This is a genomic window from Maritimibacter sp. DP1N21-5, from assembly GCF_019218295.1.
Classification (GTDB): domain Bacteria; phylum Pseudomonadota; class Alphaproteobacteria; order Rhodobacterales; family Rhodobacteraceae; genus Maritimibacter.
On the sequence record NZ_JAHUZF010000006.1, the window covers coordinates 56696 to 954579 of the forward strand.

The following is an 897884-nucleotide window of genomic DNA, read 5'->3' on the forward strand; positions in this document are numbered from 1 at the left end:
ATAGGGTCGTCTCCTTTTTGGCGTTGCGCTTGATCGCGTCCGAGGTGCCGCCTATGAGGGGCTGGATACCGCGCTAGCACCCAGAGGCCAACATGACATTCCTTTCCGCGACACTCGACCGCGTCAAACCGTCCCCGACTGTCGCCCTCACGGGCCAGGTGGCTGCCCTGAAAGCGCAGGGCAAGGATATCATCGGCCTGGGCGCGGGTGAGCCGGATTTCGATACGCCGCAGAACATCAAGGACGCCGCCGTGGTGGCCATCGCGCTTGGCAAAACAAAGTATACCCCGGTCGATGGCATTCCAGATCTGAAGCAGGCCATCGTCGATAAATTCAAGCGCGACAATGGGTTGGAGTACACGACCGCGCAAGTGACCGTGGGTACGGGCGGCAAACAGATCCTATACAACGCGCTGATGGCGACACTGAACGAAGGCGACGAGGTCGTGATCCCGGCCCCTTACTGGGTCAGCTATCCGGACATGGTCCTGCTCGCGGGCGGCACACCCGTCATTGCCGAGGCGTCACTGCAGACCGGGTTCAAGCTGACCGCCGATCAGCTGGAATCCGCCATCACCGACAAGACCAAGTGGCTGATTTTCAACTCGCCCTCGAACCCGACGGGCGCGGGGTACACCCGCGAGGAGTTGAAAGAGATCACCGATGTACTGATGCGGCACCCGCATGTGTGGGTGATGACGGACGACATGTACGAGCATCTTGTCTATGACGATTTCGAGTTCACGACCCCTGCCCAGATCGAACCGCGCCTCTATGACCGGACGCTGACCGTCAACGGCGTCAGCAAGGCCTATGCCATGACCGGCTGGCGCATCGGCTATGCCGCAGGACCCGAAGACTTGATCAAGGCGATGCGCAAGGTGCAGTCGCAATCCACCTCGAACCCCTGTTCGATCAGCCAGCACGCAGCCGTCGAGGCGCTGAACGGGACGCAGGAATTCATCGCGCCCAACAATGAAATCTTCAAACGCCGCCGCGATCTGGTGGTCGAGATGTTGAACGCGGCCGAGGGCATCGCCTGCCCGGTGCCGGACGGGGCATTCTATGTCTATCCGTCGATTGCGGGCTGCATCGGCAAGACCTCGGCCGGGGGCGTAAAGATCGAGAATGACGAGGATTTTTGCACCGCGCTGCTGGAAGAGACCGGCGTTGCCGTCGTCTTTGGTGCCGCATTCGGGCTATCGCCAAACTTTCGCGTCAGCTACGCTACGTCCGACGAGGCCCTGAAAGAGGCCTGCACCCGCATCCAGACCTTCTGTGCGGGGCTGAGATAACGAGGGACGGGCAATGGGCGCGGAGCTTCCTGACTACTACTTCCGTGTGCGTGAGAACGGCGCTGCTGTGTTTCGGGTGGACACCGAGAACCGCCAGCGCCGCATCGAGATGGACCAGATCGCGGTCGTGAATATCCGCAATGGCGAGATCAAGCCCCATGGTGACCGAACACTGTCACCTGATGATCTGGCGCGGATCGAGGCGTGGATGGAGGACCGGGCCGAGGTGCTGGCCCATCGTGACATCGACGACATTCACCGGGCGGTGGACTATCTGAACCTGACGACCCAATGGGCGCAAAGCCGGGCGACGGATGAGCAGTTGGAGAATGTCACCGACGCGCTGCTGCTGGCGATGCACGATCTGCGGTCGGTGCTGGTGCGTAAAAAGGCGGACCGCCTGATCAAGGGAAACGGCTCCGCGTCCTGACCCCGTGCGCATCCGTTTGCGTGCGGCAATTCCCGACCGAAGTTATGTGTAGTTTTCGCCGGTTTTCGACGGAACTCCGCCGATACCGGAACGCTGCGCTCACCTCGCTTCGTGTCAGAGCTGGCGTATGCAAGGGGCGGAACGTGTACGAACAAAGGAGCCAGCGTCATGCCAGCCATCACACCCCCCTTGTCCCTTGAAACCATTACCGAGCTGACCGAAGCCGATCCCGGTCTGATCGCCAATGTCATTCCGTCAGAGATACAGCAGGGGGCCAACGCCGCCCGTCAGATGAACGACGTCATTGCGCAGGCGATAGCAGCCACCGGCGTCAATCGGGATGGCAAGCTGACGCCGGATGATCTTGTCATTTTGTCGGCGCATATCCGCGCCAATCCCGCGCTCTACGCGTCCTTCATCGAAGGCCACGGCGATGATGAGGGCAATCTCGAAACCGGGTTTCACCTGGTCCAGGGCGACGGCGGCGCTTACATCTTTCAGGGGCGAGATTTCATAGACACCGTTGCGGACGCCATCTATCACGTGGGCTTTGCCATTGTGGACGGCCGGTTCCAGAACGAAGACGGCGATGCCAACGAGACGGTCGAGGATGTGGCCGGTTGGATGAACTTTTTCGTCAACGGCCAGAACCGTGTCTATGGCACCGAAGAGGGCGAAACCCTGCATTCGGGCCATTACAGCTTTGATCTGGCCATCGGCCATGATGAGATCTTTCAGGCCTGGGGCGGAGATGACAGGATCTGGGCGGATGCCGGCAATGATCGCATCTATGCAGGCGACGGCAATGACCGCGCCGGTGGTGGTGACGGCAATGACCGTCTCTATGGTGGCGCGGGCAACGACCAAATGAACGGCGACGCGGGCCATGACCGGCTGTACGGCGAGGACGGGAACGACACCCTCGGGGGTGGCGATGGCAAGGACCGGATCGAAGGCGGCGCCGGTGAAGACAAGCTTTATGGCGATGCCGGGAATGACACGCTGCGCGGTGGTGACGATGACGACACCGTTTCTGGCGGCACCGGCGATGACTTTCTGGCGGGCGACGACGGGGATGACCGTGTCTGGGGCAACGAAGGCGATGACCGTATGTTCGGCGGACGCGGCAACGACCGGGCCGATGGTGGCGACGGAAACGACAACATATGGATGAACGCGGGCGACGACGACGCCTATGGCGCGGCGGGCAATGACCGGATTGATGCCGGTTCGGGCGATGACACGGCGAATGGCGGTCTGGGCAACGATACCTTGCTGGGCGCGGCGGGCGACGATTCGCTTGGCGGGCAGGAAGGGTCCGACAGTCTTTTTGGCGGATCAGGCAACGACACGTTGCGCGGCGGCGATGATGATGACCGTCTGATCGGCGATGGCGGCAATGACAGCATGCGCGGGGATGCGGGCGATGACCGCCTGTCGGGCGGTGATGGCGCCGATGACATGCATGGCGGTGACGGGGCCGACACGCTGTCGGGCGGCAAGGGCAATGACACCGTGTCGGGCGGCAATGGCGAGGATGTCATCGCCGGGCGTGCCGGTGCCGATGTGCTGCTGGATTACGAGGACATCGAAGCACGCGACATATTTGTCTTCAATCCCGGTGACAGCGGCGTGACCGAGGCGTCGATGGACGTGATCCGCGGCTTTACGTCGATCATCGACAAGCTGGATCTGACTGCATTCGGCGGGTTGACCTTTGTCGAGGGGGACACGTTCTCGGGCACGCAGGCCGAAGTGTTGTTTGACGGGGACTTCGTGCAGATCGACAGCGATGGCGATGGCAATGCCGACGAGATGATCGAGCTTGAATGGGTAAACGCAGTCGAAGCGGCAGACTTCATTTTGTGACTGCGAACGCTGGTCTTCACCCCGCCTGCGGGGTGGAGACCGCCGCCGCGCGCTTCGGCTGACGCAGAGCAGGCACCGATACAGCCCAGAAGCGCCACATGAGTGCGACACCGGCACAGGCCAACCCCAGCACGAGGCCCAGCCAGACCCCTGCCCCGCCCCACCCCAGAACAAAGCCCAGAACGTAAGACGCGGGCATGCCCACCAGCCAGTAGGAGACTGCCGCCAGCACCATGGGCACAGTCGTGTCCTGCACCCCGCGCAAGAGCCCCAGCGCAATCACCTGCGCCCCGTCCACAAGCTGGAACAGCGCCGCGAGGGCCAGAAGGACAATCCCGATCTCGAGGATCTGGTCCCGCGCTGGCTCGTCCCGTTCCATGAACAGGGAAATCAGCGGCTCGGGCAGCGCGATGAACAGGATGATCGTGGCCAGCGCCATGGCCAGGCTCATCACAATGACTGTGCGTGCGCCGCGCAGCATGTGGTCGAGGTCGCCGCGCCCATAGGCGTTGCCTGCCCGGATCGTCGCCACGTTGCTGAGCCCCAGATGCACCATGAACGTGATCGAGGCCAATTGCAGCGCGATGTTATGGGCCGCAAGCGGGATCGTTCCCAGCCAGCCCATCATGAATGCGGAGGCGGCAAAGAGGCCCACTTCGCTCAGATTGGTCAGCCCGATGGGCCAGCCGAGCCGGAAAACCCGGCCCAGCATCTCCCAATCGGGGCGCCAGAAGCGCTTGAACAGCTGGTGTTGCGGCAGTGCGATCAGCGCGTAACCGACGATCCCCGCCAGCATCACGAACTGGGTCACAAGCGACGCCACGGCAGCCCCTGCGATACCCCAGGCCGGAGCGCCCCAATTGCCGAAGATGAAGGCGTAATTCGCAAGCGCATTGGCCAGCGCCGCGATCAGTGTGATCCAGAGCACGATCTGCGTCCGCTCGAGGGCAGCAAGATAGCTCTTGATCGCCATCACCATCAGCGCGGGCACGATCCCCCAGCCCGCGATGGAGAGGTAGTCGGCCCCAAGTGCCGCCACCTGTTCGGTCTGCCCCAGTGCCAAGAGTACCCGTTCGGACATCAACATCACCGGCAGGGCCAGCACGGCAAAGCCGAGGCTCAGCCAAATCCCCATGCGCGTGGCGCGCCGCAGGTTGGTCTCGTCCCTTTCCGCATGGAAGGAGGCCACCATGGGCATGACCGCCCAGGCAAAGCCGGACCCCATCAGGAACAGAACAAAAAACAAGCTGCCCGCGACCCCGAGCGCCGCGAGTTCCTCCACCCCGTACCAGCCGAGCATGACCGTATCCGTCACGCCAATCGCCACCTGCCCGAGATGCCCGCCGATGAGCGGCAGACCGAGGACAAGGACCGCACGTGTGTGGGCCAGATATGACATCTGCTGGGTGGACATGCTCCACCCTTACGCCTGCTTTTTGAGCAAGTGAAGACCTCGCGTGATGCTGGTGACGGGATGCCGCCCTTCGGGGCCGTCGATCAGAGCAGCGGCAGGACCAGCGTCGTGGCGATCAGGGCGATCAGGGCACCGGCCACGACCTCGATCAGCCCCATGGCGCGCACGGCCCCTGCCCCGGACCAACCTGCAAAGGTCGATTGGCGTGCCCCGACGGCGGCGAGCGCCACCAGCACCGTCACGCTGGCTGTGCCAAGGCCCATGACAAAGGCTCCGGCAATCCCCGCAAGCGGAATGCCGAGGCCGAAGCACAGAATCAGGAGGAAGACCGCCCCCGTACAGGGCCGGATCGCGATGGAGCCGATGATGGCCGCTGCGTCGCGCCAGGACGTTACCGCCGCTGCCTGCGCCGGCGTTGGCGCATGTGCATGGCCGCAGGTGCTGCAATGCCCGTGATCATCGATCTCGTGCGCGTGCGTGCGCGCGCCACGCGCGCGGCGCAGGCCGCGCACCACCAGCCACAGCCCAACAAGCGCAATCGCGATATAGCTTGCGGGCGCAAGCACCTTTTCGGCGGTATCCGTCATTTCCGTCCGTCCCCAGCCCAGCACAAAGGCGCCGAGTGTCACGAGGACAATCGCCGCCAGCGCCTGCGCCAGAGACGAGGCCACGGCGAGCCATGACAGCCGCCAGGCCGTCACCTGCTCGGCCGCGCCATACCCGCCGATCACCAGCTTGCCATGTCCCGGCCCCGCAGCGTGGAAGAAGCCGTATGCGCCGCAGAGGCCCATCAGGCCGAGCCAGGCCCCCGGCTCGCCCGCACGGACCGCGCGCAGCCCGCCCGCCAGCGCATTCTGCGCGTCACGCTGTTGCGCCGCGGCCCATTGACCGATGTCCGAAGCACCGCCAAAGCCGAAGAGCCAGAGCAGTGCCGCAACGACGGTCAGAAGAACGCCGATCCTCAGCCAGAGCATGACAGCGTGACCGTGTCGGCAAAGGCTTCACCCACCTCTGGATAGGCATCCTCGACCTCTGCTGACGGGGTGGCGTAGAGCAACTCCTCGACCAGGGTGTAGGCTGCATCCAGGTCGGCAGGCTGGATCGCGGCGTTGCATGGCCCTTCGACCGCAACGGGGCCGATCAGATCGTAGGCCGTGTAGAATGTCGGGTCGTAGGCCTTGAGCACCAGACCGTCCGCTGTTGCCTTGGCCGGCCGGAAATGCACGGTGGTGATCCGCCCCGCTTCTACCGAGGTCCCGCGCCCCTGCGGTTTGCCGAGCTTGACCGTCTTGCCGTTCCGAAGCGCGTAGCTGTCACCTTCGAACCCGGCGATCCACTGCAGGTCGAACCCATCGAGACGCCGCAGCTCGTTCTCGGTCAAGCGACCATCGCCATCATTGTCGAGACCATAATCGGTCAGCAGCAGCAGGGAATAGAAGTCGTCATAGGTCCACTGCACCTCGACCCCTTGAAAGACACCGTCATCGCCAACCACCACCCGCAGTTTCGTGTCCACGAACACATGTGGGTGTGCCGCCACCATGGTGGCGGGCAAGGCAATGGCCGACGCGAGGGCGAGTGAGCGCATGAACCGCATGAGACCAGACTTAGGCGCAGGCGGGTGCGGCCTCAACCCCGATCTGCCATCTGCGCGAAGCTGCGCTGCATTGCATCCCAGGATTGCAGCACGAGACACTGCTTGCACTCGGAAATAGCTCTGTCACAGTGGCGTTATCGTTTACGAACGTGTTACCACAGGTTGAATTTGCCAAAGGATTTCTTGATGACTGCGCTTCGCACCCCTGCTTTGGCCCTTGCCACAACTCTTGCGGCTGGTGGCGTTGCAGGCAATCCGATTGACCAGATCCGGCCTGATGCCCCTGAACTTGCACCTTACGGCCCGTTGCCCATCGGTGTGCAAACCCTCGAGGTGACGATCCCGGACAGTGTCGATGTGCTGAATGTCGACGAGGGTGTCATCCCAAGATACGACCGCCCCCTGACGCTGGAAGTCTGGTATCCGGCGGCGGAAGGCACCGAACAGGGTGGCTCATACACCGCGATGCTGCGTGACGGTGCAACAGAAGTCACGTTGACCGGTCGAGCCGCCCGTGATGCAACCCCGGCAAGCGGCACCCGCTATCCGTTGGTCATCATCAGCCACGGCTATCCCGGCAACCGCTACCTGATGAGCCATTTGGGTGAGAACCTGGCCTCGAAGGGTTACGTCACCGTGTCCATCGACCACACGGACAGCCTGTATTCCGATCAGGCGGCCTTTGGCTCCACCCTTTACAACCGTCCGCTCGATCAGGCCTTTGTCCTTGATCACATGGCGGGTCTCGACGGCCCTATTGGCGATATCATCGACGCCGAGAATACCGGTGTCATCGGGTACTCCATGGGCGGCTATGGCGCCCTGATCTTTGGAGGGGCGGGTGTGACTCAAGCCTCGACAGAGTTCAGCTGGGGCGCGCCAAACGGTTTGTTGGAGACCCATCTGGAACAGTCCGAGAGCCACGAGGCCTTGATGGATTCACGGGTCAAGGCGATTGTCGCCATCGGCCCCTGGGGCAACAATGCAGGGTTCTGGGACGCAAGCGGCGTTGCCGATCTGCGTATTCCGACGCTGTTCATGGCCGGCAGCGATGACGACGTGTCGGTCTATGATGCGATGCGCGCCTTTTTCGCGGGTGCCGAGGGCACGGATCGGCATTTGCTGACCTTTGACTATGCCAATCACAACGCCGCTGCGCCCATGCCCGCGCCCATCGAAAGCTGGGAGCCGGTCGAAGGTCTGGAGTTCGCCCCGTTTGATCACTACGCCGACGCAGTGTGGGACACGACGCGCATGAACAACATCGCGCAGCATTTCGCGACCGCCTTTTTCGCATTGCACCTGAAGGAGGATGCCGAGAAGGCGGAGTACCTTGAGCTGGTGCCCAACGCCGCTGACGGGATCGTAGCCGTCGATGATGCGGGCGAGCCGACCGAGGACCATACCTACTGGAAGGGCTTTGCCCCGCGTACGGCCAAAGGTCTGCGGTTCGAGACCCTGCCCAAGGGTCAGTGATGCAGGTGACGACCCGCGCATTGGGCGGGCACGAGTTCACGGTCCGCAGTTGGGGCGATCCGTCGCTGCCGATGATCCTGATGCTGCACGGCTTTCCCGAATATGGTGGCGCGTGGGACGAGGTTGCGACACGGCTGTCCGACCAGTTTTACTGCATTGCACCGGATCAGCGTGGATACGGGGCGAGTTATGCCCCGGGTGACGTTGGCGCCTATGCCACGTCCAAGCTGGTCGGCGATATGGCGGCCCTGATCGGCGATCAGGGTCCGGTCATTGTCATGGGCCACGATTGGGGGGCTTCGGTGGCCTATGGCCTTGCGATGTTCTGCCCTGAGCTCGTGTCGCACCTGATCATTGCCAACGGTGTGCATCCCGTGCCGTTTCAACGGGCCATGGCAGCCGGAGGTGCGCAGTCGGAAGCGTCGCAATACATCAACTTCCTGCGCAGTCCCGGATCGGAAGACGCGCTGGCCGCGGACGATTTCGACAAGCTGTTGCAGCTGTTTTCAGCCAAGATGGACATGTCGTGGCTGCATGGCGACCGGTTGGACGCCTACAAGGCTGTTTGGCGCGAATCCGGGCTGAAGGGGATGATCCACTGGTACCGCGCCTCTCCGCTGATGGTGGCGGACCCCGGTGCGCCGGTGGACATGCCCGATCTGCCGCTGGACCGGTTGAAGGTGAGATGTCCGCACCTGCTGATCTGGGCCGAAGGCGACACGGCCCTGCTGCCGGTGTCGACCGAGGGTCTGGAGGAGTTTGCCCCCGACCTGACCCGCGCCCATGTGGATGGCGCAGATCACTGGCTGCTGCATCAGAAACCGGATGAGGTTGCCCGGATCGTACGGGAGTGGCTGGGCTAGCCAACAGGCTTCACAGACGCATCCGTTCGCGTCATAGTCGTGTGCATATTTTGCAGCGACGGACGATTTCAGTGACCCATAGATACGACATTGCACGCGCGGCCCAGATGGTCGAAGCCTCTTACCTTCTGTTCAAACGCCGCCCGCCCCGCACATCACTGGATGCGAGCGTGAAGGACAAGCTGGACAAGAACCACGTGCAGGCGGTGTTCCTGAAGCAGAACATCCTGCTGATCCCGGGCTCGAACTCGGTCGGGGATTACGTGAAGTTCAACCTGCGGGTCCTGAACTTTGGCGGCAAGAAGTACCGGTTGAACGACGAGTTGACCGACAAGTGGGGGGCGCACGATGTGATCTGGCATCAGGGGTTCATGCGCCATGCCAAGGTGATTGCCGACTGGATGCAGGTGAAACGCTACCGTCCGAAATATATCATCGGCCATTCGCTGGGGGCGGCGGCCACGCAGATCCTTGTGCGCACACATGATGTTCCCGGCATCGCCTTTGCCGCACCGCGGGTGACGCGCGGGATCGTGCAACCGGCGCCAGCCTCGAAATGCCTGTGCCTGAACCGCAATGACGACAAGGTCTGTGACCTGCCCGGGAGCTTCCAGCATCTGGGCGAGGTCCATGCCGGTGAAGGGGAGCGCAGGTTCCTGCGCTTTGATCACCAGATGGACCGGTATCAGGAGATGGTGACCGCGCAACAGGCAGCAGGCCATCTGGGCACCCACTGGCCTGCCTGATCACTCTTCCCCCGTCTGATCCGGTCTGGCATAGTGGCTGCCAACCAACAAAGAGCAGCTGCCATGACCGACCTTCTGAGCGGGACACCCAAGTCTTCGGAATATGACGCATCTTCGATCCAGGTGTTGGAGGATATGGAGCACGTGCGCCTGCGCCCCGGCATGTATATCGGGGGCAAGGATGACCGCGCGCTGCACCACATGGTGGCCGAGATCATCGACAACTCGATGGACGAGGCAGTTGCCGGTCATGCCACGTGGATCGAGGTGGAGCTGCACGAGAACGGCCATGTGTCGGTGCGCGACAATGGCCGCGGCATCCCAACCGATCCGCACCCGAAGGATCCGTCGAAATCGGCGCTAGAGATCATCTTCTGCACGCTGAACGCGGGTGGCAAGTTTTCGGGCGACAGTTATGAGACGTCGGGTGGTCTGCACGGCGTTGGTTCTTCGGTGGTGAACGCCCTGTCCGACCATCTGCGGGTCGAGGTGGCGCGGAACCGAGAGCTTTATGCCATGGAGTTTGCCCGTGGTGTGCCGCAGAGCAAGCTAGAGAAGGTGGGCGCGGCCCCTAACCGGCGGGGAACAGCCGTCACCTTTCACCCCGATGCGGAGATCTTTGGGTCGCTCAAGCTGAAGCCCGCCCGCCTGTTCAAGATGGCGCGGTCGAAGGCCTATCTGTTCTCGGGCGTGGAAATCCGCTGGAAATCCGGCATCGACGACGGCGAGACGCCGCGCGAGGCGACGTTCCACTTTCCCGGCGGTCTGTCCGATTACCTGACCGAGGCGCTGGGCGGGGCGACCACCTATGCCGACGCCCCCTTTGCCGGGTCGGTGTCGTTCGAGAAGTTCCAGGTGCCGGGCAAGGTCGAGTGGGCGATCAACTGGACGCCGTCGCGCGACGGGTTCATCCAGAGCTACTGTAACACCGTGCCCACGCCCGAGGGCGGCACGCATGAGGCCGGATTCTGGGCGGCGATCCTGAAGGGGATCAAGGCCTATGGCGAGTTGGTCAACAACAAGAAGGCGGGCACCATCACGCGCGAGGATCTGACCACCGGGGCCGGTGCGCTGGTGTCCTGCTTTATCCGTGAGCCTGAGTTCGTGGGCCAGACCAAGGACCGGCTCGCCACGGTCGAGGCCCAGCGGATGGTCGAGAATTCCGTCCGCGACCACTTTGACAACTGGCTGGCGGCGGACACGAAGTCGGCGGGTGCGATCCTTGATTTTCTGGTGCTGCGGGCCGAGGAGCGACTGCGCCGTCGGCAGGAGAAGGAAACCGCGCGCAAGTCGGCCACAAAGAAACTGCGGCTGCCAGGCAAGCTGGTGGATTGTTCGGCGACGTCGCGCGACGGGACCGAGCTGTTCATTGTCGAGGGCGACAGCGCGGGTGGCTCAGCCAAGATGGCGCGGGACCGCAAGACGCAAGCGCTGTTGCCCCTGCGCGGCAAGATCCTGAACGTGCTGGGCGCGGCCTCGTCCAAGCTGGGGTCGAACGCCGAGATTTCCGATCTGACGCAGGCACTTGGCGTGGGGCTGGGGGCGAAGTTCAACCTGGATGATCTGCGCTATGACAAGGTCATCATCATGACCGACGCCGACGTGGACGGCGCGCATATCGCGGCGCTGTTGATGACCTTTTTCTACACCCAGATGCGGCCCATGATCGATGCGGGGCACCTGTACCTGGCCTGCCCGCCGCTGTTCCGGCTGACGCAAGGTGCGCGCCGTGTCTACTGCCTTGATGAGGCCGAGAAGAACGATCTGATGGAGCGTGGTCTGGGCGGCAAGGGCAAGATCGACGTGTCGCGCTTCAAGGGTCTGGGCGAGATGGACGCGAAGGACCTGAAAGACACCACCATGAACCCCGAGACACGCAAACTGATCCGCGTGTCGATCGACGAGGATGAACCGGGCGAGACCGGCGATCTGGTCGAGCGTTTGATGGGCAAGAAGCCTGAGATGCGGTTTCAGTACATCCAGGAGAACGCGCGGTTTGTGGAGGAGTTGGATGTTTAGAATGGTATTTCGTCATCATCCAGTTTGCTGATAAGCTCATCCAAGGCCTGATCCGCGCCCGAGGCTTTTCGGTCCAGCTTGGAGACAAATGCAAGAAGTGTCTTCTTCCATGAGTCTTGGTAGAACTCTTCAACTAAATCGCCATCAGAAAACTGATCGATAGTTGTACCGGTTACATCGCGAAGCCGCACTTCAACGTGGTCATCGAAACCTTCGATCTCGACGACGAAATCGTCAATTACAGCCTGATATTCACTTACAGTTGAGGTCGGTTTCCAACTCATTTTTCCTGACTCCGTCCGTGAAAGAAGGAGTCGGGTCAGCTTTGTCCATTTGTTATTTGGGCTCATATTTTTTACATCTCCTCTGACTCAGAAAGCTCACGGATTGCCCCAGAAACAGTCTCCAAACACCCTGCCAATGCCCTTTTGGCTTTGACTATGTTTACCGGTGCGTCAGTGTGTGCAGCCTTGTCAGCCTCCTCTTGCAAGTTCGTTATCTGACCTTGGATTGAAAGCAAATCTTCCTTCACAGCATCAGGAAGGCGGATAGTTTGGCCGCGAAGGATGGACGCCAGACTTGACCGGATGAGTCCACATTTCTCACTGATAAGTTGCCATTGAGGCTGGTCCAATCGTAACCTTAGCTCTGTTAATATCTGTTCCGTGGTTCTCAACTGTCCGACCGTGTCGACCAATACTAGATTACGTTTTGCTTCCAATGCTGCTGACTTTGCAGCAGACGCTTTGCTACTTGCCGAGCGTGCAAACGAAATGGATGCTGCAAAGCCGACAAGAGCCAGCAAGACACCCCAGAAATCATAGCCCGGCCAATCATATAAATTATTCCAGAAACCCATACTATATTGATTTGGTATTTTTGAGTTATCCGCAAGCGAATTACATGTTTTTAGGATACGCCCATCGACGGGACGCGGTGCGGCGAACCAACCTCTCCGCAGCAACGCTTTATGGCGGCCAAGCACATCTTCGATCTGAACGACGCGCTATCATCAACCATATCGCCGTGCCGGGGGGCGTTTCTCTCGCGCATCGCTTTGCGATACGCTGCCGAATGACGCGGCAAAGCCGCTGACCCGGCGATGGGGCGGCGCCTGCGGCTTGATTCCGCCCTGGGTGCGTAGATCGGCCCGGCCCCTCTCGGCAGATTTTGCTTCTGCAAAATCGCCTGCCGGGCGACGCGCACGGCTTTGCCGTACGCTTGGATGGGACGGCGCCTGCGGCTTGATTCCGCCCTAGGTGCGCAGATCAGACGGGATTGGTGCTTTGTGTGGCGAGAATTGAAACGAACCCTCTCGCGCATCACTCCGTGCTTTCTCACACATCGCGCTGCGATGTGCTGCCAAGTTACGCGCCAGCGAGCTGGCGCTTGATACGCTGCCGGGCGACGCGCACGGCTTCGCCGTACGCTGGAAAACAGCGGAGGCTTTCGCCTCCGCCGGTACTCGCTAAGCCAACCGGACCAACATGGCCGGTGTTGCTTCCATATGCCCCTTCACTCGTTAACGACGATTTACCAAACCGGGGCATCTTCGGGGCATGTCGAAGGCGGCGGGGGACACACTCGTTAAGGGGGGACAAACGAAACGACCCTCCGCCGCGCGCGTCGCCCCCGGGACGTCCAGACAACCGGGGGCGAAACCCATCAGATCGTGACGCCGACGATGGCCCACAGGCTCATCAGGCTGGCGAAGCCGAACAGGGTCGGCACAATGACTTTTGCCATCTCATCTTCTCCTTTCCAGGCAGGCCGGGAACCCGTGAGTGGTGGCCTGCGGTGCGTTCCGCGGAAGGTGTTTCCGCGATGATGATAAAGACGTGGGGACGCCCCTTTGACACAAACACCCCCGCTTTCATCACCTCTGATCACGGAGATGCGACGGCTTCGTGCGCCCATCTGCGGTTTCCTGTCTTGATCCCCGGCCCGATCTGGCCCCTACTGCGACCATGATCCTGCGTGCCCTTCTGATCCTGATGCTTCTGGCCGGTTGCGGCCGTCCCCTGACGGATGCCGAGCGGGCCTTTGCCAGCACCATTCATGGCGATCAACTGAACCATGCGCGTGTGCGGCTGGTGGATGGCGCACCCACGCGCGCCGTGACTTTCAAGCGCAAGGCGCGCCCCCGCACGACCTGTCGCGAGCGCATCCTGCCGCCGCCCACCACCGACATCGTCACCGCCAAACCGGCGGCCGTGGCCCTGTGGCAGACTGTACTGTTCGACAAGGACTGGTATCTGGACGACTATGTTCCGGACTATCCGGGTGAGATCAACCTGATCGCGGCCATGCTGCTCGCCCATGAGCTGACCCATGTTTGGCAGTGGCAGAACCGGGAGGTGACGGGATATTCGCCGCTGCGCGCCGCCCGTGAGCATCGGTTTAGCGATGATCCCTATCTGTTCGACGTGTCGGGCAGCCGCCGCTTTCTGGATTTCGGGTTCGAGCAGCAGGGCTCGATCGTGGAAGAGTTCGTGTGCTGCCGTGCCCTTGACCCGCAGGGGGACCGGACCAAGCGCCTGCACGCTCTGATTTCACAGTCGATGCCCGTGTCCCCCCTCCCTCAGTCCCGTCAGAACGATGTGCTGCTGCCCTGGGACGGGGTGCAGGTGAAGGGCATCTGCGGCTGAGCCATCACCACCCGGAGGAGTTCCATGGCCCAATATGCCCTGATCATGCTTTTGGCCGGGATCGGCATCCCGATCCTTGCCGCGTTGAACGCCGCCCTTGGCACCCGTTTGGGCAGCCCGGCTGCTGCGGCCACGATCCTGTTCATCATCGCCTTTGGCACGGCGGCCACCGTCTTTGTCCTGACGGGGGCGCAGGGGTTGTCCAAGGTAGCCGCTGCCCCCAAGCATCTGCTGTTGGCGGGCGTGCTGATCGCCTTCTACGTCCTCAGCATCACTTACATCGCGCCGCATTTCGGGGTGGGCAATGCCGTGTTCTTCGTGCTGCTCGGTCAGTTGATCTCGGCCGCGGCGATTGACCATTTCGGCCTGTTCGGTGCGCAGGCCACCGTTTTGAGCGCGACGCGGATGGGCGGGATCGCCTTGATGGCGGCCGGGGTGTGGCTGACGCAGTTGGCCTAGCTGTCCCTGCCCGCAAGCGCCAAGGCCTGTGCCCAGGCTGCGGGGTCGACCTCCACCGGGTCCGCGGGGTTGCGCAACTGGCCCGGCATCCGGCCTGCGGGGTCTTCGGAGAGGTAGTTTTGGAACTGCTCCAGCCGGTCCATGAACGCGCCCGACGCGCTGGGGTCGATCAGGATGTAGTATTGGCCAAGGTCGTGCGGCGGCCCCTCCGGCGCCTTGAGCGGTTTGACATCGCGGCTGAGCACGCCGCCTGTCAGGCCTGCGGTCAGAAGCTCGGCCATGAGGCCAAAGCCCCAGCCCTTGGGCCCACCTGTGGAGACCAGCGATCCGGCCAGCGCCGCTTCGGGGTCGGTTGTGGGGTTGCCGTCAGCATCCACGGCCCAGCCTTCGGGGATCGATTGCCCGGCTGCCTTGGCCATGGTGATCTTGCCCAAAGCCACGGTCGTGGTGGATTGGTCGAACTGCATGGCGAGCCCGCCGTGACCATCGGGGACGGAGAACGCGATGGGGTTGGTGCCGATCATCCTTGTCTTGCCGCCGGGCGGTGCCACGATGGGCGATGCGTTGGTCATGCCAAGCCCGATGACGCCCGCGCGTGCGATCTGTTCTGTGAAGTAACCCAGCGCCGTGCAGGTGTGCGCGTGACCTACGGCGAGGCTGGCGATGCCGTATTGGCGTGCGGCGTCGAGAGCGGGGGCCAGCCCATAGGCAAAGGCAGGCTGTGCAAACCCCATCAGCGCGTCAACATACACCGTCGCGGGCCGTGGGGCGCTTACCACAGGCACGACGTCCCCTTGGACCCGGCCCGTCTGTAGCTGCTGGCAGTAGCTTTCGAGGTAATAGAGGCCGCAGATGCGGTTCCCAAGTGCTTCGGCCTGCGCGACGGCGCGCGCGACCTCGGCCGCGGGAAAGGCCCCTGCCCCATGCGCCATCAGCGCTGCCTGCACGGTGCGTTCAATTTCGGCCTGAGTGATTGCCGTCATGTTTGTTCTGTCCCCAGCAGCCCATACTGCGGGGTCCAGACAGAGCAAACCGAACTGCAGCCGTCAAGCGGGCGCTGCTGTTCCGGTGACAAGTAGGCCCGTATCCAACCTGACAGTGCGGTCCATGCGTTGGGCTAGATCGAGATTGTGCGTGGCGATCAGCGCCGACAGCCCGGTGTCGCGCACGAGGCCCATCAGTGCGTCAAAGACCTGATCCGACGTGGCCGGGTCGAGGTTGCCCGTGGGCTCATCCGCAAGGAGCAACGCCGGGCCATTGGCAAGAGCGCGGCAAAAGGCGACGCGCTGCTGTTCGCCCCCTGACAGTTCGGCAGGTCGGTGGGTCGCGCGATGGCCGACGCCGACCTTTTCAAGTAGTTCCAATGCCCGCGCATCCGCATCGGCACGCGACGTGCCCGCAGCCAATTGCGGCAGCGCGATGTTTTCGAGGGCCGAAAACTCGGGCAGCAGGTGGTGGAATTGGTAGATGAACCCGACCTCCGCCCTGCGGGCAAGCGTGCGGCGGCGGTCGGATTGGTCGGTCAGGTTCTGGCCGTGCAACGTGACTGTCCCGGCATCAGGCGTGTCGAGCAGCCCGGCGATGTGCAGGAGTGTGGACTTGCCCGCGCCCGAGGGGGCGACGAGAGCCACGACCTCGCCCCGCTGCACCTGAAGATCGACGCCCCGCAGCACATCGACCTGCCCCGGCAGCCCCTTGTTGTAGGACTTGGTGATACCCGAAAGCGACAGGACCGCATCACTCATAGCGCAAGGCCTCCACCGGGTTCATGCGGGCGGCGCGGCGCGCGGGGAAGATCGTGACAATGAAGGACAGGCCAAGCGACAGAGCGACGGCGCTGAGCACATCGCGCAGGTGCAACTCGGCTGGCAGCGCGTAGATGCCGCGAATGGACGGATCCCACACGCCACCGCCCATGATCTGGTTTACCAGTGCAAAGAGCGGGTCGATGTAGATCGCAAAGAGGCATCCAAGGATCACTCCCATCGCCGTGCCGATGATCCCGGTGAACGATCCGCAGATGAAGAAGACACGCAGCACAGACCCTTCGGTCAGACCCATGGTGCGCAGGATGCCGATGTCGCGCCCCTTGTTCTTGACCAACATGATCAGGCCCGAGACGATGTTCATGGCTGCGACCAGTACGAGGATGGACAGGATGATGAACATGATATTGTCCTCGACCTCGAGCGCGCGGAGGAAGCCGCCAGAGGCGTCTTTCCATGTCCAGACTTGACCCCGTTCACCTGCGTTTTGCAGAAGGCCGGGCAGGTATTGGTCGATGGATTCCGGTTCATCCACCATCACCTCGATCTCGTCCACGACGCCCTCGCGGTTGAAGAAGCTTTGTGCTTCGGCCAGCGGCAGGTAGACGCGGACGCGGTCGATGTCATAGCGCCCGGCAGAGAAGATATAGGTTACCTCGTAGGCGTTGATGCGCGGGCTGGTGCCAAGGGCGGTGCGCACGCCGTTGGGCGAAATCAGCTTGATCCGATCGCCCACTTGCGCGCCAAGCTCCTGTGCGACGCCCGAGCCAATGGCGACGCCCTGCTCAAAGCGTGCGATATCACCCTGCGATGTCTCCGGGTCCGCGATGCGGGGCAGTCCGGCGAGGTTTTCAGCGCTCATACCAAAGACCTGCACGCCCGCGTTGCGGCTGCGCAGGTTGGCCATGACCTGCCCCCGCACCAGCGGCGCGGTGCGGACAACGCCTGGAACTTCGGCCAGTGACGCGGCGAGTGCGTCGTAGTCGGAAATTGTGCGGTTGATGCGCCCCGTCTCGGTCACTTCGCCGATGTTGTAGACGGTCACGTGGGCGTTGGCGCCGAGGATCGTGTCCACGAATTCTGCCCGGAAGCCAGAGCGCACGGCCAGCGTGGCAATCAGGGCAAAGACGGCGAGCGTAATGCCGATCAGGCTGATCCAGGTCATGGTGCTGACCCCGCCTTCGGCCCGGCGGGCACGCAGGTAGCGCCATGCGATCATCCACTCAAACGGGGCAAAGGGGGCTGTCTGTCTGGCCATTTACGGCTCCTGCTCGGGCTTTGGGAGATGTGGCCAGGTCAGGGGCCGAGGTCAAGTCCCGCGCGCGGTCTGTCGCCGTCCAGCGAAAGGCCAGAGCAGGAGTTTGAGAACCGCGGAGATCGCCGCAGCGCCCACCAGAAACCCCGCGAGAGCAAAAATCGCACCGGCCAATGTGAGGGGCACGGCAGGCTTGAACGCGCTCAGCGCGGCGCTTGCAACCTCAGTATCGGTGGAATGTGCCGCATGGTAGGCACGCATGAAGGGCCCGGCTGTTTCGAGCGCAACCAGATCGGCGCTGAGCCGGTCATAGCGGGCAAAGGTGCGCACCATGTCGGACCGGCGGCGGTCGAGAAACGCAGTGCCCTGCATCTCGGCCAGTGCGCTTTCGCGGGTGAGGCCCGCCGCTTGGGCCGAGGCGTCGAAATCGGCCACCACTTCGGCCAGCGCGTCGACGGCGCCGCCAAGCCGCTGCTGGTATTGCTGGGAAAACTCGGGGAATTGCGAGGCCATTGCGCCGCCGATGACACCACCGGCCAGCACGGCGGCGCGCAGGATCATGGTCGGTCTCCGAACACCGCAGCGCTCAGCGTCGCATCCAGATCGCCCATTGCCCCCTCGTCGATGCATTCGTCATACATCGCAAGGACACCGACCTTGCCCTCCCAGATCACCGCAAAGCTGCCGGTGCGCAGTCGATTGGGAAAACAGAGCGCGCCGAAGTGCCAGAAGTTGTAGCTGTCGCGGAAGGGGCGGAACACCATGCCCATGCCGTAGTAGGCTCCTCCGCCCAAGGCGACATGCGGCAGGGCAAAGGGGTCAGATGCAATCCGGCTGCCCTCTCCAAAGTGCGTCTGCATGAACTGCAGGTAACCATCCACGTCCGACGCGAGGCCGCCCCAGGGCTGGAACACGCCGCTTTCGGGGCCGGGCTGAATGCTGGCTGGCAGCTCCAGTCGCTCTGCGCAGGCCTCAAAGAACGGCTGGCCCGTGATGGTTTCGATCGCGAGCCCGAGGATCGCGTAGTTTTCATTGTTGTAGTTGTACTGGCCTCGCGTGCCGCCCAGCTCTCCCCGTGCGTTGACGAGGTCGAGCACTTGGCGGCTGAAATGGCCGCTGTCACCGGCCGTCTGGCCCAACCAGCCCAGCATCGCGATCTGGGTGACGTCCGGACCGATGCCGGAGGTGTGCGTGACCAGCTCGCCCAAGGTGACGTCAGGCGCGGGTTCGACGAAGTTGTGCAGCGGGTTGGACCAATCGGCAAGGCCGTCGTCCACAAGGTCCATCATGCAGACGGCGGTGATCGACTTCGACACGCTCGCCAGATCTGCGACCGTTGCACCTGTGTCGGCGCGCGTAATGTGGCGGTGGGTTTGCCAGCTGCCGTTCGTATCCCGGACACTCGCGCCGATCAGACCAGTGGTGCCGTTGGACCCCAGCCAGTCGACGAAGGCGCTTTCCAAAGCCTGATGCATCGCCGAGGGTTCTTCGCCCGCGTGCGGTAAAGTCGGCGCGGATACGAGGGCCGCGCAGGTCACCCATCTGAGAAACGCCTGCATTGCCATCAGGTTATCACAACCCCGCGTAGATCTCCGCCACTTTCTGCACCGCTGCCTCGGGCGGCAGTTCTTCGCTTTCGCCCGTCCGGCGCGAGGTCAGTTCGACCACGCCGTTCTTGAGCCCGCGCGGGCCGACGGTGATGCGCCAGGGCAGGCCAATCAGGTCCATGGTGGCAAACTTGCCCCCTGCCCGCTCGTTCCGGTCATCATAGAGCGGCTCGAGCCCGAGCGCCGTCAGGCTGGCATAGAGCGCATCACACGCGGCGTCCGCTTCTTCGTCGCCTTGTTTCAGGTTCACGATCCCGCAGTGATAGGGCGTGACCCCCTCGGGCCAGATGATGCCCTTGTCATCGTGGCTCGCTTCGATGATCGCTCCCATTAGGCGGCTGACGCCGATCCCGTGCGATCCCATGTGCACAGGCACTTGCTTGCCATCCGGACCCTGGACAACGGCGTTCATCGCTTCGGAATACTTGGTCCCGAAATAGAAGATCTGTCCGACCTCGATGCCACGTGCGACGCGGCGGCGGTCTTCGGGGATGTCGTTGAACAGCGCCTCGTCATGGGTTTCGTCCGTGCGGGCGTATTTGGAAGTGAATTCTTCCAGAACCGCCTGGCACTCCTCGACGCTATCATAGTCGATATCCCGATCCCCAAAGGTCAGATCGGTGACGGCGCTGTCATAGAACACCTCGCTCTCGCCCGTTTCGGCTAGCACAAGGAATTCATGGGTGTAGTCACCTCCAATCGGCCCACCGTCGGCACGCATCGGAATGGCCTGGAGCCCCATGCGTTCATATGTCCGCAGATAGCTGACAAGATGACGGTTGTAGGCGTGCAACGCGTCTTCCTTGGTCAGGTCGAAATTGTACCCGTCTTTCATAAAGAACTCGCGGCCCCGCATCACGCCAAAGCGCGGGCGGATCTCGTCCCGGAACTTCCACTGGATGTGGTAAAGGGTCAGCGGCAGGTCCTTGTAGCTGCCCACGTGGGCGCGGAAGATGTCGGTGATGAGCTCTTCGTTCGTGGGGCCATAGAGCATGTCGCGATCGTGCCGGTCCTTGATGCGCAGCATTTCCTGGCCGTAGTCGTCATAGCGCCCGCTTTCGCGCCAGAGGTCCGCCGATTGCAGCGTGGGCATCAGCATCGGGATATGGCCCGCGCGCACCTGTTCCTCATGTACGATATTTTCCAGCTTGCGCAGCACCTTGAAGCCCAGCGGCAACCAGGAATAGATGCCGGCGCTTGCCTGCTTGATCATGCCTGCGCGCAGCATCAGACGGTGGCTCACAATCTGCGCCTCGCTCGGGTTCTCCTTCAGCACGGGCAGAAAATAACGGCTCAAACGCATGATCGCGCTCCCTCAGAACATTTCGCCCTGATTAGGACAAAGCCCAAACGCCCGCAATGTCCCCTTCTCTGTTTTGAAAAAATCCCGGGGAGTCGCGGCAGCGACGGGGATTGCCATTGGAACGCCATTGGTCCGAGAGACAATGGCGATGCCCCCAAACAAATGCAGTGCGCGTCAGCGCGCCTTTGGGTCAGGCGTGACACCAAGCCCCTTGAAGCCACGGCCAAAACCCCGCATCTCTAGGTGCAATGCAACGATGGAATGCTCATGGCCCTGCCCGTCCGTAAACAGTTCAAGTATTGGGGGGTCGCGGCAGCGATCTTCTTTCTGCTGCTCTATCTGCTGGGCGACCAGTTGCTACCTTTCTTTCTCGGCGCCGCCATTGCCTACTTTCTTGACCCGGTCGCCGACTGGCTCGAGGCGCATGGGTGCAGCCGGGGCGTGGCGACGGGGATCATCACGATCAGCGCCATCATTATCTTCGTGATCGTCGCATTGCTGGTCATTCCGACGCTGGTGGAACAGGCGGTTCAGCTGTTCGGTGCCACACCGCAATTTGCCCGCGATCTGAGTGCGTTCCTGACCGAACGCTTCCCCAGCCTGCTCGATGAAGGCTCAACAGTGCGCCAATCAATCAACTCGCTGGGCCAGACCATCTCGGAACGTGGCGGGCAACTGCTGGAAACCGCTCTGACGTCAGCGGCCAGCCTGATCAACATTGTGGTGCTCTTTGTCATCGTGCCTGTGGTCGGTGTTTACCTGCTGCTGGACTGGGACCGCATGATTGCCCGTGTGGATGAGCTTTTGCCGCGCGATCATGCGCCGGTGATCCGGCGCCTCGCCGGAGAGGTCGACGCGACACTCGCCGGGTTCATCCGCGGCATGGGCACCGTTTGCCTGATCCTCGGGGCGTACTACGCCATTGCGCTCATGTTGATCGGCTTGCAGTTCGGGCTGGTCGTGGGCTTTGTCGCCGGACTTTTGACCTTCATTCCCTATGTGGGCGCCATTGTGGGCGGGTTGCTTGCGGTGGGGCTCGCCCTGTTCCAGTTCTGGGGCGAATGGTGGTGGATCGTGGCGGTCGCCGTCGTGTTTCAGATCGGCCAGATTGCTGAGGGCAATTTCCTGACGCCGAAACTCGTTGGCAACAGCGTGGGTCTGCATCCGGTGTGGCTGATCCTGGCCCTGTCGGTCTTTGGCGCGCTTTTTGGATTTGTCGGTATGTTGGTGGCTGTGCCCATGGCCGCCGCGCTCGGCGTGCTTGTCCGCTTCGTTATCGATCAATATCAGAGCAGCAGACTTTACACCGGTACATCCGGCCACACACAGGCAGAGGCGCCCGCGCCTGAAGCCACGGTCGAGACCGAGGACTGATCATGGCTCAACAGCTTGGTTTTGATCTTCCGGTGCGCGTCGCACTGGGGCGGGACGACTTTCTTGTCGCGCCGTCCAATGCCGTTGCGCTGTCGATGGTGGACGGCTGGCGGTCCTGGCCGCTGGGCAAGTTGGTGCTGACAGGCCCCGCGGGATCCGGCAAAACCCATCTTGCCCATGTCTGGGCCGCAGAAAGCGGTGCCCAGATCATTGCAGCGGATGCGCTTGATGCGGCTGCGCCCGAAGCGCTTTTCGACGGTCCGCTCGCGGTCGAGGATGTCGACCGCATCGCACAGAACATCGAATGTCAGACCGCACTCTTTCACATCCACAACGCGCTGCAGGCGGCGGGCCATCCGCTTCTGATGACAGGAGAGCACGCGCCCAATCTCTGGCGGCTGAGCCTGCCCGACCTGCAAAGCCGGGTGGATGCCGCTGGCCATGCGGCGCTTGATGCGCCCGATGACAGCCTGCTGGCTGCGGTTCTCGCCAAACTCTTTGCCGACCGGCAACTCACCCCTCGCCCAGATGTCATCCCCTATCTCGTCACCCATATGGAACGCAGCTTTGCCGCCGCCCGCACGGTCGTCGCTGCCATAGATGCGCGCAGCCTTGCGCAGAAAAAGCCAATCACACGGGCACTTGCAGCGGCATGTCTGGACAATCCCCGGTGATCCGGCGGATAAGTGTCACTCAACCTTTACACCCCGTCGACATAAGCCGCGCATGACCAATGCTGACTTTCTCGGCTCGGAATTTCCCGAGCCCAAGCCACTTCCCGATCTGGACACCAGTGGTCCGGGGCGGTTTTTCAATCGCGAACTGAGCTGGCTGGGTTTCAACTGGCGGGTGCTGGAAGAGGCCGAGAACCCGCGCGTGCCGCTGCTGGAGCGGCTCCGTTTCCTGTCGATCAGCGCGGGCAACCTCGACGAATTTTACACGGTCCGCGTGGCGGGTCTGCGCGAATTGGCAATCGCAGGCAACACGACTCCGGCCGCAGACGGGCTGACGCCGGCCGAACAACTGGTCCTGATCGACGAGAACGCCCGTCAACTGATCCAGCGCCAGACCGAGGTTCTGTCGGCATTGAAGGCCGAGATGGAGGCAGAAGGTATAAGCGTCCTGACCGCGAAGGATCTTACAGACGACGATACCGCACATCTGGCCGATGTGTTCCTGAACCGCGTATTTGCCGTCCTGTCCCCGCTGGCCATCGACCCCGCACACCCCTTTCCGTTTATCCCGAACACCGGGTACGCGCTGGCACTGCAGCTTGAGCGTAGCAAGGACAAGCGCTCGCTTCAGGCCCTGCTGCCGATCCCAGGCCAGATCGACCGCTTCATCGCCCTGCCCGGTCCTGGTCACCGTTTCCTGCCGCTCGAGGAACTGCTGGTCCTTCACATTCCCAGCCTGTTTCCGGGCTACAAGCTGAAGTCCCATTTCGGGTTCCGGGTGTTGCGCGACAGCGATCTCGAGGTCGAAGAAGAGGCCGAAGACCTCGTGCGCGAGTTCGAGGTGGCCCTGAAGCGCCGCCGCCGGGGCGAGGTTGTCCGCCTGACCCACTCTGCCGGCGCACCCAAAGCCCTGAAGGCCGTGATCATGGAAGAACTGGGCGTCAGCGATGCCGAGGTGATCGAGATGGACGGCATGTTGGGCATGGCCGATCTGGGCGAATTGGTTCTCGATGCGCGCCCCGATCTGCTCTGGCCCTCCTTCACCCCGCGTGTGCCCGAACGGGTAACGGATTTCGACGGCGACATGCTGGCCGCGATCCGGCAGAAGGACATGCTGCTGCACCATCCTTACGAGACGTTCGACATGGTGGTGCGTTTCCTCCAGCAGGCGGCCCGCGATCCGAACGTGGTGGCGATCAAGCAGACGCTCTATCGGACGTCCAAGAACTCGCCCATCGTCGAAGCGCTGTGCGAAGCGGCCGAGGATGGCAAGTCCGTCACGGCGCTGGTCGAGCTCAAGGCCCGCTTTGACGAGGCTGCCAACATCCGCCAATCGCGGCGGCTGGAACGGGCGGGCGCGCATGTGGTCTATGGCTTTATGGATCTAAAGACCCACGCCAAGATCAGCACGGTGGTGCGGCGTGAGGGCAAGGACCTGGTGACCTACACGCACTATGGGACCGGCAACTACCACCCCATCACCGCGCGCATCTATACCGACCTTTCTCTGTTCACCTGCGATGCCAAGCTGGGGCGGGATGCGACCAAGGTTTTTAACTACCTGTCGGGCTATGCGCCGCCCGAGGGGCTCGACAATCTCGCCATCTCGCCGACCACGCTGAAGCCCCGCCTGCTCGATATGATCGCGGCAGAAGCTGACTACGCGCGTGCAGGCAAACCGGCCGAAATCTGGGCCAAGATGAACTCATTGATCGACAGCGAGGTGATTGACGCGCTTTATGACGCCAGCCAGGCCGGGGTGAAGATCAGTCTCGTGATCCGTGGCATCTGCGGGCTGCGGCCGGGCATCGAGGGGCTGTCGGACAACATCCGGGTCAAGTCCATCGTCGGACGGTTTCTGGAACACAGCCGCATCGTCTGTTTCGGTAACGGGCATGGACTGCCCTCGAAAAAGGCACGCGTGTTCATCTCTTCCGCCGATTGGATGGGGCGTAACCTGAACCGGCGGGTCGAAACGCTGGTCGAGATCGAGAACAACACGGTCAAGGCGCAGATCGTGAGCCAGGTGATGGCCGCAAACCTCGCCGACGTGGCGCAAAGTTGGGTGATGTCGCCCGAAGGCTCCTTTTCCCGGCCCCATCTGGCGGAAGGCACATTTGCCTTCAATTGCCACCGCTTCTTCATGGAAAACCCGTCGCTGTCCGGGCGCGGTTCCGCCGGGGCGGCAGATGTACCGAAACTGACGCATACCGAGGCCTAGGCGCGACGGATGGGTCGGCGGGTGGGCGCCTTTCGGCGCACGCCGAAACAGAGCCACCCGACCGACAGCATCATTGACCGGCGCGGAAGGCTGGTCCATCAAAGGGTGCAAGTGCGCATCGCGGGGGCCCCATGAACGTATCTGTTTCGCCACAGACGGGCGACAGCAGCCTATTTGGCAAACCCTTGTTCGAAGATCCGTCGGCACGAGCGCTCTCGCGCGTAGGCGTGGTCGATGTGGGATCGAACTCGGTCCGATTGGTTGTCTTTGATGGTGCGGCACGCTCGCCTGCATATTTCTACAACGAGAAAATCATGTGCGCCCTTGGCGCAGGCGTGTCCGACACAGGTCACTTGAGCCCCGAGGGGCGTGTGCGCGCCCTCAATGCGCTGACCCGCTTTCAGCGTCTCGCCGAAGGAATGGGCCTGTCGGACTTGTCTGTCGTTGCCACCGCCGCAGTACGTGATGCAAGCGACGGGCTCGAATTCCGCTCGGATGTGTTGCGCGAAACGGGCCTGAACGTCCGGGTCATCGACGGTCGGGAAGAGGCCCGCCTGTCCGCCCAAGGCGTGCTGCTGGGTTGGCCTGGCTCCTATGGCCTGGTCTGCGACATCGGCGGGTCCTCCATGGAACTGGCCGAGATTTCGGACGGCGAGGTGGGCCGGCGCGTCACGTCGGACCTTGGTCCGCTCAAGCTGCAAACCGTCAGGGGCGGCAAGAAAGGGCGACGCGCGCATATCAAGGACGTGATGGCGCAGCTTCACGAGGAAATGGGAGCGCAGCGCGACCGGCTGTTCCTTGTCGGCGGGTCATGGCGGGCCATTGCGCGCGTCGACATGCACCGCCGCGGCTATCCCCTGCACGTCCTGCATGAATACCGGATGACACCACAGTCCGTGCAACGCACCGCAAAATTCATTCGCGAGCATGAGGATCACGAGGCCTTGCGTGGCGAATGCGGTATCTCCTCGGCCCGGATGGCTCTTGTTCCGCTGGCCGCAGAAGTCCTGTGGCGCCTGGTCAAGACTTTTCGCCCAAAGGACATCGCCGTCTCAAGCTACGGCATCCGGGAGGGGATGCTCTACGAACAGATGCCACAGCGCCTGCGCGACCGTGACCCCCTGATCGAAGCCTGCCGCTTTGCCGAGGCGAAAGACGCGCGGATGCCCGGGTTCGGCAAGCTGCTCTACCAATTCATCGAACCGATCTTCAAATCCGCGCCTGAGCAGCGCAAACGTTTGATCAAGGCGGCGTGCCTGCTGCACGACGTCAGCTGGCGCGCGCATCCGGATTACCGGGCCGAGGTCTGTTTCGACAATGCAACGCGCGCCAATCTGGGCGGATTGAAGCACGCAGAACGTGTCTTCCTGGGGCTTGCGTTGCTGCACCGCTATACGAACAAGCGCGAAGGCACGCATTTCGAGGGTCTGTACGACCTGATCGACGACAAAACCCAGCGCGACGCCGAAATCCTGGGAAAGGCGATGCGCTTCGGGGCCATGCTGTGGATGGAAAAAGATGCCGAGCGTGGCGAATTCCGCTGGTTTCCGAAGAAACGCGAACTGGAACTGCATCTGTCGCCCGACGCCATGCCGCTCTTTGGTGAGGTGGCCGAGGCGCGGTTGAACTCGCTTGCCAACTCGCTCGAGGCGAAGGTGACGGTGAAAAAGCGCCGCCGCTAGATTTCGATCTCGGTGTCCGTATCGGGCGTCTTCTGCAGTTCTTCCGGGGTCTTGCGACGAATGATTATGTCCCCATTTTCCAGTTTTTCGGGCGGATGGTAGACGCTCCAGTCCTCGACCTCTTCCAGAAGACCACGCAAGGCTGGTCCCATCTGCGTCGCGAAATCGCGCATGGCGGGACCAAACTCTTCGGCCAGGCCCTGCAAATCGTCCATCGCGGGCTCCATTTCGCGCATCAGCCCTTCCATGAGCATCTGCGCCCCGCGTTCCATCAGCGACAACCCGCGCTCGTCCTCGGTCTCTTGCGCGATGGCTGAACCGGCAAGGATCGCCATGCAAGCTGCAGCAACAATCGGTTTCATGCCAAACATATGGGGATCATAGCACGATATCCAAGCTCACCGGGAAATGATCCGATGCGGTGACCAAGGCATCGCGAAGCGCGGGGTCGGACCAGCATTTGGGATCATCAAGCGGGTGCCAGATGCGCCACGTGGGTGACCGCGCCGCCAGATCCGGTGAGATCATCACGTAGTCCAGCAAGGCCTGCAGAAAACGCTGTTCGGGCCGTATCCAGAACCGCGCGGTGGTCGGGGTCGCCCCAAGGCGGCGTTGCAACGCCTGTCTCGCATGCGGGTCGGACAATGCGGTGTCGCCTGCCCCCATGATAATCTCGACCGACGAGCGCCCGAAAAGATGCTCGTATTCATCGAGCCCTGGACCGTCGTTCAGATCGCCCAAGACTATCAAGGGCTCCGCATCCGCCAGAATGGCATCGACCCGCGCACGCAGCCAGATTGCCTGGGCCAATTGCTTGCGCCGGTTGGCGATTGAGATGCGCATCACCTCGTCCCGGTCGCGGGCACCGTGCGGCGCCTTGGATTTCAGATGCGCGCCGATCATCCTGAGCATGGCGCCACTTTCGCTTTCGACAAGCAACTCCAACGGGGGTTTGGAAAACACCACCTCGTCTTCGGTGGCATCGATATCGAGGTCGATCCGGAAACTGCCGTCAAAGCGTGGCGCGCCTGCATGGACTTGCGGCGCGTGGGTGACCACCAGCACATCCGGGTCATAGAGCAGCGCGATTTCTTGCTGCGTGTCGTTCGAGAAGCCGATCACTGCCTGCCGTGCACGCAGATCGGCATGGCGGGCAAAGGTTTCCAGCGCGCGCACCGTGTCGCGGCCGCGGCTGGTGTCGGGTGCTTCGATCACCATGATCGCGTCGGCATCGAGCGCACGGAACACGGTGCGAAGCGCGTCGATTTGCGCGGCCCGCGTCACGTCATGGCGCGAAGACCATTGGTCGTCATTCAACAACGCCCCGTCATCATCGAAGAGGCTGTTCATCCATTCGACATTGTAGGTGGCAATCCGCATCAGCTTCGGGTGCTCAAGATCTCTTCCCAGGCACGATTGATGTCGATCATCCGCTTCTCAGCAAGGCGCACGGCCTCCTCCGGGACACCGCGCGCCATCATTGCGTCGGGGTGGTTTTCGCGCACCAGCTTGCGCCAGGCCGTGCGGATGTCGTTCAGTTCCAACCCCGCATCGACGCCAAGAACCGAATAGGGATCAGGCGTCGCGTCAGGTACAAACCGTGCGCGCAAGGCCCGAAAATCGGCGTCGGAGATGTCGAAAATGTGCGCCACCTCCTCGAGAAATGCGTCCTCGTTGGGGTGATAGAACCCGTCTGCCATGGCGATGTGAAACAGCCCCTCAATCAGATCGGTCAGGGTTTCGGGCTGGCTTGCGAACATGGCGTGGATGCGGGTGGCATAGTCCGCGAACCCGGCGACATCCTGCCGGGCGAGGTTGAACACCTTCGCCGCCCCGGCTTCGTCCTTGGCCGCGATGTGAAACACCTCGCGAAAGGCGGTGACCTCGTCGCGCGTCACCTGGCCATCCGCCTTGGCCATCTTGGCCCCGAGTGCGATCACCGCAATGGCAAAGGCCACGCTGCGTTCCGGTGGCGCACGCAGCTTGTCGAAAACATCCGTCAGGCTTTCGCCGGCGGTCAAGGCAGCAAGTGCGTCGGATATGCGGGCCCAAAGGGACATGTGTCGACCCTATACCGTATCTCGGGGCTTGGCGTCGGCGCTTGCCGTCGCACCCAGCCGTTTTTGCATGAGGACCAGATCAAGCCACACGCCGCCCTTTCGCCCCACCTCCGGCATATGGCCGACCCTCGAGAACCCCATGGCAGAGTGGAACGCGATGGCCGCGTCATTGGTGCCGCTGATCCCTGCCACCATGATGTGATGCCCTTCCGCCGCTGCGCGCGCTTCAAGCGCGGTCAGAAGTGCCCTGCCGTGACCGCGCCCACGCGCACCATCGGCCAACAGAATGGTATGTTCGACCGTCGCCGCATAACCCGGGCCGCTCCGGAACGGGCCATAGGTCGCAAACCCACCCCGATCCTGCAGAACCAGAACAGCCTGGCATTCGATCATTTTTTCAATATCGGTCAACGACTTGGGCGCTGTCGTGAAGGTAATCTGCGTGTGCGTGATCACCGCATTCCAGATGTCCGCGATCCATGCTGCATCGTCGCGCGCGGCGTTGCGGATCATAGGACACGTGGCCCATGTGGTGTGTCAAACTCGGCGCACATGCCGACCGCTCCAACCTCGACCGACACGCGGTCATCTGACAGGTGCGGCGCAAGCGCGGCTGCAAGAGCGTCTCCGTCCGGGTGTGAGAGCGTTAGGCGGCGCAGACGAATGCCTGTCGGTTCAAGCTGCGTTGCCGGGTGAACGCCAGCGGGCCACTCGATCAGCGCCGGCCACAGGTTGTCGAAAGGGGTCGTCCCCTCCTCCGACACCGCCATGCGCCACGCCAAGTCACCGCGACGGACGGCGACGGGCGTTCCGGCACCGCTGGGCATGTTATTGAGCGCGCGGTCCATGTCCGACACGGAACACGCCCAGTTCGACAGCCGCGCTTGGCCTTCGAAACGGTCCAGATCGTACCAGCGCGGCCTCTTCGGTGGCGAGACCTCCGGATTGGGTGCAATGGCTTCAAGGTAGATGCCGTCCTCAAGCCCCATCAGGGCGTTATGGGTCTGAAACACCGCATGAGACCCGCCCGGCTGCATCTTGACACCCAGCGCCTCTTCAACATGTGTCCGTGCGGCTTCAAGCATCGTGGCTCCGACGACGAGATGATCAAAAAACATGAAGAATCCAAATCCGAGATCAAATGCACCGCGCCAGAGCGCGCCATGCGATCGCAATATCGCAGCAGTGCATACGGATGAGAAGGCCATCAGCGCGGAAAAGCCCGAGATGTCGCGCAAAATCAAACGTCTCGACGATGTCACCCTGTCCGATTGTCAAGGAAAACGCCCACAAAGATAAACGCGGAAACCCGCCCAAAATGTTGACACATCGGCATAGTTTCGCCGACAGTGGTGCGCGTAAAGATTGAATAGAACTCATTTGCACCAAATTCGTTCGAGCGGTTTTCAGCGAATGGTGCGGGAAAGGCACCGGAATGAAACATCTTCTGAAACTCACCACATCACTGGCTGCGGCTGCGACGGTTGCAGCATCACTGACATTCACTCCACAACAAGCGCAGGCCCAGGCGGCGGATCAATTTCTTGGTCAGATCACCTGGTTCCCCTACACATTCTGTCCTCGTGGTTGGGCAGAGACGGATGGGCGGCTTCTGGCAATTTCCCAGTACAGCGCTTTGTTCTCGCTCCTTGGCACCAACTACGGCGGCGACGGACGAACGACTTTCGGCCTCCCAGACCTGAGCGGACGCACGGCGATGGGTCAGGGCACCGGGCCCGGTCTGAGCCCGGCAATTCTTGGCCAGAAAAAGGGCTTTGAATTCACGAATTTGACAGCCGCGCAATTGCCGTCGCACAACCACCTCTTGCGTGGTGTGAATAAGAATGACCAAGCAGGTGGCGGCTATGCAGATGCAGCCGGCCCCGGCGGGGACACGCTGGCAACCCCGGACTTTAATGCACCCGGCAACCCAAATCCGGACATCAACATCTATTCCAACCTGAATCCGAACACGACCATGAACACGAATTCGATCACGTTCACAGGCAGCAACCAATCGGTTCCCTTGCAGGACCCGGTTCTGGTGCTGCGCCCGTGTATTGCGTTGACCGGTATCTTCCCGTCACGCAACTGATAAACATCCGCTCAAACACAAAGGGCCGCCCCTGAAGGCGGCCCTTTTTTGTCAGGTATCGTTGCGCAGGATCGACAGGATTTCCTGCGCGGCATCCGGGATGTTGGTGCCGGGGCCAAAGATCGCCTTTACCCCTGCATTATAGAGAAACTGATAGTCCTGTTGCGGAATGACCCCGCCACAGATCACGATGATGTCCTCGGCGTCCGCATCTTTCAGTGCCTGCACCAGTTGCGGCGCCAGCGTCTTGTGCCCTGCCGCCTGTGACGAGATGCCGATCACGTGCACATCGTTGTCGATGGCGTCCTGTGCCGCTTCTGCAGGGGTCTGGAACAACGGCCCCACATCGACGTCGAAGCCGATATCGGCAAAAGCCGTCGCGATCACCTTGGCCCCGCGGTCGTGCCCATCCTGGCCCATCTTGACCACCAGCATACGCGGGCGGCGGCCTTCGGCTTCTGCGAAGTCCTCGACCGATTTCTGGATCGCGGCAAAGCCTTCGTCGCCCTCGTAGGCGGCACCGTACACTCCGGCGAGCGTCTTCACCTCTGCCCGGTGGCGACCGAACTCTTTTTCCATGGCCATGCTGATCTCTCCCACCGTTGCACGTGCCCGCGCCGCGTTTACCGCGGCTTCCAACAAGTTACCGTCTGCGGCTGCCACGGCGCTGAGCGCCTCCAGGGCGGCCTGGCAGGCATCCTCGTCCCGCTCCGACCGGATGCGAGTCAGCCGCGCAATCTGGCTTTCGCGCACGGCGGCGTTGTCGATGTCGAGGATGTCGATCTCGTCCTCTTTCTCGAGCCGGAACTTGTTGACGCCGACGATCACCTCGTCACCCTTGTCGATCATGGCCTGACGGCGTGCAGCCGCCTCCTCGATGCGCAGCTTGGGCATGCCGGAGCCGACGGCCTTTGTCATGCCGCCCATCTCCTCGACCTCTTCGATCAGTTTCCAGGCTTCGGTTGCCAGGTCGTGGGTCAGCTTTTCGACGTAGTAAGAACCCGCCAACGGGTCGACGACATTGGTCACGCCCGTCTCGTTCTGCAGGATGAGCTGCGTATTCCGCGCGATGCGGCTTGAGAATTGCGTTGGCAAAGCAATGGCTTCGTCAAAACTGTTGGTGTGCAACGATTGGGTGCCGCCCAGCACAGCGCTCATCGCCTCGAACGCGGTACGCACGATGTTGTTGTAGGGGTCCTGCTCCTGCAAGCTTACACCGCTGGTCTGGCAATGCGTGCGCAGCATCATGGATTTCGGATTCTTCGGCTCGAACTCGGACATGATGCGGTGCCACAGCAGACGCGCGGCCCGCAGCTTGGCGGCTTCCATGAAGAAGTTCATGCCAATGGCAAAGAAGAAGGACAGCCGCCCGGCGAACTTGTCCACATCCATGCCCCGCGCGATGGCGGCACGCACGTATTCGCGCCCGTCAGCGAGGGTAAAGGCGAGCTCCTGAACCAGGTTCGCGCCCGCTTCCTGCATGTGGTAGCCGCTGATCGAGATGCTGTTGAACTTCGGCATCTCATTCGAGGTGTATTCGATGATGTCCGCGATGATCCGCATCGAGGGTTCGGGCGGATAGATGTAGGTGTTGCGGACCATGAACTCCTTGAGGATGTCGTTCTGGATGGTGCCGGACAGTTGCGCGCGGTCCACGCCCTGCTCTTCCCCTGCGACGATGAAGTTGGCGAGGATCGGGATGACCGCCCCGTTCATGGTCATCGACACGGACACCTTGTCGAGCGGGATGCCGTCGAACAGGATCTTCATGTCCTCGACGCTGTCGATGGCAACGCCGGCCTTGCCCACATCGCCGACGACACGCTCATGATCGCTGTCATAGCCGCGGTGGGTGGCGAGGTCGAAGGCCACGGACACGCCTTGCTGGCCCGAAGCAAGCGCACGACGGTAGAAGGCGTTGGATTCTTCGGCTGTTGAAAAGCCCGCATATTGCCGGATGGTCCAAGGACGGCCCGCGTACATGGTGGCTTTCACACCCCGCGTGAACGGCGCTTCTCCGGCGATTGTGCCCAGGTGATCCACGCCTTCCAGGTCGTCAGCCGTATAGATCGGCGCAACGTCGATCCCTTCAAGCGTGTTCCAGGTCAGATCCTCGACCGGGCGGCCGCGCAGCTCACCCTCCGCGAGGTTCTGCCAATCGTCTTTCTTGGTTGTCATATCCATGTCCTCTTGTCAGCGGGCCATGCGGCAGGGTTTGCCCCGCTCCTCTCTGGCCCAAATCCTCTGTCAGTGTTGCAAGTCCGTCGGCACCGGCCGTCAGCCAGTGGATGTCATCGAGATACGCTTCGCGCATGGCTGCGCTTGCGGCGGGGTCAAAAGGCGCCCAGCTTTCGGAGCTGCCCCGGATCATGTCGGGATCGTTCCCGCGTTCGGCGAGGATCCCGCGCAGTTGGGTCACGCCGGGTGACCGGTTCAGCCAGGTTTCGGCTCCGGCGCGCGGGCCGTGCAGACCGGTCATCGCCCGGAACATTGCATCAGGCCGCCCCGCGGTGCGCTCGAACGGCACAACGATAAGGCGCGCGGACGGGACAGCGCAGGCAACATCCATCACCACGTCCCGCCATGCACGCGCGCCAAATGCGATGCGCACACATTGATCAGGCTCCAGCGTCGCATGGCCGCGCGCCATGCTATACGCCGCAGCCGAGGCCCAGTAGTGGTTCAACGACCGGATCGACAAGACGACCGTATCTATCCGTCCATCGAAGGCCGCGGCATAGCGCGCCATGCGCTCTCCCACGTCGTCATAAAGCGACCGCCGACGCATGTTTCGACGCATCGTGCCAATCATGTTTTCATCCGAGATGATCAGCGATTTCGTGCCATTCCGCTCGGCCTTGTTCAGGTGCAACAAGACACGCCCACGGGCCCTGCGCGTCATTTGGGGCGTTGATGTCGGCGATGGCAGAACACCGGAGAACAATCCCTTCCGGGTCCGCAGTGGCCCCCAGAAGCCCAGGCGCCGGGCACGCATGAAGTCCGCGTTTTGCCGGACGTAAGCCTGAAAGGATGTCGTTCCTGTCCGGTGCGCCCCAATGTGCAGTGTAACTTTCATGCCGCCGCGATCCCTTGCCCTGCGCGCCGATCGCCCCGTGTTGGGCCGGCGCAGATGGGTCAGCGATCGCACGGCAAGCCTTGCGGAGCGATTAAAGCTAAAATTGACGCGAGCAGCCGTCGCAATCGGGGAAAAAGCCGCTACATTGATCCCAGCAGGAGGGCAGATGAAACAGCTACTACCCATTGTTCTGGTTGGACTTTTCGGCGGTTCCGTCGTCGCTGCAGCAAGTGATGACGCGCCCGAGCCTTCCATCTTTGTCACCGGCAATGTCCCGGATTTGAGCGAATTTGTCTGGGAAAAGCGGCCGATCATCGTGTTTGCCGACAGCCCGAACGATCCAAACTTCGGACAACAGATGGATTTTCTGGAAGATCGCGCTGATGAATTGGCCGAACGGGATGTGATCGTGCTGACGGACACAGACCCCTCTGTGGACAGCGATTTGCGACTGAAATTCCGCCCGCGCGGCTTCATGCTGGTCATTGTTGCCAAGGATGGTGGCGTTATACAGCGCAAGCCCTTCCCATGGGACGTCCGCGAAATCACACGCTCCATCGACAAGATGCCGATCCGGCAACGCGAAATCCGGGAACGGCGCGGGCGGGGTAGCTGAACGCCTGCGTCACAGCACGTTAACGATTGCGGGCTAGCTGTGCCCTTGTGCTTGTGAAAAACCGGTGCACAGCCTATATTGTTTATGCAGTCACGGGATGGCTGCACCGTAAGAGGAAAGGAGACGGATATGTCGGATACACCCAAACGTACCACTCCCGTCACTGGTCGGAACGGGCCGAGCCCGGGTTACTGACGACCGGATCGGCGCCCATCTGGCGCAACGCTTCCACCGCGTAGGTCCGTGCGCGTTGCTTCATCTGCAAATACTCAAAGTAAGCAATCTCACGCCGTTTGCGGCTGGCCGTATCCGTGCCTTCGACAAATGGTTTGAGCCGTGAGTCCGCGATCTGCACCTCGATGGCATTGAGTTGCGAGTAGTATTTCACAACCGGATCAATGATTGATTTCGGCAGGATGTGGATGTTCTCAAGGACCGACTGGAACACCATGTCGTTGTATTCCGTGGGCAAAAACGGCACGTAGCCCGCAGCGATGCGGGGCTGCATCGCCTCCCAGACAGCATCGAAATCCTCGCTTTCCAGCACTTCAAGGTAATGCTTTATCTCGGCCACAAGCGCGCGCTGAACATCCTCGCGCTGCTCATGCCGCAGCCGGGCAGCCGCACGGCGGTTTTGCCTGCCGTTTACGATCCACCCCACGGCGACGAAGAGCCCCGCAATGACAGCTTGCCAGATGCGGGGGTCAACGGCCGCCAACCCGTCAAGGATATGACGGGCCGCACTCACTCGAATTCCATGATCACATCATCGACGGCCAGGCTGTCGCCCGCGCCTGCGTTGATCTTGGACACGATGCCCTTCTTCTCGGCGCGCAGGATGTTTTCCATCTTCATCGCCTCGATCGTGCAAAGCGCTTGCCCCTCCTGCACCTCGTCACCCTCGGCCACGTCGATCTTCACGACCAAGCCCGGCATGGGGCAGAGCAGCATCTTGGACGTATCCGGCGGCAGCTTCTCGGGCATCAGGCGTGCCAGTTCGGCCTGCCGCGGTGAGCGGACATGCACCTTCAGGTCGGCACCGCGGGTGCGGATGCGGAACCCGCCCGATACCTTGCCCACTTTCAGAACAAGCGGTGCACCATCGACGGTCATCTCCGCCAGTTGATCCCCCGGCGTCCAATCGCCCGCGACACGAACCGCCGTCCCATTGAACGAAACGGTCGCCCCATCGTGGTCGGCGTTGACAACCACGTCATAGGACTGCCCCTGCAACGTGACGTTCCAGTCCTTGCCTACCTTGCGCTCGTGGTTGTCCATGCGGCCAGACACGCGGGCGCGGCGAATTTCCGCGACGCGGTGCATGGCAGCACAGGCGGCGGCCACACGGCGCAAGTCGCTTTCGGCCAGCTCCACACCTTCAAAGCCTTCGGGATACTCCTCGGCAATGAATGCTGTCGTCATGTCACCGGAAATGAATTTCGGATGGTCCATCACGGCGCTCAGGAACGGCAGGTTGTGGCCAATGCCTTCGACCTCGAAACTGTCGAGAGCGACGCGCATCGCTTCGATGGCCGTGGCACGGTCAGGGCCCCATGTGCACAGCTTGGCAATCATCGGGTCATAATACATGCTGATCTCGCCGCCTTCGTAGACGCCCGTGTCGTTGCGCACGACAATGCTGTCCGGGGTCACACCGGGGCTGTAGCTCTCGGTCTCGGCCGGGGGGCGGTAGCGGGTCAGACGGCCAATTGACGGCAGAAAGCCGCGATACGGATCCTCGGCATAAAGCCGGTTTTCGATGGCCCAGCCGTTCAGCTTCACATCGTCCTGGGTGATCGACAGCTTTTCGCCCGCAGCAACACGGATCATCTGTTCCACCAGATCGACGCCCGTGATCAGTTCGGTCACCGGGTGCTCCACCTGCAGACGGGTGTTCATTTCGAGGAAGTAGAAATTCTTATCTCCGTCCACGATGAATTCGACGGTCCCGGCGCTGGCATAGCCGACGGCCTTGGCCAGAGCGACAGCCTGCTCCCCCATGGCTTTGCGTGTCGCTTCATCAAGGAACGGCGACGGCGCTTCCTCGACCACTTTCTGGTTCCGCCGCTGGATCGAGCATTCGCGCTCACCCAGATAGATGCCATTGCCATGACTGTCGCAGAGCACTTGAATTTCGATGTGGCGCGGTTGTGTGACGAATTTCTCGATGAAAATCCGGTCGTCACCGAAACTGTTGGCCGCCTCGTTCTTGGAAGACTGGAAGCCCTCGCGCGCCTCCTCATCATTCCAGGCAATGCGCATCCCCTTGCCACCGCCGCCGGCGGAGGCTTTGAGCATGACGGGATAGCCGATCTCGGTCGAGATTTTGACGGCCTCGTCTGCGTCGTCGATCAGGCCCATATAACCGGGGACCGTGCTGACGCCCGCGTCCTGCGCGATTTTCTTCGAGGTGATCTTATCGCCCATCGACTCGATGGCGCCCTTGGGCGGGCCAACGAAAGCGACGTCCGCTTCTTCCAGCGCTTCGGCGAATTTCGCGTTCTCGGACAAAAAGCCGTAGCCGGGGTGTACAGCCTGCGCGCCCGACTGCTTGATCGCATCCATCACCTTGTCGATGACGATATATGATTGGTTGGCGGGCGGTGGCCCGATATGGATCGCCTCGTCCGCCATCTGCACATGCAGTGCCTTGGCATCGGCATCCGAATAGATGGCAACGGTGGGAATACCCATCTTGCGCGCCGTCTTGATGACGCGGCAGGCGATCTCCCCCCGGTTGGCGATCAGGATCTTGTTGAACATAGGGCCTCACTTCTCTGGGTCTTGAAACGCAAAACACCGCCTTGCCCGGAGGCAAGACGGCGTTCCGCGTGTGACTGAAAAACGCGCGTCAGGCGCGCGGCGCTGGTGTTAGCAGCGGCTTGGGTAACGGTCGCAATAAAGCACGTTGGCACCGGCACCGACCGCTGCACCTGCAACGGCGTTGCCGCCAAGTGCTGCGGAACCGACGCCGCCGACGGCGCCACCAAGGACAGCCTGCTCACCCACCGTGTCACCACAGGCGGCCAGACCGAACGCGGCCGCGGTGGCAAGGATTGCGAATTTGATACGCATAATGATCTTCCTTTATCTGACGTCTTTGTCCTGTGACAAACGCCACGGTCGATCAATCGTTCCCACCGACATGCGGTGGAACGCGCACCAGACCGCCGAAACCGGCTGGTGCGAACACCGGTTTGCCGCCGATCCGCCATATGAACCACAGATGCGCAGGATGCTGCCGCAGCATCACGCGACGGCACGAAAAAAAAGGTGGGCAGCATGATGTCTTGCGACATGTGCTGCCCACCAGGGGAAGGGGTACGGAAATGGTACACAACGCCGCAGATAACCTGGGGAAGCGGCGCTGCTTGATCACGCTCGCACGCTTTTTCGACGCGCACAAAGGGGTTGTGAGAGGACCGGCGGGAATGAGCCATGTTTCGCCAAATACGGGAATTCGACGGCAAGAAAGCGCCGATGAGAGCTAGCAACATCAGTCCCACCCCTCTTGAAAAGCGTCAGGGAAAGACACACGCGCAGCAGTCTCATCAATCTGCAAAAGTGCTTCATAATCAGCAGGATCAAAGGGATCTGTGGCCGGAATCACTTCACGCCCGAAAAGCCAGGACAGGCGCCCTGCATCCAGATTGCCACGCTCGAACGGTTCAGTGCCGAAATGTGCCCACAAAGCAGCCATGAACGCCGCATCCGCACGCCGGTCTGCCGGTTTGCGATCGGCAAAACGTTCGCGCCGCTGCAGCGGTGTGACCCCCTTGGGGTTCGGACGGCGAATTGTGAATTGGAAGTCTGTGCCGGTCAGTCGACCGGGGAAACCGCGATGTTTCAGCATGCGCTGCCCCCCGCGGTGAGGGGTGTCAGGGCGGGCAGAAACGCCCGCCCTGCAGAATTACTTGAACTTGCCCGTGTGGACAGGCTCTTGGCTGATGGGCTCTGGCTCGACAACGACGAACTCTTCGTTGTTGTTGCGGGCGCATGCTGCGACCAGAACCATGAGGCTAACCATGCCCAACACTTTGATGCTCTTCGACATCTGTCTCTCCTGTAGTCAACTTCCAGACACGCAAAATCACGCGCCTGATGCGAGGTAAGGGGGTCTTGGGGACCCCTTGGGCTGCATATACGTGATTTTCGGGCTGAAAGATACGGGTGCAGACAGGCTTGCGCGTGTTGTGGCCTCAAAGACGCATATGCAAAATTCCGCTGAGCCATCACAATGCCTCCCAGACACAACCGTTGGGCCCCGGACGGAAGGCCTCGAAAAACTGTGTCGCGTCAGGATCAGTCGTACCGAAAGCGACAGGTCGATCCATAAGCGAGATCACAACGACGTCTGCGCTCAATCCGAAGTTGGACATATATGAAAGTGCAAACCCATCGCAGAGCGCTTGAAAATCCGGCTCGGCTTCCGCGTAAGTCACGGTCCCCGACTCCCGTGCGATGTCCGGCGCCAGAAACCGGAAACGCATCCACATTTCAGCACCAACTTCATCGATCAGGACTTCGGATAGTGAAACTGGTTGGCCGGATGGCACATCCTCGGCAAACAATGGAGTTGCATAAAGCATCAAGGCCGAAACGCAGCCCCGGACCCATTCCCGTTTCCAGGTCCGGGCTCCTCCCTCCGGGGCTGCTGTGCGTGCGGTGATAACCCGTCGCACTGTTCCGTTCGGCACAGTATGTTGCCTGTCACCCTTCATCGTGCATCTTCTTCTTGCGTTGTAAAGGTCGCAGGCGAGGTGATTTCAATCAATTCGAGGTCGTCAGAGTGCCGAATCTCCCGGTGCACGATCCCTGGAGGCTGCAAAACACAGGAGCATGCACGCAGCACATGTTCCCCCTGCCCCTGATATTCAAACACCACCCAGCCCTTGATGACGTAGACCATCTGGAAGTCCAGATCATGTGAATGCCAGGTGCCGGAGCTCTCCATTCCGGGAACGGCGCGGATCACATGCGCACCATAAGCGCCCTTGGTCGCCTCGGAGATGCCAAGCTGACGATACTCGAAAAAGGGGCGGAGGCCTTCGGATTGGAACGCGCCGCTATCCGCGTGCGAGATCGCAAAAGCCTGGTTTTTCCACAAACTCATGGCCGCCACCCCGCATGGCGAACCCAACGCGCGCGGTTGGAGGCGTCATTCAAAACTGCATCGGCGCGTGCAAAAACGACCGCAGGTACCGGCCCAGCCGCACGTCCACCCGCCGTAACGCGCCAGCCCTCGGCAACGCTCTCCAGCCGCACGACCGGAGAAAAGCCCCGTACATTTTGCAATGCGCGCCAAAGATCCTGACGGATCTGGTGAGCCAGTCGAATGGCCTTCCCGCGCGGCAAAACAGTACGGGCCGCAAAATCAAACCGCGCGGGCAAATGACGGCAAAGCGTAATGCTGTCGCCGTCACTCAAGAGATGCCAGCGACGTCTCATGATTTGTCCCTCGCAGGTCCGCCGATGACCGCATCAGCGACGACACGGCGACGCCACGCAATCAAAGCTGCGCCAATTCTGACAGAAGCGCGTTCCGCACACATTCTGCGAGGGGCTTGCGTCATCCGAAGAACCGGATGCCGCGGCAGTTCGCATTCGAGAATGCTGGCTGAACATCAACGGAAGTACTGGACACCGAAACAAAGTCTCCAGTGTTTTTGACACGTGGCCACACCAGTTGAATCACGATCCGGCTGTAGTTACGTCCCGAAAGCTCCTGCTTCACCCGAGGCAAGAAAGTGCGGCAAACCGCAAGCATACGATTGCGAACAACTTGGCGTGACCCCGAATGACTGCCGAACATTGCGACAACGATCTCACCCGCAGCGTTCCTGCTTGATCGGGAACTGGCGCCATCGTCACGGGTCAGCGTGGTGGTGATCGATGATGTCCCTACTTCGAGCAGACAACCATAGGAGCCGTCGCCCAGGTCGAACGCTTGCTTACCACGACACTCACGCTCCTGCTGCGCCATCGCAGGCAACGCAAAACACATCACTAGGACAGTAAGAATGTACCGCACTTTTTTCTCCATTTCCGTATTGGGGATCGCACCGTGCGATTCCCCTATAGCGGGATATTATCGTGCTTCTTCCACGGCATAGGAGTCTTCTTGTTGCGCAGTGACGCAAAGGCACGGCTGACCCGCTTGCGGGTCGACCGGGGCTGGATCACCTCGTCGATGAACCCACGCTCGGCCGCCACAAACGGATTGGCAAAGCGATCCTCATAGTCCTTGGTGTGCTGCGCCGTCTTCTCGGCGTCACCCAGATCGGCACGGTGGATGATCTCGGTCGCACCCTTGGCACCCATCACCGCAATCTCAGACGTGGGCCAGGCATAGTTGAAATCAGCCGCCAGATGTTTGGACGCCATCACAACGTAAGCACCGCCATAGGCTTTGCGGGTAATGACCGTCACCTTCGGCACCGTCGCCTCACCATAGGCGTAAAGCAGCTTCGCGCCGTGTTTGATCACGCCACCGTATTCCTGTGTCGTTCCGGGCAGGAAGCCGGGCACGTCAACAACGGTCAGGATCGGAATGTCGAAGCAGTCGCAGAAGCGCACAAAGCGTGCCGCCTTGCGCGCGCTGTCGATGTCCAGAACGCCCGCCAACACCATGGGCTGGTTGGCGACAACACCCACGGTGCGCCCCTCAAGTCGGATGAACCCGGTGATGATGTTCTTGGCAAACTCTTCCTGCAACTCGTAGAAGTCGCCCTCGTCCGCGAGCTTCACGATCAGCTCTTTCATGTCGTAGGGCACGTTCGGGTTGTCGGGCACCAGCGTATCAAGGCTCGTCTCGATCCGGTCCGGCTCGTCAAAGAAGGGGCGGACGGGCGGCTTCTCACGATTGTTGAGGGGCAGGAAGTCCACGAGGCGGCGCACTTCGGCCAGTGCTTCCACGTCGTTGTCAAAGGCCGCATCGGCCACCGACGACTTCTTGGTGTGGGTGGACGCGCCGCCCAATTCCTCGGCCGTCACCTGTTCGTTGGTCACGGTTTTCACAACGTCCGGACCCGTCACGAACATATATGAGCTGTCTTTGACCATAAAGATGAAGTCGGTCATGGCAGGCGAATACACAGCACCACCGGCGCACGGGCCCATGATGACGGAAATCTGCGGCACCACGCCCGACGCCATGATGTTGCGCTGGAACACCTCACCATAACCGGCAAGGCTGTCGACGCCTTCCTGAATACGCGCACCACCTGAGTCGTTGATGCCGATGACCGGCGCACCGTTCTCGACTGCCTTGTCCATGATCTTGCAGATCTTGGCTGCATGAGTTGCCGACACGGATCCACCCAGAACCGTAAAGTCCTGAGAAAAGACATAGACCTGCCGTCCGTTGATCGTGCCCCAGCCGGTGACAACGCCGTCGCCTGCAGGTTTCTGCTTTTCCATCCCGAAATCGGTGCAGCGATGCGTGACGAACATGTCGAACTCTTCGAACGATCCCTCGTCCAGAAGCAGATCAATACGCTCCCGTGCGGTCAGCTTGCCGCGCCCGTGTTGCGCGTCGATCCGTTTTTGCCCGCCGCCAAGACGCGCATCCGCGCGCCGTGATTCCAATTCGGTCAGAATATCTTTCATGCTGTCCCCGCTGGTGGTTTGGGTGGCTTATACAGGTGCACATACGCGCGATTGAAGGATCAATCGGAATATTTGCAAATCTTATTCAGTGGCGGTGATGCAAATTGCAAAACAGCAAAACACACCTATGCGTGCATCACTGCACTGGACAGTTCACTTTCTCAGACATACCTCAGCCCAATGCAAGCGCCGCCCAAGGTCCGATTTCTGGACCGCACGACCCCGCCACATATCATCACGCTGATCCTCTTGGCCGGAGTGTCGGCCATGGTGATGAACATGTTCCTGCCCAGCCTGCCGAACATGACGGCCTATTTCGACACCGAATATCGTCTGATGCAGCTGTCGGTCGCGCTGTACCTTGCCGTCTCGGCCATCATGCAGACGATCATCGGGCCCATCTCGGACAATCTCGGCCGGCGCAAGGTGCTGATGTGGGGAATTGGCCTGTTCATGCTTGCAACACTGGGCTGCATCTATGCGCCCAGCGCAGAGGTTTTCCTGTTCTTCCGCATGTGCCAGGCCATAATCGCCGTCGCCATGGTGCTGAGCCGCGCCATCATCCGCGACCTCTATGATCAGGATCACTCCGCCTCCATGATCGGATACGTCACCATGGGCATGGCGGTTGTGCCGATGATCTCCCCCTTCTTCGGCGGCCTGCTGGACGAAGGGCTGGGATGGAAGTCGGTATTCTGGTTCTTCTTCTTCACAGGCGCCTTGCTCTTGTGGCTCGTCCATCGGGACGTGGGCGAAACGGCGCAGCCCTCTTCTAAATCGCTGATTGGACAATTCAAGGAATACCCGGAACTCCTCCGCTCCCCCCGCTTCTGGGGTTATTCGCTGGCGGCGGCCTTCTGCTCCGGCTCGTTCTTCGCCTATCTCGGCGGCGCCCCGTTCGTGGGCACCGAAGTTTTCGGCATGACGCCAGCGGTCCTCGGCTTCTTCTTTGGCGCACCTGCCGTCGGCTACTTCGTCGGCAACGGCCTCAGCGGGCGTTACGCAACCCGTTTCGGTGTGAACCGTCTGGTCCTCTGGGGCTCCATCGCGAATGCGTTCGGCACATTCGTATCCCTCGGCATCTTCGTGGTTGGCATGGGCACGCCCCTGTCCTTCTTCGGCATGATGACCTTCGTGGGCCTCGGCAACGGCCTCGTGATCCCGAACGCCACCGCGGGGATGCTGTCGGTGCGGCCGCATCTGGCGGGCACCGCCTCGGGCCTGGGCGGCGCGATCATGATCGGCGGCGGCGCGGCCCTTTCGGCACTGGCAGGCTTCCTACTGACGCCCGAAACCGGCGCATACCCCCTGCTCTACATCATGTGCATCACAGGCGTCTGCGCTCTACTGGCCATCGGCGCGGTCTATCGCCGCGAGCGGAGACTGGCGGTGGCGTAACTCTTGCGCCCACAGCTTTGCAAACCTAGTGTCGCCGCACTGCAAATCTGCAAAGACGGATCGCCATGGCCGCCCCAAAACTCTATGCCGGAGCAAAGCTGCGCGAGGTGCGCACCCGCGTCGGCCTCACGCAAAAGGATTTCGCCGCCAAGCTCGGCGTCTCCCTGCCCTATCTGAACCAGATGGAGAACAACAACCGGCCCGTCAGCACGACGGTCGTGCTGTCGCTGGCGCAGGAATTCGGCCTCGACGTGACCGAGCTGAGCTCGGGCGACGGGGAACGGATCGTCTCGGACATGCGCGAGGCGCTGTCCGACCCCGTCTTTTCCAGCGACATGCCCCCCATGGCAGACCTGCGGCTCGCCGCCTCCAATGCGCCAGCGCTCGCCCACGCCTTTCTCGAACTGCACCGCGCCTACCGCCAAACCCACGAACGGCTCGCATCCCTCGACGAAGCATTGGGTCGCGAAGACGCCCGCGCACGCCCCAGCCCTTGGGAGGAAGTGCGCGATTTCTTCCACTACTGCGACAACTACATCGACGCCGTGGACCGCGCCGCCGAACACTTCGCCGGTACCGAAGGTCACCACCGCAACATCCGTGTCGCTGCTGTCTCTTCCCTCGCCCATGGCGGCGTGGAGGTCAGTTTCGAAGACACCGACACCCTGCGGCGCTACGACCACGACGCCAGAAAACTCATCCTGTCCCACCGTGCCAGCCAGGAAAGCCAGACCTTCCAACTGCTGCTGCAAGTGGCGCTGCTGCGGCAGGACAAGCTGCTCGAAGCGACCCTCGATTTCGCCCGCTTCCAGACGGAAGAGGCACGGGCCATCGCCAAAATCGGGCTTGCCAATTACTTCGCAGGCGCTGCGCTCATGCCCTACGGCCAGTTCCTGCACGCCGCGCAAGAAACACGGCACGACCTCGAACAACTCGCCACGCGCTTCGGCGCCTCCATCGAACAGGTCTGCCACCGGCTCTCGACGCTGCAGCGCCCAGGGGCCAAGGGCGTCCCGTTCTTCTTCGTCCGCGTCGACCAGGCGGGCACGATCACCAAACGCCACTCCGCCACCAGACTGCAATTCGCACGTTTCGGCGGGGCCTGCCCGCTCTGGAACGTGCACCGTGCGTTCGAACAGCCTGGCCAGTTCCTGCGTCAGCTTGCCGAAACGCCCGATGGCGTGCGCTATGTCAGCCTCGCCCGCGACGTCACCAAATCCGGCGGGCGCTTCGGTGCACCAGTCCGGCGCTACGCCATCGCACTCGGATGCGAGGTGACCCATGCAGGCCAGCTTGTCTATGCCGACGGGCTCGACATCACGCGGGCCGAGGCGTTCGAACCTATCGGGATCTCCTGCCGGATCTGCGAACGCAAGATGTGTCACCAGCGCTCCGTCCCGCCGCTGGAACGCAAGCTATCGGTCGATCCGGACACGCGCGATGTGCTGCCCTATGCGGTGAACTAGGCGGATCAGGATCCGCCTTACGACTGCACCTCAACGCCGCGCAGGCCGCCACCCAGCCCGCAGCGCCTCCCCCTCGGAACAAAACCACCGCTCGCCCCGCGCCTCGTTGATACCGGTGCGATCATAGAACTCCTGCCCCGGCACATGAAAGATCTGCCCGCTGCCAGAAATATTGCCCTTGATCCGACAGGCCGGGTCGGGTGGCAAACGCCCCTGCCCCCGCGCCTCACGAAACGCGGCTGGGGACTGCACACGGTAACCATGCAACCCGCGCCCCGCGACATAGGCCGCCTTTTCATCCAGATCGTAGTCCATCCCGTAGCGCCGATAGGCAAAGGCCCATCCGGCGCTTACGATCTCCGCCCCCATGTCGGCACCGTCCACCCGGCACTTCGCAACCGTCCGGCCATACCGGTCCGTATCCAGCGTCTCACACCGGGCCGTTTGCCCGCCGAACCGCGCCTCGACCTGCACGGTCGCCCAAGTCCCGCAGGCAAAAGGCTGGCCTGCCGCTGTCTCACACGTCTGATCCACTTCAGGCGCATCAATGGCGTGCAACCGCACCCGGACGTCGCCCACATCCACCGTGTCGGCATCAGTCACACGCAAGACACCGCTGAAATCCGCGAACCCAAACGAGGGCAAGAGGGATAGAACAAGCACCGAACAAAGTCTTAACATTCCGTTAATATGACAACGGACCTGACCGAGTTCAAACGGTGCCTGCAGCCATCCTTAACGCTGCGCCGTCTCCCACTCCGGATGCACCCAGGGCACGTCATTGCTGCGCGGCAGGCTACGGCCCAGAATGTGATCCGCCATCTTCTCACCCGTCATGATCGACGGCCCGTTCAGGTTGCCATTGGTGATACGCGGAAAGACCGAACTGTCCACCACGCGCAAGGCATCGACCCCGATCACACGCCCCTCCGGATCGACAACCGACATCGGATCATCGGCCCGCCCCATCCGGCAGGTCCCGCACGGATGATACGCGCTCTCTGCATGTTCGCGGATCACCTCATCCAGCTCATCATCGCTCTGATGCGCATCACCCGGTTGGATCTCATGCTTCACAAACGGCGCAAACGCCTCCTGCGCAAAGATCTCGCGCGTGAGCCGGATGCAGGCGCGGAAGTCCTGCCAATCCTGCTCCGTGCTCATGTAGTTGAAGCGGATCACCGGATCGTCTGCGGGATCCGCCGACCGCAACGTCACAGCACCTCGCGACGGGGACCGCATGGGGCCGACATGCGCTTGAAACCCATGCCCTTCAGCTGGCGCGTAGCCATCATACCGCACCGCCATGGGCAGGAAGTGATACTGAATGTCCGGATAGGGCACCCCGGCCCTGCTGCGAATGAAAGCCGCGCTCTCGAACTGGTTGGACGCGCCCAGACCGGTGCCGGTAAACAGCCACTGCGCCCCGATCATCGCCTTCGAGATCAGGTTCCAGTGCTTGTAGAGCGTGATCGGCTGGCTGGAGGCATACTGGATATACATCTCCAGATGGTCCTGCAGGTTCGCGCCCACACCGGGGCGGTCAGCCACCACATCAATCCCATGCTCGGCCAGATGCGCGCCCGACCCAATTCCCGACAGCATCAGGATCTTAGGCGAGTTGATGGACGAGGCTGCAAGGATCACCTCCACCCGCGCCTTCACCACCTGTCCCCCGGCCAGAACCACGCCCATTGCGCGCCCATCGGTCATCTCGGTCCGCTCGACCAGCCCACGCACCAGATCGCAATTGGGCCGCTTCAGCGCAGGCCTCAGATAGGCATTCGCCGCCGACCAGCGCCGGCCCTTGTGCACGGTCTGCTCCATGGGGCCAAAGCCTTCCTGCTTCTGCCCGTTATAATCGCCCGTGACCTCATAGCCCGCCTGCCGCCCCGCATCGACAAACGCCTTGAACAGCGGGTTCCGGCGCGGCCCGCGCGTGACGTGCAAAGGCCCATCGGTGCCGCGCCACGCCGGATCGCCCCCATGGCCATTGCCGTCCCAGCTTTCCATCCGCTTGAAGTAAGGCAGCACGTCGGCATAGCCCCAGCCATCCGCGCCACTCTCCGCCCAATGGTCATAGTCCAGCGCATGGCCCCGCACATAGACCATCCCGTTGATGGACGACGACCCACCCACAACCTTGCCGCGCGGACAGACCAACCGCCGCCCGCCCAGATGCGGCTCAGGTTCGGACATGTAGCCCCAATCGTAGCGCTTCATGTTCATCGGATAGGACAAGGCCGCAGGCATCTGAATGAACGGCCCCGCATCGGTGCCGCCATGCTCAATTACCAGCACCGACTTGCCCGCCTCGGCCAGCCTGTAAGCCACGGCGCACCCCGCCGACCCGGCCCCCACAATCACGTAATCCGCTTCCATCACTCACCTTCCGGTGATTCCGCGAAGGGTCAAGGATGCGCAGCACCGCGCGCAGGCGCGGCTTGTCCTTGAGGCTTCGGGGAATCGCATCTCATCCTTGAAAGGGTGTCTTGAGGCGCACAAAGCGCCCTCAAGCACCTCTCAGCACACATCCTTCACATATCTCAAACAGCGCAGCATCTGCCCCCTGCCCGCCCTTTTTCGGAGTGCGGGGTGGGTGGGCGGGCGCGCTCCAAAAAAGGGCGTCCCGACCCATCAAAACGGAGCCTCCAGATCGCCCATGCGCACATAAACCGACTTCACCTGGCTATAATGTTCGATCGCCGCCTTCGAATTCTCGCGCCCCACGCCCGAGGCCTTGACCCCACCAAAGGGCGCTTCAACCGGCGCATCGTTGTAGCTGTTGATGAAACAGGTCCCCGCCTCGAACCCGGCGGCCACCCTATGCGCTCGGGTCAGATCGCTTGTGAACACACCTGCGGCCAAGCCAAATTCCGTGTCATTGGCGCGGGCCATAACGTCGGCCTCGTCTTCGAAATCCAGCACCGCCATCACCGGGCCAAAAATCTCTTCCCGCGCGATGGTCATGTCGTCCGTCACGTCGGCAAAAACGGTCGGCTCCAGAAAGAACCCGTCCCGCTCCAGCCGCTCGCCCCCGGTCACAAGCCGTGCGCCTTCGTCCTGTCCCTTGGCAATGTAGCCCTGCACGATCTCCATCTGCCGTTCGCTGACCATCGGGCCAAAGCTCGTCTCGGGATCCTGCGGATCACCAATCACAGCAGCGCCCAGCCGCTCGGTCAAACGCGCCAGAAACGCCTCCTTGATCCCCGACTGCACAAAGACGCGGGTCCCATTGGAACAGACCTGCCCTGAGGAATAGAAGTTGCCCAGGATCGCCCCCGACACCGCATTCTCAAGATCCGCATCGTCAAAGATGATCAGGGGCGACTTGCCCCCCAACTCCATCGTCACATGCTTCATCTCAGCCGCGGCGGCAGCATAAACCTTGCGGCCCGTCGGCACCGAACCTGTCAACGACACCTTGTCGACACGCGGGTCCGACACCAGCGCCGCGCCGACATCGCCCAGCCCCTGCACCACGTTATAGACACCCGCAGGCGCCCCCGCCTCGTGCAGGATCTCAGCCACTTTTAATGCACAAAGCGGCGTCGTCTCGGACGGCTTGAACACCATCGTGTTGCCGCAGGCGAGCGCAGGCGCGCTCTTCCAGCAGGCAATCTGGGTCGGGTAGTTCCACGCCCCGATCCCGACGCACACACCCAAAGGCTCACGACGGGTGTAAACCCAATCCTCACCCAGCGGGATGTGCTCGCCCGTCAAGGTCGCGGCCATACCGCCAAAATACTCCAGCGCATCCGCCCCGCTGGTGGCGTCGACCACGCTTGTCTCCTGATAGGGCTTGCCGGTGTCATAGGTCTCCAGCACCGACAGATCGTGGTTCCGCTCGCGCAGGATGTCGGCAGCACGGCGCAGGATGCGGCCCCGCTCCGTACCGGTCATCGCCGCCCACTCCGCCTGCGCTGCCCGCGCGGATGTCAGGGCGTGATCTATCACCGCAGGCGTCGCGGAATACACGCGGCCAATGACCTCTCCGGTCGCCGGATAGATCACGTCGATGGGCGTGCCCGCCGTATCTTCCACATAAGCGCCACCAATATAGTGGCTTGCTGTCGGTTGGGTCTGCATTCAAATCCTCTTGGTGTTGTACGGGGCGGCGGATGAAACCCGTCGCCCACGCGATGTCTATTCTGCGGGGGCCGCGTGCACGCTGCGCAAATCACCCAGCGTATCGCGGCGGGTCAGCACCCAGGCCAGGCACGCCACATACATCCCGATGACGGCGGTCCCGACCCACTGGATCTGCAACCACTGGCTCTGGAACAGCAGGGTCAGCACGAACAGCAGTGCGGCGTTGCCCAGCACGTATTGCACCTTGCCGTAGCAGTCGGCGGTCACGTTCAGGTTGTCGGTGTAAAGCCGGATCAGCGAGTCAAACGAGTTGATGACGAACAGGATGCCCACAACGGTCATCGACCAGTTGACCAGCCCGGTCATATCGATGCTGTTCAGGTGATACCAATAGGCCACCGTGAACCAGATGCCCAAGGGGATCGACGGAAAGATCAGGAGTGCGGCCAGCAATTGCCATGTCGCCAGCCCGCCCACGAAACGGGACGTGAACTGACCGATCATGATCGACCAGGCGAACCACCAGAACAGGTAGAACTCGTGATAATCCGTTAGCGGAATGACGAATTTGTGGATGTTGGCGAAGTAGCCGCCGATGTTGCTGCCGGTGGACAGGAACTCGCCAAAGCCCATGCGCGCATTGGCCCACATGCCGATGATCAGGGCAAAGAACACGAGGGTCGACGCGACTGACAGGATCTTGACGTACTTGATGTCGGTGGACGAATAGCTCGCCGCCAGGATCACCAGAAAACAAATGACATAAAACGCCGGGATCACCGTTTCGCCATCACCCACTTCGGGGATGTAATAGGGCATGTAGATCAGGAACAGCGCGCCGGTGAATGCGCAGGTGGTGATGATCACCATGTTGTTGATCAGCTTCACGATGCCGTTCTCAAAGAATTTCACGCGCGGCTCGATGGCGCAGAAATAGAACGCTGTCAGGAAGTAGAACGCCCAGATCAGAAAGCCCCAGAAGCCAAACTCCAGCGCCAGCGGGTTGGTAAAGGCATAGGCCGGTTCAGCCGCCGTATCAGCATAGAGCGGAAAGTCAAAGGCGATCGGGAACATGATCAATCCGACATCCAGACCGGACGTGAACAGGATCGCGATAAAGACAAACAGGCTGACCGGTTGCGGCCCGGTCAGGCGCACGCTCCAGTATTTGATGGTGACGAAGCCGACCAGCACAAAGGCCAGCAGCACACCGAATGAAAGAATCGTCGTAAGCATATAAAAGGTCCCTCCATGTTGACCCGTTGGCTGTGGCGCTTCCTAAGAACCCATCGTCTGCCCACGCCAAGGGTCTTCATGCGATGGTTTATTCTTCGCGGGGAAACCGCTGATTTTCCTCTAGAACATTCAAATCCATGTGATTGCGCATGTAGCGCTCCGATGCCTTCTGCAGCGGCTGGTAGTCCCAGGGGTAGTACCCACCTTGCCGCAAAGCCTCGTACACCACCCAGCGCCGCGCCTGAGATGCGCGCACGTCGGCGTCAAAACGCTCAAGATCCCAACGCGCCGCCGCTTTCGCTTGCAGTTGCATAAGCGTGCCCTGATGCGCAGGCACATCCGCAAGGTTCGTCAGCTCATGCGGGTCGGCCTCAAGATCGAAAAGCTGATCGGGATCCAGCGCACAGCGGTTGTACTTCCACTTGCCATAGCGCAGCGACACCATGGGCGCGTAAGACGCCTCGGCCGCATATTCCATCGCCACTGGCTCCGTGCGCTCGACGCCTTGCCCCTGCGGCACCAGCGACTGACCGGTGGTCCACGGCATCACCTCGGACATGTCCACACCCGCCAGATCACAGAGCGTCGGGCACACATCGATATTGCTCACGGGGTCAGTTACCAGACCCGGCTCCATCGACGGGGCCGCAATCATCAACGGCACTCGCGACGCCCCCTCATAGAAGGACATCTTGAACCACAGCCCCCGCGCGCCCAGCATGTCGCCATGGTCGGACACGAAGAGGATAACCGCCTCCTGCCGGGTGCCTTCCAGCGCCTCCAGCACCTCCCCGATCTTGTCATCGAGATAGGAGATATTGGCGAAATACGCCCGCCGCGACCGGCGGATATCCTCATCCGATATGGTGAAGTTGTCGCGGTCGTTGGCGTCCAGAATACGCTGCGAATGCGGGTCCTGATCCTCATAGGGGATCGGCCCCACCTCCGGCATCAGGTGGTCGCAATCCTCGTAGAGATCCCAATACTTCTTCCGCGCCACATATGGATCATGCGGATGCGTGAAGCTGACGGTCAGGCACCAGGGCCGCGGATCATGCCCGCGCCCCAGATCATAGATTTTGCGCGTCGCGTGATAGGCGACCTCGTCATCGAACTCGAGCTGGTTGGTGATCTCCGCCACACCCGCGCCAGTGACGGACCCCATATTGTGATACCACCAGTCAATCCGCTCGCCAGGCTTGCGGTAATCCGGCGTCCACCCGAAATCCGGCGGGTAAACGTCGGTGGTCAACCGCTCCTCAAAGCCATGCAACTGATCGGGGCCTACAAAGTGCATCTTGCCTGACAGACAGGTCTGATAGCCCGCCCGGCGCAGGTGATGTGCATAGGTAGGGATCGACGACGGAAACTCGGCCGCATTGTCATAGACACCCGTGGCACTGGGCAACTGCCCCGACATAAAGCCCGCCCGCCCCGGCGCGCACAGGGGCGAGGCAGTGTAAGCGTTGCGAAACCGGGTCGACCGCGCCGCCAGCTTTTTCAGATTCGGTGCGTGCAGCCACTCAGCAGGACCATCGGGAAACAGCGTCCCGTTCAACTGATCCACCATGAAAATCAGGATGTTGGGCCGCGTCATTGATAGGCCCCCGTCAAGGTATCCAGCGCACGCAGCGCGGTCGCTTGTGCCACATCGCGCGATGCATCCTTGGAGAGAGCTGCTCGCAGATAAAGTCCGTCGATCAGCGCCCCCAGCATTTCGGCATCCCCACGCGGATCACTGCTGATCCCGCGCAGCGCATGGGTCAGGTTCGACCGCAATCGGCGCTGGTACAGCTCAAGCAAACGGTGCGTTTCGGGATGGGTCGTCGCCTGCGCGTAAAGCGTCATCCACGCGCCAACGGTCGCAGGCGCAAAGCTCGAGGGTGCAAAACTGGCCGCGATCAATGCCTCGGCCCGCTTCCGCGGCGTCCGCGCGCCGCGCAGCCCGACGACAACCTCCTTGCGAAAATCAAGCAGGATCTGCCCCATCGCCGCCAGGAAAATCTGATGCTTGCCGCCGAAATAGTGATGCGCCAGCGCGGTCGACATGCCCGCCCGCTTGGCGATCTGGCCCACGGTCACATCAAGCGATCCGGCCTCGCCAATCTCGGCAATCGTCGCCTCGACCAATGCCGCCCGACGGATCGGTTCCATCCCCAGTTTCGGCACGCGCATCCCCTTTCGCAAAGATGCGGCGCAAGGTGCCGGTTTTTTATTGACCCGTCAATCAATAAAAAATTACAGCTTCGTGGCAGGGCTCGGCGGCGTGATGGGTCTGCGCTTCAGCACCGCCTCCCGCCAGGTGATGAAGGACACGGCGGCAAGGATCAGCGCGCCGCCCAGGATCACCCAGACATCCACCGGCTCCGCGAAAACAAGCGCCCCCAGCAGAACCGCCCACACAAGCTGCAAAAACGTGACCGGCTGCGTCACGGTCACGGGGGCCGCGGCAAAGGCCATGGTCATCGTGTAATGCCCCGCAGTCGCAAAACAGGCGACAAGGAACAACAGGCCCAGCTCCCACCCCGTCGGCCAGACCCAATTGGCAAAAGCGAAAGGCGCAAGGCAGATCGTCACCACGATGGACAGCATCGCCACCACCACCGCCGGTTTCGCTTCATCCGCCATGATCTTGGCCAGCAGGTAGGACCCCGCAAAACTGACCGCGCAAAACAGCATGGCAATATGCCCCGGTGCCACCTCGCGAAAGCCAGGACGCAGGATCACCGCCGTCCCGATCAGCGCAACCGCAATCGCCGCAATCCGGCGCAACGCCAACCGCTCACCCAGAAACAACGCGGCGCCGATGCTCACGTAAACAGGCGCCAGATAGTTCATCGCCGTCACCTCGGCGATGGGAATGCGCGTCATGGCAAAGAACCACAGGATCACGCCACCGGTGTGAAACGCGCCCCGCAGCGTGAACAGCTTCCACTGGCGCCCCGTCAGATGCGCCTCACGCAGCGCGGGCAGCATCGGCAGCAAGAACACCAGCCCCAGCAGATACCGCAAAAACGCCGCCTCGGCCGGTGGAATGCGGTCGCCCATATACTTCACCAGCGCCGTCACCGCGACAAAGCAGAAGCCGGTCACCAGCATCCAGAAGATGGCAACAACAGGACGAGAGGGGGAAGACGTCATGCGCCCATCAATCCCGAAAGCGCCGCCAAGCACAAGGCGTCAAAGCAACAGCAATTTCAACGCGATGCCCCACATGGTCAGCGCGATGATCCCGTCCAGCACCTGCCATGCGCGCGGGCGCGCGAAAAGCGGTGCAATCACCCGTGCGCCATACCCCAGCAGAACAAAAAACAGGATGCTGGCGGCAGACGCGCCGACACCGAACGCCAAGCGGTCGGGATATTGCGAGGACACCGATCCGATCAAGACAACGGTGTCCAGGTAAAAATGCGGGTTCAGCCACGTGATCGCCAGAACCGTCCCCACGGCGGCGCGCAGCGATTGGGTCTCGGTCCCCGACGTGTCCAGTGCGGCTCCCCCGCGCCAGGCCGACCGGGCGTTCTGCCATCCATACCACAACAGAAATGCCGCTCCGCCGTAGCGCATCAGCGGCTCGAACCACGGAACGGCCGAGGCAAGCGACCCAAATCCGAAGACGCCCGCGGCGATCAGGATCACCTCGGACACCGAACAGGCAACGACCGTCCAGAACACATGCGCGCCGCGCAACCCTTGTCTCAGGACAAACGCATTTTGCGCCCCGATGGCAAGGATCAGAGACAACGACAGAAGGAATCCGGGAACGAAAGAAGCCATGGCACCGTTCATAATTTAAGCCACAAGGACCTACCCGTATGAACTGCGCGCTGCAACCCTATCCAAGCTATACGTTTTTTGCACAGCAGCCTTGCGCAAATAGGCAGAGCATTCCCGGTGAACACTCCCTATATCGCTGCAACCCGCGTGCAATAACACGCGCTCATTACTGCCAGCTTATGTCACCTGACACAGGTATCACGTTGATCTGATCTTTGATGATTGGCGTATGACCTTACAGACCCCATATGCTGGTCAACGATAACAAGGATGAAATCCGATGCTCGACGATACGCATACCGTTGATCTTACGAAGCAGGACCTCGAATTGATCGAGGCCGCGCTGCAAACCCAGGAAAAGATCCTGTCCGTGCAAAGCCGCGCGGGCGGGGCGGCAGCGCGCACCCGATTGAATGACCTCAAGGGCCTGATGCGCCGCCTGCGCCGCCAGACACCCGCCCCCCACGCCGACAGCTCCCAAAGCTGGAGCCAGGTGGCCCGGCAACTGTTTTTCTGATCTGCATCAGATCAGCGCCACAAGAGCAAACACAAACGCCGCTCCGGGACCGGGGCGGCGTTTTGCATTCGTGAGTGCCAGCTTTCGATGTTAGGCTCAAAGGATGACGAGTGCCCACCACACCGGCGCACGCGCATCGGCACCATAAATCAGGTTATTTATCGAACCACCCCGTCGCGAGCGCCCGCGCCCAATTCGCTCTTCCATATCGGACCGCACACGCGCTCGCTCTTTGGAAGTCATAAGGCACGGATCGAAAGGTCACTGCCCACTCCCGGCCCTCGCGCTCAACGATCGCATAGGACGCATTCGGCGTCCCGGTCTGCACAACATGATAAACCGGGGCGTCGTCGTCATATGCGGGGCATCCGACACTTCCGGGATTGACGATGGCACGGCCATCAGGCAAGCGCACGCAGCGTGGCGTATGCGTATGCCCACACAGGATCAGGCTGGCATCCACATCACCCGCCTCCGCGGCGACTTCTTCCAAAGACGCGGCGCGCACGGTTCCATCCGCCTCCACCCGTTCAAGCCAATAGGTCGTGTCGCTCATGGGCGTGCCGTGACACAGAAAAACATCGCCAAAAACGGTCCGAGAGGTCGGCAGAGCACCGAGCCAATCAAGCGCCTCCGCACTCAACTGATCAAAGGCCACTTGGTCCGTCGGGCCCATATCCGCCCGTTCCTGTTCCAACAAGTACCTGTCATGGTTGCCCCGGACGGACGGGAAGCTGCGCTCCATCAGCAGGTCCGCCGTACCCGCTGCATCTATGGGACCGCTGAACAGATCACCAAGATTCACAGCCTCGGTCACGCCCAGCACGTCCATGTCATGCAGCACGGCGTCCAGCGCAAAGGAATTGCCATGGATATCTGCTAGAACGGCGAACTTCATCTTGGGCAGTCAACATCAATAGCGACAGTCTTCGCAAGCCAGCGCGGGGAAATGTGTCACTCTGCGCCGAAAAAGCAAAGCGACGCTGAAAGGCTTACCCGTCGAGCTGCGCCATCACCTCGTCGCTGGCCTCGAAATTGGTGGTGACGGTCTGCACATCATCGTCATCCTCCAGCGCATCCACCAGCTTCATCAGCTTCTGCATGCCTTCCAGGTCCATCTCGGTCGTGGTGGTCGGGCGCCAGATCAGCTTGGTGCTCTCGCTTTCGCCCAACTCGGCCTCCAGCGCATTGGACACCTCGTTCAGATCCGTGTCCGCACACCAGATCACATGCCCATCCTCGGTGCTCTCCACATCCTCGGCCCCGGCCTCGATGGCGGCCATCATGACTGTATCAGCATCCCCCGCCTCAACCGGATATGACACCGCGCCCTTGCGCTCGAACATGAAGCCCACGCTCCCGGTCTCGCCCAGGTTCCCGCCATTTTTGGTAAAGGTCGAGCGCACGGTCGATGCCGTGCGGTTGCGGTTGTCCGTCATCGCCTCGACAATCACAGCAACACCGTTGGGTCCATAGCCCTCATAGCGGATTTCCTCGTAATCCTCGCCCTCGCCCGCAACCGACTTCTTGATCGCGCGATCAATATTGTCCTTGGGCATCGACTGCGACTTCGCCTCTTTCACCGCCAGACGCAGGCGCGGGTTCTTGTCGGGGTCCGGATCACCCATCTTCGCCGCGATGGTGATTTCCTTCGACAGCTTCGAAAACAGCTTGGCGCGCAGCTTGTCCTGACGCCCCTTGCGGTGCTGGATGTTTGCCCATTTTGAGTGGCCGGCCATGCGCGCCTCCTGTCTCGCAAATTCGGTGGTCCGGGCGTCTATAGGACATCGGCCGCCACAGGGGCAAGGCCGCCCTGTGCACCCGCGCAGAGCCTGCGTGCGTGGCGCGCCCCGCCCCGCCTGCTACCTTCAAGTCACGCAAAGAGGAGGCAGCCCATGGGCGTGATGATCGACGGCGTGTACGAGGCCGAAGACCCCGGCCCCGGCAGCACGAAAAACGGCGCCTACGAGCGCGCCAAAAGCACGCTGCGCCACTGGATCACCCCGGACGGCCCCTTCACCCCCGACCCGGGCCGCTACCACCTCTTCGTCGCCTGGAACTGCCCCTGGGCGCACCGCACCCTCCTTGTGCGCGCCATCCTCGGCCTGCAGGACGCGATCTCGATCAGCATCGCCAAACCCCGCCGCACGGACCAGGGCTGGACCTTCGACACCGACGGCGCCTTCGCAGACCCCGAGCTGCAAGCGACAGCGCTGCACGAGGTTTACGCCCGCCAACGCCCCACCTACACGGGCCGCATCACGGTCCCGGTCCTCTGGGACAAACACACCGAACAGATCGTCTCCAACGAAAGCGCCGACATCGTGCGGATGCTGGGCACGACATTCGACCCCGCCCGCCGCCTCTGCCCACCCGAGCACGAGGCAGAAATCGACCGCTGGAACACCCTCATCCACACGAAAATCAACAACGGCGTCTACCGCGCCGGGTTCGCCCGCACGCAAGAGGCTTACGACAACGCCGTCACCGACCTGTTCAAAACCCTCGACGACCTTGGATCCCACCTCACCGACCACACCACCCTCACCGGTGACACACTCACCGAAGCCGACCTGCGCCTCTTCCCCACCCTCGCCCGCTTCGATGTGGCCTACCACTACGCCTTCAAATGCAACCTCGCCAAACTCAGCGACTACCCGGCGCTCTGGGACTACGCCCGCGCGCTCTACGCGCTCCCAGGCATCGCCGCCACGGTCAAACCCGACATCTACAAGGCGGGCTACTTCTCCCCGTCAGAACTCCGCAACCCGCTCGGCATCGTCCCCGCGGGACCAAAAGTCGACTGGACACACCCACCGCGCCGCACGATCCAACTCCCTGACTAGCCCTTTCTTCTGACTGAAAATACGACGGGGGAGGCGCGCACGCGCCGGGGGCAGAGCCCCCAAAATAGATACCGGGGGCAGAGCCCCCTAAAACATGTCGTCGCGCGTCAGCGCGGCACCCGGATCGCGTGACCGAAATACAACTGGCACCGCCACGCGCACATCCCTACCCTGCCCGAATGACGACAGACCAGATCATCCTCTTCACCCTTTTCGGCGCCGTCTTCGGCCTGCTGCTCTGGGGCAGGTTCCGCTACGATATCGTCGCCTTCTCGGCCCTCATGCTCGGCGTCGTCCTGGGCGTGGTCCCAAGCGAGGATGCCTTCTCCGGCTTTGGCCACCCCGCCACACTGGTGGTTGCGCTGGTACTGGTGGTCTCCGCCGGTCTCGTGCGCTCCGGCGCAGTCTTCCTGATCACCCGCACGCTGGTCGATGCGTCCCGCTCCCTCGGCGCCCATATCACGCTCATGGGCGCCATCGGCGGCGTGCTTTCGGCCTTCATGAACAACGTGGCGGCCCTCGCCCTCCTGATGCCGGTCGACATCCAGACCGCGCGAAAGGCCGGGCGGACCCCGGGGCTCAGCCTCATGCCCCTCAGCTTCGCCACCATCCTCGGCGGCATGGTCACGCTGATCGGCACACCGCCCAACATCATCATCGCCACCATCCGCGAGGATGCGCTTGGCGAACCCTTCCGCATGTTCGACTTCGCCCCCGTGGGCGGTGTCGCCGCCATCGCCGGGCTCGCCTTCGTGGCGCTCATCGGCTGGCGCCTGATCCCCGCGCGCGCGGACGCGACAGCCGAACTCGAGGATCTGGCAAGCTACGTCGCCGAACTGATGGTACCCGAGGACAGCAAACATATCGGCAAGCGTCTCGCGGAACTGGAAGAGGTTGCTGAAAAGACCGACGTCGCCATCGTGGGCCTTCTGCGCGACGGCAAGCGGCGCTATGGCCGCGCCCTGAACGCGGTCCTGCGTGCGGGCGATGCGCTCGTCATCGAAGCAACGCCCGACGCGCTCGACGAATTTCGCAGCGCAACCGCCCTTGCCGTGGCCGATGCCGCCCGCGAAGAACGGCTGAACGCCGCCGGAGAAGGCGTCGAGATCATTGAAGTTGTCGTGACGGAACACAGCCGCCTTGTCGGACGCACAGCACAATCGGTCGGGCTGGCCTGGCGGCACAACACGGTGCTGCTTGGCCTGTCACGCGAGGGCGTGCGCGTGATCAAGCAGATCCGCAAGACCGAAGTGAAGGCCGGCGACATCCTCCTGCTGCTGGTGCCGCGCGACACCGGCCAGGACGTGACCCAATGGCTCGGCTGTCTGCCACTGGCCGAACGCGGCCTCGCCGTGACCGCCGATGACAAGGTCTGGCTCGCCATCGGCCTCTTCGCCGGTGCGGTCGCCGCTGCAAGCGTGGGTCTCCTTTACCTGCCCATCGCCCTTGGCCTCGTTGTCGTGGCCTATGTCCTGTCCAAGATCGTACCACTCTCTGAACTCTACACCCATATCGAATGGCCGGTCGTCGTCCTGCTGGGCTCCATGATCCCGCTGGGCGCGGCGCTGGAGACCTCGGGCGGCACCGAACTCATTGCCGGATGGCTCGTCACGATGACCGACGGCCTGCCTGCATGGGCTGTGCTGACGGTGCTGATGGTCGTCACGATGAGCCTGTCGGACGTGCTCAACAACACCGCCACAACCATTGTCGCTGCCCCCGTGGGCATCCAGATGGCACAGACGCTGGGCGTGTCGCCCGACCCGTTCCTGATGGCCGTTGCGGTCGCGGCCTCATCGGCCTTCCTCACCCCCATCGGGCACAAGAACAACACGCTGATCCTTGGCCCCGGCGGCTACCAGTTCGGGGATTACTGGCGCATCGGCCTGCCGCTTGAAGTGATCGTGATCGCCGTGTCGATCCCCGCCATCCTCGTCTTCTGGCCGCTCTGACCGGGCGCCGGAATTTTTCAAAAATTCCGGTCCGTTTTCCGCCTCGGAAAACGGCTGACCAAGGGTCAACGTTGCGCGTTGACGATAGTCCCGTCTAACGTCGCGTGCAGGGAGAGAGAGACTATGGATATACTTATCAACGTGGTGCTGCCACTGTCGCTGGCCATCATCATGCTCAGCCTTGGCATCGGCCTGACATTCGCCGATTTCGGCCGCGTCCTGCGCACGCCCAAGGCCTTCGCCATCGGCGCCATCGCACAAATCCTTCTGTTGCCTGTGGTCACGTACGGTATTGTCCTCGGCTTCGGCCTGGGGCCGGAAATCGCCGTGGGGTTCATGCTGCTCAGCTTCTGCCCCGGCGGGGTGACGTCCAACATGATCGCGCGGTTGTCCAAGGGTGACGTCGCCCTCTCCGTCTCCCTCACCGCCGTGGTCAGCCTGCTCAGCATCCTGACCGTGCCCATTCTCGCCGCCTGGTCGGTCGTGCATTTCATGGGTGACGCGGCACCGGACGTGTCGGTGACCGGTCTCGCCATCTCGGTCTTCATCATCGTGACACTGCCTGTCCTGATCGGTGTCCTGATCCGCCGCTTCGCGTCCGGCTTCGCCATCCGGATCGAGCCGTTCCTGTCGCGCCTTGCGACCCTGCTCTTCATCATCATCGTGGTGGCCGCCCTTGCCGCCAACTGGGACGTGTTCATCGGCAATCTCGGCACGCTCGGCCCCGCCCTGATCGTCCTGAACGCAGCGCTCCTCATCATAGGCCTGGGTCTCGCCTTGGCACTCGCCCTGCCCTGGGACCAGGCCAAGACCATCTCGGTCGAGACAGGTATCCAGAACGCCACCCTCGGCATCACCCTCGCCGCCCTGATCTCGGGCCAGTCAGAGGGCTTCAGCGCCATGGCCCTGCCCTCGGGCGTCTATGGTATCCTCATGTACATCGTCGCCGCACCCTTCGTGGCGTGGTTCCGCAGCCGGTAAAGGAGACACTCATGGATCAAGCAGACGCCATCGTCGTGGGCTCCGGCCTCGCCGGTCTCGCCGCCGCCGCCGAACTGGGCGACCGGGGCAAAAAGGTGATCATCGCCGACCAGGAACCCCGCAGCTTCCTCGGCGGTCAGGCCTTCTGGTCCTTGGGCGGCCTCTTCATGATCGACACGCCCGAACAGCGGCGCATGGGGATCAAGGACAGCCGCGCGCTGGCACTGAACGACTGGATGGGCAGCGCCCAGTTCGACCGCGACGAAGACGCCATGCCCCGCAAATGGGCCGAAGCCTATATCGACTTCGCCGCAGGCGAGATGCGCCCATGGCTCCACGCCATGGGCCTGCGCTGGTTCCCCGTCGTCGGCTGGGCCGAACGCGGCGGCAGCTACGCCGACGGGCACGGCAACTCCGTCCCCCGCTTCCACATCACATGGGGCACCGGCCCCGGCATCATCGAACATTTCGTGCGCCGCTGCGAAGAACACGAACGCGCAGGCCTGATCCAGTTCAACTTCCGGCACCAGGTCGACCGCATCGACATGGAAAACGGCGCGGCCAAAGGCGTGAGCGGCACCATCCTCGCCGACGACAGCGCGGCACGCGGCGCCAAAACCAACCGCGACGCCATCGGCGACTTCGCCCTCCGCGCGCCCTCGGTGATCGTCACCTCCGGCGGCATCGGCGGCAATTTCGACATGGTGCGCCAGGTCTGGCCCACCGACCGGCTCGGCCCCGCACCCAAGGACATGGTGGCCGGCGTCCCCGCCCACGTCGACGGCCGCATGATCGGCATCTCGGAAGCCGCAGGCGGCCACGTCATCAACGGCGACCGCATGTGGCACTACACCGAAGGGGTCAAGAACTGGGACCCGATCTGGCCCAGCCACGGCATCCGCATCCTGCCCGGCCCCTCGTCCATGTGGTTCGACGCGGAAGGCAACCGCTTCGCCCCTCCGGCCCTGCCCGGCTTCGACAGCATGTCCACCCTGCGCGACATCCTGGCCACAGGCTACGACTACAGCTGGTTCGTCCTGACCCAGAAGATCATCAAAAAGGAATTCGCGCTGTCGGGCTCTGAACAAAACCCCGACCTCACGTCGAAAAAATGGTCCGAGGTGATCAAGCAGCGCGTGCTGTCGGGCAAGAACGCCACCGGCCCGGTCGAGGCGTTCAAGGAACGGGGAGAGGACTTCGTCGTCGCAAACGACCTCTCCACTCTCGTGCGCGGCATGAACCAGGTCGCAGGCGGCAACCTGATCGACGAGGCGAAACTGCGCGCCCAGATCGAGGCGCGGGATGCACAAATCGACAACCCGTTCTCGAAAGACGCGCAGATGATGGCGATCCACGCCGCGCGCCACTACCGGGGCGACCGGCTCCTGCGCACGGCCAAACCGCACAAGTTCCTCGATCCCGCCAACGGCCCTCTGATCGCGGTCAAACTGCACGTGCTCACGCGCAAGACGCTGGGCGGGCTGCACACCACGCTGGACAGCCAGATGATCGGTGCAAACGGCGCGCCCGTGCCCGGCCTCTTTGCCGCGGGCGAAGTCGCAGGCTTCGGCGGGGGCGGCTATCACGGCTACAACGCACTCGAAGGGACCTTCCTCGGCGGCTGCATCTTCTCTGGACGCAATGCAGGTCGGTCCAGCGCCATCGCCTAGCGAAATGCACCAACAAAGCCGGAAGCCACTGTTCGTATTTCAAACCCAAAGGGTGCGACACAACGGTGCAACGTGTGCAAGGCCGCTGAAACACGTCTTGTGGTTGCGTCCAATCGGGTTACAACGTTGCATGGTATGAAAGCGCGGGTCTGCAAACGCGCAAAAACATGTGAACAGTGCGCGCTGGAAATGATCGAAAACACTGACCTCATCGAAATGCGGGACCTGGGCTTTCCGGCGCCGGAACGCGCTGCCGCCATGATGTCGTGCACCCGCGATTGCGTCAAACTCCTATCTCCGGAAGGTCTGATCACCTACATGAGCCACAATGGCAGATGCGCGATGGAGATTGACGATCTCGGCGCCATCGTAGGCCGTCGCTGGTCGGAGGTGTGGCCGTCGGAGAGCACGCCGTTGATCGAAGGGGCCGTGACCGCCGCCTGTGACGGCAAGATGGCACATTTCATTGCAGAATGCCCGACCGCACGGCAGCGACTGGCGCGATGGGATGTGACGGTCATCGGTATTGCAGGTCAGGATGGCAGGCTTGATGAAATCATGGCCGTGTCACGGGAAACCTTGGATCCCTGCCGCCCGTTGACAATCACCTGACACACAATCAGCCACACCAAGTAGATGTAACCCGCAGGACTGCGAGGCTACACAGTGCCGCGCGGTCGCCCTTCAATACGTGCGGGACGCGGTGGTGCAAGGTGAACCGGCGCTTCCCCGAACAAGTGGGCAATGCCTGCTTCGTCGAACAAGGCCCAGCGCGCCGCGATCAGTTGATATTGCCTTGTTTCGCACCCCCAGGCATCCCGGATGAAGCGTGACCGCCAGACGCCTTCAATCCGCACCGGCAACTGGACGGTGTCGATACCCTCGTCCCTCCACCCAGGCGTTTTCGTTCGCGTCTGAAACAGAAGCGACCGGAGACGCTTTTCGACCCCAAGAGCTTGCTTCGTGCGTCGTCCGGCGAACAAGACCTCTATCGCAGCGCCATCCGACAAAAAGGCCCGCACAACCAGGTCCTGCCGGTTGTTCCGATGCATCTGTGGCACCAGCCCAACCGTGATCCTGCGCACGGGCGACCGAAACAGCCCGTTGTCTTCGTAAGCAGGGGTGATGTGATGCGCGGGTCGGCGAAGGTCGGGCATGCGGCAACCAAGGTGAACTTGGGCCGTCTTAGCCGTCCGACCTTAACAGGGTCTTTCCGCGCTCGCGTATTTTACCCGCGCGGACCGGTACACTAGAGCGGCCAGATGAAGGGAATAACAGCAGAGGCCAACAAACCGACGCTCAGGTTCAACGGGATGCCAACCCGCATGAAATCGGTGAACTTGTAACCTCCCGGACCGTACACCAGCATGTTGGTCTGGTAGCCGATTGGTGTGGCAAAGGACGCGGATGCCGCCACCATCACCGCGACCACCAGCGGTCTGGGGTCGATGCCAAGTGCTGTCGCAAGACCGATGGCAATGGGTGTGACCACAACAGCCACGGCGTTGTTGCTGACCAACTCGGTCAACACCGACGTCAGCAGATACACCGCCCAGACAATCAGGAATGGCGGCAGGACCATCAACCCTGGCGCAACCACATCGACGATCAAGGCAACGGCCCCCGTTGCTTCTAGGGCCGCACCAATGGCGAGCATTGAGAAAATAAGCGCCAACAGACGCCCGTCGACAAAAGAGAACGCCTCGTCCGCATCGATGCAGCGGGTGATCAGCACTGTGGCCACGGCCAAGACGGACAGCATCAGGATGGGTGCCACGCCAAAGGCAGCCAAAACCACAATCCCCAGAAGCGCGGCCAGCGCGATGGGCGCATGACTTCGGCGAAACTCCCGTTGCGACGGCTTTGACACGTCAACCATGTCCATTTCGCTGGCCAACCGCTGAATGTCCTCCGGCGCGCCTTCCAACAACAGCGTGTCGCCAATCTTGACGACGAGCTCGTCAAGCTGGCGTCCGATGTTCTGGTTCCGGCGATGCACGGCAAGAGGATAGACACCGTAACGGCGACGCAGCCGCAGCGCCCCCAGGCTTCGGCCTACCATCCTGCACCCGGGCGTAATCAGCACCTCGACTGTCGTGGTCTCGACCGAGCCAACCTGGTCGATCCGCTTCAGTTCCTTGTTGCGTTGCAAGCTCAACAGTTCGGTCATCTGCGTGCGCAAGACCACACGGTCACCAACCTGCAACTGAACACCGGCCATGTTGCGGCGCAGGGACTGATCGCCCCGGATCACGTCGATCAGGCGCACACCGTCCCGCTTGAACAGCTGCACACCCGTCACGTCGCGGCCAACCAGGTTGGATTCCGGTGGGATGACGGCCTCGGTGAAAAACTTCATGCGGCTGCGATCACTGAGCAAGCCTGCCATGCTGTCCCGTTCCGGCAACAGCATGGGGCCAAAAAAGCGCAGATAGATCATCCCCCAGACCACGAGAATGACACCCAGCGGGGTGACTTCAAAGATGGTGAAGGGCTCCATGCCCTGCGTCCGCGCAACGCCGTCGACAAGCAGATTTGTTGATGTTCCGATCAAGGTCAGCGTGCCCCCCAGGATCGCCGCATAGCTGAGCGGGATCAACATCTTGGACGGGGCAACCCCCATGGTCTTGGCCAATTGGATGATGACAGGGATCATCACTACAACCACCGGCGTATTGGACACGATGGCCGAACTGAGAATGACAAACGCCATGAGCATGACCACCGCAAGCGCGGGATTGCTGCGTGCCTTGCGATCCGCCAACCCGGTAAACGCATCCAGCGCACCGGTTCGCACCAACGCCCCCATGATGATGAACATAGCTGCAATCGTCCACGGGGCCGGGTTCGACAGGACACCCAACGCGTCCTCATACGGCAGCGCGCCTGACGCCAACAACAACGCCGTGCCGGTGATGGCCACAACCTCTGTCGGAAACACCTCGCGCAAAAACAGCACAAACATGATGCCGACAACCACGAGTGTCAGAATGGCATTGCCGGTTTGCGAAAGCTCGATCAGCCCCATAGTCTTGCCTTTGTCCGCGCGCAGATCAGCGCACACTGTCCCCCAAGGGACCCGGCTCTTCAACCCGGCTCCTGCGCGGTTGCACCAAAAACATGCCCAAAAGCATCAAGACAAGCGCGAGCCAAACCGTTGGTGCATAATCTTCACTCAGGATCAGGCGCGCCCAGAACACACCAAAGAGCGTGACCAGAAAACTGACCTGCACCGCAAAGACTGGACCCGCCCGTCCGACCAGCCAGACATAGCCCGCATAGACCAGCACATGGGTCGTCCCGCTCAGGACCAGCGCGGTTTCGGCCGCACCGTAGGAGAGGCGCGGATCAATCCATTGGCCGCTCAAAAGCGCCAGCGGCAGGACAATGGACGCGCCCACGATAGATGCGCCCCACAGCACCTGGATCGCGTCCAGACCCGCCGTGCCCCAGCGCGCCACGTAGTTGCCCTCGAATGCGTAGAACAGGCCGGAGATGAGGCCAACACACACCCAAAAAACCGGTATACTACCCGTCACACCGGCACCGGGCAGCACGATCAGCATCACGGCCGACAGTCCCACGCAAAGGCCACCGAACCGTCGCCACTCGAACCGGTCGAGGCCGAGGGACAATGCAATGGGAAAGGCCCAGATGGGTATCATGCTCAGCAGAATGGAAAGGATGCCCGACGGCAGGTGCACCGCCGCCTGGTAGCTGGCCGAATTGGGCAAGACCGATCCAATCAGCGCGATCACGACGTAGACGCGGATCTGCGCTGCCCCCAGCGGCAGACGGACACCGCGCAAGGTAGCCAGCGCGGTCATCACCACCGCTCCGATTACCAACTGCCAGAAAAGCAGGCCGAAATGCTGGTAGCCGGTGCTGACTGCGATCTTGGTCAAGGGCATTGTCAGCCCCCACCCCGCCCCCAGCAGGACAAGGACGGCTGTAAATCCAAGCGCCGCGCGACCCGTCACGGGCCGCTGGCCCTGAGCAGCCCTCCGTCGCGCACCATTTCGATCCGGGTCGCGCGGCCGTCGTCACCCGTTTCGACATAAACACCCGACAGCGTGGCAGGGCCAAGCGCGGGCGCAAACCGTTCCTTGGGCATACCGGTGATGAAGCGACGCAAGGGCTCGTCCCGCTGCATCCCAATGACCGAATTGTAGTCCCCGCACATGCCCGCGTCGGTCAGGTAGGCGCAGCCTTTCGACAAGATCATGGCATCCGCAGTTGGCACATGGGTGTGGGTGCCGACCATCAGGCTCGCGCGTCCGTCGCACCAGTGCCCCATCGCCATCTTCTCGGATGTGGCTTCGCAATGGAAATCGACGATGATCGCGTCGGCCTGTCCGCCCAGCGGGTGGGTGCGGAACACGGTTTCAAGCGCCGAGAACGGATCGTCAAAGGGCCGCTTCATGAACACCTGACCAAGCGCTTGTGCGACCAGCACCTTCTTTCCGCCCCGCGCCGTGAACAGCCGCGCACCCTTGCCCGGTGCCGCCTTGGAGAAGTTCAGCGGTCGAATGATCCGCGGCTCCTCCGCGATGAAGCCCAGCATGTCCTTCTGGTCGAACGCGTGATCGCCCAGGGTGACGCAATCGGCGCCTGCCTCAAGCAGCACCTTGGCATGCGCGCCGGACAGCCCCATGCCCGAGGTCGCATTCTCACCATTGACGACGACGAAATCGAGGTCCCAGTCGGCGCGCAGACGCGGAAGGTGTTCGGTGATCGCCTGACGGCCCGCGCGGCCCATCACATCACCCAGGAAAAGCAGTTTCATACCTGCCCCATATGCCCCGACGCACGGGAACGGCAAGCGAAATGCACCAGTCCACACGCCTTCCCTGTTTTCAACAAATCCCGGGGGACGGCCGCAGGCCGGGGGGCTGGCCCCCTCAGACCTCGATGATGTCGCTGTCGGTCACGATCATGTCGAGCGTCTGATCGGTCGGCTCAAGCGGCAAATCAGGCATCTCCTGCGCCCCATAGGCAAACCCGATGGCCAATGTCGCGCGTTTGGCCCGGAGACCCTCGAGAGTGCGGTCATAGAACCCGCCGCCATAGCCCAACCGCCCACCGGCGCGGGTAAAGGCGACAAGGGGTACAATGACGATCTCCGGTTCGATCAGATCCTCGACAGCCGGAACCTGCGCGCCGAACGGCCCTTCGGCCATTGGCGCATCGGGTGTCCAGCGCGAAAACACCAGCGGCTGCCCTGCTGCCCGGATCACCGGAACGGCCACGGGCCCATGTGCGGCGGCTTCCGCCATCGCAGGCAGAGGATCAATCTCCGACCGGATGGGCATATAGCCGGACAGGGGCACACCGCGATAGCCAGCGAGCACCGAGGACAACAGGCCGGAGGCCCCTCCCGCATCCAGATCAAACGCGGCCTTGCGTGCCGCGAAAGCAGCCTTGCGGATCGTGGCCTTGTCTTCGCTCAAATCCATACGCACATCTCTACGGGACGGTGGGCGGGGCGACTTTGCGCGCAAGCGCAAACAGCGTCCGCCCCCGTCACAAAAGCACCGCGGCCGCGAGACCCAGGAAGGCAAAGAACCCAACCACATCCGTCACCGTGGTCACAAATGCGCCCGACGCCAGCGCCGGGTCGATCCCGATCCGGTCAAGGACGATGGGAATGCCTGTCCCCGCCAAGCCCGCCACAACCATGTTCACCACCATGGCAGCGGCAATCACGTAGCCCAAGGCGGGCGAGCCGAACCAGATGATGCCGACGACGCCCATGACAACGGCAAAGACGGCGCCGTTGATCAGTCCCACCAGCACTTCGCGACGGATAACCCGCCACACGTTCGCGCCGGTCAGGTCCTTGGTGGCCAGCGCCCGTGTCGCCACGGTCAGCGACTGCGTGCCGGCATTGCCGCCCATCGATGCAACAATCGGCATCAGCACGGCCAGCGCCACGATCTGCGCGATAGCCGCGTCGAACTGTGCAATGACCAACGAGGCGAGGATCGACGTCACCAGGTTCACCGCCAACCACGGGATACGCCGCTTCGTCGTCTCGCGCACGCTGTCCGACAGCGCCGATTCCTCGCCCACACCCGCCAGACGCAGGATGTCTTCCTCGTGCTCTTCATCTAGCACCGCCATCGCGTCATCAATAGTGATCAGACCGATCAACCGCCCCTCGTCATCCACGACCGGGGCCGAGATCAAGTGGTACTGATTGAAGGCATAGGCCACATCGCTTTCATCCTGATTGGCCGGGATGACCTGAAACGTCTCCTCCACCAGATCGGCCAGCGGCACCTCGCGGCGCGAGCGCATCAGCTTGCCCAGGGTAACATTGCCGATGGGGTGCAGGCGCGGGTCCACCAAAACGATGTGGTAGAACTGATCGGGCAATTCATCTTCATCGGCGCTGCGCAGCCGGTCGATGGCTTCACCGACGGTCCAGTGCTCGGGCGCCATGACGACCTCGCGCTGCATGAGGCGACCGGCAGAATATTCGGGGAAGGTCAGCGATTGCTCGACCAGCGCCCGGTCAGTGTCCTCGAGCGCGTCAAGGATCTGCTCCTGCTGCGCGTCGTCCAGATCCTCCACCAGATCCACGACGTCATCGCTGTCCAGATCACGCACCGCCTCTGCCAGAACGGCGGGCTTCAGGACCCCAATCACCTCTTCGCGGATCGACTCGTCCAATTCGCACAGGATGTCGCCATCGAACTCGCGGTCATACAGCCGGATCAGGCGCGACCGATCAAAGGCGTTGATCTGCTCCAGAAGGTCGGCAATGTCGGCCGCGTGCAGCGGCTCCATCAGCTTGGTCAGCTGATCGCGATCTTCGATATCGACCGCATAGAGGATCGCGGAAACGTCCTTGCGTTCAAGGACATAGGCGTTTTCGTCCTGGCCGGGATCGGGCACGTCGGTCTGATCTGACATGGCCTGCATCTCCCTTCCTTGACGTTCGGACAGACCATAGGGCGCACCCCTTGGGCTGACAATGGGCCGCATTTCGCTTTGCGCTGTTCCACCCGCCTCGGCATAAGGCGGGGATGACACATGCACAGCTTTTGACCGGCCATGTCCTGACCTTCTCCGACGACCCTTTCGTGGTGCCGTGGGCCGAGGCCGTGCGGATCGAGGAAAGCAGCGCCGTGCTGGTCGAGGACGGTCGCATCGCGGCTATCGGCACCGACGCCATCGAACGGGGCGCAGGCGCCACACGCCACGACTACCCGGGCCACCTGATCTGCCCCGGCTTTGTCGACGCCCACGCGCACTACCCCCAAACGGCCATCATCGCGTCATGGGGCAAACGCCTGATCGACTGGCTCAACACCTATACCTTCCCTGAGGAAATGCGCTTTGGCGATCCGGCCTACGCGCGCGACACCGCAGAGCGCTATCTTGATCTGCTGCTTGATCACGGCACCACGTCGGTGGCGAGCTTCTGCACCATCCATCCGACAAGCGTGGATGCCCTTTTCACCGCCGCGGCGGACCGCAACATGGCCGTGGTTGCGGGCAAGACCTGCATGGACCGCAACGCGCCCGACGGGCTGCGCGACACGGCGCAATCTGCCTATGACGACAGCAAGGCCCTGCTTGAGCGCTGGCACGGCCAAGGCCGCGCGCGTTACGCCATCACGCCGCGCTTTTCCCCCACCTCGACCGAAGATCAACTGGCCGCCCTGGGCGCGCTTTGGGCCGAATGTCCCGACGCCCTGATGCAAACCCACCTGAGCGAACAGGTGGACGAGATCGCATGGGTCCGCGGCCTCTGCCCACAAGCGCGCGACTACCTCGACACCTACGAAGCGCATGGACTTCTGGGCGCACGCGGTCTTTACGGCCATGCCATCCACCTTGAGCCGCGCGAGATTGACCGGTTGCGTGAAGTTGGTGCGGGGCTCGTGCATTGCCCAACCTCGAACACCTTCATCGGCTCGGGCCTCTTTGACCTGATGGGCCTCACGTCTCAGCGGCTGCGCGCGGGCCTTGCCACGGACACGGGCGGCGGTTCATCCTTTTCCATGCTCCGCTCCATGGCAGCCGCCTACGAAATCGCGCAATTGCGGGGGGTCGCGGTCCATGCCGCGCAGCTTCTGTGGCTTGCCACGGCAGGGTCCGCACGCGTGCTGCACCGACAGGATGAGATCGGACAGATCGCTCCGGGCCATATGGCCGACCTGTGCATTCTGGACCTCGCCTCTACCCCTGCCATCGCGCAGCGCCACGCGCGGGCGGATGACATATGGGATGCCGTCTTTCCCACCATCATGATGGGCGATGACCGGGCTGTGGCCGATGTCTGGATTGCAGGCGAGCGACGGACCTAGCAGGGCGCGGCCAGCACCATCACCCAGATGTTGCCAGGGCTTTGCGCCAGCCCCACCGCCTGCGCCTGACGGTGCAGGATGTTGCGGCGATGCCCGCGCGACGCCATCCACGACGCCATCACTTCGGTCAGCGACCGTTGGCCGGAGGCGATGTTTTCGGCCCCAAAACAAAACCTGTATCCGCCGCGCTTCAGACGCTGGCCGATGTCGGACCCGTCCGAGCCTGTGTGCGAGAAGAACCCGTTGGCTGCCATATCCTGCGCATGCGCCTGTGCAACCTGCTCAATCGTTGCATCATAGACCAGCGGCGCACGGTTCTGTGCAGCGCGTTCGGCATTGATGGCCGCCAAAGCAACCGGATCGGCCGAAGCGATAGTGCCGAGAAGAGCAAGCACCCCAGTCAGGAAAACGTATCTCATATCGCCTCGCTCAACGCCTTGGCTAACGCATTCTGCCGCGTGATGGCCGAACCCAGATCAAAGGTCGTCACCTGCCCGCCCCGCACGATCTGCCGCCCCTCGACAAACAGATCGCGCACGGTTGTCGGCCCCGCCAGCAAAAGGGCCGCGGGATCCCAACTGCCCGCGGCCTCGATCCCGCTCACATCCCAGACCGCCACATCGGCACGTGCGCCGACCGACAGGCGCCCGCACTCCGGCCTGCCCAAGACATCGGCCCCGCCTCGCGTTGCAATCTCCAGCGCCTCTTGCGCGCTCATCGCATCCGCGCCACGCACCACGCGCTGCAACAGCATCGCCTGTCGGGCTTCAGCCACAAGGTTGCCCGCATCATTGCTGGCCGAGCCATCCACGCCCAGCCCCACGGTCACCCCCGCGTCCCGCATCGCACGCACCGGCGCGATGCCCGACCCAAGTCGGCAATTCGAACACGGACAATGGGCGACACCGGTGCCTGTCCGGGCAAAGAGATCAATCTCGGACGGATCGAGTTTGACACAATGCGCATGCCAGACATCCGGCCCGACCCAGCCCAGATCCTGCGCATACTGGCCGGGCCGACAGCCGAACTGTTCAAGGGAATAGGCGATGTCCTCGTCATTCTCGGCCAGATGCGTGTGCATCATCACGCCCTTGTCGCGGGCAAGCAGCGCCGTGTCTCGCATCAATTCACGACTGACAGAAAACGGAGAGCAAGGTGCCACGCCAACACGACACATTGCACCATAGCCGTCGTCATGGAAGGCATCGATAACACGCACCATGTCTTCCAGGATCGCGGCCTCCTCCTCGACCAGCGCATCCGGGGGCAAGCCCCCCTTGCTTGTGCCGATGCTCATGGCACCGCGGGTCGGATGAAAGCGCAGGCCCACCTCTGCCGCTGCAGCAACGGTGTCATCAAGCCGCGCGCCGTTGGGGTAAAGGTACAGATGGTCCGAAGATAGCGTGCAGCCCGACAGGGCCAGTTCCGCAAGGCCAATCTGCGCGGAGACATACATATGTTCAGGAGTGAACCGCGCCCAGATTGGATAGAGTGTCTGCAACCACCCGAAGAGCAGCGCATTCTGCGCCAGCGGAACCGCCCGCGTGAGTGTCTGGAACAAGTGGTGATGCGTGTTGACCAGACCGGGCGTGACGACGCACCCTTGCGCATCGACCACCTCGCCGTCCGTCGACAGGCCTTGACCGACTTCAACCACCTGACCGCCCCGCAACCTCAGATCGGCATCACGCAAGACGCGCCGCTCATCATCGACGGTCACCAGATGCGACGCGCCACGGATCAGGATTTCGGTCAAATGTAGCCTGCCAGTATGTCGAGCGCTGCGCGATGCACATCCGGATGCGATGCAGCAACAACACGTCCGCCATCGTGAACGGGCTGGCCGGACCAGTCGGTGACCACACCACCCGCTGCCTCGATCAGGCCAATTGGCGCTTGGATGTCGTAACTGTTCAGGCCCGCCTCGATCACCAGATCAATCTGGCCGCTGGCCAGCAGGGCGTAAGCGTAGCAATCCATTCCGTAGCGCACCAGCTTGACCCGGCCCGCGACCGCTTCGAAGCCTGCGCGTTCGACCGGGCGACCGACTTCGGGGAATGTCGTGAAAAGGACAGCATCAGAAAGGTGGCGCGGGGCACGGGTGAAAATCCTGTCCTCACCAAGCGGACCCTTGAGCCAGGCCATACCATCAGAGCCCCAAAAACGCTCGCCGATGTAAGGTTGGTCGATCATGCCAAGCGTCGGTCCAGCCGCATTGCCCACCGCAATCAGAACACCCCAGGTCGGTGTCCCCGAGACAAAGCCGCGCGTGCCGTCAATCGGGTCCAATACCCAGGTCAGTCCGCTGTCACCTGTCTGCGCACCGAACTCCTCACCGACGATCCCGTCCGCTGGTCGCATGTCGGCCAGAACTGCACGCATAGCCTGTTCTGCTGCACGGTCAGCGACGGTCACCGGATCGTACCCGTCCGCATCCTTGTTTTCCGTGCCAAGATCCGCGCGGCGGAAATGCGGAAGAATGGCAGACGCCGCAGCGTCAGCCATAGCGTGCGCCACGTCTGTCAATTCAGGAAGAAGTTGTTTCATGAACATCGGGTGCCAGACTGACACCCTCAGTGCAACAAAAGACTGTCTTGCAACGTCAGGCGACGTCCGTCAGGACACGGGCTAGCTCAAACAGGCGACGCCGTTGCGCTTCCGGAATGGCGTAATACGTACGTACCAACTCCATCGCTTCCTTGTCGCTCAGCATATCCGTGGGGACATTGCCCGTCGCTTCAGGCTGCGCGCCGTCGTCTTTCAACCCTTCGAAGAAAAACGCGACAGGGACGCCCATGGCCTCGCCAATATCCCAAAGGCGGGATGCACTGACGCGATTTGCGCCCGTCTCGTATTTCTGGATCTGCTGAAATTTGATGCCGACCATATCTGCCAGCTTCTGCTGGGTCATACCGATCAGCCATCGGCGTTGTCGGATACGTTTGCCGACATGAACGTCCACCAGATGTGCCATCTAAATCCCAACCTTGATACTTAGTGTTGCGTCGACGCGAGAGATGCCGGGTCAAGCATCACGCGTCATCGTGGGTAGCTTGTAAGAGAATAGTCGGTAAGTTGAATGTTTTCAATGAAATCTACCCGCAACGCGCGAATGCGCTCACGAACAGCGACCGCAACGGGTACGGTTTTGAGCAAATACAGTTCAGCGGAGTACGTTTTGCACCCTTTCGCATCATCTCAGGATTACCGAGTTTGTTTTCGCTGTTCAACACGTTACGCGCTAAAGATGACCCCAAATTGCTACCTATAATTGAAAAATGGCATTGAAGCCGTTAACAAAAGTTAAGGATCTGATCATGTGGTCAATATTCAGGCACACCTCCACCCGGTCGGCCAGTTTTCGCTGACATCTTTGATTCGCCGCGTGGCCTCAGCGGCCGGAAACAGCCCGCAAGGCGACCCCATCGCTTGCCTGAAAGGCCCGACGCAGGAAACCGACAAGGGCATCATGCACTTCGCCTGTGGCCCCGCCCGCTCCGTACAGATTGATGCTGTGAGCCGGCAGATCGGGAAGCGCACCACCATGCTCGATCCGATCGAGATGCGGCGGCTCCGTCCCCTCGATCATGGAGTGCACGGCCAAGTCCGCGGCGACCGTCGCCTCGATCGTTCTATCGCTTTCGGTCTCAACCACCACATCCCAGGCGATACCAGCAGCATCCAATTGTTCAACAACGCGCGGGCGGAAGGTGCATTGACGGCCAAAGGCGAGTTTGAGGGGGCGTTGCCGCCACGCGGACCCACCGGGCGCTCCAACCCAGAACAGGGGTTTGGTGCACAACTGCTCGCCCCCCGCGTCAATTCCGGTTTCCGTTGTCAGAATGATATCACAGGCCCCCTTGGCAAACTCCGCCTTCAACCGCCGGGTATAGGAACTGTCGAGTTGCACCTTGACCCGCGGAAAAGCGGCATGGAACTGCTTCAGGACCCGCGGAATGGCGGGATAGACGATGTCATGGGGCACACCGAGGGTTATCTCACCTTCATACGCCTGATCGGTCAGACGTGTGATCACTTCATCATTCAACGCCACCATCCGTCGCGCATAGACCAGCAACTGCTCGCCTGAGGCCGTCAACGCAATCGTGCGGCCCGACCGGTCAAACAGATCAAGACCCAACAATTCTTCCAGCCGCTTCAACTGCATGGACACGGCCGACTGCGTAAGATGCAGAAATCCGGCGGCCCGTGTCACCCCACCGCTTTCGGCAACCGCAACAAAGGATCGAAGCGTGGTGACATCCAGATTTCTCATATCATACATCCTGATGGGTTACATCAAAAACATTCGTTTTAAGAATGCGCCTTCCTCGACCATATACATCAACAGATCTGATGAAAATATCGAATTGCATCACGAATTGAGAAAGGAAGACCCATGGCCCTCACCGATGTCAACGCACGCACCGTTACCGGCAAACCTCACGATCGGCGCTCTTTTTCGCTACACACCCTGTTCAACGTCTGGAAATCCCGTCGCGCTCTGGCACGCCTCGACGCACGTGGTCTTGAGGACATCGGGCTCAACGCCAACATGGCGGCGCGTGAAAGCGCGAAACCGATTTGGGATGTGCCTGCAACCTGGCGCGATTGATCCACAAAACAGACTGTGCGGCATTTAAGACAAAAACGGTCGGAATGTCGCACCTCAGCTGCTCAAAACCCTTTAAAAACTCTTGAATGACAGGGGCAGTGACCCGATATTTGACCCAATGCGGGCGGAAATCCGCGACCGGTGGCACCGCCACCGGCTTTTGTATCAATTTGGAGGTCAAATATGGCTGAGTTGAATACGATCCGGTCCGCGGCCGGTACACGCGCCGCCCAGATCGATGCGGGCCTGCGCGCCCACATGAATAAAGTTTACGGCACGATGTCCGGCGGCATGCTGATCACGGCACTTGCAGCCTGGGCCATCGCTGGTCTGGCAGTGACGTCAGATCCGACCGGTGCCACCGTCGCATTGCGCGAAGGCCAGTACCTGACGGGCCTGGGTGAAGTGCTCTACACAACGCCGCTGCGCTGGGTCGTGATGTTTGCACCGCTGGCCTTCCTGCTCTTCGGCTGGGGCGCACTGATGCGCCGCGGCTCGGCAGCCGCCGTGCAGCTCGGCTTCTTCATCTTCGCCGCCGTCATGGGCGTGTCGATGAGCTCGATCTTCCTGGTGTTCACGCCCTACTCGATCACGCAGACCTTCTTGGTCACGGCGATCGCCTTCGCGGGTCTCAGCCTCTACGGCTACACCACCAAGAAGGACCTGTCCGGCATGGGCACGTTCCTGATGATGGGTGTGATCGGCCTGATCGTCGCGATGATCATCAACCTGTTCCTGCAATCGGGCGTGATAATGATGGCCATCTCCGCCATCGGCGTCCTGATCTTTGCAGGTCTGACAGCGTTCTACACGCAGGACATCAAGAACACCTACATCGCCCACGCATCGCATGGCGATCAGGACTGGTTGGACAAGGCCGCCATCGACGGCGCGCTGAGCCTCTACATCTCGTTCCTGAACATGTTCCAGTTCCTGCTCATGTTCATGGGTCAGCAGGAATAGGCTGCGCATCAAGCACAAATGTAAAAGGCCGGTCCAAAGCGACCGGCCTTTTTCTTTGTCGGGTCGGTGGGTGGGCGCCTTTTGCGCGGACCGCGCAAAACAGAGCACCCGGCGACATCACAGGCTCTGCGTCATCCGTACGGAGGGAAAGACGATCCCATCGCCCAACGGCACATCAATCAGCCCAACCTGTCGAAACCCCACAGCTTCATAGAACGGCACCGCCGTGCGGGTGGCCCAACACTCCATCCGTGTGGCCCCCTTAGCAAGCGCGACGTCAAAACAGTGCTGCATCAGTAGCCGCCCCACCCCACGCCGCAGCGCCCGGTCATCGGTCACGACGTGCCGGATATGGCCCAGGCCGGACTCCTTTCGATCCGGTGTCCACCCGCCTGCACCCAGCACGACGCCCTCCTCCTCAACCACGTAGTATGTGCCACACGCCAACAGATCCGGTTGCGCCCGGCTGATGATGGGCAACGCCGTGACAAGCACCGAGGGTGGATAGTCGGCCTTGAGCAGCTTGGGATAGGTGCGCGCCAGCAGCGCGTCCACGGCGGCCAAATCCGCCTTGGTTGTCGGTCTGATCTGCATCATGCCTCCTCCCTCTCATCCGTATCCGCATGAGACAAATCATAGATGTAACTCTTGCGCCCCTTCGCCGTGACCCACGGCCCCTCGGGCGGGCACATGCCCTGCTCTGCCACCGGCATCTCCCATGTCCGGCCCACAAGGGCGCCGGTCTGCGGATCGCGCATGATCCAGCCAAGGCGCGCCTCCCATACCACCGTCAGGTCAGGTCGATCCGCGCGTCGATAGCAGCGCACCGCCCGTGGGTCGCGCGCAAAGCGGTATACGAGGCCATCCGACCGGCGGGTGAGCGTAAAGCTGTCCATGGTCCATCTCCACAAAAGAAAAAGGCCGCGTCCCGGAGGGCGCGGCCTTTGAATTCGAAAGAGGGGCGATCTTACTTGATCTTGCCTTCCTTGTATTCGACGTGCTTGCGCGCCACGGGATCGTACTTCCGTACGACCATCTTCTCGGTCATGGTGCGTGCGTTTTTCTTGGTCACATAGAAGTGGCCGGTGCCTGCGGTCGAGTTCAGGCGGATCTTGATCGTGGTTGGCTTGGCCATGTTCTGTCTCCTGCATCGCCAGAAAAGCCTGCACGGCCCGCCAGCGGGAAATTCGTCTTGAACCGCGCTTTTACCCGCGCCCTGCCCCGAGTCAAGCCCGCCCGGGACCCACATGCGCAACTATTTTGGCCGCCAGCGCAGCCATGCGCTGTTCGTCCACAATTTCGTGCCGTTCGTTCCGGATGCTGGACAGTCAGGCAGGCACATGCCTATTTCAAGGCATGCTCGATCCTCTCAGCGATATCCTGACGCGGCTCACGCTTCAGGGCACATTGTACTTCCGCACCGCCTTTTCCGCGCCCTGGGGCGTGGGCGTGCCGTCCTACAAGAACGTGGCGCGGTTCCACTACGCGGATCGCGGCGACTGCAAGGTGCGCATCGCGTCCACAGACACCATTGTCCACGTGCGCCAGGGCGACCTGATCATCATCCCCCACGGCGCCGCGCACGATCTGCTGAGCGCGGAGGGCGCAGACCGCGGCGTGCCCCCACTTGAATCCGTGCTCGAAGAAGCCGGATAAACCGGCCGCGGCGTGCTGGTCTACGGGGGTGAGGATCAGACCCGCACCACGCAACTGATCTGCGGCCACTTCTCTTTGGCCGACCGCGCCTCGCACGTGCTGATCGACAAGCTGCCCGATCACATCCTGATCGAGAATTACGGCGAAAGCGCCGGGCGCTGGATGGAAACGTCTCTGCGGATGATCGCATCCGAAGCAGGGCAGGACCGGATCGGCGGCGACCTGATCGCGCAAAAGATCTCCGAGGTCATCTTTACCCAGGCCCTGCGCGCGTTCATCGAAACGGATGCCGCAGCGCAATTGGGCCTTGCCGGCTTTGCCGACCCCAACATCTCGCGCGCGCTCGATGCCTTTCACCGCAACCCCGCATCGCAGTGGAGTGTCGAAGACCTCGCCCACGCCGCCGGTCAGTCCCGCACCGCCTTTGCCGTGCATTTTGCCGACAAGATGGGGGTCACCCCCATGCAGTACCTGACCGAGTGGCGGATGCAGATCGCACAGCAGGACCTGCAGGACACCAACAAGTCCATCGCCGACATTGCCTATGACGTCGGCTATGCCTCGGATTCCGCCTTTGCCCGCGTATTCAAGCGCGAAGTAGGCCAAAGCCCTGCCGCGTTTCGGAAGAATCGAACAAAAAATCCGGCTTGAACTGCACTTTCGTTCGCAGATTTGAACGATCTGTCGGTTTTGCTGAACGCTCGCAAATGGAACCAACCCGCCAAAACGCACACATTCCTCTCACAGAAGCGGGCACTGACGCGCTGCAGATCAGAGGAAAGGACCGCTCATGTCACTGCGTTTTGTTACCAAGGAAATCCACGCCTATCTCGACTACCCCGTTGCCCTCGGCCTGATGGCGATGCCCGCCCTGCTGGGCCTTGGCAGCAGCCACATGCTGGCCTTCTGGCTTTCGGTCGCCACCGGTGTGGCCGCCGTCGGCCTGACCATCCTGACGGACCACCATCTGGGCCTGATCCGGGTCCTGCCCTACAAGCTGCATCTGGCCGTTGACGGTGCGGTGGGTGCGGTCTTCCTGATCGCACCCTTTGCATTGGGCTTCTCGGGTCTCGACGCCGCCTATTACTGGCTCATCGGCGCCACGGTCATGGCTGTCGTATCCCTGCACCGAGGCGAAACGCCCGCACTGGGCTGATCCACCACTCCATTTACCAACATTTCACAGCTTTCACCCCTGGCGCAGCGATGCGCCAGACCACCCGGGCTTTGCCCACACTCCGCTGAAACGAAAGGAAATCCCATGTTTCGCACCCTGACCATCGCCACCGTCGCTGCCCTCTCCATTGGCTCTGCCGCCCTGGCCGCAGATGAATACAATGTCTCGACCGGCCTGACGGCGGCAGGCGCACCGCTGGGCCTGCACGGCGTCGACCCGGTGGCCTTCATCGCCACGGGCAATCCGGTCGAAGGCTCCGCCGCCCACGCGGCCGTGCATGACGGTGTCGCCTACCGCTTCGCCTCCGCCGACAATCTGGCCGCGTTCGAAGCCGACCCGGCATCCTACCTGCCGGAGAATGGTGGCTTCTGCACCTTCGGCGTGTCAGTCGGCAAGAAGTTCGACGGTGATCCCGACTACGCCGCCGTGATCGACAACAAGCTCTACGTGTTCCTGAACGCCGACATCTTCGCGGCCTTCAACAAGGACCGCGCAGGCACGATCACCAAGGCGGCCACCAACTGGACCGATATCCACAGCGTGGCTGTCGAAGACCTCTGATCCGTCAGCCAGGTCTTGGATATCGAAGCGGGCAAGGGCATGGGCCTTTGCCCGTTTTTTCATGCGCGCGGAGGGGCTGTAAGCCGGATTCTGTCTAGGCAGGTTGCCCTGCCCGAGATGACCATTCATCTTGGGATGCTGTTGCCAACATCCCTCTAGCTGCCAACCCGGACCTGCTGGGGCAGAAGCAGCCCCGGACCGTTGCCGGCCCACGCGGTCCCTATTTGGCATTGCTCCCGGTGGGGCTTGCCGTGCCCGGTCTGTTGCCAGCCCGGCGGTGGGCTCTTACCCCACCGTTTCACCCTTTCCCCGGCGCACCGGGGTAGTCTGTTTTCTGTGGCGCTGTCCGTCGGGTTGCCCCGCCCGGGTGTTACCCGGCACCGTTGCTTCTGGGAGTCCGGACTTTCCTCTCAGGTAGGTTGCCCCACCCAAGCGGCCATCCGCCCCTCCGCGCCGGACGCGCATACGTGCGGAACCGGGGGTGCGTCAATGGGTGGTGTTGCGCGGGTTGTGGATGCGGGAGCCTCCGGCGGGAGTTTATTTGGCAAGATGAAGGAGGATCGCAGCGCTCAGGTGGAAACCCTCGTTTTGCCTTTCAAAGCAATAAAGTCCGCGGGATCAAGTGGCCCGGTCGCAACGGGCCGATGGCGCAGGCGCACCGCCGCGAGAAGGGCTTCATCCGAGGCATCGGCAGTGTACCCGGCAACGCGCGCGACGTGCCGGAATGCGTCACTGCCCTCGCCGGAGGGCGAGATCTTCGCCACAGGCCGCGCCGCCAAGCCCCGCGCTTCCAGCCGTGCCCAGTCAAAGAACGGTCCCGGATCGAACTTGCGCCCCGGCGCCATGTCGGAATGCCCGATGACGTTCCGGGCCGGGATCGCCCACGCAGCAAGAATGCGCGCCAAAAGCCCCTCAAGGCTCTGCATCAGCGGTTCCGCAAACGGCCCCTGCCCGTCATTGTCGAGCTCGATCCCGATGGACCGCGAGTTGATGTCGGACAGCCCGTCCCACTCTCCCGCACCCGCATGCCATGCGCGCAGCCCTTCCGGCACCAATTGGGTGACACTGCCCGATTTACAGATCACGTAGTGCGCCGACACCTCAGCCGTTGGATCACAAAGCCGCTCAATGGCCTCCTCCGCCGTCGCCATCGCGGTGTAGTGCAGCACCACATGCGTCGGTCGCAACCCGTCCCGCCGCGGCCCGCAATTCGGCGAAGGATGCTGATGCAGGATCAGTTGCCAGCCGCCCGGCGGAATGGTGCCGGGTCCCAGCCGCAGGCATAGCCGTCGCCATCCGGATCCAGCCCCTTGCGATCGCGCTGCGGCCCACCGGAGGCGAGGAAGTCGATCTGCGCCTCGTCACTGGAGTTGTAGACCGCGCAATTGCGCTGAAACTTGGCCGCCGACGCGACCGAGAACCGGCGATGCATCTGCGTGCCCTTCGGATGGCGGGTTTGCAGGGCATATTGGACGACATTCGGCTGCGCACTGCCCGCCCGCGAGGGCAAGGCCGTGGGCTGCACCACCTGATATTGCTGCCGGTTCGCTTCCAGACGGGCCGCATCGCTTGCGATGGATTCGCGCGACGACACCGCATCGAAATTGTTCTCGTCCGATATGCCCGGATTGTTCAGGATCACGGGCGCCGCGTTCGACGGGCTCGCGTTGACCACGGTCTGCCCGGAATTGGCCCGGGCGGCCGCCGCATCATTGTTCGCCGCAATCTGCGCCAGCTCCGCATCCAGGCTGGCCGGATTCGATACCGCACGCGGCGTTTGCGCCGTGGCCGGCCGCGCAGGCGCACCTGCCACAGGCTGCTGCCCCGCAGGGGGCAAGGGTTGCGTGCCAACCGGTGCAGCGGGCTGAACCGCCGGACCTGTCAGCTGTGCGTCGCGGGCCTCGCGCGCGGCCAGCGTGTTGGGGTTGTCAAAGCCTACGCCACGTCCAGGATCGGCAAAATCACCCGGATTGCTGTCTGGGATCGCGGGCTGACACGCGGCCAGTCCGGCCACGGCACCCAGCATCAGGAAACTGCGGAAACTCATCATCTGCTCTACCCTTTTGGGTTTTGGTCGAACGGGATTACCACCATTTCTGCGGTTTGGCCACAAAACCGGCCCGTGCCTCCAGGGCATAAGCGGTGTTCAGCAAATCCCCTTCCTCCCATGGACGGCCAATCAACTGCAGGCCCAACGGCAAACCCTGCGCATCGGTTCCCGCAGGCACGGCGATGCCCGGCAGGCCCGCCATGTTGACGGTCACGGTGAACACGTCGTTCAGATACATCTGCACCGGATCATCCGACGCCTCGCCCAACCCAAAGGCGGCAGAGGGCGTCGCAGGCGTCAGGATCGCGTCGATCCCCTGGGCAAAGACGTCCTCAAAGTCCTTCTTGATCAGCGTCCGCACCTTGCGCGCACGGTTGTAGTAGGCGTCATAGAACCCGGCACTCAGCACATAAGTCCCGATCATCACGCGGCGCTTCACCTCGTCACCAAAACCCTCGGCCCGGGTCTTTTCATACATCTCGGTGATGCCGTCGCCCTGATCCAGCTTGGCGCGATGCCCATAGCGCACCCCATCATAGCGGGCGAGGTTCGAGGACGCCTCGGCCGGCGCTACCACATAGTAAGCAGGCAGCGCGTATTTGGTGTGAGGCAGCGAAATATCGACAATCTCCGCTCCCGCATCGGCCAGCATCTCGCGGCCTTGCGCCCAGAGCGTTTCGATCTCGTCCGGCATCCCGTCCATGCGGTATTCTTTGGGAATACCGATCTTCTTGCCCTTGATGTCGCCGGTCAGCATGGCCTCGAATTTCGGCACCGGCAGATCGACGCTGGTGCTGTCTTTGGGATCATGGCTGCACATGGTTTCCAGCATGATGGCCGCATCGCGCACCGACTTGGTCATCGGCCCCGCCTGATCCAGCGAAGACGCAAAGGCCACCACACCCCAACGCGAACACCGTCCATAGGTCGGCTTGATGCCGGTGATGCCGGTAAAGGCCGCAGGCTGGCGAATGGAGCCGCCCGTATCAGTGCCGGTCGCCGCCAGACACAGATCCGCAGCCACAGCACTGGCCGAGCCACCCGACGACCCGCCGGGGGTCAGGGCAGCCTCATCATTGCCGCGCCGCCACGGGTTCACAGCATTGCCATACACGGACGTCTCGTTGGACGAGCCCATGGCAAATTCATCCATGTTCAACTTGCCCAGCATCACCGCACCTGCATCCAGCAGGTTGCCGCTGACGGTGCTCTCATATTCTGGCAGGAACCCTTCCAGAATACGGCTCCCGGCCTGAGACGGCACACCCTTGGTACAGAACAGATCCTTGATCCCGATGGGCAAGCCGCACATGTCGGGCGCATCACCCGCCTTGATCCGCGCATCCGCCGCCTTGGCCTGCTCCCGTGCAATCTCGGGCGTGTTGTGGACAAAGGCGTTCAGCGCCCCAGCCCCTTCGATCTCAGTCAGGCACGCCTCGGTCAACTCGACCGAGGTCACGTCACCTTCGCGCAGTGCATCACGGGCTTCAGCCAGCCCCAGCTTGTTCAATTCGCTCATCACTCAACCACCTTCGGCACGGCAAAGAACCCCTCGCGGGCATCCGGCGCGTTGGCCAGCACCTTGTCCTGCTGACCACCATCCGTCACCTCGTCCACACGGCGCTTCAGGCGCTGCGGGGTCACGGATGTCATGGGCTCCACGCCCTCCACATCGACCTCGCTCAGCTGCTCGATGAAGCCGAGGATCGTGTTGAATTCGTCAGCCAGCGCCGGAAGCTGATCTTCCTCGACCTTGATCCGGGCCAGTTTCGCCACGCGGGCGGCGGTGCTTTGATCGATGGACATGAAATCCCTCTCTTGCGTCTTGAGGCGGCTTTATCGCGCGGCGGGTGTGCCTTCAAGCCTCTCGGGCGCGCAAGAAGCGCACATACACCTCGATCATCCAGCCCAGCATGACCGCGTTGAGGATATGCCACAGAAAATGCGTGCCCAAGGGGATCTGGTTGCACAGCATATCATCAACCGACCGCGCGGTCAGAGACACCAGCAGAATGACGGCGCCGATCACAAATCCGCGCGCCAGCGCAGGCGCACGGCGCCACAGGGCGACGGCATAGATCAGGATCAGCGCGGGGACAGGCAGATACCCCGCCGATACACCCAGCACGGGCACATATTGAAACAGCGGGACGGTTGCCGCGGCATACGGGAAAAACAATGCCGTCGCGCCCAGCGCCCAACCCGTCCGCATGCCCCAGACATCCCGGTTGATGGCGAAGATATATAGTAGAATGAACGCTGCAATCGGCGCCACATCCGCAATGGCCGACCACACCTGCGCGTGGGTGTGAAACAGGTAGCTGCCCAGCCCGATCAGCCCAAGGATGATGCAAAGCACACGGGCCAGCGGCACCCCCGCACTACGCCGCCACATCCAAAGGGCGGCAATGACAAAGGCTGCGTTGGTCACCGCATTCACCGGCTCGGCCCAATAGTCCGGCCCCAACCGCTCGCAATACCCGTCAATCTGGCGCAGCAATTCCATGCCCTGTCACCTACCCCTCCCAACGCGCCATTCAAGAGGGCACCGCACGTTGCGTTAACCCCTGCCCCACCGCCCGATGGGGGTGCACAGGGGGTGTACGGATGGTGCACGCGGGGTGACACCCTGTCTCCGCCCCTTAAACTCCGTAAAAATCAGGTAAATCCCGGCGCGAATCGCGCCGATCCGGGGCTCCGCCCATTCGGACCTCAAACACCGCCCCACGGTGTTTGCCGCTGCGCGGACCGGTCCGAATTCCCTGTTTCAAAAAAAATCCCCGCCGGAGGCTCCCGCACCCTGAAATCGGCGCTACACTCGCGTAAAACGGGAGACGCACCATGAACATCATCTGGCTCGGCCACGGCAGCTTTCGCATCGAAATCGGGGACCAGATCCTGCTGATCGACCCCTGGCTCACCGGCAACCCCATGCTTGCCGAAGACCAGCACGAGGCGGCCATCCAGGACGCCACCCACATCCTCGTCACGCATGGCCATTTCGACCACACCGCCGACAGCGTTGCGATCAGCCAGAAGACCGGCGCACCAGTCTCGGCCATCTTCGAGCTGGGCAACCTGCTCTTTGCCAAGGGCGCGATCCAAGGTCATGCATACGGTCGCGGCGGCACGATCAGCCTTGGTAACGTCACCGCGACCCTGGTGCCGGCATCGCACTCATCCTCCATCGGAGACGACGAGAACCCGCGCTATTCGGGCCAGGAATGCGGGTTCATCATTCGCGGCGAAGACAAGGTGATCTATGTCTCGGGCGACACTGACATCATGGCGGACATGTCGTGGATCGGCGACTACCACAAACCCGATATCGGCATCCTGTCGGCAGGGGGATATTATACCATGGACATGGCCGGCGCCGCCTATGCCGCCCGGCACTTCTTTCACTTCGATACTGTAATCCCATGTCATTACAGGACTTTCCCGCTCCTCGAACAATCGGCAGAGGTGCTGAAGGAGGGGTTGCCGGGCGTCAAGGTGATCGAGCCGGAGGTCATGCAGCCCATCACCCTCTGACACGGCACATCCCGAAGCCTTCAAAGGAAATAGCTACCGCCGAGATGCGAAAAACTGCTTCAACAGGTCCTCGGCCTCTGTCGCTGCAATCCCGTCATAGACCTCGGGCACATGATGCGCTTGGGGATGCGAAAACACCCGCGCCCCATGGGCCACACCGCCGGACTTGGGATCTGACGCGCCATAATACACCCGCGCAATCCGCGCCGCCGCAATCGCCGCCGCACACATGGCGCAAGGTTCCAGCGTCACGTAAAGATCATGGCCCACCAGCCGCTCCGACCCAGCATCAGCACAAGCCGCCCGGATCGCCAGAACCTCTGCATGGGCCGTCGGATCGTTCAACTCCCGCGTCCGGTTGCCCGCCCGCGCCACGATCTGCCCGGCAGGCGACACCACAACAGCGCCCACAGGCACCTCGCCCCGCGCACCCGCCGCCCGCGCCTCCTCCAGCGCCTGATCCATGAATGACCGAAACTCCATGGCGCTTCCCTGCCACGCCGCTTGCCTGCCGCGCAACCCGGCGGTAAGCCCGGCCCATGACCCAAGACACCCCCAAAGGCGACCGCATCGCCAAGGTTCTCGCCCGCGCCGGTATCGCCAGCCGCCGCGGCGCGGAAGATATCATCGCCGCTGGCCGCGTGAGCGTGAATGGCAAGCAGATCGACAGCCCGGCGCTGAACGTAACCGACAGCGACAAGATCACAGTGGATGGCAAACCCCTGCAAGCCCCTGATCCTGAAAGACTTTGGCTCTACCACAAGCCTGCTGGGCTGGTGACGACCACAAAGGATGAACAAGGCCGCAAGACTATCTTCGATGCCCTGCCAGACGACATGCCGCGCGTGATGAGCGTCGGACGGCTCGACCTCAATTCCGAAGGGCTCCTGCTGCTGACCAACGATGGCGGGATCAAGCGCAAGCTCGAACTGCCTTCGACCGGTTGGATGCGGCGCTACCGCGTGCGGGTGAACGGTCGGCCAACCGATCCGCAGCTTGAACCCTTACGCAAGGGCGTCACGGTCGAGGGCGAGCACTTCCAGCCCATGCAGGTCACGCTGGACCGCCAGCAGGGTGCCAATGCCTGGCTCACCGTCGGCTTGCGCGAAGGCAAGAACCGCGAGATCCGGCGCGCGATGGACAGCATCGGCCTCGCCGTGAACCGGCTGATCCGCGTCAGCTACGGTCCTTTCCAACTGGGCGAGTTGAAACAGGGCGCGGTCGAGGAGGTGCGCAGACGGATCGTGCGCGACCAACTGGGTCTTGATCCTGAACCAGAGACCGGTACGGCCAAACCCAAGGGCAAACCCCGCCGCACGCGCAAGCCGCCTCGACGGTAAGCTCATATGTGACACGCGGCGTGAAACTTTCCCCTTGTGCCCGTCATTTGCGCGTCACACCTCTCATGCAGTGGAGGGGACGCGCGCACCCCTAGTGCCGCACCCGCAAAGCGGCTATATATCTGATAGCCAACAGGGAACTACGGGATGGAGCCGACCGCTTTTCAGAAAATCGCCTTTGCCGCATTGCTGGCATTGATGTTCGGCGTGACACTGGGTTTGCTCGGTGGCCTCTGACCTGATGATGAAGCGTCAACCTCACCGTCGCTGCGCCCGCAGCGTTTTGAGTGGCAAAGCGGTGGCATTGATCAGCGCTCTGATCTGCACGCCCGATTCACCGCTGCTCGCGAGGAATGTCGGCGAAATTACATACCCGGCGGGCGCTCCGAAAATCATCTCGGACTTCCGGTCGCGCACCAACGTTCGCGGCGGTTTGCGGCTGTCAGTCCACCAAGGCATTGATTTGGCCGGTCCAAACGGCAGCCAGATCATTGCCGCAGCCGACGGGCGCGTACTTGAGACGGATGTCGGATCTTGCTGGGGGCCAACTGTCGTTATCGACCACGGCATCGGCCGGGATGGCAAGCCTCTGATTGCGGCCTACGGGCACCTTGGTCAAATGCAGGTCAAGTCCGGCCAGAGCGTACGCCGCGGGCAGTTGATCGGTACGCTAGGCAACAACCAGCGCGACTTCAGATGTATCGGCGGCGTGCGCCACCTGCATTTCCAGCTGGGCCGCGCGTGGCGCGGACCGGAAAAGGGCACGTTCTGGGGCCACATGCGCTATCTGCGGGATGGCAAACGAGGCACCAATCCGCATCAATACTGGGCAGACGGGCCCAATCGTGTCACCTGTTTCGACGCCGGACGCAGCTATCCCGCCGGAACGCTGACCTACCCCGTGCCCTGCGCCGGAGGAGCCTGAGACCATGGCCAAACGCTTTGGCGGCAAGTACAGCCCCGACCCGACCGACGCACCCGACACAGGCGACCGCCCGGCTTTTGATCGGGCCAAGGTGGACCCGGTTGGCGCGCGCGCCAACCTGATGTTCCTGCCCGCCATACCGATGGTGTTTCTGGCATTGAACGATGGGGCGACCGGGCTTGTGACCGCGCTGGTATCTGCCGCCGTGCTGACCGGCGGCGCATTCATGCTGCGCGAGGGGCTGAAGGCTGAAGCCGCATACCATACCCGCAAGGTCGCGCGCCGACCTGCCCTGCCGCGCAAGATCATCGCGGCCTTCCTCGTTGGTTTCGGCATCACGCTGGCTGCCTATCGCTCCGATCCGGGCATCATCGCACCTCTGCTCTACGGGCTGGCCGCCTTTGGCCTGCACTTGGCCGCTTTCGGCATCGACCCTCTGAAATCCAAGGGCCTCGAAGGCGTCGACAGCTTCCAACAAGACCGCGTTGCCCGCGTCGTGGATGGGGCCGAAGAGTTGCTGGCCGACATGCGCGACGCCATGAAGCGCGCCGAAGATCGCAAGATGGAACTGCGTCTCGACCAGTTCCAGACCACCGTGCGCGACCTCATCCGCACGGTCGAGGAAGACCCGCGCGACCTGACCGCGGCACGCAAATATCTGGGCGTCTACCTGATCGGTGCGCGCGACGCGACGATCAAGTTCGCCGACATCTACGGGCGCAGCCGCGACGCGCAGGCCCGCACCGACTACGCAGCCCTTCTGGACGATCTGGAAGAGAACTTCGCCGCGCGCACCCGCAAATTGCTCACCGAGGATCGCTCCGACCTCACCATCGAAATCGACGTGCTGCGCGACCGCTTGCAGCGCGAAGGCGTGCGCGTGTCGCCCGCCGATGACGCTTAACGATAAGGATCAAGTCATGTCCGAAACAGTTCGCCAAAAGGCCGAAGCCGCTCTTGCACAGGTCGAGGAAGTCACCGCCGTGGTGCTGCCCGAACCCAAGGACGCCAACGCGATTGTCCCGCTGGAACAGGCCGACGCGCCCGTTGGCACCGAAATCCGCGCCCGTATGGACGAGATCGACATGGAAGACACGCAATCCATCGTGTCTTTCGGCTCTGCCGCGCAGGCAGAGTTGCAGGAAATCAGCCAGTCCATGCTGCAGGACGTCCGAAACAAGGATGTGGGCCCGGCAGGCGACAGCTTGCGCAATATCGTGACCACAATCCGGGGCTTTTCGGTTTCCGAACTCGATGTCCGGCGCGAGCGCAGCTTCTGGGAGAAGCTTCTGGGCCGCGCGGCCCCCTTTGCCAAGTTCACTGCCAAGTTCGAAACGGTGCAGGGCCAGATCGACAAGATCACCGACGATCTGCTTTCGCATGAGCACACGCTTCTGAAAGACATCAAGTCGCTCGACCTGCTCTATGAAAAGACACTGCAATTCTACGACGAGTTGGCGCTCTACATCGCGGCGGGCGAGGAGAAGATCAAGGAACTGGACGACAAGGTGATTCCCGCCAAACAGGCCGAAGTGGATGCCGCCGCCGAGGATGACCAGGTGATGAAAGCGCAGGAACTGCGCGACCTGCGCGCCGCCCGCGACGATCTGGAGCGGCGGGTACACGACCTGAAACTGACCCGTCAGGTGACGATGCAATCCCTGCCCTCGATCCGGCTGGTGCAGGAAAACGACAAGAGCCTTGTCACCAAGATCAACTCCACCCTCGTCAACACCGTGCCGCTTTGGGAAACACAACTGGCTCAGGCCGTAACCATCCAGCGCAGCGCCGAAGCGGCGGCTGCCGTGCGTGACGCCAACGACCTGACCAACGAGTTGCTCACTGCCAACGCCGCCAACCTGCGCGAAAGCAACAAGGCGATCCGAACCGAGATGGAGCGCGGCGTCTTCGACATCGAGGCCGTCAAGCAAGCCAATGCCGACCTGATCGGCACCATCGAGGAAAGCCTGCAGATCGCCGACGAGGGCAAAGCCAAGCGTGCGGCTGCCGAGGAAGAACTGAAGAAGATGGAGGCCGAACTGCGCGACACACTTGCGTCGGCCAAGGCCCGCAAGGATGGCGTGGGCGACACCGCTGGCACTTCGGTTCCGAACTGACCGAAAAAACGATGCTCGGGGCACGGATCAGACGCAGGATGACGGCATGGGGCGGCCTCGTCGCCCTTGGGCTTCTTGCGGCCTGCGACGTGTTCCAGCCCGTCGAACCCGTGCTGACGCCGAAAGTGCGGCCAGCCGGACTGGCACCACCACCGGTCCCGGACATCCAGGCGACGTCGCAGGAAAGTGCGGCCTTGCGCGCCTATCTGGCACAGGTCCAGTCCAGCCAACTGACCTCCGGGCTGCTCAGGCAGGATGGCGGCGGGCCGGACACGCCCTTCACCTCCGACATGCTGGCCCGCAATTTCGAAGAGATCGTGTTCTTCAACGAATATGCCAGTCCCGGCGTCCGCCCCGGCGCGCCCAGCGCCCTGCGCCGATGGGCGGCACCTGTGCGCATTGGGATCGAGTTTGGTGCGTCGGTCCCGCCCAGTCAGCGCACGCGCGACACCAATGATGTGATCGCCTATGCCCGGCGATTGTCGCAAGCGACGGGCCACCCCATTTCGGTGTCCGACAATCCGAATTTCCTGGTCTTTTTCGTCTCGGAAGACGACCGGGCCGCTGCGCTGAATGCGCGCGCCACCCGTTTGCCTGCGGTAAACCGGATCAACGTGGGGCCGGTACGGGATCTGCCCAGTGATGCTTATTGCGCCGTCGCAGCCTATGCAGGCGGCGCCGAAAAATCGACCTACACCGCGGCCGTTGCCGTGATACGGTCGGAGAACCCCGACCTCTTGCGACTGTCCTGCATTCACGAGGAGCTTGCCCAGGGCCTTGGCCTTGCCAATGACAGCCCGGATGCGCGCCCGTCGATCTTCAATGACGACGATGAGTTCGCGCTGCTGACAGGTCATGATGAGCTGCTGCTGGGTATGCTCTACGACGACCGTCTGCGCCCTGGCATGGGGCTGGTCGAAGCGCAACCTATCGTCGCCGACCTGGCGCGGGAGAAGCTGGGCGAAGACATCGCAGAACTGCAGGCCAGCGCTCAACAATAGCACATTGCCGTGAGGCCACCTGTCTGACCACAAGCCCGTACATATGTGCGCTTCATCACATGAAACGCACAAGGTCGGCCCCATCATGCTCTCCACGCTCACAGCCTTTCCCCTGCGCATTGTCCTGATCGCGGGCCTGATCGGCGAGCTTGCTTTCGAAGCCTATGCTTGGCTCATGTCCCCCCTGATCTTCGGCGTCGTGCTCGAACCCAGCAACCTGATCGCGGCACTCGCCAGGATCTACCTCGATGCATCGCTCGGCTACGGGGCAGCCTTTGCGGTGCACTTCGCCATCGGTGTCGTGGGGTTCGGCAGCGCCGTCTGGCTGATCCACCGCCTCAGCGGCCTGCGCCCGGAACTGGCGGGGGCACTGACCGGCCTTGCGCTCTGGTTCGTGGCGCAAGGCGGCCTCGCCCAATTGGTCGGGCGCGACTTCATGATGGGGTTCGGTGCATACACACAGTCGTCCTTTGTCGGCCATGTCGGCATGGCAACGATCATGGGGGCCGTCATCGCGCGACTGCAAGCGCGCCACCGCGCAGAACGAACTGCGTAAACGGCTGCCACACGCACGTGCCGTCAAAACCCTTCGCACTTGCTGCCATGGCATCCTATATTGGCTGCAACTGAATACAAAGGGCACCGCAATGAGCATTTTCGATTTCCTCTCCGGCCAGTTCATCGACGTCATCCACTGGGTCGACGACAGCCGGGACACGATGGTCTGGCGGTTCGAACGCGAGGGGCACGAGATCAAATACGGTGCCAAGCTGACGGTGCGCGAGGGGCAAGCTGCCGTCTTCGTGCACGAAGGCCAACTGGCCGACGTCTTCACCCCCGGTCTCTACATGCTCGAGACCAACAACATGCCCATCATGACGACGCTGCAGCACTGGGATCACGGCTTCAAAAGCCCGTTCAAATCCGAGGTCTATTTCGTCAACACCACCCGCTTCAACGACCTGAAATGGGGCACCAAGAACCCGATCATCTGCCGCGATCCGGAATTCGGCCCCGTGCGCCTGCGCGCCTTCGGCACTTACTCGGTCAAGGTGGCGGACCCTGCGCGGTTCCTGGTCGAGATCGTCGGCACCGACGGCGAATTCACGATGGACGAGATCAGCTTCCAGATCCGCAACATCATCGTGCAGGAGATGTCCCGCAGCCTTGCCAAGTCCGGCATCCCGGTCATGGACATGGCCGCCAACACGCGCGAACTGGGCCAACTTGTGGCCAAGGAAATCAGCGCCCAAATCACCGAATACGGGCTCACCCTGCCCGAGCTCTACATCGAAAACATCTCGCTGCCGCCGGCGGTCGAGGAGGTGATGGACAAGCGGTCCTCCATGGGCGTGATCGGAAATCTCAACGAATACATGCAGTTCCAGGCGGCAGAAGCGCTTGGCCGTGAGGGCAGCGGCGCATCTGACGCGATGCAGGCCGGGCTGGGCGCGGCGATGGGCCTGCAAATGGGTCAGCAGGCTGCATCCCCCGGCCCCTGGGGCGCGCAACCTGCACGCGGCGGCGCCACACCGCCGCCCCCGCCTGTCGAACATGTCTGGCACGTGGCAGAAAACGGCGAGACGAAGGGCCCGTTCTCCAAGGCACAGCTGGGTCGCATGGCGCAAGCGGGCGAGCTGTCTCGCGAAAGCTATGTCTGGACAGCAGGCCAGGACGGCTGGATGAAGGCAGAGGACGTGACTGAATTGGCCCAGCTTTTCACCATCCTGCCGCCACCACCGCCGCCCGGGGTGTAACAGACACCTGTAGCGCCCGCCTTTGGCACGAACCATGGAAGCGTAGTGTCGCCTTTGCGGCGGCACCATCAATCACGCCGCCTGCGCTCCGTATTCGCTAAAGCTTCACTCCACAGCTCACATCGCCTGCCTTATGCGGATCAATCGCAAGCTGATATTCTGGAATTTTTTCACCTTTGCACCAATAGAATTCCCGAGTGGTTTCACCCTGCATCAGAAACTCCCGCGCCAAGCCCTGGGCATGGAATTCCCGCATGGTCCCATCTTCAACGATGTAATCTCCGTTCTTCTTCTTGGTCGTGGGCTTAGTATTGAGAAGATCATCAACATATGGAATTCTTTTTACCAAGTTTGCCATGGTCTTTTTGAGAATGGTCACATTCATACCGTTGTGCCAATCGTAGTCATCGAACACTTTGTACGTAAATTTCATATCGTATCGCACCTGGTTTCCGTCCGGGGTAACCAAAACCTCCCCCATGCCCCAACATTGATATCCGTGCATTGCGAAATACCAGTTCGGACACTCTTCTTTGCGCACTGCAGCAGACTCCGGCCGGGCTGACGCAAAGCTGTGACGTCCAAACGGCAGCGTCTCCACATAAGCCTTGGCCTGACCAACCTCTTCAGTAAATCTTTTGTGCGCAGCAGGTGAAGACGCAATGATGTTTTCTACATTCAGATCCAAGTCTCTTCCTGAAGCTGTGAAGTAGTGTTCAAGATGCCGGCGCGTGTCTTTCCCAACCAATCCACTCAAAGTGTTCAGGAAAAGAAAGCTGGTCATCTTTTCCTTTAGCGCGATCATATCAGCTGTTTCAGGTTTCGAATTGAATTTACCAAAAATACGACTTCTCTCACCCTTGAGATAGCTGTCAACGACCACTTTTGGATCACAATTTCCGGGCATATAATGCGTGCTTGATTTGGCTTGAGTTGGCATATTACCTCAACGAATTAAAATGAATGTCTACCGCCATAGATTATGTCGATCAGATAATCACAGTAAATGACACAGCCCAGACGGGACGGGAGGTTTGCCGACCGATACGGCAAAATACGGCAAATGTCCGCTGATGTATGGCGGTCTTTTCAGTTTGCTGTTGCGGCTTCCAACAGCAGCATATCCAGCGGCGGTTACTAAATTTCGAAGCCCAGCGCTCCAGCGGCTAGGAGTGGTTGGAAGACATCAATCAGACGGAGGTGGCGAACCCTTTGCAAAGGCCGCCACGCTACCGGTATTCGGCGAAGGACCAAGAAGCCGCCTGCGCATGGCAAAGAAACCCGACAACGCGCATGGGCTCTTGCAAAGACAGCACGTGGAACTCTCAGGGCCATAGGCATACCAAACCCTCTGCCTCGCTAGAGCCCCCCCGCACCCCATCTTGTCGGCTTTCCAGCTGAATGGAAACTCGCGTTGTTCACAAAGTGAAAGCCCACCTTCTTACACCATTCGATATAGCCAACATCTGTCCAGACCAGTACGCTCGACGATACTGACACAGGAACAGCCATGCGCCGCAAAGTCACCATTGCCCTCCACTGGACGAATTTCGTCCTCCTGATCCTTCTGGTGGCAGGCGGGCCGATCCCCGCCATCGCTTGGGCCTTTGTGCTGACAGGCGTCGGCATGTGCGCCATCGCCATCGTCCAGGGCCTGATGAACGGCCCCGGCCCCAAGCTCGAAGGCGCGTTGCGCACCGTACACCCATGGCTCAGCCGCGGCATGTACGCCGCGCTTGGCCTCGTGGCGGCACTCACTGCATGGTATATGCTCGGTGGACGCTGGGGTGGCCCCGCCCTCGTCGATCTGTACTTTTACCTGATCGCGGCCTCATCGCTGCACGCCATCTTCCACCTCTGGCGACACACCGCGCTCGGCGACGGCGCCTTGCGCCGGATCACGCCAAAGGCCATGCATTCGCTTCTATGACCGACTCTTCCGACCCAACCGCTGCGGCCACCACAGCCGATCACCGCTTTCCCTGCGACAATTGCGGCGCCGACTTCCGCTTTGATCCAAGCGCGGGCCTGCTGGTCTGCGACCATTGCGGCAACACGGCCCCCATGGACACGGACGCCCCGCGCACCATCGCCCCCATCGCCGAACTGGACTACCGCGCGGCCCTCACCGCCGACCTGCCAGCGGCGGAGATCGAGGAGACCCGCGTCTCCACCTGTCCCAACTGCGCGGCACAGGTCGAATTTGACGCCGACCTCCACGCCACCGAATGCCCGTTCTGCGCCACGCCGGTCGTCACCGACACCGGCGCCCACCGGCATATCAAGCCGCGCGGCGTCCTGCCCTTCGCGCTGACAGAGGCAGAGGCACGGGATGCCATGACCACCTGGCTCGGCAATCTCTGGTTCGCCCCCGGCGGCTTGCAGGACTACGCGCGCAAGGGCCGCGCGATGCAAGGCATCTACGTCCCCTACTGGACCTTCGACGCCGACACCCGCAGCAGCTATTCCGGCGAACGCGGCACCGTCTACTACGAAACCCGAACGGTGATGCGCGACGGTAAGCGCCAACAGGTGCGCGTGGCCAAAGTGCGCTGGCGCCCTGCACACGGCAAGGTCGCCCGCTTCTTCGACGACGTGCTGGTGCTGGCGTCAAAGTCCCTGCCCAAACGCTTCACCGACGCGCTGGAACCCTGGGATCTGAGCGCGCTGGAACCCTACGCGCCCGAATTCCTCGCCGGTTTCCGGGCCGAAGGTTATGCAGTCGAGCTGGAGGAAGGGTTCGAAGAAGCCCGCGCCAAGATGGACCGCGTCATCGCCCGCGACGTCAAGTTCGACATCGGAGGCGACCGCCAGCGCATCCACGCCATCGACACCAAGCTGGGGGCCATCACATTCAAACACGTGCTACTGCCTGTCTGGCTCGCCGCCTACAAGTACCGGGGCGAAACCTACCGCTTTGTCGTCAACGGGCGCACGGGCCGGGTGCAGGGTGAACGCCCCTGGTCCAAGATCAAGATCGCCATCGCCGCGGTGCTGGGCCTGATCGTCGCCGCAGGCATCGGTTTCGTGATCGCTACACAGCAATGACCCACTTCAACGCCTTGGACGCCGTCCTCTCAGCCCGCTTCTCCTGCCGCGCCTTCCGACCCGCCCCGGTGCCCCGCGCCGATGTCGAACGCATCATCGCCACCGCACAAAAGGTGCCGAGTTGGTGCAACGCCCAACCGTGGCAGGTGATCGTAACCGCCGAGGCCGAGACCGAGCGCTTCCGCGACGCGCTTTATGCCGCTGCCAGCACCACCGCCCCTGCCCCAGACATGCCATGGCCCGAAGGCTACCCCGGCGTCTACGGTGACCGCCGCCGCGCCTGCGGCTTCCAGCTTTACGACGCGGTTGGCATCGAAAAAGGCGACCGCGCCGCCTCCGCCCAACAGATGATGGAAAACTACCGGCTGTTTGGTGCACCCCACGTAGCAATCATTACCAGCCCGAAAGTGCTGGGCCCCTACGGCGCCATGGACACGGGCGGCTTCGTCACGGCCTTCTGCCTTGCCGCACAAGCGCTGGAGGTCGCAACCATCCCGCAGGCCGCCATCGCAGCTCAGGCCCCGTTCGTGCGCGACTTCTTCGACATCGCAGAGGATCGGCAGATCCTGTGCGCCATTTCCTTCGGCTATGCCGATCCGGACCACCCGGCCAACACCTTCCGCGCTGACCGTGCCGAAGTGGCCGACGTCATGGAGTGGAAGGAATGAGGGCGCTCCTGCAGCGGGTGTCCGAAGCCTCCGTCACCGTGGATGGCCAAACGATCGGCAGATGCGGCCCAGGCCTCCTGATCCTTGTCTGCGCTATGCCCGGCGACACAACCGAAACGGCAAAGGCGCTCGCCGCGAAGGTCTCAAAACTGCGACTGTTCAAGGACGACGCCGGCAAAATGAACCTGTCGATCCTGCAAACAGGCGGCAGCGCGCTTGTGGTCAGCCAGTTCACGCTTGCAGCGGACACGTCCCGCGGCAACCGCCCTGGCTTTTCAGGGGCAGCCAAGCCAGACGAGGCCGAGGCGCTCTACCTGCAATTTGCCGAGGCCCTGCGCGATCTTGGGGTTGAGACAGAAACAGGTCAATTCGGTGCCGAGATGGCCGTGGGACTAACGAATGACGGGCCGGTGACGATCTGGCTGGATACAGAGGCGAGTTAACCGGAGACGTCTCCGGTGCATGCTATGCTGCCTTTCAAGATTTGAGGTATTCAGAACGTTATGTCGAAATTTGCGCCGCTCAAAGAAAAGCTAAAAAACAATGGCTGGGACGTTGAAACGGTTTGCCTTTCAAGCGACTGTTGGTGGGCGAAGGAAATCTGGAGACTGACTCCAAAATGGAGCCCACTTGGCCGCACTATATACCTTTCCTTCTTGCTGGATCCGCTGTGCGAATACGATGATAACAATCCGCCCGATGAAGCAGTTTGGGCGGTCAATTTAGCATCGGAAATTCCAATGTCTCGCCCTCTGGACGGTGTTTCGGCAAAGGCGCGACTTTCCGAACAGAATGAAAAAATCGTAGCTCTAGCAGCCACTCTCCGAGAGGAAAATTAAAGCGCGCACAGAACCATGCCCTAAGGCTCCCGAAACGCCTCACGCGACTTGTAAAGCGGCTTCATCAGATATTGCAGCACCGTCTTCGCCCCGGTGTGCAACTCAACCTCCGCCTGCATCCCCGGCCGGATCGAGATTGACCGTTGCCGCTCCGTCAGCGCCGACATGTCCACCCGCACCGTCACCTTGTAGTGCGCCTCGCTGTCCGGCTTGCGCTCGTCCTTGAATGTATCGGCCGAGATCAGCTTCACCTCGCCCTTCAGCGCACCATAGATCGTGTAGTCGTAGGCGCTCAGCTTCACGCTCGCTTCCTGCCCCGGCAGAACGTTGGCGATGTCCTTGGGCGCCACGCGCGCCTCGACAAACAACTCCTCGTCCAGCGGGATGATCTGCAGGATCTCCTCACCAGGCCGCACAACACCGCCAATGGTCGTGACGCTCAGATTGTTCACGATCCCCCGCATGGGGCTGACCAGAACGGTCCGGTTCAACTGGTCCTGCGCTGCCTTGTAGGTCTGGCGCAGTGTGCCCAGTTCCTTGAGCGTATCGGAATAGGCCTGCGCCCGCTCCAGCTCAGTCTGGGTCATGATCTCATCGAGCTTGATACGCGCATCCGCATGGGCTTTACGCGCCCGCGTCACCTCGATCAGTGCGACGATGTTGCGCTCCAGCAAGTCCTCCAACAGCGTCCGCTCTTTGGCGGCCTGATCAAGCACCCGTTGCGCGCCCTCGCGGCGGCTCAGAAAGTCGGTCTGCCGCGCATTGAGCAGCGCCCGCTCCGACGCCACAAGCCCCGGCATCTGCTGCTCCAACGCACCCGGCACCGCAAAATCAAACTGGCCCGCCAACTCAGCTTCCAGACGCAACTGGCGCACGGCCAGAGCCGCGATCTGATCCTGCAGATCATCGGCCTGAGACTGAAACTGTGTCCCCTGCAACCGCGCCAGCACATCACCCTGCTCGACAACGTCGCCCTCGGCCACAGCCAATTCGGCAAGAATACCGCCCTCAAGGTTCTGAATGATCTGTGGTCGAGACGACGAGATCATCTCACCCGAGCCGCGGACAATCTCGTCCACCCAGGCAAACGCGGCCCAAAGAACAAACACCAGCACCGCCCCGGCGCTCAGCCATACGACCAGCGATGGGCCACGCATGTCACTTTCAAGCTGTCCGCTCAGATTGGTGTGCGCGATGCTCATGCGATCTTGCCCTTCAGCGGTACGGTCTTGCCGATATGGCTCAGCACCTCATCCCGCGGGCCGTCGATGGTCATGCGCCCGTTCTGCAGGATCAGCGTGCGGTTGGTCAGCGACAGGATCGGCACGCGGTGGGTGGCGATGATGGCCGTGCGGCCCTCCATCCATGTCTCGAGCCGACTGACCAGAGTGCTTTCCAGCGTCTGATCCAAGGCGGCGGTGGGTTCATCCAACAGGCAAATCTTGGGATCCTGCAACCACAGCCGCGCCCAGCCGATCGACTGGCGCTGCCCGATGCTCAGGCCCTGCCCGCCATCCAGAATTTCCAGATCCAGTCCCTTGTAGTGCCCCTTCACAAACGGCCCCAGCCCCGCGAAATCCAGCGCGGCATAGAGGCGATCATCGTCCCGCTCCAGCAACGTCAGGTTCAGATTGTCCCGCAGCGTGCCCGAAAACAGGCGCACATCCTGTCCCAGATAGCCAACGAGCCGCCGCAAATCCCGCGGCTCGATCTGCGCCATGTCGGTGCCATCAATAAGCACGCGGCCCTTGCTCGGCGCATAGACCCCCGACAGCAGCTTGAGCAGAGACGACTTGCCCGCCCCGTTCGATCCCAGAACAGCAACGCGCTGCCCCGGCATGATCTGCACACCGGGAAGGTCCAACGTCGGCGCGCCATCGTCCTCGTATTGAAACTGCACCTCACGCAGTTCGAAATGCCCCTTCAGCGCATCACGGCGCAGATAGGTCCGGCTTTCATCCACATCCTGCGGCGCGTCGGCAATGGCGTCCAGGCCATCGAGCGCCGCCTTCACATTGCCCCAACGCGCCATCGTGCCCGCCAACTGCGTCAGCGGCGCCAAAGTCCGCGACGACAGAATACCCACCGCAATGATCGACCCGACGGTAAACTGCCCGGCAAAGACCAGATACGTCCCCGCAATCACCGCAGCCACATAGGTCATCTGCTGCATGCCTTGGCTCCAGAAGGTCAGGGCCGACGCCAGCCGCCGCTGCTCCGACGACTTCATGGCCGACAGAGTCGTCAACTCCTGCCACAACCGCATCACACGGTCCTCGGCGCGCTGCGTCTTCACCGTATCCCGCTCAAAAATCGCCTCGTGCAGCAGCCGCGAAGACTTGGCGGACGCGCCCTGCGTTTCCTGCGTCAAACGCAGCATCCGGCGCTGCAGGAAGAAACCGGGCACCACCATCAGCACCCCGCCAAGGATGAGCACCCAGACCACCGGCCCCGCAATGGACGCGACCAGCAACAGGAACACAAAGATAAACGGGATGTCGGCAATGGTGCCGATCGTCGAAGCGGTAAAGAACTCGCGCACAGACCCGAACTCGCGCATGGCCGAGAATGTCATCGACGGAGATTGCCCTCGCAAATCGCTCCGCATCCCCATGACGCGCTGCATCAGCAGGGTCAGAACGGACAACTCAATCTGCCGCCCCGCACCGTCCATCAGGCGGGCACGGGCGATCTTGATAAACGCCTCGAGCAACAGGGCCAGACAGGCTCCAGCCGCCAGCACCCACAAAGTCGCCTCGGACTGATGCGGGATCACACGGTCATAGACCTGCAAGGAAAACAATGCCACGGCGACAGCCAGCAGGTTCGCAACGAAAGACCCAAGCGCCACCTCCGCCAGCGCCTTGCGAAAGCGCGGGAACTGCCCCCAGAACCAGTGATTGCGCACGGCAAAGGTTTTGTGCACCTCCGCCACCCGCTCCAGCGGCGCCTCCGCCTTGACCAAGAGACCGGCAAAGAACGGCATGAACTCCCCCATCGGCACATGGGCGCGATTGTCCGGGCAGGTCTTGTCATAAATGATCAGGTCATCGCGGTCCTGACCGACAACCAACACCACCTGACCGCTGGTCATATAGGCCAGTGCGGGCCAGTGTTCCGGCGTCAAGGCCTTCACAGACATCACCTGCGCCTGCAAACCCGCGCCACGCAAGCAGCCCGCCAGCGTCCCGGCTTCGACCTTGTCACTTGCCCCCTCACGCGCGTTCTGCCGCAGGGTCGTCAGCATGTCGGACGCCGCCGCAGACACCCCAAGCAAACCGGCATAGGCCACCGCCACATCGGCGCGGGCACTCAAACGGTCCGCCTCATGATTGGCGTTATCGGCCTTCGGCGTCTCCTTGACCGGGGCCGCCGTGATCTGCGCCCGATTGCCGTTGGTGATGGTCAGGGTAAAGGGGCGTTTCTCGGTCAAATCTGCTCTCCATCCGCCAGCACCCCTTGCACGCGGGCCAATTCGACCTGCAGGCGGAGCGCTTCGTATTTCAGCAGCACTTCGGCGACCTGGCGCGCGGCAAAGGTTTCATAGACGCCCACCACGTCCATGACCTGCCGCTGTCCGGCCTGATATTGATCCTGAAACAGATCAAGGTTCGTCTTGGCCTGCGCAGTCAGCCCCCGCGCCTCACCCGCCTGACGGGCGGTGGCAGCAGACTGGCCCTCCAAACGGCGCAAGGTGCGGTTCGCATCCTCATTGGCCTGGGCCACCTGACGGCCCGCCGCCTCGCGCGCAGCCTCGATGGCACGCAAACGCCCAGCGGTGCCAAAGCCGATGCCAGTGCCGCCGGCCGTGATCCCAGCCCCACTGTTTTCCCCAGCCGTCGCCGTGGCGGTGATGCCGGGCAATTGGTTGGCGCGATCAATCTGCGCCTGCGCAATGCTGCGCTCCTTCTCGGCTTCCGCCCGCGTCACGGCCAAGGGCTGTGCGGCAGCGCCACCCACAGCCAGCGTCTCAAGCCCACGCACATCGCCCAGCGGCTGGATCGACATGGCGTTCAACTCGGAAATCGCCGTTGCCTCCGCCTCTTCGCTCGCAGCAATGGCGGCTCGGATCTCTGCCAGCTTCTGGCGGATCACGTTCAGATCGGACATGTCCGACACGCCGCCCCGGACGCGCTCTGACATGATGTATTCGAAATGCTCCATCTCACGCAGGGTCGCGCGATGGACGACAGCGCTTTCACGGGCTTCGGCAGCGGTCAGATAAAGATCCAACCCCGTCGCCACCCGGGCATTCGTATCCTCGGCCAGCGCGACGGCGGCCACCTCGACATCTGCCTTGGCAAAGGCGCGTTCACCCTTCTTGCGGCCATTGTCGAAAATCACCTGCTCGACGACGATCTGGCTGATGATGTCGCCCAGCGAGTTCAACGACACGCGCGGCCCGATGGTCGGCAACCAGTTCTTTGACGCGGCAGACGCGCGCAGACGTGCTGCGCGCAACTCGGTCTCCGCGGCGCGGGCATTAGCTGCCAGAACAGACGTCGCCACGCGGTCATACGCACTGCCCGACGGCAGTACCGACCGGCGCGCAAGCAAACCCTGAATAACCGGGCTTTCCGCGTTCAATGTCTCGTCATGTGTCGTGGGTGTCGCCCGCAGCGCCGCCTGCGACGGGGCCACGACCTCCGCGTCAGCCCCTGCATCGGATCGGGACACAAAGGGCATTTCGCCCATGTCCCCCATACATCCCGCTGTAAGCGAGACGGCGGTGAACACCACCGCGTACCTCATACCACCTTGCCCCATAGTCCTGCCCCGGTTCGGGTTTTTATCGTTTTTGGAGGTGGGCGCGGTTGCGGTGTCCGGTCCGCGCCTCTGTCTTGCTGGAGAATGCTCGATTTTTTGGTCTTGTTGCTCTTGCCCAGTGAAAGTTCGTTTGTGTTGCAGTGCCTTAGACGACGCCCGTGTTCACGGTGATGTCGTCGTCCAGGATGATCGTGCCCTCGGTACCCAGGCTGTAGACGTCATAGGTGTGGCCATCGACCGTGGTCGACCCGGTGCGCGTGGCACCCGCAATCGTGACCTTGTCGTCGCTGCCGCCATGGATGGTCAGGGTGTTGGTGCCGTCCGACAGATCCAGAAGCTGCGCCTCGGTGATGGTCAGGCTGGCCTCTTCCGCGAATTGCAGTTCCACCGCCTCGATCTGGTAGTTGCCAAGGTTGGCGTTGCCCAGATCAACGGTCGAATTGGCGCTCTCGTCATCCAGCACAACGTAGGTGCCGATGGTGTTGCCCGCCGCATCCTCCGAGCTGACGACCAGGTGCGAACCGTCCGGCACATCGGTCTGGAACTGGAAGTTCGTCTCGCCCAGCACATCGATGTCGACCTGGTTGGCGACGACGTTGGTGATCGACCCATCCGCATTGACCTGCGCGACAGACAGATCGCCATCGCTTTGCTCTGTCGAAATGCCGCGGATCCCGTCAGCATCGCGCGTGTAGCTCGCGATGACCGGCCCGTCTGGAGCTTGCGTGTCGATGCGCACCATGTCGCTGAGCGTATCGGTGTTGCCGACGGCATCTGTGGCCATGACAGTGATGGCTGCATCGTATTCACCACCCGGTATGGCCGCGGGCGGAATATCAAGCGACCATGTGCCGCCTGCATCCACAGTGGCCTCAAGCACGGTGCCGTTGAAATCGACCATCACGGTCGAGCCAGGCTCGACCATGCCGCCCAGATTGATGCCTTCGCGCGCTTCCTCGCCGTTGACAACGTCGTCTCCGGCAATCGGCTTGTTCAGGCTCAGGGCATTGACCAGCGTATCCACCCGCACCGTATCGGTGACAGTCGCGACATTCCCTGCAACGTCAGTCGCGGTAACGGACACGTCCGTGGTGTATTCACCTTGCGGGATCTGATCCGCGGTAAAGGGCGCTTGCCAATTGCCATTCGCATCCACGATGGCAGGCACTGTATGGCTGCCCATTGTGACGGTCACGGTCGAGCCCGGCTCCGTCGTGCCAGTGACGACCGTACCATCCAGACGTTCTGCTTCCGAAATGATGTTGTCGCCCTCAATGGCGTCTGCGGCAACGGACAGGTTGTCGACCCGCGTATCCACATGCACCGTATCGGTGACCGTCGCCGTGTTGCCCGCTGCGTCCGTTGTCGTCGCGCTGATCTGAGCGTCGTAGGTTCCTTCAGGGATCTCGCTTGCAGCAAAGAATGCTTGCCAGGTCCCGTTGGTCCCTGTCACCGTCTGATGTGTGACACCGTGCAGCGTGACATCCACAACCGCGCCCGGATCGGACGTGCCTGACAACACAACGCCGTCGCTCGCCTCTGCCCCGTTGATGACATCATCGCCCTCAACCGGTCCATCCAGCGTCAGAACGCTGGCTTGCGTGTCCACGTTCACCGATTGGGTGACACTCGACATGTTGCCAGCCGCGTCGGTCGCCGTGGCGACCATATCCGAGGTGTAGGTGCCCGAAGGCAATGCGCCCGGTGCAAAAGTCGCCGTCCACGTGCCATCTGCGGCGACCACTGCGGCGGTGGTCACACCAGCCAGTTCAACCGATACGGTCGAGCCCGGCTCGACCACGCCTGTGACGACAAGGCCAGACGCCGCTTCCGCCGCGTTGATCGTGCCATCGCCACCGGCAGTAGAGGTGTATCCAAGCGCATTGACCAGCGTGTCGACCTGAACGTCGCCCGTGGCTGTGGCCGTGTTGCCTGCGGCATCGGTAGCCACCGCGGTCACGGCAACTGTTGTCTCGCCCGAAGGGATGTCGGACGCTGCAAAGGTCGCCGTCCAGTTGCCGGACGCATCGACAATCGCGCTGGTTACAACCGTGCCAAAGGTCACTTCGACAGTCGAACCGGCCTGCGCCGTGCCCGTCAGAGTGACACCATCGGACGCCTCTTCGGCGTTGATGATCCCATCGGTTTCAACGGTCGCGGTTTCCATTGTGACTTCGGCCACAGTATCCACGACAAGCATGTCGGTGATCGTGGTGGTGTTGCCAAAACTGTCCGATGCAACAACGGTGACAGCGGTGGAATACTCTCCATCGGCCAGTGTTCCCGGCTGCCAGGTGGCCTCCCACGTCCCGTCGTCAGCGACGGTGACCGTACGTGTCACACCGGAGATCGTGATCTCCAGCGTCGCGCCCGCCTCGCCCGTACCTTGCAGCGTGACGCCGCCGGACAGCTCACCACCATTGACTACATGCCCGACCGATTCCACCCCGTGGGTGATTGCAACATCGGGTGGCGTCGTGTCGATCACGAATGTCGGACCGGCAATCGTGGTGGAACCACCACCCGTATGCGTGAATTCGGCAACCGTCTCGACCGTGCCATCGCCGGGGAAGGTATCGCCCTCGAAATCCAACTCCCAGGAGCCGTCGTCCCCGATCGTCACCGTTCCCACCTGATCGCCGGCGGTCACTTCGACCGTATCACCCGGCTCTCCAGTGCCAGTGACCGTTACAACATGCGTTGACGTATCGTCGCCGCCAATATCGGTGGATGTGCCCACATCGTTCACAGTGGGATCGGCCGGCACATAGGGAGGCGGGTTGTCGCCGCCACCACCACCGCCGTCACTGCCGGTGCCACCACCGCCGCCGCCACCGCCGAGCAACGCTGCTCCACCAACCACGGCTGCCGCGGCCGCCGCGCCACCGCCCAGCAGGCCCGAGCCGCCAAGCAGCGCCGCGCCCAGCATGGACACTTCCTCGTCATCTGTCACCGGCAGGTTCGCCACTTCCGTCCGACCCAGATAGATCAGATCGTCGGACGGGCTCCACTTGCCCCACTGCTCCGTCGGACCGTACTGCGCAAAAAGCTCGCCATCGGTTGTTTCGACAAAGGCGACCTCGTTCAGATAACCGTCCGCCGAGATGAACAGGCGATTGGCAACGCCCGCATCGTTAAAGTAATTCTCAAGCGTGATCTGGCGCCCGTCGACCAGCGTGATGATAAGGTCATCTCCGCTGCGCTGCTGCCCGGCCAGATCAATTTGCCGAAGATTGAATGAAATTTCTTGCCCGCTTGTCAGCGACACCGCCGTATTGCCATCAACCGGCACGACTCCACGCTGCACTGCGCCCGCACCATTGCGGACGACGAAATCAATCGCCTTCATAACACCACCACTCTCGCCTCAGACCGCTTTATTGCGGACCCTTCTGGTAATCGCGTCGCCGGCCTTGTTTCGCCGTGCTGACCACTTGTTGTGGCGGTAGTGATACGCGAATCATGATTCTAGGGCTAGAGTCTTTTTGTCAAAGCATCACAATTTCCAGCGATTCCGAGTAGATATTGTGCTGATTCGGACTCACATTCACGCAGCGACAAGGGTTCCAACATGGCTGACACCCCAGATCTCCTCGCGCTTTGGCAGGCTGGCATCAAAGCGGTTGAAGGATACGCCGCCGTCAAGACGGCCCTTGAGGAAGACGGCATTTCCAAACCAGACCGTATTGTTGCCGTGGGCAAGGCCGCCACGGCCATGGCGCGCGCGGCCTCGGAACAATGGCCCGACATCCCTTGCCTGATTGTCACGAAGTATCATCACTCGGACAACGCGCCCCCTCAGGCAACGGTCATTGAAGCGGCCCATCCGGTTCCGGATGATGCGTCCCTCGCAGCGGGCCATGCCCTGCTGGACGCCGTGGCAGCCTGCGCGCCGGGAAGCCATCTGCTGATGCTGGTTTCTGGCGGCGCTTCGTCGCTCGCCGAAGTGCCCGAGGGCGACCTCAGCCTCGAAGACCTGCGGGCCGAAACCGAAGCACTGCTGGCCTCGGGCACCCCGATCGGTGACATGAACGCCCACCGCACGGCCCGGTCTCAGATAAAGGGCGGCAAGCTCCTGGCTCGCTTCCAAGGCGCGCGCGTCACCACGCTCGCCCTCTCGGATGTGGAGGGAGACAGTCTCGCCACAATAGGCTCTGGCATCGGGGACGCATCGCCAGATGCGCCCTTCAGTTTCACGCCACACATCATCGCCAGCAACGCAATCGCGCGCGCTGCCATCGCCGACACGTCACCCTTACCCGTGCACACAAACGAAGAGACGCTTTATGCCGACGTGGCGCAACTGGCGCCCCGGCTGGGTCAAATGCTGCGCGACGCAGCGCCTGGCCTGCACATCCTCGGCGGCGAGCCCGTTGTGCACCTGCCCGAAAATCCCGGCCTTGGCGGCCGCAACATGGCTCTTGGTCTCGCACTTGCCCGTGAAATTGCCGGAACGCAGGGTCTGCGCATCCTCGTGGCCGGAACCGACGGCACCGACGGCCCGACGGATGCAGCGGGCGCATTGGTCGATGGTACGACATGGCAGGACGGCGCGGCGGACGCACTCTCCAGTGCCAACGCCTATCCCTGGCTGAAAGACCACGGCGCACTGGTGGTGACAGGACCCACAGGCACGAATGTCATGGACCTGCTGATCGCACACAAGGCCTGATCCAAAGGCCGCTTGCGCGACGACACTCTTCAGGGGGCTCTGCCCCCGCGCGTGCCGCGCTCCCCCGAAGTATTTTCAGCCAGAAGAAGAAAGGGGAAGGCACCTGGCCCTCCCCTCGTGAAGAAAGGCAACCCCTTCTCCTGGCGCGGCCATCGGCGCTTCCGCCTGTACCGCAAATGCAGACTGCAGGGACAAGGTAAACAAATCCCTTCTTCTGGCCGAAAATACTTCGGGGGAGGCCGCAGGCCGGGGGCAGCGCCCCCGACCCCGCTTGACAGCAATGCACGCCGCCGCCCACCTTGCCCTGATGCAAAACACACTGCGCGAGATCGAAGAGCAGCCCGATCTGGGCATCACCCTCAGCGATGGCACGCGCCTGTCCGTCCGCATGTGGCGACCCGTGGACGCCGCCGTCGATCCGGTACCGGTCATTCTGGAATACCTGCCCTACCGCAAGCGCGACGGCACCTGCGCCCGCGATGCGCTCACCCATCCCTACTTTGCCCAGCGCGGCTATGCCTGCCTGCGGGTGGACATGCGCGGCGATGGCGACAGCCATGGGCTGATGCAGGATGAGTACACCCAGCAGGAACTGGATGACGCGGTAGAGGTGATCACCTGGGCCGCCGCTCAGCCGTGGTGCAATGGCAATGTCGGCATGATGGGCATCAGCTGGGGTGGCTTCAACAGCCTGCAGGTGGCCGCTTTGGCACCCGAACCGCTCAAGGCCATCATCACGCTATGCTCCACCGTCGACCGGTTTGCGGATGACATCCACTTCAAAGGCGGCTGCCTGCTGAATGAGAACCTCGGCTGGGGGGCGACGATGTGGAGTTATTCCTCCCGCGCGCCCGATCCCGCCCTGCGCCCCGATTGGCGCGAGATGTGGCTGGAGCGGCTCGAGAACGAACCCTTCCTGCCTTCGGTCTGGCTGCGCCACCAGAGCCGGGATGACTATTGGAAACACGGCTCCGTCTGCGAAAGCTACGACACGATCAAGGCCAAGGTGCTCGCCATCGGCGGTTGGGGGGATTCATACAAGAACGCCGTACCCCAGGTCGTCGAAAACATCCCCGGCGCAAAAGGCATCCTTGGCCCTTGGGTGCACAAGTATCCCCACTTCGCCGTGCCCGAACCCCGCATCGGCTTTCTGCAGGAGGCGCTGCGCTGGTGGGACCGTTGGCTAAAGGGGACAGACACGGGGGTCGAGGATGATCCCGCCCTGCGCAGCTACCTGATGGACGGCGTGCGCCCCGCCACATGGTACACCAACCGCCCCGGGCGTTGGCTCGCCGACGCACAAAGCGAAGAGCGCACCTGGTTTCTGACCGACAATGGGCTCGAACCGGACCAAGGCAGCTTGCACCGCGCGGTGGCGTCACCCCAGGACACAGGCACCGATGCCGGGGAATACTGCGCCATCTGGCTCGGCCCCGAACTGCCCGGCGATCAGAGGCGCGACGACGCGCTCAGCGCCTGCTTCGACAGCGCGCCGCTCGACAGCGACCTGTCCATCACAGGCGCGCCCGTCATCCGCCTGACCCTCAGCGCCGACCAACCCGTCGCCCACATCGCCGTGCGTCTGAACCATGTCCACCCTGATGGCGCCTCCACCCGGATCACCTACGGCGTTCTGAACCTCGCCAAACATCTTGGCCGACCGCTTGCGCCGGGCCAGCAAGAGACGATCCGCCTGCCGCTCGACCACATCGCCTACACGGTGCCTGCGGGCCACCGTATCCGCGTAGCAATCTCGACCGCCTACTGGCCCCTGATCTGGCCCGCGCCAGAAGCTGCAACGGTCACACTGCACGGCGGCTCCATAAGTATAGACTCCTTAACAACCGCCGGCGACTGGACCTTCCCACCGCCTGATGCAGCACCCCCCTGGCAGACCGAAGAGCTCCGCCCCGAAACCCACACGCGCCGCCAGGAAACCGATATGGTCACCGGCATCACCTCACTGGTGATCGAAGACGACTTCGGCAAACTCCGCGACCTCGACCACGGCCTCATCACCGGCTCCATCGCCCGTGAGCGCTGGGACATCCACCCGGACGACCCGCTGTCCGCGCGCGGCACCTGCCACTGGACGGACGAGCTGGAGCGCGACGGCACACGGCTCCGCACCGAAGCCCGCTGTGCCATGTGGTCGGACGCCACCCATTTCCACCTCAGCGCATCAATGGAAGCCTTCGAAAACGACACCCGGATCTACCACCAGGAGATCACCGACAAGATCGCCCGAGACCTGCTCTGACGGCGGCAACCCACGCACGAAGCCGTGCATGCCTCAGGATTCCCCCTTGAAGGGTATCATCAAATGCGTACGCTAACGGTGTAATCAAAAAAACGCGCCGCCAAGGCGCAGGGGACCAACCGGGAGAAACCGATGTCTAACGAATTGAAACACCTGTCCGCAAAGGTGGCGGCAGGGACGATGACGCGCCGCGACTTCATGGCACGCGCCGCGGCCCTCGGCATATCCGCCGCCGCTGCAACCTCGATGCTCGCCACCCCAGCCAAGGCAGCCCCTGTCGCGGGCGGCACCTTCAAGATGGGTGTGCAGGGCGGCGAGTCCACCAACAGCCAGGACCCGGCCACATGGGCTTCCGACGTGCCAATCGCGGGCGGCCAGCTCTGGGGCGAAGGTCTGGTCGAGGTCGAAGCCGATGGCTCTCTCACCGGCCTCGTCGCCGAAAGCTGGGAAGGGTCCGCAGACGCCAAGACATGGCGTTTCAAGGTGCGCCAGGGCATCACCTTCTCCAACGGTCAGGCCGTCACCGCAGAAGACGTGATGAAAACAATGGAGCGCCACTCCAACGAAGAATCCAAATCCGGCGCGCTCGGCATCGTGCAAGGCATCGAGTCGATGCGCACCGATGGTGACGTGTTCGAAGTCACGCTCGCCGTGGGCAACGCCGACCTGCCCTACCTGATGGCCGACTACCACCTGATGATCCAGCCGGGTGGCGGCTTTGACGACCCCGCCGCCGCCATCGGCACTGGCGCTTACACACTGGAAAGCGATGAGCCCGGCGTGCGCATGGTCGCCAAGCGGCGCGACGATTACTGGGGCGGCGACCAGACGGTCACGGCCCACTACGACACCGTCGAAGTCATCGTGCTGAACGACGCCACCGCCCGCACCGCCGCCCTGCAGTCTGGCCAGGTCGATACGATCAACCGGGTCGAACCCAAGATCGCCAAACTGCTCGACCGCGCGCCCACCGTGGACGTGCTGTCCACAGCCGGTCGCGGCCACTACGTCTTCATCATGCATATCGACACCGCCCCGTTTGACGAAAACGAGCTGCGGCTGGCCCTGAAACACGCGCTCAACCGCGAGGAAATGGTCGAAAAGATCCTGCAGGGCTACGGCTCCATCGGGAACGACATGCCGATCAACGCGGCCTACCCGCTCTTTGACGACACGATCCCGCAGCGGACATTCGATCTGGAAAAAGCGGCCGAGCACTACAAGAAGTCCGGCCACGATGGCTCGCCCATCATCCTGCGCACAGCCGACGGCGCCTTCCCCGGTGCGGTTGATGCCGCAGCGCTCTTCCAGCAATCCTGCCAAGCCGCAGGCATCCCGCTGGAAATCAAGCGCGAACCGAACGACGGCTACTGGTCCGAGGTCTGGAACGTACAGCCCTTCTGCTGCTCCTACTGGGGCGGTCGCCCGGTGCAAGACCAGATGTACACCACGGCCTATCTGTCGACCGCGGACTGGAACGACACCCGCTGGAAGCGCCCCGAGTTCGACGCGATGCTGCTCGAAGCCCGCGCCGAACTGGACGAGGCCAAGCGGAAAGAGATCTACTCGAAAATGGGCCGCATGCTGAACGAAGAGGGCGGCCTGATGGTGCCCATGTTCAACGACTTTGTCGATGCGGTCTCGACCAAGGTCCAGGGTTGGGAAAGCGACCCGAACGGCCCGCAAATGAACTGGTACGCGTTCAAGAAAACCTGGAAAGCGTAACCTGAATAAACCGCGCCCGGTCCGTCCGGGCGCGGTTTTTCGTTGCGTGTCGCAGATTTTCGCGCCCACAGGCGCACCCCCAAGAACCGACCTTTCATGCACCCCATCCTGACACTTGTCCTGCAGCGCCTCGGCCTTGGCCTGATCCTGCTGGTCGCCGCCTCCGCTCTGCTGTTCGGCCTGACCGAAATCCTGCCCGGTGACGCAGCCCAGGCCATCCTCGGCCAGGCCGCCACCGCCGAAAGCCTCGCCAACCTGCGCGAGGAAATGGGCCTGAACCGCCCTGCCCTCACCCGCTACTTCGAATGGCTTGGCGGGATCGTCACGGGCGACATGGGCAACGCGCTCACCAACAACCTGCCCATCGCGGATCAGGTCGCCCGGCGCATGTCATCGACCCTGTTCCTCGCCTTCTGGGCCTCCATCATCTCGGTGCCGCTGGCCATCCTTCTGGGTCTCATCGCCGTGCGGTTCCAGAACCGCTGGCCTGACAAGCTGATCTCGGGCGTCACGCTCGCCTCGATCTCGCTGCCCGAGTTCATGATCGCCTACATCCTTGTCTTCTTCTTCGCGGTCAAACTGTTCTGGGCCCCATCCTTCGCCTCGATCAGCCCCGGCATGCCGCTCCTGGAGCAACTCCACGCCATCTCCCTGCCCGTGGCCGTGCTGACGCTGGTGGTACTGGCCCATATGATGCGCATGACACGGGCTGCGATCCTGAACGTGATGCAATCAGCTTACATAGAAACCGCTGAGCTCAAGGGCCTGACCACGTTCAAGGTCATCTACCGCCACGCCTTCCCCAACGCCATCGCACCCATCGTGAACGTGGTGATGATCAACCTCGCCTATCTGGTGGTCGGCGTCGTGGTGGTCGAGGTCGTCTTCGCCTACCCCGGCATGGGCCAATACCTGGTGGACGCGGTCGTCAAACGGGACGTGCCGGTTGTGCTCGCCTGCGGTGTGATCTTCGCTGCCGTGTATATCATCTTGAATATTGTGGCGGACGTTGTGTCGATCTTGGCCAACCCAAGACTAAGGCATCCAAAATAATGCGGATCGCTGGCTATATCTTTGTTTCGATCCTGGTTCTGCCAATTGCGGCGTTCGTATTTTGGTACAACCATTCTGCTGTGAACAATGCAGCGGCCAAATACACTGGTAGAGACACGAAGGCTCTCATCACCAAGCTTGAGAACAAGGGTTTTAAGATCGCTACCAAAAAAGATGACGGCTGGTTTTACACCCAAAGCAACCACCGGCATATTCTTCATCCTATCATTTACAGCTCCCACGCTGACGCGTTGAAAGCATTTTGCCTCAACAACACCTGCGAAATCTTCTCCGCGCGCAAGTCGACACCGTATCTCGGCCTTGCCCAAAAGATGGAACGCATGATTTGGGCCTCCGTGGACGGCACAGTCGAGCTTGTCTTCAACCAACACTACCCTTCGATGGGCAACAAGTGATGTTTGATCGAAAAACACTATGCTAAAAAACATCCCCCTCTCCGCCGCCCTCGGCCTCATCATCACCGGCACATACTTCCTCGCCGCGCTCTTCGCGCCGCTCATCGCCCCCTACGGCATGGCCGAAACCGTGGGCGACGTGTGGGAGCCATCGTCAGCCGCCCATTGGCTCGGCACCGACCAGATCGGGCGCGACCTGCTCACCCGCATGATCTTTGGCGGCCAGACCACGATCTTCATCGCCACCGCCGCCACGATCCTCAGCTTCACCACAGGCTCCGTCCTCGGCTTCCTGGCCGCCGTCTCCGGCGGCTGGGTGGATCAGGTCATGTCACGCCTCGTCGACCTCTTCATGTCGATCCCATCCCTGATCCTCGCCCTCGTCATCCTGTCGAGCATCGAGGCCACGGTGGTCACCCTGATCGTCATCATGGGCCTGCTCGATTCCACCCGCGTCTACCGCCTCGCCCGCGCCGTCGCGGTGGACATCTCGGTCATGGACTACGTCGAAGCCGCCCGGCTCAGGGGCGAAAAGCTCGGCTGGATCATCTTCCGCGAAATCCTCCCCAACGCGCTCTCGCCCCTCGTCGCCGAAATGGGTCTGCGCTTCATCTTCATGGTGCTCTTCATCTCGACACTCTCCTTCCTCGGCATTGGCGTGCAACCCCCGCTCGCGGACTGGGGCGGCATCGTGAAAGAGAACAAGGAAGGTATCAACTTCGGCATCGGCGCCGCCCTCTACCCGGCGGTCGCCATCGCCACGCTGGCGATCAGCGTCAACCTCATCGCCGACTGGATCCTCAACCGCACCACGTCTCTCAAAGGGGGCCGCGGATGACACCTCCTTTCTTCTGGCTGAAAATACTTCGGGGTCCGGGGCAGAGCCCCGGGGATATGCAACCATGACCACACCACTCCTCAAAGTCCGCGGCCTCAAAATCGGCGCCACAGTCTATCCGCCGGGGGAAAAACCGCACGACATCGACATCGTGCACGGCGTCGACTTCGACGTCGAACCGGGCAAGGTGCTGGGACTGATCGGCGAGAGTGGCGCGGGCAAATCCACCATCGGCCTCGCCTCCATGGCCTATGGGCGCGGCGGCGTGAAACTCACCGCCGGCTCGGTCGAGGTCAATGGCCGCGACGTGCTCAAAGCCCCGCTCAAGGACATCCGCAAACTGCGCGGCGCAGAAGTGACCTACGTCTCCCAATCCGCCGCCGCCTCCTTTAACCCGGCCAAGCAGATCATGGAACAGGTGATCGAGGCCGCCGTGGGCCAGGGCAAGTTCACCAAATCCCAAGCCCAGAAACGTGCGGTGGAACTGTTCAAGAAACTCGGCCTCCCCAACCCAGACACGATCGGCACCCGCTACCCGCACCAGGTCTCCGGCGGCCAACTCCAGCGCTGCATGACGGCGCTCGCCCTCTGCCCCGAACCCGACCTCGTGGTGTTCGACGAACCCACCACGGCGCTCGACGTCACCACGCAGATCGACGTGCTCAAAGCGATCAAGGACGCGATCCGCGACACCGGCGTGGCCGCGCTCTACATCACCCACGACCTCGCCGTGGTGGCGCAGGTCTCTGACCATATCATGGTGCTGCGCCATGGGCGCATGGTCGAATACGGCACCACCGATCAGATCATCAACGCGCCGCAGGAAGACTACACCAAGGCGCTCGTCTCCGTCCGCTCGATCACGCACGAGGAAAAACAACCCACCGAACCCGTCCTGCGCGTCGAAGGGATCACCGCCCGCTACAAGGGCACCAGCTTCGACGTGCTGCACGATGTCAGCGTCGACATCAGCCCGGGTCAGACACTGGCGGTGGTGGGGGAATCCGGCTCCGGCAAATCCACCCTCGCACGGGTGATCACGGGCCTCCTGCCCCCCACGGCCGGCAAGATCACCTTCGCAGGCCGCACGCTCAGCCCCGACCAACCCTCCCGCAGCATCGAAGACTTGCGCGAGCTGCAGATGATCTACCAGATGGCCGACACCGCCATGAACCCGCGCCAAACTGTTGGCACGATCATCGGACGCCCCCTCGAATTCTACTTCGGGCTCAAAGGCGTCGAAAAACAAAAACGCATCCAGGAACTGCTGGACGAAATCGAGCTGGGAAAAGGCTTCCAGGACCGCTACCCGGCAGAACTCTCAGGCGGCCAGAAACAGCGCGTCTGCATCGCCCGTGCGCTCGCCGCAAAACCCAAACTGATCATCTGTGATGAGGTCACATCAGCCCTCGACCCGCTCGTTGCAGACGGCATCCTCAAACTGCTCCTGAACCTGCAAAAGATCGAGGACGTGGCATACCTCTTCATCACCCATGACCTCGCCACGGTCAAAGCGATCTCCGACAGCATCGCGGTGATGTACCAGGGCAAGGTCCAGCGCTACGGCACCAAGTCCGAAGTGCTCACGCCCCCCTATGACGACTACACCGACCTCCTGCTCAGCTCGGTGCCGGAAATGAAACTCGGCTGGCTCGAAGACGTGATCGCCAACCGCAAGATGGAAAGCGCCGGCAACTAAGGGACGGCGGGCGGGGCGTCTTTGCCAAGGGCAAAGCGCGTCCGCCCCGGCCCACCCACCAATTTCGCAACCTGACCTGCACAACTGTGTCTTGGTCCCGTCACGCCCGTATGCCTACAGTGCCCTGACACGAAGGGGGCCTGCCATGACCAACAAACTCCTGCTGATCATCCTCGACGGCGTACCGCTGCGCAATTTCCGCCGCCTCTTCGGCAATCTCGAAGGATGGGTGGACAGCGGTGACGCCCAGACATGGACGCACCGCAGCGTCATCCCGTCGATCTCCGCCTCCTGCTATGCCTCGATCCATACCGGTGTCACACCTGCCGAACACGGCTGCACCGGCAACGGCAACGTCTTTCGCCTGACGCACCCGGATGTCTTCGGTCAGGTCCGTAAGACAGGCGGCACCACCGGGGCCGTCGCCCACTCCTTCTGGTCCGAATTCTTCAACCGTCACCCGTTCGATGTCACCCGCGACATCGAATACGACGAGCCGGACAGCGACACGATCAACCACGGGCGCTTCCACACTATGACGGGCTACGGCGCCAACAATCAGATGACGCCCTCAGACGTGGACCTCTTCGGCACGCTCACGAACCTTTGCGCCCGCTTCGACCTCAGCTACGGGATGCTGCACACCTGCACACTCGACAGCATGGGCCACCGCTTCTTCCACGAAAGCCAGGAAATGGACGCTGCCTGTTTCGTCATGGACGAAATGCTGGCCCCCTTCATTCCGCGCTGGCGCGACATGGGGTACGAAGTGATCGTGACCGCCGACCACGGACAGGACGAACGCGGCCACCACGGCGGGCGCGGCGCGCTGCAGCAGGAGACGGCGCTCTACTATTTCGGGGACGCAACGGGGCCGGACGCGGACACCGTCATCGACCAGTTGCAACTCGCGCCCACCATCCTGCATCGCCTCGGCGCAGACATCCCGGACACGATGCAGGCCAAGCCGTTTCTAAGCTAACCGAAGCCCTGCCAGGGGCGGCCCGTGGGCTGCCGCCCCACCGCCCTTTCAGTGCACTTTACCGTTGTCATTTGCCTATGACAGTCCTGCTGCGCCCCAACGGATAGGTAGCGGCAGCCCGCCGGGACGAGCCGGCGCTGGCACGGCGCCTTCGGCTTGATTCCGTGCCCGAGACGCTTCGTTCAAACCGCCGCCTTGTGCGCCGCAAACACCTGCGCCAGATCCGCCGCCTGCTGCATACCCTGCACCCGACGCTGTAACGCCCCCTGCCCGTCAAACAGCAAAAGCGTCACATTCGGCGCATTGAACCGCCGGGCAAAGGCGGCTCCCTCGGGTGTGTTGATGTCCGCCACCAGATACGCCATCCCGCAGTCGTCAAAATCACGCAGCGCCCGCCGCGTCTGTTTCTGCAAGGCCGTGCAGGTCGGACATTGCGGATCATGGATCTGCACGATGGCCAGATCGCCCTTGCCCACGCGGGTCAGGTCGTGCTCCGCCGCATAGGACCGAAACGAACTCACGCCCCAAAACCCACCCCCAAGCACAACGGCAGAGGCAACAGCCCCACCGCCAAGGAGTGACCGGCGCGATACGCCGCCGGAGGGTGCGGGCGACGGCGCAACCGCCTTTGCGCGTTTCTTGGACTTTGGCATGGGCTCTCTCGTTCGCAGATGTTGTCCGACAACCCTACTGCGAAACAGCGGCCAAGACCGCTCACGTCTCTGTCATGTCACGGCAAAGATGACCCGCCCGTTAACGGCCCGGCAGAAAGGTTAACGGCACTGCACATGTGAACAGAAGCTTAACCGGCCACAGCGCCCCAAAATGCGCAGTTTCACGACCAAATATCGCAGTTTGCCAAATCCACCCCGAAATCGGGTGCATTCACAGGCCCCAAAATGTGCAGAAGGCGCGACAAACTTCGCAGTTTCGCGCCTTCCCCGGTCTCACAGCGCACCGCACGGTGCGTTAAGGATTACTCGGCCGCCATCGCCTCCGACGACATTTCCCAGGGCCGGACAAAGTCGCCCAGCACCGTCTGGATCGCGGTCTCGCTCTCGCCATTGGCAACCACTTGCGCCACCAGCCCACGCTTCTTGTCATCGGTCACGGCCACAATCTCCGCCTTCAACCCGGCATCGTTCAGCGCCGCATTGTAGATGCGGGTGATGGCTTCTTTCCGCAGGTCGGGTTTGAAGATCTTGCCAACCGCCGTTTTCGGCAACTCGTCCATAATGGTCATGTGCTTAGGCTGCGCCGCCCGCTCGTGCACATGCTCCTTGCAGAACGCCATCAGCTCATCCGGCGTCACGCTGGCCCCGTCGACAAGCTCGACATAAGCACACGGCACCTCGCCCGAATGCTGGTCTGGCTGCCCGATGGCTCCGGCAAAGGCGACGGCCTCGTGGCCAAGCAATGCCTCTTCGATCTCGGCAGGATCAATGTTGTGACCACCGCGAATGATCAGGTCCTTGGCGCGCCCCGTGATCCACAGATACCCGTCCGCATCGCGGCGGCCCAGGTCGCCCGTGCGCAGGAATTTTTCATTGTAGAACAAGTCCTTGTTCTTATCCGCCTCGGTGTATGTATTGCCCGGCCAGACCCCTGGATTGCTGACGCAGATCTCGCCGATCTCGTCCACACCGGCCTCGATCGGGCCCTCGGGAGTACCCTTGTAGATCTTGACCTCGGTGTAGGGGAACGGGATGCCAACGGACCCGATTTTCTTCTCGCCGTCGATGGGGTTGCCGGACACGAGACAGGTCGCCTCGGTCATGCCATAGCCTTCGACGATCTCGACGCCGGCAGCACTTTCATAGCGCCTGAACAGTTCCTGCGGCAGCGGCGCCGAACCGGAGAACGTGGACTTCACCGTGCCGATATCGGCATCGATCGGGCGCTGCATCATCGCCGCAATAGCCGTGGGAACGGAGGCGATGAAGGTGATCTTCCAGCGCTCGGTCAGCTTCCAGATATTGTCGAACACACCCTCGCCCCGGTAGCCCTGAGGCGTCGGGAAAACGCAGTGCGCGCCGGATGCAACCGCACCCAACAACAACACATGCGCCGCCATCACATGGAAAAGTGGCAATGGCGCCAATATGTTATCTTCGGCGGTCAAAAGCGTGGTCGCCCCGACCCAGCCATTGTAGACCATGCCCGAATACTTGTGCTGCGCGACCTTCGGCATGCCGGTTGTGCCGCCCGTGTGGAAGTAACAGGCAACGCGATCTTCCTGCACGTCCTCAAATTGCAGCGTGGTCGGCTGCTTGGCACATTCGGCGTTGAAGTCCAGATAGGTGACGCCCGGCGCCTTTTCCATCTTCGGACGGATCAGCGGGATGATGAAGGATTTGAGACCCGACACGTGGCCCAGCAGATCGACCTCGAGCACGGTCTTGACGTTGGGCGCCAGCTTGACCGCCTCGGACATCTTCTGCGCCACGTCCGTCTTGGGGAACGCGCGCAGGGTGACAAGGACCTTGGCATTTGTTTCGCGCAGGATGGCACCGATCTGCTCGGCATCCAGCAGCGGATTGATGGGGTTCACGATGCCAGCGGTCGCACCGCCCAGCAGTGTCACGATGGTCTCGGTCGCATTGGGCAGAACATAGGCCACGACATCTGTCGGTCCGATACCATGACTGCGCAACATGTTGGCGCATTGCGCGGTACGGCCTTGCAATTGGGTCCAGTTCAGCGTCTCGGCCTTGGACTTCGGATCCGAGAATATCTGGAAGCTGACAGCGTTGTGGTTGGGGAACTTTTCAGCCGTGTTGCTGAGCATACCAAAGAGGGTCTTGGCGACGTCACGCTCTTCCCATGGCATTTCGTTTTCAATGGCATCGCGGTCCGCGAACCCGGCATATGTCATGGTCTTCCTCCCTGTAGCGCCATGTATTTATTCGTGTTGGCGCATTGATCCCTCGTCCAACAAGATGCGGTGGATTGCCGCAATGTTCAAGCATTGCAAGGGGTCAGCGTCCGGTCGGACGCGGCGTCAGATCGGGTGACCTTGGGTCAAAGCTGTATGTACGCGCTACTCGGCGGCGACCCCATCCGTGAACTGCAATCGCGCGAGACGGGCATAGAGACCGTCTTCGGCCACAAGCTGGTGATGCGGCCCCTGGGCCACGATGCGCCCCTGATCGAGGACGACAATCCGGTCCGCCATCTTCACGGTGGCGAGACGGTGCGCCACGATCAGCGTCGTGCGCCCCTGCGCTAGCGTATCCACCGCCTCCTGCACCGCACGCTCGCTTTCTGCATCCAGCGCGCTTGTCGCTTCGTCCAGCAGCAGGACCGGCGCATCCCGCAGGATCGCACGCGCAATGGCGATACGCTGCTTCTGTCCACCGGACAGCATTACGCCACGTTCACCGAGCGGGCTGTCGTACCCCTGCGGCAACGCACTGATGAACTCATGCGCCGCGGCCGCCTGCGCCGCGGCCTGTATCTCTGCCGCAGTGGCACCCGGTCGCCCGAAGGCGATGTTTTCGGCGGCAGATGCGGCAAAGATGATCGGATCCTGTGGCACAAGCGCGATCTGTTGGCGGAATGCCTCGCGCGCCATCTCGGCAACGTCCACACCGTCCAGCAAAACCCGCCCGTCCTGGGGATCGTAGAACCGCAGAAGCATCTGAATAATCGTCGTTTTCCCAGCCCCGGACGGACCGACAAAGGCGACCGTTTCACCCGGCTGAATGTCGAGCGTCACACCATCCAGCGCATTGATCCCGGGCCGCGCGGGATAGGCAAAGCGTACATCCTCGAACTGAATATGCCCCTTGACCGGCGATGGCACAGGTGCTGGTGCAGCCACATCTTGCACCGCATCCTCGACCTGCAACAACTCCACCAATCGCTCCGTCGCACCGGCCGCGCGCTGCAATTCTCCGATGATTTCTGACAGAGCCGCCACGCCCCCGGCCACCATCACAGCGTAGATCACGAACTGGATCAGCGCGCCCATGGTCATCACATCCGACCGGACATCGTTCGCACCAATCCACAGCACCCCGACAATCCCGACAAACACAAGGAAGATCACGATGGCAGTCATCAAGGCCCGCACCGCGATCCGACGACGGGCCGAACCAAAGCTCAACTCCGTCACGTCCGAAAACATCGCTCGGCTGGTTGCCTCGTGGGTGAAGGCCTGCACCGTCTGCACGGCGCTCAACTGTTCCGAGGCACTGCCGGACGAAGCAGCAATCCAGTCCTGGTTCTCGCGGCTCAACACGCGCAGGCGCCGCCCGAGCACGAGGATCGGCACCACGACAGCAGGCACGATCAGCAGAACAAGCCCCGTCAGTTTGGCAGACGTCAGCAGCATCAGGATCAAACCGCCGATAAAAATCAACACGTTACGCAGGGCGATGGAGATGGACGAGCCAATCACGCTCAAGATCAGCGTGGTGTCGGTGGTGATCCGGCTCAAAACCTCGCCCGTCATGATGTTTTCATAGAAACTGGGCGACATGCCGATCACGCGGTCGAAAACGGCCTTGCGGATGTCGGCAACGACCCGTTCGCCGAGCCGCGTGACAAGCATGTATCGAACGGCGGTGCCGATGGCCAAAAGCCCAGCTATGCCGATGGCGGCAAGAAAATAGAGATCGAGGATTTCCGAATGCTCGGTATTGAAATTGTCCACCACCCGGCGGACAGCCAGGGGCAGCGTCAGCGACACGATGGCCGTCGACACGAGCGCTGCAATCGCCGCGCACATGAGCTTCCAATAGGGCGCAACAAAGGGCCAAAGCGCGCGCAAGGCGCCAATCTGCTTGGATTTTTCGCGCTCTTCCGTGCCCGGGTTGGGCGGTGCGGCGGCGGTCGTCTGGTCGGCCATGCGGTCTCCGGAAACTACTCAATCCCGCACATGCATGTACCAGTGCAGTCTGGTCAAGTGGACAGGGCGGCGCATGGGGAAGGTTTGGAGCGGGCGGCGGGAATCGAACCCGCGTCATTAGCTTGGAAGGCTAAGGTCTTACCACTACACAACGCCCGCAGCTCCGATGCCTCAGATATGGCAAGGCCCGGGGCGGGTCAAGCCGCCCCATGGCCCCTATTGTTAGTGGTCGAGCTTGACCCAAGCCGCGTTCCGGGCCGAGGACTTGACGCAAGCCGACACGAATTGCACGCCCTTCAACCCGTCATGGACGGTCGGATAGAGCACGTCAGCAGGCACGCCCTGTCCCGCCTTGGCCGCCATGATCGCGTCCGCCGCTTCGGTGTAGATGTTGGCAAAGCCCTCAAGATATCCTTCGGGGTGACCCGGCGGGATACGCGAGACACGCGCCGCTGCATCACCTGCCCCCGCCCCATTGCGCGTGATCAGGCGCTTGGGTTCACCAAAAGGCGTGTGCCACAGGTAGTTCGGATCCTCCTGCGCCCATTCAAACCCGCCCTTGTCGCCATAGACCCGGATGCGCAGCGCGTTCTCGTTCCCAGGCGCCACCTGGCTGCACCACAGCATTCCTTTGGCCCCGCCGTCAAAGCGCAACATGACGTGGCCGTTGTCATCCACCTGCCGTCCAGGAACAAAGGCTGTCAGATCGGCGGCGAGGCTATCGACCTCGAGCCCGGTGATGAAACAAGCAAGGTTGAAGGCGTGCGTGCCAATGTCACCCGTAGACCCACCCGCACCCGAGCGCGCCGGATCCGTCCGCCACTCGGCCTGCTTGAAGTCTTGCTCGACCGTCAGCCAATCCTGCGGATACTCTACTTGCACCACCCGAATGGCGCCAATATCGCCATTTGCAACCATCTCACGCGCCTGCCGCACCATCGGGTAGCCCGTGTAATTGTGGGTCAGGATAAACAGCGCATCGCTATCTTCGGCTGCCTTCACCAGCTTCTTGGCGTCTGCCAGGGTCGAGGTGAGCGGCTTGTCGCAAATGACGTGAATGCCACGCTTCAGAAACTCGCGCGCGGCGGCGTAGTGCACATGGTTGGGCGTCACGATGCTGACCGCATCGATGCCATCCTTCCGCCGCGCCTCACGCTGCGCCATCTGCTTGAAGTCGTCGTAAATACGCGGCAGGCCCAGCGCCTCACCACTGGCCTGCGACTTCTCTGGCGTCGAACTCAACGCCCCCGCTACCAATTCGAAACGATCATCAATGCGGCTTGCGATACGGTGCACCGCTCCGATAAAGGCGTCATTGCCGCCACCCACCATACCCAATTTGATCCGGCTCATGTCATCCTCCCGGTCGGCATGTCAGCGCAACCGTCCCTCTTCCCTGTTTCAAAAAAATCCTCCCCGAAGGGCCGATCTGCCACAAGCGCCAACGCTTAGTCGTCTATGCCCAGCATCTTCCGGTTCGCTGCCTCGTCCGTGCCACCGTCAGCGAAGTCATCGAACGCACGTTCGGTCACGCGAATGATGTGATCCTTGACGAATTGCGCCCCTTCGCGTGCGCCATCTTCGGGGTGCTTCAGGCAGCATTCCCATTCCACTACAGCCCAACCGTCAAAGTCGTTGGCGGCCATCTTCGAAAACACAGCCCCAAAATCCACCTGCCCGTCACCCAAGCTGCGGAACCGTCCGGCTCGATCCACCCAGCTTTGATAGCCGGAATAGACGCCCTGCCGCCCGGTCGGATTGAACTCCGCATCATTAACGTGGAACATGCGAATGCGATCCTTGTAGATATCGATATTGTCTAGGTAATCAAGGCATTGCAGCACATAGTGGCTGGGATCGTAGAGCATGTTGCAGCGCGGATGGTTGTCCAAACGCTCCAGGAACATCTCGAAAGTCACACCGTCGTGCAGGTCTTCGCCGGGGTGGATTTCATAGCAGACATCGACGCCCATCTCCTCCGCGTGATCCAGGATCGGACGCCAGCGCGCTGCCAACTCGTCAAAAGCCGCTTCGATCAGACCCGCCGGGCGCTGCGGCCACGGGTAGATGTAAGGCCACGCCAAAGCGCCGGAGAAGGTCGCGTGCGCCTTGATCCCCATGCGGGATGAGGCGGACAGGGCGTATTTCACCTGCTCCACCGCCCATTCCTGCCGCGCCTTGGGATTGCCGCGCACCTCTTCTGCGGCAAACCCGTCGAACGCGCTGTCATAAGCCGGATGCACGGCCACAAGCTGCCCCTGCAGGTGCGTCGACAATTCGGTCACTTCGACCCCGTTCTCGCGCGCCACCCCAAGAAACTCATCGCAATAGTCCTGCGAGCCCGCGGCCTTCATCACATCGAACAGACGCCCGTCCCAGCTGGGGACCTGCACGCCTTTGTAGCCGCACTCAGCCGCCCATTTGGTGATCGCGTCCCACGAATTGAACGGCGCCTCGTCACTTGCGAACTGCGCCAGAAACAGCGCCGGGCCCTTGATGGTTTTCATGATGTCTCCTCCCTTCATGCCGCTATGGGGACGGCATGTTTTCCTTCAAATAGATGTCGATGCGGATCCGTTCCTGCGTGTGATCAATGGGCTGGCGGTCCGCCGTGGCCTTCATCAGCCGCACGGCAGAACGCACCAGATGGCCCGTGTCCTGAGAGATGATGGCATCAAACACATCCTGCTCCAAGGCGGTGCGCGAGGTCGGCGTCAGCTCGTGCGCAACGACGACGAGACCGGGATGCGGATTGTCACTCAGATACTGGATCAGCCCCGGATTGCCTGCTGCAGACGAGTAGATGCCACAGAGGTCCGGATAGGACGCAAAGACCTCCGGCAGCATCCTGCGGATCAACTCGGGATCGTCCCGCCCCTCGATGCTGGCAACAACATCCAGCTCCGGAAAACGGTCCGACATGACGGCGTCAAAGCCCTTGCGCCGCTCCAGGTGGTCCCGCGCAAGCCGCGAGCCCGTGATGACAAGCACCCGCCCGCCCCGTTTGGCAAAGCGGCCCATGAGATGCGCGGCTGTCCGGCCAGCGGCCACGTTGTCCACACCGATGAAGTGGTCGCGGTCCGAACTTGGCAGATCAGCAACAAGGGCCACGACTACAATTCCGCGTGCCCGCGCGCGCTTGACGGCGTCCCGCACCGACGGAGTTTCCGGCCCGAAGACGGCCACACCGTCCGTCCGCGTGGCATCCACGCTGTCGAGCGCCTGAACGATGGCCTGCGGATCGAAGGGCGGCACACGCACGGTGTCCAATGTCGTCCGCTGATGGCGCAGCTTTGCGCCCTGTTCGGTCACATGCGCATCCAGCGCCACGACAAACTCGTTGTCCGTGTCCGGCAGAATGAACAGCATGTTATAGACACGCCCCCGCGCCAGGTTGGCCGCCGCCGTGTCGCGGACATAGCCCAACTCGGCAATCGCCTTGTTCACCTTGTCGATGGTGACAGAGCGCACGCCGGGGCGCGCGTTCAGGACACGGTCAACCGTCGCCAGCGACACACCCGCCACGCGGGCAATGTCATTGACGGTCGGTTTCAGGCCGCTCTTCGTGTCCTGTTTGTTCAAATGTGCCTACCCTTTCATGGCCTTTGCCAACCCTTCAAAAACCAGCGCCACGGCTTCCGCCCCCGGGTCGTTGTGCCCTTTGAGGTTGTCCGACGGGACATATGCCGCCCGGCCCGCCTTTGCACGGTGAATCTGCGCCGTGCTGTCCGCGCCCGCGCGTGCGGCGGCGGCAGAGGCGTCGATGCCCCCCGGTAGCGCATCCAAAGCGGGCGCCAGTGCGTCGATCATCGTCCGGTCCCCGACCTTGGCACCGCCCACATCACTGACCCGCTTCAGCCCTTCCGCCAGCGCCTTGTGCACCGGCGCACCACCAGCACAGGCGTCGCCTGCCGCGTTGAAATAGATGGCGAGGATCACGCCTGAAGACCCGCCCATGGTTTGGCTCAACTCGTTTCCGAGGGCCGGGAAAAGCTGTGTCAGGTCGGCCAGCGGCATCGCATCAAGCCGATCCTTGAGCGCCCGCGCGGCGGTGGCCAACGTGCTGCCCGTGTCCCCGTCGCCGGACTTGGCGTCGAGTTCGTTCAGGTCTCCTTCGGCAGCGATCAGCGCATCGGCCACCTGCGCAATGATATCCCGCGTCTGCGCATTGGCCGAAGGGATTGGCTCGATTGGGGTGAGGCCGTCTGGCAGCGGCGTTACCGGCACATCGACCAACCCCTGGAGGCCGGGCCATGCTGCCATCGGGACAGGTGTCGCCAGCGCTTCGAGATCATCGGCGCCCACCGGTAGCACAGACACGGAAAACCCGTGCATGTCGAGCGAAGTCATCATCGGTGCGGGGCCGATCACGTGGCTGGCGATGCCGGACTGCGCAAGCCCGTGGCTGAGCACCGACATTTCAAGCGGTGTGGTCGAGCCAAGATTGTTCACAAGGGCCACGCACGGCCCCTGCCCGGCGTGCTCGCGCAATTTTTCAAGCACGGTGTTCATCGCCTGGGACGCACCGGTGAAATCCACCTGCTCCACCCCCGGTTCGCCATGAATACCAAGACCCAGTTCGGCTTTGCCCGCCGGGATGCGGTTCTCCTTCGGTGAACCGGGCACGGTGCATGTGTCGAGGCTGGTGCCGATGGAGACCACGCTGGCGATGATGCGCCGGGCAGCGTCGGCGACCTCTTCCAGAGGCTTGCCTGCCTCGGCCATGGCGCCCGCAATCTTGTGCACGAAGAGCGTGCCCGCGACGCCGCGCGGCTGCGGCAGGTCGGGCAGCGCGATGTCATCATCGACGACCACCATCTCGACTTTTCGGCCCAGTGCGCGCGCCCGCTCGGCGGCCAGGCCGAAGTTCAGCCGGTCGCCGGTGTAATTCTTGACGATCAGCAGGCACCCCGCCTCGCCCGTAACGGCCAGAATGCCCGCGAGTACGGCCTCGACCGAAGGCGAGGCAAACACCTCGCCGCAGACCGCTGCTGTCAACATTCCGGGACCAACAAAACCGGCATGGGCGGGTTCGTGCCCCGAGCCACCGCCCGAGATCAGCGCCACCCGGTCGCGCGCCCAGTCCGTGCGGTAGACCACCTTGATGTGCGGATAGCCATCCAGCCGCGCCAGTGCGCCACCCGAGCAGGCCAGAAGCCCGTCGATGGCTTCCTTGACCAGATCCTCTTTCGCATTGACGAATTGTGCCATGTGCTTGTCCTTTTCTCAGGTGATCCGTGCGCCGGAAGCATCGAAAAACACAGGATTTTCCGGGGCGATCTGGATGGTCTCGCCGGCCTCGAGCGTCGTGTGTGGATCGGTCAGGGTGATGACGTCGTGGTCAGCCACTTTCAGGTGCAGCCGGGTCTGGTCGCCGAGGTGCTCCACCCGCACCACCTGCGCATCGCGGCCCGCACCGTGTCGGATATTTTCAGGCCGTAGTCCGACCTGATGGGCGCCTGCGGGGGCATCCTCACCCATCAGACCAACGGGCAGCAGGTTGATCCGAGGCTGGCCCAAACGCGCCGCCACATAAGCTGTGCGCGGGTTTTCGTAGATGTCGCGCGGCGTGCCAAACTGCACGAGCCGCCCTTCATCGAGCACACCCACATGGGTGGCCATCGTCATCGCTTCGATCTGGTCGTGGGTCACGTAGAGCAGTGTTGCCGCCAGTTCCGCGTGAATACGTTTCAACTCGACCCGCAGGTCAGCGCGCAGCTTGGCGTCGAGTGAGCTGAGCGGTTCGTCCATCAGATAGACTTGCGGATCGCGCACCAGCGCGCGCCCGATGGAGACACGCTGCATCTCGCCACCCGACAGCTCGGTCGCCTTGTTGTCGAGTTTATGTGGGATATGAAGAACTTCGGCCACCTCATTGACTTTGCGTGCTATTTCACCCTCGGGCGTCTTGAGAATGGGCGAGCGCAGAGGAAAGGCGAGATTGTCGCGTACGGACATGTGTGGGTAGAGGGAATACTGCTGAAACACCATCGCCACATCACGCTGTGCGGGGGTCAGATTGGTCACGGATGTGCCGCCGATCTTGATGTCACCGGTGTCCGGTTTCTCCAGCCCAGCAATCAGGCGCAGGGTCGTGGTCTTGCCTGCGCCAGTGGGTCCCAGCAGCACGACAAAAGCGCCGTCGGGAATGGTCAGGTCCATGTCGATAACCGCTTGCGTGGTCTTGAAGGATTTGGACACGCCGGTCAGTTGCACCTCAGCCATGGGCGAGCACTCCTTCGTTCAGTTCTGAGCGCAGGGCGCGGCCCGTGGCCTTGTCGAACAGGGTCACCGTCTTGGCGTTGAAGCCGAGGCCCACCGTCTCGCCCACCGTCGCGAGCTGGTCGGAGGCGATGCGTGCCTTCACCTCTCCGTTGGGCGTGTCGAGCGTGATGATTTGGGTCGTTCCGAGGTATTCAGTGGCGAGGATTTTGCCACGATAAGCGCCATCATCGGACAGATTGATATGTTCCGGGCGGACGCCGAAGACGAGATCGCCCGAAGCCCCTTCGCGCAAGGTCGGCACGCTCATCGTTTGGTCCGCAAGCGTGACCAACTCTTCGCCTTTCGCGACTTTTCCCTGAAAATTCAGGAAGTTCATGGACGGTGAGCCGATGAAGTCCGCTACGAACATGGTGGCAGGCATGTCGTAGATGTCCTGCGGTTTGCCGAACTGTTCGACAACGGCGTTGTTCATCACGACGATCTTGTCGCCCATCTGCATCGCTTCGAGCTGGTCGTGGGTGACGTAGACCGTGGTGGCCCCCATGCGGTCATGGAGGGCGCGCAACTCCTCCGCCATGTGTTCGCGGAATTCGGCGTCGAGCGCGCCGAGGGGTTCGTCCATCATGAACGCTTTGGGTTCACGAACGATGGCGCGACCGAGCGCAACCCGTTGCCGGTCGCCGCCGGACAGGCCGCCCACGGGTTTCTTGAGGATGTCCTTGATGCCGAGGATTGTTGCGACCTCGTCCACCTTGGCCCGGACTTGCGCGCGGGGCATGCCCTGGCTGACCAGCGGGTAGCTGAGGTTCTTGTAGACGTTCATGTGAGGATAGAGGGCGAACATCTGGAAAACAAAAGCAATATCGCGTTCCGACGGGGGACGCTGGCCGATCTCTTCGCCGTCGAGAAAGATCTCGCCGCTCGTGGGCAATTCGAGACCCGCGATCATGCGCAAGGTGGTGGTTTTGCCGCAGCCTGAGGGGCCCAAAAGCATAAAGAATTCACCGTCTTCGATCGTGAAGCTCGACTCTTTCACAGCGATGAAATCGCCGAATTCTTTGCGGACGTTCTTGATGACAATCTCGGCCATTACTCACCTTCCGGGAAGTGGCTGACGACGATGAACATGACGGTGCCCACCAGCGTCGTGATGAAGGAATAGGTGAAGGCCCAGAGGACGAAGGGCTGCATCAGCATGAAGACCCCGAGCGCGATGATGATGGTGGCCAGCATCTCCCACGGGCCGCGGCGCAGGCGCATGAGGCCGGTCAGGAATGTGCGCATGACGTGCCCTCCGATTGGCTGAAACGAGGGGGGTGACATCCGTACACCATCCGTACACCCCCTGTGCACCCCCCATGCACCCCCCCGGTGCACCAAGATGTTGTGGTTGGACATAGGCGGATCATTTGCGCACCGCTCCGAATGTGATGCCCCGCAGCAGGTGTTTGCGCAGCAGGATGGTGAAGATCATGACGGGCAACAGGAAGATCGTAGCCCCTGCCGCGACTGCCGGCCAGTCGAGGCCGCCGACGCCGATGATCGTGGGGATGAAGGGCGGTGCCGTCTGGGCCGTGGCCGAGGTGAGCAGCACCGCGAAGGCGTATTCATTCCAGGCGAAGATCAGGCAGAAGATAGCCGTTGAGGCGATGCCGGTGGCGGCTTGCGGCAGCACCACTTTATAGAACGCTTGGAACCGCGTGTAGCCGTCGATCAGGGCCGCTTCTTCGTACTCGCGCGGGATTTCGTCGATGAAGCCCTTGAGCAGCCAGACCGCGAGCGAGATGTTCACGGCCGTGTAGAGCAGGATCATGCCCAGATGCGTGTCCGACAGGCCGAGGTTGCGGTACATCAGGAAGATCGGGATCGCGACGGCGATGGGCGGCATCATCCTTGTACTGAGGATGAAGAACAGTAGGTCATCCGCCAAGGGTATCTTGAAACGCGAGAAAGCGTAGGCCGCGAGGGTGCCGAGGAAGACCGACAGGAAGGTCGAGCCGAAGCCGATGATGACCGAGTTCAGGAACCGTTCTCCGAACTTCGAGGGGCCGACGATGACCATGTCGTATTCGCGCACGATCTCATCCGCCCAGTTCTGCGGCGGGTTGGCGTCGAGGAATTCCTGCGTTTGCCGTGTGCGGGTCGTGAAGAGGTTCACGTAGCCTTCGAGCGTGGGCTCGAATACGACCTTGGGCGGGTAGCTGATGGCATCGCTGGGCGACTTGAACCCGGTGAGCATGATCCATGCCAGCGGGATCATCGTGATCAGCGCGTAGAGGATGACCAGCGATCCCGCGAACCATTTGGACCGCGTGCTGGGTTCAGTGACGGAATAGGCGCTCATGATCTGCGGTCCGGTTTGGGCGTCGGGGTTCGGAGGGGGGCTGTCTGCCCCCCGGTGCTGGCGCACCGCCCCCCGAGAGTTTTTCTGGCAAGATGAAGGGTGGATCGGGTCATGATCAGCGCTCCTTCACCTTGTTGAGGGCTTTGACGTAGATGCTGGCGAGGCCGAAGACCGTGACGAAGAGGATGATGGCGTAGGCGGATGCGTAGCCGGTGCGCCATTTTTCGAACGCCTCGCGCTTGAGGTTGATCGAGGTGAGTTCGGTTGTCGAACCCGGGCCGCCGCCGGTGAGTTGGACGACGAGGTCGAACATCTTGAAGTTCTCGATGCCGCGGAAAAGCACGGCGAGCATCAGGAAGGGCAGCACCATCGGAATGGTGATGGTGAAAAACTGGCGGAGTTTGGAGGCGCGGTCGACCTCGGCCGCCTCATAGATGTAGTCGGGGATCGACCGCAGCCCGGCGAGGCAGATGAGCATGACGAAGGGCGTCCACATCCACGTGTCCACGATGACGATGGACCATGGCGCAAGCTGGACGGAGCCGAGCATTTCGAAACTGCTGGGGTCTTTGCCGGTGAAGAAGGCGACGATGTAGTTGAAGAGGCCGATTTGCGGCTGGTAGAGGAATTTCCAGAAATTCCCGACCACCGCGGGCGACAGCATCATGGGCAGCACGATGATCGTGGTCCAGAGGTCGTTGCCCTTGAATTTCTTGTTGATCAGCCAGGCCAGCGTGAAGCCGATCAGCACCTGCAGCGCGATCGTCCAGAACAGGAAGTGCGCCGTGGCCTGCATGTTCAGCCAGATGTCGCTATCCGTGAGGATGCGTTCGTAGTTGCGCAGGCCGATGAATTCCGGTTCGCGGTTCAGCCGGTTGGCGCGGTAGTTGGTGAAGCTGAGCTGGATCGTCCAGATCAGCGGGAAGATGTTGATGGCCAGCAGCAGGAAGATCGTGGGGGCGACAAAGATCCACGCGATCGCGCGGTCGCTCAGTCCCTTGATCTTGCGCGCGACGCGTTGGGGCGTGGCCTTGGCGGCGCGGTTGGCGATGGTGTCTGTCATCTGGCACAGCTTTCTCGTGAGGTGGGCAGATTGCACACCCTACAAAGGGTCGGGTTCGGTCGGAGGTGGGGTGGGCATTGCTGCCCACCCCTGGGAGGAGGACTTAGAGCTTGCCTTCGTCCTCAAAGACTTCGGTCCAGTCCTCGATCAGCTTGTCGAGGGCTTCCTGTGCCGTGCCCTGATCCGCGACCACATAGTCGTGGATGCGCTTTTGCATGGCGAGCAGCAATTCGGCATAGGTCGGTTCCTGCCAGAAGTCCTGAACGTCGTTCATCGCTTCGAGGAAGTCACCGGCGAACGGCGCGCTGTCCTTGAAGCCCGGATCGTTCAGGACCGCGTTGTGGGCCGAGTAGCCACCCAGCTCCCACCACTTGGCCTGCACCTCGGGGTTGGCAAACCACTTGATGTACTCAAGCGCTGCATCCTGTTTGTCGGAATAGGCAACCACGCTGATCCCCTGCCCGCCCAGCGTCGAGCCGGCCTGGTTCTGAGGTGGGTTCACGAAGAAGTCGATCTTGTCCCCGCCGGTGTCCGGATCGGCATAGAGGCCGGGGAAGAACGCGAACCAGTTCATCGCCATGGCGACCTGACCGGACTTAAAGGCGTCGAGCGATTCACCCATGTAGGAGTTGGTGTAACCGGGTGGCGTCGCGGTTTCGTAGAACTCTTTGTAGAATTCCAGCGCTTCGACGGCTTCTGCAGAGTTTACCGCCCCCTCCATGTCGTAAGAGCCGGGAGTGTTCTCGTACTTGAACCCCCATGGATAAAGCGCCGAGGTCACGCCCATTGTGATCCCTTCGGAGCCGCGCTCGGTGAAGATGGACGCGCCGTAGACGGTCTTGCCATCGATCTCGCGGCCCTGGAAGAACTGGGCGATTTGCAGCATCTCGCGCTGGCTTTGCGGCTCGCGCAGGTCTTCGCCCGTGGCTTCCTTGTAGGCAGCCTGGATGTCGGCATCGGCGAACCAGTCGGCGCGGTAGAACCAGCCGTTGGCGTCGCCCATGGCAGGCAGTGCGTAGTAGTTCGGCGTGCCCTTGGGCCATGTGGAATAGGCGTAGACGGTCGCGGGTGCGAAGTCGTCCATGCTGATCCCTTCGGCGTCGAAGAAGTCGTTCAGCTTGACGTAATGCCCGTTCTCGGCGCCGCCGCCGATCCATTGGCTGTCACCGATCAGCAGGTCGCAGAGCTTGCCGCCCGAGTTCAGCTCGTTCAGCATCCGGTCGGCGAAGTTGGGCCAGGGGATGAACTCGAAGTTCATGGTGTGGCCGGATTGGGCCTCGAACTCCTTGCTGAGTTCCACCAATGCATTTGCCGGGTCCCAGGCGGCCCAGCAGAGTGTCAAATCATCTGCCATGGCCAAGGTTGGCACGCTGACAGATGTCATCAAGGCCGCACCCACGGCGGCTGAAGTCATTTTTTTCATATGATCCTCCCTATCGGTCCCGTGTTTGCGGTGACCTTGGGGGGAAACGCTATTTGAGGGACGTACATCATGTCAACGGATTTTTGAGGAACGTTCATCATTTTGACACGAAATTGGGCTATCTATCTGAGTTAAAAACCTATTTTACTTCACCTCAAAATATCGACGCCATGTGAAGCGGCACGCAACCCGCGACAATACTGTGACGGCGGCACGCCGAAAGCGTTTCGTATCGCCCCCTTTGGACGTTCAAAAAAGTAGAATTGCACCGACGGGGACATCTGCGGTTGGACAATTGATGTTTCGGCGGCGGCGCTCAAGGACCAGATATCGGGAACTGATGGTCCGAAGATGCGTTTTCCTTTCAAGCAGAAAAGAAAGGAGCAGACATGAGCATCGAAGCACTGATCGTGATCCTTCCTGCATTGACCTTTGGAATGGTTCTGGTCTGGGCGTATCTCAGCAAGCGCCGCACCGAACAGCGCATGGAAGAAAGCGATCGCGAGAAGTCCAGTCTCGCGAAGGATGGTTAGAAAAGACGGGGCGCCCAAAAGCGCCCCGTTCTTCATTTGGCGTCGTCAATTTCCGGGCGGATCTGGGCGTAGGTCATCATCGTGAAGACGGCTGTTCCGCCGATCACGTTTCCGACCAGAACGGGCAGGAAAAAACCGAACACAGCTTGCGGTGCACTGATCATCCCTTGAACGGCCAGAACGGCCATTTCGACGGATCCTGCAACGATATGCGTGAAGTCGCCCAACGCAATCAGCCACGTAAAGATGACGATAAGCAACACTTCGTTGTTTTGGGCCGATGGCAACATCCACACGATGGAGGCGATCAGAATGCCTGCGGGAATACCGCGCACCAAACCTTCGACAGCAGGGAAACCTGTCGCGTGCGCACTCAGTTCGTTGACTACGGCCAACATCTCTGGCGTGAGCGCGGGCGTGTAGACCAGGAACAGAGCAATCAGAAATGCGCCAATGACATTCGCAAAGAGCACGACCGACCACAGCGTGGCAACACGCGCAAATATCGATCGGCAGGGGTCGAGTACCATCGGCACGACGGTCGTGATCGTGTTTTCGGTGAACAATTGCATCCGGCCCAGTATGACAAGCAGGAAGCCAAGGGAATAACCCAGGTTTTCAATGATGTAGCGCCAGCCGGTATCGGGCAAATGGGCGCGGAGATACGCTTCTCCCAACACCGAAAAGCTGATGAGAATGCCAGCCGCGATGCCCGACCAGAACAACGTGTTAATTGGCCGCCCAAGCTCCTCGTCCCCATGCCTGCGTATGGTTTCGAAAATGAGCCGCGGCGACAGACCGGACGCCTCTGTTACCGCCTCATCCTCGCTTTTCTTTTCGACAAGAGTGGAAGACGAATTGTGGGTCATTTTCATGGTCCGACGTGCAAATCATTTACGCTTCAACGCAAATCCATCGGTTTCGTTCCGACGGCAATTGCCCGAACCGTGGTCTGCATTTTGGTACGGAGCCGGCAAACACATTCGGCTGTTGGAATGGTGTCGCGCACATTATTGTTGGAACTCCCGCGTCCTTTCGACGTTGTCATAACAACGCATGACCGAAAGGAGACGATACATGTCGGCACCCGACACAGATGTCGAAACGCAAACACGCAAACACTGGTTTGTTCTGGCCGGACTAGGCGTCGTGGTTCTGATCGCAGGCGTCTTTTTCGTGGCAAATGTCTATTCAAGTGTCGACGATAACGCCGCGCTCGTGGGTGACGATGCCCAGATGATCGAGCCGCAGAGCTAGACTTGCACACCGCGCACCCGATCGGATGATCGGGGCAACGTGATGCTTACGCGCTTTCGGGATCCCTGGCTGCGCGGATGGCCTGCACGGCGTGTCCGATGCAGAGGTCAAGGTCCTGATCCGAATAGGGTCTTTGCAAGAAGACGGCATCCACGTTCCGAGCACGGTGCGCATCGCCATTGATGAGGATCTGCCCCACGCCCGCATCCCGCAGGCTCTTGCACACATGATCGGCCACCTTGTCCTCGCCATGAAACGACAGAAGTGCGAGGGACGGCAGACGATGTCCTTGCTCCAACAACGAGGCAACCTCGGTCGCAGAGCGACAATGGACGATCTCTACGAAACCGAAGCGCTGCAGCGCGTCTGTGATGTCTTCGGCTTCTACAAAATTCGGAGTGACGACCAGACCCAGGGTCTGATCGGGTGTTGTGCGCGCTGTCATCGAGGTATCGCCCTTTCTTATGTTTGGACGTCCTCATTCCACCTGACTGCTCAAGGGAGCAATAAACTGTGACATACCAAGACGATGTTTCGACAATTAGTTGCGACAAATGCCCGTTGCGGCGGAAAGACGGCTTCCTGCCGTTCGAGCCGGAAGAAGTGACCTTCATGAAACGCTTTAAAACAGGTGAAATGGTTGCCGAGACCGGGACGCAACTGTTCATGGAGGGGTCACGCGCCGCACAGCTTTTCACCGTACTGTCGGGTATGGGGATACGTTACAAGACATTGGAAGACGGGCGCCGACAAGTCATCGGCTTTGTCATGCCCGGCGATTTCATTGGCTTGCAGGCCGGTGTGCTGGACGCAATGTGCCACTCCGTCGAAGCGTCGACACCGATGCGGTTGTGCGTGTTCAACAGAAGCCGTGTGTTCGAACTGTTTCAAAACCAGCCCGAGCGCGCCTTTGCGTTGACCCACATTGCTGCCGTTGAAGAGCACTTTCTGGGCGATGCGCTGACGACTGTCGGCCAACGCGGCGCGTTGGAAAAGATCGCTTGGAGCCTGCACCGCTTCTTTCGCCGCGCCTCCATGCTGGACTTGAACAAAGGGCAGACATGCCCCCTGCCCTTCAGGCAACAGGATCTGGCGGATGCGCTGGGGCTGTCACTGGTGCACACCAACAAGACCCTTGCGAAACTCAAGGCGAATGGCGTCGTACAATGGTCAAATGGCGTGTTGAACATACTGGACGAAGACGCGCTGACCGAGCTTTCGGGGATCGATCCCGACACCGTGCAACGTCGGCCCCTTATCTAGGGCCGTTTTAGCCCGCGGCTGGATTACGACGCTGCCGTCTGCTGCGCCCACGGCCTTGGAACGGCCGGTTCGGCATCGGCCCGCGGGAAGGTGACGACATATTTGAAATGCGTATCCGACACCTCACGGTCCTCTTCACCGTCGAGCTGCGCCACGAAGGCACGTATCAGCCGCGTACCGATACCACTGCTTTCCATCAGAGCCGGTGACTCGTTCGACCCCGCGCCTACCGTGTTGGTGATGGTGAAACGCAACATGCGCTCGCCCAATTCCTCGAGCGTGATTTCAAGGGTCAGAACATCGTCCATCGGGGCGTCTATGTACTTGACCGCATTCGTCAACGCTTCGGCCGCGAGCATGGACAATGTCACCGCCTGGTCTTGCCCCAGCTGAACGGACGCGACATCTGTCGTCGTCTGAATCTTGCGCTTCAGGCCGTTGGCCATCGGGATCAATTCGTTGACCAGGCGCTGGATCAGTTTTCTCGCGTCGATGCTGGTTTCATCGGAGTTGGTGTTCATCGTTTGATGCACCGTGGCCAGACCCCGCACGCGTTGCTGCAATTGTGACAAGAGCGCACGGGTCTCGGGCGTCTTGGCGGCGCGTGCGTGCATGTTCATGATCGACGCGATCAGCTGCAGATTGTTTTTCACCCGGTGGTGTATCTCGCGCAGCAGAATGGTCTTTTCATCCAGATCCTGTTCCGCCTGACGCTCCGCGCGCACGAGCGACTGGACCATTCGGTTGAACGACGTCTCAAGCACTTCGAACTCTGCCGGAGGATCCACGAATTGCAGTTTCGGCTCATCCCGCTCGCCCAGCGCGAACCGCCGCATCGCACTGCGAAGTGCATAGATATGTCGGATGACCAGGCGGTGCAGCCCAAGGAACGCGACCGCCAGCCCAGCAAACCACATCAGGATCGGAAACAGCAATGGCACCCACACTGGCAGCGTGCCGATGCTGTCAATGCTGCGCCCCGTCGGCCAGGAGCCCACGACAACCACTTCGTCGGGAATGATGGACGATATCGCAAACAGCCGCTCACGCCCGTCTATGGCCCGCGCAATGAACGTGTCACCGTCTCTTTGAATGAAGTCGGTTGGCGCGACATTGGCAGGCAGAAGCTGTCCGGCCGACGACAGATCATTTGTCGAAAACAGAACCCGACCAGACCGATTGATCGTCACGTGATCAAAACCACTGTCCCCGGCGATCAGCGGGTTTGCGGCTTCATGTGGCAAGGACAGCGACACGAAACCCGCAAACCTGCCCTCTATCTTGACCGGATTGCTGATGATGACGACCGACTCGCCCGTGGCGACACCCGACAGGTTCACCTCGAATATCTGCCCCTCCTGTTCCAGGGCACGGGCAAAGCTGGGATCATCCGCAAAATCGAATGTCACACCGTTCGATGCGCATTCCATCATGCCGGTCCTGTCAATGAAGCCGGCAAAAACGAATGTGTCCTGACGACTGACGAAACGCGCCATCATGTCCGAGCATTGCGCGGCGTCATCGGCCACCGGCCCCAAAAGAGCGGCCAGGCCCTCGGCAGCGCCGCGCCCGCGCTCAAGCAGCCGACGCTCGTTGGCGGCGGCGCGCTCGGTTTCTGAAAGGACGATCTCTTCGGACAGCTGAATTGTTGCGGTCACGACTTCATTGGTCTGCCACAGGGCAATGGCCCCCAACGGGAACAGGGCCAAAGTCATCAGCCCTGCCAGACGGACAAAAAGCCCGCGTGTCCACGTATCTCGTTGCAAGTCTTACGCCACGTTTTGAGCCGACACGATCCCCGCGGTCACGCTGTCTGTCAATTCGATATCATCCGGATCGTCGACGGCCATCAGCTCTGCCAGTCGCGCACGTCCACGATTGACGCGGCTCTTGATGGTGCCAACGGCAACGCCGCAGGTCTCTGCGGCTTCCTCGTAGGAAAATCCACCGGCACCGACCAACACCAACGCTTCGCGCTGCTCATCGTTCAGCTGGTCGAAGGCCACGGCAAAGTCACGCATGGCCAACCGCCCGTCATGGTCCGGCTTCTGTGCAAGCGTGTCAGCATAGACCCCGTCGACATCCTCCACCTCACGCTTCCGCTTGCGGTGCAGCGAATAGTACGTGTTGCGCAAAATGGTGAACAGCCAAGCACGCATGTTCGAGCCGGGTTCGAACTTGTCGATATTCGTCCACGCCTTGATCAAAGCATCCTGGACCAGATCGTCGGCCGTCGCACCATTTCGGCACAGGCTGAGAGCAAATGCGCGCAGCGGACCCAGATGCTCGACCAACTCGTCTCGCGGGTCAGTCGTCATGCTTTTCTCCCTTGTCAGAAGATGCCTGTACGTTTCCGGTCCGCAACTGGTTGAGCAGATCCGTGAACCGGTCAGGCACGGGCTCATTGGCCATGTTGTCGAATGCGCGTTTGAGGTTCGCGTCAATCTCTGCTTCGATCTCTGTTTTTCGGGTCTGCCGTGTCATCAGGTCTGGCTTCTCGATCAATTTTATTAGCGTGTCACGGAACCAATACGCATGACAGCGCGTATGGTTCCAAGACTAGGTCGAAAAAAGGCAAAGAAAATGAACAAGGACGCAAGGGAGCAACTCGCCGACGATGTGAGTGCCAACCTTCCTTACCTGCGCCGCTATGCGCGCGCTCTGACAGGCAGCCAGGACAGCGGTGACACCTATGCACTCGCAACGCTCGAGGCGATTTTGTCCGATCCCGATCAATACAATGGCGGCCCGGATGCAAAAGTTGCCCTGTTCCGCAGTTTCCACGCGATCTGGACGACATCCGGCGCGGTCTTTGGAAACGATTCAGATGCGACAGATCTTGCCCGCAAGGCACGCGACCATCTGTCGAAGCTGACGCCGAACACACGCGAGGCGCTGCTGCTTCACACCGTAGAAGACTTTTCGCCCGCCGATGTTGGCACCATCATGGATGTGCCCCCGGAGGAAGCGCAGGAATTGATCGACATCGCCTATGCCGAGATGGGCCAAAACGTATCGGGGAGGGTCATGATCATCGAGGATGAGGCGATCATTTCCATGGATCTCGAAACCATCGTCGCCGACATGGGCCACCGCGTCACCGGCATCGCGCGCACACGTGACCGCGCCGTGCAACTGGCCAAGGAAGAAAGCGCGGATCTGATCCTGTCGGACATCCAGCTTGCGGACAATTCCAGCGGGATTGACGCGGTGAACGACATCATCGCCGCGCAAGGCGAGCGTCCCGTCATCTTCATCACCGCGTTTCCCGAACGGCTTCTGACCGGCGAGGGGCCGGAACCGGCATTCCTCATCTCAAAGCCGTACACCGAAGCGCAGGTCAAATCGGCCGTCAGTCAGGCCATGTTCTTTTCATCGACGGAAACGTTGAAAGCCTGAGGAAAAAACCCCGCCGCACGCTTGCGGCGGGGTTCCGTGTCTCATGACTTGGAAATGGCGCGCAGCATCCATGCCGCCTGTTCGTGGAAGGCCGAACGCGCGGTCGCCATGTCTTCGGTGACGATGTCGCGATTGCGTTCCGCCAGTTCTGCAAGCGCATGCAAACGGTGCGCCAGGCGCTCATGATCTGCTGCCAGGTCTTCGACCATCTGCGCGGTGGACATCGGCCCCTTGGGATCCTCGACCCGCGACCGGCTCACGATGTCCCTGAGCGCGGAGGGCGCAAGCTCACCCAAGGCACGCACCCGCTCTGCCAGCGCATCCGCGGCTTCGAACATGTTGGTGTAATGCTCTTCCGTCAGGTTGTGCACCGAATAGAACAGCGGCCCCTCGACATTCCAGTGGTAGGCATGTGTTTTGAAAACAAGGCAATAGGTGTCCGCCAGAACATCCGAAAGACCGGTTGCCACCGCTTCCGTATTCTGGACGCCGGTTGAGACGTCGTCGCTTGAAGGAACAACTTTCAATGCGTCAGTCATCGTGATCTCCGTTATGGGTTGCGTTGCCTATTCAACGGGAAAAGCGACCAAGAGTTCCTTTTTCCACGCAAAATCCGCCCGAGCGCAGACGGGCCGGTACCAAGCCCGATGGCGCAGCCGCAGGGCACCAAGATCCAGGTCGATCCGAGGCTGACCACCCGCTCGACAAAGCGATTGAGCGCGATAGGCCACCCCGGCCTTCCGTCAAGAGACAGACCTGCAAAAAGTCGCATCAGCATGGGAGATCACCCGGAATGAGCGAAATTTTGCGTATACAAATTCGCGCTTAGGTGGCATTCTGCCGATATTCGATGCAGGAGACCAATTCTATGCGCGCTCGTTTTCTCGTCCCCGTTCTTCTCGCCCTGTTTTCAATGTCGCACATCACCTCGGCCGAAGAGCCGCCGCAAGCGGGCCAGAGTGCTGAGCTTCCGTTGCCAAGCACCTTGCCCCTGATCGACTATGAAAACGTGCTGTTTCCGTGGATCGCGAAACGCGAGTATGTGGCGCTGGACTGGAAACGCGACAAAAGCTGGCGCGACACGGGCCCGTTTGTCTTCAATATGAGTTTCGGCATCCACCCGGCTGTCCGCATGTACTACTCGCCCGAGATCATGACCTGGCTGGAGGGCGGCCGCGAAGGCGCGATCGAGGACGGGGCCATCGTTGTCAAGGAAATGGTGAACCCGCCGTCGGCCCGATACAACGAGCATTATGCAAGCCTGCTGAAAGAACACCCGAACGACCCGGAAAGGGTCGCGCGGGAGATGGAACATTATGCCTACAACGAAGGTGGCCTGAACTGGACGGTTATGGTCAAGGACAGCGCCCTGTCCCACGGCGGGTGGTTCTTCGCATCGGTCTATTTTGCGAACACAGAGGATATGAAGGCGCGCAAACCGGTCATCGACACATTCGAGGCGCCCTTCAGCCCGCCGCTGGGTGCGGGTGGCGACGGGATGTGCATGCGCTGTCACGCCTCTGCCGCCGAAGAGCTGATCTTTTCCGCGCTCGAGAACATCGAAGGGTATCCGGGTGAACCGGTGATTTACCGCGTGGACGCCAGCTGGCGCGACCTGCCCATGGCGCAAAAGCCCGCCTTTGGTGCGAGCCTCGAGGAGATGATCAAGTCCTACGTGAACGACCCCCACGACCCTGCCGCCATGCGCGCCGCACATGTGGCCGCGGCCAAGGCGTCACCGGTCGACCAGAACAAGGCATTTACCGATATGTTCCCGGGTACGGGCGGTGTCGACATCACGCGCGCCAATCTGCAAACGCTGCCCAGCGAATGGCTGGATCACGTGCCTGCGCGGCCCAACGACACCCAGCATTTCCTGACCTCGGACAATTGCGTGGGCTGCCACGGTGGCCTGGGCGGTGCGCCTTCCGGGGTGACCATGTTCATCAAGGACGGCCCCGCCTATGGCGACGGGTTCAACATCTCCGAATACGGCGAATGGCGCTGGTCACCGATGGGGCTGGCCGGGCGTGACCCGATTTTCTATGCGCAACTCGAATCCGAATTTGCCCTGCTGGAAGAGGCGGGCGTAGGTGATCTGTCCGAAAACCTCGGCACCACGTGCCTGTCCTGCCACGGTGCGATGGGTCAACGCCAGCTTGAGATCGACGCACACAACAACCCGGACAGCGGTCTGGACGGCAACACCTTCAAGGTGGCCTACACCCTGCTGCATGATCCGCTGACCACGGCTGAAAAGGAACAGCAGATCGCCGACGGCACCTACGACTACCATGAATACGGCAACCTCGCCCGCGAGGGGATCTCCTGTGCCGTATGCCACCACATCGCGCCGCCGGAACGCGCGGAAGGGCAGCCGGACTACAACACGCTCGACACCTATCTGATGAACGGCACCACGGGCGTGTTCCGCACGAACCCGGCCAACGAGCTGATCGGCCCGTTCCAGGACGTGCGCCAGAAGCCGATGCAGAACGCCATGGGCATCACGCCGCTGCATGACGACTACATCACGGAAAGCGAGATGTGCGGCGCGTGCCACACCATCAACCTGCCCAATGTCGACGCCGCGACAGACAAGCCCCTGCCCGGATTCACGGTCGAGGAACAGGCGATCCTGAACCAATCGGCACAGAACGCTGTCGAATTCCTCAAGGACGAGTTCGGCGTGACCTATCGTGAGCCGCTTGTGCAATTCCAGCACTCGGTCGAGCAGGCCACCTTCCTCGAATGGCAGAACAGCCAGTTCGCGGACGCAGGCACGGCCCAGTCCTGTCAGGACTGCCACATGAAAAGCAATTTCGAGACCATGGATGGCAGGATCAAGATCGAAAGCCTGACCACGCAGATCGCGACCATTCAGGACACGAACCTGCCCGAAGTGCCCAACGCGCTGCCACATGACGAGTTGGATGTGCCCTTCCGCGACGACTACAAGCGGCACAATTTCGTGGGCCTGAACGCCTTCATGGTCGAGATGCTGTCGCAATTCGACGAAGAGATGGGACTGGGGCCCAAGGACCCGATGACCTACGCGACCAACGGTGCAGCCCTGTCATTGGAGACGATGGCCCTGCAGGCCCGGGATGAAACGGCGGATGTGGCCATCGAAAGCCTGTCGGCCACGGGTGGCGTACTGGAAGCGGTCGTCAGTGTTGACAACAAGACAGGGCACCGCCTGCCGTCGGGCGTCGGCTTCCGCCGCGCGTTCCTTGAGGTGAAGCTGACGGATGCGAATGGCAAGCAGGTCTGGTGTTCCGGCTGTACGAATGGCGCGGGGGTCATCATCGGCCCGGATGGGAAGCCGCTGAAGACCGAATTCCTCGACTTCGTCCCCGACGGTGCGACGGAAGCGCTCTACCAACCGCATTACGATCTGATCGACAGTGAAACGCAGGTGCAGATCTACGAGGAGTTGACCCAGAATGCGAAGAAGGAGTTCACCTCCAGCTTCGTGCACCGCGTCTACCACCCCAAGGACAACCGGCTGCTGCCGTGGGGCGCGGCGGAGCCCGGCACGGAAGCCTTCAAGGCGCGGTTTGGAGACTCGGAGGTGACGGCCGCGTTCATGAAAGCGACGATGCCCGAAGGGCGCGCCGAACATGACGCGGGCGTCAAGGCTGGCAAGGACGAGTTGACCTACAAGATCACGTTGCCATCCGGCGTGGATATCAGCGGCGGTATGATCTCCGCCACGCTCTACTCGCAGGCGATCCCGCCCTACTATCTCAAGCAGCGCTTCGAAACGGCGCCTACGGGCCCCGCGACGCAACGGCTCTACTATCTCGCGAGCCGTCTAAAGACCAAGGGCACCTTGATCGAAGACTGGAAACTCAAGATCCAGAGCGACAGCGCGCAACTGCAGTAAGGACAGCGCACCCGAACACCGGCCAGCTGGCTTTGGCCGGTGTTCCGACAAATCCTTGCAACCGCGCGCTCCAAGCCTTGCGAGATCAATCGAACGGCCGCAGCGCCTGGTGCAGTTTCCATCCATTCTGAAAGCTGTTGCCGGAAAAAGTGGCGGAGACGAAGGGATTCGAACCCTCGAGACGGTTTCCCGCCTACTCCCTTAGCAGGGGAGCGCCTTCGACCACTCGGCCACGTCTCCGCTGACCCGTCTATCGTTCCCCCCCGGGCAGGGCAAGCAGAAAGCAGGGCGCCTATCAACGAACCTCGATGATGAGAAGTCAGGCCAATTCATCGGCCGTGACCAACATGTGACGCGGCACGCAAGAAAATCGTTGCCGGAATCAAAAATTCAACCATGAATTGAATTTGCACCATACGGTGCAGCATTTCAAAATGGGAGAAGATGATGACTGAACACACAGCGACATCTTGGTTTTTTAACGAGCGCCCAAAAGACTTGATTTCAGAAACCACACTGACCCTGCGCGAACATACGCTGCCCGATCTTCTGGAGGGTGAGTTCAGGGTAAAAACCCACTACCTGTCCCTCGACGCCACCAACCGTGTCTGGTTGTCGGATTGGGACATCTACATGGATCCGGTCCGCCTTGGCGATCCGATGCGCGGCTTTGTGGTCGGGGAGGTGACCGAAAGCCGGAACGCGGACTTCCCCGTCGGCAGCTTTGCATCGGGCATGGCGTCCTGGGCGGATTACGTGATCGGTGACGCAGAGCGGTTCACACCGTTTCCAATCGACAAGGACCTCGGGCACGCCTTTGCCGTCATGAGCATCGCGGGGCCCACCGCCCATGTCGGCCTGCATCATGTCGGAGAGCTGCAGGACAACGAAACGGTCGTGGTCAGCGGTGCGGCAGGCGCGGTCGGGCTGATGGTCTGCCAGATGGCCAAGCGGCGGGGGTGTCGTGTGGTCGGCATCGCCGGATCGGCCGAGAAGTGCCAGATGCTCACCGAAGAGTTCGGGATCGATGCGGCCATCAACTACAAGACCGAAGATGTTCGGGACGCCCTCGGTTCGGCCTGCCCCGATGGCATCGACCTCTGTTTCGAAAATGTTGGCGGCGACATCCTCGATGCATCACTTGTGCATATGCGCGACTATGGCCGGGTCGTGATCTGTGGGTTGATCTCCACATACAACACCAAGTCCCCCACGCCTGGACCGTACATGTTCCGCAACATCATCATGCGGCGCCTGACCATGCGCGGTTTCGTGATCCTCGACTACATGGATCTCATGCCGCAGGTCGTCGCGGATCTTGGTGCGTGGATGCAAGCGGGCGAGCTCCGCCTGCCGCTGCATGTGGTCGATGGGCTCGAAAACGCCGTGGACGCGGTGAACCTGCTCTACACCGGTGGCAACACCGGAAAGGTCCTTGTGCGTATGCACTGACACCCGTTGCCGGGCGCGGGGCACACCGCCGCGTCGCCCGGTGGCTCAGGAATGCAGGAAGTGCATCACGTCGCCATCCTTGACGACATATGCCTTGCCCTCGGCCCGCATCTTGCCTGCTTCCTTGGCCGGCCCCTCGCCGCCCAGCTCGACGAAGTCGTCATAGGCGATGGTTTCGGCCCGGATGAACCCCTTTTCGAAGTCCCCGTGGATCACGCCGGCCGCCTTGGGTGCGGAAGTGCCGGATTTGATGGTCCAGGCGCGGGCCTCTTTCGGGCCGACGGTAAAGTATGTCTCGAGGTGGAGCAGCTCGTAGCCAGCGCGGATCAACCGGTCGAGGCCCGCCTCGGAAAGGCCCATCTCCTCAAGGAACATCTGGGCTTCATCATCTTCAAGCTGGCTGATCTCTTCCTCGATCTGGGCCGAAATCACCACGTGACTGTTGCCCTGCGCGGACGCCATCTCCGCCACCTTGGCGGAATGGGCGTTGCCGTCAGCAGCTTCCGCTTCGCCCACATTGCAGACGTAGAGAACGGGCTTGGTGGTCAGCAGTTGCAGCATGGCCCAGGCTTTGGCGTCTTCGTCGTCGATTTCGACCACACGCGCCGGTTTGCCGTCCTCAAGAACCTCCAGCGCCTGCTTCATCAGACGTTCCTGCTGCACCGCCTCCTTGTCGCCGCCGCGCACCTTGCGCACGATGTTTTGCAGGCGTTTTTCCAAGCTCTCGATATCGGCCAGCATCAATTCGGTTTCGATGGTTTCGGCATCGGCCACAGGATCCACCCGGCCTTCGACATGGGTCACATCCCCATCCTCGAAACAGCGCAGCACATGGGCGATGGCGTCGACCTCGCGAATGTTGGCCAGAAACTGGTTGCCCAGCCCCTCGCCCTTCGACGCCCCTTTGACGAGGCCCGCAATGTCGACAAATGTCATGCGGGTCGGAATGATCTGCTTGGACGCTGCAATCGCGGCCAACTTGTCCAGGCGTGCATCGGGCACGGCCACCTCGCCCACATTGGGTTCGATGGTGCAAAAAGGAAAGTTGGCAGCCTGCGCGGCAGCCGTCTTGGTCAATGCGTTGAACAGGGTCGACTTACCAACATTCGGCAGGCCGACGATACCCATCTTGAAACCCATCGGAGTCATCCTTTTGTGCGGTTGAGCCGCTTCTAGCAGGACGGTCAACAGGTGCAAGGCGGTGACATGTCGGGAAAATTTCAACCGGGCCCGTCCAAAAGGAGTGACAGCCCTGTGGCGTACCACATATTGTCGGCATTCGGTGCCATATGCGCCACGATCTATTGATTGAGACTTGGACTTTCGCGATGCTGCGTATTTGTTTTGCTTTTTTCATTCTGTTTGTTGGCGCGACAAGCGCTTCCGCCCAGGAATGGACACTGGGGCTTGGCACGACAGATTTCGGAGATCAGGGCCAGGACAGCCTCGCACTGGACCTCGAATACCGGCACACACCTTTTATCGAAAAGCGGGTGTTGTCGGTCGCATGGGGCGTAAATGTCGCTCTGTCGGCAGAGGGTGACAGTTTCATCGGTGGGGGTATCTGGTCGCGGTGGCAATGGCAGAACGGCTGGTTCATCGACAACAGCATCATGCCCGGCTTCTTCGAGGAAGGAACCGCAGGCAACGACCTCGGGTCGTCGTTCGAGATTCGCTCCCTGCTCGGGGTCGGCTACCAGTTCGACAACGGCCATGCGCTCTCGGCCGCGATCTCGCACAAGTCGAATGCCAGCCTGGCTGACGACAACCCCGGCATGAACACCTACACCCTCCGCTATCATTTCCGGTTCTGAGGACGCTTGCCTTTCCCGCACCGCTTTGGCAGGGACAGCGGGACGTTAAAGGGAGAGCATGATGACAACCCGGATCGATGCCAAATTCGCGGCACTCAAGGCCGAAGGCCGCAAGGCATTCGTCGCCTATGTTATGGCAGGCGACCCGGATTATGACACATCGCTCGAGGTTGTGCGCGGTCTGCCAGCGGCCGGGGTCGATGTCATCGAACTGGGCTTGCCCTTTACCGATCCGATGGCCGATGGGCCCACCATTCAATTGGCCGGACAACGCGCTCTGGAGGCCGGGATGACCCTGGACCGCACTCTCGATCTGGCCCGCGCCTTCCGCCAATCCGACGACACCACACCCATCGTGCTGATGGGCTACTACAACCCGATCTATTCGCGCGGCGTCGACACCTTCCTCGCGCAAGCGCAAGAGGCAGGTATCGACGGGCTGATCGTGGTTGACCTGCCGCCCGAGGAAGACAGCGAACTCTGCATCCCCGCGCAAGCGGCAGGGCTCAACTTTATCCGGCTCGCGACACCCACCACCGACGACAAGCGCCTGCCGCGCGTGCTGCAAAACACGTCCGGCTTTGTATATTACGTGTCGATCACCGGGATCACCGGCGCGGCCGAAGCCGAAGCGGGCGACGTCGGACCCGAGGTTGCCCGCATCAAGGCAGCCACGGATCTGCCGATCATCGTCGGCTTTGGCATCAACACCCCTGACAAATCAAAGGCCATTGCATCTGTCGCAGACGGCGCCGTCGTCGGGTCCGCCATCGTCAGCCGCATTGGCGCAGGCGACAGCGTCGACAGTGTCTTGGAGTTTGTCAAAAGCCTCGCCGACGGCGCGCACGCCGCCTGACCGGCAAGTCCGCGCCGAAAGTCCGGGCGCCGACCGGGGTGCAATCGTAATTATTGAAGTTTCGGCAGAATGCGGCGATGTTCGTATCAATAACGAACGCCTCTTTGCCGTGATCAAGACCTACTCATCGCCGTCCGAGATTTCGGAAACCCTGTTGGAACGAACAGGTGACGCATTGCTGTCGCATGACTTCGACAGTTTTGCAGATTGCTTTTTCATTCCATACGGCATCGAGACCGTAAACGGAAAACGCACCATCGGGTCGCGCGAAAATCTGAACCTCACCTTCGATGCCGTACACGCGCATCTTCTGAAGCAGCAGGTGACGATCATGGCGCGCCACTGTGTGTCCGCCAGCTTCCGGTCACCGAACGAAGTGGCCGCCACGCATGAAACGCGCCTGATCAGCCGCGATATTCTGGTGCAGGACCCCTACCCGGCTTTTTCGCTGATCAAACGCCAGCCGAATGGCGTATGGAAAGTTGCGTTCACGTCCTACGTCATTGTCGATTCCGCGGATCTCAACAACGCACTTCACGCCTAGGCGCGTGGGGCACCGCCCTTCGCGGCAACATGCGCGATGGCTGCCGCAACGGCCTCGTCAATGGACATCTTCGAGGTGTCGAGCAGCATCGCCCCGTCTGCCGGGCGCAAAGGTGCCGCCTCGCGCTCACTGTCCCGCGCATCGCGGGCTCGTACATCCGCCAACACCTCGGCCAGCGTGCGATCATCGCCTTTGTCACGCAGCTCCTTCCAGCGCCGTTCGGCCCGCACCTCCGCGCTGGCGGTGACAAAAAGCTGTGCCTCAGCGCCCGGATAAATCACGGTGCAGATGTCGCGCCCATCCAGCACGGCACCCCCGGGACGCCGGGCAAAACTGCGCTGAAAGTCCAGAAGCGCCGCCCTTACCTCTGGGATCACGGCAACCCGGCTTGCGGCCTGCGCCACCTCTGCCGTGCGCAACCGCCCGTCTTCGAGTGCACGTGGATCCAGCGCCCGCGCCGCCTCGATCGGATCAGCCCCGTCCAGCGTCAGCGCGCCCACGGCGCGATACAAAAGCCCAGTATCCAGATGGGCAAAGCCGAAATGTCCCGCAACAGCGCGCGCGATCGTCCCCTTGCCCGCAGCTGCAGGCCCATCAATCGCGACCGTGAACGCGCGCGGTGTCATCACCCGGCGCGCTGGATGTCGGCACCCAGACCCGCCATCAACGGCTCGAAAATCGGGAAGGAGGTCGCAATCGGCCCGCCATCATCCACCTGCATCGGTTTCTGCGTCGCCATCCCCATCACCAGGAACGACATCGCAATCCGGTGATCCAGATGGCTGGCACAGGTCACACCGCCCGGCACGTTGCCATGGCCCAAGCCCGTGACAGTCCACCAATCCGGCCCATCCTCAACCGTCACACCGGCCGCACGCAGGCCAACGGCCATCGCGTCAATCCGGTCACTTTCCTTGACCCGCAACTCCTTGACCCCCGGCATATGGGTCTTGCCGCTGGCAAAGGACGCCACGACCGACAGCACCGGGTATTCATCGATCATGCTGGCCGCACGCTCGGCTGGCACCTCAATACCCTTCAAATCAGGCGAAAACCGCGCCCGCAGATCGGCCACAGGCTCCCCGCCCTCTTCCCGCTCATTCTCATAGGCCAGGTCGGCCCCCATCTCGCGCAGCGTGGTAAACAGCCCAGCGCGCGTGGGGTTCAGCCCGATATTGGGCACCAGCACATCCGACCCCGGCACAATCAGCGCCGCGCAAACCGGAAAGGCGGCCGAGGACGGATCGCGCGGCACATCAATATGCTGCCGCGTCAACTCTGGCTGCCCCTTCAACGTGATGACGCGGCCTTCCTCCGTCACGTCCGTGCTGATCTCGGCCCCAAAGCCTGCCAGCATCCGCTCGGTATGATCGCGGGTCGCCTCCTGCTCGATCACAACGGTCTCACCCGGCGCATTCAGCCCGGCCAGCAACACGGCGGACTTCACCTGCGCCGACGGCACCGGCACGGTGTAGCGCACAGGCACGGGATCAACCGCGCCCACAAGCGTCATGGGCAACCGCCCCCCGGAACGGCCCACCGCCTGACAGCCGAACAGAGCCAGCGGATCGGTCACCCGCGCCATGGGCCGCCCGTTCAGGCTCGCATCGCCTGTAAAGGTCACCGAAATGGGCGAGGTTGCCATCGCCCCCATAAGCAAACGCACACCCGTGCCCGAATTGCCGCAATCAATTACCTGATCCGGCTCGGCAAAGCCGCCAACACCAACCCCATGCACCGACCATGACCCGCCACCATGGTTGATGACCTCGGCACCAAAGGCCTGCATCGCCTTGCCGGTGTCCAGCACATCCTGCCCTTCGAGCAACCCGGTGATGGTCGTCTCGCCCACCGCCATGGCACCCAGGATCAGCGAGCGATGCGAAATCGACTTGTCGCCGGGCACCTCCGCCGTGCCGCTCAGCGGCCCACAGGCGGAAGAGGTCATGGGTATCGGATCACCGTGGCTGGACATGTTTGCGCTCGCATCAATTCAATCGGCGCAGACCTACCCCGCCCGCACAAGCCCGTCCAGACCGCGCACGCGCCTGTCTCTTCTTCTGGCCAAAAATACTTCGGGGGAGCGCGGCACGCGCGGGGGCAGAGCTCCCAAAAACGCTAGTCCTTTCGCCGAAACGTCAGGTAATGCGGCACCCGTCCCTCGCGCAGGGCCTTCTGCTCATAGCGGGTGCTGATCCAGTCGCCCCACGGCTCCCGCCAATCGGCCGGGCGCTCCGCCAACCACTCGAACCCCGCCTTCGGCACCTCTTCCAACGTCTGACGCACGTAATCGGGAATATCGGTTGCCACGCGAAAGATCGCACCCGGCTTCAACGCACGGGCCAGGGGCTCCAGATGTTCCTGTGTGACAAAGCGGCGCCGGTGATGCCGCGCCTTGGGCCAGGGATCGGGATAAAGCAGAAAGGCCCGCGCAATCGACGCCGCAGGCAGCACATCCATCAGATCGCGCGCATCGCCCGGATGCACGGCCAGGTTCTCGACCCCTGCCCTCCGGATCTTGCCCAGCAGCATCGCAACGCCGTTGATATAAGGCTCCGCCCCAATGATGCCGACGTCCGGATTTTCAGCGGCCTGATGCACCAGATGCTCACCGCCACCAAAACCCACCTCCAGCCACACGGGCTTGCCCCCAAAAAGCGCATCCAGATCCAGCGGCTCACGCGCGGGGTTGTCCTCCCACGACACGGGCCCCGGCGACAGCGCCTCCAGATCTTCATCCAGATAGCGTTTCTGACTGTCCTTCAGGGTCTTGCCCTTGAGACGTCCATAGAAGTTGCGATGGGGGCGTTCAGTCATGGCGCGCCCTTTAGCGCGCGGCGCAGACAGGGGCAATGGGCGGGGCGCGTAAGGCGCAGGTGTCCTGCGCCCGGCTCAGTCTCTTGCCGCGTCCAGATACTCCCGCAGCGCAGTCAGCACAGGGCGCATCTCCACCAGTTGCGCCACATCAAAGCCCTGCGCCAACTTCGCAAAGTCAGGCCCAAGGGCCGCAATCGTTTCTGCGCGCACCTCGCGTCCCCTTTCGGTCAGCCACACGCGTTTGGACCGACCGTCGTCCGGGTTCGGGCGCATCTCGACCAGACCATGCTGCTCCAGCCCTTTCAGCGTGTGCGTCATGCTGGTCTTAGGCACCTGAAAGGCGCGCGCCATCTCCATCGGCGTGCGCCCATCGCCAACGCGGGTCAAATGATTGAGCACCGAAAAATGCGGCGCAATCAGCCCATGGGGCAGCCGCGCCTCCAAAATGGCGCGGCTCAACTGTTCGATGATGCCGATCTCATTGAACACCTCGAAAAAGACCGACGGGTCATTGTCACGCATGCACGATCTTGCTTTCCAATCCCCAGCGCGGGCTCTGTGCGATGTCGGGGCCATACCCGATCCGCGCAAACATTTGCACGGTTCCGCCCGCTGGCGCCAGCCTGTCATGCACCTCGGCATAAAGCCCGGCCATCTCGGGATATTCCTGCAGCGCCTGGCTCAGCGGTTGCAGACCAAGCCCTGCCCGCGTTGTGGCAAGGTTCAAACGCAGCCAATCGCGACCTGCGGCGATCTGATCCACCCGCGTGTTGGTCGGCGTGATCTGCCACAGATGCCCCATGGCAGTGTCCGCATTGGCAAAGACCGCCTTTAGACCACCCTCATAGGCCAGCGAATCCTGCGCCAGCGCCGCCTCCCGGGAAAAGGTGCCGGTCAGGGCCATCGCCTCGAACATCGGACCGCTAAAGTCGATCCCGTCGGGGTTTGCATCAACCTCGCGCCTGCCAATGCGGAACAGGTCCACGCTTTCCTTGTAGGTGTGCGGTGTCTCGATCTCGATCCGCAGCGCCTCATGGCTCAGCACCCGCAGCGCAGCGATATCGTCAGCCGCGACCGAGCCTGCCACGGTCGTGCGGGTCGCAACACTCAGAACCGCATCCAGCGTTGCCTGATCAACCGGGCGGTCCGTATCGAACGGCTCCTTAAGGGACCGACGATGCATGACCTGCCCGAACAGGTCCGGCTCAGGCGTGCCCGCCCCTTCGAAAAAGCGCGCAACAGCCACCCGGCGGTGGTCGAGACCGTCGGGGTCTTCGCCATCCGGGAAGAGATCCAGATCGACCCCGTACCCCTGTTCTGCCGCCGCAAGCGTCATCAGCTCCAGAAAGCAGCCAAGACCGATCACGATCTGACGGCCGAACGGGTCGGTATGCGGCAGCAGCCGCTCCGTATCCACGCGCAGGGTCACTTCGCCCTCTTTGCGCAGATCAACCTGCCAGGGCTGACGGTTGTGCGGGTTCGGGGCCAGAATGGCATAGGACAGCGCCCGCATACGGGGCTCGGCGTAGGTACCGGCGACCGACCAGGGTTTCAAAGCAGTCTGCGGTCTGCGGGTCACGGCATAGGCGGCGGCACCGGACGCGGCGAGGATCGAACCACCTCCGATCAGGGCAAGTGTTTTACGGCGGGACAGCGACATGAAGATCTCCATTTGTGCGATTTCGAACCAAATACGAGATATAATACGATATCGCACCAAACAAGTCCCATTTCGTACTTTTTCGCTGCCAGCACATCATCCCTTGCCCAAAACAGTCCATATTGGTAAGCAAACCTAACCAATATCGGAAGTTTCCCATGCCCGTGATCACCACCATCGACGATCTGAAACGCATCTACGAACGCCGCGTGCCGCGCATGTTCTACGACTACTGCGAATCCGGCAGCTGGACCGAACAGACCTTCCGCGACAATTCTTCGGACTTCGATGACATCCGCCTGCGCCAGCGCGTGGCCGTGGACATGTCCGGGCGCAGCACCAAAAGCCAGATGATCGGCCAGGACGTGGCCATGCCCGTCGCTCTCGCGCCCGTAGGCCTGACCGGAATGCAACACGCCGACGGCGAAATGAAAGCCGCGCGGGCCGCAGAGAAATTCGGTGTGCCCTTCACCCTCTCCACCATGTCCATCAATTCGATCGAGGATGTGGCCGGCTTCACCGACGCGCCCTTCTGGTTCCAGCTCTACACGATGAAGGACCAGAACTATGTCGCCCGCCTGATCCAGCGGGCCAAGGACGCAAACTGTTCCGCCCTCGTCATCACGCTCGACCTGCAAATCCTCGGCCAACGACACAAGGACCTGAAAAACGGCCTCTCCGCCCCGCCGAAACTCACGGCCAAAACCATTGCGAACCTGATGACCAAATGGTCCTGGGGGATCGAGATGCTGTCGGCCAAGCGCCGCGAGTTTGGCAATATCGTCGGCCATGTGGACGGCATCAGCGACGCCTCATCGCTCGGTGCTTGGACCGCCGAACAATTCGACCCGACGCTCGATTGGTCCAAGGTCGCCAAGCTGAAAGAGCAATGGGGCGGCAAGGTCATTCTCAAGGGCATTCTCGACGCTGACGACGCGAAAATGGCGCTCAAGGTCGGTGCGGATGCCATCATCGTGTCGAACCACGGCGGGCGGCAGCTCGACGGCGCGCTCAGCTCCATCCGTGCCCTGCCCTCGATCCTCGATGCGGTGGGCGATCAGGTCGAAGTGCATCTCGACAGCGGGATCCGTTCCGGCCAGGACGTCCTGAAGGCGCTCGCCATGGGGGTCAAGGGCACCTATATCGGCCGCGCCTTTGTCTACGGGCTGGGTGCGATGGGCCAACAGGGCGTGACCGAGGCGCTGAACGTCATCCACAAGGAACTCGACACGACCATGGCGCTTTGTGGCGAGACGAATGTTGCCAATCTTGGGCGGCACAACCTGCTGGTGCCCGAAGGGTTCGAAGGGCGCTGGCAATAGGGATTTCGCCGCGGTGCCCCGCGGCGACCGGGGGGGGGGGGGGGGGGGGGGGGGGGGGGGGGGGGGGGGGGGCCGCGCCGGTGGGGCCTGCGGGAGCGAGGGGTTCCACCCCTCGCGCTCCCCGAGGTATTTGTGAAGCAGTGAAGATAGGAGGCTCTGACAGGCCGGTTCACGTGGTCCCGGTCAATTCGATCCAGTCAGATCGCTCCGGTCAGATCGCCATGCAGATGTATTTCATCTCGAGGTAATCCTCGATGCCGTGCCGCGAGCCTTCGCGGCCGAGGCCGGACTGTTTCACGCCGCCGAATGGGGCGACTTCGGTCGAGATGATGCCGGTGTTCACGCCGACGATGCCGTATTCGAGCGCCTCGGCCACCTTGTAGACCCGGCTGAGGTCGCGGGCGTAGAAGTAGGAGGCGAGGCCGAAGATCGTGTCGTTGGCCTTCTGGATCACGTCGTCTTCGTCGGTGAAGCGAAAGAGCGGCGCGAAGGGGCCGAAGGTTTCCTCGGTGGCGCAAGCCATGTCCTGCGTGGCGTTCTTCACGATGGTCGGTTCGTAGAAAAGCCCGCCCAGATCGTGCGGCTTGCCGCCGAGGATGATCTCGCCGCCCTTCGAGGTGGCATCGGCCTGGTGTTCCTCGACTTTCTTCACGGCTTTCTCGGTGATGAGCGGGCCGAGGTCAGTATCGGAGTCGAGCCCGTCGCCGACCTTCAGTTTGGCAACCGCGGCGGCGAATTTCTCGGCGAAGGCATCATAGACCCTGTCCTGCACATAGATGCGGTTCGCACAGACGCAGGTCTGGCCGTTGTTGCGGAACTTGCAGGCGATGGCGCCCTGCACCGCGGCATCGAGATCGGCGTCGTCGAAGACGATGAAGGGCGCATTTCCGCCAAGCTCCATGGAGCATTTCATGACCTGATCGGCGGCCTGACCCAGAAGGATCCGCCCCACCTCGGTGGACCCGGTAAAGGTGAGTTTGCGCACGGTCGGGTTCTCGCAGAATTCCTTGCCGATGTCGGACGACGAGGACGAGGTGACCACGTTGAAAAGACCGGGCGTGATCCCTGCGCGTTCGGCGAGCACGGCGAGGGCGAGCGCGGAGAGCGGCGTTTCGCCTGCCGGTTTCGCCACGAAGCCGCAGCCGGCGGCGAGCGCGGGTCCGCATTTGCGGGTGATCATCGCGTTGGGGAAGTTCCAGGGCGTGATCGAGGCGGCGACGCCGATCGGCTGGCGGATGACCATGAGGCGCTTGTCCGGCTGGTGGCCGGGGATCGTCTCGCCGTAAATACGTTTGCCCTCTTCCGCAAACCATTCGATGAAGCTCGCACCGTAGGCGATCTCGCCCTTCGCCTCGGTCAAAGCCTTGCCCATTTCGGCCGAGAGGATGGTGCCGAGGTCGTCCTGATTGGCCATCATGAGGTCGAACCACTTGCGCAGGATGTTGGCACGTTCTTTCGCGGTCTTGGCCTGCCAGTCCTTCATCGCGTCCTTGGCGGCGGCGATGGCGCGGGCGGTTTCCGTGCGGGTGAGGTCGGGGACCGTGCAGATCACATCGCCGCGCGAGGGGTTCACCACATCGAAGGTCCTGCCATCGTCGGCGTCGATCCAGTCGCCCGCCACATAGGCCTTGGTGGCCAGAAGCGAGGGGTCTCTCAGCATCGAGGCAAGGTCGGTGGTGTCGCGGGGCATGTTTGTCTCCGATTGGTCGTGCGGGGGGGCGCTCGATCCGCGACCGAGGGCCTGTGGTTCTGGGGGAACGCGAGGGGGGTGGACCGGGTTCCTAGTCCCCGAAGCGTTCCAGCGCGTCGTAGTCGATGGCTTCGAGGAGCGGCAGGATCGCCTCGGGGCCAGCGCCGCGCGCCTGCACGAGGATGCGGTCGTCCACGAGGGCGGTGTATTCGCCGTCGTCCACGATGAACCGCTGCCCGCCGATCCGTTCGAGCTTCATGCCGAGCATGGCGGCGTTGGAAATCATGCCGCCGAAGGCGGTGATCATCGGGTTGTCGGCCACCATCATCAGGGTCACCCTGTCGGTGCCGTTGGAATATTCGGCCTCGGTCCCCGCGCCGCCGCCAATGAAGGCGAAGCCCTGTCCCGCGTCGCTGTCAATCTCGCGCGTCCAGCCATCGGGCGGGTCGGGAAGGAACTGGCCAAGCTCGACGGTCTGCATCGCCTTCAGGAGCGACTTGGCGAAGTCGAGTTCTTCGATGGCGGCGTCGATGTCGCCGTCTTCATAGGCCTGAAGGGCTGCCGACAGGGTGTCGGTCACGTCGTCGGCCGCGAGCGGCGTCGCGAGAAGGCCGATGGCGAAGGCGAGTGCAGCAGGTTTCATGGCGGTCCTCCCCGGGGGATATCTTCGGCGAGTTTCGGGGCGAATGGGCGCGAGGTCAATGCGCTCTCAGGCGCTGCCGAACCGGGCCTGCCACGTGGGAAGCAGGTCCCCGGGCGCAGGCGTCGCATGATAGACACCCCGCGCGATGGCCCGGGCGAGGCAGGTTGCTGCGGCATGACCCAGAAGGAGCGGGTCGATGTCGGGTGATGGAAGGGCGCGCGCCCCGGTCGCGGCGGCAAAGACAAGGTCGCCGTCGTGAGGCGTGTGGCTCGGATGGATGGCGCGAGCCATGCCGTCGTGGGCGGCCACGGCGAGGCGTGTGGCCTGTGCCTGGGTGAGCGCGGCGTCGGTCGCGACGATGGCGATGGTGGTGGCGGTGCCGGGCTGGTCGCGGGCGGTGAGCTTGGTAACGGGCGGCGCGGAAGGGTCGAAGCCGATGACCGGCCCGCTCGCGCCGAATTCGCCGTTCATCTCCCACAGGTTGGCCCAGAACTGGCCCTTGGGTCCCGTGACGCCGCCGACCGGGTTCACGGCGACAAGCGCGCCCACGGTGATGCCGCTCTCGAGGACGAGCGAGGCCGAGCCGAGACCGCCCTTCATGTCCGCGCAGAGCGCGCCGGTGCCCGCGCCGAGACTGCCGAGGTCGAACCGGCTGTCCGCAGCCTCGATCGCCGCGCGGCCAAGTGCCTTGTAGGGGTTCGTCTGCCAGTCCTTGTCGCCGCCGTTGATGAGGTCGAAAAGGATCGCACCCGGCACGATGGGCACGTTGACGGACCCCACGAAAAAACCCCGACCTGCCGCCCGGAGCGCGTCCGCCACGCCCGAAGCCGCGTCGAGCCCGAAGGCCGATCCGCCTGAGAGCACGAGCGCATCGACCTCTTGCACAGTCTTGTCCGGCGCGAGGAGGTCCGTCTCCCGCGTGCCGGGAGCGCCGCCCATGACATGGACGCCGGCCACGAAGGGCGCGTCGCCGACCAGAACCGTGGTGCCGGTCTTGATCCCGGCGTCCGAGGCATTGCCCACGCGCAGCCCCGCCACATCGGTGATCAGGTTCAGGGGTCCCGGTCGCATCAGATCGTACGCCCGCCGTCCACGGGCAGGGCCACGCCGGTGATCATCGAGGCCTCCTCCGAGCAGAGAAAAGAGGCGGCATTGGCCATGTCGTCTGGTGTCGAAAACCGCCCCAAGGGAATGGTCGAGAGGAACTTCGTGCGCATTTCGGGGGTATCCTCGCCCATGAAGCTCGCCAGCAGCGGGGTTTCGCCCGCCACCGGGGCGAGGGCGTTGACGCGGATACCGAAGGGGGCAAGCTCGATTGCCATCGTCCGGGTCGCCGTGATCATCCAGCCCTTCGAGGCATTATACCAGTTGAGGTTCGCGCGTGGACTGATCCCGGCCGTGGAGGCGACGTTCAGAATCGCGCCGTGCTGCCGTGACTTCATCAGCGGCACGAGGTGGCGGGCGGTCAGGAAGACGGACTTGGCATTGACCGCGAGCACCCGGTCGAATTCCTCCTCGGTCACATCTTCCATAGGCTTCGGGAGGTGCGTGATGCCCGCGTTGTTGACGAGGATGTCGACGGCGCCCGTCGCCGCGGCCATTGCGGCCACGCTGTCGTTTGCCGCCACGTCGACCTGAACCGGCCTGGCGCCAGTCTCGGCGGCAATGGCCTCGGCCGCGTCGAGGTTGATGTCGGCGACCCAGACCGTCGCGCCCTCGGCCGCGAATTTGCGCGCGATGCCGGCACCGAAGCCCGAACCGCCCCCGGTGACGATGGCTGTCTTGCCTTGCAGTCTCATGGTGCCTCCCTGTCCTGAGGTGAGAGTGGCGGGAAACACACGTCCCCACAAGCCCCGGGACAGTGCTCAGTGTCGCGGGCAGGTCCAGGTCACGGAGGTCAGACCCCCCAACCGCGCGAAGCGGGCAAGCTCGGCGTCGAGACGGGCGATCCGCGCCTTGGCCCAGCGCGCGCCGGGTTCCGGCCAGAAGCCTGTGACCGTGAGCGCACCCGTGGATTTGTCCGACTTCGCCTCAAGCCGCCCGACGAAGTCGAGCCCGTCGAGGAGCGGATAGACGTAGTAACCGTGGACACGCTGGGCCTGTGGCACGAACATTTCGTTGCGGTAGTAAAAGCCGAATAGCCGTTCGGTTCGCGTCCGGTCGCGAAAGGCCGGGTCGAAAGGGTTCACGATCCTGAGCCGACCCACGGGGTCGGGCAGGTCGGGCAGGGCCGCGAGCGCCTCGGGCGTGGCGAGGGTGCGGTGCGTCGTGCCTTGGGCGGTGTCCAGCGTGACCGGGACGAGGTCGGCACTGGCGAGCCAGTCCTTCACCTCGGCGGGCGAGGTGGCGGCCCAGAACTTGTAGACTTCGGAGGGCGTCGCGATCCCGAGATGACGCATCGCGGCCGCATGGAGCGCGCGGGCCTGTGGTGCCGGGTCGGCGTCGTGGTCTACTGTGCCCAACACGCGGGATCCGAGGTCGTAGAACTTGACGAAATTGTCGCGGTGGCAGGTGGCGAGCGTGCCCGCATACCACATCTGGTCGAGCGCCTTCTTGTGGGGCGGACGCGCCCACATCTCCCGGCTCGTCGCCTTGGTGTCGAAGGCATGGGTCGAGAGTGCGCCCTCGCGTTCGATACGGTCGCGTATGGCACGGATCTCGGCTTGGCCCAGGCCCGAGTGATACCAGTCGCTGTTCGCGGTGCGCTGCCCGAGGTCGCGAAACCGGCGCTGCCAGTGGGGCAGCGTCTCGCGCGGGATGAGCGAGGCGTCATGGGTGAAATGTTCGAAGAGGTCACGGTTCGCGAGGTGCGCCCAGACCGCGCCCTCGCGGTAGGTCTGGCTGCGCGACCACAGGATATGGTCCTGCGCGCGCACCACGTTGCGGATCGTGTCGATCTGCAGGAACCCGAGATCGCGGATGATCGCCATGACGTCTGGCGCGCGGGTGGGGGCCGCGAGCAGGCCGTTCTGGTGGAGCCAGAGCTTGCGGGCCTCGCGGTTGGTGAGGTGGGTCATCGGTTTCGCCCCAAGCTGGCGCTTGGGACGACCGTTTGGGGGGAGGCGCTGCCTCCCCCCAAACCCCCCTCCGGGATATTTATGAACCAGAGAAGGGCGGACCCTTGCTTATCCATGTTTGGCAGCGATGGTTTTCAAGGTGGAGAAGCCGTAGAGCGCCTCGAAGCCCTTTTCACGGCCATGGCCGGATTTGCCGGTGCCGCCGAAGGGAAGTTCGACCCCGCCGCCCGCGCCGTAGTTGTTGATGAACACCTGTCCTGCGCGGATGCGTTTGGCGAGGCGCATCTGGCGCGCGCCGTTTTCCGTCCAGACCGAGGCAACGAGGCCGTAGTCGGTGCCATTCGCGATGGCCACCGCCTCGTCCTCGGTGCCGAAGGGGATGGCGACCTGCACAGGGCCGAAGATTTCCTCCTGCGCGAGGGGATGGTCGGGGGGCACTTCGGCAAAGAGCGTGGCGGGGACGTAGTGGCCGCCCTCGGGCGCGTCCTCGGCGATGGAGCCCATGCCGGCCACGCGCAGGTCAGCGCCTTTCGCGAGGTAACCGGTCACGATGTTCTTCTGCTTGGCCGAGATGAGCGGGCCCAGGTTCGCGTCGCGCTTTGCGGGGGCCGAGATCATCGCGTCGTAGCGCGCGGCCATGCGGTCGATGACCTCTTCGTAGACCCGGCGCTGGATGAGCACGCGGGAGGAGGCCGAACAGGTCTGGCCCGCGTTCTGGATGCAGGCGCCGACGAGGAAGGGGATCGCCTCGTCGAGGTCGGCGTCGTCGAACATGATCTGCGGCGATTTGCCGCCAAGCTCGAGCGTGACGGGCGTCACGTTCTTGGCCGCAGCGGCCTGGACGAGCGATCCGACGCCCACGGAGCCTGTGAAGCTGATGTGATGCACGCCCGCATGGGCGGAGAGGGCCGCGCCCGCTTCTTCCCCCAGGCCCGGCACGACGTTGAGCGCGCCCTTGGGCAGGCCCGCTTCTTCGGCCAGTGCCACGAAAGCCAGTGCGGTAAGGCAGGCTTCCTCTGCCGGTTTCAGCACGCAGGCATTGCCCATGGCAAGCGCCGCGCCGACCGAGCGCCCGATGATCTGCATCGGGTAGTTCCACGGCACGATGTGGCCCGTGACCCCATGCGGTTCACGCAGGGTGTAGACCGTGTAGCCGTCGAGATAGGGGATCGTCTCGCCCATGATCTTGTCCGCGGCACCGCCGTAGAACTCCATGTAGCGGGCGAGCGCCACGGCATCGGCGCGCGCCTGGGTGAGCGGTTTGCCAACGTCCGTCGCCTCGATCACCGCGAGGTCGTCGAGACGCGTCGAGACGAGCGCGCCGATCCGGGTGAGGATACGCCCCCGTTCGGTCGCGGTCATGCGGCCCCAGTCGCCGTCGAGGGCGGATTGCGCCGCTGACACCGCGTCGTCGATGTCGGCGGCGGTGCCGCGCGCGATCGAGCCGATGATCTCGCCGGTGGAGGGGTCTTCGATGTCGAGCTGTCCGCCGCCCGAGGGCGCGCGCCATGTGCCGTCGATGAAAACCTTGGTTGCGTCATACCAGAGATGATCACGCATGTTGGGTTGACCTCCATTCCGCGGGGATGCGCGGGGTCGCCGCGATCAGGCGCTTCGTATAGTCGTGGCGGGGAGTCTCGAAGACGGTTCGGGTCTCGCCCGTCTCCACGATCTCGCCCGCGCGCATCACTATGACACGGTCGGTCACGGAACGCACCACGGAGAGGTCGTGGGAGATGAAGATATAGGCCAGCCCATGTTCGGCTTGCAGCCGCGCGATGAGGTCGAGCACCTGCGCGCGCACACTGACGTCGAGCGCCGACACCGCCTCGTCCAGCACGATGAGGTCGGGGCGGGTGACGAGCGCACGGGCGATGGCGATGCGCTGGCGCTGGCCGCCGGAAAACTCGTGGATGTAGCGGTCCATCGCGTCGGCGGGCAGGCCAACGTCGGTGAGCGCCTGTGCCACCCGGTCGCGTTTGTCGGCGGGGGGCGCGGGCATGAGGTGGAAGGGTTCGGCCACCAACCGTTCGACCCGCCAGCGCGGATTGAAGCTGCCGTAGGGGTCTTGAAAGACCACCTGGATGCCGGAGCGGAGCGCGTTGGGGAAATGGGGGCCTATCTGGCGACCGAAGGCGGTGATCGTGCCCGATTGCAGCGGTTCGAGGCCCAAGATCGCGCGAGCGAGGGTGGATTTGCCGCAGCCGCTTTCGCCGACCAGACCAAGGCTCTCGCCTTCGTGGAGCGTGAAGCTCACGTCGTTTACGGCGCGAAACCGGCCGGGCGGACCCAGCAACGTCTTGCGCGGGGTGGCGTAGTCGCGCACCGCATGTTCGACGGTCAGGAGCGGCTCCTTCGACACGCGTGGCGTGCGCGCGGGCTGGTGATCCGTCGCCGCGAAAAGCGCGCGGGTATAGGGGTGGCTCATCGTGCGGTAGAGCGTCTCGGTCGCCCCCGACTCGACCACCCGGCCCGATTTCATCACGGCGACATGGTCCGCCATACCCGCGACCACGGCGAGGTCATGGGTGATGAGAAGCAAGCTCATCCCCTCGTCGTCCACGATCTCGTTCAGAAGGTCGAGGATCTGCGCCTGCGTGGTGACGTCGAGCGCGGTGGTCGGCTCGTCGGCGATGAGAAGCTCGGGGTGGAGCGCTACGGCCATGGCGATGGCGACGCGCTGGCGCTGGCCGCCGGACAGTTCGTGCGGGAACCGCGTAAGAGGAAAGCGGTCGGCGGGCAGGCCCACGCGGTCCAGACGTCGAGCGGCGACGGCGAGCGCCTCGGAGCGCGTCGCCTTGCCGTGGACGAGCAGAGTCTCGGCCACCTGATCGCCGATGGTCTTGACCGGGTTGAGCGCCGTCATCGGCTCCTGAAAGATCATCCCGATCCGGTTGCCCCGGATGCGACACATGTCCCGTTCGGGAACCTTGAGCAGGTCCTGATCGCCGAGCCACACGGCGCCGGAGGTGGTGAAGCCGCGCGGCAAAAGCCCCATGATCGCGAGCGCGGTCATCGACTTGCCCGAGCCGCTTTCGCCGACGAGCCCGGTGACTTCGCCCGGTGTGATGGTGAGCGAGACGTCCTCGAGGATCGGGAGGGTTCCGGCCCGGACGGTCAGGTTCTGAAGCCGGATCATCGCTGGCGCCTCACGCGGGGGTCGAGCAGATCGCGCAGCCCGTCGCCCATCAGGTTGAGACCCAGCACCATGGCCACGATGGCGAGCCCCGGCCACATGGCAAGGCGCGGCGCGGTGTAGATCATCGTCTGGGCCTCGGCGAGCATCCGGCCCCAGCTTGGCGTCGGCGGCTGCGCCCCGAGGCCGATGTAGCTCAGCGCGGCCTCGGCGAGGATACCGAGGCTGAACTGGATCGTGCCCTGGACGATGAGCAGGTTCAGGATGTTGGGCAGGATATGCTCGAAACTGATCCGCGCGCGGCCCTTTCCGGCCACGCGCGCCGCGAGGATGTAGTCGAGCGTCCAGAGCGACAGCGCCCCGCCGCGCGTGACACGGGCAAAGACGGGGATGTTGAAGATCCCGATGGCGATGATCGCGTTGGTGGCCGAGGGGCCGAAGACGGCGGTGATCAGGATCGCGATGACGAGCGAGGGGAAGGCGAAGATGAGGTCGTTGCCGCGCATGATCACCTCGTCCAGAAGGCTGCCGCGCGTGGCGGCGGCAGCGAGGCCAAGGGGCACCCCGATGAGCATCCCGATGCCGACCGCGACAATGGCGACGGCAATCGACGTTCGCGCGCCGACCATGAGCATGGAGAGCGTGTCGCGCCCGAGGTGATCGGTGCCGAGCCAGAAGCTGAACGACGGGGGCTTGAGCTTGTTCGCGATGGTCAGGGCGGCGACGTCATGCGGGACCCAGACGAAGCTGACCAGGGCAAGGACGAGGAAAGCCACGGAGAGCGCGGCGCCGAAGATGAACTGGGCCGGGAGCCTCATGCCCGTTTCCTCAGGCGCGGGTCGACGGCGGCATAGGCGAGGTCCACGAGGAAGGTGACGAGGATCACCGCGAAGACGAGCAGCATCACGAGGCTTTCCACAACGATCAGGTCGCGCTGGGTGATGGCCTGAAAGATGAGCCGACCGAGGCCGGGCAGGTAGAAAACGTTCTCGATGATGATCGCACCGGCGAGCAGGAAGGAGAACTGAAGCCCGATGATGGTGAGCACGGGGATGAGCGCGTTGCGCAGCGCGTGGCCGGTGGTCGCCTGTCGCGCCGAGAGGCCCTTGGCGCGGGCGGTGCGGATGTAGTCCTGCCCGAGCGTTTCGATCAGGGAGGAGCGCGTGACGCGGGCGAGGATCGAGGCCTGCGGCAAGGCCAGCGCGATGGCAGGGAGCATGAGCGCCTTGAGCGCCGGGCCGATGCCGCTTTCCCAGCCGGGGAAGCCGCCGGCGCCGAACCAGCGCAGGTTCACTGCAAAGACCAGCACGAGGAGCATCGCGAACCAGAAATTCGGCACCGCGATGCCAAGCTGGGTGGCCCCCATGATCCCGTAGTCCGCGACGCCGCCGCGCCGGGCGGCGGCGATGAGGCCCACGGGGATGGCGATGACCGTGGAAAGGATCAGCGCGAAGGCCGCGAGGGGAAGCGAGACCCAGAGCCGGTCGAGGACAAGCTGGCTGACCGCGACCTTGTAGGTGTAGCTCGTCCCGAAGTCGCCCGTGACCATGCCGCCGAGCCAGTCGAGGTATCGGGTGAAGAGCGAGCCGTTGAGACCCAGTTGATCGCGCAGGGCGGCGACCGCCTCGGGCGTGGCGTTCATGCCGAGCATATAGGCGGCGGGATCGCCCGGGATCACCTCGATCACGGCGAAGATGACCACCGAGGCCACGAGCAGGCTGAGAGCGAGGGACAGGAACCGGGACACGGCGAAGCGCAGCATGGGGCGAGCCTATGACGGAGCTTCGGGCGCGGGAAGGGGGAATTGCTTCGGGGCTTCAGCGGCCTTCGGGTCAGGCGGGCGCGTAGCGCAGTTTGAGCACGTCATCCTCCATCGGTTCCTGGGAGAGGAGCCGAAGTCGTGGGCGTGCACCTGCGAAGAAGGGGGTGCCCGATCCGAGCACCACGGGATGCAGGTAGATACGGTATTCGTCGACAAGGCCGCGTTCGCCGAGCGCATGGGCGAGCGTCGGCCCGGCCACGTCGATGTCGCCGGCCAGCTCCGCCTTCAAGCCCCGCACCATGTCCTCCCAGTCCGGGCCGAAGAGCGTGGCATTGGGCCCGACCTCGGTCAGCGTGGTGGAGACGACCCATTTGGGCTGCGCGCGCCAGGCCCTGGCAAAGGCGCGTTCGGGACCGTGCCAGCCGTCCTGATCCTCGTCCCAGTAGGACATGATCTGATAGAGGTTGCGGCCGTAGAGGCCGCCGGTCAGGGCGGCGGTCTGGTCGATGAAGTGCTGGAACAGGGCGGGACCCGGTCCGAAGGCCATGTGATCCACATAACCATCGAGCGACATGTTCATGCCGAATATCAGTTTCGCCATCTGCACCTCCAAAGCGACGCTCCGAAGAAGAAGGGCGCCCGTCCTGGGCGCCCTTGAGCCGAGTCATTCGGTCCAGCTGACCGCCGTCATGTCGTTGGCCTGTGTCGGGGCGTTTTCCCAAAGCCCCTGGATCTTGGCATTGGCGACGCCGACCTTGGCAAGCTGGAAGAGATAGACGTTGACGAAGTCCATCGCGATCTTCTCCTGCGCCTGTTGGTTCAGCTCGGTGCGCCGGGCCGCGTCGGTGGTCACCGACAGCTCCGAGATCAGGGCCTGGAAGTCGGCATTGTCGTATTGGAAGTAATACTCGGGCCTTGCGTAGATGTTGATGTCGGCGGGCTCGGTGTGGCTCACGATAGTGAGGTCGAAATCCTTGCCGCCGAAGACCTGTTCGAGCCACTGGGCCCATTCGAGGTTGGTGATCTCGGTCTCGATGCCGACCTCGCGCAGCTGGCTCGCGATGATCTCGCCCCCGCGCCGCGCATAGGTCGGCGGCGGCAGCATGAGCCGCAGGGTCAGATCCTCGGCCCCGGCCTCGGCCAGAAGCGCCTTGGCCCGCTCGGGGTCATAGGCCGAGGTTTCGGTCAGATCGACATAATCCGGGTTGTGCGGCGCGAAATGCGTGCCGATGGGGGTGCCATAGCCGAACATAGCCCCGTCGATGATGTCCTGACGGTTTATCGCGTGGCTGATCGCCTCGCGTACGCGGACATCGTCGAGCGGTGCCTGCTTGTTGTTCATGGCCATGATGGTCTCGCCCTCGGTCGAGCCTTCGATCACCACGAACCGGGGGTCGCCCGCGAATTGTTCGACCAGTTCGGGTGCCGGGAAGACCGGGAAGTAATCGACGTCGCCCGCCATCATCGCCGCGAAAGCCGCGTTGGCATCGGCGATGATCTTGAAAGTGACGGTGTCGAGCTTGGCCGGCTCGCCCCAGTAGTTCGCGTTTTTCGTCAGCGTGACGTGATCGCCCTGCACCCATTCTTCGAAGGTGAAGGGGCCGGTCCCGATTGGTGTCGTCGCCGCCTGTTCGATGGTCTCGGGCGCGACGATGACCGCGTCGCCCCAGGCCATGTTGAAGGGGAAGTTCCCGTTGGGTTCGGAGAGTGTCACCTTGACGGTGAGGGGATCGACTGCTTCGACCGCGGTGATCCCGGCGAAGAGCGCCTTCTGCGCGTTGGTCGATTCCTCGGCCCGCGCCCGGTCGAGCGAGAAGACCACGTCTTCCGCGTCCATCGCGGTGCCGTCATGGAAGGTGACCCCGTCATGCAGGCGGAAGGTGTATTCGGTGCCGTCCTCGCTGACCTCCCAGCTTTCGGCCAGCGCCGGCAGGATTTCCCCGTCCGGGCCGAATCGCGTGAGTCCCTCGAAAACGTTCGCGTAGACCACTTCGTCGATGGCCGCCGCCGCGCCGCCGGTGGGATCGAGGTTCGGCGGCTCGAGCTGCATGCCGACGGTGATCGACGTCTGCTGCGCGAAAGCGGTCCCCGCGAAGAGCGCGAGTGCCGCGGTGGTGAGTGTCAGATGTTTCATGGGTTATCCCTCTCCTCGCCCCTGTCGGGTCGCCGGACGCGGAACCCCCGCGCGGCACTTTCATGAAACAATCCTGCCGGAACCCGTGCAAGGTAATTCGGAAAATTACCCGCTCGAGTCTCAATTGCCTTGGAATGAGGGGGACGAGCCTGTAGGACTTCGCCGCAGCGCAGCAGGGAGGGCACCATGAGTGCAAGCGGAAGCGAGCGGGCGAAGACGCCGAGCGACATCCGGGCGATGAAGGGTGGGGCGCCGATCGTCTGCCTCACCGCCTACACGACGCCGGTGGCGCGGCTGGTCGATGCCGAGGCGGATCTCGTCCTCGTGGGCGACAGCGTCGGGATGGTGCTTCACGGTATGGACAGCACCCTTGGCGTGACCATGGAATTGATGATCCTGCACGGACAGGCGGTGGCACGGGGGTGCACGCGCGGCTGTCTGGTGATCGACATGCCCTTCGGGAGCTACGAGGAAAGCCCCGAGCAGGCCTTTCGCAATGCTGCGCGGCTGATGCGTGAAACCGGCGCGGCGGCGGTCAAGCTCGAGGGCGGGGTCGCGATGGCCGAGACGATCCGCTTTCTGACCGCCCGTTCGGTGCCCGTCATGGGCCATGTCGGCCTCACGCCACAGGCGATCAACACGCTGGGCGGCTACAAGGTGCAGGGGCGCGGCGCGGACCGGGCCCGGGTCATGGCCGACGCGCGCGCCGTGGCAGAGGCCGGGGCGTTCTCCGTCGTGCTGGAAAAGGTGCCCGCTGGACTTGCCGCCGAGGTCACCGCCGAGCTGGCGATCCCTACGGTTGGCATCGGTGCAGGCGTGGACTGCGACGGGCAGGTGCTGGTGGTCGACGACATGCTCGGGCTCTTCGACGCCTTCAAGCCGAAGTTCGTGAAACGCTACGCGACCCTGGCCGAGGACGCCCGATCGGCGATCGCGTCCTATGCCCAGGAGGTGCGGACCCGCGCCTTTCCCGCCCCCGAACATATCTTCGCCGACGAGTGACGCCCATGCAGACCTTTACCAAGCTGTCCGAAATGCGCGACGCCGCCGCCCGTTGGCGCGCCGGTGGGGCGCTCGCCGTGGTGCCGACCATGGGGGCGCTTCATGCGGGCCACATTTCGCTGGTCGAGGCCGCGAAGGCGCGCGCTGACCGCGTGGTGGCCTGGATCTTCGTGAACCCCAAGCAGTTCGACAATCCCGAGGATCTGAAGAAATACCCACGGCATCTGGAGGCTGACGCGGCGAAGCTCGCCGCCGCCGGGGTGGATGCGCTTTACGCGCCGGACCCCGATCAGGTCTATCCCGAAGGTTTCGCGACCAAAGTAACCGTGACCGGGCTGACCGACATGCTTTGCGGTGCCCATCGTCCGGGGCACTTTGATGGCGTGGCGACCGTCGTCACCAAGATCCTGACCCAGACCCAGGCCGACTTCGCGATGTTCGGCGAAAAGGACTACCAGCAGCTTCAGGTGGTGTCGCGCCTTGCCGCCGATCTGAACCTGCCGGTCGAGATCGTGCCCTGCGCCACCGTGCGCGAGGCTGACGGGCTGGCGCTGTCTTCCCGCAACGAACGCCTGTCGCCAGAGGATCGCGCCATTGCTCCTGCGCTTCACGCCGCCATGCGCCGCGCGGTCGAGCGGATGCAGGCGGGCGAGGCGCCGGGCCCGGTGATCGAGCGCGCCACGCAGGAGATCGAGAAGGCAGGTTACCGCGAGGTCGAATACCTCGAACTGCGTGCCTCGGACGGGCTGGCCGCGATGACCACGCTCGACCGCCCGGCGCGGCTCTTCGCGGCCGCGCATCTGGGGCCCGTGCGGCTCATCGACAATATTGCGGTCGGGCCTGCCGTCCGATAACGCGATGACGTGATTTGACCTGCGGGCTCGTTGCGCCACAGTCAAACGACACGGAAATCGGAGAGTGATGATGTGGACGTGGCGGACAGGTGCCGTTTTGTGCGTTCTGGCGGTGCCCGCACAGGCCGAGACCTGCCAGTGGCTCGGAACGGTGCTCTATTGTGACAGCGGCCTCACGGCCCAGCAAGTCGGCGACACCACCTATTACAGCAACGGCGTGACAGACCAGCGGATCGGGGACGCCACCTTCGGCTCCGACGGCCTGTCGTCCCAGCAGGTCGGCAACACCACCTACTACAGCGATGGCACCGCCGCCCAGCAGATCGGCGACACGACCTACTTCAGCGACGGCACGATCTGTCAGACCGTCGGCGGCACGACCGTCTGCAACTGAGGATCGAGGTGCGGACAGGCTATTTCCCCGTCCAGCTCCGCCACCAGCGCGACACCGCGCCCCGTCGCTCGTCCGCATAGGCATCCACCCGGTCCCAGGCATCGCGCGTATCGTTCACGCCGGGGTCGATCACACGTTCGCGGAACTGCCGCCACATGGCGCGCACGAAGAGGATCGCGATGCCGAGCCCGATGAAGAAGAAGATATTGAACCAGGGTATGATCCGGACCTCCGGCCCTTCGATCGGTTTGATCGCGATGGCGTTAGGATAGATCGTGAAGAAACGGTTGCGCCAGCCGTAGCGCGTGATCTCCACCCACTGGACGTTCGCGGCGGTCGAGACATTCGCCAGCGCCTCGGCCTGCAGATCCGATGAATCGAACTTGAAGTAGGGCGGCCAGATCCAGCCGGTATCCTCGTTGCGATAGACGAAGACCTTCTCCCGGTCGCTGCGGATGAAGCCCAGCAAATAGGTCCGTTTCTTCACCGTGTTGATCAGCCGCACGTCGCGTTGCGGCAGGTCCACGTTGGCGCTATCGGACTGGGCGTAGAACGGCCGGTTGATCGCGGAGAAATCCATCCGGATGATTTCGGTCCCGGTGATGCGCGCCACGTCGTGCCGGGGCAGGACATAGTGCAGCAGGACCGCCGCCATGAGGATCAGCGCCCAGGTGATCGTTTTTCGCAAGAACCTCATGGAAACCTCAATTCGCGTTGGTCATATAAAGGATGACACCCACCGCGAGAGCGGGCACCACATAGATCAGGAGCAGGAGCTTGGGCCGGATCGAGTCGTTGTAGTCGATCATGCCCTGGGTGATGTAGGTCTGCCGTCCCACCATGTCGTGGCCATCGGGGTTTTCCGCGTCCCACTGTTTCTCGAGCTTCTCCCGCCGGACGGACCGCGAATACCACGACACGCACAGATAGATCACCGACAGCAGCAGAAATCCGAAGACGACCAGCCTTATCAATCCCATCCCGTTACCTCCTGAGGGCCCCCCAAGGCCCGACGATGTCGATTATATCCTGTTTTGGAGCGGGCGAAACCGGCGCCGGCGATGGCTCTTCGCCCCCGAAAAGCGCCTCGCGCGCGCCTGCCTTGTTGGCGGCATAGTCACGATAGAGGAACTCGGCCACATAGTCCTTCTTGGCATCGGGCCAGCTCGCATAGGCGGAATAGAACGCCTGTTTGTGGCAAATGAAGAGCTGCCGGATATCGAGCGGCGACAGCTCGGACAGGAGCATGTTGATCAGGTCCCGGTCGGGATGATCGGGCCGCGCGCGCAGCGTGTAGAAATAGGTCGCGTCGTCCGAAGCGATGCGCGGCCAAGGCCCGCCGTTCAATGCCCATCGCACCATCTGGTTGAGCTTGAGGAACTCCTCGGGCAGGGCCGATCCCATGCGCTGGGCCAGCCGGTGCAGCGCCCGGTGGTCCATCCCGTCGATGTCCACGCCCGCCGAGGTCGCCGCATCGACGAGGATGAAGTCCATCTTCTGTCGCAGGATCGCGGCCCCGTCGACGCCCCGCGCCTTGATGATCGGCTCGACCAGGTTGTTGACCTCGAGAAAAGCCGCGATCCCGTTGCGGTCGTCCATGTCGAGCGTGGTCTCGATGGGTAGAACGCCCAGCTTGTCCTTGGGTTCGACTGCGATGGCGGCAGGCTCGGCCACGTCGCGAAACACGTAGATGCCGCCGAAATGCGCGGTCCAGAAGTTTTCCTGGCTATAGGTCGGACGGGCGAGGTCGATGGGCTGGCGCGTGACGTCGCCGGTCTGTTTCGCCAGTTCGATCATCTCGGCGATGAGCACGTCGTCATACCAGCCGTCGGGGCTGCTCTGGAAGGTGTCGATCTTGGCCGCGAGCGCACGCGCATTGGCCACGTGGCTCTGCGTCGTATCCGCGTTCACGGTGATCTTGCGGATGTCGAAGAGGCGAGCAGGCGACGACGCCTCGAACACCGAGTTGTCGAGCTCGCCCGAGACCGCGTCATGGGCGGTCAGCGCGAAGAGCTTGGTCTCGTTCTCCTCGATGAACTTGCGCAGGATGCCGCGCGAGGTCGAGAATTTCGCGTTCAGAAGCGGCGCCTTCTTCTGCTCGGTCGTCAGGATGATGAAGAGCCGGTTGACCCCGTTGGGGTTGAGGTAAAGGTGATCGCCCAACTCCTCGCCCACCTCGTAGGAATAGCCCGAGATGTCGATATGGAACTCGTCGAGACTGGTGCGCTTGCCGGTGAGGGCGTGAAGCGCCCGGTTGTAGCGTTCGATGAGGGCGGGGGAGTCGATCCGGATCAGGTTCCCGAACATCAGGCCGCGTTTGATGAGGCGGATCATTTTGAAACCTCTCTGCTGGGAGAGACGCAAGCCGTGCGCGCGCCTGCCCGTGGGGTGGCGCAGCCGCCGACTGAACCGCGCACTTTATCGTGACACATCATTGCGACCTCCGAGGTCCATCCCAGCCCAACCAAAGCGCCAGCCCGCCGGGACGGGCAGGCGCTCGCACGGCGCCTTCGGCGCGCATCGTGCGGGGGAAGGGATTGAGTTCAGTGTGGTCATCTCAGTTCATCAATCTTTGCTAGATCAGCTTTCAGTCTTTCCCATTCGCGTTTCAAAATGCGCTGACCTGTAGCGTATAGCGCCGTGCGATTCTCTGCCTCACTCGCAATTGGATTGAGCATTGCCTGTCTCAAATTTTCGTAGTCAGGATCGTCCGGGTTCATTCGCATCAATATTTTTGCGTTGACCTCGACAGCTTCGCGCCGAGCGTTTGGCATCGCCTGAATTTCCGCGTTCCAGTGGAGAGCGGTATATGCCGCAATGTCATTTCTTAAACCTTCAATCCAAGCCTGACGGTATTCGCTTAAGCGCAACTGCCGCTGCAATTCTCGCTCGGACAAACGCTCGCGCGCTGCCCGTTTTTCGTTCGAACGTGTTGTCCACCAAGTCACAAGTGCAGTTAAAATTGGGATGGCCAAGATCGTCACAAGTTCTTTGTGGCTTGCTAGCCATTCGTTCACGGTGTTGACAAATTCCATCAAACCGCCCTCCGTCCCCTTCTAAACCCCACAAAAAACCCAAACACATACACCGCAATCACGCCCATCGTCGCCGCAAAGGCCGCCGTGTGAAGCTGCCCTCCACAGACGGCGCTCACATCCATCCCGGCCCGATCGTAGAACCACCCGGAGACCACCGCGAGCCGCGATGCCGCCTGCAACACGGCCAGTGACACCAGAATGGCCAAGGCGATCTTGAGCCCGTTGGCCTCGCCCATCCGGCCCACGATGCCGCCAACGATCCACGCGGCGATGCCAACCACCACGGCCACGACCAATGTGACCCAGATCAGCGTTCCGCAATTCTCGAACCCCGTCACAGGCTCCCCTTCCGGCCCTTGCGGCCCATCACATATCCTCCGACCCACATTGGCGCGCAGAGCAGCGCCAGCACGGCACCGACCAGCGCGCCCGAGAACCCCGGCTCGTCGAAACCCTCGCCCACCGGCACCTGCGTGTTGGTCACGGAGAACCAGACCGCGACACCCACCACCGGCACCGCCGCGATGCCCGCGAGCACGGCCCAGGGTGCCCCCGCCCGGCCCGTGCCCCAGGCGACGGTCCCCAGCATCAGGCCAAGGCAGAGGATCAGGACGATCGTCATCCTTTGCCCTCGAGGTAGCGCCGCTTGGCCTCTTCCGTCAGACCGAATTCGCGCACCATCTTGGCGATGGCGGCCTCGTCCGACTTGTCGGCATAGCGGAATTCGCTGTCGGCGTAACGGTTTATCTCCTGAATGACCATGTCGATGGTGATCGGCTGGCGCAGGTCCGAGATCATCGCCGATTTCTCGTCATAGGATTTGAAGAGGAACAGCTCGGGCTCCTCCATCCATTCGTCCGGCAATTCGAAATCCATCGCCCGCACCTTCACCGCATCGGTGATGTTCTTGATCGCGCGGCCCGTGAACCGTGGGTCAGCCTCCTGAATGGCCTTGAGATAGGTGCCGAGCTTGGCGATCGTGTCGAGCGCCCCGATCTGACCCGAGACCCGGTCGAACACCTCGAGCAGTCCCGCCTCATGCGGCTTGGAATGCCCCTCGAAACTCGCCGCCACCGCGCGCTTGATCTCCTGCGCCGCGTAAAGCTCGTGATCCCCCAGCGGAATGTCGTGCCGCTTGCCCATGAGAAGCGCGAGGATGTCGATGTAATCCTCCCGCGTCTGAGGCCCGTCGACGAGGAAGCGCGCGCCGGCCCGCTGGCGCAGGGCGTCGTCCACGTTCTCGGGGAAGTTCGAGAACATGCCGAAGGTGCAATTGCCCCGGACCACGGTATTGGCGCCCGCAAAGGCCTCCATGAAGACGGCCGTGACCTCCTGCTGCCCTGCGGAGGACTGCCGGTCTCCGCGCTTGCCTGCGATCTGGTCGATGTCGTCGATGGTGCCGAAGCCGATCACGCTGGGGTCGAGCACATTGTTGACGAAGGCCTTGGCGTTCTGCCCCGACTTGCCCTGGTAGCTGTCGATATTGTCGATGCCGAAGTTCTGGTAACGAAAGGCATAGCCCGCGGTCTCGCAATAGCCCGAAATGAGCCCCGCCATCATCTGGATCAGCGTCGTCTTGCCCGTCCCCGGAGCACCGTCGCCCATGAAGGTGAAGATGAAGCCGCCCAGCTCGGCAAAAGGGTTCAGCTTCCGCTCGAAATCATAGGCCATCAGCATCTTGGCGAGCTTCATGGCCTGATACTTTGCGATATGGTTTCCCACGACCTCATGCGGCTTCTTGAACTGCATGGTCAGCGTCGTGCCGCGCGCCTTCCGGCTCGCCGTGAACCCCGAGATCGTGAAATCGTCCGCCTCGACCCGGTAATTCGCGCCGGTGAAGGCCGCGAGCCGGGGCGCGTCCTGCGCCCGCAGCGACACCTTCTCCATCAGCGCCTCGGCAAAGGCGAGCACCGACGCGACCAGCCTCGGCTCGTCCGTCGCATGAGCGGCGATCACCTGATCCAGCTCCCACAGCGCGCCCCCGAGTGCGAGAAGCGCATTGTCGGTGAGGACCTCCTCCGGACTGCCAACCTCGACGGTCACTTCGCTGGCATGCGGCGCTAGGAGAAAGGCGGTGGCATTTGCGAAGACCCCCAGAACCACAAGCGCCTCTGCCGCGAGAAGCTCGGTGAACGCCACCTTCTTGTCGGCCCCAAGGCTCCCTGCAAGGTTCGCCTTCTTCAGTTCGGCAAGACCGGTCTGCCCGGAAAACCCTTCACCGACCGCAAGCGCGATGGCGATCGCGCGGCGCAGACCGTGAAGCACCGTGGCCTCGATGGGGGACACCAACGGATCCTCCCCGCCGGCCGCTTCGATCCGCTCGGACAGCCGCACCCCGTCGGGCCGCGCCGTCGAGCGTGTCACCAGCCCCGGCGTGGTCGAGCGAAACCGACGACCAGTCGAAATCCCCGGCGAACGCTCCACCGGGGCCTCAGCCGCCGGTTTGCCAATCCTCGGGGCATGGTCGAACCCCTCGAGCATGCCGGCCGCCGCACCGTAATGCGCCCGGATCTCCTCTTCCCGAAGCTCCATCAGATCGGCCGGCCTGCTCATGCGCTCATCCCTTCACTGCTTCATAAATACCTTGGGGGTGCGGGGGCAAAGCCCCCGCGTCGGTCGGCTTTCGCGCAAGCGAAAGTCGAAACCATAGCCCCTTACCGATAGCTCAACACCCGGCCACCCTTGCCCACCACGAATTTCCGAACCTCCCGAAACCCGGGAGGCGTCTTTTCTGCCAACACCTGGAACGGCCGCTCCGGCAAGATCACAGCCCGCTCGGTCGAGGTTGCGCCGGTGTCCACGCCGCGTCCCGCGAACGGGTCCAGAGCGAAGATCTGGCGTTCGACCGTGCCGAACCAGCCCGACTTCTCCTGTTCCACCCGCTCGCTCTTCAGGTCCTCGACCGTCCAGGCCAGTGCCCAGTCCTCGCCCTCGGGCGCGCGGGCCTCGGCAAGCACTTCGCGCAGGGGACCCGATTGATGCGTGTAGGCGTGGGAATACATCGGTCCCACGTGAAACCGGCGCAGCCGCTTGGGGTGGAGGTCCGCGAAATCCCGGTCGAAACCCGAGGCGATGGTGACGAGCTTCAGCCCCGCCATGCCCTGCGCCATGAGGTGTCCCTGCACCTCCGGCCAGCGTTTCTCGTCCTTGGGAAGCGCGGTGCGCCCGGTGTCCTCGACCTCGAGAAGATAGATCGTCGGCAGGTTCACCGTGGAATCGTAGCTTGCCCAATGCAGGAGGTAGCGCCGCCTTGGATCGCGCCCCTCGGAGAGATTGCCGAGCCAGACGGTATCGGGGTGCATCTGCGGCCAGAACAGGCTGCCTTTCAGAAGCTCCTCGTAATAAAGCCGCTGGGACAGGGCGTACTGCCGTTCGAGCGGCACCTTCAACTCGCCGACGATCTCGCGCACCATCTGGTCCTTGAGGCTCTGGACCGTGGGCAAACCTTTGAGATGGACCTCGGCCTGCGCCGCATCGGCGGCCATCTGGAGAAGCTCGGCATGAACAGGAAAGCCGCTTTCCTCGCGGTCGAAAGTCAGCTTGCCGGACCCGACGATGCGGCCCGACATGTGATACTTGTTGGCCAGCGCCCGGAAGCTGTGGCCGAGCGCGATGATATAGCGGGCGAGCACGGCAACATCGTCGCGCGACAGGGTGCCTTCGGCTTCCATCTGGCCCGCGACGCGGGCGAGGTGGCCGGTGATCGCCTCCCATTTCTTGAAGTAGCGCCGGGTGACCTGCGTGTCTTCGAGGTCCATGTGGTCGCGGGTAAGGTCGCCGGTCTCGGGCATCGCCTGTGCCTGTCCTATCTCTGCGAGCCGCCCGCGCCCTTGCGCGCGCGTCGATCCCTGATCCAGAGCCAGCCGCCGACGAGCGTGATCGCCGCGAGCGCCACGGCCGTCGTGAGGCCCGCAAGGCTGTCAAAGCCCGCGCGCATCCCGACGAGCGCCGTCGGTGCGACGCTCATCACCAGAAGCGCCGCAAAGGCGACGCCGGTCAGGATGGCGAGGGCAAGCTTCATGCCGGGTCCTCACGCACCGTAGAGGTTCTTGTCGTGTTTCTCGACAATCGCCTGAAAACGGCGGGCAAAGCGTTCATCGGCCTTGGCCTTGGCTTCCAGCACCTCCCGGGCGAAGACCATGTGTTCTTCGTGCGCTTCCATCATGTCGGCCATCTTCTGGTTGGTCGCGGTGCCGATGGCGGCCATGGCGGCCTGGGCTTCCTTGTCGGTCTGCACGCCGATCTCGTTGATCCGGTGCGCCACGTCCTGCTGCTGCGCGGTCTTGAGTGACTTGGACAGCGCATCGTAGAGCACCACGCGTTGCTTCGTGTCGGTCTGGAGCTTGTTGATAAGCACCATCTGCGTCGCCGCCTGGTTCTGGAGGCTGTCGACCCAGGTCTTGCCCTTTTCGATATAGCGTTCGAGCGTCTGGGAGCGGGCCAGTTTCACCTGCTCCTGCTGGACGAGGTCGTTGTACTTCGCATTGAGCTCGGCCAGGTCGCCTTCGAGCTTCGTGCGGGCGGCGGCATCCTGTTCCATCGAAATCCGGTTCTCGAGTTCGATGATGCGCGGGTCCATGGCGACGATCTCGGCACGGTGGCTTTCCAACTCGCCGACCACCAGTTCACGTTCATCGAGCGTCTCGGTCAGGTTTCCCTCCACCTTGGTCTTCTGTTCGTTGAGCATGTTGAGCTGGTTTTGCAGAAGCTGCACGATGACGTCCGACTTCGCGATCAGGTCCTGGAGCTTGTCGTCGATCGAGGCCGTGCGCATCCGTTCCTGGCGCAGCGCTTCGGAGCGGTGCTTGGAGAACACGCCGACGAAGCTTTCCCAGCCGGTTTTCGAGCGCATTTCGTCGAAGTCCTTGGAGAATCCGGCCGTGATGTCGTCGAGCCCCATGATCAGTTCGGCGATGTTCGCGTTCATCACGTTGGTATGGGCGTGGACATCGTCCAGTGTCGCGTTCTCGATGTCGATGGCGATATCCTCGCCCGACTTCATCCGCGCGCGGGCGGCTTCGATGCGGCTGGTGAGTTCGGTGATCTTGGCCTGGGCTTCGGCCACTTGAGTCTGGCTTTCCTTGATCTGGGTATCGAGATTGGCGGCCATGATCTTCCCTGTCGTATCTACAAGTTAAAGCTTGTTACATTTATCTATCTAGTGAGCCTATCCCGCCCCGCAAGGAGCGTCACCCCCGGTTTTGCGTGGCCGTGCGATTTGGCGATTGTCGGCGGTGGGCATTTTGCTAGCCTGAGGCCATGGCACGATCGGACTTTCCCCTTATCGACGCGGTGGCAGGACGCGAGGCGGCGCTGGTCGCGCTCACCCAAGACCTGATCCGTATCCCGACGCTCAATCCACCGGGGCGGAAGTATCGCGAGATCTGCGAGTATCTGGCTGCCCGCCTCGAGGCGCAGGGCTGGTCGGTGGAGCTGATCCGGGCCCATGACACGCCGGGCGACAGCGCCACCTATCCGCGCTGGAACATGGTTGCCCGCTACGAGGGCGGGCGTCCCGGGGACTGCGTGCATTTCAACTCCCACCACGACGTGGTCGAAGTGGGGAATGGCTGGACCGTCGACCCCTTCGGGGCCGAGGTGAAGGACGGGCGCATCTATGGCCGCGGCTCCTGCGACATGAAAGGCGGTCTGGCGGCGAGCATCATCGCGGCGGAAGCCTTCGTTGCGGCGCATCCCACATTCGCGGGCGCCATTGAAATCTCGGCCACCGCGGATGAGGAAAGCGGCGGATATGGCGGTGTCGCCTATCTGGCCGAGCGCGGGCACTTCAGCCCGGAGCGGGTGCAGCACGTCATCATCCCCGAGCCTTTGCACAAGGATCGCATCTGTCTGGGGCACAGGGGTGTCTGGTGGGCCGAGATCGAGACCAGGGGACGCATCGCGCATGGCTCGATGCCATTCTTGGGGGATTCCGCGATCCGGCACATGGGAGCGGTGCTCGAAGAAATGGAGCGGTCGCTCTATCCGCTGCTCGCGGGCAAGCGGACCGGGATGCCGGTGATCCCGGAGGGGGCGAAGTCCTCGACGCTCAACGTGAACTCGATCCACGGCGGCGAACGCGAGCCCGAGGACGGCTACACCGGGCTTCCCGTGCCCTGCGTCGCGGACCGCTGCCGGATCGTGATCGACCGGCGGTTCCTGATCGAGGAGTCCATCGACGAGGTGAAGGCAGAGGTGCGCGCGATGCTGGAGCGGGTGAAGGCGGAGCGGCCCGGGTTCGACTACGATGTGCGCGAGCTCTTCGAGGTCTTGCCGACCATGACCGAGGAGGACGCGCCCGTGGTGCGTTCGACCGCGGCGGCGATCGAGAAGGTGCTGGGCGCCTTGCCGGAATACGTGGTGTCGCCGGGCACCTATGACCAGAAGCACATCGACCGGATCGGGCGGCTGAAGAACTGCATCGCCTATGGGCCCGGCGTTCTGGATCTGGCGCACCAGCCCGACGAATGGGTGGGTATTCAGGACATGGTGGACAGCGCCGGTGTCATGGCGCTGGTGCTCGAGGAATTGCTGGTGGTGTAAGGTTTCGAATTTCGCTTGCGCGAAATCCGACCGACGCGGGGGCTTTGCCCCCGCACCCCCAGGATATTTATGAACCAGAGAAGGGCAGGACCCTCATTGGGCGTCAGCCGATCGTGCTGTTCAGGACGAGGAAGATGAGGGCCGAGAGGAGTGCGGCTGCCGGGACGGTGATGATCCAGGCGGCGACGATGGTCATGAAGTGCGACCGGCGCACTAGCTTGCGGCGGCGGCGTTCCTCGGGGGCCAGGCGTTTGGCCAGCGGCTTGGCCGAGAGGTTCTGCCGGATGCGGCGCTCGGCGTGGTATTCGCGGTAGAAGCCGACGCCAAAGACCCCGCCGACCGCGATATGGGTGGAGGACACGGGAAGGCCCAGCCAGCTCGCGATGATCACGGTGATCGCGGCGGAGAGCGCGACGCAGTAGGCGCGCATCGGGTTGAGCTTGGTGATCTGGCTGCCGACCATGCGGATGAGCTTGGGGCCGAAGAGCATCAGGCCGAAGCTGATCCCGAAGGCGCCGATGACCATGACCCAGGTCGGGATCGTCACGCTGCCCGCGAATTCGCCGACCTGTTCGGCATGGACGATGGCCGCGAGGGGACCAACGGCGTTGGCGACGTCGTTGGCACCATGGGCGAAGGACAGAAGCCCCGCCGAGATGACGAGCGGCAGGCCAAAGAGGGACTTGAGCGACTTGTTGCGGTTCTCCATGCCCTCGGACTGGCGGCGGATGAGGGGGGCGGAGGCGACATAGGCGATGGCGCCCACTGCCACGCCGATGATCACCGCAGTGAGCAGGTCGATCTTGATCAGCTTGTTCACGCCCTTGACCGCGAGGTAGGTCGCGAAGACGCCCGACATGATCGCGATCAGCACCGGAACCCAGCGGCGGGCGGCGGCGATCTTGTCGTCGACATAGATGATGTTCTTCTTGATGAAGGCGAGGAAAGCCGCGGCCACGACCCCGCCCAGCACGGGGGAGACGATCCAGGACAGGGCGATCGAGCCCATCGAGGGCCAGTTGACCGCGGAAAATCCGGCCGCCGCGATGCCGGCGCCCATGACGCCGCCGACGACGGAATGGGTGGTGGACACGGGCGCGCCGAGCCAGGTCGCGAGGTTCACCCAGAGCGCCGAGGAAATGAGTGCCGCCATCATGGCCCAGATGAAGACCGACAGATCGGCGAGCGCCGTGGGGTCGATGATGCCCTTGGAGATGGTCGAGACAACGTCGCCCCCGGCGAGGAGCGCACCGGCGCTTTCGCAGAGCGCCGCGATGACGATGGCGCCGCCCATGGTCAGCGCATTCGCGCCCACGGCGGGCCCCATGTTGTTGGCGACGTCGTTCGCCCCGATGTTGAGCGCCATATAGGCGCCGAACCCGGCGGCGGCGATCACGACCAGCGTGCCCTGCTGCACGCCGAAGAAGGCGGCGGCCAGAAGCGTGGCGACGACGATGAAGGCAAAGGAGACGCCGAGCCCCACCATGGGGCGCCCGATGTAGAGCGTCGCGCGTTCGAGCTGACTGATCCGGTCGAGGTCCTTGTCCAGTGTGCGCCACTGGGTCGGTTTCGGCTCGGTCATTGCGGGGCTCCGTTACGCGGCTGTTACATGATTGTCATGATCCGCGCCGCGCCTAGCGTAGCGGGGGCCATATTGCAACGGTCGGATTGTCAGAACTGGCGCAGGATATCCTTGAGACCCTGTTCCTCCACGAGATCGGCGGCCTTTGTAGGCGACAGCCACCTGCGTTCCCGTTCGCCCGCTTCGGGATAGCTGTCCGCGACGCTGGCGACTTCGACGGCATAGACCTGTGTGTCGCAGGGAGTGGGGAGGCCTTCGTCCCGATCCTTGATGTAATCGAAGCAGCCCAGAGGTTCCCGGTCCACCGATTTCGGCTTTACGCCGGCCTCTTCCCAGGCCTCGGCGATGGCCGCTTCACAGGCGGTCATGCCGTCCACGGGCCAGCCCTTTGGCAGGATCCAGCGGCCGGTGCCGCGCGAGGTGACGAGAAGAACCTCTTTCTTCTTGCCCTTGGTGCGATAGCACAGGGCGGCGACCTGAAACTTGTTCGGACGCTTGATGAAGGGACGCAGAATCTCGTCCCATGCCTTGTTCAGAAGTGCCATTTGAAACCGCTTGTCTTGTTTTTTTCGTTATTCGTCCAATCTAGCGAATAAAGCGTTAACTTTCAATTGTGTTCCACGGAATGGGTCAAATGGTGTGACCTGTCTCAGGTGCCGCGCGGTTTGGCGCGGGTCGTGGGCAGGGCTTCGGCCGGGTTTTCGGGCCAGGGATGCCGCGGATAGCGCCCGCGCATGTCTTTTCGGACGTCGGCGTAGGAGCTTTTCCAGAAGGCGGGAAGATCGGTCGTGGTCTGCACCGGACGACCTGCGGGCGAGAGCAGCGTGACGCGGATCGGTGCGCGTCCGATCGCGGGGTGGCGTGTGACGCCGAACATTTCCTGCAGACGCACTTCGATCTCGGGCGCCTCGCCGCTGTAGTCGATCGGGATCTTCCGGTCGAGCGGGGTAACGAAATGAGCGGGCGCAGCGGTGTCGAGCCGGCGCATCTGGTCGTAGGTGAGCATGGCGCGCAGCGGGTCGAGGAGGTCGAAGGACTTCCAGCCTCCAGCGGTTTTCACGCCGCCGAGATGGGGCAGAAGCCAGTCTTCGAGTGTGTCCATCAGGGCCGTGTCCGACAAGTCGGGCAGGTCCGGATCGGTGTCGCGCAGAAGGTGCACGCGGGCGCGGAACCGCGCGGCGGCCGGCGATGGCGACAGGCCAAGCTGACGCACGCCGTCGAGCATGGCACGGGCCAGCGCTTCGGGCGGAGCTTCTTTCCAGAGACGGTCTGCGAGGGCGATCTCTCCGAACATCTCCTGTTCGCGGGCGACGACGCGGCTTTCGCGTTTCGACCAGGCGCAGGTCTGGCGCCAGTGGATGTCATTCCCGTGGACGGCGCGCAACTCGCTTTCCGTCAGGGCGATGGCTTGCCGGATGCGGGCCTCGCGCGGGTTGCCGTCGGTATCGGTCACGACGATGAGGCGCTGGGAGGCAAGCGGGTCTGTGCTGTCCATGACCGCGCCCTTGCCGCCGGACAGGATGAACCGGCACTCATCACCCTTGCGGCGCAGGCCCACGCGGTCGGGATAGGCGAGGGCGGTCATTTCCGCGGGGCTCATTGCCGCAGCACCTTCGGTCAGACGTGCGAGGCGTTTCGCTTCGGTCCGGATGCGCTCGATGCCGCCGCGATTGGCGTTATGGGCACCGGGGTCACGCAGGGCGGCCAGGCGCAGCGTGAGGTCGGAGGGTGCGGAACGTGGCAGGGGGTCGCGGTCCGCGAGGAGCGCGGCAAGCTCGGCTGCGGGTTTCCCGGCGAGCGCGAGCATATGGGCGAGGCGCGGGTGTAGCGGCAGGCGGGCGAGGGTCTTGCCGTGGTCCGTGATGCGCCCCCTGTCGAGCGCGCCGAGGCCCGCCAGGAGACTGCGCGCCTCGGTCAGGACCTGCGGGTTGGGCGGGGTCAGGAAGGCAAGCCCTTCGCCATCGCCCGCGCCCCAGAGGGCCAGTTCCAGTGCGAGAGGGGCGAGGTCGGTGATCTCGATCTCGGCCGGGGCAAAGGCGGGCAGGGCGCCCTCTTCCCCGCGTGTCCACATGCGGTAGCAGGTGCCTTCGGAGACCCGGCCAGCCCGGCCCCGGCGCTGTTCGGCCTCGGCCCGGCTCACGCGTTCCGTCACCAGCCGGGACATGCCCGAACCGGGATCGAAGCGGGCCCGGCGCGCGCGGCCGGTGTCGACCACGACCCGCACGTCTTCGATGGTGAGCGAGGTCTCTGCGATGGACGTGGCGAGCACCACCTTGCGGCCCGAGGCGGCTGGCTGGATCGCGGCACGTTGGGCGGCAAGGTCCATGGCCCCGAAGAGCGGGTGGATGTGGCAATCGTCAGGCAGGCGCAGGGCCGATTGCACGCGACGGATTTCACCCTCGCCGGGAAGGAAAACGAGCACGCCGCCGGTCGTTTCCGCTACGGCCTGTTCGACGAGGCGCGTGGCAGTTACCTCGAAGCGTTCCTCGCGGCGAGGTGGCTTGTCGAGCCAGCGGGTTTCGACCGGAAAGGCGCGGCCTTCGGACGTGACGATGGGGGCGTCGTCCAGCAGCGCGGCCACAGGACCCGCGTCGAGCGTTGCCGACATGACGACGAGGATCAGGTCTTCGCGCAGCGCCTGCCGCGCTTCCCAGGCAAGCGCGAGGCCCAGATCGGCATTGAGGGACCGTTCGTGGAATTCGTCGAAGATCACAGCACCTATGCCCTCGAGCGAGGGGTCGGACTGGATCATCCGGGTGAGGATGCCTTCGGTCACGACCTCGATCCGGGTGGATTTGGACACCTTCCCCTCGCCCCGGATCCGGTAGCCGACGGTCGCACCGACCGCTTCGCCCAGCGTCGCGGCCATGCGTTCGGCGGCCGCTCGCGCCGCGATCCGACGGGGCTCCAGCATGACGATCCGGCCTTGGGTCGCAGGGAGCATGGCCAAGGGCACCCGCGTCGTCTTGCCCGCGCCGGGGGGTGCCATGAGCACGGCCCGCCCGCTCGTGGCAAGTGCCGCGAGCAGGTCAGGGATGGCTTCGTCGATGGGCAGGCGCGTCATGGCGTCCTTATCGGACAGCGCCGCGCGACGGGCAAGCGGCTGGCCATCAGCGTCTGGTGACGGTAGCCTTGCCGTAGTGGGTGTTCACCGTGGCGCTGTCGAAGGCGAGCATGTCGTCCTTCAGGTCATAGACAATGGCGAACGTGTAACCCGCCCGCTGTTCGAGCTGGGCCGCCGAATAGCCACCGGACCGCATCAGCGTGCCCTGACAGACAAATTTCTCGCCCTGCTGTTCCCCCTCTCGAATGTCGAGCAGATGGCTGCGCTTGCCGTCGAAAATGGTGGTGGACAGGGCGCAACCCTCGGCGGCGGGGCGGTCGGTGAAGACCTGCATCATGGCGGAATTGGGGTCCCATCGGACGTCGCCGGATGGAAAGCTGAAGGTGCCCTCCGAGGTCCGCTCGCCCGTGTTGACGTTCTCGGCGTAGAAGCTCGGGTCGAGCGCCGATCCGCTCCGTGCGCCCTTGCTCTCCATCACGAAGCCGACATTCTTGACCACGGCGACGATACCGGAGGTGCCGAAGTCCGAGCGCGAGGCGTAGCTTCTGCCGGACCAGGTCTGGGTCAGTTGCAGGTTGCCGACCGGAATACCCAGGAGCGACACCCGGTAATGGTCGGTCGTCTGTCTCGCTTCTGCGGCACCCGTCGCGAGAAAGGCGGCGAGACATATGGCGAGGGTGCAGTTGGTGGGACGGATGAGCGAAGCTGCTCCTTCAAACATGGAGAATATCCTTTTGAACCCTCTGTCGGGCGTGGGCCAGCTTTCCATAGCGCCCTAACATAAACCTTCCGTAACAGGGCGTGACAAGGCCGTGACGGGTGCCGAGACGCGGTCGGCGCCGGATCGCCAATCGGCGGTGGACATCGCGGGGACCGCAGGGCAAGACGACGGGAACGGAGGGACCTATGGACGTGAACGATCTGGCGCAGCAGGTGATGGCGGGTGAGAGACGGGCCTTGAGCCGGGCGATCACATTGGTCGAAAGTTCGCGCCCCGATCACCGGGCGGATGCTGTCGCGCTGATCGAGGCGCTGAAAGGCGCCGGGAAACAGGCGCTTCGTGTTGGCCTGTCCGGCACGCCGGGCGTGGGGAAATCTACCTTCATCGAAGCCTTCGGCATGTTCCTGATCGAGCGCGGCCTGAAGGTCGCAGTGCTGGCCGTCGACCCCTCGAGCGCGCGCTCTGGCGGGTCGATCCTTGGCGACAAGACCCGGATGGAGCAACTCTCGCGCCGGCCCGAGGCCTTTATCCGTCCGTCGCCGTCGCAAAGCCAGCTGGGCGGGGTCGCGCGGCGCACGCGTGAGGCCGTGGCGATCATGGAAGCCGCCGGCTTCGACGTGGTCCTGATCGAAACCGTCGGCGTCGGCCAGTCCGAAACCATGGTCGCGGAAATGGCCGATCTCTTCCTCTTGCTTCTGGCGCCTGCGGGCGGCGACGAGTTGCAGGGCGTGAAACGGGGCATCATGGAAATGGCCGACATCATCCTTGTGAACAAGGCGGACGGCGAGCTGAAATCGACGGCCACGCGCACCTGCGCCGATTACTCCGGTGCGCTGCGTCTCCTGCGGAAACGGCCGCAGGACCCCACGGGCTTTCCCTTGGCGATGACCGTGTCCGCCGTGACCCAGTCCGGTCTGGCCGAGGCCTGGGAGGCGATGGAAACGCTCGCGGCCTGGCGGCGCGACAACGGGCACTGGGACAAACGCCGGGCCGAACAGGCGCGCCATTGGTTCATGGAGGACCTGCGCGCAGGTCTCCTCGCGAGGTTGCGCTCCGACCCGAAGGTCCGGTCCTTGGTCGACCGGTTGGGCGACAGCGTCGCCGAGGGCGTCGTGTCGCCCACGGCGGCAGCGGACGAGGTTCTCGCCGCCATGGGCCACTGACAGGCCCTGCACCAATGGGGTGACAGACCGGAATTTTCGGTCTAACACTTCCCCATCAAGATTGGAGACGATGATGCGAGCAGACAGGATCCCGAGCTTCGGCTGACATAGCCCGATCTCCTGTCGGGCCATCTGCGGCCCACCGCATCTTTTTCCAGTTTTTCAGTGCCACATCGTGATCACCGTGTCGGTTCTGACCCGTCTTGAAAGCCTTTCCTCATGATCTTCCGGTTCTTCGAAACCCGCGTGAATCCCTTCGTCGCACATGATCCCGCGACGCCGCCGGACCGTATCTGGCCCTATGTCCGCTCCCATTTGGGGAACTTCTGGCCCTGGCTCGGATGGATGGCCGTCACCGGACTGATCGTCGCCGTGGCCGAGACGCTGATCATCGCCTACATGGGCCGGATCGTGGACCTGATCGAGGATGGGGAAACCGCGACCTTCTGGTCGTCGAACGGCGTCGAACTGCTCGTCGCCGGTCTCGCCGTGCTCTTCGTGCGGCCCGTGGTGATCTTCGCCAACTCGCTCATGCTGGAACAGGTGCTCGCGGGCGGGATGCAGGATCAGGTCCGCTGGCGGGCGCACCGGCACATGCTCGGTCAATCCATGGGGTTCTTCCAGAACGACTTCGCGGGGCGGCTCTCCAACCGGGTGATGCAGCTTGGTCCGGCGGTCGAGGACTCGGTCTTCATGGCCTTCGAGGCGATCTGGTATGCGGTGGTCTATGTCGTCTCGGCCGTGATCATCGTGGGCGAGATGGACCCGCTTCTCGCGATCCCGCTGGTGTTCTGGGTGCTGGGGTTCGTGGGCTACACCTGGAACATCTCGGTCCGGGTCGGAGCGGCGAGCGAGAAATGGTCCGATGCGCGGTCTCTCGTCACCGGGCGGATCGTGGATGCCTATGCCAACATCGAAACGGTGAAGCTCTTCGGCCACGGCGCGGCGGAGGAACGCTATGTCCTCTCGGCCATGAAACGCCACCGTTTGCGGTTCCAGCGCTTCCTCCGGCTCATGAGCGAGATGGGTTTCGGGCAGAACCTTCTGAACGGTGCGCTGATGGTCGGCATGCTTGGACCTGCGCTTCTGTTATGGACGAACGGGCGGGTGACGGTCGGCGACGTCGCGGCGGCCTCGGCGCTCACGCTTCGCCTCAACGGGATGTCCGGGTGGCTCATGTGGGTGGCGATCCGGTTCTTCGAACATGCGGGCGTGATCCGCGAGGGGCTGCGCTCGCTCGCCGTTGACCATGCCGTGGTCGATGCGCCCGATGCGCCGGCGCTGGTCGTGGACCGGGGCGAGATCCGCTTCGAACGGGTCACGCACCATTACGGCAAGGGGCATGGCGGCCTCGATGATGTGAGCCTGGTCATTCCGGCGGGCCAGAAAGTGGGGCTGGTCGGCCGGTCAGGCGCGGGGAAATCCTCGCTCGTCGGCCTTCTTCTGCGGTTCCGGGACGCCGAAGCCGGGCAGATCACCATCGACGGTCAGGCGGTGGGAGCGGTGACGCAGGACAGCCTGCGCCAGACGATCGGCATGGTGACGCAGGACAGCTCGCTCCTGCATCGCTCGGTGCGGGCCAATATCCTTTATGGAAAACCCGAGGCCACCGAGGCCGACATGATGGCCGCCGCGCGGCAGGCCGAGGCGCATAGGTTCATCCAGACCCTCGAAGATCCGCGCGGGCGCAAGGGCTACGATGCCTTCGTCGGCGAACGGGGCGTGAAGCTCTCGGGCGGTCAACGGCAGCGGATCGCCATCGCGCGGGTGATGCTGAAGGACGCGCCCATCCTTGTGCTGGACGAGGCGACGAGTGCCCTGGACAGCGAGGTGGAAGCCGCCATTCAGGAGACGCTCTATGCCATGATGGAAGGCAAGACCGTGATCGCCATCGCGCACCGTCTGTCGACCATCGCGGCCATGGACCGGATCGTCGTCATGGACGATGGCCGGGTGATAGAGGACGGAAGTCACGAGGAACTGCTGGCGCTGGGCGGCGTTTATGCCGGGCTCTGGGCCCGACAGTCGGGCGGCTTCCTGGGGGCGGACTGATCCTGAGGTCTGTGCGTCGGCGCTCGCGCCCTTGTGCGTGCAGGCCGCTGGACGTCGGGAACGCGCGCGGGCAGGCTGGGCGGAAGGAGACGACACGTGAAACTCGCCAATCTGATCGACCCTTTCCGCCCGGCTGAAGGCCCGCCGCCGCGCTCGCTCATGGCCTTCGTGCGCTGGACGCTGAAAGGCGCCTGGCCGGTGCTCGCCGTGGCGGCTTTCGCCTCCGCGCTCGCGGGGCTGTCGGAAACGGGCACCGCCTGGGTGCTCGGACGGGTCATCGACGGGGTGGTCGAGACCGGGCAGGAGAATTTCTTCTCTTCCGCCAACCTTGGACTTTTCATACTTGCGCTCGGCTTTTTCCTGCTGATCCGGCCCGCAATTTTCGGATTTTCGAACCTCATGACCTCGGTCGTGGTGACGCCCGCGATCTCGCCCCTCGTTACGATGCGGCTCCACCGCTGGCTGCTTACGCAGTCGGTCGATTTCTTCGACAGTGACTTCGCCGGGCGGCTCGCGCAAAAACAGGCGCAGACCTCGAACGCCATGACCGACCTCGTGGTCGAAACGATCAACGTGGTCTTCTTCGCGCTTGCCTCCATCATCGGGGCGATGCTTCTGGTCGCGTCCATCGACATCTGGCTTCTGCCGGTCTTCGTGATCTGGATGGTCGCCTATGGGGCTGTCATTCGATATTTCATCCCGCGCATCCGCGCCAAGTCCAAGACGCGGGCTGCGACCCGCGCCGTGGTGACGGGCAAGGTCGTGGACACGATCACCAACATCCGCACGGTCAAGCTTTTCGCCCGCGCCGGGCACGAGGACAATTCGGCGCTCGGCGCCGTCAAGAACTTCCGTTCCGCAGTGATCGACTTCGGCCAGCTCGCCGCGACCTTCCGGCTCACGCTCATGTCGCTCGCCGGGCTCCTGCCGGTGCTACTTGTGGGCGGCACCCTTGTGGCCTGGCAGGGCGGTGGCGCGTCGGAGGGTGATATCGTCTCGGCGGGGACCATCGCGGTGCGGCTCGCCCAGATGACGGGTTGGGTGAGCTTCGCACTCATGGGTCTTTATCGGGACATCGGCGAGATCGAGGACGGGATGCGCACGCTCACCCCGGACCGGCGGCTTGCCGATGCCGAGGGGGCAAAGCCTCTGACGCTGGGTGCCGCGCGTATCGACTTCGAGAACGTGGCCTTCGCCTATGGCCGGATCAAGGGCGGCGTGCAGAAGATCGACCTCACCATCGCGCCGGGTGAGAAATTGGCCATCGTCGGCCCGTCGGGGGCAGGGAAGTCCACGCTCGTCTCACTGCTCCTGCGGCTTTACGACCCCGAGCAGGGGCGCATCCTCATCGACGGGCAGGACATCCGCCTCGTCACGCAGGACAGCCTGCGGGCGGCCATCGGCATGGTCACGCAGGACACCGCCATGTTCAACCGCTCGGCCCGCGACAACATCCTTTACGGCGATCCCGAAGCCGACGAGGCGGCGCTGATCCGCGCAGCAGAACGGGCCGAGGCCGATCATTTCATTCGTGACCTCGTTGATGCCGACGGGCGCGAAGGCTATGGCGCGCATCTCGGCGAGCGAGGCGTGAAGCTTTCGGGCGGGCAGCGGCAGCGGATCGCGATCGCGCGTGCCATCCTGAAGGATGCGCCCATCCTCGTGCTGGACGAAGCGACCAGCGCCCTGGACAGCGCGGTGGAGGCGGCCATTCAGGACACCTTGCAGGAAATCATGGGCGACAAGACCGTCATCGCCATCGCGCACCGGCTGTCGACGATTGCGCATATGGACCGGATCGTGGTTCTCGACGAAGGCCGCGTGGCCGAGGTCGGCACCCATGGCGAGCTGCTCGCGCGTGACGGGATCTATGCCGATCTCTGGGCGCGTCAGTCGGGCGGTTTTCTGGAGAAGGCGGCGGAGTAGCGACCTGTCAGTCCCGCTCGGTCGGCCAGAGCCACAGGAGCGTGACGGCGACCGCGCAGACCACCGTGACCCATGTGGTGCCAAGGGGCAGCCCGATCCAGTCGGTCAAACCCGAGAGCACGAAGGCGGCGAGCGCTGTGGCGGCGGTATTGGCGAGCATCCAGATCGACATGACACGACCCCGAAGCTCGTCCTCGAGCCGCGCTTGCAGGCCGATCTGGAGCGAGACGCCGACATAGGTCGACGTGAAGCCTACGAGCGTCGCCGCCACCATGGCAAATTCAAAACTTGGTGCATGGGCCATGCCCATCACGCCCGCGAAGCCCACCGCGATCACCGTGAAGCGCAGGCCGCGCTGGCGCAGTAGTCGCTCGCCCGCGAAAATCTGGAACACGGCGGCCACAAGCGCCCCGCCGCCCACCGCCGAGGTCAGAAGACCCAGACCGCGGGCACCCATGCCGAACTGACCGTCCGCGACCAGCGTCAGGATCTCGGCGATGCCCCGGATCAGGCCCAGCGCCGCGACGGCCAGAAGGATCGACCGGCGGATCGGCCAGCGTTGCCAGACCACGCGGAAGCCCTCGGCAAGATCCGCGCGCAATCCCCCCTCGGCCTTGACGCCGTGTTCGCGCGGCTCGAGCGTGCGCGCGATAAGCGCGTTGGGCAGCGCCATCAGAACGCCCAGCACCGCCGCCGGGATCACACCCCAGGCCCCGATCATCGCCCCGCCAACGGCGGGAGCAAACAGGCGACCCACGTTGAAGTTGAGCGCCCCCAACGCGACGACCGAGCCTATGGCGGGCGGCTCGACCAGCCGGGGGCCAAGCGACTGGCGGATCGGGTGATAGGCCGACATGACGGTGCCGAAGGTCGCGGCCAGAAGGAACAGCGTCAGCGGCGTCAGCACCCCGGCCCAGACGAGGACCAGCAGGATCGCCGGGATCGTGACGAGAAACATCGCCACCCGCGCCATCGCGACACGGATCGACATGCGATCCACGATCGCGCCGAAAATGGGGCCGAAAATTGCGACTGGAAGGAGGCTCGTCATTGCGATGACCCCGACGAAGGTGGCCGAACGTGTCAGGTCCCAGGCGAGCCAGGACAGAAGAATACGGGTTATCCAGCCGCCATTGGTGCCCATGACCGCGCCGATGTAGTAGCGCCGGAACGCCGGATAGGCGAGCGCGCGGGGGCTCGGGTCTGTGACGGGGGCGGCGGTTCCGACGGCGGTGGGCATGGCTTGGTGATAGCGCCCTCACGCTTGGCGTGACAGGGCCAGGAATGCACAGCATCACAGGTCGTTGTGCGCCCCTGCGCGTAGCTTGCAGCTTCCGGGGCAGGGCGGTTAGGCCGCTCAGAGAGCGCCTCGGTCGCGCACAGGACAGGGTTTGATGCCTGCCTGCCCGCAACCGAGTTCTCCTGAACACTCGTTACAAACACAGCGTCGTCTCTTGTAGAGCGCGGCGAAAGCGCCGCGCCCGACTGGACGATCCATCGATAGGCACGAAGCCCGTCCGTTCGAAGTTTCGCGTGTTCGGAAAAAATCCGAAAAAGGTGGACGGGGGCCAGGGCGACCGGATCTCCGCCGCCACCCCGCTGGGCAGACAATCGCTGATCGCGGTTTCGTCAGGAAACCCAAGAAAGAAACAATTCGGGGAATCAGGTCGTTATTCAAGCAAAAGCGAAAGGAAACAGGCATGACCGCGAGCATCCATTACCTGCGCCCCTATCACGAGGCGCGCCTCGACGACATTCCGCTGATCTGGAAACAGCCCAACGCCGAGACCGGCGAGTCACCCACAGGCATCACCATTCACATACCCGATTTCGGCCAGCGCCGCGAAGACACGGTGCAGCTTCTCGAACTCATAGCGGGCACCGGTCGCGTCGCGGTGTCCCTCGATCTTCACCGCCACGGCGCCCGGCGCGACAGGGACTTTCCCGAATTGGTCGATGCGGTTCGGGAGGACTATGCCCGCGTGCTCTGGACTCTTCTGGGCGAGACCATCCTCGATCTTCCTACCATCGCGACCTGGGCACGGCACCGGTTCGGTCATCTGCCCCTGACCATCGAGGGCCTTGGGCTTGGCGGGGACATCGCGTTGGCCGCTGCGCGCATGATCTCGGACGTGGACGACGTGACGGTGATCGGCGGATCGGCCTCCTGGGCGGCGCTTCTGCCCGGCTTCGAGACTCTCACCGGACGCCCCGACACGCGCGCGCAGGTCTTCCGGCAGATACTTGAGCCCATGGCCCATGCCGGGGACTATGCGAACATGCGCATCCATTTCGTGCGGTTTCATGACGATGACCGTTGCGACGCGAACGACAGATTCAAATCGCTGGTTCTGAACCACGCACAAGGCGGTGGCGGCCAGATCGTCACCACGACGCTGCGGTCGGCCCGGGCCATGGATCTGCACGATGCCTCGGTCTGGTGGCCGCATGTGGCGAGCCACGCCGCGTAGCAGTGGTGCGGCAGGGCAACGCTTTCGGGTCTGGTCGACAGGGTACGGAACCGGCAGCGCTTTGCCGCCCGACGGCGCCCTTGGCAGCGTGCCGCCGATAACTTGCCGGTATCGTTGCGAAAATAAGGCTGGCCAGGGAACGAATGTGGGCCAGTCGCCGTTTCCGATCCACAAGATGCGGCGCCACGGATGCCGCTGCTCAGATTGAGGAGAACCACGATGAAAAAGACAGTTCTTATGGGTGCCACGGCTATCATGGCCCTTGGCACGAGTGCCGCCGTTGCCGACTCGGTGACCGCTGTGACCGACCTGAACCTCCGCATGGGACCCGGTCCCGCCTATCAGATCGCGGGCGTGATCGCCGGCGGTGCCAGTGCCGAGCTTTCCGGCTGCGTGCAGGGCGGCGAATGGTGTGAAGTGACCTACAACGGCCAGACCGGCTGGGCCTCGGGTGGCTACCTGCAACACAACGACATGGTCGTCGCGGAAGACCCGCAGGTTTCTATCATCCAATATGAGGAAACCCAGGAAGCGCCCGGTGCGGCGATGATCGGCACCGCGACCGGCGCGACCGTCGGGGCGCTCGTCGGTGGTCCGATCGGCGCGCTTGTCGGCGGTGTGATCGGGGGTGGCGTGTCGGGCGAAGCGGCCGAGGTGACCGAAGAAACTACCGTCTACATTCAGGAAAACCCGGTGGAGCCGGTGTTCCTGGATGGTGAGGTGGTCGTAGGCGCGGCGGTGCCGGACACCGTCCAGTACTACGAGATCCCGTCCTCGCAGCAATACAGCTACATGAACGTCAACGGGAACACGGTGCTGATCGACCCCGAGACCAATACCATCGTGCGCGTGATCCGCTGATCGCGTCACAAGAGTGAGTATGAGCCCGCCCCGGATCACCGGGGCGGGTCTTTATGTGCCGGAAGGTGGGCGCCGTCTGCGAAGGCATCGCGCCCAAAGCGGGGGCACTCGGGTTCCTGCTGACCCCGTTAACGAACATTAACATTTTGCGCTCGGGCGGTTTGGGGTCACACTTGACCCATATCTTACCGGGAGTTGATTTGATGACGGATGTTCAGGTCGGCAAAGGCCGCATGTCGCTTACCGTTCAGATCATGATCGCGATGGGGGCGGGGCTGGTCCTCGGCATCATCCTGAACCTGATCGGCAACGACTTCATCAACACACATATCGTCGGCGGTTTCTTCGGGATGGTGGGGCGCATGTTCGTGAACGCGCTCCAGATGCTCGTCGTCCCGCTCGTGTTCTTCTCGCTCATCACGGGGGTCGCGGGAATTGGTGACATCCGGGTGCTGGGGCGTGTGGGCGGCAAGAGCTTCGGGCTCTACATGCTGACCACCGCGACGGCCATCGCCGTCGCCATCGTCATCGCCTCGATCGTCGCACCCGGGAACGGTTTCGTCATGGAGGGGATCGACACTTCCGGCGTGACCGGGTCCGAGGCCCCGAGCGTCTGGGACACCTTCGCCAACATCGTGCCGAGAAACCCGGTGGCGGCCTTCGCCAATGGCGAAATGCTTCAGATCATCTTCTACACCATCGTGCTGGGCATCGCGGCGCTCATGCTGGCGGACCGGTCGAAGAGCTTCATGGAAGCTTCGGAATACATGAATGAACTCATGATGAAGATCGTCGAGATCGTCATGCATTTCGCACCCATCGGAGTCTTCTGCCTGATCACCAAGACCTTCGCGGAACAGGGCATCGGGCTTTTTCTGCCGGTCCTCGCCTATGTGCTGGTGTTGGTTGGCGCGCTGCTTCTCCATCTCTTCGGGACGCTGATGCTGTTTCTCAAGCTCTTCTCGGGCCTCTCGCCGTTGATCTTCATGCGCAAGATCCGGCCCGCCCAGATCTTTGCCTTCTCGACAGCCTCGTCCAACGCGACGATCCCGGTCACGCTGCGCTCGGTCACGGAACGGATGGGTGTGCGAAACTCGGTCGCCTCATTCACCGTGCCCTTCGGGGCCACGATCAACATGGACGGCACCGCGATCATGCAAGGTGTGGCGACCGTGTTCCTCGCCAATGTCTATGGCGTGGACCTTGGCCTTGGCGGTTATCTCACGGTGATCGGGATGGCCGTGCTCGCCTCCATCGGGACGGCGGGGGTGCCGGGGGTGGGCATGGTCATGCTGACCATGGTGCTGGGGCAGGTGGGCCTGCCCATCGAGGGCGTGGCGATCATCCTTGGTGTCGACCGGCTCATGGACATGATCCGAACGGCGGTGAACATCACGGGCGATGCCGTGGTCACGACCATCGTCGCCAAGTCCGAGAACAAGATCGATATGGCGACCTATGAGGACCCGATGGCCGGTGTCATGGACGACGACCTGACAATCGACCCCGAAGCGGAGGAGCGCCTCGCCGCGAGCGTTCACGCGGAGTGAGATCGACAGGGGAAGGGCGGGGTTTCGATCCCGCCTTTTTCCTGTCCCACGCGTATGTGTTTGGACAGGCGCGCGTCCGGGACCGCAGACTTGCCGAATGAAAGCGGCGCTCCTGATCCCTTTGCTGGTCATTTCCAGTCCTGTACACGCGCAGGACGTTCCCGTTGATCTCGAACTCGTGCTCATGGTCGACGTGTCGCGGTCGATGAGCCCCACCGAACTCGAGATCCAGCGCACCGGCTATGTCGAGGCTCTGCGCTCGGACGAAGTGCATGAGGCGATCCTGTCGGGATATCAGGGCCGCATCGCCGTGACCTATGTCGAATGGGCCGGTTCGCAACAGGTCATCGTGCCCTGGCGGCTGCTCGAGACGCGCGAGGACCTGATCGCGCTGGCCGACGACCTGTCCGTCACCTTCAACCCCTCGCTGCGGCGCACCTCGATTTCGGAGGCACTCCATTTCGGGGCGGCGCTCTTTCAGGACAATGGATACATGGGCGACCGGACGGTGATCGACATTTCCGGCGATGGTCCGAACAATCAGGGTCGTTACGTGAACGAAGCGCGCGATGCGGTCGTGGCGCAGGGGGTGACGATCAATGGCCTTCCGCTGATGACCCGCGACGGCATGGGGGCGGATTGGTCCATCGACCACCTCGACCTTTACTACGAGACCTGCGTGATCGGCGGCATCGGGGCCTTCGTCCTGCCGGTCTATGACTGGGAGGATTTCCCCGAGGCCGTGAAGCGCAAGATGGTGATGGAGATCTTCATCGGAGAAGGCGAGACGCCGGAAAACCCCGAGCGCCTCGTGCCAATTCAGTATCGCGACTCCACCGATTGCCAGATCGGCGAGAAGATGTGGGAAGCCCGGCGCGGGATCTGGGCGGAACCGTGAAGCCCCGCCCCGGGAATTACGAGCGCGCTTCGCGGATGAGCTTCAGGATGTCCTTCGCCGCCGCCGGGATATTCGTCCCCGGCCCGAAGATCGCCTTCACGCCCGCTTTCTTCAGGAACTCGTAATCCTGCTGCGGAATGACCCCGCCGCAGATCACCAGAATGTCCTCGGCCCCCTGCGCTTTCAGCGCCTCGATCAGCTTCGGCGCGAGCGTCTTGTGACCTGCCGCCTGCGAGGAAATCCCCACCACATGGACGTCGTTGTCCACGGCGTCCTGCGCGGCTTCTTCCGGCGTCTGGAACAGCGGGCCCACGTCCACGTCGAAGCCGATGTCGGCAAAGGCCGTGGCGATCACCTTGGCCCCCCGGTCGTGGCCGTCCTGGCCCATCTTGACGACCAGCATCCGGGGACGACGGCCTTCTTCCTCGGCGAAGGTCTCCACATCTTTCTGGATCTGCGCGAAGCCTTCGTCGCCTTCATAGGCTGCGCCATAGACACCGGCGAGCGTTTTCACTTCAGCCCGGTGACGTCCGAATTCCTTCTCCATCGCCATTGAAATCTCTCCGACTGAGGCCCGGGCGCGGGCTGCTTCCACAGCCGCTTCGAGCAGGTTGCCACCCTCTTTCGCGCGTCGGGTGAGTTCGGTGAGCGCCGCAGCGCAGGCCGCTTCGTCCCGTTGCGCCCGCATTTTTTCAAGCCGCGCGATCTGGCTCTTGCGCACCGCGACGTTGTCGACGTCGAGGATGTCGATGGGGTCTTCCTTGTCCTTGCGATACTTGTTCACGCCCACGATGACCTCGGTCCCACGGTCGATATCGGCCTGCCGGCGCGCCGCCGATTCCTCGATGCGCAGTTTGGGCATGCCGGAGGCGACGGCCTTGGTCATGCCGCCCATTTCCTCGACCTCTTCGATGAGCGCCCAGGCCTTGTCCGCCAGTTCCGCCGTCAGTGCCTCGACGTAATATGACCCCGCGAGCGGGTCGACGACGTTGGTGACGCCGGTTTCCTCCTGAAGGATCAACTGGGTATTCCGCGCGATCCGGGCCGAGAACTCGGTTGGGAGCGCGATGGCCTCGTCCAGCGCGTTGGTGTGGAGCGATTGCGTGCCCCCCAGCACCGCGCTCATCGCCTCGTAAGCCGTGCGGATCACGTTGTTGTAGGGGTCCTGCTCCTGCAAGGACACGCCAGAGGTCTGGCAGTGGGTGCGCAGCATCTTCGAGCGTTCGTCCCTGGCCCCGGCCTCGGTCATGATCCGGTACCACAGCGTGCGCGCCGCGCGTAGTTTCGCGGCCTCCATGAAGAAATTCATGCCGATGGCGAAGAAGAACGACAGACGGCCAGCGAATTTATCGACGTCCATCCCGGCTTCCATGGCCGCTTTCACGTATTCCTTGCCGTCCGCCAGCGTGAAGGCGAGCTCCTGCACGAGGTTCGCGCCCGCCTCCTGCATGTGGTAGCCGGAGATCGAGATCGAGTTGAACTTGGGCATTTCGTTCGAGGTGTATTCGATGATGTCCGAGATGATCCGCATGCTGGGCTCGGGCGGGTAGATATAGGTGTTGCGCACCATGAACTCTTTCAGAATGTCGTTCTGAATGGTGCCCGACAGCACCTTGCGGTCGTGCCCCTGTTCCTCGCCCGTGACGATGAAGTTGGCGAGGATCGGAATGACGGCACCGTTCATCGTCATGGACACCGACACCTGATCGAGCGGTATGCCGTCGAAGAGGATCTTCATGTCCTCCACTGAATCGATCGCCACTCCGGCCTTGCCCACGTCCCCCACCACGCGATCGTGATCGCTGTCATAGCCCCGGTGCGTGGCGAGGTCGAAGGCCACCGATACGCCCTGTTGCCCGGCGGCGAGCGCCTTGCGGTAGAAGGCATTGGATTCCTCGGCCGTGGAAAACCCCGCATACTGCCGGATCGTCCAGGGGCGACCTGCGTACATCGTGGCCTTCACCCCGCGGGTGAAGGGGCCGAAGCCGGGCAGGCTGCCCATATGGTCAAGTCCTTCGGTGTCGGCTTCGGTGTAGAGAGGCTTGACCTTGATCCCCTCCAGCGTGTCCCAGTCGAGGCTGTCGATGCCTTTGCCGCGCAGTTCCTTCTCGGCCAGCGTCTTCCAGCTGTTGGTGTCGGTCACGGGTTTGTCAGTCACGGGGATATCCTCCTGTGGTGCCGGGAAACCGGCGCATTGTTCCGCCACGAAAACCGCCTATATTCAAAGCGGAAGGAGTGACGATGATCAGATCGTTCATGTTGGCGCTTACGGGCGCCGCGGCGCTGGCTGCGATCGGTCCCGGCGCGATGGCAGCGCAGGACATGGTGGAGCTTCCCGTCATCGAGGCGGGCGAGCACACGCTTGACGAGTTCCTGTGGGAAGCGCGGCCACTGGTCATCTTCGCGGACAGCGAGTTGGACCCGAATTTCGTCGAACAGATGGAGCGGCTGGCCGAGCGTCCCGAAGACCTCGCCGTCCGCGATGTGGTGGTGATCGTCGACACCGACCCGGCGGCGCGCTCGCCCATCCGGACCGAGCTTCGGCCACGCGGCTTCGACCTCGTGCTCATCGGCAAGGACGGGCAGAAATACCTCCGCAAACCCACGCCCTGGGACATACGTGAGATCAGCCGTTCGATCGACAAGATGCCCATTCGGCTTCGCGAGATGCAGGACAGGCGGCTGGTGCGTTGAGCGGTCATGGCTCGTCCTCCCGCTCATAGGCGCGATCCCACACGAATTGCGAATTGGGCAGGAGCGTCGGTTCCCAGGCTTCGATCGCAGCTTCCAGCATGGGGGCATGTTCGGGATGGGTGGCATAGAAGGCGACCGCGTAGCCGCCAATGAAACCGCCATCGACCGTCACATTGAGCCAGCCCAGCCTGACCCAGTCCGCCCCGGTCTGCCCATCGTCGAACCAGTGGTCATAGATCATCGCGACGGGCACGCCCTTGGCATCGGTCAGCTCCCCGGTCCAGCCCGGCGAGGGGTTCTCGATCCGCCGGACGCGTGCTTCGTCGGAGGCGAGGCCCCAGAGGTCCAGCACGTAGTTCGGGTTCTGGAACGCGACCCAGCCAAGGTCGTTCACGGCCACATCCGTGTCGAGATAAGCCTTGGCGAAGGTCGCCATTTGCCCCTGTTGCAGATGGATGACCCGCACGCCCTGGGTCAGGTCCATCACGGCCAGCGGCGTCTTGTAGGCCGCGAACCCGCCCGCAAGCACGAGGGCGACCGACAAAAGGGCGCGCCGGTCGGGGCCGGCGGCATAGGCCCTGGGCAGAAGTGCCAGAAACCCTGCCGCTGTCGCCACGAGGACATAGTTCTCATAGCGATTGAGCCAGCCGATCTGGCCGAAGGCGAGATGGGCGAAGGCGGCGAGCACGACGACACCTGCGAATATCGCCCAGCCGCTATTCTTGATTCGCTCAGACAGCCGGGACAGACCGAGGGTCGCCACCGCCAAGGCCGCGATGAGCATCCCGGGGAGGGCTCGAAGGTTCATGGCGAGGATCTCGCCGCGCCGCTGAAGGAAGTTGTCGCTCTCGCTGATCGCAAGTTTCGCCTTGACCGAGGAGGGTGTTGGATCGAGGCCCAGCGACATGAGCCAGGCGGCGAAGAGGCCGATGGGCAGGAGACCCACAACGATCGTCGTCGCCCCCGCGCCGCGTTTTCCCGTCAGCATCAGCGCGGCCCCGGCGAGCAGGGCGAGGGCGGCGCCCTCCATGCGCAGGGCCGTTCCAAGGAAGGCGGCCACGACGATCAGCGTGACGCCACCCTGACCCGACAGATGCCGGTGAAGACCAAGGAGGATCGCAAGCGCTGTGGCGCTGTGCAGGACGTGCTCCATCCCGAGCATCGCGACCATGGGGATCATGAAGGCAACCGGCCCCAGCAGGGCAGCGGCGATCCCGGCCGGGCGCCACGACCGGCGGCACCAGCCCGCCTCGGCCAGAAGGCGGCCCCAGACATAGGCCGCCAGCACCAGCCCGACCACGTTCCAGACCAGCGGCAGGAAACGGTGGAGCTCGGTCCCGTGGAAGGGCAGGAGAAGCAGGGGATAGAGCGCCGATGAGCCGGGCGAGGACAGTTCCTGCCCGTTGACCCCGTAGCCCCCCGCCGCAATCTGTTCGGCGATCGCCAGATGGATATAGGGGTCGTCGAGCGGATAGTCGAACCCGCCTGCCAGAGAGAAGGCGATGATCTGGAGGATCGCGAAGGTGACGAGCGCGGAGAGGATCGACAGGGCGGGGGTCACCACGGTCGAAGGGGCCGGGGTGTTTTCGGACGCAGGTCGGCCCAGGCCTTCACCGCCATCCTCTCGGGTTTCAGCGAGCGTTGCCATGCGGCCCCCTCACAGGAAATCGCGCAGAGACGGGCCGAGGGGATGCGGGTCTGTCCCGCACCACGCCAAAGCCCATGCCCCGCGCCATGCCCATTCCCTATTCGAACTCCATGATCACTTCGTCCACGGCGAGGCTGTCGCCGGGGCCCGCGTTGATCTTGGTCACGACCGCCTTCTTCTCGGCGCGCAGGATGTTTTCCATCTTCATCGCCTCGATGGTGCAAAGGGCCTGACCTTCCTGCACCTCGTCGCCCTCGGCCACGTTGACCTTCACCACCAAACCCGGCATCGGGCAAAGGAGCATCTTCGAGGTGTCCGGTGGCAGTTTCTCGGGCATGAGCTTGGCCAGTTCATGTGCCCGCGGACTGCGCACATGGACCTTCAGGTCCGCGCCGCGGCTACGCATGCGGAAGCCGGAGGTGATCTTGCCGACCTTGAGCACAAGCGGGTCGCCGTCGACGGTCAGTGTCGCAAGCTGGTCGCCCGGCGTCCAGTCCGACGCGACGCGCATGGTGGTGCCGTCGTCGAAGGACACGGTCGAGCCGTCGCGGTCGGCCGCGACACGGACCGGGAAGTCGCAGCCCTGCGAGGACACGACCCAGTCGTCGCCGACCGTGCGTTCATGGTTGTCCATGGTGCCGGAAATGCGGGTGCGCCGGATTTCGGCCACGCGGTACATCGCCGCCGCCGCGGCCGCGATCCGCTTGAGGTAATCGTCCCCGAGCGTCACGCCTTCGAAGCCTTCGGGGTATTCCTCAGCGATGAAGGCCGTCGTCATGTCACCCGAGATGAACTTCGGGTGGTCCATCACGGCGGAGAGGAAGGGCAGGTTATGGCCGATCCCCTCGACTTCGAAGCTGTCAAGAGCCACGCGCATCGCCTCGATAGCCTCGGCCCGCGTGGGCGCCCAGGTGCAGAGCTTGGCGATCATCGGGTCGTAGTACATGCTGATCTCGCCGCCCTCGTAGACGCCGGTATCGTTGCGCACGGCCACCTCGCCCTCGGGCGCGTCGCCTTGCCATTTGCCTTCGGCCAGAAGCGGCCCGGCGGCGATTTCAGCCGGCGGGCGGTAGCGGCTGAGGCGCCCGATGGAAGGCAGGAATCCGCGGTAGGGGTCTTCGGCATAGAGCCGGTTCTCGATGGCCCATCCGTCGATCTTCACCTCGTCCTGCGTGATGGTCAGCTTCTCGCCATTGGCCACGCGGATCATCTGTTCGACCAGATCGACACCGGTGATCAGCTCCGTCACCGGGTGTTCCACCTGCAGGCGGGTGTTCATCTCGAGGAAGTAGAAGTTCTTGTCGCCATCGACGATGAATTCCACCGTGCCCGCGCTGGCGTAGCCGACCGCCTTGGCCAGCGCGACGGCCTGTTCGCCCATCGCCTTCCGGGTCGCCTCGTCGAGGAAGGGCGAGGGCGCCTCTTCCACGACCTTCTGGTTGCGGCGCTGGATCGAACATTCCCGTTCATTGAGGTAGATGCCGTTGCCATGCGTGTCGCAGAGGACCTGGATCTCGATGTGGCGCGGTTGCGTGACGAATTTCTCGATGAAGATCCGGTCGTCGCCAAAGCTGTTGGCGGCTTCGTTCTTGGACGACTCAAAGCCCTCGCGCGCTTCCGTGTCGTTCCAGGCGATCCGCATGCCCTTGCCACCGCCGCCAGCGGAGGCCTTGATCATCACAGGATAGCCGATCTCGTTGGAGATCTTCACCGCCTCTTCCGCGTCCTCGATGAGCCCCATGTAGCCGGGGACCGTGGACACGCCCGCTTCCTGCGCGATCTTCTTCGAGGTGATCTTGTCGCCCATCGCCTCGATCGCCTTCACGGGCGGGCCGACGAAGGCAACGCCGGCAGCCTCGAGAGCCTCGGCGAACTTCGCGTTCTCGGAGAGGAAGCCATAGCCCGGGTGGACGGCCTCGGCGCCGCTTTCCTTGATCGCCGCCATCACCTTGTCGATGACGATATAGGACTGGTTCGCGGGCGGCGGGCCGATATGGATTGCTTCGTCCGCCATCTTGACATGGAGCGCGTTGCGGTCGGCGTCGGAATAGATCGCGACCGTCGAAATGCCCATCTTCTTCGCGGTCTTCATCACGCGGCAGGCGATTTCGCCCCGGTTGGCAATCAGGATCTTCTTGAACATGTCCTGTCCCCTCTTTGGTTATTGGAATGCGGCGCGGGCGTGGATTGCCGGGCCGGGAATGTCTTGGGTGTCGTGCGCTGGACGGGCCGTTGGCGCGGCTACTGCGGGCCGGTGCGTCGTGGCGCGAGAAAAGAAAAACCCGGGTCGGCCACGAAGGGCCAACCCGGGCAGAAGGGGAAGGGTAACGGTTTGACTAAACCAGACAGAACGCCGGGATAGAGCGTCTGCCTTGAGGCTGAGATAACCACCGCTCGTGCCGTCGCAACAGTCCGAAATCGGCCCCCGCGCCGGATGCGCCAAACCTTGCCCAAATCCGCCATGTCCAAGCGAAATCGTGCTCATTCCCCGTCGTCCCAATCGTCGTCGTCTTCTGCCTCGTCGAAGGCGAATTCTTCAGGCGAAGCAAAGACTTCCGGGAAGTTTGTCTCGGCAATGCGCGTGTCGATACGCAGCAGGGCTTCATAGTCGGCCGGGTCGAAATCGTCCGGGTCGGCGGGCACCACTTCGCGCCCGAAAAGCCAGGACAGACGCCCGGCATCCAGATTGCCACGCTCGAAGGGTTCGTCGCCGAAATGCGTCCAGAGGGCGGCGAGGAAGGCCGCGTCCACCTTCTTGTCGAGGTTTTTGCGATCGGCATAGCGTTCGCGCCGCACGATCGGGGTTGCGCCCTTCTTGTTGGCGCGACGGATCACGAACTGGAAGTCCGAGCCGGGGAATCGGCCGGGGAACTTCTTGTGTTTCGTCATGTAGGGCAGCGCCATCAGTACATCTCCCAGATGCAGGTTTCGCCGTCATAGGAGAAGGCTTCGAAGATTTGCGTGGCCTCGGGGTCGGGCGTGCCGAATTCCACGGGCCGGTCGGAGATCGAGATGATCACCTGGTTGGGTTGCGGCCCGGTGGTGGCGATCCGCTCGAGCGCGAAGGTCTCGCACAGGAAGGTCGTGTCGTCGGTGGCGTCGATCACGCCATCCGCGTTTTCCCGCGCGCCAAGCTCCGGGTCGAGGAAGCGGAACCGGATCGTCAGCCCGGCGGGCCCCGGTTCGCCCCAGATCACGTCATGGAAGGTCACGTTCGCCCCGGAAGGAAGAACGATGGGCTCCTCCGCGGCAAGGGCGGCCGCGCCGAAACAGGCAAATGCGATGCCCCAAACTGTGCGTCCTGCGAGTGCCGCGCCCGTCATTCTTTCCGCTCCTCCCGGGCGATCCGCCGTCAAAGCGGAATGTTGTCGTGTTTCTTCCAGGGGTTCGAAAGCTTTTTGTTCCGAAGCGACGCAAATGCGCGGCTCACGCGCTTGCGCGTCGAATGGGGCATGATCACCTCGTCGATGAAGCCCTTTTCGGCTGCGACAAAGGGATTGGCGAAGCGTTCTTCGTAATCCTTGGTCCGCGCCGCGATCTTCTCGGGATCGCCCAGTTCCGAGCGATAGAGGATCTCGGTCGCGCCCTTGGCCCCCATGACCGCGATCTCGGCGGTGGGCCAGGCATAGTTGAAATCGCCGCGCAGGTGCTTGGAGGCCATGACGTCGTAAGCGCCGCCATAGGCCTTGCGCGTGATCACGGTCACCTTCGGCACCGTCGCCTCGCCATAGGCGAAGAGTAGCTTCGCGCCGTGCTTGATGACGCCGCCGTATTCCTGCGACGTGCCGGGCAGGAAGCCAGGAACATCGACGAAGGTCAGGATCGGGATCTCGAAGGCATCGCAGAACCGCACGAAGCGCGCGGCCTTGCGGCTCGAATCGATGTCGAGACAGCCGGCGAGCACCATGGGCTGGTTCGCCACCACGCCGACCGTCTGGCCCTCGAGCCGGATGAAGCCGGTGATGATGTTCTTCGCGAAATTCTCCTGGATCTCGTAGAAATCGCCCTCGTCCGCTGTCTTGGTGATTAGCTCCTTCATGTCGTAGGGGGTGTTCGCGTTGTCGGGGATCAGGGTGTCGAGCGAATTGTCGATCCGGCCGGGTTCGTCGAAGAAGGGGCGCACGGGCGCCTTTTCGCGGTTGTTGAGCGGCAGGAAATCGACCAGTCGGCGCACCTCCGTCATCGCCTCCACGTCGTTCTCAAAGGCGCCGTCCGCGACCGAAGACTTGCGCGTATGCGTCGAAGCGCCGCCCAGTTCTTCGGCCGTGACGTGTTCGTTGGTCACGGTCTTCACCACGTCGGGGCCTGTGACGAACATGTAGGAGCTGTCCTTCACCATGAAGATGAAGTCGGTCATGGCGGGCGAATAGACCGCACCACCCGCGCAGGGGCCCATGATGACCGAGATCTGCGGCACCACGCCCGAGGCCATGATGTTGCGCTGGAACACGTCCGCGTAACCGGCGAGCGAGGCGACGCCTTCCTGGATGCGCGCACCGCCCGAATCGTTCAGCCCGATGACAGGTGCGCCGTTCTGCATCGCCATATCCATGATCTTGCAGATCTTCTCGGCGTGGGTTTCCGACAGCGATCCGCCGAAAACCGTGAAATCCTGCGAGAAGACATAGACCAGACGTCCGTTGATCGTGCCCCAGCCGGTGACCACACCGTCGCCCGGATATTGCTGGTCCTGCATGCCGAAGTCGGTGCAGCGGTGCGCCTTGAAGGTGTCGAATTCCTCGAAGCTGCCTTCGTCGAGAAGAAGTTCTACGCGCTCGCGCGCCGTCAGCTTGCCCTTGGCGTGCTGGCTGTCGATGCGCTTCTGTCCGCCACCCAGCCGGGCGACCTCGCGGCGATCTTCAAGCTGTTGCAGGATGTCTTTCATCGGGCCACCTCCTCAGATTTCGGCGCAACCTACGCGCAACAGCCGCCTGTGCCAATTCGATTTCGGCGAATTTGCAAACTACTGAAAACTTACGATCTGCGAATTGAATAACTGCGAATACCTCGCTCGCGACGTCACAGAAACCAATGCAGCATATTCGCATGTCTGGACGTCGTGGCGTGTCGACAAACCGCGTGCTGCCGCCTAACACCCTTGCCATGACGCAAGCCTATTCCGCGCGGTTCCTGGACAAGACCACACCGCCCCATATTTCGACCTTGATCCTTGTGACGAGCCTCGCGGCTCTTTCGATGAACGTATTCCTCCCGTCACTGCCGGAAATGGCCGAGGACTTCAGCGTGGATTACCGTTTCATGCAGTTGTCTGTCGCGATCTACCTTGGGATGAATGCGGTTCTTCAGATCATACTGGGGCCGATTTCGGATCGTTACGGGCGTCGTCCTGTTCTTCTGGCGTCCTTCGCTGTCTATATCGTCGCCTCGCTGGGCTGCATCTTCGCGCCGACGATCGGGGTTTTTCTCGTCTTCCGCATGGCACAGGCCTTCGTCGTCACCGGCATGATTCTGTCGCGCGCCATCATCCGCGACGTTCTCCCGGCCGAACAGGCGGCATCCTTCATCGCCTATGTCACCATGGGCATGTCGCTCGTGCCGATGTTCTCACCCTCTCTCGGAGGGTTTCTGGGCGAGTTCTTCGGCTGGCGGTCGACTTTCTGGCTTCAGGTTGTCGCCGGTCTCCTGATCTTCTGGATGATGTGGCGCGATCTGGGCGAGACGCATCCGAGGGGTGAGCAGAGCCTCCGCGAGCAGCTTCGCGCCTATCCCGAGCTTCTGATGTCCCCGCGATTCTGGGGCTACTCTCTGGCCGCCATGTTCTCCACCGGCTGTTTCTTCGCTTATCTCGGGGGTGGCCCCTTCGTCGGGAGCGAGGTCTACCATCTTTCGGCGGCCGTGCTGGGTCTGTATTTCGGCGCGCCGGGCGTCGGGTATCTGGCCGGCAACTGGATCACCGGGCGCTACGCCGTGCGGGTCGGCATAAACCGGATGATGCTTTCGGGGAGCCTCGTCATCACGGTAGGCCTCGTCCTGTGTCTGGCGGTGCTCTTTACCGGTTCCGGGACCGCGCCCGTGTTCTTTGGCTTCATGCTTTTCGTGGGACTCGGCAACGGCATGGTTCTCCCCAACGCGAATTCGGGGATGCTGTCGGTTCGCCCGAAACTGGCCGGATCGGCGTCGGGACTGGGCGGAGCGATGATGATCGGTGGCGGCGCTGCAATCTCGGGGTTCGTCGGCTCGCTTCTGACCGAGGAGGCCGGACCCTATCCGCTCCTCTGGTTGATGTTCCTGTCGTCGCTCTTGTCCATTTTCGCGGTCCTTCTGGTCATTTGGCGCGAGCGGCGCGTGGGCGCGCTGGTCTAGGACCGCGAGCCCATTGCGGCGCGCTTTGCAAAGGCTGTAGAACATTTTTGCAAAAGAGAGGGCCGCCATGCCGACACAGAAGCTCTATGCGGGCGTCAAACTGCGCGAGACCCGCTCGCGCCTGGGCCTGACGCAAAAGGCCTTTGCCGAGAAGCTGGGCGTGTCGCTGCCCTATCTCAACCAGATGGAGAACAATAACCGCCCGGTCTCCACTGGTGTCGTTCTCGCGCTCGCGCAGGAATTCGGCTTCGACGTGGCGGAGCTTTCCACCGGCGATGCCGAGCGGCTCGTCACCGACATGCGCGAGGCGCTGGCCGATCCGGTCTTTGCCGATGCGACGCCGCCCGTTGCCGACCTGCGGCTCGTCGCCTCGAACGCGCCGGCGCTGGCGCGGGCCTTTCTGGAGCTGCATCGCGCCTATCGGCAGGGCCACGAACGGCTCGCCTCGCTGGACGAGGCTCTGGGCCGGGAAGGCGGTGCCGTGCAGGCGAGCCCCTGGGAAGAGGTGCGGGACTTTTTCCACTATTGCGACAACTACATCGACGCGGTGGACCGGGCCGCCGAGCATTTCGTGCGCGATGCGACGCCCGAAGCAGCGGCCGAGGCCTTCCTGTCGCGCCGTGGGATCACGCTCTCGCTGACCGACCAGCCCCGCCTGCGCGGATACGACCCCGAGGCGGGAGAGCTTACCCTCTCCGCCCTGTCGAGCCCCGCGACAAGACGCTTCCAACTCCTCCACCAGATCGCGCTCATTGCGCAGAACGACCTGCTGGAAGCCACGCTCGACCTCGCCCGGTTCCAGACGCCCGAGGCCCGTGCCATCGCCAAGATCGGACTGGCCAACTATTTCGCAGGTGCGGCGCTCTTGCCATATCAGCGGTTCCTCAAGGCCGCGCAGGACGCCCGGCACGATCTGGAACGGCTCTCCGATCTCTTCGGGGCTTCCATCGAACAGGTCGCCCATCGGCTGTCGACCTTGCAACGCCCGGGCGCCAAGGGCATCCCCTTCTTCTTTGTCCGCGTGGATCAGGCTGGCACGATCACCAAGCGCCACTCCGCCACAAGGCTTCAGTTCGCGCGCTTCGGAGGGGCCTGTCCGCTGTGGAACGTCCATCGCGCCTTCGAGACGCCCGGTCGATTCCTGCGGCAACTGGCGCAGACCCCCGACGGCGTGCGTTATATTTCTCTTGCGCGCGACGTGTCGAAATCCGGCGGCAGCTTCACGGCACCCACACGGCGATATGCCATTTCGCTGGGATGCGAGGTGAAGCACGCGGGCTCCCTCGTTTATGCCGACGATCTGGACGTCTCCAATGCCGCCGCCTTCGAGCCCATCGGGATTTCCTGCCGCATCTGTGAACGCGCCGATTGCCACCAACGTTCCGTGCCGCCGCTGGAGCGCAAGCTGCGGGTCGATCCGAATGCCCGCGACGTGATCCCTTACGAGATTGAGCGGTGAAACTGCTCCTGATCCTCGTACTCGTGGGCGGTGCCGCCTTCGTCGGCCTGCGCATCGTCGAACGCGCCGTGATCTATCCGTTCTCGCCGCTGCGGGAGGATCCCCCGGCCGGCCTCACCGAGGTCGAGGTGCCGACGCCCGACGGTAAACGGCTTGTAGTCTGGACTGCGCCACCCACGCCGGGCCGGGCCACGGTGCTCTATTTCCACGGAAACGCAGGTAACCTCGCCGGGCGCGCAGGGCGGTTCGAGGCGTTTCTCTCGCGCGGTCTTGGCGTCGTGGCCGCAGGTTATCGCGGCTCGTCGGGGTCCACTGGCTGGCCAAGCGAGCAGGCGCTTGTCGGGGATGCCCTCACGCTTCGCGCGGTCCTTCCCGATCTGGTCGGTGATGGCCCGGTCGTCTGTTATGGCGAAAGCCTCGGCGCAGCCGTCGCCACCCGTCTCGCCGCGCTGGACGGCTGCGACGCCCTCGTGCTCGAAGCGCCCTTCACTTCGATCTCGGACATGGGGCAGGCTCTCTATGGCATCCCCCGGCTTGATCTCCTGGCCCGCTCGCATTGGCGCAGCGTCGGTCACATTCGAACCGTGACCGTGCCGCTCACGGTTCTTCACGGGACCGAGGATCGTCTTATCCCCTTCGGGCAGGGCGAAGCGGTGTTCGAAGCCGCCGCGTCCCCGGACAAGACCTTCGTGCCGCTGGAGGGCGGTGGGCACACGAACCTTTGGCAACCGCCCGTCACCGGCCCGCTCTTTCTGTTTCTCGACCGGATCTAGGCGCCTTTCGGCTCGGGGCGGACCGTGGGCCTGCTCGGCCAAAGGTCGAATTGCTTTCCCCCGCACATCGTCCCATCTATGGTCCCCGGAACGATGGGAGGAGCCCCTATGGAAATGAATGGCAGCCGCGTGATCGCGGCGGATCGCGAAACGGTCTGGAAACACCTCAACAGTGCCGAAACGCTGCAAGCCTGCATTCCGGGCTGCGAGGAACTGGAGGGCTCGCCCGAGGATGGTTTCGCGGCCACCGTGAAACAGAAGGTCGGTCCGGTGAAGGCGACCTTCAAGGGCGAGGTAACGCTCGAAGACGTCAACGCGCCGGAAAGCTACAAGCTGGTCGGCGAGGGCAAGGGCGGGGTCGCCGGCTTTGCCAAGGGTGGCGCTGTCGTCAAGCTGACCGAGGTCGAAGGCGGCACGGAGCTTTCCTATGATGTCGAGGCCAAGGTCGGCGGAAAGCTCGCCCAGCTGGGCAATCGGATCGTGAACGGTTTTGCGAAGAAGATGGTCGATTCCTTCTTCGAACGCTTCGAGGCCGTGGTCGAGGGCCGTGATCCCAACGCCGTGAAGGAAGAGGCCGAGGGCTGACCGCGGGTCAGCATCGGCAAAGGTTCGAAGGGCGCGCCCCAACGAAGCGGCGCGCCCTTTGGTCCTGTATCGGGTTCAGGAATGAACCTCGGTCAGCATCTTGTAGATTTCATCCTTCAGCGCCGCGCGGGCCTTGCGCTGGGCCGTGGCATTGAAGTCGTCGGTCGGGGCCACGTCGGTTTCGGCGCGATGCACGGCACGATTGATCTCGTGATATTCGTCGTAAAGCCGGGCGAAATGCGCGTCCCGGGCCTTCAGCACCTTCATCTGTTCGATGAGGTCCGGGAATTCTTCGTGGAGTTCGTGGGGGGTATTGGACATGTCGCGTCTCCTTGTCTGTCGAGACGAGGATAGGAGGGGGGGCGGGCAGGTGACTTTGACTTCGGTCAAATAGCGGCCGAATGCGCGGTCAGAACCGTCCCTGTCCATGTTCCAGGATCAGCGGCACGATGACGTCCTCTTCATCGGTGAGATGTCGGTCGAGAAACCCGCGAAACGCCTCCTGAACCTCGAGAAGCCGCCCGGTTTCGTCGCGCACCTGCGCCCCGGACTGAAGCGGGCGCAGCACGTCGTTCGTCGCGTCTGCGAGCGCGTTCATGTGGTCATGGAGCGCATGGTGATCCTTGTCCAGAATGTCGAAGGCCCGCACGAGACGCGGGTCGAACTCGACCATCAGCGGGAAGTAATGATGATCCTCGATGCCGTGATGACCCTGAAGCCCCTGCAGAAAAAACCCTGTGTAGCGCGAGGTAGCGGACCCGAAGCGCATCGGGTCGGCCCCGTCCAGATAGCTCTGCGATCCGGTGATGAGCTCGTTCATCACGGCACGGAATTTCCCGTGCATCTCGAGCCAGAAGGCGGTCAGGCCGGGGAAGTTCGGATGCCCCTCCCACATGTCGCGGGGATAGCGGTCGGCGAGTACGCGCAGCTCGGACGGAAGGCCGTCGCGCCCCGAAAGGTCGTCGTTCATTTTTTCTGTCCGCGGGGCGTGCAGCGATAGCTGGCGAACCACGGCTCGCCGTCGTCGAAGCCCGAGGCACCCGTCTGCCAGTACTCGCCGCTTTCCTCGATCACCACCGTCGGAATCGGCTCGCCGTTCCAATAGGTCACGATCAGGTGGTAATTGCCGTAGACGCTGGACCAATACTCGGTCTCGCCGATCTCGGCCACGACGTCGATGAAGGCCGATGTCCGCGTTTTTGCTGCGAAATCATAGGTGATCGACCCGCTCTCTTCGTTCACGCGCGTTTCCTCGCTCTCCAGCCCGACCTTGAGATGGAGCGCGAGGTCACAATCCCAGACATCGGCCTTGTCCCACATCGCCTGCGACAGGGCGGGCGTTGCGATCAGGCTCGCGATCAAAGCGAAGGGCAGGGCAGGGGTCATGCCCCGACCCTAACGCTCCTTTGCTCGGTCTGCCAGTCCGGGGCGATCCAGGGCTGGCGATTGTCGCGCGGGAGCTTGCGGCCGAGGATATGGTCGGCCGCCTTCTCGCCCACCATGATCGAGGGCGCATTGGTGTTGCCGTTGGTCACGCGGGGGAAGATCGAACTGTCCGCGACCCGCAGACCCTCGACCCCGATCACCCGGCATTCCGGGTCAACGACCGCGCCGGGATCGTCCGCGCGTCCCATGCGCGCCGTCCCGCAGGGGTGATAGGCGCTTTCGGCATGTTCGCGGATGAAGGCGTCGAGCGTCGCGTCGCTGTCATCGCCACCCGGCTGGATCTCGAACTTCACGTGCTCGGCCATGGCGGGCTGGCGGAAGATCTCGCGGGTGAGGCGCAGGGCCGCCCGGAAATCCACCCAGTCCTGATCGTGCGACATGTAGTTGAACACGATCTTCGGCGCGTCCTTCGGGTCGGCCGAGCGCAGCGTCACGGCGCCCCGTGACTGCGAGCGCATGGGTCCTACGTGGGCCTGGAACCCGTGGCCCTCGGCGGCGGCGCGTCCGTCGTAGCGCACCGCGATGGGCAGGAAGTGGAACTGGATATCGGGGTATTCGACGCCCGCCCGCGACCGGATGAAGCCGCAGCTTTCGAACTGGTTCGACGCACCATGCCCGGTGCGGGTGAGAAGCCACTGCGCCCCCACCATCGCCTTGCCCAGAAGGTTCCAGTAGCGATAAAGCGTGATGGGTTTCTTGGCGGCGAACTGGAAATAGACCTCCAGGTGGTCCTGAAGGTTCTGCCCGACGCCCGCCCGATCCGCGATCACGTCGATCCCATGCTCGGCGAGATGCGCGGCAGGTCCGATGCCCGAGAGCATGAGGAGTTTTGGCGTGTTGATCGAGGAGGCCGACAGGATGACCTCCTTCGTCGCCGTGATCTGGCCTTTGTCGGTCTCGACCCCCACGGCGCGTCCGTTCTCGATCACCACGCGTTTCGCGAGCGCCCGCGTCACCGTCACGTCGCTGTCGCGCATCGCGGGCCGGAGATAGGCATTGGCCGCCGACCAGCGCGTGCCCTTCCAGACCGTCATGTCGAAGGCGCCGAAGCCTTCCTGCTGCTCGCCGTTGTAGTCCTTGGTGACCGGGTATCCTGCCTGCCGACCGGCCTCGACAAAGGCCTTCATGAGCGGGTTCCACTGGCGCGCACGGGTCACATGCAGCGGGCCGTAGTCGCCGCGCCAGGTGCTGTCCGTGTTGCCGTGCCAGTTCTCCATCCGCCGGAAATAGGGCAGCACGTCCGAGTAGCCCCAACCCTGCGCCCCGGTTTCCTCCCAGTGGTCGTAGTCGCGCGCATGTCCGCGCACATAGACCATGCCGTTCACGCTCGACGATCCTCCGATCACCTTGCCGCGCGGCACGACGAGGCGACGGTTGTCGAGGTGCGGCTCGGGCTCGGACAAGAAGCCCCAGTCATAACGCGACATGTTCATCGGATAGGAGAGCGCGCCCGGCATCTGGATGAAGGGGCCTGCATCCGATCCGCCATGTTCGATCACGATGACCGAATGCCCGGCCTCGCCCAGCCGATAAGCGAGCGCGCAGCCGGCGGATCCGGCGCCGACGATGACGTAGTCAGCTTGCATCATGTCTACCCTTGACCCTTCAGAACGGCGCTTCGCAGGCGTTCATGCGCACGAAGACCGACTTCACCTCGGAATAGTGGTTGATCGCTTCCTTGGAGTTCTCACGCCCGACACCCGAGGCTTTGACGCCCCCGAACGGCGCTTCGACCGGCGCATCGTTGTAGCTGTTGATGTAGCAGGTCCCGGCCTCGAACCCCGCGACGACCCGGTGCGCGCGGGCGAAATCCCGGGTGAAGACTCCGGCGGCGAGGCCGTATTCGGTCGCATTGGCCCGCGCCAGGACCTCGTCTTCCGTGTCGAAATCGAGGACGCACATCACGGGGCCGAAGATTTCCTCCCGCGCGATGGTCATGCCGTCGGTGACGTCGGCAAAGACGGTCGGTTCGATGAAGAACCCGTCGCGGTCCGGGCGGGCGCCGCCGGTCACAAGCCGCGCGGCCTCTTCCTTGCCCTTGGCGACATAACGCTGGACGATATCGAGTTGCGCTTGGCTCACCATGGGGCCGAAATTCGTGGTCTCATCCAGCGGGTCGCCCATGACGACATCTGCGATGCGCTCGGTCAGGCGGCCGAGGAAAGCCTCCTTGATGCCTTTCTGCACGAAGACCCGCGTGCCGTTAGAACAGATCTGCCCGGTGGAATAGAAGTTGCCGAGGATCGCGCCCGAAACCGCGCTGTCGAGGTCGGCGTCGTCGAAGATGACGAGGGGCGATTTGCCGCCCAGTTCCATGGTCACATGCTTCATCTCGCCCGCGGCGATCCCCGCGACCTTCTTGCCGGTGGGGACCGAGCCGGTGAGCGAGACCTTGGCCACGCGCGGATCGGTGATAAGCGCGGCGCCCACGGCCCCCGCCCCGTTCACCACGTTGAAGACGCCATCGGGCAGCCCCGCCTCGGTCAGGATCTCCGCGAGCTTCAGCGCGCCGAGGGTGGTGGTTTCAGAAGGCTTGAACACCATCGCGTTCCCGCAGGCGAGCGCCGGCGCGGCTTTCCATCCGGCGATCTGGGTCGGATAGTTCCACGCGCCGATGCCGACGCAGACGCCCAAGGGCTGGCGGATCGTATAGGCGAAGTTGCCGTCGCCCAGCGGGATATGCTCGCCGGTGAGCGAGGCCGCGAGCCCGCCGAAATATTCGAGCGCGTCGGCGGCCGAGACAGCGTCGGCGACCAGCGTTTCCTGAAGCGGCTTGCCGGTGTCCATCGTCTCGATCTCGGAGAGTTCGCGGTTACGCTCCCGGATGATGTCCGCGGCCCGGCGCAGGATCCTGCCCCGGTCCATGCCGCTCATTGCCGCCCAGGCAGGCTGGGCACTCTTCGCGGCAGAAATCGCCTGATCAACGATGGCCGGCGTGGCGGCGTAGACACGGGCGATTTCCGCGCCCGTAGCCGGGTAGATCACCGGGATCGGCTCGCCGCGCGTGTCTTCGACATAATTGCCGTTCACGTAGTGGCTGGCGGTGGGTTTCGGGTCGGTCATGTCGGATGCCTCCGGCGGGCGTATTTGGAGAAAGATGAAAGGGTCACTCGCCGCGCGGGAACCGCTGGCTGCCTTCCAGATCGTTGAGGTCCATGTGGTTGCGCATGTAGCGCTCCGAGGCCTTTTGCAGGGGTTGGTGGTCCCATGGGAAATAAGCGCCGTTGCGAAGCGCCTCGTAGACGACCCAGCGGCGGGCTTGGCTTGCGCGCACGTCGGCGTCGAAGCGGTCCAGGTTCCATTTCTGGTCGGCGAAGGCACGCATCTCGGCCAGTTTCGGGTGATCGGGCGCGGTTTGCGCAAGGTTCACAAGCTCGTTCGGATCGGTCGTGAGGTCGAAGAGTTGTTCGGGGTCTAGGTCACAGCGGGTGTATTTCCAGCCGTCCTCGACCACCGCGACGAGCGGCGCATTGGAGGCTTCGGCGGCGTATTCCATGAGCACCGGCTCGGCGCGCGGGGTGCCCTGCGCCAGCGACACAAGGCTCTGGCCGTCGGTCCAGGGCGCGATTTCCGAAAGGTCGATCCCGGCGAGGTCGCCCAGTGTCGGATTCACGTCCATGGTCGAGACGGGCGTGGTTTCCAGTCGCGGTTCCAGTCCCGGCGCCGCGATCATCAGCGGCACTCGCGCGGAGCCTTCGAAGAAGTTCATCTTGTACCACAGACCGCGCTCGCCCAGCATGTCGCCGTGGTCCGACAGGAACAGGATGACCGCGTTCTGCCGGGTGGTCGTGAGCGCCTCCATCACCTCGCCGATCTTGTCGTCGAGGTAGGAGATATTGGCGAAATAGGCGCGGCGCGCCCGGCGGATGTGGTCCTCGGTGATGTCGTAGCTGCGCCAGTCGTTCGCGTCGAAAATGCGCTGGGCGTGGGGGTCGTGATCCTCGTAGGGCATCGCGGGCACTTCGGGCAGGAGGTGTTCGCAGTCCTCGTAAAGGTCCCAGTATTTCTTGCGCGCCACGTAGGGATCGTGGGGGTGCGTGAAGCTCACCGTCAGGCACCATGGGCGGTCGTCCTTGCCGCGCGCCAGGTCGTAGACTTTCATCTTGGCGAAATGCGCGACCTCGTCGTCGTATTCCATCTGGTTGGTGATCTCGGCCACGCCTGCGCCGGTGACGGAGGCCATGTTGTGATACCACCAGTCGATCCGCTCGCCGGGCTTGCGGTAGTCGGGGGTCCAGCCGAAGTCCGCGGGATAAATGTCGGTGGTCAGCCTTTCTTCGAAGCCGTGAAGCTGGTCCGGCCCGACGAAATGCATCTTGCCCGACAGCGCGGTGTAGTAGCCCGCGCGGCGCAGGTGGTGGGCGTAGGTGGGGATGTCCGACCGGAACTCGGCCGCGTTGTCATAGACCCCGGTGCGCGAGGGCAGTTGGCCAGACATGAAGGATGCCCGCCCGGGCGCGCAGAGCGGCGAGCCGGTATAGGCATTGCGAAACCGCACCGAGCGCGCCGCGAGCGCCTTCAGGTTGGGGGCATGGAGCCAGTCGGCGGGGCCGTCGGGAAACAGGGTCCCGTTCAGTTGGTCCACCATGAAGATCAGGATATTCGGCTGGCTCATTGGTCCTCCAGTAGCCGGTTCAGGACGTGGATCACCCGCGCGGCGGCAAGCTCCCCGTCGGTGAGGTCGCCCAGGGCGTGGCGCAGGTAGACACCGTCGATCAGGGCGCCGATCACCTCGGCGACCTCACCCGCGCGCAGGCCCACGAGGGGGCGCAGGTCGTGCATGAGATTCGACCGAAGCCGCCGGTGATAGACGGCGAGGAGCCGCGCGGCGCCCTTGTCCGATTGAGCATGGACGTAGAAATTCAACCAGCTCGCCACGACTTCCGGCTCGAAGTTGCCGGTCTCGAACGACGCCCGGACGATCGCGGAGAGCCGGGCGCGCGGCCCGTCCGCCCGCGCCAGTTCGCGCACCACCCATTCGCCGTAGACGGTGAGGATATAGCGCATCGCGGCCAGGAAAATCTGGTCCTTCGAGCCGAAATAATGATGGGCGAGCGCCGAGGACATGCCCGCGCGTTTCGCGATCCGGCTCACGGTCACGTCGAGTGACCCGACGGCCCCGATTTCCGCAATCGTGGCTTTCACCAGCGCCTCGCGGCGGATAGGCTCCATTCCAACCTTGGGCATAATATCCTCTTGTCAGGTTGCCTTTTAGGTGCTCAAACTTTGATTGACTCGTCAATCAAGAAAACGAGCGACACAGATTGATCAAAACAGGGAAGCTCAGAATGAACCTTAGAACCACTCTTTCCACGCTCGCGATCCTCGCGGTGGCGGGCCCGGCCATGGCCGAATGCACCGAAGTCTCCATGTCCGACGTGGGCTGGACCGATATCACCACGACGACATCCGCCGCGAAACACGTGCTCGAAGCGCTGGGCTACGAAGTCGACGTCAAGGTGCTCTCCGTCCCCGTGACCTTCGCCTCGCTCGAATCGGACGACGTGGACATCTTCCTCGGCAACTGGATGCCCGCGCAGTCCGGCGCCATCGGCCCCTATCTCGATTCGGGCGAGATCGACGTGCTGAACACCAATCTCGAAGGCACCAAATACACGCTCGCCGTGCCGACCTATGCCTATGACGCGGGGCTTCAGTCTTATGAGGACATCGCCAACTTCCGCGAGGAACTCGACGGCAAGATCTATGGCATCGAGCCGGGCAATGAAGGCAACGCCTATCTCATCGGCCTGACCGAAGAAAACACCTTCGGTCTCGAAGGCTTCGAGGTCGTGGAAAGCTCCGAGCAGGGGATGCTGTCGGAAGTGGCCCGCGCCTATCGTGACGAAAAGCCGGTCGTGTTCCTGGGCTGGGAACCGCATCCGATGAACGCCAACTTCTCGCTCAAGTACCTGCCGGGCGGCGAAGATTTCTTCGGCGGCGAAGGCATCGTCCAGACCGTGTCGCGCGCCGGCTTCGCGGAGGAGTGCCCGAACCTTGGCAAGCTCTTCAGCCAGATGGATTTCACGCTCGAGATGGAGAACGGCATCATGGGCCAGATCCTCGATGACGGGATGGATGCCGATGACGCGACGATGGCCTGGCTTCAGGAAAACCCGGACGCCTGGAAGGCCTGGGTGGACGGCGTGACCACCGTGGATGGCGGCGACGCCGTGGCGGCGGTCGAAGCCGCGCTTCAGTAAGGATGACGGGCGGCGGGGCAACCTGCCGCCCTTTTCCTATGCGTGCCACAGGATTCCTCTTCTGCCTCGTTCCGGCCCTTGGCCTTTCGCCCGCCTGGGCGACCTGTCCGACAGCGGCCGACCTTGGGACGGGCGGCATAACGCTGGTCCAGAACGACCCGACCTTCAGGCGGTCGGATTACGAGGTCGCGGCCGAGGGGCTCACGGAAGTGCGGCTCTATGAGCAGGAGGGCAGGACCCTTCAGCGGGTCGTGACCTATGCCCACGGGCTGGCACCGACGACGGAAACCCGGCCGGAGGGGCTGGTGCAGATCAGCTATGCGGGCGATGTGGCCGCGCTGGACCGGATCGACCGCGAGGGAGCCGTGGTGCTCGACGCCAAATGGCTGGGTCCCGTCAGGAGACTTGCCGACTTGCAGATCGCCTACCGCTTTGCCGAGGCGCGCGAGATGGTCATTCAGACCTGCGCCTACCGGGTGTTCGACATTGAAGAGGTCTGGGTGCTGGATGGCGACGACATCGTCCGTCGAACCGTCGCTTTCGCACCAGACCTGGGGCTGATCCTGTCGGCTCATGACAAGGAAGAAACGGGCGAAGATTTCGCCTATTCGTGGATAGGAACCGCCGCCGACATCGCCCGCTAGAGGCGAGCGGCGGCTCATCATCAGGGACAAGAAACGCGCATGGATTGGCTCGAAGACAGAAAGATCCCGGTGGGGCGATGGGCACGCAACCTGTTCGATTGGCTACAGGACATCGGCGGCCCTTTCTTCGACTGGATCGCCAACGTGATGGAAGGGCTGATCAACAGCATTCTCTGGGTGCTGCAAACGCCGCATCCGCTCATCATCGTCGCGGTCTTCGCGGGGCTGACGTGGTATCTGCAACGCAACTGGAAAACGCCCGCCTTCGTGGTGGTCGGCCTGATTTTCATCCTGAATCAGGGCTACTGGGAGGAAACGACCGAAAGCCTCACGCTGGTTCTATCGGCCTGTCTCGTCTGTATGGCCATCGGCGTGCCCATCGGCATCGCGGCGGCGCACCGGCCCCGGTTCTATGCAGGCCTCAGGCCGCTTCTCGACCTCATGCAGACGCTGCCGACCTTCGTCTATCTGATCCCGGCCATCGTGTTCTTCGGTATCGGCATGGTGCCGGGGCTTCTGGCAACCGTGATCTTCGTGCTGCCCGCGCCGATCCGCATGACCCAGCTCGGCGTCGCCTCCACCCCTACCTCGCTGATCGAGGCGGGACAGGCCTTCGGCGCGACCGGGCGCCAGCTTCTGTGGAAGGTCGAGCTGCCTTATGCGCTACCTCAGATCATGACCGGGCTCAACCAGACCATCATGCTGTCGCTGTCCATGGTCGTGGTCGCCGCGCTGGTCGGGGCCAATGGCCTTGGCGTGCCGGTCGTGCGCGCGCTCAACTCGGTCAACACCGCACTGGGCTTTGAGAGCGGCTTCGTCATCGTGGTGGTGGCGATCATTCTGGACCGTATGCTGAGGATCGAACGCAAATGACCGCCGTAGAATTCGACAACGTCTCAATCGTTTTTGGCGACGACCCGCAAAGCGCGCTTCCCCTCATGGACAAGGGCCAGACCCGCTCCGAAGTGCAGCAGGCGACCGATCAGGTGCTGGGTGTCCACAACTGCTCGCTCTCCGTGGCAGAAGGCGAAATCCTCGTGCTCATGGGTCTCTCCGGCTCCGGGAAGTCAACGCTGCTCCGGGCGGTGAACGGGCTCAATCCCGTGGTGCGCGGGGCGGTCAGGGTGCTCGACAAGGACCGGCTCGTCGATGTGACCAATGCCGATCCGCAGACGCTTCGCCACGTCCGTCTGTCGCTCGTGTCGATGGTGTTCCAGCAGTTCGGCCTGCTCCCCTGGCGCTCGGTGCGAGACAACGTGGGGCTGGGGCTCGAGCTGGGCGGGCAGTCCAAGGCCGAGCGTCACGCCAAGGTCGACGAACAGCTCGCCGTTGTGGGGCTGTCCGATTGGGCCGACCGCATGGTGGGCGAATTGTCCGGCGGAATGCAGCAGCGCGTGGGCCTTGCGCGCGCCTTCGCCACCGGGGCGCCGATCCTGCTCATGGACGAGCCCTATTCCGCGCTCGACCCGCTCATCCGCACGCGGCTTCAGGATGAGCTCATAGAGCTTCAGGAGAAGTTCAAATGCACCATCATTTTCGTGAGCCACGACCTCGACGAGGCCTTCAAGATCGGCGACCGTATCGCGATCATGGAGGGCGGGCGCATCGTCCAGTGCGGCACCCCGCGCGAAATTTTCACGGCACCGGCGAACGACTACGTCGCGGACTTCGTGGCCCATATGAACCCCTTGGGCGTGCTCACCGCCGAGGACGTCATGACCCCCGCCACGGCCAACAGCGTTGGCGAGATCGACGCAGCCACCAAGGTGCGCGAGGTCATGGCGGCGCTGAAATCCGTCACCGGTCCACTCGCCGTCGTGAAGGACGGCGCGACCATCGGGCAGGTGTCTTCCGACAGCGTGCTGACGTCCTTGGGCGACCCGCGCGGCGCGGCGGCTACCGCTGCCGAGTGATCACCCCTTGGTCTGATGCGGCGAGGGAGTCACCCGCCGCTTCAGCACCGCCTCGCGCCAGGTGATGAAGGTCACCGCCGAGATGATCACCGTGCCGCCCCCGATGACCCAGGGATCGAGGCCCTCGTCGAAGAACAGGGCTCCCAGGGCGACGGACCAGACGAGTTGCAGGAAGGTGACCGGCTGTGTGACCGTGAGCGGCGCGGCCGCGAAGGCGAGCGTCATGGTGTAATGCCCGGCGGTGGCGACACCCGCGACGAGAAAAAGCCACCCCAGTTCGGCAGGCGTCGGCGTGACCCAGTTCATCAGCGCAAAGGGCGCGAGGCCGATGGTGACGGTGATCGACAGCATGCCGACCACGGCCGCTGGTGAGACACGACCCGCAAGCCGCCCTGCGATCAGGTAGCTGACCGCGAAGAACACGGCAGTGGCGAGCATCGCGACGTGACCCGGCTCGATCGCCCGGGCACCGGGTCGCAGGATGATCAGTGCGCCGATGAGGGCGGCGACGATGGCCCCGAGTCGCCGGGCCGCGAGCGCCTCGCCGAAGAAGAGGGCGGCGCCGATCGTGACGAAGACGGGGTTGAGGTAATTGATCGCGGTCACCTCGGCCAAGGGGATCTGCGTCATCGCATAGAACCAGAGGATTACCCCGGCCGAATGCGCGACGCCGCGCAGGGCAAAGATGCCCAGCGTGCGCCGGTCCAGTCGCGCGGCCCGGATTGGTCCGAGCATCGGGATCAGGAAGCCAAGCCCCAAGGCATAGCGCAGGAACGACGTCTCGGCCGGCGGAAGCCGGTCGCCGAGATTCTTCACGACCGCCGTCATGATGACGAAGAGGAGCCCGGTGACGAGCATCCAGAAGACGCCTGCGACCGGCCGCGCGGTGCCTGAGTCATGTGAAACAACCATGCTGCGTGATGCGCCGAAGGACATGGAAGCACAAGTGAAAGTCGACGATTGACAAGTCTTACTAAAACAGTCAGGTTTTAAGGAACTCCTCCAGCCAAGCCCCGAGGCCAGCCAGAGGCGACGCGAACAGGAGTGAGCTATGCAAACCGACACCGACGGCGCGGACCATCCGTCCCATGTCTCCGACCATATCCAGACCGAACGAACCCATTGGAGCGACTTCATGGATATCCTGTCGGAATCCAGCCTCTCTGGCGGGCACGGCCTGTCATGGCTGATCGACCGGATGACCCGGATCTCGGAGGGGGCACGGACATGAACGCCTATTCCGATTTCGAACGTGAAGCCGAGCGCGATGCGCCCTGTCCGCTGCACCGCGCCGAGGAGCTGACTCTGGGCGGGCGCACGGCCAAGATCATGCTGGGCGACAGCCTCTATACCCTGCGCATCACGCGGCAGGGCAAGCTTATCCTCACGAAGTAGACGCCATGGATGGTGCGTTTCAAAGTCCGCGTGGTGCCGCGGCCGTCGGGCAGATCGACGATCTCCCGGCCATCGAGGCGGGCGCGGTCATCGCGATGCGGCTTGCCTGCAGCCCGCCCGATGATCCGGCCCGACGGGATTTCGCGGCCCTGCCCGGCGGCAGGACGGCGATCGAAGCGCTCGAGGACCTCACCCGGATCTGTGCGAGCTTCGGGCGGCGACCGCTCTTGCATCATGCCCTGTCGTGCCGCTGCCTTGGCGGGGACGAGGCCTGTCTGGCCCAGATGGTGGCGGCCGCGCTCGCAGGCGACCGGGACGACGCCATGGCCTTTGCCTGCCTAATGGCGCGGGCCGATATGGCGCCGGTCATCGTCGCCCATGCGGAACGCGCCGCCGTGGCATTGGCCAGAATGGCAGCGGCCCCCGCGCATTACTCAGGGGCCACCAGACTTCATTGATCATGTCAGGCCAACCTTGATCCGCAGGCTCGGCCGGATGGCGCGGCCTCAGAGCTGCGCCATGACCTCTTCCGACAGTTCGACGTTCGACGTCACGCGCTGCACGTCGTCGTCGTCCTCGAGCGCCTCGATCAGCTTCATGAGCTTCTGCGCGTCGTCCAGACCCAGTTCGGTCGTGGTCTGCGGTCGCCAGACGAGCTTGGTCGATTCGCTTTCGCCAAGTTCTTCTTCCAGCGCGGTCGAAACATCGTTGAGGTCGGTGTCGGCGCAATAGATGAAGTGCCCGTCTTCGCTCGATTCCACGTCCGAGGCCCCGGCCATGATCGCGGCTTCCATAACCGCATCTTCCGACCCGACCGACGCGGGATAGACGATCTCGCCCATCCGGTCGAACATGAAGGACACGGACCCGGTTTCCCCAAGGTTCCCGCCGTTCTTGCCGAAGGTCGAGCGCACGTTCGAGGCGGTGCGGTTGCGGTTGTCGGTCATCGTCTCGACGATCACCGCGACACCGTTCGGCCCGTAACCTTCATAGCGGATTTCGTCGTAATTCTCGGCGTCGCCGCCGATCGCCTTCTTGATGGCGCGGTCGATCACGTCCTTGGGGCAGGAGTTCGACTTGGCTTCCTTCACCGCGAGCCGCAGGCGCGGGTTCTTCTCGGGGTCGGGATCGCCCATCTTCGCCGCCACGGTGATCTCCTTGGCGAATTTCGAGAACAGTTTCGACCGCACGGCGTCTTGGCGCCCTTTGCGATGCTGGATGTTCGCCCATTTTGAGTGGCCAGCCATGATGCCTCCGACCTCTGGAATGCTACGGGAATTGCGTCACGGCTCTATATGGCAAGGGCAGGGGCCGGGGCAAGCCCCGCGCCAGTCGGGCCCCGGTCGGCATCGTTCAGTCGGGGTCGCGCCGCTGACGGGCCCGGGCGATACGGCTGGCGTGATCGTCCTGTCCGATATGCATCCGACCCGGTAGCGGAAAACGCCGATCAAAGGGCGCGCTGTCGCCGTGACCGAAAGCGCTGTCCTGCACGAAGGCGCGACCGCGCATCCAGGGCCAGACCTCCTGCCGCAGGAAGAGCTGATCATCCACCCGGCTGTTGAGCACCTTTTCACGCGCCATGGCGAAGGCGAGGATGCGTTTCCCCATCTGCGGGATATTGCCCCGATGCGCCCCCCACATGCCGGCGAGGACAAGCTCGCTGTGGGTCACGAAATCCCGCATCACGTGAAAGGGCTGGCCGGAGTCGAGCCAGTCGGCGACGGCCACCCGTTCGCGGATATTGAGCACGCTGTCGGCATCGCGCACCACATAGAAATCCACCTCGGGGTCATCCTCGACCAGAAATCGCCAGAACAACCCGAAACGGTTCGCGGGCATCGACGGCACGGTCCGAAGCTGCGCACCTTCGCGGGCGAGGTCGCGGCGCGCGGATGTCGGCAGGCTGTCGTCGATGTAGAATCGCGGTGTCCAGCCGGGATAGAGGTGCCGCGCGACGATGCAGTTGCGCAGCGCACCCTCCAGATAACGCGGGTTGTCGCCCCAGAGCGAAAACGAGATGATGTTGCGCGCGGGGCGGTCGATGTCGAAGGCCGCCGTCTTGATCGCAGGCCGCCGGACGAGGTGGCGGGCCTCTGCCTCCTTGAGATCAAGGGCCCGGCGCGACCAGTGGCGGTTCTTGTCCCATGCGCCGATCCGCCCGTAGAGCTCGGACAGGTAGGACGCCTGCAACACCGGCTTGAGCGGGCTGTCGGGGGCCTCGGCCACACGGATCGCCTCCTCCACCTGATTGGCGCGTGACAGGGCCGAGACGAGGTTCGATGCGGTCTCGCTCGTCGGATTGGCCGCGTGGAGGCGGCGGGTGATCTCGATGGCGCGGACATGGTCCCCGGCGTTGAAGGCATGCGCCCCGAGGATGCCCCAGACGCTCGCATCGGATTCGGGCGCCTGTTCGAGGACGGATCGCTCTTCCTCGCTCAGGGTCAGGGACCCGCGCCGGATGATCTCTTGCTTAAGGCGTTCATAGTCTTTCATGCGGTCGCGTCGTTCCGCGCTAGAGGGGCCAGAAGAACAGGATGGCAGGGATCGACACCGCCACGACCAGTATTTCCAAGGGCAGCCCCATGCGCCAGTAGTCTCCGAACCTATAGCCACCGGGGCCAAGGATAAGCGTGTTGTTCTTGTGTCCGATGGGCGTAAGGAAGGCACAGGACGCGGCGACCGCCACGGCCATGAGGAAGGGGTCGGGGTTTCGGTCGAGCGCACCGGCCATCTGGATGCCCACGGGCGCCGCGACGATGGCGGTTGCGGTGTTGTTGAGCACGTCCGAGAGGGTCATCGTGACGACCATCAGGAGCGTCAGAACCGCCCAGGCCGGAAGCCCTTGGGTCAGGGAGACAAGGCCGTTCGCGATGAGCTCCGTTCCGCCCGAGTTTTCCAGCGCCGTTCCGAGCGGGATCATCGACCCCAGCAGGACTACGACAGGCCATTCCACGTGGTTGTAGATTTCGCGGATCGGGAGGATGCCAAAGAGCACATAGCCCACGACCACGAGCCCCAGTGCCACCGGCAGGATCACGAACCCGAAACTCGCCGTCGCGACCGCGATCATGAACAGGCCCACGGCAAGGCCGATCTTGGTCTGGTCCGTGACCGCCAGCCCGCGCTCGGCCAAGGGCAGACAGCCCAGCCATTCTGTCACCGCCGCCTCCTGTCCCGTGGGCACGAGAAGGAGAAGGATATCCCCAGTCTTCACCGGGGTCTTGCCGATCCGGGTCCGGATCTTGCGCCCCGCCCGTCTGATCCCGAGGATCACCGCATGCCGGCGCCAGTTGAGCCCGATGCCTTGCGCCGTGCGGCCGTTGATCCGGCTGTCCCCCGTGACGACCACCTCGATCTTGGACAGGCCTGCGCCATCGGCGCGCAGGTTTTCCTCCCGCTTGCCATCGGCGAACTTGAGGTTCTGCGAGGCCCGGAATTCGTCCAGCGCCTCCGGTGTCGCCTCGATCACCAGCGCGTCGCCGGCCACGATGGTCGTGGTGCGCTGGTTGCCGTAGCGCCGCTTGCCGTCGCGGATCAGACCGACGATGAGCACGTCGTCGCTCTCGGCCTGTTCATAGAGCTCCTCGATCCGCTTCCCGACGATCTTGGCGCCCTCCGGCACCACGAGCTCGGAGGTGTAGTCAGAATATCCCTCCATCGGATCGACCGGCGCACCGCCATCGGTCGCGCGGGGGATCAGCCGCCAGCCGATCGTCGCCACGAAGAGAAGCCCCGCGACGGCGGTCACGAAGCCCACCGGCGCGAAGTCGAACATCCGGTAGGGGGCGTCGAGGTATTGGCCCCGGATCGACGCCACGATGATGTTGGGCGGCGTGCCGATCAGAGTGATCATGCCGCCCAGAATGGTCGCAAAGCTCAGGGGCATCAGCGACAGCCCCGGCGCGCGCCCGGCCTTGCGGCTGGTCTGGATGTCGACCGGCATGAGAAGGGCCAGCGCCGCGACGTTGTTCATGAAGCCCGAAAGCGCCGCGCCGATGGTGCCCATGATCGCGATATGCGCCCCGAGCCTGCGCCCCGAGTCCACCATCGTGCGCGTGATGAGCAGGACCGCCCCCGACCGCACCAGCCCCGCCGACACGATCAGGACCAGCGCGACGATGATCGTCGCTTCGTGGCCGAACCCGGAAAACGCGTCTTCGGTATGGACGACCCCGAGCAGCACCCCCAGCATCAGGGCCGTGAAGGCGATGAGGTCATAGCGGAACTTGCCCCAGAGCAGCATCGCGAAGACGCCGGCGAAGAGGGCAAACAGGACGATCTGATCGAAACTCATGACACAGCCTTAGAGGGGCGAAGGCCCGCAGGGAAGGGACTTCGGTAATCGCTGTCCCCTGCCTGCGGTTCCGTGTCGGGCGGTGTTAAGGCCGTCTTCTCAATGCCATAGGACCGGGATGAGCGAGGCCATGAGCGCCGCCGCCATGGTCCAGTTGAAGATCGTGAGCCGCCGCGCATCGGTCAGGAAGCGCGCGACCTGACCCCCGAGGACGGTCCAGCAGGACACCGATGGCAGGTTCACCGCGCCGAAGATGAGCGCGACGGTCACCACCGACAACACGGTGCGGTCGGGCGCATAGAGCGCGATGGCGGAAAGCGCCATGGTCCAGGCCTTGGGATTGACCCACTGGAAGGCGGCCGCCTGCAAAAAGGTCATCGGCCGCGCGCCGTTGCGGCCTGAACCGGGCGCGGCGGCATGGGCGATCTTCCACGCGAGCCAGAGCATGTAGACGAGCGCCACGACCTTCAGCACGCCATGCAGCGCCGGGACAAGGTCGAAGAGCGCCGAGAGCCCGAGACCCACGAGCGCGATCATCAGCGTGAAGCCAACCCCGATGCCCAGCATATGGGGCAGGCTGCGCCGAAAGCCGAAATTCGCCCCCGACGCCATGAGCATGAGGTTGTTGGGTCCGGGCGTGGCCGAGGTGACAAGGGCGAAGCCCAGAAGGGCGGGAAGCAGGTCGAGTGTCATGCGTGACGTCCAGCAGGTGGTGATACGCAAGATTTACGTAGAATTTTTGGCGCAGGATTGCAAAGATGGTTAAGGACGACGATCCTGCGCAATGATTTCAGGAAATGAACGATATAGACCGCCGAATATTGCGCGTGCTCACACGCGACGGGCGTATCCCGAATACCCAGCTTGCCGATCAGGTGGGCCTGTCCCCCTCGGCCTGTCTGCGCCGGGTCCAGGACCTGGAACGCCGCGGTGTGATCCGGGGCTACCGGGCCGTGATCGACCCGGCCAAGACGGGTGCCGGCTTCGTCGCCTATCTCATGGTCGGGCTCAACGAACACACGAAGACCGGGCAGGAAGCCTTTGAGCGCGCCGTGCGCACCAGCCCGGAAGTCCGCGAATGCCACAATATCACAGGCACTTTCGAGTATCTTCTGCGGGTTGAGGTCGCGGACCTCGTCGCCTTCAAGCGGTTTCACACCGACGTGGTCGGCACGATCGACGGCGTGCGCCAGATCGTGACCCATGTGGTCATGGGCTCGCCCAAGGACGATCGAGGCTAGATCGACCAGATCAAGGGAATGACCGCCGACACGATGAGCCCCATGGTCAGGTTCAGGGGAATGCCCACCTTCATGAAATCAGTGAAGCGATAGCCCCCGGGACCATAGACGAGCATGTTGGTCTGGTATCCGATGGGCGTGGCGAAGCTGGCCGAGGCGGCGATCATCACGGCGATGACGAGCGGACGCGGGTCGAGCCCGATGGCGGTCCCGATCCCGATGGCGATGGGTGTGACCACCACGGCCACGGCGTTGTTGGAGACGAGCTCCGTCAGGATCGAGGTCAGCAGGTAGATCGACCAGATGATCAGGAAGGGCGGCAGGCTTTCGATGAAGGGCGCGAGCGCGTCGGCGATCAGGGCCACCGCGCCGGTATGATCGAGCGCCGCCCCGATCGCGAGCATCGCGAAGATGAGTGCGAGAAGGTGGCCGTCGACCTGCTGGAACGCCTCGTCGGAATCGATCGCCCCGGTCAGGAGCACGACGGCCACCGCAACGACCGAAAGAGCGAGGATCGGCGCGACCCCAAGGCCTGCGAGGACCACGATGCCCACCATGGCGGCGATGGCGATGGGCGCATGACCGCGACGAAAGGCCCGCCCCGAGGGCTTCGCCACATCCACGAGGTCCATGTCCGAGGCGAGTCGCTGGATATCCTCCGGCGCCCCTTCGAGCAGCAGCGTGTCGCCCACCTGCACCACGATGTTGTCAAGCTGCTGGCCGATGTTCTGGTTCCGGCGATGCACGGCCAGCGGATAGACCCCGTAGCGACGCCGAAGCCGCATCTGGCCAAGCCGGCGGCCGATCATCTTGCAGCCGGGGGAAATCAGAACCTCGACGGTGGTGGTTTCGACCGCCGAAATCTGATCCACGCGCTTGAGATCCTTGTTGCGTTGAAGCGACAGAAGCTCGGTCATCTGGGTGCGCAGCACGACCCGGTCGCCGACCTGAAGCACCACGTCCTTGAGGTTGCGGCGCAGCGACTCGTCGCCCCGGACCACGTCGATCAGTCGCACGCCCTCGCGCTTGAAGAGCTGCACGTCGAGCGCTTCGCGGCCGATGAGGTTCGAATCGGGCGGGATGACCGCCTCGGTGAAGAATTTCTTGCGCGACCGGTCCGAGAGGAGCGTCGCCATCGACGCCCGGTCCGGCAAGAGCTTCGGCCCGATCACGACCATGTAGAGAAGCCCCCAGGCCACGACGACGAGGCCAATGGGCGTCACCTCGAAGATCGAGAAGGGTTCGAGCCCCGATTGCCGCGCGACGCCGTCCACGAGCAGGTTCGTCGAGGTGCCGATCAGCGTCAGCGACCCGCCCATGATCGCGGCATAGGACAGCGGGATGAGGAGTTTTGAGGCTTCCGTCCCCAGCCGGCCCGCGAGCTGGATGAAGACGGGCATCATCACGACGACCACGGGTGTATTGTTCACGAAGGCCGAGGAGATGATGACGAAGAGCGTCATGAGGGCGAGCGCGCGTTTGGGCGATTTCGCGGCCTGCTTGTCGGCCCGATGCGTCACCCAGTCGAGCGCACCGGTCCTGACCAGCGCCCCCATCACGATGAACATGCAGGCAATGGTCCAGGGGGCGGGGTTTGCGAGCACGGCGAGGGCCGCGTCATAGGGCAGGATCCCCGTCAGGAGCATGACCGCGACGCCGCCGATGGCCACGACCTCGGTCGGGAAGATCTCGCGGATGAAGAGCGCGAACATCGCGGCAACGACGGCGAGCGCGACGATGGCTTCGGTGGTTTGGGAAAGTGTCAAGAAGTCCATGCTGCCCTGCCGCTGGGTCGGTCCACTCTAGGGGGCGGGGGGAAGCGGGCGCAAGCGACCAATCGTCCCGCTCATGCGCAGATCGCTCAGGGCAGAGCCGGAACCAGCCGCCCGCCATCCCGGATCATGGCGATATCGACGGCGCGCCCGGTCTTGTCGTCGGTTTCGACATAGAGCCCTGACAGCGTCGCCTCCTCGTTCGCGGGAGAGAAGCGTGATTTCACCATGCCGGTGGCGAAGCGGCGCAGCGGCTCCGCTTTGTCCATGCCGATCACGGAATGATAGTCCCCGCACATCCCCGCGTCGGTGAGATAGGCAGTGCCCCCGGGCAGGATCATCGCATCCGCCGTGGGCACATGGGTATGGGTTCCGACGACGACGCTGGCGCGGCCGTCAAGAAAATGACCCATCGCCATCTTCTCGGACGTCGCCTCGCAATGGACGTCGACCAGAACCGCCTGCACCGCGCCGCCCAGCGTCAGTGGACGAAGCGCGGCCTCGATATTGCCGAAGGGGTCTTCGAAGGCACGTTTCATGAAGACATTGCCCAGGATCTGCGCCACCGCGATCCGGCGCCCGCGATGGTCCTCGTAGACACGCACGCCGCGTCCCGGGGCGCCTTTGGCGAAGTTGAGCGGGCGGATGATCCGCGGTTCCTTGTCGATGTATCCCAGCATGTCCTTCTGGTCGAAGGCATGGTCGCCCAGCGTGATCACATCGGCACCCGCCTCGAAGATCACCTTGGCATGGGCCTCCGAAAGGCCGACGCCGGAGGTTGCGTTTTCGCCGTTCACCACCACGAAATCGAGCGCGAGGCGGTCGCGCAGGGCGGGCAGACGCTCCGTGACCGCCTTGCGGCCCGCGCGTCCCATGACATCGCCGAGAAAGAGTATTTTCATGGGGGATGTGACTAGGCGCGCTGCGTGCCGAGCGCAAGAACCTTCGCATCTGCCAGTGGCTCTTCACTCGGCCGGTCAGAACCGCAGGATGCCCGCCTCGGTCACGATCATGTCGAGCGGTTGGTCGGTCGGCTCGAGTGGCACGGAAGCGACCTCCTGCGCGCCATAGGCATAGCCGATCGCGATCGTCCGGCGTTGGCGCCGCAGTACCTCGAGCGTCCGGTCATAGAAGCCACCGCCATAGCCAAGACGCCCCCCGTTTCGGTCGAAGGCGACGAGCGGCACGATGAGCACTTCGGGCACCACGTCCTCGCCGTCGATCGGCACATCCGCGCCAAAGGCACCGGCGGCGGTCGCCACGTCGGGGGACCAGCCCCGGAACGTCAGCGGCGTGTGCTTCGCCGCGACCACGGGCACGCCGACGGGTCCGAAGGCGGCAAACTTGGCCATCACGGGGATCGGCGACACCTCGGTCCGGATCGGAAGGTAACCCGCGATGGGGCGCCCCCGGAACGGCCCCAGTGCAAGGGCAAGGTTTTCCTGTGCGAGCGCGTCCAGACTGGCATTATGTGCCTGTTCCCGCCGGATGAAGGCGGCGGCGCGGACTTGTCTTTTTTCGACATCCTTCACAGCAATACCGCCCCTGCGAGCCCCAGAAATGCGAAAAATCCAACAACGTCAGTTACGGTCGTGACGAAAGCGCCGGATGCCAGCGCCGGGTCCACGCCAAGCTTGTCGAGCACCACGGGGATCAGCACGCCGGCCAGTCCCGCGATGACGAGGTTGATCACCATGGCGATTCCGATGACCACGCCGAGCATCGGCGTTCCGAACCACAGTGCACCGACGATGCCCATGGCCACGGCGAAGACCACGCCGTTGATCAGCCCCACGGTCGCCTCCCGCCGGATCACGCGCATCACGTTCGAGGAGGTGAGGTCGCGTGTGGCCAGCGCGCGCACGGCGACGGTGAGCGACTGGGTCCCGGCGTTGCCGCCCATCGAGGCGACGATGGGCATCAGCACGGCGAGCGCCACGAAGCCCGCGATGACATGTTCGAACTGGTCGATGACCAGCGAGGCGAGGATCGCAGTCACAAGGTTCACGGCGAGCCAGGGGAAGCGCCCGCGCACGGTTTCCATCACCCGATCCGACAGGCTCGATTCCCCGACGCCCGCCAGGCGCAGGATGTCCTCTTCGTGTTCCTCGTCCAGAATGGCCATGGCGTCGTCGATGGTGATGACGCCCACGAGCCGGTCGTCCTCGTCTACCACCGGGGCCGAAATGATGTGATACTGGTTGAAGGCATAGGCCACGTCGCCTTCTTCCTGAAGCACCGGGATCGTGCGGAAGCTGTCTTCCGTGATCTCGGCCAGCGGCACCGTGCGCGCCGAGGACATGATCCGGCCGAGCGTCACGTAACCCGTCGGGCGCATCCGGGGGTCGACAAGGATGACGTGGTAGAACTGATCGGGCAGTTCCTCGGCACCGCGCATGAAGTCGATGATCTCGCCCACGGTCCAATGCTCGGGCGCCACCACCATCTCGCGCTGCATGAGACGGCCGGCGGAATATTCCGGATACGACAGCGATTGCTGGACCGCGACCCGGTCGGCGGCTTCGAGCGACTTCAGAATCGCTTCCTGCTGCGGCTCGTCGAGGTCTTCCAGAAGGTCGACGACATCGTCGGTCTCGAGTTCGCGGACGGCGTCGGCCAGCACCTCGGGGTGGAGGACCTCGATGACGTCCTCGCGGATGCTCTCGTCGAGTTCGGACAGGATGTCGCCGTCGAATTCGCGCCCGTAGAGTTGGACCAGCCGGGTCCGCGTGTCGTCGTCCACCTGTTCCAGAAGGTCGGCGATGTCGGCGGGGTGCAGCGGATCGAGCGCGTCGATCAGCGCCTGCGCGTCGCCCGCTTCGACGGCGTCGAGCGCCGGTTGCACCTGATCGCGCTCGAGCCTGTAGTCGCTGTCAGCGGCGGCTTCGGTCTCTTCTTCGACGATGTCCCGGTCTTCCGCCATGGTGCACCTCTCCTGTTCGGCTGGGACCATAGGGGAGCGCACGCGTGTGGCAAGTGCAAACCCGTGGACGATTGTTGCGCTGCGGCATAGTCTTCGTCGGTAGACCAAACAGGCGGCATAAGGGACGGCGCATGAAACTACTTCTCGGGCAGACCCTGTCCTTTCACCGCGACCCGTTCGAGGGCGCGCCAGAAGATGCGGCGCGGTGGGAACCTCAGGGTGCCGTGGCCGTGGATGAGGGCAGGATCATTGCCGTCGGCCCGGCCGAGACCCTGCGCGCCCGATACGGCGACGCTCTGGTCGAGGATCACGGCAGAGGGCTCATCCTGCCGGGTTTCGTCGATGCCCATGTGCATTATCCCCAGACCGGGATCATCGCGAGCTGGGGCAAGCGGCTCATCGACTGGTTGAACAGCTATACCTTTCCCGAAGAGGCACGTTTCGGAGATGCAGATTACGCGCGCGGCGCGGCATCGCGATATTTCGACCTCGTCCTTTCTCATGGCACCACCACCACGGTCAGCTACTGCACGATCCACCCGGAAAGCGTCGATGCCTATTTTTCCGAGGCGGCGGCGCGGAACATGCGCGTTTATGGCGGCAAGACCTGCATGGACCGCAATGCCCCCGACAATCTGCGCGACACGGCGCAGACGGCCTATGACCAGTCGAAAGCGCTTCTTGAGCGCTGGCATGGGGTCGGGCGCGCGGAATACGTCGTGACCCCGCGCTTCGCGCCGACCTCGACGTCCGATCAGTTGGCCGCGCTGGGTGCGCTTTGGGCCGAGCACCCGGAGTGCCTCATGCAGACCCATCTGTCTGAACAGGTCGAAGAGATCGACTGGGTCATGGGCATGTTCCCCGAGGCGCGCGATTACCTCGACATCTACGACCGTTTAGGCCTGTTGGGCGAGGGCGCGCTCATGGGGCATGCGATCCATCTTTCGGGCCGGGAACGTGACCGGCTGCGCGAGGTGGGCGCGAGCCTCATCCATTGCCCGACGTCCAACACCTTCATCGGCTCGGGGCTTTTCGACATGGCAGGGCTGAAGGCCGAGGGTCAGCGCATCGGGCTCGCCACCGATACCGGAGGGGGCTCGTCTTTCTCCATGCTGCGCACGATGGCTGCGGCCTATGAGGTTGGCCAGTTGCGCGGGCGGCCTCTGCATCCATCCGAGCTTCTATGGCTTGCGACAGCGGGGTCGGCGGAGGCGATCCGCGCGGGCGACCGGATCGGGCGGCTTGCCGAGGGGTTCGAGGCCGACCTCGTCGTGCTCGACCTCGCTTCCACGCCGGGGATTTCCCAGCGCTCCGAGCGGGCCGAGGATATCTGGGAAGCGGTCTTCCCGACCATCATGATGGGCGACGATCGCGCGGTGGCGGCGACCTATGTCGCGGGCGAGAAGATGTCGCGCATCGAGGTCAGCCCCGGAAAATGAAGGCGGCGCCCGTGGCGATCAGGGTGAATCCGGCGGCATGATTCCAGCCCAGGGGTTCCTTGAGCACGACAACCGAGAAACCCGCAAAGACCACGAGGGTGATGACCTCCTGGATGGTCTTGAGTTGCGCGGCGGAGTAGACCGCGTGACCGATCCGGTTTGCGGGCACCGCGAGGCAATATTCGAAGAATGCGATGCCCCAACTGGCGAGGATGACGAGCAGGAGCGGCGCGGCCTTGACCGTGAGGTGGCCATACCAGGCCAGAGTCATGAAGACGTTCGAGAGCGAGAGCAGAAGGATGGGCAGGAGGGCGGAGGCCGTGGGCGACATGATGGATTCCCGTGGTGAACCTCGCAACAATCTCCCCGGGCGTGATGCCGTCAAGGGGTGTCAGGCTTCCATCCAGATCGTGACAGGCCCGTCATTCGTGAGCGAGACCTTCATGTCCGCGCCGAAACGGCCCTGAGCCGTCGTTATGCCGAGGTCGCGCAGGCGCTGCGCGAAATGTTCATAGAGCGCCTCGCCTTCCTCGGGGCGGGCGGCCGAAGAAAATCCGGGCCGATTGCCGGACCGCGTATCGGCGGCCAGTGTGAACTGGCTTACGACAAGCGCCGCACCGCCCGTGTCCAGAAGCGAGCGGTTCATCTTGCCAGCGTCGTCCTTGAAGATACGGCACTTGGCGACCTTGGCCGACAGCGTGTCGGCATTAGCGCGCATGTCCCCCTGCATCGCGCAGACGAGGATCAGCAGGCCGGGGCCAATCTCGCCCAGGGTTTCGCCATCGACCACGACCCTGGCCTCGGAGACGCGTTGAAGAAGCGCACGCATCGGATCAGAGCTCGTGCTGCCAGGGCGGATTGGCGCCCGCGCGGCTTACCGTCACGGCGGCCGCCCGCGCGCCAAGGTCGAGCGCAGGAACCAGCGCCATCGGGTCGATTCCGGCAAGGGCGCTCCGGGTCAGTAGCCCATCCTGCGACAGCCCCGCGAGAAAGCCCGCGTTGAAGGTATCACCCGCGCCGACCGTATCGACCACGGTCACGCGGGTCGCGGCCACGTGGACCTGTCCGGCCGTCGTGTGCGCGGTCACGCCCTTGGCGCCTTCGGTGATGCAAACCACCTTTGGCCCGTTGGCCAGGAGCATCGCCACGTCGAACCCCAGCCAGGCGAGGTCCTCGTCCGAGATCTTGACGATGTCGGCGGCGGCCAGCATCCGGTCCATCCGCGCGCGGAATCGGGCCTCGTCCCGGATGAACCCCGGGCGGATGTTGGGGTCGATCATCGTCACCCGGGAGGCGCCCTCGCGTTCCAGAAGCGCTTCATAAGCGGCGGCGCAGGGTTCGACCGCTAGCGAGATGCCGCCCAAGAACAGCGCACTGACCGTGTCGGGCAGGGGGGGTAGATCCTCGGGCGCGATCATGCGCCCTGCGGTGTTCTCGTCATAGAAAGCATAGGTCGCATGGCCGTCGGTGAGCGTTACAAAGGCGAGGGTCGTGGGACGATCCGAACGGATCGCGAAACGTGCATCAACATCTGCGGCGGTGAGCGTATCACCCAGGACCTTGCCGAAGAGATCCGAGGACAAGCCGGTCAGAAAGCCGGTCGGCTGTCCGAGCCTTCCCAGCGCGATCGCCGTGTTGAACACCGCGCCACCCGCATAGGGGGCAAAGGCCGGTTCTCCCGCCGTCGTTTCGCGGGGCAGCATGTCGATCAGGGCTTCGCCGGCGCAGAGGATCATGGGAACTCCGGGTGCATGTTAGCGGTCACATTGACTTAACCGACAGGCGAGAGAGGTGCAATTGGCGGAATGGCGTCGTTCCGTGGTGTCGGAGGATCAGTCCAAGAACCGCGCCCAGTCGGCGAGCGGTGCCCGCTCGGTCCGAAAGGCGTTCGCGGGGTGGTCCCGGTCGGCATGACCGAACGAGATGACGCAAAGCGCGAGGCGGTCGTCCCCCAGTCCGAAGAAGTCATGCAGGAAGGGCGAGAACCCTGCCGGCGCGGCCTGGGCAATGGTCGCGATGCCGCGCGATTGGGCGGCGAGGCAGAAGGCGGTCACGAAGCCACCGGTATCGAGCGCGCCGTAAGCGCCGAGTTCCGCCCCGGACGAGACCATCGCGACATGGGGCGCGCCGAAGAAACTGTAGTTCTTCATCATTTCGCGTGCCGATCCCGCGCGGTCGCCCTTCTCGACGCCGACCGCTTCATAGAGCTGCCAGCCGCAGGTCCGGCGACGGTCGCGATGCGCGCCGGTGTAGCCCGTGGGAAAGGGTAGGTCGCTCGCCGCTTCACCCTTCGCCACCGCCGCCTGCATCCCGTCGCGTAGTTTCTCGGTGACGGCTCCCGAGGTGACCTGCACCTGCCAGGGCTGTGCGTTGCACCAGCTCGGCACGCGTTGCGCCGCAGTCAGGATCGCCTCGATATCCGCGCGCGACACCGGGTCGGGCCTGAAGGCGCGGCAGGAATGGCGGGCGGAGAGCAGCGAAAACAGCGTGTCGTAATCGGTCATGTCGGAGCGCGGGTCCTATTGATACTGGCTATAGAAATAGCCCGCGACTCCGGCAAGGACGAGCCCGGCGATCACCGCCAGCGCGATCTTCCAGGCCGACCAGGGGCGTTCGCCCTGCACCTTGCCGGACTGGCCGTTCACGACGAAGCGATAGGTCTTGCCCCGGTACTTGTAGGCGGCGAGCCAGACCGGCAACAGTATATGTTTGAAGGTCACATCGGACACCGTCGTGTCGACCCGATGCACCCGCTGGCGATCCCCGCCGATGTCGAATTTCACGTCCCGCAGGATCACCTGGTCCATATGACGCCGCGCCTCGTCATAGCCTTCGGCAAGTTCGACGGTGTAGCCCTCGGCCCGAAACCCGGCGAGGTATTCGGGCCGGTAGGGCTCCAGGTGCCCGAGGTTCCAGGGGGCGAGCCCGTCGGTATAGGTCTTGGGCAACGACCGGGAGGCCAGCACGAGAATGTCGTCGAAGAAGCGGGCCACGCGACCGGAGGCGGGACGCCAGCGCACGCGTTGTTCCTGCACCTGCACCGGTTTTCCGTCGCGCATCACGGTCTTGGTAACGTAATAGACGGTGCCGTGTTCCCCGACATAGGACGATTTCGTGTCGGCGTCATAAGTCCAGAAGGGCACGTAGATGCCATTCATCCTGCGGCCCTTGCGGGCGTACTGCCGAAGCCCGTTCGGCGCGAACCAGAGACGGCCAAGCCATTTGTTCATCTCGGCATGGGCGGCGCGTTCCTCGACCGCGAAGGGCAACACGGCCTTGGGCTTGATCTGCCGGTGGGTGCCGGTGTCGACGACGAGGGGCGTGGCGCAGAAAGGGCATTCGCGTGCATGGGTGTCGGCGTCGAATTCGACCTGGGCTCCGCAGTTGGTGCATTTCGCGATACGGGTTTCCTCGATTTCCGCCTGCGGCAGGCGGGCTTCGAGGGCGGCCCTGAAGTCCAGTTCGCGGATCGCCGGGACCGTGCCGCCGTGGCCTTCGATCTTGACCACGTTGCCGCAGTGGTCGCAGACCAGCTCGCCCGCCTGAGCGTTGAACCGCATGTCCGCGCCGCATTGGTCGCAGGGGAAACGGTGTTCCTGCGTCGGGGCGGCCATGTCGAAAGGGTTCGTCTCATCCTGCATGGTCGAAGCTCACGATTTGGGCGATCTGTCTGGCCGAAGCCGAGGTGAAACGGATGACGTGGCAGAAGAGTTTCGGATTTTCTTCCGGGCGCTGAAAGCGTCCCGAGACCGAGCCCGCTTTTCCATGGGTGACGACCTCGGACAGCTCGATCCAGTCATAGGGGGCGAGTGCTGCGAGCCGGGCGACGATGGCCGCGCGACCGACGATCGCGCCGTCGGGGTGTTCCCAGCTTGCGCCTTCGACAAAGGTGTCGGGCTCTATGCTCTCCTGTCCCATGAGAGCCAGGGCGATCTCGAGCGCGCGCTGGTTCTTGGGCGAGTTGCCGCAGTCAGGCGAACGGGCGATGCGGGTCATGGTCTGGGTCCGGTTGCGGTCGTCGGGGGATTGGTAGCATGGCAGTACTGGGCGCGGAACCCGCGGTCTTGTGCCGGCGCGAGGATCGGGCGAGGGTGGGCCATGCGACTTGCGCTCCTTCTGTCCTGCCTCGCGGTGCCCCTTCATGCGGGCGATGTATCCTACCGCTTCCTGTGGGAAGGATCGGGCGGCTATTCCATGCGCGGGGCCATGGCCTTTGACGAGGGCATGTTGGAGGCGCGGGCGGTGTTCGAGGGCGACCTGAGCTGTTTCGTGATCGAGGGCTACGAGAACGGCACGCCGATCGGGCGCTGGGCGCTGGGCATGTTGACCGAGGAAACGTCGTGGCAGGTGACGTTCCTTCCGAGGCGGGAGGAATTCGTCGTCTACGCCCCGGAGACGCCCGCGCCGCAGGCCTGGAACATGAACGGCATCGGCGACGATTGCGGGCCGGGCGGCTTCGGCTTCAACATCGGCAATCAGGCGCAGGACCTTTGCCTTGACGGGGAATGGGTCTGGGAAAGCCAGATCGACCCGGCGCGTCCGTTCCCCGTCGTGCGGGATGACGAGGTTGCGTTTCCGGCGGATGCTTGCCGGGGCGATCTGATGATGAGCGAGTTGCACGTGCAGCGCGTCGACTAGACCCATGCCAGCGCACGCGACGCCGGGCCCGGTGTCATTGCGCCAGCACTTGCTGCGCCCGGTCACACCCCCGGAGGTGGAGGCGGAGGCATCACGGTGAAAAGCGTCGCAAGCTCGGTGTCCTCGGCCGGAAGCCAGCCGTCCTGACCCGCGGTCCAAACCAGCGTGTCGCGTTTCACCTCGCCCGCGCCGGCCTTCTGTCCCATGGTCGCGCGCGAAAACGGCCCCTGCGTCGCGCCGCCGGAGGCGATGTGCCAGACCTTTTCGGTGGGCGGTGGGGGTGGCGCCGGGGGCGTGACCGCCGCAGCCGGAGCGGCCCCCCATGGACCCGTGGCACCGCCCATGCGCGCGCCGCTCATGGCCATGCCCATACCCATGCCAAGTCCCGCGCCCATGCCTTCGGACATCGCGCCGCCTTTGGACAACGCTTCCGCTGCCGACCACTGCATATGCGCGTCAAGGTTCCCGGCGAGCCCGCGCGAGGTGCGTTTGTCGAGCGCCTCTTCCACCGCCGGCGGCAGGGAGATGTTTTCGACATAGAACTCCGGGATCGACAGGCCGTAGTCGGCGACCACCTTTGTCAGCTCGGCTGCGACCATCTTGCCCAGCTCGTCCGTGTTCGCGGCCATGTCGAGCACCGGGATCCCGGACCCGGCAATGATGCGCGAGAAGGACTGGACGATCACGTTGCGGATCTGGAAGCTGATCTCGTCCGCCGTGAACTCGCCGTCGGTGCCCACGATCTCCAGCAGGAACTTGCCCGGATCCGTGACGCGCACAGCATAGGTCCCGAAGGCGCGCAGGCGCACGGGGCCGAACTCGGGGTCGCGGCAAATGATCGGGTTCTTGGTGCCCCATTTCAGGTCCGTGAAGCGTGTCGTATTGACGAAATAGACCTCGGACTTGAAGGGCGACTTGAATCCGTGATCCCAGTGCTGGAGCGAGGTCAGGATCGGCATGTTGTTGGTTTCGAGCATGTAGAGCCCGGGCGTGAAGACATCCGCCAGTTGCCCCTCATGTACGAAAACCGCTGCCTGACCTTCGCGGACCGTCAGCTTCGCGCCATACTTGATTTCGTGGCCTTCGCGTTCGAACCGCCAGACCATCGTGTCGCGGGTGTTGTCCGTCCAGTGGATGACGTCGATGAACTGCCCGCTCAGGAAATCCAGAATACCCATGTGTCCCTCCAATGTTGTCCGGCGCCGCACTTCGGCAGGCGCACGGTTCAGGCAGGCCTTAGGCCTCGCCCCCCATCAATTCCGCAGCGATCGTCTCGACAATAGGCCGCGCCTCGCCCTCCGTCATCCCCGGACGCAGGCGGCGGTCGTAGAGCATCTTGAGAAGGATCTCGTCGTGCCCGGTGAGGAAGCCGAATTCCTCGTCGTCATTGAAGATCGACGGGCGCGCGAGCGGGTAGTCGTTGGACAGACCCAGACCTTGCGTGACCTCTTCATGGATGCAGGAGGCCCGCAGCAGGTCCGGATGTTCGGCGCGGATGATGGCGACCGCCTGATCGTAGGTTCCATCCTGTTCGGGATCGGTGGCAAAGGCGAGGCAATAGGTCGATTCAGGCAAGTTGATCACTGTATTGAGCGCGGTGCGCGAAATGTTGGGCATGATCTGGCGAAGGCGGGGTTCAAGCGCCCGGCGTTCGGATTCGCTCACCACGAAGACGTGGAAGTTTCCGTTGCGCCCGGTCGAGATCGGATGACCCGACACCCGCGCGAGCCGCGAGGCAAAGGCGTTGAGCACGGCCGTATCGCGGGCCTGATCGTCGGAGGAAAGGCTGTTGCCGAACTCGATGGTCAGGCGCACGGGCTTGTCCCAGCGGTGCATCCGGCTCGCACTTTCGCGGGCGACCAACGTGCCGCCGGCATCGGCGTATTCTTCGTAGAAGGCGATGCGCAGGAAGTTCCGCACCACATCGCGCGAGGTGAAAGGCGCATCCGGCCCGCCGCCATCGGTGCGCAGGAGCCCCTGCTGCAAGAGGCCGTTCTGAAGACGTCCGTAGTAGTCGACAAGCTGGGGCGACAGGCCGCCCGCCGCAGGAACCGCCATAGCGACCTCCGCGGGGCGGCCCATGGGCACGGGCGAGGTCAGCACGGCCCCGCGTCCGCCGAGGTCGCACCCGGAAAGCAGCAGCGCCCCGACGAGGGCCGGGGCCAAGGCTAGGTAGGTCTTCAAAACTAAACGGCGCTCCCGATGTTCGCTCCCGAAGCGGTATCACGTGCCTTGGCAGCGGCAAGCGTCTCTTTCAGCTCGGATTCCATTTTGACCAATTCCTGCTCAGCCGCCGCCCGTTTCGTCTTGCCTTCGTCGGCAATGGCGAGGCTTTCCTGAATGGTGGCGATCAGATCGGCGTTCGCGGCCTTGATCGCCTCGATATCGAACACGCCGCGCTCCATTTCCTGCCGCACGACGGCATTCGCTTCCCGCAGGTTCTTGGCGTTCGATGTGAGGAGTTCGTTGGTGAGGTCATTCGCCTCCTTCACGGCGCCCGCCGCCTCGGCCGAGCGCTGGATCGTCACCGCCTGCGCGAGCTGCGTTTCCCACAGGGGCACCGTGTTCACGAGGGTCGAGTTGATCTTGGTGACCAGCGACTTGTCGTTCTCCTGCACCAACCTGATCGAGGGCAGGGACTGCATCGTCACCTGCCGTGTGAGCTTGAGATCATGGACCCGGCGTTCGAGATCGTCGCGCGCGGCCCGCAGGTCGCGCAGCTCCTGCGCGATCTTCACGCCTTCCTCCTCGGGCGCGGCCTTCACCTCGGCTTCCTTCGCCGGAATGTCGGTGGCGTCAAGCTCGGCGATCCTGGCCTCGCCCGCCGCAATATAGAGGGCGAGCTCGTCATAGAACGCGAGGGTCTTGTCATAAAGGATGTCGAGCGACTTGATGTCCTTCAGAAGCGTGTGCTCGTGCCGGAGAAGCTCGTCGGTCACCTTGTCGATCTGGCCCTGCACCGTCTCGTAACGGGCCGCGAATTTGGCTGCCGGGGCCATCTTGCCGGTGATCTTTTCCCAGAACGACCGCTTGCGGCGCATGTCGAGTTCGCTGACGGAAAAGCCGCGGATCGTGGTGACGATATCGCGAAGGCTGTCGCCTGCGGGGCCCACGTCCTTGTTGCGCACGCCGGTCAGCATCTCCTGGCTGATCGTCTGCAATTCCGCCTGCGCGCCCGAGCCGAATTCGATGATCGACTGGGTGTTGCCCATGTCGATTTCGTCCATCCGTTTGCGGATCTCGGCGCCCTGGGTCGCGTCTGCTTGAGCCAAGGGAACGAGGTCGGTCGAGGGCTCTCGCAGCACGACTGCGGTCACTTCGTTCACTTCGGTCGCCTCGACGGCCGCGTCCTTGTATGTCTTGTCGTCCATGTCCTGTCCCCTGTCTGTCCCTGTCGTGTTCCGCTATCCACGCCCGGCCACAACGCCTTCGCGCGCCAGCCGTTCCCGAAGAACCTCGATCTCGACGTTGAGATCGTCCTGATCTGCGGTAAGCATCTTCTGTGTCCGTGCCGTGAAATTCCGTTCGAGATCGTCGAGCAGCGCGAAGTAGTCCGACTTCGCCGCCGGGTCGCGCGACCGGACGTAGATGTCGGCGAACTTGGCCGTCGCGTCGCGAGCGCCCATCAGATAGACGGTCAGGTATTTCCGCGCGCCCGAAAGGTCGCGGGGGTCGTCCTCGATGGTGCGGAACATGTTGCGGGCGGTAACGAGGAAACTGTCGACCCGCGCCTCCGCCTCGCGGTCGCGTGCCCGGACCACGGCGTCCTTCATCGCGCCCAGCAGTTTTTCCGCCTCTCCCACGGCGCGGGCGACACGGTCGGTCTGAAACTCGTCTACACCCTCGAGGCCCTTGTTCTTCATCGGGTCCGGCCCGAAGGCCATGACATGAAGTGCTGCGCCGAGCACCGCGAAAATCACCGCGTTCACAGGACCTGAGGCGAGCCCCGCGAGCCCCAGCCCCGCGCCCGTCAGAAGGCTCCCCGCGATCTTGCGCGGAAAGGCTGGCCGGCGGGCGATCTTGCGCGCGTCATAGGCTTCCTGCGCGATCACGCCTTCCCGTGTCAGCCAGGCCGCCAGAATGAGCGTGCCGAAGGCCACCAGCCGCAGGGCGAGCCCGGCAGGGTCGAGAAAAAAGGCCGACACGGCGAGGGGCAGAGGGGCGAGGAACAGGAAATTCACCCGTCCACCGGCCCGCGCTCGCACCTGGCCATCGAAGGCAGGGCGGGGCGGGTGGTTCGTCTGCGGACCATCCCCGTCAGGAGAGTATTTGCCGCCGTATCGCCCGGCCATCAGCCGCCTCCCGTGATCGCGACATAAAGAATGAGCGCGACGAGCAGGAAATAGCTCAGACGCTGCAGCGCAGATCCGGACAAGCGGCACCCCCTTTGTGACCAAAGTGCTGTCTTGAGAAAGATATAGGCCGGATAGGCCGGGGCGCAAAGGCCTTGGCCGGGAAGACGTGGGGAAAGCCGCGCTTCGCCGCCGATCAGGCGGCGGCGTTCAGCGTTTCGGACCGGGTTTCGATCCGGGCTTCGGACCGGGTCTGCCGCCCGGGCCACCAGGTTTGCCACCCGGTCGGCCGCCGGGCCGCCCCGAACTGCGCCCGTTCGGCCCGGCGGCGGGCTTGCCGCGCGAAGAACTGGCCGGACGTTCACCCGCACCACCCTTGCCGGCGGGGCCTTTGTCTTGCGGGCCTTTGCCGGCCGGATCCTTGCCGGGGCCTCTTCTCTCGCGCGTGGTGCCTTCGCCGAAGCTATCTCGCGCCGCGAAGGGCCGCCTCCCGCCCGGCTTCCCGCCCGGCTTGCCCAGACCCTTGGCCCCGGGTTTCCGGCTTCGTTCGACGGTGCGCTTGGGCGCCTCGTCCGGCTCGGCGCTCAAGCCGAGCTGATCGCGCAGCACCCGTGCCTTGACCTCTTCCACCGCGCCGGGCTTCAACTCGCCCAGCCGGAACGGGCCATAGGAGATGCGGATCAGACGGTTCACGTTCAGGCCGACAGCCTCCATCGCGCGCCGGATTTCGCGGTTCTTGCCCTCGCGCAGGCCCACGGTGAGCCAGGCGTTCGCGCCCTGCTGGCGGTCGATCGTGACGCTCATCTCCTGGAACCGTTCGCCGTCCACGGTGACGCCCTTGCGCAGAGGCTCGAGCGTGGCATCGTCCGGTCGCCCGTTCACCCGGACACGATACTTGCGCACCCATCCGGTCGAAGGCAGTTCCAGCTTGCGCTTCACCTCGCCGTCGTTCGTGAGGAGCAGGAGCCCCTCGGAATTGAGGTCGAGCCGACCCACGCTCATCACGCGCGGCATGTCTTCGGGCAGCTTGTCGAAGACCGTGTCGCGTCCCTTTTCATCGCGCGCGCTCGTCACCAGACCCAAGGGTTTGTGATAGAGCCAAAGCCGCGCAGGCTCGGCCTCGGCCAGTGGCGCACCGTCCACCTCGATCTTGTCCTTCTGGGTCACGTTCAGCGCGGGGCTGTCGATCACCTTGCCGTTCACCGCGACGCGGCCCTCGGCGATCATCTTCTCGGCGTCGCGGCGCGAGGCGACACCCGCGCGGGCGAGCACCTTGGCGATGCGGTCGCCGTCAGGTGACTTGGGAGATTTGGGGGCGGACTTGGGTGTATCGCTCATGCTTCCCCGGATAGGCTCCGCCCTTTCGCTTGTCCAGCAGGCAAAACCGGGTCACATGGGGACATGACCGCCTTCCGCTCATATATGGACGAGGCGCTGGCCGAAGCCCGCGCGGCCGCCGCGCGTGGCGAAGTGCCGGTGGGGGCCGTGCTCGTGTCGCCTGCGGGTGCCGTGGTCGCGCGTGCGGGCAACCGAACGCGTGAGTTGAATGACCCCACCGCCCATGCCGAAACGCTGGTCATCCGCGCGGCCTGTGCCGCGTCGGGGTCGGAGCGTCTGCCGCACCATGACCTTTACGTGACGCTCGAGCCTTGCCCGATGTGCGCGGCCGTCATTTCCTTCGCCCGGATCCGCCGCCTCTACTACGGCGCAGCCGACCCGAAATCGGGCGGCACCGCCCACGGTGCGCGCGTCTTCAGCCATCCGCAGTGCCACCACGTGCCGGAAATCTATGATGGCCTCGCCGCGCGCGAAGCCGAAGCGCTGCTCAAGGATTTCTTTGCCGCGCGCCGCGGGTAGGCGTCATGTCACCCCGTGCTGGGTGCGAAAGCCGCTGGGAGACAGCCCGGTGGCGCGGGTGAAGACGCGCGAGAAATATCCGGGGTCCTGATAGCCCAAGGCATAGGCGACCTGCGCCACGGTGAGGTTGGAATAGGCGAGGTGCCGGCGGGCCTCACGAATGAGCCGGTCGAGGATCGCGGCCGAAGCAGGCGCGCCGGTGGCAGCGCGCATCACGCGCGACAGATGCGTCGGAGTCACGCCAAGCGCATCGGCATAGGTCGCTACCGGCCAGTGGTCCGCGAAATGCATCTCGATCAGCGTTTCGAACCGCCGTTGCAACGGGCTGTCGCTCGGTGTCCGGGGCTCGGTCGCGGCGATGGCCCGCGCGGTCAGCCCGGCCAGCAGCGCGGTTTCCGAACGCAGCACATGCGCGCGGGCGAAGTGCCGCCCTTCGTATTCCGCGAAGAGCCGCAGGATGGTGTCCCTGATCTGCGTGTCCGAGGGTAGCACGGTCGGCCTTGCCAGCAGCGGCCGCAGGCCTTCGCCTTGCGCCAGGCCCATCTCGAGCACTTCGGTCGGCACCGTCACTACCCAGCCTGCGGTCCCGGCGCGAAACCGGTAGGAATGCACGCAGCCCGTCGGGATATTCACGATCATTCCGTCCATGAGCGCGATCTGCCGGTCGTCGAGTGACGCCCGCCCGCCGCCGGTGTCGATCAGCAGGAACTGGTGCAGCCGGCCATGGCGATGCGGCGAATACTCCCAGTCATGCTTGACGGAACGGGCGGCGATGGTCTCGCAGTGGACCACGTCGGGCAGGTCGGCATCTTCGCCGAAAAGGTTGAAGCTCTCGATCGCGCGCATGTTCGATCCGTACATGGAATTGGCCGCTCGGTCCATTCCTCCCGCGCCCGCTTCCATGGATGATCGTCGGCCACAGGAACGTGCATCGTGAACGGGAGGAAACCATGACCACGAGCAAGACACAGGTCGCCATCATCGGCGGTGGGCCGTCGGGGCTCATGCTGAGCCAGCTTCTGCACCTCAAGGGGATCGAAACGGTCGTGCTCGAGCGTCAGACGCGGGACTACGTGCTGGGCCGCATCCGAGCCGGCGTGCTTGAGCACGGCTTCGTCGAGCTCATGCGCGAGGCGCGGTGCGGCGAACGGATGGACCGGGAAGGCGAGATCCACGAAGGCTTCTCCATCTCCGATCGCGGCACGATGCACCGGATCGACCTCGAGGGGCTGACCGGCGGGCAGACCGTCATGGTCTACGGCCAGACCGAACTGACCCGTGATCTCTACGACGCCCGCGAAAAGATGGGCGGCATCGTCATCCACGAGGCCGAGGACGTTCAGCCCCACGACATGACCACCGACGCCCCCTATGTGACCTATACCAAGGCCGGCGAAACGCATCGCATCGACTGCGACTTCATCATCGGGGCCGACGGGTTCCACGGGGTCAGCCGCAAGTCGATCCCGGCGGACCAGATCCGCGAATACGAGAAGGTCTATCCCTTCGGCTGGCTCGGGATCCTCTCCGAAACCAAGCCCGCGCATGACGAGCTGATCTATGCGCGCTCCGACCGGGGGTTTGCGCTCTGCTCGCTGCGGTCGCAGGTGCTGAGCCGCTACTACGTTCAGGTTCCCCTGACCGACACGGTCGAGAACTGGTCGGATGACCGCTTCTGGGACGAGTTGAAGGCGCGTCTTCCCGAGGATGTGGCCGCGCGGCTGGAAACCGGGCCCTCCATCGAGAAGTCCATCGCGCCGCTCCGCAGCTTTGTGGCCGAACCGATGCGCTACGGGAACATGTTCCTTGCCGGCGACGCGGCGCATATCGTGCCGCCGACCGGCGCCAAGGGGCTCAATTCGGCGGCCTCTGACATCTACTATCTCTACCACGCCATGCTCTCGCATTACGAGAACGGCGACGACAGCGGGCTCGATGCCTATTCCGACACCGCGCTCCGCCGGGTCTGGAAGGCGCAGCGCTTCAGCTGGTGGATGACCTCGATGCTGCACGTGTTCCCCGATCACCCGGAATTCGATCAGAAGCTTCAGTCCATCGAACTGGACTACTTCCTGTCGTCGGAAGCCGCGCGCACCTCGCTGGCCGAGAACTACGTCGGACTTCCGTTCTGATCCTCGGGGGTCGACCCCGGTCCCGAAAATCGCGGCGGCTTGACCTAGGTCATGCCGCCGCAGTCCGTTTACGGTCTAGTGTTGTTGAACACTAAAAGGAGCACGAACATGTACAAGAACATTCTCGTTCCCATCGCCTTCGATGAGACACGCGATTCGCGGGCGGCCCTCGAGATCGCGCGCGCGATTTCCGAGGAGGGCGCGACGGTCACGGCACTGCATGTGGTCGAGGAAATCCCTTCCTACGTCGCCCAATACCTGCCGGAGGGGCAGCATCAGCACAATCTTGACGATCTTCAGGCCGCTCTGGCCGAAAAGGTGAACGGCGACAACGGCATCATCGTGAAGGTGATCGAAGGCCACGCCGGGCATTCCATCGTCGAATATGCAGCGAAGAACGGTGTGGACTGCATCGTGATTGCCTCGCACCGCCCGGGGTTTCAGGATTATTTCCTGGGCTCTACGGCGGCGCGTGTCGTCCGGCATGCGGGCTGTGCGGTGCACGTCGTCCGCTAGGACGGCGCGGGTCCGCGTTGGGGAGGGGCTGGCGCGAACCGTCGGTCTTGCGAGGCAGGGCGGGCCCGGTGTGGCCCGCCCTTTCCTTTGCCCCGGCGATCCCCATATTCGGGTCATGATCTGTCCGAACTGTTCCGAAGAAATGGTCCACCTCACCCGCCACGGCGTGACGCTTGACCGATGTGGCGCCTGCGGTGGCGTGTGGCTCGACCATGGCGAACTCGACGCCATCGCGAGCGCCCTGCAAAGCCCCGTGGTGCTGGGCGATCCCGAACCCGTTGTGGTGAACCGCATCGTCCGGGAGGCGCCGCAACGGGACGCCGCGCATATCGCGCGCCCCGGTCGTGGCAAGCGATGGCCGGAGGAGAGTGGCGCGAAGCGGGCGAAACCTTCGAAACGGGCCTATCCCAAGGACAAACGCCGCAGGAAGAACCGGATCAAGGACATCCTCGAAGAGATCTTCGATTGAGTTTGTCCTTTCGCGTGGGGGTGTTAGGCTCGTCTCATGAGGCCAGCCACCGGGAGGATGCCATGCCCACGATCGAGAAAGCCGCCGACCGTCAGACCGTCATCACGACCTTCGAGACCAGTCCCGGAAATTGCGACGATCTGCTCGACCTGCTGACCGATGCCTATGAAGCCTTCATCTCGAAGCAACCCGGGTTCATCGCGGCCGGCCTTCACGTGAACGATGCCCAGACAAGGATCGCGAATTATTCGCAATGGGAGAAGCGGCAGGATTTTCAGGCCATGCTGCGCTCGGACGAGATGCGGCGCCGAAACCGCGAGATCAACCAGCTGTGCCGGACGTTCGAGCCGGTGATGTACGACGTGGCCGCGACCTTCTGAGACCCATTGCCAGGCGGCCCCGGGCGCTGGGCTGGGGCAGGGCGGCGAAGTGCGGCATGGACCGACGCTGGCGCAGCAGCCGGGCGAGCCGCTCGCGACGCATGGCTTCGATACTGGCGGCGGGATCGGTCGCGCCCTGCGGACCCTGATCCCACAGGTGGCGCGACGGGAGCCCGGACCGTGGCGACAGGGTCAGCCCCAGCCGCCATCTTTCGCGCAGGGTGCTCAGGATCCAGGAGGCGCAGAAGGCCCAGACTCCGACGCTTTCGTCCCAGAAGATGAGGTTGTTCTCCGCGACGAAGGGCCCGAAGGGGGCCGGGGCATTGTTCTTGATCCCCGAGAGCACCATGACCATGCAGCCCGCCGCGAAGATGATCCGCCCCATCCAGAGGTGAAACCTCCGGTCCGCCTCGCGGCGGGATTGCGGGGCGAAGACCAGAAAGCAGCTCATCGACATCATGAGATAAAGCATGAGTGCCGCGCCGTAGTGAAAGACCGGCGCAAGGGTCAGGCCGAGCATCTTCTGGCTGAGGGTGTCGACCTGCTGGCTTTCGTTCGGGAAGAAGGCGACCCCGATCGCGGCGAGCCCGGCGAGCCGTGCGATGCGGTCGGGGGGCAGCAGGCGGCCGCGTGGCGGCTCCCATCGTTTGTGCACGGCCAGAAAGACCCCCATTGCGCAGAGGCCGCCAACCAGCAGATCGCGCTGGGTCGTGTGGAAGTAGTCCGAGATCGTGGGCTGCAGATGTCCGTCGGCGATGCGTCCGGCCAGCGCAAGCACCAGTGGCAGGAAAATGCCAAGGCCCCCGAGGAAGAGGCGCAGTCGGTCAAATGCAGCGGCACCTTCCCGGTCGAGTGATTGGTTTCTGACCCGGTCCATGATGGCGCAAGAATTGGCAACGCCTCAAGATTACGCCCGGGGGCTACAGAAGCAAGCGCAGGGAGAGGAGCAAACGGTATGGATTCCCGTAGGTTGTGCAACTTTCGAGCCGAAAAAGGGGCTCAACCCTCGGGATAGGCGACCCGGCACTGCTGGCTGGCCCGGGCGGTGGCGGCCCGGAGCGCCGGAAGCCGCGACTCCAGCGCGGCGATCTGGCGTCGCTGGTCGCCCACGTCGATGGCGACCGGGCGTTCGACGCGTTCCCATTCCGTCTTCGGGCATCCGTAGGGGTCGCCCTGCTTGTCATAGCAGACCCCGATATAGGTCACCCGTTCCTGCGTTTTGTGAATGGCATAACCGCGCGCGACGTTCCCGCGCAGGGTGCCAAGCTGCCGCTCGGCGGCCTTCAGATCGGACGAGGCATTGTAGATGCACATGTCCTGTTCCGAACAGGCGGCGAGGAGCAGGACAAGTGAGCCAAGGGCGAAGAGCGGTTTCATGGGGCAAGGGAAGCAGGTTCCACCGGGGCTGTCCAGCGCAGCTTGGGCCCTCCCGGTTAACATCGCGTGAAGGCCCGCAGGCCGGCAGGGACTCGCCCCACACGGAACAATCGCGCCGGGTCACGAATTGGTGGGGGGAACACATGGTTTCAGACACTTGGAAGGAACGGATATGAACAAGGGAACCGGAATTGTCATCGGCCTCGTCGCCATCATCGCCATCGCCTTCGGGATCTACATGGTGGATTTCGACGTCACCGAGGACGGCGCCCTGCCTGACGTGGACGTGAGCGTGAACGGCGGCGAGATGCCCGAGGTCGACGCGGAGGTCGGCGAGATCGAGGTTGGCTCGGAGACCGAGGAAGTCACCGTGCCGGACGTCGACATCGACACCGAACAGGCCGAGGTGGAAGTCCCTACGGTGGACGTGACCCCGCCGGACGACGACTCGTAATCGTTTGATTTGAAGGTGCAGAACTTGGCCCCCGTCGCGCTTGCGGCGGGGGTTTTGGTTTATGGATGGGGCGGGACGGGGGGGTGAGAGCGTACGGCAGCCCGACGTCATTGACGTCACGCTGAACGCAATAGAGATGAATCAATAGTTCTGGATCTTGCAAGGCACCTGTCAATTTGCGCGAAGTCTGCGTTGACGCGATATTAATTGTCAGGTCATTTGCGAAATGGAATGCTTGATGTCATCAATTTCGGTATCAGTTCCTCGCGCTTCAATTTAGTAAGCATGGTCTTGGCGGCATGTTCATTGAGTGGGGAGCTAACTCGAGGCCCGATAATTATTGCCTCAACTGTCTCGTTGATGTTCAAGCCAAGGCTTGGCTCTCCTTTGCGGCCTTCTACCGTTAACTTCATTTTTGGCTCGGGGCCGGTGGGGCCATGGTGGTAGTCGATTAGACTCCTGAATGAACCATTCTCATCGTTCAGCGGAAAATAAGCAAGCCTCCACTCACGTTCTTCTGCAAAGCCACCGTGTTTAGTGAATACCGCTGAAAGAACAACACGACGGAAGAATGCGTGAGCGAGGCCAGAGAAATTGTCCATAGTAATCTCTTCGGACGACACAATCTCGGCAAGTTGCCAAACCTTGTTTCTTATCGCCCCATGCCTTTCTTGGTTCGACATGTAGCTCACCTCGGAGAGAATGAATGGAGATTTTGCGGCTAGTTCAATTTTAGCAGTATCAAAAACAATCGCAGCTCCATCGCCAAAGTCGCCGTAGCCCCGCCACATAGAGAGTTTTCCGTCAGGAAAATCTCGTTGATCATGTTCGGAGAAACACGCCACAAAGAGGTCTTTGACCTCCGTTGTTCCGTATAAATTGTAAAGCGAGTTTATTTCATTGATGAAGGCTGCGTAAACATCATAGTTTAAGAATGCTCGACGTAGAGAGCGGCTTTGCGATAATTGATTTACTGCGGCGTGAATGCCGAATTGGACCTCTTGGTGGTCATTCATGTTGAGCGGGTTCGACAGCCATAACTGTCGATTCAACAGGAAGCTTTCGACCACTTGCATGGTTGTGTAGTGAGCAAGTAGTGGACGTGAGTTCGTAATGTCACGATTGTCGGTTAGATCGTCTGAGAGAAGTCCCCAAATTCTAAAGTACTGATCCGCTTCCATCTCGTTGCTACCTTTTTCCCCCACGCCCAGCCCTCATCCCCGGCTTCCCGGCCGTAGACCGTCCGCGCACGGCCTTCTCGCCTGCCGCTTCCACCGCCGCCTGACGCGCCATGGGGTCGTCGGCCACGGCCAAATCCACCGCTTCCAGCCGCTTCACCTCGTCCCGCAGCCGCGCGGCTTCCTCGAACTCCAGGTTCTCGGCGGCCTTGCGCATCTGGGCCTTCAGCGCGTCGAGATGCGAGGCCAGGTTGCCGCCGACGTTCGTCTTGTCCACCGTCGCCGTCACGCGGCTCATGTCGGTGTCGCCGGCGTAGAGCCCCGCGAGCACGTCCTCGACGTTCTTTTTCACCGTCTGGGGCGTGATCCCGTGCTCCTCGTTATAGGCCATCTGGCGGGCGCGGCGACGGTCCGTCTCGGCCAGCGCGCGCTCCATCGAGCCGGTGATCCGGTCGGCATACATGATGACCCGGCCATCGGCGTTCCGTGCGGCCCGGCCGATCGTCTGGATGAGCGAGGTTTCAGAGCGCAGGAAGCCCTCCTTGTCCGCGTCGAGGATCGCGACCAGCCCACATTCGGGGATGTCCAAGCCTTCGCGCAGGAGGTTGATCCCGATCAGCACGTCGAAGGCGCCCAGACGCAGGTCGCGCAGGATCTCGATCCGTTCGATGGTGTCGATGTCGGAGTGCATGTAGCGCACGCGGATGCCCTGTTCGTGCATGTATTCGGTGAGGTCTTCGGCCATGCGCTTGGTCAGCGTCGTGACCAGCGTGCGATACCCGGCCTGCGCGACGCGGCGCACCTCGTCCAGAAGGTCGTCCACCTGCTTCTCGACCGGGCGGATTTCGACCATCGGGTCGAGCAGACCCGTGGGGCGGATGACCTGTTCGGTAAAGACGCCGCCGGTGCGCTCAAGCTCCCAATTCCCCGGCGTGGCCGAGACGAAGACGGACTGCGGGCGCATGGCGTCCCATTCCTCGAATTTGAGCGGGCGGTTGTCCATGCAGGAGGGCAGGCGGAAGCCGTGTTCCGCGAGCGTGAACTTGCGCCGATAGTCGCCGCGATACATGCCGCCGATCTGGGGCACGCTGACGTGGCTTTCGTCGGCAAAGACGATGGCGTTGTCGGGGATATATTCAAAGAGCGTGGGCGGGGGTTCCCCGATGCCACGGCCCGTGAGGTAGCGGGAGTAGTTCTCGATCCCGTTGCAGAACCCGGCGGCCTCCAGCATCTCGAGATCAAAGCGGGTGCGTTGTTCGAGGCGCTGTGCTTCGAGCAGTTTGCCCTCCTTCTCGAACTCGGCCAAGCGCAGGGTGAGTTCCTTCTTGATGCCTTCGATGGCCTGGCGCAGCGTGGGCGTGGGGGTCACATAGTGGGAATTCGCGTAGACGCGGACCTTGTCGAGCGTATCGGTCCTGGCGCCGGTCAGCGTGTCGAATTCGGTGATCGCCTCAAGCTCCTCGCCAAAGAACGACAGCCGCCAGCCGCGGTCTTCGAGGTGGGAGGGCCAGATTTCGAGGGAGTCGCCGCGCACCCGGAAGCTGCCGCGGGCAAAGGCGTTGTCGTTGCGTTTATACTGCTGGGCGACAAGTTCCTTCATCACCTGCCGCTGGTCGTAGTCCTTGCCCACCTCGAGGTCGAGCGTCATGGCGACATAGGTCTCGGGCGACCCGATGCCGTAGATGCAGGACACCGAGGCGACGATGATCACGTCGTCGCGTTCGAGAAGCGCCCTCGTGGCCGAGTGGCGCATCCGGTCGATCTGTTCGTTGATCTGGCTTTCCTTCTCGATGAAGGTGTCGGTCCGCGCGACATAGGCTTCGGGCTGGTAGTAGTCGTAGTAGGACACGAAGTATTCGACCGCGTTGTCCGGGAAGAACCCCTTGAACTCGCCATAAAGCTGGGCCGCGAGCGTCTTGTTCGGGGCAAGGATGATCGCGGGGCGCTGGGTCTCCTCGATGATCTTGGCCATGGTGTAGGTCTTGCCGGTGCCGGTCGCGCCCAGAAGCACCTGGTCCTGCTCGCCGTCCATGATCCCGGCGGACAGTTCCGCGATGGCGGTCGGCTGGTCGCCGGCGGGCTGGAAGCTCGTGTTCATCACGAACCGCCTGCCACCTTCGAGCTTGGGCTTCGCAGGGATCGGGTTCATCAGGGGGGCGGCGATATCGGACATGGGCGGCAGACTCCTTACCTGGGCAGAGTTGTGCCCTTTTTGTTCGTGTTCAAGGGCTATGAGACAGGATCGCACCAGGTTCCTGACAGGAGCCGTCAGCAGGCTGAAACGCGGCCTTCCCGCATCATATGGCGAAATCCCGAGGGTCGATCGCCCGCAAACCGGGGCTGTGCATTGACAGGTGCCTGAACGGACGTTTCAGTTCATCAAAAAGAAGAGGCAGAGCAGATGCCGAATACAACAAACATCCCCGCGGGCCAGCCCGCGAACGGAGGCGTGCGTCCGAGCGATGACCATCTGATGGCGCTGGGCAAGCTCACCTTCCTCGCGGCCTTTTGCCCGCTGCACAAGACCTATCCCGGCTCGGCGCTGGCGTCGCTGTTCTTTCCGGCGATCAACCACGGCTGCGTCCGGTTCTTCGAGGACGACAACGGCGCGACGGCGGCGGCGCTGATCTGGGCGCGCCTGTCCGACGAGGTGAGCGAGCGGATGCTTTTTCAGGAGATCCCGCCGGACCAGTCGGAATGGGTCTCGGGCACGAACCTGTGGTTCATGGATTTGATCGCCCCCTTCGGTCACGGACCCGAAGTCGCCCGGCACATCGCCCGCAATCCGCCCGAGGGCCGTTTCTTCTTCGCCCGGCTCGGCAAGGGCGGGCGCCTGCGCAAGATCGTCGAGGGCGACGCGAGCAGGGGCAGGCGGGGCCTCGTACAGTCCCATCTGGTGGGAGCGCACTGATGGGCACGCCGATCGCACAAACCGGCAGCGTGACCGAGGATCAGGGCGTCGCAGGCGGGTTTCTGACCGCCTCCGGCGACGCGAATTACACCTTGGGCATCAACGACACCGGACAGTGGACCGCCGGGACTCAGACCGGGACCTATGGCACGCTGACGATCAACTCGAACGGGGTCTGGACCTATAGCGCCAGCAACGACCAGCCTACCATACAAGCGCTGAACTCGGGCCAGAGCCTGCAGGAGGTCTTCACGATCACCTCGCAGCGCGGGTCGACCACGGTGACGATCACGATCAACGGTGCCGACGAGCCCCCCTGTTTCACGCGCGGCACGCTGATCGAAACGCCCCATGGGCCGCGGCGGGTCGAGGATCTGCGGGTGGGGGACGAGGTTCTGACTCTGGACGACGGGCCACAAAGGCTGCGCTGGATCGGTTCGCGCCGGCTCTCGCTCGACCATGCCGCACCCGATGACCCATTGCGCCCGGTGCGTATCCGCGCCGATGCGATCGCACCCGGGGTGCCGTCCCGGGACATGCTGGTCTCGCCCATGCACCGCGTCTTGCTGGGCGGCAGGCAGGCGCAGCTCTTTCTCGGGTTGGACGAAGTGCTGGCGGCGGCGCGTCATCTGGTGAACGGCGAAACCATCCACACCGACGCCGGGTCCGAGGTCGAATATTTCCACCTTCTTTTCGACCGGCACCAGATCCTTATCTCGATGAACCTGCGAAGCGAAAGCTTCTACCCCGGGGGTGTCGGGCTTCATGGGTTCGGCGACCAGACCCGTGACGAGGTGCTGACGCTCTTCCCCGAGCTTCGCACGCTCGACGGTGCCTACGGCCACACTGCCCGCCAGGTGCTGAAGTCGCATGAGGCAGAACTGTTCCGGCGTGACCTTCTGCCGCCGCCGATCCTGACCGAACGCCTGCGCGCCCGCGTGGCGTGACGGAGCTTCACGCTGTTGCAGGGGCGCGCGCGGGGGTAGGGGAACCATACCGGCACGAATGGACAATACCGCTCCCTCTGGAAAGACGGTATGCTTCGGCGACTTCTCCGGCCTTCGGCCGATGATGCAAGCCTTCGACGAACCGGCTTGATGCGCGGGGCGAGCAAAGGGTTTTTGAACCTCCTGACCAAACCTTAACAAGTGATTACTACTTAAGGTAGAATTATCGCAATTTTGTGCTCTGAAGGGTTGAGTTTTTTCTTGCGGCACGCGCCGGTCTTCCCTAGGTTGGACTGGCAAGCAGCAGACAGGCTGCCGGTCCTGGCGAACACCCACCCCACCCCACCCCTCGCTCCCTCGCCGGGACTGGCAGCCCATCTCCCCCCAAGGCCCTCGCGACGCGCTCTTTTCCCTTGCGCATCGCGGGGGTTTCTTCGATAAAACCGACGATCTAAGAGGAGTCGCCATGCCCGCTCGCATCTTCAAGCCCGCACGCAACGCCATGACATCCGGTCAGGCCCGCACCAAGCAATGGGTTCTGGAATTCACCAACGACGAAGCGCGCGACATCGACCCCCTCATGGGCTGGACCGGGTCCTCGGACACGCAAAGCCAGATTCGCATCCGCTTCTCGACCAAGGAAGCTGCGATCGCCTATGCGGCCGAGAAGGGGATCGAAGCGGTGGTAACCGAACCCCACAAACGTGCGCAGAACATCCGCAATGGCGGCTATGGCGAAAACTTCGCCACCAATCGTCGTCAGGTCTGGACGCACTAGGTCTCCGCGGCCGATCCCGATCCATTTCCCGGACAGGCGCCTTCGCGCCGCCCTTGTCGGCTGGCATCCCTCGCGCTAGGGATGCGCTGACCAGTTTCGGACCATATACACGAGGTTTCCATGCGCCTGTCCCGCTATTTCCTGCCGGTTCTGAAAGAGACGCCCTCCGAAGCGCAGATCGTCTCGCATCGGCTCATGCTGCGGGCCGGCATGATCAAGCAGGCCTCGGCCGGGATCTACGAATGGCTTCCCCTCGGGTTCAAGGTGCTGCGCCGGCTCGAGACCATCATCCATGAGGAACAGCAGCGCGCGGGCCATATCCCGATGCTGATGCCGGTTCTTCAGTCGGCCGACTTGTGGAAGGAATCCGGGCGCTACGATGCCTATGGTCCCGAGATGCTGCGGATGAAGGACCGGCACGATCGCGACATGCTGTTCTCGCCCACGGCGGAAGAGCTGTTCACGGATGTCGTCCGTTCCAACGTCACCTCCTACAAGGACCTGCCGCTCACGATCTACCAGATCCAGTGGAAATTCCGCGACGAGATCCGCCCGCGCTTCGGCGTGATGCGGGGCCGCGAGTTCCTGATGAAGGATGGCTACAACTTCGACCTGACGAAGGAGGACGCCCTTCACGCCTACAACCGGCATCTCGTGAGCTACCTGCGCACCTATGAACGCATGGGGCTTCAGGCGATCCCGATGCGCGCGGATTCGGGGCCCATCGGCGGTGATTATACCCATGAATTCCTCGTCTTGGCCGAAACCGGCGAGAGCGAAGTGTTCTATGACAGTGAGATCACCGATCTGACCTTCGGGGACCGCGAGATCGACTTTGACGACCGTGGCCAGTGTCAGGCCGTGCTCGAGGAATTCACCTCGCGCTATGCCCGAACCGATGAAACCCACGACGAAGCGGTCTTCGCCAATGTGCCCGAGGCGCGCCGTCGCGTGGCGCGTGGGATCGAGGTGGGGCAGATCTTCTATTTCGGGACCGAGTATTCCGAGAAGCTGGGCGCGACGGTCGCGGGACCGGACGGTGAAAAGATCACCCTTCACATGGGATCCCACGGCATCGGCGTGAGCCGCCTCATCGGTGCGCTGATCGAGGCGAACCATGACGACAAGGGCATCATCTGGCCCGAGGGCGTGACCCCCTTCCACGCGGGCATTGTGAACCTCAAACAAGGCGACGCAGCCACGGACGCGGCTTGCGAGGGCATCTACAAGGCGCTCGTGAAGGCGGGTCTCGATCCGCTCTACGACGACCGCGAGGAACGCGCCGGCGCGAAATTCGCCACCATGGACCTCATCGGTCTGCCCTGGCGGATCACGGTGGGCCCGCGCGGGCTTGGTAATGGCGTTGTCGAACTGACTTCGCGCCGCACCGGCGAGAGCGAGGAACTGACCCCCGACGCCGCCGTCGAGCGGATCAAGGCGATCTACGCCACGGTGCTTTGACCCCGTGGCACGACGCGGCGAACGGGAGGTCGACGCGGAGGGTTGGGGCATTCCTGCCGTCCTGACCACCGGCGCCTTCGTCATCCACAACGTCGAGGAACTGACGGGCCTGCCCGCGTGGCTGGCCCGGCTTCCACTGTCGGTCCTGCTGTCCGAACGCACGTTGTCCTATGCCATGGCGGGGCTCACGGTTCTGGTGTCTCTGGTCCTCCTGGGCACGCGTGCCCGCCCCGAGCACAGGCTGCTCCGCATCATGGCGGCCGCCGTTGCCGGAGCGCTCCTCGCGAATGTCGCGAGCCATCCGATCCTGTCCGCGCTCACCCGAAGCTACATGCCCGGCACGGGAACCGCACTCGCGCTGGTCCTGCCTGCGGCGCTCTGGCTCCTTTGGAGCCTCCCGTCGCCGCGTCTCTGGCCCGGTATGTTGGGGGCCGTTCTCATGGTGCCTGTCCTCTGCCTCGCCCTGTTCCTCGCAAGCCTCATCGCCGGCTGACCGTTTTTGCCTCTCTTGATTTGCGGCGGCGGAACCCGCACCCTGCCACCAAAAAAGGAGCAGTAATGTTCGTTCGCCTTCTCGCCTTCCTCGGCGGTCTCGCGGGTGCCTTGGCGCTTTCGCAATTTCCCGAGTTCTCGCAACAATACGTCCAGCGCCTGTCCGGTGCCGTGGACGAGCTTCGCGCGGTCACGCTCTTCGTCGACGGGGCTGCTGCCGCTGCGGGCCGCACGCGAGAAGAGGCGTTGGACGAGCTGCAATCCGGCAATTCCGCCCTGATCGCGGACATGGGGCAGGGGCTGGCCGAACGGGTGAACCGCTATGAGCGATTGCGCGCCGACTATGACGTGCTGCGCCCGGCCGATCCGCTCATGCGCCTCGCGCGGTTCTATCGCATCCGCGACCCGGAGCTTGTGCAGCGGACCTGGGACCATTATCAACCCGCCGTGCCGGTCACCCTGGATGGCGTCATCACGGCGGGGATCGGATTCATTATCGGCTGGCTGGCCATTCGTGCGGTGTTCTCCGTGCTCTTGTGGCCGATCCGCCGTTTCGCGTGAAAGGACGCCCATGCACCGCAAGATGCGCTTCGCCCTCGTTTCGGCCGGCTTGCTGTTTCTCCTGCCCCTGTTGCTCGGCATCCTGAAGGCCAGCGTCTTCTGGCTTTTCGCCGTGCTCGCCGTCTTCGTCTTCAACGCGATCCTCGGGGCGACCCGGGTGAAACGGTTCAACGGGATCAAGGGCATCCTGCCGATCCTCGGGACCCAGACGATCATGATCGTGATCTTCTACCTCATCGGTCGCTTCGTGAACCTCGTCGCCGTCTCGGGCGACCGGGTCGAGCTTACCCCGATGTGGTTCGCCATTTTCGCCGTGATCGCCATTGCCGCCATCGGCACGGGTCTCGTCGCCTCGGCGCCCGAAAAGGCCGACGCCGCGAAGGAAACTGCCTGAGCCGCCACACGCCGGCGTGAGGGGCGGGGCGCTTGACCTTTGGCGCGCCTGCCCACAGGGTCTCGCGCGACCGCGCCGGATGTCGCGCCAGTTGAGGAGCCGCCCGTGGCCGAAACGACCGCCCCCTTTTCCCGCTTCGAATGGATGATCGCCTGGCGCTACCTGCGGGCCCGGCGGGCCGAGGGCGGCGTGTCCACGATGACGTGGATTTCGCTGATCGGGATCACGCTGGCCGTCGCCGCGCTGATCATCACGCTCGCAGTCCGCACCGGCTTCCGGGCGGAGTTCGTCGATACGATCCTTGGCGCCAATGCCCATGTCACCGTCTACACGGCGGGCGAGGTGACGGCGTCGGGCAATCTCGACCAGACGATCAGCGACTTCGACGACTGGGCCGCGCGCATCGCCGAGGTGCCCGGCGTCACCCGTGCCGCGCCGCTCATCAAGGGCCAGGTCATGGCCAACAGCCGCGACCGCAACACCGGCGTGCAGGTCTTCGGCATCCGTCTGGACGACCTCAGGTCGATCCCTCGCGTGGCCGATCCGACCACGGCGCAGGGCAGCATCGAGGAGTTCGAGCGTGGCATCGCCATCGGATCGGGCGTGGCGCGCGACCTTGGCCTGACGCTTGGCGACAAGATCAAGATCATCTCGCCAAACGGCGTGAAGACGGCCTTCGGGGTCAGCCCGCGCGTGAACGTCTATGACGTGACCTTCATCTTCTCGGCAGGCCGCTACGACATCGACTCGACGCGGGTCTACCTGCCTTTCGAAGAGGCTCAGGTCTTCTTCAACAAGGAGGGCGTGGCCGACGAGATCGAGGTCATGACCCGCGACCCCGACCGGATCGACGACTTCGTCCTTCCGATTCTTCAGGCCGCCGGGCCGGATGCCATCGCCTGGACCTGGCAGGACAGCGCTGGGGCCTTCCTCAAGGCGCTGGAGATCGAGGACAACGTGATGTTCGTGATCCTCTCGGTCCTCGTGCTTATCGCCTCCATGAACATCGTCTCGGGCCTGATCATGTTGGTCAAGAACAAGGGCCGCGACATTGGTATCCTGCGCACCATGGGGCTGACCGAAGGGTCAGTGCTCCGGGTCTTCTTCCTCTGCGGTTCGCTCACCGGGATCGTCGGCACCATTGCGGGCGTCATCGTCGGAGTGCTTTTTGCCATCTACATCGACCCGATCTTCGCCCTCGTCGATTATGTCTCGGGCGGCGGGGTCTGGGACCCATCGGTGCGCGGGATTTACGCTTTGCCCGCGAAACTGGAGCTGCCCGACGTGCTGTCGGCCGTGGCCATGTCGCTGGGCCTGTCCTTCATCGTGACCATTTTCCCGGCGCGGCGCGCGGCGCGGATGAACCCGGTGGAGGCGCTGCGTTATGAGTGAGGCCCTGAAGCTCGAAAAGATCGAAAAAGGCTACAATTTGGGCGAACCTGGTGAGGTTTCGGTCCTGAAAGGTGCGAATATTGCAATTGAGCGCGGCGAAGTGGTCGCCCTTGTGGCGCCCTCAGGGGCTGGCAAATCGACGCTCTTGCACATCGCGGGGCTGCTCGACACGCCGAGCGCCGGCACCGTCACCATCGGGGGCGAGGACGTGACCCGGCTGTCCGACCGACGCCGCACGGCGCTGCGCCGCTCGAAGATCGGGTTCATCTACCAGTTTCACCATCTGCTGCCGGAATTCTCGGCGCTCGAGAATATTGTCTTGCCGCAGCTCGCCAACGGCGCGGGGCAGGGCGCAGCCCGGGCGCGAGCCAAGGAACTGCTCGCCCGCGTCGGGGTCGATCATCGGTCCGACCACCGCCCGGCCGAGTTGTCCGGGGGTGAACAACAGCGCGTGGCCTTCTGCCGGGCGCTCGCCAATGCGCCCGAGGTCCTGCTCGCGGACGAGCCCACGGGGAACCTCGATCCCGAGACCTCGGACCGGGTGTTCGGTGCCCTCATGGAGCTTGTGCGCGACACCGGTCTCTCGGCCCTCATCGCCACACACAACATCGAGCTTGCCCACCGGATGGACCGGGTCGTCCGGCTTGACGCAGGCGTGATCGCCCCCTTCGCCTGATCGGCGAGAATCCGCTTGCGGGAATCGTTTGTGCCCCTAACCATGGGGGCATTGCGAAGGGGATAGTCTGCATGTTGTTGAATTTGTTTCGTGGCTCCGCCGCCTGCCTCGGCGTGGCCCTTGGTTTCCTGACCGCGCCCGCATTGGCCGACGAGGTCTTTTCAAGCTCCAGCGCAAGGAACATGGTCGTCGTCCGAGTCGACGTGTCCGAGCAGAAGCTGACGGTCATCCAGAACGGTGTCCGGCTTTACGACTGGCCGGTTTCGACCGCCCGGACCGGCAAATGGACCCCGCGCGGCACCTTCCAGCCGCAGTGGTTTTCGCCAGATCATCGGTCGTCGAAATACAACAACGCTCCGATGCCGTGGTCGGTCTTCTATTCGGGCGATTACGCGATCCACGGGACCGATGCGGTCGGGCGTCTGGGAACGCCCGCCTCCGCCGGCTGCGTGCGGCTTTCGCCCGAGAACGCCAAGACGCTCTATTCCCTGATCTTCGAGACGGGGAAGAAAGACACCTTCATCGTCGTTCAGGACTGAGGGCGCTAGGCCCGCTGCGCGATCCAGACGCCGACGGCCATGACGGCGATTCCGACCGTTCGCGACAGGCTCAGCGGTGACAGCCGTGCGCCGAAGAGCCCGAAATGGTCGATGACCGCGGCAGAAACCAGCTGGCCCAGCAGCACGAAGAAGACCGCGTTGCCGACGCCGAAGCGCGGCGCGACGAAGGTAATCGACAGCACATAGAACGCCACGAAGAGCCCGGCGGTGAACAGGTGCTTCGGCGCCTCGCCCAGCCGGGACAGCGCACCGGGGCCCGTCACCAGGGCCGCCACGATCCCGACGATCAGCGCCACGCCAAAGAGGACGACGCCGGTGGCGAAAGGGTTGCCGATCTTCTGGCCAAGGGCCGCGTTCAGAGCCGCGAGGATGGGAATCCCCATGCCTGCGAGCAGCATCGTAAGCGCGTAGCCACCATTTCCGGACATTCAGGGCACCATATAGGTTGCGGTCGCCGTCGCCACGTCTTTCTCCGACGGCTTGGCGACGATCTCGGCCCGGGTGAAAACCACTTTGGACCCGGCGCGCACCACGAGCGCTCGGCAGGAAATCCGCTCGCCCGCGCCGGGGCGCAGGAACTGCAGATCGAGGTTGGTCGTGGCCACGGGTTTGAACTCCTTGAAGTGGCCCGCGCAGGCAAAGACCATCGCCGTGTCGGCCAAAGCCGCGATCGCCTGACCCGACACGATCCCGCCGACACGCGCGATCTCCGGGGTGACCGGCATGGACAGCGTCGCACCGGAACAGCACAGGCTGTCGATCCTGAGGTCGAGTGCGCGAACCCAAGGGGCAAACATGTCGTCCAGGATCTGATGCGCGGTTTCGGGTGTCATGGGCGCAGATTGCGCGGCGGCTTTGCCCTATGCAAGGGGGGGTGTTACCGGCTTCGGTCCTCTGTGTCCGTACTGCCGTCCAGAAGGACCTTCAGCGTATCGAGCGCGGACATGGCCCGTTCCGCCGCCTCTTCGAGTTCCTGCGCCAGGGCGTCAGCCCGGTCCCCTTCGACCCCGCGGCGCACCATCCGCGCGGCCGAGGCGCTGGCGCTCACCATGTTGGTCAGGCTGTGGCGGACACGGCGCAGCCCCTCCTGCCGGCTGTCGTGATCGGTCCCCGGCTCGGCCCGGCGCGACAGGACGAGCGCGCGGCCCATATGATCTCCATCGCGGAGCGCATGGCATTCCACCGCCCATTCGACGCCGTTGACCACCGCAAGAAACCGACCGACCGCGCCGGAAAAGGCGTCGTCCAGCGCCGATTGCGCGGCGGGCCGGTCCATGTCCTGAAAGAGCGTCGTCACGTTTGTCCCGAGGGCACCGTCCTCAGACGTGCCGAAAGCGGTCAGCGCCTCACCGTTCACGGCGAGGATGCGACCCTCCCTGTCCACGATTTTCGCGCAAACTTGTCCGGGGCCTTGCGCAAGGTCCCCCGCGTATCGATCTGTGGTCCCCGTCACACCGCGTCCCCGGCTTTACCGGCAGGGTCGGGGAGATCCCGCCGGTTAGTCTTGAATCACCATTCCCCGACAGGGGCTAACGTAACCGATATGTGACTCTCGTCAAGGACAAGTGAGACCGTGTCATTCACCCGCGCCGTGGGGAAGAACCTGTTGCAACGCACTGCGCAGACTGTCGTTCGAGAAAGGCTTCTGCACCACGGGACAGGGAGGGTAGATCGCGCGGATGTCGTCGGTTTCGCCATAGCCCGTTGACAAGATGAAAGGAGTATCAAGCTCGACCAACCGTTCCGCCACCGCGACACTCTGCTCGTCGCCGAGGTTCACGTCGAGCAGAGCGAAAGAGAAGCGCTCGGATTCGATCATGTCGAGTGCCTGAGAGACAGATGAAGCGATACGAACAGTCTCTGCTCCGAAATCCTCGAAAATACCTTGGGCATCCATCGCGATGATCAGCGTATCCTCGACGATCAGCCCTTTCCCCGACAGCCGGAACGCGACGTTTGCGTTTCGGTCGACCGCCGAGGGGGCGGTGTCCGCCTCGGCCGGGTCGACAAAACGCGAGATATGGGCAGGAGGAATGCGGAAATGCGCCTCCACTCCTGTGAGCTTGTAGTCGATCCGGGCGTCGCCGCGAAGTTCGTGCGGCACCGACCGCTCGACGATGGTCGATCCGAAGCCGCGCCGTTTGGGCGGGCTCACGGGCGGTCCTCCGCGTTCGACCCAGTCAAGCGTGAGCCCCCCGGCGGCATCTTCGCGCAGGGTCACGATCACCTTGCCCGTGCTGTCGCAGAGTGCGCCGTATTTGATCGAGTTGGTCGCCATCTCGTGCAAGACAAGCGCCATGGTCGTATAGGCCGCCGGCGTGATCGCAGCATCGGTACCGTCGATCAGGACCCGCTCGGATTTCAAGTTGGCATAGGCCTCGAACTCGGTGCGGATCAGGTCGTGGATCGGAGCCGGTTCCCAGCGTTCGCGGGTCAGCTGGTCATGCGCCCGGGCGAGCGAATGGATCCGCCCGTCCAGCCGTTCGGTGAAATCCTTCACCGTCTTCGCGCCTTCCTTCGACTGCGACACGAGCCCCTGCATGAGGTTGAGGATGTTGCGCACCCGGTGGTTCAGTTCCGAGATCAGAAGCTGTTGCTGTTCCTGCGCGCGGCGGCGTTCCTCGGCGGTGGCGTCCGTGACTTTGAGAAAGATCTCCAGAAGCACCACGCGGATATGTTCGGCAGCATGTTTGGAATGCGCGGACCAGGGCGCCGATTTGCCTTCGACGGTCTCTTTCCACAGCTCGAAGCTCTTGCGCGGGGTCAGGCGGGTCCCGTTCGGGCCCACCGTCACCGCCTTGTTCGGATCCCCGGCCCAATGCACGCTGTCGGTCACAGGCCGACGACACAGGACGAGGTAATCGCGAGGACGCTTCGAGATCGGGATGGCGAGGATCCCGGCGCAGCGCTGCGCATAGTCGGCCGCGTCGGGCACATGTCGCGACAGTTGTTCTGCCGCGAAGACGCCCGTTCCCGCCGAGCGGTCGAGCATCCGGGCGACAAAGCGGAATTCGTCTTTGGTGGGCGTGGAGCCGGTCGAATGAAACTCGTCGTTTTGGAAAAGCACCAGCCCGTCGTGCGGGATGACCCGTTCGATATCGTCCGACAACGACAGAAGACTTTCCGTCAAGGGCTGTCCATCCGCCATTTGCGCCATGATCAGGGTCTGAAGGCGGCTTGTGTCCTCCTGTGCCTGCTGGCGTTCGCGGCTTTCGAACTGGCCAAGCTCGAAGGAAAAGAGATGCCCGAACATCTCGACCGCCGTGCGCCGCTCGTAGTCGATGTAATAAGGGGAATCGTGGTGACAGGCGAACAGTCCCCAAAGTTCGCCATCCTTCATGATCGACACCGACATCGACGCGCCGATGCCCATGTTCTTGAGATACTCGATATGGATCGGCGACACCGCTCGCGTCACCGCGAGCGAGAGGTCCAGAGGCGTTCCGTCTGCATCCACGCCGGGCAGGATCCGTGCCCCGTCGTCGTCGATGTCCGCGATCAGCCGAAGGAGGCTGCGCTTGTAGAGGGCGCGCGCCTGAACCGGGATGTCGGAGGCGGGGAAGTTGAGGCCGAGATAGCGCTTCTCCCCGTCGGCCCGGTCCTCGGCAATGACCTTGCCGGAGTGGTCCGGCTGGAACTCGTAGACCATCACGCTGTCGAACCCGGAAATCGCCCGAAGGCCGCGCGCCGCGTCCCGCGCCAGCCGCTGAATGTCGTGCCTGGTGTCGATCCGGCGGATATGGGGATAGACCTCGCTCATGACGTCTGTGCCCCGAACGCCCGATTTCGGTTCGAACTCAAGGATCAGGTAACGCCCCGACTGGTGCATCGACAGGTCGCAGAGCTTGCCGTTGTCGCGCAGCATGACGCCAAAAAGCCGCACCGCCTGCTCCCGCAGGTCCGAGGTCCGCAGGCCGCCCCGGATCCGCGCGAAAGCGTCGGATACGACGAGTTCCGAGAGCGGCTGTCCCAGGGCGTCTTCGACGTCCACGCCGAGGATTTCGGGCAGGTTCTCGGACGCGTGCTGAACGATCCAGTCCGCCGAAAGCGCGACGAGAGCGCCATAGGATTGCACCCGACCCAGAATATGGATCGGCTCGCGGTCGCAATTGGTCAGATCGATGGGATCGCCGGGCTGTGGAGCAGGAGTCGTCAAAGCCATGTCAGTGGGCGGCGCTCCATTCGGGGTCCGGGCGTGTCCCGGGTGGCCTTGCCGCATCTGACAGCGTCATATGCGCGGCGCGCGCGAAAAGGTCGAACCCGTTTGCCACGTCGGCGGTGACGGCCTCGGCCAGGGGCGAGGTGGGCGCGATCCGGTCGAGCCGCGCACAGACCATGCGCCAGGCTTCGGTGCTTCCCATCTGGCGGAAGTGACGCGGCATCGGGTCGACACCGGCCGCTGCGACCCGACGACGAATGACCTCGGTCCCGAGGCGCGCGCCCAGAAGGATATAGTCCACCGCGACCGGGTGCAGCCGCAGGTCATGCATCAGCACGGGCGGGTTCAGGCCTCGCCGGGCGCAATCGGCATCGAGATCCGCGATCATTTGGCCATAGAGGCCCTGGTGGCTTGGCCCGAAGCCTTCCGCCCGAGCCATGACGAGTGCGGCGATCCCGACCCGCTGGGCGCAAAGGTAGGCGCTCACATGCGCCGCCGGATCGGCCAGGAAATCGGCAAAGATCGCCTCCGTCCGGTCATGCGCCTGACGAGAGGCCCGTCGTAGCATCATGCGGAACCCCGGCTCGTGAGTCTCCGCTGCTCCGTTCGCGAAATGATTGGTCATGTGATTTCCCGTGTGTCCCACGTGCTTTAACGCAGGACCCTTAACCCGGTTCCAAGATGCATGAAAAAATCTTCCCACGACAGAGACTTCCCGGTCTGCCGCGGATCAGGTGATCACCATATTGACGAGGTAGAAGAGGCTACCGAGCGACAGGAAGCCCAAGAGCACCAACAAGCCGTCGCGGGTGACCATCGCGACCGAGAGAAAGGCGATCATCATGCCCACCATGGACGAGGTGAAGGGCACGAACTCCATGAGCGGCATGACCGCGCCGCCCATCACGCAGAGGACCTGCAGGAGGTAGAGGAACGGTGGATTGACCAGTGGCGTCAGTCGTTCCTTGGTGATCCGGTCCATCCATGCCGCCACGGGATCGAGCCAGTCGAGCGTTTTCTCCAGTTTCTCGCGCGACACCGCGCGGCGCATGAGCCAGCCCGGCAACCAGATGTGATCTCGCTGAACCAGCATCTGCATGGCGACGAGCGCGATGGTCAATCCGCAGATCGACGACAGGAGCGGAATGCCACTTGCCGGGGTCACGATGACGAGCGCGGGAAACATGATGAGCGGTGCGAAGCTCGCCCGGCCAAGGGCCGCGACCACTTCGCCCAGCTTCACGTCGCCGTCATGAAGGGCCTTGCGTGCCCGGCCAAGGATGCCGCAGACGCTTTCAGGGCGCAAAGCGCTCTGGGTCGGACCCGGCTCTGCGCCCGGACCGTCATCGGTGATGCCTGTTCCGTCCATCGCAGGTTGAACCGCCAAGATGGCACGGCGGTTCCCGCGCCTCAGTCGCATTCTCACCCTCCCGCGCGTCACACCGGCCCAATTCGGCGGTCGGGCTCGTGGCAGACGGCGGGTCGCCGCCAAAGGCGCCACCCTTGCGACAGGCTGGCACGACAGACCGGAACAGCGCCCGCGTCACCGGCGTTGGCCCCGCGAAAGGAGACACATCATGTCAGATCTCAAGAAAGCCAAGACCAACCCGCAGGAGGTCTTCTGGGGCACCGTGAAGGACACCCGCTTCGGGATGCTGTCGGTGGCCGACAATGCCCAGCACCCCCAGCCCATGACGCATTTCGTCGACGAGGACGCCCGGGCGCTTTGGTTCCTCACCTCGAAGGACACCGATCTTGCCCGCGCGCTCGCCGGTCCGAAACAGGCGTGGTTCACGGTCACCACCAAGGGTCAGGACGTGCAGATCAGCGTGAAGGGGCTCCTGGAACAGGTGCAAGACCCGGCCAAGGTCGAAGAGCTCTGGAACCCGGTGGTGGGCGCCTGGTTCGACGACAAGGACGACCCCAAGATCGCGCTCCTGCGCCTGTCGCTCGACAATGCGGCGATCTGGGCCTCGACGGATTCTTCCTTCGTCTTCGCCTGGGAGATCGCCAAGGCGCATGCCAAGGACGAGGAGCCCGACGTCGGCACCCACACAATCGTCACCTTCTGATGTGACGCTCCGAGCGACCCGTCAGCGGAACGGGTCGCTCTTGCCGCTTCCCCCGGTGGAGAAGGGATCGCCCGTCGCCTTCAGGTAGCTGTCAGTGCAGGCCACGACCTCGTTCACCGCCAGCCGCGTGCCGCGGAGCGAGAAGTTGCCAAGCTCGGACCCCTGATAGGTCCAGACCATCTTGTTCGAGGCCTGGAATTCCTCGATGAAATTGCCCGCGCTGTCGCTCACCGCCGGCCAGACGTTATAGATGCCGCGCCGGCCTTCGACGTTGGCGCCATACATCGTCAGGTCCCAGGGCGTGCGCCGGTCGAAGCGCACGACCACGTCGTATTCGTCATCCTCGACGATGGAATTCCAATGATCGTTCAGGATCGCCACCTGAAGCCCCAGTTCGTCCCCCGTGGCATCCAGCCCAAACAGCACGAAACTGTCGTTGTCGTATTCCGCCACCGCCGAACAGGCGTTGAACGAGGGGAAGAACGCGACGTCCCACCAACCCACGGTTTTCCAATGCGTCGTTTGCGCAAAGGCCGGGGCGGCCATCAAACCAAGCGCCGCCAGACCCATACGAAGGCTCACCATCCCGAATACCCCTTCTCTCAAATCCCATGGCCCCATGTTAGCAAGGGTCGCAAGGAACGCAAAAGGGGTAAGTCGCGAATTGGGCGGCGCGGATCGGGCCGCGGCGCCCTGCTAGGTGATGGCACTCAGTCGTCGGTCAGAAACTCGCTCACGATCCCGATGGCCTGCACCACGATCGCCGTGTCGCGGTAGACTTGATAGATCTCGTCGTCGCGTTCGACATAGATCTGGTTTGCGGGCAGGACGGGTAGGTCGTAACGCTCCGGGTGTTCGATGACGACGTAGTCGGTCAGCACATTTTGCTGCACGATCACCGGCTGGCTTCGCACCACCTGCATCTTCTTCTGGTGTCCCGGCGGGATCTTCCCCACGCCCCACCCCGTGCCATTGTTGTGACCCGGGTTCGCGAAGGCGGCAGGTGCGGCGAGGGCCAAGGCGAGCGCCGAGAGCACGACCGTCTTGTTCAGTCTGGACATGACGTCCTCCTATAGTTGTGTCGGTTGATTAACGCATCCCGGCCGCGCGGGTTCAGAGCGGGCTTCCGCTGATGGCAGGGACCCGCTCACAGTCCATGGAGCGACCTGAAGGCCGGGGCCGGAGACCTACTTCGCGGCCGCCGCATAGCCATAGCCGCTCCCATCCACCGCATGTTCGACGGACCCCGCCACGGCAAAGGTGGCGGCGGCGAGCAGGATGGCGGCAAAGGGCCCGGCGATATGCATGGTGGCTGTCTCCTGTTGGGTGTCAGGAGAACGCGGGGGAGGGTGCGGGGGTTCCGGAGTTAGAGTTTTTCGTTTGTCCTATTAGCCACCTTCAACATAGCTATTGCTCTACCAAGCTTTGAATCTAGCTCCGCAAGGTCGGACCATAAGACTATTCTCTGGTTCGAGAGATCAAAAGGAATTTCTTCAGGATTAGATGCAACCAGAACGACATCCTTTCCGAGTGCATGCGCAATCCCTATTTCATAAAAAACATTTGGATTTCGCCCATCAATGTTTGCAACAATGAACTCAGAAGTCAAAATCTGTCTTACGATGTACTTCAAGAGATTAGATTGAATCGTAACCTCGTCTCCGCGGGTTACGCGTAGTCCAATATCCGTGAGCGTATTTCTGATAGTAACATACGTCTCTTGGAAACGAGGATGCAGAGGCGTAAGCACGAAGCATTTCTTTTCTTCAACCAACAGGGATGCGGCGTCTATGCCCATGTCAGCGAGAAAGTTATGGGCTGCAATGACAGATTGCCCTGCGTCGCGCGGGCCCTGTGTTGTCGAACTAACTTGACCATCTGCTGCCTCAAGCAGCAAGCCGTTTACATCTTTCCAGCGATTGTTAGTGGCCGTCATCTTTTCAGTTGCTTCGTAGACCTTATTCTCAAGTGAGCGCCTCATTATTTCAATTTCCAACTTTAGGCGCTCTCCTTCGTAACGACTGCGCCGATACGAACTCAATGCGAAAACCGCGACAAACAAGCTTAATGCAAAGAGTGAAGTTGCAGTGAGCAAGCTGCGAATATTTTCACTTTCAAACAATAACTGCATTAGCGTGCTCCGATTTGGGATATAGTCGCCAGAAGCATAGTTGCGGCGATCATAAAGGCGGGAACTGCTACGAAAGCTGAGGTGTACATTCTTTCGGTGTCGAATGCAGTGACGCTCTTTTTCCAGAGGAGCACGACCACAGCGGTGAGGACCATGAAGACCACTAATAGTGGGATGAATTCGTTGTCGCCGTCTGTATCACCTATTGCAAGGCCACAAGTCATCGAAGTTGCCAAAAGGCATACGTCAACTGGCACCTCGAGTATACCTCTTACCCAGTCTGGTAGCGAAGTTTCACGATCAATTGCGACTTTGAATACGAAGGATACTACGATTAATGCTATGGCTATCCAAGTGTTATTATCCAAGAAAGATACTCCCCCTCAAACATCCAGCTCCTCAACGAACCGCGCGTTCTCCTGAATATACTGGAACCTGAGCTCCGGTTTCTTGCCCATGAGCCGCTCGACCAGATCGCCGGTCTCGCCCGGCTCGTCCTCGTCGATGGTCACGCGGATCAGCTTGCGGGTCGCCGGGTCCATGGTCGTGACCTTCAGGTCCTTCGCGTCCATTTCGCCCAGACCCTTGAAACGCTGCACGTCGATCTTGCCCTTGCCGCCGAGCCCGACCTCGAGCATCCGGTCCTTCTCGAGGTCGTCCGCGACATAGAGACGCCGCGCGCCCTGGGTCAGGCGGTAGAGCGGCGGGCAGGCGAGGTAGAGGTGGCCCTGGTCGATGAGCGGGCGCATCTGGGTGAAGAAGAACGTCATGAGCAGCGAGGCGATATGCGCCCCGTCCACGTCGGCGTCGGTCATGATGATGATCTTGTCATAGCGCAGGTCGTCCACGAGAAACTTGGTGCCCATCGACACGCCGAGCGCCTGACAGAGGTCCGAAATCTCGGCGTTGGAGCCCAGTTTGTTCGACGCCGCCCCGAGCACGTTCAGGATCTTGCCCTTGAGCGGCAGGAGCGCCTGCGTCTTGCGGTCCCGCGCCATCTTGGCCGAGCCACCGGCCGAGTCGCCCTCGACGATGAAAAGCTCGGTGCCCTCGCGGTTGGTGGCCGAACAGTCGACCAGTTTGCCGGGCAGGCGCAGCTTCTTGGTCGCGGTCTTGCGCTGGGTTTCCTTTTCCTGCTTGCGCCGGAGCCGTTCCTCGGCGCGCAGGATCAGGAAATCGAGGATCGCGCCGGCGGATTTGGTGTCGGCGGCGAGCCAGTTGTCGAAGTGGTCGCGCACGGCGCCTTCGACCATCTTGGCGGCCGATTCCGACGAGAGCCTGTCCTTGGTCTGCCCCACGAAGGCCGGGTCCCGGATGAAGGTCGACACCAGCGCACAGCCGCCCGTGAGCATGTCGTCGCGGGTGATCTGGGCGGCCTTCTTGTTGCCGACGAGCTCGCCATAGGCGCGGATGCCCTTCAGGATCGCGGACCAGAAGCCCGCGACATGGGTGCCGCCTTCGGGCGTGGGGACGGTGTTGCAGTAGGACTGGATGAACCCGTCTTTCGCGGGGGTCCAGTTGATCGCCCATTCGACGTAACCGGGCTCGTTGAACTTCTCGCGGAACTCGACCTTGCCGGAAAAGCCGCTGTCGGAATAGGTGGAGGCCCCGCCCATCGTTTCCTTCAGGTAATCGGCCAGACCGCCGGGGAAGTGGAATACGGCCTCGGTCGGCGTCTCGCCATCGTCGATCTCGGACTTCCAGCGAATCTCGACCCCGGAGAAGAGATAGGCCTTGGACCGGGCGAGGGTGAAGAGCCGCTTGGGCTTGAACCGGTGCGAGCCGAAGATCTGCTCGTCGGGGTGGAATGTCACCGAGGTGCCGCGCCGGTTGGGAGCCGCCCCGACCTTCTCCACACCGCCCTGCGGGATGCCGCGGGAGAAGCGTTGCTCGAAGAGCTTCTTGTTCTTGGCCACCTGCACCACCAGCAGGTCAGAGAGCGCGTTCACCACCGACGAGCCGACACCGTGCAGACCGCCCGAGGTCTGATAGGCCTTGCCGGAGAATTTGCCGCCCGCGTGGAGCGTGCAGAGGATGACCTCCAGCGCCGATTTGCCGGGGAACTTCGGGTGCGGGTCGATCGGGATGCCGCGCCCGTTGTCCGTCACCGTGACGGAATAATCCGCATGAAGGATGACCTCGATCCGGTTGGCGTGCCCTGCGACGGCTTCGTCCATCGAGTTGTCGAGGATTTCGGCCACCATGTGGTGCAGCGCCCGCTCGTCGGTGCCGCCGATATACATGCCAGGACGCTGCCGAACCGGCTCCAGCCCTTCCAGCACCTCGATGGATGAGGCGTCATAGGTGTCCGCCGCATTCGTCAGAAGGTCGTTCATACCGCTCGCCTCTCATTGTTTGCGGCATTATGACATTCGGGCCGGTGATGGGGAAGCAGCTTTGCCCCATTTCGCGGGGGCGTCCCGATGCCGCGATTCGAGCGCTGACAAGGGCGTGTGTTTCTATCTCATGGTCATTTTTTGGCAATGCGTGGATCTGTTCTCGAAATGGCGACAAACCCCAATGAAATAAGGACAAAATGGGGCACACTTGTGCTTTTTCCTTGCCGAAATGGGGCGCTCGTGGGACAAATTTCCTGTCGCAGCGGGTGGCTAGGGGGTCTGGCACCGATCGCGACGGGCCTTGGGATCGCTCTCGACGGGCGGGGACGGGCCGAAGGAAGGACAGCGACGTTTCCATGCGGAACGACAGGCATCTCCCAGGATGCAATGGGTCGGTCAGGACCCGCAGTCGTGACACAGGGAAAACCGAAATGCTGGTGAGTGGCCAAAGCCGGTGGGTCGACCGGACAGGCCAGACAGGCGTCGGGGGGCGTCTGGTGGACGAGCCGAAGGGACCGGGGGGAACCTTCGGAGACTCGCCCGGTGGGGGCAGATAGAGGCCGGACCGGTTGGTCCGGCCTTTCTCTTTGCATTGCGCTGTGGGTGCCGGGAGGCAAGGTTCACCGCGTACCGACCCGCTGGTCCGTTCTTCCTAGTGACCTTCGCGAAACATCTGCCAGTGACGCGCGACATTGGGGATGAAGAGCAGGAAGAAAAACGACCCGCCAAAGATCGCAAGTGCCACCCAAAGCGCCCAGAGCACGCAGACCACAAGCCCCACGAAGCCCGCGACGCGATGCGCCGGTCGACCGGGAAGGAACCGCAAGAGCCCGAGAAGCGTGAGCCGTCCGCCGTCCAGTGGCAGGACCGGCAGCATGTTGAAGATCGCGAGAAACAGGTTCAGCGAGGCACCGACATAAAGCCCCCAGGCCAAGGGCCCGCTGGCCATCGGGGCGACGAGCGACAGGATGGCCCAGAGGGCGAGGTTCACGACCGGACCCACGGTGGTGACAAACTCGTCTTCCCGCCGCGTCAGCGCACGTCCCGGGCGGCAATAGCCGCCGCCCCCGAAGACCACGACCTCACGCACCGGAATGCGTTGCACCTTGCAGGCCCAGGCGTGGCCAAGCTCGTGCAGAACGATCGAGATCATAAGGATCAGGAAGGTCGCGAACTGATAGACGAGCATCCGTCCGCCGCCGCCGGCGCCGATCCCGACCCAGATCAGCGCGAGGAATATGACCGAGGTGCGCACCTCGACGTTGAACCCGATGATCGGCGCCCGGAAGGAAAAAAGGTTGGTGTCGGAAAACATTGGCGGTCGCTCGTCATGACTGTCCCGGCGAGACCCTAGACCCTGCCGTGGTCCAAGGCCAGACGGCGCTTCAGAGGTCGTCGCGCGAGTTGAAGGGGTCCGCCGGGTAGGTGACGCCGTCTAGGTAGAGCCCCTCGGGTGGGCAGACCGGGCCACAGGCGGCGCGGTCGCGTGCATCGAGCGCGGCGCTCACTTCGTCGGGCGACCATGCGCCTGCGCCGACGCGTTCCAGGGTGCCGACGAAACTGCGCACCTGATTGTGCAGGAAGGATCGGGCGCGCACGTGGAACCGGAACTCGGTGCCACCGGGGTAGGGGAGCACCTCGACGCGCAATTCATCGAGTGTCTTCACCGGGCTCTCCGCCTGGCACATGGTCGAACGGAAGGTCGTGAAATCGTGCCGGCCGATGAGCCGGTCCGCCCCGGCCTGCATGGCGTCGCCGTCCAGTTCCTGCACCACCCGCCAGCAATTGCCCGCGTCATGCACCAGCGGCGCCCGGCGGCTGACCAACCGGAACAGGTAGCGCCGCTCGATGGCCGAAAACCGGGCATGGAAGTCGTCATCGACGCGCGCGCAGGCGACGATCGCCACCGGATCGGGTTTCAAGTGGAAATTGAGCGCCTCGGACAATCGGAACGGGTCCCAGTCGCGGGTCATGTCGCAATGCGCGACCTGTCCCAGAGCGTGCACCCCGGCATCCGTGCGACCGGCCGCGGCGATCGACGGCACGTCGCGGTCGAGCTTGGCCAGCGCGGCCTCGACCGCGCCCTGCACGGATGGCTGATCCTTCTGGCGTTGCCATCCGGCGAAGGGCGCACCGTCGTATTCGATTTTCAGCGCATAGCGCGGCATCAGTCGCCCGCTGGTCCGGTGACGCGGTTCACATGCCCCATCTTGCGTCCGGGTTTCACCTCGGCCTTGCCATAGAGGTGAAGCGCATTGTCCGGATCATCGGCAAGCTCCGGCACCCGGTCCATGTCGTCGCCAATGAGATTGGTCATCACGACGTTCAACTGGCGCCGTCCATCGCCCAGTGGCCAGCCGGCGACGGCGCGGATATGCTGCTCGAACTGGTCGACGGCACAGCCGTTCTGGGTCCAATGGCCCGAGTTATGGACTCGTGGCGCGATCTCGTTCACGATGAGGCCCTTGTCCGACACGAACATTTCGACCCCCATGACCCCCACATAGTCGAGCTTTTCCAGCACTTTTCGCGCAATGTTGCGAGCTTCATGGGTCGCCATCGCGCCTAGCCGCGACGGCACGGTCGTGGTGTCGAGGATACCGTCCTTGTGCACATTCTCGCCCGGCTCGAAGGCGGCGAAAGCACCGGACTGCGACCGCGCGGCGATGACGCTTACCTCGTAGTCGAAGTCGACGAATCCCTCCAGAATAGCGGGGGCCCCGTTCATGTCGGCCAGCGCCTGCGCCGCGTCTTCCGGAAATTTCAGCCGCGCCTGACCCTTGCCGTCATAGCCGAAGCGCCGCGTCTTGAGGATCGCGGGCGTGCCGATCTCGGCAATGGCTTCCGCCAGGTCGACCTCGTCGTCCACGGCGGCATAGGGGGCGACCTGAAGGCCCAGTTCAGAGAGAAAGGTTTTCTCGATCAGCCGGTCCTGCGACACCCGAAGCGCGTTGCGACCGGGCCGCACCGGACGGATTGCCTCCAGCACGTCGAGGGCGGCAGTCGGGATGTTCTCAAACTCGAAGGTGATCACGTCTACCGACTCGGCGAAGCGCTTCAACGCCTCGTGGTCGTCGTAGTCCGCCTGTAGATGGAAATTCGCCACGTGGCTCGCCGGGCAATCCCCTCCCGGCTCGAAGATTGCCGTCTTGAACCCAAGCCGCGAGGCCGCGACCGACAGCATCCGGCCCAGTTGTCCGCCCCCGAGAATGCCGATGACGGCGCCTGTCTTCAGAACCTCACTCATCGGCAGGCTCATCCGGGATCGATGCTGAAAGCGCCTCGCGCCAGTCGTCCAGCCGCGCGGCAAGGTCCGGGTCCGACAGCGCGAGGATGCCGGCCGCCATGAGCCCGGCATTCGCTCCGCCCGCCGCCCCGATCGCCATGGTCGCGACCGGGAAACCCTTGGGCATCTGGACGATGGAATAAAGGCTGTCGACACCCGAGAGCGCCTTCGTCTGCACCGGCACGCCGATCACCGGCACCCGGGTCTTCGAGGCCATCATGCCCGGCAGATGCGCCGCCCCACCGGCGCCCGCGATGATCACGTGCAACCCCCGCTCGACCGCGCTCTTGCCGTAGGACCAAAGCCGATCCGGGGTTCTGTGCGCGCTGACGATCCTGGCCTCATAGGGCACGCCCAGTTCGTCCAGCACTTCTGCGGCAAGTTTCATCGTGGGCCAGTCTGACTGGCTTCCCATGATGATGCCGACTTTCACGTCACTCATTGGGGATACTCCGTGACAACGGGAATTAGGCGGGCTTTATACGCGCCTCACCCCCATGCGCAATGCGGGCTGAAGACGTCCCGGGCACCTGGGACGGCCTCAGGCGATGATATCGGGGGTCAGCTGGTCCTCCAGCCGGGCGATCTTGTCCTTCAGGACGAGTTTCTGCTTCTTGAGCCGCCGAAGAGAAAGCTGGTCCGCGCGGCCGGTGTCCTCGAGTGCCGTGATCGCATCGTCAAGGTCGCGGTGTTCGCGGCGCAGCACCTCGAGCTCCACACGCAGGACCTCTTCGTGCTGCATCTTCTCGGCATTGGACATTTCGGGTGAGTCTCTTTCCTGATCGTGCGCGCAATCTAGCGATCCGGCCTGATTTTTCAAAGGTTTTGAACGGTAGAGGACACTTGCAGCGACAGTGCCCCACACCCATATTGCAACCGAGGGTCGCCGATCACGGGGCCTTTTTGACAAGTCTCACACTCAGGTCGCTTGGTAAAGGACGTGACGATGACGAAAATGACGCTGGGGGCGCACCCCTATCTTCTGGGCTTCGAACAGCTTGAACGCATGGTCGAACAGGCAGCGAAAAGCGGCGAAGGCTATCCTCCGTTCAACATCGAACAGGTGTCCGACCGGGGCTACCGGATCACGCTCGCCGTGGCCGGCTTCGCCGAAGACGACCTGTCCGTGACGGTCGAGGACCGCAAGCTCGTCGTGCGCGGGCGGCAATCCGACCGGGACGAAGGGCGTGTCTTCCTGCATCGTGGTATCGCCGGGCGACAGTTCATGAAGAGTTTCGTTCTGGCAGATGGCGTCGATGTGTCCGGCGCCACAACCGAAAACGGGCTGCTCCATATCGACCTCGAGCGGGCCGAACCGGAAACCGTGATCCAGACCATCACCATCAAGAAAGGGTGAGAAAGCCCTCCGAAAGGGGAGCAATTCACCACTGACGCGCGTTGAGGAGGAAACGCCCCTCAGCGCAGGAAAGGAGTGCGTCATGACTATTGAACAGTATACCGAAGCCCCTCAACCCGATGCGATCGTCTATGTCCGGTCGGTGGCGGTGACAGAACTGCCCGCCGAACTGCGTCCGCAGGTTGAAGGGATCAACACGATTTACGCCGTGCACTCGGCAGACGGCGAACGCCTCGCGCTGGTGCGGGACCGGGAGATGGCCTTCGTGCTTGCCCGGCAGAATGAACTTGCGCCGGTGTCGGTGCACTGAAGCTTGCATGACGGGGCGGCATTGCCGCCCCGGTCGCTAACGTCGCAAGGCTAAGTCGTCGCGAAGCGCCCGCGGGTCCGGTTGACGAAGGCCACGAGCGACAACATCACCGGCACCTCCACAAGCACGCCGACCACCGTCGCAAGAGCTGCACCTGAATTCAGTCCGAACAGGCTGATCGCGACGGCCACGGCCAGCTCGAAGAAATTCGATGTCCCGATCAGTGCGCAAGGCGCGGCGATCCGGTGCGGCACCCGCAGGACATACGCGGCACCATAGGCCAGCGCGAAGATCCCGTAGCTCTGGATGAGGATCGGCACCGCGATGAGCGCGATCACGAAAGGCTTGTCGAGGATCACCTCGCCCTGGAGCCCGAAGAGGATCGCGACCGTGACCACCAGCCCGATCCCCGACCACGGCGCCACGCGGGTGCCGAAGGCCGCGATCCGGTCCTTCGTGCGCAAGATCCGCCGCGTGATCAGCCCCGCCATCAAGGGCAGGAGCACATAAAGCACCGTCGCAAGCACCAGTGTCTGCCAGGGCACGGCGATCTCGGTCACGCCCAGGAGCAGCGCGACGATGGGCGCGAAGGCCACCACCATGATCAGGTCGTTCACCGAGACTTGGACCAGCGTGTAGGTCGCGTCGCCCCGGGCCAGTTGCGACCAGACGAAGACCATCGCGGTGCAGGGCGCGGCGCCGAGCAGGATCAGCCCCGCGATGTATTGCGCGGCGTCTTCGGGGGTGATCCAGCGGGCAAAGACATGCTCGAAGAAGAGAACCGCGAGAAGCGCCATCGTGAAGGGCTTGATCAGCCAGTTGACCACGAGCGTGACGATCAGCCCGCGCGGCTGTCGTGCGATGCCGGCCACGGCGCCGAAGTCGACGCCCACCATCATCGGATAGACCATGGCCCAGACCAGCACCGCGACGACAAGGTTGATCGAGGCGACCTCGGCCCGCGCCACCGCTTCGACGACGCCCGGCGCGACGATGCCAAGCGCGATGCCGCCCGCCATGGCGAGGGCGACCCAAAGCGTCAGGAAACGGGCGAAGGTGCCCATTGGTGCAGGGCTGTCGGCGGAAGTGGTCATGGGGCAGGAATACCGCAGCGCCCGCTTGGCGCAACCACGAAAGGGGGCAAGGTTGAGGCGGCCCAAAGGAAAAAGGCCGGGATGCTGCCCCGGCCTTGATCCGACTGTTCGCAGTCCGGTCTTAGCCGGCGATGAGCCCCATCGACTCGAGCTTCAGGATCACCTGATGGGCGCAGTTGTCCACGTCCACGTTCTCGGTCTCCACCCGCAGTTCCGGGTTTTCCGGCACGTCGTAGGGGTCAGAGATGCCGGTGAATTCCTTGATCTTGCCTTCGCGGGCCAGTTTGTAGAGACCCTTGCGGTCACGCCGTTCGCATTCTTCGATGCTGGTCGCCACGTGGACCTCGACGAAGGCACCGTAGTTCTCGATCCCCTGCCGCACCAGCCGCCGGGTGGTGGCATAGGGTGCGATGGGGGCGCAGATCGCGATGCCGCCGTTCTTGGTGATCTCGGAGGCGACATAGCCGATCCGCTGGATGTTGAGGTCGCGGTGCTCTTTCGAGAAGCCAAGCTCGCTCGACAGGTTCTTGCGCACGATGTCACCGTCAAGCAGCGTCACCGGACGGCCGCCCATCTCCATCAGCTTGACCATGAGCGCGTTGGCGATAGTGGATTTGCCCGAGCCGGAGAAGCCGGTGAAGAACACCGTGAAGCCTTGCTTGGAGCGCGGCGGTTTGGTGCGGCGCAGTTCCTTCACCACCTCGGGGAAAGAGAACCACTCGGGGATCTCCAGACCCTCGGCGAGACGCCGGCGCAGTTCGGTCCCGGAGATGTCAAGGATCGTGTCGCCCTCGGGCACTTCGGAAACGGGGAAATATTGCGCCTTCTCCTGCACATAGACCATGTGCTTGAAGTCGACCATTTCGACGCCGATTTCGTCCTGATGCTTGGCGAAGAGCTCCTGAGCATCATAGGGGCCGTAGAAATCCTCGCCCTTGGAGTTCTTGCCGGGGCCGGCGTGATCGCGGCCCACGATGAAGTGGGTGCAGCCGTGGTTCTTGCGGATCAGACCGTGCCACACTGCCTCACGCGGACCGGCCATGCGCATGGCGAGGTTCAGAAGGCTCATCGAGGTGGTCGAGGCCGGGTATTTGTCCAGCACCGCCTCGTAGCAGCGCACGCGCGTGAAGTGATCCACGTCGCCGGGCTTGGTCATGCCGACGACCGGGTGGATCAGGAGGTTGGCCTGTGCTTCCTTCGCGGCACGGAAGGTCAGCTCCTGATGTGCGCGGTGCAGGGGGTTGCGGGTCTGGAAGGCCACGACCTTGCGCCAACCCAGCTTGCGGAAATAGGCACGCAGCTCGTTCGGCGTATCGCGGCGACCGCGGAAGTCATAGTGAACCGGCTGCTGGATGCCCGTTACGGGGCCGCCGAGGTAAACCTTGCCTGCCTGATCGTGAAGATAGGCCACGGCAGGGTGGGCGATGTCGTCGGCGCCAAAGACCTTCTCGGCTTCCTTCGCCTTGTTGGGCACCCAGTTGTCGGTGACCGTCATCGTGGCGAGGATCACGCCTTCCTGATCGCGGAGGGCGATGTCCTGGCCTTCCTCGATCTTGGCGGCGAACTCCTCGGACACGTCGAGCGTGATCGGCATCGGCCAGAGCGTGCCATCCGCCAGACGCATGTTGTCGACGACCCCGTTGTAATCCTCTTCCGACAAGAACCCCTTGAGCGGGTTGAACCCGCCGTTCATCAGAAGCTCCAGATCGCAGATCTGGCGCGGCGACAGATCCCAGGACACGAGTTCGCCCGCTTCGACCTTCAGCTTCTGGGCGCTTTCATAGGAGACATAGAGTTCGGGGATAGGTGCGAGGTTTGGCAACATGCGTCAAAGGCCTTTTTGTTCATCGTCCCAGGCCCGATCCAGCCGGGCCAATTTTTCTGGCATGTAGGCGCGGTGCCCTTGAAAAGGCAAGAGAAGCAGGGGGTGGGCTCCTGAAATCAGTCAAAAATGCCGCGATGCAGCAACGCAGTGGCACACATGTTTCGCCCTCTGCCCGGAAATTGGGAAAGAGTCCCAAAAAGGTGGCGCTCAGTGATCGTCGCGCGCCAGATGTTTCAGATTATCTTCCCGGAGTTTCGCCGCGGCGTCGTCGTAAAGGAACGGCAGAAAGGCATAGCGCCGCCCCCGCGTGACCGGGCTCACCCGATGGAGAAGCGCGCAGGAGAAGACGACCGCACCACCCAGCGGTGCCTTGAAGGTCCGGGGTCCGTATTCCGGGAACCCGACCTCGCCGCCCTCGAAGTCGTCGGTCAGGTTGATCGAAACCGCGAAGCGGCGATGCGCCGTGCCGGAGGTCGTGTTGTCGCGGTGCGCCCGGAAATGCCCGCCGTCCTCGGCGGCGTAGCAGGAGACGATGTAGCGTTCCATCCGGTTGGCGTGGAACATGTGGACCTTGGCGATCTCCGGCACCACCCGGTTCATGATCCGCGCCTGAATGGACCGGATCAGGTCGGCATCCTCGATCGTCACGTCGCTGCGGACCTTGTGATCTGCATTCATCACATGCACCGTCTTGCCGTCCACCTGCTGCATGAAGCCGGAGGATGTGCCTCCCGTCTCGTCGTAAAGCCCGACAAGATGCGCGCAGAGACTCGGCTCGAAGACGCGAGGCAGGACAAGGATCGGCGCCTGAAGCTCGAACCCTGCGAAACGGCTGGGGTGCAGCTGAGTGGCAAGGATGCCGAGTGCACGCGCATGGCCGCGTCCGTCGTCGCCGAAGGGCACGGTTTCGATCACGCGCATCGTCGGATCGACGATCACCCAGATCCCGCGCCGGTCGCCATCCTCACTGGCCGCGCCGTAAAGCCGGCTCACGGCGAGGTCGTCGTCAAAGAAATACCGATGCCCCGGCAGGCTCTCCTTCAGCCGCGCGTCGTCGCCGGGGGTCGTGGAGACCCCGAAGAAGCTCGCGAAAGCGTCGTCGAACAGGTCGCGCCGGGACCTCGCGGCGGCGATGGCGGCCTTCGCGGCGGGGTGCTGTGCGTCATGAAGGAAACACAGCACGAGATAGCGCCCCGCCGCCGTGTCGAAGGTGAACCGGGGGTTCGACCCGCTGCGCGCCTTGAAATAGGGCGCGGGGTTGCCGGGATTGAGGGTGGTGAATTCTGCCATGCTGCCTCGGGGTTTTCGATCCAGCTTGACGACGGGCGCAGCCAAGTCAATCCCGACATAGTCCCGACACATGAGAAGGGCGCCCGAAGGCGCCCTGTCCGGTCTCGCGTTCCTAAGTCGGCTCAGACCGCCGCGACCTCGGGGGCCACGGCTGCGGCCGGTTCCGCTTCGCCCACTTCGGCGAGGAACCGCTCCGCGTCCAGCGCCGCCATGCAGCCCATGCCCGCGCTCGTCACCGCCTGACGATAGACGTGGTCGGTCAGGTCGCCCGCCGCGAAGACACCGGGGATAGAGGTGCGAGTGGTGCCCGGCTCGACCTTCACGTAGCCGCCGTTGTGCAACTCGAGCTGATCTTTCACCAGCTCGCTCGCCGGTGCGTGGCCGATGGCGATGAAGACGCCCTTGGCGGAAAGCTCGCTCACCTCGCCGGTGCGCACGTTGCGGATTTTCACGCCTTCGACGCCAAGCGGCATGTCGGTGCCGGTGACTTCTTCCAGAACGTGATCCCAAAGGACCTCGATCTTCGGGTTCTTTTCGAGCCGGTCGATCAGGATCTTCTCCGCCCGGAATTCGCCCCGGCGATGGATCACCGTCACCTTGGAGGCGAAGTTGGTGAGGAAGAGCGCCTCTTCCACGGCGGTATTGCCGCCGCCCACCACGATGATCTCCTGCCCGCGATAGAAGAACCCGTCACAGGTGGCACAGGCCGAAACGCCGAAGCCCTTGAACTTGTCCTCCGACGGCAGGCCCAGCCACTTGGCGCGTGCGCCCGTTGCCAGCACGACCGCCTCGGCGACGTAAGTCGCACCGGAATCCGCTTTCGCCACGAAGGGGCGCTTGGAGAGATCCAGTTCGGTGATGATATCCGTCACCACCTCGGTGCCCATCGCCTTGGCGTGCTCTTCCATTTTCACCATGAGCTCGGGGCCCTGAATTTCGGTGAAGCCGGGATAGTTCTCCACCTCGGTGGTGGTGGTGAGCTGTCCGCCCGGCTCCATCCCCTGCACGAGGATGGGTTTGAGCATCGCGCGCGCGGCATAGACGGCGGCGGTATAACCCGCGGGCCCCGATCCGATGATCAGAAGGCGGGTGTTGTGGGTGCCACTCATGACGATTCCCCTCTTGTCCTGAAGTCCGCTCCGGTATAGGCGCTCGGGCCCCGGGTCGGAACCCCCTGCGTCACCCCTGCGACGCCGCGACCACCGGATCACTCCGCCGGGTCACGATCTTGCGCAACCGCGAAACATTATTGCGCATCGGGGCCTCCAAGGCTAATCTTCGCGCAAATTAAAAGGGACAAACGATGTCAGCCGCGAAACTCGACCCCATCGACCGCATGATCCTTGCCGAGTTGCAGGCGGACGGTCGCATGACCAACGTCGAGCTCGCCAAACGCGTCGGCATCTCGGCCCCGCCCTGCCTGCGCCGGGTCCGCACGCTCGAGGAAGCCGGCTACATCAAGGGGTATCACGCCACGGTGGACAGCCGCAAACTCGGGTTCGAGGTGCAGGTCTTCGCCTCGGTCGGGCTCGTGAGCCAGGCAGAAGCCGACCTCATCGCCTTCGAGAACCGCTGCCGTGACTGGCCCCTCGTGCGCGAGTGCCACATGCTGAACGGCGAGGTGGATTTCCTCCTGAAATGCGTGGCACCCGATCTCTCCACCTTCCAGTCGTTCCTGACGGGGCAACTGACCTCGGCGGACAACGTGGCCTCGGTGAAGACCTCGCTCGTCATTCGCGACGCCAAGGAAGCCCCCGGCGTGCCCTTCGACGTGCTCGAAGCGCGGATGGCCGCCGACGCCTGACCCCTCAACTTGTGCGGGGGCAGGGCGCGGCCTAATTTCCCCCACGCACATCGGGGGACAGTCCATGACCCAGAAAACCATCGCGTCAGTTGGTGTGGCGCTTGTTCTGTCGGGTTGTATGACCACTTCCGGGTCGCAGGATTGGCGGCTCAATTCCTATCTTCCCGATCCAGCGATGAATACGACATTGCAGGACGTCCCAACGAACGATGCGTCTTTCGAGACGGCGATCAACGGTGTGCGCGCAGGTAACAAGGTCGTACAACCATTGCGATGGAATGGCCAACTCGATCAGGCTGCGCAATCCTATGCGGGCTACCTTCATGCCACCGGTCAGTTCTCGCACACGGCCGGAAATTCCACTGTCGGCGAGCGCGTTTCGGCAACGGGATATCAATGGCGGAAGGTCGGAGAGAACCTCGCGCAAGGGTTCACCGATGAGAATGATGTCATTGACGCTTGGGAAGGCTCATCAGAACACAAGAAAAACCAAAACGATCCTGACTTCGAGGACTTTGCGCTCGGCGTTTCCGGGACTGGCCGCGATGCAGTCTGGGTTCTTGTGCTCGCGGATCCGCTCTAGAATCGGGCGAGAGCGCCACGTCCCCTGAAAATCTGACAGAATCTTCGGCGATTCCTTGCGCAGAGCGGGAACAATCGCGCACGCTGAGGCTTGACGATTCGATGCCGCGCCCTGCTGCCGGGGAACATGTGGCACGGACAGACGCCGATAGACCTGGGGACATTGCCATGACTATTTTCACGACCGCCCGCACGCTGGCGATTGCCGCCATTGCCGGACTGACCCTTGCCGCCTGCACCGATATGCCCATCGAAGAGGGCGGTGCTGCCGGTCAGGCCGTGACAGCCGACGGACAGGTGCTGCCGACCATTTCCTCGAAGACCGCGTCCATGTATCGCGAGTTCGACGATGGCCAGTTCATAGTGCCCGAGATCTCGCGCCTCTACCTCTCGGAAGAGCGCAAGCGGCAGTATGTGCCCTACTACTCGCCCTATGCCGAGGGCACGATCATCGTCGACCCCTATGCCTACAAGCTCTACCTCATCTCCGGCCCGAACGAGGCGATGCGCTACACCGTGGGCGTCGGCAAGGCGGGCTACGGACTGCAGGGCAACGCCACCATCAACCGCAAGGAAGAATGGCCCTACTGGACGCCGACCGCCAACATGCTGCGCCGCGAGCCGGAGAAATACCGCCCTGTGGCCGGTGGTGTCGAAGGCGGGCTGGAAAACCCGCTCGGCGCGCGGGCGCTCTATCTCTACCGCGGCGGGCGCGACACGCTCTATCGTATCCACGGCACGCCCTATCCCTGGACAGTGGGGGGCGCTGAATCCGGCGGCTGCATCCGCATGTTCAATCAGGATGTGATGCACCTTTACGCAAACGTCGGCACCGGCACCCGCGTCATCATCCTGAGCCAGGCCGAGAGCGGGAAATACACCGTGCCACCGGCGGGCTATGCGGCGGCCACCACGCTCCCGGCTGCGGAAAGCACCGAAGGCTGACACAGTCCCATTTCAATGCAAAGCCCCGGTCCCAGTGCCGGGGCTTTTCGTTTCAAGTCCTTGAACCGTCTGCCGTTCCGCATATCTCTTTCCCCACCAGATGGAGGGTGCACCACATGCGCAACGCCGCGCTCATGCTCGGGATCATCGGGGGGCTCATCGCGATGCTCGTCGGGTTCTTCAACTTCGGCTACACCGAGGTTCTGGACAGCAACGCCGAGATCAACCGGTTCGCGAATGATGTCTGGGGTCCGCTGGAGAACCGCGAGCTTCTGCGCGTGGCCAGCTTCCTTGCCCCGCTTCTGGCCCTCGTCGGTGGCGCCATGGCCAAGGTCCGCGCCTTGTGGGGCGGGGTGCTCATGCTCGCGGCCGGGGCGCTAACCTACTACGCCTTCGGGTTTGGCGTCTTCACCATGTTCCCCATCGGCTTCTGCATCGCAGGTGGCATCCTCGCCATCGCGGCGGGCAAACCCGACGAGCCCGTCGCGCATTTCTGACGTTCGGTCGCACTCGCCAGAAACGAAAAAACCGCCCCAACTGGAGCGGTTTGTTCAGGGCCCACGGGCCAATCCTGTGGATCAGGCAGCTTTCTTGACCGCCTTGGCGCGCACCGAGCGCTGATAGGGCAGTTCGACCTTTTCGGTCTTGGCCGCTTCGATCATCGATTTCATCCAGCGCTTCGTGGCCATGGGTGCCTCCCGTTTCTGTCCAAGGGTCTGCTGTCGCCAGCGTCGTTAACCCCGTTGTCCAATTCAAATCGGGCAAGATTGGGCCAAGCGGGGGGAAAGACGAAGAACCTTGGGGAAAAACCGGGGCAGGGCTTCAGAGGCGGATGGCCGAAATCAGCCGGCCGTAGTCGGGTTCCTTGCGGTGAACCGAGCGGCGATAGGAGTAGTAGCGCGCCGGGTCCTCGTAAGTGCAGTGGCGCACCCATTCCGCATGACCCACGCCCGCCTCGCGCAGCCGGTGCAGACCGAACCCGGGCAGGTCGAATTGCACCCGGTCGCCCTGACCGCCCACGAAGAAGCGACCATAGTCCGGGTCCTCGTCCAGGAAACGCTCCAGGAACTCGGGGCCGACCTCGTAATTCATCTGGCTGATGGTCGGGCCAATCACCGCCGCGATCCGCTCGCGCCGCGCACCAAGCGCCACCATCGCATCCACCGTGGCTTCGAGGACGCCGTCGAGCGCCCCTTTCCACCCGGCATGGGCCGCGCCGATCACGCCCGCCTCGCTGTCGGCAAAGAGCACCGGTTCGCAGTCGGCGGTCAGCACCGACAGCGCCACGCCGTGCACATTCGTCACCAGCGCATCGGCCCGGGGTTTTTCGCCGTTCAGCGGGCCATCGACGATCACCACGTCCGGCGAATGCACCTGCCAGACGCCGACCAGCCCCTCGGGCTCGACCTCCATCGCCGCCGCGACACGCGCGCGGTTCAGGGTGACCGCGTCGTTCTGGTCGCCCGACCCGCCGCCGCAGTTGAGCCCGGAGTAGATCCCGGACGACGCGCCGCCCTTGCGGGTGAAAAAGCCGTGGCGTGTGCCCTTGAGCGCGTCGGATGTCACGATTTCCAGCATCATCTCTCCAACCCCGGCACCATGGCCGCTCCTTCGGGAACGAGACCGAGAATCTTGAACAGGGTTCCCATTTCCTCGGGGTGCGTCAAGCGACGATGCGCGGCGACATGGGCGGTGAGCGCATCGCCCGTCAGCCCCTTTGCCAGCACCTGCGCCCGCGCCGTGATCCCCAGCCGTTCCAGGAATACGCCCTGAGGTGTCATCTGCGAATGGACGAGCCGGGGCGCGGTCAGGGCCAGCGCTTCGAAATCCACGTGCGCCGTCAGATCGGCCTCGCCGGGAGAGGCGAGGCAATCCACATGGACGTGGGCGCGCACCGCCTGAAGCGTATCGCCGCGCGAGTGCCAGTCGCCGTAATCGATGATCAGCGCCGCGCCGCCGTGGCCTGCGATTCGATCCTCGATCTCGGTCATCACACTCTCTGCGGCGGGCCGAATCTCGACCGTCTGGCCATCCTCCGCCTCGAAACGCGCAAGGGCAGGGAGCGCGACCGGCCCGCCCAGACCGAAGGTCAGATGCCCCTCCCTGAGCCCGACCTGCCGTTCGCGCCAATGGCCCGCGTCATGGGTGAACTGGCGCACGGGGAGCGCGTCGAAAAACTCGTTCGCCACCAGCCAGAGCGGACCCTCGGGCAGGGCGGCGGTGCTGTCGATCCATTGCACCCCGTAGTCAGACAGGCGTGCCGCCTGCTCCTGCCTCAGGGCTTCGGACACCTCGACCAGAATAACCTGTGCCGCGTCGTGAAACCCGGGCAGGCCCCGCGTCGCCCGAAGGATATCGGCCATGAGGGTGCCCCTGCCGGGTCCAAGCTCGGCCAGGGTGAAACGTCCGGGCGCGCCCTGTTCGAGCCAGCTTTGCGCGAGCGACAGTCCGACCAATTCGCCGAACATCTGGGATATCTCGGGCGCGGTCGTGAAATCCCCTGCCACGCCCAGAGGGTCGCGCGTGGTGTAGTAGCCAAGCGTCGGATGGGTCAGGCAGGTCGCCATATAGTCGGCCACGCTCATCGGCCCGTCCCCGTCGATGCGGGCGATCAGATGATCGGTGAGCCGCCCGCTCATGCCGCCTCGGCGCCGGGGTCACGCACCCTCCGGCGCGACGCCCAGATCACGAGCACGAGACCGACCACGATCATCGGCGTGGACAGAAGCTGTCCCATGGTGACCCCGGCCTCGGCGCCAAGGCGGATCACATGGCCCAAGGGATTGTCCGGCGTGATGAACTGCGGGTCGGCCTGCCGGAAGAACTCGACGACGAAGCGCGAGATGCCATAGCCCGCAAGGAAGACGCCGGTCAGCATCCAGGGCCGTTTCAGCCAATGGTACCCGAAGGCGAGCGTCAGAAGCAGCGCGCCCAGAACGATTCCTTCGAGCCCGGCTTCGTAAAGCTGCGAGGGGTGGCGCGCGCAGGGCGTGGTGGCCGTGGCGCAGGCCTGCGCGGCCTCGCCGGGAAAGATCACGCCCCAGGGAGCATCGGTCGGACGCCCCCAAAGCTCGGCGTTGATGAAGTTCGCGATGCGCACGAGGCCAAGCGCCGGCGGCGTCGCGATGGCCAGAAGATCGGCGGTCGTGCCGAGTACGAGCCCATGCCGGCGCGCAAAGAGGATGACGCCCAGGACCACCCCGAGGAAGCCGCCGTGAAAGGACATGCCGCCTTGCCAGACCTTGGGGATGTCGAGCGGATTTTGCAGGTAATAGGCCGGCTGATAAAACAGCACGAAGCCCAGGCGCCCGCCCACGATGATCCCGACGACCATCCATGTGACGAGGCTTTCCAACTGCTCAAGCGTCATTCCGGGCCGTTCCCCGGCCCAGATCTTCGGGCGCTTGATCGCCATGCGGATGATCAGCCACCCCAGCGCGATCCCGACGATATAGCCCATCGCATACCAACGCACCGCGAAGTGCATCGAGCCGATGTCGAAGGAGAAGATCTCCGGTGAGATGTTCGGGAACGGAATGGCCATGATGCGCGTTTGGTGCGACGCGCAGGGGCCGGTGTCAACCTCCCGCGCGCGCCACAGGTTTCAAGGACGCAGCCGTTCCCCTGCTTGTGATTATCCGGGCAAAGGCCCATATGGAAAGGGACGTTTTTGCCGTGTGCCACGGCACGCGAAGGAGAGTGACATGCAGACCCGCAACAAGATGTTCGACGATTTTTCCCAGCTGATGACCAACGCCATGGGCGTAGCCCAAGGGGCGCGGACCGAGGCTGAGACGGCGATGAAGAGCTGGATGGACCGCTGGCTCGCGGATCGCAACTTCGTGACCCGCGACGAATTCGACGCCGTGCGCGCCATGGCGCAGAAGGCGCGCGAGGAAAACGAGGCCCTTAAAGCCAGGATCGAGGCGCTGGAAGCCGCGTCCAAACCCTCGTGAGGATCGCGCCGGCCGCCTCTGCCGCCCGACGTTTGGCGCTCTGCCTCGCCGTTGCCATTTCGGGGTTCGGCGCAAGCGCGGCAGTGGCTTGTGACCTGGCCCCCAACGCGGCGCGCCTTGCAAGCGATCTGGGGATCTCCGTCAACACCCTGCGCAAGAACGAGGGCCGCCCGGCATTGGCGCGCAACGCGCTCCTGGATACGGCGGCGCAGCGTCATGCCTGCTGGCTTTCGACCAACAACAGTTTTTCCCATACCGGATCGGGCGGATCGACGCCCAAGGATCGGATCAAGTCGGCGGGCTACCCCGCCCGGCTGTCGTCCGAGAACATCGCCCATGGGCAGGTCTCGTCCGATATCGTTGTTGCCGATTGGATGCGTTCCAAGGGCCATCGCGACAACCTGCTTCGTCAGAACGCCACCGATTACGGCGTCGGCATCGCGCTTCTGGCGGGCCGCACGCTTTGGGTCATGGTCTATGCGTCGCGCTGATCGCTAGCGCAGGATCGGCGGTTTCGTCGGGTCGGAGCCCGGCGCTTTCGGCGTTACCGGTTCCTCGACGATTTCGGGGCGGGTCATATCGAACGACAGGCTCACCCGCATGAGACGGTCGGCCACCGGTTCGTCCCCCGTGAAGAACGCCACATCCAGCCGTTCCTCGTAGCCCGAAAAGGTAATCGCCTCCTGCGCCGCGCGCGCGAGCGGGGCCTGCGCGTCCGGTGCAGCGTCGATGAAGGCGAGGATGAGGCCGCTCGATCCATCGTCATATTGCCCCCGCGCCAGCAGCGCCTTGTCGCAAAGACCTGCCGCCGGCGCGAGTTTGGTGGCGAAGCCGGACAGCAGCCGTTCGGATAACCCCTCGGGGGCCTCGACGGCGGTCAGTTGCCCTTCGACCACCTCCGGCTCGGGCCCCAGCGTCTCGGCAAGCCAGTCGACGGCCGCCGGCGGGATCAGGATGGACGAGGGCGCGACGCCCAGGTTGACGCCAAGTCCGATCTCCTGTCCGGCGAGCATGGCGGCCACCACCCGACCGGGCAGCGCGGCATAGGGTGCGGGTCCCTCGGCGAAGGCGGCAAGCCGGTCCTCGCGGTCGAAAACGAGCGCATAGCGATCGGGCGGCAGGTCCCCGTCGGGCTGAAGTTCGAAGATGTCGGCATCGAGCCGGTCGCCGGACGCCTCGGACTTCAGGAGGAGATAGAGTTCCCCATCCGCGAGACGTTCGTAAAAGCCAAGCCGCGCGGCATCGTCGCCAAGGTCGGCCTCCATCGCCGCATGGGCGCGGTCGAGCGGCGTTTCGAGTTCGTTTTCTGCGCTCATCCCAGCACCTCCGCGACGCGGGTCCGAAGCACGGGCAAGAGGTCGGCCTCGAACCAGGGGTTCTTTTTCAGCCACCCGGTATTGCGCCAGGACGGATGGGGCAAGGGGATAATCCCCGGTCCATGGTCCGCGAAGGACGCGACGGTGTCGGTCATCCGCCGCTTGGTGCCAAGGTATCGGCGTTGGGCGTATCCCCCGACAAGGAGTGTGAGCGCCGGGGCGAGGGCCGCGTCCACGGCATCGTGCCAGGTGGCCGCGCAGATCCGGGGAGGGGGCAGGTCGGCCCCTTTGGCGTCGTAGCCGGGGAAACAGAAGGCCATCGGCGTGATGGCGACCTGCGTCTTGTCATAGAAGGACTTGCGGTCCACGCCCATCCAGTCGCGAAGCCGGTCGCCGGAGGCATCGTTGAAGGGCAGGCCGGTTTCATGCACCCGCATACCGGGCGCCTGTCCGACGATGCGCAGCCGCGCTCCGGGCGCGAACCAGGCGACGGGCCGCGGGGAGTGGCGCGTGGCGGTGGCAGCAAAACGCTCGGCACAGATCCGGCAGGCCGTGATCCTTGCGCTCAATTCAGCGGTCGCCTGTGCCCGAGTGTCTTCAGATCCCATGCCAAGGACCTAGGGTCCGGCTCGAAGCGGGACAAGCCCGCGCGGCGGCCCGCCCGCCTGTAACGGTCGGCAGCTTTCTGCCACTTTGACTTTAATTGGGACTATTTCTCTCAATCTTCACGAACCTGCCCGATTTCCGCCTTGTCCCTCTCCCATACGGCGGTCTGCAACGACCCGTGACATCGCGTCCAAGACGAAGCCCGACGTGGGCGCGGCGCGACAGAGACCGACATGAAGACCAGCAAGCTTCCCGCATATTACATCGGCACCCATGCCAATCTCGACCTCGGCGAAGACGACACGGTGGCGCGGACGGCGCATCGGCTGGTCGGATATTGCCTCGGGGATGCCGACGCGCCTGCCCATTCGCGTGAGACGACCCTCGGTCTTGAAGGTGGCGAAGCGGCAGAGGGGCGGGCGGAACGGCTGGACTGGGGCGGGCACGTGTCGGAGACTGTCGTTTCTCTCCACGTCTCGGTGCGGCTGACCTATATGGACCGCACCTCGGACACGACCTGGATGGTGGTGCTTCAGGATAGGCTCGGACGCGTGTTCCTGACCCCTTTCGCGGACGGCTCGGAGTTCTCGGAAGCCTTCGTGGAACGGCCCATCAAGTCCATACGTATCGAAACCATCACCGGCGAGCATTACCGGGCTGCCGTGCGCCAGATGGCGGAACAGGGTTTCGTCTGCTTCGGCTCCGACACTCGTATCCGGACGCCTGAAGGCGACAAGAAGGTAGTGCGCCTGAGGCCCGGCGATCTGGTCGAGACGCTGGACCACGGGCCGCAGCCGATCCGCTGGGTCGCGATGCGCCGTCTGGGGCCGCTCGAGTTGCGGGCCAATCCGGCGATCCGGCCGATCCGGGTCGCGCGGGGTGCGCTGGGCGGCGGGCTTCCGGCCCGCGACGTGCTTCTGTCGCCGCAGCACCGGGTGCTGGTGCGCTCGCGTCTCGCCATGCAGATGTTCGGCACGACCGAAGTGCTCGTTGCCGTGCGCGCGCTCGTCGGACTGCCGGGCATCGAGGTGGCGGAAGATGTTGGCGGGGTGATCTATGTCCACCTTCTGTTCGACGCGCATGAGGTCATCCTCGCCGACGGCGCCCCGATGGAAAGCCTGTTTCTGGGCGCTGGTGCGCGCGATGCCGTGGGGCAGGTGGCTCTGACGGAGATCGAGACGATTCTGCCCGAGGTGGTCGAGATTATGCGCGAGGGTCGGGGCGAGCCCGTCCGCCCGTTCACGGATACGGAGCGCGCCGCCGAGATGGGCCGCGCCCACCGCAGCCGACGCGTGCCGTTCGTTCAGGGCTTCTGAGCGGCGCCCACCCGCCTGCGCGGCGCCCTCGCACGCAGGCATTGCCCAAGCCTTGATCACCTGCCCCTTCGGAGGCGGCCAGAACCCCGCGCGGCGTCTCGTGACGGTTGAGCCTCTTGTCCTCTTGAGCTATGGCAGCCGGCAAGACCAACGGCGGACGGGGAGCGACGGCGCATGTACAAGGTTTGGAACTTTATCACGACCTATTCGATCCTGCTCATCACAGGGGCGATCGTCGCGCTCATCTGGGCCAACATCGACCCGTCGAGCTACCACCATTTCGTCGAGTATCCGCTGTGGTTCAACGGCTGGGTCGGACAGGATTTCGCCCACTGGGCCGAGGCTTACGGGAGCCACGCGAACGATTTCGACATCGGCGACGTGGACCGGGTGCTCACCGTTCACTACCTGATCAACGACCTGCTCATGGCGCTGTTCTTCGCCATCGCGGGGAAAGAAGTCTGGGAGGCCGTGATCCTCGAAAACGGCTCGCTGCGCGGGAAGAAGGCGGCGACGCCGCTCATAGCGACGGCGGGCGGCATGATCGGCCCGATCGCGGTCTATCTTGGTCTCGCCATGCTTATGGGGTCGGAAACCTATAACGCGGTCTTCCGCGGCTGGGCGGTTCCCACGGCGACCGACATCGCCTTCTCCTATCTGGTCGGACGGATCGTTTTCGGCGCGGGTCACCCGGCGGTGCGCTTCCTCCTGCTGCTCGCCATCGCGGACGATGCGGGCGGGCTCATCATTCTCGCGATCTTCTATCCGTCTGGCGATCTCGCGCCCGAATGGCTGCTCTTGTCGGTGGCGGCGTCGGTCATCGCCTTCGTCTTCTTCAACTGGTTGCCGCGCCGAATGGACCGGGGCGACCAGCTTCGTCAGAAGTCCACATGGGTGCGCCGCAACCTGTCGTGGCTGCCCTATGGGGTCGCCGGGGTCATCAGCCTCTTCGCCTTCACGCAGTCGGGTCTGCACCCGGCGCTGGGCCTCTTGCCGATCATCCCGGCCATCCCCCATGCAGACCGCGCCTTCGGGCTTTTCGCCGATGCCGAGCAGCACCTCCATGACATCCTCAACAGCATGGAGCATGCGCTCAAGCACCCCGTCGAGCTGATCCTGTTCTTCTTCGGCCTCGCCAACGCGGGCGTCGAGTTCAACGCGATTTCGGCGCCGACGTTCCTCGTTCTCGCGGGGCTCATCATCGGCAAGCCGGTGGGCATCTTCATCATGGGCTGGATCGCCGCCAAGCCGCTTGGCCTTGGCCTGCCGCAGGGGATGCGGATGCTCGATCTTATCGTGATCGGCTTCGTGGCCGCCATCGGATTTACCGTGGCGCTTTTCGTGGCCTCGGTCGCCTTCCATCCGGGGCCGGTGCAGGACGCCGCCAAGATGGGCGCGCTCTTCAGCTTTGGCGCGGTGTTCCTCTCGATCATCGCCGGCAAACTGTTGCGGGTCGAGAAACAGCCGGGCTGATTTCGCCGTTTCTCCCCGCCAATTGTGTAACCAAAAAGAACAATTGGCGGGGAAATCCGCCCCTTACGGGCCGGGACTCGCTGAAAACCCTGTATTGCAGGCGGACGATCCGACATAATGGTGCCCAATTGGCCCCATATGGGTCATCGTCAAGGATGCCCGGCTGAAACCGGGCGCGCAGGAAGCAGTGCCGGGGTTCGAATGATCGAATTCACAAACGTCTCCAAGTCCTTCTGGACCGGGAAACAACGCAAGGTCATCCTCGACCATGCGTCGTTCCGGGTGGACCTTGGCCATTCGGTCGGAATCCTCGCACCCAACGGCACCGGCAAGACGACGATCATCAACATGATGGCCGGGATCGAGAAACCCGACGACGGCGAAGTGCGGCGCACGTCGAAGGTGTCCTTCCCGCTCGGGTTCATGGGCGGCGTGGTGGGCAAGCTCTCGGCCAAGGAAAACGCGCGCTACATCGCGAAGCTCTACGGCCTCGACCCCGACTACATCGAGGCCTTCACGCGCTGGCTCTGTAACCTCGAGGAATACTTCGATTTCCCGATGACCACTTATTCGTCGGGGATGCGCTCGCGGTTTTCTTTCGCCCTGCTCCTCGCGCTCGATTTCGACATCTACCTGATCGACGAAGGCATGCCGCAGACGACGGACGCCGAGTTCAACCGCAAGGCCGGCGACGTGCTGCGCACCCGGCTCGAGAACGCCACCGTGGTCGTGGTCAGCCATCAGGCCCAGACGCTCGAGAAATTCTGCCGGTCCGCCGGCGTCCTGCACAACGGACAGATCTACATGTTCGACACCTTGGAAGAAGCGAAACAGCTCTATGACTACACCACCCAAGGCTAGGAAATTCCGCATCCGGCGCCCCGTGACAGGGGCTGCAACGGCGGAGCGGCTGGAGGACGATCAGCCGGCGAACAGCGGGGGCTACGAGGCCGAAGACGAAGCGCCGCGCTCGGCGCCCCGTCCAGCCCCGGAACCGACCCGTCCCATGCCGCAAACGCGCGGGCCCAACCCGCTTCAGGCGGCCGCTTCGGAAGGGTTTGAAGATGGGTTCGGCGACCAGCGCTTCCCCGGTGCCGCGCCGGCCTCGCGACCCGCGCAGCAGGCGCCCCAGCAGACCTCGGCCCCGCCTTCGACCCACGCAGCCACGCCAAGGCCATCGGCCCCGGCCTCGGCAGAAGCCGAACTCGCCGCGATCAAGAAGGAGGGTCTGACTGGTCGGCAGCTTCGCATGGCGCGGCGTGTGGCCCAGAAGCACGGACTCCCGGCCACCTCGGACTATGATGCGGTCCGGCTCTTGCGGCGGGCGGGCGTCGACCCGTTCCAGGCCGCCAACATGCTGCAACTCGTGTCGTCCGAAGAGGATGCCGCGAAGGCGGGCGAGGCTTCGGCGCGAAGCGGGAACCAGCCCATCGGCCAGATCCAGTTGCCCCAGACCGTGCCGTCGGGCGCAATGATGGTGCCCGCCCAGCCCAAGATGATGGACGCGGGCGAGCGGGCCCGGTCGATCCAGGAAATGCAGTGGTCCATCGTGCGACGCAGGCGCAAGCGGCTCCTGCTTCTTGCCGTGCGGCTCGCGGCTTTCGTGCTTCTGCCGACCTTTGTCGCCGGCTGGTATTTCTTCAACGTCGCCACGCCCATGTATGCGACCAAGTCCGAGTTCGTGATCCAGAAGGCCGATGGCGGCACCGGCGGATCGGGGCTGGGGTCGCTCTTCGCCGGATCGGGGCTCGGGTCGTCGCAGGACTCGATCACGGTGCAAAGCTACCTGACTTCGCGTGACGCCATGCTGCGCCTCGATCAGGACATCGGCTTCAAGGAACACTTCTCTGGTCCGGATATTGACCCGATCCAGCGCCTGTCGTCCGATGCCAGCAACGAAGAGACCTACAAGACCTACAAGCGCAATGTGAAGATCGGCTACGACCCGACCGAAGGCATCGTGAAGATGGAGGTCATCGCGGCCAGTCCCGAAACCTCGGCGGCGATCTCCGAAGCGCTCATCCGCTATGCAGAAGAGCGGGTCGACAACCTGACCCAGCGACTCCGGGCCGACCAGATGGCCGGCGCCATCGAGAGCTATGAGGACGCAGAGACCGAGATGCTCGCGGCCCAACAGGAGGTTCTGCGCCTGCAGGAGGAAATGGGTGTCTACGATCCCACCTCGGACGCCGCCTCGGTGATGGGGCAGATCAACCAGTTCGAACTGGCCCTCCAGCAAAAGCGCCTGCAACTCCAGCAACTGCTCGACAACCCGCGCCCGAACCAGGCCCGCGTCGACGGCGTGCGGGGTGACATCGGGCGGCTCGAGGCACTGATCGCCGACATGCGCGCGCGGCTGACCGAAGAGGGCGCCACGGGCGATGCCTCGATCGCGTCGGTCAGCGGGCAGCTTGCCATTGCGACGACCAACCTCGAAACTCGCACCGTGCTCATGCAGCAGGCGCTGCAACAGCTCGAAACCGCGCGGATCGAAGCCAACAAACAGACCCGCTACCTCGAGATGGGGGTGCATCCCGTTGCCCCGGACACCCCGACCTATCCGCGCGAGTTCGAGAACACGCTTCTCGCCTTCCTCGTCTTCGCGGGCATCTACCTCATGGTGTCGATCACCGCCTCGATCCTGCGAGAACAGGTCACCGGCTGACGGCGACCGGACACGACAAAGCGGCGGCCCCTACAGAGGCCGCCAGCGCCCATCGATGCGTGGCGCTTGCTATTCCCTGATCGCCCGCTAACCTCTGAAAAAATTTGGAAAGACTCTTGGGGAAGGGTCGGTTTTGACGAGGGTATTGCGGGGATGGGACGGGGATTTCTAAGGGCGATTGCGGTTGTCCTGTGTCTGGGCACGACAGGTGCCGCGATCATCGCAGGTCTTGTCGTCGCGCCGGCCGTGGCGCAGGACGGCACGATCACAACCAGCAACGGATCGGCGAGCCAGGCCCAAGAAGACGCTGCCATCGCCACGCGCATCCGCGACATCCTGCATGAACTCGACGGCTATGAGGACGTCACCGTGACCGTGAAGGCGGGGATCGTCACCATGCGCGGCACGACACTCGGGGTCAGTTCGGCCGAGCGGCTGAACGACATCGCGGGCCGCGTCGAGGGTGTCGTCGCGATCGAGAACGAGGTGACGATCTCCACCGATTTCTCACGCCTCCTGACCCCGCTTCTCGACCGCTTCGAACACCGCTTCTGGCAGAGTGTGGCCTTTCTCCCGCTGGTGGGGATCGGGCTGTTCGCCTTCGGGATCGTGGTCTGGCTCGCCTTCTTCATCGCCAAACGCCGCAGCCCCTGGGACAATATCGCGCCCAATGCCTTCATCGCCGATATCATCCGCGCCCTGATCCGGGTGGCGGGGGTCATCGCGGGGATCGTGGTGGCGCTCGACATCATCGGGGCGACGGCGCTTCTGTCGACGATCCTTGGCGCTGCGGGGATCATCGGTCTCGCCATCGGTTTCGCGGTGCGCGACACGGTCGAGAATTTCATCGCTTCGGTGCTCCTGTCGGTGCGCCAGCCCTTCGCGCCCAACGACGCCGTGGCCATCGACGGGCAGGAGGGCAAGGTGATCCGCCTGACCAGCCGCGCGACGATCCTTCTGTCTTTCGACGGCAACCACGTGCGCATTCCGAACCAGGCCGTGTTCAAGGCGACGATCATCAACTACTCGCGCAACCCCGAGCGGCGGTTCCAATTCGACATCGGGGTGGCCTATGGCACCGATCTGGCAGCGGTCAAACACCTGGCGGAAGACACGCTCAACGCGCTGCCCTTCATTCTCGAAACCCCCTCCGTCGCGGTCTGGACGACCGAGCTTGGCGCCTCCGACATCGGGATGCGATTGACTGGCTGGATCAATCAGGACACCACCGGGCTTCTCGCTGCCCGGTCCGAGGCGATCCGTCAGGTGCTGCTGGCCTTCGACGCGGCCGGCGTGGAGATGCCCGAGACCACCTATCGCATTCTCATGAACGATGTCGGCCAAGAGGCGGCGGAAGGTGCGGAAATCGTCACCGCCCCCCCAGAGGCCCCTTCGACCGAGGTCGAGAACGTCGACGCGACGCAGGAACACGACTTGGAAAACATCGTCGCCGCCGAGCGCGAAACCCGCAGCGACGAGGATCTTCTGCGCAAGAGCGCGGCCACGGAATAGACCCGGACAGGGGCGAGAAACTTCCGGCGTTTTCGGCGCTTTTTCCCCTTGCAGGGGGGGCAGGCTTTGAGTAGTTACACGCCCACCGTTGGGGTGTAGCCAAGTGGTAAGGCAACGGTTTTTGGTACCGCGTACCGTAGGTTCGAATCCTACCACCCCAGCCATTCTTCTCAAAATCGACCAACCTCGTCACCTTTGCCCGCGGTGGGATGAGGCCGTTCGCGTGCCCTCGTAAGAGCCTGTCGTTGCCGGGGTTGGACAATTGTCTCGCAGCGACTTAAGGCGCGGGGGTAGTCAACGGAGGCGCAGAGATGACGATCACCCAACTCGTGACCCATTCGGGCGGGTTCCATGCCGACGAGCTTCTGTCCTCGGTCGTGCTGACCCGGCTCTTCCCCGAGGCCGCGCTGATCCGGTCGCGCGACGAGCGCCTGACCTCGGCGGCCCCGGGGCGGATCGTTTATGACGTGGGGCGGGTCTTTGATGCCGAGGCGGGGATGTTCGACCATCATCAGCGCCCGGCCCCCCTGCGTGAGGATGGCCAGCCCTATAGTTCCTTCGGACTGATCTGGGCGCATTATGGGCGCGATTATCTCCTGGCCATGGCGGTGCCGGAGACGGATCTGGACGCGCTCGCCGCGGCGGTGGACCGGGGCTTCGTGCTGCCCGTCGATCTCATGGACAACGGCGCGCTCGATCCGGGCGAGGCGGGGCGCCTTGCCGGGATGACTCTGCCGGAACTTCTCGAAACCCTGAAGCCTGCCTACGATGACCGATCCGCAGATGCCGACGACCGCGCGTTTCACGCAGCGCTGGACGTCGCGCGGGCCTTTGTCGAGGCGGCGGTGCGCACTCGGGCGGCCAAGCGCCGGGCCGAGGGTGTCGTGGCGGCGGCGATCGAGGCGGCCGGGGACGGGCGCGTGCTGGAGCTTCCCATGGGCATGCCGTTTCGCGCTGGTGTGGAGGCGGCTGGGGCCGATCACCTCCTCTTCGTCGTGCATCCGCGTGGTGAGGACTGGGCGCTCAACACGATCCGCAAGTCGGGCGACGGTTTTGCCGCGCGCGCCGATCTGCCGGAAAGTTGGGCCGGTCTGACCGATGCGGCGCTGGAGGCGGCGAGCGGGGTTACGGGCGCGAAATTCTGCCACAACGCACGTTTCATCGCAGTCGCGGCCAGCCGGGAAGCGGTCATGGAACTTGCCGCGAAAGCGGTGGCCGTGGCCGAAGCTCAGGGGGTTTAGGGCCGCTGCCTAAAGCGTGAAGAAGGCGCGGACGGCGGCTTCGAACTCGCGCGGCTTCTCGGCGTGGAGCCAATGGCCCGCGCCGGGGATCTTCGCCTGTTTCGCGTTGGGAAACAGTGCCTTGATCCGGTCGCGGTGCTCGGGAAGCACATAGTCGCTCTCCGCGCCCGCGAGAAACAGCGTGGGTCCGTCATAGCTTGCGGAGAGGTCGGGGAAGGAGAGGATCTTGTCCATCTCGGACCCGAGCACGTCGAGGTTCAGCTTCCAGCGCTTTTCCTTGAGATCGAGCGATTGCAGGAGGAAATCGCGCACGCCCTTGGTCTCGACCTTTCGGGCGAGCGCCGCGTCTGCGTCCGAGCGTTTGTCGAAGGCGGCGGGATCGAGCTCCTGCATCGCGTCGACGAGATGCGCCTGGGTGTGCTCATAGGCCACCGGCGCGATGTCAGCCACGATGAGCGCGCGGACAAGCTCGGGCCGGGTGAGGGCCAGGACCATCGAGGCCTTGCCGCCCATGGAATGCCCGACGACAAGGGCCTCGCCTCCGAGGGACTCGATCACCTGTGCAAGGTCATCGGCCATGTCGTGATAGCTCTGGCTGTCGGCGCGGGGGCTGTCACCGTGGTTGCGCATGTCGACGCTGACGACGCGGCGGCTCTTTGACAGGCGTTTGGCGATCACGCCCCAGTTGCGGCCGGAGCCGAAGAGGCCGTGGACGATGAGGATCGGGGCGCCTGCCGTTTCCTCGCCATATGAATCGTATGCGAGCATGAACTTCTGATAGCGGTAAGTCGTTGAGGCCGAAAGACCCTTGGCCTACTGTTGCGCCGGTTGGGAGAAGGGGGGACGGAGGATGGATATGCACGCACGCGCCGAACGGCTCGCCTCGCTCATGGAGGAACGGCTGGACATTCGTGGCCAGGGGCTTCGCGCCAAGTTGCGGCGTGCGGGTCGCAAGGTGCCGCGCTGGGTCCGGCGCGAGATCGAGGCGTTGCTCGAGGCGCTCGACCTGTCCGAACATCCCAAGCTTGCCGCGCGTGTGGACCATGGCCGGATCGAAAGCGGCACATCGCGCGTCGAACGCTGGCTGCTCGACATCGACCCCTGGGACCGGCGGCGGGGCGTTGCGGTCGAATGGGGCGCGGGGCTCGCTTTCAACCTTCTGCTGGTGGTGGCGATCTTCGTCGCGCTTCTGGGCTGGCGCGGGTTCCTGTGACGAAAAACGGGCGACCGAGGCCGCCCGTTCCCTTTGATTTCCCAATGACTTAGTGGTTGGGGTAGATCGGGAAGGCCTCGCAAAGCGCGGCGACCTTGACCTTGACCGCGGCTTCCACTTCGCCGTTGCCGTCTTCGCCATTGGCGGCAAGACCGTCGATCACCTCCACGATCAGGTCCGCAATCTGGCGGAACTCATCTTCGCCGAAGCCGCGCGTGGTGCCGGCGGGCGTGCCCAGACGAATGCCCGAGGTCACGGTCGGTTTTTCCGGGTCGAAAGGGATGCCGTTCTTGTTCGTGGTGATATGCGCACGGCCAAGGGCCTTTTCTGTGATGTTGCCGGTCACGCCCTTGGGACGCAGGTCGACGAGCATCACGTGGGTGTCGGTGCCGCCCGTGACGATGTCGAGCCCGCCCTTCATCAGCTGATCGGCCAGTGCCACGGCATTGGCGCGCACCGCCTTCTGGTAGGTCTTGAACGACGGATCGAGCGCCTCGCCAAAGGCGACCGCTTTCGCTGCGATCACGTGCATGAGGGGGCCACCCTGGATGCCCGGGAAAATCGCCGAGTTCACCTTTTTCGCGATCTCTTCGTTGTTCGTCAGGATCATCCCGCCGCGCGGACCGCGCAGGGTCTTGTGCGTGGTGGTGGTCACGACGTCAGCGTGCGGGAAGGGCGAGGGGTGTTCGCCGGCCGCCACGAGCCCGGCGAAATGGGCCATGTCCACCATGAGATAGGCACCCACGGCATCGGCGATGGCGCGGAATTTCTCGAAGTCGATCTGGCGCGGGATGGCCGAGCCACCGGCGATGATGAGCTTCGGCTGGTGTTCCTTGGCGAGCGCCTCGACCTCGTCGTAGTCGATCAGGCAGTCCTGCTTGCGCACGCCGTACTGGATGGCGTTGAACCATTTGCCCGACTGGTTCGGCGGGGCGCCGTGGGTCAAGTGTCCGCCGGAGGCGAGGTTCATCCCGAGGATCGTGTCGCCCGGCTTGATGAGCGCATTGAACGCGCCCTGGTTGGCCTGCGAGCCGGAGTTCGGTTGCACGTTGGCGAAGTCGCAGCCGAAGAGCTCCTTCGCACGATCGATGGCCAGTTGCTCGGCCACGTCCACGAACTGGCAACCGCCGTAGTAGCGCTTGCCTGGATAACCCTCGGCGTATTTGTTGGTCATCACGCTGCCCTGGGCTTCCATCACGGCGGCGGAGACGATGTTCTCCGAAGCGATAAGCTCGATCTCGTCGCGCTGACGTCCAAGCTCGCCGGTGATCGAGGCAAAGATCTCGGGGTCGCGTTCAGCGAGGCTCTGGGTGAAAAAGCCGGGGGAACGGATGTCCTTCATGGGAGGTCTCCAAGTGGGGTGAGCAGTTGGGGGCTGGAATAGGACAATTCGCGACCCGCCGAAAGGCTTTCAGCGACCTTGGGGGGCGATTTCGCGGCAAATCTGGTCAGAGGGGGAAACTTGTGTTTCTTTCGGGGACAGAGGCAGGCATGCGGGAAACATTCGCACCAGCCGGAAACTAGGCAGTCGGATACAGGGAAGACGGGCGTGGCAGCAGGACCGAAACTGGCCTTCATGGCGTCCGAGGTCGTATCGGCCCAGGAGGCGCTGGGGCGACTGACGGAGCGCTACGGGCAGTCCGCGCCCGAGAGCGCGGATGTGATCGTGGCGCTGGGCGGGGACGGGTTCATGCTCCAGACGCTTCACGCGACGCAGGCGCTCGACGTGCCGGTCTATGGCATGAACCGGGGAACCGTCGGCTTTCTGATGAACGAGTTTGCCGTCGAGGGGCTGGAAGAGCGTCTGGGCGATGCGGAGCTCGAGGTCATCAACCCGCTTCGCATGCGGGCGACGACGGTCACGGGTGACGAGGTCGAGAAACTGGCGATCAACGAGGTGTCTCTCCTGCGCGCTGGTCCGCAGGCGGCGAAGCTCGCCATTTCGGTGGATGGACGGCGGCGTATGGCCGAACTCGTCTGTGACGGTGCGCTGATCGCGACGCCTGCGGGATCGACTGCCTACAACTATTCCGCCCATGGTCCGATCCTGCCGATCGGATCCGATGTGCTGACCCTGACCGCCATCGCGGCGTTCCGGCCCAGACGCTGGCGCGGGGCGCTGCTTCCGAAACAGGCGAGTGTGCGTTTCGATGTGCTGGAGCCGGACAAGCGCCCGGTGATGGCCGACGCCGACAGCCGGAGCGCGGGTCAGGTGACCAGCGTGGTCGTGGAAAGCGCGACCGACATCCGGCACAAGGTGCTCTTCGATCCTGGCCACGGTCTCGAGGAACGGCTGATCCGGGAGCAATTCGTCTAGGCCGCCGCCCGTCAGGGTCAGTTCCAGGTGTCGCGCTTGCGGTAGATCGTGGAAGGCGACACGCCAAGCACCTTGGCCGCGCGAGGAATGGAACCGCCCTCGGCCTCTATGGTGGCTTCGATGACAAGGCGCTCGACCTCGGAGAGCGTCCGTCCGACGAGTGCATCCGCCGCCAGAAAGGCCTGCGGCGGCGCGGGCCCCGCAGCAGGAGCGCGGCCGGTGATACGGGCGGGCAGGTCAGGGGCTGAGACGTCCGTTCCGTCAAAGGTCAGCACCACCTCCCGAATGACGGATTGCAGCTCGCGCAGGTTTCCGGGCCAGGCATATCCGTCCAGCGCGGCGAGCGCATCGGGCAGAAGCCGGGGCATGGTGCGGCCTTCTTCGGCGGCGAAGAGCGGCAACCAGCTGTCGGTCAGGAGCGCGATGTCGCCCGTGCGCTGGCGCAGGGGCGGCAGGGCAAGCTCCAGCACGTTGAGACAATAGAACAGGTCCTCACGCAGCCGTCCGGCAGCCATGGCGGCATAGGGATCGCCGCCGAGCGTCGCCACGAAGCGGACCGGCGACTTCGCGAGGGCCGCCGCGTGGCGTTGAACGATGGGCAGAAGCCGGGTCTGCGCCGACATGGCTAGTTCGTCGAGCCGGTCGATCAGGAATGTCCCGCCTTCGGCCCGGCGCACCTCGGCCACGATGTCGAGACTGCTGTCTCCGGGCTGCCCGGTCCAGACTTCGGGTCCGATGATGACGAAGGGCCCATTCGGGCGGCCAGCATCGTGAAGCGCGCGGGCGAGAATGGATTTGCCTGAACCGACTTCGCCGCGGATGATCACCGAGGCCGGGGACCGAGCGATGGCGTGCATCCGAGTGATGAGGTGCTGCATGGGTGCGGAGGTGCCCATCAGTTCGGGCACACTCACTCCGGCGTGCGCGGGCTGCGCCATCGGGTCCGTCTTGGCGCGGGCGCTGGGCGGAATGGCGGTATCGGGCGGGCTTTGTGCTCCGGTCCTGTCAGGCAACGGGGCATGTGCCATCCGGGGCGGGATCAGCCCCAGAGTGGACAGGAGCGTGCGTTCGAACCGCGCTTCCGAGAACGGGCGAAACAGGCAGTCCGCGGCGCCGTTGCGCATGGCTTCTGCGGCTTCGTTGATCTGGTCGTTCTCCGCGATGATGATGATCGAGCGGTGCGGATTCTCTTCCATGCATTTCTTCTGATAGGGCAGAAGCGACTGGCCCTGCATGGTCAGGGGCATGATGACGAGATCGGGGTCAAGGTCCGCGCAAAGCCTGCGCGCCTGTTCCACATGGCTGGCTTGGGTAACCGTGCAACGTGCGGCCCGGAAGACATCGGCGGAAAACACCTGCGGCATGTCGGGTGGCCACAACACCAGCGTCCGCACGCGCGGCCCGTCGGGACGGCGCACGTCGACCTGTCCGAAATCCCCGTCAGAAAAACTGGCCACTACAAACCTCGGCAACTCCATTCCGGGGCATAAGTCCCCAGAATGATTAAGGACGTTTTGAGAGTCTGTTGATTTGGCGCAGAAAGTCACGCCCGGATTGTGCCGGACGTGAACAATTTTACTATTAATCGCCGTTTTCGGGCAGTTTACCCAGCGTAACCCACGGTTCCGAGAGCCTCGCGGATCTCGTCGAGGATCGCCGGATCGTCGATCGTGGCGGGGAGTTTGAAGTCCTTGCCGTCCGCGATCGAGACCATGGTCGCGCGCAGGATCTTGCCTGACCGGGTCTTGGGCAGCCGGTCCACGACCACCGCCGTCTTGAAGGCGGCGACGGGTCCGATCTTGTCGCGCACCAGCTTCACGCATTCGGCGACGACCTCTTTCGGGTCGCGATCCGCGCCGGCGTTGAGGCAGAGGAACCCGAGCGGCAGCTGTCCCTTCAATTCGTCCGTGACGCCGATCACCGCGCATTCCGCGACATCGGGGTGCGAGGCCAGCACTTCTTCCATCCCGCCGGTCGAAAGCCGGTGTCCGGCGACGTTAATAACATCGTCGGTGCGGGCCATGATATATAAATAGCCATCCTCATCCATATACCCGGCGTCACCCGTTTCATAATACCCCGGGAAGGTATTGAGGTAACTCTTGCGGAACCGGTCCTCGGCATTCCACAGCGTTGGCAGGGTGCCGGGGGGCAGGGGCAGTTTCGCCACGATGGCGCCAAGCTGGCCCGCGGGAAGCGGATTGCCACCCTCGTCGAGGATCTTCATCTCGTAGCCCGGCATCGGCACGGCGGGCGAGCCGAGCTTGGTCTCGAGAAGCTCGATCCCGACCGGGTTCGCGACGGCGGGATAGCCCAGTTCGGTCTGCCACCAATGGTCGATCACCGGCACGCCCAGTTTCTCCTGCGTCCAGACGATGGTGTCGGGATCGGCGCGTTCACCCGCCAGATAGACCTGTTTGAGGCAGCCCAGATCGTATTTCTTGATGAAATCGCCCTTCGGATCCTCGCGTTTGACCGCGCGGAAGGCGGTGGGCGCGGTGAAGAAGCTCTTCACGCCATGCTCCGAAATCACCCGCCAGAAGGTGCCTGCGTCCGGGGTGCCGACGGGCTTGCCCTCGAAAACAATGGTGGTGTTGCCGTGGATGAGCGGGGCGTAGCAGATATAGCTGTGGCCGACGACCCAGCCCACGTCCGAGGCCGCCCAGAACACGTCGCCCGGATCGACGTTGTAGACGTTCTTCATGGTCCAGTTGAGCGCCACGAGGTGCCCGCCCGTGTGCCGGATCACGCCCTTGGGCTGGCCCGTGGTGCCGGAGGTATAGAGCACATAGACCGGGTGATTGCCCTCGACCGGGGTGCAGGGCACGGGATCGGCGGCTTCGACTTCGGCCCAGTCGATGTCATAACCGGGCTTGAGGTCGGCCGGGGCTTCCTCGCGCTGCAAGATCACGGTGAAGTCGGGCTTGTGTTTCGCGATGTCGATGGCGCCGTCGAGGAGCGGCTTGTAATTCACCACGCGGTTGGGCTCGAGCCCGCAGGAGCCTGCAATGATCGCCTTGGGCTTCGCGTCGTCGATCCGCACTGCCAGTTCATTCGAGGCGAAGCCTCCGAAGACGACCGAATGCACGGCGCCGATCCGGGTGACGGCGAGCATCGCGACCAGTGCCTCCGCGACCATCGGCATGTAGATGATGACGCGGTCGCCCTTGGTGACGCCGCGTGCGGCCAGCCCCCCGGCGACGCGCGCGACGCGGTCCTGAAGCTCGGAAAAGGAGAGTTTCGTCTGCCGGCCTGTGATTGGGCTGTCGTAGATGATCGCGGTCTGGCCGCCACGTCCGGCTTCCACATGGCGGTCCACGGCGTTGTAGCAGGTGTTGACCATGCCGTCCGAGAACCATTCGTAGAGGTTGTTTCCCAAGTCGAAGAGCGCCTTGCGGGGCCGGCGGTCCCAGGAGATCGTCTTGGCGGCCTCCATCCAGAAGGCCTCGGGGTCCGCTTTCCAGTTGTCGTAGACCTCTTGATACGTCGCCATGCTTGGTCCTCCTCCTCTCACGGTTGGGCGAGGTTTACGAGGGGGCATGGAACGGAGCAAGGCTGTTGGCGGTAACCTGCGGCGCTTTGTATCGGAAATTTGCAATTCGCACGCGGATTGGTCTGCAAACTTTTGCAAATCGACGCGGTTTTCGCAACCAGGCGGGAAAAGTCGGGAGGATTTGCAAAGTTCTCGATCCATCCTGACCCTGGCTTCCTTGTGGCGGGCCAGGTGAGCCATGCCCGAGTCGGCCGGCGTGCGGTACAGGGCGGGGAGGGGTTATGCGAGGCCACCCAGACCGGTTGGACGGGAAGAAATGCGAACAATCCTTCCGAACTGGAACGGGAGAAAAACGCTGGAACGGACTGGCCGCGCGTGATGCCGTGCAATCGTTCGGGCCAGACAGGCTTGGGGTGACAGGCTCCCGGTACGTTCGCGAGCCGCTATGTCCCGGCAGTCTTTACGCTCCTGAGTCCGTCGAGATGTCTAAAGTTGTATCCAAGATTGCCCTATTCTCGTCAAAGTGGATCCCATAATTTCCTCCTGTAGTTGTTTGACCATCACCGGCCCCATGCGCTGGCCCACCGTTTCCCGAACCCTGCCTGCCCGGACCCGTCGTGGTCGTAGGCCTGAAAGTAAAAGACAGCGCCGGTGCCGTCCGTGACAGTCGGCATCGAACGGGAGAGGTATCTTCCCGCGCGAAGGAGTTTTGATGTCCGATGTCGATATCACGGTGACGCCCTATGATGGGGCACTGCTAGCCGCCAACCTTCTAAGTTCCGCCCAGACCATTGTCTTGGGTGCATTCGGGCCCTCCGAACTTGGGACGCTTTCGGACTTGGACGGCTTCCTCTCGGATGCGGACGACGGGTCGACGACCTTCAACGGGGCACCGATCAACTACATCGGATCGGGGACCGCGACCCCCGGTGTGAACGTGCTGGGCCTGACGGTGCCGCTCGGCACGCCGCGCGATCTGGTCGTGTTCGAAGCCGCTGGACAGATCTATTTCCACTTTCCCGAAGGTCCTCCGGCGGCCACGGGAATGATCGCTCTGGTTGTCGATATCGACGCCACGCCCTACGAGGTCTTCACGCCCCTCTGTTTCGCCGCCGGCACAATGATCGCCACGCCGAAGGGCGAGCGACGCATCGAACGGCTGGACGCAGGGGACCTCGTCCTCGATGTGGAGGGCGAGGCACATGAGATCCTGTGGCGCGGGCATCGTAGCCTGACCATCCCCGAGGGACCGCTTCACGAAAAGTGGCTTCCGGTTCGGATCAGGGCCCATGCGCTTGGTCCGAACGTGCCCAGCCGCGACACGAGGCTGTCGCAACAGCACCGGGTGTTTCTGTCCCACCCCATCCTCGAACATCTGGCCGGGGTCGAAGCGGGCTTCGCGCGCGCCGTGCATCTGGTGAATGACCGCTCCGTGCGGCTGTGCCGGGGTCGCCGGGAGGTCGACTATCACCATATCCTTTGCGCCGAGCATGTCGCGCTTCTGGCCAACAACCTTCCGGCCGCGAGCCTGCTTCTGGCCGCCGGTGGACTGGCCGAGGAGGGCGAGATGTGGGGCGACGAGGCACAGAGTTTGCCTCCAGAGTTGCTCCTCGACAGCCTGTCTGGCATGGCGCCCTGTGCGCCGCTTCTGAAACGCGAGGTGACGGAGGAGCTGACCCAGCTTCTGGCAAACCGTTCGACCGTGCTTCCGGTCCTGTCGGGCCGCGCGGAGGGCGGGCCGAGGACCCCGCCATTCCCTCAAGGCGCCGGTCACGCCTGACCGCTTCGTCGAGCCGCGGGAACCGGCCCTGTGCCCGCATCGTTGCCAGACAGGCGGACAGGTGCGACACTTGGCCCATCGGACCCGAAAGACGCGCGGCGCGAGGAGGCGGCTTTGCGACAGGATCGGTCTTGGCGACAAAGGACGGAAACCTGCCGTGCCCACGGCGGGGCCTTTGTCCGCCGCTTGCCGACCTACGGTTCCTTGGTGCTCCTGACCCTTTCCACGCTGGCCCTTCCGGAAAACGCAAACGCGCAGGAATGGGCATATGAAACCTACCGCGACCGTGATTACGCGACTTCCTGCGGCGATGCCCTGTCAGGTGACATGGGGCTTCTGTGTTTTACCGTAGGCTGTGAAGCGGGTGGCTGGATGACCTTCTCGCTCAATGCGGCGACGGCCTTACCGGACCGGATCGACGTGACACTCAGCGTTGATGAAACCAAGCCGGAGACGCGGGCCTTCGCGCGGCGCAGCGTAGGAGGCGAGGATATTCCGGCCTACGGCGCGCGCGAGGCGGAGGACGTGGAGCTCATCGCGGCCCTGAAGTCGGGGAGCACGCTGGTCCTGACGCTGGGCGGCACGGTCGAGGCGGAACACCGCTTTTCACTGTCGGGAAGCAGCGCGGCGCTCGACCCGGTCGCGGAGGTCTGCGCCCTGCGTCCCGCACCGGTGGCCGACCCCCGGACGGTCGAACTGGTCCGGGCGCGGGGCGCCTGTGCCGACTTGCAGGGAAGCATGTCCGTCGAGCCGGAGTTCGCCCTGCGCGAGGATTTCAACGGCGACGGGGCGGAGGACGTCGCCTTCGATCTTGGCGCCGTCACCTGTTCGACCGCCGAGGATCTGTTCTGCGGGGCAGGGGGCTGCACCCATGTGATCTATCTCGCGCGTGAGGGCCTGTTCGACGAGGTCCTGCGCCGGCGGATGCTGCGGCTCGTCAATCCGCCGGACGCGGAGATTGCCGTTGAGGTCGAGGCGCAGGCCTGTGCGGAATTGGACGCCGAGGCGGGTGAGGCGGAGGTCGGGACCAACGAAGCCTGCGTCGAGCGGCTCACGCTGGACGCGGGCGAGGTGGCATTGGTCGCGCGCCTGTCGGGTCCGGCGGCGCGCGACTGGATGGAGGATCTGGCCGCTCAGCCGTAATGCGCGACGGGCGTCCCGGCGATGGCGGACATGTTCAGAAGCCCCCGCGCCGTGATCGAGGGCGTCACCACATGCGCCCGGTTGCCCATGCCCATGAGGATCGGTCCGACCTCGAGCCCGCCCGCCTTCATCTTCAACATGTTGCGCACACCCGACGCCGCATCGGTATTGGCGAAAACGAGCACGTTCGCGGGGCCGTCGAAACGCGCGCCGGGGAACATGCGCTCGCGGGTCGCCTCATCAAGCGCCGCGTCGATGTGCATCTCGCCTTCATAGGCAAATCCGCGCGGCTCGGCGTCGAGGATCTCGAGCGCGCCGCGCATGACCCTGCCCGTGGTGCAATCGAGGTTGCCGAACTGCGAATAGGAGCAAAGCGCGATCTTGGGCGCGAGGCCGAAGCGCTTCACGTGCCGCGCGGCACCGATCACCGTTTCCGCGATCTGGGCGGGGGTCGGCTCCGGATGCACATGGGTGTCGGCGATGAAGAGCGGCCCGTCCTGCAGGATCATCAGGCTCAGCGCGCCCACGGCATGGAAGTGCTCGGGTCCGCCACCCAGGATCTCGGTCACGTATTTCAGGTGCCACAGGAACTGGCCGAAGGTGCCGCAGATGAGGCTGTCGGCCTCGCCCCGGTGCACCATGACGGCGCCGATGGCCGTGGTGTTGGTGCGCATGACCGCACGCGCGATGTCGGGGGTGACCCCCCGCCGGGCCATGAGCCCGTGGTAGGTTTCCCAATAGTCGCGGTAGCGCGGATCGTTCTCGGGGTTCACCACCTCGAAGTCGGTGCCGAGCCGCAGGGGAAGGCCCGCGCGCGACAGGCGGTTTTCGATCACCTCGGGGCGACCGATGAGGATCGGACGATCCGTGGTTTCCTCGAGCATCGCATTGGCCGCGCGCAGGACGCGCTCGTCCTCGCCCTCGGCAAAGACGATCCGGCGCTCGGCAGTGGCGGCGGCTTCGAACACCGGGCGCATGATGAGGGCGGAGCGGAAGACGGAACTGTCGAGCTTGGCCTTGTAGGCCTTGAGGTCATCGAGCGGCCGGGTGGCGACGCCGGTCTCCATCGCCGCCTTGGCCACGGCCGAGGCGACCACGCCCATGAGGCGCGGATCGAAGGGTTTCGGGATCAGGTAGTCGGGTCCGAAGGACAGCTTTTCGCCGCGATAGGCGGCGGCGGCCTCGGCGCTCGTCGTGGCCCGGGCGAGGGCGGCGATGCCTTCGATACAGGCGATTTCCATTTCGTCGTTGATCTCGGTCGCGCCCACGTCGAGTGCGCCCCGGAAGATGAACGGGAAGCAGAGAACGTTGTTGACCTGGTTGGGGTAGTCCGAGCGCCCCGTCGCGATGATGGCATCGGGCGAAACCTCGCGGGCGAGGTCGGGGAGGATTTCCGGCGTCGGATTCGCGAGCGCGAAAACGATGGGGCGCGGGGCCATGCGTTTCACATGGTCCTGCGTGAGCACGCCGGGACCGGAGAGACCCAGGAACAGGTCCGCCCCGTCGATCACATCGTCCAAGGTGCGCAAATCGGTCGCCTGCGCGAACGCGGCCTTCTGCGGGTTCATGCTCGCCTCGCGGCCCTCATAGACCAGACCGTCGATGTCGCAGAGCCAGACGTTTTCGCGTTTCACGCCGAGTTTCAGGAGCATGTTGAGACAGGCAATACCGGCCGCGCCGCCCCCCGTCGAGACGACCTTGATGTCGCCAAAATCCTTGCCTGCCACGCGGATCGCATTCGTGGCGGCAGCGCCGACGACGATGGCCGTGCCGTGTTGGTCGTCGTGAAACACGGGGATGTTCATCCGCTCGCGGCAGATTTGTTCAACGATGAAACAATCGGGCGCCTTGATGTCTTCGAGGTTGATCGCGCCGAAGCTGGGCTCCATCGCGCAGATGATCTCTGCGAGCTTTTCCGGGTCCGGCTGGTCGAGTTCGATGTCGAAACAGTCGATGTTGGCGAACTTCTTGAAGAGCACCGCCTTGCCCTCCATCACCGGCTTGGACGCAAGCGCGCCGATGTTGCCAAGTCCAAGAACTGCGGTGCCGTTCGAGACCACAGCGACAAGGTTTCCGCGCGCGGTATAGCGGCTGGCGGAAGTGGGATCGGCCTTGATTTCAAGGCAGGCCTCCGCCACGCCGGGGGAGTAGGCCAAGGACAGGTCGCGTCCGTTGGCCATGGGCTTGGTCGGGCGGATTTCGAGTTTCCCGGGCTTCGGGTATTCATGGTAATCCAGCGCGGGGTGCCGGTTCGTGCCCGTGGTATCGGCCGACATGTCCTGTCCCTCCCAAGATGGTTTAACGTTAAACCATTTTCCGTCGCGCGGGGCATAGCCGATTTCGCGGCGTCAAGGCAAGGCAGGACTTGATTCGCCTTGCGGTCCCGCGCATTCCCGCCATTCTGGACCATAAGGTCAAACGGAGGCGGTGTTGACGCAAAAATCCCTCATGGAACTGGCGGTGGAGGCACGCGAGCGCGCCTATGCGCCCTATTCGAAGTTCAAGGTCGGCGCGGCGCTCCGGGCGGCCTCGGGCAAGGTCTATCAGGGGGTGAACGTCGAGAACGCGGCCTATCCTGAAGGCACCTGCGCCGAAGCGGGCGCGATCGCGGCGATGATCCTTGGCGGCGACACAGAGATTGCCGAGGTCGCGGTTGTGGGCGATGCCCCCGCGCCGGTGACGCCCTGCGGCGGGTGCCGGCAGAAGATCGCAGAGTTCGCGCCCAGGGGCGTGATCGTGACCATGGGCACGATGCAGGGTGGCGAGCTTGTGCAGCGGATCGAGGAGTTGATCCCCCACGCCTTTGCCGCCGCGCAGATGGAGAGCTGAATGGCACGCGCGTTCCTTGTCGTGCTGGACAGCGCCGGGATCGGCGGCGCGCCGGACGCGGCCAAGTTCTTTAACGACGGCACGCCCGACACCGGCGCGAATACCATCGGCCATATCGCCGAAGCCTGCGCCAAGGGCCGGGCGGAAGAAGGGCGGTCGGGCCCGCTCCGGGTGCCCAACCTCGACAGGCTGGGGCTTGGCATGGCCGTGAAGCTCGCCTCGGGCATGATCGCGCCGGGCCTCGGGGCCGAGCCAGCCGGCACCTGGGGGGCGGCGACCGAGATCTCGAAAGGCAAGGATACGCCCTCGGGTCATTGGGAGTTGGCCGGACTTCCCGTGCCCTTCGACTGGACCTATTTCCCGAACGAAGAGCCAGCCTTTCCCCCCGACGTGACGTCGGCGCTGATCGAGGCCGCCGGGACCGAGGGCATCCTCGGCAACAAGCACGCGAGCGGGACCGATGTGTTGGACGAACTCGGCGCCGAACACATGCGCACCGGCTGGCCGATCTGTTACACGAGCGCCGACTCCGTGCTCCAGATCGCGGCCCATGAAGAGGTCTTCGGGCGCGAGCGGCTTTATGCGCTGTGCGAAGCGATGGCCCCGATGCTTCACGGGAGGCGCGTGGGCCGGGTCATCGCGCGGCCCTTCGTGGGGAATGCCAGCACCGGCTTCGTGCGGACGAAATACCGCCGGGACTTTGCCCTGACCCCGCCGGAGCGCACGCTTCTGGACTGGGCATTCGATGCGGGGCGCCCGGTCCATGCGGTGGGCAAGATCGGCGACATCTTCGCGCATCGCGGCGTGACCGATAATGCCAAGGGCACCGACGAGGAACTGATGGAAGCGCTGGTGGCGCTGACCGAAACGGCGGAGGAGGGGAGCCTGACCTTCGCCAATTTCGTGGAGTTCGACAGCCAGTATGGACACCGGCGCGACGTGTCCGGCTATGCCAAACACCTCGAATGGTTCGATGCGCAACTGCCGCGGCTCTTCGAGCGGATGAAGGCCGGGGACATCATGATCTTCACGGCCGACCACGGCAACGATCCGACTTGGGTGGGCACCGACCACACGCGCGAACGGGTGCCCGTGCTGATCCACGGCAAGGGCGCGCGCAAGCTGGGGCTCGTCGGGTTTTCCTCGGTCGGGGCGAGCGTTGCGGCGCATCTGGGGCTCGATGAGCGCGGTGCCGGGAAGGCGTTCTTATGAACGAGGACCTGCACGACGCGCTGGCGCGGATGCCCAAGATCGAGCTGCACCACCACATCGAAGGCGCAGCGCCGCCGGACTTTGTGCGGCGCATGGCTTCGGAGAAACGCTTGGACGTTTCGAACATTTTCGATGCAGAAGGTGCCTATTGCTACCGGGATTTCTTGCAGTTTCTCGATGTGTACGAACAAGCGACGCAGCCTCTTACCTCGCCGGACGATTACCGGCGGCTGACGCGGGCCGTGCTGGAAGAAGCGCGGGAGCGCAATGTCATCTATCTCGAGAGCTTCGTGTCACCCGCGTTCTGCGGCGGCTATGACGTGGTGGCCTGGAAAGAATATCTGCACGCGATCCGCGAAGGCGCCGCGGAAGTGCCGGGGATCGCCTTCCGGGTGATCGCCACGGCGGTGCGTCATTTCGGACCTGATGCCGCAAAGGCCAGCGCCGTCTGCGCGCAGGAGACGGCAGGGGATCATACGGTGGGCTTCGGCATCGGCGGAGACGAAAACTTCATGACGCCGCGCGACTTCGCCTATGCCTTCGACGCGGCACGCGAGGCGGGGCTTCGTTTGACAGCCCACGCCGGTGAATGGGGCGGTGCCAAGTCGGTGCGCGAGGCCATCGAGGCCTGGGGGATCGAGCGCGTGGGCCATGGCGTGCAGGCCATCGACGACCCGTCGCTCGTCGACTACCTCGCTGCGAGCGGCATCGTCCTCGAGGTCTGTCCCGGCTCGAACGTGGCGCTGGGGGTCTACCCGAGCGTCGCCGACCATCCCATCGCGAAGCTGCGCGAAGCGGGGGTCAGGGTCACGGTCTCGACCGACGATCCTCCCTTCTTCCACACCGACATGACGAAGGAATTCGTCGATCTGTCCGAGGCCTTCGGCTGGACGGTCGAGGATTTCGACGCGCTGAACCGGGTCGCGCTGGACGCGGCCTTTTGCGATGCGACGACGCGGGCGCATCTGAGAGACAGACTGGAGACATACGATGGATAACCACCTCACGATCGTGGATCACCCGCTGGTGCAGCACAAACTGTCGATCATGCGCGACAAGGACACGTCGACGGCGGGCTTCCGGCAGCTCTTGCGCGAGATCAGCCTGTTGCTGGCGTACGAGGTGACGCGCGAACTACCGATGACCACCAAGACCATCGACACGCCCCTGACCGAGATGGACGCGCCGATCCTCGCTGGCAAGAAACTTGCGCTGATTTCGATCCTGCGGGCAGGGAACGGGCTTCTGGACGGGGTGCTGGAGCTGATCCCCTCGGCGCGGGTCGGCTTCGTCGGGCTTTACCGCGATGAAGAGACGCTGAAGCCCGTGCAGTATTACTTCAAGGTGCCCAAGAACCTGGGCGACCGAATGGTGATCGCGGTCGACCCGATGCTCGCCACCGGCAATTCGAGTGCTGCGGCGATCGACCTTCTGAAAGAGGCGGGCGCCACGAACATCCGGTTCCTGTGCCTGCTCGCGGCCCCCGAGGGTGTCGCGCGGATGAAGGAGGCGCACCCGGACGTGCCGATCGTCACGGCTTCGCTCGACGAGAGGCTGAACGAGAAGGGCTATATCGTGCCCGGTCTGGGCGATGCGGGCGACCGGATGTTCGGAACGAAGTAGAGGTTTGCCGCATTTTATCAGGGGTTTGCGTGGATCGGCCCTTTACACGTTGTAGGGAAGGTCCCATGGTGAACCAGATATAGTGTTGGGGGACACTGAATGAAACTATTGACCACGCTGAGCACCCTCGCGATCGCTGCCACCTTCGCCACCGGTGCCACCGCCATTACACTCGATCAGGGCGCCAAGCCCAAGGAAACGCCGCCCGCGAGCTATCGGGGCGATGTCTATGTCGATAGCCGGGGCTGCGCCTATGCGCGGGCCAATATCGGGAGCCAGGTGAACTGGGTGCCGAGGCTGTCGTCGGGCAATCGCAACGAAGTCGTCTGCGGACTGTCGCCGACCTTCGCTGCGGGAACAACTCGTCCCGGCGCGGTCCCTGCGCCCATCGCGCCGCCGGCACCGGTGGCCGTAGCTGCCGCGCCGGCAGCCGCGCCCGCGCCGACATCAGCGGCCCCGGCTGCCGCTGCCCCGCTTGCCACACCGAGCCCGGCTCCGGCGCCTTCGGACGCCTCCGCCCCCCAGATGGCCGCCGCGACCACGACACGCCAGCCGGCCGCGCCGCTCTTCGGCAACCTGCCGACCCCAAGCCCGGCACCCGAACCTTCGGACCTCTCGGCAGGACGCAGCGAAGGGGCCGCGACGCAGGCCGCCTTCCGGCGTGCGCCGACCACACGGACGCTTGATGTCACCTGTCCGGCGACGGGCAATTCGGCACGTGTCATGATCGGCGGCAACCCGATCAACGTGAACTGCGGCGGGGTGATGACCCAGCCGCGCACCTATGCCGTGCGCCATACCGACGGCAACATGACCCAGATCGTTGCGCATCCCTCCGCCGTGACGGTCGCCGCGCCCGTCTATGCGGCCTATGGAGACACGGGCGCCTATCGCGCGGCGACGGTGAACGGCACGACCTATCGGATCGCTCCGCCGCAGAACCCCGCGCGGGTGCAGATCGGCGGCACAGGCAATGTGGCGACCTCGTCCGAGGTCGTGGTGCGCTCGGCCCTGCAGCCCGGCGGCGTCATGCGCCGCGACGCGACGCGCCCGGTGTCGGGCCGTCCGATGCCTGCAGGATCGCCCCCCGTGGCGAACCGGTCCTATACGGCGCCTTCGGCAGGCACGTCCTACGAAGCCTACCTGCAGGACAAGATCGTCGCGGGGGACGTGAACGCGCAGGGCGCGCTGGAACGCTACCGGGCCGAACAAGCCTCGGTCCGGCAGGTGGCGGTCCCTCAGCCCGCGACCCGCGTGCCGGTGAGCATGCCCGCGAGCAATCCGACGACCTATTCCTCGCGCGCGCCCCAGATCCCGGAAGGTTACCGCGCGGCCTGGGAGGATGACCGTCTGAACCCACATCGCGGGCCGCGTACCGTGCAGGGCGAATATGACATGCAGCAGGTCTGGTCGAACACCGTGCCACGGGTGCTGATTACCCAGTAAGCGGGCACAAGGCAGTCGAACCGAAAGAAGGCCCCGCTTCGGCGGGGTCTTTTCTTGTCCGTGCTGCGGGCGCGGATCAGTTGGTGCAGATACCTTGGATTGCCACCCAATCCGCATCGGGGATGAGCGGTGAGGCCTCGGAGATGGGCACGGGGTCGGCTTCGATCAGCGCGCGTGTCGTGTCGCCGTCGGGGTCGAGGGTGAGGGCATAGGGCGTGGCCCGAACGGCCATTTCATCGAAGCGGGCAAGGAGGGCTTTGTCGTCCACCGGCCTCGGGGGGGCGGTCAGTAGCGCTTGCGCGTAGTCGTCGAGCACCTCGTCCGAGACCTGTCCGCTGGTCAGCATGCGAACCGTCGCGAACAAGCCCGCATGGTCCAGTAGGTCGCGCATCGGGTCCTGCGTCTCGGCGCGGAGCCGTTCGGCGATAATGAAGCCTGCGGGCACGTCAGGCTCGGCGGCGTCTTCCACGAGGCGGCGGTTGATAAGAATGACCCCTCCCGGCAGATGCGCCGAGGTCTCGACCCCGGAGGGCACCACGAAGATCCGCCCGGGAACTTCGCCCAGCACGCGGCGCCCCAGCTTCGCGAGCGCGGTGCGCCCGGCCGCCTGGATGCAGGGTTCGCCCGCGAACTGCCGCACCCGCGACAGCATCCGGTCGCCCACGGCCTTGCGCGTCGCGTCGGGCAGGAGCGAGACGGTTTGGTCCGTGATCTTCGCGGGCAGCCAGAAGGCGGCGAGCGCCAGCAGCGCGAGCCCGCCCGTCGCGGTGAGGACGACCCGCAGCCGACCCTGACGCGGACGACGCCGGGCGATGGCACGGCGCACCTTCTCTATGGCCGCGATCATGTCGTCGTCGTCGATCTCGAGGCTTTCGACCTCGTCCGCCTCCTCAGAAGGCGCGTAGAGCGCGGGTCGCTTGGTCGGGTTGAGCCGGTGCACGGCTGGCAGCGACCAATGCGCGAGCGCGCGCTCGTTGCGATCCGCAATGGTGAGGGTCGCCTCGCCGATGGACACGATGACCTCGACGCGCTGCGCCTCGGGGCGCGCGCGCCAAAGGCCGGTCGCCTCCAATCGGTCGTATTCGGTGAGGGCCGTCATCGGCGCGGGGTCCCGTTACTGCTCGGTCTCGTTTTGATTGAGCGGACGATACAGGGGAAGCGCGGGCTTGGGAAGATAAGGGCTTGAAGAGGCAACAGACGCCGGAGCGGTCGCCGGAACCCGATTGCGGCGGGGCGGGGGTTTGGATAACAGGTGCGGGATTGTTTTCGACGGAGACACTTATGACGGATATCGCCCCCCTGCGCCTTGGGATTGCCGGTCTCGGCACCGTTGGCGTCGGCGTCGTGAAGATCGTGCGCAAGCACGCGAAGCTCATCGAAGAGCGGTGCGGGCGGCCGGTGACGATCACCGCCGTGGCGGCGCGCAACCGGGCCAAGGACCGTGGCGTGGACCTTTCGCCCTATGAGTGGGAAGACGATCCGGTGGCCCTGGCCGCCCGAGACGACGTCGATGTCTATGTCGAACTCATGGGCGGATCGGACGGCCCGGCAAAGGCCAGTGTCGAGGCGGCCATCGCGGCTGGCAAGCATGTGGTCACGGCGAACAAGGCGCTGCTTGCCCATCACGGACAGGCCATCGCGGAAGCCGCCGAGGCAGCCGGGATCGTGCTGCGGTTCGAGGCGGCGGTTGCCGGCGGTATCCCCGTCATCAAGGCGCTGACCGAGGGGCTCGCGGGCAACGAGATCACACGCGTCATGGGCGTCATGAACGGCACCTGCAACTATATCCTCACCCGGATGCAGGCGACCCGGCAGGGTTATGACGTGCTCTTCGACGAGGCCGCGAAGCTTGGCTACCTCGAAGCCGATCCGCAACTCGACGTGGGAGGGATCGACGCTGGACACAAGCTCTCGCTCCTCTCCGCCATCGCCTTTGGCACGCAGGTCAACTTCGACGCGGTCGAACTTGAAGGCATCACGCGGATCACGCTGGCGGATATCGAGCAGGCGGCGGACATGGGCTACCGGATCAAGCTTCTGGGCGTGGCGCAGACCACGGGCCGGGGGCTTGAGCAGCGGATGAGCCCTTGCCTTGTGCCCTCCAACAGCCCGCTGGGCCAGCTCGAGGGCGGCACCAACATGGTGGTGATCGAGGGTGACAGCGTGGGACAGATCGTCATGCGCGGCGCCGGTGCGGGCGAGGGGCCGACGGCGAGCGCGGTCATGGGCGACGTCATGGACATCGCGCGGGGGATCACGATTTCGACCTTCGGGAAACCCGCGACCAAACTTGCCCCGGCGGTGCCCGCCAAAGCGACGGTGCCGGCGGCGTTCTATCTGCGCATGACCCTTCAGGACAAACCGGGCGCACTGGCCAAGGTGGCACAGGTGCTCGGCGATGCGGGCGTTTCGATCAACCGGATGCGCCAGTATGGGCATGACGAAACCGTGGCACCGGTCATCATCGTCACCCACAAATGCTCCCGCGCCGCGATCGACCAGGCGCTGGCCGGGCTTGGCGGCACCGGCGTTGTCGCGGGCGAACCGGTGGCGATCCGGATCGAGGCGGTCTGATGCTGAGCCACGTCACGGTCGGGGTCATGGACTTCGACCGGGCGATGGCCTTCTACACGCCGCTCTCGGGCTTCGGCACCGGTTCACCGAGGATCAGGGCGGGCGACGCTGGGCGGGCTGGATGCCAGCCGAGGGCCTGCGCCCGCTCTTCATCGTGACGACGCCGCTCGACGGCGCGCAGGTGACGGGAAACGGAAAAATGATCGCCTTTCTGGCAGAGGACCGCGCCCTCGTGGACCAAGCGCACGCGCTTGCCCTCTCGCTGGGCGGAGTTGACGCGGGGCTGCCGGGCCTTCGTCCCGAGTATCACGCGGACTACTATGGGGCCTATGTCCGCGATCCCGACGGCAACAAGCTTTGCGTCGCCTGCCATGCGAAGGGGCAGGATGCCTAGGCACTGGCCGCAGGCGCCTCGCCAGACAATGGGCCGGCGCTCGTGTTTGCGCAAACCTTGCCCCCTGTGGCTTTCCCCCGTTTCCGCGTCCTGCTAGGGATTGGGCAACCATAATCCTGAGGGACGTTTTCCATGACCGCTTCACCAGTCGTCTTCGCTGACCGAATGCTCTCGCTGGGCCTCGCCCGGGTGTCGGAGGCCGCAGCGATGGCCTCGGCCAAGCTGATCGGGCGGGGGGACGAGAAGGCCGCCGACCAGGCTGCCGTGAACGCCATGCGCAATCAGCTCAACCTGCTCGATATCGCGGGCACGGTGGTGATCGGCGAAGGGGAGCGTGACGAGGCGCCGATGCTCTATATCGGCGAAGAGGTGGGCACCGGAAACGGGCCGGAAGTGGACATCGCGCTCGATCCGCTGGAAGGCACGACGCTTACCGCCAAGGACATGCCCAACGCGCTCACCGTCATCGCGATGGCGCCGCGCGGCACGCTCTTGCATGCGCCCGACGTCTATATGGACAAGCTTGCCATCGGGCCGGGCTACCCGAAGAACGTGGTGAGCCTCGAGATGTCGCCCGGCGAGCGGGTCAAGGCACTGGCCAAGGCCAAGGGCGTGGGCGCGGACGAGATCACCGTCTGCGTCTTGGAACGCCCCCGCCATGAGGAGATGATCGCGGAAATCCGGGCGACCGGCGCGGGCATCCGTCTGATCACCGACGGCGACGTGGCCGGCGTCATTCACTGCGCCGAGGCGACAACGGGCATCGACATGTACATGGGGTCGGGCGGGGCACCTGAGGGCGTGCTCGCGGCTTCGGCGCTCAAATGCATGGGCGGACAGATGTGGGGCCGGCTCACCTTCCGCAACGACGATGAACGGGGGCGCGCGGCCAAGGCCGGGATCAAGGATCTCGACCGGATCTATGCCCGCGACGAGATGGTGCAGGCCGACGTGATCTTTGCCGCGACCGGTGTGACCGATGGCTCGATCGTGCAGGGCATCCAGCGCGAACCCGGCTACCTTACGACCGAGACGATCCTGATGCGTTCGAAGACCGGGTCGGTGCGGCGGATGACCTACCGCAACCCGATCGAGCGCGTCGACGCCTGATCCCTGCGCGCGTGACACCAGAGGCCGGGCGCGTGGCGATGCGCCCGGTTTTTCTTTGCCCGCTGGCCGGCGACCAACCCGGCTTGCGAGCGCTGGACGAAGGCCCTATCCCTTTCGCATGTCTGCCTATCTGAACGTCGAAGAGAGCCTCACCGGTCGCCGCTGGACCGGTCCCGGTGTCGAACGCGAGCGCATGGCCGAGGCCCTGGCGCAGGCGACCGGTCTGGCCCCAGCCGTCTGCGCCGTTCTCGCCGCTCGGGGCGTTGCGGCAGAGGATTGCGCGGCCTTCCTCGCCCCGACCATCCGGGACACGCTCCCCGACCCGCGCGGACTGCGCGACATGGAGAAGGCCGCGACCCGGTTTCTGGCTGCCCTCGACGCGCGCGAGCGGATCGCGATCTTTGCCGACTACGATGTGGACGGCGGAAGCTCGGCGGCGCTGCTCATCGACTGGCTGCGGCAGATGGGGCGCGAGGCGACGCTCTACATTCCCGACCGGATCGACGAGGGATATGGCCCGAACATCCCGGCGATGGAGATGCTGGCCGCCCGCCATTCGCTCATCATCTGTGTGGATTGCGGGACGTTGTCGCATGAGCCCATCGCGGCGGCGGTCGCCAAGGGGGCGGATGTGATCGTGCTCGACCACCATCTGGGCGGCGAGACCCTGCCTCCGGCGCTCGCCGTCGTGAACCCGAACCGGCAGGACGAGGTCGACGCGCCGGGCTACCTTTGTGCCGCAGGGGTCGTGTTCCTGATGCTGGTCGAGGCCGGGCGGCAGTTGCGCGAGGCCGGCAAGCGCGGGCCCGATCTCATGGCGATGCTCGACCTCGTGGCGCTCGCTACCGTGGCCGATGTCGCACCACTTGTCGGCGCGAACCGGGCGCTGGTGGTGCAGGGGCTCAAGGTCATGGCGCGGCGGGCGCGGCCCGGGCTGGTCGCGCTGTCCGACGTGGCACGGATGAACGAGGCGCCGCGCCCCTATCATCTCGGCTTCCTTCTTGGCCCTCGCGTCAACGCAGGCGGGCGGATCGGGGCGGCGGACCTTGGCGCGCGGCTCCTGTCGACCACCGACCCGCAAGAGGCGATGGGGCTGGCCGCGAAACTCGACGCGCTCAATTCGGAACGGCGCGAGATCGAGGAACAGGTGCGCATCGCCGCGCTGGATCAGGCCGAGATGCGCGGCCTTGACGCGCCGCTCGTCTGGGCGGCGGGCGAGGGCTGGCACCCCGGTGTTGTCGGTATCGTCGCCTCAAGGCTCAAGGATTTCGCCCATCGCCCCGCCATCGTGATCGGCTTCGATGGCGACGAAGGGAAGGGATCGGGCCGCTCGATCTCGGGCGTGGACCTTGGCGCGTCGATCCAGAAACTGGCCGCCGAGGGGCTGATCGAGCGGGGCGGCGGGCACAAGATGGCAGCAGGCCTGTCGTTGTCACGTGCGCAGCTCGAGCCCGCGATGGCGCGGCTGGCCGAGTTGCTCGACCGTCAGGGCGCGGGGGCAGGGGGGCCACGCGCGCTCGCCGTCGATGCGCTCCTCATGCCCGGGGCCGCGACGGTAGACCTGATCGAGGCGATCGAAACCGCGGGGCCTTTCGGCGCTGGCGCACCCGGGCCGCGTGTGGCCTTTCCCGAGGTGAGCATCGGTTTTGCCAAGCGTGTGGGCGAGAAACATCTCAAGGTGAGCCTCGGCGACGGGCTCGGCGCGAAGCTCGAGGCCATCGCCTTCGGTGCCTTCGACAGCCCGCTCGGCGCGGCGCTCGAAGGCCACGGCGGTGCGCGTTTCCATCTGGCCGGACGGCTCGAGATCAATCACTGGAACGGCCGCGCGATCCCGCAACTCCGGCTCGAGGATGCCGCGCGCGCCTGAAGGTGTGGTGGACGGGCCGAGCCGGGGCGGACGAGTCGCCCCTGCCGCGCATGGCACGTGGTATGGAACGTGTTTCAAAGGACGGGACAGGACGAATGCCCTTGTTTGCAAGGGGTCCCGGCGCACCTTCCGGCGCTCGAGAAAAATTCTTCGCAATCCCGGTTTTTTCCTCTTGCTCTCCCGCCGCCGTTTTCTTAGAACCCGCCTCACGCCAAGCGCGGCCCGTTCGTCTATCGGTTAGGACGCCAGGTTTTCAACCTGGAAAGAGGGGTTCGATTCCCCTACGGGCTGCCATTTTCCCGCAGTATCGCCTTCCCATTCCCGCGTCTGCGGAACCGTCTTGCGTCGTCCCAAGGATCGTTCTGCGATGTCCGCGCAGCGGCGCCCGGCCGTCGCCGCCAAGTCGCGCGCTCATGCTGTCCCATCCGAAATATGTCGCAAAAAGAGGCAGTTGCGCACGCGTGCGGTGCGCTGCCCCTTTCAGCCCCGGACGCCCCGCCTCCGACTATTGTCTGGACTTTGGAAAGGTGAAACTCTGACCGGGACCCAGCGTGCGTTTCCCCAGACCGAAGAGAGCACATGTCCATCAACGCGGCCATCTACCACCTGACCCATTATGTCTACGACCGCCCGGTGCAACTGGGCCCGCAGCTCATTCGCCTGCGCCCCGCACCGCATTCCAGGACCCGGGTGATCTCGCATTCGCTCAAGGTCAGCCCCGGCGGTCATTTCGTGAACCACCAGCAGGACCCCTATGGCAACTGGCTGGCCCGGTTCGTGTTCCCGGAGCCCGTGCGCGAGTTCAAGATCGAGGTCGATCTGGTCGCCGATATGACCGTCTACAACCCCTTCGATTTCTTCGTGAACGAAGAGGCGCAGGAATGGCCGTTCGACTATCCCGACGAATTTCTCTCCGACCTGTCGATCTACCGCACGCCCGAGCCTCTTAGCCCGAAGGTGAAGGCCTTTGTCGACAGTATCGACAAGACGCCGCGGGGCACGGTGAACATGCTCGTCGACATCAATGCCCGGCTCGAGCAGGAGATCGGCTATGTCATCCGGATGGAGCCGGGGGTGCAGACGCCGGAAGAGACACTGACCCTCGCCAAGGGGTCCTGCCGCGACACCTCCTGGCTTCTGGTCAACGTGCTGCGGCATCTGGGTTTCGCCGCGCGGTTCTGTTCGGGCTATCTCATTCAGCTCAAGCCTGATCTCGTGTCGCTGGACGGGCCGGCGGGGACCGATCACGACTTCACCGACCTGCATGCCTGGTGCGAAGTGTTTCTGCCCGGCGCGGGCTGGATCGGGCTCGACCCGACCTCGGGGCTCCTGACCGGCGAGAGCCATATCCCCCTGTCAGCGACACCGCATTACCGCAACGCCGCCCCCATCGTGGGCGGCTATTCCGCCCCTGCGGACACCCAGACGACGTTTCACTTCGACATGAAGGTCAATCGCGTTTCCGAGCATCCGCGCATTACCAAGCCCTTCTCGGACGAGGCCTGGGAGGCGCTCGATGCGCTCGGTCACACGGTGGACGAAGCGCTCGCGAAACAGGACATGCGGCTGACTATGGGAGGCGAGCCCACCTTTGTCTCCATCGACGATTTCGAGAGCGACGAGTGGAACACCGCCGCCGTGGGGCCGACCAAGCGTGACCGGGCGGATGTCCTGATCCGCAAGCTGCGCGACCGCTTCGCGCCGGGCGGTTTCCTGCATTATGGGCAGGGCAAATGGTATCCGGGCGAAACCCTGCCGCGCTGGACCTTCTCGCTCTACTGGCGGCGCGACGGCAAGCCCGTGTGGTCCGACGAGACGCTGATCGCCGAAGAAGGGCAGGAGGGCGCGACGGGGGATCAGGCGAGCGCTTTCATGGAGCGCTTCGCCCAGAATCTCGGGATCGAGCCGGGCCACGTGCAACCGACCTATGAGGATCCGGCGGAGTGGATCCTCAAGGAAGCGGACCTTCCGCTCAACGTGACGCCGCGGGATTCCAAGCTCAAGGACCCGGAGACAAGGGCGCGGATCGCCAAGGTCTTCGCGCGCGGACTCGAAAACCCGGCGGGATTCGTCCTGCCGGTGCAGCGCTGGCAATCCAAGGCCACCGGCACCCGCTGGATGAGCGAGAAGTGGAAGACACGGCGCGGGCATTTGTTCCTCGTGCCCGGTGACAGTCCGGTGGGATTTCGTCTGCCGCTGGGCAGTCTGCCCCATATCTCGGCGGCTGATTACCCCTATATCAACGTGCAGGACCCGACCATCGCGCGCGCGCCGCTGCCCGACTATCACGCAAGCCGCGCCGCCGTGATCGCCGAGATCGACCGGATCGCACGCGAAGAGCTTTCCGCGCCGGAGGTGACCGAGACCCGGGAGCAGCCGGTGTCCGCGGTCAAGGAAGCCGAGGCGACCGAACATCAGGAGATCGTCGAGCAATACCTCGATGCGGGCGGCGGACGGGTGCGCACCGCCATCGCCTGCGAGCCGCGCGACGGGCGGCTGTGCCTTTTCATGCCGCCGGTCGAGGCGCTTGAGGATTATCTCGAGCTGATCGCGGTGGCCGAAGGGACGGCGAAATCCCTGAAGCTTCCGCTGCATATCGAAGGCTACACCCCGCCCGGTGACCCGCGGCTGAACGTGATCCGAGTGGCCCCCGACCCGGGGGTGATCGAGGTGAACATCCACCCGGCGACCAACTGGGCGGAATGCGTGGCGATTACCAACGGCGTCTACGAGGATGCCCGCCAGTCGCGGCTGGGTGCCGACAAGTTCATGATCGACGGCAAGCATACGGGCACCGGCGGCGGCAACCACGTCGTCGTCGGCGGCATGACCACGAACGACAGCCCCTTCCTGCGGCGACCCGACCTGCTCAAGTCGCTGATCCTGCACTGGCAGCGCCATCCCTCGATGTCGTATCTTTTCTCCGGTCTTTTCATCGGGCCGACGTCTCAAGCCCCCCGGATCGACGAGGCGCGGCATGATACGCTCTATGAACTCGAGATCGCGCTCGACCAGATCGGCGGGCCCGAGGACGGGCCGCCCGCGCTGCCCTGGCTGACGGACCGGCTCCTGCGCAACATCCTGATCGACGTCACGGGCAACACCCACCGGGCCGAGATCTGCATTGACAAGCTCTATTCGCCGGACGGACCCACCGGGCGGCTGGGGCTCGTTGAATTCCGGGGGTTCGAGATGCCGCCGGACGCCAAGATGAGCCTGGCCCAACAGGTGCTGATCCGGGCGCTTCTGGCCCGCTACGGGGACAAGCCCGCGACGGGCAAGCCGGTGCGTTGGGGCACGACGCTCCACGACCGGTTCATGCTGCCCTATTTCGTCTGGCAGGACTTCCTCGACGTGCTGCGCGACTTGTCGGCCCATGGCTTCGACATGCGGTCGGAGTGGTACGAGGCGCAGAAGGAGTTCCGCTTCCCCTTCGCGGGCGAGGTCGAATACGAGGGCGTGCATCTGGAACTCAGGCAGGCGCTCGAACCCTGGCACGTGCTGGGCGAGCGCGGGGCGATCGGTGGCACCGTGCGCTATACCGACAGCTCGGTGGAGCGGATGCAGGTGCAGCTGACGGCCACAGAACCTGGGCGCTACATCGTCACCTGCAACCAGCGCGCGCTGCCCCTGACCCGGACCGACCAAAGCGGGGTGAGCGTGGCGGGCGTGCGCTTCAAGGCCTGGCAACCGGCCGAGGCGCTTCACCCGGTCCTGCCGGTGAACGCGCCGCTCGTCTTTGACATTTTCGACACATGGACCGGCCGCGCGCTGGGCGGATGCACCTATCACGTGGCACATCCGGGCGGGCGCAGCTATGACACCTTCCCAGTGAACGGAAACGAAGCGGATGCGCGGCGGCTGGCCAGATTCGAGAAGCTCGGCCACACCCCGGGAACCTACTGGCCCGCGCCCGAGGTCCCGCATCCCGAGTTTCCGATGACGCTGGACTTGCGGCGCAGGTCCGGTCTCTAGTGGGCGGACCGACGCGGAATAGGGAGGGAGAAGACAGACATGCAAACCCTTCCGACCGCGCTGACGGATGAGGAGTTCGCGCGGCTCCTGGGCGATTACACCTGCCGAGAGGGCGTCGCGGACGAGTTGTTTCAGGCCGACGGCACCCTCAGGCCGGTCTGGCGTCCGCTCCTCAAGGCGATTGCCGAGATGTCGGGCGAGGAACTCGACTTGTCGACGGCGCGGGCCGACCAGTATCTGCGCGATGCAGGCGTTTATTTCCGGCAGTATGGCAAGACGGGCTCCGCTGAACGTGACTGGCCCCTGTCGCATCTGCCGCTCGTGCTCGACGGCGAAGAATGGCGCGGGATCGAGACGGCGCTGATCGAGCGCGCCGAATTGCTCGAAGCGATGATGGCCGACATCTATGGCGAGGGGCGACTGGTCGCGGATGGCCTCCTGCCGCCCTCCATGCTCGCCTCGAACCCGGAGTGGCTTCGGCCCATGGTCGGTGTCCGGCCGCGCGGCGGGTATTTCCTGCATCATGTCGCCTTCGATATCGGACGCGGACCAGGGGGCGACTGGTGGGTCATGGGCGACCGCACGCAGGCGCCATCGGGATCGGGTTTCGCGCTCGAGACCCGGATGGCCACCAACCGGGCCTTTTCCAAGATCATCCGGAAGGCCAATGTCAGGCGGCTCGCGAGTTTCTATCGCCATTTCCGCGATGCGCTTCAGGGCATGACGACAACGTCGTCAAGCCGGGTCGGCATCCTGACCCCCGGGCCGCTGAACGACACCTACTTCGAACACGCTTATATCGCACGCTACCTCGGGTTCTCGCTCATGCAAGGGAGCGACCTGACCGTGCAGGACGGCAAGCTCATGGTGCGCACCGTGAACGGGCTGAACCCGGTCGAGGTGCTCTGGCGGCGGATGGATTCGGGCTGGATCGACCCGCTCGAGCTTGAAGAAGGGTCGCAGATCGGCACCCCCGGCATGGTCGACGCGCTTCGCAATGAGGCGTTCACCATGGTCAACGCTTTGGGGTCCGGCGTGCTCGAGGCGCGCGCGATGATGGCTTTCACCCCGCGCATCGCCCGTCATATCCTGGGCCACCCCCTGACCATGCCGAACATCGCCACCTGGTGGTGCGGTGACGAGGCGGCGCGCGAGTACGCAATCAAGAACCTCGACCGCATGATCCTTGACGACGCCATGTCGACGCGGCTGCCCGCGGATCAAGGGCCGATGGCGGTTGTCGGCGGCACGACGACGGGCGGCAAGCCGGTCAACCCCGACTGGGTGCGCCAGAACGGCGCGCATCTCGCCGCACAGGAAAACCTGTCGCTTTCGACGGCCCCCGCGTTGGTCAAGGGCCGGCTCGAGGCGCGGCCCATGTCGCTGCGTGTCTTCCTCGCCCGCTCCATCGGCGGATGGCGGGTCATGCCCGGCGGCTTTGCCCGCATCGGATCGCCCGACACGGGGCACGACGTTGCGATGCAACGGGGCGGGTCGGTGGCCGATGTCTGGGTCGTCTCGGAGAGCCCTGCCGATGCCGACCGGGAAACGCTCTTGCCGGCTTCGGGCACCGCCTACAAGCGCTCGGACCTTGGGGTCTTGCCCTCGACCGCGGCCGACAACCTGCTGTGGCTCGGGCGCTATGTCGAACGGGTCGAGTTCAACATCCGGCTGATCCGCGCCTATCACCTGAGGCTGGCCGAAATGGGGACCGGGGAATACCCGATCACCGAATTCATCGCGAAACAATTGTCCTTCAGCGGGATTGATGCCGCCGAGCCGATCCCGCAGCAGCTGACTGCCGATCTCGCCGCCGCGCTCCGCTCGGCAGGGGCGGTCAGGGACCGCTTCTCGGTCGACGGCTGGAACGCGCTGGTCGACCTGCAACGCACGCTGGCCGATTTCGCCGAGCGTGTGTCGGCTGGGGACGACGCGGCGCGGGCCTATTCCGTGCTCCTGCGCAAGATCGTCGGGTTTTCGGGGCTCGTTCACGAGAACATGTATCGCTTCATGGGCTGGCGGTTCCTGAGCCTTGGGCGGGCCATCGAGCGAGGGCTCGACACGCTGTCGCTCGTGCGGGCCTGCGTGGACGCGAAAGCGCCAGCGGGTGCCTTCGACCTTGCCATCGAGGTCGGCGACAGCGTCATGACCCACCGCCGCCGCTATACGGTCGAGACCGACCGGCGCACGGTGATCGAGCTTTTGCTTCTGGACGACATGAACCCCCGGTCCGTGCATCTGCAATTCGAGGCGCTCAGGGAACATGCCGACTATCTTCCGCACCCCGAGGATGACCGGATGACGCCGTTTCAGGTGCGTGTGGTCGAACTCGTTACCCGGCTCGCCTCGGTCCGGGCCGAGGACGTGACCGACCGGACGCTCGACCGCCTGATCCGCGACAGCAGCCAGCTCCACATGCTGCTCGACGCGAATTACCTTCACTGACATCGTGATTTCATAAGCCGCACAATGCTTTACGACATCCGCCTTTCCATCGACTACCACTATGACGCCGCCGCCGACAGCGGGCGCCATGTGCTTCGAATGCTGCCGCGCACCATCGAAGGCGTGCAGCGTGTCGTGGCCGCCTCGCTGGACTGTGACCCACTTCCGGTGGAGCGCAGCGACCGTGTCGATTTCTTCGGCAATGCCGTCTCGACGCTCCGCTACGACCGCCCCTTGGAGCGCGAGTCCTTTCTCATGCGGGCGCGGGTCGAGCGGTTGCCGGGGCAGGGGACGGCGGGAGCCCCAACGTCGCTCGGCGCGCTCCCGGCCGAACTCGCCGTGCTTCGCGACATCGGACCCGACAGTCCGCAGCATTATCTCGCACCCTCGCCGCGCGTGGGCTTCGACGCGGGCGTCACAGACTGGGCCATGACGACCACGGCGGGCGCGTCCGACGTGCGCGACGCGGCCTGGCGGGTCTGCAGCGGCCTTCACGCCGAGATGGCATTCGATCCCGAGGTTACCGCCGTCGATACGCCCCTGGCCGAGGCCTTTGCCGCCCGGCACGGGGTCTGTCAGGACTTCACCCATATCATGATCGGCGCCCTGCGCGTGCTGGGCATCCCGGCGGGCTATGTCTCGGGCTTTCTGCGGACAAATCCGCCAGAGGGACAGGCGCGGCTCGAAGGTGCCGATGCGATGCACGCCTGGGTCCGGGCCTGGTGCGGCCGTGATGCGGGATGGATCGAGTTCGATCCGACAAACGACATGGTGGCCGGCGAGGATCACGTGGTGGTTGCCTTCGGGCGCGACTATTTCGACGTGGCACCGATCAAGGGCAACATGCGCACCTCCGGCGGACAGAAGAGCCGTCAGCGCGTCGACATGATCCCACAGGACGAGGGCGGGCCCGCCACTTAGCCCCAAGTTCGACGTTTCTTTTTCTGCGGTCCTGCGCGAAGGTTAACACACGTCCTGCGGGAAGCTGTCCGGACCTAGACCTTATGCCAATACCCCCTGCGACCCGCGGTGGTTATGGTCGGGTGAAGCAGTCGATGCAGGGCAGGACGAACCATGGGCATGGCACAAGACGCCGCAAGAGGCCTGAAGCGAACCACGACCATACGGATGGAGGGCGCCTTGAATTCCGCATTGATCGTAGATGACCACCCGCTTTTCTGCGACGCGCTGTCCATGACGCTCCGGGCGACCATCGGGATCGCCAACGTGGAAACCCGTGGCACGCTTGAAGAGGGGCTCGCTTATCTCGCCGAAGCGGGACCGACGGATGTGATCCTGCTTGATCTGAACCTGCCGGATGTGAACGGGCTCGACGGGCTGGTGCGGTTGATCAAGGCCTGTCCCGAAACGCCGGTGGTCATCGTGTCCTCCGTGTCCGAACCCCGCGTCGTGCGCTCGGCCATCCGGATCGGGGCGGCAGGCTTCTTGCCCAAGCATTCGCCGCGCGACACCTTTCAGAAAGCCTTCGACCAGATCACACGGGGCGAGGTATATGTCCCCGAGGACGCGCTGAACGATGCCGACCCGAACGCGCCGCTCTCGGCCCGCGAGGATGCGCTCGTCCGGATCAGCCACCTGACCCGCCAGCAGGCGCGCATCCTGCAGTTGATCTGCGAAGGGCAGATGAACAAGCAAATCGCCTATGAGCTGTCGATCGCGGAGACCACCGTCAAGGCCCATGTGACCGCCATCATGCGCAAGCTCGGGGTGCAGAGCCGCACGCAGGCAGTGCTGATCGCGCAGGAGGCGAACTTCAATTCGCTCCTGCCCGACAATTGACGGGCCGACAATCGAAGGGGCAGACAACCGACTTGCCAGACAGCTGACGACCGTTCAGGCTGCGCATCGGGGAAGGAGGAGCCCCAGACATGTCCGGCATCAAACTGACGACGCGCACGCCGCTGGCCCACGCGCCCTTCGTGCGCTCGGCCGAAGCCGAGGCCAACGACCCCGGCGCGATCCGCAAGATCTCCAAGGCGCTGGGTCCGGGGCCGTTTTCGACCGTGCTCCTGTTCTTCTCCTACACGGCAAGCCGGGCCTCGCTTGCCATGCAGCTTCAGAGCGAGTTTCCCAAGGCCCGCATCATGGGCTGTTCCACGGCGGGCGAACTGTCGTCGGCGGGCTATGACGAGGGCAAGATCGTCGCCATGGCCTTTCCCACCGATCACTTCGGGGTGGAGACGCTGCTCGTCCCGAACCTGAAGGCGCTGGCGCCGCAGGACCTGATGGGGGGGCTCATCCGGGCGCGGCAAAACCTCATGCGCCGGCACCCGACCTTCACCCATGAATTCGCGTTCCTGCTGGTCGATGGCCTGTCCACCCGCGAGGATCAACTGACCGCCGCGCTGGCCTCGGGATTGGGGGCGGTGCCGCTCTTCGGGGGCTCGGCGGGCGACGGTGACCGGTTCGAGGAAACCTTCGTCCTCAACGGACACGAGATGATCCAGAACGCCGCCGTTCTCACCTTCTTTCGCACCGATTGCCCGGTGAAGGTGTTTTCCTACGACCACTTCCAGGCGACCGAGACGCGCATGGTCGTGACCCGCGCCGACCCCGAACGCCGGGTGGTGAAGGAAATCAACGCCGAACCCGCCGCGCGTGAATACGCCCGGCTCATCGGGATGGACCCGATGCTGCTCGACGATCACGTCTTTGCGGCGAACCCCGTGGTGGTCCGCGTCGGCGGCAAGCACCATGTCCGCTCGATCAAGTCCTCGGACGAGAACGGAGAGATGACCTTTTTCGCCGCCATCGACGAGGGTGTTGTCCTGACACTGGCCCGGCCGGACGACATGGTCGATCACCTGTCGCGGGCGCTCGATGATCTGGCGGCGTCCGCCAACCCGGCGCTGATCCTCGCCTGCGACTGCGTCTTCCGCCGGCTGGAAGCGGAAATGAGCCAGAAGAAGACTGGCGTCTCCGACCTCCTCTCCCGCCACAACGTGCGCGGGTTCTCGACCTACGGCGAACAGATCGGCGCCATCCATGTGAACCAGACCTTCACCGGCGTCGCGATCTATCCGCCCGGTGCCTCGCTTGCCGCCGGGGTCGAGCGATGAGCGACGGATCCATGCCAGACGACCACCGACCCTTGCGCTCGGAGGCGCTGCTCAACCCGACCGACAGCCCGGAGCGGACGCGGGACAAGCTCCTGACCATCGTCGACGTGCTGATGAAGCAGGTGGAGCAGCGCAACGCCGAACATGGCGCGGCCTATGCCCAGTTCCAGCGCGCCGCACTCCTCGAGGAAGAGGTGCGCCAGCGCACCGTGGACCTCGAGCACACGCTCGACCTGCTGTCGGTGTCGAACGCACGGCTGGCCGAGGCCAACCGCGATCTCGGCACTGCACGCCGCAACCTCGCCAACGCGATCGAAACCATCCAGGAAGGCTTCGCGCTCTTCGACAAGGACGACTACCTCGTCATGTACAACTCGCGCTTCGCGAGCTTCTTTCCCGATATCCGGGCGCAGCTTCGCGAAGGCCTGTCTTTCACCGAATACGTCGAGATGGTCAGCCAGTCGGCCTTTCTCGACCTGACCGACAAGGACAATTCCGAGGCCTGGGCTCGGCGGCGGCGGTCGCGCCACCGCGACCGGCATGTGGTGTTCAACATCCACGTCATGGGCGACCGCTGGATGCAGATTTCCGAGCACCGCACGCCTGACGACGGCACGGTGATCCTGCAAACGGACGTCACCGACATCGTCATGTCCGAACGCGAGGCGCGGGGCCGGATGCTCGACGATCAGGCGCGCATGATCCGCGCGACGCTCGAACATATCACGGTGGGCGTCTGCATCTCCAACCGCGAGAACAAGCTCGCCGGGTTCAACCAGCGTCTCGGCTATCTTCTGGGCCTGTCGATGACCCATCTGCGCATCGGGCGCGATTTCGAGGCGATGTATCAAAGTTTTGCCGAGGACATGACCGAGATTTCGGGTGTCGAAGGCAGCGACATCCGCGCCTGGGTCAAGGGCGAGGCGCCGCGTCTGCCGATCCGTTTCGAAGTCACCCAGAGGGACCGCCGCGTGCTGGTCGTCTCGGCCGAGGATCTGCCCGATGGCGGCTTCGTGATGTCGGTCGCGGACGTCACCGCGGAGCGGCGCACGATGGAGGAAATCACCCGCGCGAACGAGAGCCTCGAGGCGCGGGTGAAACAACGCACGCTGGACCTTGAGGACGCGCTGGGCAAGGCCGAACGAGCCAACGCAGCCCGGTCACGTTTCGTGGCGGCGGCAAGCCACGACCTGCTTCAACCCCTGTCGGCGGCCAAGCTCTTCGTTGCCTCCGCCGAGGATGATGCGGCCAGTGACGGGGCCAAGATCGTGCTTCAGAAGGCCCAGAACGCCCTGGCCAGCGTCGAGAACATCCTCTCGGCGCTGCTCGACATTTCCAAGCTGGAGGCGGGGCATTCCAACCTGTCGATCCTGCCCATCCCGCTGGCCCCGATGATGCGCCAGCTGCGCGACGAATATGCGCCTGCGGCAGCTGCCAAGGGGATCGACCTGCGCGTGCTGCCATCGACGCAGGTGGTTGAAAGCGATCCGACCTACCTTCGGCGCATCCTCCAGAACCTCATGTCCAACGCGATCCGCTATACCGAGACGGGCCGGGTCCTTGTCGGCGCGCGGCGCGAAGCGAACGACCGCACCCGGGTCGAAGTCTGGGACACCGGCCCCGGCATCCCCGAAGGCGAACAACAGCGGATCTTCCAGGAATTCCACAGGCTCGGTGTCTCGGCCTCGGCCAGTGCCGGGATGGGGCTGGGGCTCGCCATCGTGGACCGGGCCTGCGCCCAGCTTGGCCACCCGATCCACCTGAATTCGGTCGTCGGGCGCGGCACCTGTTTCGGGATCGACTTGCCGGTGACACGGGGCTGGGGCGCAGCCACGGCGGGGGTGACGCTCGGGCGCACCGATGTGCCGAGCGGGCCCGAACTCGGGGCGGTCGCGCTCCTGATCGAAAACGACGCCGAGTTGCGCCGGGCAATGACGTTGCTCCTCGAGAAATGGGGCGTGGATGTGATCGACGTCGAGTCCGGGGAAGAGGCGCTCACCCTCATGGCGGACCTCGATATGGTGCCTGACGTGATGCTCGTTGATTATCAGTTGGGCGAGGGGATGGACGGGCTTACCACCATTGCGAAGCTGCGTGACGCCTATGGCCGGGTGCCGGTCCGGCTCGTCACTGCCAACCGCTCGCCCGAGGTCGAGGAAGCCGCGCGAAAGGCCGGGGTCGGCGTGCTCTACAAGCCGATCGCGCCACGCGACCTCGAACGGTTCGTTTCGCGTCCCGACTGACGCCCCTCACCGCTGCGCGAGCTCGCACGTCACGTCGGAAGCGCCAAGGTCGAAGAGGGCGCTGGACTTTGGTCGTATGGGCGGGGCCGGGGCGCGGGAGTAGCGTCGCCCCATGTGGAGGATCATCGTCGGTATCCTGTTTTGCGCGGCGCTGGCCGCCTTGCCCGTCCGCGCGGCCGACTGGCCGCCGGCGGATCGCGCGACCATCGAAGCGCTGATCGTGCCGCCCTATGCGCTGGGCGAGCCGATGGAGGAACCCGGCGTCTATCACCTCCTGAATTCCGGCGGCGCCGAGATTGGCTATGCCTTCGAAACCGGACCACTCGCGCCCTTGCCTGGGTTCTCGGGCAAGCCCATCGACATGCTGGTGCTCCTGCAACTCGACGGAACGATCATCGACGTGCGCTTGATGACCCAGAACGAACCGGTTTTTGTCTCGGGACTGGGCGAGGCGCCGTTCCGCGAGTTTCTCGAACAATACCCGGGGCTTTCGATCACCCAGCCGCTGGTCGTGGGTGTGCCCTACGGTGGTGGCGGGTCCGGGTCCGACCTGACCTATCTGGACGGGGTGACCAAGGCGACGGCCTCGGTCCGCATCGCGCATGAATCCATTCTCGCAGCTGCGCTTCAGGTGGCGCGCGACAAGATGGGCGGCATGGCGGGGGGCACTCCCGCGCGCCCGGACATGACCGTGGAAGAGAGCCTGACGTGGCAGGACCTCGTCGACGAGGGCATCGCGCGCCGGCTGACCGTGACCAATGCCGAGGTCGATGCGGCCTTCGCGGGCACGATCTGGGCCGACGACGATCCGGAGGCGCAGGCGGACCCGGAGGGTCTGTTTCTCGACCTCTGGCTTGTCGACATCGGCGCGCCTTCGGTCCAGAAGGCGGTTTTCGAGCCAGCCACCGTAGAGGAACTCGCCCGCCTCCGCGCCGTCAGCCCGGATGACGAACCCCTCCTTCTGCTGGACGCTGGCCGTCACGGGCTCGTCTCCGAGGATTTCGTGCGCAACACAGCGCCCGACCGGCTGTCGGCGGATCAAGGCGGCTTCCCCGTGGCGCTGCGCGATGCCGACATGTTTCCGGGCTTCCTCCCCGGCGTGCCCGAGCATGAGACCGCGATGATCCTGCGCGCGGACCGGCGGCTGGGCTTCGACCCCATCACTGACTGGACCCTGAAGGTGCAGGCGGTGCGCGAACACGGCATGTTCCAGCCCGAGATCGGCGATACCCACTTCACGCTGGATTACGTCGCGCCCGCGCGGTTCTACGTGGTGCCCGAGGTGGTCAAGCCGCGTCCCGCGTGGCTCGAGGCCATCGTGAACCGCCAGACCGACCTCGCGATCCTGTCGGTGTTCCTCGTCGGTTTGCTCGTCGCCGTGGGACCGGGGATGCACTGGCTCGCCGCGCGCCGCCATTACACCACAATACGGCTGAGTATCCTCGCCGTGGTCGTGGGTTTCATCGGCTACTGGGGGCAGGGGCAGCTGTCCATCGTCACCGTGCTCGCCGTCCTGCGTGCGACGGTGGGCGACGGGTCCTTTGCCGTGCTGCTCTACGATCCCTTCTCGCTTCTCGTCTGGGCGGTCGCGATCCTTGGCTTCGTACTCTGGGGCAGGGGGCTTTTCTGCGGCTGGCTGTGTCCCTTCGGCGCGATGCAGGAATTCGCGCATCATCTGGGGCGGCTCCTGCGCCTGCCGCAGATCGAGGCCGGTCCCCGGCTCGACGCCTGGCTCAAGCGGTTCAAATACCTGGCGCTCGCCCTGTTGATCGCGGTGGCCTTCCTCATTCCAGACCGGGCCGAGAAAGCGGCAGAGATCGAGCCCTTCAAGACCGCGATCACCGTCGGGTTCCAGCGTGAATGGTTCTACGCCGCCTATGCGCTGGGTTGGCTCGTGCTCGGCACAATCTTCTTCAAGGGCTTCTGTCGTTACGTCTGTCCGCTTGGGGCCTTCATGGCGATCGGGGGCCTGCTGCGGGGGCGCAAGTGGATCGAACGCCGCGCGGAATGCGGCGCACCCTGCCAGCTCTGCCGCGTGAAATGCCAATACGGGGCCATCAAGAAGACCGGCGAGATCCAGTATGACGAATGTTTCCAATGTCTCGACTGTGTGACCATCTTCGACGACCCGAAGAAATGCGTGCCGCTGATCGTGGAGACAAGACGTGCCCGGAGGGAGGCCGCATGATCACCCGTCGCCGGCTTCTCGCGCTGTCTGCCGCCGCCCTCGTGCCGGTTCCCGCCAAGGCATCTACCGAGTGGCGGGGGCGGGCCTTCGGGTCCGACGTGTCGCTGTCGCTCACGGGCCAGCGCCAAGAGGTGGACCGGGACCTCGGCAACCTCCTTGCAAGGATGCGCGAGATCGAAGCGACGTTCACGCTCTATGACCCCGCAGGACCCATGGCGTGGCTCAATCGGAAGGGGCAGGGGGCGCTCTCGCCCGATCTGGAACGTATACTTACGACTTGTGCCACGGTCCATTCAGCCACAGACGGTCACTTCGACCCGACGATCCAGAGCCTCTGGGTGGCACTGGCGGAAAACCGAGAACCTGATCAATCGCTCGTGGACTTCTCTCGCGTCGATGTCGGGGGCGGCGCGGTTCGGTTGTCGCCGGGACAGGCGCTGTCTTTCAACGGCGTCGCGCAGGGCTATGCGGCGCAGGAGTTGCGCGGAATGCTGGCGGCGCGCGGCTACAGAACCGCAAGGGTCGACATGGGCGAAACCGCCGCGCTCGGCGGGCCGTTCCGGCTCGGAGTCGAAGATCCGGGCGCCGGGCGGATCGCCGAGATCACGCTGGCCAATGCCTGTGCCGCGACCTCGTCCCCCGCCGCCATGACGATCGGCGGGCGCTCTCACATCCTGCACCCCCAAGGCGGCCAGCCGCTTTGGTCCTCCGTCACCGTGATCGGGCCGGATGCGACCCTGGCCGACGCGGCGTCCACCGCCTTCTGCCTGATGCGGGCACCCGACATGGAAAAGGCCGCGCAATCGCTCGGCCTTTCCAGGGTGCTGTTGGTCGACCGCGAGGGGAACCTCGCGACGCTTTAGCGTTCGGGCGACAGGAACGTCAGCCCATGCGCGGCAAAGATCGCTTCGATCCGCCCGTCAGCAAGCGCCTTCTCGATGGCGTAGTCCACCGCATAGCCAAGGTCGCGGTGCTGGAAGTTCACCGCCACCCCCACCGTCCAGTCCGAACGCACGAGCCCCGGATAGGGCGGCACATGCAGTCCGAGCCCCTCGGTCATCCCGGCTTCAAGGACCGCGCGGGGCCCCATGGCTGCCATGACCTCGCCGCGCACCAGGGTTTCCATCGCGGCCTCGGTGGTCGGGAAGCGCTGCACCCCCGCCACCGGCGCGCCGCGCCCGAGCGACGAGAGGTAGAAGTCCGAGATCGAATCGTTCTCGACCGCGACCGTGTCGTATCGGAAATAGGCCGGCGTCGGCCCGCCGTCCGGGTAATCGGCCAGCGAATAGGCTATGGCCAGCTCTTCGGCGGCATATTGCCCGGTGAAGGCCGCCTGTTCGATCCGGCAGGTCAGGTCGCTGTCATAGGGCACATGCATCATCACGTCGGACACGCGCCCCCCCACGACGGCGCCCTTCCAGACGTAGTTGAGCAGATCCGCGTCAAGGTTCTCGCCCGCCTGCACGAGGCGAAAGCGCGGCTCCACGCCGATGTCCTCGGCGATGATCCGGGCGATCTCGACGTCGATCCCCACGACCTTGCCTTCCTCTTCATAGGACCAGGGCGCGAAATCCTCGTAGAGGGCGAATTCCATCCAGCCTTCGTCCACGATGGTGTCGAACTCGCGCCCGATGTTCTGCGCGAAGGTGTTCTGGGGTTTGGGCTGCGGGACGTGATCCTCGCAACGCGCAAAGGCCGGCCCTGCAATCGCAAGACCGGCCAGAAGGCTCGCAAGAGCGCCTATGCGTGTCATGGCGTCTCCGTCAGTGTGCCGCGGACAGTCCGACGGTCAGGATGTCGCCCGCCGCCTTCCAGCTTGCCGGGTCGTCGTTGATCGTGCGCGCGGCCTCGAAAGCGACCGAATCCGCGACCGGGGCACCGGAGCCGGTCTCGACCTGGTCGGCGATCCCCTGCAATTCCGACGCGAGCGACGCCGGATCCGCGACGGTGCCCGACATGAGCTCGTCCCGGATGGCAGCAAGCCGGTCGGCATGGTCGTCGAGCTCGCCGTCATCGGGCCGCGTTTCGATATAGGTGCGGATGGCCCAGGCGGCCTTCTGGCCCAGAAGCTCGCCGAAAGCGGGCATCTTGGTGGTCCCGTTCTGGGTCATGCCGTGCCGGAACCGTTCCACATACCATTCATCGCCATATTCCGCGGCTTCGAGATAGCGCAGATCGGGGGCAAGTCCCCCCGACACGACGCCCAGTCCATGGCAGCGTGCGCAGTTCTGGTTATAGCCCGACGCCCCGATTTCGACCGCTTTCATCCAGACGTCCTCGCCTGCCGCCTCTGCACGATAAGGGTTCTCGATCAGCCACTCTTCGCCCACCTCGGGAAGCGCATCGGTGTTGACGGGCTGGGGCGTCACGTCACCGTGGCCATAGGCAGCGCCGGCAAGGGCGAGCGTGGCGACAGCGGCGAAAATATTGGTCCTGTTCATGGTGTCCTCCGCAACATTTCGGCCTAGCTAGCCCCGCTTGGTTCGCTCGCGCCATTAGACCTTGGTGCAGTTCGCGCCCTGTCGCCGTCTCATTTCCGTGAGCGTGAGACCAAGGTCTAATGGAACGCTCCGGAAACTCCCGCCTAGCTTCCCTTCAGGAGGAGTTTTCATGAAACAGACCCGGCGCATCATCCATGCGGCGTTCCTTGCCGCCACGGTCCCGCTTGCAGCTTCGGCCGCCGACCTCGTGGTTCCCGTCGCCTATCTTCGGCTCGAAGAACCGCCCCGGGCGGTGCTCTCGAACCTCGATGCCGTGCCCGAGGATCTTGGCCTCGCCGGGGCTGATCTGGGCCGTGCGGACAACGCGACGACCGGCAGCTTCATGGGCCACGACTACCAGCTCACCACCGTGTCGCTGCCCCCGGAGGGCGATGTGGTCGCGGCCGCGCGCGAGCTTGCCGCCGGACACCGCATCATCCTCGCCGATATGCATGCCGAGCGGCTCCTTGCCGTGGCCGACCTGCCGGAACTGGAAGGCGCGCTCATCTTCAACGTCTCGAGCGAAGCACCGCGCCTGCGCAGCGAAGACTGCCGCGCGAATGTGTTCCACACCGCGACCGAGGCATCGATGCGGGCGGATGCGCTCATGCAGGTGCTTCTGGCCAAACGCTGGACGACCCTCGCTCTGATCGAGGGCGAAACCGACGACGACCGCGCACTGGCCGAGACTTACCGCGCCTCGGCCCGTAAGTTCGGCCTCAAGATCGTGTCGGAAGCCGAGTGGAGCGAAGCCGGCGACCTGCGCCGCTTTGCCTCCCGCGAAGTGCCGCTTCTGACGCAGGGCTTCAAGGACCACGATGCCGTTCTCGTCGCCGACGCCGGCGATGATTTCGCCCGCTACATCGAACACAACACCTTCGAACCGCGCCCGGTTGCGGGGGCCACAGGGCTCATGCCGCTTGCCTGGGCGCCGGTCGTGGAACAGTGGGGTGCGGCCCAGCTTCAGAACCGGTTCGAGGCGCTTGCAGGCCGTGATATGGCGCCCCGAGATTATGCCGCCTGGGCGGCGATGCGTGTGGTGGGCGAGGCGGTGACGCGCACGAACAGCGCCGATCCGGGCGCGCTGCGCGACTATATCCTTGCCGACGACTTCGAGCTTGCCGGGTTTCAGGGTCGTCCTCTGTCCTTCCGCCAATGGAACGGCCAGATGCGCCAGCCGATCCCGGTCGTGAATGCCCGGGCGCTGGTCGAGAGCGCGCCGCTTGACGGCTTCGAGCATCAATTCAATCCACTGGACAGCCTCGGGATGGACCGTCCCGAAAGCACCTGCACAGCCTTCGGAGACTGACATGCTGAAACCTGCCCTTCTTGCCGCCCTCGTCGCGACCCCGGCTGCCGCCTCGGAAATCTGGGTGACCAACGAAAAGGACGACACGATCAGCGTGATCGACGTCGAAACGCTCGAGGTCACGCGCACGATCCCTACCGGCGAACGCCCGCGCGGTATCACCTTCAACTCGGATCACAGCCGGGTCTACATCTGCGCCTCCGATTCGAACGCGGTTCAGGTCATGGACCCGGAAACGGGCGAAATCCTGCACGACCTGCCGTCCGGCGCGGACCCTGAGCAATTCGTTCTTTCGCCCGACGACCGCTATCTCTGGATCGCGAACGAAGACGACGCGGTGACCACCGTGGTCGATGTCGAAACCCGCGAGGTCGTGGCCCAGATCAACGTGGGCATCGAGCCCGAAGGTATGGCCGTCTCGCCCGACGGCAAGATCGTGATCACGACCTCCGAAACCACCAACATGGCGCATTGGATCGACACCCAGAGCCATCAGATTTTCGCCAACACGCTGGTCGACAGCCGCCCGCGCCATGCGGAGTTCGTGAACGAGGGCAGCGAGCTTTGGGTGAGTTCCGAGATCGGCGGGACGATCACCGTCTTCACCACTGGCGACCAGAGCGAGAAGGCCAAGATCCGTTTCGAGATCGACGGCATCCATCAGGACCTCGTGCAGCCGGTCGGGTTCGAGTTCACACCCGATCACAAGACCGCCTTCGTGGCCCTGGGGCCCTCGAACCACGTCGCCGTGGTCAACGCGGAGACCTTCGAGGTCGAGGATTACATCCTCGTCGGCCGCCGCGTCTGGCACATGGCTTTTTCCCCCGACCACAGTCAGCTTTTCACCACCAACGGCGTCTCGGGCGACGTGACGGTGATCGACGTGGCTTCCCGCCGGCCGGAAAAGACCGTTCAGGTCGGCCGTTTTCCCTGGGGTGCGGCGACCCGGCCCTGACAGGCCACCCCGCCTGCACCTCTCAACAGAAGGACCTTTCCATGCGTAAATTCCTCATCGCGGCTTCCGCGACCCTCGCCCTCACGACTTTTCCTGCCTTCGCGGACGATGATGACGACGACGCCGGATTCGGTATGGCGGGGCTCCTCTCTGCCACCAACTCCGAGGACCTGCCGCCGATCCTGCTGTCAGCCGGACAGCCCCTTGCCGAGGCGCCGCTCATGCTCAAGTCCGGCACCCATTACGAGATCGAGATCGAGGCAGACGGATCGCAGGAACTCGCGCTCGCGGGCGCGGCGTTCTTTCGGGCCATCTGGATCAACGAGCTGGTTATCGAAGGCATCGAGATTCGCCCTCTCGGCGTCGACAGCTTCGAGTTCGACGAGGCCGGCACGATGGAGATGAGCTTCATCGCGATCAAGCCGGGCAGCTATACGCTCAGCGTGCCGCAGGCACGCGGCGACCTTCAGACGCTCCAGATCACCATCGAATAGAACCGACGCGACCCGGTCCAATGGGGCCGGGTCGTAGAAAAACCGGCACTTTGGTCCAATGGGGCGGGGGCAGGGCGCATGGCAAAATATGTGCGGAGGAAACATCATGACCCGCACCCTTGCCGCGCTTGCGCTCGCCGCCTGCACCTTGCTGTTCGGCGGCATCGTCCTTGCCGAAGACCTCGCCATGGAGATGGGCGAGGAGACCCAAGTGACCGAAGAGGGCACGCTCAACCCCCATGAAATGTCGATGGCACGGGTCATGGAGAACATCCGCGACGGACAATCGGACATGGTGCTTTGCTCGACCGGGTATCTCGTTACCAAGTCCGGGCGACACGGGCTCGCCCGGGAGCTCTTCGAGCGCTGCGCCGAAGACGGCTACACTGGGGCGATGACCTGGATGAGCCAGCTTGACGACCGTGGGCTCGGCGGACCCCAGGACCTCGAAGCCGCGACCGAGTGGAACCGCCGCGCCGCCGAGGCGGGGGACCCTGTGGGCCAGTTCAACCGGGGTCTCGACCTTCTGCGGGGATGGGGCGTGGCGCAGGACGAAGCCGCCGGACGCGCGCTGATCGACGAAGCCGCAAACGCCGGACTCCCGGTCGCGGAGCGCATGCGCAGCGCCGGGTACGACCTGGACGAGGTAACGCCGGACGCCGACGAATGGCGTTATCAGAAGATGTTCTGACGCGTGGCCGGCGACATAGTCTCCATGCGCGACCAAAGTCGTAGGAATTCCGAGACCAAAGTCGCCCCCGGCGCTTGACCCACGTCAAACGCCCGGCGCCGCCGACAGGTCATCCTTGGGACAACACATCAGTTCCAAGGAGATACCCATGTTTCGCAGCTTCATCCTCGCCCTGTCTATCGCAACCGGGGCCCTCGCCTCGCCGGCCCTCGCAGGCGAATACGACACCATCAAGGCCGAGGCCGGTCAGGCGCTTTTTGACAAGGAATGCCACCGCTGCCATTCGGTCGACGCGGACCGGGCGAGTTACGGCCCGCTTCTGACCGGCGTCGTGGGGCGCGAGGCCGGGACGTTCCCCGACTACCCCTATTCCGAGGCGCTTACCCAGGCGCATTTCGTCTGGACGCCCGGCGCACTCAAGGCGTGGATGGAAGACAATGACGCGCTTCTGCCGGGCACCAAGATGCGTCATGTGGGGATCGACGATCCGACCGTGCAGGATTTCATCGTGACCTACCTGGAGACCTTGGGCGGCTAGGCGTTCCCCGCCGTCCCGAGACGCACCCCATTCGGCGCCGTATAGGACCAAAGGACGATGCGTTTTCGGGCGGGTCGTAGCGCCAATACGACCTTCTGCCAATTTGCCGCACCCTCCGGCCGGACGATCATATGCGTGGCTCGACCTGCGGCGGCACCCTGACCGTCGCCCGAAAAGCATCCATGGGAGGATACACATGAACAGGTTCGTCAAAGCCGCCGTCGCGGCGACAATGGCCTTCGCCTTTGCCGCCCCGGCCATTGCGAATGTCACCGAAGAAGACCTCGCCAACGACGCGAACACACCGGAAAACATCCTGACCAACGGCATGGGGCGTGATCTACAGCGCTACTCGCCAATGGACACGCTGAACAAGGAAAACATCCAGAATCTCGTTCCCGCCTGGGCCTTCTCGCTCGGCGGAGAAAAGCAGCGCGGGCAGGAAACACAGCCGCTCGTCCACGACGGGATGATGTATGTCACCGGCTCCTATTCGCGGCTTTACGCGATCGACCTCGAGACCGGGAAGGAAGTCTGGCAGTTCGACGCGCGTCTGCCAGAGGGCATCCTGCCCTGCTGCGATGTGGTCAACCGTGGTGCGGCGATCTATGGCGACAAGATCTATTTCGGCACGCTCGATGCCCGCATCGTGGCGCTGGACCTCAAGACCGGCGACACGGTCTGGAACAAGAAGATCGCCGAATACAAGGAGGGCTACAGCTACACCGCCGCACCGCTCATCGTGGACGGGCTCGTCATCACCGGCAACTCCGGCGGTGAATTCGGGATCGTCGGCGAAGTGCAGGCGCGCGATGCCGAGACCGGCGACATCGTCTGGACCCGCCCGGTGATCGAAGGTCACATGGGCACGCTCAACGGCGAAGAATCGACCATGACCGGCACGCTCAACGCGACCTGGCCGGGAGATATGTGGAAGACCGGCGGCGGCGCGACCTGGCTCGGCGGCTCCTATGACGCGGACACCGACACGCTGGTCTTCGGCACCGGCAACCCGGCGCCCTGGAACTCGCACCTGCGCAACGCGGGCACGCCGACCGACGGCAATGCGGGCGACAACCTCTATGCCGCCTCGCGTCTGGGCATCGATCCGGCGACCGGCGAAATCAAGTGGCACTTCCAGACCACGCCGCGCGAAGGCTGGGACTTCGACGGCGTGAACGAGGTCGTTTCCTTTGTCGATACCGAAGGCAACATGCGCTATGCGACTGCCGACCGGAACGGGTTCTTCTACGTCCTTAACCGCGAAGACGGTGCCTTTGTCAGCGCGACGCCCTTCGTGTCGGACATCACCTGGGCCGAGGGCATCGACGAGACCGGGCGCCCGATCTACAACGAAGCCAACCGTCCGGGCAACCCGCTCGACGCCGACAAGGGCGAGATGGTCTTCGCCGTGCCCTCGTTCCTTGGCGGCAAGAACTGGATGCCGATGGCGTTCAGCCAGAAGACCGGGATGTTCTACGTGCCCTCCAACGAATGGGGCATGGACATCTGGAACGAGCCGATCTCCTACAAGAAGGGCGCGGCTTACCTGGGTGCGGGCTTCACGATCAAGCCGATCTTCGAAGACCACATCGGGTCCCTGAAGGCGATCCAGCCCGAGACTGGCGAAATCAAATGGGAATACAAGAACGATGCGCCGCTCTGGGGCGGGGTCATGACCACGGCCGGGGGCCTCGTGTTCTTCGGCACGCCCGAGGGTGAATTCCTGGCGCTCGACGACGAGACCGGCGAAGTCCTGTGGTCCTTCCAGACCGGGTCGGGCATCGTCGGCCAGCCCGTTACCTACGAGATCGACGGCGAGCAGTATGTCACTGTGGTCTCCGGCTGGGGCGGCGCTGTGCCGCTCTGGGGTGGCGAGGTCGCGAAGAAGGTGAACTACCTCAACCAGGGTGGCACCGTCTGGACCTTCAAACTGCCGCGGCAGTTGGCATCCGCCCAATAATCCTCCCGCCACGCGATTGGCGCAACGACTGCCCCGCCGGAAACGGCGGGGCTTTTTGCTTGCGGGTCCGTCGTCTCTAGCCTTCGGAGCGGGCGGGGCGCTCCTCGGCATCGCGTCCGCCGGGGCCCACGTCCCCGGCAAGCCGTCCGGCGCGCTCAGGCGGCAGGCCATGGAAGGTTACCCGCCCACGCCCGGCGGCCTTGGAGGCATAGAGCGCCTGATCCGCGTCGGCATGCATGCGGGCGATGTCCACGGGGTCGTAGTGCGTCGATTGCACGACGCCGGCAGAGGACGAAATACGGCAAGTCGTGCCACGGAACAAAATCGGCTCTTCCAGGCGGCGGATGATCCGCATGAGGATCGCTTGCAGACGCCTTTGGTCGACCAGCCCTGCGAAGACGAGCACGAATTCGTCGCCGCCCACGCGCGCCACGGTGTCATCCTCGCGGGTTTCCTCGAGCAGGATCCGGGCGACGTCGACCAGAACCCGGTCTCCTGCCGCATGCCCATGGGTGTCGTTGACGGCCTTGAAGAAATCGAGGTCGAGATGGGCGAGGGCGAAGGGCATCGACCGTTCCGCCAGCCGTGACAGCACCACGTCGAGGGCTCGGCGGTTGCGCAGGCCGGTGAGTGTATCGGTGAGCGCCTGTGCCTCGGCCGCCATTCGCGCGCCCTGCAACCGTTCGTTCAGGGCGCGGCTTTCGTTCATGGCGGCCATGTTGGCTTCCACGAGGTATAGCAATTCGAGGGTGAGGTCGGTCGGCGCGAAATCCGACCCGGCAAGATGGTATCGAGACACGGCATCGAGCACGGCGATCCCGAAAGACAGGTTCACGAGCACGTCACCGGTCGGAAGCTGCACGGGCACGGCAATGAGTTGCGTGCGGTGTCGGTCCCGCAGGCGCAGGTGGATCTTGGTCGAGGAGGAGTTCGTCAACCGGTCGATGAGCCCGGGCCCGCTTTCACGCCGCAGGTCAAAGGCGTCAGCAACCGGACGCCCGGCAAGGGCCGCTTCCCCGGCAACCTTGATCAGGGTCGGCGCCGCGTGCCGAAGGAATCCGTCTCGCGACATGCGAAAATGCATGGGCATCAACGCATCGAGAAGGCCGGGGTCGGCCGCGATGGGCGAGAGGACCGTCACGGGACGGGCCCCGCGCGCGGCAGGCTGCGGTCGGCAAGGTCGAAATCACGCCCGCGCGCGAAGTCGGTCTTCAGCACATGGATCGAGATGACCTCCCGGTCGTTCTGCGTGCCCTGATGGTCAAGCAGCACCAGCGCGCCGTAGTCGTCGGCCAGCGCCCGAAGCAGCCCCACGACCACATGTCCCCCGCCCGGGATCGTCCGTCCGCAATCCAGCCGGAACGCGCCACCCCCCAGATCGGTAAGGTCGAGGTCAGGCAGCCCGATGTCGGGCACGGCGAGTTGTGCCCGTCCGGGCAAATCCTCAAGCGATTGCAGGAAATCCTCGTAGTCGACCCCGCCGAACCGCAGCAGGCGCCGTAGCCTGTGCGCCTGTGGCGAGGCGACGAGATGGGTTCCGAAATCCTCCAGCAAGGCATCGCGCGGCTTTCCCAGCGCCGCAGCGCAATCGTCCACCAGCCGGTCCATGAGGGCGTCGTCATAGCCGAACATCGCTTCGAAACCGCCCCCGGTCGGGTCGCAGGCCATGGCACAGGCCGACCAGACATCGGCACCATAGGCGGAGCGAACGAACCCCTCGAAGGAGCGGAAAACTAGGCCGTGCATCTGCGAACCCTCGAGAAACATCTTCGGTCTATCCGACAGAGGTTAAGGAAGCCCCAATTCGGTCGCTCATGGGGTCAGGTCGGGCGCGCCTGCTCGGCGAGCCAGCCGGGCAGGCGCCCGACGTGATCGAGTGTCGTGTCCGCGTCCAGAAGCTCGCCCGGTCCTGCCGGTCCGGTCAGGACGGCGATGACCGGCATTCCCGCGGCCCGGGCGGCTGCGATGTCGGCCCTGCTGTCGCCGACCATGAGCACCGCACGGGGGTGCAGCTCCAGATCGGCCGCGATGGACAGGAGCATGTCGGGCGCGGGCTTTGGCGCCAACCCGTCGTCGGCCGTGCGCACATGGGGCAGGAGCCGGGCAATCCCCGCCTCCTCGAGGTGGCGTTCCGTCGGCAAACGGGAATCGTTGGTGGCGAGCGCGAGCGCGTAACGTTGCGCCGACAGCCTTCCCAGAAGCCGGACGAGGTCAGTGGCTGGCGCAGGGCGGACCTCCTGTGCCCGCATGACGAGCCAGTCTGTCAGATCCTCGACATCCCGACCGAGCATCGGGGCCAGGTGGACGGCGGTCTCTGCAATCGTGCCGGATACGGCGGGGCTGCCGGGCGAAAACCGCGCGACACCGGCAGGATCGGGGGGCAGGACGATCCCGAGCGCTTGCCCAAGCCGCCGGGCAAGCTCCATGTCGCCCTCCGCCAGCTCCAGCAGCGCTGCCTGTGTCCAGCCGCCCCAGGTCGCCGCGAAATCGAAGAGGGTCCCGTCCTTGTCGAAGATGACGGCCCGGAGAGCCGTCACGTCCAATGCATCTCGCCGCCCGACAGGACCATGCGCGCGGCCAGGGGATCGCGGTAATCGAGCCCCGTCGCATCGCAGAGCGCAACGACCCAGTTGTCGTCCATCGTCAGGAAATCCAGCACCGCGCCAAGGGCCTGGTCATCCTCAGCCGCGCGGCGCAGCGACCCGGCGTCGCCCCCCGTCGCGCCAAGGAAAACAGGCAAGAGCTCGTCATTGCCGACCAGCCAGCCAAGGGCCGTCAGGGCGACTGTCTCGGCACGATCCCGCGTCATGGTGATCTTTCCCTCAGATGGAAACGCTTTGTTAACCCTTCTTGGCGAAAGTTGGAGCCAACGCAACGGATGCGAGTCGAATTTTAGGGATTTCATGAGCGGCAGGATCCTCATAGCCGACGACCTCGTCACCGACCGGATCGCGCTCAAGGCGCGGCTGGCGCTGGCACGCTACGATGTCGTTCTGGCGCGCACCATGGCCGAGGTGGTCACGCATGTGGAGGCCGGGGTGCCCGACGTGATCCTGCTCGACCTCGGGTTTCCCGGCGGCGGGCTTGCCGCGTGCCGCCACCTGCGCGCGCTCGCCCCGCTCGCCGATGTGCCGATCGTCATCTATGGCGCGCGAAATGATCGCGACGCACGGATCGAAGCCTTGAAGGCGGGCGCGGACGAGGTTTTGGCCGGGCTTCCCGCCGAGGTCGAACTGTCGGCACTGCTTCGCTCTATCCTGCGTGACATGTCGATGCGCGGCGACCTGCTGCGGCGGCGCGACGTGTTGGGCCTCGCGGGGTTTTCCGAACCTGATGCCGGTTTTGCCCCACGTATCCGGGCGGCGATCGTTACGCCACAGGCGAATGCCGCCGTGATCTGGCGCCGGGCCCTGGCGGAAAGCCTCGGCGGCGATGTGGTGGCCGAGACGGCAGATGTCGCTCTTGAACCGAAACCGGTGCGGGCGCCGGATGCCTATGTCATCGTCGAGACTCCCGCGCACCCTGGATCGAGCCTCAGGCTGGTCAGCGAACTGCGCGCCCGTCAAGCGAGCCGTGACGCCGTGATCCTCTACCAGATGTTCGAGGGCGCAAGCGCGACCGCCGATCTTGCGCTTGATTTCGGGGCGAACGCCATCGTGCCAGGTCCTTTCGACGCGGCCGAACTGGCTCTGCGGCTCGACCGCCTCGTGACCCGGAAACGCGAAGCTGACAGGATGCGCGACGCGCTCGAAGACCGGCTCGATCAGGCGCTGCGCGACCCGCTCACCGGGCTTTACAATCGCCGCTATGCCGACGGCTATCTCGACCGCCTTTGCCGGACGCAGGGGGCGGGCCGACCGGACAGCTTTGCGCTGATGCTGCTCGACCTCGACCACTTCAAGGGCGTGAACGACCGTTTCGGGCATCTGGCCGGGGATGCTGTCCTGCGCAGCGTTGCGTCGCGCCTGCGGGCCGAATTGCGGGACTGCGATATGGTCGCCCGCGTTGGCGGCGAGGAATTCCTCGTCGTGCTGCCGGACACCGACAGCGAAACGGCGCGGGCTGTCGCCGAGCGCCTGCGGGCCGCGGTCGTGTCGCGGGACGTGGCCCTCGGGGCAGAGGGGCGCAGCGTTGCGATCTCGATCTCGGTTGGGGTAGCGGTGGCGCGCGTGGCCACGCTCGATGGCCGCAGCGCCTACGAGCGGGCGGATCAGGCGCTCTATGCGTCGAAGGCCGCCGGTCGTAACCTCGTCACCTTCGCCGCAACCCGCAACGCGGCCTGAGCAGCGGCGTCTGGACCCGGCCCTAATCCCGGCCCGGCTCCCCCTTCAGCACGCGCCCGAACCCTTTTTCGAGCTTCTCCGCCACGGCCTGCCTCTCTTCCGGCGACATTGCGGCGATCTGCTCTGACACCACATCGCGCCCGATCTGGCTGCGGGTCTCGAACATCTGCGACTGCGCCTCCAGCGCCGCGCGAAACGCGTCTTCGTCGAAACGCTCGGCCCTGAGGAGCGTCAGCATCTCGCCCAGTTGCGCCGCGAACATGCCGCGGTTGTCGGCAAAGGTGCCCGCACGGCTGCGCATGTCCTCGGTGGCCCGCTCGCGGTAGTTGTCCGGCAAGGCGCGGCCGAAGGGCCCGAGGGCCGGGTCGACCCGCTCGCGTGGCGTGCGCGGACCAGGATCGCGTCCGGGCGGGCCGTCGCCCAGCCGGGCACCGACCACCAGTCCGACCACCATCAGATTGAGCGTGAGCGATGCGGCCAGCAGCAGCTTCACCCAGCCGGGCGTGCCGGATCTGGTCGTCGAAGGTTCGGGCCTTTGCGGGGTCTGCTCGGTCATTGCGCCGCCTCCAGATCAAGCGCCAGAAGCGCACCATAGCCGGGGGCGAGATCCTCGATCTGGTAGACCTCGTTCGCCGGTGCGAGAAGCCCGCCGGTCACTGTGGACAGAGCCTCGGGCGCGGCTGCCCCGATCCAGACCCCGGCGACGGCGGCGGTGGCCATCCCGGCAAAGGCGGGCCATCCGCCCACCGCCGCCGCCAGAGCCATCAGGAAAGGCCGCCGAGACGGTGCGCGCGCGGGGGCAGCACCTTGCCGCGCCTGTGCGATCCGTTCTGCATCCGCCATGATCCGGCCCAGCAACTCGGCCGAGGGCGTCGGTATTTCGGTCCGCCCCGCCGCGAAGTAGCTTTCGAGCAGATGATCGTCGTCGTTCAGCTCACGTTTCGTCATATCCCAACTCCTCGCGCCGTCCGGACAGGATCCGGGCCAGCGCTCTCTTGCCGCGTGCAGTCAGGCTTTCGACCGCTTCGACACTAATCTCCATCGTCTCGGCGATCTCCGGGTTCCCCAACCCGTCTAGATGCCTGAGTATCACCGCTTCCCTCTGCCGCTCCGGCAGTTCGTCGAGCGCGGCCTGAAGTGCTGTCGCCCGGTCCGCGTCCATCATCCGTGCCGCGACTCCGGGCGAATCGTCTTCGGGTTCCGGCATGGAGTCCATGTCGACGCCGCGCCGTTTGCGCAGCCGGTCGGTGCACAGATTGGTCGTGACCCGAAAGAGCCAGGTCGTCACCTTGGCCTCACCCTGGCGCCAGTCGGGTGCGACCTTCCACAGGCGAAGCATCGCTTCCTGCGTCACGTCCTCGGCCTCGGCGCGGTCGCCCTTGAGCATCCGCGTGGCGAAGCCCAGAACACGCGGCGCAAGACGGGCGGTGAGCAGCATCGCCGCCTCCCGGTCGCCATTCCCATAGGCGACCAGCAGAGCCTCGTCCGAGACTTCATCGCTTGCGTCCAAAGCCATATCCATCGCGTCCGGTTGGTATCCTGTCGCCGGTTCCCGCGCAATCGACGCGGGAACCGGCACATTCAGACCGGGGCAGGGCGCGCAAGGCCCTTGCCCCGGAGAGGTGTGTTCCGGCGTTCAGTTCGCCTCGGTGTCGGGCGCCGCGTCAGCCGCTGGCGGCATCGGCCTGTTGCCCATTCGGCCCTGACCTGCACCGGGACCCCGGCGCTCACCGCCGCGCTCCATCCGCTCGCCGTGACCATTGCCGCGCCGGGCCTTCATGGCGTCGAATTCCGCCTTGCTGATCGCCCCGTCGTCGTCGGTGTCGAAGCGGTCGATCATCCGCGCCGCGCGGTCGCCGGTCTGCATTTCCTCGCCCTCGAGCGTGGCATTCCCGTCCGCATCACCTCGCGCGATCATATGTTGGGCCATCTTCTCGGCCCGCGCGGTCACCTGCGCGTCCGACGGACGACCGGGCACTTCGCCGGGCGCCGCCCGGGTGACGCGCGCCTCATAGGCTTCGTCGAAGCGCGCGACATTGGCTGCGGTCAGCTCTGACAAGGTCACACTGCCGTCTCCGTCGGCATCGGCACCGTCGAAAAACGCCTGCGCCCGCGCGGTGAAGTCCTCGGCCGTGATCGACCCGTCGCCGTTTTCGTCGAGATCGGCAAAACTCATCTGCATCCCGCCACGCATGCCGTGATCGCGTCCCATGTGACCGCCACCGTGCCGGTCCATGTCCCGGGCCTCCGCCATCGTGACCGAGGCGATGGAAACGGTAAGGCCGGTGACGACACCGACGGTTGCTATTTTCCAGACGTTCTTCATGTTCATTTCTCCATTTGGCCGAGGTGTCCTGCCTTGCCTTCCGGCGCTCCAAGCCAATGTGCCCGACGCCACCTGACATGTTTCTCAAACGAGGCGTCTGCGGGTTTCCGTCGCCGGCGCACCGAATTTTTCCAGCGAGATACCGCCCGCGACAATGCGCGCCATGGCCATCCCCGGCCCAAGTCCGCTAAGAAGCGCGAAGCGAACACGATCCCGAAAGAGAAACGACCATGGATGCCGCAATGACGCCGGAGATGTCCGAGGTGACCGCGGAGCGCCCGCTCAAGCAGGCGATCTGGCGCGGCTGGCGCAAGAAGTGCCCGGCCTGTGGCACCGGACCGATGATGAAAAGCTACCTCAAGGTGCGCGATACCTGCACCGTCTGTGGCGAAGAACTCCATCACCAGCGCGCCGACGACGGGCCTGCCTATCTGACCATCCTCGTGGTCGGGCACCTTCTGGTGCCGTTCTTTCACTTCGGTTACGTAAGGTTCCGGCCCGATCCGATGCTGTTCTCGGCTATTCTGGCGGTGCTTGCGGTTGCGATGTCCCTCTACCTTCTGCCAAGGTTCAAGGGCCTGCTCGTGGGCGTGCAATGGGCGAAACGTCTGCACGGCTTCGGCACGGGGCAGAACGACGACTAGACCGGGGCGCGGGGCCCTTTTGGGGGAACGCATGACCGAGGACAAATCCAGGATCATCCGGGATGCAGCGACCGTGGTGCTGATCCGCGACGCGGAGACCGAGCCGCGCGTGCTCATGGGTCAACGCGGCGCCAAGGCCGCCTTCATGCCCAACAAGTTCGTCTTTCCGGGCGGTGCGCTCGATGGCGCGGACTGGCACGTGCCGCTGGCCGAGGCCGGGGCCGAACCCTGCCGCACGCGGCTCGGGGAAGAGGCATCGCCGGGCATCGGTCCCGCCCTTCTTGCCGCGGCGATCCGCGAGCTTTGGGAAGAAACCGGCCAGATCCTGGGCGAGCCAGGCGACTGGCGCGACGCGCCCGAAGACTGGGCCGATTTCGCCGCCACCGGCCATGTGCCGTCACCCGACGGCCTCGCCTTTGTTTTCCGCGCGATCACGCCCCCGGGCCGGACCCGTCGTTTCGATGCAAGGTTCTTTCTGGCGGATGCGAAGCGGCTTAAAACCGATCCGGACGATTTCTCCCGCGCCTGCGACGAGTTGTCGGCTCTGCAGTGGATCCCGCTCGCACAGGTGCGCGATTTCGACCTGCCCTTCGTGACCCAGGTCGTTCTGGCCGAGGTCGCCGCGCGTCTTCCCGACGTCGATGCGCCCGAGAGCGTGCCCTTTTTCAAGAACGACGAGGAACAGAGCCGCTTTCTACGTCTGGGCGGCGTCCATCCGATGGATGCCGTCATGGGGGATTAAGGTTAACGCGCCCTCCTTCACTGCTTCATAAATACCTCGGGGAGCGCGAGGGGCGGAGCCCCTCGCTTTCCCCTCAGGACTCCAAGCCAGCCTCCGCCATGAGCCGCGCCGCCTCAGCCGCGACCAGCGCCTCACGGCCTGCACCCTCCACCGGGACTTTCCCCGGTTCGAGAAACAGCGGCGCAGCGAAAGGGGTTACCCGGTCCGCAATCACGTGATCCACCTGCCCCTCGGTCCGCGCGAGCATCTCCTCGATCCTTCCGAAGGAAATCAGCCCCCGCATCGCCTCTTCCCGCGTGATCCGAAGGAGCAGATGCTCGGGATCATAGCGGTGGAGCGTGTCGTATAGAATGTCCGACGAGAACGTGGCCTGCCGTCCGTTTGACCGGTGGCCCGGAAAATTCCGGGGCGTGAGATGCGAGATGTTGGCCACCTCCTTGAAGGTCCGCTTCATGAGCGCATTCTTCGTGAGCCAGGTTTCGAGCCCCTCAACCAACCCCTCGCGGTCAAAGAGGAAGGACGGCTCGGCCACCGGGTGCAGCCCCCAGATCAGGACGGCGTAATCCGTCGCCACGAAGCCCAGCGGCGCGAGATTCGCCTCCTCCATCCGGTGGGTGAGAAGTAGCCCGAGCGTCTGCATCGCCCCGCGACCGGCAAAGCCATAGATTGCCGTCTGCGCCCGCCCGTCGTGGGGAAAGCTCTCCACGAGGATGCGCCCGGGCTGGGGCAGGTGGCTCACCTTGCGCTGAAGCCGGATCCATTCGGCGGTATGTCGCGGCAGGTCCGACAGGTCGTCGCGGTGAATGAGCCGCAGAATCCGGTCCGACAACTGCGTCGAGGTCGAGAACTTGGTGCCGGCGAACACAGCCACCTTCGGCTCGCGCCCCCGCTCGCGGCTCACCTCCACATGCATTTCCTTGAGGCTCTCGAAACGAACGATCTGGCCACCCATGAGGAAGGTGTCGCCGGGGGTGAGCGAGGCGGCGAAGCCTTCTTCCACCTCGCCCAACGGACGCCCCGCACCGCGCATCCGCACCTTGAGCGTATCGGTGTCTTGAATGGTGCCGATGTTCATGCGCACAAGCTGCGTGGCGCGCGGGTCGCGAAGCTGCCAAAGCCCGTCGGGGCGGCGCATGAGCCGCTGCCAGCGGTCATAGGCCCGGAGCGCGTATCCCCCGGTCGCGACGAAATCCAAAGCTTCGTCGAACTGCGCCCGCGTGAGGCCCGCATAGGGTCCAGCCCGGCGCACCTCGGCAAAGAGCGCGGCCTCGTCGAAGGGGCCGGAACAGGCGACGATGAGGATATGCTGGCAGAGCACGTCGCGCGGGCCCGGTCCACGCGGATCGCCGTCTAGGTCGCGCGCATGGACCGCCTCGATTGCCGCTTGGCACTCGATCACCTCCCAGCGGTTCGCAGGCACGACGATGGCCTTCGACGGCGCGTTGTAACGGTGGTTCGCCCGGCCAATCCGCTGCACGAGGCGCTTCACGTTCTTCGGTGCCCCGATCTGCATGACGAGGTCGACATCGCCCCAGTCCAGACCCAGATCGAGCGTGCCGGTGCAGACGATGGCGCGCAGGGTCCCGGCCACCATCGCCGCTTCGACCTTCTGGCGCTGTTCACGGGCCAGCGAGCCATGATGGATGCCGATCGGCAGGTCGTCCGTATTGGCAAGCCACAGATTGTGAAAGAAAATCTCCGCCTGCGCGCGCGTGTTGTGGAAAATGAGCGTCGTCTTGTGACGCTTCACTTCCTCCAGTACCTCGGGGATCGCATAGATCGCCCCTCCGCCGGACCACGGGGGCGGGGCCGATGTGGTAAGCATGCTTACGTCAGGGTCCGGACCGGGGTCGGCGTTGAGCACGGGGCAACCGCCCGGGATCAGGAAGCGGGCAAGGGCCGGGGGGTCTTCGACCGTGGCCGACAGCCCCACCCGGCGCAGGCCCAGGCGCAGGGTTTCGAGCCGGGCCAGAGCCAGCATCAACTGATCGCCACGCTTCGACTCCGCCAGCGCGTGAAGTTCGTCGACGATGACACGTTCGAGCCCGGCGAACATGCGCGGCGCGTCTTCATACGACAGGAGCAGCGCGAGGCTCTCGGGCGTCGTGAGCAGGATTTCCGGCGGATCCACCCGCTGCGCCCTTTTCCGGGTCTGCGTCGTGTCACCCGAGCGATCCTCGACCCGGATCGGCAGACCCATCTCGGTGATCGGCCCGGTCAGGTTGCGCCGCATGTCTGCGGCAAGCGCCTTGAGCGGCGAGACATAGAGAGTATGCAGCCCACGGCGCGGTGCCTCGATCAGGTCGACCAGCGTCGGCAGGAACCCGGCCAGGGTCTTGCCTCCACCCGTGGGCGCGACCAGCAATGTCGCCGGGTCCTCGGCCTTTGCCAGCATCTCGTGCTGGTGCGGGTGCGGGGACCAACCCTTGGCGGCGAACCAATCGGTGAGAATGTTGGGCAGGGACATGAGGGGGAAGATAGGTCCCGACGGGCGCGAAAAGAAGATCGAAAAACGTCCACAGGCGCGACGGAATTCCCCAGTCCGAACGTTCAGTTTCCAAGGAACATAAGTCGCGAACGTTGCACGAAAGATTGTCCAGTCATGGCGAACCCGTTTTCTTCCAAATCTCTGCGCCCCTGGGCCACGCCGCTAACCATCGCGACGACGCTCGTCACGCTGGTCTCGGGTGTCCTCCTGTTTTTTCACCTGGCGCCCGGCCTGTCACGACCGGCCCACGAATGGATCGGCATGGTCATGGTGGCGGCGGTGGCCGCGCATATGCTGCTCAACTGGCGGGCCTTCACGACTTATTTCAAGCGGCCCTTGGGTCTCGGTCTCATCGCTGCGGGTGTGGCGGTGACGGTGGCCAGCATGGTGATACCCCCGGCGCAACCGGCTGGTGGCAGCCCGGTTGGCATGATCCTGCAGGCGATGAACGGTGCCGAGGTGAGGGTGCTGGCCGATCTCGCCCATCGCGACGTGACCGAGGTCATCGCGCAGCTGGCAGTAGACGGTATGGCGGCGACGCCCGAGACGACGCTCGCCCAGCTTTCGGGCGGTGACCGTGGCCGGCAGATGGCGCTGCTTCAGGATATCCTGAAGCCATAGCGCCTCACGGATCCCGTTCCCCGCCTGTTGCGTTCGATGCGGGGGACGGGTCGGCGGTGCGGGGTTGCGTTCCCCCCGCACCGCCAATCGCGTCAGTGAACGATGGTTTCGTCCTTCACGAACATGTTGGCCCAGGCGCGGTCAATCAGTTCCGGCGTCATTCTGTACGGAATGCCCTCGAAGTCGCAGATCGCGATCATCTGGTCGATGAGGAACACCGGCTGGTAGTTGGCATAGACGTTGTCGATGGTCGGATACTTCCGTTTGAGCAGATGGACGAGCGCGGCTTCATCCAGCTTCATCCCCTTCTTCTTCGCCACCAGCGCGAAGATCTTCAGGAAGTTCTCCTGCGACGGGCCGTCGATCTTGATCTTGAAGAAGATCCGGCGCAGCGCGGCCTTGTCGAAGATGTCGTTGGGGTGGAAGTTTGTCGAGAAGATCACGAGTGTGTCGAAAGGCACCTCGAACTTCTCGCCCGATTGCAGCGCGAGAATGTCTTTCGATTCCTCCAGCGGCACGATCCAGCGGTTGATGAGCGCCTGCGGTGGTTCCGCCTGCCGGCCAAGGTCGTCGACGATGAAGACGCCGCCCGTCGATTTGAGCTGAAGCGGCGCGGTATAGGTGCGCGCCGTCTTGTTGTAGACGAGGTCGAGCATGTCGAGCGACAGTTCGCCCCCGGTGATCACCGTGGGCCGGTCGCAGCGGACATAACGCCGGTCAAAGGCGTTCGAGGTCCGGCGCAACGACAGCGGATCGTCCACCTGATCCTCGGCGGCGGAATGCACGATGGGGTCATAGACGGTGATGACCTGCCCGGAATACTCGATGGCGCGGGGGACATAGATCTTTTCCCCCAGGGCGTCGCGAATCCCGTTCGAGATCGAGGATTTCCCGTTGCCGGGTGGTCCATACATGAGGATAGACCGACCGGAGCCGACGGCCGGCCCGAGATGGTCGAGTAGTTCCGGCGGCAGGATCAGGTGACCCATCGCTTCGGTGAGCTGCTTGCGCGTGATCTGTATGTTGCGGATCGACTGGCGCTTCACCTGTTTGGCGTAGATATGCATCGGCACCGGCATCGCGCCGTAATATTCCGATTGCGCCAGCGCATCGAGCGCCCGTGCCTTGCCCTGGTCGGACAGGCGATAGGCCATTTCATTGCCCGAAGTCGCATGAAGCGTGCCCATGGCTTCCAGAAGCCCGGCGTCGCGCGCGTTGTCGATGAGCTCCTGCGTCACCCGGCTGGGCAGGCATAGCGCACGTTCGAGCTGTCCGACGGTGTCGGCGTTCGAGCGAAACATCGTCTTGAGCAGGATGTCCCGCATCATGACCTTGGACAGCCCCGTGTCCTCCATGTTCCGGCAGGGCGGCGGCGGTTCCACACCCACATCGACCGGGGGGCTTTTCATCATGCTCATGGTGCTGGTCTCTGCCCTATTTTTTTCGTTTCGTTACCGGTTTCGCTTCACGTCGCCACCTCAAACCGCGATTAGCTTTGCGTGACGACGATGCACGATGCATCTTTCGAAACAGTTAAAAACAACCTTGGCAAAAAGAGGGGCGAAATGGGCAGAATGGGTGGCAAGGACGGGTTTCGTCTGGCTTTGTGGCTTGTCGGGCTGATCGTGGTGCTGGGCGGGGCGGCGATCCTGAAGGGCGGCTTCTATATCGGCAAGCACGAGGGCGATACGCTCCACATGGTGCAGATGGTGCTGCGCATGGCGGGCGGTGACTGGCCGCATCTGGATTTCGTGACGCCCATCGGGGTCCTGGCCATGGCACCCATCGCCTGGCTCGTGTCTCTGGGCATGGGCGTGGGTCACGCGATCCTCTGGTCGCAGGTCGTGGTGGCCGTGCTCCTGCTTCCCGCGACTTGGTATGTGGCGCGCACGCGGTTCGATGGTCTCCTGGCTTTTGCCTTTGCCGGGATCGTCATGGTCCTCACGCTCGCGCTCGTCCACGGCGAGGCGGAGCGCGCCGTGTCGATCTCGATGCACTACAACCGCTGGGCCTGGGCCGTGACGTTCGTGGTGCTGGCGGCCGCCATGCTTGGGTCACGGGCCGAGAACAAGACGCTCGACGGGGTCATCATCGGCGTCGGAATGGCCGCGCTGGTGCTCTTGAAATTCACCTATGCGCTCGCCTTTTTCCCCGCGGTCCTCGTGGCGCTCATCCAGCGCGGGCAGGGCAGGGCGATCTGGGTCGGTTTACTCTCCGCCGTCATCGTCTTCGCTCTGGTCACGCTCGCCGCCGGAACGCCGCTCTTCTGGGTCGCCTACCTGCGCGATCTCGCCACGGTCGCTTCGTCGCCGGTGCGGCCGCAACCGGGGCTGCCCTTTGGCGCGGTGGTCGGTGCGCCGGCCTATATGGCCGGGTCGCTCGCTCTTGTGCTGTCGGTGATCTGGCTGCGCCAATCGGGGCGAAAGGTCGAGGGGCTCGTGATGCTGCTTCTCGTTCCCGCTTTCTTCTATGTCACCTACCAGAACTTCGGCAACGATCCCCAATGGCTGCCGCTCGTGGCGCTCATATTGCTGGTTCTCGTCCCCGCCCAGGGTTTCAGGAACGCGTTCGGCTGGGACATGCGCCGGGTCGTGACCTATACGGCGGTGATCATGCTGGCCTTGGGCGCGCCGTCGGTGATCAATCTGGCCTATTCACCCTTCCGGCACCTTATCGAGGATAGTGATAAGTACACGTCCCTTCTGCCCGGGTCGGGGGCGAACGACGACATCGTGACGCCCACGATCCGCGCCCATCGGGTGGATGCGAAGATCGCCCTCGACGGTCCCGAAAGCCCTTATTCCGCGTTCTGGGAAGCGGATTTCCGAGAGGGCGAGGATACCGAATGGCGGGGGGAAACGCTTGCGAATTGCACTGTCGAGCTTGGCACCGTCGCTTGGTTCAAGACCATCGCAGACGACCTGAATGCGCGTGGTTTGGCGGACGGCAAGACCGCCTTCGTCGCTGATATTCTGAACGGCTTCTGGCTCTATGGCGCCTTCGAGCCGCTCGAGGGGAACGCACCGTGGTATTACGGTGGGCTTTCCGGCTTCGCCAATGCCGATTACCTCCTGGTGCCGCTGTGCCCGCTGTCGACGTCGGTGCGCAAACAGATCCTCGGGGAAATCGAGGGCGTGCCCGCTCACGACGATGAGGACGGCAACGCGGTTCCGGCGGTCGAGGGGATCGATGCCGATCTCACCGAGGTCGAACGCAATGCGCTCTATATCCTCTATGAGATCGGCGAAATAAGGCAGTAGGGCGGGGTCGCCCGGGAAATCTCCGCGGGTTCGTCCGCCCTACTATTGCCCGGTGAGCCCTGCCCAGACGAGGTACAGCACCATCATGGTGCCAAGGCAGAGGCCCATCGGGAAATCGTCGCGTTCCCAGCTCTCCCAATGCGGTGTGGCCCGGCGGATCGGTCCGATCCGCTTGGCCGTGCGGTGAAAGACGAAACCCAGAAGGATTACGGCGGCGAACATGAAGGCGAAGCTGCCAAGGTCCCCGAGCGCGATGAAGGGCGCCATGACGGCGGCGTATTTCGCGTCACCCGCACCCAGAAGCCCGACCGCGTTCATCACGAAGCCAAGGATCAGCACCACGAGAAGATGCACGTAACGCCAGCCATAGGTCATCCAGTCCCAGGCGCCATAGAGCACGAGGCCAGCGCCAATGACCGCGAAGACGAGGAACTGCGCCATGACCGCCTTGTTGCGGATCTTCATTGTGGAAAGGTCGCTCATCGCCACCCAGGCCGCGATCGGGATCACGAAGGGCAGGAAGACGAGGGCGACGAAACTGTCCTGCGCGCTCATCCGGCAGACACGTTCGCGTCGAGGGCCCGCATCGCGCGCACGGCTTCCTCGAAATGCTGCGGATGGGTGTCGATGGCTTCCTGCAGAAGCGTCTTGCCCATGACGACGTCGCCCCGCTTGATCGCGGCGAGGGCCAGCGTGTGCAAGAGTTGCGCGCGCTCGATCTGGCTCATGTCGATGACGGGCATGTCGTATTTGCCCTGCGCGCCCCGCGCCATGACGAGGTTGTTCTTGGCGGTGAACATCGACGGGTCATAGGTCAGGGCCTCGCCGAAGAGTTTCTCGGCCCCGCCGTAGTCCCCGCGCGTGAGCTTGGAGAAGCCCCAGTTGTTGAGCGTTCCGGCCGGCTGCGTGGTCAGACCCACGGCCGTCTGGTAGAAGCTGTCGGCCTTCGACCAGTTCTGTTCACTGTCCGCCACCATCGCCTCGAGCCGGTAGCGCCCGAAGGTCTCATGCGTCGGCGGGATCCGGTTCAGTTCGGACTTCGCCCGGGCCCAATCGCCAGCCCGGATGAAGGCGTCGGCCAGTTCGACCCGGTCTTCCGCCGTGCCTTCGGGTGAATTGGCGACTTCTTCCCAGACCCGTGCCGCTTCGCCTGGCTTCTTGGCCTTGATCAGCGACTTCGCGAGACCACGCTTGAGGTCCATGCGTTCGGGGTGTTGGGCCGATGTGCGCTGAAAATAGGCGACCGCCTCATTGGGGTCGCCGACCGTCAGCATGATGTCGTTGAGGTTCGACTCGTCGATGACGTTCACATCGGCGACGGCGCGCTCGACTTCTTCGTCGGACATCTGTTCCTGACAGGCGCCAAGCGCCAGAAGGCTCGCCGCGGCGAGTGAAATCACGAATGGATGGCGCATATGCCTGCGTCCTTTACCTGCTCCCGGAAGGCTCCCTGAAGTGCGCCGATTGTTCGGCGTCTACTGCGTCCCGAGCAGGAGATAATCCCCGCGCCCACGACGCATCAGGGCGAATTCCGCCTCTTTTACAGGCTCATCATATGCGAGGTTCTGTTGCTTTGCGAGCGCAAGTTCAAGGTTTTGGCGGATGGAGTCCGATTTGCCACTGTCCGCTCCGAAGGCGATCTTGAACACGCGCACGGCCTCGCCGATCTGCCCGGTTTCGATCAGAACGACACCCAGGTTGTTCCAGGCCGGAGCGAAGGTCCCGTCCTTCTCGACGGCCTGCCGAAGAAGCGTTTCGGCCTGACCGAGGCGCCCCAGTCGCAAGTTGGCCGATCCCATCGCTGACAAGGTATCGACCGAGATGCCGTCCTCGGCGGCGGCACGCAGATAGGCCTTGAGCGCCAGTTCGTATTCGCCCGCGTCCATGAGCCGGTGGCCCACGATCAACCCGTCGACGCTGTCTTCCCCGCCGACCCGCGCATCGGGCGCATAGGCGTTCCCGCCACGGTTCCCCAGCCCCGTCCCGGTGTCGGAACAGGCGGCGAGGGTCAGAACGGCGAGTGCCGTGAGGATGCGATGGTGCCCGATGGCGCGGCCCTTTTCGTAGGAGCCGCGCCGGGGTTCGGGTTGGCTCAGAAGCTAACGCTCTTGAGGGTCTTATACACCTCGTAGACCGACGGGCCAATGAGGATGATGAGAAGCGGCGGCACGGTGAGCAACATCGTCGCGAGCGTCATCTTGGTGGGGAGCGTGTTGGCCTTTTCCTCGGCCCGCATCACGCGCTTGTCGCGCATTTCGCCCGCATAGACCCGAAGCGATTCCGCGATCGAGGTGCCGAAGGTCGAAGACTGGATCAGCACCGTGACGAAGGAGGCCACGTCGGGCACGCCGGCCCGTTCGGCCATGTCGCGCAGCACCTGGATACGGTCCTTGCCGGCCTTCACCTCCTGCGCGACGATCTCGAACTCATCGGCCAGCGCCGGATAGCCGGCACGGATTTCGCGCGCCACCCGGATGATCGACTGGTCGAGCGACTGACCGGCTTCCACGCAGACGAGCATCATGTCGAGCGCGTCGGGGAAACCGTTGACGATCTCTTCCTTCCGGGCCTCGACCCGGCGGGTGATCCAGTATTTCGGGGCCATATACCCCACACCGGCGGGCACGATCACGGTCAGCATCGTCTTCTGGGTCGAGACGTCTTCGGCGTTCACCAGCCAAGCATAGAGCACGCCGAGCACGAGCATGCCGATCCCCAGGGTGAACTGGAAGAAGTGGAAGGTGCGCACCGCATTCTTGCCGGGGTAACCCGCCTGCAAGAGCTTCAACTGCAGGGCGGAGTATTCCTCCTTGTCCTGCGGTTCGAGAAAGGCCTTGTATTTCTCGAGCTTGTCGCCCATGCCGCCCTGCTTCTTGCGCAGCGCAATGTGGTCCTCGGGCTTCATGTCCCGCTGTTTCTTGAGCTTGGTGAGCGGGTCTTCTTCCTTCTTCAGCATGAAGGGAATGGTGCCCACGATCAGCAGAAGGCCAAGGCCGCCCATCGCCATCAGCGGGCCGAAGGGGCCGAACCTGTCGATCAGGATCTGATTCAGGGTGTCGAGCATCGTTCCGTCCTCAGACCTTGATGTTGGTGAGCATCTTCATGACGAAGTAGTTCGCCACGAGAAAACCGAAACAGACGAGCGCGGCAGGGATGAAGGCCCCGGTTTCCTTCACCTCGTCGTAATAGCCGGGCTGGATCACGTTGATCATCACGATGGCGAGGATCGGAAAGCCCGACAGGAAGGTGCCCGACCATTTCGCCTCGGCCGTGATCGCCTTGACCCGGCGGAAGAGCTTGAAGCGCGAGCGGATCACCTTGGCCAGGCCATCGAGGATCTCGGCCAGGTTGCCGCCAGACGTTTGCTGGATCGTCACGGCCACGGCGAGAAAGCGAAGATCCTGCATGTCCATGCGTTCGGCCATGGCCTTCAACGCCTCGCCCATGTCGCGGCCATAGGCGGCCTCGTCCGCGATGACGCCCATTTCTGTGCCCAGCGGATCGGGCACTTCCTTGGCTACGATCTGGATGGCAGAGGTGAAAGGGTGTCCGACACGCAGACTGCGCACCATGAGCTCGACCGCGTCGGGAAGCTGCTCCTCGAACATCGACATGCGCTTCTTTGCCTTGCCGTTGATCCAGACATAGACGCCGCCAATGCCCATCGCGACGCCCAGAAGGATGCGCACGCCAAGCCCGGCCGAGGTGCCGACCGAGAGGCCCACATAGGCCACGACGGAAAGCCCGGCCATGAGCATCATGATCTGCTTGGGCGTGAAGGCGATGTTGGCTTTCTGCGCCTTCTCCGCCAACAGCGAGTAAAGCGGCAGCCCCTTGGCGTCCATGTGCTGGTGCATCTCCTTGCGAAGCTGTTCCAGCACCTGTTCGCGCCGCGTGCCCTTCTCGAGCATGTCGAGACGGCGGTTGACGCGGCTGTTCAAGGAAATCGACTTGCCGAAGACCGTCAGATAGATGCCTTCGACCAGCACGAGCACGGCGACGAAGATCACGCCGTAGATGATGAGATCCGATGAAAACGGCATCGGCGTTACTCCGCAGCCATGGGTTCGAAGATCGACGGGGGAAGATCGTATCCCCACTGACGGAACCGTTCCGAATAATGCGACCGCACGCCGGTGGCGGTGAAGCGCCCGATGATCTTGCCTTCCGGGGTCAGACCCATGCGCTGGTAGCGGAACACCTCTTGCATCGAGATGACGTCGCCCTCCATGCCCGTGATCTCGGTGATCGATACCATGCGGCGCGAGCCGTCCTGAAGGCGCGAGGCCTGCACGAGAAGGTTGACGGCGCTTGCGATCTGCGAGCGCACGGCCTTGAGCGGCATTTCGATCCCGGCCATGGCGACCATGTTCTCGAGGCGGGAGATCCCGTCGCGGGCGGAGTTGGCGTGGATCGTGGTCATGGACCCATCGTGGCCCGTGTTCATGGCCTGCAACATGTCGATGACCTCCTCGCCGCGCGTCTCGCCGACGATGATCCGGTCCGGGCGCATCCGAAGCGCGTTCTTGAGACAGTCGCGCTGGGTCACGGCACCCTTGCCCTCGACGTTTGCCGGGCGGCTTTCCATCCGGCCCACGTGGGTCTGTTGCAGCTGAAGTTCCGCCGTATCCTCGATGGTCAGGATGCGTTCCGAGTTGTCGATGAAGGACGAGAGCGCGTTGAGCGTCGTCGTCTTGCCCGAGCCGGTCCCGCCCGAGACGATCACGTTCAGACGGCAGGCAACGGCGGCCTGAAGATAGGCGGCCATCTCCTCGGAGAAAGCGCCGAACTGGACGAGGTCGTTGATCCCGAGCTTGTCCTTCTTGAATTTCCGGATCGAGACGAGCGAGCCGTCGACCGCAATCGGCGGCACCATGGCGTTGAAGCGCGATCCGTCCGCCAGACGGGCGTCGACCGCCGGGTTCTGTTCATCGACGCGCCGGCCCACCGCCGAGACGATCTTGTCGATGATGCGCAGCAGGTGGCGTTCGTCCTTGAAGGTCACATCGGTCAGGGTGAGCTTGCCCGCCCGTTCGACGAAGACCTGCTTCGGCCCGTTCACCAGAATGTCGTTGATGCTGTCGTCTTTCAGAAGCGGCTCGAGCGGACCGAGCCCGGTCACCTCGTCGAAAAGCTCGGCGACCAGCACCTGCCGTTCATCGCGGTTGAGAACCACGTTCATCTCGGCCAACGCTTCCGAGGCGATGGCCTGGATCTCGGCGCGGAGCTCTTTCTCCTGCGCGGTTTCGAGCGCTGCGAGGTTCAGGCTGTCGAGCAACTGCTTGTGCAGCTCGACCTTGATTTCCATCAGCCGTTCCTTGCGCTTCTTTTCCTTGTCCTCGGGCGTCGGCGCAGCGGCCACCTTGGGGTTCGCCGGGCGCGCGCCCATCAGGGGCTTGGCCGAACGCGCGGGGGCTTCAGCAGTGGGCACGGCGGTCGGTTTCGGGGCCGGGGCCGCAGGTTTCGCACCGCCCTCGATGGTTTCGAGGCGGGGCGCTGCCCCTGGCAGTTTCGCGGGGCCGGAACCGGATTTTTTGTACTTGGAGAACACTGGTCAGCTCCTACTTCGCCTTTTTCTTCTTCTTCGCGACCGCCGCCTCCGGCGCGCTGATCGCATGAAGCTGTTGGGCGAGTTTCTGGATTTCCTTGCGAAGGGGGTTCTTGGTCGCGGCTTCGGCCAGCGGAACACCGTGGTCGCCCGCCTGCACCACGGGCTTGAGCCCGTCCGGCAACTGCACGTCGATCTTGATGTCGAGGCTGTCGGCCAGACGCTTCACACGCCCCTTGCCGTTGATGTCGGTGAACTTCGGCGCCCGGTTCAGCACATAGCGCAGCTTTTCGTGCGGAAGCTCTTCTGACTTCAGGGCCCGGATCATCCGCAGGGTGTTCTGCGCCGAGCGCATGTCGAGTTCGATGGTCGCGAAATAGACATGAGCCGCCGTGAGCACGCTTTCGGTCCATTGCACCACGGTCGTGGGCATGTCCACGATCACGAAGTCGAAATTCGCGCGCGCCTTGGCGATCACCGCCATGATGTCCTCCGACGACACGATGTCGAGCGGCAACATGTCGGCGGGGGAGGTGAAGACGTGAAGGCGCTCGTTGAAGGTCAGGAGCCCGGCCATGAAGCTGTCGTCGTCCATCGACGAGGTATCGCTCAGCAGTTCGTAGATCATCTCGCGGCGTGGCAGGTCGAGATAGGTCGACACGCTGCCGAACTGCAGATCGAGGTCGATCAGACAGACACGCGGGCCGTCAACCTTCGCGATGGTCGCAAGCTCCCAGGCGAGGTTCACGGCAAGCGTCGTGGCCCCGGTGCCCCCGGCGAGCCCTTGGACGGCGATCAGCACACCCTCGCGGTCGGTTTCCGACACGGCGGGACCGCGCGGTGCCTCGACCACGGGCGGCGGCGGTGGCTCGACCACTTCGGGCGTGCGCAGCCGGACGATGGCCTCGTGCAGCGCGCCATCGGGAAGCGGGTAGGGAATGAATTCCTCGGCGCCCACCTTGAGCAGCTGGTGCAGGGCGATGGGGCTGACCTCTTCCGCGATGACGAGCGCCTTGATGTTGCGCGCGGTGGCCTGGCGGATGACTTCGGCGATCTTGGCGAGGTTGGGTTCGTCCTCCTCGTCCATGGCGATGGCCACGAATTCGAGATCGGCGCTTTCTGGTTGTTCGAAAAAGGTGAAGGCGTCCTCGAGTGACAGGTCACCCCAGGCTTCGCCCATTTCGGCTTCCATGTCCTCGATCAGGAGATCGAACGCCTGCACGTCGCGCGAAATCGTGCAAGCGACGATCGGCGCAGGATCCTGTTCAAGGGCGAGGGGGCTACCACTCATGCCGTCTTCCTTCTCACTCACAACCCGCCGGTGGCCTCTTGCGGCCAACGCCTTGTGGCGCTCCGGTCGGATGCCGTCCGACTCGACGCCGGACGGTCTGCTCCCAAGACTGAAACTCGCAGCCAAACGGGGCAGCATTTTGGCGCAACCCGTCAAATTATGCGGTGAATTGGGACGATAGCGGGTATTCGCACCGGGCTGTTTCGCAGGCGGGAACAAGAAAAAGATCCGCGCCTTTCGGTCACGGATCCTTGTAGTCCTGTTCCGACAGCGCCCCTCGCGGGTGGGCAGATCAGCCGCCGCTGGCGCCCGCCGTGAGCTCGCCCAGCCCGCCCTGGACCGCCGGGGCGGGGGCAGCGCTGTTGACGTATTCGCGGAAGATGACCTCGGCGTATTTGCCGTTCAGGATCAGGGGTGCATCCTGCACGAAGCCCGAAACCTCGGTCACGGTGCGGCGGTTGCGTTCTTCCGGGTTCTGGGTCTGGATCAGCGGTTGCGTCTCGCCAAAGGACACGACCGCCTCGAGCCGCGACTTGGAAATGCCGCGTGCGGAGAAGTAGTTGACCACGGCCTGTGCCCGGCGCAGCCCGAGCTGGCGGTTATAGGCGTCCGATCCCACGAGGTCGGTGTGTCCGTAAACCCGGAAGGTGACTTCGGGGAATTGCCGGATGAAATGCGCCTGCTGGTCGAGGATGCGCGCCGCTGTCGCGTCGATTGCGGCCGAATTGAAGGCGAAGTTGATCGTGTCCGGCACCTCGCGGTTGAAGCGCTGGGCGAGGCTCACGACATGGCTCAACTGCCCGGTGTGGATCAGGTAGTTGTTGCGCGTGCTCTCACCAAAGCTCGCATCAAAGATGTCCGCGCCCGCCTCGCGGTCGAGTGCCGCGGGATCGCAGGCGGCCAAAAGCGCGATGGCCGAGGCGGCGGCGATGAGTCTGGGTGTCGTCGAAAGGGCCATCGCTCAGTCCTCCATCACATAGCCGTAGGAGCCGGTGAAATCCTGCCGCGCCACTTCGCCTGCCGCGCCAGTTGTGGGTCGGTTCGGAGCGGCCGTGCGCCCGTGCAGGAAGAGGTCGGCCTCGCTCGGCGGCTTGATCCGGTCGGTGGGCAGCGCCAGCGCCTCGCCCCTTGTGGGGGTCACGAGATGCGGCGTCACGATGATGACCAGTTCCGACTGCGACCGCTCGTAATCGGCCGAACGGAAGAGCGCGCCCAGCACCGGCACGTCGCCCAGCCACGGCACCTGTCCCGAAAGATCCCGGAAGTCGTCCTGCAGAAGTCCTGCGATGGCAAAGCTCTGCCCGTCGCGCAGTTCCACCGTGGTCGCCGTCTCGCGACGACGGAAGGACGACACCTGGATGCCTTCGCCCACCGTGACCGAGGTATCGAGCCCCGACACGGCAGCGGTCATTTCAAGGTTGATGATGTCCTGATCCACCACTCGGGGGGTGAAGGAGAGTTCGACACCGAAGGGCTTGTATTCGATGACGATAGCGCCCGAAGTACCCGCGTAGGAGGGCACCGGGTATTCGCCACCGGCCAGGAAGCTCGCTTCCTGTCCCGACAGCGCGGTCAGGTTCGGTTCCGCCAGGGTGCGCACCATCCCTTTGCTTTCAAGGGCTTCCAGCATGACGGCGAACTGCAGGGCGCCGGCATTGAAGCCGAAGGTGAAGGCGCCGGTCCGGTCGTTTCCGGTGTTGATGAGGTCGCCGGCGCTTGCCGCGTCGAGCGCGCCGGAACTCGCCAATGCGCCTGTTCCCAGTGTCGAGCCCAGACCACCGAGCGGGCCGGTGCCGGGTACCGTGCCACCCACGCCCATGGAGGCGGACAGAGATTTCGTGACCGAGCGTTGCATCTCGGCGAAGCGGACCTTCAGCATGACCTGCTGCGTGCCGCCGACCGACATCAGGTTCGACACCTTGTCGGGCGCATAGCGGTTGGCCAGATCAAGCGCACGGTCGAGCGCGGCGATGGAGCTGACGGTGCCCGAGAGCACGATGCCGTCATTGGCGGTGCGCACCTCGATTGGCTCGCCCGGCAGGATCTGGCGCAGGCGCTCCTTGAACTCGGAGAGGTCCGGCGTGACCTGCACTTCGACGTTGGCGATCAGCGATCCATCGACGCCCAGAAGGGTCAGCGTTGTGCGCCCCTGGTTCTTGCCAAGCACATAGATGGTGCGATCCGAGAGGGTCGAGATATCGGCGATGCCCGGGTTCGCGATGGAAATTTCCGCGAAAGGCGAGTCGCTTTCGACGACCACGGCCCGGTTCATGGGGACATTGAGTGTGTCCGCGACGCCACCATCCATGATCCTGAGCGATTGCGCCTTGGTTGCGGTCGGCACGCTTGCCACGCAGAGTGCAAACCCCGTGAGGGCGGCCTTCAGAAAACGGTCAAATCCCATGTGATCCTGCCTCTCTGATCACGTCATACTGCTCGTTACCCGGTGTTTTCAAAGCCTTAGCCAAGATCCCGGTTTCAATTCACGTCCCTCGGGACGCCGCCTGTTCAGGGTCTTTCGCCCGGGTTAGCCCGGATCATTCGCCCCATAGTGCCGGCAACATGCGGCACAAAAAGCTTTTTTGCAAGAATCAAGGGCTTGAGGGCCAATTTTCCTGCGGATCTGTGTCTCTCGCGGCGTCTTTTGATCTGCCAGCTGCGGCCGGTCGGATATTGGTCGTGCGGGACGTGGCTGTTGGAAAAGCCAAGGGCGACCCGGTCGGATCGCCCCTCTGTACTTTTGTCGCTTCGCCTTCAGGACGGGCAGGGGATCTGGACTTCCACGATCTCGTTGCCCTTGCGGGTGCGGATCGTGCATTTCTCCTCGGCCACTGGCGCTTCCACCTTGGTCTCCTCGATGCCGAGGAGCGAGTTCTGGTCGACTTCCACCGCTTCCACCACGGTTTCGTCGAGTGTTCCGACAAGGGCGAGCGCCATGCGGCCCGTGGCTTGCGCCTGTGCGAGGGTCGCGACCACCTCGGGGGCGGCTTCGACCGTGACGGTGCGTGCCACGGTGGGCGTCGCGCGGTCCTGGTCGGCGGTCTGGTCGATGGCGATGATGCGCACGTTCGTCTGGATGAGCTTGGTCACGTCCTGCGTGGTTACGCTGTCATTGACCGAGCGGCCCGTCCAGTAGATGTCCACGCGGTCGCCCGGGCGCAGAAAGCCCGACACGCCCGAGGCAACGTCCACGTTGATCGCGAAGGCGCGCATGCCGGACGCGAGGCGGGCGGACACGCCAGCATCCTCGCCGGCTCCCGTCACCTTCGTCTCCATGAGGACTTCGTTCGCGTCCATCGAGCGGAGCACCGTGCGGAAGCGTTTCTCGCCCTGCGGGAAGACCTGATCGATGTTCGAGAAGACACCGGCGGGCAGCGAGGCGGTCGGGAACTGCACGATGCGGATGTTTTCGTCCGTCACGCGTTCACCATAGGCCAGCGTGTTGTTGACCACATAGACGTCTGTCAGCTCGATCTCGGGTCCGCGGTTCGCGCGTTCGGCGGCCAGGGCGGCCTGATAGTTGCCGATATAGTCTTTGGCCATGTAAACGGCGAAGCCGGCAAGGCCGATCCCGACGATCAGGACAAGTCCGAATACTGCTCGCATATCGTTTCCTTTCGCTCTCGATCACCGGGCCCGGCGACGCCGCGCGTCGTGAAATGGTCCAAACGGTGGTCTCTGCGCCCTGTCTGCCGGAAGAATACGGCGAAAATCTGGACAAAGCGTGAATTGATGTCCTTTTCCCGCAGGATGCTCAACAATCGACGACAGGCTCGGAGGCTTGGGTTTTCCGGCTGTCCGCGTGATGTCGCGCGCGGGTCTGTAGCTGGTCCTAAAATTGGGAAAGGGCCGCATCTGGTTCAGACACGGCCCGTTTCCGGAGGTATCAGGCGTGACCCTTAGTGGGTCATGATCGTCATGGCCGAGAGGTTCGACGAGATCTTGTCGGCGAGCGACGTGGTGCCGCCGGAGACCGAGGTCAGAACGGCGATGCCGAGGCCGACGATGGCGGCGGTCAGCACGACCCAGTCCACGGTGACGGCGCCGTCTTCGTCTTTGTTGAAGCGTTTGATGAAGTTCATGAGTTTCATGTCTTTAGTCCTATTGAATGAGTGTTGTCTGAAGGCGCGACGCTTAGTGCGTCATGATCGTCATCGCCGACAGGTTCGACGAGATCTTGTCGGCGAGCGACGTGGTGCCGCCGGAGACCGAGGTCAGAACGGCAATGCCGAGGCCCACGATGGCGGCGGTCAGAACCACCCAGTCAACGGTGACCGCACCGTCTTCTTCAGCGCGGAATTTGTTTGCAAGCTTGATCAGTTTCATCTCTTGTCCCTCCGAAAGGATCATTGGCTAGTCAGTTTTTCTACCCTTGTCAGAACCCTCGAACCGCCTGTGAACCGATCCGCTGCCCTGCTTGGATGATGCGTTTATCCGGGTCGATCTGGGCAGGATTTGGGCAAGGGTTAGGTGTTTTTGGGCGGGCTTGGAAAACCGGACGTTAATGACTTAAGTATCTGAAAATACTATTAAAGTTATTTTAACTTTTTTGTTCGTACACAGGTTTCCCGGGATCGGTGAGGCGGGAATCACTTAAGGTCGAAGGAAAAACTGGCCCTTAGCGCGTGAATTTGCGATGCTGCGTCAAAAGAAGAATGACGAGCAGCACAGGTTTTCGCGAAAATGCGAGACGTTCTGGTAACTCTTTGGGGGGTTGCGTTCCTGCTTGCCGGCCCCGCGGTCGCGCAGGACGAGGAGGGCGTGGGCGCCTTGCCGCCACCCGTGATGGGCGCGGTCTCCACGCGGGATGTGACGCAGGAGTGGGAGGCGGCCAACCAGCCCGGTGCACCTGAAGTGGCCCAGGAGAGGGCACAACAGCCAGCCGAAGTCGCCCAACCCCCGGCGGCCGCGCTGCCACCAGACGGGCCGCGCTTCGTCGCTGCGCCGCCGGCGGACTTCACCTTCCGGCGCATCGCCGCCCCCGCAGCGGGCACCACGGGGCGTATCACGGTTCAGATCGACCCTGACGAACAGGCACGCCTGCGCGCCGCCGCCCGCGCCGAAGCCGAGGCCCGGCTCGCATCGCTCACGCCCATGGCCGAGGACCCGGTGCCCGGCGCAGCCCCGATGCCCTTCGACTGGTTCTGGGGCACCGTGTCGCCCAGCATCGAGGGCGGGGGCCCGGTCAACGTGGCCCGCGCGCTCCGACTTCTGGAAACCGACAGCCAGATCGATCCGCCCCGGCTTCAGCACATGCAGGACATTGCCCGTGCCTATGGCCCGCAGATCCTCATGGCCACCGTGGGCACCACGATCTCGCCTGCGCTGGTGCTCGCGCTCATTTCGGTCGAAAGCGGCGGTGTCGCGACGGCCGAAAGCGAAAAGGGCGCGCAGGGGATCATGCAGCTCATCCCTGATACCGCCGCGCGGTTCGGCGTGGCCGACGCCATGGACCCGGCGCAGAACATCAAGGGCGGCGTCGCCTATCTGGACTGGCTCATGGGCGAGTTCCAAGGTGACGCGATCCTGTCGCTCGCGGGCTACAACGCGGGCGAGGGGGCCGTGGGCGCGAACGGCGGTGTCCCGCCCTATGCTGAAACGCGGGCCTATGTGCCCAAGGTTCTGAACGCCTGGCGGGTGGCGCGGGGGCTTTGCGTCACGCCGCCGGAACTGCTGACGGACGGCTGTGTCTTTGCCGTGAACGGGATTTGAGAATGAACATAGACTTGACGTTGAAGAAGCCGCTCGTTCTCGACGTGGACGGCACGTTCCTGCGCACGGACTTGCTGTTCGAGACCTTCTGGGCGGGGCTGGGGCAAAATCCATGGGCCACACTGTCTGCATCCGTGCGCCACATCCGCAACCCGGCACGGCTCAAGGCCGAGCTGGCGGCTCTGGGGCAGGTGCGCACCGATCTGATGCCGGTCAATGAAGACGTGATGACCGCGATCCGCACGGCCCAGGCCGAGGGGCGCGAGGTTGTGCTCGCCTCGGCGTCGAACGAGGCGCTGGTGCAAAGGCTCGCACAGGATCACGGGTTGTCGGCGCGTGTCCTCGCGTCGACCGCGACCAGGAACCTGAAGGGCACGGCCAAGGCGCAGGCGCTGGTCGAGGCCTTTGGTGAAGGCGGGTTCGACTACGCCGGGAACGAAGCCGCGGACATGGCGATCTGGTCCCATGCCCGCCGTGCCATCGTGGTGGGAGACGAGGCTTCTGCGCGGAAGATGGAGGCCGCCGGCAAGCCGGTGATCCGCGTGGCAAGCGGGCAAGCGCCCGCGAAGATCCTCAAGGCGCTTCGACCGCATCAATGGGTGAAGAACGTCCTGCTCTTCGTGCCGCTGCTGGCCGCACATGACTTCGGCCTGACGACCATTCTTCTCACGCTTCTTGGCATGGCATCCTTTTCGCTGGCTGCGAGCTCGATCTATGTGGTGAACGACCTCCTCGACCTCGAGGCCGACCGCCTGCACGTCAAGAAACGCCACCGTCCCTTCGCGAGCGGCGCCGTGCCCATTGCGCGCGGTATGGCGGCGGGGCTGGCCTCGGGACTCGTCGCGGTGCTCATCGCGCTCTGGCTGTCGCCCGCCTTCCTTGGCGTGGTCCTGCTCTACATGTCTCTCTCGCTCGCCTATTCGCTCCGGCTCAAACGGATGCGTTGGATCGACATCGCGGTGCTCGCAGCACTCTATACGCTCCGGGTCGTGGCCGGGGCGCTTGCGGGCGGGGTATATGTCTCGGGCTATCTGCTGGTCTTCATCTTCCCGGCCTTCCTGACGCTTGGCTGCGTCAAACGTCTGACCGAGGTGACGCTCGCCGAGACGGACGCGCGGCTGCCCGGTCGGGGCTATGGCAAGCCCGACCGGAGCGACCTTCTCAATGTCGCTGTGCTGGGCGTGGCAGCAGCGCTGATCAACTGGCTGCTCTATTCCTTCACCGAACAGGCCGAGAGCCTCTATCCCACGCAATGGCTCATCTGGCTGTGCCTTGTTCCGATCACCTGGTGGCTCGTGCGGATGGTGCGGCTTGGGTATCAGGGCCGGATGGACCATGACCCCATCGTCTTTGCGCTGCGCGACAAGCGGGGGATCGGTCTCATGCTGATCGTGCTCGCGCTGATGTTTCAGGCGGCAGGGCTTTGGGAGGCGTGGATGGGCGGCGTCATCGGCTGACGCCTCCCCTATTGCGGGACGCAGGCAGGATCAGACCGAAAGCTTCTTGAACAGCCGCTCCGGGATCGACCGGATGATGAGCATGATGTAGCGCCAGAAGAAGGGTGTGTAGATCACGTCCTTCCTCTTCTCGACCGCCTTCAGGATGTCTTCGGCCACCTTCGACGGAGGGGCAACGAGGAACATCCCCTCGATCCCCCAAGTCATCGCCGTGTCGACGAAGCCGGGCTTCACCGTGACCACATGGCCACCCGAGCGGGTAAGCCGGTTCCTCAGGCCTGAGAGATAGGTCGCGAGACCCGCCTTGGCCGAACCATAGACATAGTTCCCGATCCGCCCCCGATCGCCCGCCACGGATCCGACGCCGACGACCGTGCCGCCGGCGCGGGCCTCCATATGGGGGGCGAGCGCCTGCAGGAACTTGGCAGGGCCGGTGTAACTGTCGGCCACGACGCCGTCGATGAGGCCGGGATCGGCGTCGATGGCAGACTGCTCAGGCATCGACCCCACGAAGACGGCGGCATTGATCATGCCGTCCTGCGCGAGCGCGGCCTCGATGATGGGGGTGAATGTGGCTGCGTCTCGTGCGTCGAAACGAACGGCCTTGGCCGAAGCGGCGCCTCGTGCCGTCAGATCGACGGCGGCGCCATTCAGGTCGTCCATGTCGCGGCCCGCGAGCAGGACATGGGCGCCCTGTTCGGCCACGGCGCGGCCGAAGGCGCGGGCCATGGAAGAGGTCGCGCCGAGAATGATCCAGGTCTGATTCATTGCGCCGCTCCTTCTCCGCTCTGGCGCAGGCCGAGCCTTCGCACCATGTTCGTCATGAGATCACCACCCGGATCGGCTTTGGCGGCCTCGCGGGCCCAGTCCTGCCATTCCGGATACATGCCCTTGATCGTTTCGCCGGGGGCAAGACTGTCCTTGGCAAGGTAGAGCCGCCCTCCGGCTTCAGCGGTCATCGCCTCCAGTTCCTCGATCAGCTTCACGGCGCGGGCGCGATTGGGGAAATCAACGGCGAGCGTGTAGCCCTCCATGGGGAAGGACAGCATTCCGGCCCGGCCCGGTCCCATGCGCTTGAGCACGGCGAGCGGCGAGCCGAGGCCGGAGCGGGCGATCTTGCCCATCATCCGTCCGAGGGCCTCGGTCTGGTCCGACGGCACCACGCATTGGAACTGATGAAATCCGCCCTTTCCATAGAGCTTGTTCATCGCGTGGACCTTGTCGAGCGGGAAGAAGAACTCTTCCAGCCGTTTGACCGAGTTCCGGCCTGCCTCTGGCACGCGGCGGAAGTACCCTTCGTTGAAGGCGCGCGCGAAGAGGGAGTTGGAGAAGAGCCCGATGGCCACGGGAACCGATTTCGCCTTTGAGGGCGCGGGCAGCGGGGCGTCGGTCAGTTCGGCTTCCTCGAGGATGCCGCGACCCATGGTGGCGCCTTTCGCCTGAACGTCGATCCAGCTCACGGCATAAGTGGCGGTCGAGGCTTCGAGTGCCTCGATCTGGTCTTCCCACGACATGATGCGCCGTTCCGACACACGCATGGCGGGGCCGGGCGTCGGCTTCATCTGGAGCCGCGCCGACAGGATTACGCCGGTCTGGCCGATGCCTCCCAGCGTGGCACGAAAGAGCGTCTTGTTGCGCTCCGGGGTCGCGGTGACCCTTTTGCCGCCGGACATGAGCGTGACGGCCAGCACATGCGCGCCGAAGCTGCCTTCGACATGGTGGTTCTTGCCATGCACGTCGTTGGCAATGGCACCGCCGATGGTGGCGAAACCGGTGCCCGGAACGACTGCCGGAATCCAGCCTTTTGGGGCGAAGAGACGAACGAGATCGGCCAGCGTGACCCCGGCCTCCACCTCGACGATGCCCGTGGCGGGATCGAAGGCGATGATCTTGTCCATCCGGGTCATGTCTATGGCGCGGCCCCCGTCGTTCAGGGGACTGTCGCCATAGGAGCGTCGGTTGCCGAAGGCCGGCGCGGGGGCCTCTTCGAGGATCTTGGCGAGGGTGGCGGCGCGCTCGGGTCGGGCGATCTCGCCCTTGGCCTTGTGCACATTGCCCCATGCGGCATATTCAGTGGTTTTCCAGAGCATTTTCGTGTGTCTTCGACTGTTTTTCAGCGATTGGGAAAAGAACGAGACCGATCAGGATCGCGAACCAGAGCGTGGTCACGCGGATGATCGCGGTGGCGGGGATCGAGGTTTCGAGGCCGACACCCTCGAGGCTGAGAAGCGCGATCATCGCGGCCTCTGCTCCTCCAACCCCGCCCGGCGCGCCGGTGAGACCACCGGCAAGCGTCGCGAAAACGAAGATCGCGATCGCCTTGGCAAGGCCGATGTCGGCGCCCATCCAGACGAGGAGCAGGTGAAAGGCGTAGCCTTCTGCAAACCAGCCGATCAGGCCGATCACCGTGGCGAGCCCCATGAGAGCGGGGGCCGAGAACACCTCGAGCGACCGGGCGGCGCGACGGACGCGCGCGAAAAGCCGGTCGAACCGCCCGGTGAGGCGATGACCCGTGGTGGCGAGCTTCAATAGGATCGCGGGCCGCGTGGCGACGAAGGCACCCAGAAGGGCGAGGATCGTCACCGGGATCCCCCCGGCGATGCCGGTCGTGGAGAAAGCGAGCGCGAGCCCCAGGATCACCGCCATGGCGGCGAGGTCGGAGGCCCGATCGACGAGCACGAGGGGCGCGGTCCGCTCGAAGGGCCAGCCGCTCATACGCCGGATCCAGCGCATCCGCACAAGCTCGCCCACCCGGCCCGGTGTCACGCTCATCGCGAATCCACCCAGAAAGTGGAGCGCGTTCGTGGCGAGGCGTAGGGGCAGGCCCAGCTTGCGCGCAAAGACATGCCAGCGCAGTGCCCGGAAGCCGTAGTTGAAGAGCGACAGTCCCAGAAGTGCTGCGAACTGCCATGGCGCCAGCTTCAGAAGCTGCGCCTTGGTCTCCTCCCACCCCGTCGCCGCTGCCGCGCCGATCAGGCCCACGACGACGAGCAGGATCAATCCCGCCAGCAAGGCGCGGTCGCGCCATCTGCGGGTCTTGCCGGGGGCCATCGCGGGCGAAGAGGACTCGGTCATCGTCATTGGCCCCGATCTAGAGACGGATTGGGGCGATAATAAGGTGCTGTTTCGCAAATCGAAACGACCAATCCCGGCAATCCGCCTGCCTTCACTGCTTCATAAATACTTCGGAAGGGTCTGGGAGGATCGCCATTGTTGCGCCATTGGTCCGAGCGACAATGGCGATGCCCTCCCAGCCGGTCGGATTTCGCGCAAGCGAAATTCGACTAACAAAAGGACAGCCGGATTTCGCGCAAGCGAAATTCGGTCCTCAGAACGGCAGCGCCGCGTGGCGGTTCACGTCCTTGTAGAGCAGATAGCGGAACGGCTCCGGCCCGGCGGCATAGCAGGCCTGCGGACAGAAAGCGCGCAGCCACATGTAGTCGCCCGCTTCGACCTCGACCCAGTCCTGGTTGAGCCGGTAGACCCCCTTGCCCTGCAGCACGAAAAGACCGTGCTCCATCACATGGGTCTCCATGAAGGGAATTACCGCGCCAGGGGTGAATTCCACGATGGTCACGTGCATGTCGTGGCGGGTGTCGAGCGGGTCCACGAAACGGGTCGTGGCCCAGGCGCCATCGGTGCCGGGCATCGGGTGCGGGGGGTGGTCACGTTCGTTGGTGAAGAAGGGCTCGGGCGTGTCGATGCCCTCGACCCTGTCATAACGCTTGCGGATCCAGTGGAAAAAGGCCGGTTCGGTCCCGAGGTTTTCCACCGTGTAGTCGGTGCCCGGCGGGAGATAGGCATAACCGCCCGGTCCCATGCGGTGGACCTCTTCGTCCGCCGTCTTTACCCAAAGCTCGCCACGGGTCACGAAGAGCACCGCTTCCGCCTCGCGGTTGGTTTCGGGCCGGGCTGAGCCGCCACCCGGGGCGACCTCGAGAATGTAGTGCGAGAAGGTTTCCGAGAAGCCGGTCATCGGGCGTGAAATGACCCAGACCTTCGTGTTTCCCCAGAAGGGAAGCGCGATCAGCACGATGTCGGTCATCGTCCCGCGCGGCAGGACCGCGTAGGCCTCGGTGAATACGGCTTTCGAGGTGCCGCCCGACAACAGGTCGGATTGCGGGGGAAGCCCCCCGGGCGGCGTGGCATAGGACCGCGGTACCAATGTCATCTCCTTGCAAGTCCGTCTGCTATAGGCAAATCGCGCCCGCAAGCCAAGAGCACTGTTTGCACCTGCAGCATGACGCCCTACATTGAAGACATGGTTGAGACGGTTGATCTTTTCGTCATCGGGGGTGGCGTCAACGGATGCGGGATCGCGCGGGAGGCCGCAGGGCGCGGGCTCCGTGTGACGCTGGCCGAGATGGGGGATCTGGCGCAGGCGACGTCCTCGGCCTCCTCGAAGCTCATTCACGGCGGGCTGCGCTATCTCGAGTTCTACGAGTTCCGCCTCGTGCGCGAGAGCCTCGCCGAGCGGGAGAAGCTGCTCGCGGCACTGCCTCATATCGCCTGGCCCATGCGCTTCGTGCTGCCGCATCACGACGGGCTTCGGCCCGACTGGATGTTGCGGGCCGGACTGTTTCTCTACGACCGATTGGGCGGGCGGGGTCTGCCGCCGACGCGACGGATCGACCTGCGCACACATCGCGCGGGGCAGCTCCTGTCGCCGAAGTTCCGATACGGGTTCGAGTATTCCGATGCCTGGGTGGACGACGCGCGGCTCGTGGTTCTGAACGCCCGCGATGCGGCACTACGGGGCGCGACCATCCTGACCCGGGCGTGGGTCGTCTCGGTCACGCGCCACGCCGCCCATTGGGAGATCAAGGTCGAGCGGGACGGGCATGTAGAGACGCTTTTCGCCCGCAGGCTGGTCAATGCCGCTGGTCCCTGGGCGGGCGAGGTCAGCCGGACCACGGGCGCGTCGCACAAGGTGCGGCTGGTGCGCGGGTCCCATGTCGTCATTCCGCGTCTGCCGGGGCACGACCAGCCCTATATCCTGCAAGGCGGCGACGGGCGCATCGTTTTCCTCCTTCCTTACGAGGATGACTTCACCCTGATCGGCACGACCGAGGCCGAGCATAAGGGTGACGCGGGCCATGCGGTCTGCTCGCCCGAGGAGGTCCGTTATCTGGTCGATTTCGTGAACGGCTACCTTGCGACCCCGATCTCGACCGAGGATGTCGTCTGGACCTATTCCGGCGTGCGACCTTTGATCGAAGGCGAGGGCGACGCCCGATCTGCTTCACGCGACTACCAACTCGACTACGATGACAGCGCCGCGCCGCTTCTGACCGTGCTCGGGGGCAAGCTCACCACCTACCGAAAGCTCGCCGAGAATGCCTTGGGCTTCATGGGGGTCGGCGGGCCGTGGACCGCGCGGGCGCCTCTGCCCGGCGGCACCTTCGACCGGCGCGCCCTGCCTTCGATGCTCGCCGATCTGCGGGCGAAGTATCCGTTCCTGACCGAACGCTGGGCCCGGCGGCTCCTGCGGAGTTATGGCACCGATGCCGAAACGATCCTTGCGGGCGCAAGCTCGGCCGAAGCGCTGGGCATGGATTTCGGCGCCACCCTGACCGAGGCGGAGGTGCGATTCCTGATGCGCAACGAGTTCGCCCAAACGGCCGAGGACGTGCTCTGGCGCAGGTCGAAACTCGGACTTCGGCTGGATACCGAGGCGGTCGTCATGCTCGATGATGCGATGGCGCGCATCGCCTCTGGACCGCCGGACAGGGCCCGCGTCGCCACCGGCTGACACTGCCCGTTTCCCCCTTGTCCCATTGGCTTTTGCAATTTGCACGAGTGATTGACGCAATACCCCAATGAAAATGGGGTTTGCGGGACAGCTTCATCTGCCGAAATGCTTCCCCGACCTGACATCCTGCGACTAACGTCAAAGGCGGTGGTCAGGTCGAGACCTGTATCAGCCTGGTGCCGACACATGCTCGCACGGTTCTTGGAGGGACCGTCGCGGGGAGGACATGAAACGATGCGCCCGGGTCACGACCTGATCACTCACCCGCGCCGGGTGATGCAATCGGATGCACGTAGATGCACCAGGGAGGAACATAACAAATGGCGATCACACTCAACATCAACGGAAGCGCGCATGAGGTGGATGCGCCCGAGGACATGCCGCTTCTCTGGGCGATCCGCGATGTGCTCGGCATGACCGGGACCAAGTTCGGCTGCGGTGTCGCGTCCTGCGGGGCCTGCACGGTCCATGTGGACGGCGAGCCGACCCGCGCCTGCCAGACTCCCATCGGAAGCGTGGGTGAGGCCGCCGTGACCACCATCGAGGGCCTGTCAGGTCCGGTGGCGCAAGCGGTGCAATCGGCATGGCAGGATCTCGACGTCGTTCAATGCGGCTACTGCCAGTCGGGCCAGATCATGAGCGCGGTGGGTCTTCTGACCGAGAACCCCAAGCCCGACGATCAGGCCATCGACGATTACATGTGGGGCAACGTCTGCCGCTGCGCGACCTATACGCGCATCCGGGCCGCGATCCACGAAGCATCCAGCCGAATGGAGGCATGACATGAACATTCGCACAACGCGCCGGGGTTTCATGACCGGGGCCGCCGCGGCAGGGGCCGCGCTGGTCGTCGGGATCAACCCCAAGGGAAGCTGGGCCGCCGCCCATGGCGGTGAGTTCATACCGAACCCCTTCGTCCGGATCGACGGTGACGGCACCGTGACCGTGATCCTCAAGCATTTCGAGATGGGGCAGGGCACCTCGACCGGGCTCACCACGCTTCTGGCCGAGGAACTGGACGCCGACTGGGAGACGATCCAGATCGAATTCGCGCCCGCCGATACCGTGACCTACATGAACACGCTCATGGGCGTGCAGGGTTCGGGCGGGTCGACCGCCATCGCCAACAGCTTCATGCAATACAGGGAAGCGGGGGCGGCGGCGAAATCGCTGCTCGTCATGGCGGCCGCCGAGGAATGGGGTGTCGAGGCGGGCACGATCACGGTTGAGAAAGGCATGCTCTCTTCGGGCGACCACTCTGCCTCCTTCGGCGAGATGGCCGCGCTCGTGAAAGAGGGCGCTACGCCGAACCCGGTGCTCAAGGACCCGAGCCAGTTCACCCTGATCGGCACCGACCATATCCCGCGCAAGGACAGCCTGGCCAAGACGACGGGCACCGCGACCTTCGCCATGGACGTGATGCCCGAGGGCGTCGTCTATGCCGTCATGCAACGCTCGCCAAAGTTCGGGGGCACCCTCGTGTCCTTCGACGATGCGGCGGCCCGCGAAGTGCCGGGTGTCGTCGACGTCAAGGAGACGCCGATGGGCGTCGTGGTCTATGCCACCAACACCTGGGCGGCGGAGCAAGGGCGTCAGGCGCTTGCCGTCGAATGGGACTTCGCCAATGCTGAGACCCGGTCGACGTCGGACATGGAGGCCGAGTATCTGGCCGCTCTGGACGGCGAGGGCCTGCCCGCACGGACCGAAGGCGATGCGGCCGCGGTCCTGGCCTCGGCGGCCAAGACCATCGAGGCGGAGTTCCACTTCCCCTTCCTCGCGCATGCGCCGATGGAGACGCTCAACAGCGTGGTGCAGATCGCGGATGGCAAGTGCCAGGTCTGGGACGGCTGCCAGTTCCACACGGTCACGCAAGGCGCCGTGGGTGCGGTGTCGGGCGTCGGGGCCGAGAACACTTCGATCGAGACCGTCTATGCCGGGGGCTCGTTCGGGCGTCGTGCGAACTTCAACTCGGACTACGAGGTCGAGGCGACCATGGCCGCGCTCGCGCTGGGTGATGGCCGCCCGGTCAAGCTCGTCTGGACGCGGGAGGACGACGTGAAAGGCGGGTATTACCGGCCAATGGTGGTGCATCGCGTGAAGGCGGGGGTGACCGAGGACGGCAACCTCGATGCCTGGCATTCGTCGATCGCGACCAAGTCTATCTTCACGGGCACGCCGATGGGCGACGCGGTGGTGGTGAACGGTGTCGACGTCTTCTCGGTCGAGGGCGTGGCGGATACGGAATACACCATTCCGAATTTCGCCGTGGACCTGCGCAACATGGAGACACCGGTGAGCGTGCTCTGGTGGCGCTCGGTCGGCCATTCGCATTCCGGCTACGCCATGGAGGTCGCCATGGACATGGCCGCCGAGGCCGCCGGGCGCGATCCGGTGGAGTTTCGGCAGACGCTGTTGGCCAATGAACCGCGGACGCTGGCGGTGCTCAACCTGGCCGCCGAGAAGGCGGGCTGGGGCGGCGAACTGCCCGAGGGCCGGGGGCGCGGTGTCGCGGTGCACAAGAGCTTCAACACACGCGTGGCGCAGGTGGCCGAGGTTTCGGTCACCGACGGCAAGGTGAAGATCGAGCGTATCGTGGCCGCGGTGGATCTGGGCGTCGCGGTAAACCCGGACGTCATCCGGGCGCAGGTGGAAGGGGCCATCGGCTATGGCCTTGGCCATGCCATGCGCCAGAAGATCACCTTCACGGAAGGCGAGGTCGACCAGTCGAATTTCCCGGACTACGAGCCGCTCCGAATGTCCGACATGCCGGAGATCGAGGTGCATATCGTCCAGTCGACGGAGGCACCGACCGGGATCGGCGAGCCGGGTCTGCCGCCGGCGGCACCTGCGGTGGCCAATGCGATCTATGCGGCCATGGGCAAGCGGGTGATGCGCCTGCCGATGGTCGACGACGGGATCGAGTTCGCCTGAGGGGTTGCGCGCGACGCTTCGCGCCGCGCGCGGCAGGCGGGGGGCTGCGCCCCCCGCACCCCCTGCTCAGGGTATCGTGAGGTTGGGACGCACAGGATCCGGCGTCGCCCTGTGTGGTGGCGTCGGATCTTACGTATTTGGGGAAAGATGAAAGGGGTGGCAGCTCTAACCAGTGACGATATAGGGCGTGTCGAACCAGTGTTCTTCGAGATTCGCACCGGGGCCGACGCGGTCGACGACGGCGAAGAGGCCGGGGGGCGCGAGCGGCGTGAGGACGCCGTGCCATGTGCCACGGTTCAGGTTGATGCCTTGGCCCGGTGCGGTGCGAAAGGCGAGCGGCGTGCCGGGGGTGCCGTTGTCATCCGGGGCAACGATGACGAGGAAGGACGCCTCGTACATCGGGAGGAAGGCTTGCGAGCCATCCGGGTGGCGTTCGACGAGGTCGAGCGTGTAGGGGAGCGCGCGGGGTTCTGCCTTGAAGATCGAAATGGCCGCGCGGCCGTCGGCGAAGTCGAGCGTGGCGCGGTCGTGGTAGCGTCCGCATTTTCCCTGATTGATGATCTTGTCGGGCGCGCCGGTCGCGTCGAGGATCTGGCCGAAGGGAGCGAAGGCCTCGGGCGTGAGGGGCTCGATCTTGATGGTCGTCATGGGAGCAGCGCCTTCAGCCGGTGGAGCGCAATTCGCTCGACCTGTCGGCAGGCTTCGGAAAACTCGGTCTCGGTGTCGTTGTCCACGCGACGGCGGAAGGCGTTGAGGATCCCCTGCTTGTCGTGGTCGCGCACCGCGATGATGAACGGAAAGCCGTGTTTTTCGACATAGGCAGTGTTGAGCCGGGTGAAGGCGTCGTGCTCCTCGACGGTGAGCGCATCGAGCCCGGCGGAGGCCTGTTCCTCGGTCGATTCGGCCGTGAGCCGCTTGGCGGCGGCGAGCTTGCCGGCGAGGTCGGGGTGGGCGGTGAGAACGCCCAGACGCTCGTCGTGGGAGGCGGCGCGGAACTGCCGGGTGAGCGCGGCGTGGAGGCCAATCGCGCTGTCGTGGGCGGGGCCTATCTCGGCCTCCCACGCGCGTTCGGCGATCCAGGGGGAATGTTCGAAAATCGACCCGAACTTCGCCACGAAGGCAGGCTTGTCCAGCGCGGATGGTGCGATAAGTCCAGCAGGCGGATGGGTCGCCGCCCAATGTTCGGCGATGTCGATCCGGCGCGGGGTCCAGACGCCCTCGAAGCTCTGGATGTAGTCGATGAAGCGTTTGAGCCCCATGACCCGCCCCGGCCTGCCGACGAGGCGGCAGTGAAGACCGACCGACATCATCTTGGGCGAGCCCTCCAGCCCCTCGGCGTAGAGCGCGTCGAAGCTGTCCTTGAGGTATTGGTAGAAATGCTCGCCGGTGTTGAAGCCCTGCGCGGTTGCGAAGCGCATGTCGTTGGCGTCCATGGTGTAAGGGATGACGAGCTGGTCGCGCGCGCCCACCTTCAGCCAATAGGGCAGGTCGTCGTCCACGGTGTCCGAGACATAATCGAGCGTGCCCATCTCGGCGGCGATGCGGATCGTGTTCATAGAACAACGCCCGGTGTACCAGCCGCGCGGCGGGGTGCCGGTGACGAGCGTGTGGAGGCGGTAAGCCTCGTCCATCGCAGCGCGTTCGTCGGCCTCGGGCATGTCCTTGTGTTCGACCCACTTGAAGCCATGCGAGGCGATCTCCCAATCGGCGTCCAGCATCGCGGCGACCTGTTCGGGCGAGCGGGCGAGCGCGGTCGTCACGCCATAGACCGTGGGCTTGATCCCCGCCCGTGTGAACAGGCGGTGGAGCCGCCAGAACCCGGCCCGCGCGCCGTAGTCATAGACCGATTCCATGTTCCAGTGCCGCTGGTCCGGCCAGGGGGCGGCGCCGACGATTTCCGACAGGAAGGCCTCGGAGGCGGCGTCGCCATGCAGGATGTTGTTCTCGCCGCCCTCTTCGTAGTTCACAACGAACTGCACCGCGATCCGCGCCCCGCCGGGCCATTGTGGATCGGGAGGGTTCGCTCCATAGCCACGGAGGTTGCGCGGGTATCTGTTCATGCTCTGCCCTTCATCGGTCCTGGTCGCTCGCGGATTGCCCAAGCGAAAGGCAAAATCCGCATCAAGGAGTAAGCGCTTGTGAATGCTTTGGAAACGGTTTTCACTCAGGCGCAGGGACCGGCCATGATCCGGGCCGGGACGAATGAACATAGACATGGGCATTCAAGGGACAGGATGACCAGACAATGAGCGGATATCTGACGACACATGTGCTCGACACCGCGCGGGGCTGCCCGGCGGCGGGCTTGCGCATCGACCTTTTCCGGCTGGTCGGCGAGGCGCGCAGTCATGTGCGCAGCCTCGTCACCAATGCGGACGGACGCACCGACGAGCCGATCCTGCCGAAACCGGACTTCGAGCCGGGCACCTATGAGCTTCTGTTTCACGCAGGCGCCTATCTCGATGCGAGCGGGGTCGCCCCGGAGGAGCCCCGCTTCCTCGACGTGATCCCGATCCGTTTCGGCATGTCGGAGGAGAGCCACTATCACGTGCCGCTGCTGCTTTCGCCCTTCGGGTTCTCCACCTATCGCGGGAGCTAGAGCGATGCTGATGACCATCTTCCTCGACTGGCTCGAACTGGCGGTGCGCTGGACCCATGTGATCACAGCCATCGCCTGGATCGGATCGTCGTTCTATTTCATCGCTCTGGACCTCGGGCTGCGGCCGGCCCGCGATGCCGACAAGGGCGTGGGGGGCGAGGCCTGGCAGGTGCATGGCGGCGGGTTCTACTTCATCCAGAAGTATCTGGTGAGCCCGGCGCGGATGCCCGATGAACTGACCTGGTTCAAATGGGAGAGCTATGCGACCTGGCTCTCGGGCGCGGCACTTCTCATGCTCGTTTATTGGGTCGGGGGCGAGATGTATCTCGTCGACCAGCACAAAATGGAAATGCCGCTCTGGCTGGGCATCGTGATTTCGGCCGCCTCGCTGACCGTTGGCTGGCTGGTCTACGACCGGCTCTGCAAATCGGGACTGGCGGAGAAGCCGACGCTGCTCATGGTGCTTCTGTTCCTGCTCCTCATGGCGATGGGCTGGGGCTACAATCAGATCTTCACGGGTCGCGCGGTGATGCTGCATCTGGGCGCCTTCACGGCGACGATCATGACGGCCAACGTGTTCTTCATCATCATGCCCAACCAGCGGATCGTGGTGGCGGACCTGATCGCCGGGCGCACGCCGGATGCGAAATACGGCAAGATCGCCAAGCTCCGGTCGACGCACAACAACTACCTGACCCTGCCGGTCATCTTCCTGATGCTCTCCAACCACTACCCGCTGGCCTTCGCGAGCGATTACAACTGGTTGGTGGCGGGGCTCGTCTTTCTCATGGGGGTGACGATCCGGCACTTCTTCAATACCCATCACGCGCATGGGCCCTATCTGTGGTGGACCTGGCTGGTGACGGCGCTCCTCTTCCTCGCCGCGATCTGGCTGTCCACGCTGGGGACGGAAGGCTGGACCTATGAGGAGGCGGAGGCGCGGGCCATGAGCGCGCAGGAAGAGCGCTTCGCCAGTGCGGAAGGGTTTTCGGAGGTCACCGACATCGTCATGGGGCGCTGTTCCATGTGCCATGCCCGCGAGCCGGGTTGGGAGGGGATGGTGTCGCCGCCCAAGGGGGTAATCCTCGAGACGCCGGCGGACATCGCCCATTGGGCGCATCGGATCTATCAGCAGGCCGGTCTGACCGACGCGATGCCGCCGGCGAATGTGAGCTGGATGGAGCCCGCGGAGCGGGCCGCGATCCGGGCCTGGTTCGACGAGGCGGGGTGAGGTTTCGCCCCGGACTGCGTCCGGGACGCCCGATTGGGAGGAGGCTTTGCCTCCCCCCAAATCCCCCACCAGGATATTTATGAACCAGAGAAGAGGACGCGGGCGCTTTTCTGGACGCGTGAGGCTGTTATAAGGCGCCGGCAAGGCAGGAGTTTCGCGGATGCGCAGAGCGAAGGTGAGCCGTCAGACGGCGGAGACGGAAATCACGGTCGAGGTGAACCTCGACGGGACCGGGGTCTATGACAACGACACGGGCGTGGGGTTCTTCGACCATATGCTCGACCAGCTGTCGCGCCATTCGCTCATCGACATGACGGTGCGCGCGAAGGGGGACTACCACATCGACGATCACCACACGGTGGAGGACACGGGCATCGCACTGGGCAAGGCCCTGGCCGAGGCGCTTGGAGACAAGAAGGGCATCCGGCGCTATGGCGAGTGCCATCTGCCGATGGACGATGCGCAGGTCCGAGCGGCCCTCGACCTGTCGGGTCGGCCCTATCTCGTGTGGAACGTGGATATTCCCACGGCCAAGATCGGGAGTTTCGACACCGAGCTCGTGCGCGAGTTCTTCACGGCCTTCGCCGGGAACGGAGGCATCACCCTCCACGTCGACCGGCTGCATGGCTTCAATTCCCACCACATCGTGGAGGCGGCGTTCAAGGCCGTCGCGCGGGCGCTGCGGGTGGCGGTTGAGACCGATCCGCGCAAGGCGGACGCGATCCCCTCGACCAAGGGCGCATTGTAAGGTGCGAACGGTTCTCATCGACTACGAAAGCGGCAACCTGCATTCGGCCGAAAAAGCCTTCCAGCGCATGGCGCGCGAGGTTGGCGGGGGCGAGGTGCAGGTGACGTCGGACCCTGCGGCCGTGGCTCGGGCGGACCGGATCGTGCTGCCCGGCGACGGGGCCTTTCCGTCCTGCCGTCAGGCGCTCTTTGACCATCGCGGCATCTTCGAGGCGATGGGAGAGGCGGTCCTGACGCGCGGGGTGCCCTTCATGGGCATCTGCATCGGGATGCAGATGCTGGCCACGCGCGGCCTCGAATATGTCGAGACGCCGGGCTTCGACTGGATCGCGGGCGAGGTGGTGCATATCGAGCCGGGCGCAGGCCAGAAGGTGCCGCATATGGGATGGAACGACCTCGTCATCGACCATCCGCATCCGCTGCTCGAGGGGCTCGCCACGGGCGACCACGCCTATTTCGTGCATAGCTTCCATTTCCGGGTGGCTGATCCTGCACACAGGCTCGCGCACTGCGACTATGGCGAGGAAATCACCGCCATCGTCGGGCGCGACAACATCGTGGGCACGCAGTTTCACCCGGAAAAATCGCAGGCCAACGGCCTTCGGATGATCGGGAACTTCCTGCGCTGGACCCCCTAGCGCCATTCCCCTTTCATCTTTCTCCAAATACTCCGGAGGGGTTTGGGGAGGCAGAGCCTCCCCAGCGGGTCGTCGCGACCGAAGGTCGCGGCGAAATCCTACTGAAGCTTCTTCCAGCTCTGGCTCTTGCAGATCAGCCCGCCCGCCACGCAACCTTTCAGCGCCAGATCGTTGCCGGTGATCTGCATCTTGCCGATGTAGGTCTTGTTGTCCGCAGGGCGCAGAACCTCACCGGCATAGGCGCCGTCGCCTTGCGGGGTCATGTTCATGACGATCTGCTTGCCCTTGTTGGGCGAGTCGTATTCGGTGCCGTCAGCCTTGAAGGTCCGGGTGATCGTGCCGCAGACGGCGGGGCCGCAGGCATACATGTTGACCATGGCGAAAGAGCCTTCGTCCACCTGCGTCTGCCAGATGCCGATGGCCGGGTCTGCGGCCTGCGCCGAGAGTGCGGAACCGAGCGTGAGAGCGGCGGCGAGTGCGATGCGTTTCATGGAATCCTCCCTGTTTCGGGGCATCGTCCATGAAGTCTCACGTCAATACAACAGTGACGTGAAGCCAACCTGCGAGCGTCGCTCAGGGTGCCCGACCTACTGCACCTGGGTCCAGGTTTCGTTCCGGCACAGTGGCCCGATACAGGCCGACACGGCCATCGAACCGCCGTTGACCTTGAGTTTCAGGGGCGCTGACTGGCCGGTGTCGGGGCGGCGGATCCGGCCGTTCGCGTATTCGCCGTTGCCCTGAGGCTCCATGTTCACGACGATGGTCTTGCCGAGCGAGCCGCCCTGGATTTCGCCGTCCGGGCCGAAGGTCCGTGTCACCACACCGCAGATCCTTCCCGAACAGGGGCCGAAGCGCACATAGGCGTAGTCGCCGTTGTAGGTCGCCGTGCGCCAGGTGCCGGAGAGGCCGGTCTCGGCGAGGGCCGGGGAGAGGCCAAAGGAAAGCGCGGTGGCGGCCGCGATCCGGGTCAGGGTCGTCGTCGGTGTCATGTCATCCTCCAGGTATGGCCATAGTCCCGTCGCGGGGCCAACGGCAATGGTGGGTCGGAAGTTCCGCCGGGTTGTCGTGCCCCAATACGCGTGGTTTAAGCGCGCAGATCAATGAACGTCGGAGCCTGCCATGATCCTTTACCCCGCCATCGACCTCAAGGACGGGAACTGCGTGCGCCTGCTGCGCGGCGAGATGGAGGCGGCGACGGTCTTCTCCAATGACCCGGCGGCGCAGGCGAAGAGCTTCGAGGCGGCGGGTTGCGATTGGATCCATCTGGTCGATCTGAACGGGGCCTTCGCGGGCGAACCCGTGAACGGCGCGGCGGTTGAGGCGATTCTGGCTGAAATCAGCGTGCCGGCGCAACTGGGCGGTGGCATTCGCGACATGGCGACGATCGAGCGCTGGATCGACAAGGGGCTGTCGCGCGTGATCCTCGGCACGGTGGCAGTGGAAAACCCCGACCTCGTGCGCGAGGCGGCGAAGGCCTTTCCCGGCAAGGTAGCCGTGGGAATCGACGCGCGCGACGGGCGCGTCGCGACCAAGGGCTGGGCCGAGGAAACCGACGTGATGGTCACCGATCTGGCCCGGTCCTTCGAAGACGCGGGCGTGGCGGCGATCATCTATACCGACATCAACCGCGACGGCGCCATGCAGGGCCCGAATGTCGAGGCGACGGCCGCGCTTGCCCATGCGGTGAGCATTCCGGTGATCGCGTCGGGCGGGGTGTCTTCGCTCGACGATCTGCGCGCCCTCAAGAATTGCGGTGCGCCGCTCGACGGGGCGATCTCGGGACGGGCGCTTTATGACGGGGCCATCGACCTCAAGGCGGCGCTGGAGGTGCTCAAGGGCTGAAGCGCCCGCCGCGCGTTGCCTTGGCGGCAGGCTCGGGCTATGGGTCGGGCCAAGGAGACCCGATATGCTCAAGACCCGGATCATTCCCTGTCTCGACGTGGCCGATGGGCGTGTCGTGAAGGGTGTCAACTTTGTCGATCTGCGCGACGCCGGCGATCCGGTCGAGGCCGCCAAGGCCTATGATGCAGCCGGGGCGGACGAGCTGTGTTTCCTCGACATTCACGCGACCCATGAAAACCGGGGCACGATGTTCGACCTCGTCCGGCGCACGGCGGAGCAATGCTTCATGCCGCTCACCGTGGGGGGTGGGGTACGGAGCCATGAGGATGTGCGCAACCTGCTGCTCGCGGGCGCCGACAAGGTGAGCTTCAACTCCGCTGCCGTGGCGAACCCCGATGTGATCGCCGAGGCCGCAGAACGCTTCGGGAGCCAGTGCATCGTCTGCGCCATCGACGCAAAGACCGTGGAGCCGGGGCGGTGGGAGATTTTCACCCATGGTGGACGCAAGCCCACGGGGATCGACGCGGTCGAGTTCGCGCGGCGCGTGGTGGCGAAGGGGGCGGGAGAGATCCTGCTCACCTCGATGGACCGGGACGGCACGCGGGCCGGGTTCAACCTGCCGCTCACCCGCGCGATTTCGGACGCGGTCGAAGTGCCAGTCATCGCGTCGGGCGGGGTGGGCACACTGGATCACCTCGTGGAGGGGGTGACCCATGGCGGAGCGAGCGCGGTGCTGGCCGCGTCGATCTTTCATTTCGGCGACTACACCATCCGCGAGGCCAAGGAGCACATGGCCGCCGCGGGCATTGCGATGAGGTTGGAATGAGCGCGTTGGAGAGACTGGCCGCCACGATCTCGTCGCGGCGGGGAGCGGACCCGGATACGAGCTGGACAGCGAAGCTTCTGGCCAAGGGGCCGGAGAAATGTGCCGAGAAGTTCGGCGAAGAGGCTATCGAGGCGATCATCGAGGCGGTGAAGGGCGACCGCGCGAAGCTGACCTCGGAAGCGGCCGATGTGCTCTACCACCTGCTCGTCATGCTCGCAGCTCGCGACGTGACCCTTGCCGAGGTGCTGGCCGAGCTCGAGCGGCGCGAAGGCACCTCGGGGATCGAGGAAAAGGCCGCGCGCTAGGCCGAGAGGCGCGGAATCTCGATCGCCGGGCAGCGGTCCATGACCACGTCAAGCCCGCGATCGCGCGCCGCCTTGGCCGCGCCGTCATGCGCAATGCCAAGCTGCATCCAGACGGTCTTCAGATGCGGCAGGTGGGCAAGCGCATCGTCCACCACGGGGGGCACGTCTTCCGACCGGCGGAAGATGTCGACCATGTCCACCTGCGCCTCCTCGGGAATATCGGCAAGCGATGCCACGATGGTTTCTCCCAGCGCAGTTTGCCCGGCGAGGCCCGGATTGACGGGAATCACCCGGTAGCCGTTCGCGGCGAGAAAAGCGGCAACGCGGTGGCTCGCGCGTTCGGGGCGGGCAGAATAGCCGACCAGCGCGATGGTGCGGGTGCGGGCGAGGATGTCGCGGATCTGATCGTCGGTGAGTTTGTCCATGCCCTTGAAGATAGGCAGGATTTCAGGCCGGGGAAGGGGAACTGGACGAAAAAGAAAAAAGCGCCCGAGAAGGGGACCCCGGGCGCCAGTCTTGTGGAACGAGGGACAGTGAAGTGAGATTGCAGGCGTTCCACCACCTGGTCTCGGAATGACATTTATGATGCACCTGAATGGAAAAAAGGGGGTGTAAACAATCTGTGAATTGACGGGGCCGTGATCTGTGCGTGCGCGGTGGCTTCACTTGCGGGCGGCAAAAAGCGCTGGATCAGTTGCGCGCTGCATAGAGCGCGACGGCCGCAGCGTTCGATACGTTGAGCGATCCGAAGTCGCTCGCGAAAGGAATCTTGGCGAGGTGATCGCAGGTTTCACGCGTCTTTTCCCTGAGCCCCGGACCTTCGGCCCCGAGGACCAGCGCGATGGCCCGACCCTTCAGGGGCGCGATCGTGCTGGCAAGGTCCGCCTCCGCCTCGCCCGCGAGGCCGATCAGCGTGAAGCCCATGTCCTTGAGTTCGCGCATCGCGTCGGCAAGGTTCGTCACCCGCAGGTAGGGTTGCCGTTCCAGCGCGCCGGAGGCCGTCTTGGCCAGTGCGCCGGTTTCCGGGGCGGCGTGATGGCGCATCCCGATGACGGCACGGGCCCCGAAGACTTCGGCCGAGCGCAGGATCGCGCCCACGTTGTGCGGGTCCGAGACCCGGTCGAGAAGCACCACGAGGGGCGCGCTGTCCCCGTCGCCAAGGCAGACTTCGGCGACTGGACCCCAGTCGAGCGCTTTCACCTCGAGCGCGGCACCCTGATGCACGGAGCCCGGGTCGATGGGCGCGGGGAACTTGCGCGGATCGGCCAGCTCGGGCTCCATTCCGGAGGCGGCGATGGCATCGGCGAGCTTGTCGGCGGCGTTCTTGGTTACGACGAGCCGGAGCCGTGTGCGTGCCGGGTTTTCCAGCGCATCGCGCACCGCGTGGAGCCCGAAAAGCCAGACCGTCTCGGCGGCCGCCGCCCGCTTGCCACGTTCCTTCTCGACCACCCATTTCGGTTTCTTCGTCACGCGTTACGTCCCCTGTCAGATCAGGGCCGGAAGATGGGCCGCCGGGCCCGAAAGCACAAGAGCAAAGGCAGGAGACGAAAGGCAGCGCGCGGTGCGGATTTTCGGCTTGACGGGTCAGGGTGCCACAGGTAATCAGCCCCCCACGTAGCCGGGGGCAACCCCGGTTCGGGCGACGAGCTGCAAGGTGCGGCAGCGGACTGTAACTCCGCCGGGGAGACCCACGCCTGGTTCGATTCCAGGGTCGCCCACCACTCCTCCTCCTGATTTGCGACGTTTCTGCGATGGCCGGCCCGTGCCGGTGGCGCTACTTTGCGGTGACGTTCTTGACTGCGCGACGCAGGGGCGGGCACGCGTCTGTGCTCGGTGCGGATGTTCAAGGGCGCGGATGGGGTTTCAGGGGCAGCTCTTGCAGCAGAAGAGTCCAGAAGTTCCATTTATTTTCTTTTGAAGCCAGTAACTTTCAGCTGATCCTGCATGAAATGAGACTATTCGACAGGGCCCTCCTTGGCGGTTTCATGCCGGGCCGCACGCGACGTTCCGGCGGTATTCTACCGCGACGAGTTTGCTGACTCGCCGTCCGGAACGTATCGCCCATCTGTGCATTGTGGACCCACACAGCCCGTCACATGTCGACGTGCAAGAGAAAAGGAGAACCACAATGACCATTCTCAAGAAAACGCTCAGCCTCGCTGCCGTGCTCGCCGCCGGTGTATCCACCGCAGCCCTCGCGCAGGACACGGATGCCAGCGGTGGCGTCGGCGCAGGTGTTGGCGTGAACGCGGAAGTGGGCGAGGACGGCCTCTCGGTCGGTGCCGATACCGGTGTCGATGGTGGCGTCTCCGCGAATTCGGACGCCGCGGGCGGCGCGGCCAACGTCGACGGCGACGCCGGCTCCACGCTTGATGCGTCGAACGACGGTGCACCCGGCACCGACAACTGGACTTACGGTCGGGTCATCTCTTCGATCCAGACCGGTGCCATGGCCGATGTCGATTATGACTCCATCACGGCTGACACGATGATCGACGTGGTCACGCTCTCCGAACTCGAGGGCGAAGGCGCCGAGAACAGCGGCGCGCTCGACGCCGAGCTGTCCGCGATGGCCGATGCCCAGACCGAGATGCGCGATGGCATCGCTGCCAACGCCGATCTGACCGCGGCCCTCGAGGCCGAGGGCCATACGTCCGACGACGTGGTGGCTATCTGGTCGAACGCCGATGGGTCCTACAACGTGCTCGTCGACGACCGCGGGTAACACCCCGTTCGAGGTAAGGTGCACATCGGGATGGTCCCTCGTGTCCCGGCAAACCCCCGTCGCTCGCGGCGGGGGTTCTGCGTTACGGCTCTGTGCGATTGCAGGCCGAGACAGTGGGGGAGGACCACATGGAGCGGGTGATGAGATTCGAACTCACGACCCTTACCTTGGCAAGGTAATGCTCTACCCCTGAGCTACACCCGCGTCCTGTGGTGGGGTGGATGTATTGAACTGGCGTGGCGGCTGCAAGGGGCGTTTTGGGAATTCTCGCCGATCAGCGCGCGTGCCCGTATCCGCGCCCCCCGGACACGAAAAGACCGCCGCGAAGCGACTTCGCCGGCGGTCTTCGTTTCGTCCCTTCCGGGGAACCAATTGGAGCGGGTGATGAGATTCGAACTCACGACCCTTACCTTGGCAAGGTAATGCTCTACCCCTGAGCTACACCCGCATCCTTTGATGAGGGCGGATTTATAAAACCCCATGCGTGCTTGCAAGCGCTAAATCGCGGGTAGGTGGAAAATTCTTCTGTCGGGGGAGAAGTATCCCTTGCACAGCGCCACGCTCAGCGCGGCAGAACCCGGGCGAGTTGCGCGAGGTCCTGGGTCATGGCGCGGCGCATGGCAAGGGACATGACCGGCATCAAGACCGCCTTGAAGCCCTCGGGCCGGCCACGGTTGGTCAGGCGCATCCGCGTGCGGCCCGCTCCCTCGTCGAACCATTCGTAGACGGTTTCCATTGGAAACGGCCCATCCTCGGTGGACATGACGAGGCGTTCACCGGGGATATGCTCGCGGATTTCATAGGTATAGGCGAGGGCGCGGCCCATGAATTGCGCGACAAAGGCCGCCCGCGCGCCCGGCGAGGTGCCGGGGGCGGTCTTCCAGTCGACGCTCGCGATGTTGCGATACCATCGGGGCGCATTGCCCATGTCGGCGGCGAAGGCCGCGAGGCGGGGTCGATCGGCCTTGATCACCCGTTCGACCGATACGGACAGCGGGCGGGTCAAGGTGCGATACCCACGGCATCGACCCAGGCGCGGCAAGTGGCAGCGAGCCAGCGCTCGTCGATCTCCTGACCGAAGGGGAAACAGGCGATGGCGCGCTGGTCCGACGGCCATGTGAGGCGGGCATCGGCCTCGGGCAGAAGCCGCGCGCCCGTTTTCGTGTCCTTGGCCCCGGCGCCCCGGTGGAAGATCACCCGCACTTGTCCGCCCTTGGGCGGATGGTTGAGCGTGATGAGATCACGTCCCCCAAACGCAAAGGAGGGCGCGTTCCACTTGCGGCCAAGGCTGGCCTCGGGAAGGGCGGCGGCGATCACTGCCACCAGCCGCACTTCGAGCAGCTTCGCCTCGGGGCCTATGGCTCAAACTCCACGAGCAGGTCCTTGGCGTCGATCTGGGCGCCCGGGGACACATGCACCGCCTTGATCACCGCGTCGCGTTCGGCGTGGATGCCGGTCTCCATCTTCATCGCCTCGATGGTCAGGAGCATGTCGCCGGCCTTGACCTTGGCCCCGGCCTGCGCGGCGACACTGGCCACCACGCCGGGCATCGGCGCGCCGATGTGGTTCGCGTTCCCCGCCTCGGCCTTGGGGCGCGACACATGGGTCGACTGCACAGCGCGGTTCGGAACGCGGATGGTGCGGGGCTGACCATTTAGCTCGAAGAACACGCGGACTTCGCCCTCCTCGTTGGTCTCGCCCATGGCCTGCATCCGGATTTCTAGTGTCTTGCCGGGGTCGATCTCGGCCTCGATCTCTTCGCCTGGTTCCATCCCATAGAAGAAGGTTCGCGTCGGCAGGGTGCGCACCGGGCCATAGATCCTGTGGCGGCCCATGTAGTCGAGGAAGACCTTGGGATACATGAGATACCCGTTCAGGTCCTCGTCATCGACCGGGTAGCCTTCGAGCTCTTTCTTGAGGTCCTCCTTGGTCGCCTCGATGTCCACGGGCGGGAGCTTCTTGCCCGGACGTTCGATGTCGGGTTTCTCGCCCTTGAGCACCTTCTTGACGATGGCCTTGGGGAAGCCGCCCGGGGGCTGGCCCAGATTGCCCTTCATCATGTCGATGACGGAGTCCGGGAAGGACACCTCGACCTTGGGGTCCTCGACCTGCGCCCGGGTCAGGTTCTGGCTCACCATCATCAGGGCCATGTCGCCCACGACTTTGGACGAAGGCGTCACCTTCACGATGTCGCCGAACATCTGGTTCACGTCGGCATAGGCCTGCGCCACCTCGTGCCAGCGCTCCTCGAGCCCCATGGAGCGCGCCTGCGCCTTGAGGTTGGTGAACTGGCCGCCGGGCATTTCGTGGAGGTAGACCTCGGAAGCAGGCGCTTGCAGGCCGCTCTCGAAGGCGGCGTATTGGCCGCGCACGGCCTCCCAGTAGTTGGAGATCTCGCGGATCGCGCCGATGTCGAGGCCGGTGTCGCGGTCGGTGAACTGGAGCGCCTCGACGACGGTGCCCAGCGTTGCTTGGCTGGTGTTGCCCGAGAGCGCATCCATCGCGCAATCGACGGCGTCCACGCCGGATTCTGATGCGGCAAGGATGGTGCCCGAGGCGATGCCCGCCGTGTCATGGGTGTGGAAGTGGATCGGCAGATCGACTGCATCCTTCAGCGCCGGGATCAGGACGCGGGCGGCGGCGGGTTTCAGAAGCCCGGCCATGTCCTTCAGGCCCAGCACATGGGCGCCGGCCTTCTCGAGCTCCTTGGCCATGGCGACGTAATACTTGATGTCGTATTTCGCGCGGTCCGGGTCGAGCACATTCCCCGTGTAGCAGAGCGTGCCCTCGATCACCTTGCCGTTCTTGCCCACCGCGTCCATCGCGACGCGCATGTTCTCGACCCAGTTGAGGCTGTCAAACACGCGGAAGACGTCCACGCCCGTCTCGGCGGCCTGGCGGACGAACTCCTCGACCACATTGTCGGGGTAGTTGGTGTAGCCGACACCGTTCGACGCGCGCAGAAGCATCTGTGTCATGATGTTGGGCATGTGCTGGCGGATGTCGCGCAGGCGCTGCCACGGGCATTCCTGCAAGAAGCGATAGGCCACGTCGAAGGTGGCACCTCCCCAGCATTCCACCGAGAAGAGCTGGGGCAGGTTCGCGGCATAGGCGGGCGCGATCTTGATCATGTCGATCGAGCGCATCCGGGTCGCGAGCAGCGACTGGTGCCCGTCGCGCATGGTCGTGTCGGTGATGAGCAGTTGCTTCTGCTGTTTCATCCACTTGGCGACCGCTTCGGGACCCTCTTTATCCAGCAGCGTGCGCGTGCCAGGAGCGAGTTTTTCAGTCGTGAGTGTCGGCAGCACCGGCGGCTTCAGGTCTGCACGCGGTTCGGGACGGTCCTTGACCTCGGGATGGCCGTTCACGGTGATGTCCGCGATATAGGTCAGGATCTTGGTCGCCCGGTCGCGGCGTTTCTTGAAGTTGAAAAGCTCCGGCGTCGTGTCGATGAACTTGGTGGTGTATTCGTTGTTCAGGAACACCGGGTGCTTCAATAGGTTGATCACGAAGTCGATGTTCGTGGACACGCCCCGGATGCGGAATTCCCGCAGCGCCCGGTCCATCCGCTTGATCGCCTGTTCGGGGGTCTGGCCCGACGCCGTCACCTTGACCAGAAGCGAGTCGTAGTACCGCGTGATGACCGATCCGGCATAGGCCGTGCCGCCGTCCAGACGGATGCCCATGCCGGTCGCGGTGCGATAGGCGGTGAGGCGGCCGTAGTCGGGGATGAAATTGTTCTGCGGGTCCTCGGTGGTGATCCGGGTTTGCAGCGCGTGGCCGTTGAGTTTCACATCGTATTGCGAGGCGACGCCGGTCGCCTCTGTCAGCGACTTGCCCTCGGCGATCAGGATCTGGGCGCGCACGATGTCGATGCCGGTCACCTGCTCGGTGACAGTGTGCTCGACCTGCACACGGGGGTTCACCTCGATGAAGTAGAAGTTGCTCGTGTCCATATCCATCAGGAACTCGACCGTGCCCGCGCAGGTGTAATTCACATGCTCGCAGATCTTGCGGCCAAGGTTGCACAGGTCCTCGCGCTGGGCGGCGGAGAGGTAGGGGGCAGGGGCGCGTTCGACGACCTTCTGGTTGCGGCGCTGCACCGAACAGTCGCGCTCCCACAGGTGGTAGATGTTGCCTTGGGTGTCGCCAAGAATCTGCACCTCGACGTGGCGCGCGCGGGTAATCATCTTCTCGAGGTAGCCCTCGCCGTTGCCGAAAGCGGCTTCGGCCTCGCGGCGACCCTCGCGGATCTTTTCCTCAAGCTCCTTGGGGCTCTCGATGGGCCGCATCCCGCGACCGCCGCCGCCCCAGGAGGCTTTCAGCATCAAGGGATAGCCGATCTCCTCGGCCTCTTTCGCGATGGCCTTCATGTCGTCGCCAAGGACCTCGGTGGCCGGGATGACAGGCACGCCTGCCTCCATCGCCACCTTGCGGGCCGAGGCCTTGTCGCCCAGCTTGCGCATCACCTCGGCCTTGGGTCCGATGAAGGTGATGCCCGCAGCGTCGCAGGCGTCGACGAACTCGGGGTTTTCCGACAGAAGGCCATAGCCAGGGTGGATCGCGTCGGCGCCCGAGAGCTTCGCCACCCGGATGATCTCGGGGATCGAAAGATAGGCCGCGACCGGACCCAGTCCCTCACCGATCTTGTAGGCCTCGTCCGCCTTGAAGCGGTGCAGGCCCAGCTTGTCCTCCTCGGCATAGACGGCGACGGTCTTCTTCCCCATCTCGTTCGCCGCCCGCATGATGCGGATCGCAATCTCGCCCCGGTTCGCAATGAGGATTTTCTTGAAGTCCGCCATAGGTTTCTCCCGGGCCTGTCGCGCTACGATGGCGGTCACGCTAGGCGATGCTGCGATGCGGCGCAAGACGCGCTGCGCACGGGGCCATTGCCGGACACAAAAAGGCCCCGGGCGATGAACCCGGGGCAGTCTTGTCGAACGGAGACCGTTCAGGGAGAAACACTTGAAAGGGCGAGTTTATTCGCCTTGGGGCACCATGCGGTTGGCGAGCTTTACCTCCTGGAGGATCAGGGCGAAGACGAGGCCCACCACGGCCAGTCCCGCCGCGATGAAGAAGATCGGATGGATGGCATTGGACACCGCCGCGCTGATCATCTCCTTCGCTTCGGCCGGGAGCGCCCGGAGCGTCTGGGGACCGAGTTCGAGCCCCGCGCCGCCCGCAAAGGCTTCGCCAGCGCCGCCCATCTGGCTGGACAGGCGCGACGCGAAGAGTGCGCCGAAGACCGCGACCGCGATGGAGCCGCCGACCTGCCGGAACATGAGGCCGGCCGCGGTGGCGGTGCCGAGTTGCTGCCGCTCGACCGCGTTTTGTGCGGCGGTCGTGAGCACCGGGAAGATGGCGCCAAGGCCGAGCCCGACGATGGCGAGCGAAGCCGAGAACTGGGCCGTGGTCGTCGACTGGTCGATCTGCGTGAGCAGCAGGAAACCGCAGGCCAGAAGTGACATGCCGATGATCGGAAGCACCCGGTAACGGCCCGTGCGCCCCATGAAGCGGCCCGCCGTCACCGAAGAGAACAGGATCCCTGCCGTCATCGGGATGAGCATGAGGCCGGAGACCGTCGGGCTCACGCCCTTGGCGATCTGAAGGTAGATCGGCAGGAAGGTCACCCCCCCGAACAGCGCCGCGCCCGTCACGGCGGACATGATCGAGGTCACCCAGAAGACGTTGATCTTGAAGAGCGGCAGCGGAAGGATCGGCTCCGGCGAGCGGCTTTCCACGAAAAGGAAGGTGCCGAGCGCCACGACGGCGAGCAGGGCGAGGCCGATGATCTCGACCGAATCCCAGGCGAAGGTCGCGCCGCCCAGCGAGGTGGCGAGCGTGATCGAGGCGAGCGTCACCGACAGCGCGAGCGCACCCCACCAGTCGATCACGTGCTTCGTGCGCAGTCCGGTCGGCTTGAAGGCCGAGGCAAAGCCCAGGACGGCGAGGATGCCGATCGGCACGTTGACGTAGAAGATCCAGTGCCAGGAGAAGCTCTCCACGAACCAGCCGCCGATGAGGGGGCCGATGACCGAGGAGATCGAGAAGGTCGCGGCGAAGATGCCCTGCGTCTTGCCCCGGTCCTTGGGCGGGATCACGTCGCCGATGACGGAGAGCGCTAGGACGAACAGGCCGCCGCCGCCAAGCCCCTGGATCGCCCGCGAGACGATGAGCCAGGTCATGCTCTGCGCCGCGCCGGCGAGGGCCGAGCCGAGAAGGAACAGCCCGACCGACACGAAGACGATGTTGCGCCGCCCATAGAGGTCGCCAAGCTTGCCATAAAGTGGCGCGGCGATGGTGGAGGCGAGGATATAGGCCGTCACCACCCAGCTCAGATGCTCGAGCCCGCCCAGATCGGACACGATGGTCGGAAGCGCGGTCGACACGATGGTCTGGTCGAGCGAGGCAAGAAACAGGAGCGCGCCGATGGACAGGATGATCGTGCGGATCTTGCCACTGTCGTAATGGGGTGCGGCGGAATGGGGCGGGGAATTGGTCATCGTATCGGTCAGTGCCATGCTGGAAATCCTTGGGAGTTGGTTCTAGATAGTGTCCGTGGCAGTTATGTGTCAAGCGCACATAAATGTGTGTGGCAGGAAATTGACTTGTTCAATTCCGCAGGCCATATCCGGCGCATCATGTCGCACAGAGCGTTCAAGAAAGGCCCCATGGCCCCCGCACTCGCCGCCGCGCCCTTCTCGGACGCGGCCAAGGAAGCGTTGATGGAGCTGGAGGGGGCTTTGTTCCTCTGGCACCGGATGCTGCACAAGGGCGAGATGACCGGGCGACTTCTGGCGGAAACCGGCATCGACCTGGATCCTGCAATCTTTCAGGGGCTCATGGCAGTCGTGCGGATCACCCATGGCGTCGGGCGCGACGCGCCCGCGGAGCCGACGGTGGGCATGATGGCCGAAGAAATGACCATCGACCCTTCGCGCGCCAGCCGCATCGCGAGCGAGCTGATCGGGGGTGGCTACCTCGAACGTGGCGCCGCGCAGGACGACGGGCGCAAATCGGTGCTTCTGCTTACCGAGAAGGGGCGCAAGGCCTTCCTGACCGTGCGCGATCTGCGCTGGCAGCGGATGGTGTCGCTCTTTTCCGATTGGAGCGAAACGGACATCGAGACCTTTTCCGACCTCTTCGGGCGTTATGTGGAGGGGGTCATGGGGGTGCGCGCCGACGCCCGCTCGGACGCAAAGAGGGAGTAGGAGCTGAACGTCCGACGGTTTGCGGCAGGCGTCAGCATGCCTATATCTGGCCGGGAGCAATCGCTACGGAGCCTGCCATGACCCCTTCGTCACAGACCGTTCTGGGACGCTATTCGACCGCCGAACAGGAGCGGATGGTGCGCGAAGGGTTCCTCGCCAAGATGCTGCGTTTCGGCAAGAAACTCCCCTTCGCGCGGGAGGCCGTGGCCTCTTTCCATGCCATGCAGGACCCCAAGGTGCCGCTTGGTGTGCGGATCGCCGTGGTGGCGCCGCTGGCCTATTTCGTGATCCCCACGGACATGATCCCGGATTTCCTGCTGGGGCTCGGCTTCACCGATGACGCACTGGTCTTCTGGGCCGCCTGGCGGTCGTTCCGCAAACACGTGACCCCGGTGCACTATGCGAAGGCGGATGAGGCACTGGGCAAAACGCAGGGCGCGCCTGAAGACGCACCCTGCGTTTGAGGTGTGATCCATTCGATCAGCGGGTGAATTTCTTGTATTTCAGCCGCTTCGGCTCCAGCGCATCCGGGCCCAGACGCCGTTTCTTGTCCTCTTCGTAGTCCTCGAAGTTGCCCTCGAACCACTCCACGTGGGCCTCGCCTTCAAACGCCAGAATGTGGGTGCAGATGCGGTCGAGGAAAAAGCGGTCGTGGGAGATGACCACGGCGCAGCCGGCAAAGTCCACCAGCGCATCTTCCAGCGCCCGAAGCGTCTCCACGTCGAGGTCGTTGGTCGGTTCGTCGAGAAGGATGACGTTGCCGCCGGATTTCAGGAGCTTCGCCATGTGGACGCGATTGCGTTCGCCGCCCGACAGAAGGCCCACCTTCTTCTGCTGGTCGCCACCCTTGAAGTTGAAGGCGCCGCAGTAGGCGCGACTGTTCATCTGGGCGTCGCCCAGGTCGATGATCTCGGCCCCGCCGGAGATTTCCTCCCACACCGTCTTGTTCGCATCGAGCGCGTCGCGCGACTGGTCGACGTAGCCCAGCTTGACCGTGTCGCCGTATTCCACCGTGCCCTCGTCGGGCTGTTCTTGCCCGGTGAGCATCTTGAAGAGCGTGGATTTACCGGCGCCGTTCGGGCCGATCACGCCGACGATGCCGCCCGGCGGAAGGGAGAAATCAAGGTTCTCGATGAGGAGCTTGTCGCCCATCGCCTTTTTCAGGCCCGTGACCTCAATCACCTTCTGCCCAAGGCGCGGTCCGCGCGGGATGACGATCTGCGCCTTGCCGACCTTTTCACGCTCGGACTGTTCGGCCATTTCGTTGTAGCGGTCGATCCGGGCCTTCTGCTTGGATTGACGCGCCTTGGCACCCTGACGGATCCACTCCAGTTCCCGTTCCAGCGTCTTCTGGCGCGAGCTGTCTTCCTTGGCTTCCTGCTGAAGACGCTTGGCCTTCTGTTCGAGCCAGGCGGAATAGTTGCCCTCGTAGGGAATGCCGCGACCCCGGTCGAGCTCGAGAATCCAGCCGGTGATATCGTCGAGGAAATAACGGTCGTGGGTGACGATCAGGATCGTGCCCTTGTATTCAATGAGGTGCTGCTGGAGCCAGGCGATGGTTTCGGCGTCCAGGTGGTTGGTCGGTTCGTCGAGGAGCAGCATCTCCGGCGCTTCGAGCAAGAGCTTGCAAAGCGCCACGCGGCGGCGTTCCCCGCCAGAGAGCGTCGCGGTGTCGGCATCGTCCGGCGGGCAGCGCAGTGCCTCCATCGAGATGTCGACCTGCGCGTCGAGGTCCCAGAGGTTCTGGCTGTCGATCTCGTCCTGTAGCCGGGCCATTTCATCCGCAGTCTCGTCGGAATAGTTCATGGCCAGCTCGTTGTAGCGGTCGAGGATGGCTTTCTTCCCCGCGACGCCCAGCATGACGTTTTCGCGCACGGTAAGGCTGTCGTCGAGCTCGGGTTCCTGGCTCAGATAGCCTACCTTGGCGCCCTCGGCGGCCCAGGCCTCGCCCGAGAAATCCTTGTCTTGCCCGGCCATGATGCGCATGAGCGTCGATTTACCGGCGCCGTTGACGCCGACCACGCCGATCTTGACCCCCGGCAGGAAGGAGAGGCGGATGTTCTCGAAGCACTTTTTGCCGCCCGGGTAGGTCTTGGACACGCCGTCCATGTGATAGACGTATTGATAGCTGGCCATGGAATTCCTCGTCGTCTGGTTGGCCGCTATGTAATCGGGCAGGGGGCGCGTGGCAACGGGGGGCTGAGGACCCGGCGGTGAAGCGAGGGGTCAGAGCCTCTTGCGGTAGCCGATCGGGGCGCCGGGAATCTCGAACGGCTCGAAGCCTGTGCGCCGCAGGATGTCGCGGGCGGCGACGTTGTTCGGCCAGACGCTCGCGATGGCATGGGAGGTGCGGCGCGGGGCCTGCGAAAGGGCAGCGGCGAGGAGGTGGCCCCCGATGCCATGACCCCTATGCTGGGGAAGGACCGAAAGGTCGCCCAAGACCAGACTGCGACCCTTGAAATAGCTGCCGAGGATGGTCCAGGCAACGTAGCCTGCGAACTGTCCGCGCCGTTCGGCAACGGCGACCCGGCGGGCACCGTCAGGGGAGCGGATCGCGGCGGAGAAGCCCTCGATGGACGGCAGGTGGTTGAACCCCTCTTCGCGGCGGCGATGCGCCTCGACCGCGATGAAATGCAGCGTTTCGATCCGGGGAATGTCGGCGATTTTTGCCGGGCGGATGATCAGGTCGGGGGTCATGGACCCAATATGCAGATTGGCAACATCACGACAATTGATGGCGCGCGGGGAGGTTTCGCTTTGCGATCTGCCTGTGTCGCGCTAGGCATAGCCATGCGGGGATGGTCCCCGCGATGAGGAGATCACTCATGTCGCAATTTTGCCGAGCATATCTTCCGTGGGGTCAAACCCACTAGGCGCGGCCTCGTGACATGGTGACATGACCGGAAGGCCGCCCGCGAGAGCGGCCTTTTTCATGACTGCCGGGATGACCCGGACACCCCTGAAAAACACCGGACCCGTGGGCGGCTTTCCTTGGATAGTGAAGGAAAGACCTATGGTTTACGTGACCAATACCACCCTCAGGCCCTCGCCCAAGCGGGTCATACGGATCGGGCGGATCGTCTTCGCCGTGTTGCCGGCGGCGGCTGGCGGCAAGACCCCGCGTCGGGTCCTGCCCAAGCGGCTGACGCAATCCGTGCCGGAGCATCTCCACCGCGATGTGGGGCTCCCGCCTGCGGCCAAGCCGAGCCGGATGCCGCCGGACATTCTGGGGAGAACGATGATGTGAGGGTGCCGCCCGGCGATCGAGACAGGTCGCCGGGCGTTTTCGCCTGCGGGATCACTCGTAGCCGGAACGCCGCGCGTCCCAGAGGGTGACGGCGTAGAGGACAAACCCGAAAGCCGACAGCGCCGCGCCGACGTAGCCCGCAACGGGGAAGTCATGGCCGGCAGCGACGAAACGCGCGGCGAGGAATGGCCCGAGCGCGTTCGCGACGTTGAAGGCCGCGTGGTGCAAGGAGGCCGCGAGTTGCTGGGCATCGCCCGCGACGTTCATGAGCCGGGTCTGCATCACCGTCGACACGCCGCCGAGGACTGCCATCAGGAAGACGGCAAGCGCCATGGTGACGAGCCCGCCCGAAACGGCGGTGGGCAGGCACAGGAGCACGACAGCTCCGAGACCGAACGCGGCAAAGGCAGTGCGGTTGAGGTTGCGGTCGGCGAAATACGCCATGAGCAGGTTGAAGAGCGTCATGCCGAGACCCGCGGCGATCAGGACCAGAGCGACCTGGCTCTCGGTCCCGCCGAGCGTCGTTTTCACCATCGAGGCGATATAGGTGTAGACCGCGAAGAAACCGCCGAAGCCGACCGCGCCGGTGAGCACAGTCAGAAGCACTTGCCGGTTCCGGAGCGCCCCCAGTTCCCGAAGCGGGTTCGCGTCCGGTGCCGCCCGCGTGCGCGGTGCTTTCCACGCGACGGCGGCGGCGGTCGCAAGGGCGAGGAAGCCCACGATCACGAAGCCCGAGCGCCAGCCGATGGCGGAGGACAGGAGGCTCGCCGCCGGGACGCCGATGGTCGTCGCGATGGTCAGACCCAGAAACACTCGCGCCACCGCCGTGGCCCTCTTGTGACGCGGCACGACCCCGGCGGCGACCAGCGCAGCCACGCCGAAATATGCACCATGGGGCAGGCCCGACAGGAACCGGGCTGCCACGAACAGGCCGAAACTCGGCGCCATGGCCGAGATCGTGTTGAAGACCGCGAAGGCGAGCATGAGCCAGATGAGAAGCGTGCGCTTGGCCAGCTTCGCCCCGGCGACGGCAAGAAGCGGCGCGCCGATCACAACGCCCAGGGCGTAGGCGCTGATCGCGTCCGCGGCCCGGGCTTCGGTCACGCCGAGATCACTCGCGAAGTTCGGCAGGAGCGCCATGGCGGCAAATTCGGTGGTGCCGATGGCGAAGGCCCCGATGCTAAGCGCGGCGATCACCGCGCCAGCCGAAGGGCCGCGGGAGGCAATGTCGGATAGCGTCGGGGCAGGGGAGAGCGGTTTCGGGTCCGCAAGGTGGTCGGTCATGTCCGGCTTTCTGCGATGCGGGGACCCGCAGGTCCGGTTCGCCTCCCTGCGCATGGACTACCGCAGCGAGCCGGGGTGCGGCAAGCGGGTGTCGGGTCACGTCACTGTGCGCAGGTGCACGACAGGATCCGCCGTTCTGCCGACAGGTGGGTCAGAGGCGCTTCTCGAAGAAATGGTCCGGGTAGGGATCGTCGTTGAAGCGGTCGATCTCGGTCCAGCCGAGACGGCGATAGAGCGACACCGCCTCGGGAAGCTGGCTGTTCGTGTCCAGACGCAGCGCCGCCATGCCCAGGTCACGGGCGGATATTTCGATCCGGGTCATGAAGCGCTTGGCGAGGCCCAGTCCCCTTGCGGACGGGGCGATCCAGAGGCGCTTGACCTCTCCCCATGGCTCGGCGTCCGCGAAGTGGCCCTTCAATCCGCCGCACCCGATGGGCAGGCCGTCGGACATGGCGACGAAGAACGCGCCCTGCGGCGCCATCATCGTCGTTGCCTCGGGGTCCTTGGAGAGATGGACCTCGAAGCCGCGCTCGAAACGGCGGGCGAGTTCGGCGTAATATTCTGTCAGGCAATAGATCGCCTCGGGCGCGCGGGGATCGGTTTCCACCAGGTCCACCGCATGTTGGCCGAGGGCGGAGGCGATGAGGTCCATCGCCGCAAGCAGTTCGCCGGCTTTCGGGTGGCTTTGCAGGAGCCGCGCTGCGCGGTCGTTCGAAAGCGCTTCGTAGGCGGCGAACTCGGCCTGACCCTTCGGCGTAAAGCGGGCCACCCGCCGCCGCGCGTCCGCGCTGTCGATGGTCGTGGCGATCAGTCCCTCCTCTTCGAGCCCGCGCAGAAGGCGGCTCATCAGGCCGCTGTCGAGGCCAAGGTAATCGCGGATCGCGGCAACCTCGGTCATGCCGCGTCCGATGGCATTGAGAACCCGCGCCGCGCCCAAGGGGCGGCCCCGGCCGAGAAAGCTCTGGTCCATGACGCCGGTTTCGCGGGTCACGGCGCGTTGGAAACGGCGGATGCGGTCGATTTCGGTCGGGGCAGACATGTCGGACTCAGGTCAGGAAAATTTACTGACGATGGTCAGATAACGATGCCAAGGTCAAGTGGCGCAACGCTATTCCGTTGACAGCTTGGGCGCGGAAGGCCAATCAGGCGCGATGCGGCATGACATCCCCTACGCGCGCCCCGGCGCCAAGATCGGACTGCTGGGCGGGTCTTTCGACCCGGCCCACGAAGGTCATGCCCATATCACACGCGAGGCGCTGAAGCGCTTCCGCCTCGATGCGGTCTGGTGGCTCGTCTCGCCGGGCAACCCTTTGAAACAGCAGGGGCCGCGGGCGTTGGAGCTGAGGATCGCGAAGGCGCGTGACGTGATGCTCCATCCGCGCGTAAAGGTGACGGGGATCGAGGCGCGGCTGGGCACGCGCTTCACGGCCGAGACGCTGGAGGCACTCTTCGCGCTCTATCCAAGCACTCGCTTCGTCTGGCTCATGGGGGCTGACAATCTGGCCGGTTTTCATCGCTGGGAGCGTTGGGACTGGATCATGGAGAACCTGCCCATCGGCGTGATTGCCCGACCCGGCGACCGCACCGCCGCGCGGCACTCGAAGGCGGCGCAGGTCTTTGGCGACCACCGCATTCCGGGGCGCCACGCCGCGCAACTGGCCGACATGCGCCCGCCGGTCTGGACGCTGGTCAACATCCCGATGCGACCGCATTCCTCGAGCGAGATCCGGGCGCGGGGGGAGTGGAAGGACTGAGCCGGGGCAGTGCACTCCGTGCCGCCGTGCGATCAAGGAATTGTTTCCACTCTGCCCCTTGTCGGGACGCGAAGCCTCGGCTTTACTTGTCCGCATGAGGGGAATTTCACGGCGCTTTTTTCTGTCTGGTCTGGCCTCGACTGTCGCAGGCGCGGCGGTCGCCGAGGCACCGCTCACCTCGATCCGGCCGCCACCGCGCGGGACCATTCCGTCGCCCGCTCTCGTCGCCGCGAGCACCCGGTCGGCGCCCCAGATCGACGCGCTGATCGCCGAGGCACAGCTGGGCGGTGACGTGGGCTTCGTGGTTGCGGACGCGAAGACCGGCGTCATCCTCGAAGAACACAACGGCGCGACGCCGATGCCGCCTGCCAGCGTGGCCAAGGCGGTGACTGCGCTTTATGCCTTCGACACGCTGGGGATGGGACAGGTCTTTCCGACGCAGCTTATCGCCACGGGTCCGATTTCCAACGGCCAATTGCGGGGCGACCTGATCCTCGTCGGCAGCGGTGACCCGACGCTCGACACCGACGGGCTCGCCGACATGGCGCAGGCCCTGAAGGCCAAGGGGGTAACCTCGGTCTCCGGGAGCTTCAAGGTCTTCGGGGGTGCCTTGCCCTATGTGCGGTCGATCGACCCCGAGCAGCCCGAGCATCTGGGCTACAATCCCGCCGTGATGGGGATCAACCTCAACTACAACCGCGTGCATTTCGAATGGGCGCGCGCCGGGAACGGGTATTCGGTGGCGATGGACGGGCGGTCGGATCGCTATCGTCCCGCCGTCCAGATGGCGCGGATGAGCGTCGTGAACCGCGATCTCCCGGTCTATACCTACAAGGCCGCGGGCATGACCGACGAATGGACGGTGGCCGCGACGGCGCTGGGCAACGGCGGGTCGCGCTGGCTCCCCGTGCGCCGGCCCGACCTTTATGCGGGCGAGGTGTTTCAGGCGCTCGCGTCGGTCCATGGGATCAAGCTGCCGCGCCCGGAGCCTGCGACCGCAATGCCGGCGGGCACGCCCATCGTCCAGCACAATTCGGCGGATGTCTCGACCATCGCGAAGGACATGCTCAAGTGGTCCACCAACCTGACCGCCGAGGTGCTGGGCCTGAGCGCCTCGGCCAAACGCGGGACCGGCGGGTCGCTGGCTGCGAGCGCACGCGGCATGAGCGACTGGATGCGGCAGGGGCTGGGCGCGAAGAGCGCGTCGTTCCACGATCACTCGGGCCTCTCGGATCAGAGCCGCGTGTCGGCCGAGGACATGGTGCGGATGCTGGCCAAGATAGGGCCGGGCGGGGCGCTTCACAGCCATATGAAAGAGGTCGCCGTGCGCGGCGCCGACGGCAACACGATCGCCGAGCCGCCCTATCGCATCCACGCCAAGACCGGCACGCTCAACTTCGTCTCGTCGCTGGCGGGCTATACCACGGCGGCGGATGGCAATGTGCTGGCCTTCGCGATCTTCACGGGTGACGTGGCGCGTCGTCGGGCGCTGTCCAAGGCCGAGATGGAGATGGCGGCGGGCGCCAAGAGCTGGTCGGGCCGCTCCCGGATGCTGCAACAAAAGCTGATTTCGCGCTGGGTGACGGTCTACGCCTGAGCCAGAGTCAGACGGGCAACGGCGGCCGACAGGGCCGCCGCCGTTTCTTCTTCATGTCGAGGATGGCCTGACCTCAATCCCGGGTGGGAATGTTGACCGCCTTCTCGGAAGCAGGCCGTGCCATGCAGGCGGCGCGCCAGCGCATCACGTTGGGGTAGTCGGCAAGGCCCAGCACGTCGTCGGCCTTGTAGGCGGTGGACAGACCGCGAACCCAGGGCCAGGAGGCGATGTCGGCGATGGTATAGGCGTCGCCCATGATGAAGTCGCGGCCTTCGAGGTGTTTGTCAAGAACGCCGAGCAAGCGCTTGGTTTCGTTGAGGTAGCGCTCCATCGGACGCTTGTCTTCGATGTCCTTGCCGCCGAAGGCGTAGAAGAAGCCGAACTGGCCCAGCATGGGGCCGAGGCCACCCATCTGCCACATGACCCACTGGATCGTCTCATAGCGCGTCGCGGGATCGTCCGACAGGAAGAGCCCGGACTTGTCCGCGAGGTAGATCAGGATCGCGCCGGTCTCGAACAGCCCGAGAGGTTTGCCTCCGGGACCGTCGGGGTCGATGATCGCGGGGATCTTGTTGTTGGGGTTGAGCGACAGGAACTCGGGCGTGAACTGGTCGTCCTCCATGATGTTCACGAGGTGCGGCTCGTAGGGCAGGCCGGTTTCCTCGAGCATGGCCGAGACCTTGATGCCGTTCGGGGTGGGCAGCGAATAAAGCTGGATCACACTCGGGTCGGCCGCGGGCCAGCGTTTGGTGATCGGGAAGTCTTCGAGCATGGGTAATCCTTGCGGTTCGGATGTGAGGACAGATCGACGTCAGGCTACTGCGAAAGGGGCCGTAGCGCACGCTCGCGCGCGCATCTCCCCTGCACAGCTGCTGTGCGACGCTCCTAAAGCGTCATATGCCGCGCCCGTGCGCCCCGTTCGATGGCGGCAGCGGCGAGCCGGTCGATGGACAGCTCGTAACGGATTTCTTCCAGAAGGCGCAGTTCGGTTTCCCGAAGCGCCCCATCGGCGGCGGCCACGTCGCAGGCCATCGCATAGGCCGTTTCATTCAGCCGTTCGGGCAGGTTCTCGCGCACGATGCCGAAAAGCGCGTCGAGCCCGTCTTCCTCGCTCATGAGGTCATAGACCGCGTTCGAGACACTGCTGATCCTGTCGGCGTCGTAATCACCAAAGATCGGAAGGTGGTTCACGATCTCCTCGATGCGCAGAAGCTCTGACGTGCGGACATTGCCGTCCGATACGGAGACGGCGACCATGACGGCGATCAGGCTGTCTTGCGGCGAGAAGGAATGGGGAAGATCGGGCACCGGGTTCTCCGTGTCGGTTGGTTCGTTGTTGCTATGCAGATTATTGACGCTTACCCCCCGCTTCAATAGGTAGACCCTTCGATAAACCCCTCTCCCAATCGGACGGACGAGCACATGAGCACCCTTCGTGACACCGCGATGACTTCGAAAGCCTGGCCCTTTGAAGAGGCGCGGGCGCTGCTCAAGCGCTATGAGAAGGGTGCGCCGGACAAGGGATACGTGCTGTTTGAAACCGGCTATGGGCCGAGCGGCCTGCCGCATATCGGGACCTTTGGCGAGGTGATGCGCACGACGATGATCCGCCGCGCCTTCGAGGTGATCAGCGACATCCCGACGCGGCTTATCTGTTTCTCGGACGACCTCGACGGCATGCGCAAGGTGCCCGAGAACGTGCCGGAGCAGGAGATGCTCCACGCCAATATCCAGAAGCCGCTGACGAGCGTGCCGGACCCCTTCGGCGAATACGAAAGCTTCGGCCACCACAACAACGCCATGCTGCGCCGGTTCCTCGATACCTTCGGGTTCGAGTACGAGTTCTATTCGGCGACCGAGTTCTACAAATCCGGTCAGTTCGACGAGGTGCTGCTGTCGGCGGCCAAGAACTACGACAAGATCATGGAGATCATGCTGAAGTCGCTGCGCGAGGAACGCCAGCAGACCTATTCGATTTTTCTCCCTATCCACCCCGACACGGGCCGCGTTCTTTACGTGCCGATCAAAGAGGTCAATGCCGAGGCAGGCACGATCACCTTCGACGACGAGGACGGAAAGGAATGGACGCTTCCGGTCACCGGTGGGGCCGTGAAGCTCCAGTGGAAGCCCGACTTCGGCGCGCGCTGGGCGGCGCTCGATGTGGATTTCGAGATGTATGGCAAGGATCACTCCTCCAACACGCCGATCTACGACGGAATCTGCCGGGCATTGGGCGGACGGGCCCCGAACCATTTCGTCTACGAGCTCTTCCTCGACGACAAGGGCGAGAAGATTTCCAAGTCGAAAGGCAACGGTCTGACCATCGACGAATGGCTCACCTATGCCTCGACCGAGAGCCTTGCCTATTTCATGTATCAAAAGCCCAAGACGGCGAAGCGCATGTTCTTTGACGTGATCCCGCGGGCGATGGACGAATACCACCAGCAGCTTGCGGCCTATCCGGGCCAGACGCTCGAGCAGCAGCTCGCAAACCCGGTCTACCACATCCACAACGGCGACGTGCCGGAGTCGAAGATGGTGGTGAACTACTCGATGCTCCTGAACCTCGCCTCGGTGGCTTCAGCGCATGACAAGTCGGTGCTCTGGGGGTTCATCCGAAACTATGCGCCGGACGCCACGCCCGAAACGCATCCCGACCTTGATGCCGCCGCCGGTTTCGCTGTGAAATACTATGAGGACTTCGTCGCGCCGACGAAGCAATACCGCGCGCCCAGCGATCTGGAGCGCGAGGCGCTGACGGAACTGCGTGACCGGCTTGCCACTTACGAGGGCGAGCGCACGGGCGAGGCGCTCCAGTCCGAGGTTTTCGCCGTCGGCCGCGAACGCTTCGAGCCGATGCGCGACTGGTTCTCCGCGCTCTATCAGGTGCTCCTGGGCGCTGACCAGGGCCCGCGCTTTGGCTCCTTCATCGCGCTCTATGGTGTCGAGAAGACGGTCGCGTTGATCGATAAGGCGCTGGCGGGCGAACTCGTCGGGTGAGGCCTGTCGCCGGTTGACGAAATGGGACGCCCCGGCCACGGTCGGGGCGTCGTCATTTGGAGGTTGCGATGCGGGCATTGGCTCTGGGGTTCACCTGTCTGGCGACGGTCGCAATGGCCGATGTCTGGGAGGTCGGGCGCTTTGGCGTGAGCATCGAACTGCCCGACGAGCACGAGGGCCGCGATCTCGTCTGGCGCGCCGACCCGCCGCCTGCGAACGCCGACGGCCAGCGGTTTCGGGTGGACGGCACGGGGATCTCGGTCGCGGCCTATGGCGGCTACATGGTCGAGAACAGCTTTGAACGGACGGTCGAAGCGGCCCGGGTTTTCGCGGAACAGGATGGCAGCACCGTCACCTACCGTGCAAGCGGCGAGGGCTGGGCCGTGCTGTCCGGGCGGCGCGCGGATGGCACGGTCTATTACCACCGGCTGGCCCTCGCGCCCGATTGCGAAGGGCAGGAGATCATCGCCAACGTGATGATCGAACGGGAGCCCGGTGAACGCTGGTTCGACACGCTGACCGGTCCCATCGCCAAGTCGCTTGGCGGCTGCGCTGAGTGAACCGGATCAGCCCAGCGTGAACAGGAAATCTTGCGCGGTGAGAGCGTCGCCGTCGTGGTCGATCTCGATGGTCGGGGCGTCGGCGTCGAGGATCCGGTCCAGCCGCAGCGTCAGGCGGTCACCGCTGGTCGACACGCCGACATCGCCCCGCTCGAGACGTCCGTTGCCGTTCGTGTCGACGTCGGCAAAGCTTGCAAGCTCGTCACCGAAGCCGATCAGCACGATCCGGTCGCCCTCTGTCCGGTCGTAATCCTTGATCATCGCAGAGGCGTCGCCGTCGGACGCGGCAAAGACGAAGAAATCGCCGCCGTCACCGCCTTCGAGCGTGGCCTCACCGCTGCCGCCGGTGAGGACGTCGTCGCCACTATCCCCGATCAGATGGTCACGCCCGTCTCCACCGACCAGCAGGTCGTCGCCTTCTCCGCCCTCAAGACGGTCTCGGTCGTCCCCCCCGTAGAGCTGGTCGTTGCCCGCGCCGCCGAAGAGTTTGTCCCGGTCGTCGCCCCCATGCAGGACGTCGTCGCCTCCGCCTGCCGCTATCTCGTCGTCTCCATCTTCACCAAAGATCTCATCTGCGGCTGAACTGCCCGTGATCTTGTTGTCGCCACGGGTGCCGGTGATCGTGTTGTAGTCCGGGCTCTCGGGTTCGGGCGCCGGGGTTTCGGTCCTGTCGCCCGCAGGCGTTTGCGCAATGTTGCGCCAATCGGTGAAGAGGCCCGCGATCTCCGAAAGGATATGCGCCTGCTGGCTGCGGTCGACGAGCCAGTCCGCGCCCGGGAAGCTGTTCGCGGAAAAGCCGATGTCGCTGCTTGCCCATCTATCGTGATAAAGTGACGAGTCGTCGATCTTGACCACGGGATTGCCCCCAGTCGCGGTGTTGGCGAGAAAGGCGACCTTCTGCCCGCCGATGACGCGAAAGGCGGCATTCCCGGCGTCCTGCACTAGGTTGTTCTCGACAAGGACGTTCAGGATTTCATAGGTCAGACCAGACTCGAGAAAGCCGGGCATGTAGTTGGCGAGATTGGTGTAACCGCCGATCTCGATCCCCACATGGGCGACGCCGATCAGCGTGTTGCCCGTGACCACGACGTCTTTGGACCCGCCTTTCAGCGATATCCCGATGTTGCCCATGTCGAGGAACCGGTTTCCCGCAATGGTGATCCGCTCGCCTCCCACAAGATCGAGCGCGGATTCGGTCGACCCACCGCCTGTGATTGTGTTGTCCTCGACCACGATGCCCGACACCTTGGACAGCTTGATCCCGTCACCCGCACCGCGTTCGATCAGGTTGCCGCTCAGGGTCACATGGGTGGCAAAGTCGGTGCCGTCCTTCACGCCGTGAACATGCACAGTCTGCTTCGCGGGATTCGTGCCGCTGCCAAGGGTGAAGCCCGTGACGGTGATACTATCCGCCCCCGCGATCTCCAACGTGTCGCGCAGGCTGTCGGCGGGGTCGATCCGGGTCGCCTCCGGGCCACCAACCGCAATGAGCGAGATCTGGTTGGTCCGGATGACAAGGTTTTCGGCGTAGTGACCGGGGTGGACAAGGATCGTGTCGCCCGGCGCGCTCGCATTGATTGCCGATTGGATCGAGGTAAACGCAGAGGCGGGGGAATCGGAAGGGAGCGCGCCTTTATAGACATGGAGGTCGGACATCGGATGTGTCCTTTCGTGTTGCCTGGTTTCATGCTCGCTCGCCTTCAGGGAACGGGGCATTGGCCGGTCCCGCAAGCGAAATCCGCCGCTTGGGCGGCGCTTGGAACGCGCAACCTCCACCCTGCGCGAAAAGAGACCACGACGCCAAAAAATCAGCGCCCTCGCGTCAGCGGTCCGGTCGCGGTGACGAGCGGGCAAAGGCCTTGGTCACCCCGTCGCGGAGGGCGCCAAGAATCGGCGGTTGCATAAGAAAGGCGGAAGATTTAGGCGGCATGCAGGGTCGAAAAGACTCTTTTCGAGTGAAATCATGGTCAAAGGCGGGAGAAACCCTTGCCCGCGACGCATAAATCTTGGGCGAACGGTGAAGCAAAGTGACGGAAAGACGAAATCGACCGGGTGCCGGTTGCCGTTTCTCCGGCATTGCTCCTTAACTGACCGCACATTGGAGAACGGATTTTGGGAGCGCAGATGAAGATTGCAGTAGCCGGGATCGGTTACGTGGGACTGAGCAATGCGGTCCTTCTGGCCCAGCACAACAAGGTCACCGCCGTCGACGTGAGCCAGGAGCGTGTCGACCTCGTCAATGCCCGCAAATGTCCGATCGTCGATGCGGAGCTCGAGGAGTTCCTTGCCGAGAAAGAACTCGACCTCACGGCGACGACAGACGGTGCCACGGCCTATGGCGATGCGGACATCGTGATCGTCGCGACGCCGACGAACTACGATCCGAAATTCAACTACTTCGATACCTCCTCGGTCGAAACCGTGGTCGATCAGGTGATTTCCGTGAACCCGGATGCGCTGATCGTTTTGAAGTCCACCATTCCCGTGGGCTATGTCGACGAGCTGCGCGACAAGACCGGCTCGCAGAACATAATCTTCTCGCCGGAATTCCTGCGCGAAGGGCGGGCGCTCTACGACAACCTCTATCCGTCGCGCGTGATCGTGGGCGAACGGTCCGACCGGGCGAAGATGTTCGCCGAACTGCTGCTCCAGGGCGCGATCAAGAACGACGTCGATATCCTTTTCGTCGGCTCGAAAGAGGCCGAGGCGATCAAGCTCTTCGCCAACACCTATCTCGCGATGCGGGTCGCCTTCTTCAACGAACTCGACAGTTACGCGATTTCGGGCGGCATGAACTCGCGGGAGATCATCGACGGCATCTCGCTTGATCCGCGGATCGGCAATCACTACAACAACCCGTCGTTCGGCTACGGCGGCTATTGCCTGCCGAAGGACACCAAGCAGCTTCTGGCCAACTACAACCACGTGCCCCAGAACCTGATCCGCGCCATCGTGGACGCGAACCGGACCCGCAAGGACTTCCTGTCCGACCAGATCCTGATGCGCGGACCCAAGACGGTGGGAATCTACCGCCTGGTGATGAAGGCGGGCTCCGACAATTTCCGCCAGTCGTCGATCCAGGGCATCATGAAGCGGGTCAAGGCCAAGGGGATCCCGGTCGTGGTCTACGAACCGGTGATGGAGGAGGACCAGTTCTTCAACTCGCCGGTGATCCGCGATCTGGAGGCCTTCAAGGCCTTGTCCGACGTCATCGTGGCCAACCGCATGACCGACGACATTTCGGATGTGGCCCACAAGGTCTTCACCCGCGATCTGTTCGGCGCGGACTGACGCGGGTCGCGCACGCATCCCGTCATGACAACGGAAGGATAGTAAGGTGCCCACTGCTCTCGTAACCGGCGCGGCCGGGTTCATCGGCTCGTTCGTCTGCCGGCGCTTCCTTGACGAGGGCTGGCGCGTGATCGGGCTCGACTGCCTGTCGGACTACTACGACGTGGCGCTCAAGGAGCGGCGGGAGGCGATGCTGAACCAGTCGCCGAATTACCGCTCGGTGCACGAGATGGTCGAAACGCCCGGGTGTCTCATGTCCCTTTTCGAGGAGGAAAGGCCCGACGTCGTCGTGCACCTCGCCGCGCAGGCCGGCGTCCGTTACTCCATCGAGAACCCGCGCGCCTATCTGGAAAGCAATATCATCGGCACCTTCGAACTTCTCGAAGCCGCGCGCGCCTTTCCGCCCCGGCACATGCTGCTCGCCTCCACGTCCTCCGCCTATGGCGCGAACACCGTGATGCCCTACCAGGAGACGGTGAAGGCGGACCACCAGATGTCCTTCTACGCCGCGACGAAGAAATCGACCGAGAGCATGGCGCATAGCTACGCGCATCTCTTTGACCTGCCGATCACGATGTTCCGCTTTTTCACGGTCTACGGCCCGTGGGGGCGGCCGGACATGGCGCTCTTCAAGTTCACCAAGAACATCCTCGAGGACAAGCCGATCGACGTCTACAACTTTGGCGACATGAAGCGCGACTTCACCTATGTCGTCGATCTGGTCGAGGCGATCTGGCTGCTCGTCGCGGCGGTCCCCCTGCGGCCCGAGGACGGGACCGTCGCGGAAGGAGACAGCCTGTCACCGGTCGCACCCTTCAGGGTGGTGAACATCGGGAACTCGAACTCGGTGCAGCTCACCGATTTCATCGAAGCCATTGAAGAGGCGACGGGTCGCAAGGCGGAGCGGAACCTTATGCCGATGCAGGCTGGCGACGTGCCCGCGACGTGGGCCGATGCCTCGCTTCTGCAGTCTTTGACGGGTTATGCGCCGACGACCGACGTGAAGACGGGGGTGAAGGCCTTCGTCGACTGGTATCGCGACTACTATCAGGTCTGACCCGCGTCGCGTTTGGGGCGCTTGGAAGCAGTGCCGTTTTTGTGTGCACAATGGCGCTCTACCGCTGAATTGTTCCTGCATTGGCATCAATCCTGCCCGCGCGCGGATGTCACCTGTTCCGAAAATAATGATTGATTGTCAGCGGCTTGCCGGTATCGCCGCAGCGCGGCAATCCAAAGTGGGTCGCGCCCGATCAATTCCGTTGCACGCGCTGATTTTTTCTGCATTCTGAAGGAGAAGAATTTGCCGTTGGTGTGTCGTGTCCCACGCTGCCAGTGATCAAATTCGGAGTCTTCAATTGTTAGACACAACTCAGCCTTTCCACGGCGATCCGGCTCTGCCTGTGCCGGTTGTCACCTTTCTTTCGTCCAACAGGACACAGTATTCCTACTACGACTCCTCCGGCGCCCTGCTCGGTGAGGTCATCGTCAAGGTCGAAGGCGACATGACGAGCTATGACTTTTACGACGAAACCGGTGCCAAGCTCGGCTCGGTCGATGAGAAGGTTCAGGGCGATACCGTCAATCTCTGGGTCTTCGACGCGGACGGTGCTCAGGTATCGCGCGAACGAACGATCACGCGCGACCAGTATACATTGGTCGAGCACTGGGACGCGGACGGCTTCACACATGCCGAGAAGTTCATTCATACGGCGACCCAGACGGGCGTGCAGACCTATGACTCCGACTGGAACCTGGTGTCGGCGCATCTCGAAACCGACAATGGCAAGGGCCGCACCCAGACGGCCGATTACGGCTCCGACTGGTTCGTGATCTATCGGGAAACGACGACCGTAGCGGACAACGTCACGACGACCGTGATCGAGGAAAACGGAGCCGGGAACATCACCGGCGGCACTATCGTCACCGTGAAGTCCGACTTCACCCTGGCGGAAACCTTCGGGACGGATTGGGTCCTGTCGGGCGCGGTGAAGACGATCCACACCACGACCCAGACCGGCGAACAGGTCTATGACGGCGACTGGAACCTGATCTCGGCGCATCTGGAGACCGACGACGGAAATGGACGGACGCAGATTGCGGATTACGGCCCCGACTGGTTCGTGATCTTCCGGGAAACCACGACGGTGTCGGGAAATGTAACCAAGGTTGTCATCGAGGAAAACGGCGCTGGGAACATCACCGGGGGCACGTCGACTACGGTCACGGATGACGCGACCCTGATCGAGAACTACGGTCCCGGCTGGGTCCAGATGGATGCGGTGAAGCAGATCCACAACGCCACGCAGACCGGGGTCCAGTATTACGACGGCGACTGGAACCTGATCTCGGCGCATCTGGAGACCGACGACGGAAATGGACGGACGCAGATTGCGGATTACGGCCCCGACTGGTTCGTGATCTTCCGGGAAACCACGACGGTGTCGGGAAATGTAACCAAGATTGTCATCGAGGAAAACGGCGCCGGGAACATCACCGGGGGCACGTCGACCACGGTCACGGATGACGCGACCCTGATCGAGAACTACGGTCCCGGCTGGGTCCTGATGGATGCGGTGAAGCAGATCCACAACGCCACGCAGACCGGCATCCAGTATTACGACGGCGACTGGAACCTCGTCTCGGCGCACCTCGAAACCGACGACGGAAATGGGCGGACGCAGGTCGCGGATTATGGCCCCGACTGGTTCGTGATCTTCCGGGAAACCGTAGCGGTCACCGGGAACGTGACGAAAACCGTGATCGAGGAAAACGGGGCCGGCAACATCACGGGCGGAACCGTCGTGACCGTCAAACCCGACTTCACACTCGTCGAGACCTATGGCGCGGGCTGGATTCTGACCGGTGGGGTCAAGCACGTTCACAGCGCGACGAAGACCGGCACCCAGACCTATGATGCCGACTGGAAGCTCCTTGCGGCTTCGCTCGTCATCATCGACGGTAACCGCCATGTCACCGAAGAATATGGCGAAGACTGGTCGCTGATCTCGCGGCTGCGGGTCACCACGCTCGATTACAAGGTCGTGACCGAGCTACTGGAGGGCGAGGATGCCACGCTCAAGTGGCGGACGATCGACTATGGCGATGGTCCCGGTGTCGAGAACCGCTTCGAGGTCTTCGATGGCGCGGGCAATTTCGTGGGAACCGACGTTCGCGACCTCATGCTGGGCGACGATGGCGAGGATGATTTCCTCGGCGGTCTTGGCGATGACTTCCTCGACGGTGAGAAGGGGGCCGATGTGCTCGACGGCGGCGAAGGCGCGGACGAGATCGACGGCGGGGACGGCGACGACCTCATCCTGGGCGGCGACGGAGACGACGACATCAGGGGCGGCAACGGTGACGACTGGATCGACGGGGGCGACGGCGACGACCTCATCGACGGCAGCCGCGACGACGACACGATCTTTGCCGGTGAGGGTAACGACACGGTCAAAGGCGGTTCTGGCGACGATACGATCGACGGCGGCGCCGGCGACGATATCCTGTCGGGCGGCGCGGATGATGATTTGATCTTCGGCGGCACCGGTGACGACGCGCTTCATGGCGACTCGGGCGATGACACGCTGGTCGGCGGCGGGGGGGCGGACATGCTCTTCGGCTCCAATGGCAAGGATCGGCTGGTGGCCGGTGGCTCTGGCGATGTGCTCGTCGGCGGCGAGGACGCGGATGTCTTCGTCTTCGCCTTCGATCTGGCGGACAGTGGTGCCACACACGTCGTGAAGGATTTCGTGCTGGGGGTGGATACCCTCGAATTCACTCTTGGCATCGGTGTCGTGCCGGATCACTTCGACTTCTTGATTGAGGCGGGCGGCACCACCATCCTCTACGACGACGATATGGATGGATCGACGGATCTCACCATCCTGCTCGAAGGCGTGGCCGGGATCGGGTTTACTGACCTGACCTTCACCTGACGTCAGACATGGCGGTGCGTTGTCCGGATTGGCCGGGCGGCGCGAATACCTCGTCACACCGGGCCGAACCCACCGGGGACGATACAAGAACGCAAAAGGAAAAGACCTTTGATCAATACCGTACTCTTTCCGGTTGCCGGCCTTGGAACCCGGCTCTTGCCGGCCACGAAGTCGACGCCCAAAGAGCTCTTGCCCATCTTCGATACGCCCGCGATCCAGTTCGCGATCAACGAGGCGATCGAAGCCGGCGCGCAGCGCCTCGTGTTCATCACGCACCCTGAAAAGGACAGCATCCTCAAGTATCTGGCGCGCGACTCGGACGGGATCGCGAGCCTGCGGGAAAAAGGCAAGAACGCGCTTGCCGATACCCTCAACGCAACCGGCGTGCCGGACGGCACGGAGATTGCACTTGTGCTTCAGACCGAGCGGCTGGGGCTGGGTCACGCGATCATGCTGGGGGCGAACCACGTGCTCGACGGGCCGGTGGGGGTCATCCTGCCCGACGACGTCATTCTGGGGGCGAGTTGTCTTGCCGAAATGGCGCAGGGCTACAGCGGCGGGCATATGATCGCGGCGATGGAAGTGCCTGAAGACGAGGTGTCGAAATACGGGATCTTCTCGCCCATCGGGGAACGCATGGGGCGGATGCAGCGGGCAGACGCCATCATCGAAAAGCCGGACCCGAGCGAGGCGCCCTCGCGTCTGGCCGCCGTCGGGCGCTATATCCTCGACCCTTCGATCTTCCGGACGCTGAAGAAGATCCCGAAAGGTGCGGGTGGCGAATACCAGTTGACCGACGCCATAGCGCAGAGCGCGGATATCGTCGGGCTGACGGCCTACCACTTCACGGGCACGCGCTTCGACACCGGCAATCACGAGGGGCTTTTGCTGGCGGCTCAGGAGCGGTATCGGCTTCTGAACCTTTAAGCCGACGACCCTGACCTTAAGCCCGGGACGCGCAGGTGGCGCGACCCGGGAACCTCAGGGACCGGTCAGGACGACTTGGTCATGAGACCTGCGAATTTCTCGCTGACGATACCGAAAAGCGCCCCGACGACCATCGAAATCACCGTGCAGACGAGCGGGTTGGCGAGGTTGAAGGTCGCGACATCGGCCCCGGAAAGAAGCCCGTAGCCCGCGATCGCGGCGTAGCCATAGACCGACGCCGGAATGGCGGCGAGGGCCGGAAGCTTTGCGCCGAGCACCAGCACGAAAGCGGTGATCGCCACGACCACCGAGGGCCAGAGCACGCCGGGCAGGGGCGCTGTCACCTTCATGATGAGAAGCAGCGCCACGAAGCCGACGATGGCGCCCCAGATGTTGGCCACGACGGATTTGCGCAAGCCCTCCATCCCGCCGCCGCAGTGATAGAAGCTCGCCCAGGCGATGAAGGCGATCCAGATCTGGATCGTGCCGACAGTCAGAAAAAGGTAAGTGGACACACCACCCAAGAGGCCGATGGAGACGGCCAGCGCAAGTATGAGATCCATGATGTTCCTCCCTTGGATCGGTCAAACCACCGTCGGAGGAAGCTTTTCGTCCCAGTCTTGCACTGCCCCCACGGATGCCCGATTATTGGGGCGAAGCGCGAAAAACCCATTCATTCTTTGGTCTTACGACCACTTCGCGACGAAGGTCCGGCTGGACATCCGACCTTGGTCGCGGAACCTTTAGGCGCTTTCATACCTCTCCGAGCGCAGCGTGATCGCCTTAGCCGAAATAGGCCTTGGCAAGTTCGGCACGATCGTAATTGAGGAAGAACTCGTCAAGTTGCGGCGGTGTGATGCCTGCGTGGGACAGCTGCACATGGGCCTGCCCCCGGTGATGGATCTGGTGCTGGACGAGGTGCGGCAAGATCGCCCCGACCGTTTCCGTCACCCGGCCGCCGGGTCGATCCGTGTCGATCTCGCGCGCAAGGTCGGCATCGGTCAGGTTGCGGCAGAACATGGCGAACCGCATGTCGGCCTCGGCCTGACGGCTGGCAAGCGTTTCGCGCGAAGACATAGGCGCGCGGTCGAAGACGCCCAGTCCCTGACCGCCCCCTTCCAGCGCGTCGAGATAGTAGAGATCGACCGCATAGATATGGTCGAGGGTCTGGTCGAGGGACCCGAAAAAGCCAGGCCGTGGTGCGGTGAAGTCCTCGGCGCTCATCCCCTCCATCGCGGTATAGAGCGTGCGGTTGGCATAGGCGTTGTTCAGCGCGAAGCCGAGCCAGGGATTGGCGAAAGCCATGAGGGCTCCTTTCCGGGGTCGTCGCCCCTGCAGTTGCTCCTGGGATCATATCACGTTCGGCAACCTCGGCGCGACGGGCAAGGGCGCCCGGAACTGGTCACGCCTCGGCCACGGCCTGAAGCGTGGAAATGGCGGGGCGTGGGCATTCGGCGCGCAGGTCGGCGATCCTGCTGCGAGCTCGGGCGCCGGGCCAAGTCGGGCCGAGCAGGAGGTCAGGCAGGTCGCCGTGGCGCAGGCGCAGGCGCCGGTAGTGGTGAAAGGCCGCCAGCCGCACCACCAGACGCGCTATCGGGTCGCGTGGCAGGTCGAAGAGCGTGGCCGTGCAGAGTGCCTCGTATTCGGCGCAAAGCTCGGGGTCGGCCACGGAGTCGCGCAGCCAGTCGGGCAGGGGTCCTGACGGGACACTGGCGATGAGCGCGCCCTCCGGCAGGTCTTGTTCCGGGCCGGCGAAGAGGGCGGCACGGTGCGGCAGGACGAGCGAATCCTCCGGCAGGAAGTCGGCCAGATCAGGAGCCGGGAGCGAAGGGTCGGGCAGGATCAGATGAACCGGCATAACCGCCGACGGCCCCGCGGCATAGATGATCGGGCGCACAGCTTCGGTCCGGTCGCGGCCAAGCGGCGTGAGGGCGTAGCTCGACCCGCGACCGTCGCGCGCGGCCTCGATCCAGCCATCACGTTTGAGCCGGTGCAGCGCGGTGCGCAGGGCCTGATTGTTGATCCCCATGGGCGCGAGGATCATGTCGAGCGTGCGGCCCGACAGGCGATCGCCGGGACGCCGGCAGAGGTCGCCCATCACGGTGACGACGACGGACCAGACCTTGACGGGACCGACGGCCATGAGCGCGTCGATCCGGCTTTGCGTGGAGGGCGAGAACAGGGTCATCGGGCGGGAGGCTACCCCCCCCCGCAGGCGCCCTCAATAGGCGTTCATCGTCAGAAGCTCGTATTGCGCGACTGTCTCGTCGGCATCATCGAGGATCACGACATGCCAGCGCACCTCGCCATATTCGCCGGTGCGCCTGGTCTTGCGTTTCACCGTCAGCACCACGTGGATCGGCGTATCCGCGATCACCGGTTTCATGAAGCGCAGGTTGTCGAGCCCGGTGTTGGCAAGGACGGGGCCTTCGTTGGGTTCCACGAAGAGCCCCGCCGCGAAGCTCAGAAGCAGGTAACCATGTGCCACGCGGTCGGGGAAGAACGGGTTCCGTTTGGCGGCCTCCGCGTCCATGTGGGCATAGAAGGTGTCGCCGGTGAAACTCGCGAAGTGCTCGATATCCTCCATCGTCACCACGCGCGGTTCGGTGGTGATCGTCTCGCCGATCTCGATCTGGTTGAAGGTGCGCGTGAAGGGGTGCGCGGGCGCGGGTTTCGGCGTTGCGCCGGGGACGTGGACGCCGGTGATCGTCTGAAGCATGTCGGGCGAGCCCTGCACGGCGGTGCGTTGCATGAAGTGCTTCACGCCTCGAATGCCACCCATCTCCTCGCCGCCACCCGCGCGACCGGGGCCGCCGTGGATGAGGTGGGGCATCGGCGAGCCGTGGCCGGTCGATTCTTTCGCCGACATGCGGTCGTTGATGTAGACCCGGCCGTGCCAGGCGCCGGCGCCCATGACGACGTCGCGCGCCACGCCCGTATCATGCGAGAAGAGCGAGAGAGCGAGCGAACCTTGGCCGCGATTGGCGAGCGCGACGGCATGATCCGTGTCGCGGTAAGGCATGATCGTCGACACCGGGCCGAAGGCCTCGGTCTCGTGGATTTTCACGGCGGCGTCGGGGTCGGCACAGTGAAAGAGCATCGGCGGCAGGAAGGCACCCTTGACCTTGTCGGCACCCGCGACCTCGAAGTTGTCCGGGTCGCCGATCACGCGCTGGGCCTCGGTCCCGAGGATCGCGGCCTTGGCAAGCACGTCGTCGCGCTGGTCAGTCGACACGAGCGCGCCCATCCGCGTGGCCGGGTCGGCCGGGTCCCCGATCACGGTCTTGGAGAGCCGGGCCTCGAGCGCTTCGATCACATCGGCCACCCGTGCTTCGGGGACGAGGATGCGGCGGATCGCGGTGCATTTCTGCCCCGCTTTTGTGGTCATTTCCCGCGCGACTTCCTTGATGAAGAGGTCGAACTCCGGCGCGTCCGGCGTCACGTCCGGCCCGAGGATCGAGGCGTTGAGACTGTCGGCCTCGGCGGTGAAGCGCGTGGCATTGGAAAGGATGCGCGGGTTCGAGCGCAGTTTGAGCGCGGTGTCGGCGGAGCCCGTGAAGCTCACCACGTCCTGCGCGGTCAGACGGTCGAGCAGATCGCCCGTGCCTCCCGCGATGAACTGAAGCGCGCCCTCGGGAAGCACGCCGGACTCCAGCATGAGCCGCACGGCGAGCTCGGTCACGTAGGATGTGGCCGTGGCAGGTTTGACGATCGCGGGCATGCCGGCGAGCAGGGTGGGGGCGAGCTTCTCGAGCATCCCCCAGACCGGGAAGTTGAAGGCATTGATATGGACCGCGACGCCCTGCATCGAGGTATAGACATGCTGGCCAAGGAACAGGCCTTGCTTGCCGAATTGCTCCACATCGCCATCGACGAGGAGATGGGCATCGGGCAACTCGCGCTTGCCCTTTGAAGCATAGACGAAGAGCGTTCCGATGCCGCCGTCGATGTCGTAGGCGTGGTCGGCCTGCGTCGCGCCTGTGTTGAAGGAGAGGTCATAGAGCGCCTGCTTGTGCTCGGTCAGATGCAGCGCGAGCTTCTTCAGCATCGAGGCGCGTTCGTGGAAGCTCAGGGCGCGCAGGGCCGGGCCGCCGACCTGCCGCGCATGGTCGAGCATCACCTGCGCGTCGAGGGGTCCGCCCGCCTGCGCGATGACTTCGCCGGTCACGGCCGATGCGATGGGGCGGGCCTCCGCGCCCGGTTGCGTCCAGGTGCCAGCCGCAAAGCTCGCCACGTTGATGATCGACATGATGTCCTCCCGTTTGCCAGATTCGGCGTCCAAAACATTATTGACCGTCCGGTCGGTTTAAGCAACAGTAACCCGAACAGGGAGGACCAGATGAGCGACACGATTCTCGTGGCGGATCACGGTGACTGGGTGGAAGTGACCCTCAATCGCCCGGATCGGCTGAACTCATTCACCGAAGAGATGCACCTCGCGCTCCGCGCGGCGCTTGAGGGCGCGGCGACGAAACGCTGCGTGCTACTCACGGGGGCGGGGCGGGGCTTCTGCGCGGGGCAGGACCTTGGCGACCGCGATCCGCGCAAGATGGATGACATTGATCTCGGCCATACGGTGCGGACGCTCTGGGCGCCCTTGGTGCGCCAGATCCGGGCACTCGAGATGCCGGTGATCTGCGCGGTGAACGGCGTGGCGGCCGGGGCGGGCTCCTCGGTCGCGCTCGCCTGCGATATGGTCTTCGCGGGCGCGAGCGCAAAGTTCATCCAGAGCTTCGCGAATGTCGGGCTCGTCCCCGACACCGGCGGGTCGTTTTCGCTCACCAATCTTCTAGGGCCTGCACGGGCACGGGGGCTGGCGCTGACCGGCGAGCCTCTGAGTGCACAGCAGGCGGCCGACTGGGGCCTCATCTGGAAATGCGTACCGGATGAAGAGCTTATGGAGGTCGCACGAGCGCAGGCGGCGATATTCGCGGCAGGTCCGACCTTTGGTTATGCGCAGACGAAGCGGGCCATTCAGGCGGCCGAGACCAACACGATGGACGCGCAACTCGACCTCGAGGCGGAGCTCATGTTCCAGTGTGGCCGCTCGCCCGATTACGCCGAGGGCGTGGGCGCTTTCCTCGACAAGCGAAAGCCGGCCTTCACAGGGAGAAAACCCGTATGACACCCAAGGACATCGCCGAAAAAGCCGGTGCCATCATGTGGGGCAACGACGACGCCTCGAAATGGTTCGGCATGGAACTGACCGAGATCGACGCGGGCCGCGCCGTGATGACGTTGACGGTCCAGCCGCACCACTGCAATGGGCACAAGATCTGCCATGGCGGCGTGATCTTTGCGCTGGCTGACAGCGCGTTTGCCTTCGCCTGCAACTCCGGCAACCAGAACACGGTCGCTCAACACAACCTGATCAACTTCCTCGCACCGGGGCGCGAGGGCGATGTGCTGACCGCCGTGGCCGAGGAGCTCTATCTGAAGGGGCGTGGCGGCATCTACGATATTCACGTGGAAAATCAGGACGGTGTGCGGATCGCGGAAATGCGCGGCATGTCCCGGGCGATCCCCGGAACCCTGTTCGAGGAGGAAAGCGAATGAAGGACCTGACCCCCGACCGTGCGACGCTCGATCCCATCGAAATCGCGTCTCTCGACGAAATCCGGGCACTGCAACTGGACCGGCTGAAGTGGTCGGTGCGCCATGCCTATGACAACGTGCCGATGTATCGGACGCGTTTCGACGAGGCGGGTGTCCATCCCGATGACCTCCAGTCACTCTCCGACCTCGCGAAGTTTCCCTTCACCTATAAGGGCGACCTGCGCGACAACTATCCCTTCGGTCTTTTCGCCGTGCCGCGCGAGAAGATCGTTCGGGTGCACGCCAGTTCGGGCACGACCGGAAAGCCGACGGTCGTGGGCTATACGGCAGGCGATATTTCAAACTGGGCCGACCTCATCGCGCGAAGCCTGCGGGCGTCGGGCGTCAGGCCCGGCGATATCGTCCACAACGCCTATGGCTATGGTCTCTTCACCGGCGGCCTCGGCGCGCACTACGGGATCGAGCGGCTCGGTGCCACGGCGGTCCCGGTGTCGGGCGGGATGACCGAGCGGCAGGTGACGCTCATTCAGGACTTCGCGCCTAAGGCGATCATGGTCACACCCTCTTACATGCTCAACATCCTTGAGCAATTTCATAAGCTTGGCCTTGATCCGCGCGGATCGTCCCTGCAAGTTGGCATCTTTGGCGCCGAGCCCTGGACCGACGCCATGCGCAAGGAGGTCGAGGATGCCTTCGACATGCACGCGGTCGACATCTATGGCCTGTCCGAGATCATGGGGCCGGGCGTGGCCAACGAATGCGTAGAGACGAAGGATGGCCCGGTGATCTGGGAAGATCACTTCCTGCCCGAGATTATCGACCCGGAAACCGGCGAGGTGTTGCCGGACGGCGAGCTGGGCGAGCTGGTCTTCACGACCTTGACCAAGGAAGGCCTGCCGATGATCCGGTATCGGACCCGCGACCTGACCCGGCTGCTGCCCGGCACGGCCCGGTCGATGCGACGGATGGAGAAGATTACCGGGCGCTCGGATGACATGATCATCCTGCGCGGCGTGAACGTCTTCCCGACCCAGATCGAGGAACAGGTCTTGGCCACCGGTGGCATTGCGCCGCATTTCCAGATCGAGCTCTACAAGGCAGGTCGTATGGACGCTATGCGCGTGCAGGTCGAGGCTTTGCCGAACGCCGCGGACGAGGCCTCCAAGAATGCGGCGGCGCGGATGCTGTCCAAGCGGATCAAGGACATTGTCGGCGTCTCGACCGACATCGTCGTCAATGATCCGGGGCAGGTGGCCCGATCCGAGGGCAAGGCCAAGCGCGTGGTGGATAACGGGGGGAAGGGCTGATGGCGCGGAGCATCGCGCGGGACCATGATGAAAAGCGTGCGGCGATCCTCCGGGGCGCCGCGCGTGTCTTTGCGCGCGACGGGTTCGACCGGGCGTCGATGACGCAGCTCGCGCGGGAATGCGGGATCTCGAAGGCGAACGTCTACCACTACTACACGTCGAAAGATGCGATCCTTTACGACGTGCTGGACGGATACCTCGCCGATCTGACCGACCGGGTCACGGGGCTCGACCTTGGCGGGGCGACGCCGGAGGATGCGCTGCGCCGGGTCGTGGTCGAGATCATGCTGGCCTATGAAGGCGCGGATGACGAGCACCGGGTCCAGATGTCGGGTGTCGACCTTCTGCCCCCGGATCAACAGCGGGTGCTCAAGGGCTACCAAAGACAGATCGTCGACTTCGTCGCGGAGATCCTTGCGCATGTCGCGCCGGGGCTGAAGTCCAATGGGCCAAAGCTCCGCCAGGCGACCATGGCGCTCTTCGGGATGCTGAACTGGTATTACATGTGGAGCGCCGATGCCGGCCGTGCCGAGCGGGTCGCCTATGCCGAGCTGGTCGCCGAGATGACGCTCGGCGGCCTGCGCGCGCTCTAGGTCTACCCGAGTTTCGCGAGGATCGGGGTTATGCGCTCCATCCACGCCGCCTTGAGCATGTCGTTGCTGTCGTGCCGCAGGCCCATCTTGCGAAGCTGTTCGAAGCGTTCGGGGCTTCCGATGCCAAAGCTGGTGGCCACGCGCGGCATCCAGTAGTCGAGCGAGTCTTGCACGTCGACGCCCTCCAGTGCGAGCCGCGCGACGCCTAGTTCCGCCAGCGTGGCGTGGGTTTCCTCGACCTTGGCGACGTCGCGCAGGACCTCGGCGAGCGGCTGGTAGCTGACCCGGGACATCTCGCCCAGTTGGACGCAGACCGCGTGGCCCATCAGAAGGTTCATGACCACCGCGTCGGCCCAATCGGTCATCGGGTAGTTGAGCACGGCAAGCCTCATGTCGGTCTCGACCCGACTTGCGCCGATGTCGGCGTCACGGGGTAGCCGCGTGTGCCAGGGATGCTGGTCCACGTAGCGCGCGGTGTCGGCGCCGAAATCGCCCATGAGCGCGAGAACGGCGCGCGCATTGGCGAGCTTTTCGGCCACGATCCGGGCCGAAGCCTCCCGCGCCGCGATGCCGGGCCCACCGTTGATCTGCTCTGCGAAACCGGCAGCACCTGCGAGGTTCGAGTCCACGAAGGTCGACATGATCTTCAGGAGTTCCGCCCGGTAGCGCGGCGGCACATTGCCGGGAGAGGTGAGGCGACCGCCTGCGGCCAGGTAGTCGGTCAGCGTCATGGTATCGAAATCACTGGTCATAATCGACCACCACGCGGTCCGTGACCGGGAAGGATTGGCAGGACAGGACATAGCCCTTTTCGACTTCATAGTCCTCGAGCGCATGGTTCGTGACCATCTCGACTTCTCCTTCGATGACGCGGCAGCGGCAGGTCGAACAGACCCCCGCCTTGCAGGAATAGGGCGCATCAAGGTCGCCCGCACGGGCCGCGTCGAGCACGGACAGCTCTTTCGATGCGTCCACGGTGCGGGTCGATCCATCGAGCGTCACGACGATCTGCGCCTGGTTGCCGCCCTTCGCGGCCTCTTTGGAGATCACGCGCTTGGCGAGCCGTCCCGGCTGGGACGAGGCGAAGAGCTCGAATTTGATCTGTTCTTCGGCAAGTCCCGCGGCCCTTAGCCCGGCGGCGATGCCGAGCATCATGGGCTCGGGCCCGCAGATGAAGGCAGTGTCGATGTCCTCGGCGTCAAGGAAGCCCGAGCGCATGAGCGCGCCCACCTTTTCCTCGTCGATCCGACCTGTGAAAAGGTCGATCTCCTGCGCGTCGGTTTCCAGCACATGGATCACTGCGAGCCGGCCCATATAGGTGTTCTTCAGGTCCTCCAGTTCTTCGCGGAACATGATCGTGGCCACCCCCCGGTTCGCGTAGACCAGCGTGAAGGTCGAGCGCGGCTCGCGGGCGAGGGTGGACTTCAGGATCGAGAGGACTGGCGTGATGCCCGAGCCACCGGCGAAGCCGACGTAATTCTTGCCGGCACTCGCGTCGAGCGGCGTGTGGAACCGACCCATGGGCGGCATCGCCTCGACCCGGTCACCGATCTTGAGGTCCTCGTTGGCCCAGGTCGAGAAGGCCCCGCCTTCGACGCGCTTGATGCCCACCTGAAGGATGCCGTCATCGAGCCCCGCGCAGATCGAATAGGACCGGCGCAGTTCCTCGCCGTCGAAGTCCCGACGGAAGGTCAGGTATTGGCCCTGGATAAAGGCAAAGGCCTCTGCATCCGAAGGCTTCAGCGTCACCACAACCGCATCGCGGATGGTCTTCTTGATGTCGGTGACTTCGAGTTCGTGGAACCGTGCCAATAGCGCCTCCTCAGATGCACTTGAAATAGTCGAAAGGCTCGAGGCAGTCCTTGCACCGCCATTGCGCCTTGCAGGGGGTCGATCCGAACTGGCTCAGCTTCTCCACATTGGGGCTTGCACAATTCGGACATTTATCGGGGCCGCCCGCCGGTTGTGGCGGCGCAATACCATACTTTTCCAACTTCTCTCGTCCGCGCTCGGACATCCAGTCGGTGGTCCAGGGCGGCGAAAGCTGTCGTTTCAACTCGATCCGCTCCAATCCGTGGTCACGCAGGGCATTCTCGATATCGAGGTTGATCACGCTCGTCGCCGGACAACCTGAGTAGGTGGGCGTGACGGTCACGACACAGGTGTCGCCCTCCCACGCCACGTCCCGGATGATGCCGAGGTCAGTCAGCGTGATCACCGGGATTTCCGGGTCGGGGACGCTGTCGAGCCAGTCCCATATCTGGTCGGTGGTGGGGCGCATGGCCTTACCACGCGTTTCCCGGATAGGCGCGCTGGAGCCACTGCATCTGGGTCAGGAGATGGCCCAGGTGTTCGGTGTGCATCCGGCCCGTCTTGCCGGACCCGCGATGTCCGAAATGCGCCTCGGGCAGGGACAGCGTCGCTTCGGCAAGCACGCCGTTCACCAGAGCGTCGTAATCGGCCTTGAGCGTGTCGGGCGAGGGGATCACCCCCGCCTCGGCAACCGCCGCGTCCACTTCGTCCGCGATGAACAGTTCCTGCGCATAGGGATAGAGGATGTTGAGCGCCTCCTGCATCCTGCGGTGGCTTTCCTCGGTCCCGTCGCCAAGGCCGATCACCGTGCCAGACGAGCGGTCGACGTGATAGGCGGCTTCTTTCGCGGCCTTCTCGGCAATCTCGGCGATGCGTGGATCGCTCGACCCCGTGAGGGCCCGCAGGTTGATCAGGTTAAAAGCATCGAACAGGAACTGGCGCAGGATCGTCTGGCCGAAGTCGCCGTTGGGCAGCTCGACCAGCAGTACGTTGCGGAAATCCCAGGCGTCGCGCAGGAAGGCGAGGTCATCGGCCGAACGGCCCTTGCCCTCGACTTCGCCCGCGTATTCCAGCCAGAGGTTTGTCTGGCCCAGGAGATCGAGCGCGGTGTTGGCGAGCGCGATGTCCTCTTCCAAGACAGGCGCGTGCCCGCACCATTCCGACACGCGGTGGCCAAGGATCAGGGCGTTGTCGCCCAGACGCAGCAGAGCTTCGAATTTCGGGTCCATCACATGTGCCCTATTTCGTCGGGAATGTCGTAGAAGGTCGGGTGGCGGTAGACCTTGGTTTCGCTGGGCTCGAAGATCGGGCCCTTGTCGCCCGGCGCAGTGGCGGTGATGTCCGCAGCCTTGACCACCCAGATCGACACGCCTTCGTTGCGGCGGGTATAGACGTCCCGCGCGTTCAGGATCGCGGTCTCGGCATCTGGCGCATGAAGCGAACCGACATGCCGGTGCGACAGCCCGTGCTGCCCGCGAATGAAGATTTCCCACAGGGGCCATTCTTTTTTCATCTGTCTCGCTCCCTATTCCGCCGCGACCTTGCGGGCAGCTTTCTTGTCGGCATGGGCCAGCAGCCCCTCGCGCACCCAGGCGCCGTCGTCCCAGGCCTTCTGGCGCGCGGTCAGACGGTCGGAGTTCACCGGACCCGCACCCTTGAGCACGTCGAAGAACTCGTCCCAATCGGGTTCGGAAAAGTCGTAGCCGCCCTTTTCCTCGTTCCACTTGAGGTTCTCGTCGGGCACGGTTAGGCCAAGGTATTCGGCCTGCGGCACCGTCTGATCCACGAATTTCTGGCGCAGCTCGTCATTGGTGTTGATCTTGATCTTCCACGCCATCGACTGTTCCGAGTGCACGGAGTTGGCATCCGACGGGCCGAACATCATGAGCGAGGGATACCAGAAGCGATTGAGCGCATCCTGCGCCATACGCTTTTGTGCCTCGGACCCTTGGGCCATGCGCATCATGATGTCGTAGCCCTGCCGCTGGTGGAAGGATTCCTCCTTGCAGATCCGCACCATGGCGCGCGCATAGGGGCCGTAGGACGTCCGTTGGAGCGGCACCTGATTCATGATCGCGGCTCCATCGACCAGCCAGCCGACCGCGCCGATGTCGGCCCAGGTGAGCGTCGGGTAGTTGAAGATCGAGGAATACTTCATCTTGCCCGACAAGAGCATCTCGGTCATCTCGTCGCGGGTCACGCCTAGCGTTTCGGCGGCGCAGTAGAGGTAAAGGCCATGACCCGCTTCGTCCTGCACCTTTGCCAGAAGGATCATCTTGCGCTCGAGCGTCGGCGCGCGGGTGATCCAGTTGCCCTCGGGCAGCTGACCGACGATCTCGGAATGCGCATGCTGGCCGATCTGGCGGATCAGCGTTTTCTTGTAGCCCTCGGGCATCCAGTCGCGCGGCTCGATGCGGATATCGGCATCGACCTTGTCCTGAAAGTCGCGTTCTTCGGGGCTCATCTCCTCGCGGGATTTCACGCCCTGTCCGGTGGATTTGACCATCTGTGCATACATGTCGTCGGTCCTCCTAAGTCGGGCGTTCGCCCGCGTTTCGATCCGGCGCGTCAGACGCGCTCGATAATCATCGCCGTCCCCTGGCCCACGCCCACGCACATCGTGCAAAGCGCATAGCGCCCGCCGCTGCGTTTGAGCTGATAGGCCGCCGTCATCACGAGCCGCGCCCCGGACATCCCAAGGGGGTGCCCAAGTGCGATGGCGCCGCCCAACGGGTTCACCCGGGGATCGTCATCTGCGATGCCAAGCTCGCGCAGGGTGGCAAGCCCCTGGGCCGCGAAGGCTTCGTTCAATTCTATCACATCCATCTGGTCGATGGTGAGCCCCGTGCGCGCGAGCACCTTGCGCGTGGCCGGAACCGGCCCGATGCCCATGACGCGGGGTTCGACGCCCGCCGCCTGCATCGCAACGACACGGGCCATGGGGGAGAGGCCGTGCGCCTTTACGCCAGCTTCCGACGCCATGAGGATCGCCGCCGCGCCGTCGTTCACGCCGGAGGCGTTTCCGGCGGTAACGGTCAGGTCGGCCCCATTCACGCCCTTGAGCTTCGCGAGTTGATCCATCCCTGTGCCGGGGCGCGGGTGTTCGTCGGTGTCGACCACCGTCGGATCGCCCTTGCGGTTCGGGATCGTCACCGGGGCGATTTCGTCCGCGAAGAGGCCTGCTTCCTGCGCCTTGGCCCAAGCGGCCTGCGAACGGACCGCGAAGGCATCCTGATCTTCGCGGTTGATGTTGTAATCGGTAGCCACGTTGTCGGCGGTCTGTGGCATCGAATGGGTGCCGAATTGCGCGTCCATCTTCTTGTTCACGAAGCGCCAGCCAATCGTGGTGTCATAGACCGCGTTAGACCGGGAGAAGGCGCTGGTGGCTTTCGGCATCACGAAGGGCGCACGCGACATGCTTTCGACGCCGCCCGCGATGGCGAGGTCGTAGTCGCCGGCCTTCAGTCCGCGTGACGCCATGCCGACGGCATCCATTCCCGAGGCGCAGAGGCGGTTCACCGTGGTGCCGGGCACGTCGACCGGAAGTCCGGCCAGGAGTGCGGCCATGCGCGCCACGTTGCGGTTGTCTTCACCTGCCTGGTTCGCATCACCGAAGATCACGTCATCGACCTTGGCCCAATCCACGCCGGGATTGCGGGCCATGAGCGCGGCGATCGGCACCGCGGCAAGATCGTCGGTCCGCACGGACGACAGCGCACCGCCATACCGGCCGATGGGCGTGCGTTGCGCATCGCAGATGAAAGCGTCGGTCATGTATCCTCCCTCATCGCCTGCGGGTCGTTTTTCCCGACCGCACGGTCGAGATATGAAATGTGGCGATTCGACGCAAGGGAAATGTTACGGATTATTCTATGTCAGCGAAAATCTGTAACGTATTTGACCGAGTGTTGAAGACCCTCTTCTGCGACGGACGCTTTCAGTTCGGGGTCTGTGCCGCGAGGACAGCGGCCGCGACGGAGATGGCGCGGCCCATGTCGGTGGCGCTCGCATGTTCCTCGGGCACGTGGCTGACCCCGTCCCGGCACCTTAGAAAGAGCATCGCGATAGGGCAGAGGTCGGCCATGGCGCTGGCATCATGGGTGGCACCCGAGGGAAGCTCGCGCCCCGCGCCGCTGTGATCGATGTCGGCTGCGACGAGGGCGGCACGAAGCGCCGGGTCGCAGGGCTGTGCGGGCTGAACATAGGTGCGGCGCATGTCGAGGGCGAGGCCGCGCAGGTCGGCGATCTCGCCCGCCCTGTCCGCCAGGCGCTGGCCGGCGGCGGCGCGCAGGCCATCGTCGGGCGCGCGGATTTCAAGTGTTAGTCGCGCCTCGCGCGGCACGGCGTTCACCACACCGGGCGCAATGTCGATCTGGCCGACCGTGACCCGAAGATCCTCGCTGCGCCTTCCGAAGTCATGGACGAAGGAGATGAAGTCCGCCGCACCGACGAGCGCATCCTGCCGTCCCTCCATGGGCAGGGTCCCCGCGTGCCCGGTCCGTCCCGTGAAGGTCACCGTATGACGCTCGATCCCGCAGATCGCCGTCACGATCCCCAAAGGCAGGCGCTCGGCTTCGAGGATCGGTCCCTGTTCGATATGGAGTTCCAGATATCCCATTGCGCGCGCCGGGTCGCGGGCGAGGGAGGGGATGGCGTCCGGGTCGCAGCCAAACTCGGTCAGCGCTTCGCGCAGGGAAATGCCCTCCCGGTCCTTCAGATCGAGCACGGAAGGGTCGAAGGTGCCTGCCAGGGCTCGAGGCCCGATGAGCGCGGTCGGAAACCGCACGCCTTCTTCGTCGGCAAAGGCGGCGACCTCGATTGCGAAGGGCAGGACGATGCCCTCGGAGGTCAGCTTCTCCACTGCCAGACAGGCGAGCGCGACCCCCATGATACCGTCGAACGCGCCACCCTCGCGCACCGAATCCTGGTGCGACCCCATGTAGAACGTCGGGGCATCGGCTGGTCCGCGTCGTCCGATGAGCGTCCCGGCGGCATCGAGCGACACCTCCATCCCGGCGGAGGTCATCCAGTCCGTGATCTCGGCCAAGGCGTCGCGATGTGCCGAGGTGAAGGGCAGGCGGGTGACGCCCTGTCCGGGGGCGGAACAGCGGGCGATCCGCGCGAGCCGTTCCTCGGCGAGCCGGCCCCAGTCAGAGGCGGCTGGAGGCGCCGGGTCAGTCAAGTGCGCGCTCCGGTTCCGCAAGCGTCGGCACCTGCCGCGCCCAGAAGGCATAGTCGCCCGAGGTCGCGCGATCATGAAGGTCGAGGAGCGCGCCGACCGGATCCGGCGCATAGTCGATGCGCAGGCTTAGAGGGGCGTGATGGGGGGACACGACCAAGAGCGCGGCCGACATGAGCCCCCGCGAGTCGCTACCAGCGCCGCGACCGGCGACGAGCGCGGCAAGGAGCCGCTCGGACAGGTGACCGGCGCTGGACCGGAAGGCTTCGACGGTCGACGGAACGACGTCGTCCGAGGCGAGAAGATTGCCGGTGGCCACCCCTGTCTCGAACACCATTTCCCCCACTTTCGGTGTGTTGGAGGCTCCGGTGAAACTTGCCGCGTCCTGAGTCCCGATCACGGCAAGTTGCCGGAAGTCGCGACCGCCGTCCGCGCCCGTGATCCGGGACACTGCCTGCGCCGCGGTTTCGCCGGTTTCGAGCGCCGCGAGCGCCTCGTCGCCCCAGAGAGTGGAGGGCGAGGCGCCTTGGGAGGCGCTCATCCCGACCCCGGCGCGACCCCGAAGAACCCAGCCCCCGACGCAAAGCGACCCTGTCGCCGCCGCGCCGCCGAATGCCCCTGTTTCCGGGTCTCTCGCGAGAATGGAATAGGTCATGGGTCCTCCGCTTCGGTGGTTCGTGCTGGCCCCTGATTTATCATGATAAATTGACCGATGCAATTTATCATGATAATTTGAGTCGCAATCAACGACTAATAATCGACCCCAACAGACCTAAACAGGGAGCTTCAGATGACCTTTCTGACACTCACGCGCCGAGGCCTTTTCGCGGCCGTCGCAACAGCGGCGCTCGCGACGGGCATCGGCCTCGTCCCCGTCACCACACAGGCCCAGACGCCGCCCGGCGTTCTGATCGTCGGCCAGATCGCCGAGCCGAAATCTCTGGACCCGGCGGCGGTCACCGCCCAGAACGATTTCCGTATCGTCGTGAACATCTATGAAGGTCTGGTGCGCTACGCCCCGGGCACCCTGGAGGTCGAGCCATCGTTGGCGGAAAGCTGGGAGGTTTCGGACGATGGCACGGAATATACCTTCATGCTCAAAGACGGTGTGATGTTCCATGACGGCACGCCGTTCAACGCCGAGGCCGTGAAGTTCAACTTCGACCGGATGCTGGACGAGGAGCACCCGCAGCACGACACCGGCCCCTTCCCGCTGGCCTTTTTCTTTTCCGCCGTCGAGAACGTCGAGGTCGTCGATGACCTGACGGTGAAATTCACCCTGAACGAACCCTATGCGCCGTTCCTGTCGAACCTTGCCTATCCCACCGGGCTGCTTGTCTCGCCTGCCGCCGTGGAAGCGGGCGGGGCGGACTATGGCCGCAACCCCGTCGGCACGGGACCGTTCAAATTCGCCGAGTGGCGGTCGAACGAAGCGGTCGTGGTCGAACGGAACCCGGACTATCACGGCGACCTTGCCGGCACCGAAGCGGTTGTCTTCCGTCCGATCACCGATGCGAACACGCGGGTTGCAGAAATGCTGTCGGGGGGGATCGACGTGATGGTCGAAGTGCCACCCACGGCCTTGTCGGAATTCCAGGGCGACGGTTACTCGGTCGTGGAACAGGCCGGGCCGCACGTCTGGTTCCTGATCCTGAACGCCAAGGAAGGCCCCTTTGCCGACAAGCTGGTGCGGCAGGCCGCGAACTATGCGATCAACAAGGAAGCGCTGGTGAACGATGTGCTGGAAGGCACGGCCGAGGTCGCTTCCGGCCCGATCCCGCCCGCCTTCGCTTGGGCATATAACGAAGATCTTGACCCCTATCCCTATGACCCCGAGCGGGCCAAGGAGCTTCTGGCCGAAGCCGGTGTCGAGACCCCGGAAGTGACCTTCTACGTGACCGAAGGCGGCTCGGGCATGCTCGACCCGATCCCGATGGGGACGGCCATCCAGGCGGATCTGAACGCGGTCGGCTTCGACGTGCGGATCGAGACCTACGAATGGAACACCTTTCTTGGTGAGGTGAACCCGGGGCTGGAGGGCAAGGCGGACATGGCCGAAATGGCGTGGATGACCAATGACCCTGATACGCTCCCATTCCTTGCGCTGCGCACCGAAGCCTTCCCGGATCAGGGTGGGTTCAACTCGGGCTATTACTCCAACCCGGACGTCGATGACCTCCTGTCCAAGGCCCGTGTCGCCACGGATCAGGAAGAACGCGCGGCGCTTTACAAGGAAATGCAGGCCATCGTTCAGGACGATGCCCCTTGGGTCTTCGTGGCGAACTGGAAGCAGAACGCGGTCACGACAGACCGGGTGGAAAACTTCGACCTGGAGCCGTCGTTCCTCTTGATGCTTGAAGACGTCGTGAAGAACTGATGGCGCCCCGGCTCGCGCCGGGGCGACCCTTTGGGGGGAGGCTGGCCTCCCCCCAACCCCCCCTCCAAGCTATTTGTGAAGCAGTGAAGGGGCGGGCTTTGCGCAGTGCGTGACGGGGCGTGATCCATGACCCGGGGCGGTGCGCCCGATGAGGAAAGGCATGCCCATGGGGTCCTATATTCTCAAACGGTTGATCTCGGCGATCCCGGTCCTGATCGGCATCACGATCATCGTGTTCCTGATCATGGCGATGATCCCCGGCGATCCGGCCACCGCTATTCTGGGCAGCTACGCGACGCCCGAAAACGTGGAGAAGCTCAATCGCGACCTGGGTTTGGACAAGCCCCTGTTTGCGCGCTATTTCATCTGGCTGGGCAATATGCTCGGTGGAGATTTCGGCCGCAGCTTCAGCCTCAATCGCCCGGTGCTCGACGAGATTCTCGAGCGGTTCAACGCGACCCTGATCCTCGCGGGGACCGCCTTTGTCATCTGTTCGGTCCTCGGCATCCTCGCGGGCGTCGTGTCGGCCGCGCGCCAATACGGCTTTGCCGACAAGGCGATCACCTTCGTGGTGCTGATCGGGATCTCGATCCCGTCCTTTTTCCTTGGCATGATGATGATCCTTCTCTTCGCGGTGAACCTGAGATGGCTGCCGGTCTCGGGGATGTATGCGATCTATGGCGGGGGCGACCTGCCGGACCTGATTTCGCATCTGATCATGCCGGCCTCGGCCCTCGCCGTGGTCGCCACGGGCGTGATTGCACGTCTTTCGCGCTCGGCCATGCTAGAGGTCCTGAGGCAGGACTACATCCGCACCGCGCGCGCCAAGGGCGTGGGCGAGGGCCGGGTGCTCTACGGTCATGCGCTGCGCGCGGCGATGGTGTCGATCATCCCGGTTCTGGGCATCCAGGCGGGCTTCGTGCTGTCGGGATCGGTCTTTATCGAGATCGTGTTCCAGTGGCCGGGCGTAGGCCGGATGCTGGTCGACGCGATCCTGACGCGTGACATCCTGCTGGTTCAGGGCGGCGTCGTCTTCGTCGCGGCCTGTTACGTCTTCTTCAACATCTGCGTGGATGTGGCCCAGTCGCTTCTCGATCCGAGGATCAAGACATGAAGTTCCTGTCGCTTCTGTTTCGCAACCGGCTGGCCGCCATGGGGGCCGTGGTCCTGGGGCTCATCGTTCTTCTGGTCCTCCTGATCCCGCTGCTGCCGCTCCAGGACCCCGATGTGACCAACACCGCAGACCGCTTCCTGCCTCCGTTTTCCGAGGGGCATCTTCTGGGGACCGACCACCTCGGGCGCGATCTTCTTGCGCGGCTTCTTCATGGCACGCGGCTGTCGCTTGCCGTGGGGCTTTTCGCGGCGCTCATCGCGGGGACCATCGGCTCGGCCGTGGGGATCATCGCGGGCTATTTCGGGGGGCGGGTCGACAACGTGATCATGCGCGGCATCGACATGCTCATGGCCTTTCCCTACATCCTGCTCGCCCTCGCCATCGTCGCCGCACTCGGGCCCGGACTTCTCAATGCTCTCATCGCGGTGGCCGCCGTTAACATCCCGTTCTTTGCGCGGAACATTCGCGGCATCACCGTGGGCCTCGCCGGTCGGGAGTTCATCGACGCCGCGCGGCTCGCGGGCATGGGCCATACGCGGATCATCCTGACCGAACTTCTGCCCAATGTGCTCTCGACCATCGTCATCGCCATGTCGACCACCGTGGGCTGGATGATCCTCGAGACCGCGGGTCTGTCGTTCCTGGGGCTGGGATCCCAGCCGCCGCAGGCCGATCTGGGTTCGATGCTGGGCGAAGCGCGCTCGGCGCTGATCACAGATCCGCATACCTCGATCATTCCGGGGATCATGATCTTCCTCATTGTCATGTCGATCAACCTGCTGGGCGACGGGGTGCGCGACGCGCTTGATCCCAGGCTCCGGTCCGGCGCGCTCGCCCGGCCGCAGGCGCGGACCATTCTGGACCGCAGGGGAGCGGTCCCCGCGGATGACGGAATGGGGCTTCTCAATATCCAGAACCTCGAGACCCAGTTCCATGTCGGCAAGCGCGTCTACCGCGCGGTGAACGACGTGTCGCTCCACGTGAACCCCGGAGAATGCCTTGGCGTGATCGGAGAAAGCGGATCGGGTAAGTCGGTGACGGCCCTGTCGGTCATGGGGCTCGTCGCCTCGCCGCCCGGTGTGGTGACGGGTGGGGCGGTGCGTTACGAGGGTGAAGACCTGCTCTCCGCGCCCTTCGAGAGCCTGCGCAGGAAGCGCGGTGAAAAGGTCGCCTATATCTTTCAGGATCCGCTCTCGACGCTTCATCCGCTTTACCGCGTGGGCGACCAGCTGGCCGAAGCGATCCGGGTCCACCACAAGCTGTCCGACAGCGCCGCCAAGGCGCGCGCGGTGGAATTGCTCCGCTCGGTGCGCATTCCGAACCCCGAGAGCCGGATCCGCAACTATCCGCACGAGATGTCGGGGGGCATGCGCCAGCGTGTGGGGATCGCCATGGCGCTCGCCAACGATCCCGACGTGATCATCGCGGACGAGCCGACCACCGCGCTCGACGTGACCGTGCAGGCGCAGATCCTTTCGCTCCTCGATGACCTCAGGCGCGAACGCGGGCTGGCCATCGTCTTCATCACTCATGACTTCGGTGTCGTGGCGCAGCTGTGCGACCGGGTGGCGGTGATGTATGGCGGCCGGATCGTGGAGCAGGGGACGACCGCGGATATCCTCGACCATCCTGCACATCCTTACACCAAGCGTCTCATGGCCTGTGTCCCGGAGCTGGGCGGCGGCAAACGCGCGCTTGCGGCCATTCCGGGCCTGCCGCCCATCGTGTCCGACCTGCCGCCGGGCTGCGCCTTCGCGCCGCGCTGCGACAAGGCGACCGAGGGCTGTCGCGAGGGCGAGATCGAGCTGGAAGGCAACGCCACCCGGGCGGTTCGCTGCATTCATCCCGAAGAGGAGATCGCATGAGTATCGCCTTGAAAGTGACCGACCTCGCCAAGACCTTTCCGATTTCGGGCGGGCTCTTCGGGCGGCAGAAGGCGGGCGTGCGTGCCGTGCGTCCGATGAGTTTCTCGGTGGCGACGGGGGAAACGCTGGGGATTGTCGGCGAGTCCGGTTGTGGCAAGTCGACACTTGCGCGCATGCTCGTGGGTCTTCTGGATCCGAGCGAGGGCCATATCGAGATCGAGGGCAAGGCGCTCGACAATGCGGACCCGGCGGCCTTCGGGCGGCTCATCCAGTATATCTTCCAGGACCCGGTGTCCTCGCTCAACCCGCGCAAGACCATCAAGCAGATCATGGAGGCACCGCTCAAACGCCTCTACGGCATGGGGCGGGCCGAGCGCGACCGGCGGATCGACGAGATCTTCGATTCCGTGAACCTGCGCACCGAGTTCCTCGAACGTTATCCGCACGAGTTTTCGGGCGGGCAGGCCCAGCGGATCGGGATCGCCCGGGCATTGGCGGCGTCGCCCCGGATCATCATTCTGGACGAGCCTGTTTCGGCGCTCGACGTATCGGTGCAGGCGCAGGTCCTGAACCTGATGCGCGATCTCAAGTCCGAGTTCGGCCTGACCTATCTGTTCATTTCCCATGACCTGGCGGTGGTCGAGGCGGTGTCCGACCGCATCGTGGTGCTCTACTTCGGCGCCGTGGTCGAGATCGGGCGCGCGCAAGAGGTCTTTGCCAATCCGCGACATCCCTATACGAAGCTTCTGGCCGACAGCGCCCCGGTGGTGGGCCGGCCGTTGACGGCACCGGAGCAGAAATCGAGCGAGTTGCCCGATCCCCTGAACCCGCCGCCGGGCTGTGCCTTTGCGACGCGCTGCCCCCGGGCAACGGATGTATGCCGAGAGCGTGACCCCGCGCTCGAACAAGTCGGAGAGGACCAATATGCCGCCTGCTTCCACCCGCTCTGACGGCAGACCCGTGTTGGACCCGAAACTGTCGCGACCCGCGCAGGTGGCCGAAGCAATCAAGCACTATATCGTGCGCGAGAAGCTGCAGCCGGGGGACCGACTGCCGTCCGAGCCGGAGTTGATCGAGCGGTTCGGCATGGCCAAGGGCACGATCCGCGAGGCGCTGCGGCTGCTGGACGCACAGGGGTTGGTCAAATCGCGGACCGGGCCGGGGGGCGGCACCTTCGTCCACGAAGTCTCGCCCGAGCGCGCGACGGCTTTGCTCGCAAATTACTTCTATTTCAAGGATCTGACCATTTCCGACATCTACCAGCTGCGCCGTGTGCTGGAGCCGGAACTGGTCGCCTCGCTCGCCGGTACGCTGCCGCCCCGGGTGATTGCGCGTCTGCGCGAGATCGTGGCGACCTACGCGGAGCCCGCCATGACGGACGACGAAGAGCGGGACCAGCACATCGCGACGCTGGGGTTTCACAAGGTGCTCGCGGACCAGTCGTCGAACCCGCTTCTGTCTTTCCTGATCGGCTTCATGCTGACCATCCTGACCGACATCACTGTCTATCGTCGGCTCTATACGCCGATCAACCGGGACCTCTGGAAGCGGGGTCTGGACTATCATCTTCGCCTCATCGAAGCGCTGGAGGCTGGAGACGGCAGCGCGGCGCGGGCGATCATGAAAGCGCATATGCAGACGGCACAGCCGCTCATGGAAGGGCAGGAGGCGTTCTCGCTGCGGCGGTTCATCAAAGACTGACGTTAACCTTTCTAAGGTCCGAGTCTCGCAAGTATTTGCAGTGTTTGATAATTTCAAGATTCCGGGATTCTGGAATTCCAGAATCCCGGAATCCCTGAACCGGTCGTTCACGAGCCTTTGACCCCGCGCAAGCGAAACGCGTGGCACGGTCTCACCATGATCCGGTCCTCTCTCGCCCTCTGCTCACTTCTCGCCTCTCCCGCTGTCGCGCAGGAGCGGACGCCGTCCCATTGTCTAGCCCTCGCTGACGCCATGGGGTCGCCCTTCGTTCAACTCGCGAGCTACACGGATCCCCTCCCGGCCGAGACCGTGCGCATCAGCTATATCGGTCATGCGAGCTTCCTCATCCAGACGACCGGGGGCCTGTCCGCCGTGACGGACTTCACCGGCGACATCGGCGGGGCCGAGATCGTGCCGGACGTGGTCACGATGAACAACGCGCATATCAGCCACTTCACATGGTCGCCGGACCCCGCCATTCCCCATGTGCTCGAAGGCTGGGCCGAGGGCGGCGAGGAACGCGGTCACTCGCTCGATCTGGGCGAAATGCTCGTGCGCAACATCCACACCGACATCCGGGGCTACGACTCATCCGAAGTCGTCCGGGATGGCAATTCTGTCTTCGTGTTCGAGGTCGCGGGGCTTTGCATCGGGCACCTTGGCCACCTCCACCATATCCCCGATCTTGGACAATATGCTGAGATCGGGCGGCTTGACGTGGTCATGGCCGCCGTCGACGGGGGCGTGTCGCTCGACACCGACAGCATGACCGAGGTGATGGACCGGCTGCGCGCCCGGCTGGTCATTCCGATGCACTGGTTCGGGCGTTACACGCTCGACCGGTTCCTGACGGAGATGTCGGACAGCTTCGACGTGGTCGAAGCGGGAATCGGCGAGCTGACCCTGTCCATGGATACCCTGCCCACTCGTCCCACGGTCATGGTTCTCGAGCCCGTGCCGCTTGAGTGACTTGCGGGGGTGACCGGAGGGTGCCAAACCCGTGCAATGACGTTGAATCCCGCCGACACCGATTTTGCCACGCACCTGCGCGACGACCTTCCCGACGCGGTCTTCCGCCCGCTGGAGCCGCGTTTCCTCGAAGAGCCGCGCGGGCTTTTCCGGGGACAGAGCGGTCTCGTCCTTGCGCCGCGTTCTACCGATGAGGTCGCCACGATCGTGCGGGCCTGCCACCGCGCGCGCGTGGGCATCGTGCCCTATGGCGGGGGAACCGGGCTCGTCGGCGGTCAGGTCATGCCCGAGGGTCCGGCTCCGGTCATCCTGACACTGGACCGTATGACGCGGATCCGGGACGTCTTTCCCGCCGAGAACGTGCTGGTGGCCGAAGCGGGAGCGATCCTTGCCGAGGTGCAAAGGGCCGCGGCGGAGGCTGACCGCTTGTTTCCCCTCTCTCTTGCCTCCGAAGGCTCGGCGCGGATGGGGGGGCTTCTGGCGACCAACGCGGGCGGCGTGAATGTCCTGCGCTACGGCAATACCCGCGATCTTGTTCTGGGGATCGAGGCGGTGCTGCCCGACGGGTCGATCTGGAACGGGCTCCGACGGCTCCGGAAGGACAACACCGGCTACGACCTGCGCGGGCTTCTGATCGGGGCCGAGGGCACGCTGGGCATCATCACCGCGGCCGCGCTGCGCCTGTTTCCGCGCCTGGTCGAGGCTGGCACCGCGCTTTTCACAGTGCCGGACCCCGATGCAGCACTGGGCCTGCTCGCGCTCGCCGGCGCGCGGATCGGGCAGGGGATCAGCGCCTTCGAACTCATCTCGGGGCAGGGGCCGAGGTTCCTTATCGAAACCGACTGCCCGGGGCGCTGCCCGCTCGACCCGATCCCGGAGTGGATGGTTCTGGTCGATCTGGGCTTTGCGGCCGGGACCGAAGCGCAGGCGGCGCTCGCCGACCTGTTCGAGGCGGCTTTCGACGCGGGCCTCGCGTCGGACGGCGTGGTGGCGACTTCGGAAGCCCAGCGACATGCGCTCTGGGCGATGCGCGAAGACATCCCCCAGGCCAATCGCCGGGTCGGGGCGGTCTCGTCCCATGACATATCGGTGCCCCTGTCGCTCATCCCCGAATTCCTGCGCTGGGCCGATGCGCGGGTCCGCGAAATCGGACCGTTTCGCATCAATGCCTTCGGGCATCTTGGCGACGGGAACCTGCATTACAACATCTTCCCGCCGGCAGGCGAGCCCCGCGAGCTCTATGCGGGCCGGCGGCAAGAGGTGGCCGATGCGGTCTATGCGCTCGTCCACGAGATGGGCGGGTCGTTTTCGGCGGAACATGGCATCGGGCGGCTCAAGACCGGCGACCTTGCCCGGTTCGCCGACCCGGCCAAGTTGACCGCCATGCGCGCGATCAAGTCCGCGCTAGACCCGCAGGGCATCATGAACCCGGGTGTCATCTTTCCGGCGTGACCGTCCATCCCGGGCGCAAGCAAGCCCCAAAACGTTTGACGCCCCGCCCGGGGGGATTGGGCGAGGCGTCTGCACTTCTTCCGTGCGGTTCACGTCATTCGTGCGTCACAAGCAGCAGCCGGTTGAACCGGCCCCACCATATCTAAGCGGCGAATCTTACCAAACCGTTTAGATCCGCTCAGGCACCCTCGAATTCGCAAAGCACATGCACGTCCATGCCCATAGCCTCGAGCTTCTTGCGCCCGCCGAGTTCCGGCAGGTCCACGATGAAGGCGCAGCCGATGACCTCGCCGCCCAGACGTTCGATCAGCTTTATGCCCGCGGCAGCCGTTCCTCCCGTCGCCAGCAAGTCGTCGACCAGAAGCACCTTTTCCCCCGGTTGGATGGCGTCGTTGTGAATCTCCATCACCGCCTCGCCATACTCGAGCTGATAGGCCTGCGACAGCGTCGCCCCGGGCAGCTTGCCCTTCTTGCGGATGGGCGTGAACCCCAGCGACAACTGGTGCGCGATGGCGCCGCCGATGATGAAGCCCCGCGCCTCAAGCCCCGCGACCTTGTCGATTTCTTCCCCGGCAAAAGGGTGCAAGAGCTGGTCGATGCACATCCGAAACCCGCGTGCATCGGCAAAGAGCGTCGTCACATCCCGAAACATGATCCCTTCATGTGGAAAATCCACGATGGTGCGGATATAGTCCCGGACCGTCTTTTTCCTGTTCATCCGCTGTCCCCTTCAAGCGTGATCCACTAGCAGTTCCGTGTCACCGGATGCCCTAATTCCATCCGCACTCACAACACCCGCCCGGCGACGACCGACAGTTTCTCGACCAGTGCGGGGTTTCGCGCGCTTGGGGCGGTCATCACGGCGAACTCTAGGGCGTGGTCGCAGCCGGTCTTGCAGGTGTGATCGGCCCCGAGTAGCCCGGGCAAGCGCGCGATCAGGTCGCGGGCGTTGGCCGAGTTTCCCTGCAGGGTCGCGAGGATATCCGCGACGTCGACCTCGCCGTGGTCGGGGTGCCAACTGTCGTAGTCGGTTATCATCGCGACCGAGGCATAATGCAGCTCCGCCTCCCGCGCGAGCTTGGCCTCCGGCATGTTCGTCATGCCGATGACGTCGCAACCCCAGACCTCGCGGTAGAGCTTCGACTCCGCGAGAGACGAGAACTGCGGGCCTTCCATCACCAGATAGGTCCCGCCGCGATGGACCGTGACCCCGACGGCATCCGCCGCTTTGGCGCAGGCGTCCGCGAGCCCGTCGCAGATTGGGTGGGCCACGCTCACATGGGCGACGCAGCCGGTGCCGAAGAAGCTTTTCTCCCGGGCGAAGGTCCGGTCGATGAACTGGTCCACGATGACGAAATGGCCCGGCGCCATCTCATCGCGAAAGGACCCACAGGCCGAGACGCTGACGACATGGCTCACGCCGAGCGCCTTGAGCGCATGGATGTTCGCCCGATAGGGAACCGTGGTGGGGGAATGGACATGCCCGCGCCCATGCCGGGGCAGAAAGGCCATCGCGACGCCGTCGAGGGTCCCGGTCAGAATGTCGTCCGAGGGCGCGCCCCAGGGCGTTTCGACGGTCTGCCACTCGGCCCCCACGAGGCCGTCGATTTCGTAAAGCCCCGATCCGCCGATCACGCCGATCATCATGTCTTGTCGCCCTTCCATCAGAATTTCGTCGGAGTGAAGCAGCGGGCGCGGGGGAAAACAAGCGATTCACCCGAGGCTGCGCTGGCCATTCCGGCCCAGCGGCGCTAACAGGGCCGAAACCGAAAACGCGAACAATTCCGCCACGAGGTATCCCTTGGCCAAATCACTCCTGTCCCGTTTCGCCACCCGCGTGAAGGGCGCCGACCTGAGGCTCGCGCCGACGACCGAGCTCACCCCTGCGCGGCTGCGCATCGAGGTGCTCTCGGGCCTGACCGTGGCGCTGGCGCTTGTGCCGGAAGCGGTGGCCTTTGCCTTCGTGGCCGGCGTGCACCCGCTCGTCGGTCTTTACGCGGCGTTTCTCGTCGGCCTGATCACCGCGCTCATCGGCGGACGACCCGGCATGATCTCGGGCGCGACCGGGGCGCTTGCGGTTGTGATGGTGGCGCTCGTGGCGCAGCACGGGGTCGAATACCTCTTCGCGACCGTGGTCGTCATGGGGATCATCCAGGTCTTCGTGGGGCTCATGCATTGGGGCAAGTTCATCCGCCTCGTGCCGCACCCCGTGATGCTGGGCTTCGTGAACGGCCTCGCCATCGTGATTTTCCTGGCGCAGCTCACCCAGTTCAAAGTGCCCGGAACCATGGAGGTCTCGGGCCACGGGACGACGGGCGGCGAGTGGCTTTCGGGCATGCAGCTTTGGACGATGCTTGGCCTCGTGGCGCTGACCATGGCGGTCATCTGGGTCATGCCGCGCATCACCCGCGTGATCCCAGCGCCGCTCGCTGGCATCGGCATAGTGGCCGCGGTGGTGATCGGTTTCGGCATCGACGTGCCGCGCGTGGGCGACATGGCCGACATCAAGGGAGCCTTCCCGCCCTTCCATATTCCGGCGGTGCCCCTGACGCTCGAGACGCTTCAGATCATCCTGCCCTATGCCGTGATCCTCGCCGCGATCGGCCTGATCGAAAGCTTGCTTACGCTGAACCTCGTGGGCGAGATGACCGGGCAACGCGGTGGTGCCTCGCAGGAGTGCATCGCGCAGGGCACGGCGAATGTCGTCACCGGCTTCTTCGGCGGCATGGGCGGTTGTGCCATGATCGGGCAGTCGATGATCAACGTGAAGTCGGGCGGGCGCACGCGGATTGCGGGCATCGTTTCGGCGCTGTTTCTGCTGTCCTTCATCCTCTTCGCCTCGCCGGCGATCGAACAAATCCCGCTGGCCGCGCTGGTGGGCGTGATGTTCATGGTCGTGATCGGCACCTTCGCCTGGAACTCGGTGCGCATCCTGACGCGCGTGCCGCGCATCGACGCCTTCGTGATCCTGCTCGTGACCGTGGTCACCGTCTGGCAGGACCTCGCCGTGGCGGTGGTCGTGGGCGTCATCGTCTCCGCGCTGGCCTATGCATGGGGCAATGCGACGCGCATCCGGGCCTCGACCCGGACCACGCCGGAAGGGGCCAAGGTCTATGCGGTGCAGGGTCCGCTCTTCTTTGGATCGGCCGAAGGCTTTACCGAGCTCTTCGACGTGGCGGGCGATCCGCAGTCGGTGGTCGTCGATTTCGCCGACAGCCGCGTGGCCGACCAGTCCGCGCTTCAGGCGATCGAGGCGGTCGCGGCGAAATACGAGGCTGCAGGCAAGACCCTGCAACTGCGGCACCTGTCGCGCGACTGCCACCGGCTCCTGAACCGGGCCGGGCACCTCATGGTCGATAGCGATGACGACCCGGATTACCAGATCGCCGTGGATTACTCCGTTCGCACCGGCATCCTGGGCTCGCACTAGAACGACACATGGGTCGATCGGTGGTCGGTCTCGGATTTGAACCCGTAGCCGACGACCCGGTCCACCCCGATGTGCACGACCCAGATCGCGGCGAGCGCGAGGGCGAGCGGGGCGGTCGTCGACCACCCTAAGAGGACGAGCGCCACGGGGCCGACGATGGAATGGGCCGCGTTATAGAGGCCGGCGCCTGCGCGCTTTCCGGCCAGATACCCCAGACCCGAGAGGTCGGGAGCGAGGATCAGCGCGGCGAAGAGCCACCAGCTTGCCTCCGTGCGGATGAAGAGCGCGAGGCCGAGGCTGAGAAGGGCAAGGCCTTCGGTCCTCAGGTGCAGGATCTGTGGGCGGTCAAGGGGCTGTCGGGTGCCGTGGGTCATGGTGGTCTCCTGGGTTGAGCCAAGAATGACCTGTCCGATGATGCATGAGAATTGCGGAAAGCCGATGCTCCGCTATTCAGAATTGAATAGTCAGTCGTCCGGTCGGCCGAGTTCGAAACTGTCCCGGATGATGGTGTAGTCGCGATAGCCGAGGCGCGAGACCATGCCGAAGCGCGTGATGTCGAACTTGCCATCGACGAGGCAATCGTCGCGGATATGCACGCCGACGACGCGCCCGATGACCATGAAGTTGTTCTCGCCTTCGAGCACCACAAGCTGGCTCAACCGGCATTCGAGCGCCGCCGGGGCGAGTGCGACGCGCGAACAGGCGATTTCCGTGCAGGCTGCCTTGGTCACGCGGGCATGGGGAAACTCGTCCTCGCCCGCGGCCAGACTGGCCGAGGAGCGGTTCATTTCATGGAGCGCTTCTTCCTCGACGACATTGACGCAGAAGACGCCGGTCTGTTCGATGTTGCCCAGGCTGTCCTTGCCGCGGGCGCGGTCCGCCTTGCTGCTGGTCGAGGCGAACATGACCTGGGGCGGCGTATAGGCGACGGCGTTGAAGAAGGAATAGGGGGCGAGGTTGTCGACCGAGCGCGTGGAGCGGGTCGAGATCCAGCCGATGGGGCGGGGGGCGACGATCGCGTTGAACGGGTTGTGGGGCAGGCCGTGGCCGTCTTCCGGGCGGTAATACATCGGTCATCCTTCCTGGTTGCCTCTTGCTATCCTCTGGCGGGACGGAAGGAAACGCACGGCACTCGGAGCGGCCCCGGTTTTTGCCGGTGGCTCGGCGCAGGACCGCAGCGCCAATGGGCAACAGTGGCGCCCTGTCGGGGGTTTATCCCTCGCGCGGTTTCCATTAGGCGAAGGGACGACGCAGGAGGCAAGGCACTGTTCAGGCTGGCAGAGGAAACCCCCGCCGACTGGTGGGAAGTGGAAGCGCTTTACGATCTGTGCTTTGCGCCGGGGCGGGAAGCGCTGTCGTCCTATCGCCTTCGCGACGGAGTCGATCCTGTCGAGGGTCTGTCCCTGACCGCCCGCGATGCCGAGGGCATCCTCGCGGCCGCGATCCGCTACTGGCCGATTCGCATCGTGCCGGAGGACGACCCCACCGGGACAGAGCACAAGGTTGCCCTCCTTCTGGGCCCCGTGGCGGTGCACCCGACCCACCAGGGCGAAGGGCTCGGCGCTTATTTGATCCGCGAAAGCCTCATGCGGGCAGGCGCGCTGGGCTGGCCGCGGGTCATGCTTGTGGGTGATGCCCCATATTACAGCCGGTTCGGTTTTTCCAAGCTTGTCGGCGTGGACATGCCGCCGCCGACAAACCCCGAGCGCGTGCTCGGGTATCCCCTTGTCGAAGGGGCGTGGGACGGCGTGTCGGGAAAAGTGACCCGCTGGACCGGGTCCTGATCGGCGGCACGCGACAGAACAAGCGTCAGCAGACCCGACACCAGCACGGCAGAGAGGGTGACCGCGACGATGGTCCCGGCGGGAAGATCCGCGCTGACAAGCAGCGCCGACCCGAGCGAAAGCGCCACCACGTAACCCACCAGACCCGCATATGTTCGCATTGATCGCTCCTGCCGTTGTGTCATGGGCAGGGTAGAGCGCTAGGGCTAAGATAAGGTTTACGCGGTCAGGTCAGGTGTCCCGGCGGAACAGGTAATCCATCACAGGCTCGCGCACGCTTTGCAGGCCCGAGGTTCGCGCTTGATCCATGACCTCGCGCAACTCGCCCAGATCCGTCCGACGTATCAGGTGCTTGACCGGACCCACGCTGGCTGGCCGCATCGACAGCTGCCGCATGCCGAGAGCCGCGAAACAGACGGCCTCCACCGGGCGCCCGGCATCCTCGCCGCAGAAGGACAGCGGCGTTTCGGCCTCGTCGCAGCGGCGCACGATCATGTCGATCATGTTGAGAAACGAGGTATTGAGAGTGTCATAGCGCCGGCGCACCCGTTCGTTTTCGCGGTCAGCCGCGAAGAAGAACTGCTTGAGATCGTTGCCGCCGATCGAAATGAAGTCGGCCTCTTCGAAGAACTGGCGGGGCGCGAAGGCGAGAGACGGCGTCTCCAGCATCGCACCGACGGAGAACGAGCTGGGCATCTGGTGCCCCATCCGCTGTTCGCGGTCCATCTCGCGGTAGAAAAGCTCGCGGGCTTCCAGGAACTCGTCGAACTGCGCGACGAAAGGGAACATGATCGACAGGTCCCGCCCTGCGGCGGCGCGGATCATCGCCTGCAACTGCATCCGCATCACGCCGGGTTTGTCCAGACCCACGCGAATGGCCCGCCATCCCAGAGCCGGGTTCGGCTCTTCGGTCGGCTTCATGTAGGGCAGGACCTTGTCCGACCCGATGTCGAGCGTGCGGAAGATCACGCGCTTGCCGCCGGCGGCATCCAGAACGCGGGCATAGAGTGCGGCCAGTTCGCCCCGTTTGGGAACGTTCGCGCGCACGAGGAATTGCAGTTCCGTTCGGAAAAGCCCCACGCCCTCGGCACCGGAGCTTTCGAGCGAGGGAAGGTCCGCCATGAGACCCGCGTTCATATAGAGCCTGACGGTCTGGCCGTCCTCGCTCACCGCCGGTTTGTCGCGCAGATCAACATAGCGTTTCTGTTGCTCGGCCTGCATCGCCATCTTGTCGCGGAAGGCGCCCTTGACGCTTTCTTCGGGCCGCAGGTGCACGACGCCCTGATCGCCGTCCACGATGATCGGGTCGCCGTTCAGCGCCTCGGCGGTGATCCGGCCCGCGTTGACGACCAGCGGGATGGCCAGAGCGCGTGCGACGACGGCGGCATGGCTCGCGACCGAGCCTTCTTCCAGCACGATGCCCTTGAGGTTGCGCCCGTATTCCAGAAGCTCGGCAGGGCCGATGTTCTTGGCGATGAGGATCGGGTCTTCGGGCATCTCGGCGCCGGTTTCGCCGCCCTGACCCGTGAGGATGCGCAGAAGCCGATTCGACAGGTCGTCGAGGTCGTGCAGACGTTCTCGCAGGTAAGCGTCTGGCACCTGTGCCATGCGCGAGCGGGCGTTCGACTGCTCCTTTTCGACCGCCGCCGCCGCCGACAGTCCGCGATAGATGTCTTCCTCCATCCGCCGCCGCCAGCCCTTGGAGTTGGCGAACATGCGATAGGCTTCGAGGACCTGCACCTGATCCTTGTCCGCGTTCACGCTTGTGGCGATCAATTCGTCGACCGAGACCCTGAGATGGTCGATGGCGGCACGAAGCTTGCGGGCTTCTTCATGGGGGTCGTCGGCGATGGGGTTGGTGACGACCACGCGCGGCTCGTGGAGCCAGACCCGCCCTTCGGCGATGCCCTCCTGTCCCGAGCCGCCCCGGAAGAGCGCCGGACGCTGGTGCAGGGCGGCGAGGGCCGCGCCTTCACCGACAAAGGCGCCGAGTTCGGTCATCTCGGCCAGCACCATGGCCACGACTTCCATCCCGTAGACTTCGTCGTCGGAATAGGCGCGGGCGCGTTTGGATTGAACGACAAGCACGCCCAGCGTTTCGCCAAGCCGCTGGATCGGGACGCCGAGGAACGAGGAATAGACCTCTTCCCCGGTTTCCGGCATGTAGCGGAAGCCTTTCTCGGCCGGCGCATCCGGCGTGTTCACATAGCGCTTGGTGCGCGCGACCCGTCCGACGAGGCCCTCGCCGATGCGCATTCGCGTCTGGTGCACGGATTCGGGCTTCAGGCCTTCGGTGGCGCAAAGCTCGAGCGTATCGGAATCGCGGAAGAGATAGATCGAACAGACCTCGGTCCCCATCGACGAGGCGATGATATGGGTCACGCGGTCAAGCCGTTCCTGACCCGCCGAATCCTCGGCGAGCGCGTCACGTAGCCTTCCCAAGAGCTTCCTGCTCTCCGTCGGCTCGCCTTCTGGCGACGTTTGCCTGTTCACATGACCTCCCCGTCAACGAAGGTCATGATAAACCACATCGGTGCCGCCCGGCGAAAGAACTTTTCGAATGTATTTCGGACGTAAGAAGAAAAACGCCCGCGGCCTGTGCGGGCGCGGGCGTCGAACGGCGCAGGAATGGGCGGGCCGGTTTCGGCTCAGGCCTTGTCCAACTCGAACGCGTCGTGCAGCGACTGCACGGCAAGCTCCATGTATTTCCGGTCGATGAGCACCGAGATCTTGATCTCGGAGGTGGTGATGACCTTGATGTTGATGCCTTCGCGCGCCATCACGCTGAACATCTTGGCGGCGATGCCGGCGTGGCTGCGCATCCCGATGCCCACGACGGAGACCTTGGCCACATCGGTGTCCGACACGATTTCGCGGTAGTTGATCGCGCCGTTTTCCTTGGCTTTCGACAGGGCTTCCTCGGCGCGCTTCACCTGATTGGTGGGGCAGGAGAAGGTCATGTCCGTGCGGCCCTCTTCCGAGATGTTCTGCACGATCATGTCCACGTTCACGCCCGCGTCCGACAAGGGCGTGAAGATGGCAGAGGCGATGCCGGGGCGGTCGGCCACCGAGATCAGGGTCATTTTCGCTTCATCGCGGCTGTAGGCCACGCCGGAGACGGCATTCTGTTCCACGATTTCCTCCTCGTCGCAGACCAGCGTGCCTGCATTGGGGTCATATTCCTCGAAAGACGACAGCACCCGCAGTTTCACCTTGAACCGCATGGCAAGTTCGACCGAGCGGGTCTGGAGCACTTTCGCGCCGAGCGAGGCCAGTTCGAGCATTTCCTCGAAGGCGATCCTGTCGAGCTTGCGCGCCTTGTCCTCGATCCGGGGGTCGGTGGTGTAGACACCATCCACATCCGTATAGATGTCGCAGCGTTCGGCACCGAAGGCGGCAGCGAAGGCGACGGCGGTGGTGTCAGACCCGCCCCGGCCGAGCGTCGTGACCCGGCCCTCGGGGCTGATGCCCTGGAAGCCCGCCACGACGGCGACCTTGAAGCCTTCCTTGAATTTCTGGTTGATCGCCTCGGTGCCGATATCCTCGATCCGGGCCGAGCTATGTGCCGAGGTGGTTTTCACTGGCACCTGCCAGCCTTGCCAGGAGCGGGCCGGGATCTCCATTTCCTGAAGCCGCAGCGCCATGAGGCCCGCAGTCACGATCTCGCCCGAGGCGACGACGGCGTCGTATTCGCGCGCGTCATAGAGCGGCGCGGTTTCCTCGACCCAGCCGACGAGCTCGTTGGTCTTGCCGGCCATTGCGCTGACCACGACGATCACGTCATAACCGTTCGCAACCTCCCGCGCGACGCGTTTGGAGGCCCGCGCGATGCGGTCCAGTGTGGCGACGGAGGTTCCGCCGAATTTCATGACCAGAAGCGGCATTCGCGCCTGTCCCCGTGGTGTTTTTCGATCCCGCGCCTGATAGTGCGCGGCGCGGGAATGCACAAGGGGTTAGCGCGTGGGCCGGGCGGGGCAGATGGATGCCCGGACGCTCTCAGCCGGTGGCGGTTTTCTTCGCGGTGGCCACCGTCGCCGTCGCCTTGGGGAAGTGGGCCTTCAGCCAGGGGAAATAGTCGAAGGCGCCGGCGATCTGCGCGTCGTTCAGGACTTCGTCTGATTTATGTGCGCGGGAGTCGTTGTGTTCGTGAACGGCCCTTAAGTAGAAGGGCCGGAGCGGCGTGACCATGAGCGAGGGATGCCGTTGCCCGATCTTCTTGTGGCTGGTCAGGAACGGATTGCGATGCGTGTCCGCGGGAGCCACGAGGGCGAGGCCGAGGTTCGTGTAGGGCACGAAGCGCTGTGACAACCACGAGAGCTTGCCGTCCTCGATCCCGAGCGTATAGCCGCGCGGGAATGACACGAAGGTATAGGGCTTCGGGTTGACCGGATCGTCGGTCACGAAATCGGCGTAGCGGCGCAGGGCGGCCACGAAGTCACAACTGACCGCGTCGTCATCATCGAGCACCACCTGCGCGACGCTGTGGCCCGCGAAGGTCTTGGCCACCACGTCGCGGATGATGTGCCCGGCGCTCCCCTCCGGTCGGAACAGGAGGCCGACACGCCGTTCCCCGAGCATGTCGAAACAGAGGTCCCGAAGCCGGATCTTCCACGGCTCCGGCATCAGCGTCGAGGACAGGATGAGGTGCTGGAAGTCCGGGTCCGTCTGGCTCGCGAGCGAGGTCAGCGTGATCTCTTCGAAGTAGCGAAGCCGCTTGCCCAGCCGGGTTTCGTCGAACAGAAGCCCCGGGTCCGCTGCCGCTTGGGATTTCCAACCGGACTGGCCGAAGAACGAAAAGCGGGTCTCGAAAACGATTTGCATGGCGCGAGTCTAGCAAAGCCAGCGGCCCGCGCTACTGGCATTTGCGCCGCTTGCCGGAAAACTCAGTTCGTCTTGCGCGTGGGCAGAAAGGGCAGGGGGGCGACGGGAATGCCGTCTTCCAGAAGCGCGATGGCGTCCTTGGCCGAGGCCTCGCCATAGATCGACCGCTCCGGCGCGTCGCCTTCGTGCATCGCGCGGGCTTCCTTGGCGAAGGACAGGCCCACGTAATCACTTTCGGCCTCGACCTTGGCACGGAGCTTCGCCAGCGCCTTTTCCTTCTCGGAAAGCTTGTCGACCGCCTCCGACGTGGTCACGCGCGGGGCCATCAGCGATTTCGTAATGGCCGTCGACCCGCAGTCAGGGCAACTGACATGACCCGAACCCACGAGACCGTCGAAAGCCGTGCCGGATTGGAACCAGCTTTCGAAGTCGTGTCCCCGGTCGCATTTGAGGCTGTAGCGGATCATGGTTTCTGCGGTGCTCGAGCCGTTGTGTCGAAAGTCTGCAAATATGTAACGACTTCCCAAGGCTGTGCAAGATGGACTGTGATCACAAACCCTCGGGCGTGAAGGCGCGCAGGATGTCCTTGAGCTCGGGTTCATCGACGAGCTTGGCGGCCTTCTTGCGACTGACCCACTTGCGCTTTCGCTGTCCGCGTTCCGGCCAGTTCATGAGCTCGCGCTGCACGAGCAGGGGAAACACCGCGACGACGACCGGCATCCGCCGGCCCTGTTCGCGTTTGGAATAGGTGTAGAACCCGATGACCCCGTTGTGCACCCGTCCGGTGACACCCGCCTCTTCGTAGGCTTCGATGGCGGCGGCCTCGGCGGGCGTCGACTTGTTCATCGGCCAGCCCTTGGGAATGATCCAGCGCCCGGTGCCGCGCGATGAGATCAAGAGGACCTGCACCTTGCCCTCGCGGATGCGAAAGGGCAGGGCGCCGAACTGCGAGCGAACGTCGCGTTTGCCGACGTTGCGCAGTCTGAATGGTAGCTGATGTGCCGACATGCGGGGCCTGCTCTTTCCCTCTCGCGTCATGTTAGCGCGTGGGGGACCTCAGGCAATCGAATATTCGGTCGGGATCGCTAAGTCCGCGCACCTGCGAATTTTTTCTGCCAGTCCTCGCGCTCTTCGTCCGAGATTTTGGCGAAGAGAACATCGGGCACGTCGAATCCGTGGCCGGGTTTCAGGACGTCGAGCGCGCCTTCCACGTCATCGGGCCAGCTGTCGTCCTCGGTTTTCAGCGCGGCGAGCATGGCGGCGGCGGCGTCGGGGATGAAGGGCGCGGAGATCACCGCATAGACGCGGATGAGGTTCAGCATCAGCCGGATGATCGCGCCGGCCTGCACGGGATCGGTCTTGAACACCGACCAGGGCGCGGCGGCCTGAAGGTACTCGTTGCCCACGGCCCAGATCGCGCGCAATTCGGTCGCGGCCTTGCGCACCTCCATCGCGTCCATCTGCGCCTCGTAGGAGCGGATGCGCTTGGCGAGGTCCGCAATGAGCGCTTTCTCTGCGTCACCGTAGTCGCCGCCCGTCGGCACCTCCGGTCCGATCTTGGAGGCGCAGAACTTGGTCACGCGCGAGACGAAGTTGCCCAGCACGTTGGCAAGGTCGGTGTTCACGCTCGCCTGGAAGTTCTCCCAGGTGAATTCCGCGTCGGAATTCTCGGGCGCATGGGACAGAAGCCACCAGCGCCAGTAGTCGGCGGGCAGGATCGACAGCGCCTGATCCATGAACACGCCCCGGCCCTGCGAAGTCGAGAACTGGCCGCCGTCGTAATTCAGGTAGTTGAACGACTTGATATAATCGACGAGCTTCCACGGCTCGCCCGATCCCATGATCGTCGCGGGGAAACCGAGCGTGTGGAAGGGCACGTTGTCCTTGCCCATGAACTGCACGTAACGCACGTCATCGGCACCCTTGTCGGTGCGCCACCAGCGTTCCCAGTCGGAATCAGACTTTCCGTTGGCATCGGCCCATTCCGCCGTGCCTGCGATGTATTCGATGGGCGCGTCGAACCAGACGTAGAAGACCTTGCCTTCCATCCCAGGCCAGTCCTGATCGCCCTTCTTGACCGGGATGCCCCAGTCCAGATCGCGGGTGATCCCCCGGTCCTGCAGCCCGTCGCCGTCATGCAGCCATTTCTTGGCGATCGACGTGGTCAGCACCGGCCAGTCGGCCTTGGTGCCGATCCACGCGTCGAGTTGATCCTTCATCGCGGACTGCTTGAGGTAGAGGTGCTTGGTCTCGCGCACCTCTAGGTCGGTTGAGCCGGAGATGGCGGAGCGCGGGTCGATCAGGTCGGTGGGGTCGAGTTGTTTCGTGCAGTTCTCGCACTGGTCGCCACGCGCCTTGTCGTAGCCGCAGTTGGGGCACGTGCCCTCGATATAGCGGTCGGGCAGGAAGCGCCCGTCGGCATTCGAGTAGACCTGCTTTTCGCTGACCTCTTCGATGAAGCCGTTGTCAGCGAGCTTGCCCGCGAAATGCTGGGTGAGTCTGTGGTTGCGCTGGGACGAGGAGCGCCCGAAGTGATCGAAGGACAGCCGGAAGCCTTTCGCGATTTCGGCCTGAACCGCGTGCATCTCGGCACAGTATTCCGCGACCGGCTTGCCCGCCTTCTTGGCGGCGAGTTCGGCGGGCGTGCCGTGTTCGTCCGTCGCGCAGATGAACATGACCTCGTTGCCCCGTGCCCGGTTGTAACGGGCGTAAAGATCGGCGGGCAGTTGGGAGCCGACGAGGTTTCCCAGATGCTTGATGCCGTTGATGTAGGGGATCGCAGAGGTGATCAGGACGCGCGACATGTCTCTTCCTTGGGCCGTTTCGCGCCCCATGTATCGCAAGCGGTCCGGCTCTGCCAGTTACTTCAACAGCCCTGCAATCATGGCGTCCAAAGCTTCGTAGTGCTTGGGGTCGATGCACTGCTCCCATGTGGCTGCCCATGTCCAGCCGTCCGGCAGCTTGTGCGCCATTGCCCCCACACCAAAGCGGCCATTGTCCATGCAGAGCCGGCCGTTGTGGTCGACGTCGGCATTGGCACCTTCGCCGGACAGGTAGACACCAAGCGCGTAGCTATTGGCGACATGCGGAAAGGCCGCCGGGTTCGCGACCCAAGGCCGACCCGCCGCGAACCAGTGGTCATAGAACCGGACGTAGTCGGCGGCAGAAATTTCCCACCCGGCATAGGAGGACATCGACCCGAGCCGCCCGCTGGTGCGTGCGGTCGTCACGCCCGCCGGCACCAGCACACGCTCGCGGCAGACGTCCTCGTAAGGCCGGCCTTCCAGCCCCTCGATCACCGTGCCGAGCACGGCGAAGTTGGTGTTGGAATAGAAGAACTCGCCCGGCATGCCGGTGATCGCCACGTCCTTGAGCGCCTTCCATGCGTATCGCCCGTGCATGCCCAGCCCGCCGTGGGTGGGTTTCGCCATGTCGCCCTGTGTGAGGTCGGGTTTCAATCCGCCCGTATGGGTCACGATCTGGCCCAAGGTCAGCACCTGCGCCTTGGCCTGCGGCAGGATGCGCATGGCGTCGAAGGCCGGGAGGAGTTGGCCGATGGTCGTGGTCCAGCCGTATCCATGAGCGGCGAGCACCTCGTTCGTGCAGATCGCCGTGATCGCCTTGGACAGGGAGGCGACCAGCTGCGGGCTTCCTGCTGACTGGTTTCCGAGGCCCGTGTCCACCAGCAGGGTCCCGTTCTGCGCCATGGCGAAGGTGAACCCCTCGATCCCGTTGTCCCGGGTCCAGTCCGTAAGCGCGCGGGTCAGGGCGACCCGGTCCAGCTCTGCGGGAGCCTCGGGAAGGTCCGGCGCTTCTGCAGGAGAGGCGGTGGGGCCGGGCGCCGCAGATGCCGTGCCCGCAGCCGGTTCTGCTTGCTGGAAGGCTGCCTGGACCGCCTCAGGCACGGTGATGCCCTTGTCCTCCAGCGCCACCACGACCGACCGCCAGTCCATCGACGCCCCTATCGCCCCCATGAGGCCGAGGACGGTGAGCAGAAAAACCAGACGAAGAATGCGCATGTGCCGTTCCCCTGTTGCGAACCACGTCACGGGCGTAGGGGCGCATCGGGGCCAGAATGGGACGGCAAAGGTTCGAAACCGGGGAAAATGTCCCGCCGGATCAGACCCAGAGGACGAGCGCCAGAATGGACAGGAGCAGCAGCGCCATGCCGACGACTTCGCGCGCGTTCGAGCGGTCCTTGAAGATGAACCACGACACGAAGAGCGAGAAGACGAGTTCCGCCTGTCCGAGCGCGCGGACATAGGCGGCGTTCTGGAGCGCGAAGGCCACGAACCAGCCGAGGCTGCCAAGCATACCTGTCACGCCGACGAGTACGGTCGTGCGCCAGCGGGAAAAGACGCGGCCGATCTCGCCCGGCTCTGCCAGCCGCAGGTAGACCGACATGGCGAGGGTCTGGAAACTCGTCACGGCGGCCAGGGTCACCGCCGCCCGCAGAAAGGCGCTGTCCGAGGCAATCTCAATCGTGGCGCCGCGATAGCTGATCGCCGCGACCGCGAAGAGCCCGCCCGCTACAAGCCCGAGCCCTGAGGCCCGGTTGAAAAGTGCGAGCCGTCCTGCGCCCGCTTTCCACGACAGAAGCACGACGCCCACAACGCCGATCAGGATCGCAATGAACCCATGGAACGAAATCCTTTCGCCCAGAAGGACCAGCGAGAAAAGCGCGACGAGGACGGTTTCGGTCTTGGTGAAGGCCACGCCGACCGCGAAATTCCGTTCGGCAAAAAGCGACACGGTCGCCATGGTCGCCGCGATCTGCGCCAGCCCACCGGCCACCACCCAGCCCCAGAATGTCGGCGTGAAGCCGGTGACGCCATGCCCCTCCGCGACCAGCGCCACCCCCGAGGTGACGAGCGCGAGCGGCGCTCCGAAAAGAAACCGCGAGAACGTCGCCCCGCCCGAAGACAGCCCGCTTCCGCGCAGGGATTTCTGGAGGGCGAAGCGCAGCGTCTGCACCAACGCCGCAACCAAGGCGACGGCCACCCAGGGTTCGATCAATGGCGTCACCGAAGCTGGTTCAGGTCGAACCCGTTCCAGTCAAGGATTTCGCGCACCACCTGCGCCCGGTCGGCGGGCAGGTCGGGGCCATCGTTGAGGACCGTCGCAAAGGTCCCGTCGACGGCAGCGAGGACGAGCGTGCGATAGGCCGTGTCGACCCAGAGGACCCGGACTTCACGACCATTCAGTGACAGCCGCCCGGGCCCCATCGGCGACATCTGCCCGGTGATCCCCGGTGCGGTGACATTGAGAACCGCCCCACCCGAGAGAACCATCAGCCACTGGCCGCCCGGCTGTCGCCCGATGGCGGCGACCTCGTCCCACAGGCGCGCGGCAAGCTCAGGCTGAAACCCGACGACCGCCTGCATGGGGACCGAGGCATCGCGATAGCCCGCAGGCTTCGACGCGCAGGAGGCGAGGACGAGCGCAAACGCCAGGATGAAAAGCCGCTTCATGCGATCCTTCTAGGGCCTTCGACCTGCGCCCGCCAGAGGCCTTGGTGCTCAGGGAACGATGACCAGCTCCGCCGTGTCGTAACCATTCTTCTCGAGCGCGGTCGTTGCTCGGTCCAATTCGCTCTGACGGATGCCGGGCGTGCGCGACAGGATCCAGCCATAACGGCCCGAGGGCTCGCCCACGACGGCCAGCGAGTAGTCGGGATCGACATAGAGCACCCAGTATTGCCCCTTCGCGATACCGGGCAGGCCCTGGAAAAAATCGACCTCGAGCTTGCCGGGCCCGGTTGGGGTTGCCAAGGCCTCGCGGCTGCGCCCGCCGGCGCAGGCGTTGAGGACCTTCACCGTCCCGTCGTCATTTCGGCTGTAGGTCGCGGTTGGCGAGGCGCAGTTGCGTTCAAACCAGTTCGGATAGCGGGCGACCTCGTGCCATTTGCCGAGATAACGGTCCAGATCGACCGGGACAGCCCCGATCGGCACCGAGGTATCGCGGTAACTGTCCGCACCGGCGGGAAGGGCGAAGGAGACGGCGGCGGCGACGGCTGCGAAGAAGGGAAAGCGCATGATAATCCTCTTTGAGACGCTTCATTCGGGCGTCATACGCGCCGGACCGTGCTCTGGTTTGAAATCCCCTCGCCGCCAACGCCTGCGACCGCGACCCGACCCTCGTGCCGTCAGAAGGGCATCGGATGGGCGCGATGGACGCTGTTGATCTCGGCCTGAACCTCCTCCGACAGAACCACGTCCTGTGCGGCGAGCGCCCGGTCGAGCTGGTCCATCTCGGAGGCCCCGAAGATCACCGATCCCATGAAGGGCCGCGAACTGGCGAAGGCCAGTGCGAGCACGACGGGGTCGAGGTCATGGCGCCGGGCGATGTCGAGATAGGCCTCGGTCGCCGCCCACATCCTGGGGTTCACCCGGCCCCCCATCGTTTCGTTCACCGCCATGCGGCTGTTTTCGGGGATGGTGCTGCCGCCTTCGTATTTTCCTGTCAGAAGGCCGGTCGCCAGCGGCGAATAGGCGAGGAGCTTCACGTCCTCGTTCGCGCTCAGTTCCGCGAGGTCGCCGTCAAAGCTGCGGCACAGGAGCGAGTATTCGTTCTGGATCGACACCACCTCCGGCGCGCCCATTTCGCGGGCGAGGCGCAGCCAGGTCGCGGTGCCCCAGGCGGTTTCGTTGGACAGGCCGAAGTGGCGCACCTTGCCGGCAGCCACGAGGTCCGACATCGTCTCCAGCACGTCAAGCATATGGGTTTCGGTCTTTGCTTTCGACTGGTTCGACGGGTCGTAGCCCCAGATCTGCCGGAAGTGGTAGGAGCCGCGATCCGGGAAGTGGAGCTGGTAGAGATCCACATAGTCGGTCTGGAGCCGGCGCAGGCTGTCCTCGATGGTCTGGCGGATGATCGTGCCGTCATACCCTTCGGCGCGCACGTTTCCGGATGGTCCGGTGACCTTCGTGGCCAGCACATAGTCGGCGCGCCGCGCCTTGTTGGCCGCGTTCCATGTGCCGATGATCTCTTCCGTGCGGCCGACGGTTTCGCGGGCGACGGGGTTCACGGGATACATTTCCGCTGTGTCGACGAAGGTGACGCCATGGGAGAACGCGTGGTCGATCTGGGCGTGGCCTTCGGCTTCGGTGTTGCGGCGGCCCCAGGTCATCGATCCCAGGCAGAGTTCGCTCACGACCAGCGTGCCGCCGGCCAATTGGTTCATTTTCATGGATTTGTCCCCGGTTCCGGTCTGGGGGGGACCATCGTCGCGGACGCGAGGAAATGCAAGCGGGTCCATCTGAAACATTGAGAACATAAAGGGAACATGCTAGGCCCTCTCCATGCATCACCACCCCGCCATCTTCATGCGCCGTCCGCATCGGCCCGATCCCGGTCAGGGGTTTCTGGGCGGGCTCGCGCTGTCGTTCGGACGGGTGCATGAACTCTGCGGGCCCGCCCGCTGGACCGCCGCGCTCATGGTGGCGCAGGCGATGACGGGCCCGATCCTCTGGGTGCGGCCGGCCTGGGATCACGGGCGGCTTCATGGGGGCGGACTGGCCCGCTTCGTGGACCCCGGCCGGCTGATCTTTGTCGATGCGCCGCGCGTGCCCGACGTGCTCTGGACCCTGGAAGAGGCGTTGCGTTCAGGCGCGGTGCCGCTTGTCGTGGGGGAGTTGCCGGGGCCGGTCGGGTTGACCCCCATGCGCCGGATGCAACTGGCCTGCGAGGCGGGCCTTCCTCCGGGAGAGGCCGAGGCCGGCGGCAGGGGGCTGGGTCTGCTGCTCACCCCCGAAGGGATCAGCCCGGGGGCAGAGAGCCGCTGGCGCATGGCCGCGGCCCACCGGGATGCAGAGGAGGCGGGGGACGCAGAGGGTCAGGCAGACGACCTGTCGCTTCTGGGCTGGACCTTGACCCGCGAGCGTGACCGCAAGCTGCCGCCGCAGAGCTGGCCGGTGGCGATGCGTGCGGAGGGGGCTGTGCTTGCGGCCTCTCCCGACCCGCAGGGGGGCGTCGCATCTGCGCCGGTCGCGTCATGACGCAGGGGCCTGCGACACATACCGATTGAACGAAAAAGACCACAGGCCCCCCGCTTGCGCCCGCCATGGATCGGCCTATAGACGAGCCATGGTGTTTCCCCGCCCGCTCCATATCGGCTTCTCGGCCTTGCTCCTGGCCATCGGTGCTCTTTGCGGATGGCTCCTGAGCCAGACCCCCGTGCCCTTGCCCTATATGTTGGCGAGCCTGATCGTCTCGGCGGCCCTCACCATGGCCTTTCAGCAGCATTTCCCGGCAGGTTACGCTTTTCCGATCAGGTTCCGCCAGCTTTTCGTCGGCGTCATCGGCGTGATGATCGGCGCGCAGGTGCATCCCGACGTGCTGGCCATGATCCCCTCCATGGCGGTGTCTATCCCCATGGTGCTGCTCTTCGTGGTGTTGGCCCACGGTGGAAACTACCTGATCTTCCGGCGGGGCGGCTACGACCGGCCCACGGCCTTTTACTCGGGCTCGCCCGGCGGCTTGATCGAGTCGATCACCTTCGGGGAAGAGGCCGGCGCCGATGTCAGGATCCTCACCCTCATGCAGTTCCTGCGCATCATCGTCGTGGTGTCGATCCTGCCGATCGGCATTTCGATCTACGAGGGCGCGCCTGTCGGATCGGCGGCGGGTCTGGGCGGCAACGGGGCGGTCGCGGATGTCTGGGACGTCATTCTCGCCTGTGGGCTCGCGGTGATCGGGGTCATGGTCGGCGAAGCACTACGCATCCCGGCGGGGCAGCTTGTCGGACCTCTCGCCATCGTGGGCGTGGCCAGCGGCTTCGGCTGGCTCGACCTGACGCTGCCCCCTTGGCTCATCGCCTCGGCGCAGGTGGTGCTGGGGGTCGGGCTGGGCTTGCGGTTTCGCGGCATTACCCGGCGCATGCTGCTGGCCGGCCTCGGTCTGTCCATCTCCTCGGTCTTGATGATGCTGGCGCTCGGCGTCGGCTTTGCCTGTGTCGTGCACTGGCTGACGGGTCTGTCGGTCGAGACCATGATCATCAGCTTCGCCCCCGGCGGCGTGACCGAGATGAGCCTTGTCGCCCTGTCTCTGGCCATGAGCCCCGCCTTCGTGACCATGCATCACCTGATCCGCATCATCGCGACGGTTCTGGAACTCGTGGCGGTGCGCAAGCTGGGCTGGTTGTCCGCCGACTGAGACGGGAGGGGGAGACCGCCTACTTGTTCGACTCGATCCAGCGGCTCATCATCACGGCATCACGGAAACATTCGTCGGGGATCGCGCGGCGCTTGAGGCGTGAGAGCCTCTCGGCGAAGGCTACCTGACGGGAGGTCGCCGCAGATCCGGTCACGCTGGGTCGGGTCCTGTTGCGGTCGATCCAGGACGACAGTGCCTGCCGCGTCTCGAGGCTGCCGCGCGGAATGGCGACGTCGAGTTTGCGCGCGATGGCGCGGGCATAGGTGAGTTGCTTGTCGGTCGGCAGCAAAGGGGTCGCTTCATACATGTTGTGGTCTCCCGTGAGAAAACATCATGATCATGTAAGAACATCAATAGAACATTTGTTCCCGTGTGGCGAGAACATTTTCGTGAACCGCTTTGGGAAAAAGAACAGGCGGCCATGGGCCGCCTGTGCTGAGGGAGCCGCGCCCCGGCTTCGCCGGGTCGCGGCGGCGGGGGGGTTCACCCCCCGGCCCCCAAAGTATTTATGAAGCAGTGAAGATCAGCCGAAGACCTGGGTGAGCGCGCCATCCACGGCATCGGTGATCGCGTCGATATCGGCGGCGGTGGCGATCAGGGCGGGCGAGAAACAGAGCACGTTGTTCAGCCCCGGTACCGACCGGTTCGAGGCGCCGATGATGACGCCCCGCTCGGCGCAGCCCGCGACCACGGCGGCAATCTGGCTTTCGGCGATGGGTTCCTTGCTGTCTCGGTCGAGCACCAGTTCCAGCCCCTGGAAGAGGCCGATGCCGCGCACGTCGCCGATGACCTTGTGGCGCTCTTCAAGTGCCTTGAGGTTCGCGGTCAGCCGCTCGCCCATTTTCGCGGCATTCTCCAAGAGGCCTTCGTCCTCGATGATCCGCATGTTTTCAAGCGCCGCCGCCGGGCCGCCGGTGCAGCCCCCGAAGGTCGAGATGTCGCGGAAGTGGTTGAGGGGATCGGTCGCGTCGTCCTTGAACATGTCGAAGACGCGTTCGGTGGTGACGCAACAGGCGATGGCGGCGTAGCCGGAGGCCACGCCCTTGGCCATGGTCACGAAGTCCGGTTCGATACCGTAGTGCTGGTAGCCGAACCATTTGCCGGTCCGGCCCATGCCGCAGACGACCTCGTCGATGTGGAGCAGCACGTCGTATGTCCGGCAGATCTCCTGCACCCGGTCCCAGTAGCCCGGAGGAGGCGTGATCACGCCGCCGCCTGCCGTGATCGGCTCCAGGCAGAGGCCGCCCACGGTGTCAGGGCCTTCGGCGAGAATGACCTCTTCGATGGCGTCGGCGGCGCGTCGGCCGTATTCTTCCGACGTCAGCCCCTCCCATTGCGCCCGGTATTCCATGCAATGGGGCACCCGGATGAAGTCGGGGGCGAGGGGGCCGTATTGCATCGCGCGCTCGTCCTGACCGCCCGCCGACATCGTGCCGATGGTGCCGCCGTGGTAGTCGCGGTCGCGGTAAAGGATCTTGGTCTTCTTGCCACCATAGCGCTTGTGGGCGATCTGGCGGATCATCTTGAAGGCCTTCTCGTTCGCCTCGGACCCGGAATTGCAATAGTAGACGCGGGTAAGTCCCGGCATCTTCTCGATCAGTTTCTCGGCGAAGATCGCGCCGGGCACGGTGCCCGCCGCCCCGGCGAAGTAGTTCATCTTGACCAGCTGCTCGCGCACGGCATCCGCGATGCTCGTCCGCCCGTAGCCCACGTTCACGGTCCAGACTGCGCCTGACACCGCGTCGATGAATTCGCGGCCCTTCTGGTCCCAGACGCGGATGCCCTTACCCTCCACGATGATGCGCGGCTCGCCGGTCTCGAAGGGTTTGTGCTGCACGAGATGATGCCAGACATGGGCGCGGTCGGCCTCTACCACATGCGAAATATCGTTGTCCGTATAGCCGTCCATCGTCGTCTCCAGAGCTTTTCTTGGGGGCGGTTTTGCCATTTGATCAAAAAACGCTAACGCGACTGACACGCCCTGTCCATGGGGATGCGTGTTCGCCTTGTCGCGGGGGGGAAACTTGCTAGGGTCTGCGCCAATCGAAGGAGCGAGCCGATGCAAGAAATACTTCCGGAAGGCCATGCGGTGCTACGCACGGTGGCCATGCCCGCCGATGTGAACGGCGCGGGCGACATCTTCGGCGGCTGGGTTCTGAGCCAGATGGACATCGCGGCGGGCATCGTCGCGGCGGAACGCGCGCAGGGCAGGGTGGCCACGATCGCGATCGAGGCGATGAAGTTCATCCGTCCTGTGAAGATCGGCGATATCCTGTGCATCTACGGCGACGTGGAGCGGGTCGGGACCACCTCGGTCGCGGTGCGCCTCGACGCCTGGGTGGTGCGCGGGTCTGCGCGGGCCACGGAAAAGGTGACCGAGGGCGTGTTTACCTTCGTGGCGCTCGACGGGGAGGGCAAGAAGCGGCCGGTTGACCAAGGCTGAGCCCCTCGGGCGGCCCGGAACATTCCCTGAACACCTTTCCATCGCAGGCGGCAGGGTCTATCTTGCCCGCCATGAGCAGCTTCGACGATCCCGACTCCTTCTACGCGCCCCAAGGACTGGCCGCCCGCGCCATGGCCGGGGCGCGCGCGGCGCAGGCCACGCCCTATCTCGACGGGCTCAACTCGGCGCAGCGCGATGCGGTCGAGGCGCTGGACGGGCCGGTTCTCATGCTTGCGGGTGCGGGAACGGGGAAGACCAAGGCGCTCACCGCCCGGATCGCGCATCTCTTGACCACCGGGACCGCGCGGCCCAACGAAATTCTCGCCGTGACCTTCACCAACAAGGCCGCGCGGGAGATGAAGAACCGGGTCGGCGCTCTGCTGGGTCAGCCCGCCGAGGGGATGCCGTGGCTCGGCACCTTCCACGCGATCTGCGTGAAGCTCCTGCGCCGTCATGCCGAACTCGTCGGTCTCAAGACAAACTTCACCATCCTCGACACCGACGATCAGGTGCGGCTGATGAAGCAGCTCATTCTCGCCGAGAATATCGATGAGAAACGCTGGCCCGCCCGAATGCTTGCCGGCATCATCGACACTTGGAAGAACCGGGCCTGGACGCCCGAAAACCTGCCTGCCTCGGAAGCGAACGCCTTCAACGACCGGGGGCCTGAGCTTTATGCCGCCTATCAGGCGCGGCTGAAGACGCTCAATGCCTGCGATTTCGGTGACCTGCTCCTCCACATGGTCACGATCTTTTGCGAACACGACGACATCCTGCGACAGTATCAGACGTGGTTTCGGTTCATCCTCGTGGACGAATACCAGGACACCAACGTCGCGCAGTATCTCTGGCTTCGGCTCCTTGCAGGCGCGCACAAGAACATCTGCGTGGTGGGCGACGACGACCAGTCGATCTATGGCTGGCGCGGCGCCGAGGTGGGCAACATCCTGCGGTTCGAGAAGGACTTTCCGGGGGCCAAGGTCGTCCGGCTCGAACAGAACTACCGCTCGACGCATCATATCCTCGAGGCCGCCAACGGCGTGATCCGGGGCAATGCCGACCGGCTGGGCAAGGAGCTGTTCACCGAAGAGGGCGACGGAGAGAAGGTCCGCCTCATCGGACACTGGGACGGCGAGGAAGAGGCCCGCTGGATCGGGGAAGAGATCGAGGCGATGCAGGTCGGCACGCGGGGAATGGAGCCGAAGTCACTCGATGACATGGCCATCCTCGTGCGCGCTTCCCACCAGATGCGCGCCTTCGAGGATCGGTTCCTGACCATCGGTCTGCCTTACCGCGTCATCGGTGGCCCGCGTTTTTACGAGCGGATGGAAATCCGCGATGCCATGGCCTATTTCCGGCTCGCGGTGTCGCCCGACGACGATCTGGCGTTCGAGCGGATCGTGAACACGCCGCGCCGGGGCTTGGGCGACAAGGCGATCCAGACGATCCAGCGCATGGCGCGGGCGCACAACGTGCCGCTGGTGGACGGTGCCGCGAAATGCATCGAGCAGGGCGAGATCAAGGGGAAGGGGGGCAAGGGCCTGACCGACCTTGTCCAAGGTATCTACCGCTGGCACGCCCAGATCCGGGACGAGGCCGATACCCACGTCGAACTGGCCGAGATGATCCTCGAGGAATCTGGCTACAGCGAGCATTGGCAGAACGACAAAACGCCCGAGGCGCCCGGTCGGCTGGAAAACCTCAAGGAACTGGTTAAGGCGCTGGAGGAATTCGAGAACCTGCAGGGCTTTCTCGAACATGTCGCGCTTATCATGGACAACGAGAGCGGCGAGGAGGAAGAGAAGGTCACCATCATGACGCTTCACGCCGCCAAGGGCCTCGAATATCCCGTCGTGTTCCTGCCGGGGTGGGAGGACGGGCTTTTCCCCTCGCAACGCTCGATGGATGAAAGCGGGCTCAAGGGGCTCGAGGAAGAACGCCGCCTTGCCTATGTCGGCATCACGCGGGCCGAGGAGATCTGCACGATCTCTTTTGCCGCGAACCGCCGGGTCTATGGCCAGTGGCAAAGCCAGCTTCCCTCGCGGTTCATCGACGAATTGCCCGAGGCGCACGTGGACGTGCTCACGCCGCCCGGTCTTTACGGCGGTGGCTACGGGGCCGCGGGCAGCTTTGGCGGCGGGATGTCGTCGCTCGAAGAACGCGCGGCGCGGGCAGATGCCTACAATTCGCCCGGCTGGCGCAGGATGCAGAGCCGGCAGCCCGAACGCTCCATGGCCAGCCCGAACGAGGCGCGGGGTCTGACGATCAACGCTACGGCGGTGTCGTCCTTCACGCAAGGCGACCGCATCTTTCACCAGAAGTTCGGCTATGGCTACGTGATGGGCATCGAGGGCGACAAGCTCGACATCGAGTTCGAACATGCCGGGTCGAAGAAGATCGTCGCGAAATTCGTGGTGGCCGCTGAACGCGCGGGCGGTGACGTCGCGGATGACGATGTGCCGTTCTAGAACGGCACGCCAGCAAACCTTTCGAATGAACCTGATCCCGCGCCTTCGGTGCGCAGGAGGGGTATTCGGCCGCCCTGATCCCCCGGAAAAACGAAAAACGGTGACGCCTGGGAGGAGGTAGGCGCCACCGTTCTTGCAAGCAATCGGTCTCAGGGAGGAGGAAGAGACCTTTCGCATATGTCCGGGTTTCCCCGGTATGTTCGCCCTTGGCCCCAGGGAGGAGGAGGGGCTACGGGCCACGGTCGCCTCGGGAGGAGGTGAGGCTTCCGATCTCTGGCCTGAGATCGCAACCCTCCAGGGAGGAGGAAGGAGGGTCGCTCTCAGGTCTCGGACGCTTCAGGGAGGAGGAAGAAGCGCCCGAATTGTGGGCCCCTCGGCGTCAGGGAGGAGGAAGACGCCATCGGGGCCATCGAAACGTCTCAGGGAGGAGGAGAGACGCTCCGAAATTGGGGACCCGGTGCGCGTCAGGGAGGAGGAGACGCTGTCCGGGTCATCGGCCCGCCTCAGGGAGGAGGAGAAGCGGACCGAAACTGTGGGCCCCTGGCGTCGGGAGGAGGATGACGCCGTCGGGGCCATCGAAACGCCTCAGGGAGGAGGAAGAGGCGTTTCGAAATTGGGGGCCCCTAGGCGTCAGGGAGGAGGAGACGCTGTCAGGGCCATCGGGAAACCTCAGGGAGGAGGAGAGGTTCCCCGAAAACTGTTATTTCCCGTAGGCCGCTTCGCGGGCGATGAACGGGATTTCGGCGCGCGAGATGCCGAGGTCGGCGAGATCGCGGTTGTCGAGGGCGCGCAGTTCAGCGACGGTGCGGTTGAAAACCTTGCGCTGTGCGCGGGCCTCGGAGATTGCCTTGAACACGGCCGACACGCGGTCGGAGAAGGTGCCAGCGGTGCGGATATCAGTTGCGTATGCCATGTGCTCGTCTCTTTCTTCAGCTTGGGCCCGTTCGGGCCCGGGATCGCGCCGTTCCTGGCGCTTACGGCGCGGGGTCGTTCCCCGCTTCGGTTGAGGTGAATTTGGCGGTTATGCTGCACCTGCACAATCCGACCTTTGCTCAACGCCGCCATGCAGCAATTGCATAACGCATGCTGACCTAATTAATTGCCATTCTTTTCAGCCGGATAGTCCGTATTTCGCCCCCCGAGAGGCAGAAAATCGACCCGAAAAAGTTGACCGAAGGTAAGCGAAACCGCGTCATTTAGGTCACAGAACGGGGCGAGAACGGCCAAAATAATTCGGCGAGCGAAAAAAATAGGCCGCAGGTGTTTGGGCGATTCCGCGCGAAATGGGCAAATGCCCACCTGATGTGAGTCGCCCTGAGACGGATGCGCCAACAGGGGGCGAAACGGCACGGCGCATTGAAGCCCGGCGGGGGGCATGCCACATAGCGCCACAGGCAGAGGTGGCCTAAGCGCCCCTCATGAAGGAGGCCCCCATGGCGATCACCCGTGACCAGATCCACTCTTCTTTGTCCAGCGTTGCGCTGCCCGACGGTGGCGACCTCGTCTCGCGCGACATGGTGCGTGCGCTGACGGTGGAGGGCGGGACGGTAAGCTTCGTGATCGAGGCGCCCTCGCCGGACGCGGCCGGCAAGATGGAGCCCCTGCGCCGCGCCGCCGAAGACGCGGTGCGCAGCCTGCCCGGTGTCGACAAGGTGACCGTCATCCTGACCGCACATGGTCCTTCGGCCAAGAAACCGGCTGGCGATGCGCCCAACCTTCGCGTCGGCGGCCATCCCAAGCCCCAGGCGGGCCCCATGGCGATCCCGGGCGTCGCGCGCGTCATCGCGGTGGCGTCGGGGAAGGGGGGTGTCGGTAAATCCACCGTGTCCTCGAACCTCGCCGTGGCGCTGGCTGCGGCCGGTCGCCGCGTCGGGCTGCTCGACGCCGACATCCTCGGCCCGTCGCAGGCGCTCATGATGGGCATCACCGAGAAGCCGACCTCCTCGGACGGCAAGAACCTCGATCCCGTTTCGGGGCATGGGGTCAAGGTGATGTCGGTCGGCATGATCGTCGATCCGGATCAGGCGGTCGTCTGGCGCGGTCCGATGCTCATGGGCACGCTTCAGCAATTCGCCTTTCAGGTAAACTGGGGCGATCTCGATGTGCTGATCGTCGATCTGCCGCCGGGCACGGGCGATGTGCAACTCACGCTTGCCCAGAAGGTCGAGATGACCGGCGCGCTGGTGGTGTCCACGCCTCAGGACGTGGCGCTGCTCGACGCGCACAAGGCCATCGACATGTTCGGCAAAGTCAATGTCCCGATCCTCGGGCTGATCGAGAACATGTCCTCTTATATATGTCCCCAATGTGGGCACGAGGCGCACCTCTTCGGGCATGGCGGCGTCGCGGAAGAAGCGCGCCGCGTCGGCGCCCCCCTTCTGGCACAGCTTCCGTTGTCGCTGGATGTGCGCCTTGCCGGTGACGCGGGCGTGCCTGTCGCCCTAACCGAAGGCGCCGTGGGGGAGGCTTATCGTGCACTCGCGACCGACCTCGTGGCGCGCGGGATCGCTTGACAGACTCGGGTGCCGCGCTCCTCTCTGACGGGGGAGGGCGCGCGCATGCCGAAGATCAGAACCTGCCTCTGGTATGATGGCGACGGCGAAGAGGCCGCGCATTTCTATGTCTCGCTCATCCCCGGCTCCGAGATTACGTCGGTCGTGCCGGGGCCGGGTGGCCGCGCGCTCCTGGTCGATTTCACGCTGGCGGGTGTGCCCTATCAGGCCCTGAACGGCGGCCCGATGTACAAGGCCTCGCCCGCGGCCTCGATCGTCGTGATGACCGAGGATCAGGCCGAAACCGATCGCTTGTGGGAAGCTCTGGTCGCCAATGGCGGACAGGAAAGCCGCTGCGCCTGGTGCATCGACCGCTTCGGGGTGAGCTGGCAGGTGGTCCCGCGTGACTTGCCGCGGTATCTCGGCGGAGATGACCTGGCCGCAGCCGGGCGCGCGACGCGGGCCATGATGTCCATGTCGAAGATCGACATCGCCGCGATCAAGGCTGCCTACGAAGGTCGCTAGGCGGATCGTTCCGGGAAACCATGGGAACGGGCCCGCTTGTCGACCGTGCCATGGGAAATCGTGGGACAAATGTGGTCCCGTCCCTGTTCACACCAGCGAGACTGCGAATCAACGGTCCGTGATTCGGCTTGAATCGGCCGGATTCGGCCCAAAATCCGGCTTCGGAGCGCAAGGCTAAGGCTCAGAAAATCGGAACTTACGCCTTCTGTTCGCGTTTTCTGGGAAATCGTGGGAAATTTTTCAGCCGCGATATACCGTCTATATATTGCGTTCTATGGCGTCGGTTTGCCTATCAGCGGTATTTCGTTCTCGTCTCGTTCCCACAAGATGTTGTTCTGACTGGGTGCGCCGGACAGTATCTTGGGCATTCGGGCCAACATTTTCCATTGCTTCCCATAAATTCCCATGGCATCCCTGTAACCACGATGAGGACGGGACATAACGGGGCGACAAAGAACCCCAGAAACAACTCCCAAGTCAGGTTTCATACAGGCACCCCGCTTCATCAGAACAAAGAGATCCGGCGCGTTCGCGAGCAGACATCCCCCCAGGTGGCGCACGTGATCGGACGAACCCAGAGATGGGACGAGGGCGGCGGATTGAGCAGTGGCAGCAGCTCGATCCGCCGTTTCCGTTCCGGGCGGTAGGTGAAACGAGGGACTAAGGAGCCGCGCAAGTGGCCAGAGTTTTCAGAGGCGAAGGGCTCCACAAGGTGGACGCGAAGGGCAGGGTCTCGATCCCGGCCCTGTTTCGCCGTACTCTCGAAGCCGCTGACCCGGACTGGACCGAAGGTCTCAACCCCAACCTTGTGATCGTTTACGGCGATCACCGCCAGAATCACCTCGAATGTTTCTCCATGGAGGCGATCGCCGAAGTGGACGCACGCATCAACAGGATGAAGCGCGGCTCGCGCGAGCGGCGCATGGCCGAACGTCTGATCACCGGGAAATCACTGCCCACCTCGGTCGACGAAACCGGGCGTCTCGTGCTGCCCGCGAAGCTGCGCCAGAAGATCGGGCTTGAGGGCGACGCCTACTTCATCGCTTCGGGCGATACCTTCCAGATCTGGAACCCGGCTACATATGAAGCCGAAGAAGCCGCCGACACCGAAAGCTGGCTCGACGACCAGGACGAGGATTTCGACATCTTCTCGATCCTGCCAGAGGACGAAGCGTGATGATGGCCGCTGCCGCCGCCCGTTCCGACGACCCGCATATCCCCGTCCTGCTGCGCCCGCTTCTCGAGCATGTGGCGCCGGTCGAAGGGGTGTGGATCGACGGGACCTTCGGGGCGGGGGGCTATGCGCGCGGGCTTGTGTCCGCTGGCGCGGACAAGGTCATCGGCATCGACCGCGATCCGCTCGCCCATGAGATGGCGGCGGGGTGGCTGCGCGATTTCGCGGGGCGGATCGACCTGCGCCTCGGCACGTTCTCCGACATGGACGAAATCGCCGGCGCACCCGTCGATGGTGTCGTGCTCGACCTTGGCGTCTCGTCGATGCAGCTCGACCTGGCCGAGCGTGGCTTCAGCTTCCAGAAGGACGGACCTCTCGACATGCGGATGAGCCAGTCCGGCCCCTCCGCCGCCGACCTCGTCAATGAGGCGAGCGAGGAGGAGCTGGCCGATATCCTCTATCACTACGGCGAGGAACGCGCCGCGCGCCGGATCGCGAAGAATATCGTGCGCACGCGGACGACCGCGCCCTATCGCACCACGCTCGAGCTTGCCGAGACCATCGCGAAATCGCTGCCCCGCCCCAAGCCGGGCCAGAGCCATCCCGCCACGCGGAGCTTTCAGGCCATCCGGATCGCGGTCAACGACGAGTTCATGCAACTGGCGCTCGGGCTCGAAGCTGCCGAACGCGCTCTGAAACCCGGCGGCAAGCTCGCGGTCGTGACCTTCCATTCGCTCGAGGACCGGGTGGTGAAGCGTTACTTGCAACTGGCGGCCTCCGAAGGGGGCGGCGGCAATCGCTACGCCCCCGAACCCGAGGCCCAGACCCCGCGCTTCGACCTGACCCCGCGCCGCGCCATCGGGCCGGATGAAGACGAGCTGGCCACCAACCCCCGTGCCCGGTCGGCACGTCTGCGTGTCGCGACCCGCACCGCGGCCCCGGCCGAAACTGTCGACCGTTCTCAACTGGGCCTGCCTGCGCCCGTTTTTCGAGGCTGATCAGAATGGTGCGTTCGATCGTCTACATCTTCGCGACCCTCGCCGTGGTCGGCCTGGGGTATTGGGCCTACCACGAGAACTACAAGACCCAGGACAGCCTGAACGAGGTTGCCGCCCTCCAACGCGATATCGGCCGGATGCGCGAGGAATTGGTCGTGCTGCGCGCCGAGTGGGCCTATCTCAACCGCCCCGACCGGCTGAGCGAATTGGTCTTGATGAACTTCGACCGGCTCGGGCTTCTGCCGCTGGCCCCAGAGCAGTTCGGTCGCGTCGATCAGGTCGCCTATCCGCAGCCCGAGGCCTTGCCCTTCCTGCCTGCCGCCGACGCCATCGACGTGCAGGGCGCCATCGACATGGCACTGGAGGGACTGGACGACATCGGCACCCAGGCGACCGAAGGGGAGAGATTTCCATGACCCGGGTTCCGCTGCGCCCGCTTGCCCGTATCCTCGACGCCCGTGCCAAGGGCGACGATCCCGACGCCATCGAGCGCGAGAACAAGCACCTGCGTCATGAGGAAATGCGCGACCGGGCCCGGCTTCGCGCCGAAGGGCGGCTTCTGGTGCTCGCCGCGCTCTTCTTCTGCGCCTTCATCACCGTGGGCGTCAGGATGGGGATGCTCTCGGCGACCGAACCGCAGGAGCCGCGCGCGCAGGTCGGCGGCGCCCAGATCGTCGCGACCCGGGGCGACATCATCGACCGCAACGGCAATCTTCTGGCCACGAACCTACTGACGCATGCGCTCTATGCCCAGCCGCCCCAGATGGTGGACCCGGCAAGGGCGGCGAAGGAGCTGGTCGCGATCTTCCCGGATCTGAAGGAGGAAAAGCTCCTCGCGGATTTCACGGGTAAGCGCAAGTTCCTGTGGATCAAGAAGAAAATCAGCCCGGAGCAGCTTCAGGCCGTGCATGACATCGGCGAGCCGGGGCTTCTTTTCGCGCCGCGCGAGATGCGCCTTTATCCAAATGGTGCGATTGCCTCGCATGTGCTTGGCGGCGCGCGATTCGGCAACGAAGGTGTCCACGCGGCCGAGCTCGTCGGCACGGCGGGCATCGAACGGGCGATGAACGAACGGCTGAGCGATCCCGCGCAGGCGGGTGAGCCGCTGATGCTCACCCTCGATCTCACGGTGCAGGCGGCGGTCGAGCGCGTGCTGGCCGGCGGGATGCAGATGATGGGGGCCAAGGGTGCCGCGGCCGTGCTGATGGACGTGCACACCGGCGAGATCGTCTCCATTGCCTCGCTGCCCGACTTCGACCCCAACGACCGCCCGAACCCGCTGACCCAAGGCCAGCCGTCCGACAGCCCGCTCTTCAACCGGGCGGTTCAAGGGGTCTATGAACTGGGGTCGACCTTCAAGATTTTCGCTTCAGCGCAGGCGCTCGAGCTTGGTCTCGTCACGCCTGATACGATGATCAACACGCGCGGCCCGCTCGTCTGGGGCAAGCACCGGATCCGCGACTTCCACGACTACGGTGCCCAGCTTTCCGTCTCCGACGTCATCGTGATGTCGTCGAACATCGGGACCGCGAACCTCGCCAAGATGATCGGCGTGTCGCGCCAGCAGCAGTTCCTCGACTCGCTCGGGTTCTTCCAACCGACGCCCGTGGAACTGGTCGAAGCGACCGGCGCGAAACCGCTCCTGCCGCCGAACTGGTCGGAGCTATCCACCATTACCATCTCCTACGGCCACGGGCTGTCCGCCTCGCCCCTGCATCTCGCGACCGCCTATTCCTCGATCCTGAACGGCGGAACGCGCGTGACGCCAACGCTCCTTCGCGCCCAGACGCCCACGCTGGGGCCGCGCGTCGTGTCCGACCTCACCTCGGCCCAGACGCGCGAGATGTTGCGCCTTGTCGTCTCGTCGCCCGATGGCACGGCGAGCTTCGGCGAGGTTCCCGGCTACAACGTGGGCGGCAAGACCGGGACCGCGAACAAACCGCGGCCCACGGGCGGCTATTATGACGACAAGGTGATCGGCACCTTCGCGAGCGTCTTCCCCGCAGACGACCCGCAATACGTGCTGGTGGTCGCACTGGACGAGCCGCAAATCTTCATGGCAGGCGAGATGCGCCGCACCGCAGGCTACACGGCGGTCCCTGTCGCCGCCGAAATCATCAAGCGCGTCGCGCCGCTCCTGGGGCTCAAGCCCGAGATTGAACCCCTTGCCCCGATGGGTGTAACACTCACCTCGAACTGATCATTGGGGGCACTATGGCGGCGCGAGACAAGACTTCGACACTCTCGGCGCTCGGGCTGACGGCCCAGCACGGGCGCGACGTGGTCGTGACGGGCCTGGCCGTGGACAGCCGCGACGTGCGTGACGGGTACCTCTTTGCGGCCTTGCCCGGGGCGCGCGTGCATGGCGCGGAGTTCATCGAATATGCCCTGCGACAGGGTGCCGGTGCCGTCCTGACCGACCGGGAGGGCGCGAAGATCGCGGCCGAGCTGCTGGAAGCCTCGGAAGCCGCGCTGGTCGTCACGCAGGATCCGCGCGCGGCGCTGTCCTTTGCCGCCGCGCTCTGGTTCGGCGCCCAGCCCGAGACCATGGTCGCCGTCACCGGGACGAACGGAAAGACCTCGGTCGCCACCTTTACGAGGCAGATCTGGTCCGAGCTTGGGCAACTGGCGGTGAACATCGGCACCACCGGCGTGGAAGGGGCCTTCTCGGCGCCGTCGCCGCACACGACGCCGGAACCCATCACGCTCCACCGTCTGCTCGCGCAGATGGCGGGCGAGGGCGTGACCCATGCCGCCATGGAGGCTTCGTCCCACGGGCTCGACCAGCGGCGGCTCGAGGGCGTCCATCTCGCGGCGGCGGGGTTCACGAACTTCACGCAGGATCACCTCGACTATCATGAGAGTTTCGAGGCCTATTTCGCCGCCAAGGCGCGGCTTTTCACCCGCGTCCTGCCCGATGACGGCGTTGCGGTGATCAATGTCGATGACCCGCGCGGGCGCGAGCTTGAAGAAATCGCGATCGCGCGAGGGCAGGAAGTCATCTCGATCGGGCGGAGCGAAGATTGCACACTGCAACTCACCTCGCAGCGTTATTCCGCGACCGGGCAGGACATTCGGTTTCTCTACAACGGTCGCGCCCAGACCGCGCATCTGGACCTTATCGGCGGGTTTCAGGCCGAAAATGTTCTGGTCGCGGCGGGGCTTGCCATCGCGTCAGGGTCGGACCCCGACGAGGTGTTCCAGACCTTCCCCTATCTCGCCACCGTGCGGGGGCGTATGCAACTGGCCGCGCGGCGCGACACCGGCGCGAGCGTCTTCGTCGACTACGCCCACACGCCCGACGCAATCGCCACGGCGCTCGAGGCGCTGCGCCCCCATGTCATGGGCAAGATCGTCTGCGTTTTTGGTGCGGGCGGCGACCGGGACAAAACCAAGCGGCGGCTCATGGGCGAGGCAGCGCGCGACTATGCCGATGTCATCATCGTGACCGACGACAACCCGCGCACGGAAGACGCGGCCTCGATCCGGGCCATGGTGCTCGAGGGCTGTCCCGAGGCAAATGAAGTCGGCGACCGGGCCGAGGCCATTCTGCGCGGTGTGGACATGCTGGACCCCGGCGACGCGCTTCTCATCGCGGGCAAGGGGCACGAGACCGGACAGATCGTGGGCGAGGACGTGCTGCCCTTTGACGACGCCGAACAGGCGAGCGTGGCGGTTGCCGCGCTTGAGGGACGTCTCGCATGAGCCTCTGGACCGCGGCAGAGGCCGCACATGCCACCGGTGGACAGGCGGTCGGCAACTGGTCCGTGTCCGGCGTCTCCATCGATACGCGCACGCTTGCGGCGGGCGATCTGTTCGTCGCGCTGAAGGATGCGCGCGACGGTCATGACTTCGTGGCGCAGGCGCTGTCCAGGGGAGCAGGGGCCGCGCTCGTGTCGCGCATTCCCGAGGGCGTGAAATCCGATGCGCCGCTTCTCATTGTGGACGACGTGCTTCAGGCCCTGGAGCGGCTGGGCGCGGCCGGTCGCAAGCGCGTTCAGGGCCGCGTGGTCGCGGTCACCGGGTCGGTGGGCAAGACCTCGACCAAGGAAATGCTGCGTACGGTGCTGGGCCGGCAGGGCCGCTGCCACGCCGCCGAGGCGAGCTACAACAATCATTGGGGCGTGCCGCTGACGCTGGCCCGGATGCCGGTCGAGACCGATTTCGCCGTCATCGAGATCGGCATGAACCACCCCGGAGAGATCGCGCCGCTCGCGCGGCTGGCGCGTCCGAACGTGGCCATCGTCACCACGGTTGCCGCCGCCCATCTCGAAGCTTTCGAGAATGTCGAAGGCATCGCACGCGAAAAGGCGTCGATCTTCGACGGGCTCGAGCCCGCGGGCGTCGCCATCGTGAACGGGGATCTCGACGTGTCGCCGCTCCTCGTCGCGCGCGCCATCGAACGGGCCGGCCGGTTCGAAACCTTCGGGGAGCGGGGCGGCAACACGCTGTGCCTGACCCATGTCAACCTCACGGGCGAGGCGACCGTGCTTCAGGCCCGCATCGGCGGGATCGACCACCTCATCAGGCTGTCGACCTCTGGTCGCCACTTCGCGATGAACGCCCTTGCGGTCCTCGGCGCAGTCCGGGCGCTGGGTGGTGACGTGACGCTCGCGGCACGCGACCTCGCGCTCTGGGGGCCGCCCTCGGGTCGGGGCACGCGAGAGGAAGTCCTCCTCGATCCGGTCGAGCATTACGCGATCACCCTCATCGACGACGCTTTCAACGCCAATCCCACCTCCGTGGCGGCGGCGCTCGAGGTGCTGGCCGCGACGCCGCCCACCGACGGCATCGGCCGGGTCGCGCGGGGCCGCCGGCTTGCGATACTCGGGGACATGCTGGAACTCGGTCCGGACGAGACCGCGATGCACCGCGACCTCGCAGATCTGAGCCATTTCGACGACATCGACGTGGTCCACTGCGTCGGCACCCGGATGCGCGCCCTGTGGGAACGGCTGCCGGCCGACCAGCAGGGCCAATGGACCGAGACGGCCGAGGCGATGGCCGCCGAGGTCCGACACCTCATCGACGCGGGCGATGTCCTGCTTATCAAGGGGTCCAAGGGCTCTTACGTGAGCCGCGTGGTTGACGCGGTGAGGAAACTGGGCCATCCGCAGGGCGTCTAGGGACAGACAGAAGTCAGGGTAAGAAGAATGCTGTATTGGTTGACCGAGCTTTCGGACGGCGGGGACCTTTTCAACCTGTTCCGCTACATCACCTTCCGGGCCGGCGCCGCGTTCTTCACCGCGCTGATCTTCGGCTTCGTCTTCGGACGGCCCCTGATCAATCTGCTCCGCTCGAAACAGAAGCATGGCCAGCCGATCCGGCTCGACGGGCCCGAAGGGCATCTGGTCACCAAGGCAGGCACGCCCACGATGGGTGGCGCGCTGATCCTTGGTGCGATCACGGTCTCGACGCTGCTCTGGGCGCGGCTCGACAACGGGTTTGTCTGGGTGGTGCTGGGCGTCACGCTGTCTTACGGGCTCATCGGCTTCGCCGACGACTACCAGAAGATCACGAAGAACAACAATTACTCGGGCCTGTCGGGCAAGACCCGTCTCGCCCTCGAAGGGCTGATCGCGCTCGCTGCCGCCTATGTGGTGATGACGCTCCATCCCGCCGAGCTGACCGGGCAGCTGGCCTTTCCGGTTTTCAAGAACCTGCTCCTGAACCTTGGCTGGTTCTTCCTGCCCTTCGCGATGTTCGTGATGGTCGGGGCGGCCAATGCGGTGAACCTGACCGACGGGCTTGACGGTCTCGCGATCATGCCGGTGATCATCGCGGCGGCCACGCTGGGCGTCATCGCCTATGCCGTGGGCCGGGTCGACGTGACCGAATACCTCGAGGTGCACTATGTGCCTGGCACCGGCGAGCTTCTGATCTTTGCCGCCGCGCTCATCGGCGGAGGCCTCGGGTTTCTGTGGTATAACGCGCCGCCTGCGGCCGTCTTCATGGGCGACACCGGGTCGCTCGCCCTGGGCGGCGCGCTCGGCTCCATCGCTGTGGTCCTCAAGCACGAGATCGTGCTTGGCATCGTCGGCGGTCTCTTCGTGGTCGAGGCGCTGTCGGTCATCATTCAGGTCGCCTATTTCAAGCGGACCGGCAAGCGCGTCTTCCTGATGGCGCCGATCCACCACCACTTCGAGAAGCGCGGCTGGGCGGAACCCCAGATCGTGATCCGCTTCTGGATCATCTCGCTGGTGCTCGCGCTTGTCGGTCTGGCCACGCTGAAACTGCGTTGAGGGGTCTCTGACCGCGCGTGAACAGGTTGGCGGCCCTGCTGTGCAGGAGGTGTGAGGCCCGTCTCTGGCCAAGCTGCGGCGCAGGGGCTATCGGTGGGCGGTGGTTCGAAGGAGAGACGCATGATCCCGGTGCGCGGATACGAGGGGCAGAGGGTCGCGGTTCTGGGGCTGGGGCGTTCTGGCCTCGCCACGGCGCGGTCGCTGGAAGCGGGCGGGGCACAGGCGCTGTGCTGGGACGACGGCGCCGATGCGCGGGCCCGGGCCGAGGAGGCGGGGCTCACGCTTCACGATCTCACCCGGCGCGAGGCTTTCGAGGGCATCGCGGCGCTCATCACCAGCCCGGGCATCCCGCATCTCTATCCCACCACCAATCCCCATATCGCGCGGGCCTATGAAGAGGGGATCCCGGTCGACAACGACATCGGGCTCTTCTTCCGCTCGCTGGGCGGCGGGGAATGGGACGAGTTCGACCAGCCGCCGCGGGTCATCGCGGTGACGGGATCAAACGGGAAATCCACGACCTCCGCCCTGATCCATCACATCCTCACTGAAGCGGGTCGCCCGTCGCAGCTTGCCGGCAACATCGGGCGCGGGGTGCTCGACATCGACAGCCCAAGCGACGGCGAGTTGATCGTGCTGGAGCTGTCGTCCTACCAGACCGATCTTGCCCGTGCGCTGACGCCCGACGTGGCCGTGTTCACGAACCTGTCGCCCGATCACCTCGACCGCCACGGCGGCAAGGGGGGCTATTTCGCGGCCAAGCGCCGGCTCTTTGCCGAAGGCGGGCCGGACCGCGCGGTCATCGGCGTCGACGAACCAGAGGGGCTCTTCCTTGCCGGACAACTGGCCGAGGGCCCTGGCGACGAGCGGGTGCTGCGCGTCTCGGTCGATCGCAAGCTTTCGGGCGTCGGCTGGAACGTCTTCGCGCGCAAGGGTTTCCTGTCGGAGACTCGCAAGGGCAAACAGGTCGCTTCCATCGACCTGCGCGACGTGCGCGGGCTGCCGGGGGCGCACAACCATCAGAACGCCTGCTGCGCCTATGCTGCCGTGCGCACGCTCGGACTTGCCCCAAAGGTGATCGAGGAGGCTTTCCACAGCTATCCGGGCCTGCCGCATCGCTCGCAGGTCATCGGTGAGAAGGGCGGTGTCCGGTTCGTGAACGATTCCAAGGCGACCAATGTGGACTCGGCCCTCATGGCGCTGCTGGCGTTTCGCAACATCCGCTGGATCGTGGGCGGGCTTCAGAAGGAAGGCGGGCTGGCCGGTCTGGCCGAGGGGCTCGCCAACGTCCGCAAAGCCTATGTCATCGGGCGGGAGGCAGAGGCCTTTGCCCGCGATCTGGGCGTCGCCGACACCGAGGTCTGCCAGACGATGGAACGCGCCGTCGCCGCCGCCGCGCACGAAGCCGAGCCGGGCGATGTGGTCCTCCTCGCGCCGGCGGCCGCCAGTTTCGACCAATACGACAGCTTCGAGAAGCGCGGCGAGGATTTCATCGCGCGGGTGACGGCGCTCCTTGGTTGATCTTCCGGACACAAGGCTCGATCGCCTTGGCATCGGGATCGGGCTGAAGCTTTGCGCGGTCCTGGCTTTCGTGGTCATGGGCGGGCTCATCAAGGCGACCGGCGAGGCGGTGCCGGTTGGCGAGGTCGTGTTCTTTCGCTCGTTTTTCGCTGTGCCGATCATGATCGGCTATCTCGCCTATGTCGGCCAATTGCGTGACGGTATCCGCACCGCGCGCCCGCTCGGGCATCTCTGGCGCGGGATGATCGGCACGACCGCGATGGGGCTGATGTTCCTGTCCCTAACGCTGCTGCCACTGCCCGAGGTGACGGCGCTGCAATACGCGACGCCGATCTTCATCGTGATCCTCGCTGCCGTGATGCTGGGAGAACGCATCCGACTGTTTCGCATGACGGCGGTGACCATGGGTCTTGTCGGCGTGGTGATCGTGCTCTGGCCCCGGCTGGGTGACGTAGGCACCGGTGCGAATGGAGAGGCCCTTGGCGCGGGTCTCATGATGGGGTCCGCTCTGGCCGCCGCATTGGCGCAGGTGCAGGTGCGCAGCCTTGTCGCGACCGAACGCCCGGCCACCGTCGCGCTTTATTTCTCACTTTCCTCCACGCTCATCAGCCTCGCCACGCTGCCTTTCGGCTGGGTCTGGCCCGCGCCCTGGGTTGTGGCCCTGCTCGTCACCTGCGGTCTCATCGGCGGGGTGGGGCAACTGTGCCTTTCGGCCAGCTATCGCTTCGCCCCGGCCTCGACCATCGCGCCCTTCGACTATGCCTCGATCTTCTTTGCCACCGCCATCGGCGTGGTATTCTTCGGTGAAGTGCCGACCGCACATACCATTGTCGGCGCGGCGATCGTTATTGCGGCTGGGATCCTGATCATCTGGCGCGAGCGGCAGCTGGGCAAGGATCGCGATGCCGCGAAACAGGCGCGCCAGCCGCCCGTCTGAGCGGGAACTTCCCGCAATGCTGACCGGGCGACGTTGTGCTTCCCTGTCGGGGCAAATCACGTTAGTCTGTCCGCCAAGACCCGGGACAACCCGGGCATGAACGAGGCAGTATCGGCGGAACTCCCATGACCGAAATGGTATATGGTGCGGTCACGCAGACGGCGAAGGACCCGATCCTTCCCCGCTGGTGGCGCACGATCGACAAGTGGTCGGTCTCCTGCATTCTTCTGTTGTTCGCGATCGGGCTCTTGCTCGGTCTCGCGGCGTCGCCGCCATTGGCCGAACGCAACGGGCTTCCGCCCTTCTATTATGTGCAGCGCCAGCTCGCCTTCGGGATCATGGCCTTCGCGACGCTTTTCGCGATGACGCTAATGTCGCCCAAGATGGTGCGGCGACTGGGTGTCGTGGGCTTCGTGATCACCTTCGCGGCCATCGTCCTGCTGCCGATGTTCGGCACCGACTTCGGCAAGGGGGCGGTGCGCTGGTATTCGCTGGGCTTCGCATCCTTCCAGCCGTCGGAGTTTCTCAAGCCCTTCTACGTCGTGGTCGCGGCCTGGCTCATGGCGGCGAGCCAGGAAATCCAGGGCCCGCCGGGGCGTTCCATGTCGCTCGCGCTGACGCTGGTCATCGTCGGGTTCCTCGCCATGCAACCCGACTTCGGACAGTCGGCGCTGGTGCTGTTCGGCTGGGGCGTGATGTATTTTCTCGCAGGCGCCAGTTACCTTCTCATCGTGGGAGTGGTGGGTTTGGTCGTTCTGGGGGGCTTCGTCGCATATGAGAACTCCGAACACTTCGCCCGCCGCATCGATGGCTTCCTGTCGCCCGACGTGGACCCGCGTACGCAGCTCGGTTACGCCACCAACGCGATCCAGCAGGGCGGTTTCTTCGGTGTCGGCGTGGGCGAGGGGCAGGTGAAATGGTCACTGCCCGACGCGCATACCGATTTCATCATCGCGGTCGCCGCCGAGGAATACGGACTGCTCCTCGTGTTGCTGATCATCGTCCTCTACATGGTGATCGTCGTGCGGTCGTTCCTGCGTCTGATCAACGAGCGCGACACCTTCATCCGGCTCGCGGGCACCGGGCTCGCCGCCGTCTTCGGTGTTCAGGCTCTGATCAACATGGGGGTGGCGGTGCGGCTCTTGCCCGCGAAAGGCATGACACTTCCCTTCGTCAGTTACGGCGGTTCGTCCCTGATCGCGATGGGGATTTCGGTGGGGATGCTGATCGCCTTCACCCGGACCCGTCCGCAGGGCAAGATCGAAGACTACCTGACGCAGCGAGGCGGCAGATGAGCACCAGGGCGCCCCTGCTCGTGATCGCCGCAGGCGGAACGGGCGGGCATATGTTCCCGGCGCAGGCGCTGGCCGAAACCATGCTGGCGCGCGGCTGGCGGGTGAAACTGTCGACCGACGCGCGGGGCGCGCGTTATGCGGGTGGATTTCCCGACCGGGTGGCGGTGGAACAGGTCTCCTCGGCCTCCTTCGCACGCGGCGGGACACTCGCGAAGCTCGCGGTGCCGTTTCGCATTCTCGGCGGCATCTTCGGCTCGATCGGACGTATGCTTACGGATCGCCCTTCAGTCGTCGTCGGATTTGGCGGGTATCCCAGCATTCCTGCCTTGTCGGCCGCGCTCGTCACCGGGCGGCCTCGCATGATCCACGAACAGAACGGGGTTCTGGGCCGCGTCAACAAGCGCTTCGCGACACGGGTGCAGGCGCTCGCCTGCGGTACGTGGCCGACGACGCCCATGCCCGAGGGGGCGCATCCCGTCCATGTGGGCAATCCCGTGCGAAGCGCGGTGCTCGACCGGGCGGGTGCCGGCTATATCGCGCCGGGAGATTACCCGATGTCGCTGCTCGTTATCGGCGGGTCGCAGGGGGCCAAGGCGCTGTCGGATCATGTGCCCGCGGCGATCGCGGCGCTTCCCGAGCATCTGCGCTCTCATCTCTCGGTCAGCCATCAGGCCCGCGACGAGGACGCCGAGGCGGTGGCGGCCTTCTACGCCGACCACGGGATCCGGGCCGAAGTGAAACCCTTCTTCGCGGACGTGCCCCGCCGGATAGCCGAGGCTCAACTCGTCATCAGCCGGTCGGGCGCATCGTCGGTCGCGGATATCTCGGTCATCGGCAGGCCCTCGATCCTGATCCCCTTTCCCCATGCCACCGACGACCACCAGACAGCGAACGCGCGCGGGCTCGTGGATGCGGGCGCGGCGATCCTCATTCCGGAGAGCCGGCTTTCTCCGCAAGTCCTCGCCGAACAGATCGCCTCGGTGCTGGACAATCCCGACGGCGCGATGCAGATGGCGCGCGCTGCACTGGGCCAAGGCAAGCCCGATGCGGCAGCGACGCTCGCGGACCTGGTCGAGGACCTGGCGGCGACCAAGGCCCCCTGAGGGGCAACCAAGACAAGAGGGACCGGCGATGAACGCAGCGGCAACGAAACTCCCCACGGAAATGGGCGCGGTGCATTTCGTGGGTATCGGCGGGATCGGCATGTCGGGCATCGCCGAGGTGCTCATCAACCATGGCTACCGGGTGCAGGGGTCGGACCTCAAGGCGTCACCCATCACCGAGCGCCTCGCCTCGCTGGGGGCCGAGATCTTTATCGGTCAGCGTGCCGAGAACCTCGAGAATGCCGAGGTCGTCGTGATTTCCTCGGCGATCAAGAAGGGCAACCCGGAACTCGACACCGCCCGCCTGCGCGGCCTTCCGGTCGTGCGCCGGGCCGAGATGCTGGCCGAACTCATGCGGCTCAAATCGAACATCGCGGTCGCCGGCACCCACGGCAAGACGACCACGACGACGCTCGTCGCCGAACTTCTCGTGGCAGGTGGCATCGACCCGACCGTCATCAACGGCGGCGTCATTCATGCCTATGGCTCCAACGCGCGGATGGGGCAGGGCGAGTGGATGGTGGTCGAGGCCGACGAAAGCGACGGCACCTTCAACCGGCTGCCCGCGACCATCGCCATCGTCACGAACATCGACCCCGAGCATATGGACCACTGGGGCACGGAAGAGGCGCTTCACAAGGGCTTCTACGACTTTGTCTCGAACATTCCCTTCTACGGTCTCGCCGTCTGCTGCACCGATGATCCCGACGTGCAATCGCTGGTGGGCAAGATCACCGACCGCCGGGTCGTGACCTTCGGTTTCAACGCCCAGGCCGATGTGCGCGCGACGAACCTCAGCTACAAGGCGGGTGTGGCGCATTTCGACATCGTGCTGCCTGACCTCACCATCGAGGGCTGCACCCTGCCGATGCCCGGAAACCACAACGTCTCCAATGCCCTCGGCGCCGTTGCCGTGGCGCGGCATCTGGGGATGAAGGGCGACGAGATCCGTGCTGCGCTCGCGGCCTTCGGGGGCGTCAACCGCCGCTTCACCCGGGTCGGCGACTGGAACGGTGTGCCGATCATCGACGACTACGGCCACCACCCGGTCGAGATCGCCGCCGTGCTCAAAGCCGCGCGTCAGGCGGTCGAGGGGCGGGTGATCGCCGTCCACCAGCCGCACCGCTTCTCGCGCCTGCACACGCTGTTCGAGGACTTCTGCACCTGTTTCAACGAGGCCGACGTCGTGGGCATCGCCGATGTCTATGCCGCTGGCGAAGATCCTATCCCCGGGGCGAGCCGGGACGACCTCGTGGCGGGGCTCACGGCCCATGGCCACCGCCACGCCCACGCGATCAGCTCGGAAGAGGATCTTGCAACGTTGGTCCGGGAGAACGCGAAGCCAGGAGATATCGTCGTCTGCCTCGGCGCCGGGACCATTTCGACCTGGGCGCGGGCGCTCGAGGCGAAGCTCGGCTAGACGAGGCCCTTGAAGAGGCCCTGAAACCAGCCGATGGGCAGGTGCTGGCCCACGGTGAACATCCAGGAAAACGGCCTCGGGAAACTGTGCGAGAACTTGCGCCGGTCGATGGCGTGGAGCACATGCGCGGCGGCCTCTTCCGGGGTCATGAGCTGGGGCATCTTGAAATCGTTCTTCTCGGTCAGGCGGGTGTCGATGAACCCGGGGTTCATCCGCTGCACGAGAATGTCGGTCTGCGACAGGTCGATGCGCAGGTTCTCGGCCGTGTGCATGACGGCGGCCTTCGACAGGCCATAGCCCACGGCGCCGGGCAGACCCCGAAACCCCGACAGCGACCCGATGAGCGCGATATGCCCCTTGTTCGCGGCGACGAAGCGCGGGACCACTTCGCTCAGAACGTTCACGCATCCGGTGATGTTGGTGTCGATCATGAGCCGCACCGCGTCCCCGTCCCATTGGGTGGCCTTGGTCGGCTCATAGGCCCCGACGGAATAGATCATGCCGTCGAACTGCCCGGCCCTGCGTGCGGCCTCGGCGACAGATGCCGGGTCGGTCACGTCCACAGTGACGGCGGTCGCGTCACGCAGCTCTCCTGCGAGGCTTTTCAGCTTGTCTTCGGACCGCGCCGACACGACCAGCGACGCGCCGCGTTTGTCGAGCGCATGGGCGATGGCGCGACCCAGACCTTCGGAGGCACCCACGATCCAGTATCGCGTGGCGGGGAGGGACTTGGTCGGGCTCATGTCACTTCTTCCATCGGCGGTTCCGGGCGGCGCCGGAAGCGTGCGCCCTTGAGTTTGAGTTTTGCGGCCTGCCACAGAATCAACGCCATGACCCGGAGCGCCCCCGTGGGACGGCGGAGCGCAGCTCGGGCCAGAGTGCCATGGGTCAGGGGCTCTACAGGTCCGGTCAACGTTGCGGTCACGCCCCCGGTTCCGTTCACATGGTCGATGAGAATGGCGATCCGGTCGTCGCCGAGAGAGAACCGGAACCGATAGGTCCCCGCGACCTCCTGAAAGGGCGAGACGTGAAAGACCTTCTCCGCCTCGATCACGTCGGACGGGCGGATCGGGGCGAAACCCTCCCGCTTGCACAGATAGGAATGGCGGTCGCCCATGGTGTTGTTCACCTCGGCGATAACCGCGACCAGAGCGCTGTCCCTTTCGGCGATCCAGAAGGCGACCGGGTTGAACCAGAATCCCATGAAGCGGGGCTGGGCAAGGAGCCAGATCCGAAGTTCCGCAGGGTCAAGGCCCGCGGTGCGGAACACCTCCTCCGCCCATGTCACGCCATGCCCGGCGCCGCGTTGTCCGCCGTGATCGCGGTCGTGAAGCGCCATGATGCCGACGCGGTTGCGGGTGAACAGCGGCCAGAGGCCCCTCGTCTCGCGTGGATCGATCAGCACATAGTCCACCCCATAGGTGAAGCTGTTCTTCACCGCGCCGCGCCGGGCATGGGTCGTGGACCCCGAGAGAAGCCGCGCCCCGGTCATTCCGCCGCGATCAGCCCCGGCGTCACCGTCCGGAGCGCCCGCATCTTCTCGGCCACGGCGACGGCCGAGGCGAAGCCGTCCTCGTGGAAGCCGTGACGCATATAGGCGCCGGCGAACCATGTGTTGCGCGTGCCATTGAGCGTGCCGAGCGTCGATTGCGCGGCCAGCGCGGCCCGGTCGAACACCGGATGATCGAAGCTCACGTCGTCATAGATCGTGTCTTCCCGGATCTCGCCCACCGGGTTCAGCGAGACGAAGAGCGGATCGGTTTCGGGAATGTTCTGAAGCCGGTTCATCCAGTAGGTGACGCCGACATGCGTGTCCGCGCCCGCGCTGTCCGCGCGGTAGGTCCAGGCTGACCAGCACCGCCGGCGGCGCGGCATCTGGGTCCGGTCGCGGTGCAGCACGGCCCGGTTGGGCTGGTAGCGGATGGCTGAAAGCGCAGTGGTTTCTTCCTTGTCGGCATCGGCCAGAAGGCGAAGCGCCTGATCCGAATGGCAGGCGAAGATCACCTCGTCAAAAGTTTCGGGCAACATGCCCTGCGCGGTCACGGTGGCCTGACCGGGCGAACGCGTCACGTGGGAAACCGGCGTGGCGGGGCGCAGGCGCACCCCCTTGGCCTGAATGTCCGCGCTCAATCGGCGCACGTATTCGCGCGATCCGCCGTCGATCGTGTACCACTGGTGCTGCTTCCAGCTGAGAAGTGAATGATTCTTGAAGAAGTTGACGAGCGTCTTCGCCGGGAAGGACCGCACGTCCATCGTCGGCGTGGACCAGATCGCCCCGCAGATCGGCATCAGGTAGTGTCGCTCGAACCAGTCGCCGAGCCCCATCAGGCGCACGAGATCCCCGATGGTGATGTCGTCCGACTGCGCCGCTGCCTCCGCACCTTCGTTGAACTTCAGGATGTCGCGGATCATCGACACGAAGCGGGGGTTGGCGATGTTGCGGCGTTGACCGAAGATCGTGTTGAGCGTCTGGAGCGAGTATTCCACACGGCCGCTGTCCACGCTCGCGCCGAAGCTCATGTTGCTCTTGGCGACCGGCACGTCGAGCTTGCCGAGCATCTCGGTGAAATGCGGATAGGTTTCGTAGTTGAAGACGATGAAGCCGGTGTCGACCGGCTGATCCCCCCCGACGCCGGCCATGACCGTGCGCGCATGCCCGCCCAGCCGGCCTTCCGCCTCGTAGAGCGTGACGTCGTTTTCCGCGCCCAGCAGATAGGCGGCAGCAAGACCCGAGATACCGCCACCGATGATCGCGATTTTCCGGGGCATTGGGGGGGGAGCGTCGAACGACATGCAAAATCCTCTTGTTGTTGTGCTGCTTACGCGTCGCAGAAAGATACGGATCAAAAGTGATCCAAGTTTCGTCGCAGGGCGTAATGGGGGTATGTTGCGCGTGAACGACGATCATACGGACCTGAGTCTCACCTTCGATGAGGGGGGCGAGCTACCGCTTGCGGTGCTGACGGTGCCGCGTCCGGCGAAGGTCGAGACACCGTCACAGAAGAAGCGTGCGCGACAGGGAATGAAGACACCGATGACGCAGGGGGGAAGCAACCGGCCCGACGCGCAGCTCTTTTCCGAGCAGACACGCTGGATGCTCGCGATCCGGGACCAGCGCGACAAGGTGGCTTTCGGGCTTCTGTTCGATCACTTCGCGCCGCGCCTGAAGGGCTTCGTGATCCGGGCCGGGGCGAAACCGGCACAGGCCGAGGACATCGTGCAGGACGTCATGCTCTCGGTCTGGCGCAAGGCGCATCTTTTCGATCCCGCCCGCGCGCAGGTGTCGAGCTGGATCTACCAGATCGCCCGCAACCGCAACATCGACATGGCACGGCGCAATCGCCCGCTGCCGGAAGCGCTCGTGGCCGAAGAGCCCGAGCATGAACCCGACGCCGGTCAGGTGATGGCGCTGGAACAGGAAGCGGACGTCTTGCGCGCCGCTCTTGACCGGCTCAACCCGGACCAGCGCGACATAATCGAGCGCGCCTATCTTGGCGAGCTGACACATAGCGACATAGCTGAGGCCACCGGGCTTCCGCTCGGAACGATCAAGTCCCGCATCCGGCTGGGGCTCGACCGACTCCGGCACGAACTGAAGGACTTGCGATAGGATGACGATGAACGTCACGCACCATATTTCCGACGCCGTGATGGCGGCCTATGCGACGGGTTCGCTGTCGCAAGCGTTTTCGCTTGTCGTGGCGACGCATGTGTCGATGTGCGACGACTGTCGCGCCGCGCTCGAGGCGCATGAAGCAGCGGGAGGCGTCGTGCTCGACGGGATCGGGGAGACCGCCCTGACCGGCAATCTGCGCGCCCGGGTGATGGCAGCGCTCGACGACCCGGCGGAGCGGTTCGACATGGAAGCGCCGGCGATCGATGCCTTCGACGTCTATCCCGCCCCGGTGGCGCAGGCGCTCAGGGGGCAGGGACCCAAGTGGAAACGGCTAGGGGGTGGCGTGCGCCAATGCATCCTCTCGGCAGACAACGAAGGATCGGCGCGCCTTCTCTATATCCCCGCCGGGCGTCCGGTCCCGGAGCATACCCACGGCGGGCTGGAATTGACGCTGGTGCTTCAAGGAGGCTTCTCGGATGCAACCGGGCACTTCGGGGTCGGCGACGTCGAACAGGCGGACGGGGATCTCGAGCATATTCCGACGGCGGATGAAGGCGTGGACTGCATCTGTCTCGCCGCCACCGACGCGCCCCTGCGGTTCCATGGGCTGGTGCCCCGGATCCTGCAGCCCTTCTTCGCGATCTGACCGGCTGCGACATAGCCTCGCAGGGGTTTCGCGGGTTACGTAGAAACACGTAGCGCGCCCTTATTTTGCGCAGGATATCCGCGATTTAACCCTCACTGCGGGCGTTTTTCGGTTTGAAATAGCCAGTTCAAAAGGTATGACGGACAAAGGTTGCGCGCACTGCGCGCGTTTCCGATAAAAATGACAAGACGTCATTCCTGGAGGAGGATTATATGGAACGTCGGAAGTTTCTGAAGGGTGCCGCAATCGGCGCCGCTGGGTCTGCGCTTGCCGCTCCGGCCATCGCTCAGGGTGCCAAGACCATGACCATCGTGTCGACCTGGCCCCGTGACATGCCGGGTCTGGGCGTCTCGGCCCAGCGTCTCGCAGCACGGATCACCGAACTGTCGGAAGGCGCCATTCAGACCGAATACTACGCCGCTGGCGAACGTGTGGGCGCGCTGGACGTGTTCGACGAAGTCGCGAACGGCAACTCGCAGGCTTACATCGGTGCCGACTACTACTGGACCGGCAAGCACCCGGGTCTCGCCTATTTCACCGCCGTTCCCTTCGGCATGACCTTTGCCGAGATCAACGCCTGGTGCGCCTTCGGTGAAGGCCGCGCGCTGTGGGACGAGCTTCAGGACCAGTTCGGCCTCTACGGGATCCCGGCCGGCAACACCGGCACCCAGGCCGGCGGCTGGTTCAACAAGGAAATCGAAAGCGCCGACGACCTCAAGGGTCTGAAGATGCGTATTCCGGGCCAGGGCGGTCAGGTCATGTCCAAGCTCGGCGCCTCGACCGTGTCGCTGCCGGGCGGCCAGATCTATGAAAACCTCGTCTCCGGTTCGATCGACGCGACCGAGTGGGTGGGTCCGTACAACGACTACTTCATGAAATTCTACGAAGCAGCCAAGTACTACTACACCGGCGGCATGCACGAGCCTGGCGCCCAGCTTTCGCTCACCTCGAACAAGTCGTGGTGGTCGTCGCTGACCGACACCGAGCGCGCCATCATCTCGGCCGCCGCCGCCGAAGAGAACGCCGCTTCCTACTATGAAGCCGTCGCGCTCAACGGTGAATACCTGCAGAGACTGCAGGACGAACAAGGCGTCGAAGTCCGCTCGTTCAACGAAGACGTGTGGGACGCCATGGGCGAAGCCGCGATGGAAGTCTTCGAAGAAGCTGCCGCCTTCGACGATCTGGCCTCCCGCATCAACGACTCGATGCAAAAGGCCATGCGCCAGTATGGCCGCGGTGTCGCGCTCTTCGAAGGCCAGTTCGTCGAGAACCGCAACCGCATCTTCGACATCGGCTGATGGTGCCGCGCAGGGTGGCCTCTCGCATGTCACCCTGCGTCCAAAATTGAAAAGCGGGGCTGCGGTCCCGCTTTTTTCTGATACATGCACACATCACGGATTCGCAGTATTCGGGGGAGGGGCCATGACTGAGGTCTTCGATCACACCGAGATTCCGCTGCACGGGAAACCCGCCATTCTCCAGCGTCTTTTCGGCTGGATCATGCTGGGCGTTCTCGCGGCGTTTCTCGTCAACAATGTTCTCGTCGTCTATTTTGGCTTCCCCGGCACGGCCACCGTCACCGCCGAGGGCGGTGTTCTGGCCATGGTGCAGGCCGCACTCTACGCGGTCGGGATCGCCATCGCCGCGGTCTTTGTCCTGATAACGCAGGACCGCTCGATCCGCTGGGACGCGCATCGCATCCACATGTTCAACGTCTACCTGATCCGGGCGCTCTTCTGGTCCGTGTTCTTCGTGGGGGTCGTCGATGCCGTCATCGCCTTTGCCCGGGTCGAGGATTTCTTCACCCCGCACTTAGGACAGGACACCGCCCGCGCGCTCGCCCGCGCCAATTGGGTCGGCCCCTATATCCACGCACCCCTCGTCGTGCTGGCCTTCATCGTAGCGCTCTTCACGCGCACGCTGGGCTTCACTTGGCTCGCGCTCCTCATCGTCACCGCCGAGCTGCTCATCGTGGTGAGCCGATTCCTCTTCTCCTACGAACAGGCGCTCATGGGCGACCTCGTGCGCTACTGGTATGCTGCGCTCTTCCTCTTCGCGTCGGCCTATACGCTTTTTGACGAAGGACATGTGCGGGTGGACATCCTCTATGCGGGCATGGGACGCACGCGAAAAGGGCTCTTCAACGCTTTCGGAACCATCCTGCTGGGGATGACGACGGTCTGGGTGATCCTCGCCGTCGGCTTCGGCGGCAGGCAGTCGATCATCAATGCGCCGCTCGCCAACTTCGAGGTAAGCCAGGCCGGACCTTTCGGCATGTTCGTGAAATACCAGATGGCGCTTTTCATCGGACTTTTCGGGATCACCATGCTCATCCAGTTCGTGAGCTACTTCTTCGACGCCGTCGCCGATGCGCGCGACGAACCGGGCCACCGTGAACCGGCCCCATCCGACGCGCATTAAGGGGGCGCCTGACCTATGGAACTGTTTTTCCTTCTGCTGCTTATCGGCATCATGGCCGCAGCGCTGGGCTCGGGCTACCCCGTCGCCTTCGCGCTGCCGGGCGCCGCGATCATCACCATCGGGCTTGCCGCGCTGGCAGGATATCTGGGCGCAGGATCTACCGACGCCTACTTCCACTCGGGCGGACCGCAGCAATGGCTGACGGCGGGGGTGACGAACCTCCGAGGGGTCTATTGGGAGGTCGAGAGGGATACGCTCATCGCCATCCCGCTCTTCATCTTCATGGGCATCATGCTCCAGCGCTCGAAGATCGCCGAGGACCTTCTGGTCACCATGGCGCAGCTTTTCGGTCCTGTGCCCGGCGGTCTGGGCATCTCGGTCGTTTTCGTGGGTGCGCTTCTGGCCGCCACGACGGGGATCGTCGGCGCGACCGTGGTCGCGATGGGCATGATCTCTCTCCCCGCAATGCTGCGCTCGAACTACTCGACGCCGCTCGCCACCGGGACCATCGCGGCCTCGGGCACGCTGGGTCAGATCATCCCGCCCTCGATCGTGCTCATCATCCTCGCCGACCAGTTGGCCTCTGCCGCCGATCAGGCGTCGAACCTGCGCAAGTCGCTTTACACCGAGGCGACCGGCGACCTGCAGATGCCGTCGCTCTTCGACGTGTCCGGCACCTCGGCGGGCGAGATGTTCCTGGGCGCACTGGTGCCGGGCCTGCTGCTCGTCGCGATCTACATGATCTATATCCTCGTCTTCGCGGTGATCCGGCCCAAGGCCGCGCCCGCCGTGCATGACAAGACCCAGAAATGGGACCTCGCCTTCTGGGGCAGCGTGTTCCTGTCGCTCGTGCCGCCGCTCGCGCTCATCTTCCTCGTGCTCGGTTCGATCATCGGCGGCATCGCCACCGTGAACCAGGCCGGTGCCATCGGTGCGGCCGGTGCGCTCATCATGGCGTCCTACCGCCTGCCGAAACCGGGGACCCGGGCGCTCTTCGGTCCGGCTCTGGTCGCAATCCTCGCGCTGGTGCTCGTGGGTGTGGCCCTGTCGTTCTTCGAGATGAACGTGAAGTCCATCGACACGCCGCAGGACATGCTCGGCATCGCCATCGGCGCTTTCGCCACCGTGCTCCTCATCATCTCTCTGGCTTGGGCCGCGCTTCGCGCGATCCGGATCGAGGACACGCTTCAAGGCGTAATGCTGGAAACTGCGAAGACCACCTCGCTCGTCTTCATCATCCTTCTGGGCGCGGCGATGCTGACCGCCGCTTTCCGTGGCTTCGGCGGCGAAGAGTTGGTGCGCGAGTTCCTCAATGGCATGCCGGGCGGGTTCTGGACCCAGTTCTTCATCGTCATGGCGGTGATCTTCGTCCTCGGCTTCTTCCTCGACTTCATCGAGATCGCCGTTGTCGTGGTGCCGATTGTGGCGCCGATCCTTCTGTCCGACCCCGGCGCGAACGTTACCGCCGTCTGGCTTGGCGTGATGATCGGTCTCAACCTGCAAACGAGCTTCCTGACACCACCCTTCGGCTTCGCACTCTTCTACCTGAGGGGCGTGGCGCCGGCCGTGGTGCGCACGATGCAGATCTACAAGGGCGTCGTGCCCTTCATCGGGTTGCAGCTTCTTGCGCTGGTCATCGTGGGGACCTATCCGCCCCTCGTGAACTACCTGCCGAACCGGTCGAGCTTCCTGTCGGAAACCGCACCGCCGCCGCGTAACCCGAAACTGCAACTCTGCATCGAGGATTACGTCGGCGCCGAACTGGCCCGCGATCCCTCGACCTCGCAGGCCATCGAAGCCGCGCGTGCGCTCGATCTGTCGGTCTTGCCCGAGGATATGGCCGAGGACTTCGCCGACGGTGTGACCGCAGCGGAAGAGGCCGTCGCCGGCATGGCGGAGATCAAGGAAACCGACGACGCCGTGCTGGCGGCTGCGGTCGCCTATCGACCGGTCCAGACCCAGGTGCGGTCTCTCGAAAAGCAGATCCGCCGGATCGTCGAGGAACGTGACGTGAAAACGACGACGATCGGTCGCCTGCGCGGCGAGTCGTTCGAAGATCGCCGTGCGGAATTGCAGGCCGAGGTCGACGCGCTCGATGCCGAGATCGCTGCGCTCGAGACCCAGATTCCCGAGGACTGGGACGCGACGCACGATACCTTTGCGGAGCTGACCGCCGCCGAGGAAGACGCGCGCAATGCCTATCGCCGGTCGGCGGACGACGCCTACTCCGGTCCGGCCGAGGTTCTTGCCGTGCTGGAAGCGAGCGACGCCTTCTTTGCGCTCGAGGAACCTCTGCGCGGATTGCAAGGTCTCATGGAGAACGGGCAGGGCGAAGCCGACGCCGCAACCGTCGAGGAGGTCGAAGGCCTGATCGGTGAAGTGGAAGGCGCGGGCGATGTTCGCTCGGCGCTCGCCAAGGCCCGTCGCGAGCTTGACGAGGACGAGGTGGACCGCGAGGCCGTGATGGAAAACTACGCCGATGCGCTCGCCGAGTATGAAGCGCAGAAAGCGTGGCGGACGGAGGCGGCCGAGGTGCTGCCCGGGGTGCGCGCCTTCGTCACCACCGTGCGCGACACCTTCGGCATTCGCCAGCAGGACCGCTTCACCCGCGAACAGGCGCTCGCCATGGCGCGCTGCGCGGCGGAACACCGGGACGTGTCCCTCAACTTCTGAGGTGGCTTGTACCAATCAGGAACAGGCGCGGGACGAGATCCCGCGCCTGTTTGCATTCCGTGCGGCGGTGGGATTGACCACGTCCCGAAGTGAGAAAAATCCGCCGCGAAAATATGCCGACGCCACGAAAGTTCAGTTTGACGAACGCGCGGGGCTGACGCAGTCTCGCGCCATGCTGATATTTCTCAATGGCTTCCCGGGAACGGGCAAACTCACCATCGGTCAGGCGCTCATGGATCGTCTGGGCGGCAGGCTTCTCGACGTGCACACGCAGATGAACATCGCCTATGCTCTGACCGAGTTCAAATCTCCTGCCTTCTACGACACCGTGCGCGCGGTCTGGGACATTGCCGACGGGCTGATCACGTCACTGCCTGACGATACGCCGGTCATCCTGACCGATGCTCTGCGCGAAGGGTCCGACTGGTCGGCCGAAGCCTGGGCCCGGATCGAACGGCTGGCCGAGGCCCGCGGGCCGCTCTATGTCGTGCATGTCCATTGCGACCCGGACGAGAACGTGCGCCGGATCGGCTCGGCCGGTCGCGAAGCGATGGCCAAGTCGCGCAAGCGGGCGCTCGCCCTGCAATACCACGAAGAAGGCCAACTTCTCATGGGGCGGGATGCCGACCGTGTCCTGTCGCTCGACACCACCGAGCTGACCGCCGAGGAATGCGCCGAAGCCATCGCGGACTGGATCGTGACGAAAGGGGGACCGGCCCAATAAGCCCGGTTCACCCGTCCGATCAATTCCTGACGAAGGCCAGGGTGTTCCCGCGCCCCGCGTAGATCAGCTCGAAGGCGTTGTCGTCCACGTAGGACACGAAGAAGCAGCGGTCGTCGAGCCCGTCTGGTGTGACCAATTGGAACGCGACGCCGTCACCGGGTGCATCCGGGCAACCTTGCATGAACTGCATCATCGCGGGCACGTCCGGGATGCCTTCGTAGACCTCCTCATAGGAGGAGCCGTGAATGACGACTTCGAACTGGCTGTCGTCCGCGGATTTCCAGAACCCTTGGAGCGCCGCGCGCTCGCTCTCGAAGCCGTCCGACGCGGTCTCGAAATAGCTTGTCAGCACGATCTCGGCTTCCTTGCCTTCGTAGGAGGAGAGATCCCCGGTGAAGAGCATGGTCGTGTTCAACTCGCGCGTATTGAGGTCCTCGAGCAGCACGGTGGAGGTGTGGTTGTAACTGGACGCCGTATAGATCCAGCCATCATGGATGAAGTAACAATTGATCCCTGCGTCGAGCACGTCGCAGTGGCTGAAAAGCCCGGTGATGGTGAAGGGCTCGCCATAGGTGCCGCCGGGCGCGGTCTCGACTTCGGGCGAAGTGCGCAAGACGTTACGAAGCAGGGCCGCGCCGCCGGTTTCGGTCTGGGCAGACCCGGTGTCACCGCCGCTGCCGGCCGCGTTTGCCGTGCGGTCCGTGGCCGGTCCGGTGCCGACCTGGGCCGGGTCCTCGGTGGCCGAGAAGGTGACGGTGTGGTCGTCCGCCCCCTCCATCGCGATCTCCACGAACTCCTCTCGGTCGTAGCCCCGCGCGTCGCAGTCCGTGTCCCCGACGATGGTGAACTCCTCGTCGATCGTGCAGAACATATAGGCTTCGTGCTCGAAGGTGATGCCTCGCGCTTCGACCCGGTAATAGTAGTGCGTCTTGGGACCGTCGCCCACGGTGACGCCCTTGCAGTCGCCGGGGTCCACGTTCCACCACCCCTCCGAGGTCCAGTCCTGCGCGCCCTTGTAGCCCACGGCGACCGAGACGACCTCGTCCGTGTCGTTGCAAAAGCGAAGCTCGGCCAGGGCGGCGGTCGGTGCGAGACCCAGCGCAGCCAGCAAGTAAAGCGTCTTCATTCCATCCCCCAAAATTGACAATCCAATGCCTTCCATCCTGCGCCTGACACCGTTCTTGGGCAAGTCCGGCGTGCGGGACCGGCTGGACGGGGGGCAGGGGAACGCCCCCTTGACCAATTCCCGCCCGCGTCCGAGACTCGGCCACCCGGGAAAGATCGCCCCGGGGCGCGTTAGGGAGGAACTGATCATGGCCGAGACACAGGTGGCCGCTACACCACGGGTGCGTGAACTGTCGCGCTACGACTTCCCGGACCTCCACCGTCTTCTCAGCGCCCTGAGCCGCGACAACCCCGTGCCAGAGGGCCCGACGGGCGAAGCGATCCTTTACGAAATTCTCGCGATGCCCGGCACATCGCTCTTCGGCGCGGAATGCGAAGGGCGGATCGTGGCGACCGCGATGCTGTCGATCCTGCCGAACCTTACCTATGGCGGCAGGCCATTGGCCCGGATCGAGAACGTCGTGACGCTGCCCGATTACCGGGGGCGCGGCTTTGCCTCTGCCGTCATGACCGCCGCCATCGACAAGGCGCGGGCCAAGAACTGCGCTGACATTTCGCTGCTCTCGCCCAAGTCGTTCCATGCCGAGGGGTTCTACCGCAAGCTCGGGTTCAAGGACGATACGGTGGGGCTTCATCTTTTCATCGGCTAAACGCCCGAATTTGGCCGCAGGTCCGGCGTAGGGCTGTCGCGACACATGGAAAGGTTGCGACATGACCCCATCACTGATTGCCGGATGCGCCTGGGTGCTGGCCGCCTGTCTCATCGCGCCTTTGCCCATTCGAAAGCAGATCCTGCCGGGAACCGTTCTGGGTCTGGGCGGGATCGCGCTCCTGTTCTGGATCGGGGCCGAGAACGGCTGGCTCTGGACCGCCGTGGGGCTCTTTGCCTTCGGGTCGCTGTTTCGCAACGGGTTCAAGGCGATCCCGGCGCTGATGCGTGGCGAAAAGCTTGAAATTCCGGACCACTGAGGCGGACGGAGAGCGGTTCGTCGCCAAACCGCACCTTGCGGGGCCTGTGTGCAGGCGTTACCCATCCCGCCATGACCCAGTCTCTGCCTCAACCCCGCGGGGCGCTCACGCCCGACCGTGACCTGTCCTCGCTCACATGGATGCGCGTGGGCGGGCCTGCGGACTGGTTATTCCAACCTGCGGACATGGACGATCTGGCGGACTTTCTTGCGGCGCTCGACCCTTCGGTGCCGGTCTTTCCCATGGGCGTTGGCTCCAACCTGATCGTGCGGGACGGCGGCATCCGGGGCGTGGTGATCCGTCTCGGGCGGGGGTTCAACGAGATCGGCGTCGCCGGGCAGATGGTGAGCGCGGGGGCCGCCGCGCTCGATGCCCATGTGGCGAAGAAGGCGGCGGCGGACGGCGTAGACCTCACCTTCCTGCGCACGATCCCCGGCTCGATCGGCGGGGCCGCGCGGATGAACGCCGGGTGCTACGGCACCTATATGGCTGACGTCTTTCGCGAGGCAGAAGCGGTCACGCGGTCGGGCGAGCGGGTGACGCTCACGCCCGCGGACATGAAATTCGCCTACCGCCAGACGGAGCTTCCACCCGATATGATCATCACGCGGGTTACGATGGCGGGGCCGGCGGGTGATCCTGACGCGCTCGAGGCGCGGATGACCGAGCAGCTTGCGAAACGGGATGCAAGCCAGCCGACCAAGGATCGCACGGCGGGATCGACCTTTCGCAACCCTGCGGGCTATTCCTCGACAGGGCAGGCGGACGATACCCATGAACTGAAGGCCTGGAAGGTGATCCAGGACGCCGGGATGCGCGGGGCACGGCTGGGCGGGGCCGTGATGAACGAGATGCACGCGAACTTCCTGACCAACGCCGGGGGCGCCACGGCAGCCGACCTCGAAAATCTGGGCGAAGCCGTGCGAAAAAAGGTTTACGAAACCAGTGGCCTGACCCTACAATGGGAAATCATGCGGGTCGGAGAACCCGGCAAAGAATGAGCGCCGTGAAAACGGCGCCGCATAAGACAACGAACGACAATACTTTCGGATAATAAGCAGAAACGACCGAAAAATCGGTTGGCACAAGAGGCAGACAGTGGGCGATGCGAGCAGGCAGGCCCTCAAAGTCGCGGTACTGAAAGGTGGACCTTCCGCAGAGCGGGAGGTGTCCTTGTCGTCTGGGCGCGAATGCGCCGCCGCGTTGAGGGGCGAAGGGTACGAGGTGGTCGAGCTTGACGCTGGCCCCGATCTCGTCACGCGTCTGTCCGAGATTTCCCCCGATGTCGTCTTCAACGCCCTTCATGGCCGCTGGGGCGAAGATGGCTGCGTGCAGGGTATCCTCGAGTGGCTGAAGATCCCCTACACACACTCCGGCGTTCTCGCCTCGTCCATGGCGATGGACAAGGAAGTGACCAAGGTCATCCTGCGCAACGCGGGCCTGCCGCTTACCGCCTCGGTTCTGGCTCGGAAGGCCGAGATCGAGGCTGCCCATGTGATGGACCCGCCCTATGTGGTGAAGCCCTTCAACGAAGGTTCTTCCGTTGGCGTCTACATCGTGAACGAAGGCGCTAACACGCCGCCCAAGCTGTCGGACGACATGCCCGAGCGGCTGATGGTCGAGGCCTATATTCCCGGACGCGAGCTGACGACCACCGTCATGGGCGATCGTGCGCTCGGCGTGACCGATATCATCTCGGACGGCTGGTATGACTACCATGCCAAGTATTCCGTCGGCGGATCGCGCCACGAAATCCCGGCCGACATTCCCGCCGCCATCACCGAGGCCTGCCTCGACTATGCCCTGCGCGCGCATGAGGCGCTGGGGTGCCGGGGCATTTCGCGCACCGATTTCCGCTGGGACGAGGCGATGGGACTCGACGGGCTCATCATTCTGGAGGTGAACACCCAGCCGGGGATGACGCCCACGTCGCTGGCGCCGGAACAGGCCGCCCATGCGGGACTTACCTTCGGGCAATTCTGCCGCTGGCTGGTGGAGGACGCGTCTTGCAACCGTTGATCGCCACACGTCCCAGCCATGTCCCGCCCCGCCGCGCGCCTGAAAGCGCCGCCGCGCCACATAGCGTGGAAGCGCCTGCGCCCATGAAACCCGGCTTCCTGTCCCGCCGCCGGGCGCAGACCTCGATCCGCCGCGATCCGGCGCCCTCGCGCTGGGCCTACCGCATCCACCGCATGTGGCTCACGCCCTTCTACCGCATCCTGCTGCGCGTGGGGCTCCCGGTGTTTCTGGTCGCTGCGGTCACCTTCGGCTACATTTCCAACCCCGCGAACCGGACGGCCATCACCGACAAGGTGGCTGACGTGCGCGAGTCTATCGAGGGCCGCCCCGAGTTCGCCGTCAAGCTCATGGCCATCGAAGGGGCCTCGCCCGTGGTGGACGGAGCGGTGCGCGACCTTCTTCCTATAGACTTTCCGGTGTCTTCTTTCGACCTCGACCTTGATGCCATGCAGGCGCGCGTCGCCTCGCTCGACGTGATCGAGCATGTCTCGCTTCGTGTCCGGCCCGGCGGGGTGCTCGAGGTCTCCGTGACCGAGCGGGAACCCGCGGTTCTTTGGCGCCGAGCGGGCGGGATCGATATGCTGGACGCGACCGGCCACCGCGTCGCCTCGGTCACCGAACGCGCGGCGCGACCGGAGCTTCCCATGATCGCGGGGCAGGGCGCCGACGAGAGGGTGCGCGAGGCGCTCGCCATACTCGATGCCGCCGGCCCCATCACCCCGCGCATCCGCGGGCTCGTCCGGATCGGAGAACGGCGCTGGGACATCGTGCTCGACCGCGGCCAGACCATCCAGTTGCCCGAGGTCGCGCCCGTTGCCGCCCTTGAACAGGTCCTTGCCCTCGACGAGGCACAGGACCTTCTGGGCCGCGACATCACCACCGTGGACATGCGCACCCCCGCGCGGCCCACGCTCCGCATGACGGAACCCGCCGTCGCCGAACTTCGCACAATCCGCAGCCAGACCACCGGAGCCTCCCCCCGATGACCATGCTCTACGAACAACAGCGTGCGATGCGCGCCATGCGCAAGACCGCGATGCAACGCGGCGTGATCGCGGTGCTCGACATCGGCACGTCCAAGATCGGATGTCTGGTCCTGCGCTTCGACGGGCCCGAGAAGTCCCGGCCGAGCGACGGGGTGGGGAGCCTTGCGGGGCAGTCCGGGTTCCGCATCATCGGGGCCGCCACCACCCGGTCGCGCGGCGTGCGCTTCGGCGAGATCGACGCCATGCAGGAAACCGAGCGCGCGATCCGCACGGCGGTGCAGGCGGCGCAGAAGATGGCGAACATCCGGGTGGACCACGTGATCGCGACCTTCTCGGGGGCGAACCCGCGCAGCTACGGCGTGGCGGGCGAGGTCGAGGTCATAGGGCAGGCGGTCAGCGAAGAGGACATCGCCCGCGTGATGGCCAACTGCGACGTGCCCGATTTCGGCGAAGGGCGGGAGGTGATCCATGCCCAGCCGGTGAACTTCGCGCTCGACCATCGCTCCGGGCTTGGTGACCCGCGCGGCCAGATCGGCAAGTCGCTCGCCGTCGACATGCACCTCTTGACCGTCGATGCGGCCACGGTGCGCAATGTCTGCTACTGCATCAAGCGCTGTGACCTGGAACTCGCCGGGCTCGCCTCGTCGTCCTACACGGCGGGGATGTCGAGCCTTGTCGAGGACGAACAGGAGCTTGGCGCGGCCTGCGTCGACATGGGCGGCGGTGCGACCGGCGTGTCGATCTTCATGAAGAAACACATGATCTATGCCGATAGCGTGCGGCTCGGCGGCGATCACGTGACCTCGGACATCTCCAAGGGGCTTCAGGTGCCCATGGCCACTGCCGAGCGGATCAAGACCTTCTACGGCGGTCTCATGGCCACTGGCATGGACGACCGCGAAATGATCGAGATCGGCGGCGACACCGGGGACTGGGAACACGACCGGCGCACCGTATCGCGGTCGGAGCTCATCGGCATCATGCGCCCCCGAGTCGAGGAGATACTCGAAGAGGTTCGCACACGACTTGATGCAGCGGGATTCGACCATCTGCCTAGCCAGCAGATCGTCCTGACGGGTGGCGCAAGCCAGATTCCGGGCCTGGATGGCCTCGCTCCCCGGATTCTCGGCAATCAAGTGCGCATCGGACGCCCCCTGCGCGTTCAGGGCTTGCCACAGGCCGCGACAGGTGCTGCATTCGCGTCGGCGGTTGGGCTTTGCCTGTTTGCCTCGAACCCTCAGGACGAATGGTGGGACTTTGATATCCCGGCCGAGTCCTACCCGGCGAGAAGCCTGCGCTGGGCCGTCAAGTGGTTCAAGGACAACTGGTAACCACCAGATATCGCTGGGAAGGCGAAATTTCGCGGATTCTTGCCGGGGAACCCCCGGATGTTGGGACTTTTTCGTGTTTTTTGCGTGACCTAGCGGGCGAACGCCGCTAGAGTTGTGGGGAATAGGCAGACGCCGGATCATCCGGGAACCACAACGCCGACGACAAGTCGGGCCACGGAGCGGGAAAATCCCGCGAAAGACGATAGTCACGCATGACGAAAGTCAAAGGACAGGCGGTAGAAAGATCATGACATTGAACCTCACCATGCCGGGTCAGGACCAAGACCTTAAGCCCCGTATCACCGTGTTCGGCGTCGGGGGCGCTGGCGGGAATGCGGTCAACAACATGATCGACAAGGCGCTCGAGGGCGTCGAGTTCGTCGTGGCCAACACCGACGCGCAGGCGTTGCAGCAGGCGAAAGCCCCGGCCCGCATCCAGATGGGTGTGAAAGTGACCGAAGGGCTGGGTGCCGGTGCCCGTGCCAGCGTCGGCGCCGCCGCTGCCGAAGAGTCGATCGAACAGATCGTCGATCACCTCGCTGGCGCGCATATGTGCTTCATCACCGCCGGCATGGGCGGCGGCACCGGAACGGGCGCCGCCCCGATCATCGCGCAGGCCGCGCGTGAACTGGGCGTGCTGACCGTCGGCGTCGTGACCAAGCCCTTCCAGTTCGAAGGCGCGAAGCGTATGCGGCAGGCGGAAGAGGGCGTCGAAGCGCTCCAGAAGATGGTCGATACGCTGATCATCATTCCGAACCAGAACCTGTTCCGTCTTGCCAACGAAAAGACCACCTTCACCGAAGCCTTCTCGATGGCCGACGACGTGCTCTATCAGGGTGTCAAGGGCGTGACCGATCTGATGGTGCGTCCGGGCCTCATCAACCTCGACTTCGCCGATGTGCGCGCGGTCATGGACGAGATGGGCAAGGCGATGATGGGAACCGGGGAAGCCTCTGGCGAAGACCGCGCCATTCAGGCTGCCGAAAAAGCCATCGCGAACCCGCTCCTTGACGAGATCTCGCTCAAGGGTGCGAAGGGCGTGCTCATCAACATCACTGGCGGCTACGACCTCACGCTCTTCGAACTCGACGAAGCGGCGAACCGCATCCGCGAAGAGGTGGATCAGGACGCCAACATCATCGTGGGCTCCACGCTCGACACCGACATGGAAGGCATGATGCGTGTCTCCGTGGTCGCCACCGGCATCGACGCCGTGGAAAGCCACGCCGACGTGCCGCTGCCGCGCCGCTCCTACTCGGAGCCGGTGGGCCGCGAAGCCCGCAGCGCTGCGGCTGCGCCCCGCGCGCAGGACCCCGAACCCGAGCCGGCCCCGGCCTACCAGCCGCAGGCCGAAGCGCAGCCCGCGCAGCACAGCTTCTTCGAGGAAGAGATCGACGCCACGGCCTATGCCGCCGAAGAGCAGGTCGAGAACATCTTCCCGGCAGAGGAAGCCGGCGACGACCAACCCGCTCCGGTGTTCCAGTCGCGTCAGGAACCGGCTTATCAGCCGGCGCCCCAGCCGCAACCGCAGCAGTATCAGCAGCCCGCGCAGCACTACCGGGAAGAGCCCGTGGCCCAGTTCGTCGCCCCCAAGGCGCCGCAACCCGGTCAGCCCTCGGCAGAAGCGCTGGCCCGTCTTGAAGCCGCCGTCAGCCGGACCCGTCCGGGTCAGGGCGGTCAGCCGGCCCCGCAGGGCGACGCCAAGCCGCGTTTCGGGATCAACTCACTCATCAACCGCATGACCGGGCAGGGCGCCGAAGCCCACGCCGAACGGCACGAGCCGCAGGCGGGCCATCAGAGCCGGCCGCAGGCCGCGCCGCATGACCCGGAACAGGAACGAGTGGAAATCCCCGCTTTCCTGCGGCGCCAGGCGAATTGATCGCCCTCGCGACACCAGAACACCTCGTGAAAGGGTCGGCCTTCGGGTCGGCCTTTTTGCTTTTGTATCCGGCACTTATGGCCCGAGGCTCATGCCCTGCGGAACGGCTCCACCATATTTTGTCGGGGGCTGATTTTCCCGCGCCACATCGGGTGTTTTTTGGGCGGCAAACCATTTTGCCTCGAAAATATCTGTGCTAGAAAACGACGCAACACAGGCTGGGGGGAGTTAGCCACCCGGTGAATCACTTGGGTGGGTAGGCGCAAGACATGCAGGGACAAGACCGCGTGATCCGGGGATCGAAGGTCCTCAAGACCGCTGCCGTGCTGGTGCTCGCCGCCTCGCTTTCGGCCTGTTCCGGCGGCGCGTCCGGCGGAGGCGGTATCGGTGGGTTCTTCGGCGGGCTCTTTGGCGACGATCGGGAAAAGAAGCCGATCGAGGATTTCACCGCAGAACAGATCTTTGCCCGCGCCGAATACGAACTCGAGAACAAGAACTTCGAGGAAGCCGCCCGCTGGTACGGCGAAGTCGAACGTCTTTACCCCTATACCGACCTGTCCAAGCGCGCCCTGATCATGCAGGCCTATGCCCATCATCAGGACAAGGAATACGAACAGGCGCGTGCCGCCGCGCAGCGTTTCGTCGATTTCTATCCGGGCGACGAAGACGCGGGCTATGCCACCTATCTCCTCGCGCTGTCCTACTATGACCAGATCGAAGACGTCGGCCGGGATCAGGGCCTGACCTTCCAGGCGCTTCAGGCGCTGCGCGACGTGATCGAGCTTTACCCCGATACCGAATACGCGCGCTCCGCCATTCTCAAGTTCGACCTCGCCTTCGACCATCTCGCGGCGAAGGAAATGGAGATCGGGCGCTACTACCTCAAGCGCAAGCATTACGCCGCCGCCGTGGCGCGGTTCCGCGTGGTGGTCGAACAGTTCCAGACCACGACGCAGACGCCCGAAGCGCTGCACCGCCTTGTGGAAAGCTACATTTCGCTCGGCCTGACCGACGAAGCGCAGACCGCCGGCGCAATCCTTGGCTACAACTTCCAGTCGACCGAGTGGTACAAGGACAGCTTCAATCTGCTGACCAAGAACGGGCTCAAGCCGCAGGCCTCGGGCAACAACTGGCTTGCCGCGATCTACCGTCAGATGATCAAGGGCGAGTGGCTCTAGGCATTCGTCATGCTTCGCAGCCTAGACATCCGGGACATGCTCATCATCGACCGGCTGGAACTGGATTTCCGGCCGGGACTTAACGTTCTCACCGGGGAAACGGGTGCGGGCAAGTCGATCCTGCTCGATTCGCTGGGGTTCGTGCTGGGCTGGCGCGGTCGTGCGGATCTCGTCCGTCAGGGCGCGGAAGAGGGCGAGGTCGTCGCCGTCTTCGACCTGCCCACGGGCCATCCGGCGCGCGCCGTTCTGGACGAGGCCGGGCTTCCCGTGCGCGATGAACTCATCTTGCGCCGGGTGAACCGCACGGGCGGCGCGAAAAGCGCCTGGGTCAATGACCGCCGTGCGTCGGGCGACGTGCTGCGCGCGCTGTCGGAAACCCTTGTCGAATTGCACGGCCAACAGGACGATAAGGGTCTCCTGAACCCGCGCACACACCGTTTGCTCCTTGATCAGTTCGGTGCCCTGGAACCGAAGGTCGAGTCCGTGCGCGCGGCATGGAAGGCGCTCTCCGCTGCTCGCAAGGCGCGCGAAGCGGCCGAGGCCCGCCTCGCCGCCGCCCGCGAGGAAGAGGACTTCCTGCGCCATGCCGGCGGCGAGCTTGAAAAACTGGACCCGCAGCCCGGCGAGGAGGCCGACCTTGATGCCCGCCGCCGCCTCATGCAGGCCGGGCAGCGCATCGGCGAGGACGTGGCGAAGGCCGCGCAGTCGCTCGGACCGGGTGAAGGGGCGGAAGGGCGGATGGGCGATGCCCTTCGCTGGCTCGAAGGGGTCGCCGACCGGGCGGGCGAGACGCTCGATCCGGTGATCGAGGCCCTCAACCGCGCGCTTGTCGAACTGGGCGAGGCGATGCAGGGCGTCGAGGACGCGATGGAAACGCTCGCCTTCGACCCGATGGAGCTTGAGCGCACCGAGGAGCGCCTGTTCGCCATCCGGGGTCTGGCACGCAAGCATGGCGTCGCGCCCGACGACCTCGCCGCCTTCGCGACCGACATCGCCGAAAAGCTCGCCGCGCTCGACAAGGGCGAAGGCGACATTGCCGAGCTGACCAAGGCGGAAACGGCAGCACTTGCTGCCTATGACGCGGCTGCGGCGGCGCTGACCGGGGCCCGCACCGAAGCGGCCACCCGGCTCGATGCGGCGATGGGCGCCGAGCTTGCGCCGCTCAAGATGGAGCGCGCGGTCTTCACCACCGAGATCGCGGCAGGAGACGCGGGGCCCGAGGGGCGCGACGAGGTGACCTTCACCGTCGCCACCAACCCGGGCGCACCGGCGGGCGCGCTCAACCGGATCGCCTCAGGAGGTGAACTCTCGCGTTTCCTGCTGGCGCTCAAGGTCTGCCTGACACGGGATGCCGAAGGGCTGACGATGATCTTCGACGAGATCGACCGGGGCGTGGGCGGGGCCACCGCCGATGCGGTCGGGAGGCGGCTCAAGGCGCTCGCCGACGAAGGGGGGCAGGTGCTGGTCGTCACCCATTCGCCGCAGGTCGCGGCGCTTGGTGCCCATCATTGGCGGGTGGCCAAAGCGGTCGAGAACGATATGACCCTGTCGCGGGTCACGCCCTTGGGCGCGACCGAGCGCGTGGACGAGATCGCGCGCATGATCTCCGGCGACACGATCACCGACGAGGCCCGCGCCGCGGCGGCGAGCCTTCTGGGCTAAGGAACGGCTCTCAGTCGCGCGGCCGATCCACATCTTCCTCGCGCACTTCCTTGTCTGACGGGGGCACTTGAAGCGACCGGGGCGGCGGCATGTGACCGGGCCCGAAGAACTTGCGCCAGAGCGGGCGAATGTCCATCGCGGCCACCGCGACCCCCAGGGGCAACATCCAGAAGCCGATGACCGGCAGGAAACCGAAGACACCCCCGACCATCAGAAGCAGCCCCACCAGGACCCGCGTGCCGGGGGGCAAGCGGTGCTCTGCATGGTGCAGGGTCCGGTTCCAGATGCGTCTGATTGTCTCTGCGTTGACCTTTGGTCGTTTCACGTCCTGACCATTTTGCCGGGGTTCAAGATGCCCCGGGGATCGAGCGCGGCCTTGATGTCGCCCATCACGGCCCAGGCCTCGCCATGTTCGGCCTCCATATATGCAAGCTTGCCTATACCGATGCCGTGTTCCCCGGTGACAGTCCCGCCGAGCCGCAGCGCCCGTTCGCTCATTCGCGAACCCAGCTTGCGCGCCACCTCGAGCTCGGCGGGCTGTTCCGGGTCAACCAGCAAGATGGCGTGAAAGTTCCCGTCGCCCACGTGACCGAGGATCGGCCCTAGCATACCGCTTTCGGCGATATCCGCCTGCGTCTCCGTGACCGCCTCGGCGAGCCGTGAAATCGGCACGCAAACGTCGGTGACCAACGCCCGACAGCCCTTGCGCAGCCCGAGACAGGCCCAATAGGCATGGTGGCGCATGGTCCAGAGCGCTGTGCGGTCCTCGGGCCTGATCGCCACCTCTACGCCATGTGCCCCGAAGTCCGCGACGATCTCGGTAAAGCGCGCGGCGTCGTCGGCGACGCCGTTTTCCGTGCCGTGGAACTCGACGAAAAGATGCGGCGTCTCGGGCACGTCGGTGCCGGAATAGGCATTGACCGCGCGCACTGCGTCCGGGTCGAGAAACTCGATCCGCGCCATGGGCAGGCCCATCTGGATCACCGCGACCACCGCCTCGACCGCCGCGCTCATGTCGTCGAAGGCGCAGATCCCGGCGCTGATCGCCTCGGGCTGGCCCTGAAGCCGCACGGTCATCTCGGTTATGAGGCCAAGCGTGCCTTCGGATCCGAGGAAAAGCCCCGTGAGGTCATAGCCGGCCGAGGATTTCCGCGCCCGCGTCCCGGTGCGGATGATCCGACCGTCCGCAAGCACCACTTCCAGCGCCAGCACGTTGTCGCGCATGGTCCCGTAACGCACCGTCGTCGTGCCCGAGGCCCGCGTCGCCGCCATCCCGCCGAGCGAAGCATTGGCCCCCGGATCGACGGAAAAAAACATGCCCGTCGTCCTGAGTTCGAGGTTCAGCGCCTCCCGCGTGATGCCGGGCTGGATCACCGCGTCCATGTCGCCCTGATGCACTTCGAGCACGCGGTTCATCCGACCGAAGTCCACCGTCAGCCCGCCGCGAATGGCCGAGGTATGCCCTTCGAGCGAGGTTCCCGCGCCGTAGCCGACGATCGGAATGCCATGCCCGTGACACAGGGCCGCGAGCTTGGACACCTCCTCGGTCGTCTCGGGATAGGCGACCGCCTCCGGCGGCGCCGCAGGGAAGTAGGTCTCCGATCCGCCATGGGCGTCCAGATCGGACTTGGAGCGGGTGATCCGATCCCCTAGAACCGATTGCAACTCGGGCCAAGCGGCTTGAATGCTCATCAATCGTCGTCCTCGTAGTGGTCGACGCAATCTAGACAAGCGGTGGGGCATTAAAAAGCCCCGGGGTGGGGCTATGCTGAATGATGCGAAAGCGCGCGCACGCCAGGGGATCCTGGCCGCCGTCGCCTATCGCAATCGCGTGCTCCATGTGATCCGCACGCAGGGACCGGGTCAGGCGCAGTTCTGGGTCATCGCCCTGATCATCGGGATCGCCGCCGGCACCGCAGCGCTCTTCTTCCGTAAGGGGATCGAGCGCTTGCAGGCCTTTCTCTACGGCACCGACGACGTTGCGCATCTGCACAGCTTTGCCGAAACGCTGCCTTGGTTCCTGATCCTCGTCCTGCCTGCGGTGGGCGGGCTGATCGTCGGAATCGTGCTCAACTGGACCACGAACGACGGGCGGGTGCGCTCGGTGGCGGACGTGATCGAGGGCGCGGCGCTGCGTGAAGGACGGGTGGAAAAGCGCGCCGGGGTCGGCTCGGCGATCGCGAGCTTCATCACGCTCGCCACCGGCGGATCCTCGGGGCGCGAGGGTCCGGTCGTGCACATGGCAGCCGTCATGGCCACATGGGTTTCCGCCCGGATCAACGCCTCGGCGATCCATTCGCGCGACCTTCTGGGTTGTGCGGTCGCTGCCGCCGTGTCCGCGAGCTTCAATGCCCCCATTGCGGGTGCGCTCTTCGCGCTGGAGGTGGTCCTGCGTCACTTCGCCGTCCATGCCTTCGCCCCCATCGCCATTGCGAGCGTCGCGGGGACAGTGATCAACCGGCTGGAATATGGCGGCGTGAGCGAGTTCGTCCTCCCCGACAAGGGCGGGCTCGCCTTCTATGTCGAGCTGCCCGCTTATCTGCTTCTGGGCGTCGTCTCGGGCGTCGTCGCCGTGGCGCTCATGAAGGCGATCTTCTTTGCCGACGACATGGGAAACCTGTTCCTGCGGATGACCCGGATGCCCCGCGTGCTGCGCCCCGCGCTGGCCGGGCTGATGCTGGGTGCCATCGCCATCGTCTTTCCCCACATCATCGGGGTTGGCTATGAGACCACCGCGCGCGCCATCACCGGTCAGCTCGTCCTGCACGAGGCGGTGGTCTTCGCCATCCTGAAGGTCATTGCCGTGGCCATCACCATGGGCGGGCGCATGGGGGGCGGGGTGTTTTCTCCTGCGCTTATGGTCGGGGCGCTGACCGGGCTGGCCTTCGGGCTCATCGCCACGGCGATCTTTCCCGATGTTTCCGGGAGCGAGACCCTCTATGCGCTGGCGGGCATGGGTGCGGTGGCCGCCGCCGTGCTGGGCGCGCCGATCTCCACGACCATGATTGTCTTTGAACTCACCGGGGACTGGCAGACCGGGCTTGCGGTCATGGTCGCCGTTTCGATTTCCACCGCCATCGCGTCACGGCTGGTCGACATGTCGTTCTTCCTCACGCAGCTTGAGCGGCGCGGCATACACCTTGCCGCCGGGCCCCAGGCGTGGCTGCTCGCCACGCTTCCCGTGGCCAAGGTCATGCGCAAGAAGGACGACCCGAAAGCGGCGAGCGAGGTGGAGTGCTGGGCGTTGATCGAGGACGGCGTCTATGTCGACGGGAACGCCACGCTGGAGGTCGCGATGCCGATCTTCGAGGCGTCGGGCGCGGCCTTTCTTCCCGTCGTGACCTTGGGCGGTGAGGGCGACAGCCCGGGGTTGTGGGGGTCGCTTCACCATGTGGATGCGCTAAAAGCGGTGAACCTGAAACTCAGCGACACGGCGCGCGAAGAGCACAGTTAGCGCATCACCACAGGTCCGGGTCGTCAAAGGCCGGGACGGCTCGGGCGGGCGCGGGCAGGGGCGTGATCGGGGCGCCTGCCAGGGATTGCGCAATCCATCCTTCGGACTGCGACAGGGCTTGCGGGGCGGGGACAACGTCGGTCGTGACGGGGGCGAAGCCGACCTTGCCATAGAACGCGATGTCGCCGTAGGTCACGACAATCGCCACGCCCTCGGCCGCGAGCCGGTCGAGCGCGGCCCGAATGAGGGCCTGCCCGATCCCGTGTCCCTGAACGGCCGGGTCCACGGCCACAGGAGACAGGAGCGCAACACCGCGCGGATCGTCGTAGGTAAGGGGCGTGAAGCAGATCGCACCGGCGATGCGACCGTCGAGCCAGGCGGTGAAGACATCAGCGCCCTCGTCGATCAGCCGGGACACGAGACCGGCAATCGCGGCCCCTTCGTCCACCCCTTCGGAGGCACCGAAACTGCGGTCGAAAAGCCCCACGACCTGCGCCGCGATGGCCTCGGCCCCACGCCGTATCTCGGGCTGCGTCACAGTTGTTCGACCGTCACCTTGCCGGTGTAGAAGGCCAGATGGCCCGCGATACGCTCCATCCCGTCCTTGGGCGTCTCGTAGGACCAGGCCGCGTCCTTGATCACCGTGGATTTCGTCGGGATCGAGAAATAGGACGCTTCGCCTTTCCAAGGGCAGGTGGTCTTGGTCTCGGAGGGCTCCAGCATCCGCATCGCGATGTCGTCGCGCGGGAAGTAGATCACCGGGGGATAGTCGCCTTCGACCAGCTCGAGCGCGTCGCGGCTTTCGCCCAGCACGGCCCCGCCGGCGCGCACGACCCAGGTGCCCTGCGCCTTGTGTATCCTGATATGGTCGCTCACTGTCTCGTCTCCCCTTCGCATTTCGGAACCCTAACAAGGGTTTCATGACCCCGACGTGTCATTCCGGCCAAATGGCTGTGGCATAGTGGCGCATGTGCGCGGCCCTGCACAGTGACAGGGACGCACAGACCTTTGGCCGGTCTGTCACAGGGGCGCACAGGCCCGCGCGAGCCAGAGCCGCGCCGCGCCCGTCACCTTTGACCCCAGTTTGTCGAGGCAGGCTCGGTGATATGCGTCGAGCCAGGCGCGTTCGCCCGCGTCAAGCATGTCGGGCAGGATCAGACGGCGGTCGATGGGCACATAGGTCAGCGTCTCGAAACACAGGAAATCCCGGTCGTCGCCGCCGGGCAGGCGGTCCGCCTCGCGCACGGCGATGAGGTTCTCGATCCGGATGCCAAAAGCGCCGTCGCGGTAATAGCCCGGCTCGTTGGACAAGATCATGCCGGGTTCGAGCGGCACGTCAGACAGCCGCGACAGGCGCTGCGGCCCTTCATGAACCGAGAGGTATGACCCGACGCCATGCCCGGTGCCGTGGTCGTAATCCATCCCCGCGAGCCAGAGCGGATAGCGGGCGAGCGCGTCGAGATGCGCGCCGGTCACGCCACGCGGGAAACGGGCACGCGAGATGGCGATCATGCCCTTGAGAACGCGAGTGAAGGCCGCGCGTTCGTCGGCGTCGACGTCGCCCACCGGCAAGGTGCGGGTGATGTCGGTCGTGCCGTCGCGGTATTGGCCGCCACTGTCCAGCACGACGAGGTCGCCCTTTGCAAGCTGCCGGTTCGTTTCCCGCGTCACGCGGTAGTGGATGACGGCGCCGTGGGGGCCGGTGCCCGAAATCGTCTCGAAACTGATGTCCTCGAGCGCGTTGGTGGCCCGCCGGAAGCCTTCGAGCTCGGTCACGAGGTCGATCTCGGTCAGCTCGCTCTCGGGCAGGGTCGCATCATACCAGTGCAGGAATTCGACCACCGCGGCCGCGTCGCGCAGATGGGCGGCGCGGGTGCCGTTCAGTTCGGCTTCGGTCTTGCGCGCCTTGGGCAGGGCGCAGGGGTCGGCCTCCCAATGCACAGGGATGCCCTTCTCGGCCAGAAGCTGGCCCACCGCATGGGGGGCCGAGGTCCGGTCCACGCGGACAGGGCCCGACAGACCCTGCAAGGCTGCCGGAAACGCCTTGGGCCCCGTGACGGTCACGGCGTCCATCTCGGCAAGGGGGCCAAGGTCGCGGTCTTCGGTGAAGACCGTCACATGCCCGCTTTCTGTCAGGATCGCCATGGCCTGGACCACGGGGTTGTGCGCGATGTCGCGGCCCCGGACATTGAGCAGCCAGCAGACGGAATCGGGCAGGGTGATCACCACCGCCTCGTCACCGTCATCACGTAGGGTCCTGGCGATGATCTGGCATTTTTCCTGCGCGGAGACGCCCGTCAATTCAATCGGTTGCTCGCTGATCGCCTCGGCTGGCGGGGCAGGGCGGTCTGTCCAGATCCGGTCCACGAGGTTTGCGACGGGATGCACGCCAGCCCCGACCTTGGCGAGCGCCTTGTCGATGGCTTCGACCTCGCGCGTGGTGTGGAGCCAGGGGTCGATGCCCACACGGTTGCCGGTGTTGAGCCGCGCGGCCAACCAGTCCCCGGCTGTCGTCTCGGGCCAGTTCACCGGGGTGAATTGCGCCAGATCGACCTGATCGCTCACCTGCGAGCGGTAGCGACCGTCGATGAAGACGCCCGCCTCGTCCCTCAGCACGATGCAGAAACCAGCCGAGCCGGTGAACCCCGTGAGCCACGCAAGCCGCGCGTCGCATTCGGCGACATATTCGCCCTGGTAGACGTCCGCGCGCGGTACGATGAAGGCGGCGAGCCCCTCCGCCTTCATCTCGGCGCGCAGGGCCGCGAGCCGGGCCGCACCATGGGCCGGGTCCGCGGTCGTTTCGAACCCCTGGAACATCAGGACGCGCGCCTTATGCCCATGATCCGCGCCCGGGCGCGCGGGTCGCTGTCGAAAAGCGCCGCAAGCTGCTCGGTCATCGCGCCAGCGAGTTGTTCGACGTCGGTGATCGTCACGGCGCGATCGTAATAGCGCGTCACGTCATGCCCGATCCCGATGGCCAGAAGCTCGACCGCCTTGCGCTTTTCCACCATCGCGATCACGTCGCGCAGGTGTTTCTCGAGGTAGTTCGCCGGGTTCACCGAGAGCGTCGAATCGTCCACCGGTGCCCCATCCGAAATGACCATCAGGATCTTGCGCGCCTCGCGCCGGTTCACCAGACGCCGGTGCGCCCATTCGAGCGCCTCGCCGTCGATGTTTTCCTTGAGCAGCCCCTCTTTCATCATGAGGCCAAGGTTGGCCCGCGTCCGGCGCATCGGGGCATCGGCGGATTTGTAGATGATGTGGCGCAGGTCGTTGAGGCGTCCGGGGCCCTGCGGGCGACCCTCGGCCAGCCACGCCTCGCGCGCCTGTCCGCCCTTCCACGCGCGGGTGGTGAAACCGAGGATCTCGACCTTCACCGCACAGCGTTCCAGCGTGCGAGCAAGCACGTCGGCACAGATCGCGGCGATAGAGATCGGGCGGCCACGCATGGAACCGGAGTTGTCCAGCAGGAGCGTCACCACGGTGTCGCGAAACTCGGTGTCCTTCTCGACCTTGAACGAGAGCGGAGTCGTAGGGTTCGCGACCACACGGGCAAGGCGACCCGCGTCGAGGATGCCCTCTTCCCGGTCGAATTCCCAGCTTCGGTTCTGCTGGGCCTGAAGGCGGCGCTGGAGCTTGTTGGCGAGCCGGGACACAGCGCCTTTCAAGGGCTCCAGCTGCTGATCCAGATAGGCGCGCAGGCGTTCCAGTTCGGCGGGCTCCGCGAGGTCCTCGGCGGCGATCTCCTCGTCATGGGTGTCGAGGTAGACCCGGTAATTCGGATCGGCGTCCGAGGGGGGCGGGGGCGGCGGCGGCTCGTGGGGGGCGTCCGCATCGGGCATCTCCGCCTCCTCGGTGAACTCCTCGTCGGCGAGGTCGTCCATCGAGACCTGCGCCTCGGACTGGTCCTGCTGTTCCTCCTGCGAGCGTTCGCTGTCGGCCTCCGACGTGTCGTCGTCGTCAGAGTTTTCTTCTGAACCCTGCTCTTCCTGCTGGTCGCTGTCTTCCTCGGCCTCGTCGGTTTCGTCCTCGTCGGTGTCGTCCGGGTCGTCGCCCAGCTGGTCGCCATAGCCCAGATCATCGATCACCCGCCGTGCGAACCGAGCGAAGGCAGACTGGTCGTCGAGCTTGGTCTGCAGGCTTTCGAAGGTTTCGCCGGCCTGTCCCTCGATGTAGTCGCGCCACAGGTCGAGCACCTTGTTCGCGCCCGCGGGCAGGGCCCGCCCGGTGGCCGCCTCGCGCACGAAGAACCCGGCCGCTTCCGCAAGAGGCGCGTCCGTCTGTTGGGTCAGGCCGAGGTAACCCTTGCGCAGGCTTTCCTCGGCAATCTTGTGGTCGATGTTCGACGCCGTGCCGGGCATGACACGCGCCCCCATCGCCTCGCAGCGAGCAGTTTCCATCGCCTCGTAGATCGCCCGCGCCATGTCGCCCGAGGGCGCATATTTCGTGTGGGTCGCCCGGTCATGGTAGCGGTGTTTCAGCGCCAGCGCATCCGCCGTGCCGCGCGCCAGAAGCACCTCGTCGCGGCTCATCCGCCGGGTCACCTGCGGCAGGCGCATCGACTCTCCTGACACGCCGGAAGGGTCCACGGAATAGGTGATGGTCAGGTCACCGTCGTCGGCCATGACCTTGGTCGCTTCGGAAAGCGCCTTCTTGAAGGGATCGGCCGGGTTGTCGCTGGATTTTGCCATGCTTGGGTTAAATCACCGGGCCGGGGCGGGGGCAAGCGGTGACGCGCAGGCGAGACCGGCGGGCCCCTGCGCAGGCGTCCGCCGGTTCGGGGATCGGCCAGTGCGGCCTCGCGCAGAGTCTGCGCTGGATTGCACAGAACCGCCGGTTGATATGGGTCTCATGTGCGCTCATGTCTAGCGCAACACCGCACACAGCAACCCCGACTGGGAGATCAGACATGACCAAACCGAAAATCGCCATCATCCTCGGCCAGACCCGCGACGCCCGCTTCGGCGCCGACCCGGCCAACTGGCTTCTCGAACAGGCGCAGAAACGCGACGACTTTGACGTGGAACTCGTTGACCTTGCCGACTACGACCTGCCGTTGTTCGACGAAGTCGCTTCCAACGCCTGGGTGCCCTCGCAGGACCCGAAAGCGATTGCATGGCAGAAGAAGGTGGCCGAGTTCGACGGCTACATCTTTGTCACTGCGGAATACAACCATTCGATCTCGGGCGCGCTGAAGAACGCTCTGGATCAGGCCTATGTGGAATGGGTTCGCAAACCCATGACCGCCTTCGGCTATGGCTCCATGGGCGCGGCCCGCGCGGTCGAGCATCTTCGCGCCATCGCGGTCGAGCTTCAGATGGCCCCGGTTCGCTCGGCGCTTCACCTGGGCGGCGCGGACTTCTTTGCCGCGCATCCGTTGGGCGCGGGCAAGGGCACAAAGGCGGTCGAGGAAAACCTTCTTCCTTCCGTTACCACCATGTTCGACGACCTGTCTTGGTGGGCGGCGAGCCTTCGGTCCGCCCGCAAGGAAACCGCTGCCAAAGCCGCGTAATCCACCCCGTCCTGTCCTCGAAGACAGGAAAGGCCCGCCTCTGGAGGCGGGCCTTTTTCTGTGGGAGCGGGCGAGGGCGGCAAGGATCGTCCAGCCCGCCCGCGACGGGTGATATTTGGCAGGGCTCGCGATCCTAGCTCAGGATCAACGCGCGGCAGCTCCCGATCTCGACCTCGGCGCGGTCGGCGGCCCAAGCCGCATCCTGCGCGTCGTCGTTGAAATGCGCCCGGGTCAGCAGGACCGAATGCGCGTATTTCGCCTCGATCCGACGGGCGAGCGTGTCGCGGGCATCTTCGGGCGCCATCACCGCTTCCAGCAGGGACACCATCGCATCCCGTTCGGCGCGTGCGGTTTCGCCATCCTGCCCAAGGAGCCATTCGAACTCCATCGTCGCGGACAGCCGCCCCGCGCAATTCGCGAACCCCATCGTCAGATCATTCGGTGCCGCCGAAGCGGCGGTTGGGAGAGCGAGAGCCAATAGGCCTGCCTGTATTTTCGATGTCAGCCTGCTCATGACGCCAGCTTTCCATAAAAATAAGGTCAGTAAAGCACGGAAACGGGGATGCTCCGGTCATGCTGCGAGCGCAAACATTCACGTTTCGTGAAGATCGGTCGCGAAGCCCCGAATTTTCCGAGCCTTTTTGACCAAATGATCAAGACCCCGATGCGGTTCCGCAGCGGAGCGATTTCATCTGGACTGTGGCTGAAGGAGCGCAGGGCGCGCGGTGGATCGACCCGGAAGGTCGCGATCCGCGCGCCCAGATCGTGAGTAGTTGTTACCGAACCTGCACGTTCGCGGCGCTTTCCGGCAGTTCCTCGTCGAAGCAGCGCTGGTAGAACTCGGCCACCGTCTGGCGCTCGAGCTCGTCGCATTTGTTGAGGAAGGTCAGGCGGAAGGCATAGCCCACGTTGCGGAAGATCTCGGCGTTCTGAGACCATGAAATCACCGTCCGCGGGCTCATCACCGTGGACAGATCGCCGTTCATGAAGGCCGTGCGCGTGAGGTCCGCGACTGTCACCATCTGGTTCACGGTCTTGCGGCCCGCTTCGGTGTTGTAATGCGGCGACTTGGCCAGCACGATGGCCGCCTCGGCGTCATGCGACAGGTAGTTCAGCGTCGCAACGAGCGACCAGCGGTCCATCTGCGCCTGGTTGATCTGCTGGGTGCCGTGATAAAGCCCCGTCGTGTCACCGAGACCCACGGTGTTCGAGGTCGCGAAGAGACGGAAATACTTGTTCGGCGTGATGATCTCGTTCTGGTCGAGAAGCGTGAGCTTGCCGTCATGTTCGAGGACTCGCTGGATCACGAACATCACGTCGGCGCGACCGGCGTCGTATTCGTCAAAGACGATGGCGACAGGGTTGCGCAGCGCCCAGGGCAGGATGCCTTCGTGGAACTCGGTCACCTGCTTGCCGTCGCGCAGCTTGATCGCGTCCTTGCCTATGAGGTCGATCCTGCTGATGTGGCTGTCGAGGTTCACCCGCACTGTCGGCCAGTTCAGACGCGCGGCGACCTGCTCGATATGCGTCGATTTGCCCGTGCCGTGATAGCCCTGGATCATCACGCGGCGATTGTGGGAAAACCCGGCGAGGATCGCGAGCGTGGTGTCGGGGTCGAATTTGTAGGTCGTGTCGAGTTCCGGCACGCGGTCCGTCCGGTCGGCGAACCCTTTCACCTTCATGTCGGTGTCGATGCCAAAAACCTCCCGGACCGAAACATCTTCGGTCGGCTTCGCGTTGATGTCGGTGTTGCCGTCAGCCATCGGGGGTCCTTCGTGTCGTCGTTTGTTCGTCGTCGCAACATACCGATTGTGCGGGCGAGGGAAAGGGGAACGCCGTGTTACAGGCGCAAACAGCCGACATTCGTTGCACCCGTCCGAAAAACGCATAAGGTGACCGCAGGTTACGAGGTGACATGACCACACGCGACGACATCGAGACCTTCATCGCCCGCTGTGCGCTGGGTGATCGCAAGGCGTTCAAATCGCTCTATGACGCGACCTCCGCGAAACTCTTCGGTGTCACCCTGCGTGTCTTGAATGACCGGGGCGAAGCAGAAGACGCGTTGCAGGAGATTTACGTGAAGGTCTGGAACGGCGCGAAGCGCTATCAGGCGGGCGGAGCGAGTCCCATGACGTGGCTCATCACCATCGCCCGCAATCACGCGATCGACCGCCTGCGCGCCCGCAAGCGGCACGACAGCGACGATGACGCCATGGCGCGGATGCCCGACCCCACGCCCGGGGTGGAACATCGCCTCGTCGCCAAGGCCGAGGCTCAACGTGTCGTCGAATGTTTCGGCACGCTGGAGGAAGAACGGGCCGAGGCTGTGCGCCGGGCCTATCTCGACGGAGAAACCTATGCGGATCTGGCGGATCGTTTCGCCGTGCCGCTCAATACAATGCGGACCTGGTTGCGCCGGTCCCTCATCAAACTGCGTGAGTGTCTGGAGGCATGACCGAAGACGACCTGCCATATGACGACCGTGTCCTCGCCGGTGAATACGCGCTGGGGCTGATGTCGATGTCCGAGGCGGCGGCCTTTGCCCGTCGTCTGAACGCCGAGCCCGCTCTGGCGGCGCTGGTGCGTGGCTGGCAGGAGGACTTCACGTCGCTGACCGACGACATCACGCCAGTCGCCCCGCCGACGCGCGTCTGGCGCGAGGTGCAGGGCCGGCTCTTCGGAGGCGACACCGGGCCACGCTGGCTCATGGCCGCGATCCCGACGCTGCTGGCCGCCTCGCTCGCGGTGCTTCTGTTCGTCGTGCCGCCTGCGGGGCTGGTGCGCCCGCCGGCCGATCCGCTCTATCACATCGACCTCGCCTCCGAGGACGGCACCCTCCTCTTGGCGGCCGGATACGACGGCGACACCGGCGAGCTTTACGTCATTCCCTACGACGCGCCGGACGAAGGCACGGTCCACGAGCTCTGGATTATCGCGGGGGGCAATGCGCCCGTCTCGATGGGCCTTCTGCCGGGCGACGATCCGGCCCGGATCGCCGTCGCGCCAGAAGTGGCGGCCCAGTTCGACGGCGCCACACTGGCCATTTCGGTCGAACCTCCGGGCGGCTCGCCTACCGGGGCGCCCACCGGGCCCGTCATCGCGACCGGCGGGGTGCAGACGCTCTGACCCGGCACTCGCAGGTGGTGCTTGTCTGACCTCGGCACACAGCCAAAGGGGGTGCTCCGGCAGCCCCCTTTGTCTTTCGAATCTGAGAAAAACCGTTACCCGGCAATGACTTCACGCATCCGTGATGCCGATTTTTGCAGCCCCTGAAACTCGCCTCGATCAGGCTTCGTGGCTTCCTGTGACCTCGCCGATCACGGGGGGGGAAACATTCAGGGAGATATCCATGCTACGCAAGATCATCGCAACTTCGACCGCCGCCCTGGCGCTGACCGCCTCGGCCGCCCTGGCCCAAAGCGAAAACCCCATGGTGGGCGGTGCGCCCATGTTCGCCGACAAGACCATCGTCGAGAACGCCGTGAATTCCGCCGACCACACCACGCTGGTCGCCGCCGTGCAGGCCGCGGGCCTTGTCGAAACGCTGTCGGGCCCGGGCCCCTTCACCGTCTTCGCGCCGACCAATGCCGCCTTCGAGAAGCTTCAGGCCGGCACCGTCGAGAACCTTCTGAAGCCCGAGAACAAGGAAATGCTGACCAAGGTCCTGACCTGCCACGTGGTCTCGGCTGACGCCATGTCCGACGCGATCAAGGGCATGATCGACGACGATGGCGGCACCCACCCGGTTCCGACCGTGGGCGGCTGCACGCTGCAGGCCACCTATGATGGCGACGAGATCATGCTCACGGACGAACGTGGCCGGACCGCAAATGTGACCATCGCCGATGTCGACCAGTCGAACGGCGTGATCCACGTGATCGACGAGGTTCTCCTGCCCGCCATGTAAGGCGGGCTCTCGAGGCCGAGCAGCCGCGGGATGCGAGGGACTGAGCAGCCTTCGCATCCCGCACCTGCCTTCCCGGGCGACGGTCCAAGGACCTGTTCCCCGGACCTTGGAACGGGTTGCGTCACCCAGTGGCGTGGCTCCAGCGGCGGGCCGATTGTCTGTCCCGTCCCCCGGTCCGCCGCGCCCGACCCCGCCCGAGCTTCACGCCGGGCGGGGTTGCTGTTGGGGCCCGACCAGCGGGACGGTGCCCTTGCACCTTGCCCCGGTGGCTGGTTTCATCCGACGAACGACCGCAACTTGGGGCAGGAGTGACGTTGGAGACCCTTCGCGAACTTTACTACGGGAACTCCGACCGGGCGCATCGCTTCCGCTATTGGCTGCTCGGGTTCGACGTGCTGACCATTTCCTATGTCATCGTCACGTCCTTCTTCGATCATGGAGCCACCGTCGAATGGATCGACTTCATGATCGGTATCGTGATCCTCACCGATTTCATCGCGCATCTTCTCGCGACCCGTGACCGCTTGCGGTATTTCATGCGCCTGTCCTCCTGGGCCGATGTCGTTGCACTGGTGAGCTTTCTCGCGCCCATCGCGGGCGAGGGGTTCGGTTTCCTGCGGATCCTGCGCACGCTCCGGCTCCTCCACACCTACCAGCTCACCGCGCGGCTCCGTCAGGACATCCGTTGGTTCTGCGAACACGAACAGGTGTTTCTGGCCACGGTGAACCTTTTTGTCTTCCTCTTCGTCATGACCGGGCTCATCTACGCCACGCAATACGGGCACAACCCGGACATCCGGCACTATGCCGATGCACTCTACTTCACGGTCACGACGCTCACCACCACCGGGTTCGGGGACATCACGCTCGACGGCACGGCGGGGCGGATGCTGTCGGTCGCCGTTATGATCGTCGGGATCACGCTGTTCCTGCGGCTTGCTGCGGCGCTCTTTCGCCCAGCCAAGGTGCGTCACGAATGCCAGACCTGCGGCCTCATGCTGCACGATCCCGATGCGGTCCACTGCAAACATTGCGGAGAAACCGTGAAGATCGAGACCGAGGGGGCGCTGTAGCCCACAAGGCAGGGGCGACCTGTGAAGAAGGCGCCCGGTCGGGGCGCCTTTGCAATCCGTTCAACCGGCCATGAACCGGCTCACTTGAAGCTGCGGCTGTCCTTGATCTGGTCCCAGGCCCAGACGACTTCCTGCAACTGCTCTTCCTGCGAGCGGTCGCCGCCGTTCATGTCCGGGTGCAAAACCTTGATCAAGGCCTTGTAGGACTTGCGGATTTCCGCCTTCGTCCAGTCGTCCTTGGCCTCGAGGATCTCGATGGCGCGCCGTTCGGTCGGCGGCAGCTTGCGTCCGCCGCCTGGCGCCGCCTTGCCGGGGTTCTTGGTGGCATTGCCGCCCAGCACCTGATGCGGGTCATCCACGCCCAGCCGCGACCAGGCGCGTTCCTCGGCGCTTTGCTTGAAGGACTTCGTCTCGCGTTCCCAGACGCGGTCCTTGGCCGCCTGCGCGTCCATTTCCTCTTCCGTGGCGCCGTTGAAGAAGTTCCACTTCAGATTGTACTCGCGCACGTGGTCCTTGCAGAACCACAGATATTCGTCGAGGTGGTCGGGGCTACGCGGTGCCCGGTACTGACCATGTTCTTCGCACCCCGGATGCTCGCAGACGCGTGTCGAGGTCTCGAAGGCCCCCGACATGCCGCGTTTGCCGCGCGTCTTTTTCTTCTTCGACGCCCCGACCGAAATGTCGAATCCAAAGGGATCGCTCTTGTCCATGACACCACTCTGTTCTTGTCGAGCGCAGGAGTTTAGACATTTTTGCGAGAGAGAGAAGAGGCGAGGAGGCGAAAAATGCCCAAGCAGGATGAAATCCGCGCGAAGCTCGAAGCTGCCTTTGCGCCACGGGTTCTCGAGGTGATCAACGAAAGCCACCGGCATGCGGGACATGCCGGGGATGATGGCTCCGGTGAGAGCCACTTTCGTGTGAAGATCGAAGCCGACGCCTTTGGCGGGCAGTCCCGTGTCGCCCGACATCGGGCCGTTCACGCCGCGCTGGGCGCAGACCTTCTGTCAGAGATCCACGCGCTCGCGCTCGAGGTTTCGGACTAGCGACGCAGGATCACTCCGCCGCGTGGGCCGTTTTCTCGTCCGTGCCGTCGGACTTCTTGATGTCCGAAGTCGTTGCATCGGGTGCGTTGGCGTCGGGTGCCTTGGCGTTGTCCTTCCTGTCCGCGACAAGCGCGGTCATCGTCGAGGGCACGGCATTGGCCACCGAGGCCGCCGGCAGAAGCGGTGCGCGATGATCGGCGTTTTCGTCGACGGTGATCGCCGGCGCGACACCGAACCCGTCGCTCTCGACCTTGGCGTCCGCGTCACGGCGGAACACCAGCATGTTCTGGAACACCGTCGTGCGTCCGGTGATGCCAGTGCGTTCTTCCGAGGGGAGCGTGTCGGTGCGCAGGTATTCCCAGCCCTCCGCCGCCATCTCGTTCATGCAGTCGGTGAGGGCGGTCGCGAAACGGCCCTCGGCGGTCTTCACGCCTCTTGCCTTCTTGCCCTTCCTGGGAGCCGGAACGACCCGGTATTCGTAGCGTTGCATGAAAAGTCCCTCTTTGCGTCGTTCGAGCCTACACGATTCGAACCTGTTCCGTCCAAACCCCCACGCGGGAACCGGGGTTCCCTGTGGCGGAAAAACAAAGGGTCTCCAGCCTTTGGGGAGGGGTGTCAATGCGCCCCCATATCTGGTCCGGATTTGCGCGGAATTCCGATCCCCCGCCCGGCGCGTTCCGGCCAGACATCGGGCTTATGGGCGTCGTGGAAGGCGCGGAGCCGGTCCAGCACGTCCGCCGGCATCGGCGCGACTCGCGGCCCGGACATGTCGATGTGAAGTCCGAGCGCCTCGCCTGTGGCGGCGATCCAGCCGTCTTCGTGGTGGATTTCCTGGAAGGTGTGGAAGCGCTTGTCGTCATGGTCGAGCAGCCAGCTATGGACGCGGAGTTTCGCGCCTAGGTGCAGTTCGCGCAGGTAACAGATGTGGAACTCGGCCGTATAGGTCGTAAGCCCCCGTTCGCGGATATAGTCCTCGCCAAAGCCGATCGTGGGATAGAAACTGTCGGCCGCCGTGTCGAAGAGCACGTTGTAATAGGCCATGTTGAGGTGACCGTTGTAGTCGATCCACTCCGGCTTGATCTCCATCACCGGTGAAATATGCGGCTGTCCCATGACGCTACTCCTTTGCTCTTGCCGGAAGGCTAGGGGTCCGGGGCGCGAGCGCAAGGGGAACATGAGGGAACGGTGGCCCCGCGCGGCGGACATGCCCGCCATGCTTTGCGTCAGATCATGTTTTCGGTAACGGTCGTTGCGTAGAGATCGGCCCCGAACAGGCACACAGGAGCACCCCATGACCCAAGACCGCATCGCCCATCCCGGCCTACGTGACCGGTTGATGAGCGCGGCCGAGGCCGCCGCGCTGATCGCGCCCGGCGATACCGTGGGCATGTCGGGCTTCACCGGCTCGGGCTATCCCAAGGCGATCCCACCAGCGCTTGCCGCGCGGATCGAGGCCGCCCATGCGGCCGGCGAGGCCTTTCGTATCAAGCTTTGGACCGGGGCCTCGACGGGGCCGGAGCTTGACGGGGCGCTGTCTCGGTCGAACGCGATCGAATACCGCTTGCCCTACAACTCCGATCCGGTCGGGCGCGACAAGATCAACCGAGGCGAAATCGACTACCTCGACATGCACCTCTCCCATGTGGCGCCGATGGTCTGGGAAGGCTTCTTCGGCAAACTCGACGTCGCCGTGATCGAGGTGGCGGGGATCAAGGAAGACGGCGCCCTGATCCCGGCGACATCTGTGGGCAACAACAAGACCTGGATCGACTGCGCCGAGAAGGTCATCCTCGAAGTCAACGCCTGGCATGACCTGCGGCTCGAGGGGATGCACGACATCTACTATGGCACCGCGCTGCCGCCCAACCGCGTGCCGATCCCGATGGTGCGGGCCGATGACCGGATCGGCCAGACCACTTTCCGCTGTGACCCGGACAAGGTGGCGGGTATCGTTCTGACCGACCTTCCAGACCGCAACACGCCGTTTAGTCCCATCGACGACGTCTCGCGCGAGATCGCCGGTCTGATCGTGGAGTTCCTTGGCCACGAGGTGCGGGCCGGGCGGCTGACCGACCGGCTTCTGCCGCTGCAATCGGGGGTGGGTAACGTGGCCAACGCGGTGCTCGACGGTCTGCGGACCGCGCCCTTCGAGGGTCTGCGTGCCTATACCGAGGTGCTTCAGGACGGAATGCTCGACCTCATCGACTGCGGCAAGCTCCTGAGCTGTTCGACCACCGCCCTGAGCCTGTCTCCCGAGGGCGCGCGGCGTTTCTGGGACAATCTCGACTACTACCGCGACAAGGTGATCCTGCGCACGACCGAGATTTCTAACCACCCCGAAGTGATCCGGCGTCTCGGCTGCATCTCGATGAACGGCATGATCGAGGCGGACATCTACGGCAACGTGAACTCCTCGCTCGTGATGGGTTCGAAGATCATGAACGGCATCGGCGGGAGCGGCGATTTCGCCCGCAACGCGTTTCTCTCGCTCTTCGTCTCGCCCTCGACCGCCAAGGGCGGCAAGATCTCGGCCATCGTGCCCCAGGCGAGCCATGTCGACCACATCACGCAGGACGTGCAGGTGATCGTGACCGAGCAGGGGCTCGCCGACCTGCGCGGGCTCGCCCCGAAGAAGCGCGCCGAGGCGATCATCGCGAACTGCGCGCATCCAACCTATCGCGATGCGTTGCGAGACTACTACGACCGGGCGCGCGCCGGGGCTTACGGGCTCCAGACGCCGTCCTTGCCCGGCGAGGCGCTGTCCTGGCACCAGCGGTTCATCGACACCGGCGACATGCGGACCTGACCCCGACAGGCTGCGATGTCCCATTCGGTCCATTTTCGGCTGGCCTTGCCCGAGGGACGGAGCTAGGGCGGTGACATGACCGATACTCTGCCCCCGTGCCCCGACTGCGCCTCGACCCTCACCTATGAGATGGACGCCCTCTTCGTCTGCCCGGAATGTGGCCACGAATGGAGCGGGTCCGCCTCCGAAGACGTGGTGCGTGACGCGGTGGGCAACGTGCTTGCCGATGGCGACACCGTCACCGTCATCAAGGACCTGAAGGTCAAGGGCTCCTCGCAGGTCGTGAAAGTGGGCACCAAGGTCAAGGGCATCCGGCTGGTCGAGGGCGATCACGACATCGACTGCAAGGTGCCGGGCATCGGGCAGATGGGGCTCAAGTCCGAGTTCGTGAAGAAGGTGGCGGACTGACGCCCATGGTCCGACAGTCGGGCTTGATGCCGCCGGACCGGCTTCGTAGCCTTGGCGCGGTTTCGACGGCAGGGAGGCGCGGGTGAGCGGATCTGGATATGGACGGGCGGCGGTGCTTCTGGGGGCCGTGGCGATCGCGCTCTCGGGCTGCGGGGTGGTGCGCAAGAAGACGGCGGTTGTCAGTTCTTCCGACATGAACTGCCTGACGCGCGCGATGTATTTCGAATCGCACCAGTCGAGCCGCGACGGGCTCGTCGCGGTGGGGTCCGTGGTGATGAACCGGGTGGCGAGCCCGGATTTCCCGAACACGGTCTGCGGGGTCGTGACCCAGCGCAACCAGTTCGCCTCCGGCGTGATGACGAAGGACATGAACCCGCGCAACCTGCCCCTGGTGCAGGAGGCGGCGGCTGCGGTGCTCGCGGGCGAGCGGCATCCGGGGATCGGAAACGCGCGGTTCTTCCATGTAGCGAGCTACCGTGCCGGATACGACAACATGCACTACGTGGTGACCACGGGGGGCAATGCCTTCTATGAGAAACGTAGCCCCGAGCTCGTGACCCAGCCGGTGCCGGTCGCGGCGACCGAAGGGATCACGGGATAGCTCACCGCCGTTCGAATTTCGCTTGCGCGAAATCCGACCCGCTGGGAGGGCGCTGCCCTCCCAGACCCTCCCGGGATATATTTGGACCAGAGAAGAAACGGGGTCAGAGCCCCAGTTTTTCCTTCACGAGCGTATCGACGGCGGCGGGGTTCGCCTTGCCGCCCGTCGCCTTCATCACCTGGCCCACGAACCAGCCTGCAAGCTTGGGGTTCTGCTTGGCCTTTTCGACCTGCTCGGGGTTGCCTGCGATGACCTCGTCCACGGCGGCTTCGATGGCGCCGGTATCGGTCACCTGTTTCATGCCGCGGGTTTCGACGATCTCGGCCGGGTCGCCGCCTTCGGTATAGACGATCTCGAAGAGGTCCTTGGCGATCTTGCCCGAGATGTCGCCCTTCTTGATGAGGGCAACGATCCCGCCGAGCTGGGCGGGGGAGATCGGGCTCTCGCCGATGTCCTTGTCGTCCTTCTTCAGGCGCCCGAAGAGCTCGTTGATGACCCAGTTGGCAGCACCCTTGCCGTCGCCCGCCGTCGCCACGACCGCCTCGAAGAAACCGGCGTTCTCGGTCTCGGCGGTGAGCACGCCCGCGTCATATTCCGACAGGCCGAAGTCCTTCACGAAGCGCGCTTTCTTGGCGTCGGGCAGTTCGGGGAGGGAGGCGGCGATGTCGTCGACCCAGGCCTGTTCGATCTCGAGAGGCAGAAGGTCGGGGCAGGGGAAGTAGCGGTAATCATGCGCCTCTTCCTTCGACCGCATGGAGCGCGTTTCGTTCTTGTCCGGATCGTAGAGGCGGGTCTCCTGCGTGATCTCGCCGCCGTCTTCCAAGATGGCAATCTGGCGGCGGGCCTCATAGTCGATGGCGGCCTGGATGAAGCGCATGGAGTTCATGTTCTTGATCTCGCAGCGGGTGCCGAGATGGCCGAAATCCTGCGTTTCCTGATACTTCTCATATTGGCCGGGGCGGCAGACCGAGACGTTCACGTCGGCGCGCAGGTTGCCGTTCTGCATGTTGCCGTCGCAGGTGCCGAGATAGCGCAGGATCTGGCGCAGTTTGGCGACATAGGCGGCGGCTTCCTCGGGCCCCCGGATGTCGGGGCGGCTCACGATTTCCATAAGCGCGACGCCGGTGCGGTTGAGGTCCACGAAGGACATCGCCGGGTCCATGTCGTGGATCGACTTGCCCGCGTCCTGTTCGAGGTGGATGCGCTCGATGCGCACGCGACGGGCCACGCCCGGGCCCATGTCAACGATCACCTCGCCCTCGCCCACGATAGGGTGGTAGAGCTGCGAAATCTGATAGCCCTGTGGGAGGTCCGGGTAGAAGTAGTTCTTGCGGTCGAAGGCGGAGAAGATGTTGATCTCGGCCTTGAGACCAAGCCCCGTGCGCACCGCCTGTTCGACGCAGAACTCGTTGATGACCGGGAGCATCCCCGGCATAGCCGCGTCCACGAAGGCGACGTTGGAATTGGGCTCGGCGCCGAATTTGGTCGAGGCCCCCGAGAAGAGCTTGGCGTTCGAGGACACCTGCGCGTGAATCTCCATCCCGATCACCAGTTCCCAATCGTCGCGGGCGCCGGAAATCACGGCGGGTTTCGGCGTTTCATAGGCGAGATGGTCGAGCATACCGGCGTCCTCTTGCGTGGTCCTTGCGCCTTCTAGGACAGGGGCCGGGGCGAGACAAGTCAGGAGAGACGCGTCGCCGGCAGGTGCGGGGGCGATCAAACGGTGCGGCCCGAGGGCCACATGGCGAGGCGAATCTCCGTCTTTCGGGGAACCGGCGCAATATGGCGCAAGGGTTGCCGAAACCTTTACGACCCAAGAAAACAAGGCCTCGCGTCGCAGTTCCTGCGCGCCTTCTCGCCATGGGTGCTATGTGAGGCGGCAATAATCCGCCCATTTTTGATGCGTTTTTGAATCCTTGTTGGCAGAACGCCCTGAATGACGTTCCTCGCGCCGACTGCAACAACGGACGGAACAGACCATTGGGACTTAAGCTTGTGCTTCTTGGGGGGATGATGGCGCTCTTGGCGGGATGCGCCGAGATGGATTTCGAAGAGGTGTTCTCGTCGAAATCACAAGCGGATGTGGACCTCACGATGCGCTGGGATCAGGTGCCGAACGGCAAGACCTGGACCGTGTCCACGATGAACGCGATCGACACCGAAGGCAAGAACCTGACGGCGATCATTCCGGGCGATATCGACACCTGGTGCCCGGGCTACCGGTCGGCGGACCTCGAAGGACGCAAGGCGTTCTGGACCGGGCTTCTGTCGACGCTGGCCAAACATGAAAGCACCTGGCGCCAGAGCGCTGTTGGCGGCGGTGGCCGCTGGTTCGGGCTGGTGCAAATCGCGCCCTCGACCGCGCGGCTTTACGGCTGCGATGCCCGCTCGGGCGAGGCGCTGAAGGACGGACACGAGAACCTCGAATGCGCGGTGAAGATCATGAACCGCACCGTGGCACGCGACGGCGTGATCAGCGCCGGGATGCGCGGTGTCGCCGCCGACTGGGGCCCGTTCCATTCGAGCACCAAACGCAACGACATGATCGCCTGGACCAATCAACAAAGCTACTGCCAGGCGCGGGGCTGACCCCGAACGAGAAACCGGAACAAGGCCGGACCAGAGGGCAAGCCGGGACGAAATGTCCCGGCGCCGATCGAGCGGGGGCGCCATTGGGCGCCCTCTTTTTTGTCGTGCTCCCGCCCGTCAAGCGCCCCGGATCCGGCTGACCATTTCGGTCGTATCCCGCGACAGACCCTCGGTCGCGAGGATGCGGTCCAGCGAGTCCCCGATCATGTCCTGCCGGTCCGCGTCGTAGCGGCGCCATGTCTCGAAAGCACCGGACATGCGGGCGGTGATCTGTGGATTGACCGGGTCAAGCCGGATCAGCCAGTTCGCCATGAGCCGGTAGCCGTCGCCGGTGGCCTGATGGAAGCCGGCGGGATGGGCGGCGAAGGCGCCGAAGACCGAGCGGAAACGGTTCGGGTTCTTCATGTTGAAGAGCGGATCGCGCGTGAGCGCCTCGGTCACGGCGACGGCGTGTTCGGGCGCGGCATGGCCGACCTGCATCATGAACCATTTGTCCATGACGAGGGCGTCGTCCTTCCAGGTCTCGCGGAACTCGGCGAGCGCGGTTTCCGCCTTGCCCGCGTCGAGCAGGCAAGAGAGCGCACCGAGCTTCAGCGTCATGTTGTCGGCGGTGTCCCACAGCTTCTGCGCCGCGCGGCCGCCGTCGAGCCGGGTGGTGAGCTTGAGCAGCCCCAGACCCAGCGACCGTTTCCCCGATTGCTCGGCGTTCGACTCGAAGGGCTCTGTGACGCGCATTTCAGCCGAGAGGCGGGGCAGGAGATCCTGAAGGTGCTCGGCCCGCGCCTGTTTGAGGGTCTCGGCGGCGTCGTGGATCGCGTCCGGGTCGGGGGTCACACCGGCGTCGAAGAGCGTCTGGGCCATGTCGTCCTCGCCCGGCATCTGCATGGCGAGCGCGCGGAAGGCTGGATCGAGGCTGTCGTCGCGCAGCATCGTGGCCAACGCGTCGAGATAGGCCGACTGTGGCGCCTCGTCGCCCGTGACCATGGCGGTCAGCACCTCTTTCGCGAGCGCGCGACCGGCTTCCCATTTGTTGAAGGGATCGGTGTCATGGGCGAAGAGGAAGGCGCGTTCGGCGGTCGTCATGTCGCGCTCGAGGATCACGGGGGCCGAGAAGCCGCGCAGGATCGAGGGGGTCGGTTTCGCGGCGAGGTCCTTGAAGGTGAAGGTCTGTGTGCCCTCGGTCATCTCGAGGATCTCGGTCGCGCGCACCTCGTCCCCATTGGGCGACAGAAGGCCCGTGGCGATCGGAATGACGAGCGGCTCCTTCACGTCCTGACCCGGGGTCGGCGGGGTCGATTGGGTGAAGGTGAGCTGGTAGGTGTTCCGCTCCGGCATCCAGTTTTCCGTCACCTTGAGGCGCGGGGTGCCGGCCTGTTTGTACCAGCGTTTGAACTGCGTCAGGTCACGCCCGGTCGCATCTGTGAAAACGGTGAGCCAGTCGTCGATGGTGCAGGCCTGTCCGTCGTGGCGCTCGAAGTAGAGGTCGAGCGCGCGGCGGTAATCCTCCGGCCCGACAAGAGTGTGGAGCATCCGGATGATCTCGGCGCCCTTCTCATAGATCGTCGCGGTGTAGAAGTTGTTGATCTCGACGAAGCTGTCGGGCTGGACCTGATGGGCGAGGGGGCCGTTGTCCTCGCGGAACTGGCGGCCCCGCAGCGCGATCACGTCGGAGATCCGGGCCACGGGTTCCGAGCGGACGTCGGCGGTGAAGCTCTGGTCCCGGAACACCGTCAGCCCTTCCTTGAGCGAGAGCTGGAACCAGTCGCGGCAGGTGATGCGGTTGCCGGTCCAGTTGTGGAAATACTCATGCGCGATGATCGCCTCGATGCGCTCGAAGTTGGCGTCGGTCGAGGTTTCGGGCGAGGCGAGAACCGCGGAGGTGTTGAATATGTTTAGCCCCTTGTTCTCCATCGCGCCCATGTTGAAGTCGCTGACCGCCACGATCTGGAAGATGTCGAGGTCGTATTCACGGCCATAGACGTCTTCGTCCCAGCGCATGGACTTCTTAAGGGCTTCCATCCCGAAGGCGGTCTTGGCTTCGTCGCCGGGACGGACCCAGAGCTTCAGATCCACGTGTTTGCCTGACATGGTCGTGAAGCTGTCCTCTCGCGCAACCAGGTCGCCGGCCACCAGAGCGAAGAGATAGGAGGGCTTGGGCCAAGGGTCGGTCCATTCGGTGAACCCGTCACCAACGCCCGTCGGATTGCCGTTCGACAGCATCACCGGGAGATCACCTTCGATGCGGACATGGAAGGGTGCCATCACGTCCGGGCGGTCGGGATAGTACGTGATCTTACGAAATCCCTCAGCCTCGCATTGCGTGCAATACATGCCGTTCGACATGTAGAGCCCTTCGAGGGAGGTATTGCTCTCTGGCGAAATCTCGACTTCTGCTTCGAAGACAAAGGGTTGGTCCGGGACGTTCAGAGTAATCCCGCCCTCGGCTTCCTCCGGCGTCACGGGCGTCCCATCGATGCTTGCGGAGATGAGCTTCAGCTCCTCCCCATGCAGAAAGAACCGCCTGTCGCGCGCCTCCGGGTTCGGGCGGAACGCAATGCGCGAGAGGACCCGCGTGGCGCTGGGGTGGAGCCGGAAGGTCAGCGCGACGCTGTCGATGACATAGGCGAAGGGCGTGTAGTCGGCGAGGAAGATCGGTTGCGGCTGGGAAGCGGGGGACGCGTCTTTCATGGGGGGCCTTCTTGTCCGGAGGTGGCGTCCCGGGATCGGAACGTCCTGTCGTGTCAGACGTTATGCTCCTGACCCGGGCGCGACAACCGCGCTCTTGGTAAGATTGCGAAAGGAGCAACCATGTCTGCGCCGCACACGAATATCGAACGTCAGCAACGCCGCCATTTTCCGGCTCTGGCCGGGATTGCTCTTGCGGTCCTCGTCGGGGGGATCATGGGAGCCGCTATGACCTACACCGCCATCGACCGCGCCGATGCGCCCGAGGCCACCGGTGTTTCGGATGCCACCGGCCAGCCTGTGGTAGAGTGACCCGACATCCAGTCCGAGGACCAACCCGAGGACCAACGAGCGCCTTCCGTGCCCCGGACCTGATCCGGGGCGCTTTGTCTTGCGTAGCGATGACCGAGGCAGGGGAACGAGTGATGTCCAACAAAATGCGCACGAAGGCCGATCTGCCGGTGAAAACCTGTGCAACTTGCGGTCGACCCTTTGCTTGGCGTCGCAAATGGGCGCGGGACTGGGAGAACCTGCGCTACTGCTCCAAGGCCTGTTCGGGCAAAAGGAGACCGGGATCGTCCGCAGCGGGTCCCGATCGGGCCCTTGTTTCCGATAGGAAACTCGCCTAAGCGGGAAGGACGCCACAGCAGCATTGGACAGGGAGACGGCACATGTCGGGACGCATCGAACGCAGCGGTTTGCAAGTCGCGCCGCAGATCGACGACTATGTGACAGCGGCGCTGCCCGGCACCGGCATCGAGGCGGATCACTTCTGGTCGGCCTTCGCCGATATCGTCGCCGACCTCACCCCGAGAAACGCGGCCCTTCTGGCGACCCGCGAGCGCATGCAGGGCGAGATCGACGCCTGGCACCGCGCCCGCAAGGGCGAGCTTTGGGACGCTGCCGCCTATACCGCGTTCCTGGAAGAGATCGGCTATCTCCTTCCCGAGGGTGACGATTTCACCATCGACACCGCCAACGTCGACCCCGAGATTGCGAGCATTGCAGGCCCGCAGCTCGTCGTGCCGATCACCAATGCGCGCTACGCGCTCAACGCCGCCAATGCCCGCTGGGGATCGCTTTACGATGCGCTCTACGGCACCGATGCGCTGGGCGATGCGCCTTCAGGCAAAGGATACGACCCCGAACGCGGCGCCCGCGTGATCACCTGGGCCAAAGCGCATCTGGACAAGGTCTCGCCCCTCGCCGGTGGGTCATGGTCCGACGTTACCGCGCTTCGCGTGGACGGGGGCGTCCTCCTCGTGACCGGCGCGCAGGGTGAGACCGGCCTCGCCGATCCATCGCAATTCGTCGGCTGGAATACGGACCTGTGTCCGCTTCAGGTGCTGCTCAAGGTCAACGGCTTGCACATTGAAATCCTCGTCGATCCCTCGACCGACGTGGGCAAACAGGACCCCGCCGGGATCAGCGACGTCTGGCTCGAGAGCGCCATGTCCGCGATCATGGACTGCGAAGACTCCGTTGCCTGCGTCGATGGCGAGGACAAGGCGCTGGCCTTTTCGAACTGGCTCGGCCTCATGAAAGGCGATCTGGTCGAAGAGGTGACCAAGGGGGGCGAGACCTTCACCCGGAAGCTAAATCCCGACGTCACCTATCAGACTGCGTCCGGCGAAATCACGGTGAAATGCCGCGCGCTGCTCCTCGTGCGCAACGTGGGCCACCTGATGACCAACCCGGCGATCCTTGACGCGAACGGCGCCGAGGTGCCCGAGGGCATCATGGACGCGATGATGACGACGCTCGCCTCGATGCACGACCTCGCGCGCAGGGCCAATTCGGTCACCGGCAGCTTCTATGTCGTGAAGCCCAAGATGCACGGGCCGGACGAGGTTGCCTTTGCCGACGAAATCTTTACCCGCGTCGAGGCCGCGCTGGGTCTGCCGCAATACACCGTGAAACTGGGGATCATGGACGAGGAACGGCGCACATCTGCGAACCTCAAGGAGTGTATCCGGGCCGCGCGCCACCGCGTCGCCTTCATCAACACCGGCTTCCTCGACCGGACCGGGGACGAAATCCACACGTCGATGGAACTCGGGCCGATGATCCGCAAGGGCGAGATGAAGAATACGCCCTGGATCGCGTCTTACGAGGCGCGCAATGTGGACATCGGGCTTGCCTGCGGACTGAAGGGAAAGGCCCAGATCGGCAAGGGCATGTGGGCGGCGCCCGACCGGATGGCGGACATGCTCGCCCAGAAGATCGCGCATCCCAAGGCCGGGGCGAACTGCGCCTGGGTGCCGTCGCCAACGGCAGCGACGCTGCATGCGACGCATTACCATCAGATCAACGTGGCCCGGGTTCAGGATGAGATCGCCAGGGGCGGGCCGCGCGGCACGCTCGCCGACCTTCTGACGCCCCCGGTTGCCGAGGGTGTGAACTTGTCCGATACCGAAATCCGCGAGGAGATCGAGAACAACGCCCAGGGCATCCTGGGTTACGTCGTGCGCTGGGTGGATCAGGGCGTCGGCTGTTCCAAGGTGCCGGACATTCACGACGTGGGCCTGATGGAAGACCGCGCGACCTGCCGGATATCGTCTCAGGCCCTCGCCAACTGGCTGCACCACGGCGTCGTCAGCGAGCACGAAGTCATGAGCGCCATGCGCAAGATGGCCGAAGTGGTGGATCGCCAGAACGCGGGCGACGCGGCCTATCAGCCGATGGCTCCGGGCTTCGACGGCATCGCCTTTCAGGCTGCCTGCGACCTCGTCTTCAAGGGGCGGGTGCAGCCCTCGGGCTACACGGAACCGGTCCTCCATACCCGGCGTCTGGAGCTCAAGGCGGGCCGCTAGGCGCCCGGCAGTTGTCGCCGCCTTAGGTATTTTCCACGGGTTGCGGGTCGTTGCGTCCTCGGCAAGGGTAGGGACCTGAGCGAGGGAGGACTTCACGTGACCATTCCGACCATTCTCGACGCCCGCCGCGTCGCCACCGACCGTCTTGAAACGCGTGTTCTGGCCGCCGGAGACCCCGGGGGCACACCCGTCGTCTTCGTGCACGGCAACCTCTCGGCGGCGACATGGTGGGAAGAGACCATGGCCCGGATGCCCGAGGGCACCTTCTGCGTCGCGATGGACCTGCGCGCCTATGGCGAGGCGGACCCGACGGCCAAGGTCGATGCCACGCGCGGGATGCGGGACTTCTCGGACGACATCGCGGCCCTCATGCGCGAGATGGGGATCGCGGCAGCGCATATGGTCGGCCACTCGCTGGGGGGCGCGGTGCTTTGGCAGTTCCTGAGCGACTATCCCGGCATGACGCTCTCACTCACGCAGGTCGCGCCGGGGTCGCCCTATGGTTTCGGGGCCTGCCGACCGGACGGGACGCCCTGTTTCCCCGACAATGCGGGATCCGGCGGCGGCGCGGTGAACACGGATCTCATCGCGCTGATGCAGGCGGGGGACCGCGGCGACGAAACGCCCAACCACATGCGCAACGTGCTCAATACCTATGTCTGGAAACCGCCCTTCGTGCCGGAACGGATCGAGGACATCCTGACCTCGGCACTCGCCCAGCATGTCGGGGACGAGGACTACCCCGGGGACTTCAGGGGGTCCGACAACTGGCCCGGTGTGGCGCCGGGTAAACTCGGTCCGATCAATGCGATGGCGCCCATCCATCAGTCCGACCCTCTGGGCTTTACCAAGACCGGCGCGCGGGCCCCGATTCTGTGGATCCGGGGTGCGGACGATCCGGTCGTCGCCGACGGCTCGCTCTTCGACCTGGGGACGTTGGGCAGTCTGGGTGCCGTGCCTGGTTGGCCCGGGGCCGAGGTCTTTCCGCCCCAGCCGATGATCGTCCAGACCGAACGAGCGCTAAAGGCCTACGAGGCGGCAGGCGGCACGGTGGAGCGTGTCGTATTCGACGATTGCGGCCATTCGCCCTATCTTGAAAAACCGGCCGCCTTCGACGAGGCTTTCCACGGATTTCTCGCCTGCTACGGGTGAGACCACCTGAGGAGACATTGAATGGCAGGCATATCCCTGCGCCGCGCGCGCACGATCATCCGAAAGACCATGGACCACGGACGCGAGGCAGGCTGGAAGCCGCTTTCCGTCGTCGTGGTCGATGCCGGTGGCCATGTGATCGCCTTCGAACGGTCCGACGGGGCGCCTCCGGGCCGCTTCGACATCGCGCTGGGCAAGGCGCGGGGCTGCGTCCTCATGGGGATGACCGGCACGCAGTTGCGCGACCGTGCCGAGACGCAGGCCTATTTCGTCACATCGGCGGGTGCGGCGCTGGGTCAGCACCTTGTCCCGGTGCCGGGGGGTATCCTTGTGCGCGATGCGAAGGGTACGATCCTCGGCGCGGTCGGCGTGACCGGCGACACGTCGGAGAACGATCTCGCGGCCGGCGCCGCGGCCATCGAAGCCGCCGGACTCGTCTCGGACGGCTGACAGATCCGGATCTTCTCTGGTCCATAAATATCCCGGGTGGGCCCGGGAGGGCAGAGCCCTCCCGACACGTCGGATTTCGCGAAAGCGAAATTCGACATGTCGTCGTCTCACCGGCTTGGGTGCGCGACCGACACCTCTTCTGTGCGCATCGGCCCTTTCCCAAAGCGCCGCGCGCGTATACCTTTTCTGCAAACGCGAAAGGATCATCGACCGCCATGGCCCGACCCAGGATCGGCATAATCGGAAACCCGGCCTTCTTGAACGAGACCTATCCGGTCCACGCGGGCGGCGTGATGAATTCCATCGCGGTGGCCGAAGTGTCCGGGGGCATGCCGCTGATGATCCCCGCCGATCCCGCCCTGGTCACGCTCGAGGACCTGCTCGAAACCTTCGACGGCTTCCTGCTGACCGGGGGTCGGCCAAACGTGCACCCCGAGGAATATGGCGAGGAAGCCACCGAGGCCCATGGCGCCTTCGACCGGGCGCGCGACGCGATCACATTGCCGCTGGTTCGCGCTTGCGTCGAACGGGGCCAGCCCTTCTTCGGCATCTGCCGCGGGTTCCAGGAGGTCAATGTCGCCATGGGTGGCACGCTCTATCCTGAAATCCGCGATCTGCCGGGCCGGATGAATCACCGGATGCCGCCCGAAGGCACCGTGGAGGAAAAATTCGCCCTGCGCCACAGCGTGACCTTTACCGAGGGCGGGGTGTTTCACAGGCTCTTCGGGGCGCAGACGGTCATGACAAACACGCTCCATGGTCAAGGTATCAAGGTGCCGGGCAAGCGGATCGTGATCGACGGCCACGCCGACGACGGCACGCCCGAGGCGATCTATGTCGCGGACGCTCCCGGGTTCACGCTCTCGGTCCAGTGGCACCCGGAATACAATGCCGCCAACGATCCCGTGTCGCGCCCCCTGTTCGAGGCGTTCGGCGTGGCGGCACGGGCCTGGGCCGAAGGGCGGCAGGCTGCGCCGGCGCAGGCGGTGCTCAGGGCGGGCTGAGACGCCGGGGCCGGGCGGACCGGAGGAAGTACGTCATGCGAAACCTTGTGATCGCCATCCTGCTTGCGGTGGGCATCGTTGCGCTGGTGCTCGTCCTGAATGCCGGGCGCGGTGACGGGACCACCGTGCGCACGGATGTGTCCAGCGACGCGGTGACGGAACTGGTTGCGGTCAGCGTGCCGGAGCTGGACGGGCAGGCCGCCGAGGGCCGCCTGGTCTATGTCGCGAACTGCGCGGGGTGCCACGGACCCAATGCAGGTGGCCTCGAAGGGGCCGGGCCGCCACTCGTTCACAAGATCTACGAGCCGTCTCATCACGGCGACATGGCCTTCTACCTTGCCGCGGTGCAAGGCGTTCGTGCGCATCACTGGGATTACGGTGACATGCCTCCGGTCACGGGGGTCACCGAGGCCGAGGTCGCCTCGATCGTGTCCTTCGTGCGCGCTTTGCAGCGCGAAAACGGCATCGAGTGACGAGGCGCCTCTGAGGCGGATCAGGCCACGAAGGACGACAGGAGCCGCGCTTCATACTCGCGCAGGACCTTGCGCGCGGTCTGGCCGTAGCCGTCGGGGTCGGCGCGCAGGTCCGGGAACAGCGTGAAGAGTTCCTCCCGCGCACCCGGGTCGATGGCGGTTAGCCCCTCGGCCCCGGGATGGAAGCTCTCGGAGGCCGCGCCATTGGCCCAGACGACCTCGTGGCGATCGAAGAGCATGTGGTAGTAGGTGACCCAGGGCACCTCGATCTGCCGGATTGAGCCTCCGTTTTCGAGGTGCTTGGCCGGGACGATCACCTCTGGCGTGTCGAAATAGATCGGCACCGGCCCGCCGGCGCAGAGCATCCGGTGCTGGGGCGAGACGTAGAGCACCCGGTCGTTGCCAAGTGCGCCGGGGGCGATGCGCATTGGTGCGATGGCGCCGCTGCCCGGAAGCGTGCGCCGCCCGATCCAACGAAGCGGCTGGGGGCCGTTGTCGCGGGTCAGGACGAAGTCGCCGGGGCGCAGGTCCTGAACCGGGCGTTCGCCATAGGGGGTCAGGATGCCGGTGTTCTGGGTGAAGCAGATGATCACGTTCTCGATGTTCGAGAAGTTCACCACCGTCCCGTCGGAGAGCGCGACCGAGCCGCTTTCACCGCTGGTATAGGTGATCGACCCCCAGTCGATGAGGCCGGCGAAGTCGAGCGTGTCGCCCGTGCCTTCGTCGCTTTCCGAGCCGACGATGGTGATCACGCTGCCCGGGCCGCCAAGCGCCAGCGTCGGGTCGAGGAAGAAGCTGTCGTCGCCTTCGCCGCCGTGGGCCGTATCGCCCGCGCCCAGGTGGAAGATGTCGTCGCCCGCGCCGCCATACATCCTGTCGGACCCGGCCCCGCCGATCAGCGTGTCATTGCCGCCGGGGGTGGGTTCGAGCAGATAGAGCTGCACGTTGTCGACCGACGCGCCTTCGTTCGCGCTCGCGCCGCCTCCCACGAAGGTGAGCTGGTTCGTGCCGTCGCCCGAGCCCCCGGTGACCACGAATTCATAGCTCTCGAAGGTCGAGGTGTCGTCCGGGTCGATGACGGCGATCACTTCGCCGCCCCACATCACGGTGACGGTGTTGTCGCCCGGCGTGCCGTCCGCCGCGCTGGCGTAATCGGCCACGTCGAAGGTGAGCAGATAGTTCTCGCCCGTGGTGATCCCCGCCACCGTCTGCGTGACCGAGGACTGGCCAGCCGAGGCCGCCATGTCGAGCCAGTTCGACCCTTCGGAGGCGTTCACACCGTAGCGTGGGAGGTGAAAATCTATGTCGCCGCCGTTCGTCTCGAACCACCCCGGAACGGTGGACCCGGAGGATTGATATCCCCACCCGGTCGAGGTCATACCGCTCGTATCCTCGAAGGAGCCGTTCACGATGAGGTTGGGGCCGGTGGGCTCGGGCGGGGCGTCGCCATAGAGCACGTCGTCTCCGTCGCCGCCATCGACAGTGTCGTTCCCGGTGCCACCCTCGATCCGGTCGTTGCCGGTGCCGCCGGTGATCGTGTCGTCGCCCCCGTCCCCGAAAAGCGTGTCGTTGCCCGCGCCGCCGTCAATGGTGTCGTTGCCGGTCGCTTCGAGCAGCGAGGTGAAATGGACGTCCGAGACCCAGAGATACTGCTGGTTCGCGTTGACGTTGGCATAGACGATCTCGATCGTCTGGACGGGACCGGCCACGGTGATGAGCGCCGAACCTTGGGCCGAGCTCTGCGCATCGGCGGTGTTGGCGGCGGTGATGACATTGCCCGAGACGGAATCGTTGCCTGAAAGCGAGATGGTCACCGGCACCGGGTTTCCCTCGGCGTCATAGGCGCTGATCGTGATCACGTCGCGCCAGGACCCGGAGGCCGCGTCGATGTCGTTCAGGCGGAACGAAACGTTCTGGACCTCGTCCATAGTGTTCGCGCCCGTGCCAGCAAAGCTGATCGCCGTCGTGGATACGGTCCCCGACCCGGTAGCGCCCAGAAGCAGGTTCGACGTGGCGTCCTGCACCTCCCCCGTAGCCTTGTAGGTCGACGCGTTGCTGGTGACGAAGCTCGCGTTGCCGTTCTCGTCGGTGAAGTTGACGGTGACGTCCACGGTGCCGGTGTTCTGGGTGAACCCCGCCTCGATGTCGGAACCCGAGGCCGCCTGCTGGATCCAGTCGAGGTGCTGTGCGGTGCCTACGGTCGACTGGGTGTCGCCGTAGATGACGTCGTCGCCATCTTCGCCATAGAGCGCGTCGTCCCCGTCGCCCCCATAGATCGTGTCGTCGCCGAAACCCGCCCAGACCGTGTCGTTGCCCGCGCCCGCGTAGACCGTGTTGTCCTGATGCGTGACGCCCCCGCCGAAGCCATCGTCGATCCGGTCGCCCTGCGCATCCGTGTAGGAGGTGTTGATCGTGTCGGCCCCGGCGGTGCCGTCCACCATGTTGTCGTCCCAGACGTAGTCGGCGGCGTTGAAGGCCGGATCGCCCGCCGCCACGTTGGGGTTCGTGTCGTATTGCAACACCCGGTATTGCTGGCCGACCTCGAGCGGTCGCTCGGACAGGGTGTAAAGCCCCGCGGCGCTGCCGTTTTCCACATCTAACTGGATGACCTGAAAGGTCTCGCCGGTGGTGACGTTCTGGATCGTCCAGACGATCTCGCCGTCGACGGGCGTATTGTTCGAGGTCAGGCCATCCAGCGTTACGTTCGCCGTCGCGCTTTCGCCGCCCGCGTTGTCGTCGTCGAGCGTGGTGCCCTGGATGCCCGATTCCGGGTCGTTCACGGTGGCCTTGCCCACCGCCGTGGCGGGGCCGGTCCATGTAAACGTGCTGTTGATCCCGGTCGAGAATATACCCGACGGGTTTACGGCATAGAATCTGACCAGATAGGTCGCCATGTCCTAATAAACGCTCTGCCTCGAAGCCGCCGGTTATGCCTCCGGTCGTGCTTTCATCGAGTCTAGGGGAAAACTTCTGTCATGGCGAGACAGTTACGCCGTCGGTGAGGCGCAAAGGATTGAAACTACGCCGGAAGAATCGGGCCTGTGGGGTGATTGCCACAGGCCCGCTGCATTTGTGCGTGCTTTCCAACCCGAAGGTCAGGTCAGGAAATCGACCTCGTTGCGCAAGGGCAGCGACCGGATCCTTTTGCCGGTCAGGTCGAAGATCGCATTGGCGAGCGCCGGGGCCGCGGGCGGCACGCCGGGTTCGCCGACGCCGCCGATGTGCCCGCCCGAGGCATGGAGCGAAACCTCGAAGACCGGGGTCGTGTTCATCCGAAGCGCGTCGTAGTCGTAGAAGTTGCCTTCGACGACCTGACCGTCCTCGAATGTGATCGCGCCCTGGATCGCGGCGGAAAGGCCATAGATGCATCCGCCGACAAGCTGCGCCTCGACGTTGCCGGGGTCGAAGATCTGGCCCAGATCGGCGGCGATCCAGACCCGGTCTATCCTGATCGCACCGTCCTCGTCCGAGACTTCGATCACCTGGGCGACCGGCGTGCCGAAGGAATAGCTGATCGCAATCCCGCGCCCCTTGCCAGCGGGCGTCCTGCCCCAGTTCGACATCTCGGCCACGGTCTTCAGGACGTTGGCAGAAGGCGCATGGAGCGGCTCGATATGGGCCAGTCGGAATTCGAAGGGATCGGCCCCGGCCGAATGGGCCATTTCGTCGACGAAACTCTCCATGAAGAATGCGTTCTGCGAGGCCCCGACCGAACGCCAAAACCCGACCTGCGGCGTGCGCTCGGGCACGTAGCCCGCGATACGTTTGTTGGGGATCAGGTAGGGCTGGAGCGCCACGCCCTCGGTCACCATCGGGTCGGGCATCGCGCGGTCGATGCCCATGAAGGCCTTCATGGTGGCGCGCATGACCGATCCGGAGGAGAGGTCCGCCTTCAGCATGTCGATGCGCCCGTCCTTCACGGCACCGCGCATCCGCGCGATGGCGCCGGGGCGGTAGTGGTCGTGACGCATGTCCTCTTCGCGCGACCAGGCGAGCGAGATCGGCGTGCCGGGAACCGCAGCGGCGATCCGTGCAGCCTGAAGCGCGAAGTCGTTGAACCCGCGCCGCCCGAAACTGCCGCCCATGATCGTCGTCTCGACGGTCACGTCCTCGGGCGAGAGGCCGACGAGGTCGGCGGCGTTCTTCTGCGTGATGACCGGAGCCTGAACGCCCGCCCAGATGGTCAGGTGATCGCCTGTGAAATGCGCGGCCGCCGTCATCGGCTCCATCGCCGCATGGGCAAGGAAGGGCGCACGGTATTCGGCGGTCAGATCGGTGTCGGCCTCGGCAATCTCGCCCGCTTCTTCGGGCACGTCGTTCGGGTCGCCGTCGAAGGCGGCTTCGAGGTCGGCGAAGATCTCCTCGGTCGTCGCGTCATAGGGTGCGTCGCCCCATTCGATCTCGACCGCGTCGGCGGCCTGCATGGCCAGCCAGGTGTTCGTCGCGACGACGGCGATGCCGTTGCCAAGGTCGATGACCTTCTCGACACCCGGCATCCCTTCGGCGGCGTCTGCGTCATAGCTCAGCATCTCGCCGCCCAGACGGGGCGACATGCGGACGGTAGCGAACTTCATCCCTTCCACGCGCTTGTCGATGCCGAACATTGCGGTGCCCGTCGCCTTGCCGGGCTGGTCGAGGCGCGGCTGGCTTGTGCCGAGCAGCGTCCATTCGTCCGGGGACTTGAGCGGCGGGTTCTGCGGCGGGTCGATATGGGCCGCAGCTTCGGCCAAGTCGGCATAGGGCAGGGTGGTTCCGTCGGTTGCGACGATCGCCCCGTTCTCGGCGCGAAGCTGATCGCGGCCCACGCCAAGCCGCTCGGCGGCGGCTGAAATCAGCACTTCGCGCGCCGAGGCGCCGGCGACGCGCATTTCCTCGGCAGCACCCACCATCGAGGTGGACCCGCCGGTGATCTGCATGCCGAAGATCCGCGGCACCGCCTCCATCACCGTCTTCGCGACGGCGTTCGGCGGGGTGGAGTCGAAGTTGCGTGGCAGGAGGAACGCGGGGTTGCCATAGTCCTTGGACGGCGGGCCGTGCTCGACCTTGAGCATCGACATCGGCACGGCGAGTTCTTCGGCCACGAGCGCGGCGAGCGTGGTCTGAACGCCCTGTCCCATCTCGGCCCGGGGCACTATGACGGTCACGCCCGACTGGTCGATGACCACGAAGCGGTTGAGCGCGGCGCCCTCGGCGGGCTCAAGTGGGTTTCCCGGCGCTTGCGTGACCTTGTATGCGCCGAAAGCTACGCCGCCGGCGACCGCGACGGAGCCGACAATGAAAGCGCGGCGGGTGAAAGTTCCGAGTTTCGACATGATCAGGCCTCCTGCATCTTGGCGGCGGCGGAATGGATCGCGGCGCGGATGCGGGGGTAGGTGCCGCAGCGGCAGAGGTTGCCCGCCATCGCCTCGTCGATCTCGTCGTCCGTGGGGTTGGGTGTGGTCGCAAGGAGTGATGCCGCCTGCATTATCTGTCCCGACTGGCAATAGCCGCATTGCGCCACGTTGTTCTCGATCCAGGCGGTCTGGATCGCGGCGAGGCTGTCGGGGGTGCCCACGCCCTCGATCGTCGTCACCTCGCCCCAGACATCGCCGAGCGCCACTTGGCACGACCGCGTCGCCTCGCCGTCGATATGGACCGTGCAGGCCCCGCAGGCCGCGACGCCGCAGCCGAATTTCGTGCCGGTCATGCCAAGCTGGTCGCGCAGCACCCAGAGAAGGGGCACGTCCTCTGGCAAATCGACGCTGTGCGTCTGTCCGTTGACGGTGAGTTGGGTCGCCATGGCTGTCTCCCTGATCCGCTGTGGCTCGTCTGTTCGCTTCTGACAAAGTGAGCGAAAAATGTCATACTGTCAATTGACAGTTTGGAAGGATTTTGTCAGAACGTCTTCATGCAGGCAGACTACGCGCAGATTTCTGGATCGGATGACAAGGCGGCCGCGATCCTCGCGGCAGCGACGCAAGCCTTCGCGCGCTATGGCTATCGGCGCACTTCGATGGCCGATGTAGCGGCAGAAGCCGGGATGAGCCGCGCCGCGCTCTACCTGCATTTCAAGAACAAGGAAGACATCTTCACCTCGCTTGTGCAGGCCTATTTCGGCCATTCGGCCAAGGCGATCGCCGTGGCGCTCTCACAGGGCGGCACACCGGAAGAGGCGCTGGCCCGGGCCTTCGAGGCCAAGATGGGGCCGCTTTTTCACAAGCTCATGGAAAGCCCTCACGGCGCCGAACTGCTCGACGCCAAGGCTGCGGTGTCGCCCGAGATCGTGCGGTCCTGCGAGGCGCAGGTTTCGGGCGTGTTCGAGCGCTGGCTTCGGGACGAGGCAGCGGCGGGGCGTTTGTCGCTCGCGGCGGGCGGCGGCGATGCGGCCCTGGTGGCGGAGTTGATCATCGGTGCGCTGAACGGCGTGGTCATGGCCGAGGCACCGCTGTCGACACTGCCGGACCGGCTCGCGGCCCTTGCGGCTGTGTTGGGGCGTGGACTAAGGGTCTGACCGGTACTACCGGCATTTGGGCCGGGCAGGCAGAGGGTTCACCGCGGAACTTGGCGTGCTGGGCGTGTTCTTCGTCGCCCCGCTGGCTCTCAGTGTCGCGCCGGGGCCTGACAACATCTTCGTCCTGACCCAATCGGCGCTCTACGGGTTGTCGGGCATCGTGGTGACGCAAGGCCTGTGCACGGGACTTCTGGTCCACACGGCCGCGGTGGCGCTTGGCGAGGCGGTGGTCTTCGCTGCCTCGGCCGCAGCCTTTACCGCGCTGGCGCTCCGGCTCGTCACCGCACAGAGGTAGCTTGAGACGCGGGCCGGGATGCGGTAGGACAGGCGCAAGCGAGGACGACCTCCCCCGGCATCGGGACTGAACGCGCGGGACGACCCGGGCATTTGCCGGAGATCGTCCCATGCGCAACACCCAAGACCGTATTCGCCACGCCATCAGCTTCGAGTTGATCGGGCTCGCCCTCGTCATCCCGCTCGGCACGCTGCTTTTTCACATGCCCATGGGGCACATCGGGGTCGTCGGCGTGGTGAGCGCGACGCTCGCTACCGCCTACAACTTCGTCTTCAACCTCGGCTTCGACCATGTGCTGCGCCGGTTGCGCGGCACCACGCAGAAGACGCTCGCGCTCCGGGTTGGCCATTCCATCGCCTTCGAGGCGGGGCTCCTGGCGGTGCTGATGCCGTTCATCGCCTGGTATCTAAGCGTGAGCCTGTGGCAGGCGCTGGTCATGGACCTGTCCTTCGCGGGCTTCTACCTGGTCTATGCCTTCGCGTTCAACTTGGCCTACGACCGGCTGTTTCCCCTGCCGGAATGGCAGGCAGCCTGAGCCCGGCGACGAGCGAACGTCCTACATCTGGCCGCCCGCGATCTCGATCGTCTGGCCGTTCACGCTTTCCGATCCCGGTGCGCAGAGCCACATGGCGCAGGCGGCGATCTCGGAGGGCTGCAACAGGCGCTTGTGCCGGTTTACGTCGCGCATCATCGCCATGGCGCTTTCGCGGTCGCCGCCGATGCGCTCCGAGATCGCATCGACATTGCGCGTCACGATGTCGGTGTCCACATAGGCCGGGCAGATCGCGTTGAAGGTAAGGCCCTTGCCGAGGTAATCTTCGGACAGCGACCGGATGAGGCCGATGACGCCGTGTTTCGAAGCGGAATAGGCCCCGGCACCCTTGAGCCCGCGCACCCCCGCGATGGAGGAAATCGCGATGACGCGGCCCCAGTCGGCGGCTTCCATGTCGTCGAGACACTCGCGTATGGTCAGGAAAACGCCGTCGAGGTTCGTGGCCATGACCCGGCGCCAGAGCTCGAGCGGGGTCTTCGACACCTTGCGGCCCTCGGCGATGCCGGCGTTGGCGACGACGATGGTGATCGGGCCGTGGGCTTCGCGGGCGGCGGCGACAGCGTCGTGGACAGACGCCTCGTCGGTCACGTCCATGACCTGAGGGAAGAGGTTGGGGTCGTCGCGGGTCGCTTCCTCCAGCACCTCGGCGCGTCGCCCGGTGACAGTGACCTTCGCGCCCGTTTCGGCCAGCGACCGTGCGATGGCGAGGCCGATGCCCGTGCCGCCCCCGGTGACCAGGGCGTGTCGTCCTGTGAGATGTGTCATGTGCGCCTCCCTCGCTGCGTCGGGCTGTGCCGGCGGCGTGCCCGTTGGAGGGTTAGCACGCGGCCGGACGCATTGGGAAACGACGTGGGGTCAGTCGCGAGGGTTCAGGCCGCGCAGGCCAGTTCCCGCAGGTTCCACCGCGTGAGATAGGGGCGCGCGGGCGGGCCGTAGTTGGCCACGTCCGGGAGCACATGAAGGAGCGAGGCCCTTAGGTGGTCGGGCAGGCCGGCGAGTGCCTCTGGACCAGGGTAGAAACTCTCGCTCCAGGCGCCGTCCGCGTCGATGATCTGGTGTTCGTCGAAGAGAAGGTGGATGTAGGTCACGCCTCGCGGGCGCGGGACCATACGGACCCCGCGACCACCGCGCATGGTGGCGGCGTGCTTGGCGCGAATGAGTTGGCCGCCCTCATAGGAGGAAACGTAAAACGCGTGTTGTTGGGATACGCGCATGGGTTTTTCGTTACCGAAAGCGCCCTCTTCGATCTGGACCGGCAGAAGTGCGGGCGCGTCGCGCAGTTCGCGGGCACAGAAGCGGCGTTTGCCGACCCAGCGCAGCCTTTGCCAGCCGTTGTCCAGGGTGAGACAGGCGTCGCCAGGCTTGAGCCGCGTCACCGGCACCATGCCGCGCCGAGTGCGGATGCGGGTGCCGGGGGTGAAACAGGTGACGGGAGCGCCCACGTTGCGGTCGGCGGCGAGGTTCCAGCCACCGTTGAAGATGCTGCTGTATTGGGCCGAGTTGAGTTGGAGCGACCGGATCTGACCCGCATCCATGGCGGCCTGATCCGAGTTCGGCTCGCGCTCCGGCACCCAATAGGTGTGTCCGGCGGTGTCCTGCACCAGAACGGCGGTGACGGTCGCGGTGCTGCCATCCAGATAGGTGATGGTCGCGACATAGTTCATCGCCATGTCGTGCAAGTGGTCGCTGCCGCCGTCGATGCGCCAGGTATCGTTCCGCGAGTTGGAATCGTAGGAGTCGCGTGTCGCGCCCCCGGCGTAGCCCGTGGAACCGGGGGACATGGTGTGGACGTGATCGCGCAGCGGGTCGGACTGGCTGCCGAACCGCATGCCCACAAGGGCGCCCGCGTTTTCCGCGTTCGAGTTGCCTTCAAAGGTATCCATGTCGGGCAGGACGCCCAGATAGAACACGTTGAACGTGGTGGCCATTCTAGCCTCTTGGTCTTGGCTTACCGGGGCGTTGGGTCTCGGACCCGGTGTCAGAGGCCCGTGTCACATCCCATTGCGGCAGGATCGTGAAATCTGTGGGAGAATTCTGTGCTAGGGTCCGGTCCGTCCTGAGTGTCCCAATGTCCTTCGGCACTTTGCTCGATGCTGCGCTTGCAGAAGAAACAATATTCGTCAATAAAGCGATCTGGAGAAATAAAGTTGCGCGAGGGATTCTGCTGCTGCGCGAAATTGACATACCGCCGCTCTGGCTCGTGATCTGCCTTGGTCTGGCTTTCGCGCTGGACCGGGCCGCGATCACGCCCGGCTTCGGGATGCCCTCGCTCCGCTGGCTCGGGGCGGGGCTGGTCGTTATCGGACTGCTCGCGATGCTAGCCGCCGTGATCGAGTTGCTTCGCAGGCGCACCACCTTCGTGCCGCGCCGTGCGCCGACGGCCTTTGCCGTACGGGGAATCTATCGCCTCAGCCGCAACCCGATCTATCTGGGCGATGCGCTGGTGCTGACAGGCGCGATCCTGTGGTGGGATGTGCCGGTGGGCCTTGTGCTCGTGCCGGTCTTCATGTGGTTCATCACCCGCCGCTACATTCGGCAGGAAGAGGCAGGATTGATCGCGGCCTTCGGTGACGAGGCGCGGCGATACTTCGAAGATGTACGGCGCTGGTTGTGAGACAGCGGGGGACAGGGTAGGGGATAGGTAAGGTCGCATTCGGACCGTGGGCCGTCGCAAGTCGCGACGGGAGCACGGAGTGGAAACAGTGATTGCCGCGAGGACAGGTCGCGGCGCCGAGGGAGAAGGACGAAGACGTGAAGATCGGGGTACCGAAGGAAGTCCTCGCGGGCGAGAACCGCGTGGCCATGACGCCCGAATCTGCGGGCATGCTGCAGAAATTGGGCTATGACTGCTTGATCGAGACGAAGGCGGGGGAAGCTGCCGGGTTCGCGGATGCGCTTTACGAAGCGGCAGGCGTGACAGTGGTGAAGACCACGGCGGCGCTGTGGAAAGAGGCCGACATCATCGCCAAGGTGCGCATCCCGACGGAGGCCGAACTCAAGCGACTGACGGCGGACAAGACGCTGATCACCTTCTTCAATCCCGGCGGCAACGCCGAGGGGCTGGAGGCCGCCAAGGCCAAGGGGGCCACCGTCATCGCGATGGAGATGGTGCCGCGGATTTCGCGCGCGCAGAAGATGGATGCGCTGTCGTCAATGGCGAACATCGCGGGCTACCGTGCCGTGATCGAGGCGGGCAACAACTTCGGCCGCTTTTTCACCGGTCAGGTGACCGCCGCCGGTAAAGTGCCGCCGGCCAAGGTGCTGGTCGTTGGCGCCGGCGTGGCCGGTCTTGCGGCCGTGGGCACCTCGGTGTCGCTGGGCGCGATCACCTACGCCTTTGACGTGCGACCGGAAGTGGCCGAGCAGGTCGAATCCATGGGGGCCGAGTTCGTCTATCTCGACTTCGAGGAAGAGCAGGCCGATGGCGCCGCGACGGGTGGCTACGCCGCCGTATCCTCGCCCGAGTTCCGCGAAGCCCAGCTCGCCAAGTTCCGCGAGCTCGCACCGGACATGGACATCGTGATCACCACGGCGCTCATTCCGAACCGCGAAGCGCCGAAGCTCTGGCTCGAGGACATGGTCAAGGCGATGAAGCCGGGCTCCGTGATCGTCGACCTCGCCGCTGAGAAGGGCGGGAACGTCGAAGGCACGGTGATGGACGAGAAGGTCGTGACCGACAACGGCGTGACCATCGTGGGCTACACCGACTTCCCGAGCCGGATGGCGACGCAGTCCTCGACGCTCTATGCCAACAACATCCGTCACATGATGACCGATCTGACCCCCGAGAAGGACGGCAAGATTAACGTCAACATGGAAGACGACGTGATCCGGGGCGCGACGGTGACCCATGCGGGCGAGATCACCTTCCCGCCGCCGCCGCCCAAGGTTCAGGCCATCGCGACGCAGAAACGCGAGAAGCCCAAAGAGCTGACCGCGGAAGAGAAAAAGGCCAAGGAGGTCGCGGCCTTCAAGGCGCAGACGCGCAATCAGGTCACGCTTCTCGCCGTCGGCGGTGCGCTGATCCTGCTCGCGGGTCTCTTCGCACCCGCGAGCTTCATGCAGCACTTCATCGTCTTCGTGCTGGCGGTCTTCGTCGGTTTCCAGGTGATCTGGGGCGTCGCGCATTCGTTGCACACGCCGCTGATGGCCGTCACGAACGCGATCTCGTCGATCATTATTCTGGGCGCGCTGATGCAGATCGGATCGGGCAGCTTCCTGGTGATCGTTCTCGCCGCGCTGTCGGTCTTCATGGCTGGCATCAACATCTTCGGCGGCTTCCTCGTCACGCGGCGCATGCTCGCCATGTTCCAGAAATCGTAAGGGGGTAGGGGATTATGGAATACGGATTCACGACGGCGGCCTATGTGGTCGCGGCGGTCCTCTTCATCCTCGCGCTGGGCGGCCTCTCGGGGCAGGAAAGCGCGAAACGCGCCGTTTGGTATGGCATCGTGGGCATGGCGCTTGCCGTGATCGCGACGCTGGTCGGCCCCGGCGCGGGTCTCTGGCTGCTGTCGCTCGTTCTGATCGCGGCGGGGGGCATCATCGGCTTCTACGTCGCGAAGCGCGTGCAAATGACGGAAATGCCGCAACTCGTCGCGGCGATGCACTCGCTCGTCGGTCTGGCGGCGGTCTTCGTCGGCTTCAACGCGCATTTCGAGATGATCCGAGTGGCCGAGATCATGGCCTCCGCGCCGACGTCTCTCACCGAAACGGGATTGGACGCCTGGCTTCATGACCAGAACTTCGGCACCTTCGCCGGTCTGATCGCGCACAAGACGGCGGCCGAGCTCAATATCCTCAGGATCGAGCTGTTCCTCGGGATCTTCATCGGTGCGGTGACCTTCACCGGGTCTGTGATCGCCTATGGCAAGCTCGCGGGCAAGGTCAGCTCGCTGGCCAAGAAACTGCCGGGCGGACATGTCCTGAACGCGGGGGCCGCGATCATCTCGGTCATCGCGCTCATCTGGTACTTCAACACGGGCACCTTCCTGCCGCTCGCGATAATGACGCTCCTCGCGCTCTTCATCGGGTATCACCTGATCATGGGGATCGGCGGGGCCGACATGCCGGTCGTGGTGTCGATGCTCAACTCGTATTCGGGCTGGGCGGCGGCTGCCATCGGCTTCTCGCTCGGCAATGACCTCCTCATCGTGGTCGGTGCGTTGGTGGGCTCGTCGGGTGCGATCCTGTCCTACATCATGTGCAAGGCGATGAACCGTTCGTTCATCAGCGTCATCCTCGGTGGCTTCGGCGGCACCTCTGGCCCCGCGATGGAAATCGAGGGCGAGCAGAAGCCGATCGACGCCGACAGCGTGGCGCAGGCCTTGAAAGAGGCGGACTCCGTGGTGATCGTGCCCGGCTACGGCATGGCCGTGGCGCAGGCGCAGGGGGCGGTTTCGGACCTCACCTCCAAGCTGCGTTCGCAGGGCAAATCCGTGCGCTTCGCGATCCACCCCGTGGCGGGCCGTCTGCCAGGGCACATGAACGTGCTTCTGGCCGAGGCCAAAGTGCCCTACGACATCGTGCTCGAAATGGACGAGATCAACGACGACTTCCCGTCCACGGACGTGGTCATCGTCATCGGCTCGAACGATATCGTGAACCCGGCCGCGCAGGAAGATCCGAACAGCCCCATCGCCGGGATGCCGGTTCTCGAAGTCTGGAAGGCCAAGCAGGTCTTCGTGTCCAAACGCGGGCAGGGCACCGGTTACTCGGGCATCGAGAACCCGCTGTTCTACAAGGACAACACACGCATGTTCTACGGCGATGCCAAGGACAGCGTGTCGAGCCTGCTGCCGCTGATCTCCTGATCCGGGCACAGCCCAAAGGAAAGGCCCCGCATCGCGCGGGGCCTTTTTGCATCGCACCTCTGATGTCAAAAAAACGTATATACATTCGCTATCCTATAGCGTAACAAGTCGGCACCTGCCGGAAGGAGGCCATATGGCCAAGAAGGAAAAGACCAAGAAGGACGCTCAGTTGATCGTCAGGATCACGAAGACCGAGCGGGACGCTTTCGTCGAGCTTTGCGAAGAGCTCGATACGTCGGCGGCTCGTGAGGTGCGGCGGTTCATCCGGGAGTTTCTGGCCCGTCACGAGGACGGCGACACCGCAGGCGAAACCAAAGCGAAGTAGGAGGCTGCAATGGCCAAGAAATCGAAGATCAAGGCGCTGAAAGCTGAAGTGAAATCCCGCAAGGCGAAGGTCGCCAAGCAGGAGAAGAAGCTGAAGTCGGCGAAAAAAGCGCTGAAGAAAGCCGCCTGAGGTGGCCGGGGCCGGGCGCGATGTCCGGTCCCCAACTTGCGAGACACGAACATGCACGAACTATCATCCATTTCCGGGATCGGCCCCGCGATGCTCGCCCAGTTGGCGGGGATCGGGATCAACGATGTCGAAGGGCTGGCGCAGGCCGATGTGATGCTTCTGACCACCGTGCGGGGCATTTCGCCCGAGCGGGCGGAAGCCTTCAAGGCCGAGGCGCGGGTGATCCTCACCGCGGCCGAGATCGCGGCGAAAGCGGTCGGGTCGGATGTCGTCGAAGTCGCGACCGTGACCACCGACGCAGCGTCCCCTGAAACACCGGCGAGCAAGGTCGTCGGGTTCCGCCCCTCGCTGATCGAGGGCGGCGAGAAAGCCGCCTCCAAACGCAAATCCGCCGAGCAGGAAAAACCCGAAGCGTACAAGGATAAACCCGGCAAGGCCAGGCGCAAGGCGCTCAAGGCCGACGTGAAGCTGGCCGAGGCAAAGTTGGCGCGTCAAAAGAAGAAGCTCAAGAAAGCCGAGAAGGCGCTTCGCAAGGCGAAATGAACAAGGCTCCGCGCGATGCGGGGCTCTTCACCTATGCGGGATCGCTCCAGACGCAGGCCATTATGGATCCGCACAAGACAAAAGACCCGCGCACCGACGCGGGTCCTTCTCTTGTCGGACGGCGGACCCGCCGGTCAGTTGCACCACCACAGGAAACAGGACTGGTTCCCGTTCCCGTTGTTCCCGGAGTTCCCGTTCCCATTGTTGCCGGAATTGCCGTTTCCGTTGTTCCCCGAGTTGCCGTTCCCGTTGTTTCCCGAGTTCCCGCTATTGCCCGAGTTGCCGTTCGATCCGCCATCGCTCATCCCGTTCGACCCGGATCCCCAATCGCCGGACCCGTTAGGGTTCTCGCCAGCGTTGCCCACGTCCTTGTCGTTGCCGGGGTTGCCGCCCGAAGAACTGCCGCCACTTTCGTTCCCCTCGGAGCCGTTGTCATCGTCCGAGGTCCCGGTCCCCTGCGATCCGCCATCCGTGCTGCCGGCAGGCGTGTCGGACGAGGTATCGGTCACGCCGTCGATGGCATCCGGGTCGATGACAATCTGGCCGCGGGTCGCCGAAAGGTCCATCTCCGAAATCGTCGTGAGATAGGAGTCGATCCCGTTTGCGAAATTCAGCGCGCCGGAGGAAATGTCGCTGACGACGGTATAGGCCATGAGCATCGAGCCCCCGATAAAGACGACGAAATCGACGGTGATCGCGCCGGATTCATCGCGCAGGAAGGAGGTAACTCTGGATTTGAGGGTCATGTCGTCCGACTCCCAGAAATTTGCAAAGAAGGCCATTAAGGCAGGGCCGCTCGCGGAACCGGATAGGGGGCAACTGTGGCAAGGACCGGGCGCTCACTTGTTCATCCTTCGGAAAGGATGTGACGAAGGAGCCGAAACGGCGTGGGTGACCCGGTCAGGCGTCGCGCCATGTGCCGGGCGCGATCCCCTCAAGCGTCCAGTCGCCCACCCGCCAGCGCACCAGACGCAGGGTCGGAAATCCGGCCGCCGCGGTCATGCGCCGGACCTGCCGGTTGCGTCCCTCGGTGATGGTAATCTCGATCCAGCGGTCGGGCACGGACTTGCGAAACCGAACCGGTGGGTCGCGCTCCCAAAGCGGGGGCGGGTCGATCAGGCGCACCACGGCGGGGCGCGTGGGTCCGTCCTTGAGCATGAGCCCCCGGCGCAGGGGATCGAGGTCGGCATTTGTTGGATCGCCCTCGATCTGGGCGAGATAGGTCTTGGCCGTCTTGTTGCGCGGGTCGGCGATCCGCGCTTGCAGACGCCCGTCGTCGGTGAGGACCAGAAGCCCCTCGCTGTCACGGTCCAGACGCCCGGCGGGATAGACTCGCGGCACGTCGATGAAGGCTGACAGCGTCGGACGGGGCGAGGGGCTCTTCTCGTCCGTGAACTGCGACAGCACATCGAATGGTTTGTTGAACAGAATGACACGCGACATGTTGCGTTCTTACACGCGTTTCGGCGAGATTTAGCCCCAGCCTGAAAAAAATTTTCCCAAAGAAAAATTCGGTCTTGATCTGAATCAATTTTCGCCCGATATGCGCACTCAAGACGCCAACGCACGCGCCTCTGGCCACGACCGGCAGACCGAAGACGGTTCGCCCTAATTCGGATCGGCACGCGTTTATGCAGCGACGGTAACGTCTCCCTTGGAACCTTGGGGTTTTACCCCTGTCTGTCGGAGATTGACATGACCTACGTTGCACAAGGCGCCTTCGCGCCCGTTTCTCGTCTCGACTCGGCCGTGGCCGACATGATCGTCGACAAACCGACCCTGGTGCTCGACATCGACCGCGTGGAATTCCAGTATCACCAGCTCGCTCAGGGTCTCGGCGAAGCCCACATCCACTATGCCGTGAAGGCGAACCCGACCCGTGAGATCATCGAGCGTCTGGTCAACATCGGCTCGCACTTCGACGCCGCCTCGCGCGCCGAGATCGAGCTGTGCCTGTCGCAGGGCGCCGCGCCCGAGCACATTTCCTTCGGCAATACCGTGAAGAAACCCGCCGACATCGCCTTCGCGCATCACGCCGGCGTCGACATCTTCGCGGCCGACGCGGTCGAAGAGCTTGAGAAGATTGCCGAAAACGCCCCGGGCGCGCAGGTCTACATCCGTGTGCTCGTCGAAAACTCCGAAGCCGACTGGCCGCTGTCGCGCAAGTTCGGCTGCCGTTCGGACATGGTCAACGACCTGATGGCGCGCGCTGTCGAGCTTGGCCTGCGCCCCGTTGGCCTGTCGTTCCACGTCGGCTCGCAAACCCGCCGGGCCGACATGTGGACCGGCGTGCTCGACGCTGTGGCCGAGATCTGGAAATCGGCCCGTGAGGCGGGCTTCGACCTCGACCTTCTCAACATCGGTGGCGGCTTCCCCGCCTTCTATGGCGAGCAGATCGACGGACCGATGACCTACGCCGCCCGCGTGATGGAGCTGGTCCGTGCCCGCTTCGGCAAGGTTGCCCGCGTCATGGCAGAACCCGGTCGCGGCCTCGTCGCCGAATCCGGCGCGATCATCGCGGAAGTGCTGCTCGTGTCGAAGAAATCCGACAGCGACACGCACCGCTGGGTCTATCTCGACATCGGCCGTTTCTCGGGCCTTGCCGAGACCGAAGGCGAAGCTATCCGTTACCAGTTCGTCACCGCCCGTGACGGCGACGAGTTCGGCCCCTGCGTTATGGCCGGCCCGTCCTGCGACTCCGCCGACGTGCTCTACGAGAAGCGTCCGGTCATGCTGCCGACTACGCTGAAGTCGGGCGACCGCATCGTGATCCGCAACTGCGGCGCCTACACGTCGTCCTACTCTTCGGTCGGCTTCAACGGCTTCCCGCCCCTCGACGTGGTCGTTCTCTGACGGCCACGTGCGACGTTAAACCGCTGTCTCGGTGCGCTGACCTGACGTAAGTTCAGGAAAACGCGAACTGGGACAGACAATGACGCTTCAAGATCACAAGCTGCGCTATGCGCTGGCCAATGAATTGCATGCACGGCCCTTCCCGACGCTGGAAGCGCCGTGCTTTGCTGTCTACCTGGCGATCAAACGCCCCGAGGATGCGGCGGCGCGCGACCGGGCGGCGGATGTGGCGCATCTGGTCGAACTGCTCGACCGTTACGGCACTGCGCATCCGAAACCCGGCGCCAACCACTACTCCGGCGAGATTGGGAAATACCGCCTGAAGTGGGAAAGCCATACGGAATTCGTGACTTACACGATCTTTGGCGAGGGACTGGGGGACAAGCCCTTCGACCCGTCCATGTTCGATGTCTTTCCTGAAGATTGGCTCGGGCGCGCGCCGGGTGTTCGGGTGACTTCGGCCCTGATCCGGGTAGAGACCATGCCGGACGAGAGGGAGCTTCGCGAAAAGGTCGACAAGTGGTTCGTGCCGGAAAGCGTGGCGGCGACCTATGTTCTGGACCGGGCCGGGATCATCGCAGGGGATTTCCGCATCGACGAAGGCGGGCACCTGCGCTTTGCCTTCTTTGCCGGGCCCGAGTGCAGCGCCCGGCGCATCGGCCGGGTCGTGCAGCGGATCTGCGAGATCGAGACCTACAAACAGATGTCGATGCTGGGGCTGGCGCGGGCGCGTCTCTTGCAGGGGCGGCTGGGCGCGATCGGGGATCGCCTGTCAGGGCTCGTCGCCGGCATGGGGGCCGAAGACGGCGCGGCGGAACCTCGGTTGCAGGAGCTTTTGCAGATCTCGGCGGAGCTCGAGCGGCTGAATGCCGAAAGCAGTTTCCGCTTTGGCGCCACGGCGGCCTATGAGGCGATCGTGGGTCAACGTGTCGAGGTGCTGCGCGAAGAGCGCTGGGACGGGCGGCAGACCTTCACCGAGTTCATGACCCGCCGATATGATCCGGCGATGCGAACCGTGAAGGCGGTCGAACGGCAACTGGCCGACATCGCGGAACGGGCGATCCGGGCCGGGGACCTTCTGCGCACCAAGGTAGACGTGGAACGCTCGGCACAGAACCAGAAGCTTCTGGAAAGCATGGACCGGCGCGCGGACTTGCAGCTTCGCCTACAGGAAACGGTCGAGGGCCTGTCGGTGGTGGCGATCAGCTACTACGCGGTCAGCCTGCTGGGCTATCTGACCGCGCCCGTCGCTGCGGCGCTCCATGTGGACAAGGTGCTCTGGACGGCGGGGCTGGTGGTGCCCGTCGTGCTCGTCGTCTGGCTGTCCGGGCGGGCCGTGCGCAAGCAGTTGATGCACAAGTAGCCTGGACGGATGCGGAGCCGGGTTATTCCGCCGGAACCGCCGCGCCCCGCGCCGATCCGGTGAGAACCGCCTGTGTCGCGAGCGCCCCGCCCGCGATGGCGAAGAGGGTCAGGAGAGCGGCGACCGACAGGGTCGGGATGCCCGCGAGCCCCGCGCCGATGGTGCAGCCCCCGGCGACCACGCCGCCTAGCCCCATCAGGACCGCGCCCGCCGCGTAACGCCCGGTTTCACGGGGCGAGGTGAAGCTTTGCCAGCGGAAGCTGCGACCGGCGAGCGAGGCGACGAGCGCCCCCGCGAGCGTGCCGCCGATCAGGCCCACGCCGAAGTTCGCGGGGATGGCGGAAGAGGCGATGGTGAAGAACAACCCGTCGGCCCAGGGCGCGGTGAAGGAGAGGCCGTCGAGAGCGATGGGGTCAAAGTCGTCGTAGAGCACGAAGCCGGTTCCGACCCATGCGGCAGGGACCTGGAGGCCAAGCAATGCGGCCAGCGCCAGCGTGCCGATCCGATTGCCGGAGGTGAGTGCCAGCGCAAGCGCCGCTAGCGCCAGAACGGCGGTCCACAGGAGCGCGCCGCCGGGCAGGGAGGCAAGGCTCGCGCCATCGCCAAGCGGCAGCGTGACAGAAGCGAGCATGGTGCGAACGGGTGCGAGAACGCCTTTCAGCGTGGCATGGGCCACGACCGCGAAGATAATCATCACCGCGAGCGCGCGCAGGTTGCCGGTCGCCCCCAGAACGGTGAGACGCGAGGCGCACCCCCGAGCGAGGATCATCCCTGCGCCGAAAAGGGCGCCGCCCAGTAGGATCGACAGGATCGGAAGGTCGCCGGCCATGAAACGGTGATCGCCGAAGTCGATCAGACCGGCCAGCACCGCCGCCTGCGTCCCGATCAACGCGAAGGCCAGTGCCATCGCCCAGACGCCACCCGCCTGCCGCCGGTCTTCGCCGACAAGGGCCCGGCGAAAGCAGAACCGCGTGCGTTCGGCCAGCGCGCCGAAGGCGACCCCGAGGATCACCCCGAGCCAGACCGCGGCCTGCGGGGCGGTAAGGCTTTCGAAACCAAGGCTCTCGAACATCGCGATTCCCTCCGAACGGAACATTGGTCCGGTTTGGGGCGGAAATATCGACAGATCAAGGAAAATGAATGGGTGAATAGGGGTGCCTCTCGGAACAATGTTCCGATCCGGTGGACGTGCTGAAACCCTGTCCCGACCGGGCCCGACGGACCCGAAACAAACGCCGCCGCAGGGCAGCTGCGGCGGCGATGATCGTCTTATTTGACGGGATCAGACGGCGCCCCAGATTTCCTCCGCGCAGCGCACGACAAGCTCCAGCTTCCTGCGCTGGTCGTCTTCGGTCACGTCGTTTCCGTGCTCGGTGGAGGAGAAGCCGCATTGCGGCGCGATGCCCAACTGGTTGATGTCCACGTATTTCGACGCCTCATCGAATTTCGACTTGAGCCAGTCCATACTCTCAAGCTCCGGCGTCTTGGTGGTGATGAAGCCGGGCAGAACGATCTGGTTGCCCTTGGGCAGGAGCTTCAGAGGCTCCAGCCCTCCGGCGCGGTCGGTGTCGTATTCCATGAAGAAGATGTCGACGCCGGTGGCGAAGATGCTCTCCGCCGCGAGGTCATAGGCGCCTTCGGCCGCGTGAGTCGACCGGAAGTTTCCCCGGCACATGTGCATGCCGATATACATGTCCGAGGGGCGGTCCTTGATCGCCTCGTGGAGCACCTCGCCATACTTGCGGATGAGGACATCGGGGTCGGAACCATCGGCCGCCTTGTCGGCCCGGTGCTTGGGATCGCAGAGATAGGCGAAGAAGATGTCGTCCATCTGGAGATAGCGGCAACCGGCCTCGTAGAAGGCATCGACCGCCTTGCGATAGGTGGCCACGAGATCGGTGAAGTATTCCTCTTCGTCCTCGAGATAGGCCTTGTAGCGGATGTCCGTCTTCGCGGTGCGGAAGTGGATGCAGGAGGGGCCAGGGATCGAGATTTTCGGCATGACTTTGGTATTGCGCGCCACGAAACGGAAATGATCGAGCATCGGGTGATCGTCCGGGAAGTCGAGCTTGCCGTTGATCGCCGGGAAAACCGGGGGCAGATCGACGCCCTGAAAGCCCACGAAGGAAGACCCGTCGCGGGTTTCGATGTCGAGCCCGTCGAGCATGCCCATGAAATCGTAGTGCCAGAACGTGCGCCGCGCCTCGCCATCGGTCACGGCCTTGAGCCCCACGTCCTCCTGCAGCTTGATGAGCGCGGGGATCTCGGCGTCCTCCACGGTCTTGAGGGCGGCGGCGTCGATCTCGCCCGCGAAGAACTTCTTGCGGGCGTCGATGATGGCCTGCGGACGGAGCAGCGAACCGACGTGGTCGGCGCGGAAGGGCGGTTCTTGGATGGGCATGGGATCCTCCGGAGTGGCGTGTCGCGGACCCTAGCCCTACGCCCCGTCCTCCGCAAGGATCAGGTCAGGTGTTTCGCCGCTTCCTTGCGAGCGAAGCCCTTCATTTTACTGCCATTTTTCTCAAGAAAATCATGAACGCGGCTCATGTCGTGCCTGGACAGATCGCGCAGCCACCAGGCAACGGCCTTCTGGATGAACCACTCCTGGTCGTCGACATAGCCCTCGGCCCAGCCCAGCACACGGTCGCGGATCGCCAGGTCTTCGGGCTTGGGAAAGTTCTGCTTGGTCCATGGCAGCGTGGCGACGAGCGCGGCGCGCCGGGTCCACATGCTGTCGGAAGTAGTCCAGCCCTCGACCGTGTCGATGCGCGACGGCTCGGCCACCAACCGCTTCTGGGCGGCCATCATGGCGTGGTCGGCGATGGCCCAGCTGTCCAGATCCGAAAGCCAGGACACGATGAGGTCCCAGACGGGACCGTCGCCCTTGATGCGGGCTTGCGTGAGGAGCTTGGCGGCGGCGATGCGCGCCTCGAAGATGTCCGTCTTCCACAGCGCATCGGCCAGCGCCACGCGCTCCAGGACGCTCAGGGACCGTCGCCAAGCTGTCGTGATGTCGTTCAGCGCAGGATTCGGAATGCCCAGAACCTCGCGGCTTTGCTTGTGGTAGGCGGACATGCCCTCGGCACGCCCCGGCTCGATGGCGGCGCGCAATTCGGCCAAGGCCTCGTCAAGCGTCATCGAAGATGCCCGTGTCGAAACCGTCGATGGTGGTCTGGTTTTTCTCGGCCCAATAGGCGCGGATACCGTCCTCGCCCTTGTCCTCGGCCCACTTGGTCAGTGTCTCGCGTTGGCGCGGGGCTTCGAAGAAGGGAACGGCATAGCCGCAGGAGGTCTGCACCATCTCCACCGACACGTCATAAATCTGCCGCGCGCCAATGTCGGGCGGGAACGACGCGTAAAGCTCGTCCCACGCCGGGTCCCGGGGATGCACCGTGCGGGCGGTGCCGTAGATCCGCAGGATGAGCGGTCGGGTGGTAAAGCTGCACCACATGAGCGTCATCCGGTCCACCCGTGCCAGATGCGCGGCGGTTTCATTGCCCGACCCGGTGAGGTTGAGCCAGAGGACGCGGTTCGGCCCCAGGATGCGAAGCGAGTCCATGCCCTTGGGCGAGACGTTGACGCGTCCGCTTTCGGCGGCGGTTCCGACGAAGTAGATGTGCTGGTCTTCGATGAAGCGGCGGTGCGCATCTTCGATGGTGTCGAACTGTTTGGCCATTACTCCACCGTCACGGACTTCGCGAGGTTGCGCGGCTGGTCCACGTCCGTGCCCTTGGCAATGGCCGCGTGATAGGCGAGGAGCTGCGCCGGGATCGCATAAAGGATCGGCTGGATCAGCTCGGGCGCGTCGGGCATGGTGATCGTGCGCCAGACATTCGATCCGGCCTGCGCAATCCCGCGCGCGTCGGCAATGAGCAGCACCCGGCCACCCCGTGCCATGACCTCCTGCATGTTCGAAACCGTCTTCTCGAACAGACCGTCATGGGGGGCGAGCACGACCGTGGGGGTTTCCTTGTCGACAAGCGCAATGGGGCCATGCTTGAGTTCACCCGATGCATAACCTTCGGCATGCAGGTAGCTGATTTCCTTCAGTTTCAGTGCGCCTTCCAATGCGAGCGGAAACATCTGGCCGCGCCCGAGGAACAGCACGTCATGCGCTTCGGCCACCTTGCGGGCGGCGCGGTCCAATTCGCCTTCGATGGAGATCGCGTGGGACATGAGGCCAGGCAGCTTGCGCAGGTCGGCAAGCCGTTCTGTCAGCTCCGCAGGCGCGATCTGGCCCCGGTCCGCGGCGGCCTTGAGGACCATGACCGCGAAGGTGGCGAGCATGCAGGTGAAGGCCTTGGTCGAGGCGACCGATACCTCGACGCCCGCGTGGATCGGCAGCGCCACGTCGCTTTCGCGGGCGATGGAGCTTTCCGGCGAATTGACCAGCGACACGATATGCGCGGCCCGGTCCCTGGAATAGCGCAGCGCGGCCAGCGTGTCGGCGGTCTCGCCCGACTGGCTCACGAAGACCGAGAGCGTGCCCTCGGCGAAGGGCGGCTCACGGTAGCGAAACTCGCTCGCCACATCGATATCGACGGGCAGGCGGGCGTAGTGCTCGAACCAGTATTTGGCGACCAGACCGGCGTAGTAAGCGGTGCCGCAGGCCACGATGGAAACGCGGCTGACCTTGGTGAAGTCGACGCCGGGCAGCTCCATCGTGATCCCCGTGCCGTCGCCCGAGAGATAGGCTGAAAGAACGCCGCCCACGACGGTGGGCTGTTCGGCGATTTCCTTCATCATGAAATGCTTGTAGCCCGCCTTTTCGATCCGGGTGGCATCGAGGCGGACTTCGCGCATCTCGCGGTTGGCCCGTTTGCCCGAGGCGTCATAGATCGTCGCCCCCGCGCGGGTGATCACGGCCCAGTCGCCTTCTTCCAGATAGGTGATCCGGTTCGTCAGATTGGCCAGCGCGATGGCGTCGGAGCCGACATACATCTCGCCGTCGCCATGCCCGATGGCGAGCGGGCTGTTCTTGCGCGCGGCGATCATGAGGTCCTTCTCGCCGTCGAAAAGGAAGAGAAGCGAATAGGCGCCCTCGAGCTTGCCCAAGACCTCGCGCACGGCGTCGGCGGGTTCGGCCCCGTTCTCCATGGCAAGCGCGACATAGGCCGCGACGGTCTCGGTGTCGGTCTGGCTTTCCATCACCTTGCCGGCGGCCGCGAGTTCGTCGCGCAGGCGCGCGAAGTTCTCGATGATCCCGTTGTGCACGACCGAAACCTGGCCCGCGCGATGGGGGTGCGCGTTCTCGGTGGTCACGCCGCCATGGGTGGCCCAGCGGGTGTGTCCGATACCGGCGCGACCGGGCAGCGGATCGTGGACCAGTACGTCCGACAGGTTCACGAGCTTGCCCACTGCGCGACGCCGGTCAAGCGCGCCGGCTTCATTCACGGTCGCGATGCCTGCCGAGTCGTAGCCGCGATACTCGAGTCGACGCAGCGCTTCGAGGATGATCGGGGAGACTTCGTGTTTGCCAAGGATACCGACGATGCCGCACATGGTTATTTGCCTTTCTGCTCGGCCTTCAAGGCACGGAGTTTCTCGAAGAACCGGGTCGCGAACCCGGGCTTGACCAGTTGCGGGCTGCGCCCGATGACCATGGCGCCTGCCTCGACATCGCTGGTGACGACTGTGCCGGTCGCGGTCATGGCGCCGTCGCCGATGGCGACGGGGGCGACCAGCATGGTGTTGGAACCAACGAAGACATGCGATCCGATGGTGGTGCGATGCTTGAAGACGCCGTCGTAATTGCAGGTGATCGTGCCCGCGCCGATGTTCGATGCTTCGCCGATGGTGGCATCGCCGATGTAGCTCAGGTGGTTCACCTTGGCCCCGGCGGCGATCTCGGCGTTCTTGATTTCGACGAAGTTGCCGACCTTGACGTTCTCGGCCAGTTCCGCGCCGGGACGCAGCCGGGCATAGGGGCCGATGACGGCGCCCTGGCTTACATGACAGCCTTCGAGGTGCGAAAAGGCCCGGATCCGTGCCCCGCTTTCGACGGTTACGCCGGGGCCGAAGACCACATGCGGTTCGATCACGCTGTCGCGCCCGACAAAGGTATCTGCGGCAAAGAACACGGTCTCGGGCGCGGTCAGCGTCACGCCGTTCTCGAGCGCCTCGGCCCGTTTCATCGCCTGAAGCTGCGCCTCGGCGGCGGCGAGTTCGGCGCGGGTGTTGATGCCCAGCGTTTCGCCCTCGTCGCAGGTGACGGCGGCGGCGCGCAGCCCGCGCGACCGGGCCACTGCTACCACGTCGGTGAGGTAGTATTCGCCCGAGGCATTTTCGTTGCCCACGGCGGAGATGAGGTCGAAGAGCGTCGCCGCATCGGCGGCCAGAACGCCCGAATTGCACAGGGTGATCGCGCGCTCGTCCTCGGTCGCGTCCTTGTATTCGACGATCCGGAGGAGGTCGGAGCCCTCCATCACCAGACGCCCGTAGCGTTTCGGGTCGGCGGCCTCGAAGCCAAGGATCACGACATCGGCGCCCCCGGACCGCGCCTCGCGCATCGCTTCGAGCGTTTCGGGGCGGATGAAGGGGGTATCTCCGTAAAGCACGATCACATCTCCCGCGACGCCGGCGAGGGCCTCGCGCGCCTGTTCGACGGCGTGGGCGGTGCCGAGTTGCTCACTCTGAAGGACGACCTCGATCTCCTCGTCGAGCGATTTCGCGGCCTTGGTCACGGCCTCTGCCCCATGGCCCGCGACCAGAACGACCCGCGACGGACCCAGCGCATTGCCGGTGGCGAGTGCATGGGCAAAGAGCGGCTGGCCGCCGAGTTCATGAAGTACCTTGGGCAGGTCCGAATTCATCCGGCTGCCCTGACCCGCGGCAAGGATGATGAGGCTGGCGTCGCCCGCATGTGTCATGGCTGCTCTTTTCTTCTGTCCCGTCCCGATTTACCTCGTCAGGTAGCACGGAGATGGTCAGCGCGAAAGAGCGTGGAAGAGGGGGCGGGACATGGTGAACGGAACGAACGATGTCCGCGCGGCGACCCCTGCGCGGGGCACGGTGATCTTCGATCTCGACGGCACGCTGGCCGATACCTCGCGCGACCTGATCGCTTCGGCCAACGCCTGCTTCGCGCGGCGCGGTCTGGACGCGGTGCTGGACCCAGATGCGGATGCCGGAGTCGCTTTCCACGGCGGACGCGCGATGCTCCGGCTCGGCTATGAGCGGCTCGCCCATGACGGCGGCTGGATGGAGGAGGACTATCCTTTTCTGCTCAACTGGTACGGTGCCAACATCGACACGCACACGCGGATGTATCCGGGGGCCGTCGCAGCGGTCGAGGGGCTCCGGGCGCAAGGCTACGCGGTGGGCGTCTGCACGAACAAGCCCGAGGGGCTGGCGGAGGTGCTTCTATCTCGGCTCGGAGTGCGCGATCTTTTCGCCTCTCTTGTCGGTGCGGATACCTTGACGGTGCGCAAGCCCGATCCCGCGCCCTATGTCGCGGCGGTCGAACGCTCCGGCGGCACGGTCGAGCGTTCGGTGCTGGTCGGAGATACCTCGACCGACCGGGACACCGCCCGCGCCGCGGGCGTGCCTTGCGTGCTTGTCACCTTCGGTCCGTCCGGTGACCGGGTCCTGACACTCGGTCCGGAGGCCCATATCGGGCACTTCGACGAACTCGCCAAAGTGGTCGAAGGCCTCCTGACTTGACGCGCCCTGCGGCCAGTTCCAGTGTCGCGCCCATGAGCGAGCGATTTACGGGCACTTTCACCCAGCAGGAGCCGATCCCGGAGGAGGCGATCGAGGCCGCCGTGGCGCAGATGCGAACCGGGCGGCTGCACCGCTACAACCTCGTGGGCGACGAGGCGGGCGAGGTCGCACTTCTGGAAGAGGAGTTCGCCGCGTTCACCGGCGCCCGGTTCTGTCTGGCCGTTGCCTCGGGCGGCTATGCGCTCGCGACGGCGCTTCGCGCAGTGGGCGTGGAGCCCGGCGACCGGGTGCTGACCAACGCATTCACGCTCGCCCCGGTGCCGGGTGCCATCGCCAGCGTGGGCGCTGTGCCGGTCTTCGTCGGCGTGACCGAAGCGCTTGTCATCGACCTCGAGGATCTGGCCACCAAGGCGGATCAGTCCGACGTCCTGATGTTGTCGCATATGCGTGGTCATATTGCCGACATGGACGCGCTGATGGCGCTTTGCGACGCCCGCGGCATCACGGTGATCGAGGACTGCGCCCATACGATGGGCGCGCGCTGGAACGGCGTTCTGTCGGGTCGTCATGGCGCGATTGGCTGTTACTCGACCCAGACCTACAAACACATGAACTCGGGTGAGGGGGGGCTGATCGTCACCGACGATGAAGACATCGCGGCACGGTCGGTGATGTTGTCGGGGAGCTACATGCTTTTCGACAAACACCGGGCCGCGCCGGCGCCCGAAGTCTTCGAACGCGTGAAATACGTGACGCCCAATATCTCGGGCCGGATGGACAATCTCAGGGCGGCGATCCTGCGCCCACAGCTTCGCGATCTCGCGCGCCAGTGCGAGCGCTGGAACGAACGATACCGCGAGGTCGAGGTCGGCCTGCACGACACGCCCGGGCTCACGGTCATCGCCCGGCCCGAGAAGGAGGACTATGTCATGTCCTCCTTCCAGTTCCTGCTTCTGGACTGGTCGGACGAGGCGATCCGCGAGGTGGTCCGTCGTTGCGCGGCCCGGGGGGTGGAGCTGAAATGGTTCGGCGCGGCAGAGCCCGTGGGCTTCACCTCGCGCTATGACAGCTGGCGTTACGTCGAGAGCGCGCCGATGCCCGCCACCGACCGGGTGCTCAAGGGCATCCTCGACCTGCGGCTGCCACTGACCTTTTCGCTGGAGGACTGCGCCCTCATCGCCCGGATCATCCGGGCCGAGGTGTCGGCGGTCTATCAGGAAGCCGGCTGACGCCGGCTCTGGAGGGCCAGCCCTCGGCCGCCATTGTCGCTTGCACCAATGGCGCAGCAAAGACGGCCTCCCGGGATATTTATGAACCAGAGTAGGGGAGGGTCCACCCCCGAGGCTTCCCCTGGGGGCTTCTCCGGTCACGGTCATTGGCTTCCCAGCCTGTGCCGCAACCCTCTGATAACGCGTTAATCTTAACGACTCGTTACGTCTCTGGTCCATAAATATCCCGGAGAGCGCGAGAGGCTGGCCTCTCGCACGGGTTGACGGGCGGCGCAGCCGCGCGGCGATCCGTATCTCCGAACCCCGTCGTAACCCAGCGGAACACTTGACCCGACTCACCCCGCCTGCCAGAAATGAACAAGCGTTCAATAACGTGTCTTCAGGAGGAGGAAGCATGTTCACCGCATCCATGACGTTCGACCTGGGCGACGAGGTCAACGCGTTGCGCGACACCGTGCACCGCTTCGCACAGGAACGGATCAAGCCGCTCGCGGCCGAGATCGACAGGACCAATGATTTCCCTGCCCATCTGTGGCGCGAAATGGGCGATCTGGGTTTGCTCGGGATGACGGTCGAGGAGGACTACGGCGGCACCGGCATGTCCTATCTTGCGCATACCGTGGCCGTCGAGGAAATCGCACGGGCCTCCGCCTCCGTCTCACTGTCATATGGCGCACATTCGAACCTCTGTGTGAACCAGATCCGGCTCAATGGGACCGAGGCCCAGAAGGCGAAATATCTGCCGGGGCTGACCTCGGGCGAACTTGTCGGCGCGCTCGCCATGAGCGAACCGGGGGCGGGGTCCGACGTGGTCTCGATGCAGCTTCGGGCCGAGAAGAAAAACGGCTACTATACGCTGAATGGCTCGAAGTTCTGGATTACCAACGGGCCGGATGCCGACACGCTCGTGGTCTATGCCAAGACCGACATGGCGGCAGGCTCCAAGGGGATCACGGCCTTCATCGTCGAGAAGTCGATGAAGGGTTTCACCACCTCGCCGCATTTCGACAAACTGGGCATGCGCGGGTCGAACACGGCACAGCTCTTCTTCGAGGACGTCGAGGTGCCCTTCGAGAACGTGTTGGGCGAGGAGGGCAAGGGCGCGCGCGTCCTCATGTCCGGCCTCGACTACGAACGGGTCGTTCTTTCGGGCATTGGAACGGGCATCATGGCGGCCTGTCTGGACGAGGTCATGCCCTATATGGTCGAGCGCAAGCAGTTCGGGCAGTCGATCGGGGATTTCCAGCTTATGCAGGGCAAGATCGCCGACATGTATACCGCGATGAACTCGGCCCGCGCCTATGTCTACGAGGTGGCGCGCGCCTGCGACCGGGGCAGGGTAACGCGGCAGGATGCGGCGGCCTGCGTGCTCTATGCCTCGGAAGAGGCAATGAAGGTCGCGCATCAGGCAGTGCAGGCGATGGGCGGCATGGGGTTCATGAACGAAACCCCGGTGAGCCGTATCTTCCGCGACGCAAAACTCATGGAGATCGGAGCCGGCACGTCGGAAGTCCGGCGCATGCTCGTCGGGCGCGAGCTTATGGCCTCGATGCGCTGACAGCGGACTTGTCGGATGGCCCCGGGCGTGGTGCTCTGGGGTCATTCAGCGCAGGAGACATTCATGCTCAAGAGCCTTTCCCTTGTCCTAACCGTCGCCGCAACGCCCCTTGCTGCGCAGGACCTCGTCTATGACTTCACCGACAGCAAGGGTTGCGTGGCCAACGGCGGTGATTGGTACGACATGCTCCAGTGCATTGGTGTGGCGGCGGCCAACTGCATGGACAACTCGCCGCAAGGCCATACGACTATCGGCACCGGCGCTTGCCTCTGGGCCGAACACGAGGACTGGGACCGGGAACTCAACGCCGTCTATGGCCCGCTGATCGAAGCCCTGGCCCGCGACGACGAAACCTATGGCGAACCGGTGAGCATGGCGGAGGCGCTGCGCGACGCGCAGCGAAGCTGGATCGCCTACCGAGACGCGGCCTGCCATTTCGAGCGCTCGAAATGGGGGGCCGGCACGGGCGGCGGGCCAGCGCAGGCGAATTGCCTGATGCGCATGACCGCCGAACGGGCGATCACGCTTCAGCTCGAGTCCGCGGGGCGTTGAGGGATGCGGGCAGGGGTTCTTGTCATGATCGTCGCGCTCTGCGGGTTGTCGGCCATGCTGGGCTGGCGGCTCGGGCGGTCGGAACGACCGGACCCCTCGGGGATCGTCGCGCAATGGGCCGAGACCTATCGCGAAGAGACCGGGCGTTCCGGGCCTTGCGAAGGGCGGCCGGAAGGCACGGGCTTCGTGATAAGCTGTGGCGGGGAGGCGAACCGGGTGGACTACCGGACGGATGGCTGGGGGCGGCTGGTCGCACGGCATGCCGGGGCCTTGGACGGATGAGGGGCCTGTTGCTTCTAGGCTGGCTCGCGACCCCCGCGACGGGACAGGACCTGCCGGACCTTCAGACTTGCCTGAACAGCTATGTCGATGACTACGAATGGTTGCTCGAGGTGCATGCGGACGACGTGCTCGAGGATATCGAGGGCGGCATCTGGCATGTGGAAGAGGTGCCCAACTGCGTCACCATGGCGATCATGATCTGCGATGCAGCGGAAGCCTCCTATGCCTGCCAACGCGACCTCGCGGACGAAGAACGTGCGCTGGCCGAGGCGATCCGCGCCGGACTGCCGGACCCCGACCGGGGCGGCGACGGCTGGGCCAAGCGCCTCTATGCGGCGACCTACGATCTCGCCCATGGCATTTCCGCCGGCGACGATTGCGCGGGGACCGAGGATCCCATGACATCGTGGTGCCTGGCTCGCGAAGAGGGCAACCGCCTGCGCGACGCGGTGTCGGCCTGGCAGGTGGCGCGATACCTCGACCTCGTGCCCCCGGCCACCGAGGCCGGATGGGCCGGCCCGCCGCCACCCCTTCGCCCGCTGCCCAGACCGGAGGGCAGGTGATGCGCAGGAACCCATTCGAAGGGGCCGAAGCAAGCTACCGCTGCCTCATCGAGGCGAGCATGGAAACCGTGAACTGGATGCTGGACCAGACCGGGGAGGAGGACCTGAGCCAATGAAACTGGAAACCAAGGTGCTGACGGGGTCCGAGGACTTCGCGGCGAACCGGGCCGCGCATCTGGAAATGCTGGGTGTCATTGCCGAGGCGGCAACCGTCGCTCAGGCGGGAGGCGGCGACAAGGCGCGCGAGCGGCATCTTTCGCGCGGCAAGATGCTGCCCCGCGACCGCGTCGCGAACCTCCTCGACCCCGGCGCGCCCTTTCTCGAGGTCGGCGCGACGGCGGCGCACGGCATGTATGACGGCGCGGCCCCGGCGGCGGGGGTGATTGCGGGGATCGGACAGGTCCACGGGCAGGAAGTCATGGTCATCGCCAATGACGCCACCGTGAAGGGCGGCACTTACTACCCGATGACGGTCAAGAAGCACCTGCGCGCACAGGAGATCGCCGAGGAATGCAATCTGCCCTGCATTTACCTCGTAGACTCGGGCGGTGCGAACCTGCCTAACCAGGATGAGGTCTTTCCTGACCGCGACCACTTCGGGCGGATTTTCTACAATCAGGCCCGGATGAGCGCGAAGGGCATACCGCAGGTCGCCGTTGTCATGGGCTCCTGTACGGCGGGCGGCGCCTATGTTCCCGCGATGTCGGACGTAACGATCATCGTGCGCGAGCAGGGCACTATCTTTTTGGCCGGCCCGCCCCTCGTGAAGGCCGCGACCGGCGAGGTGGTGACGGCCGAGGACCTTGGCGGTGGCGACGTGCACACGCGGCTGTCCGGCGTGGCCGACTATCTGGCCGAGGATGACGCCCATGCGCTCGCGCTCGCCCGGCGGGCGGTCGAAAGCTTCAACCGGCGCAAGCCCGAGACGGTGCGGTGGGAGGCTGAGGAAGCCCCTGCCCATGACCCCGAAGAACTGCTCGGTATCGTGCCCGCCTCGCTCAACACGCCCTATGACATTCGCGAGGTGATCGCACGCGTGGTGGACGGCTCGCGTTTCGACGAGTTCAAGCCGCGCTTCGGCGAGACGTTGGTGACGGGCTTTGCCCATCTGAAAGGCTGCCCGGTGGGCATCATCGCGAACAACGGCGTGCTCTTTTCCGAAGCCGCCCAGAAGGGCGCGCATTTCGTCGAGCTTTGCTCGCAGCGGCGAATCCCCCTGATCTTCCTGCAGAATATCACCGGCTTCATGGTGGGCCGGAAGTACGAAAACGAGGGCATCGCGCGACACGGGGCCAAGATGGTGACGGCGGTCGCGACGACCAATGTGCCCAAGGTCACGGTCCTGGTCGGGGGCTCCTTCGGGGCCGGCAACTACGGAATGGCGGGGCGGGCCTATCAGCCCCGGTTCCTGTGGACCTGGCCCAATTCGCGGATCTCGGTCATGGGCGGCGCGCAGGCGGCGGGGGTTCTGGCCACCGTCAAACGCGAGGCCATCGAACGGGGCGGCGGGTCCTGGTCGGCGGACGAGGAAGCCGCCTTCAAGCAGCCCACCATCGACATGTTCGAGCGTCAGTCGCACCCGCTTTATGCCTCGGCGCGGCTCTGGGACGACGGCGTGATCGACCCGCGCAAGACGCGCGACGTTCTCTTCCTGTCGCTCGTGGCGGCGCTCAACGCACCGATCGAAAACACACGCTTCGGCGTGTTCCGCATGTGAAGAGGGCAGGTGTCATGGCGCGACCGAAGACGCGGCCGGCGCTGGGCCCGGGGACAGAGGCGGCGCCTCAAGGCGGGCTCTCGGCGGCGTGCCCGACATCCGCGTGGCGATACGTGGCCCCGGATCGGCAAGGGTCTGTTGTTTGGGCTGGTTGCCGGGATTGCCGTGATTGCGGCATTGGATCGGGCGGGCTTGCCGGTCATGAACCGGGTGTTCTTGCCGCGCGCAGCGGAAAGCGGGTGCCGTGTGCTCCGGGTCGTCGACGGCGATACGCTGACGCTGGCCTGTCCGGGAATCGGCATCGCGCGGTCGCGGTTGGTTGGAGTGGACGCGCCGGAGATCTTTTCGCCGCGCTGCGCCCGGGAATTGCGATTGGGTCTGACCGCGAAGCTACGGGTGCAAGCGCGGCTCTGGACGGCGCGGGACCTGGCCATCGTCCGACAAGGCAGGGATCGTTACGACCGGGTGCTCACCACGGTCTTTGTGGACGGCGAGAGCCTGTCCCGCTGGCTCGTGGACGAAGGGCTTGGCCGACCTTACGACGGAGGCGCGCGGGCCGGGTGGTGCAGTTAGGAGGACGGACATGTTCGACAAGATTCTGATCGCGAACCGGGGCGAGATCGCCTGCCGGGTGATCGACACCTGCCGCCGGCTGGGCGTGGCGACCGTGGCGGTCTATTCGGATGCGGACCGGGACGCGCGCCATGTGGCGATGGCGGACGAGGCCGTGCATATCGGCGGTTCGGCCCCGGCGGAGAGCTACCTGAAGGGCGACCGGATCATCGCGGCCGCGCAGGAAACCGGCGCGCAGGCAATCCATCCGGGCTACGGCTTCCTGTCCGAGAATCCGGATTTCGTGGAGGCGGTGGACGCCGCCGGGCTCGTCTTCATCGGACCCTCGGCCACGGCGATCCGGGCCATGGGGCTCAAGGATGCGGCGAAGGCGCTGATGGAAGAGGCCGGGGTGCCCGTGGTGCCCGGCTATCACGGTGCCGACCAGTCCGACGACGTTCTGGCGCAGGCAGCCGGGGAAGTCGGCTACCCGGTCCTGATCAAGGCGGTCGCCGGGGGCGGCGGGAAGGGGATGCGGCTGGTGGAACGGTCCGGCGACTTCGCCGATGCGCTGGCCTCGGCCCGTTCCGAGGCGCACACCGCCTTCGGCAATCCCGATGTACTGATCGAGAAATACGTGACGGCGCCCCGCCATATCGAGGTGCAGGTCTTCGGTGACGGCAATTCCGCAGTTCATCTCAACGAACGGGACTGTTCGCTGCAACGCCGCCACCAGAAGGTCATCGAGGAGGCCCCCGCGCCCGGCATGACGCCCGAGGTGCGCGCGGCCATGGGCAACGCCGCCGTGCGCGCTGCCGAGGCCATCGGATATGCCGGTGCGGGCACGGTCGAGTTCATCGTCGACGGTTCGGACGGCCTGCGTCCGGACGGGTTCTGGTTCATGGAGATGAACACCAGGCTTCAGGTCGAGCATCCCGTGACCGAGGAAATCACCGGCATCGACCTTGTCGAATGGCAGCTGCGCGTCGCCGCGGGCGAAGGCCTGCCCATGGCGCAGGCGGATATTCCCCTGCGCGGTCATGCCTTCGAGGCGCGGCTTTACGCCGAGGATGTCCCGGCTGGGTTCCTTCCCGCCACGGGCCGGCTTGCCCATCTCGAATTCGCGCCGGGCTGCCGGGCGGAAACCGGGGTGCGCACGGGCGATGTGATCAGCCCGTTCTACGACCCGATGATCGCCAAGATCGTAACCCGCGGCGCGACCCGGGCCATCGCATTGTCGTCCATGCGCGCCGCGCTGCGGGACACCCGGGTGGCAGGAACGGTCACGAACCTTGGCTTCCTCGCCGCGCTTTGTGCCCACGATGGCTTCGTCGTGGGAGAGGTTGATACCGGTCTCATCGCGCGGGATCTCGAGGCGCTGGTCGCCGCGCCCCCGCCGAGCGCCGGCGCGGTCGCCATGGCGGCCATCGCGGCCGCGGGACTGCTGTCACCGGGGCCGGCAGCGGGCTTCACGCTCTGGGAGCCGTTGCGCCGCAGCGTGCCGCTGGAGCATGACGGCGCCCCCGTGACGCCAGTGCTGGAGGTGGCGGGCGAGCGGATCGTGATCCATGTGGACGAAGACTCCGTGACCGCTGAACGGACGTCGTCCGGCTGGCGAATCGCGGGTCGGGCGGCGCCTGCGGTCGTCGTTTCGGGCGAACTGGTGACGGTGTTCGAGGGCGCAGGCCACGGGTTCCGGGTCGTGGATCCCCTGTCCGTTGCGGCGGCAGGCGGTCCCGCTGGCGACGTGGTCGAAGCCCCGATGCCGGGACTGGTGAAGGCGCTCTTCGTCGCGCCCGGCGACCGGGTGGAAGCCGGCGCGAAAATGGCCATCATGGAGGCAATGAAAATGGAACATACCCTGACCGCCCCGCGCGACGGGACCGTGGCCGAAGTGCTTGTATCCGAGGGCGCGCAGGTCGAAGCCCATGCCGCGCTGATCGCGCTCGAACCCGAAGAGGACGCAAACACATGATCCGACTTCACGCTGTTCCAGGTTCGCGATCCTTCCGGGTGCATTGGCTTCTGGCCGAGATGGGGATCGAGCCCGAGGTGGAAAACTACCGCATCGCCGACGGGAGCCTCGATACGGAAGGTTACCGCGCCCTGAACCCGGCGGGGCGGGTTCCCGCACTCGAAATCGACGGGATCACGATGATCGAAAGCGGTGCCATCGTGGAATACCTTTGCGAAACCCGGCCCGAGCATGGGCTGGGCCGCCTGCCGGGCGATCCCGAGCGGGCCGAGTTTCTCGTCTGGCTCCATTATGCCGAGACGGTGGCGACGGCGATCCAGAACCTCAACCTGCAACAGGTCTTCCTGCCAGATCCGGCCATGCGCTCGCCCACGGTCATTGCGCTCGAAGTGCGGCGTCTGGCGACGGCACTGAAGCCGCTCGAGAAGCGGTTGAGCGGTCAGGACTACCTGCTGGCCTCCGGATTTTCGGCAGCGGACGTGATGTTCGGCTTTGGCGTCGAGGCGGCGTTTCATTATGTCTACAAGGAGAAGTTCCCGGCGCTCGTTGCCTATCACGCGCGGCTCGCGGCGCGGCCGGCCTATCAGGCGGCCATGGCGGAACAGGGGCCGGACTCGATCTACACGCAGGACTTCTACGAGGTGCCACGTGGCTGATACGGTCGAGCTTGTCGAAGTCGGTCCACGCGACGGGCTTCAGAACGAGGCGCGGCTCATCCCGGCGGCCGAGAAGATCGCCCTTGTCGATGCGCTGTCCGAGACCGGGTTCCGCCGGATCGAGGTGGCGAGCTTCGTGAGCCCGAAATGGGTGCCCCAGATGGCCGACGGGGCCGAGGTGCTGGCCGGGATCAGCCGGCGCGCGGGCGTGACCTACATGGCGCTGGCCCCGAACATGAAGGGCTTCGAGCGGGCGATGGCGGCGAAGGCCGACGAGGTCGCGATCTTCGCGAGCGCGAGCGAAGGGTTCAGCCGCGCCAATATCAACTGCACCATCGCCGAAAGCCTCGAGCGGTTCCTGCCGGTGGCCGCGGCGGCGCGCGACCGGGGGGTGCGGGTGCGGGGCTATATCTCCTGCGTGATCGACTGTCCCTATGACGGACGCGTCGCCCCCGAAGCCGTGGCGCGGGTCGCGGCCGAGCTTGTGGCCATGGGCTGCTACGAGGTGTCTTTGGGCGACACCATTGGGAAAGGCACGCCCGAGACGATCCGCGACATGCTGATCGCGGTGACGGAACATGTGCCCGCGGATCAGCTTGCCGGTCATTACCATGACACGGGCGGCCGGGCGCTCGACAATATAGAGATGTCGGTGGAGCTGGGGCTCAGGGTCTTCGACGGCGCGGTCGGCGGGCTCGGCGGCTGCCCTTACGCGCCCGGCGCCAAAGGCAATGTCGCGACCGAGCGGATGCACGACCGGCTTTCCGCGCTTGGGTTTCAGACCGGGCTCGATCGTGACAGGCTGGTCGCGGCGGCGGAGATGGCAAGGAACATGCGAACATGAGCTACGAGACGCTTTCGGTCCAGACCGACCGGCGCGGTGTTGCGACGCTGAGCCTCAATCGACCGGAGAAACACAACAGCCTCTCGGCGCGGATGATCGAGGACCTCACGCAGGCGGCGCAGGCGCTGGGCGATGACCCGGCAGTGCGGGTCGTGGTGCTGACCGGTGCGGGCGAAAGTTTCTGCGCGGGGGGCGACCTGGGCTGGATGCGCGACCAGATGCAGGCCGATGCCGAGACCCGGTTTCGCGAAGCGCGCAAGCTTGCGATGATGCTGAAGGCGCTGAACGAGATGCCGAAGCCGCTGGTCGGACGCGTTCAGGGGCAGGCCTTCGGCGGCGGGATCGGCATGTGCGCGGTTTGCGATATCGCCATCGCGGCGGACCACGCGATGTTCGGCCTGACCGAGACGCGGCTGGGGCTGATCCCGGCGACCATCGGGCCTTATGTGCTCGCGCGCATGGGCGAGGCGATGACACGGCGGGTGTTCATGAATGGACGCCGGTTCGGAGCGTTCGAGGCGCAGAGGCTGGGCATCGTGGCCGAGGTCGCGGCTGAGGGCACGCTCGATGAGATTGTCGAGGCACAGGTCGTGCCCTATCTCGCCTGCGCGCCCGAAGCGGTGGCACGGGCCAAGCGGCTTGCCCGGCGGCTGGGTCCGCCGATCACCGAGGAGGTCATCGACGAGACCATCGGCGAATTGGTCGCCTGCTGGGAAGGGCAGGAGGCGCGGGACGGCATCGCGGCCTTCTTCGACCGGCGGCGTCCGGACTGGGTGCAATGATCTACTGGGCGGGCATCCTCTACGGGGTTCTCGCGCTGATTGCGGCTGCGTTCCAGCTCGCCGTGGCGCTGGGTATGCCTTGGGGACAACTGACCATGGGCGGGCGCTGGCCGGGGCGATTGCCGGGGGTGATGCGCGCGCTCGCCGTGGTGCAGGCCGGACTGCTTGTCCTTCTGGCGCGGATCGTGGCGGGGGCTTCGGGGCTCTTTGTGCCGCTGGGGCCATCCTGGCTCATTTGGATCGCTGTGGCCTTCACGGGGCTCTCCACCTTGGCAAATGGCGCGACTCCTTCGCGGCCTGAGCGCAGGCTCTGGGGCCCCGTGACCACGATCATGTTTCTTTCCGCGATTTACGTCGCAGTAGCCTGAACACGATGAGTGAGTCGCCAAGCGTCTGAACAATTGCCCAAGACAACGGCACTCATCGGTCAGCGCGGGAGCCGAGGAATGCGCGTCTGGATCGGGTTGGAACCCGGAATGCCGTAGTCTACATTGAATGAAACAACCCGTTTCAATCGCTTGCAAAGCCTGCCTGAAACCGCCCGAAAAAAGGGGCGGTTTGGTTGACCATGCCACGAGACGGGAGTAGACCCCCGATTGAGCCAAACTGTCGCGGGCGCAAGCCCCACAAAGGAGCCACCGTGGAAGACATCCTCCGTGAATACCTCCCCATCGTCATATTCCTCGCCGTTGCCATCGGGCTTGGCCTCGTCCTGATCATCGCCGCCGCCGTCCTTGCCGTCCGCCACCCGGACCCGGAAAAGGTGTCGGCCTATGAGTGCGGGTTCAACGCTTTCGACGACGCGCGGATGAAGTTCGATGTGAGGTTCTATCTCGTCTCGATCCTCTTCATCATCTTCGACCTCGAAATCGCGTTCCTCTTCCCGTGGGCCGTGGCGTTCAAGGACATCGGGCTTGTCGGGTTCTGGTCGATGATGGTGTTCCTTGCGGTGCTGACCATCGGCTTCGCTTACGAATGGAAGAAGGGGGCGCTCGAATGGGAGTGATTACCGGAGCCAATACCGCCGGCGGTGATCGCGAAGTCGCGACGCGGCATCTGAACGACCAGCTGGCCGACAAGGGCTTTCTGCTGACCACGACGGACGACATCATCAACTGGGCGCGCACCGGGTCGCTGCACTGGATGACATTCGGTCTGGCCTGCTGCGCGGTCGAGATGATGCAATCGTCGATGCCACGCTACGACCTCGAACGCTACGGCACCGCGCCGCGCGCCTCGCCGCGTCAGTCGGACCTGATGATCGTGGCGGGCACGCTCACGAACAAGATGGCCCCTGCGCTGCGCAAGGTCTATGACCAGATGCCCGAGCCGCGCTACGTGATCTCGATGGGCTCCTGCGCGAATGGCGGCGGTTATTACCATTATTCCTATTCGGTGGTGCGGGGCTGTGACCGTGTGGTGCCCGTGGATGTCTATGTGCCGGGCTGCCCGCCTTCGGCTGAGGCGCTGGTCTACGGTATCCTTCAGCTGCAACGCAAAATCCGCCGCACCGGCACCATTGTGAGGTAAGGCGCATGACCGAAGCTCTGAACGAACTCGGCGCTCTCATCGAGGCGAAACGTCCTGATCAGGTCGTGTCCTGGGACGTGGCCTTCGACGAGTTGACCATGACCGTGCAGCCTGAGGCGCTGCCCGGCTTCATCGAGTTCCTGAAAGGGGATGGGAATTGCAAGTTCTCGTCGCTAGTGGACATCACCGCCGTGGATTATCCCGAGCGTGAGGCGCGTTTCGACGTCGTCTACCATTTCCTGTCGATGTATCGGAACCACCGCATCCGCGTGAAGGCCGCCGTCGCAGAAGGCGACATGGTGCCCTCGATCGTCGAGGTCCATCCATCTGCCAACTGGTTCGAGCGCGAGATCTTCGACATGTTCGGGATCATCTTCAAGGGTCACCCGGACCTGCGGCGCATCCTCACCGACTACGGCTTCCGGGGCTATCCGCTGCGCAAGGACTTCCCGACCACGGGCTACACCGAAGTCCGCTATGACGAGGTCGAGAAGCGGGTGGTCTATGAGCCGGTGAAGCTCGTGCAGGATTATCGTCAGTTCGATTTCATGAGCCCGTGGGAGGGTGCCAACTACATCCTTCCGGGCGACGAGAAGAGTGGAGAGGCCAAGGGCTGATCCATGATCCCCCAGACGCTCATATACTGCGTGGGAGCAGCGAAGGCCGGTACGAGCTGGCTCTTCGACTATCTGTTCGGCCATCCGGAGTGTTACTTTCCCACGGTGAAGGAGCTTCACTACTGGGACGGTATCCGCGCCGGGCATGGCGGTATGTTCCGCGACCAGCTTCCGGGCCGGATCGCGGACATTCGCGCGCGCCATGAGGTCACGCAGGACGAGCGTCAGCGCGCCTACCAGGAAAGAAACATGGCCGATCTGACGGCCTGGCACGACCGGTTCGACGGGGTGACCCGTGACGACGCGATGTATCGCGATTTCATCGGGATCGGCAGCCGGGACGCCCGCGTGGTGGGCGATTTCACTCCGGCCTATGCGACCATGCCCAAACCCTGGATGGCCGAGATGGTCGCGGTCCATGACGACGTGAAGGCGATCTACCTTCTGCGCGAACCCGTGGACCGGCTGTGGTCGCATTTCCGCATGGACGCGGGCGCGGGCGGCGAGGTCGCGGCGCGCGCGAAGATGGACGATTTCCTCTCGGGCGGCGAAGAGATCGTCGCGCAACGGTCGAACTATCGTCAGGCGATCAACCGGCTGACCGAGGTCCTGCCCCGCGAGCGGGTGCTGGTGGAATTCTACGAGCGGCTCTTCTCGCAGGCGACGCTCGACCGGATCTGCGATTTCATCGGGATCGCGCGGCGCGAGGGCGCCGTTGACAAACAGGTGCATGGCTCGGCGCCGGCGTCGCTCGACGCGGAGCGCAGGGCGCGGGCGCAGGTGGCGCTCAAGCAGCAATACAACTTCATCGAACGCTTCATGGGCGGCCTGCCCGCGGAGTGGACCAGCAAGATGGTGACGGCATGATGGATGGCAGCAAGGGTTTCGAGGACGCTCTGACGGGCGAACAGCAGATCCGCAACTTCAACATCAACTTCGGTCCCCAGCACCCGGCGGCGCACGGCGTGCTGCGTCTCGTGCTGGAGCTGGACGGCGAGATCGTGGAGCGCTGCGACCCGCACATCGGGCTCTTGCATCGGGGCACCGAGAAGCTGATGGAGAGCCGCACCTATCTCCAGAACCTGCCCTATTTCGACCGGCTCGACTATGTCGGCACGATGAACCAGGAACACGCCTGGTGCCTTGTGATCGAAAAGCTCTGCGGTGTGGAAGTGCCGCGCCGTGGCTCGCTCATCCGCGTGCTCTATTCCGAGATCGGCCGCATCCTGAACCACCTTCTCAATGTCACGACACAGGCGATGGACGTGGGCGCGCTGACGCCGCCTCTCTGGGGTTTCGAAGAGCGTGAAAAGCTCATGGTCTTCTATGAGCGGGCTTCGGGTGCGCGGCTCCATGCCGCCTATTTCCGTCCCGGGGGCGTCCATCAGGACCTGCCGCCCGCGCTTCTCGACGATATCGAGGAATGGTGCCATGAGTTCCCCGCGAAGCTTCAGGACATCGACGACCTTCTGACGGAAAACCGTGTGTTCAAGCAGCGCAACGTGGACATCGGCATCGTCACCGAAGAGGACATCCTCAATTGGGGCTATTCCGGGGTCATGGTGCGCGGGTCGGGCTTTGCCTGGGACCTGCGCCGCTCGCAGCCCTATGAATGCTACGACGAGTTCGATTTCAAAGTGGCCGTCGGCAAGAATGGCGACTGCTACGACCGCTACCTCGTCCGCATGGCCGAGATGCGCGAGAGCGTGAAGATCATGCTTCAGGCGATCGAGAAACTCCGCGCGCCCGAGGGGCAGGGTGACGTGCTCGCCAGGGGCAAGCTGTCGCCGCCGAAACGCGCCGACATGAAGACCTCGATGGAAGCGCTCATCCACCACTTCAAGCTCTATACCGAGGGCTTCCACGTTCCGGCGGGCGAGGTTTACTGCTCGGTCGAAGCGCCAAAAGGCGAGTTCGGCGTCTATCTCGTGTCGGACGGCACCAATAAACCCTACCGCGCCAAGCTGCGCGCGCCGGGCTACCTTCACCTTCAGTCGATGGACCATGTCGCGTCCGGCCACCAGCTGGCCGACGTCGCCGCGATCATCGGCACCATGGACATCGTTTTCGGAGAGGTTGACCGCTAATGCTGCGCCGTCTGCACCACGAACAACCGGCTTCTTTCGCCTTCACCCCGGACAACCTCGCCTGGGCCGAAGCGCAGATCACCAAGTATCCCGAGGGGCGACAGGCCTCCGCAATCATCCCGCTCCTGTGGCGGGCGCAGGAACAAGAAGGCTGGCTGACGCGACCCGCGATCGAGAGCATCGCGGACATGCTTGGGATGCAGTATATCCGGGCGCTGGAAGTGGCGACATTCTACTTCATGTTTCAACTGCAACCCGTTGGCTCTGTTGCGCATTTCCAGATATGCGGCACGACATCCTGCATGATCATGGGGTCCGAGGACCTCATCGCGGTCTGCAAGGAGCGCATCGCGCCCAAGGCGCATCAGCTTTCGGCGGACGGCAAGTTTTCTTGGGAAGAGGTCGAATGCCTCGGGTCCTGCGCCAACGCGCCCATGGCCCAGATCGGCAAGGATTACTATGAGGACCTCACGACCGAGAGCTTCGGCGCGCTCATCGACAAGATGGCGGCGGGCGAGGTGCCGGTCCCCGGTCCGCAAAACGGCCGTTACACCTCGGAGCCCGCGCATGGGCTGACGAGCCTCAAGGACCACGAGGCAGGCAAGCCCAAGTATAACGCTTCGGTCGAACTCGCGACCGACATCGGCGATACGCTCAAGCGCATCGACGGCACCGAAGTGCCGCTGCGTGCACCCTGGCAGGGGTCCCAGACGGGCAAGAAAGTGGCCGTGAAGCCGCGCAAGGCCGTGACCAAGCCCGGCGACGCCGAAGCCGCGATGAGCGATGCGAACGAACCGGGCCATCCCGAGCCGAAGGCGAACGCGAAACCCGCGGCGACGACCTCTGCCGGCGCTGCCAAGACGACGACCGGCGCCGCCGAAGCCGCAAAAGCCAAGTCCGGCGGCGATGCTCCCGCGATGACCGATGCGCCCGTGAACATTGCGGGGGGCGACGCGCCGCAGGCCTCGGGCACCCCCGCAGCCGAAGTGGGAACGAAACCCGCAGCCCTCGACGCCCCGCGTGAGGGCAAGGCCGACGATCTCAAGGCCATCAAAGGTGTCGGCCCGAAGCTCGAAACCATGCTGCATGGCATGGGGTTCTATCACTTCGACCAGATAGCTGCCTGGAGCGCCGACGAACTCGCCTGGGTCGACCAGAACCTCGAAGGGTTCAAAGGCCGGGCTTCGCGAGACAACTGGACCGAACAAGCCAAAACGCTCGCCTCTGGCGGGGAAACCGAATTCTCGAAGAAAGTGAAAAAGGGCGACGTCTACTGACGTGCGACCAATGTGGTAATGAAGAAGATGGCGAAGGACAGGAAAGATAAGACAGCGGCGCGAGACCGTCTGTCCACCGCCGTATTTGGACCTCACAACAGGGAATCGGGGGAATGGCTATGAATGACAACGGAAAATGCAGGAACACCTGCTGGGTCGCGGGGGGGCTTCTCGGCCTCGTCGTGGCACTGCTCATGAACGATCCGTGGCTTTGGGCGATCATCGTCGGGATCGTGGTCGCCGTGGTGGCGGCACTGGTGCTGCAACGGGTGTTCTGCACAGGCGTAGCGGCCAACGCCGGGTCGACCGCGACCAAACCGGCATCGGCCAGCACCGCGGCCGCCAAGACTGCGCCCGCGACAACGGCGCCTGCTACGGCGAGCGAAACCCCGAAAGCCGAGATGAGCACGGGCGAAGCGGCGGCGGAAGCGGCCTCCTCCGCCGGGATGGGCAATCCGGACGCGGCAGCGGTGAAACCGGCGGCGGCACTCGATGCCTCGGCGCAGGAGCAGACGTCGGACGCGAACGCATCCGTGGTGAAGCCGTCCAAGGAGCTTCCGGGCACGGCCGAACTGGCCGCGAAGAAGGGCGACTACAAATATGTGAAGCCTGCCGCCGAAGCCGCTCCGACCGCGAAGGACACAGCGACCAAGGCGCCGGCTGCCAAGAAGGCACCTGCCGCCAAGACCGCCGTGAAACCGTCGAAAGAGCTTCCCGGCACCGCAGAGCTCGCCGAAAAGAAGGGCAACTACAAGTATGAGGCCGGTGCGGCCGCCCCGAAGAAAGCGGCAACCAAGTCCTCGGCGACCAAGGCCGCCGGAACGGGCGGATTGTCGGCCGCGGCACGCAAGGTCGGGGAAGCCGGCGGCGTATCGGTCCGGCTTGCCGCACCGCGCGAGGGGGGGCCCGACGATCTCAAGATGCTGAAGGGCGTGGGACCGAAGATCGAGGCCCAGCTCCATGCGCAGGGGATCTATCATTTCGATCAGGTCGGCCAGCTCAAGAAGGCCGAGATCGAATGGCTCGACGACATCATGGTGGGCACCTCGGCCCGCCAGATCGCCGGATGGCAACCGGACGCAAAGGTGCTCGCCAAGGGTGGCACAACCGAATTTTCCACAAAGGCCAAGAAGACCGGCCTTTATGGCGACAACACGAAGTAAGGCACGACCAAGAGAATGACCGACGACCGGGATCAGACAAGGGCGCGACAGGGCAGGACAGCTGCCGTGGTCATCGCCCTGTCGGGTCTGGTTTCGATCGTCGGCACCGGCTTCGGCGCGCAGTTGGGATTGTCCAACCGCGCGATGGGGCTCATCGGACTGGCTGCGATGGGGGGCTTTGCCTTTGGCCTCATCCTCGCAGTTCGCATCTGGCTCGCCGGGCGCAAGGCCTGACGGACAGGATAACGAAGGAAGAACGGGCATGTTGAAAGATCAGGATCGGATCTTCACCAATATCTACGGGATGCACGACCGCACGCTCGCGGGCGCGCGCGCCCGTGGCCACTGGGACGGAACCGCCGGGATCATCCAGAAGGGCCGCAACTGGATCATCGACACGATGAAGGCCTCGGGTCTGCGTGGTCGGGGCGGCGCGGGCTTTCCCACAGGGTTGAAATGGTCGTTCATGCCGAAGGAATCGGACGGTCGACCTGCCTATCTGGTGGTCAATGCCGACGAATCCGAACCGGGCACCTGCAAGGACCGGGAAATCATGCGCCACGATCCGCATACGCTGATCGAGGGCTGCCTGATCGCCTCCTTCGCGATGAACGCGCATGCCTGCTACATCTACATCCGCGGCGAATATATCCGCGAGCGGGAAGCGCTGCAGGCCGCGATCGACGAATGTTACGATGCCGGGCTTCTGGGCAAGAACGCCGCCGGATCGGGCTGGGACTTTGACCTCTACCTGCACCACGGCGCGGGCGCCTATATCTGCGGCGAGGAAACTGCGCTTCTGGAAAGCCTCGAGGGCAAGAAGGGCATGCCGCGCATGAAGCCTCCGTTCCCGGCCGGGGCGGGCCTTTACGGCTGCCCGACCACGGTGAACAACGTTGAATCCATTGCCGTTGCGCCGACTATCCTGCGCCGTGGAGCGGAATGGTTCGCAGGCTTCGGTCGCGCCAACAACGCGGGCACCAAGCTCTTCGCGATCTCGGGCCATGTGAACAACCCCTGCGTCGTGGAAGAGGCGATGTCGATTTCCTTCGAGGAACTGATCGACAAGCATTGTGGCGGTATCCGCGGCGGCTGGAACAACCTTCTTGCCGTCATCCCCGGTGGTTCGTCCGTGCCCTGCGTGCGCGGCGAGAAGATGAAGGACGCCATCATGGACTTCGACTACCTCAGGAGCGAGCTTGGCTCGGGCCTCGGGACAGCCGCGGTCATCGTGATGGACAAGCAGACTGACATCGTGAAGGCGATCTGGCGGCTGTCGAAGTTCTACAAACACGAAAGCTGCGGCCAGTGCACGCCCTGCCGCGAAGGCACCGGATGGATGATGCGGGTGATGGACCGTCTGGTGCGGGGCGAGGCGGAGGTCGAGGAAATCGACATGCTCTTCGACGTGACGAAACAGGTCGAAGGTCACACCATTTGCGCCCTCGGCGATGCGGCCGCCTGGCCGATCCAAGGCCTGATCCGCAACTTCCGCGAGGAAATCGAGGACCGGATCAAGGCCCAGAAGTCGGGCCGTATCTCTGCGGCGGTGGCAGCGGAGTAAGCGGTGACGGTGGCACGCCATATCCCGGCGCATCAGGCGCAGCGGGGTGATGCGACGCACGCACGCGCGGCCGGACCGCGCGTGGGCTTCGCCGTGGCGCCCCGTGACGCAGGTCAGTCGGTCTTGGTGACCTTGTCGAGGTTGTCGCGGTCTTTCTCGGGCATGCCTTCGGATATGTCGTCCGAGGTTTCGCGCGACTTCTCGCGCCCCGCGGCGTCGGTGTCCTTGAAGCGTTCGGTCTGTTCGCGGGCTTCTTCCTCGCGGGCTTTCAGATCGTCGTGCTTCACGGGTTTGGATGATGTGGACATGGGGGTCTCCTCCTTTCGGACTGAACGCGGGACTATCGGTCCCGGTTCCGGGCGGGCGATCCGCCGGGCGCGGGCCCGGCACTGAAAACGGCGGGCGGGATCTTCGGACCCGACCGTTCAAGCGTAAGGCCGGCGAGATCCGGCGTAGACAAAGAACTGGGTAAGCAGATGGCAGACCTGAAGAAAATCATGATCGACGGGACCGAGGTCGAGGTGGATGGCGCGATGACCATCCTTCAGGCCTGCGAAGTGGCGGGCATCGAGGTTCCGCGCTTTTGCTACCACGAACGGCTGTCCATCGCCGGCAACTGCCGCATGTGTCTGGTCGAGGTCGTGGGCGGTCCGCCGAAACCCGCCGCCTCCTGCGCGATGCAGGTCCGCGACCTGCGTCCGGGGCCGGAAGGCCAGGCGCCCGTCGTGAAGACCAACTCGCCCATGGTGAAGAAGGCCCGCGAAGGGGTGATGGAGTTCCTGCTCATCAACCACCCGCTCGATTGCCCGATCTGCGACCAGGGCGGCGAATGCGACCTGCAGGATCAGGCCATGGCCTATGGCGTGGACTTCTCGCGCTACCGCGAACCGAAGCGGGCGTCCGAAGACCTGGACCTTGGCCCGCTGGTGTCGACCCAGATGACGCGCTGCATTTCCTGCACCCGCTGCGTGCGCTTCACGACCGAGGTCGCGGGCATCCACCAGATGGGCCAGACGGGCCGGGGTGAGGATGCGGAGATCACCTCCTACCTCAACACCACGCTCGACTCGAACCTTCAGGGCAACATCATCGACCTGTGCCCGGTGGGCGCGCTTACCTCGAAGCCCTATGCCTATACCGCGCGGCCATGGGAACTGACCAAGACCGAAACCATCGACGTGATGGACGCGCTCGGCTCGAACATCCGCGTGGACACGAAGGGGCGCGAAGTCATGCGTATCCTGCCGCGCAACCATGACGGCGTGAACGAGGAATGGATTTCCGACAAGACGCGCTTTGTCTGGGATGGGCTGCGCCGCCAGCGGCTCGACCGCCCCTACGTCCGCGTCGACGGCAAGCTGAAACCCGTGAGCTGGGGCGAGGCTCTTGCCGCCGCCGCCACGGCGATGAAGGGTCGCAAGGTCGCGGGACTGGTCGGCGATCTGGCCTCGGTGGAGATGGCCTGGTCGCTGAAGACCCTGATCGAGGGGCAGGGCGGTTCGGTGGAATGTCGCACGGACGGGTCGAAACTCCCGGCCGGCAACCGCTCGGCCTATGTCGGCACGGCCCGGATCGAACACATCGACAGCGCGCAGAACATGATCCTCATCGGCACCAACCCGCGCGACGAAGCGCCGGTTCTGAATGCCCGCATCCGCAAGGCATGGCTGCGCGGGGCCAAGATCGCAGGCATCGGCCCGGTCGCGGACCTGACCTATGACGTCATCACGATCGGGAACGACCGCAAGGCGCTCGTCGACCTCGCCGGGATGGACCATTCCGACAAGGAGGGTGTCGCCGGCGTGATGGTCGTCGGGCAAGGCGCGATCAGCGAGGCGGACGGCGAGGCTGTTCTGAGCCAGGCGATGAAGGCCGCCGAAGCTGCGGGCTCCAAGCTACTCATCCTCCACACTGCCGCCTCGCGCGTCGGTGCGATGGACGTCGGCGCGGTGACCGAAGGCGGGCTCGACGCCGCGCTCGACGGCGCCGAGGTCGTGTTCAACATGGGTGCGGACGAGGTCGAGATCGGCGCCGGTCCGACGGTCATTTACATGGGCAGTCACGGCGACCGGGGTGCGCATCGCGCCGACATCATTCTGCCGGGCGCGGCCTATGTCGAGGAAAACGGGCTCTTCGTGAACACCGAGGGCCGTCCGCAGCTCGCCCTGCGTGCCGCCTTCCCGCCGGGAGAGGCCAAGGAAAACTGGGCCATCCTGCGCGCCTTGTCGGCCGAACTCGGTGCGACGCTCCCTTGGGACAGCCTCGCCGCGCTTCGCCGGGCCCTCGTCGCCGAAGTGCCGCACCTCGCCAGGATCGACGAGGTGCCGGAGAACGAGTGGCAGGCACTTCCGGTCGCGAAGCCGGGTGACGCGACTTTCCGCACCGCGGTGCGCGACCATTACCTCACGAACCCCATCACGCGGGCGTCGCAGGTGATGGCCGAGCTCTCGGCTCAGGCCAAGGCGCGCGCGACCACGGCGGTCGCCGCAGAGTGATCCGGCAGGCCGCATATCTGGGCGCCACCGCGCTAGTCCTCATGTCCTGCGGTGAGCAGGCCGAGGTGACGCGCGCGGTGAAAAGCGCCGAGGCGGCCGTCGCGCCTTTTGATCCCCGCTATCTGGGGATCGGGACGCGGCTGTTGGATGGCGACCTCGTGGCCTTCGACGTGCGCATGACCGGCGCGCGCAACAATCAGGACGTGGCGGACTATGGCCAGTGTGCGGCGGCGCAATATGCGTTGATCCGCGGCTACGGTTTCGCCCGTCACGTGAGAACGGCTGTGGACACCCGCGGCGATGTCTGGGAAGGAGACGCCACTTATGTGATCTCCGACGCAATCCCGGACGGTGTGGCCAAGATCGACGCGGAAGTGGCGGTCGCGGCCTGCAAGGAAAACGGTATACCGACGATCTGAGGCAAGACTCTGATGTATGAATTCTTCACGACGACGAACACGGGGATCGCGCTGACGATCGTGGGGCAGGTGCTCCTGATCGTGGTGCCGCTTCTCGTCGCGCTGGCATTTCTGCTCTACTTCGACCGCAAGGTCTGGGCGGCGGTGCAGCTGCGTCGCGGCCCCAACGTGGTGGGCGCCTTTGGTCTGCTGCAATCCTTCGCCGACTTCCTGAAGTATGTGCTGAAGGAAATCGTGGTGCCGGCGGGCGCGGACAAGTTCGTCTTCTTCCTCGCGCCCATGCTGTCCTTCGTCCTCGCCATGATCGCCTGGTCCGTGATCCCCTTCTCGGACACGGCGGTTCTGGCCGACATCAACGTGGCGATCCTCTTCGTCTTCGCGGTTTCCTCGCTCGAGGTCTACGGCGTCATCATGGGCGGCTGGGCGTCGAACTCGAAATACCCCTTTCTCGGTTCGCTCCGCTCGGCGGCGCAGATGATCTCCTACGAGGTCTCGATCGGCCTCATCATCATCGGGGTCGTGCTTTCGACCGGGTCGCTCAACTTCGGTGACATCGTGCGCGCGCAGGAGGGGGCGGGGATCTTCTCGTGGTACTGGCTCCCGCATTTCCCGATGGTGTTCCTCTTCCTCATCTCGGCCATGGCGGAAACCAACCGCCCGCCCTTCGACTTGCCGGAGGCGGAATCCGAACTCGTCGCGGGCTATCAGGTGGAATACTCGTCCACCCCGTTCCTGCTGTTCATGATCGGGGAATACGTAGCCATCGTGCTCATGTGCGCGCTCGTCTCGATCCTCTTCTTCGGGGGCTGGCTGTCGCCCATTCCGGGCCTGCCCGACGGGATGCTCTGGCTCTTCCTGAAGATCTTCTTCTTCTTCTTCGTCTTCGCGATGGTGAAGGCGATCACCCCCCGCTACCGCTACGACCAACTGATGCGGATCGGCTGGAAAGTCTTCCTGCCGCTCTCCCTGATCTGGGTGGTTCTGGTGGCGTTCTTTGCACAATACGGCGCGTTCTGGGGAACCTACGCCCGCTGGACCGTGGGAGGCTGACATGGCCAACATCGACTACACCCGCGCGGTAAAATACTTCCTGCTGGCTGACTGGATCACCGGCTTCAAGCTGGGTCTGAAGTATTTCTTCAAACCGAAGGCCACGCTGAACTATCCGCATCAAAAGGGGCCGCTTTCGCCGCGCTTCCGGGGCGAACACGCGCTGCGCCGCTATCCCAACGGGGAAGAGCGCTGCATCGCCTGCAAGCTTTGCGAGGCGATCTGCCCGGCGCAGGCCATCACCATCGACGCGGAACCCCGTGACGACGGCTCGCGCCGCACCACGCGCTACGACATCGACATGACGAAGTGCATCTACTGCGGTTTCTGCCAGGAAGCCTGCCCGGTGGATGCCATCGTCGAGGGCCCGAACTTCGAGTTTGCGACCGAAACCCGCGAGGAGCTGTTCTACGACAAGCAGAAACTCCTCGACAACGGCGAGCGTTGGGAAGCCGAGATTGCGCGCAATCTCGAGCTTGACGCGCCGTATCGGTAAGGGGGCTTCGTTGGGCGCATCCGGCATCTCCGTGTTTCAGGACGACGCATCCCTGGACTGGCTCGACGACTACGTGTCGTCGGGGGCCGGTGCTGTTGCGTCGGCTCTGGACGGGGCGGCGGCCGTGCCCGTGACCGAATACCTCGACCATCATCAGGGCGCGGCGGCGCGGACGGCGGCGGAAGTCGTGGCCACCGCCAACGGCGACCTGCCCGACGAGATCACCCAGGATCAGCTCGCGACCCTCAACACCCATGGGTCCGACGTTCGGGCCATGGCAGGTCTGAAGTCCCGGGCCAAGGCGGCGCTCGACCGGCTGATTTCAGAAAACTCCGAGCTTCATGAGCTGTGGATGGAAAGCGATGACCAGGCTCGATGGGTCGCCGCGATGAACGACCTGCGCAGGAGGCTTGGATGAACGATTTCGCCAGAATGTATGCCCAGATGATGGAGCAGGGTGCGGCGATGGTGAAAGCCTTCAACCCGGCGCTCGAGGATTACGTGCCCGAGGGCTTCGACAAGCTGATGCCGACGATGCCCAAGGACTGGATGGAGGCGATGTTCGGCAACTCCTTCAACAAGGACGGGCTCGACGCGAAGACGCGCCTGATGCTGACGCTTGGCGGGCTGGTCGCCGTGGGGGCCACCGCCGGTCCCCAGATCAAATACACCGTGCGCCATCTGCTCGAGATGGGAGCCACGCAAAAGGAAGTCGCCGAAGTCATCTACCAGATGTCGATGCTGGGTGGCATTCCGGCCATGAACAGGGCAATGGAGCTCGCGCAGAGCGTCTTTGCCGAGAAGTCCAATGAGGAGGGGAGCGCATGAGCGTTGCCGATTTCGCATTCTACGCCTTTGGCCTGACCACGCTGGTCGGCGGGCTCTTCACCGTGGTGGCGCGCAACCCGGTCCATTCGGTCCTCTGGCTGATCACTGCCTTCATCGGCGCGACGGGGCTCTTCGTTCTGCTCGGCGCCGAGTTCGTGGCGATGCTTCTCATGATCGTCTACGTGGGCGCGGTCGCGGTGCTTTTCCTCTTCGTCGTCATGATGCTCGACGTGGACTTCGCCGAGCTGAAGGCGGGTATGGCAAAATACATGCCGATCGCGCTTCTGATCGGGGTGATCCTGCTTTTGCAACTCGGGATGATCTTCGGCACCTGGACCATGTCTGACGGCGTCGATGCGGCCCGGCAGGCGGTGACCCCCGCCGTGACCGAGGTCGAGAACACCGCGGCACTCGGGATGCTCATCTATGACGACTACATCCTGCTGTTCCAACTCGCAGGCCTGATCCTGCTGGTCGCGATGATCGGGGCGATCACGCTCACCCTGCGTCACCGCAAGAACATCAAGCGTCAGGACGTGCTCGCGCAGATGTACCGCGACCCGGCCAAGGCGCTGGAGATGGTCGACGTGAAACCGGGGCAGGGTCTGTGATCCGCGTCGCCGCCATATCCCTTGCCCTTGCGGTCCTGCCGCAGGCAACGCTGGCAGAGGCCCCGCCGCTGCCAAGCTGTCAGGAAGGCGGCTTCGAATGGCTCTTGGGTTCCACTTACCCCAACGGCATGGTTTCGGCCGAGCGGATTTCCCGAAACGGGGCGTCCACCGCCTATCTCCTGTCGTGTCAGGCAGGCAGGGCGGTAGAGGCGCAACAGAACGGTGGTCAGGCTTATGCCTTCTGGGACCTCATGGATGGCATGATGCAATCGAGCGAAACCTACAGCTTCGCTGACCTCGCCAAGCTGTCGCGCGAAGCGGGCTGGTCCGCCAACGTCGTGAATTTAGACAAGGGGACCTGCATCTGCGGGCTGTCGTACTGATGATGAAACCGGGACACCTCCTGATCGCTGCTGCACTCGTCGTCGCACCCGTCACGGTGCAGGCCGCCAACTGCACCGATGGGACGAACAGCTACACCGCCATCGAGCGCGTGAACCCGAATGTGGTCTACGCGGAAAACGGCGGCACCGCGATCATCGCGGTCTGTTCGATGGATATGGCGGTCGAGGCGACAGATCCCGGTGGGGCCGAATACCCGGCGCGGGACTTCGCAGCGGGTCTCAATCCGAACAACGCGCAATACGATCTGACCGAACTCGCCAGCCTCATGCGCAGCATGGGACTGGCCGCACAGACGACACCTTTCTCGAGCAAGGGCTGCGTCTGCGCAACGAACTGACGGGCGCACGCGCCCGAATGACATGGCCCCGGCACACGCCATGGGGCCGAACAAAGACTAACCAAGGGCAAAGGCCCAGAGGGACACGATGGTAGGACTTGAACATTACCTAGGGCTGGCGGGGGCACTCTTCGTCATCGGCATCTTCGGTCTTTTCCTGAACCGCAAGAACGTCATCATCCTGCTCATGTCGATCGAACTGATGCTTCTGTCGGTCAACATCAACTTCGTGGCCTTCTCGTCCTATCTCGGCGATCTGGTCGGGCAGGTCTTCACCCTTTTCGTGCTCACCGTGGCCGCAGCCGAGGCCGCCATCGGCCTCGCCATCCTGGTGAGCTTCTTCCGCAACCGCGGCACCATCGCGGTCGAAGACGTCAACGTGATGAAAGGCTGATCAGAGATGCTGACCATCATCCTCTTCGCCCCGCTGGTGGGCGCCATCATCGCGGGCTTCGGCCATCGGATCATCGGCGACAAGGGCGCGCAGGTCACGACGACCGCGCTTCTGTTCCTCGCCGCGGCCCTGTCCTGGATCGTCTTCCTGACGCATGACCCGGCGGTCGTTCAGCACGTTCCGGTGCTGCGCTGGGTGGAAAGCGGGAGCCTCTCGACCGACTGGTCGATCCGGCTCGACCGTCTGACCTCGATCATGCTGATCGTGGTGACGACGGTGTCGTCGCTCGTGCACCTCTACTCCATGGGCTACATGGCCCATGACCCCGAGTTCGAGGGTGTGAGCTATCGTCCCCGGTTCTTCGCCTACCTCAGCTTCTTCACCTTCGCGATGCTGATGCTGGTGACATCGGACAACCTGCTTCAGATGTTCTTCGGCTGGGAAGGGGTGGGGGTCGCTTCCTATCTGCTGATCGGCTTCTACTACAAGAAGCCCTCGGCCAATGCCGCCGCGATCAAGGCTTTCGTGGTCAACCGCGTCGGTGACTTCGGCTTTGCGCTGGGGATCTTCGGCCTGTTCCTCCTGACGGACTCGATCCGTTTCGACGATGTGTTCGCCGAAACCGCGCGCCTTGCGGAAACCGATATCCATTTCCTCTGGCAGAACTGGAACGCGGCGAACCTGCTGGCCTTCCTGCTCTTCATCGGGGCTATGGGGAAATCGGCGCAGCTCTTCCTGCACACATGGCTTCCCGACGCGATGGAAGGCCCGACCCCGGTCTCCGCGCTCATCCACGCGGCGACCATGGTGACGGCGGGGGTCTTCCTCGTCTGCCGCATGTCGCCGCTGATAGAATATGCGCCCCAAGCCCAGACGATCATCGTCGCCATCGGCGCGGCCACCGCCTTCTTCGCGGCGACCGTCGGTCTCGTGCAGAACGACATCAAGCGCGTCATCGCCTATTCGACCTGTTCGCAGCTCGGCTACATGTTCGTGGCCGCCGGTGTGGGCGCCTATCCGGTCGCCATGTTCCACCTGCTGACCCACGCCTTCTTCAAGGCGATGCTCTTCCTCGGGGCCGGTTCCGTGATCCACGGGATGCACCACGAACAGGACATGCGGAACTATGGCGGGCTGCGCAAGAAACTCCCGCTGACCTTCTGGGCCATGCTGATCGGCACGCTCGCCATCACCGGCGTCGGGATCCCGCTGACCGCCATCGGGTTCGCCGGCTTCCTGTCCAAGGATGCGATCATCGAGGTTGCCTATGCCGGGACCAACGGCGGTGTCGCCTTCTGGCTTCTCGTTGTGGCGGCGCTCTTCACGAGCTTTTACTCCTGGCGGCTCATGTTCCTGACTTTCTGGGGCAAGCCGCGTGGCGACAAGCACACCCACGAACATGCCCATGAAAGCCCCGCCGTCATGACGATCCCGCTCGGCGTTCTCGCCGTGGGCGCGATCTTCTCGGGCATGGTGTTCTACAACCAGTTCTTCTACGACCACGACCGGATGAATGCCTTCTTCGGGCTTCCGGAACATCACGTGTCGGCCGAGGAAAGCCACGGCGAAGAAGCCGCTGCCGCCGAGGTGGACGCGGCCGGAGCGGGCGAAGAGGCTGCGGACACCCATGCGGTGGCCGAGGACCACGCGCCGCAGGGGGCCGTGTTCTTCGCACCGGACAACACGGTCATCGACGACGCGCACCACGCGCCGGTGTGGGTGAAGCTCTCGCCCTTCATCGCGATGTTGCTCGGGCTCGGAACGGCCTATCTGTTCTACATCGTGAACCCGACGCTGCCCAAGCGTCTGGCCGCGACGCAGCCGCATCTCTACCAGTTCCTGCTCAACAAGTGGTACTTCGACGAGATCTACGACTTCCTCTTCGTCCGGTCCGCCAAGGCCTTCGGCCGCTTCCTGTGGAAGCGGGGTGACGGGGCGACCATCGACGGGGCGATCAACGGGCTCTCCATGGGCGTCGTCCCGTGGTTCACCCGCCTCGCGGGCCGCTGGCAGTCCGGCTACCTCTTCACCTACGCCTTCGCGATGGTGCTCGGCATCGTCGTCTTCGTGACCATCATGACCCTGACCGGCGGTGCGAACTAATGAACAACCTGCTTTCGATCATCACCTTCCTGCCGGCGGTCGCGGCGCTCATCCTCGCGCTCTTCCTGCGCGGCGACGACGTGGCGGCGCAAAGGAACGCCAAATGGCTCGCGCTCGCGGCGACGACGGCGACCTTCCTGATCTCGCTCGGGGTGCTCTTCAACTTCGACCCCTCCGACACCGGCTTCCAGATGGTGGAAGAGACCGAGTGGCTCATGGGGCTCACCTACAAGATGGGCGTCGACGGGATCTCGGTGCTCTTCGTGATGTTGACCACCGCGCTGATGCCGATCACCATCGCGGCCTGCTGGAACGTGACCACCCGGGTCAAGGAATACATGATCGCCTTCCTGCTTCTGGAAACGCTCATGCTGGGCGTGTTCATGGCGCTCGATCTGGTGCTCTTCTACCTCTTCTTCGAGGCGGGGCTCATCCCGATGTTCCTGATCATCGGGATCTGGGGCGGTAAGGACCGGATCTATGCCGCGTTCAAGTTCTTCCTCTACACCTTCCTGGGCTCTGTCCTGATGCTCGTCGCGATGGTCTTCATGTATCAGGAGGCCGGCACGACGGACATTCCGACGCTGATGAACCACGCCTTCGGGTCCGAGACCTTCAGCCTGCTCGGGATCCAGATCGTGGGTGGCGCGCAGACGCTTCTGTTCCTCGCCTTCTTCGCATCCTTCGCGGTGAAGATGCCGATGTGGCCGGTGCACACCTGGCTTCCCGACGCCCACGTGCAGGCGCCGACGGCGGGTTCGGTGGTGCTGGCGGCGATCCTTCTGAAGATGGGCGGCTACGGGTTCCTGCGTTTCTCGCTTCCGATGTTTCCCGTGGGCTCGGACGTCATGGCGACCTTCGTTCTCTGGCTCTCGGCCATCGCGATCGTCTGGGCCTCGCTCGTGGCGCTCGTGCAGGACGACATGAAGAAGCTCATCGCCTATTCGTCGGTGGCCCACATGGGCTATGTCACCGCCGGGATCTTCGCGGCCAACCAGCAGGGGCTGGACGGGGCGATCTTCCAGATGATCAGCCACGGCTTCGTTTCCGGCGCGCTCTTTCTTTGCGTGGGCGTGATCTATGACCGGATGCACACCCGCGAGATCGACGCCTACGGCGGCCTCGTGAACCGGATGCCGGCCTATGCGATGATCTTCATGTTCTTCACGATGGCGAACGTCGGCCTGCCTGGCACCTCGGGCTTCGTCGGCGAGTTCCTGACGCTCGTCGGCATGTTCCAGGCCAACACCTGGGTCGCCGCCGTGGCCACGACGGGCGTGATCCTCTCGGCGGCCTATGCGCTCTGGCTCTATCGTCGGGTGGTCATGGGCGATCTGATCAAGGAAAGCCTGAAGGCGATCACCGACATGACCGCGCGCGAGAAATGGATCTTCGCGCCGCTCGTCGCCATGACCCTGATCCTCGGCGTCTATCCGGCGCTGGTGACCGATATCATCGGCCCGTCCGTCGAGGTGCTTCTGGACAATTACCATGCCGCGATCCCGGCCGAGGCCGGGACCGAAGTGGCCGCCGCAGCCGCGCATTGAGGACAGAGAGATGATTTCGAACGACCTTCAATCCATCTTCCCGGAACTGGTGCTGGCGATCTATGCCATGCTGGCGCTGGTCGGCGCGGTCTATACCGGCAAGGACAAGCTCACGGGGCTGATCACCTATGTGACCGCAGCCGTCATGGTCGTGCTCGCGATCTGGATCGGTTCGGGCACCTATGGGCCGGACACGGCCTTCGGAGGCATGTTCCTCAACGACGCCTTCGCGCGGTTCGCCAAGGTGGCGATCCTGCTCGCGGGGGCTGCGGTGCTGGTGGCCGGGCATGAGGCCATGGTGAAGCGGGGGCTCGACCGGTTCGAGTATCCGGTCCTGATCGCGCTCGCCACCGTCGGCATGATGGTCATGGTGTCGGCCGGCGATCTCATGGCGCTCTACATGGGTCTGGAACTGCAATCGCTCGCGCTCTACGTCGTGGCCGCGATGAACCGCGACAGCGTGAAGTCGACCGAAGCAGGCATGAAATACTTCGTGCTGGGCGCGCTCTCTTCGGGGCTTCTGCTCTATGGGTCGTCGCTCGTTTATGGCTACGCCGGCACGACGATGTTCTCGGGCATCATTGATGCGGTGCAGGGCGAGCCCTCTGTCGGGCTTCTCGTCGGGCTGGTCTTCGTGATCTCGGCGCTCGCGTTCAAGGTCTCGGCCGTGCCCTTCCACATGTGGACGCCCGACGTCTATGAAGGCGCGCCGACCCCGGTCACCGCCTTCTTCGCGACGGCACCGAAACTGGCCGCCATGGGGCTCTTCGCCCGTGTGCTGCACGACGCCTTTGGCGGTGTAGTAGCCGACTGGCGGCAGATCATCGCGCTGATCGCGGTGCTGTCGATGTTCCTGGGCGCGATCGCCGCGATCGGGCAGACCAACATCAAGCGCCTGATGGCCTATTCCTCGATCGCCCATATGGGCTTCGCGCTCATGGGGCTGGCTTCGGGCAGCGCTTATGGCGTGCAGGCGATGCTCGTCTACATGGCGATCTACCTCACCATGAACGTCGGCACCTTCGCCTTCATCATGTCGATGGAGCGGGGCGGCAAGCCGGTCACGGAAATCGCCGCGCTGAACCAGTTCGCCAAGGCCGAACCGCTGAAGGCGCTGGCGATGCTGGTCCTGCTCTTCTCACTCGCGGGCGTGCCGCCGATGGTAGGCTTCTTCGGCAAGCTTTATGTCCTGAACGCCGCCGTTCAGGGTGGGCTGACCTGGCTCGCCGTCGCGGGTGTGATCGCCTCGGTGATCGGGGCCTTCTATTACCTCCGCATCGTCTACTACATGTACTTTGGCACGACCGAAGGCGATGTGCAGACGCCGATGTCGCCCGCCGCCTGGGTCATGCTCATGGCCTCTGCGGCGATCATGCTGGTGGGTGTGATCAACCTCTTCGGGATCGAAGGGGCGGCCGCGGCGGCGGCGCAGGCTCTGGTCAACTGATCCGGTCAGGAACACCTCATGCGGCACCCGGTCCCCACTTGGGCCGGGTGTCGGCGTTTCACGGAGGCTGAGATGGCAAACGACTGGCCGCAGGGATACGGGTATCTGCCGCTCGACACCGTGGATTCGACGCTGGACGAGGCCGCCCGGCGGTTCGACGGCCTCGCGGGGCCGACCTGGATCACCGCGAGACGTCAGACCAAGGCGCGCGGACGGCGGGGCCGGGCCTGGGCCAACCCCGAAGGCAATTTCGCCGGAACCTTGGTCCTGCCGAAAGTGGCCGATCCGGCCATGGCGGCGCTTCGCAGCTTCGTGACCGCCGTGGCCTTGGACGAAGCCTTCGTGGCACTCACCGGACGGAGCGAGGCCTTCGCGCTCAAATGGCCCAACGACGTGCTCCTGAACGGCGGCAAGGTCGCGGGGATCCTGCTGGAGAGCGTCACCCGGCAGGGCCGCCTCGCGGGTCTTTCCATCGGGATCGGGGTCAACCTCGCCCATGCGCCCGCACCGGCGTCGCTCGAACCCGGCGCGGTCGCTCCCGTGTCGCTGGGAGAGGCGACGGGTATCACCGTCACGCCCGAGGATTTCCTCGAAGCGCTGGCGCCGGCCTTCGCGCGGCGCGAGCACCAGTTCGTCACCTATGGCTTCGCGCCAATCCGCGAGGCGTGGCTCGCCCGTGCGGCCCGCATCGGCGAGGTCGTGACGGCGCGGCTTCCGGCTGAGGAGATCACCGGGACCTTCCGGACGGTGGACGAGGCCGGTCAACTTGTCCTATCAACGGCCGGCGGGGATCGCCGCATCGCGGCCGGCGACGTGTTCTTTCAGGGCTGAGCGGGGACCACATGCTTCTGACCATCGACTGCGGCAACACCAATACCGTCTTCACGCTCTGGGATGGCGAGACGAACGTCTGCACGCTGCGCACCTCGACCGCGCATCAGCGGACGGCGGACAGCTATTGGGTCTGGTTCTCGACGCTGATCAAGCATCACGGCATCACGCCCGACGTGTCGGGCGTCATCATCTCGTCCACGGTGCCGCGCGTCGTCTTCAACCTTCGTGTCTTTACCGACCGCTATTTCAATCTGCGTCCGCTGGTGGTGGGCAAGCCCGAATGCCTGCTCCCCGTCGACGTGCGGGTCGACGCGGGCACGGCGGTGGGGCCGGACAGGCTCGTCAACACCGTGGCGGGCTTCAACCTCTGCGGGGGCGACCTGATCATCGTGGATTTCGGCACCGCGACGACCTTCGACGTGGCCGACAGCGACGGGGCCTATATCGGGGGCGTAATCGCTCCCGGCGTGAACCTGTCGCTCGAAGCGCTGCACATGGCTGCCGCCGCCTTGCCTCATGTGGACATCACGCATCCAGACAAGGTGATCGGGACGAACACCATCGCCTGCATGCAATCGGGGATTTTCTGGGGCTATGTGGGCCTCATCAAGGAAATCTCCTCTCGCATCATGGAAGAACATGGGCGCAAGATGAAAGTGATCGGAACCGGGGGCCTCGCCCCCTTGTTCCAGTTGCACGCACCGGTCTTCGACCACTTCGAGGACAGCCTCACCATGCAGGGGCTCAAGATCATATACGAATACAACAAGGCACAGGGTAACGTATGAGCAAGGACCGACTGATCTATCTCCCCTTGGGTGGCGCCGGGGAGATCGGGATGAACGCCTATGTCTACGGCTACGGTGCGCCGGGGAAGGAGCGCCTCATCCTCGTCGATCTGGGCGTGACCTTTCCGGACATGGAAACGACGCCGGGTGTCGACCTGATCATGCCCGACGTGGCCTGGCTCGTGGAGAACCGGGACCGGCTGGAGGCGATCTTTATCACGCATGCGCATGAGGATCACGTGGGCGCCATCGGGCGGCTGTGGGAGCACCTTCGGGTGCCGGTCTATGCCCGTGTGTTCACCGCCCATCACGCCGCGCGGAAGATGGAAGAGGCCGGCCAGAACCCGGACGAGGTCCAGGTCGTCGGGAGCTGGCCCGAGGTCGTGACGGCAGGACCCTTCAAGGTGTCCTTCGTCCCGATTTCCCATTCCATCCCCGAAAGCGCCGGGCTGGTCATCGACACGCCGGCTGGCCGGGTCGCTCATACCGGCGACTTCAAGATCGACCCCGAACCGGGAGTGGGCGAGGCCTTCGACGAGGAGCTCTGGAAGCAGGCAACGCAGGGTCGGGTTAAGGCGCTCATGTGCGATTCCACCAACGTCTTCTCCATGAAGCCGGGGCGGAGCGAGGCGGGCCTCGTGTCCGAGATCACCAAGCTCGTGGAAAACGCGCCGCATATGGTTGTGGCGACGACCTTCGCTTCGAACGTCGCACGGGTCCGCACGCTGGCCGAGGCGGGGCGGGCCGCTGGCCGCTCGGTCTGTCTTCTGGGGCGGGCGATGCGCCGGATGATCGAGGCTTCGGTCGAAACCGGCGTGCTCACCGACTTCCCCAAGACGATCACGCCCGAGGATGCGCGCGACATCCCGCGCGAGAACCTGATGCTGATTGTCACCGGGTCGCAGGGCGAACGCCGCGCTGCCACGGCGCAGCTGTCGCGGGGCAAATACCTTGGCCTCGAGATGGCCGAGGGCGACACCTTCCTCTTTTCCTCCAAGGTCATTCCGGGAAACGAGCGCGGCGTGATCCGGATCATGAACGCCTTCTCGGAAATGGGTGTCGATCTGGTCGCGGACGATGACCGCTATCACGTCTCGGGCCACGCGAACCGCCCGGACCTTGAACGGATGCATCGCATCGTGAACCCCGAGGTCGTTGTGCCGATGCACGGCGAGCACCGTCACCTGCGTGAACATGCCAAGGTCGCCAAGGAGAACGGCTTCCAGTCCATCGTCGTCGTGAACGGTGCGGTCGTGGACCTGACGGGCTCCGCGCCGCATGTGGTCGAACATGTGGAAACGGATCGCACGTATCTGGACGGCTCCAAACTGATCGGGGCGCTGGACGGGATCGTGCGCGACCGTATCCGCATGGCGCTTAACGGCCATGTGCTGGTGAACGTCATCATGGAGGACGACGCGCCTCTTGGAGAACCCTGGGTCGAGCTGATGGGGCTGGCCGAGATCGGCAACTCCAAGGCGCCGCTGGTCGATGTTCTGGAGGAGGACCTCAATCAGTTCCTCATGCGGGCCAAGGATCGCACCCTCGCCGATGACGACGCGCTGGAAGAGGAGCTGCGCCGGATCGTGCGCAAGTCGGCGCAGGACGAGATCGGCAAGAAGCCCGAGGTTACGGTCGTCATCTCCCGGCTGGAGGCCTGACGTGGATCAGGCGCGGGCTTCGATCCGCGCCACCACCTCGGCGATCCGGTCCGAGAGTGGGCCTGGGCGCAGCGCGCAAAGCCGGTCGGCAAGCGCGCGGTAATACCAGAGTGTGCCGTCCCGGCCGGTCGTGAAACGGTCGAACACTGCGGGTCCGCAAGCCAGCAAGTCGACGTAGATCGTCGTGGCATTGTGCAGTTTGTCGCAAGAGGTGACGAGCAGCGCGTCCTCGCCCTTGGTGGCGAGGCTCGCGAGATAGCCGTCCTTGCGCGCCTGCCACGGCACGCTGGACTGGTCCACGGCATCCGAACAGGCGAGCACGATGTCGGCCACGCGGTCGCCAAACGCGGCGCGGATCAGGTCGGCGGTCGCCTGTCCACCTTGATCCTCGACCGCGTCGTGAAGCAGGCCCGCGATGGCCTGATCCTCGTCGCCGCCGTTTTCGAGGACGAGGGCGGAAACCGCCATGAGGTGAGAGAGATAGGGCACGTTCGAAACCTTGCGCTGGTGGCTCCGATGGAGCCGCGCGGCAAGGGCGAACGCATCGTCAAAACGATGTGTCAGCATGGGTTATCCAGTCATGTTGGGAGATGAGCGAAACGCTCACTCGAATGATGGAAGCACCCCGCACAAACGTCAACCCCGCCTTTCGGCGGGGCTTTGTCGTGTCGCACCCGTAGGTTTGGCTCAGTCCGACATCCGCTCTTCAAAGCTCTTGGCGATGAAGCCGGGCAGGTGATCGCCCATGCCGGTGGGGGTATTGCCGCCCCGGTCGCCACCACGGCTTCCGCGATCCCGGCGGTCGTTCCGGTCGCCGCGGTCGCCCCGGTCACTGCGCGACCGGCTGCTGCGCTCTTCGCGCGGCTGATCGGCAACCTCGTCCTTCGGTGCCTTCGGCGCTTCGGCTTTCGTCTCTGCCTTGGCCTCGAGCTTGTCGCTGCGCTCGGACGACTTGCGCGAGCGCGAGGGCTTCTTGTCGCTCCGCTCGGATTTGCTGCCCCGGTCGCCATCGTCCGAGGCGGGTGCATCGCCCAGCGGGTTCGCAAGCAGGGGGATCTCCTTCTCGATCAGCCGGAGCACGGCCTCGAGGTTCTTCTCGTCGCGCGGTTCGCAGATCATTACCGCATGGCCCTTGCGCCCGGCGCGGCCCGTGCGCCCGATCCGGTGGACGTAGTCCTCGGCATGGCTGGGCACGTCATAGTTGAATACATGGCTCACATTGGGAATGTCGAGCCCGCGCGCGGCCACGTCCGAGGCGCAGAGGAAGCGGATCGTGCCGTCGCGGAAGCCCTGAAGAACTTCCATCCGCTTGGACTGGTCCAGATCGCCGTGGATCGGCTGCGCGTTGTAGCCGTATTTCTGCAAGGACTTCGCGGTGATATCCACGTCGGTCTTGCGGTTGCAGAAGATGATCGCGTTGGTGCAAGCCTCGCCCTCGGCGTCGATCATCGCGCGCAGAAGGGCGCGTTTCTCGGTCGCGGCGCTGTCGCGGCGCTTGGGTTTGAACTTGACCATGCCCTGCGTGATCGTGTCCGAGGTCGTCGCCTGCCGCGAAACCTCGATGCGGGCGGGATTGGACAGGAAGGTGTTGGTGATCCGCTCGATCTCGGGCGCCATCGTGGCCGAGAAGAAAAGCGTCTGCCGCGTGAAAGGCACAAGCCCGAAGATACGTTCGATGTCCGGGATGAAGCCCATGTCGAGCATGCGGTCGGCTTCGTCCACCACCATGATCTGCACGCCGGTGAGGAGCAGTTTGCCGCGTTCGAAATGGTCCAGAAGCCGGCCCGGCGTCGCGATCAGCACGTCGACACCCCGATCGATCAGCGCGTCCTGCTCCTTGAAGCTCACGCCGCCGATGAGGAGCGCCTTGGTCAGCTTCACGTTCTTGGCGTAGACATCGAAGTTCTCGGCCACCTGCGCGGCAAGCTCCCGCGTCGGGCAAAGCACGAGCGAGCGCGGCATGCGTGCACGGGCGCGGCCACGCGCGAGCGCCGTGATCATGGGAAGCGTGAAGGAAGCGGTCTTGCCGGTCCCGGTCTGGGCGATGCCCAGCACGTCGCGGCCCTCGAGCGCGGGAGGAATGGCGCCGGCCTGGATCGGGGTCGGGGTTTCGTATCCCGCTTCCTCGACGGCTTTGAGGACTTTGGGGTTCAGGGACAGGTCGGAGAATTTGGTCAATGGATGCCTTTCGCGTGACAGTTGCGGCGCTTGTGGCCGCATTGTCCAGCGCGGCCCCGTTCGACCGGATTGCCGAACACCTTGTGGGCAAAGGCCATACGCTCCCTTGCGGAAAAGGTCAAGAAAACAGGGGAACAGCCGGGACCGGCCCGCGTTGGATGGGAGAAACCAGGACAAAGGAGTGCACAATGATCCGCAAACATGGGTCTGCCGTCTGGCAGGGTGGCCTGCAGGACGGCACCGGAACCGTATCGACACAGTCGGGCGTTCTGGACGCCGTGCAATATGGCTTCAACAAGCGGTTCGAGGACGAACCGGGGTCGAATCCCGAGGAACTCATCGGCGCGGCGCATGCGGCCTGCTTCTCGATGGCGCTCTCCAACATCCTGGGCGACGACGACATCGTGCCCGAACGGATCGAGACCCGCTCGACCATCTCGCTCGACATGTCGGACGGGCCCAAGATCGTGAAGGCGCATCTCGACGTGACCATCAAGGCGCCCGGCGACGAGGACAAGATCATGGAAGCGGCGAAGAAGGCCGAGCAGGGATGCCCGGTCAGCCAGCTCCTGAACTGCGAGATCACGATGGACGCGAAAGTGCTCTAGGCATTTGAAGCGATGCGATCCTGCCTGAAAACCCGATCCCCGCCGGTGCTGCCGAGCGGGGCTCCCTCGGTTGGGAGAAGAGGGCTTCAGCTTTCGGGCAGGTCGTCGATCATGTCGGGGTGGCCCTTGGCCATCGCCTGCACGCGCGCCCAGAAAAGCGAATTTCCATGACCCTCGGGCGCCAGCGCGCCAAGGGCCATCGCGAAGCGCGGGGACGTGGTGGCCGCCTCGATCCTTTCGAGGAGGTCGGGCCCATGTGTCGCAAACAACTCGGTCATCGGTCCGGCGGCGATGAGCGACAGGTCTTGCGGTGCCTGCGCCTCGGCCACGAGCGCCTCCTGCACCGCGAAGGACAGGTCCGGGTTTTCAGACGCAAGGGACGAGGCGAGCACCGCTGTCCAGACCTCCGGATGCCCTTCGAAGTCCTCGTCCTCGTCCGTGTCGCGCAGAAACATGAGGAAACGCTGGGCGAGGCGGTCGATGGGCAGGTCGCCCGAAGGCAAGGCGTCCTCAGGCTGGTCCAAAGCCTTGGCGACGAGCGGGCGGGGAATGGCTTGGGTCATGCGGGCCTGCCTACCATGGCTCGCCCGGGCCGCAAAGTGCCGCTCACTCCCCGTGGAGTTCCTTGGTCGCCGTGAGCTTCAGCGAGGGGTAATCGCGCTCCACTCGGTCAATGTCCCACTGAAGGCGCGTGAGGAACACCGGGTCGCCGTCGTTGTCGTGGCCGATGTGCTGCTTGTTGGCGTTGATCAGCTTTTCGAGGTCCGCCTTGGGTCCCGAAATCCAGCGGGCCGAAGTGAACTGCGACGCCTCGAAGCGCACCGGGATCCCGTATTCCAGCTCGATCCGGGAGGCCAGAACCTCGAACTGAAGCTGGCCGACGACGCCCACGATAAAGCCCGACCCGATGTTCGGCTTGAACACCTTGGCCGCGCCTTCCTCGGCGAATTGCATGAGCGCCTTTTCCAGATGCTTGGCCTTCATCGGATCGGTTGCGCGCACGCCTTGCAGCAATTCCGGCGCAAACGACGGGATGCCGGTCACACGTAGTGCTTCGCCTTCGGTCAGCGTGTCGCCGATGCGCAACTGCCCGTGGTTCGGGATGCCGATGATGTCACCCGCCCAGGCCTCTTCCGCGAGTTCCCGGTCCGAAGCGAGGAACATCACCGGGTTGGTAATCGCCATCGGCTTTTTCGACCGCACGTGAAGCAGCTTCATTCCGCGTTCGAAATGGCCAGATGCCAGACGCACGAAGGCCACGCGGTCGCGGTGTTTCGGGTCCATGTTGGCCTGCACCTTGAAGACGAAGCCGGCCACCTTGGTCTCGTCCGGCGCGATCTGTCGCGGCTCGGCGCTCTGCGGCTGCGGCTCGGGACCATAGGTCGCGATGCCGTTCATCAGTTCCTTCACGCCGAAGGAGTTGATCGCGGAGCCGAACCAGATCGGCGTCATTTGCCCGTTCATTACTTCTTCGGGGTCAAGCGCGGGCAGCAGCTCACGCGCCATCTCGATCTCTTCGCGGAGTTTCTCCAGCAGATGCGGGGGGACATGCTGGGCCAGCTTCGGGTCGTCCAGCCCCTCGATGGAGATTGACTCGGCGACCCGGTTGCGGTCCGCTCGGTCCATGAGTTCGAGCCGGTCGCGCAAGAGGTCGTAACAGCCGAGAAACTCGCTCCCCACCCCGATGGGCCAGCTTGCCGGCGTGACGTGGATCGCGAGCATCTCCTGGATTTCGTCGATGATCTCGAAGGTGTCGCGGCTCTCGCGGTCCATCTTGTTGCAGAAGGTCAGGATCGGCAGGTCCCGCATCCGGCAGACCTCGAAGAGTTTCTGGGTCTGGCTCTCCACGCCTTTGGCCCCGTCGATCACCATGACGGCCGCGTCGACGGCAGTGAGCGTCCGGTAGGTGTCTTCCGAAAAGTCCGAGTGGCCGGGCGTGTCGACGAGGTTGAAGCGGAACTTGCCGAAGTCGAAGGACATGGCCGAGGCCGAAACCGAGATGCCCCGGTCCTTTTCCATCTGCATGAAGTCCGACCGCGTGCGCCGCGCTTCGCCCTTCGCGCGCACCTGTCCCGCCATCTGGATTGCGCCGCCGAACAGCAGGAACTTTTCCGTCAGCGTCGTCTTGCCCGCGTCCGGGTGCGAAATGATCGCAAAGGTTCGGCGCCGGGCGATTTCCGGGGGCAGGGCGGGGCGGTTCGTGGCGGCTTGATCGAGCATGGCGGGGATATATGGCGGGGACGGGGCATCGTCCAGCGGGACTTGACGCGGAACGCGGCGACAGTGCCGGGCGTTATGGCCGCGAAAGGAGACAACCCATGGCCAAGAGCGACAAGGACCCCGGACCTTCGGTGAAAGATGACGAAACCTACGAGGCCCTGCGCGAGGACGGAGCCTCGAAGGAAAAGGCGGCGCGGATCGCGAATGCCCGCGCCAACCCGGACCAGCGCCCGTCGAAGAAAGGCGGACAGGCCTCGCCTTACGAAGACTGGACCCGCGACGAACTTTACGACCGCGCGCAGGAGATCGGCATCGACGGGCGCTCCGACATGAATAAGGATGAGCTTATCCGAGCGTTGAGGTCTCATTGACGGGGTAGGGTGTTTCAGGGCAGGTTAAGGCAACTCTGCGGCGTGGCTCGTGACCACCACGGCCCCGCGCGTGGGGAGAGGCAGCCTATCGAGGAGGGGGTTCCCATGGCTATCAAGACAATTCTGGTGCTCGGAGTTGGCGCGCTCGCGCTTTCGGGCTGCGCGGCGACGAAATTCGCGACCAAGCTCAACGACTTCGACAAGCTCGAAACCGAAGTGAACGGCATGAGCGCGACCACGACCATGCCTACCACGGGCTCGGCAACCTATACCGGGACCTCGGCCATTGCCGGGAGCTGGGAAGATTCGAACATCGTCGTTCTGGGCGATACAACGATGACCGCGAACTTCGCGACGGCGCGGGTCACTGGCACCATCGACGATCTGGTGGGCGCCGATCTGAACGACCGCCAGAAGGAGCGCTATGACAACGGCGATCTCGGCGTGCTGGCCATCGTGCGCACGTCGGAGCGGGCGGACGGCACCATCGCGATCCGTGACGGGGTGATCGCCGGCAACACCTTCGCCGCCACGGCGGACGGCGATTTCACCATGGACGGCTACAATTATGTCGTCGGCGGTGGCGTCGACGGCGAGTTCCGGGGCACCGGTGCCACGGCCATCGCGGCGGAAGACGGCGCGACCTTCAGTTTCACCCGCAACGGCACCGCAGGCACCGGCACCAGCGCCGAGATCTACGCGACCCGGTAGGCCCGGCGTCATCTGATCCAGGAAAACAGGTCGGGCGTTCAGGTGCCCGACCTGACGCTACATCGCCGACACGCGTTTGAGCATGGCGACGGCATCGGCGCGTCGCGTGAAATCGCCTTCCAGAAGTTCCACCGCGCCAAGCGGAAACGCCGTGTCCGAGGACAGTTGCAAACGCCGTGTGACTTCGTCCGGGATAGCCTTGCGCGTCGCGGTGTCGAGAAACAGGCTCTCGGCCGCGATGCCTTCGGCATAAATGATCTCATGCGCGTCGAAGAGGACCTGGACGTAATCGACGAAGCCGCCGTCGAGGCGCGTCACCGTCGTCCCGTTCACCAGAAGCCCCGCCTTCACGAGAAGCTCGCGTTGTCCCGCCCCGAGCGCATCGAGGCGCTGATAGATGAAGAGCCGATGGTTCGGGCTCACCACCAGGGGACCCTCGTTATTGAGCGCCCCGGCCGCGATATGGATCGGCGCGAAATCGCCCTCGGCACGGACGGTCTGGACGCCGACCCAGCGGACCTCCTGCGCGCCGGAGTCGCGGGTGAGCACCCGGTCGCCGGGCCTGAGGTCTTCGACCGGGACCTGAAGCCCGTTCGCCATGGTGATCCGCGTGCCGCGCGTGAAATTCACACTCGCGCTTTCAGCCAGCTTGCGGCCCGCGCCTTCGCGGTCGAGCGACACGAGCGTGTAGGGCATGCGGTGAATGATCGGGGAGAGCGGATAAAGATGCACCCGGTCGACCACTCCGGTCGTCGCATCGACTTCGACCAGCAGGATCGTTTCGAGCGTCTCGCCATCCGGCGACATGAAGGTCACGAGGCTGTCGAGAAAGACGGGCGCGGCGGGCTGACCGACCTCGGAATCGACCGAGACGAAGAACGTTCCCTCGCCGGACATGGCGAGACCGAGACGCCGGGGCCGGGCGTTCTTGCCGAGTTCATAAATGTCATCGGGCAGAAGATCGGTGGCATCCGCGAGCGCGTCCCCTTCGTTCACGCCATGGCTGACGCGGAAATCCTCGGCCGAATAGACCGACATATGACGGACGGGCAGATGACCCCTCGCATCCGTATCCTTCATGGCAGCATCCCCTCGCGGCGCATCCCCCACCGCAGAAGGCAAAAGTAGGACAGCCTGCCGCGGATGGTCAACAACGGGGCGCCGGATCGGGGCCAAAGGCGGGTCGGAACGGGGTCACCGTTGGGCAGACGCGAACAGAACCGCCTGTTCCGATGAATTGGTGGCCGATTGGTGACGGAACGTGGCGGGGCCGGGCGGCATGGGCGAATCATTGGCCGGGTGCTAGCCACGGTCTGAACGACAGATGGAGGATATGATGGACTTCGGGCTGAAAGGAAAACGCGCGCTGGTCTGCGCCTCGTCCAAGGGATTGGGCCGGGGCTGCGCCGAGGCGCTCGCGGGCGAGGGTGTGAACCTCGTGATCAACGCGCGCACCAAGGCGGATGTCGAGAAGACCGCGCAGGACATCCGCGACACCCATGGGGTCGAGGTCGTGGCCGTGGCCGCCGACGTGACCACCGAAGAGGGGCGCGCCGCGCTTCTCGAGGCCTGCGGCGAGATCGACATTCTGGTCAACAACGCCGGTGGCCCGCCGCCCGGCGTCTGGACCGACTGGGACCGCGAGGACTTCATCAAGGCGCTGGACGCGAACATGCTCACCCCCATTGCGCTCATCAAGGCACTGGTGCCGGGGATGATGGACCGGGGTTGGGGCCGGGTGGTCAACATCACGTCGCGGTCGGTGAAGTCGCCGCTCTCGGCGCTTGGTCTGTCGAACTCGGCGCGCGCCGGGCTGACGGGCTATGTCGCGGGCACCAGTCGCCAGATCGCCGACAAGGGCGTGACGATGAACAACCTCTTGCCGGGCAGCCATTCGACGGATCGGATCGACAGTCTCGATGCGAACAACGCCAAGTCATGGGGCGTGAGCGTCGAGGAAGCGGCAGCGCGGCGCAAGGCCGGCAACCCGATGAAGCGCGACGGCACCGCCGAAGAATTCGGCGCCGCCTGTGCCTTCCTCTGCTCGCAGCAGGCTGCCTTCATGACCGGGCAGAACATCCTGCTCGACGGGGGCGAGTTCAACTCGACGCTGTAAACACGACCTGCCCGCGCGGGTCAGACCGGGCGGGCAATCAAGAGGTCGGTGGGCGCATTGCGGATCAGATGCGCCGCGAAACTGCCCAGCGTGAACACCGACGCGACGCTGCGCGTATGGGCGCCAAGCGCGATCAGGGTCGGCTTCTGCGTCTCGACGAAGCCGAAGAGCGTTTCGCGCAGACCGCCGGTGACCATACGCACCTCCTCGTCGCCGATGTCCTCCTTTCGGATCCACTCCTCCTTGGCGACCTCGGCCTCCCGCGTGAGATACCTGTCCATCTGGCCCCCATGCTTTTCGCCGGTGAGACCCGGAAAGGGCAGGTGAATCGCGTGATAGGTCAGGCGCTCCGCCTTTGGGGCGATGGTGCGGGCGGCGCGGATGGCCGCCGCACAGGCGGGCGAAAAGCTGACCGGCACCAGCACCGGGCCATAGTCATGATCGGCGGGATCCTTCACCACCAGAACCGGGGCCGCGACCGTGCGAACGAGCGCCTCCATGGTGGTCTCGCGCAGGGCGTCCAGGAGGAACCGGGGCCGGTGCATGCCGAGCACGACGAGCTTTGCGCCGACCTGAGCGGCGGTTTCCGGGATCGCTTGGCGGGGGTCTCCGTGGATGACATGCACCTCGACGGTGCCGCCTTCTCCATACTCGGCAGTGAACAGGCGCAGACGCTCCCTGGCTCCCGACAGGACCGGATCGGCGAGCACTTCGGGGATCGCGTCATCGACGACATGGACGATGTGGCAGGTGGCCTTGTTGTCGCGGGCAAGCGACAACGCTCTCAGAACCGCGCGGTCCGAACGCGGCGAAAGGTCGGTTGCTACGAGGATGTTGTCCATTTTCATCGTCCTTCTTCGGCTGCCATCGGGTGAAGTTTGGCTTGGACCTTGGCGGCAGGTCAAATCCTTCTGACCGCATGAGGCATTGCGACGCGGTTGCCCCTTGCGGGCCGTGGGGGCAGGTTGCTTGCCCGCCATGGGAGGGGCTGCTACATCGCCCTGAAAGCCCGAGGGTTTTCATCGGGTAGGAGAGGTACGTGGCAACACCCCGGCTGGAAATCCGCAGTATCACGCGCTCGTTCGGGGGACGGGCGGTCGTGAACGACGTCTCGCTCTCGGTCATGCCGGGGCAGGTGACCTGCCTCCTGGGGCCTTCGGGTTGCGGCAAGTCGACGACGCTGCGGATCATCGCGGGGGTCGAGACGGCTGATGCGGGCGAGATCTTCATCGACGGCAAGCCGATCGTCGCACCGGGGCATGTGACACCGCCGGAACATCGGCAGACCGGGCTCATGTTTCAGGATTTCGCGCTTTTTCCGCACCTTTCCGTGAGCGACAACGTGGCCTTCGGGCTCAAGGGCACCCGGACGGAGAAGCGCCTGAGGGTGCGGGAGCTTCTGGAAAAGGTCGGCCTCACACGTTTTCTCGACTCCTATCCGCATGAGCTTTCCGGGGGCGAGCAACAGCGCGTGGCACTGGCTCGGGCGCTCGCGCCGCGCCCCAAGATCATGCTCATGGACGAACCTTTCTCGGGCCTCGACAACCGGCTGCGCGACGGCATCCGGGACGAAACCCTCGCGGTGCTGAAAGACGAAGGCGCCGCGGTGCTACTGGTCACGCACGAACCCGAGGAAGCGATGCGCATGGCCGACGAGATCGCGCTCATGCGGCGCGGGCGGATTGTCCAGCGCGGCGCGCCCTACAATATATACAATGCGCCCGTGGACCGGGAAGCCGCCGGTTTCTTCTCGGATATCAACATCATACCGGGCCGGGTCAAAGGCGCGCTCGTAGACACCGCCTTTGGGCAGTTCCTGGCGCCCGGGCATCCGGACGGGGCCGAGGTGGAAATCGTGATCCGGCCTCAGCACCTCAAGATCGACTTCGACCGTGCGGGCGTTGGCCCTTCGCCGACGCCGGATCACGGCGTCTGGGCACGGGCTACGGTCGAACGCGCGCGCTTCGTCGGGTCGGAAAGCATCGTGGAGTTTCGCATGGAGGCGGACGGCACGCCGCTGCGTGCGACTATCCCGAATGTCTTCCTGCCGAACCGCGGAACCCCGCTCTGGATCGCGATCCGGCGAGACCGCTGTTTCGTCTTTCCGGCGGATGCGGTAAAGTCCAAGGGAACCGCGACCGTATGACACAGCTCCCCGCAGGGGCCCGTGCCGTTCATGAGCCTGTCTGTGCCGAGGCGCGTTTTTATGCCGCGGCATCCGCTTTGAGGGTTTGATCTTTGCGGGGGTAGTCAATAAATACGGTTTGCGAAAACGCGAGGGCGGCCGAGGTGTCGCCCGGTAGGGAGACTTCCAATGCTGAACAATATCGGCCTTCCGGGCCTTATCCTGATCGCCGTGGTGGTGCTGGTGCTTTTCGGGCGCGGCAAGATCTCGTCGCTCATGGGCGAAGTGGGCAAAGGCATCACGTCGTTCAAGAAGGGCATCAGTGACGGCACCGCCGAGATCGAGAACGAGAAAGCGGCGAGCGCCAAGGATGTGACGCCCGAGGGCGAGAAAGACAAGGCGTAAGCCTGAAACGCCTGACGAGGCACGCCACTCATGTTCGATATCGGTATGAGCGAGCTTCTCCTGATCGGCATCGTTGCGCTGATCGTGGTGGGGCCCAAGGACCTGCCCGGCATGTTCCGCACGCTGGGCCGTTTCACCGCCAAGGCACGGGCTTTGGGGCGCGAATTCACGCGCGCCATGAACGATGCAGCGGATGAGAGCGGCCTGAAGGGTGCTGCGGACGGGCTGAAGGCGGTCTCGAACCCGAAGAAATTCGGTCTGGATGCGCTGAACGACGCGGCCAGCAAGTTCGAGAAGTGGGATCCGACGAAGCCCTCCGGCAAGGCCAAGACGGACGATCCGAAGATCGCCGAGCCGAAGCCTGTCGATCCGGAACGCGCATCGGACACCGCCAAGATCCGGGAAGCCACGGAACGCGCGGGCCGCACCCGGCTCGAGCGCGAGAAGGCGGAGAAAGCCGCCGCCGAGGCCGCGCCCGAGGCGAAGACGCCTGCGAAATCCGCGCCGAAACCCGCGGCCAAGCGGACGACAAAGTCGAGTGGGGCGACGGGCGCGACCAAGCCGGCGGCCAAGGCCCCCGCCAAACCGGCGACGAAGGCCCCGGCGAAAGCGACGGCGAAGAAAGCCGCCAAGCCGGCCGCCACCAAGCCGACCGCCGCCAAACCTGCACCGAAGAAAAAAACGCCCGCCAAGAAGGCCGCCTCTGAATGAGCGACACGAATGAGATCGAGGACAGCTCGGCCCCGCTGATCGAACACCTGGCCGAACTGCGGTCGCGGCTGATCTACTCGGTCATCGCTTTCCTCGTCGCGATGGTGATCGTCTTCACCGTGGGCGGGCAGGTGCTCGATTTCCTGCTGGTTCCCATCGAAAAGACCATGCGCGACCTGGGCAACCCGAACCCGGTGATGCAATACACCGCGCCGCAGGAATATTTCTTCACCCTCATCCGCATTTCCATGGTCGGGGGCTTCTGCCTCGCCTTTCCCGTGATCGCCTTCCAGATGTGGCGCTTCGTGGCGCCGGGGCTTTACAAGAACGAAAAGCAGGCCTTCCTGCCGTTCCTCGTGGCCTCGCCCGTGCTCTTCCTTCTGGGCGCGTCCTTTGCGCATTTCGTCGTCGTGCCACTCGCGATGAACTTCTTCCTCGGCTTTGCGGACCTGCCGTCGGTCGTCGCCGCCTATTTCTCGGGCGAGGAGGCGGTCAATTCGTCCGGCCGCGGGATCGAGATCGTCTTTCAGGGCAAGGTGAACGAGAGCCTCGACATCACGCTCAAGATGATCGTCGCCTTTGGCCTGTGCTTTCAGCTTCCCGTGCTGCTCACGCTCATGGGCATGGCGGGTCTGGCCACCGCGCCGGGGCTTCGATCCATGCGCAAGTACGCCATCGTCGGCATTCTTGTCGTGGCCGCACTGGTGACGCCGCCCGACGTGACGACGCAGGTGATCCTCTTCGTCGTGGTCTATGGCCTTTACGAAGTGTCGATCTTCCTCGTCGCCCATGTGGAAAAACGCCGCGAGGAAAAACTCCGCGCCGAGGGGTTGTGGTTCGAGGACGACGATGAGTCCGCGCCGGCCAGAACGCCCGCCGCATCCGAGGAAGAGGACCCGCTGCTCAGGGAATTCGACGACGAGGAAGCGGGCGACATCGCTGACGCGGAAGACGACGATCCGAAGAAGGACAGCTGATGTCCGACGACATGCTGAAACGTATCGCCGAGGCGTTGGAGCGGATCGCGCCCGCTCCCCTCACCGTGCCGGATTTCGACGCGGCCGATGCCTTCGTCTGGCATGTCGATCCCGACCGGCTCGTACCCGTGACGCGCATTTCGCGGGTCGACCTGTCGCTCCTCGTGGGCGTCGACCGCTCGCGCGACACGCTGCTTGCCAATACCCGCCAGTTTGCGCGCGGGCTTCCTGCCAACAACGCGCTCCTCTGGGGTGCGCGGGGGATGGGAAAGTCCTCTCTGGTCAAGGCGATACATGGCGCGGTCAATGCGGAGCATCCGGTCAAGATCGTCGAGTTGCAGCGCGAAGACCTGCCAAGCGTGGGCCGGCTTCTGGGTCTTTTGCGAGGCGCCGACCATCGCTTCATCCTGTTCTGCGACGACCTGTCGTTCTCGCACGATGACCAGCATTACAAATCGCTCAAGGCCGTGCTCGACGGCGGCATCGAAGGCCGGCCCGACAACGTGGTGCTCTACGCCACCTCGAACCGCCGCCACCTGATGCCGCGCGACATGATCGAGAACGAGCGCTCCACCGCGATCAGCCCCTCGGAAGCGACCGAGGAAAAGGTCTCGCTCTCGGATCGTTTCGGGCTCTGGCTTGGGTTCCATCCCTGTTCGCAGGACGACTATCTCACAATGATCCGAGGTTATTGCGATGCCTATGGCGTGTCGGTGGAGGAAGAGACCCTGTGTGCCGAAGCCATCGAGTGGCAGGCGACGCGCGGGGGACGGTCGGGTCGCGTGGCCTGGCAGTTCTTCCTCGACCTTGCCGGTCGGCAGGGCGTTTCGCTCGGCTGAACGCCGCCGAAATGAGCAAAGGTCGTCCCCGGCGTGCGGGCTAAATGCCGCGCCGGGTTGAAAAATCTGATCCCGTGCATAATCTCGGGCGTAATGTCGCTAACGACAAAGCCGCACGCCTTCGCCAGCGGCCATCTCACGTGGGGGACTTCCATGAGCGTCCGTTCGGCGTCTCGTGCATATAACGAGAAAGACAACCTGCTGGCCCTGGTCAGCCTCTTCGGCAATTTCGCCGTCTATTTCCTTGCACTCTATCTCGCCGTTCAGGCGGCCTATGCCGGCTGGTGGCTGGCCTATGCGCCGCTCGTTGTGGTGCTGGCCGTGGCGGCGGGGCGGCTTTACGTGCTCGAGCATGACTTTGGCCATCTGAGCTTCTTCAAGAAGAAGGAACACAACATCCTTGCCGGCCATGCGGTCTCGCCCTTCACCTTGGCCGAATTCTACACGATGCAATACAATCACGACGAGCATCATCGGCAGATCGGGAACCTTGAGCACCGCGAGGCGGGCGAAATCTTCACGATGACTCTCGCGGAGTGGGAGGCGGCCGGGTTCTGGAAGCGGCTGCACTACCGGCTCTACCGCAACCCCTTCGTGCTGATTCCCCTGGGCGCGATATGGACCTATTTCTTCGTCTGGCGCTTCCCCAAGAACACGCTGAAGGTTGCGCCCTGGTCGGTCCTGTTCCACAACATCGCGCTGATCGCCTGGTGGGCGCTCGTCTGGTATCTTGCCGGGCCGATCGGGGTGGTGACGCTCGCGCTCTCCATCTTCGTGGCCGGCATGCTTGGGGTGTTCCTAGTCTATCTGCAGCACAACTTCGAGGACACCTATTGGGACAAGCGTCCTGACCTGTCCTTCGATCAGGCCGCGCTTCAGGGGGCGTCCTGCCTCAGCTTCGGCTGGTGGTTCGACGAGGCCGTGGCGAATATTACCAAGCACGACATTCACCACCTGAACGCCTCGATCCCCTGCTACAAGCTCCGGCAGGCGCATCGCGATCTGGAGGACGAGTTCCCGCTGCGTCTTATTGGTTTCCGCGAGGCGCTCCACGCCTTCACGCTCAAGCTCTGGGACGAAGAGACCGGGCAACTCGTGCCGTTCCCGCCTAGGAGGACTCCGGCGCTCACCGGCGTCGCTCCGGCGGAATAGGGGGTTTTCGCCGCGTCCTGAGGCGCGGCGAGCCTTTTCCTAGACCAGTTCGCCCTCGGCGGTCAGACGCGACTTCCCCTTGAGATAGGGACGAATGGCCTCGGGCAGGGTCACCGATCCGTCGGCCTCCTGTCCGTTCTCGAGCACGGCGATGAGGCAGCGGCCCACAGCGAGGCCCGATCCGTTCAGCGTATGGACGAACTCCGGCTTGGCGCCCGCTTCGGCCCGGAAACGGGCGTTCATGCGACGTGCCTGAAAGTCGCCGGTGGTCGAAACCGAGGAAATCTCGCGGTAGGTGTCCTGTCCCGGCAGCCAGACCTCGATGTCATGGGTCCGGCGCGCGCCGAAGCCGATGTCGCCCGAGCAGAGCTTGACCGTGCGATAGGGCAGGCCCAGACGTTCGAGGATATCCTCGGCGCAGCGGGTCATGCGGTCGTGTTCCGCCTCGCTGTCCTCGGGCCGGGTGATCGAGACCATCTCGACCTTCTCGAACTGGTGTTGACGCAGCATCCCCGCCGTGTCCTTGCCCGCGCTGCCCGCTTCCGATCGGAAGCATTGGGTATGGGCGACATAACGTTGGGGCAGGGTTGCCCCGTCCACGACCTCGCCGTTGACGAAGTTGGTCAGCGTGACCTCGGCTGTCGGGATGAGCCACCAGCCGTTCGTGGTCTGATAGCTGTCCTCGCCGAACTTCGGCAGTTGTCCGGTGCCCATCATCATGTCCTCGCGCACGAGGACAGGCGTGATCGCTTCCGTCAGTCCGTTCTCGTCCACATGGGTGTCGATCATGAACTGTGCCAGAGCCCGGTGGACCCGGGCGAGCGCGCCGCGCAGGACGACGAAGCGCGAGCCGGAGAGCTTGGCGGCCGTCTCGAAATCGAGGCCCGGTTTCACACCGGCGATGTCATAATGCTCCGCCGGCTTGAAATCGAAGGTCCGGGGCGTGCCCCAGCAGCGCAGCTCCTCGTTGTCGTTCTCGTCGGCCCCCTCGGGCACGTCTTCGGCCATGACGTTGGGCAGCGTCATGAGAAGCTTTGCCAAGGCCTCGTCCTTCGCCTTCGCTTCGTCGCTCATCCGGGCGATTTCAGCCTTCTTGTCGGCCACTTCGGCACGCAGGCGTTCGAACTCGGCCTCGTCACCGGCGGCTTTCGCCGCGCCGATGGCCTTGGCGGCCTTGTTGGCATCTGCCTGCGCCGTCTCGGAGGCAAGGATCGCCGCGCGACGGGCTTCGTCCAAGGCCAGAACTTCGGTCGACACGCCCGAAAGTCCCCGCCGTGCCATCGCGGCGTCAAAGGCGTCGGGGTTGTCGCGGATCGTGCGGATGTCGTGCATGGTCAGGGTCCTTCTGGCGCCGATGCTTCGGTGTCTCGCCGGGGCTTATGCCCGATAAGTTTCTGGTGCGTAAAGGGGCGGCGTAACGGGGGCTGGGGCGGTACCTGCCGGCGACAATATCTCTGTCGTGCCTGTGACCGCCCATTGCTTGTCATCCCACCGAGCCACATATAGGGTGCGCGCCAACGAACGAGGGCGCTCTGGCGTCGCTCTGAGAGGGCTCGCGCCCAAGAAACGCAAGACAAACGCCAAGGGCCGTCCGGCCCTCACAGACAAGGGACCACCATATGTTTGTATCGCCCGCTTTCGCGCAGGCCGCAGGCGCCCCCGCCGGGGGCCTTCTCAATTCCATGCTCATCCCGATGCTCCTGGTCTTCGGGATCATGTATTTCTTCCTCATCCGTCCGCAGCAGAAGAAGCTCAAGGACGATGCGAAGATGCGGGATGCGCTGCGCCGGGGTGACCAGATCATCACGCAGGGCGGCATCATCGGCAAGGTGTCCAAGGTGAAGGAAGGCGGCGAGATCGAGGTCGAGATCGCGGATGGCGTGAAGGTCCGCATGACCCGCGCCGCCGTGCTTCAGGTCGTGTCCAAGACCGAACCCGCCGAGGCTTGAGCCGGACCGCACCAAAACCAAGAAGGCAGGGCAGGGCCACATGCTTCATATCTCGCTATTCAGACGGATCGTGATCATCGGTCTTGTCGTGCTGGGGCTGGTCTATGCCACGCCCAACCTGTTTTACCCACGGGTCGAAACGCACAACGATGCGGTCAAGGCCATCGAGCTTTCGGGAGGGACGGCGACAGACGAACAGTCGGCGGACCGCTCGGCCTGGCCGGACTGGCTCCCTTCGCGGCTCGTGAACCTTGGGCTCGATCTGCGTGGCGGTGCCCATCTTCTGGCCGAGGTGCAGGTCGAGCAGGTCTATGACCAGCGGATGGATTCGATCTGGGCCGAGGTCTTTCCGATCCTGCGCGAAAGCCGCGCGGTGGTGGGCACCATCCGCAAGATGCCGACCGAGGACGGGACCCTGCGCATCCAGGTGGGCAACACCGACAACATCGACGATGCCGCCGAACTGGTTCGGCAACTGGCGCAACCCGTGATCTCGATCACCGGCACCGGATCGACGGACTTTGTGGTTTCGGTCGAAGGCGACCAGATCGTCGTGGAACTGTCCGATGCCGAGAAGCTCGCCACCGACGACCGCACGATCCAGCAATCGCTGGAGATCATCCGCCGCCGGGTGGACGAGGTCGGCACCCGCGAGCCGACGATCCAGCGTCAGGGCGAGGATCGTATCCTGATCCAGGTTCCGGGTCTCGGGTCGGCGGACGAGTTGAAGGCGCTGATCGGCACGACCGCGCAGCTTACCTTCCAGCCGGTCCTGAGCCGCACGGGCGACGCGAACGCGAACCCCGGCCCGAACAACGTGCTGCTGCCTTCGACCGACGAGGAGGGCGTCTACTACGTGCTCGAGGATCGCCCGGTCGTGACCGGCGAGGATCTTGTCGACGCGCAGCCCGCCTTTGACCGCAACGGACAACCGGCGGTGAACTTCCGCTTCAACCCGCATGGCGCGCGTCTTTTTGGCGACTATACCGCCGAGAATGTGGGCTCGCCCTTCGCCATCGTTCTGGATAACGAGGTCATCTCGGCGCCCCGGATCAACGAGGCGATCACGGGTGGCTCGGGCATCATCACGGGGAACTTCAACGTCGAGGAATCGACCAATCTCGCCGTGCTCCTGCGCGCGGGTGCGCTGCCAGCCGAGATGACGTTCCTCGAGGAACGCACCATCGGCCCGGAACTGGGGGCGGACAGCATTCAGGCGGGCAAGATCGCGGCCATCGTCGGCTTTGTCGGCGTGATCCTGATGATGTTCGCCTCCTACGGGCTCTTCGGCGTCTTTGCCAACATCGCCCTCATGATCAACGTGGGGATGCTCTTTGGCCTTCTCTCGGCCATCGGCGCGACGCTCACGCTGCCCGGTATCGCGGGGATCGTGCTGACGATCGGTATGGCGGTCGACGCGAACGTGCTGATCTTTGAACGTATCCGGGAAGAAATTCGCAACGGGCGCGGACCGGCGCGGGCCATCGACCTGGGCTATGAAAAGGCGATGAGCGCCATTCTCGACGCCAACATCACCACGGTGCTGACTGCCGGTATCCTGTTCTTCATGGGGTCCGGTCCGGTCAAGGGCTTTGCCGTCACGCTTCTCTTCGGGATCGTGACCTCGGTCTTCACCGCCATCTTCGTGACGCGCCTGCTTGTCGTCATCTGGTTCGAACGCCGCCGTCCGAAAACGATCGAGGTCTGACATGCGTCTCAAAATCATACCCGATGTGACCAACATCGATTTCTTCGGTCGCTCCCGCTACACACTGGGCCTGTCCGGCGTGCTCTTTGTCCTGTCCATCGTCGCCTTCTTCGCCTTCGGGCTGAACTTCGGCGTCGATTTCAAAGGCGGCACCTCGATCCGGACTGAAAGCCCGGCGGCGGTGGACGTGGGTGCCTACCGCGACGCGCTGACGCCGCTCGATCTGGGTGACGTGTCGATCACGGAGGTTTTCGATTCGACCTTCGGCGCAGACCGCAACGTGGCCTCGATCCGTATCGGCGCACAGAACGCGGACGAGGCGATCACGCCCGAGCAGATTGCCGAGGTGCGCACCGCCTTGAACGCCGTCGACCCCGAGCTGACCTTTGCCGCCGTGGAAAGCGTCGGGCCCAAAGTGTCGGGCGAGTTGATCTGGACGGCGGTCGAGGCGGTTCTGGCCGCCATCGGCACCGTCCTCGTCTATATTTGGCTGCGCTTCGAATGGCAGTTCTCGGTCGGCGCCGTGCTTGCGCTCGTCCATGACATCACGCTGACCATCGGCATCTTCGCCGCGCTTCAGATCCGCTTTGACCTGGCCATCATCGCGGCGCTCCTGACCATCGTGGGGTATTCGCTGAACGACACCGTGGTCGTCTTTGACCGTGTGCGCGAGAACCTGCGCCGCTACAAGAAAATGGACCTGAAGGAGCTTCTGAACCTCTCGATCAACGAGACGCTCGCGCGCTCCTTCATGACGTCTTTCACCACGCTGATCGCGCTTATCTCGCTCTTCGTGCTGGGCGGCGACGTGATCCGTGGCTTCGTCTTTGCGATGATCTGGGGCATCGTGGTCGGGACATATTCCTCGACCTTCGTGGCCTCGGAGCTCGTGCTCCGGCTCGGGGTAAAGCGCGACTGGACCAAGGCGGATGCAGAGGCGGGAACGCAGTTCACGACGGACCCGTGAGGGGCGGTTCACTCGCAACAGGAAACTCCTGAACGACCTCCGAGCCAAGGTTCGGGGGTCGTTCGCGTTTCAGGGCTCGCGCGGACTGTCGTCCTCTGCGAGGCTGATCGGCCCGGATACCGCGCTCTCGCGGATGAAGTCGCGGAATGCGCGCGACGCGGCCAGTTCCTGCGAGAAGTCGCCGGTCAGGGTCAGGGTGAGTCTGTAGTTGACGAGTTTCTGCGCGAGTTCACCCAGAAGCCCGCTCCGGAGGTCCCAGAACGCGGGCGCGAAGTCGGACTTGTCCATGGCGAGCGCGGCTACCTCCGAGAAAGCAGCGTTTCCGACAAGGTCTGCGATATCGTTCTTCGTCTCGATCATCTTTGCAGATTGAGCAATGGCGCGGCCAGAAGCCATAGAAAAAGGCCCGCGCGGGGGCGGGCCTTTGGTCCGTTTGCGGCTCGGATCACTTCAGGATCGAACGGCCCGCGTATTCGGCCACGTCGCCCAGCATTTCCTCGATCCGGATCAGCTGGTTGTACTTGGCGAGCCGGTCCGACCGCGCGAGCGAGCCGGTCTTGATCTGGCCGCAGTTCGTGGCCACGGCGAGGTCTGCAATCGTCGAGTCCTCGGTCTCGCCCGAGCGGTGGGACATGACGTTGGTGTAGCGGGCACGATGCGCCATATCGACGGCCTTCAGCGTCTCCGACAGCGAGCCGATCTGGTTCACCTTGACGAGCATCGAGTTCGCGACGCCCTGCTTGATGCCATCGGCCAGCCGCGCCGGGTTGGTCACGAAGAGGTCGTCGCCCACGAGCTGCACTGTGTCGCCCAGCTTGTCTGTGAGCAGCTTCCAGCCCTCCCAATCGTCCTCGGCCATGCCGTCTTCGATCGAGATGATCGGGTATTTGGCGCAAAGCCCGGCAAGGTAGTCGACGTTCTCGGCGGAGGAGAGCGATTTGCCTTCGCCCTTCATCTCGTATTTGCCACCCTTGTAGTATTCGGTCGAGGCGCAATCCAAGGCGAGGTAGATATCTTCGCCCGGCTTGTAGCCTGCTTTCTCGATGGATTTCAGAATGAAATCGAGCGCGTCGGTGGTTGAGCCGAGTTCGGGCGCGAAACCGCCCTCGTCGCCCAGACCCGTGGACATGCCAGCCGCGGAAAGCTCTTTTTTCAGCGTGTGGAACACTTCCGATCCCATGCGCACGGCCTCGCGGATGTTCTCCGCGGCAACCGGCATGATCATGAATTCCTGAATGTCGATCGGGTTGTCGGCATGTTCGCCGCCGTTGATGATGTTCATCATCGGGACCGGCAGGATGCGCGCGGCGGAGCCGCCGATGTAGCGATAAAGCGGCAGGGCCGAGAAATCGGCGGCGGCCTTCGCCGTGGCGAGCGATACGCCGAGGATCGCGTTGGCACCCAAGCGGCCCTTGTTGGGCGTGCCGTCAAGCTCGATCATCTCGCGGTCGATGGCTTCCTGGTCCGTGGCGTCGAACCCCACGAGGTTCTCGGCAATCTCGCCGTTCACCGCGGCCACCGCGTCCAGAACGCCCTTGCCCATGTAGCGCGACTTGTCCCCGTCGCGCTTTTCCACCGCCTCATGCGCCCCGGTCGAGGCGCCCGAGGGCACGGCGGCGCGGCCCATGGTGCCGTCCTCCAGCATGACGTCGACTTCGACGGTCGGGTTGCCCCGGCTGTCGAGGATCTCGCGGGCGTGGATGTCGATGATGATGCTCATGGGAACCCCCTTGTTCACGTTGGGGTCTTCATAGCAGGCAGGTCGCCGTCTTCAACGCCCAATGCAGGTTGATGGCGCAAACGAATTGCGCTCAGGTCCCGACGCGGCTGGGCGAGGCGACCGGGGTCACGCGGCGCAGCCGGCGGGCGGTCTGTGCCTCGCGGATGAGGGTATAGAGCCCGGCCCCGATGATCATGACCGACCCCACAATGGTGAGCCTGTCGGGCACTTCACGGAAGATGAAGAAGGCGAAGAGGATTGCGAAGATGAGGCGCGTGTAGCGAAACGGCGTCACGGCCGGCACGTCGCCGGTCTGCATCGCGCGGGTGAGAAGGTAATAACCGACCATGCCAAGGCAGGTCGCGGCCAGGATCATCGCGGTGTCGCTGGCGAGCGGCACGATGGGGCCCTGATCGAAGGCGAGAAGCAGGATCCCCGCCGGGACCCCCATGAAAAACCCCCAGCTCGATGTCTGGAGCGCGTGGACATGGGCCGGCTGCATCCGCGTGGCCACATCGCGGGCGGCAAGTCCGATGGCTGTGCCAAGCCCGAGGAGCGCCTCGGGACGGAAGCTCTCCATCCCCGGCCGCAGGATCACGAGGACGCCCGCGAGCCCCACGCCGATGGCGAGCCAGCGACGCCAGCCGACGCTCATCCCCAGAAAGACAATCGCGCCGAGGTTCACGAAGAGCGGGTTGGCCTGAAGCATTGCCGAGATCAGGCCAAGTGGGAGCACCATCAGGCCGACCACGAAGCAGGTCGTGCCGAAGACCTCGCCAAGGTTCCGCACGATGATGACGGGGTGGAAGAACGACGATGCAAAGGGCGAATAGCCCCGCCGCCACGCCATGAGGCCGAAGGCGACCGCGCCCACCGCGCCGAGCATGATCATAACCTGACCCAAAGGCACGCGCGCCGTCACGGTTTTGACCAGCACGTCTTCAGACGCGAAGAGCGCCATCGCAAGGGTCATCAGAAGGGCGCCGCGCAGGTTGTCCAAGGCGTGTCTCCAAGGCAGAGTGTCCCACGCCCTTAACCCGGATCACGCAGTCAGGAAAAGAGACGTTCGGTGATGGATGACATTGTCTTTCGTGATTACGTCACCGCGGATTTCGAGGCGCTTGCGGTCCTGTGGCGCGACAGCGTGCGCGTCATGGGCGTGGACGAGATCGACTGGCCGGGCATGGAGTTCTTTCGCGAGAAGCTCGCCGAGATCCTGGAAGGCGGCGAGGTGACGGTGGCGGATCAGGACGGCCGGATCCTCGGGTTTCTGAACCTGAAACCGGACGAAGGGGTGCTCGACCAGCTTTTCCTCGACCCGCGCGTGTTGCGCAGCGGACTTGGCACGGCGTTCTTCGCCCGTGCCTGTGCGCGGATGCCAGAGGGGTTCACGCTCTACAAGCCCTCGGCGAACCAGCGGGCGCGGGCGTTCTATCTGCGCATGGGCATGGTCGAAACCCACGAGGCCGCGCATCACGTCTGGGGGCACCCGATCACCTTCTATGCCTGGCAGCCGGCGGCGACCTAGCCGCGGGCGCGGATCATTTCGTCCAGCTTCGCCACCGTCTTGAGGTTGCGCGCGGTCGCGGGGACACCCAGGACGCGCTCGACCTTGGCCGCGAGTTTCGACCTGCCGATACCCTCGGGTGCGCGCAGGAAAAAGAACCGACCTTCGAGCGCATATTCCTCGCTCGTGAGCGCCACCGCGTCGAGTTTCGGGAGGTGGGGAGAGACGGGTTCCCGCGAACAGAACCAGATATGCGCGGGCTTGTCGCCTTCGGCGTCGGGGGCGAAGGGGTAGGCGGCCTTGGCCGTCGCGATGACGTCCGCGGGCAGGACCATGACTTCGGGTGCGAACCCATGGGTGCCCTCGACCGCCGCCGCCAAAGCCTTGGAAAAACGTGCCGCGTCGATGTCGCCCTCGAAGACCACGTTGCCCGACTGGATGTAGGTTTCGATCGCCTCGGCCCCGAGCGCCGCCATATGGGCCTTCAGGTCCTTCATGGGAAGCTTCCGGTCCGCACCGACGTTGATCCCGCGCAGAAGACAGACCCAGAGTGTCACGACACCAGCTTGCCTTCCATGACGCGCACGGCCTGTCCCGCGACGGTCACGGCGCCGGGTTTTGCCCGCACCCCGATCACCGAGGGACGGCCCATGTCTTCGCCCTGATGAATGGTCAGATCGAGCGGACCCTCCGCCTCGCACAGAAGCGCTCCGAGGGCGGCGGCGGCCGATCCAGTGGCCGGGTCCTCCGGGATGTTGTCGAGGGGCGCGAACATGCGCATGTGAACAAGGTCGCCGTCGCGGACATAGGCGGCCTGCGCGAAATCGAGCCCGTTCGGGTGGCGCGCGTGCCCTTCGCGAAAGGCCGCAACATCGCAGACGATATCGGAGAGCGCATCCCGGTCGGCCAGTTCCGTGAAGGTGAAGGCAAGACCCAGTCCCGCCATCACCGGTTGGCCAAGGATCACGCTTTCGGGCAGGCCGAGCGCACGGGCGACGAGGGCGCGGTCCGGTTCCGCGACCCGCGTCAGGGGCACCCGCGTCGTGAAGGATGCGCGGCCATGGGCGACGGTGATCTCCATCGGCCCGACGCCCAGTTCCAGGACGAAGTGGGGGCCAAGTCCCGCCTCGCCCAGAAAGATCGCCGTTCCGATGGTCGGATGGCCAGCGAAGGGCACCTCCATCGTCGGGGTGAAAATGCGGACCTTCGCGACGCCGTCCCCGTCCGGGGGGAACAGGAACACGGTCTCGGAAAAGTTGAACTCCCGCGCGATGCGTTGCAGATCGCCCTCGGCGACCTCGGTCCCGTTGGGGATGATCGCAAGTTGGTTGCCACCGAAGCGCCGGTTCGTGAAAACGTCGTAGACGAGGTAGTCGGTCATGGGGTCTGCCGTCCGGTCATACGAGTTCGGGTTCGCGCCCGACCCGGTTCGCGAGCCGCTTGATGGTCAGACCCTGAACGATGATCGAGAAGATGACCACCACGTAGGTCGCGGTCAGGATGACTGTCTTCCACTCGCTCTCGGGGAGCGCGAGCGCAAGAGCGACCGAAATCCCGCCCTTGAGACCACCCCAGGTCATGATCGGGATCACGCCGGGCGAACTGTCGGAAAAGGGCCGCAGGATGAGAAGCGGCACCGCAACCGCGACGAGCCGCGCGAGGAGCGCCAACACGATCGCTGCAAGGCCCGCGATGATGGTCGTGGCATCGAAGACGACGAGGAAGATCTCGAAGCCGATCATGAGGAAGAGAACCGCGTTCAGGATCTCGTCCACCAGTTTCCAGAAGGCATCGACATATTTGCGGGTCTCCTCGCTCATGCCGTGCTTCGCGCCGACCTCGCCGATCAACAGCCCGGCGCAAACTGCCATGATCGGGGCCGAGACATGCAGCGCGACGGCCAACTCGTAGCCCCCGAAGGCGAGCCCGAGCGTGATGAGCACCTCTAGCGAATAGTCGTCGATGAGCCGCATCACGCGGAAGGTGAGCCAGCCCAAGACCAGCCCCAGAAGCGCGCCGCCGCCGGCTTCGAGCAGGAAAAGCCGCGCAGCATCGACAAGCCCGCCGCCACCATGCGCCTCTTCCCCATGTCCGGCAGCACCGAAGGCGATGCCCACGAGGACGAGGTAGACGACATAGCCGACCCCGTCGTTGAAAAGCGACTCGCCCGCGATCTTGGTCTCCAGCGACTTGGGCAGGGATGCCTCGCGCAGAACGCCCAGGACCGCGACCGGATCGGTGGGCGAAATGAGCGCGCCGAAGACCATCGCGATGAGAAGCGGCATGCCGGTGATCCAGGAGAACCCGACGCCCACCACCACGGTGGACAGCCCTACGCCGATGGTCGCCATCAGGAACACCGGCAGCCATTGCGCCCTCAGGTCCTCGAGCTTCACATGCAGGGCGCCCGCAAAGAGCAGAAGTCCCAGCATGCCTTCCAGGAGGGCGTCCGAGAAATCGACCGAGCGGACCACGGCCTGCACCGTTTCCGACATGGAGGTGGAGGGCAGGAGCACTTCCAGAAGCAGGATCGACAGCGACGCGAGCAAGGACACCACAAGGATGCCGATGGAGCTGGGCAGCTTGAAGAAAAGGTAGTTGATGGCCCCGAACACGCCGGCCAGCACGATCAGCAGCGAAGCGATCTGAAGAAATTCCATAACCTGTCCCTGCACTTAATGCGCGTATTTGTGACTGGTTAGCACGGTCTTGTGCGCAGGCAAACATGCCATGACGTGGCGCTGCGATTGACTTCGTCGCACTCGCAACGTCCTGTCGACCCCGAAGGAGGCGCATGCCGATGGAAGAAAAACGCAATCTGGAAGGGCTCGGGGTCGCGATGCTCTTGTTGATCTCGGTCGGGCTCGGCCTCAACCACGTGATCATCAAGCTGGTGAACGACGGGCTTCAGCCGGTCTTCGCGGCCGGGCTTCGATCCGTGGGCGCGGCCTTCTGCGTCTGGCTCTGGATGCGGTTTCGTGGGCAGCGGCTCGATTTCCGGGCCGGCACGATCGGGGCGGGACTGGCGATTGGCGTCGTGTTCTCGATCGAGTTCCTCGGGCTCTTCATCGCGCTCGACCTGACCACGGTGACGCGGACCAGCGTGATCTTCTATTCGATGCCGGTCTGGACCGCGATCATGGCGCATTTCCTGCTTCCGGGGGAACGGCTGACGCCGGTCAAGCTTGCCGGGCTGGCGCTCGCCATGGGCGGTGTGGTCTGGGCGATCGCGGACCGCGACGCAGGTGTCCCCGGAACCGCGAACATCTGGGGTGACCTGGCCGCGCTCATGGGGGCGCTGGGCTGGATGGGAGTCGCGATCCTTGCACGGGTGACCTCGCTCAACCGGGTGTCGCCGGAGATGCAGATGTTCTGGCAGCTTTTCATCTCCGGCCCGATCCTGCTCTTTGCCGCGCTCTTCTTCGGACCCTTCATCCGGGACCTCGTGCCCCTGCACTGGGTCGGCCTTGGCTATCAGACGGTGGTGATCGCGGCGGCGGCCTTCCTTGCGTGGTTCTGGCTTCTCAATCGCTACAAGGCTTCGGCCATCGCGAGCTTCGCGTTCCTGACCCCGATCATTTCGGTCGGGCTGGGCTGGCTGGTGCTGGACGAACCGATGTCGGCTTCCATCGCGCTCAAGCTCGCTCTGGTCGCGGGCGGGATCGTCCTGATCAACCGACCGCCGAAACGGCAGGTCGCACGGCCCCATCCGGCAGAGTGAGCTTCACCCAGACCGGCAGGTGATCCGAGGCGATCCGCGTGAGTTCTGTCATGTGCACGCCCTTCTCGCGCACCTCGATGTCATGGGTCAACGCCACCCGGTCCAGTGCGCCCGTCGGCCGAACCGTGGGATAGGAAGGGCCGGGCATGTGGAGGTGGAAATCCGAGCCAAGCTCCTCCATCCCTTCGAGCCGGGACCATTCGTTGAAATCGCCGAGGATCGCGGTGGGAATGTTGCGTTCGGTCAGGATGCTGCGCAACTGGCGGAGCTGACCATGGCGATGGCGCCTGAGAAGCCCGAGATGGACCCCGACCACTCGGAAGCGGTCTTCGATCTCGACCGCCACCGCGCCGCGCGGTTCGAAGAAGGGCAGGTCGATCCGCGTGCAGCCGGTCACTTCGATCCCGCGTTTGACGAGCACAGCGTTTCCGTGCCAGCCGATCGACACGGCATTGGTGGCGAGAGGTGCCGGAACGAAGTCCGTGTGATCCGAGATCATCCGGGGCGGTAGGGCGGCGGGGCGCTGCCCCAGCCGCTTGTCGGCTTCTTGCAATACGACGACATCGGCATCGAGCGTGTTGAGCACGTCCAGAATACGGGCGGGGTCACGACGACGATCCCGACCGACAGCTTTGCGAATGTTATAGCTCGCGACTTTTATGGCACCTTCTGTCATGATGTCATAACGCCCGGAACCGAAACGAGTTGCCAGTCATTTTCGCACCATGTTTCTGCGTCGTCACAGCTTTATCACTTATGCGGTCTGGATCGTGCTGCTCCTTGCCAGCATCGCGGCCTTTGCCCTGCGCGATTTCATGATCGGAGCCGTTGGTCTTGCCACCATCGCCCTGTCGATGGCTCCGGCCTATATGGCGGAGCGGTTCGACCTTCGTATTCCGGTCTATTTCTACACGGGGATCGTGCTGTTTCTCTTCGGGACGATCTTCCTGGGCGAGGCCTATGCCTTCTACGACCGGTTCTGGTGGTGGGATCTCGCACTTCACGGGGCGAGCGCGGTGGGCTTCGGCATCGTCGGATGCGTCCTCACGCTTCTCATGTTCGAGGGCGACCGCTATGCCGCGCCACCCTATGCGGTGGCAGGAATTTCGTTTTCCTTCGCCGTGACCATCGGCGTGATCTGGGAGATCTTCGAGTTCGGCATGGACCAGACCTTCGGCACCAACATGCAAAAGTCCGGGCTCATGGATACGATGGGCGATCTGATCGTGGACTGCCTTGGCGCCGGCGTGGGTGCCGCGACAGGCTATGCCTTCTTGCGGTGGCGGATGCGCGCGGGCCCGATGGGGGTCATCGCAGAGTTCATTCTGCGGAATCGACGCTGGTTCCGGCGGGGCAGCGCGCAGCTCGCCCGGGAAGCCCGGCACGACGCGACCGTGGTGCAGGACGACCGCGCCGCAAGGATCCGTGCGCAGATCGCGGCGCTGGAGGCGGAACTGGACGCGTGCGAGGGTGTCGGCTCCGCGGGCGACGAAGGGTTCGTACAGCGGGATGCGGAGGGGGCACAGGTCTGAATCGAGGGGTTCGTCAGGTGCCGCAGAAGGTCCGCAGGACACGCTCGGACGGGAGCGGCGGCGTGGCGTAGTCGGCCGTGAGCGGACCCTCGTCGTAAGGATGGGCGAGCACCTCGTTCAGGCGTTCGAAGGGGGCGAAGTCGCCTTCGACGGCCGACGTGATCATCTCTTCGACCCGATGATTGCGCGGGATAACCGCGGGGTTCGCGGCCCGCATGGTCGCTGCCGGATCGTCCGGCTCGCGGGCCAGACGGGCCTGCCACTCGCCCTGCCAGCTGTCCCATGCGCCGGGGTCGGTCAACTGCTCCGAGGCGTCACCGGTCACGAGCGCCCGGAAGGTGTTCGTGAAATCTGCCTGCGACGTGGCCATCCGGGAGAGCAGCCCCTGAATGAGCGCCCCGTCGCCGTCATCTTGCGTGACCAGACCGATCTTCGCCCGGAACAGGCGGATCCATTCCGCGCCGAAGTGATCCGGGAAGGCGTGAAGCACCTCTTCCGCCTTGTCGATAGCCTCCTCGCGGTCGCTTTCGATCAGTGGAAGCAGGGAGGTCGCAAGCTGCGCGAGGTTCCAGATCCCGATATTGGGCTGGTTCTGATAGGCATAGCGCCCCTGGTGGTCGATGGACGAAAACACCGTCGCCGGGTGGTAGGCATCCATGAAGGCGCAGGGACCGTAGTCGATCGTTTCGCCCGAGATCGCCATGTTGTCCGTGTTCATGACCCCATGGATGAAGCCGACCGACATCCAGCCCGCAATAAGCCGTGCCTGAGCCTGGGTCACTGCCTTGAGGAGCCCAAGCGGGCCTTCGGCATCGGGGAAATGCCGGGCGATGGCATGTTCTGTCAAAAGCCTCAGCGCCTCGGTATCGCCACGGGCGGCAAAGGCCTGGAAGGTGCCCACACGCAGGTGCGAAGACGCAACACGGGTCAGCACGGCGCCCGGGAGCACCGCTTCACGGATCACGTTTTCGCCTGTGGCTACGGCAGCGAGTGCGCGAGTCGTGGGTATGCCGAGCGCATGCATCGCCTCGGACACGACATATTCACGCAGAACCGGGCCAAGCCAGGCGCGCCCGTCACCGCCCCGGGAATAGGGTGTCCGGCCCGCGCCCTTCAGCTGGATATCCCGGCGTTTGCCGTCCCGGTCGATGACCTCGCCCAGAAGGATCGCCCGGCCGTCGCCAAGCTGTGGCACGAAGTTACCGAACTGATGGCCGGCATAGAGCTGTGCCAGCGGCTCGGCCCCGTCGGGCACCTGGTTCCCGGCAAGTTCTTCGGCGGTCAGGCTGTCCGGGTCGATCCCGAGGCTTTCGGCCAGACGCCGATTGACGGCGATCAGGCGCGGCGAGGCGACCGGGACGGGGATCTGCCGGGCATAGAACTGCTCGGGCAGGCGGGCATAAGAGTTATCGAATGAGGCACGCATGGTCCTCAGGTAGGAACGCTAGGGAAGCCGCGCAAGCCGTTCGGTCAGCAGTTCGAAGAAACCCTCGGCGTCCAGATCGCTCATGAAGGTCGCGTTCGGCGCGCGGTCGGTCACGCCCCACCAGTCGACGACGGTCATACCGAGCGTGAGCTCGGACTGCACCTCGACCTCGACATTGACGAAGCGGCCGGAAAAAAGCTCTGGCCGCAGCAGATAGGCGATCACCGTGGGATCGTGGAGAGGCGCGCCTTCGGAGCCGTATTTCGCCTTGTCGAACCGTTCGAAGAACTCGGTCATCTCGGCGGTGAAGGTGCCGGTGCGGTTCCCCAGCGCGCGGAAGCGGTCGTTGCGCGCCTTGGTGACCAGCGCCTTATGAGTCAGGTCGAGCGGCATGAGCGTGATAGGGAGCCCGGATTTCAGAACGATTTCCGCCGCTTCCGGGTCGACATAGATGTTGAATTCGGCGGCGGGCGTGATGTTTCCCACCTCGAAATAGGCTCCGCCCATCGACACGATTTCGGCCACGCGTGGGATGATGTCGGGGGCCTGTTGGAAGGCCTTTCCGACATTCGTCAGCGGCCCGAGCGAGGCGAGCGTTATGCTCCCCGGTTCTTCCACGCGCAGCGTGTCGATGATGAAGTCGACGGCATGCTCGCTGTGAAGCGCCATCTCCGGTTCCCAAAGCTCCGGTCCGTCGAGCCCGGTGCGGCCATGCACATGCTCCGCCGTCACGAGCTTGCGTTGTAGCGGTGCGTCGCAGCCTGCGAAGACCGGGGTTTCGGGCTTGCCCGCCACCTCGCAGATGATGCGGGCGTTCTTCTGAGTGAGCGGCAGCGGCACGTTTCCGGCCACCGCCGTGATCCCCAGAACCTCGAGCTCGGGCGAGGCGAGCGCCAGCAGGATGGCAACCGCGTCGTCCTGACCGGGGTCCGTGTCGATGATGATTTTTCGAGCCAAGGTAACCCCTTACGCGGCGAGATTGACCCATATCGGTACGTGGTCCGAGGGTTTGTCGCGGCCCCGCACCGCCTTGTCGATCTGGCAGTCAGTCAGAAGATCGGCGCATTGCGGCGACAGCAGGAAATGGTCGATCCGGATACCGTCGTTTCGCTGCCAGGCACCACGCTGGAAATCCCAGAAGGTGAACTGCTCGGCCGACTGATTGCGCGCGCGGAAGGCATCGGTGAGGCCCAGATTGCACAGCCGCCAGAACGCGCCCCGGCTTTCGGGCTGAAAGAGCGCGTCGTCGCGCCAGTTCTCGGGGTGGCGCGCGTCGATCCCCTGCGGGATGACGTTGTAGTCCCCGGCCATTAGAAAGGGCTGTTCGAGCGCGAGCAATTCCTTCGCGCGCGCCTCGAGCCGTTCCATCCACCGCAGCTTGTAGGCGAATTTCTCGTCGCCGACGGGATTGCCGTTGGGCAGGTAGAGCCCGCAGATGCGCACCGCCGCCGTGTCGCCCATCACGGTCGCCTCGATATAGCGCGCCTGTTCGTCGTCCTCGCCGTCGCGCCCGGTGCCCGTCCCACCCGGCAGGCCCCGCGTGACGTCCTCGAGCGGGCGTTTCGACAGTAACGCCACGCCATTGAACGCCTTCTGGCCATGTGTCTCGACGTTGTAGCCTAGGTCTTCGAAGGCCTCTCTGGGGAAATTCTCGTCGACGGATTTGATTTCCTGAAAGATCACGACGTCCGGATCGGCCTCCTTGAGCCACTCGGTCACGGCGGGCAGGCGGGCCTTGACCCCGTTGATGTTGAAGCTCGCGATTTTCATGGGTGCTCCTGTCGTTGAGGGCAGAGTAGCGGCGCGCGCAGCGGGGTTAAAGCGCCAAACCACGCGCGATGGTGGTCCCGGCGGCATGGGCCGACGACCACGCCCATTGAAAGTTGTAGCCACCGAGCCATCCAGTTACGTCGACCGCCTCACCGATCACGTAAAGGCCGGGCAGGTGCTTGGACATCATGGTCTTGGACGAGAGCCCCTCCGTGGAAATACCCCCCAACGTGACCTCTGCCGTGCGGTAGCCCTCGGACCCCGTGGGCGTCAGCACCCAGTCGCGCAGGGCGGCATCCAACGCCTTCAATCGCTCGTCCGATTGATCGGCAAGGTTGCCGGCCAGGCCAAGCTCCGGTGCGAGGTGTTCGACCAGCCGGGCCGGGAGGTGCCGCGCCAGTTCCGTTGTCAGCGCCCGGCGACCCTCGTGCTGCCGCTGATCGCGCAGGACTTCGTAGAGGTCGGTGTCGGGGATGAGGTCGATGTGCACCGCCTCGCCCTCGCGCCAGTAGGACGAGATCTGAAGGATCGCGGGACCGGACATGCCGCGATGCGTGAAGAGCACCGACTCGGCGAAGGACGCCGCTTCGTTCCACACGGTCGCGCGCGCCGCCGTGCCCGAGATCGGCGCGAAGCGGTCTCCGAAGGTGAAGGGCACGAGGGCAGGGCGCGTCTCGACAATCTCATGCCCGAACCTCGTGGCGAGGTCATAGGCAAGGCCCGTCGCGCCCATCTTGGGGATCGACTTGCCGCCGGTGGCGAGGACAAGGTTGTCGCAAGTGTAATCGCCGCGCGACGTCGCCACGGTGAAGCGGCCATCCGCATGGGTCACGCTTGTGATCTTTGTGTCCAGCTGGACCACGGCACCGGCCTTCGCCGCCTCGGTCATCAGCAAGTTGACGATCTGCGTGGACCTGTCGTCGCAGAAAAGCTGTCCCAGGGTTTTCTCGTGCCAGGCGATGCCATGACGTGCCACGAGGTCGATGAAATCCCATTGCGTGTAACGCGCCAGCGCGGATTTGTGGAAATGCTTGTTCTGGCTCAGGAAGTTGAACGGGGTCACGTCCAGGTTCGTGAAATTGCACCGCCCGCCACCGGAAATCCGCACCTTCTCGGCGGGCTTCGCGGCATGGTCGATGACCAGCGTATCGCCCCCGGAATTGGCGGCACAGAACAGTCCCGCCGCGCCTGCGCCAAGGATGATCGTGCGGTGATGGTGCGGTTTCGCCATCGCGTTCAGACCGGGGGAAGGGCGCGCTGGACCAATGCCATGCGCCCCATTCCCTTAGCCCAGCGTGACCAGCGCGTGACGCTTCTTGCCCGCCGACAGCTTGATCGGCTCCGCGAGATCCGCCTGCGTGATCATCAGCCCACCGTCGGTCACATCGGCGTCGTTCAGCTTGGCACCCTTGTCGGCGATGAGGCGTTTGGCCTCCTTGCCCGTAGCGGCAAGCCCCGAGCGCGTGATCAGCTGAACAATGGAAATCCCTTCGCCCACTTCCTCCGCCGTTATGACGAGCGTCGGCAGATCGTCCCCGACACCTCCCTTCTCGAACACTTCGCGCGCGGTGGCCTCCGCCGCCTTGGCCGCCTCGGCCCCGTGGCAAAGCGTCGTCACTTCATTGGCCAGCACGATCTTGGCATCGTTGATCTGGTTGCCCGGCAGAGCCGCAAGCCGCTCGCATTCCTCGACCGGAAGCTCGGTGTAGAGTTTGAGGAACCGGCCCACGTCCGCATCCGTCGTGTTGCGCCAGAACTGCCAGAATTCGTAGGGCGACAACATATCGGCATTGAGCCACATGGCCCCGCCTTGGCTCTTGCCCATCTTCTTGCCATCCGACGTGGTCAGCAGCGGCGAGGTCAGGCCATAGATCTCGTGATCCAGCACCCGCCGCGTGAGGTCGATCCCGTTGACGATGTTGCCCCACTGGTCCGACCCGCCCATCTGCAAGACGCAGCCGTAGCGGCGGTTCAGTTCAAGGAAGTCATAGGCCTGCAGGATCATGTAGTTGAATTCTAGGAACGACAGCGACTGCTCGCGGTCGAGGCGTGATTTCACGCTCTCGAAGGACAGCATCCGGTTCACGCTGAAATGCCGCCCGATGTCGCGCAGGAACTCGAGGTAATTCAGGTCGTCGAGCCATTCGGCGTTGTTGAGCATCAAGGCGTCAGTCGGCGCTTCACCGTAAGTCAGGTATTTCGCAAACACCTGCTTCATCCCGGCGATATTCGCGTCGATCTGCTCCGGTCCCAGCAGGGGCCGCTCGTCCGACCGGAAACTCGGGTCGCCCACTTTCGTGGTGCCCCCGCCCATCAGGGTGATCGGCTTGTGCCCGGTTTTCTGCAACCAACGCAGCATCATGATGTTGAGCAGATGGCCCACGTGCAGCGACTTGGCCGTCGCGTCATAACCGATATAGGCGGTCACCACCCCGTTCACCAAAGCCTCGTCGAGCGCCTGATAATCGGTGCAGTCGGCCAGGTAGCCGCGCTCGATCATCACACGCATGAAGTCCGATTTCGGATGGTAGGTCATGGGCAATCCGTCCATTGTCTGGCGTTCGAGGGCTTTCTATAAGCCGCAAGAGGGCAGAGGAAAAGCCATGAAGACAAAGGGTCCGATCTGGGCGCTGGGCGCAATGTCCGGCACGTCGCTCGACGGCGTCGATGCGGCGATGCTGCAGACCGATGGACAGCGGGTCTTCGCCTTCGGCGACAGCGTCTATCAGGCCTACTCCGACAACGAAGCCTCGGTGCTGCGCGCTGCCCTCGGCCACTGGCCCGGCGAAGAGGGCGTCGCGGCCGCAGCCGAGGTCACCCTGAGCGCCCACCGCAATCTCCTTGCACGCTTCGACGGCGTCGACCTTGTGGGGTTCCACGGACAGACCCTCACCCATGATCCGCGCGGCAAAGGCACCCATCAGGCCGGCGACGGGCAGGCGCTCGCCGATGCCCTGAACCGACCCGTGGTCTGGGATTTCCGTTCCGCCGATGTGGCGCTCGGGGGCGAGGGCGCGCCGCTCGCCCCTTTCTACCACTTCGCCCTGGCCAAATGGATCGGCGCGCGCGAACCGCTCGCTTTCCTGAACCTCGGCGGTGTGGGGAACATCACTTGGATCGAGCCGAAACATGAACGGCCCGAAGATGACGGGGCGCTCCTGGCCTTCGACACCGGTCCGGCCAATGCGCCGATCAACGACCTCCTCCAGACCCGCCTGCGCCAGCCCTTCGACAAGGATGGCGCTCTCGCGATCAGGGGCACATCTGACGAACGCATCGTCGCCCGGTTCCTCGACCATCCCTATTTCCTGCGCATACCGCCCAAGTCCCTCGACCGCGACACCTTCGTAGGCCTTCTGGCCTCCGTCGCGGATCTTCCGGATGCCGATGCGGCTGCAACGCTCACCGCCTGCGCCGCCGGGGCCGTCGCCCGTGGCATGGAGCATTGCCCAAGCCCGCCCGAGCGTGTGCTCGTCTGCGGAGGAGGGCGCCGGAACCCGGCGCTCATGGCGGAACTCACGAAGCGCCTCGACCGGCCCGTCGTGCCGGTTGAAACGGTCGGCCTCGACGGTGACATGCTCGAAGCCCAGGCCTTTGCCTTCCTTGCCGTCCGCGTCGCGCGCGGCCTGCCGACCTCTTGCCCCGCGACAACCGGCGTCGCGGCTAATGTGGGCGGCGGCATCCTCAGCCAACCGCGTCCCTAGCTTCTCTGGTCCATAAGTATCCTGGGGGGTTTGGGGGGCTAGCCCCCCAACACGGTCGGATTTCGGCGCAGCCGAAATTCGAAGCCGGACCTCAGCGCGCCGCCACCAACCGCGCCAAGGCACAGAACGGTTCCAGACCGATTTCCTCGGCCCGGGCCGTCGGCTTGATCCCGGCCTCTTCCAGAAGCCCCTCGACGTCACCGCCCAGCCCCTTCAACGACGCGCGCAGCATCTTGCGCCGTTGCTGAAATGCCATCGCCGTCACGCGCGACAGAACACCCGCATCCGCCGGGAACCGTGGCTCGGGCAGGGCGACGAGGTGCACCACCGCCGAATGCACCTTGGGTGGTGGCGTGAAGGCCTCCGGCGGCAATTCCATCACGATCCGGGCGTCGGTGCGCCACTGCGACAGGATCGCCAGACGGCCGTAGGTCTTGGACCCCGGCGTGGCCACGATCCGGTTCGCGACCTCGCGCTGGAACATGAGCGTGAGGCTCTCCCAGGCAGGGGGCCAGACCTTGGGCGTGAGCCATCGGGTCAGAAGCTCGGTCCCCACGTTGTAGGGCAGGTTCGCCACGATCCGGATCGGTGGCGTGAGATGGGCCAGCGGGTCGATCTCGAGCGCGTCGGCGTTCACGACCTCGAGCCGGCCGGGGTAATGCGCGGCGATTTCTGCAAGTGCACCCATCGCGCGCGCGTCTTTCTCCACCGCGAGCACCTTGCGCGCCCCTTCCGCGAGCAGCCCGCGCGTGAGCCCGCCCGGCCCGGGGCCGACCTCCAGCACATCGCAGGCAGAGAGGTCTCCCGCCTGTCGCGCGATCTTGGCGGTCAGGTTCAGGTCGAGCAGGAAGTTCTGGCCGAGCGACTTCTTCGCGGTAAGCTCATGAGCCGCGATCACCTGCCTGAGCGGGGGCAGCCCGTCGAGCGCCGTCATGACGCGGCCTTGGCGGACATGTCGCGCGCCATGCGCAACGCGGCCATGAAGCTCGTCGGGTCGGCGCGTCCGGTGCCCGCGATGTCGAAGGCCGTGCCATGATCGGGCGATGTGCGCACGAAGGGCAGTCCGAGCGTCACGTTGACCCCGCCCGCGAAGTCGATGGTCTTGATCGGCACGAGGGCCTGGTCGTGATACATGCAGATCGCCACGTCATAGCCTTCCCGCGCCTTCGCGTGGAACATGGTGTCGGCGGGCAATGGGCCGACGAGCGCAAGCCCTTCGGCGCGAAGATCGGCGATGAGCGGCGCGATCATCTCGATCTCCTCGCGTCCCATCGCCCCGCCTTCGCCGGCATGCGGGTTGAGCCCGGCAATCGCGATGCGGGGATTGCGGAAGCCCTGTTCGCGAAGCGCCGCATGCGTGATCCTGATCGTCGTGGCGAGGCCCTGCCGCGTCAACGCCGATGGCACTTCGGCCAGCGGGATGTGGATCGTCGCGGGCACCACGCGAAGCTCGGGACAGGCCAGCATCATCACCACGTCGTCGACCCCGGCGAGATGGGCGAGATATTCGGTATGGCCCGGAAAGGTGAAGCCGGCGCCGTCCTTCAGCGCCTTCTTGTGGATCGGGGCCGTGACGAGCGCTGAAGCCGCGCCCGACAAAGCGAGGGTCACGCCTTCGCGGATCGCGTCGATCACATGCCGGGCATGGGGGGGCTGCGCCTCGCCCGGGGTGCGGGCCGGTCCGAAATCACGGTGAAAGACGGGCACGCCCGAGGACATCGCCGTTGCCGCCTCGTCCGGGTGGGCGATCCGGACGACGGGGCCGTCGATGTGGCGGGCGTCGCCGATGACGAAGAAATCGACCTCGCCGGCCAGCCGCTCCCATCCGCGGGAAATGATTTCGGGACCGATGCCGGCAGGTTCACCGATCGACACGGCGATGGGTTTGACCGACATCGGAGGTCAGAAATACTCGACCCGCGCCTGTGCACGCAGATCGGCCAGCAGGTCGTTGGCAAGCGCCCCCACACGCTGATTGCGCAGCGCGTCAGCGACCTGTGCACGGCTCACGCTGTCGGGCACCGCATTGCGACGGTTGCAGAGCATGAGAAACACAAGGGCGTTGCCGGAAGAGGTCGTGAGCGCGGTGGAAACCTCGCCGGGGTCGAGCTTGCTCAACTCGCCGCGATAGGCGGCGGGAACCGACCCTTCCGGCAATTCCTCGCGGACAAGTTGATCGGCAGGCAGGCCGCGGGCGATCGGGTAGAGGTCGTCGCAGATGTCGACCTCGGTCCGGATCCTCGCGGCTTCGGCCATGGTCGCCTCGGTGCGCCCGCCCGGAATGAGGAAAGCGGCGTATTCGAGCAGCGTGCCCACGTTCGTCGAGGTGATGGTTTCGCGGTCGCGCACATAATAGACCGCCACGCCAAGCTCGGGGATCATGACCGGGCGCGAGGTATTGCCCTCGGTGGTGTTTCGCAGCGCGGATTGCGCTTCGGGGGGCAGGGCGAGGATATCCATCCAGTCGCGTTCGCCCTTCGCGAGCCGCGAGCCGACGACGGAAAAGCGTGTCGCGGCTTCGGCGAACTCGGCTGGGTCCGAGATCTGGGCGAGCCGTTCGGCGCGCAGCATGGAGGCTTTCTCGCTCTCGGGCGAGGAGGCCGGCAGGATGATCTCGGTCAGGAGGAGTTTCACACCTGGCTGGGGTTCGGCTTCGGCATAGGCGCGGTCGATCTCGCTCTCGGTGATCTGCTGGCCGGCCGACAGGAACCGGGTCCGGGCAACTTCGCGCCAGAGGATGCCGGCGCGGGTGAAATCGCGGAACGTCTCGAACGAGATGCCGGCCTGCGCGAGGAACTCGGTCATCTGCTCGATGTCCAGATTGCCGCGTGCCGCGAATTCGAGCATGCCCTCGGCGATCTGTTCTTCCGTGACGGCAACGCCAAGACGCTCGGCTTCGGCCAGTTGCAGCTTTTCATTGATCAACTGCTCGCGCGCCAGTTCGCGTACATCGCCGGGCGCGCGCAGGAGGGTCAGGAAGGCCGTTCTCTGGCTCAGTTCGTAGGCGGTGATCATGTCGTCATTGACCTTGATCACCGGCGCGTACTGACCCTGTGCGAAGAGGGGGGTGGACATGGTCGCGACGCCGCCCAGAAGGACAGTACCGACCACCAGACCATGGCGCAGGCCCCTGGAGAGAACTGAGAAAAGGCCAGCGCCTTTAGGTCCCCGGTTTGCCTCGTCCGTGCTCACCCGTCCGCTTTCGATTGGTTGGTTCATGCCGCCCACCGTACTTACGATCTGTTCGTCGATCCGTTTCGGAAGGCAGAAGCCTCCCCCCATTGGCGGGCACATTAATCGGGATTTCAGGGTCATGCGAGGGGGAATCTTGATGGTTTTTCGGCTTTTGGCTCAACGTCGCGCACGATCCGGTGTTGTCGGGGCCGATTTCCACCACATCTGGCACGGTTTTTGCGTACCATGGTGAACTGGCGCCGATGACGCGGGCCCGGTGCGAGTCGCAGGGTCTTTGGATGAGCGTCTTTCCGGCTTCCTCGGGCCGAGTGGTTGCGGCCAACTTTGCAAGGTGGTTACCTGTCGACGAAACGCACCCTGCCGTGCCAATGCATTCGGCCCGCAGGCGTATTACAGGAGCCTTCATGACCGACGTGATCAGACCCGCCTTCACCGAACTCGACCTCGAGGCAATCGGGGGCCTCAAGGGACGTGTCGTCGTCCTGTCCGAAGGCGGCACGAAGATGGACAAGGGCGCGCGCCGGGTGAACCGCCTCATGCGGGGGGCACTTGCCCGCTGCGTGGAAAGCGAGGCCTTCGACAAGCTGAAGCCGGGCCAGTCCACGACGCTGTCCTATCCGGGCGGGATGGACGCGAAATCGGTCGAGGTGATCAAGATTGCGCCGAAGATGACGCCGGAGATTGCCCGCAAGGTGGGCGGTACGATCGGCAAGGTCCTGACCGGGGAAGAGGTCACGCTGCTGGGCGGTTCGGAGCGTCTCCTGGATCAGGTCGCGCTTGCCGCGACCCTGCGCGCCTATGCCTTCAACGCGCACAAGACCGGAGAGGCGGCCGAAGTGAAGCCCGCGTCGCTGACCGTCATGGTCAATTCGACAGACGCCTATGCCGCCTCGGTCGACGGGATCGTCGCTGTGGCAGAAGGCGTCTTCCTGACGCGCGATCTGGTCAACGAACCCGCGAACATCCTGACCACGACCGAATTCGCCGACCGCGCCAAGGCGCTGGAAGAGCTGGGCGTGAAGGTCGAGGTTCTGGAGGAAGCTGATCTCGAGAAGCTCGGCATGCGCGCGTTGCTCGGCGTGGGGCAGGGGTCTGAAAGCCCCTCGAAGGTGGTCGTGATGCAATGGAACGGTGGCGAGGCTGGGACCAAGCCCCTTGCTCTGGTCGGCAAGGGCGTCGTCTTCGACACCGGCGGGATCAGCATCAAGCCGGCCGGCGGGATGGAAGACATGACCATGGATATGGGCGGCGCGGGCGTCGTCACCGGGGTCATGAAGCTGCTCGCCAGTCGAAAGGCCAAGGCCAATGTCGTGGGACTCATCGGTCTGGTCGAGAACATGCCCGACGGCAAGGCACAGCGACCGGGCGATATCGTGACCACCATGAAGGGCGACAAGGTCGAGGTGATCAACACGGATGCCGAGGGACGCATGGTCCTGTGCGATGTGCTCTGGTATGCGCAGGAGCGGTTCGAGCCCGTGGGGATCGTCGACCTCGCCACGCTGACCGGGGCCTGCATCATCGCGCTGGGTCACGAGAATGCCGGGGTCTTTTCCAACGATGACGACTTCTGCAAGACCTTCCTGAAGGCCGCCGAAACCGAAGAAGAAGGCGCCTGGCGGCTTCCGCTTGGGGCAGGTTACGACAAGGCGCTCGAGAGCACCAAGGCCGACTTCAAGCATGTCGGCGGGCGTCCTGCGGGGGCGACGACGGCGGCGCAGTTCCTGCAACGCTTCATCAAGGACGGCACCCCCTGGATCCACCTCGATATTGCCGGTGTCGCCGATCTGAAGACGGCCACCACGCTTGCGCCCAAGGGGGCAACGGGCTGGGGCGTGCGGGCGCTCAACCGCATGATCGCGGACACCTACGAGGGATAGGCGCAGGTGGGCGAGGCATACTTCTACCACCTGACCGCGACGCCGATCGAAGCGACCTTGCCAACGCTCCTGTCCCGCGCGCTTGGCGCGGGCTGGCGCGTGGTGGTGCGCGGAACCGATGAGGGCCGGCTGCGCTGGCTCGACGACCGGCTTTGGGAGGGTGAGGGGTTCTTGCCGCACGGGACCTCGTCAGCCCCCCACGCCGCGGATCAGCCGGTGCTTCTGACGACGGAGGAGGTCGCGGTTGCCCCGAACGGCGCGCGTTGCCTCGTCAGCATCGACGGCGCCGACCTTGCCGCGTCCGACATCACCGCGTCCGAGCGGGCGATGATCCTCTTCGACGGCAACGACGACAGGGCCACCGAGCGTGCCCGCGAACAGTGGCGCAGTCTCACCGGGGCCGGGGTCAAGGCGAAATACTGGTCGCAGGAGACGGGCGCCTGGGCCCTGAAAGCGGAGAGTAAGTGAACTGAACCATTGGGCGTGTCCTGCGTTGGTCCCTGGGAGGACAGACGATGCCCAAAGACAGTTCACAGGGAAATTCCAGCCAGAAATCAGTGCTCTACCGCATGGTGATGCCTGAACATGTTTGCCCCTTCGGGCTCAAGTCCAAGGACCTGCTCGAGCGGAACGGCTACGAGGTCGAGGACCACTGGCTCGAAACCCGGGAGGAAACCGATGCCTTCATGGCGCGTCACGGGGTCGAGACGACGCCGCAGACCTGGGTCGGGGACGAGCGCATCGGCGGCTACGACGATCTCAGGGTGTTCTTCGATCTGGACCCGCCCGAAGACGAACGCTCCGATACCTCCTACACGCCCGTCCTCGCGATCTTCGCGGTCGCTGCCTTGCTCGCGCTTGGCCTGTCGTGGGCGAGCTTTGGAATGCTCTTCACGCTGCGCACGACGGAGTGGTTCGTGTCCCTGAGCATGACGCTTCTCGCGCTGCAGAAGCTGCAGGACGTAGAGAGTTTCTCGACGATGTTCCTGAACTACGACCTGCTTGCCCGTCGCTGGGTGCGCTATGGCTATATCTATCCGTTCCTCGAAGCCGGCGCCGGGATCCTGATGACCGCCGGCGCGCTTCTCTGGCTGGCCGCGCCGGTGTCGCTCGTGATCGGTGCGATCGGGGCGGTGAGCGTGTTCAAGGCCGTCTATATCGACAAACGCGAATTGAAATGCGCCTGCGCGGGCGGCAATTCCTCGGTCCCGCTGGGGTTCGTTTCGCTGACCGAAAGCCTCGCCATGTTCGGCATGGGGGTCTGGATGCTCGTGAAACCCTTCCTGTAACCGCGTGGATGCCGCTCCCGCGTCATCTGAGCGTGAAGAGCAGGGCGATGCCGCCAAGATAGACCACCGCCACGGCAATAGAATCGTAGCCCACGCCTGCCACCGCCGGGTCGCGCCGCTCCAATAGTCCGACCACGTAGATCGCCGTCACGAGGATGCCCAGCACCGCCGCGAGGATCGAGAAATTGCCCATCTCGTTCAGCACGGCGGGTCCGGCATAGGCAAGGTCGACCACGAGGATCAGCGCGATGTCGAAGAGGTTGGTGCCAAGGATGTCCGACACGGCCATCACGTAACGCTTGAGCCGGATCGCCGCCACCACGGTGGACACTTCGGGGAGCGAGGTGGCCACCGCAACGAAGACCGCGCCGAAGAAGCTTTGGCCCAGCCCGGTGCTTTCGGCCAGCGTTTCGGCGGTCGAGGAGAGCACCCAGCCCGCCACGAAGATCGCGGCAGCCACGGCTACCGTGCGCAGGATGAGGCCGCGCGTGGTGAATCGCGGTGTTTCCACGTCGGGCAGCTCTTCCGAAGGCGGCTCGCCGACCACTTCCCAGTTGAGGCGGCTCTCGGCCTTTGACAACAACCGGAGCGCCACGAGGAAGACTGCGAAGATCGCCCAGCTCCACAGGCCCGCACCCAGCACCGCCCGATCGCCCACGGCGATCGCTGCGACCACCAGCGCCATCAACACGACGCCCATCGTGCCCTGGAGCAGCACCACCGGGTCCGGGACCGCGCGGGTGAGCGCACCACGTCGAAAGACCGCGTCGGCCAGCGGCAGGATCGCCACCTGCATGGTGAAGCCACCCAGCAGGTTGTTGACGGCCAGAGGCCCGTTGCCTGCCAGCGCCGCGCTGCCCGCCACGGCGATCTCGGGCAGGGAGGTGACACCGCCAAGCAGCAGCACGCCGATGGTGGCCTGGCCAATTCCGGTCTTGCGGGCGATGGCATCGGCAAGCCGCGACAGCCGGGTGCCAGAAATCCACACGACCACGGCGGCGCCCAGGAAAAGGGCCGCGTTGGCCGCAATCGGCAGGTCTTCGATCCATCCGCTCATACAACCACGCGTGACCATCCGCCGTAGCGGTGATGCACCGGGCCGCGCGGCAGGCTGACGATCATGAGCGCCAGCCCGGCGGCGATGTCGGCACCGCTCTGCACCCATGTCGCATCCATGACCAGCGCGCAGATGATCAGCGCCGCGCCGAGGCAGATATTGAGAAAACGGGCGGCGCGGATGCTTTCGGCCATGGCGCTTACGGCAATCGTGACGGCCAGCGCACCGATCAGGTGGTCCGTGTTGGCGAGCGCGCCCTCGGTACCCAGTGTGAGCCGCGTGAACATCAGCCAGATTCCGATCGCGACGCTGGCTGCCAGACCCCAGGTCACGCCAATGCCGCCACCCAGCATGTCGCGCACCACAACCGAGGCAGGCCGTTCGAAGCTCTCGTCGCGGCTCTCGTCGGAGCCGTCATCGGTGTCGCCGGTCAGGAAGACCCGAAGGATAGGAGCGCCCGCCCGCTTTCTCCGCCGCAGGAACTGGCAGGTGGCGATCAACTCGTCCACCGCATAGGGAATCTGGATCAGCATGGCGGCGGCGGTGATCAGGCAAAGCGTGCACCACGTGCCCAAGAGGATCGGCTGGATGATGATGAAGGTGATAGAGACGACACCCAGGGGCACGATCATGATGCCGAAGATGATCACGAGCCAGGGCATCGTGCGCCAGCGCCTCGCCGAGCCGATGAAGCCGATGAGAATCTCGAGCAGATAGGTCAGGGCGCCGAGGCCTGCATCGGGCACGGGCCAGGCCTCGGAAATATCGGAGGTGATGATCTCCTCCGTGCCGTTTTTCGGATCGCCAGGCAGGCCCGCGAAGAACGGCTCCCAGACGCCCTCCACGTGACCCATCTGGTAGGCTGCGAGGTAGCGCGAGACAAAAAGCCCGACGAAGGCAAGCGCGATGACAAGCATCCTCTGGGTCCAGTCGGAGGGAGAGTAATCCCAGCCCGGCGGGATCGTGGGGCCAGTGGTCGCCGCCATCGTGCCCACGCCCGGCGCGGGGCGGGTGCACACCGCGAGGCCAAAGATCGCCGCCCCCGCCAATGTGCCATTGAGGTAGGCAGCCGCGCTTTCGGTCCAGAAGATCAACGGCGCCGCCATGATCCAGACGGCGACCGCCGCCACGCCCCAGCGCACAAGCGCTGCGCGCCACGACAGGGCGATGAAGCTGCCGATCATCACCAGAAGCCCCGCGATCATGTCGCTGATCAACATGCCGGTGAGATCCGTGTAGCCGAGGATCACAGGCGCCGTGATCATCCAGGCCCCCAGCCCGATATTGAGGAACTGCGCCCAGATGGTGCGGGAATGGGCGGTGCGAAACTGTTCTTCGTGCCGTGCGCGCAGCGCTTCCGGGTCGTCGCGGTCCTGTGCCGCCTGAAGCCAGTGCGGCTTGGTCAGACCGTTGGCATCGTACCAGCCTGCGGGATCTGCTTTCAGCGCGGCGATCATGGCGGGCAGCTCTTCCCGGATCGAATGGCGCGGCCGCCAGCCCAGCAGGTCTTCGGCGCGCGAGATGTCGAGCTCGTAGTGGTCGTCGGCCATCCGGACCATGAAGGGCTTGATGAAAGGCTCCTTGCCCTGATCGAAATCATCCGGAACGACCGGCTCTGCCTTGACCTGCGCCCAGGCCCCGGCCGCGGCGATGGGCTTGGGAACCGAGAGGGTCTGCCAGTCCTCGGTGCCGTGGATGAGCTGGGCGATGCGCCGTTGCAGCGCGTCGTAGCCCATGGCCTCTCGTTCGCCGATGAGGATCGTCACCGTCTCGGGAAGATCGTCGCGGCGGTCCACGGTGCGGGAGAAAGCCTCGAGCATATCGTCCCGGTGCAGAAACGACTGCCCGGTGGACAGATCGCCCGAATAGGCGTGTGCCTTCGGGTCGCGTTCATAGATCCGCCGGATCTGCTCGGCCAGCGTGGGCACTGCGGTCTGCTCGTCGTAAAGACCGGCAAGATGCAGCAGCGCATAGGGAATTTCGCCGTGCTCCTCGCGGATCACCTCCTCGGTGCGGGCTTTCGAGGCGGGGTAGGCCCAGCCTGGCTCCACCGGCGTGTCTTCGGTGATCGGGATGCCCGGAGACGACGGTCGATGCACCAGCATGGTGCCTGAATAGATGAACCTGTCGACCCGGAACTTGCGCAGCCCGCGCAGCAGGTTCCGTGTGCCGTCCTCGTTGACCTTTTCGTAGAGCGGGCTTTCCTCGCCTGAGAAATCGAAATAGGCGGCAAGGTGGATGACGGCGGCGATGTGGTCGCCATGTGCGTCGCGTAGTTTGTTCAGGGCGTGATCGACCGAGGTGGCATCGGTGATGTCGAATGCTTGGATGTGGTCGGATGCTTCGAGGTCGAGCCCGGCGATGCGATAGCGATCCGAAAGTCGGCGGATCAGGGCGGAGCCCAGATTGCCTGCGGCGCCGGTCACCACGACAAGCGGCTTCTCGCTGTCCCTGTCCCTGTCCATGCCCGGTGCCTCAGTCATGCCGCCCGTCCTCGCGGTCCGTCGAACGACATCCGACTCGCTGCGCGCCAGCACGACCGGAGGGCCCGACGATGTCGCCGCCCTGTTCGGCATTCCTGACTTTGCCGGTGTCCCGGCGCATCCTGTCCCCTTTTCCGCATCGTCTCCGGTTGCCATTTCAACAGGTGAGGGGCGTCAATGTTCCGCCCTCCGCCGATATCGACGTCACCCATGGGAACCAGTAGGAACTATCGTGGGTTTGCCCTGAGGAGGTCCCCAGCCATGACCAGCGGACAAGCTCTCGCCTTCGGCGCCATCCCGATCCCGGAACACCGGGCGTGAGCGGCGAGGCGATGAGCAAGGTCGACGGGGACGCGCCCGGCGACGACGGTGGCAAGCTGAAACGGGCGATCGGTCCCGGCCTTCTTCTTCTATTCATTGTCGGTGACGTCCTGGGGACCGGTATCTACGCCCTGACGGGCAAGGTGGCCGAGGAAGTCGGAGGCATCGTCTGGCTGCCGTTCCTCGTGGCCTTTTTCGTCGCGACCCTGACAGCCTGTAGCTATCTGGAACTGGTCACCAAATACCCCAAGGCGGCAGGCGCGGCGCTATATACGGAAAAAGCCTTCGGCATCCATTTCGTCACCTTTCTGGTCGCCTTCGCCGTGATGTCCTCTGGCCTGACGTCGTCCTCTACTGCGGCGCGGGCCTTTGCCGAGAACTTCTCGACCGGTTTCGGCGTGGAACTTGGCGGATGGGCGGTGACGCTGATCGGCCTTGGCTTCGTGGCCGTGATCGCCCTGATCAATATGCGCGGCGTTGGCGAGAGCGTGATGGTCAATGCGGTGTTCACCTGTATCGAGCTGACGGGCCTGATCATCATCATCGTGATCGGCATGCTGGTTTTCGGCTCCGGCGAGGCCGACATCGGCAAGGCCTTCGAATTTGGAAACAGGGAGGACGGCATCTTCTGGCCGGTGATCGCGGGAACCACGCTGGCCTTTTTCGCCATGGTGGGTTTCGAGGATTCTGTGAACATGGCCGAGGAAACCAAGGAGCCCAGTCGTATCTTCCCCCGGATCCTCTTTGCCGGCCTGGGGATCGCCGCGCTCCTGTACCTCGTCGTTTCCATCGTCGCTATCTCGATCGTGCCGGTCGAGGAACTGGCAGAGGGCGACACGCCCCTCCTGAAGGTGGTCGAGACCGGGGCGCCCGGCTTTCCGCCCTGGGTCTTCGGGCTCATCACCATGATCGCGGTGGGCAATTCCGCTTTGATCAACCTGCTGATGGCAAGCCGTCTGGTCTATGGGATGAGCGAGGAGGGGGTCCTGCCCTCGGTCTTGGGCAAGGTCAACCGGTCACGCAAGACACCCGTGACGGCAATCCTCTTCACCACGCTCCTCGCGGCCGGGCTGATCACCTTCGTGGGTGCCGTGCCGGAACTGGGCGGCACGACGGCGCTCCTGCTTCTCGCCGTATTCGCCGTGGTCAATGTGGCGGTTCTGGTCCTGAAACGCGACAAGGTCGATCACGACCATTTCCGCACGCCGGTCTGGGTCGCCCTTGCGGGCGCCCTGACCTGTGCCTTTCTTGTGGGGCCCTGGACGGGGCGCGATCCTGTTCAATACGCGATCGCCGCCGTGCTTATCGGGATCGGCGTGGTCTTGTGGGCCTTGACCAGGCTTTGGATGCGCAAGTCCTGATGGCCACGGAGGCCTCCGCGCATAGGGAGGCGCGCCGAGGCTGCGGCAACGCGCGTCACTCGGAAGTCTGCTCTAGGGATCAGTAGGTGCCGGGCGGGTCGCTGGCCGGGAAGGATTCGTCGACCATTTCATCGAGCATGTCCCACCGTCGCGGCGGGTTTCGCATCTGGGACGGCCCTGCATCGCGCACATGAAGCGGCGGCGAGGAACGGCTGTGTGTCCAGGCCCGATAGACGAGCAGTCCAACCGCGGCACCGATGAGAAATCTGACCATGTCGTTTCCTTTCCGAGACAAAGGTGGATTGGCGGCTCGTCCGGTTGCGAGCGGTGTCGGTAAGAGAACGGTCTGTCGATCGGGATGTTCCAAACGAGGGGGCCGGCAGCGGAAACATGTTCACCGCCGGGAACACGCTTTCGCGACCGGCGTTCTGGCAGCATGGAACCTGCTCAGATCTGGATATCGGAACCCGACCGTCTGCTTCACGTGGTCGCGTCGTGCGTCGTCTTCTACATTTTCATCATCGGACTGACGCGCCTGTCGGGCAAACGCACCACCGGCAACATGAACAATTTCGACTGGATTATTACCGTCGGAATCGGTTCCATCATGGCGTCGGGCATCCTGCTGCGAAACGTCTCGATGCTGGACGCCATGGTCGCCGTGTCTGCCCTTGCGGGGCTTCAGTGGCTCACGACATGGGGCACGCTGCGCTCGCATCGGTTTGCGCGCTGGGTGAAGCCGCGTCCCCGCATGCTGCTCAGAAACGGGCACCTGCTTGGGGACGCGCTCCGCTACGAGCGGATCACCGATGACGAAGTGAAATCCGCCCTGCGCAAGGCGGGCCTCGCGCACTGCGACGATGCGGCCTGGGTCGTCATCGAGACCTCCGGGGAACTCTCCGTGATCCGCGCGACCGGCACCTCCGGCACTCCAGAGCCCGACCTGCTGCGCCCGGTGGCGGGCTCGGTGCAGGACCTTCGGGCGGAAACCGACGACCGGGGCGGAACAAGAGGATAGCGGCAGGCGCGGCCCATTGATGAGGCGCGAGGCGGCATTGCCGCAGGCGACGTCCACGTTCGGGCGTGACGCGCCCGGCAGATGTTGTTACTCGGTGGCAAGCGAACTTGGGAAATCCAGATAAACCGAAGGGAACACCATAGGTCCCGGCAACAGACCATAGCCGGGGTCTTGTTTGATAGTATGACATCGACCGCAGCACAGGCTTCGCGCCTTTCCGTGGCACCCATGATGGACTGGACGGACCGGCATTGCCGGTTCTTCCACCGCCTCATGAGCCGCGAGACATTGCTCTACACCGAGATGGTGACCGCACCGGCGCTGGTGCGGGGCGGGGCCGTGCATCTGCTCGACTACAATCCCGAAGAACATCCGGTCGCGCTGCAGTTGGGCGGGTCGGAGCCGGCGGAACTGGCGGAAGCGATGAAGAGGGCGGTGGACCGGGGCTATGACGAGGTCAACCTGAATTGCGGCTGCCCCTCGGACCGGGTGCAATCGGGGACCTTCGGCGCGGTTCTCATGAAGGACCCCGGGCTGGTCGCGGACTGTGTCGGCGCGATGATCCGGGCGGCCGGCGATGTCGAAGTGACGGTGAAATGCCGGATCGGCGTGGATGATCAGGACCCGGATACGGTCTTGCCCGAATTTCTCAAGCAGGTCTCCGACGCCGGGGTGCGCCGGTTCACGATCCATGCGCGCAAGGCCTGGTTGCAGGGCCTGTCGCCCAAGGAGAACAGGGATATTCCGCCGCTCGACTATGATCTCGTCCACAGGATGAAGGCGCGGTTTCCGGACCTGCATCTGTCGATCAATGGCGGGATCACGACACTCAACGAGGCGGAGGCGCATCTCGCACAAGGATTGGACGGTGTGATGATCGGCCGGGCCGCCTACCATACGCCAGCGGATGTCCTGCTCGATGCGGATGCCCGCATCTTCGGCAAGGGGAACGCCTACAAGGACCCCCGCGACGTGGCGCGCGCGATGATCCCCTATGTCGAACGTCACCTCGCCGAGGGCGGCAAGCTCGCCCAGATCACGCGCCACATGCTGGGGCTCTTCGCCGGTCGCCCCGGGGCGCGCCATTTCAAGCGCGTGCTGTCAGAGAATGCGCACAAGCCCACGGCCACGGCGCGTCTGATCGAAGAGGCGATGGCCGAACTCGTCTAGTCACGCCTGGGTATCGCCGGGAACTCCCCCGCCGCCGCGCGATCGCGAAGCGCCCGGCGCAGAACCTTGTTGTTTGCGCCCCGGGGCACGGCCTCGACCGCGACGAAGATGCGCGGCGTCTTGTAGCGTGCGAGGTGTGTTTCGGCATGTGCAGCAAGCGCCGCATCGTTGACCGAGACACCCACCTCCGGCTGGTAGAAACAGGCGATGACGCTGGCGCTCTCCGACACCGCCACCTCGACCACCGCGGCCTCGTGGACCGCCGGGTGGCGCATCATCGCGCTTTCGACTTCGAGCGGCGAGACCCGGAAACCGCCCGCGTTCATCATGTCGTCGTCCCGACCCAGGTAGGTGATGGCCCCGTCCGCCTCCATGCGGGCGGAGTCGCCGGTCAGGAACCATTCGCCTGCGTATCGTGCACGGGTTTCTTCTTCGGCCCCCACGTAGCCCAGCATCAGGCCGGGGTCGCTTTCATGGACGGCGAGAATGCCGGGTGCGCCGCGGGGCACGGGTCCGTCCTCGCCGATCACAGCGATCCTGCGGCCCGGCTGGGGATAGCCCAGGGTGCCGGGCGGGGCGGGTTTGCGGGGGCTTCCGGAAATGAAGGTCGAGCATTCCGACATGCCGAAAGCCTCGTGCAGCGTGGTGCCGGTGGCCTCTTCCCAGGCCGTGCGGATCGGCGCGGCAAGTTTTTCGCCTGCGCTCAGCCCGTGGCGGAGGGACGCGGACCCTGTGACGCCGACCCGCAACATCTGGCGGTAGACGCCCGGTGCCGCGGCAAAGATCGTGACGCGCTCGCGGACGAGCAAACCGGGCAAGGCCGAAGACGGCGTTCCGGGCGTGGGGATGAGCGCGGTCGCTCCGATCGACCATGGGTCCATCAACCCCGTGCCCAGCGTGTAGGTCCAGTTGAAGGCCCCGGCATGCATGAGCCGGTCGTTCGCAGTCAGATCATACCAGCCCTCCCACATCATCCGCCGCGCCCAGATCGCGCGATGGGCGTGGAGCACGGCGCGGGGTTTGCCGGAGGTCCCCGAGGTGAAAATCGCGTAGGCGGGGCGGTGGGTATCCCCCATCGATGCAGCCGGACCCAAACCATGCGCAAGGGCCCGTATGTCTTCGAGCGTCTTGATCGGGGCGGTTGCAGGGGAGGGGACCGCAATGCCCGGCGAGGCGATGATCAGACGCGGCTCGATTTGGAGCGCCATTTTGGTGATCTCGCCGTCGGTGAGCTGAGACGAGGTCGGCACCGGCACCAGACCGGCCCAGATGGCGCCGAGGAACGCAAGGGGAAACTCCACGTCGTTGCCGAGACGGAGGAGCACCCTGTCGCCGGGCTCGAGCCCAAGGGTCAGGAGCCCACCGGCGATCCTACGGACCGTTTCGGTCAGTCGCGCATATGACCAGTCCTCGCGGCCCTCGGGGCTGACCAGCGACAAGGCCGGCTTGTCCGGCGTCTCGGCCCCACCCGAAAGGACATAGGCGGCAAGGTTGAACGCCGCCGGGGGCGGCGTCAGGGTGTGGTCGGGGGCGAAGATGGCATCCATGCCGGAGAAATGCCCGCCGCGCGAAGGAGTTGCAATGGCGGCCTGCCAAGCGATAGAAACGCGCATGAGCCAGAACCAGCCCAGCCCGGACAAGGACGGTCAGCCGAGCCTTATCAAGCTTGCCCGCGAACGCGAGGGGGGCGCGGAGGTCGCCGACCCGATGCCTCTCGACCTGGGCGAGCGGGTGCGCGACCTGCGCAAGTCGCGCGGATGGACCTTGGAACAGGCGGCGTCTCAGGCGGGCCTCGCGCGCTCCACGCTCTCCAAGATCGAGAACGGCCAGATGTCCCCGACCTACGAGGCGCTGAAAAAGCTCGCCGTCGGGCTCGAGATTTCGGTGCCGCAGCTCTTCACGCCGCCTCGCGACGCGCGGGTGTCGGGCCGGATGACGGTGACGAAATCGGGCGAGGGACAGGAGCATCCGACCGCGACATACGAGCACGAATTGCTCGCCGGGGCCCTGACCAAGAAGGCGATGTTGCCTTACCGTGCCCGCGTGCGCGCACGCCGTTTCGACGAATTCGACGGCTGGGTCCGGCACGACGGGGAAGAGTTCCTCTATGTGCTGACCGGCGCGATCCGGTTGATCACCGAGTTCTACGAACCGATCGACATGCGCCGGGGCGACAGCGCCTATTACGACGCCTCGATGGGGCATAATGTGATTTCCACCTCGGAAGAGGATGCGCTGATCCTGTGGGTCACGTCGCTCTGATCCGCGCCGGCATCATGTTCTGACGCAAATTTCTGCCGAAAGGTCGGACAAGGCTCGCACCCTGCGGCGCGGCCTGTTAGGCGAGAAGGCAGGCGACAGGAGCACGACGAATGATACAGGTATTGGGAAGTTCCTGGGCGCTGCTTCTGGGCATCATGCTCCTGATGGTCGGCAACGGCATCCAGGGCACGCTGCTTGGTATTCGCGGCGCACTCGAGGGGTTCTCGACCTTCGAGATGTCGATCGTGATGTCGTCCTACTTCGCGGGCTTCCTGTTCGGCTCCCGCATGGCGCCGGAGCTGATCCGCAAAGTCGGTCATATCCGGGTCTTCGCCGCATTGGGCAGCTTCATCTCTGCCGTGCTGATCCTTTATCCGACGCTCACTGACCCGGTGGCTTGGTCGCTCCTCAGGCTCTTCATCGGCTTTTGCTTCTCCGGCGTCTACGTGACCGCCGAAAGCTGGCTCAACAACGCTGCCGACAACCAGAACCGGGGCAAGGCGCTGTCGCTTTATCTCATCGTGCAGATGATCGGGATCATCGTCGCGCAGGGCCTCGTGGTCGTGGGTGATCCGTCGGGTTTCATCCTTTTCGTCATTCCCTCGGTGCTCGTGTCGATTGCCTTCGCGCCGATCCTTCTGTCGGTCTCGCCGACGCCGCCTTTCGACACCGCGCGGCGGCTGACCCTGCGCAAGCTCTTCGAGATCTCGCCTCTGGGGGTGATCGGCATTCTCTTCGTGGGGGCCGCCTATGCCGTGATGTTCGGGATGGCCGGGGTCTATGGCACCGAGGCGGGCCTGTCCAAAGAGAACCTTTCCTATTTCGTGGCGAGCTTCTATCTGGGCGGTCTTCTGCTTCAGTATCCCATCGGGTGGCTCTCGGACCGCATCGGCCGCCGCGTCCTGATCATCGCGGCCGCGACGATCGGGGTCGTGGCGTCGCTGACGGCCTACCTGATCCCCGGTTACGGGACGCTGCTTTTGTCGGCCTTCTTCATCGGCGGGATGATGGGGCCGCTCTACGGGCTGCTCCTCGCGCATACGAACGACTATCTCGAACCCGAGGAGATGGCCGCCGCAAGTGCCGGGATGATGTTCATCAACGGCGTCGGTGCCATTGTCGGCCCTCTGGCCGCGGGGTGGATCATGGGGCCGCTCGGGGCGGGGGGGTTCTTCCTGGTGCTGGGTGTGCTTCTGAGTGTCGTGATCGCCTATGCCGTCTGGCGGTCGACCCAGCGCGCCGCCATTCCGGTCGATGAAACCGCCGGTTATGTCAGCGTCATGCCGCAGGCCTCGCCGGTGGCGGTGGAACTGGCACAGGAAATCTATGTCGAGGCACGTGAGGACGCGCAGGAAAGCGTGGAGGAGACGGATGCGAAAGTGTGAACGCAACATTCCAAAATATCCTTGCCCTTCCTTGAAACTATTGCAAATCTCGCACCAGGACAGTGCCGGCTGGGGAGGGACCTATGGCCACACCTGAGGAGATCCTTTCGTTCTGGCTCGACGAGGTCGGACCGGAAGGATGGTATGCCGCCGGAGAGACGCTGGATCGCTCGATCATCGAGCGCTTTGGCGGGGCCTGGGCGCAGGCGACGCAGGGCGCATTCTCCTTGTGGCTCACCTATCCGTCGGGCACACTGGCCTACATCATCCTGTTGGACCAGTTTCCGCGAAACATGTTCCGTGACGAGGCGAAGGCCTTTTCCACGGACAAGGTCGCGCTCGCTGCCGCCAAATGTGCCATCGACAAGGGCTGGGACATGAAGATCGCCGAGCCGGCCCGTCAGTTCTTCTATCTGCCGCTCATGCACTCGGAAAACCTCGCCGATCAGGATCGCTGCGTGCGTCTCATGCTCACGCGGATGCCGGAGACGGGGCAACCCAATCTCCTTCACGCCAAGGTCCACCGCGAGGTCATTCGCCGGTTCGGACGGTTCCCCTATCGCAACCAGGCGCTTTCGCGCACGACGACAGCGTCCGAGGCGGCCTTCGTGGATCAGGGCGGCTATGGCGCGGTTCTGCGCGAGTTGAGCGCCTGACGCGACGCGGACTTTCGAATCGGTTACGGTCCAAGGGTCCGTCGGCACTGCTGGCGGGCCTTGTTCCATGCGGGCTTGCCGCGCGCACGCTGGGTCCATTGTGCCCCTTCAAAAAGTAGTTTAAGGGTAAACTACTTTTTCAGAGGGAGTTAGACATGGCCGATACCAGCTTTGATGTCATCGTCGTGGGGTCCGGGCCCGGCGGCTATGTCGCGGCGATCCGCGCCGCCCAGCTCGGGCTCAAGACGGCCGTGATCGAGCGCGATCATCTGGGTGGGATCTGCCTCAACTGGGGATGTATCCCGACCAAGGCGCTCCTGCGCTCGGCCGAGGTCTACCACCTCATGCACCGCGCCAAGGATTTCGGCCTCTCCGTCGAGAAAGCCGATTACGATCTCTCCGCAGTTGTCGCGCGGTCGCGTGGCGTGGCGAAACAGCTTTCGGGCGGGGTCGCGCATCTTCTGAAAAAGAACAAGGTGACGGTCGTCATGGGCGCCGGCAAGCTCGCCGGGAAGGGCAAGGTCGAGGTCAAGACCGACAAGGGGACCGAAACGCTCACCGCCAAGAACATCATTATCGCCACGGGCGCCCGCGCGCGGGAGTTGCCGGGGCTGGAGGCTGACGGCGATCTGGTCTGGACCTACAAGCACGCCCTGAACCCGTCCCGGATGCCGAAGAAGCTCCTCGTCATAGGCTCCGGCGCGATCGGTATCGAGTTCGCAAGCTTCTTCAATACGCTCGGCTCGGATACCACGGTGGTCGAGGTGATGGACCGCGTGTTGCCCGTAGAGGACGCCGAAATCTCGGCTTTCGCCAAGAAGCAGTTCGAGAAGCAGGGCATGAAGATCCGCGAGAAATCGACGGTCAAGAAGCTTGACCGTGCCAAGGGCAAAGTAACGGCGCATATCGAGGCTGGCGGCAAGACGACGACGGAGGAGTTTGACACCGTGATCTCCGCCGTCGGCATCGTCGGCAACGTCGAGGGGCTCGGGCTCGAGGAAGCCGGGGTCAAGGTCGACCGGACCCATGTCGTGACCGACGAATACTGCCGCACAGGTGTCGAGGGGCTTTTTGCCATTGGCGACATCGCCGGCGCGCCCTGGCTTGCCCACAAGGCTTCGCACGAGGGGGTGATGGTCGCGGAACTCATCGCCGGCAAGCACGCGCATCCGGTGAAGCCCAACTCCATCGCGGGCTGCACCTATTGCCAGCCGCAGGTCGCAAGCGTCGGTTATACCGAGGCCAAGGCCAAGGAACTGGGTTACGAGGTCAAGGTCGGCAAGTTCCCTTTCATCGGGAACGGAAAGGCCATCGCGCTCGGCGAGCCCGAGGGGATGGTGAAGACCGTCTTCGATGCCAAGACCGGCGAGCTTCTGGGCGCGCATATGGTCGGGGCCGAGGTGACCGAGCTGATCCAGGGCTACGTGGTCGGACGGCAGCTCGAGACCACGGAAGAGGACCTCATGAACACGGTCTTCCCGCATCCCACCCTGTCCGAGATGATGCACGAGAGCGTTCTCGATGCTTACGGGCGGGCCATCCATTTCTAGAGCCACGCTTACTGGTAACGAAAATGGCGCCCGAGGGCGCCATTTTTTGTGACCATACGGTCGCGCAGGGGGGGGCGGGCGTCAGCCCCGCCGACGCCGCCCACCGCGCCGCCCGCCGGCGGCACCGGCGCTGCTGCTGCCGGGCTGGTTGAAGCGGATCCATTCGGCGCCGTGGGCGTCGTTGTTGAGAAGGAAGTTCGCGGCGCGGATCGCTTCCATCTCCTTGCCGGGGCGATATTGGGTGGAGCCCAGACCAAAGAGCGTCACGAAGGTCTCGTCATCCATGTCCTCGGGCAGGAAGACACCGGCGGCTTCGACCTCGGCGCGCTTCTCGGCGATCTTTGTCTGCGTCACGGGCAGGGCGAGTGGGTTCATGATGGCCGAGGTCATCCCGGCGGCCGCCGCCATGGGCAGGAAGGCGTTGTTGATGCCGTGGCGGTTGGGCAGCCCGAAGGATATGTTCGAGGCACCGCAGGTCGTATTCACGCCAAGCTCGTCGCGCAGGCGCCGCACCAGCGTGAAGACCTGCAAACCGGCGGTCCCCATCGCACCCACCGGCATGACCAGCGGGTCGACGACGATGTCATGCGCCGGGATGCCATAGTCCGCCGCGCGCTGGACGATCCGCTTGGCGACTTCGAAGCGCACGTCCGGGTCCTCGGAAATGCCCGTGTCGTCGTTGGAGATCGCCACAACCGGCACGTTGTATTTCGCGACGAGCGGCAGGACGAACTCCATGCGCTCTTCCTCACCCGTCACCGAGTTGACGAGCGGACGGCCCTTGGCGGCCTTGAGACCGGCTTCCAGCGCCGCCGGAACCGAGCTGTCAATGCAGAGCGGCACGTCGACCAAACCCTGCACAAGCTCGATCATCGCCGTCATGAGCGGCGGTTCCGTTTCGTTGGGGTTGGGGTTGGAGTTATAGACCACGCCTGCGTTCACATCGAGAACCGTCGCACCGCAGGCGACCTGCGCCACCGCATCGCGTTCCACGGTCGAATAGTCGCCCGCTTCCAGCTCGGCTGCGAGCTTCTTGCGGCCCGTGGGGTTGATGCGTTCGCCGATCACGCAGAAGGGTTCGTCGAACCCGATTGTCACGGTCTTGGTTGCAGATTCGAGAACGGTGCGGGTCATTGCTTATCCTTGGGTCGTTGGGGCGAAGCCCCCGTTGGAAATCAGCGCCTTGAGGCGGTCTGTGTCATATTCGGCGTCAAGCTTCGCGGCCTGCGCCCGGGCAATCTCTGCGTCGTCGCCCTCGACGGAAAAGGCATCGGCCTTGCGCCACTGGGCGAGGTAGTCATCGGTTCCGGCAAGGCCCGAGGCCATGGCGGCACGGTCGATGGCCTGTTCGAAGCGTTCGGGCAGGGGGGTCTTGGCGGCCTTCCTGCCACGGCCCACGATCACCTGCGCAGGAATGTCGCGCCAGTAAACGATTGTGACGTCAGCCATGTGTCTCTCCCTTCCGCCCGCAAGCTATCGGCCCCACCCGGGGCCGCGCAGCAAATTGCGACATTTCGCAGGGTGATAGCGGCTTGCGACAGATTGCGCCACGTCCGAGCCGGAAATCAGGCTTGAAAGTTTCACATATTCATCTTCGACGAAGGGTTTCCTATCACAGCGCTTGCCAGAGATTGCCGCGGACATTACCTTGAGGATAACTCGATATGGAGGGCGTTACGTCATGGCGCCCAAGCGTCCCGAAGGTGCGGGCGCGTTCCCGAAAGCGGTCGAGCAGCCCGCGCCGCAAAGCCCGGATCCAGACAGCCTTTATGCCGCCCTGGACCTTGGCACAAACAGTTGCCGCATGTTGATTGCCCAACCAAAGGGCAATCAGTTTCATGTGGTCGACAGTTTTTCGAAGTCCGTTCAGCTGGGGCAGGGGCTCTCGGCGAGCGGGCGGTTGTCGCGTGCCTCCATGGCGCGCACGGTGCAGGCGCTCAAGATCTGCCAGCGCAAACTTCAGAAACACGATGTGATCAACATGCGACTCGTGGCAACCGAGGCCTGTCGGCGTGCCTCCAACGCCCGTGATTTCATGGGCTATGTGACGCGCGAAACCGGTCTGAAGCTCGAGATCATCAAGCCAGAGGAAGAGGCGCGGCTCGCCGTGATCTCCTGTGCGCCGCTCGTGGCGACGCGGACCGAGCAGCTCCTTGTCGTGGATATCGGCGGCGGCTCGACCGAATTGGTCTGGCTCGACCTGTCCCATGTCCCCAAACGCGAGCGGCAGAAGTCGATCATGCGGCTTCACAAGGGCTTCGAGGGCGATCCCGGGCCTTTCCCGGTGGCCCGCGTGGTGGACTGGATTTCCGTGCCCTTGGGGGTCGCGACCCTGCGCGAACAATTCGACGACGTCGACGACGATGCGGCGCGCTTCGCGCTCATGTCGTGGTATTTCGAGGAACAGCTTGGCGACTTCAGTCCCTTCCACAAGGCACAGGCGCGCGAGGGGTTTCAGATCATCGGCACTTCCGGCACCGTCACCACCGTGGCCGCGACCCATCTGGGCCTTCGCCGCTATGATCGCAACAAGGTCGACGGGCTGCGCATGACCTCGGACCAGATCGACAAGGTGATCCGGGGCTATCTGGCCGCAGGACCGGACGGACGGCGCAACGACCCGCGCATCGGCAAGGACCGTCAGGCGCTCATCATGTCGGGCGCCGCGATCCTGCAGGCGCTCTTGCGCGTCTGGCCCACGGACCGGCTTTCGGTGGCGGATCGCGGGTTGCGCGAGGGGCTGCTTTACGCGCAGATGTCCTCCGACGGCGTATTGGAAGACGGGCCTTTCTGATGGCGAAGAAGACGACAGGGAAATCCGGGGCGGGCAAGGGCTCCTCCGGTCGGGGGCAGCGTGACCTTCGCGTGAAGGTCAAGACCGCGCGTGGACGCAAGCTCTCGTCCACGCTCTGGCTCGAGCGGCAGCTGAACGATCCCTATGTGAAACGCGCCCAGGCCGAGGGCTTCCGGGGCCGGGCTGCCTTCAAGATCCTCGAAATCGACGACAAGTTCCGCTTTCTCGTGCCCGGCGCCCGGGTGGTGGACCTTGGCTGCGCGCCGGGGGGCTGGCTTCAGGTCGCGGTCGAACGGGTCAACGCCCTGGGCGAGAAAAAGGGCAAGAAGATCGGCACCGTGCTGGGTGTCGATCTTCAAGAGGTCGAGCCGGTCGCCGGGGCCGAGGCCCATGTCCTCGACTTCATGGAGGATGACGCCGATCTCAAGGTGAAGGACTGGCTCGGGGGCCGGGCCGATGTGGTCATGTCCGACATGGCGGCGGCCTCGTCCGGGCACAAGCAGACCGACCACCTGCGTATCATCGCGCTTTGTGAAACCGCCGCTCAATTCGCCTTCGACGTGCTGGACGAGGGCGGGACCTTCGTCGCCAAGGTGCTGGCCGGCGGAGCCGAAGGCGAGCTTCAGAAGCTCTTGAAGCAGAAGTTCACCAAGGTCGTGAACATCAAGCCGCCTGCGAGCCGCTCAGATTCGTCCGAGAAATTCGTGGTCGCCACCGGGTTCAGGGGCAGCGTGGCCGGGGAGGATGAGACCGAGGACAGGCCGGAGAGCGAGGGCTGACGGAAGCCGCCCACGCAAGCTCAGGGACAGGCTATGGGCAGGAAACTCGTCGTCATGCCTTCCGACACCACCATGAGCGCGAGCATGTCGGCGGCCTCCATGTCGGGGCCGGGTTTGGGGCAGACCGGGGTGCGAAGCTCGCAACGGGAGGTAACAAAGGCATCCATGCCCTCCACGAAGGTCGCGCTCATGTCTGCCCCCTTGCCATCGAGCACCGCGCTCCAGGCCCGCTCGAACCGCGCGCATTTCTCGTCGCGCCAGCCGGGCGTCAAGTCGGTGCCGGGCTCCGGCGCCTGCGGTCCGGTTTCGGCCAGACCGGCGAGCGGCAGAGTCGCAAGGCAGATGAACGCCGCCGCTTTCACTCCACCTGGTCCAGATAGGCGCCGTAGCCTTCAGTCTCCATGTCCTCGTAGGGCACGAAGCGCAACGATGCCGAGTTGATGCAATAGCGCAGCCCGCCCCGGTCCACCGGACCATCGGGGAACACATGCCCGAGATGACTGTCACCATGGGTGGAGCGCACTTCGGTCCGGATCATCCCGTGGGTCGTGTCGCGCAGTTCGTTGATATGTGCGTCGTCGATGGGCTTCGTGAAGGACGGCCAGCCACAGCCGCTTTCGTATTTGTCCGAGGAAGCGAAGAGCGGCTCGCCCGACACCACGTCGACGTAGATCCCGCGCTCCTTGTTGTGCAGAAGCGCGCCGGTGCCGGGGCGTTCGGTGCCCGACTGCTGGGTGACGTAATACTGCATCTCGTCCAAAGCGGCGACGACATCGGGGTTCTTTTCATATTTGGCCATGGGTGTCTCCTCTGCGTTGCCGCCAATATGGGACCGGGCAGGGTGCGCGTCACCCCGTCCGACTGTTGCAACGGGTCAATTCCCGGTCACCCGCGCGCCTTGGGATGCGGCACGAATTCCTCGGTGTCCCCCGGCGGCAATGTGAACCGCCCATGCTCGAAGTCGCCGCCGATCCAGGCTTCCTGTGCCGCTTCCAGTTTCTCGCGCGACGAGGCGACGAAGTTCCACGAGATGTAGCGCGGCCCGTTGAGTGTTTCGCCGCCGAGCACCATGACCCGGGCTCCCGTAGGACCGGCTGTCAGCGCCACGCGGTCGCCGGGGCGAAACACGCCCATCCGGTGCGGTGCGAAGACGTCGCCCGCAACTTCGACCTCGCCTTCCATCACATAGAAAGCCCGGTCCTCGTGGTCGTCCGGCATCGGGAGCGTCGCATGGGGCGCAAGCGTCACATCGGCGTAGAACATGTCGGAGAAGGTCCTCACGGGGGCAGCCTGTCCCCAGACCCGACCCACGATGAGCCGCGCGCTCACCCCGTCGACTTCGATCACCGGCAGATCGCCTTTCGCGTGGTGCTCGAAGCTGGCGTCGTCATCTTCACGGTCCTCGGGCAGCGCCACCCAAGTCTGGATGCCGAAGAGGCTTTGGCGGCCCACCCGGTCCTCCTTCGCCGAACGTTCGGAATGGGTGACGCCATTGCCCGCCACCATCCAGTTGACCGCGCCCGGTGTGATCATCCGGTCGGAACCAAGGCTGTCCAGATGCCGGAACTGCCCCTGGTAAAGATAGGTGACGGTTGCCAGCCCGATATGCGGATGCGGGCGCACGTCGAGCCCGTCGTCGATGAACTCCACCGGCCCCATCTGGTCGAAGAAGATGAAGGGTCCCACCATCTGCCGTTTCGCGGCAGGGAGCGCGCGGCGCACCTCGAACCCGCCAAGGTCGCGGGCGCGCGGCACGATGACGGTCTCCAAGGCGCCGGGATCGGTCGCAAGGGTGGGGTCGAACCCCGGAAAATGGCTCATGGCTTATCCTTTCACGTCGGCCCAGTCGGGGTGGCGGTCGAACTGAGCATGGGCGAAGGGGCAAAGCGGCACCAGTTTGTAGCCTCCCGCCCGCGCATCCTCGACCGCCCGTTTGACGAGCAGGGCGCCCGCACCCTTGCCCCGGAGCGCATCGGGCACGCCGGTATGGTCGATGATGAGCATCGTATCGGAAAGTCGGGAATAGGTCATCTCTGCCTCGTGCCCATCGATCACAAGGGTGTAGCGTCCCTTGCTTCCGGTCTCTTCACGTCGAATGTCGGTCATTTGCGGCCTCCGGACCTCGCTGTTCCAGCCAACATGGTCCTGAGGCGCCCCTTGTGAAATCCCGACCGCCGCACAGGGTCAGGGCAGGGGCGCACATAGCGCTTGCCAAAGGCCCCAAACGGTCAAATACTGAACCACATGGATCAGTATTCAGAACCCGGCGTCGACGCCACCTTTTCCGCGCTGTCGGACCCGACCCGGCGCGGTGTCCTCGACACGCTTGCGCAAGGCGACGCCTCGATCACCGACCTCGCTGCGCGTTTTTCCATGACCCTGACAGGGATGAAGAAACATGTCGGCGTGCTGGAGCGCGCGGGACTCGTCTCCACGCAAAAGATCGGGCGAACCCGGACGTGCCGGCTTGGCGCGCGCGATCTTTCTCAGGAGGCCGCGTGGATCGAGGACCACCGCCTGCGCTGGGCCGCCCGCTTCGATGCGCTCGACACTGTCATTCAAGAGATTTCACAAGAGGATGAGTCACATGGCAAAGACGCTTGACACCACCTCCGACCGCGTATCCGACACCGAGCTTGTCACAAGGCGGACCTTCGCCGCCCCGGCGCGCGTGGTCTTCGAGGCCTGGACCCGGCCCGAACACATGCTGCGCTGGTGGGCGCCGGCGTCTTTCGGGATCACCTTCATCTCCTGCAAGATGGACGTGCGCACGGGCGGCGGTTACCGCTTCGAATTCGGACACCCGGACTTCGACGGCCCGATGGCCTTCCACGGCACCTATCTGGAGGTGATTCCCGACAAACGGCTGGTCTGGACCAACGCCGAGACCGAGGAGGGATCAGTCACGACGGTGACCTTCGAGGAGGAAAACGGCAGAACCCACCTCACGGTCCATGATCGCTATCCGTCGAAAGAAGCGCTGGACGACGCCATCGCTTCCGGCAGCACCGGAGCCTTTCCGGAACAATTCGCGGCGCTCGACGATTATCTGGCAGGCCAACCCGCGTGAGGCGGGAGTTGTCACTTCTGAATATGCTATCGGCAGGGGATAGTGGCGGAGAGACAGGGATTCGAACCCTGGGTGGAGTCACCCCCACAACGGTTTTCGAGACCGCCCCGTTCGACCACTCCGGCACCTCTCCGCGGGGGTCTGGTGGAGCGCGATTTACAGAGCGCCAACAGCGAGTGCAAGGGATGTTTTGAAAAAATCCGGCGACCCGTTGCCGGTTCGTTGATCATTTCGTGAGATTCCTTGTTTGCAGGGGGCGTTCTCCATAGGTTTGTCTCAGTTGCCAACCTGGGAGAGCACCATGACCTTCAACCGTCTCATGACCGGTGCCGCCGTGGCTGTCGCTGCGATCTGCTTCGGGGCGGCGCTTGTCGCTGCCGATCGGGACACATCGCGCGAATTTCTTGAAGTCACCGGCTTCGACGTCGCGATCACCTCGCTCCAGCAAGGGGCGATGAACGGGCCCGGCATTGCCGGGTCCGATCCCGACGCGTTCGGCAGCGAATGGGTCCGTCTCGCGCGCGAAATCTTCGAGCCCGAGGCGATGATCGAAGAGACGCTCGACATGATGGAAGCGATCATGCCGCAGGACCTCGTGGATCATGGCATCGCGTTCTACGAAACCGAGCTTGGCCAACGGCTTGTCGAGGCCGAGAATGCGGCGCAGATGAATGACCCGGACACGCAATACGCCGAGGGCGAGCTGATCGTCACGCGGCTCGCGGACGAAAACCCGGCACGGATCAACGAATACCGCCTCATGTCCGACGCCATCGGCGGTGTGGACAGTTCCGTTCGCGCCGTGATCGAGCTTCAGGTGCGTTATCTGACCTCCGCCATGGCTGCCGGCGCCTCCGACATCCAGTATTCCGAGGCGGAACTTCGCGAGATCCTGAAGGATCAGGAACCGCAATTGCGGGAGGCGATCCAGTCGTCGGGAATTCTGGCCTCGGCCTATGTCTATCGCGACTTTTCCGATGACGACGTGGTGGCCTACCGCGAGGCGCTCGAGGATCCCGAGATGATGCAGGTCTATGAAATCCTCAACGGCATCCAGTATGAGATCATGGGCGACCGCTACGCCAAGCTTGCCGCGCGGCTCTCCGATCTCGCTCCGCAACAGGACATCTGAACGCGGTCGAGCAGGCCCGCCGCTTGGTGGGCTTGTTTTCCTTGACTTGAAGGCTGAATGCCCCGATATACGCGGCTCCTGCACCCGGGGCGACTCGCGTGTGGGGGACAAGTTTTGCAACAACGTTCCGAACGGAACGCGCTGTCCGAGGCCGGGGTTGCCCCGCAGAACGCCGGAATGCCGGGGCCACAGGATGCGGAAACATGAAGGAAGACCATATGTTTGCGGTCCTCAAGACCGGCGGCAAGCAATACAAGGTCCAGGCGGGCGACGTGCTCCGCGTGGAGAAACTTGCGGCCAATGCCGGCGACAAGATCCAGTTCAATGACATCCTGATGGTCGGAACGACCCTCGGCTCCCCCCTCGTCGAAGGCGCGGGCGTGCAGGCCGAAGTGATCGAGCAGATCAAGGCGGACAAAGTCATCAGCTACGTGAAGCGCCGTCGTAAGCACAGCTCGCAGCGCAAGCGTGGCCACCGCCAGCAACTGACCCTCGTGCGTATCACCGACATCCTCGAAAAGGGTGCGGAGAAATCCGGCGTGACCGCCGCGATCGGCGCGCGTTCGGGCACCGCTCCGGCCCCGGCCGCCGCTCCGGCGAAGAAAGCCGCAGCACCCAAGGCCGAAGCGAAAGCCGAAACCGCCGCTGCCGCAGGTGACGACCTCACCGCAATCAACGGCGTGGGCCCCGCGATGCAGAAGAAGCTCGTGGAAGCCGGCATCACCACCTACGCGGACCTCGCGAAAGTCGACCCCGAAACCTTCGAGGCCGTCAACGTGAAGCCCGAGTGGGTTGAAGAAGCCAAAACTCTGGCGAAGTAAGGAGAGAGCGAAATGGCACATAAAAAAGCTGGTGGTAGCTCCCGCAACGGCCGCGACTCTGCGGGCCGTCGCCTTGGCGTCAAGAAATACGGTGGCGAAGCCGTCATCGCGGGCAACATCCTCGTGCGTCAGCGCGGCACCAAGGTCTGGGCCGGCAACAACGTGGGCATGGGCCGCGATCACACCCTTTTCGCAACCGCCGATGGCGAAGTGAAGTTCACGAAGGGTCTCAAAGGCCGCACCTTCATTTCCGTGCTTCCGGCAGCAGAGGCTGCCGAGTAAGCCGAGACCCCGAGGTCAGCAAAATCAGGGGGATCGGCGAAACGCCGGTCCCCCAAATCGTTTCAGACGCGACGGAGGGGAGGCCGGACCGTCAAGCGACTTTCAGCACATGTTCGCAAGCCCGGAATTGAACGAGCGGCTTGCGACCTGCGGCTTTCGAGGAGGAAAGACCGTGATACCAGAAAGACAAACCATGCAGGTTGAGGCGGCGAACGAGCAGGCGATCATCGAAACGGACCGCTTCGTGCTGCGCGCGCCGCGACTGTCCGATGTCGGGCTTCTGGCGCATTACTCCGGCGACAAACGGGTCGCCGCCGAGACGCGCTCGATCCCGCACCCGCTCGCGCCCGGTGTGACCGAGAGTTTCGTGACCCGCGCGTTGAAAGCCGACCGGGTCGAAGACGTCTGGGTCATCGACGGCTCGGCCGTGGAAGGCGGTGAACGTGGGCAGGAAGTGCTGGGTGTCGTCAGCCTCACCCGCATGGACCGCAACCAGAGCCAGCTTGGCTACTGGGTCGCGCCGCCCTGTTGGAACACCGGCATCGCGTCCGAGGCCGTTCAGGCGCTCGTCGCGGCGAACCCGCTGGGCAACGACACGCTCTTTGCCGAGGTGTTTCAGGACAACCCGGCCTCGGCCCGGGTCCTGACCAATGCGGGTTTCCAATATGTCGGCGACAGCGAGACCTATTCGGTCGCCCGCAATGCCAATGTGCCGACCTGGACTTACAGCCGAAAGATGCGCTGACGTGACCGGGGCCGGGCGCATCGAGGTGATCGAAACCGCCCGGCTCACCCTTTGCCGGCAGCGGCCCGAGGACGCTCGCGCGCTCGCCCGGCTCATGGCCGATTGGGACCTGGTGCGCATGACGGCAACCTGGCCCCATCCGGTGACCGAGGATTTCGCTCGCCATCGGATCGAGGAACGAATGGGCGCACCGGGGTTCTATGCCCTCGCTTGGCATAGCGCCGAACTCATCGGCATGGCTCACGTCGCCGAGCGGGCTATCGGTTATCTTATCGCCAAACCGCATTGGGGCAGGGGATATGCCACCGAACTGGCCACGGCGCTTGTCGAGCATGGCTTCCAGTCCCGGAACGAACCCTTCCTCGAAGCCAAGGTCTGGGAAGACAACCCGGCCTCGTCCCGCGTCCTCCTCAAGCTGGGGTTCACGGAGGTCGGCCGCCATACCGCGATGAACCGTGCGCGCGGGCAGGAGCTGTCCGGCATCGACTACCGCCTCGAGCGCCCCTGATCCCGGGCGTTTGCCCCGACGCCCACCCTTGAGGCAGCGCGCGTTTCCCTCTATCGCTTGCCCCGAACGACGAAAGGCCCAAACCACGAAAGGCCAGCCCCATGAAATTCCTCGATCTAGCCAAGGTCTATATCCGCTCCGGCAGCGGGGGAAACGGCTGTGTCTCCTTCCGGCGCGAAAAGTTCATCGAATTTGGCGGGCCCGACGGCGGTGATGGCGGGCGCGGCGGTGACGTGGTCATCGAGGTGGTCGAGGGGCTCAACACCCTCATCGACTTCCGCTACCAGCAGCATTTCTTCGCCAAGAACGGCGCGCCGGGCTCGGGCAACCAGCGCACCGGCAAGTCGGGCGACGACATCGTGCTTCGGGTGCCTGTGGGCACTGAAGTCATCGACGAGGACGAGGAAACCGTCATCGCCGACCTGACCGAGGTGGGCGAACGGCTGGTCATTGCCAAGGGCGGCAACGGCGGCTTCGGGAACCTCCATTTCAAAACTGCCACCAATCAGGCGCCGCGCCGGGCCAATTCCGGGCAGGAGGGGGTCGAGCGGACCCTCTGGCTGCGTCTCAAGCTGATCGCCGACGTCGGGCTTCTGGGCCTTCCGAACGCGGGCAAGTCGACCTTTCTCGCGGCGACTTCGAACGCGCGTCCCAAGATCGCGGACTATCCCTTTACGACGCTCGTTCCGAACCTTGGCGTCGTGGGCGTGGACAACGTCGAATTCGTGGTGGCCGACATTCCCGGTCTGATCGAAGGCGCGCATGATGGGCGGGGGCTCGGGGACCAGTTCCTGGGCCATGTCGAACGCTGTTCGGTGCTTCTCCATCTTGTCGATGGCACCTCCGAGACCGTGGTCGAGGATTACCGTACCATCATCCACGAACTCGAGGCCTATGGCGGCGTCCTTGCGCAGAAGCCGCGCATCACGGTCCTGAACAAGATCGACGCGCTTCTGGACGAGGAACGCGAGGAGAAGCGGGAGGCGCTTGCCAAGGCCTGCGGCGAGCACGTCTATGAGATGTCCGGGGTCGCCAAGGATGGCGTGACTTCGGTCCTCCGGGCGCTCAAGGCCGAGATCGGGGCCGAACGCTTCCGCCGCAAGAAGGCCGAAGGGGGCGACGAAGAGGAGAGCGGGACTTGGCAACCGTGACTCTCGCCACCGCGCGCCGCGTGGTGGTCAAGATCGGCTCGGCGCTTCTGGTCGATGCGGCGACGGGCGCGCTCAAGTCCACATGGCTCTCCGGTCTGGCCGAAGATGTGGCCCGGCTCAAGGCGCGGGGCGCGGATGTGGTTCTGGTGTCGTCCGGGTCCATCGCGCTCGGGCGTGGCGTTCTGGGACTGCCCTTGGGTGGACTGCCGCTGGAACAGTCTCAGGCGGCCGCCGCAGTCGGACAGATCCGCCTCGCGCGCGCCTATGAAGAGGTCCTGTCGCCCTTGGGGATCACCACGGCGCAGGTTCTCGTCACGCTCGAGGATTCGGCGGATCGGCGGCGCTATCTCAACTCGCGTGCCACGCTCGAGACGCTTCTGGGCTTCGGTGTCGTGCCCATCGTGAACGAGAACGACACCGTGGCGACCGACGAGATCCGCTATGGCGACAACGACCGCCTCGCGGCGCAGGTCGCGGTGACAGTGGGCGCGGACCTGACGGTGCTCCTGTCGGACGTGGACGGCTTCTACTCTGGCAACCCAAAGACCGACCCTGCCGCCGAGCATTACCCGGTCGTCGAGGAAATCACCCCCGCGCTCATGGCGATGGCGGGCGACGCCGGGACCGGGCTGTCGAAAGGCGGGATGAAGACCAAGCTCCTCGCCGCGCAGACGGCGACGGCGGCAGGCTGCGGGTTGATCATCACGGAAGGGAGCCGCCCGAACCCGCTGGCGGCTCTGGAAGCGGGCGAACGCTCGACGCTTTTCGTGGCGCGGCAGGACCCCTCTGCGGCGCGCAAGCACTGGATCGGTTCGATGAAGCCGCAGGGCACGGTGGCCCTCGACGAAGGCGCCGTGCGCGCGCTTCGGGGAGGTAAATCGCTTCTCCCGGCGGGCGTGACGCAGGTGACGGGCGATTTCGGGCGCGGCGAACCGGTGGAGATCCTCGGACCGGACGGGTCCCATATCGGCGCCGGGCTCGTGCGCTACACGGCGCATGAGGCGCGGCGGCTGATCGGCAAACGGTCCGACCAGATCGAGGAGACGCTGGGCTATCCCGGCCGTGCCGCGCTCATCCACCGGGACGATATGGCGCTTTAGAGGGCACATCGGGCCCGGTCCTGCGCCCCGACGCCTGGGTTCGTTCCTACGATCTTTGGATTTCGGCCAGGATGTGTCATGCTTTCTGCATTCGAGACATCCATTTGGAGGCATGCACGATGCGTCCTGAAGCCGTTTTCCCTGCCGCGCCGACTTTGGCGATGCTGCCCATCATATTGTCCGCCGTGCTGATCTTCGTTGCCATGCCGGGCTGGTCCCAGACCGGCGAAGACGGGTGGCAAGTCTTCCCGACTGAAGACAACACCGAATGTATCGTAGGGCGCACAGAGGCGCCCTATACCCTCTTCTTCGAGATGAATTTCAACGATGACGACCGTCATGCGTTGATCGTAGTGAACAAGGCCTGGTCCCTTGAGCGGGTGGTTGAACTCGCCCGGCTGGAGCTTGTCGGTCGCGGCGGCATCTCGGTGCCTACGGTGTTTGGCGGGAACCGGATTTCGCTGGTGTTTCCAGCCAAGGACGACGCCAACAACGCGCTTCTGCTGACCGAGCTTGGCAAGGCCGAGATCGTCGAGGTGCAGAGCGACCGTTTGCCTGATGGGGGAAAGGTTTCCGTGCCGGTGACCGGGTTTAAGGATATGCTGACACGCCATGATTTGTGCCTGAGGAACATCGAGAACACGGCCGATTTGGCGGCGATCAATGAGGAGCGTGCTCGTGTGACCCAGGCGATTTGCGATAATGCGCTCAACGGCTTGACACTTCTCGTCATGCTGACCAGCAATTACACGCCAGACCAAGAAGAAACCATCGGCTCGATGGCCGAAGCATTTGCCAAGTGCGATCAACCTTTCATGGGGCAGGCAGTGCGCGCGGCCTTGCTGGACAAGGACTATAGTTCCGCCGCCGCCGGCCTTGGTGACCTTTGTGGCGCGGGCTACGTTCCCGCCTGTCATTTTGCCGCGGTCCTTGGCGGCTACGGCAAGAACCCCCGTGTAACGCCCGTCGCGGCGCGCACGACGTTGGAGCGGCTTTGCGACGACGGCCTTCAGATCAGTTGCAGGGTGCACGACGAATGGAACCGCTAAGCGCGCGGCTGCCTTTCCTTTGACGTTGCGCCCGGCCCGTCTTATCTAAGCCCCAGCCAGAAGGAGGCTCCGATGAAAGACGCTGACAACATTCCCGCCCTGATGCAGGACCTTGGCCGCCGTGCCAAAGCCGCCGCTGCGGAGTTGGCGTTCGCGCCATCGGAAGCCAAGCGCCAGGCGCTCGAGGCGGCTGCGGACGCCTGCTGGGCGCGGCGTGACGAGGTCATCGCGGCCAATGCCAAGGACCTCGAATTCGGGCGCGAGAAGGGGCTGACCCCGGCCATGATGGACCGGCTCCTCCTGGACGAGGACCGGATCAGGTCCATGTGCGACGGGCTGCGCGCCGTCGCCGCGCAGGACGACCCCGTGGGCGCCGTAATAGCGGAATGGGATCGTCCCTCTGGCCTTCATATCAAACGCGTGCGCACGCCTTTGGGAGTGATCGGCGTGATCTATGAAAGCCGTCCGAACGTGACCGCCGATGCCGGTGCGCTCTGCCTGAAATCCGGCAATGCCGTTATCCTGCGGGGCGGATCGGAGAGCTTCCATTCCTCCGGCGCGATTCACGCCTGCCTCGTCGAGGGGCTGCGCTCGGCGGGGTTGCCCGAAGACGCGATCCAGCGCGTGCCGACCCGCGACCGCGAGGCTGTGCGCGAGCTCTTGACCATGACCGATTACGTGGACGTTATCGTGCCGCGCGGGGGCAAAGGGCTGGTGGGCCTTGTCCAGCGCGAGGCCCGCGTGCCGGTCTTTGCCCACCTTGAAGGCATCGTGCATATTTTCATCGACAAGGCCGCCGATCCCCAGAAGACAATGGACGTGGTGATCAACGCCAAGACCCGGCGGACCGGGATCTGCGGCGCGGCGGAGTGTCTGCTCGTGCACAGGGACGCCCTGCCGCTTGGGCAGGCCGTGCTTGATGCGCTCATGTCGAAAGGCGTCGAGGTGCGGGCCGGGGAGGGCTTGACCGGGACCGTGGCCGCGACGGACGACGACTGGGGCACGGAATATCTCGACTCGATCATCGCAGCGAAGGTCGTCGACGATCTGGACGGGGCGATCGCGCATATCCGGCAGTATTCCTCGTCACACACCGATGCGATCATGACCGAGGACGACGCGGCTGCCGCGCGGTTCTTCCAGCGGCTCGACAGTGCCATCCTGATGCGCAACGCCTCTACCCAGTTCGCGGACGGTGGCGAGTTCGGGATGGGCGCCGAGATCGGAATCGCCACGGGCAAGATGCATGCACGTGGGCCGGTCGGGGCCGAACAGCTCACCAGCTTCAAGTATATCGTGGAAGGCGACGGGACGACGCGCCCGTAAACTTTCCTAGAAAGTCAGGTGAAGCCGGGTGTCGGTGATCTCGACACCCAGCGACCTGCCTTGTGCCCGAACCTCGGGAAGGACGAGGCCGAAGTGAACCTTGGCGGGGGACAGGGCACCTCCGCCCCCCGTCAGATGTCCCCAATCCCTGTCGTCGATCTTCATCCGCTCGGCGCGTCCCGTGACCGACCACTGGCCCACCGCCTCGCTGACCGTGATGGTGCCACCGAAGGGCATCGCGCTTTCGCAGCAGGTGGCAAGGAGGAAGGCGAGTTTCGTCTCCGGACGGGGACAATCGCCCGGCACGCGCCATTCCATCTTGGCCTTGCGCCCGGCGTCCGCGAGCGCCGAGGTAATTTCGTCGGCCCGAACGATCTGCCCGCCGGACGCGGTGCCGAAGGCGATCCGGAAAAACCGGATCCGGCCCGACGCGCTCTCGAGGCTCTCGCGCATGAGCGCGGCTTCCGGGCTGTCCTCGCCACCCGACAGCATCAAGAGTTCGAGCCCATTGCCGATTGCGCCCAAAGGGCTGATAAGGTCATGGCAGATGCGGCTGCCGACGAGCGCCACCAGGTCGTTCGTGTCGCTCATGGTGAAACCTCAAACCCTGAAAGCGCGTGCATGGACCATCTTTCTTCTCTTCTCGAACCGGGCATGCTCGTCCGGTTGCCGACTGAACCCGATTGGGGCCTCGGGCAGGTGCAATCCAACATCCACGGCAAGGTGACCGTGAACTTCGAGAACGCGGGCAAGCGGGTCATCGACATCTCCCAGGTCGCCCTCACACCGGTCTTCGACGAAGACTGAAGCCGGGCCGGGTCATGGAAGGCTATCACAACCTATAGGTGTGTAAAGACCGGAGGACGGTGCAGCGCGGTTGCCAAAGCCCCCCTCGGATCATAGAACCCGTGAAAAGAGGGAGAGCGCCCGCCAGATGTCCGCAGTAAGCCCGCGATACGAGCTTCGCATCGCCGAGACGATGGGCGAGGTGCGCGACGCGCAACGTTTGCGCTATCAGGTCTTCATCGAGGAACTGGGCGGGTCCGGGCCGGATGTCGACCACGAGGCACGGCTGGAACGCGACGAATTCGACGCCCATTTCGATCATCTGGTCCTTTACGACCGGAACCGGACCGGCGACCAGGCGGTCGGTGCCTACCGCGTGATGCGCGACGATCAGGCGGCCCGGATCGGGCGCTATTACTCGGAATCGGAATACGATCTGTCGGCGCTGAAGGCATCCGGGCGGAAGCTGCTCGAGCTCGGGCGCTCCTGCGTCCATCGCGACTACCGCGGGGGCGCTGCATTGGCCCAACTCTGGGTCGGGCTTCTGAACTATACGGACGCGCATGCCATCGAAGTCATGTTCGGCGTGGCGAGCTTTCGCGGCACCGAGCTTCAGGCGATCCGCGAGCCATTATCCTATCTGCACCACTTCCATCTTGCCCCGCCTGAGTTGCGGACCCGGGTGCTCGACGCCTTTTACCAAAGCGCCGATCTGCTGGCGAAGGATCAGATCGAAACGCGCGAGGCTATGAGCCAGATGCCCGCGCTCATCAAGGCCTACCTACGGCTGGGCGGGGTCATCGGTGACGGGGCTTTCGTGGACGAGCCTTTCAACACGACCGACGTCTGCATCATCGTAGACCTGCCCAAGGTGCCGCCCAAGCAGCGGGCGATGTACGAGAAACTGGCGCGCCGGGAGGGCCGGGGGTGAACGAGCCCCGGTCCGCGGCATCCTGGGACGATGGCAGTGAGCGGCCCGACCTTCATGTGTCGGCGCCTGGCTGGGTCGTCGCGGTCCTCAGGGTCATTCCGCTCTTCGTGGTGCTGGCGATCGGGCTTGTGGCAACGCTGGTGATGCTGCCGCTGGAGCGCCTTGTCGCGGGCGAAAGCCGGCCCATAACGCCAACCATCACGCGGCTCGTCTGTATCGCGGCGCTGGCCATCCTCGGCATCGGCTGGCGCGCGAAGGGCGTTCCCATGCGGGGCCCTGGCGCCGTGGTGGCGAACCATTCCTCCTGGCTCGACATCTTCGTCCTGAATGCGCCCAAGCGGCTCTATTTCGTCTCGAAGGCCGAGGTGCGCGACTGGCCGGGAATCGGCTGGCTCGCGCGGGCGACGGGGACGGTCTTCATCCGGCGGGACCGACGGGAGGCCGCCGCGCAGGTGGGCGAGTTCCGGCGGCGGTTGTCACTTGGGCACCGCCTGTTGTTCTTTCCCGAGGGCACCTCGACCGACAGCCGGCGGGTGCTGCCCTTCAAGACCACGCTTTTCGCGGCGTTCTTCGCCGATGGCCTGCGCCAGAACATGTGGGTGCAGCCGGTGAGCGTCGTCTACCTCGCGCCGAGAGGTCGAGACGACCGGTTTTACGGCTGGTGGGGCGATATGGACCTCGGGCCTCATCTGCTGGCCGTGCTGGGTGCCGTGCGGCAGGGACGAGTCGAGATACACTACCACGACCCGGTGCGTGTCGCGGACTTCGCTGACCGCAAGATGCTTGCGGCCCACTGCGAGGCTGCGGTGCGGGGTCCGGTCCTCAGTGCGCTTGTGCAAGAGACCGTCGGGAGCGGTGGCGCCTAGCGCGGCGACTTGAAGTGCTTGGCGAGCTTCAGGCCCTGTCCCTGATAGTTCGACTTCAGGTCAGCGCCGTAGAGCGTTTCGGGGACTTCAGCCATGCGCTCATAGACGAGCCGGCCCACCACCTGACCGTGTTCAAGCACGAAGGGCGCTTCGTGGCAGCGCACCTCCAGCACGCCGCGCGATCCCGTGCCGCCGGCTGCGTCATGGCCGAAGCCGGGATCGAAGAAGCCTGCGTAATGCACCCGGAATTCACCGACCATGGCGAGATAGGGCGCCATTTCCGCCGCGCAATCGGGCGGGATATGCACGGCTTCGCGGCTGACAAGAATGTAGAAAGCGCCGGGGTCCAGGATGATGCGCCCTTCGGTCGTGTGGATGGGCTCCCAGAACTCGGCGGGGTCGTAGTGGTTGATCAGGTCGAGGTCGATGACGCCGGTATGGGGCTTCGCTCGATAGCCGACGAGATCGCCGTCCCCGGGCTTCAAATCGACCGAGAACCCGAGGCCGTGGTCGATGACGGCAGGCCCGTCGACGAGCCGTTCGGTGGCGTGGCGGTTGCGCAGTTCGTCGTCCGTCAGCACGGCCTGACCGGCCCGGAACCGGATCTGGTTCAGGCGCATGCCGGGTCGCACGAGGACCGAGAAGGACCTTGGGCAGATCTCGGCGTAGAGGGGACCTTCATAACCCGGCGGGATTCGGTCGAACTCGGTGCCGCCATCGGTGATCGTCCGCGTCAGGAGGTCGAGCCGTCCGGTCGAGCTCTTTGCATTGGCGACGGCCTGCACACCCTCGGGGAGCGCGAGGCGCTCCATGAGGGGCACGACATAGACTGCGCCTTTTTCAAGCACAGCGCCCTGCGACAGGTCGATGCGGTGCATCTCGAACTCGGACAGCCGGTCCGCCACGGTCCGGCCATCGCCGGCCAGAAACGAAGCCCGCACGCGGTAGGCGATTGTGCCGAGCCGGAGGTCGAGCGAGGCGGGCTGGATCTGCGGCGCGGTGATCGCGGGATCGGCGGAAATCGTCCCGGTGTCGATCATCTGGCGCAGGATCTGGGAGGGAAGGACGCCGGTGCCCGTGCGCGTAAGCGTGCTGTCGGTCATCTGTGATGGCTCCCTCTCCTTGCCAGCCGTTTGGGCTGGATACTTCCACTCGGGGGCCTCGATACACGAACGCCCGCCCCATGACAGGGCGGGCGGTTCGGTGGAGTATTGGTCGGGCTAGCAGGACTTGAACCTACGACCTTCCGTCCCCCAGACGGACGCGCTACCAGACTGCGCCATAGCCCGACGTGGGGCCCTAGATAGCGATTTTCGCGGGCGTGACAAGGGCTCTGGCGCATGAATTTTCGTTACAGGCGATCGGCTGGACCGTCCGTGCCACCGGCATTGGATTTCAGTGCCTGAAGCCGCTCGGCGATGTCGCGGAGCATTGCGACGGGCAAGGTGTCGCCCGCGTCGCGAAGCTCGCGAAGTCGCCGCGCGACAGGGCGAATTTCGACCAGCGCTTCGTCCGTGAGGTCTGGTCCGACGTCCGGCATGACAAGGCGTGGACGTTCGGGTTCGGGCGCGGGCGCAACCTCCGGCGCGACGGGATCTGCTTCCCGTTCGGGGTTCTGAGACACGTCGGCCTCAGCTACCGTGAAGACGTTCTCGGTTTCTTGGTCTGCGTCTGTATCCGTCTCAGCGGGCGAGATGCGTTCCGCGTCACCCCTCGACAGATGCGTCGCGTCGACATCGAGCGCAGTGGAGGCATCCTCGTCCGATTGGGGCTCGGGTGGGGTGAGCGTCGAATCGTCGTGGGCCGAGACCGTCAATGCGGGGCTGGGGTCTTCGTCCTCCGATGCCGCCGACTCGCTGTCTCTCGTATCTTCCTCGGCAGCCAGCGCGTCGGGGACTTGCGTCCCTTCGCCCGTGGTTTCCGCAACGAGGCTTGCGATGCCCGCATCCTCTTCGACCGCAAGCGGCGAGACTTCGGTGGCCTCCTCGGGGATGTCCGACTCCGTCGGTTCCAGCGTCACATTCGGTGCGCTGGCGAAGGGGTTGAAGTCTGCCGCGTCATCCGGCGATGCGTCTGCATCCGGTGCGACGGCCTCCCCGACAGGTTCGGCCACATCCTTCTCATCCACGGTCTCGAAAGACACCGGCGTCACGTCTTCCAGCTCTTCGTCAGGGCCGGGGGCATCCAGGGCCACATCATGGTTCGCCATCGCGTCGTCCACGGGTTCGGGCATCGCGTCTTCCGCCTCGGAGGCATCGACGTCCTGAACCTCCGGGGCTTCCTCGGGCGCCTCGAGGATTTCCGCGTCTTCGACCGGATCCGCTTCCTGCGTCGATCGACGCGAGCGGTCGAGCGGGACCACGTTGCTTTCGGGTTCCGCTTCCAGATCGAGCGGCTGCGACATGGCCGCGACGTGTTTCACACCTTGCTCGCGCAGGAGTTTTTGCACGCCGCGAATGGTCAGGCCGTCATCATGCAGGAGCTTGCGGATACCGCCGAGCAGTTCCATGTCCGAGGGACGGTAATACCGCCGTCCACCTGCACGCTTCACCGGCTTGACCTGTGTGAAGCGGCTTTCCCAGAAGCGCAGGACATGGGTCGGCACGCCCAGCCAATCGGCCACCTCGCTGATCGTGCGAAACGCATCCGGCGACTTGTTGTCCATAGCTCTAGCCCGTCTTCTGCTCGTTTATGTCGGGCCGCTCAGGACTTGTTTCCGGCGGCGACCCGTTCTTTCATGATGTGGGAAGGCCGGAACGTCAGGACCCGCCGGGGCGAAATCGGAACTTCCTGTCCGGTCTTCGGATTGCGCCCGACGCGCGCCGCCTTGTCGCGGACGGAAAAGGTCCCGAAGGACGATATCTTGACCGTCTCGCCCTCGACCAATGCGTCGGAGATGTAACCGAGCACGCTTTCAACAAGCTGTGCGCTTTCATTGCGCGAAAGGCCGACTTCGCGGAATACCGCTTCGCTCAGGTCCATGCGCGTCAGAGTCTTTTCGCTCATACCGTCCCCCGGAGTGTCTGGAGGCAGCATGGGGCGGCTTCTTTTTCAAGTCAAGATCAATGGCTTGCGGGTGGGCTTTCACGCCGACGCCAGATCACCAACGCAGGACCACCGCGCCCCAGGCCAGACCGCCGCCGATGGCTTCGAGCACCAGCACGTCGTTTTCCCGAATCTGCCCATTCGCTTTGCCTACCGACAGGGCGAGCGGGATGGAGGCGGCCGACGTGTTGCCGTGGTCCTGAACCGTCACGACGACCTTGTCCATCGACAGGCCGAGCTTCTTTGCGGTGCCCTGGATGATGCGGATATTTGCCTGATGCGGCACGATCCAGTCGATGTCCGCGTGCGACATCCCCGCTTTTCCGAGCGCGGCATCGGCGGTCGAGGCAAGCTTTTCAACGGCTTGGCGGAAAAGCGGGTTGCCCTGCATGCGCAGTTTGCCCGCCGTGCCTGTGGTCGACACGCCGCCGTCGACATAAAGCATGTCGCGGTAACGCCCGTCGGAGTTAAGGTCCGTCGACAGGATGCCGCGGTCGTCCTTGGTGCCGGCGCCCTCGGCGGCCTCAAGCAGGACGGCCCCGGCGCCGTCGCCAAAGAGCACGCAGGTCGCGCGGTCTTCCATGTCCAGAATGCGCGAGAATGTCTCGGCGCCGATCACGAGAACCGACTTTGACTGGCCGGACACGATCAGGGCGTTGGCATTGGCGAGCGCATAGACGAATCCCGCGCAGACTGCCTGGACGTCGAAGCCGTAGCCCGTTTCCATGCCCAGACCTTCCTGAACCATGGTTGCGGTCGAGGGGAAGGTCAGATCGGGGGTCGAGGTGGCGACGATGACGGTTTCAACCTGATCGGCCCGCATGCCGGCGTCGTTCAGCGCGGCGCGCGCCGCCTGCACCGCCATCTGCGATGTCGTCTCGCCGGGGGCGGCGAAGTGCCGCCGTTCGATGCCCGAGCGGGATCTGATCCATTCGTCCGAGGTGTCGATGCGGCTTTCGAACCAGGAATTCGGAATGACCTGTTCGGGCAGGTAATGCCCGACGCCCCGGACCACTGCGCGTGTCGTCATTTCAGCTCGCTCGATTTGTCTTCTATTTGTGCCGGGGCATCGTGGCTGTCTCCCGGCGTATATGCAACCCGTGCGGCGAGCTTCTGGTTGAAGTTCGACTGCGCGAGGTCGAAGGCGAGTTTCACCGCCGCCGCGACGCCCGTCGCATCCGCCGAGCCGTGGCTCTTGACCACGGTGCCGTTCAATCCAAGGAATACGCCGCCATTGGACCGACGCGGATCCATGCGTTTTTGCAGGCGCTTGAGGGATGTCATCGCGAAGAGCGCGGCGAGGCGGGACAGGGGGGTCGCGGTGAAGGCTTCCTTCAGGAAGTCGCTCACCATCTTGGCCGTGCCCTCGCCGGTCTTGAGCGCAACGTTCCCGGTGAAGCCATCGGTCACGATCACGTCAACCCGGTCCGACAGCAGGTCGCCGCCTTCCACGAATCCGATGAAGTCGAAATCGGCGACTTTGGCCGCGTCCTCGATGAGGTCGGCGGCCGCCTTGATCTCGGCGCGGCCCTTGTGCTCTTCCGTGCCAACGTTGAGCAGCCCCACGCGCGGCCGCACGATGCCGTGGCCGTTACGGGCATAAGAGGCGCCCATCAGCGCATATTGCAGCAGGTCCATCTCGTCGGCGCGAATGTCGGCGCCGCCATCGAGCATGATGTTGAAGCCGATCTTGTTGCGCGAGGGCCAGAATACCGCGATGGCAGGGCGCGACACGCCCGGGAGCTTGCGCAGGCGCAGGACCGACATCGCCATGAGCGCGCCGGTGTTGCCGCAGGAGACGCAGACCTCGGCCTCGCGCGCCTTCACGCTTTCGATGGCCGACCACATGGAGGTGTTCTTGCCGTGCCGGATCACTTGTGCGGGCTTGTCTTCCATCGTCACCACGTCGTCGGCGTGGCGGATGTCGCAGATCCCGTTCAGGTCAGGCTGCTTTGCGACCAGCGGCGCAAGTTCGGCCTTGTTGCCGTGCAGGATGAACCCGACGTTTCGCTTGCGCGCAACCTTGGCAAGGCCGGCAACGATGGCTGCCGGCCCATGATCGCCGCCCATCGCGTCGATCGAAAGTATGGTGCGATCAGGCCCCCGATGAGAGCCGGACATCCGATCTTCGGTATCCGTGGCAGGCATCATGGGCGAACGCGGCGTGACTTACGCCGCGTCCTCGTCGTCGAGGTCGATCTCGTTGGCCTGTGCCACGACTTCGCGGTCAGCATAGTGGCCGCAGGACGGGCACACGTGATGGGGACGCTTCAGTTCGCCACAGGAGGGGCATTCGTTGGGGTTGCCAGCAACCAGGGAGTCATGGGCGCGGCGCATGTTGCGGCGCGACTTCGTGACTTTGTTCTGAGGGACAGCCATGTCTCAACCTCGATGTTTCAGGGGCTTGGCGTCGTCACGACGCGATGGGCCCGTTTCGTCTGGGGCGTTCGCCCGGGTTCAGGTCGGGCCTTCGCCCGGGTTTACGCAAGGCTTGCGTCCTGTCTGATCCAGAACTTGGCCCGTTGTCTCTTGGGCCGAAGCCCGCGCTCTCGTGAGTGCCGAAGCGCTCGTTCCCGTGAGTCTCGCCGCCTCATACGCGGTTGCGCGCACAGAGGGAACCCACCTTGTGAAAGAGGGCCGGAACATACTGCGATTCCGCCATCTTGCAAGGGATTTTTCGGCCTTCGCGCGGGGTTTTCCGCTCGCATGTCGGATGCCGCGCGTCATGGCAGAAACGGAGCCCGCTCACAATCCGTTAGGCGGTCCTGCGACCGGGGTCTATGATCGCTGTCATGGGTTACGACTACGACGCACTTTACGGGAAAATGCGGGACGCGCTCGGCGCTCCGACGCCCTTCATCGCTGACTTCCTCGCGCGAATCGATCTTGCCGGCGCAAGGGTGCTCGATGTGGGCTGCGGGCAGGGGCGGGATGCGCTCATGATTGCCCGGCAAGGCGCGGAAGTGGTGGGCGTCGATCTGTCGCCGAACGGGATTCGCGATCTTCAGGCGGCGGCGCAGGCGGAAGGATTGCGGATCGACGGCATCGTCGCCGACATCACGTCTTATCGCGCGTCCGGCCTGTTCGATGTCATTCTCATCGACCGCACGCTTCATATGCTGCCTGACGGACCGCGCCTCGATGTGCTGAAGGGCCTGCTGGACCACGTGGCCGAGGGCGGCTGGCTCCTCATAGCAGATGAGCCCTCCAACGTTCCCGCCATGGGGACCGCGCTCGAAGAGCACGGGGGCTGGTCAAACGAGATCCAGTCGGACGGTTATCTGTTCGCGCGTCGAACCGGCTAGCTGTTACTTTCGTCCGACTCGTCGTCCTTCTGCGCCAGCTTGTCTCGAAGGGAGGCAAGGCCCGCAAAGGGCTTCAGGTCCTCGTCCCGGATCGCGTCCTTGCCCGGTTCGGTGAAGACCGCATCGCCCAGCTCGGCGTCGTCGGCCCGCGGATAGAGCGGCAATGCCAATGCAACGGCCTCGGCCAGAAGCGCGCCGATGTCGATGACCGGGCCCAGGGGCTCCTGCGCCACGTCCTGTGGCGTTTCGCTTTCTTCGGCCGTCGTGGGCGTGAGCCCCTCGATCCATGTCCGCTCGACCGGCTCGTCGATGCGCGTCGTGACCGGGGCGAGCGTGACCACGCAGGGCTGCACCACCGTGGCGCCCAGCGTGCCCTCGAACCGCCAGTCGCGCCGCCCGACCGGGGCGAGGCGCCCTTCGAGTCGCACCTTGCGGGCCGCTTCGATGCCCAGTTCATGCGCAAGCGCCATGGCGCTTTCCTCGTTCAGGGAGACCGCAAGATCATGCGGGCGCGAGTGATCCAGCTCCGAGACCTTGAGCCTCGGGCCATAGTTCGGGATGTCCTCGGGTGTCGTCATGGGTCTTTCGTTTCTTGAACGCGGCGTTATGCTCCTGTAAGCGGATAGCCAACGAAGGCAAGGCAAGGCAAGGGGGGCGGTATGGCTGCCATAGGGATGAAGGCGCGCGGTTTGGTCCGTCTGGTCGCCGTTCTTCTGGGTATTCTCACCATCGCGGCCTGTTCTCCGGTCTACACCAATCACGGTTTCGTCCCGTCGGACGAGGACGTGGAAGAGATCATGGTCGGCATCGACACCCGCGAAACGGTGGCGGCGATCGTGGGCAAGCCGGGGGCCGAGGGGCTTCTGACGCAAGAAGGCTGGTACTACGTCGAGAGCCGCTTCAAGCACTTCGCGTATAACGCGCCGGAAGAAATCGACCGCGAGGTTCTGCGGATCGGATTCGATGAAAGCGGGCTGGTCGAGAACATCGAACGCTTCGGTCTCGAGCAGGGGCAGGTTGTCGTCCTGTCGCGCCGTGTGACCACGTCGAACACCCGCGGCGTCGGCTTCCTTCGTCAACTTCTTGGAAACATCGGGAACTTTGACGCTGGCACATTGCTTCAGTAGTCGGGGGATGTTCCAAGTGGGGGCGGCATGGCCGACCATCTGTTAAGCAAAGGTGTCTATCGCGCCCGTATTGCCGCGGGACGCGGTGACGTGGGGGCGGCACAGGCTCTGCGCTATCTCGCCTTTCGCGATCCGGAGGGTGAAGGGCGGGACGTGGACCGCTACGACGGGATGAACCGGCACCTGCTGGTCGAAGGGCCCGAAGGGCTCGTCTGCACCTTCCGCTACCAGATTTTCCCCGGCGCGGCGGACACGAGGATCGGTTATTCCGCCGGGGTTTATGACCTCTCGCATCTGTCCGCGCTGGATGGTCCGATGATCGAGATGGGCCGCTTCTGCCTGCATCCGAAAGCGCATGACCCCGACATCCTGCGTCTGGCATGGGCCGCGATGACGCGGCTGGTGGACGAGGCGCAGGCGGTCCTGCTGTTCGGCTGTTCGTCGTTCCGGGGCACCGACCCCGCACCCTATACCGATGCCCTTCGCATGCTGGCGGCCGAGCATATCGCGCCGGCCCGTATCCGTCCCGGTCCGAAGGCCCGCGAGCGTATGGCTCTGCCCGAAGGACCCTATGATCCGCAGTCGGCGCAGCGTCAGTTGCCCCCTTTGCTACGGACTTACATGCTCATGGGCGGCTGGGTCAGCGATCATGCTGTGATTGATCGGGTCATGAATACCCTGCATGTGTTCACGGGAGTCGAAATCGACCGGGTGCCCGAAGCCCGGGCGCGCGCGCTGCGCGCGCTTGCGCAGGAGTGAGCGGGGCCAGCGCCGCCGCTTCTGGCCGATCTGCCGCGATTGACGATCCGCGCGACCGCGACTAGGTGAGCGCCATGGCCCGTGCACCGCTTCTCCAACTCACCGACATCTCGCTGACCTTCGGCGGCGATCCCGTCTTCTCCGACCTCTCGCTCGTGGTTCAGCCCGGCGACCGCGTGGCGCTGGTGGGGCGCAACGGGTCGGGGAAATCGACCCTGATGAAGGTCATGGCCGGGCTGGTCGAGCCGGACGAGGGCGACCGCATCCTCGCACCGGGCGTGTCGACCGGATACATGGAACAGCACCCCGACCTGACGGGTTTCGCCACTTTGGGGGATTTCGCCGCCAGCGGGCTGGCCGAGGGCGAGGCGTATAAGGTCGAGCGCGTGGCCGAGGGGCTCAAGTTCCGGCTCGACGCCGATGTCCGGACCGCGTCGGGTGGCGAACGGCGCCGTGCCGCGCTGGCCAAGCTCCTCGCCGAAGGGCCCGAGCTCATGTTGCTGGACGAGCCGACGAACCATTTGGATATCGAGGCGATCCAGTGGCTCGAGGACGAGCTCTCCACGACCCGCGCAGGCTTTGTCCTCATCTCGCACGACCGTGCCTTTCTCCGTGCGCTCACCCGCGCGACGCTCTGGATCGACCGGGGGGCGGTGCGGCGGCAGGAGAAGGGATTCGAAAATTTCGAAGCTTGGCGCGACAAGGTCTGGGAAGACGAGGACATCGCGCGCCACAAGCTCGACCGCAAGATCAAGGCCGAGGCACGCTGGGCGGTCGAGGGGATCTCGGCGCGACGCAAGCGCAACATGGGCCGGGTCCGGGCGCTTGGGGAACTGCGGGCCGAACGTGCCGGGCAGATCCGGCGACAGGGCGCGGCGGCCATGGATCTGGATGCAGGTCCCAAGTCCGGCAAGAAGGTGATCGAGGCCGTGGGTGTGGCCAAGTCCTTCGGCGACAGGACCATTCTGCGTCCCTTCGACCTCCTCGTGAATCGGGGCGACAGGATCGCCCTTGTCGGACCGAACGGGGCGGGCAAGACAACGCTTCTCAAAATCCTCATCGGCGAAATGGAGCCGGATCAGGGCAGCGTGAAGCTGGGCACCGGGCTCGAGATGGCAGTCTTTGACCAGAACCGCTCGTCACTCGATGAGGGCGCGAGCCTTTGGGAAAACCTCGCGGGCGATCCCGAGATGCGCGTGTCCGGGAAAGCCGATCAGGTGCTCGTGCGGGGCACGCCCAAGCATGTGGTCGGCTACCTCAAGGAATTCCTCTTCGACGAACGACAGGCACGGGCCCCGGTGTCCTCGCTCTCGGGCGGTGAGAAGGCGCGGCTCATCCTCGCCAAGATCATGGCAAAGGCGTCGAATCTGCTCGTCATGGACGAACCGACCAACGATCTGGATGTCGAAACGCTCGACCTCCTTCAGGAGCTGATCGACGACTACGACGGGACCGTTCTTCTGGTCAGCCACGACCGCGATTTCCTCGACCGGGTCGCGGCGACGACCATCGCGATGGAAGGTGACGGCCGTGCCACGGTCTATGCCGGTGGCTGGTCCGACTACCGCGCGCAGCGGGGGGAACCGGAGGGTGACGCGGCGAAGACGCGCCCGGACAACGGAAAGCCGGAAGCACCGAAGCCGGAAGTCCGCGCCGCCAGCAAAGCCGAGCCGAAAAAACCGAGCCTGTCCTTCACCGAAAAGCATCGGCTGGAGGCTCTACCGGCGGAGATGGAACGCCTCGAGGCTGAGATCGGAAAGCTGGAAGGACTTCTCTCGGATGCGGAGCTGTTCACGCGTGAGCCGGTGAAGTGGAAGAAAGCGACCGAGGCACTGGTCGAACGGCAGGAGAGGCTCGCCTCTGCCGAAGAGGAATGGCTGGAGCTGGCCGAAAAGGCCGAGGTCTGATGGCACGCGCGCCGGCGCGACGCAGGCGGTAATTCCCGCGCTCAAGGGGTAGCGTCTGCGCGCCGTGGGGCTTATGGTCCCGGCAAAACAAGAGCGGTCACGGGACGGGCGCGCGGTGGACTGGTATTCAGCCGTATTCGAACTCATCGACATGCGCAGCTTTTCCAATCTCTGGTATTGGATCGTGCTCGCTGCCGTCTGGTCGCAGACCAGCCGCTACGTGCTGGGCGTGCCCTATGACATGATCCAGCGCGCTGAACGCCATGGCGGCGAGGCGGAAGCCGACCTCGAGGACATGGTGCGGATCAACTGCAACCGGTTTCTCTATGTCGCCGGCGTGTCCGGGCTGTGGCTCGTGGGCATTGTCGCGGCAATGTTCACCTCGATGGCGATGCTTGCTTTCTGGTATGACATCGAGTTCGCGCAAGCGGTGTTTCTGCTGGGCGCGCCGATGTTGATCGTGGGCGTGCTCACGCTCAACACCGCACAGGACATCCGCGCTCGGGGACTGGCGGGCAAAGACCTGCGCAAACGGATGCACCGGCACCGGACAGCGACGCAATTCGTCGGCATGGTCGCGATCTTCATCACCGCGCTCTGGGGCATGTATCAGAACTTGTCGATCGGCGTGCTGGGCGGCTGATCGGGTCCGCCGATTTGCACGGCTAATCCGGTTGACTTCGCGGGGGACAGGTTTACCTCCCGATCCATGGCGAAAGATCACATCACACTCTCGGGCGCGCCGGAAGGCTATGACGCCCTCCTGCTGACCCGTGAACTCGAGAAGACGGGCGGACCTGTGCTGCACGTGGCGCGGGACGAAAAACGCATGGCGTCGATGGCGGCGGCGCTCGGGTTCTTTGCGCCCAATGTGACGGTGCTGCGGTTCCCGGCCTGGGACTGTCTGCCCTTCGACCGGATGTCGCCCAATGCCGAGGTTTCGGCCGAACGGATGGCGACGCTTGCCGCGCTCGCGCATGGGTTTACCGGGCGGTTCGTGCTGCTGACCACGCTCAATGCGGCGAGCCAGCGCATTCCGGCGCGCGACGTGCTGAAGGAGGCCGCCTGGTCGGCGCGGGTTGGGTCGCGCATCGACGAGGGCGCGCTTCGGGCATTCCTCGTGCGGATGGGCTTCACCCAGTCGCCCACCGTGATGGAGCCGGGTGACTTCGCCGTCCGGGGCGGGATCATCGACATCTTTCCGCCCGGCGAAGCCGGTCCGGTGCGGCTCGATATGTTCGGCGATACGCTCGACGGGGCGCGGCGCTTCGATCCGGCCACCCAGCGCACGACCGAGACGCTGTCGGTTATCGAGCTCGCGCCCGTGTCAGAGATCATCCTCGACGAGGCAGCGATCACCCGGTTTCGGCAAAACTACCGGATCGAGTTCGGCGCGACCTCGGACGACCCGCTCTATGAGGCGGTGAGCTCGGGGCGCAAGGTGCAGGGGATGGAGCATTGGCTGCCGTTCTTCCACGAACGGCTCGAAACGATCTTCGACTACCTGCCGGGGGCCAGCGTGATGCTCGACGATCAGCTGACGCCGACGCGGATCGCCCGATGGGAGGGGATCGAGGACCAGTATGAAACCCGGCGCCTCGCCATGGCCGACAAGGGGCGTCTGGACACGATCTACAAGCCCTGTCCGCCAGGGCTCATGTATCTCGACGACGAGGCCTGGACGATGGCCACGGTGGATCACCGCGTGATCCAGATGGTCGCGCTGCCGCAGCCGACGGGGCCTGGCGTGCTGGACGCGGGCGGACGGATCGGGCGCAACTTCTCCCCCGAGCGCCAGCAAGAGAAGATCAACCTTTTCAGCGTTCTGGCGGATCATATTCGCGCAAAACGTAAAGAGGGGCCGGTGGTCGTTGCCTCCTATTCCGAAGGGGCGCGGGAGCGTTTGTCGGGGCTCTTGGCCGACGAAGACCTGACAGCGAGCGCAGAGATCGCCGACTACCGCGATGTGCCCGACCAGAAGGGCGGCACCTATCTGGTCGTCTGGCCGCTTGAGCATGGGTTCGAGGCGGACGGGCTGACCATCATTTCCGAACAGGACGTTCTGGGGGACCGGCTGATCCGGGCGCCGAAGAAGAAGCGCAAGGCTGAAAACTTCCTGACCGAGTATCAGTCGCTTTCGGTCGGTGAGCTGGTCGTCCATGTGGACCATGGCGTCGGGCGCTATCTCGGGCTTGAGACGATCACCGCCGCCGGGGCGCCGCATGAATGCGTGGTGCTGGAATACGCGGGCGGTGATCGGTTCTACCTGCCGGTCGAGAACATCGAGCTTCTGTCGAAGTTCGGGCATGAGGAGGGGTTGCTCGACCGTCTGGGCGGCGGGGCCTGGCAGGCGCGAAAGGCCCGGATGAAAGAGCGGATCCGCGAGATCGCGGACAAGCTCATTCGGCTGGCGGCGGAGCGGATCCTGCGCAAGGCTCCTGTCATGGAAGCCCCCCATCACGCTTGGGAAGAATTCGCGGCGCGGTTTCCCTACTCCGAGACCGAGGACCAGTTGACCGCCATCGAGGATGTTCTGACCGACATGGTCTCGGGCACGCCGATGGACCGGCTCATCTGTGGCGACGTGGGATTCGGCAAGACCGAAGTGGCGATGCGGGCGGCCTTCGTTGCGGCCATGTCGGGCAAGCAGGTGGCGGTGATCGCGCCGACGACGCTCCTTGCCCGGCAGCACTACAAGAGCTTTGCCGAACGGTTCCGGGGCTTCCCGATCAACGTGCGGCAGTTGTCTCGATTTGTCGGTCAGACCGAGGCAGCTCGCACTCGTGACGGCATGGCCGACGGGCAGGTCGATATCGTCGTGGGCACCCATGCGCTGCTCGCGAAGGGGATCAAGTTCAAGGACCTGGGGCTGCTCATCATCGACGAGGAACAGCGCTTTGGCGTCAATCACAAGGAGCGGCTCAAGGAATTGCGTTCGGACGTTCATGTGCTGACGCTGACCGCGACGCCGATCCCACGCACGCTGCAAATGAGCCTCACCGGCGTGCGGGACCTTTCGATCATCTCGACGCCTCCGGTCGACCGGCTGTCGATCCGAACCTATGTGAGCGAGTTCGACACGGTCACGATCCGCGAGGCGCTGCTACGCGAACATTACCGGGGCGGGCAGAGTTTCGTCGTGGTGCCGCGGATCAAGGATCTGGTCGAGATCGAGGAGTTCCTGAAGGCTTCCGTGCCCGAAGTCACCTATGTGATTGCGCATGGGCAGATGGCTGCGGGCGAGCTCGATGACCGGATGAATGCCTTCTACGACGGGAAGTTCGACGTGCTTCTCGCCACGACCATTGTCGAATCGGGGCTGGATATTCCGACCGCGAATACGATGGTCGTCTGGCGGGCGGACATGTTCGGCCTTGCGCAGCTCTATCAGATCCGGGGCCGCGTGGGGCGCTCGAAGACGCGGGCCTACGCCTATCTGACGACCAAGCCGAGAACTCCGCTCACGCCCGGTGCCGAGAAGCGGCTGAAGGTGCTTGGGTCTCTGGACAGTCTCGGGGCCGGGTTCATGCTGGCGTCCCAGGACCTCGATATTCGCGGGGCGGGGAACCTTGTCGGCGAGGAACAGTCCGGGCAAATGAACGAGGTGGGCTTCGAGCTTTACCAGCAGATGCTGGAGGAGGCGATTGCCAAGATCCGCTCGGGCGAGCTCGAGGGACTGACCGAGATGAACGAAACCTGGGCGCCGCAGATCAACCTCGGTGTCTCGGTGCTCATTCCCGAGGACTACGTACCCGATCTGGACGTGCGGCTGGGGCTTTACCGGCGGTTGTCGGACCTCACGACCAAGGTGGAGCTCGAGGGTTTCGCGGCGGAACTGATCGACCGGTTCGGGCCGCTGCCGAAAGAGGTGAACACGCTGCTCCTCGTGGTGCGGATCAAGGCGATGTGCAAGCGCGCCGGTATTTCCAAGCTCGACGCGGGACCGAAGGGCGCGACGATCCAGTTCCACAACGACAAGTTCGCGAACCCTGCGGGGCTGGTCGAGTTCATCACCGATCAGCGCGGGCTGGCCAAGGTCAAGGATAACAAGATCGTCGTGCGGCGCGACTGGCAGAAGACGTCGGACAAGGTCAAAGGCGCCTTCGCGATCGCGCGGGATCTGGCGGAAAAGGTCAAGGCGGCCAAGGCCGCCTAGACTTTCGTTCAGGGTTTCCGCGTCGGCCGCGCGTTCGGGCCACGAGGGCCAGTTTTGCCAGGGCCCGATTTCGGCCCCGGTTTTCCCGCAGGCTTACGGGTCGAGGGCTTCCCGTCCGGCCGCTCGAACCGCTTGGAGGTATCGCGGGCATCAGGTTTCGGTTTCGCAGGGCGTGCGGGGCGGTCTTCGGACTTGGCAAAGGGTTTGCCGCCGGGTTTTCCGGCAGGTTTGCCACCCAGTTTCCCGAAGGGCTTGTCGCTCTTGCCCGTGTAGCCGCCCTCGGACTTGCCCCTGTAGCCACCTTCCGACTTGCCTTTGTAGCCTTCGGACTTGCCCTTGTAGCCCTCGGATTTCGGTTTTCCGCCGAAATCCTTCTTGTAGCCGCCTTCTTCGCGCGGTTTGCGCGGCTTGAAGTCGCCGTGGACGGCGTGGTCGCGCTCAGGCCGTTCCGCTTTGGTATGGCGGGGTTTGCGCGGCTTGTCGCCGGCGTCGCCATCGGCGTCGCGTGGGGCACGATCCTCGCGCGGTTTGTAGCTGTCGCGCGGTTTGCGTTCGCCACGATCCTCGCGCGGCTTGAACTCGCGCGGGCCCCGGTCGTCGCGATCCCGACCCTTGCGCGGGGGTGGCCCGTCGCGGTGGGGAAGGGGCTTGATCTCGGGGGCGGTGTCCAGCACCTTGACGCGCAGGTCGTCCTCGAGTGCCATGCCGTCGCCGAGCGCTTCGACGAAACCGTCAAGGCTCGACGCGGTCACTTCGACATAGGTGCAGTCTTCCTGAACCCGGATCGCCCCGATGTCGGATTTCTCGAATGCGCCGGAGTTCAGCAGAACGGGCAGGATCCACCGCGCCTCGGCCCTGTCGTTCGCGCCCTTGGACAGCGAAATCCAGCGGGACGGGCCAAAGGGCGCGCGCTCTTCCTTGGGTTTGCGCTCCGAGCGTTCGGGACGCTCGCGCGGATCCGGGGCAGGGCCGATGTCCTCGGGCGCGGCGCGGCCGGCGTGGAACATGCGCGCAACGGCGAGGGCGAGCGCCTGCGGCTCGAAGGCCTCGGTGAGGCGGGCGGCGAGGGCCGCTTCGGTCTCGGACGCCTCTTCGCTCCAGAGCGGATCGGTGAGGAGTTTTTCCTCGTCCTTCGCGCGCACCTCGTCGGCGGTGGGGGCGTGAATCCATTCGGCTTGCACCTTGGCCCAGCCCAGCAGGCGATGCGCCTTCTTGTGGTTGCGCGGCGGCACGATGAGGGCGGAGATGCCCTTGCGCCCGGCGCGGCCGGTGCGGCCCGAGCGGTGCAGAAGCCCCTCGGTGTTCGTCGGGATGTCGGCGTGAATCACCAGGTCGAGCTTCGGCAGGTCGATGCCACGGGCCGCGACGTCGGTCGCCACGCAGACGCGGGCACGCCCATCGCGCATGGACTGGAGCGCGTTGGAGCGTTCCTTCTGGGTCAGTTCGCCGGACAAGGCCACCACCGGCACGCCGCGGTTATGCAGACGCGCCGCAAGATGCGCGACCTGCGCGCGGGTGTTGGCAAAGACGATGGCGTTCTGGGCGTCGTGGAAGCGCAGCAGGTTGAAGATCGCGTTCTCGCCGTCAGCGGGACCGACCTGCACCGCCTGATAGGTGATGTCGGCGTGCTGCTCGGCCTTGTTGATCGTGGACACCCGCTCGGCATCGCGCTGAAAGGTTTCGGCCAGCTTGGCGATGGCGGCAGGGACGGTGGCCGAGAACAGCAGCGTGCGGCGTTCCTCGGGCGCGGCGGCGAGGATGGTCTCAAGGTCTTCGCGGAAGCCGAGGTCGAGCATCTCGTCGGCCTCGTCCAGTACGACGGCGCGGACTTGCGACAGGTCGAGCGTGCCGCGGTTCAGGTGATCGACCAGTCGGCCGGGCGTGCCGACGACGATATGAGCGCCGCGTTCGAGCGTGCGTTTCTCGTCACGAAAATCCATGCCGCCGACGCAGGAGTGGATCCAGGCTTCCGTCTTGCCATAGAGCCAGCGCAATTCGCGCATGACCTGAAAGGCGAGTTCACGGGTCGGGGCGACGACGAGGGCCAGGGGCGTCGTCGCGGTGCCGAATGTCTCGTTCTCGCCCAAGAGCGTCGGCGCGATGGCGATGCCGAAACCCACCGTCTTGCCCGAACCGGTCTGGGCCGACACGAGCAGGTCGCGGGTCGCGTATTCGGGTGCGCTCACGGCTTCCTGCACGGGGGTGAGGGTTTCGTATCCGCGCTCGGCAAGGGCTTGGGAAAGGGAAGGGTGTATCATGGTCGTCCAATCGGGCGCGAGAAGGGTGAGGGCGGAGGTTGCGGCCCGTGTCGAAGCGCCCCACATACGGGGAAGCGCGGCGGTTGTATACGGGTTTTATCCGGTATGGCGACGCTGTGCCAGTGGGCGTCCGGCCGCGCTGGCATGTCGCAGTTTACAAATTCATCAAACGGAATATGTTGAGGGGGCTTCGCGTCGGACAGCGGAAGGGACCGGACCATGCAACAGATACTCCTCGTAGTGACAGCCATCGTCGCCGGCTTGACCCTCGGCCATTACACCGGGGGCACGTCCTTCTCGTCTCTGGTCTGCGTCGTGGCGGGGGTTTTCCTCGTCACGCCGACGCTCTTCAAATTCGACGTGGCCGACGCGCGCGTGATCGGGCGCAACCTGCCGGCGCTCTGGCGCAACCTCGCGATCAATTTTCTCGTGCTGCCTCTTGCCGCGCTGGTCATCGGCTTCGCGAGCCGGGATATCGGTATCGCGGGGGCTTTGTTCCTGCTCGCGCTGTTGCCGGGTGGCGGCATGGTGATGATGTGGATCAAGTCCTCGGGCGCGAACCCGAAACTCGGTTTCATGATCTTCATGGCGAACCTCGCCCTGCTTCTGCCCGTGACGCTGGTCTTTGCGCAGTTTTACGACCTTGCCGCACCCTATTTCCCGGTGCCCGACCTGTCCGCCGTGACCGGGAACGGGGCCGGGCGGAGCGTGCGGCCAATTGCGCCCTTCATGATACTCATCGTGGTGCCTTTCCTTCTGTCGCGGCTCGCACGGGGCGGTGCGCCGGGGCTGATCGCCTTTGTCGAGCGGCATCAGCAGCTGATCTCCAAGGCGACGATGTTCGGGATCGTGTTCTACCTGTTCAGCCTCGGCACCGCGCAGATGCTCTTCACGGTGGAGGTGATGGCTCTGGTGCGGGCGGCGGTGGCCACGGCGGCGTTCTACGGCGTGGCGGTGACGCTGGCCTCGATGCTCACCCCTGATACGGCCGAGGGACGGGCGGTCTACTGGCATGTGGTCACGCGCTACATCACGCTCGCCCTGATCCTCGCGGTCTTCTCGGTGGATGTCTTCGGGCCGACCTTCATCCTGCCGGTGATGATGGCCTACTTCATCCAGATCGGCATGGCGGGCGTTCTGCGCAGCCGTATGATCGGCCGAGCGGTGGCCTGAGCCCTCAGCGGTCGCGGTGCATGTCGGTGATGACGAGCAAGACCGCGAGTGCCGAGCAGATCGTCGCGCCGAGCATGATCGGGCGCGGCGTGCCGTCGAAGGCGAGACCCAGGGGAATCGCGATGATCATGCCGGCGCCCATGCCCAATGCGCCGATCACGGCGGTGGCAGTGCCTGCGAGATGGGGAAGCGGTTCCATCGCGAGCGCGGTGATATTGCCAAGCGTGAGCCCGTTGACGAAGAAGAGGGACACCGACCAAAGTGCGAAGACGGCGAGCTGTGCCGCGGGATCGCCGCCGAGAAGGCCCGTGGCCCATAGGGAAAAGGCCAGACCGGCAAAGATCGTCTGAGATCCGAAGGCCCAGAGCAGCATCCGCCGCATGCCCAGCCGCATCACGAGACGGGAGTTCACGAAACCGGCCACCGCCGAGAGCAATGAAACGCCGGCGAACCAGAGCGGGAAACTGTCGCCGACGCCAATCGCGTCGACCCAGAGTTGTTCGGCCGAGGACAGATAGGTCCCGAACTGGCCGTAGAGCAGAACCTGGACCGCGACGTAGCGGGCGGAAACCGGCGTCGTGATGACCTCCCGCCCGGCGGCGAGGATCGGACCGATGCGAAAGGCGCGGCGATACTCCGGGGGGAGGGTTTCGGGTTGGCGGATCAGGAACCAGGCGAGCATGACGGTTCCGAACAGGATGAAGGACCCGAAAAGTCCACGCCACCCTGCGAGGAAGAGGATCTGCTGGCCGAGGATGGGCGCCACGCCCGGAACGACCACGAAGAACATGAAGATAAGCGAGGCGACGCGGGCCTGTTCCTTGCCCGAGAAGAGGTCGCGGGTCACGGCCTGAGATACGGTGCGCGCGCTGGCCGCACCGAAGCCCATCATGAACCGCATGGCGACAAGGAACTCGAGCGATCCGGCAAAGGCTGCCGCCGCAGCGGCGATCACATAGACGCCGACCCCGAGCATCAGCGCGCGGCGACGGCCGAAGCTGTCGGACAAGGGCCCCCAAAGCAGCATTCCCGCAGCGGCCCCCATCAAGAAGACGGATACGATGAGCTGGGTCTTCGACTTGTTCTCGGGCGCGAGGGTCGCCGCGAGGTCTGTCATCGCCGGCAACATGCTGTCAGTCGTAAAAGCCATGAGCGACATGAGCATCGCGAGGAGCGCCACGAGCTCGACGCGCGGGAGGGCGTGGGAAGGGGTCTTCGCGGGAGTCTGCACCTGGCCTGTCCGATCGTTTCAGGAAACCTACCGTTACGGCGGATGGGCGAGGGGTGGAAGGCCGGGACCTGTGCTTAGGTGCGCAACTGCTCTGTGATCTCGTCAATTACGCGCAGCCAAAGGTCGGTCGGCTGGGCGCCGGGAACGACATGCTGGTTCGCGATCACGAAGGTCGGCACCGCGTTCACGCCTTTCTCGCGGGCATCGATGTCGCGGGCGCGGATGTCGTCGGCATCGGCGTCGGAGGCGAGGAGCCGCGTGACCACGTCTCGGTCCATCCCGGTGCCCTCGGCGATGTCGGCCAACACGCCGTGGTCCGAGATGTCCTGACCCTCGACGAAATTCGCCTTGAACAGACGCGACACCACGGCAGTCTGCCGCCCCTCGATCTGGGCCCAATGGATGAGCCTGTGCGCATCGAGCGTGGAAGGCGTGCGCTGGATCGCGTCGAAGTTGATGGTCAGCCCGCTCGCCTCGGCCTCCTGCTGCACGGGGAGGTAGGCGCGCACCGCCCCCTCCCTGCCACCGAACTTGGCTTCGAGGTAGGCGCGGCGGTCCATGCCCTCGGGCGGCATCGTGGGGTTCAGCATGAAAGGATGCCACTCGATCAGGAAGGGGTGGTCGGGCCGCGCTTCCAGCGCGCGGTCGAGGCGGGCCTTGCCGATATAGCACCAGGGACAGATCGGGTCCGAGAAGATGAAGAGCTTGATCATGGGGCGGGGGTTACCGTGACCCGCCCCGCTTGTCACGTGACGAATGCGCTAGCGGGCGCTGCCGGCTTTTCATCTCCGTAGGCTCGCGTTATTCGGAATCCGACGGGCAGAGGGTCGGGAGACAGGACATGGACGCAGGCACGCTGGCGCTGATGGCGGCACTTCTGGGGGTGATCGGGGGCTTCGCGGGTGTGCTGGCCGGGCTTCTGGGCGTCGGGGGCGGCATCGTTCTCGTGCCGGCCTTCTATTATGCCTTCGCCGGGCTGGGTTACGAGGGACCGGAGCTCATGCACGTCTGCCTCGCCACCTCTCTCGCCACGATCATCGTGACCTCGATCCGCTCGGTGCTGTCGCACAACCGCAAGGGCGCGGTGGATTGGGGCATCCTGAGGCAATGGGCGCCGGGGATCGTGATCGGCGCCGTGGTGGGCGTCTTCATCGCCTCGGCCCTGCGCACGCCCACGCTCCAGGTGATCTTCGGCTTCATCGCCTTCCTGATCGCGCTCTACATGCTGTTCTTCAAGACGGAATGGCAACTGGCGGACCGGATGCCGGGACTGGGCCTGCGCGCCCTTCTGTCGCCGCTCGTCGGGTTCCTGTCCGTGCTCATGGGCATCGGGGGCGGCAGTTTCGGCGTGCCGATCATGACACTGCACGGGGTGCCCATTCACCGCGCGGTGGCGACGGCGGCGGGCTTCGGCCTGATCATTGCACTGCCCTCGGTGGCGACCTTCCTCTTCGTCGATGCGGCTGGCGCGCCGCCCTATACGCTCGGGTCGGTCAATGTCCCGGCCTTCCTCTTGGTCATCGCGATGACCACCATCACGGCGCCGCTGGGCGTGAGGCTCGCTCATGCGATGGACCCGAAGCCGCTCAAGCGGGCCTTCGGTGTCTTCCTGATGCTCGTCGCGCTCAACATGCTGCGCAAGGCGCTCTGGGGCTGAGCGGACCCTCCTGCTAGAGCGACGTATCGGGGCCGCCGCCATCGGTCGCGGTCGCAAATCCACGATGGATTTCCCTCGAGAACGGACATATGCCTTGTCGCCAAAGCCCTTGGGCCGTCAGGGTCCGCAAAAGGGGTTCGGGTGAGCAGCGCCGGAGGAGACGGACATGGCGGTAGGTGTATTCGACAGCGGGCTGGGCGGGCTGACGGTGCTCGATGCCGTGCAGAAACGGCTGCCGGAGGTGCCCTTCGTTTACTTCGCGGACAGCGCCCATGCGCCCTATGGCGTGCGCGACGCGGATGACATCTACAACCTGACCACGGCTGCCGTGTCGCGCCTGTGGGACGAGGGCTGCGATCTGGTCATCCTCGCCTGCAACACGGCCTCTGCCGCCGCGCTCAGGCGGATGCAGGAAAGCTGGATCCCGACCAACAAGCGCGTACTCGGTGTCTTCGTGCCGCTGATCGAGGCGCTGACCGAGCGCAAGTGGGGCGACAATTCCCCGCCGCGCGAGGTCGCGGTGAAGCATGTGGCGCTTTTTGCGACGCCCGCGACCGTTGCCAGCCGCGCCTTCCAGCGTGAGCTTGCCTTCCGCGCCATCGGCGTGGACGTGGAGGCGCAGGCCTGTGGCGGGGTCGTGGACGCGATCGAGGAGGGGGACATGATCCTTGCCGAGGCGCTGGTGCGCAGCCACGTCGACGCCTTGAAGCGCAAGATGCCCAATCCGGAGGCCGCGATCCTCGGTTGCACGCATTACCCTATCATGCAGGAGACCTTTCAGGACGCGCTGGGCGCGGATGTCGCGGTCTACAGCCAGGCCAATCTGGTGGCCGCGAGCCTTGCCGACTATCTGGCGCGCCATCCCGGCATGATCGGCCCGGGAACGCAGACCAAGTTTCTCACCACGGGGAACCCGACAAAGGTCAGCGGGGGCGCGACCCGGTTCCTCAAGCGGCAGATCACATTCGAGCAAGCCTGAATTGCGCCCCGACGCAGGAGGCGTTACATCCCACGCGACTTCCCGGAGGGGCCCATGACACACAAGATCGCCATTCTCGGAGCGTCCGGTTACACCGGTGCAGAGCTCGTTCGCCTGATCGCCACCCATCCCAGCATGGAAATCGTGGCGCTGTCGGCGGACCGCAAGGCCGGGATGGAGATGTCGGACGTCTATCCGCACCTTCGGCACCTGAAGCTGCCCAAGCTCGTGACGATGGAAGAGATCGACTTTGCCAATGTCGATCTCTGTTTCGCCGCGCTGCCCCACGGGCTGAGCCAGGCGCTCGTCCGTGATCTGCCGACAAGCGTGAAGGTCGTGGACTTGGGTGCTGATTTCCGGCTGGAAAATCCCGATGACTATACGAAGTGGTATGGCAACGAGCATGTCGCCAAGGAGCTTCAGCCCGAGGCCGTCTATGGTCTGACCGAATTCTACCGGGACGACATCCGCGAGGCCCGGCTTGTCGCGGGCACCGGCTGCAACGCAGCGACGGTCCAGTTCGCGCTGCGCCCGCTCATCTCCGACGGACTCATCGACCTCGACCGGATCATCTGTGACCTCAAGAACGGAATTTCCGGGGCCGGGCGGAGCCTCAAGGAGAACATGCTCTTTGCCGAGCGGTCCACGGATGTGGTCGGCTATTCCCAGGGTGGCAAGCACCGCCACCTGGGCGAGTTCGATCAGGAGTTCTCCAAGCTCGCGGGCCGCAAGGTCGAGATCATGTTCACCCCGCATCTCGTGCCCATCAACCGGGGGATCATCGCGGACTGCTATGTGGAAGGCGATGCGAAAGCGATCCATGCGGCGCTCGTGGCGCAGTACAAAGACGAGCCCTTTGTCGTCGTGCTGCCCTTCGGTCAGGCGCCCGGCATGGGGCATGTCATGGGCTCGAACTTCTGCCACATCGGCGTGATCGGCGATCGCATTCCGGGGCGCGCGCTGGTGGTGTCCACGCTCGACAATCTCTGCAAGGGGTCGAGCGGGCAGGCGATGCAGAACGCCAATCTCATGCTGGGCGAGGACGAAACCGCCGGGCTGATGCTCGCGCCCGTGTTCCCGTAAATTGGTCGTAACTGGCGCGTCTGTGATCCGCCAAGGCTTTCCGTATTCGGAATTTGCGATATATCAAAGCGGATGGGCGGCGGCGCGAGTCATAAGTCGTCGTCAATGCGCGCGGGCGGAGGGATCGAAATGGCAGGCATGAAGAGTTTGAAGAAGCGGCGGCGGATTCAGGTAATCCTTGTGGCCTTTCTTGCGCTGTTTCTTGCGACCGGCCTGATCGGCTATGCCTTCCGTGACGGGATCAATTATTTCAAATCACCTTCGCAGGTGCTGGCCGAACCGCCATCCGAGCGCGAGATCTTCCGGATCGGCGGTCTGGTCGAGGCTGGCAGCCTGGTGCGGGGCGAGAGCGAGACAGTGCGCTTTTCCGTAACTGACACCAACGCCTCCGTGCCCGTGGAATACACCGGCATCCTTCCCGATCTCTTCGAAGAAGGTCAGGGCATGGTCGGCACCGGGACCTATGTCGGAGGTGTCTTCAAAGCCTCTGAAATCCTTGCCAAACATGACGAGGAATACATGCCCAAAGAGGTCATCGACGCGCTGAAGGAACAGGGCGTCTACGAAGACCCGAACTCCTGATTACCGGTGCGTTAACGTCTGGGTAGGAGCCTCCTCCTTGCAAATGGCTGCGAGGTGGACCCATGCAAAGCGTACGCGAGATCGCCGAGGCGATCGTTGCCCGCGAAGGCGGATACGTCGATGACCCGGACGATCCGGGCGGGGCGACGAACTTCGGCGTCACCATCCACACGATGCGAAAGTTGGGGCTCGACCTCAATCGCGACGGGCGGGTCGACGCCGCCGATGTCCGGGCGCTGACGCGCAGCCAGGCGACGGATATCTTCGTGACGCATTACTTCGAAGGGCCGGGAATCGCGCGCCTTCCCGAGGTGCTGCAACCGACCGTCTTCGACATGTATGTGAACGCCGGTGCGAATGCGGTGCGCATACTCCAGCGGCTCATGGCCAAGATAGGCTATCCGCTGGCGGTGGACGGGGTGATCGGTCCGAAGACCATCGCCGCGACGCGAGAGGCGCATGCCGCCGCCCCGGATCTTATCACGGATGCCTATGGGATCGAGCGGAGGAACTACTACTACCGTCTGGCTGACCAGCGCCCGGCGAGCCGGAAATACGCCCGGCGACGCGACGGCGGAAAGGGCGGCTGGATCGTCCGGGCCGAGGCGTTCATCAGCCCGAAATATCACCTGACCGAGGCCGAGCATCGCGCGCGGGTGGCCAAATGGGGCTGATCGCGGATGTCATCGGCGGGGTCTTCGGGGGCGGTGTCGCGGGTGGCCGCAATGTGATCGCAGAAACGGCGGCGGTCTTCATCGAGAACGCCGAAGCACAGGCGCAACGCGACGCGACGCTACGCACCGCCTCGCTCGACCAGTTCGGGCGCGAGTTCCTGCTTGACCGCAGCGGCTGGTGGGATCGCTTCATCGACGGCCTCAACCGCCTGCCACGTCCCATGCTCGCGCTGGGCACGATTGGTTTGTTCGTCTGCGCCATGGTGAGCCCGGACTGGTTCGCGGCGCGGATGGCCGGGCTCGCCCTCGTGCCGGAACCGCTCTGGTGGCTCATGGGGGCTGTGGTCAGCTTCTATTTCGGCGCGCGCCATCAGGTGAAGGCGCAGGAGTTCCAGCGCTCCATCGCGACGACCATCGCCTCGACCTCGACCGTCGCGCAGGAGCGCGACGTTCCGAGCGGGATCGACGCGGGCAGCCGCGCGCAAGGCGACGACAACCCGGCGCTCGCCGGATGGAGCCGTCCATGAGCGCGGAGTTCCTGATTTCGCTCCTGTCGGACCACGGGCCCTGGGTGCTTCTGGTCTTCTACCTTCTGTGGCGCGACCTGCAGAAGGATCAGGCGACGCGCGCCGTGCTCGATCGCAATTCCGCCATCCTCATCGAGATCACGACCATCATCCGCGAACGGCTCCCGCATCGCGGACTTGGGGGGAGGGTGGAATGACCCTTCGTCCTGTCTTCGGTCGGCTGCGCTGGTTTCTGGCGGGCAACCGGTTTCACCGCGCGCTGCAACGGCACCGGCGTGCGGCGAGCAACCTTGACCGTGCCGTGCGCGAGGTATTGGGACATGAAACAGGCCATCTTGCTCACCCTGGCGACCGTGGCGGTTCTTGAAGCGGGCTTCGTCCTCGCGGGATACGTCACCGTGGCCACCATCGCCTTCGGCGCGGTGGCGATCATGGCCGTCCTCATCGCTTTGACCTTTTTCTGGCTCTGGGCGGTCCATGCGACGCCGCTTGCGCTCGGCATGGTTCTCAGCTGGCTGGGCGTGGGCGGGCTTGCCGCCTGGCGCTGGGCCTTCAATGTCTTCGACGCACCCGGCTGGACCACGGCGAACCCTGTTATCCTTGCGCTTCTCGCTCTCACGATGTCCGGCTCGCTCCTTCACTTCGCGGTGATCCAGCGGAGCTTCGGCTTTCGCGGTCTGGAGTTTCTTTGGCCCGTCGTCGGCGCTTTGGGATGTTCGGTCCTTGCGCATGTTTGGCTCGGGCAGTGATAAACTTAGCTCAACCTGAAAGTATTGGTTGACGGGCGACGGCTTGTCGATCAATACTTTCACACATGTCTAAGTATCAACCGGACCTCGACCGCGCCTTCTTTGCCCTCGCCGACCCGACTCGGCGGGCGATCGTCGGCCTTCTGTGCGAAGGGCCCAAGACGGTCAGCACCCTGGCCGAGCCTTTCGACATCGCGCTGCCGTCGCTCCTCAAGCACGTGCAGCTTCTCGAGGCGAGCGGGATCGTCCGGTCGGAAAAGGTCGGCCGCGTGCGCACCTGCGCCATCGACGCAGAGGCGCTGCGCCGCACGGAGCGCTGGATACAAAGACATATCGACGAATGGGAAAGCCGGCTCGACCGGATGGAAGCCCATATCGACCGCATGAAAGGGAAGGAGACCCCATGACACGCGAAACCGAATCAGCCTGGAAAAACTGGCCGCTCGACCGTGAAATCGTCATCAGCCGCGTGATCGACGCGCCGAGGCGCCTCGTCTGGCAGGCCTGGGCCGACCCCGAGCAGATCGGCGCCTGGTTCGGGCCGGAAGGGCTCGCCATCGAGACGAAAGAGATCGACCTGCGCGCAGGCGGCATCTGGCGCTTTGACATGGTGGGCGAGGGCGACCTGCGGTTCACCAACCGGATGCGATTCCTGCGGATGGAAGAGGAACGGCTCATCGAGGTGCTGCACGGCTCGGACGAGGACGGCGATCCCGCCGCTTTCCGGATGCTCGTGACCTTCGACGAACAGGAGAACGGCAAGACCGTCATCACCCTGCGCCAGATGCACCCCGATGCCGCGCGGCGCGCGGAGGTGATCGGCTTCGGCGCGGTGGAATACGGCGGTCAGACGCTCGCGAAGCTCGCCGCCCATGTGGCGAAACACTCGGGATAGGCGTCCCTAGAAGGCCAGTGCGAAGCCCGTATAGATTTCCCCGCCAAACTTGAGATCGCGTTTGGGGGTTTTCTCGGTCACGGGCGGCGGAGGCTTGAGCAGTCTTTTCTGCGGTTTGCCCGCCGCAATCGCCGCCTGACCTTGTTCGCGCAGCGTCAGCGATAGCCGGTCGGGCCAGTCGAAAATCGTCGGTGGCGGCACGGCGACCGCGTCCTGCGCCATGGCACCGCCAGCCTGCGAGAGGCAGAGACCAAGGATCAAGATAGGCAGGGCGCGGCTCTTCATGCGCTGATTATCAAAGAAAACCCGCGCGGGGGAAAGTCCTCCGCGCGGGCTCGTGATCGTCGAGGCGACCTTGCGCCGATCATCGGATCGGCGCCGAAGCCTCAGGTTCAGAAGCGGTAGTTCACACCGACCTTCGCCACGTAGTCGGCGGGACCGTTGTTAAAGTCCTGGTAGCGGTCGACGCCTGCACGGATGCCGAATCCGCCGCCCACGTCGTATTCCGCGCCGGCGCCCAGCAGGTATTTCCCCGTGCCGGCCGAATCCATCCCGGCACCGACCGAGGCATAGGCCATCACGGGCGAACCGAAGTCATACCCCATGCGCGCGACGCCCATGTAGGTGGTGGGCCCGCCGCTCGGGCGGTAGACGTCGGCTTCAACGCCGGTGTAGCCGCCGGGCGCGAACTCGTAGAGGTAACCGGCATTCCCGCCGAAGCCATAGGTGTTGGGTGTCGTGAAGAAGTCCCCCGAGCCGTAGAGGCCAAGGTAGAAGCCGTCGAAGTCCCCGGCCTGGGCGGCGGTGCCTGCACCGACGACGAGCGCGCCGGCGACGGCTGCGGTTTTGATGAAGTTGTTCATGTGACCTCCTTTAAGGTTCCTTGACGCGGACTGCTCAGCCCATGCGCATGGCCCGCGTTGTCGCGGTAACTGGGGGTTCAATGAGGCCGTGGCGAGGGGGGTTCCATCACGGGACGGTGTGTCGGCAGAGGGTTGCCGTCCTCCTGCGGGAAGCTGCCGATTGACCTGGGCGGAAAGGATCACCTGTGACTTTCGTGTCGCGACGGAATTTTTTGGCCGCGCTCAGGCTGACATTTCCGCGACAGGGTGACGCGGGCCTAGGCGCGCCGCGCGAAACGCATTAGACAATCGGCATGATTACCGAGCTTGGACATTTGGCACTCATCCTCGCGCTTGGCGTGGCGATCGTGCAGACCGTGGTGCCGCTGATCGGCGCGCACAAGGGGTGGGCTGGATGGATGGCGGTGGCCGTTCCTGCGGCGAGCCTGCAATTCCTGTTCCTGGCGGGCTCCTTCGGCGCGCTGGTGCATGCCTTCGTGACCTCGGACTTCTCGCTCCGGCTCGTGACCATGAACTCGCACAGCGCGAAACCGATGCTCTACAAGATCTCGGGCACTTGGGGGAATCACGAGGGCTCGATGCTCCTTTGGGTGCTGATCCTCGCGCTCTTTGGCGCGTCCGCTGCCTGGTTCGGGGCCGGGCTTCCGCCCCGGCTCAAGGCGCGGGTGCTGGCGGTGCAGGGCGCGATCGGCGTCGCCTTCCTCGCCTTCATCATCTTCACCTCGAACCCCTTCCTGCGTCTCGTGACGCCGCCCTTCGACGGTCAGGACCTGAACCCGCTCCTGCAGGACCCCGGCCTCGCCTTCCATCCGCCATTCCTTTACCTGGGCTACGTGGGTCTCTCGATGGCCTTCTCCTTCGCGGTCGCCGCGCTGATCGAAGGCCGCGTCGATGCTGCCTGGGCGCGCTGGGTGCGGCCCTGGACGCTGGCGGCCTGGATGTTTCTCACGGTCGGGATCGCGCTGGGGTCTTGGTGGGCCTATTACGAACTGGGCTGGGGCGGTTTCTGGTTCTGGGACCCGGTCGAAAACGCGAGCTTCATGCCCTGGCTCTTCGCCGCCGCGCTGCTTCATTCCGCCATCGTCGTGGAAAAGCGCGAGTCGCTGAAGAGCTGGACGATCCTGCTCGCCATCATGGCCTTCGGGTTCTCGCTGATCGGGACCTTCCTCGTGCGCTCGGGCGTGATCACCTCGGTCCATGCCTTCGCCAACGATCCGGAACGCGGGATCTTCATCCTGATGATCCTCGGGGTCTTCACGGGCGGCGCGCTCATCCTCTTCGCGGCGCGGGCCGGCGCGATGGAAGCCAAGGGCGTCTTCGGCATGGTCAGCCGGGAATCGGCGCTCGTCCTCAACAACATCCTGCTCGCGGTGTCCTCCATCGTGGTCTTCATCGGGACGATCTGGCCGCTGGTGGCCGAGATGTTCTTCGACCGCAAGCTTTCGGTCGGCGCCCCTTTCTTCGAGGCGGCCTTCACGCCCTTCATGATCGTTCTCGCGATCGTGATGCCCATCGGGGCGATGCTTCCGTGGAAACGCGCCAAGCTGGGCCGGGTCGTCAAGCCGCTCGTCCCGGCCTTCGTGCTGGCCGTGGCGGTCTTCCTTCTGTGCTGGGTGATGCAGACGGGGCGGTCGCTCCTGGGGCCGGTGGGCTTCCTTCTGGGCGTCTGGCTCGTCGCCGGAGCGGCCGTGGACCTGTGGGGCCGCACGGGGCGCGGGGCCATCGCGGGGCGGATCAGTCGTCTGACGCGCCTGCCGCGGGCCGACTGGGGCCGGGTCGTGGCCCACGCTGGCCTTGGCGTGACCTTCATGGGGGTCTCCGGGCTCATGGCGTGGCAGGTCGAGGACATCCGCGCGGTGAACTCGGCCGAACCCTGGCAGGTCGCGGGCTACGAGGTCGTGCTCGCAGAAGTCCACGAGGAACGCGGGCCCAACTACTTCACGACCATGGCCACCATCGACGTGCGCCGTGATGGTGAATTGGTCGCCTCTCTCAAGCCGGAAAAGCGGGTCTATCCGGTGCAGGCGATGCCCACCACGGAAGCCGCGATCAAGACCGGTTTCTGGCGTGACATCTACGTGGTGATCGGCGACGCGCAGGCGAACGGCGGCTTCGCGGTGCGGGTCTTCATCAAGCCTTTCGCGAACTGGATCTGGGCCGGGTCGCTCCTGATGGCGCTGGGTGGGCTTCTGAGCCTTACGGACCGGCGCTACCGGGTCGCCGTCACGGCGCGCAAATCCGTGCCCGGCGGAGTGCCCGCGGAATGAAACGTTTCGTCTTCGCCCTTCTCCTCGCCGCCACGCCGCTCTTCGCGGTTACGCCCGACGAGGTGCTGGACGACCCGGCGATGGAGGCGCGGGCGCGCGAGATCTCGGCGGGCCTTCGCTGCGTGGTCTGCCGGGGCGAGAACATCGACGAATCGAACGCGTCCATCGCCAAGGACCTGCGCCTTCTGGTGCGCGAACGTCTTCTGGCGGGCGACACCAACGACGAGGTCGTGGAGTTCGTGGTGGACCGCTATGGCGAATATGTCCTCATGAAACCGACGACCGGCGGGGCCAATGTGATCCTCTGGTATGCGGGGCCCGCGCTTTTCCTGCTCGCGGGTCTGGGTGCGGTGATCTATCTGCGCAACCGGTCACGGGCGCAGGATGGTGGCAAGACGCTCTCGCGGGAAGAAGAAGCGCGCCTGCGCGAACTTCTCGGAGACCAGTGACCCGGCGTTCGGGTTTTCTTGGACCGGTGGCAGGGTAATCTTCCCCAAAACGTCTAAGGGGAGTTCCATGGACTATCAGACGATTCTCTACGAGACGGGCGGCGGGATCGCGGTGATCACGCTCGACAGGCCCGACAAGATGAACGCGCTCAATTCCCAGATGCGGGCCGAGATTGCGGACGCCGTCTTGCGGGCCGCGCGCGAGGCCCGGGTGATCGTCCTCACCGGCGCCGGCCGGGCCTTTTGCACCGGGCAGGATCTTGGCGACAGCGGAAGTGCCGGGGCCGCCGATTTCGAGCGGGTGCTGCGCGACGAATACGAACCCATGATCCGGGCCATCGTCGAAGCGAAGGTGCCGGTGATCGCCGCCGTGAATGGTCCGGCGGCAGGGGCAGGGGCCAACCTGGCGCTGGCCTGCGACGTGGTGATCGCGACCGAAAGCGCCTATTTCCTGCAGGCCTTTTCGAAGATCGGCCTTCTGCCGGACGCAGGCGGGACCTTCACGCTGCCGCGCCGGATCGGCATGGCGCGGGCAATGGGGGCGGCGTTGTTCGCGGACCGGGTTTCGGCCATGCAGGCAGCGGACTGGGGTCTGATCTGGGAAGCTGTGCCGGACGCGGACTTCGAGGCGCAGTGGCGTGGCCGGGCCGAGCACCTCGCCAAGGGGCCGACGGTCGCCTATGGCGCGATCAAGGAGGCGCTGCGGGCCTCGATGGGAAACACCTTCGACGAGCAGCTGTCGCTCGAGGCGAAGTTGCAGGGCCGCTGCGGCGTGACGCGGGACTTCAAGGAAGGGGTGCTGGCGTTTCTGGAGAAGCGTCCGGCGAATTACGAGGGCCGGTAAGGCGTGTCGTATTGCGCAGCGCGCAATCCGACCGGTTGGGGGGAGGCTTTGCCTCCCCCCAAGCCCCCCTCCAAGGTACTTGTGAAGCAGTGAAGAGGATGGCTCAGGCGAGGCTTGCCAGCCGGTCCATGAGCATCGCGATCTGGCCGCGGTCGATATTGGCGAAGGCGATGCGGATCTGGCGGGCCGCTTGAGCATCGCCCTTGGGCGCGAAGAAGCTGCCGGGCAGGGCGAGGACCTGGGCCTCGTCGACCAAGCGTTTCGCCAGTGCCGTGGCGTCCTCGTCGAAGGGATGCCCGACATAGGCGAAATAGGCGCCCGCCCCGAGGAGTGTCCAGCCGGGCAGCCGCGTGATGCCCACTTCGATGGCGGCGCGGCGGGCGAGGATCTCGGCGCGTTCTCCGGCGAGCCAGTCGTGAAGGTTCTGCATGCCCCAGAGCGCGGCGCGCTGACCGAGCTGGTTCGGGCAGATCGCCACGGTGTCGAGGAATTTCTCGACCTGAACAAGGCGCGCGGGCGCAGCGATGAGGGCCCCGATCCGATGGCCGGTGAGGCGGTAGGCCTTGGAGAAACTGTAGAGCTGGATCAGCGTGTCGGACCAGTCGGGGTCTTGAAACAGGTCGTGCGGGGCGCCAGGACGCGAGTCGAAATCGCGGTAGGTCTCGTCGAGGATGAGCGCGAGGTCATGGGCGCGGGCCAGCGCGGCGAAGGCGTGGACGAGGTCCGCTGGATACTCCACGCCGCAGGGGTTGTTGGGCGTGACGAGCACGATGGCACGGGTCCGGGCGGTGATCCGCGCCTCGGCCTCGGCCACGGTGGGCAGCAGCTCCGCCCCGGTCGGCAGCGGCACGGTCTTCACGCCGGCCATGTCGAGCCACATCTGGTGATTGAAATACCACGGCACCGGCAGGATCACCTCGTCGCCGGGGGCGCAGAGCGTGGCGATGGCAGCGCAGAAGGCCTGATTGCAGCCCTGGGTGATCGCGACATTGTCTTGGGTGATCGTGCCGCCATAGGCCTTGCTGAACTGGCGGGCCACTTCGCCGCGCAACTCTGGCAGGCCAAGGACCGGTCCGTAGACATGGGCCATGGGCTCGTCCATCGCGGCGCGCGCGATGACCTCGCGCAGGGCCTCGGGCGGCGGGTCGATGGGGGCGGCCTGGCTCACGTTGAGGAGCGGCCTGTCGGCGGGGAACGACTTGCCCGCGATCCAGCGCTTCGCCTCGACCACGGGGGAGGCGGACGTCGCGACGAGGTTGGGGTTGAGCTTCATGACCTTGGTCAGGCGGCCTGTCTGGACAGGGCGGCGAGGCCCTCGACCTTGGACTTCGCCGCGCCGGAATCGATCGATTCCCGTGCCATTTCAACCCCTTCTGTGAGAGTCGCCACCTTGTCCGCCACGATGAGCGCGGCCGCGGCATTCAGGCAGACGGCGTCGCGATAGGCGTTCTTTGCGCCGTCGAGCAGTGCCGCGAAGGCCGCGCCATTCTCCTCGGGCGTGCCGCCCATGATGTCCTTGAACGGATGCGCGGGCAGGCCCGCCTCCTCGGGGTGGACGGTGCGGCCGGTGATCTTGCCGTTTTCCAGCACGGCGACATCGGTCGGCCCCGAGATCGCGATTTCATCGGTGCCGTCGGAACCGTGCACGAGCCAGGCTTTCTCGCTGCCCAGGGTCTGAAGCGTTTCGGCCATCGGGAAGATGAGGTCCGGTGCAAACGCGCCGGTGAGCTGCCGTTTCACGCCGGCCGGGTTCGTCAGGGGGCCGAGAATGTTGAAGATCGTCTTGCAGCCAAGCTCCTGACGCACCGGCATGACATGTTTCGTGGCCGGGTGGTGCATGGGGGCCATCATGAAGCCGATGCCGACCTCGGCGAGCGCCCGTTCGACCACCTCGGGGCCGACCATGACGTCGATCCCCATAGCGCCAAGCGCATCGGCGGCGCCGGATTTCGACGACAGGTTGCGGTTGCCGTGCTTGGCCACCGGCACGCCCGCGCCCGCGACGACGAAAGCGGTGGCGGTCGAGATGTTGAGTGTGCCCTTGCCGTCGCCGCCGGTGCCCACGATGTCGATCGCGCCCTCGGGGGCCTTCACCGGCACGCATTTCGCGCGCATCACGGCGGCGGCGGCGGCGTATTCGGCGACGCTTTCGCCCCTTGCGCGCATGGCCATCAGGAGCCCGCCCATCTGGGCCGGCGTGGCGGTGCCCGCGAAGAACTCCTCGAAGGCCGCTTCGGCCTGCGCCCGCGACAGGGGCCCCTCGGACGCGGCGAAGATCAGGGGCTTCATCGTATCGCTCATGCGGGCACCTTCAGGGACTGGAGAAAATTGCGCACCATGGCGTGACCTTGTTCGGAGCGGATGCTTTCGGGGTGGAACTGCACGCCTTCGATGGGCAGCTCCTTGTGGCGCAGGCCCATGATCGTGCCATCCTCGAGCCAGGCGGTCACCTCGAGGCAGTCGGGCAGGCTTTCGCGTTCCACGACCAGCGAGTGATAGCGCGTGCCGAGAAGCGGCGAAGGCAGGCCGTCGAACACGCCTTTGCCCGCGTGGTGGATCGTGCCCATCTTGCCGTGGACGATCTCGGTGTGGCGCACGACCTTGCCGCCGAAGGCCTGACCGATGGTCTGGTGGCCAAGGCAGACGCCCAGAAGTGGCAGGCCTGCTTCGGCGGCGGCCAGCGTGAGGGGCAGGCAAATGCCCGCCTGATCGGGATCGCAGGGGCCGGGCGACAGCACGATGGCCTCGGCCCCCATGCCCATCGCTTCCTGCACATTCACCGCGTCATTGCGCACCACGCGGACATCCGCGCCTTCCTCGCCGAAGTAATGGACGAGGTTGTAGGTGAAACTGTCGTAGTTATCGATGAGGAGCAGCATGGGTGTAGGTCCGTCTGGAGTCCGTTTGGGGGATGGGCACCGCCAAGGCACCTCGGGGCTTTCTTCGTGTCGCAGTCGCGCTATACATGGTCCCAGCCGGGGGGGAGGGTCAACACCTCTCGGGATCATCCGGACCGGGGTGTTTGATTTCGGAACCGGGAAAGAGGCATAGGGGGCGCATGTGGCACGCGGGCTGATATCCGGACTTTTCGTGGGCGCGGTGACGTCGGCGCTCGGGCTTGGCGCCGCGGCCCTTCTCGTGGAGCCGGTCGTCATCGAAACCGAAGCGCCTAGCGGCGTTCTGGAACCTGCACCCGAGGTTTCTGCTGTCGAACCGGTGCCGTCGATCGAGAGCGGGCCCGATGCCGGGGAGGGCGACGCCGCGGTCGTTGAAACGTCCGAGGACACGGCGGTATCGGAGCCGGAGGCTGGTGCAGTAGCCCCGGCCGGCGGTGGCTTCGACGAGCCGGTGGACGAGGCCATCGACATCCCGCTGGCCGATGCCCCCTCCGCCGAACAGGACACGGCACCTCTGACTGCGGCCCCGGAGAGCGAAGAGCCGGAGCCGGTGTCCCCGGAAGCGCCTGCGCCGGCTACGGAGGAGTCGGACTCCGTCGATCCTGAGCCGACGCCTCCGGACATGGACACCTCCGAACCTGAGGAAACAACGACCGCCGGTCCGGAAACGGACGCCCCTGTTGCCGCGCCGTCCGAGACCGATGCGACACCCTCGGCAGATGCAGCAGGATCCCTTGAGACCGCCGAGACGTCTGAAGCCGAAGAGCCCGCGGAAGAGGATCTCGCGGCCCTGTCCACGGAAACGCCGACGACCGAAGCGCCGACGCCGTCTGACACCGCGCTCGAACCGGTGCCCGAACCGGTGACTGAGGCCCAGGCGCCGGACGCCGAGGAGACTGAGCCACTTGCAGAGACGGCGGTGACGCCCGACCCGACGCCCGCGCCCGACGCCGCTGCGCGCGATGTCGTCGCATCGGATCAGGCGGACGCGGAAGCGCCCTCGACGCCTGCCGAGCCAGCCGTTCCTTCCCAGAACGAAACCACACCTGCTGACACCGCGCCCGATGCGCAGCCTGCGGCGACGGAAACCGACGACGGCACCATCGTCGCGGGGGCCGGGCAGGTCACGCTTTCCCCCGATATGGCCGAAGACCGGCTGGGCGGCGATCCCGCGCCGGCGCCACCCGCCGTGTCGGAACGTCTGCCCCGTATCGGCGAAGAACCGGCCGTGGCCGAAAACCCCCTGGTCGAGGACCTCCCGCTTCTCCGGAAGAATGCGCTGGCGCATAGCTCGATCCCGGACCTGCCGGAAATGGCCGTGGTCCTGATCGACAGCGGGCCGGAGCGTGCCGAGGTCGGGGATGTGGCGCTGATGCCCTTTCCGCTCTCGGTCGCGGTGGATGCCTCGCAACCCGATGTGGAAACCGCCATCGACTTCTACCGGGCCAACAACGCCGAGGTCGTGCTCATCGTGCCCTTCCCGCCGGGGGCGACGGCAACGGATGTGGACGTGACGATGCAGGCCTACGAGCCGCTTCTCGACAGGGTCGTCGCGATCATGGTGCCCGAAAGCGTGGGCTTTCAGAACGCGGGCGAGGCGGCCACGCAGTTGGCCACCGTGCTGGGCGAGAAGGGGCTTGGCCTTCTGACCTATCCCGAGGGGCTCAACACCGGGCACAAGACGGCCGTGTCGGCTGGCGTGCCCGCCACGCTGGTGTTCCGCGACCTCGATGCCGAGGGGCAGTCCCCCGACGTGATCCGCCGGTTCCTCGACAACGTCGCCTTCCGGGCACGCAATGAAGAAGGCACTGTCGCCGTCGCCCGCGTCCGCCCTGACAGCCTGCAGGCGCTTCTGGAGTGGTCTTTGGGCAACCGGGCGCAGACCGTGAACTTCGCGCCGCTTTCGGCCCTGCTCCTCGAACAGATGTAGGGTGCGCCTGTCCGGCGCACCCCTTTATCTCAGACGGCCGCGAGCGCCTGTTTCAGATCGGCGATGATGTCGTCCGCGTCCTCGATCCCGATGGACAGGCGCACCACATTGCTGGCCGCACCCGCTGCCGCGCGCTGTTCGTCGGAGAGCTGGCGGTGCGTGGTCGACGCCGAATGGATGATGAGCGACCGCGTATCGCCAAGGTTCGCCACGTGGGAGAAGAGCTTGAGATTGTTCACCAGTCCGACGCAGGCGTCATAGCCGCCCGCGAGCGTCACAGTGAACAAACCCCCGGTCCCGCGCGGACAGATCCGCTTGCCGCGGTCGTGATAGGGCGACGAGGTGAGCCCGGCATAGGTCACGCGCTCCACCTTGTCGTGTCCTTCCAGCCATTCCGCGACCTTCTGGGCGTTGGTCGTGTGCTTCTGCATCCGAAGCGACAGCGTCTCGATTCCCATCAGCGTGTAATGCGCTGCCTGCGGGTTCATCGTCATGCCAAGGTCGCGAAGCCCGATGGCGATGGAGTGAAAGGTAAAGGCCATGGCCCCCAACGCGCCGTGGAAATTGATCCCGTGATAGGCGGGTTCAGGTTCGGACAGGGACGGGAACTTGCCCGAGGCGGACCAGTCGAACTTGCCCGAATCCACGATGGCGCCGCCGGTCACGGTGCCGTTCCCGGTCAGGTATTTCGTCGTGGAATGAACGACCAGTGTCGCCCCATGCGCGATCGGCTGGCAGAGGTAGGGCGAGGCCGAAGTGTTGTCGACGACCAGCGGCAACCCCGCCTTGTCGGCGATGGCGGCGATGGCGTCGAGGTCGGTGATATACCCGCCGGGGTTCGCGATCGACTCGCAGAAAATGGCCCGCGTGTTGTCGTCGATGGCGGCTTCGACGGCCGCGGTATCGTCGAAATCGACGAAGGTGCAGGACCATCCGAAGCGTTTGAAGACCTGCGTGAACTGGGTGTAGGTCCCGCCGTAAAGCCGGGTCGAGGCGACGATATTGCAGCCCGGCATCATCAGCGGATAGAGCGCCATGATCTGGGCCGCGTGGCCCGACGAGGTGCAGACCGCCCCCGCGCCGCCCTCGAGCGCGCAGATCCGGTTGGCCAGGGCACCGACCGTGGGGTTGGTCAGGCGCGAGTAGATGTAGCCGACCTCTTCGAGGTTGAAGAGCCGGGCCGCGTGATCCGCGTCTTTGAACACATAGGCCGTGGTCTGGTAGATCGGGACCTGGCGTGCCCCGGTGGCCGGGTCCGGCTCGGTTCCCGCGTGCACCTGCAGCGTGTCGAAGCCGTTCATCTGTGCGTCCGTCATATTCGTCCTCCCATGACTTGTCCGCCGGGAGGTTAGGGGACAACCGCGCCCCCGACAATCGCCGGGAGCAACGGGGCAACACATTCATCCGGCACGATATTTCACGCTGTCTCCGGGGGGTTGGTCGCCATCCCCGCGAGCCGCAGCGCATGCATCGCCACATCTCCATGCCAGCCCGCCGTCAGGTCGCGAAACCGCGCCGCGTCGTTCGCATAAAGCGCCCGGATCGCCTCTTCAAAACCCGGGAAATCGCCCGCGATGGCCGAGAGGAACCGATAGGCGGGGTCCGGCGTCGGCGTGCCCGCTTCCGCGACCATGGCCGCGTCGATCAGCCGTCTGAGCGTCGCCGAGGCGCCCCCGCGTTGGGTGGTCAGCCAGTCCCAGTGCCGGGGCAGGAGCGTGACCTCCTTCGAGGTAACGCCCAGCTTCGGCCTGCCACGCGCGGGCGCGGCTCCGGTCACGTCAAGGTCGGTCTGCCGTCCCGTCATGTCCTCGAATACCAGCAGGTTTTCCGGGTGCGGGCCGCGGGGCGCAAGGATCGCGGTCACGGCGGCACGGCTTCCCTGCGCTGCGATGGTGTGGCCGATGAAGGCGGTCAGGGTCGTCTCGGCTGGTTTCATATTTACACCCGGGTGAAAATCTGCCACTGGCAATTACACCCGGGTAAAAAGAGAGGCAAGGGAAATGTCGGACCGAACCAAAGCGGACAGGCGCGCGGCGATCGACGCCTACAAGGAACGCAAGGCCGACTGGTGCCTTGTCGCGATCCGCATCGGCCAGGCGATCTGGGTCAAGGTGGTGGCCGATCCTGCCGCCTTTGAACGGCGGATGAGCTTCACCCTGCGAACGGGTTCAGCCCCATTGCCCGCCATGGGCGCGGCCTATCGCGAGTCTCCGGACGTTTCGGTCAAGGTCCTCGAACGGCTGGACGAGGACCTGTCCGACATGGCGCGCGACACGATGATCAAGGCGCGGCTCAAGTATTGGATGGCCGAACTCGGCGCGGGCCGGTTCTGACGGACGCCATCTGGCCTCAGCGCATCCAGAAGCCTTCCTTCTTGATCTGGTTGCGCAGCTGCTTTTCCTGCCGGGGCAGGTCGCCTCGGTCGAACATCGCCCGGACCTTGTGGCCGCGTCCCTGATAGATCATCCGCAGCATCGGGTCGTAGGATTTCAGCACTTTCTTGACCTTGTTGGGTGCCGCCGACATCTCGAGTGCCTCGATGATCGCGTCGGATTCGCGCGCATAGGCGAGGGGCAGGACGCGCCAGTGGCAGGTCACGACGCCGTCGAGACCGGCAAGTTCGGGCCCCGGACGCCCGCCACCGAAGGACGAGATCACCAGCGGCAGCGCGATCTGGTCGAGCCAGGGAAAGATCTCCTGACAGACCAGCGCCTCTGGCCGGTCGTCCCGGATCGTCAGCGCCATCTCCAGATAGCGTTGGCCGAAGGCGACCGGGTCCGGGCCGAAGAACCAGCCCGCGTTGAAATAGAGGTAACGCTCCCAGTATTCATCCGGCTCGCTCAGGTCGAGCGAGGCCTCGAAGTCGAGCCCGAAGCGGTCGTAGAGCGCTTTCCACGTCGCGCCATAGCCCGGGCCATAAAGCTCTATCGTCGGCCATGTGCCTTCGCGCCGCATCGAGGCCGAGGGTTGGTCGAAATCGACGGGGAGCGCGGACAAGGGCTCGGCCACAATGGTGTCGCTGTCGAAGAAGAAGAAGGGCTCGCCAGCGGGAAGGGCGCTCAGACCTTCGATTTTGTTGCCCTGCGGGTAGGATTCGCCGAAGTGGCGGCTCTCGAAGGGCATCACCTCGGCGCCGAGCGCGACGAGCGCCTCGCGCTGGTCCTCGCTCATGCGCGGGTCCGACGACCAGAAGGGCCCCGGCTGCGGTTCAGCGACTATGAGACGCCCCCTGAAGCCGGGATCGTATTTACGAAGCGAGGAGGCGAAGAGAATCGCCTCATACCCGACCCGGCCTGCCTGTCCGATGACGAGGATGTTGAAAGGGCGCGGTTTCGGGGGTGTGGCCTTCGCCGTCTTCGTCGCGGACCTGCCCGACGCCTTCTTCGAAGGCGCCCTCGCCGTGCGCTTGGTCGTTCCAGCCGTTTTCCGCGTGGTCTTTGCCATTTGGGTTTGCTCGTCTTTGCCCGCCTCGGGTTTTGCGCCACTATAGGACGCAGCGGGTCCGGTTGGAACGGGCCATGGCATATGTTCTGAAAACCAAAAGGAAAACAGGATGAACGGGGCGGCATGGGCGATGGGTGCGGGACTGGCGGTGTCGCTTCTGGCGACGGGCGCGAGCGCGCAGGATGCCAAGCAGATTCTCGACCTGACGAAATCGAACTGGGTCGCGGTGCGGCCCTATGACGGGCAGGACCTGCTCTACTTCACGAACCTTCTGGCCTGGCGCTGCGGCCTGGACGGAATCCGGTACGCGGTGAATGGCGAAGGCCTGTCCCGGCTCGAGACGGAGCCCTGCTATGACGACGAAGTCGCGCCCAATGCCATCAAGGCCGACGGCATCCAACCCTATCTCGCGTTTCCCCAAGGCAGCGTGAAGCGCGTCACGGTCGAGGTGCGGTTTCCGGATGGCTCGACACAGGTCATGGACTATGCCCGCGCCGATGTGATGGCGCGGTGATCAGGCCCTCAGAGGTCTTCGGGGTGCAGAAAGGCGCCCCAGGCTCCCGACATGAAGACGCGCGGCACGGCGCGGGTTACGGTCACGCGGTCCACATGGCCGATGATGACCGTGTGATCGCCGGCGTCGATCCGGTCCCGGATATGGCATTCGAAGCGCGCGGGGCAGCTTTGGATCAATGGCACATCGCGGTCGCTCGGGACCCAGTCGACGCCGTCGAAGGCATCGGCGGCGCGCACGAATCCCCGCGCCACGTCGTCCTGATCCTCGCCCATGATGTGCAGCGCAAAGTTGCTGGCCCCGGCGAATGTGTCGTGCCGTTTCGAGGATTTCGCCGGACACCAGAGGATCAGTGGCGGGTCCATCGAGACCGAAGTGAAGCTGTTCACCGTGATGCCCATGGGGCCCAGCGGGCTGTTCGCGGTCACGACGGTCACGCCGGTCGCGAAAAGGCCGAGCGCCGCGCGCATGTCGTGCTGGGTCTCGGGCGAGGGGGTAAAGGTCCCGGCGGTCAATTGGGTCTTGGGCATCGGCGCTCCTGTCGTTGTCCGATACCTAGTCGCGGCAGGGACCGAGGGGAAGGCCTTGGACCCGGCGCCTCCGCAGAAGGGGTGTGCGCGAAACCCGGCTCACTCGGCCGGAGCGAATCCCGAGATCAGGTGCCGCAGCCCCAATGCCGCGCCCGCCACGATAGCCGCCAGCGTCAGCGGCGCCCCGGCATAGAGCAGTGACATCGCCGACAGCCCCTGACCGATCGAGCAGCCGAAGGCGACCACAGCGCCGATCCCCATGAGGCTTGCGCCCCCGATCTGGCGCTTGAGTTCGCGCGGGTCCTCGCAGGCCTCCCAGCGGAAGTGCCCCTTGATGAGCGACCCGATGAAGGCCCCCGTGAGCACGCCCACGACGCTCCCGACACCGAAGTTCACGCTGGTGCCAGAGGCGGTCATGAGCCAGAGGATCGTGTCGCCGAGCGGGGCCGAGAAGGTATGGCTTTCGACCGGGATCGGGTCAAACCCGTTGGCCGCGACCCAAGCGGTGCCGCCCCAGCCGATCACGACGGCAAGGCCCGCGACCGCCGCCCAGAGCGCCTTGCTCCGGTCGGCGCGCATCTCGGCCGCGCTGAACATGGCGGCGATGATCACGACGCCCAGACCGATCCCGACGACCGAGGCCGGCAGGCCCGTGGCCGCTTCAATCCACTGTGCGATGCCGGGCGGTGTTTCGCCGGGGTCGAGCGCACGCTCCGGAAAGATCCACACGCGCAGAAACGCGAGCGGACCCGAGATCGTCACATAGGCGGCAAGCCCCATGACCAGCACGATCACGAAGTTCCTCAAGTCGCCGCCACCCAGCCGCGCCAGCGCCCCGAAGCCGCAGTTCCCGGCCATCGCCATGCCGTAGCCGAAGATGAGCCCGCCCGCGATCGAGGCCAGCGGCATCCAGCCCACCTGGAAGTAAACGGCCTGATCCATGTCGAAGGCGCCCATTGCCAGAAGACCGAAGTTCCCGATCATGGCGACGCCGATGGCGATGCCCCACATCCGAAGCCGCACGCTGCTTTCGGCATAGAGGGCGTCTTCGATGGCGCCGAGCGTGCAGAACCGCCCGAGACGCGCCGAAAGCCCCAGGAGCACACCGCCCAGAAGGCCGACGATGGCCGCAACCTCCGCGGCACCGATCATGTCGATGAAGTCGCTCATGCCTACCCGTCCTCCCCGGTTCAGCCCATGTCATCCGATGCCGCAGACGTCGCCCGCGTCACGGATGCGGGGCCGGGCCGTTCGTCGGATGTTCATGCAGTAAAGCGAATGGGTGCATGTGGAATCAAGCGATTCTCGTCCGGGTCACGTGCAGCCAAGGCCCAATCCGGCGATCGCGCGTTACTCGGCGGCCTTGGCCTTGCCCTGATCGACGGAACAGAACATGTCGTAGATGACTTCGAGCACACGTCTCGGCCGGTCGTCGGCGAGCGAGTAGTAGATCGCCTTGCCATCGCGCCGTGGCTTGACCAGCCCCTCGAGCCGCAGACGGGCAAGTTGTTGGGAAACAGCGGCTTGCCGCGCGGCGAGCAGTTCTTCGAGCTCGGTCACCGACTTCTCGCCCGTCACCAGATGGCACAGGATCATGAGCCGGCCCTCATGGCTGATCGCCTTCAGGAAGGCCGACGCGTCGCAGGCCGAGGCGACCATCATGTCCATGTCTTCTTCAGACATGTTTTCCGTGATCCGTGGCAAGGTCATTCCCGAAATCCCTAACATCGCTGGCACATCTTAACCCGTGCGCCAATGCATGCATATATTTAAATGCGAGGGCAATTTCAACCGTCGAGGACAGCCTCAGCGGGGTCCCCGACCGGGATATCCTGCGCCTTCAGCATCATGCCCAGCAGGCCCCAGAAGAAATCCTCGCCTGGATAGCCTTCGATACGAGCCAGTTCACGCCCGTCTTCGGTCAGGATGAAGGTCGGGGTGAAGTTCACGGGCCGCGCCAAGGTGATCCCGCTGGTGGCGATGTCGTCCTTCTGGACCCGGACAAGCGGGGCGGCCCGGCCTTCGGCGGTCTTGGGATATTCCTCTGAGACGTCCTTGTTCCACGCGCGGCAATAGGCGCAGCCCGGCTGTTCCACCATGACAAGCTCCGCCGCGAGGGCGGGCAGGGGCAGGGCGACCACCATCGCCAAGGCCGCAAGGAAATGACGCATGAGAAAATCCGTGTTGACCGAACGCTTGCAAGAAACATAATGCGTTAATGCGATCCGATCAATGATGCGGCTCGTATGGGAGGATCAATGTTTGGTGACATTTCATATGGCGGCGCAGCCATTGCCGGGCTCGTCGCGTTTTTTACGCCCTGCATACTGCCGATGGTGCCGTTCTACCTGTCCTACATGGCGGGAATCAGCATGGCGCAGCTCAACGACGAGGGCGGGATCGAGCCGGGCGCACAACGTCGCCTGATCGTTTCGGCCTTTTTCTTCGCGCTCGGGGTGACGACGATCTTCGGGCTTCTGGGCCTTGGCGCGACCGCGGTCGGGCAGGCCTTCGCCCAGTGGAAGCAGGTGCTCTCCTATGTCGCCGCCGCGATCATCTTCGTTTTCGGGCTGCATTTCCTGCACCTGATCCGCATCCCTTTCCTGATGCGCGAGGCGCGCGTGCAGTCCAAGGCCGATCCCTCCACCATCGTCGGCGCCTATGTCATGGGGCTTGCCTTCGGCTTCGGCTGGACGGCCTGCGTGGGGCCGGTGCTGGCCTCGATCCTGATGATCGCGGCCATGAAGGACTCGCTCTGGCAAGGAGGAACGTTGCTCGTTACCTTCGGTCTGGGGATGACCGCGCCCTTCGTCATCGCAGCGGTCTTTGCCCAGCCGTTCCTGCGGTTCATGGCGCGGAACCGCAAATACATGCCCTATGTCGAAAAGGTCATGGGCGTCATGCTGATCCTTTTCGCCGTGCTCATCGCCACCGGTTCGGTCAACGCGATCTCGAACTGGCTTATTGAAACCTTCCCCGTGTTCACGAACATGGGCTGATGGGAGGACACCTCATGCGCTTTCTCACCGCTCTTGCGACCGCCGCCACGCTGGCCTTTCCGGCATTCGCCGCCACCATGGGCGACGACGGGCTACACAAGGAAGTCTGGATGCGCGACACCTTCAAGGATGTCGCCGAGGACCTCGCCGAGGCCGAGGCCGAGGGCAAGCGGCTCATGATCCTGTGGGAACAGCGCGGCTGCATCTACTGCACCAAGATGCATGAAGAGGTGTTCCCGCGCGAGGACCTGGCCCAATACATCGAGGATAATTTCTTTGTCGTGCAGATGAACCTCTTCGGCGATGTCGAGGTGACCGATCTGGACGGCGAGACGCTGTCCGAAAAGGACATGGCGATGAAATGGGGGGTGATGTTCACGCCCACCATGATGTTCCTGCCGCACCCCGAGGAAATCGAAGAGGGCGAAACCGCCCGTGACGCGGCGCAGCGCGTCGCGATCATGCCCGGCGCCTTCGGGTATCACACCACGAAGAACCTGATGACCTTCGTCTTCGACGAGGCCTATCGCGGCGACGAGAATTTCCAGAAGTACCACGCCGCCAAGTTCGCGGAATGGCAGGCCGCGAACCCGGGCCAGACCGGAGAGTGAGCTGGATCCCAGCGCCTGGAAACGACGTTGCCATTCCTGCTGCCACGCGGCAGGAAGGTCAGGACGGGCGACCAAAAAAATTCATGAAACCGAATTTGTGATTGGCAATTTGTCGCAGGTCGCATACGGTCGTATTCAGAAAACGTGATGGGAGGAATCATGAAGCGGACAACGATCGCGCTCGCCGCGCTGATCGCGGGAACTGGTCTGGCCACGGCCGAGGTCACAGCTCCGGGCGATGTTTCATTCGACGGTTACGAGGTCGCGGAGTCTCTGACCGGGACGCCGGGCAACCCCGAGGCCGGACGGGAGGTCGTCGTGGACAAGGGGGCAGGCAACTGCATCGCCTGCCACGCTGCAGAAGCATATGCCGACGTGCCCTTCGGGGGTGAAGTCGGCCCGATGCTCGACGGCGCCGGGGACCGCTGGTCGGAATCCGAGCTGCGCGGGATCCTCGTCAACGCCAAGATGGCCTTCGACGGCACGGTGATGCCCGCCTTCTACAAGACCGAAGGGTTCACCCGCCTTGGCGACGCCTTCACGGGCAAGGCCTGGCCCGCAGACAAGCCGGTCGAGCCGCTGCTCACGGCACAACAGATCGAGGACGTCGTGGCCTATCTGATGACTCTGCACGAGTGATCGACGGACCGGCGTTTGGATAGAGAGAGGATAGACATGAAACTGACACGACGTGATGCCCTTGCCATGGGACTTGGCGCGACTGCTGTCGCCATGCTGCCCATGCGGGCTTTCGCTGCCGCCGAAGAGGCGATTGCGGAATTCACCGGCGGAGCCGCCGTGGGCGAGGGCGACATTTCGCTGGACGCCCCGGAGATCGCCGAGAACGGCAACACCGTTCCGATCAGCGTGAGCGCACCGGGTGCGACCGCCATCGCCGTCTATGCGGCAGGCAACCCGACCCCGGCCGTGGCCACCTTCACCTTCGGCCCCGCCGCAGGCAGCCAGGCCGCATCGACCCGGATCCGGCTCGCCGGAACCCAGGACGTGATCGCCGTGGCCCAGATGGCCGACGGCAGCTTCATCCAGACCGCCAAGACCGTGAAGGTCACCATCGGCGGCTGCGGCGGCTGATCAGCGGAAACAAGGAGACATAAGAAATGGCATCTGGTGTTAAACCCCGCGTCAAGGCTCCCAAATCCGCATCCGCGGGCGAGGTCGTGACGCTCAAGACCCTCATCAGCCACCCGATGGAATCGGGCCAGCGCAAGGATTCCGACGGCAACGTCATCCCGCGCTCGATCATCAACCGGTTCACCTGCGAGTTGAACGGCGCGATGGTCATCGACGTGGCGATGGACCCTGCGATCTCGACCAACCCCTACTTCGAATTCGAAGCCAAGGTCGATGCGACGGGCGAGTTCAAACTGACCTGGTACGACGACGACGGCTCTGTCTACGAAGACGTGCAGCCGATCGAAGTGGCCTGAGACCACAACGCGAACCAGGAGGGAGGAACGACATGAAGTACAAGCTGCTGACCGGTATCGCCTTTGCGGCTCTGACCATCGGCGGGGGTATGGCCTTCGCCGATGAGGACGCGGATCTTGTCCTCAACGGGGAGACCCCGATCACGGTGCGCGCCCCGGCGCCGGCGCATCTCGAAGGCGCGCTGGACGAAATCTACTCGGGCTGGGTGTTCCGCTCCGACGACACGCAGGCGATGCAGGCCGACGACTTCGACAACCCGGGCATGCTCGCCGTCGAAGAGGCGCGCGCAGCCTGGGCCGCGGCCGAAGGCTCGGAAGGCAAATCCTGTGCGGATTGCCATGGCGAGCCCGAGGATATGGCCGGCGTGAAAGCCGTTTACCCGAAGTGGAACGAGGCGGCTGGCGAAGTGCGCACGATCCAGATGCAGGTGAACGACTGCCGTGAAAACCGGATGGGCGCCGAGCCCTGGAAAGTCGACGCGGGTCCGGCGCTTGCGATGGAAGGGCTTCTCGCCTCGGTCTCGCGCGGGCTTCCCATGAACGTCGCCATCGACGGTCCGGCCGCCGAGACCTGGGAAAAGGGGCGGGAGATGTATTACACCCGCTTCGGTCAGCTCGACCTGTCCTGTGCCAACTGCCACGAGCAGAACTACGGCAACATGATCCGGGCCGACCACCTGAGCCAGGGGCAGGTCAACGCCTTCCCAGCCTATCGTCTGAAGGACACGAAACTCGTCGGCGTGCAGAGCCGCTTCAAGGGCTGCATCCGTGACACCCGTGCCGAAACCTTCGACCCGGGCTCGCCCGAGTTCGTGGCGCTGGAGCTTTACGTGGCCTCGCGCAGCAACGGTCTTTCGGTCGAGGGCCCCTCGGTCCGCAACTGACGTCGAACCCCGCGCGGGCGCTCCTCGCGCGGGGTTTTTCTTACCAAATATATGCCGTTTCGTGAATAAGTTACGGTCCCTGCAATACAAACGGGCAAAGGACGAAGAGATGATCTCTCGCCGCGATTTTCTTCAGGTCGGCATGGCCGCTTCCGCCCTCGTGGGCGCCTCGGGCTTCGGCAATTGGGCACGGCTTGCCGCACAGCAGATGCTGACACAGGACCAGCTCCTCGACTTCGACACCTTCGGCAACGTGACCCTGATCCACATCACCGACATCCACGCGCAGCTCAAGCCCATCTACTTCCGCGAGCCCGAGATCAACTTGGGGGTCGGCGAAGCTCTTGGTCAGGTGCCCCATATCACAGGCGCCGAGTTCAAGGCGCGTTACGGCATAGCTGACGGATCGCCCTCGGCCTATGCGCTGACCTACAACGATTTCTCCGCGCTTGCGAAGGAGTACGGCAGGGTCGGCGGCCTCGACCGCGTGGCCACGGTGGTCAAACAGATCCGCGCCGCGCGCCCCGATGCGCTGCTTCTGGACGGCGGCGACACCTGGCACGGCTCCTACACCTGCTATCAGACGCAGGGGCAGGACATGGTCAACGTGATGAACGCGCTCGCGCCGGATGCGATGACCTTCCACTGGGAGTTCACGCTGGGTTCCGACCGCGTGCGCGAGCTGGTCGAAGGGCTGCCCTTCGCGGCTCTTGGCCAGAACATCTTCGACGCCGAATGGGACGAACCCGCCGAGAGCTTCGAGAGCTACAAGATGATGGAATCGGGCGGGGTCAAGATCGGCGTGATCGGTCAGGCCTTCCCCTACATGCCCATTGCGAACCCCTCCTGGATGTTCCCGGAATACAGCTTCGGCATCCGTGACGAGCACATGCAGGAAATGGTGGACGAGGTCCGCGCGAACGGCGCCGAACTGGTCGTCGTGCTGTCCCACAACGGTTTTGACGTGGACAAGAAGATGGCCGACCGCGTGACCGGCATCGACGTGATCCTGTCGGGCCACACCCATGACGCGCTCCCCGAACCGGTGCTCGTGGGCGAGACGATCATCATCGCGTCGGGGTCGAACGGCAAGTTCGTCTCTCGCGTCGACCTCGACGTGCGGGACGGGCGGATGATGGGGTTCAAGCACAAGCTCATCCCGATCTTCTCGGACGTGATCGCACCCGATGCCGAGATGACCGCGCTGATCGATGAACAGCGCGCGCCCTACGAGGCCGAGTTGTCCGAAGTGATCGGCACCACGGATGTCGAACTTTTCCGGCGCGGCAACTTCAATGGCTCGTGGGACGACCTTATTTGCGACGCGCTGATCTCGGAACGCGAGGCCGACATCGCCATGTCGCCCGGCGTGCGCTGGGGACCGTCGCTCATTCCCGGCGACGAGATCACGCGCGAGGACATCTGGAACGTGACCTCGATGACCTATGGCCAAGCCTACCGCAACGAAATGACCGGCGAGTTCATCAAGGTCATTCTCGAGGACGTGGCCGACAACATCTTCAACCCCGACCCCTATTACCAGCAGGGCGGCGACATGGTGCGGATCGGGGGCATGGGCTACCGGATCGACATCACGAAGCCGCAGGGCGAGCGGGTGTCCGAAATGACGCTTCTCAAGACAGGTGAGCCGATCGATCCCGCGCGGACCTATCAGGTCGCGGGCTGGGCGTCCGTCAACGAGGGAACCGAAGGCCCGATGATCTGGGACGTGGTGGAAAGCCACATCAGGAAACTCGGCACCGTGACGCTCGACCCGAATACCTCGGTCGAAGTCATCCAAGGGTAATCAGGCGCCTCCCGTCCCAAGCGGGCGTGAGGCTTTTTCGAAACAAAATCATTCACATAGACGAATGATTCGATGCGAACAGGGAGGAGCATATGGACGATATGTCTCAAACCAAAGGCCCCTCGCGCCGCCGCTTTCTGGGCGGGGTGGCGCTGGGTGGCATGGGGCTGGCCGCAGGCCGTGCGATAGCCGAAGGTCACGGCGGGCCGGACCCGCTCATCACCGAATTGCAGGATTGGGCCAACGGTCTGGGCGACGGCGTGGATGCCACGCCCTATGGTCTGCCGATCGAGTTCGAGAGCGACGTGATCCGGCGCAACGTGCCATGGCTCACCGCCGATCCGATCAGCTCGATCAACTTCACACCGATCCATGCCTTGGACGGCACCATCACGCCGCAGGGCTGCGCCTTCGAGCGTCACCATTCGGGTGCGATCGAGCTGCGCAAGGAAGACTACCGCCTGATGATCAACGGCCTCGTAGATCGTCCGCTGGTCTTCACCTATGCCGACCTCGAACGCTTCCCACGCGTGAACCATACCTATTTCCTCGAATGCGCGGCGAACACCGGAATGGAATGGGCAGGGGCGCAGCTTAATGGCGCGCAGTTCACCCACGGCATGATCCACAACATGGAATACAGTGGCGTGAAACTTTCCACGCTGCTTGAAGAGGCCGGTGTAAACCCCGAAGGAAAATGGGTTTATGTCGAAGGGGCCGATGCTTCGTCCAATGGCCGCTCGATCCCGCTGGAGAAGGCGATGGAGGACTGCATCGTCGCCTTCAAGGCCAACGGCGAGGCCCTGCGAAAGGAACACGGCTATCCCGTGCGTCTCGTCGTGCCGGGCTGGGAAGGCAACATGTGGGTCAAGTGGCTCCGCCGGATCGAGGTCGCTTCGCAAGCCGTTGAAAGTCGGGAAGAAACCTCAAAATACACCGACACGATGGCCGACGGGACCTCGCGAAAATGGACCTGGGTCATGGATGCGAAATCCGTGGTCACATCGCCCAGCCCGCAGATGCCGATCACCCATGGTCCGGGGCCGCTGGTCATCTCCGGCATGGCCTGGTCGGGCCGGGGCAAGATCACGCGCGTCGACGTCTCGACCGATGGCGGCATGAACTGGCAGACCGCACGTCTGGCCGGTGAGCCCGGGGACAAGGCGCTCACGCGCTTCTACCTCGACATCGACTGGGACGGTTCAGAGATGCTGCTGCAATCGCGCGCGATGGATGAAACCGGCTATGTCCAGCCGACCAAGGAAGAACTGCGCGCGGTGCGTGGCGAAAACTCGGTCTACCACAACAACTGCATTCAGACCTGGCACGTAAAGACCACCGGGGAGGCCGAAAATGTCGAAGTTTCCTAAACTCGTCGCGGGAACCGCGCTCGCCACATTGATCGCGCTCCCGGCGTTCTCCCAGACCTTCGGCCTTGGTCGCGCGGCTCTGCCGGAAGAAATCGCGGCCTGGGACCTCGACGTGTCCCCCGATGGCACGGGGCTGCCCGAAGGGCAGGGCACTGCCGAAGATGGCGAGATGCTCTTTTCGGACAACTGCGCGGCCTGTCATGGCGAGTTTGCCGAGGGGGTCGATCGCTGGCCGGTGCTGGCCGGCGGCTTCGACACGCTGGCCCGTCAGGACCCGGTCAAGACGGTGGGCAGCTACTGGCCCTATCTGTCCACGGTTTGGGACTATGTCCATCGGTCCATGCCGTTCGGCAACGCGGGCACGCTTTCGGCAGACGACACCTACGCCATCGTGGCCTATATCCTCTATTCCAACGACCTGATCGAATACGACGCGGTGCTTTCGAAGGAGACCTTCCTCGATGTCGAGATGCCGAACGCCGACGGGTTCTTCGAGGATGACCGCGAAACCGCCGAGGCCGCGTTCTGGGGGCGGGAGCCTTGCATGGAGAATTGCAAGGAAAGCGTCGAAATCACCATGCTGGCCACGGTTCTGGACGTGACGCCGGACGAAGGTGGAGCGGAAGAGGTCGAACTGGCCGCGGCCGACACGGGCGAAACGGCCACGCCGGTCGAGGAGCCCGCTGCCGAACCTGCCGCTGAACCCGTCGAAGAACCGGTCATGGCCGCGGCCGATCCAGAACTGATCGCAGAGGGCGAAGACGTCTTCAAGAAGTGCAAGGCCTGCCACAAGGTCGGTGAAGGCGCCAAGAACGGCACCGGCCCGATGCTGAACGGGATCGTGGGCCATGCCGCCGGAGCCAACGGCGACTTCAAGTATTCCGGTTCGCTGGCGGACGCCGCGGCCGGGGGGCTGACCTGGACGCCCGAGGAACTCGACGCCTTCCTCGCCGATCCCAAGGGTTACATGAAGGGCACCAAGATGTCCTTCGTGGGCCTCAAGAAGGACGAGGACCGGCAGGCGGTCATCGCCTATCTCTCGACCTTCCAGTAAGGCCGCCGAGCTTCCGGGTTCCTCCCCGGTTCAGGGCGTCTCACCTTCGGGTGGGGCGCCCTTTCTGCTGCGGTGCGGCAGAAATTCCCTGTCAAAACAGGCCGCTAAAAACATAAAAACTCGCGAATATGTTTGTGTGACAAAATGCCCCAGAGTAGACTTTCAACATGCAAACGATTCCGCGCCACCTTGTTGTCGCCGCCTTTGCCATGGTTGTGGCGGGGCCCGGTGCGGCTGACGACTTCGGGGACCCTGAAGAGGGTGCGCGGGTCTTTCGCAAATGTCAGGCCTGCCATGCCGTGGGACCGGACGCCTTCAGCCGCACCGGACCGCATCTGAACGACCTCTTCGGACGCCGGGCCGGGGGGCTCGAGGCCTTCGCCTATTCGGCGGGGCTCGTCCGGATGGGGAACGACGGGCTTTTCTGGGATTTCGAGAGCCTCGACGCCTATCTCGAGAACCCGAAGGCCTTTGCCTCGGACACAAGGATGAACTTCGCGGGCCTCACGGCGCCGGAGGACCGCTCCGATGTGCTCGCCTTCCTGCGCCAGTATTCCGATAGCCCCGCCAACATCCCCGGAGCCGCCCCCACGGCCGCCCCTCGTGAAGTCGACCTCTCGGAGGACATTCTCGCTCTCGTGGGCGACGTGGATTATGGCGAGTACCTCTCGTCCGAATGCCTGACCTGCCACCAGTCGGACGGCGGCAACGACGGCATCCCCGCGATCACCGGCTGGCCCGAAGAAGACTTCGTGGTTGCCATGCACGCCTACAAGGAAAAGGTCCGCCCGCACCCGGTCATGCAGATGATGGCCGGACGGTTGGCCAATGACGAGATTGCCGCGCTCGCGGCCTATTTCGGCGGGCTCTGAGGAGGGGGCCGCTTTTTCAGGGAGGAAGACATTATGACCATGAACAGACGCCAGTTCATCTGGGCCGGGACCGGGGTCGCCGCCACCTTGGCCGCGCCGCATGTCTATGCGGCAAGCCACGGAGGTGCGCCGAAGGTCGTCGTGATCGGCGGCGGGGCGGGCGGTGCGACCGTGGCCCGCTATGTCAACAAGGACGCTGCCGGGGCGATCGACGTTACGCTGATCGAGCCGAGCCGCACTTACTACACCTGCTTTTTCTCGAACCTCTACATCGGCGGGTTCCGCACGATGGAGAGCCTTGCCCATTCCTACGGCGGGCTCGCGACGGAAGGCGTCAACGTCGTCCACGACCACGCGGTGGACGTGGACCGCACGGCGAAGACCGTGACCCTCGCCTCGGGCGCTGTGCTGCCCTATGACAAGCTCGTTCTGTCGCCGGGGATCGACTTCATCGAGGGCTCCGTGCCGGGGTGGGATGTGACCCAGCAGAACCGGATGCCCCATGCCTACAAGGGCGGGAGCCAGACCGAGCTTCTCAAGGCCCAGGTCGAAGCCATGCCCGAAGGCGGCGTCTTCGCCATGATCGCGCCGCCCAACCCCTATCGCTGTCCGCCCGGTCCCTACGAGCGGATCTCCATGGTCGCGCATCTGCTCACCCAGTCGAATCCGACCGCCAAGATCCTGCTCGTCGACCCCAAGGACAAATACTCGAAGCAGGGCCTGTTCGAGGAAGGCTGGCAGAAACATTATTCCGGCATGATCGACCGGATCGGCCCCGACTTCGGCGGCGCGAACGTGAGCGTCGATCCGATGGCCATGACCGTGAATATCGACGGATCGGAAGAACAGGTCGACGTCTGCAACGTGATACCGGCCCAGAAGGCCGGCGTGATTTGTGAACGCGCCGGGCTGGTTCAGGACAACTGGGCCCCGGTGGACGGGCGTACCATGGTCAGCCGGATGGACCCCGACGTGCATATCCTTGGCGATGCCTCGGCGCAGGGCGACATGCCGAAATCGGGCTTCTCCGCCAACAGTCAGGCCAAGGTCGCGGCCATGGCGCTGCGTGCCGCCCTGACCGACAGCCGCATGTTCCCGGCCAAGTTCTCCAACACCTGCTGGTCGCTCATCGCGCCCGACGACGGGGTCAAGGTCGGGGCAGCCTACGAGGCCACGGAAGAAAAGATCGCGAGCACCGACAGCTTCGTGAGCCAGACGGGCGAGGATGCCGCGCTCAGAAAAGCGACCTACGAGGAAAGTCTGGGCTGGTATGAGGGGATCACCTCAGATATATTCGGCTAAGTGAATATGAATCTGCCGGACCGGTTCGCCCCGGTCCGGCTACAATCCGATCACGTCCGCCATGAGGAGCGTCGAATGAAACACCTTTGCGCCATAGCGGCCACCGTCGCAGCCTTGTCGCTCGGGGCAGGGGCTGCCCTTGCCGAAAGTCACGGCGATGACATGATCGTGTCCCACGCCTATGACGGCAGCTTCGACGACGCGGCTTTCGCGCTTGAAAACGCCATCGTGGGGCAGGGGCTCGTCATCGACTACGTGACCCACACCGGCGAGATGCTGAACCGCACCGGGCTCGACGTGGGGTCCGAGGTCGCGCTTTTCGAAGCAGCCGATGTCTATCTCTTCTGCTCGGCGGTGGTGAGCCGCGAGGTGATGGAGGCCGACTGGCGCAACATCGCCTTCTGCCCATACGGCATCTTCGTGGCCGAACGCGACGGCGAGGTGACGTTGGGATACCAGAACTACCCCGAGGGACCGATGGACGCCGTCGAGGCGCTGCTCGAGACCATCGTTCAGGAGGTCCTCGCGAACTAGGGTCCCAAGAAGGCGGGATCGGGCGCTGCGCCCTCGGAACGCTGTCGTTGCCCAAGAGACGCCGTCGGACCTTCGTTCCGCGGCGACCGGGTTTCCCGGTAAAAAATCATTAATTCGAATGTGTCCTTGAAGAACCGCAAGCGGCCCAATAGGTGGGCCTTTGCGAAACCATGTCCCGGCGCGAAGACCGGGTTCGAAAGTGAGGTCGAAATGGAAGTCATCGCAACGGAATTCACGCCCTGGGCGTCACTGGGGGGTGGGCTGCTCATCGGCCTTGGCACCGTCCTTCTGATGTGGACGCGCGGGAACGTGCTGGGCGCGACCGGCATTCTCGCAGGGTTCATGACGCCGTCGTCCTCCTGGGACTGGACCTGGCGCGCCCTGATCATCGCGGGGATGCTCACGGCGCCGCTCGCGATCCTCGCGGTGACCGGCGGCTTTCCCGAAATCCAGGTGCCCGTCAGCCGTCTGGCCATGATCCTCGGAGGTCTCATCGTCGGCTTCGGCGTCACCTATGGGGCGGGCTGCACCTCGGGTCACGGCGTCTGCGGCATCGCGCGGCTCTCGCCGCGCTCCATCGCCGCGACCGTGACCTTCATGCTCACGGCTGGACTGACGGTCTATGTCGCGCGTCACGTGATTGGAGGCTGAGCCATGGAAAAGCTGCTTGTCTATATCTCCGGGCTGCTCTTCGGTCTTGGCGTGTCCATCGGGGGCATGGCCAACTCCGCGAAAGTGCAGAACTTCTTCGACGTGGCGGGGGTCTGGGACCCGTCTTTGGCGCTTGTCATGGGGGGTGCGCTTCTGGTGACCTATCCGGGCTACCGTCTGGTCTTCCGGCGCGCGAAACCGCTCTACGAGATGAAGTTCAGCGTGCCCACGAACCGTATCATCGACAGCAAGCTCATCGGCGGCTCGGCGGTTTTCGGTATCGGCTGGGGCATCGCCGGGTTTTGCCCGGGCGCCTCGATCCCGGTGCTCTCGACGCTGAACCCCGACGTGCTGATCTTCACCGGCGCGATGATCGCGGGGATATTCCTTGCCAAGGGCACGATGAACCTGACGGCCGCGCGCCGGGCACGTTCGGTCACGGCGCCATAGGGAGCGCCATCAACCGGCCACTCATGGTCTTTCATCATGGGTCGCGCCTGCGGGCGCGGCCCTTTTTTGTTGGCTGACCGCCCTGTCAAGAAATTAAATTCAAAAAAATGAATACGAAGGGGTTTACGGAATCCTCTCCACCGCCTATCTCGGTCGGGACGCAACACGAGGCGTGCATATGTTGCCGCTTCGGTTCAAACTGACAAGGCCGGGTCTGCCCGGCGAACTGGAGGGAGTTATGAAGGACATGACCCAGAACTATCCCGTCGACACCAACATCAGGCCGGACGTGAAGGCGTTCTTCGACCCGGCGACGAACACGATTTCTTACGTGGTCAAGGACCCGACCTCGAACAAATGCGCCATTGTCGACAGCGTCATGGACATCGACTACGCCGCCGGTCGCATCACCTATGACAATGCCGACGAGATCATCGCCTATGTGCAGGACAACGGGCTCGAGGTCGAATGGCTCATCGAAACTCATGTCCATGCCGACCACCTTTCCGCCGCGCCCTATATCCAGGAAAAGGTGGGCGGCAAAATCGGCATCGGCGAGAATATCACCGTGGTGCAGGACACCTTCGGCAAGGTCTTCAACGAAGGCACCGAGTTCCAGCGTGACGGTTCGCAGTTCGACCGCCTGTTCAAGGACGGCGACACCTACCAGATCGGCAACATGACCGCCTTCGCGATGCACACGCCGGGCCACACGCCCGCCTGCATGACCCATGTTGTGGGTGACGCGAGTTTCGTGGGCGACACGCTTTTCATGCCCGACGGCGGCTCGGCCCGGGCCGACTTTCCCGGTGGGGACGCGGGCGTGCTCTACGATTCGATCCAGAGGGTGCTGGCGCTGCCGGACGAGACGCGGCTTTTCATGTGCCACGACTACGGTCCCAATGGTCGCGACATCCAGTGGGAAACCACCGTGGGCGACGAGAAGGCGCACAACATCCACGTGGGCGGCGGCAAGACGAAAGAGGATTTCGTCAAGTTCCGCACCGAACGCGATGCGCAGCTCGACATGCCCAAGCTCATCATCCCTTCGCTGCAGGTGAACATGCGCGCAGGCGCCATGCCGCCCGCCGACGAACAGGGCGATGTGTTCTTTAAAGTGCCCGTCAACAAGCTGTAAGAAGCTTGAGGGCAAAGGAGTAACGCGCGATGCATATGAACCATCTGGACGACAAGGTGACGGTCTCGCCGCAGATCACCGTCGAGGACGTGGCGACGATTGCCGCCGAGGGGTTCACCGCCCTCATGTGCAATCGCCCCGATGGCGAGGACCCGACCCAGACACCCTGGGCCGAGATCGAAGCCGCGGGCAAGGAGGCGGGTCTCGCCACCTATTATCTTCCCGTGCAGTCCCGGCCCGAGGCGGAAGGGGCCGCGGAAGCCTTTGCACAGGCGGTCGACGAGAATGACCGGCTCTTCGCCTACTGTCGGTCCGGCACGCGCTGCCAGCTCATCTATCAGGCTGCGAAAGCGCGCGCCTGACCCATGAGTCCCGGCGCCGCTGACGTGCCGGGGCGGTTAATTCAAGGACAGCCGACATGGCCGTGACCCAGAAACGCCGGGCGAAGTCGCTCCGGCAGTATTTCCCTATTCTCGAATGGAGTGCGGAGTACCGGCGCGACACGCTGGTCTCCGACCTCGTGGCCGCCGTGATCGTGACGATCATGCTCATCCCGCAATCGTTGGCCTATGCGCTACTTGCGGGGCTGCCAGCCGAGATGGGGCTCTATGCCTCGATCCTGCCGCTCGTGGCCTATGCGATCTTCGGCACCTCGCGGGCGCTGGCCGTGGGCCCGGTCGCGGTCGTGTCGCTGATGACGGCCGCGGCGGTCGGGAACATGGCGCTTCAGGGCACAGCCGAATACGCGCTGGCGGCGATCACGCTCGCCTTCCTGTCGGGTCTCATCCTTCTGGTCATGGGCGTGTTCCGGCTTGGGTTTCTCGCAAATTTCCTGTCGCATCCGGTCATCGCCGGTTTCATCACCGCTTCCGGTCTGCTCATCGCGACCTCGCAGCTCAAGCACGTGATGGGGGTGCCCGCACATGGCGAAGCGCTCTTTGACCGGCTCTTGTCGCTCCTGTCGCACATTGGCGAAACCAACCTCATCACGCTCGCCGTTGGGGTTGCCTCGGTCGCCTTCCTGTTCTGGGTGCGCAAGGGGTTGAAGCCGCTCCTGATCTCTCTGGGCCTCAAGCCTCGCCTCGCGGATATCCTCGCCAAGGCCGGCCCGGTCGCGGCCGTCGCCGTGACGACGCTCCTGTCCTGGGGCTTCGACTTCGCGGGCAAGGGCGTGTCCATCGTGGGCGAGGTGCCGCAGGGTCTTCCGCCCCTGACCATGCCCTCCTTCAGCCCCGAAGTCTGGGGCCAGCTCTTCGGCTCGGCGCTCCTCATCTCGATCATCGGCTTCGTCGAGTCGATCTCGGTCGCGCAGACGCTCGCCGCCAAGCGCAAGCAGCGGATCACGCCGGATCAGGAACTGGTAGGCCTCGGGGCGTCGAACATCGCCGCGGCCATGTCGGGCGGCTATCCGGTGACAGGCGGTTTCGCGCGTTCCGTCGTGAACTTCGACGCGGGCGCCGAAACCCCCGCTGCTGGCGCCTATACCGCCGTCGGCATCGCCCTTGCCGCGCTCTTGCTGACGCCTCTCCTCTACTTCCTGCCGCAGGCCACCCTCGCCGCCACCATCATCGTCGCTGTCCTGAGCCTCGTCGATTTCGCGATCCTCAAGCGCACCTGGGCCTATTCCAAGGCTGATTTCGCTGCCGTGGCCGCGACGATCCTGCTCACGCTGACCTACGGTGTGGAGCTTGGGGTTTCCGCCGGTGTGGTCCTGTCGATCGTTCTGTTTCTCTACAAGACGTCGCGTCCCCATATCGCCGAGATCGGCCTGGTCCCGGGCACCGAGCACTTCCGCAACATCGACCGTCACAAGGTCCTCACCCACCCCGAGCTTCTGTCGCTCCGGCTGGACGAGAACCTCTATTTTGCGAACGCGCGTTACATTGAGGACTACATCCTCGACCGGCTCGGGCAGGACCAGCCGATCCGCCATGTGGTCCTGAACTGCGCCGCCGTGAACGTGATCGACCTGTCGGCGCTCGAGAGCCTGGAAGAGCTCAACCGGCGGCTGGGCGACATGGGGATCAGCCTCAACCTGTCCGAGGTGAAGGGTCCGGTGATGGACCGTTTGCAGAAGACACATTTCCTCGACGAGCTGTCCGGTCAGGTCTTCCTGACTCAGTTCGGGGCCATGAAGGCGCTGGGTCCGGTCGACGGTCTGAAGCCCGTTCTGAAGGCTGCGGAGTAGGGCGCGTTAACGATTTCCGCTAAGGGTGTGGTCGTAAGTCACTGAAGTAAAAAGCCTTTCAGGTGTCCGGGGTTCTAGAATTCTAGAATCCCGGAGGTCCCGCCCAAGACGCCCCATTCGGAATGCCGCTACGTCGCGCGGCCAATTGATGATAGGTCATAACCGATCCCATTGCGGCCCTACGCGACCGCTGCTAGGCCTTTGGAAACCAATCGGGAGGACATCATGGAAATCGGCAAGAATACCCCAGTCGTGGTGACGGGCGGCGCATCGGGGCTTGGCGCGGCGGTGGCGCGGGCGATGGCGGCCAAGGGCGCGCCGGTCGGCATCTTCGACCTCAACGGCGAAGCGGGCGAGGCGCTGGCCAAGGAACTCGGCGGCGCCTTCGCAAAGGTCGACGTGTCGGACGCGGACAGCGTCGCGGCGGGTTTCGAGACGGTGCGAGCGAAGAACGGGCAAGAGCGCATCATGGTCAACTGCGCCGGCATCGGCACCATCGGCAAGGCCGTGTCCAAGGGCGTCGTCCATGATCCGAAGAGCTTCGCGAAGACGCTCATGGTCAACACGGCCGGCACCTTCTACTGCGCCTCGCAGGCCGCCGCCGGTATGGTCGCCGCAGATCCGCTGACCGATGACGGTGAGCGGGGCGTGATCATCAATACCGCTTCCGTCGCGGCATTCGACGGCCAGATCGGGCAGGTGGCCTATTCCGCTTCCAAGGGTGCGGTCGTCGGCCTGACCCTGCCGCTCGCGCGCGAACTCGCCCGCGACGGGGTGCGTGTCTGCACCATTGCGCCGGGGCTTTTCTATACCCCGATGATGGAGGGCCTCCCGCAGGAGGCGCAGGACAGCCTCGGCAAGCAGGTCCCGTTCCCGTCGCGCCTCGGTCAGCCGGCGGAATATGCACATCTCGCGCAGCACATCGTCGAAAACTCCATGCTGAATGGCGAGGTCATCCGCCTCGACGGCGCGATCCGCATGGCGCCGCGCTGAGGCGCGCTTGCCGCGCGAGGTGATGTTCGCCTAGCCTTGTGCATGGATGCGGACATCACCTTTCACCTGCTCGATGCGGGTAATGCGCAGCTCATGGCGGGGGCCGAGGTCTTCGATGGCCCCCTGCGCCCCGCCTCTCTCGCGGCTTTCATCGAGGACCCCCTCCATCACCTGTTCTTCGCCAGACAGGAAACGCGTGTGATCGGCTTCACCTCCGGCGTCGTGCTCTATCATCCCGACAAACCTCCGATGATGTTAATCAGCGAGGTGGGTGTCGAGGAGCCCCAGCGCCGTCAGGGCGTCGCGAAGGCGCTCGTTGCACGGCTGATCGACCACGCGCGCGCCCTTGGGTGCGAGGGGATCTGGCTCGCGACGGAAGGCGACAATCGCGCCGCACAGGCGCTCTATGCGAGCCTCGGGGCCCGTCGCACGGACGACATCTTGGTCTATGACTGGGACGGGGCGATGGACGACCCGACCGCCTAGCGGGTCAGGACCATCCCGTCGCTCGTGATCTCCAGCCGCTCGAAGCGCCGAAGATAGGACATGCCGAGGAGCGAGGCATCCATTTCGCCCTCGTTGACATAAACCTTCACGTTCTCCTCTACGATATCGCCCAGCACGACCTGCTCGACCCGTGCGGGCGCGGTGCGCACCATGCCGTTCGCGGTCATCGCGCTTCCGATGTAATCGAGGTCCTCGGGGTGGAGCCCCACCGACCTAGCATCGTCCTCCGAGAGAACGATCTCGCTCGCGCCTGTGTCCACGACGAAGATCACCGGTGTGCCGTTCAACTCCAGCGTAAGATAAAAATGCCCGTCGGCGCCGCGCGGCACCTCCACGACGCCGCTCCCCACGACAGACTGCCGGGGCATCACGTCGCGGCCCATGTCCTCCCACAGCCCATAGGCGCCGATCGCACCCACGAAGATCAGGGCCCAGATTGCGAGCTGTTGCAGCGATTTGCCCATATTGGCCTTGTTCATCACGAAGAAGGACGCGATCACGGCGCCCCCGAGGAGCACGAGATAGGTGAGGCGGGCGTAATCGAAGCTGTCCATGGGAATCAGTTAAGCATGCGCGCGCGCATTGCCATAGGTCCGTCTCAACAAAGCCCTCAGCCGAAGAGCGGCGTCTGCGCCAGACCGTCGATCATGAACTGGATCGCGAGTGCAGCCAGCAGCATCCCCAGAAGCCGCGTCACCACATTGATCCCGGTGTCCTTGAGGTATCGGCCAAGCCACCCGGCGGCGAGGAAGAAGGCAAAGACCACTACGAGCACCGCGACCATCACGCCCAGCACCGCCAACTTGCCCCCCACGTCCGTGGCATTGCCCATGAGCAGGATCATCGTCGCCATCGCACCGGGCCCGGAAATGAGCGGCATGGCCAGGGGAAAGACGCTGGGATCGTCGGCGGGGTCCAGCACGCTCGCCTCCGACTGGCTTTCCCGCCGCTGCTTGCGCCGCTCGAAGAGCATGTCGAGCGCCGTCAGGAACAAGAGTGCCCCGCCGGCGATGCGGAAGGCGGCCATGGAAATTCCGAAAAGGTCCAGAACCGCCTGGCCGGCGAGCCCGAAGACGGTGAGGATCGCCGCCGCCACCAGCACGGCCCGTAGCCCCACCACCCAGCGGTGCCCGTTCGTCATGTCGCGGGTCAGGGCGAGGAACACGGGTGCAAGCCCGATCGGGTCGATGATCACGAAGAGCGTGACGAAGGCGGGGATGAGCTGGTCGAAGGTCATGTCCGCAACTTTCCCGTCACGCCATCGCGCTGTCGAGCTTTTCCTGCGCTGCCACCCACATCGCCTCGGCCCGGTCGAGCCCTTCCATCACCTCGGCGTATTTCTTCTGCCAGACTTCCATCTCGCCGATCTTCTCCTTTTCATAGAGGTCGGGATTGGCGAGTTTCGTGGCGAGCTTTCCGCGCATGTCCTCGAGCTTGGCGACGCGGTCCTCGCATTTGCGCACCTCGGCACGCAGTGCCTGAACCTCGTCCTTCGACGCACGCTTGGGCTTTGGCGCCTCCACCTGCGGTTTGGCGGGCGCATCGCTGGTCAGAAGAAGCTTCCGGTAGGCCTCCAGATCCTCGTCGAAGGGGGTCACGCGCCCGTCCTTCACGAGCCAGAGCCGATCCGCGACCATCGACAGAAGGTGCATGTCGTGGCTCACGAGGATGACCGCACCGGAATACTCCGTCAGCGCCTCGACCAGCGCCTCGCGGCTCTCGATGTCGAGGTGGTTGGTCGGCTCGTCGAGGATGAGCATATGCGGCGCATCGATCGTCGCGATGAGGAGCGTCAGCCGCGCCTTCTGCCCGCCCGAGAGCCGCGCCACGACCGTATCCGCCTGTTCCGCCATGAGCCCGAAACCCGACAGCCGCGAACGCAAGCGCGCGGGGCTTTCCGTGGGTCTGAGCCGCCGGAGGTGGTCGATGGGGGTCTCATCGGGATAAAGCTCGTCCATCTGGTGCTGGGCGAAGTAACCGATCCGGAGCTTCGACGCGCTGACCATCCGGCCCGACAGCGCTGGAAGACGCCCGGCGAGGAGCTTCGACAGCGTCGACTTGCCCTGACCGTTCTTGCCCAGAAGCGCGATCCGGTCGTCCTGATCGATCCGAAGCGACAGCTTCGACAGAACAGGCACCCCGTCATAGCCGACCGCTGCGCCCTCCATGTTCACGATGGGCGGCGACAGTTCCTCGGGCGAGGGGAAGCTGAACTTACGAAGCGCCGCCTCCTTGGGCGAGGACATGAAACTCAGCTTCTCGATCATCTTGAGCCGGCTCTGCGCCTGTTTCGCCTTCGAGGCCTTGGCCCGGAACCGGTCCACGAAGCTCTGCAAGTGGTCGCGCCGCTGCTGGTTCTTGCGGTTCTCGGCCTCGGCCACGGCGAGCCGCGCCGCGCGGGTCTGCGCGAAGGTGTCGTATCCGCCCTTGTAGAGCGTGAGCTTGCGGTCCTCGAGATGCAGGATCGACCCCACGGCGCGATTGAGCAAACCCCGGTCGTGCGAGATGACGATGACCGTATGGGGATATTTCGCCAGATAGCTCTCGAGCCAGAGCGCCCCCTCGAGGTCGAGGTAGTTGGTCGGTTCGTCAAGGAGTAGCAGGTCCGGTTCCGAAAACAGAACCGCCGCCAGCGCCACGCGCATCCGCCAGCCGCCCGAGAAATCCGAACAGGGCCGCGCCTGATCGGGGTCGTCGAAGCCGAGCCCCTTCAGGATCGACGCCGCCCGCGCCTCCGCCGACCAGGCGTCGATATCCGTGAGACGCGTCTGGATCTCGGCGATCCGCGTCGGATCCTCCGTGACCTCGGCCATCAGGGCCGCGCGTTCGGTATCCGCCGCGAGCACGGTGTCCAGAAGCGACACATCGCTCGCCGGCGCTTCCTGCGCCACACCGCCGATCCGCGCGCCCCTGGGCATCGACACCGACCCGGTCTCGAACACCAGCTCACCCCGGATCAGGCGAAAGAGCGTCGTCTTGCCGGTGCCGTTACGCCCGACAAGCCCCACCTTGTGTCCCTCCGGGATCACGGCAGAGGCATGTTCGATGAGCGGACGCCCCTCGACGGAATAGGATATATCTTCGATCTTCAACATGCCGCCTCACTGCCCCAAGCACCCGGCACGGTCAATTCCCCTTCTCTGGTCCACAAATATCCCGGAGAGGGGTTTGGGGAGAGGCAGCGCCTCTCCCCAACCGGTCGTCGCAGCGCAACTGCGGCGAAACCCCTTTCCCCGAACCCGAGCCCGTGCTAGCAGGCGCGCGACCATTCCACCGGGCACGCGCCCGACGAACCAAAGGGACAGAACATGGCCATTCAGCGCACCTTCTCGATCATCAAGCCGGACGCCACCAAGCGCAACCTCACCGGTGCGATCAACGCCAAACTCGAGGCCGCTGGCCTGCGCATCATCGCCCAGAAACGCATTCACCTGTCAAAGGCACAGGCGGGCGTCTTCTACGCCGTGCACGCCGAGCGCCCCTTCTATGACGAACTGTGCGAGTTCATGTCCTCCGAGCCGATCGTGGTTCAGGTCCTCGAAGGCGAAAACGCCATCGCGAAGAACCGTGAAGTGATGGGCGCGACCAACCCCGCCGATGCCGCCGAAGGCACCATCCGCAAGGACTTCGCGCTCTCCATCGGTGAAAACTCGATCCACGGCTCCGACGGCGAAGACACCGCCGCCCAGGAAATCGCCTATTTCTTCTCGGGCCTCGAACTGGTCGGCTGATCGGCTCAGGTCTTGATCTTCGGATGGGCCGCTCCTCGGGGCGGCCTTTTTCGTGTGGCCGCCGGGACGCGACCACCGGGCGCGAACGACGAGACGGATCTCAGTCGAACTGGCTGAAGAACCGCCAGACGATCTGCGCGCCGTCGATTTCTTCCGTGCTGCGCCCGATCAGAAGGGGTGACATGTCCGGGCCGCCGCCGGGCCAGTAATGTCCCATACCGCGCACCCGAAGCGTCCAGACGGGCAGGGCGCAGCCCAGCCTTTGTTGAAACACCAAGGCCGTTCCGTCGTCGATCACGTCGCGCTGGCTTTCCTGCCGCCCCTCGCCACAGCCCGCGCGGGCCGCGAAGAAGTCGGCGGTCTCCTCGAACCCCATGATCTTCATCGAAAAACCCGGTCCCGCCGGGATCTGGCCCCCGTCGTAGGGCATCACCGGGTCCTCGTCGCCCAGCGACAGAAAGACCGGAAAGGGCGGGGTTCCCGAGCAGTCGTCCTCAAGCACGCGGGGCAGGTTCATCGAGAGCGCCGCCACCGCCCGCACGCGCCCGGGCCGGGTGCAGGCATAGGCATAGGCAAGCTGCCCGCCCATGGAAAACCCGGCCAGGAACACCCGGTCGTGGTCGATGGAAACCCGCTCCGAGGTGACCGAGATCACCCGGTCGAGATAGGCGAGGTCGTCGCGCGCGGGCCGGAGCAGCGCCGCCGCCTCGCCCTGTCCGATGTTCCAGACCTTGCCGACCGCATTGGGATAGACGAGCACCGCGCCCTGATCGAGCGCGATCCGCTCCCATTGGTGCCGCGTGACGCGCGGCATGCCCCGATCGGATTGAAACAGCCCGTGCAGCACGACGATCAACGGCCTCGGTCCTTCGACACCCTCGGGGATCAGAAGCTGAAACCGCCGGTCGAGCCCGTCCTGCCGGAAATAGACCTCTTCCGCGACGGCGAAGCGGGGCAGGGCGAGCGCCAGGAGGACGAGCAGAATTTTCATCACCGTAGTTTCCTGCGACTTCACGCGCGGGGGCGGATGCCGATTTCGTCGAGCACCGCTTCAAAGCCGGTCGCATTGCGCGTCATACCGTCCTTCAGCGCCTCGAACCGCAGCTTGAGCGCCTCCTTCTCGGCGCCGCGGCAATCGTTCCACGGTCGTCCCTGCAGCCCCATGACGAGGGCGTAATAACCGATGAAATGCGGCGCCTCGCCGGCGGCGAGCCAGCGGCGATAGGCTTCGTCGGCCCCGAGCGCGAGGAGTTCCTCGGCACTGGCGATGCCAGCCCGGTGAAACCCCGCAGCGGTAGCGGGGCCAAGATTCGGAAGCGTGGAGATGTCGGCGCACATGAGACGGACTGTCGCTTGTCCGGTGCAGCCGGTCAATTCGGCGCGCGGGCGATGCTCGGATTGCCGCGCATCGCGAGGGCCCGAAAATGGAAGGGGCCCCACTGCGTTGTTACGCAGGGGCCCCGTCTGAAGCTCTGTCTCAGATCGCCGCCCAGTCGCGAAACACCGATTTCGGCGTATCGGTCGCGGAGAGCGCCGCCGTGATCGCAGGCGCCGTCTCCGGCGTCTGGCTCGCGGCCTCTGAGGCCGCGGCGCGGCGCACCGCCTCGTCACGGCTCTGAACGTCATTGTTCTGGCGTTGGTCGTTGTAGCTCGCCATGCCTCTTTCCTTCCTTGGACCTATGCTGGTCCTGTCTGGCAGGTTCAGGGTTCGTGCCCGGAGACCTTTGCCGTGGTGGGTTCGCCACCCTGTTCGTGAAGGGTCAATGCCTTGTGGCCGGCATCGTTGCCCGAATCCTGCGCTTGGGTTGGGGCGAAGGCGCGGCGGAAATAGGGCGGAAATGTGTCCTCCCACAAGACGGTAAATATGGCACATCGGCGAAAAAGCGCCGCGTGGCAGGGACTTGCGGGGGAAACGGGCAGGCCCGATCGGGCGTCACCCGCGCAATGTTGCACGAACGCAAAAGATTCTCGGAAATTTCTCGGAACCCGGATTCCAAACCCCGAACCAAAGCGCCATAGTGCGCCGCGCAAGACGCCCTTTCCCCCAGGATCCCCCGTGAGGTTTCGCATGTTCCGCTTTGTTGCCCTTTTTCTCTTCGTTCTGGCAGGTTTCTTGGCCCGCCCCCTGTCGGCGCAGGTCGAGGTGGAGAGTTTCGAGATCGAAGGCCGCATGGTCGAAAGCGTCTCGCCCGAACGGCTTGAGCTTTTGCCCGCGCCCCTTGTCATCATGCTGCACGGGGCCCGGCGAAACTCGGGTTACATGGCCGATTCCATTCCGCTCGAGAAGATCGCGACCGTCGGCGGTTTCCGCGCCGTCTATATCGACGGCAGCCGCCTGACCCGGCTTTACGACGACAACTGGAAGGGCTGGAACGCGGGCTATTGCTGCGGCGCGGCGGCGGCGCAGGGGATCGACGATCTTGGCACGCTGGACCGGATTATCGCGCGCTTCGAGGATGCGGGTCTCGTCAAGGACGGGCGCATCTACCTTGTGGGCCACTCCAACGGCGCGATGATGTCTTATCACTATGCCTGCAGCCGACCCGGCCGGATCGCGGGCGTGATCGGCATTTCCGGCAACTATGCGATGCGCGACTGCCCCGGCGCGCGCAATCTCGACGTGCTGATGATCCACGGCGATCTGGACAACATCATAACCGTGGCACCCTCCCGCTCGCCCGTGCTGGGCGCGATCAACACCGGGCTCGACGCCTTCTCGGTCTTCATGCGCGAGGCGGGGGCACGGGTCGCGGTGCTGCGCCTGCCCAACGCCGAACACGCGCTTGCCTCGGTCGAAGTCAACGTCGCGCGCGAAACCGGTCTCGGCCTCAACACCATCGTCGGCCGCTTCGTCATCGGCGCCCCGCTCTTCGACATCGCCATCGAAGAACAGGACATCGGCTACCGCCCTGAGATCTTCGAACCCGAAGGCAGCACGATCGCGCCGATCGAGGTCGCGCCGCTTGAATGAGGGCGCGTCTGTCGGTTCGTCAAATAGATCCGCGGCGTGCTGCCAGCACCGTCAAGCAGCTGGCGGTGGTGCCTGATGCGCCCCCTCGCAAGACCTCCAGCCGCCGGCGAGAGAATGCTCGCCAGCGGCCTTCGGTCTCGCACGGCCTGTGGGGTGAGGCCGGCGATCAATCCTCCCGGAACGCGCGCTGCATCTGGTCGGTGAAAGGCTTCGCCAGGTACGATAACGCGGTGCGCTGCTCGGTCTGAAAGAACACTTCCACAGGCATGCCTGGGACCAGTTCTACTTGCATGGCATCTTGCGCGTCCGCGATCAGGATGTGGCTGAGGTAGTAGGGCACCCCGTCGACCGGGTCGACTGTGGCCGCAGCCCCGATCACGCTCACCTCACCCGGAACTTCGGGAGTCGTGCGCTGGTTGAAAGCGGAAAAACGAAGCTTCACGGCTTGACCAACGGCGACCTGATCAACATCGGTGACCGGCACGCGCGCTTCAATGATCAGCTCGCCTTCGGGCACGATCGACATCACGGTTTCTCCAGGCGCGATGACGCCGTTGATGGTGTGGATCGCAAGATCGTTCACGGTGCCGGAAATCGGCGCACGCAAGTCGGTGCGCGACAGGCGGTCGGTGATCGCAAGGGCGCGTTCTTTCAATTCTGCAAGACGGGCGTCGATCTCGCCAAGCTGCTGTTGTGCGTCGGTGCGCGCCTGGTTTTCAAGTTCGAGGATCCGCAACCGCGTCTCGCCAATGCGCGACTTGACCCGGGCGATTCCGGCCGTTGTTTCGCCTGCGGTCCCATTGATGCGGGCGAGCTCGCGCTCGCCTGTCGTGACCCGGGCACGCTCGACCAGGTTCTTCCCGGACAGTTCGCGCATCCGGTCAAGATCCTCGGCAACGATCACCTGTTCGGCTTCAGTGGCGTCGAGCTGAGCCTGAAGCCCGTCGACTTCTTCTTCATACTGTTCGATCTGAAGGCCGAGCTGTTCGAGGCGCAGGCTGCGCATGTCACGGTCGTGTTCAAAAAGGCGCTGCTCGCTTTCGGCGATGGCGCTGGTCTGCGGACCGGCCTCGAACCCATCCGGGAAGACGATTGTCTCCGCGTCGTCGCGCACCGCGATGAGGCGGGCGCGACGGCCCTCAAGCACGGCGAGGTTCGAGGTGACCACGCTGAGTTCCGCCCGGATCTGGGTTGCGTCCAATCGGATCAGAACGTCGCCGGCCTCGACGGTATCTCCGGTTTCTACAAGGATCTCGCCGACGATGCCGCCATCGGGGTGCTCTATCTTCTTGAGCTGGCTACGCACGATGACTTCGCCGTGCGCGATGACTGCGCCTGCAAGTTGCGCACGTGCGGCCCAGCCAAAGCCTGCGAAGATCAGTGCCGCGGCCGCGACGAGGCTGAAGACTATGCGCCCGCGGATCGAGAAATCAGCGATCGTGCCTTTGGTTTTCGTCGAATTTGCAGTCATCCGTTTGTCCCCCACGTCTAAAAGTCCTGCATGGCCCGGTCGGGCGCGATGCGAATTACTTGCTCGTTCAGTTTTGGTGATCGAAGATGAAATCGTGTTCGTCGAGGTCATGATGGCCCCGCAGATCGAGCTCGAACTCATGGCCGTCATCATCATCGTCGTCGTCGTGATCGCTGTATCGGCCGCGGATGATCGTGTGCTCTTCTTCCTCTTCAAGCTGAGAAAAATAGTACTGGATCGCTCCGGTCGCCTGGAAAAACCCGGCGTAGGCACCAGCGAAGAACAGTTGTGTCAGGCCATAGCCCGAAAGTTCCGCGTTGATCAGCGACAAGTCGATCCGGTCGCCTACGGCGAAGTCAGTGATCTGGTCATTGCCGGACCCGTCATTTTCCAGATCGGCCAAGTTGTCGAAGATGAACCGGTCGTCGCCCGCGCCACCGGTAAGCACGTTCACCTGAGCGCTCGCGCCGATTTCGTCGTCCCCAGAGCCCCCGACGGAGTTCTCGATGTTCGCCAGCGTGCTTTCGGGACCGTCGCCGATCCTCATGGTCCCCGCGCCAAGGTCAATTCGGCTGTCCTCCTCGATCTGCGCCAGATTGATCGTGTCGTACCCTTGTCCGCCGTCAATCACGTCCTTGCCGCAGGGGTCTGACTGGACGATCATGTCGTCGCCGGCGCCGCCGTCGATGGTGTCGTCCCCGGCGCCGCCGTCGAGCACGTCATTGCCTTTGCATCCGGACAGCCTGTCGTTACCGTCCTCTCCCATCACCACGTCATCGCCGTCGCCGCCATCGAGCATGTCATCGCCATCGCCGCCGAACATGGTGTCATGGCCCGCATCCCCAAAAAGCCGGTCATGACCGTCTTCGCCGTAAAGGACGTCGTCGCCTTCATTGCCGTGGATCTCGTCATCGCCGCAGCCGCCGAAAATCACATCGTCGCCAGGACCGCCGAAAAGGAGGTCGTCGCCGCAATGCCCGTAGATCACGTCATTTCCGGCACCGCCGTGAACGGTATCGTCACCGTCGCCCGCCTCAACGAGGTCGTCTCCGTTTGATCCGATGATCACATCGTCACCGGGCGTACCGGTGAAGACGTTGTAACCCTTGTCAGTCACCTCGATCTCGGCTGTCCGAACGATGGATGATTTGCCGTCGCTGATCGTGAAACGCAGAGTAGCCGTGCCGATGAACCCCTCTTCCGGCGCAAAAAGCCATGTCCCGTTACCTTGCAGAGCGGCCCTGCCGGTATCGCTGGTCAAAGACGTGATGGACAAGGGATCGCCATCGGGATCGCTGGCTCCGGCCAGCAGCATGGAGGTGGCAAGGAAGACCGCATCGTCCGAACCAAGGCGCGGCAGGCGCACGCGCCCGGTCGCTACCGGCGGCCTGTTCCGACCCACCTCGACACGTTTCGTTGGTGTTTGGTCGTCGTCAGTCTCTTGTCGCGTCTCATTCTGCTCGGCCTGCCGGCGCGGGGCGCCTGGCCGCTGCGCACCCGAGTATGCTGGCTGGTCCGGCGCGCCGACCGGAATGAAGTCGTCGAAGTCGAATTCATCATTGAACAACCGCGCAATGGGAGCGCGTGGCATTCGCAGTGCATCAGGCTGGTTGATGCCTCGCCAGTGCCGATACTCCGACAAACGGACCACCTTCACGTCATCGTCGGGCAACGCCGACCCGGTATCTGGCGTATCGGGGCCCTCGCCTGCGTCAGGTTGCGCTACGCTCTGCGTGGCGGTGTGCCTGGCTTCGGGCGCGCCTTCGGCCTTGTCCTCACCGCTGTGCTTTCGGCTCTCCGCTCCATCTTCTTGGTCCGTGTCGGAACGTGTGGCCGCGACGTTCTTGTCACCGGCAAATCCGATCGCGCCCACGACGAGGGGAAAGATCCAGCGGGCCAGCAGACCGGTTGAAGCCACGGTCAGGCGGAACTTCTGTTTCGGAGCGATTGCGGCTTCGTCGTCCGGGATACCGATTTTCAGTTGGTCATCCATTGGTCCCACTCCTTTTCCTCGGCTTCGGTTTCCGGTCGGTCGGTGCGGGCCGTTCCGAGGTCTTGCCTTCTGCGGCCGAGAACGGGGTGACCTTCGCATCGCCTTGCAGGATCTCTTCCTTGCGGCCGAACGCGGCGAGGCGTCCGTTCTGGATCACGCCGACAAGGTCAACGGCCGCCAGCGCACTCGGCCGATGCGCGATCACGATCACCACTCCGCCGCGCGAACGCACCGTCTGAAGCGCCTCGGTCAGCGCCTTGTCGCCTTCTGAATCCAGGTTCGAGTTCGGCTCGTCGAGCACCACCAGAAACGGATCACGATACAGCGCGCGTGCGAGGCCGATGCGCTGGCGTTGCCCGGCGGAGAGCGACATGCCCTGCGGCCCGAGCGGCGTCTGGTAGCCGTCGGTGAGCCGCACGATCATGTCATGCACCCCCGCGACCTTCGCCGCGGCGATGATATCGTCATTGGTGGCCTTGGGATCGAAACGGGAGATGTTCTCGGCAACCGTTCCATCCATCAGCGCAACGTCCTGCGGCAGGTAGCCGATGCGCATCCCAAGCGCGTCCTCGCGCCACTGGCTCAGGTCGGCGTCGTCGAGGCGGACATGGCCGCGCAGCAGTGGCCAGATACCGACGATTGCCTTGGCGAGCGACGTTTTGCCGCCGCCCGATGGGCCGATCAGGCCAACGGCGTCGCCGGCCTCGAGCGCGAAAGAGACATCGCTTACCAACACCGCGCCACTCACCGGGGCGACTACGGTTACGCCTTCGAGCTTCACGTTTTGCGTCGGGGCAGGGAGCTCGACATAGTCGTCATCGAGGTCGAGCGAGGCGAGCGTGTCCTTCAGCCGGTTCAACGACCGGCGCGCGGCGGTGAACCCTTTCCAGTTGCCAATGGCGGCGTCGATCGGTGCAAGCGCGCGCGAGGAGGCGACCGAACAGGCGATGATCGCGCCGGGCGAGAGCTGCCCACGGATTGTAAGATAGGCCCCAAGACCCAGGAGCCCCGATTGCAGCATCATCCGCAGAACGCGGGAGAAGCTGCCGAAGGTTCCGGAGATGTCACTGGCGCGGGTGTGCAGGCGCAGGTGCTGGCTGTTGGCCTCGGCGTAGCGGGCGAGCGCACGCTCTCCGAAACCCATGGCCTTCAGCACGTCGGCATTGCGGGTGTTGGAATCTGCCACGGCGCTGCGCGCGATGGCCGCCTTCTGCATGTCTGCCGCCGCCTTGCGCGAGAGAAGCTCGGTAAACAGCGTAATGAGGATCAGAACGAAAGCGCCGGCCAAGGTGAGCAGCCCGAGGAGCGGGTGCAGGAAATACACAAAGGCGAGGAACACCGGCATCCAGGGAGCGTCGAGCAGCGCGACGGTGCCGGGTCCGGAAATGAAGCCACGGATCGTGTCGATGTCGCGTCCACGTTCGAGCGCCTCGGCGGTGGAATAGCCGTAGCGCGGCATTTCCATCGAGACGCGGTGTGCGAGCGGGGCGAGGCGGGCGTCAAACCGGGCGCCGACGCGCACCAGGATCTGCTTGCGCAGCGTATCGAAAACGCCCTGGAACAGATACAGGCTGATCGCGAGAACGGAGAGCGCCACCAGGGTCGGCACACTGCCACTGGTAAGGGCGCGGTCGTAGATCTGAAGCATGTAGAAGGCGCCGGTAAGGGCGAGAATGCTGATCAGGAGCGATAGCCCGAGAAGAAAAATGACCGTCCCCCGGTAATTGCCGAGCCGTTCCGAAACGGTTTCGGCGCTGGCGCGATTGCGGCGTCGTTTGTTGCTCATATGTCCGTCCCCCACCGGAAAAATGGTAAATCTACAAAGTCTTGAAGCATCGGTGGGAGGGCCCGGAAGGGCCCTCCGGTGTGCGACTACGAGATGATCGAGTCTGTCGCGGCCAGCGCATGATGGCCCGTGATGTCGATCTCGAAGTCGGCATCGTCGCCCCCGGAGACGTTGCCCGAGACAATCGTATGTTCGCCGTCGTCGTGCATTTCGTAGGTAACGTTCAACTGTCCGGCGGCGTTGAGGCCTCCATTGGTGAACAACACGAAGGACTGGTGCCCGGCGGTGGTCTGATCGGCGTCGATCCCGCTGAGGTCGATCTTGTCACCTATGTTGAAACCAACGATCTGGTCGCCGTCGGCATGCGTGGCAGAGCGGAAGACGAACACGTTGTCGCCGTCTCCACCGTCCATCACGTTGACAGCGCTGTTTGCGGTGATCGTGTCATCGCCGGAGCCGGTCGCGACATTCTCGAAGCCGAAGATGACGTCATGCTCGGTGCCGACGGTCACCTGGCCGTGGCCCATGATACCGCTGCCGAGATCGACATCGACGTCCCCGGTATGACCGGAGTAGTCGAGCGTATCGCTGCCCTTGCCACCCCAGTAGTAGTCGCTGCCGTCGCCTTCGCCGTCGACAACCCAGTCATCGCCGTCGCCGCCGAGGACACGGTCGTCGCCAGCATCTCCGAACACCATGTCGTCGCCGCCGCCGCCAAGCACGACGTCGTCTCCGCCGCCTGCAATCACGAGGTCGGCCTCATCGCCGCCAACCAGCACGTCGGCTTCATTGCCGCCGACCCTCGGTGCTCCGAGATCGTCGAAGTCGGGACCGGCCAGGCCGACCGAGCCGCCGGTGCTGCTCGCGCCATCGCCCTGCGGGGCCTCGGCCTCGCTGTCGTCGCTGCCTTCAGCATCTCCATCCGACGGCGTGCCGCTGCGGTTGACGACGTCCTGAGGACGGACGTCACCCGTCACGTTGCCGTTGGTGTCGGTGTTGAAGACGATCCGGTGACCGGAGGTGAGTGCGGAGATGTCGACCTCATCACCACCATCATCATCGTTGATGGTAATGGTGTTGTAGTTGAGCTGCGTCGGCGAGAAGTCTCCGACAACAGTGACATTGTCGGCGCCCCATCCCGTGTTGACCCGGATCTCTTCGATGTCGACCAGTTCCGCGATGACCGCACCATTGCGCGTTACCACGATTTCGGTTTCCGGGCGCAGACCAGCAATACCGGCTGCATCGGCTTCCAGGCGCGAGTAGATCACGAAATTCTCTGCGGTGGAGTTCCCGTTGACGACAAAGGTATCGCCACTGGAGCCTTCCGCTCCGCCATCAACGTAGTCGCGCCCATCGTTGCTGTTGGAGCCAGCCGACCACTCGATGGTATCGTCACCGCCGCCGGCAAATACGATGTCGTTGCCACCGCCTGCGTCGAAGGTGTCGCCACCGTTGTCACCGATCACGATGTCCGCGCCGTTGCTGCCGCTGACAGTTCCGAAGGTGTCGGTCCCAACCGAGACATTCTGGGTATCGGACGAAACTCCGTCGGTCGCGGTGTAGGAGAATGTTCGGTTGTTGCCGGTCGTCTTCGTCAGGCTGACAACTGTGTCACCGGTCGTGAAGGGATTGACGGAAAAGCCCGAGGTATTCCCCACTTCCGAGGCACCGGTGACGGTCAGTGCAGTGTCACCGAAGTCGTTTGCCAGCAGCGCCCAGGTCGGGACCTGGACAGCGCCGCTGAAGTTGACAACGACGGTTTCCGGCGCCGTGTTGACGGGGTCCACGACACCCACCACGTCGATGGTCGAAACCGCGACATTGCTGTTGAAGGACCCGTCATTCACGGTGACTTCGATCACGCGCGGGGTCTCGTCCGGCGCCTGCGAGGAGTTCTCGAAGGTCACCGCCGCGATCGCCGCCTGATAGGCCGCCAGAGATGCCTCGCCCGACATCGTCAGAGTGATCACGCCCGGCACCGAGGTGTCTATGCTGCCCGCGATGCCATCGCCACCAATGCCGTTTTCGTGCAGCACGTCGCCATCCTTGGCGTTGGTGAGCACGATCCGGGCCGAGGTCATCGTCGGGCTGTCGTCGGTGATCGACGGACCCGAGGCGATCGCAACCGCTTCGCTGTCTTCGGTGAAGGTGGCGGCGTAGTCGTTACTGCCGTCATTCACGGCAATCCCGATGTCGACATTGAGGTTGTCGATCCGGATCGTGCCGTTGCCATTGCCCGAGGTGTTGGCGGTGAAGCGGATGATCGCATCCGGGCCGAAACTTTCGCTGGTACCGAGCAGGGAGGCAAGATCGACGGTGAAGGTGCCGCCGTTGTTGGTTGACGCGTTCAGGTTCACGGCAAGGTCGTGCCAGACAGTGCCGCCGTCGAAAGACACCGCCGCAACGACGCTCTCGCCGAAGTCGAAGCTGCTTTCGGAGTAGTCGAAACTCAGCTCCGCGGAGGTCGCACCGCTCAGATCGAAACTGCGCTGGATGCTGGCGCCGTTGCCGGCGTCTGCGAGCCGCAGCTGGTTGGTTCCGTTGAAGCCACCGTCGATCTGGATCTGGCCATTGCCCGGGGTGCCGTCGTCGCCCGTTTCCGTCCAGGCCGAGGTCCAGGCGATCGTACCGTCACTGTTGGCGAAGCTCGATGTCGAGAACTCGTCGCGCAGGTTACCGCTGTCTGCTGCATGCAGATCAAGCACCGGCGGAGTCGGGGTGATATTCATGGTCCCGTCAGCAAACTCGATCGTTTCGATCCCCCAGAGGTAGTCGGTGCCGTCATGCGGCTCCGCCTGCGGGTCAGCGGGCACCGGGCGGGTGTCGACCACCATGACCCGGCCATCTTCCAGGAAAGACACTTCGTAGTCGGCCATATTCCCACGGTAGACCGCGACGTCTGCCGTGCCGTCGGTGCCGTTGTCGCCAAGGATGTGGCCGAGTTCGCCCGTGTCTAGGAACCGGACGCGGGTTTCTCCTGTGCCATACCAGTTCTCGATCACTTCGTATCTGGCCGTGTCGGAGTAGAGCGAGCCGTCCTCGTAAGCCCTCGTGGCGTCAAGATCGACCCAGAGATCGTTGCGGACCACCGCTGCGCCGCCGAAGAGCCAGTCGGTATCGCCGAGACCGATCAGTCGGTCATTGCCGGCACCGCCGATGAGCTGGTTGCGCGGACCATTGCCGGCCGTGCCGCCCGCGTCCGCACCTTCCAGTTCGTCGTCCTGGGCCGAGCCCACGATGCCTTCGTCCAGCGCGTAGGTGTCGAGCAGGTTCGACGAGGTCGCGTTGGCGTTGGCGGTCTGGAGGCTGGCAAACACGGCGATCGGAACATCTTCGTAGCTGACGATGTCCATGTCGCCTTCGGTGCCGTCCCCGTTCCACTCAATCACCGGAAGGGCGCCCGGCAGCGTGTCGCCGTTGAGGCGGTCGCCGTCGTTGGCCACGGCGCCGAGACCTCCTTCCATGAGGTCGTTGCCGGAGCCGCCGTTGATGTTGTCGTCGCCGACACCACCGCGCATCCAGTCGTTGCCATTCCCGCCGAACATCTCGTCGACGCTGTCGCCGCCTTCCATGTAGTCGTTGCCTTCACCGCCCATCATCAGGTCGGTGTCGCCTTCGCCGTAGAGACGGTCGTCGCCATCGTCGCCGAAGACTTCGTCGATGCCATCGCCGCCGTGCAGCTCGTCGTCACCCTCGTTGCCATGGATCGTATCAAGCACGCCAGGACCGGCGGAGATGTAGTCGTTCCCGGCACCGCCCGCGATGAAGTCGTCGTTCTCGTAGTCGGTGATCCAGTCGTCGCCATCGCCACCATAGAGGTGGTCGTTGCCCTGGGCGCCTTCGATGAGGTCGTTGCCGGCATCGCCGTAGATCGTGTCATCGCCAAGGCCGCCGATAATGTAATCGTTCCCCTCGAGGCCTGCGACAACGATGTGACCGTCGTTGGCGCTGCCACCGGGGGTGCTTTCCGTGAGCCTGACATTGTCAATCAGCACCTGCGTCGCGCCGGCGTCCTCGGCCGTCGCATCGCCAAGCTTATGGATGACAATCCGCAGCTGTTGTCCGGCCACTGCCGCGTCAATCGGCCCATACGCCGCCATCGGGTTGGATGTGTCGAACGTCACGTTGATCCAGCCGTCATCAGCGTTCTGCGCAACAGTGTCGGCCAGAAGCGTCGCCCCGGCGTAGAGGTAGGCATGAACCGACGATGTTGGCTGGTCCTCGCGGTTCCCCAAGGCGAAGGACAACGCGTAGGTTGCCCCTTCCTTCGCGGTGGCGTCGACATCCTGCGACAGCGTGCCTGTGCCGTTGATGTATGCGACCTGCGAACCCAACATTCCGGCAGGGTCCACCACAAAGTCCGGGTCGAGATCCGTTTCGGTATCTGGCGCCCAGATGCCACCTTGCGTCACCGTCCAGCTGTCCGGGCTTCCCGAAAGGTAGGTGCCATTGGTGTTCGTGGTGCCAAGGCCGTTGCCGAGCTTCTGAGCTTCGAAGCTGCTGTTGGCCAGCACAAACGGCGTCACCGAACCCGGCAGGGTCTCGTAAATCGCGTTGAAGTAGTCGTTGGTCCCGTAGGCATCATCGACACCGGTCCCGTCGCGAGCGTTGTCGTAGGTGTCGCCGTCGAGAATGAACGTGGCCGAGGCCTGGCCGAACACGTCGCCGTTGATGTGATCGAGCCCCGTCGTGCGCATGACCAGGTCGGCGAACTGCTCGCCGATGATCTGATCGCCAAGGTGGTGGCCCACCGGCATCCGGTAGAGGTAGTAGAACCGGTCGCCGTCTTGCATGCGCTGGGCGAAGTCCAGCATCACGAGGCTGAAAGTGGTGCCGAGCGGGCCGTCGAACAGAGGTTGTTCGGCAAGGCCACCGATCCACAGATCAATATCCCAGAAGCCTTGGTCGCCACCGTTGTTGGCGTTTACCTGCCACTGGCCGGTCCCCGTATCGAAGACCGGCGCCCCTGTGCCTCGCAGGAACATCACGGCTTCATCGTGGAGCGCGTGGTTGGTATCGGCTGCGGCATCAATGATCACCTGCGCATTGGCGCGAAGGTCCTGAAGCGTCATGGAGCCGTTTTCATAGGCCGAGCGAGCGGCCTGAAGGCCGAAGGTGGCGTCGTCCCGGCCGTAAGCGGCGATGAAGTTCACGAGCGATTCTGGCGTGCGCAGGTGGCCACCAAAGTCTGCCCAACTGGTATAGGGGGCGAGGCCCGAGCCGTTCGCGTTGTTGTTGGTGTTCTGGGTGAGGCCGTCAAACACCTGCTGGCGCAGTTCGTTCAGCGTGGGCAGACCAACGTCACGGCTGCGCGCCAGGTTGAGCGCCGCGAGATCGAGCGGCACGCCGACGAGCGACTGCTGAAGTGCAGAGGTGACGAATTCGTCGATCTCGTTGCCGGTCTGGTTGATCAGGCCCAAGGCGATCGCCGCCGCGCCGTGCGCGTCATAGACGGCCGGGTTCAGGAAAGCGTCAAACAGGTCGACTTCCGTGTAGTTTCCGGCGATGTAGCCCGGCTCGCCGGGATTCAGGCCATTGTCGTCGGGAAGGGCGACCTGGACCGTCTCACGCAGTTGCGAGTGACCAAGACGGAACACCGCCTGGGCGAACTCGAGGCTGATCGACATGTTGATGTCGGAAGAATAGGAGACGAACTCCGGCAGCATCGGATAGAGGCCGGTGACATACTGGTCGATGGCAATGTGGTTGTACTCCGACTCGGTGATGATCCGCGCCGCCTGGTAGAGCTTTTCGCCATCCCAGATTCCGGGCGATGCTTCCCAGTCTGCCTTGTAGGCATCTGCCGCAGCCTGCGCCGCACTGGCGTTGCCGCTCGCGGTCATTTCCGCATCGAACAGATCCTGCGCGATCGCCGTCACCTGATCCTTGATCTGTTGGACCTGGATGTTGTGCTCTTCATGGAACACGTGGTGTACCGCCGTGAGGCCGGCGTTTTCGTTCACCCGGCCATCGCCGGAGACGTAGTGCCGGGCGAGCGCGGCGTCGTCATAGTAGTGCACGCCCGGGATGAGCCCGGTGAAATCGCTGATGCCGGAAGCCGGGGGAAGCGGCATACCCATCGCGCTCAGCGGGCTTGCGCCGTGGGCGATGTCGGCGAGGATCCCCTGGTTCGACTGCATCACGGTGCCGCCGATATCGTTGCCCGCCGCATCGAAAGTGCCAGCAGGATGGCGCTCGAACGGGTCGTACATCTCAAGGGTAGCCGCGGCCACGTTGGTACGTGCTGCCATTTGGGCGAGGGTTTCGTCGGAGCGATACCCCATGCCCGACGGCAGAGTGCCGACCGGGATCACGTCAAAGGTGATCCGGCCGATGGCGTCGGCCTTGATCATGGGTGCATCGAGCACATCCATGTCGATCAGTTCGATACCGATGCGCAGGGCGTTGGCCTGCATGTCGGTCCATTTGCCGAGATCGTGCGCATCGCCGTTGCCGTCCTCGTTGCCGGTGATCAGTGCACCGGTCACGATACCGTTGGAGTCGTACTGGCGGACCAGCGCGTTGACCGAGACGTGCGAGCCGTAGGTCTGCGACTGGTCGATCAGAAGGCCGGTGTTGTTGTTGAACTGCGGCGTGAGGCCGTTCATCAGGTGCATGTTGCCGGTAGCGGGATCGAGATAGAAGTCGCCTGGACCGTTGGACAGGCTCGCCCGGCTGAGCATCATCATGTTTGCCATCGGGCCGGCGGCCGAAGCGTCATACAGGGGATCATTTGGCGAAATCGGGATCAACACATAGCCCGCGCCCTTCGAAATGAAGTCGAGGCCATGGTCGAAGAACTGGCCGAAAGCCACGAACCATTCGTTGTAAGGAACGCCCCCGAGAATGCCCGGGTTGGGCATTTCGGCCGTGACGGAGCTGCCGACCACCGTGTTGGACGTCGCCACCGCATGCCCGCCGAGCGCTTCCATGGCCGCAGCGGCGGCGGGGTTGTAAGTCGGACTGCTCGGATCGACATCCGAACTCGAAATCAGCTGCGCGATCGTGCGGGTCGATTGCCCCAGGTCTTGCACCACGAACTGCATCGGGTTGTCGATGAAGGTCGGGATCCAGGCGGGGTTCTGAACGGGTGTGCCAGGGTTGAGTGGATCATCAATTGTCGGGGTCTGACCGTTGGTATCTATCGCGGCCATCTTCACCGTCGGATCATAGGTCACGCCATATTGCGGAATCCCGGTATCGGGATGATCGGTCTGGAACAGGCGCAGGAAGTCGGTGTCGGCCTGACCCCAGTCGCCGTTGATGTTGTTGCCGGTCCAGGTGACCGTGCCGTCGCCGTTATACTGGAAGCCGCCGACGAGATTGTTGTTGGAACCCGATACTTCCCGCACGCCATTCGGGTCGAGCGGGCTTACGAGTTGGTCGTAGTGGTTGAGAATGTTGACCTGTGCAAGAAGGTAGTTCAGGTCGATTGCAGACAATTTGATCATTTTATCCCCCTGTCAAATCAAGCTGCGCGAAGGTCCAATTTGACCCGCCAGCGCGTGATGTTGCCGGAGTCCTGTCCTTTGGTTCGCTCCCGCCGGTCCCCCCTGGAAGTGGCGGTTTTCAGAGCGTTCCGTTCAAGTAGGACGGACATCCATCGCCCCATTGGACCAATCATTGCAGCTGTCGGGCTGCCGCAAAATTGCCTAAAGTCTTACGGAATCCGGTCGGAAGGTCCGGTACGGATGCTGGACGAAATGGCGGGATCGCATGCGCAAAAGGTCTGGTCCGATACGGACCTTTGTCGGGGTTTCAGGCGAAAAAGCGGCGAAAAAGGGTGCCGGGCTTTGGCAGCGGCGAATCAAGCTCAGCCTGGTGAACCAGGTCATCTTCGCGCTCGCTCTGGTGCTTGTGCTTGCCTTGTTTGCCCTGGGCAACTGGATCAACAGCCGCGCGACCTTGAGAATTCTGGAGGCGACCACCGATACGGCCGCAGTCTATCTTCAGACGGCCTTGCAACCCAACGTGCAAACCCTCGCGCAGGCCGTCGACCTGTCGCCACGCGACAGGGACGCGCTGGGCGAGATTGCGGCGCGGTTCGAGGATCAAGGGCAGTTTCTGGCGATCAAGATCTGGCGCCCGGACGGTTCGATCGTATTTGCCTCTGGCGCTGCGGCGCCCACGGATCATTCCCCCGAAGAGATCGGTCCTGCGCTGAGGGGCGAGGTTCTCGGCCGCCTTTCCGACCTGAACGACGAAGAGCACGCGAGCGAACGCCAACTGGGTGTGCGGCTCTACGAGGTCTATGCCCCGCTTTATGAAACCGGCACCGATCGCGTGCTCGCCGTGGGCGAGTTCTACCAGAATGCCGACTACGTCTCGCGCGCGTTGCTCAGTTCTGCCAAGGAAAACTGGCTCGGGTTCCTGATCGTGGGGATAGTGACATTCGTGATCTTGATCGTGATCGTGCGTCGCGCCAGCCAGAAAATCGAAGACCAGCAAGTCTTGCTCGAGAAACGCCTGCGCCAGCGGATCGAACTCAGCAGGGCCAACGAGGAATTGTCTCGCAGGATCAATGTCGCCACGCAGAATGCCATCCGGGTCGACGAGATGACGAAGAAGCGCTTCGGAGCCGAGCTGCATGACGGCGCTGCGCAGCTTCAGGGATTCATGCTTATTCGCATCGACCAGCTCGAAAAATGGGTGAAACGCCTGGGCCCTGAAGACCGTATCCAAGCCGTGGAACTGCTCGCGGACATCAGGGATTCCGCCAAGCAAAGCATGGCCGAAATCCGGGCGGTTTCGGCTGGGTTGATCGCGCCCTATCTGGACGAGAGTTCCGACCTCACCGAGACCCTGTCTGCGGTGGTGCGCAACCACGAGGCGCGCACCGGGACGACAGTGGAGGTTGATATCGAGAGGGTGGGTCTGCCTCTCAGTGACACGGCCATCCGCAACATTGCACGGATCGCCCAGGAGGCCTTGGCCAATGCCTACAAGCATGCCGCCGGCGCCGGCCAATCCCTTCTTGCCGAGATCGTCGGAGACAATCTGGTGGTACGTGTTTGCGATGAGGGACCGGGGCTTTCCGATCAGGCCGAATCGCGGGGGGAGGGCTCGCAACTCGGGGTGCTTGGCATGAAATTTCGTGCTGAATCGCTTGGTGGATCATGCATTCTGGGCAATCGTTCAACTGGTGGTGGAAAGATGGAATGCGTTCTGCCGCTTTCGAATATCAGGAAGTGACTCCCGCAAGCATGCAAAAAACTGCGCTAAAACAGTGTCTTGAGGCATGGTTTCCAATCTGAAGACAACAAGTTGCTCCGCGATTGGCAGTTTTTTTCCCGCTGATGCAGTTATACTTGCATAATGGAATCTCGGTTTTTGGGTTTCGAGTTGTTGTTTGCGGGGCTGGGGGGCCTCGTCAAGAGTTCTCGGGCAGGGGCGCATTTTCGTCCTGATGCTCCGGGTAAGGGAGTGGGTTTGTGGGGCAGAGGCATTTGTCTGTAGCGGTGGTTGATGATCACCCGTTGTTTCGCCAGGGCGTCGTATCAATTCTTGAGAGCAAGTCGATTTTTGCATCAATCCTGGAAGGCGCGAATGCTGATGACGCAGCCAGGCTCGCCCGGTTGCATCTGCCGGACCTGATGCTTCTGGACCTCGACATGCCGGGCGGTGGGATGCAGGCGCTGAAACGGGTCAGGGACGTGTCGCCGGACACCAAATGCGTGCTGCTGACGGTTTGCGATACGCCGGGCTCAGCAATCAAGGCGCTCAACGAGGGTGCGCGCGGCTACATCCTGAAAGGTGTGGGCGTTGAAGAGCTTTGCGGCGCACTGACGACGGTTCTCGACGAAGGCACGTTCGTCTCGCCGGCGTTCGCCACGACACTGTTGCGGGCCGCTCAGGTCAGAAACGCCTTGTCGACCGGTGGCGACGTTGCGTTGACGCAGCGGGAAGTGCAGGTGCTCCGCGCCTTGGAAGCGGGCGATACCAACAAGGAGATCGCCAGCAGGCTGTCGATCAGCGAGAAAACGGTCAAATTCTACATGACGAACATCATGCAGAAATTTGGCGTCAAGAACCGAGTTGCGGCGGTAATGGCCTTCCAGCGAATGTATGGCGCGAGGGAGGCCACCGCCCATCAGCCGCGGATCTAGGTGAGGGATCGCCTATCTCGCCATATTCTGGGCCATGGTGGTCGACCAGATCGGCGCCGAAGATGGATGCGTCGGCAGGTTGGCTGATGAGCTTTGTCTGCGCCCTTATAAGTCGGTCCTCGCCAACTCTGACTTGATCCCGCAGCCGCCTCGCACTCAGCTATACTGTCATCGTAGCCTGACATTTCAGTGTGTAACCAGTAACCGCCATCGGAATGATAGACCGGCTCATCATCACCAGCGGCCATCCAAGCGTATGCGTAGTAACGAAGGAGCTTTTCATCGGGACTAGCTCTGAACTCGACGTATTGCGCTCCGTCATCAGATTTGAGTTTGCTCTTTGACGGCCACATGCTCATGTTCTGAACTTCAGGTCCGGTTGGAACCGCACGCAAGTGCTGCGAGGTGCATGACGGGCTCCCTGCCTATGACCTGCTTATGGGGGAGGTCTAGAACTACAAGGACCGCCAATGGCGGTCTCGGTAAGCAGCTGTAATCTTATGGATTATTGGCTCCGGCGGTAGGGATCGAACCTACGACCAATTGATTAACAGTATCCCACGGGGGTCCTAACGGCAGATAGCGCAAGCTAGCGACAGCATACAAAGTCGTTTAAAAACAATGACTTGATGCCGTTGCGTGATAATGGCAGAATGTCCTAGGCAATCCTAGAGTGCTAGCATGGTGCTAGCATGTGCATAGGAGAACCACATGCCGAAGCTCACGAAGACCTACATCGACAAGGTGCAACTGCCCGCCTCGGGCTACGAGATTCATTGGGATGACAAGGTGGGCGGATACGGCCTGCGCGTCACCGCCAGCGGGGTCCGCGCCTTCGTCGCCCAGGGGCGGGTGAACGGGAAGGCGGTCATCATCACAATCGGCCGTTACGGCCTTTATACTGAGGCACAGGCACGCGAGAAGGCGCAGAGTCTGCTTCAGCAGATGCGCGAGGGGATCGACCCGAGGGCGGTCAAGAAGCAAGCCGAGGCCGAAAGCGTCACGCTCAAGGAGGTGTTCGACAGCTACCTGAGCCGCCCCGGCAAGCTCAAGGAGAGCACGAAGGATTGGTATCGGTTCTTCATCGAAAAGACCTTCAAGGACTGGGCCGACATGCCCGTGGTCAACATCACCCGCGACATGGTGAAGACGCGCCACGCTGAGCTGGTCAAGAACGGCCTCAAGGGGAAGAAGAGGAAGGGCGGGGCACCGGGCAGCGCCAACTCTGCGATGGTCGTCCTCCGCATCATCATGAACTATGCTGCCGATGAGCATACCCTCCCTGACGGAACGCCGCTCATCCCGCACAACCCTGTCGCCGCGATGAAGCGCCACTGGGCACCGGCAGGTGATCGGTCGATGCGCTACATCGAGTTCGACCGGGTCGGTCTAGTCTGGAATGCGCTGCACGACGCCCGCCTGACAGCCCGGAACCGCGACGCGCTGGCCGGGGTGAATTTCGTGATGTTCCTGATGACCACAGGTTGCCGCCGCTCCGAGGCCGCGCGTCTGCGGTGGAGCGACGTTCACATCGACAAGGACGACCCCGCCAAGTCGTATTGGTTCCTCGGCGACCGAAAGCAGGGCAAGCCGATCATGCTGCCGCTCTCAACCGCAACGACGAAGGTGCTTGAGGCCTGCGAGAAGGCGGACGGGAACGACCATGTTTTCCCGAGCCGTGGTAAGGCCGGGCACATCACCGATCCGCGCGCGGTGCTGGACGAGGTGGACAAGGTGGCGGGGCGCATCGTCGGGGCGCATGGGCTTCGCAAAACGCTGTCGAACATTTCGCAGCGCGAATGCCGCATCGAGAAGTTCAGAACAGATTTGCTTCTCGGCCATAAACCCGCCCAAGAGGACGTGACCAGCCGGGCGTATCTTGACCTCACCGACCTGCGGTGGCTTCACCCGGAGATCGAGCAGATCGGCGCGTGGATCGAGGAGAAGGGGCTGGTCGCGGCAGGCAAGAACGTGGTGGTGCTGGCGGATCGCGCATAGCACCCCGAAAAATGCCCGCTGTGCGCGAGGCTCGGGGTTGGCCGGGGGGTAGGGTGGCCCCCGGCGCGGGATCGCGGCTGTAGCCGCGCGCTACGCGCCGCAATTTAGCGCAACGGGTGTTAACTTCCATCCTAGAATCAATTGCTTGACCCGAATCGAACCGCGGCGTATCAAGATCAGGCGAGTTCTTAGGACATGGGTCGGGACCTCGCATCTTCCTTTCATATCTGCGGTGCATGGGCAGGCAGATGACCGTTTCAACAACGTTCATCCGTCATGGCGCGCCCAGCGGATGGCAAAGGAGACAAACATGAAAATTGAAATCACTCCCCCGTGGCTGCCGAAGCAGTTCACCATTGTCGAAGCAATTGCAGTTCTCGACGAGGCGATTCAATCGGTCTCGGAGAACTTTGATGCGGCCGATGAAGAAAGTAGCCGCCGGGTTGCGAACATCGACGATATTGTTCGTTCGGTTCTGATTGCGAGCACTTCCTTGAGGGCCAATAGGAACTAAGAAGTTCCGCCTCGCTTCAGCGGGGCGGGTTTCATCCATGTGCAGGTCGTCGTTGCCGACCTCACGAAAGCTAAGCTAGCGTAACCCTACAACCATCGTCCGCCACTACATTTAGTGGCGGACGCCCCGAGCCGGGATTGGGTCACCGCCGGTCACCAAATGGAGACCGACATGATCCAGAAAGAACCGACCTTCGAGGAATTGTGCGCTCAGTTCGCATACGTCCCTCGCAACCGCCCCCTGTCTGCCGCTGAAGTATCCGAACTGATCGGGGTTCACCCCGTGACCGTGGACCAGTGGCGTCTGCGTGGCACCGGCCCGCGCTATTTCAACCCGCGCGGCACGCGGCGTTGCTGGTATGCGGAGCCTGACGTGCTCGCGTGGCTGGCTTCGGGTGAGAAGCGCAGCACCAGCGAAACCGCTGCCTGAGCCGACCCATTTACCATGAATACGAATGCCAGCCGCCGATGTGCGGAACACAGCAAGGGTGCGCCCACCTCGGGCGTGCCTGCAATCCAGCACGGTCATAGCCGTGCCCAAGAAAAAGGGGACCGGCGCCACCCGATCCCCTCCATCAACAGGACTTTGAGCTGTGCCTCAGCCAAGTCGGACAAGAAAAGGACTGCGGCATGAGCAGTATGCGACAGGCCGGTAGGACCGGCAACGAGACCATGCACACCGATACGAAGGGGGTGCAGCATGGCTGATCAGCCTCAATGGGGGTCCGACGAATGGGTCGCCGACAACATCGTTGGGCCAACCGCCGACGCCGCGCGCGAGCGATTGGCGCTGGACCCGGAAACCCGCCGAGCGGAATACGAAGCGCGCCGGGCGGACGCAGAAGCTCGCAGGTCACGAGATGACAACGAAAAGGTCGACAAGCTGTTGGAGATGCAGCGGGAGGCCACAAAGACCGCCGAGAAGGAGCTTGAGAAGGAGCAAGTCAAAAAGGGCACGCACAGCAAGCTCCCGCCCCAGGCCGACCCGAACAGCATCGAATTGGAGTTTGCCATGTCCGACGACACCGCCAACATCACGCTGAATTATCTCCTCGACCCGTTCTTGCCCGAGCGGTGCGTGGTCGGTTTCTATGGCCGGGGGTCCAGCGCCAAGTCATCGTTCGTTGCCAGCATGGCAGCGGCCATCAGCGCGAACGCCTCCACCCTCTGGATCAGCGTTGAAGAACTGACTGACTGGATCAAGGTGCGGCATACGAAGGCGGGCGGCGCTGACAGGACGCTTCAAGTCGTGAAGGCGGTGGCTGTGAAGAAGGACCACCAAGGACGCACCATCGGCTCGAACTTCAATGTCTACGAGCACCTCGCACCCGCCATCGTGGCGGCATCCATGAGGATCCAGAACCTCCCGGCAGAGCAGCGGGTGCCCCCGCTCCGGCTCGTCGTTCTCGACACGGCGGTCGGCTTGACGACTTGGACCTCCAATGCCGGTCCCAACTCCGACGAGGGCGTCAAGAAGCTGATGGCCTACCTTCAGGGGCTTGCCGAGGCGCATAACCTGACCGTCGCGGTCATCGGGCACGCCAATAAGGGGAAGCATGACCACATTGCCGACTCCGTGATGGGCGCGACGGCGTGGGTGAACAGTCCGCGCCTCTCACTCCTGCACGCTGCGGACCAGCGTGAGGAGCACGAGTATGTCGCGGTCGTCGCCAAGACGAACCTCGCTTGGTTCGGTATCCCCTACAAGACGACCCCGGTTCACGTCCTCTACGAGCGTGCGGGCGAGATGCCCGACTCCGTTCTGGTGAAGGTGGAACCGGGCGCGATTGTGTGGGGCAGGAGGGGCATGGACGAGCTGTGGCACGATGCGACTACGATCCCGAAGGACGACGAGGGTGGCTTTGAGGACCGCCGCAAGCTGACGGTCGCTGAGATAGTGCGGAACAAGCTGGTGGAGATGGTCCATGCCGGTAAGGACCCGCACATTATGCGCGCTCAAGTCGAGTGCCAGTTGCCTGACGTGAAGGTGAACCGGGCGCAATGGGCGAAGGTGGACATGGACCTGCGCCAGTTCCCGTTCATCCACAAGGTCGAGGTTACCACAGGTTCGGGATTCAACATGATCCTCTACCGGCCCATCAGCGACGAAGTGCAGAAGTGATGCAGGCATTTCGCCGCGTAAGGCAGAGGCCGCGGCTTGTGTCGTTGTAAGCATCGCCCCCATACCCCCAAGGCCGTAACAACACTAACAACAGTTACATTCGGGTTTGCCGGCATTAAAGTCGTTGTTAGTGTTGTAACTGTTGTTAGTTGGCTGGGGGTATAGGGGCGGCCATTACAACGGCATAAGGCGGGCCCCTCCGCCTTATCATTGCTTTACCTTGGACCAAGGAGCGGGCGGATCTCTGATTCATACCATTCAGAAAAGGACTGCCTTTCGGGAGGCAGGCTCCTAAGCAGGTCCGTATCGAAACGGCGTCTCTCAAGAGTTTGGTTAGCAATGTCTTCAGGTTGAAGAAACATTATTCGACCATCTAGTATAGGCGTGAGATCCTCACCAAAATCGTAGCCAACAGCCAGGAATACGTCAGTTACTCTATGGACAACTATATAATGCCCGGCATCGTCTTGAAATTCGAGAAAATCAGTTTTTCCGTTGCCTTCCCGCGTGCCAACAAGTAGCCCGGCGGCATACGGAATAATAGTGACGAAAATAATTGCCAGCCACATGCTGTCGCCGATGAGGTCAACTATCTTTTGGTCTGCCGCTTTCTTGAGGAGCTGCTTCTGAATTCCGAGTTCTTCTTCAAAATAGCTGCTCAATGTACCGCCTCGAAGATAAGACCTGATCAATGAAAACAGAGCTACAGAAAACGCTAACATTCCTACCACAAAGAAGGTAACGGACCACCAATTGACGCCTGAGTACCGAAAGACCGGCAGAAAGAATGCAAAAATGAAAAGAATTGAGACGCGGAAGACGTAAATTATCTGGAACGACTTCGAGTAAAAAATGGACGGTAAGTGAAGAAAGTTGATGAAGAGCAATAGGAAGGCAACAAGTCCAACGCCAGCCCGAACAATGGCGTCAACCTCAACCGAAACAAAGGTTTCATCAATACCGAAAGTCCTTAAGTAGGCTCTCTGGTTTGAAAAGGTATATATATAAGACGCGACTGATAAACCCAGAAAAAGGACGGCTTCATTAGCTCGAAACAACTTACCTGTTGAAGTATCGCTTTTGGGGCCATCTGACATGTAGGTAACCTAACGAAGAGTTGGAACACTTTTGCTCACATTCGGATTGTTGGTGTCAACCGGACATTGATGATCAGCAGGCATATAGGTGGGACTTCACTTCGACCCACATATCCGCAATATGTTGGCCGACCCATTGCGCGCATGACCTAAGTAATTGGTTCACAACACTTTTCGCTCGCGGACCGAAAGCGGCTTGTCCTACCCTGCTAGCACCTCACCAGCCGCTAGCGGCATTTCATCAAGGGTTACAGGACATGAGCACCGAAGTTTCCACGCAGGTCACACCCGCGCTTCACCCGGACAACGTCAAGCACATCGACGGCTACAATGACGAGACCGCCAAGGTGCTCGGCATGACCGAGACCGCGTTCAGCACCGCCTACAACGGCATCATCAACGTGGCGAACGCGCGCGAAAAAGCCAAGACGAACCCGACTTGGAACGAAGCGCAGCAAATCATCCATACACAGGAACTGGCCGACAAGGTGATGGACACCATCTCCCGGAGCTTCGACAGCACCCGCGCCAACCTCGTGAAGGGCATCAACTTCCTTGAGGGTGAGTTGAACATGCCACTGACCGAAGCTGCGGCAGGTGCGTTCGGCAAGGAAATCCGTGACCACGTGAAGGGGCTGAACACCGGCGAGCGGCAGACCTTCATCCAGAAGCACATCGACGCGGGCGACGAACGGGTCGTCAGTGCCATACTCGGCGCGCCCCCGTTCCTGTCGGGCCTCGACGCGGACATGCAAAGCACCCTGACGCGCTTCTGGCACATGAAGCGCCAGCCCGACAAGGCCGCCCGCCTCAAGGTGATGCAGGGTGCCAGGGAACTGATCGAGACCCGCGCCGGGCTGGTGTTCAAGGAGCTTGAGAAGGCCGTCGGTATGCGCCCCGACAAGGTGCGTCTGTTGCGTCAGGCCAAGACCGAGGCCGAGAAGGCGTTCCTGCTCAAGGACGCCTGATCGCACCTGTAACATCAGAGGACAACGCATGACCGATGCATCTACACTGCCAGAGAAGGCTGGATGGTATCCGGGGATGAAGTCCCCGAACCCGGCTGGCCGCCCTGCGGGCCGCACTCCGATGGCTCAGCTACAGAAGCGGTTGCTTGAGGAAGGCCCCGCTGTGCTGGACGCGGTGCTTGAGAAGGCAAAGCAGGGCGACCCCGCCAGCGCGGGTCTCGTCCTCAGCCGCATCCTGCCGGTGCTCAAGGCGCAGGGCGAGAAGGTCAAGTTCCACCTCGACCCGTCGCTGCCGCTGGCCGCTCAGGTGGAGCAGGTGTTGGCCGCCATCGCGTCCGCACAAATTGCCCCTGACGTGGGGCGACAGATTATCGAGGCCATCGGCACGCTGGGCAACATCCGCGCGGTGGAAGAACTGGAACAGCGCATCATCACGCTGGAAGCGAAGGAGGTGGGCCGATGAGCTACATCGAGACCAAACGGAACCAAGTGCATGTCGGCAGGCCGCTGGCGACGGATACGGTTGTGGCCACATTCCTGCACGGCAGCACCGGGCCGCGCCGCCTGCTCTGCGTCCAGCCGCTCGCCAACTACCAGCGCGCGGTCAACTGGGCGCTGTCGATGGCCGACTACATGGCCGGCCCCATCGAACTGCTACCCTACGAGAGCGAGGAAGCGCTGCAACACGCGCTGTTCATGTCGGAGGTCCACCACCTCACCTTCGCATCCGACGACCCCGAGGTGAGACTGGAGGCGCGCGAACTGTTCCTGTCGCTCGCGGACTGGCCGACCATCAGGGAGCGGAGGAAGCAATGAGACAACCCGCACCGAGCATTCCATACTCAAACGCACGACCAGTCGAGTATGACCACAGTGACGATGGCGACATCACCTATGTCGACGGGAAGGCCTATCGCCGCGAGACCTCGCGCCACGACCTCGACAACACCATCACGCCCGACGAGCAGAAGGTTCTGCACCTGCGCCGTCTGGAGGAGGCCGAGTTTCGGCAAGCCCACAATGACGCAAACCTCGCTGCCGCGCTGCGCCTCGGTGAAGCGCTGCGCGTGCTGAAAGGCGAGGACTGACCACATGTCCAGCGCCCGCACCCTCCTGAATCGCGTCGCTCGGCTGGAATACGCACGAGCACCCAAGCACTCTCGCGTCGCTTGCGCCTACGGGAGCTTTGAGGCGTTCGCTGAGCAGATGCGGCAGGAGATGGCGGCGGGTGCGCTGGACCGGGACTTCCCGCTTCCGCACCTTGAGCGATGGGAGCGGGAGGGGTTGTGTTGACGGACCCCGATTGGCTGGTGGGCTACCGGGCCAAGCACCCCGCAGCCGCGCCCGCAGCCGCGACAGCGCCGCCCCCACAGCCGCAGGCCGCACCGAGCCAAGGCGGTAAGGACGGCGCGGTTGTGACTCGCGCTATAGCGCCAGCACAGACAGCGATCCGTAAAGACATCAGCCCGCAAGGTTTAAGCGAGCCGGTCTTCAAGGCATGGCCGTTTGACGGCGGCAAGTGCCGCGAGCCCGTTCTCGATCTAGATTACGACCCGCCACGCGTGGTCAGGAAGGTTGGATGGCGCGTGTGCATGTGCTGCGCCAAGCCGTTCTGGAGTGACGACACAATCCGCCAACGCTTGTGCGGTGAGTGCAAAGCGCCCCCAAGGGGGCAGAGACGAAACCCATAACCGTCGCGCGGAGTGGCAGCGACGGTGCGGCCTCGCCAGCCGCCCGAGGCATAGCGGTTCAGTTCCTCGTTAAGCTCAACAACCGCAGTCAGGGCGGGGTAACTCCTTTCCCCGTGACCTGTAGAGCGGTCCGCGTGCATGTGCAGCGGGCCGCTTTTTGCTGAGCGCTATGACTCGTGCACAGCGGCTAGCATAGCGCTAGCACGGGCCGCCAATAGCAAAACAGCCCCGTGAGAGGGGCCGCTTAAGTGCTTGCTGTAGCTAGGTAATTTGGCTCCGGCGGTAGGGATCGAACCTACGACCAATTGATTAACAGGAAAGCGTAATTGTGGTTAGTAGTGGTTAGCAGAGGTTTGCGTAAGTATACAAAACCCTTTACAGACAGGTGTTTGAGGCTCGTTTACATCAATTGGACGTTAGCGTAGGTTAACGCAAGTTAGCTGAAAAGTCTTACGCGAGTCTTACGCGAGGTTCAACGATGCCCAAAATGAAATTCACCAGAACTGCTATTGAGAAGCTGCGTCCCGACCCCGAGCGGGACACGCTGTATTGGGATACCGGTACGCGCGGCCTCGGCCTGAGGGTAACGAAGGGCGGGGTGTTCAGCTTCATCTGCCAAGGCCGGGTGCGCGGGACCACGAAGGACCGCCGCGTCACCATCGGGAGCTATGGGATTAAGGGCGGCCTGACATTGGAAGAAGCGCAGGGACGCGCGGATGACTACCGCAAGCTCTTTCAAGACGGTGTTGACCCGAACGACCTGAAGAAGAAGCACGAGGTTGAGATGGTGACGCTTGGCGCTGTGGCCAAGGAGTATCTGGCCATCGGCAACCTGAAGCCAACCACGGTCAAGTGGATCAACTACTACACCGACCGCGTGTTCGCAGACTGGAAGGACAAGCCCATCGCGTCGATCAACCGCGACATGGTGAAAGAGCGCCATGCTGAGTTGAAGCGGGGCGGCCTGCACGGCAAGAAGCCCGCACCATCCACCGCCAACGCCGCGATGGTCGTTTTGCGCACCCTCATCAACTTCGCCATCGAGGACTATACGCTGCCGGACGGCACGCAGTTGATTACCACAAACCCGGTGCATGTTCTGAACGGTAAGGGCAAGAATAAGCGGTGGGCACCCGAGGGCGACCGGACTGATCGGTATATCCCGGTGGATCGCCTTGGGGCGGTCTGGAACATGCTGCAAGAGCTGCGGCAGACAACGACGCATAGCGACACTCTGTCCGCAGTCGATCTGGTGATATTCAGTCTCCTGTGCGGTGGGCGGAAGAACGAGGGCGCGGGACTGACTTGGGATCGAGTGCATTTCGAGGACGACCCGGCGCGGTGCTACTGGCACCTCAAGGACCGGAAACAGGGCAAGCCCATTAACCTGCCGATGCCAATGCAGGCGATAGCACTGCTGAAAGAGCGGCGGCGCATGACGAATGGCGACCATGTGTTCCCAAGCCGGGGCAGGAAAGGTTATGTGACGGACCCTCGCGCGACGATGGAGAAGGTGAGCGAGGTTGCGGGGCTTCACCTTTCACTCCATGACATGCGGCGCACGTTTAGCGAAACCTCAGTAAAGGCCTGCCGCATCGAGCGGTTTCGCGGTGACCTGTTGATCGGTCATAAGCCCGACCAGCGCGATGTTGGCGCGAATAGCTATTTGGACCTGACCGATCTGCGGTGGCTTTACCCCGAGGTCCAGCAGGTTGCGGACTGGATTGAAGAACAGGCGCGCATTGCGGCTGCGAAGGCGGCGAGCGCGAATGTCGTGGACATGCAGCGCGCATAGTCGCCCCGTATCCCCCGAAAAATGCCGGCAGCAGCCGGGGATCGGGGTTTGCCGGGGGTAGGGTAGCGGCGGTTGCGGCTCGCCCTGTAGCGCGGCCCCTGCGCAAACGCTGTGTTTCGTATCCATGTGCAAAAAGCGTTTGCCGGGCGCAGGGGGCATAGGTTATCGGTAGTTATACGTGCCGCACTGGGGCGCGCCCACGAGGAAAGTTCCAGAGCCAGAACCAAGTGGAGCAAGGGTGAAAGCCCCCCAGGACACAGCTTAAACGCCCAAGACCGCGAAGGAGCGGCACGGGCAAGCTGGAGTCCTCATTATGGCCCCACAGGCTCTCAACTACGACCCCGACCAGATGCTGACGACCGAGGAAGCTGCGCCCCTCTGCGGCTACGCGGAGAGCACCATGAAGCTCAACCGTCACCTTAAACGTGGACCCAAGTTCATCAAGCTCGGAGACGGCAAGAACGCCGCTGTGCGTTACCGTCGCGGTGACATTGACGCATGGCTGACGGAGCGCACGTTCGCTTCCACCAGTGAATACAGCGCCGTGGCGCGTCATTCGCAGAGCCGTGCGCGCAACGGCATCCCCGCGCACGCCTCGCATGTCACTCCGCCGTGGCTTCGGCCGACCGTCTGAGGGTGCATACAATGTTCAGCAACCCTAACGGACTCAAGCTGCGGGCGCGTTTGCGTGCGCCCGCCACGCGAAAAGACATGCGTAAGAACCATCATGAAAAGCGGCCGGATGCTGGGGGCACCCGACCGCTGAAAGGACATTGGACAATGAACCCCACCGAGCAGGATAAGGAGCTCATGCAATGAGTATGGGAAATAACGCCGGTATCGGCAACGACGCCATGCACACGGATGTGCCCGAATACCTGGGGCCTGTGACGTGGGTGGACGTTTCGAGGATCTACGAACAGGCGGCGCGCATTGGCGAGGCTGACACGGCTGAAACCGAGGACGAGCCTGGGGTTGACCCCAACTACCATGCCGACATGCGGCGGATCATGGACAGCCGGGGGCTGTTCTTCATGGACGTTCCTGCACCTCCCGCGCCGGTGAAGCGCCGTCGCGTCACCATGCCCACGCCCGCGCCGCTGGACTGGCCGCCGGGGTTTGCAGGGGAGCTTGCGCAGTTCATCTACCGCACCGCACCGCGCCCGGTGAAAGAGGTTGCTATTGTCGCGGCCCTTGGCTTGCTGGCGGGCATCTGTGGCAAGGCATGGCATATCCCGCAGTCAGGCCTGAACCTCTACATTGTGCTCATTGCCCGTAGCGCCGTGGGTAAGGAGGCGATGCACAGCGGCATCAGCGCCATTATCCGTGCCTGTGCGCGCGAGAACCCGATGTTTCATAAGTTCGTGGACTTCACGGAATACGCATCCGGGCCAGCACTGGTGAAGGCCTGTGTGGGCAACCCCTGTTTCGTCAACGTGAGCGGCGAGTTGGGGCGCAAGATCAAGACAATGGCAGACGCTCGGTCGGACAGCCCGCAACATACCCTGCAAACGCAGCTCACCAACCTTTACCACAAATCCGGGCCTCAGGCGATCGTGGGCGGGCTGGGTTACAGCAACACCGACAACAACGTCCAGTCGGTCGCCGGGGTCAGCTACAGCGTCATTGGGGAAACGACGCCGGGGACGTTTCTTGAGTCCCTGACGAAGAACATGACGGAAAACGGCTTCGTGTCGCGCTGGCTGGTCGTCGAATACGCGGGCGAGCGCCCGCTGAAAAACGCGCGTGCCAACGTTACTCCCCCGGAGGCTATGCGACGGGCGCTTAACAACATGGCCACGCAGGCGGACTTGCTGATCGCCAAGGACCAGTCGCAGTTCGTGGAACGGGAGGTTGGGGCGGGCCTTTCGCTCGATCTGTTTAGCAACTATTGCGACGACCGCATTAACGAGAGCGGCGATGACGAAGCGCGGCGCGCCATGTGGAACCGCGCGCACCTCAAGGCGCTCAGGGTGGCCGCATTGCTGGCAGTCGCGGACAACTACAATGCGCCGGTGATCCGCCAGCAGCACGCGGACTGGGCAATCAACATTGTCCAGCGCGACATTGTGGCGTTTGCGAAGCGTCTGGACAGTGGCGACGTGGGCACCGGCGACGAGGCGCGGCAGGACAAGCTGTTCACCATCCTCCGGGAATACCTGACGCTGGAGGTGCCCGCGAGCTACAAGGTTCACCCCGAGATGAAGAAGAACGATATTGTGCCGCTGCATTACCTGCAAAAGCGGACCAAGAGGGCCGCAGCTTTCTATGACCACAGGTTCGGTGCCAACCGTGCCTTGGACGACGCGCTGGGGGCGCTGATCGCGGGCGGATACGTCATGGAGGTGCAGCGCGACAGGGTGGTTGAGGCGTATAGCTACCACGGCAAGGGGTTTCGCATTCTGCGCCTGCCCGAACCAGACTAATCGGTGAGAGGCACGGCAGATCGGTATGACCACAGTGGCACCGTGTAACGCGCGTAACATTCGCCAGTTACACGGTTTTCACCGGCATTTCCCTTCTTTTGCAGGTATTTATACAACATGTGTAACATGTAACTAGTGTAACACGGGGTATCCCATTTAGCCTTACGCTGGGGAGGGAGGCCCTTACGTAAGGCAGGGTAGCCCCACCCCCCGTAAGGCTTTTGCTCTCTCTAGGGTTACACGTTACACGGTTACACAAAGGGGCGGCCCGGGCTTTACGCGGCAGCCGGGAGCTGGCCCGCCTTACGCTTTACCAACACTCAAGGGCGGTCTGGACCCAAGCGGCTGGAACTGCATGGGTCTGGCATGTGGTTATACCGAGCGGCAAGGCGTGCGTAAGACGTTCTCACTCTTTCTTGTTTATTCCGTTTCTGAACTTGTCGACCAAGATGTTAAGGATTGGGTGAGGAACCTTTCCTTCGGGAATATCCTTCGACGGTGTCAGTTTGTCGGCAGGGTTAAAGGCGAGCTGTTCGAGAACAAGTGCAGCAATTTCACTTTCATAGCCTGCGGCTTGCTTTCTGAATCCTTCGACGGATACAGCCATTGAATACTTGTAAGCATAGTGCTCCCTCAGTCGGAACAGTGACGAGTGACGTATGGCTGAGAAGGAGACAAGCCATGCTGCCGGGAGAAGTATAATAAAACGAGCCAAGACCTGCCCCAGATATTGCCAACCACTAATCTCCGCATGCGTGTCGATTGCTGGCGCGGCACTGGCAAGCTCAGGGTAACGAGCCTGCAAGAAAGGAGCCAGAATTGGAAGGAATACATAGAGCATTAATGGGATCGCAGAGATGAAAAGAAAGGCGATGCCCACATAGAAGCTCACACGCGCCCAGAGTAGCTGCCAACCAAGTTTGCGGTGCGCTTCTGAGAAGCTGCTGGCAAGGCCCGCGACGGTCGCGCCCTTTAGCATGCTTTCGCTGCTTTCTATCAGCTCCTTTACCGCCTCCTTTTGTCCATCAAATTTGGCAAATAGACTATCCTGCTTCTCTTTCCCTAGCTCAAAGTCCTTATTTCGGTTTTCAAGTTGCCGGTCGAACGATTTGAACTTCTCCCTATACTCTTCCACCTCATTTTCTAATGATGATGCTTCGGTGTGAGCAGTTTCAATGGCGGTTTTCTTTTCAGTAGCGTCAGCGAGATATTCACCTATGGTCTTGCGATCCTTGGCGCCCTCATCCCTTGTGCGAATTGTTTCTTCAGCGGCTTCCTTGGCTTTGCTTGCTTGTGTTTCTGCGGCTGAGACTTGCTGTGAGGCTGCGGCAACTGCCTGCCTCAAAGCCTTATTCTCCTCATGCAAATTGCGGATTTGTTCACTGGATGACTCAATCAGCGACGACAGAGCATTTGCTGCTGCCTGAAAGCTGTAAGTAGAACGGGTCGGCCTAAGGACCGTCAAAACCAAATAGAACGCATCCAGTAGAGTTTCGGTGCTGTCACTGAAATTCTTGAAGTACCCTCTAAAGTCGTGGTTTTGTCCATTCGTCGTTTGGAGTTGAAAGTTGTCATAGTTGAACAACTGCATGCCGCCGCCACCTTTTATCACCTGGCGGAACTGATTTCCTAATGTGTCTAGGTGCTGTTGGGCTTCGTCTATTCTTTGCTTGAGCAGGGTTATCCTGTTGGCCGGGACCATCAGGAAGTGTTTAGAGCTTCCAAATTTGTCGGCAATCTCCGCTATAGCCGTGACTCGACTGACGCAATCAGCGAATGAAATGTCGGTTCCATGAATCGCCTTTGCAACATCGAAGCTGGGCGATGCGTCCTCGCCGGAGCTGTTGAAGAACCCAAGTAGTTCGGTTGCCGTCGAGGCTAAGTCTTTTGCGTTAAGGCTAATCTCATCAATCTTTGTCTTACGCATCACTGCTCCACACGTTTTGGGAGACTATACATCCGAAACTCCCGTTTCCTAGCGTGATGTTCTTCTGTGCCGACCGCACGAGGTTCGCTGGACCGTTTGATGTGCGGTCAGCCCGTCCACGTGACGAAGATTTGATGCAAGCAATTGATCGCAAAACAAAATCCTAGCGGACCTATTTGCGAAAGTCCTACGCTGAAACTGCAAGCATAAGTTTCACTCTGTATCCGAGGACAAAATGGCAACCGAGATTGACACCCGCGTCTCCATCGACCTTCACCCCGAAACCGTGATGAAGCTGGATGGCGTGGACGCCGACACCGCGCCCTTCATCGCCCCTGCGGTCGAAGCGTTCGAGGGCGCGTATTCCTACCTTACCAGCATCCACGAGGTGCGCGCGGCGGCGTTTGCCGACCCGACGCTGACTCCGGAAGCGGCGCTGCTCCGCACCGACGACCATGCGGCGGGCAAGTTGGCCGCTGTGACGCAGCGGTTCGACAACACCATTGCCCGGTTCACCACTACCATCAAATCGCTGGAAAGCGACCTGTCCGCGTCCGTGAAGGAACTGGCCGGCAAGGCGGTGAGTGGCGAGGTGCGGGCGCACATGAAGGCGAGCAAGGACCGCGTGAAGCTGATGGAGCAGGCGCTGGCGGAGAAGGACGACGAAGTTTTGTCCGCCGTGCTGGGCGCGCCGCCCATGCTGTCGGGACTGTCGAAGGAACTGCACGCCGTCTTCCTCCGCGCCTACAATGAGCAGCGCAAACCAGAGGCCAGCAAGCGGCTGAAGGCGCTCACGGCTGCCCGGACGCACCTTGAGAACCGGGGCGGGCTGATCCTGCGTGAGATGGAACGGGCGGTCGGCACCGTGCCAATCATCAAGCAGGACAAAGCATGTGTCTCCCGCATCGTCGGAAAGGTCACGCCCCGCGAGGTGCGTGCCGCGCGCAACGCTTCCGCCGCTGTCTACAAGAAACACGCCTGAACCGTCAGAGAGGCACCTTGATTCATGGATCAGCAAAACGATCGGGAGACCGAGGTTGAACAGCCTGACTGGCTGAAGAACTACACCCCGGCACCCGGCCCGTTGCGGGGCAACCCAAACTGGCACAAGGGCATGAGAAGCCCGAACCCAAGCGGCAAGCCTGCTGACTTTGGGGTCGCCCGCACGAAGATCACCAAGCTGCTCTTGGAGAACGCGGGCGGCATTCTGGAGCGTCAGATCGAGAAGGCGTTGGAGGGCGACAGTGCTGCGGCCCAGCTCATCCTCTCGCGCGTCATCGCTCCGCTCAAGTCCGACAGCGGGCGGGTCAAGTTCGACTTTGACGCTTCGCTACCGATCAGCGCTCAGGTCGAGAAGGTGTTGGAGGCTGTGGCCACAGGGAAGGTCAGCCCCGAGGTGGCGCAGCAAATCGTCTCCGCCATTGGCACGTTGTCGTCGGTGCGGGCGACCGAGGAGTTGGAGCAGAGGATTGTTCAACTCGAAGCCAAGGCGGTGAACTGATGAGTGTCGTTCATACAACGCGCAACATGGTGGCAGCCTACGAGATTCTTGCGGGCGACACGCATGTCGAAACATGGATTCACGGTTCGGAGGGACGCTACCTACTGCTCGTGCAGCCCATCGCCAACTACCAGAAGGCGGTGGCGTGGGCGACCAGCATGGCGGACCAGATGGCGCATCATATCGAGATCATGCCTATCTCAGCCGATGAGTATCAGCAGCGGTATGGAGGGCGGGCGCAGTGAGACGGACCCCATCGGAATTACCCTATACGGGCCGCTCGTGGGTGGATGAACCGCAACGGGTGCAGACTTATGACCACGACAACTACCGCAACCTCACCTTCCATGCAGGGCGATACTTCCGCGACGAAAGCACCATCCGCGACCCCGACTATTCGGCGAAGGCGGACGACTTGAAGGCGATACGCGAGCGGAGCGCAGAGGAAGCAGAAGATCGGCAAGCCCGCAAAGACGCGAACTTCGCCCGCGCCTTGGAGTTGGGCGCCGCGCTGAAAGTGCTGCGGGGCGAGGCATGAGCGTCCGGGGTCTCCTTGGCCGGGTTCGGCGTCTGGAAGAGGCACGGCTACCGCGACCCTCGCCATTCGTCCGCCTGTTCGGTTCATTCGCCACCTTCGAGGCGAAGTGCCTTGAGGAAATAGCGGCGGGCAAGCTGGCGAAGGACTTTCCCATCGACGCGCTGGCGCAATGGGAAACTGACGGAACGTGGCAGGCGGGACGGTAAGGGACGGACAAGGTCAATATGCCCGCGTGATTGGAGTGGCGTCACGCGGTGCAGGCTCGCCACCTGCACGAGCTTTAGGAAACCGACGCTCGCTAAACCATCGGGACCAGCTAGGGCGGGTCATCTCCTTGCCAGCGACCTAGCAAGCGGCTCGGGACATGCGTCCGGGCCGCTTTTCGTAAGCTCCTATCATCATTGAAGTATATCACGTCACGTGGCAGAGATGGTTTGCGGTGCAGCAAATTCTGCCCGTGGGGCGTGGAATCCCCTCGATGCGTAGCTCGGTCGAATTTTCGGCCGGGTGACCGTCGCGTATGTCCAGGCGCACGCTAAAGGCGGCGGTGCCTCGGGCTACGCACGAGGATTCCAACACCCGGCTTTGATCCGGGCAGCCTCTCAGATGCAGGGAGGTTGCGCCGATGGCTGCTCAAAGCTCACCGCCGATAAGGCACCAGATAACCGGCAACTCCGGGCTGAACTATGCAGCATGGCAGCTATCGCGGCGTGGTTGGCACGTCATGCCGACAATACGCAACGCACGGGGTTCCGACCTAATCATCACAGATGCCGATGAAACCGTGTTCTACGGCGTTCAGTCCAAGGCCTTGAGTAAACGCTATGCTGTGCCCCTCGGTCGGAAGATCGAGGAGCTACGCTCGGAGTGGTGGGTGATCACAATTCACGCCAATTCCGACAAGCCGACTTGCTTTGTCATGCGGAACTCTGAGGTGAGAGCGCTCGCGCAGCAAGACAAGAAGGGTGGCGCGTATTGGCTGGAGCCGACAGCATATGACCGCGACGAGTTTCGTGAGGCATGGGATCGTCTTGATGCCAAGTAGGCGGTTTGCGTTCTGATTCAGCAGCTTACACACCAGCCAGATCTACTGGCAGGTCTTACGCAAAACTTACGCAGGATTCATGAACTACTAAGACCGCCAGTGACGGTCTCAGTATGTAGCTGTTTTTATTGGGATTTTTGGCTCCGGCGGTAGGGATCGAACCTACGACCAATTGATTAACAGTCAACTGCTCTACCGCTGAGCTACGCCGGAACACGAGGGGCGATATAGCAATGCGATTCCGGGGGGGCAAGGGGGAAATTCACATTTTGCTACGGGCGGTAGCGATGCCGGTCAGGTCGGGTTCGTGCGGGGTTTCAGGTGGAACGCGGCGTTCGTTGTCAGCTTGGGCGTGGCGGTGATCCGGCCGTGACTTGCGAGGTCGATGAGGTGGGCGAAGACGTTGCGCTCCGCGGCGGGGAGGAGCTCGGGCGGGGTGTCGGTGTAGACGGCGCGGGTGATCTCGGGTAGGGTCTCGGAATGTTCGAGCGCGGCGAGAATGGCGCCCTCGCGAGCGAGGCGGTGGTCGATGAGCCAGTCCAGTCTGTCCCGGGGCGCCGTGATCGCGGGCCCGTGGGCCGGATAGTGAATACGGTCAAGCCGCGCGGCGAGCTTTCGGCAACTCTCCATGAAGGCCGTCAGGTCGCCGTCGGGCGGGGAGACGAGGGAGGAGGCCCAGGCCATGACATGGTCGCCCACGAAGACCGCGTCGCCCATCGCGAAACTCAGGTGGTTTGAGAGATGTCCGGGGGTCCATATCGCCTCGACCCGCACGCCGTCGAGGTCGAGCCGGTCGCCGTCGGCGATGATCTCGTCGGGAAAGAACTCCCAGTCGATGCCTTCGCCGCCCGACGTCATGCCCTGCGCGACGAGGTGAGCCATGACCTCGCTGCGGCCGGCCTCGGCCGGGCCGAAGGCATAGACGTCGGCGCCGGTGGCGTCCGACAGGGGCCGGGCGAGGGGGCTGTGGTCCACATGGGCATGTGTCACGAGGATATGGGCCACCCTTTCGCCCGGTTGGAGCCCGGCGAGAAGGGCCTGCGCATGGCTTTCGACCATCGGACCCGGGTCGATCACCGTCACGTTGCCTTCGCCCAGCACGAAGGTGTTCGTGCCCCAATAGGTCATGGGCGAGGGGTTCGGCGCGATGATCCGGCGGATGCCGGGTTCGAGCTCTTCGAGGATGCCGTGCGGCGGCATGTCGTGGGGGATGTCCATGGGCGGATGGAAGACCGACGGCCCGGGATTGGCAAGCCTCTTCGTCTGAAAAACAGCCTGATGCCAGTCTCCTGGCCGCGCGAACACCGGGGCCGATGCCCAAGGTCCGGGAGCGGTCTGGTAGGCCCGGAGGGACTTGAACCCCCAACCAAGGCGTTATGAGCGCCCTGCTCTAACCATTGAGCTACAGGCCCACCATGGGCGCGATCCCGCGGGGGCGCCGTGGCGATGTGAGTATCCAGAGGCGCGCGAGGGGTCAAGCGTCTGGCGCCCGCACGTAGCACTTGCCGATGCCTCGCGTGCAAGTGGCGTTGCCTTTGGCGGCGTCAAGGGGTAGGCGAGGGTCAATCAAATGGGGGCTGCCATGACCGATACGAAAACCTCGATCACCTATGCCGATGCGGGCGTCGATATCGACGCGGGCAATGCGCTTGTCGACCGGATCAAGCCGGCGGCGAAGCGGACCAATCGGCCGGGCGTCATGTCGGGTCTCGGCGGCTTCGGGGCGCTCTTCGATCTCAAGGGTGCGGGTTACAAGGACCCGGTGCTGGTGGCGGCGACGGATGGCGTGGGCACCAAGCTGCGGATCGCGATCGACACCGGTAACGTGGACACGATCGGGATCGACCTCGTCGCGATGTGCGTGAACGACCTGGTCTGTCAGGGCGCGGAGCCTTTGTTCTTCCTCGACTATTTCGCCACCGGCAAGCTTGCGGTGGACGACGCGGCCCGGATCATCGAAGGCATCGCCGAGGGCTGTGCCCAGTCGCGCTGCGCGCTGATCGGAGGCGAGACCGCCGAGATGCCGGGGATGTATCAAGACGGCGATTTCGACCTTGCGGGTTTCGCCGTCGGCGCGATGGAGCGGGGTAGCGATCTTCCCCAGGGCGTGGCCGAGGGCGACGTGTTGCTAGGACTTGCCTCGAACGGCGTGCATTCCAACGGCTATTCGCTGGTGCGCAAGCTGGTCGAGGTATCGGGGCTGGGCTGGGATGCCGATTGTCCCTTTGGCGAGGGCACGCTTGGCGAGGCGCTCCTGGCGCCGACGCGGCTCTACGTGACGCAAGTGCTGGAGGCGATCCGGCAGGGAGGCGTCCATGCGCTGGCCCATATCACCGGCGGCGGGCTGACCGAGAACCTGCCGCGCGTGTTCCCCGAGGGTCTTCAGGCGCTCGTTGATCTCGACGCCTGGACGCTGCCGCCGGTCTTCAAGTGGCTGGCCGAGACCGGCGCCATGGAAGAGCGCGAAATGCTCAAGACCTTCAACTGCGGCATCGGGATGGTGCTGGTCGTCGATCCGGCGCAGGCGGGTGCGGTGAAATCCACGCTCGAGGCGGCGGGCGAGACGGTCTACCAGATCGGGCGCATGAACGCGGGCGAGGGCGTGGGCTACCTCGGATCGCTCCTGTGAAGCGCGTCGCGATCCTGATTTCCGGGTCGGGATCCAACATGGTGGCGCTCGCCGAGCATATGCTGGCGGGCACGGTGGCGCGTCCGGTGCTGGTCCTGTCCAACGTGCCGGGGGCCGGGGGGCTCGCCAAGGCCGAGGCGCTGGGGATACCCACGGCGGTCGTGGATCACCGCGACTTCGCCGGGGACCGCGCGGCCTTCGAGGCGGCCCTGATCAACACGGTCGACCATTCCGCGCCGGATGCGATCTGCCTCGCCGGCTTCATGCGCATTCTCACGCCGAAGTTCATCGGACACTACGAAGGACGGATGCTCAACATCCATCCCTCGCTTCTTCCAAAATACAAAGGTCTTCACACCCACGACCGCGCCATCGAGGCGGGCGATGCCGAGGCCGGCTGTTCGGTGCACGAGGTGACGGCGGATCTCGACGGGGGGCCGGTTCTGGGTCAGGCGCGGGTGCCGGTGCTTGCGAAAGACGGGCCCGAGGATCTGGCGGCACGGGTGCTGCCGATGGAGCACAGGCTTTATCCCATGGTTCTGGAGCGGTTTCTGGCGGGAGACAGGTCGCGGATCGACCTGTCGTCGTCTCTTTCAATCAACGACGTTTCGCCGTAAACGGGACGGCGACGTGCAAAAAAGAACATCCGAATGAAGACGATTACGACGACCGAGGCGCTTGCCGACTACTGCAAGCGTGCAGCCAGTTTCCCTTACGTCACGGTGGACACGGAGTTCCTGCGCGAGCGGACCTATTACTCCAAGCTCTGCCTCGTTCAGCTTGCCGTGCCGGGCAAGGACGACACCGAGGATGCCGTGCTGGTCGATCCGCTGGTCGAGGGATTGTCGCTCGAGCCGCTTTACGAGCTCTTCCGCGATGAGGGCGTGGTCAAGGTGTTCCACGCGGCGCGTCAGGATCTGGAGATCTTCTGGGTCGAGGCGGGGGTGTTTCCCGTGCCGCTTTTTGACACGCAGGTGGCCGCTATGGTCGCGGGCTTCGGCGATCAGGTCGGATACGAGACGCTGGTGCGCAAGGTTTGCCGGGCGTCGCTCGACAAGTCGAGCCGTTTCACGGACTGGTCGCGCCGGCCCTTGACCGATGCGCAGAAGAAATACGCCATCGGCGACGTCACCTATCTGCGCGAGATTTACGAGTTCCTGAAGGCCGAGCTCGACAAGTCGGGGCGCGAGAAATGGGTGCGCGAGGAACTGTCGGTGCTGACCGATCCCTCGACCTATGACATTTCGCCGCGCGAGGCCTGGCGCCGGGTGAAGACGCGGACCAATTCGGGGCGGTTCCTGTCCGTGGTGCGGGAACTTGCGGCCTTCCGCGAGGACTATGCCCAGACCCGCAATATCCCCCGAAGCCGTGTCTACAAGGACGACGCGCTGATGGAGCTGGCCTCGACCAAGCCCAAGGATCTGGCCGAGCTTGGCCGGTCGCGGCTTCTCCTGCGAGAGGCACGCAAGGGCGAGATTGCGGATGGTATCCTCGCCGCTGTCCAAGCCGGGCTGGCCTGTCCGCAGGACGATCTGCCCCAGGTCGAAAGCGACGGACGCGACAAGCTTCAGGTGAACCCGGCACTCGCCGACCTTCTGCGCGTGCTCCTGAAGGCGCGGTGCGAGGAGGCCGGCGTTGCCCAGAAGCTGGTCGCCTCGGCGGCCGATCTCGATATGCTCGCGGCCGGGCGCAAGGACGTGCCGGCGGTCAAGGGCTGGCGTGCCGAGGTCTTCGGCAAGGATGCGCTGCGGCTTTGCAAGGGCGAGCTGGCGCTTGGCGTCAAAGGCTCGAGCGTGCGGGTGATCGTGGTCTGAGGCTTGCACAGATGCCGTGAAGCGGTGTCCCGCCCGGGGTCAGCGCCGGCCCGACGACAGGCTGTTGGTCGCGCCGACCACCCGGATCGTGCGCGTGTCGCCCAGACGGACATCCGAGACATAATGCGCAACGGTGATGGTGCGGGAATAGGGCGTGCCCTGACGTTCCTGCCAGACCGGGGGGGCTACCTTGAAGGTATAGGTCATGACACCATTGTCCGGCTGTTCGTTATTCTCGGCCACGAGATCGGCGTCCCAGTAGCCCAGCGTCGCCGGCACACCTTCGGCCCGAATGATGACGCCACCGGAAGCGCGTTCGACGGCCAGCCGCGTGACCTGCTGGATCGGACCACGATAATCCTGTCCCGCGTAATCCCAGCCTTCTTCCGGCTCGAGCACGACGAGCTGCGTGTCGGACTTGGGTCCGAAGAGATTGAGGGGATTGAAACCGCCGCCGCCCGAACAGCCGGAAAGCGCAACCAGTAGCGTGGTGGTGGCGATGGCACGGAAAATCATGTGTGTCCCCCTGATCCTGCCAAATTGACTAGCCGAAAGCGCGGCGTTTGAAAACCCGAAACGCGCGGGGTTTGACCTTTGGCCCTTGCGGGCTTACCTCCGGGGTTCAAGGGCGGGGCGCGCATGTGCCGCGCGACGACAGAGCTGCGGGGAAGCGACATGGCCACGGGTGCATTCGAAGAGATCGTTGAGGATTTCGAGTTTCTCGACGACTGGGAAGACCGCTACGGGCTGGTCATCGACATGGGCAAGGCGATGCCTCCGCTCGAGGAAGGGCTGAAAGTGCCCGCGACCAAGGTGGACGGCTGCGCGTCTCAGGTCTGGCTCTTTCCCGAGATCGAGGGGGGCGTGTTCCGGTTCCGGGGAGATTCGGACGCGCTGATCGTGCGCGGGCTGATCGCGGTGCTGGGCGCGCTCTACAACGGCGTGCCGGTGGCCGAAGTCCCGGCGATCGACGCCAAGGCGGAACTTGCGCGCCTGTCGCTCGAGGACAACTTGTCATCGCAGCGGTCGAACGGATTGAAGGCGATGATCCAGCGGATCAACAAGCTGGCACTCGAGGCGGCCTGACCGCGGTTCGAATTTCGGCTGCGCCGAAATCCGACCGGTTGGGGGCTCTGCCCCCAAACCCCCGTTATCCCGTGGGGGCTCTGCCCCCACACCCCCGAGGTATTTCTGAAGCAGTGAAGAGGCGGCGTCAGAGCCGGGCGAGGGCCGTGGCGAGGTCGCCGTAGCCGGTGAAGCGGCGCTCGTAGGCGAGGCCCAATGTGCGGGCAGCGGCTTCGGCGGCCGCGTCGAGGGCCGGATCATCGGTCTGGGCGAGATAGACGAGGGTCTCATAGTTCCCGAAGTAGGCGTCGCGCAACTCCGGGTGGCGGTCGAGGCCCAGGGGACGCGTCACGAAGGCGTCGAATTGGCGGGCCAGAAAATCGGTAAGGTAGAAGGCGGTGACTTCGTCGCGGGCGGCGAAGCGGTCGTTGCCGTCGAAGAAGCTGTAGCAATGCGGCCCTGCGATCATCGCCGCGCCGTGTTTATCGCAGGTTTTCGCGATCTCGCCGCCGGACCCGCAATCGGCATAGGCCACGAAGACGCCGCTGTAGGCCGGGGCTTCGGCGGTGAGGAGCGCGTCGAGGGCCGGGGCGATCTTGTCCGGGCGGTTATGGAGGATCGCGGGCAGGCACGTGAGGTCGAGATGATCCATGCCGTTCGCGTCGCGGATCGCGATGATTTCCCGGGCCAGTGCGCCACAGGCGACGACGAGCACACGGCCTTCGCCACTTGGGGCGAGACCATCGTTCGTGAGGGCGGCGTCGGTGAGGTCGGTCACGCCAGCTTCACCGCGGTTCCATAGGCGAGGATCTCGCTCGCGGCCTGGGTGATTGTGGAGGTCTCGAGCCGCGCGCCGACGATGGCGTCGGCCCCGAGGGCGCGGGCCTCGGCGATCATGCGGTCGATCGCCTGTTCGCGGGCGCCGGCGAGGAGGGAGGCGTATTCCTTCACCTCGCCGCCCACGAGGTTGCGCAGGCTCGCAACGATGTCCGACCCGATGTGTTTGGCGCGCACCGTCGATCCGCGCACGAGGCCGAAGGTCCGGGCGATGTCGCGGCCGGGCACGCTGTCGGTGGTGACGATGATCATTTCTCGATCCGGTCGTAATTGTCGTCGTCACGATTGCCGAGGCGCTCAGCGATGATGCGCCAAAGGATCGCGACAACGAGCGCCACCGGGACGAGGCCGAACCACCCCAGGGGCATCTCGACAGAGGCCGCCACCAGTGTGCCGATCCAGACCGTCGCCCCGGCTGCCGCGATGACGATCACGAGGATGAGGACGAATTTGTCGGTGGGCATTGGCTCTCCTATTCCTCTGGGAAAGATGGGGAGGCAGGGGGCCGGCGTCAATCGCGGGGTTTCCTGAGTGCGTTCACCGCGAGGGTGCACAGGAGCACGAGAGGCAGAAGCGCGTAGATCACTTGTTGCGTCAGGTGATCGGTGATGATGGCTTCGATCAGCACATATCCTGCGAGACTTGCGGTGAGAAGCGCGAGGGTTGCGAGGAAGATCTTGCGCGGCATCGCCTGTCACCGGTCCTGAAGGTCTTGGCAGAGGTGGGCGCGGACCGGCCCCGGGTCAAGCCCGGGGCGGGATGAGCATGCAAGGCCCCGGGGCAAGCCCGGGAATGGTGGTCAACCGACGGCGCGCTGGTTGTGCTTGCGGGCCATGAAGGTCTTGGCTGTTTCGACGGCCACGGCGGCATCGCGGCAGTAGGCGTCAGCACCGATGGCCTTGCCGAATTCTTCGTTCAGGGGCGCGCCGCCCACGAGGACGATGTATTTGTCGCGCAGGCCTTCGGCCACGAGATGGTCGATCACGATTTTCATGTAGGGCATGGTCGTGGTCAGAAGCGCGGACATGCCGAGGATGTCGGCGTCGAATTCGTCGCAGGCGGCGACGTAGTTTTCGACCGGGTTGTTGATCCCGATGTTCTTCACTTCGAACCCGGCGCCTTCCATCATCATGGTGACAAGGTTCTGGCCGATGTCGTGGATGTCGCCCTTGACCGTGCCGATGACCATCTTGCCGATGGTCGGCGCGCCGGTTTCGGCAAGGAGCGGCTTCAGGATCGCCATGCCCGCCTTCATCGCGTTGGCAGCGAGAAGCACTTCCGGCACGAAGAGGATGCCGTCGCGGAAGTCGTGGCCCACGATGGTCATGCCCGCGACGAGTGCTTCGGTCAGGACCTTGTAGGGGGTCCAGCCGCGCTCGAGGAGGATATGGGTGCCTTCCTCGATCTCGTCCTTCAGGCCGTCGTAAAGGTCATCCATCATCTGGGCGACGAGATCGTCGTCCTCGAGCTCTGACAGAATGATGTCGTCTTCGTCTGCCATGGGGAAGTCCTCCGATGGGTTCGCGCAGTTGGGTCAGTCCTTACATGCGGTGATTTGCCCCGGCAATGCCCGCTATTTGCGACATTCGGCGTTTCGCGGGCGACCTGCGGCAGGTGCTGGCATTCGTTCTTGTTTTGTTCTATATTTGAGCCATGAGCGAGTTGCAGGGAATCGAAAAGGCGCGCCGACGCGGGCGCGGGGTCGGGTCAAACGAGACCGGACGTTTCGAACGCCTGTCGCGGGTCGAGGTCGACGACGGCTGGGCGCGGGAGGTCGAACCGGGGTTGCGCACCGAAGTGCGGCTGGAGGTGCCGCGCTCGGCAATCACGAAGAACACATCGCCCGACGTGCCTTTCGACAGGTCGATAAACCCCTATCGTGGCTGCGAGCATGGCTGTGTCTATTGCTTTGCGCGGCCGTCCCATGCCTGGCTCGGGATGTCACCGGGGCTCGATTTCGAAACGCGGCTGGTGGCGCGGCCGGGGATCGGGGCGGTGCTGGCGCGCGAGCTTGCCCGGCAGTCCTACCGGCCCGCGACCATCGCGATCGGGACGAATACCGACCCTTATCAGCCCATAGAAGGTCGTATGCGGGTCATGCGCGAGGTGCTGGAAGTGCTCTGGGAGCACCGGCATCCGGTCGGGATCGTGACGAAAGGCACGCTGATTGAGCGCGACCTTGATCTGCTGGCACCGATGGCGGCCGAGGGGCTCGTCCACGTGGGCATCTCGGTGACGACGCTCGACCGCAATCTTGCGCGGCGGATGGAGCCGCGCTGTCCGACGCCTGCGCGGCGGCTCGAAACGATCCGCGCTCTGACACAGGCCGGTGTGCCGGTGCGGGTCATGGCCTCGCCGATGATACCGGGGCTGACGGATGCGGAGCTCGAGGCCATCCTGGCGGCGGGGCGCGAGGCCGGGGCGCGGGCGGCAAGCTGGATCCTGCTCCGGCTGCCGCTCGAGGTGTCGGCGCTGTTTCAGGCCTGGCTGGCCGAGCATTACCCGGACCGGGCGAACCGGATCATGGGGCATCTGCGCGAGATGCACGGGGGCCGGGACTATGACCCGGCCTTTGGCAAGCGGATGCGGGGCGAGGGGGTTTATGCCGATCTCATCGCGCGACGGTTCGATGTGGCGAAGGCGCGGCTGGGGTTCGAGGAGCGTTTGCCGGGTCTCTGTCTGGACAAGTTTCGGGTGCCGCGGGAACCTTCGGCACAGCTCGAGTTGTTCTGAGAGGATTGGAGGACTGGACAATGAGTGAAGATCACTACACCGGCGGCTGCCAATGCGGGGCGGTGCGCTATGAGGTCGACCTGGATCTGGCAGGCGCGGTGACCTGCAATTGCTCGCGCTGCGAAAGGATGGGGTTCACGCTCGCCTTCGCGCCGCGCGGGGCCTTCACGCTTCTGAAGGGTGAAGATGCCGTGACCGAGTATCGCTTTGCGAGCCAGACGATCCAGCATCTGTTCTGCGCGACCTGCGGGATCGAGAGTTTCGCCTATGGCAAGATGCCGGATGGCACCGACATGACGGCGGTCAACGTCAATTGCCTGGACGGTGTCGATCCGCGCAGTCTGAAGACGCAGCACTACGACGGCGCCTCGGCCTGAGCCGTCACTGGGTGCGGTCAGCCGCGGCGACGTCCCCGGCGTTCGCGGGGCGCGGGGCCCTTGTCGTCGGTGCCGTCGGAGGCCGAGGAGAAGCCGCCGAGCGCCGCCTCGATCGCCTCGAGCGTCGGTGTGTCGCCGCGCGGGCGGGTTTCCAGCGCCTCGCGCATGGAGCGGAGGTGTTCGGTGGTCGTGCCGCAGCAGCCGCCGATGATGGTCGCGCCACAGTCGCGGGCCAGGACGGCATAGTCGGCCATGAGTTCGGGGGTGCCATCGTAGTGGATATGGCCGTGGACGTATTTCGGGATGCCCGCGTTGCCCTTGGCGATGGTCGGAATCGTGGCCCCGGCGGTCTTGAATCCCAGCACGGTGCGCAAGAGGTCCGAAGCGCCGACGCCGCAATTCGCGCCAAAGCCGAGGGGCGGATTGGGCAGGTCTTCGGCGAGCTTGACGAAGGCGGCCGACGTCACGCCCATCATGGTGCGCCCGGCGGTGTCGAAGCTCATGGTGCCGCACCATGGCATGTCGGCCAGTTCGGCGGCGCGCGCGGCGGCCTTGTATTCCTCGGGCGCGGAAATCGTCTCGACCCAGAGCACGTCGGCCCCGCCCTCCTTCAGCGCTTCGGCCTGTTCATGGAACATCTCGACCGCGCCGTCATAGGACAGCGGGCCCATGGGTTCCATGATTTCGCCCGTGGGTCCCATGGAGCCCGCGACAACGACGGTGCGACCGGCGGCATCGGCGATCTCACGGCCAAGCTCGGCCGCGATGCGATTGAGTTCGCCCACGCGGTTCTGGGCGTCGTGCAATTTCAGGCGCGCAGCGGTGCCACCGAAGCTGTTGGTCAGGAAGATATGCGAACCCGCGTCCACCGCGCCCTTGTAGAGCGCGCGGATGCGGTCGGGGTGTTCGACGTTCCACATCTCGGGCGCATCGCCAGAGGTCAACCCCATGTTGAAAAGCGTGGTCCCGGTCGCCCCGTCGGCCATGAGCCAGTCGTTCGTCTCGAGCAATTTGGAGAGCGCGTTCTGGGTCATATGCGGGCCTTTCATGGGGCGAGGTCGTGCGAGCGTCGTGGTCGCGCCCCTCGTGCCATGAATGTGGCGCGGGTTCAATCAGGGTCAACCCCACGCGCGCGGTCGTTGCGCCGGGTGTGACCGATCCTCCCTGAGGGTGATTTCCCGCAGGATGTCGATCGCGCCAAGGACCAGCGCAGCGCGAGTCGGCGCGGAAAGGTAGAGCGTTTCCCAAGTGGGCGCGAAGGCGGCCTTGAACTGGCGCAATCCCTCGGCGCCGCTGGCACCGTCAAGAGCGCGGCGCAGGCGCCTAAGGATGCGAGGCTCGCCCTGGGTCGCGCCATGGGGGACGGAGGCCAGCGAAAACCGCTTGAGACCCGCGTTCCCCGCCGCCCCGATCGCGGTGAAGACGAGCAGATGCATGAGACCGTCGGGCGGATCGCTGTCCTGGCGCATGAGGTCCAGCGTCGCCTCGTTTCGGTTCATGTGGCAGGTGACGAAGCCGCGCAGGTGGCCCTGCTTGTCGTGTGCGAGCACGATCATCGCGTGGCGCAGGACCAAGGGGTCCCAGACGCCCATGGAAAACCCCCGTTCCTTGCCGCGGGCCGCGCGCCACCGGGCGGCGATACGATCCATGTCGTCAAGCGGCAGGGGCGTCGCTTCGCCGGGATACACGGTGGTCAGGGACAGCCCGGCGGCGCGGGCCTTGCGCAGCTTGCGCCGCAGGGTCCGCCGGTCTGGCCCATCCGCGCAGAACCCGCGCGGGTCGATCCAGCCTTCTCGCGCGATGGGAAGCACCTTCCAGCCGCGGGATCGGGCACCTTGGGCAAGTCGCGCGCCGCATTTGTAAAGGACGGGGGCGGCAAAGCCCCGTTGTGCCCGCTCCGAAAGGCCGGTGAGCGATTCCTCCGCCCCCTCGCGGGTCAGAGGATCGCCCAGCATGACAAGGCTTTGGCCGCTCCGCGCGACGAGGGCCAATGGCCAGTGTCGCCGATTCCACAGGAGCGCGAAACGTCCGTGCCGCAGGAGCGCGGCCTCGGCTCGGGGGGCGGCATCGAGCGCGGCCTCGACCTTGAGGGGCAGGTGGTCGGCAACCACAGCGGCCAGGGTTATGCCGCTGGTGCGGGAGGCCGGAACCCGGGCCGGCGGGCGGGCGAGGAAGATGGCGGCGATCAAGGCAGGCAGCGTATAGTAGACGGCGCGATAAGCGAGGACGGCGGCGAGGAGGGGCTCTGCGGGCACCTCGGGCAAAAGCGCCAGCAGCGCGACCTCGAACGGGCCGACGCCACCGGGAGTGGTCAGGACGAGCCCCGCGCCGAGTGCGAGGAGATAGGCAGAAAAGAGCGTGCCGGGCGCGATGCTCAGACCGTCGGGAAGCATCGACCAGAGCGCGGCACTCGCCGCCGCCGTGTCGATGGCCGTGAAGACAAGGATGAGCCCCATGGCGCGCAGGGGTGGCAAAGGCAGCCGGGCCAGCACGCCGGGCCGCCAGACCGAGACGATCACGAGCGCCGCAGCCGCGCCAAGGACCAGCGCCGACCATAGGCGGCCATGGGGCAGGGCTGCACCGACCGTCGCGACGGTGAGCGCCGTGACAACGGCCCAGGCGGCGAGAAACGACAATGACACGATGACCGAGATGCGCGTCGCGTCGAGAAGCCCGAGACCGGGCAGCAGGCGCCACCTCACGAAGGTGCCGGTGATCGCGCCCATGCCGATTGTCTGACCCAAGGCGATTGCCGCCATGCCGCTTTGGGCAGCGCGGCCGGGATCGGTGCCCGCGCCGATGAGCCGGTGGACGACCACGTCGTAGCGCCCGAGCGACCAGAAGCTCAGTGCCGTGAAGCCGATGCCGAGCGCCCATTGAAGCGGGGAGACGGTGGCGAGCGCCTCGAAGATATGGCCAACATCGAGATCGGCAATACGGTGGCGCAGAAGAAGGGTCAGAACCAGAATGACGCCGAGAGGTGGCAGTTGGCGTAGGAAGAGCCGCGCGGGGGAGATTCGTGGCGCGGTGGAGGTCGCAGCGAACCCACCGACCGTCCCGGGTGAGCCGTCGTCATCGTCGGACACACGCGCCCCATGAAGGCCCGATTGCTTCGGCGGCCAATTGCCCATCCTCTGTCGCCCCTTCCCGTTCGTCGGGGCGACGTTAGCCTCTGCCACCTAAGGTCAGGTTAACGGGCACGGTGGGCGGCGAGGGCACAAAGTTCGCTCAGCCGGCGATACGCTCCATCGGTTCATCTTCGAGAAACAGCATGAAGTCGCAGATGAAGGGCGAGACACGCTCGGGCTGTTCATCGTGCATGGCGTGCGTGGAGTAGGGGATGATGCCCAGATGCGCGTCGGGGATCGACCGGGCGAGGTCGATAGTCTCGTCCACGCTGACCAGATGGTCGTGTTCCCCGCCCAGAATAAGCGCGGGACATTGGATGCGGGTGGTGCGATCGCCGGGATAGGCCCCCGGGGTCTCGTCGCACCACATGGCGACCAGTTGGCGGAACAGCCCGTCCATGTCGGGCTCCGGGTTCAGACGCTCGTAGAGCGAGACCCCTTCCGAGTACTGGGATCGCCAGTCTGACGGGGTCATCGCGCAGAGTTTGTCGCGCACCTTTCGGTTGGGCACATAGCGGTGTGCCCCGATCGTGACGATGCCGCCGAGGGCGACATGGCCCCGGGCGGCGACTTCGAGAGCGGCGACGCCTCCGTCGGAATGGCCGATAAGCGCCGGGCGGTGCAAGTTCATCGCGCGGATCAACGCCTCGACGTCGTCTGCCAATTGCGCATAGCTTTGTCCAAGACCGCCACTTGTCGACTTCCCGTGACCGCGGGTGTCGAGATGGACGCAGTGGAAATCCGAAAAATCTTCCATGAGCGGCTCGAAGTCGGCGAGCGTTCCACCACCTCCGTGCAGGAACAGCATCGTGCGACCGTTCGGGTCGCCCGAGGTCTGAACATGGAGCTGCGCTCCGGCAGTTGTTATCTTGCGTCCTTCCGTGTGCATGGCGTCACCTGTCGATGTTGTCAGGAAATAACACGGATATCGTCCATCGGGTTCAAAAAATTTTTGGACAAAGCATACAGAAAGGGCGCGCAAATCACTGCACGCCCCTGAAACCGAACGGTTTTTATTTGATCAAATTTCGCCCATCAACTGGGCCTTGGCTTCGGCGAGGAAGACCACGCGTTGGGCGCGCACCTCGTCGGCCGAACTCTTGGAGCCCAGGTCCCCGGCCACCTTGCGCACCACGTCCTCGTGTCCGGCTTCCTCGAAGTCGGCCTTGATCACCTCTTTGATATAGGCGTCGAGGTCTTCCCCGGTCTTGCCCAGCAGCCCGGCGGCCCAGATCGCGAGGAGCTTGTTGCAGCGGGCCTCTGCCTTGAACTGCATTTCCTGATCGTGGGCGTATTTGTTTTCGAAGGCGTTCTCGCGGTCGTCGAAGGTGCTCATGTCTCTCGTCCCTTGGCCGATGGTTGGCGGTCGGGACCGATATGCCCGCTCGGGGGCGCTGCCGCAAGACCCGGTAGCACTGCCGGATGCGGTTTGGGCAGTTTGGTTAACTAAGAATCCACATGCTTTGGCCACATTCGGGCCGTTGTCTCCTGCGAGACAGACCTGAACGAGTGGAGAGGTATATGACGATGGGATTCCTGAGCGACTTCAACGATGCCCGCATCGCGGAGGCTCTGTCCGTGGGGACCGCAGCGCCGCGGTCCGCTTCCGACGCGCGGCACCAGCCCGGTAAGGACGCGATCCGCGCGATACTGACCATGCCGGTCGCCATCGCTGCGCCAGATGGCGTGCTTCGCAGCGAAGAGGCCGGCGTGCTTGCCGCGCTTTGCGCCACGACGCCGGTGTTTCAGGCGCTGGGAGTGGATACGTCGCAAGACCTGGCCGAGGATATCGCGGCCAGGATCAAGGCGGAGGGCTTCGATCCCGTGATGCGCGCCGCCGTCGTCGAACTGACGATGACGGAGCGGCGTCTCGCGTTGTCCCTCGCGATGGACATGGCCCGCTACAACCCGACTTTCCAAATCGGGGACGTCCTGTTTCTCATGGAAATGCAACTGGCCATGGGCATTCAGGACGATGATGCCGACCTTATTGCCGAAGACCATAATCTTTTCGGCACCACCTGGGCGGACTGAGGACGACCGGACAAAGCCGAACCCGTTCGGGGCCGGGTCGCTTTCCGGCCCTTGCGCCGCTTGCTCCTGTGCCCACCTTGGTCTAAGAGGGCGCGGACATCCGTGCGGTCGGTTCGCGCGGCAAGGAGATATTCCCGATGGCGCGTCGCAAGAAGATTTACGAGGGCAAAGCGAAGATTCTCTATGAAGGCCCGGAGCCGGGAACGCTGGTCCAGTACTTCAAGGATGACGCCACCGCCTTCAACGCCGAGAAGAAGGCGACCATCGAAGGCAAGGGCGTGCTGAACAACCGGCTCTCCGAGTTCTTCATGACGGGGCTGGCCAACATCGGGGTGCCCACGCATTTCATCAAGCGCCTCAACATGCGCGAGCAGCTCATCCGGCAAGTCGAGATCATTCCGCTCGAGGTGATCGTGCGCAACTTCGCCGCCGGCTCCATGGCCAAGCGTCTGGGTCTGGAGGAAGGCACGCCGCTGCCGCGTCCGATCATCGAGTTTTCCTACAAGGACGACGCGCTCGGCGATCCGCTGGTGCCCGAGGAATACATCATTGCTTTCGGCTGGGCCTCGCAGCAGGACCTCGACGATATCGTGGCACTGGCGCTTCGGGTGAACGATTTCATGTCGGGCGTCATGCATGGCGTCGGCATCAAGCTCGTCGATTTCAAGATCGAGATCGGGCGGATCTGGGAAGGCGACTACATGCGGCTCATCGTGGCGGACGAGATCAGCCCGGACAGCTGCCGCTTGTGGGACGTGGAAACCGGTGCGCATCTGGACAAGGACGTGTTCCGCCGCGATCTGGGGTCGCTCACCGATGCCTATACCGAAGTCGCACGGCGACTGGGCGTCATGCCGACCAACGTGACCCATACCGGCGCGAAGCCGAAGCTGATCAACTGAAGGAGCGGGCGATGAAAGTGCGTGTGGACGTGATGCTGAAGAACGGGGTTCTCGATCCGCAGGGCGAAGCGGTGCGTCATGCCTTGGGCTCGCTCGGCTTCGAGGGCGTGGAGGGCGTGCGTCAGGGCAAGGTGATCGAGCTCGACGTGGCAGAGGGCACCGACGAGGCGACGATCAAGGACATGTGCGAGAAACTTCTCGCCAACACGGTGATCGAGAGCTACGCGATCCACATGGCGTGACCTCCGGCGCGACCAAGCAGAAAGCCGCCCCGAAACGGGCGGCTTTTTGTTTTCGATCAGGCGCTTGCGGGCGTCTGTTTGAGTGGGAAGTGAAGTCGCGCGGAGGTGCCGATGCCGCCAAAGACCGGCTCCCATGCACCGCCCAGCTGCGCCACCGAGGCTTCGATTACGGCAAGCCCGATGCCCGTGGTATGCGACACCGCCCCCATGCCGACGCCGTCGTCTGACATTTCGAGCACGAAGGTGTCGCCGTCGACGAGCCTCCCGTCGAAGCGGATCGTGCCATCGCGCCCTTCAGGGTAGGCGTGTTTGATCGAGTTCGACGCGAATTCGTTCAGGATCACGCCCACCGCGCTCGCCTGCTCGGCGGTGACCATGGCGCGGTCGCAGGTGGTGACGATGGAGACATTCGCGGGCGCGGTGCCCCCGAGGATCACGCCGACCTTTTCGACAAAGGCGCCGAGGTTCATCTCGTGACTGGCACTCGTCTTGTAGAGTTGTTCGTGAAGGGCCGCGACCATCTCGATGCGCGATTGCACCTGCGTGAGGGCGGCGCGCACTTCGTCGCTCTTGGTCTTGCGGGCCTGGATGCGGGTTAGGGCCGAGATCGACTGAAGCGAATTCTTGACCCGGTGGTCGACTTCGCGTTTGAGCATCTCGGCCTGTTGCACGGCCTGTTTCAGCTCCATCTGGGCGACGACCTGACGGGCCATGACGCGCAGGGTTTCGCGCTGCATGCCGGTCAATTGCCGGGGCACAACGTCGATCGCGCAGAGGGCCCCCATGACCTCGCCGGTCGAGAGCCGGAGCGGCGCGCCGGCGTAGAAGCGGATGCCGTCCTTCTGCGTTACCAGCGGGTTCAGCCGGGTGCGCGGGTCCTGCGAGAGGTCCATTATTTCGAGAAAGTCGTCCTCGAGCACCACATAGGCGCAGACCGAACGATCGAGACTGGTTTCCGATCCGTCGAACCCCGTGCGTGCCTTGAACCACTGGCGGTCCCGGTCCACGAGCGACACGAGCGCGGTGGGCACCTCGCAGACGCGGGCGACGAACTCGGTGATCTCGTCAAAGCCCGGTTCAGGGTCGCTGTCGAGGATGCAGAGCGCCTCGAGCTTGTCGAGACGATGGTCATTGCCCGTCGGTTCGGGCGGCAGCGGGGGCGTGGAGGTCATGTCGGGGTTCCGGGTCGGCGCTGTCGCGTTGAGGGGTTGATCGGAAGGCACGTCACCGGGCCGGACGCTATAACCGATACTCTGGCTACGCAATAGAGTTCGCAGCCCCGGCCAGCGGCTTGACCCGGTCCGGGTGGGGGACTATCAGCAGGCCATATCCAGCCCGTCCTGATCCGATCGGAGTGCGTCTCATGAAAGCTGCCGTCATCGTCTTCCCCGGTTCCAACTGCGACCGCGACATGGCCGTCGCCTTCGAGCGTGCGGGTGCCGATGTCACGATGGTGTGGCACAAGGACACGGCGCTGCCCGATGGGCTCGACATCGTCGGCGTACCGGGCGGCTTTTCCTTCGGCGATTACCTGCGCTGCGGGGCCATCGCGGCGAAATCCCCGATCTCGGCATCGCTCAAGAAACATGCCGAACGCGGCGGTTACGTGCTGGGCGTGTGCAACGGCTTCCAGGTTCTGACCGAGACGGGGCTTCTGCCAGGGGCCCTGATGCGCAACGCGAACCTCAAGTTCATCTGCAAGCCCGTGGACCTGAAGGTCGAGACCTCCGCCTCGGATTTCACCGCCGGATACAACGCGGGCGACGTGATCTCGGTCCCCGTGGCGCATCATGACGGCAACTACACCATCGACGACGAGGGCCTTGCCCGCCTGCGCGGCGAGGACCGGGTGGCTTTCACTTATGCCGAGAATCCCAACGGCTCGGTCGGCGATGTCGCGGGGATCCTGTCCGCGAACCGCCGGGTGCTGGGGATGATGCCGCACCCCGAGCGCGCTGTGGACGCGCTTCATGGCGGCACCGACGGGGTGGCAATGTTCCGCTCGCTCGCGCAGGGGCTTGTCTCCGCCTGACTTGAGCGCGCGCCCGGCGGGGCGTAAGACTGTTTCATGACGGATCGGGACGACACCGAGAGCACGCAGTTGCGGCAACCGGCGCCCATCGGGCTCGTCGGACGGATTGCCATCGTCGTGGCGCTGGCAGCGGCCATCGCCGTCGTCTGGGTCTCGAACAAGCTCCTGACCGAACGCTATACCGAAAGCACCCGCGCACGAGCCGAGCTTCGGCTCGCGCTCTATTCCGGGAACCTCCTGTCCGAGCTTCAGCGCAATTCCGTGGTGCCGTTGCTCCTGTCGCGCGACCCGGCCTTCATTTCGGCGCTGTCGTCGGAAGATTACCTCAATTCCTCGCAACGCCTGATCTCCTACCGTGACGAAATCGGCGCCGCGTCGCTTCTGCTTCTCGATCAGGGCGGGCGCGCGGTGGCGGCTTCGGACCGGGAACGGCTGGGGTCGCAGCACCGCCAGTCGCCTTATTTCGTGGAAGCGCTCCGAGCGTCGGATACGGTGTTCACCACGGCCCAGACCGAAGCGGGCGGCTATCAGTTCGCCTATTCCCGCAAGATCACCAACGGCGGCGCGCTGATCGGTGTGATCGTGGTCGAGGTGGATCTGACCAAATTCGAGAAAAGCTGGGCCGGAATCTCCGACGCGGTCTTCGTGACCGACAGCACCGGCACCGTGATCCTGACCACCGAACCGCGCTGGCGCGGGCTGCCCGAGAACGAGGCGCTGAACGTCATGCCAGCGCCCTCGGCCATCGAGACCGCGCTCAACAAGACCGCCGAATGGGCCGCGCTGCCGTCGGAGGCCTTCTTCGCCGGCGACGACGTAATGCGCCAGGACGCACGTATCCCGTTCCAGGGCTGGCGCATGACGAGCTTCACCACATATGCTTCGGTCCGCGAGCGCGTGAACGGCGTCCTCGCGCTCGAAATCATGGCCTTTGCCATCCTGCTCGCTCTTGGCTTTTACGTGATGAGCCGGCGCGCCACCTCGGCCTCCCGGTTCTTCCAACTGGAAAGCGAGGAGCTTCGCCAGCTGAACGACCGGCTCCAGAGCGAAATGAGCGAACGCAAGAAAGCCGAAGAGAACCTTCAGGTGGCCGAGCAGACGCTCCAGCAATCCTCGAAACTCGCGGCCCTGGGCGAGATGTCGGCGGCGGTGAGCCATGAGCTCAATCAGCCGCTCGCCGCGATGAAGACCTATCTGGCGGGGGCGAAGCTCCTGTTGCAGCGCAAGCGTCCCGAAGAGGCACTGTCGTCCTTCCAGCGGATCGACGATCTGATCGAGCGGATGGGCGCGATCACCAAGCAGCTCAAGTCCTATGCGCGCAAGGGGGGCGATGCCTTCCAGCCGATGGACGTGCGCCAGTCGATCTCCTCGGCGCTGTCGATGATGGAGCCGCAACTCAAGCGCCGGCAGGTGCGCATCACCCGCAACGTGCCGCGTGAGCCGGTGATGGTCATGGGCGACAATGTGCGGCTCGAGCAGGTGCTGATCAACCTTATGCGCAACGCCATCGACGCGACAAAGACGATCGACGATCCGCAGGTGGATATCCTCCTGACCGGCGGCGATCAGGTCAGGATCTCGGTGCGTGACAACGGGCCGGGGGTCGCGGACCTCGACCAGTTGTTCGAACCCTTCTACACGACCAAGGCGCCGGGCGACGGGGTCGGACTTGGCCTCGCCATCTCGTCGGGTATCGTGACCGACTTCGGCGGACGGCTGACCGCGCGCAACGGAACTGCCGGGGGGGCTGTATTCGAGGTAGAACTTCCTATCTTGAAGGACAGGAACAAGCAAAACGACAGCGGCGTTCAAGCCGCAGAATAAGAGAACAGGCGAAGGCCGGGTGGGATGGACCCGGATGTAGGCCCCAACGGGGCGCGGAGGGTACATAACCAATCATGGCACAGGCAATGAAAATAGCGATCGTCGACGACGAACAGGATATGCGCCAGTCGATCAGCCAATGGCTCGCGCTCTCGGGTTTCGATACCGAAACCTTTCCCTCGGCTGAAGAAGCACTCAAGACGGTGGGGACCGATTACCCTGGTGTGGTCATCTCGGATATCCGGATGCCCGGAATGGACGGGATGCAGTTTCTCAAGAAGCTGATGAGCGTGGACTCCGCGCTTCCCGTCATCATGATCACCGGCCACGGCGACGTGCCCATGGCGGTGGAGGCGATGCGGGTCGGCGCCTACGATTTCCTCGAAAAGCCCTTCAATCCGGACCGGATGACGGAGCTCGCCAAGAAGGCCACCCAGAACCGGCGCATGACGCTCGACGGCCGCATCCTGCGCCGCGAGCTTGGCGACGGCACGACCATCATGAAGAAGCTCGTGGGAGCCAGTCCCCTGATGGAGCGGCTGCGCGAGGATATCCTCGACATCGGCCAGGCCGAAGGTCACGTGCTCATCGAAGGTGAGACCGGGACGGGCAAGACGCTCGTCGCCCATGCGCTTCATGCGGTGGGGGCCAAGACCGGGCGCAAATTTGTCGTGGTGCGCTGCGCCGGACAGGACGAGGACGAATTGGGCAAGAAGCTCTTCGGTCCCATGGATGAGGGCGGGCAGCTGCCGCTCGTGGAAGAGGCGCGCGGCGGAACACTTGTGCTCGAGGACATCGAGGCCCTGCCGCATGCGCTTCAGGCCAAGCTTTTGTCCTGGATGAACGATCAGGGCACGCCGCCCGAAACCCGCGTGGTCGCGGTCTGCAACCTTCAGGAAGCCGGCAAGACCTGCGAGGACTGCCTGCGACCGGACCTGTTCTACCGGCTCGCGACCATGACGATCACCTTGCCGCCGCTGCGCCAGCGGGGCGAGGACATCCTCATGCTCTTCACCCGCTTCGCCGACGGCTTCGCCGAGGAATACGGCTGCCCCGCACCGGGCGTCTCGGCGCAGGAGGCGGCCCAGCTTCTCCAGGCACCATGGCCCGGCAACATCCGTCAGCTCATCAACATCGCCGAACGCGCGGTGCTGCAATCGCGGCGCGGCACGGGAACGATCTCGTCGCTCCTGATGAACGACCACGACGACGTCTCGCCGGTGGTGACGACCGAGGGCAAGCCGCTCAAGGAATACGTCGAAGCCTTCGAACGCATGCTCATCGACAACACGATGCGCCGTCACAAGGGGTCGATTGTGGGCGTAATGGAAGAGCTCTGTCTGCCGCGCCGGACGCTCAACGAAAAGATGGCGAAATACGGATTGCAGCGGTCGGATTACCTCTGACCGGATGCGATGCCGGAAATGCAAAACGGCGGGCCTTTCGGTCCGCCGTTTCGTATTCCGTGGTGCTCAGGTTCAGGCGAGCGAGAGGTTCGCAGCCGACTCGCGGCCGTCGCGGCCCGACTGAAGCTCGTAGGTCACTTTCTGACCGTCGGGGAGCTCGGTGAGACCGGCGCGCTCGACCGCAGAGATGTGAACGAACACGTCCTTGCCGCCGTCTTCCGGCTGGATGAAGCCGAAGCCCTTCGTTGCATTGAACCATTTCACGGTGCCATTGGCCATCGTGTTGTCTCCTATTGATATGCTGCCCACGGTATGTGGCAGCTCGGCTTGTCAGAGCGAAGAAGCAGACTGGGCCGGTGAAGGAGACAGTAGGCGGTCGGTAACGTAGCACCCCCACCATAGCGCAGGTTTTCACACGCTTCAATCGGCCTTGAAGGGCAGGCGGCAATGCAGCCGGGTTCAGCCGAGGATCAGCAGGACAAGCGGAATCGTGACGACCGAGGCGAGGGTCTGGAGCGTGACGATGCCTGCCATGAATGTGCCGTCGCCACCCATCTGCCGGGTCAGGACATAGGCGGAGGTCGCGGTGGGGATGGCCGAGAAGATCACGAGGACCAGCGCCTCGGTCTCGGGCAGGTCGAGCGCCCAGCCGATGCCAAAGGCAAGGACGGGCAGCGCAGCGAGGCGCAGCGCGGCATTCCCGGCCAGAACCCCGATCTCGCGCCTGAGCGTCGCGGGCTGGAGCGCCGCGCCCACGCAAAGAAGCCCGAGTGGCAGGCTTGCCCGGGCGAGGAGATCGAGAAAGCCGTCAGTTCCGAAGGGCAGGCCGATGCCCGAGAGGGCGAGCGTCGCACCGATGAGACAGCCCAGGATCAGGGGGTTGGTGAGCAGCATCCTGGCCAGCATCCCGGGACGCCTGAGCGTGCGCCCGTCGGTGAGCGCGAAGATCGAGATGACGTTCACCAGCGGCACAGCGACAGCGAGGTAAACGGCGGCACGGGTCAGCCCCTCGGTGCCCAGGAGGCTCCCGGTGACGGCGAGACCGAGGTAGGTGTTGAAGCGGATCACGCCTTGCAGCGCCGGGCCGAAGCGGGAGGGCGGTGTCGGGCGCAGCGCGCGGCCGGCGAGCATGAGCGCCGTGGCGACAAGTATAGTGACCACCGCCGCGCCGCCAAGTCGCAGGATCGCGGGGTCCCCCATCGGCGCGCGCACGAGGCTGGTGATGAGAAGCGCCGGGAACAGGGTGTAGTAGTTGAGCCGCTCGGCAGAGGCCCAGAACTCCCGGCTCGGAAACCCCGCGCGGGCGAGGCCAAAGCCAAGGACGATCAGCGCGAAGAGGGGCCAGATGGTGGTGAAGAGCAAGGGGGACTCCGGGTCGTTGACACCGGGTTAGCAGGCTGCGCGGGGACGGGCCAGTCCGCCCAAAACGAAAACGGCGCGCCGGGTGGGGCGCGCCGTTCGTGATCTCGGACAGGGCTTACTTCGGCCCGATCATATCCTCGGGCCGGACCACGCGGTCGAACGTCTCTTCGTCCACGAAGCCGAGGCCAATCGCCTCTTCCTTCAGGGTCGTGCCGTTCTTATGCGCGGTCTTGGCGACCTTGGTGGCGTTGTCGTAGCCGATGGTGGGGGCGAGCGCCGTCACCAGCATCAGGCTTTCCTTCATCAGCTTCTCGATGCGCGCCTCGTTGGCCTCGATCCCGTTCAGCATCCGCTCGGTAAAGCTGTCGGCGGCGTCGCCCAGAAGCTGCATCGACTGGAGCAGGTTGTAGGCCATCATCGGGTTATAGACGTTAAGCTCGAAGTGCCCCTGCGAGCCTGCGAATTTGATCGCGGCGTCGTTGCCCATGATGTGGGCGGCGACCTGCGTGAGCGCCTCGGCCTGCGTCGGGTTCACCTTGCCGGGCATGATCGACGAGCCGGGTTCGTTTTCCGGCAGGATCAACTCGCCGAGGCCCGAGCGCGGGCCGGAGCCCAGGAACCGGATGTCGTTGGCGATCTTGTAGGCAGCACCCGCCGTGGTCGCGATGGCGCCGGACATGAACACCATGGCGTCATGGGCCGAGAGCGCCTCGAACTTGTTCGGCGCGGTCACGAAGGGCAGGCCGGTGATCTCGGCCATGTTCGCCGCGACATCCTCGCCCCAGCCGGGACGGGTGTTGAGGCCGGTGCCGACGGCGGTGCCGCCCTGCGCCAGCTCGTAAATCCCCGGGAGTGCGAGCTTGATCCGCGCGATGCCGTTCTCGATCATCTTGGCGTAGCCCGAGAACTCTTGCCCGAGCGTGAGGGGTGTGGCGTCCTGCGTGTGGGTGCGCCCGATCTTGATGATGTCCTTGAACTCATTGGACTTGGCGACGAGGCCCTTGTGCAGCTTCTCGAGCCCCGGAATGAGCACGTCGCGCGCCATCATGGCGGCGGCGATATGCATCGCGGTGGGGAAGGTGTCGTTGGACGACTGGCCCATGTTGCAGTGATCGTTGGGGTGGACGGGCTTTTTCGACCCGATCTCGCCGCCAAGGATCTCGATCGCGCGGTTCGAGATGACCTCGTTCGCGTTCATGTTGGACTGGGTGCCCGACCCGGTCTGCCAGACGACGAGCGGGAAGTTGTCGTCGAACTTGCCCTCGATCACCTCGCCAGCCGCCTCGATGATCGCGTCGGCGATGGTGGCGTCCATATCGCCCGAGGCCTTGTTCGCCTGTGCGCAGGCCTTCTTGATCACGCCCAGAGCACGCACGATGGCGACGGGCTGTTTTTCCCAGCCGATGGGAAAGTTCATCAGCGAACGCTGGGTCTGCGCGCCCCAGTATTTATCGGTCGGAACTTCGAGCGGGCCGAAGCTGTCGGTCTCGGTGCGGGTCTGGGTCATGGGAAAGGCCTCCGATGCGTTGTCGGGGCCTTCATAGCACCTGTTTTCCAAGGTTCAATGTCAATGCTGTATACGATGGAATGCAAAGACATGCGCGGGCGGCAGGTTGGCCCAGACCATGCCACGGTAGCTAGCGGTAACACCAAGCTCTGCCTGCATCGCGGCGGAAATCGGGGCGCGGGGCGAGTAGGTGATCTGGCTGAACCAGCCGCCGGGTGCCATGATGTCCATGGCGCGCCCCACCACCTCGCGCTGGATCTGTGGGCGCGCGAGAACGGGCACGCCCGAGATGACCGCGCCCACGTCGGTGAGGCCGATCTTGCGGATGTCCTGTGCCGGACGATTGAGAACGCGGACGCCGGGAAAGCGTTCGCGCAGGATGCGACAGAAGTTCTCGTTGGTTTCGAGCAGCGTGAGACGCGAGGGCGCGACGCCGCGGGCGAGGATGACCTGCGTGAAGCTGCCGGTGCCGGGTCCGATTTCAACCACGGGACCTTCGACGGTCTCGAGGCCGCGCGTCATCTTGCGGGCGACCGCTTGGGAGGAAGGCGCGATGGCCACGACCTCGGCGGGGCGGCGAAGGGTTTCCTTCAGGAACAGGCGGGCGGTGGACATGCGCGGAACTCCTCTGGCGGTTGGCCAGTAGGAACACCGGGGCGGTGTCGGGCGTGTGACGGAGCTGTGAAGCTTTGGTAACGCTCAGGACTTGCGGAAACTGTCCAAGCTGACCACGTCCGCGTCCTTCTTGGGCGCGTCCTCCGACTTGCTCTTGGCCTTGGGCGCCGTGCGTTTGTCGGACAGGCTTTCGACCTCGGCATCGACCTCGTCGTCCTCGTCCTCGTCGTCGCCCTGGGTTTCGAACCGCAGACCGAATTCGACCGAGGGATCCACGAAGGTGCGGATCGCGTCGAAGGGGATGAACATGCGCTCGGGGTTGTCGCCGAAGTTGAGCGTGACGGCGAAGCCATCCTCGCCCACCTGGAGGTCGTCGAACCAGTGCTGCATGACGATGGTCATGTCCTCGGGGAAGCGGTCCGAGAGCCAGTCTGCCAGTTCCACGTCGGGGTGCATGGTGTCGAAGGTGATGAAGAAGTGATGCGCACCGGGCAGGCCGTGGTCCGCCACGTCGGTCAATACCTGACGGATGAGGCCGCGCATGGCCTCGTGCATCAGGTTTCCATAATCTATCGACCGCGACATCTTGTTCCTCAAAGGCCCTTTTCCTTCACCATACGGGATTCGGAGGCGATGGAAAGTGGGGGCCGACGGGTTTTGATCCGGGCCTTGGGCAGAGCGAAATCAGGGGAGCCAACCCAGAAGCCCCCCGGCTCCGGCCAGGAAAAGCAATGTCACCGGAAGCGGCCAGCGCAGGGCGATGAGCAGGAGTGCGGCCAGGGTGGTGAGAGCGAAGGCCTCGGGTGCCGCACCTGCAAGCGAGAGGCCACCGGGAAACAGCGTGTGGCCCATGAAATAGAGCGCAAGCGCACCGATCACACCGGTGACGGCGGCCGAAACCGACGACAGCGCGGCGGAGAGCCTCGGGTGCGTGGTCAGGCTGTCGAGGGCGGGGGCGAAGGTGAAGACGAGCCCGAAACAGGGCACGAAGATCGCCCAGAGGGTGAGCGCGCCCGCCGCGAGGACCGCGCCCGTGCCGTGCTCGGCCATGGCCACCATCCCGGCGAACTGGGTGACGAGGATCAACGGGCCCGGCGTGGTCTCCGCGAGCCCCAGTCCGTCGAGCATCTGGGCGGGAGTCAGCCAGCCGTGGGTTTCCACGAGGGCCTGGCTCATCCAGGCGAGCGCGGCATAGGCGCCGCCGAAGGAAAAGGCGGCGAGCCGGGTGAAGAAGCCGATGAGGTCGGCCATGGGCTGAGTCTGCGTGGCGTAGAGGGCCGCGATCGGCGCAAGCCAGAGGAGCGCCCAGAAAAGGGCGGTCATCGTGGCCTGACCGACCGGGATCTCCAGCGGCGCGGTGCCCGTGGCGCGGACATAGCCGAAGGTCGCGGCGCCGAGTACGACGAAAGGGAAGGGGAGCCCCGCCAGCAGCAGCGCGAAAGCCGCGAGTGCGACAAGGCGCGCCGGTGTAGAGGTGAGGTTCTTCCTGACGAGCCGGGCCAGCGCCTGGGCCACGACCACGACCACGGTGGCCTTGATGCCAAGGAAGGCGGGTGCGATGGCGGGAAGGTTGCCCCAGCGCAGGTAGGCCAGCGTGATCGCCGCCATGAAGACCGCGCCCGGCAGCACAAAGAGCGCTCCCGCGAGCAGGCCGCCCAAGATGCCGCGCAGACGCCAGCCGGCATAGGTGCAAAGCTGCATCGCCTCGGGACCCGGTAGCAGCATGGAGAACGACAGCCCGCGCGAGAACTGGTCATCGGTGAGCCAGCCGCGCTGCTCGACAAGCTCCCGGTGCATGACGCCGATCTGCGCCACCGGCCCGCCGAAAGACAGGAGGCCGATCTTGGTGAAGGCGGCGACCAGGTCGCGGTAACCCTGCATCATTTGCCCTCCGGCGCCCAGTCGTGCCCTTCGCCCTGGCCGTCGCGTGCCCAGCGATAAAGCGCGTCATAGAGTGCGAGACCCGCGTCGAGCTGATGCAGATCGCTCTTGAACTGGCGCGACAGACCGACCGAGAGAGCAAGGAGCCCGGCGGCCTCTGGGGCGAGGTCGTGACGGTTCGTGTCGGCCGCGCGAACGACTGTCGCCAGCCGGGACAGCGCGGGGGTCTCGAGGGTCCAGACCTCGATCATCGTGTCCAAGGTGCATCCCGGTCCGCGATGGCTGAAGGGTACGTCCGCCACGTCGAACGGTGTCGCGCCAAAGCGCTCGGCGACCGCCATGACCTCAGCAGGTTCGACGAAAAGAAACACGGCTTCAGGATCGACGAAGCGGCGGATGAGCCACGGGCAGGCGATACGGTCGATCTTGGGCCGGTGCCGCGTGACCCAGACCGATCCGCGACCGGGGTGCGTGGCGAGCGGTACCATCTGCGCGTCGGGCAGTGCCCGCCATCTCTCGGTCCCGCCGTCGAGAACCTCGCAGGCAATGCCACGGCTTCGAAGGAGCGCAGCTGCCCCCTGACTGATTTTGCGCCCACCATGGCAGAGCGCGACGACGCGTCTGCCAACGAGGCCGGGCACCTCGTCCAGCACATCGGATGACATGACCCGGCGCGCGGTTGGGATCAGCGCGGGATGGGCCGCGACATCCTCGTCGGTCCGAAGGTCGAGGAGGACCGGGCAGTCGGGCGTGCCGACGAGGCGGTTAAGCTGGGCGGGGGTGATATGCTCCGGCGCGGGCATGGCGGCTCCTATGAGGGAAGTGACCATGCGAACGTCCGGCTTGCGCCTCACGGGGTGTTCGCTTCGAACCCCATGGGGTTTAGATGACGGACACCTGAAGGGTCTGTCAAGGATCGCGCAGGGGGAGTTGTCCTGAAATCGGGCGTGACCAGACTACCGTCGGCGCGGGCTGGAAAAGTCGATGCGGGAGGCAGTAAGGTGCAGGTTTCTGTTGCCAGGTACCTGCGAACCCCGCCTTACGCTGCTAGGCGCAAGGGCTTAGATTTCGGTTTTTCTCACCGCTTACGCAGCGAGAGCGACCGGAGCACGATTGTCGTTGGCAATTATGCATTGTGAACCGATAACGGTGGTATCTCACCGGGACAAAGCTAACCCCTTTAGACGTTCGTCGATCCTGTTTCGGCCCCAGAACCCCCCAACGAAGGGATTTTGGTGGAGCCGCCGGGTACCGCCCCCGGGTCCGATCCGCGTATTACGAGCGCGTTTATGTCCATAGTCCCCGAAGGAACGAGACAGATATAGGCAGAGGGGACGCACTTGAAAAGGGGGATGTGGCGCCGCGTTTCGCTCGAGCCCTTCTCATTGCCTCCCGACGCCGTTACCACGTCCATGAATCGTATCTGCAACGAGGGAGGCACCGATGTTCAACGCGCTGATGATGGTCCAGAACGACGAAGGGCTGGCGACCGCAGAAATCACCGAGATCGACGAGAGCGCGCTGCCCGAAGGCGACGTGACGGTGGCGGTGGACTACTCCACGGTGAACTACAAGGACGGGCTCTGCCTGTCGGCCAAGGGCGGTGGGCTCGTGCGCAAGTACCCAAATGTGCCGGGGATCGACTTTTCCGGCACGGTCGAGACCTCGGACGATCCGCGCTACAAGCCCGGCGACAAGGTCGTCCTGACCGGCTGGCGCGTGGGTGAGATGCATTGGGGCGGCTATGCCCAGAAAGCGCGGGTCAAGGCCGACTGGCTCGTTCCGTTGCCTGATGGGCTGAGCACGAAACAGGCGATGGCCGTGGGCACGGCGGGCTTCACGGCGATGCTTGCCGTCATGGCGCTCGAGGATCACGGCCTGACGCCAGAGAAGGGCGAGGTGCTGGTGACGGGCGCCGCCGGCGGCGTGGGCAGCGTGGCGACCGCGATCCTCGCCCATCTGGGCTACGAGGTGGCCGGGGTCACCGGCCGGCCCGAGACCGAAGCCTATCTGCGCGACCTCGGGGCGTCGCGGATCGTGGCGCGCGAGGACCTGAACGAAACCGTGAAACGCCCGCTGGAAAGCGAAACTTGGGCAGGTTGCGTCGATGCGGTCGGAGGCGAGATGCTTGCCCGGGTTCTGGGTCAGATGAAATACGGTGCCTCCGTCGCCGCGGTTGGCCTCGCCGGTGGTGCGGCGTTGCCTGCGACCGTGGTGCCGTTCCTTCTGCGGGCGGTGAACCTTCTTGGCATCGACAGCGTGATGAAACCCTACGAGGGGCGCCTGCGGGCCTGGGAACGCATCGCGACCGACCTGCCGATGGACAAGCTCGAATCGATGGTGCAGCCCGCGACGCTTTCGGATCTGCCGAAACTGGGAGCCGATATCCTGAAAGGTCAGGTCAAAGGCCGCGTGGTGGTGGATGTGAACGCCTGAGCGCGGCACCTCCGACGTTTTGAGGTCCGTTTGCGACGCGAGCGTCGCGAACGGACTTTTTCATTCCAAATCAAGCCGTTTTCCGCTACCCTTTGTCGCAGGCGCCTGTCCGCAAGGTCAGGTGACTGACTGAATCGCAATCAGGGCGCGGGGGCGTCGCGATCGGGATCCTGAGCCTGCTCGTCCGCAGCGACGGGTCCCTGCCTGAGCGCCTCCAGACGCCGTTCGACGAAGACGCGCGAAAGGGGAGCGATGTTCAAGAAGATCATGATGGCCATTGATCTGGCCCATGTGGACAAGCAGGGACGAGCCTTGCAGGTCGCTACAGACCTTGCTGGGCACTACGGTGCCGAACTCACCTTCGTGGGCGTGACGGGCGCGGAACCCGGCGCCCTCGGGCACAATCCCGAGGAATACGCCGACCGGTTGGCTACTTTCGCCACCGAACAGGCGGAGCGCACCGGCCTCACCACATTCAGCCATGCTGTCACCTCGCATGATCCGAGCACCGAGATGGACGACGCGCTTCTCAAGGCGGCGAAAGACCTGAAACCGGATCTGATCGTGATGCAAAGCCATATCCCCGCGCTGGTCGACTACGTCTGGCCCTCCAATGGCGGCAAGGTCGCCGCGCATGCCTCCTGTTCGATCATGGTCGTGCGGGACGGGTGACCGCGGCAGGGGGCCCGACACAGGCAAACGAAAACCACACGCGAACGAGAACAACAGGTGAAGGGAAACGCGCATGAGCGAAACTGAGGAAACGCAAGGCATTCCAGCCCCGGAAGGCCATTCTGACGTGATCGAGACAGACTATGAGATCGGTCAGGACAACATAAGCACGTCGATTGGGCCCTTCGGGCTCGATATTCACAACCCGGTCTTCGCGATTTCCGGCCTCGCGATCGTGGCCTTCGTCTTCTACACGCTGGCACTGCCGGAACAGGCCGGCGCCGCCTTTTCGGCGATGTTTTCCTGGGTGACACAGGGTTTCGACTGGTTCTTCCTGAGTGCGGCCAACATTTTCGTGCTGTTCTGCCTTCTGCTCATCGTGACGCCGATGGGCAACATCCGTCTGGGCGGCGTGAACGCCACACCCGACTACGGCTATGTCGGATGGTTCGCGATGCTCTTCGCGGCGGGCATGGGGATCGGCCTCATGTTCTACGGTGTGTCCGAGCCCATGACGCATTTCTCGACCGCTCTGGGCGGCACCACCGTGGAAGACGGTGTGCGCACCGACTGGGCGCCATTGGGCGGGGCCGAGGGCAACACTTCCGAGGCGGTCCGGCTGGGCATGGCGGCGACGATTTTCCACTGGGGCCTGCACCCTTGGGCGATCTATGCCGTGGTCGCGCTGGCGCTGGCGCTCTTCAGCTACAACAAGGGTCTGCCGCTGACGATCCGCTCGGCCTTCTACCCGATCCTGGGCGAGCGTGTCTGGGGCTGGTGGGGCCATGTGATCGACGTGCTTGCGGTCTTTGCCACGCTTTTCGGCCTTGCGACCTCGCTCGGCTTCGGGGCGACACAGGCGAATGCGGGGCTGCACGAGCTTTTCGGCGTGCCGATCAACAACACCGTCGAGGTGCTCCTGATCACCGGGATCACGGCCATCGCAATCATCTCGGTGGTGCGAGGCCTTGATGGCGGGGTGAAGATCCTGTCGGAAATCAACATGGGGCTTGCGTTCCTGCTGCTGATCTTCGTGCTCTTGGTGGGCAGCTTCGTGGCTGTTGCGACCGGGTTCTTCGACTACCTCGGTGCCTATCTTCAGTATCTGCCGGCGCTGTCCAACCCGGTCGGTCGTGAGGACGTGAACTTCATGCAGGGCTGGACCTCGTTCTACTGGGCCTGGTGGATTTCTTGGTCGCCCTTCGTAGGCATGTTCATCGCCCGCGTGTCGCGGGGCCGGAGCGTGCGCGAGTTCATCATCGCCGTGCTTCTCGTCCCGTCGCTGGTCTGCGTGCTCTGGATGACGGTCTTCGGCGGCACTGCGATCCAGCAGGTCGTGCAGGACGGCTATACCGCCGCGCAGGATGCCGAATTGCCGTTGCAGCTCTTCAAGATGCTCGACGTTCTGCCGCTGGCGGGGCTCACCTCGCTCATCGGGATCGTGCTGGTGATCGTGTTCTTCGTGACCTCGTCGGATTCCGGTTCGCTGGTCATCGACACGATCACGGCGGGCGGAAAGGTCGACGCGCCCGTGCCGCAGCGCGTGTTCTGGGCCATCTTCGAAGGCGCGGTTGCCATCGTGCTCCTGCTGTCGGCGGGCGGTCTCGCCTCGCTCCAGTCCATGGTGATCTCGACGGGCCTGCCGTTCACGGTCGTGCTTCTCATCATGTGCTATGCGATCTGGCGGGGCCTCGCGTCCGAGCGGCGATCGGTCAAGCTCGCCGAGGGTGTAACGGCGGAGTAAGCCGACCTCTCGCTAAACCTTTGACCCCGGCGGGAAATCCTGCCGGGGTTTTTCTTCATCCGCATTGAACTGACATCAGGTTTGCGGCGTAGTCCCGTCATGAGCACGCCCGTCATCCTTTGGCTGCGCCGCGATTTGCGGCTCACCGATCATCCCGCCCTTGTCGCCGCCGCTGCCTCTGGCCCGGTCATCCCGATCTTCATCCGGGATGCAGCCGTGGACAGGCTTGGTGCTGCCGCGAAATGGCGACTGGGCGAGGCGCTCCGGGTCTTCGGCGCGCGGCTCGCGGACGAGGGGTCTCGGCTCATCCTGCGCCGGGGCAACGCGCTCGACGTGTTGCGCGAGGTGATCGCCGAGACGGGCGCCGAGGCGGTGCATTGGTCGCGGCTCTACGATCCCGACGCGATAGAGCGGAACACCGACGTGAAATCGGCGCTGAAGGACGCAGGTATTACGGTTGAAAGCCACGCCGGCCATCTGCTGTTCGAGCCCTGGACGGTCGAGACCAAGGCGGGCGATCCCTACAAGGTCTATTCACCCTATTGGCGGGCGGTGGCAGAGCGCGATCCCGGTGCGCCCCTGTCCGCGCCAACGCTCAAAGCACCGCGCGACTGGCCCGACAGCGATGATCTGGCGGACTGGGAGCTCGGCGCGGCCATGAACCGGGGGGCCGAGGTGCTCGCCAGATACTCGGACCCGGGCGAAAAGGCCGCGCAGACGCGCCTTGGCGTCTTCATTCGCGACAAGGTCGCCCACTATAAACAAGCGCGCGACATGGTGGCCGAGGATGGCACCTCGGGTATGTCCGAGTATCTGACCTATGGCGAGATTTCTCCGCGCAGCCTCTGGGCCGCCGGACAGCGCGCGATGGACGAAGGCAAGGCAGGGGCCGAGACCTTCCTGAAGGAGGTCGTCTGGCGCGAGTTCGCCTATCACCTCATGTATCACTTCCCGCGCATCGTGGATCGCAACTGGCGCGAGGAATGGGACGGGTTTCCCTGGAAGGACGACGAGCGGCTGGCCGAGGTGAAGGCGTGGAAACAGGCGCGCACCGGGGTGCCCTTTGTCGATGCGGCCCTGCGCGAGATGTATGTGACCGGGCGCATGCACAACCGGGCGCGCATGATCGTGGCGAGCTACCTGACCAAGCATTGCATGATCCACTGGCGGGTGGGTCAACAGTGGTTCGAGGACTGCCTGACCGACTGGGACCCGGCGTCGAACGCCATGGGCTGGCAATGGGTCGCAGGCTCCGGCCCCGACGCGGCGCCCTATTTCCGGATCTTCAACCCGGAGACGCAAGCAGAGAAGTTCGACCCCGAGGGAGATTATCGTGACCGCTGGGTCGCCGAAGGACAGGATGACCCGCCCGAAACCGCGCGCGATTACTTCGCGGCGATTCCCCGGGCGTGGAAAATGGATATGCACGGAAACTATCCAGACACGCCCATCGTGGGTCTGAAAGAAGGGCGGGACGCTGCGCTCGATGCTTATCAGAACCGGCCAAACGCCGGGGAAGATTAAGAATTTCTTGCGGGACTGAGAAAAATCCGTTCACCATAACAAGAAGACAAGGGTGATGCCGATGATCCACATGACGACGAAGGGGCAAAAGGACCTGCCTCGATACTTTCCTCAGGTCTATGCGCTGGCCAGCCGGATCGGTCAGGGGCGGCTCGATTTCGTGCTCTCCGATGGCCGCGTGTTCCGCGCCGAGGGCGACAAGCCCGGCTTCGTGGCCGAAGTGCATGTCCACTCCGACGATGTCTTCGCCCGTCTCGTGCGTGAGGGCGATCTGGGGTTTTGCGACAGCTACATCGAAGGTGGCTGGTCGACCCCGGATCTCCAGGCCTTTCTCGATTTCATCCAGACCGAGAACGACGATCTCTATGGCGGCTTCCGTGGCGCCAAGCTTGTCCAGATGGCCGAGCGTTTCCGCCACTGGCTCCAGTCCAACACCAAGAAACAGGCGAAGAAGAACATCGCGGCGCATTACGATCTGGGCAACGATTTCTACACGCTCTGGCTCGACGACACGATGACCTATTCCTCGGCCCTGTTCAAAACCGGGCAGGAAAGCCTCGAGAAAGCCCAGGAGCAGAAATACGCGAGCATGGTGGACGAGATGGGGGCCCAGCCCGGCGACCATGTGCTCGAAATCGGCTGCGGCTGGGGAGGTTTCGCGGAATACGCTGCGAAAGAGCGTGGCTTGTCCGTCACTTGCCTGACCATCTCAAGAGAACAGTTCGACTATGCGGTCAATCGCATTGAAAAGGCAGGACTTTCCGACAAGGTGACGATCAAGCTTCAGGATTACCGCGATGAGGCCGGGCAATATGACGGGATCGCGTCCATCGAGATGTTCGAAGCGGTGGGCGAGAAATACTGGCCGGTCTACTTCGAGACCGTGAAGAAGAACCTCAAGCCCGGCAAGCAGGCGACGCTCCAGATCATCACACTGACGGAACGTCGCTTTGAGAAGTACCGGAAAAGCGTTGATTTCATTCAGAAATACATTTTCCCGGGTGGGATGCTGCCGTCGAAGACCGTGCTGCGTGGCGAGATCGAGAAGGCAGGACTGGCTTTCAGGAACCAGATCGCCTTCGGCCAGAGCTACTCCGATACGCTCCGGCGCTGGATGGAGACCTTCAACGACCGTTGGGACGAGGTGACCAAGCTCGGCTTCGACGACAGGTTCCGGCGCATGTGGAATTTCTATCTTGCGGGTTGCGCGGCGGCGTTCCGCGCGGAAAACTGCGACGTGGTGCAGGTGACGGTGGGCAAGCCTGCCTGATGCGGTTCTGACCGGAGGTTGATGGATGCCCACATTCGCGCGCCTTGTCGCGGCGGTCCTTTTGGCGGCGCTTGGCTGGGTGGTGGCCACACTCGCCATTCCTTACTTCGACGAGGGCACGCCACTAGGGATGATCCAGATCGTTTCGGCGGGCTGGGGGCTGGTGACGGGGTGGATCTTCACCGCGCCGAAGCTGGCCCGGGGAATCGGGAGTGCCTTCGCGATCGGGCTATCCTCGGCCGTGGTGCAGGCCTTTCTCACGATCCTGAGCTTCTCGGTCCGCCAAATGGTCGATCGCGCTTTCCGCATGTCCTACGGGACGGTGATGGACGCGGTGGCCGGAGTCTTCGAGAGCGGGCTCGACTACGCCATCATCGTGGGCAAACCCGATGTGATCGCGGTGGCGGCCATCGGCGGCATCGTGACCGGCTATGTCACCCGCTACGTGGCGAGGCATTACCGGTGAGCGACGCGACGCTGTTTCTGTTCGGAACGCTCTGCCATGCGCCGTTGCGCGACGTGGTGATGGGGGGCGAGACCAAGGTCGAGGTGAAGACCGCGAAACTGCGGGACCACGCCGTCCACTGGGCCGGCGGGGCGGATCATCCGATGCTGGTCGCCGCGCCCGGCGAGGTGGCCACCGGGGTCGTCGTCACCGGCATGACCCGGGAACAGCGCGCGCGGTTCGATTTCTTCGAGGGCGGGTTCGATTACGACCTCGTCCCGGCGCTGGTGGACGTGGACGGGGCCGAGGTCATGGCGCTGCGCTATGACGCGCCGGCCGGTGTGCGACCGGGCGGTCGCTGGCGACTGGTCGACTGGGCGGAAACCTATGCACCCCTTTGGGTCGCTGCAGCGGAAGAAGCCATGAGTTACTTCGGCCAGATCGGTCCCGAGGTGCTGGCCGCGCGCATGGGGATGATCCGGCTCAGGGCCGCGGCGCGCCTCAGGGCGGAGGAGGGGCTTCCCGCCACGCTGCGCTCGGATATGGAGGTGGCATCGGATGTGGAGATCGAGACGTTCGACAGGCCCTATTCCCACTATTTCGTGACGGCGGAGGCGGACCTCCGGTTCCGGCGGTTCGACGGCACGATGAGCGCCACGGTCAACCGGGCGGGCTTCGTCATGGGCGACGCGGTGACGGTACTGCCCTATGACCCGGTGCATGACCTCGTGCTCCTGGTCGAGCAGTTCCGCATGGGGCCGATGCTCCGGGGCGACGCGCGGCCCTGGATGCTGGAACCCATCGCCGGACGGGTCGATCCCGGCGAAGCGCCCGACACCACCGCCCGGCGTGAAACGCTGGAAGAAGCGCGGCTGACGCTGGGAAAACTGCATTTTGTCAACGGTCATTACCCGTCGCCCGGCGCGGTGACCGAATTCGTCTATTCCTACGTGGGCGAAGCGCGGCTTCAGGGGCGCGGTGGCGATGTCGCGGGTCTCGTGACCGAGGATGAAAACATCCGGTCTCATGTCATCCCCTTCGACCAGTTGATGGAACTCGTGCGCAGCGGCGAGGCGGCGGCCGGACCGCTGGTGATCTCGGCCTTCTGGCTTGCGCTGAATCGCGCACGACTGCGTGGGTCTGCTTGAGTTACCCCGCGCGCGCCATTACGACTTGGGCAAACCAACGATAACGGACGGGCCCAAGATGGACACGCGCGCAGATCTCATCCACCTCATCGGCAATACGCCCCTCGTGCGGCTGAACAAGATCTCGGATGAGACGGGATGCGAAATTCTTGGCAAATGCGAGTTCATGAACCCCGGCCAGTCGGTCAAGGACCGGGCCGCGCTCTTCATCATCCGTGACGCGATTGCGCGCGGCGATCTGAAGCCCGGCGGGACCATTGTCGAGGGCACGGCGGGCAACACCGGCATCGGGATCGGGCTGGTCGCGGCGGCCATGGGGTTCCGCTCGATCATCGTCATCCCCGAGACGCAAAGTCAGGAAAAGAAGGACATGATCCGCATCGCCGGGGCCGAATTGGTCGAGGTGCCGGCAGTGCCCTACAAGAATCCCAACAACTACGTGCGTTATTCCGGGCGGCTGGCCGAAGAAATCGCGAAAACCGATCCCAATGGCGCGATCTGGGCCAACCAGTTCGACAATACCGCGAACCGGCAGGCGCATCTTGAGACCACGGGCCCGGAGATCTGGGAACAGACCGACGGCAAGGTGGACGGCGTGGTCTGCGCGGTCGGCTCTGGCGGTACACTTGGCGGGGTGGCCCTCGCGCTCCAGCCCAAGGGGGTAAAGGTCGCCATCGTCGATCCCGAGGGGGCGGCGCTCTACAGCTATTACAAGACCGGCGAGTTCAAGTCCGAAGGCTCTTCGATCACGGAAGGCATCGGGCAGGGGCGCATCACGGCGAACCTTGAAGGGATCACGCCCGACATGGCTTACCGCGCGACGGATGCCGAGGCGCTGCCCTATGCCTTCGACCTGCTCGAGGACGAGGGGCTCTGCGTGGGCGGATCCTCGGCGATCAACATGGCCGGCGCCGTGCAGATGGCCAAGGAGATGGGACCGGGCAAGACCATCGTCACGATCCTTTGCGATTATGGCACCCGCTATCAGGCCAAGCTCTACAACGCAGCCTTCCTGCGCGAGAAGGGTCTGCCCGTGCCGGGCTTCCTGGACCGCGAGGCACGTGAGGTGCCCACCGTATTCGAGGACGTCTGATGCAGGCGCTCTCACGGCTGGCGGCGCTCGTCGCGCTGCTGACGTCTCTGGCCGTGTCCTCGGCTTGGGCTCAGGAAGCAGCGAATGAAGGCGACGGGGCGGGGGGCGAGATTGACGCTCCTCTACTGGACGCCCCGGCGGACACCGAGGCCGCCCGAGCCGAAGCGGAACAGGCGCAGGCAGAAGAGTCCGAGGCGGACGGGGAGTCAGCGGCCGAAGCACTTGCAGAAGGGATCACCCTGCCGTCCGGCGCTCCGGACTACGAAGCCTGGGCACGGATCGCATTGCGCGCCGAGCAGGCGATCGAGGCGGGGCGGGCGTCGGATCAGGCGCTCGGATCGCTGCGCGACCAGATCGTCGAATGGCGTGACCGTTTCGCCGAGGCTCGAAGCGAAAACCGGGTGCCGCTGGCGACCCTGCGCAACCAGATCGCAGCGCTGGGTCCGGCGCCGGCGGAAGGGGCGAGCGAGAGCGAGACCCTGGCTGCCGAACGTGAGGCGCTGAACGCCCGGCTGGCCGAACTGGAACGCCCCGTGATCGCCGCCGATCTGGCGTATGCGCGGGCAGATACGATCATCTCGGAAATCGACGACCTGCTGCGCACCCGACAGGCCGAAGAGCTCATGTCGCCGGGGGCAAGCCCCCTCGCGCCCGGCAACTGGAGTGCAGCGGCGGGCGCGATGACCACCTCGTTCAACGTCTGGCTGCGCGAGATCCGGCAGAACCGGGACTCACCGGCCGAGATGAAGACCATGCGCAACCAGCTCGCGTTCACCATCTTTTTCGCGGTCTTTGGCCTCGTGATGATCTTTGGCGCGCGGCGTCTGCCCATCATGCTGGGCAACCGGATCGTCACACGCGGCACGGGGCCGTCACAGGGGGTCTGGTCCTTCCTTGTGTCCCTGGGCGAGGTGGTGATCCCGGTGGTCGGCATCCTGTCGCTGCTGATCGCCTTCGACACGCTGTCTCTCTTCGGGCCACGATCGCTCGCCGCGCTCAACGCCTTTACCTATATCGGCGTCGACGTGGTCATCGCGGGCTGGATCGGGGCGCGGGTCTTTGGTCGGAACGACGCCCAGTGGGAGGTTCTGAACCTCTCCCGCGGCGCGCGCACCGAGGGGCGGATCGAGGCTTTGCTTCTGGGTCTCGCCTACGGTGTCCACGTCTTCGTCCGCACCGTGTCCGAGGGCGAAGGCTACGCCGAAAACGTCGCGGTCGTGCTGCAATTGCCGGTCATGGTCTTCACCGCCATCGTGCTGTGGCGGATCGGACGGCTCCTGCGGACCCATGCCCGGCAAGCGGGTGAAGACGCCGAGAACGGCCCGAGTTTCCGCGACCGGCTTCTGAGCCTCGGCGGGCAGGCGGTGATGCTTGTCTCCATCCTGGGCCCGGTGATGAATCTTCTGGGCTATAACGCTCTCGCCGATTTCGTGGTGTACGGTACGGTCCTATCCTTGGCTCTCGTCGGCGTGCTTCTGGTGGTGCATGTTCTCCTGGTCGATCTCTACGGCACGGTGACGAAGCGCAGCCTCGAAGAAGCCCAGCAGGCGCTGGTGCCGGTCCTTGGCAGCCTCGTCGTCTTCATCCTGTCCCTGCCGCTCTTTTCCCTGATCTGGGGCGCGCGGGCGGCCGAACTGGGCGAGATCTGGACGCGGGTCGGGCAGGGGATCCAGCTCGGCGAAAGCCGGATCACTCCCTACGACATCCTTACGATCCTGATCGTCTTCGCGGTCGGTTTCGGTGCCACGCGGCTCTTGCAGGGGATGTTGAAAACCTCCGTCCTGCCCAAGACCCGGCTCGACATCGGGGGGCGCAACGCGATCACCTCGGGGATCGGCTACGTGGGTTATTTCCTCGCCGCGATCATCGCGGTGACCACGGCCGGGATCAACCTGTCCTCGCTGGCGGTGGTTGCCGGTGCGCTCTCGGTGGGCATCGGCTTTGGCCTTCAGAACATCGTGTCGAACTTTGTCTCGGGGATCATCCTGCTCATTGAACGCCCCGTGTCGGAGGGCGATTGGATCGACGCAGGCGGCCAGATGGGCATCGTGAAGGACATTTCCGTGCGCTCCACGACCATCGAAACTTTCGACAAGACCGATGTGGTCATTCCGAACTCGGATCTGATCTCGGGGGTCGTCACCAACTACACCCGCGGCAACCGGGTCGGCCGCCTCGTGATCAACGTCGGGGTGGGATACGCGTCCGACACGCACCGGGTGAGCGAAATCCTGATGGAGGTTGCGGAAAACCACCCGATGGTGGCGGTGAACCCCGCGCCACAGGTGAGCTTCATGGATTTCGGCGCCGATGCACTCATGTTCCAGATCCGCGCGATCCTGTCGGACGTTTTCTACATCAACGTGGTACGCGACGAATTCAATCACGAGATCCTCACGCGATTCCGCGCCGAAGGCATCGAGATCCCCTTCGCGCAGCGCGACCTGTGGCTGCGAAACCCCGAGGCACTGGTTCCGCCACGCACCCAGGCAGAGCCTGCGCAACCCACGACCCTGGCCCCGGACCCCGGCGATCCCGACCCCGACGTCGAATGAGAGGCTTTGGACGGGCACCGGGCAAAAGATTTTGCCCGTGGCCCCTTGCAAGCGTCGGCAGTTGTTGGATATATCGCCCGGCACGGAGAGGTGGCCGAGTGGTCGAAGGCGCACGCCTGGAAAGTGTGTAGGCGGGAAACCGTCTCCAGGGTTCGAATCCCTGTCTCTCCGCCATCGACCTAGGTCATTGTTTCATATACGAAATTTCACGATTTTCCCTGCGAGAGTTCAGCAGGTTGTCGGCACTTGAGTCCCTCTGAGACGCCCTATTCCCCATAATTCCCGTGTGATGTCCGCCCCGGTCTCAGGCCACCCATTTGCGCGGTGCGGTTTCAGGGAGAATTCCCTGTTAACCCCCGATTAACAGGGAAATTCGGAGAAATAAGGCCGCTTCTCTGATGATGAAGGCGCAATACGCATTACTTTTCAATGGATTGCGCGCGAATTCCCTAAACGCAGGAACAGGGAATTTGTTTTCAGGAACAGGGAATTCCGGGTGAGGGAACAGGGAGCCGATCGCGTCGTTCAGGGAACGGTGCTCAGGTGAGCCGGAACATCCGCTCCTGGTCCTCGAAGCGGATCGGAAGCTGTCGGCGCACGAGGGTCTCGAGGGTGAGGTCGATGGGCTGACGGCCCGTCACGATCGCGCGCTGCAGGCTGGGGGACAGGGTGGCGAGCGGCGTGATGCGCCGCACGTAGCTCTGGGAGACGCCGTCGCGTTTGGCGATGTCGGTGAGCGAGATGCCGGACTTCTGTAGATCGGCCCAGCGATGGGCATGGCGCAGGGCACGCAGGAGAGTCCGGTCCGGTTCCGGCGTCCGGTCGCCGGCCACGAGTTTCATCTCGATGCCACGCCGCTTGAGGGTCACTGCTGTCTCGAAGGTCAGAAGCTCGTCGGTCAGGATCTCTGCTGGCATTTCGAGGTCCGAGGCGACCGCATCTCGGTTCAACCCGATGGTCATGGACCGGCGCGTCAGGGTGACGGAATGGATCGCCTTGGCGATCCGCAGGATCCCTTCGGTCTCGATGGCCTGCGCGATGCTCACGATCCTGTCCGTTGCGGCTTTCGTGTCCGCAATGGATCCGGCCATGAGGCCCGCGTGACGCGCCGCGGCGGCTTTCAGGTGATCGGAGATAGCCTGTGCAACAGCCTCCTCGAACGCCTTCGCGGGCAGGCGCCAGCCGGTCTTGTCCGGTCCACCGGAGACGAGACGGTTCGAGATGTAATAGCGAAGGCGGCGACCGCGCCGTTTTGTGTGGGTCGGCGTCAGGAGATCGCCGGTCTCGTCCCGGACCTTGCCCATGAGCGCGGCGTCGACGTGAGCCACGAAACGATCCGGTACACGCGCGGGTCGATCCCGGCCAGCGCACAGGCTCGCCGCTGCGAGTAGCTCTTCTCCTTCATGGCCCAGTCCACGGCACGCCGCCTCGAACCGGGCCTCAGAAGTTTTTTCCAAGCATCTCCTTCAGCGTCGCGACGTCGAGCATCTGTTCGGCCACCCGTTCACCCCCCGATTGGCCGGCAGGGTGTTGTTTGAAGACCTGGCCTTGAAATAGGGGCATGAGGCCGATGGGTGGTGTCAGAAAACCTGACTTGAGCGGGGCAGGGTGTCCTCATGGTTCCTCCGCCCCCCCCAATGCTTCCGCGGGATGTCTGCACCGGTCTCAGCCGGTCCAATTTCGCGGCGCGGTTTCATGGCGAGTTCACGCATGAACCATCGCTATCAGTCCACCGAGACCTGGAACGTTCGCACGCCCGTCGGACAACAGTGCGGATCGTTGTCTCGTGGCACGGTTGTCGTGACCGAGATCTGCCCTGGAGAAAATGTCACGTTCCGGGGATCATAGCCAAACAACTCCTCGTTGCTGACATCTTTTCCAACTGTGTAGGTTCCAGACCGCTCCTTCAACACCCACGTCGTCAACATCTCACCGCTCCCGCCGGATGCGTGGTAGACGAAGACGATCGCATCGGCCGTGCCGGTGCCAGTCAAATCTCCGAAGATCAGGTTGACGGACGGGTCGCGCAAACCGAGCTCCCTGATCCGCGCCTCAACGAGACCGAGAGCGGCCGCGGTCAACGGATCCTCATCTTCGGCTGATGCGACAACTGGCATGAGTGCGAGCAGGATCATACTCACGACAGATCGTTTGAGATTGTAAATGGCCATTCCAAGTGTCTCCCTCATTGAAAAAAGAAAGTCCTGAATGATCCACTCAGGGCGAAACTCCGGAGTGGCCGTCACCTTGGTTTCACCAGATCGGGCAAAGAGACAACCGGCGAGCACTTCGATCTTCTTCTGCCGGGGCCTCCGACCTTGGCCCTCCCCCTACATTCCACCAAATCGGGTGGAGAAAATTTGGACGCTCCAAGGAGAAATGACCACTTCTGCCAGTATCTGATCCGGGAGCGCGCCAAACACCACATAGCGGTACGTGTCAGGTTCGACCCCTGACGTGCCGCCGGCCCCAAGGGCTACTGCGGGCATTGAGCCACCTGCAAAAACCACGCCCGACCGAGAGCCAATGTCCTTCAGCAAGGCCTCGTTCAAGTCCTCCGAGGCGATGGGATCGCCGTCCAAATTGGCGAAGACCTCGCAGCCTTGGAGCCCACGGTTTCCGACCAGCATGACCGTGTACGAATGACTGGACGCAACTCCAGTGGTCCCGCCCCACCTGATTTGCCGATCCGGTGTTTCAATATAGTAGCTGGAGGCTGCGCCATCGCCCTCGGACTTGGTGCCCAGGTAGCCTTCCGGATCCTCGTAGGCGTCCTCGCACGTCTCGAGGAACAGCATCCAAGGATGGATCGTGTCCATCCGATCTTGTGCTCTTGCCATCGAGGTGATCAGGCAAAATGAGGTGACCAGAAAGGCGGCAACGCGCAGAAGCGGTCTAGATCGCACTCTAACCATCCTAAACAGAAGAGCTGGCGATGCGCGCTCGACAAATGCCTCGAGACCCCGGGCTCGATCGGGGCCGCATTGCAAGGTGATACGGTCTTGCAAACACCGGCGCGTATTGCATGGGCGAGCCATTGGTTTATTTGCCCCCCACGACGTGAGACGAGAATATCTCGACGACCTGTTCACCGAGATAGACCCTGACGACGATTTCCTCGGGCAGAGCCCCCAGAACCGCGTAGCGGTAGGTTTTCGAGCCAAACCCGTTAAATCCGGCGCCTTCCTCCGTCTGGCCACCGGATACCACCAATGCGGATCGTGATTTCACATACTCAAGAAAGTCCGCATTCAAGTCGGCCGATGGTGTGGGACTGCCGTCAAACCAACCCATCACGTAGCAGTCCTGTTTCTGGTAATCTCCGACAGCGGACACCGTGTAAGTGTCGTGCAGCACGGTTCCCGTTGTCCCTCCCCAAACGATACTCCCATCGGATGATGTCGAAACATTGCCCGGGTACGGCGCAAGACCTGCGATAAGTCCGTCAAAGTACTGCAGCGGGTCGGAATGTGCCAAGCCGCATCGGTCCAGGAAATATTGCCACGTTTGATCGAAAGCAGTCGCATCTTGCGTCTGCCCCGCGGTACCCCAGAGGACGAGAGCGATGACGATTTTCGGACCATGTGGGCCTAAGGACATTTTTCTAATCGTTCGCTTCAGACCACCATGACGTGGCTAATGTGCTGGCTGCCAATGAAAAAATATGCGTACCTAGTACAGAACCGGTGGATGCGTTTGTCATTGTAATCTCCTTCCATGGCAGAAAGAGGTTTGGCCGCGAGACTTCACGATATGTCCAGCGGAGCTTTGCATCAAGTCTTCACATAGGCAGATCGTCGGAATGGCGGTCGTCACTCTCGACCAGCCAGCACACCGGCGACGCTACGTGACCTTGGCGTCAACGTCGGCGCTCGCCCTGCCCAAAAACAATGCGAAGGCGGACTCTTTCCCGCGCTCGGGAATAAACCCGGCGCCCAGCCGTAAACTCCATGCATCGCCAAGGATGCTCACACTCTTGATGGAGATACCGATGAAGAAACTGAAAACGGCTATCGTCACAGCCATCGTCGCTTCGACCGCGATCGCAGCGCCGGCCAAGGCAGACAGCAACCGCGACCCGATTGCGGCCTTCCTGAACCAGTTGTTCTATGGTCACCAGACCACCCAGCAACGGTCCCGGTCGGAAACCCGCTTCCAGACGCGCACCTATCGCGGCGACGATGATCGCGGGCGTCGCTTCGGAGGGTCGAACAGCAACAGCAACTCGAGCTCAAACTCGAGCTCCAACTCCAACAGCAATTCGAGCAGCAACTCGAGTTCCAACTCCAGCAGCAACTCGAGCTCCAATTCCAGCTCCAACTCCAGCTCCAACTCCAGCAGCAATTCGAGCAGTGACGACGATTGATACCGATCGGTCGCACCAAGCAGGAGAGCGCCGCCCGATTGGACGGCGCTCTTTCTTATTGCTCGCACCTGTTGACCTAGCGCCGGGCTCGGGCGTCGGTCCGGTACCAACCGGCAGCGGCCTGCGTGTTGCGGGTGACGGACTTGCGCGCGGCCTTTTCCGCCCCGGTTTCCGACCGGATCTCTGCCGGCAGTCCGGCGCTGTCTCGACGAAAAGGAATGACCTGCACCAAGGGAGATCCTTTCTCGATCACGTGCAGCCCGTCGGGCGCGATCGGGAAGAACGGGAAATGCACCGGGGCCTTGTAGCTGTCGGTGTCCACGATACCCGCGATCACCTCGAAGACGCCGTTGGGCCGGTTGAGTGGGTTCACGAAAAGGCAGCTCCACCCCGGCGGTGTCACGATGGTCCAGAAATTGTGGAACTTGCAGGCGACTCGCGGTGCCATTGGATTGCCTCGCACCTGATGCGCACCGTGAAAGCTCACCAAGGTCCGGTCGAAATCCCAACCCGCCTCGACACGTTCGCCGCCGTCGCGGATGTCGAGGCGTACCGTCGCGGGCAAAGGGATGATCCAGCCGGTGCTCATCGCGTCGAGGAACGGCATGCAGCGCTTGATGGTGAGCCCGGTATCCTGTGGCGATACCTGTGTCTCGTCGATGGCGGGGAGTCTGCGGAACCAGTCGGGCAGATAGGTTTTCGCGGGAACGGGAGGTGCGATGACACTCTTGTCCTGAGGTTCGCAGAGAAACTGAATCCTGCCAGGCTGTCTTGCAAAAAGGCTCATGGCTCGTCCTCTAGAGTGTTGGGTCGCACAGACCACTGATGTTCAAGAGACCTGCGCCGAATGTGTCGTCATGCCCCGGATCTCCGAGGTCCGTCGCCCACTCGCGCAACCGTTGCCCGACGGCGACGGCATCCAGATCGGGTCGCGCTTCGCGGACCAGAGCGGCGGCGGCCGTGACGAAGGGCACGGCGAAGGAGGTGCCGGTCTTGAACCTTGCGCCCGAGACCGAGGCCGCTGTCCAGACATTCACGCCGGGCGCAGCGAGGTCGACATGGGCACCGCGTACGGCGCGCCGGTATATGGCGCCGTCCCGGTCGACCGCCGTTACGGCGATAACGGCGTCGTAGCCCGCGGGATACTCGGGGTCGACGCCCGGGCCGCTGTTGCCGACCGCCGAGACCACGACGATGTCCTCGTCGAAGACCAGGCGACGCAGGCTTTCCTCGAGCACCGCGTTGGCGGGCCCGGCGAGGCTAAGGTTGATGACCATCACGCCTTCGTCGGCCAGATGGCCGAGGGCCTTCAAGAGAGTGAAGATGTCGGCCCGCTCGTCCCCGTCCGTGCGGTAGAAAGCATCGACCGCGACAAGCCTCGTGCCGGGGACCAGACCGGGAGATCGGGTTTGCGGATCGCCCACCAACAGGGCGGCGACGGCCGTTCCATGCAGGGCGCGCGAGCGGTCGAAGTTGTCGGGGCCAAGTCGCTTCACATCAAGGTGCGCGCCTGCGAAGGTCTCGTGCTCCTCGTTGATACCGGTGTCGATCATGCCGATGGGAACAGAGTTGCCGCAGGTGGAGGTGCGGTCCGGTGGAATGTCCCAGTCGATCATCCGCCGGGCGGGACAATCGCTGCCCTGACAATCTTCGGAAAAGCCCTGCTCGCTCCGATAGAAATGGTTGAAGTCGGCGTCTTCCCCGGTCGGAAGGGCGCGGATCACGTCGCGGGCATCGGCGAGAGTCAGCCCGTCCGGCGGGGCGAGACGGCGCGGCGTCGCCGCGAGACCGGGCACATCCGTCTCTTCGATGACGGCGAAGCCCTGGACCACAAGGAGAGCAAGGTCGTCACCGGAGAGGCCGAGGGTGACGATCTCGTCCGGCGCGAAGTCCGGTTGAGGCGCGGGTGCCGGCGTGGCGGTGCGGGGGCGTGGTGCGGTCCTTTGGGGTTGTCGCGTGCGGGGTGAGAATGGGGTCAGACCGCTGTCGTCGCGCCTTGTCCTTGGCGATGACCGTCGGTCATCATCGTCATCGTCATCATCCGCCCAGGCAATACCTGAGGGCGCGTCGGGTCGTGTGATCAAGGGATCGAGTCCTGTGGTGAAGAGCAGGGCCAGGACAACAACGGATGTGAGTCGGGTCGGCATGGTTCAAGATCCGAGTAGAAATGCGTTGATGATTGACTAACGTGTCTGGAATGAAGTTATTCCAGTTCGATCAGGAAAAAAGCCATCAGGCGGTCGGTTTTGCCAATTCCAGGTTTCGAAGAGCTTCTGATTGCGGCTTTGCCGAAGCTGCGGCGCTATGCGCTTTCGCTCTGCCGTGCGCCGGATGTGGCGGATGATCTTGTCCAGCTCACGGTGGAGCGGGCCATCGCGTCCCGAAACCGTTTCGCGCCGGGAAGCAGCATTGACGCCTGGCTGTTCCGGATTCTTCGCAACGCCTGGATCGACCAGACCCGACGTCGGCGTACCCGAGGGACAGAGCTCGACGTCACGGAAATGCCCGAGGCCGCGACGCAGGACGGCGATCGGCTTCTGGAAGCGCGGATGACCTTGCGCGAGACCGAAGCGGCGATCGCGACGTTGCCTGTGGAACAGCAGGACGTCCTTCGGCTGGTGTGTTTCGAGGAGCTCTCCTATGCCGAGACCGCCGAGGTTCTGGATATTCCGAAAGGCACGGTGATGAGCCGGCTTGCCCGTGCGCGTGTCGCTCTGGCTGAAAAGATGGGAATAAAATGAGCGCCGGGACGTTGAGCCGGAGAGACAAGGAGCCAAGGCATGACCAAGCCCGCCTTTCCAGATGAGATACTCATGGCCTATGCCGATGGGGAACTGGATGAAACGACCGCGCGGGCCGTCGAGGAGGCTTTGCGCGGGGATGATTATCTGGCGGAGCGGATGGCGATTTTCACCAGCACCGGCAAACTTCTGAAACAGGCGGCGGCCGAGCGGGAACATGAGCCCGTACCCGACGCGCTCATGTCGCGTGTGCGGGCCACGATGGAGTCCGCCCGCGTGGATGCAGCACCCGATGTCGTTCCTTTCCCCGCCGCTCCGAAGCAACGGTGGGAACCTGTCGCGCTGGCTGCGAGTATCGCGCTTGCCGTGGGGCTTGGCGCCGGCTGGCTGATAAATGGGCAGGACACCGGGGCACTAGAGGTGGCGCTGCTGGATACACCGGGTCTGGCCCAGGTTCTGGCTGAACTTCGCAGTGGTGAGACGCGGCAGCTTGCGGCAGGAGAGGCGCGCATCATTGCCTCGTTCACCGACGCCGACGGGACCTTCTGCCGGGAGTTCGAGCTGGACGGAACGACCGGCAGGACCGTCGTCGCGGTCGCTTGCCGGGCGGACGGTGACTGGCAGACGCGACTGGCGGTCGCGACGGCGAACGGAGATGCGCAAGGATACGCGCCGGCGTCCTCCATCGATTCCCTCGAAGCCTACCTGTCCGCGATCGGTGCCTCGGCGCCACTGTCACGCGAGGCAGAGGCGGAAGCGCTGGACGCTCTGACGCGCTGACCCCGATCCGGAGGTGCTCGGCAATGGCCCCTCAAGGCCATGCGCATTCACGTGGGCCACCGCGTCACGTTCATCCGATTTTGGTGGCACAGGATCGGTCCAATGTTTGCGACCGAGATCCGCAAACGCCGGATCGAGGGCATGCGATCGAGCCATTGGCGGTGGCATCTCGACGAGATGTTCGTGAAGATCAACGGCGAGATGCACTACCTTTGGCGCGCTGTGGACCATGAAAGCGAGGTCCTCGAAAGCTTAGTCACGAAGACACGAGACAAGAAGGCAGCATTGAAATTCCTTAGGAAATCAATGAGACACTATGGCCGGCCTCATAAATTCATCCCGCGGCAATGCTCTACATCCGGTTCCCACCGTCTTTGCGAAATGTCGAGGACCTGCTCCATGAGCGCGGTGCCGATGTCAGTCACGAAACGGTACGACTTCTCCAGTCGAGGCATTTTCAAGCAGAACCGCAAGACCGCTCACGCCGAGTAGCGCCGTCCACTCGTGGCGCAAAGGACAGCGTCTCTGTCCAAGTGGAGACGAGTTCGATTTGGTCCGCGACCACCCCTGGGTCGAACGGCAGGAGCGGCGTGATAGTGGTTGCGGGCGGAAATACGTTGCCCTATACCGCGCGCACGGCACCCGTAGCTCAGCTGGATAGAGCGCTGCCCTCCGAAGGCAGAGGCCAGAGGTTCGAATCCTCTCGGGTGCGCCATTCACCACAGGTAAGCCACTGTTTTCCCTCGAGTTGTTCTCTAGGATGCGGGCGGCTAAGGCGATTATGGAGACCAAATCAGCTGCTTTCACATTTGTTAGACACGGGGATGCCGCCGCTTCGCCCCGACAGCCTTGGTCGCGGCCCTCGCATCGGCATCGTCAGGCCGCACGCTGCGATAGCGCGCGCTCATCCACAGACAAGGCCCCGCATGCCCGTCGCTGGCTCACCCCGTGGAATTCCACAACGTGTGCCACGGCTTCCCGCCTGACGCCAAGCGTTACCACTTGCGCGAGGCGACATCCTTTAGGATCGCATTGTCGAGCATCGCTTCCCTGTTTCACCTATCGCGGCGAGGACGTCGGGCAGACACTGGAGAAAGTCTGCGCGAGGATTGGCTATCTGGACGCCGGGATTCTGGAGCTTCTGCGTCAGGGCGCAGAGGGATTTTCTGCCCCGAGCCAACTTTCCGGGCAAGAGAGAAGCCCGCAAGACTTCGCGAGAGAGATCGCACAACTTTTGCGTCCCGCGCCAGCAACCGCTCCACGGCCGAATGAGCGCACTGCGCCTGATCATCCGTAGGCCAGAACGTCAGCGACGAGGCCAGGAAGCGCGCTCCAATCCGTGAATGCGGCGGTGTGTGGAATGCCCGTGACAGGTGCCTTGCGATAGCCCTCGGCGAACAGGAGGAAGGGGACGCCAAGCGACTGTGCCGTCTGTGCGTCGATTTCGCTGTCGCCGACATAGAGGCCCGTCCCTCCCAGATCCGCAAAGGTCTTCGCCAGAGGGGCCGGGTCCGGTTTTCGGGTGGTCAGGCTGTCGCCTCCGATCACGCCGTCGAAATATCCGTCGATTCCCAGCCTGGCCAGCAGGTCCCGCGCCGGCGCAAACGGCTTGTTCGTGCAGATGCCAAGCGGATGGCCCGCTGCCCGCAAGGCTTCGAGCGCTTCGAGGACGCCGGGAAAGGGCCGCGTCTTTGCGCCATTCTCCCTATCATAAGCGGTGGCGATCTCGGCATGGAACGGGGCGAAGGTGAGGGTAAGCCCGCGCGCGGCGATGACCCGTTCGGTCAGCTTGGGAAGGCCGTTGCCGATGAAACCGATGATCTCGGCCAGGGAAAAAGGCGCTACGCCGTGGCGCGCCAAGACGTCATTGACCGCCGTCCGGATGTCGGGGGCGGAATGGACCAAGGTGCCGTCGAGGTCGAAGACGATCGGGCTCATCGGTGAAACTCCTTGCTGCTCCTGGGACCGGCTTTTTGCCCGCTCGGGCGCACGATGGTCCGGGCCCGGCGGTCTTCGTCGAGCTGCGCGAACGTCACCCGCGAAACCGCCTTACAAAATTCCGCAGGATCTCGCCTGGCCAGGTGACATCGGCGGCGTGGCCCATGGCGACCAATGCCTCCGCCGTCTCGGGCGGGAAATAGCCGCGGTGACGGTAAACACCAATCCGCGTCTCGAGGCCTTGGGCGTCGAGCTCGGGGTGGAACTGGGTGGCATAGACATTGCGGGCGAAGCGGACCATCTGGTTGGGGCAGGGACCGGAGGTGACGAGCCGCACGACCCCTGCGGGCAGGCGGTCGAGCGCTTCCTTGTGGCCCACGAAGGCGTCAAAGGCGTCGGGGAGCCCGGTAAGGAGCGGATCGGCCCGCCCTTCGACCGTCACACGGCAGGTGCTGGGGCCGACGGCTTCGCCGTAATGATCCTTTGATACCGACCCCGGGGCAAGGTGCTGGCCCAAAATCCCGATGCCATAACAACAGCCCAGAAAGGGCAGGTCGCGGTCCGTGATCTTCGGCATGAGAGACAGGATCTGCGCCTCGATACGCGCTTCGACGGGGTCTTTCGCTTCCGGCGGATCCGACACGCAGCCAGGACCGCCGCCGACGATGATGCCGGCAAAGTCGGCGGGATCGAGGCCAAGGGGCAGGTCCTCGTGGTCGAGTTCGATGCGACGGACCTCGCCCCGGTCAAGGCCGCCCTTGGTCAGGATGGCTGCAAACTCGTCGTCGCTCGCCACGCGTTCGGGGCGCAGTTGCAGGATGAGGAATGGCTTCATGTCGGATCTCGCTCTGGCGCCCGCGTCCTTCTCGCATGCACCACGGATCAGGGCGAGTCCCTGCCTGGGAAAAAGAAAACCCCGGCGCTTGGGCCGGGGCGTTTCGTTCAAGGGAGAGCTGGCTCAGCTACCCCAGGTGCGAACCTGGCCGCAATCCATATGCACGAAGTTGGAGCCGGAATACTTGCCGACGCCACCCGCGTTGCAGGCCGCTGCCGCCTTGTAGATCTGGCTGACCGAACGCGATTGCAGGCGCAGGTCGGCGGCTTGTCCGACCATATGGAGCGAGTTCTTCGCCACGCCGCGCGAGCGGGCCCGAAGCATGTTGTTTGTGGCGGGTGAGCGGTAGCCGGAGAGGAGCATGTAGGGCTCGGAACTGTCGAGGAGCGAATGCGCGGCGGCCGCGATGTCGACGGTGCGGCTGTCGATCACCTTCTGCTCGTCCGAGCGCCAGTCACGCATGAAATAATTGATCTCGCCCAAGGCTTCCTTGATGTAGTCGCCTTCGATCCAGTAGATCGTGTTGATGCTTTCACCTGTCCGGCCGGAATACATCGCGATACGGCGCACGTCGCCCGCACCCCGAAGAAAACCCGCTGCCTTGGAATAGGTCGGTGCGGCCACTACCGCAGTTGCCGCGAAGGCACCCAGCAGTGCCCGGCGGCTCAAGCCGTTCTGACTCGACATGGTCATTGTCCCAATCGTCCCAGTTTCTTGCCTGTGCCCACTCGGTTCAGTGGACCGTCGTTACGCCTATCCCCCAGGCGATGACGGGACTATTGCATGGTACGATTCGTGCGCCAAGCCCCTTTGGTTGCCCTTGGAAACGAATCAAGGACTTTCGGCAAGTTTTGGCTGAAAAGCCCAAAACTTCCGTTAATCCGTGTCCATTGTGTCGCAGAGGCCTCTGCACCCGGTCAAACCCCCAGATATGCCGGGTTTGTGATTTTCTCGCGCAAGAGGCTGTGGCAAGAATTGGCCTATCGCCGCAAAACCTTTGGCCATGATATCTGAGGGGACAGAATGATTTTTCACCGGTACCGCGTTTCTGCGTTCGTTCTTGCCGCATCTCTCGCCGCGTCGACGGCGATTTCCACGCTTCCCGCGCTGTCACAGACCATCTCGACCTTCGCGCAATCGGTGGCCGAAGCCGCCGTGGGCGACGAGGAGGTGGCCGCCTTCTACCGTGACAACGGTTACGAGCCGATCTGGACCTCGGGTTCGGACGCGCATCAGGCGCGGATCCTTGCGCTCTTCCAGGCGATCCAGCATGCCGACGACCACGGCTTGCCGCTTGCCGATTACGACACTGCCGCGCTCGAAGCCGAGATGCGCGCCATCGACAGTCCGCGCGACCTTGGCCGGGTCGAGGTCGAATTGTCGAAGTTGCTCCTGACCTATGCCCGCCAGATCGAGACGGGTATCCTGACGCCTGCCGCAGTGGACGACGGGATCAAGCGCGAGGTGCCCCTGCGTGACCGAACCGAGATCCTCAAAAGTTTCGCGGCCGCGCAGCCGGCACCCTTCCTGCGCTCGCTGCCGCCCAAGTCCGAAGAATACGCGCGCTTGATGCGCGAGAAGCTCCACCTTGAACACCTGCGCGCTTCCGGTGGCTGGGGTCCGACGGTCACGGCATCCGCCCTCGAGCCGGGGGCCACGGGCCCGCAGGTCATCGAGCTTCGCAACCGGCTCATCAAGATGGGCTACCTCGACCGCAGCGCGACCCAGACCTATGACGACAACATCCGTCGCGCGGTGCAGCGGTTCCAGACCGATATGGGGCTGGGCACCGACGGTGTCGCGGGTGCCGGAACGATGTCCGAGATCAACACCTCGATCGAAGACCGGCTCGAGTCCATCGTGGTCGCGATGGAGCGCGAGCGCTGGATGAACATTGAGCGGGGCGACCGCTATGTCTGGGTCAACCTGACCACCTTCACGGCGCGGATCGTGGACGGCGGCAAGGTGACGTTCGAGACGCGGTCCGTCATCGGAAAGAACATCTCGACCCATCGCACGCCCGAGTTCTCGGACACGATGGAGCATATGATCGTGAACCCGAGCTGGCATGTGCCGCGCTCCATCATCGTGAGCGAGTATCTTCCCGCGTTGCAGCGCAACCCGGGGGCCGCGGGGCATCTGCGGATCACCGACGGGGCAGGCCGTGTCGTGAGCCGCGCGACGGACTTTTCGAAATATTCGGCCCGCAGCTTCCCCTTCGCGATGAGCCAGCCGCCGGGGCCGGGCAACGCGCTGGGATACGTGAAGTTCATGTTCCCGAACCAGTACAACATCTACCTGCACGACACGCCGTCCAAGAGTCTCTTCGACCATGACGTGCGCGCCTATTCCCATGGCTGCATCCGGCTCGCCCAGCCCTTCGACTTCGCCTATGCGATGCTCGCGCCCCAGACGAACGATCCGGTCGGGGACTTCCAGCGTGTCCTGAAGTCCGGCGCTGAAACCAAGATCGACCTGGAACAGCCGGTTCCCGTGCACCTCGTCTATCGCACGGCCTATACCGACACGCGCGGCGTGATGAACTATCGCGACGATATCTATGGGCGCGACGCCCGGATCTGGGATGCGCTGCAGGCCGCCGGAGTGACATTGCGCGCGCTCGAGAGCTGAGACATCGAACCATGCGAGCCGGGCGCGGGGGCATCCCGCGCCCGGTGTCGTTGCGGCCCGCCGTCGCATCCCTGTTTCATTTGGGTGGCATAGGCGCGTAAAAAGCAGCTACCATGGGGCAAAGCGATGAAAGACATGACCAACACGATCGAGCACACGATTATCGACATTCTGGCGCGTCAAGCGGTGCTGGAGCCGTCCGAGATCGCGTTGGAGCATCGTCTAGATGCGCTTGGCATCGACAGCCTTGGCATGGTCGAAACGATCTTCGCGATCGAAGAGACCTTCGACATCTCGGTGCCCTTCAACGCGAACGAACCCGGAGCGGGAGGACTCGACCTCTCGACCGTCGCCGCGCTGGTCGCGGCGGTGCGCGGTCTGCTCTCTGAACCGGCCGCCTGAAGCGGCACATGCGGCGCGTCGTCATCACCGGTGCGGGCACGATCAATCCGCTGGCCTCGACTTACCCGGAGACGCTCGCAGCGATGACGGCCGGAACCGTTGCCATCGGTCCGCTCGATATTCCCGGGGTCGAGAAGCTTTCGGTCAAGATCGGCGCGCAAGTCAAAGGCTTCGAGCCGTCCGATCATTTCGACAAGCAGCAACTCGGCCTCCTTGACCGTTTCTCCCAGTTCGCGCTGGTCGCCGGGCGGGAGGCGATGGAGACCTCTGGCCTGAGCGTGACCGAGCGTCTCGCGCCACGGATCGGAGCGATCCTGGGGAATTCCGGCGGCGGCATGGGCACGCAGGACGATGCTTTCCGGGCCGTCTATGCCGAAGGCAAGTCGCGCGTGCATCCCTTTACGGTGCCGCGGCTGATGTCGAACGCGCCGAGCGCGCATCTCGCCATGGCCTTCGGTCTGCGCGGACCGAGCTTCACCGTCTCCTCCGCCTGCGCATCGTCCAACCATGCGATGGGCGAAGCGGCGGCGATGATCCGCTCCGGCCGGGCCGATGTGATGCTGACCGGGGGGACGGAGGCCATGCTCACCTTCGGCGGCCTCAAGGCCTGGGAGGGGTTGCGGGTCATGTCTCAGACGGGCTGCCGGCCCTTCTCCGCCACCCGCGACGGCATGGTGCAGGGCGAGGGCGCGGCGGTCTTCGTCTTCGAGGACCGTGACCACGCCAAGGCACGCGGTGCGCCCATCCTGGCCGAGGTTGCGGGCTTCGCCATGACTTCGGACGCGAGCGATATCGTCATGCCGGACCAACGCGGCGCGGCCTCGGCGATGGCAGGCGCGCTGATCGACGCGCGTCTCGCTCCGGGCGAGATCGGCTATATCAACGCCCATGGCACGGGGACCGCGGCAAACGACAGGGTCGAGGCCGCGGCGATCCGCGAGGTGTTCGGCACGGCGGCGGACGGTATCCCCGTCTCGGCCACCAAGTCGATGCATGGTCACCTGATCGGCGCGGCCGGCGCTGTCGAATTGATCGCCTGTCTGGCGGCACTCGGGGGCACCATCCCGCCCACCATGGGCTGCGACACGCCGGATCCGGACCTGCCGCTCGACCTCGTCACCGGCGCCGCCCGCGCGGCGCGCCCACGCGCCGTCCTGTCCAACGCCTTTGCCTTCGGTGGCATGAACGCGGTGATTGTCCTGACGGCAGGGTGAAGGGGAACGCCACCCGACGTGAAAAGGCCGCGCAGGGTGCTGCGCGGCCTTTGTCTTTGAGAGCGTTTGCCTGGGGGCGACGCGTTACTGCGCCGGTGCCTGAGCCGCCGGTTTCTCCAGTGAGTTCCAGGCGTCGGTGAAGCCGGAGAGCGACAGGGGCAGTTCGACCTTCTGGTCGGGCGCAGCGGTCGGGACGACGGTCACGATCGCCTCGTTGCCCTTCATGAAGCTGTCGACTTCACCCGATGTATAGCCGATCTGGGCGACGCAGCCGTTCGGATCGCAGAAGCGGAACGGATAGCGCTTGGGCGCGGCGGCATCGACGCCGACGGTGATCTGCTGGGTGAGCAGCACGCCGAGCGGGACGATGACCATGGAGCCCGCGACCGCCTCGTTTCCGTCCGGCAGCTTGCCGATCGAGACCTTGCCCACGGGCGCGCCTTCGGGCTCTTCACGCAGGAACTGGGTGATCTGGCAGGGCGCGGGGCCTTCGTTTCCGGGGATGCGCAGGCATTCACGCTGCCAGTCACCGAAGACCTCGTCCACATAGGTCTCGATCTGCTGTGAGGCGTCGCCTTCGGCGCCTGTCGCCTCGCCCATGTCGAGATCCGGCAAGGTGGTGTCGGGTGTCGCGGGCGTTTCGGCCTCGGCTGCAGGCGCCTCTTCGGCGGGGGTTTCGGTCGTCGTATCCTGTGCAAAGGCCGGGCCGGCGACGGCCAGCAGAGCGGCGAGGCTCAGCGGCGTCACGAGCGAGGTCAGGCTGAAAGGTTTCACAGTATCTGCCATCTTGGTTTCCCTGTCTGGTCGTCTTGAATTGCTGCTGTCGGTATCATGGGCCGGAGGCAAGGTCAGCCCCCAATCGGAGGCCTGCATCTTTTCGCCGATCGGGCCGCCAGACCATAAGAAAAAGGGTCCGCAGATGCGAACCCCTTCCCATTTTTTATTTCTCCCTGCCGGACTGGCCGACTTATGGGCCGAACGCTACGACAGGATCACGCACCCGTCAACAGCGGTTTGATCAATATTTCCGGAACCTTCGCGGGCTTGGTTCAAGGACCGTGGAGCTCGGGCGATCGCATCATTGCTGAACATGGCCCGGGTATGCAAAAAAACCGCGCCCCGAAGAGCGCGGCAGTCAGACAGGGAGGACGTCGCCCGGTGACTTGCGGCATCGTCGGATGTGCGAGGCCGGGCAAGAACACACTGGCACCAAGGGGTTAAGAATGTATTGTCCTGACAGAACGTTGCGTTTTCATTGAAAGGGTCGGGCATGGAAGGGGCTGTATTCATCGGCGGCGGGGGCGAGGGCTACGGCATGCAGCAGGGTCTCTTGCTCAAATACGCCAACCGGCACGGACTGGTCGCCGGCGCGACCGGGACCGGGAAATCGGTGACCTTGCAGATCCTCGCCGAGGGCTTTTCCAAGGCGGGCGTGCCGGTGTTCCTGGCCGATGTGAAGGGCGACCTGTCGGGGCTCGCGGGCAGCATGTCGGAGGCCCACAAGCTGCATGAGGCCTTCCAGAAGCGGGCGGGCACCATCGGGTTCACCGATTATGTCTATGAAGCCTTTCCGGTGACCTTCTGGGATCTTTACGGCGAACAGGGCCACCCGATCCGCACGACGGTGTCGGAGATGGGGCCCTTGCTCCTCGCCCGGTTGCTTGAGCTGTCCGACGCGCAGGAGGGCGTGCTCAACATCGCCTTCCGGGTCGCGGACGAACAGGGGATGGCGCTCCTTGACCTCAAGGACCTGCAGGCACTCCTCGTCTGGGTCGGCCAGAACGCCGAGGACCTGTCGCTGCGCTATGGAAATGTCGCGACCGCCTCGGTGGGCGCGATCCAGCGTGCGCTTCTCGTGCTGGAGAACCAGGGCGGGCAGTTGCTCTTCGGGGAACCGGCGCTGGAATTGTCCGATCTCATGCGCACCGAAACGAACGGGCAGGGTCGGATCTCGATCCTCGCGTCGGACAAGCTCATGGCCTCGCCCAAGCTTTACGCGACCTTCCTGCTGTGGCTCCTGTCCGAGCTCTTCGAGGAACTGCCCGAGGTGGGCGATCCCGACAAACCCAAGCTCGTGTTCTTCTTTGACGAGGCGCATCTGCTCTTCGATGACGCGCCCAAGGCACTTGTGGACAAGGTCGAACAGGTCGCGCGGTTGATCCGGTCCAAGGGGGTCGGCGTCTATTTTATCACGCAGAACCCGGCGGATGTGCCCGAGGATATCCTCGGACAGCTCGGCAACCGCATCCAGCACGCTCTGCGCGCCTTTACGGCGAAGGATCAGAAGGAACTCCGGCAGGCGGCCGAGACCTATCGCGACAATCCGCGCTTCTCGACGGAAGAGGCGATCCGCGAGGTCGGCACCGGCGAGGCGGTCACCTCGATGCTCGAAGCCAAGGGTGCCCCGGGGATCGTGGAGCGCACGCTCATTCGCCCGCCCTCGTCCAATCTGGGTGCGATCGACCCGGGGCTCAGGGCACAGGTCATCGCGGCCTCGCCGATCGCCGGGAAATACGAGACCCTGATCGACCGCGAAAGCGCGTTTGAAGTCCTGACCAAACGTGCGGCGGAGGCCGCGAAAGAAGCGGAAGAGGCCGAGCGCAAGGAAGAACAACAGGAGGAGGCCGAGCGCGAATTCGCGAACGCGCGGCGTTATGACGGCGGGCGCAGTTCGGGTGCTTCGACCCGGACGTCAGGGTCCCGGTCGCGTAAACCCGCGCCGACCTTCGGCGAGGAGGTGGCGAAAGTGGTGATCAAGGAACTGAAGGGCACGACCGGGCGACGCATCGTGCGCGGCATTCTGGGCGGCATCTTCAAGGCGCGCTGAACGCCCCTGTTTAGTCGAGCGTATAGACCTGCGAGCCGCGCGGGGACGTGATCGTCGCGCGGCCGCCGTTGATCTCCATCCGCTGGCATTCCGACCCGGCCAAGCGCTCGGGCGCATTGATCGTGCGGCAGAAGCGCCCGTTCGAAATCGACCAGTCCCCCTCGAGCGTGTCGGGACCGACCGACCCGTGCAGCGCCCCGCCCGTGTCCAGCGTGAGGACCGTTGGTCCCGCCGTCAGCGTGCGCCCTTCGAGCGCGGCGAACATCTCGTCGTCGTCGGCAAAGGCCGGCACGGGGGCGACAAGAAAAAGGGAGCTCAAGATGGAAGCGCCTATATGTGCCATCTTCGACATGGCGATCTCCTTCTGCGGACCTTGGACACCTCCGGCCAAGGCTGCGCTCATGCGGGGAAAGTCAGGCTGGACGGGCGTCTCCCGTCCGGCGGAGGTAACGATCCCTCGCTTCGGGCACAACGCGGAAGTGCACCGATAGGTTCATGATAACCTGAAAGTTGTTGCGCTGCGGTAAACTCTTAGAGTGCGCCCGTTCGTCCGCAGGCGACCGGATAGGTGATCCGGGCCGGATCATAGCGGGTTGCCGTGCGAAAGCAGGTCACGCGCCCGATGCCGTCGGCCCACAGGGTGTTGGGGTCCTCCTGCGCCATGCCTTGCCACCAGTTGAGGCCTGACGCCGTTCTCGCGCCAGGTGCGGTTTCGCGCAGGACCTCGAAATGCAGGTGGGGATAGGATGACAGCATCCCGCTTTCTCCCAGTGTGCCTATCTTTTGCCCGCGCCGAACCGTGGCACCGGTTTCCACCAGGCGTCGGTCGAGGTGGTAATAGGCGGTGACGACGCGTCGTCCGGTGGCATCGGGCGCATGTTCGACATAGATCCGGTTGCCGTAGATGGGTTCGTTGAAGGAGGCGGTCACCCTGCCGTCGGCGGCCGCGAGAACCGGCGTCCCGACCACCGCGGCCACGTCGACGCCCCGGTGCCCCGGCTCGCCGTCCTTGGTCAGGGGCATGTATTGTTGGGCGATGGAGGGCGCGTCCGGCGGCATGATCACCGCGATCTTGGGTTCCACATGGGCGCGGTAGGGCACGGCCGTGCCGAACCCCGCGCGGTCACAGCCGGAGAGGGTGATGAGGATGAGGAAGATGGTCGTGAACCGCATGGAGACCCCGTCGTCGGGGGTCACCTACACCCGGACCCGCTGATCCAGCCAGTCTTGTTTTTGGTCAGGACAAGCCTTCAGAACGTCAGCCGTAGCGGCGGGCGTGCCGGCGCAGTTTCCTGTCGACATGCGACAGCGCATGCGCCATCGCATCCACCAGGCGTTCCTGACCCAGCGCTTCGGCGCGCAGGACGCCTGCGTGCGCCACGCAGAGCACCTCGGCATCGGCCCAATCGGCCAACAGTTGCTCGCCCCAGGCCTCGAAATCCCGCGCCGCGCCTGCGCGTTTTTCGAGCGCGAAGGACAGGGTCGGGTGCACCGAGAGCTTGCCTGCCTTGCCGGGCTTGGCGCCGCGCAAGTTGAAGGTGTCGTCCACATGGATGACGCGGCTCGCCGGATGGTATGCGAGCACCGATCCCGCGTGGATGTTCTCGTTTCCCGGCACCAGAGCTACGCCCGCAGGCACCGAAAAGGCGAGGTCGTCCTTGAACAGCGCCCATGTGGCTGGGTCTTCGCTCGCCGTCGCGGCCCAATCGAGATGCGGGAATTTCGCGATATGCCGGGATGTTCCGAAATGGACGGCCTCCGGGAAGGCCGTGCGCATGGTTTCGGTATGGAGCGTGTGGAAAGGGTGGAGGTTGATCACCGCAGCAACCTTGTCGCGCCCGCCGGTGATCGCGTCGATCCGCTCCAGCGTTTCGGGCGCGTAGCTGTAACTGTCGAGGATCACGAAGCGCCCGTCACCCATCCGCAGAAGCGAGGTCTGCGTGCCAAGGTCGATCAGGCCGGCGAGCTTGAAGCTGCCCCTTATGTTCCAGAACCCGTTTCCGCAGTCGATGATCTTTTCCTTCATGGGCGCGCCCCCGTCGTCAGCTTGCGGATCCGGAGCCGGGCGATGCGATTGTCGATGCGTTTCGTTACCTCGAAGCGAAATCCGTGGAAGGAAAAGACCTGTCCTTCGTTCGGGATCATCTGCGCCTCGTGGATGACGAGCCCCGCGATGGTGTTCGCCTCGTCATCGGGTAGCGACCAGTCGTTGGCACGGTTGACGTCGCGGATGGTCATGCCGCCGTCCACGGAATAGCTCCCGTCGGCCAGCGCCCGAAGATCGCCCGCGTCCGAGGTGTCGAACTCGTCGGTGATCTCGCCCACGATCTCTTCGAGAATGTCCTCGAGCGTGATGAGGCCCTGAAGCGAACCGTATTCATCCACCACCAGGGCGAAATGCGTCTGGCGCTTGAGGAACTCGCGCATCTGGTCGTCGAGCGTCGTGGTCTCGGGGATGAAATAGGGCTCCATCGCCACTTCCAGAACGTCGAAATTGTCATAGGCCTCGCGCCGGTTGCCGTCCCCCGCGGCCTCGCCCGCCGCATACATGGCGCGGCTCAGGTCCTTTGCGTGGATGACGCCCACGATGTTTTCCTGTTCGCCCTCATAGATCGGCAGGCGCGTGTGCGGCGAGGCGAGTGCCTGTTCCAGCACCTCGCGCGGGCCGAGAGAGGCGTCGATCATCTCGATCTGGCTGCGGTGAAGCATGATCTCCTCGACCGTCCGGTCGCCAAGGTCGAGCGCGCCCAGAAGCCGGTCGCGGTCCTCTTTCTCCACCGCGCCCTCGTGGTGGCCGAGCGTGATGGCCCCGACGATTTCCTCCCGCACCCCCAGAAGCTGGGCATCCGGGTCCGTCTGGACCCCGAAGGCCCGCAAGATCACGCGGGTCAGGAGCCGCACGATGCCCACGATGGGCGAAAGCACGATGATGATCACCCGGATCGGCGCCGAGACCCAACCAGCGGCCTCTTCGGGCCTGGTGATGGCATAGGTCTTGGGCAGCACCTCCGCGAAGATGAGGACGAGGAGCGTCATGACCAGCGTCGCCATAGCGATTGCCCCGTCACCCAAGAGGCGCGTGAAGAGCGAGGTCGCCAGCGCCGATGCGAGGATGTTGACGAAATTGTTGCCCAGCAGAACCGAGCCGATCAACCGCTCGGTGTCCTCGGTGATCTTCAGGGCGCGTTCGGCTTTCTTGTCACCCTTGTCCGATTTCGCACGCAGCTTGCCGCGCGAAGCGGCCGTGAGCGCGGTTTCCGAACCCGAGAAGAAGGCGGAGAACACGAGAAGGAGGAGGATGGCACCGGCCGTGATCCAGAAGGCGGTGTCGAGGGCGCCGGTTTCGGCAGGGTTCATTTTGATTTCTTTCCAAGGGGTTTGGCGTGTTATGGTTGTCAGGCCGCTTCGTTTCAAGACCTCAGGTCGAAGCGCGGCGGTGGATTTGGGAGGATCCATGACGTCCAGAGACCTCGGCGAGCTGTCCGGGACCGTCGTCCTGTGGGGCGGCGCGCTTGGCAATCTGTCGGCCTTGATGGCGCTCGAGAGCGAGGTATCGCGCCTTGGGGTCCCGCCGGATCGGGTCATCTGCACCGGCGATATCGCGGGCTATGGCGCCGAAGGGGCGACCTGCGTGGACCGGGTGCGCGCTTCGGGTTGGACCGTGGTCGCGGGCAATGTCGAGGAGGGCCTTGCGACGGGCCGGGCGGACTGCGGCTGCGGCTTTGACGCGGGCAGCGCCTGTGACCGGTTGTCGGGGCCATGGTGGACGCATGCCATTGCGACCATCGGGGAAGGCGCGCGGGCGTGGATGCGCGGGCTTCCCGACCTCGTCGCGTTTTCGCATGGCGGCAAACGCCATGCGGTCATTCACGGCGGGCAAACGGACCGGGCGCGGTTTCTCTGGCCGGTGTCGCGCCAGCCCGAGTTCGCACAGGAAATCGCGGCGATCGAGAGCGCCGTCGGCCCGGTGAACGCCGTGGTGGCGGGACATTGCGGTATCGCCTTTTCCCGGATCGCGGCCGGTCGCCACTGGATCAACGCAGGCGCTATCGGGATGCCGCCCAACAACGGCGTGCCCGGCGGGCAATTCGTCGTGTTGGACGGGCAGGGGGCCCATATCCGACGCTTGAACTACGATCCCGCACCAAGCGTCACGGCGATGCGTCGTGCAGGTCTCACTCAAGGCTACGACAGGGCGCTCCTGTCCGGCATCTGGCCGTCGCAGGAGGTGCTGCCCCTGACGATGCGGCGCCGAGGAGCGCAGGTCGAAGTGCCAGAGATCGAAGGCGGAATGCCGCGGTAACGGGCGCGGCGTGCAAAACGTCTCTTGCGAATGGTGGATGGGCCGATGGTGTTGTCCGTCGGGATACCGGGATTCTAGGATCCTAGAATCCCGGTATCCCGGAACTCCGGACGACCACGCAATACGACAGACGCCGGGCGATCGTCCCCAATCGCTCGGCGCCAGCCATGGTTCAAATGTCGTCCGGTCTTATGACGCCGTGTCGTAGGCGCGCTCGCCGTGGACCGCGAGGTCGAGCCCGTTCACTTCGGTCTCTTCGTCGACCCGGAGGCGGGTCAGGATGGAAACCCCCTTGATCAGCACGAAGGTCACCACCAGCGTGAAGACACCGACGATCGCCAGAGACCCCAGTTGCGCGGCCCAGGACCCGGCCCCGAAGACCGCGATCATGATGGTGCCGAAGATCCCGCCCACACCATGCACCGCGAAGACGTCGAGGGTGTCGTCGATCCTGAGCCGGTTGCGGATAAGGTTCACCGCTTCCTGACAGAGGATGCCCGCGACGCCACCGATGATCAGCGCAGCGACCGGACCCACGAAGCCCGAGGCCGGCGTGATCGAAGCGAGACCCGCGATGGTCCCCGTGACGATACCCACGAGCGACGCGCGCCCGAACTTGATCTTCTCCCACAGCGCCCAGGACAGCGACGCGGCAGCCGCCGAGATGTGCGTGACGGTGATCGCCATGGCCGCACCGCCGTCGGCGGCAAGCTGCGAGCCGCCGTTGAAGCCGAACCAGCCGACCCAGAGCATGGAAGCGCCGATCATGACGAAGCCCGGGTTGTGCGGGGGATGCTTCGTGTTCTTGCGCGGTCCGAGGAAGACCGAGATCAGGATCGCGGCGAGGCCCGCGGTTTCATGAACCACGATGCCGCCGGCGAAATCGCGCACGCCGGTCTCTCCGAAGATGCCGCCATCCGACAGGAACCCGCCGCCCCAGATCCAGTGGGCCACGGGCGCATAGCACAGGAGCATCCAGAGGCCGGAGAAGGCCAGAACGAAGCCGAAGCCGATCCGCTCGACATAGGCGCCGACGATCAGCGCGGGCGTGATGATGGCGAAGGTCATCTGGAAGGCAAAGAACAGGACCTCGGGCAAGGTCCCCGAAAGGCTGTCGGCATCGACGCCGTTGAGGAACATCTTGCCCAATCCGCCCCAGACGGCATTGCCGTCGCCAAAGGCGATGGAATAGCCGAACATGAGCCACAGGATGCTCATGAGCGCCGCGATGGCGTAGACATGCATGAAGACCGACAGCACGTTGCGCGCCCTGACGAGTCCTCCGTAGAAAAGCGCGAGCCCCGGCAGGCTCATGAACAGCACAAGCGCCGTCGCCACGATGATCCAGGCGGTATCCGCTCCGTTCATTGGTCCCTCCATCCCTATCTTTGCTTGGGTTTCGGGCGGGTGTAGCGGCCGCGGTCCTTCGCGCAAGGCGCAAGCGTTAAGCGGCCTGCTGAACAAGCGAGCAATTTCGGAACTGCAAAATAATCAGGACATCTGGCATGTGCGTCGCCTAAAAATGACGCACAAATGAAACTCGGTCAGATGCGGGCGAGTGCGCCTTCGATCAGCCGAAGCGCGTGGTCGCGCGCCGCCGCGCGCACGTTCGGGCGTCCGGTCGCGCCGAAGTCGACCGTCTCGGTCCAGGTCGCACCCGCGCCTGCCAAGCCGAAGCAGACCCGTCCTTCCGGCTTGTGTTCGGACCCTCCGGGACCCGCGATGCCTGTGATCGACACAGCGATCTGGGCGTCCGAGCGCGCAAGCGCGCCGTCGGCCATCTCGCGCGCGACGTCCTCGGACACCGCACCGACCCGGTCGAGCGTGGCCTCGGCGACGCCCAGCATCGCGACTTTCGCGGCATTGGAATAGGTGATGAAACCGCGGTCGAAGACATCGGACGATCCGGCCACATCGGTCAGGGCTGCGCCGACCATACCGCCGGTGCAACTTTCCGCCGTGGCAAGCCGCACCCCTTTGGACCGGCAGGCGGCGAGGAGGGCTGCGACGTCCACGCTCATGCCATCAGCACCGCGTGCGAGAGCGCCGCGAGCACCAGAACGCCGATAGCCGCGAAGATGCCGGCGATGACATCGTCCCCCATCACGCCCATGGCGCCGCCACGCCGGTCGGCCCAGCCGACGAGCCAGGGTTTCCAGATGTCGAAGAGGCGAAACAGCAGGAACCCCGCGACCCAGCCAGGCCAGAGCGCGAGCACGTCGACCCCGACCCCGGCGGCGCCGATCGAGACCGGCAGAATGGCAATGGCTTGCCCGACCACTTCGTCGATCACGATTTCCGAGGGGTCCTCGTTCTCCATGTCCGCGGTCATTTCGCGGGTGGCCCAAAGGCCCGCAACGAAGGCCACGACGATGCCGGCCGCCAGAAGCCAGGGCCCGCCAAGTTGGTGCAGCGCCCAGATCAGCGGGATCGCGGCGAGCGAGCCCCAGGTGCCGGAGGCGGGCTTCAGGTAACCGACGAAGAGGAAAGTGGCGATGATCCGGCTCATCGGTCAGGTCCTGATCAAGGTGGCGATGGCCTGCGACGCGATGCCTTCCTCGCGCCCGGTGAAGCCGAGTTGCTCCGAGGTGGTCGCCTTCACGCTCACCCGGTCTGCCTCCACCCCCATGATTTCCGCCAGGGCGGATTGCATCGCGGCGGCATGGGGCCCGATCTTGGGACGTTCGCAGATGAGAACGACGTCGCAATTCGCGAGCTCGTATCCCTTGGTCCGGGCAAGGTCGATGGCATGGCGCAGGAAGATGTGGCTTTCCGCCCCCTTCCACTGCATGTCTGACGGCGGGAAATGGCGACCGATGTCGCCCTCTGCCAGCGCGCCATAGATCGCGTCGGTCAGCGCATGCATCCCGACGTCGGCGTCCGAGTGACCCTTGAGCTTTTTGTCGTGGGGGACCGCGACACCGCAAAGGATGCAGGCCTCACCCTCCTCGAAGGCATGAACGTCATAGCCAATGCCGGTTCGGATATCCATGCGACCTCTCAGATACTGCTCGGCCCGGGCGAAGTCCTCGGGTCCTGTGATTTTCATATTTCTCTCGTCGCCCGCGACGATGGTGACGTCAAGACCTGCGCTCCGGGCCACTTCGACGTCGTCGGCGGCACCGCCGGGTTGGGCCGCATGGGCGGCGCGAATGGCCTCGAAATGAAAGCCTTGCGGCGTCTGCGCCCGGAAGAGCCCGCTGCGGTCCTGCGTGCCCGCGACCCGCCCATTGTCGCCGCGCCAGAGCGCATCGGTCACGGTGAGCGCCGGCGCGGCGCCGGGGGCGTGGGTGAGTGCATCGATCACGCGGTCGATGGTGTCGGGCGTCACCAGCGGTCGCGCGACATCGTGGATCAGGACAATGTCGGGGGGATCGGAGGCCAGCGCCGCCAGCCCGCAGGCAACGCTTGCGTCCCGCGTTGCCCCACCGGGAGTGAGGAGGATGTCCTCCATGTCCCGCAGCTCGTCCAGGTCCTCGGCGTGGTGGACCAGCACAATGCGTTCCACCCGGGGGTGGTTGCGAAAGGCGTCGAGTGTCCAGTCCGCGACCCGCCGCCCGGCCAGTGGCCGCCACTGTTTCGGCGCGCCCGGACCGACGCGTGTCCCCCGTCCGGCGGCGACGATGACGGCGGCAATCCGGGGCGAGGGGCCGGCGGGGGCACTGGGGTCGTTTTCCATGGCAATCGTTTACTGAATGCGCATTGAGACGACAATGACCCTAGCATTTCCCTTTCGATCTGCACAAATGTTGGGCAGACGCGGAATAATTCGGCCACCCTCTGACCTGAAATTGCACCCAATTCGCGGCCGTCCTATATCGGGGGCACTTGCACAAGGATTAAGCAGTGAGCATTTGCTTGTCGGATAGCCTTACCCTCGACGCGCCCGTGTTCCTGGCCCCCATGGCAGGAATCACCGATTTGCCGTTCCGGGACCTCGTTTCGTCCTTCGGTGCGGGGATGGTCGTGTCCGAAATGGTCGCGAGCCAAGAGATGGTTCAGGCCAAGCCCGGCACCCGCGAACGGGCCGAGCTTGGGTTCGGGATCGCGAACACGGCGGTGCAACTGGCCGCGCGCGACCCCTTCTGGATCGCGGAAGCCGCGCGCATGGTCGAAGACGCCGGCGCTAAGGTCATCGACATCAACATGGGCTGCCCCGCGAAAAAGGTGGTGGGGGGCCTCTCCGGCTCGGCGCTCCTGCGCGACCTGCCGCTCGCCCTCGCGCTGATCGAAGCCGTGGTCGAGGCGGTGTCGGTGCCTGTCACGCTGAAGACCCGGCTGGGGTGGGACGACGGTTGCCTCAATGCGCCAGAGCTTGCCCGGCGGGCCGAAGCGGCGGGCGTGCGCCTCATCACGATCCACGGGCGCACGCGCTGCCAGTTCTACAAGGGCAGAGCCGACTGGGCCGCGATCCGGGCGGTGAAAGAGGCCGTGACCATTCCCGTCATCGCGAACGGAGACATCGACGGACCCACTTCGGCGCTGCGGGCGCTCGATCAATCGGGGGCGGACGGTGTCATGGTCGGGCGGGCGTCCGGCGGGAAACCCTGGCTTCTGGCCGAAATTTCCTCCGCGCTCTACGGCACCCCCGCGCCACGCGTCCCGAAGGGGGCGGCGCTGGCCGACATGGTGACCGGGCACTACCGCGCCTCGCTCGATTTCTACGGGGCCGATCTGGGCAAGCGGGTCATCCGAAAGCACCTGGGCTGGTACATGGATCACGCGAACACCGACGCGGACCTGCGCCGCAGGGTCCTCTCCGAGCCTGACCCCGATCGGGTAATCGACCTCATTCCGGATGCGCTTTCGCCGCAGAGAGAGGTGGCGTGATGGACAATGACAGCCTTTGGAATTCGCTTCCCGTGCCGGGTCTGATCCTCGACCCCGAAGACGCGATTCTCGAAATCAATTCGGCAGGCGAGCAGTTTCTCAATGCCTCGTCCAAATCCGTCATCGGCAAGCCCGTTCTGGACCAGCTGGCCATCGCCACCAACATGGAAGGCGCCTTCGCCCGCGTGCGGCGCGACCATGGGCCGATGTTCATCAATTCGGTCGACGTGGGCACGGGCTTTGCCGCCCCGGTCGAATGCAACATCCAGATCGCGCCCCTTTCCGGGTCCGAGGGCCATATCCTAATGCTCATGGAGCCGCGCAAGCTCGCCGACCGGATGGGCAAGGCGCATGGGGTCAAGACCGCCGCGCGGTCCGCCATCGGCATGGCCGAGATGCTGGCGCATGAGATCAAGAACCCGCTGGCGGGCATCACGGGGGCGGCGCAGCTTCTGTCCATGGGGCTCTCTCAGGAAGACATGGAGCTGACCGACCTCATCGTGGCCGAAAGTCGCCGGATCGTCGCGCTCCTCGAGCAGGTCGAACAATTCGGCAACCTGCGCCCGCCGGAAAAGCGCGAGGTAAATGTCCACGACCTTCTCGACCGGGCGCAGAAGTCGGCCGAGGTGGGCTTTGCCGCCAAGATGAAGATCATCGAGGACTACGACCCGTCGCTGCCGCCGACCTTCGTGGACCCGGACCAGCTCATGCAAGTGTTCCTGAATCTTCTGAAGAACGCGGCGCAGGTGGCCGACGACACCGGCGGGCAGATCCGTATCCGCACCTTCTATGACCACTCGCTGCGCCTGCGCCGGTCCGACGGATCGGGCAACCGGCTGCCGCTTCAGGTCGAGATCATCGACAACGGCCCCGGCATTCCGCCCGAGATGGTCGACCAGATCTTCGAACCCTTCGTTTCGGGTCGCGAGAACGGCACCGGGCTCGGGCTGGCGCTGGTGTCGAAAATCATTTCCGACCACGACGGATGGATCTCCGTCGACTCGGTCCCCGGCAAGACGGTGTTCCGGATTTCTCTCCCGGTCGCCCCGAAAGTGAAGGAATAACGAGATGGATGGAACGGTTCTTGTCGCGGATGACGACCGCACGATCCGCACGGTTCTGACGCAGGCCCTCACGCGGGCCGGGTGCCGGGTTCATGCGACCTCGTCGCTCGTCACGCTCAAGCGCTGGGTCGAAGAGGGGCGCGGCGATCTGGTGATTTCCGACGTGATCATGCCCGACGGGAACGGGCTCGAGGCATTGCCGGAAATCTCGAAGATGCGCCCTGATTTGCCGGTGATCGTGATCTCGGCCCAGAATACGATCATGACCGCCATTCAGGCCGCCGAGGCCGAGGCCTTCGATTACCTGCCGAAACCTTTCGACCTGCCGGACCTCATGAAACGGGCAGCGCGCGCGCTGGAACAGAAGCGCCGGATACCAAGTGCAGCGCGTCCGGGGACGTCGGAGGCGAAAGAGGCGGGGGATGACCTGCCGCTGGTGGGGCGGACCCCTGCGATGCAGTCGCTCTACCGGCTGGTCGCGCGCGTGATGAACACCGAGCTTCCCGTGCTCATCACCGGGGAAAGCGGCACTGGCAAGAGCCTTATCGCGCGGGCGATTCATGACTTCTCGGATCGGCGGAACCTGCCCTTCGTGGTGGTGACGCCTGACGATCTGACCCCGATCGACGGTCCGGCGCGTATCCTGTCGCGGGCCGGGCAGGGGACGATCCTCTTCGACGAGATCGGCGACCTCGATTCCGACGCCCAGGCGCGGATCACCCGGATGCTCGACAGTCTGACCGACCCCGCGCCCCGCGTCATCGCAACTTCGCAGAACGACCTGTCGCGGCGGATCAAGGAGGGCGACTTCCGTCAGGACCTGTTCTACCGGCTTGGCGGGGTGACGATCCCGGTGCCCGCGCTGCGCGAGCGGCTCGAGGACATTCCCTCGCTCGCCGAGCACTTCCTCGCCCGGGCAGAGCGTGACGGCTTGACCGCGCGAAGCCTGTCGAAGGACGCGATCGAGCTTCTGCGCGCCTATCCCTGGCCCGGCAACGTGCGCCAGCTCGAGAACACGATCCAGCGGCTCATGGTCACCGGCGCCGAGGCCGAGATCACCCGGTCCGAGGTGGAAGCGACCCTCGGGACGCCGGCGGGCGGGCCGGTCGCGACCTCGGACGAGGGCGAGAAACTGTCGACATCGGTCGCCCGTCACCTGAAGCGTTACTTTGATCTGCACGGCGGCACGCTTCCGCCGCCGGGACTTTACCAGCGCATCCTGCGGGAGATCGAGGTGCCCCTGATCGAGATCGCCCTCGATGCGACCGGCGGAAATCAGGCAAAATGTGCCGACCTCCTCGGGATCAATCGCAATACTTTGCGCAAGAAGATCACGGAACTGGAAATCGAGGTGACACGCCGCCGCAAATTGATGTAAAAGTGCCACAGCGTGGCAGGGGGGCGTCAGCGAACGAGAATCCCCCGCCCGAGGGGCGCATGGCCCCGGCACGGAGCATGGTACGTATGGCGGCGCAGGGCGTGGAACGCAGATGGACATGGGAGCGAGTCGCCCGTTTGCGGCGCATTCGCCGTGTGCAATCCGTCGCGACGCTGGGCATCGTCATCATGGCGCCGGTGCTCGCGCTCGCGACCTACCTGATTCTCGGACCTTTTGACCAAGGCAGTTCCTCCGCAGCGCTGCGGATCATCCTGCTGACCGACTTCGTTTATATCCTCGCCGTGGCAGCGATGGTGACGGCGGGTGTGTCCCGCATGGTCATGGCCCGACGCGCCAAGTCGGCGGGCTCGCGGCTCCACCTACGTCTGACGGGGGTCTTCTCGCTCATCGCGCTCATCCCGACCGTGCTCGTGGCGGTCTTCGCGGTGCTTACGGTGAACGTCGGGCTCGAGGGCTGGTTTTCCGACCGGGTGAGCCGCGTCGTGGGCAATTCGCTCGAGGCCGCGCAGGCCTATGAGGACGAACACCGTCAGGGTCTTATTCAGGACGCCGAGGCGCTCGGCGCCTATCTCGACCTTTCCAAACAGGCCAATGCGCTCCTGTCTGAAGCGCAGTTGCGGCAGGTGCTGGCACAGGGACAGACCCAGATCCAGCGCGGGTTGCGCGAGGCCTATGTCATCAACTCCGATGGCGAGATCCGGGTGCGGGGCGACCGGTCCTACCTTTTCGACTACGAGGCGCCATCGCCCGAAGCACTCGGGCAGGCGATGGAAGGCGAGACCATCGTCATCGAAGACTGGGACCTCAACGAGTTCCGGGCGCTTCTGCGTCTGACGGCCTTTCCCGATCATCTGCTCTACGTGACGCGCGAGGTGGACGGCGAAGTCCTTTCGCTGCTCGACGAGACGCAGGAGACGGTGCTCTTCTACCAGCAGCTCGAAAACCAGAGGGGCAGGGTGCTCTTCGAGTTCGGGCTGCTCTATCTGGGGTTCGCTGCGATCCTGATCCTGGCCGCGACCTGGCTGGGCATGTGGTTCGCTGAACGGCTGTCGCGGCCCATCGGGCGGCTGGCCGGGGCGGCGCAACGCGTGGGCGAGGGCGATCTGGACGTTCAGGTGATCGAAGAGGACGGCGACGACGAAATCGCCACCATGGGCCGACAGTTCAACGCCATGACGCGGCAACTCAAGGCGCAGCGTGCCGCATTGATCGAGACCTCCGACCGGATCGAAGAACGGCGGCGGCTATTCGACTCGGTGCTCTCGAGCGTGACGGCCGGGGTCGTCGGGCTCGATGCGGAAGGCAAGATCACCTTCCTGAACCGTGCGGCCGCGCGGCTTCTGGACCTGCCCACGACCGAGCCGTCCCACGTCCCCCTGTCGCTTCTCATCCCCGAATTCAGCCCGCTCTTCGACCGGCTCCGCAATGAATCCCGCGCGCAGGTGCAGGAGGAGCTTGGTCTGACCCGCATGGCCAAGGCCGAGCGGCTCCTGGTGCGCATCGCGCGGCGCTACGGGGCCGACGATACGCTCGAGGGCTATGTGATCGCCTTCGACGACGTGACCGACCTCGTCAGCGCGCAGCGCATGGCGGCCTGGGGCGACGTCGCACGGCGCATCGCGCATGAGATCAAGAACCCGCTGACGCCGATCCGGCTGTCGGCCGAACGCATCGCGCGCAAATACGGGCGGATGGTCGAAGGCGAGGACGCCGACAAGCTCGAAGAATTGACCGGGGTCATCGTGCGCCAGACCGAGGACCTGCGGCGGATCGTGGACGAGTTCTCGAAATTCGCCCGTATGCCCGAACCAGAGCGCAGGTCGATGGACCTGGCCCGTCTCTTGCGTGAATCCGTGACCTTGCAGGACGCGGGACAGGAGGGCGTGACCTTCACGACCGACATTCCGCCGGGTGCCTTGCCCGCCGAGCTTGACGAAACCATGATCGGCCAGGCCTTTACCAATCTCATGAAGAATGCGGGAGAGGCCATTGAAACCCTTTACGAAAAGGGCATTCCGGAGGGCCATGTTCCCGAAATCCGCGTGACCCTGTCCCGTGATGCTGAGGGCGACGCCCGCATCACGATTGCCGACAACGGCATCGGGCTTCCCGAAGACCGGGCGCGGCTCTTCGAGCCTTATGTGACGACCCGCGAAAAGGGCACCGGTCTGGGCCTTCCCATCGTGAAGAAGATCATCGAAGAACATGGCGGCACGCTCGTCCTGACCGACGCGCCCGCCTTTGACGACAGGAGCGCCCACCGTGGCGCCATGGCCGTCATCACCTTGCCACTTCCACCCGCAGCGGGCGCCACCCGCGCGGCGGAATAAATCAGAACGGGGGAAACCATGAGCGATATCCTGATCGTCGACGACGAGCGCGATATCCGGGAGCTTATCTCGGACATTCTAGAGGACGAGGGCTACAGCACCCGGCTCGCGGGGACCTCGGACGAGGCTATGGCCCAGGTCCGCTCCGAACCGCCCGGGCTCATGATCCTCGATATCTGGCTCAAGGATTCCACCATGGACGGGATCGACATCCTGAAGGTGGTCAAGCGGGAGCATCCGCAGGTGCCGGTGGTGATCATCTCGGGGCATGGCAACATCGAGATTGCCGTGGCAGCAATCAAGCAAGGCGCCTACGATTTCATCGAAAAGCCTTTCAATATAGACCAGTTACTGGTGGTTATTTCACGTGCGATGGAAACCTCGCGCCTGCGCCGCGAGAACGTCGAACTGAAGCGCTCGGGTGGCGGGCCCGTCGAGATGATCGGTGCCTCGGCGGCTTTCAAGTCGCTGCGCTCGAACCTCGAGAAGGTCATGCGCTCGAACGGTCGGGTGCTGCTCACGGGGCCTGCGGGATCGGGCAAGGAGCTCGCCGCGCGGACCATCCATGCCGGCTCGGACCGGGCCTCGAAGCCCTTCGTGATCGTGAACTCGGCCGCGGTGGAGCCCGACCGCATGGAAGAGGTCCTCTTCGGCAAGGAAACCCCGGAGCGCGGCATCGAGCCCGGCCTTCTGGAAAAGGCGAACGGCGGCGTGATCTATTTCGACGAGGTGGCCGACATGCCGTCGGGCACGCAGTCCAAGATCCTGCGCGTTCTGGTCGAACAAAGCTTCATGCGCGTGGGCGGCGGCGACAAGATCGAGGTCGATGTGCGCGTGATCTCCTCCACGACCCGTGACCTGCAGGCCGAGATCGCCGCGAAGCGGTTCCGCGAGGAACTTTATCACCGCCTGAACGTGGTCCCGATCGGGGTGCCTCCGCTGTCGGATCGTCGTGAGGACATCCCGGTTCTCGCCCAGCATTTCATCAAGGTCTTCAACGCCACGCAGGGCCTTCCCCTGCGCGACATTTCGGACGAGGCGGTCGCGGTCCTCCAATCCATGGCCTGGCCGGGCAACGTGCGTCAGCTGAAGAACATCGTCGAACGGGTGCTGATCCTCGGTGACGGATCCGGGCCCATCGACAGTGGTGAACTGCCCGGGGCCGAGGGCGGTTCTGGCGGCGGAACGGACTCGGGCATCGTGCTGCCGACGGCTCTTGCCACCCTGCCGCTTCGCGAAGCCCGCGAGGCTTTCGAGCGGGAATACCTGATGACCCAGATCAACCGTTTCGGGGGCAACATCTCGCGCACCGCGAACTTCGTCGGGATGGAACGCTCGGCGCTCCATCGCAAGCTCAAGTCGCTGGGCGTGGTCACGGGCACCAAATCAGGAGCACGGGTGGCCTATGTCGCGGAGGGCGAGGAAGAGGGCGACGCAGCCGCGGAATGAGCGCTGCCGGTTGACCCCGCCGATTGACCCTGCCAGCGAAGCCTGCCAAGGCTAGGGCGACCAGAACAGGAATACACGGATGAAGGTCATCATCTGCGGCGCGGGCCAGGTCGGCTGGCAGATCGCGCGCCATCTCTCCGGTGAACGAAACGACGTGACGGTGGTGGACAACAACCCCGATCTCGTCGCGCGGGCGACCGAAACGCTGGACGTGCAGGGGATCACGGGCTTCGCGAGCTATCCCGACGTGCTCGACCGGGCCGGGGCGCGCGATGCCGACATGGTCATCGCGGCGACCTATTCGGACGAGGTGAACATGGTCACCTGCCAGGTCGCTCACTCCGTCTTCAACGTCCCGCGCAAGATCGCGCGGCTCCGGGCGCAAAGCTACCTCAACGTCATCTACCGCGACCTCTATCGCCAGGAGCACCTGCCCATCGACGTGGTGATCTCGCCCGAGAAGGAGGTTGCCGAGGCCGCGCTCCGCCGTCTTCAGGCACCGACCGCTTTCGACACTGAGCGTTTTCTGGAAGGGCGCGCGACGCTTCTGGGGATCGCGCTGGACGAGGATTGCCCGGTCCTCAACACCCCGCTCCGCCAGCTCACCGATCTGTTCTCGACCCTCAACGCCATCGTGGTCGGCGTGCGCCGCGAAGGCACGCTTTTCGCTCCGGAAGCGAACGACCAGCTCTTTGCCGGCGATCAGGTCTATGTCTTTTCCGAAACCCAAGATGTGAACAGGACGCTCGAGATCTTCGGCAAGCAGGTCAAGCGTCAGGAGCGTGTCGTGATCATCGGCGGCGGGAACGTCGGCCGCGCGGTCGCTGCCGCGCTCGAAAGCCGGACCGACCGGGTGCGCGCCAAGATCATCGAACTGGACCGCCCGACGGCGGAGCGCGCGGCAGACAGCCTCGAGCGCACGGTGGTCCTGCACGGCAACGGCATGGATCAGGAGCTTCTGCGCGAGGCGGGCATCAACCGGGCCGATGCGGTGCTCGCGGTGACGTCGGACGACAAGGTGAACATCCTTGCGGCCGTCCGTGCCCATTCCATGGGGTGCCCGATGTCCATCTGTCTTGTGAACGATCCGACGCTGGTGCCGCTCATGGACCCGCTCGGGATCGACGCCTACATCAACCCGCGCCAGACCACCGTCTCATCGATCCTGCGCCACATCCGGCACGGGCGGGTGCGCGGCGTCTATTCCGTGGGCGACGCCGAGGCCGAGGTGATCGAGGCGCAGGTTATGTCGACCTCGCCCATCGCGGGCCAGTTGATCCGCGACATCGACTTTCCCGAAGGCGTGCTGGTAGGCGGCGTGCTCAAGTCGGGGACATATGTGAAACCGCACGGTGCGCTGCGAATCGAAGACGACGACGTGGTCGTCATCTTTGCGATGTCGGGCGACGTGCATGAGGTCGAGAGACTCCTGCAGGTCTCGATCGACTATTTCTAGGCAAGGACCGTGCTCGACCAGATTGCAAAACTTCCGCTTCTGGTCATCGTGATCGGCTTTTCCGCCTTCATGATGCTGCTCCCGGCGGCCCATGCGAGCGTGACCGGGGACGATTGGGTTGCGGGGACCTTCTTCCTCTATGCCGCGCTGACCTTCTGCCTCGCGGTGCTTCTGGCCATCGCGATGCTCGGACGTCCGCGCACCGACCGGCCAAAGCGTCATCTCATCTCGCTCGTGGTGCTGTTCGTCTTCCTGCCCGCGCTGCTCGCCGTGCCCTTCCATCAGGGCATCCGCAATACGACCTATCTCAATTCCTACGTCGAGATGGTCTCCTGCCTGACCACGACGGGGGCGTCGCTCTTTCACGAGCCGGGGCGGCTGTCGCCCTCGCTTCATCTTTGGCGGGCCACCGTGGGCTGGATGGGCGGGCTTTTCGTCTGGATCAGCGCCATCGCCGTGCTCGCGCCCATGGCGCTTGGCGGGTTCGAGGTGCGCACGCGCCGGCATCTGGCTACGGGTGGCCAGTTCACCCAGATCGAGCGGGTCGCTGACCTATCGGCGCGCGTGCGGAGATATGCGACGCAGCTCCTCCCGGTGTTTGTGGGGCTGACCGCAGCGCTTTGGCTCGGGCTCATCGTCGCCGGCGATCGCCCGCTGGTGGCGTTGATCAACGCCATGTCGACCATGTCGACCTCCGGCATCACCCTGCCTTTGTCGCCCACGCTCGATCTCACCGGATCGGGCTACGGGGGCGAGGTCATGATTGCGATCTTCCTCGTCTTCGGCGTCTCGCGGCTGGCCTTCACCCGCGACGGCTCCGGGTCAGAGATCAACGCCTTTCGCAACGACCCCGAGGTGCGGCTCGCCACTTTCATCATCGTGACCGTGCCCATGTTCCTCTTCGCGCGCCATTTCTTGGGCGCCTATGAGGTGTCGTCGGAGATGACGATCTGGTCCGGGCTGGGGTCGCTCTGGGGATCGGTCTTCACGACGCTCTCGTTTCTCACCACCACCGGCTTCATTTCACAAGCGTGGGACACCTCCACCGCTTGGTCGGGCCTGTCGACCCCCGGTCTCATCCTCATGGGCCTCGCGCTGGTGGGCGGGGGCGTGGCCACGACGGCGGGCGGGGCGAAGCTCCTCAGGGTCTGGGCGCTCTATACCCATGGCCGGCGGGAACTCGACAAGCTCATCCATCCCAACTCTGTCGCCGGCATGGGCAGCGAGGCGCGCCATATCCGGCGCGGCGGGGCCTATTCGGCCTGGCTCTTCTTCATGCTGATGACCCTTTCGGTGGCGCTGATCATGCTGGCCTTCTCTTTCACGGGAGAGGACTTCGAGCAATCGGTGGTGCTGACGGTCGCCTCGCTGACCACTACAGGACAGCTGGCCGAGGTCGCCGCCACACAACCGATCCGCTACGGGCTTCTGTCGGATTCCGCCAAGCTCGTGCTCTCGGTCGGGATGATCCTTGGACGGCTTGAGATGCTCGCCATCGTGGCGCTGTTTTCGCCCGACGTCTGGTCCCGCCGCAACGGTTGACCGCGCCAGAGGGCGCCACGCGGCGCCGATTGCGCAGTCGCAGAAAATCGGGGCTTGGAAATCCTATATGAGCGATTACTATTGGAACTATCAGGGATTTTCTGCCGGTGATGCGGCAGCACGAGACAACAAGGGCAATAAGCGATGGCTGCCGATAAACAGAACTTGCAGGACGCGTTTCTCAATCACGTCCGAAAGGCAAAGGTGCCGGTGACGATCTTTCTGATCAACGGCGTGAAACTGCAGGGCGTGATTTCCTGGTTCGACAATTTCTGCGTGCTTCTGAAACGTGACGGCCAGAGCCAGCTCGTCTACAAACACGCGATTTCGACGATCATGCCGGCCTCTCCGATCAACCTCTACGACGGCGACGACAACTGACCGATGATACCCCCCTTGGTCCGGGTATCACCCGGGCTTGGGTGATACATCCGGAGTTGACCTCAGACCGCGACCGGCGCGATGCCGGGCCCGCGCTCGAGGAAGCCGTGTCGCTCGCCGCCGCGCTTCCAGGGCTCGAGGTGGCGGGGGCCGAGATCGTGCGCCTTGCCAAGCCGCATCCCGGCCATCTCTTCGGCACCGGCAAGACCGAGGAACTTGCCGAACGGCTGAAGGCCCACGAGATCGAGCTGGTCCTGATCGACGGGCCGGTGTCCCCGGTTCAACAGCGCAATCTCGAGAAGGAATGGAAGGTGAAGATCCTCGATCGCACCGGCCTGATCCTCGAGATCTTCTCCGACCGCGCCGCGACCCGCGAGGGCGTGTTGCAGGTGGAAATGGCCGCGCTGACCTATCAGCGTACCCGGCTCGTGCGCGCTTGGACCCACCTGGAACGCCAGCGTGGCGGGCTCGGCTTCGTTGGCGGTCCCGGCGAAACCCAGATCGAGGCCGACCGCCGCGCCATCGACGAACAGCTCGTCCGCCTGCGCCGGCAACTGGCCAAGGTCGTGAAGACCCGAGAACTCCACCGCGCGGCGCGCGCCAAGGTGCCGTTCCCGGTGGTGGCGCTTGTGGGCTATACGAACGCGGGCAAGTCCACGCTCTTCAACCGGATGACCGGGGCCGAGGTGCTGGCCAAGGACATGCTCTTCGCCACGCTCGATCCCACCATGCGCTCGATTGACCTTCCGGGCGGGCGGCAGGTGATCCTGTCCGACACGGTCGGCTTCATCTCTGACCTGCCCACGCAGCTCGTCGCCGCCTTCCGCGCCACGCTGGAAGAGGTGCTGGGAGCGGATCTCATCCTCCACGTCCGCGACATCTCGCACCCGGGAACCGAGGAACAGGCCGAGGACGTGGCCGCCATCATGGCCGCTCTCGGGGTGGATGAAAGCGTGCCGCAGATCGAGGTCTGGAACAAGATCGACCGGCTTGCCCCGATGGACCACGACGCGCGGATGACCGAAGCCGCCCGGCGCGACGACGTGGTGGCCATCTCGGCCCTGACCGGGGAGGGGTTCGACCGGCTCTATGACGTCATCGATTCATGCCTTGCCGAGGATGCCGTCGAAGAACGCATGACCTTGGCCTTCGCAGAGGGCAAGGCGCGTGCCTGGCTTCACGACGCGGGCGTGGTTCAGGGTGAAACGCAGGGCGACGAAGGCTGGACACTCGATGTCCGCTGGACCCCCAAACAGCGCGCGCAGTTCGGCAAGGAAACCGGCTGACGCCGCATAGGTCGTCCGTCGCAAGAGGGCACCCGCGACGAACGACCTACTACCGTGAGTGACGGCAGGCTGCTCGCGCGTTTGTTTCCGTCACGTTCAACCGTGCCGCTATATGAGGTCCGACTTTGCTGATGGGAAGCATCTTCCCGGGTTCGGAAATGAGCCGAAACGCACCAATTCAGCAACTTTTTTGACTGTTCGGTAAAATTTCAAAACATTTCAAGGTTGTACGTAGTCGCCAATAAACGTGGGCGATTTTCGTGACGTTGCGTTATTTATCGTGATAAATATCCCGGCTCGCGTGTCATTCGGCCGTCCGCGGCAAGAGGACCGTGATTCCCACGTTCGCCGCGCGGGCGAGCTCGGGATCGAGCGACATCGGAACGTATTCCCCGCGACGCCACAGATCGCCCAGATCGTCGTAGTGGCGGGACAGGAAATGCCCCGATTGCCCGGTCGAGGAGATGAAGAGCGAACTGTCCGGATCGGCGAAATCGTAGACCCCGCGATACCCCGCGCCATGAACGTTGAGGAAGGGTTCCGGGTCGCGTCCGCTCGTCCTGCCCCGCATCAGGGTGTTGTCGCCCCCGCTCGTGGACTGACGGATGTTCACGAACCATTTCAGTACGGGCACCTCGCCAAGGACCTGATGGTCATGCGTCGCCTGATGCTGGTCCCCCCATCGCAGCGCCTCAAGCTCGCCGCCGATGTGCTCGTCGATCCAGATGATCGCGTCGTCCAGCGCCGCGCGGGCGATATCCGTGCAGGTCTCGACCGGGGCCGACTGGACCACGTCGCACCAGATGCCCGCGCCGTCGACGTCCCTGAACACCCGCTCGACGAAGATCGGCTCCACATGGTCGAAGCTGAGCGCGAGAGGGCCAAGCTCGTCGCGGATGAGCCGGGTCTGGAGCGCGCGCATCCAGGCCATGTAGATCACCGGCTCCGGCAGATGCTCGTTCATCTCGCCGTTCCAGTTCGCCAGAAGCTCGAGCGCACGCTGGCGCTCGCGTTCCGGCGTGCCGTCGGGGGCCGGGTCTCCGGTGAACCACAGGTCCGCACCGACCAGCGGCAGAAGGTTGCGCGCGGTAATGGACACGGTGTCGAGTTGTGCCTCCATGAAGCTTTCCCGGGTATGGACCTCGCGGCTCTGCATTAGCCGTTGCCAGCGCTGCACACGCTGGCTGTCGCCCCAGTCGAAGCTGACGTGAAGCGGGAAGGGTCGTTCGAGGAGCTTGTTGTTGGTGTTGCCGACGATGCCGCCGGAGGGGGACAGGAACTCCGGGTTCGCGGCATAGGCCTCGCGTCCGAGCCAACGGTTCTCGGGCCGCCACCCCGGCGCGGGCATCCGGCCGAAGGTCATGTGGTTGGCATCCCGGCGCGGCGCAAAGCCGATGGTCTTCATCGCGATGGTGTCATGGTCGATCATCGTGACGTTCTGAGAGGGGGCCACGAAATCCTCGCCCGCCGCGATCCCCTCGCGAACAGACTTGGCGTGCATCAGGCGGAAGGCCGAGGTCATCGAGCGATCCTCGGGCACGAGAAGCGACCAGGCGAGCGCGGGGACATGGCCCGCCGGTGTCACCGCGCCCAGACCGAACTGGTTGCCCGGCAGGATCGGCCCGTTCGGCGACCACTGTAGCGTGATGGTGCGCGGGGGCTGATCCTTGATCCGGATGATCGAGTCGCGTGTCACGATGCGGGTGAAGCCGTCGGGGGTCTGCACTTCGTTCGCGTTTTCGGGATTGAGCCGCTCGATCATCACGTCCTGATCGTCGAGGTAACTGGAGGTGAGCCCCCAGGCGAAATCGGCGCTGCGTCCGAGAAGCATCACGGGCATCCCGGGAATGGTCCCCCCGATCACCGCCCCGTCCGACAGTTCGAGCCGTGCAAGATACCAGATCGTGGGCGCGGTGAACCCAAGGTGCGGGTCATTGGCCAGAAGCGTGCCGCCCGCCGCCGACCGGTTGGGCGCGGCAGCCCAGGCGTTCGATGCCCCGGCCATACCGCGCGCGGCCACCGGCGACAGGAAGGGCGTGTCCCGGGGCGGGACATGGGCCGCGAAACGCTGGTCCTCGGGGGCAAAGAGAGAGGCGTACTCGGGCAGGGCGGCGACCCCCGTTCCCGGCATGTCGGGCAGGATATCCGCGACCCGGTCTTCGGAAATCGACAGCGACACACGGGCCCGCAGCACCTCGTCCTGCACATGGCCGGCAAGCTGCACGCCCATGAGCTTCATGATCGCGATGCTGTCGGCGGGCACCCAGGGCGAGATGGTGTTGGAGAACAGGAAGAACTCCGGCGCTCCACGTCCCAGCGCCTCGTCGTTGACCCGGTCGAGCCAGGCGTTAACGCCCCGCGCATAGGCTTCGAGCGCGGCGAGCACGTCCGGGTCCTGCGCGGCCACGGACTCCTGCGCGAGCCGGTAAAGGTCGAGCCTGCGCATCAGCTCGTCCGTGGACAGCGTGCGTTCGCCGAACATCTCCGACAGGCGCCCCTGCACCGTGCGCCGCATGGTGACCATCTGCCATAGACGATCCTGCGCATGAGCATAGCCCAGCCCGAAATACACGTCCTCGTCAGCCGTCCCGAAGATATGCGGCACGTCGGCATTGGAGCGCACAATCTCGACCCGGTCGGAAATGCCGTTCGCGGTGCGCGTCACATCGTAGTCGGGCAGGGAGCGCGACGCGAGGTAATAGGTGAAGAGAAGCGCGAGCGCGGCGAGGATCAGCACGGCGCTGACGATCCGCACCGTCCATCTGAAAAGCGTGGCCATGGCGACTTTCTGCTGGTTCGTTGACCTGTCCGATGGGGACGGTCATTAAAGGCTCCAAAGGAAATCTGCAATCTGAGGGACGACTGACATGGCGAAATGCGCGTTTTTGGGACTGGGTGTCATGGGCTACCCCATGGCGGGGCATCTGGCAGCCAAGGGCCATGCGGTCACGGTCTACAATCGCACGGCTGCCAAGGCCGACAGATGGGCGTCCGAGCATGGTGGCCGCGCTGTCGCAACACCGCGCGAAGCCGCCGAGGGCGCGGATTTCGTCATGGCCTGCGTCGGCAACGACGACGACCTTCGGGCGGTCTGCACCGGCGAGGACGGCGCCTTTGCGGGCATGACGCCGGGCGCGACCTTCGTGGATCATACGACGGTCTCCGCCATGGTCACCCGCGACATGGCCGCCGCAGCCACCGAGGCCGGGCTCGGTTATGTCGATGCGCCGGTGTCGGGCGGGCAGGCCGGGGCCGAGAACGGCGTCCTCGCGATCATGTGCGGTGGCGACGAGGCGACCTGGCAGGCCTCGGTCCCGGTGATGGAGGCCTATGGAAAGTCGATCAAACGTCTGGGCGAGGTCGGCGCAGGCCAGCTTACCAAGATGGTGAACCAGATCTGCATCGCGGGGCTGGTGCAGGGCCTGTCCGAAGCACTGGCCTTTGCCGAGAAAGCGGGCCTCGACGGGCGCGCGGTGGTAGAGGCGATTTCCGGCGGCGCTGCCGGAAGCTGGCAGATGGTCAACCGCCACGCCACCATGCTCGACGACCATTTCGAGCATGGCTTCGCGGTCGACTGGATGCGCAAGGACCTGGCCATCTGCCTCGCCACGGCCGAGGAAACCGGGGCGGCGCTGCCCGTCACCGCGCTCATCGACCAGTTCTACAAGGACGTGCAGAATATGGGCGGCAAGCGCTGGGACACTTCGTCCCTGATCAAGCGCCTGCGGTAATGGTTGAAACAAAACCGGCGGCGTGGTCGTATCTGCCTGAAAACAGGGAGCCTCTCATGAACAAAGTCCTCGCCGCCCTTCCCATGGTGCTTTTCGCCTCCGCCGCCATGGCCCACACCGACGGGGACGTTGGCGGGTTCGTATCGGGTTTCACCCATCCGATCCTCGGCTGGGACCACGTCATCGCCATGGTCGCGGTCGGTCTTTGGGGGGCCTTTCTGGGCAAACCCGCGATCTGGATCCTGCCGGTCGTCTTCCCGCTCGTCATGGCCCTCGGTGGCGCGCTCGGCGTCATGGGGGTGCCGCTGCCAGCGGTCGAGGCGGGCATCGCATTGTCCGGGGTTGTGCTCGGGCTTCTCATCGCCTTCGCCGTGCGTGCGCCGCTCTGGGTCGCCGGCGTGATCGTCGGGATCTTCGCGATCTTCCATGGCCACGCGCATGGGACGGAACTGCCCGATGCGGCCAATCCCTTCGCCTATGGCATCGGCTTCGTGATCGGCACCGGGCTCTTGCACCTTGCGGGGATCGCGCTTGGGCTCCTCGTGGGCTTCACGGCAGGCCGGGTCGTCGTGCGCGCCGCCGGGGCCGCCATTGCGGCTGTGGGCGGGGCGTTCCTTTTCGGTCTCGTATGAACCGACCTCTGACGTTGGCCACTCTGGGCGCACTCCTCCCGGGTGCGGCCTTTGCACATGCCTTCGACACCGGGCGCGACGCTTATGGCCTGTTCCTCGAAGGGACGGGCGTCATCCTCGCTACGCCCGCGCTCCTCCTGCCGCTTGCTGCTCTCGGTGTGGCGCTTGCGCTGTGGAAGTCCGAAGGGATGCTCGCCGCCTGGCCCGCGCTGCTGATCGGGATGCTTGCGGGTTTCGCGCTCGCGCCTCTGGTGCCGCCCACCGCCGCGCTGGTGCCGCTTGCCTTCGGTCTGGTGATCGGCGTCCTCTCGGCTCTTTTTCCGCTGGAGCGCATTGCACCCGCGATTCCGATCCTCGCCGGGCTGATGGGACTGGCCGTGATCGCCGCCGCGCTCGAAGGGCACGGCTTTGGCGAGATCGGTGTCCTGATCCGTGCCGGTATTTTCTTTGCGGCCAATGCAGTGGTCGCGGTGGTCGCCGGGGCCGTCCGATGGATCACCGAGCACTGGCCGGGCGAGGTGACGCGCATCGGAGGCCGCATCGCGGCCTCCTGGCTCGCCGCGATCCTCGTCCTTTACCTCGCCTTCGCGATGGCCGCCTGACGGCCACAGGTGAGCCGGAAAAGACAACGCCCGGCACGGGGCCGGGCGTGTTTCGATACCGGTGATGCCCGCCTTACGGCACGATCCGGGTATACTTGGAGCCTTCCACGGTCGCCCCGACCAGCAGGCCGGAAGCGGCAAAGACGATGGCCACGATGGGCGAGGTGCCTTCGAGCGTGTCCGCCGTAAACCGGTCGCCTTCGTTCAGGACGGCGTACTTGATGTTGGCGCCCGCGACCCAACCCGGTGAATAGCGGAAGTTGCCCAGTGCGTCCTGCGTCATGAAGAAGAGCACATGCGCATATTGCTGGGCGCCGGCCTGAATGCCGAAGCTCGCCTTGGCGTGGCTGTAGTAGTCCACCGTCGCGCCGTTGATCAGGAGCGCGCCGCGACCATAGGCGCCGCCGAACCCGAGGCCCGCCTCGGTCACCAGCGGCATCACGAGCATGCCCGCCGACTTGGCGGCGAGGCTCTGCGCTTCCGGGTAGCTTGCGTAGAGCTGGTTCAGGGTTGCGTTGACCCGCGCGTCGATCTTGGCGCCGCCGTTGGTGCCGATGGAATTGTCACAGGCGGCAAGCGTCACGATGCCCGCGCCGCCCAAGGCTCCCATGAAGCCGCGCCGTGTCAGTCCACGACCGTTGAAATCGGATGTATTCATTCGCCTGTGCCCCGTTCTGTTCGAACTGTTCTGCTTTGTGCCGCCGGGTCTTTGCCCAACCTCTGGGTGAATCCTAGGCGAAACCGTGCCACCTGTCACCCGGCTTGTGCCGATGGGCGAATTTCCGCCCCTAGCGACGGGTGCTCAGACGCGGGCCACCAGAAGCACCGCGACCCAATGGAGCACGGCAGCGGTGAGCACATGCCCGTGCCAGATCGCGCGGGCATAGGGCAGGGCCTTGTGATAGAAAATCGTGCCGACGGTATAGACCACGCCGCCCACGCCCAGGAGCACAAGCGCTGCGAGCGGCAAGGCGGCCACGATCGGCCCGGCGGCTGCCAAGGCAAGCCAGCCCATGCCGATGTAGAGGTAGAACCCCAGTTTCTCGAAGCGGTCGAACCACACGAGTTTCGCAAGCATGCCGATGGTCGCAAGGCTCCAGTTCGCGACCGCCAGCGCGATCCCCCAGCCGCCGCCCACACCGATCAGCGCGATGGGCGTGTAGGTGCCTGCGATCATGAGATAGATTGCCGCATGATCGAAGCGCCGCAGCACCGCGCGGATGCGCCCGTGCAGGGTCAGGTTGTAGGCCGCCGAAAAGGCGAAGGTCGCGACAAGCCCCACGGCATAGGGCACGAGCGCGGCAACATGCGCGCCAGGGAGCGACATGATGGCCATGGTCAGAAGGACCGAGGCCAGCGCCACCGCCGCCACCACGCCCAACACATGCATGACACCATCGGCCACATGCTCGGGCCAGCTGTGGTCAAGGACAAATCTTTCGAGAGTCTCACGCGCGGTCATTGAACCAATCTAACGCGACGGGCTGGTCGCGCGAGGGTGACGTTGGTGCCGGTTGCGAAAAAACAGCGGGTCTTTGCCGATCCCGGGCCTACCACCGACCCGAGGCGCCACCGCCCGAGGACGACCCCCCACCGAAGCCGCCGGACGACCCGGAGGAGGACGAGGTGATGCGCGGGATCGAATAGGGTGTCACCGCATGATAGCCGCAATGCGGGCAGTCCATGATCTTCTCTCCCCGGCCCGTGGCGCTTCGTGTCGGTGCGACGAGGCGGTGACGCGCGGTCTCCACGCCGCGTTCGCCGCAGGAGGGACAGCGCGACAGCCGGTCGATGATCTTGCGCGAAAAGACGGCGACGAGCGCGCCGAGCGCGGCAAGGGTGCCGAAGACCCAGCCGATGACGCCACTGCCGTTTCCCGAGGGCTCCCAGCTATCGCCGGGAACATTCCCTGCCACATGGTCGCGGGCGATGCGGGTGATCACCGCGTCGGTCCCGTCCTCGATCCCATCGGAGAACGTGCCTTCGCGAAATGCCGGCAGGAACACCCGGTCAATGATGTCCTGCGCCTGCCGGTCGAAGGCCGCAGGGTAGCCCGAGCCAAGCTCGACGCGCATCTCGCGGTCATTCACCAGCACGAGGATGAGAATGCCGTCATTGCGGCTCGCGTCTCCGATGCCCCAGTGATTGAACAGCCGGGTCGCGAAATCCTCCATCGTCGGCGTCGCGGTGAAGCCCTGTCGCGTCGGCAGGGTCAGGACCGTCGTTTCGACCCCGGTCTCCTCCCGCAACAGCTCGAGCCGGCCCTTGATGCGCGTTTCGGCGTCAAGATCGATGACCCCGGCGTAGTCGTTGACATAGACGTTCTCATAGACCGGCCAGCTTTCGGCGGCCTCCTGTGCCGTCAGCGGCGCAAAGCCGAGAGCGAAGATGAAAGCCATCCAACGCAGCATGTCGCAATCCTCTCCGGCGCGTCCGCGCCCTTTGTCCGCGACCCGTCAGGACGCCTCGAGTGCCGTGATGATGGGCGAGAAATCCGCGACCTGCAAACTCGCGCCGCCCACAAGCGCCCCGTCCACGTTTCCGACGGCAAAGATCTCGGCCGCGTTGCCGGATTTCACCGAGCCGCCATAGAGCAGGCGCATCTCGTCTCCCGCCGCACCGAAGCGGTCGACCAGAACCCGGCGCATGAAATCGTGAACCTCGGCGATCTGCTCGAGCGTCGGCACCTTGCCGGTCCCAATGGCCCAGATCGGCTCATAGGCGACGATGAGCGAACCGTCCGCGCCATTTGGAATGGAGCCCGCCAGTTGCGCTCCGATCACGTCGAGGGTCATGCCTTCCTCGCGCTCGTCGAGACTTTCGCCACAGCAGACCACCGGGACGAGCCTGGCGGCCATCGCGGCCTCGGCCTTGGCGGCGACCAGCTCGTCTGTCTCGCCATGATCGACGCGGCGTTCGGAATGGCCAAGAATGACGTGGGTCGCCCCGGCATCTGCGAGCATCGGGGCGGAAATGTCGCCCGTGTGGGCGCCCTTTGCGGCGGCGTGGCAATCCTGCCCGCCAATGGCCACCGGCGCGTGTCCTGCGCAAGCCGCGACCAGAGTGGCGGGCGGGCAGATCAGCACATCGACCATGGGGGAAGGGTGGGCCTGCGCCAGATCGCGGATCACCGCGATATTCGCCTTGGTCCCGTTCATCTTCCAGTTGCCCGCCGCCAGTTTTCGCCGCATCCCGTGCTCCTTCGGTCTCGCTCGTTCGCCCGGGCGAGCCTATCCGCGACGGAGAAAAGGGGAAAGGGTCCTAAAGCGCCGCCAGCGCGCGCCGCGCCCAATCGGACGCCGCGTCGGGGTCGTCTAGGGCCACGTCGGGCAGGGTCCAGTAGTTCATCCCGCGCCCGTCCTCCATCTGGAACTTCTCGGCGCCTTCGGCGGCAAGGTCGTCGGCAAAATTGCCCGACGCCTTGAGGTAGACACGGCCCTGCGACGACAGGATCGCGAAGATCTGGCCGTCGGAGTAGATCGACAGACCCCCCATCATCTTGCGATGGGTCAGGTGCCCGACACCCTCGAACAATTCGTGAATCCGTTCGATGTCGGCGTCGGACACGGCCATCGCGCTATTTCGCCGAAAGGCTTTCGTCGAACTTGATCGACTCGCCGCAACCGCAGGCATCGACCACATTGGGGTTGCGGAACTTGAAGCCGGACTCGAGAAGCGAGACCTCATAGTCGATTTCCGTCCCGAAGAGGAACATCTGCGCCATCGGGGCGATCATGACCCGGGCGCCGTCCTGTTCGACGACTTCGTCCAGGGGATCGACCTCGGCCACGTAGTCCATGGTGTATTCCATGCCCGCGCAGCCGCCTTTCTTGACGCCGATCCGAAGACCCTGCGTGCCGTCCCTGGACATGAGCTTGGCAATCTGCGTCGCAGCCCGTTCGGTGATCGTGACTGCCTGTTTGCCGGGAATGCTGAACATGCGTTTCTCCTTCGCCTTATATCTAGGCGTCTTGCGCAACCTGAACAAGCGTGGGCGAGGCGGCGGGCGAATGCGATCCCGGCGGCCTGTTCACAAGCCTGTCATATGCAGGATTTCGTGCCGGTCCCGATCGAATACCCTCGGGTCCTGGGCAGCCCGCTCACATGAAGCCGAGTTCCAGCCGGGCCTCGTCCGACATCATGTCCATGCCCCACGGCGGATCCCAGGTGAGTTCCACCTGCACGTCTTTCACGCCCTGAATCGGGCTCACCGCGTCGATGATCCAGCCGGGCATGTCGCCCGCCACCGGGCAGCCCGGCGCGGTCAGGGTCATGGCGATGAACACTTCGTTCTCGTCGTTGATGTCGATCGTGTAGACCAGCCCAAGGTCATAGATATTCACCGGGATTTCCGGGTCATAGACGGTCCGGCAGCCTTCCACGACCGCGTCGTAAAGCGGGTGCTCCGTCGTCGACGGCTTGATCAGGGGCGTCCCTTCGAGCTTGGGGCTTTCGGTATTCATCGCGTGTCCTCGGTATTCCTGACCAAACACATAAGGATTTAGCGCCCTCGCGTCCAGTGCCCCACCGTGTCGCAGCGGCAGAGGGTGCGGCAAAAGGCGACGATTCAGGGCAGGAAATCGGGAGTTTTCCGACCGAAGCCTTTCCAGATGGGCCCCGCGTGGCTATCAACGGGGCGGGAGGATGCCCGATGACCCGACTTGCCGACAAGCATTGCACCGACCTGCCGAAAGGCACGCCCGCCCTGACCGAGGCGCGCGCGACCGAGTTCCTCGACGAGCTGGCCAAGGGCTGGCGGATCGAGGACGACGTCCTGTCGCGCCGCTTCAAGACCCGAAACTTCAAACAGGCGCTCGACGCCGCCAATGCCATCGGCGCGCTGGCCGAGGCTGAAAACCACCACCCGGACATCAAGCTCGGCTGGGGCTATTGCGAGGTGGGCTTCACGACGCATTCCGTGGGCGGGCTGTCGGAGAACGACTTCATCTGCGCGGCGCGGATCGACGCGCTCCACCTTTCGTCGGGAGACTGAGCCAAGGTGTGGCGGGGGCTCCTGTGGGTGCTGGCCAGCGTCGGCCTGTTCGGCTGCGCGGCGCAGGCGCCCCTGACCACGGCGCAGGGCCCGGACATCCTCGCCCCCTATGAGACCGGCCCCTGGCCCGAGTTCATGGCGGGTGCCGATCTGGACCCGGGTCGTGACTACGTGGTGCTGGCCTATGTGCCGCCGGCCAATCCGATCGACCTGTCCTCCCCGGACGCCGCGCGCAGGACACTCGCCCTCATGGTCTTCGACCAGCTCGGCGCGATGGAGGCGGGGACGACCATCGGGCACCTGATCGTCGGCTGGCAATGTGGCGGGCGTCGCGGCATGACTTCGATGACCGGCGAGCAGGCGCGGCAGGGGCAGAAGATGTTCTTGTCGGGCTGGGGGGTGACGCCGGTGTTCTCGACCTTCCTTGACGGTGCGCTCGTCGGGCTTGCCGATATCCCGCCCGCCCAGACCCGCGCGCTCGTCGAGGGCCGCGGGCTCATCCTCGCTGCCGAGACCACGCGCGCCGACTGCGAGGCCGCCCGTTCCGAGGTCGCCCGTTTCGCCCGCCACCCCGACCGCCCGCATCGCCGCTATAGCCTGCTCGAGGACCCCACGCTCTACGAAGGCGGCGGCTGCCTCTCCTTCGCGCTCCACATCGCCCGGACGGCCGGCGTGCTTTCGCGCCTCCCGGACCTCGTGCGCCGCGACCTGGACCTGCGCGCCGTGCAGCTTGGCACGCATCCCGTCGATCCGGAGCACGTGGAGGTCTACCGCAGCCCCAAGGGCCACCCCGAGCGCCCGGTCTTCTGGCTCGATCTTCTGATGGCCGACTGGGAGGAGGGCCCGGTCCTCGACACCGTCACTATCCCCGACGGCGAAGCCATCCTCGCCGCCATGGCGCTCGCCCACGAGGGGCTCATAGCGAAGTCCGACTGGCGCTATTCACGGATGATGAGCCTCGAGGACCCGGTGGTGCTGGCCGCGGCCCGCTATGGCGCAGGCTGGGCGCGGGGGTTTGGGTCGCGCAGGCTCTCGGACGCGGACGGGGCGGGGGTGCTGGTGTTGGAGCGGTGAGGGCGGCGCGGACCCATGCCTGTACTCAGCCAACCGGTTGTCGATCCTCCCACCCTATGTGGGGATTGAATCAGCCGACGGCCCTTCGATCAAGGGCAAGTATTTCAACCAAATAGGCCCATTCCCGACACTTCGTCCGGCGTCCGCATCTCGATTGTCCCCAACACCACCGTTGGCGAAAGACCTTTCGTAAAATCGTTCATAGGGGAACCTCCTCTCCACGGGAGGCGTCAATTCCTCATGTAAAAAGGGTGTCAGTTTGCCGTGCCGTTGGGCCGTTCACAACTCATGACAGGCTGTTGAAATCCGCCCCCCGAATCGTGCGAGTGTTTCGATCTTACAGCTCATCAGGAGGACACCATGTCCAATACGTACAGAGGCCAATGCTTCTGCGGAGCCATTGAAATTGAAGTCACCGGCGAACCCGAAGGCATGGGATACTGCCATTGCGAAAGTTGTCGCGCTTGGTCGGCTGGACCGGTCAATGCCTTTACTCTTTGGGACCCCAACAACGTAAATGTGGTCAAAGGCAAGGAATACCTGCGGCAGTACAACAAGACAGAAAACAGCTACCGGAAATGGTGCGACAAGTGTGGCGGTCATTTGATGGCGGGACATCCGGGCCTTGGCCTCACCGACGTCTATGCGGCGATACTGACAAGTCTGGAGTTCGTGCCGGCTCTTCATGTCAACTACGCAGAAACCGTGCTTCGCATGAAAGATGGTTTGCCGAAGATGGCAGACTTTCCGTCAGAGTTCGGCGGGACCGGAGACAAGCTGCCCGAATAAGATATGCAGGGTGATTGTTGTCGCCTAAAGGTGTCGCTGTATGTGGCTCCAGCGGCTACTTCTGCTTTGTCCCGCTGTGCGGACCGTAGCCCCGACCGCACCGAATTTCCGCAATCGGGCGATCAATGTGTTGAATACAACGTAGATCGACCCTCGCCCCCTGTTTCCCTCAAACCCACCCGAACGCCCGCCGGATCACTGCGCCCCCCCGCGCCGCCACCGGCGTTCCATGCGCCATGAGCACTCGCTCCACGGGCCAGCCCTGCACGCGCGCCACCGCCCCGCGCAGCGCTGTCTTGTCCCTAAACCCCATGCGGAACTTGCGGGGGACCGTCGGCTCGGGTTCGGTCATCCGGTCGAGACGGGCGACCACGCGTCGCCAGCCGCGATACCAGTCGGGGGGCATGTTCTGGAGCATGTCCGTGAAGATCGCCGTGCCGCTCGGGCGGTGGAAGAAGACAAGCTCCCGCATCAGCCGGTTGTCGAAGGTCACCACGTCGAAGGTATCGCCCCAGTCCTCGGGAAGATCGGCCTCAAGCGTCCGGTCGATGCTGAAATCCACCGCCTTCTGCGGGGCGCCCAGCCCGGGTGCGGCGGCAATCCTCGATTTGGGGAACTGCGCCTTCCAGGCGGCGACATGAACGTGGTGGAGCGTGTTCGGGGCGACGATCCAGCGCGGTGACCCGAGCGCCTCGATCGCCGCGAAGATCGAAGGGTCGGGCCGCACCGGTGACCAGAGCCAGAGCCCGCCCTCCGGCAGTCGTGCCACGGCCATGCGCGTCGGGTAGTGAAAGCCCAGTGCCGCCGTGATGTGCGGTCCGTCGATAAGCCAGAGATCGGAGCCGAAAGGGGTCATGGCGCGACGCTAGGGCGCGGTCGGGACAGCGACAAGTCCATTCGGATTGCAGCGGGCGGGCCTTGGGGCTATCGGAGGCCCATGACCCAGCGCTTTTCCTTCTCCCTCAAGGCCACCGACGGCAAGGCCCGCACCGGCCTCATCTCGACCCCGCGCGGCGACATCCGCACGCCCGCCTTCATGCCGGTGGGAACCGCCGCCACGGTCAAGGCGATGCTGCCCGAAAGCGTCCGGGCGACCGGGGCCGATATCCTTCTGGGCAACACCTATCACCTGATGCTTCGTCCCGGGGCCGAGCGTGTCGCTCGGCTGGGGGGACTGCACCGCTTTATGAACTGGGATCGCCCGATACTGACCGACAGCGGCGGCTTTCAGGTGATGAGCCTCGCCGAATTGCGCAGGCTCACCGAGGACGGGGTGACGTTTCGGTCTCATGTGGACGGCTCGAAACACATGCTGTCGCCGGAAACCAGTATGGAGATCCAGCGGCTCCTGGGTTCGGACATCGTCATGTGTTTCGACGAATGCCCGGCGCTTCCGGCGGACGAGGCGACCGTGGCGGAGAGCATGCGGCTCTCCATGCGGTGGGCCCGGCGGTCACGCGATGCGTTCGGGGACCGGCCGGGACATGCGCTCTTCGGGATCCAGCAGGGAGGCGTGACTGAGGCGCTGCGCGGCGAATCCGCTGAGGCGCTCAAGGCGATCGGCTTCGACGGCTACGCGATCGGCGGGCTGGCGGTCGGCGAGGGGCAGGAGGCCATGTTCGGCGTGCTCGATTATGCGCCCGACATGCTGCCCGCGGACAAGCCGCGCTACCTCATGGGGGTTGGAAAGCCCGATGACATCGTGGGTGCGGTAAAGCGCGGCGTGGACATGATGGACTGCGTCCTGCCCTCGCGCTCAGGTCGCACGGGGCAGGCCTGGACCCGTCGCGGGCAGGTCAACATTAAGAACGCGCGCCATGCCGACGACCCGCGCCCCCTCGACGAGGCCTGCGGCTGCCCCGCCTGCACCGGTTATTCGCGAGCTTATCTGCACCACGTCTACCGAGCCGGCGAGATCATCGCCTCGATGCTCCTGACCTGGCACAACCTGCATTACTACCAGGAGCTCATGGCCGAGATGCGGGCGGCGATTGCCGAGGGGACCTTCGCGTCCTTCGAAGAGCGGTTCCACGCGGATCGGGCCCTGGGCGACATCGACCGGCTCTGACCGCGCCTCCGGCCGATTCTGTGCCATCTGGCAGGCCTTGGCGTGTGGACCCGGCGGGTCCGGTGTTGACGCGCCGAACAGTTCTTCAGTTCGGACCGAGGGTTACGCCGAGGCCGTCACCCGCGCCCGCCGATGACTAAAGTTTTGTGACACTAGGACTTGTTCATCGAATGGTGCGCGCGCACAATGACGGCTAACAGGTGAAGATATCGCGGTTGAAAGCGGGGAATGCGAACCCCATTTTTGATCGGCGAACAGGAGACGTGCCGAGTTGCCGATGGTCGGGACTGGCGGGTCTTGCCTGAGACAAGGAACGACAATGACCGAGCAACTCACGAAATCCCATCCGGTCCTGCCATTGCGCGACATCGTGGTCTTTCCCCACATGATCGTGCCGCTTTTCGTCGGTCGCGAGAAAAGCGTGAAGGCGCTGGAAGAAGTGATGGCGGATGACAAGCAGATCCTGCTGTCGTCGCAAATCGACCCCTCCGTGGACGACCCGGATGCAGACGGGATCTACCGCGTCGGCGTTCTGGCCAACGTGCTGCAACTGCTCAAGCTGCCCGATGGCACGGTGAAGGTGCTGGTCGAGGGGCAAAGCCGCGTGCGCATCACGGAATTCTATGAAAACCCCGACTATTTCGAGGCCGAGGCCGAAATCCTGATCGAAACCATCGGGGACGATGAAGTGGTGACCGCGCTGCTTCGTTCTGTCGGCGAGGAGTTCGAGCGCTACGCCAAGGTCAAGAAGAACATTCCCGAAGAAGCGCTCTCCGCTGTCGCCGAGACCACCGAGCCTGCGAAACTCGCGGACCTCGTCGCCGGTCATCTGGGCGTCGAAGTCGCGCAGAAACAGGAACTGCTCGAAACCCTGCCGATCGATGAGCGGCTGGAGAAGGTCTATGGCCTGATGCAGGGCGAAATGTCCGTGCTGCAGGTCGAAAAGAAGATCAAGACCCGCGTGAAGTCCCAGATGGAGCGCACTCAGCGCGAATACTATCTGAACGAGCAGATGAAGGCCATTCAGAAGGAACTCGGCGAAGACGGCGAAGGCCAGAACGAGGTGGCCGAACTCGAAGCCCGGATCGAGGCGACGAAGCTTTCGAAGGAGGCCCGCGAAAAGGCGGACGCCGAGATCAAGAAGCTGAAGTCGATGTCGCCGATGAGCGCCGAGGCGACCGTGGTGCGCAACTACCTCGAGTGGATGCTGTCGATCCCGTGGGGCGTGAAGTCCCGCGTGAAGAAGGATCTGATCAACGCGCAGCGCGTGCTGGACGAAGACCACTATGGCCTCGAGAAGGTCAAGGAGCGGATCGTCGAATATCTCGCCGTGCAACAGCGGTCCAAGAAGCTCAAGGGCCCGATCCTCTGCCTCGTCGGTCCTCCCGGGGTGGGTAAGACTTCGCTCGGGAAATCGGTGGCCAAGGCGACCGGGCGCGAGTTCATCCGCATCTCGCTGGGTGGCGTGCGCGACGAGAGCGAGATCCGCGGTCACCGCCGGACCTATATCGGCTCGATGCCCGGCAAGATCATCCAGGCGCTGAAGAAGGCCAAGACCACGAATCCGCTCATCCTGCTCGACGAGATCGACAAGATGGGGCAGGACTTCCGTGGCGACCCGGCCTCGGCCATGCTCGAAGTGCTTGATCCGGAACAGAACGGCACCTTCGTGGACCACTATCTCGAAGTGGAATACGACCTGTCGAACGTCATGTTCCTGACCACGGCCAACAGCTACAACATGCCCGGCCCGCTGCTTGACCGGATGGAGATCATCTCGCTCGCCGGTTACACCGAGGACGAGAAGCGCGAGATCGCGAAACAGCACCTCGTCTCCAAGCAGGTCAAGAACCACGGTCTGCGCAAGGGCGAGTTCTCGGTTACGGACGAGGCGATCACCGACATCATCCGCTACTATACGCGGGAAGCCGGTGTGCGGAACCTCGAGCGTGACCTGGCCAAGCTGGCGCGCAAGGCCGTGACCAAGATCGTGCGCAAGGACGTCGACAAAGTCGAGGTGACGCCGGAGACGCTCGAGGATTACCTCGGCGTCCGGAAGCACCGCTACGGGCTCGCGGAGAAGGACGACCAGATCGGCGTGGTGACCGGGCTTGCCTGGACCAGCGTCGGCGGCGACCTGCTCCAGATCGAGGCGCTTCGTCTGCCCGGCAAGGGCCGCATGAAGACCACCGGGAAACTCGGCGATGTGATGAAGGAGTCCATCGACGCGGCAAGCTCCTACGTGCGCTCCATCGCGCCCGACATCGGGGTGAAGCCGCCCCAGTTCGAACGCTGGGACATCCACGTCCACGTGCCGGACGGGGCGACGCCGAAAGACGGGCCTTCGGCCGGTCTGGCCATGGTGACCTCGATCGTCTCGGTGCTCACGCGCATTCCGGTGCGCAAGGACGTGGCGATGACCGGCGAGGTGTCTCTGCGCGGCAACGCCATGCCCATCGGCGGGCTCAAGGAGAAGCTCCTTGCGGCGCTCCGGGGCGGGATCAAGACCGTGTTCATCCCCGAGGAGAACGCCAAGGATTTGGCCGATATCCCGGAGAATGTGAAGAACGGGCTGGAGATCATTCCCGTCACCCACGTCCGCGATGTGCTCAAGGCCGCGCTGGTGCGCGAACCCGAGCCAGTGGAATGGGATGAAGCCGCAGAAGAAGCCGCCGCCGCTGCGCTGCGCGAGGAGCAGGGCAAGGGCGCGCAAGTCGCGCATTGATCCCCCGGTCCATGTGACCGACAGAAAAGCGGACGCCCGGCATGTGGACCATGTGCCGGGCGTCATCGTTTTGGACCCTTCAGTCCAAAACACTGGATTTCAAGGCCAAATACGTGTACCAAGGCCCCGTCGGAGCCTTGTGGAGCGAACCCTTGGCCGACGATCGAGCAGCACTGGCCAGAAGAGCCGGGCAACACAGACAGGCAGTAGCATGACAAAGACACCGACAACCCGCACGACGGGTGCCCGCGCCAAACCCTCGACCACCCGGAGCCGGACAACGCGCAAGACCGCGACGACGCCCCCGAAGAAGACACGAGCGCCAGCCAAGTCGGCGAAGCCGGTCGCGACGGCGCAGGACAGCGCAGCGGAAAGCCTCACCGACATCATCGCGCAAGAGGCGCAGGCGCTCGTCGCGCAGGAAGACATCGACGACAGTGCCAGCGGCGCACGTCTGGGGGTCATGGGGGTCACCCGCCCGCTCGACACGGTCGCGCAGGACACGACGAACGAGGCGGCGGCCGACGATGCCAGCGCCGAAGGAAAGCTCGCCAAGAAGGACTTGATCGACCGGGTTATCGCCCGCGCCGGCGTGAAGCCGCGCCATGTCCGCCAGGTCGCCGAGGCACTCCTTGCCGAGATGGGAACGATGCTCGACGAAGCGGAAACCCTTCAGGTTCAGCCGCTTGGCACGCTCAAGGTGCAACGGCGCAAGAACGTGGGCGACGGCGCGGTCATCATCTGCAAGCTGAAGCGAAAAAAGTCGACGCCCGAAGGCAATGACCCTCTTGCGACCGCAGCGGAGTGAGGCTAAAAGCCGCCGCACCGGGTGATTAGCTCAGTGGTAGAGCGCTTCGTTCACATCGAAGATGTCGGGGGTTCAAATCCCTCATCACCCACCATTATCCTCTTACCGTCATTCAAGGCCGCGCCAACCGCGGGCTTCGATGATCTGTGGCCAGCAGGCAAGTCCACGTCGAAACCGGCTTGCAAGCCGCAGTTCCGACCGTTACATGCCGCTTCCACGGGTGGTTAGCTCAGTTGGTAGAGCGTCTCGTTTACACCGAGGATGTCGGGGGTTCGAGCCCCTCACCACCCACCATTCCCACACCATGGGTTGACTGCGCGACGCGTGGCTCAGAGGAGGCCGCGCCCTGGACTCGCTCTCCTTCGAGCCGTCATGACCGACGATCAACGTGGATTCGGATCGGCCCGGCGTGGGTAAGAAATTTTGCCGGGAATTCTGTCAAAGTGCCGCTTGACGAAACACGGGCGGGGGCCTAGAAGCACCGAACGCAGCGGGCGGTTGTAGCTCAGTTGGTTAGAGTACCGGCCTGTCACGCCGGGGGTCGCGGGTTCGAGCCCCGTCAACCGCGCCACTGCTGCGATCCGGGTGAAAGCCCCGGATGAAAGGGCGGCCTTCGGGCCGCCTTTTTCCTTTGGATCGTCCGTTTCCATCGTCGTTCCGCGCCGATCATTTTTTCCGCTCCCGGCCCGATTTCCACGTTGACCCGGTCCGCGCGATTGCCTAAATCCCCCGACAACGCGGTTGTAGCTCAGTTGGTTAGAGTACCGGCCTGTCACGCCGGGGGTCGCGGGTTCGAGCCCCGTCAACCGCGCCACTTCAATTCATTCAGAAGATGGAATATGTATCGCCCCGTGACAGGAGGCGACCATGCATTTCATCGACAAGCTCCCTTGGAGCACCGTTCTGATCCTCTGCGCGACCATCGGGCTCGCGCCTTTTGCGCCGCCGCATGTCTGGGAGAAGCTCCAGATGCTCGTCGCGGGCGATCTGGTGGCGCCGATCGACATCTTCGATCTCGCCATGCATGGGGCACCTTGGCTTCTGGCGGCGGCAAAAGGCCTGCGTACGCTTCAGGCGGGTAGGGCGTAACCCAGAGCGGCTTCGAGACGCGGGTCGAGCGCGGCGGCGAACCAGGCGCGGTCCTCGGCCGACATCTCCTTCGGCGTCTCGGGGCGGTTTTCCACGTTGGGCAGAAAGCGCGCGCCGAGGCGGCGGGTGATCGGGCGGAATTCCTCGACGGGGGGCAGGTCGAAAGCCTCCGACACCGCGACGACGAAGCCCTCGGGGTTCGCCTGCACCTGGTCGAGCCGGGCGAGCACGAGGTTCACGCCTCGATTGCGCCACCCGAGCAGCGAGGCCGCTTTCATCCGGCGCAGCTCGGCCAGATTGGCGAAGGGCGCACCGGAAATGGGATGGCGGTCCTGTTGCAGGGGTGTCTCGGTCCAGCCCGACGCCCGGTCGCCGCCGAAATAGCGTGGCCGGTCGATGATCGTGGTCCAGGGGCTGCGCAGGAACTCCGGAAAGTCGAGCGCCTGCAACGCCGGCGGGCAATGCCAGGGCTTTGCGTGCATCGACAGCGCCCAGCCGACGGGTTCACGCACGACGCAGACGATCACGGCGGATCGCGCGACACCGGTCATCTGCGCGAATCCGTGCTTCCAGCCGTAGTCGGAGGTCGACCGCAGCGTGGTGTTGCGATCGAGAATCCGGTCGACATAGTTGGTGCCGGAGGAGCGTTCGCCGAAGACCTGAAAATGATCCGGCACGCCGCGCTGGCGGCGATGGATCTCCAGTCCGGTGTCGGCCAGCGTCATCTGCATCCTTTCCGCGTCCCGCTCGCGCTTAGATGTAGATCATGCGCGTGCCGCGATATAGTGTTTTGCAAACACTATCAGTGAGATGAGGCAGGGAAGCGACATGCAGACGACAGCCGCCGCGGTCACCATGGTGCGCGACGACGCGTTCTTCCTCGAACGCTGGGTGGCGCATTACGGCGGCCTGTTCGGTCGCGAGAACTGCTATGTCATCAACCACGGCGGCGGCGAGGTCGTGGCCCGCGTGGCCGAGGGCTGCAATGTCATGGCCATTCCCGGCACCACCGAGAAATTCGACATGCGGCGCTGGCGGCTTCTGAACAACCTCGTTGGCGGTCTCAGGCAGTACTTCAAATATGTGGTCGTGGGCGATGTGGACGAATATGTCGTCACCGACCCGCAGAGCAGGATGAACCTGCTCGAGTTCCTCGAGCGCGCGCCCGCGCGCAAGGTGCTCACGCCACTTGGCCTCGAGGTCATGCACCGGGTGAATGAGGAGGTCGATCCGATAACCGGCCCGATTTTGGGTCCGCGTCGCTATGCTCGGGTGACCTACCATTACTCGAAACCCTGCGTGGTCGGTGCGCCGGTGAAGCTGTCGCGCGGCGGGCATTTTGCGAGCTTCAAGGAGCTCTTCACGCCCGACGCGCTTTATCTGTTCCACATGAAGTACTGCGATCTGGAGCAGTATGGCGGCGTGATGGACCGGCGCAACGTCGCGGTGGCATCGTCCGGCATCAAGAAGGGCGAGACCGGGATCGGCGGCCACTGGTTTCCCGATGAGCGTGGCGAGGACGAGGCGATCTTTCGCGCCATTCTTTCAAAGCCCGTCGTGCGGGGGTTCGAAATGAGCCAGTATCGCAAGAAGATGCACGATGGCTGGTCGAAACGCGGCGAGGAGCTCTGGCAATTCCCGCGCGGGGAGTTCGAGCATCTTCATGAGCTCCCGGAGCGGTTCTTCGGGTTAGTCTAAGAGCTTGGGGAGAGGCTTTGCCTCTCCCCAAACCCCTCTCCAAGGTATTTGTGAAGCAGTGAAGGGGGCGGGTTTTTTCGCTTCATCCAGTGGGCGTGAGCGCGGACAGGATGCGTGCCCAGCTGCGCATGCCCTTGTGAAAGCTTGCGAGGTCGTATTTCTCGTTCGGCGAATGGATGCGGTCGTCGTCCTTGGCGAACCCGATGAGCATGGCGTCCATGCCGAGGATCTCCTTGAAATGGCCCGCCACAGGGATCGAGCCGCCGGCACCGACGAAGGCGGCCTCGGTGCCCCATTCCTCCGAGAGCGCCTGTCGCGCTTTCTCGAAGGCCGGGTCAGAGGTCGACATGACCGATGCCGGCGCGCCGTGTCCGTTGGAGAATTCGCAGGTCACATCCTCGGGAAGCCGCGCGTTGACGAAATCGACGAAGGCCGCGTGAATTTTCTCCGGGTCCTGTTGGCCCACGAGGCGGAAGCTGATCTTGGCCGAGGCTTCGGCGGGCAGCACCGTCTTGAAGCCGTCGCCGGTGTAGCCGCCGGTGATCCCGTTCACCTCCGCCGTCGGGCGCGACCACATCCGTTCGAGCGTCGTGCGGTCCTTTTCGCCGGCCGGGACCGAGAGGCCAACGTCGCGCAGGAAATGGTCGGGGTCGAAGTCGAGCGCTTCCCACTGGGCCTTCAGCTCCGGGGCCAGTTCCGGCACGTCGTCATAGAAGCCGGGCAGGGTGACACCGCCGTTGTCGTCGCGCAGGTCGGCGCAGATCCGCGAGAGCACATGGATCGGGTTCGCCGCCATGCCGCCGTAAAAGCCCGAATGCAGGTCGCGCGTGGCGGCCCTGATCGTGATTTCCTCGGCCAGTAGCCCGCGCAATTGCGTGACGATGGCGGGTGTTTTGCCGTCGAAGAGACCGGTGTCGCAGATCATCGCGATGTCGGCTTTCAGCTCCTCGGCGTTCTCCTTGAGAAAGGGGACGAGCGAGGGGGAGCCCGATTCCTCTTCGCCTTCGAGGAAGATGGTGATCCGGCAGGGCAGTGCGCCATGGGTGGCGACCCAGGCGCGCATCGCCTCGATGAAGGTCATGAGCTGGCCCTTGTCATCGGACGAACCGCGCGCGCGGATGACGCGGCCTTTGTCAGTGTCCTCGAGCTTCGGCTCGAAGGGCGGCGTATCCCAGAGTGACAGCGGATCGACAGGCTGCACGTCGTAGTGGCCGTAGAAGAGCAGGTGCGGGATGCCCTCGACCGGGGCGGGGCCGCCATGTGCCACCACCATCGGGTGGCCGGGAGTCTCGCGTTTCGACGCCTCGAAGCCGATGGAGCCGAGATCGCGCACGAGCCAGTCAGCGGCGGCGTCGCAGTCGGCCTTGTAGGCCTTGTCGGTCGAGATCGAGGGAATCGCCAGCAGCGTCATCAGGCGGTCCAGCGCCGCGTCGAGGTCGCCGTCGATCCGTGTCAGGACGGTATTATGGGGCATTCTTGTTCTCCTGTGCGTCGGCGGAAACCGTAGCATTGTCGTGAGCGTAGTCCAGCCGGGGTAGCGCGAGGTCAGCTTTGACCCTATGTTTCGCGCCAGCCGGGCGACTGACCCGGGCCAGTTGGGACATCGAGGAGATGGAAATGCGGAAAGCCATTGCAGCGCTTGCACTTGGTGCGATGTGCGTGGGGGCTATGGGCGGGTCGGCCATGGCCGAGGTCATGAGCGGGGACGCCGCCAAGAAACAGCTCTTCAGCGCGAGGAACATGATCCTCCTGCCGCAGGACCTGTCCGTGTTTCAAGGCGCGATGCGCGACACCGTGAACCTTACGCTCGATCAGATGCGCGGCAACAGCCAGATGTCGAAGTTCGTCGAAGGCGGTTACGGGTATTACGGAGCCGTGGCCTTTCCGGTGGCAGGGGCGGAAGCCGTGCCGCCGGTGATCGTCGCCCAGCTCAACACGCCCCAGGCGGCGGCGAGTGCGGCCGTGACCACCTGTCAGCAACAAAATGGCGGCCAGTGCGCCGTTGCGGCGCTGCTCTTGCCCAAGGGCTACAAATCGCGCGACCTGACCCTGTCGCAGGCCGCGACGCAGCGCGTGATGGAAGGTTGGGACGAAGGCCTTGCGCCGAAATACCTCGCCTATTCCCCCTCGACGAGCGGCTGGGGGATCGCGAAAGGCGCGGCCGCGACGCCGGAGGCCGCGCTCCAGTCGTGCAAGCAGAGCGACTGCGTTATCGTGATCGAGGATCGTTGACCCCGCGTCAGGCTGGAATCCTGGCCGATGCGACGAAAGAAGGGTCCCGGTCGATCCGGATTTCGTGCCATGATCGACGGGAAATTTGACGCAGGTCAATGTATTGAGACTGCGACACCGTGTATCAGGGTTTTTGCATATGTTTGCCGGATCTAAATTTGTATGGTGCGACGGTGAACAGGAGAATCGGATCCCTGGGGAGGGACGCGCGTGAACTATGAGAACCAGCTCGATGTGGCCCTGAAGCGGCTACATGACGAAGGCCGCTATCGTGTCTTTATCGACGTCGAACGCGAAAAGGGGAACTTCCCCCACGCGTTGTGGCGCAAAGACGACGGCACGGAGGCCCCGGTCACGATCTGGTGCGGCAATGATTACCTCGGCATGGGTCAGCACCCGGTGGTTCTGGCCGCCATGCACGAAGCCATCGACGCGACGGGTGCCGGTTCGGGCGGAACGCGCAATATCTCGGGGACGACGGTCTATCACAAGCGGCTGGAGGCGGAGCTTGCCGACCTCCATCGCAAGGAGGCCGCGCTGCTCTTCACCTCGGCCTATATCGCCAACGACGCGACGCTCTCGACGCTGCCGAAGCTGTTCCCGGGTCTCATTATTTATTCCGATGCGCTCAACCATGCCTCGATGATCGAAGGCGTCCGTCGCAATGGCGGGGCGAAGCGCATTTTCCGCCACAACGACGTGGCCCATCTGCGCGAGCTGCTGGCTGCCGACGATCCCGATGCTCCGAAGCTCATCGCCTTCGAGAGCGTCTATTCCATGGACGGCGACTTCGGTCCGATCAAGGAGATCTGCGATCTGGCAGATGAATTCGGCGCTCTGACCTATATCGACGAAGTCCATGCGGTCGGCATGTATGGCCCGCGTGGCGCCGGCGTGGCCGAGCGCGAGGGCCTCATGGGCCGCATCGACATCATCAACGCGACGCTCGCCAAGGCTTACGGCGTGATGGGTGGCTATATCGCGGCCTCCGCCAAGATGGTCGACGCGATCCGCTCATACGCGCCGGGGTTCATCTTCACCACCTCGCTGGCCCCGGCCATCGCGGCGGGTGCGGCGGCTTCGGTGGCCTTCCTCAAAGGCGCCGAAGGTCAGAAACTGCGCGAGGCGCACCAGACCCAGGCGAAGATCCTGAAGACGCGGCTCAAGGGCCTCGGACTGCCGATCATCGACCACGGATCGCATATCGTTCCGCTGATCGTGGGCGACCCGAAGCACACCAAGCTCATGTCCGACATGCTGCTCGACGGTTATGGAATCTACGTGCAGCCGATCAACTATCCGACGGTTCCGCGCGGCACTGAACGGCTTCGGTTCACACCCTCGCCGGTCCATGGTTCCAAGGAGATGGACGCTCTTGTTCGCTCGCTCGATGAGCTCTGGTCGCATTGTGCGCTAAATCGTGCCGAGCTCTCTGCCTAAGCCCTTATCCGCTCGCGGGAATCGTTGCGCCATGGTAATCACCGAGTAATACGGGCGGCGCGGCTGAGAATCGTCGCCACACTTGGGGAAGAGCCGTTAAGGCTAGACTGTTAGGGGCAGGCTGTATGATCAGGCGCTGGATTTCGCCTCGGGTCACCGAAGAAGTTCAATCCACCGGGTTTGACTCTTTTGAGTTGCGGCTTGGCGATGTAATGCGCGGCGAACGCGCCACCCTTGGGAAATCGCTCCTCGACGTCCAGCGCGAGCTCAAGATCAAGGCCACCTATATCTCCGCGATCGAGAACTGCGACATCACGGCCTTCGAAAGCCCCAGCTTCATCGCCGGTTACGTCCGCTCCTATTCGCGCTATCTGGGCATCGACCCGGACCGCGCCTTCCGCAGCTTCTGCGCCGAAAGCGGCTTTGAACCGGCCCACGGGCTGTCGGCCTCTGCCTCGGTGGTGAAGCCGCAGCGTGCCGAAACCCGGGTCGAGGGCGATCCGCTGGCCAATCCCAACGCGACCTTCGTGCCCCGGACCAGTTCGATCTTCGAAGGTATCGAACCGGGGGCGGTGGGCTCGGTCGCCGTTCTGGCCGCGATCATCGGCGTGCTCGGTTTCGGGGGCTACTCGCTTCTCAAGGAAATCCAGAAGGTCGATTTCGCGCCGGTTGAACAAAGCGTCGCCGTGCTTGACGAGCTTCCCGAACTCAACGTGCCGGTGGGCGACGCGGAGGTCCCCCAAGGTCAGACGACGCAGACCGCCGGGCTGAACTCTCCGCCCTCGGCAGAGGCGCTCGACCGACTTTATCGGCCCGAGGCGCTGGATGTGCCGGTGCTCATCGCGCGGGACGGCCCGATTTCGACCCTCGATCCCCGCGAGGTCGGCGTGATGCCGGGCGCGGGCAGCGATCCCCGGGTTGCCCGTAACGCACCGGTGGTCGGGCAGCCGGACGCCGTGGAGCAGGCGGTCGAGACCGTTGTCGCCGATGCGGGACCTGCCGCCGGGGTGCGGGTCTTCGGCCCCGACGCGCCGGAAGTGGCCATCTTCGCGGTGCGCCCGTCCTGGGTGCGGGTGCAGGCGGCTGACGGGTCCATCCTGTTCGAGAAGATCCTCGATGCGGGCGAACAATACGTCCTGCCCGCCACCGAAGCCGCGCCGCTTCTTCGGACCGGCAATGCCGGCTCCGTCTACTTCGCGGTCAATGGCACGGCCTATGGTCCGGCCGGCGAGGGGGCAAGTGTCGTCTCCAAGGTCGCGCTTGCGCCCGATGCAATTTCGGCGTCCTACACGGTCGCTGACCTTCAGGCCGATCAGGATCTCGCGAATTTCGTGGCGGTCGCCGACGCCAGCCAATAGGTCCCGTCCGGCCCGTCCCTGTCACAGTCTCTTGCCTTGTTCCTCCTGCCTCTGCGGGGTATCCAAGGCGCGAGCAACGCACACCGACGAGGCACCATGTCGCATAATCCGATCCGCCCCTGGCGCAACATCGAGCGCAGGAAATCCCGTCAGATCATGGTCGGCAACGTTCCGGTCGGGGGCGACGCCCCCATCGCGGTCCAGACCATGACCAACACCCTGACGACCGACGTCAAGGGCACGCTGGGTCAGGTCATCGCGGCCGCCGAGGCGGGGGCCGATATCGTCCGCGTCTCCGTGCCGGACGAGGCGAGCGCGAAGGCCTTGAAGGAAATCACCCGCGAAAGCCCGGTGCCGATCGTCGCCGACATCCATTTCCACTACAAGCGCGGGATCGAGGCGGCTGAAAACGGTGCCGCCTGTCTGCGTATCAACCCCGGCAACATCGGCAGCGAAGCGCGGGTCCGCGAGGTCATCAAGGCCGCGCGGGACAACAACTGCTCGATGCGCATCGGCGTGAACGCCGGGTCGCTCGAAAAGCACCTGCTCGAGAAATATGGCGAACCCTGTCCCGAGGCGATGCTGGAATCCGGTCTCGATCACATCAAGATCCTGCAGGACAACGACTTCCACGAATTCAAGATCAGCGTCAAAGCCTCGGACGTCTTCCTGAGCGCCGCTGCCTACTACGCGTTGGCTGATGCGACGGACGCGCCGCTGCACCTTGGCATCACCGAAGCCGGTGGGCTCGTCTCCGGGACGATCAAGTCGGCGATCGGGCTTGGCAACCTCCTCTGGGCCGGGATCGGCGACACGATTCGCGTCAGCCTGTCTGCGGATCCAGTCGAAGAAGTGAAAGTCGGGTTCGAGATCCTGAAGTCGCTCAACCTGCGGCACCGGGGGGTGAACATCATCTCCTGCCCGTCTTGCGCGCGTCAGGGCTTCAACGTGATCGAGACGGTGGCCGAGCTTGAAAAACGGCTCGCGCATATCCACACGTCGATTTCTCTGTCGATCATCGGCTGCGTGGTGAACGGCCCGGGCGAGGCCCTGATGACGGACGTCGGCTTCACCGGCGGCGGGGCGGGACACGGCATGATCTACATGGCCGGCAAGCAGGACCACAAGATCAACAACGATGGCATGGTCGACCATATCGTCGAACTGGTCGAGAAGAAAGCCGCCGAGATCGAAGCCGAGGCCGCTGCCGCGGAAGAAGCGGCGGAGTAGGCGCCGCCGACAAGTGAACCGGGCAAAAAAAGGGCGCCGTAACGGGCGCCCTTCATCGTTGGTGGAAGTGGATGCGTTCAGCCTTCGCCGCGCAGTTCCTCCACGATCTCCTTCATCGCGTCGATCGGCACATAGCCCCGGACCATCTGGTCGCCGAAGACGAAGGTGGGCGTTCCGGAGATCTGGAGCGCCTGTCCAAGCGCGTGGTTCTCGGCGATCTGGCGTTCCACTTCCGGGTCGTCCATCGCCGCGAGGATAGCCGCGCTGTCGAGCCCCATGTCATCTGCGAGCCTTGCCAGCACCTCTTCGGTCGCATTGGCGCGCAGGTTCATCAGCTCGTCATGCATCCTGGCATAGGCCTCTTCCCCGGCCACGAGGTTCGTCGCGATGGCGAACTTCGAGGAGGTCAGGCTCTCGGGCCCCAGGATCGGAAATTCCTTGTAGATCAATCGGATGTTGCCGTCTTCTTCGACCAGTGCATTCACTTCGGGGAAGGCCTTGCGACAGTAGCCGCAGCGATAGTCGACGAACTCGACGATGGTTACGTCGCCCTCGGGGTTGCCGACGACAAGCGAATAGCCGTCATCGAGAAGCGCGTTGGCGTTGTTCTCGACCATGGCCTGATCGTCGGCGACCTGCTGTTCTGCCTGCCGGTTCTCGAGCACGCCGATCGCTTCCATCAGCACTTCGGGGTTCTCGAGCAGATAGGCCCGGATTTCTTCGCGGAAGGTCGCGCGCTCGTCCTCGGACATGCTTTCGATGTCGAAGGAAAACGCGGGCGCTGTGGCGAGGCCAAGCGCGATGGCGGCGGCGGATACGAGGCGGGTCATCTTGTCTCCCAAATGGTGCCGGGCGAAGCTAGGGCCGGGGCGAAGGTTTCACAACCCCGCGCGTCACCCGGTCGCGCCCGTTGACCTTTTCCCGCTCAGAAGGCAGGTCAGCGTCACGGAATGTTACGGCCAGTTAGCGGGGAGAGAATGCGCAGATCAAGGCGAAGCGAAGTCGATCCCTTCATCGTGATGGATGTGATGGAAGCGGCACGTGCCGCGGAAGAGGCCGGGCGGCACATCATCCATATGGAGGTCGGCCAACCCGCGACCCCCGCGCCAGAGGCCGCGCGCCATGCGGTGGCCAGCGCGCTCGACACGGATGCGCTTGGCTATACGGTCGCGCTTGGCCTGCCGGCGCTTCGCAAGCGGATCGCCCGGCTATATGGCGATTGGTATGACGTCGACCTCGACCCGGGCCGGGTGGTGGTGACGGCGGGGTCCTCGGCGGCTTTCCTTCTGTCCTTCACGACGCTCTTCGACTCGGGCGACCGGGTGGGCATCGCCGCGCCGGGGTATCCGTCCTATCGTCAGATCCTGAAGGCGCTCGGCATGGAGCCGGTGGTGTTTCCGGCCTCGGAAGCGAACCGTTATCAACCGGTGCCGGATGACCTTCCGCAGGGAATAAGGGGCCTCATGGTCGCCTCGCCCGCGAACCCGTCGGGAACGATGCTGGGACATGACGCGCTTGGCGCTCTGGCGGAGGTCTGCGCGGCCAGGAACATCTCGCTCGTCTCCGACGAGATCTATCATGGGCTCCACTACGATGCGCGGGGTGTCTCGGCGCTCGAGATCACGGACGAGGTCCATGTGATCAATTCCTTTTCCAAGTACTTCTCGATGACCGGCTGGCGCATCGGCTGGATGGTCGTGCCCGAGGATCACGTGCGCACCGTGGAGCGGATCGCCCAGAACATGTTCATCTGCCCCCCGCATGTGAGCCAGGTGGCCGCCCTTGCCGCGCTGGACGCGGGCGACGAGTTGGAAGCTAACCGGGCCGTTTATGCCCGGAACCGCGCCCTCATGCTCGAGGGCCTTCCCAAGGCCGGGTTCACGCGGATCGCGCCTCCTGATGGCGCTTTCTACATTTATGCGGACGTGTCGGAGCACACCGACGACAGCCCGGCCTTCGCCGCCGAGATCCTGCGCGAGGCGGGCGTCGCGGTGACACCCGGGCTCGACTTCGACCCGGACAGGGGGGCGACGACGATCCGCTTTTCCTATGCGCGGGCGACGGCGGATATCGAGGAAGGGCTCGCCAGACTGCGCGCCTTCATGGAGACCCGCACCTCAAGAGGGCTTGGCGGGGCGCGGCGCGCGCCCTAGGCTTCGGGAAAAAGGACAGGTCATGTTCGGGCGGCTCATTCTCGTTTTCTCCTTGCTGCTGGGAAGTGCGGCATCCGCGCAGGACGGTCTGACCGCGCTGTCGCGGCTTAACGGCGAGGGGCTGACGATTGCGGAAACCGAGAGGGGCGTGACCATCGGCATTTCGATGAACCGAAGCGTGCCCTGGCGGGTGTTCACGCTCGAGGACCCTCTGCGGCTCGTCGTGGATTTTTCGGAACTCGACTGGGACGGGGTGGACGGTGACACGGGGCTTGGCTTGCCGGCCATCGCCACGGTCAATACGGGGCTCTTTCGCCCCGGCTGGTCGCGGCTGGTCATCGAAATGACCACGCCTCTCGCCGTCGAACGCGCCGCGATGCGCGCCGAGGGGCAGGGTGCAAAGGTGGAGATCGCTCTGGTGCCCACCGATCCGGAGCGGTTCTCGGCCACTGCGGGCGCCCCCGCGAGCGCGACCTTCGATCTGGCCGAGCTTCCGGTGCCGCCTGCGTCCGGGCCCGGCGACTTCGTGGTGGTCATCGACCCCGGCCACGGCGGCATCGACCCGGGCGCCGAGCGGGAGGGTGTGCGCGAGGCCGATCTCGTTCTCACCTTCGCACGCGAGCTGGAGGAGGCTTTCCTGCGCGATACCGATGTGACCGTCGTCCTGACACGCAACGAGGACGTCTTCGTGCCGCTTGAAGAACGCGTCAGCCTTGCCCGCAAGGCCGGTGCGGACGTGTTCCTGTCGCTGCACGCCGATGCCCTGTCAGAAGGACGCGCCAGCGGGGCGACCGTCTATACGCTGTCGGACGATGCCTCGGACATCGCGAGCCAGAAGCTCGCCGAGCGGCATGACCGGGGGGACCTTCTCGCCGGTGTGGACCTCACGGAAGCCGACGACACGGTGGCTCTGGTGCTGATGGATCTGGCGCGCACGGACACGCAGCCGCGGTCCGACGCGCTTGCCGACGCCATCGTCGAAGGTATCCGGGAGGCCACAGGTTCGACCTACAAGACGCCGCGCATGTCGGCTTCGTTCTCGGTGCTCAAGGCCCCGGACATTCCTTCGGTTCTGATCGAGCTTGGGTTCCTGTCGTCGAAACGGGACTTCGACAAGCTCAATGATCCCGAGTGGCGGGCCGCCATGGCGGCGGGGATCAAGGGCGCTGTCATGGGGTGGTCCGAGACAGATGCGGCCACCGCGCCAAGACTAAGACAATAGACCCGGTCTAGCCCCGATAGCGCGCGAGCCAGACCGAATGGCCGTTGCAGGTCGGATCCTCGGGCACGAAGGCCAGCTCCTCGAAGCCGTGCTCGGCCAGAAGGCCACGATATTCCGACGGATCGAGCGAGGCATGGTAGACCGTTTCTCCGCCCACCCGACCAATGGCTTCGCCCGCCGAGGGGCCGGTTGTGAACAAGAGCACCGTGCGGTCGTGGGCATGGGTCCAGAAGGTCGAGAACATGGCGCGCTGGTCGTCCACCGCGAGGTGGAAGAAGCTGTCCCAGGCAACGATCATGTCGAAGCTTTCCTGAAGATCGAGCCCACGCATGTCGGCGTGAAAAACCCGGGACTGCGGCAGGTTCTTCTGGAACAGATGGACCATCGCTCCGGCCCCGTCGACGCCCGTCACCTCGCAGCGCCGGTCGGTCAGATAGGTCGCGATCGGCACACCCGGCCCGCATCCCAGATCCAGCACCTTGCGTCCGGGCGCACAGGCGATGGCCCGGTCGAGCCATTTCCGCTCGAACAGCGTGCGGTCGCGGGTCCTGGCGAATTCCGCGGCGACACGGTCGTATGTGGGGAGGATATCTTCAGGGCGCATGATCATCCCGGTTAGGGGCCAATCGCGGCCCGGTCCAGTGGTTTTTCAGAGGTTTAGCACGTTTCGCGCGAAATCTCGCCCATCTTGTTGCACGACAAGGTGAGTTTCGCCGATGCCTTTGACCCACTATTGCTTTCTCAGTATGTAGGGCTCCACTGAGTTCTGGGGGCAGGCGTGATCCGATTCATCCTTGGCATTTTTGGCGGCATCTTCTCGGCGATCACGCTGGGTCTCGTCATGTCCGCTCTTTTCCTGGGTGCCGTCTTCTGGATGTATTCCCAAGGGCTTCCCAGCCACGAGCAGCTCGAGAACTACCAGCCGCCGACGATCTCGCGCATCTATTCGGGCGAAGGGCAGCTCATGGACGAGTTCGCCCGTGAACGTCGTCTCTACACGCCGCCCGAGCAGATCCCGGCGCTGGTGAAAGAGGCCTTCATTTCGGCCGAGGACAAGAATTTCTACCACCACAAGGGCTATGACCCGCGGGGCATGCTGGCGGCGGCTGTGGATGCCGCACGTGGCGGGCAACTGCGCGGTGCCTCCACGATCACCCAGCAGGTGATGAAGAACTTCCTGCTGTCTTCGGACCGCTCGGCGGAGCGCAAGATCAAGGAACTGATCCTCGCGTCGCGTCTCGAGAAGTCGCTCGACAAGGAATCGATCCTCGCGCTTTACCTCAACGAGATTTTCCTGGGCCAGAACTCCTACGGGGTGACCGCCGCGGCCCAGACCTATTTCAACAAGACGCTGGACGAGCTGTCGCCCCACGAGGCCGCGATGCTGGCCGCGATGCCCAAGGCGCCGTCGGATTATCACCCGGTGCGCAACCACGACCGCCTGCTCAATCGCCGGAACTTCATCCTCAAGGAGATGTATGAGAACGGCTATATCGATGAGACGACCTACCTCTCCGAGCGCGAGCAGCCGATTGAATCGGTGCAGGGTGGTGAATTCGAAAGCTTCCGTTCGGCCATGCCGCCGCGCGACTACTTCACCGACGAAATCCGGCGGCAACTGTCGCGCGACTTCGGAGAGGAGGAGTTCTTCGGGGGAGGTCTGACCATCCGCGCGACCGTCGATCCCGAGATGCAGGAACTTGCCGCCTGGTCGCTGCGCAAGGCGCTCGAGGACTGGGACCGGGCGCGGGGCACCTGGCGCGGCACGGGCAAATCCATCGATCCGGCCACGCTCGATGACGGCACATGGGAGGCTGCGCTGAACGAAACCCGCGTGGCGCGCGACATCTTTCTCGAAAACAAATGGCATGTAGCGGCCGTCGACCAGATCGGCGACGCCGAGATGACACTGAAGATCGAGGGCCAGCCGGAGCCCGCGAACTGGGTCGTCCCGCGCGAGGACATCCGCTGGCTGCGCGGGTCGTTCCGCGACAATTTCGAGCGCGGCGACGTGGTCCATGTGCGCGCGATGACCACCGGCGACAACGGCGAGGGCGACTTCATGCGCTGGTCGCTGCGCCAGGTGCCGCTCATCCAGGGCGGCTTCATGGCGATGGACGTGAACACGGGGCGCGTGATCGCGATGCAGGGCGGGTTCTCCTATGAGAACTCGGTCTTCAACCGCGCGACGCAGGCGACGCGTCAGCCGGGGTCGAGCTTCAAGCCCTTCGTCTATGCCGCTGCGCTGTCCTCGGGCTTCTCGCCCGCCTCGATCATCATCGACGCGCCGATCGAGGTGCAGACCGGGGCAGGGGTCTGGCGCCCGAAGAACGCCTCGAACCAATTCTATGGCCCCACTCCATTGCGCACCGGGATCGAGCGGTCGAGAAACCTCATGACCGTGCGGATCGCGCAGGAAATCGGCATGGAGACGGTCGCGCGCTATGCCGAACGCTTCGGCGTCTATGACAAGATGAACCCCTTCCTCGCGAACTCTCTCGGGGCCGAAGAGACCACGCTTTACAAGATGGTGTCGGCCTATGCGATGTTCGCCAACGGGGGCGAGCGGGTCGAGCCGACGCTCGTCGACCGGGTGCAGGACCGCTGGGGCAACACGATCTATCGTCACGACCAGCGCGACTGCGAGGACTGCAAGGCCGCGCGTCTGCCCACGGGCGAAGCGCCGACGATCACCTCGAACCGCGAACGCGTGATGGATGCGATCACGGCTTACCAGCTTACCTCGATGATGCAGGGCGTCGTGCAGCGCGGCACCGCCTCGGGTGCGGTGAACCTGCCGGTGCCGACGGCAGGCAAGACCGGCACGACCAACGACGCGAAAGACGTCTGGTTCATCGGCTTCACCTCGAACATCGTGGCGGGCTGCTACATCGGCTATGACCAGCCGCGTTCGCTGGGCGGGGCCTCGGGCGGCGGCACTTGTGGTCCGGTGTTCCAGCGCTTCATGGTCGAAGCCGTGAAGAAATACGGCGGCGGCAAGTTCAAGATCCCGCCGGGTGGCCACTTTGTGAAGATCGACCGTTATTCCGGCGCCCGTCTACCTGACAGCGCCTCGGGACCGAACGTGGTGGCGGAGTATTTCCGCGACGGTGAGGAGCCGCTCTTCGGCATCGTCTTCGACGGCGGTTTCGCGATGGGGGCGAACCTGCCCCTGTTCGACGAACAGCAAAGCTACGAGCAGCAAATGAACCGTGTGCAGACGTCGACCGGGCGCGTGGTGGACGTGCCCAAGCAGAACGCACCCTCGGCGTCGCTCTCCGCGGGCGGGCTCTATTAACGAAAACATAGGGTTGTGGTCGTTTTTCGACCGGGTTCCCGCGCGCCAGGATGGGCGCGGCCATTTTCGCCATTGTCAGGCGTATGGTCCCGCCACTATGTTGGGCGGGTGGAGGACCGTGCATCGCCCGAGTCCGCCCGAAGGTTTCGCTGCACCGAGTGGCACCCCGCGTTGGCGAGAGGACGCTTGGAGGCAGACCGAATTGGCCGAAAGGTCAGAGCTGAAGGGGCAACCCGAAGCGCAAAGATTGTCCGGCGTGCATGCGCATGCCCGGACCCGAACGGGCCCCGTCACAGGGAGCCGGAGAAGAAACGCGATGAGGCGCGGTGAGACACTGATGGAGACGGGGAGAGGGCTGACGCCCCCCGTTTCTGTGTCGGCCAGCGCGCCCAGCCTCGCCCAGACAAGTCACCCCCACAATCTGCCACTGCTGACAACAGGGGCAGATCCGTGCCCGGGTGCAATGAGAACACATGGCAAAGAAAATGCTCATCGACGCCACACATGCGGAAGAAACCCGCGTGGTCGTGGTGGACGGCAACAAGGTCGAGGACTTCGACTTTGAATCTGAAAACAAGCGCCAGCTCGCTGGCAACATCTACCTCGCCAAAGTCACCCGCGTAGAGCCGTCGCTTCAGGCGGCCTTCGTCGACTACGGCGGAAACCGTCATGGCTTCCTGGCCTTTTCGGAAATCCATCCGGACTACTACCAGATCCCGGTCGCCGACCGCGAGGCGCTTCTTGAAGAAGAACGCGCCTATGCCGAAGCGATGGAAGCCCGTGAGGACGAACGCTCGCGCTCCCGGAACACGCGGTCCAAGGCCCGCGCCGAAGACAGCCTGCCCGACGATGAGGTCGTGACCCGCGACGTCGAGATCGGCGGCATGGACGTCATCGACCTTGACGCCGGCAGCGAAGACCCGGACGAGGGCCTGTCTCCCATGGAGACAGTGGAAGACACCCCGGTCGAAGAGCCCGACGAGGCATCGACCGACACCGACACCGACGACGGTGACGAAACGGACGAGGGCGACGCCGATAGCGCGGAGTCCGATGAGGACGACAACGGCGGGGACCGGCCTTCGCGCTCGCGCAGAAGCCGCTCGCGCAGCCGCCGCTCCCGGTCGCGTCGCTCCGACAGCCCGGATCAGGATGAAGACGACGACAGCACGACTCCGGCCCATGAAAAGGACTCGGACATCGAATCCGTGGCCGACGAGGACGTGCACGAGGAAATCCGCTCGCCGCGCAAGCCGCGCCCGCGGAAATACAAGATCCAGGAGGTCATCAAGGTCCGCCAGATCCTGCTCGTGCAGGTGGTGAAAGAGGAACGCGGCAACAAGGGCGCCGCGCTCACGACCTATCTCTCGCTCGCGGGTCGCTACTGCGTCCTCATGCCCAACACCGCGCGCGGTGGCGGCATCAGCCGCAAGATCACCAATGCCGCAGACCGCAAGAAGCTCAAGGAAATCGCGCAGGAGATCGACGTGCCGCGCGGTGCCGGCCTCATCGTGCGCACGGCGGGTGCCCAACGCACCAAGACCGAGATCAAGCGCGACTACGAATACCTCCAGCGCATGTGGGAACAGATCCGCGAACTGACGCTGAAATCCATCGCGCCGGCGAAGATCTATGAAGAAGGCGACCTGATCAAACGGTCGATCCGCGATCTCTACAACAAGGACATCGACGAGGTTCTGGTCGAGGGAGAGGCGGGCTATCGCACCGCCAAGGACTTCATGAAGATGATCATGCCGTCCCACGCCAAGAACGTGAAAGCCTACAACGAGCAACTGCCGCTCTTTGCGCGCTTCCAGGTCGAAAGCTATCTCGGCTCCATGTTCAACCCGGTGGTGCAGTTGAAATCCGGCGGCTACATCGTGATCGGCGTGACCGAAGCACTCGTCGCCATCGACGTGAACTCGGGCCGGGCCACGAAAGAGGGCTCGATCGAGGAAACCGCGCTCAAGACCAACCTCGAGGCGGCCGAGGAAGTTGCGCGCCAGCTTCGTCTGCGTGACCTCGCGGGGCTCATCGTCATCGACTTCATCGACATGGAAGAGCGCAAGAACAACGCCGCCGTCGAGAAGCGGATGAAGGACAAGCTCAAGACCGACCGTGCGCGCATCCAGGTGGGCCGCATCTCTGGCTTCGGCCTCATGGAGATGTCGCGTCAGCGGCTGCGTCCGGGGATGCTCGAGGCGACGACCCAGCCCTGCCACCATTGCCACGGCACGGGCCTCGTGCGCTCGGACGACAACCTTGCGCTGACCATCCTGCGCCAGCTCGAGGAAGAGGGCACGCGCAAGCGGTCGAAAGAGGTTCTCTTGAAGGCTCCCGTGGGCATCGTGAACTTCCTTCTCAACAACAAGCGCGAGCACATCTTCCAGATCGAGGCGCGTTACGGCATGTCGGTGCGGATCGAAGCCGATCCCTTCCTGATCTCGCCTGATTTCTCGATCGAGAAGTTCAAGACCGCGACCCGTGTGGTGACTGAGGTCCTGAGCCCCGTGGTGACGGGCAACGCTTCGCTCATGGAAGACCTGGACGAAGAGGACGAGGATCTCGTTCTCGAGGATCAGGACGACGACGCGGCGGAGGACGATCAGTCCGGCGATCAGGACGACAGGGAGACCTCGGACACCGACGACGAAGACGGTGAACCCAAGAAGAAGCGCCGGCGTCGCCGCCGTCGCGGTGGTCGCGGGCGTAGCAAGTCGAAGTCGGATGAAAACGGATCCGATGAAAACGGGTCTGATGAAAATGGGCCGGATGGGACCGGGTCGGAGGACGACGCAACTGAAGCCGATGAGCCGGCCGAAGCGCCTGCCGCGGTGACCGAGCCCGAGGCGACCCCCGAGCCGGAAGTCGCCGCCGAGGCCGAGGTGGCGCAAGCCGAACCGGAAGCGGCGCCCAAGAAGCGCACGACCCGGTCGCGCAAGAAGAAGACCGACGTCGAAACGCCCGAAGCCGCTGAAGCGGCGGCGGAAGCTCCCGCGGAAGAGACCGCGGAAGCCCCCAAGAAGCGCACGACACGGACGCGCAAGAAAAAGACCGACGATGCGGAAGTGACTCCTGAGGCGGCCCCGGAGGCGGCTGCCGAAGAGGCCCCGAAGCCCAAGCGCACGACCCGCTCGCGCGCGAAGAAGAAGGTCGAAGAGGCTGAGGTCACGGAAGAGGCCGGGACCCCGGCTGCGGACGCCGCGCCTGTGGCCGCGGAACCCTCCGCTGCGCCGGAACCGGTCGCGGAACCCGAGCCTGTGGCGCAAGAGCCCGCGCCGGACGTCGCGCCCGAACCCGAAGCCGAGCCCGCCCGCGAGCCGGCCATGGCCGAGGCAGAGGCGGAAGAGGCGCAGGACGACGACAAGCCCAAACGCAAGGGCTGGTGGAGCCTTGGGCGCTAGGCCGTTCCGACAGAACCGAAAAAACGAAAGGCGGGCCGAAGCGGCCCGCCTTTTTGCTTGTGTGTGCTGGTCGCCGAGCCTACCGGGCTTAGCCCTTCTGGATGAAATACCGGACCGAGGAGCCGTCTTCCTCCACGTCGAGGAGCACATGACCCTCCTCGGTGCAGAAATGCGGGACGTCGATGAAGGCGACCGGGTCCGTGGCCATGAGGCAGAGGACCTCGCCGGTCGCGAGGTCACGCAGCGCTTTCTGCGCCTTGAGCACGGGCCAGGGGCAGAGAAGCCCGATCGCGTCGATTTCCTGTGTCACGTCCATCCGGTTTGGGTAGAACGCGGCACCGGGGCTGTCCAGAGGACGCGTTTCACCCTTCAACGAACATGTGACGATTTGGGACCGTGACGGGACCGCCGTGGCGGGATAGGGGAAAGCATGTTCGGAATTGATCTCATCGATGCGAGCCTTCTGCCCGCGCTTCTGATCGCCCTCGTGGCGGGGCTCTTGTCGTTTCTGAGCCCCTGCGTGCTGCCCATCGTGCCACCCTATCTCGCCTATATGTCGGGGGTTTCGGTGACGGAGCTTTCCGAAGGGGCGAAATCGTCGCGCCGGGCGACGGTGGCGGCGCTTTTCTTCGTCATGGGATTATCGACGGTCTTCCTGTTCCTTGGCTTCGCGGCTTCGGCTTTCGGGGCGTTCTTTTTGCAGAACCAGACCATCTTCAACACGCTTGCGGGCGTGGTGGTCATGATCTTCGGGGCGCATTTCCTTGGCATCGTCACGATCCCCTTCCTCAACCGCGAGGCGCGGCTCGACGCGGGGGATCAGGGCGGCTCGGCCTTCGGGGCCTATCTGCTGGGGCTTGCCTTTGCCTTCGGCTGGACACCCTGTATCGGCCCGCAACTGGGTGCGATCCTGTCGCTCGCCGCCTCCGAGGCCAATGTGGCGCGGGGAACGGTTCTGCTCGCGGTCTATGCGCTGGGGCTGGGCGTGCCCTTCCTGCTGGTCGCGGCGTTCTTTCCCCGGATGCGCGGGCTCATGGGTTGGATGAAGCGGCACATGGAGCGGATCGAGCGGATCATGGGGCTGCTCTTGTGGACCATCGGGCTTCTCATGTTGACGGGCGGGTTTTCGTCGTTTTCCTACTGGTTGCTCGAGACCTTTCCGGGGCTCGCCACACTGGGATGATATCGAACGTAGCTTTGCGACGTTCGACCGGCCGGGGAGGCTCTGCCTCCCCGGACCCCTCCGAGGTACTTGTGAAGCGATGAAGGGCACTTCCGGGGCTTATTTGCGCCGGATTTTCGGGGTAGCGTTACGGCAGGGCAAGGTTTGGTTTGGGCATGAAACGCTTCGGTGAGGTGCAGATACGGCGCGACGTGCGGCGGCGGCGGGTGTTCTATATTCCCGGCTATGACCCCATTCACCCCCGCCGGTATCGCGAGCTTTATCGGAGCGAGGGCGCGGCGCAGGCCGGGATTTCTGGATACGAGGTCGGGCTCGTCGGGCGGCAGGGGCGCGGCACTTACGGCTGGACGGTGAATGGCGACATCGAGGGGTTTTCGACCGAGGCCGAGGTCGACGTGCTCGTCTGGTCGGACATCGTGCGCGGGTCGATGGAGCTAGGGATTCTTCAGACCTATGCGCTGATGGTTCGCACGGCATGGACCTATATCGCGAGCGGGGCGCTCCGGCGGCTCATGCGGCTTCGCAAGGGGCCGGTGATGGCGGCGCTCTATCCCGTGGGGATGCTGGTCGTGCAGGCGGTGGTGGCGGGCTTGGTCGGTTGGCTTGTGGCCGTGACGTTCGCCTTGCTCGCGGCATTTGTGGTGGAATCGATCGCGGGGCCGCGGCTTTTCGCTCCGCTTTTCTATGTCGAGCTGCTCGGTGGGCTTGTCATCGGCGCACTTGCGGCCTGGGGCGTGCTTCGATGGTTCAAGAAAAAGGACAACAAGCTCTTCGTCTATTACCTCATGCATGATTATGCTTATTCGGCGCGTGCCAAGGGGGCCAATCCGCCGGAGCTCGAGGCGCGGATGGCGGACTTCGCCGACCAGATCGCCGAGGCGATGACGAGCGACGTGGATGAGGTGCTTGTGGTCGGACATTCCTCGGGCGCCCATCTTGGAGTGTCGATTCTTGCCGATCTGATGCGGGACGGGCGGCTGCCTGAAGAGGGACCGGCTCTCGGATTTCTCACGCTGGGGCAGGTGGTGCCGATGGTCAGCTTCCTGCCCGACGCCGGCCGGCTCAGGCGCGATCTCCACGACCTCGCGCGGTGCGAGCGGATCTTCTGGCTCGACGTGACGGCACCGGGGGATGGCTGCGCCTTCGCGCTCTGTGACCCGGTCGCGGTGTCGGGGGTCGCGCCCGAGGGGCAGCTCTGGCCACGCGTCATCTCGGCGGCCTTCACCCAGACCCTGTCGCCGGAACGCTGGCGCGCGCTGCGCTGGCGGTTCTTCCGCCTGCATTTTCAGTATCTTTGCGCCTTTGACCGGCCGGGCGATTATGATTACTTCCGGATCACGGCGGGGCCGAAGAGCCTCGCGGCCCGGTTCGAGGATCGCAGGCCGTCGAAGAGCCTGATCTCTGCCCCAGTGAACAAGTTCACGAGCATGCCGTCATGACCGCGACACGCCAGCCACCAAAGCCGCCCGCGCGTGCGGGGAAGGTGTCGCTGCGAGAATATGCGCGGCTCTTCCGGGAGGATATCTTGTCGGCGCAGCCGGGGCACCTCTACCGGGCCTGGATGGCCGAGTTTCGCACGCCGTTCTTCCGCTCCTACCTCTGCAACGACCCGAACCTCGTCGATCTGGTCCTGAAGGCGCGGCCCGATGATTTCCCCAAGTCGGACCGGATCCGCGAAGGGCTCGCGCCGCTCCTTGGAAATTCGGTCTTCGTGACGAATGGTGAGACGTGGAAGCGGCAACGGCGGATCATCGACCCGGCCTTCGAGGGCGGGCGGCTGCGCGATACCTTTCCGGCCATGTGGGCGGCGGGCGAGGCGGCCGTGGCGCGGCTGGGCGCAGTTGCGGACGGGACGCCGACCGAGGTGGAGTTCCATACCTCGCATGCCGCGGCGGACGTGATCTTTCGCACGCTGTTCTCGATCCCCATCGAGAACGACATCGCGGCGCAGGTCTTCGACAGGTTCCGGGCGCATCAACGCGCGCAGCCGGTCCTGAACCTCGGCGCCGTGCTGCCGCTCCCGAGGTGGTTTCCCCGGTTCCATTCCCGCGAGACCAAGCGGACAGCGCAGGAGATCCGGGCGCTTATCACTCGGCTCACGACCGAGCGGATGGCGCGGATCGACGCGGGGGATGCGCCGGACGACCTCGCCACCAAGATCATGACGACGGCGGACCCGGTGACGGGCCAACGCTTTGACACCGAGGAGATGGTTGATCAGGTCGCGATCTTCTTCCTCGCCGGGCACGAGACGAGCGCCTCGGCACTCGCCTGGACGCTCTATCTGCTCGCGATGTTCCCCGAGTGGCAGGACCGGGTCGCGGCGGAGGCCGATGGGCTGACCCAGGACTTCGGCGCGGTGTCGCGGCTGCGCGTGGCGCGGGACGTGTTTCGCGAGGCGCTGCGGCTTTATCCCCCCGTGCCGATGATGGTGCGGCAGACGACCTTTCCTGAGGAGTTTCGCGGCCGCGAGGTGGCGAAGGGATCACAGGTGGTGCTGTCGCCCTGGCACCTCCAGCGGCACGAGCGGCTTTGGGACCGGCCCGACGACTTCGATCCGGGGCGGTTCGGGACAGAGAACGGGAAGCAATGCCTGCGCGACGCCTATATGCCGTTCTCAAGCGGGCAACGGGTCTGCACCGGGGCGGGCTTCGCGATGATCGAGGGGCCGCTGCTTCTGGCGCTCTTGGTGCGGGCCTATCGCTTTGACCTGGTCGCCGAACGGCCTGCCATGCCTGTCGCGCATCTGACGGTGCGGGGCAAAGACGGGATCTGGCTGACGATCACGCCGCGCGCCTGAACATGGCAAAGAAAAACGCCCGACGCAGGCGCCGGGCGATTCTTGCTCTTTTCCAGCATCTTAGCCGTCGAAGTCGACTTCCTGCATGAGGCGCAGCGCGGTGGGGCGAGCTGCGGCCAGTTCGGGCAGGCTCAGGTCGTCCGGCGTGAAGCTGCCCCAGCTCTGCACGAGCTCCGAGGCTGCCACATTGGCGTCCACAGGATATTCGCTCACGGCTTCGGCATAGATCGCCTGCGCCTCGTCTGACGCGAGGAACTCCATGAACGCCAGCGCGTCGGCCTTGTTCGGCGCGGCCGCGGTCATTGCGACGCCCGAGACGTTCACATGGGTGCCGCCGTCCTCGAAGGTCGGGAAGACGATGCGCACGGAATTGGCCCATTCGGTCTGTTCCGCGTCGGCCAGCATTTCACCCATGTAGTAGGTGTTGCCGAGCGAGATGTCGCACTCGCCGGCCCAGATGGATTTCACCTGAGCGCGGTCGTTGCCCTGCGGCGTCATTGCGAGGTTGGCCTTGAGCCCCTCGAGCCATTCCTTGGTGTATTCCTCGCCGTGGTGCACGACCATCGCGGCGGCGAGCGCGACGTTGTAGGGGTGGGTGCCCGAGCGGGTGCAGATGCGACCCTGCCATTTCGGGTCGGTCAGATCCTCGTAGGTCGTGATCTCGCCGTCTGCCACACGTTCTTTCGAGGCGTATACGATGCGGGCGCGGGTGGTGAGGGCGAACCACTGGTCATCCTCGGCGCGCAGGTTTTCAGGCACTTGTTCCTTGAGCACAGCGCTGTCCACCGGCTGCGTCACGCCGGCGTCGACCAGTTCCACGAGGCGGGAAATGTCGGTGGTCAGCACGATATCGGCGGGCGAACGGTCGCCCTCGGCCTGCAGCCGCTCGACCATCCCGGTGTTGAGGAAAGCCACGTTCACATTGGTGCCGGTCTTTTCCGTGAAAGCGTCGACCAGCGGCTGGATCAGTTCGGGCTGGCGATAGGAATAGACATTGACGTCGGCGAAGGCGGGCAGGGCCGTAGCGGCAAGCGCGGTCGCGGCGACAGTAGTGCGAAGCATGGTATCCTCCGAATTGCGTTCGCAGGAGGTTAAACCCGACAATTTTACTTTGGTCAATACCTGACAGTCTTAGTCGGATTTTGATTTCGCGACCTTTGAAGCCTTTTCCTCGGCCTTCACGGCGTTCCAGAGAGCGTCCATTTCGTCCAGGTCGCTGTCCTCGGGTCGCTTGCCCATTGCTTCGAGCCGCGATTCGATCCCCTTGAACCGGCGCACGAATTTCGCGTTCGCGCGGCGCAGCGCGGCTTCCGGGTCGATCTCCAGGTGCCGGGCAACATTGGCCATGACGAAGAGAAGATCTCCGAACTCTTCGGTCAGGTCGTCGTGGGTCAGATGGTCGCGGGCCTCCACGACTTCGCGCGTTTCCTCGGCCACCTTGTCGAGCACAGGGCCAAGGTCTGGCCAGTCGAAGCCGACGCGGGCGGCGCGCTTCTGAAGTTTCACCGCGCGCAGGAGCGCAGGCAAGCCCATGGCCACGTCGTCGAGGACACCCGTCGCCTGTTTCGCGGCGCGCTCGGCCGCCTTCAGCGTTTCCCAGTCCTTCGTCTGCTGTTCGGCGGATTTCTCGCGGCTCTCCTCGCCGAAGACATGGGGGTGACGGGCCACCATCTTGTCCGACATCTGGTTCGCCACGTCGTGAAAGCTGAAGAACCCGCGTTCCTCGGCCATCTGGGCGTGAAAGACCGACTGGAACAGCAGGTCGCCAAGTTCGCCTTTGAGCTCGCCCCAGGCCTCGCGCTCGATGGCGTCGGCGACCTCGTAGGCCTCTTCGATGGTATAGGGGGCAATGGTCGCGAAATCCTGTTCGATGTCCCAGGGACAGCCCGTGGCCGGGTCGCGCAGGCGGCGCATGATTTCGAGAAGCCGCGGCATCCCGCCGTCGGGGTCGAAGACGATGTCGTTGGAACGGTCGCGCATAAGGGGCCTCCTGTCGCCCGTTTGGTAACAGTCGGCGTGGCGCAGCGCCACCGCTTGCGGGGGCGCGTGGGCGCTGGCAGGGTGCGGAAAACGCGGTTGCCCTTTAGGAGACGGATATGGCGCTCGAAGATGCGAAGAACGAAATCGACGCGGCCTTCACCAAGGAAAGCCTGAAGGGGCCGGGATTCGAGAACACCTTCTCGGGCGCGACGAGCTTTCTCCGGCGGCGCTACACGAAGGACCTGAGCGCGGCGGACATCGCGATCACAGGTATCCCCTTCGATCAGGCCGTGACCAATCGGCCCGGCACCCGCCTGGGCCCCCGCGCGATCCGCGAGGCCTCGGCGCTGCAGTCGCCCGACGCGCCCTATGGCTGGGGCTTCGACGTCATGAGCGAGTTCGCCATCGTCGATCACGGCGACATGCCCTTCGACTATGCAAAGCCCGCCGATGTGCCGGCGCAGATCGAACGGCACATCTCGAAAATCCTGCTTCAGGATTGCGCCGTCGTGACCCTGGGCGGGGATCATTCGATCACGCTGCCGATCCTGCGGGCCCATGTGGCCAAGCACGGGCGGCTCGCCCTTATCCAGTTCGATGCCCATACCGACAGTTGGGCCGACGACGATCCGAGCCGGGTCGACCACGGCACCTTCGTCTACAAGGCGGTCAAGGAAGACCTGATCGACGTCAAGCGTTCGGTCCAGATCGGGATTCGCACGACGAACGACGACACCCTGGGAATCACCGTGATCGACGCGGCCGAGGTGCACCGGATCGGTTCCGAGGCCGTCGTCGAGATCGTGAAGCAGGTGGTGGGGGATGCGCAGGCCTATCTCACCTTCGACATAGACGCGCTGGACCCGGCCTTCGCCCCCGGCACCGGAACGCCTGTCTGGGGGGGGCTCACGTCCGCACAGGCGGCCGCGATCCTGCGTGGTATGGCCGGGATCGACGTGATCGGCGGGGACGTGGTCGAGGTGTCTCCACCCTTCGACACCACCGGGGCGACCGCCGTGGCCGCCGCCCATGTGGCGACGGAAATCCTGTGTCTCTGGGGTTGGACCCGGCGCTAACCGTTCGTTTCGGTCGACGGGGGAATCCTGACCGTGGGTCCCGGATTGCGCGCGGGACTGGTTCTCGCGCCGGAAAACGCTAGGCTGGCCCCATGGGAAAAGGAGCCTGTGCCATGGGTCTTCGCATCGTTCTGGGTCTTGTCCTGCTCCTCGTTATCGCAGGTGCCTGGGTGCGCTTTGCGCCCTTGCCACAGGGGAGGCTGACGGCCACCCCTGGACCCGACGAGCCGGGCGCCCACAAGCTCACCGGCGGGATCAAGCTCGTCGTGCCGCTCGACACGCTTCCGCCGGATGCGTTCGACAGGCTCCTCGAGGTGGCCGCCGCGACCCCACGGACAGAGCGGATCGGCGAGGGCAGGGACCCGGCTGCCTTCGTGACGCGGTCAAAGCTCTGGCGTTTCCCCGATATCGCGACGATCTGGCAGGCGGAGGGAAACCTCCACGTCTACTCACACCTTGTCTTCGGGCAGGGTGACATGGGGGTGAACGCGGCCAAGGTCACGCGCTGGATGCAGGCGCTGGAAGCGGGCGGCGATGCCTGAGCCCACTGGCGGCGTGCGGGACATCCGATCCGACGTCACTGCGCAGGTTTCGCCGGTCGGACGCCACATTGGAACGTTCTGGCTCATCTCGCAGCGGGCCATGAAGCTCCGGTGGTCGACGGTCAGACAGACAGAAACACCCATCTCGACCCGCGCGCCGGCACGGTCGGTGCAATAGCAGTCGGGATCGGCGCTGGCGGTGCCAGCAATCATCGGCACCCCTGTTGCCAGAGCCAGGCCGACGACATGGACGGCTTTGACAGTCACCGGGAGAGTGTAGCACGTCGGCCCGGCAATCCCCAAGGACGCGTTCGAGGGTCCGCGATCCACCTTGACCTGCCCTGATATCTCGGTAACGAAGCCCGCCATGGTGCCCTTGGACAAACTCGACGCGATCACCCAACGTTTTCAGTTTCTGGAGGCGAAGATGTCCTCTGGCCTCTCGGGCGAGGACATCGCCAAGGTCGGGCGGGAATATGCCGCGCTGAAACCGGTGGTCGAGGAAATCGCGGTCTTTCGCCAGTTGCTCTCGGATATTTCCGAGGCCGAGGCGATGCTGGCCGATCCGGAAATGCGCGCGCTCGCGGAAGAGGAATTGCCGGACCTGCGCGCGCGGCTTCCGGAGATGGAACAGGCGATGCGCGTGGCGCTCCTGCCGCGAGACGAGGCTGACGCGCGTCCTGCCATGATCGAGATCCGCCCCGGCACGGGGGGCGACGAGGCCTCGCTCTTCGCGAGCGATCTGCTTCGGATGTATCAACGCTATGCCGAAGCGCGGGGCTGGACCTTCGACATCCTGGAGCAAAGCCTGACCGAGCTCGGCGGCATCAAGGAAGTCGTCGGCCGGATTTCGGGCGAGAACGTTTTTGCGCGACTGAAATTCGAAAGTGGCGTGCACCGGGTCCAGCGGGTGCCCGAGACCGAAAGCGGCGGTCGCATCCACACCTCGGCCGCGACGGTGGCCGTCCTGCCCGAGGCCGAGGACGTCGATATCCAGATCGACCCCAACGACCTCCGCATTGACACGATGCGGTCTTCGGGGGCTGGCGGGCAACACGTGAACACAACCGATTCAGCCGTGCGCATCACCCATATCCCGAGCGGCATCGTGGTCACGAGTTCCGAGAAGTCCCAGCACCGCAACCGCGAGATCGCGATGCAGGTGCTCAAGACCCGGCTCTATGACGCCGAACGGCAGCGCGTGCACGACGCGAGGGCCGCGGATCGCAGGGCACAGGTGGGCTCGGGGGATCGGTCGGAACGGATCCGCACCTACAATTTCCCGCAGGGCCGGATGACCGACCATCGCATCGGCCTGACGCTTTACAAGCTGGGCGAGGTCATGGCGGGCGATCTGGACGAAATCATCGACGCGCTGACTGAAGCCGACCAGGCGGCGAAACTGGCCGAGATGGAAGGATGAAGCTCATCGACGCGCTGCGGCGCGGGGTGGGGCGCCTTTCCGAGGCTGGAATCGAGGGCGCGAACCGGGATGCCGACCGCTTGCTGGCACATGTGCTTGGGGTCGAGGCCCCGATGGTGCGGCTTGGTGCGTTGCATGCGTTGACGGAAGAGGAAGCGCGCGCCTTCGACGCCGCAGTTGACCGTCGCGTCAAGCGTGAGCCGGTGTCGCGGATCGTCGGGCGGCGGCTCTTCTGGGGCCGCTGGTTCGAAGTCACGCCGGATGTGCTCGACCCGCGTCCAGAGACCGAGGGGATCATCGCTCTTGTGGCAGAGGGTCCCGCCCCGTCACGTCTGCTCGATCTGGGGACCGGATCGGGGATTCTCGCTGTGACGCTTCTGGCCGAATATGAAGCTGCACAGGGCGTGGCGACCGACATTTCCCCCGGCGCGCTGGAGGCGGCGGCGCGCAACGCGGCGATGCACGGCGTCGCAGGTCGCCTCGAATTGCGCCGGTCGGATTGGTTTGCGGGCGTAGAAGGGACATTCGACCTCATCGTATCGAACCCGCCTTATATCGCCGCCGACGAGTTGCCGGATCTGGCGCCGGAGGTGCTCAACCATGACCCGGACCTCGCGCTCACGCCCGGCGGCGATGGGCTGTCGCCCTACCGTGTGATCGCAGGCGATGCCCGTGACCACCTCGAGCCCGGCGGTCGGCTCCTGGTCGAAATCGGTCATCGCCAGGGGGCATCGGTGTGCGACATCTTCCGTCAGGCAGGCCTTGACGCCGTGACGGTTCATCCCGACATGGAAGGTAAGGATCGCATCGTCAGCGCGCTTGCCCCGCGATGATCCGGGCCGAACCCGACGTGCGATCAAGGCCATATCAGCGATTTGGTGCCAAAAAGGCGCAAAAAGACCGCTTATGCCGCCGATATACGCAAAATCCCCTTGTCACGCGCAACGGCGCGTGTTTACTCAAGAACAGCGCCTGATGAGGAAAGTGACCTCTCGGCGCGGCAAGCCGAAAAACCGGACCATTTGGGCGCTGCACGGAGGCAGCGGGGATCGGTAGCCAGAAAAAAGGCTGGATACAGGAACTTATGAGATCGTCTAAATCACGTTCGCGCGGGAAGAATAATCGTAACCGCTCGCCTTCCAACAACCTCAATCGGGTCTTCGACAGTTCGGGTCCCGAGGGCAAGGTGCGCGGAACTCCGCAGCAAATCATCGACAAATACACCCAGCTGTCGCGGGACGCCTTTCTGGGCAACGACCGCGTCGCCGGCGAGAATTTCCAGCAGCACGCCGAGCATTACGCGCGTCTTCTGAGCGAAGCCCAGAAGGACGCCGACTCAAAGCGCCAGAACCAGCAAGGTCAGCAGGGCGGTCAGAACCAGCCCGACACTGACGGAGCCGAAGGTGACGCGACGCAGGGCAATGGTGGTAACGGCGGCAACAACGGTGGGGCGCCGGACGGACGACAGTCCGATGGCCGTCAGAACCGCGACGAACAGCGCCGCCGCGAAAAGCAGGGGCGTCGTGAACAGCAGGAGATGTTCACCGACCCGGGTTCCGCACCGCAGCCCGACGTGATGGACACCAGCGCCGAGGAAGATCAGGACAGCGGACTGGTCGAGACGCCGGAAGAGAAACCGAAAAAGCCCCGCACTCGCAAACCTAGGGCGAAAAAGACCGATGGTGACGGCGCGACCGAAGCCGCCGGCGGCAAAGAGGCGCCGGAAGCCGCGGAATAACGCGGTTTCGGGACCAGAGTTCATGCCCCGGCCAAGCGCCGGGGCATTTGCTTTCGGCCAGGCAGCGCAGGTTGTGAAGCCGAAGGCCCTGCGCTAATCCGGGCGCGTACCCTCTGACACCTCCCCAGACATCCCAAGGAACTGCACATGACTGTCAAACACCGCGTCGTTCTGTCCAGCGACCACGCCGCCATCGACCTGCGTCAGACGATTGCCCGGCATATCCAAGCTCAGGGTCACGAGGTGCTCGACATCGGCCCCACCACGACCGAGAGCACGCATTACCCGCTGCATGGTCAGGCCGCCGCGCAGAAGGTGGTCGCGGGCGAGGCTGATCTGGGGATCATCCTTTGCGGAACGGGGCAGGGCATCATGATGGCCGCGAACAAGGTCGCCGGTATCCGCTGCGGCGTCTGTTCGGACACGTTCTCGGCCCGGATGATCCGTCAGCACAACGACGCCAACATGCTCTCCCTCGGGGCGCGGGTGGTGGGCGAAGGCCTCGCGCTCGACATCGTGGACGCTTATCTCTCGGCAGAGTTCGAGGGCGGCCGCCACGCCACGCGCGTGGACATGATCGAGGGCTGATTGCCGCCACCCGGAACGACGAAGGCCGCCCGGATGGGCGGCCTTTTCATGTGCATCAGCAGATGGCGGTTCAGGCCGTCGCTTTCGCGTTTTCCTTGAGCCAGGTCAGGACCGTCTCGGGCGAGCTTTCGCCGTAGGGGTCTTCGCCGTGGTTGTCGCACATGCCGGGCTCGACGAAGAGCGCTTCGATGGTGCCGTCGTTCACGATGGCCGCGTAGCGCCAGGAGCGGGCACCGAAGCCCAGGTTATCCTTGGCGACGAGCATGCCCATCTCCTTTGTGAACTGGCCGGAGCCGTCCGGGATCACCTTGACGTTTTCGAGGCCCTGGTCGATGGCCCATTTGTTCATCACAAAGCTGTCGTTGACCGACATGCAGTAGATGGCGTCAATGCCTTCCGCCGCGAAGTCGCCGAAGCCTTTTTCAAAGCCCGGGAGCTGGTAGGTCGAGCAGGTAGGCGTGAAGGCGCCGGGGAGCGAGAAGAGCACGACGCGTTTGCCGGCGAAGTAATCGTCGGTGGTCATGTCCTGCCAGCGGAAGGGGTTCGGGCCGCCGACGGATTCGTCGCGGACACGGGTCTTGAAGGTCACGGAAGGGACGCGATCGCCAACTTTCATGGGTGCTCTCCTGAGGTTCGGTTAATCTTGACTGTTCCTGTCGGAATCGCCCGACAGTTTATAACGGTTCTAGATCATACTGCGGGCGCATCCTCAATGCCGCATCTGCAAAATGAACGGGAGGCCCAGGGCCGCACCCTGAACCTCCCTGATTTTGCGCGGTTTTTCAGCGTCCATGCCTGTCGCACAGACGCTGTGCGATCACTTCAGATCGAAGCGGTCGGCCTCCATCACCTTGACCCAGGCAGAGACGAAATCGCAGACGAATTTGCCCTTGGCGTCGTCCTGCGCATAGACCTCGACCAGCGCGCGAAGCTGGCTGTTCGACCCGAAGACGAGGTCGGTGCGCGTGGCTTTCCAACCCTTGTTTCCGGTCTTGCGGTCCACGGCCTGGAAGAACTGGTCGTCCTCGATCGCCTCCCACTTCGTCTCCATGTCCAGGAGGTTCACGAAGACGTCGTTGGTGAGCGCGCCGGGGTTTTCGGTCATCACGCCGTGGCCCGTGTCGCCATGGGTCACGCCCATGGCGCGCAGGCCTCCGACGAGCACGGTCATCTCGGGTGCCGAAAGCCCCAGAAGCTGGGCCTTGTCGACGAGAAGCTCTTCCTGCGACATGGAATACTTCTGCGCCTGATAGTTGCGGAAGCCCTCGGAGTGCGGCTCCAGCGGCTCGAAGCTTTCGACGTCGGTCATCTCTTGCGTCGCGTCGGTGCGACCGGGGGTGAAGCGGACGTCGCAGGGCTCGCCGCCGTCCTTCGCGGCCTTTTCAACCGCCACGACCCCGGCGAGGACGATGAGGTCGGCAAGCGAGATCTTCTTGTCGCCCTTTGCGTCGAAGTCGGCCTTGATGCCTTCGAGCACCGGCAACACCTTGGCCAGCATTTCGGGTTCGTTGGCCGCCCAGTCCTTTTGCGGTGCGAGCCGGATCCGCGCCCCATTGGCCCCGCCGCGCTTGTCGGAGTCGCGATAGGACGAGGCGGAATACCACGCCACCTTGGCCATTTCCTGGACCGAAAGCCCGCTGTCCAGAAGCTTGGCCTTGAGCGCCTTCACGTCGGCCTCGCCCACGAGCGGGTGATCGACGGCCGGAACCGGATCCTGCCAGATCAGGTCCTCGGCGGGCACCTCCTTGCCGAGATAGCGCACCTTGGGCCCCATGTCGCGGTGCGTGAGCTTGAACCAGGCGCGGGCGAAGGCATCGGCGAACTTCTCGGGGTTGGCGTGGAAATCGCGGCTGATCTTGTCATAGGCCGGGTCCATGCGCATCGCCATGTCGGCGGTGGTCATCATGGTCTTGACCTTCTTGCCCTTGGTGTGTGCGGCGGGGGCCATGTGGTCCTCGTCCACGTCCTTGGGCGCCCATTGCTGGGCACCGGCGGGCGACTTGGTCAGTTCCCATTCGTAGCCATAGAGCATGTCGAAATAGCCCATGTCCCACTTGATCGGGTTCGGGGTCCAGGCGCCTTCGATGCCGGACGAGATCGTGTCGTCTCCCATGCCTGAAGCGTGGGTTGAGGCCCAGCCAAAGCCGAGCGCGGTGATGTCGCTGCCTTCCGGCTCTGCCCCGACGAGGGCCGCATCACCCGCGCCATGCGCCTTGCCGAAGGTGTGGCCACCGGCGGTCAGCGCGACGGTTTCCTCGTCGTTCATCGCCATCCGGGCAAAGGTGTCGCGGATGTCACGGGCCGAGGCGAGCGGATCGGGATTGCCGTCCGGCCCCTCGGGGTTCACGTAGATGAGGCCCATCTGCACGGCCGCGAGCGGGTTTTCCAGATCGCGCTCACCCGAATAGCGGCTGTTCTCGCCGCCCGAAACCTCGAGCCATTCCTTCTCGGACCCCCAGTAGACGTCTTGTTCGGGTTCATAAATGTCCTCGCGACCGCCGCCGAAGCCAAAGGTCTTGAACCCCATGGATTCAAGCGCGACGTTGCCGGTCAGGATGAAGAGGTCGGCCCAGGACAGGCTGTTGCCGTACTTCTGCTTGATCGGCCAGAGCAGGCGCCGCGCCTTGTCGAGGTTCACGTTGTCCGGCCAGGAATTGAGCGGTGCGAAGCGTTGCGAGCCGTTCGAGGCCCCGCCGCGACCGTCCGCCGTGCGGTAGGTGCCCGCCGCGTGCCATGCCATGCGGATGAAGAAGGGGCCGTAGTGACCATAGTCGGCGGGCCACCACTCCTTCGAATCCGTCATGAGGGCGGTGAGGTCGGCCTTCACCGCGTCGAGGTCGAGCTTCTTGAAGGCCTCGGCATAGCTGAAGTCCGGGTCCATCGGGTTCGAGGCAGGCGAGAACTGGTGCAGGACTTTGAGGTTCAGCGAATTGGGCCACCAATCGGTGTTCTGGGTGCCGCGCGAGCTTGATTTACCGGTAAATGGGCAGGCGCCCGGTGCTTGTCCGTCCATGAGGATCCTCCGCTAATATGCCGGTTTCCGGCTGTTATGGCTGGGGCACGGCCAAGCGGGAACGCCGCCTGTGCCTCGCCGTGATGTGACCAATCTGGGCGGTCGTCGGGATAAAGGGAAATTGCATGTTCGGATGGAATTGATAATATTTGGTTATGAACATCACGCTCCGTCAGTTGTCCTATCTGGTCGCGCTGGCCGAAGAACGTCACTTCGGGCGGGCAGCGGCGCGGGTGCATGTCACACAACCCGCCCTGTCCACGCAGATCAGGGAGCTGGAGGACCGTCTCGGCGCGCCGCTTATCGACAGAACGGACCGCGAGTTCCGCCTGACGCCGGCCGGGCGCGAGGTGCTGGAAGGCGCACACCGGATCATGGCCGAGGTGGAGCGGATCGAGACCCAGGCGCGCTGGGGCGAGGGGCTCTCGGGTCGGCTGAAGCTCGGCATCATTCCGACCGTCGCGCCCTACCTACTGCCCGTCGCCTTGCCGATGCTCCGGATGCGCGACGTGACGCTCGACCTGCGGCTGACCGAGGCCAAGACAGAGCGGGTGCTGGCGGCGCTGGCCGACGGGCAGCTGGACGCCGCCGTTGTCGCCATCCCCGCGGGCCTGCCGGGGCTGATCGAGCGGCCGCTCTTTCGGGACCGATTCCTGCTCGCGGCGTCCCGAGCCTCGGTCGCCGCGGTGACAGCCAAGGGGCCCGTGCTGCCCGAAGAACTGAACCCCAACGCGCTCCTCCTTCTGGACGAAGGCCATTGCCTTGCCGATCAGGCGCTCGAGGTCTGCGGAACCTCGCGCGGGCAGACGCGGGTGGACCTTCGGGCCTCGTCTTTGCCGACGCTCTGCGGCATGGTCGCGGCGGGTTTCGGCCAGACGCTCTTGCCCGAAATCAGCCTCTCCAAAGAATGCGCCGCCGCGCCGGACATGGACGTTCTGGCCTTTGCTGAACCGCAGCCTGCGCGGACCATCGGCCTCGTGCGGCGCGATCTTGGCGGGCCGGAGGGCTGGTTCAGCGAGTTGGGCGAGATTCTCGCCACGGCGGGCCGGGAACTCCTGGGCCATGACGCCGCCGCATAGCCGTTTCGCGGTGACAATCCACCGCACAGGCGTTAGGAAACAGGGAACTGGAGGACCGTCCATGCGTGATCTCAAAATTCCGACGAGCCGTCATCCCGAAAAGGCGCATCGCCCGGACAATGCCCAGCCCAAGAAGCCGGATTGGATCCGCGTGCGCGCGCCGGGGGGCGAGGGCTATGCCTCGACCGCCCGGATCATGCGTGAACATGGTCTGGCCACGGTCTGCGAAGAGGCCGGCTGCCCGAACGTGGGAGAGTGCTGGAACCAGGGCCACGCCACCATGATGATCATGGGCGAGATCTGCACGCGCGGCTGTACCTTCTGCAACGTGGCCACAGGCCGCCCCGATGCGCTCGACGTCTTCGAGCCGGGGCGCGTGGCGGACGCGGTGAAGAAGCTGGGGCTCAATCACGTGGTCATCACCTCGGTCGACCGCGACGACCTTGACGACGGCGGCGCCGAGCATTTCGCGATGACGATCCGGGCGATCCGCAAGCAGGCGCCCGACACGACCATCGAGATCCTGACGCCCGACTTCCTGAAATGCGGCCCCGACGCCTTGGAGAAGGTCGTGGAAGCTCGCCCCGACGTGTTCAACCACAACCTCGAAACCGTGCCGGGTCTCTACCCCGAAGTGCGCCCCGGAGCCCGCTATTTCCATTCTCTGCGGCTCCTCCAGCGGGTCAAGGAACTGGACCCGATGATGTTCACCAAGTCGGGCATCATGGTCGGTCTGGGCGAGGATCGCCAAGCGGTGCATCAGGTCATGGACGACATGCGCGCCGCCGACATCGACTTTCTGACCATCGGTCAATACCTGCAACCGACGCCGAAACACCATGCGGTGGCCAAGTTCGTCACTCCGGACGAGTTCAAGGGCTACGAGAAAGCGGCCTACGGCAAGGGCTTCCTCATGGTTTCAGCGACCCCGTTGACGCGGTCGTCCTACCACGCAGGCGACGATTTCGCACGGATGCGGGCGGCACGGCAGGCCAAGGTCAACCGCGCGTGACGGAAGCGGAGATCGAGGCCTATGCCCGCAAGATCCTGAGCGAGCAGGCCTTCAGCCAGATGCTCGGCGTGGAACTGGTCTCGATCGCGCGCGGCAGGTCCGAATTGCGGATGCCGATCACCAACAGCCACAAGCAGCACATGGGGTTCACCCATGGCGGCGCGGTCGCGAGCCTGGCCGATATGGCGCTGGCCTATGCCGGCGGGCCGATGATGGGCGGCGGCGCGGTGACGCAGGAGTTCAAGATCAACTTCCTGCGCCCGGGCATCGGCGAGACCCTGATCGCACGGGGCGAAGTGATCGGTGCGGGCAAGATGCAGGCCGTCGTGCGCGCCGATGTTCTGGTGCTTGCCGAAGGTGCGGAGAAACTCTGCGCCACAGCCCAGGGCACCATCATGAAGGCTGCGCCGTAACCGCGACGTCGGGCGCCTAGTTTCCGGCCCAGGCCTGAACCGTGCGGCGCGTGCCCCATTGGTCGACGTAGGAGCCATCAGCCGCCCGCGCCGCGACATATCCGTTGGCCGAATAGAAATTGCCGTCCATGCTGGTGTAGACCACGCCGTTGTTGCCCGGCGACATGAGCGGGTTGTCGAGGTTGAAGCCGGCGGGCGCATCGGCGCGGGCGGCCGAGAGCGAGATCTGTCGGGCGAGCGCGTCGTTTCCGCCTGCCTGCGATGCCCCGATCCCCCAGTAGTTGCCGGCGTATTTGCCGGACCAGTTGGTCCAGTCGCCCGCTGTATAGGAGGGCACGGAAGGCGTTTCGGGTTCGGTCTCCTCTCCTTGTTCTTCAGCCGGTTCCTCTTCGGTTTCGGTCGCGTCCTCCCCGGAAGAACCCCCTTCGGTCTCCGGGTCAGCACCTTCGGCTTTTCCTGCGCCGACATCCAGGGCAGCGAGGACCTCGGAGACCCGGGTGCCGACGGACCCGACCCCTCCCGCCACGCTGGCGAGCGTCGTTCCTCCCATCAGGACGATGGCGGCGGTCAGGACGACCCAGTCGACGGTGACGGCGCCGCTTTCGGAGCGGAGAAAATGCAAACGGTCGGGCATGTGGAAGCCTCGGGGCTAAATGGTGGGGCAGCATAATTCGTTGTTGCGGCTCTGGATGCGCACGGTTCCGGGCGGAAATCGCCCCGGTTTGAGAAAAAATCATGATCAAGATGTCCCTTTTCGCGGCACTGGACGTGGGGCCACAACAGAGGCCAGGCGTTTCACTTATTGTCTCACAAGTCGGACCAGTCGACGCGCTTGACGCCATTGCACTGTCTTGTCCATTCTGACCCTGCGAACAGGGCAACCTTTCGTGTGGGAGGACAGCTTGACCGAAACCAAGACGGTGGCCCAGACCGAGGCCGCGCCGATGCCCGCGATCGGGCCCGTGACGCTGTCGGACATTCCGGACATCCTCGCCTTGGGTGTGCGGGACTTCCTGCGCGCACCGGTTCTTGGGCTTGCCTTCGGCGCCTTCTACACGGTCGGCGGGTTGATCCTTCTGTGGCAGTTCGAGGCGATGGACCAAAGCTACCTCGTCATTCCGGTCGCCTTCGGCTTTCCCCTTCTGGGCCCCTTCATCGCCACCGGGCTATACGAGATGTCGCGCCGGCTGGAATACGGCATTCCCTTCCGCCCGCGCGAAGTCCTGGGCGTGATCTTTCGCCAGAAGGACCGACAGATTCCTTCCATGGCTGTCGTGGTCATCATGATCTTCCTGTTCTGGGTCTTCCTGGCCCACATGATCTTTGCGCTCTTCCTCGGGCTCATGCCGATGACGAACATCCTGTCGGACTGGCAGGCGACGATCTTCACGCCCGAAGGGATCAAGATGCTGGGGTTCGGAACTCTGGTGGGCGCGGGCTTTGCCTTCGTGCTTTTCGCGCTCACGGTGGTGAGCCTGCCGCTTCTTCTGGACAAGGAGATCGACTTCATCTCGGCGATGATCGTGAGCTTTCAACTCGTCATGGTGAACACCGTGCCGATGCTGGTCTGGGGCCTCGTGATCGCGGTGCTGCTCTTTCTGGCGATGCTTCCGGTCTTTCTGGGCCTGATCGTGGTGCTTCCGGTCCTGGGACATGCCTCCTGGCACCTCTACCGCCGCGCCTTGATCCATCCTGACGCCTGAGCCGATGGACGTTCTCTGCCAAGTGCCGCATACAGGGCGCGACAGATGCATGGAGGTGCCGCGATGGGGTCATCGCTCAATTTACCCGGGATCGGGGAAGATCGTCTCGCCGCGCTCGAGGCCGAAGCCTCTGCGCAGGGGGTGAGCGTCGAGGCGCTGGTCCTGACGTGGATCGACCAGGGCCTCTCGCGGAGCCGAGCCGAGCGGGACAGGGCGGACCGGGCGCAGACATCACCAGACGCGAAGGACGGACTCTACAGCCACGGGACGAGCCTCGGGCGCTTCGTGAAGGACTGAGCGCCGGTTCGCTTCCCCCGGGAACGACCAAGGCCGCCCGAGGGCGGCCTTTTTCATTGAATGACGCTACGAAGTGGCCCGGGTCAGCCCCGTGTCAACCCTGCGCGGGCTTCGGCGCGGCGGCCTGCGGCTGCGGCGCGGGCTTCTGGCTGCCACCTTCGAGGGGGTTGTCCTGACGCTGGACCGACCCTTCGAAATGCGCGCCGCTCTCGATGGCGATCGTCTTGTGGATAATGTCGCCTTCGACACGGGCGGTCGAGGTCAGGCGCACCTTGAGGCCACGCAGACGGCCCACGATACGGCCATTCACGACCACGTCGTCGGCGACCACTTCGCCCTTCACGGTCGCACTTTCGCCTACGGTGAGCTGGTGGGCCCGGATGTCGCCCTCGATGGTGCCTTCGACGAGGATGTCGCCGGTCGAGCGCAGGTTGCCCACAACATGAAGATCGGAGGACAGGGTCGAAGCCGGCGGTTTCGCCTTGGGGGCGGTCGACGCCGGGGCAGAGGACCCGCCCATCAGCGGCATGGACGGTTTGGGCGCGGTGCCTTCCGGTGCCTTGGCGTCGGTTTCGCCCGCCTTCGGGCCGGGTTCGTTGATACGGCTTTTAGAAAACATTTCGTCCTGCCTGAATGTAGGTCATCGGGTTGATCGCGTTACCACCAACGCGGATTTCGTAGTGAAGATGCGGTCCCGTGGACCGGCCGGAATTTCCCATATCACCGATAAGGTCGCCGCGCGAGACCCTTTGGCCCTTGTTGACGCGAATGCGCGACATGTGACCATAGCGCGTTTCGATGCCGAACTCGTGCTGAATCTTCACCAGACGGCCATAACCGGACTGCCAGTCGGCATGGGTGACGACGCCGTCGGCAGTGGCATAGATCGGTGTGCCCACGGGGCCGGCCATGTCGGTGCCGGCATGGAGCCTGCCCCAGCGGGAACCGAAGCCGGAGGTGTAGCGGAAGGAACCGGGGCGCAGCGGCATGTAGAAGGGCAGCTTCTCGGCCGCAATGCGATAGATGTTCATCCGGTCGAGCTCGCCCAGGATGTTGTTGGCGCGCGCCATGTCGCTGTCGGCGGCGCTCCCCTTGGTCGAGAGGATCATCGGCATGAGCGGACCGCCTTGTCCGGAATAACCGCGCCGAACTGTGGCGAGGATGCTGTCGGTGGACATGCCCGCCGCCGAGAACATCTTGTCGAGTGGTTCGAGGCTCACCGTCACCGCATCTTCAAGCTGGCTGAAGATCTGGTTGTTGCGCTCGTCGCGCAGGCGCGCCTCGTAGATCAGTTCGTCGGTCGCCTCGCGGGCCTCGCGGGCTTCGGTGCGGGCCGCGTCCCGTTCGGCCGACGTCATGTCGAGGGCTTCGGTCAGGGCGGTCACGGTCTGGGAAAGGTCCGGGCCGGCGGCCATCTGGAAGCTGCCGGCAGGAACCTCGCCACCATTCTCGGCGAGCATGGCTTCGACCGAGCCGCGCGCCGCGTCGCGTTCGTTCATGGTCCGACGCAGGGTCGACTGGATGACGTTGATCCCGGTTTCGAGCTCGCGGCGCCGTTCTTCGGACGACAGAAGCTCAGACTGCATATCGGAAATCTGGGCGAGGGCGAGGTTGAAGCGCTCCTGTGCTGCGGCGGCTTCGGCTGCGCGAGTATCACGTTCGGTTGCGAGAATCTGCAGACGTTCTTCATACAGGCGCTGTTCGCGCTGGGTCTGCTCACGCACATTCCCGGACCCGATCGAATCCATGATGAGTACGGCGGTCGCAATGATGGCCCAGGCCACGAAGGCCGCCGAAACGGTCCAGGCTATGAGCTGTGTGAGCGGCGAGAGGATGACGAAGCGGGTGCCTTGTTCGGATCTCAGGAAAAGCCGTTGTTCCGGGAAGCTCGTTTCGAGCTTTCGGTTCATATCGTGTCCGAGCTTGTTCAGCACTGTTCTACCGTTCGTTGCCCCATATCCCAGCGCATGCGGAACCCGACGGTGCCGCATGCTTGGGGTTCTCTAACCTGCCATGTTGGATTGGTGCAAGGAATTTGGCCCAAGTCGGCCGAGACCCGCTGTCGCAGGCGGCAGATGTTCGCCGATCTCAGGAGGCGGCAAGGGGCCAGTAGAAATCGGGCGGTAGACCCGCTTCAGCGCGCTTTTCCTCGTTGAAAGGCGGCTTCAGCGCCCCGTGGAAATAACGCCGGACAAGGTCGTGAAACGCCACTTTCGGATCGAGGTCTTGGCGACCGCAAAGGAAGTGGAACCACTTCGAGCCATAGGCCACATGGGCGACTTCCTCGGCATAGATGACCTCGAGCGCGGTCACCGCCTTGGCGTCCTGCGCGCGGGTGAAGGTCGCGATCATGGCGGGCGTCACATCGAGACCGCGCGCCTCCAGCACCATGGGCACGACCGCCAGGCGACCGAGGAAATCCCGCGCGGTATCGGTGGCCGCCTGCCACATACCGGCATGGGCGGGCAGGGCGCCGTAGTAGCTCCCCAGGTTCTCCAGCGCGTCGCAGACGAGCCCGAAGTGCTTGGCCTCTTCGTCCGCCGCCTTTACCCAGTCGTCATAGAACCCGAGCGGCATCGGCGTGTCCGCGAAGCGTGGGATGATGTCCCAGTGGAGGTCGACGGCATTGAGCTCGATATGGGCGATTGCGTGAAGGATGGCCTTGCGCCCCTCGATACTGCCGGGGCGGCGCCTTGGCACGTCGCGCGGATCGAGGAGGTCGGGTTTGGTCGGCCGCGCCGGGCGGTCGGGCGGCGTGGCCCGACCGATGGGAATGGAGGTTCCTGTTTCGCGTGCCGCGAACCACGTTGCGGCATGACGGCGCGACAACGCGGCCTTTTCGCGTCCGTCGGCGGTGGACAGAACCTCGACTGCCATGTCCGACAGGGTGATTGCCGTCCGGTGGCTCACAGGGCGCGAACCGCGGCGAGCACGTCGTCCGCGTGACCGTCCACCTTCACCTTGTCCCAGACCTGCGCGATTTTCCCGTCGGGCCCGATCAGATATGTCGTGCGGGCGATGCCCATGAAGGTCTTGCCGTACATTTTCTTCTCGCCCCAGACCCCGTAGTCTTCACAGACGGTGCCCTCGGCATCCGACAGGAGCGCCGTGGCAAGCTCTTCCTTCTTCGCGAAATTCGACTGTTTCTTGACGCTGTCCTTGGATACCCCGATCACGACCGCGCCGGCCGCCTCGAAATCACCGAGCTTGGCGGTGAAGTCCCGCGCTTCCAGTGTGCAGCCGGGGGTTGAAGCCTTGGGATAAAAGAAAAGGACCACGGGCTTGCCGGCGAACTGGGACAATTCCACCAGATCGCCCGACTGGTCGGGAAGGGCGAACTCAGGCGCTTTCGCGCCGACCTTCAACAGCGATTCCGTCATTTCCTTCACAAGCTCCTTTGCATCTCGTAAGCACCTGACCTAGACATTTCCGACGCCGTTTTGAAGACGGCATGAACCCCCAAGGCCGATGACCGACAGCGACAGGACCCCAGATTCAACGGTGCCGGAGAGCAGCCATTCGAGTCTGGAGAGCCCGGCGCGTCGCTGGCGGCCGCGCCGGTTGCACTTCCATCTGGGTCTGTGGTCGGTCCTCACCATCGGGATCGGGGCTCTCTTCCTTCTGCTCGTCTCGATGTCGGTCACGGGGCGCGCCGTGCCCTTGCCGGGCTGGGTCGCCGAGAATGTCGAGACGCGGATGAATACGCTCATCCCGGAAGGCTCGTTCACTCTGCGCCGGATCGAGATCGGCGTCACGCCGAAGGGCCGGCCCCGGCTGAGGCTGGTCGACGTGGGGATCCGCGATGCCTCCGGGCTCGACATCGCGCAGCTCAACTCCGTGGAAGGCGGCGTCCGGCTCGCGCCGATCTTCAAGGGCGAACTGGTGCCGCGCACCGCGATCCTCTCCGGCGCGCAGGTGACCTTTCGCAGGCTGGCGGATGGCAGCTTCGCCCTGCAATTCGGGCAAGGGAACACGACCACCGGCAATCTGGCCGAGGTCTTCGATGCGATCGACGGGCTCTTCGCCGGCGGCATTCTGGCCGAGGCCGGTCGCGTCGAAGCCAACGGTCTGACCATCACGCTCGAAGACGGGCGCACGGGGCGGCTCTGGCAGGTGACGAACGGCCAGATGGAGATCATCCAGTCCGAAAAGATCATCGAGACGAACATCAGCTTCGAGGTCTTCAACCAGACCGAAGAACTGGCGCAGGTCGAAGTGGCCCTGCGGTCGGACAAGACGAACTCCGCGGCTTCGCTGTCGGTGTCTTTCGACAATGCCGCCGCCGCCGATATCGGGGCACAATCGCCGGCGCTGTCGTTCCTGTCGCTCGTCGATGCGCCGGTCTCGGGCGCGCTGCGCACCACCCTTGGCCCGGAGGGAGAAATCACCGACCTTGCCGGGGCGCTCCAGATCGACGAGGGCGGGATCAAGCCCGCCGAGGGCGCGCGCACGGTGCGGTTCGGGGGCGCCAAGGCCTATGTCGAC

Annotated in this window: 881 protein-coding genes, 17 tRNA genes, 2 other RNA genes and 3 pseudogenes (2 of these 903 running past the window's edge); 474 read left to right on the plus strand and 429 right to left on the minus strand. The window is 64.2% G+C overall.

What is annotated here, in order from left to right; translation table 11 throughout:
* Positions 1-2, minus strand: partial view of a helix-turn-helix domain-containing protein gene (locus KJP29_RS07875; RefSeq protein ID WP_218463046.1) — a 2-nt sliver only. It extends 397 nt beyond the left edge of the window; a 2-nt sliver of its 399-nt coding sequence is all that appears in the window; its start codon straddles the left edge of the window (only 2 of its three bases are visible, at positions 1-2); its stop codon lies beyond the left edge, outside the window.
* 90 nt (positions 3-92) lie between these two features.
* On the opposite strand from KJP29_RS07875, the gene KJP29_RS07880 reads away from it, so the two are divergent.
* From KJP29_RS07880 to KJP29_RS07890, 3 genes are all read left to right on the plus strand, one after another.
* The gene (locus KJP29_RS07880; protein WP_218463047.1) at positions 93-1295 is read left to right on the plus strand and encodes a pyridoxal phosphate-dependent aminotransferase; all 1203 of its coding nucleotides are present in this window, start codon (positions 93-95) and stop codon (positions 1293-1295) included.
* 13 nt (positions 1296-1308) lie between these two features.
* Complete coding sequence (locus tag KJP29_RS07885; RefSeq protein ID WP_218463048.1) at positions 1309-1725, plus strand: hypothetical protein; 417 nt, start codon at positions 1309-1311, stop codon at positions 1723-1725.
* A 168-nt stretch (positions 1726-1893) separates the two neighbouring features.
* Positions 1894-3594 carry a calcium-binding protein gene (locus KJP29_RS07890; RefSeq protein WP_218463049.1) on the plus strand — a complete coding sequence of 567 codons (1701 nt, stop codon included), beginning with the start codon at positions 1894-1896 and terminating at the stop codon, positions 3592-3594.
* Between the two features lie 16 nt (positions 3595-3610).
* Here the strand turns inward: KJP29_RS07890 and KJP29_RS07895 are convergent, their stop codons facing one another.
* From KJP29_RS07895 to KJP29_RS07905, 3 genes are all read right to left on the minus strand, one after another.
* Entirely contained in the window at positions 3611-5008 is a 1398-nt protein-coding gene (locus tag KJP29_RS07895) for an MATE family efflux transporter (RefSeq protein WP_255553506.1), read from the minus strand.
* Between the two features lie 83 nt (positions 5009-5091).
* Complete coding sequence (locus KJP29_RS07900; RefSeq protein WP_218463050.1) at positions 5092-5982, minus strand: nickel/cobalt transporter; 891 nt, start codon at positions 5980-5982, stop codon at positions 5092-5094.
* Positions 5970-6605 (minus strand): DUF1007 family protein, encoded by a 636-nt coding sequence (locus KJP29_RS07905; protein WP_255553507.1) that lies wholly within the window; start codon positions 6603-6605, stop codon positions 5970-5972. The genes KJP29_RS07900 and KJP29_RS07905 overlap by 13 nt, the downstream gene beginning before the upstream one ends.
* 186 nt (positions 6606-6791) lie before the next feature.
* On the opposite strand from KJP29_RS07905, the gene KJP29_RS07910 reads away from it, so the two are divergent.
* The 4 genes from KJP29_RS07910 to parE (KJP29_RS07925) all read left to right on the plus strand — a co-directional run bounded on the left by KJP29_RS07910 (position 6792) and on the right by parE (KJP29_RS07925) (position 11709).
* Entirely contained in the window at positions 6792-8081 is a 1290-nt protein-coding gene (locus KJP29_RS07910) for a dienelactone hydrolase (protein ID WP_218463051.1), read from the plus strand.
* Positions 8081-8944, plus strand: a complete 864-nt coding sequence (locus KJP29_RS07915) for an alpha/beta fold hydrolase (protein ID WP_218463052.1) — start codon at positions 8081-8083, stop codon at positions 8942-8944. Before KJP29_RS07910 ends, KJP29_RS07915 begins: the two co-directional genes overlap by 1 nt.
* 71 nt (positions 8945-9015) lie before the next feature.
* The gene (locus tag KJP29_RS07920) at positions 9016-9690 is read left to right on the plus strand and encodes a lipase family protein (RefSeq protein ID WP_218463053.1); all 675 of its coding nucleotides are present in this window, start codon (positions 9016-9018) and stop codon (positions 9688-9690) included.
* Between the two features lie 63 nt (positions 9691-9753).
* Entirely contained in the window at positions 9754-11709 is a 1956-nt protein-coding gene (gene parE, locus KJP29_RS07925) for a DNA topoisomerase IV subunit B (protein ID WP_218463054.1), read from the plus strand.
* Here parE (KJP29_RS07925) and KJP29_RS07930 read toward each other — a convergent pair.
* The 3 genes from KJP29_RS07930 to KJP29_RS07940 all read right to left on the minus strand — a co-directional run bounded on the left by KJP29_RS07930 (position 11706) and on the right by KJP29_RS07940 (position 13626).
* Positions 11706-11993: a hypothetical protein gene (locus KJP29_RS07930; RefSeq protein WP_218463055.1), complete on the minus strand. Its 288-nt coding sequence runs from the start codon at positions 11991-11993 to the stop codon at positions 11706-11708. The two genes, parE (KJP29_RS07925) and KJP29_RS07930, sit on opposite strands and share 4 nt — an antisense overlap.
* 71 nt (positions 11994-12064) lie before the next feature.
* Entirely contained in the window at positions 12065-12694 is a 630-nt protein-coding gene (locus KJP29_RS07935; RefSeq protein WP_218463056.1) for a hypothetical protein, read from the minus strand.
* Positions 12695-13374: 680 nt separating this feature from the next.
* The gene (locus KJP29_RS07940) at positions 13375-13626 is read right to left on the minus strand and encodes a hypothetical protein (RefSeq protein WP_218463057.1); all 252 of its coding nucleotides are present in this window, start codon (positions 13624-13626) and stop codon (positions 13375-13377) included.
* A gap of 50 nt (positions 13627-13676) precedes the next feature.
* Between KJP29_RS07940 and KJP29_RS07945 the strand changes: the two genes are divergently transcribed.
* Positions 13677-14357, plus strand: a complete 681-nt coding sequence (locus KJP29_RS07945) for a hypothetical protein (protein ID WP_255553508.1) — start codon at positions 13677-13679, stop codon at positions 14355-14357.
* Between the two features lie 24 nt (positions 14358-14381).
* Entirely contained in the window at positions 14382-14816 is a 435-nt protein-coding gene (locus KJP29_RS07950; protein ID WP_218463058.1) for a DMT family transporter, read from the plus strand.
* Here KJP29_RS07950 and KJP29_RS07955 read toward each other — a convergent pair.
* From KJP29_RS07955 to proS (KJP29_RS07980), 6 genes are all read right to left on the minus strand, one after another.
* Positions 14813-15799: an Ldh family oxidoreductase gene (locus tag KJP29_RS07955; protein ID WP_218463059.1), complete on the minus strand. Its 987-nt coding sequence runs from the start codon at positions 15797-15799 to the stop codon at positions 14813-14815. The two genes, KJP29_RS07950 and KJP29_RS07955, sit on opposite strands and share 4 nt — an antisense overlap.
* A 63-nt stretch (positions 15800-15862) precedes the next feature.
* Positions 15863-16561: an ABC transporter ATP-binding protein gene (locus tag KJP29_RS07960; protein ID WP_218463060.1), complete on the minus strand. Its 699-nt coding sequence runs from the start codon at positions 16559-16561 to the stop codon at positions 15863-15865.
* The gene (locus KJP29_RS07965) at positions 16554-17840 is read right to left on the minus strand and encodes a lipoprotein-releasing ABC transporter permease subunit (RefSeq protein WP_218463061.1); all 1287 of its coding nucleotides are present in this window, start codon (positions 17838-17840) and stop codon (positions 16554-16556) included. Before KJP29_RS07965 ends, KJP29_RS07960 begins: the two co-directional genes overlap by 8 nt.
* A 51-nt stretch (positions 17841-17891) precedes the next feature.
* On the minus strand, positions 17892-18398 hold the full coding sequence (locus tag KJP29_RS07970; protein ID WP_218463062.1) for a DUF2937 family protein: 507 nt from the start codon (positions 18396-18398) through the stop codon (positions 17892-17894).
* Positions 18395-19402: a serine hydrolase gene (locus KJP29_RS07975; RefSeq protein WP_218463063.1), complete on the minus strand. Its 1008-nt coding sequence runs from the start codon at positions 19400-19402 to the stop codon at positions 18395-18397. The genes KJP29_RS07970 and KJP29_RS07975 overlap by 4 nt, the downstream gene beginning before the upstream one ends.
* Before the next feature lie 7 nt (positions 19403-19409).
* The gene (proS, locus tag KJP29_RS07980) at positions 19410-20747 is read right to left on the minus strand and encodes a proline--tRNA ligase (RefSeq protein ID WP_218463064.1); all 1338 of its coding nucleotides are present in this window, start codon (positions 20745-20747) and stop codon (positions 19410-19412) included.
* 267 nt (positions 20748-21014) lie between these two features.
* Here proS (KJP29_RS07980) and KJP29_RS07985 point away from each other — a divergent pair, with 267 nt between their 5' ends.
* The 4 genes from KJP29_RS07985 to KJP29_RS08000 all read left to right on the plus strand — a co-directional run bounded on the left by KJP29_RS07985 (position 21015) and on the right by KJP29_RS08000 (position 26698).
* A complete protein-coding gene (locus KJP29_RS07985) occupies positions 21015-22121 on the plus strand; it encodes an AI-2E family transporter (RefSeq protein ID WP_218463065.1) in 1107 nt (368 codons plus the stop codon).
* A 2-nt stretch (positions 22122-22123) separates the two neighbouring features.
* Positions 22124-22795, plus strand: a complete 672-nt coding sequence (locus KJP29_RS07990; RefSeq protein ID WP_218463066.1) for a DnaA ATPase domain-containing protein — start codon at positions 22124-22126, stop codon at positions 22793-22795.
* A 52-nt stretch (positions 22796-22847) separates the two neighbouring features.
* The gene (locus tag KJP29_RS07995) at positions 22848-25016 is read left to right on the plus strand and encodes an RNA degradosome polyphosphate kinase (protein ID WP_218463067.1); all 2169 of its coding nucleotides are present in this window, start codon (positions 22848-22850) and stop codon (positions 25014-25016) included.
* A gap of 131 nt (positions 25017-25147) precedes the next feature.
* Positions 25148-26698: a Ppx/GppA family phosphatase gene (locus KJP29_RS08000; protein ID WP_218463068.1), complete on the plus strand. Its 1551-nt coding sequence runs from the start codon at positions 25148-25150 to the stop codon at positions 26696-26698.
* Here KJP29_RS08000 and KJP29_RS08005 read toward each other — a convergent pair.
* From KJP29_RS08005 to KJP29_RS08025, 5 genes are read right to left on the minus strand one after another with little or no spacing between them, the layout of a single operon-like run.
* Positions 26695-27060, minus strand: coding sequence for a hypothetical protein (locus KJP29_RS08005; RefSeq protein WP_218463069.1), 366 nt, complete (start codon positions 27058-27060; stop codon positions 26695-26697). The genes KJP29_RS08000 and KJP29_RS08005 overlap by 4 nt on opposite strands.
* A 16-nt stretch (positions 27061-27076) precedes the next feature.
* A complete protein-coding gene (locus tag KJP29_RS08010; RefSeq protein WP_218463070.1) occupies positions 27077-28078 on the minus strand; it encodes an endonuclease/exonuclease/phosphatase family protein in 1002 nt (333 codons plus the stop codon).
* On the minus strand, positions 28078-28758 hold the full coding sequence (locus KJP29_RS08015) for a molecular chaperone DjiA (RefSeq protein WP_218463071.1): 681 nt from the start codon (positions 28756-28758) through the stop codon (positions 28078-28080). The genes KJP29_RS08010 and KJP29_RS08015 overlap by 1 nt, the downstream gene beginning before the upstream one ends.
* Positions 28759-28767: 9 nt before the next feature.
* Positions 28768-29271 carry a GNAT family N-acetyltransferase gene (locus tag KJP29_RS08020; RefSeq protein WP_218463072.1) on the minus strand — a complete coding sequence of 168 codons (504 nt, stop codon included), beginning with the start codon at positions 29269-29271 and terminating at the stop codon, positions 28768-28770.
* Entirely contained in the window at positions 29268-29876 is a 609-nt protein-coding gene (locus KJP29_RS08025; protein ID WP_218464879.1) for a VOC family protein, read from the minus strand. The genes KJP29_RS08020 and KJP29_RS08025 overlap by 4 nt, the downstream gene beginning before the upstream one ends.
* A 317-nt stretch (positions 29877-30193) precedes the next feature.
* Here KJP29_RS08025 and KJP29_RS08030 point away from each other — a divergent pair, with 317 nt between their 5' ends.
* Positions 30194-30853: a phage tail protein gene (locus tag KJP29_RS08030; protein WP_218463073.1), complete on the plus strand. Its 660-nt coding sequence runs from the start codon at positions 30194-30196 to the stop codon at positions 30851-30853.
* Between the two features lie 51 nt (positions 30854-30904).
* On the opposite strand, the gene scpA (KJP29_RS08035) is transcribed toward KJP29_RS08030, so the two are convergent.
* Both scpA (KJP29_RS08035) and KJP29_RS08040 read right to left on the minus strand, forming a co-directional pair.
* Positions 30905-33031, minus strand: coding sequence for a methylmalonyl-CoA mutase (gene scpA, locus KJP29_RS08035; protein WP_218463074.1), 2127 nt, complete (start codon positions 33029-33031; stop codon positions 30905-30907).
* Positions 32988-34001, minus strand: a complete 1014-nt coding sequence (locus KJP29_RS08040) for a hypothetical protein (RefSeq protein ID WP_370630850.1) — start codon at positions 33999-34001, stop codon at positions 32988-32990. Before KJP29_RS08040 ends, scpA (KJP29_RS08035) begins: the two co-directional genes overlap by 44 nt.
* Before the next feature lie 94 nt (positions 34002-34095).
* Between KJP29_RS08040 and KJP29_RS08045 the strand changes: the two genes are divergently transcribed.
* Complete coding sequence (locus KJP29_RS08045; protein WP_218463075.1) at positions 34096-34545, plus strand: DUF4174 domain-containing protein; 450 nt, start codon at positions 34096-34098, stop codon at positions 34543-34545.
* A 160-nt stretch (positions 34546-34705) separates the two neighbouring features.
* On the opposite strand, the gene KJP29_RS08050 is transcribed toward KJP29_RS08045, so the two are convergent.
* The 9 genes from KJP29_RS08050 to KJP29_RS08090 all read right to left on the minus strand — a co-directional run bounded on the left by KJP29_RS08050 (position 34706) and on the right by KJP29_RS08090 (position 42153).
* Positions 34706-35293 carry a hypothetical protein gene (locus KJP29_RS08050; RefSeq protein ID WP_218463076.1) on the minus strand — a complete coding sequence of 196 codons (588 nt, stop codon included), beginning with the start codon at positions 35291-35293 and terminating at the stop codon, positions 34706-34708.
* Positions 35290-37308, minus strand: coding sequence for an acetyl/propionyl/methylcrotonyl-CoA carboxylase subunit alpha (locus tag KJP29_RS08055; protein ID WP_218463077.1), 2019 nt, complete (start codon positions 37306-37308; stop codon positions 35290-35292). The genes KJP29_RS08050 and KJP29_RS08055 overlap by 4 nt, the downstream gene beginning before the upstream one ends.
* 108 nt (positions 37309-37416) lie before the next feature.
* The gene (locus tag KJP29_RS08060) at positions 37417-37620 is read right to left on the minus strand and encodes a hypothetical protein (protein ID WP_218463078.1); all 204 of its coding nucleotides are present in this window, start codon (positions 37618-37620) and stop codon (positions 37417-37419) included.
* Between the two features lie 421 nt (positions 37621-38041).
* Positions 38042-38398 (minus strand): hypothetical protein, encoded by a 357-nt coding sequence (locus KJP29_RS08065; protein WP_218463079.1) that lies wholly within the window; start codon positions 38396-38398, stop codon positions 38042-38044.
* A gap of 57 nt (positions 38399-38455) precedes the next feature.
* Entirely contained in the window at positions 38456-38599 is a 144-nt protein-coding gene (locus KJP29_RS08070; protein WP_172839352.1) for a hypothetical protein, read from the minus strand.
* 178 nt (positions 38600-38777) lie between these two features.
* The gene (locus tag KJP29_RS08075) at positions 38778-39266 is read right to left on the minus strand and encodes a DUF6497 family protein (protein ID WP_370630851.1); all 489 of its coding nucleotides are present in this window, start codon (positions 39264-39266) and stop codon (positions 38778-38780) included.
* On the minus strand, positions 39263-39658 hold the full coding sequence (locus KJP29_RS08080) for a cupin domain-containing protein (RefSeq protein ID WP_218463080.1): 396 nt from the start codon (positions 39656-39658) through the stop codon (positions 39263-39265). Before KJP29_RS08080 ends, KJP29_RS08075 begins: the two co-directional genes overlap by 4 nt.
* A gap of 456 nt (positions 39659-40114) precedes the next feature.
* Positions 40115-40576, minus strand: a complete 462-nt coding sequence (locus KJP29_RS08085; protein WP_218463081.1) for a hypothetical protein — start codon at positions 40574-40576, stop codon at positions 40115-40117.
* Between the two features lie 44 nt (positions 40577-40620).
* Entirely contained in the window at positions 40621-42153 is a 1533-nt protein-coding gene (locus KJP29_RS08090; RefSeq protein ID WP_039682631.1) for an acyl-CoA carboxylase subunit beta, read from the minus strand.
* A 180-nt stretch (positions 42154-42333) separates the two neighbouring features.
* Between KJP29_RS08090 and KJP29_RS08095 the strand changes: the two genes are divergently transcribed.
* Both KJP29_RS08095 and KJP29_RS08100 read left to right on the plus strand, forming a co-directional pair.
* A complete protein-coding gene (locus KJP29_RS08095) occupies positions 42334-43551 on the plus strand; it encodes a multidrug effflux MFS transporter (RefSeq protein ID WP_218464882.1) in 1218 nt (405 codons plus the stop codon).
* 65 nt (positions 43552-43616) lie between these two features.
* Positions 43617-45017 carry a short-chain fatty acyl-CoA regulator family protein gene (locus KJP29_RS08100; RefSeq protein WP_218463082.1) on the plus strand — a complete coding sequence of 467 codons (1401 nt, stop codon included), beginning with the start codon at positions 43617-43619 and terminating at the stop codon, positions 45015-45017.
* Between the two features lie 30 nt (positions 45018-45047).
* Here KJP29_RS08100 and KJP29_RS08105 read toward each other — a convergent pair whose 3' ends face one another.
* The 8 genes from KJP29_RS08105 to KJP29_RS08140 all read right to left on the minus strand — a co-directional run bounded on the left by KJP29_RS08105 (position 45048) and on the right by KJP29_RS08140 (position 54122).
* The gene (locus tag KJP29_RS08105; protein ID WP_218463083.1) at positions 45048-45698 is read right to left on the minus strand and encodes a thermonuclease family protein; all 651 of its coding nucleotides are present in this window, start codon (positions 45696-45698) and stop codon (positions 45048-45050) included.
* 54 nt (positions 45699-45752) lie between these two features.
* Positions 45753-47399: a choline dehydrogenase gene (gene betA, locus KJP29_RS08110; protein ID WP_218463084.1), complete on the minus strand. Its 1647-nt coding sequence runs from the start codon at positions 47397-47399 to the stop codon at positions 45753-45755.
* A 255-nt stretch (positions 47400-47654) separates the two neighbouring features.
* Complete coding sequence (gene betB, locus KJP29_RS08115; RefSeq protein ID WP_218463085.1) at positions 47655-49106, minus strand: betaine-aldehyde dehydrogenase; 1452 nt, start codon at positions 49104-49106, stop codon at positions 47655-47657.
* A 57-nt stretch (positions 49107-49163) separates the two neighbouring features.
* Positions 49164-50345: a BCCT family transporter gene (locus KJP29_RS08120; protein ID WP_218463086.1), complete on the minus strand. Its 1182-nt coding sequence runs from the start codon at positions 50343-50345 to the stop codon at positions 49164-49166.
* An 88-nt stretch (positions 50346-50433) separates the two neighbouring features.
* On the minus strand, positions 50434-51942 hold the full coding sequence (gene betC / locus KJP29_RS08125; protein ID WP_218463087.1) for a choline-sulfatase: 1509 nt from the start codon (positions 51940-51942) through the stop codon (positions 50434-50436).
* Entirely contained in the window at positions 51939-52514 is a 576-nt protein-coding gene (betI, locus tag KJP29_RS08130; protein ID WP_218463088.1) for a transcriptional regulator BetI, read from the minus strand. The genes betC (KJP29_RS08125) and betI (KJP29_RS08130) overlap by 4 nt, the downstream gene beginning before the upstream one ends.
* A gap of 69 nt (positions 52515-52583) precedes the next feature.
* Entirely contained in the window at positions 52584-53486 is a 903-nt protein-coding gene (locus tag KJP29_RS08135) for a DMT family transporter (RefSeq protein ID WP_255553509.1), read from the minus strand.
* A 39-nt stretch (positions 53487-53525) separates the two neighbouring features.
* Positions 53526-54122 (minus strand): LysE/ArgO family amino acid transporter, encoded by a 597-nt coding sequence (locus tag KJP29_RS08140; RefSeq protein ID WP_218463089.1) that lies wholly within the window; start codon positions 54120-54122, stop codon positions 53526-53528.
* A 280-nt stretch (positions 54123-54402) separates the two neighbouring features.
* Between KJP29_RS08140 and KJP29_RS08145 the strand changes: the two genes are divergently transcribed.
* Positions 54403-54639, plus strand: a complete 237-nt coding sequence (locus tag KJP29_RS08145; protein WP_189369043.1) for a hypothetical protein — start codon at positions 54403-54405, stop codon at positions 54637-54639.
* A gap of 154 nt (positions 54640-54793) precedes the next feature.
* On the opposite strand, the gene KJP29_RS08150 is transcribed toward KJP29_RS08145, so the two are convergent.
* The gene (locus KJP29_RS08150; protein WP_218463090.1) at positions 54794-55537 is read right to left on the minus strand and encodes a metallophosphoesterase; all 744 of its coding nucleotides are present in this window, start codon (positions 55535-55537) and stop codon (positions 54794-54796) included.
* Between the two features lie 94 nt (positions 55538-55631).
* Positions 55632-56378, minus strand: a complete 747-nt coding sequence (locus tag KJP29_RS08155; RefSeq protein ID WP_218463091.1) for a YebC/PmpR family DNA-binding transcriptional regulator — start codon at positions 56376-56378, stop codon at positions 55632-55634.
* A 156-nt stretch (positions 56379-56534) separates the two neighbouring features.
* On the opposite strand from KJP29_RS08155, the gene KJP29_RS08160 reads away from it, so the two are divergent.
* The 5 genes from KJP29_RS08160 (at position 56535) to KJP29_RS08180 (ending at position 62700) form a co-directional block, all read left to right on the plus strand.
* A complete protein-coding gene (locus KJP29_RS08160) occupies positions 56535-57485 on the plus strand; it encodes a glutathione S-transferase family protein (RefSeq protein ID WP_218463092.1) in 951 nt (316 codons plus the stop codon).
* A gap of 179 nt (positions 57486-57664) precedes the next feature.
* A complete protein-coding gene (locus KJP29_RS08165) occupies positions 57665-59437 on the plus strand; it encodes an SLC13 family permease (protein ID WP_218463093.1) in 1773 nt (590 codons plus the stop codon).
* A 123-nt stretch (positions 59438-59560) separates the two neighbouring features.
* Positions 59561-60418, plus strand: coding sequence for a bile acid:sodium symporter family protein (locus tag KJP29_RS08170; protein ID WP_218463094.1), 858 nt, complete (start codon positions 59561-59563; stop codon positions 60416-60418).
* 11 nt (positions 60419-60429) lie between these two features.
* Positions 60430-62088, plus strand: a complete 1659-nt coding sequence (locus KJP29_RS08175; RefSeq protein ID WP_218463095.1) for an FAD-binding dehydrogenase — start codon at positions 60430-60432, stop codon at positions 62086-62088.
* Positions 62089-62223: 135 nt separating this feature from the next.
* The gene (locus tag KJP29_RS08180; RefSeq protein WP_218463096.1) at positions 62224-62700 is read left to right on the plus strand and encodes a PAS domain-containing protein; all 477 of its coding nucleotides are present in this window, start codon (positions 62224-62226) and stop codon (positions 62698-62700) included.
* Between the two features lie 47 nt (positions 62701-62747).
* Here the strand turns inward: KJP29_RS08180 and KJP29_RS08185 are convergent, their stop codons facing one another.
* The 6 genes from KJP29_RS08185 to mgtE (KJP29_RS08210) form a co-directional block, all read right to left on the minus strand.
* Entirely contained in the window at positions 62748-63245 is a 498-nt protein-coding gene (locus tag KJP29_RS08185) for a hypothetical protein (protein WP_218463097.1), read from the minus strand.
* 92 nt (positions 63246-63337) lie between these two features.
* Complete coding sequence (locus tag KJP29_RS08190) at positions 63338-65116, minus strand: SLC13 family permease (RefSeq protein WP_218463098.1); 1779 nt, start codon at positions 65114-65116, stop codon at positions 63338-63340.
* A gap of 25 nt (positions 65117-65141) precedes the next feature.
* Positions 65142-66068 carry a DMT family transporter gene (locus tag KJP29_RS08195; RefSeq protein WP_218463099.1) on the minus strand — a complete coding sequence of 309 codons (927 nt, stop codon included), beginning with the start codon at positions 66066-66068 and terminating at the stop codon, positions 65142-65144.
* A complete protein-coding gene (locus KJP29_RS08200; protein WP_218463100.1) occupies positions 66065-66874 on the minus strand; it encodes a TIGR00282 family metallophosphoesterase in 810 nt (269 codons plus the stop codon). The genes KJP29_RS08195 and KJP29_RS08200 overlap by 4 nt, the downstream gene beginning before the upstream one ends.
* A 115-nt stretch (positions 66875-66989) precedes the next feature.
* Positions 66990-67544, minus strand: coding sequence for a 5-formyltetrahydrofolate cyclo-ligase (locus KJP29_RS08205; protein ID WP_218463101.1), 555 nt, complete (start codon positions 67542-67544; stop codon positions 66990-66992).
* A gap of 67 nt (positions 67545-67611) precedes the next feature.
* Complete coding sequence (mgtE, locus tag KJP29_RS08210) at positions 67612-69006, minus strand: magnesium transporter (protein WP_218463102.1); 1395 nt, start codon at positions 69004-69006, stop codon at positions 67612-67614.
* 113 nt (positions 69007-69119) lie between these two features.
* Between mgtE (KJP29_RS08210) and guaD (KJP29_RS08215) the strand changes: the two genes are divergently transcribed.
* Complete coding sequence (gene guaD / locus KJP29_RS08215) at positions 69120-70406, plus strand: guanine deaminase (protein WP_218463103.1); 1287 nt, start codon at positions 69120-69122, stop codon at positions 70404-70406.
* On the opposite strand, the gene KJP29_RS08220 is transcribed toward guaD (KJP29_RS08215), so the two are convergent.
* From KJP29_RS08220 to KJP29_RS08240, 5 genes are all read right to left on the minus strand, one after another.
* Positions 70403-70825 carry a CAP domain-containing protein gene (locus KJP29_RS08220; RefSeq protein WP_218463104.1) on the minus strand — a complete coding sequence of 141 codons (423 nt, stop codon included), beginning with the start codon at positions 70823-70825 and terminating at the stop codon, positions 70403-70405. The two genes, guaD (KJP29_RS08215) and KJP29_RS08220, sit on opposite strands and share 4 nt — an antisense overlap.
* The gene (locus KJP29_RS08225; RefSeq protein WP_218463105.1) at positions 70822-72162 is read right to left on the minus strand and encodes an 8-oxoguanine deaminase; all 1341 of its coding nucleotides are present in this window, start codon (positions 72160-72162) and stop codon (positions 70822-70824) included. Before KJP29_RS08225 ends, KJP29_RS08220 begins: the two co-directional genes overlap by 4 nt.
* Positions 72159-72953, minus strand: a complete 795-nt coding sequence (gene hisN, locus KJP29_RS08230; protein ID WP_218463106.1) for a histidinol-phosphatase — start codon at positions 72951-72953, stop codon at positions 72159-72161. Before hisN ends, KJP29_RS08225 begins: the two co-directional genes overlap by 4 nt.
* Before the next feature lie 55 nt (positions 72954-73008).
* Positions 73009-73380, minus strand: a complete 372-nt coding sequence (locus KJP29_RS08235; RefSeq protein WP_218463107.1) for a helix-turn-helix domain-containing protein — start codon at positions 73378-73380, stop codon at positions 73009-73011.
* A gap of 417 nt (positions 73381-73797) precedes the next feature.
* Positions 73798-74682 (minus strand): LysR family transcriptional regulator, encoded by an 885-nt coding sequence (locus tag KJP29_RS08240; protein WP_218463108.1) that lies wholly within the window; start codon positions 74680-74682, stop codon positions 73798-73800.
* 123 nt (positions 74683-74805) lie between these two features.
* Between KJP29_RS08240 and KJP29_RS08245 the strand changes: the two genes are divergently transcribed.
* A complete protein-coding gene (locus KJP29_RS08245) occupies positions 74806-75021 on the plus strand; it encodes a DUF1127 domain-containing protein (RefSeq protein ID WP_218463109.1) in 216 nt (71 codons plus the stop codon).
* Positions 75022-75204: 183 nt separating this feature from the next.
* Positions 75205-75984 (plus strand): Bax inhibitor-1/YccA family protein, encoded by a 780-nt coding sequence (locus tag KJP29_RS08250; protein ID WP_218463110.1) that lies wholly within the window; start codon positions 75205-75207, stop codon positions 75982-75984.
* Between the two features lie 117 nt (positions 75985-76101).
* Here the strand turns inward: KJP29_RS08250 and KJP29_RS08255 are convergent, their stop codons facing one another.
* From KJP29_RS08255 to rpmG, 3 genes are all read right to left on the minus strand, one after another.
* Entirely contained in the window at positions 76102-76581 is a 480-nt protein-coding gene (locus KJP29_RS08255) for a GNAT family N-acetyltransferase (RefSeq protein WP_218463111.1), read from the minus strand.
* Positions 76578-76880 (minus strand): hypothetical protein, encoded by a 303-nt coding sequence (locus tag KJP29_RS08260; protein WP_218463112.1) that lies wholly within the window; start codon positions 76878-76880, stop codon positions 76578-76580. Before KJP29_RS08260 ends, KJP29_RS08255 begins: the two co-directional genes overlap by 4 nt.
* A 71-nt stretch (positions 76881-76951) precedes the next feature.
* Positions 76952-77119: a 50S ribosomal protein L33 gene (rpmG, locus tag KJP29_RS08265; protein WP_039682682.1), complete on the minus strand. Its 168-nt coding sequence runs from the start codon at positions 77117-77119 to the stop codon at positions 76952-76954.
* Positions 77120-77340: 221 nt separating this feature from the next.
* On the opposite strand from rpmG, the pseudogene KJP29_RS19425 reads away from it, so the two are divergent.
* The 4 genes and pseudogenes from KJP29_RS19425 to KJP29_RS08280 all read left to right on the plus strand — a co-directional run.
* A pseudogene (locus KJP29_RS19425) lies at positions 77341-77907 on the plus strand (cupin domain-containing protein); the annotation flags it as partial.
* Positions 77908-77940: 33 nt separating this feature from the next.
* Positions 77941-78291 carry an AraC family transcriptional regulator gene (locus KJP29_RS19430; RefSeq protein ID WP_315898836.1) on the plus strand — a complete coding sequence of 117 codons (351 nt, stop codon included), beginning with the start codon at positions 77941-77943 and terminating at the stop codon, positions 78289-78291.
* Positions 78292-78430: 139 nt separating this feature from the next.
* Positions 78431-78796: a hypothetical protein gene (locus tag KJP29_RS08275; RefSeq protein WP_218463113.1), complete on the plus strand. Its 366-nt coding sequence runs from the start codon at positions 78431-78433 to the stop codon at positions 78794-78796.
* Between the two features lie 105 nt (positions 78797-78901).
* Positions 78902-79378, plus strand: a complete 477-nt coding sequence (locus KJP29_RS08280; RefSeq protein ID WP_218463114.1) for a YHS domain-containing (seleno)protein — start codon at positions 78902-78904, stop codon at positions 79376-79378.
* A 63-nt stretch (positions 79379-79441) separates the two neighbouring features.
* Here KJP29_RS08280 and rnpB read toward each other — a convergent pair.
* From rnpB to KJP29_RS08310, 6 genes are all read right to left on the minus strand, one after another.
* Positions 79442-79830, minus strand: an RNA gene (gene rnpB / locus KJP29_RS08285) — RNase P RNA component class A.
* Positions 79831-79947: 117 nt separating this feature from the next.
* Positions 79948-80565 carry an N-acetylmuramoyl-L-alanine amidase gene (locus KJP29_RS08290; RefSeq protein WP_370630852.1) on the minus strand — a complete coding sequence of 206 codons (618 nt, stop codon included), beginning with the start codon at positions 80563-80565 and terminating at the stop codon, positions 79948-79950.
* Positions 80566-80612: 47 nt separating this feature from the next.
* A complete protein-coding gene (locus KJP29_RS08295; protein ID WP_218463115.1) occupies positions 80613-81428 on the minus strand; it encodes a hypothetical protein in 816 nt (271 codons plus the stop codon).
* A gap of 34 nt (positions 81429-81462) precedes the next feature.
* Positions 81463-82947 (minus strand): Asp-tRNA(Asn)/Glu-tRNA(Gln) amidotransferase subunit GatA, encoded by a 1485-nt coding sequence (gatA, locus tag KJP29_RS08300; RefSeq protein ID WP_218463116.1) that lies wholly within the window; start codon positions 82945-82947, stop codon positions 81463-81465.
* The gene (gatC, locus tag KJP29_RS08305; RefSeq protein ID WP_218463117.1) at positions 82947-83234 is read right to left on the minus strand and encodes an Asp-tRNA(Asn)/Glu-tRNA(Gln) amidotransferase subunit GatC; all 288 of its coding nucleotides are present in this window, start codon (positions 83232-83234) and stop codon (positions 82947-82949) included. Before gatC ends, gatA begins: the two co-directional genes overlap by 1 nt.
* A gap of 52 nt (positions 83235-83286) precedes the next feature.
* Positions 83287-83934, minus strand: a complete 648-nt coding sequence (locus KJP29_RS08310) for a ceramidase domain-containing protein (protein WP_218463118.1) — start codon at positions 83932-83934, stop codon at positions 83287-83289.
* Between the two features lie 335 nt (positions 83935-84269).
* On the opposite strand from KJP29_RS08310, the gene KJP29_RS08315 reads away from it, so the two are divergent.
* Positions 84270-84962 carry a metal-dependent hydrolase gene (locus tag KJP29_RS08315; protein WP_218463119.1) on the plus strand — a complete coding sequence of 231 codons (693 nt, stop codon included), beginning with the start codon at positions 84270-84272 and terminating at the stop codon, positions 84960-84962.
* A gap of 33 nt (positions 84963-84995) precedes the next feature.
* On the opposite strand, the gene KJP29_RS08320 is transcribed toward KJP29_RS08315, so the two are convergent.
* Complete coding sequence (locus KJP29_RS08320; RefSeq protein ID WP_218463120.1) at positions 84996-85445, minus strand: nucleoside deaminase; 450 nt, start codon at positions 85443-85445, stop codon at positions 84996-84998.
* Between the two features lie 56 nt (positions 85446-85501).
* Between KJP29_RS08320 and KJP29_RS08325 the strand changes: the two genes are divergently transcribed.
* The 7 genes from KJP29_RS08325 (at position 85502) to KJP29_RS08355 (ending at position 92102) form a co-directional block, all read left to right on the plus strand.
* Positions 85502-86302: a pseudouridine synthase gene (locus KJP29_RS08325; protein WP_218463121.1), complete on the plus strand. Its 801-nt coding sequence runs from the start codon at positions 85502-85504 to the stop codon at positions 86300-86302.
* A gap of 241 nt (positions 86303-86543) precedes the next feature.
* Positions 86544-87227 (plus strand): M23 family metallopeptidase, encoded by a 684-nt coding sequence (locus KJP29_RS08330; RefSeq protein WP_218463122.1) that lies wholly within the window; start codon positions 86544-86546, stop codon positions 87225-87227.
* A gap of 4 nt (positions 87228-87231) precedes the next feature.
* Positions 87232-88131 (plus strand): 5-bromo-4-chloroindolyl phosphate hydrolysis family protein, encoded by a 900-nt coding sequence (locus KJP29_RS08335; protein ID WP_218463123.1) that lies wholly within the window; start codon positions 87232-87234, stop codon positions 88129-88131.
* A gap of 16 nt (positions 88132-88147) precedes the next feature.
* Positions 88148-89344, plus strand: a complete 1197-nt coding sequence (locus KJP29_RS08340; protein ID WP_218463124.1) for a toxic anion resistance protein — start codon at positions 88148-88150, stop codon at positions 89342-89344.
* Positions 89345-89382: 38 nt separating this feature from the next.
* Entirely contained in the window at positions 89383-90345 is a 963-nt protein-coding gene (locus KJP29_RS08345; RefSeq protein WP_255553510.1) for a DUF2927 domain-containing protein, read from the plus strand.
* 85 nt (positions 90346-90430) lie between these two features.
* Entirely contained in the window at positions 90431-90901 is a 471-nt protein-coding gene (locus tag KJP29_RS08350) for a hypothetical protein (protein WP_218463126.1), read from the plus strand.
* 91 nt (positions 90902-90992) lie between these two features.
* Positions 90993-92102: an SPFH domain-containing protein gene (locus tag KJP29_RS08355; RefSeq protein WP_218463127.1), complete on the plus strand. Its 1110-nt coding sequence runs from the start codon at positions 90993-90995 to the stop codon at positions 92100-92102.
* Positions 92103-92199: 97 nt separating this feature from the next.
* Here the strand turns inward: KJP29_RS08355 and KJP29_RS08360 are convergent, their stop codons facing one another.
* Complete coding sequence (locus tag KJP29_RS08360; RefSeq protein WP_218463128.1) at positions 92200-93042, minus strand: hypothetical protein; 843 nt, start codon at positions 93040-93042, stop codon at positions 92200-92202.
* A gap of 570 nt (positions 93043-93612) precedes the next feature.
* Here KJP29_RS08360 and KJP29_RS08365 point away from each other — a divergent pair.
* The 5 genes from KJP29_RS08365 to KJP29_RS08385 are packed head-to-tail and all read left to right on the plus strand — an operon-like array spanning position 93613 to position 96657.
* Positions 93613-94032, plus strand: coding sequence for a hypothetical protein (locus tag KJP29_RS08365; protein ID WP_218463129.1), 420 nt, complete (start codon positions 93613-93615; stop codon positions 94030-94032).
* Positions 94029-95150, plus strand: coding sequence for a TFIIB-type zinc finger domain-containing protein (locus KJP29_RS08370; protein WP_218463130.1), 1122 nt, complete (start codon positions 94029-94031; stop codon positions 95148-95150). Before KJP29_RS08365 ends, KJP29_RS08370 begins: the two co-directional genes overlap by 4 nt.
* Positions 95147-95818, plus strand: coding sequence for a nitroreductase family protein (locus tag KJP29_RS08375; RefSeq protein ID WP_218463131.1), 672 nt, complete (start codon positions 95147-95149; stop codon positions 95816-95818). Before KJP29_RS08370 ends, KJP29_RS08375 begins: the two co-directional genes overlap by 4 nt.
* The gene (dtd, locus tag KJP29_RS08380) at positions 95815-96261 is read left to right on the plus strand and encodes a D-aminoacyl-tRNA deacylase (protein WP_218463132.1); all 447 of its coding nucleotides are present in this window, start codon (positions 95815-95817) and stop codon (positions 96259-96261) included. Before KJP29_RS08375 ends, dtd (KJP29_RS08380) begins: the two co-directional genes overlap by 4 nt.
* Positions 96262-96321: 60 nt before the next feature.
* Positions 96322-96657: a hypothetical protein gene (locus KJP29_RS08385; protein WP_218463133.1), complete on the plus strand. Its 336-nt coding sequence runs from the start codon at positions 96322-96324 to the stop codon at positions 96655-96657.
* A gap of 20 nt (positions 96658-96677) precedes the next feature.
* On the opposite strand, the gene KJP29_RS08390 is transcribed toward KJP29_RS08385, so the two are convergent.
* From KJP29_RS08390 to KJP29_RS08405, 4 genes are all read right to left on the minus strand, one after another.
* Positions 96678-97859: an HlyD family type I secretion periplasmic adaptor subunit gene (locus KJP29_RS08390; RefSeq protein WP_218463134.1), complete on the minus strand. Its 1182-nt coding sequence runs from the start codon at positions 97857-97859 to the stop codon at positions 96678-96680.
* Complete coding sequence (locus tag KJP29_RS08395) at positions 97856-100090, minus strand: ATP-binding cassette domain-containing protein (protein ID WP_218463135.1); 2235 nt, start codon at positions 100088-100090, stop codon at positions 97856-97858. The genes KJP29_RS08390 and KJP29_RS08395 overlap by 4 nt, the downstream gene beginning before the upstream one ends.
* Complete coding sequence (locus tag KJP29_RS08400; protein WP_255553511.1) at positions 100087-101409, minus strand: TolC family protein; 1323 nt, start codon at positions 101407-101409, stop codon at positions 100087-100089. Before KJP29_RS08400 ends, KJP29_RS08395 begins: the two co-directional genes overlap by 4 nt.
* A gap of 160 nt (positions 101410-101569) precedes the next feature.
* Entirely contained in the window at positions 101570-104773 is a 3204-nt protein-coding gene (locus KJP29_RS08405) for an Ig-like domain-containing protein (RefSeq protein WP_218463136.1), read from the minus strand.
* A 222-nt stretch (positions 104774-104995) separates the two neighbouring features.
* Here KJP29_RS08405 and KJP29_RS08410 point away from each other — a divergent pair, with 222 nt between their 5' ends.
* From KJP29_RS08410 to KJP29_RS08445, 8 genes are all read left to right on the plus strand, one after another.
* Positions 104996-106096: a DUF4147 domain-containing protein gene (locus KJP29_RS08410; protein ID WP_218463137.1), complete on the plus strand. Its 1101-nt coding sequence runs from the start codon at positions 104996-104998 to the stop codon at positions 106094-106096.
* Between the two features lie 307 nt (positions 106097-106403).
* Positions 106404-108356 carry a CocE/NonD family hydrolase gene (locus KJP29_RS08415; RefSeq protein WP_218463138.1) on the plus strand — a complete coding sequence of 651 codons (1953 nt, stop codon included), beginning with the start codon at positions 106404-106406 and terminating at the stop codon, positions 108354-108356.
* Between the two features lie 132 nt (positions 108357-108488).
* Complete coding sequence (locus KJP29_RS08420; RefSeq protein ID WP_218463139.1) at positions 108489-110081, plus strand: ABC transporter substrate-binding protein; 1593 nt, start codon at positions 108489-108491, stop codon at positions 110079-110081.
* Between the two features lie 96 nt (positions 110082-110177).
* Positions 110178-111134 carry an ABC transporter permease gene (locus KJP29_RS08425; RefSeq protein WP_218463140.1) on the plus strand — a complete coding sequence of 319 codons (957 nt, stop codon included), beginning with the start codon at positions 110178-110180 and terminating at the stop codon, positions 111132-111134.
* Entirely contained in the window at positions 111134-111550 is a 417-nt protein-coding gene (locus tag KJP29_RS08430) for a hypothetical protein (protein ID WP_218463141.1), read from the plus strand. Before KJP29_RS08425 ends, KJP29_RS08430 begins: the two co-directional genes overlap by 1 nt.
* Before the next feature lie 19 nt (positions 111551-111569).
* Positions 111570-112388 (plus strand): ABC transporter permease, encoded by an 819-nt coding sequence (locus KJP29_RS08435; RefSeq protein ID WP_218463142.1) that lies wholly within the window; start codon positions 111570-111572, stop codon positions 112386-112388.
* A 64-nt stretch (positions 112389-112452) separates the two neighbouring features.
* Positions 112453-114087: an ABC transporter ATP-binding protein gene (locus tag KJP29_RS08440; RefSeq protein ID WP_218463143.1), complete on the plus strand. Its 1635-nt coding sequence runs from the start codon at positions 112453-112455 to the stop codon at positions 114085-114087.
* A 145-nt stretch (positions 114088-114232) separates the two neighbouring features.
* Positions 114233-115069 carry an alkaline phosphatase family protein gene (locus KJP29_RS08445; RefSeq protein WP_218463144.1) on the plus strand — a complete coding sequence of 279 codons (837 nt, stop codon included), beginning with the start codon at positions 114233-114235 and terminating at the stop codon, positions 115067-115069.
* Between the two features lie 182 nt (positions 115070-115251).
* On the opposite strand, the gene KJP29_RS08450 is transcribed toward KJP29_RS08445, so the two are convergent.
* From KJP29_RS08450 to KJP29_RS08515, 14 genes are all read right to left on the minus strand, one after another.
* Complete coding sequence (locus KJP29_RS08450) at positions 115252-115590, minus strand: hypothetical protein (protein WP_218463145.1); 339 nt, start codon at positions 115588-115590, stop codon at positions 115252-115254.
* Between the two features lie 455 nt (positions 115591-116045).
* Positions 116046-117944, minus strand: a complete 1899-nt coding sequence (locus KJP29_RS08455; RefSeq protein ID WP_218463146.1) for an acyl-CoA synthetase — start codon at positions 117942-117944, stop codon at positions 116046-116048.
* Positions 117945-118109: 165 nt separating this feature from the next.
* Positions 118110-119921 carry an ABC transporter transmembrane domain-containing protein gene (locus tag KJP29_RS08460; protein ID WP_218463147.1) on the minus strand — a complete coding sequence of 604 codons (1812 nt, stop codon included), beginning with the start codon at positions 119919-119921 and terminating at the stop codon, positions 118110-118112.
* An 85-nt stretch (positions 119922-120006) separates the two neighbouring features.
* Positions 120007-120080 (minus strand) — tRNA-Gly (locus tag KJP29_RS08465).
* 63 nt (positions 120081-120143) lie between these two features.
* Positions 120144-121274 carry a Gfo/Idh/MocA family protein gene (locus tag KJP29_RS08470; protein ID WP_218463148.1) on the minus strand — a complete coding sequence of 377 codons (1131 nt, stop codon included), beginning with the start codon at positions 121272-121274 and terminating at the stop codon, positions 120144-120146.
* Positions 121275-121369: 95 nt separating this feature from the next.
* Positions 121370-122428 (minus strand): sugar phosphate isomerase/epimerase, encoded by a 1059-nt coding sequence (locus KJP29_RS08475; RefSeq protein WP_218463149.1) that lies wholly within the window; start codon positions 122426-122428, stop codon positions 121370-121372.
* 22 nt (positions 122429-122450) lie between these two features.
* Entirely contained in the window at positions 122451-123503 is a 1053-nt protein-coding gene (locus KJP29_RS08480; protein ID WP_218463150.1) for a LacI family DNA-binding transcriptional regulator, read from the minus strand.
* A gap of 6 nt (positions 123504-123509) precedes the next feature.
* Entirely contained in the window at positions 123510-125132 is a 1623-nt protein-coding gene (locus tag KJP29_RS08485) for a dihydroxyacetone kinase subunit DhaK (protein ID WP_218463151.1), read from the minus strand.
* A 15-nt stretch (positions 125133-125147) separates the two neighbouring features.
* The gene (locus KJP29_RS08490) at positions 125148-126146 is read right to left on the minus strand and encodes an ABC transporter ATP-binding protein (protein ID WP_218463152.1); all 999 of its coding nucleotides are present in this window, start codon (positions 126144-126146) and stop codon (positions 125148-125150) included.
* Positions 126139-127236 (minus strand): ABC transporter ATP-binding protein, encoded by a 1098-nt coding sequence (locus tag KJP29_RS08495; protein ID WP_218463153.1) that lies wholly within the window; start codon positions 127234-127236, stop codon positions 126139-126141. Before KJP29_RS08495 ends, KJP29_RS08490 begins: the two co-directional genes overlap by 8 nt.
* Entirely contained in the window at positions 127236-127430 is a 195-nt protein-coding gene (locus tag KJP29_RS08500) for a hypothetical protein (RefSeq protein WP_218463154.1), read from the minus strand. The genes KJP29_RS08495 and KJP29_RS08500 overlap by 1 nt, the downstream gene beginning before the upstream one ends.
* Before the next feature lie 121 nt (positions 127431-127551).
* Positions 127552-128490: a carbohydrate ABC transporter permease gene (locus KJP29_RS08505; RefSeq protein ID WP_039682756.1), complete on the minus strand. Its 939-nt coding sequence runs from the start codon at positions 128488-128490 to the stop codon at positions 127552-127554.
* A 115-nt stretch (positions 128491-128605) separates the two neighbouring features.
* Complete coding sequence (locus KJP29_RS08510) at positions 128606-129553, minus strand: carbohydrate ABC transporter permease (protein WP_218463155.1); 948 nt, start codon at positions 129551-129553, stop codon at positions 128606-128608.
* Positions 129554-129656: 103 nt separating this feature from the next.
* Positions 129657-130967 (minus strand): ABC transporter substrate-binding protein, encoded by a 1311-nt coding sequence (locus tag KJP29_RS08515; RefSeq protein ID WP_370630887.1) that lies wholly within the window; start codon positions 130965-130967, stop codon positions 129657-129659.
* A gap of 398 nt (positions 130968-131365) precedes the next feature.
* Between KJP29_RS08515 and KJP29_RS08520 the strand changes: the two genes are divergently transcribed.
* The gene (locus KJP29_RS08520; RefSeq protein ID WP_218463157.1) at positions 131366-131509 is read left to right on the plus strand and encodes a hypothetical protein; all 144 of its coding nucleotides are present in this window, start codon (positions 131366-131368) and stop codon (positions 131507-131509) included.
* A 32-nt stretch (positions 131510-131541) separates the two neighbouring features.
* Here the strand turns inward: KJP29_RS08520 and KJP29_RS08525 are convergent, their stop codons facing one another.
* A complete protein-coding gene (locus tag KJP29_RS08525; protein ID WP_370630853.1) occupies positions 131542-132384 on the minus strand; it encodes a formate/nitrite transporter family protein in 843 nt (280 codons plus the stop codon).
* Positions 132385-132586: 202 nt separating this feature from the next.
* Here KJP29_RS08525 and KJP29_RS08530 point away from each other — a divergent pair, with 202 nt between their 5' ends.
* Positions 132587-132766, plus strand: coding sequence for a hypothetical protein (locus KJP29_RS08530; protein WP_218463159.1), 180 nt, complete (start codon positions 132587-132589; stop codon positions 132764-132766).
* A gap of 46 nt (positions 132767-132812) precedes the next feature.
* Here the strand turns inward: KJP29_RS08530 and KJP29_RS08535 are convergent, their stop codons facing one another.
* Entirely contained in the window at positions 132813-133211 is a 399-nt protein-coding gene (locus KJP29_RS08535) for a hypothetical protein (protein WP_218463160.1), read from the minus strand.
* 68 nt (positions 133212-133279) lie between these two features.
* Here KJP29_RS08535 and KJP29_RS08540 point away from each other — a divergent pair, with 68 nt between their 5' ends.
* Complete coding sequence (locus KJP29_RS08540) at positions 133280-134029, plus strand: Crp/Fnr family transcriptional regulator (protein ID WP_370630854.1); 750 nt, start codon at positions 133280-133282, stop codon at positions 134027-134029.
* 23 nt (positions 134030-134052) lie between these two features.
* Here the strand turns inward: KJP29_RS08540 and KJP29_RS08545 are convergent, their stop codons facing one another.
* Genes KJP29_RS08545 through KJP29_RS08555 form a run of 3 tightly spaced genes read right to left on the minus strand, consistent with a single transcriptional unit; the run spans position 134053 to position 136513 of the window.
* Entirely contained in the window at positions 134053-135744 is a 1692-nt protein-coding gene (locus KJP29_RS08545; protein ID WP_218463161.1) for a sensor histidine kinase, read from the minus strand.
* Positions 135745-135798: 54 nt separating this feature from the next.
* A complete protein-coding gene (locus KJP29_RS08550; protein ID WP_218463162.1) occupies positions 135799-136347 on the minus strand; it encodes an RNA polymerase sigma factor in 549 nt (182 codons plus the stop codon).
* Complete coding sequence (locus KJP29_RS08555; RefSeq protein ID WP_218463163.1) at positions 136337-136513, minus strand: NepR family anti-sigma factor; 177 nt, start codon at positions 136511-136513, stop codon at positions 136337-136339. The genes KJP29_RS08550 and KJP29_RS08555 overlap by 11 nt, the downstream gene beginning before the upstream one ends.
* A gap of 99 nt (positions 136514-136612) precedes the next feature.
* On the opposite strand from KJP29_RS08555, the gene KJP29_RS08560 reads away from it, so the two are divergent.
* Positions 136613-137428: a response regulator gene (locus KJP29_RS08560; RefSeq protein WP_218463164.1), complete on the plus strand. Its 816-nt coding sequence runs from the start codon at positions 136613-136615 to the stop codon at positions 137426-137428.
* A gap of 41 nt (positions 137429-137469) precedes the next feature.
* Here the strand turns inward: KJP29_RS08560 and KJP29_RS08565 are convergent, their stop codons facing one another.
* The gene (locus KJP29_RS08565; RefSeq protein WP_218463165.1) at positions 137470-137967 is read right to left on the minus strand and encodes a Dps family protein; all 498 of its coding nucleotides are present in this window, start codon (positions 137965-137967) and stop codon (positions 137470-137472) included.
* 329 nt (positions 137968-138296) lie between these two features.
* On the opposite strand from KJP29_RS08565, the gene KJP29_RS08570 reads away from it, so the two are divergent.
* The gene (locus KJP29_RS08570) at positions 138297-141317 is read left to right on the plus strand and encodes a hypothetical protein (protein ID WP_218463166.1); all 3021 of its coding nucleotides are present in this window, start codon (positions 138297-138299) and stop codon (positions 141315-141317) included.
* 150 nt (positions 141318-141467) lie between these two features.
* Here the strand turns inward: KJP29_RS08570 and KJP29_RS08575 are convergent.
* Positions 141468-141557 (minus strand) — tRNA-Ser (locus KJP29_RS08575).
* Between the two features lie 207 nt (positions 141558-141764).
* Here KJP29_RS08575 and KJP29_RS08580 point away from each other — a divergent pair.
* Positions 141765-142769 (plus strand): NADP-dependent oxidoreductase, encoded by a 1005-nt coding sequence (locus KJP29_RS08580; protein ID WP_222522392.1) that lies wholly within the window; start codon positions 141765-141767, stop codon positions 142767-142769.
* 45 nt (positions 142770-142814) lie between these two features.
* On the opposite strand, the gene ychF is transcribed toward KJP29_RS08580, so the two are convergent.
* Positions 142815-143909 carry a redox-regulated ATPase YchF gene (gene ychF / locus KJP29_RS08585; protein ID WP_218463168.1) on the minus strand — a complete coding sequence of 365 codons (1095 nt, stop codon included), beginning with the start codon at positions 143907-143909 and terminating at the stop codon, positions 142815-142817.
* Between the two features lie 149 nt (positions 143910-144058).
* Here ychF and KJP29_RS08590 point away from each other — a divergent pair, with 149 nt between their 5' ends.
* From KJP29_RS08590 to KJP29_RS08600, 3 genes are all read left to right on the plus strand, one after another.
* Positions 144059-144583, plus strand: a complete 525-nt coding sequence (locus KJP29_RS08590; protein WP_255553513.1) for an acyloxyacyl hydrolase — start codon at positions 144059-144061, stop codon at positions 144581-144583.
* Between the two features lie 61 nt (positions 144584-144644).
* Entirely contained in the window at positions 144645-145439 is a 795-nt protein-coding gene (trpA, locus tag KJP29_RS08595) for a tryptophan synthase subunit alpha (RefSeq protein ID WP_218463169.1), read from the plus strand.
* A complete protein-coding gene (locus KJP29_RS08600; protein ID WP_255553514.1) occupies positions 145402-145983 on the plus strand; it encodes a hypothetical protein in 582 nt (193 codons plus the stop codon). The genes trpA and KJP29_RS08600 overlap by 38 nt, the downstream gene beginning before the upstream one ends.
* Here KJP29_RS08600 and KJP29_RS08605 read toward each other — a convergent pair.
* From KJP29_RS08605 to KJP29_RS08625, 5 genes are all read right to left on the minus strand, one after another.
* Positions 145980-146609 carry a d(CMP) kinase gene (locus KJP29_RS08605; protein ID WP_218463170.1) on the minus strand — a complete coding sequence of 210 codons (630 nt, stop codon included), beginning with the start codon at positions 146607-146609 and terminating at the stop codon, positions 145980-145982. The two genes, KJP29_RS08600 and KJP29_RS08605, sit on opposite strands and share 4 nt — an antisense overlap.
* On the minus strand, positions 146609-147958 hold the full coding sequence (gene aroA / locus KJP29_RS08610; protein WP_218463171.1) for a 3-phosphoshikimate 1-carboxyvinyltransferase: 1350 nt from the start codon (positions 147956-147958) through the stop codon (positions 146609-146611). The genes KJP29_RS08605 and aroA overlap by 1 nt, the downstream gene beginning before the upstream one ends.
* Before the next feature lie 143 nt (positions 147959-148101).
* A complete protein-coding gene (locus tag KJP29_RS08615; RefSeq protein ID WP_218463172.1) occupies positions 148102-148800 on the minus strand; it encodes a tRNA (guanosine(46)-N(7))-methyltransferase TrmB in 699 nt (232 codons plus the stop codon).
* A gap of 75 nt (positions 148801-148875) precedes the next feature.
* The gene (locus tag KJP29_RS08620) at positions 148876-149322 is read right to left on the minus strand and encodes a MarR family winged helix-turn-helix transcriptional regulator (RefSeq protein WP_218463173.1); all 447 of its coding nucleotides are present in this window, start codon (positions 149320-149322) and stop codon (positions 148876-148878) included.
* Positions 149315-150460, minus strand: a complete 1146-nt coding sequence (locus tag KJP29_RS08625) for a twin-arginine translocation pathway signal protein (RefSeq protein ID WP_255553515.1) — start codon at positions 150458-150460, stop codon at positions 149315-149317. The genes KJP29_RS08620 and KJP29_RS08625 overlap by 8 nt, the downstream gene beginning before the upstream one ends.
* Positions 150461-150618: 158 nt before the next feature.
* Between KJP29_RS08625 and KJP29_RS08630 the strand changes: the two genes are divergently transcribed.
* Positions 150619-151782, plus strand: coding sequence for an alpha-hydroxy acid oxidase (locus tag KJP29_RS08630; protein ID WP_218463174.1), 1164 nt, complete (start codon positions 150619-150621; stop codon positions 151780-151782).
* 211 nt (positions 151783-151993) lie between these two features.
* Here the strand turns inward: KJP29_RS08630 and KJP29_RS08635 are convergent, their stop codons facing one another.
* The 11 genes from KJP29_RS08635 to KJP29_RS08685 form a co-directional block, all read right to left on the minus strand.
* The gene (locus KJP29_RS08635; protein WP_218463175.1) at positions 151994-153472 is read right to left on the minus strand and encodes an NAD-dependent succinate-semialdehyde dehydrogenase; all 1479 of its coding nucleotides are present in this window, start codon (positions 153470-153472) and stop codon (positions 151994-151996) included.
* Positions 153473-153563: 91 nt separating this feature from the next.
* On the minus strand, positions 153564-154115 hold the full coding sequence (locus tag KJP29_RS08640; protein ID WP_218463176.1) for a hypothetical protein: 552 nt from the start codon (positions 154113-154115) through the stop codon (positions 153564-153566).
* A gap of 66 nt (positions 154116-154181) precedes the next feature.
* Entirely contained in the window at positions 154182-155186 is a 1005-nt protein-coding gene (locus KJP29_RS08645; protein ID WP_218463177.1) for a P1 family peptidase, read from the minus strand.
* Complete coding sequence (locus tag KJP29_RS08650; RefSeq protein ID WP_218463178.1) at positions 155186-155914, minus strand: glucose 1-dehydrogenase; 729 nt, start codon at positions 155912-155914, stop codon at positions 155186-155188. The genes KJP29_RS08645 and KJP29_RS08650 overlap by 1 nt, the downstream gene beginning before the upstream one ends.
* 66 nt (positions 155915-155980) lie before the next feature.
* On the minus strand, positions 155981-157132 hold the full coding sequence (locus KJP29_RS08655) for a winged helix-turn-helix domain-containing protein (protein WP_218463179.1): 1152 nt from the start codon (positions 157130-157132) through the stop codon (positions 155981-155983).
* A gap of 108 nt (positions 157133-157240) precedes the next feature.
* Positions 157241-158692 (minus strand): aldehyde dehydrogenase family protein, encoded by a 1452-nt coding sequence (locus tag KJP29_RS08660; RefSeq protein WP_218463180.1) that lies wholly within the window; start codon positions 158690-158692, stop codon positions 157241-157243.
* Positions 158685-160271: an ABC transporter ATP-binding protein gene (locus KJP29_RS08665; RefSeq protein WP_218463181.1), complete on the minus strand. Its 1587-nt coding sequence runs from the start codon at positions 160269-160271 to the stop codon at positions 158685-158687. Before KJP29_RS08665 ends, KJP29_RS08660 begins: the two co-directional genes overlap by 8 nt.
* Entirely contained in the window at positions 160268-161086 is an 819-nt protein-coding gene (locus KJP29_RS08670) for an ABC transporter permease (protein ID WP_218463182.1), read from the minus strand. The genes KJP29_RS08665 and KJP29_RS08670 overlap by 4 nt, the downstream gene beginning before the upstream one ends.
* The gene (locus KJP29_RS08675) at positions 161083-162030 is read right to left on the minus strand and encodes an ABC transporter permease (protein WP_218463183.1); all 948 of its coding nucleotides are present in this window, start codon (positions 162028-162030) and stop codon (positions 161083-161085) included. Before KJP29_RS08675 ends, KJP29_RS08670 begins: the two co-directional genes overlap by 4 nt.
* A gap of 70 nt (positions 162031-162100) precedes the next feature.
* Positions 162101-162631, minus strand: a complete 531-nt coding sequence (locus KJP29_RS08680; RefSeq protein ID WP_218463184.1) for a dihydrofolate reductase family protein — start codon at positions 162629-162631, stop codon at positions 162101-162103.
* A gap of 63 nt (positions 162632-162694) precedes the next feature.
* The gene (locus KJP29_RS08685; RefSeq protein ID WP_218463185.1) at positions 162695-164164 is read right to left on the minus strand and encodes an ABC transporter substrate-binding protein; all 1470 of its coding nucleotides are present in this window, start codon (positions 164162-164164) and stop codon (positions 162695-162697) included.
* A 186-nt stretch (positions 164165-164350) separates the two neighbouring features.
* On the opposite strand from KJP29_RS08685, the gene panB reads away from it, so the two are divergent.
* The 3 genes from panB to KJP29_RS08700 all read left to right on the plus strand — a co-directional run bounded on the left by panB (position 164351) and on the right by KJP29_RS08700 (position 166414).
* On the plus strand, positions 164351-165166 hold the full coding sequence (gene panB / locus KJP29_RS08690) for a 3-methyl-2-oxobutanoate hydroxymethyltransferase (protein WP_218463186.1): 816 nt from the start codon (positions 164351-164353) through the stop codon (positions 165164-165166).
* A gap of 5 nt (positions 165167-165171) precedes the next feature.
* Positions 165172-166020, plus strand: coding sequence for a pantoate--beta-alanine ligase (panC, locus tag KJP29_RS08695; protein WP_218463187.1), 849 nt, complete (start codon positions 165172-165174; stop codon positions 166018-166020).
* 64 nt (positions 166021-166084) lie between these two features.
* A complete protein-coding gene (locus KJP29_RS08700; RefSeq protein ID WP_218463188.1) occupies positions 166085-166414 on the plus strand; it encodes a hypothetical protein in 330 nt (109 codons plus the stop codon).
* Positions 166415-166433: 19 nt separating this feature from the next.
* On the opposite strand, the gene KJP29_RS08705 is transcribed toward KJP29_RS08700, so the two are convergent.
* From KJP29_RS08705 to KJP29_RS08750, 10 genes are all read right to left on the minus strand, one after another.
* Positions 166434-167111 carry a DUF1523 family protein gene (locus KJP29_RS08705; protein WP_218463189.1) on the minus strand — a complete coding sequence of 226 codons (678 nt, stop codon included), beginning with the start codon at positions 167109-167111 and terminating at the stop codon, positions 166434-166436.
* 7 nt (positions 167112-167118) lie between these two features.
* The gene (locus tag KJP29_RS08710) at positions 167119-167394 is read right to left on the minus strand and encodes a hypothetical protein (protein WP_218463190.1); all 276 of its coding nucleotides are present in this window, start codon (positions 167392-167394) and stop codon (positions 167119-167121) included.
* A gap of 4 nt (positions 167395-167398) precedes the next feature.
* Complete coding sequence (locus KJP29_RS08715) at positions 167399-168748, minus strand: DUF6638 family protein (protein ID WP_218463191.1); 1350 nt, start codon at positions 168746-168748, stop codon at positions 167399-167401.
* A gap of 218 nt (positions 168749-168966) precedes the next feature.
* The gene (locus KJP29_RS08720; protein WP_218463192.1) at positions 168967-169449 is read right to left on the minus strand and encodes a hypothetical protein; all 483 of its coding nucleotides are present in this window, start codon (positions 169447-169449) and stop codon (positions 168967-168969) included.
* On the minus strand, positions 169449-169790 hold the full coding sequence (locus KJP29_RS08725) for a hypothetical protein (protein ID WP_218463193.1): 342 nt from the start codon (positions 169788-169790) through the stop codon (positions 169449-169451). The genes KJP29_RS08720 and KJP29_RS08725 overlap by 1 nt, the downstream gene beginning before the upstream one ends.
* The gene (locus KJP29_RS08730) at positions 169787-170074 is read right to left on the minus strand and encodes a hypothetical protein (protein WP_218463194.1); all 288 of its coding nucleotides are present in this window, start codon (positions 170072-170074) and stop codon (positions 169787-169789) included. Before KJP29_RS08730 ends, KJP29_RS08725 begins: the two co-directional genes overlap by 4 nt.
* Positions 170071-172005 carry an ATP-binding protein gene (locus KJP29_RS08735; RefSeq protein ID WP_218463195.1) on the minus strand — a complete coding sequence of 645 codons (1935 nt, stop codon included), beginning with the start codon at positions 172003-172005 and terminating at the stop codon, positions 170071-170073. The genes KJP29_RS08730 and KJP29_RS08735 overlap by 4 nt, the downstream gene beginning before the upstream one ends.
* 101 nt (positions 172006-172106) lie before the next feature.
* Entirely contained in the window at positions 172107-173243 is a 1137-nt protein-coding gene (locus KJP29_RS08740) for a hypothetical protein (RefSeq protein WP_218463196.1), read from the minus strand.
* 14 nt (positions 173244-173257) lie between these two features.
* A complete protein-coding gene (locus tag KJP29_RS08745; RefSeq protein WP_218463197.1) occupies positions 173258-173473 on the minus strand; it encodes a hypothetical protein in 216 nt (71 codons plus the stop codon).
* Positions 173474-173482: 9 nt separating this feature from the next.
* On the minus strand, positions 173483-174562 hold the full coding sequence (locus KJP29_RS08750; protein WP_218463198.1) for a hypothetical protein: 1080 nt from the start codon (positions 174560-174562) through the stop codon (positions 173483-173485).
* Between the two features lie 149 nt (positions 174563-174711).
* Between KJP29_RS08750 and KJP29_RS08755 the strand changes: the two genes are divergently transcribed.
* Positions 174712-175995, plus strand: a complete 1284-nt coding sequence (locus KJP29_RS08755; protein WP_218463199.1) for an acetylornithine deacetylase/succinyl-diaminopimelate desuccinylase family protein — start codon at positions 174712-174714, stop codon at positions 175993-175995.
* Positions 175996-176098: 103 nt separating this feature from the next.
* Here the strand turns inward: KJP29_RS08755 and KJP29_RS08760 are convergent, their stop codons facing one another.
* The 4 genes from KJP29_RS08760 to KJP29_RS08775 form a co-directional block, all read right to left on the minus strand.
* Positions 176099-177577, minus strand: a complete 1479-nt coding sequence (locus KJP29_RS08760; RefSeq protein ID WP_218463200.1) for an inorganic phosphate transporter — start codon at positions 177575-177577, stop codon at positions 176099-176101.
* Positions 177578-177666: 89 nt separating this feature from the next.
* Entirely contained in the window at positions 177667-178122 is a 456-nt protein-coding gene (locus KJP29_RS08765; RefSeq protein WP_218463201.1) for an NUDIX hydrolase, read from the minus strand.
* Positions 178123-178226: 104 nt separating this feature from the next.
* The gene (gene hrpB / locus KJP29_RS08770; protein WP_218463202.1) at positions 178227-180641 is read right to left on the minus strand and encodes an ATP-dependent helicase HrpB; all 2415 of its coding nucleotides are present in this window, start codon (positions 180639-180641) and stop codon (positions 178227-178229) included.
* Positions 180642-180687: 46 nt separating this feature from the next.
* A complete protein-coding gene (locus KJP29_RS08775; RefSeq protein ID WP_218463203.1) occupies positions 180688-181362 on the minus strand; it encodes a DUF3108 domain-containing protein in 675 nt (224 codons plus the stop codon).
* A 185-nt stretch (positions 181363-181547) separates the two neighbouring features.
* On the opposite strand from KJP29_RS08775, the gene meaB reads away from it, so the two are divergent.
* From meaB to KJP29_RS08790, 3 genes are all read left to right on the plus strand, one after another.
* On the plus strand, positions 181548-182525 hold the full coding sequence (gene meaB, locus KJP29_RS08780) for a methylmalonyl Co-A mutase-associated GTPase MeaB (protein WP_218463204.1): 978 nt from the start codon (positions 181548-181550) through the stop codon (positions 182523-182525).
* Between the two features lie 219 nt (positions 182526-182744).
* Positions 182745-184577: an ABC transporter ATP-binding protein gene (locus KJP29_RS08785; RefSeq protein ID WP_255553516.1), complete on the plus strand. Its 1833-nt coding sequence runs from the start codon at positions 182745-182747 to the stop codon at positions 184575-184577.
* Between the two features lie 96 nt (positions 184578-184673).
* On the plus strand, positions 184674-186503 hold the full coding sequence (locus KJP29_RS08790) for an ABC transporter ATP-binding protein (RefSeq protein WP_218463205.1): 1830 nt from the start codon (positions 184674-184676) through the stop codon (positions 186501-186503).
* A 7-nt stretch (positions 186504-186510) separates the two neighbouring features.
* On the opposite strand, the gene KJP29_RS08795 is transcribed toward KJP29_RS08790, so the two are convergent.
* Positions 186511-187743 (minus strand): MFS transporter, encoded by a 1233-nt coding sequence (locus tag KJP29_RS08795; RefSeq protein WP_218463206.1) that lies wholly within the window; start codon positions 187741-187743, stop codon positions 186511-186513.
* Positions 187744-188203: 460 nt separating this feature from the next.
* Between KJP29_RS08795 and KJP29_RS08800 the strand changes: the two genes are divergently transcribed.
* The 4 genes from KJP29_RS08800 to KJP29_RS08815 all read left to right on the plus strand — a co-directional run bounded on the left by KJP29_RS08800 (position 188204) and on the right by KJP29_RS08815 (position 192283).
* Entirely contained in the window at positions 188204-188974 is a 771-nt protein-coding gene (locus KJP29_RS08800; protein ID WP_218463207.1) for a hypothetical protein, read from the plus strand.
* Positions 188975-189193: 219 nt separating this feature from the next.
* Positions 189194-189835, plus strand: a complete 642-nt coding sequence (locus tag KJP29_RS08805) for a DUF1236 domain-containing protein (RefSeq protein ID WP_218463208.1) — start codon at positions 189194-189196, stop codon at positions 189833-189835.
* 203 nt (positions 189836-190038) lie between these two features.
* Positions 190039-191385 carry a dicarboxylate/amino acid:cation symporter gene (locus tag KJP29_RS08810; protein ID WP_218463209.1) on the plus strand — a complete coding sequence of 449 codons (1347 nt, stop codon included), beginning with the start codon at positions 190039-190041 and terminating at the stop codon, positions 191383-191385.
* Positions 191386-191482: 97 nt separating this feature from the next.
* On the plus strand, positions 191483-192283 hold the full coding sequence (locus tag KJP29_RS08815) for a DUF1194 domain-containing protein (RefSeq protein ID WP_218463210.1): 801 nt from the start codon (positions 191483-191485) through the stop codon (positions 192281-192283).
* Positions 192284-192299: 16 nt separating this feature from the next.
* Here KJP29_RS08815 and scpA (KJP29_RS08820) read toward each other — a convergent pair whose 3' ends face one another.
* On the minus strand, positions 192300-194426 hold the full coding sequence (gene scpA / locus KJP29_RS08820) for a methylmalonyl-CoA mutase (protein WP_218464891.1): 2127 nt from the start codon (positions 194424-194426) through the stop codon (positions 192300-192302).
* A 98-nt stretch (positions 194427-194524) separates the two neighbouring features.
* Between scpA (KJP29_RS08820) and KJP29_RS08825 the strand changes: the two genes are divergently transcribed.
* Positions 194525-194977, plus strand: coding sequence for a DUF4174 domain-containing protein (locus KJP29_RS08825; protein WP_218463211.1), 453 nt, complete (start codon positions 194525-194527; stop codon positions 194975-194977).
* 4 nt (positions 194978-194981) lie between these two features.
* On the opposite strand, the gene KJP29_RS08830 is transcribed toward KJP29_RS08825, so the two are convergent.
* From KJP29_RS08830 to KJP29_RS08850, 5 genes are all read right to left on the minus strand, one after another.
* Entirely contained in the window at positions 194982-196625 is a 1644-nt protein-coding gene (locus tag KJP29_RS08830; protein ID WP_218463212.1) for a hypothetical protein, read from the minus strand.
* 97 nt (positions 196626-196722) lie between these two features.
* A complete protein-coding gene (locus KJP29_RS08835) occupies positions 196723-198768 on the minus strand; it encodes an acetyl/propionyl/methylcrotonyl-CoA carboxylase subunit alpha (RefSeq protein WP_218463213.1) in 2046 nt (681 codons plus the stop codon).
* 338 nt (positions 198769-199106) lie between these two features.
* Positions 199107-199514: a hypothetical protein gene (locus tag KJP29_RS08840; RefSeq protein WP_218464892.1), complete on the minus strand. Its 408-nt coding sequence runs from the start codon at positions 199512-199514 to the stop codon at positions 199107-199109.
* 14 nt (positions 199515-199528) lie between these two features.
* The gene (locus KJP29_RS08845; protein WP_255553517.1) at positions 199529-199948 is read right to left on the minus strand and encodes a DUF6497 family protein; all 420 of its coding nucleotides are present in this window, start codon (positions 199946-199948) and stop codon (positions 199529-199531) included.
* 29 nt (positions 199949-199977) lie between these two features.
* The gene (locus KJP29_RS08850; RefSeq protein ID WP_218463214.1) at positions 199978-201510 is read right to left on the minus strand and encodes an acyl-CoA carboxylase subunit beta; all 1533 of its coding nucleotides are present in this window, start codon (positions 201508-201510) and stop codon (positions 199978-199980) included.
* Positions 201511-201671: 161 nt separating this feature from the next.
* Between KJP29_RS08850 and KJP29_RS08855 the strand changes: the two genes are divergently transcribed.
* The 4 genes from KJP29_RS08855 (at position 201672) to KJP29_RS08870 (ending at position 205766) form a co-directional block, all read left to right on the plus strand.
* Positions 201672-202949 carry a multidrug effflux MFS transporter gene (locus tag KJP29_RS08855; RefSeq protein WP_370630856.1) on the plus strand — a complete coding sequence of 426 codons (1278 nt, stop codon included), beginning with the start codon at positions 201672-201674 and terminating at the stop codon, positions 202947-202949.
* Between the two features lie 67 nt (positions 202950-203016).
* Positions 203017-204408, plus strand: a complete 1392-nt coding sequence (locus tag KJP29_RS08860; protein WP_218463215.1) for a short-chain fatty acyl-CoA regulator family protein — start codon at positions 203017-203019, stop codon at positions 204406-204408.
* Positions 204405-205181, plus strand: coding sequence for an alpha/beta fold hydrolase (locus KJP29_RS08865; RefSeq protein ID WP_218463216.1), 777 nt, complete (start codon positions 204405-204407; stop codon positions 205179-205181). Before KJP29_RS08860 ends, KJP29_RS08865 begins: the two co-directional genes overlap by 4 nt.
* 108 nt (positions 205182-205289) lie before the next feature.
* Positions 205290-205766 carry a CoxG family protein gene (locus KJP29_RS08870; protein ID WP_218463217.1) on the plus strand — a complete coding sequence of 159 codons (477 nt, stop codon included), beginning with the start codon at positions 205290-205292 and terminating at the stop codon, positions 205764-205766.
* 75 nt (positions 205767-205841) lie between these two features.
* Here the strand turns inward: KJP29_RS08870 and KJP29_RS08875 are convergent, their stop codons facing one another.
* The 7 genes from KJP29_RS08875 to betI (KJP29_RS08905) form a co-directional block, all read right to left on the minus strand.
* A complete protein-coding gene (locus tag KJP29_RS08875) occupies positions 205842-206087 on the minus strand; it encodes a YdcH family protein (RefSeq protein ID WP_218463218.1) in 246 nt (81 codons plus the stop codon).
* Between the two features lie 88 nt (positions 206088-206175).
* On the minus strand, positions 206176-206736 hold the full coding sequence (locus KJP29_RS08880; protein ID WP_218463219.1) for a hemerythrin domain-containing protein: 561 nt from the start codon (positions 206734-206736) through the stop codon (positions 206176-206178).
* Entirely contained in the window at positions 206733-207152 is a 420-nt protein-coding gene (locus KJP29_RS08885; protein WP_218463220.1) for a hypothetical protein, read from the minus strand. Before KJP29_RS08885 ends, KJP29_RS08880 begins: the two co-directional genes overlap by 4 nt.
* The gene (gene betA / locus KJP29_RS08890; protein ID WP_218463221.1) at positions 207149-208798 is read right to left on the minus strand and encodes a choline dehydrogenase; all 1650 of its coding nucleotides are present in this window, start codon (positions 208796-208798) and stop codon (positions 207149-207151) included. The genes KJP29_RS08885 and betA (KJP29_RS08890) overlap by 4 nt, the downstream gene beginning before the upstream one ends.
* A gap of 19 nt (positions 208799-208817) precedes the next feature.
* Positions 208818-210275, minus strand: a complete 1458-nt coding sequence (gene betB, locus KJP29_RS08895; RefSeq protein ID WP_218463222.1) for a betaine-aldehyde dehydrogenase — start codon at positions 210273-210275, stop codon at positions 208818-208820.
* A 43-nt stretch (positions 210276-210318) separates the two neighbouring features.
* Complete coding sequence (betC, locus tag KJP29_RS08900) at positions 210319-211827, minus strand: choline-sulfatase (protein ID WP_218463223.1); 1509 nt, start codon at positions 211825-211827, stop codon at positions 210319-210321.
* A complete protein-coding gene (gene betI / locus KJP29_RS08905) occupies positions 211824-212399 on the minus strand; it encodes a transcriptional regulator BetI (RefSeq protein ID WP_218463224.1) in 576 nt (191 codons plus the stop codon). The genes betC (KJP29_RS08900) and betI (KJP29_RS08905) overlap by 4 nt, the downstream gene beginning before the upstream one ends.
* A gap of 101 nt (positions 212400-212500) precedes the next feature.
* On the opposite strand from betI (KJP29_RS08905), the gene choX reads away from it, so the two are divergent.
* From choX to choV, 4 genes are read left to right on the plus strand one after another with little or no spacing between them, the layout of a single operon-like run.
* Positions 212501-213415, plus strand: coding sequence for a choline ABC transporter substrate-binding protein (gene choX / locus KJP29_RS08910; RefSeq protein ID WP_218463225.1), 915 nt, complete (start codon positions 212501-212503; stop codon positions 213413-213415).
* Positions 213416-213453: 38 nt separating this feature from the next.
* Positions 213454-214059, plus strand: a complete 606-nt coding sequence (locus KJP29_RS08915) for a hypothetical protein (protein WP_218463226.1) — start codon at positions 213454-213456, stop codon at positions 214057-214059.
* A 39-nt stretch (positions 214060-214098) separates the two neighbouring features.
* Entirely contained in the window at positions 214099-214932 is an 834-nt protein-coding gene (choW, locus tag KJP29_RS08920; RefSeq protein ID WP_218463227.1) for a choline ABC transporter permease subunit, read from the plus strand.
* Positions 214929-215972, plus strand: a complete 1044-nt coding sequence (gene choV, locus KJP29_RS08925) for a choline ABC transporter ATP-binding protein (protein ID WP_218463228.1) — start codon at positions 214929-214931, stop codon at positions 215970-215972. Before choW ends, choV begins: the two co-directional genes overlap by 4 nt.
* Here choV and KJP29_RS08930 read toward each other — a convergent pair whose 3' ends face one another.
* The gene (locus tag KJP29_RS08930) at positions 215973-216884 is read right to left on the minus strand and encodes a DMT family transporter (RefSeq protein ID WP_218463229.1); all 912 of its coding nucleotides are present in this window, start codon (positions 216882-216884) and stop codon (positions 215973-215975) included.
* 139 nt (positions 216885-217023) lie between these two features.
* Between KJP29_RS08930 and KJP29_RS08935 the strand changes: the two genes are divergently transcribed.
* The 3 genes from KJP29_RS08935 to KJP29_RS08945 are packed head-to-tail and all read left to right on the plus strand — an operon-like array spanning position 217024 to position 217825.
* Positions 217024-217203, plus strand: coding sequence for a hypothetical protein (locus tag KJP29_RS08935; protein ID WP_218463230.1), 180 nt, complete (start codon positions 217024-217026; stop codon positions 217201-217203).
* Entirely contained in the window at positions 217200-217367 is a 168-nt protein-coding gene (gene hemP / locus KJP29_RS08940; protein WP_218463231.1) for a hemin uptake protein HemP, read from the plus strand. Before KJP29_RS08935 ends, hemP begins: the two co-directional genes overlap by 4 nt.
* Positions 217368-217372: 5 nt before the next feature.
* Positions 217373-217825: a hypothetical protein gene (locus KJP29_RS08945; protein ID WP_218463232.1), complete on the plus strand. Its 453-nt coding sequence runs from the start codon at positions 217373-217375 to the stop codon at positions 217823-217825.
* A gap of 48 nt (positions 217826-217873) precedes the next feature.
* Here KJP29_RS08945 and KJP29_RS08950 read toward each other — a convergent pair whose 3' ends face one another.
* The 4 genes from KJP29_RS08950 to KJP29_RS08965 form a co-directional block, all read right to left on the minus strand.
* On the minus strand, positions 217874-218614 hold the full coding sequence (locus KJP29_RS08950) for a YebC/PmpR family DNA-binding transcriptional regulator (protein ID WP_218463233.1): 741 nt from the start codon (positions 218612-218614) through the stop codon (positions 217874-217876).
* A gap of 106 nt (positions 218615-218720) precedes the next feature.
* Complete coding sequence (locus KJP29_RS08955; RefSeq protein ID WP_218463234.1) at positions 218721-219860, minus strand: hypothetical protein; 1140 nt, start codon at positions 219858-219860, stop codon at positions 218721-218723.
* A 19-nt stretch (positions 219861-219879) separates the two neighbouring features.
* On the minus strand, positions 219880-221661 hold the full coding sequence (locus KJP29_RS08960) for an SLC13 family permease (RefSeq protein ID WP_218463235.1): 1782 nt from the start codon (positions 221659-221661) through the stop codon (positions 219880-219882).
* A 99-nt stretch (positions 221662-221760) separates the two neighbouring features.
* Positions 221761-222354 carry a LysE family translocator gene (locus tag KJP29_RS08965; protein WP_218463236.1) on the minus strand — a complete coding sequence of 198 codons (594 nt, stop codon included), beginning with the start codon at positions 222352-222354 and terminating at the stop codon, positions 221761-221763.
* A 104-nt stretch (positions 222355-222458) separates the two neighbouring features.
* On the opposite strand from KJP29_RS08965, the gene KJP29_RS08970 reads away from it, so the two are divergent.
* Positions 222459-222902 (plus strand): Lrp/AsnC family transcriptional regulator, encoded by a 444-nt coding sequence (locus tag KJP29_RS08970; protein WP_218463237.1) that lies wholly within the window; start codon positions 222459-222461, stop codon positions 222900-222902.
* On the opposite strand, the gene KJP29_RS08975 is transcribed toward KJP29_RS08970, so the two are convergent.
* The 4 genes from KJP29_RS08975 to mgtE (KJP29_RS08990) all read right to left on the minus strand — a co-directional run bounded on the left by KJP29_RS08975 (position 222899) and on the right by mgtE (KJP29_RS08990) (position 227597).
* Positions 222899-224677, minus strand: a complete 1779-nt coding sequence (locus KJP29_RS08975) for an SLC13 family permease (RefSeq protein ID WP_218463238.1) — start codon at positions 224675-224677, stop codon at positions 222899-222901. The genes KJP29_RS08970 and KJP29_RS08975 overlap by 4 nt on opposite strands.
* Positions 224678-224763: 86 nt before the next feature.
* Complete coding sequence (locus KJP29_RS08980) at positions 224764-225576, minus strand: TIGR00282 family metallophosphoesterase (RefSeq protein ID WP_218463239.1); 813 nt, start codon at positions 225574-225576, stop codon at positions 224764-224766.
* Positions 225577-225651: 75 nt separating this feature from the next.
* Positions 225652-226206, minus strand: coding sequence for a 5-formyltetrahydrofolate cyclo-ligase (locus KJP29_RS08985; protein ID WP_218463240.1), 555 nt, complete (start codon positions 226204-226206; stop codon positions 225652-225654).
* Positions 226203-227597, minus strand: coding sequence for a magnesium transporter (gene mgtE / locus KJP29_RS08990; protein ID WP_218463241.1), 1395 nt, complete (start codon positions 227595-227597; stop codon positions 226203-226205). Before mgtE (KJP29_RS08990) ends, KJP29_RS08985 begins: the two co-directional genes overlap by 4 nt.
* Before the next feature lie 131 nt (positions 227598-227728).
* Between mgtE (KJP29_RS08990) and guaD (KJP29_RS08995) the strand changes: the two genes are divergently transcribed.
* On the plus strand, positions 227729-229036 hold the full coding sequence (guaD, locus tag KJP29_RS08995; RefSeq protein ID WP_218463242.1) for a guanine deaminase: 1308 nt from the start codon (positions 227729-227731) through the stop codon (positions 229034-229036).
* Here the strand turns inward: guaD (KJP29_RS08995) and KJP29_RS09000 are convergent.
* The 6 genes from KJP29_RS09000 to KJP29_RS09025 all read right to left on the minus strand — a co-directional run bounded on the left by KJP29_RS09000 (position 229020) and on the right by KJP29_RS09025 (position 233032).
* Positions 229020-229367 (minus strand): DMT family protein, encoded by a 348-nt coding sequence (locus KJP29_RS09000; RefSeq protein WP_218463243.1) that lies wholly within the window; start codon positions 229365-229367, stop codon positions 229020-229022. The genes guaD (KJP29_RS08995) and KJP29_RS09000 overlap by 17 nt on opposite strands.
* Positions 229368-229427: 60 nt before the next feature.
* A complete protein-coding gene (gene dtd, locus KJP29_RS09005; protein ID WP_218463244.1) occupies positions 229428-229865 on the minus strand; it encodes a D-aminoacyl-tRNA deacylase in 438 nt (145 codons plus the stop codon).
* Between the two features lie 4 nt (positions 229866-229869).
* The gene (locus KJP29_RS09010) at positions 229870-230772 is read right to left on the minus strand and encodes a carbohydrate kinase (RefSeq protein ID WP_218463245.1); all 903 of its coding nucleotides are present in this window, start codon (positions 230770-230772) and stop codon (positions 229870-229872) included.
* A gap of 96 nt (positions 230773-230868) precedes the next feature.
* A complete protein-coding gene (locus KJP29_RS09015) occupies positions 230869-231540 on the minus strand; it encodes a nitroreductase (protein WP_218463246.1) in 672 nt (223 codons plus the stop codon).
* A gap of 15 nt (positions 231541-231555) precedes the next feature.
* Positions 231556-232677, minus strand: coding sequence for a TFIIB-type zinc finger domain-containing protein (locus tag KJP29_RS09020; RefSeq protein ID WP_218463247.1), 1122 nt, complete (start codon positions 232675-232677; stop codon positions 231556-231558).
* The gene (locus tag KJP29_RS09025; RefSeq protein WP_218463248.1) at positions 232667-233032 is read right to left on the minus strand and encodes a hypothetical protein; all 366 of its coding nucleotides are present in this window, start codon (positions 233030-233032) and stop codon (positions 232667-232669) included. The genes KJP29_RS09020 and KJP29_RS09025 overlap by 11 nt, the downstream gene beginning before the upstream one ends.
* 102 nt (positions 233033-233134) lie before the next feature.
* Between KJP29_RS09025 and KJP29_RS09030 the strand changes: the two genes are divergently transcribed.
* Positions 233135-233674 (plus strand): hypothetical protein, encoded by a 540-nt coding sequence (locus KJP29_RS09030; protein ID WP_218463249.1) that lies wholly within the window; start codon positions 233135-233137, stop codon positions 233672-233674.
* Between the two features lie 62 nt (positions 233675-233736).
* Here KJP29_RS09030 and KJP29_RS09035 read toward each other — a convergent pair whose 3' ends face one another.
* The 5 genes from KJP29_RS09035 to KJP29_RS09055 all read right to left on the minus strand — a co-directional run bounded on the left by KJP29_RS09035 (position 233737) and on the right by KJP29_RS09055 (position 239304).
* Positions 233737-234852, minus strand: coding sequence for an SPFH domain-containing protein (locus KJP29_RS09035; RefSeq protein WP_218463250.1), 1116 nt, complete (start codon positions 234850-234852; stop codon positions 233737-233739).
* Positions 234853-234910: 58 nt separating this feature from the next.
* A complete protein-coding gene (locus tag KJP29_RS09040; RefSeq protein ID WP_218463251.1) occupies positions 234911-235858 on the minus strand; it encodes a DUF2927 domain-containing protein in 948 nt (315 codons plus the stop codon).
* A gap of 2 nt (positions 235859-235860) precedes the next feature.
* Positions 235861-237045, minus strand: coding sequence for a toxic anion resistance protein (locus KJP29_RS09045; RefSeq protein ID WP_218463252.1), 1185 nt, complete (start codon positions 237043-237045; stop codon positions 235861-235863).
* 33 nt (positions 237046-237078) lie between these two features.
* Positions 237079-237966, minus strand: a complete 888-nt coding sequence (locus KJP29_RS09050; protein ID WP_218463253.1) for a 5-bromo-4-chloroindolyl phosphate hydrolysis family protein — start codon at positions 237964-237966, stop codon at positions 237079-237081.
* 210 nt (positions 237967-238176) lie between these two features.
* Positions 238177-239304 carry a pseudouridine synthase gene (locus KJP29_RS09055; RefSeq protein WP_218463254.1) on the minus strand — a complete coding sequence of 376 codons (1128 nt, stop codon included), beginning with the start codon at positions 239302-239304 and terminating at the stop codon, positions 238177-238179.
* 63 nt (positions 239305-239367) lie between these two features.
* Between KJP29_RS09055 and KJP29_RS09060 the strand changes: the two genes are divergently transcribed.
* Positions 239368-239823 carry a nucleoside deaminase gene (locus tag KJP29_RS09060; RefSeq protein ID WP_218463255.1) on the plus strand — a complete coding sequence of 152 codons (456 nt, stop codon included), beginning with the start codon at positions 239368-239370 and terminating at the stop codon, positions 239821-239823.
* Positions 239824-239826: 3 nt separating this feature from the next.
* Here the strand turns inward: KJP29_RS09060 and KJP29_RS09065 are convergent, their stop codons facing one another.
* Positions 239827-240705: a helix-turn-helix domain-containing protein gene (locus KJP29_RS09065; protein ID WP_255553518.1), complete on the minus strand. Its 879-nt coding sequence runs from the start codon at positions 240703-240705 to the stop codon at positions 239827-239829.
* Between the two features lie 68 nt (positions 240706-240773).
* Between KJP29_RS09065 and pobA the strand changes: the two genes are divergently transcribed.
* The 4 genes from pobA to KJP29_RS09085 all read left to right on the plus strand — a co-directional run bounded on the left by pobA (position 240774) and on the right by KJP29_RS09085 (position 243320).
* A complete protein-coding gene (gene pobA, locus KJP29_RS09070; protein WP_218463256.1) occupies positions 240774-241955 on the plus strand; it encodes a 4-hydroxybenzoate 3-monooxygenase in 1182 nt (393 codons plus the stop codon).
* A 108-nt stretch (positions 241956-242063) separates the two neighbouring features.
* A complete protein-coding gene (locus KJP29_RS09075; protein WP_218463257.1) occupies positions 242064-242471 on the plus strand; it encodes a universal stress protein in 408 nt (135 codons plus the stop codon).
* Positions 242472-242541: 70 nt separating this feature from the next.
* Positions 242542-242940, plus strand: a complete 399-nt coding sequence (locus KJP29_RS09080) for a zf-TFIIB domain-containing protein (RefSeq protein WP_218463258.1) — start codon at positions 242542-242544, stop codon at positions 242938-242940.
* A gap of 62 nt (positions 242941-243002) precedes the next feature.
* Positions 243003-243320, plus strand: a complete 318-nt coding sequence (locus tag KJP29_RS09085) for an antibiotic biosynthesis monooxygenase (RefSeq protein WP_218463259.1) — start codon at positions 243003-243005, stop codon at positions 243318-243320.
* On the opposite strand, the gene KJP29_RS09090 is transcribed toward KJP29_RS09085, so the two are convergent.
* Together KJP29_RS09090 and KJP29_RS09095 are read right to left on the minus strand one after the other, a co-directional pair.
* Positions 243262-244197 (minus strand): hypothetical protein, encoded by a 936-nt coding sequence (locus KJP29_RS09090; protein WP_218463260.1) that lies wholly within the window; start codon positions 244195-244197, stop codon positions 243262-243264. The genes KJP29_RS09085 and KJP29_RS09090 overlap by 59 nt on opposite strands.
* A 122-nt stretch (positions 244198-244319) precedes the next feature.
* Positions 244320-244697 (minus strand): hypothetical protein, encoded by a 378-nt coding sequence (locus KJP29_RS09095; protein WP_218463261.1) that lies wholly within the window; start codon positions 244695-244697, stop codon positions 244320-244322.
* A 172-nt stretch (positions 244698-244869) separates the two neighbouring features.
* Between KJP29_RS09095 and KJP29_RS09100 the strand changes: the two genes are divergently transcribed.
* The gene (locus KJP29_RS09100; RefSeq protein WP_218463262.1) at positions 244870-245151 is read left to right on the plus strand and encodes a hypothetical protein; all 282 of its coding nucleotides are present in this window, start codon (positions 244870-244872) and stop codon (positions 245149-245151) included.
* A gap of 215 nt (positions 245152-245366) precedes the next feature.
* On the opposite strand, the gene KJP29_RS09105 is transcribed toward KJP29_RS09100, so the two are convergent.
* Positions 245367-246332, minus strand: coding sequence for a DUF2971 domain-containing protein (locus KJP29_RS09105; protein WP_218463263.1), 966 nt, complete (start codon positions 246330-246332; stop codon positions 245367-245369).
* Positions 246333-246339: 7 nt separating this feature from the next.
* Entirely contained in the window at positions 246340-248502 is a 2163-nt protein-coding gene (gene uvrB, locus KJP29_RS09110) for an excinuclease ABC subunit UvrB (protein WP_305067326.1), read from the minus strand.
* Between the two features lie 228 nt (positions 248503-248730).
* On the opposite strand from uvrB, the gene KJP29_RS09115 reads away from it, so the two are divergent.
* From KJP29_RS09115 to KJP29_RS09160, 10 genes are all read left to right on the plus strand, one after another.
* The gene (locus tag KJP29_RS09115; RefSeq protein ID WP_218463264.1) at positions 248731-249240 is read left to right on the plus strand and encodes a toxin-activating lysine-acyltransferase; all 510 of its coding nucleotides are present in this window, start codon (positions 248731-248733) and stop codon (positions 249238-249240) included.
* On the plus strand, positions 249240-250187 hold the full coding sequence (locus KJP29_RS09120) for a Hint domain-containing protein (RefSeq protein WP_218463265.1): 948 nt from the start codon (positions 249240-249242) through the stop codon (positions 250185-250187). The genes KJP29_RS09115 and KJP29_RS09120 overlap by 1 nt, the downstream gene beginning before the upstream one ends.
* 466 nt (positions 250188-250653) lie before the next feature.
* Complete coding sequence (locus KJP29_RS09125; protein ID WP_218463266.1) at positions 250654-250965, plus strand: ETC complex I subunit; 312 nt, start codon at positions 250654-250656, stop codon at positions 250963-250965.
* Between the two features lie 120 nt (positions 250966-251085).
* On the plus strand, positions 251086-252426 hold the full coding sequence (gene proS, locus KJP29_RS09130) for a proline--tRNA ligase (protein WP_218463267.1): 1341 nt from the start codon (positions 251086-251088) through the stop codon (positions 252424-252426).
* 4 nt (positions 252427-252430) lie between these two features.
* On the plus strand, positions 252431-252919 hold the full coding sequence (locus KJP29_RS09135; RefSeq protein WP_218463268.1) for an HXXEE domain-containing protein: 489 nt from the start codon (positions 252431-252433) through the stop codon (positions 252917-252919).
* A gap of 65 nt (positions 252920-252984) precedes the next feature.
* Entirely contained in the window at positions 252985-253479 is a 495-nt protein-coding gene (locus tag KJP29_RS09140) for a DUF2937 family protein (protein ID WP_218463269.1), read from the plus strand.
* A 10-nt stretch (positions 253480-253489) separates the two neighbouring features.
* The gene (locus KJP29_RS09145; protein WP_218463270.1) at positions 253490-253873 is read left to right on the plus strand and encodes a hypothetical protein; all 384 of its coding nucleotides are present in this window, start codon (positions 253490-253492) and stop codon (positions 253871-253873) included.
* Positions 253874-253978: 105 nt separating this feature from the next.
* A complete protein-coding gene (locus KJP29_RS09150) occupies positions 253979-255265 on the plus strand; it encodes a lipoprotein-releasing ABC transporter permease subunit (protein ID WP_218463271.1) in 1287 nt (428 codons plus the stop codon).
* Complete coding sequence (locus KJP29_RS09155) at positions 255258-255941, plus strand: ABC transporter ATP-binding protein (RefSeq protein WP_218463272.1); 684 nt, start codon at positions 255258-255260, stop codon at positions 255939-255941. Before KJP29_RS09150 ends, KJP29_RS09155 begins: the two co-directional genes overlap by 8 nt.
* Before the next feature lie 71 nt (positions 255942-256012).
* Positions 256013-256480: a L,D-transpeptidase gene (locus KJP29_RS09160; RefSeq protein WP_218463273.1), complete on the plus strand. Its 468-nt coding sequence runs from the start codon at positions 256013-256015 to the stop codon at positions 256478-256480.
* Positions 256481-256485: 5 nt separating this feature from the next.
* Here KJP29_RS09160 and KJP29_RS09165 read toward each other — a convergent pair whose 3' ends face one another.
* The 6 genes from KJP29_RS09165 to KJP29_RS09190 all read right to left on the minus strand — a co-directional run bounded on the left by KJP29_RS09165 (position 256486) and on the right by KJP29_RS09190 (position 262080).
* The gene (locus KJP29_RS09165) at positions 256486-256929 is read right to left on the minus strand and encodes a DMT family transporter (RefSeq protein ID WP_218463274.1); all 444 of its coding nucleotides are present in this window, start codon (positions 256927-256929) and stop codon (positions 256486-256488) included.
* Positions 256930-257334, minus strand: a complete 405-nt coding sequence (locus KJP29_RS09170; protein ID WP_218463275.1) for a PaaI family thioesterase — start codon at positions 257332-257334, stop codon at positions 256930-256932. It abuts the gene before it with no gap.
* Positions 257335-257378: 44 nt separating this feature from the next.
* A complete protein-coding gene (locus KJP29_RS09175) occupies positions 257379-257885 on the minus strand; it encodes a hypothetical protein (protein ID WP_218463276.1) in 507 nt (168 codons plus the stop codon).
* 192 nt (positions 257886-258077) lie between these two features.
* A complete protein-coding gene (locus KJP29_RS09180; RefSeq protein ID WP_218463277.1) occupies positions 258078-260663 on the minus strand; it encodes an HWE histidine kinase domain-containing protein in 2586 nt (861 codons plus the stop codon).
* A 1-nt stretch (position 260664) separates the two neighbouring features.
* The gene (locus KJP29_RS09185) at positions 260665-261285 is read right to left on the minus strand and encodes a hypothetical protein (protein WP_218463278.1); all 621 of its coding nucleotides are present in this window, start codon (positions 261283-261285) and stop codon (positions 260665-260667) included.
* Between the two features lie 105 nt (positions 261286-261390).
* Positions 261391-262080 carry an exopolysaccharide biosynthesis protein gene (locus KJP29_RS09190; protein ID WP_255553519.1) on the minus strand — a complete coding sequence of 230 codons (690 nt, stop codon included), beginning with the start codon at positions 262078-262080 and terminating at the stop codon, positions 261391-261393.
* 157 nt (positions 262081-262237) lie between these two features.
* On the opposite strand from KJP29_RS09190, the gene KJP29_RS09195 reads away from it, so the two are divergent.
* Positions 262238-262732, plus strand: a complete 495-nt coding sequence (locus KJP29_RS09195; RefSeq protein ID WP_218463279.1) for a pyridoxamine 5'-phosphate oxidase family protein — start codon at positions 262238-262240, stop codon at positions 262730-262732.
* Positions 262733-262753: 21 nt separating this feature from the next.
* Here KJP29_RS09195 and KJP29_RS09200 read toward each other — a convergent pair whose 3' ends face one another.
* The 9 genes from KJP29_RS09200 to KJP29_RS09240 all read right to left on the minus strand — a co-directional run bounded on the left by KJP29_RS09200 (position 262754) and on the right by KJP29_RS09240 (position 271248).
* Positions 262754-263317 carry a hypothetical protein gene (locus tag KJP29_RS09200; protein WP_218463280.1) on the minus strand — a complete coding sequence of 188 codons (564 nt, stop codon included), beginning with the start codon at positions 263315-263317 and terminating at the stop codon, positions 262754-262756.
* Positions 263318-263442: 125 nt separating this feature from the next.
* Positions 263443-263793 carry a hypothetical protein gene (locus KJP29_RS09205; RefSeq protein WP_218463281.1) on the minus strand — a complete coding sequence of 117 codons (351 nt, stop codon included), beginning with the start codon at positions 263791-263793 and terminating at the stop codon, positions 263443-263445.
* A gap of 305 nt (positions 263794-264098) precedes the next feature.
* A complete protein-coding gene (locus KJP29_RS09210; RefSeq protein ID WP_218463282.1) occupies positions 264099-264863 on the minus strand; it encodes a hypothetical protein in 765 nt (254 codons plus the stop codon).
* Positions 264864-265246: 383 nt separating this feature from the next.
* Positions 265247-267199, minus strand: a complete 1953-nt coding sequence (gene parE, locus KJP29_RS09215) for a DNA topoisomerase IV subunit B (RefSeq protein WP_218463283.1) — start codon at positions 267197-267199, stop codon at positions 265247-265249.
* 655 nt (positions 267200-267854) lie between these two features.
* Positions 267855-268517 carry a metalloprotease gene (locus KJP29_RS09220; RefSeq protein ID WP_218463284.1) on the minus strand — a complete coding sequence of 221 codons (663 nt, stop codon included), beginning with the start codon at positions 268515-268517 and terminating at the stop codon, positions 267855-267857.
* Positions 268518-268587: 70 nt separating this feature from the next.
* On the minus strand, positions 268588-269370 hold the full coding sequence (truA, locus tag KJP29_RS09225) for a tRNA pseudouridine(38-40) synthase TruA (protein ID WP_218463285.1): 783 nt from the start codon (positions 269368-269370) through the stop codon (positions 268588-268590).
* Positions 269370-270449 carry a 5-(carboxyamino)imidazole ribonucleotide synthase gene (locus tag KJP29_RS09230; RefSeq protein WP_218463286.1) on the minus strand — a complete coding sequence of 360 codons (1080 nt, stop codon included), beginning with the start codon at positions 270447-270449 and terminating at the stop codon, positions 269370-269372. Before KJP29_RS09230 ends, truA begins: the two co-directional genes overlap by 1 nt.
* The gene (gene purE / locus KJP29_RS09235; protein ID WP_218463287.1) at positions 270442-270930 is read right to left on the minus strand and encodes a 5-(carboxyamino)imidazole ribonucleotide mutase; all 489 of its coding nucleotides are present in this window, start codon (positions 270928-270930) and stop codon (positions 270442-270444) included. The genes KJP29_RS09230 and purE overlap by 8 nt, the downstream gene beginning before the upstream one ends.
* A 99-nt stretch (positions 270931-271029) precedes the next feature.
* Positions 271030-271248 carry a YdcH family protein gene (locus KJP29_RS09240; protein WP_218463288.1) on the minus strand — a complete coding sequence of 73 codons (219 nt, stop codon included), beginning with the start codon at positions 271246-271248 and terminating at the stop codon, positions 271030-271032.
* A 186-nt stretch (positions 271249-271434) separates the two neighbouring features.
* On the opposite strand from KJP29_RS09240, the gene KJP29_RS09245 reads away from it, so the two are divergent.
* Positions 271435-271845, plus strand: coding sequence for an Hsp20 family protein (locus tag KJP29_RS09245; protein WP_218463289.1), 411 nt, complete (start codon positions 271435-271437; stop codon positions 271843-271845).
* A gap of 82 nt (positions 271846-271927) precedes the next feature.
* Positions 271928-272155: a DUF1150 family protein gene (locus KJP29_RS09250; protein ID WP_218463290.1), complete on the plus strand. Its 228-nt coding sequence runs from the start codon at positions 271928-271930 to the stop codon at positions 272153-272155.
* A 50-nt stretch (positions 272156-272205) separates the two neighbouring features.
* On the opposite strand, the gene arsB is transcribed toward KJP29_RS09250, so the two are convergent.
* From arsB to trxB, 4 genes are all read right to left on the minus strand, one after another.
* On the minus strand, positions 272206-273219 hold the full coding sequence (gene arsB / locus KJP29_RS09255) for an ACR3 family arsenite efflux transporter (RefSeq protein WP_218464898.1): 1014 nt from the start codon (positions 273217-273219) through the stop codon (positions 272206-272208).
* A 151-nt stretch (positions 273220-273370) separates the two neighbouring features.
* A complete protein-coding gene (locus KJP29_RS09260) occupies positions 273371-275074 on the minus strand; it encodes a bifunctional sulfate adenylyltransferase/adenylylsulfate kinase (protein WP_218463291.1) in 1704 nt (567 codons plus the stop codon).
* Positions 275075-275281: 207 nt separating this feature from the next.
* Positions 275282-276364, minus strand: coding sequence for a 2OG-Fe(II) oxygenase (locus KJP29_RS09265; RefSeq protein WP_218463292.1), 1083 nt, complete (start codon positions 276362-276364; stop codon positions 275282-275284).
* Between the two features lie 122 nt (positions 276365-276486).
* On the minus strand, positions 276487-277473 hold the full coding sequence (gene trxB, locus KJP29_RS09270; protein ID WP_218463293.1) for a thioredoxin-disulfide reductase: 987 nt from the start codon (positions 277471-277473) through the stop codon (positions 276487-276489).
* Positions 277474-277667: 194 nt separating this feature from the next.
* Here trxB and KJP29_RS09275 point away from each other — a divergent pair, with 194 nt between their 5' ends.
* The 4 genes from KJP29_RS09275 to KJP29_RS09290 all read left to right on the plus strand — a co-directional run bounded on the left by KJP29_RS09275 (position 277668) and on the right by KJP29_RS09290 (position 280192).
* Positions 277668-278168, plus strand: a complete 501-nt coding sequence (locus KJP29_RS09275; protein WP_218463294.1) for an Lrp/AsnC family transcriptional regulator — start codon at positions 277668-277670, stop codon at positions 278166-278168.
* A 64-nt stretch (positions 278169-278232) separates the two neighbouring features.
* Positions 278233-278751 (plus strand): CAP domain-containing protein, encoded by a 519-nt coding sequence (locus KJP29_RS09280; RefSeq protein ID WP_218463295.1) that lies wholly within the window; start codon positions 278233-278235, stop codon positions 278749-278751.
* Between the two features lie 167 nt (positions 278752-278918).
* Positions 278919-279695 (plus strand): L,D-transpeptidase, encoded by a 777-nt coding sequence (locus KJP29_RS09285; protein WP_218463296.1) that lies wholly within the window; start codon positions 278919-278921, stop codon positions 279693-279695.
* 116 nt (positions 279696-279811) lie between these two features.
* Positions 279812-280192: a hypothetical protein gene (locus tag KJP29_RS09290; protein ID WP_218463297.1), complete on the plus strand. Its 381-nt coding sequence runs from the start codon at positions 279812-279814 to the stop codon at positions 280190-280192.
* 325 nt (positions 280193-280517) lie between these two features.
* Here the strand turns inward: KJP29_RS09290 and pgeF are convergent, their stop codons facing one another.
* The 3 genes from pgeF to lgt are packed head-to-tail and all read right to left on the minus strand — an operon-like array spanning position 280518 to position 283239.
* Positions 280518-281276: a peptidoglycan editing factor PgeF gene (gene pgeF, locus KJP29_RS09295; protein WP_218463298.1), complete on the minus strand. Its 759-nt coding sequence runs from the start codon at positions 281274-281276 to the stop codon at positions 280518-280520.
* Positions 281273-282334: a class I SAM-dependent methyltransferase gene (locus tag KJP29_RS09300; RefSeq protein WP_218463299.1), complete on the minus strand. Its 1062-nt coding sequence runs from the start codon at positions 282332-282334 to the stop codon at positions 281273-281275. The genes pgeF and KJP29_RS09300 overlap by 4 nt, the downstream gene beginning before the upstream one ends.
* The gene (lgt, locus tag KJP29_RS09305) at positions 282331-283239 is read right to left on the minus strand and encodes a prolipoprotein diacylglyceryl transferase (protein ID WP_218463300.1); all 909 of its coding nucleotides are present in this window, start codon (positions 283237-283239) and stop codon (positions 282331-282333) included. The genes KJP29_RS09300 and lgt overlap by 4 nt, the downstream gene beginning before the upstream one ends.
* A gap of 160 nt (positions 283240-283399) precedes the next feature.
* Between lgt and KJP29_RS09310 the strand changes: the two genes are divergently transcribed.
* Both KJP29_RS09310 and KJP29_RS09315 read left to right on the plus strand, forming a co-directional pair.
* Complete coding sequence (locus KJP29_RS09310) at positions 283400-283651, plus strand: accessory factor UbiK family protein (RefSeq protein WP_218463301.1); 252 nt, start codon at positions 283400-283402, stop codon at positions 283649-283651.
* On the plus strand, positions 283648-284142 hold the full coding sequence (locus KJP29_RS09315) for a CAP domain-containing protein (RefSeq protein ID WP_218463302.1): 495 nt from the start codon (positions 283648-283650) through the stop codon (positions 284140-284142). The genes KJP29_RS09310 and KJP29_RS09315 overlap by 4 nt, the downstream gene beginning before the upstream one ends.
* A 3-nt stretch (positions 284143-284145) precedes the next feature.
* On the opposite strand, the gene KJP29_RS09320 is transcribed toward KJP29_RS09315, so the two are convergent.
* Complete coding sequence (locus KJP29_RS09320; protein ID WP_218463303.1) at positions 284146-284967, minus strand: SseB family protein; 822 nt, start codon at positions 284965-284967, stop codon at positions 284146-284148.
* Positions 284964-285575 carry a uracil-DNA glycosylase family protein gene (locus KJP29_RS09325; RefSeq protein WP_218463304.1) on the minus strand — a complete coding sequence of 204 codons (612 nt, stop codon included), beginning with the start codon at positions 285573-285575 and terminating at the stop codon, positions 284964-284966. Before KJP29_RS09325 ends, KJP29_RS09320 begins: the two co-directional genes overlap by 4 nt.
* 231 nt (positions 285576-285806) lie before the next feature.
* Here KJP29_RS09325 and KJP29_RS09330 point away from each other — a divergent pair, with 231 nt between their 5' ends.
* From KJP29_RS09330 to KJP29_RS09360, 7 genes are all read left to right on the plus strand, one after another.
* Entirely contained in the window at positions 285807-286889 is a 1083-nt protein-coding gene (locus tag KJP29_RS09330) for a Hint domain-containing protein (RefSeq protein ID WP_218463305.1), read from the plus strand.
* Between the two features lie 174 nt (positions 286890-287063).
* The gene (locus KJP29_RS09335; RefSeq protein WP_218463306.1) at positions 287064-288362 is read left to right on the plus strand and encodes a Na+/H+ antiporter NhaA; all 1299 of its coding nucleotides are present in this window, start codon (positions 287064-287066) and stop codon (positions 288360-288362) included.
* Positions 288363-288563: 201 nt separating this feature from the next.
* Positions 288564-289223, plus strand: coding sequence for an ABC transporter ATP-binding protein (locus KJP29_RS09340; RefSeq protein ID WP_218463307.1), 660 nt, complete (start codon positions 288564-288566; stop codon positions 289221-289223).
* Positions 289201-291027, plus strand: a complete 1827-nt coding sequence (locus KJP29_RS09345; protein ID WP_218463308.1) for a capsule biosynthesis protein — start codon at positions 289201-289203, stop codon at positions 291025-291027. The genes KJP29_RS09340 and KJP29_RS09345 overlap by 23 nt, the downstream gene beginning before the upstream one ends.
* Before the next feature lie 153 nt (positions 291028-291180).
* Complete coding sequence (locus tag KJP29_RS09350; RefSeq protein WP_218463309.1) at positions 291181-292539, plus strand: mechanosensitive ion channel family protein; 1359 nt, start codon at positions 291181-291183, stop codon at positions 292537-292539.
* An 89-nt stretch (positions 292540-292628) separates the two neighbouring features.
* Positions 292629-292703 (plus strand) — tRNA-Gln (locus tag KJP29_RS09355).
* 147 nt (positions 292704-292850) lie between these two features.
* Positions 292851-293780: an MYG1 family protein gene (locus KJP29_RS09360; protein ID WP_218463310.1), complete on the plus strand. Its 930-nt coding sequence runs from the start codon at positions 292851-292853 to the stop codon at positions 293778-293780.
* Positions 293781-293789: 9 nt separating this feature from the next.
* Here the strand turns inward: KJP29_RS09360 and KJP29_RS09365 are convergent, their stop codons facing one another.
* Positions 293790-294548: an alpha/beta fold hydrolase gene (locus KJP29_RS09365; protein ID WP_218463311.1), complete on the minus strand. Its 759-nt coding sequence runs from the start codon at positions 294546-294548 to the stop codon at positions 293790-293792.
* Positions 294549-294630: 82 nt separating this feature from the next.
* On the opposite strand from KJP29_RS09365, the gene KJP29_RS09370 reads away from it, so the two are divergent.
* A complete protein-coding gene (locus tag KJP29_RS09370; protein WP_218463312.1) occupies positions 294631-294993 on the plus strand; it encodes a hypothetical protein in 363 nt (120 codons plus the stop codon).
* Between the two features lie 49 nt (positions 294994-295042).
* Here the strand turns inward: KJP29_RS09370 and glyA are convergent, their stop codons facing one another.
* Positions 295043-296335, minus strand: a complete 1293-nt coding sequence (gene glyA, locus KJP29_RS09375; protein ID WP_218463313.1) for a serine hydroxymethyltransferase — start codon at positions 296333-296335, stop codon at positions 295043-295045.
* A gap of 207 nt (positions 296336-296542) precedes the next feature.
* Between glyA and KJP29_RS09380 the strand changes: the two genes are divergently transcribed.
* Positions 296543-297310, plus strand: coding sequence for an NAD kinase (locus KJP29_RS09380; protein WP_370630858.1), 768 nt, complete (start codon positions 296543-296545; stop codon positions 297308-297310).
* Between the two features lie 17 nt (positions 297311-297327).
* Here the strand turns inward: KJP29_RS09380 and KJP29_RS09385 are convergent, their stop codons facing one another.
* Both KJP29_RS09385 and KJP29_RS09390 read right to left on the minus strand, forming a co-directional pair.
* Positions 297328-298767 (minus strand): sigma 54-interacting transcriptional regulator, encoded by a 1440-nt coding sequence (locus tag KJP29_RS09385; RefSeq protein WP_218463314.1) that lies wholly within the window; start codon positions 298765-298767, stop codon positions 297328-297330.
* A gap of 146 nt (positions 298768-298913) precedes the next feature.
* Complete coding sequence (locus KJP29_RS09390; RefSeq protein WP_218463315.1) at positions 298914-300803, minus strand: propionyl-CoA synthetase; 1890 nt, start codon at positions 300801-300803, stop codon at positions 298914-298916.
* Between the two features lie 712 nt (positions 300804-301515).
* Between KJP29_RS09390 and KJP29_RS09395 the strand changes: the two genes are divergently transcribed.
* Both KJP29_RS09395 and KJP29_RS09400 read left to right on the plus strand, forming a co-directional pair.
* The gene (locus KJP29_RS09395; protein ID WP_218463316.1) at positions 301516-302583 is read left to right on the plus strand and encodes a Hint domain-containing protein; all 1068 of its coding nucleotides are present in this window, start codon (positions 301516-301518) and stop codon (positions 302581-302583) included.
* A 207-nt stretch (positions 302584-302790) separates the two neighbouring features.
* Complete coding sequence (locus KJP29_RS09400) at positions 302791-303726, plus strand: DUF1176 domain-containing protein (protein ID WP_218463317.1); 936 nt, start codon at positions 302791-302793, stop codon at positions 303724-303726.
* On the opposite strand, the gene KJP29_RS09405 is transcribed toward KJP29_RS09400, so the two are convergent.
* Positions 303717-306002, minus strand: a complete 2286-nt coding sequence (locus KJP29_RS09405) for an NADP-dependent malic enzyme (protein ID WP_218463318.1) — start codon at positions 306000-306002, stop codon at positions 303717-303719. The genes KJP29_RS09400 and KJP29_RS09405 overlap by 10 nt on opposite strands.
* Positions 306003-306174: 172 nt before the next feature.
* On the opposite strand from KJP29_RS09405, the gene KJP29_RS09410 reads away from it, so the two are divergent.
* The 5 genes from KJP29_RS09410 (at position 306175) to KJP29_RS09430 (ending at position 310836) form a co-directional block, all read left to right on the plus strand.
* Complete coding sequence (locus tag KJP29_RS09410) at positions 306175-306555, plus strand: cytidine deaminase (protein ID WP_218464900.1); 381 nt, start codon at positions 306175-306177, stop codon at positions 306553-306555.
* Positions 306556-307767: a phosphopentomutase gene (locus KJP29_RS09415; RefSeq protein WP_218463319.1), complete on the plus strand. Its 1212-nt coding sequence runs from the start codon at positions 306556-306558 to the stop codon at positions 307765-307767.
* Entirely contained in the window at positions 307764-308765 is a 1002-nt protein-coding gene (locus KJP29_RS09420; RefSeq protein ID WP_218463320.1) for an adenosine deaminase, read from the plus strand. Before KJP29_RS09415 ends, KJP29_RS09420 begins: the two co-directional genes overlap by 4 nt.
* Positions 308758-309390: a uracil phosphoribosyltransferase gene (gene upp, locus KJP29_RS09425; protein ID WP_218463321.1), complete on the plus strand. Its 633-nt coding sequence runs from the start codon at positions 308758-308760 to the stop codon at positions 309388-309390. The genes KJP29_RS09420 and upp overlap by 8 nt, the downstream gene beginning before the upstream one ends.
* A 99-nt stretch (positions 309391-309489) precedes the next feature.
* Positions 309490-310836 carry a hypothetical protein gene (locus KJP29_RS09430; protein WP_218463322.1) on the plus strand — a complete coding sequence of 449 codons (1347 nt, stop codon included), beginning with the start codon at positions 309490-309492 and terminating at the stop codon, positions 310834-310836.
* Positions 310837-310912: 76 nt separating this feature from the next.
* Here KJP29_RS09430 and KJP29_RS09435 read toward each other — a convergent pair whose 3' ends face one another.
* Positions 310913-311935 carry a hypothetical protein gene (locus tag KJP29_RS09435; RefSeq protein ID WP_218463323.1) on the minus strand — a complete coding sequence of 341 codons (1023 nt, stop codon included), beginning with the start codon at positions 311933-311935 and terminating at the stop codon, positions 310913-310915.
* A gap of 182 nt (positions 311936-312117) precedes the next feature.
* Between KJP29_RS09435 and KJP29_RS09440 the strand changes: the two genes are divergently transcribed.
* The 13 genes from KJP29_RS09440 to KJP29_RS09500 all read left to right on the plus strand — a co-directional run bounded on the left by KJP29_RS09440 (position 312118) and on the right by KJP29_RS09500 (position 331575).
* Positions 312118-313410, plus strand: coding sequence for a homoserine dehydrogenase (locus tag KJP29_RS09440; protein ID WP_218463324.1), 1293 nt, complete (start codon positions 312118-312120; stop codon positions 313408-313410).
* Positions 313411-313531: 121 nt separating this feature from the next.
* Positions 313532-313804, plus strand: a complete 273-nt coding sequence (locus KJP29_RS09445) for a VOC family protein (protein ID WP_255553523.1) — start codon at positions 313532-313534, stop codon at positions 313802-313804.
* Positions 313805-313936: 132 nt separating this feature from the next.
* Complete coding sequence (gene glpX / locus KJP29_RS09450; RefSeq protein ID WP_218463325.1) at positions 313937-314914, plus strand: class II fructose-bisphosphatase; 978 nt, start codon at positions 313937-313939, stop codon at positions 314912-314914.
* Between the two features lie 118 nt (positions 314915-315032).
* Positions 315033-316781: a single-stranded-DNA-specific exonuclease RecJ gene (recJ, locus tag KJP29_RS09455; protein ID WP_218463326.1), complete on the plus strand. Its 1749-nt coding sequence runs from the start codon at positions 315033-315035 to the stop codon at positions 316779-316781.
* A gap of 219 nt (positions 316782-317000) precedes the next feature.
* Positions 317001-317075, plus strand: a tRNA-Glu gene (locus tag KJP29_RS09460).
* 285 nt (positions 317076-317360) lie between these two features.
* Positions 317361-320756 carry a DUF2126 domain-containing protein gene (locus tag KJP29_RS09465; RefSeq protein WP_218463327.1) on the plus strand — a complete coding sequence of 1132 codons (3396 nt, stop codon included), beginning with the start codon at positions 317361-317363 and terminating at the stop codon, positions 320754-320756.
* Positions 320757-320795: 39 nt separating this feature from the next.
* Positions 320796-323201: a circularly permuted type 2 ATP-grasp protein gene (locus tag KJP29_RS09470; RefSeq protein WP_218463328.1), complete on the plus strand. Its 2406-nt coding sequence runs from the start codon at positions 320796-320798 to the stop codon at positions 323199-323201.
* Positions 323202-323225: 24 nt separating this feature from the next.
* Positions 323226-324122 carry a transglutaminase family protein gene (locus KJP29_RS09475; protein ID WP_218463329.1) on the plus strand — a complete coding sequence of 299 codons (897 nt, stop codon included), beginning with the start codon at positions 323226-323228 and terminating at the stop codon, positions 324120-324122.
* Between the two features lie 207 nt (positions 324123-324329).
* A complete protein-coding gene (locus KJP29_RS09480; RefSeq protein WP_218464901.1) occupies positions 324330-325001 on the plus strand; it encodes a response regulator transcription factor in 672 nt (223 codons plus the stop codon).
* 89 nt (positions 325002-325090) lie between these two features.
* Positions 325091-326281, plus strand: a complete 1191-nt coding sequence (locus KJP29_RS09485) for an FIST N-terminal domain-containing protein (RefSeq protein WP_218463330.1) — start codon at positions 325091-325093, stop codon at positions 326279-326281.
* On the plus strand, positions 326278-328524 hold the full coding sequence (locus tag KJP29_RS09490; RefSeq protein WP_255553524.1) for a PAS-domain containing protein: 2247 nt from the start codon (positions 326278-326280) through the stop codon (positions 328522-328524). The genes KJP29_RS09485 and KJP29_RS09490 overlap by 4 nt, the downstream gene beginning before the upstream one ends.
* Positions 328525-328636: 112 nt before the next feature.
* Positions 328637-330712, plus strand: coding sequence for a 4Fe-4S binding protein (locus KJP29_RS09495; protein ID WP_218463331.1), 2076 nt, complete (start codon positions 328637-328639; stop codon positions 330710-330712).
* Positions 330709-331575 (plus strand): FAD:protein FMN transferase, encoded by an 867-nt coding sequence (locus KJP29_RS09500; protein WP_218463332.1) that lies wholly within the window; start codon positions 330709-330711, stop codon positions 331573-331575. The genes KJP29_RS09495 and KJP29_RS09500 overlap by 4 nt, the downstream gene beginning before the upstream one ends.
* On the opposite strand, the gene KJP29_RS09505 is transcribed toward KJP29_RS09500, so the two are convergent.
* Both KJP29_RS09505 and pedF read right to left on the minus strand, forming a co-directional pair.
* Entirely contained in the window at positions 331572-332465 is an 894-nt protein-coding gene (locus tag KJP29_RS09505; RefSeq protein WP_218463333.1) for an ABC transporter substrate-binding protein, read from the minus strand. The two genes, KJP29_RS09500 and KJP29_RS09505, sit on opposite strands and share 4 nt — an antisense overlap.
* Before the next feature lie 10 nt (positions 332466-332475).
* Positions 332476-333153, minus strand: a complete 678-nt coding sequence (gene pedF, locus KJP29_RS09510; protein WP_218463334.1) for a cytochrome c-550 PedF — start codon at positions 333151-333153, stop codon at positions 332476-332478.
* A 169-nt stretch (positions 333154-333322) separates the two neighbouring features.
* Between pedF and KJP29_RS09515 the strand changes: the two genes are divergently transcribed.
* The 6 genes from KJP29_RS09515 to KJP29_RS09540 all read left to right on the plus strand — a co-directional run bounded on the left by KJP29_RS09515 (position 333323) and on the right by KJP29_RS09540 (position 339142).
* Positions 333323-334501: an ABC transporter substrate-binding protein gene (locus KJP29_RS09515; protein WP_218463335.1), complete on the plus strand. Its 1179-nt coding sequence runs from the start codon at positions 333323-333325 to the stop codon at positions 334499-334501.
* A gap of 1 nt (position 334502) precedes the next feature.
* Positions 334503-335456 (plus strand): YVTN family beta-propeller repeat protein, encoded by a 954-nt coding sequence (locus KJP29_RS09520; RefSeq protein WP_218463336.1) that lies wholly within the window; start codon positions 334503-334505, stop codon positions 335454-335456.
* A 41-nt stretch (positions 335457-335497) separates the two neighbouring features.
* A complete protein-coding gene (locus KJP29_RS09525; RefSeq protein ID WP_218463337.1) occupies positions 335498-335950 on the plus strand; it encodes a hypothetical protein in 453 nt (150 codons plus the stop codon).
* A 106-nt stretch (positions 335951-336056) separates the two neighbouring features.
* On the plus strand, positions 336057-336641 hold the full coding sequence (locus KJP29_RS09530; protein ID WP_218463338.1) for a tetratricopeptide repeat protein: 585 nt from the start codon (positions 336057-336059) through the stop codon (positions 336639-336641).
* A 148-nt stretch (positions 336642-336789) separates the two neighbouring features.
* Complete coding sequence (locus KJP29_RS09535) at positions 336790-337179, plus strand: cytochrome c family protein (RefSeq protein WP_218463339.1); 390 nt, start codon at positions 336790-336792, stop codon at positions 337177-337179.
* Between the two features lie 196 nt (positions 337180-337375).
* Positions 337376-339142, plus strand: a complete 1767-nt coding sequence (locus tag KJP29_RS09540; RefSeq protein WP_218463340.1) for a PQQ-dependent methanol/ethanol family dehydrogenase — start codon at positions 337376-337378, stop codon at positions 339140-339142.
* Positions 339143-339218: 76 nt separating this feature from the next.
* On the opposite strand, the gene KJP29_RS19405 is transcribed toward KJP29_RS09540, so the two are convergent.
* From KJP29_RS19405 to KJP29_RS09560, 4 genes are all read right to left on the minus strand, one after another.
* Positions 339219-340283, minus strand: coding sequence for a diguanylate cyclase domain-containing protein (locus tag KJP29_RS19405; RefSeq protein WP_370630859.1), 1065 nt, complete (start codon positions 340281-340283; stop codon positions 339219-339221).
* Positions 340280-340888: a heme NO-binding domain-containing protein gene (locus KJP29_RS09550; protein WP_218463341.1), complete on the minus strand. Its 609-nt coding sequence runs from the start codon at positions 340886-340888 to the stop codon at positions 340280-340282. The genes KJP29_RS19405 and KJP29_RS09550 overlap by 4 nt, the downstream gene beginning before the upstream one ends.
* Positions 340889-340962: 74 nt before the next feature.
* Positions 340963-341679 (minus strand): HAD family hydrolase, encoded by a 717-nt coding sequence (locus KJP29_RS09555; protein WP_218463342.1) that lies wholly within the window; start codon positions 341677-341679, stop codon positions 340963-340965.
* Positions 341676-341957, minus strand: a complete 282-nt coding sequence (locus tag KJP29_RS09560) for a DUF3572 domain-containing protein (RefSeq protein ID WP_218464904.1) — start codon at positions 341955-341957, stop codon at positions 341676-341678. The genes KJP29_RS09555 and KJP29_RS09560 overlap by 4 nt, the downstream gene beginning before the upstream one ends.
* An 88-nt stretch (positions 341958-342045) precedes the next feature.
* Between KJP29_RS09560 and KJP29_RS09565 the strand changes: the two genes are divergently transcribed.
* Positions 342046-343425, plus strand: coding sequence for a diguanylate cyclase (locus KJP29_RS09565; protein ID WP_218463343.1), 1380 nt, complete (start codon positions 342046-342048; stop codon positions 343423-343425).
* Between the two features lie 22 nt (positions 343426-343447).
* Here KJP29_RS09565 and KJP29_RS09570 read toward each other — a convergent pair whose 3' ends face one another.
* The 4 genes from KJP29_RS09570 to KJP29_RS09585 form a co-directional block, all read right to left on the minus strand.
* Complete coding sequence (locus KJP29_RS09570; RefSeq protein WP_218463344.1) at positions 343448-343981, minus strand: periplasmic heavy metal sensor; 534 nt, start codon at positions 343979-343981, stop codon at positions 343448-343450.
* Positions 343978-344373: a dihydroorotate dehydrogenase gene (locus tag KJP29_RS09575; protein WP_218463345.1), complete on the minus strand. Its 396-nt coding sequence runs from the start codon at positions 344371-344373 to the stop codon at positions 343978-343980. The genes KJP29_RS09570 and KJP29_RS09575 overlap by 4 nt, the downstream gene beginning before the upstream one ends.
* Positions 344360-344947 carry an RNA polymerase sigma factor gene (locus tag KJP29_RS09580; protein WP_218463346.1) on the minus strand — a complete coding sequence of 196 codons (588 nt, stop codon included), beginning with the start codon at positions 344945-344947 and terminating at the stop codon, positions 344360-344362. Before KJP29_RS09580 ends, KJP29_RS09575 begins: the two co-directional genes overlap by 14 nt.
* Positions 344948-345061: 114 nt before the next feature.
* A complete protein-coding gene (locus KJP29_RS09585; protein ID WP_218463347.1) occupies positions 345062-345751 on the minus strand; it encodes an EF-hand domain-containing protein in 690 nt (229 codons plus the stop codon).
* A 230-nt stretch (positions 345752-345981) separates the two neighbouring features.
* Here KJP29_RS09585 and KJP29_RS09590 point away from each other — a divergent pair, with 230 nt between their 5' ends.
* Positions 345982-346395, plus strand: a complete 414-nt coding sequence (locus tag KJP29_RS09590; RefSeq protein ID WP_218463348.1) for a DUF983 domain-containing protein — start codon at positions 345982-345984, stop codon at positions 346393-346395.
* Between the two features lie 31 nt (positions 346396-346426).
* Positions 346427-347137, plus strand: a complete 711-nt coding sequence (locus KJP29_RS09595) for an NUDIX domain-containing protein (protein ID WP_218463349.1) — start codon at positions 346427-346429, stop codon at positions 347135-347137.
* Positions 347138-347210: 73 nt separating this feature from the next.
* On the opposite strand, the gene KJP29_RS09600 is transcribed toward KJP29_RS09595, so the two are convergent.
* Positions 347211-349604, minus strand: coding sequence for a ligase-associated DNA damage response DEXH box helicase (locus tag KJP29_RS09600; RefSeq protein ID WP_218463350.1), 2394 nt, complete (start codon positions 349602-349604; stop codon positions 347211-347213).
* Positions 349605-349739: 135 nt separating this feature from the next.
* Between KJP29_RS09600 and KJP29_RS09605 the strand changes: the two genes are divergently transcribed.
* Positions 349740-350246: a DUF4405 domain-containing protein gene (locus tag KJP29_RS09605; protein WP_218463351.1), complete on the plus strand. Its 507-nt coding sequence runs from the start codon at positions 349740-349742 to the stop codon at positions 350244-350246.
* Between the two features lie 92 nt (positions 350247-350338).
* On the opposite strand, the gene KJP29_RS09610 is transcribed toward KJP29_RS09605, so the two are convergent.
* Complete coding sequence (locus KJP29_RS09610) at positions 350339-351664, minus strand: ATPase (protein WP_218463352.1); 1326 nt, start codon at positions 351662-351664, stop codon at positions 350339-350341.
* A gap of 147 nt (positions 351665-351811) precedes the next feature.
* Between KJP29_RS09610 and KJP29_RS09615 the strand changes: the two genes are divergently transcribed.
* The gene (locus KJP29_RS09615) at positions 351812-353506 is read left to right on the plus strand and encodes a glycosyltransferase family 87 protein (RefSeq protein WP_218463353.1); all 1695 of its coding nucleotides are present in this window, start codon (positions 351812-351814) and stop codon (positions 353504-353506) included.
* Positions 353507-353548: 42 nt separating this feature from the next.
* On the opposite strand, the gene KJP29_RS09620 is transcribed toward KJP29_RS09615, so the two are convergent.
* The 12 genes from KJP29_RS09620 to KJP29_RS09675 all read right to left on the minus strand — a co-directional run bounded on the left by KJP29_RS09620 (position 353549) and on the right by KJP29_RS09675 (position 364671).
* Positions 353549-354061: a prepilin peptidase gene (locus KJP29_RS09620; protein WP_218463354.1), complete on the minus strand. Its 513-nt coding sequence runs from the start codon at positions 354059-354061 to the stop codon at positions 353549-353551.
* Positions 354058-354921, minus strand: a complete 864-nt coding sequence (locus tag KJP29_RS09625; RefSeq protein WP_218463355.1) for a lipopolysaccharide assembly protein LapB — start codon at positions 354919-354921, stop codon at positions 354058-354060. Before KJP29_RS09625 ends, KJP29_RS09620 begins: the two co-directional genes overlap by 4 nt.
* A gap of 60 nt (positions 354922-354981) precedes the next feature.
* The gene (locus KJP29_RS09630) at positions 354982-355407 is read right to left on the minus strand and encodes a tetratricopeptide repeat protein (RefSeq protein ID WP_370630860.1); all 426 of its coding nucleotides are present in this window, start codon (positions 355405-355407) and stop codon (positions 354982-354984) included.
* A gap of 191 nt (positions 355408-355598) precedes the next feature.
* The gene (locus KJP29_RS09635; RefSeq protein WP_218463356.1) at positions 355599-356570 is read right to left on the minus strand and encodes a type II secretion system F family protein; all 972 of its coding nucleotides are present in this window, start codon (positions 356568-356570) and stop codon (positions 355599-355601) included.
* Positions 356571-356580: 10 nt separating this feature from the next.
* A complete protein-coding gene (locus tag KJP29_RS09640) occupies positions 356581-357549 on the minus strand; it encodes a type II secretion system F family protein (protein WP_218463357.1) in 969 nt (322 codons plus the stop codon).
* A gap of 5 nt (positions 357550-357554) precedes the next feature.
* Positions 357555-359057, minus strand: coding sequence for a CpaF family protein (locus tag KJP29_RS09645; protein ID WP_370630861.1), 1503 nt, complete (start codon positions 359055-359057; stop codon positions 357555-357557).
* 10 nt (positions 359058-359067) lie between these two features.
* On the minus strand, positions 359068-360345 hold the full coding sequence (locus KJP29_RS09650) for an AAA family ATPase (RefSeq protein ID WP_218463358.1): 1278 nt from the start codon (positions 360343-360345) through the stop codon (positions 359068-359070).
* Between the two features lie 292 nt (positions 360346-360637).
* On the minus strand, positions 360638-361303 hold the full coding sequence (locus KJP29_RS09655; RefSeq protein ID WP_218463359.1) for an OmpA family protein: 666 nt from the start codon (positions 361301-361303) through the stop codon (positions 360638-360640).
* A gap of 3 nt (positions 361304-361306) precedes the next feature.
* Complete coding sequence (locus tag KJP29_RS09660) at positions 361307-362749, minus strand: type II and III secretion system protein family protein (protein WP_218463360.1); 1443 nt, start codon at positions 362747-362749, stop codon at positions 361307-361309.
* A gap of 350 nt (positions 362750-363099) precedes the next feature.
* Positions 363100-363951: a Flp pilus assembly protein CpaB gene (gene cpaB, locus KJP29_RS09665; RefSeq protein WP_218463361.1), complete on the minus strand. Its 852-nt coding sequence runs from the start codon at positions 363949-363951 to the stop codon at positions 363100-363102.
* A 293-nt stretch (positions 363952-364244) separates the two neighbouring features.
* Positions 364245-364436, minus strand: coding sequence for a Flp family type IVb pilin (locus KJP29_RS09670; protein ID WP_218463362.1), 192 nt, complete (start codon positions 364434-364436; stop codon positions 364245-364247).
* Positions 364437-364479: 43 nt separating this feature from the next.
* The gene (locus KJP29_RS09675) at positions 364480-364671 is read right to left on the minus strand and encodes a hypothetical protein (protein WP_218463363.1); all 192 of its coding nucleotides are present in this window, start codon (positions 364669-364671) and stop codon (positions 364480-364482) included.
* 357 nt (positions 364672-365028) lie between these two features.
* Here KJP29_RS09675 and KJP29_RS09680 point away from each other — a divergent pair, with 357 nt between their 5' ends.
* Positions 365029-366057 carry a lytic transglycosylase domain-containing protein gene (locus tag KJP29_RS09680; protein WP_255553528.1) on the plus strand — a complete coding sequence of 343 codons (1029 nt, stop codon included), beginning with the start codon at positions 365029-365031 and terminating at the stop codon, positions 366055-366057.
* A gap of 2 nt (positions 366058-366059) precedes the next feature.
* Positions 366060-367514 carry a UbiA family prenyltransferase gene (locus tag KJP29_RS09685; protein WP_218463364.1) on the plus strand — a complete coding sequence of 485 codons (1455 nt, stop codon included), beginning with the start codon at positions 366060-366062 and terminating at the stop codon, positions 367512-367514.
* 30 nt (positions 367515-367544) lie between these two features.
* Here the strand turns inward: KJP29_RS09685 and KJP29_RS09690 are convergent, their stop codons facing one another.
* The 4 genes from KJP29_RS09690 to KJP29_RS09705 form a co-directional block, all read right to left on the minus strand.
* A complete protein-coding gene (locus KJP29_RS09690; RefSeq protein WP_218463365.1) occupies positions 367545-368282 on the minus strand; it encodes an SDR family oxidoreductase in 738 nt (245 codons plus the stop codon).
* Complete coding sequence (locus KJP29_RS09695; RefSeq protein ID WP_218463366.1) at positions 368279-369604, minus strand: FAD-binding oxidoreductase; 1326 nt, start codon at positions 369602-369604, stop codon at positions 368279-368281. The genes KJP29_RS09690 and KJP29_RS09695 overlap by 4 nt, the downstream gene beginning before the upstream one ends.
* On the minus strand, positions 369585-370595 hold the full coding sequence (locus KJP29_RS09700) for a lysylphosphatidylglycerol synthase transmembrane domain-containing protein (protein WP_218463367.1): 1011 nt from the start codon (positions 370593-370595) through the stop codon (positions 369585-369587). Before KJP29_RS09700 ends, KJP29_RS09695 begins: the two co-directional genes overlap by 20 nt.
* A gap of 247 nt (positions 370596-370842) precedes the next feature.
* Positions 370843-371685, minus strand: a complete 843-nt coding sequence (locus KJP29_RS09705; protein WP_218463368.1) for a bifunctional allantoicase/(S)-ureidoglycine aminohydrolase — start codon at positions 371683-371685, stop codon at positions 370843-370845.
* Positions 371686-371754: 69 nt separating this feature from the next.
* Between KJP29_RS09705 and glpD the strand changes: the two genes are divergently transcribed.
* From glpD to KJP29_RS09720, 3 genes are all read left to right on the plus strand, one after another.
* Positions 371755-373266: a glycerol-3-phosphate dehydrogenase gene (glpD, locus tag KJP29_RS09710; RefSeq protein WP_255553531.1), complete on the plus strand. Its 1512-nt coding sequence runs from the start codon at positions 371755-371757 to the stop codon at positions 373264-373266.
* 320 nt (positions 373267-373586) lie between these two features.
* Entirely contained in the window at positions 373587-374048 is a 462-nt protein-coding gene (locus KJP29_RS09715; protein ID WP_218463369.1) for a (2Fe-2S)-binding protein, read from the plus strand.
* Between the two features lies 1 nt (position 374049).
* Positions 374050-376197 carry a xanthine dehydrogenase family protein molybdopterin-binding subunit gene (locus KJP29_RS09720; protein ID WP_218463370.1) on the plus strand — a complete coding sequence of 716 codons (2148 nt, stop codon included), beginning with the start codon at positions 374050-374052 and terminating at the stop codon, positions 376195-376197.
* Between the two features lie 165 nt (positions 376198-376362).
* Here the strand turns inward: KJP29_RS09720 and KJP29_RS09725 are convergent, their stop codons facing one another.
* Both KJP29_RS09725 and puuE read right to left on the minus strand, forming a co-directional pair.
* Positions 376363-376845, minus strand: a complete 483-nt coding sequence (locus KJP29_RS09725; RefSeq protein ID WP_218463371.1) for an ureidoglycolate lyase — start codon at positions 376843-376845, stop codon at positions 376363-376365.
* Entirely contained in the window at positions 376842-378257 is a 1416-nt protein-coding gene (gene puuE, locus KJP29_RS09730) for an allantoinase PuuE (RefSeq protein ID WP_218463372.1), read from the minus strand. The genes KJP29_RS09725 and puuE overlap by 4 nt, the downstream gene beginning before the upstream one ends.
* A gap of 185 nt (positions 378258-378442) precedes the next feature.
* On the opposite strand from puuE, the gene uraH reads away from it, so the two are divergent.
* The 4 genes from uraH to hisH all read left to right on the plus strand — a co-directional run bounded on the left by uraH (position 378443) and on the right by hisH (position 381412).
* A complete protein-coding gene (gene uraH / locus KJP29_RS09735) occupies positions 378443-378796 on the plus strand; it encodes a hydroxyisourate hydrolase (RefSeq protein ID WP_218463373.1) in 354 nt (117 codons plus the stop codon).
* Positions 378797-378800: 4 nt separating this feature from the next.
* Positions 378801-380027, plus strand: a complete 1227-nt coding sequence (locus KJP29_RS09740; protein WP_218463374.1) for a urate hydroxylase PuuD — start codon at positions 378801-378803, stop codon at positions 380025-380027.
* Between the two features lie 160 nt (positions 380028-380187).
* Positions 380188-380775 (plus strand): imidazoleglycerol-phosphate dehydratase HisB, encoded by a 588-nt coding sequence (hisB, locus tag KJP29_RS09745; RefSeq protein ID WP_218463375.1) that lies wholly within the window; start codon positions 380188-380190, stop codon positions 380773-380775.
* Between the two features lies 1 nt (position 380776).
* A complete protein-coding gene (gene hisH, locus KJP29_RS09750) occupies positions 380777-381412 on the plus strand; it encodes an imidazole glycerol phosphate synthase subunit HisH (RefSeq protein ID WP_218463376.1) in 636 nt (211 codons plus the stop codon).
* A 98-nt stretch (positions 381413-381510) separates the two neighbouring features.
* Here the strand turns inward: hisH and KJP29_RS09755 are convergent, their stop codons facing one another.
* Positions 381511-381903 carry a DUF2147 domain-containing protein gene (locus tag KJP29_RS09755; protein ID WP_218463377.1) on the minus strand — a complete coding sequence of 131 codons (393 nt, stop codon included), beginning with the start codon at positions 381901-381903 and terminating at the stop codon, positions 381511-381513.
* Positions 381904-381999: 96 nt separating this feature from the next.
* Complete coding sequence (locus KJP29_RS09760; RefSeq protein ID WP_218463378.1) at positions 382000-382401, minus strand: DUF2147 domain-containing protein; 402 nt, start codon at positions 382399-382401, stop codon at positions 382000-382002.
* A gap of 130 nt (positions 382402-382531) precedes the next feature.
* Between KJP29_RS09760 and hisA the strand changes: the two genes are divergently transcribed.
* The 3 genes from hisA (at position 382532) to KJP29_RS09775 (ending at position 384385) form a co-directional block, all read left to right on the plus strand.
* Positions 382532-383254: a 1-(5-phosphoribosyl)-5-[(5-phosphoribosylamino)methylideneamino]imidazole-4-carboxamide isomerase gene (hisA, locus tag KJP29_RS09765; protein ID WP_218463379.1), complete on the plus strand. Its 723-nt coding sequence runs from the start codon at positions 382532-382534 to the stop codon at positions 383252-383254.
* A gap of 64 nt (positions 383255-383318) precedes the next feature.
* Positions 383319-384080: an imidazole glycerol phosphate synthase subunit HisF gene (gene hisF / locus KJP29_RS09770; RefSeq protein ID WP_218463380.1), complete on the plus strand. Its 762-nt coding sequence runs from the start codon at positions 383319-383321 to the stop codon at positions 384078-384080.
* On the plus strand, positions 384077-384385 hold the full coding sequence (locus KJP29_RS09775; RefSeq protein ID WP_218463381.1) for a phosphoribosyl-ATP diphosphatase: 309 nt from the start codon (positions 384077-384079) through the stop codon (positions 384383-384385). Before hisF ends, KJP29_RS09775 begins: the two co-directional genes overlap by 4 nt.
* On the opposite strand, the gene KJP29_RS09780 is transcribed toward KJP29_RS09775, so the two are convergent.
* Both KJP29_RS09780 and rlmB read right to left on the minus strand, forming a co-directional pair.
* Positions 384382-384810 carry a CoA-binding protein gene (locus KJP29_RS09780; RefSeq protein WP_218463382.1) on the minus strand — a complete coding sequence of 143 codons (429 nt, stop codon included), beginning with the start codon at positions 384808-384810 and terminating at the stop codon, positions 384382-384384. The genes KJP29_RS09775 and KJP29_RS09780 overlap by 4 nt on opposite strands.
* A gap of 265 nt (positions 384811-385075) precedes the next feature.
* Positions 385076-385855 carry a 23S rRNA (guanosine(2251)-2'-O)-methyltransferase RlmB gene (rlmB, locus tag KJP29_RS09785; protein WP_218463383.1) on the minus strand — a complete coding sequence of 260 codons (780 nt, stop codon included), beginning with the start codon at positions 385853-385855 and terminating at the stop codon, positions 385076-385078.
* Positions 385856-386022: 167 nt separating this feature from the next.
* Here rlmB and KJP29_RS09790 point away from each other — a divergent pair.
* Positions 386023-386106, plus strand: a tRNA-Tyr gene (locus tag KJP29_RS09790).
* A 407-nt stretch (positions 386107-386513) separates the two neighbouring features.
* A complete protein-coding gene (locus KJP29_RS09795) occupies positions 386514-387110 on the plus strand; it encodes a hypothetical protein (protein WP_218463384.1) in 597 nt (198 codons plus the stop codon).
* 129 nt (positions 387111-387239) lie between these two features.
* Here KJP29_RS09795 and KJP29_RS09800 read toward each other — a convergent pair.
* The 6 genes from KJP29_RS09800 to KJP29_RS09825 form a co-directional block, all read right to left on the minus strand.
* A tRNA-Gly gene (locus tag KJP29_RS09800) sits at positions 387240-387314 on the minus strand.
* A gap of 169 nt (positions 387315-387483) precedes the next feature.
* Positions 387484-387558, minus strand: a tRNA-Gly gene (locus KJP29_RS09805).
* Between the two features lie 114 nt (positions 387559-387672).
* Positions 387673-388116, minus strand: coding sequence for an SRPBCC family protein (locus tag KJP29_RS09810; RefSeq protein WP_218463385.1), 444 nt, complete (start codon positions 388114-388116; stop codon positions 387673-387675).
* Positions 388113-388433, minus strand: a complete 321-nt coding sequence (locus KJP29_RS09815; RefSeq protein ID WP_218463386.1) for a DUF1801 domain-containing protein — start codon at positions 388431-388433, stop codon at positions 388113-388115. Before KJP29_RS09815 ends, KJP29_RS09810 begins: the two co-directional genes overlap by 4 nt.
* 32 nt (positions 388434-388465) lie before the next feature.
* A complete protein-coding gene (pyc, locus tag KJP29_RS09820; protein WP_218463387.1) occupies positions 388466-391912 on the minus strand; it encodes a pyruvate carboxylase in 3447 nt (1148 codons plus the stop codon).
* Between the two features lie 177 nt (positions 391913-392089).
* Positions 392090-393631: an MDR family MFS transporter gene (locus tag KJP29_RS09825; protein ID WP_255553534.1), complete on the minus strand. Its 1542-nt coding sequence runs from the start codon at positions 393629-393631 to the stop codon at positions 392090-392092.
* A gap of 150 nt (positions 393632-393781) precedes the next feature.
* Between KJP29_RS09825 and KJP29_RS09830 the strand changes: the two genes are divergently transcribed.
* The gene (locus tag KJP29_RS09830; protein WP_255553535.1) at positions 393782-394321 is read left to right on the plus strand and encodes a MarR family winged helix-turn-helix transcriptional regulator; all 540 of its coding nucleotides are present in this window, start codon (positions 393782-393784) and stop codon (positions 394319-394321) included.
* Positions 394322-394398: 77 nt separating this feature from the next.
* A complete protein-coding gene (locus tag KJP29_RS09835) occupies positions 394399-394785 on the plus strand; it encodes a YkvA family protein (RefSeq protein WP_218463388.1) in 387 nt (128 codons plus the stop codon).
* 16 nt (positions 394786-394801) lie between these two features.
* Here the strand turns inward: KJP29_RS09835 and ettA are convergent, their stop codons facing one another.
* Together ettA and KJP29_RS09845 are read right to left on the minus strand one after the other, a co-directional pair.
* Positions 394802-396457 (minus strand): energy-dependent translational throttle protein EttA, encoded by a 1656-nt coding sequence (ettA, locus tag KJP29_RS09840; RefSeq protein WP_218463389.1) that lies wholly within the window; start codon positions 396455-396457, stop codon positions 394802-394804.
* A gap of 90 nt (positions 396458-396547) precedes the next feature.
* Positions 396548-397018: a GNAT family N-acetyltransferase gene (locus KJP29_RS09845; protein ID WP_218463390.1), complete on the minus strand. Its 471-nt coding sequence runs from the start codon at positions 397016-397018 to the stop codon at positions 396548-396550.
* 316 nt (positions 397019-397334) lie between these two features.
* On the opposite strand from KJP29_RS09845, the gene KJP29_RS09850 reads away from it, so the two are divergent.
* Positions 397335-397568 (plus strand): hypothetical protein, encoded by a 234-nt coding sequence (locus tag KJP29_RS09850; protein ID WP_218463391.1) that lies wholly within the window; start codon positions 397335-397337, stop codon positions 397566-397568.
* Positions 397569-397619: 51 nt separating this feature from the next.
* On the opposite strand, the gene KJP29_RS09855 is transcribed toward KJP29_RS09850, so the two are convergent.
* On the minus strand, positions 397620-398852 hold the full coding sequence (locus KJP29_RS09855; protein WP_218463392.1) for an MFS transporter: 1233 nt from the start codon (positions 398850-398852) through the stop codon (positions 397620-397622).
* Positions 398853-399003: 151 nt separating this feature from the next.
* Positions 399004-399891 carry a bifunctional helix-turn-helix transcriptional regulator/GNAT family N-acetyltransferase gene (locus KJP29_RS09860; RefSeq protein ID WP_218463393.1) on the minus strand — a complete coding sequence of 296 codons (888 nt, stop codon included), beginning with the start codon at positions 399889-399891 and terminating at the stop codon, positions 399004-399006.
* Positions 399892-400003: 112 nt separating this feature from the next.
* On the opposite strand from KJP29_RS09860, the gene KJP29_RS09865 reads away from it, so the two are divergent.
* Both KJP29_RS09865 and dacB read left to right on the plus strand, forming a co-directional pair.
* Positions 400004-400606 (plus strand): nicotinate-nucleotide adenylyltransferase, encoded by a 603-nt coding sequence (locus tag KJP29_RS09865; protein ID WP_218463394.1) that lies wholly within the window; start codon positions 400004-400006, stop codon positions 400604-400606.
* Between the two features lie 94 nt (positions 400607-400700).
* Complete coding sequence (gene dacB, locus KJP29_RS09870) at positions 400701-402203, plus strand: D-alanyl-D-alanine carboxypeptidase/D-alanyl-D-alanine-endopeptidase (RefSeq protein WP_218463395.1); 1503 nt, start codon at positions 400701-400703, stop codon at positions 402201-402203.
* Between the two features lie 73 nt (positions 402204-402276).
* Here the strand turns inward: dacB and KJP29_RS09875 are convergent, their stop codons facing one another.
* Complete coding sequence (locus KJP29_RS09875) at positions 402277-402975, minus strand: glutathione binding-like protein (RefSeq protein WP_218463396.1); 699 nt, start codon at positions 402973-402975, stop codon at positions 402277-402279.
* A gap of 113 nt (positions 402976-403088) precedes the next feature.
* On the minus strand, positions 403089-403511 hold the full coding sequence (locus tag KJP29_RS09880; protein WP_218463397.1) for a tellurite resistance TerB family protein: 423 nt from the start codon (positions 403509-403511) through the stop codon (positions 403089-403091).
* Positions 403512-403625: 114 nt separating this feature from the next.
* Between KJP29_RS09880 and KJP29_RS09885 the strand changes: the two genes are divergently transcribed.
* Positions 403626-405203 (plus strand): lysine--tRNA ligase, encoded by a 1578-nt coding sequence (locus tag KJP29_RS09885; protein ID WP_218463398.1) that lies wholly within the window; start codon positions 403626-403628, stop codon positions 405201-405203.
* A 68-nt stretch (positions 405204-405271) separates the two neighbouring features.
* Positions 405272-405763, plus strand: coding sequence for a hypothetical protein (locus tag KJP29_RS09890; protein ID WP_218463399.1), 492 nt, complete (start codon positions 405272-405274; stop codon positions 405761-405763).
* A gap of 6 nt (positions 405764-405769) precedes the next feature.
* Here KJP29_RS09890 and KJP29_RS09895 read toward each other — a convergent pair whose 3' ends face one another.
* Complete coding sequence (locus tag KJP29_RS09895) at positions 405770-407419, minus strand: right-handed parallel beta-helix repeat-containing protein (RefSeq protein ID WP_218463400.1); 1650 nt, start codon at positions 407417-407419, stop codon at positions 405770-405772.
* A 468-nt stretch (positions 407420-407887) separates the two neighbouring features.
* Between KJP29_RS09895 and KJP29_RS09900 the strand changes: the two genes are divergently transcribed.
* The 4 genes from KJP29_RS09900 (at position 407888) to KJP29_RS09915 (ending at position 413916) form a co-directional block, all read left to right on the plus strand.
* Positions 407888-409054 (plus strand): nucleotide sugar dehydrogenase, encoded by a 1167-nt coding sequence (locus tag KJP29_RS09900; protein ID WP_218463401.1) that lies wholly within the window; start codon positions 407888-407890, stop codon positions 409052-409054.
* 46 nt (positions 409055-409100) lie between these two features.
* Entirely contained in the window at positions 409101-410111 is a 1011-nt protein-coding gene (locus KJP29_RS09905) for an NAD-dependent epimerase/dehydratase family protein (protein WP_218463402.1), read from the plus strand.
* A 298-nt stretch (positions 410112-410409) separates the two neighbouring features.
* Positions 410410-412989 (plus strand): calcium-binding protein, encoded by a 2580-nt coding sequence (locus KJP29_RS09910; protein ID WP_218463403.1) that lies wholly within the window; start codon positions 410410-410412, stop codon positions 412987-412989.
* Between the two features lie 108 nt (positions 412990-413097).
* Entirely contained in the window at positions 413098-413916 is an 819-nt protein-coding gene (locus KJP29_RS09915) for a UTP--glucose-1-phosphate uridylyltransferase (protein ID WP_218463404.1), read from the plus strand.
* Between the two features lie 65 nt (positions 413917-413981).
* Here KJP29_RS09915 and KJP29_RS09920 read toward each other — a convergent pair whose 3' ends face one another.
* The 4 genes from KJP29_RS09920 to paaZ form a co-directional block, all read right to left on the minus strand.
* Positions 413982-414479, minus strand: a complete 498-nt coding sequence (locus tag KJP29_RS09920) for a DUF1097 domain-containing protein (protein ID WP_218463405.1) — start codon at positions 414477-414479, stop codon at positions 413982-413984.
* 220 nt (positions 414480-414699) lie between these two features.
* Positions 414700-415221: a DinB family protein gene (locus tag KJP29_RS09925; protein WP_218463406.1), complete on the minus strand. Its 522-nt coding sequence runs from the start codon at positions 415219-415221 to the stop codon at positions 414700-414702.
* 97 nt (positions 415222-415318) lie between these two features.
* A complete protein-coding gene (locus KJP29_RS09930) occupies positions 415319-416104 on the minus strand; it encodes a PaaX family transcriptional regulator C-terminal domain-containing protein (RefSeq protein WP_218463407.1) in 786 nt (261 codons plus the stop codon).
* 33 nt (positions 416105-416137) lie between these two features.
* Positions 416138-418165: a phenylacetic acid degradation bifunctional protein PaaZ gene (gene paaZ / locus KJP29_RS09935; RefSeq protein ID WP_218463408.1), complete on the minus strand. Its 2028-nt coding sequence runs from the start codon at positions 418163-418165 to the stop codon at positions 416138-416140.
* 90 nt (positions 418166-418255) lie between these two features.
* Between paaZ and paaG the strand changes: the two genes are divergently transcribed.
* The 4 genes from paaG to KJP29_RS09955 are packed head-to-tail and all read left to right on the plus strand — an operon-like array spanning position 418256 to position 421372.
* The gene (gene paaG, locus KJP29_RS09940; protein ID WP_218463409.1) at positions 418256-419041 is read left to right on the plus strand and encodes a 2-(1,2-epoxy-1,2-dihydrophenyl)acetyl-CoA isomerase PaaG; all 786 of its coding nucleotides are present in this window, start codon (positions 418256-418258) and stop codon (positions 419039-419041) included.
* Complete coding sequence (paaI, locus tag KJP29_RS09945) at positions 419038-419472, plus strand: hydroxyphenylacetyl-CoA thioesterase PaaI (protein ID WP_218463410.1); 435 nt, start codon at positions 419038-419040, stop codon at positions 419470-419472. The genes paaG and paaI overlap by 4 nt, the downstream gene beginning before the upstream one ends.
* A complete protein-coding gene (paaK, locus tag KJP29_RS09950) occupies positions 419469-420779 on the plus strand; it encodes a phenylacetate--CoA ligase PaaK (protein ID WP_218463411.1) in 1311 nt (436 codons plus the stop codon). The genes paaI and paaK overlap by 4 nt, the downstream gene beginning before the upstream one ends.
* Positions 420779-421372, plus strand: a complete 594-nt coding sequence (locus KJP29_RS09955; protein WP_218463412.1) for a TetR/AcrR family transcriptional regulator — start codon at positions 420779-420781, stop codon at positions 421370-421372. Before paaK ends, KJP29_RS09955 begins: the two co-directional genes overlap by 1 nt.
* A 2-nt stretch (positions 421373-421374) precedes the next feature.
* Here the strand turns inward: KJP29_RS09955 and KJP29_RS09960 are convergent, their stop codons facing one another.
* The 9 genes from KJP29_RS09960 to KJP29_RS10000 form a co-directional block, all read right to left on the minus strand.
* Positions 421375-422124, minus strand: coding sequence for a Phenylacetic acid catabolic protein (locus KJP29_RS09960; protein WP_218463413.1), 750 nt, complete (start codon positions 422122-422124; stop codon positions 421375-421377).
* The gene (paaE, locus tag KJP29_RS09965) at positions 422114-423184 is read right to left on the minus strand and encodes a 1,2-phenylacetyl-CoA epoxidase subunit PaaE (RefSeq protein ID WP_218463414.1); all 1071 of its coding nucleotides are present in this window, start codon (positions 423182-423184) and stop codon (positions 422114-422116) included. Before paaE ends, KJP29_RS09960 begins: the two co-directional genes overlap by 11 nt.
* 10 nt (positions 423185-423194) lie before the next feature.
* On the minus strand, positions 423195-423653 hold the full coding sequence (gene paaD, locus KJP29_RS09970) for a 1,2-phenylacetyl-CoA epoxidase subunit PaaD (protein ID WP_218463415.1): 459 nt from the start codon (positions 423651-423653) through the stop codon (positions 423195-423197).
* Positions 423654-423657: 4 nt separating this feature from the next.
* Positions 423658-424413, minus strand: coding sequence for a 1,2-phenylacetyl-CoA epoxidase subunit PaaC (gene paaC, locus KJP29_RS09975; RefSeq protein ID WP_218463416.1), 756 nt, complete (start codon positions 424411-424413; stop codon positions 423658-423660).
* Positions 424413-424697: a 1,2-phenylacetyl-CoA epoxidase subunit PaaB gene (gene paaB, locus KJP29_RS09980; protein ID WP_218463417.1), complete on the minus strand. Its 285-nt coding sequence runs from the start codon at positions 424695-424697 to the stop codon at positions 424413-424415. The genes paaC and paaB overlap by 1 nt, the downstream gene beginning before the upstream one ends.
* A 12-nt stretch (positions 424698-424709) precedes the next feature.
* A complete protein-coding gene (gene paaA, locus KJP29_RS09985) occupies positions 424710-425702 on the minus strand; it encodes a 1,2-phenylacetyl-CoA epoxidase subunit PaaA (RefSeq protein WP_218463418.1) in 993 nt (330 codons plus the stop codon).
* A gap of 50 nt (positions 425703-425752) precedes the next feature.
* Positions 425753-426958, minus strand: coding sequence for a 3-oxoadipyl-CoA thiolase (gene pcaF, locus KJP29_RS09990; RefSeq protein ID WP_218463419.1), 1206 nt, complete (start codon positions 426956-426958; stop codon positions 425753-425755).
* A 163-nt stretch (positions 426959-427121) separates the two neighbouring features.
* The gene (locus tag KJP29_RS09995) at positions 427122-428366 is read right to left on the minus strand and encodes a M20 family metallo-hydrolase (RefSeq protein ID WP_255553537.1); all 1245 of its coding nucleotides are present in this window, start codon (positions 428364-428366) and stop codon (positions 427122-427124) included.
* Complete coding sequence (locus KJP29_RS10000) at positions 428359-429018, minus strand: DUF1028 domain-containing protein (protein WP_218463421.1); 660 nt, start codon at positions 429016-429018, stop codon at positions 428359-428361. The genes KJP29_RS09995 and KJP29_RS10000 overlap by 8 nt, the downstream gene beginning before the upstream one ends.
* A 135-nt stretch (positions 429019-429153) precedes the next feature.
* On the opposite strand from KJP29_RS10000, the gene KJP29_RS10005 reads away from it, so the two are divergent.
* From KJP29_RS10005 to KJP29_RS10035, 7 genes are all read left to right on the plus strand, one after another.
* A complete protein-coding gene (locus KJP29_RS10005; RefSeq protein WP_218463422.1) occupies positions 429154-430740 on the plus strand; it encodes an ABC transporter substrate-binding protein in 1587 nt (528 codons plus the stop codon).
* Positions 430741-430906: 166 nt separating this feature from the next.
* The gene (locus KJP29_RS10010) at positions 430907-431854 is read left to right on the plus strand and encodes an ABC transporter permease (protein WP_218464911.1); all 948 of its coding nucleotides are present in this window, start codon (positions 430907-430909) and stop codon (positions 431852-431854) included.
* Positions 431851-433719 (plus strand): dipeptide/oligopeptide/nickel ABC transporter permease/ATP-binding protein, encoded by a 1869-nt coding sequence (locus tag KJP29_RS10015; RefSeq protein WP_218463423.1) that lies wholly within the window; start codon positions 431851-431853, stop codon positions 433717-433719. The genes KJP29_RS10010 and KJP29_RS10015 overlap by 4 nt, the downstream gene beginning before the upstream one ends.
* Positions 433716-434669, plus strand: coding sequence for an ABC transporter ATP-binding protein (locus tag KJP29_RS10020; RefSeq protein WP_218463424.1), 954 nt, complete (start codon positions 433716-433718; stop codon positions 434667-434669). The genes KJP29_RS10015 and KJP29_RS10020 overlap by 4 nt, the downstream gene beginning before the upstream one ends.
* Entirely contained in the window at positions 434644-435420 is a 777-nt protein-coding gene (locus KJP29_RS10025) for a FadR/GntR family transcriptional regulator (protein ID WP_218463425.1), read from the plus strand. Before KJP29_RS10020 ends, KJP29_RS10025 begins: the two co-directional genes overlap by 26 nt.
* 156 nt (positions 435421-435576) lie before the next feature.
* Entirely contained in the window at positions 435577-436389 is an 813-nt protein-coding gene (locus KJP29_RS10030) for an MBL fold metallo-hydrolase (protein ID WP_218463426.1), read from the plus strand.
* 36 nt (positions 436390-436425) lie between these two features.
* On the plus strand, positions 436426-437841 hold the full coding sequence (locus tag KJP29_RS10035; protein ID WP_218463427.1) for an FAD-binding oxidoreductase: 1416 nt from the start codon (positions 436426-436428) through the stop codon (positions 437839-437841).
* A 178-nt stretch (positions 437842-438019) separates the two neighbouring features.
* Here KJP29_RS10035 and KJP29_RS10040 read toward each other — a convergent pair whose 3' ends face one another.
* Together KJP29_RS10040 and KJP29_RS10045 are read right to left on the minus strand one after the other, a co-directional pair.
* Positions 438020-438559: an adenine phosphoribosyltransferase gene (locus KJP29_RS10040; RefSeq protein ID WP_218463428.1), complete on the minus strand. Its 540-nt coding sequence runs from the start codon at positions 438557-438559 to the stop codon at positions 438020-438022.
* Positions 438560-438627: 68 nt separating this feature from the next.
* Positions 438628-439506: an S-methyl-5'-thioadenosine phosphorylase gene (locus KJP29_RS10045; RefSeq protein ID WP_255553541.1), complete on the minus strand. Its 879-nt coding sequence runs from the start codon at positions 439504-439506 to the stop codon at positions 438628-438630.
* A gap of 136 nt (positions 439507-439642) precedes the next feature.
* On the opposite strand from KJP29_RS10045, the gene KJP29_RS10050 reads away from it, so the two are divergent.
* Entirely contained in the window at positions 439643-441271 is a 1629-nt protein-coding gene (locus tag KJP29_RS10050) for a SulP family inorganic anion transporter (protein ID WP_218463429.1), read from the plus strand.
* On the opposite strand, the gene KJP29_RS10055 is transcribed toward KJP29_RS10050, so the two are convergent.
* Positions 441268-441645, minus strand: a complete 378-nt coding sequence (locus tag KJP29_RS10055) for a DUF4260 family protein (protein ID WP_218463430.1) — start codon at positions 441643-441645, stop codon at positions 441268-441270. The genes KJP29_RS10050 and KJP29_RS10055 overlap by 4 nt on opposite strands.
* A gap of 90 nt (positions 441646-441735) precedes the next feature.
* Positions 441736-442341 (minus strand): flavin reductase family protein, encoded by a 606-nt coding sequence (locus KJP29_RS10060; RefSeq protein ID WP_218463431.1) that lies wholly within the window; start codon positions 442339-442341, stop codon positions 441736-441738.
* Between the two features lie 195 nt (positions 442342-442536).
* Here KJP29_RS10060 and KJP29_RS10065 point away from each other — a divergent pair, with 195 nt between their 5' ends.
* A complete protein-coding gene (locus KJP29_RS10065; RefSeq protein ID WP_218464913.1) occupies positions 442537-443055 on the plus strand; it encodes a GNAT family N-acetyltransferase in 519 nt (172 codons plus the stop codon).
* Positions 443056-443286: 231 nt separating this feature from the next.
* Here KJP29_RS10065 and ptsP read toward each other — a convergent pair whose 3' ends face one another.
* The 11 genes from ptsP to KJP29_RS10120 form a co-directional block, all read right to left on the minus strand.
* Positions 443287-445497 (minus strand): phosphoenolpyruvate--protein phosphotransferase, encoded by a 2211-nt coding sequence (gene ptsP, locus KJP29_RS10070; protein ID WP_255553542.1) that lies wholly within the window; start codon positions 445495-445497, stop codon positions 443287-443289.
* Positions 445498-445703: 206 nt separating this feature from the next.
* A complete protein-coding gene (locus KJP29_RS10075; RefSeq protein ID WP_218463433.1) occupies positions 445704-446939 on the minus strand; it encodes an aspartate kinase in 1236 nt (411 codons plus the stop codon).
* Positions 446940-447051: 112 nt separating this feature from the next.
* A complete protein-coding gene (locus tag KJP29_RS10080; protein ID WP_218463434.1) occupies positions 447052-447876 on the minus strand; it encodes a glycosyltransferase in 825 nt (274 codons plus the stop codon).
* Positions 447877-447938: 62 nt separating this feature from the next.
* Positions 447939-448343 carry a DUF1178 family protein gene (locus KJP29_RS10085; protein WP_218463435.1) on the minus strand — a complete coding sequence of 135 codons (405 nt, stop codon included), beginning with the start codon at positions 448341-448343 and terminating at the stop codon, positions 447939-447941.
* Between the two features lie 82 nt (positions 448344-448425).
* Positions 448426-448884 carry an NUDIX hydrolase gene (locus tag KJP29_RS10090; protein ID WP_218463436.1) on the minus strand — a complete coding sequence of 153 codons (459 nt, stop codon included), beginning with the start codon at positions 448882-448884 and terminating at the stop codon, positions 448426-448428.
* A gap of 77 nt (positions 448885-448961) precedes the next feature.
* The gene (metG, locus tag KJP29_RS10095) at positions 448962-450680 is read right to left on the minus strand and encodes a methionine--tRNA ligase (protein WP_218463437.1); all 1719 of its coding nucleotides are present in this window, start codon (positions 450678-450680) and stop codon (positions 448962-448964) included.
* Between the two features lie 57 nt (positions 450681-450737).
* Complete coding sequence (locus KJP29_RS10100) at positions 450738-451895, minus strand: serine hydrolase (protein ID WP_218463438.1); 1158 nt, start codon at positions 451893-451895, stop codon at positions 450738-450740.
* Between the two features lie 100 nt (positions 451896-451995).
* Entirely contained in the window at positions 451996-452892 is an 897-nt protein-coding gene (locus KJP29_RS10105; RefSeq protein WP_218463439.1) for a DMT family transporter, read from the minus strand.
* A gap of 5 nt (positions 452893-452897) precedes the next feature.
* Positions 452898-453347, minus strand: coding sequence for a lipocalin (locus KJP29_RS10110; RefSeq protein ID WP_218463440.1), 450 nt, complete (start codon positions 453345-453347; stop codon positions 452898-452900).
* Positions 453348-453395: 48 nt separating this feature from the next.
* Positions 453396-453911 carry a lipocalin family protein gene (locus KJP29_RS10115; protein ID WP_218463441.1) on the minus strand — a complete coding sequence of 172 codons (516 nt, stop codon included), beginning with the start codon at positions 453909-453911 and terminating at the stop codon, positions 453396-453398.
* Positions 453912-454021: 110 nt separating this feature from the next.
* On the minus strand, positions 454022-455065 hold the full coding sequence (locus KJP29_RS10120; RefSeq protein WP_218463442.1) for an aldo/keto reductase: 1044 nt from the start codon (positions 455063-455065) through the stop codon (positions 454022-454024).
* 112 nt (positions 455066-455177) lie between these two features.
* Here KJP29_RS10120 and KJP29_RS10125 point away from each other — a divergent pair, with 112 nt between their 5' ends.
* Both KJP29_RS10125 and KJP29_RS10130 read left to right on the plus strand, forming a co-directional pair.
* The gene (locus tag KJP29_RS10125) at positions 455178-455873 is read left to right on the plus strand and encodes an ImuA family protein (protein ID WP_255553543.1); all 696 of its coding nucleotides are present in this window, start codon (positions 455178-455180) and stop codon (positions 455871-455873) included.
* 88 nt (positions 455874-455961) lie between these two features.
* On the plus strand, positions 455962-457029 hold the full coding sequence (locus KJP29_RS10130; protein WP_218463443.1) for an AbrB family transcriptional regulator: 1068 nt from the start codon (positions 455962-455964) through the stop codon (positions 457027-457029).
* A 19-nt stretch (positions 457030-457048) separates the two neighbouring features.
* Here KJP29_RS10130 and KJP29_RS10135 read toward each other — a convergent pair whose 3' ends face one another.
* Complete coding sequence (locus KJP29_RS10135; RefSeq protein ID WP_218463444.1) at positions 457049-457336, minus strand: hypothetical protein; 288 nt, start codon at positions 457334-457336, stop codon at positions 457049-457051.
* 216 nt (positions 457337-457552) lie between these two features.
* Positions 457553-458938, minus strand: coding sequence for an aspartate aminotransferase family protein (locus KJP29_RS10140; RefSeq protein WP_218463445.1), 1386 nt, complete (start codon positions 458936-458938; stop codon positions 457553-457555).
* 150 nt (positions 458939-459088) lie between these two features.
* On the opposite strand from KJP29_RS10140, the gene KJP29_RS10145 reads away from it, so the two are divergent.
* The gene (locus KJP29_RS10145; protein WP_218463446.1) at positions 459089-459472 is read left to right on the plus strand and encodes an acyl-CoA thioesterase; all 384 of its coding nucleotides are present in this window, start codon (positions 459089-459091) and stop codon (positions 459470-459472) included.
* Between the two features lie 71 nt (positions 459473-459543).
* Positions 459544-461940 carry an ATP-dependent helicase gene (locus KJP29_RS10150; protein WP_218463447.1) on the plus strand — a complete coding sequence of 799 codons (2397 nt, stop codon included), beginning with the start codon at positions 459544-459546 and terminating at the stop codon, positions 461938-461940.
* A 700-nt stretch (positions 461941-462640) separates the two neighbouring features.
* On the opposite strand, the gene KJP29_RS10155 is transcribed toward KJP29_RS10150, so the two are convergent.
* Entirely contained in the window at positions 462641-462853 is a 213-nt protein-coding gene (locus KJP29_RS10155) for a DUF1127 domain-containing protein (RefSeq protein ID WP_218463448.1), read from the minus strand.
* Between the two features lie 520 nt (positions 462854-463373).
* Between KJP29_RS10155 and KJP29_RS10160 the strand changes: the two genes are divergently transcribed.
* The 14 genes from KJP29_RS10160 (at position 463374) to murC (ending at position 479647) form a co-directional block, all read left to right on the plus strand.
* Complete coding sequence (locus KJP29_RS10160) at positions 463374-464453, plus strand: Mrp/NBP35 family ATP-binding protein (protein ID WP_218463449.1); 1080 nt, start codon at positions 463374-463376, stop codon at positions 464451-464453.
* Positions 464454-464498: 45 nt separating this feature from the next.
* Positions 464499-464957: a VOC family protein gene (locus KJP29_RS10165; protein WP_218463450.1), complete on the plus strand. Its 459-nt coding sequence runs from the start codon at positions 464499-464501 to the stop codon at positions 464955-464957.
* Between the two features lie 676 nt (positions 464958-465633).
* On the plus strand, positions 465634-466134 hold the full coding sequence (gene mraZ, locus KJP29_RS10170; RefSeq protein ID WP_218463451.1) for a division/cell wall cluster transcriptional repressor MraZ: 501 nt from the start codon (positions 465634-465636) through the stop codon (positions 466132-466134).
* Positions 466134-467129, plus strand: a complete 996-nt coding sequence (rsmH, locus tag KJP29_RS10175) for a 16S rRNA (cytosine(1402)-N(4))-methyltransferase RsmH (protein ID WP_218463452.1) — start codon at positions 466134-466136, stop codon at positions 467127-467129. The genes mraZ and rsmH overlap by 1 nt, the downstream gene beginning before the upstream one ends.
* An 8-nt stretch (positions 467130-467137) precedes the next feature.
* Positions 467138-467545: a cell division protein FtsL gene (locus tag KJP29_RS10180; RefSeq protein ID WP_370630888.1), complete on the plus strand. Its 408-nt coding sequence runs from the start codon at positions 467138-467140 to the stop codon at positions 467543-467545.
* The gene (locus KJP29_RS10185; RefSeq protein ID WP_218463454.1) at positions 467542-469329 is read left to right on the plus strand and encodes a penicillin-binding protein 2; all 1788 of its coding nucleotides are present in this window, start codon (positions 467542-467544) and stop codon (positions 469327-469329) included. Before KJP29_RS10180 ends, KJP29_RS10185 begins: the two co-directional genes overlap by 4 nt.
* 14 nt (positions 469330-469343) lie before the next feature.
* Positions 469344-470834, plus strand: a complete 1491-nt coding sequence (locus tag KJP29_RS10190; RefSeq protein ID WP_218463455.1) for a UDP-N-acetylmuramoyl-L-alanyl-D-glutamate--2,6-diaminopimelate ligase — start codon at positions 469344-469346, stop codon at positions 470832-470834.
* Positions 470831-472255: a UDP-N-acetylmuramoyl-tripeptide--D-alanyl-D-alanine ligase gene (gene murF, locus KJP29_RS10195; protein WP_218463456.1), complete on the plus strand. Its 1425-nt coding sequence runs from the start codon at positions 470831-470833 to the stop codon at positions 472253-472255. The genes KJP29_RS10190 and murF overlap by 4 nt, the downstream gene beginning before the upstream one ends.
* A 27-nt stretch (positions 472256-472282) precedes the next feature.
* Positions 472283-473371, plus strand: a complete 1089-nt coding sequence (gene mraY, locus KJP29_RS10200; protein ID WP_218463457.1) for a phospho-N-acetylmuramoyl-pentapeptide-transferase — start codon at positions 472283-472285, stop codon at positions 473369-473371.
* 120 nt (positions 473372-473491) lie between these two features.
* Positions 473492-474892 (plus strand): UDP-N-acetylmuramoyl-L-alanine--D-glutamate ligase, encoded by a 1401-nt coding sequence (murD, locus tag KJP29_RS10205; protein ID WP_218463458.1) that lies wholly within the window; start codon positions 473492-473494, stop codon positions 474890-474892.
* Positions 474885-475829, plus strand: coding sequence for a DMT family transporter (locus KJP29_RS10210; protein WP_255553546.1), 945 nt, complete (start codon positions 474885-474887; stop codon positions 475827-475829). Before murD ends, KJP29_RS10210 begins: the two co-directional genes overlap by 8 nt.
* 125 nt (positions 475830-475954) lie before the next feature.
* Positions 475955-477124, plus strand: coding sequence for a putative peptidoglycan glycosyltransferase FtsW (locus KJP29_RS10215; protein ID WP_218463459.1), 1170 nt, complete (start codon positions 475955-475957; stop codon positions 477122-477124).
* On the plus strand, positions 477121-478227 hold the full coding sequence (locus KJP29_RS10220; RefSeq protein WP_218463460.1) for a UDP-N-acetylglucosamine--N-acetylmuramyl-(pentapeptide) pyrophosphoryl-undecaprenol N-acetylglucosamine transferase: 1107 nt from the start codon (positions 477121-477123) through the stop codon (positions 478225-478227). Before KJP29_RS10215 ends, KJP29_RS10220 begins: the two co-directional genes overlap by 4 nt.
* Positions 478228-478255: 28 nt before the next feature.
* Positions 478256-479647, plus strand: coding sequence for a UDP-N-acetylmuramate--L-alanine ligase (gene murC, locus KJP29_RS10225; RefSeq protein WP_218463461.1), 1392 nt, complete (start codon positions 478256-478258; stop codon positions 479645-479647).
* Here the strand turns inward: murC and KJP29_RS10230 are convergent.
* The 3 genes from KJP29_RS10230 to KJP29_RS10240 are packed head-to-tail and all read right to left on the minus strand — an operon-like array spanning position 479644 to position 482440.
* A complete protein-coding gene (locus tag KJP29_RS10230; protein ID WP_218463462.1) occupies positions 479644-480390 on the minus strand; it encodes an SDR family oxidoreductase in 747 nt (248 codons plus the stop codon). The two genes, murC and KJP29_RS10230, sit on opposite strands and share 4 nt — an antisense overlap.
* Positions 480387-481139 carry a DUF1365 domain-containing protein gene (locus tag KJP29_RS10235; RefSeq protein ID WP_218463463.1) on the minus strand — a complete coding sequence of 251 codons (753 nt, stop codon included), beginning with the start codon at positions 481137-481139 and terminating at the stop codon, positions 480387-480389. Before KJP29_RS10235 ends, KJP29_RS10230 begins: the two co-directional genes overlap by 4 nt.
* Positions 481136-482440 (minus strand): NAD(P)/FAD-dependent oxidoreductase, encoded by a 1305-nt coding sequence (locus KJP29_RS10240; protein WP_218463464.1) that lies wholly within the window; start codon positions 482438-482440, stop codon positions 481136-481138. Before KJP29_RS10240 ends, KJP29_RS10235 begins: the two co-directional genes overlap by 4 nt.
* Before the next feature lie 241 nt (positions 482441-482681).
* Between KJP29_RS10240 and KJP29_RS10245 the strand changes: the two genes are divergently transcribed.
* From KJP29_RS10245 to KJP29_RS10270, 6 genes are all read left to right on the plus strand, one after another.
* Positions 482682-483257 (plus strand): sigma-70 family RNA polymerase sigma factor, encoded by a 576-nt coding sequence (locus tag KJP29_RS10245; protein WP_255553678.1) that lies wholly within the window; start codon positions 482682-482684, stop codon positions 483255-483257.
* A 1-nt stretch (position 483258) separates the two neighbouring features.
* Positions 483259-483909 (plus strand): ChrR family anti-sigma-E factor, encoded by a 651-nt coding sequence (locus KJP29_RS10250; protein WP_305067339.1) that lies wholly within the window; start codon positions 483259-483261, stop codon positions 483907-483909.
* A gap of 212 nt (positions 483910-484121) precedes the next feature.
* The gene (locus tag KJP29_RS10255) at positions 484122-485207 is read left to right on the plus strand and encodes a TRAP transporter substrate-binding protein (RefSeq protein ID WP_218463465.1); all 1086 of its coding nucleotides are present in this window, start codon (positions 484122-484124) and stop codon (positions 485205-485207) included.
* Between the two features lie 124 nt (positions 485208-485331).
* Positions 485332-486330, plus strand: coding sequence for a TRAP transporter small permease subunit (locus KJP29_RS10260; protein ID WP_218463466.1), 999 nt, complete (start codon positions 485332-485334; stop codon positions 486328-486330).
* 15 nt (positions 486331-486345) lie between these two features.
* Complete coding sequence (locus KJP29_RS10265) at positions 486346-489003, plus strand: TRAP transporter large permease subunit (protein WP_218463467.1); 2658 nt, start codon at positions 486346-486348, stop codon at positions 489001-489003.
* A 172-nt stretch (positions 489004-489175) separates the two neighbouring features.
* Positions 489176-489727 carry an AAA family ATPase gene (locus KJP29_RS10270; RefSeq protein WP_218463468.1) on the plus strand — a complete coding sequence of 184 codons (552 nt, stop codon included), beginning with the start codon at positions 489176-489178 and terminating at the stop codon, positions 489725-489727.
* 19 nt (positions 489728-489746) lie between these two features.
* Here the strand turns inward: KJP29_RS10270 and KJP29_RS10275 are convergent, their stop codons facing one another.
* Entirely contained in the window at positions 489747-490853 is a 1107-nt protein-coding gene (locus tag KJP29_RS10275) for a DUF1036 domain-containing protein (RefSeq protein WP_218463469.1), read from the minus strand.
* A gap of 187 nt (positions 490854-491040) precedes the next feature.
* On the opposite strand from KJP29_RS10275, the gene KJP29_RS10280 reads away from it, so the two are divergent.
* The 9 genes from KJP29_RS10280 (at position 491041) to recN (ending at position 500876) form a co-directional block, all read left to right on the plus strand.
* A complete protein-coding gene (locus KJP29_RS10280) occupies positions 491041-491502 on the plus strand; it encodes a GNAT family N-acetyltransferase (protein WP_218463470.1) in 462 nt (153 codons plus the stop codon).
* Between the two features lie 61 nt (positions 491503-491563).
* A complete protein-coding gene (locus tag KJP29_RS10285; RefSeq protein ID WP_218463471.1) occupies positions 491564-491821 on the plus strand; it encodes a DUF2484 family protein in 258 nt (85 codons plus the stop codon).
* Positions 491822-491892: 71 nt separating this feature from the next.
* The gene (gene murB / locus KJP29_RS10290) at positions 491893-492822 is read left to right on the plus strand and encodes a UDP-N-acetylmuramate dehydrogenase (RefSeq protein ID WP_218463472.1); all 930 of its coding nucleotides are present in this window, start codon (positions 491893-491895) and stop codon (positions 492820-492822) included.
* A 97-nt stretch (positions 492823-492919) separates the two neighbouring features.
* Positions 492920-493840, plus strand: a complete 921-nt coding sequence (locus KJP29_RS10295; RefSeq protein ID WP_218463473.1) for a D-alanine--D-alanine ligase — start codon at positions 492920-492922, stop codon at positions 493838-493840.
* Between the two features lie 83 nt (positions 493841-493923).
* A complete protein-coding gene (locus KJP29_RS10300; protein ID WP_218463474.1) occupies positions 493924-494826 on the plus strand; it encodes a cell division protein FtsQ/DivIB in 903 nt (300 codons plus the stop codon).
* Entirely contained in the window at positions 494823-496157 is a 1335-nt protein-coding gene (gene ftsA, locus KJP29_RS10305) for a cell division protein FtsA (RefSeq protein ID WP_218463475.1), read from the plus strand. Before KJP29_RS10300 ends, ftsA begins: the two co-directional genes overlap by 4 nt.
* A 247-nt stretch (positions 496158-496404) precedes the next feature.
* The gene (ftsZ, locus tag KJP29_RS10310) at positions 496405-498036 is read left to right on the plus strand and encodes a cell division protein FtsZ (protein ID WP_218463476.1); all 1632 of its coding nucleotides are present in this window, start codon (positions 496405-496407) and stop codon (positions 498034-498036) included.
* Between the two features lie 269 nt (positions 498037-498305).
* The gene (locus KJP29_RS10315) at positions 498306-499214 is read left to right on the plus strand and encodes an outer membrane protein assembly factor BamD (protein ID WP_218463477.1); all 909 of its coding nucleotides are present in this window, start codon (positions 498306-498308) and stop codon (positions 499212-499214) included.
* Positions 499215-499223: 9 nt separating this feature from the next.
* Entirely contained in the window at positions 499224-500876 is a 1653-nt protein-coding gene (gene recN, locus KJP29_RS10320) for a DNA repair protein RecN (protein WP_218463478.1), read from the plus strand.
* A 10-nt stretch (positions 500877-500886) separates the two neighbouring features.
* Here recN and KJP29_RS10325 read toward each other — a convergent pair whose 3' ends face one another.
* Entirely contained in the window at positions 500887-501201 is a 315-nt protein-coding gene (locus KJP29_RS10325; RefSeq protein WP_218463479.1) for a hypothetical protein, read from the minus strand.
* On the minus strand, positions 501198-502568 hold the full coding sequence (locus tag KJP29_RS10330) for an FAD-binding oxidoreductase (protein WP_218463480.1): 1371 nt from the start codon (positions 502566-502568) through the stop codon (positions 501198-501200). The genes KJP29_RS10325 and KJP29_RS10330 overlap by 4 nt, the downstream gene beginning before the upstream one ends.
* Before the next feature lie 73 nt (positions 502569-502641).
* Between KJP29_RS10330 and KJP29_RS10335 the strand changes: the two genes are divergently transcribed.
* Positions 502642-504330, plus strand: coding sequence for a chloride channel protein (locus KJP29_RS10335; RefSeq protein WP_218463481.1), 1689 nt, complete (start codon positions 502642-502644; stop codon positions 504328-504330).
* A 4-nt stretch (positions 504331-504334) separates the two neighbouring features.
* On the opposite strand, the gene KJP29_RS10340 is transcribed toward KJP29_RS10335, so the two are convergent.
* The 4 genes from KJP29_RS10340 to cobT form a co-directional block, all read right to left on the minus strand.
* Entirely contained in the window at positions 504335-504868 is a 534-nt protein-coding gene (locus KJP29_RS10340) for a GNAT family N-acetyltransferase (protein WP_370630862.1), read from the minus strand.
* Complete coding sequence (locus KJP29_RS10345; protein ID WP_218463482.1) at positions 504865-505206, minus strand: DUF427 domain-containing protein; 342 nt, start codon at positions 505204-505206, stop codon at positions 504865-504867. Before KJP29_RS10345 ends, KJP29_RS10340 begins: the two co-directional genes overlap by 4 nt.
* Positions 505207-505350: 144 nt before the next feature.
* Complete coding sequence (locus KJP29_RS10350; protein WP_218463483.1) at positions 505351-507147, minus strand: aminopeptidase P family protein; 1797 nt, start codon at positions 507145-507147, stop codon at positions 505351-505353.
* Positions 507147-509021, minus strand: coding sequence for a cobaltochelatase subunit CobT (gene cobT, locus KJP29_RS10355; protein WP_218463484.1), 1875 nt, complete (start codon positions 509019-509021; stop codon positions 507147-507149). The genes KJP29_RS10350 and cobT overlap by 1 nt, the downstream gene beginning before the upstream one ends.
* A gap of 218 nt (positions 509022-509239) precedes the next feature.
* Here cobT and KJP29_RS10360 point away from each other — a divergent pair, with 218 nt between their 5' ends.
* Entirely contained in the window at positions 509240-509842 is a 603-nt protein-coding gene (locus tag KJP29_RS10360) for an NADPH-dependent FMN reductase (protein WP_218463485.1), read from the plus strand.
* 133 nt (positions 509843-509975) lie between these two features.
* On the opposite strand, the gene KJP29_RS10365 is transcribed toward KJP29_RS10360, so the two are convergent.
* Together KJP29_RS10365 and cobS are read right to left on the minus strand one after the other, a co-directional pair.
* Positions 509976-510356, minus strand: coding sequence for a hypothetical protein (locus KJP29_RS10365; RefSeq protein ID WP_218463486.1), 381 nt, complete (start codon positions 510354-510356; stop codon positions 509976-509978).
* Positions 510357-510618: 262 nt separating this feature from the next.
* On the minus strand, positions 510619-511605 hold the full coding sequence (cobS, locus tag KJP29_RS10370) for a cobaltochelatase subunit CobS (RefSeq protein ID WP_218463487.1): 987 nt from the start codon (positions 511603-511605) through the stop codon (positions 510619-510621).
* Positions 511606-511757: 152 nt separating this feature from the next.
* On the opposite strand from cobS, the gene KJP29_RS10375 reads away from it, so the two are divergent.
* From KJP29_RS10375 to KJP29_RS10390, 4 genes are all read left to right on the plus strand, one after another.
* Entirely contained in the window at positions 511758-512300 is a 543-nt protein-coding gene (locus KJP29_RS10375; protein WP_218463488.1) for a sigma-70 family RNA polymerase sigma factor, read from the plus strand.
* Positions 512297-512971, plus strand: coding sequence for an anti-sigma factor domain-containing protein (locus KJP29_RS10380; RefSeq protein WP_218463489.1), 675 nt, complete (start codon positions 512297-512299; stop codon positions 512969-512971). The genes KJP29_RS10375 and KJP29_RS10380 overlap by 4 nt, the downstream gene beginning before the upstream one ends.
* 223 nt (positions 512972-513194) lie before the next feature.
* The gene (locus KJP29_RS10385) at positions 513195-513752 is read left to right on the plus strand and encodes a fasciclin domain-containing protein (protein WP_218463490.1); all 558 of its coding nucleotides are present in this window, start codon (positions 513195-513197) and stop codon (positions 513750-513752) included.
* A 314-nt stretch (positions 513753-514066) separates the two neighbouring features.
* Positions 514067-514825, plus strand: a complete 759-nt coding sequence (locus tag KJP29_RS10390) for an ion channel (protein WP_218463491.1) — start codon at positions 514067-514069, stop codon at positions 514823-514825.
* Positions 514826-514905: 80 nt separating this feature from the next.
* Here KJP29_RS10390 and KJP29_RS10395 read toward each other — a convergent pair whose 3' ends face one another.
* Positions 514906-515535, minus strand: coding sequence for a J domain-containing protein (locus KJP29_RS10395; RefSeq protein WP_218463492.1), 630 nt, complete (start codon positions 515533-515535; stop codon positions 514906-514908).
* 75 nt (positions 515536-515610) lie between these two features.
* On the opposite strand from KJP29_RS10395, the gene KJP29_RS10400 reads away from it, so the two are divergent.
* Positions 515611-515868 (plus strand): BolA family transcriptional regulator, encoded by a 258-nt coding sequence (locus tag KJP29_RS10400; RefSeq protein ID WP_218463493.1) that lies wholly within the window; start codon positions 515611-515613, stop codon positions 515866-515868.
* Positions 515869-515878: 10 nt separating this feature from the next.
* Here the strand turns inward: KJP29_RS10400 and KJP29_RS19295 are convergent, their stop codons facing one another.
* Complete coding sequence (locus KJP29_RS19295; protein WP_255553555.1) at positions 515879-516358, minus strand: DUF4177 domain-containing protein; 480 nt, start codon at positions 516356-516358, stop codon at positions 515879-515881.
* A 125-nt stretch (positions 516359-516483) separates the two neighbouring features.
* Positions 516484-516981, minus strand: coding sequence for a thioesterase family protein (locus KJP29_RS10410; protein WP_218463494.1), 498 nt, complete (start codon positions 516979-516981; stop codon positions 516484-516486).
* A 178-nt stretch (positions 516982-517159) separates the two neighbouring features.
* Here KJP29_RS10410 and KJP29_RS10415 point away from each other — a divergent pair, with 178 nt between their 5' ends.
* The 3 genes from KJP29_RS10415 to KJP29_RS10425 all read left to right on the plus strand — a co-directional run bounded on the left by KJP29_RS10415 (position 517160) and on the right by KJP29_RS10425 (position 519683).
* A complete protein-coding gene (locus tag KJP29_RS10415) occupies positions 517160-518674 on the plus strand; it encodes an acetyl-CoA hydrolase/transferase family protein (RefSeq protein ID WP_218463495.1) in 1515 nt (504 codons plus the stop codon).
* A 75-nt stretch (positions 518675-518749) separates the two neighbouring features.
* Positions 518750-519082, plus strand: coding sequence for a zinc ribbon domain-containing protein YjdM (locus tag KJP29_RS10420; protein WP_218463496.1), 333 nt, complete (start codon positions 518750-518752; stop codon positions 519080-519082).
* A gap of 82 nt (positions 519083-519164) precedes the next feature.
* Complete coding sequence (locus tag KJP29_RS10425; protein WP_370630863.1) at positions 519165-519683, plus strand: cell wall hydrolase; 519 nt, start codon at positions 519165-519167, stop codon at positions 519681-519683.
* A 103-nt stretch (positions 519684-519786) separates the two neighbouring features.
* On the opposite strand, the gene gatB is transcribed toward KJP29_RS10425, so the two are convergent.
* Positions 519787-521304, minus strand: coding sequence for an Asp-tRNA(Asn)/Glu-tRNA(Gln) amidotransferase subunit GatB (gatB, locus tag KJP29_RS10430; protein ID WP_218463497.1), 1518 nt, complete (start codon positions 521302-521304; stop codon positions 519787-519789).
* Between the two features lie 359 nt (positions 521305-521663).
* Here gatB and KJP29_RS10435 point away from each other — a divergent pair, with 359 nt between their 5' ends.
* Positions 521664-522272, plus strand: coding sequence for a transglycosylase SLT domain-containing protein (locus KJP29_RS10435; protein ID WP_255553556.1), 609 nt, complete (start codon positions 521664-521666; stop codon positions 522270-522272).
* Between the two features lie 117 nt (positions 522273-522389).
* Here KJP29_RS10435 and pepN read toward each other — a convergent pair whose 3' ends face one another.
* Positions 522390-524960, minus strand: a complete 2571-nt coding sequence (gene pepN, locus KJP29_RS10440; protein WP_218463498.1) for an aminopeptidase N — start codon at positions 524958-524960, stop codon at positions 522390-522392.
* 120 nt (positions 524961-525080) lie between these two features.
* Here pepN and KJP29_RS10445 point away from each other — a divergent pair, with 120 nt between their 5' ends.
* The 7 genes from KJP29_RS10445 (at position 525081) to KJP29_RS10475 (ending at position 530849) form a co-directional block, all read left to right on the plus strand.
* Positions 525081-525269, plus strand: coding sequence for a hypothetical protein (locus KJP29_RS10445; protein WP_218463499.1), 189 nt, complete (start codon positions 525081-525083; stop codon positions 525267-525269).
* A gap of 125 nt (positions 525270-525394) precedes the next feature.
* Positions 525395-525586, plus strand: coding sequence for a DUF2256 domain-containing protein (locus KJP29_RS10450; RefSeq protein WP_218464921.1), 192 nt, complete (start codon positions 525395-525397; stop codon positions 525584-525586).
* Between the two features lie 42 nt (positions 525587-525628).
* On the plus strand, positions 525629-527770 hold the full coding sequence (locus tag KJP29_RS10455) for a malate synthase G (protein WP_218463500.1): 2142 nt from the start codon (positions 525629-525631) through the stop codon (positions 527768-527770).
* A gap of 96 nt (positions 527771-527866) precedes the next feature.
* Positions 527867-528922, plus strand: coding sequence for an alpha/beta fold hydrolase (locus KJP29_RS10460; protein ID WP_218463501.1), 1056 nt, complete (start codon positions 527867-527869; stop codon positions 528920-528922).
* Positions 528923-528943: 21 nt separating this feature from the next.
* On the plus strand, positions 528944-529372 hold the full coding sequence (locus tag KJP29_RS10465; protein WP_218463502.1) for a heme-binding protein: 429 nt from the start codon (positions 528944-528946) through the stop codon (positions 529370-529372).
* A gap of 215 nt (positions 529373-529587) precedes the next feature.
* The gene (locus KJP29_RS10470) at positions 529588-530376 is read left to right on the plus strand and encodes a gamma-glutamyl-gamma-aminobutyrate hydrolase family protein (RefSeq protein ID WP_218463503.1); all 789 of its coding nucleotides are present in this window, start codon (positions 529588-529590) and stop codon (positions 530374-530376) included.
* Positions 530377-530411: 35 nt separating this feature from the next.
* Positions 530412-530849: a cytochrome c gene (locus KJP29_RS10475; RefSeq protein WP_218463504.1), complete on the plus strand. Its 438-nt coding sequence runs from the start codon at positions 530412-530414 to the stop codon at positions 530847-530849.
* 20 nt (positions 530850-530869) lie between these two features.
* Here KJP29_RS10475 and KJP29_RS10480 read toward each other — a convergent pair whose 3' ends face one another.
* The 3 genes from KJP29_RS10480 to KJP29_RS10490 all read right to left on the minus strand — a co-directional run bounded on the left by KJP29_RS10480 (position 530870) and on the right by KJP29_RS10490 (position 536628).
* Entirely contained in the window at positions 530870-533743 is a 2874-nt protein-coding gene (locus KJP29_RS10480; RefSeq protein ID WP_218463505.1) for a Hint domain-containing protein, read from the minus strand.
* Positions 533744-533944: 201 nt separating this feature from the next.
* The gene (locus KJP29_RS10485; RefSeq protein ID WP_218463506.1) at positions 533945-536161 is read right to left on the minus strand and encodes a molybdopterin cofactor-binding domain-containing protein; all 2217 of its coding nucleotides are present in this window, start codon (positions 536159-536161) and stop codon (positions 533945-533947) included.
* Positions 536162-536163: 2 nt separating this feature from the next.
* Positions 536164-536628, minus strand: coding sequence for a (2Fe-2S)-binding protein (locus KJP29_RS10490; protein WP_218463507.1), 465 nt, complete (start codon positions 536626-536628; stop codon positions 536164-536166).
* A gap of 108 nt (positions 536629-536736) precedes the next feature.
* On the opposite strand from KJP29_RS10490, the gene KJP29_RS10495 reads away from it, so the two are divergent.
* The 3 genes from KJP29_RS10495 (at position 536737) to KJP29_RS10505 (ending at position 538169) form a co-directional block, all read left to right on the plus strand.
* On the plus strand, positions 536737-537339 hold the full coding sequence (locus KJP29_RS10495) for a TetR/AcrR family transcriptional regulator (protein ID WP_218463508.1): 603 nt from the start codon (positions 536737-536739) through the stop codon (positions 537337-537339).
* 55 nt (positions 537340-537394) lie between these two features.
* Positions 537395-537634, plus strand: a complete 240-nt coding sequence (locus tag KJP29_RS10500; protein WP_218463509.1) for a LysE family transporter — start codon at positions 537395-537397, stop codon at positions 537632-537634.
* Positions 537635-537743: 109 nt separating this feature from the next.
* Positions 537744-538169 (plus strand): PACE efflux transporter, encoded by a 426-nt coding sequence (locus KJP29_RS10505; protein ID WP_218463510.1) that lies wholly within the window; start codon positions 537744-537746, stop codon positions 538167-538169.
* Positions 538170-538190: 21 nt separating this feature from the next.
* On the opposite strand, the gene KJP29_RS10510 is transcribed toward KJP29_RS10505, so the two are convergent.
* Both KJP29_RS10510 and KJP29_RS10515 read right to left on the minus strand, forming a co-directional pair.
* Complete coding sequence (locus KJP29_RS10510; RefSeq protein ID WP_218463511.1) at positions 538191-538952, minus strand: SDR family NAD(P)-dependent oxidoreductase; 762 nt, start codon at positions 538950-538952, stop codon at positions 538191-538193.
* Positions 538953-539056: 104 nt separating this feature from the next.
* Complete coding sequence (locus KJP29_RS10515) at positions 539057-540115, minus strand: Hint domain-containing protein (RefSeq protein WP_218463512.1); 1059 nt, start codon at positions 540113-540115, stop codon at positions 539057-539059.
* Positions 540116-540255: 140 nt separating this feature from the next.
* Here KJP29_RS10515 and KJP29_RS10520 point away from each other — a divergent pair, with 140 nt between their 5' ends.
* The 5 genes from KJP29_RS10520 (at position 540256) to KJP29_RS10540 (ending at position 544997) form a co-directional block, all read left to right on the plus strand.
* Positions 540256-540801, plus strand: coding sequence for an isoprenylcysteine carboxylmethyltransferase family protein (locus tag KJP29_RS10520; protein WP_255553559.1), 546 nt, complete (start codon positions 540256-540258; stop codon positions 540799-540801).
* Positions 540802-540938: 137 nt separating this feature from the next.
* Positions 540939-542510: a Re/Si-specific NAD(P)(+) transhydrogenase subunit alpha gene (locus KJP29_RS10525; protein ID WP_218463513.1), complete on the plus strand. Its 1572-nt coding sequence runs from the start codon at positions 540939-540941 to the stop codon at positions 542508-542510.
* A gap of 14 nt (positions 542511-542524) precedes the next feature.
* Complete coding sequence (locus KJP29_RS10530; RefSeq protein WP_218463514.1) at positions 542525-544000, plus strand: NAD(P)(+) transhydrogenase (Re/Si-specific) subunit beta; 1476 nt, start codon at positions 542525-542527, stop codon at positions 543998-544000.
* Positions 544001-544133: 133 nt separating this feature from the next.
* On the plus strand, positions 544134-544325 hold the full coding sequence (locus KJP29_RS10535) for a hypothetical protein (RefSeq protein WP_218463515.1): 192 nt from the start codon (positions 544134-544136) through the stop codon (positions 544323-544325).
* A 180-nt stretch (positions 544326-544505) separates the two neighbouring features.
* Complete coding sequence (locus tag KJP29_RS10540) at positions 544506-544997, plus strand: helix-hairpin-helix domain-containing protein (protein ID WP_218463516.1); 492 nt, start codon at positions 544506-544508, stop codon at positions 544995-544997.
* Positions 544998-545131: 134 nt separating this feature from the next.
* Here KJP29_RS10540 and KJP29_RS10545 read toward each other — a convergent pair whose 3' ends face one another.
* Both KJP29_RS10545 and KJP29_RS10550 read right to left on the minus strand, forming a co-directional pair.
* Positions 545132-545743, minus strand: a complete 612-nt coding sequence (locus KJP29_RS10545) for a hypothetical protein (RefSeq protein WP_218463517.1) — start codon at positions 545741-545743, stop codon at positions 545132-545134.
* Positions 545744-545897: 154 nt separating this feature from the next.
* Positions 545898-546440 (minus strand): pseudouridine synthase, encoded by a 543-nt coding sequence (locus KJP29_RS10550; protein WP_218463518.1) that lies wholly within the window; start codon positions 546438-546440, stop codon positions 545898-545900.
* Between the two features lie 252 nt (positions 546441-546692).
* Here KJP29_RS10550 and KJP29_RS10555 point away from each other — a divergent pair, with 252 nt between their 5' ends.
* Entirely contained in the window at positions 546693-547850 is a 1158-nt protein-coding gene (locus KJP29_RS10555) for a type III PLP-dependent enzyme (RefSeq protein WP_218463519.1), read from the plus strand.
* A 79-nt stretch (positions 547851-547929) separates the two neighbouring features.
* Positions 547930-549213: a DUF3422 family protein gene (locus KJP29_RS10560; protein ID WP_218463520.1), complete on the plus strand. Its 1284-nt coding sequence runs from the start codon at positions 547930-547932 to the stop codon at positions 549211-549213.
* Between the two features lie 22 nt (positions 549214-549235).
* Here KJP29_RS10560 and KJP29_RS10565 read toward each other — a convergent pair whose 3' ends face one another.
* The 6 genes from KJP29_RS10565 to glmU all read right to left on the minus strand — a co-directional run bounded on the left by KJP29_RS10565 (position 549236) and on the right by glmU (position 556082).
* Positions 549236-550285: a YeeE/YedE family protein gene (locus tag KJP29_RS10565; RefSeq protein WP_218463521.1), complete on the minus strand. Its 1050-nt coding sequence runs from the start codon at positions 550283-550285 to the stop codon at positions 549236-549238.
* Positions 550286-550495: 210 nt separating this feature from the next.
* Positions 550496-551614, minus strand: coding sequence for a 5-methyltetrahydropteroyltriglutamate--homocysteine S-methyltransferase (locus KJP29_RS10570; protein ID WP_218463522.1), 1119 nt, complete (start codon positions 551612-551614; stop codon positions 550496-550498).
* Between the two features lie 59 nt (positions 551615-551673).
* Complete coding sequence (locus tag KJP29_RS10575; RefSeq protein ID WP_218463523.1) at positions 551674-552351, minus strand: DNA alkylation repair protein; 678 nt, start codon at positions 552349-552351, stop codon at positions 551674-551676.
* Positions 552341-552889: a pyridoxamine 5'-phosphate oxidase family protein gene (locus tag KJP29_RS10580; protein ID WP_218463524.1), complete on the minus strand. Its 549-nt coding sequence runs from the start codon at positions 552887-552889 to the stop codon at positions 552341-552343. Before KJP29_RS10580 ends, KJP29_RS10575 begins: the two co-directional genes overlap by 11 nt.
* Positions 552889-554715, minus strand: a complete 1827-nt coding sequence (gene glmS, locus KJP29_RS10585; protein ID WP_218463525.1) for a glutamine--fructose-6-phosphate transaminase (isomerizing) — start codon at positions 554713-554715, stop codon at positions 552889-552891. The genes KJP29_RS10580 and glmS overlap by 1 nt, the downstream gene beginning before the upstream one ends.
* Positions 554716-554717: 2 nt before the next feature.
* A complete protein-coding gene (gene glmU / locus KJP29_RS10590) occupies positions 554718-556082 on the minus strand; it encodes a bifunctional UDP-N-acetylglucosamine diphosphorylase/glucosamine-1-phosphate N-acetyltransferase GlmU (RefSeq protein ID WP_218463526.1) in 1365 nt (454 codons plus the stop codon).
* Positions 556083-556173: 91 nt separating this feature from the next.
* Between glmU and KJP29_RS10595 the strand changes: the two genes are divergently transcribed.
* The 22 genes from KJP29_RS10595 (at position 556174) to nuoF (ending at position 575823) form a co-directional block, all read left to right on the plus strand.
* A complete protein-coding gene (locus KJP29_RS10595; RefSeq protein WP_218463527.1) occupies positions 556174-556875 on the plus strand; it encodes an HAD-IA family hydrolase in 702 nt (233 codons plus the stop codon).
* A gap of 32 nt (positions 556876-556907) precedes the next feature.
* A complete protein-coding gene (locus KJP29_RS10600) occupies positions 556908-558104 on the plus strand; it encodes a DegT/DnrJ/EryC1/StrS aminotransferase family protein (RefSeq protein ID WP_218463528.1) in 1197 nt (398 codons plus the stop codon).
* 394 nt (positions 558105-558498) lie between these two features.
* The gene (locus KJP29_RS10605; protein ID WP_218463529.1) at positions 558499-559662 is read left to right on the plus strand and encodes an isovaleryl-CoA dehydrogenase; all 1164 of its coding nucleotides are present in this window, start codon (positions 558499-558501) and stop codon (positions 559660-559662) included.
* Positions 559663-559725: 63 nt separating this feature from the next.
* A complete protein-coding gene (locus KJP29_RS10610) occupies positions 559726-560214 on the plus strand; it encodes a lysozyme inhibitor LprI family protein (protein WP_218463530.1) in 489 nt (162 codons plus the stop codon).
* 24 nt (positions 560215-560238) lie between these two features.
* On the plus strand, positions 560239-560496 hold the full coding sequence (locus tag KJP29_RS10615) for a hypothetical protein (RefSeq protein ID WP_218463531.1): 258 nt from the start codon (positions 560239-560241) through the stop codon (positions 560494-560496).
* An 8-nt stretch (positions 560497-560504) separates the two neighbouring features.
* On the plus strand, positions 560505-561059 hold the full coding sequence (locus tag KJP29_RS10620) for a hypothetical protein (protein WP_218463532.1): 555 nt from the start codon (positions 560505-560507) through the stop codon (positions 561057-561059).
* A 112-nt stretch (positions 561060-561171) separates the two neighbouring features.
* Complete coding sequence (locus KJP29_RS10625) at positions 561172-562776, plus strand: carboxyl transferase domain-containing protein (protein ID WP_218463533.1); 1605 nt, start codon at positions 561172-561174, stop codon at positions 562774-562776.
* A 138-nt stretch (positions 562777-562914) separates the two neighbouring features.
* A complete protein-coding gene (locus KJP29_RS10630) occupies positions 562915-563349 on the plus strand; it encodes a thermonuclease family protein (RefSeq protein WP_218463534.1) in 435 nt (144 codons plus the stop codon).
* A 10-nt stretch (positions 563350-563359) separates the two neighbouring features.
* The gene (locus tag KJP29_RS10635; RefSeq protein WP_218463535.1) at positions 563360-565303 is read left to right on the plus strand and encodes an acetyl/propionyl/methylcrotonyl-CoA carboxylase subunit alpha; all 1944 of its coding nucleotides are present in this window, start codon (positions 563360-563362) and stop codon (positions 565301-565303) included.
* Complete coding sequence (locus KJP29_RS10640; protein ID WP_218463536.1) at positions 565300-565959, plus strand: glutathione S-transferase family protein; 660 nt, start codon at positions 565300-565302, stop codon at positions 565957-565959. Before KJP29_RS10635 ends, KJP29_RS10640 begins: the two co-directional genes overlap by 4 nt.
* Positions 565952-566803, plus strand: coding sequence for a hydroxymethylglutaryl-CoA lyase (locus KJP29_RS10645; protein WP_218463537.1), 852 nt, complete (start codon positions 565952-565954; stop codon positions 566801-566803). The genes KJP29_RS10640 and KJP29_RS10645 overlap by 8 nt, the downstream gene beginning before the upstream one ends.
* The gene (locus KJP29_RS10650; protein WP_218463538.1) at positions 566800-567585 is read left to right on the plus strand and encodes a crotonase/enoyl-CoA hydratase family protein; all 786 of its coding nucleotides are present in this window, start codon (positions 566800-566802) and stop codon (positions 567583-567585) included. Before KJP29_RS10645 ends, KJP29_RS10650 begins: the two co-directional genes overlap by 4 nt.
* Entirely contained in the window at positions 567582-567953 is a 372-nt protein-coding gene (locus KJP29_RS10655; protein WP_218463539.1) for a hypothetical protein, read from the plus strand. Before KJP29_RS10650 ends, KJP29_RS10655 begins: the two co-directional genes overlap by 4 nt.
* Positions 567954-568225: 272 nt before the next feature.
* Positions 568226-568591 carry an NADH-quinone oxidoreductase subunit A gene (locus KJP29_RS10660; protein WP_218463540.1) on the plus strand — a complete coding sequence of 122 codons (366 nt, stop codon included), beginning with the start codon at positions 568226-568228 and terminating at the stop codon, positions 568589-568591.
* Positions 568582-569115, plus strand: a complete 534-nt coding sequence (locus KJP29_RS10665) for an NADH-quinone oxidoreductase subunit B family protein (RefSeq protein ID WP_218463541.1) — start codon at positions 568582-568584, stop codon at positions 569113-569115. The genes KJP29_RS10660 and KJP29_RS10665 overlap by 10 nt, the downstream gene beginning before the upstream one ends.
* Positions 569116-569120: 5 nt before the next feature.
* Positions 569121-569732 carry an NADH-quinone oxidoreductase subunit C gene (locus KJP29_RS10670; protein WP_218463542.1) on the plus strand — a complete coding sequence of 204 codons (612 nt, stop codon included), beginning with the start codon at positions 569121-569123 and terminating at the stop codon, positions 569730-569732.
* A 3-nt stretch (positions 569733-569735) separates the two neighbouring features.
* Complete coding sequence (locus tag KJP29_RS10675) at positions 569736-570599, plus strand: sulfotransferase domain-containing protein (protein ID WP_218463543.1); 864 nt, start codon at positions 569736-569738, stop codon at positions 570597-570599.
* Positions 570596-571819: an NADH-quinone oxidoreductase subunit D gene (locus tag KJP29_RS10680; protein WP_218463544.1), complete on the plus strand. Its 1224-nt coding sequence runs from the start codon at positions 570596-570598 to the stop codon at positions 571817-571819. Before KJP29_RS10675 ends, KJP29_RS10680 begins: the two co-directional genes overlap by 4 nt.
* Positions 571819-573096 carry an NADH-quinone oxidoreductase subunit E gene (locus tag KJP29_RS10685; RefSeq protein WP_218463545.1) on the plus strand — a complete coding sequence of 426 codons (1278 nt, stop codon included), beginning with the start codon at positions 571819-571821 and terminating at the stop codon, positions 573094-573096. Before KJP29_RS10680 ends, KJP29_RS10685 begins: the two co-directional genes overlap by 1 nt.
* A gap of 113 nt (positions 573097-573209) precedes the next feature.
* The gene (locus KJP29_RS10690; protein WP_218463546.1) at positions 573210-574259 is read left to right on the plus strand and encodes a hypothetical protein; all 1050 of its coding nucleotides are present in this window, start codon (positions 573210-573212) and stop codon (positions 574257-574259) included.
* Positions 574260-574274: 15 nt separating this feature from the next.
* Positions 574275-574493, plus strand: a complete 219-nt coding sequence (locus KJP29_RS10695; RefSeq protein ID WP_218463547.1) for a DUF5337 family protein — start codon at positions 574275-574277, stop codon at positions 574491-574493.
* A gap of 28 nt (positions 574494-574521) precedes the next feature.
* The gene (gene nuoF, locus KJP29_RS10700) at positions 574522-575823 is read left to right on the plus strand and encodes an NADH-quinone oxidoreductase subunit NuoF (protein ID WP_218463548.1); all 1302 of its coding nucleotides are present in this window, start codon (positions 574522-574524) and stop codon (positions 575821-575823) included.
* Between the two features lie 113 nt (positions 575824-575936).
* Here nuoF and KJP29_RS10705 read toward each other — a convergent pair whose 3' ends face one another.
* Positions 575937-576131, minus strand: a complete 195-nt coding sequence (locus KJP29_RS10705) for a hypothetical protein (RefSeq protein ID WP_218463549.1) — start codon at positions 576129-576131, stop codon at positions 575937-575939.
* A 168-nt stretch (positions 576132-576299) separates the two neighbouring features.
* Here KJP29_RS10705 and nuoG point away from each other — a divergent pair, with 168 nt between their 5' ends.
* The 16 genes from nuoG (at position 576300) to KJP29_RS10785 (ending at position 591238) form a co-directional block, all read left to right on the plus strand.
* Entirely contained in the window at positions 576300-578318 is a 2019-nt protein-coding gene (nuoG, locus tag KJP29_RS10710) for an NADH-quinone oxidoreductase subunit NuoG (RefSeq protein ID WP_218463550.1), read from the plus strand.
* Between the two features lie 41 nt (positions 578319-578359).
* Entirely contained in the window at positions 578360-578737 is a 378-nt protein-coding gene (locus tag KJP29_RS10715; protein ID WP_218464923.1) for a hypothetical protein, read from the plus strand.
* Positions 578738-578749: 12 nt separating this feature from the next.
* Complete coding sequence (gene nuoH / locus KJP29_RS10720; RefSeq protein WP_218463551.1) at positions 578750-579787, plus strand: NADH-quinone oxidoreductase subunit NuoH; 1038 nt, start codon at positions 578750-578752, stop codon at positions 579785-579787.
* A gap of 1 nt (position 579788) precedes the next feature.
* Positions 579789-580283, plus strand: coding sequence for an NADH-quinone oxidoreductase subunit NuoI (gene nuoI, locus KJP29_RS10725; protein WP_218463552.1), 495 nt, complete (start codon positions 579789-579791; stop codon positions 580281-580283).
* A gap of 10 nt (positions 580284-580293) precedes the next feature.
* Positions 580294-580701, plus strand: coding sequence for a DUF4259 domain-containing protein (locus tag KJP29_RS10730; RefSeq protein ID WP_218463553.1), 408 nt, complete (start codon positions 580294-580296; stop codon positions 580699-580701).
* Complete coding sequence (locus tag KJP29_RS10735; RefSeq protein ID WP_218463554.1) at positions 580698-581111, plus strand: carboxymuconolactone decarboxylase family protein; 414 nt, start codon at positions 580698-580700, stop codon at positions 581109-581111. The genes KJP29_RS10730 and KJP29_RS10735 overlap by 4 nt, the downstream gene beginning before the upstream one ends.
* Positions 581108-581722 carry an NADH-quinone oxidoreductase subunit J gene (locus KJP29_RS10740; RefSeq protein ID WP_218463555.1) on the plus strand — a complete coding sequence of 205 codons (615 nt, stop codon included), beginning with the start codon at positions 581108-581110 and terminating at the stop codon, positions 581720-581722. Before KJP29_RS10735 ends, KJP29_RS10740 begins: the two co-directional genes overlap by 4 nt.
* Positions 581719-582105: a hypothetical protein gene (locus KJP29_RS10745; RefSeq protein WP_218463556.1), complete on the plus strand. Its 387-nt coding sequence runs from the start codon at positions 581719-581721 to the stop codon at positions 582103-582105. Before KJP29_RS10740 ends, KJP29_RS10745 begins: the two co-directional genes overlap by 4 nt.
* The gene (locus KJP29_RS10750; RefSeq protein WP_218463557.1) at positions 582105-582464 is read left to right on the plus strand and encodes a hypothetical protein; all 360 of its coding nucleotides are present in this window, start codon (positions 582105-582107) and stop codon (positions 582462-582464) included. The genes KJP29_RS10745 and KJP29_RS10750 overlap by 1 nt, the downstream gene beginning before the upstream one ends.
* An 88-nt stretch (positions 582465-582552) precedes the next feature.
* Entirely contained in the window at positions 582553-582858 is a 306-nt protein-coding gene (nuoK, locus tag KJP29_RS10755; RefSeq protein WP_218463558.1) for an NADH-quinone oxidoreductase subunit NuoK, read from the plus strand.
* A gap of 6 nt (positions 582859-582864) precedes the next feature.
* The gene (gene nuoL, locus KJP29_RS10760; protein WP_218463559.1) at positions 582865-584961 is read left to right on the plus strand and encodes an NADH-quinone oxidoreductase subunit L; all 2097 of its coding nucleotides are present in this window, start codon (positions 582865-582867) and stop codon (positions 584959-584961) included.
* Complete coding sequence (locus tag KJP29_RS10765) at positions 584961-586508, plus strand: NADH-quinone oxidoreductase subunit M (RefSeq protein WP_218463560.1); 1548 nt, start codon at positions 584961-584963, stop codon at positions 586506-586508. The genes nuoL and KJP29_RS10765 overlap by 1 nt, the downstream gene beginning before the upstream one ends.
* 10 nt (positions 586509-586518) lie before the next feature.
* Entirely contained in the window at positions 586519-587955 is a 1437-nt protein-coding gene (gene nuoN / locus KJP29_RS10770) for an NADH-quinone oxidoreductase subunit NuoN (RefSeq protein WP_218463561.1), read from the plus strand.
* Positions 587956-588027: 72 nt separating this feature from the next.
* Entirely contained in the window at positions 588028-588786 is a 759-nt protein-coding gene (locus tag KJP29_RS10775; RefSeq protein ID WP_218463562.1) for a biotin--[acetyl-CoA-carboxylase] ligase, read from the plus strand.
* Between the two features lie 11 nt (positions 588787-588797).
* On the plus strand, positions 588798-589577 hold the full coding sequence (locus KJP29_RS10780; RefSeq protein WP_218463563.1) for a type III pantothenate kinase: 780 nt from the start codon (positions 588798-588800) through the stop codon (positions 589575-589577).
* Positions 589574-591238: a ribonuclease J gene (locus tag KJP29_RS10785; RefSeq protein ID WP_218463564.1), complete on the plus strand. Its 1665-nt coding sequence runs from the start codon at positions 589574-589576 to the stop codon at positions 591236-591238. The genes KJP29_RS10780 and KJP29_RS10785 overlap by 4 nt, the downstream gene beginning before the upstream one ends.
* 6 nt (positions 591239-591244) lie before the next feature.
* Here KJP29_RS10785 and KJP29_RS10790 read toward each other — a convergent pair whose 3' ends face one another.
* The gene (locus KJP29_RS10790) at positions 591245-591805 is read right to left on the minus strand and encodes an HD domain-containing protein (protein WP_218463565.1); all 561 of its coding nucleotides are present in this window, start codon (positions 591803-591805) and stop codon (positions 591245-591247) included.
* A 120-nt stretch (positions 591806-591925) separates the two neighbouring features.
* A complete protein-coding gene (locus KJP29_RS10795; RefSeq protein WP_218463566.1) occupies positions 591926-593416 on the minus strand; it encodes a DEAD/DEAH box helicase in 1491 nt (496 codons plus the stop codon).
* Positions 593417-593604: 188 nt separating this feature from the next.
* Between KJP29_RS10795 and KJP29_RS10800 the strand changes: the two genes are divergently transcribed.
* Positions 593605-594024, plus strand: coding sequence for an OsmC family protein (locus KJP29_RS10800; protein WP_218463567.1), 420 nt, complete (start codon positions 593605-593607; stop codon positions 594022-594024).
* A gap of 86 nt (positions 594025-594110) precedes the next feature.
* Here KJP29_RS10800 and KJP29_RS10805 read toward each other — a convergent pair whose 3' ends face one another.
* Together KJP29_RS10805 and KJP29_RS10810 are read right to left on the minus strand one after the other, a co-directional pair.
* A complete protein-coding gene (locus tag KJP29_RS10805) occupies positions 594111-594587 on the minus strand; it encodes a DUF6869 domain-containing protein (RefSeq protein ID WP_218463568.1) in 477 nt (158 codons plus the stop codon).
* Between the two features lie 43 nt (positions 594588-594630).
* Positions 594631-596244: a peptide chain release factor 3 gene (locus tag KJP29_RS10810; protein ID WP_218463569.1), complete on the minus strand. Its 1614-nt coding sequence runs from the start codon at positions 596242-596244 to the stop codon at positions 594631-594633.
* Between the two features lie 98 nt (positions 596245-596342).
* Here KJP29_RS10810 and KJP29_RS10815 point away from each other — a divergent pair, with 98 nt between their 5' ends.
* Both KJP29_RS10815 and KJP29_RS10820 read left to right on the plus strand, forming a co-directional pair.
* Entirely contained in the window at positions 596343-596615 is a 273-nt protein-coding gene (locus tag KJP29_RS10815; RefSeq protein WP_218463570.1) for a Rho termination factor, read from the plus strand.
* A gap of 105 nt (positions 596616-596720) precedes the next feature.
* Entirely contained in the window at positions 596721-597326 is a 606-nt protein-coding gene (locus KJP29_RS10820; RefSeq protein WP_218463571.1) for a hypothetical protein, read from the plus strand.
* A gap of 57 nt (positions 597327-597383) precedes the next feature.
* Here KJP29_RS10820 and KJP29_RS10825 read toward each other — a convergent pair whose 3' ends face one another.
* Positions 597384-598406: a Hint domain-containing protein gene (locus KJP29_RS10825; protein WP_218463572.1), complete on the minus strand. Its 1023-nt coding sequence runs from the start codon at positions 598404-598406 to the stop codon at positions 597384-597386.
* 256 nt (positions 598407-598662) lie between these two features.
* Between KJP29_RS10825 and KJP29_RS10830 the strand changes: the two genes are divergently transcribed.
* Positions 598663-599442, plus strand: a complete 780-nt coding sequence (locus KJP29_RS10830) for an SDR family oxidoreductase (protein ID WP_218464924.1) — start codon at positions 598663-598665, stop codon at positions 599440-599442.
* Positions 599443-599462: 20 nt separating this feature from the next.
* Here the strand turns inward: KJP29_RS10830 and KJP29_RS10835 are convergent, their stop codons facing one another.
* Positions 599463-600284, minus strand: coding sequence for a universal stress protein (locus tag KJP29_RS10835; protein ID WP_218463573.1), 822 nt, complete (start codon positions 600282-600284; stop codon positions 599463-599465).
* A gap of 197 nt (positions 600285-600481) precedes the next feature.
* On the opposite strand from KJP29_RS10835, the gene KJP29_RS10840 reads away from it, so the two are divergent.
* The 6 genes from KJP29_RS10840 (at position 600482) to KJP29_RS10865 (ending at position 605651) form a co-directional block, all read left to right on the plus strand.
* Positions 600482-601588: an ABC transporter ATP-binding protein gene (locus tag KJP29_RS10840; RefSeq protein ID WP_218463574.1), complete on the plus strand. Its 1107-nt coding sequence runs from the start codon at positions 600482-600484 to the stop codon at positions 601586-601588.
* Between the two features lie 168 nt (positions 601589-601756).
* Positions 601757-601972: a twin-arginine translocase TatA/TatE family subunit gene (locus KJP29_RS10845; RefSeq protein ID WP_218463575.1), complete on the plus strand. Its 216-nt coding sequence runs from the start codon at positions 601757-601759 to the stop codon at positions 601970-601972.
* Positions 601973-602002: 30 nt separating this feature from the next.
* Positions 602003-602683 (plus strand): Sec-independent protein translocase protein TatB, encoded by a 681-nt coding sequence (gene tatB, locus KJP29_RS10850; RefSeq protein ID WP_218463576.1) that lies wholly within the window; start codon positions 602003-602005, stop codon positions 602681-602683.
* Entirely contained in the window at positions 602680-603660 is a 981-nt protein-coding gene (tatC, locus tag KJP29_RS10855) for a twin-arginine translocase subunit TatC (protein WP_218463577.1), read from the plus strand. Before tatB ends, tatC begins: the two co-directional genes overlap by 4 nt.
* Positions 603660-604499, plus strand: a complete 840-nt coding sequence (locus KJP29_RS10860; protein ID WP_218463578.1) for an ATP-binding protein — start codon at positions 603660-603662, stop codon at positions 604497-604499. The genes tatC and KJP29_RS10860 overlap by 1 nt, the downstream gene beginning before the upstream one ends.
* A 153-nt stretch (positions 604500-604652) precedes the next feature.
* Positions 604653-605651, plus strand: a complete 999-nt coding sequence (locus KJP29_RS10865; protein WP_218463579.1) for a fatty acid desaturase — start codon at positions 604653-604655, stop codon at positions 605649-605651.
* A 39-nt stretch (positions 605652-605690) separates the two neighbouring features.
* Here KJP29_RS10865 and serS read toward each other — a convergent pair whose 3' ends face one another.
* Positions 605691-606983, minus strand: coding sequence for a serine--tRNA ligase (serS, locus tag KJP29_RS10870; protein WP_218463580.1), 1293 nt, complete (start codon positions 606981-606983; stop codon positions 605691-605693).
* Positions 606984-607270: 287 nt separating this feature from the next.
* Here serS and yajC point away from each other — a divergent pair, with 287 nt between their 5' ends.
* The 3 genes from yajC to secF are packed head-to-tail and all read left to right on the plus strand — an operon-like array spanning position 607271 to position 610275.
* Entirely contained in the window at positions 607271-607600 is a 330-nt protein-coding gene (yajC, locus tag KJP29_RS10875) for a preprotein translocase subunit YajC (protein WP_218463581.1), read from the plus strand.
* A gap of 40 nt (positions 607601-607640) precedes the next feature.
* The gene (gene secD / locus KJP29_RS10880) at positions 607641-609308 is read left to right on the plus strand and encodes a protein translocase subunit SecD (protein WP_218463582.1); all 1668 of its coding nucleotides are present in this window, start codon (positions 607641-607643) and stop codon (positions 609306-609308) included.
* Position 609309: 1 nt separating this feature from the next.
* On the plus strand, positions 609310-610275 hold the full coding sequence (secF, locus tag KJP29_RS10885; RefSeq protein WP_218463583.1) for a protein translocase subunit SecF: 966 nt from the start codon (positions 609310-609312) through the stop codon (positions 610273-610275).
* 69 nt (positions 610276-610344) lie between these two features.
* On the opposite strand, the gene KJP29_RS10890 is transcribed toward secF, so the two are convergent.
* The 3 genes from KJP29_RS10890 to KJP29_RS10900 all read right to left on the minus strand — a co-directional run bounded on the left by KJP29_RS10890 (position 610345) and on the right by KJP29_RS10900 (position 612995).
* Positions 610345-610671: a DUF4180 domain-containing protein gene (locus KJP29_RS10890; protein WP_255553568.1), complete on the minus strand. Its 327-nt coding sequence runs from the start codon at positions 610669-610671 to the stop codon at positions 610345-610347.
* 49 nt (positions 610672-610720) lie between these two features.
* Complete coding sequence (gene eno, locus KJP29_RS10895; RefSeq protein ID WP_218463585.1) at positions 610721-611995, minus strand: phosphopyruvate hydratase; 1275 nt, start codon at positions 611993-611995, stop codon at positions 610721-610723.
* 91 nt (positions 611996-612086) lie between these two features.
* Entirely contained in the window at positions 612087-612995 is a 909-nt protein-coding gene (locus KJP29_RS10900) for a DMT family transporter (RefSeq protein WP_218463586.1), read from the minus strand.
* A 72-nt stretch (positions 612996-613067) separates the two neighbouring features.
* On the opposite strand from KJP29_RS10900, the gene KJP29_RS10905 reads away from it, so the two are divergent.
* The gene (locus tag KJP29_RS10905) at positions 613068-613523 is read left to right on the plus strand and encodes a GNAT family N-acetyltransferase (protein ID WP_218463587.1); all 456 of its coding nucleotides are present in this window, start codon (positions 613068-613070) and stop codon (positions 613521-613523) included.
* Here KJP29_RS10905 and KJP29_RS10910 read toward each other — a convergent pair.
* The 3 genes from KJP29_RS10910 to KJP29_RS10920 are packed head-to-tail and all read right to left on the minus strand — an operon-like array spanning position 613520 to position 616162.
* On the minus strand, positions 613520-614059 hold the full coding sequence (locus tag KJP29_RS10910) for a DUF1697 domain-containing protein (protein WP_218463588.1): 540 nt from the start codon (positions 614057-614059) through the stop codon (positions 613520-613522). The two genes, KJP29_RS10905 and KJP29_RS10910, sit on opposite strands and share 4 nt — an antisense overlap.
* On the minus strand, positions 614056-614883 hold the full coding sequence (locus KJP29_RS10915; RefSeq protein ID WP_218463589.1) for a PhzF family phenazine biosynthesis protein: 828 nt from the start codon (positions 614881-614883) through the stop codon (positions 614056-614058). Before KJP29_RS10915 ends, KJP29_RS10910 begins: the two co-directional genes overlap by 4 nt.
* A 16-nt stretch (positions 614884-614899) precedes the next feature.
* The gene (locus tag KJP29_RS10920) at positions 614900-616162 is read right to left on the minus strand and encodes a sodium:proton antiporter (protein WP_218463590.1); all 1263 of its coding nucleotides are present in this window, start codon (positions 616160-616162) and stop codon (positions 614900-614902) included.
* Positions 616163-616296: 134 nt separating this feature from the next.
* On the opposite strand from KJP29_RS10920, the gene KJP29_RS10925 reads away from it, so the two are divergent.
* Positions 616297-617223 carry a DMT family transporter gene (locus tag KJP29_RS10925; RefSeq protein WP_370630864.1) on the plus strand — a complete coding sequence of 309 codons (927 nt, stop codon included), beginning with the start codon at positions 616297-616299 and terminating at the stop codon, positions 617221-617223.
* Here the strand turns inward: KJP29_RS10925 and KJP29_RS10930 are convergent.
* Positions 617174-617899, minus strand: a complete 726-nt coding sequence (locus tag KJP29_RS10930; RefSeq protein ID WP_255553570.1) for an endonuclease/exonuclease/phosphatase family protein — start codon at positions 617897-617899, stop codon at positions 617174-617176. The two genes, KJP29_RS10925 and KJP29_RS10930, sit on opposite strands and share 50 nt — an antisense overlap.
* Before the next feature lie 49 nt (positions 617900-617948).
* Here KJP29_RS10930 and KJP29_RS10935 point away from each other — a divergent pair, with 49 nt between their 5' ends.
* Entirely contained in the window at positions 617949-618755 is an 807-nt protein-coding gene (locus tag KJP29_RS10935; protein WP_218463591.1) for a hypothetical protein, read from the plus strand.
* Between the two features lie 13 nt (positions 618756-618768).
* Here KJP29_RS10935 and KJP29_RS10940 read toward each other — a convergent pair whose 3' ends face one another.
* From KJP29_RS10940 to tyrS, 5 genes are read right to left on the minus strand one after another with little or no spacing between them, the layout of a single operon-like run.
* Complete coding sequence (locus tag KJP29_RS10940; protein WP_218463592.1) at positions 618769-620181, minus strand: YdiU family protein; 1413 nt, start codon at positions 620179-620181, stop codon at positions 618769-618771.
* An 18-nt stretch (positions 620182-620199) separates the two neighbouring features.
* Positions 620200-621138 carry a nucleoside hydrolase gene (locus KJP29_RS10945; protein WP_218463593.1) on the minus strand — a complete coding sequence of 313 codons (939 nt, stop codon included), beginning with the start codon at positions 621136-621138 and terminating at the stop codon, positions 620200-620202.
* Between the two features lie 9 nt (positions 621139-621147).
* On the minus strand, positions 621148-621951 hold the full coding sequence (gene xth / locus KJP29_RS10950) for an exodeoxyribonuclease III (RefSeq protein WP_218463594.1): 804 nt from the start codon (positions 621949-621951) through the stop codon (positions 621148-621150).
* 46 nt (positions 621952-621997) lie between these two features.
* Complete coding sequence (locus KJP29_RS10955; RefSeq protein WP_218463595.1) at positions 621998-623182, minus strand: NAD(P)/FAD-dependent oxidoreductase; 1185 nt, start codon at positions 623180-623182, stop codon at positions 621998-622000.
* 54 nt (positions 623183-623236) lie between these two features.
* A complete protein-coding gene (gene tyrS, locus KJP29_RS10960) occupies positions 623237-624487 on the minus strand; it encodes a tyrosine--tRNA ligase (RefSeq protein WP_218463596.1) in 1251 nt (416 codons plus the stop codon).
* A 67-nt stretch (positions 624488-624554) separates the two neighbouring features.
* Between tyrS and KJP29_RS10965 the strand changes: the two genes are divergently transcribed.
* Positions 624555-625655: an anhydro-N-acetylmuramic acid kinase gene (locus tag KJP29_RS10965; protein WP_218463597.1), complete on the plus strand. Its 1101-nt coding sequence runs from the start codon at positions 624555-624557 to the stop codon at positions 625653-625655.
* Positions 625656-625746: 91 nt separating this feature from the next.
* Here the strand turns inward: KJP29_RS10965 and rsmA are convergent, their stop codons facing one another.
* From rsmA to KJP29_RS10980, 3 genes are read right to left on the minus strand one after another with little or no spacing between them, the layout of a single operon-like run.
* Entirely contained in the window at positions 625747-626589 is an 843-nt protein-coding gene (rsmA, locus tag KJP29_RS10970; RefSeq protein ID WP_218463598.1) for a 16S rRNA (adenine(1518)-N(6)/adenine(1519)-N(6))-dimethyltransferase RsmA, read from the minus strand.
* Positions 626586-627551, minus strand: a complete 966-nt coding sequence (pdxA, locus tag KJP29_RS10975) for a 4-hydroxythreonine-4-phosphate dehydrogenase PdxA (RefSeq protein ID WP_218463599.1) — start codon at positions 627549-627551, stop codon at positions 626586-626588. Before pdxA ends, rsmA begins: the two co-directional genes overlap by 4 nt.
* Positions 627552-627557: 6 nt before the next feature.
* Positions 627558-628874, minus strand: coding sequence for a peptidylprolyl isomerase (locus KJP29_RS10980; RefSeq protein ID WP_218463600.1), 1317 nt, complete (start codon positions 628872-628874; stop codon positions 627558-627560).
* Between the two features lie 380 nt (positions 628875-629254).
* Here KJP29_RS10980 and KJP29_RS10985 point away from each other — a divergent pair, with 380 nt between their 5' ends.
* The 3 genes from KJP29_RS10985 to KJP29_RS10995 are packed head-to-tail and all read left to right on the plus strand — an operon-like array spanning position 629255 to position 632019.
* Positions 629255-630730 (plus strand): leucyl aminopeptidase, encoded by a 1476-nt coding sequence (locus tag KJP29_RS10985; protein WP_218463601.1) that lies wholly within the window; start codon positions 629255-629257, stop codon positions 630728-630730.
* A gap of 6 nt (positions 630731-630736) precedes the next feature.
* Entirely contained in the window at positions 630737-631198 is a 462-nt protein-coding gene (locus KJP29_RS10990; protein WP_218463602.1) for a DNA polymerase III subunit chi, read from the plus strand.
* Between the two features lie 47 nt (positions 631199-631245).
* Entirely contained in the window at positions 631246-632019 is a 774-nt protein-coding gene (locus KJP29_RS10995) for a MauE/DoxX family redox-associated membrane protein (RefSeq protein ID WP_218463603.1), read from the plus strand.
* Positions 632020-632041: 22 nt separating this feature from the next.
* On the opposite strand, the gene KJP29_RS11000 is transcribed toward KJP29_RS10995, so the two are convergent.
* Both KJP29_RS11000 and KJP29_RS11005 read right to left on the minus strand, forming a co-directional pair.
* Positions 632042-633076: a sodium:calcium antiporter gene (locus tag KJP29_RS11000; protein WP_218463604.1), complete on the minus strand. Its 1035-nt coding sequence runs from the start codon at positions 633074-633076 to the stop codon at positions 632042-632044.
* On the minus strand, positions 633073-635559 hold the full coding sequence (locus KJP29_RS11005) for a vitamin K epoxide reductase family protein (protein ID WP_255553573.1): 2487 nt from the start codon (positions 635557-635559) through the stop codon (positions 633073-633075). Before KJP29_RS11005 ends, KJP29_RS11000 begins: the two co-directional genes overlap by 4 nt.
* Positions 635560-635891: 332 nt before the next feature.
* Here KJP29_RS11005 and KJP29_RS11010 point away from each other — a divergent pair, with 332 nt between their 5' ends.
* A complete protein-coding gene (locus tag KJP29_RS11010) occupies positions 635892-637241 on the plus strand; it encodes an APC family permease (protein ID WP_218463605.1) in 1350 nt (449 codons plus the stop codon).
* A 79-nt stretch (positions 637242-637320) separates the two neighbouring features.
* Here KJP29_RS11010 and KJP29_RS11015 read toward each other — a convergent pair whose 3' ends face one another.
* On the minus strand, positions 637321-637515 hold the full coding sequence (locus tag KJP29_RS11015) for a hypothetical protein (RefSeq protein WP_218463606.1): 195 nt from the start codon (positions 637513-637515) through the stop codon (positions 637321-637323).
* Between the two features lie 162 nt (positions 637516-637677).
* Between KJP29_RS11015 and KJP29_RS11020 the strand changes: the two genes are divergently transcribed.
* Positions 637678-638259, plus strand: a complete 582-nt coding sequence (locus tag KJP29_RS11020) for a DUF421 domain-containing protein (RefSeq protein WP_218463607.1) — start codon at positions 637678-637680, stop codon at positions 638257-638259.
* A 183-nt stretch (positions 638260-638442) separates the two neighbouring features.
* The gene (dusA, locus tag KJP29_RS11025; RefSeq protein ID WP_370630865.1) at positions 638443-639429 is read left to right on the plus strand and encodes a tRNA dihydrouridine(20/20a) synthase DusA; all 987 of its coding nucleotides are present in this window, start codon (positions 638443-638445) and stop codon (positions 639427-639429) included.
* Here dusA and KJP29_RS11030 read toward each other — a convergent pair.
* Positions 639426-640976 carry a class I adenylate-forming enzyme family protein gene (locus KJP29_RS11030; protein WP_218463609.1) on the minus strand — a complete coding sequence of 517 codons (1551 nt, stop codon included), beginning with the start codon at positions 640974-640976 and terminating at the stop codon, positions 639426-639428. The genes dusA and KJP29_RS11030 overlap by 4 nt on opposite strands.
* A 64-nt stretch (positions 640977-641040) precedes the next feature.
* On the opposite strand from KJP29_RS11030, the gene KJP29_RS11035 reads away from it, so the two are divergent.
* The 4 genes from KJP29_RS11035 (at position 641041) to lpdA (ending at position 645282) form a co-directional block, all read left to right on the plus strand.
* Positions 641041-641691, plus strand: a complete 651-nt coding sequence (locus KJP29_RS11035; protein ID WP_255553576.1) for a helix-turn-helix domain-containing protein — start codon at positions 641041-641043, stop codon at positions 641689-641691.
* Between the two features lie 110 nt (positions 641692-641801).
* Positions 641802-643076: an MFS transporter gene (locus KJP29_RS11040; protein ID WP_218463610.1), complete on the plus strand. Its 1275-nt coding sequence runs from the start codon at positions 641802-641804 to the stop codon at positions 643074-643076.
* 83 nt (positions 643077-643159) lie between these two features.
* The gene (locus KJP29_RS11045) at positions 643160-643732 is read left to right on the plus strand and encodes a DUF924 family protein (protein ID WP_218463611.1); all 573 of its coding nucleotides are present in this window, start codon (positions 643160-643162) and stop codon (positions 643730-643732) included.
* Positions 643733-643887: 155 nt separating this feature from the next.
* Positions 643888-645282, plus strand: coding sequence for a dihydrolipoyl dehydrogenase (gene lpdA / locus KJP29_RS11050; protein ID WP_218463612.1), 1395 nt, complete (start codon positions 643888-643890; stop codon positions 645280-645282).
* An 81-nt stretch (positions 645283-645363) separates the two neighbouring features.
* On the opposite strand, the gene KJP29_RS11055 is transcribed toward lpdA, so the two are convergent.
* Positions 645364-646416: a methyltetrahydrofolate cobalamin methyltransferase gene (locus KJP29_RS11055; protein WP_218463613.1), complete on the minus strand. Its 1053-nt coding sequence runs from the start codon at positions 646414-646416 to the stop codon at positions 645364-645366.
* 3 nt (positions 646417-646419) lie between these two features.
* Positions 646420-646731: a virulence factor gene (locus KJP29_RS11060; RefSeq protein ID WP_218463614.1), complete on the minus strand. Its 312-nt coding sequence runs from the start codon at positions 646729-646731 to the stop codon at positions 646420-646422.
* Between the two features lie 232 nt (positions 646732-646963).
* On the opposite strand from KJP29_RS11060, the gene KJP29_RS11065 reads away from it, so the two are divergent.
* Together KJP29_RS11065 and KJP29_RS11070 are read left to right on the plus strand one after the other, a co-directional pair.
* The gene (locus tag KJP29_RS11065) at positions 646964-648076 is read left to right on the plus strand and encodes a Ppx/GppA phosphatase family protein (RefSeq protein WP_218463615.1); all 1113 of its coding nucleotides are present in this window, start codon (positions 646964-646966) and stop codon (positions 648074-648076) included.
* Complete coding sequence (locus KJP29_RS11070) at positions 648076-648855, plus strand: RlmE family RNA methyltransferase (RefSeq protein WP_218463616.1); 780 nt, start codon at positions 648076-648078, stop codon at positions 648853-648855. Before KJP29_RS11065 ends, KJP29_RS11070 begins: the two co-directional genes overlap by 1 nt.
* 20 nt (positions 648856-648875) lie before the next feature.
* Here KJP29_RS11070 and KJP29_RS11075 read toward each other — a convergent pair whose 3' ends face one another.
* The 4 genes from KJP29_RS11075 to KJP29_RS11090 all read right to left on the minus strand — a co-directional run bounded on the left by KJP29_RS11075 (position 648876) and on the right by KJP29_RS11090 (position 650961).
* Positions 648876-649217, minus strand: a complete 342-nt coding sequence (locus tag KJP29_RS11075) for a hypothetical protein (RefSeq protein WP_218463617.1) — start codon at positions 649215-649217, stop codon at positions 648876-648878.
* Entirely contained in the window at positions 649214-649654 is a 441-nt protein-coding gene (gene msrB, locus KJP29_RS11080) for a peptide-methionine (R)-S-oxide reductase MsrB (RefSeq protein ID WP_218463618.1), read from the minus strand. The genes KJP29_RS11075 and msrB overlap by 4 nt, the downstream gene beginning before the upstream one ends.
* Before the next feature lie 86 nt (positions 649655-649740).
* Positions 649741-650676 (minus strand): pirin family protein, encoded by a 936-nt coding sequence (locus tag KJP29_RS11085; RefSeq protein ID WP_218463619.1) that lies wholly within the window; start codon positions 650674-650676, stop codon positions 649741-649743.
* A 3-nt stretch (positions 650677-650679) separates the two neighbouring features.
* Complete coding sequence (locus KJP29_RS11090) at positions 650680-650961, minus strand: GNAT family N-acetyltransferase (RefSeq protein WP_218463620.1); 282 nt, start codon at positions 650959-650961, stop codon at positions 650680-650682.
* A gap of 138 nt (positions 650962-651099) precedes the next feature.
* Between KJP29_RS11090 and KJP29_RS11095 the strand changes: the two genes are divergently transcribed.
* Positions 651100-651459, plus strand: a complete 360-nt coding sequence (locus tag KJP29_RS11095) for a helix-turn-helix transcriptional regulator (protein WP_218463621.1) — start codon at positions 651100-651102, stop codon at positions 651457-651459.
* Positions 651443-651925: an SRPBCC family protein gene (locus KJP29_RS11100; RefSeq protein ID WP_218463622.1), complete on the plus strand. Its 483-nt coding sequence runs from the start codon at positions 651443-651445 to the stop codon at positions 651923-651925. Before KJP29_RS11095 ends, KJP29_RS11100 begins: the two co-directional genes overlap by 17 nt.
* 43 nt (positions 651926-651968) lie before the next feature.
* Here the strand turns inward: KJP29_RS11100 and KJP29_RS11105 are convergent.
* A tRNA-Ser gene (locus tag KJP29_RS11105) sits at positions 651969-652058 on the minus strand.
* A 168-nt stretch (positions 652059-652226) separates the two neighbouring features.
* On the opposite strand from KJP29_RS11105, the gene KJP29_RS11110 reads away from it, so the two are divergent.
* The 9 genes from KJP29_RS11110 to KJP29_RS11150 all read left to right on the plus strand — a co-directional run bounded on the left by KJP29_RS11110 (position 652227) and on the right by KJP29_RS11150 (position 660039).
* On the plus strand, positions 652227-653057 hold the full coding sequence (locus KJP29_RS11110; RefSeq protein WP_218463623.1) for a DUF2059 domain-containing protein: 831 nt from the start codon (positions 652227-652229) through the stop codon (positions 653055-653057).
* A gap of 218 nt (positions 653058-653275) precedes the next feature.
* Positions 653276-653878, plus strand: a complete 603-nt coding sequence (rplU, locus tag KJP29_RS11115) for a 50S ribosomal protein L21 (protein ID WP_218464929.1) — start codon at positions 653276-653278, stop codon at positions 653876-653878.
* 12 nt (positions 653879-653890) lie between these two features.
* On the plus strand, positions 653891-654160 hold the full coding sequence (rpmA, locus tag KJP29_RS11120; RefSeq protein ID WP_218463624.1) for a 50S ribosomal protein L27: 270 nt from the start codon (positions 653891-653893) through the stop codon (positions 654158-654160).
* Positions 654161-654353: 193 nt separating this feature from the next.
* The gene (locus tag KJP29_RS11125) at positions 654354-654905 is read left to right on the plus strand and encodes a GNAT family N-acetyltransferase (RefSeq protein WP_218463625.1); all 552 of its coding nucleotides are present in this window, start codon (positions 654354-654356) and stop codon (positions 654903-654905) included.
* 1 nt (position 654906) lies between these two features.
* A complete protein-coding gene (locus tag KJP29_RS11130; protein ID WP_218463626.1) occupies positions 654907-655413 on the plus strand; it encodes a GNAT family N-acetyltransferase in 507 nt (168 codons plus the stop codon).
* 101 nt (positions 655414-655514) lie between these two features.
* Positions 655515-656564: a GTPase ObgE gene (gene obgE / locus KJP29_RS11135; protein WP_218463627.1), complete on the plus strand. Its 1050-nt coding sequence runs from the start codon at positions 655515-655517 to the stop codon at positions 656562-656564.
* Entirely contained in the window at positions 656561-657664 is a 1104-nt protein-coding gene (gene proB / locus KJP29_RS11140) for a glutamate 5-kinase (protein WP_370630889.1), read from the plus strand. The genes obgE and proB overlap by 4 nt, the downstream gene beginning before the upstream one ends.
* Before the next feature lie 119 nt (positions 657665-657783).
* Positions 657784-658713: a hypothetical protein gene (locus tag KJP29_RS11145; RefSeq protein ID WP_218463629.1), complete on the plus strand. Its 930-nt coding sequence runs from the start codon at positions 657784-657786 to the stop codon at positions 658711-658713.
* Positions 658714-658785: 72 nt separating this feature from the next.
* Positions 658786-660039, plus strand: coding sequence for a glutamate-5-semialdehyde dehydrogenase (locus KJP29_RS11150; RefSeq protein ID WP_218463630.1), 1254 nt, complete (start codon positions 658786-658788; stop codon positions 660037-660039).
* Positions 660040-660045: 6 nt separating this feature from the next.
* Here the strand turns inward: KJP29_RS11150 and KJP29_RS11155 are convergent, their stop codons facing one another.
* On the minus strand, positions 660046-660630 hold the full coding sequence (locus KJP29_RS11155; protein WP_218463631.1) for a histidine phosphotransferase family protein: 585 nt from the start codon (positions 660628-660630) through the stop codon (positions 660046-660048).
* Positions 660631-660660: 30 nt separating this feature from the next.
* Between KJP29_RS11155 and KJP29_RS11160 the strand changes: the two genes are divergently transcribed.
* The 3 genes from KJP29_RS11160 to KJP29_RS11170 all read left to right on the plus strand — a co-directional run bounded on the left by KJP29_RS11160 (position 660661) and on the right by KJP29_RS11170 (position 662622).
* Complete coding sequence (locus KJP29_RS11160) at positions 660661-660846, plus strand: DUF3553 domain-containing protein (RefSeq protein WP_218463632.1); 186 nt, start codon at positions 660661-660663, stop codon at positions 660844-660846.
* Positions 660847-660973: 127 nt separating this feature from the next.
* Entirely contained in the window at positions 660974-661756 is a 783-nt protein-coding gene (locus KJP29_RS11165; RefSeq protein WP_218463633.1) for a GNAT family N-acetyltransferase, read from the plus strand.
* Positions 661753-662622 carry a lysophospholipid acyltransferase family protein gene (locus KJP29_RS11170; protein ID WP_218463634.1) on the plus strand — a complete coding sequence of 290 codons (870 nt, stop codon included), beginning with the start codon at positions 661753-661755 and terminating at the stop codon, positions 662620-662622. The genes KJP29_RS11165 and KJP29_RS11170 overlap by 4 nt, the downstream gene beginning before the upstream one ends.
* Here the strand turns inward: KJP29_RS11170 and KJP29_RS11175 are convergent.
* From KJP29_RS11175 to rpmF, 7 genes are all read right to left on the minus strand, one after another.
* The gene (locus KJP29_RS11175; protein WP_218463635.1) at positions 662619-663725 is read right to left on the minus strand and encodes a 2'-deoxycytidine 5'-triphosphate deaminase; all 1107 of its coding nucleotides are present in this window, start codon (positions 663723-663725) and stop codon (positions 662619-662621) included. The genes KJP29_RS11170 and KJP29_RS11175 overlap by 4 nt on opposite strands.
* 109 nt (positions 663726-663834) lie before the next feature.
* Positions 663835-663911 (minus strand) — tRNA-Pro (locus KJP29_RS11180).
* A gap of 62 nt (positions 663912-663973) precedes the next feature.
* A complete protein-coding gene (locus KJP29_RS19300; RefSeq protein WP_255553578.1) occupies positions 663974-665287 on the minus strand; it encodes a MerR family transcriptional regulator in 1314 nt (437 codons plus the stop codon).
* 38 nt (positions 665288-665325) lie between these two features.
* Positions 665326-665628: an integration host factor subunit alpha gene (ihfA, locus tag KJP29_RS11190; RefSeq protein ID WP_218463636.1), complete on the minus strand. Its 303-nt coding sequence runs from the start codon at positions 665626-665628 to the stop codon at positions 665326-665328.
* A 94-nt stretch (positions 665629-665722) separates the two neighbouring features.
* Positions 665723-666697: a beta-ketoacyl-ACP synthase III gene (locus KJP29_RS11195; protein WP_218463637.1), complete on the minus strand. Its 975-nt coding sequence runs from the start codon at positions 666695-666697 to the stop codon at positions 665723-665725.
* Positions 666694-667788: a phosphate acyltransferase PlsX gene (gene plsX / locus KJP29_RS11200; RefSeq protein ID WP_370630866.1), complete on the minus strand. Its 1095-nt coding sequence runs from the start codon at positions 667786-667788 to the stop codon at positions 666694-666696. Before plsX ends, KJP29_RS11195 begins: the two co-directional genes overlap by 4 nt.
* A 48-nt stretch (positions 667789-667836) precedes the next feature.
* Positions 667837-668046, minus strand: a complete 210-nt coding sequence (gene rpmF, locus KJP29_RS11205; protein ID WP_218463639.1) for a 50S ribosomal protein L32 — start codon at positions 668044-668046, stop codon at positions 667837-667839.
* Between the two features lie 413 nt (positions 668047-668459).
* Between rpmF and KJP29_RS11210 the strand changes: the two genes are divergently transcribed.
* Entirely contained in the window at positions 668460-668972 is a 513-nt protein-coding gene (locus KJP29_RS11210) for a bifunctional 2-polyprenyl-6-hydroxyphenol methylase/3-demethylubiquinol 3-O-methyltransferase UbiG (protein ID WP_255553579.1), read from the plus strand.
* Here KJP29_RS11210 and KJP29_RS11215 read toward each other — a convergent pair.
* Positions 668969-669550, minus strand: a complete 582-nt coding sequence (locus KJP29_RS11215) for a DUF177 domain-containing protein (RefSeq protein ID WP_218463641.1) — start codon at positions 669548-669550, stop codon at positions 668969-668971. The genes KJP29_RS11210 and KJP29_RS11215 overlap by 4 nt on opposite strands.
* Positions 669551-669631: 81 nt before the next feature.
* Between KJP29_RS11215 and KJP29_RS11220 the strand changes: the two genes are divergently transcribed.
* The 5 genes from KJP29_RS11220 (at position 669632) to mfd (ending at position 676921) form a co-directional block, all read left to right on the plus strand.
* Entirely contained in the window at positions 669632-670099 is a 468-nt protein-coding gene (locus KJP29_RS11220) for an outer membrane protein assembly factor BamE (protein ID WP_255553580.1), read from the plus strand.
* A gap of 27 nt (positions 670100-670126) precedes the next feature.
* A complete protein-coding gene (locus KJP29_RS11225; RefSeq protein ID WP_218463642.1) occupies positions 670127-670858 on the plus strand; it encodes a GNAT family N-acetyltransferase in 732 nt (243 codons plus the stop codon).
* Between the two features lie 74 nt (positions 670859-670932).
* Positions 670933-672765 (plus strand): ABC-F family ATP-binding cassette domain-containing protein, encoded by a 1833-nt coding sequence (locus tag KJP29_RS11230; protein ID WP_218463643.1) that lies wholly within the window; start codon positions 670933-670935, stop codon positions 672763-672765.
* A gap of 115 nt (positions 672766-672880) precedes the next feature.
* On the plus strand, positions 672881-673408 hold the full coding sequence (locus KJP29_RS11235; protein ID WP_218463644.1) for a component of SufBCD complex: 528 nt from the start codon (positions 672881-672883) through the stop codon (positions 673406-673408).
* A 66-nt stretch (positions 673409-673474) separates the two neighbouring features.
* Positions 673475-676921, plus strand: a complete 3447-nt coding sequence (gene mfd, locus KJP29_RS11240) for a transcription-repair coupling factor (protein ID WP_218463645.1) — start codon at positions 673475-673477, stop codon at positions 676919-676921.
* Between the two features lie 8 nt (positions 676922-676929).
* Here the strand turns inward: mfd and KJP29_RS11245 are convergent, their stop codons facing one another.
* Positions 676930-679179, minus strand: coding sequence for a DEAD/DEAH box helicase (locus KJP29_RS11245; RefSeq protein WP_218463646.1), 2250 nt, complete (start codon positions 679177-679179; stop codon positions 676930-676932).
* Between the two features lie 219 nt (positions 679180-679398).
* On the opposite strand from KJP29_RS11245, the gene KJP29_RS11250 reads away from it, so the two are divergent.
* Entirely contained in the window at positions 679399-680352 is a 954-nt protein-coding gene (locus KJP29_RS11250) for a hypothetical protein (protein WP_218463647.1), read from the plus strand.
* A gap of 4 nt (positions 680353-680356) precedes the next feature.
* Here the strand turns inward: KJP29_RS11250 and KJP29_RS11255 are convergent, their stop codons facing one another.
* Positions 680357-681583, minus strand: coding sequence for a multidrug effflux MFS transporter (locus KJP29_RS11255; RefSeq protein ID WP_218463648.1), 1227 nt, complete (start codon positions 681581-681583; stop codon positions 680357-680359).
* Between the two features lie 74 nt (positions 681584-681657).
* Positions 681658-682296: a DsbA family oxidoreductase gene (locus KJP29_RS11260; RefSeq protein ID WP_218463649.1), complete on the minus strand. Its 639-nt coding sequence runs from the start codon at positions 682294-682296 to the stop codon at positions 681658-681660.
* 128 nt (positions 682297-682424) lie between these two features.
* Here KJP29_RS11260 and KJP29_RS11265 point away from each other — a divergent pair, with 128 nt between their 5' ends.
* From KJP29_RS11265 to KJP29_RS11310, 10 genes are all read left to right on the plus strand, one after another.
* Positions 682425-683240, plus strand: coding sequence for a sulfite exporter TauE/SafE family protein (locus tag KJP29_RS11265; RefSeq protein ID WP_218463650.1), 816 nt, complete (start codon positions 682425-682427; stop codon positions 683238-683240).
* A gap of 166 nt (positions 683241-683406) precedes the next feature.
* Complete coding sequence (gene murI / locus KJP29_RS11270; RefSeq protein WP_218463651.1) at positions 683407-684219, plus strand: glutamate racemase; 813 nt, start codon at positions 683407-683409, stop codon at positions 684217-684219.
* Between the two features lie 54 nt (positions 684220-684273).
* The gene (gene argC, locus KJP29_RS11275) at positions 684274-685302 is read left to right on the plus strand and encodes an N-acetyl-gamma-glutamyl-phosphate reductase (protein ID WP_218463652.1); all 1029 of its coding nucleotides are present in this window, start codon (positions 684274-684276) and stop codon (positions 685300-685302) included.
* 138 nt (positions 685303-685440) lie between these two features.
* Positions 685441-685884, plus strand: a complete 444-nt coding sequence (gene ccmE / locus KJP29_RS11280) for a cytochrome c maturation protein CcmE (RefSeq protein WP_218463653.1) — start codon at positions 685441-685443, stop codon at positions 685882-685884.
* A 62-nt stretch (positions 685885-685946) separates the two neighbouring features.
* On the plus strand, positions 685947-686558 hold the full coding sequence (locus KJP29_RS11285) for a holin-associated N-acetylmuramidase (RefSeq protein ID WP_218463654.1): 612 nt from the start codon (positions 685947-685949) through the stop codon (positions 686556-686558).
* Positions 686549-687085 (plus strand): holin family protein, encoded by a 537-nt coding sequence (locus KJP29_RS11290; RefSeq protein WP_218463655.1) that lies wholly within the window; start codon positions 686549-686551, stop codon positions 687083-687085. The genes KJP29_RS11285 and KJP29_RS11290 overlap by 10 nt, the downstream gene beginning before the upstream one ends.
* Positions 687082-687282, plus strand: a complete 201-nt coding sequence (locus KJP29_RS11295; protein WP_218463656.1) for a hypothetical protein — start codon at positions 687082-687084, stop codon at positions 687280-687282. The genes KJP29_RS11290 and KJP29_RS11295 overlap by 4 nt, the downstream gene beginning before the upstream one ends.
* Before the next feature lie 123 nt (positions 687283-687405).
* A complete protein-coding gene (locus KJP29_RS11300) occupies positions 687406-687834 on the plus strand; it encodes a hypothetical protein (RefSeq protein WP_218463657.1) in 429 nt (142 codons plus the stop codon).
* Between the two features lie 65 nt (positions 687835-687899).
* Positions 687900-688241: a helix-turn-helix transcriptional regulator gene (locus KJP29_RS11305; RefSeq protein ID WP_218463658.1), complete on the plus strand. Its 342-nt coding sequence runs from the start codon at positions 687900-687902 to the stop codon at positions 688239-688241.
* A complete protein-coding gene (locus KJP29_RS11310) occupies positions 688238-688729 on the plus strand; it encodes an SRPBCC family protein (protein ID WP_218463659.1) in 492 nt (163 codons plus the stop codon). The genes KJP29_RS11305 and KJP29_RS11310 overlap by 4 nt, the downstream gene beginning before the upstream one ends.
* Before the next feature lie 6 nt (positions 688730-688735).
* Here the strand turns inward: KJP29_RS11310 and KJP29_RS11315 are convergent, their stop codons facing one another.
* Together KJP29_RS11315 and KJP29_RS11320 are read right to left on the minus strand one after the other, a co-directional pair.
* Complete coding sequence (locus KJP29_RS11315) at positions 688736-689014, minus strand: hypothetical protein (RefSeq protein ID WP_218463660.1); 279 nt, start codon at positions 689012-689014, stop codon at positions 688736-688738.
* 107 nt (positions 689015-689121) lie between these two features.
* A complete protein-coding gene (locus tag KJP29_RS11320) occupies positions 689122-689592 on the minus strand; it encodes a hypothetical protein (protein ID WP_218463661.1) in 471 nt (156 codons plus the stop codon).
* Positions 689593-689885: 293 nt separating this feature from the next.
* On the opposite strand from KJP29_RS11320, the gene KJP29_RS11325 reads away from it, so the two are divergent.
* The 3 genes from KJP29_RS11325 to KJP29_RS11335 all read left to right on the plus strand — a co-directional run bounded on the left by KJP29_RS11325 (position 689886) and on the right by KJP29_RS11335 (position 693152).
* Positions 689886-691859 carry a heme lyase CcmF/NrfE family subunit gene (locus KJP29_RS11325; protein WP_218463662.1) on the plus strand — a complete coding sequence of 658 codons (1974 nt, stop codon included), beginning with the start codon at positions 689886-689888 and terminating at the stop codon, positions 691857-691859.
* Complete coding sequence (locus KJP29_RS11330; RefSeq protein ID WP_218463663.1) at positions 691856-692308, plus strand: cytochrome c-type biogenesis protein; 453 nt, start codon at positions 691856-691858, stop codon at positions 692306-692308. Before KJP29_RS11325 ends, KJP29_RS11330 begins: the two co-directional genes overlap by 4 nt.
* Positions 692309-692375: 67 nt before the next feature.
* Entirely contained in the window at positions 692376-693152 is a 777-nt protein-coding gene (locus KJP29_RS11335; RefSeq protein WP_218463664.1) for an enoyl-CoA hydratase-related protein, read from the plus strand.
* Positions 693153-693255: 103 nt separating this feature from the next.
* Here KJP29_RS11335 and KJP29_RS11340 read toward each other — a convergent pair whose 3' ends face one another.
* From KJP29_RS11340 to KJP29_RS11350, 3 genes are read right to left on the minus strand one after another with little or no spacing between them, the layout of a single operon-like run.
* Positions 693256-694425, minus strand: coding sequence for an aminotransferase (locus KJP29_RS11340; RefSeq protein ID WP_218463665.1), 1170 nt, complete (start codon positions 694423-694425; stop codon positions 693256-693258).
* A gap of 8 nt (positions 694426-694433) precedes the next feature.
* A complete protein-coding gene (gene trpD / locus KJP29_RS11345; protein WP_218463666.1) occupies positions 694434-695453 on the minus strand; it encodes an anthranilate phosphoribosyltransferase in 1020 nt (339 codons plus the stop codon).
* Positions 695450-696031: an aminodeoxychorismate/anthranilate synthase component II gene (locus KJP29_RS11350; RefSeq protein ID WP_218463667.1), complete on the minus strand. Its 582-nt coding sequence runs from the start codon at positions 696029-696031 to the stop codon at positions 695450-695452. The genes trpD and KJP29_RS11350 overlap by 4 nt, the downstream gene beginning before the upstream one ends.
* A gap of 181 nt (positions 696032-696212) precedes the next feature.
* Here KJP29_RS11350 and KJP29_RS19435 point away from each other — a divergent pair, with 181 nt between their 5' ends.
* Positions 696213-697979 (plus strand): divergent polysaccharide deacteylase family protein, encoded by a 1767-nt coding sequence (locus tag KJP29_RS19435; protein ID WP_218463668.1) that lies wholly within the window; start codon positions 696213-696215, stop codon positions 697977-697979.
* A 29-nt stretch (positions 697980-698008) separates the two neighbouring features.
* Here the strand turns inward: KJP29_RS19435 and KJP29_RS11360 are convergent, their stop codons facing one another.
* Both KJP29_RS11360 and KJP29_RS11365 read right to left on the minus strand, forming a co-directional pair.
* On the minus strand, positions 698009-699295 hold the full coding sequence (locus KJP29_RS11360) for an O-acetylhomoserine aminocarboxypropyltransferase/cysteine synthase family protein (RefSeq protein ID WP_218463669.1): 1287 nt from the start codon (positions 699293-699295) through the stop codon (positions 698009-698011).
* 101 nt (positions 699296-699396) lie between these two features.
* Positions 699397-699915: a DUF2239 family protein gene (locus KJP29_RS11365; protein ID WP_218463670.1), complete on the minus strand. Its 519-nt coding sequence runs from the start codon at positions 699913-699915 to the stop codon at positions 699397-699399.
* 64 nt (positions 699916-699979) lie between these two features.
* On the opposite strand from KJP29_RS11365, the gene KJP29_RS11370 reads away from it, so the two are divergent.
* A complete protein-coding gene (locus KJP29_RS11370; protein WP_218463671.1) occupies positions 699980-700312 on the plus strand; it encodes a hypothetical protein in 333 nt (110 codons plus the stop codon).
* Positions 700313-700328: 16 nt separating this feature from the next.
* Here the strand turns inward: KJP29_RS11370 and KJP29_RS11375 are convergent, their stop codons facing one another.
* Positions 700329-701423 carry a hypothetical protein gene (locus KJP29_RS11375; RefSeq protein ID WP_255553584.1) on the minus strand — a complete coding sequence of 365 codons (1095 nt, stop codon included), beginning with the start codon at positions 701421-701423 and terminating at the stop codon, positions 700329-700331.
* A gap of 109 nt (positions 701424-701532) precedes the next feature.
* Here KJP29_RS11375 and KJP29_RS11380 point away from each other — a divergent pair, with 109 nt between their 5' ends.
* Entirely contained in the window at positions 701533-701937 is a 405-nt protein-coding gene (locus tag KJP29_RS11380) for a hypothetical protein (RefSeq protein ID WP_218463672.1), read from the plus strand.
* A gap of 8 nt (positions 701938-701945) precedes the next feature.
* Here KJP29_RS11380 and KJP29_RS11385 read toward each other — a convergent pair whose 3' ends face one another.
* From KJP29_RS11385 to KJP29_RS11400, 4 genes are all read right to left on the minus strand, one after another.
* Positions 701946-702467, minus strand: coding sequence for a flavin reductase family protein (locus KJP29_RS11385; RefSeq protein WP_218463673.1), 522 nt, complete (start codon positions 702465-702467; stop codon positions 701946-701948).
* A 99-nt stretch (positions 702468-702566) separates the two neighbouring features.
* Positions 702567-703637: a YeeE/YedE family protein gene (locus tag KJP29_RS11390; RefSeq protein WP_218463674.1), complete on the minus strand. Its 1071-nt coding sequence runs from the start codon at positions 703635-703637 to the stop codon at positions 702567-702569.
* A 180-nt stretch (positions 703638-703817) separates the two neighbouring features.
* Positions 703818-704177, minus strand: coding sequence for a helix-turn-helix transcriptional regulator (locus KJP29_RS11395; RefSeq protein ID WP_218463675.1), 360 nt, complete (start codon positions 704175-704177; stop codon positions 703818-703820).
* Positions 704178-704254: 77 nt separating this feature from the next.
* Positions 704255-704638, minus strand: a complete 384-nt coding sequence (locus KJP29_RS11400; RefSeq protein ID WP_218463676.1) for a thioredoxin fold domain-containing protein — start codon at positions 704636-704638, stop codon at positions 704255-704257.
* A gap of 87 nt (positions 704639-704725) precedes the next feature.
* On the opposite strand from KJP29_RS11400, the gene KJP29_RS11405 reads away from it, so the two are divergent.
* From KJP29_RS11405 to KJP29_RS11495, 19 genes are all read left to right on the plus strand, one after another.
* Positions 704726-705466, plus strand: a complete 741-nt coding sequence (locus KJP29_RS11405; RefSeq protein WP_218463677.1) for a cytochrome c biogenesis CcdA family protein — start codon at positions 704726-704728, stop codon at positions 705464-705466.
* Between the two features lie 14 nt (positions 705467-705480).
* A complete protein-coding gene (locus KJP29_RS11410) occupies positions 705481-706077 on the plus strand; it encodes a thioredoxin family protein (protein WP_218463678.1) in 597 nt (198 codons plus the stop codon).
* 159 nt (positions 706078-706236) lie between these two features.
* Positions 706237-706716, plus strand: coding sequence for a sulfur oxidation c-type cytochrome SoxX (gene soxX, locus KJP29_RS11415; protein ID WP_218463679.1), 480 nt, complete (start codon positions 706237-706239; stop codon positions 706714-706716).
* 36 nt (positions 706717-706752) lie between these two features.
* Entirely contained in the window at positions 706753-707169 is a 417-nt protein-coding gene (gene soxY / locus KJP29_RS11420) for a thiosulfate oxidation carrier protein SoxY (RefSeq protein ID WP_218463680.1), read from the plus strand.
* Positions 707170-707195: 26 nt separating this feature from the next.
* Positions 707196-707525 (plus strand): thiosulfate oxidation carrier complex protein SoxZ, encoded by a 330-nt coding sequence (gene soxZ, locus KJP29_RS11425; RefSeq protein WP_218463681.1) that lies wholly within the window; start codon positions 707196-707198, stop codon positions 707523-707525.
* Positions 707526-707557: 32 nt separating this feature from the next.
* Positions 707558-708409, plus strand: coding sequence for a sulfur oxidation c-type cytochrome SoxA (soxA, locus tag KJP29_RS11430; protein ID WP_218463682.1), 852 nt, complete (start codon positions 707558-707560; stop codon positions 708407-708409).
* Positions 708410-708518: 109 nt separating this feature from the next.
* Entirely contained in the window at positions 708519-710216 is a 1698-nt protein-coding gene (gene soxB, locus KJP29_RS11435; protein WP_218463683.1) for a thiosulfohydrolase SoxB, read from the plus strand.
* A 92-nt stretch (positions 710217-710308) separates the two neighbouring features.
* A complete protein-coding gene (gene soxC / locus KJP29_RS11440) occupies positions 710309-711586 on the plus strand; it encodes a sulfite dehydrogenase (protein ID WP_218463684.1) in 1278 nt (425 codons plus the stop codon).
* The gene (locus tag KJP29_RS11445; protein WP_218463685.1) at positions 711570-712640 is read left to right on the plus strand and encodes a c-type cytochrome; all 1071 of its coding nucleotides are present in this window, start codon (positions 711570-711572) and stop codon (positions 712638-712640) included. Before soxC ends, KJP29_RS11445 begins: the two co-directional genes overlap by 17 nt.
* 167 nt (positions 712641-712807) lie before the next feature.
* Positions 712808-713512, plus strand: coding sequence for a c-type cytochrome (locus tag KJP29_RS11450; RefSeq protein WP_218463686.1), 705 nt, complete (start codon positions 712808-712810; stop codon positions 713510-713512).
* A 33-nt stretch (positions 713513-713545) separates the two neighbouring features.
* A complete protein-coding gene (locus tag KJP29_RS11455) occupies positions 713546-714814 on the plus strand; it encodes an NAD(P)/FAD-dependent oxidoreductase (RefSeq protein ID WP_218463687.1) in 1269 nt (422 codons plus the stop codon).
* Between the two features lie 75 nt (positions 714815-714889).
* Positions 714890-715348, plus strand: coding sequence for a DUF302 domain-containing protein (locus tag KJP29_RS11460; protein WP_218463688.1), 459 nt, complete (start codon positions 714890-714892; stop codon positions 715346-715348).
* Between the two features lie 210 nt (positions 715349-715558).
* Positions 715559-715999: a YeeE/YedE family protein gene (locus tag KJP29_RS11465; protein ID WP_218463689.1), complete on the plus strand. Its 441-nt coding sequence runs from the start codon at positions 715559-715561 to the stop codon at positions 715997-715999.
* Positions 716000-716002: 3 nt separating this feature from the next.
* Positions 716003-716449, plus strand: a complete 447-nt coding sequence (locus KJP29_RS11470) for a DUF6691 family protein (RefSeq protein WP_218463690.1) — start codon at positions 716003-716005, stop codon at positions 716447-716449.
* Positions 716450-716687: 238 nt separating this feature from the next.
* Positions 716688-717587 (plus strand): MBL fold metallo-hydrolase, encoded by a 900-nt coding sequence (locus tag KJP29_RS11475; protein WP_370630867.1) that lies wholly within the window; start codon positions 716688-716690, stop codon positions 717585-717587.
* Between the two features lie 29 nt (positions 717588-717616).
* Entirely contained in the window at positions 717617-717949 is a 333-nt protein-coding gene (locus KJP29_RS11480) for a TIGR01244 family sulfur transferase (protein WP_218463691.1), read from the plus strand.
* Positions 717950-718005: 56 nt separating this feature from the next.
* Positions 718006-719775 (plus strand): SulP family inorganic anion transporter, encoded by a 1770-nt coding sequence (locus KJP29_RS11485; RefSeq protein WP_218463692.1) that lies wholly within the window; start codon positions 718006-718008, stop codon positions 719773-719775.
* Between the two features lie 225 nt (positions 719776-720000).
* Entirely contained in the window at positions 720001-720768 is a 768-nt protein-coding gene (locus KJP29_RS11490; RefSeq protein ID WP_218463693.1) for an SDR family NAD(P)-dependent oxidoreductase, read from the plus strand.
* 42 nt (positions 720769-720810) lie between these two features.
* On the plus strand, positions 720811-721254 hold the full coding sequence (locus tag KJP29_RS11495) for a GNAT family N-acetyltransferase (RefSeq protein ID WP_218463694.1): 444 nt from the start codon (positions 720811-720813) through the stop codon (positions 721252-721254).
* Here the strand turns inward: KJP29_RS11495 and KJP29_RS11500 are convergent.
* The 3 genes from KJP29_RS11500 to KJP29_RS11510 are packed head-to-tail and all read right to left on the minus strand — an operon-like array spanning position 721251 to position 724370.
* Complete coding sequence (locus KJP29_RS11500; RefSeq protein ID WP_218463695.1) at positions 721251-721829, minus strand: TIGR02281 family clan AA aspartic protease; 579 nt, start codon at positions 721827-721829, stop codon at positions 721251-721253. The two genes, KJP29_RS11495 and KJP29_RS11500, sit on opposite strands and share 4 nt — an antisense overlap.
* A 56-nt stretch (positions 721830-721885) precedes the next feature.
* On the minus strand, positions 721886-722512 hold the full coding sequence (locus KJP29_RS11505) for a MarC family protein (protein WP_218463696.1): 627 nt from the start codon (positions 722510-722512) through the stop codon (positions 721886-721888).
* 16 nt (positions 722513-722528) lie between these two features.
* Positions 722529-724370: an ABC-F family ATP-binding cassette domain-containing protein gene (locus KJP29_RS11510; RefSeq protein ID WP_218463697.1), complete on the minus strand. Its 1842-nt coding sequence runs from the start codon at positions 724368-724370 to the stop codon at positions 722529-722531.
* Positions 724371-724583: 213 nt separating this feature from the next.
* On the opposite strand from KJP29_RS11510, the gene ndk reads away from it, so the two are divergent.
* Complete coding sequence (gene ndk / locus KJP29_RS11515; protein WP_218463698.1) at positions 724584-725006, plus strand: nucleoside-diphosphate kinase; 423 nt, start codon at positions 724584-724586, stop codon at positions 725004-725006.
* A 100-nt stretch (positions 725007-725106) separates the two neighbouring features.
* On the opposite strand, the gene KJP29_RS11520 is transcribed toward ndk, so the two are convergent.
* The 3 genes from KJP29_RS11520 to KJP29_RS11530 all read right to left on the minus strand — a co-directional run bounded on the left by KJP29_RS11520 (position 725107) and on the right by KJP29_RS11530 (position 726663).
* Positions 725107-725997: a PHB depolymerase family esterase gene (locus KJP29_RS11520; RefSeq protein ID WP_218463699.1), complete on the minus strand. Its 891-nt coding sequence runs from the start codon at positions 725995-725997 to the stop codon at positions 725107-725109.
* Between the two features lie 20 nt (positions 725998-726017).
* Complete coding sequence (locus KJP29_RS11525; RefSeq protein WP_218463700.1) at positions 726018-726344, minus strand: TfoX/Sxy family DNA transformation protein; 327 nt, start codon at positions 726342-726344, stop codon at positions 726018-726020.
* A 139-nt stretch (positions 726345-726483) separates the two neighbouring features.
* On the minus strand, positions 726484-726663 hold the full coding sequence (locus tag KJP29_RS11530) for a hypothetical protein (RefSeq protein ID WP_218463701.1): 180 nt from the start codon (positions 726661-726663) through the stop codon (positions 726484-726486).
* Positions 726664-727074: 411 nt separating this feature from the next.
* Between KJP29_RS11530 and KJP29_RS11535 the strand changes: the two genes are divergently transcribed.
* Entirely contained in the window at positions 727075-727977 is a 903-nt protein-coding gene (locus KJP29_RS11535) for a PHB depolymerase family esterase (protein ID WP_218463702.1), read from the plus strand.
* Positions 727978-728143: 166 nt separating this feature from the next.
* On the opposite strand, the gene KJP29_RS11540 is transcribed toward KJP29_RS11535, so the two are convergent.
* From KJP29_RS11540 to KJP29_RS11555, 4 genes are all read right to left on the minus strand, one after another.
* Positions 728144-729604 carry an HlyD family type I secretion periplasmic adaptor subunit gene (locus KJP29_RS11540; protein WP_218463703.1) on the minus strand — a complete coding sequence of 487 codons (1461 nt, stop codon included), beginning with the start codon at positions 729602-729604 and terminating at the stop codon, positions 728144-728146.
* A complete protein-coding gene (locus KJP29_RS11545; RefSeq protein WP_218463704.1) occupies positions 729516-731441 on the minus strand; it encodes a calcium-binding protein in 1926 nt (641 codons plus the stop codon). Before KJP29_RS11545 ends, KJP29_RS11540 begins: the two co-directional genes overlap by 89 nt.
* Positions 731434-733227 (minus strand): type I secretion system permease/ATPase, encoded by a 1794-nt coding sequence (locus KJP29_RS11550; protein WP_218463705.1) that lies wholly within the window; start codon positions 733225-733227, stop codon positions 731434-731436. The genes KJP29_RS11545 and KJP29_RS11550 overlap by 8 nt, the downstream gene beginning before the upstream one ends.
* 86 nt (positions 733228-733313) lie before the next feature.
* Positions 733314-740408 carry a peroxidase family protein gene (locus KJP29_RS11555; RefSeq protein ID WP_218463706.1) on the minus strand — a complete coding sequence of 2365 codons (7095 nt, stop codon included), beginning with the start codon at positions 740406-740408 and terminating at the stop codon, positions 733314-733316.
* 538 nt (positions 740409-740946) lie between these two features.
* On the opposite strand from KJP29_RS11555, the gene KJP29_RS11560 reads away from it, so the two are divergent.
* The 6 genes from KJP29_RS11560 to KJP29_RS11585 all read left to right on the plus strand — a co-directional run bounded on the left by KJP29_RS11560 (position 740947) and on the right by KJP29_RS11585 (position 747969).
* Complete coding sequence (locus KJP29_RS11560) at positions 740947-742422, plus strand: sensor histidine kinase (RefSeq protein WP_218463707.1); 1476 nt, start codon at positions 740947-740949, stop codon at positions 742420-742422.
* A 254-nt stretch (positions 742423-742676) separates the two neighbouring features.
* Entirely contained in the window at positions 742677-743336 is a 660-nt protein-coding gene (locus KJP29_RS11565; RefSeq protein ID WP_218463708.1) for a response regulator transcription factor, read from the plus strand.
* 711 nt (positions 743337-744047) lie between these two features.
* The gene (locus tag KJP29_RS11570; RefSeq protein ID WP_218463709.1) at positions 744048-745334 is read left to right on the plus strand and encodes an integrase family protein; all 1287 of its coding nucleotides are present in this window, start codon (positions 744048-744050) and stop codon (positions 745332-745334) included.
* 310 nt (positions 745335-745644) lie between these two features.
* Entirely contained in the window at positions 745645-745848 is a 204-nt protein-coding gene (locus KJP29_RS11575) for a hypothetical protein (RefSeq protein ID WP_218463710.1), read from the plus strand.
* A 171-nt stretch (positions 745849-746019) separates the two neighbouring features.
* The gene (locus KJP29_RS11580; RefSeq protein ID WP_218463711.1) at positions 746020-746277 is read left to right on the plus strand and encodes an AlpA family transcriptional regulator; all 258 of its coding nucleotides are present in this window, start codon (positions 746020-746022) and stop codon (positions 746275-746277) included.
* A gap of 270 nt (positions 746278-746547) precedes the next feature.
* Positions 746548-747969, plus strand: coding sequence for an AAA family ATPase (locus KJP29_RS11585; protein WP_218463712.1), 1422 nt, complete (start codon positions 746548-746550; stop codon positions 747967-747969).
* Between the two features lie 215 nt (positions 747970-748184).
* Here the strand turns inward: KJP29_RS11585 and KJP29_RS11590 are convergent, their stop codons facing one another.
* The gene (locus tag KJP29_RS11590) at positions 748185-749066 is read right to left on the minus strand and encodes a hypothetical protein (RefSeq protein WP_218463713.1); all 882 of its coding nucleotides are present in this window, start codon (positions 749064-749066) and stop codon (positions 748185-748187) included.
* A gap of 257 nt (positions 749067-749323) precedes the next feature.
* Here KJP29_RS11590 and KJP29_RS11595 point away from each other — a divergent pair, with 257 nt between their 5' ends.
* The 7 genes from KJP29_RS11595 (at position 749324) to KJP29_RS11625 (ending at position 755946) form a co-directional block, all read left to right on the plus strand.
* The gene (locus tag KJP29_RS11595; RefSeq protein ID WP_218463714.1) at positions 749324-750034 is read left to right on the plus strand and encodes a hypothetical protein; all 711 of its coding nucleotides are present in this window, start codon (positions 749324-749326) and stop codon (positions 750032-750034) included.
* A gap of 28 nt (positions 750035-750062) precedes the next feature.
* A complete protein-coding gene (locus tag KJP29_RS11600) occupies positions 750063-750497 on the plus strand; it encodes a hypothetical protein (protein ID WP_218463715.1) in 435 nt (144 codons plus the stop codon).
* Entirely contained in the window at positions 750494-750850 is a 357-nt protein-coding gene (locus KJP29_RS11605; protein WP_218463716.1) for a hypothetical protein, read from the plus strand. The genes KJP29_RS11600 and KJP29_RS11605 overlap by 4 nt, the downstream gene beginning before the upstream one ends.
* Positions 750847-751122, plus strand: a complete 276-nt coding sequence (locus KJP29_RS11610) for a hypothetical protein (RefSeq protein ID WP_218463717.1) — start codon at positions 750847-750849, stop codon at positions 751120-751122. Before KJP29_RS11605 ends, KJP29_RS11610 begins: the two co-directional genes overlap by 4 nt.
* 1090 nt (positions 751123-752212) lie before the next feature.
* Complete coding sequence (locus KJP29_RS11615; protein ID WP_218463718.1) at positions 752213-753520, plus strand: integrase family protein; 1308 nt, start codon at positions 752213-752215, stop codon at positions 753518-753520.
* A 313-nt stretch (positions 753521-753833) separates the two neighbouring features.
* Positions 753834-754154, plus strand: coding sequence for an AlpA family transcriptional regulator (locus KJP29_RS11620; protein WP_218463719.1), 321 nt, complete (start codon positions 753834-753836; stop codon positions 754152-754154).
* 181 nt (positions 754155-754335) lie between these two features.
* Entirely contained in the window at positions 754336-755946 is a 1611-nt protein-coding gene (locus KJP29_RS11625) for a DUF3987 domain-containing protein (RefSeq protein ID WP_218463720.1), read from the plus strand.
* Positions 755947-756352: 406 nt separating this feature from the next.
* Here KJP29_RS11625 and KJP29_RS11630 read toward each other — a convergent pair whose 3' ends face one another.
* Positions 756353-757873 carry a hypothetical protein gene (locus tag KJP29_RS11630; protein ID WP_218463721.1) on the minus strand — a complete coding sequence of 507 codons (1521 nt, stop codon included), beginning with the start codon at positions 757871-757873 and terminating at the stop codon, positions 756353-756355.
* Between the two features lie 235 nt (positions 757874-758108).
* Here KJP29_RS11630 and KJP29_RS11635 point away from each other — a divergent pair, with 235 nt between their 5' ends.
* From KJP29_RS11635 to KJP29_RS11660, 6 genes are all read left to right on the plus strand, one after another.
* On the plus strand, positions 758109-758855 hold the full coding sequence (locus KJP29_RS11635) for a hypothetical protein (protein WP_218463722.1): 747 nt from the start codon (positions 758109-758111) through the stop codon (positions 758853-758855).
* 24 nt (positions 758856-758879) lie between these two features.
* Positions 758880-759374, plus strand: coding sequence for a hypothetical protein (locus tag KJP29_RS11640; RefSeq protein ID WP_218463723.1), 495 nt, complete (start codon positions 758880-758882; stop codon positions 759372-759374).
* Positions 759374-759619 (plus strand): hypothetical protein, encoded by a 246-nt coding sequence (locus KJP29_RS11645; protein ID WP_218463724.1) that lies wholly within the window; start codon positions 759374-759376, stop codon positions 759617-759619. Before KJP29_RS11640 ends, KJP29_RS11645 begins: the two co-directional genes overlap by 1 nt.
* On the plus strand, positions 759616-759912 hold the full coding sequence (locus KJP29_RS11650; protein WP_218463725.1) for a hypothetical protein: 297 nt from the start codon (positions 759616-759618) through the stop codon (positions 759910-759912). Before KJP29_RS11645 ends, KJP29_RS11650 begins: the two co-directional genes overlap by 4 nt.
* Positions 759909-760118, plus strand: coding sequence for a hypothetical protein (locus KJP29_RS11655; protein WP_218463726.1), 210 nt, complete (start codon positions 759909-759911; stop codon positions 760116-760118). The genes KJP29_RS11650 and KJP29_RS11655 overlap by 4 nt, the downstream gene beginning before the upstream one ends.
* A 419-nt stretch (positions 760119-760537) precedes the next feature.
* The gene (locus KJP29_RS11660) at positions 760538-760957 is read left to right on the plus strand and encodes a hypothetical protein (RefSeq protein ID WP_218463727.1); all 420 of its coding nucleotides are present in this window, start codon (positions 760538-760540) and stop codon (positions 760955-760957) included.
* Between the two features lie 138 nt (positions 760958-761095).
* On the opposite strand, the gene KJP29_RS11665 is transcribed toward KJP29_RS11660, so the two are convergent.
* From KJP29_RS11665 to KJP29_RS11675, 3 genes are all read right to left on the minus strand, one after another.
* Positions 761096-761170: transfer RNA gene (locus KJP29_RS11665), tRNA-Asn, on the minus strand.
* An 81-nt stretch (positions 761171-761251) separates the two neighbouring features.
* Positions 761252-762175: an MBL fold metallo-hydrolase gene (locus tag KJP29_RS11670; protein WP_218463728.1), complete on the minus strand. Its 924-nt coding sequence runs from the start codon at positions 762173-762175 to the stop codon at positions 761252-761254.
* A gap of 118 nt (positions 762176-762293) precedes the next feature.
* A tRNA-Ile gene (locus tag KJP29_RS11675) sits at positions 762294-762369 on the minus strand.
* Between the two features lie 170 nt (positions 762370-762539).
* Between KJP29_RS11675 and purM the strand changes: the two genes are divergently transcribed.
* Genes purM through rnd form a run of 3 tightly spaced genes read left to right on the plus strand, consistent with a single transcriptional unit; the run spans position 762540 to position 765400 of the window.
* The gene (gene purM / locus KJP29_RS11680) at positions 762540-763586 is read left to right on the plus strand and encodes a phosphoribosylformylglycinamidine cyclo-ligase (protein WP_218463729.1); all 1047 of its coding nucleotides are present in this window, start codon (positions 762540-762542) and stop codon (positions 763584-763586) included.
* Positions 763583-764203: a phosphoribosylglycinamide formyltransferase gene (gene purN, locus KJP29_RS11685; RefSeq protein ID WP_218463730.1), complete on the plus strand. Its 621-nt coding sequence runs from the start codon at positions 763583-763585 to the stop codon at positions 764201-764203. The genes purM and purN overlap by 4 nt, the downstream gene beginning before the upstream one ends.
* A 33-nt stretch (positions 764204-764236) precedes the next feature.
* Complete coding sequence (gene rnd, locus KJP29_RS11690) at positions 764237-765400, plus strand: ribonuclease D (RefSeq protein ID WP_218463731.1); 1164 nt, start codon at positions 764237-764239, stop codon at positions 765398-765400.
* 39 nt (positions 765401-765439) lie between these two features.
* Here the strand turns inward: rnd and KJP29_RS11695 are convergent, their stop codons facing one another.
* Complete coding sequence (locus tag KJP29_RS11695; protein WP_218463732.1) at positions 765440-765916, minus strand: hypothetical protein; 477 nt, start codon at positions 765914-765916, stop codon at positions 765440-765442.
* A gap of 159 nt (positions 765917-766075) precedes the next feature.
* Here KJP29_RS11695 and KJP29_RS11700 point away from each other — a divergent pair, with 159 nt between their 5' ends.
* On the plus strand, positions 766076-766486 hold the full coding sequence (locus KJP29_RS11700) for a SufE family protein (RefSeq protein ID WP_218463733.1): 411 nt from the start codon (positions 766076-766078) through the stop codon (positions 766484-766486).
* Positions 766487-766613: 127 nt separating this feature from the next.
* Here KJP29_RS11700 and KJP29_RS11705 read toward each other — a convergent pair whose 3' ends face one another.
* From KJP29_RS11705 to KJP29_RS11725, 5 genes are all read right to left on the minus strand, one after another.
* Positions 766614-767243, minus strand: coding sequence for a DUF1638 domain-containing protein (locus KJP29_RS11705; protein WP_218463734.1), 630 nt, complete (start codon positions 767241-767243; stop codon positions 766614-766616).
* Positions 767240-767554 carry a YbjQ family protein gene (locus KJP29_RS11710; RefSeq protein WP_218463735.1) on the minus strand — a complete coding sequence of 105 codons (315 nt, stop codon included), beginning with the start codon at positions 767552-767554 and terminating at the stop codon, positions 767240-767242. Before KJP29_RS11710 ends, KJP29_RS11705 begins: the two co-directional genes overlap by 4 nt.
* Positions 767551-767766: a hypothetical protein gene (locus tag KJP29_RS11715; protein ID WP_218463736.1), complete on the minus strand. Its 216-nt coding sequence runs from the start codon at positions 767764-767766 to the stop codon at positions 767551-767553. The genes KJP29_RS11710 and KJP29_RS11715 overlap by 4 nt, the downstream gene beginning before the upstream one ends.
* A gap of 47 nt (positions 767767-767813) precedes the next feature.
* Complete coding sequence (locus KJP29_RS11720; RefSeq protein ID WP_218463737.1) at positions 767814-767990, minus strand: hypothetical protein; 177 nt, start codon at positions 767988-767990, stop codon at positions 767814-767816.
* A 111-nt stretch (positions 767991-768101) separates the two neighbouring features.
* A complete protein-coding gene (locus KJP29_RS11725; protein WP_218463738.1) occupies positions 768102-768803 on the minus strand; it encodes a B12-binding domain-containing protein in 702 nt (233 codons plus the stop codon).
* Positions 768804-768955: 152 nt separating this feature from the next.
* Here KJP29_RS11725 and KJP29_RS11730 point away from each other — a divergent pair, with 152 nt between their 5' ends.
* Positions 768956-770035: a PA0069 family radical SAM protein gene (locus tag KJP29_RS11730; RefSeq protein WP_218463739.1), complete on the plus strand. Its 1080-nt coding sequence runs from the start codon at positions 768956-768958 to the stop codon at positions 770033-770035.
* Positions 770036-770055: 20 nt separating this feature from the next.
* Positions 770056-770412 (plus strand): GFA family protein, encoded by a 357-nt coding sequence (locus KJP29_RS11735; protein ID WP_218463740.1) that lies wholly within the window; start codon positions 770056-770058, stop codon positions 770410-770412.
* 17 nt (positions 770413-770429) lie between these two features.
* Here the strand turns inward: KJP29_RS11735 and bmt are convergent, their stop codons facing one another.
* The 4 genes from bmt to KJP29_RS11755 form a co-directional block, all read right to left on the minus strand.
* Positions 770430-771446 (minus strand): betaine--homocysteine S-methyltransferase, encoded by a 1017-nt coding sequence (gene bmt / locus KJP29_RS11740; RefSeq protein WP_218463741.1) that lies wholly within the window; start codon positions 771444-771446, stop codon positions 770430-770432.
* Between the two features lie 84 nt (positions 771447-771530).
* The gene (locus tag KJP29_RS19440; RefSeq protein WP_218463742.1) at positions 771531-773498 is read right to left on the minus strand and encodes a phosphatidylglycerol lysyltransferase domain-containing protein; all 1968 of its coding nucleotides are present in this window, start codon (positions 773496-773498) and stop codon (positions 771531-771533) included.
* 142 nt (positions 773499-773640) lie between these two features.
* Positions 773641-774429: an alpha/beta fold hydrolase gene (locus tag KJP29_RS11750; RefSeq protein WP_218463743.1), complete on the minus strand. Its 789-nt coding sequence runs from the start codon at positions 774427-774429 to the stop codon at positions 773641-773643.
* Positions 774430-774561: 132 nt separating this feature from the next.
* Positions 774562-774876, minus strand: a complete 315-nt coding sequence (locus KJP29_RS11755) for a DUF1476 domain-containing protein (RefSeq protein WP_218463744.1) — start codon at positions 774874-774876, stop codon at positions 774562-774564.
* A gap of 185 nt (positions 774877-775061) precedes the next feature.
* Here KJP29_RS11755 and KJP29_RS11760 point away from each other — a divergent pair, with 185 nt between their 5' ends.
* From KJP29_RS11760 to purS, 3 genes are all read left to right on the plus strand, one after another.
* Positions 775062-775574 (plus strand): hypothetical protein, encoded by a 513-nt coding sequence (locus tag KJP29_RS11760; RefSeq protein WP_218463745.1) that lies wholly within the window; start codon positions 775062-775064, stop codon positions 775572-775574.
* Between the two features lie 137 nt (positions 775575-775711).
* The gene (gene purC, locus KJP29_RS11765; RefSeq protein ID WP_218463746.1) at positions 775712-776476 is read left to right on the plus strand and encodes a phosphoribosylaminoimidazolesuccinocarboxamide synthase; all 765 of its coding nucleotides are present in this window, start codon (positions 775712-775714) and stop codon (positions 776474-776476) included.
* Positions 776477-776487: 11 nt separating this feature from the next.
* Positions 776488-776718: a phosphoribosylformylglycinamidine synthase subunit PurS gene (purS, locus tag KJP29_RS11770; RefSeq protein ID WP_218463747.1), complete on the plus strand. Its 231-nt coding sequence runs from the start codon at positions 776488-776490 to the stop codon at positions 776716-776718.
* Between the two features lie 56 nt (positions 776719-776774).
* Here the strand turns inward: purS and KJP29_RS11775 are convergent, their stop codons facing one another.
* Positions 776775-777890 (minus strand): sensor histidine kinase, encoded by a 1116-nt coding sequence (locus KJP29_RS11775; protein ID WP_218463748.1) that lies wholly within the window; start codon positions 777888-777890, stop codon positions 776775-776777.
* A 191-nt stretch (positions 777891-778081) separates the two neighbouring features.
* Between KJP29_RS11775 and purQ the strand changes: the two genes are divergently transcribed.
* From purQ to KJP29_RS11790, 3 genes are all read left to right on the plus strand, one after another.
* Positions 778082-778750: a phosphoribosylformylglycinamidine synthase subunit PurQ gene (purQ, locus tag KJP29_RS11780; RefSeq protein ID WP_218463749.1), complete on the plus strand. Its 669-nt coding sequence runs from the start codon at positions 778082-778084 to the stop codon at positions 778748-778750.
* A 36-nt stretch (positions 778751-778786) separates the two neighbouring features.
* The gene (locus KJP29_RS11785) at positions 778787-780574 is read left to right on the plus strand and encodes an ATP-binding protein (protein ID WP_218463750.1); all 1788 of its coding nucleotides are present in this window, start codon (positions 778787-778789) and stop codon (positions 780572-780574) included.
* Between the two features lie 74 nt (positions 780575-780648).
* Entirely contained in the window at positions 780649-781980 is a 1332-nt protein-coding gene (locus KJP29_RS11790; RefSeq protein WP_218463751.1) for a sigma-54 dependent transcriptional regulator, read from the plus strand.
* Between the two features lie 72 nt (positions 781981-782052).
* Here the strand turns inward: KJP29_RS11790 and KJP29_RS11795 are convergent, their stop codons facing one another.
* The 8 genes from KJP29_RS11795 to ssrA form a co-directional block, all read right to left on the minus strand.
* Positions 782053-782259 carry a cold-shock protein gene (locus tag KJP29_RS11795; protein ID WP_218463752.1) on the minus strand — a complete coding sequence of 69 codons (207 nt, stop codon included), beginning with the start codon at positions 782257-782259 and terminating at the stop codon, positions 782053-782055.
* Between the two features lie 180 nt (positions 782260-782439).
* On the minus strand, positions 782440-783342 hold the full coding sequence (locus tag KJP29_RS11800; protein ID WP_218463753.1) for an AEC family transporter: 903 nt from the start codon (positions 783340-783342) through the stop codon (positions 782440-782442).
* Positions 783343-783457: 115 nt separating this feature from the next.
* Complete coding sequence (fumC, locus tag KJP29_RS11805) at positions 783458-784849, minus strand: class II fumarate hydratase (protein ID WP_218463754.1); 1392 nt, start codon at positions 784847-784849, stop codon at positions 783458-783460.
* Between the two features lie 60 nt (positions 784850-784909).
* The gene (locus KJP29_RS11810; RefSeq protein WP_218463755.1) at positions 784910-785464 is read right to left on the minus strand and encodes a class I SAM-dependent methyltransferase; all 555 of its coding nucleotides are present in this window, start codon (positions 785462-785464) and stop codon (positions 784910-784912) included.
* Positions 785465-785548: 84 nt separating this feature from the next.
* Positions 785549-786049 (minus strand): SspB family protein, encoded by a 501-nt coding sequence (locus tag KJP29_RS11815; RefSeq protein ID WP_218463756.1) that lies wholly within the window; start codon positions 786047-786049, stop codon positions 785549-785551.
* A gap of 99 nt (positions 786050-786148) precedes the next feature.
* Positions 786149-787348: a chromate efflux transporter gene (gene chrA, locus KJP29_RS11820; protein ID WP_370630868.1), complete on the minus strand. Its 1200-nt coding sequence runs from the start codon at positions 787346-787348 to the stop codon at positions 786149-786151.
* Positions 787345-788148: a sulfurtransferase/chromate resistance protein gene (locus KJP29_RS11825; RefSeq protein WP_218463757.1), complete on the minus strand. Its 804-nt coding sequence runs from the start codon at positions 788146-788148 to the stop codon at positions 787345-787347. The genes chrA and KJP29_RS11825 overlap by 4 nt, the downstream gene beginning before the upstream one ends.
* Before the next feature lie 197 nt (positions 788149-788345).
* Positions 788346-788696: a transfer-messenger RNA gene (gene ssrA, locus KJP29_RS11830) on the minus strand.
* 92 nt (positions 788697-788788) lie between these two features.
* Between ssrA and acuI the strand changes: the two genes are divergently transcribed.
* The gene (acuI, locus tag KJP29_RS11835) at positions 788789-789781 is read left to right on the plus strand and encodes an acryloyl-CoA reductase (RefSeq protein WP_218463758.1); all 993 of its coding nucleotides are present in this window, start codon (positions 788789-788791) and stop codon (positions 789779-789781) included.
* Positions 789782-789921: 140 nt separating this feature from the next.
* Here acuI and KJP29_RS11840 read toward each other — a convergent pair whose 3' ends face one another.
* Positions 789922-790059, minus strand: coding sequence for a hypothetical protein (locus tag KJP29_RS11840; protein ID WP_218465007.1), 138 nt, complete (start codon positions 790057-790059; stop codon positions 789922-789924).
* Between KJP29_RS11840 and KJP29_RS11845 the strand changes: the two genes are divergently transcribed.
* From KJP29_RS11845 to KJP29_RS11885, 9 genes are all read left to right on the plus strand, one after another.
* Positions 790052-790453, plus strand: coding sequence for a universal stress protein (locus KJP29_RS11845; RefSeq protein WP_370630869.1), 402 nt, complete (start codon positions 790052-790054; stop codon positions 790451-790453). The two genes, KJP29_RS11840 and KJP29_RS11845, sit on opposite strands and share 8 nt — an antisense overlap.
* A 73-nt stretch (positions 790454-790526) precedes the next feature.
* Positions 790527-792197: a BCCT family transporter gene (locus KJP29_RS11850; RefSeq protein ID WP_218463760.1), complete on the plus strand. Its 1671-nt coding sequence runs from the start codon at positions 790527-790529 to the stop codon at positions 792195-792197.
* Between the two features lie 99 nt (positions 792198-792296).
* Positions 792297-793721, plus strand: a complete 1425-nt coding sequence (locus tag KJP29_RS11855) for a deoxyribodipyrimidine photo-lyase (RefSeq protein ID WP_218463761.1) — start codon at positions 792297-792299, stop codon at positions 793719-793721.
* A gap of 61 nt (positions 793722-793782) precedes the next feature.
* Positions 793783-794991: a cyclopropane-fatty-acyl-phospholipid synthase family protein gene (locus tag KJP29_RS11860; protein ID WP_218463762.1), complete on the plus strand. Its 1209-nt coding sequence runs from the start codon at positions 793783-793785 to the stop codon at positions 794989-794991.
* A gap of 25 nt (positions 794992-795016) precedes the next feature.
* Entirely contained in the window at positions 795017-795457 is a 441-nt protein-coding gene (locus tag KJP29_RS11865) for a TrgA family protein (protein ID WP_218463763.1), read from the plus strand.
* Positions 795454-796584 carry an NUDIX domain-containing protein gene (locus tag KJP29_RS11870; RefSeq protein ID WP_218463764.1) on the plus strand — a complete coding sequence of 377 codons (1131 nt, stop codon included), beginning with the start codon at positions 795454-795456 and terminating at the stop codon, positions 796582-796584. Before KJP29_RS11865 ends, KJP29_RS11870 begins: the two co-directional genes overlap by 4 nt.
* A gap of 58 nt (positions 796585-796642) precedes the next feature.
* Entirely contained in the window at positions 796643-797677 is a 1035-nt protein-coding gene (locus tag KJP29_RS11875) for a cysteine synthase A (protein WP_218463765.1), read from the plus strand.
* The gene (locus tag KJP29_RS11880; RefSeq protein WP_218463766.1) at positions 797677-800232 is read left to right on the plus strand and encodes a DUF3772 domain-containing protein; all 2556 of its coding nucleotides are present in this window, start codon (positions 797677-797679) and stop codon (positions 800230-800232) included. The genes KJP29_RS11875 and KJP29_RS11880 overlap by 1 nt, the downstream gene beginning before the upstream one ends.
* 84 nt (positions 800233-800316) lie before the next feature.
* Positions 800317-800406: transfer RNA gene (locus KJP29_RS11885), tRNA-Ser, on the plus strand.
* A gap of 365 nt (positions 800407-800771) precedes the next feature.
* On the opposite strand, the gene KJP29_RS11890 is transcribed toward KJP29_RS11885, so the two are convergent.
* The 5 genes and pseudogenes from KJP29_RS11890 to KJP29_RS11910 form a co-directional block, all read right to left on the minus strand.
* Positions 800772-801560 carry a hypothetical protein gene (locus tag KJP29_RS11890; protein ID WP_218463767.1) on the minus strand — a complete coding sequence of 263 codons (789 nt, stop codon included), beginning with the start codon at positions 801558-801560 and terminating at the stop codon, positions 800772-800774.
* An 8-nt stretch (positions 801561-801568) separates the two neighbouring features.
* Positions 801569-801732 (minus strand): annotated as a pseudogene (locus KJP29_RS11895) (IS3 family transposase); the annotation flags it as partial.
* A gap of 224 nt (positions 801733-801956) precedes the next feature.
* Positions 801957-802403: an LppP/LprE family lipoprotein gene (locus KJP29_RS11900; RefSeq protein ID WP_218463768.1), complete on the minus strand. Its 447-nt coding sequence runs from the start codon at positions 802401-802403 to the stop codon at positions 801957-801959.
* 159 nt (positions 802404-802562) lie between these two features.
* Entirely contained in the window at positions 802563-803051 is a 489-nt protein-coding gene (locus KJP29_RS11905; RefSeq protein WP_218463769.1) for a hypothetical protein, read from the minus strand.
* 223 nt (positions 803052-803274) lie between these two features.
* Positions 803275-803709 (minus strand): hypothetical protein, encoded by a 435-nt coding sequence (locus KJP29_RS11910; RefSeq protein WP_218463770.1) that lies wholly within the window; start codon positions 803707-803709, stop codon positions 803275-803277.
* 514 nt (positions 803710-804223) lie between these two features.
* On the opposite strand from KJP29_RS11910, the gene KJP29_RS11915 reads away from it, so the two are divergent.
* A complete protein-coding gene (locus tag KJP29_RS11915) occupies positions 804224-804598 on the plus strand; it encodes a hypothetical protein (RefSeq protein ID WP_218463771.1) in 375 nt (124 codons plus the stop codon).
* A gap of 76 nt (positions 804599-804674) precedes the next feature.
* Here the strand turns inward: KJP29_RS11915 and KJP29_RS11920 are convergent, their stop codons facing one another.
* Together KJP29_RS11920 and KJP29_RS11925 are read right to left on the minus strand one after the other, a co-directional pair.
* Entirely contained in the window at positions 804675-805385 is a 711-nt protein-coding gene (locus KJP29_RS11920; RefSeq protein WP_218463772.1) for a DUF6065 family protein, read from the minus strand.
* A 10-nt stretch (positions 805386-805395) separates the two neighbouring features.
* Positions 805396-806745: a S8 family serine peptidase gene (locus KJP29_RS11925; RefSeq protein WP_218463773.1), complete on the minus strand. Its 1350-nt coding sequence runs from the start codon at positions 806743-806745 to the stop codon at positions 805396-805398.
* Positions 806746-806844: 99 nt separating this feature from the next.
* Here KJP29_RS11925 and KJP29_RS11930 point away from each other — a divergent pair, with 99 nt between their 5' ends.
* The 4 genes and pseudogenes from KJP29_RS11930 (at position 806845) to KJP29_RS11945 (ending at position 808834) form a co-directional block, all read left to right on the plus strand.
* The gene (locus KJP29_RS11930; RefSeq protein WP_218463774.1) at positions 806845-807339 is read left to right on the plus strand and encodes an RNA polymerase sigma factor; all 495 of its coding nucleotides are present in this window, start codon (positions 806845-806847) and stop codon (positions 807337-807339) included.
* A gap of 39 nt (positions 807340-807378) precedes the next feature.
* A complete protein-coding gene (locus KJP29_RS11935) occupies positions 807379-808119 on the plus strand; it encodes an anti-sigma factor (protein ID WP_218463775.1) in 741 nt (246 codons plus the stop codon).
* Between the two features lie 45 nt (positions 808120-808164).
* Positions 808165-808485 (plus strand): annotated as a pseudogene (locus KJP29_RS11940) (DDE-type integrase/transposase/recombinase); the annotation flags it as partial.
* A 272-nt stretch (positions 808486-808757) separates the two neighbouring features.
* Positions 808758-808834, plus strand: a tRNA-Arg gene (locus KJP29_RS11945).
* A 572-nt stretch (positions 808835-809406) separates the two neighbouring features.
* Here the strand turns inward: KJP29_RS11945 and gph are convergent.
* The 3 genes from gph to KJP29_RS11960 form a co-directional block, all read right to left on the minus strand.
* Positions 809407-810057: a phosphoglycolate phosphatase gene (gene gph / locus KJP29_RS11950; RefSeq protein WP_218463776.1), complete on the minus strand. Its 651-nt coding sequence runs from the start codon at positions 810055-810057 to the stop codon at positions 809407-809409.
* A gap of 94 nt (positions 810058-810151) precedes the next feature.
* Positions 810152-810892: a glutamine amidotransferase gene (locus KJP29_RS11955; RefSeq protein ID WP_218463777.1), complete on the minus strand. Its 741-nt coding sequence runs from the start codon at positions 810890-810892 to the stop codon at positions 810152-810154.
* Positions 810893-811015: 123 nt separating this feature from the next.
* Positions 811016-811585, minus strand: coding sequence for a DUF882 domain-containing protein (locus KJP29_RS11960; RefSeq protein ID WP_218463778.1), 570 nt, complete (start codon positions 811583-811585; stop codon positions 811016-811018).
* A 330-nt stretch (positions 811586-811915) separates the two neighbouring features.
* Between KJP29_RS11960 and KJP29_RS11965 the strand changes: the two genes are divergently transcribed.
* From KJP29_RS11965 to KJP29_RS11975, 3 genes are all read left to right on the plus strand, one after another.
* Positions 811916-813523 carry a murein L,D-transpeptidase gene (locus KJP29_RS11965; protein ID WP_218463779.1) on the plus strand — a complete coding sequence of 536 codons (1608 nt, stop codon included), beginning with the start codon at positions 811916-811918 and terminating at the stop codon, positions 813521-813523.
* Between the two features lie 135 nt (positions 813524-813658).
* The gene (locus KJP29_RS11970) at positions 813659-813925 is read left to right on the plus strand and encodes an acyl carrier protein (RefSeq protein ID WP_218464934.1); all 267 of its coding nucleotides are present in this window, start codon (positions 813659-813661) and stop codon (positions 813923-813925) included.
* A gap of 8 nt (positions 813926-813933) precedes the next feature.
* Positions 813934-815139 carry a beta-ketoacyl synthase gene (locus tag KJP29_RS11975; RefSeq protein ID WP_218463780.1) on the plus strand — a complete coding sequence of 402 codons (1206 nt, stop codon included), beginning with the start codon at positions 813934-813936 and terminating at the stop codon, positions 815137-815139.
* An 84-nt stretch (positions 815140-815223) separates the two neighbouring features.
* Here the strand turns inward: KJP29_RS11975 and KJP29_RS11980 are convergent, their stop codons facing one another.
* Positions 815224-815925 carry an invasion associated locus B family protein gene (locus KJP29_RS11980; RefSeq protein ID WP_218463781.1) on the minus strand — a complete coding sequence of 234 codons (702 nt, stop codon included), beginning with the start codon at positions 815923-815925 and terminating at the stop codon, positions 815224-815226.
* A gap of 484 nt (positions 815926-816409) precedes the next feature.
* On the opposite strand from KJP29_RS11980, the gene KJP29_RS11985 reads away from it, so the two are divergent.
* Positions 816410-817966 (plus strand): helicase HerA-like domain-containing protein, encoded by a 1557-nt coding sequence (locus KJP29_RS11985; RefSeq protein WP_218463782.1) that lies wholly within the window; start codon positions 816410-816412, stop codon positions 817964-817966.
* A 10-nt stretch (positions 817967-817976) separates the two neighbouring features.
* Here KJP29_RS11985 and KJP29_RS11990 read toward each other — a convergent pair whose 3' ends face one another.
* From KJP29_RS11990 to KJP29_RS12005, 4 genes are all read right to left on the minus strand, one after another.
* Positions 817977-818285 carry a hypothetical protein gene (locus KJP29_RS11990; RefSeq protein ID WP_218463783.1) on the minus strand — a complete coding sequence of 103 codons (309 nt, stop codon included), beginning with the start codon at positions 818283-818285 and terminating at the stop codon, positions 817977-817979.
* 212 nt (positions 818286-818497) lie between these two features.
* Positions 818498-819139 carry a M23 family metallopeptidase gene (locus tag KJP29_RS11995; RefSeq protein ID WP_218463784.1) on the minus strand — a complete coding sequence of 214 codons (642 nt, stop codon included), beginning with the start codon at positions 819137-819139 and terminating at the stop codon, positions 818498-818500.
* 85 nt (positions 819140-819224) lie between these two features.
* Positions 819225-819992 carry a hypothetical protein gene (locus KJP29_RS12000; RefSeq protein WP_218463785.1) on the minus strand — a complete coding sequence of 256 codons (768 nt, stop codon included), beginning with the start codon at positions 819990-819992 and terminating at the stop codon, positions 819225-819227.
* Entirely contained in the window at positions 819989-821323 is a 1335-nt protein-coding gene (locus KJP29_RS12005) for an HlyC/CorC family transporter (RefSeq protein WP_218463786.1), read from the minus strand. Before KJP29_RS12005 ends, KJP29_RS12000 begins: the two co-directional genes overlap by 4 nt.
* 97 nt (positions 821324-821420) lie before the next feature.
* Here KJP29_RS12005 and KJP29_RS12010 point away from each other — a divergent pair, with 97 nt between their 5' ends.
* Positions 821421-822269 (plus strand): metallophosphoesterase, encoded by an 849-nt coding sequence (locus tag KJP29_RS12010; RefSeq protein WP_218463787.1) that lies wholly within the window; start codon positions 821421-821423, stop codon positions 822267-822269.
* 189 nt (positions 822270-822458) lie between these two features.
* Here KJP29_RS12010 and KJP29_RS12015 read toward each other — a convergent pair whose 3' ends face one another.
* The 4 genes from KJP29_RS12015 to KJP29_RS12030 all read right to left on the minus strand — a co-directional run bounded on the left by KJP29_RS12015 (position 822459) and on the right by KJP29_RS12030 (position 825948).
* Positions 822459-823637 carry an ammonium transporter gene (locus KJP29_RS12015; protein ID WP_218463788.1) on the minus strand — a complete coding sequence of 393 codons (1179 nt, stop codon included), beginning with the start codon at positions 823635-823637 and terminating at the stop codon, positions 822459-822461.
* A 176-nt stretch (positions 823638-823813) separates the two neighbouring features.
* The gene (locus KJP29_RS12020; RefSeq protein WP_218464935.1) at positions 823814-824284 is read right to left on the minus strand and encodes a CinA family protein; all 471 of its coding nucleotides are present in this window, start codon (positions 824282-824284) and stop codon (positions 823814-823816) included.
* 2 nt (positions 824285-824286) lie between these two features.
* Positions 824287-824778: a phosphatidylglycerophosphatase A gene (locus tag KJP29_RS12025; RefSeq protein ID WP_218463789.1), complete on the minus strand. Its 492-nt coding sequence runs from the start codon at positions 824776-824778 to the stop codon at positions 824287-824289.
* A 3-nt stretch (positions 824779-824781) separates the two neighbouring features.
* A complete protein-coding gene (locus KJP29_RS12030) occupies positions 824782-825948 on the minus strand; it encodes a bifunctional 2-C-methyl-D-erythritol 4-phosphate cytidylyltransferase/2-C-methyl-D-erythritol 2,4-cyclodiphosphate synthase (RefSeq protein WP_218463790.1) in 1167 nt (388 codons plus the stop codon).
* Positions 825949-826115: 167 nt separating this feature from the next.
* Between KJP29_RS12030 and dusB the strand changes: the two genes are divergently transcribed.
* The 9 genes from dusB to hflX all read left to right on the plus strand — a co-directional run bounded on the left by dusB (position 826116) and on the right by hflX (position 838006).
* The gene (dusB, locus tag KJP29_RS12035) at positions 826116-827099 is read left to right on the plus strand and encodes a tRNA dihydrouridine synthase DusB (protein WP_218463791.1); all 984 of its coding nucleotides are present in this window, start codon (positions 826116-826118) and stop codon (positions 827097-827099) included.
* Positions 827099-828163, plus strand: a complete 1065-nt coding sequence (locus tag KJP29_RS12040) for a nitrogen regulation protein NR(II) (RefSeq protein ID WP_218463792.1) — start codon at positions 827099-827101, stop codon at positions 828161-828163. The genes dusB and KJP29_RS12040 overlap by 1 nt, the downstream gene beginning before the upstream one ends.
* Positions 828164-828167: 4 nt before the next feature.
* On the plus strand, positions 828168-829541 hold the full coding sequence (locus tag KJP29_RS12045) for a response regulator (RefSeq protein WP_218463793.1): 1374 nt from the start codon (positions 828168-828170) through the stop codon (positions 829539-829541).
* 59 nt (positions 829542-829600) lie between these two features.
* Positions 829601-831892: a PAS domain-containing sensor histidine kinase gene (locus tag KJP29_RS12050; protein WP_255553596.1), complete on the plus strand. Its 2292-nt coding sequence runs from the start codon at positions 829601-829603 to the stop codon at positions 831890-831892.
* Positions 831893-831910: 18 nt separating this feature from the next.
* A complete protein-coding gene (locus tag KJP29_RS12055; protein ID WP_218463794.1) occupies positions 831911-833341 on the plus strand; it encodes a sigma-54 dependent transcriptional regulator in 1431 nt (476 codons plus the stop codon).
* A 79-nt stretch (positions 833342-833420) separates the two neighbouring features.
* Positions 833421-834797 carry a Trk system potassium transporter TrkA gene (gene trkA / locus KJP29_RS12060; protein ID WP_218463795.1) on the plus strand — a complete coding sequence of 459 codons (1377 nt, stop codon included), beginning with the start codon at positions 833421-833423 and terminating at the stop codon, positions 834795-834797.
* 9 nt (positions 834798-834806) lie between these two features.
* Positions 834807-836339 carry a potassium transporter TrkG gene (locus KJP29_RS12065; RefSeq protein WP_218463796.1) on the plus strand — a complete coding sequence of 511 codons (1533 nt, stop codon included), beginning with the start codon at positions 834807-834809 and terminating at the stop codon, positions 836337-836339.
* 144 nt (positions 836340-836483) lie between these two features.
* On the plus strand, positions 836484-836720 hold the full coding sequence (hfq, locus tag KJP29_RS12070) for an RNA chaperone Hfq (protein WP_218463797.1): 237 nt from the start codon (positions 836484-836486) through the stop codon (positions 836718-836720).
* Between the two features lie 26 nt (positions 836721-836746).
* The gene (gene hflX, locus KJP29_RS12075) at positions 836747-838006 is read left to right on the plus strand and encodes a GTPase HflX (protein WP_218464937.1); all 1260 of its coding nucleotides are present in this window, start codon (positions 836747-836749) and stop codon (positions 838004-838006) included.
* Positions 838007-838310: 304 nt separating this feature from the next.
* Here the strand turns inward: hflX and KJP29_RS12080 are convergent, their stop codons facing one another.
* On the minus strand, positions 838311-840785 hold the full coding sequence (locus KJP29_RS12080) for a penicillin acylase family protein (RefSeq protein ID WP_218463798.1): 2475 nt from the start codon (positions 840783-840785) through the stop codon (positions 838311-838313).
* Between the two features lie 88 nt (positions 840786-840873).
* On the opposite strand from KJP29_RS12080, the gene KJP29_RS12085 reads away from it, so the two are divergent.
* The 3 genes from KJP29_RS12085 to KJP29_RS12095 are packed head-to-tail and all read left to right on the plus strand — an operon-like array spanning position 840874 to position 842971.
* Entirely contained in the window at positions 840874-841737 is an 864-nt protein-coding gene (locus KJP29_RS12085) for an NAD(P)-dependent oxidoreductase (protein WP_218463799.1), read from the plus strand.
* Positions 841738-841793: 56 nt separating this feature from the next.
* A complete protein-coding gene (locus KJP29_RS12090) occupies positions 841794-842369 on the plus strand; it encodes a HupE/UreJ family protein (RefSeq protein WP_218463800.1) in 576 nt (191 codons plus the stop codon).
* The gene (locus KJP29_RS12095) at positions 842366-842971 is read left to right on the plus strand and encodes a hypothetical protein (RefSeq protein ID WP_218463801.1); all 606 of its coding nucleotides are present in this window, start codon (positions 842366-842368) and stop codon (positions 842969-842971) included. Before KJP29_RS12090 ends, KJP29_RS12095 begins: the two co-directional genes overlap by 4 nt.
* Before the next feature lie 73 nt (positions 842972-843044).
* Here the strand turns inward: KJP29_RS12095 and KJP29_RS12100 are convergent, their stop codons facing one another.
* From KJP29_RS12100 to KJP29_RS12130, 7 genes are all read right to left on the minus strand, one after another.
* Positions 843045-843629: a YSC84-related protein gene (locus tag KJP29_RS12100; RefSeq protein WP_218463802.1), complete on the minus strand. Its 585-nt coding sequence runs from the start codon at positions 843627-843629 to the stop codon at positions 843045-843047.
* Positions 843630-843773: 144 nt separating this feature from the next.
* Complete coding sequence (locus tag KJP29_RS12105; RefSeq protein WP_218463803.1) at positions 843774-844433, minus strand: hemolysin III family protein; 660 nt, start codon at positions 844431-844433, stop codon at positions 843774-843776.
* Positions 844434-844521: 88 nt separating this feature from the next.
* Positions 844522-845382: a YgcG family protein gene (locus KJP29_RS12110; protein ID WP_218463804.1), complete on the minus strand. Its 861-nt coding sequence runs from the start codon at positions 845380-845382 to the stop codon at positions 844522-844524.
* Between the two features lie 45 nt (positions 845383-845427).
* Positions 845428-846162 (minus strand): triose-phosphate isomerase, encoded by a 735-nt coding sequence (tpiA, locus tag KJP29_RS12115; protein ID WP_218463805.1) that lies wholly within the window; start codon positions 846160-846162, stop codon positions 845428-845430.
* Between the two features lie 70 nt (positions 846163-846232).
* Positions 846233-846544, minus strand: coding sequence for a TfoX/Sxy family protein (locus tag KJP29_RS12120; RefSeq protein WP_218463806.1), 312 nt, complete (start codon positions 846542-846544; stop codon positions 846233-846235).
* Between the two features lie 4 nt (positions 846545-846548).
* A complete protein-coding gene (locus KJP29_RS12125) occupies positions 846549-846911 on the minus strand; it encodes an iron-sulfur cluster assembly accessory protein (RefSeq protein ID WP_218463807.1) in 363 nt (120 codons plus the stop codon).
* Between the two features lie 160 nt (positions 846912-847071).
* Positions 847072-847434 (minus strand): SUF system Fe-S cluster assembly protein, encoded by a 363-nt coding sequence (locus KJP29_RS12130; RefSeq protein WP_218463808.1) that lies wholly within the window; start codon positions 847432-847434, stop codon positions 847072-847074.
* Between the two features lie 188 nt (positions 847435-847622).
* Between KJP29_RS12130 and KJP29_RS12135 the strand changes: the two genes are divergently transcribed.
* The 3 genes from KJP29_RS12135 (at position 847623) to KJP29_RS12145 (ending at position 849827) form a co-directional block, all read left to right on the plus strand.
* Complete coding sequence (locus tag KJP29_RS12135) at positions 847623-847964, plus strand: 4a-hydroxytetrahydrobiopterin dehydratase (protein WP_218463809.1); 342 nt, start codon at positions 847623-847625, stop codon at positions 847962-847964.
* Between the two features lie 6 nt (positions 847965-847970).
* A complete protein-coding gene (locus KJP29_RS12140; RefSeq protein WP_218463810.1) occupies positions 847971-849038 on the plus strand; it encodes a hypothetical protein in 1068 nt (355 codons plus the stop codon).
* Between the two features lie 360 nt (positions 849039-849398).
* A complete protein-coding gene (locus KJP29_RS12145) occupies positions 849399-849827 on the plus strand; it encodes a GFA family protein (RefSeq protein ID WP_218463811.1) in 429 nt (142 codons plus the stop codon).
* Between the two features lie 169 nt (positions 849828-849996).
* Here KJP29_RS12145 and KJP29_RS12150 read toward each other — a convergent pair whose 3' ends face one another.
* Positions 849997-850683, minus strand: a complete 687-nt coding sequence (locus tag KJP29_RS12150; RefSeq protein WP_218463812.1) for a DUF4336 domain-containing protein — start codon at positions 850681-850683, stop codon at positions 849997-849999.
* A gap of 81 nt (positions 850684-850764) precedes the next feature.
* On the opposite strand from KJP29_RS12150, the gene tgt reads away from it, so the two are divergent.
* The 8 genes from tgt to KJP29_RS12190 all read left to right on the plus strand — a co-directional run bounded on the left by tgt (position 850765) and on the right by KJP29_RS12190 (position 856517).
* Positions 850765-851895, plus strand: coding sequence for a tRNA guanosine(34) transglycosylase Tgt (tgt, locus tag KJP29_RS12155; RefSeq protein ID WP_218463813.1), 1131 nt, complete (start codon positions 850765-850767; stop codon positions 851893-851895).
* A 319-nt stretch (positions 851896-852214) separates the two neighbouring features.
* Positions 852215-854620 (plus strand): endopeptidase La, encoded by a 2406-nt coding sequence (gene lon / locus KJP29_RS12160; protein WP_218463814.1) that lies wholly within the window; start codon positions 852215-852217, stop codon positions 854618-854620.
* A gap of 211 nt (positions 854621-854831) precedes the next feature.
* Positions 854832-855428 carry an HU family DNA-binding protein gene (locus KJP29_RS12165; protein ID WP_218463815.1) on the plus strand — a complete coding sequence of 199 codons (597 nt, stop codon included), beginning with the start codon at positions 854832-854834 and terminating at the stop codon, positions 855426-855428.
* Positions 855429-855447: 19 nt separating this feature from the next.
* Positions 855448-855522: transfer RNA gene (locus KJP29_RS12170), tRNA-Val, on the plus strand.
* A 124-nt stretch (positions 855523-855646) separates the two neighbouring features.
* A tRNA-Val gene (locus KJP29_RS12175) sits at positions 855647-855722 on the plus strand.
* A gap of 200 nt (positions 855723-855922) precedes the next feature.
* Positions 855923-855999, plus strand: a tRNA-Asp gene (locus KJP29_RS12180).
* 166 nt (positions 856000-856165) lie between these two features.
* Positions 856166-856242 (plus strand) — tRNA-Asp (locus KJP29_RS12185).
* 53 nt (positions 856243-856295) lie between these two features.
* Positions 856296-856517 (plus strand): RND transporter, encoded by a 222-nt coding sequence (locus KJP29_RS12190; RefSeq protein ID WP_218463816.1) that lies wholly within the window; start codon positions 856296-856298, stop codon positions 856515-856517.
* On the opposite strand, the gene KJP29_RS12195 is transcribed toward KJP29_RS12190, so the two are convergent.
* Positions 856499-857248, minus strand: a complete 750-nt coding sequence (locus KJP29_RS12195) for a hypothetical protein (RefSeq protein ID WP_255553597.1) — start codon at positions 857246-857248, stop codon at positions 856499-856501. The genes KJP29_RS12190 and KJP29_RS12195 overlap by 19 nt on opposite strands.
* Before the next feature lie 97 nt (positions 857249-857345).
* Between KJP29_RS12195 and KJP29_RS12200 the strand changes: the two genes are divergently transcribed.
* Positions 857346-858215, plus strand: a complete 870-nt coding sequence (locus tag KJP29_RS12200; protein ID WP_218463817.1) for a glycosyltransferase family 2 protein — start codon at positions 857346-857348, stop codon at positions 858213-858215.
* An 82-nt stretch (positions 858216-858297) separates the two neighbouring features.
* Here KJP29_RS12200 and KJP29_RS12205 read toward each other — a convergent pair whose 3' ends face one another.
* Positions 858298-859689: a dipeptidase gene (locus KJP29_RS12205; RefSeq protein WP_218463818.1), complete on the minus strand. Its 1392-nt coding sequence runs from the start codon at positions 859687-859689 to the stop codon at positions 858298-858300.
* A gap of 143 nt (positions 859690-859832) precedes the next feature.
* Between KJP29_RS12205 and KJP29_RS12210 the strand changes: the two genes are divergently transcribed.
* The 4 genes from KJP29_RS12210 (at position 859833) to ispG (ending at position 864475) form a co-directional block, all read left to right on the plus strand.
* On the plus strand, positions 859833-860447 hold the full coding sequence (locus tag KJP29_RS12210; RefSeq protein ID WP_218463819.1) for a hypothetical protein: 615 nt from the start codon (positions 859833-859835) through the stop codon (positions 860445-860447).
* Positions 860448-860657: 210 nt separating this feature from the next.
* A complete protein-coding gene (gene hemA / locus KJP29_RS12215) occupies positions 860658-861887 on the plus strand; it encodes a 5-aminolevulinate synthase (RefSeq protein WP_218463820.1) in 1230 nt (409 codons plus the stop codon).
* A 125-nt stretch (positions 861888-862012) separates the two neighbouring features.
* Positions 862013-863245 carry a RodZ domain-containing protein gene (locus KJP29_RS12220; protein ID WP_218463821.1) on the plus strand — a complete coding sequence of 411 codons (1233 nt, stop codon included), beginning with the start codon at positions 862013-862015 and terminating at the stop codon, positions 863243-863245.
* A gap of 96 nt (positions 863246-863341) precedes the next feature.
* A complete protein-coding gene (gene ispG, locus KJP29_RS12225) occupies positions 863342-864475 on the plus strand; it encodes a flavodoxin-dependent (E)-4-hydroxy-3-methylbut-2-enyl-diphosphate synthase (RefSeq protein ID WP_218463822.1) in 1134 nt (377 codons plus the stop codon).
* 77 nt (positions 864476-864552) lie between these two features.
* Here ispG and KJP29_RS12230 read toward each other — a convergent pair whose 3' ends face one another.
* Positions 864553-865305 (minus strand): DsbA family protein, encoded by a 753-nt coding sequence (locus tag KJP29_RS12230; protein ID WP_218463823.1) that lies wholly within the window; start codon positions 865303-865305, stop codon positions 864553-864555.
* Positions 865306-865452: 147 nt separating this feature from the next.
* On the opposite strand from KJP29_RS12230, the gene KJP29_RS12235 reads away from it, so the two are divergent.
* Complete coding sequence (locus tag KJP29_RS12235) at positions 865453-866628, plus strand: pyridoxal phosphate-dependent aminotransferase (RefSeq protein ID WP_218463824.1); 1176 nt, start codon at positions 865453-865455, stop codon at positions 866626-866628.
* A 22-nt stretch (positions 866629-866650) separates the two neighbouring features.
* Positions 866651-867850 carry an N-acetylmuramoyl-L-alanine amidase gene (locus KJP29_RS12240; protein ID WP_218463825.1) on the plus strand — a complete coding sequence of 400 codons (1200 nt, stop codon included), beginning with the start codon at positions 866651-866653 and terminating at the stop codon, positions 867848-867850.
* 7 nt (positions 867851-867857) lie between these two features.
* Here the strand turns inward: KJP29_RS12240 and KJP29_RS12245 are convergent, their stop codons facing one another.
* A complete protein-coding gene (locus tag KJP29_RS12245) occupies positions 867858-868454 on the minus strand; it encodes a trans-aconitate 2-methyltransferase (protein ID WP_218463826.1) in 597 nt (198 codons plus the stop codon).
* 174 nt (positions 868455-868628) lie between these two features.
* Between KJP29_RS12245 and KJP29_RS12250 the strand changes: the two genes are divergently transcribed.
* On the plus strand, positions 868629-871148 hold the full coding sequence (locus KJP29_RS12250; RefSeq protein WP_218463827.1) for a PBP1A family penicillin-binding protein: 2520 nt from the start codon (positions 868629-868631) through the stop codon (positions 871146-871148).
* A gap of 473 nt (positions 871149-871621) precedes the next feature.
* A complete protein-coding gene (locus KJP29_RS12255; RefSeq protein ID WP_218463828.1) occupies positions 871622-874552 on the plus strand; it encodes a ribonuclease E/G in 2931 nt (976 codons plus the stop codon).
* An 88-nt stretch (positions 874553-874640) separates the two neighbouring features.
* On the opposite strand, the gene KJP29_RS12260 is transcribed toward KJP29_RS12255, so the two are convergent.
* Positions 874641-874868 (minus strand): sulfurtransferase TusA family protein, encoded by a 228-nt coding sequence (locus KJP29_RS12260; protein WP_218464939.1) that lies wholly within the window; start codon positions 874866-874868, stop codon positions 874641-874643.
* Positions 874869-874982: 114 nt separating this feature from the next.
* On the opposite strand from KJP29_RS12260, the gene KJP29_RS12265 reads away from it, so the two are divergent.
* The 3 genes from KJP29_RS12265 to KJP29_RS12275 all read left to right on the plus strand — a co-directional run bounded on the left by KJP29_RS12265 (position 874983) and on the right by KJP29_RS12275 (position 878535).
* Positions 874983-875735, plus strand: coding sequence for a cytochrome c biogenesis CcdA family protein (locus tag KJP29_RS12265; RefSeq protein ID WP_218463829.1), 753 nt, complete (start codon positions 874983-874985; stop codon positions 875733-875735).
* Positions 875736-875890: 155 nt separating this feature from the next.
* Positions 875891-877174 carry a hypothetical protein gene (locus KJP29_RS12270; RefSeq protein ID WP_218463830.1) on the plus strand — a complete coding sequence of 428 codons (1284 nt, stop codon included), beginning with the start codon at positions 875891-875893 and terminating at the stop codon, positions 877172-877174.
* On the plus strand, positions 877171-878535 hold the full coding sequence (locus tag KJP29_RS12275; protein WP_218463831.1) for a cytochrome P450: 1365 nt from the start codon (positions 877171-877173) through the stop codon (positions 878533-878535). The genes KJP29_RS12270 and KJP29_RS12275 overlap by 4 nt, the downstream gene beginning before the upstream one ends.
* A gap of 60 nt (positions 878536-878595) precedes the next feature.
* Here KJP29_RS12275 and KJP29_RS12280 read toward each other — a convergent pair whose 3' ends face one another.
* A complete protein-coding gene (locus KJP29_RS12280; RefSeq protein ID WP_218463832.1) occupies positions 878596-879597 on the minus strand; it encodes a Fe(3+) ABC transporter substrate-binding protein in 1002 nt (333 codons plus the stop codon).
* 69 nt (positions 879598-879666) lie between these two features.
* Positions 879667-880515, minus strand: coding sequence for a nucleoside triphosphate pyrophosphohydrolase (gene mazG, locus KJP29_RS12285; RefSeq protein WP_218463833.1), 849 nt, complete (start codon positions 880513-880515; stop codon positions 879667-879669).
* Between the two features lie 116 nt (positions 880516-880631).
* Between mazG and speB the strand changes: the two genes are divergently transcribed.
* The 6 genes from speB to rpiB all read left to right on the plus strand — a co-directional run bounded on the left by speB (position 880632) and on the right by rpiB (position 885882).
* Positions 880632-881591 (plus strand): agmatinase, encoded by a 960-nt coding sequence (gene speB / locus KJP29_RS12290; protein ID WP_218463834.1) that lies wholly within the window; start codon positions 880632-880634, stop codon positions 881589-881591.
* A 113-nt stretch (positions 881592-881704) separates the two neighbouring features.
* Complete coding sequence (locus KJP29_RS12295; protein ID WP_218463835.1) at positions 881705-882133, plus strand: DUF1499 domain-containing protein; 429 nt, start codon at positions 881705-881707, stop codon at positions 882131-882133.
* Between the two features lie 367 nt (positions 882134-882500).
* On the plus strand, positions 882501-883556 hold the full coding sequence (gene prfA / locus KJP29_RS12300) for a peptide chain release factor 1 (RefSeq protein ID WP_218463836.1): 1056 nt from the start codon (positions 882501-882503) through the stop codon (positions 883554-883556).
* Positions 883553-884389, plus strand: a complete 837-nt coding sequence (prmC, locus tag KJP29_RS12305) for a peptide chain release factor N(5)-glutamine methyltransferase (protein WP_218463837.1) — start codon at positions 883553-883555, stop codon at positions 884387-884389. The genes prfA and prmC overlap by 4 nt, the downstream gene beginning before the upstream one ends.
* A 251-nt stretch (positions 884390-884640) precedes the next feature.
* Positions 884641-885294 (plus strand): DUF4167 domain-containing protein, encoded by a 654-nt coding sequence (locus tag KJP29_RS12310; RefSeq protein ID WP_218463838.1) that lies wholly within the window; start codon positions 884641-884643, stop codon positions 885292-885294.
* Between the two features lie 147 nt (positions 885295-885441).
* Positions 885442-885882, plus strand: a complete 441-nt coding sequence (gene rpiB, locus KJP29_RS12315; RefSeq protein ID WP_218463839.1) for a ribose 5-phosphate isomerase B — start codon at positions 885442-885444, stop codon at positions 885880-885882.
* 70 nt (positions 885883-885952) lie between these two features.
* Here rpiB and KJP29_RS12320 read toward each other — a convergent pair whose 3' ends face one another.
* Both KJP29_RS12320 and katG read right to left on the minus strand, forming a co-directional pair.
* Positions 885953-886498, minus strand: a complete 546-nt coding sequence (locus KJP29_RS12320; RefSeq protein ID WP_218463840.1) for a peroxiredoxin — start codon at positions 886496-886498, stop codon at positions 885953-885955.
* A gap of 201 nt (positions 886499-886699) precedes the next feature.
* Entirely contained in the window at positions 886700-888895 is a 2196-nt protein-coding gene (gene katG, locus KJP29_RS12325; RefSeq protein WP_218463841.1) for a catalase/peroxidase HPI, read from the minus strand.
* 155 nt (positions 888896-889050) lie between these two features.
* On the opposite strand from katG, the gene KJP29_RS12330 reads away from it, so the two are divergent.
* The 3 genes from KJP29_RS12330 (at position 889051) to KJP29_RS12340 (ending at position 891399) form a co-directional block, all read left to right on the plus strand.
* The gene (locus tag KJP29_RS12330) at positions 889051-889974 is read left to right on the plus strand and encodes a LysR substrate-binding domain-containing protein (RefSeq protein WP_218463842.1); all 924 of its coding nucleotides are present in this window, start codon (positions 889051-889053) and stop codon (positions 889972-889974) included.
* A 61-nt stretch (positions 889975-890035) separates the two neighbouring features.
* Positions 890036-890986, plus strand: a complete 951-nt coding sequence (gene lipA, locus KJP29_RS12335) for a lipoyl synthase (protein ID WP_218463843.1) — start codon at positions 890036-890038, stop codon at positions 890984-890986.
* A complete protein-coding gene (locus tag KJP29_RS12340; protein WP_218463844.1) occupies positions 890983-891399 on the plus strand; it encodes a PaaI family thioesterase in 417 nt (138 codons plus the stop codon). The genes lipA and KJP29_RS12340 overlap by 4 nt, the downstream gene beginning before the upstream one ends.
* Before the next feature lie 16 nt (positions 891400-891415).
* Here KJP29_RS12340 and KJP29_RS12345 read toward each other — a convergent pair whose 3' ends face one another.
* Positions 891416-892033 (minus strand): hypothetical protein, encoded by a 618-nt coding sequence (locus KJP29_RS12345; protein WP_218465008.1) that lies wholly within the window; start codon positions 892031-892033, stop codon positions 891416-891418.
* A gap of 268 nt (positions 892034-892301) precedes the next feature.
* Here KJP29_RS12345 and KJP29_RS12350 point away from each other — a divergent pair, with 268 nt between their 5' ends.
* A complete protein-coding gene (locus KJP29_RS12350; protein WP_255553599.1) occupies positions 892302-893102 on the plus strand; it encodes a DUF2189 domain-containing protein in 801 nt (266 codons plus the stop codon).
* A gap of 63 nt (positions 893103-893165) precedes the next feature.
* On the plus strand, positions 893166-893399 hold the full coding sequence (locus tag KJP29_RS12355) for a hypothetical protein (RefSeq protein WP_218463845.1): 234 nt from the start codon (positions 893166-893168) through the stop codon (positions 893397-893399).
* Positions 893400-893493: 94 nt separating this feature from the next.
* Here KJP29_RS12355 and KJP29_RS12360 read toward each other — a convergent pair whose 3' ends face one another.
* The 4 genes from KJP29_RS12360 to bcp form a co-directional block, all read right to left on the minus strand.
* Positions 893494-894018 (minus strand): polymer-forming cytoskeletal protein, encoded by a 525-nt coding sequence (locus tag KJP29_RS12360; RefSeq protein ID WP_218463846.1) that lies wholly within the window; start codon positions 894016-894018, stop codon positions 893494-893496.
* Positions 894008-895309, minus strand: coding sequence for a M23 family metallopeptidase (locus KJP29_RS12365; RefSeq protein ID WP_218463847.1), 1302 nt, complete (start codon positions 895307-895309; stop codon positions 894008-894010). Before KJP29_RS12365 ends, KJP29_RS12360 begins: the two co-directional genes overlap by 11 nt.
* Before the next feature lie 178 nt (positions 895310-895487).
* Complete coding sequence (locus KJP29_RS12370) at positions 895488-896276, minus strand: ferritin-like domain-containing protein (RefSeq protein WP_218464941.1); 789 nt, start codon at positions 896274-896276, stop codon at positions 895488-895490.
* A 29-nt stretch (positions 896277-896305) separates the two neighbouring features.
* On the minus strand, positions 896306-896779 hold the full coding sequence (bcp, locus tag KJP29_RS12375) for a thioredoxin-dependent thiol peroxidase (RefSeq protein WP_218463848.1): 474 nt from the start codon (positions 896777-896779) through the stop codon (positions 896306-896308).
* 121 nt (positions 896780-896900) lie between these two features.
* Between bcp and KJP29_RS12380 the strand changes: the two genes are divergently transcribed.
* Positions 896901-897884, plus strand: partial view of a DUF3971 domain-containing protein gene (locus KJP29_RS12380; RefSeq protein ID WP_218463849.1) — the 5' end (the start) only. 2334 nt of this gene lie beyond the right edge of the window; only the first 984 of its 3318 coding nucleotides appear in the window; the start codon lies at positions 896901-896903; the stop codon falls past the right edge of the window.

Excerpts from the sequence above, each read along its gene's own strand:
- KJP29_RS07880 (WP_218463047.1), top strand. The coding sequence starts at position 93 with ATGACATTCCTTTCCGCGACACTCGACCGCGTCAAACCGTCCCCGACT.
- KJP29_RS07885 (WP_218463048.1), top strand. The coding sequence starts at position 1,309 with ATGGGCGCGGAGCTTCCTGACTACTACTTCCGTGTGCGTGAGAACGGC.
- KJP29_RS07890 (WP_218463049.1), top strand. The coding sequence starts at position 1,894 with ATGCCAGCCATCACACCCCCCTTGTCCCTTGAAACCATTACCGAGCTG.
- KJP29_RS07895 (WP_255553506.1), bottom strand. The coding sequence starts at position 5,008 with ATGTCCACCCAGCAGATGTCATATCTGGCCCACACACGTGCGGTCCTT.
- KJP29_RS07900 (WP_218463050.1), bottom strand. The coding sequence starts at position 5,982 with ATGCTCTGGCTGAGGATCGGCGTTCTTCTGACCGTCGTTGCGGCACTG.
- KJP29_RS07905 (WP_255553507.1), bottom strand. The coding sequence starts at position 6,605 with ATGCGGTTCATGCGCTCACTCGCCCTCGCGTCGGCCATTGCCTTGCCC.
- KJP29_RS07910 (WP_218463051.1), top strand. The coding sequence starts at position 6,792 with ATGACTGCGCTTCGCACCCCTGCTTTGGCCCTTGCCACAACTCTTGCG.
- KJP29_RS07915 (WP_218463052.1), top strand. The coding sequence starts at position 8,081 with ATGCAGGTGACGACCCGCGCATTGGGCGGGCACGAGTTCACGGTCCGC.
- parE (WP_218463054.1), top strand. The coding sequence starts at position 9,754 with ATGACCGACCTTCTGAGCGGGACACCCAAGTCTTCGGAATATGACGCA.
- KJP29_RS07930 (WP_218463055.1), bottom strand. The coding sequence starts at position 11,993 with ATGAGTTGGAAACCGACCTCAACTGTAAGTGAATATCAGGCTGTAATT.
- KJP29_RS07940 (WP_218463057.1), bottom strand. The coding sequence starts at position 13,626 with ATGGGCGCACGAAGCCGTCGCATCTCCGTGATCAGAGGTGATGAAAGC.
- KJP29_RS07945 (WP_255553508.1), top strand. The coding sequence starts at position 13,677 with ATGATCCTGCGTGCCCTTCTGATCCTGATGCTTCTGGCCGGTTGCGGC.
- KJP29_RS07950 (WP_218463058.1), top strand. The coding sequence starts at position 14,382 with ATGGCCCAATATGCCCTGATCATGCTTTTGGCCGGGATCGGCATCCCG.
- KJP29_RS07955 (WP_218463059.1), bottom strand. The coding sequence starts at position 15,799 with ATGACGGCAATCACTCAGGCCGAAATTGAACGCACCGTGCAGGCAGCG.
- KJP29_RS07960 (WP_218463060.1), bottom strand. The coding sequence starts at position 16,561 with ATGAGTGATGCGGTCCTGTCGCTTTCGGGTATCACCAAGTCCTACAAC.
- KJP29_RS07965 (WP_218463061.1), bottom strand. The coding sequence starts at position 17,840 with ATGGCCAGACAGACAGCCCCCTTTGCCCCGTTTGAGTGGATGATCGCA.
- KJP29_RS07970 (WP_218463062.1), bottom strand. The coding sequence starts at position 18,398 with ATGATCCTGCGCGCCGCCGTGCTGGCCGGTGGTGTCATCGGCGGCGCA.
- KJP29_RS07975 (WP_218463063.1), bottom strand. The coding sequence starts at position 19,402 with ATGGCAATGCAGGCGTTTCTCAGATGGGTGACCTGCGCGGCCCTCGTA.
- proS (WP_218463064.1), bottom strand. The coding sequence starts at position 20,747 with ATGCGTTTGAGCCGTTATTTTCTGCCCGTGCTGAAGGAGAACCCGAGC.
- KJP29_RS07985 (WP_218463065.1), top strand. The coding sequence starts at position 21,015 with ATGGCCCTGCCCGTCCGTAAACAGTTCAAGTATTGGGGGGTCGCGGCA.
- KJP29_RS07990 (WP_218463066.1), top strand. The coding sequence starts at position 22,124 with ATGGCTCAACAGCTTGGTTTTGATCTTCCGGTGCGCGTCGCACTGGGG.
- KJP29_RS07995 (WP_218463067.1), top strand. The coding sequence starts at position 22,848 with ATGACCAATGCTGACTTTCTCGGCTCGGAATTTCCCGAGCCCAAGCCA.
- KJP29_RS08000 (WP_218463068.1), top strand. The coding sequence starts at position 25,148 with ATGAACGTATCTGTTTCGCCACAGACGGGCGACAGCAGCCTATTTGGC.
- KJP29_RS08005 (WP_218463069.1), bottom strand. The coding sequence starts at position 27,060 with ATGAAACCGATTGTTGCTGCAGCTTGCATGGCGATCCTTGCCGGTTCA.
- KJP29_RS08010 (WP_218463070.1), bottom strand. The coding sequence starts at position 28,078 with ATGCGGATTGCCACCTACAATGTCGAATGGATGAACAGCCTCTTCGAT.
- KJP29_RS08015 (WP_218463071.1), bottom strand. The coding sequence starts at position 28,758 with ATGTCCCTTTGGGCCCGCATATCCGACGCACTTGCTGCCTTGACCGCC.
- KJP29_RS08020 (WP_218463072.1), bottom strand. The coding sequence starts at position 29,271 with ATGATCCGCAACGCCGCGCGCGACGATGCAGCATGGATCGCGGACATC.
- KJP29_RS08025 (WP_218464879.1), bottom strand. The coding sequence starts at position 29,876 with ATGTTTTTTGATCATCTCGTCGTCGGAGCCACGATGCTTGAAGCCGCA.
- KJP29_RS08030 (WP_218463073.1), top strand. The coding sequence starts at position 30,194 with ATGAAACATCTTCTGAAACTCACCACATCACTGGCTGCGGCTGCGACG.
- scpA (WP_218463074.1), bottom strand. The coding sequence starts at position 33,031 with ATGACAACCAAGAAAGACGATTGGCAGAACCTCGCGGAGGGTGAGCTG.
- KJP29_RS08045 (WP_218463075.1), top strand. The coding sequence starts at position 34,096 with ATGAAACAGCTACTACCCATTGTTCTGGTTGGACTTTTCGGCGGTTCC.
- KJP29_RS08055 (WP_218463077.1), bottom strand. The coding sequence starts at position 37,308 with ATGTTCAACAAGATCCTGATCGCCAACCGGGGGGAGATCGCCTGCCGC.
- KJP29_RS08060 (WP_218463078.1), bottom strand. The coding sequence starts at position 37,620 with ATGCGTATCAAATTCGCAATCCTTGCCACCGCGGCCGCGTTCGGTCTG.
- KJP29_RS08065 (WP_218463079.1), bottom strand. The coding sequence starts at position 38,398 with ATGCTGAAACATCGCGGTTTCCCCGGTCGACTGACCGGCACAGACTTC.
- KJP29_RS08070 (WP_172839352.1), bottom strand. The coding sequence starts at position 38,599 with ATGTCGAAGAGCATCAAAGTGTTGGGCATGGTTAGCCTCATGGTTCTG.
- KJP29_RS08075 (WP_370630851.1), bottom strand. The coding sequence starts at position 39,266 with ATGAAGGGTGACAGGCAACATACTGTGCCGAACGGAACAGTGCGACGG.
- KJP29_RS08080 (WP_218463080.1), bottom strand. The coding sequence starts at position 39,658 with ATGAGTTTGTGGAAAAACCAGGCTTTTGCGATCTCGCACGCGGATAGC.
- KJP29_RS08090 (WP_039682631.1), bottom strand. The coding sequence starts at position 42,153 with ATGAAAGATATTCTGACCGAATTGGAATCACGGCGCGCGGATGCGCGT.
- KJP29_RS08095 (WP_218464882.1), top strand. The coding sequence starts at position 42,334 with ATGCAAGCGCCGCCCAAGGTCCGATTTCTGGACCGCACGACCCCGCCA.
- KJP29_RS08100 (WP_218463082.1), top strand. The coding sequence starts at position 43,617 with ATGGCCGCCCCAAAACTCTATGCCGGAGCAAAGCTGCGCGAGGTGCGC.
- KJP29_RS08105 (WP_218463083.1), bottom strand. The coding sequence starts at position 45,698 with ATGTTAAGACTTTGTTCGGTGCTTGTTCTATCCCTCTTGCCCTCGTTT.
- betA (WP_218463084.1), bottom strand. The coding sequence starts at position 47,399 with ATGGAAGCGGATTACGTGATTGTGGGGGCCGGGTCGGCGGGGTGCGCC.
- betB (WP_218463085.1), bottom strand. The coding sequence starts at position 49,106 with ATGCAGACCCAACCGACAGCAAGCCACTATATTGGTGGCGCTTATGTG.
- KJP29_RS08120 (WP_218463086.1), bottom strand. The coding sequence starts at position 50,345 with ATGCTTACGACGATTCTTTCATTCGGTGTGCTGCTGGCCTTTGTGCTG.
- betC (WP_218463087.1), bottom strand. The coding sequence starts at position 51,942 with ATGACGCGGCCCAACATCCTGATTTTCATGGTGGATCAGTTGAACGGG.
- KJP29_RS08135 (WP_255553509.1), bottom strand. The coding sequence starts at position 53,486 with ATGACGTCTTCCCCCTCTCGTCCTGTTGTTGCCATCTTCTGGATGCTG.
- KJP29_RS08140 (WP_218463089.1), bottom strand. The coding sequence starts at position 54,122 with ATGGCTTCTTTCGTTCCCGGATTCCTTCTGTCGTTGTCTCTGATCCTT.
- KJP29_RS08145 (WP_189369043.1), top strand. The coding sequence starts at position 54,403 with ATGCTCGACGATACGCATACCGTTGATCTTACGAAGCAGGACCTCGAA.
- KJP29_RS08150 (WP_218463090.1), bottom strand. The coding sequence starts at position 55,537 with ATGAAGTTCGCCGTTCTAGCAGATATCCATGGCAATTCCTTTGCGCTG.
- KJP29_RS08155 (WP_218463091.1), bottom strand. The coding sequence starts at position 56,378 with ATGGCCGGCCACTCAAAATGGGCAAACATCCAGCACCGCAAGGGGCGT.
- KJP29_RS08160 (WP_218463092.1), top strand. The coding sequence starts at position 56,535 with ATGGGCGTGATGATCGACGGCGTGTACGAGGCCGAAGACCCCGGCCCC.
- KJP29_RS08165 (WP_218463093.1), top strand. The coding sequence starts at position 57,665 with ATGACGACAGACCAGATCATCCTCTTCACCCTTTTCGGCGCCGTCTTC.
- KJP29_RS08170 (WP_218463094.1), top strand. The coding sequence starts at position 59,561 with ATGGATATACTTATCAACGTGGTGCTGCCACTGTCGCTGGCCATCATC.
- KJP29_RS08175 (WP_218463095.1), top strand. The coding sequence starts at position 60,430 with ATGGATCAAGCAGACGCCATCGTCGTGGGCTCCGGCCTCGCCGGTCTC.
- KJP29_RS08180 (WP_218463096.1), top strand. The coding sequence starts at position 62,224 with ATGAAAGCGCGGGTCTGCAAACGCGCAAAAACATGTGAACAGTGCGCG.
- KJP29_RS08185 (WP_218463097.1), bottom strand. The coding sequence starts at position 63,245 with ATGCCCGACCTTCGCCGACCCGCGCATCACATCACCCCTGCTTACGAA.
- KJP29_RS08190 (WP_218463098.1), bottom strand. The coding sequence starts at position 65,116 with ATGGGGCTGATCGAGCTTTCGCAAACCGGCAATGCCATTCTGACACTC.
- KJP29_RS08200 (WP_218463100.1), bottom strand. The coding sequence starts at position 66,874 with ATGAAACTGCTTTTCCTGGGTGATGTGATGGGCCGCGCGGGCCGTCAG.
- KJP29_RS08205 (WP_218463101.1), bottom strand. The coding sequence starts at position 67,544 with ATGGATTTGAGCGAAGACAAGGCCACGATCCGCAAGGCTGCTTTCGCG.
- mgtE (WP_218463102.1), bottom strand. The coding sequence starts at position 69,006 with ATGTCAGATCAGACCGACGTGCCCGATCCCGGCCAGGACGAAAACGCC.
- guaD (WP_218463103.1), top strand. The coding sequence starts at position 69,120 with ATGACACATGCACAGCTTTTGACCGGCCATGTCCTGACCTTCTCCGAC.
- KJP29_RS08220 (WP_218463104.1), bottom strand. The coding sequence starts at position 70,825 with ATGAGATACGTTTTCCTGACTGGGGTGCTTGCTCTTCTCGGCACTATC.
- hisN (WP_218463106.1), bottom strand. The coding sequence starts at position 72,953 with ATGAAACAACTTCTTCCTGAATTGACAGACGTGGCGCACGCTATGGCT.
- KJP29_RS08235 (WP_218463107.1), bottom strand. The coding sequence starts at position 73,380 with ATGGCACATCTGGTGGACGTTCATGTCGGCAAACGTATCCGACAACGC.
- KJP29_RS08240 (WP_218463108.1), bottom strand. The coding sequence starts at position 74,682 with ATGAGAAATCTGGATGTCACCACGCTTCGATCCTTTGTTGCGGTTGCC.
- KJP29_RS08245 (WP_218463109.1), top strand. The coding sequence starts at position 74,806 with ATGGCCCTCACCGATGTCAACGCACGCACCGTTACCGGCAAACCTCAC.
- KJP29_RS08250 (WP_218463110.1), top strand. The coding sequence starts at position 75,205 with ATGGCTGAGTTGAATACGATCCGGTCCGCGGCCGGTACACGCGCCGCC.
- KJP29_RS08255 (WP_218463111.1), bottom strand. The coding sequence starts at position 76,581 with ATGATGCAGATCAGACCGACAACCAAGGCGGATTTGGCCGCCGTGGAC.
- KJP29_RS08260 (WP_218463112.1), bottom strand. The coding sequence starts at position 76,880 with ATGGACAGCTTTACGCTCACCCGCCGGTCGGATGGCCTCGTATACCGC.
- rpmG (WP_039682682.1), bottom strand. The coding sequence starts at position 77,119 with ATGGCCAAGCCAACCACGATCAAGATCCGCCTGAACTCGACCGCAGGC.
- KJP29_RS08275 (WP_218463113.1), top strand. The coding sequence starts at position 78,431 with ATGTCACTGCGTTTTGTTACCAAGGAAATCCACGCCTATCTCGACTAC.
- KJP29_RS08280 (WP_218463114.1), top strand. The coding sequence starts at position 78,902 with ATGTTTCGCACCCTGACCATCGCCACCGTCGCTGCCCTCTCCATTGGC.
- KJP29_RS08295 (WP_218463115.1), bottom strand. The coding sequence starts at position 81,428 with ATGATGAGTTTCCGCAGTTTCCTGATGCTGGGTGCCGTGGCCGGACTG.
- gatA (WP_218463116.1), bottom strand. The coding sequence starts at position 82,947 with ATGAGCGAATTGAACAAGCTGGGGCTGGCTGAAGCCCGTGATGCACTG.
- gatC (WP_218463117.1), bottom strand. The coding sequence starts at position 83,234 with ATGTCCATCGATCAAAGCACCGCCGCCCGCGTGGCGAAACTGGCCCGG.
- KJP29_RS08310 (WP_218463118.1), bottom strand. The coding sequence starts at position 83,934 with ATGGAATTGCTGCGCCAGATTGACGGGTATTGCGAGCGGTTGGGGCCG.
- KJP29_RS08315 (WP_218463119.1), top strand. The coding sequence starts at position 84,270 with ATGAACATCATCTGGCTCGGCCACGGCAGCTTTCGCATCGAAATCGGG.
- KJP29_RS08320 (WP_218463120.1), bottom strand. The coding sequence starts at position 85,445 with ATGGAGTTTCGGTCATTCATGGATCAGGCGCTGGAGGAGGCGCGGGCG.
- KJP29_RS08325 (WP_218463121.1), top strand. The coding sequence starts at position 85,502 with ATGACCCAAGACACCCCCAAAGGCGACCGCATCGCCAAGGTTCTCGCC.
- KJP29_RS08330 (WP_218463122.1), top strand. The coding sequence starts at position 86,544 with ATGATGAAGCGTCAACCTCACCGTCGCTGCGCCCGCAGCGTTTTGAGT.
- KJP29_RS08335 (WP_218463123.1), top strand. The coding sequence starts at position 87,232 with ATGGCCAAACGCTTTGGCGGCAAGTACAGCCCCGACCCGACCGACGCA.
- KJP29_RS08340 (WP_218463124.1), top strand. The coding sequence starts at position 88,148 with ATGTCCGAAACAGTTCGCCAAAAGGCCGAAGCCGCTCTTGCACAGGTC.
- KJP29_RS08345 (WP_255553510.1), top strand. The coding sequence starts at position 89,383 with ATGACGGCATGGGGCGGCCTCGTCGCCCTTGGGCTTCTTGCGGCCTGC.
- KJP29_RS08350 (WP_218463126.1), top strand. The coding sequence starts at position 90,431 with ATGCTCTCCACGCTCACAGCCTTTCCCCTGCGCATTGTCCTGATCGCG.
- KJP29_RS08355 (WP_218463127.1), top strand. The coding sequence starts at position 90,993 with ATGAGCATTTTCGATTTCCTCTCCGGCCAGTTCATCGACGTCATCCAC.
- KJP29_RS08360 (WP_218463128.1), bottom strand. The coding sequence starts at position 93,042 with ATGCCAACTCAAGCCAAATCAAGCACGCATTATATGCCCGGAAATTGT.
- KJP29_RS08365 (WP_218463129.1), top strand. The coding sequence starts at position 93,613 with ATGCGCCGCAAAGTCACCATTGCCCTCCACTGGACGAATTTCGTCCTC.
- KJP29_RS08370 (WP_218463130.1), top strand. The coding sequence starts at position 94,029 with ATGACCGACTCTTCCGACCCAACCGCTGCGGCCACCACAGCCGATCAC.
- KJP29_RS08375 (WP_218463131.1), top strand. The coding sequence starts at position 95,147 with ATGACCCACTTCAACGCCTTGGACGCCGTCCTCTCAGCCCGCTTCTCC.
- dtd (WP_218463132.1), top strand. The coding sequence starts at position 95,815 with ATGAGGGCGCTCCTGCAGCGGGTGTCCGAAGCCTCCGTCACCGTGGAT.
- KJP29_RS08385 (WP_218463133.1), top strand. The coding sequence starts at position 96,322 with ATGTCGAAATTTGCGCCGCTCAAAGAAAAGCTAAAAAACAATGGCTGG.
- KJP29_RS08390 (WP_218463134.1), bottom strand. The coding sequence starts at position 97,859 with ATGAGCATCGCGCACACCAATCTGAGCGGACAGCTTGAAAGTGACATG.
- KJP29_RS08400 (WP_255553511.1), bottom strand. The coding sequence starts at position 101,409 with ATGAGGTACGCGGTGGTGTTCACCGCCGTCTCGCTTACAGCGGGATGT.
- KJP29_RS08405 (WP_218463136.1), bottom strand. The coding sequence starts at position 104,773 with ATGAAGGCGATTGATTTCGTCGTCCGCAATGGTGCGGGCGCAGTGCAG.
- KJP29_RS08410 (WP_218463137.1), top strand. The coding sequence starts at position 104,996 with ATGGCTGACACCCCAGATCTCCTCGCGCTTTGGCAGGCTGGCATCAAA.
- KJP29_RS08415 (WP_218463138.1), top strand. The coding sequence starts at position 106,404 with ATGCAAAACACACTGCGCGAGATCGAAGAGCAGCCCGATCTGGGCATC.
- KJP29_RS08420 (WP_218463139.1), top strand. The coding sequence starts at position 108,489 with ATGTCTAACGAATTGAAACACCTGTCCGCAAAGGTGGCGGCAGGGACG.
- KJP29_RS08425 (WP_218463140.1), top strand. The coding sequence starts at position 110,178 with ATGCACCCCATCCTGACACTTGTCCTGCAGCGCCTCGGCCTTGGCCTG.
- KJP29_RS08430 (WP_218463141.1), top strand. The coding sequence starts at position 111,134 with ATGCGGATCGCTGGCTATATCTTTGTTTCGATCCTGGTTCTGCCAATT.
- KJP29_RS08435 (WP_218463142.1), top strand. The coding sequence starts at position 111,570 with ATGCTAAAAAACATCCCCCTCTCCGCCGCCCTCGGCCTCATCATCACC.
- KJP29_RS08440 (WP_218463143.1), top strand. The coding sequence starts at position 112,453 with ATGACCACACCACTCCTCAAAGTCCGCGGCCTCAAAATCGGCGCCACA.
- KJP29_RS08445 (WP_218463144.1), top strand. The coding sequence starts at position 114,233 with ATGACCAACAAACTCCTGCTGATCATCCTCGACGGCGTACCGCTGCGC.
- KJP29_RS08455 (WP_218463146.1), bottom strand. The coding sequence starts at position 117,944 with ATGACATATGCCGGGTTCGCGGACCGCGATGCCATTGAAAACGAAATG.
- KJP29_RS08460 (WP_218463147.1), bottom strand. The coding sequence starts at position 119,921 with ATGGCCGACCAGACGACCGCCGCCGCACCGCCCAACCCGGGCACGGAA.
- KJP29_RS08470 (WP_218463148.1), bottom strand. The coding sequence starts at position 121,274 with ATGAGCCGGATCAAATTGGGTATGGTGGGTGGCGGCAATGACGCCTTT.
- KJP29_RS08475 (WP_218463149.1), bottom strand. The coding sequence starts at position 122,428 with ATGAAAACCATCAAGGGCCCGGCGCTGTTTCTGGCGCAGTTCGCAAGT.
- KJP29_RS08485 (WP_218463151.1), bottom strand. The coding sequence starts at position 125,132 with ATGGCACAATTCGTCAATGCGAAAGAGGATCTGGTCAAGGAAGCCATC.
- KJP29_RS08490 (WP_218463152.1), bottom strand. The coding sequence starts at position 126,146 with ATGGCTGAGGTGCAACTGACCGGCGTGTCCAAATCCTTCAAGACCACG.
- KJP29_RS08495 (WP_218463153.1), bottom strand. The coding sequence starts at position 127,236 with ATGGCCGAGATTGTCATCAAGAACGTCCGCAAAGAATTCGGCGATTTC.
- KJP29_RS08500 (WP_218463154.1), bottom strand. The coding sequence starts at position 127,430 with ATGCGCACATTCCTGACCGGCCTCATGCGCCTGCGCCGCGGCCCGTGG.
- KJP29_RS08505 (WP_039682756.1), bottom strand. The coding sequence starts at position 128,490 with ATGAGCGCCTATTCCGTCACTGAACCCAGCACGCGGTCCAAATGGTTC.
- KJP29_RS08510 (WP_218463155.1), bottom strand. The coding sequence starts at position 129,553 with ATGACAGACACCATCGCCAACCGCGCCGCCAAGGCCACGCCCCAACGC.
- KJP29_RS08515 (WP_370630887.1), bottom strand. The coding sequence starts at position 130,967 with ATGACTTCAGCCGCCGTGGGTGCGGCCTTGATGACATCTGTCAGCGTG.
- KJP29_RS08520 (WP_218463157.1), top strand. The coding sequence starts at position 131,366 with ATGAGCATCGAAGCACTGATCGTGATCCTTCCTGCATTGACCTTTGGA.
- KJP29_RS08525 (WP_370630853.1), bottom strand. The coding sequence starts at position 132,384 with ATGAAAATGACCCACAATTCGTCTTCCACTCTTGTCGAAAAGAAAAGC.
- KJP29_RS08530 (WP_218463159.1), top strand. The coding sequence starts at position 132,587 with ATGTCGGCACCCGACACAGATGTCGAAACGCAAACACGCAAACACTGG.
- KJP29_RS08535 (WP_218463160.1), bottom strand. The coding sequence starts at position 133,211 with ATGACAGCGCGCACAACACCCGATCAGACCCTGGGTCTGGTCGTCACT.
- KJP29_RS08545 (WP_218463161.1), bottom strand. The coding sequence starts at position 135,744 with ATGACTTTGGCCCTGTTCCCGTTGGGGGCCATTGCCCTGTGGCAGACC.
- KJP29_RS08550 (WP_218463162.1), bottom strand. The coding sequence starts at position 136,347 with ATGACGACTGACCCGCGAGACGAGTTGGTCGAGCATCTGGGTCCGCTG.
- KJP29_RS08555 (WP_218463163.1), bottom strand. The coding sequence starts at position 136,513 with ATGACACGGCAGACCCGAAAAACAGAGATCGAAGCAGAGATTGACGCG.
- KJP29_RS08560 (WP_218463164.1), top strand. The coding sequence starts at position 136,613 with ATGAACAAGGACGCAAGGGAGCAACTCGCCGACGATGTGAGTGCCAAC.
- KJP29_RS08565 (WP_218463165.1), bottom strand. The coding sequence starts at position 137,967 with ATGACTGACGCATTGAAAGTTGTTCCTTCAAGCGACGACGTCTCAACC.
- KJP29_RS08570 (WP_218463166.1), top strand. The coding sequence starts at position 138,297 with ATGCGCGCTCGTTTTCTCGTCCCCGTTCTTCTCGCCCTGTTTTCAATG.
- KJP29_RS08580 (WP_222522392.1), top strand. The coding sequence starts at position 141,765 with ATGACTGAACACACAGCGACATCTTGGTTTTTTAACGAGCGCCCAAAA.
- ychF (WP_218463168.1), bottom strand. The coding sequence starts at position 143,909 with ATGGGTTTCAAGATGGGTATCGTCGGCCTGCCGAATGTTGGTAAGTCG.
- KJP29_RS08590 (WP_255553513.1), top strand. The coding sequence starts at position 144,059 with ATGCGCCACGATCTATTGATTGAGACTTGGACTTTCGCGATGCTGCGT.
- trpA (WP_218463169.1), top strand. The coding sequence starts at position 144,645 with ATGACAACCCGGATCGATGCCAAATTCGCGGCACTCAAGGCCGAAGGC.
- KJP29_RS08605 (WP_218463170.1), bottom strand. The coding sequence starts at position 146,609 with ATGACACCGCGCGCGTTCACGGTCGCGATTGATGGGCCTGCAGCTGCG.
- aroA (WP_218463171.1), bottom strand. The coding sequence starts at position 147,958 with ATGTCCAGCCACGGTGATCCGATACCCATGACCTCTTCCGCCTGTGGG.
- KJP29_RS08615 (WP_218463172.1), bottom strand. The coding sequence starts at position 148,800 with ATGACTGAACGCCCCCATCGCAACTTCTATGGACGTCTCAAGGGCAAG.
- KJP29_RS08620 (WP_218463173.1), bottom strand. The coding sequence starts at position 149,322 with ATGCGTGACAATGACCCGTCGGTCTTTTTCGAGGTGTTCAATGAGATC.
- KJP29_RS08625 (WP_255553515.1), bottom strand. The coding sequence starts at position 150,460 with ATGTCGCTGTCCCGCCGTAAAACACTTGCCCTGATCGGAGGTGGTTCG.
- KJP29_RS08630 (WP_218463174.1), top strand. The coding sequence starts at position 150,619 with ATGCCCGTGATCACCACCATCGACGATCTGAAACGCATCTACGAACGC.
- KJP29_RS08635 (WP_218463175.1), bottom strand. The coding sequence starts at position 153,472 with ATGCCCCGCGACACCACCGACCTTGCCTCGATGCTGAGAGACCCCTCG.
- KJP29_RS08640 (WP_218463176.1), bottom strand. The coding sequence starts at position 154,115 with ATGAAACCTGCTGCACTCGCCTTCGCCATCGGCCTTCTCGCGACGCCG.
- KJP29_RS08645 (WP_218463177.1), bottom strand. The coding sequence starts at position 155,186 with ATGCGACCGGGACCCCTGAACCTGATCACCGATGTGGCGGGGCTGCGC.
- KJP29_RS08650 (WP_218463178.1), bottom strand. The coding sequence starts at position 155,914 with ATGAGACTGCAAGGCAAGACAGCCATCGTCACCGGGGGCGGTTCGGGC.
- KJP29_RS08655 (WP_218463179.1), bottom strand. The coding sequence starts at position 157,132 with ATGACCCACCTCACCAACCGCGAGGCCCGCAAGCTCTGGCTCCACCAG.
- KJP29_RS08660 (WP_218463180.1), bottom strand. The coding sequence starts at position 158,692 with ATGCGTGATCATCTCTGGTATGACGCAACCAAGGTTTTCATCGACGGC.
- KJP29_RS08665 (WP_218463181.1), bottom strand. The coding sequence starts at position 160,271 with ATGATCCGGCTTCAGAACCTGACCGTCCGGGCCGGAACCCTCCCGATC.
- KJP29_RS08670 (WP_218463182.1), bottom strand. The coding sequence starts at position 161,086 with ATGAGGCTCCCGGCCCAGTTCATCTTCGGCGCCGCGCTCTCCGTGGCT.
- KJP29_RS08675 (WP_218463183.1), bottom strand. The coding sequence starts at position 162,030 with ATGCTGCGCTTCGCCGTGTCCCGGTTCCTGTCCCTCGCTCTCAGCCTG.
- KJP29_RS08680 (WP_218463184.1), bottom strand. The coding sequence starts at position 162,631 with ATGGCGAAACTGATATTCGGCATGAACATGTCGCTCGATGGTTATGTG.
- KJP29_RS08685 (WP_218463185.1), bottom strand. The coding sequence starts at position 164,164 with ATGAAACATCTGACACTCACCACCGCGGCACTCGCGCTCTTCGCGGGG.
- panB (WP_218463186.1), top strand. The coding sequence starts at position 164,351 with ATGAGTGCAAGCGGAAGCGAGCGGGCGAAGACGCCGAGCGACATCCGG.
- panC (WP_218463187.1), top strand. The coding sequence starts at position 165,172 with ATGCAGACCTTTACCAAGCTGTCCGAAATGCGCGACGCCGCCGCCCGT.
- KJP29_RS08705 (WP_218463189.1), bottom strand. The coding sequence starts at position 167,111 with ATGAGGTTCTTGCGAAAAACGATCACCTGGGCGCTGATCCTCATGGCG.
- KJP29_RS08710 (WP_218463190.1), bottom strand. The coding sequence starts at position 167,394 with ATGGGATTGATAAGGCTGGTCGTCTTCGGATTTCTGCTGCTGTCGGTG.
- KJP29_RS08715 (WP_218463191.1), bottom strand. The coding sequence starts at position 168,748 with ATGATCCGCCTCATCAAACGCGGCCTGATGTTCGGGAACCTGATCCGG.
- KJP29_RS08720 (WP_218463192.1), bottom strand. The coding sequence starts at position 169,449 with ATGGAATTTGTCAACACCGTGAACGAATGGCTAGCAAGCCACAAAGAA.
- KJP29_RS08730 (WP_218463194.1), bottom strand. The coding sequence starts at position 170,074 with ATGACGATCGTCCTGATCCTCTGCCTTGGCCTGATGCTGGGGACCGTC.
- KJP29_RS08735 (WP_218463195.1), bottom strand. The coding sequence starts at position 172,005 with ATGAGCAGGCCGGCCGATCTGATGGAGCTTCGGGAAGAGGAGATCCGG.
- KJP29_RS08740 (WP_218463196.1), bottom strand. The coding sequence starts at position 173,243 with ATGCCCGAGACCGGCGACCTTACCCGCGACCACATGGACCTCGAAGAC.
- KJP29_RS08745 (WP_218463197.1), bottom strand. The coding sequence starts at position 173,473 with ATGAAGCTTGCCCTCGCCATCCTGACCGGCGTCGCCTTTGCGGCGCTT.
- KJP29_RS08750 (WP_218463198.1), bottom strand. The coding sequence starts at position 174,562 with ATGGCCGCCAATCTCGATACCCAGATCAAGGAAAGCCAGACTCAAGTG.
- KJP29_RS08755 (WP_218463199.1), top strand. The coding sequence starts at position 174,712 with ATGGCACGATCGGACTTTCCCCTTATCGACGCGGTGGCAGGACGCGAG.
- KJP29_RS08760 (WP_218463200.1), bottom strand. The coding sequence starts at position 177,577 with ATGACCGAGCCGAAACCGACCCAGTGGCGCACACTGGACAAGGACCTC.
- KJP29_RS08765 (WP_218463201.1), bottom strand. The coding sequence starts at position 178,122 with ATGGCACTTCTGAACAAGGCATGGGACGAGATTCTGCGTCCCTTCATC.
- hrpB (WP_218463202.1), bottom strand. The coding sequence starts at position 180,641 with ATGACGCGCCTGCCCATCGACGAAGCCATCCCTGACCTGCTCGCGGCA.
- KJP29_RS08775 (WP_218463203.1), bottom strand. The coding sequence starts at position 181,362 with ATGTTTGAAGGAGCAGCTTCGCTCATCCGTCCCACCAACTGCACCCTC.
- meaB (WP_218463204.1), top strand. The coding sequence starts at position 181,548 with ATGGACGTGAACGATCTGGCGCAGCAGGTGATGGCGGGTGAGAGACGG.
- KJP29_RS08785 (WP_255553516.1), top strand. The coding sequence starts at position 182,745 with ATGATCTTCCGGTTCTTCGAAACCCGCGTGAATCCCTTCGTCGCACAT.
- KJP29_RS08795 (WP_218463206.1), bottom strand. The coding sequence starts at position 187,743 with ATGCCCACCGCCGTCGGAACCGCCGCCCCCGTCACAGACCCGAGCCCC.
- KJP29_RS08800 (WP_218463207.1), top strand. The coding sequence starts at position 188,204 with ATGACCGCGAGCATCCATTACCTGCGCCCCTATCACGAGGCGCGCCTC.
- KJP29_RS08805 (WP_218463208.1), top strand. The coding sequence starts at position 189,194 with ATGAAAAAGACAGTTCTTATGGGTGCCACGGCTATCATGGCCCTTGGC.
- KJP29_RS08810 (WP_218463209.1), top strand. The coding sequence starts at position 190,039 with ATGACGGATGTTCAGGTCGGCAAAGGCCGCATGTCGCTTACCGTTCAG.
- KJP29_RS08815 (WP_218463210.1), top strand. The coding sequence starts at position 191,483 with ATGAAAGCGGCGCTCCTGATCCCTTTGCTGGTCATTTCCAGTCCTGTA.
- KJP29_RS08825 (WP_218463211.1), top strand. The coding sequence starts at position 194,525 with ATGATCAGATCGTTCATGTTGGCGCTTACGGGCGCCGCGGCGCTGGCT.
- KJP29_RS08830 (WP_218463212.1), bottom strand. The coding sequence starts at position 196,625 with ATGGCAACGCTCGCTGAAACCCGAGAGGATGGCGGTGAAGGCCTGGGC.
- KJP29_RS08835 (WP_218463213.1), bottom strand. The coding sequence starts at position 198,768 with ATGTTCAAGAAGATCCTGATTGCCAACCGGGGCGAAATCGCCTGCCGC.
- KJP29_RS08840 (WP_218464892.1), bottom strand. The coding sequence starts at position 199,514 with ATGACGAAACACAAGAAGTTCCCCGGCCGATTCCCCGGCTCGGACTTC.
- KJP29_RS08845 (WP_255553517.1), bottom strand. The coding sequence starts at position 199,948 with ATGACGGGCGCGGCACTCGCAGGACGCACAGTTTGGGGCATCGCATTT.
- KJP29_RS08850 (WP_218463214.1), bottom strand. The coding sequence starts at position 201,510 with ATGAAAGACATCCTGCAACAGCTTGAAGATCGCCGCGAGGTCGCCCGG.
- KJP29_RS08855 (WP_370630856.1), top strand. The coding sequence starts at position 201,672 with ATGTCTGGACGTCGTGGCGTGTCGACAAACCGCGTGCTGCCGCCTAAC.
- KJP29_RS08860 (WP_218463215.1), top strand. The coding sequence starts at position 203,017 with ATGCCGACACAGAAGCTCTATGCGGGCGTCAAACTGCGCGAGACCCGC.
- KJP29_RS08870 (WP_218463217.1), top strand. The coding sequence starts at position 205,290 with ATGGAAATGAATGGCAGCCGCGTGATCGCGGCGGATCGCGAAACGGTC.
- KJP29_RS08875 (WP_218463218.1), bottom strand. The coding sequence starts at position 206,087 with ATGTCCAATACCCCCCACGAACTCCACGAAGAATTCCCGGACCTCATC.
- KJP29_RS08880 (WP_218463219.1), bottom strand. The coding sequence starts at position 206,736 with ATGAACGACGACCTTTCGGGGCGCGACGGCCTTCCGTCCGAGCTGCGC.
- KJP29_RS08885 (WP_218463220.1), bottom strand. The coding sequence starts at position 207,152 with ATGACCCCTGCCCTGCCCTTCGCTTTGATCGCGAGCCTGATCGCAACG.
- betA (WP_218463221.1), bottom strand. The coding sequence starts at position 208,798 with ATGCAAGCTGACTACGTCATCGTCGGCGCCGGATCCGCCGGCTGCGCG.
- betB (WP_218463222.1), bottom strand. The coding sequence starts at position 210,275 with ATGACCGACCCGAAACCCACCGCCAGCCACTACGTGAACGGCAATTAT.
- betC (WP_218463223.1), bottom strand. The coding sequence starts at position 211,827 with ATGAGCCAGCCGAATATCCTGATCTTCATGGTGGACCAACTGAACGGG.
- betI (WP_218463224.1), bottom strand. The coding sequence starts at position 212,399 with ATGCCCAAGGTTGGAATGGAGCCTATCCGCCGCGAGGCGCTGGTGAAA.
- choX (WP_218463225.1), top strand. The coding sequence starts at position 212,501 with ATGAACCTTAGAACCACTCTTTCCACGCTCGCGATCCTCGCGGTGGCG.
- KJP29_RS08915 (WP_218463226.1), top strand. The coding sequence starts at position 213,454 with ATGCGTGCCACAGGATTCCTCTTCTGCCTCGTTCCGGCCCTTGGCCTT.
- choW (WP_218463227.1), top strand. The coding sequence starts at position 214,099 with ATGGATTGGCTCGAAGACAGAAAGATCCCGGTGGGGCGATGGGCACGC.
- choV (WP_218463228.1), top strand. The coding sequence starts at position 214,929 with ATGACCGCCGTAGAATTCGACAACGTCTCAATCGTTTTTGGCGACGAC.
- KJP29_RS08930 (WP_218463229.1), bottom strand. The coding sequence starts at position 216,884 with ATGGTTGTTTCACATGACTCAGGCACCGCGCGGCCGGTCGCAGGCGTC.
- KJP29_RS08935 (WP_218463230.1), top strand. The coding sequence starts at position 217,024 with ATGCAAACCGACACCGACGGCGCGGACCATCCGTCCCATGTCTCCGAC.
- hemP (WP_218463231.1), top strand. The coding sequence starts at position 217,200 with ATGAACGCCTATTCCGATTTCGAACGTGAAGCCGAGCGCGATGCGCCC.
- KJP29_RS08945 (WP_218463232.1), top strand. The coding sequence starts at position 217,373 with ATGGATGGTGCGTTTCAAAGTCCGCGTGGTGCCGCGGCCGTCGGGCAG.
- KJP29_RS08950 (WP_218463233.1), bottom strand. The coding sequence starts at position 218,614 with ATGGCTGGCCACTCAAAATGGGCGAACATCCAGCATCGCAAAGGGCGC.
- KJP29_RS08955 (WP_218463234.1), bottom strand. The coding sequence starts at position 219,860 with ATGAAAGACTATGAACGCCTTAAGCAAGAGATCATCCGGCGCGGGTCC.
- KJP29_RS08960 (WP_218463235.1), bottom strand. The coding sequence starts at position 221,661 with ATGAGTTTCGATCAGATCGTCCTGTTTGCCCTCTTCGCCGGCGTCTTC.
- KJP29_RS08965 (WP_218463236.1), bottom strand. The coding sequence starts at position 222,354 with ATGACACTCGACCTGCTTCCCGCCCTTCTGGGCTTCGCCCTTGTCACC.
- KJP29_RS08970 (WP_218463237.1), top strand. The coding sequence starts at position 222,459 with ATGAACGATATAGACCGCCGAATATTGCGCGTGCTCACACGCGACGGG.
- KJP29_RS08975 (WP_218463238.1), bottom strand. The coding sequence starts at position 224,677 with ATGGACTTCTTGACACTTTCCCAAACCACCGAAGCCATCGTCGCGCTC.
- KJP29_RS08980 (WP_218463239.1), bottom strand. The coding sequence starts at position 225,576 with ATGAAAATACTCTTTCTCGGCGATGTCATGGGACGCGCGGGCCGCAAG.
- mgtE (WP_218463241.1), bottom strand. The coding sequence starts at position 227,597 with ATGGCGGAAGACCGGGACATCGTCGAAGAAGAGACCGAAGCCGCCGCT.
- guaD (WP_218463242.1), top strand. The coding sequence starts at position 227,729 with ATGAAACTACTTCTCGGGCAGACCCTGTCCTTTCACCGCGACCCGTTC.
- KJP29_RS09000 (WP_218463243.1), bottom strand. The coding sequence starts at position 229,367 with ATGTCGCCCACGGCCTCCGCCCTCCTGCCCATCCTTCTGCTCTCGCTC.
- dtd (WP_218463244.1), bottom strand. The coding sequence starts at position 229,865 with ATGCGTGCGCTTCTTCAACGCGTCTCCGAGGCCAGGGTCGTGGTCGAT.
- KJP29_RS09010 (WP_218463245.1), bottom strand. The coding sequence starts at position 230,772 with ATGATCCTCTGCGCCGGCGAAGCCCTGATCGACATGCTGCCCCGCGAA.
- KJP29_RS09015 (WP_218463246.1), bottom strand. The coding sequence starts at position 231,540 with ATGACCGATTACGACACGCTGTTTTCGCTGCTCTCCGCCCGCCATTCC.
- KJP29_RS09020 (WP_218463247.1), bottom strand. The coding sequence starts at position 232,677 with ATGCAGGATGAGACGAACCCTTTCGACATGGCCGCCCCGACGCAGGAA.
- KJP29_RS09025 (WP_218463248.1), bottom strand. The coding sequence starts at position 233,032 with ATGACCCGCATCGCCCGTTCGCCTGACTGCGGCAACTCGCCCAAGAAC.
- KJP29_RS09030 (WP_218463249.1), top strand. The coding sequence starts at position 233,135 with ATGCGACTTGCGCTCCTTCTGTCCTGCCTCGCGGTGCCCCTTCATGCG.
- KJP29_RS09035 (WP_218463250.1), bottom strand. The coding sequence starts at position 234,852 with ATGGGTATTCTGGATTTCCTGAGCGGGCAGTTCATCGACGTCATCCAC.
- KJP29_RS09045 (WP_218463252.1), bottom strand. The coding sequence starts at position 237,045 with ATGGACGACAAGACATACAAGGACGCGGCCGTCGAGGCGACCGAAGTG.
- KJP29_RS09050 (WP_218463253.1), bottom strand. The coding sequence starts at position 237,966 with ATGGCCGGGCGATACGGCGGCAAATACTCTCCTGACGGGGATGGTCCG.
- KJP29_RS09055 (WP_218463254.1), bottom strand. The coding sequence starts at position 239,304 with ATGAGCGATACACCCAAGTCCGCCCCCAAATCTCCCAAGTCACCTGAC.
- KJP29_RS09060 (WP_218463255.1), top strand. The coding sequence starts at position 239,368 with ATGACCGCCTTCCGCTCATATATGGACGAGGCGCTGGCCGAAGCCCGC.
- KJP29_RS09065 (WP_255553518.1), bottom strand. The coding sequence starts at position 240,705 with ATGGACCGAGCGGCCAATTCCATGTACGGATCGAACATGCGCGCGATC.
- pobA (WP_218463256.1), top strand. The coding sequence starts at position 240,774 with ATGACCACGAGCAAGACACAGGTCGCCATCATCGGCGGTGGGCCGTCG.
- KJP29_RS09075 (WP_218463257.1), top strand. The coding sequence starts at position 242,064 with ATGTACAAGAACATTCTCGTTCCCATCGCCTTCGATGAGACACGCGAT.
- KJP29_RS09085 (WP_218463259.1), top strand. The coding sequence starts at position 243,003 with ATGCCCACGATCGAGAAAGCCGCCGACCGTCAGACCGTCATCACGACC.
- KJP29_RS09090 (WP_218463260.1), bottom strand. The coding sequence starts at position 244,197 with ATGGACCGGGTCAGAAACCAATCACTCGACCGGGAAGGTGCCGCTGCA.
- KJP29_RS09095 (WP_218463261.1), bottom strand. The coding sequence starts at position 244,697 with ATGAAACCGCTCTTCGCCCTTGGCTCACTTGTCCTGCTCCTCGCCGCC.
- KJP29_RS09100 (WP_218463262.1), top strand. The coding sequence starts at position 244,870 with ATGAACAAGGGAACCGGAATTGTCATCGGCCTCGTCGCCATCATCGCC.
- KJP29_RS09105 (WP_218463263.1), bottom strand. The coding sequence starts at position 246,332 with ATGGAAGCGGATCAGTACTTTAGAATTTGGGGACTTCTCTCAGACGAT.
- uvrB (WP_305067326.1), bottom strand. The coding sequence starts at position 248,502 with ATGTCCGATATCGCCGCCCCCCTGATGAACCCGATCCCTGCGAAGCCC.
- KJP29_RS09115 (WP_218463264.1), top strand. The coding sequence starts at position 248,731 with ATGCCGAATACAACAAACATCCCCGCGGGCCAGCCCGCGAACGGAGGC.
- KJP29_RS09120 (WP_218463265.1), top strand. The coding sequence starts at position 249,240 with ATGGGCACGCCGATCGCACAAACCGGCAGCGTGACCGAGGATCAGGGC.
- KJP29_RS09125 (WP_218463266.1), top strand. The coding sequence starts at position 250,654 with ATGCCCGCTCGCATCTTCAAGCCCGCACGCAACGCCATGACATCCGGT.
- proS (WP_218463267.1), top strand. The coding sequence starts at position 251,086 with ATGCGCCTGTCCCGCTATTTCCTGCCGGTTCTGAAAGAGACGCCCTCC.
- KJP29_RS09140 (WP_218463269.1), top strand. The coding sequence starts at position 252,985 with ATGTTCGTTCGCCTTCTCGCCTTCCTCGGCGGTCTCGCGGGTGCCTTG.
- KJP29_RS09145 (WP_218463270.1), top strand. The coding sequence starts at position 253,490 with ATGCACCGCAAGATGCGCTTCGCCCTCGTTTCGGCCGGCTTGCTGTTT.
- KJP29_RS09155 (WP_218463272.1), top strand. The coding sequence starts at position 255,258 with ATGAGTGAGGCCCTGAAGCTCGAAAAGATCGAAAAAGGCTACAATTTG.
- KJP29_RS09160 (WP_218463273.1), top strand. The coding sequence starts at position 256,013 with ATGTTGTTGAATTTGTTTCGTGGCTCCGCCGCCTGCCTCGGCGTGGCC.
- KJP29_RS09165 (WP_218463274.1), bottom strand. The coding sequence starts at position 256,929 with ATGTCCGGAAATGGTGGCTACGCGCTTACGATGCTGCTCGCAGGCATG.
- KJP29_RS09170 (WP_218463275.1), bottom strand. The coding sequence starts at position 257,334 with ATGACACCCGAAACCGCGCATCAGATCCTGGACGACATGTTTGCCCCT.
- KJP29_RS09180 (WP_218463277.1), bottom strand. The coding sequence starts at position 260,663 with ATGGCTTTGACGACTCCTGCTCCACAGCCCGGCGATCCCATCGATCTG.
- KJP29_RS09185 (WP_218463278.1), bottom strand. The coding sequence starts at position 261,285 with ATGACCAATCATTTCGCGAACGGAGCAGCGGAGACTCACGAGCCGGGG.
- KJP29_RS09190 (WP_255553519.1), bottom strand. The coding sequence starts at position 262,080 with ATGCGACTGAGGCGCGGGAACCGCCGTGCCATCTTGGCGGTTCAACCT.
- KJP29_RS09195 (WP_218463279.1), top strand. The coding sequence starts at position 262,238 with ATGTCAGATCTCAAGAAAGCCAAGACCAACCCGCAGGAGGTCTTCTGG.
- KJP29_RS09200 (WP_218463280.1), bottom strand. The coding sequence starts at position 263,317 with ATGGTGAGCCTTCGTATGGGTCTGGCGGCGCTTGGTTTGATGGCCGCC.
- KJP29_RS09205 (WP_218463281.1), bottom strand. The coding sequence starts at position 263,793 with ATGTCCAGACTGAACAAGACGGTCGTGCTCTCGGCGCTCGCCTTGGCC.
- KJP29_RS09210 (WP_218463282.1), bottom strand. The coding sequence starts at position 264,863 with ATGCAGTTATTGTTTGAAAGTGAAAATATTCGCAGCTTGCTCACTGCA.
- parE (WP_218463283.1), bottom strand. The coding sequence starts at position 267,199 with ATGAACGACCTTCTGACGAATGCGGCGGACACCTATGACGCCTCATCC.
- KJP29_RS09220 (WP_218463284.1), bottom strand. The coding sequence starts at position 268,517 with ATGTTTTCCGACACCAACCTTTTTTCCTTCCGGGCGCCGATCATCGGG.
- truA (WP_218463285.1), bottom strand. The coding sequence starts at position 269,370 with ATGCCGCGCTATGCGCTGAAAATCGAATACGACGGTGCGCCCTTCGCC.
- KJP29_RS09230 (WP_218463286.1), bottom strand. The coding sequence starts at position 270,449 with ATGAGTGAGGTTCTGAAGACAGGCGCCGTCATCGGCATTCTCGGGGGC.
- purE (WP_218463287.1), bottom strand. The coding sequence starts at position 270,930 with ATGAGTGACGTGAAAGTCGGCATCATCATGGGAAGCCAGTCAGACTGG.
- KJP29_RS09240 (WP_218463288.1), bottom strand. The coding sequence starts at position 271,248 with ATGTCCAATGCCGAGAAGATGCAGCACGAAGAGGTCCTGCGTGTGGAG.
- KJP29_RS09245 (WP_218463289.1), top strand. The coding sequence starts at position 271,435 with ATGACGAAAATGACGCTGGGGGCGCACCCCTATCTTCTGGGCTTCGAA.
- KJP29_RS09250 (WP_218463290.1), top strand. The coding sequence starts at position 271,928 with ATGACTATTGAACAGTATACCGAAGCCCCTCAACCCGATGCGATCGTC.
- arsB (WP_218464898.1), bottom strand. The coding sequence starts at position 273,219 with ATGGGCACCTTCGCCCGTTTCCTGACGCTTTGGGTCGCCCTCGCCATG.
- KJP29_RS09260 (WP_218463291.1), bottom strand. The coding sequence starts at position 275,074 with ATGTTGCCAAACCTCGCACCTATCCCCGAACTCTATGTCTCCTATGAA.
- KJP29_RS09265 (WP_218463292.1), bottom strand. The coding sequence starts at position 276,364 with ATGGCAGAATTCACCACCCTCAATCCCGGCAACCCCGCGCCCTATTTC.
- trxB (WP_218463293.1), bottom strand. The coding sequence starts at position 277,473 with ATGAGTGGCACCCACAACACCCGCCTTCTGATCATCGGATCGGGGCCC.
- KJP29_RS09275 (WP_218463294.1), top strand. The coding sequence starts at position 277,668 with ATGTCAGCCGCGAAACTCGACCCCATCGACCGCATGATCCTTGCCGAG.
- KJP29_RS09280 (WP_218463295.1), top strand. The coding sequence starts at position 278,233 with ATGACCCAGAAAACCATCGCGTCAGTTGGTGTGGCGCTTGTTCTGTCG.
- KJP29_RS09285 (WP_218463296.1), top strand. The coding sequence starts at position 278,919 with ATGACTATTTTCACGACCGCCCGCACGCTGGCGATTGCCGCCATTGCC.
- KJP29_RS09290 (WP_218463297.1), top strand. The coding sequence starts at position 279,812 with ATGCGCAACGCCGCGCTCATGCTCGGGATCATCGGGGGGCTCATCGCG.
- pgeF (WP_218463298.1), bottom strand. The coding sequence starts at position 281,276 with ATGATGCTGGAAATCGTGACATCCGACGCGCTCAAGGGCACACGCCAC.
- KJP29_RS09300 (WP_218463299.1), bottom strand. The coding sequence starts at position 282,334 with ATGAGCGGGCGGCTCACCGATCATCTGATCGCCCGCATCGACGGGGAC.
- lgt (WP_218463300.1), bottom strand. The coding sequence starts at position 283,239 with ATGGCCATTCCGTTCCCGAACATCTCACCGGAGATCTTCTCCTTCGAC.
- KJP29_RS09310 (WP_218463301.1), top strand. The coding sequence starts at position 283,400 with ATGCAGACCCGCAACAAGATGTTCGACGATTTTTCCCAGCTGATGACC.
- KJP29_RS09320 (WP_218463303.1), bottom strand. The coding sequence starts at position 284,967 with ATGAGCGCAGAAAACGAACTCGAAACGCCGCTCGACCGCGCCCATGCG.
- KJP29_RS09325 (WP_218463304.1), bottom strand. The coding sequence starts at position 285,575 with ATGGGATCTGAAGACACTCGGGCACAGGCGACCGCTGAATTGAGCGCA.
- KJP29_RS09330 (WP_218463305.1), top strand. The coding sequence starts at position 285,807 with ATGAAGACCAGCAAGCTTCCCGCATATTACATCGGCACCCATGCCAAT.
- KJP29_RS09335 (WP_218463306.1), top strand. The coding sequence starts at position 287,064 with ATGTACAAGGTTTGGAACTTTATCACGACCTATTCGATCCTGCTCATC.
- KJP29_RS09340 (WP_218463307.1), top strand. The coding sequence starts at position 288,564 with ATGATCGAATTCACAAACGTCTCCAAGTCCTTCTGGACCGGGAAACAA.
- KJP29_RS09345 (WP_218463308.1), top strand. The coding sequence starts at position 289,201 with ATGACTACACCACCCAAGGCTAGGAAATTCCGCATCCGGCGCCCCGTG.
- KJP29_RS09350 (WP_218463309.1), top strand. The coding sequence starts at position 291,181 with ATGGGACGGGGATTTCTAAGGGCGATTGCGGTTGTCCTGTGTCTGGGC.
- KJP29_RS09360 (WP_218463310.1), top strand. The coding sequence starts at position 292,851 with ATGACGATCACCCAACTCGTGACCCATTCGGGCGGGTTCCATGCCGAC.
- KJP29_RS09365 (WP_218463311.1), bottom strand. The coding sequence starts at position 294,548 with ATGCTCGCATACGATTCATATGGCGAGGAAACGGCAGGCGCCCCGATC.
- KJP29_RS09370 (WP_218463312.1), top strand. The coding sequence starts at position 294,631 with ATGGATATGCACGCACGCGCCGAACGGCTCGCCTCGCTCATGGAGGAA.
- glyA (WP_218463313.1), bottom strand. The coding sequence starts at position 296,335 with ATGAAGGACATCCGTTCCCCCGGCTTTTTCACCCAGAGCCTCGCTGAA.
- KJP29_RS09390 (WP_218463315.1), bottom strand. The coding sequence starts at position 300,803 with ATGGCGACGTATCAAGAGGTCTACGACAACTGGAAAGCGGACCCCGAG.
- KJP29_RS09395 (WP_218463316.1), top strand. The coding sequence starts at position 301,516 with ATGTCCGATGTCGATATCACGGTGACGCCCTATGATGGGGCACTGCTA.
- KJP29_RS09405 (WP_218463318.1), bottom strand. The coding sequence starts at position 306,002 with ATGTCGGCCGATACCACGGGCACGAACCGGCACCCCGCGCTGGATTAC.
- KJP29_RS09410 (WP_218464900.1), top strand. The coding sequence starts at position 306,175 with ATGGAACTGGCGGTGGAGGCACGCGAGCGCGCCTATGCGCCCTATTCG.
- KJP29_RS09415 (WP_218463319.1), top strand. The coding sequence starts at position 306,556 with ATGGCACGCGCGTTCCTTGTCGTGCTGGACAGCGCCGGGATCGGCGGC.
- KJP29_RS09420 (WP_218463320.1), top strand. The coding sequence starts at position 307,764 with ATGAACGAGGACCTGCACGACGCGCTGGCGCGGATGCCCAAGATCGAG.
- upp (WP_218463321.1), top strand. The coding sequence starts at position 308,758 with ATGGATAACCACCTCACGATCGTGGATCACCCGCTGGTGCAGCACAAA.
- KJP29_RS09430 (WP_218463322.1), top strand. The coding sequence starts at position 309,490 with ATGAAACTATTGACCACGCTGAGCACCCTCGCGATCGCTGCCACCTTC.
- KJP29_RS09435 (WP_218463323.1), bottom strand. The coding sequence starts at position 311,935 with ATGACGGCCCTCACCGAATACGACCGATTGGAGGCGACCGGCCTTTGG.
- KJP29_RS09440 (WP_218463324.1), top strand. The coding sequence starts at position 312,118 with ATGACGGATATCGCCCCCCTGCGCCTTGGGATTGCCGGTCTCGGCACC.
- KJP29_RS09445 (WP_255553523.1), top strand. The coding sequence starts at position 313,532 with ATGCCAGCCGAGGGCCTGCGCCCGCTCTTCATCGTGACGACGCCGCTC.
- glpX (WP_218463325.1), top strand. The coding sequence starts at position 313,937 with ATGACCGCTTCACCAGTCGTCTTCGCTGACCGAATGCTCTCGCTGGGC.
- recJ (WP_218463326.1), top strand. The coding sequence starts at position 315,033 with ATGTCTGCCTATCTGAACGTCGAAGAGAGCCTCACCGGTCGCCGCTGG.
- KJP29_RS09465 (WP_218463327.1), top strand. The coding sequence starts at position 317,361 with ATGTCCATCAACGCGGCCATCTACCACCTGACCCATTATGTCTACGAC.
- KJP29_RS09470 (WP_218463328.1), top strand. The coding sequence starts at position 320,796 with ATGCAAACCCTTCCGACCGCGCTGACGGATGAGGAGTTCGCGCGGCTC.
- KJP29_RS09475 (WP_218463329.1), top strand. The coding sequence starts at position 323,226 with ATGCTTTACGACATCCGCCTTTCCATCGACTACCACTATGACGCCGCC.
- KJP29_RS09480 (WP_218464901.1), top strand. The coding sequence starts at position 324,330 with ATGGAGGGCGCCTTGAATTCCGCATTGATCGTAGATGACCACCCGCTT.
- KJP29_RS09485 (WP_218463330.1), top strand. The coding sequence starts at position 325,091 with ATGTCCGGCATCAAACTGACGACGCGCACGCCGCTGGCCCACGCGCCC.
- KJP29_RS09490 (WP_255553524.1), top strand. The coding sequence starts at position 326,278 with ATGAGCGACGGATCCATGCCAGACGACCACCGACCCTTGCGCTCGGAG.
- KJP29_RS09495 (WP_218463331.1), top strand. The coding sequence starts at position 328,637 with ATGTGGAGGATCATCGTCGGTATCCTGTTTTGCGCGGCGCTGGCCGCC.
- KJP29_RS09500 (WP_218463332.1), top strand. The coding sequence starts at position 330,709 with ATGATCACCCGTCGCCGGCTTCTCGCGCTGTCTGCCGCCGCCCTCGTG.
- KJP29_RS09505 (WP_218463333.1), bottom strand. The coding sequence starts at position 332,465 with ATGACACGCATAGGCGCTCTTGCGAGCCTTCTGGCCGGTCTTGCGATT.
- pedF (WP_218463334.1), bottom strand. The coding sequence starts at position 333,153 with ATGAACAGGACCAATATTTTCGCCGCTGTCGCCACGCTCGCCCTTGCC.
- KJP29_RS09515 (WP_218463335.1), top strand. The coding sequence starts at position 333,323 with ATGAAACAGACCCGGCGCATCATCCATGCGGCGTTCCTTGCCGCCACG.
- KJP29_RS09520 (WP_218463336.1), top strand. The coding sequence starts at position 334,503 with ATGCTGAAACCTGCCCTTCTTGCCGCCCTCGTCGCGACCCCGGCTGCC.
- KJP29_RS09525 (WP_218463337.1), top strand. The coding sequence starts at position 335,498 with ATGCGTAAATTCCTCATCGCGGCTTCCGCGACCCTCGCCCTCACGACT.
- KJP29_RS09530 (WP_218463338.1), top strand. The coding sequence starts at position 336,057 with ATGACCCGCACCCTTGCCGCGCTTGCGCTCGCCGCCTGCACCTTGCTG.
- KJP29_RS09535 (WP_218463339.1), top strand. The coding sequence starts at position 336,790 with ATGTTTCGCAGCTTCATCCTCGCCCTGTCTATCGCAACCGGGGCCCTC.
- KJP29_RS09540 (WP_218463340.1), top strand. The coding sequence starts at position 337,376 with ATGAACAGGTTCGTCAAAGCCGCCGTCGCGGCGACAATGGCCTTCGCC.
- KJP29_RS09550 (WP_218463341.1), bottom strand. The coding sequence starts at position 340,888 with ATGCACGGCCTAGTTTTCCGCTCCTTCGAGGGGTTCGTTCGCTCCGCC.
- KJP29_RS09565 (WP_218463343.1), top strand. The coding sequence starts at position 342,046 with ATGAGCGGCAGGATCCTCATAGCCGACGACCTCGTCACCGACCGGATC.
- KJP29_RS09570 (WP_218463344.1), bottom strand. The coding sequence starts at position 343,981 with ATGACCGAGCAGACCCCGCAAAGGCCCGAACCTTCGACGACCAGATCC.
- KJP29_RS09575 (WP_218463345.1), bottom strand. The coding sequence starts at position 344,373 with ATGACGAAACGTGAGCTGAACGACGACGATCATCTGCTCGAAAGCTAC.
- KJP29_RS09580 (WP_218463346.1), bottom strand. The coding sequence starts at position 344,947 with ATGGATATGGCTTTGGACGCAAGCGATGAAGTCTCGGACGAGGCTCTG.
- KJP29_RS09585 (WP_218463347.1), bottom strand. The coding sequence starts at position 345,751 with ATGAAGAACGTCTGGAAAATAGCAACCGTCGGTGTCGTCACCGGCCTT.
- KJP29_RS09590 (WP_218463348.1), top strand. The coding sequence starts at position 345,982 with ATGGATGCCGCAATGACGCCGGAGATGTCCGAGGTGACCGCGGAGCGC.
- KJP29_RS09595 (WP_218463349.1), top strand. The coding sequence starts at position 346,427 with ATGACCGAGGACAAATCCAGGATCATCCGGGATGCAGCGACCGTGGTG.
- KJP29_RS09600 (WP_218463350.1), bottom strand. The coding sequence starts at position 349,604 with ATGTCCCTGCCCAACATTCTCACCGATTGGTTCGCCGCCAAGGGTTGG.
- KJP29_RS09605 (WP_218463351.1), top strand. The coding sequence starts at position 349,740 with ATGGCGAACCCGTTTTCTTCCAAATCTCTGCGCCCCTGGGCCACGCCG.
- KJP29_RS09610 (WP_218463352.1), bottom strand. The coding sequence starts at position 351,664 with ATGAGCATGATGAAAAGCCCCCCGGTCGATGTGGGTGTGGAACCGCCG.
- KJP29_RS09615 (WP_218463353.1), top strand. The coding sequence starts at position 351,812 with ATGGGCAGAATGGGTGGCAAGGACGGGTTTCGTCTGGCTTTGTGGCTT.
- KJP29_RS09620 (WP_218463354.1), bottom strand. The coding sequence starts at position 354,061 with ATGAGCGCGCAGGACAGTTTCGTCGCCCTCGTCTTCCTGCCCTTCGTG.
- KJP29_RS09625 (WP_218463355.1), bottom strand. The coding sequence starts at position 354,921 with ATGCGCCATCCATTCGTGATTTCACTCGCCGCGGCGAGCCTTCTGGCG.
- KJP29_RS09635 (WP_218463356.1), bottom strand. The coding sequence starts at position 356,570 with ATGCTCGACACCCTGAATCAGATCCTGATCGACAGGTTCGGCCCCTTC.
- KJP29_RS09640 (WP_218463357.1), bottom strand. The coding sequence starts at position 357,549 with ATGCCGTTTTCATCGGATCTCATCATCTACGGCGTGATCTTCGTCGCC.
- KJP29_RS09650 (WP_218463358.1), bottom strand. The coding sequence starts at position 360,345 with ATGAGTGGTAGCCCCCTCGCCCTTGAACAGGATCCTGCGCCGATCGTC.
- KJP29_RS09655 (WP_218463359.1), bottom strand. The coding sequence starts at position 361,303 with ATGGCCCTTTCGACGACACCCAGACTCATCGCCGCCGCCTCGGCCATC.
- KJP29_RS09660 (WP_218463360.1), bottom strand. The coding sequence starts at position 362,749 with ATGGGATTTGACCGTTTTCTGAAGGCCGCCCTCACGGGGTTTGCACTC.
- cpaB (WP_218463361.1), bottom strand. The coding sequence starts at position 363,951 with ATGCGAGCAGTATTCGGACTTGTCCTGATCGTCGGGATCGGCCTTGCC.
- KJP29_RS09670 (WP_218463362.1), bottom strand. The coding sequence starts at position 364,436 with ATGAAACTCATGAACTTCATCAAACGCTTCAACAAAGACGAAGACGGC.
- KJP29_RS09675 (WP_218463363.1), bottom strand. The coding sequence starts at position 364,671 with ATGAAACTGATCAAGCTTGCAAACAAATTCCGCGCTGAAGAAGACGGT.
- KJP29_RS09680 (WP_255553528.1), top strand. The coding sequence starts at position 365,029 with ATGCGAGACGTTCTGGTAACTCTTTGGGGGGTTGCGTTCCTGCTTGCC.
- KJP29_RS09685 (WP_218463364.1), top strand. The coding sequence starts at position 366,060 with ATGAACATAGACTTGACGTTGAAGAAGCCGCTCGTTCTCGACGTGGAC.
- KJP29_RS09690 (WP_218463365.1), bottom strand. The coding sequence starts at position 368,282 with ATGAATCAGACCTGGATCATTCTCGGCGCGACCTCTTCCATGGCCCGC.
- KJP29_RS09695 (WP_218463366.1), bottom strand. The coding sequence starts at position 369,604 with ATGCTCTGGAAAACCACTGAATATGCCGCATGGGGCAATGTGCACAAG.
- KJP29_RS09700 (WP_218463367.1), bottom strand. The coding sequence starts at position 370,595 with ATGACGATGACCGAGTCCTCTTCGCCCGCGATGGCCCCCGGCAAGACC.
- KJP29_RS09705 (WP_218463368.1), bottom strand. The coding sequence starts at position 371,685 with ATGACATTGGTACCGCGGTCCTATGCCACGCCGCCCGGGGGGCTTCCC.
- glpD (WP_255553531.1), top strand. The coding sequence starts at position 371,755 with ATGACGCCCTACATTGAAGACATGGTTGAGACGGTTGATCTTTTCGTC.
- KJP29_RS09715 (WP_218463369.1), top strand. The coding sequence starts at position 373,587 with ATGGCGATCACACTCAACATCAACGGAAGCGCGCATGAGGTGGATGCG.
- KJP29_RS09720 (WP_218463370.1), top strand. The coding sequence starts at position 374,050 with ATGAACATTCGCACAACGCGCCGGGGTTTCATGACCGGGGCCGCCGCG.
- KJP29_RS09725 (WP_218463371.1), bottom strand. The coding sequence starts at position 376,845 with ATGACGACCATCAAGATCGAGCCCCTCACGCCCGAGGCCTTCGCTCCC.
- puuE (WP_218463372.1), bottom strand. The coding sequence starts at position 378,257 with ATGAACAGATACCCGCGCAACCTCCGTGGCTATGGAGCGAACCCTCCC.
- uraH (WP_218463373.1), top strand. The coding sequence starts at position 378,443 with ATGAGCGGATATCTGACGACACATGTGCTCGACACCGCGCGGGGCTGC.
- KJP29_RS09740 (WP_218463374.1), top strand. The coding sequence starts at position 378,801 with ATGCTGATGACCATCTTCCTCGACTGGCTCGAACTGGCGGTGCGCTGG.
- hisB (WP_218463375.1), top strand. The coding sequence starts at position 380,188 with ATGCGCAGAGCGAAGGTGAGCCGTCAGACGGCGGAGACGGAAATCACG.
- KJP29_RS09755 (WP_218463377.1), bottom strand. The coding sequence starts at position 381,903 with ATGAAACGCATCGCACTCGCCGCCGCTCTCACGCTCGGTTCCGCACTC.
- KJP29_RS09760 (WP_218463378.1), bottom strand. The coding sequence starts at position 382,401 with ATGACACCGACGACGACCCTGACCCGGATCGCGGCCGCCACCGCGCTT.
- hisA (WP_218463379.1), top strand. The coding sequence starts at position 382,532 with ATGATCCTTTACCCCGCCATCGACCTCAAGGACGGGAACTGCGTGCGC.
- hisF (WP_218463380.1), top strand. The coding sequence starts at position 383,319 with ATGCTCAAGACCCGGATCATTCCCTGTCTCGACGTGGCCGATGGGCGT.
- KJP29_RS09775 (WP_218463381.1), top strand. The coding sequence starts at position 384,077 with ATGAGCGCGTTGGAGAGACTGGCCGCCACGATCTCGTCGCGGCGGGGA.
- KJP29_RS09780 (WP_218463382.1), bottom strand. The coding sequence starts at position 384,810 with ATGGACAAACTCACCGACGATCAGATCCGCGACATCCTCGCCCGCACC.
- KJP29_RS09795 (WP_218463384.1), top strand. The coding sequence starts at position 386,514 with ATGACCATTCTCAAGAAAACGCTCAGCCTCGCTGCCGTGCTCGCCGCC.
- pyc (WP_218463387.1), bottom strand. The coding sequence starts at position 391,912 with ATGGCGGACTTCAAGAAAATCCTCATTGCGAACCGGGGCGAGATTGCG.
- KJP29_RS09825 (WP_255553534.1), bottom strand. The coding sequence starts at position 393,631 with ATGGCACTGACCGATACGATGACCAATTCCCCGCCCCATTCCGCCGCA.
- KJP29_RS09830 (WP_255553535.1), top strand. The coding sequence starts at position 393,782 with ATGGCCCCCGCACTCGCCGCCGCGCCCTTCTCGGACGCGGCCAAGGAA.
- KJP29_RS09835 (WP_218463388.1), top strand. The coding sequence starts at position 394,399 with ATGACCCCTTCGTCACAGACCGTTCTGGGACGCTATTCGACCGCCGAA.
- ettA (WP_218463389.1), bottom strand. The coding sequence starts at position 396,457 with ATGGCCAGCTATCAATACGTCTATCACATGGACGGCGTGTCCAAGACC.
- KJP29_RS09845 (WP_218463390.1), bottom strand. The coding sequence starts at position 397,018 with ATGACCCCCGACCTGATCATCCGCCCGGCAAAAATCGCCGACATTCCC.
- KJP29_RS09850 (WP_218463391.1), top strand. The coding sequence starts at position 397,335 with ATGGTTTACGTGACCAATACCACCCTCAGGCCCTCGCCCAAGCGGGTC.
- KJP29_RS09855 (WP_218463392.1), bottom strand. The coding sequence starts at position 398,852 with ATGACCGACCACCTTGCGGACCCGAAACCGCTCTCCCCTGCCCCGACG.
- KJP29_RS09860 (WP_218463393.1), bottom strand. The coding sequence starts at position 399,891 with ATGTCTGCCCCGACCGAAATCGACCGCATCCGCCGTTTCCAACGCGCC.
- KJP29_RS09865 (WP_218463394.1), top strand. The coding sequence starts at position 400,004 with ATGCGGCATGACATCCCCTACGCGCGCCCCGGCGCCAAGATCGGACTG.
- dacB (WP_218463395.1), top strand. The coding sequence starts at position 400,701 with ATGAGGGGAATTTCACGGCGCTTTTTTCTGTCTGGTCTGGCCTCGACT.
- KJP29_RS09875 (WP_218463396.1), bottom strand. The coding sequence starts at position 402,975 with ATGCTCGAAGACTTCCCGATCACCAAACGCTGGCCCGCGGCCGACCCG.
- KJP29_RS09885 (WP_218463398.1), top strand. The coding sequence starts at position 403,626 with ATGAGCACCCTTCGTGACACCGCGATGACTTCGAAAGCCTGGCCCTTT.
- KJP29_RS09890 (WP_218463399.1), top strand. The coding sequence starts at position 405,272 with ATGCGGGCATTGGCTCTGGGGTTCACCTGTCTGGCGACGGTCGCAATG.
- KJP29_RS09895 (WP_218463400.1), bottom strand. The coding sequence starts at position 407,419 with ATGTCCGACCTCCATGTCTATAAAGGCGCGCTCCCTTCCGATTCCCCC.
- KJP29_RS09900 (WP_218463401.1), top strand. The coding sequence starts at position 407,888 with ATGAAGATTGCAGTAGCCGGGATCGGTTACGTGGGACTGAGCAATGCG.
- KJP29_RS09920 (WP_218463405.1), bottom strand. The coding sequence starts at position 414,479 with ATGGATCTCATACTTGCGCTGGCCGTCTCCATCGGCCTCTTGGGTGGT.
- KJP29_RS09925 (WP_218463406.1), bottom strand. The coding sequence starts at position 415,221 with ATGGCTTTCGCCAATCCCTGGCTCGGCTTCGCGCTGAACAACGCCTAT.
- KJP29_RS09930 (WP_218463407.1), bottom strand. The coding sequence starts at position 416,104 with ATGACCCTGTTCTCGCCCTCCACGCAAAGCCGGATCGACGCGCTCATG.
- paaZ (WP_218463408.1), bottom strand. The coding sequence starts at position 418,165 with ATGTCGATCATCAACGTGGCGAGCTTTGCGGCTGGCACCTGGACGCAA.
- paaG (WP_218463409.1), top strand. The coding sequence starts at position 418,256 with ATGAGCGACACGATTCTCGTGGCGGATCACGGTGACTGGGTGGAAGTG.
- paaI (WP_218463410.1), top strand. The coding sequence starts at position 419,038 with ATGACACCCAAGGACATCGCCGAAAAAGCCGGTGCCATCATGTGGGGC.
- paaK (WP_218463411.1), top strand. The coding sequence starts at position 419,469 with ATGAAGGACCTGACCCCCGACCGTGCGACGCTCGATCCCATCGAAATC.
- KJP29_RS09955 (WP_218463412.1), top strand. The coding sequence starts at position 420,779 with ATGGCGCGGAGCATCGCGCGGGACCATGATGAAAAGCGTGCGGCGATC.
- KJP29_RS09960 (WP_218463413.1), bottom strand. The coding sequence starts at position 422,124 with ATGACCAGTGATTTCGATACCATGACGCTGACCGACTACCTGGCCGCA.
- paaD (WP_218463415.1), bottom strand. The coding sequence starts at position 423,653 with ATGCGCCCCACCACCGACCAGATATGGGACTGGCTCGACAGCGTCCCC.
- paaC (WP_218463416.1), bottom strand. The coding sequence starts at position 424,413 with ATGGACCCGAAATTCGAAGCTCTGCTGCGTCTGGGCGACAACGCCCTG.
- paaB (WP_218463417.1), bottom strand. The coding sequence starts at position 424,697 with ATGAAAAAAGAATGGCCCCTGTGGGAAATCTTCATTCGCGGGCAGCAC.
- paaA (WP_218463418.1), bottom strand. The coding sequence starts at position 425,702 with ATGTATGCACAGATGGTCAAATCCACCGGACAGGGCGTGAAATCCCGC.
- pcaF (WP_218463419.1), bottom strand. The coding sequence starts at position 426,958 with ATGACCGACGCTTTCATCTGCGATGCGCAACGCACGCCCATCGGCCGG.
- KJP29_RS10000 (WP_218463421.1), bottom strand. The coding sequence starts at position 429,018 with ATGACCTATTCCATTCTCGCGAGAGACCCGGAAACAGGGGCATTCGGC.
- KJP29_RS10005 (WP_218463422.1), top strand. The coding sequence starts at position 429,154 with ATGACCTTTCTGACACTCACGCGCCGAGGCCTTTTCGCGGCCGTCGCA.
- KJP29_RS10010 (WP_218464911.1), top strand. The coding sequence starts at position 430,907 with ATGGGGTCCTATATTCTCAAACGGTTGATCTCGGCGATCCCGGTCCTG.
- KJP29_RS10015 (WP_218463423.1), top strand. The coding sequence starts at position 431,851 with ATGAAGTTCCTGTCGCTTCTGTTTCGCAACCGGCTGGCCGCCATGGGG.
- KJP29_RS10020 (WP_218463424.1), top strand. The coding sequence starts at position 433,716 with ATGAGTATCGCCTTGAAAGTGACCGACCTCGCCAAGACCTTTCCGATT.
- KJP29_RS10025 (WP_218463425.1), top strand. The coding sequence starts at position 434,644 with ATGCCGCCTGCTTCCACCCGCTCTGACGGCAGACCCGTGTTGGACCCG.
- KJP29_RS10030 (WP_218463426.1), top strand. The coding sequence starts at position 435,577 with ATGATCCGGTCCTCTCTCGCCCTCTGCTCACTTCTCGCCTCTCCCGCT.
- KJP29_RS10035 (WP_218463427.1), top strand. The coding sequence starts at position 436,426 with ATGACGTTGAATCCCGCCGACACCGATTTTGCCACGCACCTGCGCGAC.
- KJP29_RS10040 (WP_218463428.1), bottom strand. The coding sequence starts at position 438,559 with ATGAACAGGAAAAAGACGGTCCGGGACTATATCCGCACCATCGTGGAT.
- KJP29_RS10045 (WP_255553541.1), bottom strand. The coding sequence starts at position 439,506 with ATGGAAGGGCGACAAGACATGATGATCGGCGTGATCGGCGGATCGGGG.
- KJP29_RS10055 (WP_218463430.1), bottom strand. The coding sequence starts at position 441,645 with ATGACCCACGGCACCCGACAGCCCCTTGACCGCCCACAGATCCTGCAC.
- KJP29_RS10060 (WP_218463431.1), bottom strand. The coding sequence starts at position 442,341 with ATGTATTACCGCCCGGAAGACGGCCACGGCCTGCCCCACAACCCGTTC.
- KJP29_RS10075 (WP_218463433.1), bottom strand. The coding sequence starts at position 446,939 with ATGCCGCTTCTGGTCATGAAATTCGGCGGAACCTCCGTCGCCACACTG.
- KJP29_RS10080 (WP_218463434.1), bottom strand. The coding sequence starts at position 447,876 with ATGCAAATCGTTTTCGAGACCCGCTTTTCGTTCTTCGGCCAGTCCGGT.
- KJP29_RS10085 (WP_218463435.1), bottom strand. The coding sequence starts at position 448,343 with ATGATCCGCTACAGCCTCAAATGCGACCGGGGACACGACTTCGAAAGC.
- KJP29_RS10090 (WP_218463436.1), bottom strand. The coding sequence starts at position 448,884 with ATGTCGGCACATCAGCTACCATTCAGACTGCGCAACGTCGGCAAACGC.
- metG (WP_218463437.1), bottom strand. The coding sequence starts at position 450,680 with ATGTCGCGCGTCCTGATCACCTCTGCGATCCCCTACATCAACGGCATC.
- KJP29_RS10100 (WP_218463438.1), bottom strand. The coding sequence starts at position 451,895 with ATGCGCATTCTTCGTCTGGTTTTTCTGCTCACCGTCCTCGGCCTCATG.
- KJP29_RS10110 (WP_218463440.1), bottom strand. The coding sequence starts at position 453,347 with ATGAAGCGGCTTTTCATCCTGGCGTTTGCGCTCGTCCTCGCCTCCTGC.
- KJP29_RS10115 (WP_218463441.1), bottom strand. The coding sequence starts at position 453,911 with ATGCGCTTTCCCTTCTTCGCAGCCGTCGCCGCCGCCGTCTCCTTCGCC.
- KJP29_RS10120 (WP_218463442.1), bottom strand. The coding sequence starts at position 455,065 with ATGAAAATGAACCAATTGGCCGGCGGCACGCTGGTCGTGAGCGAACTC.
- KJP29_RS10125 (WP_255553543.1), top strand. The coding sequence starts at position 455,178 with ATGCATCACCACCCCGCCATCTTCATGCGCCGTCCGCATCGGCCCGAT.
- KJP29_RS10130 (WP_218463443.1), top strand. The coding sequence starts at position 455,962 with ATGGTGTTTCCCCGCCCGCTCCATATCGGCTTCTCGGCCTTGCTCCTG.
- KJP29_RS10135 (WP_218463444.1), bottom strand. The coding sequence starts at position 457,336 with ATGTATGAAGCGACCCCTTTGCTGCCGACCGACAAGCAACTCACCTAT.
- KJP29_RS10140 (WP_218463445.1), bottom strand. The coding sequence starts at position 458,938 with ATGGACGGCTATACGGACAACGATATTTCGCATGTGGTAGAGGCCGAC.
- KJP29_RS10145 (WP_218463446.1), top strand. The coding sequence starts at position 459,089 with ATGCAAGAAATACTTCCGGAAGGCCATGCGGTGCTACGCACGGTGGCC.
- KJP29_RS10150 (WP_218463447.1), top strand. The coding sequence starts at position 459,544 with ATGAGCAGCTTCGACGATCCCGACTCCTTCTACGCGCCCCAAGGACTG.
- KJP29_RS10155 (WP_218463448.1), bottom strand. The coding sequence starts at position 462,853 with ATGGCATACGCAACTGATATCCGCACCGCTGGCACCTTCTCCGACCGC.
- KJP29_RS10160 (WP_218463449.1), top strand. The coding sequence starts at position 463,374 with ATGGCGATCACCCGTGACCAGATCCACTCTTCTTTGTCCAGCGTTGCG.
- KJP29_RS10165 (WP_218463450.1), top strand. The coding sequence starts at position 464,499 with ATGCCGAAGATCAGAACCTGCCTCTGGTATGATGGCGACGGCGAAGAG.
- rsmH (WP_218463452.1), top strand. The coding sequence starts at position 466,134 with ATGATGGCCGCTGCCGCCGCCCGTTCCGACGACCCGCATATCCCCGTC.
- KJP29_RS10185 (WP_218463454.1), top strand. The coding sequence starts at position 467,542 with ATGACCCGGGTTCCGCTGCGCCCGCTTGCCCGTATCCTCGACGCCCGT.
- KJP29_RS10190 (WP_218463455.1), top strand. The coding sequence starts at position 469,344 with ATGGCGGCGCGAGACAAGACTTCGACACTCTCGGCGCTCGGGCTGACG.
- murF (WP_218463456.1), top strand. The coding sequence starts at position 470,831 with ATGAGCCTCTGGACCGCGGCAGAGGCCGCACATGCCACCGGTGGACAG.
- mraY (WP_218463457.1), top strand. The coding sequence starts at position 472,283 with ATGCTGTATTGGTTGACCGAGCTTTCGGACGGCGGGGACCTTTTCAAC.
- murD (WP_218463458.1), top strand. The coding sequence starts at position 473,492 with ATGATCCCGGTGCGCGGATACGAGGGGCAGAGGGTCGCGGTTCTGGGG.
- KJP29_RS10215 (WP_218463459.1), top strand. The coding sequence starts at position 475,955 with ATGACCGAAATGGTATATGGTGCGGTCACGCAGACGGCGAAGGACCCG.
- KJP29_RS10220 (WP_218463460.1), top strand. The coding sequence starts at position 477,121 with ATGAGCACCAGGGCGCCCCTGCTCGTGATCGCCGCAGGCGGAACGGGC.
- murC (WP_218463461.1), top strand. The coding sequence starts at position 478,256 with ATGAACGCAGCGGCAACGAAACTCCCCACGGAAATGGGCGCGGTGCAT.
- KJP29_RS10230 (WP_218463462.1), bottom strand. The coding sequence starts at position 480,390 with ATGAGCCCGACCAAGTCCCTCCCCGCCACGCGATACTGGATCGTGGGT.
- KJP29_RS10235 (WP_218463463.1), bottom strand. The coding sequence starts at position 481,139 with ATGACCGGGGCGCGGCTTCTCTCGGGGTCCACGACCCATGCCCGGCGC.
- KJP29_RS10240 (WP_218463464.1), bottom strand. The coding sequence starts at position 482,440 with ATGTCGTTCGACGCTCCCCCCCCAATGCCCCGGAAAATCGCGATCATC.
- KJP29_RS10245 (WP_255553678.1), top strand. The coding sequence starts at position 482,682 with ATGACGCAGGGGGGAAGCAACCGGCCCGACGCGCAGCTCTTTTCCGAG.
- KJP29_RS10250 (WP_305067339.1), top strand. The coding sequence starts at position 483,259 with ATGACGATGAACGTCACGCACCATATTTCCGACGCCGTGATGGCGGCC.
- KJP29_RS10255 (WP_218463465.1), top strand. The coding sequence starts at position 484,122 with ATGGAACGTCGGAAGTTTCTGAAGGGTGCCGCAATCGGCGCCGCTGGG.
- KJP29_RS10260 (WP_218463466.1), top strand. The coding sequence starts at position 485,332 with ATGACTGAGGTCTTCGATCACACCGAGATTCCGCTGCACGGGAAACCC.
- KJP29_RS10265 (WP_218463467.1), top strand. The coding sequence starts at position 486,346 with ATGGAACTGTTTTTCCTTCTGCTGCTTATCGGCATCATGGCCGCAGCG.
- KJP29_RS10270 (WP_218463468.1), top strand. The coding sequence starts at position 489,176 with ATGCTGATATTTCTCAATGGCTTCCCGGGAACGGGCAAACTCACCATC.
- KJP29_RS10275 (WP_218463469.1), bottom strand. The coding sequence starts at position 490,853 with ATGAAGACGCTTTACTTGCTGGCTGCGCTGGGTCTCGCACCGACCGCC.
- KJP29_RS10280 (WP_218463470.1), top strand. The coding sequence starts at position 491,041 with ATGGCCGAGACACAGGTGGCCGCTACACCACGGGTGCGTGAACTGTCG.
- KJP29_RS10285 (WP_218463471.1), top strand. The coding sequence starts at position 491,564 with ATGACCCCATCACTGATTGCCGGATGCGCCTGGGTGCTGGCCGCCTGT.
- murB (WP_218463472.1), top strand. The coding sequence starts at position 491,893 with ATGACCCAGTCTCTGCCTCAACCCCGCGGGGCGCTCACGCCCGACCGT.
- KJP29_RS10300 (WP_218463474.1), top strand. The coding sequence starts at position 493,924 with ATGAAACCCGGCTTCCTGTCCCGCCGCCGGGCGCAGACCTCGATCCGC.
- ftsA (WP_218463475.1), top strand. The coding sequence starts at position 494,823 with ATGACCATGCTCTACGAACAACAGCGTGCGATGCGCGCCATGCGCAAG.
- ftsZ (WP_218463476.1), top strand. The coding sequence starts at position 496,405 with ATGACATTGAACCTCACCATGCCGGGTCAGGACCAAGACCTTAAGCCC.
- KJP29_RS10315 (WP_218463477.1), top strand. The coding sequence starts at position 498,306 with ATGCAGGGACAAGACCGCGTGATCCGGGGATCGAAGGTCCTCAAGACC.
- recN (WP_218463478.1), top strand. The coding sequence starts at position 499,224 with ATGCTTCGCAGCCTAGACATCCGGGACATGCTCATCATCGACCGGCTG.
- KJP29_RS10330 (WP_218463480.1), bottom strand. The coding sequence starts at position 502,568 with ATGAGCATTCAAGCCGCTTGGCCCGAGTTGCAATCGGTTCTAGGGGAT.
- KJP29_RS10335 (WP_218463481.1), top strand. The coding sequence starts at position 502,642 with ATGCTGAATGATGCGAAAGCGCGCGCACGCCAGGGGATCCTGGCCGCC.
- KJP29_RS10350 (WP_218463483.1), bottom strand. The coding sequence starts at position 507,147 with ATGTTCCAGGGGTTCGAAACGACCGCGGACCCGGCCCATGGTGCGGCC.
- cobT (WP_218463484.1), bottom strand. The coding sequence starts at position 509,021 with ATGGCAAAATCCAGCGACAACCCGGCCGATCCCTTCAAGAAGGCGCTT.
- KJP29_RS10360 (WP_218463485.1), top strand. The coding sequence starts at position 509,240 with ATGACCAAACCGAAAATCGCCATCATCCTCGGCCAGACCCGCGACGCC.
- KJP29_RS10365 (WP_218463486.1), bottom strand. The coding sequence starts at position 510,356 with ATGAGCAGGCTGACATCGAAAATACAGGCAGGCCTATTGGCTCTCGCT.
- cobS (WP_218463487.1), bottom strand. The coding sequence starts at position 511,605 with ATGGCTGACGGCAACACCGACATCAACGCGAAGCCGACCGAAGATGTT.
- KJP29_RS10375 (WP_218463488.1), top strand. The coding sequence starts at position 511,758 with ATGACCACACGCGACGACATCGAGACCTTCATCGCCCGCTGTGCGCTG.
- KJP29_RS10380 (WP_218463489.1), top strand. The coding sequence starts at position 512,297 with ATGACCGAAGACGACCTGCCATATGACGACCGTGTCCTCGCCGGTGAA.
- KJP29_RS10385 (WP_218463490.1), top strand. The coding sequence starts at position 513,195 with ATGCTACGCAAGATCATCGCAACTTCGACCGCCGCCCTGGCGCTGACC.
- KJP29_RS10395 (WP_218463492.1), bottom strand. The coding sequence starts at position 515,535 with ATGGACAAGAGCGATCCCTTTGGATTCGACATTTCGGTCGGGGCGTCG.
- KJP29_RS10400 (WP_218463493.1), top strand. The coding sequence starts at position 515,611 with ATGCCCAAGCAGGATGAAATCCGCGCGAAGCTCGAAGCTGCCTTTGCG.
- KJP29_RS19295 (WP_255553555.1), bottom strand. The coding sequence starts at position 516,358 with ATGCAACGCTACGAATACCGGGTCGTTCCGGCTCCCAGGAAGGGCAAG.
- KJP29_RS10410 (WP_218463494.1), bottom strand. The coding sequence starts at position 516,981 with ATGGGACAGCCGCATATTTCACCGGTGATGGAGATCAAGCCGGAGTGG.
- KJP29_RS10415 (WP_218463495.1), top strand. The coding sequence starts at position 517,160 with ATGACCCAAGACCGCATCGCCCATCCCGGCCTACGTGACCGGTTGATG.
- KJP29_RS10420 (WP_218463496.1), top strand. The coding sequence starts at position 518,750 with ATGACCGATACTCTGCCCCCGTGCCCCGACTGCGCCTCGACCCTCACC.
- gatB (WP_218463497.1), bottom strand. The coding sequence starts at position 521,304 with ATGCTCGACCATCTCGCCTATGAAACGCCGAAACCCGCCGTGATTTCC.
- pepN (WP_218463498.1), bottom strand. The coding sequence starts at position 524,960 with ATGAAAGACGCGTCCCCCGCTTCCCAGCCGCAACCGATCTTCCTCGCC.
- KJP29_RS10445 (WP_218463499.1), top strand. The coding sequence starts at position 525,081 with ATGTCTGCGCCGCACACGAATATCGAACGTCAGCAACGCCGCCATTTT.
- KJP29_RS10450 (WP_218464921.1), top strand. The coding sequence starts at position 525,395 with ATGCGCACGAAGGCCGATCTGCCGGTGAAAACCTGTGCAACTTGCGGT.
- KJP29_RS10455 (WP_218463500.1), top strand. The coding sequence starts at position 525,629 with ATGTCGGGACGCATCGAACGCAGCGGTTTGCAAGTCGCGCCGCAGATC.
- KJP29_RS10465 (WP_218463502.1), top strand. The coding sequence starts at position 528,944 with ATGGCAGGCATATCCCTGCGCCGCGCGCGCACGATCATCCGAAAGACC.
- KJP29_RS10470 (WP_218463503.1), top strand. The coding sequence starts at position 529,588 with ATGGCCCGACCCAGGATCGGCATAATCGGAAACCCGGCCTTCTTGAAC.
- KJP29_RS10475 (WP_218463504.1), top strand. The coding sequence starts at position 530,412 with ATGCGAAACCTTGTGATCGCCATCCTGCTTGCGGTGGGCATCGTTGCG.
- KJP29_RS10480 (WP_218463505.1), bottom strand. The coding sequence starts at position 533,743 with ATGGCGACCTATCTGGTCAGATTCTATGCCGTAAACCCGTCGGGTATA.
- KJP29_RS10485 (WP_218463506.1), bottom strand. The coding sequence starts at position 536,161 with ATGTCGAAACTCGGAACTTTCACCCGCCGCGCTTTCATTGTCGGCTCC.
- KJP29_RS10490 (WP_218463507.1), bottom strand. The coding sequence starts at position 536,628 with ATGGCGACCCAACTCACCGTCAACGGACAGACGCACAGCGTCGATTTG.
- KJP29_RS10495 (WP_218463508.1), top strand. The coding sequence starts at position 536,737 with ATGCAGGCAGACTACGCGCAGATTTCTGGATCGGATGACAAGGCGGCC.
- KJP29_RS10505 (WP_218463510.1), top strand. The coding sequence starts at position 537,744 with ATGCGCAACACCCAAGACCGTATTCGCCACGCCATCAGCTTCGAGTTG.
- KJP29_RS10510 (WP_218463511.1), bottom strand. The coding sequence starts at position 538,952 with ATGACACATCTCACAGGACGACACGCCCTGGTCACCGGGGGCGGCACG.
- KJP29_RS10515 (WP_218463512.1), bottom strand. The coding sequence starts at position 540,115 with ATGGCCACCACGTTCAACGTGTTCTATCTGGGCGTCCTGCCCGACATG.
- KJP29_RS10520 (WP_255553559.1), top strand. The coding sequence starts at position 540,256 with ATGTCCTTCGGCACTTTGCTCGATGCTGCGCTTGCAGAAGAAACAATA.
- KJP29_RS10530 (WP_218463514.1), top strand. The coding sequence starts at position 542,525 with ATGGAATACGGATTCACGACGGCGGCCTATGTGGTCGCGGCGGTCCTC.
- KJP29_RS10535 (WP_218463515.1), top strand. The coding sequence starts at position 544,134 with ATGGCCAAGAAGGAAAAGACCAAGAAGGACGCTCAGTTGATCGTCAGG.
- KJP29_RS10540 (WP_218463516.1), top strand. The coding sequence starts at position 544,506 with ATGCACGAACTATCATCCATTTCCGGGATCGGCCCCGCGATGCTCGCC.
- KJP29_RS10545 (WP_218463517.1), bottom strand. The coding sequence starts at position 545,743 with ATGACCCTCAAATCCAGAGTTACCTCCTTCCTGCGCGATGAATCCGGC.
- KJP29_RS10550 (WP_218463518.1), bottom strand. The coding sequence starts at position 546,440 with ATGTCGCGTGTCATTCTGTTCAACAAACCATTCGATGTGCTGTCGCAG.
- KJP29_RS10555 (WP_218463519.1), top strand. The coding sequence starts at position 546,693 with ATGACCTACGTTGCACAAGGCGCCTTCGCGCCCGTTTCTCGTCTCGAC.
- KJP29_RS10560 (WP_218463520.1), top strand. The coding sequence starts at position 547,930 with ATGACGCTTCAAGATCACAAGCTGCGCTATGCGCTGGCCAATGAATTG.
- KJP29_RS10565 (WP_218463521.1), bottom strand. The coding sequence starts at position 550,285 with ATGTTCGAGAGCCTTGGTTTCGAAAGCCTTACCGCCCCGCAGGCCGCG.
- KJP29_RS10570 (WP_218463522.1), bottom strand. The coding sequence starts at position 551,614 with ATGCCCATCCAAGAACCGCCCTTCCGCGCCGACCACGTCGGTTCGCTG.
- KJP29_RS10575 (WP_218463523.1), bottom strand. The coding sequence starts at position 552,351 with ATGACGCTTGACGAGGCCTTGGCCGAATTGCGCGCCGCCATCGAGCCG.
- KJP29_RS10580 (WP_218463524.1), bottom strand. The coding sequence starts at position 552,889 with ATGGCCAAACAGTTCGACACCATCGAAGATGCGCACCGCCGCTTCATC.
- glmS (WP_218463525.1), bottom strand. The coding sequence starts at position 554,715 with ATGTGCGGCATCGTCGGTATCCTTGGCAAACACGAAGTCTCCCCGATC.
- glmU (WP_218463526.1), bottom strand. The coding sequence starts at position 556,082 with ATGACACATGCGGGCGACGCCAGCCTCATCATCCTTGCCGCGGGTCAG.
- KJP29_RS10595 (WP_218463527.1), top strand. The coding sequence starts at position 556,174 with ATGGTGAACGGAACGAACGATGTCCGCGCGGCGACCCCTGCGCGGGGC.
- KJP29_RS10600 (WP_218463528.1), top strand. The coding sequence starts at position 556,908 with ATGAGCGAGCGATTTACGGGCACTTTCACCCAGCAGGAGCCGATCCCG.
- KJP29_RS10605 (WP_218463529.1), top strand. The coding sequence starts at position 558,499 with ATGTTCACCGCATCCATGACGTTCGACCTGGGCGACGAGGTCAACGCG.
- KJP29_RS10610 (WP_218463530.1), top strand. The coding sequence starts at position 559,726 with ATGCTCAAGAGCCTTTCCCTTGTCCTAACCGTCGCCGCAACGCCCCTT.
- KJP29_RS10615 (WP_218463531.1), top strand. The coding sequence starts at position 560,239 with ATGATCGTCGCGCTCTGCGGGTTGTCGGCCATGCTGGGCTGGCGGCTC.
- KJP29_RS10625 (WP_218463533.1), top strand. The coding sequence starts at position 561,172 with ATGAAACTGGAAACCAAGGTGCTGACGGGGTCCGAGGACTTCGCGGCG.
- KJP29_RS10635 (WP_218463535.1), top strand. The coding sequence starts at position 563,360 with ATGTTCGACAAGATTCTGATCGCGAACCGGGGCGAGATCGCCTGCCGG.
- KJP29_RS10640 (WP_218463536.1), top strand. The coding sequence starts at position 565,300 with ATGATCCGACTTCACGCTGTTCCAGGTTCGCGATCCTTCCGGGTGCAT.
- KJP29_RS10650 (WP_218463538.1), top strand. The coding sequence starts at position 566,800 with ATGAGCTACGAGACGCTTTCGGTCCAGACCGACCGGCGCGGTGTTGCG.
- KJP29_RS10655 (WP_218463539.1), top strand. The coding sequence starts at position 567,582 with ATGATCTACTGGGCGGGCATCCTCTACGGGGTTCTCGCGCTGATTGCG.
- KJP29_RS10665 (WP_218463541.1), top strand. The coding sequence starts at position 568,582 with ATGGGAGTGATTACCGGAGCCAATACCGCCGGCGGTGATCGCGAAGTC.
- KJP29_RS10670 (WP_218463542.1), top strand. The coding sequence starts at position 569,121 with ATGACCGAAGCTCTGAACGAACTCGGCGCTCTCATCGAGGCGAAACGT.
- KJP29_RS10675 (WP_218463543.1), top strand. The coding sequence starts at position 569,736 with ATGATCCCCCAGACGCTCATATACTGCGTGGGAGCAGCGAAGGCCGGT.
- KJP29_RS10680 (WP_218463544.1), top strand. The coding sequence starts at position 570,596 with ATGATGGATGGCAGCAAGGGTTTCGAGGACGCTCTGACGGGCGAACAG.
- KJP29_RS10685 (WP_218463545.1), top strand. The coding sequence starts at position 571,819 with ATGCTGCGCCGTCTGCACCACGAACAACCGGCTTCTTTCGCCTTCACC.
- KJP29_RS10690 (WP_218463546.1), top strand. The coding sequence starts at position 573,210 with ATGGCTATGAATGACAACGGAAAATGCAGGAACACCTGCTGGGTCGCG.
- KJP29_RS10695 (WP_218463547.1), top strand. The coding sequence starts at position 574,275 with ATGACCGACGACCGGGATCAGACAAGGGCGCGACAGGGCAGGACAGCT.
- nuoF (WP_218463548.1), top strand. The coding sequence starts at position 574,522 with ATGTTGAAAGATCAGGATCGGATCTTCACCAATATCTACGGGATGCAC.
- KJP29_RS10705 (WP_218463549.1), bottom strand. The coding sequence starts at position 576,131 with ATGTCCACATCATCCAAACCCGTGAAGCACGACGATCTGAAAGCCCGC.
- nuoG (WP_218463550.1), top strand. The coding sequence starts at position 576,300 with ATGGCAGACCTGAAGAAAATCATGATCGACGGGACCGAGGTCGAGGTG.
- KJP29_RS10715 (WP_218464923.1), top strand. The coding sequence starts at position 578,360 with ATGTCCTGCGGTGAGCAGGCCGAGGTGACGCGCGCGGTGAAAAGCGCC.
- nuoH (WP_218463551.1), top strand. The coding sequence starts at position 578,750 with ATGTATGAATTCTTCACGACGACGAACACGGGGATCGCGCTGACGATC.
- nuoI (WP_218463552.1), top strand. The coding sequence starts at position 579,789 with ATGGCCAACATCGACTACACCCGCGCGGTAAAATACTTCCTGCTGGCT.
- KJP29_RS10735 (WP_218463554.1), top strand. The coding sequence starts at position 580,698 with ATGAACGATTTCGCCAGAATGTATGCCCAGATGATGGAGCAGGGTGCG.
- KJP29_RS10740 (WP_218463555.1), top strand. The coding sequence starts at position 581,108 with ATGAGCGTTGCCGATTTCGCATTCTACGCCTTTGGCCTGACCACGCTG.
- KJP29_RS10750 (WP_218463557.1), top strand. The coding sequence starts at position 582,105 with ATGATGAAACCGGGACACCTCCTGATCGCTGCTGCACTCGTCGTCGCA.
- nuoK (WP_218463558.1), top strand. The coding sequence starts at position 582,553 with ATGGTAGGACTTGAACATTACCTAGGGCTGGCGGGGGCACTCTTCGTC.
- nuoL (WP_218463559.1), top strand. The coding sequence starts at position 582,865 with ATGCTGACCATCATCCTCTTCGCCCCGCTGGTGGGCGCCATCATCGCG.
- KJP29_RS10765 (WP_218463560.1), top strand. The coding sequence starts at position 584,961 with ATGAACAACCTGCTTTCGATCATCACCTTCCTGCCGGCGGTCGCGGCG.
- nuoN (WP_218463561.1), top strand. The coding sequence starts at position 586,519 with ATGATTTCGAACGACCTTCAATCCATCTTCCCGGAACTGGTGCTGGCG.
- KJP29_RS10775 (WP_218463562.1), top strand. The coding sequence starts at position 588,028 with ATGGCAAACGACTGGCCGCAGGGATACGGGTATCTGCCGCTCGACACC.
- KJP29_RS10780 (WP_218463563.1), top strand. The coding sequence starts at position 588,798 with ATGCTTCTGACCATCGACTGCGGCAACACCAATACCGTCTTCACGCTC.
- KJP29_RS10785 (WP_218463564.1), top strand. The coding sequence starts at position 589,574 with ATGAGCAAGGACCGACTGATCTATCTCCCCTTGGGTGGCGCCGGGGAG.
- KJP29_RS10790 (WP_218463565.1), bottom strand. The coding sequence starts at position 591,805 with ATGCTGACACATCGTTTTGACGATGCGTTCGCCCTTGCCGCGCGGCTC.
- KJP29_RS10800 (WP_218463567.1), top strand. The coding sequence starts at position 593,605 with ATGATCCGCAAACATGGGTCTGCCGTCTGGCAGGGTGGCCTGCAGGAC.
- KJP29_RS10805 (WP_218463568.1), bottom strand. The coding sequence starts at position 594,587 with ATGACCCAAGCCATTCCCCGCCCGCTCGTCGCCAAGGCTTTGGACCAG.
- KJP29_RS10810 (WP_218463569.1), bottom strand. The coding sequence starts at position 596,244 with ATGCTCGATCAAGCCGCCACGAACCGCCCCGCCCTGCCCCCGGAAATC.
- KJP29_RS10815 (WP_218463570.1), top strand. The coding sequence starts at position 596,343 with ATGGCCAAGAGCGACAAGGACCCCGGACCTTCGGTGAAAGATGACGAA.
- KJP29_RS10820 (WP_218463571.1), top strand. The coding sequence starts at position 596,721 with ATGGCTATCAAGACAATTCTGGTGCTCGGAGTTGGCGCGCTCGCGCTT.
- KJP29_RS10825 (WP_218463572.1), bottom strand. The coding sequence starts at position 598,406 with ATGAAGGATACGGATGCGAGGGGTCATCTGCCCGTCCGTCATATGTCG.
- KJP29_RS10830 (WP_218464924.1), top strand. The coding sequence starts at position 598,663 with ATGGACTTCGGGCTGAAAGGAAAACGCGCGCTGGTCTGCGCCTCGTCC.
- KJP29_RS10835 (WP_218463573.1), bottom strand. The coding sequence starts at position 600,284 with ATGGACAACATCCTCGTAGCAACCGACCTTTCGCCGCGTTCGGACCGC.
- KJP29_RS10845 (WP_218463575.1), top strand. The coding sequence starts at position 601,757 with ATGCTGAACAATATCGGCCTTCCGGGCCTTATCCTGATCGCCGTGGTG.
- tatB (WP_218463576.1), top strand. The coding sequence starts at position 602,003 with ATGTTCGATATCGGTATGAGCGAGCTTCTCCTGATCGGCATCGTTGCG.
- tatC (WP_218463577.1), top strand. The coding sequence starts at position 602,680 with ATGAGCGACACGAATGAGATCGAGGACAGCTCGGCCCCGCTGATCGAA.
- KJP29_RS10860 (WP_218463578.1), top strand. The coding sequence starts at position 603,660 with ATGTCCGACGACATGCTGAAACGTATCGCCGAGGCGTTGGAGCGGATC.
- KJP29_RS10865 (WP_218463579.1), top strand. The coding sequence starts at position 604,653 with ATGAGCGTCCGTTCGGCGTCTCGTGCATATAACGAGAAAGACAACCTG.
- serS (WP_218463580.1), bottom strand. The coding sequence starts at position 606,983 with ATGCACGACATCCGCACGATCCGCGACAACCCCGACGCCTTTGACGCC.
- yajC (WP_218463581.1), top strand. The coding sequence starts at position 607,271 with ATGTTTGTATCGCCCGCTTTCGCGCAGGCCGCAGGCGCCCCCGCCGGG.
- secD (WP_218463582.1), top strand. The coding sequence starts at position 607,641 with ATGCTTCATATCTCGCTATTCAGACGGATCGTGATCATCGGTCTTGTC.
- secF (WP_218463583.1), top strand. The coding sequence starts at position 609,310 with ATGCGTCTCAAAATCATACCCGATGTGACCAACATCGATTTCTTCGGT.
- KJP29_RS10890 (WP_255553568.1), bottom strand. The coding sequence starts at position 610,671 with ATGGCTTCTGGCCGCGCCATTGCTCAATCTGCAAAGATGATCGAGACG.
- eno (WP_218463585.1), bottom strand. The coding sequence starts at position 611,995 with ATGAGCATCATCATCGACATCCACGCCCGCGAGATCCTCGACAGCCGG.
- KJP29_RS10905 (WP_218463587.1), top strand. The coding sequence starts at position 613,068 with ATGGATGACATTGTCTTTCGTGATTACGTCACCGCGGATTTCGAGGCG.
- KJP29_RS10915 (WP_218463589.1), bottom strand. The coding sequence starts at position 614,883 with ATGACCGACTACCTCGTCTACGACGTTTTCACGAACCGGCGCTTCGGT.
- KJP29_RS10920 (WP_218463590.1), bottom strand. The coding sequence starts at position 616,162 with ATGGAATTTCTTCAGATCGCTTCGCTGCTGATCGTGCTGGCCGGCGTG.
- KJP29_RS10925 (WP_370630864.1), top strand. The coding sequence starts at position 616,297 with ATGCCGATGGAAGAAAAACGCAATCTGGAAGGGCTCGGGGTCGCGATG.
- KJP29_RS10930 (WP_255553570.1), bottom strand. The coding sequence starts at position 617,899 with ATGACAGAAGGTGCCATAAAAGTCGCGAGCTATAACATTCGCAAAGCT.
- KJP29_RS10935 (WP_218463591.1), top strand. The coding sequence starts at position 617,949 with ATGTTTCTGCGTCGTCACAGCTTTATCACTTATGCGGTCTGGATCGTG.
- KJP29_RS10940 (WP_218463592.1), bottom strand. The coding sequence starts at position 620,181 with ATGCGTGCCTCATTCGATAACTCTTATGCCCGCCTGCCCGAGCAGTTC.
- xth (WP_218463594.1), bottom strand. The coding sequence starts at position 621,951 with ATGAAAATCGCGAGCTTCAACATCAACGGGGTCAAGGCCCGCCTGCCC.
- KJP29_RS10955 (WP_218463595.1), bottom strand. The coding sequence starts at position 623,182 with ATGGCGAAACCGCACCATCACCGCACGATCATCCTTGGCGCAGGCGCG.
- tyrS (WP_218463596.1), bottom strand. The coding sequence starts at position 624,487 with ATGACCTACCATCCGAAATCGGACTTCATGCGTGTGATGATCGAGCGC.
- KJP29_RS10965 (WP_218463597.1), top strand. The coding sequence starts at position 624,555 with ATGAAGACAAAGGGTCCGATCTGGGCGCTGGGCGCAATGTCCGGCACG.
- rsmA (WP_218463598.1), bottom strand. The coding sequence starts at position 626,589 with ATGACGGCGCTCGACGGGCTGCCCCCGCTCAGGCAGGTGATCGCGGCT.
- pdxA (WP_218463599.1), bottom strand. The coding sequence starts at position 627,551 with ATGTCGGTCAAACCCATCGCCGTGTCGATCGGTGAACCTGCCGGCATC.
- KJP29_RS10980 (WP_218463600.1), bottom strand. The coding sequence starts at position 628,874 with ATGAACCAACCAATCGAAAGCGGACGGGTGAGCACGGACGAGGCAAAC.
- KJP29_RS10985 (WP_218463601.1), top strand. The coding sequence starts at position 629,255 with ATGACCGACGTGATCAGACCCGCCTTCACCGAACTCGACCTCGAGGCA.
- KJP29_RS10995 (WP_218463603.1), top strand. The coding sequence starts at position 631,246 with ATGCCCAAAGACAGTTCACAGGGAAATTCCAGCCAGAAATCAGTGCTC.
- KJP29_RS11000 (WP_218463604.1), bottom strand. The coding sequence starts at position 633,076 with ATGAGCGGATGGATCGAAGACCTGCCGATTGCGGCCAACGCGGCCCTT.
- KJP29_RS11005 (WP_255553573.1), bottom strand. The coding sequence starts at position 635,559 with ATGACTGAGGCACCGGGCATGGACAGGGACAGGGACAGCGAGAAGCCG.
- KJP29_RS11010 (WP_218463605.1), top strand. The coding sequence starts at position 635,892 with ATGAGCAAGGTCGACGGGGACGCGCCCGGCGACGACGGTGGCAAGCTG.
- KJP29_RS11015 (WP_218463606.1), bottom strand. The coding sequence starts at position 637,515 with ATGGTCAGATTTCTCATCGGTGCCGCGGTTGGACTGCTCGTCTATCGG.
- KJP29_RS11020 (WP_218463607.1), top strand. The coding sequence starts at position 637,678 with ATGGAACCTGCTCAGATCTGGATATCGGAACCCGACCGTCTGCTTCAC.
- dusA (WP_370630865.1), top strand. The coding sequence starts at position 638,443 with ATGACATCGACCGCAGCACAGGCTTCGCGCCTTTCCGTGGCACCCATG.
- KJP29_RS11030 (WP_218463609.1), bottom strand. The coding sequence starts at position 640,976 with ATGGATGCCATCTTCGCCCCCGACCACACCCTGACGCCGCCCCCGGCG.
- KJP29_RS11035 (WP_255553576.1), top strand. The coding sequence starts at position 641,041 with ATGAGCCAGAACCAGCCCAGCCCGGACAAGGACGGTCAGCCGAGCCTT.
- KJP29_RS11040 (WP_218463610.1), top strand. The coding sequence starts at position 641,802 with ATGATACAGGTATTGGGAAGTTCCTGGGCGCTGCTTCTGGGCATCATG.
- KJP29_RS11045 (WP_218463611.1), top strand. The coding sequence starts at position 643,160 with ATGGCCACACCTGAGGAGATCCTTTCGTTCTGGCTCGACGAGGTCGGA.
- lpdA (WP_218463612.1), top strand. The coding sequence starts at position 643,888 with ATGGCCGATACCAGCTTTGATGTCATCGTCGTGGGGTCCGGGCCCGGC.
- KJP29_RS11055 (WP_218463613.1), bottom strand. The coding sequence starts at position 646,416 with ATGACCCGCACCGTTCTCGAATCTGCAACCAAGACCGTGACAATCGGG.
- KJP29_RS11060 (WP_218463614.1), bottom strand. The coding sequence starts at position 646,731 with ATGGCTGACGTCACAATCGTTTACTGGCGCGACATTCCTGCGCAGGTG.
- KJP29_RS11065 (WP_218463615.1), top strand. The coding sequence starts at position 646,964 with ATGGCGCCCAAGCGTCCCGAAGGTGCGGGCGCGTTCCCGAAAGCGGTC.
- KJP29_RS11070 (WP_218463616.1), top strand. The coding sequence starts at position 648,076 with ATGGCGAAGAAGACGACAGGGAAATCCGGGGCGGGCAAGGGCTCCTCC.
- msrB (WP_218463618.1), bottom strand. The coding sequence starts at position 649,654 with ATGGCCAAATATGAAAAGAACCCCGATGTCGTCGCCGCTTTGGACGAG.
- KJP29_RS11085 (WP_218463619.1), bottom strand. The coding sequence starts at position 650,676 with ATGAGCCATTTTCCGGGGTTCGACCCCACCCTTGCGACCGATCCCGGC.
- KJP29_RS11090 (WP_218463620.1), bottom strand. The coding sequence starts at position 650,961 with ATGACCGACATTCGACGTGAAGAGACCGGAAGCAAGGGACGCTACACC.
- KJP29_RS11095 (WP_218463621.1), top strand. The coding sequence starts at position 651,100 with ATGGATCAGTATTCAGAACCCGGCGTCGACGCCACCTTTTCCGCGCTG.
- KJP29_RS11100 (WP_218463622.1), top strand. The coding sequence starts at position 651,443 with ATGGCAAAGACGCTTGACACCACCTCCGACCGCGTATCCGACACCGAG.
- KJP29_RS11110 (WP_218463623.1), top strand. The coding sequence starts at position 652,227 with ATGACCTTCAACCGTCTCATGACCGGTGCCGCCGTGGCTGTCGCTGCG.
- rplU (WP_218464929.1), top strand. The coding sequence starts at position 653,276 with ATGTTTGCGGTCCTCAAGACCGGCGGCAAGCAATACAAGGTCCAGGCG.
- rpmA (WP_218463624.1), top strand. The coding sequence starts at position 653,891 with ATGGCACATAAAAAAGCTGGTGGTAGCTCCCGCAACGGCCGCGACTCT.
- KJP29_RS11125 (WP_218463625.1), top strand. The coding sequence starts at position 654,354 with ATGCAGGTTGAGGCGGCGAACGAGCAGGCGATCATCGAAACGGACCGC.
- obgE (WP_218463627.1), top strand. The coding sequence starts at position 655,515 with ATGAAATTCCTCGATCTAGCCAAGGTCTATATCCGCTCCGGCAGCGGG.
- KJP29_RS11145 (WP_218463629.1), top strand. The coding sequence starts at position 657,784 with ATGCGTCCTGAAGCCGTTTTCCCTGCCGCGCCGACTTTGGCGATGCTG.
- KJP29_RS11150 (WP_218463630.1), top strand. The coding sequence starts at position 658,786 with ATGAAAGACGCTGACAACATTCCCGCCCTGATGCAGGACCTTGGCCGC.
- KJP29_RS11155 (WP_218463631.1), bottom strand. The coding sequence starts at position 660,630 with ATGAGCGACACGAACGACCTGGTGGCGCTCGTCGGCAGCCGCATCTGC.
- KJP29_RS11160 (WP_218463632.1), top strand. The coding sequence starts at position 660,661 with ATGGACCATCTTTCTTCTCTTCTCGAACCGGGCATGCTCGTCCGGTTG.
- KJP29_RS11165 (WP_218463633.1), top strand. The coding sequence starts at position 660,974 with ATGTCCGCAGTAAGCCCGCGATACGAGCTTCGCATCGCCGAGACGATG.
- KJP29_RS11175 (WP_218463635.1), bottom strand. The coding sequence starts at position 663,725 with ATGACCGACAGCACGCTTACGCGCACGGGCACCGGCGTCCTTCCCTCC.
- KJP29_RS19300 (WP_255553578.1), bottom strand. The coding sequence starts at position 665,287 with ATGGACAACAAGTCGCCGGATGCGTTTCGCACGATCAGCGAGGTGGCC.
- ihfA (WP_218463636.1), bottom strand. The coding sequence starts at position 665,628 with ATGAGCGAAAAGACTCTGACGCGCATGGACCTGAGCGAAGCGGTATTC.
- KJP29_RS11195 (WP_218463637.1), bottom strand. The coding sequence starts at position 666,697 with ATGACGACACGCGCAGTGGTCCGGGGCGTCGGGCATTACCTGCCCGAA.
- plsX (WP_370630866.1), bottom strand. The coding sequence starts at position 667,788 with ATGTCCGGCTCTCATCGGGGGCCTGATCGCACCATACTTTCGATCGAC.
- rpmF (WP_218463639.1), bottom strand. The coding sequence starts at position 668,046 with ATGGCTGTCCCTCAGAACAAAGTCACGAAGTCGCGCCGCAACATGCGC.
- KJP29_RS11210 (WP_255553579.1), top strand. The coding sequence starts at position 668,460 with ATGGGTTACGACTACGACGCACTTTACGGGAAAATGCGGGACGCGCTC.
- KJP29_RS11215 (WP_218463641.1), bottom strand. The coding sequence starts at position 669,550 with ATGACGACACCCGAGGACATCCCGAACTATGGCCCGAGGCTCAAGGTC.
- KJP29_RS11220 (WP_255553580.1), top strand. The coding sequence starts at position 669,632 with ATGGCTGCCATAGGGATGAAGGCGCGCGGTTTGGTCCGTCTGGTCGCC.
- KJP29_RS11225 (WP_218463642.1), top strand. The coding sequence starts at position 670,127 with ATGGCCGACCATCTGTTAAGCAAAGGTGTCTATCGCGCCCGTATTGCC.
- KJP29_RS11230 (WP_218463643.1), top strand. The coding sequence starts at position 670,933 with ATGGCCCGTGCACCGCTTCTCCAACTCACCGACATCTCGCTGACCTTC.
- mfd (WP_218463645.1), top strand. The coding sequence starts at position 673,475 with ATGGCGAAAGATCACATCACACTCTCGGGCGCGCCGGAAGGCTATGAC.
- KJP29_RS11245 (WP_218463646.1), bottom strand. The coding sequence starts at position 679,179 with ATGATACACCCTTCCCTTTCCCAAGCCCTTGCCGAGCGCGGATACGAA.
- KJP29_RS11250 (WP_218463647.1), top strand. The coding sequence starts at position 679,399 with ATGCAACAGATACTCCTCGTAGTGACAGCCATCGTCGCCGGCTTGACC.
- KJP29_RS11260 (WP_218463649.1), bottom strand. The coding sequence starts at position 682,296 with ATGATCAAGCTCTTCATCTTCTCGGACCCGATCTGTCCCTGGTGCTAT.
- KJP29_RS11265 (WP_218463650.1), top strand. The coding sequence starts at position 682,425 with ATGGACGCAGGCACGCTGGCGCTGATGGCGGCACTTCTGGGGGTGATC.
- murI (WP_218463651.1), top strand. The coding sequence starts at position 683,407 with ATGGCGGTAGGTGTATTCGACAGCGGGCTGGGCGGGCTGACGGTGCTC.
- argC (WP_218463652.1), top strand. The coding sequence starts at position 684,274 with ATGACACACAAGATCGCCATTCTCGGAGCGTCCGGTTACACCGGTGCA.
- ccmE (WP_218463653.1), top strand. The coding sequence starts at position 685,441 with ATGAAGAGTTTGAAGAAGCGGCGGCGGATTCAGGTAATCCTTGTGGCC.
- KJP29_RS11285 (WP_218463654.1), top strand. The coding sequence starts at position 685,947 with ATGCAAAGCGTACGCGAGATCGCCGAGGCGATCGTTGCCCGCGAAGGC.
- KJP29_RS11290 (WP_218463655.1), top strand. The coding sequence starts at position 686,549 with ATGGGGCTGATCGCGGATGTCATCGGCGGGGTCTTCGGGGGCGGTGTC.
- KJP29_RS11295 (WP_218463656.1), top strand. The coding sequence starts at position 687,082 with ATGAGCGCGGAGTTCCTGATTTCGCTCCTGTCGGACCACGGGCCCTGG.
- KJP29_RS11300 (WP_218463657.1), top strand. The coding sequence starts at position 687,406 with ATGAAACAGGCCATCTTGCTCACCCTGGCGACCGTGGCGGTTCTTGAA.
- KJP29_RS11305 (WP_218463658.1), top strand. The coding sequence starts at position 687,900 with ATGTCTAAGTATCAACCGGACCTCGACCGCGCCTTCTTTGCCCTCGCC.
- KJP29_RS11310 (WP_218463659.1), top strand. The coding sequence starts at position 688,238 with ATGACACGCGAAACCGAATCAGCCTGGAAAAACTGGCCGCTCGACCGT.
- KJP29_RS11315 (WP_218463660.1), bottom strand. The coding sequence starts at position 689,014 with ATGAAGAGCCGCGCCCTGCCTATCTTGATCCTTGGTCTCTGCCTCTCG.
- KJP29_RS11320 (WP_218463661.1), bottom strand. The coding sequence starts at position 689,592 with ATGAACAACTTCATCAAAACCGCAGCCGTCGCCGGCGCGCTCGTCGTC.
- KJP29_RS11325 (WP_218463662.1), top strand. The coding sequence starts at position 689,886 with ATGATTACCGAGCTTGGACATTTGGCACTCATCCTCGCGCTTGGCGTG.
- KJP29_RS11330 (WP_218463663.1), top strand. The coding sequence starts at position 691,856 with ATGAAACGTTTCGTCTTCGCCCTTCTCCTCGCCGCCACGCCGCTCTTC.
- KJP29_RS11335 (WP_218463664.1), top strand. The coding sequence starts at position 692,376 with ATGGACTATCAGACGATTCTCTACGAGACGGGCGGCGGGATCGCGGTG.
- KJP29_RS11340 (WP_218463665.1), bottom strand. The coding sequence starts at position 694,425 with ATGAAGCTCAACCCCAACCTCGTCGCGACGTCCGCCTCCCCCGTGGTC.
- trpD (WP_218463666.1), bottom strand. The coding sequence starts at position 695,453 with ATGAGCGATACGATGAAGCCCCTGATCTTCGCCGCGTCCGAGGGGCCC.
- KJP29_RS11350 (WP_218463667.1), bottom strand. The coding sequence starts at position 696,031 with ATGCTGCTCCTCATCGATAACTACGACAGTTTCACCTACAACCTCGTC.
- KJP29_RS11360 (WP_218463669.1), bottom strand. The coding sequence starts at position 699,295 with ATGACGGACGCACAGATGAACGGCTTCGACACGCTGCAGGTGCACGCG.
- KJP29_RS11365 (WP_218463670.1), bottom strand. The coding sequence starts at position 699,915 with ATGAAACCAGCCGAGACGACCCTGACCGCCTTCATCGGCCACACCATC.
- KJP29_RS11370 (WP_218463671.1), top strand. The coding sequence starts at position 699,980 with ATGTCGGACCGAACCAAAGCGGACAGGCGCGCGGCGATCGACGCCTAC.
- KJP29_RS11375 (WP_255553584.1), bottom strand. The coding sequence starts at position 701,423 with ATGGCAAAGACCACGCGGAAAACGGCTGGAACGACCAAGCGCACGGCG.
- KJP29_RS11380 (WP_218463672.1), top strand. The coding sequence starts at position 701,533 with ATGAACGGGGCGGCATGGGCGATGGGTGCGGGACTGGCGGTGTCGCTT.
- KJP29_RS11385 (WP_218463673.1), bottom strand. The coding sequence starts at position 702,467 with ATGCCCAAGACCCAATTGACCGCCGGGACCTTTACCCCCTCGCCCGAG.
- KJP29_RS11390 (WP_218463674.1), bottom strand. The coding sequence starts at position 703,637 with ATGAGCGACTTCATCGACATGATCGGTGCCGCGGAGGTTGCGGCCATC.
- KJP29_RS11395 (WP_218463675.1), bottom strand. The coding sequence starts at position 704,177 with ATGACCTTGCCACGGATCACGGAAAACATGTCTGAAGAAGACATGGAC.
- KJP29_RS11400 (WP_218463676.1), bottom strand. The coding sequence starts at position 704,638 with ATGCGTCATTTCCTTGCGGCCTTGGCGATGGTGGTCGCCCTGCCCCTG.
- KJP29_RS11405 (WP_218463677.1), top strand. The coding sequence starts at position 704,726 with ATGTTTGGTGACATTTCATATGGCGGCGCAGCCATTGCCGGGCTCGTC.
- KJP29_RS11410 (WP_218463678.1), top strand. The coding sequence starts at position 705,481 with ATGCGCTTTCTCACCGCTCTTGCGACCGCCGCCACGCTGGCCTTTCCG.
- soxX (WP_218463679.1), top strand. The coding sequence starts at position 706,237 with ATGAAGCGGACAACGATCGCGCTCGCCGCGCTGATCGCGGGAACTGGT.
- soxY (WP_218463680.1), top strand. The coding sequence starts at position 706,753 with ATGAAACTGACACGACGTGATGCCCTTGCCATGGGACTTGGCGCGACT.
- soxZ (WP_218463681.1), top strand. The coding sequence starts at position 707,196 with ATGGCATCTGGTGTTAAACCCCGCGTCAAGGCTCCCAAATCCGCATCC.
- soxA (WP_218463682.1), top strand. The coding sequence starts at position 707,558 with ATGAAGTACAAGCTGCTGACCGGTATCGCCTTTGCGGCTCTGACCATC.
- soxB (WP_218463683.1), top strand. The coding sequence starts at position 708,519 with ATGATCTCTCGCCGCGATTTTCTTCAGGTCGGCATGGCCGCTTCCGCC.
- soxC (WP_218463684.1), top strand. The coding sequence starts at position 710,309 with ATGGACGATATGTCTCAAACCAAAGGCCCCTCGCGCCGCCGCTTTCTG.
- KJP29_RS11445 (WP_218463685.1), top strand. The coding sequence starts at position 711,570 with ATGTCGAAGTTTCCTAAACTCGTCGCGGGAACCGCGCTCGCCACATTG.
- KJP29_RS11450 (WP_218463686.1), top strand. The coding sequence starts at position 712,808 with ATGCAAACGATTCCGCGCCACCTTGTTGTCGCCGCCTTTGCCATGGTT.
- KJP29_RS11455 (WP_218463687.1), top strand. The coding sequence starts at position 713,546 with ATGACCATGAACAGACGCCAGTTCATCTGGGCCGGGACCGGGGTCGCC.
- KJP29_RS11460 (WP_218463688.1), top strand. The coding sequence starts at position 714,890 with ATGAAACACCTTTGCGCCATAGCGGCCACCGTCGCAGCCTTGTCGCTC.
- KJP29_RS11465 (WP_218463689.1), top strand. The coding sequence starts at position 715,559 with ATGGAAGTCATCGCAACGGAATTCACGCCCTGGGCGTCACTGGGGGGT.
- KJP29_RS11470 (WP_218463690.1), top strand. The coding sequence starts at position 716,003 with ATGGAAAAGCTGCTTGTCTATATCTCCGGGCTGCTCTTCGGTCTTGGC.
- KJP29_RS11475 (WP_370630867.1), top strand. The coding sequence starts at position 716,688 with ATGAAGGACATGACCCAGAACTATCCCGTCGACACCAACATCAGGCCG.
- KJP29_RS11480 (WP_218463691.1), top strand. The coding sequence starts at position 717,617 with ATGCATATGAACCATCTGGACGACAAGGTGACGGTCTCGCCGCAGATC.
- KJP29_RS11485 (WP_218463692.1), top strand. The coding sequence starts at position 718,006 with ATGGCCGTGACCCAGAAACGCCGGGCGAAGTCGCTCCGGCAGTATTTC.
- KJP29_RS11490 (WP_218463693.1), top strand. The coding sequence starts at position 720,001 with ATGGAAATCGGCAAGAATACCCCAGTCGTGGTGACGGGCGGCGCATCG.
- KJP29_RS11495 (WP_218463694.1), top strand. The coding sequence starts at position 720,811 with ATGGATGCGGACATCACCTTTCACCTGCTCGATGCGGGTAATGCGCAG.
- KJP29_RS11500 (WP_218463695.1), bottom strand. The coding sequence starts at position 721,829 with ATGGACAGCTTCGATTACGCCCGCCTCACCTATCTCGTGCTCCTCGGG.
- KJP29_RS11505 (WP_218463696.1), bottom strand. The coding sequence starts at position 722,512 with ATGACCTTCGACCAGCTCATCCCCGCCTTCGTCACGCTCTTCGTGATC.
- KJP29_RS11510 (WP_218463697.1), bottom strand. The coding sequence starts at position 724,370 with ATGTTGAAGATCGAAGATATATCCTATTCCGTCGAGGGGCGTCCGCTC.
- ndk (WP_218463698.1), top strand. The coding sequence starts at position 724,584 with ATGGCCATTCAGCGCACCTTCTCGATCATCAAGCCGGACGCCACCAAG.
- KJP29_RS11520 (WP_218463699.1), bottom strand. The coding sequence starts at position 725,997 with ATGAAAATTCTGCTCGTCCTCCTGGCGCTCGCCCTGCCCCGCTTCGCC.
- KJP29_RS11525 (WP_218463700.1), bottom strand. The coding sequence starts at position 726,344 with ATGTGCGCCGACATCTCCACGCTTCCGAATCTTGGCCCCGCTACCGCT.
- KJP29_RS11530 (WP_218463701.1), bottom strand. The coding sequence starts at position 726,663 with ATGGCGAGCTACAACGACCAACGCCAGAACAATGACGTTCAGAGCCGT.
- KJP29_RS11535 (WP_218463702.1), top strand. The coding sequence starts at position 727,075 with ATGTTCCGCTTTGTTGCCCTTTTTCTCTTCGTTCTGGCAGGTTTCTTG.
- KJP29_RS11540 (WP_218463703.1), bottom strand. The coding sequence starts at position 729,604 with ATGATGATGACGGCCATGAGTTCGAGCTCGATCTGCGGGGCCATCATG.
- KJP29_RS11545 (WP_218463704.1), bottom strand. The coding sequence starts at position 731,441 with ATGGATGACCAACTGAAAATCGGTATCCCGGACGACGAAGCCGCAATC.
- KJP29_RS11550 (WP_218463705.1), bottom strand. The coding sequence starts at position 733,227 with ATGAGCAACAAACGACGCCGCAATCGCGCCAGCGCCGAAACCGTTTCG.
- KJP29_RS11560 (WP_218463707.1), top strand. The coding sequence starts at position 740,947 with ATGCGCAAAAGGTCTGGTCCGATACGGACCTTTGTCGGGGTTTCAGGC.
- KJP29_RS11570 (WP_218463709.1), top strand. The coding sequence starts at position 744,048 with ATGCCGAAGCTCACGAAGACCTACATCGACAAGGTGCAACTGCCCGCC.
- KJP29_RS11575 (WP_218463710.1), top strand. The coding sequence starts at position 745,645 with ATGAAAATTGAAATCACTCCCCCGTGGCTGCCGAAGCAGTTCACCATT.
- KJP29_RS11580 (WP_218463711.1), top strand. The coding sequence starts at position 746,020 with ATGATCCAGAAAGAACCGACCTTCGAGGAATTGTGCGCTCAGTTCGCA.
- KJP29_RS11585 (WP_218463712.1), top strand. The coding sequence starts at position 746,548 with ATGGCTGATCAGCCTCAATGGGGGTCCGACGAATGGGTCGCCGACAAC.
- KJP29_RS11590 (WP_218463713.1), bottom strand. The coding sequence starts at position 749,066 with ATGTCAGATGGCCCCAAAAGCGATACTTCAACAGGTAAGTTGTTTCGA.
- KJP29_RS11595 (WP_218463714.1), top strand. The coding sequence starts at position 749,324 with ATGAGCACCGAAGTTTCCACGCAGGTCACACCCGCGCTTCACCCGGAC.
- KJP29_RS11600 (WP_218463715.1), top strand. The coding sequence starts at position 750,063 with ATGACCGATGCATCTACACTGCCAGAGAAGGCTGGATGGTATCCGGGG.
- KJP29_RS11605 (WP_218463716.1), top strand. The coding sequence starts at position 750,494 with ATGAGCTACATCGAGACCAAACGGAACCAAGTGCATGTCGGCAGGCCG.
- KJP29_RS11610 (WP_218463717.1), top strand. The coding sequence starts at position 750,847 with ATGAGACAACCCGCACCGAGCATTCCATACTCAAACGCACGACCAGTC.
- KJP29_RS11615 (WP_218463718.1), top strand. The coding sequence starts at position 752,213 with ATGAAATTCACCAGAACTGCTATTGAGAAGCTGCGTCCCGACCCCGAG.
- KJP29_RS11620 (WP_218463719.1), top strand. The coding sequence starts at position 753,834 with ATGGCCCCACAGGCTCTCAACTACGACCCCGACCAGATGCTGACGACC.
- KJP29_RS11625 (WP_218463720.1), top strand. The coding sequence starts at position 754,336 with ATGAGTATGGGAAATAACGCCGGTATCGGCAACGACGCCATGCACACG.
- KJP29_RS11630 (WP_218463721.1), bottom strand. The coding sequence starts at position 757,873 with ATGCGTAAGACAAAGATTGATGAGATTAGCCTTAACGCAAAAGACTTA.
- KJP29_RS11635 (WP_218463722.1), top strand. The coding sequence starts at position 758,109 with ATGGCAACCGAGATTGACACCCGCGTCTCCATCGACCTTCACCCCGAA.
- KJP29_RS11640 (WP_218463723.1), top strand. The coding sequence starts at position 758,880 with ATGGATCAGCAAAACGATCGGGAGACCGAGGTTGAACAGCCTGACTGG.
- KJP29_RS11645 (WP_218463724.1), top strand. The coding sequence starts at position 759,374 with ATGAGTGTCGTTCATACAACGCGCAACATGGTGGCAGCCTACGAGATT.
- KJP29_RS11655 (WP_218463726.1), top strand. The coding sequence starts at position 759,909 with ATGAGCGTCCGGGGTCTCCTTGGCCGGGTTCGGCGTCTGGAAGAGGCA.
- KJP29_RS11660 (WP_218463727.1), top strand. The coding sequence starts at position 760,538 with ATGGCTGCTCAAAGCTCACCGCCGATAAGGCACCAGATAACCGGCAAC.
- KJP29_RS11670 (WP_218463728.1), bottom strand. The coding sequence starts at position 762,175 with ATGGACATCCCCCACGACATGCCGCCGCACGGCATCCTCGAAGAGCTC.
- purM (WP_218463729.1), top strand. The coding sequence starts at position 762,540 with ATGACCGATACGAAAACCTCGATCACCTATGCCGATGCGGGCGTCGAT.
- rnd (WP_218463731.1), top strand. The coding sequence starts at position 764,237 with ATGAAGACGATTACGACGACCGAGGCGCTTGCCGACTACTGCAAGCGT.
- KJP29_RS11695 (WP_218463732.1), bottom strand. The coding sequence starts at position 765,916 with ATGATTTTCCGTGCCATCGCCACCACCACGCTACTGGTTGCGCTTTCC.
- KJP29_RS11700 (WP_218463733.1), top strand. The coding sequence starts at position 766,076 with ATGGCCACGGGTGCATTCGAAGAGATCGTTGAGGATTTCGAGTTTCTC.
- KJP29_RS11710 (WP_218463735.1), bottom strand. The coding sequence starts at position 767,554 with ATGATCATCGTCACCACCGACAGCGTGCCCGGCCGCGACATCGCCCGG.
- KJP29_RS11715 (WP_218463736.1), bottom strand. The coding sequence starts at position 767,766 with ATGCCCACCGACAAATTCGTCCTCATCCTCGTGATCGTCATCGCGGCA.
- KJP29_RS11720 (WP_218463737.1), bottom strand. The coding sequence starts at position 767,990 with ATGCCGCGCAAGATCTTCCTCGCAACCCTCGCGCTTCTCACCGCAAGT.
- KJP29_RS11725 (WP_218463738.1), bottom strand. The coding sequence starts at position 768,803 with ATGGCAGACGAAGACGACATCATTCTGTCAGAGCTCGAGGACGACGAT.
- KJP29_RS11730 (WP_218463739.1), top strand. The coding sequence starts at position 768,956 with ATGAGCGAGTTGCAGGGAATCGAAAAGGCGCGCCGACGCGGGCGCGGG.
- KJP29_RS11735 (WP_218463740.1), top strand. The coding sequence starts at position 770,056 with ATGAGTGAAGATCACTACACCGGCGGCTGCCAATGCGGGGCGGTGCGC.
- bmt (WP_218463741.1), bottom strand. The coding sequence starts at position 771,446 with ATGACCCAGAACGCGCTCTCCAAATTGCTCGAGACGAACGACTGGCTC.
- KJP29_RS11750 (WP_218463743.1), bottom strand. The coding sequence starts at position 774,429 with ATGCACACGGAAGGACGCAAGATAACAACTGCCGGAGCGCAGCTCCAT.
- KJP29_RS11755 (WP_218463744.1), bottom strand. The coding sequence starts at position 774,876 with ATGAGCACCTTCGACGACCGCGAGAACGCCTTCGAAAACAAATACGCC.
- KJP29_RS11760 (WP_218463745.1), top strand. The coding sequence starts at position 775,062 with ATGACGATGGGATTCCTGAGCGACTTCAACGATGCCCGCATCGCGGAG.
- purC (WP_218463746.1), top strand. The coding sequence starts at position 775,712 with ATGGCGCGTCGCAAGAAGATTTACGAGGGCAAAGCGAAGATTCTCTAT.
- purS (WP_218463747.1), top strand. The coding sequence starts at position 776,488 with ATGAAAGTGCGTGTGGACGTGATGCTGAAGAACGGGGTTCTCGATCCG.
- KJP29_RS11775 (WP_218463748.1), bottom strand. The coding sequence starts at position 777,890 with ATGACCTCCACGCCCCCGCTGCCGCCCGAACCGACGGGCAATGACCAT.
- purQ (WP_218463749.1), top strand. The coding sequence starts at position 778,082 with ATGAAAGCTGCCGTCATCGTCTTCCCCGGTTCCAACTGCGACCGCGAC.
- KJP29_RS11785 (WP_218463750.1), top strand. The coding sequence starts at position 778,787 with ATGACGGATCGGGACGACACCGAGAGCACGCAGTTGCGGCAACCGGCG.
- KJP29_RS11790 (WP_218463751.1), top strand. The coding sequence starts at position 780,649 with ATGGCACAGGCAATGAAAATAGCGATCGTCGACGACGAACAGGATATG.
- KJP29_RS11795 (WP_218463752.1), bottom strand. The coding sequence starts at position 782,259 with ATGGCCAATGGCACCGTGAAATGGTTCAATGCAACGAAGGGCTTCGGC.
- fumC (WP_218463754.1), bottom strand. The coding sequence starts at position 784,849 with ATGACCCAGACCCGCACCGAGACCGACAGCTTCGGCCCGCTCGAAGTT.
- KJP29_RS11810 (WP_218463755.1), bottom strand. The coding sequence starts at position 785,464 with ATGTCCACCGCCCGCCTGTTCCTGAAGGAAACCCTTCGCCGCCCCGCC.
- KJP29_RS11815 (WP_218463756.1), bottom strand. The coding sequence starts at position 786,049 with ATGTCGCGGTCGATAGATTATGGAAACCTGATGCACGAGGCCATGCGC.
- chrA (WP_370630868.1), bottom strand. The coding sequence starts at position 787,348 with ATGATGCAGGGTTACCGCGACCTGGTCGCCGCCTTCACCAAGATCGGC.
- KJP29_RS11825 (WP_218463757.1), bottom strand. The coding sequence starts at position 788,148 with ATGCCCGCGCCGGAGCATATCACCCCCGCCCAGCTTAACCGCCTCGTC.
- acuI (WP_218463758.1), top strand. The coding sequence starts at position 788,789 with ATGTTCAACGCGCTGATGATGGTCCAGAACGACGAAGGGCTGGCGACC.
- KJP29_RS11845 (WP_370630869.1), top strand. The coding sequence starts at position 790,052 with ATGGCCATTGATCTGGCCCATGTGGACAAGCAGGGACGAGCCTTGCAG.
- KJP29_RS11840 (WP_218465007.1), bottom strand. The coding sequence starts at position 790,059 with ATGGCCATCATGATCTTCTTGAACATCGCTCCCCTTTCGCGCGTCTTC.
- KJP29_RS11850 (WP_218463760.1), top strand. The coding sequence starts at position 790,527 with ATGAGCGAAACTGAGGAAACGCAAGGCATTCCAGCCCCGGAAGGCCAT.
- KJP29_RS11855 (WP_218463761.1), top strand. The coding sequence starts at position 792,297 with ATGAGCACGCCCGTCATCCTTTGGCTGCGCCGCGATTTGCGGCTCACC.
- KJP29_RS11860 (WP_218463762.1), top strand. The coding sequence starts at position 793,783 with ATGATCCACATGACGACGAAGGGGCAAAAGGACCTGCCTCGATACTTT.
- KJP29_RS11865 (WP_218463763.1), top strand. The coding sequence starts at position 795,017 with ATGCCCACATTCGCGCGCCTTGTCGCGGCGGTCCTTTTGGCGGCGCTT.
- KJP29_RS11875 (WP_218463765.1), top strand. The coding sequence starts at position 796,643 with ATGGACACGCGCGCAGATCTCATCCACCTCATCGGCAATACGCCCCTC.
- KJP29_RS11880 (WP_218463766.1), top strand. The coding sequence starts at position 797,677 with ATGCAGGCGCTCTCACGGCTGGCGGCGCTCGTCGCGCTGCTGACGTCT.
- KJP29_RS11900 (WP_218463768.1), bottom strand. The coding sequence starts at position 802,403 with ATGGCCATTTACAATCTCAAACGATCTGTCGTGAGTATGATCCTGCTC.
- KJP29_RS11905 (WP_218463769.1), bottom strand. The coding sequence starts at position 803,051 with ATGGACACGATCCATCCTTGGATGCTGTTCCTCGAGACGTGCGAGGAC.
- KJP29_RS11915 (WP_218463771.1), top strand. The coding sequence starts at position 804,224 with ATGAAGAAACTGAAAACGGCTATCGTCACAGCCATCGTCGCTTCGACC.
- KJP29_RS11920 (WP_218463772.1), bottom strand. The coding sequence starts at position 805,385 with ATGAGCCTTTTTGCAAGACAGCCTGGCAGGATTCAGTTTCTCTGCGAA.
- KJP29_RS11925 (WP_218463773.1), bottom strand. The coding sequence starts at position 806,745 with ATGCCGACCCGACTCACATCCGTTGTTGTCCTGGCCCTGCTCTTCACC.
- KJP29_RS11935 (WP_218463775.1), top strand. The coding sequence starts at position 807,379 with ATGACCAAGCCCGCCTTTCCAGATGAGATACTCATGGCCTATGCCGAT.
- gph (WP_218463776.1), bottom strand. The coding sequence starts at position 810,057 with ATGAGCCCGATCGTCTTCGACCTCGACGGCACCTTGGTCCATTCCGCC.
- KJP29_RS11955 (WP_218463777.1), bottom strand. The coding sequence starts at position 810,892 with ATGAAGCCATTCCTCATCCTGCAACTGCGCCCCGAACGCGTGGCGAGC.
- KJP29_RS11960 (WP_218463778.1), bottom strand. The coding sequence starts at position 811,585 with ATGACCATGTCGAGTCAGAACGGCTTGAGCCGCCGGGCACTGCTGGGT.
- KJP29_RS11965 (WP_218463779.1), top strand. The coding sequence starts at position 811,916 with ATGATTTTTCACCGGTACCGCGTTTCTGCGTTCGTTCTTGCCGCATCT.
- KJP29_RS11970 (WP_218464934.1), top strand. The coding sequence starts at position 813,659 with ATGACCAACACGATCGAGCACACGATTATCGACATTCTGGCGCGTCAA.
- KJP29_RS11975 (WP_218463780.1), top strand. The coding sequence starts at position 813,934 with ATGCGGCGCGTCGTCATCACCGGTGCGGGCACGATCAATCCGCTGGCC.
- KJP29_RS11980 (WP_218463781.1), bottom strand. The coding sequence starts at position 815,925 with ATGGCAGATACTGTGAAACCTTTCAGCCTGACCTCGCTCGTGACGCCG.
- KJP29_RS11985 (WP_218463782.1), top strand. The coding sequence starts at position 816,410 with ATGGAAGGGGCTGTATTCATCGGCGGCGGGGGCGAGGGCTACGGCATG.
- KJP29_RS11995 (WP_218463784.1), bottom strand. The coding sequence starts at position 819,139 with ATGCGGTTCACGACCATCTTCCTCATCCTCATCACCCTCTCCGGCTGT.
- KJP29_RS12000 (WP_218463785.1), bottom strand. The coding sequence starts at position 819,992 with ATGAAGGAAAAGATCATCGACTGCGGAAACGGGTTCTGGAACATAAGG.
- KJP29_RS12005 (WP_218463786.1), bottom strand. The coding sequence starts at position 821,323 with ATGAACCCTGCCGAAACCGGCGCCCTCGACACCGCCTTCTGGATCACG.
- KJP29_RS12010 (WP_218463787.1), top strand. The coding sequence starts at position 821,421 with ATGACGTCCAGAGACCTCGGCGAGCTGTCCGGGACCGTCGTCCTGTGG.
- KJP29_RS12015 (WP_218463788.1), bottom strand. The coding sequence starts at position 823,637 with ATGAACGGAGCGGATACCGCCTGGATCATCGTGGCGACGGCGCTTGTG.
- KJP29_RS12025 (WP_218463789.1), bottom strand. The coding sequence starts at position 824,778 with ATGAGCCGGATCATCGCCACTTTCCTCTTCGTCGGTTACCTGAAGCCC.
- KJP29_RS12030 (WP_218463790.1), bottom strand. The coding sequence starts at position 825,948 with ATGGAAAACGACCCCAGTGCCCCCGCCGGCCCCTCGCCCCGGATTGCC.
- KJP29_RS12040 (WP_218463792.1), top strand. The coding sequence starts at position 827,099 with ATGGACAATGACAGCCTTTGGAATTCGCTTCCCGTGCCGGGTCTGATC.
- KJP29_RS12045 (WP_218463793.1), top strand. The coding sequence starts at position 828,168 with ATGGATGGAACGGTTCTTGTCGCGGATGACGACCGCACGATCCGCACG.
- KJP29_RS12050 (WP_255553596.1), top strand. The coding sequence starts at position 829,601 with ATGGCCCCGGCACGGAGCATGGTACGTATGGCGGCGCAGGGCGTGGAA.
- KJP29_RS12055 (WP_218463794.1), top strand. The coding sequence starts at position 831,911 with ATGAGCGATATCCTGATCGTCGACGACGAGCGCGATATCCGGGAGCTT.
- trkA (WP_218463795.1), top strand. The coding sequence starts at position 833,421 with ATGAAGGTCATCATCTGCGGCGCGGGCCAGGTCGGCTGGCAGATCGCG.
- hfq (WP_218463797.1), top strand. The coding sequence starts at position 836,484 with ATGGCTGCCGATAAACAGAACTTGCAGGACGCGTTTCTCAATCACGTC.
- KJP29_RS12080 (WP_218463798.1), bottom strand. The coding sequence starts at position 840,785 with ATGGCCACGCTTTTCAGATGGACGGTGCGGATCGTCAGCGCCGTGCTG.
- KJP29_RS12085 (WP_218463799.1), top strand. The coding sequence starts at position 840,874 with ATGGCGAAATGCGCGTTTTTGGGACTGGGTGTCATGGGCTACCCCATG.
- KJP29_RS12090 (WP_218463800.1), top strand. The coding sequence starts at position 841,794 with ATGAACAAAGTCCTCGCCGCCCTTCCCATGGTGCTTTTCGCCTCCGCC.
- KJP29_RS12095 (WP_218463801.1), top strand. The coding sequence starts at position 842,366 with ATGAACCGACCTCTGACGTTGGCCACTCTGGGCGCACTCCTCCCGGGT.
- KJP29_RS12100 (WP_218463802.1), bottom strand. The coding sequence starts at position 843,629 with ATGAATACATCCGATTTCAACGGTCGTGGACTGACACGGCGCGGCTTC.
- KJP29_RS12105 (WP_218463803.1), bottom strand. The coding sequence starts at position 844,433 with ATGACCGCGCGTGAGACTCTCGAAAGATTTGTCCTTGACCACAGCTGG.
- KJP29_RS12110 (WP_218463804.1), bottom strand. The coding sequence starts at position 845,382 with ATGCTGCGTTGGATGGCTTTCATCTTCGCTCTCGGCTTTGCGCCGCTG.
- tpiA (WP_218463805.1), bottom strand. The coding sequence starts at position 846,162 with ATGCGGCGAAAACTGGCGGCGGGCAACTGGAAGATGAACGGGACCAAG.
- KJP29_RS12120 (WP_218463806.1), bottom strand. The coding sequence starts at position 846,544 with ATGGCCGTGTCCGACGCCGACATCGAACGGATTCACGAATTGTTCGAG.
- KJP29_RS12125 (WP_218463807.1), bottom strand. The coding sequence starts at position 846,911 with ATGTTCAGCATTCCCGGCAAACAGGCAGTCACGATCACCGAACGGGCT.
- KJP29_RS12130 (WP_218463808.1), bottom strand. The coding sequence starts at position 847,434 with ATGAATACCGAAAGCCCCAAGCTCGAAGGGACGCCCCTGATCAAGCCG.
- KJP29_RS12135 (WP_218463809.1), top strand. The coding sequence starts at position 847,623 with ATGACCCGACTTGCCGACAAGCATTGCACCGACCTGCCGAAAGGCACG.
- KJP29_RS12145 (WP_218463811.1), top strand. The coding sequence starts at position 849,399 with ATGTCCAATACGTACAGAGGCCAATGCTTCTGCGGAGCCATTGAAATT.
- KJP29_RS12150 (WP_218463812.1), bottom strand. The coding sequence starts at position 850,683 with ATGACCCCTTTCGGCTCCGATCTCTGGCTTATCGACGGACCGCACATC.
- tgt (WP_218463813.1), top strand. The coding sequence starts at position 850,765 with ATGACCCAGCGCTTTTCCTTCTCCCTCAAGGCCACCGACGGCAAGGCC.
- lon (WP_218463814.1), top strand. The coding sequence starts at position 852,215 with ATGACCGAGCAACTCACGAAATCCCATCCGGTCCTGCCATTGCGCGAC.
- KJP29_RS12165 (WP_218463815.1), top strand. The coding sequence starts at position 854,832 with ATGACAAAGACACCGACAACCCGCACGACGGGTGCCCGCGCCAAACCC.
- KJP29_RS12190 (WP_218463816.1), top strand. The coding sequence starts at position 856,296 with ATGCATTTCATCGACAAGCTCCCTTGGAGCACCGTTCTGATCCTCTGC.
- KJP29_RS12195 (WP_255553597.1), bottom strand. The coding sequence starts at position 857,248 with ATGCAGATGACGCTGGCCGACACCGGACTGGAGATCCATCGCCGCCAG.
- KJP29_RS12200 (WP_218463817.1), top strand. The coding sequence starts at position 857,346 with ATGCAGACGACAGCCGCCGCGGTCACCATGGTGCGCGACGACGCGTTC.
- KJP29_RS12205 (WP_218463818.1), bottom strand. The coding sequence starts at position 859,689 with ATGCCCCATAATACCGTCCTGACACGGATCGACGGCGACCTCGACGCG.
- KJP29_RS12210 (WP_218463819.1), top strand. The coding sequence starts at position 859,833 with ATGCGGAAAGCCATTGCAGCGCTTGCACTTGGTGCGATGTGCGTGGGG.
- KJP29_RS12220 (WP_218463821.1), top strand. The coding sequence starts at position 862,013 with ATGATCAGGCGCTGGATTTCGCCTCGGGTCACCGAAGAAGTTCAATCC.
- ispG (WP_218463822.1), top strand. The coding sequence starts at position 863,342 with ATGTCGCATAATCCGATCCGCCCCTGGCGCAACATCGAGCGCAGGAAA.
- KJP29_RS12230 (WP_218463823.1), bottom strand. The coding sequence starts at position 865,305 with ATGACCCGCCTCGTATCCGCCGCCGCCATCGCGCTTGGCCTCGCCACA.
- KJP29_RS12235 (WP_218463824.1), top strand. The coding sequence starts at position 865,453 with ATGCGCAGATCAAGGCGAAGCGAAGTCGATCCCTTCATCGTGATGGAT.
- KJP29_RS12240 (WP_218463825.1), top strand. The coding sequence starts at position 866,651 with ATGTTCGGGCGGCTCATTCTCGTTTTCTCCTTGCTGCTGGGAAGTGCG.
- KJP29_RS12245 (WP_218463826.1), bottom strand. The coding sequence starts at position 868,454 with ATGCGCCCTGAAGATATCCTCCCCACATACGACCGTGTCGCCGCGGAA.
- KJP29_RS12255 (WP_218463828.1), top strand. The coding sequence starts at position 871,622 with ATGGCAAAGAAAATGCTCATCGACGCCACACATGCGGAAGAAACCCGC.
- KJP29_RS12260 (WP_218464939.1), bottom strand. The coding sequence starts at position 874,868 with ATGGACGTGACACAGGAAATCGACGCGATCGGGCTTCTCTGCCCCTGG.
- KJP29_RS12265 (WP_218463829.1), top strand. The coding sequence starts at position 874,983 with ATGTTCGGAATTGATCTCATCGATGCGAGCCTTCTGCCCGCGCTTCTG.
- KJP29_RS12270 (WP_218463830.1), top strand. The coding sequence starts at position 875,891 with ATGAAACGCTTCGGTGAGGTGCAGATACGGCGCGACGTGCGGCGGCGG.
- KJP29_RS12275 (WP_218463831.1), top strand. The coding sequence starts at position 877,171 with ATGACCGCGACACGCCAGCCACCAAAGCCGCCCGCGCGTGCGGGGAAG.
- KJP29_RS12280 (WP_218463832.1), bottom strand. The coding sequence starts at position 879,597 with ATGCTTCGCACTACTGTCGCCGCGACCGCGCTTGCCGCTACGGCCCTG.
- mazG (WP_218463833.1), bottom strand. The coding sequence starts at position 880,515 with ATGCGCGACCGTTCCAACGACATCGTCTTCGACCCCGACGGCGGGATG.
- speB (WP_218463834.1), top strand. The coding sequence starts at position 880,632 with ATGGCGCTCGAAGATGCGAAGAACGAAATCGACGCGGCCTTCACCAAG.
- KJP29_RS12295 (WP_218463835.1), top strand. The coding sequence starts at position 881,705 with ATGGGTCTTCGCATCGTTCTGGGTCTTGTCCTGCTCCTCGTTATCGCA.
- prfA (WP_218463836.1), top strand. The coding sequence starts at position 882,501 with ATGGTGCCCTTGGACAAACTCGACGCGATCACCCAACGTTTTCAGTTT.
- prmC (WP_218463837.1), top strand. The coding sequence starts at position 883,553 with ATGAAGCTCATCGACGCGCTGCGGCGCGGGGTGGGGCGCCTTTCCGAG.
- KJP29_RS12310 (WP_218463838.1), top strand. The coding sequence starts at position 884,641 with ATGAGATCGTCTAAATCACGTTCGCGCGGGAAGAATAATCGTAACCGC.
- rpiB (WP_218463839.1), top strand. The coding sequence starts at position 885,442 with ATGACTGTCAAACACCGCGTCGTTCTGTCCAGCGACCACGCCGCCATC.
- KJP29_RS12320 (WP_218463840.1), bottom strand. The coding sequence starts at position 886,498 with ATGAAAGTTGGCGATCGCGTCCCTTCCGTGACCTTCAAGACCCGTGTC.
- katG (WP_218463841.1), bottom strand. The coding sequence starts at position 888,895 with ATGGACGGACAAGCACCGGGCGCCTGCCCATTTACCGGTAAATCAAGC.
- KJP29_RS12330 (WP_218463842.1), top strand. The coding sequence starts at position 889,051 with ATGAACATCACGCTCCGTCAGTTGTCCTATCTGGTCGCGCTGGCCGAA.
- lipA (WP_218463843.1), top strand. The coding sequence starts at position 890,036 with ATGCGTGATCTCAAAATTCCGACGAGCCGTCATCCCGAAAAGGCGCAT.
- KJP29_RS12345 (WP_218465008.1), bottom strand. The coding sequence starts at position 892,033 with ATGCCCGACCGTTTGCATTTTCTCCGCTCCGAAAGCGGCGCCGTCACC.
- KJP29_RS12355 (WP_218463845.1), top strand. The coding sequence starts at position 893,166 with ATGGGGTCATCGCTCAATTTACCCGGGATCGGGGAAGATCGTCTCGCC.
- KJP29_RS12360 (WP_218463846.1), bottom strand. The coding sequence starts at position 894,018 with ATGTTTTCTAAAAGCCGTATCAACGAACCCGGCCCGAAGGCGGGCGAA.
- KJP29_RS12365 (WP_218463847.1), bottom strand. The coding sequence starts at position 895,309 with ATGAACCGAAAGCTCGAAACGAGCTTCCCGGAACAACGGCTTTTCCTG.
- KJP29_RS12370 (WP_218464941.1), bottom strand. The coding sequence starts at position 896,276 with ATGGCAGTCGAGGTTCTGTCCACCGCCGACGGACGCGAAAAGGCCGCG.
- bcp (WP_218463848.1), bottom strand. The coding sequence starts at position 896,779 with ATGACGGAATCGCTGTTGAAGGTCGGCGCGAAAGCGCCTGAGTTCGCC.